This window comes from Leifsonia stereocauli, assembly GCF_038432415.1.
GTDB lineage: Bacteria > Actinomycetota > Actinomycetes > Actinomycetales > Microbacteriaceae > Orlajensenia > Orlajensenia stereocauli.
This window is the reverse complement of sequence record NZ_JBCAUN010000001.1, coordinates 110,935-1,021,284: the sequence shown is the minus strand read 5'-3', so window position 1 is coordinate 1,021,284 and position 910,350 is coordinate 110,935. Positions and strand designations below refer to the sequence as shown.

Sequence of the window (910,350 nt, the reverse complement as noted above, 5' to 3'; positions counted from 1 at the left end):
TGAGCGTGCGCTTGCCCTTGCGGTAGGTGTCGACGGCCTTGTCGATGACGAGGGGGTCGACGACGGGGCTGGGGGAGACGAGCGCGGGGATGCCGTAGCGCCGCGCCTCACGGTCGAGCACTGACAGGTCGTAGGCCGCGTTGTAGGCGACGAGCGGGATGCCGCCGGCGAGCTGGGCGCGGATCGCCGTGACGATCTCGGCGATGGCCTCGGAGGCGACGCGGCCGTAGATGCGGGCGTGCTCGGTCGTGATGCCGTGGATCTCGGCGGCGCCGTCGGGGATGACGATGCCCGGATCGACGAGCCAGTCCGTGCGATCGACCACAACGCCATCGGCGTCGAGCACAGCGAGCGTCGCAGTGACGATGCGCGTCGTCTCGACGTCGATCCCGGTGGTCTCGAGGTCGAAGACGGCCAGCGTGGAGGCCCAGGTCGCGGTGGTTGTGGTGGTCACAGGGTCAGAGTATGCAGGGCCGCCGACATCGCCTGTGAGCCACTCCGCGAAGGTCTCGGTTCCGGCTGCGAGCTCGGGCGCGAGGTTCAGACCGGTGCGGAAGAAGCCCAGGATCGCCCCGGCCGCGGGGAGCGGGATGATCGGCCCCCGACCGTCATGGGCCGAGCGCCGGAGCGAGGCGATGACGCGCGACGAGAGCACCTCCGGACCGGCGATGGAGTGCAGGCGTTCGCGGCCCGACGGTACCAGCGCCTCGTCGACCAGCCGGGCTGCGACGTCGCGCACGGCTATCGGCTGGAAGGTGGTGCCCAGGAGCTCGGTCGTCCAGCCGAACGGAGCGAGGCCGAACAGTCGGTCGACGAGATCGTGGAACTGGGTCGCCCGCACGATGGAGACGTCGAGGCTGGAGTCGCGGTACGCGAGTTCTTGCGCCGTCTTCGCGGCGTAGTAGCCCGAGACGCCCCTGTCGACCGCGATGATCGAGAGCAGGACGAGGCGACGGATGCGGGCGACGCGCGCCGCGGCCGCGACGACGCGTGGTCCACGCCGCAGCGTGTCCTGGGCTCGGCCGGTGACTCCATCGGTCGCGTCGATGATCGCGTCGGCGCCGTTGAGCGCCTCGATGAGACCGACCCCTGAGACGATGTCGGCCCTGGCGTATTCCGCGCCGGGAATGGAGGCATCCGTCGCCACCGGCGCACGACTCACGGCGCGCACGCGCACGCCTCGCGCGAGCGCCTCCGAGACGACGGCGCGCCCGGCGCGTCCTGTTCCGCCGAGCACGACGATGAGTGGAATGTGCGCCTCGGACCTCATGAGCAGAGTCTAGGTCGGCGCGCTCAGCGCACGTCCAGCCCGCCGCGGGGGCGCGGCCTAAACTGGGGGAGATGTCAGTCTCCTCGCCCTACGCCGCGCAACTCGAGCGCATTCCCGTCGTCGAACGCACGCTCCGGGTGCTCGGATCGGAGACGCGCTACTGGGAGTACGGCGACGCCGCCAGTGACGAGACCATCGTGCTGGTGCACGGTTTCCGCGGTGACCACCACGGCCTCGAACCCGTCGTCGCGCAGCTTCCGGGCCGCCACATCATCTCGCCCGACCTGCCCGGCTTCGGGGCGTCGGCTCCGCTGCTGAGCGCACACGACATCGACGGCTACGCGGCCTGGCTCACGGCCTTCATCGCCGAGCTGAAGCTCACCGGCCGCGTCGTGCTTCTCGGCCACTCCTTCGGCTCGATCATCTCCTCGGCCGCCCTCGCCGCCGGACTCGTCGTCGACGACGTGATCCTGGTGAACCCGATCGCCGCCCCAGCCCTGCGCGGCCCGCGCGGCGTGATGACGCGGCTCGCGGTGTTCTACTACCAGGCCTCGGCCGCCCTGCCCGAGAAGGTGGGCTTCGCGCTTCTCCGCAACCGTGCCATCGTGCGCATCATGAGCGTGACCATGGTGAAGACCCACGATGCAAATCTGCGACGCTTCGTTCACGACCAGCACGACCAGTACTTCTCCGCGTTCAGCGATCGCGATGTGGTGCTCGAGGCGTTCCGCGCCTCGGTCAGCCACGACGTCAGCGAGTACGCCGCCGCCATTCCGACGCGCACCCTGCTGATCGCCGCGGACAAGGACGACATCACCTCGGTCTCGGCGCAGCACGACGTGCAGAAGCTGTTCCCGGATGCAGCCCTGCACGTCATCCCCGACGTCGGCCACCTGATCCACTACGAGACGCCCGGCGAAGCCGCCCAGCAGATCGCGGCGTTCCTCGCCGTGCCTGCCGACGCACCCGGCACGTCCGACCCGGCGACTCCGGCGGCATCGTGAAGATCGTCTTCGACGCCCGCTACACGCGGGTCGACCACCACGACGGCATCAGCCGCTACACGGCGAACCTCCTGACGGAGCTCGCGAAGCTGCATCCGGTGACCATGCTCATCAGCGATCACCGCCAGCTCGCCATGCTGCCCGACCTGCCGTGGCAGCTGATCTCGTCACCGACGAGCGCGGCCGAGCCGTTGGTGGCGCGCGCCGTGAACAAGCTGCGTCCAGACGTCGTGTTCACGCCGATGCAGACCATGGGGTCGTGGGGTCGCCGTTATGCACTGCTGCTCACGGTGCACGACCTCATCTACTACCGGAATCGCACGCCCCCGCGCGACCTCGCCGCTCCCGTCAGGCTCTTGTGGCGGCTCTACCACCTGGCCTGGTGGCCGCAGCGGATGCTGCTGAACCGCGCTGACGGCGTGGTGACGGTGTCGAACACGACGGCAGCGCTCATCGCCGAGCACGACCTCACCCGCAAGCCGGTCACCGTGGTGTCGAACGCCGCGGCGCCGCTCGCCGCCCTCGACGCTGACAGCGACGCCGCGCTCGTGCGGCGCGAGACACCTGCCGTGCGCCGACTCGTCTACATGGGTTCGTACATGCCGTACAAGAACGTCGACACCCTGGTGCGCGGCGTGGCGGCGCTGCCCGGGACCGAGCTGCACCTGATGAGCCGGGTGAGCGATGCCGAGCGCGCGCGACTGCAGAAGCTCGCCCCCGCCGCACTGCTCGTCTTCCACGACGGCGCGACGGATGCCGAGTACGCCGAGACGCTCCGCTCGGCGACGGCGCTCGTCACGGCATCGCGCGACGAGGGCTTCGGCATCCCTCTCGTCGAGGCCATGAGCGTCGGAACGCCCGTCGTCGTCAGCGACATCCCGATCTTCCGCGAGATCGGCGGGGACGCGGCCCTCTACTTCGACGTCGACGACGCCAAGGCCCTCGCCGCTGCCGTGAAGCGACTCGACGAGCCGGGGGAGTGGCAGCGACGGTCGGCGCTCGCCCTCGAGCGCGCAGCGACCTTCACCTGGGCGGCATCAGCTCGCACCCTGCTCGGTGTGCTCGAGGAGACCGTGGCGCGTCGGCGACGACGCTGACAGCGGCTCCTCAGCACGCGAGAACAGGCCGGAGCGCTGAGATCAGGCCAGATCAGCCTGTTCCCGCCCCGAAACGCCGATCCGGCCTGAGATCAGCGCGTGCGGCGGGCGGCGGGCCGCGGCCCGCGGTCAGACGGCGAGCTGATCGGCGATCGAGCGCAGCACCTCGGTGGTGCCGGCGTCGATCTTCACGGCGGCACGGCCGTCGCCCTTGGTGATACCGCGGTTCACCACGATGATCGGCGTGCGCTGACGGCGGGCCTGCTCGACGAGACGGATGCCGGAGTTCACGACCAGTGACGATCCGGCGACCATCAGGACATCGGATGCGGTGAGCATCGCCTGCGCCTCGCGGAACCTCTCGCGCGGCACGAACTCGCCGAAGAACACCACGTCGGGCTTCAGCATCCCGCCGCACACAGTGCACTCGGGCACGATGAACGCATCGATCTCGGTCACATCGGCGTCACCGTCTGGGGCGAGCCGCGCCGCCTCGTCCTCAGTGAGCCAGGGATTGGCATCCGTCAACCGTTGGGCGATGTCGGACCGAGCGAAGAACTGCCCGCAGTGCAGGCAGACCACGCTGTCCATCGAGCCGTGCAGGGGCACCACCCGTGTGGATCCGGCGCGGGTGTGCAGGCCGTCGACATTCTGCGTGACGATGCCGCTGACGGCTCCGGATGCCTCGAGCTCGGCGAGCAGTCGATGCCCGGCGTTGGGTCCGGCCTGGGCGAAACGACGCCAGCCGAGGTGGCTGCCCGCCCAGTAGCGGCGGCGGTAGCGGTCGTCGGCGAGGTACTGCTGGAACGTCATCGGATTTCGCACAGGTGCCCCAGCCCCGCGATAGTCGGGGATTCCGGAGTCGGTCGAGACGCCGGCGCCGGTCAGCACCAGGGTCGAGCGACCGCGCATGAGGTCGACGGCTGCGCTCACTCCCATGCGCTGCTCGTCGGTCAGTTCCAGAACCGTGTCGGTCATCCCACTCCTCTGCCGGTGTATCGAGTCTAGGCACTGCAGTTTTCCGGATCGTCTCGCAGGCTGCGACGATGGGGATACCGAACGAGGGGAACCCGTGCACGTCATCCGCATCACCGACCTCGAGGCCGACGGCCTCTCCGATTACGCGCGTCTCACCGACGTCGCACTGCGGCGTGTCACCGAGCCTGAGGGCGGCCTCTACATCGCGGAGTCGACGAAGGTGATCACCCGCGCGCTGGCGGCCGGGCACGTACCGCGTTCAGTCCTGCTTCAGGAGAAGTGGCTGGCGGATGTCGAGCCCCTGCTGGCCGATTTCCCCGACGTTCCCGTGTTCGTGGGCGAGGCGAAGCTGCTCGAGCAGCTCACGGGCTACCACCTGCACCGTGGCGCGCTGGCGGCCATGCACAGGCCGGAGAACCCATCCGTCGCGGAGCTCCTGCAGGATGCCCGACGTGTCGTCATCCTCGAGGACATCGTCGACCACACCAATGTCGGCGCCATCTTCCGCTCGTCGGCCGGCCTGGGCGTCGACGCCGTCCTCGTCACCCCGCGATGCGCCGATCCGCTCTACCGCCGCAGCGTGCGCGTGAGCATGGGTACGGTACTGCAGGTGCCGTGGGCGCGCCTGCCCGAGTGGGACGAGGCGACAGTGCTGCTGCACGACGCCGGCTTCGAGATCGCCGCCCTCGCTCTGGCCGACAACGCGGTGAGCCTGCCCGACTATGCGGCCAACGCTCCCGAGCGCATCGCGCTCGTCTTCGGCAGCGAGGGCGACGGACTGAGTCGCACGGCCCTCGCGGCGGCCGACACCGTCGTCACGATCCCGATGCTGCACGGAGTCGATTCGCTCAACGTCGCCTCGGCCAGCGCTGTCGTCGCGTATGCCCTGCGCGTCGACCGGGAGCACAGGTCAGCCGACCTAGACTGATCCGATGCCCCTCTCCCGACGCCAGGTCTATCGACGTCGCAGAATCCTCGTGTTCAGCGCTCTCGCCCTCGTTCTCGCCGCTGTCATCTACGGTACGACCACGCTCACGGCGGCGGTTCCCGCGACAGCGGCATCCGTCACCCAGCCGACCGTCGCCGCGCAACCGGCCGCCCAGCTGACGTGGCCCGACTTCGGCAGCGGAGCAGTCGGTGCCGTCGGTTTCGACGGGCTTCTCGGCTCGCACGGGGACCCGGATGCCGCCGTGCCGATCGCGAGCATCACCAAGGTGATCACGGCCCTCGTCCTGCTCGACGCCAAGCCCATAGCCGCGGGCGAGGAGGGACCGACGATCACGTACACCGATGCCGACGTCGACATCTACTACGAGCAGGTAGCGGAGAACGCCTCGGTGGCCCCGGTCTCGGCCGGCCTCAAGCTCAGCGAGAGGCAGTCGCTGACGGTCATGCTTCTTCCGTCGGCAGGCAACTACAGCCAGTCGCTCGCCATCTGGGCCTTCGGATCGGTGGACGCGTACCTGGATGCCGCCCAGAAGTGGGTGGCCGACCACGGCCTCACCAACACCACCGTCGCCGACACCAGCGGGCTCTCGGATTCAAGCGCGAGCAGCCCGACAGACCTCGTCGCCCTGGCGAAGATCGCCGTGGCCGACCCGACCCTCACCTCGATCGTGTCGCAGAAGACCGCCGACATCCCGGGCGTCGGAGTCGTGCAGAACACCAACAACATGCTGGGAACCCACGGCGTCGACGGCATCAAGACCGGCACCAACGACAACTCGGGCGCCACGCTGCTGTTCTCGGCGAAGTACACCGTGGGCACGCAGACCGTCACCGTGGTCGGCACCATGCTCGGCGGAGCGTCGATGGGAGACCACGACGTGCTCGACGCTGCCGTCGGCACCGTGCTCGACGGCGTCGCCGCCGGATTCCACGAGGTGCAGTTGACGACCGCGGGAGCGCCGGCGGCCACGTACAAATCCCTGTGGGGTGACACGGCGACGGCCGTGAGTGCGAAGGATGCGTCGGTTCTGACATGGTCGGACACGGCTGTCAGCGGCGTCGCGAAGGCCGAGTCGGTTCAGGCAGCCGAGGACGGCGACACCGTGGGCTCGCTCACCTTCACCGTCGGCGCGCAGACCATCGAGGTGCCGCTCGTGCTGATGGGTTCGATCAGTGGTCCGGATGCCGGCTGGCGCTTGAGCCACCCGGGGGAGTTGTAGCGCGACGCTCGCCACCCTGTCGCTCGCCGAGGCCCGACGCAGTCGCGGCCGAAGCGCGTCTCAGGTGCGCTTCGGGCGGTCGCTCCGCTCGGCCCCCAGCGAGCGGCTGGGGCGTCAGCTGAGGGAGTCGACGTCCAGCACCTCGTAGGGAACGGCATCCGGTCGCTTCGGCAGCACGTGATCACCCGACGACTGGTGACGAATGCGGCGCACCACCCACGGCACCAGGTACTCCCTCGCCCATTGAATGTCCTCGCCGCGAGCCTGGCGCCACGATGCCGTCGGCAGCGGCTCGGGCTTCATGGGCTCGAGCGAGTTCTCGACGTTGAGCGAGGAGAGCACGAGCCGCGCCACCTCGTGGTGTCCGAGCGGGTTCAGGTGCAGGCGATCGGGCGCCCACATGCGCGTGTCCTGGATGGGAGTGAAGCCCCACTGGTCGGCCACGATGCAGTCGTACCGCGTGGCGATCGTGCGGATGTTCTCGTTGTAGATGGCCACCTTGCCCCGGATGCCGCGGAACACGGGCGAGAAGCCGACATCCGTAGCCGTGAAGATCACGACGGTCGCGCGATCGCTGGTGAGGCGCTCGATGATCTGCTCGAACTTGCCGGACACGAGATCGGGGTCGGAGCCCGGGCGGATCACGTCGTTGCCGCCTGCCGAGATGGTGATGAGGTCGGGCCGCAGCGCCAGAGCGGGCTCGACCTGCTCGTCGAGGATCTGCTGGATGAGCTTGCCGCGCACGGCGAGATTGCCGTACGCGAAGTCGTCGGAGCCCTGAGCCAGTACCTCGGCGACGCGGTCCGCCCAGCCCCGATTGCCCCCGGGCCGACTGGGCTCCGGATCGCCGATGCCCTCGGTGAACGAGTCGCCCAACGCCACATAGCGCGACCAGGGATGCAGGGGACCGGAACTTGATTCTCTCGTCATAGCTTCTCCATTCTGCACATCTTCGCTCTCGCGGCGCACGCATGATCTGCGCGACGACCGCGGCAGCGCCGACCCGACCCGTCCGTCAGACTCTCCTCCCGCCGTGACACGCCCGAGATCGGTCTGGAGCCACCCCGGAAGACGCCCCGCGCAGTCGAGTGTCAGCCGACTCGGGTAGATTTGGGCCAGTGAGTACACCGCTGCCGGAAGGCCCCATCCCGGGAACCGCAGCAGCAGAGCATCTCTCTCCGGCCTTCCCCGATCGCGCCGCCTGGGGAACCGCCACCAAGCTGCGTGCTTGGCAGGCCGAGGCCCTCGACGCCTACTTCGAGAGGCAGCCGCGCGACTTCCTCGCCGCCGCGACGCCCGGCGCAGGCAAGACCACGTTCGCGCTCCGTCTGGCGGCCGAACTCCGCGGTCGCGGCATCATCGACCGCATCACCGTCGTAGCGCCCACCGAACACCTCAAGAAGCAGTGGGCGGATGCCGCGGCCAGGGCCGGCATCCGACTGGATCCGTACTTCCGCAATGCCCACGGCAGTTACGGCAGGCATTTCCACGGCGTCGCCGTGACCTACGCGCAGGTCGCTGCCCGCGCCGCCCTGCACCGCGAGCTCACCCAGTCGGGCCGCACCCTCGTGATCCTCGACGAGGTGCACCATGGCGGTGACGCCCTCAGCTGGGGCGATGCCATCCGTGAGGCCTTCGAGCCGGCCACGCGCCGGCTCTCCCTGACCGGAACTCCGTTCCGCTCCGACACCGCGCCCATTCCGTTCGTGCAGTACGCGCCCGACGAGCACGGGATCCGCACCTCGCTGACCGACTACAACTACGGCTACGGCCGCGCACTCGCCGACGGCGTCGTGCGCCCCGTGATGTTCATGGTCTACAACGGTTCGATGAAGTGGCGTACGCGCGCCGGCGACGAGATGGAGGCCAGGCTCGGCGAAGGGAACACCAAGGACATCACCTCGCAGGCCTGGCGCACGGCGCTCGAGCCGAAGGGGGAGTGGATCCCAGCGGTGCTCCGCGCGGCCGATCGCCGTCTCACCGAGGTGCGTCACACGATCCCGGATGCCGGCGGCCTGGTGATCGCGACCGACCAGACCATGGCGCGAGCATATGCGGCGATCCTGCAGGACATCACCGGCCAGCCGCCGACGGTCGTGCTCTCCGACGAGAAGGAGGCCAGCGACAGGATCGAGCAGTTCGCCGGAAACACCAGCCGCTGGCTGGTCGCCGTGCGCATGGTCTCCGAGGGCGTCGACGTTCCACGCCTCGCCGTGGGCGTCTATGCGACGAGCTCGTCGACCCCGCTGTTCTTCGCCCAGGCCATCGGCCGCTTCGTGCGGGCCCGCCGTCGGGGAGAGACGGCATCCGTGTTCCTGCCGAACGTGCCGATTCTCATGGCCCTCGCCTCCGCCCTCGAACTCGAACGCGATCACGCCCTCGATCGGCGTCGTGATGACGAGGCCGAAGGGGACATGTACAACCCCGAAGACGCCATGGTGGCCTCGGCGAACAAGGAGGACCGGGCCTCGGAGGCGCTCACCGACGAGTTCAGCTTCGAGGCGCTGGCGGCGAGCGCGGACTTCGACAGGGTGCTCTTCGACGGCCACGAGTACGGCGATCTGGCGGAGCCGGGCAGCCTCGAAGAACTCGACTTCATCGGTATCCCGGGGCTTCTGGAGCCCGAGCAGGTCTCCGACCTGCTGCGCACCCGTCAGGCGCGCCAAGCCCGACGGGCGACGGACCGGCGCAGGAACGCGCCGGAGGATGCAGAACCGGAAGACGTTCCGCTGTACCGCACCATCAAGGAGCAGCGCACCCTGCTCTCGAGTCTTGTCGGCATGTGGTCGAAGCTGTCCGGGGAGCCGCACGCGATGATCCACACCGAACTGCGGCGGCTCTGCGGCGGGCCAGCCGTACCGCAGGCCAGCGTCACGCAGCTGCAGGCCCGCATCGAGGTGCTGCGCAAGAGGCTCGGTCGTTCGCACTGATCGCGGCGCTCGTCGACCGAATCCACGCGGCTGTCGTTCGCTGTGCTCTCGCGATCGCCGCAGGCGAGCGGGCGCAGGTGATAGCCGCGAGCCGGCTCGGGGCCACCGGGCGACTGCCTCTAGCGGTTGAGCTGGTAGCGGATGTGCGTGGCGAGCGGGGAGTGCAGAACCTCGACGGGCTCGAAGTCGAACGAACCCGTGCCGTCGAAGATCCGCTCGCCTGCCCCGAGCAGGACTGGCGCGATGTCGAGTGTGAGTTCATCGATCACTCCGGCCGCGAGCGCCTGCCGCACGGTGGAGGCGCCGCCTGCGATGTCGACGCCGCCGGCCGTCTCGCGGGCCAGGGCGTATGCGGCGTCGAAGCCGTCGGTGACGAAGTGGAAGGTCGTGCCGCCCTCCATCTCGATCGGCTCGTGCGCGTGATGGGTGAGCACGAACACCGGTGCGTGGTACGGCGGCTCATCGCCCCACCACCCCCGCCAGGCGCCGTCCCATTCGCCGCGGATCGGGCCGTACATGTTGCGACCCATCACGTAGGCGCCGCGGGGGCGCATCAGCCAGCCTGTCGCGGTCTCGTCGGCGTCGTTCGCCCGTGCGTCGCCGATGTGCCACCGGTGGAGCTCGATTCCGCGCGTACCGAGGCCCTGATCGATGCTCTGGTCGGGACCGGCGACGAATCCGTCGAGCGAGATCGACATGTGGCAGGTGGTGAGCGGCATCCGGGACCCTTCGATCGTGCTTGCGATTGCATGCGACGCCGGTCGGTCGACCTCGCGCCATCACTCATCGTTACAGTGGGCGTCATGACACAGCAAGAGCTGCTCTTCGAGGCGCCCATCGGGGTCGATATCAACGGCGAGATCAGTGTGAAGGTGCGTAGACGACTCGGCAAGGAGATGGGCGACGTCGTTCGCGTCTCACTGGCACGCCGGTGAACTTGCCAGCTGACCACGGGCGAGCATCGACCACGCGCAGTCGACTGGTCAGCTGAAGACGCGGTTCAGCCAGCCGGCGACCGGTCGCTGCTGCTCACCCTGCTGTGCGGCGAGCACGATGAGTGCAGCCGTGACTGCCGGCAGCACCCACTGCGCGAAGCGCTGCTTCGTCTGGGCTGCCGCAAGTTCCTTCGAGGTCCGCGCTCCCGGCTCCGTGACGCCTTCAGCATCCTCGTCGGAATGCTTCGCGATCACGCCGCCGAGGACGGCGGAGTAGAGAGTCGCTCCGCATGCCACCCCTGTGAGCACGAACTTGACGGCGGTGTTGACCTGCGTTCCGCTGTCGGCGGCGATGCGCCCCTTGTTGCCGATGATGAGGCCGACGCTGCCGATGCCGTGCACCGCGATGGCTGCGAGCTGTACGGGAGCCCAGCGGCCCCAGCCGATCGAGGAGATCTTCAACTTCTGGCTGGCCGGTTCAGCCTTGGAGGCGGCTCCGTTCAGGCCTACGGCACCCATGAGGGAACCACCGAACCAGGCTGCGAGGCCGATGTCGTGCATGGAACGGACGAGAGTGTTGCGTTGCGACATGGTGTCTCCTGATCGGGAAGCTCCGCGGGTTGACTCGTGCAGAGGTTCCGCAACAGTAGGCAGGCCGGTCCCGCCCGCAAGATGGGCTTGACAGGAGCGAGTTCGCGGCCCCCGGATGCTGCAACGCAGCCGATGTCCTAGGCAGGCATCCGTCAGGAAGTCAACCCCGAAACAGCATCTGGGGGTGCTCTCTAACGTTGCCGAGGCCCAGTCCTGCTGGGCTGAGCGGGAACGGTTCCCGTCCACAGCAGAGGAGTCATCCATGACCAACAACAATTCATCGAACGGCCGGACCGGCGTCTCTCGGGTCTTCACCGAGACGAAGGCCGCCTTCAAGACGACCGAGTTCTGGGTCTTCGTCGTCGTCTCCGTGGCCATTCTGATCGCGGCGGCCGTCACCGACAACGGTGAGGACGGACAGGGCTTCGGCGCTGCTCAGGCATGGTCGTACGTGGCTCTGGTCTCGGTCGGCTACATGATCAGCCGCGGACTCGCGAAAGCCGGCACCAAGGGTCGCGAGCGCGACAACGACTGATTCGACAGACGTGATCGACGGCGCACCCGACTCGGTCGGGTGCGCCGCATCTCGTCGCGGGTGGGGCTGAGGTGAACGCACCCGCTGGTTCGACGCCTGATCATGAGAATCAGCACTCCCGTCCGCACCTGAATGGCGATATCCTGAGATCAGCTGTCGGTTCACCCGCGTCCCAGTGGGAGACCCAGACCTCGTCGAGAACGCGCAGCCCGGTTTGTCTGAGGAGACGACATGGGCACACACATATCGAGCGTCGGAATCCTCCGAGGGAATTCGCGCCACAGGATGTCTCGTCATCTGTCGATCGCACACGCCGGTGACACCGGATGGGCGAGCTGATGGGCTCCCTCATCTACGGCGCCGGGACGACGTACTCACTCGACGACAGGACTCTCGCGCACCTCAGAGTCGCCACGGGCGCACGACTGCGGCGGCACGAATCCTTCTACCTGTCGTGGAGCGTGCCACCTGAGCACGGATCCGGCCGCATCACCATCTGGGTCTCGCCGTCGATTCCGTTGCAGTTCCATTTCGTTTCGTCCCATCCTCTGGCACTCAATCGCACGTGGCTGATGGCCCTCAACGCCTCCGCTGACTCGGACCGAGGGATGACGTTGATGAGTGAAAGCGAGGCGGAGGACTTCATCCGCGACTCGCAGGCGCTCGTGGGAGTCGGCGAACTGCGATGACGTCATCGTCGTGAGCGACAACCGCGCAGGCTCGTCGGACCGCGCCAGTCCGATCGCGGCGTTTCGACGACGCCATCAGGGTGCCCACATCTGCGCACTGTAGTGTCGTCACCACGGCTCCGAGACCCAGCGCCACATCGTTTCGACGACAATGAAGGCGGCTAGTCGATGGAGAGCAATCCTGCGGGCGCCGATTCGCCCGACGCCCCCCATGGCCGCGACTTCGCCGTCGCCGCTGCCAGGCTCACTGCTGCCGTCGGTCCCGACGACGACCTCTGCGCGCCGCTGGTCTGTGCGACCGCGACGTCCGGTGCCGTCATCTCGAGCCTGGGCGAACCACTGGGCACGCAGACGATCTGCGCCAGCAGCGTCATCGCCGAGCGCATCGATGAGATCCAGATCGACCTGGGCGAAGGCCCATGCTGGGAGGCGTTCCGATCGCGGGTACCGGTGATGGAGAACGACGTTCAACACGCGAGCGGGGGCGACTGGCCGACGGCACTCGAGTCGCTGCAGGGACTCGGTATCGGCGCGCTGTACGCGTTCCCCCTGTACGTGGGAGATCTGAGCGTCGGCTCTCTGGACCTGTACTCGATGAAGGCCCGTCGGCTGTCAGCGCCGCAGGTCCACGATGCGACCGCTCTGGCCTCGATCGCCGCGCGTCAGGTGTTGCGCCGCGCCCTCGACGGGCTGGACCTGCCGATGGACGAACCCGTTGCAGGCAGGTACTCCAGGCGAGAGGTGTACCAGGCCTCGGGTATGGTCGCGGCGCAGATGTCCATCTCGGTCGATGACGCCCTCCTCGTCATTCGTGGCCACGCATTCGCCGAGGACCGCACGGTGCGAGAAGTCGCTGCCGAGATCGTCAACCGGAATCTGACATTCGGCTCCGCCGAACGCTGATCGACTTAGGATGAGGCATGAGCACACGAACACGTGAAAGCAAGCTCGTAGACACTTTCGTGACGCTGGCTGACTCCCTTGTCGCTGAATTCGACATCGTCGACCTGCTGCAGGTTCTCGTCGACGAGTGCATCACCCTCTTCGACGTCTCCGCTGCGGGCATCCTCCTCCTCAGTTCCACGCAGGAACTCGAGGTGATCGTCTCCACAAGCGAGCGGAGCGAGTTCATCGGGCTGATGCAACTCCGGGCCGGCGAAGGCCCCTGCGTCGAAGCAGTCACTCGCGGCGAGGTCGTATCCGTCTCGAACCTTCACGACATCATGGATCGCTGGCCGGCTTTCGCTGCGGATGCCGCCCGATCCGGCTTCGCCTCGATGCACGCGATTCCGATGCGTCTCCGCTCGTCGACGATCGGTTCGCTCAACCTGTTCCGTGACGGAGTCGGCGAGCTGAACACCCAGAACGCCGTCGCGGCCCAGGCGCTGGCCGACGTGGCGACGATCAGCATCCTGCAGCATCGCCTCGTCGAAGAGAGCGGAATCGCCCAAGCACAGCTTCAACGCGCCTTGGACAGCCGGGTCATCATCGAACAGGCCAAGGGCTATATCGCCCACACCCAGAACATCGGCATGGATGAGGCGTTCTCCCGTCTGAGGTCCCACGCCCGGTCGAACCAGGCACGACTGGGCGACGTCGCCGCGCGCGTGATCTCCGGCGATCTCCGGATCTGACGCCGGTCAAGGCGATCTGGACGAGCATGCTCCGCGAGTCCCGGCGGACGTTCAGCCATGCCCGAGGTAGGACCCCTACACTCGGGGCAGTTGCCCTGGTCCTCGGCGATGTCGATCCGAACCGTTCCTGCGGTCGGATTCCCGCACTCGCCGAACGGATCACGAATGTCTCTCGCCGCTGCCACGCCCGCTGTCAGGATCACCAGAACGAAACCGGGCGGCGACCGCTCGAACCCCACGACCGAGTACTCGGCGCTCCTGCGGACGGTCCGTGATGCGGGTCTGCTCCGGCGCCGGACCGGTTTCTACGTCGTCACGTTCGCAGCGATCACCGCCGCACTCGTCGCAACGATCGGCGGCTCCATCCTTCTGGGCGACAGCTGGTATCAGTTGGTGGTCGCCGGCATCCTGGGCATCCTCCTCACGCAGTACGCCTTTCTCGCCCACGAAGCCTCCCATCGGCAGGTGTTCGAATCCGGCAGGGCGAACGACATCGCCGGGCGGACCATCGCGAACCTGATCGTCGGAATCAGCTATTCCTGGTGGATGACGAAGCACTCCCGTCACCACGCCAACCCGAACGTGCTGGGCAAGGATCCCGACATCGAGCGTGACGTCATCTCCTTCACGAAGGATGACGCACTGCGCGCCACGGGCTTCTACGGGTGGATGACGCGACGTCAGGGCTACTTCTTCTTCCCTCTCCTCACGCTCGAGGGCATCAACCTCCACGCCCACGGGCTGCGGACGGTCTTCGGCCGGGGCAGGGTCGACAAGCGCTGGGTCGAGGCCTCGATGCTCCTGACGAGGATCGCCGTCTACCTGGCCGTCGTCTTCACCTTCCTCCCGCTCGGAATGGCCTTCGCCTTCATCGGGGTACAACTTGCGGTGTTCGGGGTCTACATGGGCGCATCCTTCGCCCCCAACCACAAGGGAATGCCGATCCTGCCGCAGGACGCGCGGGTGGACTTCCTCCGACGTCAGGTGCTGACATCCCGCAACATCCGGGGAAGCAGGTCCATGGACATCTTCATGGGCGGGCTCAATTACCAGATCGAGCACCATCTCTTCCCGAACATGCCGCGCCCGCACTTGAAGCAGGCTCAACTGCTGGCGAAGGCCTATTGCGAGAGCCACTCGATCCGCTACACCGAGACCGGTCTTCTGGAATCGTACGGAATCGTGGTTCGTCACCTGAACAAGGTCGGCCTCGCGGCCGACGGCGATCCATTCGACTGTCCCGCCGCTGCGGCGTTCGGCCGGTGAAGGCGATGGGCCAGGGCGCAGATCTCTGGCGCAATGTGCCCCGACCGGGTTACAATGTGGATAGCTGTCTATTCACTCGCCGGTCGGCGAGCGACCTAGACCATTGTCGGAATGAGCAGCCCTGATTTCTCTCTGAGGAGATGACATGGGCACCTTCATTTACAACGGCACTCTCACGGTGGACTTCGAGGATCGGCTTCTCGCCCACCTGCAGTTCGTCATCACGAACAAGTTGCGGCGCGACGAGTCATTCTCCTTCAGCTGGACCACGGCCGACGACTCGGGCGGGGGCAGGACCAGCGTGTGGCTGGATCGACGAATCCCGATCGTCTTCGACTTCTCGACGAGCGCACTGCCGGCGTTGAACCGCGAATGGGCCGAGAGCCTCATGAGAACCGCCCATCGTGACGGCCGCTTGCAGATCGTCCCGGAAACGAACGAACGCGTCGCGGTGTCGGAGAAGCGTGGAGCGATTCCGGCCAACCGGACGTGATCGGGCGGGCGAACGGCTGCTGGGCCTGATCGGCCGATTCAGAACGTGTCGAGTGGATCGATCCAGGCTTGCGCCGGCCACGAGTCGTCGCGCTCGCCCGGAATGCTCACGTATTCGTCGATCACCGTGGTCTCCACAGTGAGGGACATGCCGGGCGACACGAGAACGTTCACAGACCGGTCGGGTGTCCGCACGATCTCCACGAAACCGCCGCCGGCTCGCAACTGCCCTGTGATGGATTCCATGATCGCCTGCGCGTCGAGCTCGGACGGGATGGTGTACTCCCGACCGTCGATCTTGATTCTGATGAGCAACATCGTCTCTCCGCTCTCTGTCATCAGTGTGGACGTCGATGACTGGTCGGAGAACGCCCTTGACGAGCTGAAGCTCTCGTGCAGGGCCCCTCGGCGATGGGCTGAAGCTGCGTATCGCCTCGTCAGTTGATGATCTCGCCTCGCTGGTCCGCGCGCAGCACCGCCAGACGGTCTCTCCACGCCTGAAGCTCCTCGGCCGTCAGCCTGGTCCAGTCGGTCACCTCGCCGACGACCCTGAGAGGCGCAGTGCTGCGGTACGACCTGGTGGGGTTGCCGGTGAACTTCTTGTCGGTCACGTTCGGGTCGTCCTCGAACTCTCCGGTCGGCTCGACTGTGTAGACGCGCGGAGCAGCGTCGCCGGGAGCGAGCTCAGCTGCCAGTCCGGCCCCGTTCGGAAGCGCAGTGAAGTAGATGTGGTTCATCACGACCTCCGGTCGATAGTTCGACCTGAAACCGGCCGTGAGGAGATCGCCCTCTCGCAGGTCGGCTTTCGTGCCGTGGAAGAACGGACCCTCGTCCAGCGCGTTGCTCACGCCGCCAGCCTAGAACGGATGCCGCGGTGGCGGAGGCGCTGTCGGCGGGCCAGAATGGCGCTCATGACCGAGAACGCATCTGGCGGAGCGTGGACGTCGGAGGCTCTTCAGTACCTGGTCGGCATCCGCGAGCTGGCCATCGCCGCACCGCGTGCTCACGGGGGCTCCGAGCGGTGGACCCCGATCTGGGTGGTCGTCGTCGATGACGATGTTTTCGTTCGCACCTGGCTTCGTCGGGACACGGGGTGGTACGGACGCGCCGTCGACACGGCGCACGCGTCGATCCGAATCGCTGGGGAGAGCGTCGGAGTGGTCGTCGAGGCGACGGGCGACTCGAATGCCGACGCGATCGATGCGGCGTATCGCGCCAAGTACGGGGATGGCGGCGCTCAATCGATGGTCTCGGCGGAAGCCGCGGCATCCACTCTCCGTCTGACCCGTTCGCCGTGACTCCTCAGCGTGCGGGGATGATGTTCTGGTTCAAGTGGAAGACGTTGCTCGGGTCCCACGCTGCTTTGATGGCACTGAGGCGGGCGAGCTTGGCCGGCGGGTACGCCGCCCGGATGCCGGCACTGCCCTCATCGGTGAGCGCGTTGACGTAGGCGCCACTGGCGAACGGGGCCAACCGGGCCGCCGAAATGCGGGCGCGCTCCATGCGATCGCCGTCCTCGGCAGGGTCCGTCCAGCGCGTGCCAGCAACGTACTCGAAGAGAGTGTCCCGTTGGCTGAAGGCGGTCTCGTCGTCTGGAACGTCGGCGATCGCGCCGCCGTAGGCCTGAAGGCTCGCTCCCACGTCGGGATCGTGTTCGAGGAGCGCGTCGAGGGCGGCGTCGGGCAGCTCGCGGAAGTAGTGCCCCTTCCAGTAACGGCGCTGAGCGTGGCCCCTGATCGTGTCGTCGCGTCGCTGGAGATCGACGTAGGAGAGTTCGTCGCTGCGCCGGGCGAGGGGGCGGCCGAGGGCATCGAGCTCGCGTGCGTACCTGGCGCCCGCATCCATGTCACCGACCCAGACGAATCCGATGGTCGCAATCGCGCCCATCACCGTGGCCGAGAAGGTCGCGGCCCGGGGCGCCCCGGCGTTCAGATCGCGCCAGCGGCGGAGCACCCCAGCAGCGTTCTCGCGGGGGAAGTCGAGCTCGACGCTGAGCGCCTGCGTGCCCACGTCGTGGAGCTCGAACTCGAACGACGTGACTATGCCGAAGTTGCCTCCTCCGCCGCGCAGCGCCCAGTAGAGATCGGCATTCACCTCGCGCGACGCGGCGACAGCGTCGCCGTCGGCCGTGACCACGTCGAAGGAGCGGACGTTGTCGCAGGACAGGCCGTACTGGCGCGCCAGCCACCCCATGCCTCCGCCCAGCGTCAGCCCGCCGACTCCCGTGTGGGAGACGTTCCCCGCCGTGGTGGCGAGTCCGTACTGCTGACCTGCGCGGTCGAGGGCGCCGAGAAGCGTTCCGCCTTGCACCCGAGCCCTTCGACGGACGGGATCCACGCGCACTCCGTCGAGCGGCGTGAGATCGATCATCAGTCCGCCCTCGGGCACGCCCAGCCCGAGCACGCTATGACCCCCGCACCGGATGCCGACCTCGAGGTCGTGCTCGCGCGCAGCACGCACCGCCGCCTGGACGTCGGCAACGCTCGCGCACCTCACGATCACCTGCGGCCGATGATCGACCATCGCGTTCCAGACCGTCCGGACGTCGTCGTAGTCCGAGTCGCCGGGCAGTACGACCCGCCCGTCGAGATTCGCGTCCGCGAGAACCGAGGAGGCCATCAGCACGGCATCCAGTCGCCCGTGTGCACGCAGGCGCGGCCATCGATGAGGTCAGCCGAGGGATTCGTCACGGCTCGTTCCCTTCTCTAGTGTTCACTTCTCCGGGCGAGAGCCTGGAGTTGCCAATCGTGCACGTCGCTCACCCATTCCCAGCCGGGCTGAGCCGCTGGACCGATGCGAGGGTCGCTGGGGGTCCGCCCGTCACGGAGGGCGAGCACGTACGCCCGATCCCGCTCGATGCGCTCGCGCAGGTGATCGCCTCCGCCCACGGAACCGTGTCCGGGGACGACGACATCGACGTCCCCGACCACGCGGTCGAGCATCATCAGGGCGGCCAGATAGTCGTCTATGGGGTTCTCGGCTGCCATGTCGAGCATGGGAACCAGGACGTCGGAGAGCATGTCACCGGCGATCAGCACGCGAGGCTGCTCGACGAGGAGCGCAGCATGTCCCTCGGAGTGCGCTCGGTGCTCGATGATCCGCACATCGGTGCCGTCCCATGGAATCAGCGATGCGCCCGCTGGTACACCAGTGATGAGGCCGAGCATCTCCATCGGAATGTCGTCGGCGAACTCGGGCGGCAAGCCCTCGGCCACGTCGGCCTCCCAGTCCGGAGTCGCCAGAAGGTCGCGAACGGATGCCGCGCAGTCAGCTGTGCCGTACCGCGGCGCGTCGCCGAGCGTGGGGTGCCAGAGAACGTGATCCCAGTGCGGATGCGTCGCGAAGCCGGCAACGACGGGCCTGCCACGATCTCGGAGGTCGGCCGCGAGGGTCGACATCTCGGCACGCGTGATTCCGGGGTCGACGAGCAGTACTCCGGCATCACCCTCCACGGCGACGGCGTTGCTCTGGATGCACTCGCTCTCGTGCACCAGCACGCCTTCGGCGACCTGCTTCAGCATCAGCGAGCCCCGCCGTCATAGCGGATGGCGTACCGGTGCAGCGTGACGCCCGACTCGAACGAGAGCTGCTCGAGCAGGTCGAGTTCGATCGGGACGTCGTAGTCATCGAAGAGCGGCCTGCCGAAACCCAGGATCGTGGGGTGCGTGGCGAGCAGCAGCTCGTCGAGCAGCCTCGCCTTCAGGAGCTGCGTCGCCAGGTCGGCGCCGCCGACTCCGATCGCGCCATCGGTCTCGGCACAGATCGCGGCGAGCTGCGCGATCGCATCGTCGCCGATGACTCGCGTGTTGTGATCCGCCTCGTGCCGGGTGCGGGAGACGAGCACCTTGGGCTTGGTCGTCCAGATCTCGCCGTACTCGCGGAGGAAGTCGGGCAGGGACTCATCGGCGTGAGCCTGCGGCCAGAACTCCTCCATGGTCTCGTAGTGGATCCGTCCGTGCACGAGGAGCGCGAGCTGCTCGGTTCGGGCATTCAGCTCCCGGTGGAGGGCCTCGCCGATGCGCAGCCACTCGCCTGCACCATTGTCACCGGGAACCTGTTCGATCCGCAGGTCGAGGGAGACGTTCATGCCGTAGATGAAGCGGCCCATCGGTTCCTCCAATAGTGATTGCGATTTGCAACCACTATAGTGATGGGCACATGACTGTCAAGGAGGAATCGTGGAACCACGATCCGGGTGTCCGATCAACGCCGCCGTCGAAGTACTCGGCGATCGCTGGTCGCTGATCGTGCTGCGCGACGTCATCTTCGGGGACCGCCGATACTTCCGTGCGCTGCTCACCGGGTCGATCGAGGGCATCGCCTCGAACATCCTCGCCGACCGCCTCAAGCGGCTCATCGACGCCGGGATCCTCACGCGCGGCACGGCCGCCAGGGGTCAGCGCGCTCGCTTCAGCCTGACCGAGGCCGGCATCCAGACCGTGCCGATCATCTACGCCCTGGGGAACTGGGGCCTCGACTGGCGTGCCGGAGATGACCAGCTCCGGGCCCGCCAACACCTCATGCGCGACGGGGGACCTGCGTTCGTCGAGGAACTCATGGACGAACTGCGCGTGCGCCACCTCGATGCAGCGCCGCGCGAGACCGCCGGCCCGGGGCCCCTCGAACGTTTGAGCATCGCCTATGCCGAGGCATCCGACTCCTGACCTCGCGACGGACCGATGATCCGTGCGTGAGGTTCGGCGCCTGAAGATTCTGGTTACAGCTCTGTTTCGGTCTGCGCCGAGGGGTGGGATCGGCATCGCAGATGATTCCACCCCGCTTAGGGTTGTTGCAGCATCTTCACGACGCGAAAGGCTGTTCGACATGGATTCGAAGAAAACCGACCTCGATCGCATCGACCGTGGCCTGCTGCGAGCCCTGTCGGTGAATGCCCGGGCATCCGGATCCATGCTCGCCGCCGAGGTCGGAGTCGCCGAGTCGACGGTGTCGCTACGGCTCCGTCGCCTGCAGGCGCTCGGGCACATCCGCGGCTATCACGCGAACATCGACCTCGCCACTCTCGGAGCATCGCTGCAGGCCCTCATCGCTGTTCGACTCGCCAAGCACGCGCGCGACGAGATCGACTCCTTCAGGGCCGCGGCCCCTCACCTGCCCGGTGTCATCAGCCTGTACCACATGGCCGGCGCCGACGACTATCTGCTCCACGTCGCCGCTCATGACGCGAACGAACTGCGCGACTTCGTGCTGACGCACCTCACCGGCCACCCGGCGGTCGCCCACACCGAGACCAACCTCATCTTCGAGCACGCTGACGGCGACGGCTGGCAGGAGCTGCTCAAGTGACGGCGCCAGAACGCTCGGGTGCCTCAGCGCCCGAGCGCGGCAAGAAGGAGCTCAGACGCTGGCGGCAGTACCTCGCCAACGAACGCGCCGAGGCCGCCGTCTACCGTGAGCTCGCACAGCGACGCACCGGCGAGGAGCGCGCCATCCTGCTCGCCCTGGCCGACGCCGAAGGTCGCCACGAGGCGCACTGGGCGGATCTGCTGGGAACGGATGCGGGCAAGCCCGTCGCCGCCGATGCGCGCACCCGCTTCCTGGCCGTTCTCGCACGTCGCTTCGGCTCCGTGTTCGTGCTCGCACTCGCGCAGCGCGCCGAAGGGCGCTCCCCGTACGACTCAGACCCTCACGCCACCGCAGCGATGGCTGCCGACGAGCGCATCCACGGCGAGGTCGTGCGCGGGCTCGCCGCCCGCGGTCGCAAGCGACTCTCGGGTACCTTCCGCGCGGCGGTGTTCGGCGCCAACGACGGACTCGTGAGCAATCTGGCACTGGTTCTCGGCATCGCCGCCACCGGCGTCTCGACGGGATTCGTGCTGTTCAGCGGCATCGCGGGTCTCCTCGCCGGAGCCCTCTCGATGGGGGCGGGCGAATACGTCTCGGTGAGGTCGCAGCGTGAACTGCTCGAGGCCTCCACTCCCGACCCCGACGCCCAGGGCGTGCTTCCGGACCTCGATGTCAACGCGAACGAGCTCGCCCTGGTCTACCGCGCCCGCGGCATGACCGAGGAGCGGGCCATCGTGCACGCCACGCAGGTGCTGGCCGCGATGCACGCCTCAGAGGCGGCTCCGGCGACGGGCCCGCTCGGCACCGCCGACGACTACGAGTCCATCGGCACCGGGCTCGCCGCCGCAGCGTCGAGCTTCTGCTTCTTCGCCTCAGGCGCACTCATCCCGATCCTTCCGTTCCTCTTCGGAATGGAAGGGCTGCCGGCGATCATCGTCTCCTCCGTGCTGGTGGGCATCGCGTTGCTCATCACCGGCGCCGTCGTCGGCCTGCTGTCGGGCGCGCCGCCCCTGAAGCGCGCGCTGCGCCAGCTCGCGATCGGCTTCGGAGCAGCTGCGGTCACCTACGTGCTGGGCCTCGCATTCGGCGGCGCCGTCGCCTGAGCGGCTCTGTGCGCGCTTCGGGCGGTCGCTGCGCTCGGCCCTCAGCGAGCGTGACGGATCCGTTCGCTGAGGCCCCGACGAAGCCCGCGGCCGAAGCGTCCCGGCGGGTGCGCTACAGCCGCGTCGGCGCCGTCACGAAGTCGATGAGCTGTTCCACCCGGCCGAGCAGCGCCGGTTCGAGGTCGGCATAGCTGCGCACCTGCCCGAGAATCCTCTGCCAGGCCCGCGCGATGTCGGCCTGCTCGTCGTGGGGCCATCCGAGTGCCTGGCAGATGCCGTGCTTCCACTCGATGGACCGAGGTATCTGCGGCCAGGCCTCGAGCCCGACCCTGGCCGGCTTCACGGCGGCCCAGATGTCGATGTACGGATGCCCCACCACGAGCACGTTCCGTCCGTGCGGTCCGCGCTGCACGGCCTCGGCGATGCGGCTCTCCTTGGAGCCGGCGACCAGGTGGTCGACGAGCACGCCGATGCGGCGGTCGGGGGTGGGCGAGAAGTCGCGCACGATGGCGTCGAGGTCGTCGACTCCCTCGAGGTACTCCACCACGACGCCCTCGACGCGCAGGTCGGCGCCCCAGACCTTCTCCACGAGTTCGGCGTCGTGTCGGCCCTCGACGAAGATCCGGCTCGGAAGCGCCACGCGCGCCGGGGTGTTCGCGACGGCGAAGGATCCGGATGCCGTGCGCATGCGCCCTGCCGGCTGCGTGGCCTTCGGCACCACGAGCACGACGGGTTCGCCGTCGAGGAGGAAGCCGGGGCCGAGCGGGAACAGCCTGTGCTTGCCGAAGCGGTCCTCGAGGGTGACGATGCCCTTCTCGAGGCCGACGACAGCGCCGCAGAAGCCCGTGGCCACCTCCTCGATCACGAGGTCGCGCACCGCCTCCTGCTCGGGGATGACCTTGCGTCCTGCTGCCCGCCAGTCGCCGGCGAGCACGTCCTGGCTGTATCGATCTGGAGTCACCATCCGACGCTAACGGAAGTCGCGCGAGCGGCCGTGCACCGCGACGGCGAGTGGCTCGAACTTGTCGGCGACCAGATTGATCACGCCTTCCTCGCTGCGCTCCAGGATGCCGCGGATGACCATGGCCGGCGCCTCGCGGGCGATGCGCCGGTACCGGGTCCAGACGCCGACTCCGGCGATGACGTTGAGGGTGCCCGTCTCGTCCTCGATGTTCATGAAGGTGATGCCGCCGGCCGTCGCCGGGCGCTGGCGGTGCGTGACGACGCCTCCCACCTCGATGCGCCGGCCGGATTCTGCCGTGCGCAGGGTATCTATGGCGCGGGCGCCCCGGGCGGAGAGCGCATCGCGCACGTGCCTGATGGGGTGGTCGTCGGGGGAGATGCCCGTGGACCACAGGTCGTAGACCACCTGCTCCACCTCGCTCAGCATCGGCAGCAGCGGAGGCTGCACCACCACGACGGAGCCCTCGAGGAAGCTCGCGCGATCCTGAGCGGCATCCCCGGCGCTCCACAGCGCCTCACGACGCTCTAGTCCGAGCCCGCTGAACGCACCGGCGGCGGCGAGGGCCTCGAGCTGCTCGGTGTTCAGCCCGATGCGCCGCGACAGGTCGGCCATGCTCCGATACGGCCCGTACGTCTCGCGCTCGGCCACGATGCGCTCGGCCAGCGCGAGGCCGATGCCGCCGACCTCCGCGAGCCCGAGGCGCACGGCGAAGGCGCCGTCGCGACGGTGGGCCTCCGACTCGTCGGGTCCGCTCCGATCGAAGGTGCCGACAGGCGGCTGCGAGGAGGCGATGCAGGAGTCGCGGCCCGTGGGCCCGGGCGGCGCGGAAGGAGCCGCATCCGTCGCCGAAGAAGGAGACAGAGGCTCCAGCACCGCATTGGCCCCCGAGAGCAGGATGTCTGGGCGGCGCACCTCGACGCCGTGCCGCCTGGCATCGGCCGTGAGGGTCTGCGGAGAGTAGAAGCCCATGGGCTGGGCGCGCAGCAGCGAAGCGAGGAAGGCGGCCGGGTAGTGCAGCTTGAACCACGAGCTGGCGTAGACCAGCAGGCCGAAGCTGATGGAGTGGCTCTCGGCGAAGCCGAAGTTGGCGAAGGCCTCGATCTTCTTGTAGATGACGTCGGCCGTCTCCTCGTCGATGCCGTTCTCGGCCATGCCCCTGTAGAGCGTGGCCTTCAGCGTCGAGATCTTCTCGATGCCCCGTTTCGACCCCATGGCACGCCGCAGCCTGTCGGCGTCTTCAGCCGTGCATCCGCCCACCGCCATCGCCATCTGCATGAGCTGCTCCTGGAAGAGCGGAACGCCGAGGGTGCGTTCGAGGACGGGTTCGAGCTTCGGATGCAGGTACGTCACCTTCTCCTCGCCGGTCCGGCGCCGGATGTACGGATGCACGGCCCCGCCCTGCACCGGACCCGGACGGATGAGCGCGATCTCCACGACGAGGTCGTAGAAGCAGCGCGGCAGCAGCCGGGGGAGAGTGCCCATCTGGGCGCGGCTCTCCACCTGGAACACGCCGATGGAGTCGGCGCGGCAGAGCATGTCGTAGACGGCCGGCTCCTCCTTCGGGATCGTCGCCAGCGTCCACTCCTCTCCGATCACGTCGCGGGCGATGTCGAAGGTGTACTGCAGGGCGGCGAGCATGCCGAGGCCGAGCAGGTCGAACTTCACCAGCCCCATCCAGGCGCAGTCGTCCTTGTCCCACTGCAGCACCGTGCGGTTCTCCTTGCGGGCGTGCTCGATGGGGCACACCTCGCCGACGGGCCGATCGGTGAGCACCATGCCGCCCGAGTGGATGCCGAGGTGCCGCGGGAACGTGAGCACCTGGCCGGCCAGCTCGATGACCGACTCGGGGATGTCGTGGTCGCCGCTGGTGATCTCGGCGCCCCAGCGCTCCACCTGCTTCGACCAGGCGTCCTGCTGCCCGCCGCTGAACCCCAGCGCCTTCGCCATGTCGCGAACGGCGGCCTTGGGGCGGTAGCTGATCACGTTGGCGACCTGGGCCGCGTTCAGCCGCCCGTACTTGCGGTAGACGTACTGGATGACCTCCTCACGACGATCTGAATCGAAGTCGACGTCGATGTCGGGCTCCTCCTCGCGCAGGCTCGAGAGGAATCTCTCGAACGGCAGCCCGTAGAAGATCGAGTCGACGGCCGTGATGTCGAGGGTGAAGCACACGGCGGAGTTCGCGGCCGATCCGCGCCCCTGGCACAGGATGCCGAGCCGACGGGCCTCCTGCACGATGTCGTGCACGATGAGGAAGTAGCCGGGGAAGTCCTTCAGCTCGATCACGTCGAGCTCCTTCTGCAGGCGGTCGCGCACGCTCGCCGGAATGCCCGGGTACTTCTCGGCCGCCCCGCGCCAGACCAGCTCGCGCAGCCAGCTCATGGGGGTGTGACCATCGGGCACCTCCTGCTTCGGCAACCGCGGCCGAGCGCTCCGCAGGGTGAAGGCCAGCTCGTCGGCGTACTGCACTGTGCGCTCGACGGCGCCGGGGAACCGGGCGAAGCGCACGGCCATCTCGGCGCCGCTGCGCAGGTGCGCGCCATCCGCCGCCGGCAGCCAGCCGTCCATCTCGTCGAGGCTGCGCCTGGCGCGCACCGCGGCGAGGGCACTCGCCAGCCGATGCTCCGAGGGGGTCGCGTAGTGCACGGCATTCGTCGCCACCACGGGCAGGCCTGCGGATGCCGCGAGCCGAGCGAGCTCGTCGTTGATGGAGCTGTCTTCAGGGTGGCCGTGGTCGAACACCTCCACCGCCACGTTGTCGTGGCCGAACAGGTCGACCAGCCTGGCGAGTTCAGCGGCCGCCGCCTCGGGGCCGCTCGCGGCGAGGGCCTGGCGCACGAGTCCCTTGCGGCATCCGGTGAGCACCAGCCAATGGCCATCGGCCTGCTCGGCCAACTGCTCGAGGTCGTAGCTCGGCCTGCCCTTCTCGGCGCCGGCGAGCTGCGCGGTGGTGATGGCTCCGGCGAGGCGGTGGTAGCCCTCCTCGCGTCGGGCGAGCACCAGCAGATGGCTGCCCTCGGGGTCGGCGATTCCGTTCTGCGGCATGGTGAGGTCGAGCGAGAGCTCGGCTCCGAAGATGGTCTTGACCTCGGGGTGGCTCTCGGCGGTCTCGGCGAGGCGCACCACGCCGTAGAGGCCGTCGTGGTCGGTGATGCCGATGCCCACGAGCCCCAGCCGCTTGGCCTCCTCGAGCAGCTGCTCGGGTGGGCTCGCGCCGTCGAGGAAGCTGAAGGTGGAGTGCACGTGCAGCTCGGCGTATGGCACGACCGGCTCGACGCTGGCCGGCTCGAGCGGCCGCGGCCGGTACGGCTGGCGTTTGTGCGACCAGGCGGGGCTGTCGCCGCCGTCGCCGGCGACGGGCGCTCCGGGCCGCCTGCTGGCGGAGAGGGTGCGCTCGAGTTCCGACCACGGGATCGGGGGATTGTTGAAGCCCATCAGTCGTACCGCGCCTCGGCCTGCCAGCTGCCACCGTCGAGCATCACGAGCCAGGCGTCGCCGACGTCGTCGACGAGCTGCATCCGGTGCACCCGACGGCTGGCCGCTGCATCCCACCAGCGCTCGACGACGGGCCAGGGCCCTGCCCACGCGACGACCCTGTTCAGCTCACCCGGACTGCGCCTGTCGCCGGGGCGTGCCGTGGCCGAGAAGGAGTGCGGGGCGCCGGTGAGCATGCCGCGCTCGTCGACGGCCACGGGTTCGCCTGCCTCGGTCAGCACGCTCACCGGATGCAGCTCGCGGAACACCGTCGACGGTGCGAGTTCCGGCAGGCTGCCCGGCCAGGGTCGCTCGGCCGAGCGCACGCGCTCGTCGGGAGCTCGATCGCCCCACGGCACCAGGATCTGGCGCTCGGCGAGCAGCCTGCCGCCCCCGATGACGGCCGTGACGACGCCCTCGTGGCCGAGCATGCTCTGCACCCTGGTGAGGCCGTGGTGCACGCGCTCATCTGGGCCGGAGCCCCAGAGCCCCTCCTCGTGATTGCCCGTCCCGTCGACCCGCTCCGGGCGCACGCGCACGCTCGCGATGGCCGAGTTGAGCCCGCTGTCGACGGATCCGCCGCCCTGCAACTGCCAGCGCACCCTGTCGACGACGTCGGAGGCGCTGAACCAGCGCGGGTGCAGCCAGCTGCGCTCGGACAGCTCGCCGGACTCGGCGCGCACCTCGATGCGCACGCCGGTGCAGACCAGCTTCGCCTGCGTGAGGGTGTCGATGAAGGTGTCGACGGCTGCCCGCACGCCGAAGGTGACCTGGTCGATGCGGTCGAGGGGCGGTTCGAACTCGATGACGGCGTCGAAGTCGCGCGGCGGGGTGCGGGCGACGACGACCCGACCGTCGTAACCCCCGGCGATGGAGTGGGCGTGGGCGCCGATGGCCCCGAAGCGGCGCTGCACGTCGACGGCCGGCAGCGCGGCGAAGTCGCCGAGCCTGTGCACGCCGAGCCGGCGCAGCAACACGGCGAGCCTGTCGTCGACGAGGATGCCGACGGGGAAGTCGGCGAGGAAGGCCGCTGTGCCGCCGGCGTCGACGAGCCGCAGCCGTTCCTGGCCGCTGTGGCGCGCAGCCTGCTCGGCCGCGAACGGGCCGTCGGCGACGCCCACCCTGGCATCGGCGAGTCCGGCCTCGGCGAGGGCGGTGAGCAGCGCCGCCCCCGTGCGCTCCTCGCCGCCGTAGTAGCGCGCCGGGCCGCGGGCCCTGATGGCGGCGGTGCCCGGGCGGATGAGCTGCACGCCGGGTGTCGCCTGCTCGAGGCGGGCGAGCACGGGCTCGAACGACCTGGCGTCGTGCAGTGGATCGTAGGGCAGCACGGTGAGGCCTGTGCAGCGCGCCTGCGCCTCGCGCACCTTGAGGCCTCGCATCACCCCGTCGCTGCGGGCGGCGGCCGAGCTGGCGTAGACCAGCCCGTGCTCGATGAGGGCGACGGGCGCATCGGGCGCGATCCCGCCGGCACGCATGGCCGCGGTCACAGGCCAGTCGGGCAGCCACACCACGATGGTGCGACCGAGTGCCGCGGTGGTTCCGGATGCCGCTCCACCAGCGCGCACCGACACCGCTGCCGCGCCCATCAGGCCGTCACCGCCTGCAGCAGCGGAGCGGCATCCTGCAGCTCCACCGTGCTGAACTGCTGGCGACCATCGGGCAGCCAGAGACGCACGCTGCGCGGCCTGTCATAGCCGAGTCGCCCGATGGCGGTGACTGTGGCCTCGCGGGCCCCGAGGAGTCCGTGCCCGTCGCCGAGGCCGGTCCACGAGCTGCTGCTGATGCTCAGGCGCGCCTCTGCCTGAGGCCACGGTCCGAGAACGACGAGGGCGGCACCGCGTTGCCGCAGCCGGGCCCCGAGGCGGGCCACGTCGGTGTCGCTCGCCCGCGCCGGCGGGCGCAGCACGACGACCGTGAGCACGTCGACGAGTGCAGCCGTCGCTGTGAGCCAGTGCTCCCCGGGATCGGGAACGAGCACCAGTCGTTCGAGGTCGACCCCGAACCGGGCTGCGGCCTCCGCCCCGAAGTCGGGAACCCCCACGACGCCGCACCAGGCGCCGCTGGCAGACGGGCCGGCGAGCAGGGCCATCGCCAGGGTCAGCGACCCGTCGACCGAGTACGCGGATCCCTGACGCAACGCACCGCTGGGCAGCACGGCGGCCATGGCCGCGGAGGTGGGCAGTGCCGGGCTCTCGAGCTTGGTCGCCTGCATGCCCCGGATGCGCGCCTGGAGCTCCTGCACGCGCGACAGGGCGTCCTCAGCCCGATCGATGTCAGGGGCGGAGGCGACACTGGGGGAGTACGGAGCAGCGGCCACGAGCACCTCTCTAGTTTCGAACACATCTTCGAACTAGTCAATCTCTGCCCACCGACATCCGCTCCACGGAGACAGCCAGCCGGGGATGGCCCCGATGCCTCGAGCGGCGAGCGCGGCGTAGGGTCGCCGCATCACGACACCGCACCATCGTGTCGTCAGGCCTCAGGCCGCACCCCACCCGAAAACACCCTGCCGCGAACCCTCGCGCACCGCGCCGTCAACGACGAGGCACCCCGGGTTCGCCATCTGCGAAGGACCCGTCATGACCAATCTGCTGAGATCGACCGCCAACCCCGCCGGCGGCCATGGAGGAGGGGTGCGCGGCGACAACATGACCCGCCGCTCCTCGCTGTTCGAAGGCCGCTTCGGCCGCATGTTCCGTGACCTCCCACCCGCGGCCTGGCCCGCGACGGCGCTCCGGCGCCTCGGCGAGGCCATGACGGCCGAGCCGGAGCGTGACCCGCTCGACCCGACCAAGCCGTTCGCGGCGCCGGAGACCGACGACATCGTGCAGGATCCCGAGGAGAACCCCGGCCTTCCGTCCGGCTACACCTACTTCGGACAGTTCGTCGACCACGACATCACCTTCGATCCGGCATCCGTGATGCAGAAGATCAACGACCCCGATGCGCTCGTGGACTTCCGCACCCCTCGCCTCGACCTCGACTCGATGTACGGGCGCGGGCCGGACGACCAGCCCTACCTGTTCGACGGCAAGAAGTTCCGCCTCGGCCGCACCCTGACGGAGCTCACCGTGCCGAGCCCCCGCAAGGACCTGCCGCGCTACATCGACGTGCAGGACCCCGAGGCGCCCCATCGGGCGCTCATCGGAGACAAGCGCAACGACGAGAACGTGATCGTCGCGCAGCTGCACGCGTCGATGATGCAGTTCCACAACAAGCTCGTCGACGAGTACCCCGGGGCGAGCTTCGCCGACGTGCAGCAGCAGGTGCGCTGGCACTACCAGTGGCTCGTGATCAACGACTACCTGGTGCGCATCTGCGGCTCCGAGCTCATCGACGCCATCCTGCCGGGTCGGGGACAGGCGTTGCCGACCCAGGACCAGAAGCCGAAGCTCGGGTTCTACCGCTTCCGCAAGGCGCCCTACATGCCGATCGAGTTCTCCGTCGCCGCCTACAGGTTCGGCCACTCCATGATCCGCCCGATCTACAGGCTCAACACCCATCTCGACGGCGGCGACAACGTGCGGGCGGCGACCGATGACGAGCGCCGCCGCGGACTCGACGGCCGGTTCTTCATCTTCGCCGGCGTGCAGCGCCGAGGGCTCAACGGCTTCGACACCTTCCCGTCGCCCTGGGCGATCGACTGGAGCCTGTACTTCGACCGCACCGGGCAGGTCCCCGTCGGCGGAAAGAGGCGCGTGCAGCCCTCGTACAAGTTCGACACCTCGCTGGTGAACCCCTTGGGATTCCTGCCGGAGTTCTCCAAGGCCGGCGTCGACGAGCCGCCGCTCACCATCGATCACCTGCAGGCCGCTCCGACGCGTCCGTCGCGCGACCCGGCCAACCTCGCCGTGCGCAATCTGCTGCGCGGCATGGCACTCGAGCTGCCGAGCGGTCAGGCCGTCGCCGACGCCATGGGCATCGCGCGCATCCCCGACGAGCGACTCTGGGTGGGCAAGGCCGCGGAAGGCGAGGAGCGGAAGCCGATCACCGAGGTGCACGAGAGCTTCGCGAACAACGCGCCGCTCTGGTACTACATCCTCGCCGAGTCGCAGGAGATCTGGACGGCCGCCGGCGATGCCTCGGCGACCATGCACCTCGGCCCCGTCGGCGGACGCATCGTCGCCGAGACCCTGATCGGCATGATCGCGGCTGACGGCGGCTCCTACCTCACGCAGAGTCCCAACTGGCAGCCGGAGGTGCACGGGCGCAGGCTCGCCACAGTCGGCGACCTTCTCGCCTTCGCCGACGAGGAGTAGTCAGCCAGCTCGCGATTCTCGCTCGCTGAGGACCGAGCGAAGCGACCGCCCGAAGCGCACCAGAGGGGCACCGTGCTGTTCGCAGCCGGTGCCCCTATCCTGTGCCCATGGCCAGCCGACCCATCGAGGACTACGCGCTCCTCAGCAACTGCCGCACAGCCGCCCTCGTCAGCTCGGAGGGGAGCATCGACTGGCTCTGCCTCCCGCGCTTCGACTCGCCGTCCACCTTCGGAGCCCTCCTCGGCACCGAGGAGAACGGGGCATGGTCGTTGCGGCCGACGGATGCCGCAGCCACCGTCACCCGCGCCTACGACGGCGACACCTTCATCCTCGTGACCACGTGGACCACCGCCACGGGCGAGGTCGAGGTCATCGACCTGATCGCGCGCGGCGTCGGCCGCGTCGACGTGCTGCGCGAAGTGCGCGGAATCCGGGGATCGGTGGAGATGGGGATGGAGTTGCGCATCCGTTTCGGGTACTCGACGGCACTGCCCTGGGTGCGACGGATCGACGGCGATACCGGACAGGCGCTGCTCGCGATCGCCGGACCCGACGCGGCCATAGTCCGGGGGAAGCCCAGGCTGGAGGCCGTCGACAACGCCCACCGCGCGACCTTCACCGTCGCGGCGGGGGAGCAGGTGCCGATCTCGCTGACCTGGTACCCGTCGCATCGCAACACCCCCGAGCGTCTGGACCATGCGCGAGCCGTCGCCGACACCCGAGCCTGGTGGGTCGACTGGGCCAGCCGGTGGGAGCACCGCGGCCCCTACCGCGACGCCGTCGAGCGCTCGCTGCTCGTGTTGCGGGCGCTCACGCACGAGGGCACTGGCGGAATCGTGGCTGCTGCGACGACTTCGCTGCCCGAGCAGTCCGGCGGCCCGCGCAACTGGGACTACCGCTACGTCTGGCTGCGCGACGCGTCCCTCACCCTGCAGGCCCTCGCTGATCACGGCTACAACGAGGAGGTCGCGCACTGGCGGTCCTGGCTGCTGCGCGCGATCGCCGGTGATCCGGGCGACGTGCAGATCATGTACGGGATCGCCGGCGAGCGCTACCTGCCGGAGCGAGAGCTCGACAGCTTCCCCGGGTACGCCGAGTCGCTCCCCGTCAGGGTGGGCAACGGCGCCGTCGACCAGTACCAGGCCGACGTGATCGGCGAGGTCATGGTGGCGCTGCACGTCGCGAGGGAGAACGGCCACGGCGACCTCGAGAACGCCTGGCCTCTCCAGCGGGCGCTCCTGGGCTTCCTCGAGGAGAACTGGCAGCGGCCGGACCAGGGCATCTGGGAGATCCGCGGCGATGCGCTCTTCTTCACCCACTCCAGGGTCATGCTCTGGGCAGCGTTCGATCGCGGTGTCGCTGCCATCGAGCAGTTCGGAGCCGAGGGGCCGGTCGACGCCTGGCGGACTCTCCGTGACGCTCTGCGCGCCGAGATCGACGAGAAGGGCGTCGACCCCGAACGCGGCTGCTTCGTCCAGCACTACGGCTCAGCCGAGGTCGATGCGTCGCTGCTGCTCCTCCCGCAGGTGGGCTTCTGCGCGGCAGACGACCCTCGGATGCTGGCGACGGTCGCGGCGATCGAGTCAGACCTGCTCCACCACGGCCTCGCGCAGCGGTACAGGACCGAGGCCGGAGTCGACGGGTTGCCGCCGGGGGAGAACCCGTTCCTCGCCTGCTCGTTCTGGCTCGCGCACCAGTACGCCGAGTCCGGGCGCCTGGGGGATGCCCTCGCACTCATGGACCGTCTCGTGGGCCTGGGCAATGACGTCGGGCTGCTCGCCGAGGAGGTGGACCCGCTGACGGGGCGCCACTGGGGCAACACTCCTCAGGCGCTCTCCCACCTCGCCCTCGTGCGGGCGGCGGATGCGATCGGCCGGGCAGAGGCGCGACTCTGAGAACGGTGGCCTCGAGGTCGGCGGCGCGGGTCGCACCGGTGCTGTCCTCGCCCGCGGGTAGCCTGAAGCCATGTGCGGTCGCTTCGTCATCTCCGACACCCAGCCCGATCTCGTGGCCCTATTCGACATCGAGATCGTCGGCGAGAACCTGCCGGGTCCGAACTGGAACATCCGGCCGACCGACCAGGTGCCGATAGTTCTCGAGTCGACCAAGGGCGGCCCGGCCGTGCGCCGTCTCGAGTCCGCCCGGTGGTCGCTGGTCCCGTCGTTCGCGAAGGAGCTGGCCTCGCCGTATCCGACGTTCAACGCGCGCTCGGAGGACGTGGCCGAGAAGACCAGCTTCGCGGCATCCGTCGCCACGAGACGAGCGCTCATCCCCACCGACGGCTACTACGAGTGGCACACCGACGGTACGGCCAAGACGCCGTACTTCGTGCATCCGCCCGAGGGTGAGCGCATGGCCTTCGCCGGCCTGTACTCGTGGTGGCGCGACCCGTCCAAGGCCGAGACCGACCCGGCGCGGTGGGTGCTGTCGGCGACCATCCTCACCATGGACGCCATCGCTCCGCTCGACGCCCTGCATCCGCGCACGCCGGTCGTTTTACCCGACTGGATGTGGGACACCTGGCTCGACCCCGACGAGGAGGCCGACCAGGAGTTCGTCGACGCCGCCGTGGAGGCTGCGCGTCCGACGGCAGCGAGCCTGGAGTTCCATGAGGTGGCTCCGGTGCGCGAGAACGGCCCGAGCCTGATCGAGCCGGCGGTGATCCCCGTCGGCTCGCTGTGAGCGAAAGGAGCTGAGTGTCGGGTGAGCAGTGCATCCCGAGATCCGTCTGGCGCGATGCCCTGAAACTGGAGAAAACATTCGTTCGGGAAACGACGAAGGCCCCGGTCATCGACCGGGGCCTTCACTGTCTCAACACAGTGTGCGCGAAGGGGGACTTGAACCCCCACGCCCTTTCGGGCACTAGCACCTCAAGCTAGCGCGTCTACCAATTCCGCCATCCGCGCGTGTTGTTTGCGAGCCATGGTTTCCCCGGCCCGAGGTAAGACATTAGCACGATTCGAGAGGGTGCTTTTACACGTGGGCACCATGGCGAGGGGGCAAGGTAACGTGACCGGCATGCCTGAAACATCCTCCGCAACGCGCTCGCACGACGACACGCCCGAGGAGCTCGAGAGCACTGCCGCCATCGCGCGCGACCTCATCCGCTTCGACACCACGAACCACGGTGAGGGCCGGTCCAACGGGGAGGCGGATGCCGCAGCATATGTCTCGGCGTACCTCGAGCGCCTCGGCCTCGAGCCCGTGACGTTCGAGTCGGCGCCGGGTCGCGCGAGCGTGATCGCCCGTGTCGAGGGACGCGACCGCTCGAAGCCGGCGCTGGTGCTGCACGGTCACCTCGACGTCGTTCCGGCCGACCCCGAGAACTGGAGCGTCGACCCCTTCGGCGGCGTCATCAAGGACGGCATGCTCTGGGGTCGTGGTGCCGTCGACATGAAGGACATGGACGCCATGATCCTCGGCGCCCTCGACGACATCCTGACGGCTGGCGAGAAGCCGGAGCGCGACAGCATCGTCGCCTTCTTCGCCGACGAGGAGAACGGCGGCGTCTACGGGGCGCACTGGCTCGTCGACAACCACCCCGAGCTGTTCGAGGGCGCAGGGGAGGCCATCAGCGAGGTCGGCGGTTACTCGACCATGGTGGGAGACCAGCGTGCCTACCTGCTGCAGACTGGCGAGAAGGCGTTGATGTGGATCAAGCTCGTCGCCCGCGGCCCCGCGGCGCACGGGTCGCGCCTGGTGGCGCAGAACGCCGTCACGCGGGTGGCAGAGGCCGTTGCGGCCATCGGTCGCCTCGAGTGGCCCATTCGCCTCACCGACACCACCGAGCAGCTCCTCGCCGAGGTGGCCCGCATCCTCGAGGTCGAGCCGACCGACCTCGGCCCCGACGGCCTCGCCCTGGCCACGGGTTCGGCATCGGGATTCATCCAGGCGACCCTGCGCACGACGTCGAACCCGACCATGCTGAGCGCCGGCTACAAGCACAACGTCATCCCCGACAGGGCCGAGGCCGCGATCGACATCCGCACCCTCCCCGGTGATGAGGACGAGGTGCTCGCCACCATCCGCGGAATCATCGGCGATGACATCGAGATCGTGGTGACCCACCGCGACGTCGGGCTGGAGAATCCGTTCAGCGGGGCGCTCGTCGACAAGGTCGCTGCCCTGATCTCCGAACACGACCCGGAGGCCGTGGTGCTGCCGTACCTGCTCTCGGGCGGCACCGACAACAAGGCGCTGTCGAAGCTCGGCATCCGCGGCTACGGATTCGCCCCACTGCGCCTGCCGGCCGAACTCGACTTCCCCGCGATGTTCCACGGGGTCGACGAGCGGGTGCCGCTCGACGCATTAGTCTTCGGTAGAGCGGTTCTCCGCGACCTTCTGTTGAGCTACTGAACCAGAGAGCAGCCCATTGGATCTCATCAACGCGATCATCCTCGGACTCGTCCAGGGACTGACGGAATTCCTCCCGATCTCCTCGAGCGCCCACCTGCTGATCGTCGGCCAGTTCCTCGGAACAGGCGCTGACCCCGGAGCCCGCTTCACCGCCATCACGCAGATCGGCACCGAGCTCGCCGTCATCATCTTCTTCTGGCGCGACATCGTGCGCATCATCGCGCAGTGGGCGAAGTCGTTGGTCGGCAAGGCGCCCCGCAACGATCCCGACGCCCGCATGGGCTGGCTGATCATCATCGGCTCCATCCCCATCGTCGTCCTCGGCCTGCTGTTCCAGGACCAGATCGAGACCGTTCTCCGGAACCTGTGGATCACGGCGGTCATGCTGATCGTCTTCGGCATCCTGCTGGGCATCGCGGATGCCGTGGGAGCCAAGCGCCGGCGTCTCAAGGACCTCACGTACCCGCACGGAATCCTGTACGGCTTCGCTCAGGCGCTGGCACTCATCCCCGGCGTCTCTCGGTCGGGCGGCACCATCACGATGGGCCTGTTCCTCGGCTACGAGCGCAAGGCGGCCGCGCGCTATGCGTTCCTGCTGGCGATCCCGGCCGTCCTGGGCAGCGGCTTCTACCAGGTCTACAAGTCGATCGCCGACCCGTGCCTCGAGGCCGCGACGAACTGCACGCCCGAGGTCTTCGGGCCGTTCGAGACCCTGGCGGCGACTGTCGTCGCCTTCGCCGTGGGGCTCGTCGTGATCGCATTCTTCATGAGCTACATCTCGCGCCGCAGCTTCCTGCCGTTCGTGATCTATCGCTTGGTGCTCGGCGTCGCCCTGATGATCATGCTCGCGACGGGCGTGCTCGTTCCGTAGTCTCAGCCGCTCGCACCCGCCCGCTCGCTGAGGGCCGAGCGCAGCGACCGCCCGAAGCGCGCCTCGGGCGCGGGTTCTGACGCTTCGGCCGCGGACTTCGTCCGGGCCTCAGCGAGCTGGGCCGGCGGACTCCGACCGGGCCTCAGCAAGCGGGGCGGGCGGAATCGCCGCTCAGTGCCGCCGCGGGTCGTCGTTGCGCCCGTCGGGGCGGTCGCCGCGCTTGCGCAGGTACTTCTCGAACTCCTGGGCGATGGCCTCGCCACTCGCCTCGGGGGAGTCGACGGTGTCGCGCGCCTGCTCGAGCTGCACGATGTACGCCGCCATGTCCTCGTCATCGGCCGCGAGGGCATCGATGCCGGCCTCCCATGCCGCGGCCTCGCTCACGAGGTCGCCGCGGGGGATGGTCACATCGATGACCTCCTCGAGCCTGTCGATGAGAGCCAGCATCGCCTTCGGCGACGGCGCGTTGTGCACGTAGTGCGGCACCGAGGCCCAGATCGTGAGGGTCGGGATGTCCACCTTCTCCGCGGCATCCGCAAGCACGCTCAGGATGCCGACAGGACCCTCGTAGGTCGAGCGCTCCAGGTGCAGGGCGGCACGCATGTCGGCGTTGTCGCTGGCCGACATCAGGGAGATGGGACGGGTGTGCGGAACATCGGCGAGCATGGCGCCGAGGAACACGATGCCGCCGATGTCGGCGGCGAGGGCCGCGTCGATGACCTCGGCCGCGAAGCTCTTCCAGCTGCGCGACGGTTCCGTCCCGAGCAGCAGGTAGATGTTGCCCGTGTTCGCTCCGCTCACCTGCAGGTCGGCATCCGCCGCCAATGAGGCCACCTCGGCCTCGGGCCGGGCCGGCCCGTACAGATCGGCGCTCGGCCAGGTGAGCGTGCGCTGGCCATCCTCGTCCGTCGCCACCATCGGGCGGTTGAACTGGTAGTCGAAGTACAGCTCGGGGTCGACTGTGAAGATCTCGACGAGTTCGAGTTCGTCTTTGAGGGAGCGCACGGCTCCGGATGCCGCTTCACCGGCGTCGTTCCAGCCCTCGAAGGCGACGACCAGGATGCGACCGTTCAGGATGCCGTTGCGTTCTGCCACCGGGGGCGACCTCGATTCCGTCCGGGGCCAGTCCGGCCCTGACCTCAAGGATAGGACGCGCAAAGTAGACTTGACCGTTGTGACCACAGACACTCCGGCAGCCGTCCTCTGGGATATGGACGGCACCCTCGTCGACACCGAACCGTACTGGATGCGTGCCGAGACCGAGCTCATAGAGTCGTTCGGCGGCGTCTGGACCCACGAGGACGCCCTCGGCGTCGTGGGTCTCGGACTCTGGGAGTCGGCCCGCATCTTCCAGGCGGCCGGTGCCGATCTCGACGCCGACGCCATCGTCGACTACCTCACGACCAGCGTGCAGCAGCAGCTGGAGACCGACGGAGTGCCGTGGCGACCCGGTGCTCGCGAACTGCTCGCCGAACTGCGCGAGAACGGCGTGAAGACCGCGCTCGTCACCATGTCCGTGAAGCGGATGGCCGAACAGGTCGCCGCCCTGATCGGCTTCCCGGCCTTCGACGTGATCGTCACGGGCGACTCCGTCGAGAACCCCAAGCCGTTCCCGGACGCCTACCTCTCCGCGGCCGACCAGCTCGGAGTGGCGGCATCCGAGTGCCTCGCGATCGAGGACTCGGTGCCCGGACTCGCGTCGGCTCGCGCCGCAGGATGCAGCACCCTCGGTGTTCCGCACATGGTGCCCCTCGCCGAATCCGCTGCCGACGTGCTCTGGCCGACGCTCGAGGGACGCACCATCTCCGATCTCTTCAGCGTGCATGACCACAGTGTTCGAGACCGCAGTGCCCACTCCGGCGTCGACCTCGACGCCGCATCAGCGGAAGGCATCGCCCGATGACCGCAGAAGACCACCGCCCGGCCAACAGCGGGCCGTTCCGCATCGGCGATCGCGTGCAGCTCACGGGCCCCAAGGGCAAGATGAACACCATCACGCTCGAGTCGGGCAAGGACTTCCACTCGCACCGAGGCATCCTCCCGCACGACGACATCATCGGACTGCCCGACGCCTCCGTCGTCACCAACAACGCCGGCGTCGAGCACCTCGCACTCCGCCCGCTGCTGGCCGACTTCGTCATGTCGATGCCCCGCGGCGCCGCGATCATCTACCCGAAGGACGCAGCGCAGATCCTCGCGCTGGCCGACATCTTCCCCGGAGCGACCGTGGTCGAGGCCGGCGTCGGCTCGGGGGCGCTCTCCCTCTGGCTGTTGCGCGCGATCGGACCGGCAGGCCGGCTCGCCTCATTCGAACGCCGAGAGGAGTTCGCCGACGTCGCTCGCGGGAACGCCGAGACCTTCCTCGGCTACGAACCCGAGAACTGGTCGATCACCCTGGGCGATCTCGCCGAGGAGCTCCCGCAGCAGGTGGAGACCGACGGAGCCGACAGGGTCGTGCTCGACATGCTGGCGCCCTGGGAGTGCCTGCCGGCGGTGTCCGACGCGCTCAAGCCCGGCGGCGTGCTGCTCTGCTACGTCGCCACTGTCACCCAGCTCTCGCGGGTGGCGGAGGCCATCCGCGCCACGGGCGAATACACCAACCCGCAGTCCAGCGAGACGATGGTGCGCGGCTGGCACGTCGAGGGTCTCGCGGTGCGTCCGGACCACCGCATGATCGGTCACACGGGCTTCCTTCTCACGGCGCGGCGCCTCGCCCCCGACACCGTGCTTCCGGAGCTCAAGCGTCGCCCGTCGAAGACCGACTTCAGCGACGAGGACGTCGAGCTCTGGACTCCCGGAGCCCTCGGCGAGCGCACTGTCAGCCCCAAGAGCATGCGCAAGCGCGTGCGGGCGGCCGGAGCCGGTGCAGCGGCGTCGAAGGCCCGCGACCTCGAGGCCGACTAAGATCACTGTTCGGGCGCGACGGCAGCCGTCTGCCGGCATCCGTCACCGCAATCCCCATACTCCCCAGAATTCAGCATCGAAACGAGGACCCGTGCGCAAGCTTCCCGCGCTCATCGCGGCCGCCGGCCTGATCGCGGTCGCATTGACCGCCTGCTCATCCAACCCGGCCGCGGCCGACTGCACCGGTGGCGCCCCGTCGGGTGACGCGTCGAAGCTCGTCACGGCAACGGGGGAGTTCGGATCGGCCCCCACTGTCGACTTCCCGACACCGCTGAAAGCCAGTGGCACGCAGTCCAGCGTCATCACAGCAGGCACCGGAGCAGGCATCGTCGCCGGCCAGAAGGTGACCATCGAGATGTCCGTCTACAACGGAACCGACGGCGAGCTCATCGAGAAGACCAAGTACGGCGCCGACGACACCACGCCGCTCTCGCTCGTCGTCGCCAAGGATCAGGTGCAGGAGGGCCTGCGCAAGGGCCTGCTGTGCGCCACCGAGGACTCGCGCATCGCCGTCGTCGTGCCGCCGAAGGACGCCTTCGGCGAAGCGGGCAACACCAGCATCAACATCGGCCCGAAGGACAACCTGGTCTTCGTTATCGACGTCGACAAGACCTACCTGACGCGAGCGAACGGTGCCGAGCAGACGCCGCAGAACGGCTTCCCGTCGGTCGTGCTGGCCGAGAACGGCGCCCCCGGCATCACAATCGGGTCGGATGCTCCGCCGAAGGACCTGAAGGTCGCCGTGCTCAAGAAGGGCACCGGCGACGCCATCGCCCAGGGAGACAGCGTCACAGTGCACTACACCGGCGTGATCTGGGACGGAACCAAGCCCAGCACGGTCTTCGACTCCAGCTGGGAGCGCGGCGCCCCCGCGACCTTCACGGCCGCATCCGGAGTCGATGGCGGCGTGATCGAGGGCTTCGCCGACGCCCTCGTCGGCCAGACCGTCGGCTCGCAGTTCATCGCCGTCATCCCGCCGGACAAGGGCTACGGCGACACAGCTCAGGACACCATCCCCGCGAACTCGACCCTCGTGTTCGTGGTCGACGTCCTCGGCATCGGCTAGCCGCATACGCGATGGGAAGACGGGGTCGGATGCAGCAGCATCCGGCCCCGTCTCGCGTCGGCGGCACACGCGGAACAGTAAGATCGCAGACGTGCCTGCCAGTCCTCCCACCTCCGTCGAAGAGCGGCTCTTCAGCCTCACCCTCGCCCTCATGGCGAGCGAGAACGGCCTGACGAAGGCCGACATCCTCTCGACGGTGCAGGGCTACAGCCGGGACTACAGGGCCGGGGGAGACAACAGCGCCCTCGAGCGCAAGTTCGAGCGCGACAAGGACGCGGTGCGCGAGCTCGGCATTCCCCTGGAGACCATCGACTCGCCCGATCGGCCCGGTGACAACACGGCTCTGCGCTACCTCATCCCGAAGCGCCTCTACGACCTCCCGAGCGACATCGAGTTCTCCCCGCAGGAGATCGGCCTGCTCGCGTTGGCCGCCGCCGTCTGGCGCGAGGGCTCCCTCTCCGATGATTCCCGCCGTGCCCTGCTCAAGCTGAGCTCCCGCGGCATCGAGGCGAGCGAGCCGCTGGTCGGCTATGCCCCGCGCATCAGGGTGCGTGAGGCGGCGTTCGCTCCGCTCCAGGCAGCGCAGACCGCGAAGATGGTCGTGTCATTCCCGTACCTCAAGCCGGGGGAGTCGGCGCCGCGTCGTCGGACCGTGCTCCCGCTCGCCCTGGTGCAGCACGAGGGACGCTGGCACCTCTACGCGCAGGACATCGACGCCGGTGCCACCCGCACCTTCCTGCTGTCGCGCATCGTCGCGACGGTGGTGCAGCGGCCGGACGTCGTGGCCCCCGAGATCGACACCACCGGAGCCGTCGAACGGTCCCAGGCCGAACTCGCCGCCGTCTCGCTGCGCAATCGGGCCGTGATCGAGACCAGGCCCGAGACCGATGCGGCGATGCGCCTCGGCCGCCGTGCCGCATCCGTCGAGAATGACGGCGCCCGCGTCGTGCTGCACTTCACCGACCTCGACATCCTCGCCGACGAACTCGCCGGGTACGGCCCTGAAGTGCTCGTGCACGAGCCGCCGGCGCTCCGGACCGCCGTGCATCGGCGCCTGCTGCAGGTCGCAGCCCAGCACGACGCGTCCGACACGCGCCAGGAAGGGGCCGATCGTGGCTGAACGTCGACGCACCCTCCTCGGAGCCGACCGCACCCTGTTCATGCTGGCGGTCGTTCCCTATCTGCTCGACCGCGGCGCCGTCTCCGTCGACGAGGTCGCCGAGCACTTCGATGTCACGCCCGACCTGGTTCGGCGCACCATCGCCCTGCTGCCGATGACGGGCATCCCGGGCGAGTCGAAGGCCTACCTCGACAACGACCTGTTCGAGATCGACTACGACGCCCTCGAGGAGGGCACCGTCATCCTCACGCGCAACATCGTCATCGACGAGGCTCCCCGCTTCTCGGCGCGTGAGGCCGCCGCCCTCATCGCCGGCCTCACCTACCTCTCCTCCCTGCCCGAGAACGCCGACAGCGACGCGATCAGCGTGCTGCTGACCAAGCTGGCCCGCGGGTCCTCCGCGACGCCGGCCGAGATGGGCGTCGAGGCCGGAGTTCCGGATGCCACTCGTGCCCTGCTGCGCTCTGCTGCGTCGGCGGGCACCAGGGTGGCATTCGACTACCGCTCATCGCGCGGCGACGTCGAGCGGCGGGTCGTGGATCCTCTGCGCCTCGAGTCGATCGATCGTGACTGGTACCTGCGCGCCTGGGACCACGCCCGCGAGGCCCTGCGCACCTTCCGGCTCGACCGGATGGACGCCGTCGAGGTGCGGGACGTACCGGCGACCAGAACGATCGATGACTTCTCGCTGTCCGACGACATCTTCCAGGGCTCGCCCGACGATCTCGAGGTCGTCATCGAGGTGCCCGTCGACGCCCTGCCGTTGTTGGCCGACTTCAGGCCGGAGGGCCAGGAGCCGGGTTCTGCCCCCGGCCTCGCGCGCACGACCCTCCGCGTCGCCCACCACCACGGTCTCAAGCGCATCGTCGCCGGGTACGCGGGCATCATCACCGTCGTCTCCCCGCCCGAGGCGCGGCGGGTCATCGCCGACTGGGCCGCCGCCGGGGCCGAGCAGTACGCCGCCGATGGCGTCGAGGGCTAGGGCGAGGGATGGCGGGCTGGTCGTGGTTCCTCATCTGGGGTGTGCTCCTCGTGGCGCTCGTGCTGGTCGTCGTGATCCTCGGCCGTCGCGCCTGGCGCAGGGGGCGATCAGCCCTCGACGCCTACGGGGAGCTGAGTCGGACGACGTCGGAGCTCGAGCGAGCGCTCGACCAGCTCGACGACGCGACCGCGAAGGCCGCGGCGCGAGAGTACGGCGTGTTCGGCGATCGGGACGACCTCTCCTTCGCGTGGGGCATGCGCAGGGCTGAGCGGGCGCATCGCCGTCAGGCCCGCCGGGATGCCCGCGTCGCGCGAGGTAGACTACTCACACATTCCACGCAGAATTGGACCAGCTGACATGCTTCAGAACCTCACCGGATGGCACTTCCTGATCATCCTCGTGATCATCCTTCTGCTCTTCGGCGCTCCCAAGCTCCCGGCGCTGGCCCGCAGCCTCGGCCAGTCGATGAAGATCCTCAAGACCGAGGTCGCGTCGGACAAGAAGCCCGAAGAGCCGACCACCGTCATCAACGCCGACGGAAGCACCACCGTCACGAACCCCGACGGCACCACCACGACGACGACAATCCGTCCCGCCGACGCCGGCAATGCCGGCTCGACCGGTCCAGCCGCCAAGAACTAGCGTGGCCGCTCGCGCATCGAAGCGCAGCAACAGCGAAGGTCGGATGTCCCTGGGCCAGCACCTGCTGGAGCTGCGCAAGAGACTCTTCCTGGCCGCCGGCGGCATCGCGGTTGGCGCCATCATCGGCTGGTTCCTCTCCGACTACGTCTGGAAGGCCCTGCGGGTTCCGGTGCTGGAGATAGCGAAAGCACAGCACCGCAACGCCGTCATCAACTACCCCGACATCACCTCGGCCTTCGACCTGAAGCTCCAGATCGCCTTCTACATCGGTCTCGTGATCTCGAGCCCCATGTGGCTGTACCAGATCTTCGCCTTCTTCATGCCGGCGCTCAGTCGCACCGAGAAGCAGTACACCTTCGGCTTCTTCTTCACGGCCGTTCCGTTGTTCCTCGCCGGCTGCGCCGCCGGCTGGTTCGTCCTCCCGCACGTCGTCGATCTCATGACCAGCTTCGCCCCGGCTGACGACGCAGCCTTCATCAACGCCAAGGACTACTTCCAGTTCGTGCTGAAGCTGGTGCTGGCGATCGGCATCGCCTTCGTGCTCCCGGTCTTCCTCGTGCTGCTGAACTTCGCCGGGGTGATCAGCGCGAAGTCGATCATCGCCTCCTGGCGCTGGGCGATCCTCGTGATCTGCCTGTTCACCGCCATCGCCACACCTGCCGCCGATGTCGTGTCGATGTTCATGCTCGCGATTCCGATGGTCGTGCTGTACTTCGCGGCCTGGGGCATCGCGTGGCTGCACGATCGTCGCGCCGAACGGCGCGCGCGGGCGTTCGAGGCCGAGCTCGCGCTCTGAGCGCCACGCACGACTTAGGCTGAAGGAGTGAGCACACCCTCCCCGGCCGAGCGGTACGCAGCCTTCAAGACCAGCTCGACGCATCCGCAGCTCGAAGCGTTCCGCGCCGGGCTCAGCTTCGATCTCGACGACTTCCAGCGCGGAAGCTGCGCCAGCCTCGAGGACGGCGGCAGCGTGCTGGTCGCAGCCCCCACCGGCGCCGGCAAGACCGTCGTCGCCGAGTTCGCCGTCTTCCTGGCGATGCAGCAGCGGCGGGCGAAGGTCTTCTACACGACGCCTATGAAGGCGCTCTCGAACCAGAAGTTCAACGAGTTCGTCGACGAGTACGGCGCTTCGGAGGTCGGCCTGCTCACAGGCGACACCAACATCAACTCGAATGCGCGCATCGTGGTCATGACCACAGAGGTGCTGCGCAACATGCTCTACGCGGACTCCGACCTGCTCACGGACCTCGCGTTCGTCGTGATGGACGAGGTGCACTTCCTGGGCGACCGCTTCCGCGGGGCCGTCTGGGAGGAGGTCATCATCCACCTGCCGCAGAGCGTGCGCATGGTGTCGCTGAGTGCGACGGTCTCCAACGCCGAGGAGTTCGGGGACTGGCTGCAGGCGGTGCGCGGCGACACCGCCGTCATCGTCTCCGAGGACCGCCCGGTTCCCCTGGAGCAGCATGTGCTCGTGCGCACCAAGCTCGTCGATCTGTTCGACTCGTCCGGCGTCATCACCACGACGCGCGTGAACCCGGAGCTCGTGCAGCTGGCTGCATCCGGAGGACGGTCCATCCAGAACCGGTCGACGGCGGGCCGACGCGGACGCGACCGTGGGGGGTTCCACCGTCCGCCGCCGCACGAGGGCCGCATGCCGCGCGAAGACCTGGTCGCCCTGCTCGACGGCAAGCACCTGCTTCCGGCCATCTTCTTCATCTTCAGCCGCGTCGGCTGCGATCAGGCCGTGCGCCAGGTCCTGCGCAGCGGGATCAGGCTGACGGATGCTGCAGAGCGCAGCGAGATCCGCCGCATCGCCGAGGAGCGCAGCCGCACTATGGTCGACGAGGACCTGGCGGTGCTCGGCTACTGGGAGTGGCTCGAGGGCCTCGAGCGGGGCGTGGCGGCCCACCACGCCGGCATGCTGCCGGCCTTCAAGGAGGTCGTCGAGGAGCTGTTCCAGAAGAAGCTCGTGAAGGTGGTGTTCGCCACCGAGACGCTGGCCCTGGGCATCAACATGCCCGCCCGCACCGTCGTGATGGAGAAGCTCGAGAAGTTCAACGGCGAGGCCAGGGTTCCGGTGACGCCGGGGGAGTACACCCAGCTCACCGGCCGTGCCGGCCGCCGCGGCATCGACGTCGAGGGGCACTCGGTCATCCAGTGGCAGCAGGGCCTCGATCCGCAGGCCGTCGCGTCCCTGGCCTCGCGGCGCAGCTATCCTCTCAACTCGAGCTTCCGGCCGACGTACAACATGGCCGTCAACCTCATCGAGCAGTTCGGCCGAGAGCGGGCCCGCGACATCCTCGAGTCCTCGTTCGCGCAGTTCCAGGCCGACCGCTCCGTCGTCGATCTCGCAAGAACTGTGCGCCAGCAGCAGGAGTCCCTGACCGGCTACGAGGAGGCCATGACCTGCCACCTCGGCGATTTCCGCGAGTACGCGTCGATTCGCCACCAGCTCAGCGACCTCGAGAAGCAGGGCGCGCGTGCCGAGAGCCAGCCGCAGGCCGCGCGCCAGAAGCGCCAGCGCGAGCTCACGAAGCTGCGCAACCGACTGAAGTCGCATCCGTGCCATGCCTGCAACGAACGTGAGGCCCACTCGCGCTGGGCCGAGCGCTGGTACCGCCTGAAGCGCGAGAACGACACCCTGCAGCAGCAGATCCGTGCGCGCACCGGAGCCGTCGCCCGCATCTTCGACCGCGTGACCGACGTTCTGCTGCGCCTCGACTACCTCGAGCGCGATGAGCACGGGCGCCTGGCGGCGACATCAGCCGGCCGGATGCTGCGCCGCATCTACGGCGACCGCGACCTGCTTGCAGCCGAGGCACTGCGGCGCGGACTCTGGGACTCACTCGATCCGGCCGCCCTCGCCGCCATGGCCTGCGCCCTCGTCTTCGAGCCGCGTCGCGAGGAGAGCGAGACCGTGGAGCGCTACCTGCCACGTGGCGCCTTCCCGGCCGCGCTGGAGGCGACGCAGCTGCTCTGGAGCGATCTCGACGATCTCGAGCGCGACAGCAAGCTGCAGGGGTCGAGCCCGATCGCCACCGGCCTCTGCCTGGCGATGTACAAGTGGGCCAGAGGTGGCAGGCTGCCCGACGTGCTCAAGGAGGCCGACATGGCTGCCGGCGACTTCGTGCGCTGGACCAAGCAGACCATCGACCTGCTCGACCAGCTCTCCGTCGTGGCCGACAACCCCGTGGCCGGCAACGCCCGCGCTGCGATCGATGGCGTGCGCCGCGGGATCGTGGCGTACTCGACGGTCGCCTGAGGGGTTCCCCTGCGCCGAGCCCGCCTGAACGAAACGCCGCGTTCGCTCGCTTAGGCTGAACGGGTGCATCTCGGCGTCCCCACTCAGCGTGCGACGCCGCTCGTTCCGTTCTGGGGAGCCGTCCTCCTCGCCGCAGGATCCGGCTACCTGCTCGACGCGGCGTTCCCCGACCGCGGCTGGTGGCCGCTCGCCCCCATCGCCATGCTGCTGCTGCTCGTGGCGCTCCGTGGCCGGAGCTTCGGAACCGGCCTGCTCGTCGGCCTGGTGAGCGGTTCCGCGTTCTGGCTCGTGCAGATCATCTGGCTGACGCGCTACCTCGGCCCCGTGCCGTGGTTGGCCCTCGGCATCCTGCAGGCCATCTTCTTCGCCATCGGCTGCGCGATGATCGCGGTCGTGCTCGGATGGGGACCGGCAGTGTGGCCGACCCGGCTGGGCCGCCTCGGCATGCTCCCGATCGTCGTGGCCGGCCTCTGGACCGCCCGCGAAGGCTTCACGGCCGTCGCCCCGTACGGCGGCTTCGCCTGGGGGCGCCTCGCGCTCTCGCAGTCGGAGAGCCCGTTCACGGACCTCGCCGCCTGGCTCGGCATGGCCGGCCTCAGTTTCGTGATCGCGTGGATCGCGGCCTTCGCCTTCTTCCTGATCCTCGAGACGGATGCCGCAGCCCTCCGGCGCGTCGGCGCGATCGTCGCCGCCGTCGCCGTGCTCATGGTGCTGCCGGCGTGGCCGACCATCGTGTCGGGCACCACCACCGTCGCTGCCGTGCAGGGCAATGCGGATGCCGGCCTGTTCGCCAATCGTCCGGCGGGCGAGATCCTCATGGACCACGTGGCCGCGACGCTTCCGGTGCAGGGTGAGGACATCGACATGGTGGTCTGGCCCGAGAACGCGTCGGACGTCGACCCCACTCGGTCGGCACAGGCCGGCCGGATGCTCGACGAGGTCGCCACGGCCCTCGACGCCCCCCTGGTTGCGGGCACCGTCACCGAACGCGACGGCCTCTACTACAACACCTCGTTCCTCTGGGAGCCCGGCCAGGGCATCGTCGACTACTACGACAAGGGGCATCCGGTTCCCTTCGCCGAGTACATGCCGGACCGCGCGTTCTGGCGGCCGTTCGCACCGGACCTCATCGACCTGGTCGGCCGTGACTACCAGATGGGGAGGACCGACGGCGTCTTCGACATCGATGGCGTCATCGCTGGCATCTCAATCTGCTTCGACATCGCCGACGACCAGCTGATCTCGAACCTGATGGGCCAGGGCGCGCAGATCATCCTCGCCCAGACCAACAACGCCGACTTCGGCACGGCCGAGCAGCCGACGGACGAGAGCGCCCAGCAGCTCGCCATCGCCCGCCTCCGTGCCGTGGAGACCGGCCGCACTGTCGTGAACATCTCGACGGTGGGCGAGAGCGCCATCGTCGCGCCAGACGGCTCGACCATCGACTCCCTCCCGGCGTTCACCGCCGGCGCGATGGTGCAGGAGGTGCCGCTCAGCGATACCACGACGCCGGCCATGGTCATCGGCCGGGGTCTCGAGTGGCTGGTCTCCGGGGTGGGCCTGGCCGGTCTGCTTCTGGCCTGCATCGCCGCCGGGCAGGCCCGTCGCATCCGTCGCTCGCCCGCTCGCTAACCCCGCCTGCGGTCCCGTGGATGACGGGAAGCGTTAAACCAGAAACGCGACCGTCTCAGTGAGACGATCGCGTTCGGTGGAGCTTCGACGCTCAGGCGCCGATCTTCTGCTGGCCACGACGGGCGCGCAGGATGTTCAGCCGTTCCTCGAGCAGTTCTTCGAGCTCGGGGATGGTGCGACGCTCGAGCAGCATGTCCCAGTGCGTGCGGGCGACCTTCTCGTCGGAGCGGTCGATGACGACCGGCTTCGAGTCGACGATGAGGATGGCCTCGAGGCCGCACTGCTTGCATTCCCAGCTCTGCGGAGCCTCGGCGTCAGCCGAGAACGTCATCACGGACTCGTGACCGCAGTGCTCGCACCGGTACGTGTGATTGACGCGCTGTGCGAAAGCCACGCCCTCTTCACTCTGAAGGCTCTGTGCGCCCAAACGCATTCCACGCAAACTACGATCAGCCATGGTGATCTCCTCTCACTGCCTGATCAGTTATAGCGGGCCAAGCTGGGCGTTCCCTTGCCATGAGCTCCTGTTCGCACAGCGCTTTCCCAGACAACGGGGCCGATCGAACGATTCACAGCTGGCGGTCAGACTGGGGATGCGCCGTCTCGCCGGAGCACGTGAGCCGCGACGTCAGCGCGGTCCGTGACGATGCCGTCGATGCCGAGTGCGAAGAGCCTGCGCATGGCCATCGGGTCGTTGACGGTCCAGACGTGCACCTCGAGGCCTGCAGCGTGCGCAGCATCGATGACCCGAGGAGTGACCAGCTGGATGCCACCACTCCGCTCGGGGATCTGAAGGGCCACCAACCCGGCCAGATTCCTGATCGCGTTGCTGCGGAGCCCGGTGCGGGCACCGAGCACGGCCCGGACGACGATCGATGCGGATGCCGACGACACGACTCCGGGCAGGAGTGCGACGGCGGCGGCCCGGCGCCGCTCGGAGAACGAGGTGATCAGCACCCGGCCGACGGCCTCGGTCGCCTGCACAGTCGATGCGACGCTTCCGATGGAGCCGGCATCCTTCACGTCGATGTTGAAGCGGGCTGTCGGGAACGTCGTGAGGGCGTCCTCGAGGGTGCAGAACGATTGACCGTGACCGAGGTCGATCTCGAGCAGCTCCTCGGACGACAGATCGCCGATGCGCTGACGGCGCCCGACGAGGCGCGCGAGATCGGGATCGTGGCTGATGATCGCGACGCCGTCGCGACTCGTGTGGACATCGGTCTCGAGGTGGGTGGCGCCGACCTCGAAGGCTCGCTGGAAGGCGAGGAGGGTGTTCTCCGGGGCCGACAATGCGAGGCCGCGATGCGCGAGGACGCGCGGCCACGCCGTGTCGAGGTAGGAACCCGGAGGCTGCACGAGACGGCCCGGGTGGATCAGGACGAGACCGGCGGATCGGCCGGGGGAGTGATCCCGCCCTTTCCCGGGGTGAACGCGGAGCTGAAGCCCTTGAGCGCCTCGGTGAACTCGCTCGGGATGATCCAGAGCTTGCTCGCCTCTCCCTGCGCGATCTGCGGCAGGGTCTGCAGGTACTGGTAGGCCAGCAGCTTCGGATCGGGGTCGCCCTCGTGGATGGCCGTGAAGACGGTGCGGATGGCCTCGGCCTCACCCTGGGCGCGGAGCACGGCGGCCTTGGCGTCACCCTCGGCCCGAAGGATCTCGGCCTGGCGAGCGCCCTCCGCCGTGAGGATCGCGGACTGCTTCGTGCCCTCTGCGGTGAGGATGAGTGCGCGGCGGTCACGCTCGGCACGCATCTGCTTCTCCATCGAGTCCTGGATGGAGTGGGGCGGGTCGATCGCCTTGAGCTCGACACGGTTGACGCGGATGCCCCACTTGCCCGTCGCCTCGTCGAGCACGATGCGCAGCTGGCCGTTGATGTTGTCGCGGCTGGTGAGGGCCTCCTCGAGGTTGAGGCCACCGACCACGTTGCGCAGGGTGGTCGTGGTGAGCTGCTCGACGGCGCCCAGGTAGTTCGCGATCTCATACGTCGCGGCACGGGCATCCGTCACCTGGAAGTAGACGACGGTGTCGATCGAGACGACGAGGTTGTCCTCCGTGATGACGGGCTGCGGCGGGAACGAGACGACCTGTTCGCGCAGGTCGACGAGGCGGCGGACCTTGTCGACGAAGGGAACTAGAAGGTTCAACCCCGGCATGAAGGTCTTGTGGTACCGGCCGAGGCGCTCGACCACGCCGGCGTAGGCCTGCGGGATGATGCGGATGGAGCGGAAGATCACCACCAGCACGAAGATGATGATGACGAGGATGATGACGGCCAGCACGATCTGGCCTGTCAGGGTGTCTGTCATTCGTGCGTCCTTTCAACCGGGACGACGACGGCGGTCGCGCCGTCGATCGCGGTGACGATGACCTGCTCGCCTGCCGCGACGATGCGCTGCTCGGTCACAGGGGAGAGACGGATGGTCCAGGTCTCGCCGTTGGCGAGTTTGGCCTGACCGGGTCCGGCGCCGACTCCGATGGAGGCCACGATGGTGGCGCCCATGCCGATGAGGGCGTCGACGTTGCTGCGTGCCGGATCACCGCCCTTCTTCAGGGCGCGCAGGAGCGGAGGCCTGATGAAGGCGAGAAGGGCGACCGAGACTATGGCGGCGACGATGATCTGGCCCCACCACGGCACGCCGATGAGGCTGGCTGCGAGGCCGCCGAGACTGCCGATCGCGATCATGAGGAAGGTGAGTTCGAGCGTCAACGTCTCGATCGTTCCGAAGATCAGGATGAGCGCCAGCCACACGATCCATGCGTATGCGAAGACCCCGTCGTCCATGTGCGCCCCCTTTGCGTCGTCCGTTCGACGCTATCAGCTGGGGCTGGGCGAATGCCGTTGATTGGTAGTCTCATCCGGGGATGTTGTCGCTGTTTCGCGGCATCCGCCGTACCGCCTCGACCGCAAGGAGTCACCAGTGACCAACCCCATCGCCCCCGGATCTCTTGCCGGCAGGACCGCCGTCGTGACGGGCTCGTCGCGCGGCATCGGCGCAGACACCGTCCGTCTGTTCGCCGCCGCCGGCGCGAACGTCGTCATCAACTTCCGCAACAAGGAGGCACGGGCTGTCAAGCTCGCCGACGAGATCCGTGCGGCGGGTGGCCGCGCCATCACCGTGGGAGCCGACCTCACCGACCGGGCCTCCGTCGACGGCCTGATGGATCAGGTCGCGGCCGAGTTCGGTGCCATCGACATCCTCGTGCTCAACGCATCGGGAGGCATGGAGTCCGGCATGGCCGCCGACTACGCCATGATCCTCAACCGCGACGCCCAGATCGGTGTTCTCGACGCTGCCCTCCCGCACCTCGGAGCAGGCAGCCGCGTCGTCTTCGTCACGAGCCACCAGGCGCACTTCATCCGTACGACCGAGACGATGCCGGAGTACGTGCCGGTGGCGCTCAGCAAGCGCGCAGGCGAGGATGCACTCCGCGCGCGCATTCCCGAGCTCGCGGCAGCCGGGATCGACTTCGTCGTGGTGTCCGGTGACATGATCGAGGGCACCATCACGGCGACACTGCTCGAGCGTGCCAACCCCGGCGCGATCTCGTCACGCAAGGAGTCTGCGGGCAAGCTCTACAACGTGGGAGAGTTCGCGGCAGAGGTCGCTGCCGCCGCCGTCGAGCCGATTGCAGCCGACAACACCCGCTACGTCGGGGACACCAGCGACTTCGCACCGGAGGCATGAGTTCTCGGACTTCATGAACCCACGCGTGCGACACGGACATCTCGATACGAAGTCGTGATGAATCCTTCTGCCGTAGGCCCGTTCGTTCTGCCAATATCGCACCACAGGCATGAACGGAAGAAGGGCACAAATGTATTCCAATCGGGGGATATATCGAGCGTTGGCCATCGCGTCATCTCTCGGTATCGGAGCGGCGATCTCGCTGGTCGGTGCCTCACCGGCCAGCGCTGACGAACTGGTCCAGATCGTGCTCGACCCTGTCGAGACGGCAGTCGAGTACGGCGAGTTCTGGAACTTCACGGCGAACATGAGCGTGGTGAACGCCACCTCGACTGGAGTGTTCTTCGAGGTGGGGGCCGTCGAGGCGCAGGTCTCGGTGTCGGGGCAGGAGGATCCGTACGACACGGCCCTGATCTATCCCGTGACGGAGGACACCTCGCACAACTCGGCAACCAGCTATGCCCACCCGAGCGACGAGCGTCCACCGTTGGACGTCGGCGACTACGACGTGACCATGTCTGTCGACATCCCTCGCTACGGCCAGCGGGCAGCCGGCAGCAGCGAGCCGGCCCGCCTCTCGATCACCCCGGCAGTGCTGAACACGGAGGTTCGGGCAGTGCCCGACCCGAGCAACCCAGAGAATGTCGTGATCACCGGGAGCCTGGCCGGCGACTTCGTCTCGAAGTTGAACGGCTGGGACGCTGGAGTGAACATAGCGACCCTTCCCGCGGGAACGTGGCATCTGACCATGACCGCGGCGGACGGAACCGTCGTCCTCGACCGTTCGATCGACCAGGAGCCGGGCATCCAACCGTCGGTGAGCACCTATTGGACGGATGCCGTCGCCGGCGTCGAGTACACGGCTGACGCGGTCTTCACTCCGACAGCGGCGTCGGCCGGCAATTTCGAGATCGCAGCTCCCACGGCATTCCCGTTCACCGCGAGTGAGTCCCAGCGCCCGATCCCGACGTCCACGGCCGCAGCGGCACCGGTGGACTCGGGTGTCCCGTCCAGCGGACTGACCCTCCCGCTCTGGTCACTCATCGGCGCCGGTCTCGTCGGACTCGGACTCCTCATCGCCCTCATAGTGCTCGCCGCCAGGTTGCGCACGCGCCGACGCCCGTCGGTGAGCATCGCCGCGAAGGAGACTCTCGATGTCGTATAGAACCCTCGCCGGTGCTGCCGCCGTGGCGGCCTTCACGCTGGTCCTGTCGTTCGTCGCTGCACCACTCGCCGCATCGGCCGCGACGAACACCTCGATCGCGTTCGTCAGTGCGGAACCCGTGACGGCCGCGTTCGACACCGACTGGGTGCTCGACCTCGTCGTCGCACGAGACGCACCCTCCGGTCCAGTGCAACCAGGTGAAGGCACGGTGGACGTCTACATCGACGGAATCCCGGGCGTCTATGCGCACGGGCTTCCCATCCAGTCCGGGGGAGCGGTCTTCTTCTCCCAGCCGAGCTCTCAGCCATTGCTGGGGGCCGGAGATCACACCGTTCGGGCCATCTTCAATCCGCTGGGCGGATCCGGTCTCGTCTCGAGCCAGACCGCTCAGACCGTCGTCCTCACCGTCACGCCTCTGACGCTGACCGCGACCGTATCGGCCGTCATGGATGCGTCGGTCGCCGAGCAGCCCGTCATCACCGCCGTCCTCTCGGGACCGGCGGTCGAGGCCTTCCATGGTGCACCGGCCGGTACCTGGTCGTTCACGGTCACCGACCCCGACGCCGAGATCGTGTTCAGCAGGGAGGCGGCTCAGGTGCAGGGTTCGACCTCCGCCATCGTCGTTCCCGTGGATGCGGAGCTGGCCCACGGCACCCGATTCGACGTCACGAGCACCTTCGTGCCGCATCCGTCCCTCACGGGCGGACTCACGATCGACGGTCCGTCGACGTCGACGTTCGTCTCTGCGAGCGCCACGCTCACAGAGCGCCTCGTCGCGCCGATCGCCGCAGAGTGGTGGATGGTCATCGCGGCGGGGGCGGTCCTCGCACTGCTCGCCGCGGCCACGATCTGGCTGAGCGTTCTCAGCGTTCGACGCCGTCGCGCGGGCCGCCGTGATTCCGGCACCGACGTCGGGCCGCCGACCTCGAAGCCATCGGAAGATGAGGCGCCGCGGGCGACGATCGCGCACGCGGATGCTCCCCCTGCCGAGCCCGATCACGTTCTGGTCGATGCAGACACTCAGCCGCGCCCGAGCTGACGTCGATCGACATGACAGAACGTCGATTGACATGACAGAGGGGCCGACCACCTCGTGGTCGGCCCCTCTGTCGCTGATGAGCGGCTAGGCGGTTGCGGTGTCCCGCCCGAACGTGAAGGCCTGCACCAGCTGCACGAGTCCGGCGATCACGAGGAAGATTCCGCCGATTATCAGCAGCACGCCGACGGTCGCCGTAGGCAGGAACAGCACCACGACACCGGCGATGATGCTGATGACGCCGAAGACGATGCCTGGCCAGCGCGAGCCGTCCGACGCCGACTCGACCAGGGCCGCCACGCCCTCGATGATCCAGGCGATACCGATGATGATGCCGAGCAGCGCCACGGTCGACTCGAGGTTGCGCAGGGCGAAGATGCCGGCGATCACGAGCAGCAGGCCGAGAAGGATGCTGAGGACGCGCGAGCCTCCCGAGATGCCCCTCGAGAAGATGCCCTTGGCCAGGCGCACGATTCCGATGATGAGGAAGTACAGGCCGAAGAGAATCGCCAGGAGGCCGGCGGTCTTGTCGGGCCAGACCAGGACGAGGATTCCCAACACGAGGGCGACGACGGCGCTGATGCCGAGGGCGACCCTGATGCCGTTGACTTCGGACTTGCTGAGGCTCTTGGGATCGATCTGGAAACCCAATGCGGTGATATCGGACATGACACTCCTTCAGTGAAACCGTTGATCCGATTGTGGCGCACATTCGGCGGATTCACAGGAATGAGACGGCCGGTGTCGCCAACCGGCGCGGTCGGCCACCCGAGTGGGCGGCCGACCACGGACTCCGGTCAGCCGATGGTGCCGCCGCTGAAGTCGTCGAACACGGCACGGGTGGCCGCGAGCGACCAGATGCCGACGTGGCCGCCTTGGGCATTGAAGTAGCCGCGATCGGCTGCGCCCAGCTTCGTGGAGCCGATCGTGTCGCCATCACGCAGCACCTCGACCGAGCCGTCAGCCAGCACCCGCGCGGTGAGCACGGCGCCGTCGGAGAAGTTCGCCGGGATGGCGGGGTAGCTGGTTCCGACCAGGAAGCCGCGCTGGGTCGTGATCCTCACTACCTTCGCCCTGGCGTCGTAGGCGACGATGACCCCCGTCGTGAGCGTCTTGCCGGGCTGCGCCTTGAGCACCAGTCCCTGCGCGCGGTTGGCCGGGTCGACCTTCGTCATGGTGACCGATGCCTCCTGACTGGCGCCGAACGCCTCCTTCCAGATCAACGGTCCGCCGAGCTGCAGGTCGAGGGCGTGGTTCTTCACCCTGTACAGCAGGGTGCTCGTGGCTCCGCTCCAGTTCGCTCCGACCCTGCCGTCGGCGCGATCGAAGTCGTCGAGCACGACCTGAGGCGGAGTCGGCGTGAGGCCGAGCACCGAGGCGAGCAGCTCGACTGCACGCACGGGATCGCCTGTGATCAGCGCGTGCTCGGCGTCGGCCGTGATGGCCGATGAGCCGTCAACTGCCGTCCCATCGACGACAGCAGCCTGCGCGAGGTCGCGCACCACCGAGGCGAGGGTGTCGGCGATGGCGAGGTCGCTCGTCTCGGTTCCCGGAACCAGGGCGACGGCATCCGCCACCAGGTCGATCGCGGCCTGGGGGTCGCTGACGGCACCGTCCACCGTCCAGATCGGAGCGGCGATGATGCCGTCGACCGCCGTCTTGACGGGGCCGGCCTCGAGGGAGCCCGCGAGCTCGGCCAGCCTGTCGCGGGGTGCATCGGTGCGCACGCCCCAGCCGTAGGCGAACAGCGGTTCATACGTCGCGTCGCCCACGTTGATCGGAACCTGCTCGGCTGTCGCAGGCCAGGTCACGGGAAGGCGGCCGGTGAACGGCTCGGTGCCGAACAGCACGTCGGCGACGCCGGCACCCTCGGATCCCGGCAGGAACGATGCGACGAGACCGTCGATCTCGGGCAGTCGGTCCGCAACCAGTTGAGTGCGTCCTGCGACGACCAGCACCACGCAGTCCATGGCCGCGCAGACCCGGTCGATCGCCGTGGTGTCGGCTGCGGAGAGCGAGAGGCTCTTGCCGTTGTTGCCGACGTCGCCCTGTCCCTCCGCGTACGGTGCCTCGCCGACGACCACGATGCCGGTGTCGGCTCCGTCCATCGGAGCCGAGGCGTCCTTGCTGAAGGTGGCGTCGGCGTCGACCTGCCGGATGCCCTCGAGGATGCTGGTTCCGGTGGTGATGTCTCCGGATGCGCCCTGCCACGAGATCGTCCAGCCTCCCATCTGGTGGCCGAGGTCGTCGGCGTTGGATCCGGCGATGTAGAGCGAGTCGGATGCCGCCAGCGGGAGGACTCCGTCATTCTTCAACAGCACCTGGCTCCGGGCGACGGCCGTCCGGGCGATGGCGCGGTGCTCGGCTCCACCGAAGGCATCCTGCTCGCTGCGATCGGTGATGGCGTCCTCGAACAGGCCCAGCGCGAACTTCTGCTGGAGGATGCGTGTGACGGCATCATCGACCCGGCTCTGCGCGATCGTGCCGGCGGCGACGCCGTCGGTCACGCTGGTGATGAAGGCGCCGAAGTTGTACGGCGCCATGGCCATGTCGAGTCCGGAGTTCACCGAACGCGCGACCTTCCCGGCGTAGGTGCCTCCCGGGAGCTTGTCGATGCCCTCCCAGTCGCTGATGAGGAACCCGTCGAAGCCGAGATCGCCCTTCAGCACGTCGGTGTTCAACAGCGTGTTCTCGTGCATGCGCACGTCGCCGTCTCCGAGATCGACGCCGGAGTAGGACGGCATGATGGTGCCGACTCCGGCATCGATGGCCGGGATGTAGGGATCGACGTGCAGAGTCTCGAAGTCCTCGAGGGAGTCGGCGACGGTGAGGCCCTGGTCGATCGGGTATCCCGTGCCGGCCTTCGAGGCGTCGTAGAGCGTCCCGCCGTCTCCCGCCCAGTGCTTGGCCGTGGCCAGAACCTTGTCGGGGCCGCTGAGGTCGCTCGGATCGTCGCCCTGCAGTCCCACGATGTTGGCCTCGGCGAAGGAACGCACGAGCGCCGGATCCTCGCTGAAGGACTCGTAGCTGCGTCCCCACCGTTCGTCGCGCGTGACGCAGAGGCACGGGGCGAAGGCCCAATTGACGCCTGTGGCCTTCGTCTCGCTCGCCGTGGCCTCGGCGATCTGCTGCACCAGTGCCGGATCACGGGTTGCTCCCAGCCCGGTGTTGTGGGGGAAGATCGTGGCGTCGAGCACATTGCTGTGGCCGTGGACGGCGTCGGCTCCGTAGACCAACGGGATCTGCAACGGCGTCGAGAGCGCCTGGCGCTGGTAGCCGTCGATCATGTCGGCCCACGCCTCGGGAGTGTTCGCCTGCGGAGTGGAGCCTCCACCCGACAGTACCGACCCCAGACCGAGATCGGCGATCTGCTGCGGCGAGCTCAGGCCCAGACGTTCGGCCTGCGCCATCTGGCCGACCTTCTCTGCCTGGCTCATACGGCCGAGCAGGTCGGCGACGCGCTCGTCGACCGGCAGGGACCCGTCGAGGTAGGGGAGGCCGTGAGCGTTGATGACGACGCGGGGGGCGGCATCCGGCAGGCTGGCATCGGACGATTCGAGGGTGATCGGGATGCTGCGGGCCTCGTCGGCCTCGTCGGTGGCGACGGTCTGCACGGCGATGCTCTGCACGCTGCCGGACTCGCTTCCGGCCGAGAAGGTGAGTTCCCCACTGAACGGCACGTAATCGGTGTCGGCCTCGGCCGAGCCCTCTCCGCTGGAGTACTGCACTGTGACCGGGGCGGCCAGGGGCTCGCCCGAGGTCGTGGTGACGGTGATGCCGACGTCGGCCGCGTCGCCGGCGTCGACGAGGTAGACGTCCTGGGTGGCAGAGACGCCGACCGTCGCCGCGGCGACCGGGGTGCCGTAGAGCTGCACGTCGTCGATGGCCCACGGGGTGCTCGTGGGCTTGCCCGGCGTGAAGGTGGGGGCGAAGCCCCAAGCACTCGTCAGGTCCAGGGTGCCGTTCTGGGTCTCGGCGCTTCCAGGCTGGTAGCCGCCGATCGAGAAGCTGGAGAACGGCAGTTCGACGAGCTTCCATCGGCTGGTCGAGCTGCCCCAGTTGTCCTTGAAGGTCGTCGCCCACAGCTCCGAGTGCTCGCCGTCCGGGCCGCCGTCCTTGAGCTCGACCTTGATGTCGTCACCGGCTGTGGGGGAGGCGGGGTTGCTGGGCTGGGAGGCGTACCACCAGAACCTGATGCCCTCGAAGGAGCTCCAGTCCTGCGACGCGGCGAGGTTGTCGCTGAACCCGCCGTAGCCGCCCGACGGGATGAGGTAGTCGCCGGCGAGCACCTTGTTGTCCGGCACGTCACCACGTTCGCGTGCTTCGACGCCCAGAGTGGAGAGGCCTTCCTGCGAGCCCCAGGTGAAGAAGCCCACGGGTACGGCCGAGGTGCTGATGGGCACGTCGCCCTGGAAGTCCTCGAGAGTGAAGACGCGCTCGTACACGGCGAAGTCGTCGAACGCCCACTCGCCGGCGCCGAGGCCGGTGAGGGTGACGGCGAAGCCCGTGGAGCCCTCGGGATCGAAGCGTGCAGGGTCGTCCGGGCTGCCCTTCACCCGCAGGCTCGAGAACAGCACGCTGATCTCCCGCCACCCCGCCGTGTCGTCGACGACGTTCTGATCGAAGAGCTTGCCCCCGCTCTTCAGCTCGTAGGAGAGCGTGCCGCCGTCGCCGGCGCCGCGGAACCAGAAGCTGAAGCCATCGGATGCCGACCAGTCGGTGGCTGCCGTGTCGTTGGAGAATCCGAACCAGTCGGATGCCGTCGGCTCAGCGCCCACCGTGGCGGTGAGCACGTCGTTGTCGGCCGCCGAGCCCGGCACGGCGGCATCCGGAGCTGTCGCCAGCACCGGCTTGACCGCATCCGTGCTGGCCCAGGTGAAGATGCCGGCCGGAACGCCGTCCTCGAAGTCGTGGATGACGGAGACGGTGCCGTCATTGGGGAGCTGGCCCGTCGGGGTGAGTGTGACCGTGGCCGTCGAACGGATGCCGAGGGTTATGCCGGCGCTGGGTTCGGAGAGCGCCAGTTCGAAGGCGCCGATGGGGGCGAGGGCGCCGCGCGACACTGTCGGTACCGTCACCGTGGCGCTCGTCTCGCCGGCGGGGAAGGTGACGACCTGGTCGACGGCCGTGTAGTCGGTTCCCGCGACAGCAGTCCCGTCGGTGCTCACGACGCGCACGGTCTGGTCTGCGGCCGACGGGTTGCTGAGTCCCACGGTGGCGACGGCGTCGGTACCCGCTCCGATGCGCACGGCGGGGGAGAGGAAGCCGACGGTCGGCACGGCGAGGGTGCCGTTCACGGCGAAGGTGAAGACGGAGTAGCCGTAGTAATGCGGGCCGGCCGGGTCCCAGGTGAACGCCACCCGCTCGAGCATGGCGAGGCGAACGTAGCGGGCCTGCACCGGAGCGTCGAAGACGATGCCCTCGGTTCCGCCGGCGCTGGCGGGCTGGGTCGCGACGACGCTCCAACTTGCATCGTCATCGGGGGCCGACGTCGCCGTGAGCACTTCGTAGGACGCCGCGTACGCTGCCTCCCAGGCGATCGAGACCCCGGTCACGGTGGCGACGGCGCCCAGGTCGGATGTCAGCGATGCCGTGAACACCGAGGTGTCGTCAGGGCCGTTGCCGCTGGCCCAGCGGGTCGTCGCGTCGCCGTCGATCGCGTTCTCCGCCGGGAAGTTCCCGTCGCCGTCGTTCTGGGCTGCGGATGCCGTGATCGTGCCGAAGCGAGCGAGATCGGGCTCAGCAGCACTGGCCGGTCCCGCGGCGACGAGCCCGGAGAGGATGAGGGCGAGGCCTGCGGCCCCTCCGATCACAGAACGCACAGAACGCACAGAACGAACCGACACGGTTACTCCTTCGTAACGTGAGTGCCGTCGCGCCGACCGAAGGGACGAGACGGATATCGCGGGATCCCGAATCAGCCCCCGCCGAGACCGATCCTAGGGGGACGGATGTCACCCGGTCGAGGGGTGTGCGGGTATTGGCTTCGCTTCCATTCGGGGTACAGCCCGAGAGCTCACCGTAACCCCGCGGCGTGAGAGCGCTCTCATCACCCTGATGTGGCGCGATGGTCCAGGGGGAGGGGCAGTACTGGCGTCTCCTCGTCGGGGTACGCCGCGGGGCTCGGCTGCACATCATGCCGGCCTACCGGTACCGGTGCGCTAGGGGAGCGTCGTGCGTCACCGGTAATCTGATCGGCGACGTCGCCCACGCCGACAGATGGAGACACCATGACCACCGACGCACCGTCGACAGACCGGCATCCGGCCGACGGCCACGACAGGATCCGGGTGCAGGGTGCCCGTGTGAACAACCTCAAGGACATCAGCGTCGACATTCCGAAGCGCCGGCTGACGGTGTTCACGGGGGTCTCGGGTTCCGGCAAGAGCTCTTTGGTGTTCGGCACGATCGCGGCAGAGTCGCAGCGGATGATCAATGAGACCTACAGCACCTTCGTGCAGGGCTTCATGCCGACGATGGCCAGACCCGAGGTCGACGTGCTCGAGGGGCTCACCACGGCGATCCTCGTCGACCAGGAGCGACTCGGCGCCAACCCGCGCTCGACGGTCGGCACGGTCACCGACGCCAACGCGATGCTCCGCATCCTGTTCAGCCGCCTCGGGCAGCCCCACATCGGATCGCCGCAGGCGTTCTCCTTCAACATCGCCTCTGTGCAGGGCTCCCGCTCGGTCACCATCGACAAGGGATCCGGAGCGGCCATGAGCGACGACTTCTCCTTCACCGGTGGCATGTGCCCTCGCTGCGAGGGCATGGGTTCGGTGACCGACATCGATCTCACGGAGCTCTACGACGACTCCAAGTCGCTCGCCGAGGGCGCGCTCACCATTCCCGGCTACACGGTCGATGGATGGATGGTGCGCATCTTCAGCGAGTCCGGATTCCTCGACCCGGCGAAGCCGATCCGCGACTACACCGAGTCCGAGCTGCACGACTTCCTGTACAAGGAGCCGACCAAGGTCAAGTTCCAGAACATCAACATGACCTACGAGGGCCTGGTCTCGAAGATCCAGAAGACCCTGCTGTCGAAGGACAAGGAGGCGATGCAGCCGCACATCAGGGCCTTCGTCGACAGGGCCGTCACCTTCACGGCGTGTCCGGACTGCGACGGTACCCGCCTCAGTGCCGGAGCACGCTCCTCGAAGATCGGCGGCATCAGCATCGCGGATGCCTGCGCAATGCAGATCAGCGACCTGGCCGTGTGGGTCCGCGGTCTCGACGAGCCCTCGGTCACGCCGTTGCTCACGACCCTGAGCCAGACCCTCGACTCCTTCGTCGAGATCGGCCTGGGGTATCTCTCGCTCGATCGATCATCGGGAACCCTCTCCGGAGGGGAGTCGCAGCGCGTCAAGCTGATCCGTCACCTCGGCTCGGCGCTCACCGATGTCACCTACGTCTTCGACGAGCCGACCATCGGGCTGCATCCCCACGACATCCAGCGCATGAACGAGCTGCTGCTCCGCCTGCGCGACAAGGGGAACACCGTGCTCGTCGTCGAGCACAAGCCCGAGATGATCGCCATCGCCGACCACGCCGTCGACCTCGGTCCGCGGGCGGGAACCGCCGGCGGCACCATCACGTTCGAGGGCACCATCGCCGAGCTGCGGGCCAGCGACACCCTCACCGGACGCCACCTCGACGACAGGGTGGCTGTGAAGCCCTCCGTGCGTACTCCCAGCGGCGCGCTCGAGATTCGCGGTGCCACAGCCCACAACCTGCAGGACGTCGATGTCGACATCCCGCTCGGTGTGCTCGTCGTGGTCACGGGAGTGGCCGGCTCGGGGAAGAGCTCGCTGATCCACGGGTCCATCCCGGCGGGCGCCGGAGTCGTGTCGATCGACCAGACGGTCATCCGCGGGTCGCGTCGCAGCAATCCCGCCACCTACACCGGGCTGCTCGAGCCGATCCGCAAGGCGTTCGCGAAGGCCAACGGAGTGAAGCCGGCGCTGTTCAGCGCCAACTCCGAAGGAGCCTGCCCGAACTGCAACGGAGCCGGCGTCATCTATACCGATCTCGGCATCATGGCCGGGGTCTCGACGCCCTGCGAGGTCTGCGGGGGCAAGCGGTTCGACGCCTCCGTGCTCGAGTACCACCTGGGCGGTCGCGACATCAGTGAAGTGCTGGCGATGTCGGTGAGCGAAGCCGAGGAGTTCTTCGGCACGGGGGAGGCGCGTACCCCGGCGGCGCACGCGATCCTCGAGCGTCTCGTCGACGTCGGACTGGGTTACCTGCGCCTCGGGCAGCCGCTCCCGACCCTCTCGGGCGGTGAGCGCCAGCGTCTGAAGCTCGCCACCCACATGGCGGAGAAGGGCGACATCTACGTGCTCGACGAACCCACCAGCGGTCTGCACCTCGCTGATGTCGAACACCTCCTCGGCCTGCTCGACCGGCTCGTCGACTCCGGCAAGTCGGTCATCGTCGTCGAGCATCACCAGGCCGTCATGGCCCACGCCGACTGGATCATCGATCTCGGTCCCGGCGCAGGTCACGACGGCGGCCGCGTGGTCTTCGAGGGATCACCCGCAGCATTGGTCGCGGCCTCATCCACGCTGACGGGGGAGCACCTCGCGTCGTACGTGGGTGCCTGAGAGCCGTCGACCGAGCAGATTCGGAGAAGACTTCGTCTCCTCCGGCGAATAGCATCGCTCACAGGAAACGTTCAGAAAAGGAGTCGTCATGGCTGAAGTGTCCAAGTCGTCCGCACGAAGCACGAAGTCGGGTTTCACCGCCGACGAGCGCGCGGCCATGCGTGAGCGCGCCAAGGAGCTCAAGGCCTCGGCCAACCGCGAGGAGGCCGCCAAGGCCGTCCTGGAGGCGATCGCCGAGATGCCGGACGAGGAACGCGTCGTCGCGGAGCGTCTCCACGCCGTCGTGACGGCCGCGGCGCCGGAGCTCGACCCGAGACTCTGGTACGGGCAACCGGCCTACGCGAAGGACGGAGCGATCGTCTGCTTCTTCCAGAATCCATCGAAATTCAAGACGCGGTACACGACGCTCGGATTCAACGATTCGGCCCGGCTGGACGACGGCACCATGTGGCCGACGTCCTTCGCCATCACGTCACTGACCGCAGCGTCGGAGAAGGCGATCACAGCGCTGGTGAAGAAGGCCGTCAGCTGAGTTCTTGTCGTTTCCGCCAGCCGGGAGTTGATCTGCGCACCACCTCCGGAATGTGTCCGATAATGCACATTATGACAAGTAACTTCTCGACGTCTCTCTGATCCACCGGATGCTCGCCTGCCCCGAGCGGCGACCGCACCCACGGATGCGTCTGCGGAAGGGCCCACACTGGGAACATGCCTCCCCCCGACAAGACGTGCGCCTCGTGCGGTCGCCGCATCGAATGGCGTGCGAAGTGGGAGCGCAACTGGGATGCCGTCCGTTACTGCAGCGATGCGTGCCGACGACGACGGGTCGGTCCGGCCGACCGCGACCTCGAGGAACGCATCACGTCGATGCTGGACGCACGCGCGTCGTCTGCGACGATCTGTCCGTCGGATGTCGCACGCGCCGTGTCCTCCGATGAATCCGAATGGCGCGCCCTCATGGAGCCCGTCCGTCGTGCCGCTCGCCGGCTGGTGGCCGCAGGCGAGGTCGAGATCACGCAGGGCGGGCGGGTGGTAGACCCGTCCACCGCGAAGGGTCCGATTCGGATCCGCCGCCGCCGACAGGGTTGAGGCTGCCGGTCACCATCGTTCGCGCCGACGTTCCTGGTCCACCACGGCGTCGCGATCGACGAGTCGTCTGAGGCCTGCGAGAGGTTGGGCCATCCGTGCATTGCCGCGGATGCGTGGCTCCACCCTGTCGAGGAAGGTCCAGTATCCGGCCGTGAACGGGCAGGCGTTCTCCCCCAGCCGTACCTTCGGATCGAAGACGCATCGGCCGCAGTAGTCCGACATCTTCGAGATGTACGCTCCCCCGGACACGTACGGCTTCGTCGCGACGACTCCGCCGTCGGCGTGCTGCGACATGCCGATCACGTTGGCCGGCATCACCCAGGGCGTGCCGTCGACGAACATGTCCACGAACCAGTCGTTGAGGGCGACGGGATCGTAGCCGTGCTGGATGGACCAGTTGCCGAGGACCATCAACCGCTGGATGTGATGGGCCCAGCCGTGACGGCGCATCCCGTCGATCGTCTCGCGCAGACAGGTGGACTCGATGGCGTCTGCGTCGAGGTTCGAGAACACCTCGGGCAGCGGGTTGTGGGCGTCGAGCGCATTGTTGCCGGTGCGGTACCCCTCGCCCAGGTACCAGTACAGGTGCCACACGTAGTCCCGCCAGCCCATGACCTGTCGAACGAAGCCCTCGACGCTGGCCAGCGGTGCGCGCCCGGCAGCGTGTTCCGCGGCCACCGTGCGAACGACGTCCGACGGGTCGATCAATCCGAGGTTCATCGGGGCGCTCAACAGCGAGTGCGCCATCGTCCAGTCGTCGGTGAGGATCGCATCCTCGAACGGACCGAAGTCGTTCAACCTGGAGCCGATGAAGTCGGTGAGCGCCGCATCCGCTTCCGCAGCGGTCACGGCGAATCGACGCGGTCCATCGGCACCCAGCAGCCGGACCGCACCCTCGGACTGCCAGCGATCGAGATCCTGGCGCACCTGCTCGTCGATCTCGTCCTCGGTCGGCCACCACGGGTCGGGAAGGCCCAGCGACAGGGCGTTCTTCGGCGGCGGCTTGCGATTGTCGTGATCGAAGTTCCACCGTCCGCCCTCGGGGGCGTCCCCGCGCATCAGGATGCCCGTCCGCTCTCGCGCGTGACGGTAGAAGTCCTCCAGCACGAGACGCTTCCCGGCCCGAGAGTCCGCCCAGGCATGGAAGTCGGCCTCCGATGTGACGAAGCCGCGGCTCGGGAGCACGGCGATGTCATGACGCGCGACGAACCGCCGTGCCGCCCATGAGGTCGGCGCTATGACCTCGAGATCTCTGCGACCGGAGACGACGTCGGAGTACCGCTCGACCTGATGGAACTCCACGCGATCGCCCAGTTCGGCGGCGCGGTGCCTCATCGCGGAGAGGAGCAGGTGCGCCTTCGCGCGATGCATGGGACGCCGGCCGAACACCGACCTCGCCTCGACGATCATCATGGGCCCGCCGTCGTCGAAGGCAGGACCGAGCTGGCCCGCGAAGATCCATCGGGTGCGCTCGAGGGTCAGGGCCATCCGTCCAGTATCAGCCCTGCCATCCGCGCTCGCGCGAATGGCCTCGCGTTGTTGTCCGGGTTCGTTCCTGTCGGCCAGGAGGTGACGGCGAGTGCGCCCTGCTGGCACACTGGCCCGACAGGGTGTGTCAACGACGCAACCCGACGCGACGCGACGAAAGGCAGTGCCATGCTCGGCCGCAGGGACTTCACGCAGGACGAACTCGAGCACGCCCGATCCGAGATCGTCGGCCAACTCGCAGCCTATGAGGTGCTTGCGGGCACCGTGACGGATCCGGCCGGAATCGCTGCGCTCGAGGTCTTCTCCTCCGGCTTCTTCACCGCCATGCTGCTGGCGCTCGACCGCCCCTTCGTGCATCGCCTCCGTCTGGTGACGGGCACCGATGGCAACGCCCTCAACGAGGTCGAGATGCTCGTCGATTCGCTGATCAACCACAGCGGCGTGCTGCAGCCGAGCACCGAGCTCGCGCTGGATCCCGAGACGAGCGTGACGGGCATCGCCTTCGGTGAGGAGATCCATCTCACCATCGATCAGTTCGAGCGCCTGGCGGCAGCGTTCTTCGTCGAGATCGAGAAGAAGTTCATCATCGAAGCTGCTGAATTCGACTAGGCGCTCCGGCGCTGCGACGTCCGGCGCTGCTCGGGCGACGGCGAGCGCGGGGCGAGCTGCGCCGCGTCCGATCTGTAGTATCCGACCAACGAGGGGGTCGTCTTGGAGTTGGTGCTGTTCCTGGTCATCGGGGTCGTTGCCGTGGTGTCGCTCGGCGCTGTCGGCGCGATCCGTGAGCGGCGGCGTCGCGTCCTGCCGCCGTCCGCCCACGACACGTCAGCGGGCGACTCGCAGAACAGCGCGGCGCTGGCCGCGGCGCTCACCGCAGCCGCGTCGAAGAACTCCGGCGCGGGTCTCTGAGCTCATCCGACGCGCCCTACCGGCGCACGCTCAACCGATCACGAAGGCGGCGATCGCCGCAGCGGCCGAGACGGCGGCGATCAGTAGCGCGGCAGTGATCAGCACGAGGTGCACCGTGTAGAACCTCGTGCGCCGTCCGTCTGCGTCGCGCGCCCGGGGATCGGCGGCGATCCTGCGCAGGAACGCCGGCCAGACGACCACGTTGAAGACGGCGTTCACGAGCAGCAGCACGGCCAGCAGAGTGTTCATCCCGGCCAGCCTAACCTCGCCGATCCGGGTGCGGCGACGGTCATAGGGTGGAGGAATGAGCACCGAGAGCGAGACCCGCCGCCCCGTCACCATCATCACGGGCGGCGGTCGCGGCATCGGCCGGGCCATCTCCGAGCGCCTGGTCGCCGATGGCCACGACCTTGCGATCACCTACAGGGAACGGGGCGCGGATGCCGAGGCCGTCGCCGAATCCCTGCGTGCTGCCGGCGCCGACGTGCTGGTGCTCGCCTGCGATCTCGGCGAAGCCGTGCAGGCGGCATCCGTCATTCCCGCCGTGCTCGAGCACTTCGGCTCCTTCACCGGCCTCGTGAACAACGCCGGCATCACCGGGCGCATCGGCGGGTTCCTCGAGCTCGACACAGAGGAGTCTCGAGAGGTCTTCGCCGTGAACGACCTGGCCCCGCTCATCATGTCCCAGCAGGCCATCGCCCACATGGCCGTCAATCGTGGCGGCGCCGGTGGTGCGATCGTGAACATCTCCTCCGGGGCCGCCACGACGGGCGCCCCCGACACCTACATCCCCTATGCGATGAGCAAGGCCGCCCTCGACGCGATGACCCTGGGCCTGGCGAAGGAGTTCGGACCATTCGGTGTGCGTATCAACACCGTCTCCCCCGGCACCACGCACACCGAGATCCACGCGAGCGCCGGGCGACCGAACGCGCCAGCCGAGCGCGCACCGCGCATTCCCATGCGGCGAGCCGGCCAGCCCGACGAGGTCGCCGGTGCGGTCGCCTTTCTCCTCGGACCCGACGCGTCGTACATCACGGGAGCGAACATCCGCGTCGCGGGAGGCAACTGACTCGTCCGATCGAGTCGAAGCCGATGCTCAGCGGCTCAGTGCCTGCGAGCGACCTTCTCCCGGCGCTCGGCCGACGCGGGCATCCCGAACTCGTCCAACGGCTCGTTGTCGGGTTTCAGGGGCAGCCTTTCCCCCGTCGGGCACTCGACGACGGTGTTGAGTGTCGACCGCTCGATCTGATGTTGAGCCATGACGTGACCGCACATCGGGCACTCCGACTGGGCCGCCGGTCTCTCCGCATCCCCGTATGCGACCGGTGCGCTCTCTCCGAAGGCCGGTGACAGCTTGCTGTCGACCCACTCGAAGAAATGCGCGTAGCCGTTCTCCTTGCGTTGTGCGTCTTCCTTGACCATGGCGAACATGGTACCCCCGTCCGAGGGGTTGCTGACAGGGCGGATTCGGCGGTTCTCAGGCCTCGCCGAAGCCCGATGCCACGAGATCGGCCACGCCGTCGACGGCCCAGCGACCGTCGGCCGTGTCCGGCGCGGAGATCGAGACGGTGGCGCCCTGGGTGAGCCCGAGTGACATGATGCCGAGGAGGCTGCGCGCGTTGGTGCCGTTGACGGTGATCGCGCTGTCGAAGGTCGCGGCGAGCTTGACGAGCTCGGCGGCCGGCCTGGCGTGGAGGCCGTCCTTGTTCACCAGTTCGAGAGTTCGGGTGTAGTCGCCCCCGGCGAGATCCGCATCCGATGCTGCAGGCGAGTCCGATGCTCCGGATGCCGCTTCCCTGTTCGCACTCGCAGCGGCATCCAGCACAGCCGTCAGGTCTCCCCCGGTCTGTGCGGCCACCGCCGCGGCGACAGCACCCTCGACGATGGGGGCATCCGCGATGCCGACCCGGCTTCGCGCGGCATCGTCGAGGAAGTCGAGTGCTGTCTCAGCGGTGAGGATCGCCGAGCCGAGGTCGCAGAGGATCACGGCACCGGCGCCCGCGTCGGCCTGCTCGATCGCAGCGGAGATGAGTTCGAAGCTGGTGCCGATGCGGCCATCATCGGTTCCGCCCGCAGCCACTATGACGGTGTCCGGTGCCATCTGCCCGGCCAGGTCGACGATCCCCTCCGCGATCTTCGCGCTGTGCGAGGCGATCACGAGCCCGACGAGGGGGCCGGTCTCCCCCACGTCAGGCCGCCTGGGCGGCGTCGGCTGCGGCCTGAAGCAGGTACGCGGTCGACTGGGCGCCCGGGTCCCGGTGTCCGATGGCCCGTTCGCCGAGGTAGCTCGCACGACCCTTGTGCGCCACCAGTGGCTCCGTGGCGACGGCCCCTGCGGCTGCGGCCTCGGCCGCGGCAGCGAGGATCTCGGACTCGGACGCTCCGGCGGCCTCGGCGGCGACGGCGGCATCGACGGCCGGTGTCCACGCGTCGATCATCGTCTTGTCCCCGACCTCCGCCTTCCCGCGGAGCACGATGCCATCGCGTGCCGCGGTCAGCAGGGCGACGACGGCGGCGCCGTCGAGCTCCGGAGCGGAGCCGACGGCGATCGCCGCCTTCAGGTAGGCAGTGCCGAACAACGGGCCGGCCGCTCCCCCGACGGTGGAGATCAGCGTCGTGGCCACGAGCTTGAGGGCATCCCCGGGCGTCGCGTCGTCATCCAGCACGTCGAGCTTCGGCACCACGGCCTGGAAGCCGCGATCCATGTTCTCCCCGTGGTCGCCATCGCCGATGGCGCGATCGAGCGTGATGAGCTCGACGCGCTTGTCGGCTATGACGGCGCCGGAGCGGCGGATCCAGTCGAGTGTCCAGCTGAGGCCCAGCGCCATTGCGTGTCTCCTATCGACCCCAGCGAAGCGCAGCTGTCTGCACGGGGGCATCCCATAGTTCGGTCAGTTCGTCATCGAGCTTCAGCACCGACAGCGAGAAACCCTGCATCTCGAGCGCCGTCGTGTAGTTGCCCACCAGCGATCGTGTCACCTCGATACCCTGCGCCGCCAGAACCTCGGCAGCGTGGCGGTAGACGATGAACAGCTCCACGAGCGGGGTGCCGCCCATGCCGTTGACGAGCAGCAGCACCTTGTCGCCGGACGTGAACGGGATGTCCTCGACGATCGGCCCGAGGATCCGCTCGACGATCGCGTCGGCCGGCTCGAGCTTGATCCGCTCGCGACCCGGCTCGCCGTGGATGCCGATGCCGATCTCGATCTCGTCCTCAGCGAGCGTGAAGCTGGGCTCACCGGCGTGCGGCACGATGCAGGGACTCAGGGCAACGCCCATCGAACGCACCTGGGCGTTGACCTTCTCGGCGATGGCCGTCACGGCGTCGAGGTCGTCTCCCCGCTGTGCAGCAGCTCCCGCGATCTTCTCGACGAGCACGGTGCCGGCGACTCCGCGTCGGCCGGCCGTGTAGAGCGAGTCCTTGACGGCGACATCGTCGTTCGTCACCACGGCTCGTACGTCGATGCCCTCGGCGGCGGCGAGGTCTGCGGCGGTCTCGAAGTTGAGCACGTCGCCTGTGTAGTTCTTGACGATGTGCAGCACCCCGGCACCGCCGTCGACGGCCTTCGTGGCTGCGAGGATCGGGTCGGGAGTCGGCGACGTGAACACGGCACCGGGTACGGCTCCGTCGAGCATCCCGTAGCCGACGAATCCGGCGTGCAACGGTTCGTGACCGCTGCCACCGCCGCTGATGATCGCGACCTTGCCGGCTGTGGGCGCGTCGGCTCGGACGACGAAGTTGGGGTCGTACTCCGCGCGCACGAGGTCGCCGTGTGCTGCAGCGAATCCGGCGAGGGACTCATTGACGACGTTCTTCGGATCATTGATGAGCTTCTTCACGAAATTCCTTCCGAGAGGCGCCTGCCGCACTGCACGTTTGTGCGCATCGACGTTGACGCACGGGTATCCCCTGCTCAACTTAGCCCGGCGACGGCCGCACCGGTATGGGTCTGATGAACAAATGCGCGGGCATCATTCCCCCGGACGAGGTACAGCAATAGGGTGAGGTCGAGCGCGCAAAGATGCGCGCCGAACGAAGGAAGGTCACAAGTGGACAATCTCGGTGTCGTATTTCTCTCGGAGGTCGTCGGAACGGCGATGCTGGTTCTCCTCGGTTGCGGCGTCGTCGCAAACGTCGCCCTCATCAAGAACAAGGGCTTCAACGGCGGCTTCCTCATGGTCACCATCGGATGGGGCTTCGCGGTCTTCTCCGGCGTGATCGTCGCCTACAACTCCGGCGCGCACCTCAATCCCGCCGTCACCCTTGGCCTCGTCGCCAATGGTGCCACCGAGTTCGGATCAGGCGTGCCTGTCAACCCTGTCTCCGTCCTCACCTATATCGCCGCGGAGTTCATCGGCGCCATCATCGGTGCCGTGATCGTCTGGCTGGCCTACAAGCAGCACTTCGACGAGGAGCCCGACCCCGGCAACAAGCTGGGCGTGTTCTCGACGGGTCCTGCGATCCGCAGCTATGCCTGGAACCTCGTCACCGAGATCATCGGCACCTTCGTGCTCGTCTTCGTCGTCATCGCCTTCGGCGGCGGCCGGCAGGGCGAGGGCGGCCTCGCCGCCCTCGGTGCGCTCCCCGTGGCGATCCTCGTGATCGCGATCGGCGCATCGCTCGGTGGCCCGACAGGCTACGCCATCAACCCGGCACGTGACCTGGGCCCGCGCATCGCCCACTTCCTGCTGCCGATCAAGGGCAAGGGCGGCAGCGACTGGTCGTACTCGTGGGTTCCGGTCGTGGGACCGGTCATCGGTGGTCTGCTCGCCGGATGGTCGGCGTTGTTCCTGCTCCCCATCCTCACCTGACGTGTCGTGTGCGGTGGTCGGCCCCCGTGGGCCGTCCACCGTGCGCCTGCGGTTCGCACGTCAATCCAGCACTATCAGAATGAAAGAGGTACACCATGGCTGACTACGTCATCGCCATCGATCAGGGAACCACGAGCTCCCGCGCCATCGTCTTCGACAAGTCGGGATCCATCGTCTCGACCGGACAGCTCGAGCACGAACAGATCTTCCCCAAGGCGGGCTGGGTCGAGCACGACCCCAAGGAGATCTGGAACAACGTTCGCGAGGTCATCGGCCAGGCCCTCAGCAAGGCGAATCTGACCCGTCACGACATCGCCTCCATCGGCATCACGAACCAGCGCGAGACTGCTGTCGTCTGGGACAAGAACACCGGCGAGCCCGTCTACAACGCCATCGTCTGGCAGGACACGCGCACGCAGGCGATCGTCGACAGGCTCGCCAAGGACGGCGGCGTCGAGCGCTTCAAGCAGAAGGTCGGCCTCCCTCTCGCGACCTACTTCTCCGGCACCAAGATCGTCTGGATCCTCGAGAACGTCGACGGAGCCCGCGAGAAGGCCGAGGCCGGGGACCTGCTGTTCGGAACGACGGACTGCTGGGTGCTCTGGAACCTCACGGGTGGTACCGACGGAGGAGTTCACGCGACCGACGTCACGAACGCCAGCCGGACCCTCTTCATGGACCTGGAGACACTCGCATGGGACGAGGACATCCTCGCCGCCTTCGACGTCCCGAAGTCGATGCTGCCGAAGATCCTGCCCTCGTCCGGTGTGTTCGGTGAGGCCGACTCGCACAGCCTGCTGCGCGAGACGCCCATCGCCGGAATCCTCGGCGACCAGCAGGCGGCCACATTCGGTCAGGCCGCCTTCGACACCGGCGAATCGAAGAACACGTACGGAACAGGCAACTTCCTGATCTTCAACACCGGTGAGGAGATCGTGCACTCCAAGAACGGCCTGCTCACGACTCTCGGGTACCAGATCGGCGACAACAAGCCGCACTACGCGCTCGAGGGATCGATCGCCGTGACCGGCTCGCTCGTGCAGTGGCTGCGCGACAACCTCGGCATCATCTCGAGTGCCCCCGAGATCGAGGACCTCGCGAAGACCGTGGACGACAACGGCGGCGCCTACTTCGTTCCGGCGTTCTCCGGCCTGTTCGCCCCGTACTGGCGTTCGGATGCCCGTGGAGCCCTCGTGGGCCTCACCCGCTACGTCAACAAGGGCCACATCGCCCGCGCCGCTCTCGAGGCCACGGCCTTCCAGACGCGCGAGGTGCTCGAGGCTGTCAACGCCGATGCCGGGGTCGACCTGGTGGAGCTCAAGGTCGACGGCGGCATGATCGCGAACAACACCCTGATGCAGTTCCAGGCCGACATCCTGGGAGTGCCCGTGGTGCGTCCCGTGGTCGCCGAGACGACGGCTCTGGGCGCCGCGTACGCCGCCGGCCTCGCCGTCGGATTCTGGAGCGACCTCGACGACCTGCGCAAGAACTGGCAGGAGGACAGCCGCTGGGAGCCGAAGATGGACGCTGCCGAGCGCGACCGTCAGATCCGACTCTGGAAGAAGGCCGTCACGAAGACCTTCGACTGGGTGGACGAGGACGTCGAGCAGGGCTAGCCCTCACGCGAGAGGAGATCGAGGCGTTCCGTCAACCGCGACGGGACGCCTCGATCCATTCGTCGAGCTTCGCGGCCGCGGCTCCGCTGTCGATCGTCTCGGCAGCGATCGCCATCTTCGCGGCGAATCGCTCCAGGATGCTGGTCTGCACGAGGGCCGCGTTGTTGGCGAGGTCGTAGGCGACCAGGCCTGCAGCGGCGTTGAGCAGGACGATGTCCCGCACGGGGCCGGACTCCCCCGCCAGCAGTGAACGCACGACGGCGGCGTTGTGCGCGGCATCCCCGCCCACCAGGTCCGCCATCTTCGCGCTGGGCAGCCCCAGGTCACGCGGGTCGATGTCGTGCTCGGTCACGAGGCCGCGGGACACCTCCCACACGTGGCTGTGCCCTGTCGTGGTCAGTTCATCGAGGCCGTCGTCGCCCCGGAACACCAGGGCCGTCGCACCACGTGTCTGGTACACGCCGACGAACAGGGGCACCCGCTCGAGGCTGGCGACGCCGACGGCGTTCGCCTCAGCACGCGCGGGATTGCACAGCGGGCCGAGGTAGTTGAAGACCGTCGGGATGCCGAGGCCGGCGCGTACGGGTCCGGCGTGGCGGAAGCCCGGGTGGAAGGCCGACGCGAAGGCGAAGGTGATGCCGGTCTCGGCGAGGATGGCGGCCACACGATCCGCCGGGAGGGTGAGGTCGAGCCCGAGCGCGGCCAGGACGTCTGACGAACCCGAGGCGCTGCTCGCCGCCCTGTTGCCGTGCTTGACCACGGGAACGCCGGATGCCGCAGCGATGATCGCCGACATCGTCGAGACGTTCACCGTACCGAATCGGTCTCCCCCGGTTCCGACGATGTCGAGTGCCATCGAGGGCACGGGCAACGACACGGCGTTGTCGAGGATCGCGTCCCGGAATCCGACGATCTCGTCGACGGTCTCGCCCTTGGCCGCGAGTGCGACGAGGAAGCCGGCGATCTGGGCATCCGTCGCCTCACCGGTCATGATCTCCTGCATGCACCAGGAGGCATCGGAGACGCTGAGGTCCTCTCCGCGCAGCAGGGAGGCGAGAACGTTCGGCCACGTCTGGGATTCGAGCATGGAATCCACCCTATGGCTCCCAGCCTTTCACCACGGATTCTCAGGACTTCCCCGGCATTCTTAGGCTGTCCTAACCTTGAAATCCGGGCGACTGACCCCGCCGAATGGGCAAAACCCCCTCCGGATTCGGCCATAATGGAAAGCGTGACGAGCACAGTTCTAACTCCGCGGGCAACCACGCCAGCCATCAATCGGCCGAACTCCGTAGCGGTCGGCACGATCGTCTGGCTCGGAAGCGAAGTCATGTTCTTCGCCGGCCTGTTCGCGATCTACTTCACTCTGCGGTCGACCAGCCCCGATCTGTGGGCTGCCCAGACCGAGAAGTTGAACGTCCCGTTCGCGACGATCAACACGATCATCCTGGTCATCTCCAGTTTCTGGTGCCAGTTCGGCGTGTTCGCTGCCGAGCGGATGCAGCCCAGGCGTACGGGTTGGAAGCCCACGCAGTGGGGCATGGTCGAGTGGTTCTTCCTCACCTACGCCTTCGGCGCCGTCTTCGTCGCCGGCCAGGTCTGGGAGTACGCCACCCTCGTCAGCGAGCAGGTCACGCTGTCCTCCGACGCGTACGGCTCGGCCTTCTACCTGACGACGGGCTTCCACGCCCTGCACGTCACCGGTGGACTCATCGCCTTCCTTCTCGTCATCGGCCGCGTCTTCGCGGTCAAGAACTTCGGACACAAGGAGGCCACCAGCGCCATCGTCGTGTCCTACTACTGGCACTTCGTCGACGTCGTCTGGATCGGGCTCTTCCTGGTCATCTACGTTCTCAAATAGGAATCAGGAGCGAACACCGTCCCCATGCGAGAGAACAAGAAATCCGCAGGCGCCAGCCGCCGCAAGACAGGTCGGCGGCATCCCCTCGCCACTGTCGCCCTGATCGCGATCGGCCTCGGCGTCACCGGTGGCGCCTACGCCGCGGTGAACACCAGCACGGCGTCCGCTGAGACGCAGATCGCCGCTCAGTCGACGATCGAGGAGGGCGAGAAGCTCTTCCAGGCCAACTGCGCCACCTGCCACGGCATGGGTGCAGCCGGAACCAACAGCGGTCCGAGCCTCATCGGCGTCGGAGCCGCGGCCGTCGACTTCCAGGTCGGCACCGGCCGCATGCCGATGCAGATGAACGGACCGCAGGCCGAAGAGAAGCCCGTGCAGTTCACCGACGAGCAGGTCAAGGCGCTGGCCAACTACGTGGCTTCGCTCGGCCCCGGCCCGTCGATCCCCGAGGACCACCTCACCAACGGCGGCGGCGACGCATCCAACGGTGCCGAGCTGTTCCGCATCAACTGCGCGATGTGCCACAACGTGGCCGGCGCCGGTGGAGCTCTCACCGAGGGCAAGTTCGCACCCGCCCTCGACACTGTCACGGGTGTTCACATCTACGAGGCCATGGTCACGGGCCCCCAGAACATGCCTGTCTTCAACGACCTGAACATCTCGCCTGAAGACAAGCGCGACATCATCACCTACCTCCAGTACGTGCAGGACAACCGCTCACCCGGCGGTTTCGAACTCGGTTCACTCGGCCCCGTCGCCGAGGGACTCTTCATCTGGATCTTCGGTCTCGGCGCCATCGTCGCCCTGACCGTGTGGATCACGGCGAAGTCGAACTGACCGCAGCAAGCACGGCAATGACCCAGCGCGAAAAGGAGAACCATGGCACAGGACGATAACGACGGTAAGGATCTCACCGTCGCCGATTCGTCGGTCGCCGACCATCACGACGAGGCTCACCCCGGCACAGCCGTGGTCTCGCGTGACGCCTTCACCGACCCCGGACTGGTCCCGCACCGCAAGCGCGTGACCGATCTGGATCCGAAGAAGGAGAAGCACGCCGAGCGCACGGTCTACACGCTCTTCTACCTCTCCATCGTCGGCAGCGTCTGGGCCATCGCGGCCTACATGCTGTTCCCGATCGAGTCGAACAACGTCGGAGACGTGCGTCTCAACACGCTGTTCATCGGTATCGGCCTCACGCTCGCGCTCCTCGCCATCGGCTTCGGTGCCGTTCACTGGGGCAAGGCGCTCATGGTCGACGACGAGGGTGTCGACATCCGTCACCTCACCCGTGGAAGCGACGAGACCCGGGCCGCAGCCGTCGAGATCTTCGACGTGGCGAACAAGGAATCCGGATTCGGGCGTCGCACGCTCATCCGCAACTCGCTCATCGGTGCTCTCATCGTGTTCCCGCTGCCTGCCGTCGTCCTGTTCCGCGGACTCGCTCCGCAGGACGAGAACCCCGTGGAGCTGCTCTCCCACACCATGTGGAAGAAGGGCACGCGCCTCGCACTCGACCCGAGCGGTGTCGCCATCAAGGCGACCGACGTCACGCTGGGCAGCGCGTTCCACGTGATCCCCGAAGACCTGAACGACCTCGAGCACGGCAAGCTCGAGGAGAAGGCCAAGGCGGCCGTTCTCCTCATGCGCCTCCGTCCCGAGGACCTCAACGAGCTCCCCGAGCGGGCTGACTGGTCGTACGACGGCATCGTCGCGTACTCCAAGATCTGCACGCACGTCGGATGCCCCGTTGCCCTGTACGAGCAGCAGACGCACCACCTCCTCTGCCCGTGCCACCAGTCGCAGTTCGATGTGTCGAACCACTGCGAGGTCATCTTCGGGCCGGCCAAGCGGCCGCTCCCCCAGCTGCCCATCGCCGTGGATTCCGAGGGTTACCTCATCGCGCAGAGCGACTTCCTTGAACCAGTCGGACCGAGCTTCTGGGAGCGTTCGTGAGTACCGCCACTACACCTGAGGCACCCCCGACGACGTCTACCGCCGTCGAGAAGAAGGGCGGCTTCACCGCCGCCGCTGCCAACTACATCGACGAGCGCACGAGCGTCTCGACGATGGTCAAGGAACTCGGCCGGAAGATCTTCCCCGATCACTGGTCGTTCCTCCTCGGCGAGGTCGCACTGTACAGCTTCGTCGTCATCCTCCTCTCCGGATCGTTCCTCACCTTCTTCTTCCAGGCTGCGATGACCCCGGTCATCTACGACGGCTCGTACGTGCCCCTCAAGGGCATCGAGATGTCGGCGGCCATGTCGTCGACGCTCGACATCTCGTTCGACATCCGCGGTGGCCTGCTGATGCGACAGGTGCACCACTGGGCTGCGCTGCTGTTCGTGGCATCGATCGGCCTGCACATGATGCGCATCTTCTTCACGGGTGCCTTCCGCAAGCCGCGCGAGCTGAACTGGGTCATCGGCTTCGTGCTGTTCATCCTGGCCATGGCCGAGGGTTTCACGGGCTACTCGCTCCCCGACGACCTGCTCTCGGGCAACGGCCTGCGCATCATCGACGGCATGGTCAAGGGCATCCCGATCGTCGGCACCTGGATCTCGTTCCTGCTGTTCGGCGGCGAGTTCCCCGGCGAGCTGATCGTGGGGCGCCTGTATACGCTGCACATCCTGTTGCTGCCCGCCATCATCGTCGCGCTCATCGCGTTGCACCTGCTGTTCCTGGTCGTGCACAAGCACACCCAGTACCCCGGCCCCGGTCGCACCAACATGAACGCCGTCGGCCAGCCCGTGCTCCCGGTCTACGCCGCGAAGGCCGGTGGTTTCTTCTTCATCGTCTTCGGCATCATCATGCTGATCGCCTCGTTCTTCACGATCAACCCGATCTGGAACTACGGTCCGTACGACCCCTCCCCCGTGTCGGCTGGAACCCAGCCCGACTGGTACATCGGCTTCGCCGACGGCGCCCTGCGCCTGATCCCGCCGGGACTAGAGTTCGTGTGGCTCGACCGCACCTGGTCGTTCAACATCCTGATCCCTCTGGGTGCGCTCGGTCTGTTCATCGTGCTCGCCATGATCTACCCCTTCATCGAGGCGTGGGTCACCGGCGACAAGCGGGAGCACCACGTGCTCGATCGTCCGCGCAACGTGCCGACACGCACGGCCATCGGCGCTGCGGGTGTCACGTTCTACGCCGGCCTCTGGGCGGCCGCGAGCTCGGACATCATCGCGACCCACTTCAAGCTCACGATGGAGGGTGTCATCCACTCCCTGCAGTTCGTGGTCATCGTCGGTCCCTTCATCGCCTACTTCGTCACGAAGCGCGTGTGCCTGGCGCTGCAGAAGAAGGACCGCGAGCTCGTGCTGCACGGCTTCGAGACCGGTCGAATCGTGAAGCTCCCGGGTGGCGAGTTCATCGAGGTGCACGAGCCGCTCACCGAGTACGAGCGCTGGCGCCTGGTCAGCTACACCGACTACGAGCCGCTGATGATCCGCCCCAACTCGCAGGGGCGCATCACGGTGGGTCAGCGCCTGCGCGCAGGCTTCTCCCGCTGGTTCTTCGAGGATCGCATCTCGCCGGTCACCCAGACCGAGCTGGAAGCGGCCCACGGCCACCACGACACCCACCACGAGCTCGACGAGAAGAGCGCTCACTAGAGCGTTCGACTCGAACCGCTGGGAGGCGCCGATGACATCACCGTCATCGGCGCTTCGCCGTTTTCGGAGCATCCGTGGTGGAAGGACGATGGGCGAGCACTCATGACCATGGCGAGTCTCGCGGAGTGGCTGCGCTGCCCGCACTGCGGTTCTCCGCTGACGGATGCCGCTCCCCTGACCCTGCGGTGCGAGAATGCCCACGCCTTCGACGCGAACAAGCGCGGCTACGTGAATCTCGTCGCGTCGAACGACCGCATGACCGGTGATGACGCGGCCATGCTCGACGCCCGCGACGCCTTTCTCGGAGCCGGGCACTACGAGCCCATCCGCGACGCTCTGGCCGCGGCAGTGCCGACGGCGGCAGAGCGGATCGTCGACGCCGGCTGCGGGACAGGGTACTACCTCGCCGGAGTGCTCGGCTCGGCCGGGAACAGCGACACGAGGGCCGTCGGGTTCGACCTCTCCCCCGAGGCCGTGCGCCGCACGGTGCGCGCCACAGGCAGCGATGGAGTCGTCGCCGACACGTGGCGTCCGCTGCCCCTGCGCGATGGATGCGCAGACGCCGTCATCACGGTCTTCGCTCCGCGCAACCTCCCCGAGTTCCACCGCATGCTGCGAACCGATGGCCGGCTCATCGTCGTGGTGCCCTCAGGCACGCACCTGCGCGAGCTGCGCGCTGATGGGCGGGCCCTCGACGTTCCCGCCGACAAGGCCGAACGGCTGCAGGAGGAGGCATCCTCCCTCTTCGACGTGATCGGCGTCGAGAGGGTCGCGTATGCGATGGAGCTGGATGGCGCTGCCGTCGAGCATCTCCTGGGAATGGGGCCGGCCGCACGCCACCGGCAGGCGGCCTCCGACGGGCGCTCGGAGAGCGTGACGGCATCCGTCGACATCGTGCGTCTCAGACGGCGTTGACATCTCTCCGAGCGGATGCCGCGCCCACCTGCTGGCGGCCGCGCAGTCATCCCTGTGAACGACGAAGCGCCCGGCACGAGAAGGTGCCGGGCGCTTCATTCGGAGTGGATCAGCGGGCGAAGAGTCCGCGGTAGTACTCGTAGACCCAGCCGACGAGGCTGATGAGCACCAGGCCCACGGCGCAGTACGTCAGCCAGAAGCCGACGGCGAGACCGAGGAAGCTGATCGCCACCGAGGCGCCGAGCAGCAGAGGCCACCAGCTCCACGGGCTGAAGAAGCCGAGTTCGGCGTCTCCGTCATCGATGTTGGCATCCAGGCGATCCTCGGGCAGCTCGCCGCCCTGGGCGCTGTGGACGCGCCCGACGTAGAAGGCGATGAACGCGGCGAGAACGGCACAGAGGAGCATGCCGATCGTGCCGACGGCCTCGATCCGCTGGTCGTCGCCGGAGTCGAGCCACGTCCAGAAGCCGTAGACGGCTGCCGAGAGGAGGAAGAAGACCGAGAGGACCCAGAGCAGGACGGCGTTGACTCTCATCTACTTGACCTCGTCCTTCGTGGCGTCGTACGTGGGGGCATCCGGAGCATCCTTCGCAGGGCCGATGCCGATCGGCAGGCCGGCCTCAGGGTGATTGAGGTCGAATGCCGGTCGCTCGGAACGAATGCGAGGGATCGACGTGAAGTTGTGACGCGGCGGCGGGCACGACGTCGCCCACTCGAGAGATCCCCCGTAGCCCCACGGATCGTTCACCGTCACGCGGGGAGCGCGTCGTGCCGTGATGTAGACGTTCAGGAAGAACGGGACCATCGACAGTGCGAGGATGGCGGATCCCACCGAGGAGAGCTGGTTCATCCAGGTGAACCCGTCGTCGGGCAGGTAGGTCGCGTAACGACGCGGCATGCCGACGACTCCGAGCCAGTGCTGGACGAGGAACGTCGTGTGGAAGCCGATGAAGAGGATCCAGAAGTGGATCTTGCCGAGACGCTCGTTGAGCATCTTGCCGGTCCATTTCGGCCACCAGAAGTAGAACCCGGCGAACATGGCGAACACGACGGTTCCGAACACGACGTAGTGGAAGTGCGCCACCACGAAGTACGTGTCCGACACGTGGAAGTCGAGCGGAGGGCTGGAGAGGATGACTCCCGTGAGTCCACCGAAGACGAAGGTGATGAGGAAGCCGAGAGTCCAGAGCATGGGCGTCTCGAACGTCACGGATCCGCGCCACATGGTGCCGATCCAGTTGAAGATCTTCACGCCTGTCGGCACTGCGATGAGCATCGTCATGAGCGCGAACCAGGGCAGCAGCACCGAGCCCGTCACGTACATGTGGTGGGCCCAGACCGTGACCGAGAGGGCCGCGATCGCGATGGTCGCGTAGATCAGCGTCTTGTAACCGAAGATCGGCTTGCGGCTGAACACGGGCAGGATCTCGGACACGATGCCGAAGAACGGCAGAGCGATGATGTAGACCTCGGGGTGACCGAAGAACCAGAAGAGGTGCTGCCACAGCATGACTCCGCCGTTCGCGGGGTCGTAGATGTGGGCGCCGAAGACGCGGTCGGCACCGGCGGCGAGGATCGCGGCGGCCAGCACCGGGAACGCCATGAGCACCAGCAGCGACGTCACGAGGGTGTTCCACGTGAAGATCGGCATGCGGAACATGGTCATTCCGGGAGCGCGCATGGTGATGATCGTCGTGATGAAGTTCACACCACCGAGGATGGTTCCGAAACCGCTCATGCCGAGACCGAACATCCAGAGGTTGCCGCCGAGACCTGGGCTGAACGTCGTGGTGGAGAGCGGTTGATACGCCGTCCATCCGAACGAGGCCGCACCTTGCGGGGTGAGGAAGCCACCGACCGCGATGAGGCTGCCGAACAGGAAGAGCCAGAACGCGAAGGCGTTCAGACGCGGGAAGGCGACGTCAGGAGCACCGATCTGCAGCGGCATGATCACGTTGGCGAAACCGGCGAAGAGCGGCGTGGCGAACATGAGGAGCATGATCGTGCCGTGCATCGTGAAGAGCTGGTTGTACTGCTCCTTCGTCTGCAGGATCTCCAGGCCCGGCTCGAAGAGCTGGGCGCGGATGATGAGTGCCATGACTCCTGCGATGCAGAAGAACACGAACGAGGCGATCAGGTACATGTACCCGATGATCTTGTGGTCGGTGGAGGTGATCCACCGCACGAAGATGTTGCCCTTCTTCTCGACCTTCGGAGTTCCGAAGGTCCGAGCGGGAGCCGGTGCTGTTGCGGTGCTCATGGCTACTCGCCCTCCTCTGTCACGGGCGCCTTCGTGCCCGGCAGGTTCGTGTTGCGGTCGTACTCTGCACCGAGCTGGCCTTCGAAGCCGGCATCGCGCAGATCCTGGATGTGGGCTTCGTACTCCGCCTCGGAGACGACCTTCACGTTGAAGAGCATCGCGGAGTGATACTCACCGCAGAGCTCGGCGCACTTGCCCTTGTACGTTCCCTCACGCTCGGGGGTGACGTACATGTAGTTGGTCTTGCCGGGGAACATGTCCTTCTTGTAGAGGAAGTCGATGACCCAGAAGGAGTGGATGACGTCGCGGGCGTTGAGCGAGATCTCGATCTTCTTGTCCACGGGCAGGTACAGGGTCGGGAGCTCGGACTCGACGAGTTCACCGCTGCCGTCGTTGGAGCTGTCGTCGTACTGGCCCTGGATGCCGGGAGAGTAGACGTCTTCATCCACGTAGTTGAAGTCCCACGCCCACTGCTTGGCGACGACGTTGATCTTCACATCGGGTTCGGCGTACGGCGTCTCGATGGCGGTCTGGTCGCGCGCAGTGAAGGCGAAGAAGCCCAGCACGAGGATGAGCGGCACGATCGTGTAGAAGATCTCGATCGGCATGTTGTAGCGCAGCTGCACCGGGAGTCCCGTCTGGCCCTTGCGGCGACGGTAGACGATGACGGCCCAGATGGTCAGGCCCCAGGTGATGACACCGACGACCAGCAGGACGATCCAGGATGTGACCCAGAGGCCGGACACCATGGAGGTGTTGTTCGTGACGGGGCTCTCGCCCTCCTCGAAACCGGGGAGGAAACCGTTCAGCTGAGCCTGGGTGCACCCGGCAAGAACTACGGCTAGCGTCGCTGCGATCGGAATTGCAGCCCATCGGAGACGGCGATTGTTGCGCACCGGTGACCTTTCGGGGGACTCGTGGACACTTCACAGAGAAGTGTGATTGATCGTGTCCAGCCTACTCCGCGCTCCCGGCTCCAGTGTGCACCGGGCGGGGTCTGTCTGCACTGTTTCGTTCGTTTTCCCGCGACTTTCCGCCTTAAAAGCACTCGGGAGATCGTCCGCATGGACGATCTCCCGAGGCTGAGAGCTGCAGTTCCTAGTGGAACGAGTCTCCGCAGGCGCAGCTGCCCTGCGCGTTGGGGTTGTCGATGGTGAAGCCCTGCTTCTGGATGGTGTCCTCGAAGTCGATCGAGGCGCCGTCGAGGTAGGGAACGCTCATCTTGTCGACGATGACCTCGACGCCGTCGAAGTCGACCGTCGCGTCTCCGTCGAGCATCCGCTCATCGAAGTAGAGCTGGTAGATGAGACCGGAGCATCCGCCGGGCTGAACGGCGACGCGCAGGCGCAGGTCGTCACGACCCTCCTGGTTCAGGAGGCTCTTCACCTTGGTGGCCGCGGCGTCGCTGAGGCCGACCCCGTGGGCCGTCGTGCTCGTCGTGATCGTGTCCGTCATGATGCTCCTTCGCGCGCGCGGCGCCTCAAGTTGTGAAGATCAGTCTCATAGTACCGCCGGATGCCGGGGAAACCCTGATGTGCTCCCCCGCGGCATCAGCGTCGGCGGTCGGTGCGGGCGTTGAGTCGATCGAGCAGGAGCGCCTCGCTCAGCACCGAGCGCTTGTAGACGCCGAGGTGCAGCGATTCGTTCGGGCTGTGGGCCCGGGAGTCCGGGTCCTCGACGCCTGTCACGAGGATCTGCGCATCGGGGAAGACGTGCACCAGGTCGGCGATGAACGGGATCGAGCCGCCGATGCCCATATCGACGGCCTCGCGTCCCCAGGCATCGGCCATGGCCGCCTTGGCCTCGGTGACGGCCCAGCCGCTGGTGTCGACGAGGAAGGGGTCGCCGAGCTCCACCCTGTCGATGACGAACTCGGCGCCGAACGGAGTGTTCCGCTCGACGTGCTCGGTCAGCACCGCGAGGGCGTCTGCCGCAGTCTGCCCGGGCGCGATGCGAGCGCTCACCCGGACGGCGACCGATGGCAGCAGAGTGTTGGAGGCGTTGCCGACACTCGGAGCGTCGATCCCTGTCACGGTGATCGCCGGCTGGGTCCAGATGCGACTGAGGAAGCTGCCGTGTCCGATGGGAGAGACGGCGTCGAGCAGGCCGCTCTCCGCGCGCAGCTGCGACTCGGGGTACTCCGGGGTGTCCGCGTCCTGTCCCGTGAGACCGGAGACCGCCACGGAGCCGTCCTCGCCGTGGAAGGTCGCGAGCAGTCGCACCATCGCGAGCATCGCATCCGGCACCGCTCCCCCGAACATGCCCGAGTGCACGGCGTGCGACAGGGTGCGGACGGTCAGGCGGAATGCGACGTTGCCGCGCAGGCCGACCGTGAGCGCCGGCGTCTCGAGGTCCCAGTTGCCGGAGTCGGCGACGACGATGACGTCGGCCGCCAGAGCGTCGCGATTCTGCTCGAGGAAGTGCGCGAAGGAGAGCGAACCGGCCTCCTCCTCCCCCTCGATGAAGATGGCGAGTCCGAGGTCGAAGTCGGTCCCGTAGGCCTCGACGAGTGCGCGGATCGATGCGACGTGCGCCATGACGCCGGCCTTGTCATCTGCGGCGCCACGGCCGTAGAGACGGTCGCCGCGCACGGTCGGCTCGTACGGCGCGCTCTCCCACTCCTCGGACTCTCCGGGAGGCTGCACGTCGTGGTGGGCGTACAGCAGGATCGTCGGGGCGCCGTTCCGTGCCGGGCGTGCCGCGAGAACCGCGGGGTTGCCGAGGGTATCGCCATCGGCAACGGGAGCCTGGGTTATGCGCACCTCATCGAAGACGCCGAGACCGCGGAACAAATCGGCGACGGCTTCGGCGCTGGTGTGCACGTGAGCCTGGTCGAACGCGGGCCACGACACCGAGGGGATGCGCACGAGGTCGCAGAGGTCGGCGATGGTGTTGGGAAAGCCGGTCTCGATGGCCTCGCGCACGGCATCCTGACCGGTCGTCGTCGAATTGGGGTCAGCGGGGTGTCGATCATCCGTCATGTCGTCGATTTTAGTCGTCGACGGATGTCAGCGCCGTGCGGTCCGTTCCGGACGGAGACCGACCGCGCGGCGGTCACTCACGTCGTGACGGACTTCACGACCGGCTCTCCAGCTTCAGCGGGTACTCTGGAGTCCTACCGATTCCAAGGATTTGATGTGGCCAAGCAAACCGCGCCTCAGGGCGCCGAACCCGTGACCGAGACCATCGACGAGACTGCCGCCCGTCTGACCTCCTCCGCGACGAGGCAGGGCAAGGGCGCCCCGACTCCGACGCGCAAGGAGCAGGAGGCGGCGCGCAAGCGTCCGCTCGTCTCCGACAACCGCAAGGAGGCGTCGCGCCAGGCCAAGGTCAAGGCGGCCGAGGCCCGCGAGAAGCAGCGCGCCGGGATGGCGGCCGGCGACGACCGCTACCTCCCCATGCGCGACCGCGGACCCCAGAAGCGTTATGCCCGCGACTACGTCGACGCTCGCTTCAACATCGGCGAGTTCATGCTCCCGGTGATGGCCCTTGTCATCGTGCTCACCTTCATCCCGAGCTACGAGATCCAGATGTACGGCATCTTCGCCCTCTGGGGCTTCTTCCTCATCGCCGTCGTCGACTCCATCATCCTCGGCTTCAGCCTCACCAAGCGGCTCGCCGCCAAGTTCGGCGCCGACAAGGTGGAGAAGGTGCGTTGGTACTCCGCCATGCGTGCGCTGCAGATGCGTTTCATGCGTCTGCCCAAGGCTCAGGTCGCGCGCGGGGCCTACCCCAGCTGACAACCACGATCAGAAGGCCGCATTCGGGATCCTCGGATGCGGCCTTCGTCGTTTCGGCCGCGACTCCGTCGGGCCTCAACGAGCGTCGACCGCATAGGCGCCGAATCTCAGGCACGGCACCCTGGACTCCTCGTCGGTGAGGGATCCGTGCTGGCCGATCATCGCCCGGGGCGAGAGGTTCGTCTCGCGCGAGTCGTAGTAGGCGATCAGCTTGCGCGCGGCCACGATGACGTCGCCGATACGAGGCAGCACCTCGGGCGCGACCTCGCCGAAGAGGCCGGAGGCCACGGCCTCGGCCCGGGTGTAGACCCAGGCGCGATCGCCCTCCGACTCCCGCCAGGCCGCAGCGAGGGTGTCGGCGGCATCCGGGGCGGCATCCGGTTCCAGGTACAGGTACAGGCACCGCGGGTCGCCGCCGATGTGGCGGACGCCGTCGATCAGCTGGGGAGCCGTGTCGAACAGCACGTGCTTGGCAGCCGGGACGTCGACGACGCCGTGATCGGCCGTGACGATGAGACCGGCGGATGCCGGGAGTGATTCGGCGAACCTGGAGACCTCGGCGTCGAGGGCCTCGAGCTCGCCGACCCACTTGTCGGATAGCCACCCACGGGCGTGAGCCGCCATGTCGAGTTCCGGCACGTAGACGTAGACGAGTGCACGGTCGTTCTCGCGCACGACGCGGAGCGCTGCATCCAAGCGTGCGGCGACGGAGCCCGCTGACACGTACTCGGCTCCACGCAGCAGCGCATTGCTGAGACCCGAGTCGGCGTACCGCGACGGGCCGACCGCGAACGCCGGGATGCCGTCATCCGTCGCCTGCTCGAACTGGGTCGGAAGCGGCTGCCAGGCATCGGGACGCATCTCGTCGTCCCAGCCGCTCAGCTGGTTGACGACGCGGTCGTTGGCGGCGTCGAGGACCCTGTACCCGACCAGGCCGTGGGAGCCGGACGGCGCACCAGTGCAGAGGGAGCCGAGGCCGACGGCTGTCGTGGCCGGGAACACGCCGGGCAGCGAGGCCTTCTTGGTGAGGCGGGAGGCGAGGTAGCGGGCGTGTCCGGCGGAGGCTCGCAGGTTGGAGGTTCCGAGCCCGTCGACGAGGAGCACGATGGCGTGGTCGACGGCGGGGAGCCCGAGCAGATTGGATGCCCCGGTGATGCTGGCGCGGCAACTTGCCAGAACGTCGGCAAGCCGCGGGGCGCCGGTTTCGGCGGAAGGTACCATGGGCATCGCGCTCAGTCTCGCACAGGACGGCCCTGCCGATCAGCGACGACGAGGCCCCAGAACGAGCCCCACCAGACGAGAAACAACGGATGACCCCGCGCCAGAACTCCACACCCGAGACCCAGTCGGTCGAACGCATCGAAGACGTCGACGTCGCCACCGAGATGCAGGGCTCGTTCCTCGAATACGCGTACTCCGTCATCTACTCGCGTGCGCTCCCCGACGCCCGCGACGGGCTCAAGCCCGTTCAGCGCCGCATCCTGTACCAGATGAGCGAGATGGGCCTGCGCCCCGACCGCGGCCATGTGAAGTCGGCGCGCGTCGTCGGCGAGGTCATGGGCAAGCTGCATCCGCACGGCGACACCGCCATCTACGACGCTCTCGTCCGCATGGCGCAGGCGTTCACCCTGCGCGTGCCGCTCATCGACGGGCACGGCAACTTCGGCTCGCTCGACGACGGCCCGGCCGCCGCCCGATACACCGAGGCGCGGCTGGCCGCCACGGCTCTGGCGATGACGGAGGGCCTCGACGAGGATGTCGTCGACTTCGTTCCCAACTACGACAACCAGCTGACCCAGCCCGACGTGCTGCCGGCCGCCTACCCCAACCTGCTCGTGAACGGTGCGAGCGGAATCGCCGTCGGCATGGCCACGAACATGGCTCCGCACAACCTCATCGAGGTCGTCGGGGCGGCCCGCCATCTCCTGGCGCATCCGGATGCGACCCTCGACGACCTGATGGAGTTCGTGCCCGGCCCCGACCTGCCCTCCGGCGGCACCATCGCCGGCCTCTCCGGTGTTCGAGACGCCTACGCCACCGGCCGCGGCAGCTTCAAGACCAGGGCGAAGGTGCGCGTCGAGTCGATCACCGCTCGCAAGACCGGCCTGATCATCACCGAACTGCCCTACCTCGTCGGCCCCGAGAAGGTCATCGAGAAGATCAAGGACGGCGTCAACGCCAAGAAGATCAGCGGCATCTCGGATGTCACCGACCTGACAGACCGGACGAACGGCCTGCGCCTCGTCATCGGGATCAAGACCGGCTTCAGCCCGGATGCCGTCCTCGAGCAGCTGTACCGCCTGACGCCGCTCGAGGACTCGTTCAACATCAACGCCGTCGCCCTCGTCGACGGCGGACCACGCACCCTCGGACTGCGCGAGCTCCTCGTCGTGTACGTCGAGCACCGAGTGCTGGTGGTCACTCGCCGCTCGCGCTTCAGGCTCGACCGCCGCCGAGAGCGACTTCACCTGGTCGAGGGCCTCCTCGTGGCCATCCTCGACATCGACGAGGTCATCCAGGTCATCCGCACCAGCGACGAGACCGAACAGGCACGCACTCGTCTCATGGACGTGTTCGACCTCACCCATGTGCAGGCCGAGTACATCCTCGAGCTGCGCCTGCGCCGCCTCACCAAGTTCTCCCGCATCGAGCTCGAGGCCGAGCGCGACAAGCTGAAGGCCGAGATCGCCGAGCTCGAGACCCTGCTCGCGAGCGATGCCCGCATCCGCTCGCTCGTCTCCGACGAGCTCGCCGAGATCGCCGACAGGTTCGGCACACCGCGCCGCACCCTGCTGACCGAGGCGAAGCCCAGCATCGCCGGCGCCGCCGCCAAGCGTGCCGCGGCGATCCTCGAGGTGGCGGACGCTCCGTGCCGCGTGTACCTGAGCGCAACCGGGCGGATCGCCCGCGTCGACCTGGTCGCGCGCGATGACGACGCCCCGGCGGCGCCCGTTCGCCAGCGACGCCGCAGCAAGCACGACGCGCTGCTCTCGACGCTCGACACGACGAGCCGCACCGAGATCGGCGCCGTCACCAATCGTGGCCGCCTGGTGCGCTTCTCCCCCGTCGACCTGCCTGTCCTGCCCGAGACCTCGGTGCAGCTCGGCGCCGGCGTGAAGGTCGGCGACTACCTGGCGCTCAGCGATCGCGGCGAGAAGGTGCTCGCCATCGTCTCGCTCACCAGCGAGCAGTCCATCGCCCTCGGCACGCGTCAGGGCATAGTCAAGCGCGTCGCCACCGGCGCATACCCCAGTCGCCCCGACTTCGAGATCATCGCCCTCAAGAAGGGCGATGAGGTCGTCGGTGCCGTGCAGGGAGCCGAGACAGACGAGCTCGTGTTCGTCGCGACGGATGCGCAGCTGCTGCGCTTCCCTGCTGCATCGGTGCGTCCTCAGGGCTGCCCAGCCGGCGGAATGGCCGGGATCAACCTGGGCGCCGACGCCACGGTCGTCCACTTCACCTCCATTCCGGCCGACCAGCGCGACGACGTCGTGGTGGCCACCGTCGCGACAGGCAGCGAGACGCTGCTCGGAACCGACCCAGGAACCGCCAAGGTGAGCCCCTTCGACGAGTTCCCGGCCAAGGGCCGCGCCACCGGCGGCGTGCGTGCACAGCGCTTCCTGAAGGGCGAGGGCGCTCTCGCGCTCGCCTGGGTCGGTCGTGATCCGCTCGCCGTCGGTTCGGACGGGTCGGCGCGCACGCTGCCGGAGGCCGGTGCCAAGCGGGATGCATCCGGCACGCCCCTCGACGCCGTCATCGGGGCCATCGGCACCACGATCGCCTGAGCTCAGCCGAGCAAGCGCTCCACGACGGTGCGCACGCCGTCGAGCATGTCGCGCCAGTTCTCGGCTGAGTGCTCGGCAGCCTCTGCTGTCGGGTTGTTGTCCTGGTCGAGCTCGATGCGTGTGCCGCCCCTGACCTCTTCGAGCTGGTAGCGCAGCGTGTGGTAGTTCTCCGGAACATCCGGCTGACCGGTCATCGGGCTGAAGTGGGTGACGACGAGCCGCCGTGGTTCCTCGACCTCGAGCACGCGCCCGTGGTCCTCGAAGGTCTTCCCCTCCCACTCGCCGATCCACCGGATGTCGCCGCCGAGTGCCCAGTCGGTCACGATCCGGGCTCCGGCGAGGATCTCCGGATGCGGCTCGGAACTCGTGATCACGTCCCAGACGGCCTGGGGTGGGGCGGCGATGAACGCGTCGACGTGCGCTGTGTACTCGGCCATGCGGTCGACGGTACGCCGCACCGCCCTTCCTCGCTAGGCGTCGATGCTCTCGCGCGAGAGCCTGTCGGAGCTGTCGACGATGAACTCCTTGCGCGGCGCGACGTCGTTGCCCATGAGCAGCTCGAACACCCGGCCGGCGTTCTCAGCGTCCGAGACGTTCACGCGGCGGAGAGTCCGGTGCTTCCGGTCCATGGTGGTCGTGGCCAGCTGGTCTGCGTCCATCTCACCCAGGCCCTTGTACCGCTGGATCGGGTCCTGGTACTTCTTGCCCTGCTTGCTCAGCGCCGCCAGGATCTTCTGGAGCTCGGCCTCGGAGTACGTGTACAGGGTGTCGTTCGGCTTCGACCCCGGGTTCATCACGACGACGCGATGCAGCGGAGGAACGGCCGCGAACACCCGGCCGTTCTCGATCATCGGCCGCATGTAGCGGAAGAACAGGGTGAGCAGCAGGGTGCGGATGTGCGCGCCGTCGACGTCGGCATCGCTCATGATGATCACCTTGCCGTAGCGGGCGGTCTCCAGGTCGAAGCTGCGGCCGGACCCGGCGCCGATCACCTGGATGATCGAGGCGCACTCGGCGTTGCCGAGCATGTCGGCGACACTCGCCTTCTGCACGTTGAGGATCTTGCCCCGGATGGGCAGGAGAGCCTGGTGCTCGCTGTCGCGCGCCAGCTTGGCCGTGCCGAGGGCGGAGTCGCCCTCGACGATGAAGAGCTCGCTCTGGGCGACGTCGTTCGACCGGCAGTCGACCAGCTTCGCCGGCAGCGACGAGCTCTCGAGCGCGTTCTTGCGGCGCTGGGTCTCCTTGTGGGCACGTGCCGAGATGCGGGACTTCATCTCGGCGACGACCTTGTCGAGCAGCAGGGCGGACTGCGCCTTGTCGTCGCGCTTGCTCGAGGCGTAGCGCTCGGCCATGGCCTTGGCCACGACGTTGGCGACGATGGAGCGCACGGCCGGAGTGCCGAGCACCTCCTTGGTCTGACCCTCGAACTGCGGCTCGGGCAGACGGACGGTGAGCACGGCGGTGAGGCCTGCGAAGATGTCGTCCTTCTCCAGCTTGTCCGTACCCGCCTTGAGTCGGCGCGCGTTCAGCTCGACCTGCTGGCGTAGGAACTTGAGCATGCCGGCATCGAATCCGGCCTGGTGCGAGCCGCCCTTGGGAGTCGAGATGATGTTCACGAAGCTGCGCATGACCGTGTCGTAGCCGGTGCCCCAGCGCAGGGCGATGTCGACGGTGCACTCGCGCTGCAGCTCGGTGGGGATCATCGCGCCGGCGTCGCTCAGCACGGGAACCGTCTCGGTGAAGCTGCCTGTGCCCGTCAGGCGCCAGGTGTCGGTGAGCGGGGCGTCGGGGGCGAGATGCTCGACGAACTCGGAGATGCCACCGTCGAACCTGAACTCGTCGGTGTGCGGCTCGAAGCCACGTTCGTCGGTGACGCGGATGCCGAGCCCGGGAACGAGGAAGGCCGTCTGCCTGGCTCGCCCGAGAAGCTCCTCGGTCTGGAAGTCGGCGCCCTTGGTGAAGATCTGTCGATCGGCCCAGTAACGGATGCGGGTGCCGGTGACGCCCTTCTTCACCTTGCCGACAACGCGCAGTTCACTTCTGTTCTCGAACGGGGTGAATGGGGCATCCGGACTCTTGGTGTCTCCGGTATCGGCGAACATGCCGGGCTCTCCGCGGTGGAACGACATGGCGTACGTCTTGCCATCGCGGTCGACCTCGACGTCGAGGCGCTCGGACAGGGCGTTGACGACCGAGGCGCCGACACCGTGCAGTCCGCCGGATGCGGCGTAGGACCCCGAGCCGAACTTGCCGCCGGCGTGCAGCTTGGTGAAGACCACCTCGACGCCGGAGAGACCGGTCTTCGGCTCGATGTCGACGGGGATGCCCCGGGCGCGGTCGCGCACCTCGACGCTGGAGTCCGGGTGCAGCGTCACGTCGATCTCGGAGCCGTGGCCGCCCAGCGCCTCGTCGACCGAGTTGTCGATGATCTCCCAGAGGCAGTGCATGAGGCCGCGCGAGTCCGTCGATCCGATGTACATGCCTGGGCGCTTGCGCACCGCTTCGAGGCCCTCGAGGACGGAAAGATGCCGGGCGGAATAGTCACTGCTCACGTCAGTCAACCCTAGGCGAGCAGGGGCACATCCCCCGGACCTGACACCCTGCCGTGAGAAATGTCACAATCCGTACGCGCAGAGCGAAATGCAGGTGCATGAAAGCGGATTCGACTGATGTGCGTGTTTACATTGACTCACGGATCTTCAGGTCGATACGAAAAGGAGGGTCAGTCCATGTCACAGATCGTTACCCCGAACGGTGCCGTCGATGAACTCGAGACGGCCCACCAGCTGACCGCCCTCGACCGCTGCGATGCATGCGGCGCTCAGGCCTACATCCGCGTGGTCGTGGCCAGCGGCGAGCTGCTGTTCTGCGCCCACCACGGTCGCAAGCACCAGGAGAAGCTCGCCTCCATCGCGCACAGCTGGCACGACGAGTCGTCGCGTCTCCTCGAGAACTGACCAGCACCGCTTCGTACTTCACGAAGAAGAGCCGCCCGATGCATCGCATCTGGCGGCTCTTCTCATTCTGAGAGTGCGCGACGGTTCAGTCGGTGTCGAGGCCGAGCCCGGTCAGGATCTGGTTGCGTGCCGCGACGGCGTAGTCGTCGACGGATGCCGCTCGCTCGCCGCGCTGGTAGACCAGGCCGCGGCGCTCGAACATCGACGTGAGCAGGTGATCGGCCAGCGCCGGGTTCTTCGCGAGCACAGGACCGTGCAGGTGCGTGCCGATGACGTCTCCCATGACGACGCCCTCCTGCGAGGAGCCGCTGCCGTTGCCGCTGCCGCTCAGCACCCGACCGAGCGGTGAGCCCTCGGCCCCGACGTAGTCGCGGGCGTGGTTCTCGAAGCCGACGATGCGTCCGAAACGGCTCGAGAGCACGAGGTCGCCACTGACGCGGTCCTGTCGGGGAACACCGCGCCCGGCGAGGATGCCGAGGCCCTCGACCACGCCGCCGATGCTGCGTTCGACGCCCCAGCTGATCAGCTCCCAGCCCGTTCCGACGGCGAGGATGGGAACACCGGAGGTCGACCAGATCCGGAGCTGCTCCTGGATCTCGAGCAGCAGGTCCCTGGCCGGCACGAGTGCGGAGTCGGAGCCCGAGCCGATCACGACGGCGTCGACGCCCTCCGGCAGGTCGGAGGCGGCCTCGACGGCGACGATCGTCGCGGTCTCGCCGGCCCACTCTGCTCGCCGGGCGAGCACGCGGGCGTTCTCGGCGTCGCCGTTCGTGTTCAGCAGGCTCGGAGCGATGACGGCGATGGTGAAGGTCGTGGTCATGCCGACTCCCCCTCGGAGGTCAGGCCGAGATGGGCTCTGGTGCGTCGCATGGAGTCGGCCGAGAAGACGATGGTCTTGACGCCGGTCGCGGGCCGGGGAAGAGCGAGGAAGTCGTCGACTGCCCGACCGAGATCCGTCTCCACACGGTCGATCTCGACCTCGTCGTAGCTGAGCTGGAGGGCGAGTTCCCATGCCTTCGAGCCGCTGACGATGTCGACGCGGGAGACGCGCGACGTGTCGACGGGCCAGAAGTACGACGGGTCGCGAACGTCGGAGCCGATGGCGAAGAGCACGGGAGCGCCGGGTTCGAGGGTGTCGATGTTCAGCTGGTAGCTCGCCGGGTTCTGCACGAGCACGAACTCGACCTGCTGACCGCGCACCTCTACGACCTCGCCGCGGCCGAACACCGGCGGGATGGAGCCGACGGCGGCGACAGCGAGATCGACGTCGAACGCCGACCCGAGGACGGCACGAGCCGTGCTCAGGGCGGCAGCGGCATCCGTCGCATAATGGACGCCCCGAGCAGGAAGGCCCACGGTGTGCTCGTCACCGTCGATCAGCATCGATGCCGTTCGGCCGGAGACGGCGCCCACGACGATGCCGGACGGATCACTGAGGCGCTCCGACGCGAGGCGTGCGTGGCCGAGGCCGTGAGGGGCGGCGTCGAGCACGGCGGACGAGACACCGAAGCGCTCCAGCCTGACGCCGGCGGGAACACTGGAGGCGAGTTCCACGAGGTAGTCGTCATCAGCGTTGACGACGACGGCATCCGTCGCCCTGGCCGCGATCGTCGTCAGCATGGCGGCGACCATCTCGGAGTCGTGGAAACGGTCGATCTGGTCGACCATCACGTTCGTGAGGGCGACGACGCGCGGCGACAGCTCGGCGGCGATGAGGGCACCGTGCCCCTCGTCCATCTCGAGGACCGCGATGTCGTCGTCGATGCGCCCCTGCAGGTCGGCCCGCTCGAGCAGAGCCGAGGTGAGTCCCTGGGAGATGTTCGCCGTCGACGGGTTGGTGAACACCGAACGACCGTGAGCGCGCAGCACCGCCACGAGCATCTTCGTCGTGGTCGACTTGCCGCTGGAACCCGAGACGATCACGAGACCGTCGCGGAACGAGTTCAGGGTCGTTGCGAGGTAGCCGGGGGCGACCTTGTTCACCACGAGTCCGGGCACGGCGGAACCACCGCCCGGCTTCCGCAGCCGCGCGAGGGTCCTGACCGTGCGACCGATGACGATCGCCGGTACGTACCGCACCAGTGGAGGCCTACTCGAGGTAGTCGCGCAGCGACTGCGACCGCGACGGGTGGCGCAGCTTCGCCATCGTCTTCGACTCGATCTGACGGATGCGCTCGCGCGTCACGCCGAAGGTGTCACCGATCTGGTCGAGGGTCTTCGGCATGCCGTCACCCAGGCCGAAGCGCATGCGGATGACACCGGCCTCGCGCTCGGAGAGGGAGTCGAGCAGGCTCTCGAGCTGCTTCTGGAGCATCGTGAAGCCCACGGCGTCTGCCGGCACGACCGCCTCGGTGTCCTCGATGAGGTCACCGAACTCGCTGTCGCCGTCTTCACCGAGAGGGGTGTGCAGCGAGATCGGCTCGCGGCCGTACTTCTGCACCTCGATGACCTTCTCAGGGGTCATGTCGAGCTCGCGGCTCAGCTCCTCGGGCGTGGGCTCGCGACCCAGGTCCTGCAGCATCTGGCGCTGCACGCGGGCCAGCTTGTTGATGACCTCGACCATGTGCACGGGAATGCGGATGGTGCGGGCCTGGTCGGCCATGGCGCGGGTGATGGCCTGACGGATCCACCAGGTGGCGTAGGTCGAGAACTTGAAGCCCTTGGTGTAGTCGAACTTCTCGACGGCACGGATGAGGCCCAGGTTTCCCTCCTGGATGAGGTCGAGGAACTGCATGCCGCGGCCGGTGTAGCGCTTGGCGAGGGAGACCACGAGGCGGAGGTTGGCTCCGAGCAGGTGGCTCTTGGCGCGGGCGCCGTCCTTCGCGACCCACTGGAGCTCGCGCCCCAGTGACGACTTCTTCTCGACCTCGCTGAGGTGCGAGAGCTTCTCCTCGGCGAAGAGGCCCGCCTCGATGCGCATGGCGAGCTCGACCTCCTCGGCCGCGTTCAGGAGCGCGACCTTTCCGATCTGCTTCAGGTAGTCCTTGACGGGGTCGGCCGTGGCGCCGGTGATGGCCGAGGAGTAGACGGGAACGTCGTCCTCGTCGTCGACGAGCGACAGCCGGAGGGCGCCGGTGGGAAGCGGCTCGACTGTGGCGACGGGCTTGGTCTCGTCATCCTCGAAGTCGTCGGCCTCGTCCTTCGTGGCGGCGTCGACGGTCTCGATGGAGGCAGCCTCTACGACGACCTCCTCGCCCTCCTCGGGCTCGTCGGCGGTGGCCTTGGCCTTGCCGCGCGTCGAGGCGCGCTTGACGGGGGCAGCGGCGGTGCCGGTGGTCTTCTTGGCCGGTGCCTTCTTCGGCGCGGCCGTGGTGGTCTTCGCTGCCGCAGCGGTGGTCTTCTTCGCTGCAGCCGTGGTCTTCGGGGCGACGGTTTCCGTCTCCTCGGTCGCGGCTGTGGCCGCGGCGGACTTCGTGGTTGGCATTCGTACACCTCTCACAGGGAGGGACGCCGGTGACGACTTCCCCCGAGTGGCCGCATCCGGGTGCCTGAGGCATCCGGTCGTGGCCGAAAATGGACATTACTAGGACCCATGTCAAGTCCGAAGTGCTCCCCCGGAGCTCGCCGCACGCGGATCGAACTGGGGGTGCCCGGAGATGAACGGGTCCTATTGACAATTATTGCACGGTTTATTAGGAGCACTCGCCTATCGGCGTTCCCCGCGGTGCTTCCACGCCTGCACCAGTGAAACCCAGATCGGCCCCACCTCTATTCCCTCGTCGGCGAGCACGCGCCGCCGCGTACGGCGGCGCGCCTCCAGCAGGAAGCCGACCCCGATGCCCACCACCACGTACTGGATGGCGAATGCCCAGCGGAACGATGTCAGCGAGTAGAGGTCGCTGGCCTCTCCGCCGGCCGTGCGGACGGCATTCTGCAGATCGAGCAGGATGCCGATGAGGAAGATCATCACGAAACTGGCGAGGAACCCGCCGACGTTGACCACGCCGTTGGCCGCGCCGAGGCTGCGCATGGGGTTGAAGGTACGGGCGAAGTCGAACCCGATCAGCGATCCGGGGCCACCGACTCCGATGACGACGAGCATGAGCATCACGACGCCGAGGGGCGGCTGGCCGGGCCAGAGCAGCAGAACCGCCCACGCCGCCCCCATCGCAGCCACGATGCCGAGCACGATGTTCGAGCGGCGCAGTGGATAGCGGGCAGTCAGGATGCCGAGGAACGGCCCTGTCACGATCCCGGCCCCCACGAGAAGCAGCAGGAGTTCCGCCGCGGTCTGCTGGTCGTACCCGAGGCCGAACACGAGGAACGGGAATCCCCAGAACAGGCTGAACACCGTGCCCGGCGACTGGGTGACGAAGTGGGACCAGAAGCCCAGCTGCGTGCCCGGCCTCTTGAACGATTCCACCAGTTGACGGATGGCGACCCTGATGTCCGTCACTCGGTGCTCGTCGCCGGTGCCCGCCGGACGGTCCTTCAGCGCGATGAAGCCGAGGACCAGCCCGAGCGCCGAGACCGAGGCGGCCGACACGAACGCCGGCGTCCAGCCGTAGCTGCGCAGGATCCAGGCGAACGGGAGCGCTGAGAGCACCTGCCCGAGTTGGCCGATGTTGCCCACCCACTGCGAGAGCTGCGGGACTATGCGGCCGCTGAACCAGGAGCTCACCAGACGGATGAGGGAGACGAAGACCGTCGCATCGCCCGCGCCGACGAGGATGCGACCGATCACCGCGAGGCCGAGCGATGGAGCGAAGGCGACAACGAGCTGCCCGCCCACCATCACCGCCGTTCCCGCCAGCATCAGCGTGCGGGGACCGAAACGGTCGATGAGAACCCCCACGGGGATCTGCATGGCCGCGTAGACGGCGATCTGCACGACGGCCAGCGTCGAGAGGGCCGCGGCTGCCACATCGAACCTGTCGGCCGCGGCAACGCCGGCCACACCGAGCGACGTGCGCTGCAGCACGGCTGAGAGGTAGAGGAACGCTCCGACACCGAAGACGACCCACGATCGGCGGGAGTTCACTGCATCGACCCTACGCCTCCGGCTGGGCGGGCGAGGGCGGATGGCGGTCAGAGACCTGTCGGCGGGTCCTCGCGGTCGCGTCGAAAGGCCAGGAACTTCTCCAGCTCCTCGGCGATGTCGTCGGCGCTCGGCACCTCGCCGTCCGAGTCGGTCAGCGGAGAGTGCAGCGTCGTTCCCTCCATGTAGCTGTCGTGACGCTCCTCGAGGTTGGTCACCAGTTTCGACAGCTCGCCGTTCTCGCCCATCTGCTCGGCAAGACGACCGACGAAGTCGCGGCCCTGCTCGCGCAGGCTGTCGGTCGGGAAGATATGTCCCGTGGCGGCGCTCACCGATTCGAGCGCCGTGATCGCGGCGAGGGGGTACTCGGTGTCGGCGAGGTAGTGCGGGATCAGCAGGACGAAGCCCACGACGGAGTCGCCGCGCTCCTGCAGGCGGTACTCGACGAGATGCAGCGCGGTCGCGGGGACCTGGGTGCGGGGCCGCCAGATCGACATCGCCTCGATCAGGTCCGTGCGGGTACCGCTCACCGTCACTCGGATCGGCCGCGTGTGCGGAACCGGCATCGGGATGGCGTGCACCCACGTCGTCGTGCTCACGGCGAACCTGTCGACGATGTCGAGCACCGCCGCAGCGAATCGCTCCCACTGGAAATCGGGCTCGAATCCCGTGAGGAGGAGGAACGGCTGCCCGAGTTCGTCGCGGGCGAGCGAGAGCGTCAGTCGCGACGGCTCGTACGCAGTCAGGTGGTCCTCGTCGAAGGTCACGATGGGGCGTCGCGCCCTGTAGTCGAGCAGGATGTCTGCGTCGAACTCGGCGATCGTCACTGTCTCGAGCGACTCGAGGATGTGCGCGGTGAACTGCGACACAGCGCTGCCGGCATCCGCGAACCCCGTCAGACCGGCCACCAGGTGCAGGCCGTCGGGGACGTCCGACGCCTCGGGGGTCAGCTCGTACAGGCCACGGGGATCACGCATCCCTCAATGCTACGGCGAGCCTCGTCGCCGACTCCCGCCACAGGCGCGGAGAGGGCGACGCCGAGAGCGAACACCGACACTGCGTACGATCGGAGCATGACTTCAGCATCCCTGTCCTTCTCCTCAGAATCCGTCACCGAGGCCGCCGTCGACGTCGTCGTCATCGGAGCGCGGTCGGTCGACGGCGCCGTGGAGCTCGTCGCCGATCCCGCCTACGCCGGCATCGCTGAGCACCTCGACGCGCTCGGCGTGACGGGCGGCGCAGACCAGCTCGTGCGCACCGTCGACACCGTCGGCGCCGCGAAGACCATCGCCATCATCGGCCTCGGACGGGGAACGGATGCCGCAGCCCTTCGCGCGGCAGCGGGTTCGGCCGCCCGCCAGCTCACCGGCGTCGACACTGTCGCCTTCGCCATCCCGACCTCCGATGCCGTCGAGGCCGCCGCAATCGCCGAGGGAGGCGCGCTCGGCGCATACGCCTACACGGCGTACCGCCACACCTCGCTCGAGAAGACGAAGACCCCGGCGTCGAGCATCGTCGTGCACACGACGTCGGCTCCCGAAGACACCGAGCAGGCTCGCATCGCCGCCGTCGCCGACGGAGTGAACCTGGTGCGCGACCTCGTCAACGCGCCCCCATCGGACCTCTACCCCGAGAGCTTCGTCGACCTGGCCGGTGACGCCATCGGCGAGCTGCCCATCGAGGTGACGGTGTGGGATGAGACCGAACTGGCCGCCGACGGCTTCGGCGGCATCCTCGGTGTCGGACAGGGATCGGCCCGGCCTCCCCGCCTGCTCAAGCTCGCCTACTCCCCCGCCGCCGCGACGAAGCACCTCGCCATCGTCGGCAAGGGCATCACGTTCGACACCGGTGGACTCTCACTGAAGCCCCCGGTGCCGATGATCGGCATGAAGAGCGACATGGCCGGCGCTGCGAACGTGCTCGCCGTCATCGTGGCCGCCGCGCGCACGGGACTGCCCGTACGCCTGACGGGCTGGCTCTGCCTGGCCGAGAACATGCCGTCCGGCAACGCCGTCCGACCCAACGACGTGTTGAGCATCCGCGGTGGCACCACGGTCGAGGTTGTGAACACCGACGCTGAGGGTCGGCTGGTGATGGCGGACGGACTGGTTGCGGCATCCGAGGAGCACCCCGACGCGATCGTCGACGTCGCCACCCTCACCGGCGCGCAGGTCGTCGCGCTCGGTCACCGCTACTCGGCCGTGATGGGCGATGACGACCTCGTCGAACGCGTGCTGGCAGCGTCGAGGATCGTCGCGGAGCCGTTCTGGCCGATGCCGATCCCGGAAGAGCTGCGTGCACGTCTCGATTCCGGCGTCGCCGACATCAAGAACGCCACGCCCGGCGACCCCGCGGCCGGCATGATGCTCGCCGCCGCGTTCCTCGCGGACTTCATCGGGAAGACCGCCGACGGTGAGTCCACGATTCCGTGGGCGCATCTCGACATCGCCGGCGCGGCGCTCAATGAGGGCAAGCTGTACAGCTTCAACGGACCCGGTGCCACCGGTGTCTCGGTGCGCACGCTTCTCGCGCTGGCGGAGTCCTACACGAGCAAGTAGTACGCTCGTAGAGGCGAGTTTCCGCTCTCGCCCACGATCGTCTCCATGAGCTCCCAACCGGATGCCGGGCAGCCGATCATGCATGTCCTTACACAGGTCTCGAAATCAAGGGAGTAGCTGGGTGTCGGAGCAGTCGTTTGACATTGTCGTTCTGGGTGGAGGAAGCGGTGGCTACGCCACCGCACTGCGAGCTGTCCAGCTCGGCTTCACCGTCGCCATGATCGAGAAGGACAAGGTCGGCGGCACGTGTCTGCACCGCGGCTGCATCCCGACCAAGGCGCTCCTGCACTCGGCCGAGGTGGCCGACTACTCCCGCGAGTCGGCCAAGTACGGCGTGAAGACCACGTTCGACGGCATCGACATGACGGCGGTGACGGCGTACCGCCAGGGCATCGTCGACAGCAAGTACAAGGGACTGCAGGGCCTCGTGAAGGCCCGGGGCATCACCACCATCGCAGGCGAGGGCAAGCTCACCTCCCCCACGACGGTCCAGGTCGGCGACGACACGATCACGGGCAAGCACATCGTGCTCGCCACGGGTTCGTACTCGCGATCGCTGCCCGGCCTCGAGATCGGCGGGCGCGTCATCACGAGTGAGCAGGCTCTCCAGCTTGACTTCGTTCCGAAGAAGGTCGCCATCCTCGGCGGCGGCGTCATCGGCGTCGAGTTCGCCAGCGTCTGGAAGTCCTATGGGGCAGAGGTGAGCATCATCGAGGCTCTCCCGCACCTCGTCCCCAACGAGGACGAGTCGGTCTCGAAGCAGTTCGAGCGCGCCTACCGCAAGCGCGGCATCGAGTTCTCACTCGGCGTGCGCTTCCAGAGCGTCACCCAGAACGACCAGGGAGTCGTCGTCACCCTCGAGGACGGCAAGACGATCGAGGCCGAGCTGCTTCTCGTCGCCGTCGGCCGCGGGCCCGTCACCTCCGGCCTCGGCTACGAGGAGGTCGGCATCACCATGGACCGCGGCTTCGTCATCACCAACGAGCGGCTCGCGACCAACGTTCCCGGCGTCTACGCCATCGGCGACATCGTTCCCGGCCTGCAGCTCGCGCACCGCAGCTTCCAGCAGGGCATCTTCGTCGCCGAGGAGATCGCCGGCCTCGACCCCATCGTGGTCGAGGACCTCAACATCCCGAAGGTCACCTACAGCGACCCCGAGGTCGCCTCGATCGGCTACTCCGAGGCGAAGGCCAAGGAGAAGTTCGGCGCCGACCAGGTGACCAGCTACGACTACAGCCTCGGCGGCAACGGCAAGAGCCACATCATCGGCACCACCGGCTCGGTCAAGGTCGTTCGTGTGAACGACGGCCCCATCATCGGCATGCACATGATCGGCGCTCGCGTCGGCGAGCTCATCGGGGAAGCCCAGCTCGCCGTGAACTGGGAGGCCTACCCCGAGGACATCGCTCCTCTGGTGCACGCCCACCCGACTCAGAACGAGGCGCTCGGCGAGGCGTTCCTCATGCTCGCCGGAAAGCCGCTGCACGCCATCTGATCCTCGGATCACCCGGGCCGCCCACGGCCTCGCTCGACAAGAACGCACGACCACTCGCGGCCTCGGCCGACCAGAACGCAATAAGCTACCAAGCAAAGAAAAGCTTGTGAAGGAGACAATCGCATGAGCGAATCCGTCAGCCTCCCGGCACTCGGAGAGAGTGTCACCGAGGGAACGGTCACCCGCTGGCTCAAGAACGTGGGCGACCGCGTCGAGGTCGACGAGCCGCTGCTCGAGGTCTCGACCGACAAGGTCGACACCGAGATCCCCTCGCCGATCGCCGGTGTGATCGAGGCGATCCTGGTGCAGGAGGACGAGACCGTCGAGGTCGGCACCCCCCTCGTGACCATCGGCGACGGATCGGGCGGAGGCGACGCTCCCGCTGAGGAGCCCGCCGCCGAGGCAGCTCCTGCCGCCGAGGCTGCTCCTGCTGCTGAGGCTGCTCCTGCTGCTGAGGCTGCTCCCGCTGCCGCTGAGGCAGCACCCGAGCCCGCCCCGGCCGCCGAGGTTCCGTCGACGGAGGCTCCGGTCGAGGCCGAGGCACCTGCCGCCGCTCCTGCACCTGCTCCCGAGGCTCCCGCAGCTCCGGCACCTGCCGCCCCCGCGCCGGTGCCCGCAGCTGCGCCCGCCGCTCCGGCGCCCGCAGCCCAGGTTTCCACGCCTGCACCCGCTGCTCCGGCTCCGGCTGCTCCGGCTCCGGCTCCGGCTCCGGCTGCCGCTGCTCCGGCAGCGCCGGCCCCCGCGTCCTCCGGCGCTCACTCGGGTGGCGGCTACGTCACCCCGATCGTGCGCAAGCTCGCGAACGAGCAGGGTGTCGACCTCGCCACCATCACCGGAACCGGCGTCGGTGGCCGCATCCGCAAGCAGGACGTGCTGTCCGCGGCATCCGGAACCGCAGCCGCCCCGTCGGCTCCCGCCCTCGAGGTCTCGCCACTGCGTGGAACGACGGTGCCGATGACGCGCCTGCGCAAGGTCGTCGCCGAGCGCGCCGTCGCGTCGATGCAGCAGACCGCTCAGCTCACGACTGTCGTCAAGGTCGACGTCACCCGCGTCGCCCAGCTCCGCGACAAGGTCAAGGGCGAGTTCCAGCAGAAGACCGGCCAGAAGCTCTCCTTCCTGCCCTTCTTCGCGCTCGCAGCCGTCGAGGCCCTGCAGGCCTTCCCGATCATCAACTCGACCGTCGACGGCGACTCCATCGTCTACCCCGGCCACGAGAACCTGGCGATCGCGGTCGACACCGAGCGTGGCCTGCTGACCCCGGTCATCAAGGATGCAGCCGCTCTCGATCTGGCCGGCTTCGCTGCTCAGATCGCCGACCTCGCGGGTCGCACTCGTGAGAACAAGCTGAAGCCCGACGAACTCGCCGGCGGCACGTTCACGCTGACCAACACCGGTTCGCGCGGCGCGCTGTTCGACACCCCCGTCGTGTTCCTCCCGCAGTCGGCCATCCTCGGCACCGGCATCGTCGTCAAGGAACCCACTGTCGTCAGCCAGGACGGCGTCGACGCCATCGCCATCCGGTCGATCGTCTACCTCGCCCTCTCGTACGATCACCGCATCGTCGATGGTGCGGATGCCGCTCGCTACCTCACCGCGGTCAAGAGCCGCCTCGAGGCCGGCGACTTCGAGGGCGACCTCGGCATCTAGGGTTCAGCCCTCGAACACCTCTCGCAACCGCCATCCGGCCTCGCCCTTCATCAGGAGGAGCGAGGCCGCTGGTGTATCCGCGGTCGGTCCGGGCACCGCGACGATTGCGGCATCACCCGTGCGCCCGATGAGGGTGATCGCGTCGGACGGCAGGAGCGGCAGAGGTGCGCCGCCCGTGGCCAGCGCGTGACGGTCCGCCTGGTCGAGGGGCGATGACGCCTGGTCCACCGCTGCAAGGCACGGCGCCTCACCGAGCTCCAGGCAGTCCTGCCGTGCTGACAGCAGGACTGCGGCAGCCGCCAGCGGGTCGTCACCCATGTCAACGAGGTCGGTTGTCGTCTCTCGCGGAGCCGCGGTCGCCGGCACGGAGGGGCTGGCGCTGACACTCGATTCGGCCGGACCTGTCGGCGCCGAGTCCGACGGGGGTGGCGGGGGCGTTCCCTGCGCTGCGGGAGGTACCAGGCTGAGGACTGCGCCTGCGCCGACGACCAGAACCGTGCCGGCGAGAATCACCGGACGCCGGTGGCGACCCACGAACGTGCGGACAACGGAGCGCATCCGCGTCGGTGTCAGGAGCGCGCGAGCCCAGCGCACTGCGCGCAGGATCGCCGGACCCGTGCTTCCGTCGTCATCGTCGTCGGAATCGGGCGGGGCCGGAGGCGCGCCGGACGCCGCGAACGGGGCCAGTCTCGCGGGAACGGCTGACCCGCCGGCCGGCCCGTCGGGAGCCGCGAGCACGACGGCACGAGCAGGTGCCCAGTCGAAGACGCGCGCCTCCAGTTCGGGCAGGCGATCCGTCAGCGGGTGCGCCCCTTCCTGAGTGCGCAGCCAGGCGAGGAATCCAGGATCGGAATGGCGTGCGAGAACGAGCACGTCGGCGATGAAGTCGCCGAGGTGACGGAGTTCGAGGCGCAGCACGTCGACACCGCTTCCGCCATCATCCAGTTCTCGCGCTGACGAGAACGAGGTGATCACGGGCCGTCCGCTCCGATCGAACCGGACCGACGACGGCACAAGCTCCCCCAGCGACCATCCCGCAGCGCGAACTGCAGCCACTGTGCCGATCACGGCGCCCAGCACTGTCACGAGCTCACCAGGCTGAGGCCGCCGTTCAGCTGCGAGCCACGTAGACAGCGTCGGCCCGTCGAGCCTGTCGAGAACGAGGCAGATCGATCCGTCGCGCAGAGTGGCGACATCGTGGAGTCGCGGCACGCAGGCAGCCGGCACCGACCCGAGGATGGCGATGTCCGCGGCGCTGGAGGCGGCGCTGGCGGCGCTGAAGAGCTTGAGGGCGACAGTGCGCTCGCCCGGCGCGCCCGCGGCCGCATCGCCGGCATGGCCGAGATGAACCTCCGCGCGGCGTCCTGAGCCGAGGCGTCTCAGCACGCGGTAGCCGGCGAGGCGCGTGGAGTCGTCACGTGTCATGCACCAACGATCACCGAGCACGACCCGTGAGGATGGACGACCGGGATGTCTGGTGAGGGCGACTCCCCGCATTCACTCGAGGGAGGAGCCCCGACGCGCGGTCTTCCGACACCGCGCGACCGCGTCGTGGCCGCCGATCCCGCCCGTCCGACACTCCGCGGTCGGCAGATTCGCCCACGGCGTGTCCTGATCCGTCACGAAGGGGCTTGACGACTCGGTATCCTTGAGCCATGGCACGCAAGTCGGACACGTCGTCCACTCCGAAGGAACCCGGTCGCTTCAAGCAGATGTGGCAGGTCTTCCAGATGACCCGCCGGTACGACTCCAATGCGGTGTGGATCATGCTCCTCGGGTTCCTCGCACCCGTCGTCGTCGGTCTCGGCTTCGCTCTCTGGCTCGGCGAGGGCAACGGATTCACCATCGCACTCTGGATCATCGCGGGCGTCCTCGGCGGTCTGCTCATCGCTCTCGTCGTGCTCGGCCGTCGTGCCGAGAAGGCTGCGTACTCGCAGATCGAGGGTCAGCCCGGCGCCGTCGGCGCCGTTCTGCGCAGTTCTCTCCGCCGGGGGTGGGTCGGCAGCGAGATGCCGATCTCGGTCAACGGCAAGACCCACGACGCCGTCTACCGCGCCGTCGGCCGCGGCGGCGTCGTCCTCATCAGCGAAGGTCCGATCAGCCGGACTCAGCGCATGCTCGACGACGAGAAGCGCAAGGTCAGCAAGGTCGTCCCGAACGTGCCGATCTCGACACTCTCGGTCGGGCCCGACGCCAACGCCGTGCCCCTGCACAAGCTCTCGCGGGCGCTCGTGAAGATCAAGCCCAAGCTGACCAAGGCAGAGGTTCACGCGGTCAACAACCGCCTGACATCGATGGCTAAGACCGGGCTGCCGATCCCCAAGGGCATCGACCCCAACAAGGTGCGCGCGCAGCGACGCGCGTAGTCAGACCCGCAGGAGGATCGTTCCGGCGATCTTGTCGTGGAAACCACGCTGGTCCGAGTCCCAGACCAGTGCTGGAAGCACGATGGTCAGCAGTACGGAACGGACGATCGGACGCCAGATCCCGACCCAGCCGCCTGCCAACGCGACAACGCGCATGCCGAGCAGCCGATGGCCGATGCTTCCGCCGATCGTCGGGATGAAGACGACCTGCAGCACCAGGAAGACCACCGGCGTCAGCCAGGTGTAGGTGAAGGAGTCGTAGCTCGCGAAGAGCAGGGTGATCAGCATCGCGCTGCCCCAGTCGATGAGGAGCGCGATGATACGGCGCCCGGCCCGTCCGACCGAACCCGATCCGTCGCGAGGAACGCCGAGGCGCTCTCCGGGATAGGCGCTGGGGGCCAGGTCGCCGAATGTCCGAGGATTTGACGCAGGGGTGCTCACTCCACGAGTCTAATGAGACGGCACGGCCGTAACATGCCTGAAACATTTGCGACACTGCAGGGAAACGGCCTCCCAATACCCTCATGAACAGTTGCGCTGTGCAGCGATCGGTTCCAGTCCTAGGAGAAGTCCTACATGTTCAAAGACTCGTCTGAAGTTCTCGCCTTCATCAAGGAGACAGACGTCAAGTTCCTCGACATCCGTTTCACCGACCTTCCGGGTGTGCAGCAGCACTTCAACATCCCGGCGTCGACTGTCGACGAGGAGTTCTTCACCGTCGGGCAGTTGTTCGACGGTTCGTCCATCCGCGGATTCGCGAACATCCACGAGTCGGACATGCAGCTCATCCCTGACGTGACGACCGCCTACATCGACCAGTTCCGCATCGAGCGCACGCTCATCATGGTCTTCGACATCTACAACCCGCGCAACGGCGAGATCTACTCGAAGGACCCGCGCCAGGTCGCCAAGAAGGCCGAGAAGTACCTCGCCTCGACCGGTATCGCCGACACCGCGTTCTTCGCCCCGGAGGCCGAGTTCTACATCTTCGACGACGTTCGCTACGAGGTGAACCAGTACTCGAGCTTCTACTCGGTCGACTCGGAGGAGGGCGCCTGGAACTCCGGCCGCAAGGAGGAGGGCGGCAACCTCGCGAACAAGACGCCGTACAAGGGCGGCTACTTCCCCGTCTCCCCCGTCGACAAGACGGCCGACCTGCGCGACGACATCTCACTCAAGCTCATCGACGCCGGCCTCATCCTCGAGCGCTCGCACCACGAGGTGGGAACCGGTGGTCAGCAGGAGATCAACTACCGCTTCGACACCATGGTGCACGCGGCCGACGACATCCTGAAGTTCAAGTACATCGTGAAGAACACGGCCGAGCAGTGGGGCAAGACCGCCACGTTCATGCCGAAGCCGCTGTTCGGCGACAACGGCTCGGGCATGCACACGCACCAGTCGCTCTGGAACGACGGCAAGCCGCTGTTCTACGACGAGGCCGGCTACGGCGGACTCTCCGACCTGGCCCGCTGGTACATCGGCGGCCTGCTCAAGCACGCCCCCGCCGTGCTCGCCTTCACGAACCCGACGGTGAACTCCTACCACCGTCTGGTGCCCGGCTTCGAGGCCCCGGTCAACCTGGTCTACTCGGCCGGCAACCGCTCGGCATCGATCCGCATCCCGATCACGGGAACGAACCCGAAGGCCAAGCGCATCGAGTTCCGCGCACCGGATGCCTCCGGCAACCCGTACCTCGCATTCGCGGCCCAGCTCATGGCAGGCCTCGACGGCATCAAGAACCGCATCGAGCCGCACGAGCCCGTCGACAAGGACCTCTACGAGCTGCCGCCCGAGGAGGCCAAGAACATCCCCCAGGTTCCGGCTTCTCTGGGTGCCGCTCTCGACGCCCTCGAGGCGGACCACGAGTTCCTGCTCGCCGGTGGCGTGTTCACCCCCGAGCTCATCGAGACGTGGATCGACTACAAGCGCGAGAAGGAGATCAAGCCCCTCGCGCAGCGTCCGCACCCGTTCGAGTTCGAGCTCTACTACGGCGTGTAGTCAGCGCTGACCGACGACTTCGGGCCGCATCCCTTCGGGGGTGCGGCCCGTTCTCTATTCGAGGGACGGCACGCCATCGCGGTACTTTACTAGCCAGGTTCCGGACCTATAGCGTGGATCGCGAACGCTCCCCGACTGGAAGGCCACCTCAATGCGTGTGACACCCCGTGTCTGGATCGGTATCGTCATCTTCATCGGCTATGTGCTCGTCATCTACGTGGTCACCAAGTTCAGCGGTGTCCCCTTCCCCGAGATCGGGAAGTCGGCCGAGACCACGTGGCGAGGCGCCGTCCTCGACCTGGCCATCGCCGCGGTGCTCCTCGCCATCACGACGTCACTGCTCGGATGGTGGCGACCGGCGCTCTTCGAACGGAAGCGCTCGCGCCACACCTGGCCGATCTTCGTGCCGATCATCATGTTCATCGCAGCGATCGCCAACCTGTTCACCACCGATTGGACGAAGTTCGACACCTCGTTCGTGCTGTCGCTGGTGGCCCTCGGCCTGCTCGTCGGATTCTGCGAGGAACTGATGTCCCGCGGTCTCGTTCTCACGGCGTTCCGGTCGCGCCTGCCCGAGGTGTGGGTGTGGCTGCTGACAACAGCGCTCTTCGGTGGAATGCACCTGGTCAACGCCGCACTCGGAGCGCCCCTCACGAATTCGCTCGCGCAGGCTGGTCTCGCGGCGATGTCGGGAACGGCCTTCTACATCCTGCGCCGCACCACCGGATCCTTGATCTGGGCCATGCTGCTGCACGGGCTCTGGGACACGTCGGTGTTCGCGGTCGGCCACGCGTCACTCGGCACCGCGTTCGGGTCATACCTCGGACCCGTCGTCGGCGTGCTGTCCATCGCCGTCGTCTACTGGGTCATCAAGGGCACCGACGAGCGGCCGCTGGACTCCCCCGCCCAGCCCGTCGCGGCCGGCGCGGTCCCGGCGAAGCCGTAGTACAGCCGCTCAACGGCTGCCAGGGCGGAACTGAGGCGCTCGGGACCCGCAGGTCCCGAGCGCTTTCACCTGCATGTCTCGTCCGGCTCACCTGACGATCGCGTGCCTCGGAGGCCGTATGTACCCAAACGAGATGTCGGCCTTCCGATCATGACCGCGGAACAGGCGTCGAGAGGATCAGCCAGTCGCGGGCGGAGCGGTCTCGGCGAAGCCGTAGAACAGGCGCTCGAACACCGTGCGTGCCCGACGCGTGGCAGCCAGGTAGTCCTGCTCGAGCTGGGCTGACGATCCTGCCGGGTACGCCAGGATCCGGGCGACACCGTCGAGCTGGATGCGATCGCTGGGAAGCACGTCCGCGGTCTTGTTGAGCCAGAGGGTCATGGCCGAGCGGGCCCGGGACGCGAAGATCCAGGCCGCGCGCAGGGTCTCCGCATCCGTCCCGCCGATGAGGCCCGCCTCCGTCGCGCGGGTCAGGGCCTCGAGGGTGGATGGGGTACGCAGCGCGGGGGTGGCGTGCGCGTGCTGCAGTTGAAGCAGCTGCACCAGCCACTCGACATCGCTGAGTGAGCCGCGTCCGAGCTTGAGGTGACGGGTGGGGTCGGCGCCCTGCGGAAGCCGCTCGTTCTCGACGCGTGCCTTGATACGCCGGACCTCGCGGATGTCGAGCTCGCTGAGTTCGATCGGGTATCGCACCGGCGCGGCCATCTCCTCGAAGTCGCTTCGCAACGACTCGTCGCCGGCGATGGCCCGGGCACGCAGGAGGGCCTGCGCCTCCCAGGTGAGCGACCAGCGCGCGTAGTACGCGCGGTACGACTCGAGCGAGCGGGTGATCGGACCATTCTTGCCCTCGGGTCGCAGATCGACGTCGAGGTCGAGCGGGAGGATGGCCTCCTCGGTGAGACGCTTCACCTCTGCCACGAGGTGTTGGGCGCGCCGCTGGGCCATCTCGGGCTCGGCGGAGGTCGCCCTGTGCACGTAGAGGACATCGGCGTCAGAGCCGAACCCGAGCTCCCGACCGCCGAAGCGGCCCATGGCGATGATCGCGAACTCGATGCCGTCGTCAGCCGTGCCACGGGCCGCCGCGAGGATTCCCGCAATGTGATTGGCCGTGATGTCGGCCAGCGCCCAGCCGAGTTCCTCGACCGTGCAGACGTCGAGGATGGAGGCGAATGCCACCCGCAGCACTTCACGGCGCCGCATCGAGCGGAGGACGCCGGCAGCGGTGTCGGCCGAGCCGTGCCTCGCCAGAACGGCGGCGGTCTCCTCCTGCAGGGCGGCGCGCGGTCGAGGCCGGAGCTCCTCGAGGTCCTCGAGCCAGGCGACCGACTCGGGTATGCGGTCGAGCAGCTCTCCCACGAAGCGCGAGCTGGAGAGTACCCGGGTGAGCCGCTGGGCGGCTCCCGAGGAATCGCGGAGCATGCGCAGGTACCAGTAGGTGGAGCCGAGGCTGTCGCTGAGACGTCGGAATGCAAGGAGGCCGTAGTCGGGGTCGGCGCCCTCGGAGAACCACTGCAGCATGACGGGAACGAGGTGTCGCTGGATGGTCGAGCGTCGGGACACGCCTGCGGTGAGGGCGGCGATGTGGGCGAGGGCACCGTGGGGATCGCGAAAGCCGATGGCCGCGAGACGGGCCTCGGCCTGGGCGCTCGTCAACGCACGTCCGTCGGCCGGCATGGCGGCAACCGCTGAGAGCAACGGCCTGTAGAACAGGCGCTCGTGCAAGCCGCGGACGCGATGCTTGAGTTCCGCCCACAGGGTGGTGAGGGCCTCGGCGCTGTTGGCGAGGCCCGTGGCGCGGGCGATCGCGCGCCTGTCGTCAGGGTCGCGCGGCATCAGATGGGTGCGGGTGAGTTGCCGCAGTTGGATGCGGTGCTCCATGAGGCGCAGCATCCTGTAGTCGCGGGCGAACTCCGCACTCTCGACCCGCCCGATGTAACCGTTCTCGGCGAGGGCCTCGAGGGCGGGGAGGGTTCCGGCCGCCCGCACCGAAGGATCGTCCTGACCGTGCACGAGCTGCAGCAGCTGGACGGTGAATTCGATGTCGCGCAGGCCACCGGGACCGAGCTTGAGCTGCAGGTCGACCTCGTCGTCGGGGATGTTGTCGGTGACCCGCTGGCGCATCGCCTGCACCGAGGCCACGAAGCCCTCGCGGGAGGCACTGGTCCAGACCTTGGGCGCTATGCCGGCGAGGTAGCGCTCGCCCAGGCCCATGTCCCCGGCCAGCGGTCGCGCTTTCAGCAGCGCCTGGAACTCCCAGTTCTTCGCCCAGCGCTCGTAGTAGGCGAGGTGCGATTCGAGCGAGCGCACGAGGGCGCCGTCCTTGCCCTCCGGCCGCAGGTTCGGGTCGACCTCCCAGAGGCCCGGCTCGGTGCCGATGCCGTCGATGCCTCGGATGGTGAGCATCGCAAGACGTGTGGCGATGTCGACGGCACGTCCGGTCTCGAGGTCGGATGCCTCGGCTGCAGCGGCGACGAAGATCACGTCGACGTCACTCAGGTAGTTGAGCTCGGACGCACCTGCCTTCCCCATTCCCATGATCGTCAGCAGGGTGGCGTCGACCTCGGCATCAGGGAACGTGCCCGGAGCTGCGGGAGCGTCAGCGGGCCGGGACACGACGATGCGCGCGACGGCGAGCGAGGCCTCCAGAGCTGCCGACGCGAGGTCTGACAGGCAGGACGCGACGGCGTCGATACCGGCAACGGGATCGGGCTGCTCGAGGTCGAAGGAGGCGATGCGGGCGAGCCAGCTACGGTAGCGGATGCGCAACCGCGCCCACGCCGCGTCGTCGCCGGAGGGATCGGCGACGGCGCCGTCTGTGGCGACGCGCACGAGGTCGTCGCGCAGCTCGTGCGCCGTCGGCAGGCTCCGCAGCTCCGCCGCGAAGGCGCCGAGCTCCTCGGGCCGGCGCAGGAAGAACTCGCGGAAGCCAGTGGACGCGCCGAGCAGGCCGACCAGACGTACCGCCGCGTCCTCGCGCTGCATCACCCCGCGCACAGCACCCGGAGCCTGCCGCGTGAGAGCAAGCCCACCGCCGAGCGCCGCGTCAGGTGACGCCGCCCGCGCGAACACCGGCAGGAGCTCGCGGGCGTCGACGCCCGTCGCCCGGCCGAGCTCCGCGAGATCGTCTGCAGCGGAGCTCAGGTCGGAGAAACCGACGCGCGCGAGTTCAGTGAGGGTGAAGCGCTGTTCCGACATCCGTCAACAGGTCAGAGGATCTCGAGATTGGTGCGCAGCTCGTACGGCGTGACCTGGGTGCGATAGGCCGCCCACTCCTCGCGCTTGTTGCGCAGGACGTAGTTGAACACCTGCTCACCCAGTGTCTCGGCCACGAGCTCCGAGTCCTCCATGAGCGATACAGCGTGGTCGAGGCTGGCGGGCAGGGCGTTGTAGCCGAGAGCCCGACGCTCGGTGTCGGAGAGGCCCCACACGTTGTCCTCGGCCTCGGGAGGAAGCTCGTAGCCCTCCTCGATGCCCTTCAGGCCGGCGGCGAGGATGAGCGAGTAGGCCAGGTAGGGGTTCGCAGCCGAGTCGATGGCCCGGTACTCGACGCGAGCGCTCTGACCCTTGTTGGGCTTGTAGAGCGGCACCCTGATGAGCGCGGATCGATTGTTGTGGCCCCAGCAGACGAAGCTCGGGGCCTCTCCCCCGCCCCAGAGTCGCTTGTAGGAGTTCACGAACTGGTTCGTCACGGCGGTGATCTCGGGCGCGTGGCGAAGGAGTCCTGCGATGAAATGACGACCGGTCTTGGAGAGCTGGTACTGCGCGCCGGCCTCGTAGAAGGCGTTGGCATCGCCTTCGAACAGCGACATGTGGGTGTGCATGCCGGAGCCGGGCTTGTCGGAGAACGGCTTCGGCATGAACGTCGCATAGACGCCCTGCTCGATCGCCACCTCCTTGATGACTGTGCGGAAGGTCATGACGTTGTCGGCCGTGGTGAGGGCGTCTGCGTAGCGCAGGTCGATCTCGTTCTGGCCGGGGCCGGCCTCGTGGTGGCTGAACTCCACCGAGATGCCGAGGTCTTCGAGCATGCGCACGGAGCGGCGACGGAAGTCGTGAGCAGTGCCGCCGGGAACGTTGTCGAAGTATCCGGCGCTGTCGACGGGCTCGGGCCCGTTCTCGCCGTACTTCGACGACTTCAGCAGGTAGAACTCGATCTCGGGGTGCGTGTAGAAGGTGAAGCCACGGTCTGCAGCCTTCGCGAGGGTGCGCTTGAGCACGTTGCGCGGGTCGGCGACGGCGGGCAGTCCGTCCGGTGTCGTGATGTCGCAGAACATGCGCGCCGTCGGGTCGACGTCGCCGCGCCACGGCAGGATCTGGAACGTCGTGGGGTCCGGGTGCGCGAGCAGGTCGGACTCGAAGGTGCGCGTGAGGCCCTCGATCGCCGAGCCGTCGAATCCGAGGCCCTCGGCGAATGCGCCCTCCACCTCGGCTGGGGCGATGGCGACCGACTTGAGGGTGCCGACGACGTCGGTGAACCACAAGCGGATGAACTTGACTCCCCGCTCCTCGATGGTGCGAAGAACGAAGTCGCGCTGCTTATCCATCCGTGCCCTTTCCTAGACGTCCTCAGACTATCGACCAACGGTGCGAGTTGACGTCGTTAGACTCGATGACATGCCAGAGCAGCCTTCCGAGGAGACCAATCCCTACGGCGGCGGGACCACCAGGGGACCGCGGAGAGTGCGCACCAGACACTTCCAGAACGCCAAGGCGAACGGCATCCCGATCACGGGATTGACCAGCTACGACCAGCTCACCGCCCGCATCTTCGACCAGGCCGGAATCGACTTCCTCCTCGTCGGCGACAGTGCAGGGAACAACGTCTTCGGTTACGACACCACGCTTCCGGTGACGGTCGACGAGCTGATCCCGCTGACCCGCGCCGTCGCCCACGCCGCCAGTCGCGCCCTCGTCGTGGCGGACATGCCCTTCGGCTCCTACGAGACCGGTCCCGACGAGGCGCTGCACACGGCGGTGCGCTTCATGAAGGAGACCGGCGCCCACGCCGTGAAGCTCGAGGGCGGTGTGCGCAGCTACAAGCAGATCCGGCGCATCGTCGGTGCCGGCATCCCGGTCATGGCGCACATCGGCTTCACGCCGCAGAGCGAGCACGGCCTGGGTGGACACATCATCCAGGGTCGCGGCAGCGGAGCGAAGCAGCTCCTCGAGGACGCCCATGCGGTTCAGGATGCCGGAGCATTCGCCGTCGTGCTCGAGATGGTGCCGTCGGCAATCGCCGCCAAGGTCACCGAGCAGCTGTCGATCCCGACCATCGGCGTCGGCGCCGGGCCCGATGTCGACGGCCAACTGCTCGTCTGGACAGACTTCGCCGGTATGAGCGACGGCAGGGTGCCCAAGTTCGTGCGGCAGTACGCCGACGTGCGGACGGTGCTCTTCGACGCCGTCACGCAGTACCGGGCCGATGTCGAGTCCGGCGTCTACCCGGCTCCAGAGCACAGCTACGACTGAGGGCCGTCCGCCCGCTGAGGCCCGCGCGCATCGCGCGGTCGAAGCGCCCGTCAGTGCGCTTGGACCGCGGACTTCGTCCGGGTCTCAGCAAACGGGTCAGCGGTTGTCGGCCGCGTCCTCTTCAGCCCACTTGGCGCTGTTCTCACGCAACTTCTCGAGTGCGTGCTCGGCCTCGGCGTGGGTGTCGAACGGGCCGACGCGCTCTGCCGAAGCCGACTCGAAACCGTGCTCGACGGCGCCGGTCTTCATGTTGTACCAGTACTTGTGCTCGAGGTCTGAGGCCATAGTGCGATCTTACGACCGGGCGTCCCGATAGTCTGCTGTCATGGCAGCGCAGCACGCGATCGGGATCGACATCGGCGGCACCGGCATCAAGGGAGCAGTGGTCGATCTCTCGACCGGCGAACTGGTGACGGACCGCATCAAGCTCTCCACACCCAAGGGAGGTGAGCCCGACGACATCGTCGCGACCGCCACGGAGCTGCTCGCCAAGCTCGACAAGCACGCCGACGGACTCGCCGTCGGCGTCTGCTTCCCTGCCGTCGTGAAGAACGGGCGCACCATGTCGGCCGCGAACGTATCGAAGAAGTGGATCGGCCTCGAGGCCGAGAAGCTGTTCGAGAAGGAACTCGGTCGAGACATCCACTTCGTCAACGATGCGGATGCCGCAGGCTACGCAGAGGCCCGTTTCGGCGCCGCCAAGGACGTTCCGGGCGTCGTCCTGCTCACCACGCTCGGCACCGGCATCGGCAGTGCCCTCATCAATGACGGTGTGCTTGTTCCCAACACCGAGCTCGGCCACCTCGAGCTCAACGGCCACGATGCCGAGAGCAAGGCCGCGTACTCCGCCATGGAGCGCGAGGAGCTCGACTGGAAGCACTGGGCCAAGCGCCTGCAGAAGTACTACAGCCACCTCGAGATGCTCTTCACCCCCGACCTGTTCGTGGTCGGCGGCGGCGTCTCGAAGAACTACGAGGAGTTCCTCCCCTTCCTCGAGCTGAACACGAAGATCGTGCCGGCAGTGCACCGCAACAACGCGGGCATCCTGGGCGCTGCAGCCCTCGCTGTCGCCCTCGGCGTCGGTGGAGCGCCCGCGCAGTGAGGAACCCGTGAGCGTTCCGGCGCTCACCGTCAGGATGCCGTGAGGACCGGCATCCGCTCGCCCTGAGACGGGTTCGATGAAGCAGGTGGCCACGCAGCCACTGCGCACGGCATCCCGTGCGCACGGTCTTCATCGGAAGAGATCCTCGTGCTCGACATCGTCTTCATCGGAGGGATCGTCGCGCTCGTCGCGCTCGTGACCCTCATCGCTCGAGGGGTGGAACGGCTGTGATCGCCGTCGACATCCTCGCCGGCCTTCTCGGCATCGCCGCCTTGGCCTACCTCGTGGTCGCGCTGCTGCACCCGGAGCGCTTCTAGATGCCGCCGCTCGTGCTGCTCATCCTCCAGCTCGCCACTCTCGGCCTGCTGCTCGGACTCGCCTACCGCCCCCTCGGCGATTACATGGCCTCCGTCTACACCTCCAGCAAGGACCTCGCCGTCGAACGCGGCCTCTACCGTTTCATCGGGGTGAAGAGCGACTCCGACCAGGCCTGGCCGAGCTACTTCCGCGGGGTCATCGCGTTCTCGGCCGTCGGCATCGTTCTCGTCTACGCCGTGCAGCGCCTTCAGGAGTTCCTGCCATACGCGCTCGGTCTTCCCGCAGTGCCGGAGAACCTCGCCTTCAACACGGCGATCTCCTTCGTCACGAACACCAACTGGCAGTCGTACTCCCCCGAACTCACCATCGGCTACACGGTGCAGCTGATCGGCCTCGCCGTGCAGAACTTCGTCTCCGCCGCCGTCGGCATCGCCGTGGCCGTGGCACTCGTGCGCAGTTTCGTGCGCCGGTCGAGCTCCACCATCGGCAACTTCTGGGTCGACCTGTTCCGCGGGACCATCCGCATCCTGCTTCCACTTGCAGCGATCTTCGCCGTGGTGCTGATCATCGGCGGGGTCATCCAGAACGTCTCCGACTACACGGATGCCGCCACGCTGACGGGCGGAGCCCAATCGATCCCGGGCGGGCCCGTGGCATCGCAGGAGGCGATCAAGCTGCTGGGAACGAACGGCGGCGGCTTCTTCAACGCCAATTCCGCGCATCCGTTCGAGAACCCGACGGGGTGGACTAACCTTGTCGAGATCTTCCTGATGCTCGTCATCCCGTTCTCGCTGCCGCGCACCTTCGGCACGATGGTCGGCGACAGGCGTCAGGGCTACGCGATCCTCGCCACGATGGTGGCCTTCTTCCTGGTGTCCGTGTCGGCCATGACAGCCTTCGAACTCGCAGGTTCCGGCTCGGCCACGAGCCTCGCCGGTGGCGCCATGGAGGGCAAGGAGCAGCGCTTCGGAATCGTCGGTTCGACGATCTTCGGCACGACGAGCACCCTGACGTCGACCGGCGCAGTCAACTCGATGCACGACTCGTACACCCCCCTCGGTGGGGGCATGGCGATGATCAACATGATGCTCGGCGAGGTCGCCCCCGGCGGCGTGGGAGCAGGACTCTACGGGCTGCTGGTCGTCGCGATCATCGCTGTCTTCCTCGCCGGACTCATGGTCGGGCGAACGCCGGAGTACCTGGGCAAGAAGATCGGCACCCGGGAGATCAAGCTCGCCAGCCTCTACATCCTCGTCACGCCCACCCTCGTACTCCTCGGCACAGCGCTCAGCTTCGCCATCCCGGCCGTGCGAGCCGACGTGGAAGGCACGTCGATCTGGAATGCCGGCCTGCACGGCTACTCGGAGGTGCTCTACGCCTTCACCTCGGCCGGCAACAACAACGGGTCGGCCTTCGCCGGGCTCACCGCGAACACACCGTGGTTCAACACGGCACTCGCCGTGGCGATGTTCCTCGGGCGCTTCCTGCCGATCCTGTTCGTGCTCGCCCTCGCCGGCTCCTTGGCGGCGCAGGACAGGGTTCCGGTCACCTCGGGCACCCTGCCCACGCACAAGCCGCTGTTCGTCGGCCTGCTCGTCGGCACCGTACTCATCGTGTCGGCACTCACCTACTTCCCCGTACTCGCGCTGGGTCCCCTGGCTGAAGGGCTGAACTGATCATGTCCACCATCACCGAACCGACCCCGGGATCCGGCCCCCGCTCGACCCCCGCTCAGGCACCGGCGCAGCCGCAGTCGTCGAAGACGGAGGGTGGCGCCTTCTCGGCCCGCCAGCTCGTCAGCGCGCTTCCCGGTGCGCTGCGCAAGCTCGACCCGCGATCGATGTGGCGGAACCCCGTCATGTTCATCGTCGAGGTGGGAGCTGCACTCACCACCCTGCACGCTGTCGTCGAGCCGTTCGTCGCCGGGTCGCGCGAGTCGGGTGGCACCGTGATGGCGCCAACCTTCACCATCGCCATAGCGATCTGGCTCTGGCTGACCGTGATCTTCGCGAACCTGGCTGAAGCTGTGGCCGAGGGGCGCGGCAAGGCGCAGGCTCAGAGCCTCCGCGCGACACGCACGACCACAGTTGCGCAGCGAATTCTCGCCTACGACGCAATGACGGATGCCGCTGCTGAGCGCGCGATCATCGAGGAGACGGCATCCGCCGACCTGCATCTCGGCGACACCGTGGTGGTCGTCGCGGGTGAGCTGATCCCCGGCGACGGCGACATCGTCTGGGGCATCGCCTCCGTCGACGAATCGGCGATCACGGGAGAGTCGGCTCCAGTGGTGCGCGAGTCCGGCGGAGACCGTAGCGCTGTCACCGGCGGAACCCGCGTGCTCTCCGACCGCATCGTCGTGCGCATCACCTCGAAGCCGGGCGAGACCTTCGTCGACAGGATGATCCGGCTGGTCGAGGGAGCCTCGCGGCAGAAGACCCCGAACGAGATCGCACTGAACATCCTGCTGGCGACACTCTCGATCGTCTTCCTCGTGGTCGTGCTCACCATCGGGCCCATCGCCGGATACTCGGATGCCGCCCCCAGCGTTCCGGTCCTCATCGCCCTGCTGGTGTGCCTCATCCCGACCACCATCGGCGCGCTGCTCTCCGCCATCGGCATCGCGGGCATGGACCGGCTCGTGCAGCACAACGTACTGGCCATGTCCGGACGCGCGGTCGAGGCGGCCGGAGATGTCACGACGCTCCTGCTCGACAAGACCGGAACCATCACCTACGGCAACCGCCAGGCATCGGAGTTCCTGGCCGTGTCGGGAGTCACCGCCGCCGAGCTGGCGGCCGCCGCACGCGCGTCGTCGCTGAGCGACCCGACGCCGGAGGGCCGGTCCGTCGTCGACCTCGCCGATCGGCTGGCTGGCGACACCGGCGCCGGCGCCGCGTCGCGTGCGGCATCCGCCGCCGACGACAACCCTGCAGGCGAGGTGGTGCCGTTCACGGCACAGACGCGCATGAGCGGCGTCGACTACGCCGACGGCTCCATGGTGCGGAAGGGTGCCGCGTCGATGGCCATCGAGTGGGTGCGCTCGGCCGGGCCTGCGGCATCCGGAACCATCGCAGAACTCGATCAGCTCGTCACTCGAGTGTCGGAGTCGGGCGGAACCCCGCTCGTCGTCGCCACCCGAAGCGCGACAGGTGAGGCGCGCATTCTCGGCGTCATCCATCTGAAGGACGTCGTGAAGACGGGCCTGGTCGAACGTTTCGCGGATCTGCGTCGCATGGGCATCCGCACCGTGATGATCACGGGCGACAACCCGCTCACCGCGAGGGCGATCGCTGCAGAGGCCGGGGTCGACGACTACCTGGCCGAGGCCACACCCGAGGACAAGATGGCGCTCATCCGCCGCGAGCAGGAGGGCGGGAACCTCGTCGCCATGACAGGCGACGGCACGAACGATGCCCCGGCGCTCGCGCAGGCCGACGTCGGGGTGGCGATGAACACGGGCACGTCGGCGGCGAAGGAGGCCGGCAACATGGTCGACCTCGACTCGGACCCGACCAAGCTCATCGACATCGTACGTATCGGCAAGCAGCTGCTCATCACCCGCGGCTCGCTCACCACGTTCTCGATCGCGAACGACGTGGCGAAGTACTTCGCCATCATCCCGGCGATGTTCGCTGGGGCCTTCCCGGGACTCGCAGCCCTCAACGTGATGCACCTGCACTCCTCGGGATCCGCCATCCTCTCGGCCGTCATCTTCAACGCCGTCATCATCGTGATCCTCATCCCGCTCGCCCTCCGCGGGGTTCGGTACCGGGCGGCATCGGCATCCGGAATCCTCGGCCGCAACCTGCTGGTCTACGGACTCGGCGGCGTGATCGCACCCTTCATCGGCATCAAGCTCATCGACCTCGTCGTGAGCCTGCTCCCCGGCTTCTGACACTCAAAGGACTTCATCCCATGTCTCCCCTTCGCGGATCATCGCGCCAGTACTGGGTCGCCATTCGCGCGATGCTCGTGCTCACCCTCCTCCTCGGAGTGCTCTATCCCCTCGCGATCACCGTCATCGGTCAGGTCGCGGCCCCGGCCCAGGCCAACGGCTCGCTCGTACGCGTCGACGGGAGGGTCGTCGGGTCGTCGCTCATCGGTCAGGGCTTCACGGATGCCGACGGCAACGCCCTGCCGGAATGGTTCCAGTCCCGCCCGTCGGCCGCCGGCGACGGCTGGGATGCCGCGGCATCCAGCGGCAGCAACCTCGGCCCGAACAACGACGACCTGCGCGCTGCGGTCGGCGACAGGCAGGCTGCCATCGCGAAGGCCGACGATGTGCGGGTCGACGACATCCCGGCCGATGCGGTGACGGCATCCGGCTCCGGACTCGATCCGCACATCAGCCCCGCCTACGCGCGCCTGCAGGTGCAGCGCGTCGCCGACGCCCGCGGCCTCGGAGTCGCCGAGGTCTCGGGGCTGGTCGAGTCTATGATTCAGGGACGCGACCTCGGCTATCTGGGCGAACCGACGGTGAACGTGCTGCAGTTGAACATCGCCCTGGCAGAGATGGATACGGGTAACCAGTGACTCGCGGGCGATTGAGGGTCCTCCTCGGTGCGGCGCCAGGCGTGGGCAAGACCTACGCGATGCTCGAGGAGGGCCGCCGCCTCGTCGAGGCCGGCAAGGACGTCGTCGTGGCCGTCGTCGAGACGCACGGGCGTGCGGCGACGGCGGCGATGCTCGAGGGCTTCGAGGTGCAGCCGCGCGCGCAGGTCGACCACCGCGGTGTCGTGCTCGCCGAGATGGACCTCGATGCCGTGCTGGCGCGTCGCCCAGAGGTCGCCCTCGTCGACGAGCTCGCCCACACGAATGCGCCGGGCTCCCGCAACGAGAAACGCTGGCAGGACGTGCACGAGCTGCTCGACGCCGGCATCAACGTCTACTCCACCGTCAACATCCAGCACATCGCCTCACTCAACGACGTCGTGCAACAGATCACCGGTGTCGTGCAGCGGGAGACGATTCCGGATGCGGTTCTCAGGGGTGCCGACCAGATCGAGGTCGTCGACCTCGCCCCGCAGGCGCTCCGTGACCGCCTCTCCGAAGGCCAGGTCTACCCGGCCACCCGCATCGACGCCGCGCTCTCGAACTACTTCAGGCTCGGAAACCTCACCGCACTGCGCGAACTGGCACTGCTGTGGCTCGCCGACGAGGTCGACAGTTCTCTGAAGCGCTACCGCGCCGAGCAGGGCATCGACGCCAAATGGGAGGCACGCGAGCGGGTCGTGGTCGCTCTCACTGGAGGCCCTGAGGGCGAGACGCTGCTGCGCCGGGGCGCCCGCATCGCGGCTCGATCTGCTGGAGGCGATCTCCTGGCCGTGCACGTGATGAGCCAGGACGGCCTGCGCGAAGCGCACCCGGGGTCACTGGCCCGCCAGCGTGCCCTCGTCGAACAGCTCGGCGGTTCCTATCACCAGGTGGTCGGCGATGACGTGCCTCGCGCTCTCGTCGACTTCGCTCGCGCATCGGATGCCTCCCAACTGGTGATCGGCGTCAGTCGACGAAGTCGCCTCGCGGCGCTGCTAAGCGGGCAGGGCATCGGCCAGACCGTCATCCGCGAGTCCGGCGACATCGATGTGCACATCGTCTCGCATGCCCAGGCCGGAGGCCGCTTCGCCCTTCCCCGGCTCACCGGCGGACTGACGCGTCGGCGTCGGGTGTGGGGGTTCGCCGTCGCTCTGGTGGTCGGCCCACTGCTCACTCTGCTGCTGTCGGCCAACCACTCCGATGCGTCGATGGCGAGCGATGTACTGAGCTACCAGTTGCTCGTCGTCGTGGTCGCGTTGATCGGAGGCTTCTGGCCCGCGATGTTCGCCGCGGTCCTGTCGGGTCTCAGCCTCGACTTCTTCCTGGTGGCCCCGCTGCACCACATCACCATCAGCGATCCCCTGCACCTGCTGGCGCTCGCATTGTTCATGGTGGTCGCCGCACTCGTCAGCTACGTCGTCGATCAGTCCGCGAAGCTGAGCCGGCTGTCGCGACGTCGAACGAGCGAGGCGGAACTCCTCGCCACCGTCGCCGGCAGTGTGCTCCGCGGCGACGACGCCCTGCAGGCCCTCGTCTCCCGCACCCGCGAGGCGTTCGGACTCTCCGAGGTGCGCCTGCTCGACGGTGAGACCGTGCTGTACTCGGACGGCGAGCCCGAGCTCGCCATCGGCGCGACCGGGGCTGCTGTCGGCCCCGTCGCTGCCGTACAGACGACCTCACTCCCGGTCACGGGCGCCGTGGTCCTCAAGCTCTCCGGTCGTGACCTCGACGCCGCAGACCGCCGCCTCCTGGGTGTGATCATCGCCCAGATCGCCGCTGGGCTCGAGCACTCCCGCTTGGCCGCGACGGCCGAGGAGATCGGTCCGCTGGCCGCTGCGGACAGAGTGCGCACCGCCCTGCTCGCCGCCGTCGGCCACGACCTGCGCCGCCCACTCGCATCGGCGACCGCCGCGGTGACGAGTCTGCGTTCAGCCGGCATCCGTCTCGATGACGATGACAGGGCTGCCCTGCTCGAGACGGCGGAGGTGTCGCTGCATGCCCTCGCCGCCCTCGTCACGAACCTGCTCGACGTGAGTCGCGTGCAGGCCGGAGTGCTGGGCGTGACCCTGGCCGACGTCGACGTGGACGACGTGCTGCCCCTCGTCCTCGATGAGCTGCAGCTGCCGCCGGGAGCGGTCGAGCTCGATCTCGCCGACGATGTGCCTGCTGTGCGAGCGGATGCCGTGCTCCTCCAGCGCGCGATCGTGAACATCGTCGCCAACGCGCTGCGCTTCACGCCCGACGACACCGTGCCCATCATCACCGCCAGCACGTTCGGGGGGCGCGTGCAGCTGCGCGTCATAGATCACGGTCCCGGCATCCCCGAGGATCGCCGCGACGACTCCTTCGTCGCCTTCCAGCGCCTGGGCGACACCGACAACCTCTCGGGAATCGGTCTGGGCCTCGCGATCGCCAAGGGCTTCGTCGAGGGCATGGGCGGCACTCTCGAGGCCGAGACCACTCCAGGCGGAGGGCTGACCATGGTCATCAGCCTGGCGGCATCCGGCGCCGACCCCGTCTCCGACTGGGAGCTCCCCGCCGCTCCCCTCACGAAAGAAGCCTGAGTGAAGATCCTCATCGCCGACGACGACCCCCAGATCCTGCGGGCACTGGGCATCACGCTGACGGCGCACGGCTACGAGGTGGCCGTCGCGCACGATGGACGGCAGGCGATCAGCGAGGCCGCGGCGCAGCATCCGGACCTCATCGTGCTCGACCTCGGCATGCCGCACCTCACGGGCATCGACGTGATCGTCGCCGTGCGGGGCTGGAGCGCCGTGCCGATCCTCGTGGTGTCGGGCCGCGCCGACTCCGCGGACAAGGTCGATGCCCTCGACGCCGGCGCCGACGACTACGTGACCAAGCCCTTCGCGATCGACGAACTGCTGGCACGCATCCGTGCGCTCACCCGTCGCACCCCGGCCCAGAGCGACGAACCGGTCGTGCGCTTCGGCGACATCACGGTCGACCTCGCGGCCCACCAGGTGCTTCGAGCGCCGGATGCCGGTTCGTCGGCCGAGCCCGCCATCGTGCGGCTGACCCCGACGGAGTGGAAGATGCTCGAGGTGCTCGTGCGGAGCCCCCGTCGACTCGTCACGCGCACGACGCTGCTCACCGAGGTGTGGGGGCCGCAGTACACGAACGACACCGGCTACCTGCGGCTCTACGTCTCTCAGCTGCGCAAGAAGCTGGAGCCGGATCCGGCGCATCCGCGCTACCTCCTCACGGAGTCCGGCATGGGCTACAGGTTCGTGCCAGACGAGGAGCCGGCGCCGAACTGAGCCAGCCGGCGAACCGCCGGTCGCCGGGTGTCGACCGCGGACTCCGTCAGGGCCTCAGCGACCGAGGTGGTGAGTGGGCCGCCCGCGTCGCGAAGCGGCGCCAGACAAGCACAGTCCATCAGCCGACCCGCTCGCGAACGAGGGAGCGCAGCGAGCGAGAGAGTGAGTGGGTCGGCTGATACGCCGGGTTCTGTTCACCGGGCGCTTGCGCGACTCCGGCTGGACGGCCATCTCTCTCGGGACTACGTTGCCGCAGCCCTCCAGCGGCCTACCCGGGAACGGGACGAGCAGCCCCATCGTTCCCTGTCTGACCTTGCTCCGGGCGAGGTTTACCGAGCCGACCGTGTCACCACGGCCGCTGGTGGGCTCTTACCCCACCGTTTCACCCTTACCGCGGGCCGAAGCCCGTGGCGGTCTGTTCTCTGTGGCACTGTCTCGCGGGTCACCCCGGGTGGGTGTTACCCACCGCCCTGCTCTGCGGAGCCCGGACGTTCCTCGGCATCCGCAGAACGGATGACGCGGCCGTCTTGCCGACCCACTCGAGGAGCAATCCTACAGCGCAGGGACTAGATGCCCGATTCCTCGGTGCGCACCAGGATGCGTCCACAGTCCGGGCAGAACAGCACCTCGTCGGCGGGCGCAGTGCGCACGGTCTCGAGGTCGGATCCCGTGAGCGACATGTTGCAGCCCAGGCACGTGCGCGCCTGCATGAGGGCGGCACCGACGCCGCCGTTCACAGTGCGGCGCTTCTCGTACAGGTCGCGGAGGGCCTCGGGAACTCCGCTGGACACGGCCTCGCGGTCGCGCGCCAGTTCAGCGCGCGTCCCCTCGTGAGCGGCCTTGCTCCGATCGCGCTCCTGGGTGGTCACGCTGGCCTCATCGGCGAGGGCGGCACGCTCGCTCTCGATCTCGGCGACAATGGCCTCTTTGTCCTCGACCCGCTCCATGACGCTCAGCTCGATCTCCTCGAGATCGCCCTGACGCTTGCGCAGGGCGAGGAGTTCCGACTCGAGTGCCTGGATGTCCTTGACTGATGCCGTGTGCTGCACGCGGTCGTTGTCGCGGGCGATGCGGGCTTCGACAACGGCAACGTCGGACTCGAGACGGGTCAGCTCGAGCTTGGCGTCGTCGAGCTCGCCGACGGCGCCGATGAGGCGCCGGCGCACGTCCTCGGACTTCGACGCGAGGGCGGCCAGAGCCTTGTCCTCTGGCAGGTTCGCCAGCAGGTGGGTCAGCTGCTGCACGCGGGTGTCGATGGCCTGCAGACGCAGAAGTTCCTTCTGCTCCGTGGGGGTGGCCTTCACGTGGTTCTCCTCTGGTGATGCATTACTGGACGATGACGAAGTCCCAGGGATCGGTGCGCAGGTCGCTCACCGTCACCTCGAGCTCCGGAAGTGCTGATCGGAGTTGCTCCGCGGCCGCGTCGAGCCAGAGCCACTCGCTGGCCCAGTGCGAGACGTCGATGAGTGCAGGGCCGCGGCCGCCGAGCACGGCCTGCTCACGCGACTCCGAAGCGGGGTGGTGCCGCAGGTCTGCCGTGATGTAGACGTCAGCGGCGGTGACCTCGGGGTGTCCGAGCAGCGAGTCGCCTGCCCCACCGCAGAGCGCGATGGTCTCCACGGGTGCGTCGTACTCTCCAGACACGCGGATGCCGGACGCCGTCGCCGGCAGGAGCTCCGCGAGTGCCCGCGCCAAGCGGCCCAGGGTCGTGGGCGTCGCGAGCCGGCCGACGCGGCCGAGGCCTGTATCGGGCTCGGCACCGGGAACGATGGGGAGCGCGTCGACGAGACCGATGGCATCCGCCAACACGGCACTGGTGCCACGTTCGACGATGTCGGCATTCGTGTGCGCCGCGAGCAGGGCGCAGTCCGCGCGGATCAGCCGGCTCAGAAGCGAGCCCTTGTAGCGATCCTCCGCGATGCTCGTCACACCGCGCAGCAGCAGCGGGTGGTGCACGAGCAGCAGGTCGCTCTCCGTGGCGATGGCCTCGTCGATGATGACGCCGACGGCATCGACCGCGAGCAGCATCCGTTCGACAGGTGCTGACGGATCACCCGTCACCAGGCCGGGGGCATCCCACGATTCAGCGTTCTCGACGGGCCAGAGTTCCTGCACAACCTGGAGCACGTCGGAGAGGGAAGTCGGCACGGATCAACCTTATCGTCGGCCACTCAGAGTCGCGGCGCGTCCAGGGCGGTCGGCCCGCGCCGGGGCAGAACGAGCAACAGGATCCCGACGGCGACGAGCGCCAGGCCGAGCCAACCGAGCAGATCGAAGCGCTCGCCCACGATAACCACAGCCAGAACCGTCGCGACAGCGGGCTCGATGAGCGTGATCACCGTGGCGGTGCTGCTGCGCACCCAGCGCAGGCCCGCGCCGAAGAGCAGGTAGGCCAGGAACATCGGCCCGAGCGCCAGGTAGCCGGTGATCGCAATGCTCGATCCGCTCTGCAACAGCGGCCCGCCCAAGACCAGAAGCACGGGAGCCAGCAGCACCGCGCCGACGCCGAACAGGGCGCCCATCACCGAGCGCGACGCATGCCCGGCCCCGATCGCCAGCTCGCTCGCGAAGGTGTAGAGCGCATAGCTGAAGGCCGCCACCAGCCCCAGCAGCACTCCCCAGACGGATGCCGCGGCATCCGTTCCCGTCGATCCGCCTGTCGCCAAGAGCACGACGCCCACGACGGCCACCGTCGTCGCGAGAGCCCACCGCAGCGACACCCGGCGTCGATCGACGAGGAACTCGAGGATGGCGGCGAACACAGGAGCAGCCCCGAGGGACACGACGGTACCGATGGCGACGCCCGCCAGGTGCATCGAGGAGTAGAACGCCAGCGGGTAGGCGAAGACCCCGAGCGACCCGACCAGCAGCCAACCGAGGCCGCGTCGATCGCGGAGGGCTGCCACTGCTCCCCGCATCGAGACGCCGAAGAGGAGCACGCCGCCGATGAACATGGTCGCCGCGCCCGTGGCGAGTGGACTCGCATCGTCGGGCAGGAAATGAGCTGCGGTCCCGGTGGTGCCCCACAGCAGCGCTGCGATGACGATCGGGATGACCCCTCGGATACCGGAGCTGTGCGCGACGGTGCCTGATGAATTCGTCACGATCTCCGCAGGCTATCGGACACGATGGCCAGCCAGGACGACCGCCATGACGGGGTGAGGAGGGAGTGGGCCCTACCGGGCTCGAACCGATGACATCCACGGTGTAAACGTGGCGCTCTACCAACTGAGCTAAAGGCCCTCGACGCGCGAGGCTGCGTCCGATGATACCGGAGCGCGCCTAGACTCGCCGCCATGGAGCGCCACCCGAGTCGCACGACCCAGACCGAGAACCGCTGGCCCGTCGCCGTGGCGCTGCTGTTGGCGCTCGCCCTGTACGCCTTCCTCCCCTCGTCGCTGTTCCCCGAGCAGCGGCTGGTGGTGATCGGGCTGGCCCTGCTGCTCATGGTGCCGCTCGTGATCATGAACCCCCGACGACTGAATCAGGAGACGCGCTGGTCGCGCATCATCGGGCTCGTGCTCGCGCTCCTCCTCGTCGCATCGAACCAGGTCACGATCGTCTTCCTCATCGGGGACCTCGTGGCAGGCTCCCGCGACACCTCGGGACTGCTGCTGTCGAGCCTGCAGGTCTGGGTCACGAATGCGATCGCCTTCGCGCTGCTCTACTGGGAGCTCGACCGTGGCGGACCCGTCGCCCGTGCACTCACCGCTCGCGACCAGCTACCGCCCGCTGACTTCCGCTTCCCGCAGGACGAGGACGACGACGCGGTCACCGAGGTCGCCACGCGTTCGTCGAAGGTCGAGGACTGGATGCCGAGCTTCGTCGACTACCTGTACACGTCCGCGTCGACATCGATGGCGTACAGCGCGACCGATGCGATGCCGCTCTCGCACCGCTTCAAGCTGCTCAATCTGCTGCAGGCGTTCGGCAGTTTCGTGATCCTGGCACTCGTCATCGCCCGGGCTGTCAACATCCTCGCTTGAGCCGCCTTCTCCACCGACTGCACAGCGGATGCAGCGGCAAGCGGCACCCGTTCGCTCCGGCCATAGACTCACCAGATGCCGAGGACGCCGACGATCACCCAGCACACGACGCGCACCGCCCGCATCGAGCATCGCTGGCCGGCCGTGTTCGCTCTCGTGGTGGCGCTCGTCCTCTACGGCGCCCTCCCCAACGACCTCATCACCGTGCAGCGCTATGTGACCGTCGCGATCGGGATCGTGCTGCTCATCCCGCTCATCGCCATCAATCCGCACCACATGTCGCGACAGACACGCTGGTCGCGCACCCTCTCGCTCGCGCTCGCCATCGTCATCGTGCTCTCCAACCAGATCACCATCGTGTCGCTCCTGCTGCTCCTGGTGGGCGGGTCCGAGGAGGGCCCGTCGCTCCTCCAGTCTGCGCTCCAGGTCTGGGTCGCGAATGTCATCGGGTTCGCGCTGCTGTACTGGGAGATCGATCGTGGCGGACCCGTCATCCGCACGATGGCCAAGCGCAGCGACCTCCCGAAGGCGGACTTCCGCTTTCCGCAGGACGAGGACGACGACGCGATCGACGAGGTGTCCGCGGGTTCGTCAGGCACGAGCGATTGGACGGCGAGTTACGTCGACTACTTCTACTTCTCCCTCTCCAACTCGATGGCGTTCAGCCCCACCGACGCCATGCCCCTCACCAGCCGTGCAAAGCTGCTGATGTCTCTTGAGTCGTTCGGCGGTTTCGTCATCCTCGCGCTCGTGATCGCCCGCGCGGTCAGCCTCATCGGCTGAGCGCTGCGATGACGGATGCCGGTCAGCGGCCGAGCGAGGCCAAGGCGTCCCGGTAGGCGGCCAACGGCCGCGGCTCCCCCGGCTCTGTCTCGAAGCGGGCGCGCACGATGCCATCGGCGTCGATGAGGAAGGTCGACCGCCCGGCGTAGCCCCGCTCGGACAGGAACGCTCCGTAGGACGACGCCACGGCCCCGTGCGGCCAGAAGTCGGCGAGCAGGTCGAAGCCGAAGCCCTCGGCCTCCGCCCATGCCCGCAGAGTGTGCTTGGAGTCCACCGAGATGCCGAGCAGCTCCACGTCCTCTGCAGCAAAGAGCGCCAGGTTGTCACGGAGCTCGCACAGTTCCCCCGAGCAGGTGCGCGAGAACGCGAGCGGGAAGAACACGATGGCCACTGCGCGGCGCCCACGGAAGGACTCGAGGGAGACATCCGCCCCGTACTGGTTCACCAAGGTGAACTGCGGGGCCTCATCGCCGACCTGCAGATCCATGAGCGGTCTCCCTACCTCGGCCCGTGCGGCGCCGACTGGCGCCGATCGGGAGCCCGGAGGACGGCCCGGGCAGACCATGGCAACGATAGCCGGTGGTTCGGATGCGCCACGGAGGAGAAATAGAATCAATAGGATGGCGAGTTGTGCGGACGCAATCCGACCGCGCGTTCAACGACACGTCCCAGCGGCATGATCTGCCCCCAAATGAGAGGTCGAGTGTGACTGTCAACGACCAGGATCCGTATTCCGTGACGAATGTGGATTCAGACCCGGAGGAAACCGCCGAGTGGACAGAGTCCCTCGACGCCCTCGTCGCCGCTGAGGGCCACGGCCGTGCTCGGGAGATCATCCTCAGCCTGCTGCGCCGCTCGAAGGAACTGCACCTCGGCGTTCCGATGGTGCCGACGACGGACTACCTCAACACCATCGCTCCCGAGAACGAGCCGACCTTCCCCGGTGACGAAGAGGTCGAACGCCGCTACCGCGCCTGGATGCGCTGGAACGCGGCAGTGCTCGTGCACCGCGCGCAGCGCCCCGGCATCGGTGTCGGCGGCCACATCTCGACCTACGCCGGAGCCGCGTCGCTCTACGAGGTCGGCTTCAACCACTTCTTCCGCGGCCAGGACCACCCCGGCGGCGGCGACCAGATCTTCGTCCAGGGCCACGCCTCCCCCGGCATCTACGGTCGCGCGTTCCTCGAGGGTCGCCTGTCGGCGAACCAGCTCGACGGATTCCGCCAGGAGAAGTCGCAGGCACCCCACGGTCTGTCCTCGTACCCGCATCCGCGTCTCATGCCCGAGTTCTGGCAGTTCCCGACGGTGTCGATGGGCCTCGGCCCGATCAACGCCATCTACCAGGCCCAGGCGAACAAGTACCTGACCAATCGCGGCATCAAGGACGCCAGCGACCAGCAGGTCTGGGCGTTCCTCGGCGACGGCGAGATGGACGAGGTCGAGAGTCGTGGAGCCCTGCAGCTCGCGGCGAACGACGGTCTCGACAACCTCAACTTCGTCATCAACTGCAACCTGCAGCGACTCGACGGACCCGTGCGCGGCAACGGCAAGATCATCCAGGAGCTCGAGAGCTTCTTCCGCGGTGCCGGCTGGAACGTCATCAAGGTGGTCTGGGGCCGCGAGTGGGACGACCTGCTCGCCCGTGACGACGACGGTGCGCTCCGCACCCTCATGAACGTCACGCCCGACGGCGACTACCAGACCTACAAGACCGAGGACGGCGCCTACGTGCGCGAGAACTTCTTCGGTCGCGACCCTCGTGCGCTCGAGCTCGTCAAGGACCTCAGCGACGACCAGATCTGGGGCCTCAAGCGCGGCGGCCACGACTACAGGAAGATCTACGCCGCCTTCAAGGCCGCCAGCGAGCACAAGGGACAGCCCACTGTCATCCTCGCGAAGACGATCAAGGGCTACGGCCTCGGACCGTCGTTCGAGGGCCGCAACGCGACCCACCAGATGAAGAAGATGACGCTGGAGAACCTCAAGGACTTCCGCGACGCCATGCACATCCCGATCACGGATGCGCAGCTCGAGGAGAACCCCTACCTCCCGCCGTACTACCACCCCGGCGAGCAGGACGAGGCGATCCAGTACCTGCAGGAGCGCCGTCGCGCCCTCGGCGGCTACGTGCCCGAGCGTCGCACGAAGCACACGGCGATCTCGCTGCCCGACGACTCCGCCTACGCCATCGCCAAGAAGGGCTCCGGCACGCAGGAGATCGCCACGACGATGGCCTTCGTGCGCCTGCTCAAGGACCTCATCCGTTCCAAGGACTTCGGCCACCGCATCGTGCCGATCATCCCCGACGAGGCCCGCACCTTCGGCATGGACGCGTTCTTCCCGAACGCGAAGATCTACAACCCCAACGGCCAGCACTACACCTCGGTCGACCGCGAACTGCTCCTGGCCTACAAGGAGAGCCCGCAGGGTCAGATCCTGCACGTCGGCATCAACGAGGCCGGTGCCCTCGCCGCCTTCACGAACATCGGAACCTCGTACGCGACGCAGGGCGAGCCCCTCATCCCCGTGTACGTCTTCTACTCGATGTTCGGCTTCCAGCGCACGGGCGACGCGATCTGGGCTGCTGGCGACCAGATGGCCCGCGGTTTCATGATCGGTGCGACGGCCGGTCGCACCACGCTCACCGGTGAGGGGCTCCAGCACGCCGACGGCCACTCGCTGGTGCTCAGCGCCACGAACCCGGCCGTCGTCGCCTACGACGCCGCCTACGGCTACGAGCTCGGGCACATCGTGCGCTCGGGCCTCGAGCGCATGTACGGCGGAGAGCACACCGACCCGAACGTCATGTACTACCTGACGGTCTACAACGAGCCGTACATCCAGCCCGCCGAGCCGGAGAACCTCGACGTCGAAGGCGTCGTGCGCGGCATCTACAAGCTGGCCGACGGAACGGTGGCCGGTCCGAAGACGCAGCTGCTCGCCTCCGGCGTCTCCGTGCCGTGGGCACTCGAGGCTCAGAAGCTTCTCGCCGAGGACTGGGGCGTCTCCGCCGACGTCTGGAGCGTCACGAGCTGGTCGGAGCTGCGACGCGACGGCCTCGCCGCCGAGTCGCACAACTTCCTGAACCCGGATGCCGCTCCTCGGTCGCCGTACGTCTGGCAGAAGCTGGCCGGAGCCCAGGGTCCGTTCGTCGCCGTGACGGACTTCTCGCACGCGGTTCCCGACCAGATCCGCCAGTTCGTTCCCGGGCAGTACGCCACCCTCGGTGCCGACGACTTCGGTTTCTCGGACACCCGCGCCGCCGCCCGACGCTTCTTCAAGATCGACGGGCCGTCGGTCGTCGTGCGTGCTCTCGAACTCCTTGCCTCGCGCGGCGAGGTCGACCGCAGCCTTCCTGCCCAGGCGATCGAGAAGTACAAGCTGCACGACGTGAACGCTGGAACCACCGGCAACGCCGGGGGCGAGAGCTAACAGCGACAGTGCCCACGACGCCGCGCACCAAGAAGGAGACGCTCGCCTGGCTCCGCACGATCTCAGGCGAGCTCTCCACTGCGACCATCAAGCGCCTCGAGGACACGCTGCCCTGGTACGGCGACATGCCACCGGGGCGGCGGTCCGCGGTGGGCCTGGTCGCGCAGGCGGGCATCACCTCGTTCATCTCCTGGTACGACGATCCGAAGTCGATCCCGTGGATCGCGGCTGACGTGTTCGGAGCAGCTCCCCGTGAGCTGCTCCGTTCGGTGAGCCTGCAGCAGACGCTGCAGCTCATCAGGGTGGTCGTCGAGGTCGTCGAGCACCGCGTCAAGGACGGCAGCGTCGACCTCCGCGAGGCGATTCTGCTCTACTCGCGCGAGATCGCCTTCGCGGCAGCCGACGTCTACGCCCGCGCTGCAGAGGCCCGCGGCCTCTGGGACGCCAGGCTCGAGGCTCTGGTCGTCGACTCGATCCTCTCGGGCGAGTACGACGATGAGCTGCCGAGCCGCATCGCCGCACTCGGCTGGCACGGGCACGGTGCCGTCGCCGTCCTCGTTGGTACGACGCCTCGGATGCTGGACGTCGACGTGCTGCGTCGTGCAGCCCGCCACATGGCGGCCGATGTGCTCATCGGAGTGCAGGGTGGTCGCCTCGTCCTCGTGATCGGGCGCGCCCGCCCCGAGGCGCGCGACGGAGAGGACACGGAGCCGGCCGCGTCCCTCGGCTTCATGGACATCGCGAAGGCGCTGGAGCCGCACTTCGGGGACGGTCACCTGGTGCTCGGTCATGAGGTGCCCAACCTCGTCGACGCCTCCAAGAGCGCCAAGGCCGCCCTCGCCGGGTTCGCCGTCGCCCGCGCCTGGCGCAATGCCCCGCGCCCGGTCCAGGCCGACGACCTGCTTCCCGAGCGCGCTCTGGCCGGAGATCCCCTCGCGCGCGCCACGCTCATCCACCGCATCTACCGGCCACTCAGCTCGCACTCGACCGAACTGCTCAACACCCTGTGGAGCTACCTCGACAACGGGCGCTCCCTCGAGGCGACGGCCCGCGAGCTGTTCGTGCACCCCAACACCGTTCGCTACCGTCTCAAGCGCGTGTCCGAGGTCATCGGCTGGGATGCCACGGGGTCGCGTGAGGCGCTCATCCTGCAGGCCGCCCTCGTGCTCGGAGCCATCAGCGACCCTGACCGCCGCGGCTGAGTCGGCTCCACCATGTGCGCCACGAACAAACGATCGGCGGAATCCTTGGTGAACCTCGACATCGCGCAAAGCCGAGCGGTTGGCAGACTGTACAGGTGATCGTCGTCGTCTGCCCTGGACAGGGCTCGCAAACCCCCGGTTTCCTCGCACCTTGGCTCGCGGTGCCCGAGAATGCCTCACTCATCGCCGAGTACTCGGAGGCCGCCGGTCTCGACCTGGCCGCTCACGGCACCACCTCGGATGCCGACACGATCCGCGACACTGCCGTCGCCCAGCCCCTCATCGTTGCTGCAGGCCTCGTCGCCTTCTCTTCCCTCGTGAACGCCGTGGGACGCGAGAGCATCGGCGGCGTCGCCGGGCACTCGGTCGGTGAGATCACCGCTGCCGCTGCCGCCGGCATCCTGAGCACCTCCGACGCCATGCAGTTCGTGAGCGAGCGTGCCGTGGCGATGGCGCAGGCCGCTGCCGCGACTCCCACCTCGATGAGCGCCGTGCTGGGCGGCGACGCCGCCGATGTCGTGGCCAGAGCCGAGGCGCTCGGGCTGCAGGCCGCAAACTACAACGGTGGCGGCCAGATCGTCGTCGCCGGAGCCGCCGACGCCCTCGCCCGACTCGCGGACGAGCCGCCGGCAGGCGCGCGCGTCATCCCGCTGCAGGTCGCCGGCGCATTCCACACCCGCTACATGGAGTCCGCCCGCACCTGGCTCGCCGGTGCTGTCGACGGCTACACGACCGCCGACCCCACGCTCCCCATCTGGACGAACAACGACGGTTCACGGGTCGAGTCGGGTGCGAAGTACCTCGAGCTTCTCGTGACCCAGGTGGCCTCCCCCGTACGCTGGGACCTGACCATGGAGTCTCTCGCTACAGCGGGAGTCACCGGAATCATCGAGCTCGCTCCGGCCGGCGCGCTCATCGGGCTCGCGCGTCGCGGCCTGAAGGGCATCCCCAGCGTGGGCATCAAGACTCCGGACGACCTCGACGCCGCCGTCGCGCTCATCGAGCAGAACGCCTGACACGAGAGAGACCATGACAGTCCCCACCCTCACGCAGGCCACAGGCCCGTCCTTCACCCGCATCTACTCGATCGGCGCCGCACGCGGTGACCTCATCGTGCCGAACGACGACCTGGTCGGCCCGATCGACTCCTCCGACGAGTGGATCCAGCAGCGAACGGGCATCGTCACGCGCACCAGAGCCTCGGCCGGGGTGTCGGCAACCGACCTCGCGACGACGGCGGCTCGCGAGGCCATCGCGAAGTCAGGCGTCGAGGCGTCCAAGATCGACCTCGTGCTCATCGCCACGATCAGCAACGTGCAGCAGACGCCGTCCATGGCCGCTGTCGTCGCCGACAACGTCGGCGCCAACCCTGCTGCCGCCTACGACCTGAACGCCGCCTGCGCCGGCTACACCTACGCGATCGCCCAGGCCGACGCTCTCATCCGTGCAGGCGCCGGCCACTACGCGCTGGTCATCGGCGCCGAGAAGCTTTCCGATGTCGTCGACCCCACCGACCGCTCCATCTCGTTCCTGCTGGGCGACGGTGCAGGCGCCGTCGTGATCGGCCCGAGCGACGCTCCCGGCATCTCGGCCACGGTGTGGGGATCCGATGGATCGAAGGCTGATGCCGTCGGCATGAACGGCACCCTGACCGACTTCCGCGATGGCAAGGCCGAGTGGCCGACGCTGCGCCAAGAGGGCCAGACCGTGTTCCGCTGGGCAGTCTGGGAGATGGCCAAGGTGGCGAAGGAGGCCATCGACGCCGCCGGCATCACCGTGGACGACCTGTCGGCCTTCATTCCGCACCAGGCGAACATGCGCATCGTGAACGAGTTCGCGAAGCAGCTGAAGCTCCCGGAATCCGTCGTCATCGCCCGCGACATCGAGTCGACGGGCAACACCTCGGCCGCCTCGATCCCCCTCGCCACCCACCGCCTGCTGCAGGGTCACCCCGAGCTGAGCGGCACCCTGGCGCTGCAGATCGGCTTCGGCGCCGGCCTCGTGTTCGGCGCGCAGGTCGTCGTCCTTCCCTGACCCATTCCCCGTCACCCCTAAACTGAGTGACGGTCAAACGAACGAAACCCCCCAAGGAGATAACAATGGCATTGTCCACCGAAGAAGTTCTCGCCGGCCTGGCCGAACTCATCAACGACGAGACCGGCATCGCAACCGACACGGTTGAGCTGGACAAGTCGTTCACCGACGACCTGGACATCGACTCCATCTCGATGATGACGATCGTCGTCAACGCTGAAGAGAAGTTCGACGTGAAGATCCCCGACGAAGAGGTCAAGAACCTCAAGACCGTCGGCGACGCCGTCTCCTTCATCGTGAAGGCCCAGGACTAGTCACGTTCGTCGCGGACGGGCCGGACCATCCCTGGGTGAGTCCGGCCCGCCACCTCGGCTCGCGTGCGCACTCCCGCGCCGCGCGCCCGGAAAGATCCTCCCGGAGAGTTCAACCGTTATGACCAAGAAGATCGTCGTCACCGGAATCGGTGCAACGTCCCCCCTCGGCGGAAACGCGACCGACAGCTGGTCGAACCTGCTCGCCGGGATGTCGGGCGCCAGCGCCCTCCTGCAGCCGTGGGTCGAGGAACTCGCACTGCCCGTCACCTTCGCCGCACAGTCCGCCGTCAAGACCGCAGACGTCCTCGAGAGACACGAGACCAAACGCCTCGACCCGTCGAGCCAGTTCGCGCTCATCGCCGGGCGCGAGGCCTGGGCAGACGCCGGCTCCCCCGAAGTCGAGCCCGAGCGTCTCATGGTCGACTGGTCGACCGGCATCGGCGGGGTCTGGACCCTCCTCGACGCCTGGGACACCCTGCGCGAGCGCGGTCCCCGTCGTGTGCTGCCCATGACCGTTCCCATGCTCATGCCGAACGGGCCCGGAGCGGCCATCGGCATGGACCTGCATGCTCGCGCCGGCATCCACACGGTCGTCTCCGCCTGCGCGTCGAGCACCGAGGCTCTCGTCAACGCCTACAACCACCTGCAAGCCGGCCTCGCCGACGTCGTCATCGCCGGTGGTTCGGAAGCGGCTATCCACCCGCTGCCCATCGCGGCCTTCGCCTCCATGCAGGCGCTGTCGAAGCGCAACGACGACCCGACGACGGCATCCCGCCCCTACGACGTCACCCGCGACGGCTTCGTCCTCGGTGAGGGCGCTGCAGCCCTCGTCGTCGAGACCGAGGAGCACGCCAAGGCCCGCGGCGCCCGCATCTACGCGGAGCTCGTCGGCGGATCCGTCACCAGCGACGCCTATCACATCACGGCACCCGACCCCGAGGGGTCCGCCGCAGCCCGCGCCATGCTGGCCTCGATCTCGGGGGCGGATGCCTCGATCGGCGACGTCTCCCACATCAACGCCCACGCCACCAGCACGCCCGTCGGCGATATCGCCGAGTACAACGCGCTGCGCCGGGTCTTCGGCGACGCGCTCGACGGCATCCCCGTCTCGGCGACGAAGGCCTCGACCGGACACCTGCTGGGCGGCGCCGGCGCCATCGAGGCGATCTTCACTGTGAAGGCTCTCGCCGAGCGTGTCGCGCCTCCGACGATCAACCTCACGGAGCAGGACCCCGACATTCCGCTCGACGTCGTCACGGCGCCGCGCGACCTCGGAACCGGTGACCTTCTGGCGATCAGCAACTCGTTCGGCTTCGGCGGTCACAACGCCGTCGTCGCGTTCCGCTCGATCTAGCCCGGTGGTGGGACGCGTGAGCCCCCTCACCGTCCCACCCCGACGACGGCGGACAGCCGGAATCGCGCGGCCCTCTGTCGCGTGACAATCTCACCGGTACGGGTCTAGGTTCGAGTACGACAGCGGCGTCGCTCGGAAGGAGGCCCCGGTGAGTGCTCCCGAGACGAGTGAAAGCACAGCGACCTTCAACGGCAAGCTCGCGCTTCTGCTCGCGATGGCGATGTTCGTGCTCGTGGTCGACACGTCGATCATGAACGTGTCGATCTCCGCCGTCGTGAAGGACATCGACACGACCGTCAGCGGCCTGCAGTCGGCCATCGCCCTCGAGGCGCTCGTGTCGGCGGCGTTCATCCTGATCGGGAGCAAGGTCGGCGACCTCATCGGACGCAAGAAGGCCTACGTCATCGGCCTTCTCTGCTATGCCACGGGCGCCGTGGCGATGGTGCTGGCGCAGTCGCTCGTACCCATCATCATCTTCTGGGCTGTGATCGGCGGACTCGGCGCTTCGCTGCTGCTGCCCTCCATGCAGTCACTCATCCACGGCAACTTCGAGGGCGCCGCTCAGGCTCGTGTCTACGCGACGGTCGGGGCTTCCGCGGCGATCGCCGCCGCGGTCGGCCCACTGATCGGCGGGTTCATCACGACCTTCCTGTCGTGGCGCGTCGCGTTCGCCCTCGAGGCCGTCGTCATCGTCATCGTGCTGAGCGGCATCAAGCTCGTGCACGACGTGCCGTACACCGGATCCCGGCAAGTCGATGTCCTCGGATCGCTGCTTTCCGTAGTCGGAATGGGCGGGATCGTCATCGGCATCCTGGTCTGGCAGGAGGGCGGCGAGGCTGTCGGCATCCTGATCGCCGTCGGCGTGTTCGGGCTCGGCGCTCTCGCCTACTGGCTCGTACGGCGCAAGCGCCACGGCAAACCGACCCTGATCGATCCGGACCTGTTCCGCTCCAAGCTCTTCCGGCTCGGCGTCAGTGGGCAGCTGATGCAGCAGATCGCACTCGGGGGAACGATGATCGTGCTGCCGATCTACCTCCAGATGGTGCTCGGCTACAACGCGCTGCAGGCCGGCCTGTCGATCGCTCCGCTGTCGCTGACGATGTTCGGCGTGGCCATGCTCGCCGGGAAGCGCGTGGGGCGACGTCGCCCGGCCACCTTGATCCTCTGGGGATTCGTCCTCCTGACCGCAGGCCTCGTGATCCTCATCCCGGTGGTGCCGCGGGCGGATTCCGGGTGGTGGCTCCTGGTTCCGTTGATCATCTCCGGTTGCGGCCTCGGGTTGCTCGTCTCCCAGCTCAACAACTACACCCTGTCGCCGATCTCCGACGAACGCGTGAGCGAGGCCGCCGGGGTGAACTCGGCCGCCGGTTCATTCGGCCTGTCGTTCGGTCTCGCCTTCGCCGGCGCGATCATGCTCGCTTCACTTTCGCTCATCTTCACCTCCATGGCCATGTCGAGCGATGTGCTCCCCGCCGACGAGAAGCAGCAGGTCTCCCAGGTCCTCGAGGAGGACGCCGAGATCATGTCGAACACGGCGCTCGAGGAACTCCTCGTCGGTCAACCCGAGGCGATCCAGGACGAGATCATCCGGATCAACACCGATGCGCGCCCCATCGCCCTCCAGATCGCCCTGCTCATCCCGATCCTGGCCGGCTGCATCGGGCTGATCAACGGATTCAGGATGCGTCGGCTCCCCGATCCCAAGTCCAGCGGCGCGGGCGAGGGCATGCTCCTCGGGTGACCTGTGCCAGGTCGTCAGCCGACCCGCAGTTCGGTGTCGCAGAACTCCCGTCACTGAGGCCGGCGCGCAGGGCGCGGCTGAACCGTACAGAAGCCCCGCGCTGTATTCAGCGCGGGGCTTCTGAGTCCGTGGCGGGTCGAGCGCTCAGCCGACCTTGTGCAGCCAGATCACGGCGGCGTCGTCGGACGCGTGCCTGAAGACATCGAGCTCGTCGTCCCAGGCCTGTCCGAGAGCCAGCCGCAGCTGGTTGTGCAGATCGATCGCATTCAGCCCGGCGTTCTCCATGGCGGCACGAATGCGATCCTCCGAGATCACCACGTTGCCCGCGCTGTCCGTCTGGGCGAAGAACACGCCGAGGTCGGGCGTGTGCATCCAGCGGCCGCCGTCGGTGCCGGGACCCGGGTCCTCCGTCACCTCGTAGCGCAGGTGCTCCCAGCCGTGCAGGGCCGACGCGATCGCTGCTCCGGTGCCGGAGTCGCCCTCCCAGTAGAACTCGGCGCGCTGCGCGCCCTTGAGCACGGGCTGGTCGACCCAGGAGAAGTTGACGGCGCGCCCCAGGGCACGACCGGTCGCCCACTCGACGTGCGGGCAGAGTGCTCGCGGCGACGAGTGGACATAGACAACGCCCCGCGCAGTCGGTGCCTGACGGGCAGCTGGTGACGCCATGGTGCTCTCCGTTCGTGTGAGGTACGTCTTCCCCAACGACCTCGAACCACGGAAACCACGGCGTGTATGTGTGAACTTATGCGGCCAGAGGCCGATACAGCAGATTATGCCTCACTTTCCTGATGGATGACAACAGTGTGATTCGGCCAGTCGGATGCCGGTGCCCCCGGGGCGATTGAATGTATGCTCGGTATGGATTTCTCAGGAGCGCGGAGGTGCCGGTGTCGGTCAGGAACGGTCTGCTCGCCGTGCTCTCCCTGGGTCCGGCCTACGGCGCCCAACTGCACGCCGAACTCGGCGACAGGCTCGGTCATCGGCGCACCGTGAACATCGGCCAGGTCTACGCGACCCTCGAACGCCTCGGCGTGCAGGGTCTGGTGCGCGCGGCCGGCGTGACGGATGACGGGCTGCCTCTCTACCGCATCACCGATGACGGCATGCGCCAGGTCGAGTCGGCACTGGTCGAAGCGCCCGACGGTGCACCGGACTGGGCCGAGATGCTCGATGCCGTGCTCATGGCCACGTCCCTGCCCGGTGCCGACGCTCGAGTGCTGCTGGTCTCCTACCGTGAGCGCTGGCGGGCGGCATCCGGAACCGCCGACGCTGTCAGCACCATCCGGAACACAGCCCAGAGCAGGCTCTCCGGGCGAGCGGATGCCGCTCTCTCAGCGGCCGCCCTCGCGTGGCTCGACGGTGTGGAGGCCGAGCTCGACGGCCTCAGCGGTGCCCTCGACGCTGATCTCGCTCGCGGTTACAGCACCACGCGCCCGCGGCGCGGGCGGCCGACCGCCTGAGCGCCACGCGCGCACTAGAGCCCACGTCGGATCACTTGGCCTCGGCGTAGTCGTCGACGATCGCAGCGCCGAGGGGGAAGTCGACCGGGAAGGTTCCGAAGAGCAACCGCCCCGCAGCCTCGGCGGCGAGACGCACCTCCTCGGCGACGGCATCCGCCAGGACCTCCGGGGTGTGCACCACGATCTCGTCGTGCAGGAAGAAGACCTGGTGCGGGCGCCCGGCGAAGACCGTGCCGGCGAGCGGAGCGCTGGAGCCAGGCCCCTGCCCTGACGTGGATCCGGGCTGATCCGGCATCGCGAGGAGCGCGGTTCGCAGCTCCGCCATCCAGCACAGCGCCCATTCGGCCGCCGTGGACTGCACCACGAAGTTGCGGGTGAATCGTCCCCACTCGCGGGCGCTGCTGCGCGCTCGACGTTCGTCGGCCTCGGAGGCGTCGGCGGCGCTCGCCTGCGACTGCACGTCGAACCAGGCGGCCGGCGGCAGCGGTGACGATCGCCCCAGCCACGACGTGACGCTCTCGCCGCGCTCACCGGCGCGCGCGGCCTCCTCGACGAGGGCGATGGCTCGAGGGTAGGCCCGCGTCAGCCGGGGCATCAGCCGCCCGCTCTCCCCCGTCGTCGCCCCGTACATGGCGCCGAGCATGGCCACCTTGGCATGGGCCCGCGTCTCGACGACGCCTGTGGCCTGGATGCCGGCGTAGAGGTCGACCCCGCGGCCGGCCGCTGCCATGGCGGTGTCGGCCGACAGCGCCGCGAGGATGCGCGGCTCGAGCTGGGCGGCATCAGCCACCACCAGCTTCCAGCCGGGATCGGCCCGCACGGCCGAGCGCACCTGCCTCGGCAGCTGGAGCGCGCCGCCGCCGTTGGTGGCCCACCGGCCGGTGGCTGCTCCCCCGGGCACGTAATCGGGACGGAAGCGCCCGTCGACGATCCACGCCTCCATCCAGGTCCAGCCGTTGGCAGAGAGCAGGCGAGCCAGCTTCTTGTACTCGAGCAGGGGCTCGATCACCGGGTGCTTGATCTCGCGCAGCTCCCACTGGCTCGTCGACGCGGCATTGATGCCGCAGCGGCGCAGCGCCCTGAGTAGTTCCTGAGGTGAGTCCGGGTTCAACTGCTGGTCGTCGACGGCGGAGCGGATGGCGAGGACGAGCTCGTGCATGCGTGCAGGGCGCGCTCCGGCTGCCGGCCGCGGGCCGAGTGCCTCGGTGAGCACCTCGTCGTGGCGCTCGATGCTCCACGGGAGGCCTGCCTCGCGCATCTCGACCGCGACCAGCGCCCCGGCCGACTCCGCCGCGAGCAGCAGTCGCAGCCTGCCGGATGCCGCGGACCCACGCACGGTCTCGAGCTGGCGGCGCCACTCGGCCAGGGTCTCGTCGACTCCGTCGGTGGGCGCGTCGACGTCATCGCCGGCACCGGCTTCGAGCTCGACATCGAACAATGCGGTGTGGGTGGCGACCGGGCGCTCGATCGCCGGAGCCGCGTCCCAGGCGCTGCGGGCCGCCTTCGAGAGCGCACTGCCTCGAGCGAGGGTCGAGAGCCGGAGGATGGCATGGGCGAGCCTCAGGTCGTGGCATCGGGCGACGCGTACGCCGTGGCGCAGAAGCCGCGGGTACCAGCGGGCGGTGTCATCCCAGACCCAGCGGGCCGCCGGATCCGCCGCCGACGAGCGTCGAGCGAACTCGGCGAGGGCCGCGTCGTCGGCATGCTGCGTCCGTTCGCCGACGGCAGTGCCCTCGGCGTCGAAGGCCTGCGTCGACGAAGCGCCAGAGGGGAGGCGGCCGACGACGAAGTACACCCCACCATTCTCGCGGTTGGCGCAGACACCGCAGACCGCGCCGAGATGGCGCTCAGGACGTGGGAACCGCCGTCTGCACCGTGCCGCGCCAGATCGAATGGGTCTCGTCGGTCGGCGTCAGCTCTCCGACGTCGAGCATGCGACCGCGCAGCTTGGCGCGCACCTGGCGGACCGCCGAGCGCACGCCATCGATCTCCGGCGGAAGCACGATCGTCTCGATCTCTTCGGAGTCGGCATCCTGCAGCACTGCACGCCAGCGCTGGTCGAAATCGTGGAACAGCTCGATCGTCACCGGCTGTCGGGCCTCTTCGCTCATTCCGCGATCCTGCCATGAAGACGCCCACCGGCGCGAGGGCGTACGTGCTGCTGTGCACTATCTGCCCGGAGCACCGCCCGGCGCTGGAGATCCGTCGAGCGTCGCAGGGTTCGTTCAGTGTTGGAGGATGCAGACTGGAAGCATGGCTCCCGACGCGACACTGACGTGGCGCCCTCGGCATGCGACCGACGTGCGGCTCACCGTGGCCCGTCTCGGGCGCGGCGCCTCTGACCCCACCCACGGTTTCGCCCCCGACGGCGCTCTCTGGCGCACGACGCTCACCACCGACGGTCCCGCGAGCATGCGCATCAGTCGCGACGGCGACGGGGCGCTCACGTGCCGGGCCTGGGGCCAGGGGGCGGATGCCGCTGTGACGACGGCTCCAGCACTGCTCGGTGATGACGACGATCCGAGCGGCTTCGAGCCCGGGCACCCTGTGCTCACCGACGCCCACCGACGCCATGCGGGCCTGCGCATCCCGAAGACCGGCCGCGTGTTCGAGGCGCTGGTGCCGGCCATCCTGGAGCAGAAGGTGATCACTCTGCAGGCCACGGCCTCGTGGCGGCACCTCGTGCGACGGTACGGCAGCATCGCCCCAGGCCCGACTCCACGGCCGATGCTGGTGGTGCCGTCGCCGCGGACGTGGGCGCTGATCCCGTCGTGGGAGTGGCACAAGGCAGGCGTCGACCCGCAGCGCTCCCGCACCGTCGTGACGGCGGCTCGCGTCGCGGATCGCCTCGAGGAGTGCTCGCAGCTCGCTCCCGCGGCCGCTGAGGCCCGCCTCCGGGCCGTGCCCGGTATCGGCGTCTGGACGGCGGCCGAGGTCGCCCAGCGCGCACTCGGAGACGCCGACGCGCTCTCCGTCGGCGACTACCACCTGTCGAACTACGTGGGTCACGCCCTGTACGGCCGTGGCAGCTTCAGCGACGAGGAGATGGTGCAGGCCCTCGAGGACTGGCGTCCCCATCGCTACAGGCTCGTGCGGCTGCTGCAGGCGCACGGCGTGCCGGGACCTGCGCGCCGTGGGCCCCGCATGGAGTTCGTCGACCACCGTTCGCACTGAGGGAGGCATCCGATGGCCCGCTTGATCTGGTCGGGTATCCAATCGCTCGATGGCTACATCGCCGATGCCGACGGCGAGTTCGACTGGAGCGCCCCCGACGAGGAAGTGCACGCGTTCGTCAACGAGCGCGAGCGTGGCATCGGCACCTACCTGTACGGCCGTCGCCTGTACGAGGTGATGAAGGTCTGGCAGGACATCGATGAGACCACCCCCGACGTCTCCGTCGCGATGCTGGAGTATGCCCGACTCTGGAGAGAAGCCGACAAGGTGGTGTATTCGGCGACGCTGGAGACCGTGCCGCTCCCGAGCACCAGACTCGAGCGACGTTTCGACGTGAACGCCGTGCGCCGTCTCGTGGCCGGCGCCGACACCGACGTGGGAATCGGCGGCGCTGAACTCGCCGGGCACGCCGTGCGCGCCGGGCTCGTCGACCAGTACCAGCTCTACGTGAACCCCGTCATCATCGGAGGTGGTTCGAGGTATCTTCCGCCGGGGGTGCGCATCGACCTCGAGCTGACCGACGAGCATCGCTTCTCGAACGGCGTGGTCTACCTCGAGTACCGACGGCGCGGCTGAAGCAGCCGGCGCGAGGACGTCAGGACGTCAGCGCTTCTTCTTCGGCAGCGGCTCGATGGCGCCGGTGATCTGCACGCGTTCACCCACCGGAGGAGCGATATCCGTCGCCGCGGCCCCGAGAGCCCTGTAGCCCTCGTCGTGGGACCAGCGCGCGCCGTCCCACCACCAGATCGCGGTGTCGACTTCGTACCAGCCGGCGGCGATAGGGGGCATTCCCAGAGACTATGAGGGCGGCTCGGCGGCGGTAAGTCCGCGTCCGGGTGGCACCGGTTCGGGGAACGGCTCTGGTCAGGCCGGTCGCGCTCGTGACAGGATGCGATGGACGACGAGGAGCTGCCCATGCACGCGAACTCCGCCATCGATCCCTCGGTGCCGCCGGCCTCGGAGGGTTGCTCCGCCTGCGAGTCGGACGGCGGCTGGTGGCTGCACCTGCGACGGTGCACGACCTGCGGAACCATCGGATGCTGCGACAGTTCGCCGGCGCAGCATGCGACGGCCCACTTCACAGAGACCGGGCATCCGATCGTGCGCAGTTTCGAGCCCGGCGAGAGCTGGTTCTGGGACTACGAGAGCGACGCGTACACCGAGGGGCCGGAGCTCGCTCCGCCGGTCGCGCGCCCGGTGGGGCAGGGATCGCCCGCCCCTAAAGGTCGCGTGCCCGCCGACTGGCGGAGCCTGCTGCACTAGCCACGGGGTGCCTGCACGCTGGCGTTGAAGTAGGGCGGACGGGACTTGAACCCGTGACCGAACGATTATGAGTCGCTTGCTCTAACCAGCTGAGCTACCGCCCCGCGCGACTACTCGGTGGTGGTCGCGTTGGTGATGTCGGTCACGGGATCCGTGACCGGCTCACCACGATACAGGCTCTCGAAAGTCGAGAGAGTGCGCTGGATGTCGTGCGGCACGATGAGCTGCACCGACTCCTTCTTCATGGCCTGGTAGACCTCGGGAGACGCCGTCAGCACATCGGTGAGCTTCGCTGCGAGGTCGTCGGGATTGCTCGGTTCGAAGAGGTATCCGTTCACGCCGTCGTGCACGAGGTGCGGCAGCGCCATCGCGTCGGCTGCGACGACGGGGAGGGCCGAGGCCATGGCCTCCATGGTGGCGATGCTCTGCAGCTCCGCGATCGACGGCATCGCGAAGACCGAGGACCGCGAGTAGGCGTCGCGCAACTGCTCGTCGTTGACGTAGCCGCGGAAGGTCACGCGATCGGCGATGCCCAGTTCGCGTGAGAGGTGCTGCAGGTTCTTGAACTGGTCGCCGCCTCCGACGATCTCGAGCTTGGCGTCGAGCTCGGCCGGAAGCAGCGTCATGGCCTTCAGCAGCACGTCGATCTGCTTCTCACCGGTCACGCGACCGACGAACAGGATGCGGTTCTCGGTGCGCGGCTCCCACGAGGGCGAGTAGCGATCCGCGTCGATGCCGCACGAGATGGCGTGAACTCCCCGCAGGCCCGTCGAACGCTCGAGGAACTCGGCAGCACGCTTCGTCGGCGTCGTCACGGCCTCCGCGCGGCCGAAGGACCGACGAGCGGCCTTCCAGGCGAGGCCGGTGGCCCATACCTGCCAGGCCTTCGGGATGAGCGTGAACTCGAGCATGTTCTCGGGCATGAAGTGGTTCGTGCCGATGATGCGGATGCCGCGCTTCTCGGCCTGGATGGACATCCCACGGCCGACGATGATGTGCGACTGGAAGTGCACGACATCCGGCTTCACCTCATCGATGATTCGGGCACTGTTCTGGTTGATGCGCCACGGCATCACGAAGCGCAGCCAGTCGTGCGGGTACCAGCGGAGGCTGAAGAGACGGTGGGCCGTGATCTTCTGCCCCTCGTACTCCTCGGTCCAAGTGCCGTGTCTGCTGCTGGCTGCCGGTGCCATGACGTGCACGTCATGGCCGCGGGCCGCGAGACCTGAGGCGAGGCGTTCTGCGAACTTGGCCGCGCCGTTCACATCGGGCGAGAACGTGTCGGCTCCGATGAGGACGGTGAGGGGCTTCCTCGCGGTCTCCGCGCTGTCCGCGTGCGCGGAAGCAGTCGAACCGGGGGTGTCAGTCAAGTGGGATGTCCCTACGTATCTCGGCCGAGGTGGTGGATCGGCGGGATGTGGACGCCGGGCGCTGTGGCGCCACCGGCGTGATGCTGCCTATTCTAAGCGGTTCCATCGGATGGCGCGGCTGGAGTCGGTGCCTGTTCGACAGGCAGGTTGGTCTGCGGGTGATGCTTCGACAGCAGGAACACGCCCCAGATGGCGATGGCGCCGACGAGGGCGAAGGCCCAGAGCGCCCACGACGGAGCCTGCGAGGCCTCGTCGAGCACCACGATGCCGATGGTGACGGCCACGAGCGGATCGATGACGGTCAGGCCGGCGATCACGAGGTCCGGCGGGCCGGAGGAATAGGCGTTCTGCACGAAGTAGGCGCCGAGGGCCGCGGCGCCGATGAGGCCGAGCAGGCACAGCACTGTGAGCCACGTGAAGTTCTCGGACTGCAGGCGGCTGATGACGACCTTCGCGAGAGTGGCGACGAATCCGTAGAGCACGCCGGCGCCGATGATGTAGAACAGCGCCTTGAACCGCTTGCGCAGGAAGGCGAACGTCGCCCCGAACAGCGCGAGCACGACGGCGAGGATCGTGAGGATGGTGATGAGATCGGCATCCGAGACCGGCTTGTCGACCGCGGTGAAAGCGGCGATCGTGACGAACAGACCGACTCCGGCCACGCACAGGCAGATGGCGAAGACGGAGATGCGGTTGAGGCGCACATGCGAGACCCTCGCGTTGACGATCGCCGTGATCACGAGAGCGACGGCTCCCAGCGGCTGCACCACGATGAGGGGCGCCAGCGACAGGCTGAACAGCTGAAGCACGATCGCCGCGCCGAGCATGCTCGTTCCGAGCACCCAGGACGGGCGGCCCAGGAGCGCCAACAGCTGACGCATGGTGAGTCCGCCGCCGGTGTCGCCGAGCGACTTCTCGACCTTGCCGACCCCGCGGTACTGCAACTGCGCACCGATCGACAGGAAGACTGCCCCGATCAGAGCGAGCACGATCCCGAACACCTGCGCCGGGTTCTGCGTGAACACCTCGGTCACGTCTTCAAATCCTCCGCCGTTGAACACGTGTCGACCCTAACCCGAGCGCCGCCGATATCCTCGGAGAATGGCCGTACACCCCATCAGGATCACCGGAGACGACACGCTCCACTCCCCCGCAGCCCCCGTCACGGTGTTCGACGACGAGCTGCGAACCCTCGTCGCCGACATGTTCGAGACGATGGATGCGGCCCCCGGTGTCGGCCTCGCCGCACCACAGATCGGAGTGCCGCTGCGGATCTTCACGTACACGTGGGTGGAGGACTCCGGCGAGCACATTCGGGGCGTGGCGATCAATCCGACCCTGTGGATCACTCCGGTGCCAGCCGGCATCGCCGACGAGGACTCCGAGGCCGAGGGCTGCCTCTCGTTCCCCGGCGAGCGTTTCGGACTGCGCCGCGGAGAGCGCGCCATCCTGCAGGCAGTCGATGTCGACGGCGAACCCTACGAGATCCGGGCCGGAGGCTGGCTCGCCCGCATCTTCCAGCACGAGTTCGATCATCTCGAGGGGGTGCTCTACACCGATCGCCTCGACGGGCACGACCAGAAGATCGTCGCCAAGCTCACACGCAAGCGCGGCTGGGGAGTTCCCGGCAACGTTTGGATGCCCGGGGTCGACGACCTCGACGCGTAGCCGGCTCAGGTGACGGCGCGGATGCCGGCGGCGACGAGCGCGGCTGCGATCACCACGATGATGAACGGCACCCTGAGCGCGTAGAGCGCCGCCGCGACGATCACGGCGGGAACACGGGCGTCGATCACGATCTCCCGCCCGTCTGCGAAGGTCTGCACTGCGATGAGCGCAGCGAGCAGCGCCACAGTGAGAAGGTCGGCGATGCGCGACGGCGTCGGCGCCTCGAGCAGACGCTGAGGGATCAGGTAGCCCGCGAACTTGAAGGCGAGTGTGGCGATCGACGCCAGGATGACAACCTGCCAGAGCGTCATGAGCGCGTCTCCCGTCCGAACCAGTTGAAGGCACCGACGACGACGGCGACGGATGCGGCGACGAGAACGGGCAGCCCTGGCATGAGCACCGGGGTGAGCACAGTCGCCACCACGGCCGCACCGACGGCCACCGCCGCTGCCTGCACCCGCTTCAGCCGCGGCCACAGCAGGCCAAGGAAGGCCGCCGCGGCTGCGGCGTCCAGTCCCCACGCCCGAGGGTCGCCCAGTGCGTCGCCGATGAGGGCGCCCGCGAGCGTGGTGAGGTTCCAGCCCACGAAGACGACGAGTGCCGTCACCCAGAAGCCGACGCGGCGGAGATGCCCCGTGGGCTGGGCGAGGGACACGGCGGTCGACTCGTCGATGGTGCCCCACGCGGCCGCGAGGCGGTGCCACCAGGGACCGATGCCGACGATGGGTGCCATCCGCATTCCGTAGATGGCATTGCGGGAACCGAGCAGGCCCGCTGTCGCTATGGCGCTGGGCCCGGCGGCCACCCCGCCGCTGGCGATGATCCCGATCAGCGCGTACTGGGATCCGCCGGTGAACATCACGAGGCTCAGGAAGCAGGTCTGCCAGATGTCGAGGCCTGCGGCGACCGACAGGGCGCCGAAGGAGATGCCGTAGGCGGCGGTGGCGATTCCGACGAAGAATCCGGAACGGATGGCGATTCCCTCAGCGGGCGTGCGCCGACCGTCGCCCTCCCACGTGTCGGAGAGCGGGTCATCACCACCGGGCTGGTCACCCGCGGCCGGGATGCCCTCATCGGTCATCGCGCGAGTTCGACCCCGTGAACGCCGTTGTGGTAACGCAGGGCGGGGAATACGGCCGAGACGCTGAAACCGACACCAGGGACGGAGTTGGCGCTGAAGACGCCGCCGAAGAGCTCGGCGCGCTGGCGCATCTGCGAGATGCCCGCGCCCGAGATGGTCTCCGTCAGTGCGCGCAGGTCGTCGTCGATCGAGGTGGCATCGGCGCGGGCCTCATCGCCTTCACGGCGGAGGGCGGCACGGATGCCGTCGTCGTCGATGGTGACCTGCAGCCCCTCCTCGGTCCACACGAATGACACGCGGGCCTCGGTACCGACGCCTCCGTGCTTGAGGGAGTTGGCCAGGGCCGCCTGAAGGATGCGGTAGACAGCGAGCTCGGCGCCGGGCTTGAGCTCGTAGCGTTCCCCTGACTCCTCGAAGCTGATGACGAGCCCGGCGTCGCGCATGACGCGGAACAGGTTCTGGGCCGACTGGAGACCGGGCTGCGGAGAACTCAGCGACTCGCCCTCGCGGGCCACCGTCAGAACGCGGCGCATGTCGCCGAGGGCCGTGCGGCCGGCGTCGACGACACCGGTCACCGCACGAACCGCGGAGGACGGGTCGCTCTCGGCGGTGTACTTCGCACCCTCGGCCTGGGAGACGAGACGGCCGACGGCGTGCACGGCGACGTCCTGCAGGTCGCGCACGATGCCGAGACGACCGGTCTGCTCCGCGAGCGAGAGCTCGAGGCCGATGCGGATGCGCTCGGCACTGGTCCAGTCGCGGTCGATGCGGCGGAGGCGCGTGCGCGCACTCAGCCAGAGCACGAGCAGCACGACGGCCAGCACGGCCAGGACGGCGGATGCGACCATGAGTGCGCTGGTGGCTGCGGGGCTGTTCAGCCAGTCCATCGATCTCCTCTCCCGCTGCGTGCGGGTCGAAGAGACTCTACCGGAGGCTCCCGCTCGCTGAGGCCCGGGCGCAGCCCGCGGTCGAAGCGCGCATCTGGACACGCTTCGACCGCGGACTTCGTCCGACCTCAGCGATCCGCGTGCTCGCGGGCCTCAGTGAGCGCTGGACTCAGGCGGTCGGTCGGGCCGCGCGCAGCACCTCGAGGCGCGCACGGTACTCGACCTCGTCGATGTCACCACGGGCGAAGCGGTCGGCGAGGGTCTGCTCGGCCGCGACGGCGTTCCAGGCACCGGATGCGGGTCCGTGGCCGTAGCCGGGCCCGTAACCGTAGCGCGCCCAGCGGCGGCGTCCGAGAGTGACGAACAGCGCGATGATGCTGATCCAGAACAGCGGGACGAACAAGAACAGCCAGCCCCACCCGCCGGCCCAGGGGCCGACATGAGCGGAGACGGAGGCGAGGGCGATGGACGACGACAACATGGGGATTCCGATCGATCACGGGCATCGGGCGATGCCACTCATCGAGACTCCCAAGTCGCGCCTCGCGGCGAATCCGCTCGAGGGCGTCACTTCGCGTACTCCCCCGGATGCAGCACCCGTCACCCGCAGCCACCGTCGCGCTCCGCTCGGACCGAGGCCGGCGGAACGCTAGGACCAACCCGGCCGCACCAGGCCCGCCTCGTACGCGCTCACCACGAGCTGCACGCGATCGCGCGCCCCGAGCTTCGTCATGATCCGCGAGACGTGGGTCTTCGCCGTCAACGGGCTGAGGAACAGCCTCCCGGCGATCTCGTCGTTGCTGAGGCCGTGGGCGACGAGCTCGAGCACCTCGAGCTCGCGAGCGGTCAGCGCATCGAAGATTCCGCTGACCGGAGCCTCCTTCAGCCCCGACGCCATCCGGGAGAGCAGCCGCCTCGTGACACCCGGGGACAGCAGCGCGTCGCCTGCAGCGACGACGTGCACGGCCCGGATGAGTTCCGCCGGCTCGGTGTCCTTCACGAGGAATCCGCTGGCACCGGCCTTGATCGCCTCGGCCACGTATTCGTCGAGTTCGAAGGTCGTCACGATCACGATGTGGGTCGCATCGAGCTCGGGATGTGCGGTGATCTCCCGGGTGGCCTGCAGCCCGTCTCCGTCCGGCATCCGGATGTCCATGAGGACCACATCGGGACGGCTCGAGATGATTCCGGCGACGGCACTCGAGCCCGTCGCGGCCTCCCCGACCACGTCGATGTCGGGCTCGGCGTTGAGCAGCGCCCGGAAGCCTGCACGCACCAGATGCTGGTCGTCGGCGATGAAGACCGAGATCACGGGAGCGCCTCCTCGCTGCGCGGGATGCGCACCTCGACCCGGAGGCCACCGGCAGCCTGCCAATCGGCATTGACGGTGCCGCCGACCAGCGTCGCGCGCTCGCGCATGCCGAGGAAGCCGCGGCCCTCCTCGATCGGGTCGGTGCCGTGGCCGGTGCCGGAATCACTGATGGACACGATGTCGACGCCGTCGATCGTCGACAGCTCCACAACGGCCGTTCGTGCCTCCGAGTGACGGGTGACGTTCGTGAGTGCCTCCTGCACGATGCGGTAGATCGTACGATCCGTGGCGGGCGGGGGCTCGGCCGACAACTCACCCTTCAGGGTCACCATCACGCCGAGAGCCTCGAGCGATGCTGCCAGCGCCGGCAGTCGCGCCAGTCCGGGCTCCGGCACGAGCGGCGCGTCGTCGTCCCCTGACCGCAGGAAGCCGAGGACGCCGCGCACCTCATCGAGCGCCGTGCGGCTGGTCTCCTTGATGTTCGCGAGTGCCTCGGCCGCCCTCTCGGGCTGGGTCTCCATGAGGTGCAGCCCCATCCCGGCCTGCACATTGATGGACGACAGCGAATGCGCGAGCACGTCGTGGAGCTCGCGGGCGATGCGCAGCCGCTCCAGTTCGGCCTCGCTCTGGCGCGTGCGCAGCTGCTTCTCGCGGAAGGCCTCATAGCGCTCGACCCGACTACGCACGGCTTCACCGGCACCGACGAGGATGCTCAGCACCAGCAGCACGATCAGTGATCGCACGAGCGACGGCCAGGCGGCCGAGACGGCACCGTAGACCAGAGCCGCCACGACGCCGACGCCGATGGTGCTCCAGACCCAGACGCGGGCTCCGCGGGCGGTTGCCTGCACCACGGCGAAGGCGAGGGGAACCGCAGCGACAGGGGGGCCGGCGGGGATCACGACCAGCGCCGGAGCTATCGCCACAGCTATGGCGATGACGGTGGGACCGGGGTGGCGAGGTGCCAGAAGCAGCAGATACGACGCGGCGAAGGCGATGACGGATGCCGCCAGCTGACCCGACTCCGCACCCGAGGCGATGAGCCAGACGAGCACCGGCAGCTGGACGATCTGGGAGAACACGACGGAGAACCAGCGCACTCGACGTCGGGGCCGCGGCTCCTCGAACCATCGCCCCCACGGTCTCCCGGATGGCCCGGCCGCTCCGAGACCGGGTGCGCCAGGGTGCGACCAGCGCTCGGAGTTCGGCATGGATCGATCGTAGTCACGACCGATGCGGCCTTCGTCCGACCACGGAAGGCCCGGTGTGTACTCCCCCGGGAGTACGCACCATTCCTGCGGATGCGAGGGATTACGCCCACCCGCACGACATCAACATCCCCGGGCATGCGAACCAAACCTGCGGCAGCGCGCCACCGACTGGCATAGTCGGTACTGGAAGTTGACGATCCCTCGAACGAGACGGACAGCCCATGGATCAGAAGCCGGCCACCCCCTCCATCGCTGCGGCACACCGGGCGTTGCTCGACGCTCTTCCGTTCTCGGACGAGCAGGACTTCGACGACGCCGATCGTGGCTTCATCGCGGCCCTCGAGCCCGGGGTCGTGAAATCGGCCGACGGTCGCGTCGTCTGGGACAACGACAGCTACGACTTCGTCATCGGCGACTCCCCGTCGACGGTGAATCCGAGTCTGTGGCGCCAGTCGAAGCTCGTCTCCAGGCAGGGGCTGTACGAAGTGGTCGAGGGCATCTACCAGGTGCGCGGCCTCGATCTCTCGAACCTCACGTTCATCGAGGGCGACACGGGCGTCATCGTCATCGATCCGCTCATCTCGACCGAGACCGCAGCGGCGGCACTCGGGCTGTATCGCGCCCACCGCGGCGACAGGGCCGTCGTGGCGGTCATCTACTCCCACAGCCACATCGACCACTTCGGCGGCGTTCTCGGTGTCGCGACGCAGGACGACGTCGATGCAGGAAGGATCCAGGTCATCGCGCCCGAGGGCTTCACAGGGCACGCCGTCGCGGAGAACGTCTATGCGGGAACGGCCATGTCCCGGCGTGCGGGCTACATGTATGGAGCGGCTCTCGAACGCGGCCCGCAGGGCGCGGTCGGCGCCGGTCTCGGCCAGACCACCTCGATCGGCGAGCTCGGACTCATCGTGCCGACCCTCGAGATCACGACCACGGGCGAGACCGTCACCGTCGATGGCATCGAGATCGAGTTCCAGATGGCTCCGGGCACCGAGGCGCCCTCCGAGATGCACTTCTACTTCCCCCGGTACCGGGCGCTCTGCATGGCCGAGAACGCCACCCACACCCTGCACAACCTGCTCACTCTGCGCGGTGCAGTGGTGCGCGACCCGCACGTCTGGTCCGGCTACCTCACCGAGGCGATCGAGAAGTTCGGCGACCGCACCGACGTCGCCTTCGCCTCGCACCACTGGCCGACCTGGGGTGGTGACAGGATCGTCGAGTTCATCGGGAACCAGCGCGATCTCTACGCCTACCTGCACGACCAGACCCTCCGGTTGCTCAACCGGGGATTCACCGGGACGGAGATCGCCGAGCAGCTCGAGTTGCCGCCGGCGCTCACCAACGCCTGGAACACGCACGGCTACTACGGCTCGATCAGCCACAACGTGAAGGCGATCTACCAGCGCTACATGGGCTGGTTCGACGGCAACCCTGCCCGGCTGTGGCCGCACACCCCCGAGAACCTCGGCACCCGTTACGTCGACGCGATCGGCGGGGTCGATCGCGTGGTGGAGGTGGCACAGGCCGCCTTCGACAGCGGCGATTTCCGCTGGGCCGCGACTCTTCTCGACCACGCGGTCTTCGCCGACGAGTCCCACGGCGCCGCGCGCGCCCTCTACGCAGACACCCTCGAGCAACTCGCGTACGGTGCGGAGAACGGGACCTGGCGCAACTTCTTCCTCTCGGGCGCCACCGAATTGCGCGGCGAGAACTTCGGTACGCCGACGGTCACAGCGGCGCCGGCCATCGTGGCGCAGCTGTCGCCTGAGCAGCTGTTCGACTCGATCGCCATCTCGGTGAACGGACCGAGGGCCTGGGACCTCACACTCGCACTCGATGTGACGTTCACCGACCTCGACCGGAACTTCCGTGCGAGCCTGCACAACGGCGTGTTCATCGCCGTCGAGAAGCCGGCAGTGGCGGAGACCGCCGATGCGACCATCACCACCACGAAGTTGCGCATGATCGCGCTGCTCGGAGGGGACACGGCATCCGCAGGTCTGGACATCGCGGGTGACGCCGGGATGCTGCAGACGCTGCTGGGCGTACTGGACGCTGGAGATCCGGCCTTCAACATCGTCACGCCGTAGCCGTCGACGGACCATACCCTGCACTCGCGGGGTGCGGGCAGCGTTGGGAACGGGTGCAGCGTATCCGGACAAAGAAAAAGGACCGGAGGGGTGGAGCCCTTCCGGTCCTTCGCTCCCCGACTTGGACTCGAACCAAGAACCTACCGGTTAACAGCCGATTGCTCTGCCAATTGAGCTATCGAGGATCAGCACTTTCGCGCCTCATCTACTTTATCAAAAGTTCGGCCACAACAAAATCGAGCAGGTCAGTAGCCGACCTCGGGGTCGACCACTCCGACGAAGTCGCCGGCGCCGAGGAGGGCCTCGACATTGTGGCGGATTCGTTCCGCCAGCAGGGGCGCGGTCATCTCGGGGGTGTCGGCCATGTGCGGGGTGATGATGACGTTCTCAGCGCTCCAGAGCGGGTGCGCGTCAGGAAGCGGTTCGGGGTCGGTCACGTCGACGGCTGCCCCGGCGATCGTGCCGTCATTCAGCGCCGTGACCAGCGCGTCGGTGTCGACGAGACCGCCGCGGGCGATGTTGACGAGGTAGCTCGCGTCCTGCATGAGCTCGAACTCGGGGGCACCGAACATGTGCCTGGTTCCGCCTGTGAGAGCCGCCGCGATGACCACGAGATCGGCGCGCGGAAGTACCCGGTGGAGGTCGTCGACGCCGACGGTCTCGGCGGCGCCGGGCACGGCATCCGCTCGCCGTCTGACGATGGTGATGCGCGGCGCGAAGGGCTCGAGGAGGCGGATGAGCTCGATCGCGATGCCGCCGGCGCCGATGATGACGACCTCACGGCCGTAGAGGGAGACACCTCGTGGCTCGGAGTCCCACGAGGTGGCACGGATTCGGCGTGGCAGGAACCGCATGAGGGCGAGCGAGAGCGCCAGGGCATGCTCGGCGACGGGCTGCGCGTACGCCCCCTTCGCACTGGTCCAGAGCAAGTTCTCGCGGGAGTGCTCGCGGATGCCGTCGGAGAACGCGTCGACCCCGGCGAAGGGCAACTGCACCCACTCGACCTGCGGATTGGCGTCGAGCACGGCGCCGAGTTCGGCGGCCCGGGCATACGACAGCCACACGATGCCGCGGGTGTCGGGCCCGAGCGGTGCGGTCGTGCCCCCGGCATCCGTCACCGCCTTCTCGAAGACCGCACTGCTGCGCGGGAGGAGCGCGATGCTGCCGGCGCTGGGACGGTGGTGTCGAGTGCCGTCGTCGCTGTCGGGAGCCAGCACGGCGTGGTGGATCGGCGCGTTCTCGGCCATCGCTCAGTCCTGCTCGCCGACGCCGGACGGGCCGACGAGTTCGGAGGCCAGGCGTTCGACGTACGGGTGCAGCGGATTGGCGAGCACGTCGTCGATGGAGCCGTAGCCCACCAGCACGCCGTCCTTCAGCACGGCGATGCGATCGGCGATGCGCCGGAGCACGGCGAGATCGTGGCTGATGACGAGAGCGGAGAACGCACTGTGCTTCTGCAACTCGCGGATGAGGTCGATGATCGAGTGGCGCACGAGGGCGTCGATGGCCGCCGTCGGCTCGTCGGCGATGAGCAGTGCGGGGTCGAGCACGAGCGCTCGGGCGATGGCGAGGCGTTGACGCTGGCCGGCGCTCAGCTCGTACGGATAGCGCGGAATCACGCTGAGCGGCAGGCGCACCGCGTCGACCATCGTGACGACGCGGGCCTCGAGGGCCTTGCGGTTGTAGTGCCTGTCGCGCAGCAGGATGGGCTCGGCAACGATCTCCGCGACGGTGAAGTTCGGCGGCAGGTTCTCTGAGGCGTCCTGAGCCACGTAGCCGACCTCGAACATCAGGCGGTCGGCATCGCGACGGCGGAGCCTCCGGAGCGACTCCCCGAAGACCTCGGCGTCGCCCCCGGTGATCACGGGATGCACGTCGCCGCGCGCGGCCTCGAGGAACTGTCCCGCCAGGACACGGGCGATCGTGCTCTTACCGGAGCCGCTCTCGCCGAGGAGTCCGAGCACCTCACCCGGCTGCACCCGCAGGTCGAGCCCCCGCACCGCCACGAAGGCGGGCGAGGGCCCGTGTGCCGGGTACTCGATCGTCAGATCACTCGTGAGGATCGGATAGCCGTGCTGTGCGTTGCCCACCATGCTTCTACTCTGCCTCCCGCAGGGCGTGCAGCGCATCCCTTCTGAGCGCTTGCTCAGCCGGGTCGGGCACAGGAAGGGAGGCGAGGAGTCGCTGGGTGTACGGATGCTGCGGAGCTCCGAGCACCTCGGCTCCGGTGCCCTCCTCGACGAGCTTGCCCTTGTACAGCACGGCGATGCGGTCGGCGAGGAGGTCGACGACTGCCAGGTCGTGGCTGATGAACAGCGCCGCGAAGCCGAACTCCCGCTGGAGCTCGGCGAACAGCTCGAGCACGCGCGCCTGCACCGAGACGTCGAGCGCGCTGGTCGGCTCGTCGGCGATGAGCAGCTTCGGTTCGAGGGCGAGGGCACGGGCGAGGCTGGCGCGCTGACGCTGGCCGCCCGAGAGCTCGTGGGGGTAGCGGTCGCCGTAGCTGCGCGGCAGCTGTACTGCCTCGAGCAGGTCGTCGACCCGACCGCGCGCTGCGCCCGGGCTCGACGACCGGCCGTGGATGACCAGCGGCTCGGCGACGCACTCGGCGATGGTCAGCAGCGGGTTGAAGCTCGACGCCGGGTCCTGGAACACGAAGCCGATGTGGCTGCGGGTCTTCTTGAAGTCGCGCTCGCGCACGCCGTTCATCTCGTGGTCCAACACCGAGAGCGAGCCGCCGGTCACCCGGGTCAGGCCGCCGATGGCACGGCCGATCGTGGTCTTGCCCGATCCGCTCTCCCCCACGAGACCGAGAACCTCTCCGGCACGGATGTCGAAGCTCACGCCGTCGACGGCCACGAAGCCGGCGCGTCCGAAGCGTCCGGGGTACTCGATGCGCAGGTCCTGGGCCACGACGACGGGCGCGTTGCTCGACCAGTCCGTGGTGCGGGCGCTCGCGCGGTCGGCAGCCGTCAGCGTTCCCTGTCCCACGTGGGGAACGGAGGCGAGCAGGCGTTGCGTGTACGGATCCTTCGGCGAGGAGAACAGCGTGGCGACATCCGCCTCCTCGACGACCTCGCCCTGGTACATGACGGCGACGCGGTCCGCCAGGTCGGCCACCACGCCCATGTTGTGGGTGATGAGCACGATGGCGGCGCCGAACTCGTCACGGCAGCGGCGCAGGAGGTCGAGGATCTCGGCCTGCACCGTCACGTCGAGGGCCGTCGTCGGCTCGTCGGCGACGATGAGACCCGCGTCGAGCACGAGCGCCATGGCGATGACGACGCGCTGCTTCTGCCCGCCCGAGAACTGGTGCGGGTAGTAGTCGACGCGCTTCTCGGGCTCGGGGATGCCGACCCTGCGCAGGATGTCGATGGCCTGCTCGCGCCCGGCCTTCTTCGACACCTTCCCGTGGGCGCGAAGCCCCTCGATGATCTGCCAGCCGACGGTGAACACCGGGTTCAGCGCGGTCGATGGCTCCTGGAAGACCATCGCCACATCGGTTCCGCGCACACGGCGCAGCTCCTTCTTCGAGAGGGTGACGACATCCGTCGACGACAAACCGTCCTTACTGCTCAGGATGACGGCACCACTCACCGTGGCGGTCTCGGGCAGGAGGCCCAGGATGGTCTTCGCGGTGACGGTCTTGCCCGAGCCGCTCTCGCCGACGATGGCGAGTACCTCGCCGGGGCCGACGGACAGGCTGACGTCGGAGACGGCTTTGACGGCGCCGGCGTCGGTGGCGAAGGAGATGCCCAGCTTCTCGATGGAGACGACGTTCGTCATGGTCGGACCTCGATTCCGTGCTCGTCGAATGTTTCCCCGTCCTCCAGGCCGGCGAGTCCGCCGGGGCCGGCTGTCAGGGTGCCGCCGGGGACGACGGAGGTCTCGGCGACGGTTCCGGATGCCTTAGCCACGGCACGGCGACCGCGCAGGCGCGGGTCGGCCAAGTCGTTCAGGCTCTCGCCCACCAGAGTGATGCCGAGGACGGTGAGAACGATGGCGAGGCCCGGGAAGAGGGCCGTCCACCAGATTCCGCTGGTCACGTCGGAGATGGCCTTGTTGAGGTCGTAGCCCCACTCGGCGGCGGCCGTCGGCTCGATGCCGAAGCCGATGAATCCGAGGCCCGCCAGGGTGAGCACGGCCTCAGAGGAGTTGAGCGTGATGAGCAGCGGCAGCGAGCGTGTGGCATTCCGCAGCACGTGCCGGAACATCACGCGCGCGTTGCTGGCGCCGAGCACGCGCGCTGACTCGACATAGGCCTCAGCCTTGATGCGAACGGTCTCGGCTCGGATCACGCGGAAGTACTGCGGGATGTAGACCACGGTGATCGAGAGGGCAGCCGCCAGGATGCCGCCCCAGAGGCTGGATCTGCCTCCGGAGATCACGATCGAGAGCACGATGGCGAGGAGCAGCGAGGGGAACGCGTAGATCGCGTCGCACACCACGACGAGGAGCCTGTCGGGCCAGCCACCGAAGTAGCCGGACACCAGGCCGAGGAGAACGCCGATGAAGATGGAGGCCACCACCGCGAGCACGATCACGAGGATCGCCGTCTGCGCACCCCAGATCACACGGGAGAACACGTCGTAGCCGCCGACCGTGGTGCCGAGCAGGTGCTCGGCCGACGGCGCCTGCTGGGCACCGAAGGCGACGCCGTCGGCGCGGAGCTGGTTGTACCTGTACGGCGCGAGCAGCGGCGCGAAGATCGCCGTCAGGACGAAGACGGCCATGAGAACGAGGCCGGTCACGAGCATTCCGCGCTGCAGCCCGACGCTCTGGCGCAGCTGGTGCACGACGGGGAGACGCTGCCAGAGGTTGGGCTTGTGCGGCGCCGCTGTGGGGGCCACGGACGGGGTGATGGTCGTCATGGTCAGTACCTCACTCGCGGGTCGACGACGGCGGCTATGACATCGACGATGAAGTTCGTCAGCGCCACGATCACGGCCAGCAGGACGACGATGCCCTGCACCGCCACGTAGTCGCGGGCCTTGATGAACTCGATCAGCATGAATCCGAGGCCCTTCCACTCGAATGTCGTCTCGGTGAGCACCGCTCCGCCGAGCAGCAGGGCGATCTGGAGGCCGATCACGGTGATGATCGGGATGAGCGCCGGACGGTAGGCGTGCTTGCGCACGAGGCGGAACTCACTGACTCCGCGGGAGCGCGCCGCGTCGACGTAGTCGGTCGAGAGGGTGCCGATCACATTGGTGCGCACCAGCCGGAGGAAGACACCGGCGGTGAGCAGGCCGAGCGCGATCGCCGGCAGGACCGCGTGCGCGAGCACGTCGGCGAGGACCTCGGGGTTGCCGGTCTGGATCGCGTCGATCGTGTAGAAGCCGGTCTTGTTCGAGAGGAACTCCATCTCGAGCTCTGCTGAGGTCGAGGCGCGCCCGGCGATCGGCAGCCAGCCGAGCCAGACCGAGAAGACGAGCTTGAGGAGCAGGCCGGAGAAGAACACCGGGGTCGCGTAGAACAGGATCGCCATGATGCGGAAGACGGCATCCGGATACTTGTCCCGGAAGTACGCCGCGACCATGCCGAGCGGGATTCCGATGACGAAGGCGACGAGCAGGCTGTAGAAGGCCAGCTCGAAGGTGGCGGGGCCGTAGGTGAAGAGCACCTCGGTCACGGGCCGGTTCGTCGAGATGGTCGTGCCGAAGTTGCCCGTGAACACCTGTCCGAGGTACTCGAGGTACTGCACGAACAGCGGCCGGTCGTAGCCGGCGGCCTGGATGCGCTCGGCCAGCTGCTCGGGTCCGAGGCGGCCACCGAGTGCTGCGGTGATGGGATCGCCCGTCGTGCGCATGAGCACGAAGACCAGGGTGACCAGGATGAAGATTGTCGGGATGATCAGCAGGAACCGCACCAGCAGATAACTGCCGAGGCTTCCTCCTGCCGAGCGTCTGCGAGCATTCGGCGTCTTCGTCGCCTCGGGCGTCAGTGCCACTGTGGTCATGCGTACCTCACGTTTTGTTGCAGAAGAGTGGGGACGACCCGCTTGCGCGGGCCGCCCCCGGTTTTTCACGCTGGAGAAACTCTAGCCGTGGAGCTCTCAGCCCTTGGCGAGAGCGCCGTAGCGGAACTTGAACGACGCGTCGAGCGTGTCCTCGGTTCCGGTGACGTCGGTTCCGACGACGGCGACCTGAGCACCCTGGAGCAGCGGGATGGTCGACAGCTGGGCCGCGACCTTGTCCTGGATCTCCTCGATGACCTTGGTGCGCTCGGCGGGGTCGGTGGTCGTGGCCTGCTTGAGGATCAGGTCGTTGACCTCCTTGTCGTCGTAGTGGTTGCCGAGGAAGTTCTCCGTGAGGAAGAACGGCGTCAAGTAGTTGTCGGCGTCCGAGTAGTCGGGGAACCAGCCGAGCTGGTACTCCGGGTACACGTCGGTGGTGCGGTCCTTCGAGTACTGCACCCACTCGGTGGTCTGCAGGTTCACCGTGAAGAGTCCGCTCGACTCGAGCTGGTCCTTGACCAGTGCATACTCGTCACCCGACGAAGGACCGTAGTGGTCGTTCGAGTACTGCAGGTTGAGCACGACGGGCTCCGTGATGCCGGCAGCCGTGAGGGTCGCCTTCGCCTTGTCGGCATCCGGTGCACCCTGTCCGTCGCCGTAGAGGCCCTTCAGGGACTCGGTGGCACCGGTCAGACCGGCGGGAACGTAGGAGTACAGCGGGGTGTAGGTGCCCTTGTAGACCTGGTCGGCGATCTCGTCGCGATCGACGAGGTCGGCGACGGCCTGGCGCACGGCGAGAGCCTTGGCCGGGTCGGCCTCGGGGGTCTTGGCACCGAAGGCCTGGGTGTCGAAGTTGAAGACGATGTAGCGGATCTCCCCACCGGGACCGTCGACGACCTTCACCTTGTCGTTGCCGCGGAGGCTGTCGATGTCGGTGGCCGAGAGGCTGCGGAACGCGACGTCGATCTCGCCCTCCTGCACGGCGAGCTTCAGGTTCGAGGCGTCGGCGTAGTACTTGACGTTCACGGTGCCGGTCTTGGCCGGCTCGAGTACGCCGTCGTAGTCGGCGTTCGCCTTGTACTGGATGAGGTTGTTGAAGTCGTAGCTCGAGATCGAGTACTGACCGGCGAACGCCTTGCCCTTGACGATGTCGTCGTCGGAGGTGAGCGCATCGGCCGAGAAGACGTCCTCGTCCACGATCGGGCCGGCGGGGCTCGAGAGGATCTGCGGGAAGACCTGGTCGTTGGCCGACTTGAGGTGGAAGACGACGGTGGTGTCGTCGACGGCGTCGGTGGACTCGAGGTTGTAGAGCAGCGACGACGGGCCGTTCTCGTCGGCGATCTTCAGCTGGCGGTCGAACGTGAACTTCACGTCGGATGCCGTGAGCTCGTTGCCGTTGGCGAAGGTGAGGCCGGGCTTGAGCTTGACCGTGTACTCGGTCGGGGCCGTGAACTCGGCGGACTCGGCGATGTCGGGCTCGACATCGGGGCTGCCGTACGGCGTGTTCATGAGGAAGGGGAACACCTGGTTCATGACGGCGAAGGAGCCGTTGTCGTACGAGCCCGCCGGGTCGAGGACCGTGATCTTGTCGGTCGTGCCGATGGTGAGCGTTCCACTGGAGCCGGAGTCCTTGTCGGACCCGCCGCCTGCGGCACAGCCGGAGAGCGCGAGCGCAGCAGCGGTGAAGCCCGCGGCGACGATGATGGCGCGCTTGCCGGTCTTGGATGCGGATGTCATATCCGTCTACCTCTTCCTGTCGATGTGTGATGCGCGATGCACGCAGAGATGTACCCCGGATGAATCACGCGTACACCTAGAAGTAACACACGCGTGTTTCACGAATGTGTTTCAGGGCACCTTCTGCGCCCAAAGGTTACAGAGCTGCAATCATGTTGCGTCGATGGTCGACCGCGCGACGGATGGTGCGCGTCGAGGTCATTCCTCGCGCAGAGCCCGTCGTTCGGCCTCGAGTTGCACCAGGCCGCGCTGGAGTGCGGTGTAGGTCTCGCGGTCGGTCGCATCGGTGCGCTGGAGGCGCCCGAGAAGCTCGCTCTTGCGGCGCAGCAGGTCGCGGTCGATCAGCGACAGCGCCACTCCCCGCGCATATCCGGCGAGTTCGCGCTCGCTGCGCTCGGGGATGGGGGCGACGGCCAGCTGCTGCACGAAGTCGCGCAATGGTTCCGGTACCTCGGTGACGACGCGGCCGAGCCAGTCGGGCTGCTCGATGGTGTCGACGGTGGAGGCTATGCCGTCGCGCACGACGCCGAGCGACGCGTTCGAGAATCCGGTCTGCGTAGCCCGTCGAATGAGATCGACGCCGACGAGGGTCGGATGCTGCAGCATGGCCATGACGGCGTCGCGCTCGAGGCGCGTGGCGGGGTCGCCGGGCAACTCGGTGATCGAGTACGGACGCTGCTCGACGACGGGAGCCGTCTCGCCCTCGCGGAGCGGTGCTGCGGCGGGTTCGCGGATCTCGCGGCGCCCACGGGCGGCCGGTCCCGAGGACGCGCCGGAGACGGCTCGCTGCACGTCGCCGAGCTCAGCTCCGAGCATGCGGGCGAGCTCGCGGGTGTACCCGGGGCGCAGGGCCGCGTCGCGGATGTCGGCGACGACCGGGGCGGCCGCCCGCAGGCCGGCGGCGCGACCCTCGACGGTCTCGAGGTCGTATTGGGCGAGCTGGTTCTTGATGACGAACTCGAACATCGGACGCTTCTCGTCGACGAGACGGCGCACGGCGTCATCACCGCGGTGGATGCGCAGGTCGCACGGGTCGAGGCCGTCGGGTGCGACGGCCACGTAGGTCTGCGCCGCGAAACGCTGCTCCTCGGAGAACGCGCGCATGGCGGCCTTCTGGCCCGCGGCATCCGGATCGAAGGTGAAGATGACCTCTCCCCCTACGGAGTCGTCGCCGAGCACACGGCGCACGACCTTGATGTGGTCGACTCCGAACGCCGTGCCACAGGTGGCGACCGCCGTCGTGACGCCGGCGAGATGACAGGCCATGACGTCGGTGTAGCCCTCGACCACGACGATCTGGCGGGCTCGGGAGATGTCGCGCTTGGCGAGGTCGAGCCCGTAGAGCACCTGGGCCTTATGGTAGACGGGAGTCTCGGGGGTGTTGAGGTACTTGGGGCCGGGGTCGTCGTCGAGCAGCTTGCGGGCGCCGAAGCCCACTGTCTGGCCGGTGATGTCGCGGATGGGCCAGACCAGCCGGCCGCGGAAGCGATCGTAGATGCCCCGATCGCCGCTGGAGACGAGTCCTGCTGCGGCGAGCTCGTCGTCCTTGTAGCCGCGACTGCGCAGGTGCTTGGTCAGCTCGTCCCAGCTCTTGGGGGCGAAGCCAACGCCGAAGTGGGCGGCGGCGTTGGCGTCGAAGCCGCGCTCGCCCAGGAAGCGCCGACCGGGTTCCGCTCCGCCCGTGCGCAGCTGGTCGACGAAGAACTCGGCCGCCGCGGAGTTCGCGGCGAGGAGGCGGGCGCGGTTCCCCTGATCGGGAGTCGCGCCGCCGTCCTCGTAGTGCAGCTCGAAGCCGATGCGGGCAGCGAGACGCTCGATGGCGTCGGCGAAGGTGACGTGGTCCATGCGCTGCAGGAACGAGATGACGTCGCCGGATTCGCCGCATCCGAAGCAGTGGTAGAAACCGACCTGCGGACGCACGTGGAAACTGGGGCTGCGCTCGTCATGGAACGGGCAGAGGCCCTTCATCGAGCCGACGCCGGCCGACTTCAGCGAGACGTAGTCGCCCACGACGTCGGCGATGTTGGTACGGGACTTGACCTCATCGATGTCTCCTTGACGGATGCGGCCGGCCATCCCTCAATCCTACGGGCGGGCGGCGCGGCATCCGTCCCCCAGCTCGGGGTTGGGGATGCACGCTGCGGGCGGCACCTGGGGTGCTGTGCAGCCCGCGGCCGGCTCAGTTCTGCACGAGCCGCTCGTACCAGGCGAGGGCCGACTGGTCGGTGAGGCTCGCGACCTGATCGACGATGACGCGCTTGCGTGCCGCGTCGTCGGATGCCGCCTGCCAATCGCCCGCAAACCCCACGTCGAGGAGCTCGTCGCCGGCCTGCCACAGCACGTCGGCGAGGGACTTCAGCACCTGACGCTGCTGCTTGTAGATGGGCTGACGGGTGTTCTTCGACATCACGAAGGCGGCGACGATGCCCTTGAGCACGGCGATCTCGGTCTTGACCGAGCGCGGTACGACGACATCAGCGCCGAAGCGGGCCAGCACGGCCTGCGGGGCGGCCTGCCGGGTCGCCTCGGTCGCGGCATGGGCGAAACGGCCGATGAGTTCGCTGGTGAGGTTCTTCAGACGCGCCTGGTCGCGGCGGGTGCCGTCCCAGGTGTCGATCCAGAGCGGGATCTCCTCGAGACGATCGAAGGCGCCCATGAGCTCGTCGTGGCTGTACTCGCCGCCGATCCATTCGTACATGGAGTCGACGAGTGCGTCGTGTTCCGAGCGACTGGCGAGGGCCGGGATGTCGATGAAGCCGTTCACCACGGCGTCCTCGAAGTCGTGCACCGAGTAGGCGATGTCGTCGGAGAGGTCCATGACCTGCGCCTCGATGCAGAGGCGCCTGTCGGGGGCGTCGGCTCGCAACCAGGTGAAGACGTCGATGTCGTCGCTGTAGAAGCCGAACTTGTGGCGGCCGCTGGGGTCGGTGACGCTGGTCTCCTCCGGCCACGGGTACTTGCAACTCGCGTCCAGACTGGCGCGCGTGAGGTTGAGGCCGTAGCTGCGGCCGTCGTCGCCGAACACCTTGGGCTCGAGACGACTGAGCAGGCGCAGGGTCTGCGCGTTGCCCTCGAAGCCGCCGATGTCGCGGGCCCAGGAGTTGAGCGCGCGCTCGCCGTTGTGTCCGAAGGGCGGGTGGCCGAGGTCGTGGGCGAGGCAGGCCGTGTCGACGACGTCGGGGTCGAGCGACAGGCTGGTGGCGAGCTCGCGGCCCACCTGGGCGACCTCGAGCGAGTGCGTGAGCCTGTTGCGGGCGAAGTCGAGGCCGGCAGTGGGGCTCAGGACCTGGGTCTTGGCGGCGAGCCGGCGAAGGGCGCTCGAGTGCAGCAGACGGGCGCGGTCGCGGGCGAAGTCGCTGCGACGCGTCGAGTGGTCTTCGGGCAGCCAGCGCTCGGCGTCTCGCACGCCGTAGTCGCCGGTGCCCGGCTCAGCCGCCACTCGTGTCCAGTTCGGCGTCGTTGAGCGTGGTGCGCTCGGCGCCGGCGAGTTCCCGCGAGTCGAGCCAGCCCTGCGGCAGCGACGGGCTCTTCGGGGTGCCCGCACGACCGCGCGGTCCCTCGGCACCCTCGCCCGGGTACGGCTGGTCCCAGTCGAGTGTTCCGAGCAGATCGTCCAGCATCTGCAGGGACTCCACCGTGGCCATGCGCGCACGCAGCTCGCCTCCGACGGGGTAGCCCTTGAAGTACCAGGCGACATGCTTGCGGATGTCGCGGCAGCCGCGGTCCTCGTCTTCGAAGAAGTCGACGAGCAGCTCGGCGTGCCGGCGGAAGGTCTCGGCGACCTGGCCGAGCGTGGGCTGGAACGACACGGACTCGCCGCGGAAGGCCGCCGCGAGATCACCGAAGAGCCACGGCCGACCGAGGCATCCGCGGCCCACGACGACACCGTCGCAGCCGGTCTCGCGCACCATGCGGAGAGCGTCATCGGCGGACCAGATGTCGCCGTTGCCGAGCACCGGGGTGCCGGTGATGGTGTTCTTCAGCTTCTCGATGGCCGACCAGTCCGCGTGGCCCGAGTAGAACTCGGCGGCGGTGCGTGCGTGCAGAGCGATGGACGCGACACCGGCTCCCTCGGCGGCCCGGGCGGCCTCGAGGTAGGTGAGGTGGTCGGAGTCGATGCCCTTGCGCATCTTGATGGTGAGCGGGACGTCGCCGGCCGCCTTCACGGCGCCCTCGACGATCTGGCGGAACAGCCCGAGCTTCCAGGGCAGCGCCGCTCCCCCGCCCTTGCGCGTGACCTTGGGCACGGGGCAGCCGAAATTCAGGTCGATGTGGTCGGCGCGATCCTCGGCGACGAGCATGGTGACAGCCTCGGAGACTGTCTTGGGGTCGACGCCGTACAGCTGGATGGAGCGGGTGGTCTCGCTCTCGTGGTGCGTGATGAGTCGCATCGACTCTGGGGTGCGCTCGACGAGCGCGCGGCTCGTGATCATCTCGCTGACGTAGAGGCCGGCGCCGAACTCGCGGCAGAGGCGGCGGAACGCCGTGTTGGTGATGCCCGCCATCGGTGCGAGCACGACGGGGACGTCGAGTTCGAGCGGCCCGATCTTCAAGGGCGCCTGCGTGAGAGTGGTTGTGGAAGACATGTGGCTCTATTCTCCCAGATGACGACTGCTTCTCGAACTGCGGGGTACTGATGGGTGAAGAGATCCGATTCGACGGCCTCGAGGGAACGGCACGGGTGTCGGCGGATGCCGCTGCTCGAGGACTCGCCATCGAGATCATCGAGCGTCCTGCTGCGGCGAGCCTCACCGAGGCTGCAGAGCTGATGGGCATCAGGCCGCTCGACATCGTGAAGACCTTGGTGGTCAAGCGCAGCGACGACACCTACGTGTTCGCGTTGGTTCCCGGCGGGCGGAAGATCTCCTGGCCGAAGCTGCGCGCCCTGCTCGGGGTCAACAAGCTGCAGATGCCGGATGCCGACCGCGCATTGGCGGCGACGGGCTACGAGCGCGGCACCATCACGCCGCTGGGCTCGCGTCACGAGTGGCCGGTGGTCGCCGACGTCTCGATCGTCGGCGCGCGCGTGGCGATGGGCGCCGGAGCGCACGGTCACAGTGCCTTCGTCGACGCCGATGCGTTGATCGCGGCGTACGGCGCGCAGGTCGCGGACATCACCGACCCGGAGTAGCTCGTCTCACGAACGCATCGGCCCACCTTCCGCGCACGGGCCGTGATCGAGCATGGGCCCCTGCGCGGAAGGTGGGCCGAAGGTCAGAAGGAGCAGCTGTCGCCTTCGCAGACTGGAGCCGCGGCATCCGTCGCCAGAGTCAGGAGCAGGGGCTTCATCACAGGGGCGGCGAGCGTCGTGCCTGGAGCAGCCGTGTCGTCGCTCATGCGCCGACCTGCTCGCGCTCGCCGGCGACCTGCTGGATCGCGTGCGTGAAGACCTCGGAGGGCTGTGCGCCCGACACGCCGTACCTGCCGTCGATCACGAAGAACGGGACGCCGTTGATGCCGTAGGCGCGGGCCTGGTCGATGTCGGCCTGCACATCGCCGGCGAAGCTGTCGTTCTCGAGGGCGGCGCGGGCGGCATCGGCGTCGAGGCCGACCTCGACCGCGAAGGCGACCAGGTCGTCGGTGCGGTTCACGTAGCCGCCCTCCTCGAAGTACGCCTTGAGCAGGCGTTCGGTCAGTTCGAGCTGCTTGCCATGAGCCTTCGCGAAGTGCAGCAGCTCGTGGGCCTTGAGGGTCTTCGTGTGCTTGACCTCGTCGAAGTGGTAGTCGAGCCCGGCCTTCGCGGCGATGCCGGTGACGTGCTCGAGCATGGCCTCGACCTGCTCGACGGGCATGCCCTTGGCGTTGGCGAGGTACTCGGTGGTCGAGCCCACGAAGTCGGCCGGGGTGTCTGGCGAGAGTTCGAAGGAGTGGTACTCCACCTCGACGTCGGGGCCGTCGGCTCCGAGAGCCGCGATGCCGCCTTCGAGGTTGCGCTTGCCGATGTAGCACCACGGGCACGCGATGTCGGACCAGATGTCGATCTTGATGGGTTCACTCACCCTGACGGCAACTGGGGAGGCGGCATCCGTATTCCCGGAAGCGGGCTCCGGCAGGTGCGAGTCAGCGGAGTTGGTGGTGGGAATCACGCCGGAGAGTGCGATCGCGGCCTGAATCGACGCTGAACTCCGCTGACTCGCACGGCCCGGCGCGGCCCGGGGCGATGATGGCGGGCTTCGCCCGGCCTCAGGAAGCCGGCGTCGTGGCGGACGGGGCGTCGACGGCTCCGCCGAAACGCCGGTTGCGCGAGGCGTAGAGCTCGATGGCCTTCCAGAGCTCGGTGCGACCGAAATCGGGCCAGAGCGTGTCGAGGAAGACCATCTCCGCATAGGCCGACTGCCACAGCAGGAAGTTCGACGTGCGCTGCTCCCCCGAGCTGCGCACGAACAGGTCGACGTCGGGCATCTCCGGGTTGTAGAGCCGCTTCGCGATGAGCTTCTCCGACACCGCGGACGGACGGATGCGACCGGCGGCCACGTCGTCGGCGATCGAGCGCACGGCATCCGTGATCTCATTGCGTCCGCCGTAGTTGACGCACATGGTCAGCGTGAGCTCGTTGTTGCCGGCAGTCATCTGCTCGGCGAACTGCAACTCCTCGATGACGCTCTTCCACAGCCGCGGCTTGCGACCAGCCCAACGGATGCGGACGCCCCACTCGTTGAGCTGGTCGCGGCGCCGGTGGAGCACGTCCCGGTTGTATCCCATGAGGAAGCGCACCTCCTCGGGCGAGCGCTTCCAGTTCTCTGTGGAGAAGGCGTAGACGCTGAGGTGCTTCACCCCGATCTGCAGGGCGCCAGCGACGACGTCGAGCAGCGCCACCTCGCCCGCCTTGTGGCCCTCGATGCGGGTGAGGCCGCGCTGGTTGGCCCAGCGTCCGTTGCCGTCCATGACGATGGCGACGTGCTCTGGCACAGCCTTCCTCGGCAGCTCGGGCGGGTAGAGGCCGGTCCAGTCGATGGGAACGTAGGGAACGGCATCCTTGTGCGTGTACGGCTTGGGACTCACGAACTCTCCCGGGAGACGTGCGGCAGTGAGCGCAGCCCGCGCTCGAGGTGCCACTGGGCGTAGGCGGCCACGATGCCGCTGGCTTTGGATCTGGTCGACTCGGATGCCGCTTCCGCCGTGGGCCAGTCGCCCTCGACGAGGGCGCCGAGGAGGCCGATCGTCGCGGCATCCACCTTCGGGGCTCCGGGAGGAGCGCAGGAGTCGCAGACGACGCCACCGAGTTGCACGACGATGGAGTGGTGCGGACCGACCGTGGCGCAGCGGGCGCAGTCGGTGAAGGTGGGCGCCCAGCCGGCGACCGACAGGGCGCGCAGCAGGTAGGAGTCGAGGGTGAGCGTCGGCGCGTGCTCCCGGCGGGAGAGTGAACGCAGGGCACCGACCAAAAGGAGGTACTGCTGCAGCGAACCCTCGGACTCCGTGACCCGATCGGCCGTCTCCACCATGACCGAGGCGGCCGTATAGCTGCCGTAGTCGTCGGTGATGAGGGTGCCGTAGGAACCGAGCGACTCGGCCTGGGTGATCACGTCGAGGGTGCGACCCTCCCAGAGCTGCACGTCGGCGACCATGAACGGTTCGAGCCTGGCGCCGAACTTCGAGGCCGTGCGTCGCACGCCCTTGGCGACGGCGCGCACTTTGCCGTGCTGACGCGTGAGCATGGTGACGATGCGGTCGGCTTCACCCAGTTTGTGGGTGCGCAGCACGACGGCTTCATCACGGTAGACAGGCACCCATCGATCATCCCACTGCCCCGGCATGACATCGCGCCGGGCGGGCCGAGTCAGTTGATATACATGACGGGTGCACACGGCTCTCTTCATCATCCCCCTCTGGCTCGACCTGACTGCAGTCGCAATCGGAGCCATCCAGGGAGCGATGTTCTCGGGCCGCCTGAAGGAACACCGCATCGACCTGCTCGGCGTCACGATCATCGGCGTTGTCGTCGGCCTCGGCGGTGGTCTGCTGCGCGACCTGCTGCTGAACGTTCCCCTCGCCCTCATCCAGAACAACTGGTACCTCATCGTCGCGACAGTCGCCGCGATCATCGGCATGCTGCTCCAGCGCGCATTCGCACGCCTCAACCCCCTGATCATCGCGCTCGACGCGGTCACGATCGGCCTGTTCGGCGCGATCGGGACAACGAAGGCACTCTCGTTCGGGGTGCCCGTCGTGCCCGCGGTCTTCGTCGGCGTCGTGGCGGCCGTCGGCGGATCGATCCTGCGCGACATGATGCTGAACCTCCCGATCGCGCTCATGCACGTCGGGTCGCTCTACGCCGTGGCGGCCGGGGCTGGCACGATCCTGCTGGTCGCGCTCGCCGCGGCCGAGATCGACATCACCATCGCCGGGATCGCCTGCGTGGCGGTGACGACGCTCATCCGCCTGCTGGCTGTGCGATTCGGCTGGAGCCTGCCGGAGCAGCGCGCCATCGGCAGCTGGATGCGGTGGCGGCGGGGGTAGCTCCAACCGATCGCTGAGGCCCGGACGGAGTCCGCGGTCGAAGCGCTGCGAGGAGCGCTTCGACCGCGCGCTGCGCGCGGGCCTCAGCGAGCGGAGAGCTCAGGTGCGCTTCGCGGCTCAGACCGCCGACGTTCCGACGAGGTCGCCCTGACGCACTCGGATGGCGCGGTTCACGGCCGAGATGACGGCCTTGAGGCTGGCGGTCGAGATGTCACCGTCGATACCGACACCCCAGAGCGTGACGCCCTCGACGACGCATTCGACGTACGCCGCTGCGTGGGCGTTGCCGCCGGAGCCGAGCGCGTGCTCCGAGTAGTCGAGAACGCGCACGTCGGCGCCGTTGCGGCGCAGCACGTCGAGGAAGGCGTCGACGGGACCGTTGCCGTTGCCCTCGATGGTGACGCGCTCGTCGCCGTCGCGCAGCCCGACGGTGAGCGCGACGGAGCCGTCGAGCTCGCTCGCCGAGCGCACCGACAGCAGCTCGAAGCGCCCCCACTTCTCCTCGGGGTGATCGGCGGGCGCCGGCAGGTACTCGTCGCGGAAGGCACGCCAGATGTCGTCGCTAGACACCTCGCCGCCCTCGGCATCCGTCTTCGTCTGGACGACACCGCTGAACTCGATCTGCAGGCGACGCGGCAGGTCGAGCGCGTGGTCGTTCTTCAGCAGGTAGGCGACGCCGCCCTTGCCCGACTGCGAGTTGACACGGATGACGGCCTCGTAGGTGCGGCCCAGGTCCTTCGGGTCGACGGGCAGGTAGGGAACGGCCCACTTCAGCTGGTCGACCGTGACACCGCGCTCGGCGGCATCAGCCTCCATCGCCTCGAAGCCCTTCTTGATGGCGTCCTGGTGCGATCCGCTGAATGCCGTGTAGACGAGGTCGCCTGCCCAGGGGCTGCGCTCGTGCACGGGCAGCTGGTTGCAGTACTCGGCTGTGCGCTTGACCTCGTCGAGGTCGGAGAAGTCGATCTGCGGGTCGATGCCCTGCGTGAACAGGTTGATGCCGAGCGCGACCAGGTCGACGTTGCCCGTGCGCTCTCCGTTGCCGAAGAGGCAGCCCTCGATGCGATCGGCTCCGGCCAGGTAGCCGAGCTCGGCGGCGGCGATGGCCGTGCCGCGGTCATTGTGCGGGTGCAGCGAGAGCAGCACGTTCTCACGGTGGTTGAGGCGGCGGCTCATCCACTCGATGGAGTCTGCGTAGATGTTGGGGCTGGCCATCTCGACCGTCGACGGCAGGTTGATGATGACCTTGCGCTCAGGCGTCGGCTCGAAGACGTCGAGCACCTGGTTGCAGATGTCGAGGGCGAACTCGAGCTCCGTGCCCGTATAGCTCTCGGGCGAGTACTCGTAGTAGACCGTCGTGCCCGGAACCAGCGACTCCATCTGCCTGCAGAGGCGCGCGCCGTTCAGGGCGATGTCGATGATGCCCTGCTTGTCGGTGCGGAACACGACGTCTCGCTGCAGGATGCTGGTCGAGTTGTAGAGGTGCACGATGGCCTGCTTGGCGCCGGCGATCGACTCGTAAGTGCGACGGATGAGGTGCTCACGCGCCTGCGTCAGCACCTGGATGGTGACGTCATCGGGGATCGCGTTCTCCTCGATGAGGCTGCGCACGAAGTCGAAGTCGGTCTGGCTGGCGCTCGGGAAACCCACCTCGATCTCCTTGTAGCCCATGCCGACCAGCAGGTCGAACATGACGCGCTTGCGCTCGGGGCTCATCGGATCGATGAGGGCCTGGTTGCCGTCGCGGAGATCGACCGCGCACCAGCGCGGGGCCTTCTCGACGCGCTTGCTCGGCCAGGTTCGATCGGGCAGTTCGACGCGGAACTGTTCGTGATAGGCGGTGTAGCGGTGGACCGGCATGCTGGATGCGGTCTGGGTGTTCTTCATGGTCTTCTCGATCTCTTCGCGATGGGTGTCAGCCGACGACGAACTCCGCGACGAGGGAGGCCTGAGTTAGGACTCGTCGCGGCAGCTAAGAAGAAGGAAGCCGTGGAACACATCTTCAGGTTAGCATCCGAGTCGTCTGTGTGACGGATGCTTCGTCGCTATCGCAACGCTGCCGTGACCTCGGCTGCGCCTCGAGCCGTGCATGAGCCCGACGTGAGGCAGGGGCGGCTTCAGCGCCGCCCCTGCCCGTCCCGACCGGTGGCCCCCCAACGGTCGAGCTCATTCGCCTCAGTCGACCGCCAGGGCGACGACGGGCGAGACCGTGGTGGCCCGACGGGCCGGGGCGACGGATGCCGCCAGCGTGAGCACGATGCCCGCGAGCACGGTGATGCCGATGATCGCCCATGGGAGCGACGGCGCGGCGATGCCGTGGACGATCGAGCCCAGCATCGACTGAGCCGCGGCCCAGCCGTAGAAGACGCCGAGCACAACACCGAGGCCGATGGCTGCGACGGTCATCTGAGCGCTCTCGGCGACGATCATCGAGCGCACCTGACGACCTGTGAAGCCGAGGGCACGCAGGAGGCCGAGTTCGCGGGTCCGCTGAAGCACGCTGAGCGAGAGGTTGTTGATCATGCCGATGGCTGCGATGACGGCCGAGAAACCGACCAGGCCTGTGAAGATCGCGGTCGTGACGGTGAGGGTCTGGTCGATCGCTGCCAGGGCCATCGGGTCGTCGGCGAACTGGGTGACGATCATGTCGCGATAGCTCTGCATGGCTACGGCGAACATCGTGACCAGTGTCACGCCGATCACGAGACCGATGGTGGCGCGCGAGGAACGGTCGGGGAAGCGCACGGCGTTCTCGGCCGCGAGTCGCGCTGGAGGACGCGACCCCAGCATCCGCCCGACCAGGGTCAGGACCGGCGGCATGATGATGTGCGCGCCGACGATGATGCCCGTGAAGGAGAACACTCCCCCGAAGAACGCGATGATCAGGCCGAAGACCGAGACGAGGCCGACGATCACTCCCAGTGCCACCAGGCCGAGGCCGATGACGAACAGGACGATCGCGGCGACATTGCGGCCGGTTCGCCTCACGGCCTCCTCGCGGGTGGCCTCGACGGAGGCACCGGTGGCGGCCAGCGGGGTCACCGCTGTCACCTTGCGGGAGCCGACCCAGGCGGCCGCCCACGTGGTCATGGCGACGACACCGACGGGCAGCAGAATCACCGGGTCGAGGAAGAAGTACTCCAACTCGGGGAGCCAGCCCTGTGCCATGCCGATCACGACGGTGACCACTGCGATCAGGACCCCGAGGGCGAGGCCGAGCACGGAGCCGAGCAGGCCGACGATGAGGCCCTCTGTCGCGACACTGCGTCGCACCGTCTTCGCCTGCGCGCCGATGAGGCGGAGCAGCGCGATCTCGCGCACGCGGCCGGCGATGATCGTCGAGAAGGTGTTCGCTGTGACGATGGCGCCGACGTAGACCGCGATCAGGGTGAAGACCGACGTGACGACGGTGAGGATGGCGCGCACAGTGGTCGATCCCTCGGTCATGCCCGAGGAGTCGACGACAGTGGTGATGAGCCCGGTCGCCTCGAGGAGGACGACACCGAAGGTGGCGCTCAACGATGCGACGACGATGCTGGAGACGTGGTCGCGCGGGCGACCGGTCAGGCGGGCGGCGTTGGCACTCATGCCGCTGCCTCCATCCCGAGCATGATGCGCGAGATCTCCTCGGCCGAGGCGCCGGGGCGGTCATCGACGACGCGGCCGTCCGCGAGGAACAGGATGCGGTCGGCGTGACTGGCGGCCAGAGGATCGTGGGTGACCATCGCGATGCTCTGGCCGTACTCGCGGGCGGCCGTGGCGAGGAGGGTGAGCACCTCACGGCCGGTGCGGGAGTCGAGGCTGCCCGTCGGCTCGTCGGCGAAGACCAGGTCGGGCCTCGTGGCGAGGGCACGCGCGATGGCAACGCGCTGCTGCTGGCCCCCTGACAGCTCGTGCGGACGGTGGGTGAGACGCGACTGCAGTCCCAGCGACTCGTAGAGCCGCTCGATCCACTCCTTCTCGTCTGCCGTCGGGCGGCGCCCGTCGAGTTCGAATGGCAGCATGACGTTGGCCCGCACGTCGAGAGTCGGCACGAGGTTGAACGACTGGAAGACGAAACCGACCCGGCGACGGCGCAGCAGGGTGAGCTGGCTGTCGCCGAGCTGCGAGATCTCGGTGTCGCCGAGCCACACCTCGCCGGAGGTCGGCGAGTCGAGGCCGGCCATGAGGTGCATGAGGGTCGACTTGCCCGACCCGCTGGGGCCCATGATGGCGGTGAACTCTCCGCGACGGATGCCGATGGACACGTCGTCGAGGGCTGTGACTGTGCCGGCTCCCGAGCCGAAGGACTTGCTGAGGCGTGCGACGCGGGCGACGAGCCCGAGGTCTGAGGTCTGGATCTGCATGTCTCCGACGCTACGGACGCGGAGAGGGCGGCGAATCAGGCGCAGGGAGCATCCGGTGTACATCGGAAGGATGATGTTCGTCGGGTCGGGTGCGCTTCGAACGCGGACTTCGTCCGGTCCTCAGCGAGCGGGTGCAGGAGTGGGGCCTCAGTCGACCAGGGCGTTCTCGTAGGCGTAGACGACCAGCTGCACCCTGTCGCGGAGCGAAAGCTTCGTGAGGATGCGCGAGACGTGGGTCTTCACCGTAGCCTCGCTGAGGAACTCCGCCGCGGCGATCTCGGCGTTGCTCAGTCCCCTCGCCGCGAGGAGGAAGATCTCCCGCTCGCGCGGGGTGAGCTCGGCGAACGCCATCGGCTGGGGAACGGCATCCGGAGCCGCACGGAACTCCTCGAACAACCGTCTGGTGGCGGAGGCCGCGATCACGGCGTTGCCCGCGTGCACCGTGCGGATGGCCGCGAGGAGGAACTCGGGATCGGCGTCCTTGAGGACGAAGCCGCTGGCACCGGCTCTGATGGCGCGAGCAGCGCTCTCGTCGAGGTCGAAGGTCGTGAGCACGATGATGCGCGGGCCGGATCCGGCGGCATCCGCGGCCGCCTGAACGATCTCCGCAGTCGCCTGGATGCCGTCGAGCTCGGGCATGCGGATGTCCATGAGCATGACGTCGGGTCGAGCCGAGACCGCGAGAAGGATCGCCTCGCGTCCGTTCGCCGCCTCGCCCACGAACTCGAGGTCGGGCTGCGATGAGATGAGCATGCGGATGCCGGCGCGGAAGAGGGCCTGGTCATCGACCAGGGCCACGCGGATTCGAGCGGTCACGACGCCACCTCTCGTGCCGGCACCGGGATGCTCGCCTCGACGAGGAAGCGGCTGGGGTCGGTCTCGCTGCGACCGGCCGATAGCGTGCCGCCCGCAAGTGCCGCGCGCTCCTGCATGCCGGGCAGCCCGTGCCCGAAGGAGGCGCCGGCCTGCAGGGCGGCATCCGCTCGCACCACGTTCTGCACTCGGATGCTCAGAGCATCGTCGCGCCAGGCGAGGTCGAGCCTCACCGGGGTGTCGGGCTCGCCGTGGCGCAGGGCGTTCGTGAGGGCCTCCTGCACGATGCGGTAGGCCGCGATCTCGTGTCCGGCGCCGAGCGCGCGGGGCTCGCCCGAGGGAACCACCTCGATCGTCATGCCCGTCGCACGCAGTTGCTCGACGAGCGCGTCGATGTCGTCGAGCCTCGGCTGCGGGGAGTCCGAGCCGTCATGGCGCAGCTCGGCCAGGAGCAGGCGCACATCGCCGAGGGCCGTGCGCGCGGTGCCGGCGATGGTCGCGAGGGCGGCTGATTGCAGGTCTCGGGACTCGGGGCCGACGGATGCCGCATAGCGCGCGCCGTCGGCCTGGGCGATGACGACGGCGAGCGAGTGGGCCACGACGTCGTGCATGTCGCGCGCGATGCGGGTGCGCTCCTGCTCGACGGCGACCTCGTAACGGGAGCGCTCGTCTGCGATGCGCGCCTCGACCCTGGCCGCCCGTGACGCACGCGTCGTGCGCACGAGGGTGCCGAGGGTCCACGACAGGCCCAGCAGCGCGAGCGCTGAGACGCCGAGGAAGAGCACGAGGATGAACGCCCGGGAACCGTCAACCGTCGGCTCGACGATCGTGGGGTCGGCACGCCACTGCGGCTGGAGGAACACGAGGTACACCGTGGCCACCACGGCACCGAGCACGGCCGAGGCGAGACCGAGCCAGCGCACCAACCTGCTTCCGTAGGCCGCCGTCGCATACAGCACGCCGAGAATGGCGATGTCACCGGCACCGGGGTCGCTGACGGTCGCGAGCTGCACGATGGCACCCAGCCATGCGACGGCGAGAGCGAGCCCGGGCGACACGCGTCGGATGGCCAGCGCCAGACAGAGTACGACGAGCGCCACGGTGGAGGCGACACCCTGCGCGTTGTGCACGGTGAAGGCGGGCAGGAACAGGATCACCGCCGCGCTCAGATCGAAGGCGAGGCTGCGGCCGGGCAGCCTGCGGATCAGCCCGTCCCCGGGGGTTCGGCCCGGGAGGACCGGCACCGGGTCGGGGCTCGTCATCAGAAGCCGAGCTTGCCGAGCTGCTTCGGGTCGCGCTGCCACTCCTTGGCCACCTTGACGCGGAGCGACAGGAACACCTTGGAACCGACGAGGGGTTCGATCTGGGCGCGCGCCCGAGTCCCGACATCCGCGAGCCTCGAACCACCCTTGCCGATGATGATGCCCTTCTGGCTGTCGCGTTCGACGAAGAGGTTGGCGTAGATCTCGACGAGGTCCTTGTCCTCCCGCTGCACGATGTCGTCGATGGTGACGGCGATCGAGTGCGGCAGTTCGTCGCTGACGCCTTCGAGGGCCGCCTCGCGGATGAACTCGGCCACGCGGTCCTCGAGGCCTTCGTCGGTGACGGCCTCCTCCGGATAGAGCGGCTGCTCCGAGAGAGGCAGCAGCTTCAGGAGTTCGGCCGTGAGGATGTCGAGCTGCTCGCCGCTCACGGCGGAGAGCGGGATGACGGAATCCCACTCGCGCAGCTCGCTGACCTTGAGAAGCTGGGCCGCCACCTTCTGCTTCGAGGCCACGTCGACCTTGGTGACGATGGCGACCTTCTTGGCGCGGGGAAAGCTGTCGAGCTGCTCGTTGATGAACTTGTCACCGGGACCGATGGGCTCGTCCGCCGGGAAGCACATGCCGATCACGTCGACGTCGCCGAGGGTCGAGGTGACCAGGCTGTTGAGGCGCTCCCCGAGCAGGGTTCGCGGACGGTGGATGCCCGGGGTGTCGACGAGGATCAACTGGCCGTTCGGGCGATGCACGATACCCCGAATGGCACGGCGAGTGGTCTGCGGCTTCGAGCTGGTGATGGCGACCTTCTGGCCGACCAGCGCATTCGTCAGCGTCGACTTGCCCACGTTGGGGCGCCCGACGAACGAGACGAATCCCGCGCGGTAGTCATTCTCGGTCATGGCGTACTCCTTGCTCTGCGGCATCCGGAGCGAACGACGCCTGGACTTCGATGAGCGCCTGATCGCGCTCAACGATCACTGTACTGATGCGCTTGCGCCGACCCTCGCTGCGGTCGGCCGTGAGAACGAGTCCGCTGACGGATGCCACCGACCCGGGAACCGGCAGACGGCCCAACGCCTTGGCCAGCAGGCCCCCGACGGAGTCGACGTCGTCGTCGTCGAGTTCGAGGCCGAATATGTCGCCGAGCTCGTCGACGGGGAGGCGCGCTGCAACACGGTAGCGCTCGTCGCCCAGGTCCTCGATCTCGACGACCTCGCGGTCGTACTCGTCGGAGATGTCGCCCACGAGCTCCTCGATGAGGTCCTCCAGGGTGACGAGACCGGCGATGCCGCCGTACTCGTCGACCACCATGGCGAGGTGATTCGACTCGGTCTGCATCTGGCGCAGCGTGTCGTCGGCCTTCTTCGACTCGGGCACGAAAAGCGCGGGCCGGGCGAGTTCAGCCACGCTGATGCCCTCGGCGTCGATCGGGCGCTCGTGGCTCAACTTGGCCACGTCGCGCAGGTAGAGGATGCCGACGATGTCGTCGACGTCATCGGCCATCACCGGGATGCGGGAGACACCGGTGCTGAGGAAGAGCCCCATGCCCGTGCTGAGGTCGGCCGTGCCGTCTATGGTCACCATGTCTGTGCGCGGGATCATCACCTCGCGGATGACGGTGTCGCCGAAAGCGAAGATCGAGTGGATGAGCTCGCGGTCGTCCTCCTCGAGGACGTCGAGCTCGGTGGCCTCGTCGACCATGCTGAGCAGCTGCTGTTCCGAGGAGAACGTGACGAGTCTCGCCCGCCCGGGAGTGACGCGGTTACCCAGGGCGACGAGAGCGCTGGCGACGGGGCCGAGAACGACGCGGACAAGGTGAACCACGGGCGCCGACAGACGCAGCACCGTCTTCGCGTTGGCGCGTCCCACACTGCGCGGGCTGGAGCCGACGAGCACGAAGGAGATGGCCGTCATGATGAGTGCCGACAGCAGCAGGGCGAGCCAGACGTTCTCGATGGTGAACGCGAACGCCAGGGTCACGAGCACGGCGGCCGTGGTCTCGGACACGATGCGCACGAAGTTGACAGCGTTCACGTGGGCGCCGGTGTCCTCGGCGATGGCGCGCAACGACCGCTCGGATCGCGAGCCCTCGGCGAGCTCGGCGACGTCGGCACGGGACAGCGACGACAGAGCGGAGTCGACAGCGGCCATGAGGCCGCCGAACGCCACGAGGGCGAACGCGGCGATGATGAAGAACCAGATCATGCGATCAGCCGCGGCGCTCCTGCAGGGCGAAGCCGACGAGGATGTCGCGCTGCACGCCGAACATCTCCTTCTCCTCGTCGGGCTCCGCGTGATCGAAGCCCAGGAGGTGCAGGATGCCGTGCGTGGTGAGCAGCTGCAGTTCGTCTGTGAGCCCGTGCCCGGCCGTCTCGGCCTGCGACTGGGCGACCTGCGGGCAGAGCACGATGTCGCCGAGCAGGCCGGCGGGTGCCGGGTTCTCCTCGGTGCCCGGCCGCAGCTCGTCCATCGGGAAGCTGAGCACGTCGGTGGGTCCGGGCTCGTCCATCCACTGCACGTGCAGCTGCTCCATGGCACCCTCGTCGACGAGCACGATGGCGAGGTCGGCATCGGCGTGCACGTGCAGCGCATCGAGGGCGTAGACGGCGAGCCGCTGGAGGGCGACCTCGTCGACCTGGATCGCCGACTCGTTGTTGATCTCGATGCTCACGGTGTTCTCACTCGTCTCGTTCTAGCGGCTCGCGCGCGGCGGCTTGTGGTCTCTGGGGGCTGAGCCGCGGCGTTCGGCCCGGTTCGCGAACTCGGCAGCCTGCTCGCGCTCGAAGCGCTGCGCCTGCTTCTTCTCGTCGAACTCGCTGTATGCGTCGACGATGCGGCCGACCAGGGTGTGACGCACGACGTCGTCGCTGGTGAGGCGGGCGAAGTGGATCTCGTCGATGTCGTCGAGGATGCGGGTGACGATGCGCAGGCCCGACGATCCTGCGGGGAGGTCGACCTGGGTGATGTCGCCGGTGACGACCATCTTCGAGCCGAAGCCGAGGCGGGTGAGGAACATCTTCATCTGCTCGGGCGTGGTGTTCTGCGCCTCGTCGAGGATGACGAAGGAGTCGTTCAGCGTCCGTCCGCGCATGTACGCGAGAGGGGCGACCTCGACGGTGCCCGCGGCCAGCAGCTTGGGAACCAGCTCGGGGTCCATCATCTCGTTGAGGGCGTCGTAGAGCGGGCGCAGGTACGGGTCGATCTTGTCGGTCAGGCTGCCGGGCAGGAAGCCGAGACGCTCTCCAGCCTCGACGGCCGGGCGCGTCAGGATGATCCGGTTGACCTCCTTGCGCTGCAGCGCCTGCACGGCCTTGGCCATCGCGAGGTAGGTCTTCCCTGTTCCGGCCGGGCCGATGCCGAACACGATCGTGTTCTCGTCGATGGCGTCGACGTACTGCTTCTGTCCGAGGGTCTTCGGACGGATGCTGCGTCCGCGGGTCTGCAGGATCGCCTGCCCGAGCAGGTCGGACGGGCTTGACGAGGCGTCGGCGTCGAGGATGCGGGCCGAGGTGGTGACCTCGACCGGGCTGAGGTTCTGACCGTTCCGCACCATCTGCTGCAGCTCCTCGATGAGTCGGCGGACTGCCTCGACGTCATTCGCCGGTCCGCTCAGTGAGATCTCGTTTCCACGCACGTGCACGTTCACGACGGGGTACTGCCGTTCGATGGTGGTGAGCAGGCGGTCCTGCGGGCCGAGCAGGCGCACCATGGCGATGCCGTCGACGTGCAGGTGGGCTTCCCCGAACGGCGTTCCGCCGCCGTCGGTGTCAGTCGGAGCCAACGGTGCCCTCCCCGAGGCCGCCGGCTGAGCCGGAGCCGGCCAGCACGTGCGCGTGGACGTGGAACACCGTCTGACCGGCATCCGCCCCCGTGTTGAACACGAGCCTGAAGTCGCCGTTGGCGTGCTCGTCGGCCAACCGGCGTGCCGTCGCCACGAGTTCTGCGAGCAGCCCGGGGTCGCCGGCGGCGAGTTCGACGACGTCGCGGTACTGCTCGGTCTTCGGCGTGACGATGAAGTGCACAGGAGCCTGCGGGGCGATGTCGTTGAAGGCGATCACCCGGTCGGTCTCCAGCACGATCGTCGCGGGGATCTCGCGCGCGATGATGCGGGTGAAGATGCTCGGTTCGGCCATGGTTCCATCTTAAGGTCTGCGGGCGGAGCACCGCAGGGGCCGGGGCTCCCCGGGCGGACCTACCAGCGGCCGAGGCGGGCGTTCAGCACCGCGAGGGCGGCAGGGCCAGCCGTCGAGGTGCGGAGGACGGATGCCCCGAGCCGGACGGCCTGTGCGCCGGCGGCGCACAGCGTCTCGAGCTCGGCCGGAGCGATCCCGCCCTCCGGACCGACGATGATCACGATGTCGGCATCGGCCGGGTGCTGCGCGCTCGTCTCGAGATCGATCTCGGTGAGGGCCAGCTCGGCGGTGGGCTCCAGCAACAGCATCCGCACGGATGCCGCCAGGGTGGCGAGGTGTTTCGTGGTCGAGAGTTCACGCACCTCGGTCGCCCACGGACGAATGGACTGCTTGGTGGCCTCGCGGGCGATCGTCGCCCACCGGTCGCGACCCTTCGCGGCCTTCGCGGCGTCCCACCGCGAGATCGAGCGGGAGGCAGCCCACGGGATGACGGCGTCGACGCCGAGCTCTGTCGCGGCCTGCACGGCGAGCTCGTCGCGGTCGCCCTTCGCGAGGGCCTGCACGAGCACGAGGCGGGGCGAGGCGGCGTCGACGCGCTGCACCCGATCGGCCGAGATCCTGAGCTCACCCGGGGCCGCGGAGGTGACCTCCCCTGTGACGATGAGACCGCGACCGTTGCCGATCGAGAGCGTCTCGCCGACCCGCGTGCGACCGACCGTGACGGCGTGCCGCGCCTCGGCGCCCGTGATGGTCACGGAGTCGTCGACGGCGTCGGGCTCGAGGTCGTCACGCAGGTAGAGCGAGCTCACTATGCCCCGATCAGCCGAGGAAGCGGTCGCGCAGCTTGGCGAACAGGCCCTGCTGGAAGTGGGTCAGCGCCGGCTTGGGCGCCTTGTGCGAGTTCGCGAACTGGGTGATGAGGTCGCGCTCCTTGCCGCTCAACTTCATCGGCGTCACGACCTGCACGCCGATCTTGAGGTCGCCTCGTCCGTTGCCGCGGAGCTTGGTGACGCCGCGGTCGCGCACTGTGATGATCTCGGCGCTCTGCACGCCGGGCTTCAGTTCGACCTCGACGTCGCCGTCGAGGGCGTGCACCGTCGTCGTCGCCCCGAGGATCGCATCCGTCATCGGAACCTCGAGCGTGCACAGCAGGTCGTCGCCGTCGCGGCTGAAGACGTCGTGGTGGCGCACCTTCATCTCGAGGTAGAGGTCGCCGTTGGGTCCGCCGGCCGGGCCGGCCTCGCCGCTGCCCGGCATCTGCAGGCGCACACCCGTGTCGACGCCCGCTGGGATGTCGACGGGAACCGTACGGCGGGCGCGCACGCGGCCCTGACCTTGGCAGGTGACGCACGGCGAGGCGATGACGGTGCCATAGCCGCGGCAGGTGCCGCAGGGGCTCGAGGTCATCACGTTGCCGAGCAGTGAGCGCACGGCACGCTGGATGCTGCCGGTTCCGTGGCAGATGTCGCAGGTGACGGGGTGCGTACCCGGCTGGCAGCACGAGCCCTGGCAGGTCTCGCAGAGGATCGCCGTGTCGACCTCGATCTCCCGGTGGGTGCCGAAGATGATCTCGTCGAGGTCCACCTCGACGCGGAGCAGCGCGTCCTGCCCGCGCTCGCGACGCGATCGCGGGCCGCGGCGGCCGCTGTTGCCGCCCCCGCCGAAGAAGGTCTCGAAGATGTCGCCGAAGCCTCCGAAGTCGCCGCCGCCGGCTCCGCCGAAGCCACCCTGACCGCCGAGGTCGTACTGCTGGCGCTGTTTGGGGTCGCTCAGCACGTCGTAGGCGTGGGTGACGAGCTTGAACCGCTCGGATGCATCAGCTCCGGGATTCACGTCGGGGTGCAGCTCGCGAGCAAGGCGCCGGTAGGCCTTCTTGATCTCGTCGTTGGTCGCCTCACGGGAGACGCCGAGTACTTCGTAGTGGTCAGCCACAGGCAGCCGATTCCTTTCCGCTCACGAACGCCGCTGTTCGGCCTCGTGAGATGTTCCTGGGATGCCCCTCAGCCCTCGGCGAGGAGCTTCGAGAGGTAGCGGGCGACGGCGCGGACCGCCGCCATGTTGTTCGAGTAGTCCATGCGGGTGGGGCCGAGCAGGCCGACGCTGGCGATGTCGCCCTGCGAGGCCGAGTAACCGCTCAGCATGATCGAGGTCTCGCCGAGCCCGAACGACTCGTTCTCCCGGCCGATGCTCACCGAGACGGCGTTCTGGTCTGCTGCCATCTCTCCGAACAGGCGCAGCAGCACCACCTGCTCCTCGATGGCCTCCATGACCGGGAAGATGCTGCCGGAGAAATCGCTCTCGGTGCGCACCAGGTTGGCGGCACCGGCCATCACCAGGCGGTCCTGACGGTGCGCCAGCACCTGCTCGCCGAGAGCATGCACGACCGCGGTGGCCAGCGCCCGCGCGTCGGGAGCGACGTCATCGACGAGGCCGGTGAGACGCTCGGCGGCATCCGTCATCGCGAGACCGCCGAGAACGCCGTTCAGACGGGTGCGCAGCTCGGCGAGCTGCTGCTCGTCGATCGGCGTCGAGAACTCGATGACTCGTTGCTCGACCCGGCCATTGTCGGTGATGAGCACCGAGAGCAGTCGGGTGTCGCTGAGCCCGACCAGTTCGATGTGCCGCACCCGCGCCCGGCTGAGCGACGGATACTGCACCAGGGCGACCTGGTGGGTGAGCTGCGACAGCAGACGGACCGTGCGGCCGAGCACGTCGTCGAAGTCGGCGGATGCGCCCAGGAAGGTCTCGATGGCGTGGCGCTGAGCGGCGGAGAGCGGCTTGACGTCGGTGAGCCTGTCGACGAAGAGGCGGTAGCCCTTGTCGGTCGGGATGCGGCCGGACGAGGTGTGCGGCGCCGCGATGAGCTCCTCCTCTTCGAGCAGCGCCATGTCGTTGCGGATGGTCGCGGCCGAGACGCCGAAGGAGTGTCGCTCGACGATGGCCTTGGAACCGACGGGCTCACGTGAGGCGACGTAGTCGTGCACGATGGCCCTGAGCACGGCGAGTGAACGTTCCGACACCATCTGCTGTCCACCCCCTGCCGCCGCGTTTAGCACTCGTAAAGTATGAGTGCCAATTCTACCCGACCGCGGAGCAACAGTCGTTTGCCGGGCGGAGTTTCGAACCAGTAGCGTGAAGCAGCACCCCGACGGGCTGCGGGATCTGTCTCGACCGGAGCCTGCCGCGCGCATCCGCCTCACAAGGAGACCTCTCGCCATGAGCGACACCGATCACACGCCGGACGAGCCGTTCTCGGCCACCGAGGACCGCCAGTGGGCTTCGTTCGCGCACTTCGGAGGGGCCATCGCCATCCTCGGGTTCTTCAACAGCTGGGCAGCCGTCCTGGCGATCCTGCCGGCGCTCATCATCTACCTGGTGCTCGGTAAGCGCGGCCACCTGACCCGTGATGAGGCCCGGGAGGCCCTGAACTTCCAGATCACCATGGTCGGCGCGATCATCATCTGGGCGATCGTGGCGACCATCCTCGGAGCGCTGTTCTGGTGGCTGGGGCCGGTCTGGATCGTACTCGGCCCGCTCTTCCAGATCATCGGCTGGGCACTCGTCATCGTCGACGTGATCTTCTCGATCATCGGCGGGATGCGCGTCAACAACGGCGGCAGCTACCGCTACCCGTTCGCCCTGCGCCTGGTGCACTGACCTCGGCGCGCCGGATCTGAGCGGCCGTCTCGCGTCGACACTTCGCGGCAGATCGTATGGCTGCAGGACGCGTGGCGCTATCGTTTCAGTGCACCCACCGGGCCCTCGACAGTCCGCGCTGGAGAATCAGCCTCATCGACGACTGACCACAAGGAGTCATCATGTCCGACGCAACACCTCCTCCTCCCCCGCCGCAGAACCCGTACCAGGCTCCCGGTGGATACCTCAGCCCTGCCGACGAGAAGCTCTGGGCGACGCTGATCCACATCGGCGGCATCCTCTTCGGCTTCCTGCCCGCCCTCATCGGCTACCTGGTGCTGAAGGACAAGGGTCCATTCATCCGCGAGCACACCGCGACGGCCCTCAACTTCCAGATCACGCTGCTCATCGTCTACGTGGTCGGAAGCATCCTGACGCTCATCCTGATCGGGTTCCTCATCCTTCTCGCCGCTTGGGTGCTCGCGATCGTCTTCGGCATCATCGCCGCGATGAAGGCGAATGCGGGTCAGCTGTACACGTACCCGCTGACCATCAAGTTCGTCAGCTGAGTCGACGCCCGTCGCACTGATCAGTCGTCGGCGAGAAGTCGCCGCACGACGCCGTCAGCCAGAAGCCGTCCTGTCAGGGTCAGTTCCACTGATCCCGACAGGGCGGCTTTCGCGTCGATGAGGCCGTCGGCGATGAGGCCGGCGACAGCGTGTCTCCCGGGGGCGTGAAGCGACGATACCGGGATGCCCTCGCGGATGCGGGCCAGGAGTAGCACCCGCTCGACCCCGCGGGTCTCGGCGTCGAGGGTCTCCCGCCCGGCTCCGGGCGAGACGCCGGCCAGGACGCGGTCTGCATAGGCTGCCGGATGCTTCACATTCCACCAGCGCACGCCGCCGACGTGGCTGTGGGCACCGGGGCCGACGCCCCACCAGTCGCCGCCCCGCCAGTACGCGAGATTGTGGCGCGACCTGTGCTCGACACTGCGCGACCAGTTGCTGACCTCGTACCAGTCGTAGCCTGCATCGGCCAGCATCCGGTCGGCCAGTTCGTACATGTCGGCCTGGAGGTCTTCATCGGGCTCGGCGACCTCGCCGCGCTTGATCTGCCTGGCGAGCTTGGTGCCGTCCTCCACGATGAGCGAGTAGGCGCTCAGGTGGTCGGGTCGCTGCGCGATGGCGTGCTCGAGGCTGGCCCTCCAGTCGTCGAGCGACTCCCCCGGGGTGCCGTAGATGAGGTCGAGGCTGACGTCGAGTCCGGCATCCCGGGCCCATCCGACGACCAGCGGGATGCGGGCGGGATCGTGAGTGCGCTCGAGCGTCGCCAGAACGTGGGGAACGGCCGACTGCATGCCGAAGGAGACGCGCGTGAAGCCGGCCGCTGCCAGCACCGCGAGATACTCGGCGTCGACGGAGTCGGGGTTCGCCTCCGTCGTGACCTCGGCATCGGGCTCGATGCCGAAGGAGGCGCGAACGGCGTCGAGCATCCGCACCAGGTCGCCCGCAGGAAGCAGCGTCGGAGTGCCGCCGCCGAAGAAGACCGTGCTCGCCGGGCGCCTCGGAAGGCCCGACTCGGCGAGGATGCCGGCGCCGGCCGCGATCTCGAGAGAGGCCTGGGCCGCGTAGTCCGACTGCTTCACTCCGCGGATCTCGTCGGAGGTGTAGGTGTTGAAATCGCAGTATCCGCAGCGCACCCGGCAGAAGGGCACGTGGAGATAGACGCCGAAGGTGCGCTCGTCTGCCCCGAGGACGGCGGATGCCGGAAGCAGGCCGTCGGCGGGCGCCGGGTCGGCGAGGGGAAGTGCGCTGGGCATGTGGCTCGGCTCGGCCTAGACGGCCGCGGCGACGGGATGCAGCGCCCGCAGGTAGCGCTTGGTGTAGCGCTTCTGCGCCGAACGCAGCACGGGCCCGGCGAGCCTGTACAGCAGCGTGCTGGGGCGCGAGAACATGCGGATCGTGAGCCAGACGGAGTCGTCCTCCCGGTGATCGACGACCCAGGCCTCCTCGCCGCTCTCGGGGTGGCCCGGCATGGTTCCGTAGGCGAAGCCCACGCGGCCCGGTTCGTCGATGACGTAGATGACGCGCACCGGGGCCGTGAAGCTGATGCGCCACAGGTGCAGCTTGAGCTTCGCCGTCATCCCGGCGGTGATGAACGGGGAGCCGTCGGGCCCGTAACGCTCCTCGGCCTGCAGGGCGGGCTGCTCGGCCGCAGGGGTCCCGTCGTCGTTGAAGACCAGGCCCGTGTACTGGGTGCCTGTGCCCGAGCGCACCTCGGTGACCTCGATGCCGCTGCCACGCTGCACTCCCCACGTCATGAGGGACGAGGAGGCGATCGCGAAGCGTTCGGCACCGCTGCCGAGCTTCACCGTGTGCTCTTCGGCGCGATATCCGGCCGGCGGATACGCGAGGAGGTCGGGGGCGAGAGTGCCGCCGATCGCCCCGTAGGTGACCGGCTCTCCGACGAAGGTGGAACGGCGCATCCCTCCAGCCTACGCCGACGGGGCCGATCGGCTCATTCGGGGCCGGCGTCGATCCCAGCAGCGAGGGACGGCGTCATGCCCCGGCGGGTGGGTTCACGAGGAGATCGACCCGGTCGCGGAGGTAGCGCTCCAGGGGTATCGCCGCATCGTCGCCCGCTGTGGCACTCCAGCGCACGAGCGGCTCGTCGCCACGCACGAACAGGACACCCGTCGACGCCCGCAGCTCGGCGGCGTCCAGCACGATCGGTGTCGCGTCGAAGTTGACGGTCTCTCCCTCCGAGAACCTTCCGCGGAAGGCGGCGTCACGATAGGCGCGCCGCACCTCGGCGGACTCCGACTGGTACTGGGTGCGGCCCGGCGGCACGGCACGCGTCGTCAGGCCCTCGCGGTAGACGGCGCCGTCGGGGTCGATCAACAGCACGCCGAGCCGCCAGACCCGCCCACGCGGCACCATGACGGCGCGACGCGTGACGAGGAGCTTGCGGCGCGCCGGAACGTACTCGCCGAGGGCCTCATCGCGGGCTCCGGCCAAGGCAAGCCGACTGGCGGCATCCGTCAACAGGGTGCGGATGCCGCTCATGACGGCGTCGTCGTTCTCCTGGGGCGGCACAGGTTCGAGAGTAGGCGCTGGAAGGCTACTTCTTGTCCTTCGTCTCCACGTCGCCCGAGAGCGCTGCGATGAACGCCTCCTGGGGCACCTCGACGCGACCCACCATCTTCATGCGCTTCTTGCCCTCCTTCTGCTTCTCGAGGAGCTTGCGCTTGCGGGTGATGTCACCGCCGTAGCACTTGGCCAGAACGTCCTTGCGCATGGCACTGATCGACTCACGCGCGATGATGCGGGCGCCGATGGCCGCCTGGATGGGCACCTCGAACTGCTGGCGCGGAATGAGCTTGCGCAGGCGCCCGGTCATGAGCACGCCGTAGGCGTAGGCCTTCTCGCGGTGCACGATGGCGCTGAACGCGTCGACCTGCTCGCCCTGCAGCAGGATGTCGACCTTGACGAGGTCGGCCTCCTGGTCACCCGCGGGCTCGTAGTCGAGCGATGCGTACCCGGCCGTCTTCGACTTGAGGTGGTCGAAGAAGTCGAACACGATCTCGCCGAGGGGCATCGTGTAACGGATCTCGACGCGGTCCTCACCGAGGTACTCCATGCCGAGGAGAGTTCCACGTCGGGCCTGGCAGATCTCCATGATCACGCCGACGTAGTCCTTGGGCGCCAGCACGGCCGCCTTCACCACGGGCTCGCGCACGCTGACGATCTTGCCGCCGGGGAACTCGCTCGGGTTCGTGACGGTGACGGTCTTCTTGTCCTCGGTCGTGACCTCGTAGATCACCGAGGGCGCCGTCGTGATGAGGTCGAGGCCGAACTCGCGCTCGAGGCGCTCGGTCACGATCTCGAGGTGCAGCAGGCCGAGGAAGCCGCAGCGGAAGCCGAAGCCGAGCGCGACCGAGGTCTCGGGCTCGTAGACGAGGGCGGCATCCGACAGCTTCAGCTTGTCGAGCGCCTCGCGCAGGTCGGGATAGTCGCTGCCGTCGATCGGGTACAGGCCTGAGAAGACCATGGGCAGCGGCTCGGTGTAGCCGGGCAGGGCCTGGGTCGCGGGCTTTGCGGCCGTGGTGACGGTGTCGCCGACCTTCGACTGGCGCACGTCCTTCACGCCGGTGATCAGGTAGCCGACCTCGCCGACTCCGAGACCCTTGCTGGGAGTGGGCTCGGGCGAGCTGACTCCGATCTCGAGGATCTCGTGGGTGGCGCGGGTCGACATCATCTGGATGCGTTCGCGGGGGTTCAGGTGTCCGTCGATCATGCGCACGTAGGTGATGACGCCGCGGTAGCTGTCGTAGACCGAGTCGAAGATCATGGCGCGCGCCGGAGCGTCCTTGTCGCCCTTCGGGGCGGGGATGAGCTCGGTGACGCGGTCGAGGAGGTCTTCGACGCCGGCGCCGGTCTTGCCCGAGACGCGCAGCACGTCGGAGGGGGAACCGCCGATGAGGCTGGCGAGCTCGCCTGCGTACTTGTCGGGGTCGGCGGCCGGGAGGTCGATCTTGTTGAGCACCGGGATGATCGTGAGGTCGTTCTCGAGCGCGAGGTAGAGGTTCGCCAGGGTCTGGGCCTCGATGCCCTGGGCTGCGTCGACGAGCAGGATCGCGCCCTCGCAGGCGGCGAGCGACCGCGACACCTCGTAGGTGAAGTCGACGTGCCCGGGGGTGTCGATCATGTTGAGCGCGTAGGTGTCGCCGTTCAGCGACCACGGCATGCGCACGGCCTGGCTCTTGATGGTGATGCCGCGCTCGCGCTCGATGTCCATACGGTCGAGGTACTGCGCCCGCATGTCGCGGTCGCTCACCACGCCGGTCATCTGCAGCATCCTGTCGGCCAGCGTCGACTTGCCGTGGTCGATGTGGGCGATGATGCAGAAGTTGCGAAGGAGTGCCGGGTCGGTCGCGGCGGGCTGCAGAGGCGTGAGGGCACGTGGAGACATCGTGACTCGATTCTCCCATGACTAGCATGGCTGGATGCACAGCGGCCCTCCGGTGCTCTTCCTGCACGGCATCCGCACCTCATCGAGCATGTGGCGCGTGCAGATCGGCGCGCTCGCAGATCGCGGCATCCGCTCGCTCGCGATCGACCTGCCCGGACACGGCGCACGGATGGGCGAGGACTTCACCCTCGAGGCCGCTACGGCCGCCATCGACGACGGCATCGCGACCCTCGGCGAGCCACCGCTCATCGTCGGACTCTCGATGGGCGGCTACATCGGCATGCACTACGCCGCTCGTCACCCCACCCGGCTGCGCGGGCTCGTCGCCGCGTCATGCGGCGCCATCCCCCGGCCGATCTTCATCGGCGGGTACCGGGCGGCGGCAGCGGCGATCCACCTGCTCCCTGACCGCGGCTCCGCCCTCAACGACGGCCTGGCGAAGATGCTCGTGCGCGAACCCGGCCTCACCGATCTGCTCGCCGGCGGCATCGCACTCGAGGTGATGCAGTCGGGGCTGCGTTCGATCGGCAAGCTGAGGCCCCTCGACGACCTCGCGGCCTACGACGGACGCGTCTGGCTGGTGAACGGACGCTACGACCACATCCGCTTCGACGAGCGACGGATGCTGCGGGCCAGCCGTCACGGCTCCCTCACCGTCATCCCCGGTGCGACGCACCTCGCGAGCCTCGTGCAACCGGAGGCCTTCACCGATGCCGTCCTCGAGGCCTGGCGGGAACTCGCGGAGGTGGACGCGGCCCCGCTGGCGTGACTCGCACTCGTGGCACCGTCCCGGCCAGCCCCCCCCCCCCCCCCTGCGCCGGCCTGCAGCGATGTGACGCTGGATGTCGGCCGGCCGGGAAGGATCTGCGGCCGGCGCGGTTGCATCTCGGCATGAGCATTCTTCTGACCGGCGGTGCCGGCTACATCGGATCAGCAGTTCTCGAGCGGCTCCTGGCCGCCGGACACGAGGTGTCGGCGCTGGTGCGCTCGCCCGAGAATGCGGCCATCGTCGAAGCGGCCGGCGCGACCGCCATCATCGGCGCCGCCGATGACGCCGAGATCGTGCGCGCGGCCGCCGGGGCGGCCGAGGGCGTCATCCACCTCGCCTCATCCCCCGCCGTCGACGCCGTCTTCGTGCCGGCGGTCCTCGCCGCGATCGAAGGACGCGACGCGCGCTTCGTCCACACCGGCGGAATCTGGATCTACGGGTCCGGCGACGACATCACCGAGGAGTCGCCGTTCCAGCCCCTTCCGATCAGCGGGTGGCGCGCCGAGGGCCAGGCCCTCGTGAACGCGGCACCCAACACCGCGATCGTCGCGCCCGGCGTCGTCTACGGCGACGGCAGCGGAATCGTGCGGGGCCTCATCGACGCCGGCCGCGGAATCGGAGTCGCCCCGACAGTGCCCCTCGTGGGCGACGGATCGCAGCACTGGACCACGGTGCACCTCGACGACATCACCGCGCTCTTCGTGCTCGCCTACGAGAACCGAAGCGCGCACGGCGCGTACATCGGGGCGAGCGGAGTGAACCCCACCGTGCGCGAGCTCGGCCAGGCCATCGCGGCAGCCTGGAACATCTCGGGCGGCGTAGCGCCCGAGAGCGCCGAGGCCAGCCGCGAGAGGCTGGGCGCGGCCTTCGCCGATGCGCTGCTGCTGGATCAGCAGGCGTCCGGTGAGCGGGCGCGCACAGAGCTCGGCTGGGCGCCGGCGGGGGCATCCGTTCTCGACGAGATCAGCTCGGGTTCCTACGCTCCGTCGCTGGTGGCGGACACCGCCGCAGAGTCGTCGGTCTGAGAATCCGCCGTGCCGAGACCCGGCGGGATTATCGGCGACGGCCCTTCATAGGGTAAAGTTGCCTGTTGGCTTGCGTGTGGGTCCCACCTCACACGATTTCGCCGCAGGCGCCCCTCTACCGTCATGCGGCAACATCCGATCCACACACAAACGAAAGAACGTACTCAACGTGGCAAACATCAAGTCGCAGATCAAGCGCATCGGCACGAACAAGAAGGCCCAGGAGCGCAACAAGGCCGTCAAGAGCGAGGTCAAGACCGCCGTTCGCGTCACCCGCACCGCCATCGCCTCAGGCGACAAGGCTGCTGCAACCAGCGCCCTGAAGACCGCTTCGAAGAAGCTCGACAAGGCCGTCAGCAAGGGCGTCATCCACCAGAACCAGGCCGCGAACCGCAAGTCGGCCATCGCGAAGCAGGTCGCAGCGCTCTAAGCGCTCATCTGTCGAGAGGGCCCCGGATGCTTCGGCATCCGGGGCCCTCTCTCTGTGCGGGCGGCACTCGGCCCTCTGTGGCCGCCGAGACGGTTGCGCCCGCGCCACCGGCGCTTCGGCCGCGACTGCGTCGGGCCTCAGCGAACGGGTCAGGGTGCAGGAGTACTGCTCGCTGAGGCCCGGACGAAGTCCGCGGTCGAAGCGCCGCGGGGTGGCGCCGTGCGTTGCCTCTACGCGCGACCGCGGGCGGCGATGACGCCGACCATGCGCTCGAGCGCGAAGACCGGGTCGCGCTCAGCACCCTTCACCGCGGCGTCCGTCTCGGCGAGCATCGTGATGCACCGGGCGAGGCCCTCTTCGGTCCAGCCCTGCAGGTCGCGCTGGGCGCGTTCCACCTGCCACGGCGCCATGCCGAGCTTCGAGGCGAGCTGACCCGAGCCGCCGCGGGTGCCGAACACCTTGGCCATCGTGCGGATCTTCATGGCGAATGCCGCGACGATCGGCACGGGATCCTCACCCGAGGAGATCGCCTGGCGCAGGTTCGTGAGAGCCTCACCGTGCCGACCCGCGATGGCCGCGTCGGCCACCTTGAAGGCGTTCACCTCCATGCGTCCGCCGTAGTAGCGGTCGACAGTGGCTTCGGTGATCTCGGCGCTGGCATCGCTCATGAGCTGCTGGCACGCGGCCGACAACTCGGCGAGGTCGTCGGAGAAGGCCGAGACGAGCGACCGCAGAGCCGACGGAGCGACCCGGCGCGCCTTCGCCGCGAACTCGCCGGCGGCGAACTCGTACTTCTCGGCGTCCTTCTTGAGTTCGGCGCAGACGATCTCGATGCCACCGCCCAGACCGCCCCTGATGGCATCGAGCAGCTTCTTGCCGCGCACACCGCCGTTGTGCCGCAGAACCAGGAAGGTGCTGTCGGCCGGCTCCTGCAGGTAGGCGAGAGTCTCGGTGATGAAATCGTCGGTGCACTTCTCCACGTTGCTCACGCGCAGCAGGCGAGGCTCCGCGAACAGCGACGGGCTGGCCATCGTGAGCAACTCCCCCGGCGCGTAGGAGTCTGCTGCGATGTCGACGATCTCGAGACTCGGATCTTCAGTCTTCAGGAAGTCCCGCAGGTCGCGGATGCTGCGCTCGGCAAGGAAGGTCTCGGTGCCGGAGACGAGCACGACGGGCGCCGGACGCACCTGGTTCCATCCGAGTTGCGGGATGGAGACGGTGGACCGAGCTTTGGCCGGGGCGGATGTACGAGCAGCCACGCGGGTCCTCTCAGGATGGAATCTCCACTTTATCCTGCGCCGCCGACACCCTGATGTCGCTCCGACCACACCCGCACCGACCCGTCGACGCCGGGGGCGAGGAGCACCAGTCCCTGCTCGTCCGTGCGCTCCGCCACCGTGCCGATGCCCGCCAGGATCTCGAGGTTCCTGGCGGTCGGATGCCCATAGCTGTTGTCGGCTCCCACCGAGATGAGCCCCACCTTCGCGCGCAGCCGCTCGTACAACTCGGTGCTCTGGTCCGATGATCCGTGATGCGCCACCTTGACGACATCGACGGGCGCCAGGGCCGATGAGCGCAGCAGGGCATCCTGCGACTCCTCGCCGAGGTCGCCGAGGAAGACCGAGCTCGACCCGGCGCCACTGAAGCGCATCGTGACGCTGCCCGCGTTGCCCGTCGCCATGGTGGCGGCATCCGGCAGCGGCCAGAGCACCTCCCAGTCGAGGGCACCGAGCGATCCTCTGAGTCCGGCGGCTCCGCGCTCGATGATGCTGCCTCCCTGCTGCAGCCGAGACAGGATGCGACGGTCGGCATCGGTCTCGGGCAGGCCAACGATCGCGTGGTCGACACGGCCCAGGACGGCGTCGACCCCACCGACGTGGTCGAGGTCGTAGTGGGTGAGCACGAGGAGGTCGAGTCGGTGGATGCCGAGCGCGTCGAGGCACCGCGACAGCGGCGCAGGTTCCGGTCCGGTGTCGATGAGGGCGTGGCTGTCGCCGTCACGCACCACCACGGCGTCGCCCTGCCCGATGTCGCAGGCGGCGTACTGCCAGTCGCCAGGCATCGAGAGCGAGCGGAGCACCGACGAGCCGACGAGGGCGCCGCCATAGGCCCCGGCCGTGAGGAGCAGGCCAGTGACGAGCACGCCGACCGCCCGCGTGGAAGCGCCGTCCCTGCGGCGCACCGCGAGCCAGATCGCGGAGGCCGTGACGAGCGCGAGCAGCACGGCACCGCCAGCGCCGCCGACCCAGGGCAGCCTCGTCCAGGCGAGCCCGTCGACTGTGCGGGCGATCTGCGCGATCCAGGCCGACGGCACCCACGCGACCTGGAGGCAGGCCGAGCCGAGTCCGGGAACGACGGGCAGCAGCAGGCACCCGAGCAGGCCGAGCACTGTGCCGATCGGCGCCGCCGGCTCGGCGAGGAGGTTCGCGAGCACACCCGCGACGGGCACCGTCGGGTCGAGCAGGATGAGGATGGGCTGGCAGGCGAGCTGAGCGGACAAGGGCACGGCGATCGCGATCGCGATGGGAACAGGCATCCAACGCGCGAGGGAGTATGCCAGCGGGCGGGCCAACAGGAGAAGCCCGGCCGTCGCCGCGACAGACAACGCGAACCCGTAATCGCGGGCCAGCCAGGGATCGATCACCAGCAGCACGACGACGGCGACAGCCAGGGCCGGGATGCCGCGCCCCGGCCGGCCGATGCCGAGGGCGAACAGCACCACCGTCGCCATGACGGCTGCGCGCAGGACACTGGGCTGCGGAGTGACGAGTACGACGAACCCCGCGAGAGCCACGACGGCGAGCATGGAGCGCGCACGTCGCGGCAGTCCGCAGACGGCACCGAGCAGAACTATCGCGGCGACGACGACGGCGCAGTTCGCACCGGACACGGCGGTGAGGTGGCTGAGCGACGAACTCTTCATCGCCGCGTCGAGCTCCGCGGTGACGGCACCGGTGTCGCCGATGGCGAGACCGGGGAGCAGGTCGCCACCGTCGCCGGGGAGAGCCGTGGCCGCCAGCGACAGGCCGGCGCGCAGCGGATCAGCCCAGCCGAGGTACCACGGTGGCGGAGCGAGCACGGTGATCGGCCCGGAGGCGAACAGCAGGTACGCGACGTCCTCTCCGGCATCCGTCGACTTCACGGTGCCCCTCGCTCGCACGGTGGCCCCGATGCGCGGATGCTCCCCCGCCACCTCGCCGAAGATCAGGACTGGCGCCGCTGCACCGACAGGCGGGCTCGCACCATCGGGCCCTCGACTCGAGACCACGACCGCACGGGCCTCCAACCGGAGCTGCTCGGCGCCGGAGAACGCCCCTGCGCCGGCGACTGGAGCCGAGGACACCACGGCCGCGACCGTCACCGTGCGGTGCTGCTCAGCGGCCTCGATGAGCACGGGAGGAATGCGCGTGGCCGCCGCAGCTGTCACCGCTGTGCAGACCACGGCAGTCGCGGCGGCACCGAGTGCGGCGACCGCGAGGATGCGGCGGCCCCGGATCGAGCCGGACCCGCGGAGCAGCACGGCGACCCCGCCGATCGCCGACAGCGCCGCGGCCACCGCCACCCAGCCCGCGACATCCGGAATCCCGATCGCCACGAACGCCGCAGCCCAGGCGATGGCTGCCGGCCAGGCGAGTCGCAGCTCGGCTCCCATGGCCAGTCAGACCGTCACGAGGTCCTGCAGCGACTCGAAGGTCTTGTCGCCGATGCCACTGACCTCGCGCAGCTCGTCGACGCTCGAGAAGCCGCCGTTGGCGTCGCGCCAGTCGATGATGCGCTGCGCGAGAGCGGGGCCGATACGTGGCAGGGTGTCGAGGTCGGCCACGGTCGCCCTGTTGAGGTCGATCGGCCCGCCTGGTGCCGCTCCCCCGGCGGCTTCCCCGCCCGCGCCGGGCGCGACGGCTGACGGCGGTGGCACCTCGCCGACGGCAGGCACGACGAGCTGCTCGCCGTCGGACAGCTCGCGGGCGAGGTTCACTCCCCCGGGGTCGGCTGTCGCACCGAATCCGCCAGCCGCAGCCACGGCATCCATGACCCGGGAGCCGGCTGCGATCTCGTACAGGCCCGGGCGGGCGACGGCGCCGAGGACGTGCACAAAGAGCACCGGTGCCGACGAGGACGGGACACCATCACCCGCTGTCGTGCCGCCGCGTGTCGACGACGAGGTTGATCGGAGCTCGTCCGGGAGATCGCCGGGTTCGATCGTCTGACCGCTGCCGCCGGCGCCGAGCATCGCGACCACGACCGTGGCGATGAGCGCGGCGATGACGAGCACGATGACGCCGCCGACGGCGAGACGCACGCGCGGAGCCGCCCGAGCCGACGGATCGAGCCGGCTGATCGCCTCGTCGTCTGCGGTGCCCACCGGGTCAGGCTAGGTCGCACCGCGCCGGCTCCACCGTGGAGTCCGCAGGTCGACGCGACGACCGGATGACTGAAGGGCTGGGGAGGAATCCCCAGCCCTTCACGACGCGCGGGACACGCGAGATGCGTGAGTCGAGCTCAGCCCTTGGTGGCGATGCTCACGACCTTGGGTGCGCGCACGATGACATTCACGATCTCGCGGTCTCCGATGGAGCGCACGACGCCTGCAGAGGCGCGAGCGAGAGCCTCGAGTTCGTCTCCCGAGATGTTCGGCGACACCGTGAGCTTGTCGCGCACCTTGCCGTCGACCTGCACCACGGCGGTGACGGACTCGGCGATCAGCAGATTGGGGTCGGCCTTGCGCCACTGCACGAGGGCGATGCCGGGCTGGTAGCCGAGCTTCTCCCACATGTCCTCTGCCGTGTACGGCGCGAACAGGTTGAGAGCCATCGCCGTCACCTCGGCCGCCTCGCGCACGGCGGCATCCGCCGGGCCAGCGCCGGTGTCGATCACCTTGCGGGTGGCGTTGACCAGCTCCATGAGGCGGGCGACGACCACGTTGAACTTGAACGACTCGACGAGGCCGGGAGCGTCGGCGAGGAAGCGGTGGGTGACCCTGCGCAGCCCGGGGTCGCCGTTCTTCCACTGCACGTCCGGGCTCGAGGTCACGTCCTTGGAGACGCGCCATGCCCGCGCCAGGAACTTCGCCGAGCCGACCGGCGAGACCGCCGCCCAGTCGACGTCATCCTCTGGAGGTCCGGCGAACGCCATGGTGAGCCGCACGGCATCGACGCCGTGCTCCTCGAGCTGGTCGGAGAGACGCACGAGGTTGCCCTTCGACTTCGACATCGCCGAGCCGTCCATGAGCACCATGCCCTGGTTGAGCAGAGCCGAGAAGGGCTCCGTGAAGCTCAGGTAGCCGAGGTCGAAGAGAACCTTGGTGATGAAGCGCGCGTAGAGCAGGTGGAGGATGGCGTGCGTGACGCCTCCGACGTACTGGTCGACCGGGGCCCACTTCTCCGCCTCGCGCGGATCGAACGCTCGTGTGTCGTCGTTCGGGTCGAGGAATCGCAGAAAGTACCAGGAGCTGTCGACGAAGGTGTCCATGGTGTCGGCATCACGGCGTGCCGGCGTGCCGTCGATCGGGTTGGGTACATTGACCCAGTCATCTGCGGCGCCGAGAGGCGACGTGCCCTTGGGTTTCAGGTCGAGGCCATCGGCATCCGGAAGAAGAACCGGCAGCTGGTCCTCGGGAACCGGGATCTCAGTGCCGTCGGCCGCGTGGATGATCGGGATCGGGGTGCCCCAGTACCGCTGGCGCGAGATGAGCCAGTCGCGCAGGCGGTAGTTCTTGGCGGCGCGACCCCGGCCCTCTGCGGCGAGGATCTCGATGACCTTCTTGATGGCGTTCGACTTGGACAGCCCCGTGAGCGGGCCCGAGTTCATCAGGCGGCCCTCACCCGCAAGAGCGACTCCGGTGACGGCGGGGTCGGTGCTCTCGACATCGGGCAGCACCGGGTCGCCGTGCTCGTCGACGTCGATCACAGGGATGACGCCGGTGACGGGGGCATTCACGTCGACGACTACACGCACCGGCAGGTCGAAGGCACGGGCGAAGTCGAGGTCGCGCTGATCGTGCGCCGGAACGGCCATGACGGCGCCGTGCCCGTAGTCCGCCAGCACGTAGTCGGCGGCCCAGATGGGCAGCTTCTCACCATTGACCGGGTTGACGGCATAGCGGCCCAGGAAGACACCGGTCTTCTCGCGGTCGGTGGCCTGGCGCTCCATCTCGGTCGACTTCTGCACTGCCGTCAAGTACGTGGCGAAGCGCTCCTGGATCTCGGGCGTCGACCCCTCCACCAGTTCGGCGGCCAGGTCGGAGTCCGGAGCCACGACCATGAAGGTCGCTCCCCAGAGCGTGTCGGGACGGGTCGTGAAGACTGTGACGCGCTCCTCGCGGCCCGCGATCTCGAACTCGACGTCGGCCCCGATGGAACGACCGATCCAGTTGCGCTGCATGTTGATCACCTTCGACGGCCACGTGCCTTCGAGCTGGTTCAGGTCATCGAGCAGGCGGTCGGCATAGTCGGTGATGCGGAAGTACCACTGCGTGAGCTTCTTCTTGACGACGACCGCGCCGCTGCGCTCCGAAGTGCCGTCTGAGAGTACCTGCTCGTTCGCAAGCACGGTGAGGTCGACCGGGTCCCAGTTGACCCAGCTGTCCTTCCGGTAGGCGAGACCCTTCTTGTAGAGCTGCAGGAACAGCCACTGGTTCCACTTGTAGTACTCGGGGTCGCTCGTGTGCAGTTCGCGATCCCAGTCGAAGGACGTCGCGTACAGCCGCATGCTCGCCTTCTGCTGCGCGATGTTGTCGTAGGTCCAGCCGCGCGGGTCGATGCCGCGCTTGATGGCGGCGTTCTCGGCCGGCAGGCCGAAGGAGTCCCAGCCGATGGGGTGCATGACGTTGAATCCCTGGTGTCGCCAGTACCGCGCGATCACGTCGCCGAGGGCATATGCCTCCGCGTGGCCCATGTGCAGGTCGCCAGAGGGGTACGGGAACATGTCGAGCACGTACTTGCGAGGCCGTTTGTCGTCGGGGTCGCCCGAGCTGAAGGGCTTCATCTCATCCCAGACGGGCAGCCACTTCCTCTGGATGGAGGCGAAGTCGTAGACCTCTCCCTCGCTGGGCTCGCTGTGCGCGGACTCGTGCTCGTGTGCCACGTGACTCTCAATCGGTACGGAAGTGATGATGGGAGCGCCATTGCTCGAGGACGGGCCAGTGCGAAACATGGCTGTAACCAAGATTCCACTTTACTGAACAGTGCTGCGGATGCCGCATTCCCTGCCTCTCGGTCACTGAGGGCCCGACGGAGTCGGCGGCCGCAGCGGGCACTGAAGGCGCTCCGTCCGCAGACTCCGTCCGGGCCTCACCGAGAGGAATGGACGCCCAGGACCGCCAGCAGGGCTCGGGCCTTCACACGCGTCTCCTCGACCTCCTCTGCCGGCACGGAGAGCGCCGTGATGCCCCCGCCCGATCCGATGGTGGCGGCATCCGAAGTCAGCACGATCGAGCGGATGACCATGGCGAGGTCGATCGACCCGTCGACGCCGACGTAGCCGAACACACCCGAGTAGATGCCTCGCGGGCCCTGCTCGAGTTCGGCGAGTATGCCCATGGCGCTGATCTTGGGTGCGCCGGTCATCGAACCGGCGGGGAAACACGCCTCGACGGCGTCGATGCCGGTGAGCCCGTCGGCGAGATCGGCCTCGACCGTCGACACCAACTGGTGCACCTGGGCGTAGCTCTCGACGGCGAGCAGGCTCGTGACCCGCACGCTACCGAGCGCGGCGATGCGGCCGAGATCGTTGCGCATGAGGTCGACGATCATCAGGTTCTCGGCCTGCTCCTTGTCGCTGGCCTCGAGCTCGGCCCTCAGGTCTATGTCCTCGACGACCGAGCGACCACGCGGGCGTGTGCCCTTGATGGGCTTCGTGACGACGCGGCCGGTCTCGGAGACGTGCAGGAACTGCTCCGGAGAGGAGCTCAACAGCGCCAGCTCGCCGAATCGCAGCAGGCCGCCATGGTGCGTGGGACTCGCGGCGCGCAGCCGACTGTAGGTCTCGAGGGGATCGAAGTGTCCGTCGACGGTGATCGTGTTGGTGAGGCAGAGCTGGTACGCGTCGCCGCGGCGGATCGCCTGCTGGCATCGCTCGATGAGCCGCTCGTATGCAGCCGGGCCGTGACGCCAGCTGGCGATGCTGCGACCGGGCGCTGGCGCACGAAGCGTCTGCGCCGGGGCGCCCTCGACGGGCGCGATGGCTCGACGCACTCGATCGACCCACGCTGCGAAGTCCTTCCGTTCTGCCGCGGACTCGAGCGCGATGATCCGCACCGAGCGCGTGCCGTGGTCGAACTCGATGGCACGATCGATGAACTGGAACGCTGCATCCGGATGCCGCGACTCCGGAAGCGGCACCCCCGTCGTCTGCGCGCCGACCTCGTAGCCGAGCCAGCCGACCCAGCCGAGGGGGCGTCCGTCGAGCGGCAACGTGTCGTCGATCGCCGGACCTCCGGCATCCGTGGGATGGGCCGTTGCCGAAAGCCCGGAACGCAGGAAGGCGAACACGTCGTCGTGGGGGCCGAACAGCGCCACCCCGTCGGCGGTCGATGGAGCACCCATCCAGCTGCGGCCGTGCTCGGCGTCAGTCCCGGCGTCGAGCCAGAAGGCATGCCCCTCGTCGCCTAACAGTGCGGCGAACACCCGCTCGGGGTCACGCCAGGCGTCGAGCGCGATGATCCGGGGCATCCGTCCAGCCTAGAGCCGGGCGAGCACAGGAGAGGCGGACCCACGGGGGAACGGGATCCGCGTCTCGGCGGTCTCGGGCGTCACTCAGCGGAACGCGTGACTTCCGCGGTTCTGCACTCGCTCCTCGAGCTTGTCGAAGCCGGTGCCGTGGCCATTGCCCCAGCCGTGGTTGTGCGTCCAGGTCCTCACCTTCGCGAAGGCGAGGGTTGCATGCGCAGCAGCGTCGGCCATCTGCTCGAAGACCACGGGATCGACGTTGTCGGTCGTGTCGCAGGCCTTGTGGTAACAGGGGTCGTACGGAGCCCCGGCCGTACCGCCGAAGTTCGCGGCCTCGGCATCCGTCTTGATCCCCTCGGCTCCCGTGAACAGTCCACCCGCGGGGATGCCGTTCTCGATGAAGCCGAAGTAGTCGCTGCGGCCGTCGAACTCGGTGGGGGCCGTGGCCAGCTTCTTCATGCCGAAGTAGTCGGTGAAGACCTCCTCGATCTCCGCCGAGCCCTCGGGGCCGGCTGCACCGAACGCGTCGCCGTCGCCGTCGTAGACGAAGCGCACGGCGTTGGGCGATCCCACCATGTCGAAGTTGAGGTTGACGGCCGTGGCGGCGATCTGCTTCTCCGACAATTGCGACACGTAGTAGTTCGAGCCCTGCAGGCCGTCTTCCTCTCCGCTCCAGAAGGCGAACCGCACGCGGTTCTGCGGCTGGATGTGGAGACGCTTCAGCTGGATCGCGGTCTCAAGGAGAGTCGCGGATCCGGTGCCGTTGTCGTTGATGCCGGGACCTTCGGCGACGGAGTCGAGGTGGGCACCCACGACCACGGTCTCCGATGCCCGGCCCGTGGTGTCGGCGAGCACGTTGAACGTCTCCGTGTCCTTCAGCGTGCCGTCGACGAACACACGGGCTGCGGATCCGGTCGTCGCCGCGATGGACTCCCCGATCGCGAAGCTGGTGCCGATCGCGGGGATCGCGGAGGCCGTTCCGAGCGTCCCGGAGACGACTCCGGTGCGATCGTCGCCGGGAACGTCGTTGCCCTGGTTGAAGATGATCGCGGCTGTTGCGCCCGCCGTCGCTGCATGGGCGACCTTGTCGGAGAACGGGCATGTACCGCGTTGCAGGAGAGCGATGGCTCCCACGACGAAGCCCCCGAAGTCAGCGGTCTCGCATCCGCTCGTCGAGGCACGATCGCCCGTCAGGTTGAGGTCGACGGGCACCACGGGGCCCGAGACGTCTCCGGATGCCGAGTAGCTCATCGCCGAGAAGTCGTCTGCGCCGTAGACGGTGGGTGTCGGAGCAGTCAGCTCGAAGGCGGAGTCGTTCAACACGAACTGCTCGTAGCTGAAGTACTGCCGCGACGTCGTGAAGCCGGCTTTCGCGAGCTGCTTCTCGACGTAGGCGCCCGATGCCTCATGGCCGGGAGTCCCCGAGGCACGATTGCCGCCATTCCTCACGGCGATGGACTGCAGTGCGTCGAGGTGGCGGGTGAGGCCGTCCGCGGTGATGGCCTTCCGCAGGGCGAGCGAGTTGAGCTTCTGCCATCCGTCACCGCCGCCGCCCTGGGATCCCGAGGCCAGTGCCGGCGAGACTCCCGTCATGGCCAGGGCGCCTCCGAGCACGATGCTCGTGGCGATGGCCAGCCTGCGCTTCATCTGCGTTCTGCTCACTGGTGCTCCTTGGGGGAGTTCGAGTGGAATCCGTTCCGCCGACAGCGGTGGCGCCGACGTCTCCATCGAACCTATCCCTGATCGGAAGGCTACGGGTGTGAATGCTCTCATCCGCACATGCGCACATGCGCACATGCGCGCATCCGTCAGGCCGGAATGCGGCCGTCCACCAGCGTGACGGTTCGGTCGACGAGGTCGGCCGGCACGTCACCGTGCGAGATGAGGATGACAGTGCGCCCGTCGCTCGACGCCGCCGCGAGCAGGTCGCGCAGGACCTCATCGGCGCGGTCGGCGTCGACGTTGGCCGTCGGCTCGTCGAGCACGAGCACCGGGAAGTCAGCGAGCAGGGCCCGCGCGAGAGCGATGCGCTGCGCCTGCCCGCCCGAGACGCGCGATCCGTGCTCGCCGAGCGCGGTGTCGAGCCCGGCACGGGAAGTCGCCCAGTCGGCGAGCCCGACGCGAACCAGCACGGCGATGAGTTCGGCATCCGTCGCCGTCTCCCGGGCGAAGACGAGGTTGTCGCGCAGGGTCGAGTCGAAGATCCACGGCTGCTGCTCGCAGAGACCGATCAGGGTACGGATGCCGTCCTGCTGCAGCTCCCGCGCCTCGGCACCGCCCACGCTGAACGATCCGCCGTAGTCGAGCAGGCGCACCAGCGTGTGGGCGAGCGTAGTCTTCCCGGCGCCGCTCTCCCCGCGCACGAGCAGGCGTTCCCCGGGACGCACGACGAGGTCGAGCGGGCCGAGAGCGCCGCTGCCGTCCGGCCAGCGCGCCGTGAGGCCGCGGAGGGCCAGGGTGCTGTCGGCGCCTGGCGCCAGGGGTCGGGCGTCGGCGACATCGAGCGCCAGGGCGGCGGGAACGACGTCGGGCACAGCCGATGCCACTCTCTCGGCGCTGGCGCGCACAGAACGCCAGGCACCCACCGCGGCCGGGAGCATCGCGCAGACCTCGAACACCGCCAGCGGCACCAGGACGATCACGGCCAGTTCGGGGCCGTCGAGGGTGCCGGAGCGGAGCGCGGGAACGGCGATGAGGATGCCGGCCAGCGTGGCGGCCCCGGCGGCGAGGGAGACGACCCCCGAGGAGAGCCCAGCGCCGATGGCAGCCCGGGTCTCGGCCCGGCGGAGGGCGACATCCGCAGCCGAGACACGGTTCAGGCCCGCGTCGACGGCGCCGTAGGCGATGAGAGCCTCGAGACTCGAGAGCAGGTCGACCAGCGCGGCGCTGACGGCTCCGCGACGAGGCGCGATGGCCGCATCGGCGCGAGCGGAGACGGTGGCATGAAGCAGGGTGCCCGCGATGAAGGCGACCGCGAGGCAGCCGGCGAGGGCGATGGCCGCCGTCGGACTGAGGAACCACAGGAACACCACGCTGCCGAGCGCAGTGACCCCGGCCACCAGTGCCGGTTGGAGCACTCGCAGCGGCAGGTTCTGCAGCTCGTCGACGTCGCGGGAGAACCTGGTGAGCAGGTCGCCGCGCCCGATCGCGTGCATGCCGTCCGGCGCCAGTGGAACAAGGCGTTCGAGCAGCTCCACTCGCAGTCGGGTGAGCTGGCGGAGCGCGGCGTCATGGGTGACGAGCCTCTCGAGATAGCGGAAGGCCCCTCGCGCGATGGCGAATGCCCGTACGCCGACGACGGCGAGCGAGATGTAGACGATCGACGGCTGCTCGGCGGCGCGCACGATCAGCCACGCCGAGCACGCGAGTAGGGCGACGGCGGAGCCGGCCCCCAGTGCGCCGACGAGGACGCCGGGAACGAAACGGCGAGCTGGCGGCTGCGCCAAGCGCAGCACAGTCCGAGTGGCAGTCCGTTCAGACACGGGCGACCTCCTCGAGCCTGATGACGGCGTCCGCGGCCGCGATGAGGGCGGGACGGTGACTCACGACGATGACGATGGCACCGGATGCCGCGGCCGAGCACAGCTCTCCGATGATGAGCTGTTCCGAGGCCGCGTCGAGCGCCGATGAGGGTTCATCGAGCAGCAGGATGCGGCATCCGCGGCCCTCGAGACGATAGAGGGCGCGCGCGATGGCGACCCGCTGCGCCTGCCCGCCGGACAGCCCGGATCCGCCGACCCCCAGCACGGAGGACGGGTGGACGTCGTGCAGGCCGACGCGGGCGAGTACCGCCGCCACACGCGCGCCATCAGGGGCGGAGTCGCCGAGCGCGACGTTCGCCGCGACGTTACCGGAGACCAGCCCGGGCTGTTGGCCCGACCAGGCCACGTCGGCACGCTGGACCGGGTGACCGTCGAGGAGGATGGCGCCACCATCACCAGCGCCGTGGCCGGCCCCGTCGAGTGCGGCGATGGCATTCAGCAGTGTCGACTTGCCAGCACCGCTCGGCCCGGTCACGACGGTGAGGGTCCCGGCGATCGCACCGGCGGTGAATCCGTCGAGGACTCGCGCGCCGTCGTGCGCCACGCGCAACCCGACGATCTCGAGGTGCGCGCACCTGCCGGTCGTCCCCGCTGACGACGCCGCTGACGAGGCCGCAGACGACGCGACCGACGTCCCAGGTGATCCTGCGACGGCGGCTGTCGTCGACATCACACCCCCGGTGGTCGCCCGTGCGGCATCCGCCTCATCGAGGATGCCGAGGACATCGCTCGCCGCTGCCAGTCCGTCGGCTGCAGCGTGGAACTGCACGCCGACCCCACGTACGGGCAGGAACGCCTCGGGGGCGAGCAGCAGCACGAACAGTCCGACGGAGAGTGGCATGGCCCCGTCGAGCAGACGCAGTCCGATCTGCACGGCGACGATCGCGACCGAGAGGCTCGCCGCCAGTTCGAGCACGAATCCGCTGAGGAAGGAGATGCGGAGCACCTTCATCGTGTCGCGCCTGTAGTCGTCTGTGACGGCAGCGATGCGGGCCGCCTGCCTGTGCTGGCGACCGAAGATCTTCAGGGTGCCGAGGCCGCCGACGACGTCGAGGAACGCGGCCGAGAGCAGCTGCAGCCGCGACCAGGAGCGCTTCTGCGCGGCCTGTGTCGCCCAACCGATGAGGATCATGAACACGGGGATGAGCGGCAGGGTGATGATGACGATGAACGCGCTCAGCGGATCCTGCAGCAGCATGACCAGCACCAGCAGCGGGGTGGCGATGACCGTCAGGATGAGCTGGGGCACGTACTTGCCGAAGTAGGCGTCGAGGGCGTCGAGCCCGGCACCGAGGACCGTCGCCAGGGTCGCCGTCCCGCGTCCCCGTGTCCAGCTCGGGCCCAGGCGCACCGCCGCGTCCACGGCTTGGGCGCGCAGTTCTCCCTTCACCCGGGACGATGCGGCTGCGGCTGCGGCATCCGTGGCCCAGATGCATGCTGCGCGCACGACGACGGCCGCGGTCAGTCCAGCGAGCAGCGGCGCGAGTTCGTCGAGCGTCGCACCGTCGATGGCCCGGGAGACTGACTGGGCGGTGCACCAGGCGAACACTATGACGGCGAGGGTCTGCACGAAGCCGATCGCGCCCCCGCCGAGCAGGAACAGGCGCGCTCCAGCTGCACGGCGGAGCAGACGTGGATCGAGTGGTTTCACGCGATGGTGCGTGTCGGTTCGGTCACGACACCAACGGTAGCGGGTGGCCCATCAGTGCTGTGCCGCCTCGATGTGCGCCCTCGTCACGCGCTTGCGGAAGATCCAGTAGGTCCAGCCCTGGTAGGCGAGGATGAGCGGCAGGAACACCAGAGCCGTCCAGCTCATCACCGTGAGCGTGTAGGTGGAGCTCGAGGCGTTCGCGATCGTGAGGCTGTTGGCCGGATCGTTGGAAGCCGGCATCACGTCGGGGAACGGCGCCGTGAACAGGGCGAGCACGGCGAAGGCGATCGTCGCGGCGCCGAGAGCGAAGGACCATCCCTCGGAGCCGGCGCGGTTGAGGTACCACGAACCGATCAGCGCCAGCGCTGCGAGGGCGGCGAGCACCAGGTACATGAAGGCGAACTCGGCGATGAAGGCGGTCCAGATCAGGAACAGCGCAGCGACGACGATGGTGATGAGTCCGGAGCGCACCGCGAGATTCCGAGCCCGCGCCCGCATCTCGTCTGTCGTCTTGAGCGAGACGAACACCACGCCGTGCGTGAAGAACAGCAACAGCGTCGTGAGTCCGCCGAGGAGGGCGTACGGGTTCAGCAGGTCGATGAGGGTGCCCGTGTAGTTGTGACCCTCGTCGAGCGGGACGCCCTGCACGATGTTGGCGAAGGCGACACCCCAGAGCAGCGCCGGCACTGCCGAGCCGACGATGATCATGCCGTCGAACCACGACGTCCACTGCGATCCCGGATGCTGGTGCCGATATTCGAAGGAGACTCCCCGCACGATGAGGGCGAGAAGGATGAGCAGGAGCGCCAGGTAGAAGCCGCTGAACAGGGTCGCGTACCACTCGGGGAACGCGGCGAAGAGGCAGGCGCCCGCCACGATGAGCCACGTCTCGTTGAGGTCCCAGACGGGACCGATCGTGTTGATGAGCACTCGGCGGTCCGCGTCGTCCTTACCGAGGAACGGCAGCGACATGCCGACGCCGAAGTCGAAGCCGTCGAGGACGAAGTAGCCGATGAACAGACCGGCGATGATCCAGAACCAGAGGGTGGGCAGATCCATCAGAGCCTCCTAGTAGACCGTCGTGAGCGGTTTGATCTCGCCGCTCTCGGCATCGGGTTCTGGCGCGGGTGCCGGCCCCTTCTGGGCGGCGCGCTTGATGAGCTTGAATTCGACCACGGCGAGGATGCCGTAGATCAGCGTGAACGCGATCAGCGAGATGAGCACCTCGAGGCCGGTGACATTGGGCGACACCGCGTCCTCCGTCTTCAGCAGGCTGAACACGATCCAGGGTTGCCTGCCCATCTCGGTGAAGATCCAGCCCATGATCATGGCCGCGAGCGACAGCGGGAACGACCAGATCGCCGCGCGCCACACCCACTTGTTCTTCGGCATCCGTCCCTTGCGGGTGAGCCAGAGGCCCACGACGGCGACGAAGACGTGCAGCAGGCCGAGGCCGATCATCCAGCGGAAAGCCCAATAGGTGATCCAGATGACCGGCGTGTAGTCGCCCGGGCCGTAGAGCTGGGTGTACTGGGCCTGCAGATCGTTGATGCCCTCGACGGTCCCATCGAGCGTGTGCGTCGAGAGGAACGACAACAGATACGGGATGCGGATGGAGAACAGCTCGCTGGTGCCATCGGGCGTTCCCCACGTGAAGATCGAGAATGAGGCATCCGCCCCCGTCGCCGTGTCGTAGAGCGCCTCGGCCGCCGCCATCTTCATGGGCTGCGTCTGCACCATGGCGAGACCGAGCTGGTCCCCCGACAGCGTGGTGAGGATGCCGGATGCCACCATCATCCAGAGGCCGAACTTGAGAGCCGGGCGCATGGTGACGAGGTTCTGGTTGCGGGCCAGATGCCAGGCCGCCACCGTGATGATGAGGCCGGCCGCCACCATGAACGACGCGAAGATCGTGTGCGGGAAGGCGGCGAGGGCCACCTTGTTGGTCAGCAGCGCCCAGATGTCGGTGAGCTCGGCCCGCCCGCGCGCCTCGTTCAGTTCGTACCCCACGGGGTTCTGCATGAACGCGTTCGCGGCGATGATGAAGTACGCCGACAGGATCGAGCCGATGCTCACCACCCAGATCGTCGCGAGGTGGAGGCCCTTCGGCAGTTTGTCCCAGCCGAAGATCCAGAGGCCGATGAACGTGGCCTCCAGGAAGAAGGCGAGCAGGCCCTCGAGGGCGAGCGGTGCGCCGAAGACGTCGCCGACGAAGCGCGAGTACGTCGACCAGTTCATGCCGAACTGGAACTCCTGCACGATTCCGGTCACGACGCCCATGGCGAAGTTGATGAGGAACAGCGTGCCGAAGAACCGGGTGAGCTGCAGGTAGTGCACCTTGCCTGTGCGGTACCACGCGGTCTGGTACACAGCGGCGGTCAGGCTCATGCCGATCGTGATCGGCACGAACAGGAAGTGGTAGATCGTCGTCAGCCCGAACTGCCAGCGCGACAGCAGCAGCGGATCCAGCCAGTCGTTCACGGGTGCTCCCCTCGATGATTTCTACACAGCGTAGAAACCAACTTCTACAGAGCGTAGAACACACTCACGCGAAACGGTATTCTGAACTTATGGCAACGCTGGGTGATCTCGAAAGAGCGGTGATGGACCTGCTCTGGGATGCCGCGACCCCGCTGACCGCCAACGAACTCCGCGACGCTCTCGAGGCCGGCGGCGCGACGACCGGCCGGCGAGACGTCGCGGCGACCACAGTGCTCACCGTGCTGTCGCGACTCGAGACCAAGGGGTTCGTCGACAGGGCCCGCGAGAGCCGCCCGCATCTCTACAGTGCCGTGAGCGGCCGCGCGGAGCACACGGCCGAGCTCATGCACGAGGTTCTCGGCACGGCATCCGACCGCGATGCCGCCCTCGCCCGGTTCGTCGGGCAGGTCAGCCCCGAGGAGGCCGAGATGCTGCGCACACTGCTCGCCTCGCGCGATCGGGCCTAGACGTGTTCGCTGCCTCCGTTGCCCTCGCCCTGATCGCCGTCGCACTCGCCTGGCCGGTGCCGATAGCCCTCGCCCGCGCCGGGTGGCCGTCGCGCACGCCCGGTCGCGCCCTCGCGCTCTGGCAGATCATCGCCCTCGCCGGCGGCACGAGCATGATCGGCGCGCTCCTGCTGTTCGGCTTCGCGCCCTTCGTCGGTGTCGGTGCCGCGGATGCCGGCCTGCTTCTGAGCGGCCTCATCAGTGGACCGCTGCCCGCGGGCGTGGGGGCCGTGCACATCGTGGCGCTGGGCGCGGCGGTGCTGCTCGGCGCGCACCTGCTCCTCAACCTCGGCACGACCGCCGTGCGCGCGGAGCGCAGCCGACGTCGGCACCACGCCTTGGTCGAACTGCTCAGCTCGCCGGTTCCCGGGCGCCCGGGCACCCGCATGCTCGACCACGCAGCACCCGTGGCGTACTGCCTGCCCGGGATGCACACGGTCACCGTCCTGTCCGAGGGGCTCGTCGACCTGCTCGACCGTGACCAACTCGACGCCGTGCTCGCCCACGAGCGCACCCACCTGCGTCAACACCACCACCTCGTGCTGCTGGCCTTCACCGCCTGGAACAGCGCACTGCCGTGGTTCCCGATCGCCAACCGTGCCGAGCGGGCCGTCGCCCTGCTGGTCGAGATGCTCGCCGACGACACCGCACGACGTGAGGTCGACGCGGCGACCCTCGCCACGGCGATCGCCCTCGTCGGATCCGCGTGGGGCGACGTGGCCCACGCCGACGTTCTGGGCGCAGCGCCCCGGCGGGCGTCGGGCGCTGGCGTCAGCTCTCCAGCCGAGAGGCCCGGCGCGCCCGTCGCCGGGGCGATCGGCGCGCGGATCTCCCGGCTTCTCGCAGCCTGATTCCCGGTCCGGTCGCCTAGGCTCGGGTCGATGAACGACGTCCTGCTGTGGATCCTCGAGACTGTGCAGTCGGTGGATCCGGTCCTGCGCACTCTGATCGCCGGCATCGGCATCATGCTCGAGACGTCGCTGCTCATCGGACTGGTCGTGCCGGGAGACTCGATCGTGCTCGTGGCGAGTACGGCCGTCGACGGCGCAGTGGAGTACTTCGCACTCATCGCCACGGTCGTGGTCGGCGCCCTGATCGGTGAGAGCATCGGGTTCTACCTCGGGCGGTGGTTCGGTCCCCGCATCCGTCGCAGCCGAGTCGGTGCCCGCATCGGTGAGAAGAACTGGCAGAGGGCCGAGCGCTACATCGAGCGGCGGGGCGGCATCGCCGTCTTCATCTCACGCTTCCTGCCCGTGCTGCACTCGCTGGTGCCCGTCACAGTCGGCATGAGCACGATGCGCTACCGACGCTTCCTGGCGTGGACGGCTCCGGCGAGCATCATCTGGGCCTTCGCCTACGTCTCCGTCGGGTCCGCTGCAGCCGGGAGCTTCCGCGAGACCAGCGAGAAGCTGCACTACGCCGGTTACATCTTCGTCGGCATCATCGTGGTCTTCCTCCTGCTCGTGCTCGTTGCGAAGAAGCTGTTGACACGCCTCGAGCGGAGGCACCTTGCCGATGACGACGCAGACAGCGGCACCGCGCCGGAGTCCGAGTCGCTGGACGCCCCTGGGCCGTCGGGAGAATGACGAACGGGCCGGATGCCGTGAGGCATCCGACCCGTCCCTGCAGTGAATCGCAGCGCGTTAGAGCAGACCGGCCTTGTCGAGCCAGTCCTTAGCGGCGGTGTTTGCCGACGCCTTCTCGTCACCCTCGACCCGCTCGCGCAGGTCGATGAGGTCGTCGGTCGTCAGCTTCGCCGAGATGGCGTCGAGCGCCTTCTCGAGCTCGTCCGAGGCGATCGACGAACTGAGCAGCGGGATCACGTTCTGCGCCGAGATGAGGTTCTCGGGGTCCTCCAGAACCAGGAGGTCCTTCGACTTGATGTCGGGGGACGTCGTGTAGATGTCGGCCACCTGCACCGTGTTGTCGGTGAGGGCCTTGACCGTGTCGGGCCCGCCGAAGTCCTCGATCGGCACGAAGGTCACGTCGTTCACCTTGTAGACCGACTTGAGACCCGGGATGCCGTAGCCGAGCTCACCGAACTGCGGGTTGGCGCCGAGGCTGAACGGCTCCACCTTGGTGAGATCGCCGATGGCCGTCAGGCCGTTCGCGTCGGCGAACTCCTTGGTGACGACATAGGCGTCCTTGTCCTCAGCGGCAGCAGACTTGTAGACGACGAGGTCGTCCTTCGCCACTGCATCGCCGAGGGCGCCATCGACGTCTTCAGTCGTGCGCTCGGTGTACTCGGTGTCGTAGTACGCGAGCAGGTTGCCGTTGTACTCCGGGATGAGGTTGATCGAGCCGTCCTGCAGAGCCGGGATGGTCTGCTGGCGCGGGCCGATGTTGAACTTCGTGCTCACGTCGAAGCCCTGGGCTTCGAGCGCCTGCGCGTAGATCTCGCCGAGGATCTCGCTCTCGGGGAATGCGAAGGATCCGACGACGATCGCGTCGCCGCCGCCTCCCCCCGAAGCTGTCTCTGGAGCGGTGGGATCTCCGGATGCGCACCCTGCCAGAGCCACGACAGCTCCGACCGCGACAACGCCGATGGCGATCCGGCCCTTCTTGAAAATACTCATGATTCCCTTTCCTGGATTGGTGTTCCCACCGTCGAGGACGGGCCTGGTGCCCGCCGACGAAGACTCTGTCGTTCAGTCTGGCGCGTGCTGCCGACACCCGGCGTCGCCGTGAGTCGTTGGATGACGGCGAAGACGCCGTCGATCATCAGTGCCAGTGCCGTGATGAGGATGGCGCCGCCGAGGATGCGGTCGTAGTCGTTGAGTCCGATGCCGCTGGCGATGATGCGGCCGAGACCCCCGAGTCCGACATAGGAGGCTATGACCACTGTCGCGATGACCTGGAGCACTCCCGCACGCAGACCGCCGATGATGAGCGGCAGCGAGAGCGGGATCTCGACCTTCGTGAGGATCTGCATCTCGGTCATCCCGCTCGCCCTGGCGGAGTCGATCGTCTGTCGGTCGACGGACTCCAGGCCGGAGTATGCGCCCGCGAGGATCGACGGGATGGCGAGCAGCACCAGCGCGATCATGGTGCCGACGAAGACTGCCGTGGTGCTGACCATCGAGTAGCCGAGCACCATCGTCAGGAAGAACAGCACACCCAGGGTCGGAAGCGCTCGCATGGCGCCGGTGAAGGAGATGACGAACTGCCGCCCCTTCCCCGTGTGCCCGATGTAGAAGCCGAGGGGCAGCGCTATCAGCGCGGCGACGAGCACCGACACGAAGGTGTAGAACAGGTGCTCGGCCAGTCGGTCCTGGATGGGCAGCGGGGACTGGGACCCCGCCACCCAATGGGTGGGATCGAAGATCCAGAGAATGGCGCCGAAGATGAGGTTCACGCGGCATCCGCCGCCTTGATCTGGAGCTGGAGAGCGGTCGACGCGGACCGGCTCCTCTTGTCGCCGCGACTCCACGGCAGCAGGACGCGTCCGATCAGCACGAGGACCACGTCGAACACCAGCGCGATGAGGAGGCTGGCGATGATGCCCGTCCCGACCTCCTCGAGGATGCCGCGCTGCTTGCCGTTCGTGAACAGGTAGCCGAGGTTCTCACTGCCGATCAGCACACCGACGGAGACGAGGGCGATCGTGCTCACCGACACCACGCGCATGCCGGCCAGGAGCACCGGGCCGGCGAGCGGGAATTCGACCTTCCAGAACTGCTGCCACCGTGAATACCCCATCGCGAGTGAGGCCTGCTTGACGTCGGGCGAGACCGAGGCGAAGGAGTCGGATGCCGCGCGCACCATGATGGCGACGGCGTAGATGCTGAGAGCGACGATCAGGTTGATGTCGCTCAGCACCTTCGTGCCGAGGATGGCCGGGAGGATGACGAAGAGCGGCAGCGAGGGGATCGTGTACAGCAGGCTCGTCGAGGTGATGATGATGCCGCGCGCAGCGCGCCCGGTGATGGCGAGCCGGCCGAGCGGCACCGCGATGACGAATCCGATGATGATCGGGATGATGCTCAGCCGGATGTGGTTGAGAGTCAGCTCGAGGACCAGTTCCCAGTTCGAGAGGAACCAGTTCACGACACTCTCACGTCCACGGGTACGCCGTCGGCCGACCGGGCGTCCCCGTCGATGAGGCCGGCAGGGCGGCCGGTGTCATCGACCACGAGGATCTGCCCACTGGCGGGGTCGCGGGGCTCCAGGTGCAGTCGCCGCTGGCCACGGTCGGCACCGATGAACGACGCCACGAAATCGTCGGCGGGATGCGCCAGGATCTCCGCCGGAGTGCCCACCTGGGCGACGATGCCACCGGTCTTGAACACGACGACCTGGTCTCCGAGGGTGAAAGCCTCGTCGATGTCATGGGTGACGAAGACGACGGTCTTGTCGAGATCCCGCTGCAGGCGCTTGAGCTCGTTCTGCAGCTCCACGCGCACGATGGGGTCGACGGCGCCGAACGGCTCGTCCATCAGCAGGATGTTGGGGTCGGCGGCGAGGGCGCGGGCGACGCCCACGCGCTGCTGCTGGCCGCCGGACAGCTGGCGGGGGTACTTGTCGGCGAGCGAACGGTCGAGGCCCACCGTGTCGAGCAGCTCGAGGGCACGCGTGCGCGCCTCGGCCTTCGACGTTCCCCGGAGCAGAGGGACTGTCGCCACGTTGTCGACGATGCGGCGGTGCGGGAGGAGGCCGCCGTTCTGCATGACATAGCCGATGCTGCGCCGCAGCTGGACGGGGTCGCTGCCTGAGACATCCGTGTCGTCGATGACGACCTGGCCGGCCGTCGGGTCGACCATGCGGTTGATCATGCGGAGCAACGTGGTCTTGCCGGACCCGGACGAGCCCACGAACACCGTGATGCGCCGAGACGGGATCAGCAGCGAGAAGTCGTCGACCGCCAGGGTGCCGTCAGGGAATCTCTTCGACACCGAGCGGAACTCGATCATGGGACGAACTCATTTCCTCGATGCAGCCGAATGGAACAGCGTCAGTGATCTACACAAACACCATTCGGCGCCCGAGGCAAAAAGGATTGCCGATTGAGGCGAATCTGTGACTAGCCCCTTGACAAGTCAGCCGGCGACTGGTCCGAAGAGTCCGGTGAGGTAACCGTGGAGCACTCGACGCGCCTCGTCGATGTAGCGCTCGTCGCCGTTCGAGTCGAAGGCGAAGGCGCGCGAGAGGATGGCGTCCATCATCTCGACGGCCACTTCGAGGTGGAACGCGAGGTCATCGCCGCCGTCGAGGCCGAAGACCTCGGTGAGCACATCGGAGTACAGCTTCGAGAACGGCATCTCGATGTCGTCTGCGCCGGCTGCGGCCGGGAGGCGCTCGCGGTCCACGAAGTGGATGATGCGGAAGCCGGGCTCGGAGCGGTAGAGCTCGACGAACGAGGTGATGCCCAGATCCACGGCGTCCCACCAGGTCGACGGAGTCTCGGTCTCGATGAGCGACACGATGCGGCTGCGGAATCGCGCGATGGCGCGCTCCCGGAGTGCCTGCAGGACCGCGATCCTGTCGGGGAAGTACCGATAGACGGTGCCGATCGAAGCGCCGGAGCGCTCGGCGATCATCGCCGTCGTGAGACGGTCGAAACCGATCTCGTCGACGATGGTCGCTGCTGCGTCGAGCAGTGCGTTCAGGCGGTCGGCTCCGCGCTGCTGGATGGGTTCCGTTCGCACGAGTGCGATGGGGAACTCAGCCCCGATGATGCTGCCTACCGGCACTGATCCTCCTTGGAAATTGCAACCTTTATTGTATGCATCCGAATGAGCGCTTCCTGAACGCGCTCTCAGGCGCCGTGCCCATGCGAAACTGGACCATATGGTCACTTCAGCGGATGCCGAGCCTCAGCGCTCCGTCGATAGCCCGACCATCCATCTCCTCGCCCGTTTCGAGGACATGCTCCACACGCGCCGCGAGGCCTGGGCCCGTAGGCACGGGCGAATTCCCCTGATCATTCCTTTTTCCGGGTACGGGTCGACGGAATGGACCCGGGTGCTCTGCAGGGTCATGCTGCAGAAGCCGGAACCCGTTCCGTCCGACCCGCCGACCCGCTCCGACCGCAAGCGTGCCAAGCGTCGGGAGCGCCTGCGGGGGTGGCGCAGCTTCGTCAGCGTCCCCCTGAATGGGGCCATGGTGTCGATCACCATCGACGGAGCGACCACCGAGGTGCGCGCCGACCGCGGTGGAGTGGTGGATGCCGTCATCCCGATCTCGCTCGAGGCCGGCTGGCACGTGGCGACGCTCAAGACCCCCGGGGGCGTCGCCGTCGAGGCACCGACGCAGATCATCGACCCCTCGGTGGAGTTCGGGATCGTCTCGGATGTCGACGACACCGTCATGGTCACCGCACTCCCGCGTCCCTTCGTCGCGGCGTGGAACACCTTCGTGCTCGACGAGCACGCGCGCATCCCGACTCCGGGAATGGCCGTGCTGATGGAACGTCTCGTGGCGGCGAACCCCGGATGCCCCGTCATCTACCTCTCCACGGGCGCCTGGAACGTGGCGCCGACGCTGACCCGCTTCCTGTCGCGCAACATCTATCCGGCCGGCGCCCTGCTGCTCACGGACTGGGGTCCTACCCACGACCGCTGGTTCCGCAGCGGCCAGGAGCACAAGCGCGACAACCTGCGCCGCCTCGCCGAGGAGTTCCCGAACATCAAGTGGCTGTTGATCGGCGACGACGGCCAGCACGACGAGGACATCTACCGTCGGTTCGCGGCCGAGCGACCCGGCCACGTTGCGGCCGTCGCCATCCGGCAGCTCTCGACAGGCGAGGCCGTTCTGGCCGGAGGGCGATCGAAGCCCGAGAAGGACATCGCCCCCGACGTTCCCTGGGTCTACTCGCCCGACGGTTCGGGCATCGTCGATCAGCTCGACGAGCTCGGGATCGTCTGACCCCTCGCTCGCTGAGGCCCGGACGAAGTCCGCGGTCGAAGCGCGGGTCGAGTGCGGTCAGTGTGCGACGCGCTTCGGGCGGTCGCTCCGCTCAGCCCTCAGCGAACGGGAAGCTGCAGGTACGCCAGTACCGCCAACACTCGGCGATGGTCGGAGCCCGAGCCCTCGAGACCGAGCTTCTGGAAGATGGCCGTGACGTTCTTCTCGACCGCCCCGATGCCGATGAACAGGCGCTCGGCGATGCCGGCGTTCGTGCGTCCCTCCGCCATCAGTTCGAGCACCTCGCGCTCACGCGGGGTGAGAGAGCCCAGAGGGTCGACGCGTCGGCCGATGAGCTCGCGGACGACCTGCGGGTCGAGTACCGTGCCGCCGACGCTCACCCGCGAGACTGCGTCCTTCAGTTCCTCGAGCGAGGCGACCCGGTCCTTCAACAGGTAGCCGACGCCGCCCTCGCCCGACGCCAGCAGTTCCTGTGCGTAGGCCCCTTCCACGTACTGACTGAGCAACAGGATGCCGATTCCGGGCATAGTGCGTCGAATGTGCACTGCCGCCCGCACCCCCTCGTCGCGGAAGGTGGGCGGCATCCGCACGTCGAGCACGACGAGGTCGGGCGCCACCTCCTCGATCTCGGCGATCAACGATTCCGCGTCACCGAAGGCGCCGACCGTCTCGAAGCCAGCCTCGTCGAACAGGCGCACCAGCCCCTCCCGGAGCAGCACCGAGTCCTCGGCCAGCATGATGCGGAGGGGAACCGGTGCAGCAGATGCGGTATCAGGCGTCGTCACCCTCTCAGGATAGGGCGGCGGCCTCCCCGGGCAGTGGGATGTGCGCACCGACAGTCGTCGGTCCGCCCATGGGGCTATCGATGACGAGCACACCGCGGAGGCCCGTGAGGCGCTCCTCCAGTCCGCTCAGTCCGTGCCCGGCGACGGCCGTCGCTCCTCCGGTGCCGTCGTCAATGACCCAGAGGTCGAGCCACCGAGGGCCGGGTGCCGAGGCCTCTGCGCCGGAGCCGGAGCCGTCTGCGGCATCCGTCACCGAATCGCCCCGTGTCGAGATCACCAGGCGGATGCTCGTGGCACCGGCGTGCTTGACGGCATTGGTGACCAACTCGGCGGCCACGAAGTAGGCGCTGCGCTCGATCTCGCCGGGCAGCCGCAGCTCGGGGTCGAGCGACGACTCGAGTCGCACGGGAACCGGGCTGCGGGTCGCGAGCGAGTCGAGTGCGCTCACCAGGCCGCGATCCTGCAGGATCGGCGGCGCGAATCCGCGCGAGAGGGCCCGCAGCTCCTCGAGCGTGTCGTGGGCCTGCAGACGGGCCTCGGCGAGCAGGGTCTTCGCCGCCTCGGGGTCGGTGTCGAGGCGCCGCTCGGCCGCGGCCAGATCCATCTGCAGCCGCACGAGCCTCTGCTGCGGGCCGTCGTGGATGTCGCGCTCCAGGCGACGCAGCGACCTGTCCTCGGCAGCCACGGCCGCCCCGCGGGAGGCGCTCAGGTCGGCGACCTCGCGGCGCAGCTCTTCGGAGCGCCACCCGCCGAGCACGCCGATGGCCACGCCCTGGTGCATGAGTGTCATCGAGCGGGTGACGAACGGCAGGGTGACGAGGAACAGGACCCCGACGATGAACTCGAACACGATCTCGCCGGTCATGCTGTCGACCTGCCACGTGTTGGCGGGGAACATCCAGTCGAGCACGACGTCGTGGACCCAGAACTCGCGATCGCCCATCGGGATGTAGCGCGCCCAGATCCAGAAGGTCACGCCACCGAGACCGATGGAGGTCCAGACGACGGTGATGGTCCAGCTGACGATGCTGATGACGGGCGCGATGATCATCGTGTGCAGCAGGTAGAGCCAGTAGTGGCCGTCGGCGACGGGTCCGAAGATGAAGCTCCCCCAGAATCCGGCACCATCGGTACGCGGCCGCCAGAGCGGTTGCCTGATGGCCGGACGGCCCGCCCAGCGCAGGCGCACGAGCTCGAGGACGCCGAAGCCGCGGCTGACGTAGAGGCTCGCGATCACGATGAAGATTCCGAAGACCAACACGAGCGAGCCGATGCCGGTCCAGAACAGTGGCGCGATGATCGAGAGACCGATGATGGCGATCGGCATGGTGAGCAGGAGGAACCCGAGCTCCTGCGGCACGCGTCGCCAGAGGGAGGCGTAGCCCGCCCAGCGCGATGGGGGCGCTGACGGTGTGGTGGTGGCGACAGTCGTCGCTGCGGTCTCAGTGCTCATGGTCTGCGTTCTCTCCTGGTGTCATTGTGACGTGCTGGCCGGGTTTCACGACCACGAACTGGCCCATCATCCCGAGGTCCTCGTGCCACAGCAGGTGGCAGTGGTGCATGAACGGATGCTCCGCCGAGGCGTAGTCCTCGAATCGCATGACGAGCTCGAACCGGCGCTGCGGCGGCAGGTAGATGGTGTCCTTCCAGCCGCCGAGCTCGGGTGGCGGCGGAGATCCGTCGATGGACGCGATCTGGAACTGCACGTCGTGGATGTGGAAGTTGTGCGGCCGGTCCATGTCGTTGACGACGTTCCAGACCTCGGTGTCGCCGAGGGTCACGACCTGGTCGATGCGGCCCATGTCCATCGACTCGCCGTTGATGGCGTAGCCGTCGAGTTCGAGTTCGCGGGTCGTTGCGGCATCCGCCGGATCGAGTCTCTCGATACTCGTGAGCGTCGGAGGTACGGATGCCACGGACTCGAGAGCCGCTGCAGCACGCAGTTCGAGCACGTCGAAGCTGTCGGCTCCTCCGTTCTGCGCGCCGCCGTCTCCATCGATGCCGAGGTCGGGCTTCACCGACCGCAGCACCGTCGTCTCACCCGGAAGCATGCGCACGACAATCTCGGCGCGCTCACCCGGCGAGAGGCGCAGATGCTCGAGCGCGGCCGGCTGCTCGAGCAGGCCGCCGTCGCTGGCCACGAGGTCGAAGCCGCGATCGTCGCTGAACCTGAAGGAGTAGGTGCGAGCCGTCGAGGCGTTGAGCAGCCGAAGCCGCACGAGCTCTGTCGACACGTCGAGATAGGGGCCGGCTGTGCCGTTCACCAGGATCTCGTTTCCCAGGGCGCCGACGAAGCCCTTGTTCGTGCCCTTGAGTTCCCCCGTGCTGTTGAACTGGGCGTCCTGCACGATGAGCGGCACGTCGTCGACACCGTACTCATGGGGCAGGGGCAGGGCGTCCTCCTCGGAATCCTGCACGTAGAACAGGCCGGCGAGGCCGTGCCGCACGTGCTCCTCGGTCTCCCCGTGTGGATGCGGGTGATACCAGAGGGTGGCTGCCGGCTGGTCGATGGTCCAGCTCGGCGACCAGTCGTCGCCGGGCTCGATCATCTGGTGCGGGCCGCCGTCCATCGCGGCCGGCAGGTGCATGCCGTGCCAGTGCACGCTCGTGGGCTCGGCCAGCTCGTTGCCGATGTCGACGCGTACCTTCTCACCCCGCTGGGCCACGAGCGTCGGGCCGAGGTAGGAGCCGTTGAACCCCCAGGTGGCGGTGGTGACGCCGGGGTGGAACTCCGTGCTTCCCGACTGGGCGGTGAGCTCGAAGACGCGCGTGCCGTCGGCGTCGACGGTGGACGGAGCCAGCGGCGGGATGGCGAGGGGGGTGGTGAAGTCGACGGCGCCCACGGTATCGACCCGACCACCGTCGAGCAGGCCCGGAATCATCGAACAGCCAGCGAGCACGCCGACGGCGGCCAGGAGGACGGCGGCGGATGCGGCCACGGCTACGACGGCGCGCGGGCGGCGGAGGCGCGAGCGCGACCGGAGCGCTGCGGTGTTCGGCGGGTTCAGGGTGGAGCGTTCTGGCATGCCTCCAGCCTCGCGAGGGGCGCCTGACGCGCCCATCCGGTCGGCATCCGGACTCGGGGTGGGGTTATCCCCCTACTGCCACCCGCTCGCTGAGGTCCGACGTAGTCGCGGCCGAAGCGCATCGAGTGCCCAGCAGCGCTTCGAGCGCGGACTGCTTCCGGCCCTCAGCGAGCCGATCCCCAGAACCCGCTCGCTGAGGCCCGACGTAGTCGCGGCCGAAGCGCGTTCACAGCCGCGAGAAGGCGACGAAAGTGCACAGATCTGTCGATCCGGCTGACTCGTCATGAGCAGACGGAGACAATCGGCGGCATGGCCTTCATGTACATCCTCGAATGCCGGGACGGCACGTTCTACACCGGCAGCACGACCCATCTCCGCGCACGCGTCGCTCAGCATCGAGAAGGCGATGGTGCGAAGTACACCGCTCGCCGGCGGCCGATCAGAGTGCGTTACTACGAGGAGTACGCCCGCATCGGCGAGGCGTTCGCGCGGGAGAAGATGGTCCAGGGCTGGAATCACGAGCGCAAGGAATGGCTTATCGAGCACGGTCCCGGTGTGAAGGTCGTTGCCGGGATGGAGATCTAGCAGCCGGAGCGCTTCGGGCGCGGACTCCGTCCGGCCCTCAGCGAGCGGAACTCCCCACTCCCGCCCGCGGAGGGCCAAGCGAAGCGACCGCCCGAAGCGCACTGCGACACAGGAGACGCTTCGGGCGCGGACTCCGTCCGGCCCTCAGCGAGCGGAACTCCACTCCCGCCCGCAGAGGGCCAAGCGAAGCGACCGCCCGAAGCGCACTGCGACACCGGAGCGGGTGAGAGCAGTTCGGAAGCGAGCCCGGCGTCCGGCGGTGAGCGGGCCTCAGAGCGCGCGGTGCGTGAAGCGGCCGGCGAGGAGCGTGGCGGATACAGGGAACGTGCGGATGGTGTCGACGGATGACGTGGTCGGGTCGGCGTCGACGATCACGAGGTCGGCTGGCTGGCCGACCTCGACGGTGCTGCGCGTCGAGGCTGCGACAGCCTCAGCCACGGTGATCGACTGCTCCGGATGCCACGGCTCGCGTCCGTCGCGAGCGCGGCCGACGGCGGCGGCGATGGTCACCCACGGGTCGAGCGGGGCGACAGGAGCGTCGGAGCCGAGGGCGAGGGTGGCGCCCGAATCGAGCAGGCTGCGCAGCATGAAGGCGCGCCCGGTGCGTCCGGCCCAATAGCGCTCGGCCACGTCGCGGTCGTCCATAGCGTGCTCGGGTTGCACGCTCGCCGTGACGCCGAGGGGCGCGAAGCGCGCGACATCCGTCGTGCTCAGCAACTGGGCGTGCTCGATGGAGCCGGCGACGCCGACGGCCTCCAGGGCATCGAGGGCGAGCGCATTGGCGTGGTCGCCGATGGCGTGCACGGCGGGCCGCAGGCCTGCGTCGCGAGCGGTTTCGAGCAGCGGCACGAGCTCCTCGGGGCCTACCGTGAGCAGCCCGAGGGCGTCGTCGCCGTCGAGGCCCGGGTACGGATCGAAACAGTACGCCGTGCGGGTGTTGAGGGAGCCGTCAGTGATGACCTTGAACGGCCCGACCCGTAGCAGCCCATCGCTGCCCGGCACGACGTCACCGGTGCGCAGGCCTGCGGCCGCTGCGTCCCCGAGGTGCTGGCGATACACGCCGAACTCCACTCGCAGGCCCGTGAGCCCGCCCGAGATGCGCCGCACCCAGACGTCGCGGTTCCAGGTCATCTCGAGGTCGACGATGCCGACGACGCCACGTCGGGCGGCAGCGGACGCGGCCTCCCGAGCCCAGCCGTCGAGCACATCGTCGGCAACGTCGTCGAGCGCGCGCACGACGACGAAGGCGTCGTCCTCGCGCAGCAGCCCCGTGGGGTGGCCGTCGAATCCGTGCAGCACGAGGGCGGCGGAATCGAGCCAGACGCTGTGCAGGTCACCGCTGACGAGTACCACCGGTACGGATGCCGCCACGGCATCGAGCAGCGCGGCCGTCGGCGGCTCGGGCCACAGTCCGTCGCGGAAGCCGAAGCCCACGACCTCTGTCGCACCGGCGGCGATGCGCTCGCCGACGAGAGCCACCACCTCGTCGGCGGAGGCTGCGGTGGACAGGTCGAGGCGGCGGGAGGTCAGAGCCCACTGGGTAAAGTGCACGTGGTTGTCCCAGAGACCGGGGAGGACGACGCGGCCGTCGAGCTCGATGCGGTCAGCGGCATCCGTCACTGCTGCACCGGCAGGCACGATGGCGACGATCGCACCGTGCTCGACCACGATGTCGACGGCGGTCTCGGTTCCGATGATGCGACCGCCGGCGAGCACCAGGGTCATACGTTCTCCCCGCGGGCGCGGCGCATCTCACGGGCGAGCTCGCGGCTGGTGTACACCGACCCGTTCTCGAGCTCGTCGATGATGCGGTCGACTGTTGCGGCCGGGCGATTCTGGCTCATCTTGTCCTTCGCGACGAACCGGTCGACCCTCATACGGAAGCCGACGGTGCCAACCACGATGCGCTCGGCGTAGGCCGTGTTCTCCAGCGTTCTGTTCATGCGGAACGGCTCGGGCATCCTGTCCTCGAAGTGATCGACGAGACGCTCGAGCACCTGCAGGTTCTCGGCGTCGGAGAGGATCTCGGGGGTGCCGTGCAGGTGCGCGACGACGAAGTTCCAGGTCGGAACCGCCGGGCTGCCGTCATACCAGCCCGGGGAGATGTAGCCGTGCGGACCCTGCACCACGATGAGCACCTCATGGCGGCCGAGCTCGTGAAGCAATTCGTCGGGACGCCCGACGTGGCTCTCGATGACGATGCCGTCGAGGTCCTCGCGGAGCACGATCGGATAGTGCGATGCGACGAGTTCCCCGGCATCCGTTCGAGAGACGATCGTGACCCACGGATTCTCGCGGATGAGTCGCTTCACGCCCTCGTCGCTCGCCAGGAGGAAGCTGGGGTTCTGTCTCATGCTGGTCCTCCATCGACGGTCACGCCCGGCCCGCTCCCCTGCTCGGCCGTGCTCATGCTTGGCATCGCGGGCACCAGTACAGCTTGCGGGCGGCCATCTCCTCGAGCACGATGTTCGTTCCGCAGACCCGACACGGCAGGCCCTCGCGCTTGTAGACCCAGTGCCTGTCGGCGCGGTTGGCCATGGCGTTGCGATACGAGTCGCCGTCGAGTCCGTCCATGGTCATCATCTGGCCGGTCTCCACGCCGATGCGCAGCAGGTGCACCCAGTCGCGCCAGAGGCCGCGCACGGTCTCGTCTGGCACGAGCCTGCCCGGCGTATGCGGGTTCACCCGTGCTCGGAACAGCATCTCGGCGCGGTAGACGTTGCCGATACCGCTCACGACCGACTGGTCCATGAGCAGCAGCGCGATGGGCGTCGGCTTCCGGCGAACCGTCGCCGTGAACCGCTCTTCGGACTCGACCTCGTCGTCATTGAGCGGGTCGGGGCCGAGCTTGGCGATCACCTCGGCCACCCGGGCCGCGTCGACGACCTCGCACGCCGTCGGGCCGCGCAGATCGGCGCAGACAGTGTCGGTGAGCAGGCGGGCCCGCACCTGGCCGACGGGCTCGGGCGGGAAGGCGTCAGTGACTTCGCCCGGCTTCTCAGACTCCGCCATGCGCACACGGGTCCGACGCGGGGCTCCGATCGAGTGCAGCGAGTTCTCGCCGGCCGAGTCGAGGATGGTGCCGCGCTGGTTCGTCTGGCCCATTCGTCCGTTGGCGGATGCGATTGTCGCGTCCATCTTGATCTCGCCGGCGAAGTCCCACGCCCCGTACATTCCGAGATGGACGCGCAACCAGAGACCGTTGTCGAACTCGAGGAACATCTGCTTGCCCACAGCGCGGGCGTCGACCATGGCGTGCCCGCTGATCAGTGCGGCATCCGCGGCGAACCGTCCCTGCGGACTCGAGACCGCGACCCGCTTGCCGAGGTAGTTGCGGGCGAACTGCCGCGTGATGCGATGAACGGAATGGCCCTCGGGCATCGGCGCTACGCCCTGAGGTCAGGGGTCTCGACGTCAGCATGGACGTCGGCCGAGGCGTCGTTCTGCGCGGACACGTACTTGCCGGCGATCACTCCGGTCGCCTCGAACTCGGCCAGCTGCGCGATGCGGCGAGCATGCCGCTCCTCGCCCGAGAACGGCTCGGCGATGAAGGCGTCGATGAAGCTCGTCGCCTCTTCCACAGTGTGCTGGCGCGCGCCGATGGAGATCACGTTGGCGTCGTTGTGCTGGCGTGCGAGCACGGCGGTGCTGAGGTTCCAGACCAGTGCGGCACGGATGCCGTCGACCTTGTTCGCCGCGATCTGCTCGCCGTTGCCCGACCCGCCGAACACCACGCCGAGAGTCTCGATGCCCGCGCGCTGGTCGCGCGCGACGGCGATGGCGGCGTTGATGCAGAACGACGGGTAGTCGTCGAGCGCGTCGTAGCTGGTCGGCCCATGGTCGACGACCTCGTGACCGGCCGCCGCGAGATGGGACTGGAGGTGCTCGCTGAAGTCCAGACCGGCGTGATCGGTGGCGATGTGGATGCGCATGGGATCCAGTGTATTGACGCCGGATGGCGCATGACGCCGCCGGCGCACTTCGGGCGCGCGCAGCATTCTCCCGGCCGCCCCGGGATAGAATCCCCGGATGCCCTCCGACCCCTCGTCCCCTGATTTCGCGCCGCAGATCGACCCGGCGGAACTCGAGACGACCCTCCGCGTCCTCGCCGCCCTGAGCGACCTCGACGAGAACGATCCCGACTTCGACGCCGTGCGCCGTGCAACCGCCAAGATGTTCAAGTCGGTGAAGGTGACCCGCCGCGCGGAGAAGCGCCGCGTCATCGCCGACGCCGACCGCCAGGTCATCGCGGCGACCGCGACGGGCGCACCCACCCGGATCGACGACGAGACCCGGGGGGCCGACCTGGTGAGCGGAACCGACGCCCGCACCGCCGGCGAACTCCAGGTCGCGCGCCCCTGCTACATCTGCAAGGAGCGCTACACCCTCGTCGACTCCTTCTACCACCAGCTCTGCCCGAGCTGCGCGGCGATGAGCCACGCCAAGCGCGACGCCCGCACCGACCTCACGGGGAAGCGCGCGCTGCTCACCGGTGGTCGGGCGAAGATCGGCATGTACATCGCGCTGCGCCTGTTGCGCGACGGCGCCCACACCACCATCACGACGCGCTTCCCCCGCGACGCCGCCCGTCGTTTCGCCGCCATGCCCGACTCGGCCGACTGGCTGCACCGCGTGCGCATCGTCGGCATCGACCTGCGTGACCCCGCCCAGGTCATCGCGCTCGCGGACGACGTGGCGGCACAGGGTCCCCTCGACATCCTCATCAACAACGCCGCCCAGACCGTGCGTCGCTCCCCCGGCGCGTACTCGCCCCTGGTCGACGCCGAGGCCTCGCCGCTTCCCGACGGCCCGTTGCCCGAGATCGTGAGCTTCGGCCACACCAACGACGCGCATCCGCTCGCCCTTGCTGATTCCGTGGCGAGTCATCCGATCCTCTCCTCCGGCCTGTTCGCCGGAACGATGACCGCCGACGACCTCACCGCACTCGCGCTCGCGCCGGGCTCCAGCTCCCTCGCGAAGCTCGCAGATCGCACGGCCATCGACGCCGGTGGACTCGTGCCGGACCTGCACCACACCAACAGCTGGGTGGCGAACGTCGAAGACGTCGACCCGCTCGAGATGCTCGAGGTGCAGCTCTGCAACACCACGGCACCCTTCATCCTGGTCAGCCGCCTGCGTCCGTCACTCGCCGCGAGCGAGGCCAGGCGCACCTACATCGTGAACGTGTCTGCGATGGAGGGCGTCTTCGGTCGCGGGTACAAGGGCCCAGGGCATCCGCACACCAACATGGCCAAGGCTGCGCTCAACATGCTCACCCGCACCAGCGCCAAGGAGATGCTCTCCGATGGCATCCTCATGACCAGCGTCGACACCGGCTGGATCACGGATGAGCGCCCCCACCCGACCAAGGTGCGGCTCGCCGAGGAGGGCTTCCACGCCCCGCTCGACCTGGTCGACGGCGCTGCCCGTGTCTACGACCCGATCGTGCGCGGCGAGGCAGGCGAAGACCTCACCGGTGTGTTCCTGAAGGACTACAAGCGCTCCGACTGGTGAGGTCCAGCGGCCCGTCATGCGCGACCGGATCGGATTGACCTGCTGCGCGGCCCGGTGATCGGGTGGAGAATGTGGGCATCGCCGCCCGATCGGGCGCAGCGACGGAATCCGCGTGCTGATCATCATCGTCCTCTGTTCCGCAGCGGTCGCGGTCGGGCTGGCCATGGCCGTCATCTGGGGTGGGCGTGAGATCAGGCTGCCCCCGCAGCCGATTCCGAATGCCGGACAACCATGGGCTCGTCGGCACCTCGCCGGCCTTCGTCTCTATGCCTGGTGGGCCACGCTCCTCACCGTGACCGGCATCGGCTCGGGCATCGTCGCCTCGGGCGCCGGAGGCCGCCTGATCATGCGCGCGCTCGCCGCGACCTCGCCGGAGGCCATCGGGCGACTCACCGAGGCGTCCGAGGTCGTGGGTGACGTCACCCCGATCGGCACGCTCGCCTATCTCCTCTTCGCCGGAATCCCTTTCGGTCTCGGCTCGACCGTCATCTACTTCATCGTTCATCCCTGGCTTCCTCGCGGCCGGAGGCGCGGTCCGGCGTTCGGGCTGCTGCTGCTCGTGACGATCGCGCCGTTCTCCGATCCGCTCCGTGCCGACAACGTCGACTTCGACATCGTGGGACCCGGGTGGCTAGCCGTCGCCCTGTTCTCGGTACTCGCCGTTCTCCACGGCACCGTCGTGGTCGCGATCGCCGGACGCTGCAGCGAAGCGCTCCCGCTCCTGTCTCGACGGAACTGGGGCGCTGGACTACCGCTGGCGGCAGCCGTCGTGTACGTCCCGCTCGGAGCCGCTCTCGCGATCGTCGCGGTGGGTGCGTTCCTTCTCCCCCGCGCGCTGCCGTGGACGATCGGCATCCTCAGCTCGCGTGCCGGAATCGTGACGGGACGGATCTTCCTCGGCGTGCTGACCGTCCTCGCCATCCCGGCCTTCGTGATGGCCATCGTGTCGATCACGACTCGCTGATCGCAGGAGCCGCGGCGACTACGCTGGATACTCGGACACGATCCGATCCACCCACTCCCCTCACGCCGCAGGAGGCACCGTTGCCCGGAGAGAACCTCACCCGTATCGAAGCCGAGGAGCGCGCCGGCATCGTCGCCGTCGACAGCTACGACGTCACCCTCGATCTGACGACGGGTGATGAGACGTTCCGCAGCGAGACCACTGTGCGCTTCACCGCGACCGAGGGCGCATCCACCTTCATCGACGCCATTACGCGCACCGTGCACGCTGTCACGCTCAACGGCACCGCCCTGGATCCCGTCGCCGTCAGCGACGGCGTGCGCATCCAGCTCGACGGCCTCGGTGCCGAGAACGAGCTCACCATCGTGGCCGATGCCATCTACACGAACACCGGCGAGGGCCTGCACCGCTTCGTCGACCCCGTCGACGGCGAGGTCTACCTCTACAGCCAGTTCGAGGTCCCAGACTCCCGCCGCATGTTCGCGGTGTTCGAGCAGCCCGATCTCAAGGCCACCTTCCGCTTCACGGTCACGGCGCCGGCCCACTGGGAGGTCGTGTCCAACTCCCCGACGCCCGAGCCGACGGCGGCATCCGGCGATGCATCGGCCGACGCCAGGACGTGGGCTTTCGAGCCCACCCACCGCATCTCGAGCTACATCACCGCCCTCGTCGCCGGCCCGTACTCCGTGGTGCGGAGCGACCTCACGAGCCGCGACGGCCGAACCATCCCGCTCGGCATCTTCAGCCGCAAGAGCCTCGCCGAGTTCCTCGACGCCGACTACATCTTCGAGAAGACCCGCCAGGGTTTCGCCTACTTCGAGGAGAAGTTCGACTACGCCTACCCGTTCACGAAGTACGACCAGCTCTTCGTGCCCGAGTTCAACGCCGGTGCCATGGAGAACGCCGGAGCCGTGACCTTCACCGAGGTCTACGTGTTCCGGTCGAAGGTGACGGATGCCATCAAGGAGCGTCGCGTCGTCACGATCCTGCACGAGCTCGCCCACATGTGGTTCGGCGACCTCGTCACCATGAAGTGGTGGAACGACCTCTGGCTGAACGAGTCGTTCGCGGAGTGGGCATCGACCATCGCCACGGCCGAGGCCACCGAGTGGCACGAGGCCTGGACCACCTTCAACTCCATGGAGAAGAGCTGGGCCTACCGTCAGGACCAGCTGCCGTCGACCCACCCGATCGTCGCAACCATCAACGACCTCGAGGACGTGCTGGTCAACTTCGACGGCATCACTTACGCCAAGGGCGGATCGGTGCTCAAGCAGCTGGTCGCCTGGGTGGGCATCGACGCGTTCTTCACCGGCGTCGCCGCCTACTTCAAGAAGCACCAATGGGGTAACACCACCCTCGCCGACCTGCTCGCCGAGCTCGAGACCGCCAGCGGCCGCGACCTGTCCGGCTGGGCGAAGCTGTGGCTCGAGACCGCCGGCGTCAACACGCTTCGCGCAGACATCGAGACGGATGCCGCAGGCACCATCACGGCGTTCGCCGTCGAGCAGACCGCCATCGAGGCCTACCCGACCATCCGCCCGCACCGTCTCGCCATCGGCTTCTACTCGCTCCAGGACGAGAAGCTGGTGCGCACCCACCGCGTCGAGCTCGACGTCGACGGCGCCCGCACCGAGGTCGCCGAGCTGGTCGGGCTCACCCGACCAGACCTCGTGCTGCTCAACGACGACGACCTCGCCTACGCGAAGATCCGCCTCGACGAGGCGTCGCTCGCCGTCGCCCTCGAGCACCTGCACGCCTTCGAGAACCCGCTGGCACGCTCACTGGTGTGGGCATCGGTCTGGGATTCCACCCGTGACGCCGAGGTATCGGCGAGTGACTTCGTGCGTCTGGTCCTCGGCAACATCGCCTCGGAGACCGAGTCGACGACGTTGCGCATCGTGCTCGGCCAGGCCGTACTCGCCGCCTCTGCCTACACCGACCCGAGCCACCGCCCCGAGACCGTCACCGCCCTGGCGGACACCTTCTGGTCGCTGGCGCAGCAGGCGGAGGCCGGCAGCGACGCGCAGTTCCAGTTCGTGAAGTACTTCGCGTCGATCGCCGAGTCGTCGTCGCACGTCGGCGAGCTCGAGTCCCTCTTCACCGGAGAGTCCACGCTCGAGGGTCTCGACATCGACACCGACCTGGGCTGGGAACTGCTGATCGCACTCGTGGCGGCAGGCCGGGCCGACGAGAGCGACATCGACGCCCGCCTCACCGAGGACAACACGGCGACAGGCGCCCAGTCGGCTGCCCACGCTCGGGCCGCGATCCCCACCGCCGAGGCCAAGCAGGCCGCCTGGAACTCCCTCGTCGAGGTGGACACGGCGCCGAACACCATCGTGCGCACCACGGGCCTCGGCTTCCAGCGCGCCGACGACACCAGCCTGCTCGAGCGATTCGTGCCGCAGTACTTCGAGATGATCGGCCGCGTCTGGGAGGACCGCAGCTACGCGATCGCCGAGTTGCTGGTCGAGGGGCTCTACCCCTCCGGGCTCGCGAACCAGGAGCTCGTCGATGCGACGCGCGCCTGGCTCGACGCGAACCCCGGGGTGCCGGCGCTGCGTCGCCTGGTGATCGAGAACCTCGCGGGAGTCGAACGTGCCCTGGCCGCCCAGGCGCGAGACGCTCTCACCGACTGATCCCACTGACCGGCTGATCACCGTCTGCTGAGAAGCCGGCCGATCAGGCGCAGTTCCACCACATCACCTGCACGAGAACCACCACCAGCACCAGCACCACACCGACGGAGGCACGCCCTTGCCCGCTGCGAACCTGACCCGCACCGAAGCCGAGGAGCGAGCCTCCGTCGTGCGTGTGCACGACTACACGGTCGCTCTCGACCTGACCCGCGGACCGGATGTGTTCGGAAGCGAGACGCACGTGCGCTTCGACGCCACGCCGGGTGCATCGACCTTCATCGAGGCCTCCACCCGGGTCATCCATGCGATCGAACTCAACGGCGTCGCGCTGCCGGTCGAGCTGGGCGATGGCACGCGCATCCGTCTCGAGAATCTGCAGGCCGAGAACGTTCTGCGAGTGGTGTCGGATGCCGCTTACACGAACACCGGCGAGGGCCTGCACCGCTTCGTCGACCCCGTCGACGACGCCGTGTACCTCTACACGGAGTTCGCCGTGGCCGAGGCGAACCGGGTGTTCGCGGTCTTCGACCAGCCGGACCTCAAGGCCACGTTCCAGTTCACCATCACGGCTCCCGACGACTGGCAGGTACTGAGCAACGCACCGACGCCGCTACCGGATGCCGGTGTCGCCGACGGCACCGCCGTCTGGGAGTTCCCGGCCGGCCCCGTCATCTCGAGCTACATCGCCGCCATCATCGCGGGGCCCTATGCGGTGTGGCGCGATGTCGCCGAACTGCCCGGCGGCCGCAGCATCCCGCTCGGACTGTTCACTCGTGCCTCCCTCGCGCAGTACGCGGACCCGGCTGTGATGTTCGACACCGTGCGTGTCGGCCTCGACTACTACGAGCGCAGCTACGGGGTCGAGTACCCCTACGACAAGTACGACCAGATCTTCGTTCCCGAATACAACTGGGGCGCCATGGAGAACGTCGGCGCCGTCACCTTCAACGAGTCGTACCTGTTCCGATCGAAGGTCTCCGAGCACCGTCGGCAGCAGCGGACCGTCGTCATCCTGCACGAGCTCTCGCACATGTGGTTCGGCAACTCCGTGACCATGAAGTGGTGGAACGACCTCTGGCTGAATGAGTCGTTCGCCACCTGGACCAGCACCATCGCAGCGGCATCCGTCACCGAATTCACGGATGCCTGGGCCACGTTCACCTCCGTCGACAAGACTCGCGCGGCCATGCAGGACCAGCTTCCGTCGACGCATCCGATCGTCGCCACCATCAATGATCTCGAAGACGTCGAGGTCAACTTCGATGGCATCACCTACGACAAGGGCGCTTCGGTGCTCAAGCAGCTCGTGGCCTGGGTCGGCCTCGATGAGTTCTATGCCGGAATCAGCATGTATCTTCGCAAGCACGGCGGCGCCAACGCCACGCTCCGCGACCTGCTCGACGAGCTCGAGGTCTCGAGCGGCCGCGAGCTCACGGACTGGTCGAGGCTCTGGCTCGAGACTGCAGGGGTCAACGCCCTGCGGGCCGAGTTCGAGACCGACGCCGACGGCCGATTCACCGCGTTCGCCATCGCCCAGACCGCCACCGCCGATCACCCGACGCTGCGGCCGCACCGCCTCGCCATCGGTCTCTACGACCTCGACGACGCTGGAGCGCTCGTGCGCACGCGCAGAGTGGAGGTCGACATCGACGGCGCCACCACCGACGTGCCCGAACTCGTCGGCGTGACCCGCGGAGACCTCGTGCTCATCAACGACGACGACCTCACGTACGCCAAGATCCGTCTCGACGACGACTCGCTGGCCACGGCCGTCGACCACCTCTGCGACCTCCAGGATCCCGTGGCCCGCGCCCTCATCTGGGGTGCGGTCTGGGACACGACCCGTGACGGTGAGACGCCGGCCGGCGACTTCGTGCGGCTCGTCCTCGGCAACATCTCTCACGAGGACCAGTCATCGGCCCGCGGCACGGCGCTCTCGCAGCTGGAGCTCGCCCTGGGGCGCTACGTGGAACCGGCCGCGGCCGAGCAGGTGGCCGCAGACTGCGGCGATGCACTGTGGGCCCTCACCGTGCTGGCTGAAGCCGAGTCCGATGCGCAGCTCCAGTTCGTGACGAGCTTCATCCGCATCGCATCAACGGCGCCGCACCTCGACATCCTCGCCAGTCTGCTCGACGGCTCAGTCGCGCTGGAGGGCCTGGCCATCGACACCGACCTGCGCTGGGAGCTCGTGATCGCGTTGGCCGCCGGTGGTGCGGCGACGGATGCCGACATCGACCACGCTCTCGCCTCCGACGACACGGCCAAGGGCCGTCAGTTCGCCGCCACAGCCCGCGCCGCGCGACCCGACGCCGAGGGCAAGCTCGCGGCATGGACGCGCGTCGCCACCGACGCGAGCCTCTCCAACGACATGGCGCGCGCCATCGCCACGGGGTGGGGGCGTTCCCGCCCGGCATCACTGCTCGAGGCCAGCGTCGAGCCGTACTTCGAGATGCTCCAGCGCGTGTGGTCGGAGCGCAGCTACACAATGGCCGAACTCATCGTCGTGCGGCTGTTCCCGTCGGCCCTCGTCACGCCGGAGGTCGCTGCAGCCGCCAACACCTGGCTCGCCGAGAACGACGGGCCGCCCGCCCTCGTGCGCCGCATTCGCGAACTGGTGTCGGAGCTCGAGCGTGCCCTCGCCGCCCAGCGCACCGATGCCGCCGCACGTTCAGAGGACGCCCAGATCAGCGCGTCCGACGCTCGTTAGACTGGCGCATCTATGAGTTGGTGGACAGAGTTCTGGGACACGTTCGACGCCGCCTTCTGGGCTGCCTTCACAGCGAAGGTCGTCTCCGTCGCCGTGATCGTGATCGTGGCGCTGTTGCTGCGCTGGGTGCTGCACTTCGTCATCGAGCGGGTGGTGCATCGCATCGTGACCGGCGCCAAGAAGGGGCAGCCGAGTGACGACACGCAGGCTATAGCGGCCGCCTCGCCGCTTGCCGCAGTGCGCATCGTTCAGCGCACCCGCACGCTCGGCTCGGTGCTGAGCAACGTCGTCAACGTGACGATCTTCATCGTCGCCGTGCTGATGATCGTGAGCACGATCAGTCCCGACATCCTCGGGTCGTTCGCCCTGCTCTCCGCCGCGATCGGTGCCGGGCTCGGTTTCGGCGCCCAGAACATCGTGAAGGACGCGCTCAACGGGATCTTCATGGTCATGGAGGACCAACTCGGGGTCGGTGACGTCGTCGACACCGGGCCGGCAACGGGAATAGTCGAGGCCGTCGGCATCCGGATCACGCAGATCAGGGATGTCAACGGCACGCTGTGGTTCGTGCGCAACGGCGAGATCCTGCGCGTCGGCAACATGTCGCAGGGCTGGGCCCGCGTGATCATCGACCTCGCCGTGCCCTACGAGGCCGACGTGGAGGCCGTCGAGAAGGCGATGCTCGACACTGCGCTCGACTTCGCCGCGACGCCGAAGTGGCGCAGCCGCGTGCTCGAGAAGCCCGAGCTGTGGGGAATGGAGTCGATCTCGGCCGAGGCCGTCGTCATCAGGATCGTCGTCAAGGTGCGCACCTCGGCGAAGGATGACGTCTCGCGCGAGCTGCGGATGCGCCTGAAGAAGGCTCTCGATGCGATGGGTGTGAAGCTCCCGTCGCTGAACAGCATCGTGCTGAGCGGCTTCGACGGCGCAGCGAGCGTCAAGGGGGCGAAGCCCCCGCGTACGAAGCCTCTCGAGACCATCCCGCCCAGCAAGAACACGGCTCCCCGGCTGCCGCGCCGCGTGCGGGCTGCGAAGAAGCCGCCTCAGACACCGCCGACTCCCCCGAACCACGAGCCGGAGGGCTGACGCCATGACCGATCCCACCCAGCCTGCAGCAGCCGTTCCCCCGGCCGCCGTGCACCTCCGCGACGGCGAGAACGGCACACCCGTCACGGAGACCCTCTACGAGCAGATCGGCGGCCACGCCACCTTCCGGAAGCTCGTGCACGAGTTCTACATCGGCGTCACCGACGACCCGGTCCTGAAGCCGATGTACCCCGAGGAGGACCTCGGGCCGGCCGAGGAGCGCCTCACCCTCTTCCTCGAGCAGTACTGGGGCGGGCCAGGCACGTACAGCGCCCAGCGCGGCCACCCGCGACTGCGGCTTCGGCACCAGCCGTTCAAGGTGAACCCCGACGCCCGTGACCGCTGGCTCGCCCACATGCGACACGCCGTCGACACTCTGGCTCTGTCGCCACTCCACGACGCCACTCTGTGGGATTATCTCGAACGCGCGGCCTTCGCGATGGTCAACACCTTCGACGACTGAGCCCGCACGTCACGCGACGGCACCACCGGGCACCGTCCGCGGCATCCGCAGCCCCAGCGCTGCACCACCCCGTACCACCCCACTGCATCACCCGTGACGAAGGAGCCACATGTCTGAACCCGCCGACGCCATCGTGGTCGGAGCCGGCCTCGCCGGTCTGACCGCAGCAGCCGAACTGGTGCTCGCCGGCAAGACGGTGATCCTGGTGGAGCAGGAACCCGCCGCATCCTTCGGCGGACAGGCCTGGTGGTCGTTCGGCGGCCTCTTCCTCATCGACTCGCCCGAGCAGCGCCGCATGGGAGTGAAGGACTCTCGAGACCTCGCCGCGCAGGACTGGTTCGGATCTGCCGGCTTCGATCGCGAGGAGGACGAGTGGGGGCGTCGCTGGGCCGAGGCCTACCTCGACTTCGCCGCCGGCGAGAAGCGCGCCTGGCTGCACCAGATGGGGGTGCGCTGGTTCCCCGTCGTCGGCTGGGCGGAGCGCGGCGGCTACGGCGCCGTCGGCCCCGGCAACTCGGTCCCCCGCTTCCACATCACCTGGGGCACGGGCCCGGGCGTCGTCGCGCCGTTCGCCGACCGCGTGAAGGCCGGTGAGGCAGCCGGCCTCGTGCGCCTCCGTCACCGCCATCGTGTCGACGGTCTCATCGTCGAGGACGGCGCAGTCGTCGGAGTGCACGGCGCCGTTCTGGCTCCGGATGCCGCAGACCGAGGAGCGCCGAGCAACCGCGACGTCATCGGCGAGTTCAGGTTCGAGGCTCCGGCGGTCATCGTCGCCTCCGGCGGCATCGGCGGCAACCACGACCTGGTGCGCGCGCAGTGGCCGAAGCGTCTCGGCGAGCCCCCCGCGACCATGCTCTCGGGCGTTCCCGCGCATGTGGACGGCCGGATGCTCGGCATCACCGAGCAAGCCGGTGCCCGCCTCGTCAACGGCGATCGCATGTGGCACTACACCGAGGGCATCACGAACTATGCGCCCGTCTGGGACAGGCACGGCATCCGCATCCTGCCCGGTCCCTCGTCGCTCTGGTTCGATGCAGAGGGCAAGCGCCTGCCCGGCCCCCTGTTCCCGGGCTTCGACACGCTCGGAACCCTGGAGCACATCGTGGCGACGGGCCACGACTACAGCTGGTTCGTGCTCACCCAGAAGATCATCGAGAAGGAGTTCGCGCTGTCCGGCAGCGAACAGAACCCCGACCTCACCGGGAAGGACCTCAAGCTGCTCGCGCAGCGCGTCAAGGCCGGTGCCCCGGGCCCGGTGGAGGCGTTCAAGGAGAAGGGCGTCGACTTCGTGGTCGCGGACACCCTGCCCGAGCTGTTCGTGGGCATGAGGAAGCTGTCTCCCGATGTCGAGCTCGACTTCGCCGGCATCGAGCGCGAGATCGTCGCGCGCGACCGGGAGATCGAGAACGAGTTCTCGAAGGACGCGCAGGTCAACGCACTCAGGAGCGCACGCAAGTACCGCGGCGACAAGCTCATCAGGGTGGCGAGCCCGCACCGCATCCTCGATCCTGCTGCCGGTCCGCTCATCGCGGTGAAGCTGCACATCCTGACGCGCAAGAGCCTCGGCGGCATCCAGACGAACCTCGACGGACAGGCTCTCGCGGCCGACGGCACGCCGATCACCGGCCTGTATGCGGCCGGAGAGGCCAGCGGCTTCGGCGGCGGCGGAGTGCACGGCTACCGCGCCCTCGAGGGAACCTTCCTCGGCGGTTGTCTCTTCACGGGCAGGCAGGCCGGACGGGCGGTCGCGCAGCTCTGAGCCACCGCGTTACGCGAGGCTCAGCCCTTGAGCGACCACGCCTTGCGACGGATGAGCACGTGGCCCCGCTTGGAGGTCAAGCGGGTCCACGGTCCCGTCTCGAAGACGTTGACCGGGTCGTCGGCGTGCAGGAAGCCCAGGCTGAGCGCTGCGAAGGCCGCGCCTGCCGGAACGTGCTCGAGACCGTCGATCGGGCGACCCCAGACCTCGGCGCGAGCACGGGTCACGAGCTGCTCCCCGGTGCCCGTCGGCACGGCGTCGGCGATCTCGGCGATGCCCGCGTGGGCGGCGAGTTCCAGGTGGACGGCATCCGTCGCCCCCTGAGGGTGCCAGCCACCGCGTGGCGGCGAGATGCCGGCCCACGTGACGCTGCCGACCTCATGTGGCACGCCGATCTCGGCCGGTCCATCTCCGCCAGCACTCTCCACACGCGCGAGGCGGTCGAGCAGCGACCGGCTGGGGACGACGGCGTCGAAGGAGCTCGTGTCGGCCAGGGCGAAGGTGCGCAGGCCGAGCACCGTCGGCGTCTCGTCGAGGAGGCCGCGCGGGTAGAGGATCGCGGTGTAGACGGCGAGCACGCCGGAGCCTGCGATCAGGCGCACGGAGCCGTCCTCCACGCGAGAGGCTCGGGACAGGTACGTGGTGAGATCGCCGACGCTCGGGCGGTCGGTGAGAAGGATTGACTGGCTCATCTGCCCTCTAAACTACCGGAGGGACGGGCCGCGCCTCGCATCGGTGAGCCCCCACTCCGCGCGATACGAACACGAGGTTGACATGACGAACCCCATCGACGGCCTGCTCGACGTGCTCGATCTGGTCGATACCGGGGCACGCACCAACGAGGACATCTTCACCGGCCCGAGCCAGTGGATGCCGCACGGTCGCGTCTTCGGCGGCCAGGTGCTCGCGCAGTCCGTCGTCGCCGCCAGCCGCACTGTGCCGGACGACCGCGCCGTGCACTCGATGCACGGCTACTTCCTGCGTCCGGGCGACGTCAACCTGCCGATCACGTTCTCGGTCGACCGCATCCACGACGGCCGGTCCTTCGCCACCCGACGCACGCAGGCCTATCAGAACGGCGTGCCGATCCTCTCGATGATCGCGTCGTTCCAGGATCCGGATGACGGGGTCGACCACCAGATCGAGATGCCCGGCGACATCCCGGCAGCCGAGTCGCTGCCGACGACGGCAGACCTGATCGGGCACATCGACCACGACGTGGCCCGCTACTGGTCCACAGAACGCGCCTTCGACGTTCGCCACGTCGAGTCCCCCATCTTCCTCTCCGTCGAGGGCGAGCGGGTAGCCCATCAGGCCGTCTGGATGAAGGCGGCCGGGCCATTGCCCGACGACGACAGGCTGCACAGGGCCGCCCTGGCCTACGCGACCGACTACTCCATCCTCGAGTCGCCGATGCGCCGCCACGGAGTTCCGTGGGCCATGCGGGGACTGAGGGTGGCTAGCCTCGATCACGCCATGTGGTGGCATCGATCGGGCCGCGTCGACGAGTGGATGCTCTACGTGCAGGACTCCCCCAGCGCCTCAGGCGGTCGGGGCCTGGCGCGCGGAAGCATCTTCAGCGCCGATGGCGTGCTGCTGGCCAGCGTCGCCCAGGAGGGCATGATCCGGGTCCCCGACGCCCGCTGAAGCCTCCGGCACGCGAGCCGCATCCGTGGCTCGTCGCCCGAAGACGAAACGGCGCTGCACCTGGAAGCCGACGAGATAGAGCACACCGTCGGTGAGCAGCTTCGCCGGGAGCAACGGCATGCCGGCGCCCGTGAGGACCGCGAGCCAGACGTAGCTCGTGGCCAACAGTGCCACCGCGAGTGCCGCATAGCGCAGGGCTGATCTCCGGATGCCGGTCGGCCGCGTCGACCGGAAGACGAGATGCCGGTTGACGGCGAAGTTCACGCTCGCGCTGGCCAGCCGAGCCCCGACCGCGGCGCTGGGCAGGGACCCCGTGAGGGCGAACAGGACCAGCAACCCGACGGTGTCGACGACAGCGGCCCCGAGCGACGAGGCGGCGAACGCCAGGAACGGCAACAGCACCCGCGCAGTGTCGACGACGGGCCGGAAGTGCGACGAGGCGTTGTTGTCGAGATACACGGTGTCGATCGGAATCTCCCGGATGTGCAGCCCCTCGCTCGCGGCGCGGATCAGCACAGTGAGTTCGTACTCGAACCTGTCACCGCGCACGCCGAGCAGCCAACGCAGGGTGGCCGCGGGGTATCCGCGCAAGCCGGTCTGGGTGTCGTGCACGGTCTGCCCCGTCGCCAGCCTGAAGGCCCCGCGGGCAGCCGCGTTTCCGGCGCGACTGCGCCGCGGCACGGTACCCGTGAAGCGGCGTCCGCCGAGCACGATCGCCGGGCGGGCGTCATCGTCGGCCGTGCCGTCGACTGCGCGTTCCTCGAGTGCATCGGCGACACGCAGAATGTCGACGACTGTGTGCTGGCCGTCGGCATCCGCCGTCACCACGGCGACGCCGGGATGCTCCTCGAGCACATACGCGAATCCGGCCTTGAGGGCCTGGCCCTTTCCACGGTTGCGACGCCAACCGATGACCTCCGCCCCCAGAGCAGCGACGGTGGCGAAGACCGCCGAGTGGGAGTCGCCACTGCCGTCGTCGACCACGACGACCGACGCCGCCTTCCGCTCCGCCCTCATCGCGCGGACGAGCGCGATGAGCTTCGCATCGGGCTGGTAGGCCGGGATGAGCACGATCACGTCATGCCGCCGGGTTCGCGATGTAGAGGATGTCGCTGGTGCCGCGTTCCTCACCCGTGCCGAGCGGGTCGTTCACCAGCTGGCCGTCGAAGTACATGGTGGAGGAACCGCCGCCGTCGATGTTGTAGGCGGTCGTCGCCCCGAGGCCCTCCATGATCTGGGCGAGCCCGGTCATCGTCACCCCGGCGCTGTAGCCGGGGCTGCGGCCGTCGACGACCACGAAGACGAGGTGGTTCTCGTCGATCACGCCGATGGCCGTGCGCGGCTGCTCGCCCTGGATCGAGTGATTGCCGAAGTTCGTGTCGACCTCGACGTCTTCGATCCCGGCCACGGTCTCCCCGCCCTCGACGATCGCAGGACCGAAGGAGAGCGTGTTCCAGACCCCGTCGGCCACGAGCTCGTCTGCTGAGGTGGCCGTCTCGTCGTAGACCTTCACGGTCCCATCGCGGTAGAAGGCCAGTCCCTCACGAGTACCGGCGTCGCGGTAGACCACACCGTTGCGGATGACGATCCCGGTGTCGCGGAAACCGTAGTAGTCGCCGTTGATCGCGAAGATCGCCGCGTTGTCTCCGGCGATGTCGGAGGTGGTCTCGGTGATGTTCTCGCCGTAGCTGTCCTGTGCGAAGGCCGAGCGCAGGGTGGTGGCATCCGTCAGCGACACGTCGGCGACGTAGTACGTCACGGTGGCATCGCCTGAGCCCGTCGTCACTGTCGAGATGCTGATGTCGGCCGAGTCGGAGCTGAGCGAGGTGTCTGTGACGACGGCCGAGGCATCAGTGGTGTCGTCGTCGGTGGCGCCGGTCACGCCGGTCGCGCCGGTCGCGTCGGCTTCGGATGCCGTTCCGGTCCCTGCCGACTGCTCTGCTTCGTACTCCGACACATTCGCAATGGCCACGTGCGGGATCACGAACCTGTCGAGGGCCCATGCCGAACCGCCTCCCATGGCGAGTGCCACCACGGCCGCAGACGCGACGATGACCCGTCGTGGATGGCGGCTCCTCGCTTCGCTTGGGGCGTGCGGGGCCGACGGCTCTGGCGTCTCTTTCTGGCTCATGCCTCAGTTCTAGGCGGCGAGCTTAGGCACCAGCCCTGCCGGGGATATGGGCAGGGTATGGCTCGGGGGCACTCAGCCTGTGACGGCGCTGTGAGGATGCCATGAGGGGACCGCCTCGCCATCGGCGCGCGATACCTGCCCACAGCCCGGGTCAGTGCTCGAGCTCGGCCTGCAGCAGCACGTCGTCGGAGCCCAGGGCGCGGATGTCGACCATGGTGATGCGGTCGATGGGCACGTCGGTCGAGCCGTCGGCGCGCACGTCGGTGCCCGGGGCTGCGCTCCAACTCGAGACCAGGCGCGAGTCTCCCGCGTCGTCCGTCACGTAGAGGCCGTAGCGATCGGATGCCGCGGAACCGCCGCCGCTGCCGCTGTCGCCGTCGCCGTGCCGGTCGTATCCGCCGCCGCTGTCGCCGCCGTTCTTGTATCGGCAATGCGTCGACAAGGCGGTTCCCCACGCCTCCCCCACCACCCTGACGTCGGCACTCAGGGCGGTCTGGCCGGTGCTGTCGAGGTGCACGGTCTCGGCCTGCGCCGCCGGCGGGCTCGCCACCCCGCCGATCGAGAGCACCAGAGCGACGGTCACGGCCGCCACGCCGAGCGCTGCTGCCACGACGATGCGGGTCCGGCGGCGGCGGGGACGCGGCGCAGCTGCGTCGCGGAGCGCGCTCGGTGCCGCGACAGGTACCGGACGCGGTTCGAGCGGCGACAGTGGCGCAGACGCCCGCTGCCCAGGCTCGACGTCTGCGGCATCCGGGATCTCCTCGATCGACACCCGCGACAGCAGCCCGGGCACACCGGAGACCTCGGCCACGGCAGCACTGCAACGCGGACAGGTCGAGAGGTGGTCCTCGTAGTCGAGACGCTCGCGCGAGCTCAGCGCCCCCAGCACGTAGGCGGCGTCCCAGTCCGAGAAGGCATCCGTGGTCGCGCTCATCGTCCGGTCACCCCGCGTTCCTGCAGGGCGAGGCGCAGTGCGCGCAGGGCGTAGTGCAGCCGCGACTTGACGGTCCCGCTGGGAACGCCGAGCTCGTCGGCTGCCTCGGCCACCGATCGTCCGCCGTAGTAGACGGTCACGAGCACGGCACGATGGTCGTGGCTCAGCTCGCCGAGGGCGTCGGCGATGAGCCAGCGATCGAGGGCGGCATCCGTCGCATCGGCCTCCATCACCTCGGGAACGTCGTGCATGGCGAACTCCTGCTGCACCCTGGCGCTCCTCCTGTCGTCGATCACGAGATTGCGGGTCACCGTGAACAGCCAGGCGCGTGCCGAGCTCTCGGACTGGTCGAGGATCTCCGGGCGCCGCCAGGCCCGCAGCATGACCTCCTGGACGATGTCATCGGCCAGTGCCCTGTCGCCGGTCAGTCGCACGACGTAGCGCCAGAGCGCCGGCGCGTGCTCGTCCTGGATGACGCGCAGAGCCTCGGCCCGGTCATCGCTCACGAGAGCACCTCCATCGTTAACACGAATGGCGCACGTCTTCGGTTCAGTCGTACTCCCGGAAAGCTCGGTTGAACCTTTCGCGATGCTGCGCCGTGTTCCCTGTAGAACCGTCTTCCCTCCAGAACTGCAAAGCTACTCCGGCTTCATCCAGCACCCATCGAGAGGATCGACCCGCACCATGACCGAGCAGAAGATCATCACGCGCCGAGCAGCACTCGTCATCAGCGGAGCCGGCGCGAGCGCCATCGCCCTCGCAGCGTGCACTCCGGGCACCGATACGAGTTCCACGCCTGCCGATTCCCCGACGACGGATGCCGCCACTCAGGCACCGTCGAGCTCGTCCTCGGCCGCTCCCGACAGCGGAGCCGCATCCGGAACCGAGGTCGCGAAGCTCGCCGACATCCCCGTCGGCGGGTCGATCGACGCGAAGCTCGGCGCCGACCCGATCGTGCTGGCGCAACCGACAGCCGGTGAGGTGGTGGGCTTCAGCGCCATCTGCACGCACCAGCAGTGCGTGGTGGCCGCCGCGGTGACCGAGTTCGACTGCCCCTGCCACCAGTCGCGGTTCGATGCCGCGACCGGTGAGCCGTTCCCGGGCAGCAAGGCGCTGACAGGTCTCGCGAAGCTCACGATCACCGTCGACGGCGACGCAGTGCTCGCGTCGGCGTGAGCAGTGGCATCCGACATCATGGACTACTCGATCAACGGACTCCCGCTGCACATCCTCATCGTGCACGCCGTCGTCATCGTGGTACCCGTCGCCGCGATCGTGGTGCTTCTGGCGGCGGTCTGGCGACGGGCGAGGCGCTGGTTCGGACTCGTGACGCCCATCCTCGGTGTGATCGCTGCGGTACTCGTCTTCGTGGCGAAGGAGGCGGGCGAATGGCTGAAGGATCGCCTGCCCGACTCGCCGCTGATCCAGGAGCACACCGATCTCGGCGACACCCTGCTGCCGTGGACCATCGCGCTGGCGGTGCTCTCCATCGTCGTGCATGTCTGGTACCGCGTGGTCGAGAAGCGGGCCGCCGATGATGCCCCGTCGCCCCTGGTGCGGCGCATCGTCGCGATCGTGCTCGCCGTCGCGGCCGTCGTCGTGGTGCCGGCCGGCATCATCACGACGGTGATCATCGGCGAGTCCGGATCGCGCGCGGTCTGGGAGGGCTCGTTCAGCGACACACCGCTCGAGGAGTAGCCGCTCGCCGTCGTCGCTGCGCTTGTGCGCCCGCGGAATTCAGCGGGCAGGGTTGCGCTTCGTGAACGCCACTGGCTCGTCGAGATAGGGAGTCCACGACGCCCGCTCGTGATCGCTGATGCGTCGTGGGCGACCGGATGCGGCATCCACCAGCACGATCGTCGTCGCCGCCCGGGCGTAGAGCACCCCCGGCTCGACGCCGACGGGCGACCACACCTCGTAGCAGACCTCGAGGCTCGCGCCGCCCATGCGCCCGATCCAGAGCCGGACGTCGAGCGGCAACCGTTGGTAGGGCACCTGCGCGAGGTACTCGACCTCTTGGCGGGCGATGATCGTGAGGGTCTCAGCACCCGGGCGACCGTCGAGCACGGCGGTCGAGGCGCCGACGGCGGTGTCGCCGTCGACGGCCTCGTCCGTCTCCCAGAACGCCTGGATGCGCGCCTCCTCGAGAAGGCGCAGCATCGAGGCGTTGTTGACGTGGGCGTAGGCGTCGAGGTCGCTCCAGCGCAGCCGGATCGGGACGTTGAGCCTCACAGGTCGAACCGACCGCTCAGTCGCGGGTGAGCTTGCGATAGGTCGAGCTGTGCGGCTTCGCGGCGTCGGCCCCGAGTCGCTCGATCTTGTTCTGCTCGTACGACTCGAAGTTGCCCTCGAACCAGTACCAGTTGCCCGGGTCGTCCTCGGTTCCCTCGTACGCGAGGATGTGCGTCGCGATGCGGTCGAGGAACCACCGGTCGTGGGTGATCACCACGGCGCACCCGGGGAATTCGAGCAGGGCGTTCTCGAGGCTCGACAGGGTCTCGACGTCGAGGTCGTTGGTGGGCTCGTCGAGGAGCAGGAGGTTGCCGCCCTGCTTGAGCGTGAGCGCCAGGTTCAGGCGGTTGCGCTCACCACCGGAGAGCACGCCGGCAGGCTTCTGCTGGTCGGGTCCCTTGAAGCCGAAGGTTCCGACGTAAGCGCGCGACGGCACTTCCATCTTGCCGACCTGGATGTAGTCGAGACCGTCGGAGACGACCTCGAACAGGGTCTTCTTCGGGTCGATACCGCCGCGGGTCTGGTCGACGTAGGAGATCGAGACGGTCTCGCCGACCTTGACCTCACCGGCATCCGCCGGCTCGAGGCCGACGATGGTCTTGAACAGCGTGGTCTTTCCCACACCGTTCGGACCGATGATGCCGACGATGCCGTTGCGCGGAAGAGAGAAGCTGAGCCCGTCGATGAGCGTGCGGTCGCCGAAGCCCTTCTTCAGGTTCTTGACCTCGAGCACGATCGCGCCGAGACGCGGTCCCGGCGGAATCTGGATCTCCTCGAAGTCGAGCTTCTTCGTGCGTTCGGCCTCGGCCGCCATCTCCTCGTAGCGGGCGAGACGGGCCTTCGACTTGGCCTGGCGGCCCTTCGCGTTGGAGCGCACCCAGTCGAGCTCCTCGGAGAGGCGCTTGGAGAGCTTCGCGTCCTTCTTGCCCTGGACGGCGAGACGCTCCTGCTTCTTCTCGAGGTAGGTGGAGTAGTTGCCCTCGTAGGGGTAGAGACGACCGCGGTCGACCTCGGCGATCCACTCGGCCACGTGGTCGAGGAAGTACCTGTCGTGAGTCACGGCGAGCACTGCACCGGGGTACTTGGAGAGGTGCTGTTCGAGCCAGAGCACGCTCTCGGCGTCGAGGTGGTTAGTGGGCTCGTCGAGGAGCAGCAGATCCGGCTTCTGCAGCAGCAGCTTGCAGAGTGCGACACGACGCTTCTCACCACCGGAGAGGTGGCCGATCATCTCGTCGCCCGGCGGGCAACGGAGCGCGTCCATGGCCTGCTCGAGCTGGGAGTCGAGGTCCCAGGCGTCGGCGTGGTCGATCTCCTCCTGCAGGGTGCCCATCTCGGCGAGCAGGGCATCGAAGTCGGCATCGGGCTCGGCCATCGCGAGGGAGATCTCGTTGAAACGGTCGACCTTCGCCTTGATCGGGCCGACACCCTCCTGCACGTTCTCGAGCACCGTCTTGGTCTCGTCGAGAACCGGCTCCTGCATCAGGATGCCGACGGAATAGCCCGGCGTCAGTTTGGCCTCGCCGTTGGACGGCGTGTCGAGTCCGGCCATGATCTTGAGGATCGTGGACTTTCCGGCACCGTTCGGACCCACGACGCCGATCTTGGCGCCGGGGATGAACGCCATCGTGACGTCGTCGAGGATGAGCTTGTCGCCCACGGCCTTGCGGGCGCGGACCATCGAGTAAATGTAATCGGCCATAGCGCCTACCAGTCTATGGGGCGCGTCTCTCCCAGCAGACAGGCTCCCTGACCAGAGGGGGCGGCGACCTCGCTGTGGTAGCCACCGGATGCCGGCCCGTACTGTCCGACCAGGCATTCGCCGTTGAACAGCACGGACCACTGGACGCTGTCGGCCTGGAGGTCGACGGCCGTTCGGTCTGGAGTGACCTGCATGGCGGCCTTGTCGAACCCGCCGGCGACGAGTGCGTCGACGAAGTCGCGCCCTCCGGCGGCGGCGTTCGCGACGATCACGGCGTTGTTGACGAGGTCGAAGTAGTCGAGGTTCTCGCCGGCCGAGAGTCCCGGCTCCAGTTCGGGGACCGCCGGGGCCGTGGGCGTTGGCGTGGACGACGCGGTGGGCATCGCGGTCGTCGGCGAGGGAATCGGAGCCGCAGGGGTGCAGGCGCTGAGCGCCACGACCGCACCGACGGCGAGTGCCGCACCGGTCAGCATCCGATTGCGTCGACGCACGCTCCGCTCCTCCTCCGCCACCCCACGGAGGCACACCCAGAGTCTAGGGTCGCGGTCAGAAGGGAGTGTCACCAGCTCCGACGAGGGCAGGGGCTTCGGAGGGCTCCGAGAGCGGCACCGTCCACCCGCTGCGTTGGGCGGCCTCCTCGCCGCCGCCACCACCCGTTCCGGGCTGCCTGTGCTCGGACTGCTGCGCCTGCAGATCAGTCGTATCCTGCGACGCCGACTCGGTCCGGTGCGTCTTCGAGTAGGTACTGGTCCCCCACGCGAGGTTGTGCCCGACGGCGTCGGCCTCGAGGTCGACAGCCGTGCCGCGACCCTTGTCGTTCTCCCACGTGCGCACCCGCAGCCTTCCTGAGACGATCACGTTGTCGCCGCGATGGACCGACTGCTCCACATGCTCGCCGAGGGTGCGGAACGCCTCGACAGTGAACCAGCTGGGGTCGGCGTCGACCCACTCGTTCTTCTTCCTGTCGTAGTACCGCTCGCTCACGGCGATACGGAAGGTCACTTTGCGCGCGCCTCCGGGAAGGATCGCCGCCGTCGGATCCGTTCCGACGTTTCCGACGATGGTGATGGGGTTCGACATGGCTTCCTCCGTCTGGTCTCCTGCCCCGACGCGTTCGCTCCGGGGACGCGGCCCGCGCCGTTGCCACCCGTGCCTGGAAAGCTCCCGGGCGGGCCGCGTTGAACACATGCTGGCGGGATCCGGAATCGTGCCTCTGGCGAGATCCGCTGTCCGTTCGAAAGCGGATGCGAGCCTCGCGCTGGGGAGGAGCCGCACGCCACACGGGCGTCGCCGCCGAGCCCTAGGCTGACCTCATGCCTTATGTCGCCGACCCCACCCGCTATGACGAGATGACCTACCGCCGCACCGGCCGCAGCGGCCTGAAGCTCCCGGCGCTGTCGTTGGGCCTCTGGCACAACTTCGGCGACGAGCGCTCGACCGACGTCCAGCGCGCGATCCTGCGCCGGGCCTTCGACCTGGGCATCACGCACTTCGACCTCGCCAACAACTACGGCCCTCCCTACGGTTCGGCCGAGACCAACTTCGGTCGCATCTTCGCCGAGGACTTCCGTGCGTACCGCGACGAGGTGATCATCTCGAGCAAGGCCGGCTACGACATGTGGCCCGGCCCGTACGGCGACTTCGGATCGCGCAAGTACCTGCTCTCATCGCTCGACCAGTCGCTCGGGCGTCTGGGCCTCGACTACGTCGACATCTTCTACTCCCACCGCCCCGACCCCGAGACTCCCATCGAGGAGACCATGGGCGCGCTCGCGAGTGCCGTGCAGCAGGGCAAGGCGCTCTACGTCGGCATCTCGAATTACGACCCCGAGCAGACCAGGGCCGCTGCCGCGGCTCTCGCCGAGCACAAGATCCCCCTGACGATCCACCAGCCGCGCTACTCCATGTTCGACCGTCACATCGAGGACGGCCTGTTCCCGGTGCTCGACGAGCTGGGCACGGGCAGCATCGTGTTCTCGCCCCTGGCCCAGGGGCTGCTCACCGACCGTTACCTCGACGGCAAGGTTCCGTCGGACTCGCGCGCGGCCACCAGCCGCTTCCTCTCGGAGGACAGCATCGACTCCGACTACCTCGAGCGTCTGCGAGGGCTGAAGACGGTGGCGGATGCCCGGGGACAGTCGATCGCACAGCTCGCCCTGTCGTGGGTCCTGCGGCACTCGACTGTCACGAGCGCACTCGTGGGCGCGTCGAGCGTGGCACAGCTGGAGCAGAACGTCGCCGCCCTCGAAGCGCCGGCGCTCTCAGCCGAGGAGATCGCTGCGATCGAGCCCTTCGCAGTGCACGGCACCGGCCAGCGCTAGAGAGTGGGCTACCTCTACGCACTGGCGGCCGCACTGCTGTTCGGCATGAACGGGTCGGCCACCAAGGTGATCGTGGAGGCCGGCATCACGCCGGCGCAGCTGACGTTCTGGAGGGTGGCATCCGTCACCGTCATCGCAGGTGCCATCCTGCTGGTGACCAACCGTCGCGCATTCCGCATCACGGGGCGTCAGCTCGCCGTCATGGCGGCGCTCGGCATCTTCGGCGTCGCCCTGCTCCAGTGGACCTACGCCGTCGCCGTGAGCCTGCTCCCCGTCGGCATCGCCCTGCTGCTCGAATACCTCGCGGTCCTCGCTGTCGCCGTGATCGCGAGGGTGGTGTTCAAGGAGCGGGTGAAGCCGCGCATCTGGACCGCTATCGCACTCGTGCTCATCGGCCTCGCCGTCGTCGCGCAGATCGGGCAGTCGACACTGAACCTCGTCGGGGTGCTGTTCGCGCTGGCCGCCGCGGCCACGCTGACGGTCTACTTCGTGGTGGGCGAGCGCCAGGTCGGGGCGACGTCGCCGCTCGCCGTCGGCTTCTGGTCCATGGGCTTCGCCACCGTCTTCTGGGGCGTGCTCAGCGGATGGTGGGAGATCGATCCCGCGCTGCTGGGTTCCACGGTGCCGTTGGGCGGCAACCTGGAGGGAGTGAGCGTTCCCCTCGCGATTCCGCTCCTCTGGAACGCGGTGCTCGGCTCGTTCGCGCCGTTCCTGCTGTCGCTGCTCGCACTCAAGCACCTCACGGCAACGGCTGCCGGCATCACGGCATCCTCCGAGGTGCTGTTCGCCTTCGGAGTCGCGTGGCTCTGGCTGGGCGAGACCCTCACGGCCGTGCAGTTGCTCGGCGTGGCTCTGGTCACCGTGGGCATCGTGCTCGCCCAGACGGCTCGCACCGGCAAGGTCCTCGACGCCGATCTCGCAACCGGAACCCTGGCGGCCGAGAAGCTGTTCTGAATCGTCTTCCTCGTTCGAACGGATGTCGGTGGTCGCTTCTAGCCTGATGGGACAGAAGAAAGCACCCGGGCCGGCGCTCACGAGGAGACAGCATGACTGCAACGATCGAGATCCGTTCCCTGCGACCAGGCACCGCCCTCGACGCGCGTGTTCCCGGCCTGGAGTTCGCGCCGGTGCGCGCCGACCTCTGGCGGGTCGTCACCGATCGGGGCGACGTCCGCGGTCACATCGAGCGCCTCGGCAGTGGAGACCTCGGGCGTTTCACGGCGAGACTCTCGCGCGGCGGCTCCCGCACGCTCACGCTCGGCGAGTTCTGGACCGCACAGGCGGCGGCGGAGAGTTTCGCGTAGCTCGAGCCGTGGTCGAGCGGCCGGTTGCCGGAGCGCCTTCGGCCACGCCGGGCGGTGATCCCCGGCATCCGTCTCCCTCGCGGGTAAAGTGCGCCACATGCAGTGGATCACGGACTTCTTCAACTGGCTCTTCTCGGACGACGCACGCCCCACGCTCTTCGCAGCCGGAGTGCTCGTCGTCGCCATGGTGCTCTCGGCGCTGCTCGCAGCCTGGGTGGCACGCGCCGCCGTCCGCAGTCTCATCGATCAGCGTGACCGTGAGGTGAAGGCGACGGCCATCGCCGCGCTCATCGACGCCGCCACGGAGTCGTCGGTGTGGAACTCCCTCACGCCGCAGGAGCAGGTGCTCGCGGACCGCGCCGTCGGTGAAGCCGACATCCGCGTACGCATGCTCCCGATCCGCGGCGCCGCCGTGGCCGCGAACTGGGCAGCCCACCAGTTGCACGAGATGAAGCGCGCCTCTGCGACCTTCGGCTACGAGCTCGAGCCCGCTGTCATCGAGTTCCGGGACCGCCTCGTCGACTGGCAGAAGCGCCCGGCCCGCGCTCGCAAGCTGTTCCAGACCGATCTCGACCGCTGGAAGGTCATGAACACCGCCGCCGAGAAGGCCCTGCTCGCCGAGCAGGATGCGTGGGTCGCCGAGCAGCACCACCAGCAGTTCGAGCCGGCTGCAGCCACCACCCCGTACACTCCGGCGATGGCTCCCCTCACTCCGGCATCCGGTGCGTCGACGTCGACCGAGACCCAGCAGCTGCTCGACGACGTCTCCGCCCTCCCGACGAGGCGCAAGGGCGACGACCGCACCGACGTGATCACGACGCCCTAGGCGTCTGGGTCTCACCAACGAGAGAGGGAGAGCAGGCCTCGCGGCCTGCTCTCCCTTTTCTCGTTCGTGGAGTCATCCGACGGCGACTTCGTCCAGCGGTGGGGACGGCCGCGGGTACGGCGGTCGAGCGGGCTGATCTCAGCTCGCGGGCTTCCACCAGGTGTCGAAGGGGCTGACCGGATCACGGCGCTTGTGCTGAGTGGCCAGATAGCGGTTCTCGATCGCCTCGGCGACAGCGTCAGCCACATCATGGCCCTCGAGGAAGTCGTCGATGTCGGTGTAGGAGAGCCCGAGGTTGGCCTCATCGGTCTGACCTGGGTTCTCGTCGAGCAGATCGGCAGTCGGTGCCTTCGAGGAGAGCACTTCAGGTGCGTCGAGATACTGCAGCAGAGCGCGGCCCTGGCGCTTCGACAGCCCCGACAGCGGCAGGATGTCTGCACCACCGTCGCCGAACTTGGTGAAGAAGCCCGTCACGGCCTCGGCGGCGTGATCGGTGCCGACGACGAGGAGTCCGTTCTGGCCGGCGATGGCGTACTGCGCGATCATCCGGGCGCGAGCCTTCACGTTGCCCTTGTTGAAGTCGGAGAGCGGCTCATCGAGGGCGTCGGCGTACTCGGCGGCGAAGGCGTCGGCACTGTCCTGGATGTTGAACTCGGCGCGCTTCTGGGGCCGGATGAAGTCGAGGGCGAGCTGGGCGTCGGCCTCGTCGGCCTGCACCTTGTACGGCAGGCGAACCGCGATGAAGGCGGCATCCGTTCCCCCGGCGGCGAGTTTCTCGACAGCGAGCTGGCACAGCCGCCCGGCCAGAGTCGAGTCCTGCCCGCCGCTGATGCCGAGCACGAACCCTCGCGTACCGGCGCGCCTCGTGTACTCCACGAGGAAGTCGACCCGGCGTTCCACCTCCGCCGCGGGATCGATCGTCGCCTGCACGTTCAGTTCCTGGATGATCTGTGCCTGAAGCTCTCGCATGCTTCGAATCTACTGCGCGCTCGTTTCGGACTCGTTACCCCTCGGGATAGTCCATGGCGATGATCTTCGCGCTCCACGGGCAGTAGGTGTCGCTGGTGAGGGTCTCGTCCTCGACGTAGGAGGGCAGGCCGTCGCAGACCTCGGTGGTGAAATCAGCGAACTCGAGGGTCTTCGGATCGATGTGCCAGTGCCAGCCCGTGTTCACCTCGGGATCGGGTCGCACGATCTTCCCCACGGGAATCGCCGCGAGCTCTTCACCGTCGAAGAGACGCTGCGCATGGTCGATGAGCTCGGGCGTGACCAGCTCGATGCGGAAGGTCTCCTCCACCACCTGGAAGGTGGCGACCGGGCGTCCGGATCCGGCGCGTTCCTCCGCCGCGCATCCTGAGAGGGCGAGCACGGCGAAGACGATGGAGGCCATGGCGAACGCGTTTCTGGGCCGCATCGCCCCAGTGTGGCAGTTCATGGACGGATTCGGGACCCGAGAGTCGGCCTGCCGATATCATCCGAGGGCATGCCCCGCCGGCCGGTCTGGAGAATCCCATGGACGACATCTCGTTGAGCGCGATGGTGCTGGTGCCGGCCGTCGCCGTCGCCGCACCTCTTCTGGGTCGGCTCCTCGGACGGCTCATCCCCGTGCCGCTGGTCGTCTTCGAGATCCTCCTGGGACTCCTGCTGGGCCCCGCGGTGCTCGGCTGGGTCCATCCGGGAGGCTTCCTCGAGGTGCTGTCGCAGTTCGGGCTCGCCATGTTGTTCTTCCTGGCGGGCAACGAGATCGACTTCGCCACGATCAAGGGCCGCCCGATGAGGCGCGCCGCCCTCGGGTGGTTGATCTCCCTCGTGGCCGGCGTACTGATAGGGATCGCCTTGGCACCCACCTTCGGCGCCGGCATCTTCATCGGTGTCGCGCTCACATCGACCGCGCTCGGGACTCTGCTTCCGGTGCTGCGGGATGCCGGCGAGCTGAGGACGCCGTTCGGTATCGCCGTGCTCGCCATCGGGGCCATCGGAGAGTTCGGTCCACTCCTGGCGATCTCGCTGTTCCTCGGCGGCCGGTCGCCCGGGGCCGCGGCCGTCGTTCTGGTCGCGTTCGCCGCGATCGCCGGTCTCGCCATCTGGTTCGCGGCTCGCGGATACGGTCGTCGCCTGCATCGCATCATCGCCTCGACGATCCACACGAGCGGCCAGTTCGCTGTGCGCCTCGTCCTGTTCACGCTGTTCGCCCTGAGCGCCCTCAGCATCATGTTCGGGCTCGACATGCTCCTCGGGGCGTTCGCCGCCGGCATCCTGTACCGCCTGCTGCTCACGGGTGCGCCTGAGAAGGATGCCGAGGCGATCGAGTCCAAGCTCGAGGCCGTCGGCTACGGCTTCCTCGTCCCGGTGTTCTTCATCAACACCGGTCTCACCTTCGACCTGGCCGCGCTCCTCGGCGACACGCGCAATCTGCTTCTGCTTCCGATCTTCCTGCTGCTCTTCCTCGTCGTGCGCGGCCTGCCGAGCGTCATCGCAGCTCCTCCTGGAGCCCCTCGCGCCGACCGGGTCGCCCTCGGGCTCATGGGCGCGACCGCATTGCCCATCATCGTGGCGGTGACCAACATCGGGGTCAGTGAGGGCGATCTGACGACTGGCACCGCAGCATCGCTCGTCGGAGCCGGCCTGCTGAGCGTGCTTCTGTTCCCGCTGCTCGGGTTGGCGTTCCGCAAGCGCTCGCCCGAGTACACCCCGGCAGCCCCGGAGAAGGACGCGTTCATCGCCGAGGAGGGGTGAGGCGAGCGGCTCGGCCCGCGTTGCCATACCGTGATACCGCTCGGCGGAGTCTCGATGCTTTGGCGGAGGTTCCTGCATCCGCCAGAGCATCGAGACTCCGCCGAATCGGATCGTGATGGTGCCCCCGGCAGGAATTGAACCTGCGACCAAGAGATTAGAAGGCTCCTGCTCTATCCGCTGAGCTACGGGGGCGCGATCGTCAACGATACCTCAGCGCCCGCGCGGCGAAGCTCAGAGCGCTTTCGCCGCGGCGACGAGCACCTGCGCGAGGGTGGGCACTCCGACGGCCCTGAAGACCTCGGCGCCGTTCGCTGAACGCACGATCATGGTCGGGGTGGAGCGGATGTCCTCGGCCTCGGCGGCGTCCATGTCGGTGGCGACGTCGTACTCGGCGACCTCGGCATCCGGAACGAGACGCGCGGCCTCGGCGACCACCGCCCTGGTCTGCATACAGGGCTCACAGAAGGCGGATGTGTAGAGCTCGAGCAGCATCGTTCCAGTCTACGGAGCGCCGACGACGGATCGCGTGTCGCCGGGCGCACGTAGACTCGCCTCATGAGCAGTGGTGTAGATCGACTCGTCTGGGTCGACTGTGAGATGACCGGACTCGACCTCGCCGTCGACGAACTCGTGGAGATCGCGATCGTGATCACCGATTACGACCTGCGGCCGCTCGACGAGGGCATCAGCATCGTGATCAAACCCGACGACAGCGCCCTCGAGACGATGGGCGACTTCGTGCGCAACATGCACACCGAGTCCGGGCTCATCGAGGAGATCCCCCACGGTGTGAGCGTTGCAGATGCGGAGTACCAGGCCATCGAGTACGTGCTGAAGCATGTGCCTGCCGACGCCAAGGCGCCCCTGGCCGGCAACAGCATCGGCACCGACCGCACGTTCCTGCACGCCTTCATGCCGCGGCTCGACGCTCAACTGCACTACCGCGTCGTCGACGTGTCATCCATCAAGGAACTCGCCCGCCGCTGGTTCCCCCGCATCTACTTCAACGCTCCCCCGAAGGCGGGTGGGCACCGTGCGCTGGCCGACATCCTGGAGTCCATCCGCGAGCTCGAGTACTACCGACGGGCCATGTTCGTGCCCGATCCCGGACCCACGTCCGAGGACGCGCAGGCGGCTGCGGCATCCGTCGTGTCGGATTTCACCTCCCGGGTGTAATACACTTCTCTAGTTGCCTTTCGCGCAGCGCCGGATCTCCGGAGCTTCTCGGCAGGCGCATGGTGGGTATAGCTCAGTTGGTAGAGCGCCTGGTTGTGGTCCAGGAGGTCGCGGGTTCAAGCCCCGTTACTCACCCCAAGTCGAGAAGGCCCCGGAGAGATCCGGGGCCTTTTCCCATAGCCCCTGGGGCTGTTCGATGGAGGCAGGTCATGGCACATCGCACCAGCACAGCGCGCGCAGTCGACATCGGCATCACTGTGCTGCTGATGCTCGTCTCCGTCGCTCTGGCCGTCGCGTTCTTCTTCGCCGGGCTCCTGTGGGCGCTCGACTCCAGCCCGGCCATGATCGGGTTCGCGCTCGGCGTGTACGGGCCGATCGTGGTCGCGATCGTCGGTGTCGTCGTGGGGATCATCCTGCTGACGCGGGATCGCAGCGGCATCGTCGCACCGTTCGCGGCCATCGTGGCGTCGATCCTGCTGTGGTGGCTCGGCAGCACCCTCGTCGCCGCATGACACGATGAGGGCATGGACCTGAATGCGGAGGAGTTCGAGAAGCTCGTCATCGATGAGCTCGACGAACTGCCCGACGACATGGTCGACGGCCTCGACAACGTGATCTTCGTCGTCGAGGACCGCCCGGAGGACGGCTCCCTCGACCTCCTCGGCCTCTACGACGGCGTCGCCCTCACCGAGCGCGGCCAGTACGGCTTCGGAGAGATGCCCGATCGCATCATCCTGTACCGCGAGCCGCTGCTCGCGATCTGCGAGGACGAGGATGAGCTCCGCGACGAGATCCACATCACCCTCGTTCACGAGATCGCGCATTTCTACGGCATCGACGACGACCGTCTGCACGACCTCGGGTGGGCTTAGGCGCCCACCGAGTGTGGCGGCCGGCCGGCATCGATCCGCCGGGTTAACCTGATGGCATGGACTTCCGCCCCGGCCGCTTCTTCGGCATCCTCATCGGCGTGGTCGTCATACTCGGCATCGGCGTCTACGGCCCGGTGACCCTGCTGGCACCCCTGCCCGCCGTTCACGCCGAGGTTCTGAGCCCCGTCAATCCCGCAGCCGGCGCACAACCCCCGGTGCTTCCGGCCGATGGAGCCAGTGCGGTGATCGCGGTCGGTGAGACCACGCCGTTCGCTGTCGCCGGAACCACGGATGCCGTGCCGATCGCCGGCATCGCGAAGGTGATCGCCGCACTCGTGACCATCGACGAGAAGCCCCTGGCCGTCGGCAAGGCGGGCGACGAGATCACCATCACGACGCCCGACTACGCCGCCTACATCGACTACAGCAAAGAGGGCGCCCGCACGCTCCCCGTCTTCCGCGGTGAGAAGTGGACCGAACAGCAGGTGCTGCAGGCCGTCCTGCTCGGCTCGAGCAACAACCACGCAGACACCCTTGTGCGCTGGGCATTCGGATCGGTCGACGCCTACGTGGAGACGGCGAACACGTGGCTCGCGAAGAACGGCATGGAGAACACCACCGTGGCCGACGCCACCGGCCTCAGCGGAGACACCGTGGGAACTGCATCCGATGCCGCCGTGCTCGGGGCGCTCCTGAGCGAGCAACCGACCCTCCACGACATCCTCTCCAAGCCGGCGACAGCCCTCGTGAATGCCCGGGGGGTGGAGAACACCACGGACTTCTTCTCGGATCTGGGCGTCTTCGGGATCTCGCGCAGCTTCACCGACCCCGCCGGGGTCTGCTATCTGTTCACCAAGACCATCGGCGAGGGCGATGCGGCCGTCACTGTCGCGGGAGCCTTCATCCGCCAGCCCGACTACGAGACCCTGGCTTCGGGTATCGAAGCCTTCGCGGCCAGCGCCGAGGAGAGTGCGGCGCCCGTCGACGTGATCGCGAAGTCGACGGCCTACGTGCACTTCCGTGCACCGTGGGGTGCCCAGGCCGATGGTGTCACCGGCACGGCCGTCACCAGGTCTGCGTGGAAGTCGGGTTCGTCATCGACGAAGGTCGACTTCGAGGGCTTCAGCACGAAGTCCGAGGGTGCCATCGTCGGACACGTGCGCGTCGGCAACGGCGACGCATCCGTGGCGCTGAAGCTCTCGAAGCCCATCCGGGACCCTGGTCTCGGATGGCGCCTCATGAATCCGATCCCGATGGTGAAGTCGCTCATCGAGTCGCAGACCACGGGAACCGAGACCGCGGAGGAGTAGCCCTCCACCGCGGCTCGAGGTCCCGGATCAGACGGTCAGAAGGTCAGAAGGTCTCTTCGTCCGACTCGACGGGGTCGGAATCGCCCGCGTCGAAGCTGTAGCGCACGTGCAGCTGGTCGTTGACCTCGCGCTCCTCGCCGGCGTCGTACCAGAACAGCGACTCGAGCCCGTCGACGGCGGCGACCATGCCGATGCGCTTCTCAGCCGTTCCGCCGATGAGGATGCGGGTCTCGACCTCGCCCTCGAGGGGTCCGTCGGTGAACTCGGCGATGTACGAGACGTCTGGTGTAGTCATCTCTCCAACCTACTCGCCTCAGTCGCTGCGCACTCGCACGTCGGCACGGGTTGACGGATGCTCCCGCTCCACGTAGCGACGCCACTGGGCGTCCCACTCGTCCCAGTGGGCGTCGAAAGCGCCGGCATCGCGATCGAGGGCGCGGGGTTTGCGCACGGCATCCGACGCCTCGATCCAGACCCTGATGGCGACGACGGATGCGGATGTCGTGCTCAGAGTGCCGCACCCCTCCACGATCAGCGGCTGGGACGCCGCCACCTCGTGCCACTCGGCTGGTGCACCGCGTGTCCAGTCCCACCGGCGCCAGCCGCCGTCACGGCTTGCTGCGCGCGGTACGAGCAGATCGGCCGCGACGGCGGCGGACGCCGCATCGAGCCCCGACCACCCGGGGTAGATGCCGTCGAGGCGTACGAGCGCGGGGTTGCCAGCGACATCCGCCCACCCGGCGATGAGGAGGTCGGCGAAGGTCGACTTGCCCGATCCGCTCGGGCCGTCGACGAGGACCGTCGCCGGAGGCTGGGTCGCGGCAACCAGATCCAGCACACGCTCGAGCGCTGCCCTCGGATCGATCCACTCAGGCAAGGACGAAACTCCAGGTGCCAGCCCACACGGCCGCGGCCACGGCCGCGCCGGCGATGACGGCGCCCACCATCACGAGAAGCACCTCACGTGCGCCGAAGGTCGACGGCCGCGCCCAGCTGCGCTCGACGTGGTCGGCACCGAAACCTCGGGCCTCCATCGCCGTCGCGAGCTTGCTGCCGCGTCGCACGGAGATCACAAGCATGGCGAACGCCTGGCCAGCGAACCGACGCACGGCACCGATGGGCCCGCGCGCATCCGCGATGCCCCGCGCACGCCGCGCCAGGCCGAGCGAACGCCAGTCCTCGATGCCGAGGCCGACGAGACGCAAGCCGGCGAGGGCGCCCAGCACGAACCGGGCGGGAAGCCGCACCACCTGGGCGAGACCGTCGGCGAGGTCGGTCGGGTCGGTGGTGGCGAGCAGCACGATGCCCGGCAGTCCGATCGACAGCACGCGCAACATGATGGCGAGGCCGAGACCGAGAGAGCCCTCGGTGACGGTGATGAAGCCCCACTGCCAGAGCACTGCACCGGAGTCGACTCCGTAGAGGACCGTCGTGAGGCCGGCCAAGGGGGCGGCGATCCAGAGTGGAGACGTGCGGAGCCAGAACTGCCGCGCGCTCAGGCCAGCGAATCCGAGCAGCACGAGCTCGAGCGCGAGGGCGACGGCCGCAGACACCACGTCTATCGACAGCAGCAGCACGATGCTGATGAGCAGAGCTGCCGCGAGCTTCGCGACGGGGTTGATGCGCGCCACCATGCTCGGTCTGATGGTGGGCGTCAGGATGCTCATCGCACGACCTCCGCTGTCGAGCCCGAGGTGAACGAGAACTCGGCGTCGGCGATGGCCTCGACCACGTGCTGGTCGTGGGTGACGGCGACGACTGCGGTGCCCTCGTCGAGCAGTTCGGCCAGCAGTGCCATCAGCTCGGTCCACGTGTTCGCGTCCTGGCCGAAGGTGGGCTCGTCGAGCACGAGCAGCTGGGGCGCCGTGGCGAGCACGGTGGCGACCGAGAGCCGCCGCTTCTCCCCGCCCGAGAGCGTGAAGGGATTCGCCTCGGCGAGACGGCTCAACCTGAGGCGCTCGAGCAGCGCGTCGGCCCGCGCTGTGGCCGTGGCCGCGTCGACGCGAAGTGCGCGCGGTCCCACGAGCAGCTCGGCCCGAACCGTCGGTGCGAGGAACTGGTGCTCCGGATCCTGGAACACCGTGCCGATGCGCGGCAGCAGCTCGCGGCTGCGCCAGCGGTGCGGCGAAGGGTCGAGGCCCGCCGCGAGCAGAGGCGACGCGCGGACGGCACCCGAGACCGGCGCCAGGAGGCCGGCGATCGTGAGTGCCGTCGTCGACTTGCCCGAGCCGTTCGCCCCGGTGAGTGCGAGCGCACGACCGGCGGCGATGTCGAAACCGATGTGGCTGGCCGCGACCTCAGGACGGCGGGCTGCGTACGGCGTGCGCCCCACGGCCAGGTCGTCGACGGAGAGAACGGATGCCGCGAGCCCGTGCTCGTGCCGACGCACCGGAGCCCTCGGCGGCCAGCCCGGCACCCACACTCCGGCAGCGGCGAGACGCTCGCCGTGCGCCGTGAGCACGCCGTCGGGCGAGCCGTCGGCCAGCAGCCCGCCGGCCGGATCGAGGACGATCACGCGATCGACGACGGGCAGCCAGACGTCGACGCGGTGCTCGACCACGATGAGCGTGGCTCCCGACCGGGCGATCGACCTGTCGACGGCATCCCGAACCTCACGCACTCCGTCGGGGTCGAGGTTGGCCGTCGGCTCGTCGAGCAGCACGAGGCCGGGCCGCATGGCGAGCACGCCGGCGAGGGCGAGCCGTTGCTTCTGCCCGCCGGAGAGCGCCGACGTCGCCGAACCGAGGGGCAGGTCGAGACCGACCCATTCGAGCGCCTCGCCGACCCGCTGCCAGATCTCGTCGCGAGGAACCCCGAGGTTCTCGCAGCCGAAGGCGACGTCGTCGCCGATGCGAGCCAGCACCAGTTGCGAGTCGGGATCCTGCAGCACGAGTCCGGCTCGGCCACGCCGATCCCGCGGATCGGCGCCGTCGATGGCGAGGCGGCCGAGCTCCTCACCCTCGTCGTCGCCTCCGAGTACCCCGGCCAGTGCCGCGAGCAGTGTGCTCTTGCCCGCGCCCGACGGACCGAGCAGGAGCACCCGCTCCCCCGGCTCGATCACCAGGTCGAGCGCCGAGACGGCGTGCGAGCGGCGACCGGCGTGTCGCCACCCCCACCCGACCGCCGTCACGCGTGCACCGGATGCACTGCTCACAGGGTGGGGGCATCCGCTTCGACTGAACGTGTCTCACGGCCCGCAGCGAATCGACTCAGGGCACCCGTGCGAGCGAGGCCGCGCATCGCGAGCCACGAGAGGAGACCGGCGAGAACGACGCCCGAGACGATGGCCGAGACGAGGTAGACGAGCTTGTACTGCAACTCGAGTGCCGCATAGCTGGTGAAGGTCGTGTCGAGGAGACCGACGGCCACTCCGGCACCGGCACCGGCGAGCAGGGCCACGCCGAGGTTGAAGCTGCGGTAGAGGAAGATCGCGAACACGATCTCGGCTCCGATGCCCTCGACGAGGCCCCAGATGAGCGTGGAGAAGCCCCACTGCGTTCCGATGATCATGGAGACGACGGCCGCCACGAGCTCGGTGTAGATCGCCGCACCCGGCTTGCGGATGACGAGCCCGCCGAGCACTCCGGCGAAGAGCCAGCCACCTGCGAGCAGACCCTCCAGGCCCGGTGTGAAGGCGAGGACGCCCGAGAGCGGAGTCCACGCGAGACCCCAGGCCCAGAAGATGACGCCGGATGCCACGCCGATGACGCTGGCGACGACGATGTCGACGACCCTCCACCGGTAGCGCCCGGATCGAGACGTGCGAGTGGAGGGGGTCGAATCGACGTCGGAGATGGTGCTGTTCGTGTTCTGCACTGTCGTGCCCTTTCGCTTAAGCGGAAAAGAGGGCACGGGAATGAGATGATCTGCCTCCCTGCGCTGGCATGATCCAGATCAGGTTCGACGGTCGAAGGTTGAGAACCTTCCTCTCAGCCCGGCATACCGGACTCCCGTGTTCGAGACCGAGTCTAGACCCACCCGCGCTGCGATGACGTCACGCTGGAGACACGTGACGCGCCACGAGGTGGGAACCCGTCAGTGCTTGAGCGCGCGGATGATCCGGCGCAGCGCCCACCCCGTCACCGCGACGAACGGCACGCCGACGGTGAGCAGGGCGATCGTGTTCGGCTCGAAGCGGGTGGTGCTCCCCCGGCTGATGTACGCGCCGATCGGGATGGAGTATCCGCCGCCGCCGCCGCCGGAGCCGACACCCTTGAGGTTGGCGACCTTGGAATCGCCGGTCGCCTCATCGATGCTGCCACCGCCGAAGCCGTACCAGACGATGGCCACGGGGACGATGGTCGAGCTCCCGAGTTCGACGGGAGACCCATAGGCCGCCTGCACCCCGAAGTCCTTGGCCGAATCAGCGAGCTGTGCAACAAGGTTGGTCATGGGTTTCACGCTACCCCGCACTCCCCCGCCGCGATAGGGCGACGATCGGAATCTGCGCGGTGCGGCTCAGGTTTGCTTCTTGGGGCGCAGCAATGCTGCCGGGCGGATGCTGCCCTTTCCGAACCGCGCCGCCACCTCGTCGATGGTGGTCTCGGCGTCGCGCCAGTCCTCGTCGGGATCCCAGAGGCTGAGGCCGGAGCCGCTCTCGCCCAACTGCTCGACGCGCACTCCGATGAGACGGATGCGCTTGCCTGCAGCACCCAACGCGTGCCACGCGGCTGTGGCCTCCTCGTAGATGCGCCGGCCGACGTCCGTCGGCTCGGCGAGGGTGCGGGACTTGGTCACGGTGCTGAAGTCGGTGTAGCGCAGCTTGAGCACGACCGTGCGCGCCACCAGCCCCGCTGCGCGCAGGCGAGCGGCGGCGTCGTCTGCCTGGTGCAGCATCGCACGACGGATCTCGGCCTCGTCGGTGACGTCGTAGCTGAAGGTGACCTCGCGCCCGATGCTCTTCTCCTCACGGTGGGTCGACACCGAGCGCGGGTCGATGCCGTTGGCCAGCGAGTGCAGCTTGGCCGCGAGTGCATCGCCCAGCGTCGAGCGCAGCACGTCGTACGGCGTGTCTGCGACGTCTCCGACGGTCGCCAGGCCGAGGCGGCGCAGCGACTCCTCCGTGGTCGGTCCGACTCCCCACAGGGCACCGACGGAGAGCGGACGCAGGAACGCCTGCGTCTCGGCCACGGGAACGACCAGCATGCCGTCGGGCTTGGCCCGGCTCGAAGCGACCTTGGCGACGTACTTCGTGCCTGCGACACCCACCGAGCAGGTGAGGCCGGTCTCCGCCTCCACCCGCCGCCGGATCATCTGCGCGATCTCACTCGGCGATCCGTGCACGCGTCTCGCACCGGCGACGTCGAGGAAGGCCTCGTCGATCGAGAGCGGCTCCACCAGCGGGGTGGCGTCCTCGAAGATGGCCAGAACCTGCTTGGAGTACTTCGAGTACAGGTCGTAGCTGCCGGGAAGCACCGTGGCGTTCGGGCAGCGCCGGAGGGCCAGCGACATGGGCATCGCCGAGTTCACGCCGTACCGGCGGGCCTCGTAGTTGGCCGCAGACACCACCGAACGAGGGCCGATACCGCCGACGATGACGGGCGTTCCCCGCAGTTCAGGTCGACTGAGCAGCTCGACGGACGCGAAGAAGGCATCCATGTCGACGTGCAGGATCGTCGCACCGGTGTCGTCGACAGGCGTCGTGTTCACCTGCCGGGAACGGCCGTCCTGCTTGCTCATCACTCACGAGAGTAGCCGCAGCGGCTGACACTCCGGTTGTCGTGCTCCGGATGCCTCCGGTGAACGCGGGTCAGAACCCGAAGTCGCCGCCGCCGAAGTCGCCACCGCCGAAGTCGCCGCCGCCGCCGCCGCCGTCCCAGCCACCGCCGCCGTCGGCGCTCGCCGAGTCTCCGGCATCCGTCGCGCCGCCGGAGTCGCCAGAGCCCGCGTCCGCGCCCGACGCATCCGTGCCGCCGAAGTCGGGCAGGAAGGCGTCGGCGATGGCCGAACCGATCACGAAGCCGGCGACGGTTCCGAGCATGGTGCTCGCGAAGTTGCCGCCGAACATCCCACCGCCGGGGCGCTGGGAGAAGCTGCGCTCGATGGAACCCGGGGAGCGCAGCTCCGACCGCGTTGCGGCCCGCGCCAGCGAGTCGGCCGAGTCCGACTGCGGCGCCTCGCCGGGCGCTGCCGACGCACTCAGCTCCTGGAACACCTGCGCCCGCTGCGCCGGGGTGAGCTTCGCGAAGGCCTCGGCGTGGGCCTGCTCGATGGTCTCGGGCGGAGCCGTGCGGAGCAGGTAGCGGTAGCGCTCGATGGCGATCTCATCTGCCGATCGGGCAGGACCGCCGGCTGGCGCCTGATAGCCCGGCGTGTAGGTGGGACGCTGCTGCGGAGTGTTCGATGGGGTGTTGCCGGTCAGCCAGTCGAGGAAGCCCATGATGCCCGTCCAGTTCGTGAGGAGTGGAGCTCCAGCCTACGGACGCCGGGCTGCGAGATGGCTGTCACTTCAGCGATCGCTCCGAGCCGGCCAGACGCTGCGCGAAGTAGATCGGCAGGATCGACACCAGCACGAGCACCACTGCGATGACGCTCACGATGGGCGCCTGATTCGGCCGGAACATGTTGTCGAGGATGAAGATGGGCAGAGTGGTGACACCGGAGCCTGCCGTGAACGTCGTCACGATGATCTCGTCGAAACTCAAGGCGAACGCGAGGAGGCCACCCGCGAAGAGCGCCGAGCGCAACTGCGGGAAGGTCACCAGCCTGAAGGTGGTCCAGAGTCCCGCCCCGAGATCGGCCGAGGCATCCTCGAAGTTCATGCCGAGTCGGCGGAGTCGTGCGATCACGTTGTTGAACACCGTGACGACGCAGAAGGTGGCGTGCGCGATCACGACGGTCCAGATCGACAGCGGGACGCCCATCATGGTGCGGAAGAAGTTGTTCAGCGCGATACCCGTGATGATGCCGGGCAGCGCGATCGGCAGGATCACGAGCAGGCTGACGGCGTCGCGTCCGAAGAACTCGAACCTCTGCAGCGCCAGCGAGATGAGTGTGCCGAGCACGAGCGCGATGATGGTCGCGACGATGGCGACCTGCACGCTCGTGAGCACGGCGTTCAACGCCCCGGTGCTCTGGAAGGCCTTGCGCCACCACTCCAGGGTGAAGCCCGGTGGCGGCCAGCTGAGGCTCGTGCTCGTCGAGAAGGAGTTCACGAACACCACGAGCAGTGGCACGTAGACCACGGTCAGGACTATTGCCGTGACAGAGCCCAACACGATGCGGGCGGGGCGGGAGAGTCGCATCCGTCTCGCCTTCCTAGAGGTTGTCGAGGGCACCCGTGCGACGCACGAGAGCCAGGTAGCCGAAGATGATGACGATCGGGATGAGAGCGATGGCCGCGGCCAGCGGCAGGTTGTTCGCCGCCCCGACGTTCGTGTAGACGAGGTTGCCCAGCATCTGGTTGGCCCCGCCCACGATGTTCACCGTGATGTAGTCGCCCAGGGAGAGCGAGAAGGCGAAGATCGAACCCGCGATGATCGCCGGCCAGATGATCGGCAGCACGATGAGCCGCAGCGTCGACCAGGTCTTACCGCCCAGATCGCCGGATGCCTCGAGCAGCGAATCCGGAACCCGGTCGAGTCCGGCGTAGATGGGCAGGATCACGTAGGGCAGCCAGAGGTAGGACAGCGTGATGATGACGGCGGGCAGCCCATAGCCCGGGGTGCTGCCCCCGAGCGGCGTGACGAGCCAGTTCAGGATGCCGTCCTGCGAGAGCACGGAACGCCAGGCATAGGCCTTCACGAGGTAGCTGGCCCAGAGGGGCGTGAGCACGGCGATCACGAGGATGCGCTGCATCCGAGGTGAGGCGACCTTCGCCATGAAGAACGCCACGGGAAGGGCGATGACGATGTCGATGACCGTCACCGCGAGGGCGACGCCGACCGTTCGCAGCGTCACCGTTTGGTAGAGCGAACCGGTGACGACCTCGATGATGTTGTCGAGGGTCCAGGTCTGGCTGATCTCGCCCGTGAAGCTGTCGACGCTCCAGAACGCCGTGATGAGCAGGGCGACGAGAGCGACGATGTAGACGAGTCCGAGCCAGACGAGCGGCGCGCTGAGCAGGAGGCCCAGCCTGAGCCGTGGATGCCGGCTGAGGATGGCGGAGCCCTTCCGGGCCGGGGTCGCACGAGGAGGCGCGACCGCGGCCCGGACGGGTGGAGTGGTGCTGGTGGTTGTCACAGACGGATCAGCCCTTGATCTCCTGCCAGGCGCTGGTCCATTCCGAGTAGTCCGTGCAGGTCACGTCGGTGCGCCCATCGACGCAGTCGGCGATCGGCGTGGTCCAGTACCAGATCTGCGATGCGTACTCCTCGTCGCCGGCATGGTACGACTCGCAGTCCGTGCGGAACTCGCAGGCCGCCTGGCTCGAGGGAGCCTCACCGAAGTAGCCCGTCGCCGTGGCGTTGGCCTCGGGGCTGGCGATGTAGTCGAGCCACGCGTACGCGCAGTTCGGGTTCTTCGCCTTCGACGAGATCATCCAGGTGTCGCTCCAGCCCGTCGCGCCCTCCTCGGGAAGGATCGCCTCGGCTGGCGTGCCCTCGGCCAGGGAGTTCTTGATGACCTGCCACGAGGTGCCCACGACGCTGTCGCCGGTCTCGAAGGCCTGGATCTCCTTGAGGTAGTCGGACCAGTACTCGCCGATGTTCGCTCGCTGCTCCTTCAGCAGGTCGACTGAAGCCGCCAGCTGATCCGCGTCGAGCGCGTAGGGGTTCTCGATCCCGAGATCCGGCTGGTGCTTCATGAGGTAGAGCGCGGCATCCGCGATGTAGATCGGGGAATCGTAGGCGGTGACCTTACCCGCGTAGTCGCCGGACTTGTCGAAGACGACGTCCCACGACGTGGGCGCCGGGGTGACCTCCTCCGTGTTGTACATCAGCAGGTTCGCGCCGTAGCCGTGAGGGATGCCGTAGGAGACGCCGTCGACGCTGTTCCACTCGCGCATCTTCAGGAAGTCGTAGATGCCGTCGTAGTTCTCGATGAGGTCGGTGTTGACCGGAGCGACCTCTCCAGCGGCCACGAGACGGAGCGAGGCGTCCCCGGACGCCGACACGACGTCGTAGTCGCCGGTCTTCATCAGGCTGAAGGCCTCGTCGCTCGTTCCGAAGGTCTTCGTGGTGACCTTGCATCCGGTCTCCTCGACGAACGGGGTGACCCAGTCGACTGTCGGGTCGTTCGAGCCGTCCTCGACGTAACCGGGCCAGGCGAGGATCGAGATGGCGCCTTCGGTGTCGCCGAGCTTCGTCGGAGCCTCAGCCTTGGTGTCACCTCCGCCGCTGGTTCCACACGCCGTGAGCAGGAGTGTTGCGGACACGAGAGCGACGCCGGAGATGACGGCCCTCGTCCGCGCTGTGGTGCGCTTCATTGCTTTCTCCTCTTGTTGGGTGGTGCTGCTGTGGGTCTGGACGGGATTCAGGCGATGGATGCCGCGGGCGGTGCGCTCAGGGTGACGACGTCCGAGTCGTTCCACGCGACGTGCACCCGGTCGCCGCGGGCATCGTCGGCCAACCGGGAGCGGTCGTTCTGCTCGAGGACCGTGAGCCGTTGGCCGGAGTCGAGATCGATGATCAGGCGCGTGCTGTTGCCCGAGTAGATGACCTCGGCCACGGTGCCGGCGACGCCGGGAACGGCGACATCCGGAGCCGAGACTGCGAGCTTCTCTGGCCGGATCGAGTGCACGCCGGGGCGCCCGAGCAGGGTCTGCGATGCCGCATCGTCGAGCAGGTTCGACGTGCCGACGAAGGAGGCGACGAACCGGGAGACCGGAGCGTCGTAGATCTCGGATGGCGTGCCGAGCTGCTCGATCCGGCCCTCGTTGAAGACGGCGATGCGGTCGCTGAGGGTGAGCGCCTCGTCCTGGTCGTGCGTCACGAAGATGAAGGTGATGCCGAGGTCGCGCTGGATCTCCTTGAGCTCGACCTGCATCTGCTCGCGCAGCTTGAGGTCGAGGGCGCCGAGGGGCTCGTCGAGCAGCAGCGCCTTCGGCTGCACCACTGTGGCGCGGGCCAGAGCCACGCGCTGGCGCTGGCCGCCGGAGAGCTGCGACGGCTTGCGGTCGGCGAACGAACCGAGCCGCACCTTGTCGAGGGCCTCTCGGGCGCGCTCGGTGCGCTCGCGCCGACCAATGCCCCGCACGCGCAGCCCGTAGGCGACGTTCTCGCCGACGGACATGTGCGGGAACAACGCGTAATCCTGGAAGACGGTGTTGACGTCGCGGTCGAAGGGGGCGGCGTGGGTGACGTCACGGCCGAAGAGCTCGACGGAGCCCCTCGTGGGCTGCTCGAAGCCGGCGATGAGCCGCAGCACCGTGGTCTTGCCAGAACCCGACGGCCCGAGCATGGAGAAGAACTCGCCCTCGACGATGTCGAGATCGACGCCGTTCACGGCGGTCACGCCCCCGAACTCCTTGGTCAATCCGCTCAAGCGGATGGCCGGAACTGCGCTCACCGGTGCCTCCTCGTTCGTCCTGCTTCAAATCATATGGATCCAGATGTCTTAGCGGCGTGCGACATGTTACGGTCGTGTCACAGATTCGGGGGAAGAGGATGCCGCAGTCGATCAGTGGGGGCACGGCGACGCACGCCGCCGTCTTCGCACCGCTCGTCGGCGCCGGTCGCGCGGAGGCCGTCGAGAAGCGGTTGACGGATGCGATCACCCTCGGTGTGCTGCACGACGGCGAGAAGCTCCCGAGCGAGACCGCGTTGGCCCGTCAGTTCGGCGTGGCCGTCGTCACGGCACGCGAGGCGCTCGAGGCTCTGCGCAATCGCGGCCTCGTGACCACGCGACGTGGACGCGACGGTGGCAGCTTCGTCACCTCGGGCGGCATCCGCACGGCCGTCGTGCTCGACGAGCGGCTGCAGGCCCACTCCCGAGCCGAGCTGCGCGACCTCGGAGTGCACTACACGGCGATAGCGGGCATGGCCGCCGAGATCGCCGCGGACAGGTCGAGTCCCGACGACGTCGACGGCCTCGCGACCATCGCTGCATCACTCGACGTCACCTCGGAGGCCGCCGCGCGTCGCGGGGTCGCCCGCTTCCACCTCGAGCTGGCGGCGCTGAGCCAATCCGCACGGCTGGTGCGGGAGGAGATCCGGCTGCAGGCCGAGTTCGGCCCGCTGTTGTGGCTCTGCCTGCGCGAGCAGGACTATCGTGATGCCCACCGCGCCGCTCAGCTCGCGATCGTCGACGCCATCGGCGACGTGCAGCCGGCAGTCGCCCGCCAGCTCATCACCGACGGGATCCAGTCGGCGGTCGACTGGCTGATCGGCGCGAAGGCAGAACTCGAATCGAAGGAACAGACCCCGTGATCGCTCCGACCCTCCCCCACGTCGACGACATCGCCGCCGTGTTCGGGGACGTCTTCGCGCCGATCGCCGACTGGAACGTCGCCTTGACTGCCGCCCTCGGGTCGCCGACCGCGCGCACGCGTCGCCACATCGACGCCGTCGTCGAGGGCCTCGTGCGGCCGGAGCTCGCCCGCGAAGGGTCGCTCGTCGTCGGCGCCGGCTTCGTGGCCGCTCCGGACTTCCTCGCCGATGCCCCCTGGCACCTCGCCTGGTGGCTGGGCCAGGGCAACAGCTTCGGGAGCGATCCGGGGAGCAGCGCGGGGAGCAGCGCCGGCGGACGACGCGCGTCCGGGCGCCATGCCGTGCGGCGGCTCGAGGCCGTCGAGGATCCGGCATCCGACAGCTTCAGAGACCACACCACGCTGGAGTGGTGGCGGGTTCCCGAGCGCACGGGGCACCGCCACATCACCGGGCCGTACGTCGACTACCTGTGCACCGACGACTACACGCTGACGATCACGGATCCCGTGTTCGTCGACGGGACACTCGTCGGGGTGGTCGGTGCCGATGTCTACGTGACCGACGCGGAGCGCGTGCTGCTCCCGGCGCTCCGCCGGCTCGGCGGCGACGCGAGCCTCATCAACGCCTCCGGGCGCATCGTCGTCTCCACCGATCCACGTCTGGCCACGGGTGCTCTCCTGCGGGATCCCGCGGTGACGGATGCCGTGCGCGATGTCGCGCACGGAGCATCGGTGGTGCTGCCGGACGGCCGCCGTGTGACGGCCGTCGGCGACACCTCGCTCGCGGTGATCACGAGCTCCACCGCGGACTCCGCTCGCTGAGGCCGGGGCGCAGCCCGCGGTCGAAGCGCCTCTGGCAGATGCGCTTCGGGCGGTCGCTGCGCTCGGCCCTCACCGAGCGTGAAGTGCGCTAGACCTGCTGCGCCCGCTCCAGCACGAGCTCGCGCACGCGAGCGGCATCCGCCTGGCCCTTCATGGCCTTCATGACCGCCCCGATGACGGCTCCGGCGGCCTGCACCTTGCCGTCGCGGATCTTCGCGAGCACGTCGGGCTGGCCGAGGAGCGCCTCGTCGATGGCGGCGATGAGCGCACCGTCGTCGGAGACGACGGCGAGCCCGCGGGCGTCGACGACCTCCTGCGGAGTTCCCTCACCGGCGATGACGCCCTCGAGCACCTGGCGGGCCAGGCGGTCGGTGAGCGTGCCTGCGTCGACCAGCCTGGCCAGCGCTGCGACATCGGCCGGTGACACCAGGCTCGCGGCATCAGCGTCGGAGGTGTTGGCGATGCGGGCGATCTCGCCGGTCCACCACTTGCGAGCGGCGGCCGGAGTGGCGCCGGCTGCCACGGTCTCGGTGATCTCGGTGAGGAGGCCGGCGTTGTTGATGTCCTGGAACTCCAGGTCGGTGAAGCCCCACTCGGCCTTCAGTCGGCGCCGACGGGCGGCAGGAGGCTCGGGCAGCGCAGAGCGCAGCTCCTCGATCAGCTCGGCCGACGGAACGACGGGCAGCAGGTCGGGCTCGGGGAAGTAGCGGTAGTCGTCGGCGTCGCTCTTCGGCCGGCCGGCGCTGGTCTCGCCGGTGTCCTCGTGCCAGTGCCGCGTCTCCTGCGTGATGCTGCCGCCCTTCGCGAGGATGGCCGCCTGGCGCTGGATCTCGTAGCGCACGGCGCGCTCGACGGAGCGCAGCGAGTTGACGTTCTTCGTCTCGGTGCGTGTTCCGAGAGGGGCGACGGGCTCACCGGCCGCAGCGCGAGGGCGCAGCGAGACGTTGGCGTCGCAGCGCAGGTTGCCGCGCTCCATCTTGGCGTCGGAGATGCCCAGCGACACGACGATGTCGCGGATGGTGGAGACGTAGGCCTTGGCCAGCTCGGGCGAGCTGTGCTCGGCTCCGTAGATGGGCTTGGTCACGATCTCGACCAGCGGAACTCCGGCGCGGTTGTAGTCGACGAGCGAGTACTCGGCACCCTGGATGCGCCCCGTGGAGCCACCGACGTGAGTCAGCTTTCCGGCGTCCTCCTCCATGTGCGCGCGCTCGATCGGCACGCTCACGATGGAGCCGTCGGAGAGCTCGACGTCGACGGAGCCCTCGAAGGCGATGGGCTCGTCGAACTGCGAGATCTGGTAGTTCTTCGGGGTGTCCGGGTAGAAGTAGTTCTTCCGCGCGAAGCGGCTCGACGGCGCGATCTCGCACCCGAGGGCGAGACCGAGGCTGATCGAGTACCGCACGGCCTGCGCGTTGACGACGGGCAGCGAGCCAGGCAGGCCGAGGCAGGTCGGCGTGATGTTCGTGTTCGGCTCGGAGCCGAACACGTTCGGCGCATCCGAGAACATCTTGGTCTTGGTGTTGAGCTCGACATGCACCTCGAAGCCCATGACGGGCTCGAACAGTTCGAGTGCCTTGTCGAAGTCCATCAGTTCTGCGCGGGCCATCAGCGGGCACCTTCCTGGGCGGCGATGAGCTGGGTGAGATCGGGAGCCTGATCGAGCAGGCGACCGCCCCATTCGGCCTCGAGGAGCTTCTCGAGGGCTCCGCCGACGGTGTAGAGACGCTCGTCGGCCCTGGCCGGAGCGACGAACTGGATGCCGACGGGCAGGCCGTCCTCGGTGGCCAGACCGGCGGGCAGCGAGATGCCGGGGACACCGGCGAGGTTGGCCGGGATGGTGGCGATGTCGTTGAGGTACATGGCCATCGGGTCGTCGGACTTCTCGCCGAGCTTGAACGCCGTGGTCGGCGCCGTGGGCGACGCGACCACGTCGACCTGAGCGAATGCGGCGTTGAAGTCGCGCTGCACGAGGGTGCGCACCTTCTGGGCGCTGCCGTAGTAGGCGTCGTAGTACCCGGCCGACAGCGCGTAGGTGCCGAGGATGATGCGACGCTTCACCTCTGCGCCGAAGCCGGCCTCGCGGGTGGCGGCCATCACGTCTTCGACAGTCCCGCCGCCCTCGGGCGTGACCCGCATGCCGAAGCGCACGGAGTCGAACTTCGCCAGGTTGCTGGAGGCCTCGGCGGGCATGATCAGGTAGTACGCCGAGATGGCGTACTCGAAGTTCGGCGTGTTGACCTCGACGATCTCGGCACCGGCCTTCTCGAGCAGCGCGAGCGACTCGTGGAAGCGGTCGAGGACGCCCTGCTGGAAGCCGTCGCCGTCGAGTTGGCGGATGACTCCGATGCGCATGCCGGAGACATCCGCGTTGCGCACGGCCTCGGCCATCGACGGCCAGCGGTCGCGCAGCGACGTCGAATCGTGGTGGTCGTGCTTGCCGATGATGTCGTGCAGCAGAGCGGAGTCGAGCACCGTGCGGCTGACCGGACCGATCTGGTCGAGCGACGACGCCATCGCGATGGCACCGTAGCGGCTGACGGCGCCGTAGGTCGGCTTGACGCCGACGGTTCCGGTGACGTGCGCGGGCTGACGGATGCTGCCACCCGTGTCGCTGCCGAGCGCGATGGGCGCCTCGAAGGCGGCGACGGCCGCGGCCGAGCCACCGCCGGAGCCGCCGGGGATGCGGTCGAGCGCCCACGGGTTGTGGGTCGGACCGTATGCGGAGTGCTCGGTGCTGGACCCCATGGCGAACTCGTCCATGTTGGTCTTGCCGATCGGGATGAGCCCGGCCTCGCGCACGAGCCGCACCGAGGTGGCATCGTAGGGCGGAACCCAACCCTCGAGGATGCGGGACCCTGCTGTCGTGGGCATGTCCGTGGTGACCAGCACGTCCTTGACGGCGATGGGGACTCCGGCGAGGGGGCCGAGCTTCTCGCCCGATCCGCGGCGACGGTCGATCTCGCGGGCGGCGGTGAGGGCGGCATCCGTCGCCACGTGCAGGAAGGCGTTCACGCCACCGTCGACGGCGGCGATACGGTCGAGCGAGGCCTGCGTCGCCTCGACGGCGCTGATCTCGTGCGCAGCGAGGCGCTCCCCGAGCTCGGAGGCGCTCAGGCGGATGATGTCGTCGCTCACTGCTCCTCCCCCAGGATCGCCGAGACGCGGAAGCGCGAACCGTCGTGGTCGGGAGCGCCGGCCAGGGCCTGCTCCACCGTGAGGGTCTCGCCGACGACGTCGTCGCGGAAGACGTTCTCGAGCGGGATCGGGTGGCTCGTGGCCGGTACGTCGGGCGTGGCGACCTCGGTCACCTTGGCGACGGAGTCGACGATCTGGTCGAGTTCCGCGGTGAGGGTCGCGATCTCTTCTGGGCTGAGGTCGATGCGTGCGAGATTCGCGATGTGCGCGACCTGCTCGGCACTGATTCCGGACATGGGTCTCCGTCGGATAGTGGCGTGTGGGTACTCGACGATTCTATCGGGGCGTACCGAACAGCCCGTCGCCGTACTTCTGCAGGAGGTCGAATGCCTCGCCGTAGGTCTCGGGGATCGCCTCTCCCGGAGCGCCGTACTTGGCGATCAACAGTCCCACGAGCCCGCGCCCAGGCGGGCTGAGCGGGTGATCCCGGTCCTTCGCAGCCGGATGCGGTGCCGATTCGGGATTGGGTGGCGTGTACTGCGGCATGGTCGTCGGCCAGGTGCGCGGGTCGCGCGGCGCCGTGAGCGTGACGGCGTTGAGTATGTCTGGCGCACCCTCGTCGCGCTTCGTCAGGGGATCCAGGCCGTGCAGCTTCGACAGGGTCGCGATGAGGGATCCGTGGTGCATCGCATCGTTGATGATGCTGCCGGATGCCGTCCACGCCGAGATCGCGATGGCGGGCACGCGGCATCCGAGCCTGTCGAAGGTGAAGCCCATCTCGCCGGGATCGGCCGACGCGGCACCGCCGGGCGGTGTCGCCCCTGGCGGCGGAACGTGGTCGTAGGTGCCGCCGTGCTCGTCGAAGGTGATGAGCAGGAGCGTGTTGAGGGCGTTCGATCCCGTCGTCGCGGCGCTCGTGCGCACGGCGTCGTAGACGCGGTGCACGAGGGCCTCGCCGGCCCTCACATCGGAGACGGCGCTGTCGATGATGGGCTCGCCGTCGAGATCGCTCTCGCGCAGCCGACCGACCGGCGGATGGAAGTCGTTGTGATCGTAGATGAGACGCGGCTCGATGAACGAGTACGGGGCCAGGGTGCCTGCGGCCACATCCGCGTAGAACTCGGACATGGGGGCGAAATGGGAGGTGCGCCAGTACTTCTCCAGCGCTGGAGCGTGCAGCACCCCGGTGAGGGAGACGAGCTGGAGATCGTCGAAGTAGATGCGCCAGTCGACACCCGCGTCCTCGAGCCGGTTGAACACGGTCGGATCCGCCGGCGCATCCAGCCACTTGCGGTAACCGTCGCCCCCCTTGTTCGTGACGAATCCATGCGAGGTCGAGGCGTGGAAGAACGATCGGTTGCAGAACGTCTGCGACGGCACGGCGCAGTGCCAGGAGTCGTACAGGGCGAAGTTGCGGGCCAGGGTCGACAGCACAGGGAGCATCGCGGGTGAGAAGCTGCCCATGATGTGCGCTGCCTCGGCGGGGCTCGGCGGCGTGCCACCGCGGAGATGGCGGTACTCCGACCCGTAGTCCGCGAGGAAGCCGTCCATCGTGGGTTTCGCTCCGGCCGGCGGAGCGTTGTACGGCGACCGCATCTCCTCGACCGCGATGCCGGCGTTCGACGCTGGGCTCACGGTCCCGAAGAGCTGGGTGTTGACGTGCGGGTACTCCTCGCCGGGATCGGGGTCGGGCCGGCTCATGATCTCGTCGGTGGCACCGACGTAGACGTGGGCGGCGACGACGTCACCGTCGAGAGTCGTGTTCGAGTACGAGCCGAAGGCGAGGCCGTCGAAGGTCTGGCCCGTCGGCAGGTCGTCAGGGGTGTACAGGAACCCGAGCAGGTTGTCGAAGGAGCGGTTCTCGCCCATGAGCACGACGATGTGCTCGATGCCCTGCGCGGCGCCGGGGTCGGGCGTGGGCTCCGGCGCTGCGGTGGCGTCGTGCAGGCCCGCCCTGTGGCCGATGGCCCCTCCTGCCACGCCGCTGGCGATCACTCCCGCCGCCGCGATCCCTCCGGCCGTCAGGAAGGCGCGCCGCGATGTCGCGTTCTTCTGCGGCTCCTTCATCTCCCCCGGATCGGCCATGATCAGTCCGTCGCGTCCGCACCGTCGTCTGCATCGATGGACCGAGATTCCTCGGAGGAAACGCGAACGGCGTCGGGCCCTCCCACGAGCAGCAGTCGGAACTGGTCGGCGTCGAGGATCGGGATCCCGAGAGCCTCGGCCTTCCCCAGCTTCGACCCGGCACCGGGACCGGCTGCCACGAAATCGGTGTTCTTCGAGACGCTCGACGCCGACTTGCCGCCGGCGGCGATGATGGCCTCCTGCGCTCCCTCTCGCGTGAAGCCTTCCAAGGACCCTGTGGCCACCACCGTGAGACCGACGAGGGGCCCACCGGCCGCCGCCGCAGCTCCCGGACCAGGATGCCCCGGCGTCGTGAACTGCACGCCCGCCGCCGTCCAGCGATCGACGATGTCGACGTGCCAGTCGACCGTGAACCAGTCGAGCACGGCGTCGGCGATGATGCCGCCGACGCCCTCGACCTCGGCGAGCTCCTCGCGGCTGGCCCCGCGGATGGCGTCGAGCGAGCCGAACCAGCCCGCAAGAGCGCGGGCGGCGACGGGTCCGACGTGGCGGATGTTGAGCGCAACGAGGATGCGCGCGAGCGGCTTCGTCTTGGCCTTCTCGATCTCCTCGATGAGCTTGATCGCGTTCGCCGAGGGAACGGCATCCGCATCGCCGTCGAAGACATCGGACTCGGGAGCGAAGGCGCCGTCCTTCCTGGCCCGGCGCCGCCGGAACGGGGTGTCGATCTTCGCCGCTCCGTCGTCGAGCTCCTTCGGGAGACCCGTCTCGGAGTCTCGCACGACGACCTCGATCGGGAACAGGTCGGCCACGCTCAGCGAGAACAGGGTCGCCTCCGTCACGAGGGGCGGCACTTCGGGGCGTTCGGGCTGGGTGAGGGCGGATGCCGCCACTTCGCCGAGCGCCTCGATGTCGAGGGCGCCGCGTGATCCGATGTGCTCGACACGTCCGCGCACCTGGGCCGGGCAGCTGCGCGCGTTCGGGCAGCGCAGGTCGATGTCGCCCTCCTTGGCCGGCGCCAGCGGAGTGCCGCATTCCGGGCAGTCGGCGGGCATGACGAAGGCACGCTCCGAGCCGTCGCGCAGTTCGACGACCGGGCCGAGCACCTCGGGGATGACGTCTCCGGCCTTGCGGAGCACCACGGTGTCCCCGATGAGCACGCCCTTCGCCTTCACGACGTCTTGATTGTGCAGGGTGGCCTGGCGCACCTCGCTCCCGGCCACGCGCACCTTCTCCATGACGGCGTACGGCGTCGCACGCCCGGTGCGGCCGACGCTCACGACGATGTCGAGCAGCTTGGTGTTCACCTGCTCGGGCGGGTACTTGTAGGCGATGGCCCAGCGCGGGGCGCGGCTGGTCGCGCCGAGTTCGTCGTGCAGTTCGAGCTCGTCGACCTTGATGACGATGCCGTCGATCTCGTGGCTCACGCTGTCACGGTGCTCGCCGTAGTAGCGGATGAAGTCGGCGGCCTCCGCCGCCGTCGGCACCACGCGGTAGTAGGGCGAGGTGGGCAGGCCCCACGTCTTCAGCAGCTCGTAGGTCTCGGACTGGCTGGCCACGGGCGGGTTCTGCCAGGCGCCGATGCCGTGCACCAGCATCCGCAGCCTGGAGAGTCTGTCGTGCATGAGAGCGAGCTGGGCGCCGGTCTTGCTCTCGGCCTTCTGGCGCAGCGAGCCGCTGGCGGCGTTGCGCGGGTTGGCGAAGACCCTGTCTCCGGCTGCGGCCTGGGCTGCGTTGAGTTCGCGGAACAGCTCGACCGGGAAGTAGACCTCACCGCGCACCTCGACGATGTCGGGGTGATCGGTTCCGGCGAGCTTCTCGGGGATGACCGAGATGAAGCGGACGTTCTCCGTCACGTCCTCGCCGACGACGCCGTCGCCGCGGGTCGCCGCCGTGACCAGGACCCCGCGCTCGTAGCGCAGGTTGATGGCGAGGCCGTCGATCTTGAGTTCGCAGAGGTAGGCGACGCTGCGGCCGGCGTCGCGCTCGACCTTGGCCGCCCAGACCTCGAACTCCTCGATGGAGAAGACGTTGTCGAGGCTGAGCATGCGCTCGGCGTGCTGCACCGGCGCGAACAGAGTGGAGTCGGCGCGGCCGCCGACGGTGAGGGTGGGGCTGTCCTGGCTCTGCACCGCCGGGAAGAGTCGCTCCAGAGCCTCGAGCTCGTGGATGAACGCGTCGTACTCCTGGTCGGAGTGGATGGCGGCGTCGCGCTCGTAATAGGCGTCGCGCGCCTCGAGGATGAGGGTGGTCAGCTCGCCTGCCCGTGCTGAGGCCTGCTCGAGGCTGAGCGTCTCGAGTTGGTCGTCGGTCGGCGGCGTCACGGATGCATCGGGGCTCACCCGTTCAGTCTAGGGACGGCCACCGACGCTCGGAACGGATGCCGCCACCAGCCGCCGTGCGCCATTTCGCGGGGTGCCGCGCCACGTCATGTGGCGCAGAGCACCCGGAAATGGCGCGCCGACCGGCGGGTACGGTCTCGCGCCGCTCGCAGAGGGCCGGACGACGTCCGCGCCCGACGCGCTTGGACCGCGCGCTACGCGCGGGCGTCTGCGAGCATCGCCTCCACCGGCACTGCGCTCACCGTGCGGTCGATGGTGCACTGGCCGAGCACTCGGGTGCCGACGTAGACGACGGCGGTCTGGCCGGGAGCCACGCCGTTGAGTGGCACGTGCGGGGTGACGACGAGCTCCTCGGCGCCGGCGGCATCCGTAGACACCACGGCCGTCGCAGGAACGGGATCGGCGTGGGCACGGATCTGCACCTCGCACTCGAACGGCATGTGGGAGTTGAGCGGCGGCAGTCCGGCCCAGGTGAAGCGCGATCCGGCGATCTCGGCGATGTCGAGAGCCTCCTTCGGGCCCACGACCACCGTGTTGTCCTTCGGGCGGACCTCGAGGACGAAGCGCGGCTTGCCGTCGGCTGCAGGGGTGCCGATCTGGAGGCCGCGGCGCTGGCCGACCGTGTACGCGTGCGCACCCTCGTGCTCGCCGAGCTTGGCTCCTGTGCGGTCGAGGATGTCGCCGGTCTCGGCACCGACGCGCTCGGCCAGCCAGCCCCGGGTGTCGCCGTCGGGGATGAAGCAGATGTCGTGGCTGTCGGGCTTGGAGGCCACGCTGAAGCCGCGTGCGGCGGCCTCGGCGCGCACCTCGGCCTTCGACGGGGTCGCGCCGAGCGGGAACATCGCGTAGGCGAGCTGCTCGGTGGTGAGCACGCCGAGCACGTAGGACTGGTCCTTCGCCCACGCCGCAGCGCGGTGCAGCTCGCGGTTGCCCGCGGCATCCGTCGTGATCGAGGCGTAGTGCCCGGTGACGACGGCGTCGAACCCGAGCGAGACGGCCTTCTCGAGCAGGGCGGAGAACTTGATGCGCTCGTTGCAGCGCATGCAGGGGTTGGGCGTGCGACCGGCGGAGTACTCGGCGATGAAGTCGTCGACGACGTCGGCCTTGAACCTCTCCGAGAAGTCCCACACGAAGTACGGGATGCCGATGAGGTTGGCGGCGCGCTGGGCGTCCATCGAGTCCTCGATGGTGCAGCATCCGCGCGATCCCGTGCGCAGGGTTCCCGGCATGCGGCTGAGCGCGAGGTGCACGCCGACCACGTCGTGTCCGGCGTCGACGGCGCGCGCTGCGGCGACCGCTGAATCGACGCCACCACTCATTGCTGCCAGAACTCTCATGGGTCCCAGTCTACGAAACGGATGCTGGACGGATGCCGATCCCCCGGGTGTCCCCGTTCGCCGAGGCCCGGACGCAGTCCGCGGCCGAAGCGCAGGATGTCGACGGGCGCTTCGGGCGGTCGCTTCGCTCGGCCCTCACCGAGCGGGACGCTCAGCGATCGAAGGACGTGGCGCGGCCAGCGAGCCCAGCACGTGCCGCTTGCGCGTACGCCGCGGGCAGCGCAGCCACGAACGCGTCGACGTCGGCCTCCGTCGTCGTGCGCCCGAGCGTCACGCGCAGGGCGCTGCGTGCGGACTCGTCGTCGCGTCCCATCGCGAGAAGCACGTGCGACGGCTCGGGGATGCCGGCCTGGCACGCCGATCCCGTCGAGACCGAGACGCCGGCAGCGTCGAGCAGGAACAGCAGCGAGTCGCCCTGACAGCCCGGGAACGCGAAGTGGGCGGTTCCCGGCAGACGGCGGGCAGGGTCAGGGTCTCCGTTCACGACGACCGACGGCACCGCAGCCACGGCGCCGGCGACCAGGCGGGAGCGCAGCGCCTCCACCCGCGCCGACTCCGCCTCCATCGCTGGAATCACGGCCTCGGATGCCGCAGCGAACGACACCGCCGCAGCGACGTCCTGCGTTCCCGACCGCACCTGGCGCTGCTGACCGCCGCCGTGGATCAACGCTTCGAGCGCGGCCGTCCGGCTCAACACGAGCGCCCCGATGCCGACGGGCCCGCCGATCTTGTGCGCCGAGACACTGAGCGCCACCAGCCCGACCCCGGCCGCGGCGCCCGAGGCTGCGCGTACGTCCGCGAAGGAGATGGGAACGTGCCCGTACGCGGCCACGGCGTCCAGATGCAGCGGAACCCCATAGCGCGCGGCGAGGGTCGCGATCTCGGCGACGGGCTGGACGGTACCGACCTCGTTGTTGGCCCAGAGCATGCTGACGAGGGCGATTGAGGTCGCATCCGTCGCCAGGACGCTCTCGAGGGCGTCGAGACGGACGCGTCCGAGATCGTCGAGCGGCAGCCAGTCGATGACGGCACCCTCGTGTCGCTCGAGCCATTCGACCGTGTCGATCGTGGCGTGGTGCTCTCCGCCGGGAACGAGGATGCGGTTGCCTGGGCGAGCCCAGAACAGGCCCTTGATGGCGAGATTGATCGCCTCGGTGCCGTTGCCCGTGAACACGACCTCGATGGGATCGCAGCCCAGGGTGGCCGCGACCTGTTCGCGGGCCTCTTCGAGCAGGCGTCTGGCGTTCTGGCCCTGACTGTGGATGGACGACGGGTTGCCGACGATGGCCATCGCATCGACGTACGCCGAGATGGCGGCATCCGACATGGGAGTCGTCGCGGCGTGGTCGAGGTAGACGGCCATGGGTCCTCCGATCGGTCGAGCGCGCGCCTTCCATTCTCGCTCGTCTCCGAGGTCGACCGTCACGGGTCCGGCCGACCGCCGCGCCGGGATGCACCAGCGGCGGAGGTGAGCCGTGCCACTGGAGCGCGGTGTCCGGATCGGCCTTCAGCGATCAGTACTGTTGATCGCATGACTCACGCCCGGCCCTCCGCCCCGCTCGGCGTACGGATGACCTCGCACGGAGGCGAGTTGCGCGTGCACAGCGCGACCGCCGATTCGCTGGAACTCTGCCTGTTCGACACCAACGACTCCGACTGGGTCTTCAAGACCGTTCCGATGACCCGCGAGGGCGACGTGTGGTTCGCCCGCACCCGCAGCCTCTCTCCCGGACGCCTGTACGCGCTGCGGGCAACCGGTCCGAAAACGCCCCAGGATGCCTTCGATCCCGATCGCCTGCTGCTCGACCCCTACGGCCGCGGCATCACCCGCTCGGCGACCGGATGGCGCTCCGTCGTCGTCGACGACGAGTTCGACTGGCAGGGCATCGAGTCGCCGCGCACCTCCCTCGACCACACCGTCGTCTACGAGATGCACGTCAAGGGCTTCAGCAAGCTGAACCCCGACGTACCGGCCGAGCTGCGGGGAACCTACGCCGGGCTGGCGCATGACGCCTCCGTCGCCGCCCTGCAGGATCTGGGCGTGACGGCCGTCGAGCTGCTGCCGGTGCACGCCTTCACCTCGGAACAGCGTCTCATCAAGCAGGGCCTCGAGAACTACTGGGGCTACAACACGCTCGGCTTCTTCGCGCCGCACGCCCCGTACGCCTCGGATGCCGCCCAGGCCGCCGGCGCCGGCGCCGTGCTGCGCGAGTTCAAGGGCATGGTGAAGGCTCTCCACAAGGGCGGCATCGAGGTCATCCTCGACGTCGTCTACAACCACACCGCTGAAGAGGGGCCCGGCGGCCCGACGACGAGCCTGCGCGGCATCGACAATCGCGGCTACTACCGCCAGGACGCCCACGGCGGCTACATCGACACCACCGGCTGCGGCAACACCCTGGACTTCGGTCAGCAGGCCCCGCAGGACCTCGTGCTGGATTCGCTGCGGTACTGGGCCGAGCAGGTGCAGATCGACGGCTTCAGGTTCGACCTGGCCGCCACCCTCGGACGCGGGGAGAACCTGTCGTTCGACCCGCAGCATCCGCTGCTCCAGGGCATCCTGAACGATCCTGTGCTGTCGCAGCGCAAGCTCATCGCGGAACCGTGGGACATCGGCCCCGACGGCTGGAAGACCGGCGCGTTCGGAGACGGCTGGACGGAGTGGAACGACCGCTACCGCGACCGCATGCGCGACTTCTGGCTGGGCGACATCGCCCGGGCCCGCGCGACAGGCTCTGCTGGCAGTGGCATCGGCCGTTTCGCCACTCGCCTGGCCGGATCGTCGAACACCTTCTCGCAGCAGCGCGGCCCGCTCGCCTCGCTCAACTTCATCACGGCTCACGACGGCTTCACCCTCGCCGACCTCACCGCCTACAACGAGAAGCACAACGAGGGCAACGGCGAGAGCAACCGCGACGGCTCGAGCAACAACAACTCGTTCAACCACGGAGTCGAGGGCGCGACGACGGATGCCGCCATCCTCGACACCCGTCGCCGCGCGATGCGCAACCTGCTCGGCACCCTGCTGCTCTCGGCCGGAGTGCCCATGCTCACCGCCGGCGACGAGTACGGCCGCACCCAGCGCGGCAACAACAACGCGTACTGCCAGGACAGCGAGCTCACCTGGCTGAGCTGGAAACGCGAGGCGTGGCAGACCGACCTGTTCGGCGTCACGAAGCGGCTGCTGCAGCTGCGACGCGAGAACCCCGCCCTGCGCCCCGTGAACTTCGGGATGTTCGGTGAGACTGTGCCGAGCGCATCGCAGATGGACTGGTTCAACGACGAGGGCCTGTCGATGTCGGAGGAGGACTGGAACTCGGCCGACGAGCGAACACTGCAGTACCTCGCGGCATCCACCCCCGAGTTCGAGGAGCTCAACCGCATCCTGCTCGTGATCCACGCCCTCGAGGAGCCGACCTCGGTCACGCTGCCCGAGCACGCGGGGGTGGAGGGCTTCACGCTCCTCTGGGACTCCTCGGACGACTCGCTCGACGACCGGGAGACCGAGTTCGTCCCGGGCCAGGAGCTGGCGGTGTCCCCCACGTCGATGCAGCTCTACCGCGCCCACGGCTGAGAGGACGGGCCTGATGGCGAGAACGGATGCCCCTGGCACACCGGCGACGGCAGCGCTCAGCGCGGCCGGCATCGCGTTCTCGGCTCACGTCTACGAGCATGACCCTCGGGCGACGAACTTCGGCACCGAGGCCGCCGAGAAGCTGGGGCTGGATCCGGAGCAGGTGTTCAAGACCCTCGTCGCAGATGTCGCGGGCACGCTGGTGGTCGCCGTCGTTCCCGTGACGGGCATGCTCGACCTCAAGGCGCTCGCGGCCGCGGCTGGCGGTGGCAAGGCTGTCATGGCCGACCCGAAGTTGGCAGAGCGCAAGTCGGGCTACATCGTCGGGGGCATCAGCCCGATCGGCCAGAAGACGCCGCTCATGACGGTGATCGACGAGACCGCCATCCTGTTCGACACAGTGTTCGTCTCGGGCGGGCGTCGCGGGTTCGACATCGAGCTGGCGCCGGACGACCTGGCATCGATCACCGGAGCGACCTTCGCGGCGATAGCCCGCTGAGGCTCTCGCAGCATCAGCCGCTCGCTGAGGCCCGCGCGCAGCGCGCGGCCGAAGCGCGTCCACGATGGCGCTTCGGCCGCGGACTTCGTCCGGGCCTCAGCGAGCTCGTGGTGAAGCTAGCGGATCACGCCGTCGCGATCAGCCCCAGATCGGCCGGGGCCGCCATCAGGGCGTTGTGCGGCACCACGCGGACCGTGTAGCCGAACGAGCCGGCACGGCCGAGCTTCACCGTGCCCGTGAACAGCGTCGGCTTGCCGGCATCCGGAGTCGTCCCCTGCGCGGCCACAGGCTCCAGGGCCAGCCGGTGCACGTCGGTGAGTTCGTCGTTCTCGCCGCTGCGTCCGTAGACGGCCTCGACGAGGACGTCGTCGGCCGAGAGGCCGCCGAGGTGGATGTGGGCACGCAGGTGCAGCTCGTCGCCCACCTGCGGCACCGAGGTCATGCCACCGGACTCCACGTGCGCGACGGATACCCCCGGCCACGCGGCATCGACCTTCGCACGCCAGGCCGACAGTGCGCGGCCGCCTGCGAAGTGATCGGCGGAGAGCGCCTTCTCGGCAGCGGCGGCCGGCACGTACAGCGCCTGCACGTACTCGCCCACCATCCGGTCGGCAGACAGCGCCGGCGACAGGGTGCGCAGGGTGTGCCGGATGCTCTGCATCCAGGTGCGCGGAATGCCGTCATGATCGCGGTCGTAGAACCGCGGCGCGATCTCGTGCTCGATGAGGTCGTACATCGCCTCGGCCTCGCGGCGGTCGCGCTCGGCCGGGTCCGTCACCTCGGCGGAGGGGATGGCCCAGCCGTTCTCGCCGTCGTAGAACTCGTCCCACCATCCGTCGAGGATGGAGAGGTTCAGCACGCCGTTGAGTGCCGCCTTCATGCCCGACGTCCCGCAGGCCTCGAGCGGCCGGAGCGGATTGTTGAGCCAGACATCGGTTCCCGGGTAGAGCGTCTGGGCCATGGCGATGTCGTAGTCGGGCAGGAAGACGAGCCGCCCGCGGATCTCGGGCTCGGCGGCGAACCGCACGAGTTCCTGGATGAGCCGCTTGCCCTCGTCGTCCGCCGGATGCGACTTGCCGGCCACCACGATCTGGATCGGCCTCTCAGGATGCGTGAGCAGGGCGCGCAGGCGATCGCGGTCGTGCAGCATGAGCGTGAGTCGCTTGTAGGTGGGCACGCGACGGGCGAAGCCGATCGTGAGAACGTCGGGATCGAGCACCTCGTTCGTCCAGGCTGCGACAGGACCCGTCGGGTTCTGGCTGCGCCACGACTTCGCTGTGCGCCGGCGGGCATCCTCCACGAGGTCGGCACGCATGGCGTTCCGTACCGACCACAGGTCGAGGTCGCTGAGCGCCTCCGACGACCAGTCGACACGGGTGGTGTCAGACGTGCCGAAAGTCTTCTCGGCGAGCTCGAGCAGACGCGGATTGGTCCAGGTGGGCGCGTGCACACCATTCGTGACCGAGCCGATCGGCACGTCATTCGGGTCGAATCCCGGCCACAGCCCCGAGAACATGCCGCGACTCACCTGGCCGTGCAGCTTGGAGACGCCGTTGGCGCGCTGCGCGAGGCGGAGGCCCATCACGGCCATGTTGAAGACGTCCTTCGTTCCGCCGTCGTACGACTCCGCGCCGAGGGCGAGCACGTCGTCGACCTGCACGCCGGGCAGGAGGTCGGTGGAGAAGTAGCGGGTGATGAGCGCAGCATCGAAGCGGTCGATGCCCGCGGGCACCGGCGTGTGAGTCGTGAACACTGTTCCGGCGCGCACGACCTCGAGCGCCTCGGAGAACGAGAGCCCCTCGCCGATCAACCCGGCGATGCGCTCGAGCCCGAGGAATCCGGCGTGGCCCTCGTTGGTGTGGAACACCTCGGGAGCCTCGGACCGGGTGAGCTCCGACCAGGCGAGCACGGCCCGCACGCCGCCGATGCCGAGCAGGATCTCCTGCAGCAGCCTGTGCTCTCCCCCACCGCCGTAGAGGCGATCGGTGATCTGGCGCAGGTCGTCGGCGTTCTCGGGGATGTCGGTGTCGAGCAGCAGCAGGCGCACGCGCCCGACGGCCGCCTGCCAGATGCGGGCGTGCAGGGCCCGGCCGTCCGGAAGCGCGATCGAGATCTGCAGCGGTGAGCGGTCCGGCCGGCGCAGGACGGCGAGCGGGAGTCCGTCAGGATCGAGCGCCGGGTAGCTTTCCAGCTGCCAGCCGTCGGCCGAGATGGCCTGCGTGAAGTAGCCGGCCTTGTAGAACAGGCCCACGGCCACGAGCGGGATGCCGAGATCGGAGGCGCTCTTCAGGTGGTCGCCGGCGAGGATGCCGAGGCCGCCGGAGTACTGCGGCAGGGTGGCGGCGATGCCGAACTCCGGCGAGAAGTACGCGATGCGAGCGGGCTTGTCGCCCTCGAGGTGCTGGTACCAGCGCGGCTCCTCGAGGTACGAGGTGAGCTCGTCGCGGAGCTGGTTCGCCCAACCGACGTAGCCGTCGTCGGCGGCGAGCTCGTCGAGGCGTTCGCGGCTCACCTCGCCGAGCAGGGCGATCGGGTCGTGGTCGACCGCGCGCCACACGGTCGGATCGATGCGCTCGAACAGGCGCCGGGTGGGCTCATGCCACGACCAGCGCAGGTTGCCCGCGAGGGCTTCCAGGGCGCTGAGACGCTCAGGGAGGACGGCACGGACGGTGAACTTGCGGATGGCCTTCACCCGACTCACCCTATGGCCGTGATGTGACCGGCGTGTAAACGTCAACCCTCAGCGCGCCGCACCTGATCGCGCTACGGTCGGAGAGTGAGTTTCACAACAGTGTCAGCAGGCCGTATCCCCGTTCTCGACCTCTCCCCTCAGATCAACGACGATCTCTGGCCGGCGAAGGCCTTCGTCGGGGAGGTGGTGCCGTTCCGTGCGACCGCCTTCCGGGAAGGGCACGACCTCATCGGCGTCGAGCTCGTGATCACCGACCCGACAGGGGCGGCATCCGTTCACCGCATGAAGCCCCTCGCTGCAGGCACGGACCGCTGGGAGGCGCAGGTGCTGCTCGACGTGCAGGGCGAGTGGTCCTGGCGCGTGCGGGCGTTCGCCGACGACTTCGAGACCTGGGTGCACAACGCCGAGCTCAAGGTTCCGGCCGGAGTGGACGTCGAACTCATGTTCACCATCGGTGCCCAACTGCTCGCCGGCGCCGGGGCCGACAAGGCCCGCCCGCTCGCCGATCGCCGCCTGCTGAGCGCCGCCGCGAAGAAGCTGACCGATGTCTCGAAGACGGATGCCGCCCGCCTGGCCGTGTCCGCCGACCCGCGTCTGCACGAGATCATCGGGCGCCACCCCGTCGCCAGCCTCGAGTCGCATTCACCTCGACGCGTGATCCGTGTCGAGCGCACCCGAGCCGGACGCGGCTCCTGGTACGAGTTCTTCCCGCGCTCCGAGGGCGCGAAGAAGCTGCCAGACGGATCGTGGAGGAGCGGCACCTTCCGCACGGCCGCGAAGCGCCTCCCCGCCGTGGCGGCGATGGGATTCGATGTGCTCTACCTGCCGCCCATCCACCCCATCGGCCGTTCCTTCCGCAAGGGGCCGAACAACACCCTCGACGCCGGGCCGAACGATCCTGGCTCGCCGTGGGCCATCGGCTCGGCCGAGGGCGGCCATGACGCCATCCACCCCGACCTCGGAACCCTCGCCGACTTCCGCCACTTCGTCGGCAAGGCACAGGAGGCCGGCCTCGAGATCGCTCTCGACTTCGCGCTGCAGGCATCGCCGGACCACCCCTGGGTGACCGAGCACCCGGAGTGGTTCACGACCCTCCCCGACGGCACGATCGCCTTCGCCGAGAACCCGCCGAAGAAGTACCAGGACATCTATCCGATCAACTTCGACAACGATCCGGAGGGGATCCGCCAGGAGTCGCTGCGGCTCATCAGGCACTGGATCGCCCAGGGCGTGCGCATCTTCCGCGTCGACAATCCGCACACCAAGCCGCTCGACTTCTGGGAATGGCTCATCGGCACCGTCAACGCCGAGAACCCCGACATCGTGTTCCTCGCCGAGGCCTTCACCAGGCCCGCCCTCCTTCAGGCTCTCGCGAAGGTCGGCTTCCAGCAGTCGTACACCTACTTCACCTGGCGCAACACGAAGGAGGAGCTCGAGGAGTTCCTCACCTCCCTCTCGACCGAGACGGCAGACTTCCTGAGGCCGAACCTGTTCGTCAACACGCCGGACATCCTCACCGAGTACCTGCAGTTCGGCGGGCCGGCCGCCTTCACCATCCGCGCCGCCCTCGCCGCGACGATGGCGCCGACGTGGGGCGTCTACTCCGGCTTCGAGCTGTTCGAGGCCGTCGCCCGCCCGGGTGCCGAGGAGGCCATCGACAATGAGAAGTACGAGTACAAGCCGCGCGACTTCGCCGCTGCAGAGAAGTCCGAGCGCTCGCTCGCCCTCTTCATCGGCATCCTGAACCACATCCGTTCGACCCACCCGTCTCTGGGGCAGTTGCGCAACATCCGCTTCCACGGCAGCGACGACGACGCCGTACTGGTGTTCTCGAAGCATCTCGACGGCGCCTTCACGCCGACGGGAGAGTCCGACTCGATCATCGTGGTCGCCAACGTCGACCCGCACTCGGTGCGCGAGACGACAGTGCACCTCGATCCCACGGCGTTCGGCCTGCCGTCCGACGCCCTCTTCGAGGTGCACGACCTCGTCACGGGTTCCGTCTGGACCTGGGGCGAGCACAACTACGTGCGTCTCGACTCGTTCACGACACCAGTGCACATCCTGCACGTCCGCCCCGTCTCAGTGACGGATGCAGCATCGAAGGGAATCCCCGCATGACACGCGACGACGCCGAGGTCGCCCTGGGCCTGCCCGAGCTCTCCCCCGAACTTCTGGCCACCCTTGCCACGGGCAGCCACTTCGACCCCCATTCGGTGTTGGGCCAGCACCTCGTCGATGCCGCCGGCGTCGGCGACCCCGTCACGGTCATCCGCGCACTGCGCCCCCTGGCCGAGAGCGTGCACGCCGTGCTGCCGTCTGGCGCCCACATCGAGCTGGCTCACGTCGGATCCGGCATCTGGCAGGGCGTCAGCGTGCTCGGCGTGCAGGACTACACGCTGGAGACCCGCTACGCCGACGGGGCCCACTGGATCGCCGACGACCCGTACCGCTACCTGCCGTCGATCGGAGAACTCGACCTGCACCTCATCGGCGAGGGCAGGCACGAACGCCTCTGGGACGTGCTCGGTGCGCACTACCGCGAGCATCTCGGCGTCACTGCTGGCACGCGTGGCACGTCGTTCACCGTCTGGGCTCCGCGAGCCCGCGCCGTGCGAGTCATCGGCGACTTCAACGGCTGGGACGGCACCCAGCACTCGATGCGCAGCATGGGCGGATCGGGAGTCTGGGAGATCTTCGTTCCCGAGCTGCACCCGGGCAGCGCCTACAAGTTCGAGCTGCTCACGCAGGGCGGCGAGTGGGTGCGGCGGGCCGACCCGATGGCCAGGTTCACCGAGGTTCCTCCGGCGACGGCATCCGTCATCGGGGAATCGAGCTACACCTGGAACGACGGCGAGTGGATGGCGCACCGCGCCTCGCACGACGTGCACGACGACCCGATGAGCGTCTACGAGCTGCACTTCGGCTCGTGGCGCCCGGGACTGAACTACCGCGACGCCGCCGACCAGCTCATCGAGTACGTCAACGAACTGGGCTTCACCCACGTCGAGTTCATGCCGCTGGCCGAGCACCCGTTCGGCGGATCATGGGGCTACCAGGTGACCGGCTACTACGCCGTCACCAGCCGGTACGGCCACCCCGACGACCTGCGCTACCTGATCGACCGCCTGCACCAGGCGGGAATCGGCGTGCTCATGGACTGGGTGCCCGGCCACTTCCCGAAGGACGAGTGGGCTCTCGCGAACTTCGACGGAGCGCCCCTGTACGAGCACCCTGACCCCCGCCGCGGTGAGCAGAAGGACTGGGGAACCCTGGTCTTCGACTTCGGCAACCGCCAGGTGCGCAACTTCCTCGTGGCGAACGCCCTGTTCTGGCTCGAGGAGTTCCACGTCGACGGTCTGCGCGTCGACGCCGTGGCCTCGATGCTCTACCTCGACTACTCCCGCACGGAGGGCGAGTGGGAGCCGAACATCCACGGCGGCCGCGAGAACCTCGAGGCGATCTCGTTCCTGCAGGAGGCGACGGCCACGGCCTACAAGCGCAACCCGGGCGTCGTGATGATCGCCGAGGAGTCGACCAGCTGGAAGGGCGTCACCGCTCCGACCTCCGCCGGCGGGCTCGGCTTCGGCTTCAAGTGGAACATGGGCTGGATGCACGACTCGCTCCAGTACATCCAGGAGGACCCGATGTATCGGTCCTACCACCACAGCGAGATCACGTTCTCGTTCCTCTACGCGTTCAGCGAGAACTTCATGCTGCCGATCAGCCACGACGAGGTCGTTCACGGCAAGGGCTCGCTGCTGGCCAAGATGCCCGGCGACCACTGGCAGAAGCTCGCCAACGTGCGGGCCTACCTCGCGTTCATGTGGGCGCACCCCGGCAAGCAGCTGCTCTTCATGGGCCAGGAGTTCGGCCAGCCGTCGGAGTGGAGCGAGGAGCGCGGACTCGACTGGTGGGTGCTCGACCAGCCCAGCCACCGCGGCCTGTTCGACCTCGTGGGCGCGCTCAACCGCGTGTACCGGGAGAACCCGAGCCTGTGGGCCCTCGACAACGACTCGAGCGGCTTCGAGTGGATCGACGGCGGCGCTGCAGAGCAGAACGTCGTCTCGTTCCTCCGCAAGGACGGCAGCGGCGACGTGATCGCCTGCATCATGAACTTCGCCGGCAACCCGCACGGCGACTACCGCGTGGGCCTGCCGTTCGCCGGACGCTGGGACGAGATCATGAACACGGATGCCGAGGCGTACGGCGGCTCCGGCGTCGGCAACCTGGGCGGCGTCGAGGCGACGGCGACGCCGTGGGCTGGGCGTCCGGCCTCGGCCGCCGTCACGCTGCCGCCGCTCGGCGGGCTCTGGCTCAAGTACACCGCCGCTCGCTGATTGCCGAGCGAAGCGACCGCCCGAAGCGCGCACTCTGGCGAGCTTCGACCGCGGACTTCGTCCGGGCCTCAGCGAGCAGAGCGTTGCAGCCCGACGCTCGTCAGTAGAGCAGCGCCGTCAACCGACGACGGGCCGGCGCCACTCGCGGGTCCTCGAGGCCGACGACCTCGAAGAGCTCCAGCAGGCGCTCGCGCACCACGTTCTTGCCCGCGGCATCCAGCTTCGGGAAGACCGTGAGCAGCCGGTCGAAAGCATCGTCGATGTGTCCGCCGGACAGGTCCAGGTCGGCGACGTCGAGCTGCGCGTCGAGGTCGTCCGGCGCGGCTGCAGCGCCGTTGCGGATCTGATCGATGGTCTTGCCCTGCAGGCGGAACAGCAGGCTCACCTGGGCGAGTCCGGCGACGGCCTCGCGATCGGCGGGGTTCTGGGCGATCGCCGTCTTGTAGTGGCCGATCGCGGCCGGGTAGTCGCCGTCCTCGATGGCGGCGTAGGCCTCGGCGTGGTGCGGCGGCAGCGGCTTCTCGACGGGCTCCGGAGCCTCGGTTGCGGCATCGGCATCGGCATCGAGAGCGGTCGCGGTACCCGTGACGCCGTTCTGGGCGGCCAACTGCAGTACCTGCTCGAGAACGCCGCGTGCCTGCTCCTCGGGAACGACGCCGGCGAACAGCGGAACCGGCTGGCCCGACACGATGGCGGCCGTGGTCGGAACCGACTCCACCCGGAATGCCTGGGCGAGCTGAGGGTTCGCCTCGGCCTGCACCGTGGCCAGCACGAAGCGTCCGCCGAAGCTGCGCACGAGCCTCTGCAGCACGGCGGTGAATGCCACCGACTCCTCGGCCCAATCGGCGGCGAGGTCGACGATCACGGGAACGTGCTGCGAGAGCTCGAGCACCTCGCCGAAGTTCTCGTCGGTGCCGTTGAGCACGAGGCTCGGCACCTGAACAGCGCCGCCGGATGCCGCCGGAGTTCCGCCACCCGCTGGAGCTCCGGGAGCGCCCGGCTTCGGCCGGTTCGCGAGCGAGGACAGGTCGACAGCACCGCTCAGGCGGGACGGCACGGGGGGAAGGTTGGTCACGGTACCTCCGAGGCAGAGATGAGTCCCTGCGAGAACCCGAGGAGCTTGATCTTCTCGGACGACCCCGCAGGAGGAACGTAGAACAGGATCTGGTCGCCGTAGGTCTGGGTGACGCCCTTGGCCGAGTTCTCGACACCCGAGTAGGCCTTGGCCGCGTTCTGCGGCGACACCGTGCCGCCATCCGTCGGCTTCACCGTCTCGGTCTCGTTGATGTTGGCCGTGACGACGGCACCGGAGTCGTTCGTCGCGAGGGCGATGGTGAGCCCCTCCCCGACGGAGTTCGTGAAGTCGATCGCGGCGGTAGCCGGGAGGGCCGCACGGCGCTCCTCCTTCGTGGCGACGCCGACCTGTGCGATCAACGGATCGTTCTCGGTGTCGAAGAGCGGGTAGTACTGGCTCTTGTCGCCCTGGAGGAGGATGTCGGCGTAGGCAGTGGACACCTGGTCGGGCGGAAGCAGCAGGAACTCGGAGTCCGGTGCGACGATCGGAGAACCGATCACGGCTGGAGCCAGCCCGGGTACGGTGGCGTCGGCCGTGAGCGAGACCGCGTAGCGCACGAGGTAGTTGTCCCGCGGCGATTCCTGGGTCATGACGAGAGCCGTCGGCTTGGTGGTCGGGTCGTCCTGGTTCTGGATGACCGTCATCACGACGCGGGGCCAGGAGTCGGTCTGCTGCGGGGCTGTCACGACGACCGGGGCCGCGGGGATCGCGTCGGGAGCTGCGTAGTCGGGCAGAGTCGCACGCACCTTGTAGTTGGCCTCCCGCAGCAGGAGGGCAGGCCCAGTGAAGCGAGTCTTGATCGCGTCGACGTCGAGCGCCTTGTCGGCGTCGCCGGCCAGAACGGCGATCTTGCGCACGATGCGCTCCAACTGGGGCACTGTCACGGCGGGAGGCTTGATGTCCTCGTCAGCGACGGGTGCCGGGGTCGAGTCCGCGGTGGACGTGGCCGAGGCCGAGGTCGTCGGCTCAGGGCCGAAGGTGGGCCAGTAGTCGGACGAGCATCCGCTCAGGGTCAACCCGCCGATCAGGACGACGGGCAACACGGCGATGCGAGGCGCGCGCCCGATGGCACGGCGACCACCGCCGTTGCCGGTGACCTCCTTGATCGTCTTCGGCTTCGGCGCACGGGGAAGTTTCGGCATCCGGGGCCCCTTCGGCATGTTGCGTCGCGGTCGACGGGAGCGCCGCAGGTGCAGCAGCGCCAACAGGTAGCTCACGAGGCCGACCAGCAGCAGGACGAGCCCGCCGACGATCAGGGGCCCGGCCCACGGAGTGGAGTTGTCGAGCGGCCAGGTGATGGTGATCTTCGAGGGAGCCGGCTCGGCACCGTCACCGGCGACGAGCAGCGAGTACCCCTCGGGAATGCTGAGGGTGGCGCTGACGCTGCCCGTGCCGGAGTACTCCTCGAGCCAGAGGTCACTGCCGGCGGGGTTGGCGGTCGGATCGGCCGCGGCTGCGTCATCCGCCGTCGCATCGGCCGCTGCCTCGTCGGCGGCTGCCGGCGGGGCGGGCGTTGCCGGAGTGGTGGCACCGGGGGTCGGCGTGCCCGTCGGCGTCGAGGTCGGCGTCGGCGTGGGTGTCTCCGTCGAGGCCGGGGGCTTCGTCGTCAGCTCGTTCGACTTCTTGTCGAAGCGCACGGTCTCGAAGGGCTCGTCGCCGATCCACGCCGTCACGTCGGCTTCGCGGCCGAGGGCCATCATCACCGGACCGGAACCGGAGACCTTCACGGTCTGGGCACCGGGGTGTGCGAGCAGGGCGCTCGCGTCGATGACGGAGTACGGGTCGCCGTCCTGGGTGGTGACGGCGAGCTCGATGCTCGACGGTTCGAGCAGCACTGTGCGCTGGGCGATGCCGAACGCGATCATCACTGCCGCGACGAAGAACGCCGCAATGGCTAGAACGAATCGCACGTAAGAACTCTCCTCGTGTGCCGGATGCACAGACCCCTCAGACTAACCGATCGACTCCTGAGAGTCGCCTCAGCGCTCCCCACCTGCCCCGGATGGGGTCGTATGCGATGGGATGCCGTCACCCACTAAAATCATGAGCGGCGCGCATGCTCTCCCCCGGCTGCCGCATCGACAAGGAGTATTAAGTGGCCACCGACGAGACAGAGTTCACCCAGGTCTTCCGCGGATACGACCGCGACGAGGTCGACAAGGTCATCCAGGCTCTTCGCCGCGACGTCATCACGTCGAACAACCACGCCACGGAGTCCGCCAAGGACATCAAGCGCCTCAACGCCCGCATCGACGAGCTGAGCGCAGAACTCGAAGAGGTCGGAAGCCCGACGTTCTCCGGACTCGGCACCAAGCTGGAGAACACGCTCCGCGTTGCCGAGGAGCAGTCCACCCGGCTCATCGCCCAGGCCGACATCGACGCCGAGAAGCTCCGCAGTTCAGCTTCGGGCGAGGTCGAGAAGATCCGCAGCCAGGCCAACGACCAGGCCGAGCGCGTGCTGAACGACGCCCGCGGCAAGGCCGCGCGCATCCTCGACGATGCCCGCATCGAGGCCGACGACGTCGTCACGCGCGCCAAGGAGCAGCAGGAGCTGTTGACCCAGGATGCCGCCCGCGACGCGTCCGCCATCCGCGGGGCCATCGCCACGGAGGCCGCAGAGCTGCGCGCCACCGCAAAGCGCGAGACCGCCGCGATCCGCGCCGAGGCCGAGCACGAGGCCGCCGAGATCCGCGTCGTGGCCAACCGTGAGGCATCCGAGGCTCGCGAGGCCGCGGCAGGTCTCGCCCAGGAGACGGAGCAGACCCGTGCCGAGGTCGCGCTCGAACTCGACCAGGCCCGCGCAACCCTCGCCCGCGAGACGGAGCAGGCGCGCATCGACCTCGCTCGCGAGACCGAGCAGGCTCGACTCGACCTCGAGCGCGAGAGCGCCGAGGCACGCCAGGCCATCGACGCCGAGATCGCCGAGGCCCGCACAGCCCTCGAGCACGAGCTCACCCAGCAGCGCACCGACCTGCAGCGCGAGATCGACGCGACCCGCGCCGAGCTCGGGTTGGAGCGCGAACAGGCGAAGACCGACCTCGGCCGCGAGTCCGAGGCGGCCAAGCAGCGACTCGACCACGAGCTGGCACGCCTCCGTGCTCGCCACGACGCCGACGTCGAGCAGTCCCGCGCCGATCTGGCGCTCGAGCACGACCAGGCCAAGGCCGACTTCGAGGCCGACGCCGAGCAGGCCCGCATCGACCTCGAGAACCAGCTCTCCGCCATGCGCAAGAAGGCAGACCACGAGGTCGGCAAGCTCCGACGTGAGACCGAGCAGGCCCGCATCGATCTCGATGTCGAGCTCAAGGCCCGCCGCGACGAGGCAGAGCAGGAGCATCTCGCCCGCCACCAGGAGGCCGTCTCGCAGACGCAGAAGTTCCTCGACGACGCCAACGCCCAGCTCGCCGAGGCCATCGCGCGCACCAAGGACAACCGCGCGGAGGCTGACCGCCTCGACACCGAGGCGAAGGCCGAGTCGCGTGCCCTCGTCTCGCAGGCGGAGTCCGACGCCGCCGACGCCATCAGCGAGGCCGAGGCCCGTGCCAAGGCAGCGATCGCCGAGGCCGATGAGCGCACCCGCGCCCTGGTGTCCGACGCTGAGGACCGCCTCTCGCAGATTCGGATCGAGCGCGACGCCGTCGCCGGCTACTTCGAGAGCCTGCGCAGCGTGCTCAAGCAGGCCGAGCAGGTCCGGGCCGACGGCGAATAGCCGCGGCAGAGCGGGAACCCGACCTCAGTGAAGATCCACAACGCCTTCAGGCTCGGCCTGATCGGAACGCTCGGCGTGGGCCTCGGCCTGCTCATCATCTTCTCGGTGGTGCAGCTGTCGACGATCCTCACGTATGTCGGCGCCGCACTGTTCCTCGCTCTCGGCCTCGACCCCGTCGTCTCGTGGCTCGAGTCCAAGCGGTGGCCGCGCTGGTCGGCCATCCTCGTGGTGGTCGTCGGCGTGCTCGGCCTGGTGGCAGGACTCGTGGTGCTTGTCGTGCCGATCATCGTGTCGGAGACCTCGAAGTTCATCTCGCAGGTCCCGTCGATCGTCGAGCGGGTGGCGAGCCCCGACTTCATCGACCAGCTGCAGGACCAGTTCCCGGCTTTCGACGTGCCGCTCATCGCTGACAACATCACCAAGTCGATCAACGACTTCGTGGCCGATCCGACCAAGGTCGGCGATCTCGCCGGCGGCGTGCTGGCCATCGGCATCGGCATCGGCGCCGGGCTCTTCGCCGTGATCATCGTGCTCATCCTGACGCTGTACTTCACGGCGTCGCTCGGATCGATCAAGCGGGCGACCTACCAGCTGGTCCCGGCCTCGAAGCGTGAGCGGTTCTCGGACCTGACCGAGCAGATCACGGCATCCGTCGGCCGCTTCGTCGTGGGCCAGGTGAGCCTGGGTCTCATCAACGGGGTCCTGAGCTTCATCTTCCTGTCCATCATCCAGGCGCCGTTCCCGGCAGTGCTCGCATCCATCGCGTTCCTCCTGTCGATCATCCCGCTGGTCGGAACGATCTCGGGCTCGGTCATCATCGTGCTGGTGTGCCTCATCCCCGGCCTCGGGTCGCCGTTGACCGCCCTCGTGGCCGCGATCTACTACATCGTGTACATGCAGGTGGAGGCATACGTGTTGAGCCCGCGCATCATGAGCCGCGCGGTCTCGGTCCCCGGCTCTGTCGTCGTGATCGCCGCCCTCGCCGGAGGCGCACTTCTCGGCATCCTCGGCGCGCTCATCGCCATCCCCGTCGCCGCGTCGATCATCCTGATCATCAAGCAGGTCGTGATCCCCCGCCAGAACGAGCTCTAGGCGTCGGTCGGCGGCGCCTCTGCTGCTGCACGACCTCCACCCCCGGAGGTGCTGCCGCCCGCGCTCCGTCCTGTCAGTCGGCAGGCCAGTGCGTCGGAAGCGGCAGGGCAGCCGGGTTCACGACGCGCACGATCTCGTCGAGGACCCGACGGGTCTGCGTCTCTCCGACCCAGAGGTGCTTGGCGTCGTCGACCGCGATGACCTCGGCATCCGGGACCGCTGCGAACCTCTCCAGCGCCTCCGCTGGCTTGAGGAAGTCGTCGTGCTCCGGAATGAGTGCGACCACCGGATGCCCGCTCCCGGCCCACCGGGCCAGCTCGCCGGGGCTGGTGCGGCGCAGCGGCGGCGACAGCAGGATGACCCCGTCGATCGGGTGCTCCAGCCCGTGCTTCAGGGCGAGTTCGGTTCCGAACGACCAGCCCACGAGCCACGGATGTGGCAACCCGCGCTCGGCCACGAAGTCCATGGCCGCTGCCACGTCCTCGCTCTCGGTCACCCCGTCGCCGAAAGCTCCGTCGCTGGTCCCCCTGGGCGACGACGTCCCCCGGGTGTTGAAGCGCAGCACGGCGAGGTCGGCCAGCGCCGGAAGCCTTCCGGCAGCCTTCCGCAGGATGTGGGAGTCCATGAAGCCGCCGTGGGTGGGCAGCGGATGCAGCGTCACGAGGGTCGCCACCGGTGGCCTGTCGGCAGGCAGCGCGAGCTCGCCCACGAGCGTCAGCCCGTCGCTCGTGCGCAGCTCAATGTCCTCTCGGATGGCCGGGAGGTCGATGCCCCCGCGGATCTCCTGCATGGCCGTGTCGGTCAACGGATCCTCATCTCGTGCGGCATCCGTCACCGGATGCGCCAGCAGTGGTTGTGCCAGTGGCGACGATCGGCGAGTGCGGCGGCATCGCCGAGCATGGCGTCTGCGCGCCAGGCGACGACGTGGGCGATGCCCGGGTCGATCGCCAAGGAGCATCCTGGGCACACGTAGCTCTTGACGGCCTGCAGGCTCGAGACGGGCTGCACGTTCCAACTGCCGTCGCGCTTCGCCTCGGTCCGACGCCAGCCGGCCATGAGGCGGGTCAGGTCGTCGTCAGGCTCGTCGTCGCCCCGCCCGCGCCCGCGCTGCGGCGGACGGTTGGATCGGGGCATGGGTCCAGTCTAAGCGCGACGGCTCAGTACCAGCCGGCGTCTTCGGAGTGCGCCCAGGCACCGCAGGGGCTTCCATAGCGGTCGCCGATGTAGCCGAGCCCCCACGCGATCTGCGTCGCGGGGTTGGTCTCCCAGTCTCCGCCGGCGCTGCCCATCTTGGAGCCCGGAAGGGCCTGCGGGATTCCGTAGGCGCCACTCGAACCATTGCTCGCGTAGACGTTCCAGCCCGATTCGCGGTTCCACAGGGCCACCAGGCAGCTGAACTCGCCGTCGCCCCAGCCTCGGGCGTGCACCATGTCGAGGGCGATCGCCTGCGCCGTACCGGGGTCGGGGGTGCCGGCGGGCGGTGCCCAGCCTGAGCTCTCCTCCTCCTCCTCGACAGCGGCGGGCTCGATGATCACGGGCGCCGGCTCGGGCTTGGCCATCACGTCGTAGCCGTCGCGCTGGATCGTCACCTCGTACGCACCGGCGACGTCGAGCGCCTGCACGTCTGACGGGTCGTACGCCTGTGGAACGCGGAAGTACGGGGAGGCTGTCGCGCCCGAGTACGGGTCGACGACGTTGACCAGGACGAAGGCGGCGCTGGCGGCGAACGCGAAGGCGAACAGTGCCGCGTGAGACCGGGACCGGCGGCGTACCGGCACGGGTCGCTTCATCGGTGTCGCGACCACGACAGCGGTCTTGACGGGGACGAGTTCTCCGGAATGCCTACCCACGATTTCTCGATGCTAGCCCAGATGGGCCTGTGACGACCACCTTCGCGCCGCGTGGCTCACCGAACGGCCAGCATCACGTCGACGACGCTGTCGAGCACGATGTCGACCTGCGCCTCGCGATAGCCACCGCGCTGCGGGCGGAAGACAGCCGTGCGCACGTCGTCGACTGTGAGTGCGTAGCCGTCCTGGAAGTAGCGGGTGAGCTTGGCGGCGAACTTGTCGACGTCGGCAGTGCTGTAGCCCTCGGTGAGGAAGCTGGTGCGCTGGAACCGATGGCCCTTCTCGCGTGCGAGCCGGTTCAGAATGACCTGGGCGGTCTGGCGGGCCTCGCGATACCACTCCTCGTTCCCGGCCTCATGCAGTGCCCGATCACGCTCGCGGGCGGCGAAGGCGTCCTCGAGACGCTCGAGGGCCGCGTCGACGTGCTGCGTCGAGTAACCGCTCTTCTGCATCGAGAAAGCCGTGCGACGGATGTCGTCCGCCACCATCGTCGCCGTCGTGGGGTCGGCATCGTAGGCGACGCGCGCTTCCGCGAGGAACGCCTCGACCTGGTCGACGTTGTAGCCGGGCTTGCCTCTACCGGCGCGGGGGAAGGTGGTACTCACGGGATCATTCTGCCAAACAGATCAGGCGAAGATGAGGAACAACGCGTACGTGATCACTGCCGACGGCAGGATCGAGTCGAGCCTGTCGAGGAATCCGCCGTGTCCGGGGAGCCAGGAGCTCATGTCCTTGATTCCGAGGTCGCGCTTCAGCAGCGACTCGGCGAGGTCGCCGATGGTCGCCGAGAGCACGATGGCCACCCCGAACACCAGACCGAACCACCAGGGCATCTGCAGCATCAGGGTGGCGAGGAGCACTCCCCCGACGAGACTCGCGGCCACGGCGCCGGCGAAGCCCTCCCAGGTCTTCTTCGGACTGATGCGCGGGGCCATCGGATGCCGCCCGAACGAGAGCCCGCTGGCGTACGCGCCGGTGTCCACGGCGATCACGAGGATCAGGAATGCGAGAATCCAGTACTCGCCGCCCTCGCGTGCGAGGAGGAGCACAGTGAAGCTCATGAAGAGCGCCACGTAGATCAGGACGAAGATCGCGGAGCCGACGTCGCGCAGCAGCGAACTGCCGTCCACCCGACGCCCGGGAAGCAACGTCTCGATGAGTCGCCAGAGCGTGACGAGGGCGATGCCGCCGACGAGGCCGAGCCACTGGCCGGCTCCGGACCAGAACCAGGTCAGGGGGATCATCGCGACGGTGGCGAAGATGACGGGGATGATCGGCACCATCCGACCGGACCGACGCAGGCCCTGGCTCAGCTCGTAGACGGTGAAGAACACGATGAACGCTCCGAAGAGGAGGAACAGTTCCTTCACCACGATGAGGCTGAAGAGCATGGCGAATCCGAGAGCGAGACCGATGAGGATCGCAAGGATCAGATTGCGGCCTGTGCGGGCCTGGATCTTCTCACTCGTCGCTTCGATCTTGCCGCGGGTCGCCTCGAACTGGCGCTCGATGTCTGCGCGCGTGGATTCGAGCTGGCGCTCGATATCAGCACGAGTCGCCTTCACCTGGGCCCGGACGTCGTCACGCTTCCCATCGCGCTTGCGGCGAGGATCCCGGGGTTCCGGAACGGGTTCATCAGGAGCGGACATCAGCCCTAGACCTCGAGGAGTTCGGCTTCCTTGCGCTTCAGTGCGTCATCGATGGCATCGACGTGCGTCTTGGTCACCTGCTCGAGTTCCTTCTCGCCGCGGGACACCTCGTCGTCGCCGACCTCGCTCTTCAGGGCGTCGAGCTCGTCCTTCGCCTTGCGACGGATGTTGCGCACTGACACCTTGGCGTCCTCGCCCTTGCTCCGGACGATCTTCACGAACTCCTTGCGGCGGTCTGCCGTGAGCTCGGGAAGGGTCACCCGGATGATGTTGCCGTCGTTCGACGGGTTCGCACCGAGATTCGGGGTGTCGCGGATGGCCTGCTCGATGTCGCGCAGGGCGCTCTTGTCGTAGGGCGTCACGACGAGGGTGCGGGCCTCGGGGTTCGCCAAGGAGGCGAGCTGGGCCAGCGGCGTGGGCGTGCCGTAGTAGCTCACCATGATCTTCTGGAAGAGCTGGGGGTTCGCACGCCCTGTGCGCACGGAGGAGAAGTCGTCTTTGGCGACTTCGACCGCCTTGCTCATGCGGGCAGCGGCATCGGACAGGACATCCGCGATCACGGTGACTCCTTCTGGAAGGTACTTGAGGGAAAGCTTAGTTGCTGACGACGGTGCCGAGGTCGGCACCGAGGATGGCGGCGGTCACGTTGCCTGCCGGCTCCATCCCGAAGACCTGCATGGGCATGTCGTTGTCCATGCAGAGGCTGAAGGCAGTGGAGTCGACGACCTTGAGGCCCTGCTGGAGCGCCTCCTGGTACGTGATCCGGTCGATCTTCTTCGCGTCTGGGTTGGTGCGCGGGTCGTCGTCGTAGACGCCGTCGACGCCGTTCTTGGCGACGAGCACGACATCGGCCTCGATCTCGAGCGCGCGTTGGGCCGCGACCGTGTCGGTCGAGAAGTACGGCAGGCCTGCGCCGGCGCCGAAGATGACGACGCGGCCCTTCTCGAGGTGGCGCTCCGCCTTGCGGGGAATGTACGGCTCGGCGACCTGGGTCATCGAGATCGCCGACTGGACGCGCGTCTCGAGACCGGCCTGCTCGAGGAAGTCCTGGAGGGCGAGGGCGTTCATGACGGTGCCGAGCATGCCCATGTAGTCTGCGCGCCCACGGTCCATGCCGCGCTGCGAGAGCTCCGCCCCGCGGAAGAAGTTGCCGCCGCCGACGACGATGGCGATCTCGACCTGGGTGGCGGCATCCGCGATCTCCCGTGCCAGTGCACTGACGACATCGGGGTTGACGCCGAGGGATCCGCCGCCGAAGGCCTCTCCCGAGAGCTTGAGGAGCACGCGCCGCCTCGTGTGGGTTCCGTTCATGCTGGACGCATCCTTTTCGTCGACTGTGATCAACCTACTGTGCCCCGACTGCGGGGCGTGCCATCGCTCGCGCGATGGCAGAGAAAAAGGAGCCCGGATCGCTGACGATCCGAGCTCCTTTCACCGTGCGTGTTACGCGCCGACCTTGAAACGGGCGAAGCCCGAGATCGTCAGTCCGGCATCCGAGACGACCTTGGCGACGGACAGCTTGTTGTCCTTCGCGTAGTCCTGCTCGAGCAGGGCGACCTGCTTGAAGTACGCGCCGACGCGACCCTCGATGATCTTCGGGAGGGCGGCCTCGGGCTTGCCCTCCTCACGGGAGATCTGCTCGACGATGGCGCGCTCCTTGTCGACGGCGTCAGCCGGGACATCCTCGCGGGTCAGGTACTCGGGGTTCGCGAACGAGATGTGCTGCGCGATCGACCGAGCGGTCTCAGCGTCTGCACCGGCGTAGCCGACGACGACGCCGACCTGCGGGGGCAGGTCCTTCGACGTCTTGTGCAGGTAGATCGCGAAGTGCTCGCCGGAGACGAGAGCGACGCGGCGCAGCTCGATCTTCTCGCCGAGGATGGCGGCCTCGCCGTCGATGAGGTCGGCCACGGTGCCACCGTCCGCGGGAGCCGCGAGGCCCTCGTCGACGGATGCCGCACCGGCCGCGGCGACAGCCGCGAGGACCTTCTCGGACAGCGCGACGAACTTGTCGCCCTTGGCGACGAAGTCGGTCTCGCAGGCGAGCTCGATCAGCGTGGCGGTTCCGTTGCCGTTCTCGACGGCGGCCACGAGGCCCTCGGACGTGGAGCGGTCGGCACGCTTCGCGTTGCCCTTCGCACCCTTGAGTCGGAGGATCTCGGTCGCCTTCTCGACGTCACCCTCGGCCTCGACGAGCGCAGCCTTGGTGTCGGACATGCCGGTACCGAGCTGCTCGCGCAGAGCCTTGAGATCGGCGATGTTGAAGTTAGCCATAGATGATTTCTCTCTCGTGAAAGTGATTACTTGGCGACGGCGTCGGCTGCAGCAGCCTCGACCGGAGCCTCGACGGGAGCCTCGGCCTCGACGACCTCGAGGGGCGTCTCAGCGTCTGCGACCTCGACGGCGACGTCGGCCTCAGCGGCGTCGGCGACCTTCTCGGTCTCTGCCGAAGCCTGATCGGGGGTGCTCTCGCTGCCGGCCTGGAGAAGCTCGGCCTCCCACTCGGCGAGCGGCTCAGCAGGCTCCTGGCCCTCTTCGGGCTTCTGGTGGCGCTGGACGAGTCCCTCTGCCGCAGCATCGGCGACGATGCGGGTCAGCAGTGCGACGGAGCGAATGGCGTCATCGTTGCCCGGGATCGGGTACTGGACGTCGTCCGGGTCGCAGTTGGTGTCGAGGATGGCGATGACCGGGATGCCCAGCTTGTGAGCCTCGTCGATCGCGAGGTGCTCCTTCTTGGTGTCGACGATCCAGATCGCAGACGGCGTCTTCGTGAGGTTGCGAATTCCACCGAGGCTCTTCTGAAGCTTGATGAGCTCGCGCTTCTGGATGAGCAGTTCCTTCTTGGTGTAGCCACGGCTCGTGTCGTCGAAGTCGACCTCCTCGAGCTCCTTCATGCGAGCGAGGCGCTTGGAGACCGTCTGGAAGTTGGTGAGGAGTCCACCGAGCCAGCGCTGGTTGACGTAGGGCTGGCCCACGCGGAGCGCCTGCTCGGCGATGGAGCCCTGAGCCTGCTTCTTCGTTCCGACGAAGAGGATGGTGCCGCCGTGAGCGACGGTCTCCTTCACGTAGTCGTAGGTCTTGTCGATGAAGGCGAGCGACTGCTGCAGGTCGATGATGTGGCTACCCGAGCGCTCGGCGAGGATGAATCGCTTCATCTTCGGGTTCCAACGGCGGGTCTGGTGCCCGAAGTGAACGCCGCTGTCGAGCAGCTGGCGAATGGTGACGACGGCCATGGCCGTACTCCTTCTTCTCAGTTATGCCTCCGATCGGATGATCAGACGCCCTGGTGCCCGGCGCACGCCCGCTGCCCCTCGCGAGAGGTGCAGACTGAGTGGGTGTGTCGGCCGAAACGGCACGCGTAGTCAGCGCTCGAAGGCGCTGCTCGGATCAGTCTAGCAGTTCACGGGTGTGCAACTCCCCCACAGCTGCAGCCTGCGCCGGCGACTCCCACCGGGTACATCGGCGGGCGTGCGGACCGCGTCGGTGAACGGATGCTGGAGGCATGGGATCCCGTCTCCGCCGCAGTCTGCGACTGCTCGCCTGGTCCGCCGCCATGGGCTGTCTCGGGCTCGGCGCCTCTTCCGGCTCTGCGGCTGTCGAAGTGGCACCCGACCCGGGTTGGCGGTGGCCGCTCGCCCCGCCCGTGGAGGTCGCCGCGGCGTTCCTGGCGCCCGCCACGAGCTACAGCGCCGGGCACCGGGGCATCGACCTGGTCGCGGCATCCGGGACACCAGTGCTCGCGCCGACCGACGGCATCGTCTCCTTCGTCGGAACCGTGGTGGATCGTCCGCTGGTGACGGTCGACCACGGCGATGGAGTGCTGGTGAGCCTCGAACCGGTGCTGGCGACGGTCGCCGAGGGCGAACCCGTGGCGCGCGGGCAGCCGCTCGGCTCCGTCGCTGCCGGCGGGCACTGCGGCGAGGGCTGCCTCCACCTCGGAGTGCGGGTGTACGGCGAGTACGTCTCGCCGCTGGCCTTCATCACCGGACTGCCGCGGGCGGTGCTGCTTCCCCTGGGGCGGTGATTCCGAGACGCCGCGCGGCGCGGGTGCTCGCGTCTGCGCACGCCGGCTCAGGCGCGCGGGTGGGCAGTCCTGTAGCTCTCGCGCAGGCGCTCGGTCGACACGTGGGTGTAGATCTGCGTGGTGCCGAGACTGGCGTGGCCGAGCATCTCCTGCACGGCCCGAAGGTCGGCCCCGCCGTCGAGAAGGTGCGTGGCCGCAGTGTGCCGCAGGGCGTGAGGCCCCGATGGTCCGCCGCCCGGCAGGTCGACGAGCAGGCCGGCGACGAGCCTGTACACGCTGCGAGTGCCGACTCTGGCACCGCGCGCGCCGAGGAAGAGGGCCGCTGCATCCGACGATGAACCGGACGCCCGCGCCAGCAGGGTCGACCGCCCGAGGCGTATGTAGTCGACGATCGCGTTCTGCGCGGGCAGGCCGAAGGGAACGACCCGCTGCTTTCCTCCCTTGCCCATGACCCGCACGGTGAGGCGGTCGAGATCGACATCGTCGACGTCGAGTCCGACGACCTCGGAGACACGGAGTGCCGAGGCATAGAGCAACTCCACGATGGCGAGGTCGCGGCGTGCCACGGGGTCTCCCCCGGCAGATGCGTCGACGAGGGCACCGATGAGGGCATCCATCTGGCCGCGATTGATCACTCGTGGGAGACTGCGGAGCGGCTTCGGGGACCGCAGGCGCACACCCGGATCGTCTGGGATCTCGCCGGTGCGCGCGAGCCAGGCTGTGAAGCCGCGAGCGGATGCGGCATGGCGGGCGATCGTGGAGCGGGCGAGGTCGCGTTCGGTGCCGGCCCAGAGCCAGTCGCGCAACAACGGGAGGGTGATGCCGTCGAGGGTGGTGACGCCGTTCACCTCGGCGAAGTCGATGAGCTCGGCGATGTCGGTGCGATAGGCACGCACCGTGTGCGGCGAGAATCCCCGTTCGATGCGGAGCTGGCGGGCGTAGTCGTCGAGTGCGCTGTCGAGCTCGCTCGGGGTCGCTGGCCCGGCGGCGGCGGTCCCGCTGGCGATGTTCCCGGCGGTGGCCTTCCCGGGCTTGGCGCCACCGACCTCAGCCATCGATCGGCCGCTGTCGCGAGAACGCGTCGCGACGCCCCTCCACGTCGAGTTCGCGCATCCGCGCCGTGAAGTCGGCGCCGAAACGGGTGACCGTGCGCGCTGACGTCAGAGGGACGACGGAGTGCACGACGCGATCGTCGTAGACGTGCACGAGGTTGAGCGACTGCCCGGCATCGGAGCCGATGAGCTCGTCGACGGGTGCGGCGAGATCCATCGTGTAACAGGTGGCCGCGGCAACGGACACGGGGATGCCGGCGAACAGGCTGGTGGAGGCGTAGTGCAGGTGGCCGCCGAGGATGGCACGGATGTCGCTGCCGGCGACGACTGCGGCGAGTCGCTCCTGGCGTTCGAGCTCGAGGATCTGCATGGCCCCGATCGGTGTCGGAATCGGCGGGTGGTGCAGGGCGAGCAGCGAGCCGTGCTCGGCGGGCTCAGAGAGCACGTCGGCCAGCCACTCCAGCTGGGCGTCGTCGAGGGCGCCGTGGTGGTAGCCCGGGACGCTGGTGTCGAGGGCGATGACGCGGAGGCCGTGCACCGTCGTCACGGTGTCGACGGGGGCGGCTGCTTCGAAGGTGGTCGCAGAAAGGGCAGCATCGGCGGAAGCGTCAGCTGCACTGACGGTCGCGGCTGCGTTGCCGGCGCGCAGCAGTTCACGGCGGAACGGAATCCGCTCGTCATGGTTGCCCATGACCCAGATGACCTCGGCGCCGATCCGGTCAGCGGCGGGCTCGACCACCGCTCGCACGCGCGCGTAGGCGTCGGGCTCGCCGCGATCGGTGATGTCGCCGGTGAAGACGAAGGCGTCGAGACGGATTCCGGATGCCTCGAGACGCTGCAGCGCCGCAGCCAGCCCGGTGTCGGTGTCGACGGTGCCGTAGAGCGCCCCGTCGGCGAGGAAGTGCGTGTCGCTGAGGTGTGCGATCACGTGCCTGGGCGCCGGGTACTGCCCGAACTGCGGGGGCAGTGTTGCGTCGAGCATGAGCGCGCCTTCCGTGGATCCTGTTCACCACGATAGGGCGCGACACCGACGCCGCCGGGTTCGGCGCACCGTCGCCTCGACGCTCGCTCACCTCCCCCTGATCCAGCCGGAACCCCGGTTCAGCGCCCGCTCGTCGAGGTCGAGTGCGCCCAGAACTCCGGCGACGACCGCCACGGCGAGCCCGGATCGACGCGCGATCTCGTCGACACCGCGGGAGCTGCGGCTGCTGAGGGCGTCGAGTACCCGCAGTTCGTCGCTGGTCGGTTCCACGACGGATCCTCCGGCGGATCCGGTACCCGTGGCGGAGGCGCCTGAGGTGATGGGACCGGATGCCGTCGGGTCGGCGTCCGGCAGCAGTTCGAGCATCTCGTCGACGCTCGTGACGCAGACGGCGTCGTAGTCGCGGATGAGCCGATGGCAGCCTGCGCTCGTGACGCTGGTGATGGGACCGGGAACGGCTCCGAGCGGGCGGCCGAGTGCGGCGGCGTGCCCAGCCGTGTTGAGCGAGCCCGATCGCCAGCCGGCCTCGAGCACGACCGTGGCCTGACTCGACGCCGCGATCAACCTGTTGCGCTGCAGGAAGCGCCACTTGGTGGGCTGGGAGCCGCAGGGAAGCTCCGAGATGACGGCACCGACCGAGGCGATTCGTGACAGGAGATCGTCGTGGCCGGCCGGGTAGAAGCGGTCGACGCCACCGGCCAGGAAGGCGACGGTGATGCCGTCACTCGCGAGCGCGGACCGGTGGGCCATGCCGTCGATGCCGTAGGCCGCACCGGAGACGATGGTCAGCCCGCGGTCGGCCAGTCCGGATGCCGCGTCTGAGGCGATCTGCTCACCGTAGAGCGAGGCAGCGCGCGCCCCGACCAGCGCGATGGAGCGGCTCAGCCCACGCAACGCGTGATCGACTCCGCGCACCCACAATGCGATCGGAGCGTGCACGCCGAGATCGTCGACTCCACGAGGCCAGTGCGCATCGTCGGGCAGCAGGAGTCGCGTGCGGGTGGCGGCCGCGGCGACGATGGCCTGCACGACGTCGCCGGAGCGGAGCCGCGGACGCCAGCGGCTGCATCCGTCGTCGAGCTCCTTCATCAAGCGGGTTCGATCGGCCGCACCGGCCGGGTCCATCCGTCGAGCGAGTGACTCCGGGCTCTCGTCGCGGATGAGCGCCTCGAGCGCGTCATCGGCATCGAGGGCCGTGACGAGCATGCCGGCAGCTCGGTCTCCGGGCTCGGCGAGCAGGGACCACGCCGCACGACCGAACGCCTGATCGGCCGCGTGCTGGTCGGGTGGCGCTTCGGCACGGACAGTGCAGACGAGTCGGGCGATCTCGGCATCCGCGATTCCGAAACGGCTCATCAGCTCGATCCCTTCCTCAGGAAGATGGCCTGCCCGAGGTGCTCGGCCGAGGGAACGGGGGCGCCATCGAGGTCGGCGATAGACCACGCGACGCGGAGAATGCGGTCGTAGCCGCGCATGGTGATGACGCCGCGCTCCAGGGCACGATCGAGCGCGGCGAGGGACGAGGCCGACGGACGTACGCCGTCGCTGCGCAGCCACCGCCCGGGCACCTCGGCGTTCATGCGCCACGGTGTGCCGGCGAGGCGCGCGCGAGCCACGCCGCGGGCCTGCACTATCCGCTCGCGGGCCTGTGCCGTCGTCAGACGAGCCGTGTGCGGTGCGAGGCGGAGTTGGGCCGCACTCACCCTGTCGACCCGGAAGTGGATGTCGATGCGGTCGAGCAGGGGGCCCGAGAGCCTCGCCAGGTAGCGCCGGCGCAGATTGGGCGGGCAGGTGCACGACTCGCGCGCCACGCCGAACAAGCCGCACGGGCAGGGATTCGCCGCCAGCACCAGCTGGAAGCGGGCGGGAAAGGCTGCGACGGCGTTGGCGCGATGGATGGTGATGCGGCCCGACTCGAGAGGCTGGCGGAGCGCATCGAGCACGGCGGCCGGGAACTCGGGAGCCTCGTCGAGGAACAGCACCCCATGGGCCGCGCGCACCGCAGCGCCTGGCTTGATGATGCCGCTGCCTCCCCCGACCATGGCAGCGGCCGTGGCCGTGTGATGCGGGGCCTCGATCGGCGGGCGACGCGACAGCCCCGCGCCGACAGGCAGCCCTCCACCGAGGGAGCGCACTGCGCTCACCTCGAGGGCCGCGTCGTCGTCGAGGTCGGGGAGGATGCCGGCCAGTCGAGCGGCCAACATCGTCTTGCCGGCGCCCGGCGGTCCGAGCATCAGCAGATGATGCCCGCCTGCCGCGGCGACCTGCAGGGCCATCACGGCGGCATCCTGGCCGATGACATCAGCCAGGTCACCGGCATCGTCGTCTTCGTGAGGTGGTTCGACGGGCCCCGCGATGGCGTCGACCGGCTCCGGCTCGAACTTCCCGCCGTGCCAGATCGCCGCATCGCGCAGGCTCGCCACGCCGATCACCTGCATGCCCGGGACGAGCTCCGCCTCCTCGACGCAGGCCGTCGGCACCATCACGCGGGAGCGGCCTGCGGCGCGGGCCGCGGCGACGGCGGGAAGCACTCCCGCGATGGGACGGAGCCTGCCGTCGAGCGCCAGTTCGCCGAGATGCACGACCCGCTCCAGCGACTCCTGCTCGATGCCGCCGGCAGCGGCGAGACAGGCCAGCGCCACGGCAAGGTCGAAGCCGCAGCCGTGCTTCGGGAGCGACGCCGGCGACAGGTTCACGGTGATGTGATGTGCCGACAACGGCATGCCCGAGTTGCTCGCCGCAGCACGCACGCGGTGACTCGCCTGCGACAGTGCCGTGTCGGGCAGTCCGATGATGACGAGCCCGGGGAGCTGGCTGGAGATGTTCGCCTCCACCTCGACGAGAGTCCCGGTCATTCCGAGGAGGGCGACGGAGCTGGTGCGGCCGAGTTTCATGAAAGCCGCTGCAGGTGCTCGATGCTCGGGTCGCCGGTGCGCGGCGCGATGATCGCGATGGCGTCGATGCGGATGCGCCTGCGCGTTCCGGCGCTGCTCGCCTCGCACCATGCCGCCGCGAGTCGCCGCATCCGAGCCATCTTGCCGAGGGTGATGGCCTCGAACGGATGCCCGAAGTCGGTGCTCGATCGGGTCTTCACCTCGACGAAGACGGTCTCGCCGCCATGCTCGGCGATCACGTCGATCTCACCCTCGCGGCAGCGCCAGTTGCGCCCGATGACGCGGTAGCCGCGTTCGGTCAGGTAGTCGGCGGCGAGTTGCTCGCCGCGTCGTCCGAGTTCGATCCTGTCGCCCATGCAGACGACTCTGGCGGCCCGGGAACTGGAGCGGGTCGAGGCCGATGCATCGGTGCGAGGAGGTGCAGAGCCGTCGCCGATGGGGAGGAGGGCGGAGGAGGGCGTGCGGACCCCTCAAGGCCGTGCTTTCGTGCTCCTGCGGAGAGAGACCTTCTTCAAGCGCATCGGGCGGTCGCTTCGCTCGGCCTTCAACGAGCGGAGCCCTCAGCGAGCGGGCCCTCGGCGAGCGAGGCCTCGAGCGCGCGGGGCATCAGGCCAGCGGACGACTCCAGCCACGCGGGTTCGCCGACCCGGCCTGGTACGTGTCGAGCTCGACGGCGTCGCGTCGCCAGGCCGCGAGCACCGGCGCCACGATGCGCCAGCACTGTTCGGCAACGTCGCCGCGCACCGACAGGGTCGGGTCGCCCTCGAGGAGTTCCGCCAGGACCTCGCCGTAGGCGCTCAGCTCGCTCACCTCGAAGTCGGCCGAGAGGGTGTCCCACTCGAGCTTGAACGGGTCGGCTCCGCCGTTCACGGCGAGATCGATGTCGAGCACAGGGGGCTTCAGTCCGATGCGGATGCGCGCGTCGCGTGCGGGGCCGGTGAAGCCGTCCGGCAGGTGCGGGACCGGCTTCAGCGTGATGATGATCTCCTGTCGCGGGTTGCCGATGGCCTTGCCCGACCGCAGGATGAACGGGACTCCAGCCCAGCGCCAGTTGTCGATGGCGACGGCCATCTCGGCCAGCGTCTCCGTGCCGCGGGTCCGGTCGACACCGGGCTCCCGCAGGTAGGAGGGCAGCTCGCGTCCTTCGACGTCGCCGGCGGTGTAGCGGGCGCGCCGGCTGGCCGTTCCGTCGTGCTTCCACGGGCGCACCGCGCGCAGCAGCTGCACCATTCCGCCGCGCAGCACCTCCGAGCTGAGATCTGACGGCACCTCCATGGCCGCGAGGGCCAGCACGAGGAGCAGGTGGCTCTGGATCATGTCCGTCAGCGCACCCGCATGGTCGTAGTAGCCCGCGCGCCCCTCCAGGCCGAGACGTTCGTCGAAGATGACCTCGACGCGCTCGATGTGCTCAGCAGACATCAGCGGCTCGAACAGTCGGTTCGCGAAGCGGAGACCGAGCAGGCCCAGCACGGTCGACTTGCCGAGGAAGTGGTCGACCCTGAACACCTGCTCCTCGGGAACCAGGGTCTCGAGGAGTCGGTTGAGGGCCCGCGCGCTGGCTGCGTCGGTTCCGAACGGCTTTTCGAGCGCCAGCACGACACCTGTCGGGAGGGTGACGGATGCGAGCGCCGCGCACGCCGCTGCCGCGATCGCCGGGGGCAGGGCGAAGTACAGCACGACGCGCCCCTCAGCTGCGTCGAGCGCGCGCTGCAGGTCGTCCGCCGAGGTCGCGTCACCCTGGAGGTAACGGCTCGACTCCAGGACGGAGGTGCCGATCGACGACGGCGCATCGGCGAATGCCGTACGCACCTTCTTCTGCCAGGCGGCATCCGTCATCGGTTCACGATCGACGCCGATGAGCGCCATGTGCGCACCTCGGGACGACGCCAGCAGCGAGGCGAGGCCCGGCAGCAGCAGCCGAGACGTCAGGTCACCGCCCGCACCGAGGATGATCAGGGTCTCACGAGCAGCGGTAGCCATGGGCCGACCCTACTCGTCGAGTGCGAGTTCCTTCGGCAGCTCGAACTCCTTGGCGGCGAGTTCCTCGACGTTGACGTCCTTGAAGGTGAGCACGCGCACGGACTTCACGAAGCGGTCGGACCTGTAGACGTCCCAGACCCAGACGTCCTTCATGTTCAGCTCGAAGTAGAAGTCGTGCTCGGTGTCGCGACGCACCAGATCGACCTCGTTGGCGAGGTAGAAGCGGCGTTCGGTCTCGACGACGAACTTGAACTGCGTGACGATGTCGCGGTATTCGCGGTAGAGCGCCAGTTCGACCTCGCGGTCGTAGTCGTCGAATTCATCCTCGTCCATGGTGCTCCAATCCTACGCCGGGACGGCGGTGCTCTTCAGCCAGCTGAGCCTGTGGAGCGCCGACGGTCCGTGCTCCTCGATCGCAGCGTAGTGCCCGGCGGATCCGTAGCCCTTGTTCCCCACCCAGCCGTAGGCCGGGCTGGTGTCGTGCGCCTCGATCATGAGACGGTCGCGATGCACCTTGGCGATGACTGATGCCGCTGCCACCGAGCCGCAGTCGCGGTCTGCCTTCACGCGCGTGACGACGGGCAGGGGCGTCGTGAGCGCCGGGCTCAGCCAATCGTGACTGCCGTCGAGCAGGATGGCCGACTCGAGGATGGCCGCACCGGAGGCATGCAGCAGGCCGAGGGCGCGCTTGCCTGCGAGGCCCAGCGCCGGGATGATGCCGATGGCATCGACCTCCTCGGCCGAGGCGAGACCGACCGCCGAGTGCAGCACCCAGGCCGTGGCGACGGGGGCGAGCACCTCACGCCGCTTCTCGCTGAGGAGCTTGGAGTCGCGGAGTCCGTCGGGAACCACGACGTGCGTGCGTTCGAGGACTGCCATGCCGACGGCCACCGGCCCGGCGATGGCACCGCGCCCGACCTCATCGCAGCCGATCACGTAACGGTGGCCGGAGTCGAAGAGCTCGAGTTCGAATTCGAGCGTCGGGTCTGCGACGGGCGTCATTCGCCGCCGTCGGACCGTGCTGAGGCGGGGTCGGGAACTCCGCCGAAGACCTCGGGAAAGTCACCGAGCCAGGCCCAGTGCTCGACGGGCCAGCTCACCACGAAAGCGCGACCCACGACGTTGTCGATCGGCACGTAGCCCTTGCCCGGCGTCGTCCCGTTGTAGCGGGAGTCCTTCGAGTTGTAGCGGTTGTCGCCCATGACCCACAGCGATCCGGCTGGCACCGTCGTCTCGAAGTCGTCCTTCGATGCCCGCGTCTCACCCTCGGGGATGACGATGTACGGCTCGTCGAGGGGCACGTCGTTGACGCTCACCTGGCCGAGGGCGTTGCAGCAGGCGACGTGGTCGCCGGGCAGACCAATGACCCGCTTGATGAGGTGGTCATTGCTGTCGGGGGCGGAGAGCCCGACGAGGGAGAGCAGCCAGTCGAAGCCGGCTGCGATCGGGTTCTGCTCGATTGCTGGTGTCGGCATGAGCCATCCGCCCGGATCCTTGAAGACGACGACATCGCCGCGCTCGATCGCCACCAGGTCGGGAACGAGTTCGTTGACGATGATGCGGTCGTGGACCTGGAGCGTCTCGCGCATCGACTCCGACGGGATGAAGAACGACCTGATGAGGAAGGTCTTGACCAGGAAGGAGATGAGGATGGCGGCGAGGAAGATGATGAGCAGATCGCGCACGAAGAGCAGCGCTCCGCGATTCTTCCGACGCGGACGCTGTTCGACTGGCTGGTCTTCCGTGCTCACGAGCACCGTGTCTTCTTCTGTCATTTAACTGTCTGAGCTCCCCACCCGATTGTACGGGGCGGGGAGCTCAGAGAAGTTCAAGCGGCGACTAGTGGTTGTCGCGCTTCTCCTTGATCTTGGCCTTCTTGCCACGCAGGTCGCGCAGGTAGTAGAGCTTCGCGCGACGCACGTCACCGCGGGTGACGACCTCGATGTGATCGATGACCGGGGAGTGCAGCGGGAAGATGCGCTCGACGCCGACCTGGAAGCTGACCTTGCGGACCGTGAAGGTCTCGCGGATGCCCTCGCCGGAGAGGCGGATGACGACACCCTGGAAGACCTGGACACGCGAGCGGCTGCCCTCGATGATGTTGACGTGCACCTTCACGGTGTCGCCGGCGCGGAACGCGGGGATGTCGGTGCGGAGGTTGGCCGCATCGACGGCGTCGAGGATATGCATGCTGATTCGCTCTCTGTGCCCGCCACCGGTCGAACACGGACTAGTTGATTGAAGATGAGGATCGTGCCGCGATGGCTGCGATTGCAGCGCTGACTCCCCGGAGGCAGAGCCTGTACTGCGGCACGATCTCCTATTCTGCCACGGATGCCCCGATCAGGGCAAAACGCGCTCAGCGCGGGCAGGCGCTTCCCAGGGTCGCGCCCGGTGCGTCCTAGTCGCCGTCCCGGTCACGCGACTCGTGGATGATGATCACCTCGTCGTCACCACCGACTGGCGCGGATCGCGTGGCCGTGTAGTAGCCGCCTTCGACCGGTGACGGATGGGCCGCCTGAGCTTCGAAGGTCTCCATGGTCTCGCGCATCACGCGGGCGCCATCGGTGAACAGCTCCCACAGGGCGATCCAGAAGGCGCAGATCGCGGCGAGGGCACCCAGCACGGCGAACAGCGAGGTCGTGTCGCCGAAGAACCCGAAACCGATGATGCAGGCCCAGAGAACCGTGAGCACGCCGACATCCCGCCAGGACAGCGCCTTGTCGCGGCGTACGGCGGGGCGTGCTGAGAGCAGCGCAGCGATCACCACGAGGGCGATGAACACGATCGGACAGGCGATCACGAGACCGAGGAAGCCCCAGCCGCCGTGGCCGTAGATGCCCCACCCGATGAGCATCCAGGCCGGCAGCACGAAGGCAGCCGGGAAGAGGGCGTAGAAGAAGGCGCGACGCAGGATCACGGCATCAGCCTACGGTTCCGGGGCTGGGAAGAGGAGGGCCGTTCGCTTCAGGCTGACCGACAGGGAAGAATGGACCCATGATCGAGCTGAGGACCCCCACCGAGATCGACGAGATGCGCCCGGCCGGAGCCTTCGTCGCGAGTGTGCTGCAGGCGACCGCCGCAGCAGCGAAGGTGGGAGTGAACCTGCTCGCCCTCGACAAGCTGGCCCACGACATGATCCGCAGGGCCGGCGCCGAGTCCTGCTACATCGACTATCACCCATCGTTCGGCGCGAGCCCGTTCGGGAAGGTCCTCTGCACCTCGGTGAACGACGCCGTGCTGCACGGGCTCCCCCGCGACTACGTGCTGCGCGACGGCGACCTGCTGAGCCTCGACTTCGCGGCATCCGTCGACGGCTGGGTCACCGACTCGGCCATCTCCGTGGTCGTCGGCACCCCGCGCGACGAGGACCTGCGCCTCATCGACACGACGACCCGGGCCCTGGATGCCGGCATCGCGGCCGCCCAGCCCGGCGGACGCCTCGGCGACATCTCGGCCGCCATCGCCGCCGTCGCCCTCGCCGAGGGCCTCTCGATCAACACCGACTTCGGCGGCCACGGCGTCGGACGCACCATGCACGGCGACCCGCACATCCCCAACAACGGGCGAGGCGGCCGCGGCCTTCCCCTGAAGCCCGGCCTCGTCATCGCCATCGAGCCGTGGTTCCTGCTCACGACGGACAAGATCTTCACCGACCCCGACGGCTGGACGCTGCGCAGCGCCGACGGCTCGCGCGGTGCGCACATGGAGCACACCGTGGCGATCACCGAGGCCGGACCCGTCGTCCTCACCGCGCGCAGCTGACGCTCGACGGACGTCCGGCAGCAGCTCGGCCGGACGGCGAACCGCCGGGTCACCGTTCGGTCGCGCCCCTGTAGCGGTCGAGCACCAGGTCGACGAGCTCAGCCGGTGCTCCGCGTTCGGGGAGAAGCAACGGCGCGGCCACGAGGTCACCGCCGGCGTTGAGGGCGGCGTCGTAGAAGCTGCCCGGTGCCAGCAGGTAGGTTCCGACCACCACGCGGGTTCCCGGATGCACATCGCGCACCATGTCGATGGCATCGTGCAGGCGCGGCATGGCCGCCGCGATGAAGCCGACGGTGACGGGGCGACCGAGACGCACCGCGAGACGGCGGCCCGTCTCGAAGCACTCGCGCACTGCACGCGCGTCGCTCGAGCCTGCCGCGGCAAGGACGACGGAGTCCGCGGCGGTGAGCCCGGTGTCTTCAATGCGCTCGGCGAGAACCTGCACCAGGCGGTCGTCCGGCCCGAGTTCGTCTGCCAGTTCGGCTCCGATGCGCTCGAGCCTCTCGAGTCCCTTGGCTATGCCCGTGCGCATGTGGAAGCCCGCGGAGAGCACGAGAGGCAGGATGACGGCGTGCTCGCCTGTCACGAAGCCGGCGAGGGCGTCGGCGAGGTCCGTGTGCTGCACGTCGAGGAACGCGATGCTCACGTCGTGTCCCGGCAGTGCATCGGCGACCGCATCGACGAGCTGCATGATCCCGGCGCGATTGGCCAGCGATGGGGCCCCGTGGGTGATGGCCAGGAGCACGAGGGTCTCGGCCGTGCCCACGGCGGAATCATCCTCGACTCGCGCCACGGACTCCCCCACGCACTCACCCCGAGACTGCCGTGTGCGCGAGAGACGCGCACTTCCTGCTCTCGAAACTAGGCAGAACGTGTTTCGTGGACGGCACCTGTGTGTTTCGCGTTGATGAATGATGCCGGATGCCGCACCGACGGGGCGCGAAGCCGACGATGGCGGGCGACGCGTCAGGCCGGCGGGAGCAGATCGGGGCGCACCCGCCGCGTGCGCTCGACGCGCTGCTCGTGGCGCCAGCGCTCGATCGCGCCGTGGTTTCCGCTCAGCAGCACCGGAGGCACGTCGAGGCCGCGCCAGGCCGACGGCTTCGTATAGCTCGGGTACTCGAGCAACGCGCCCTCGTGGGACTCCTCGACGAGGCTCTCCGGATTGCCGACGACGCCGGGGATGAGGCGTCCGACGGCCTCGACCATGGCCATGACGGCCACCTCGCCACCGTTCAGCACGTAGTCGCCGAGACTGACGAGCTCGACCCTGATGCGCTCCGAGTAGTGGTCGACGACGCGCTGGTCGATGCCCTCGTAGCGACCGCAGGCGAAGATGATGTGCTCCTCCTCCGCCAGCTCTCGCGCCGTCGTCTGCACGAAGCGCGTCCCGGCCGGCGACGGGACTATGAGCAGCGGGTCCGCGGCATCCGTCGTCTCCAGGATCGAGTCGATGGCCTCGCCCCACGGTTCGGGCTTCATCACCATGCCGGCTCCACCGCCGTACGGGGTGTCGTCGACTGTGCGGTGCCGATCGTGGGTGAAGTCGCGGAGGTCGTGCACGCGCAGGTCGAGCAGTCCGGTGCCGCGGGCCTTGCCCAGCAGCGAGATGTCGAGCACCCCGAAGAAGTCCGGGAAGATCGTGACGATGTCGACGCGCATGGGATCGAGTCTACGAGTCGGCCCCGGAGCGTCAGGCCGCGACGACCTCCTGCGCGAGCGCTGCGCTGCAGGCGACGTCGTAGCGGTCGACGACGATGTCGACGAGCGCGGCGGGCGGGGCCTCCCCGGCGATCAGCAGCGGGGCCGTCACGACATCGGCGCCGGCATCCCCGACGAGATCGGCGAAGTAACCGGGCGCGAGGAGGTAAGTGCTCACGACGACGCGCGCGAGCGGATGCACGGCGCGCACCATGGCGACGGCATCCGGGAGCCGTGGAGTCGCGGCCGAGAGGAAGCCGACATTGACCGGTCGGCCGAGGGCAGCGGCCAGGCGCCGGCCCATCTCCCGGCAGTCCGCGACCGCGCGGACGTCGCTCGACCCCGCCGCCGCGAGCACGATGCGATCGTTTGGCCGCAGGCCGACCTCGCGCAGTCGCTGCACGAGCACGGCCACGAGCCTGTCGTCCGGACCGAGGGCGGGGGCGAGCACCGTGTCGCGCGAGTCGTCGGAGGCGATCTCCCGCCTGAGGTCGACGTGCACGTGGTAGCCAGCCGAGAGCAGCAACGGCACGACCGCGGCCGGAACGCCGTCGGCGAGGGACGACAGCGATACGGGAACGTCGGGCTGCTGGACGTCGACGAACCCGCCGGCCACGGCCGACCCGGGCAGCGCGTCGCCGACTCCGGCCACCAGGCGCGCCACGGCGTCCTGACCCTCGGGCGATGACGTGCCGTGGGACACGGCGAGAAGGACCGGCGCGATCACAGGGGCAGCTCCACCTCGATCATGCCGCCGACCACCCGCGTGCGGAAGGTCTGCAGGACGAGGGCAGGGTTGGTGAAGCATTCACCTGTTCCGAGGTCGTAGACCTCCTTGTGCAGGGGCGACGCCACCGTGGGACGCTCGCCGCGCGATCCGACGATGCCGCGTGCCATGACGGGCGCGTCAGTGTGCGGATCACGATGGGCCACGGCGTAGATCTCCTCGCCCGAGAACAGGAAGAGGGCGATCTGGCGGGCCCGCAGCAGGGCGGCCTCACCCCACGACGGCTCGAGGTCTTCGACGGCGCACGCCTGCTCCCAGACGCTCGTCTCGGTCTCGGTCTCGGTCAGGACGGGGTCGAGCGTGCTCGACGCCAGGGTCCCGGCATCCGTCACGATCGTCTCGTGCTCAGCCAGAGCTGTCGGTGCATTCATGGTGCGCATCCCCACCGGCGCCACCGCCGTCGAAAAGGTTGGTGCCACTCACGCTAGGCACCGTGTGTTTCTCCAGTCTCGTCGCGGTGTTACCTCTGTGTGAAAGAGACCTCACACCGCGATTCTGTCATGGTGCGGGAAACGTTCGCTCGCGGTTACATCGCGGTCGTTCCGGGGAAACGGCGCCTTCCTAGGCTCTCGTCTGAGGCTGGGGAGGTCCGCATGTCAGAGAACGCAATCGTGCCGCGTGAAGTGGTCATCGTCGGGGGTGGCCCGGCCGCACACCGTCTGGCCGACGCCCTGCACTCCCGTGACGATGAGCGCACGGTTCACGTCACCGTCGTGGCGGAGGAGCCTCACCTGCCCTACGACCGCGTGGCGCTGAGCAGACGGCTCGACGGAACGACGGACCTCACGCTGGAGCCGACGAGCGTCTGGGATGACGATCACGTGTCGCTGCTGCTCGGCGATCGCGCCGACAGCATCGACCTCGATGCCCGCACTGTCACGACGGCGTCCGGCCGCGCCATCGGCTGGGACGACCTGGTCTTCGCCACGGGTTCGAGCGCGCCGGTGCCCGAGATCCCGGGTTCCGAGCTGGCCAGGGTGTACCGCACGATCGACGACGTCGACTGGCTGGTCGCCGAGGTCGACAGGCTGGCGATCTCCCTCGGCCGCCCGGCGAGGGTGCTCGTCGCCGGCGGCGGACTGCTCGGTCTCGAGGCCGCTGGTGGCCTCGCGCGCCGGGGTGCGGATGCCGCCGTCGTGCACTCGGGATCCTGGCTCATGTCGGCTCAGCTCGACGAGGGCGCAGGGCGCGCCCTCGGACGCATCATCTCGAGCCAGGGCATCGCCCTGCACCTGGGCACCCGCCCTCGAGTCATCGAGAGCGACGAGAACGGCGCCGTCACCCGCGTCGTGTTCTCCAGCGGGCAGGCGGCCGACGTCGACATCATGATCTTCGCCATCGGCATCAGCCCCCGCGACGAGCTCGCAGCTGCGGCGGGCCTCGAACTCGGTCCCCGAGGGGGTGTGGCCATCGGAACCGACTGCCGGTCATCGCATCCGCGGGTCTGGGCCATCGGCGAGGTCGCCTCCTTCGACGGCCGCTGCACTGGCCTGGTCGCACCGGCCAATGCGATGGCCGAGGTCGTCGCCGACCGCCTGCTCGGAGGGGCGGCAGAGTTCACCACCGTCGACGACGCCACCAAGCTCAAGCTCTCGGGCGTCGACGTCGCGAGCTTCGGCGACGCTCTCGCCCGCACCGAGCACGCCCTCGAGATCGTCTACGCCGACCCTGCCCGTGGGCTGTACCAGAAGCTCGTGATGACGGATGACGCCACGACGCTGCTCGGCGGCATCTTCGTCGGCGATGCATCGCCGTACGCGTCGCTGCGCCCCCTGCTCGGCAGCGAGCTGTCGAACGAGCCTGCGGCCTACCTGTCCGCGGCGGGGATGGAACCGCCGGCCGGCGACGAACTGCCTGCCGAGGCCCTCGTGTGCGCCTGCAACAACGTGGCAGCCGGGACGGTGCGGGACTGGGTCAACGGCGTACACGGAGACGCCTGCACCGACCTGGGCGAACTCAAGGCCTGTTCACGCGCCGGCACACAGTGCGGGTCCTGCGTCCCGTTGGTCAAGAAGATCCTCGAGGGCGAGTTGTCGAAGTCGGGCATCGCCGTGTCCCGCGCCCTGTGCGAGCACTTCGCACTCTCGCGCCAGGAACTGTTCGAGTCCGTGCGCGTCTACGGCCTCACCTCCTTCGACGAGATCATCAGCCGCTTCGGAACGGGCCGGGGCTGCGACGTCTGCAAGCCCGTCGTCGGCTCGATCCTGGCCAGCCAGAACGACGGCTACATCCTCGACGGCGGTCGCGGAACGCTGCAGGACACCAACGACCGTGCGATGGCGAACATGCAGAAGGACGGCACCTACTCGGTCGTCCCGCGCATCCCGGGCGGCGAGATCACCCCCGAGAAGCTCGGCGTGATCGCTGCAGTGGCCACCGAGTACGGCCTGTACACGAAGATCACCGGCGGCCAGCGCATCGACATGTTCGGCGCGCGTCTCGATCAGCTCCCCGAGATCTGGCGCAGGCTCGTCGACGCCGGCTTCGAGTCCGGTCAGGCCTACGGCAAGGCGCTGCGCAACGTGAAGAGCTGCGTCGGATCGACCTGGTGCCGCTACGGGGTGCAGGATGCCGTCGGCATGGCCGTCGAGCTCGAATTGCGCTACCGCGGCCTGCGCGCCCCGCACAAGTTCAAGTTCGGCGTCTCGGGCTGCGCCCGCGAGTGTGCGGAGGCCCGCGGGAAGGACGTCGGCATCATCGCGACGGAGAAGGGCTGGAACATGTACGTCGGCGGCAACGGCGGCTTCCAGCCGTCCCACGCCCAGCTGCTCGTGAGCGATCTCGACGACGAGACGCTCATCAAGTACATCGACCGCTACATGATGTACTACATCCGCACGGCCGATCGACTGCAGCGCACAGCACGCTGGATGGAGGAGATCGAGGGCGGACTCGAGCACGTCTACGACGTCGTGGTGAACGACTCGCTCGGCCTGGCCGACGAACTCGAGGCGGCCATGGCCAAGCACATCGACGGCTACGAGGACGAGTGGGCCGCTACCCTGGCCGACCCCGAGAGGCTGCGACGATTCCGCAGCTTCGTGAACGCGCCGAACACGCCGGACCCGAGCGTCTCGCGCGTCATGGAACGTGGTCAGGCGCGCCCGGCCCGCGCAGACGAAGTAGCCTCGGAACGGGTCGTGCTCAGCGGCCCGCGCATTCCGATCCGAGGAGAGTGACATGGCGGATGCCGCAGCATCGCCGGGCCGCGTCACCCTCGTGGGCGGCGGCCCCGGCAGCGAGGAGCTGCTCACCGTCGGCGCCGTCGAGGCCCTGCGGACAGCCGACGTCGTCCTCTACGACAGGCTCGCTCCCCACACTCGTCTGGCGTCTCTCGCCCCCGGCGCCGTGCTCATCGACGTCGGCAAGACCCCGGGCCATCATCCGGTCTCGCAGACGGGCATCGAGGAGCTCATCGTCGAGCACGCCCTCGCCGGATCGGACGTCGTGCGCCTCAAGGGCGGCGACGTCTACGTCTTCGGGCGCGGAAGCGAAGAGGTGCTCGCCTGCCACCGTGCCGGGATCCCGGTCACCGTCATCTCGGGGGTGAGCAGTGCGATCGCCGTGCCGGCGGCGGCGGGCATCCCGCTCACGCACCGCGGTGTCAGCCGTATGTTCACGGTCGTCTCCGGCCACGCACCGCTCTCCGACGACGAGCTGCTCCACCTCGCCGGCCTGGGCAGCACCATCGTCGTGCTCATGGGGGTCAACACTCTTCCCCACTTCAGCGCCGGTCTGCTCCGACAGGGAATGTGCCCCGAGATGCCCGTGGCCATCATCGAGCGCGGCTTCAGCCCCGACCAGCGCACCACCATCGCCGACCTCGGTAGCATCGTCAGCGTGGCCATCCGATCCGACGTCTCCTCCCCCGCCGTGCTCGTGGTGGGCGAGGTCGTTCGTCTCGCCCACACCGGCGACCTGACCGCCGCGGAGATGATGGATCGCGCCGGCCGACTCTCGGTGCTCGGCTGATGCCGGACGCCCCCGACGCGGTTCCCGGGTTCCGCCCGGACCAGCTGACGGGCTTCCGCATCGGCGTGACCAGCGACCGCCGTTCTGCCGACCTCATCGAGGCGCTCGAGCGCCGCGGCGCCGTCGTCACCCACGCGCCGACGCTCAAGATCACCAACGCCCACCTCGACGAGCCGGTCATCGCCGACACCCGCGCCATCATCGCCGCGAAGCCCGACGTGCTGCTCGCGACGACTGCGTACGGCATCCGTCGCTGGTTCGAGGTGGCCGACACGGCCGGTCTCGGACACGAGCTCACCGAGGCCCTCGAGTCGACGGCCATCCTGGTGCGCGGCCCCAAGGCTCGAGGCGGCATCCGCGCGGCCGGACTCAACGACGCCGGCATGAGCCCCCAGGAGACGACGGAGTCCCTCGTCGGCATGGTGCTCGACGAGTATCCGACCGGTCTCACCATCGCCGTCCAGATGCACGGCTTCCTCGACGCCGCCCAGCTCGACCGCCTGCGCGACGTGCACGCCGACGTGCTCACCGTCGCCCCCTATCGCTGGACCCCGCCGGAGCAGAACGACGACCGGGTGCGGAGGCTCATCGAAGCCGTCTGCGCGGCCCAGCTCGACTGCGTCACCTTCACCAGCGCGCCCGCGGTGAACGCCCTGTTCCACGGTGCCGAGGAGATGGGCATGCTCGATCAGCTCGTCGACGCCCTGCGCGGTCCCGTCGTGGCCGCTGCCGTCGGCCCCGTGACGGCCGCGCCGCTGATCGCGGCCGGAATCGAGCCCATCCAGCCCGAACGGTTCAGGATGGGCGCCCTGATCAGGCTGGTGTGCGAGCACCTGGAGCAGAACCGCATCCAGCGCGTCACCACGCGCCATGGCGTTCTCGAGCTGCGCGGAACCGTCGTCGACCTGCCCGCCGGCCGCATCCCGCTCGCACCGACGGCTCTCGTACTGCTCAGGGCCCTAGTCGCCGCGAACGGATCAGTCGTGACACGCGACTTCCTCGCCGGGCTGCTGCCGGGCACTCCCGACGAGCACGCCGTCGAGGTATCGATGAGCAGGCTGCGTCAGCTGCTGAAGACGCCGGGCCTCATCGCGACAGTCGTCAAGCGCGGGTACAGGCTCGACGTCTGACGCCCGACACCGGCGCTCGGCCCTGCTCCCGCGCGGCCCGGTTCTCACAGCAGCATCCGTGCGCGGTGAGAACCCGGTATCGCAGGGTTTACACCCGGCACGGACTGCGGAAACACGCGCTCGTTAGCGTCGAGACACGAGGCCGGGGAGCCTCGTCGCCTTGAGACTTCGGGAGATCACCATGACGAGCACAGTGACAGGAACCGCCCCCACCGACGGTCCCACCGGGATCCACTCCGGCACGGACACCGGCCCCGCCACCGGCACCGGCTCGTCGGAGCTGGTCCATCGCCCGGGGCGATGGATCGACAACTGGAACCCCGAGGACGACGCCCAGTGGACGGGACCAGGACGCCCGATCGCTCGCCGCAACCTGCAGTGGTCGATCTTCGCCGAGTTCCTGGGCTTCGTGGTGTGGCAGCTCTGGAGCATCGTCGTGGTCGCGCTTCCGGCAGCCGGGTTCACCCTGAGCACCGGAGAGATCTTCTGGCTCATCTCGATCCCGAGCCTGGTCGGCGCCACCCTGCGCTTCCCGTACTCCTTCGTCGTCGCCAAGGTGGGCGGCCGCACCTGGACCATCATCTCGGCCGGTCTCCTGCTGCTTCCGACCATCGCCCTCGCGACGGTCGTCGGCAACCCGGACACCCCGTTCGGCGTCCTCCTCGTAGTCGCCGCCCTCGCCGGATTCGGCGGAGGCAACTTCGCCAGCTCGATGTCGAACATCACCTACTTCTACCCGCAGCGGGAGAAGGGCTGGGCGCTCGGCCTGAATGCGGCCGGCGGCAACCTGGGAGCATCCGTCGCCCAGTTCGTCGTTCCGATCGTCATCACGATCGGAGCAGGGGCCGCCCTCAACCTGCCGCTCGCCGGCTGGGTGTGGGTGCCCCTCATCCTGCTCGCGATGCTCGGCGCGTACCGCTACATGGACAACCTGTCGTCGGCGAAGGCCGACTTCGCGGGGTCCGCCGCGGCCCTCCGCGAACCACACCTCTGGCTGCTCGCGCTGCTCTACATCGGCACCTTCGGCTCGTTCATCGGCTTCGCCAGCGTCTTCCCCAAGCTCATCGCCGACCAGTTCCCCGAGTTCTCCACCTTCGCCGTCGGTGGGGCGGCCATCTCCCTGGCCTTCCTCGGGGCTCTCGTCGGTTCGCTCGCCCGACCGTACGGTGGACGCCTCGCCGACAGGTTCGGCGGCGCGCGCATCACCATGACGGCATTCGCCGTCATGGCCGCCGGTGCCATGCTCGTGGTCTGGACTCTGCCCCTCGGCAACTTCTGGATCTTCCTCGGCTGCTTCCTGCTGCTCTTCGTCGCCACCGGCGTCGGAAACGGTGCCACCTACAGGATGATCCCGACGGTGTTCGCGGCCAGGGCCGGCGCAGCACACGGAGGCCCCAGCATCACGACCCAGCGGAAGGCCGCAGCGGCCCTGGGCCTGATCTCGGCGATCGGCGCCTACGGCGGCTTCCTCGTGCCGCAGATCCTCAACCTGTCGCAGGCGACCTCCGGCGGCTACGCCAACGCCTTCTACGGCTTCGTCGCCGCCTACGTCGTGCTGCTCGCCGTCACGTATACCGTGTACGTGCGCCGCGGTTCAGCGCTCGCCACCCACCGCATCTGACGCAGAGGACTCCATGCCTGCACTGCCCGACGCGGCCACCCCGACGCACTGCCCGTACTGCGCCCTGCAGTGCGCCATGACGCTGACACCGGCTCCGGATGCCGTTCCCGCTGTTCCCACCGTCGAGGGCCGAGCGTTCCCGACCAACCGCGGCGGCCTGTGCAAGAAGGGCTGGACCTCTCCGGCCCTTCTCGGCTCCCCCGACCGCATCACGGCCCCGCTCATCCGCGGCGCCGACGGCACGTTCCGTGAGGCCGGGTGGGACGAGGCTCTCGACCTGGTCGCGGACAGGCTGCGCGAGACGCGGCGACTGCACGGGGCGGATGCCGTCGGCGTCTTCGGCGGCGGCGGACTCACGAACGAGAAGGCGTACCTCCTCGGCAAGTTCGCCCGGCTCGCCCTCGGCACCAGCCGCATCGACTACAACGGCCGCTTCTGCATGTCGTCGGCGGCCGCCGCCGGAACCCGGGCCTTCGGCATCGACCGCGGACTGCCGTTCCCCGTGGACCACCTCGACGCAGCCGAGACCGTGCTGCTGCTCGGCACCAACGTCGCCGAGACCATGCCGCCCTTCATCGGCCACCTCACCGGTGCGCAGGCCGCCGGCGGACTCATCGTCGTCGACCCGCGGCGCACGGCCACCGTGCGCCTCACGGAGAACGGCCAGGGCATGCACGTGCAGCCCACGCCGGGATCCGACCTGGTGCTGCTGCTCGGCCTCATACACATCGTCATCGCCGAGAGGCTGTGGGACGAGGCCTACGTGGCCGAGCGCACCGCGGGGTTCCCCGAGCTGCGTCGATCGGTGAGCGTGTGGTGGCCGGAGCGCGTCGCCTCGGAGACCGGGGTCCCGGTGCCGCAGTTGCGCGAGATCGCTCGTCGTCTCGCCACGGGGCGGGGAACGTACATCCTCACCGGGCGCGGGGTCGAGCAGCACGTCGACGGAACCGACACCGCCACGGCCGCGATCAACCTGAGCCTGCTTCTGGGGCTCCCGGGTTCGCAGCACTCCGGCTACGGCACGCTCACCGGGCAGGGCAACGGGCAGGGCGGCCGCGAGCACGGTCAGAAGGCCGACCAGCTTCCGGGTTATCGCAAGATCGCCGACCCCGGAGCCCGTCGCCATGTCGCCGCCGTCTGGGGAATCGACCCGGCGATCATCCCCGGGCCCGGCCTGCCCGCTGCGCAGCTGCTGCAATCGCTCGGACAGCCCGACGGCATCCGTGCCTTCCTCGTGCACGGCTCGAACGTGGTCGTCTCGGCGCCGAACGCGGCTCAGGTCGCAGCAGGCCTCGCCGCCCTCGACTTCCTCGTGGTCTGCGACTTCTTCCTCTCGGAGACGGCGGCCATCGCCGACGTCGTGCTTCCGGTCACTCAGTGGGCGGAGGAGGAGGGCACCATCACCTCGCTCGAGGGTCGCGTGCTGCGCCGCCGGCGAGCCGTCTCTGCCCCGCCCGGCGTGCGCGACGAGCTGTGGGTGCTGCACGAACTGGCCGAGCGCCTCGACGCTCCCTCGACCTTCGACGTCGACCCCGAGGCCGTGTTCGAGGAGCTTCGCCTGGCCTCGGAGGGCGGCATCGCCGACTACTCGGGCATCGACTACGCGATGCTCGAGGCCGGAGAAGCCGCCTACTGGCCCTTCCCGCGCGGGTCGGCCGGAACACCGCGCCTGTTCGCGGACAGGTTCGGCCACCCCGACGGCCTGGCGCGGATCGTCGCCGTCGCGCCGACGCCGCCGGCCGAACCGCTGAACGTCGACGGCGGACTGACGCTCATCACGGGCCGACTGCTCGAGCATTATCAATCGGGCGCGCAGACCAGACGGGTGCCCGAGCTCGCCGCGGCCCAGCCACACGCCCGGTTGCAGCTGCATCCGGCGACGGCGGCCCGCCTCGGCATCGACCACGACGCTCTCGTCGAGGTGGTGAACGGGCGCGGAACAGTGCGCTGTCGAGCGAGGCTCAGCGTCGACATCCGCCCCGACACCGTGTTCCTGCCGTTCCACTTTCCGGCCGACGAGTCGGCGAACGTGCTCACCCTCGATGCCGTCGACCCGATCTCGGGCATGCCGGAGTTCAAGAAGAGCGCCGTGCACGTGAGCCCCGTGATCGAGGCCGTCGACGCCCGCCCCGCGCTCGAGGTGGTCGTGTGAGGGTCGTGCTGATCGGCTACGGCCCCGTCGGGTCCCGCTTCGTCGACGAGATGCTCCAGTCAGTGCGCGACGGTTCCGTCGAGCTGAGCGTGATCGGCGCCGAGACGACGGATGCCTACAACCGAGTTCTCGTGGCAGAGCTCGCCGTCGGCCGCACCGACCTGGAGAGCATCATCGTCGCCGACAGGGCCGGCGCCGCGGCATCCGGCGTCAGGTTGCTCACCGGCACGACCGCCTCCGCCATCGACACCGAGGCGGCCGAGGTCGTCCTCGACACCGGTGAACGCGTCGGCTACGACAGGCTCGTGCTGGCCACGGGCGCCCGCGCGAACATCCCGACACTCGACGGTGTCGCGAAGCCGCGCCGCGACCTGGCGCACCTGGAGAAGTACGGGCCGGCCCTCGTCGGCCGTGACGACGAACTGCCTACCGGCATCACCGTGCTGCGCGACGTCGCCGACGCCGAGCGCATCTCGCGAACCGTGCGGGCTGGTGGCCGCATCGTGGTGCTGGGTGCCGGCGTGCTCGGACTCGAGCTGGCGCTGGCCGCGACGCAGGCAGGAGCCGAGGCCTGCGTGGTGCACCACGGCGACATCCCCATGCCGCGCAATCTCGACAGGGGCGGCGGCCGCGTGCTGCAGGCTGCCCTGCGTCGCGCCGGCGTGAGCGTCGTGGAGCACAGCCGGGCGGAGGCCGTGAGCTTCCACGAGCACGAGAACGGAGACCGCAGCTTCGACGCCCTCATCACGGCCGACGGCAAGCAGATCCGCGGCGACCTGCTCGTGCTCTCCTGCGGCGTGGGAGCCCGCACCGAACTGGCCACCCTCGCCGGTCTCCGCACGGCGGCCGGCATCGTGGTCGACGCGGACCTCCGCAGCTGGAGCGACCCTGCCATCTCAGCGATCGGCGACTGCGCCCACGTCGTGCCGCGCACAGCCGTCTCCGCGGAACTCGCCGTGCTGCCCGGCGCCCCGACCGGGCTGATCGGTCCGGGGTGGCGTCAGGCCGCCTGGCTGGCCGCGCAGCTGAGGGCCGAGGCTTCGGCTCTGCCCGTCGACTCGGCCGCTCCGGTCGAACGCGACGCCCTCGTCATGCTCAAGGCCGAGGGCATCGACGTCGTCGCCGTCGGAGACGTCGCGGCCGAGCCGTGGGATCCGCAGTACGCCGACGACCTCGTCGACCCGCGCGGGCCGCAGCGCGTCGCGCAGTGGGCAGACCCCGAGAACGGCAGCTACGTCAAGCTCGTCACGCGCGGCGGCGTGCTCACGGCGTTCGTCTGCGTCGGGATGCCGCGCACGGCGGCCGAGCTCACGCTGCTCCACGAGCGGGGAGCCGAGCTCCCGGCCGACCGCTCGGTGCTGCTGCGCTTCGACGGCCCCGACTACACGCCGTCGCTCGACAGCGACGCCTTCGCACCGGGCGCCACAGTGTGCTGGTGCAACGGCGTCACCGTGGCGCACATCGCCGACTCGGCCGCGTGCGGCAACACGACCGTCGACTGCATCGGCAAGGACACCCGAGCCGGCACCGGATGCGGCGGCTGCAAGGGCCGAATCGCCGACCTGTTGGTTCACCTCGAGGCGACGGGCGGCGCGGCGTCGGCCACGGTCTGAGCTCGGGGCGTCAGCGGCGCGCGGCCAGCGCCCACGGCAGCGGCAGCATCAGGGTCGGAGCCGGTGCGTCCTGAGGCGCGACGACGGCGAGGCCCTCGGCCTCCGACAGGCCACGCAGCATCGCCGAGCCGCGCCACGAGGTGGCGACGGCCCGACCGTTCTCGCGGTGGAACGGGATGATGCGGGTGTCGTGCTCGATCGGTTCCACGTCGAGCTCCAGCAGAGGCTCGAGCTGCGAGAGCGCTCCCCCTGTCATCCCTGCCACGAGGGCCGGCGCGAAGCTCAGCAGGCACACCAGTGCCGCGAGCGGGTTGCCGGGGAGCGCGAGCAGGGGCCGGCCGTCGGCCAGACGCGCCAGGAGCACGGGATGACCCGGCCGCATCCGCACGCCGTCGACGACGATGACTCCCCCGGAGTCCTCGACGGCATGGCGCACCCAGTCACCCGAGCCGCGGGACGTTCCCCCCGTCGTGATGACGAGCTCGGCCTCGTCGGGATGCTGCAGGGCCTCGGACACGGCGGCGTGGGAGTCACTCGCGTGATGACCGGAGTGCAGCGACAGGCCGAGCATCGGAAGCAGGCTCGAGAAGACGGGTGTGAAGGCGTCGCGCACCTCGCCTCGGCGAGGAGCCCCGACGGTGATCACCTCGTCGCCGGTCACGACGAGCCGAGCGCGGGCGAGCGGGCGCACCTCCAGGGTGTCGAGTCCCGCGACGGCCCCGAAGGCCACGTGGGCCGGGGTGAGGATCGTGCCGGCAGCCCACAGCAGCTCGCCCGCGGTGATCTCCTCACCGGCCCTCCGGATGTGACGGCCGGCTGGCTGGTCACTCGCGGCTCGACCGGAACCGTTCAGCGACAGCAACTCGGCGCCTGCCGGGTCGCGCTCCGTGGCTCCGTGCTCGCTGCGCAGTACGGCTCTGGCGCCGGGAGGGACGACCGCCCCTGTCGTCACGGGTCGAGCCAGGCCCGGTCGAAGCTCCTCGCTGGGAGTGTCCGCGCCCATTCGCACCGGCTCGCCGACGCGCCAGGGGCCGTCGCCGGCGATCGCCCAGCCGTCCATGGCGCTGATGTCGGCGATGGGCAGAGAGACGACGGCGTGGGCGTCAGCGGCTGATGTGAGGCCGACGGCCTCGCTGATGGCTGCGGGCCGAGAGGGCAGCATCCGCTCGGCCCCCAGGGAGACGGCGCGAGCGCGGGCGTCGTCCCAGCTCGGCGAGGCGGAGCTCACTCGGTCTCGCCGGGGCCCGCGAGCTCGGCGAGCATGGTGGCCAGTCGGCGCACCTCGGCGGCATCGGCACCCGCCCGGCCCGCCGCATAGCCGAGCAGGAACGTCGTCACCGGAGCGGCCGGGCGGGCGACGCCGTGGGCGGCATCCCGAGCAAGATCGAGCAGCACCGGAATCTTGACCTCGAGGTCGCCCAGTGACGAACCGTCGGCGTCGAGGCGGATGGAGACACGGCGCACCCAGTCGTCGAGACCTTCGGGGGTGTTCGTCATGGCGTGGGCTCCTCGGTCTCGGGCGGCAGGGCGATGTCATGGTACGCGGCATCCTCGGGCGTATCGATGTCGGCGGTGACGCCGTCGGGCAGCGAGATCTCCCGCAGGTCCAGGTCGCGGATCAGGCGACGTAGCGACGACCCGTCGAGCGAATCGGCGTGGGCGCTGACGGCAGTCTCCAACGCCTCGGCCTCATAGGCCGCGAGCAGGGGCTGGCGGAACCCGGCGGCATCGATGCCGATCACACCGTCACCGCTCAGAGCAGAGTGCGTCGTGGCGGCGGCGTCACCGGCTGCCGTGCGGCTGACGGCGGTGAGCAGCGCCACGACGGCCTCCTCGATACGGGGTAGATCGACGGCGATCACGACGACGATCGAGGCGAGCGGATGCGGCAACGCGGCGAGCCCGGCAGCCAGAGCTGCTGCAGGCCCGCCATAGAGGGGCCGCTCGCGCGTGACGATCACCCGGGGATCGAGCCCGGCGTCGCCGTCGCCCACCCACGCGATGGCGCGGGCGGCGCCGACAGCGGCGAGGCTGCGGTCGCGGAGGCTGCGTCCGTTCCAGAGCAGCGCCGGCTTCGAGGCGCCTCGGAGCCGATGAGCGCGCCCACCCGCGATGATCACGGCGTCGAACGCCGGGACGACCGCGGGAGAGCGACTCACGCGGAACGGATCAGTTCTCGGACGGAGCTGCGTCGTGCGACGCGTCGTCGGATGCGGCGTCGACCTGGTCGGCGTCTGCCGCGTCGGACTCGACGGAGTCGGACTCGACGGAGTCGGACTCGACGGCGTCGGCCGCGGCATCCGGGGCGTCATCGTCGTCGTCGGGGATCTCCTCGAAGAGGCCGATCGGAGGAGTCACCGTGACGACACCGGTCGTGAGGTCGACGGACGGCACGATGGCCGAGACGAAGGGCACCATGACCTCGCCCGTCGTGGTCTTGACGATGATGAGGTCCTGCGCGGGCAGGTGATCGATGCGGGCGACGAGGCCCACCTTCACGCCGTCGCGCACGACATCGAGGCCGACGAGCTGATGGTCGTACCAGGCGTCCTCTTCACCGGTGAGCTCGGTGGGGTCCTGGTCGACCCAGAGGATGGCCTTGGCGAGAGCCTCTGCTGCGGTGCGGTCGGGAACGTCCTTGAAGAACCCGACGGGGTGCTGGTTGTACCAGCGGAGTTCGATGAGCTCGATCGACTTGCCGTGCCACGGTGTTCCGGGCGGCACCTGCAGGCTGAACACGGCGCCCGGAACGAAGCGTCGTTCCGGGGCGTCCGTGTAGAGCTCGAGCTTGATCGCGCCCTTGAGTCCGTGCGCCTTCAGCAGGCGCCCGACTCTCAGTTGCGTGCGCTTCTGCGCGTCGGCGTTCACCGCGCCGAGTCGGTGTCGACGACGTCGACGCGAACCCGCCGACCGTCCGCGAGGGCGGTGACGAGGGTACGCACCGCCTTCGCGGTACGACCGGCACGACCGATCACGCGACCGAGGTCCTCGGGGTTCACACGAACCTCGAGGATCTCGCCGCGCGGGGTGTTCTTGGTGAGCACCTGGACGTCATCAGGGTGATCGACGATCCCCTTGACCAGGTGCTCGACGGCGGGAGCGAGCAAGACTAGGCCTGCTCGTCCGTTGCAGCCTCGACGGCCTCGTCGGCGGGAGCCTCGGCCTTGGCAGCCGGCTTCTCGGCCTTGGGCTTGAGGACCGGCTTCTTCTTCTCGTCGGCGACGAAGGCAGCCTTGGGCTCCTTCACCTTGACGGTGCTCTTGGCGTTCTTGTCACCCTTGAAGGTGCCCCAGTCGCCGGTGAGCTTGAGGAGCGCAGCTACCTGCTCGGTCGGCTGGGCGCCGACGCTGAGCCAGTACTGGGCACGCTCGGAGTCGACCTCGATGAACGAGGGCTCCTCGGTGGGGTGGTACTTGCCGATCTCCTCGATCACGCGACCGTCGCGCTTGGTGCGCGAGTCGGCGACGACGATGCGGTAGTAGGGTGCGCGGATCTTTCCGAGGCGCTTGAGACGAATCTTGACAGCCACAATTCTCCTGTGTGTTCTATGAGGTTGGGCGAACTGACAGCCGTGAGCGTGGGGTGCACACTCGGCAAAGGTTCAAGGGGAGTTCCAGAGGCCTGATTAGAGGGTCGGGCGGAAAAGGAACTCGACTGACCATTCTTGCAGATTCCCGCCGTAACGGGTAATCGACACCGGACGCTCAGCCGATCGCCAGGCCGAGCTCTCGCTGCAGCGCTGTTCGACCGGCATCCGTCACCGTGATCGCACGTCCCTCGGCCCGCCGGATCCAGTCGCGCTCGAGGAAGACCGCGGCCAGTGCGGCGCCGACTCCCCCGGCCAGGTGCGAGCGGCGTTCGGTCCAGTCGAGGCACAGTCTCACCACAGGACGATGGGCGAGACGGATGCCGTCGACGTCGACGCCGAGCGACCCGAGCCAGGCGGCTCCCGGCGCTGTGAGGGCGATTCCGTCGGCACGGCTGACGTACTCGCGCTGCTCGAGGGCGTCCAGCACCCCGACGCCGAGGCGGCCGGCCAGGTGGTCGTAGCACGTGCGCGCTGCGGCCAGCCCTGCGCCGGCCCGCACCGCCGCGTAGGAGTTCCAAGACGCTGTGGGGCGCGTGCTGGAGGCCAGCACCTCGACGACGTGGGCGGCATCCGGCCCGGCAAGACGCACGTAGCGGTGGCGCCCCTGCCGCTCCTCCACCAGAAGTCCCCCACGCACGAGTCGATCGAGATGCTCGCTCGCCGTCGCCGGGCTCACCCGGGCGAGGCGCGCCAGCTCCCCTGCAGTCCACGCCCGGCCGTCGAGCAGGGCGAGGCAGAACGCCGCCCGGGTGGGATCGCCGAGCAGCGACGCGAGGGCTGCGACAGCGGCGGCCTCCGCGGCGGTCGTCACGACGTCACCGCTCGCCGCCGGGACGGCATCCGTGAGAGTGCCACCCCGACCAGGCAGATGGCACCGCCGACCACCTGCAGCGGCGCGGGCACCTCGGCGAGGAAGGCCCAGGCGATCACGATCGTGAGCGGCGGCACCAGGTAGGTCGTCACGCCCAGCCGACCCGCCGGCATGCGGCTGAGGGCGTACGCCCACGTCGTGAACGCGAGAGCCGTGGGCACGGCGCCGAGATAGACCACTCCCCAGACGGATGCCGCCGGAGCGGCAATGGTCTCCCCGACGAGCTGCAGCAGGAACGGCAGGCACACGACGGCGCCGACGGTGCAGGCGATCCACGTGACCTGCAGTGCCGGGAGGCGCCGCAGCACGATCTTCTGCAGGATCACGCCGATGGCGTAGCTCACGGCGGCGAGGAGGCAGAGCGCGATGCCCCACCCGCTGCCGACAGTGGTGCCCTGGCTGCCGATCGAGATCAGCACGACCCCGACGAGCGACACCACTGCACCGCCGATGAGCCAGGGCGGGATCCCCTCGCGCAGCACGGTTCCGGCCAGCACGGCGATGAGGATGGGGCCGACGTTGACCAGCATCGCCGTCGTACCGGCGTCGAGTTCGAGCTCCGCGGCATTGAGCGCGATGTTGTAGACGGCGAACCAGGAGATCCCGCAGCCGACGAGGAGCAGCCAGTCCCGTGCGGACGGACGCACCCAGCCGCGGCGGGCGAGCAGGACGACGCCGAGCACGACGGATCCGACCAGCAGTCGACCCAGGGTGAGAGCGCCCGGCGAGAAGTGCGCCCCGACGGCACGGATCACCACGAAGGCCGATGCCCACGCCAGCACAGTCACGGCGATCGCCACGAGGGTGAGCGCCGAGACGCGCGTTCCGAGGACGGCAGTGTCAGTGACCATGGCTCGAGCGTAGGCCTCGCACAGTTCGGCTGCGGCCGAAGTGTCACGACCCCCGTCCGGGCGACGAACTGCGAGGATGGCCGACAGGCGGCTCGCCACACAGGTGGACCGAAGAGAGAACGGCTGACGCGTGCACATCAGTTTCGCCCGATCGGAACGCTCCACCGTCGGCATCGAGTGGGAGCTCGCGCTCGTCGACAAGGGCAGCGGTGAACTCACCGGCGTCGCCCCTCAGGTGCTCGAGTCCGTGCGCCCGGCCGATGAGGAGCACCACCCTCACATCACGACGGAGCTGCTGCTCAACACCGTCGAGATCGTCTCGGGCGTGCGCGCCACCATCGGAGGGGCGGTCGCGCAGATGGGCGAACTCGTCGACGAGGTGCGCGCTGCAGCCGAGCCTTTCGGTGCCGATCTCATGTGCGCTGGGTCGCATCCGTTCAGCCAGTGGTACGACCAGCAGGTCACCGACAAGGAGCGCTACCACCGCCTCATCGACCGCACGCAGTACTGGGGTCGCAACATGATGATCTGGGGCGTGCACGTTCACGTCGGCATCGAGTCGCGCGACAAGGCCATCCCGATCCTGGGCGCCCTGCTCAGCTACATCCCGCACCTGCAGGCGCTCTCGGCGTCGAGTCCGTTCTGGGCGGGCGTCGACACGGGTTACGCCTCGAACCGCGCGCTCATGTTCCAGCAGCTGCCGACGGCAGGGCTCCCCTGGCAGTTCGAGGACTGGGCGGCCTACGAGCAGTTCGTCGACGACATGGTCGTCACCGGCGTCATCGACGACGACAGCGAGGTGCGCACGGACATCCGCCCCTCTCCGAAGTGGGGAACCCTCGAGACGCGCGCCTGCGACGGCGTGCCGACGACGCTGGAGCTCGGCGCCCTCGCCGCGCTCATCCAGTGCCTCGTGGAGTGGATGAGCGAGCGGCTCGACAACGGCGAGACCCTCGCGTGGCTGCAGCCCTGGTACACCCGCGAGAACAAGTGGCGAGCGGCCCGCTACGGCCTCGACGCCGAGATCATCCTCGACGCGTCGGGCCGCGAGCGGCTGGTCACCGACGACCTGCGTGAGCTGGTCGAGGCTCTCATGCCGATCGCCGAGCGCCTCGACTGCATCGAGGAACTCGCTCAGGTGATCGAGGTCCTGGATGCCGGCGGAAGCTATCAGCGTCAGCTCGCCGTTGCCGAGGCGTCGGGTGGCGACCTGACGAAGGTCGTCGCGCACCTCGTGCGCGAGATGCGCGCAGGGCGACCGCTGCCGGTCGACTGACCGGGCGGCGTTCGCTCAGACGACCTCGGGCGGCGCGATCGGCGTCTCGCCCTCGTCGTAGACGACGGACGGGCTGCCGATGACGAGGGGGTCGGGAACTCCGACGATGGCCGCGTCCTTGCCGGGGTAGTCGAAGCGGGAGAGCACCCAGCGCATCGCCTCGATGCGGGCCCGCTTCTTGTCGTTGGACTTGACCACGGTCCACCGTGCGTGCGGGGTGTCCGTCGCGGCGAACATGGCCTCCTTCGCCGCCGAGTAGTCGTCCCACTTGTCGAGGCTCGCGAGGTCCGTCGGCGACAGCTTCCACTGCTTGACGGCGTCATCGCTGCGCGAGGCGAACCTCACGCGCTGCTCCTCGCGCCCGACCGAGAACCAGAACTTGATGATGCTCACCTCGCTCTGAACGAGCATCCGTTCGAACTCGGGCGTGGAACGGATGAACTCGGCGTACTCCTGCGGGGAGCAGTAGCCCATCACGTGCTCGACGCCGGCCCGGTTGTACCAGGACCGGTCGAACAGCACGATCTCGCCGCCCGTGGGCAGGTGCTCGACGTAGCGCTGGAAGTACCACTGCCTCCGCTCGCGCTCTGTCGGCACGGCAAGGGCGACGACGCGGGCGCCACGGGGGTTGAGATGCTCCGTGAAGCGCTTGATCGAGCCGCCCTTGCCTGCGGCGTCTCGACCCTCGAACAGGATCACGATCCTCTGGTCTGTGTCCTTGACCCAGGCCTGAAGCTTCAGCAGTTCGATCTGCAGGCGCCGCTTCTGCTTCTCGTACTCCCTGCGCGACATCTTCTCGCTGTAGGGGTACTGGTGCTGCCAGGCGGCATCTGTCGGAACGGGAAGGCTCGGGGCTGGGTCGCTCGTCGTCATTCGGCTCATCGTAGCGAGGCTCGGTGTCCGGATGCCGCTGCTCAGTATGCCGCCGGGGTCTCGGGCAGGCTGCGGGTCCTGATCAGCTCCGAGTACCACTTCGCCGAGTCCTTCGGCAGGCGCTCGAGGGTGTCGAAGTCGACCCGCACGATGCCGAAGCGCTTGGAGTAGCCGTAGCCCCACTCGAAGTTGTCCAGCAGCGACCAGACCTGGTAGCCGCGCAGGTCGACCCCGCGCTGCATCGCACGGTGGGCGGCGGTGAAGTGGCGGCGCAGGTAGTCGGTGCGGTCGATGTCGTGCACGGCGGGGCCGTCGGCCTCCTGGGTGAGCACGTCGTCGAAGGCCGCGCCGTTCTCCGTGACCATGAGCGGCAGATCGGGGAACTCATCGTGCAAGGACACGAGCAGCTCCTCGAGACCCGAGGGGTCGATGTTCCAGCCCATCTCCGTGTACGGGCCGTCCTGGGCCAGGAACTCGACGTCCCGCGAGCCCGGCCAGGGCGAGCCGCCCATGTCCTTGTGGCCGTCCGCGTTCACCCGCTCGCTCACGCCGTCCCACATCTGCACGGTGACGGTGGAGTAGTAGTTGACGCCCAGCACCGAGATCGGCTGCTTGATGATGGCCGTGTCGCCCTCGTGCACGAAGGCCCAGTCCGTGACGTCCTTCGTGTCCTCGATGACGTCGGCGGGGTACTCGCCGTGCAGCAGAGGCCCGAGGAAGACGCGGTTGGCGAGACCGTCGATGCGGCGGGCGGCCTCGGCGCCGGACTCCCCGACGGGGCGGATGACGTGCAGGTTGAGTGTGATCGAGAAGCCGGGGTCGTTGGTGACGACCTCCTGCAGGGCGGTGATGGCGAGACCGTGCGCGAGGTTCAGGTGGTGAACCGCGGCCAAGGCCGACGCGCCGTCCATGATGCCGGGCGCGTGCGCCCCCGACCCGTAGCCGAGGTAGGCCGAGCACCACGGCTCGTTGAGCGTCGTCCACACCTCGATCCGGTCTCCGAGGCGCTCCCCCACGATGCGGGCGTAGTCGGCGAAGGCGTAGGCCGTGGCGCGGTTCGTCCAGCCGCCCTCGTCCTCGAGCGCCTGCGGCAGGTCCCAGTGGTACAGAGTGGCGATGGGGCGGATGCCGCGGCTGATCAGGCCGTCGACGAGCCGCTCGTAGAACGCCAGGCCGGCCTCGTTCGCCTCACCACGCCCAGTCGGTTGGATGCGCGGCCACGCGATCGAGAACCGGTACGCCTCGAGGCCCAGGCTCTTCATGAGGTCGAGGTCTTCGTCGAAGCGGTGGTAGTGGTCGTCGGCCACGTCGCCGGTGTCGCCGTTCCAGACCTTGCCGGGCGTGTGGCTGAAGGTGTCCCAGATCGATGGCCCGCGACCGTCTTCAGTGGCGGCCCCCTCGATCTGGTACGAGGCCGTGGCGGAGCCGAACAGGAAGTCGGCTGGGAAGTCGAGACCGGAGTCGCGGTAGTCGGCGTTGCCCGTGGTCATGGGAGATCACTTTCTGTTCGCATGGCGCAGGGCGCCATGGTGGTTTCCGCCCTCAGGAACTTGCTGTCCCGTAAGCGAACGTTGCTCGGTTTTCAGTTTAGGGGGCGGCAGCGGATGACGCCGAGACGGATCAGGCGTTCTTGCCGTCGCGCCAGGCGAGCCACCGGCGCACGGGCTCGATGTCGTAGTCGGGTCCGCTGATGCCGAGGGTGAAGAGCCGGGCGCCGAGGCCGTACAGCGCCTCGACGTCGGCATCGCTCTGACGACGCAGCTCGATGGAGATCTCGATCTGGTGGGGGTCGCGACCGACGACGGCGCAGTGCTCGTCGAGCACGCCGAGCTTGTGCTCGAGGGTCGCCGGGTCGGAGAAGCTGTGCCAGACGTCGGCGTGCTGGGCGACGATGCGGAGGGTCTTCTTCTCTCCCCCGCCGCCGATCAGGATGGGGATGTCGCGCACCGGCGGCGGGTTGAGCCTGGTCCAGCGCTCCTCGATGCGGGGCAGTGCCTCCCCGAGGGCCTTGATGCGGGTGCCCGGGGTGCCGAACTCGTAGCCGTACTCGTCGTAGTCGCGCTCGAACCAGCCGGCACCGGTGCCGAAGATGAAGCGGCCGTCGCTGATGTTGTCGATGGTGCGGGCCATGTCGGCCTGCAGGTCGGCGTTGCGGTAGCTGTTGCAGTTGACGAGGGCGCCGATCTCGACGCGGCTGGTCTGCTCGGCCCAGGCGGCGAGCATGGTCCACGACTCGTAGTGCTCTCCGTCGGCCGGACCGTTCAGCGGATAGAAGTGATCCCAGTTGAACAGGATGTCGACGCCGAGATCCTCGAGCTCCGACACCGTGTCACGGATCTTCGCGTAGTGGGCGTGCTGCGGCTGCACCTGGACGCCGATACGGACGGAACGGTCTCTGGCATCTGTGGCTGCTGTCATCAGACCAGCCTATGGGGGCGCGGCGGGTCGGCGAGGGGGCTGGCGCAATGCTCTCGGGCGGATACAGTGTGGGATTCGGCACCCGGCAGCAAGGACCATGATGAGTACACAGGACATGCGCGAGCCCGACGGCGGACAGGCGTGAGCACGCGGGTAGAGAAGCAGCGGAACCGCCTGCGCGAGCTGCACGAGAAGTTCATCGTGGAGATCCGTTACGTCGAGGCCCGCGATCGTCACGCACTGATGCGCACGGCACTCGTGCTGGCGATCGTGGGACTGGCGCTCTTCACGGTCATCCTGCTCAGCGTGAAACTGCGCGGCGGAGTCTCCGTGATCGACGAGCCGTTCGCCGAGTGGGCCAAAGGTGAGCGCTCGCCGGTCCTGACGCAGGTGATGATCGTGCTCGCCGTGGCCTTCGGGCCCGTCGCGATGCCCATCATCATCCTGATCACCACTGTCACCTGGGGCATCCTCGCCAAACACGCCTGGCGCCCCCTGCTGCTCGCCGGGGGCATGCTGACCGGCGTGATCCTGGCCCTGATCATCGCCCCGCTGGTCGAGCGGCCCCGTCCGCCGGTCGAGGAGATGCTGTTCGGCCCCGACCACACGTTCTCGTTCCCGTCGGGCCACGTGCTCGGGGCGGCCGACTTCGTGCTGCTGGTCACCTACCTGGTGTTCTCGCGTCGGAAGAGTCGCCGAACCACCGTGATCGCCTTCATCGTCGCGGCCGCCGTGATCGCCGTGCTGTCCGTCAGCCGCATCTACCTCGGGTATCACTGGCCGACGGATGCCCTGGGTTCCATCTCGCTCGCCCTGGCGATCCTCGGCGGCGTGATCGCCCTCGACACCCACCGCACCGTGCGCGTGCGCGAGAACGACGACGCCCCACCAGGCGTTCAGGCCTGATGGGGCGTCGCGACCTTCGCAGCCGGAACGGCTAGCGCAGGAACTTGGTGAGCGCGGCCATCTCCTCGGCGGTGGGTGCGGCGGCAGGCGTCTTGCCCCCGCCGAGGCCGAAGCCGGACCCGCCGGATGCCGCGGCATCCGTCGCCGTCTTCTCACCGGAGGCGATCGCGGCGTTCTCGGCAGCGCGCTTGGCCGGGTTGCCCGACTTCGAGCCCTTCTTCTTGGGCTGCTGCTTGCCGCGGCCTCCCGTGAAGCCGGCACCGGGGATGGGACCCATGCCGGGAACGTTCGGAACGCCGCCCTTGGCGACGGTCTTCATCATCTTGGCCGCCTGCTCGAAGCGCATGACGAGCTGGTTGACGTCGGTCACTGTCATTCCCGAGCCCCTGGCGATGCGCAGGCGCCGCGAGCCATTGAGGAGCTTCGGGTTCACCCGCTCCTTCTTGGTCATCGACTGGATGATCGCCTCGGTGCGAACGATCTCCTTCTCGTCGAAGTTGTCGAGCTGCTGCTTCATGGCGCCGGCGCCGGGCAGCATGCCCATCATCTTCTTGATCGAGCCCATGTTGCGCAGCTGCTGCATCTGGCTGAGGAAGTCGTCGAGCGTGAAGGTGTCCGTCGCGAACTTCTCGGCGACCTTGCGGGCCTCCTCCTCGTCGAAGGCGCCCTGCGCCTGCTCGATGAGCGTGAGGATGTCACCGAGGTCGAGGATGCGGCTCGCCATGCGGTCGGGGTGGAAGGGCTCGAAGTCGTCGAGCCCCTCGCCCGTGGAAGCGAAGATGATGGGTCGTCCGGTGACGGATGCGACCGAGAGCGCAGCACCACCACGCGCGTCGCCGTCGAGCTTCGAGAGCACGACACCGGTGAAGTCGACGCCGTCCTGGAACGCCTTCGCCGTGGCCACGGCGTCCTGGCCGATCATCGCGTCGATGACGAAGAGCACCTCGTCGGGATCGATGGCCTTGCGGATGTCGCCGGCCTGCTTCATGAGCTCGGCGTCGACGCCGAGACGACCGGCGGTGTCGACGATGACGGTGTCGTACTGCTTCTGCACGGCGAACTTCACGCCGTCCTTGGCGACCTTCACCGGGTTGCCGACGCCGTTGCCGGGCTCGGGAGCGAAGACGGGAACGCCGGCCTGCTCGCCGACGACCTGGAGCTGCGTGACGGCGTTGGGGCGCTGCAGGTCGCTCGCGACCAGGAGCGGCGTGTGGCCGTCCTTCACGAGCCACTTGGCGAGCTTGCCCGCGAGGGTGGTCTTACCGGCACCCTGGAGCCCGGCGAGCATGATGACCGTCGGCGGCTTCTTCGCGAACTCGAGACGGCGCTGCTGGCCACCGAGGATCTGCACGAGCTCCTCGTTGACGATCTGAACGACCTGCTGGGCAGGGTTCAGCGCCTTGTTGACCTCGTCGCCGAGGGCCCGCTCGCGCACCTTGCCCGTGAACTCCTTGACGACGTCGAGCGCGACATCGGCGTCGAGAAGGGCGCGCCGGATCTCGCGCACAGTTCCGTCGACGTCGGCCGCCGAGAGCTTGCCCTTGGTGCGGAGGTTCTTGAAGGTATCGGCGAGCCGATCAGAGAGGGTTCCGAATGTAGCCATGGTGCTGCCAGTTTACCGGTGCGCCGCAGCTCTCCAGGTCAGGCGTCGACGTCGGTCGAGACCACGTCGCCCTGCATGTCGAAGGACGCGCTCAGGATGCTGTCCGACTCGTCGGGAGCCAGGGCGTACTCGAAGACGGCGAACTGCTCCTCGGAGCCTGAGTGGTGCGGCTGGAAGCCCACCCGCAGCAGCTTCAGCGAACGCAGCACGTCGATGTCGCGGTCGCCGGAGTCGTAGTCGAGCGACTCCGCGAGGATCTCGGGATCGAGCTCGGCGAACTGCGAGGTCAGGTAGAGCATCGCGTTGGAGCCCTCCTGGCCGATCTCGGCGACGAAGGCCTCCCTGGCGCGCGAATCGAGCTGTTCGAGCGAGTTCACCATGGCGGCGGCCACGTCGAGGGCCTCATCCGTCACCGACTGCTCGCTCGGGGCGCGCAGGTCGACGTCGACGTACTGGTCGCCGGCGTCGACGCCCTCAGACCAGTGCAGCTCGCCGTCGTCGCCGTCGAGGAGTCCGAAGAAGTCGTGTTCGATCGACATCAGGCGATCCTTTCGTTGTGCGGTGTGGCGTTCGGCTCGGCGGGGAGCGGTGCCGAGCCTCAGCCGACGAGCTGCTGCGCGAAGACGTGCGGCGTGAAGCCGGTGAGGTCGCCGATGCCCTCGCCCTGCCCGACGAGCTTGATGGGGATGCCGGTCTTGTCCTGCACGCTGAGCACGAAGCCGCCCTTGGCTGAACCGTCGAGCTTGGTGAGCACGAGCCCGGTGACGCCGGCGTGCTCGACGAAGGCCTCGGCCTGCGCGAGCCCGTTCTGGCCGGTGGTGGCGTCGAGAACGAGCAGCACCTCGGCGATGGGAGCCTGCTTCTCGATGACGCGACGGATCTTGGTGAGCTCGTCCATGAGCCCGCCCTTGGTCTGCAGGCGCCCGGCGGTGTCGATCAGCACGATCTCGAAACCCTCAAGCTTGGCTCGTTCGATGGTCTGGAAGGCGACGGATGCCGGATCCTGGCCCTGCTGCTGCGGGCGGACGATCGAGGCGCCGGCCCGTTCGGCCCAGGTCGCCAGCTGGTCGACGGCCGCGGCGCGGAAGGTGTCGGCGGCTCCGACGAGCACGCTTCGCCCGTAGTTGCCGAGGAACTTGGCGAACTTGCCGATCGTCGTCGTCTTGCCGACGCCGTTGACGCCGACCACGAGCACGACGGCCGGCCTGTCACTGAGCTTCAACGTGGTGTCGAAGCGCGCCAGCCTCTCCTCGATACCCTCGCGGAGCATCCGCTGCAGGTCCTTCGGGTCGGTGGTGTTGTAGCGGGCGACCTTCGATCGGAGGTCCGCCACGATCGCCTCGGTGAGGTCGGGGCCGAAGTCGGCCGTGATGAGGGCGTCCTCGAGGTCGTCCCAGGTCTCGTCGTCGATCGTCTTCTTCGCGAACATGCCGCGGAGGGCGCCGGAGAGCGACCAGGAACTGCGTTCTGCCATGCCCCCAGCGTACTGGCGTGCAGGGTCTTCCCCGTGTCGGTCGACGGCGCTATCGTTCGAGGCATCCTCAGATTCCACCCCATAGTCGTCTGGAGTACCCCTGTGTCATCGTCGACCCCGTCTGCCATCACCGATCTCGAGAGCACCATCACCGGCGCCGTCGTCCTCCCGGATGATCCCGCCTACGACGTCGCCCGCTCGGCCTGGAACCTCACGGTCGATCAACGCCCGGCAGCGGTCGTGACACCGGCCGACGCCGACGAGGTGCGTGCCGTGCTCGCTGCAGCCGCGGCATCCGGACTCGGAGTCACCGTGCAGCCCAACGGGCACGGGGCCAACGGCTCGCTCGAGGGGGTCGTGCTGATCCGGCCGACGGCCTTCGACGAGATCACCATCGACCAGGACGCGCGCACAGCACGCGTCGGCGCCGGGGTGAACTGGGGGCGCGTGCTCACCGCCCTTGACGGCACAGGACTCGTTGCGCTGGCCGGCAGCAACCCCGAGGTCAACACCGTCGGCTACTCGATCGGCGGCGGACACTCCATGTTCAGCCGCTCGTTCGGGCTCGCTTCGCGGTCGGTGACCGCCGTCGAGCTGGTCGATGCCGGCGGCGAAGCGCGTCGGGTCACTGCTGAGAGTGATCCAGAGCTGTTCTGGGCCGTGCGCGGCGGGGGCGGACTGTTCGGCGTGATCACCGCTGTCGAGTTCGCCCTCCACCCCGCAGACGCCCTCTTCGGAGGAAGCATCGTCTTCCCGATCAGCGTCGGCATCGACGCCCTCGTCGCCGGTTTCGACCTGGCCGAGACCGACCCCCGACTCGGCCTCGACATCTCACTGGCGCGGTTCCCCGACATGCCCCAGCTCCCCCCGCCCCTGCGCGGCCAGACCATAGCGTCGGTGGCGTTCGTGCACATCGGGGATGAGGCTTCCGCCGCTCCGATCGTGGACAGGCTGCGGTCCATCGGGACTCCGCTGCTCGACGGTCTCACGTCGTTCACGATCGGGGGGCTGGCTGCGGTCGCTGCCGAGCCGACGGATCCGATGCCCACCGTCGACTGGGGCGGAACCGTCGACGGGTTCGATCGCGCGACGGCCACGGAGTTCGTCGGAGCGTTCCTCGCGGGCGTTGAGGGCGGGCTCAGCCGCGTCAGCGTGCGACCGCTCGGGGGCGCCATTGCAGCGGGTCCCGAGGTCGACGACGCCGCAGTCGGTGCGATCGGTGCGCAGGCGCTCATCAGTTCGGGAGTGCTCGCCTTCACCCCCGAGATGGCTGCGGGGGCGGATGCCGCCCTCGAGCCGCTCCGCCGGTTCGCAGCCGCCCATCCCGCCACCGGCATGGTGCCGACCTTCCTCGGCAGTGGCACGGGGCTTGCCGATGCCTTCGATGTGGTCGCGCTCGATCGCCTGCGTGCGGTGAAGGATCGCGTGGACCCGAGCGGCCTCATCCGCAGCAATCGGGCGCTGCCGGCGTAGCCGCTCCGCTCGCCGAGGGCCGGGCGAAGCCCCGGTCGAAGCGTCGTCCTCACACTGCCCGCTCCCCAGGGCGCTTCGGGCGGTCGCTTCGCTCGGCCCTCACCGAGCGTCAGACCATCTAGGCGGTAGCCCGCTCCTCGGTCACGCGCTGACCCACGACGGCCGAGACGCCGTCCTGGCGCATCGAGACGCCGTAGAGCGCATCCGCGATCTCCATCGTGCGCTTCTGGTGCGTGATCACGATCAGCTGGCTCGACTCCCGCAGGTCCTGGAAGATCGTGAGCAGGCGGCCGAGGTTGGCGTCATCGAGAGCCGCCTCGACCTCGTCCATGATGTAGAACGGGCTGGGGCGCGCCTTGAAGATGGCGATGAGCAGCGCGACGGCGGCGAGCGAACGCTCACCGCCCGACAGCAGCGAGAGACGCTCGATCTTCTTGCCCGCCGGCTTCACTGCCACCTCGATGCCGGTGGTGAGCATGTTCTCGGGGTCTGTGAGCGTGATGCTGCCGACTCCGCCCGGGAACAGGATCGGGAACACCTCGGCGAACGCGGCCTGGGTGTCATCGAAGGCCGCGGAGAAGATGACCTGCATCTTCTCGTCGATCTCCTCGATGATCGTGATGAGATCCTTACGGGTGTTCGTGAGGTCGGTGAGCTGCTCGGTCAGGAACTTGTGCCGCTGCTCCAGCGCGGCGAACTCCTCGAGGGCGAGCGGGTTCACACGACCGAGCTGCGCGAAGGTGCGCTCGGCCTTCTCGAGGCGCTTCTTCTGCTCGGCACGATCGAAGACCGTCGGTTCCCCACCCTCGACCTCGGCCGGCACCGGCTCCTCGGGCCCGTACTCGGCGATCAGCACGTCTTCGACGAGCCCCAGCTCGGATCCGGCTCGCTCGAGCAGGCTGGACAGGTGCAGCTTCTTCTCGTAGATCTGCAGCTCGAGCCCGTGCACGTTCTCGGTGATGGCGTTGAGCCGCTCCCGGGTGGCCGCCTCATCGCGGCGGAGCGCCACGAGCTCATCGTTCTGACTGGCGCGCTGGGCCTCGGCCGTCGCGAGTTCGAGTCTGGCCTGGGCGACGGATGCGTCGACCGACGTGAGCACTGCTGGCAACGCCTCGGTCACGGCCGTTGCGGACTCCACCTGACGGCGCCGGATGACGGCACGTCGAGCGGCCTCCTCGGCCGCCGCTCGCTCCGACTCGCGCTGGCGCACCAGCGCGGCGGACCTGGCCTGCTCGGCGCGCACCCTCTCGCGGGCCGTCTCGAGCGACAGGCGCCCCTCGACCTCGCGCTCGCGTGCCGACTCCAGCTCGACGAGCAGGCTGTCGCGCGCGGAGACGTCGAGGATCGGACGCGGCTTGGACTTGGCGGCATCCAGAGCCGACCTCGCAGCATGTGCCGTGCTCTCGGCCTCGGCCACTCGCTCTGCGGCTAGCTGGAGCGCAGCGTCGAGGCGGGCCTGCTCGGCGCCGGCGGCCTCGGACTGCACCCTGGCGCGGTTGAGCTTCTCGGCCGCCGCAGCCAACTGCGAGTCGAACTCGCGCAGGGCGGCGAGGGCCGCTGCCGACTGCTCCTTCGACACCTGCAGGATGCCGCGCTGCTCTGCGAGCGTGAACCGGGACCGCTCGATGATCGAGGTCACGTCGTTCAGGCGTTCCGCGGCTGCATCACGTTCGGCCACGAGCTCGAGGCGCGAGCGTTTGGCACCACTGCCGCCGCGCAGCACGAAGGTGGTGAGGACGTCGCCGCCCCGGGTGATGACGGTGACGGGGGTCGCAGCATCCGCGAGCCCGCTGCGCCAGGCCGCACGAGCGGAGGCGAGGTCGTCGACGATCACGGTGTTGGCCAGCAGGCTGAGGACGCCGTCGGGAGCGTTGACGACTCCGGATGCCGCAACGTAGCCATCGCCGGGGGCTGCTGCTGTCACCACGCGATCGGGCCGGGCGACGACGACCTCGACACGGCCGAGCTCCTCGGCGATCGCGTACTCCACGGCGGCGGTGGCTGCGTCGAGATCGTCGGCCAGGACGGCGTCGGCGAGGGTCCCGAGGGCGGCGGCGATGGCCACCTCATAGCCGGGGTGCACCTGAACGTGCTCGGCGACGAGTCCGAGGACGCCGTCGAGCCTGGCCGCGACGAGGGCGGCCGAGCCGTCCTTCTGGTCGAGGGCCGATGACAGTGCGCCGGTCTTGGCGGCGAGGGCGTCGCGTTCGCGTTCGTGGCCGTGCAGTTCGTCGCGGATGCGCTCGATCTCGGCCTCGGCCTCGAACAGCGCTCCCTGGGCGAGTTCATAGGCCTCGTCGAGGTCGGTCTCGCCGACGTCCGCCGTCGCGGCCTCCGCCTCGAGCAGCGCGAATTCGGCGCGGACGGCGCTGTGACGCTCGCGGGCGGCCTCGAGGGCGTTCTCCTGGCGCAGCACCTCGCCGCGCACGGCGGCGAGACGGGAGGCGGCCGCATCCGACTGCCCGGTGAGCTTGGTGATCTCGAGGTCGTGGCGGGAGACGAGAGCGCTCTGGGACGCGATCTCCTCGTCGACGCCGTCGAGCGAGTGACGGGCAGCGGCCGTGGCGAGCTGTGCCTGCTGCAGCCCGGCCTCGGCGAGCACCACGACCTCCTGCAGGCGCACGATCTCGGCTGCGGCGTCGTCGAGCATCTGCGAGCTGACCGACGGACCGGCATCCGGAGCCTCGGACTCCCCTCCGAGCAGCGCGATGCGCTGGTTCGCGAGGGTGTACAGGCCGCGGAGGCGCTCCTGTACCGACTCCAGGCCGAAGGCCGTGCGGCGGGCGCCGTCGACGGCGTCGCCGACCTGCTCCTGCTCGATGCGCTGGATGCGCAGCTGCTTCTGGTCGAGTTGCGCCTGCAGCACGATGCGCTCGCTGTGACGCTCGTGCTCGCTGCGGGTGTACCCGTCGAGCGCGTTGCGCAGGGTGAGCACCTCGTCGGCGAGGAGCCTGGCGCGGGCGTCGCGCACGATGGCCGCGATCGACTGCGCCTCGCGGGCGATCTCGGCCTGGCGGCCGAGGGGCTTCAGCTGGCGCCGGATCTCGCCGGCGAGGTCTGACAGACGCGTGAGGTTGGTCTGCATCGCCTCGAGCTTGCGTACGGTCTTCTCCTTGCGGCGACGGTGCTTGAGGATCCCGGCCGCCTCCTCGATGAAGCCGCGGCGCTCCTCGGGGCTGGCGCGCAGCACGGCGTCGAGCTGGCCCTGGCCGACGATCACGTGCATCTCCCGGCCGAGGCCGGAGTCGCTCAGCAGTTCCTGCACGTCGAGCAGGCGGCATCCCTGTCCGTTGATCGCGTACTCGCTCGACCCGTTGCGGAACAGCGTGCGACTGATGGTGACCTCGGTGTACTCGATCGGCAGAGCGCCGTCCGAGTTGTCGATGGTGAGCGTGACCTCGGCGCGACCGAGCGGCCCGCGGGTCGAGGTGCCCGCGAAGATGACGTCCTCCATCTTCCCGCCGCGGAGGGTCTTGGCACCCTGCTCGCCCATCACCCATGCGAGAGCGTCGACGACGTTCGACTTGCCGGAGCCGTTCGGGCCGACCACGCAGGTGACGCCGGGTTCGAAGGCGAACGTGGTCGGCTGCGCGAAGGACTTGAACCCCTTCAGGGTCAGGCTCTTCAGGTACAACGCGTGCCTCTTTCCACCGGGCGGATGCTTGCCACAACGGTACCGGACACATGGCCTTCAGCCCGGCAGGTGGCTAGGCTGGTCGGCTGCCCGTTTTCGACCCGGAACGCAGCGCGGAAGGAGGGCAGCGCATGCCCAGGCGATTCACCATCGAGCCGCTCGTGATCCCCGAGGCACCCGGCGCTTCCGGGTGGTCGGATTTCGACGCGGCGAACGCCGTGCGGAATGTCTGCGAGGCCGCCTCCTACGGCACGCAGGACCTCGTCCGCCGTGCCGACGAGATGCTCCCGATGTGGCAGAACACCGAGTTCGAGCCCAGACACGGCCTGATAGCCCGACTGGATGGCGATGTCGTCGCCCGCGCCGTCATCGACACCCTCGCCGACCCGGCCTCCAAGCACGCCTGGCTCGAGGTGCTCGTGCGGCCCGAGGCCCGCGGGCTGGGCATCGGTGCCGCTCTCAGCGACGCCATCGAGCAGCTCGCCCTCGACGCCGGACGCTCGACCTTCATCGTCTACGCGGCATCCCCCGATGCCCCTGGCCCTCGACTCGACGCCCCGACAGGGTTCGGTTCGGTACCGCTCGAGAACCCCGAGGTGAGATTCCTGCTCTCCCGCGGCTACAGGCTCGAGCAGTTGAATCGGGGCAGTCGGCTCTCGCTGCCGGCGGATCCGGAGGCCGTGCGGCGCCTCGAAGCCGACGCTGAAGCGCACGCGGTCGGGTACAGCGCCGTCACCTGGATCGGGTCGACGCCCGAGCAGTACCGTTCCGACATGGCGAACCTGCACACCCGGATGAGCACTGACGCACCGACAGCCGGCCTCGAAGAGCCCGAAGACGTCTGGACCGTCGAACGCGTCGATGCGGAGGACGCCTCCAGGTCGTCGGCCGATCTCGTGCCCGTCACCGCCGCCGCCGTGCACGGGGCCACGGGTGCCCTCGTCGCGTTCTCGACGACATTCGTCCCCGCCGAGCAGAACCGCGCGATCACCCAGGACGACACGCTCGTCCTGCGCGAGCACCGCGGGCACCGTCTCGGGACCCTGGTGAAGCTGGCGAACCTGCGGGCTGTCGAGAACGACTTCCCGGGGCATCCGTCGATCATCACCTTCAACGCGGAGGAGAATCGGCCCATGCTCGACGTCAACGAGGCGATGGGATTCGTGCCGATCGGGTATGAGGGCGCGTGGCGTCGGGACGCGTAGGGTCAGCCGACGGCCGGAAGGCGCGGCCTGCGTTGGCAGCGCGGGCAGAAGTGCGAGCCGCGGTTCATGAAGGTCTCGCGCACGATGGGAGTTCGGCAGCGCGGGCATGGCTCTCCCTGCTGGCCGTACGCGTTCAGCGAGTGCGAGAAGTAGCCTGACGCCCCGTTCACATTGACGTACTGCGCATCGAAGCTGGTGCCGCCCTCGGCCAGGGCCTTCTGCAGGACGTGCCGAACCTCGGTCAGCAGCTGGCGCGCCTTCGCCCGCGACAGCGACGCCGACGGGATGTCGTAGTGCACCTTCGCGGCCCACAGGGCCTCGTCGGCGTAGATGTTGCCGATGCCGCTCACCAGGTTCTGGTTGAGCAGCGAACGCTTGATTCCCGTGCGCGTACGTGCGAGAGCCGCCAGGAAGGCCAGGTCGGAGAACGCCGGATCGAGCGGGTCCCGCGCGATGTGCGCGACCTGGCTCGGGATCGATCGTTCCCATTCCCCGGATGCCGCTCCCCCGTAGCCCGCGACGGCACCGTCTTCGGTGGGCACCATGGCGTCGACGGCCATCGAGCCGAAGATGCGCTGGTCGACGAAGTTCACCCAGAGCTCGCCGTGCTCCGGGTGGTCGAGGTGCAGACGGATGCGCAGGAGTCCGGTCTCCTCGAACCCCGGCGTCCGCAACAGCACCTGCCCGCTCATGCCGAGGTGCGTGACGAGGGCGTCGCCGGAGTCGAGCGGCAGCCACAGGAACTTGCCGCGGCGCACGGCTGCCAGCATCCGTCGCCCCTCGACGAGGTCGACGAACGGGCCGCGGGAGACGACGTGCCTCTTGAGCGAACGCGGCTCGAACACCTCGACACCGGCGATGACCGCACCTGTCACAGCGGGTTCGAGGCCGGCTCGGACGACCTCGACCTCGGGCAGTTCGGGCACGCCGGCGCTACTTCGCCGAGCTGGAGGACTTCGCAGCGGCACCGTCGAGCAGTGACCACGCCTCGAGGGCCGCGGCCATCTCGGCGTGCTTCTTGCTGGTGCCCTCGCCCGTCGCCGTGACGTCGCCGACGGTGACAGTCGCGACGAACACCTTGGAGTGATCCGGGCCGCTCTCGCTGATGGAGTACGCGGGTGCCGTCTTTCCGTGGCGGGCGGCGCTCTCCTGCAGGCTGGTCTTCGGATCCATCGACGCACCGAAGCGATCGGGGTCGGTGAGCAGAGGATCGATGATGCGCAGCACGAAAGCCGTCGCGACGTCACCGCCACGATCGAGATACACGGCGCCGATGATGGCCTCGACCGTGTCGGCGAGGATCGACGCCTTGTCGCGCCCGCCGGTCCTGGTCTCCCCGCGACCGAGCCGCACGTAGCTGCCGACGTCGTTCTGACGCGCGACCTCGGCGAGGGCGGCACTGCTCACGAGGCTCGCTCGCCGCTTGGCGAGTTCACCCTCCTCGAGCGTGGGGTACTCGCGGTAGAGCATGACCGTGACGGCCTGCCCGAGAATCGAGTCGCCCAGGAACTCGAGTCGCTCGTTCGTCGGGATGCCACCGTGCTCGTACGCGTACGAGCGATGCGTCAGGGCGAGCTCGAACAGCTCGGCATCGAGTGCGATGCCGAGCTGTGCGAGCAGGCCCTCCGGAGGCTTCTCCGAGGTACTCACGAGTGCGATGTCCGAAGTCCGAAACGAAAGGCGCGGGCCGACGTTGCCGTCAGCCCGCGATCCTGACGATCGATTCAGACGTCGGCGACCTTGCGGCCCTTGTACTCGAGGAACAGGGCGGTGCCTGCGGAGTCCTCGACGACCTTGGCGCGGTGCGGAAGGCTGTAGGTGACCTTGCCGTTCTCGACGGTCTTGACGAGCGTGGGGACCTCGGCCTTCCACTGCGAACGACGCGAGTGGGTGTTGCTGCGAGACTTCTTCCGCTTGGGAACAGCCATGATTCAACTCTCTTTCTGCTGTTCAGCGCGCTCCTGAGAGCTGTCGCTGATGTCTGAGGAAGCTCCCAGGCCTGCAAGCGCGGCCCATCGCGGGTCATGCTGCACTCGTTCACCGAGTTCCGGGTGTTCTTCGATCCGCAGCCCTGTCTCGGGATCGAGACCGGGGCAATCAGGCCGACACACCGGCTGGAACGGAAGTGCTAGCACCACCGCATCCCTGATGAGTGATTCAAGATCCACGTGGTCGTCTTGAACCTCATACTCGAAAGCTTCTCCAGAAGAATACGCGAAAAGCTCCTGAAACTCGACTTCGACAGGCAGGGAGATGTCTGTGAGGCATCGGCCGCACTCTCCATCGGCCGTCGCGGACACGTCGGCGGAGACCAGAACGCCCTCGTGCACCGACTCCAGGCGTACGTCGACATCGACGGATTGGCCGGAGCGCACCGCCACCAGGCCCTCCCCCATGTCCTCGGTCAACGGGATGGTCAGGTCGTGCTCGCGCATCTCACCGGGGCGGTGCAGGAGGTCACGGACGTTGACCATGTACGGGGTCTTCTCGAACTTGCTCACGAGGATCGATTCTACGCGGCGGCGGCACTTCTTCCGCGGCCGGGCCCGAATGCCTCGGGACGCAGCGAGCGTGGCAGGAGCGCGGCGCGCAGGCGAGCGCGCACGTCGACTCCGGAGCGCAGCGATGCCAGCACGGCATCCAGGTCGTCGACGAGTGCCTCGTTGCGATGCCGGGCTTCCGCGCCGGGACGCGCGTAGCGCTCGTGTTCGACGGCGTCGCGCAGGCGCTCGAGCGCAGCGGCCACGGCATCCGTCAGACCACCGGATGCTGACAGCCGGCTGGCAAGATGCCGCGCGGTCTCGGTATCGGGCACACCGAGCCCGAGATCGACAGCGGAATCGACGAGTTCGCGCCAGAGCAGCGACGGTGAGGCCCGACCGGATGCGACTCGTCGGCGGCGCTGCAGGCGGCCGACTGTGCGGATGAGGAACGGGAGCAGCAGGATCAGCGCCGCGCCCAGCACGACGAGCGACACCTGGAGCCAGAGCAGGGAGACCTGCGCCGCTGTAACGGCCCCACCCGCGTTCTGCTCGCGGTCCTGCAGCGCGGCGTCGCGGTTCGCCTGGTCGTTCGTCGACGGCGCGAGCGGGGCAGTCGACGCCTGTCCGACGCCACGCGCGTAGTCGGGAATCGACCCGCGGCCCGTCGTCGGCTCGAAGGGCACCCAACCCACGCCGGGGAAGTAGAGCTCGGGCCAGGTGTGCAGGTCGTGCGTCGTCACGTTCCAGCGCGGCAGGCCCTCCATGGTGTCGCGCGTGCTCTCGCCGGGAAGGTAGCCGAGCGCTATGCGCGACGGGATGCCGAGGCTCCTCGCCATGACGGCCATCGCCGAGGCGAAGTGGATGCAGTAGCCCTTCTTCACGTCGAGGAAGCGGGCGATGACGTCGAGGCTGCCGCCGTCGTAGCCCTCGTCGACCGGAGCCTCGGTCGAGTAGGCGTAGGCGCTGCTCCGGAAGTAGCGCTGGAGTGCGATCGCCGCGTCATAGGGGTTCGTGACGTTCGCGGTCTCCTCGGCGGCGAGCTCGCCGATGATGGCCGGGGCGTTCTCCGGCAGCTCGAGGTATCGCTGAATGGCGGCGGGATAGTCGGTGCCGCTGTCGCGCAGCTGTTCGGCCGTCGGCTTCAGCTCGAGTCCTGCGACCTTGTAGCTCTGGCCCTGCGTCGTGGACTTGTCGCTCGACACAGTCAGGGCGCCGTCGTCCCACTGCCAGTCGCCGTCGAGTCCGTCGATGCTCGTCGCAGGGTACGGCACGGGAAGCCAGGAGCTGATGACGGTGTCGACCTGCACCGTCGTGCTGATATCGTCGCGCTCGACGGCATCCGTCAACCCCTCAGGGTCGCCGAACTCGTCAACGGTGTTGGTGATGTCGGTGGCTCCGCGCCCGGCCACCCACTCGAGGTCCTCCGAGAAGGAATCGAGGGTGAGCAGCTTGAAGTAGGGCTGGTCGTCCGCCGTCGTGGCGTAGTGCATCGCCAGGGACGCCTCGGGCCGGCGCAGGTCCTGGCCGAGGTCGATCAGCGGACTCACACCGGACCCGAACAGTACGCCGGTCTGCTTGTTGGAGATGACGGAGGAATCGGAGAGAGCCGGGGTGGCGGCCGAGAGCACGAGCGCCGAGACAATGGCGATGGCCCCGACTCCCAGCGAGCCCCAGACCGGCCCGGGCCCGCGTCGTTCCGGGCCGCTGCTGCGGGGAGCGGCGCGGCCGCGGTCGCGGGTGGCCGCTTCACTGCGACGACGGATGCGCACATCGACGCGCAGCAGGAGCAGGTAGGCGCAGGCCGTGAGCACGAGCGCCGCGAGATCCGTTCCCGACTTGGTGATGAGGGCCGGAACCGACACGGGGATGAGGATGAGCGCGCCGGCGATCGCGGGGAAGCGCAGCGTGATCGCCACGGTGTCGAGTGCGATCGCCAGCAGGCCGGCGCCGACGGCGAGCAGGAACAGGATGCCCGGGTAGACGACGGCCGGAACCGCCTGCTGCTGGATGGACAGCATGCCGGCCTCGGCCAGGCCGCCCCACTGCTCGACGGTGCCCGGGGTGGGGACGAGCCAGAGCAGACCCGACCCGTCTCCGAAGAACAGTGTGAGCGTCACCAGCAGCACCCCGCCGGCGGCGAGCGGCACGACCGAGCGCGCCCATCCCAGATTCCGGAACGCCCCAGCGGAGACGAGGGTGATCGCGGAGACAGCGGCCATCACCCACCACCAGCTCGATCCCCGCAGCACGGGGCCGAGCGCCATCGACGCGACGAGCAGCAGCACGACCAGGGCGCCAGTGAGAGCCCAGTAGTTGCGGCCGCGCTCGGCGAAGCGCGGCGTCGTCTCAGACCGGCTCATCGACGGGCCTCCGCTCGCGTCCGGTCTGCTCCCAGGCCTGGGCGATACCGCGGGCGTTGCGCAGCTGCACGCACCGCCAGCCCGCGTCCTCGAGCTGCTCGACGACCACCGGGGCGACTGTGTCGACCACGAAGGCGATGGCGGGCTCGCAGTACGGCCGGAGCGCTGCGAGCTCCTGCGCCTCCCTCACATCGACGTCGATCAGGACGGCGAAGGTCGGCAACCTGTTGCCCGGGTTCCGGATGGCACTGCCCGGGGAATCGGCGCGTGTGTCGCGGTCGCCTCCGCTCGCGGGGAGCACGAGGTTCGCGAGGCCCTCGAGCAGGTCGCGATCGCCGGCAGGGAGCCTGTACGGCGTCGGGGTGTCGCCACGCAGGCCGCCTCGGACGCGGTCCGTGGCTGGCGAGAGCTGGCTCGCGCCGGTCTCGATCACGTCGAGCCTGAACCCGGCATCGAGCAGGTGGATGCCGATGGATGCCGCCATCTCGAGCGAGAGCTCGAAGGCGCCGTCGAGGCGAGGTCGTGTGATGTTGGAGCCGCCGCGCACGCCGACCGAGTGGGTGGTGTCGAGAATGAGCCGGGCCTCGGGGTTGCTGCGCTGCTCCTCCTGACGCACCATGAGCTCGCCGTGACGCGCTGTGGCCGGCCAGTTCATGCGCCGCAGCGGGTCGCCGGGGCGATACTCGCGGGCGATCAGCTCGTCGGAATTCGGGTTCGAATGACGCAGCAGCTCGTGCATGCTGCCGTCCCCGTTGGTGAGCGACAGCGCGTTCCCCGGCAGCGGACTCACGCGCGGTGTCACGACGAGGTCGTGCGGAACTCCGGCCGTCTGCTCTCCGGATGCGAGCCCGAAGGGGTCGGCACGGTCGAGGATGAGCGGTCCGATGCCGAACACTCCGCGGCGGCGCGGGGTGAGGGTGTACTCCAGACGGGCAGTGTCGCCCTCGTCGACCCGTCCGTGGCGCCCGAGGCTCGGCATGAGGGCGCTCGCCGGAACGGAGATGCCGGATTCCGCCTGATCGCGCCAGCGCGCGCCGTAGCTCGGGCGCAGCGAGAGGTTCTGGACCACCAGCGAGACCACGGCCTCGCTCCCGGCGGGCACGATCACCGGGGAGAACGAGCGCGTGACGTGCACCCGCATCCGTCGCACGAGCACATAGCCCATGGCGACGAGCGGAATGGCGATCAGGAAGCAGGCGACGAAGAGGGCGTCACGGCGCTCGAGGAACAGTCCGTACAGGAACATAGCGATGCCCGCCGCGAGGAAGGCCCAGCCGCGCACGGTCGGGCGTGGCCACCACAGCTTCTGGGAACGGACGTCGTCGGCCATCGTGCGGATCAGGACCGCTTCTGGTTTCCGAGCGGCACCGCGGTCTCGGAGACGATGCGGAGCACGATCTCCTCGATGAGCGCCGAGCTGTCCTGGTGGTGATGCCCGAGGGCACGGCTGGTGGGGACGAGCCTGTGCCCGAGGACGGCGACGGCGAGCTCGTCGATGTCGTCCGGCAGCACGAAGTCGCGGCCCTGGAGTGCGGCATGCGCCTTGGCGGCGCGGATGAGCTGCAGCGTGGCCCGAGGGCTGCCTCCGAGTCGCAGGTCGCGGTCGTCGCGGGTCGCCCGCACGAGGGCCACGGCGTACTCCTTGACGCCGGGAGCGGCGAACACTCCCCTGGCCGACGACATCATCGCCCGCAGCTGCTCGAGGTCGACGACGGCACCGATCTGCTCGAGAGGGCTCGTGACGTCGCGCGTGTTGAGCATCTCCACCTCGTTCTCGGTGTCCGGATACCCCATCGAGATGCGGGCCATGAACCTGTCGCGCTGCGCCTCGGGAAGGGCGTACGTGCCCTCCATCTCGATCGGGTTCTGCGTGGCGACGACGGTGAACGGCGTCGAGAGCAGGTACGTGGTTCCGTCGACGGTGACCTGGCGCTCCTCCATGCACTCGAGCAGAGCCGACTGCGTCTTGGGAGAGGCCCGGTTGATCTCGTCGCCGATGACGATGTTCGCGAAGACGGCACCGGGCTTGAACTCGAAGCGCCGCTCGGCCTGGTTGTACATCGAGACGCCGGTGACATCGCTGGGCAGCAGGTCGGGCGTGAACTGGATGCGGCTGACCGTGCTGTCGACGGACTTCGCCAGCGCCTTCGCCAGCATCGTCTTGCCGACGCCGGGGACGTCCTCGATGAGCAGGTGTCCTTCGGCGAGCAGAACCGTGAGCGCCGTGCGCACGGCGGCGTGCTTGCCTGCGATGACGCTCTCGACGTTCGCGATGATCGCGTTGGCGTGCCGCAGCACCTCGTCGAGGGGCATGGCGACGGTGTCGTCGGCTGTGGCCACCGACGAGTCGGTGGGGATTCGGGTGGCTGAGCTGTTCATCGGAGTGACCCCTGGAGGAAATCGGCGACAGCCCGCGGAACGTAGGGGGCCACGTCGCCCCCGAGAGCCGCGACCTGTCGGACGAGGGAACTGGACACGTGGGCGTGTGCAGGATCGGGGAGCATGAAGATGGTCTCCACGCCGGCGAGATTGCGGTTGACGATCGCCATCGGGGTCTCGTAGGCCACATCGACCTGCGAGCGGATCCCCTTCACCAGTACGGATGCCCCGACCTCGGTGCAGTAGTCGACGAGCAGGCCGACACTCCACGACGCGACCACGATGTTCCCGCCGGCACCGGAGTCGGCGATGGCCCGTTCCAGCAGGCTGACCCGCTGGGCGATGGGGAGCAGGGCATTCTTGTCCGGATTGTGCACGACGAGCACGTGCAGCTCGTCGAACAGGCCGGCGGCACGCTCGATCACGTCGAGGTGACCCAATGTGGCTGGGTCGAACGAACCGGGAACGACGGCGATCCTGCGCATGGGATTCACCCTAGCCTTTCGGCATGACTCCTCTGCTGGAGAGCGGGTGTGAATCCCGAACAGGGGTCGTCAGGCCTTGTTGAGGTACTCGCGCTCGGACTCGTCGAGTCGGCGGGCGACGGCCTCGCGCAGGTCGGGGTGATCGGCGAACGCCGGGTCGACGTCGAGGATCTCCTGCACGGCTCGACGCGCGTCGGCGATGATCTCGCCGTCCTTGGCGACGCGCAGCAGTCGCAGCGACGAGCGCCCGCCTGACTGCAGCCCACCCAGCACGTCGCCTTCGCGGCGGAGCTCGAGGTCGGCCTGGGCGAGCTCGAAGCCGTCGAGGGTGGCGGCGACGGCATCGACGCGCTGGCGCCCGAGCGACTCCTCGGCGGCGTTCGTCACGAGGAGGCAGAGTCCGGGAACCGAGCCGCGGCCGACGCGGCCGCGCAGCTGGTGCAGCTGCGAGACGCCGAACCGCTCGGCGTCCAGCACCACCATGGTCGAGGCATTCGGAACGTCGACGCCGACCTCGATGACCGTCGTGGCCACGAGCACGTCGATGGCGCCGGCCGCGAACGCCTGCATGACGGCATCCTTCTCGTCACTCGACATGCGACCGTGCAGTGCCTCGATCCGGCGGCCGGCGAGATCGGGGTGGCTCCGGAGGGACTCGAGAGTGGCGGTCACCGACGCCAGCGGCGCCTTGGTCTCGGCCTCGGTCTCGTCGAGCTCGCCGCCGAGATCCTCGCCCTCCTCCGGCTGCTTGGCATCGATGGCCGGGCAGACCACGAATGCCTGCCGACCGAGGGCGAGCTCTTCGGCCGTGCGCGTCCAGACCCGGTTCCACCAACCCGGTTTCTCGGCCAGGGGCACGACGAACGACTCGATGCCTGATCGACCCGCCGGGAGCTCGCGGATGACGCTCACGTCGAGGTCGCCGAACACCGTCATGGCGACGGTGCGCGGGATCGGCGTGGCCGTGAGGACGAGCACGTGCGGAGGCGTGGCACCCTTGAGGCGCAGCGCCTCGCGCTGGTCGACGCCGAAGCGGTGCTGCTCGTCGATGACCACGAGGCCGAGGTCGTAGAACGACACGGACTCGCCGAGCAGGGCGTGGGTGCCGACCACGATGCGCGATTGGCCGGAGACGGCCCGCAGCAGCGCTTTCCGGCGCTCAGCGGCCGAGAGTTGCCCTGTGATGAGGGTGGGCATGAGCTCGGCCGACAGATCGGGGCCCAGGGTGCGCGCGATCGAACGCAGGTGCTGCGCCGCGAGCACCTCGGTGGGTGCGAGCAGTGCCGCCTGCCCACCCGACTCCGCGACGGCGAGCATGGCGCGGAGGGCGACGAGGGTCTTGCCCGAACCGACCTCGCCCTGCACGAGGCGGTTCATGGGAGCCGTCGCGGCGAGGTCGCCGGCGATCTCGTCTCCCACCTCCTCCTGGTCGGCCGTGAGGGTGAACGGCAGGATGCCGTCGAAGCGCTCGAGGTAGCCGCCGGCTCGCGGCACCCTGGCCGTCGTCGCCGAGGCACGGTGGATGGCGCGCTCCTGCAGCAGTGCGGCCTGGAGCACGAACGCCTCGGCGAAACGCAGGCTGTCGCGAGCCCGTCTCCAGTCGGAGTCGGTCTGCGGTCGGTGCACGAGTTCGAGCGCCATGGCGTGGGCGAGCAGCCCCTGCTCCTCGCGCACGGCCGCGGGAACCGCATCCCCCACCCCGCGCAGGCCGTCGAGGGTGGTGGCGATGGCCTTAGCGATGTTCCAGCTCGACAGGCTTCCCGTCGCCGGGTAGATCGGGATCGGCATCTCCGACCAGCGCTTGCCCGCATCGGGATCGTTCACCCCGCTGAGCGCCACGGAGTCGTCGTCGAAGAGCTCGTAGTCGGGGTGCGCCAACTGCAGGGCACTGCGGTAGGCGGTGACCTTCCCCGCGAAGACTCCGCGGACGCCCGGCCGCAGCTCCTTCTCACGCCAGCCCTGGTTGAAGAAGGTGAGGGTCAGGATGCCGGCACCATCGGAGATGGACACCTCGAGGATGTTGCCGCGACGGTTCTTCATCGAGCGCCCACGCACCTCGCGCACCTCGGCGACGATGGTCACGTTCTCATCGAGGGGCAGACGATCGAGGGCCGTCAGTTCGCCGCGACGTGCGTAGCGGCGCGGGTAGTGGCTGAGCAGGTCTCCGACGGTGCGGATGCCGAAGGCCTTCGCCAGCGGCGTGGCCGTTCGCGGCGCCAGCACCGTCGCCAACGGCGCGTCGAGCGGGCTCGTCGGCGCGCCGACGGAACCTGACGAGGCGTCGGTCGAGGTCATTCCTCGATCGTAGAGCGATCCTCCGTCAGAGCCCGGATCTCGGCGGCCACGTACGGGTCGTCCGGTCGCTTCTCGGCGAGGGAGCGCTGCTGCACCAGAGCCTCGTCCGTTCGACCGAGAGTGCGCAGGCACCGCGCGACAGCCCATCGCCCGATGAAGCGCTGATCGGCCGTTCCCACCTCGCGCGCGTACTCGAGGGCGCGTTCGAAGTGCGGCAGGGCCTCGGCTGCCCGGCCGCCGTCGTGCAGGTACCACCCCAGGTTGTTGTGCAGCGCGACGCCCCAGCGCCTGGTGCGCGGCTGGCTCGCACGCTCGAGCACGGCGAACCCGACCTCGGCCCATTCCTCCTCGTGCCCCGCGTCAGCGATGGCGAGCATGTGCAGGGCATCCAGGGTCAGGAACGTCACGCGACCGGATGCCGCACGCCGAGCGGCCTTGGTGAACAGCGGGACCGCCAGGACGGGCTCGCTCTGCGCCAGCCGCAGCCTGCCGCGCTCCAGCGCTATGCGCGCCTCGACGATGGGCGAGGACGGCACGATCGAGTCGAGAACGGCCTCGGCGTCGTCGTACTGCTCCATCAGCCCGAGGGCTCGCGCCAGTTGGGTCGCGATCTCCTCGCGGGCCTCCTCGCTGTAGGCGAGGTCGTCGGCGGCCGCCTGTAAGCGCTCCGCAGACGCCGCCGGATCCGAGAAATCCCACAGCGTGTCCAGGATGGACTGGTCGATGGTCTGGAGCTGATGCGTCGTGTCCCCCACCCTTCCATCATCACACCCATGTCCGTGCGCGGGTAGGCTCACTTCGTTATGACGCGCATCGTCTCCGGCTTCGCCGGTTCTCTCGCCCTCGCCGTGCCGCGGAGCGGTACCCGCCCCACCAGCGACAGGGTGCGGGAGGCCATCTTCTCGGCGCTCGACGCCCGTGACGAGATCCGCGGGGCTCACGTGCTCGACCTGTACGCGGGCTCGGGCTCGCTCGGTCTCGAGGCCGCCAGCAGAGGTGCGGCATCCGTGGTCCTCGTCGAACGGAATGCCGCGGCCGCGGCGATCTGCCGCAAGAACACCGAGTCGGTGCTGCGCACGGCGCCGACGAGCGGCAAGCCCCGCATCACCGTTGCCGCCCAGTCTGTGCAGCACTATCTCGAGGCGGTGGTCGGAGACTTCGACCTCGTCTTCCTCGACCCGCCCTACGACCTTCCCGGCGATGAGCTCGACCGCGCCGTGGCACTTCTCGTGCACCACCTGAACCCGGGGGCGACCGTCATGATCGAGCGCAGCACCCGCTCCGGCCGGCCGACGCTCCCCCACGGCCTCGAGCTCGACCGCGAGAAGAAGTACGGCGACACCACGCTGTGGTGGGGCACGGCCGTGACGTCGACCCACCGCACCGCCGAGTAGCGCCGGCTCAGCCCGCGGCGCCGTCCCAGCCGCTGTAGGGGTCCCACCCGACTGCGGCGTGAGGCGTGCCGTCGACGCTCACCGTGCCCGAGCCCTCCGTCACCCGCCCGATGATGCGGAAGGGTGGCGGCACGACCGCTCCGGGCGGGAACGTCGCGAGCAGCCCATGATCCTCGCCGCCGTCCAGCGCACGCTCGATGTCGTCGCCCAGTGTCTCCGAGTCGAAGTCGATGCCGACGCCGCTCGACCGAGCGATGCGTGCCGCGTCGAGGGAGAGCCCGTCCGAGACGTCGAGCATGGCCGTCGCACCGTCGATCGCGGCGACGGGACCTGCTCCGATGGGCGGGCGTGGGGCGAGCTGGGCATCGACGGCCGACGGATGCCGCAGGCGGAGCTCTGCTGCCCGTGCGGCGTCGGGCCGCCCCTGTTCGTCGACTCCGGCTCGGAACAGCAGGCCGAGCCCCTCCGCGGCGAGGCCGAGCTCCCCGGCGAGGGCCACGACGTCGCCGGGGCGGGCTCCGGAGCGCAGCACCGGAGCCCGGCCCTGCAGGTCGCCGAACGCCGTGACGGCGACGGTGAAGGTGTCGGATGCCGAGAGGTCGCCGCCCACGACGCCGCAGCCGGGCGCCAGAGCCTCGCAGGCCGCACGCAGTCCGTCGGCGAAGCCCTCGATCACGGAGACGGCCAGCGACGGCGGTACGGCGAGTGCGACGACCAGGGCCGTCGGCACCGCCCCCATGGCGGCAACATCGGAGAGGTTGGTGGCTGCGGCCTTCCAGCCGAGATCGAACGGGGTCGACCAGGCCAGCCTGAAGTCGGGTCCGTGCACCATCATGTCGGTCGTGACGACGAAGCGCGCATCCGGGGCCGAGAGCACGGCGGCATCGTCACCCGGCCCCACGATGGCCGCATCAGCGTCCGGAAGCCGCGGGAAGATCCGGGCGAGCACGGCCAGCTCACTCAGCTCGCCGACGGTCGGGCTCGAAGCTTCAGTCATTCCCCACACGGTAGCCTGAAAGCGATGTCACTCCGTTCTGCGCTGCGTTCCGCGGCGCTCCCCTGCACCCTCGTCCTCGCCGCCGTCACCCTCACGGGCTGCGCATCAGCCGTCTCGCTCGAGCCTGCAGCCGATGCGAAGAACACGGCCTGCGCAGACGTCGTCGTGCGCCTACCCACCACCGTCGCCGACCAGGCGGCACGGGAGACCGGCGCCCAGGGCACCGGAGCGTGGGGTGACCCGGCCTCGGTGCTGCTGCGCTGCGGCGTTCCCGCGCCCGGCCCGACGACGGACGAGTGCGTGAGCGTGAACGGCGTCGACTGGATCCAGGACGACTCCGACGCGCCGAACTACCGTTTCACGACCTTCGGTCGCACCCCGGCCGTTGAGGTCATCCTCGACTACGACAGGGTGAGCGGAGCGACCACCCTGGCCGACCTCGCCTCGGCGGTCTCCGTCATCGAGTCGACGGAGCAGTGCACCGACGTGACGGATGTGCCGGAACCGACCAGCACTCCGACGCCGGCCGGCTGACCGCATCCGGCGTGCACGGTCTCGACCGCGTCAGCCGACCCTGACCCCGCGCGCCACGGCGACACGGATGAGCTCGTCGATCAGCTCGGGGTAGCTGAGCCCCGAGTTCAACCAGCAGGTCGGGAACATCGAGATGGGCGTGAAGCCGGGCATCGTGTTGATCTCGTTGATCACGAAGCCGGCATCGGTGAGGAAGAAGTCGACCCGAGACAGCCCTTCGGCACCGATGGCCTCGAACGCCGCGATGGCGATCTCGCTCATCTCGGCGAGCTGCTCCTCGCGGAGGTCCGCCGGGCAGGTGAGCTGCACGCCGGGGGCGTCGAGATACTTCGCCTCGAAGTCGTAGAACTCCCGCCCCGACATGATGACCTCCCCGGCGACGGAGGATCGCGGGCTCTCGCCGTGGGCGCCTCCGAGGATGGCGATCTCGAGCTCGCGGCCGACGACGCCGGTCTCGACGAGCACCTTGTCGTCTTCGGCGAAGGCCGTCGCGAGGGCCGCGTCGAACTCGTCGGGCTCGGACACCTTGCTCACGCCCACGCTGGATCCTGCCCTGGCGGGCTTGACGAAGACGGGCAGCCCGAGGCCGGCGACAGAGGAGCGCACGGCGGCGGGGTCTCGGTCCCATTCCTGGGCCGTGATGGTGCGCCACGGGGCGACCTCGATGCCTGCATGCTGCAGGACCAGCTTGGTGAAGTGCTTGTCCATGCCGAGCGCGCTCGCGAGGACCCCGGAGCCCACGTAGGGCAGGCCGACGAGTTCGAGCATGCCCTGGAGGGTGCCGTCCTCGCCGAAGGGGCCGTGGAGGATGGGGAAGACCAGGTCCACGTCGCCGAGCGAGCGCTCGCCGGCGGCATCCGTCACCCGCAGTTCGCGGGTGGCAGCGCTCTCGGGCCAGGTGATACGGGTGCCGTTGTCGATGACCTCGGGCAGCGCCTGCGGGTCGAGGGCGAAGCGGTGGGCGTCATCGGACTCGAGAACGAAGGCTCCGTCGCGGGTGATGCCGACGGGGATGACGTCGTACTTCTCACGGTCGATCGCCGAGAGAACTCCCCCCGCCGTTGCGCAGCTGATGGAATGCTCGCTTGACCGACCGCCAAACAGCAGCACCACCCTGAGCTTGTGCGTCATCGAGATTCCTTTCGCCCTGGGGCTCGTCCGAGTCTGTTGTGAGGTGGGGCGCGATGTCGGCCGGCTTGAGCGTACCCGCCAGCACCTGACGTACCTGCTCGACGATGGGCATGTCGACGCCCTTCGCCTTGGCCAGTTCCAGAACCGGGCCGACGGATGCGAATCCCTCGGTGGTCTGCTTCATCTGCTTCGTGACGTCGGCCATCGAGAGCCCCTGCCCGAGAAGGCGCCCGGCCGTGTTGTTGCGCGACAGCGGCGACTGGCAGGTGGCGATGAGGTCGCCGAGGCCGGCGAGGCCGGAGAGCGTCTCGACCTGGGCACCGTGCGCCACGGCGAAGTCCGTCATCTCGACCAGGCCGCGGGTGATGATCGACGCCTTCGTGTTCTCGCCGTAGCCGACGCCGTCGACGATGCCGATGGCCACGGCGATGAGGTTCTTGAGCACCCCGCCGAACTCCGTGCCGATGACGTCGGTGTTGACGAACGTGCGGAAGTATCCCGTGCTCGCCAGCTTGGCGACGGCTTGGGCCGTCTCGAGGCTGGTGGAGGAGACGACGGCCGCCGTCGGCTGCTCCTTGGCGATCTCGAGGGCGAGATTGGGTCCTGAGACCACGGCGATCTGCTCCGCCGGGATCGGCAGGGCCTGGCCGATGACCTGGCTCATGCGAAGGTCCGTGCCCTTCTCGACGCCCTTCATGAGCGACACGACGATCGCGTTGGCTCCGAGATGCGGCTGGGCCGCCGCGAGAGTCTCGCGCAGAGACTGGCTGGGCACCGCCAGGAAGACCTGCTCGGCACCCGCGAGGGCGAGGTCGAGGCGTGACGTGGCGCGCAGCGAGACGGGCAGGTTGATGCCGGGGAGGTAGTCGCTGTTGCGCTTGGCCTCCTGGATCTCGCGCGCCAGCTCGGGGCGACGCGCCCAGATCATGACGTCGGCGCCGCCGTCGGCGAGGATCTTGGCGAAGGTGGTGCCCCAGCTGCCGGCGCCGAGGACTGCGACCCGGGTGCCGCGCTTGACGGTGGAGGGCTTCGGCGGCTTAGCCATCGAAGCGGCCGGTCTCGGTCTGCTTGTGCGTGGCCGGGTCCCAGCGCTCGACGGGGACGGGCTCGCCGCGGAGCTCCGCGAGCAGGGCCGTGACGGCATCCATGACCCGATTCGTCGCCTCGGCCAGCACGGCCGGCTCGAGCGGGCGACCCCGGAAGTCGTCGAGATCGACGGGGTCGCCGAACGACACGTGAATGGGCTTGCGGCGGAACAGCACGAGCTTCTTGCCGTAGCGCGGCATCAGCGCCTGGGTGCCCCAGTGGGCCACCGGGATGACGGGGATGTCGTGCTCGAGGGCGATGCGCACGGCGCCGGTCTTGCCGCGCATGGGCCACAGGTCGGGGTCTCGCGTCAGCGAACCCTCGGGATAGACGACGACGAGGCGCCCCTTCTCCACGAGGTCCTCAGCGGCGCGCAGGGCCTGGTGACCGTTGCCGCCGGCCCGCTCCACCGGGATCTGGCCCGACCAGCGCAGCAGAGCGCCGATGCCGGGCACCGAGAACAGCGAGGCCTTCGCGAGGAAACGCGGCTGACGCCCCTGCTTGAACACGGCGACGCCGATCACGAGGGGGTCGATCTCGCTGTAGTGGTTCGGCGAGAGCACGAGGGCTCCCTCGGCGGGGAGCTTCTCGGCGTTGTGGAAGGTGAACTTGATCGAGAGGTTCATCGGAGGCAGCGCGATGGCCGCCAGCAGCCAGAAGATCCCGGGCTTGCGGGACTCCCGGGGCGCGCGTCTCGTCGGCGAGGTGGTGCTGGGCATCCCCCTATTATCCTTCGAGAACGAAGTCGGCTCCGAGCTGCTGCAGCTTTCCGATGAAGTTCTCGTAGCCGCGGGCGATGATGCCCACGTTGGAGACCGTCGAGGGACCCTCGGCGGAGAGGGCCGCGATGAGGTGGCTGAAGCCGCCGCGCAGGTCGGGGACCTCGATGTCGGCGCCGTGCAGCTTGCGCGGGCCGGAGATGATCGCCGAGTGCTGGAAGTTGCGCTGGCCGAAACGGCACGCCTGGCCGCCGAGGCAGTCCTTGTGCACCTGGATCTCGGCGCCCATCTCGACGAGGGCGTCGACAAAGCCGAAGCGCTGCTCGTAGACCGTCTCGTGCACGATCGACACGCCATGCGCCTGGGTGAGGGCGACGACGAGAGGCTGCTGCCAGTCGGTCATGAAGCCGGGGTGCACGTCGGTCTCGATGAAGACGGGGTTGAGCGGGGTTCCGGGGTGCCAGAAACGGATGCCGTCGTCGTGGATCTCGAACTGCCCGCCGACCTTGCGGAAGACGTTGAGGAAGGTGAGCATCTCGGACTGGCGGGCTCCGCCGACGAAGATGTCGCCGTCTGTCGCCAGCGCGGCGGAGGCCCAGCTGGCTGCCTCGTTGCGGTCGAAGAGGGCGCGGTGCGTGTAGCCCTCGAGACGCTCGACACCTTCGATGCGGATGACGCGGTCGGTGTCGACCGTGATGATCGCGCCCATCTTCTGCAGGATGTTGATGAGATCCATGATCTCGGGCTCGATGGCGGCGCCCTTGAGCTCGGTGATGCCCTCGGCACGCACCGCGGTCAGCAGCACCTGCTCGGTGGCTCCGACGCTCGGGTAGGGCAGCTCGACCTTGGCGCCCTTGAGTCCGTTGGGTGCAGACATCCGGATGCCGCTCGGGAGCTTCTCCACGATGGCGCCGAACTTGCGCAGCACCTCGAGGTGGAAGTCGATGGGGCGGTCGCCGATGCGGCAGCCGCCGAGGTCGGGGATGAACGCCTCGCCGAGACGGTGCAGGAGGGGGCCGCAGAAGAGGATCGGAATGCGACTCGAACCGGCATGGGCGTCGATGTCGGCGAAATGCGCGCTCTCGACGTTGGAGGGGTCGAAGATCAGCTCACCCTCCTCGAGGCCCTCGACGACGCGTACGCCGTGCACCTCGAGCAGGCCGCGCACGATACGCACGTCGCTGATGTTCGGAACGTCCTTCAGGACGCTGGGGGTCTCCCCGAGGACTGCTGCGACCATCGCCTTGGTGACGAGGTTCTTAGCCCCCTTCAGTTCGATCCGACCACGCAGCGGCTTTCCACCGTTGATCGTGATCTGATCGACGCTGAGCCCAACGGCAGTGCCGTGGTTGCGTGCGTCTTCGCCGAGTGTGTTCAAGTAATGCTTCTCCAGCTCTATGACTGCTTGACCGGCAGTGTTCGCGGTCGCCAGCTCTCGCGGGTCTGTTCGAATCGATCGATCCGATCCGCATCTCGCAAGGTCAGTCCGATGTCATCCAGACCCTCGATGAGCCGCCACCTAGTGTAATCGTCAATCTCGAACGGGACGCTGAGCGACCCGGCCGTGACCTTTCGCTCAACCAGATCGACAGTCAGCTCTATTCCCGGCTGCGCCTCGATGATCGCCCACAGCGCCTCGATGTCCGGCTCGGCCACCTCTCCGGCGAGCAGGCCCTGCTTGCCCGAGTTCCCGCGGAAGATGTCGCCGAATCGGGGGCTCAGCACGACGTCGAAACCGAAGTCGCGCAGTGCCCAGACCGCATGCTCTCGGGACGAGCCCGTACCGAAATCGGGTCCGGTGATCAGGATGCGGGCACCCTGGTACTCCGGGCGATTCAGCACAAACTCCGGGTCCTGGCGCCAACCGGCGAAGAGGGCGTCCTCGAAGCCGGTCTTGGTGACGCGCTTCAGGTAGACGGCAGGGATGATCTGGTCGGTGTCGACGTTGGAGCGACGGAACGGGACGGCGATGCCCGTGACCTTCTCGAACTTCTGCATCAGCGCACCTCTCCCTCGGTCTGCAGATCCCACGGACTCGACAGGGTGCCGCGGATCGCAGTGGCAGCAGCCACCAGCGGCGAGACCAGGTGGGTTCGGCCACCCTTGCCCTGGCGTCCCTCGAAGTTGCGGTTGGAGGTGGACGCGCAGCGCTCCCCCGGTGCCAGCTGGTCGGGGTTCATGCCGAGGCACATCGAGCAGCCGGCGAAGCGCCACTCCGCTCCGAAGTCCGTGATGATCTTGTCGAGGCCCTCGGCCTCGGCCTCGATGCGCACGCGCGCCGATCCGGGCACGACCATGACGCGTACGCCATCCGCCTTCTTCTTGCCCTGGATGACGGATGCGAAGGCCCTCAAGTCCTCGATGCGGCTGTTCGTGCACGAGCCCATGAACACGGCGTCGACGGCGATGTCCTTGAGCGGGGTGCCTGCGGCGAGGTCCATGTACTCGAGCGCGCGCTCGGCGGCTGCCCGCTCGTGCGGATCCTCGATCTCGACGGGGTTCGGGACCGTGTCGCTCAGAGAGACGCCCTGACCCGGATTCGTGCCCCAGGTGACGAAGGGCTCGAGCGCGTCGGCGTCGATGAAGACCTCGGCGTCGAAGGTGGCCCCGTCGTCGGTGGCGAGGGTACGCCAGTACGCGACGGCGTCATCCCAGTCCTGCCCCTCCGGTGCGTGGGCCCGGCCCTTGACGTAGTCGAAGGTGGTGTCGTCTGGAGCGACCATGCCGGCACGGGCACCGGCCTCGATCGACATGTTGCAGATCGTCATGCGGCCATCCATCGAGAGGGCACGGATGGCGCTGCCGCGGTACTCGAGCACGTAGCCCTGGCCACCGCCGGTGCCGATCTTGGCGATGACCGCCAAGATGATGTCCTTCGCGGTCACGCCGGGGCGGAGGGTGCCCTCCACGGTGATCGCCATCGTCTTGAACGGCTTCAGCGGCAGCGTCTGGGTCGCGAGCACGTGCTCGACCTCGCTGGTGCCGATGCCGAACGCCATCGCACCGAAGGCGCCGTGGGTCGAGGTGTGCGAATCTCCGCACACGACGGTGATCCCGGGCTGCGTGAGGCCGAGCTGCGGACCGACGACGTGCACGATGCCCTGCTCGATGTCGCCGAGGGAGTGCAGGCGAACGCCGAACTCGGCGCAGTTGCGGCGCAGGGTCTCGATCTGCGTGCGGCTGGTGAGGTCGGCGATCGGCTTGTCGATGCCGATGGTCGGGGTGTTGTGGTCCTCGGTGGCGATGGTCAGGTCGGGGCGGCGCACGGGACGGCCGGCCATCCGCAGCCCGTCGAAGGCCTGCGGGCTGGTGACCTCGTGCACGAGGTGCAGGTCGATGTAGATGAGGTCCGGCTCACCGTTCTCGCCCTTCGAGACGAGGTGGGCATCCCACACCTTCTCGGCCAGGGTGCGCGGAGGCAGGATGTCAGAGGTGTTCGCGTTCATTGCTGATGCACTTTCCATGATCGGTATTCAGCCAACGGGAAACGCCGCGACGAGGAAGGCCTGTCAGAACGAGGTCTCGTCACGGCACCCGAGAAGAAGCTGAGGGCACTGCACCCCATCAGAGTACACCGGCGGAACCGAGCGTTACTCCTCGGTGAAGTGCGGCACCTCGTCCATCAACTTGTGTCCGCGCTTCTTCGCATCCACGCGCGCCTTGACCAGGCTCGCGATCGTCGCCACGGCCATCGAGGCGATGATCACGATGAGCGATGTCCAGGTGTCGATCTCCGGAACCCAGTCGATGTGCTCGCCGCCGTTGATGAAGGGCAGCTCATTCGTGTGCAGGGCGTGGAAGACGAGCTTGACGCCGATGAAGAACAGGATGAAGGCGATGCCGTACTTGAGGTACTCGAGGCGCTCGAGCAGCCCGCCCAGCAGGAAGTAGAGCTGGCGGAGACCCATCAGGGCGAAGACGTTCGCGGTGAACACGATGAACGGCGACTGCGTGATGCCGAAGATCGCCGGGATGGAGTCGAGAGCGAAGATGAGGTCGGTCGTGCCGATGGCGATGAAGACGATGAGCACCGGGGTGAACAGCTTCTTGCCGTCGACGACGGTGCGCAGCTTGATGCCGTCGAAGTCGGGCGCGATGTCGACCCGCTTGCGCATCATCTTGATGAGGCCGCTCTCCTCACCGTCGTCCTCGTGGTTGCCGAACGCCTGGTTGAACGCCGTGTAGAGCAGGAACGCACCGAAGATGTAGAAGATCCAGCTGAAGTTCTCGATGAGGGCCGCGCCCAACAGGATGAAGATCAGACGCAGGATGAGCGCGATGATGATGCCCACCATCAGCACCTCCTGCTGGATCTTCCTCGGGACGGCGAAGCGCGCCATGATCACGACGAAGACGAAGAGGTTGTCGATCGAGAGGCTGTATTCCGTGAGCCAACCGGCGAGGAACTCGCTTCCGTGCTGGGCGTCGCCGAGCCAGAACATCAGGCCGGCGAAGATCAGCGCGAGCGCCACGTAGAACACGACCCACAGCGTCGCTTCCTTGAACGACGGCACGTGAGGCCGCTTGATCACCAGCAGCAGGTCGGCGACGAGGATGATCGTGATCACGACGAGCGACGTGATCTCGAACCAGACGGGAAGGGCAGACTCCATGGGGGGCCTTTCGCAGAAGAGGGGAGGACGAACCGCTGAAAGTCTCTCCCGCATCGTATTCGATGCCATCGGATCCGGGGCGGCTTCAGTGCCACCCGTGATGACGGACCCGACGAGGTGGGATACTCCCCTTCGCCCGTTCAGCCTAACCGACCACCGGCCCGTTCCCGTTCACGGCTGTTGCGCAGGACCGGCCTCGATAGCATGGCGGGAACGAGGACCTTCCAGGAGACAAGACGTGAACGCCATGCCCCCGCAGCCCCGCAACACCCGGCCCTATCCGACGTCCACCTGGACGAACGGCATCGGCTATCTCATCTTCTTCAGCCGCTGGCTGCAGGCCCCGCTCTACCTCGGCCTCATCGTGGCGCAGGCCATCTACGTGGTCGTGTTCATGATCGAGCTCTGGCACCTCGCCGAGGACGTCTTCCTGCACACGGCCGAGATCACCGAGGCGAACATCATGCTGGCCGTTCTCGGCCTCATCGACGTCGTCATGATCGCCAACCTGCTCATCATGGTGATCATCGGCGGCTACGAGACCTTCGTCTCGAAGATCAAGGTCGATGACCACCCCGACCAGCCCGAGTGGCTCTCGCACGTGAACGCGAACGTGCTGAAGGTCAAGCTGGCGATGGCCATCATCGGCATCTCCTCGATCCATCTGCTTAAGACCTTCATCGAGGTCGGCGACATGACCGAGACCGGCTCCGGCAACGACCTGGGCGAGGGCGAGAACTACACGCCGACCGGCGTCATGTGGCAGGTCATCATCCACGTGGTCTTCATCCTGTCGGCGCTGGCTCTGGCCTGGATCGACCGCATGTCGTACCACCACGTCTCGCCCGGGGAGACCCACGACGGCGTCGTCGTGCCGCTGCCGCCGGCGCTCCCCTCTCGGGCGCACGACTCGGCTCCCGGCATCCGCGAATCGGACGACCGGTACGACGCGCTGCTCAGCTCACGCGACTGAGCCCCACACGAAGATGGGCCTCGCGGTGGATCGCCACGGGGCCCATATGTGTCTTTTCGAATACGACGAGATAGCGGTGCCTGCGCATCTTGCATTCGGAATATACGCGGGTCGATCGACGCCTTAAAGACGAGAACCCCCGGCGGAGCCGGGGGTTCTGGTCGATTGTGACCCCAACCGGATTTGAACCGGTGCTGCCGCCGTGAGAGGGCGGTGTCCTAGGCCGCTAAACGATGGGGCCGTTTTTGCAACTTGAAAAGTATGCCACACGGTTTGCGTCATTCCAAATCGAGACGGGCGTGCTCAGACGAGCATGCGGAGGGCTCCCGGGACGACAGTGATGTCGACGGGGAGCGGCCCGACACGCTCCCCGTCCGCGTAGGCGACGATCGTTGTGACCGTCTCGATTCGGACGGAGGTCGCACGCAGGATCTCCACGGCGGGGTGCGTGGTGTGCGTGCCCGAGTAGACCTTCGGGAAGACGCGGATGAACTCGAGACGGGAGAGCTTCTTGACGATGAAGACGTCGAGCAGGCCGTCATCGAGGAGAGCATCCGGAGCCACCCTCATTCCGCCGCCGAGGGACACGTTGTTGGCGATGGACACGAGCATGCCCTCGACTTCACGCACGGCGCCATCGATGGTGAGGATGTAGCTCACGGGCTTCAGCGTCAGGAGCTCGCGCAGCAGCGCCAGGATGTAACGGCTCGATCCCCGTGGCCGGGTCATTGTGTTCGCGCGCTCGTTGACCACCGCGTCGAAGCCTGCCGACAGCACGCCGGCGTACCAGGTGGTGAGATCGCCGTGTCGCACGCGTGCCGCGTCGATCACCCGGGGGTCGCGGTGCAGGGAGTCGAGAAGGGTGCGGATGGCTGCGTCGGTGTCGCCCACGGGGAGTCCGAGGCCCCGGGCCATGTCGTTGCCGGTGCCTGCGGCGACGATGCCGAGCGGGATGGCAGTACCGGCGACCAGATTGGTGCCTAGCGAGACCATGCCGTCGCCTCCGACGACGACCAGTGCGTCCGTTCCCGCCTCGACTGCGTGCGCCACTTCGCGACGCAGGAGCTCGAAGTTCGGCTCGCGCAGCATCGCGACGTCGTGGCCGGCTGCGATCAGGGCCTCGACCACGCGCGGACCGACCTCGCGGTTGTGACCGAACGACGCATTGGGGTTGATGGCCACGGTGATCCGCAACGCCGAGGCAGCACTCATACGGCGATTATGGGGTGCCGCGGGGCTCGGAGCCGAATCACCGGCGGTGCGTGTTGCACGGATGCCTCCCGGGGTGTTGGCTCGGAGCATGAGACTGACCAAGCTGGAACACGCCGCCCTCGTCCTCGAGCAGAACGGCGACAGGCTCTACATCGACCCGGGCTCGTTCACGACTGCCATCACCGAATCGGTGGGAACCGTGGCGATCGTCATCACGCACGAGCACCCCGACCACTGGACTCCCGAGCAGCTGAAGCGCATCGTCGACGCGAATCCCGACGTGCGGATCTTCGGTCCGGCCGGCGTCGTCGCTGCAGTGAGCGACTTCGCTGTCGAGCTCGTGGCCGCCGGTGACACTGTGGAGGTCGGAGCCTTCACGCTGCGATTCTTCGGCGAGAAGCACGCTGTCATCCACTCGTCCATCCCCGTGATCGACAACGTCGGTGTGCTCGTCAACGACACCCTCTACTACGCGGGTGACTCGTTCACCATTCCGGAGGGCGTTGCCGTCGACACCCTCGCTGCCCCCGCCGGAGCTCCGTGGATGAAGGTGAGCGATGTCATGGACTACGTCGTGGCCGTCGCGCCGAAGCACGTGTTCCCCACCCATGAGATGGTGCTCTCGCGCGCCGGCAAGGACATGTCGAACGCGCGACTGACGTGGGCGGTTGAGCAGGGCGGCGGCGAGTTCCACGCGCTGGAGCCCGGCGACACCCTGGATCTCTGAGCCGGATTCTGGGGCGCGGGCAGTAGCGACCACCACTGGAGCGCGCTTCGGGCGGTCGCTGCGCTCGGCCCTCAGCGGGCGGAGGTGGGGCTCGGCAGGGAGGGTGACGGGGTGGGTGATCTCGGCCCTCGTTTTCGGTTTCATCAGCCGGGGCGTCTGGGTCGGGTCGATCAGGGGCGGTGGGATCAGCCAGTACCGGTCGTGCTGGTCGCGGGTGATCTCCCAACCCTCATTGTGGACGCGGAGGTGACCCCGGCGGCACAACAGGATGCCGTCGGCGACGTCGGTGTTGCCGTGGTCGCGTTTCCAATGCCGGATGTGATGCACTTCCGTCCAGGAGGGTGGTCGGTCGCAGTCGGGTTCCAGACATCCGCCGTCGCGGATGCTGATCGCGAGGCGTTGCGCTCGATTGAACAGTCGTTCGTCACGGCCGAGGTTCAGCGGTTGCCCGGTCGCACTGAACAGCACGGGCAGGTAGCCGGCGCACAACCCCCGTTCGATGGTCGCCAGGGAGACAGCGCCGGGGTGACCCTCGATGGCAGCGAACCCGGACCCGGTGCGCAGCGCCTGCTCGTTGACGACGACCCGCACCGACGGGGTCTCCGTATCGAGGAGGCGCATCGGGTCGACGGATGCGCCAGCCCTGACCAGCTGGACGAGTCCTTCGGCAGCGTCGCGTTCCCGGATGGACCGGTCGACGAACGGATCCCGGACCGGTGCTGCCCCGAAGGCACGCTTCTTCGGGTCGGGCTGCCGGCGTGGGTGGGTCAACTGGTCGTGGACGCTCTGCAGCAGGGCACCGTTCTCCGGGTCCAGGGCGTACTCACCCCGGTACATGCCGTCGGGGCCGATCCACTGCCGCCAGTACTGCTTGTTCCGCAGTGCAGCCTCCCGGACAGCGACCCCGGCGGTGTCGATGAGGTCTCGGGCTGCACGGGCGGCGTTGCGCGCTTCGGCCACATGCACCCGGTGGGTGCCATCCGCCCCGAGCAGCTCGGTGAGCAGTGCAGCCAAGGCCGCTTCGAGGTCGTCGGCGGTGACCGCGTCGGTGACCTCGCCGAGACCGGCCTGGATCACATCGGCCACAGCCACGGTGAGCCGCCCCGCAGTGACCAGGACGGCCAGAGCGGCGTACCAGGGGGCCTCGACCGGCGGCACCACGGCGGCGAGGTCGGGGTCGGCGTCGCGGGCGGCGGCAAGGTCACCAGCGGCATCCGTCACCGCGATCATCTCACCCACCCGCGCCAGCGAGCGCGCTTCAGCCTTCGTCGACCCCGTCAGTGACACCAACAACGTGTCGGCGTCGGCGAACCCCGACCGGCGAGCCAACGAGCCCAGACCATGCTCCGGAGTGGAGCGGCGAGCGATCACCGCTGCCGCCAAGGCAGAGATGCGGTCGACCTCGTGCCGTGCAGTCGCCGAGGCCGCCTGGGTGGACAGCAGCTCGTCATCGGCCAGCCCCGCGAACGTGGCCGCGCACACCCCGGAAGACGCCAGAGTGGCGGTCAATCCGGTGAGCAACAGAGCCGGTGCGGGCATGACTCAATTGTCTCAAAACTAGGGGTCTCACGGGGCGAAATGGGACAACATTCCGCGATTGTTGGCTGGGGAGGAGTCCCGATCAGAGGCGGAATCGGAGGCTGACTACATCCCCGCGAATGAGGTGTGGGCGGTCGGGTGGGAGAGGTATCGGTACGCGTCCTCGCAGCACTCGGGAGCAACTCGACCAACGGAAAGCGGAGCTGGGTCGGGGCCGCTCGACCATCGGTCGACAGGGGTGCCTACGCCGGCGGGTCGACTGGCAGGCATCCGCGGCCGGAAAAGGACGATTTCGTGCCCCTCGGACGAGGGAATTGATGAATTCCCGACTCGATGGGAGGAAATATGGCGGAAATGCTTGCGCCGCCCCAGTTCGGGCGGCATGATTCTCCTGATTGAACCCCCTACTTCATTCACCTCCCGCGACCCGAAACGCGTAACGAAGGCGAATCAGAATGACCGAGTACCTCTACGACCTCTCCGGCGACTGGATCGCTTTCAGGGCGACCACCGAGAGCACGTATCTCTTCGATCCGACTGGTGAGTGGATCGGCTGGTTCCCCTGGGGCGATGCCGAGGCCGTCACCCCCGATGGCGACTATCTGGGCACCATCGTCAACGACCGCCTGGTGCGGGCCTACGGCCACACCTCGCGTGGATACCCGGCCTATCCCGGCGCCCCCGCCTTCCCCGGCCTGCCCTACAACCCCGGACAGGCTTCCTTCATCGGCAGCCTCGGCGGCTACGAGGACGCCTACGTCCAGCACTCGCTGAGCGCCTGACGCCCGCTCGCCCGAACCCTGAACGAGCCGGTTCAGTCGCGCTCGTACAGAGCCAGCAGGGCGTTCTCTGGCGAGCCCGTCAGCGCTATGGTCTCCCCTGCGAGATAGCGGTCGATGACCGTCGGGTCGATGTAGCTGCCCTTCGCGACCGTCGGGGTATTCCCGAGAACCTCGGATGCCGCGACCACCGCAGCGCGCACGGCCTGCTTCGCCTCCCTCTCGGATGACGCCGGACCGGCAGCCGCGAGCGCCGAGGCTGCGGCGATCGTGCCGCGCAGCGTGCGGAAGTCCTTCGCCGTGAAGTCTCCCCCGGTGGCCGTGCGCACGTACTCGTTGATCTGCGCTCCACCGAGAGCCCGGAAGCGGTTCTCGTCCTGCCACGCCAGGTACCGGGAACGCGGGGTGCGCCCCAGCAGCTCGGCGGAGACCGCGGCGAGGGCGGCATCCGTCACCTCGGCCTGCATCCTCTGGCCGCTCTTGGCCGGGAACGCCAGGCGCATGACCTCGCCGTCGAGCTTCACGTGACGCACCAGCAGCGTCGACAGGCCGAAGCTTCCGTTCGCCTCGAAGTACGCCTCGGCTCCCACCCGCACGGCTACGAGGTCGAGCAGGCGGAATGAGGTGGCGAGGATGCGCTCCCGCGAGAGCCCCTCGATGGCGAGGTCCCGCGTCACGCGCCCGCGCGCAACGGGCAGGGCGGCCGCCAGTTCGCGCATGCGGTCGAACTTCACGGCGTCACGGGCGGCCGTCCAGTCGGGGTGGTAGATGTACTGCCGGCGCCCGGCATCGTCGACGCCGACGGCGAGGATGTGCGCGTTCGGCCGATCGGCGATCCACACGTCAGTCCAGGCGGGCGGGATGACGAGGGCTTCGGCGCGTGCACGCTCTTCGGACCCGAGGGTGCGTCCCGCACCATCCAGATACCTGAAGCCCTTCCCTGAGCGTCGTCGGGTGTAGCCGGGACTGGTGTACGGCTCGACGTGCCTCAGGCGCACCATCGAACGACCCCACTGCGCCGTTCCCGTGTTCGCCGGCTCACTGCGCCTTCCGCTTCGGCGCGGGGGCGGCATCCGTCTCGGCATCGCTCTTCGCGGATGCCTTCCCCGACGACTTCGCCGAGCTGGTGCCGGAGCTCTTCGAGGCCGACTTCTTCGCGGGGGCCTTGGTCGGCGAGCCCGCGCTCTTCTTCGCAGCAGCGCCCGTGGCCTTCTTGGCATCGCCGGACTTCGACCCGCGCGCGCTCTCGACGCTGCGCCGCAGGGCGTCCATCAGGTCGATGACCTCGCCGCCGCCCTCCTCCTTCTCGGGGACCTCGCCGAACGTCGCCTCGGTGTCGATGGCGTCACCCTGCTCGAGCTTGCGCTCGATGAGCAGGCGCAGTTCCTTCTGGTACTCGTCGACGAACTCGTCCGGGGTGAAGTCGCTGGCGTAGGAGTCTACGAGGCTGGAGGAGAGCTCCAGTTCCTTGCTCGAGATGCGCACGGTCTCGTCGAGCGCCGGGAACGCCGCTTCTCGCACCTCGTCGCTCCACAACAGCGTCTGCAGCACGAGCACGTCGCCGCGCACGCGCAGGGCTGCGAGTCGTGTCTTCTGCCTCAGGGCGAAGCGCACGATGGCCGTGCGATCCGTCGACTCGAGGGTGCGGCGCAACAGCACGTAGGCCTTGGGCGAAGCGCCGTCGGGCTCGAGGAAGTAGCTCTTGTCGAACATGATCGGATCGATCTGCTCGTTCGGCACGAACTCGACGACCTCGATCTCGCGCGAGCGTTCTGCGGGCATGGCGGCCAGGTCGTCAGCGGTGAGCACCACGGTGCGCTCGCCGTCGTCGTAGGCCTTGTCGATGTGCGCGTACGGCACGATCTTGCCGCACACGTCGCAGCGCCGTTCGTAGTGGATGCGACCGCCGTCGGCGTCGTGGACCTGATGTAGGCCCACGTCGTGATCCTCCGTGGCGCTGTACAGCTTCACCGGCACGTTGACGAGCCCGAACGAGAGCGCGCCCTTCCAGATGGACCTCATCCGACCAGTACACACCCGCAACACCCGTATCGGCTAGGTTTGCCGCGTGGGTTGACAGGCTCGGCTGGAGGATGTGATGGCGAAGGCTTCGGGTTCGCAGCTCGTCAGCATCGCCGGGCACCGCCTCAAGATCTCCAATCTCGACAAGGTGCTCTACCCGGAGTCGGGCACCACGAAGGCCGACGTCCTCGGGTACTACGCCGCCATCGCCCCGGTGATGCTCCCGCACGTCATCTTCCGTCCGGCCACCCGCAAGCGCTGGGTGCACGGAGTCGGAACGCCGGATGCCCCTGGCCAGACGTTCTTCCAGAAGGACCTGCCCGCCGGCACACCAGACTGGGTTCCGCGAGCCGACGTCCCGCACTCCGATCACGACAACACCTATCCCCTCGTGAACAATGCGGCCGTGCTCGCCTGGCTGGCTCAGGCGGCCGCCCTGGAGATCCACGTGCCGCAATGGCGCTTCACGGCCGATGGCGCCCGCCGTAATCCCGACCGCATCGTGCTCGACCTCGACCCCGGCGACGGCATCGGCCTCGCGGAGTGCGCCGAGGTCGCGCATCTCGCCCGCACCATCCTCACGGGCATGGGCCTCGACCCGCTGCCGGTGACGAGTGGCAGCAAGGGCATCCACCTCTACGCCCAGCTCGACGAGAGGCAGACCTCCGACCAGGTCTCGGCCGTCGCCCGCGAGCTGGCCCGCGCCCTCGAGGCCGACCACCCCGACCTCGTCGTGAGCGACATGAAGAAGACGCTCCGCACGGGCAAGGTGCTCGTCGACTGGAGCCAGAACAACGGCAACAAGACCACGATCGCGCCGTACTCCCTCCGGGGGCGCTTCCGGCCGACCGTCGCCGCTCCGCGCACCTGGAAGGAGCTGACGTCGCCGAGCCTCGCCCAGCTCGAGTACGACGAGGTCCTCTCCAGGGTGGCGAAGGGTGGCGATGCGCTGGCCGCCATCGATGCGGGCGTCGGTCCGGTTCCGGATGCCGCCACGCAGGGCGAGCGCGCCACCGCGACTGCGGCATCCGGCAGCGATCGACTCAGCGAGTACAGGGCGAAGCGCGACGCCGCGAAGACACCCGAGCCCGTTCCGGATGCCGTGGGCATGCAGACCGACGGCCGCAGCTTCGTCATCCAGGAGCACCACGCCCGCCGGCTGCACTACGACCTGCGCCTGGAGCACGACGGAGTGCTGGTGAGCTGGGCCGTGCCCAAGGGAGTTCCCGCCGACCCCGGGCGCAATCACCTCGCCGTGCAGACCGAGGACCACCCCCTCGAGTACGGCGGCTTCGAGGGCACGATCCCCGCTGGCGAGTACGGCGCCGGCACCATGCGCATCTGGGATTCCGGCAGCTACGAGCTCGAGAAGTGGCGCGACGACGAGGTGATCGTGACGCTGACGGGGTCGGCCGCCGGTGGGCTCGGTGAGCCTGTGCGCATAGCGCTCATCCGAACCGGCTCTGGAGGCGACGGGACAAGCGGTGGGGGCGGCGGTGCGAAGTCCAACTGGCTGCTGCACCGCATGAAGTCCACGACCCCGCACTACTCCCCCGCGGCCCGGCGCCGGTACGCCCCGGTGCCGCCGGCCGCGCACCAGGCCATGCTCGCGCGGGCCGGTTCCCTCGCCGACCTGGGCAACGGCCCCGAGTGGGCGATCGAGATGAAGTGGGACGGCATCCGTGCCATCGCCTCCGTCGAAGGTGACGCCGTGCGCCTCATGACGCGCAACGGCAACGACGTGACGGCGGCCTATCCCGAGCTCATCGCACTGGCCGATGTAGCCCACGTGCGCTCCGGGGTCTTCGATGGCGAGATCGTGGCGACGGATGCCTCGGGTCGGCCGGACTTCGGCCTGCTGCAGGAGCGCATGAACCTCGTCAAGCCCGGCGAGATCGAGGCGGCCAGGAAGCGGCGCCCCGTGCGCCTGTTCCTGTTCGACGTGCTCGAGCTCGACGGCGATGACCTCACGGCTCACTCGTACTCGACCCGGCGCACGCAGCTCGCGAAGGTGATCGACGCGCCACGGGGCTCGCCCATCGCCGTTCCCGACGCCTTCGACGGCGACGCCGGGAGCGCCATCGAGTTCAGCAGGAACCTCGGGCTCGAGGGCATCGTCGCCAAGGAGACCGGCTCCCCCTACGAGGAGGGTCGGCGCTCGGGCGTCTGGATCAAGATCAAACATCTCGGCACCCAGGAGGTGGTGATCGGCGGCTGGCGCACGGGCAAGGGCAACCGCGCGGGGACCTTCGGGTCGTTGCTCGTCGGCCTGCCGACCCCCGAGGGCCTGCGCTACGTCGGCCGCGTCGGCAGCGGCCTGCGCGACCAGGATCTCGAGCGCGTCATGAAGCTCCTCGAGCCGCTCGCCCAGACCGAGAACCCGTTCATCAGCGTGCCGCGCGAGGACTCCGGTGACGCGCACTGGGTGACGCCGACCCTCGTGGGCGAGGTGGAGTTCGCCGGGTGGACGCGCACGGGGAGCCTGCGACATCCGACGTGGCGCGGCATCCGTTCCGACAAGAATCCCGGTGATGTCGTTCGGGAGTGAGCGATCGGCTCGACAGAGTGCTCGTGCCCCTCAGAACCGCCAGACCAGCGGAACGATGCCGATGGCCACGGCGTAGAAGACCACCATGACGGGCAGCCCGAGCTTCCAGTAGTCGCCGAAGCGCAGGCCGGCCGGACCCTGGATCATGAGGTTCGCCGGAGTGGCGACGGGAGTGAGGAGAGCTGCGGCCGACACCACGGCGACGGCCATGAGGAACGGCAGCGGCGACACCTGCATCTCCGTCGCGACCGAGATGGCGATCGGCAGGATGATGAGCGCCGTCGCGGTGTTGCTGATGAGCTGCCCGAACACCAGCGCGACCAGGCAGAGCGCGCCGAGCACGACGAGCGGACCGGAGTCGCCGACGATGCCGATGAGCCCTGTGGCGATCATCTCGGCGGTGCCGGTCTGGGTGATGGCCGTCGACATCGGGATCATGCCGGCCACGAGCAGCAGCGTCGTCCAGGAGATGGAGCGGTGCGCCCGCTCGACGGTGACGGTGCGGGTGAGCACCATCGCCCCGGCGGCGAGCAGGCCGGTGACCGCGGGCGGGAAGACGCCCGTGGCGAGCGCGACCACCATGAGCACGAGGATGACCAGCGCGGTCCAGGAGCGACGGCCGAGTGGAGCGGCCTGACGGCGCACCGCGTTCGGCGCGTCGACCACGACGACTGCCGGGTCGGCGAGGTTAACGTCGAGGGCGTCCCAGTCGCCCTGCAGCAGCAGCACGTCGCCCACCTCGAGCACGATGTCGCCGTTCTCCAGGTGCTCGCCGGCGCGCTGTACCGCCAGGATGACCAGGTCGCCGCTCTCGGTCACCATGCCGGGGAACACCGTCGCTCCGACGAACGCCGACCGCGGAGGCACGAGCACCTCGGCGACGCCGGACTCGGCATCGAGCAGCGGCGGCTGTGCGGCATCCGTTCGCAGTCCGGGGTAATCGCGCAGGAGAACCCGAGCCTGATCGCTGAGGTCGCGAGGCATCGTGGCCGGGGTGCGGGCGGGGATGACGAATCGCTGCACCAGAAGCACGAGCAGGACCGATCCGACGACGATGGGCAGGCCAGCCACGGCGAAGTCGAAGAAGCCGAACGGATGCCCCGTCGCATCGTCGGCGTACTCCGAGGCGAGAACATTGACCGGGCTGCCCGTGAGAGTGAGCAGTGACCCTGCGTGTGCGCCGAAGGCCAGTGGCAGCAGCAGCTTCGCCGGCGCCACCAGGATGCGCGATGCGATGACCACGACGACGGGCAGCAGAGCGGCCACGGCGCCGTTCACGCTGATGAGGGCGGAGAGCACGGCAACGACGACCATGACGAGCACCGTGAGCCTACGCACGTCGCCGCCTCCACGTCGCACGAGCTGCTGGCCCGCCCACGCCGTGAGCCCTGTGCCGTCGAGTCCCTCGGCCACGACGAACAGGGCTGCGATGAGGATGACGGCAGGATCGGCGAAGCCCGCGAATGCCTGCGGCAGGTCGAGGACGCCCGTCGCGAGGAGGGCGAGCGAGACGCCGACGGCGACGAGGCCCGTCGGGATGCGTCCGCTGATGAAGGCGATCACGGCCAGCGCCAGGATGATGAGCGTCAGCGCGGAATCCGTCACAGGGCCGACTGTAGCCGAGCGGGTCGACGAATAAACGTCTCCCCCGGACGCGTTGCTGGCACGTCGCTGCACTCTGGGCCAGACTGATGCCACAACGGGTGCACCCACGCCCTGCAGACGGAGGTCCCTATGAGTGTTCCGGCGAGCCCGACAGCATCCACCGCAATTCGAGCGACGAGCTGGTTGCCGCTCATCGTCGTCGTCCTCACGCAGATCCAGGCGTCCTTCGCCGTGAACGCGCTGACGGTCTCGATGCAGGGCATCACGACGGACCTCGACACTCCGGCCACCTCGGTGGGAACGGCCATCACGGCCGGCACCTTCGCCATGGCCGCGTTCATCCTGCTGGGCGCCAAGCTCGGCGCGCGCTTCGGCAGCAGACGCGTGTTCCAGATCGCCGTCGTCATCCACGCTGTCGCGATGCTGGCCGTCGCCCTGAGCGTGAGCCCGGCGATGCTGTTCGTCGCGCAGGCGTCATCCGGTGCCGTCATCGCCCTCATCGCCCCTGCACTCGTGGTGTTCATCGCCAGCAACTACAACGGAAAGCAGCAGGCCCAGGCGATCGGCCTCCTCGCCGCCGCCATCCCCGCTGCCGGTGTGCTCGCACTCCTCATCGCCGGGACCTTCGCCTCGACGATCGGCTGGCGCTACTCCTTCGCTCTCGTGGCGGCGCTCGGGGCGGTGAACCTTCTGCTCAGCTTCAGGCTCAAGAAGGTCGATTCGCAGCCGCTGCTGCAGATCGACTGGACCGGCGCCATCCTCGCCGCCATCGCCATCATCCTGCTGAGCTTCGGCTTCAGCGGCCTCAACTCGTGGGGCCTCGTGCTGGCCACGGATCAGGCTCCGTTCGACATCCTCGGCGTCTCGCCGGCGCCCATCCTCGTGGTGCTCGGCCTCATCGTGGGCCAGGGATTCTTCCTCTGGCTCCGGCGCCGGCAGGCCGCGAAACTCCCCCGCATCTTCGATCTCCGCGTGCTCGCGACAGGGTCCGAACGCGCCGTCACGGCCTGCATGGCGATCATGCTGTTCGTCGGCACCGCGGCGAACTTCCTCATCCCGCTCTACATCCAGGTGGTGCAGGGGCGTTCGAGCATCCAGACGTCGTTCTCGATCATCCCGTACACGCTGTCGATCTTCGTGGCGAGCACCTTCGTGGCCACCCTGTACTCGCGCTTCCCGCCGCGCCAGCTCGCCCGCGCCGGCTTCATCGTGGTGGCCGCGGCCCTCACCCTGCTGGCGTTCACCATCCGCAACGACTGGGGCCAGTTCCTGGTGGTGCTCGGGCTCATCCTGCTCGGCCTCGGACAGGGTGCCATCGTCGCGCTCGTGTTCAACACGCTGCTCTCGGCTGCGCCCAAGGAGCTGGCCGGCGACGTGGGCGCCTGGCGCGGACTGGTGCACAACCTGTCGGGCAGCGTCGGCATCGCCGTCATCAGCGTCTTCGCCGTCGGGGTGTTGAGCGGCATCGTGGCGACCACCGCCGAGGAGCATCCTGAGCTCCCACCGGCCCTCATCTCGCAGGTGGACCTCGACAACGTGAACTTCATCACGAACGCCCAGCTGAAGGACGTTCTCTCGCAGACCTCGGCCTCTCCGCTGCAGGTCGTCGCCGCTCTGGCGGTCAACGCCGATGCGCGCCTGCGCGCCCTGCAGATCTCGCTGCTCGCGCTCGCCTTCCTGGCGCTCCTGGCGATCATCCCGGCCGGACGGATGCCCGGACGTATGCGCGACGAACTCCCCGAGAAGCTCGAGCCCGACGACCCGGACGCGATCGTCGACGACACCGTCTCCGATGCCGACGAGGACGCAGCGGCTGCAGGCTTCAGCACAACCACCATCACTGCAGCCCCCATCCGGAAGGACAGCGCATGACCTCCAGCGCGTACAAGATCATCCCGGCCACGTTCACGGCCATTCCGTCGCTCGAGGCCGGGCGCGCCATCGCGGTGAGGGCTGTCGAGACTCCGGATGCCGCTCTCGAGGCGATCGGCTACGTCATCGGAACCGACGGCGACGTGCCCGCCGCGCTCGGCCTCGACCGCGCTGCCCTGGGCCGAGCCGGCTTCACCGGGAAGATGGGCGAGACGCTGTTGGTGCCCACGGGCGACGGCCCCGAGCTGGTCGCCGTGGGTGCCGGTGACGCTGAGCTCACGACGTCGACGCTGCGCGATGCGGCGGCGGCGTTCGCCCGTGCCGCGAAGGCGTCTGCCCGCATCGGCCTGGTCGTGCCGGAGAACCCGGCGGTCTCGGCTTCCGACGCCGGTGCAGTGATCACCGAGGGCATCCTGCTCGCCCGGTACCGCTTCTCCGCCCTCCAGTCGGCGCCGAAGGACACTCCCCTCGCAGCGGTGGAGATCGCCATGGCCGGGACATCCGCCGACGAACTCGCCACGGGTATCCGCCGCGGCGTCGTGACCTCGCGCAGCGCCGCCCTCGCCCGCGACCTGGCGAACGCCCCACCCAGCCACCTGACCGCCACAGACCTGGCCGACATCGCGGCGCAGCTCGGCGACGAGTTCGGTTTCGACGTCGAGTCGTACGACAAGGCGCAGCTCATCGAGATGGGCTGCGGCGGCCTGCTCGGCGTCAACGCCGGCAGCGCTGAGGAGCCGCGCATGATCAGGCTCAGCTACACCCCGGCGGCGTCCGCCGCGAACGGCCGCCACGTCGCCTTCGTCGGCAAGGGCATCATGTACGACTCCGGCGGCATCAGCCTCAAGCCATCGGATCCCATGCACCTGCTCATGAAGATGGACATGGGTGGCGCCGCCGCCGTGCTCGGTGCTCTGGCGGCACTGCGCGACCTCGACTCCCCCACCGCCGTGACGGCGTTCCTGTCGTGCACCGACAACATGCCCTCGGGTTCCGCCTACAAGCTCGGCGACGTGCTCACCGCTCGCAACGGCACGACCATCGAGGTGAAGAACACCGATGCCGAGGGTCGTCTGGTCATGTCGGATGCGCTCGTGCTCGCCAGCGAAGGCAGGCCCGACGCCATCGTCGACATCGCGACGCTGACCGGAGCCGCGCTCATGGCTCTCGGAGGGGCGACGGCCGCCCTCCTCGGAAATGACGAAGCGGTCATCGAGGGCGTGAAGGCGGCAGGGGCGGCATCCGGAGAATCGGTCTGGCAGCTTCCCCTGGAGAAGAGCTATCGCAAGCAGCTCGACTCCGACATCGCCGACATCGCGAACCTCGGTGGACCCCACGCCGGTGCGACGACGGCCGCACTGTTCCTCGCCGAGTTCGTGGACGGCATCCCGTGGGCCCATCTCGACATCGCCGGCACGATGCAGTCGGCCACGGACGATGCCTGGCGATCGAAGGGCGCCACAGGGTTCGGGGCACGCCTGCTCGTCGACTTCGCCGTGAATTTCGGATCAGAGTGACACGATGACGTCCACCGAGCGAAATCCGGGACGAGCGCAGCTCCATGTCAGCGGTCGGGACACCGAGCTTCAGGCAGACCTGCCGCGGGAGGTCTCGACGGGCTCGCTGCCGAACGCGGAGCGCATCGCAACCCTCATGCAGCAGGCGCACGATCAGTTCGCACCGCTCGACGATGGCGCCGTCGCCGACTACATCCCGTCGTTGGGCACCGCTGACCCGGCACTGTTCGGACTCGCCATCGTGGGAGTGAACGGCGACTCCCGCGCCGTCGGCGATGCAGACCACCTCTTCTCGATCCAGTCGATCTCGAAGGCATTCGTCTTCGCCCTGGTCTGCGAGGCGCTCGGCCACGAGCAGGTGTGGCGGGCGATCGGGGTGAACAACACCGGACTGCCGTTCAACTCCGTGATGGCCCTCGAGCTGAACGGCGGTCGTCCCATGAATCCCATGGTCAACGCCGGCGCCCTCGCCACCACGGCTCTCGCACCCGGCGACACTGCCGTCTCACGCTGGGCGTTCATCCGGGACGGCCTCTCGGCCTTCGCCGGTCGCGAGCTGGAGATCGACACCGCGGTGTACGAGTCCGAAGCCGCAGCGAATCACCGCAATCAGGCCATCGCGCGCCTGCTCCAGAGCTACGGCCATCTGCCTGGGGATCCGATCGAGGTCACCGACGTGTACACGATGCAGTGCTCGCTGCTGGTGTCCGCCCGCGACCTCGCGGTCATGGCCGCGACCCTCGCCGACGGCGGGGTGAACCCGGTGACCGGCCGACGCGTCGTCGGCGAGGAGGTGTGCGCGGACACCCTCGCCGTCATGGCGACGACGGGCCTCTACGAGATGTCCGGAGAGTGGCTCTTCGAGGTCGGCATGCCCGGCAAGAGCGGCGTCTCCGGCGGCATCATCACCATCGCCCCGGGCAAGGGCGGGCTGGCGACCTTCTCCCCGCGCCTGGACGCCGCAGGCAACAGCGTGCGGGGCCAGAGCGCCACCCGTTTCCTGTCGAAGGCGCTCGGTCTCAATCTCTTCGCCTCGCGACCGGTGACGGAGGGCCGCCAGGACTGAACTGCCCCCGAAATGGGGTCGGCGATCGGTTGTCCTCATTTATGAGGACACGTAACGTGAGTGCTACGGGCCGCACCCGAACGGTGAACTCACCGCTCGAGGCTCGTGAGCATCGTCGCTCCAGTCAGAGCGATCATCAGTCCTCAGGCTGGAGCTCGAGCGGCTTGGCACCGTGGGTGGTGGCATGCTGCACGGGCGGGGTCACCCGCTCGGTTTCTCCTGGACTATGGACTCGAGAGCGCGCAGCTGCATCACGGCGGTGTTCGGATCCGTTGGTCGGGGGCGACCCGAACTCTCCCGACCACGGACCGCGCCGCCTCCGAGTCGGATGCCGGCACATCGACCCTCTCCGGAGATGATGGTGAGGTGTTCCGCGACGGCCGACTCCCACGCCGCGCTGCACGCACCATCGCCCCAGGACAAGAGAGTCGCGCATGCCGACCACCCGTTTCACCGTGACAGCCACATCGTGGATCACCCCGGCGCTCCGCCGCATCAGCCTGCACACCGACGACCTCTCGGGCTTCGCCGAGAGCATCTTCACCGACCGCTACGTGAAGCTCGTCTTTCCGAAGCCCGGCGTCGAGTACCCCGACCAGATCGACGTGCGCGCGCTCCGCGGAACGATGGCGCCTGAAGACCTGCCCGTCGTGCGCACCTACACGGCACTGCATCCCGATGTCGCATCCGGAACCCTCGACATCGACTTCGTCGTGCACGGCGACGAGGGAACAGCCGGGCCGTGGGCGGCAGCTGCGGAGGTCGGCGACCTGCTGTTGGCCAACGGTCCGGGCGGCGCCTACAGGCCCGACCCCGCAGCCGACTGGCACCTGCTCGTCGGTGACGAGTCGGCGCTGCCCGCCGTGACAGCGGCGCTCGAGGTGCTGCCTCCCGACGCCGTCGTGCACGTCATCATGCTGGTCGAGTCCGCCGAGCACGAGCCGCAGCTGGCTGCGCCCGTCGGAGGCTCGATCACCTTCGTGCATCGCAACGGTGGAACCGGAGACGGACTGCTGACGGATGCCGTCCGCACTGTCGACTGGCGAGACGGTCGGGTGCATGCCTTCGTGCACGGCGAGGCCGAGGAGGTCATGCGCGGCGTGCGCCCCTACCTGCGCGCCGAACGCGGGCTGCAGCGCGACCAGCTCTCGATCTCGGGCTACTGGCGCCGCGGACGCAGCGAGGACGGCTTCAGGCTGTGGAAGTCGGAGTTCGCCAGCGTCGAGGGCGACTGATCGCCCGGGCCATCACCCGGATTGACTTTCCGAATCATCCGAGCGTAATATTCCAGCTGGAATAATCGACACGGAAGATTCATCATGGCTGAGCTCACTCCCCTGGGCATTGCGGCGCTCGCGCTGCTGGCCGAGCGACCCATGCATCCCTACGAGATGTACCAGACCCTCGTGCACCGCCGAGAGGACCGGAACGTCAAGGTGCGGCCGGGCTCGCTCTACCACTCCGTCGATCGGCTCGCCCGCGAGGGACTCGTCGATGCGGTCGGGGTGGATCGCGAGGGCAATCGGCCCGAGCGCACGAGCTACGCCATCACGGATGCCGGACGTCGAGCTCTCGACGACCGCGTCGCCACGATGCTCGCGACACCGGCCGAGGAGTATCCCGAGTTCCGGCACGCCGTCGCCCAGGCCCACAACCTGCCGGTCGACGAGGTGCTCGCCCTCCTGCGGTCCCGCAGCACCAGCCTCAATGACGACCTGAAGGCCCTGGGCCTCGCCAAGGAAGCCATCGAGTCCAAGCAGATCCCCGAGCGGTACTGGTTGGACGCCCACTACCAATCCACCATGCTTCGCGCCGAGCTGGACTGGCTGGACGCGACCATCGAACGCATCGCGAACGGCGAGGTCTCCTGGACCGACGCCATCCCCGAACATCTCATAGAAAAGAACCACTGATGGAGAACATCACCAAGCCGTGGCCGGCCCTCTGGGCGCTCGTCATCGGCTTCTTCATGATCCTGGTCGACTCGACCATCGTGTCGATAGCCAACCCGACCATCCTGCGCGAGCTGCACACGGACATCACCGCTGTGCTGTGGGTGACCAGCGCCTACCTGCTGGCCTACGCCGTGCCGCTGTTGATCACCGGTCGCCTCGGCGACCGCTTCGGCCCGAAACGCATGTACCTCACGGGCCTCGTCATCTTCACTCTCGCGTCGTTGTGGTGCGGCCTGTCCGACACGATCGAGATGCTCATCCTGGCGCGCGTCGTGCAGGGCCTGGGCGCAGCACTCATGACGCCGCAGACCATGGCGGTCATCACCCGCATCTTCGCGCCCGACAAGCGCGGCGCAGCGATGGGGCTCTGGGGTGCCGTCGCCGGCATCGCGACTCTGGTCGGCCCGATCCTCGGCGGCGTGCTCGTCGACTCCCTCGGCTGGGAGTGGATCTTCTTCGTGAACGTGCCCGTCGGCATCGTCGCGTTCGTGCTGGCCTGGCGCCTGGTTCCGAACCTCACCACCCACGCGCACAAGTTCGACTGGCTCGGCGTCGCTCTGAGCGCCATCGGCATGTTCCTCGTGATCTTCGGGATCCAGGAGGGCGAGACCTACGACTGGGGAACCATCGTCGGGCCGATCACCGTGTGGGGCCTGATCATCGTCGGAATCGCGTTCCTGGCCGCCTTCATCATCTGGCAGCGCTTCAACAAGAACGAGCCGCTGCTGCCGCTCGACCTGTTCAAGGACCGGAACTTCGCCCTCTCGAACGCCGCGATCACCGTGGTCGGACTGGCGATCGTGGCCATGCCGCTGCCGCTGGCCTTCTACTACCAGGTCGCTCGTGGCCTCGAGCCGACTCAGGCTGCGCTGATGCTCATTCCGATGGCCGTCGTCTCCGGGGTCATGGCCCCGTTCGTCGGCCGACTCACCGACAGGGTCGACCCCAAGTGGATCGCGTTCAGCGGCTTCACGATCGTCGCGCTTGCACTCGCGTGGTACGCCATCATCATCACTCCCGACATCGAGCTGTGGATCCTGTTGATTCCGGCCGCCTTCCTCGGCCTGGGAATGTCGGGCATCTGGGCACCTCTTGCCTCGACCGCGACGCGCAACCTCCCGCCCCGCCAGGCCGGGGCCGGGTCCGGTGTCTACAACATGACCCGCCAGGTCGGCTCGGTCTTCGGCTCCGCCGCCATCGCGGCCCTGCTGAACGCACGGCTCGCAGCGAACCTCCCCGGCTTCGACACCGGAGCCGCGGAACAGTCGAGTGGTGGAGGCGAGGCGCTTCCCGCCGCTGTGGCCGGGCCATTCACGGATGCCATGGCCCAGTCGCTCTGGTTGCCCGTCATCGCGTTCGGAATCGGCGCACTCGTTGTGCTGTTCTTCGCCAAGCCGAAGCAGACCATCGACTGGAGCAAGCCACGCACGGGTTCCGTCCCGGCGACCGAGACCGCTCCGGCGTCAATCGCGGAATAGCCGCATCTCGCGAGCCTCGCTCGCCGATCGTCGCTGCTGAAAGGCCCTCGGACCCATGTGGATCCGAGGGTCTTTCGTCTTTCCTCCTGCGCAGGTGCGAGCTACTAGTCTCATCGCGCGTCGTCAAGCCACTGGTCAATCTCGAAGCATCTGACGCAAGGTGGACGCATCGACGTTCACGGTGAGGAGGAGAAGATGTCAGAGACCAGGGATCCCGAGAGTGATGACACGTCTCAGGTGGGTGAGTCAGCGGAGCAAGCGCCAGACTCTGCGATGCCGTCTGACGAGACACTCGACGAGCCGAGCACGGAGAGCGAACCCGGCGAGGAACCGCGCGCCGCAGTATCTGATGACTCCGAGCCCGATCATGAGGCCGTGGGCATCGGGGTCATCGACGCACCGCCCTCTTCCTGAGCCGATGCCTCGGGAATATGCACTGCACAATAGAGCGATCTACGGACGCCTGAAATGAAAAACCCCCGGGATGACCGGGGGTTTCAATCTGGGGTACTTGGACTCGAACCCAGAACAACGGTGAGTCGTCTCGACCCTTTCCACCATGACTGAAGGGGCAGAATCCCGCGGATCTCCGCGGTTCTCATGCAGTAAGCGCACCGGCTACGACGGAGTTATACGGGCTCATCAGAGGCCTCTGACGGCATTCATGGTGCATTTGCGGTCAATGCAAGGTCGCGTCGGTAACCGGCTGTGGTCGGCCCCATCCTCCGCATCGAACCTGCGCTGCAGGATAGTCCTCTCGACCGTGATATCGGATGGGCATCTGGAAGTATCGAAGTATTTCTGCAGGGGTTTGCGCGCCTGCCCTACCCTGCGGTACCGGTATAACCCCTACTGCGTGGTGGGGATTCGCGGACTCCTCCCCGATTCCCCCCACGCCTTGCTGCTCCTAGCGTGAAGCCACATCACCTACGGGACAGTCCCGGGATCGGATAAGGCTCATGGACAACATCGAGATCGACGACTTCGACAAGTCGTTCAACAGCGGCGTGTGGGGATCGGGCAACACCGAGACCACGACCACCACGACCAGCCTCGGCCTGGCGGCCGACAACTCGTTCAACACGGACGACTCCACCAACAACAGCGACAACGTCGTCGTTGATGTCGCGGACTCCTTCAACGAGGACTCGAACGACACGACGACGGACATCTCTGACTCCTGGAACGATCACTCGGACAACTCGATGACGGACAATTCCGACAATTCGGAAACGGACAACTCCGACAACTCGACGACCGACAACTCCGACAACTCGACGACCGACAACTCCGACAACTCGGAGACGGACAACTCCGACAACTCGACGAACGACTCGTACAACGATTGGTCGACGGACACGGTGAGCGACTCGTACAACACCTGGACCGACTCGTCGACCGATGACCACTCGACCACCGTCGGAATGCGCTCCTACAACACGGGCATCGGCGACGTGTCGCTCGCCGGCGGTTCCGGCGGTTCCGGCGGTTCCGGCGGCGACGGAGACACGATGATCAACAACCAGAACACGATCATCGATCAGTCCTACAACGCCGCGGGCGGAGACGGCGGCTGGAGCGGCAGCAGCGCTGTCGTCGCGTCGGGCGACGACTCGATCGCAGCGGGCAACGACGTGAACGTGGCGACCAACGTCGACTACTCGACGAACATCTCGTCGGCCGAGGGCGACGTGAACCTGAACAACGACACGACGATCACCACGGTGGACGGCTCCTACAACACCTACGAAGACTCCTCCAGCTGGGAGGACAGCTCGACGCACACCTCAGTGGCCGACTCCTACAACTCGTGGACCGAGACCTACTCGGCGGACGACTCGTTCAACGAGACCGACGACCTCTTCCAGTCCACCGAGGTCTCGGTCGACGTGAATGCGATCGTCGACAGCGGCGACGCGGCCATCGGCGACGCCTTCGCCGGCTGACACCCACCCGGCCGGCGCGACGCGAGCAGCTCGTGTCGGCCGGGTGCCCCATCCACTCAATCTGAAGAAAGCGAGCAATCATGCCCGACTACACCGAGACCAATCTCGACGACTCGTTCAACTCGCGGGTCCGTGACTCCAACAACATGACCACGACCAACACGACCACCAACCTCGGCGTCAACCTGGACCAGGTCGGTAACACCGACTCGTCGACGAACGACAGCGACAACTTCACGGTCGGCCTGGACAACGTCGGCAACACCGATTCTCACGACACCACGAGCGAGGCCAGCGGTTCATTCAACGACTGGTCCGACAACTCAGTGGAAGACAACAGCGACAACTCCCTGGCCGACAACAGCGACAACTCGGTCGAGGACAACAGCGACAACTCCGTGACCGACAACAGCGACAACTCGGTCGAGGACAACAGCGACAACTCACTCAACGGCTCGTACAACGACGGGTCGACGAGCGCTGTCACCGGCTCGCACAACTCCTACCTCGACGATTCCATCGACGACCACTCGGTGGAGGTCGGCACCCGCGACTACAACACGGGCATCGGCAGCCTCGGCCTCGGCGGAGGAGGAGGCGGCGGCGATACCTGGGTGAACAACCAGAACACGATCGTCGACCAGTCGTACAACGCGAGCATCGACGGTGAGGGCGACTACAGCGCGGGCGGCGGCTTCGCCGTCGTCGCGTCAGGCGACGGATCCGTCGCGGCGGGGAACGACGTCGACCTCAGCCAGAGCGTCGACCACTCGACGACGATCTCGGGCGGGGGCGACGTGAACATCGGCAACGAGACGCAGATCGTGACGATCACCGACTCGTACAACGAGACGACCGACGAGTCCTCCTGGACGGACGCCTCGACGCACCTCGACGTCGAAGACTCGTACAACTCGGACACGGCGAGCTGGTCGGCCACGAACTCGTTCAACGACGAGCTGACGTCGCAGACCGACGAGACGTGGAACGTCGACGCTGACGTCATCTGGGGCAGCGGCGACGCCATGATCGCCGACGCCCCGACCGTCGACGACGCGTTCGACGAGTCCTGACCCCATCCGATCGGCGCGCCGCGCCGAACCCCTGAGGCGGTGTCTCCGGAAACCTCCGGAGGCATCGCCTGCCCCATGCGCACGAGCGTCCGCCGACGACCGCCGGACGATGAAGGAGTGTCGACGATGACGAAGGCCGCGCCCGCAGCATCAATGACGTCCGCCCCCGGGGACGACACCTCCTCGACCGCGATGGCCCGCGCCAACCAGCAGTTGGTCCACCTGGTCGAGAAGACCGCCGACCTGTCCGGCGCGCTCGGACGGGCGGATCTGGTCGGGCGGCTCGAGCAGACGCGTGCCCGACTGAACGACCCGTACGTCCGCGTCATCGTCGTCGGACAGTTCAAGCAGGGCAAGAGCAAACTCGTGAATGCTCTCGTGAACGCGCCAGCGTGCCCCGTCGACGACGACATCGCCACGAGCGTCCCCACCTCCGTGTCGTACGCCGAGGAGCCCGCCGCGTACGCCATCATCCGTGACGGGAACAGCCCGACAGGCGGGGTCGAGCGGTTGCCCATCCCCCTCGACTCGCTTGCCGACTTCGTCTCCGAGCGTGGCACGCGCAGCGACGAGCACGACATCGTCGGAGCCGAGGTCGTCCTGCCGCGCGAACTGCTGCGCGGCGGTCTGAGGCTCGTCGATTCGCCGGGCGTCGGCGGTATCGAATCGACGCGATCGGTCAGCACGCTCGCCGCCCTGTCGACGGCACACGCGGTCCTCCTCGTGTCGGATGCCTCGCAGGAGTACACCGAGCCGGAAGTGCAGTTTCTCAAGCACGCGCTGCGCGTGTCTCCGAATGTCGCTGCAGTGTTGTCCAAGACCGACATCTACCCGTCGTGGCGCCAGATCGAGGAGATCGACCGGTCGCACCTCGGCGATATCGGACGGATCCCCATGTTCGCCGTGTCGAGCGATCTGCGGATGCTGGCAGCCCAGGAGCAGGATCGAGCGCTGAACGAGGAGTCCGGGTTTCCCGCGCTCGTCGCTCACCTGCGCCGGGATGTACTCGACAGGGCCGAGATCGTGCATCGCCGCGCAGCTGTCCACGATCTCGCATCCGTCGTCGACCAGCTCGGCATGGCCGTCAAGACCGAACTCAATGCACTGCTCAACCCGCAGGACACGCCGGCGATGATCGCAGACCTCGAATCCGCCAAAGCACGCGCCGACGAGTTCCGCAGCCGATCGTCGCGCTGGCAGGTCACCCTGAGCGATGGCATCGCCGATCTCATCTCCGACACCGAGCACGACCTGCGGGATCGTCTTCGAAAGGTGCAACGCGACGCAGAGGTCGCCATCGACGAAGGCGATCCCGGCCCCATCTGGGATCAGATCGCCGAGTGGCTCGACCAGCGCGTGGCCAACGCCGTGTCCGAGACGTTCGTGTGGACGAACGACCGCTCAAGGTGGCTGTCCGAGCAGGTCGCCGAGGAGTTCTCGCTCGAGGAGTCGACCATCCCGTTCATCGACGTGAGCGACACGGAGGGGGTGCTGGACCCGGTCGAACACGTCCAGGGCATGGACGCGGGCCAGCTCGGAGCGACCGAGAAGATCTACATCGGGCTTCGCGGCTCGTACAGCGGTGTACTGATGGCGGGCCTCGCGATGAGCCTCATCGGTGTGGCCCTGATCAACCCCGTGTCCCTGGTGGTCGGCGTGCTCGTCGGCCGTCGTGCCTATCGAGAGGACAAGACGGCGCGCCTCAGCCGACGTCAGGCGGAGGCCAAGAACCTCACGCGTCGGCACATCGACGACGTCGTCTTCCAGGTCGGCAAACAGCTGAAGGATCGACTGCGGTTCGTTCAGCGCGTCGCGCGCGATCACTTCGGCGGCATCGCCGACCAACTCCACCGCTCCCTGTCCGACTCGGTCCTGGCAGCGAAGCAGGCCGCAGCGACCTTCGAGTCGGATCGCAACGGACGCGTCATCGAACTCCGGCGGCAGCTGGCACACATCGAGTCCCTGCGCGCAGAGATCCCGGCATCCGTTGACGGGTCGGAGGCAGGTCGATGAGCGCGACGCTCGCCGACGTCACCGAACTCCTCGGCGACGCTCGCGAGGTGTACGCCGGCGACAGCGTCGCCGAGGCGACGCTGGACACGTATGCGGGTCGCCTGCGCGAGCCGTTGCGTCTCGCGGTTGCGGGCATGGTCAAGGCCGGCAAGTCAACGGTCCTGAACGCTCTGATCGGCGAGCAGATCGCACCGACTGACGCCGGCGAGTGCACCAGAACGATCACGTGGTATCGCTACGGTCGGTCCGCCACGATCACGGCGCACCTCCACGGCGGCGCCGAGGTGCGTCTCCCGGTCGCCCGATCCGACGGCGCGCTCGTCCTCGACCTCGGATCGCGCACCGCCGACGACGTCGCCTGGCTCGACGTCGTCTGGCCGTCCGAGAGCCTCCGCTCCACCGTGCTCATCGACACTCCCGGCATCGCCTCGATCTCAGAAGACGTGTCAGAGCGGTCGACGCGCTTCCTCACGCCGACGCGCTCCCCTTCCGAGGCCGACGCGATCCTGTACCTGCTCCGCCACATCCACGCATCAGACGTGCGTTTCCTCGAGGGCTTCCGCGACACCGCGGCGGGCGCCTCGCAGACCGTCAACGCCGTCAGCCTCCTCTCCCGGGCAGACGAGATCGGATCCGGCCGCATCGACTCTCTGCTCTCAGCGGCCCGCATCGCCGAGCGCTATCGTCATGACGGCGAGCTGAGATCTCTAGCGCTCGAATGCATCCCGATCGCAGGTCTCCTCGCCGAGGGTGCTCGGACGCTCCGAGAGAGCGAGTTCGCGGCATTCCGTGAACTCGCCGCACTCGATCGGGCCGTCCGGGACCGGATGCTCATCTCGGTGGATCGCTTTACACTCCCCACCGCCGACACGACGGTGAGCGTGGCCGAGCGTCGCAACCTGCTCGCGCGCTTCGGCATTTTCGGTGTGCGGCTGGGTTCCGCGCTCATCCGCGGAGGGGCACGGACGTCGTCCCAGCTGTCCGAGCGCATGATCGCCCAGAGCGGCTTGGTCGACGTGCAGCGTTTCGTCGCCGACCAGTTCCGGTCGCGCGGCCCGGCACTCAAGGCGAGGAGTGTCCTGGTGGGACTGGAGCTGCTGCTGGAAGACCGTCCGACTCGCGAGTCCGGTCGCATCCGTGCCGGCATCGAGCGCGTCACCGCGAACAGCCATGACCTTCGCGAGCTCGCTCTGCTCTCCCAGTTGCGTACGACCGAACTTGTGCTGTCCGAGTCCGACGCCGCAGCCGCCGAGCGGTTGGTGGGCGGAGCCGGGACGTCGGCCCTCGCCCGCCTCAGTCTGCATGAGGAGGCGAACGACGAGACGATTCGCGCACGGATCGACGACGTGCTCGGGCACTGGCGCCGGCTCGGCGAGTCCCCGCTCGCAGACCGCACGACGAGCGACATGTGCCGAGTCGTCGTCCGCAGTATCGAGGGGATCGCCTCAGATCTGGCCGTCGACAGCGGGAGTGACGGGTTCGCCCCGGCGGATGTCGTGCTCGCGAGCCGTCCAGCGTAGGGCTTGGGGAAGCAGGCTGAACAGGAGGCCGAGTGCGGCCAGTCCCAGCTGGATGAGCAGGATCCGTTCGAGCGGGAGACCCCGTTCACCGAACACCACCAGCTCGCGCGCGATCAGGAGCAGGCCCCCCAGGAACAGGACGGAGCCGAACTGCCACCACCTGACGTTCGGGCGCCGGTTCGCAAACGACACCTGCATCGCGATCTGGGCGAGCACGATCACCACCAGCGGCGTGAACACCGACCAGAACACGATGTCGGCCGCAGTGTCGTAGGTCGCATCGGCCCGGGAACCGTCGACGGACCTCACGAGGTCCGCGATAGCGGGTAGCTGCGCCTGGCGGATGATGAACAGGTATGCGATGGCGACGGCGCCGGCCAGCAGGCTCATCACCCACGCGATCTGGCTCAGCCGCACGAAGAACGGCGGCGGCAGCTTCACGAGAACGGGCGCCGCCTCCTTCCCGGTGACGGACGGCCGATCCGGCGCCTTGACGTCCACACGTCGATCCGCTTCCGTGCGCGCGAGCGCCTTGGTCTCAGAAGGTGTCATCATCGGTGATCTCGTCGGCGTTCAGGGAGTCGACGCCGGTGAACGCGTCGTCGTCCTCGATGTCGACCTCGACGTACTGCGCTTCAGCGTCCGATCCGGCGTCGACGGCCTCGGCGGTGGTCTGCTCATCCGAGATGATCGCTTCGTCGGGAGCCACCGGACTGGTGCCGTCCACCGGAGGGTCCTGCGGAGGGGCGTCCACAGGCGCAGGGCCCGCAGCGACGGCTATATCGTTCGCATCGCCGTCGTCAGTGCTTTCGTCGACACCGGCATCGGACGACTCGGTCTGCTCGTTCGAGGAGTCCTCGATCACGACTGTCGTGGAGTCATCGGTCGTCGTCGATGCGTCGGTCTGCTCGTTCTGGGAGTCTTCGATGACCGCCACATCGGTATCGTTGCCGATGTTGACGTCGTCGTCGGCCTCGATGGTCGTCGAGTCGTCCCAGGTCTTGTCGACTGTGGCATCTCCGCCCGCGGCGACGGCGTCGTCTCCGGAGGCGACGTTCGCCTGGTTGTCGAACGTCTGCGTCACGTCGCCGTCGGCCCAGATGTTCTGGTTGACCGACTGATCGACGACGGTGTCCCGGTCGTCGACCCACTGGAAGTGGGACGTGACCTGCCTGATCTCATTCACGACGTCGGAGTCGTGGCGCTCCGATGACCCGCCGTGCGAGCCCGACACCGGCACCGGTACCTGTACGACGTGGGTACGTTCGATGATGGTCGGAGCCACGGCAGCGACATCCGATGGGCCGACGTGCTGGAGACCGCGACCGGCGAGCGCCTGAATGGGGTCGTCCTCGAATTCCCTGGCGGCATCCGGGTCCCGGAGCAGACTGAGGATGAATTCGATCAGGGCGTCTGCGACTGTCGCGAGCGTGAGGCTCATGCTCGGCTCCTCTTCCGTTGTGGTCCTTCGACCGTACGAGCTGGTTCCTGCAACCGCGTCGGGGTATAGCCCGCACGCGCGATGATTCGAGTAGGGGGATAACCCCGGGGTGGGCGGATCATGCGGTGGCCCTCGGGCCCCCGCGGGCGCCCTCGACGTTCTCGGCGTCATCGAGGACGATGCGCAGCTTCGCGATGAGATCCGACCGGTTAGTCGCGTCGAGGCGACGACGGATGCGGGCGATGTGGTGCTCCGCCGTACGCGGTGAGATGAAGATGGCCGCGCCGATCTCCGAGTACGTCTTGCCCTGCACCACCAGCGCCGCGACCTCGAGCTCACGCGGACTGAGGTCCGAAGGCGTGCGGGGGCGCGGCGCGGCCAGCGCGTCGTTCTCCACCGCAGGAGGTCGGAGGTCCTCATGCGGATGCAGACGACGGGCGGCCGCGAGAAGCCTCGCGGTGACGCGCCGGTCGCCGGTGTGTCCCGCCCCATGCCCCGCGAGGCGCGCGCCGTCCCACGCGAGCCCTACGGTGCCGAGTGCCGTCGCTGCGGCCTCGACGGCGTCGACGTCGACAGTGCCCGAGAGCACGCTGGTCCAGACACGCCCCGCCTGCGCCATGGTCGACGCGAGTCGGCTGTGCAACCCGGCGCCGACGAGAGCATGCGCGTGCGGTTTCATGTCCTCCGGCCGTCCGCGGAGGATTGCCTGCTGGATGCCGACCCAATGCGCGTGTGGACCCCAGAGCGGCGGTGAACCCAGCTGTTCGAGCCGCTCGAGCGCCTGCATGAAATGCCCCTCGACGCGCTCAGGCTCGCCCACCCTGGCGGCGGTCACGACGAACTCTCCGAGTGGCAGGATGCTGAACAGGTCGAACGACGCACGCATGAGGCTCTCGCGCGCGCTCCGCCACGCGACAGCCAGCGCGTTGGCATCATGGAAGCGGCGCGCGATCGACAGTGTGAGCGCGTCGTACAGGAGTCTCTCGCGCGGGCTGAGCGTCTGGGCCCTCGGCGTGATCGCTTCCAGCGCCGCCTCGACCTCGTGCGGGCGTTCGAGTTGCAGGGCGACCCACGCTCGCCACAGCACGAGCCGGTCGCGAGCCCATGGGCCGCCGTGGCCTTCCTCGAGCGCGCGATCCAGAACTGTCAGTGCAGCGTCTGGTTCCCCGAGATGGAGTGCAGCGAGCGCTGCAATGACGGCCGGCAGTTCCGGGATCGGAGCGGACGTTCGAGATGCCGAATACATCTCCGCCGCGCGGATGAGGATGCCGAGCGAGGAGTTCGCCGACGTTGTGAGTGTGGCGCGCAGACCGCTCTCGAGGAGGTCCATCGACACGGCGAGCGTGGATGGCATCGTAGTCCCCGGCGCCCGGACCGAGATCGACGGGAGGACTTCCATGTCGGCGACGGCGAATGCGGCCACCGTCGCGCGCACCCGAGACGTCGGAGACGACGGAACGAACGCGCGATACACCGCATCGCTCATGCTCGTCAGACCGCGGGCAGCCCAGATCGCCGCGGCAGTGTCAGCGGCGGCGTCGTGGTCCGGATGCCCGGCGGGAATGTTGACGCCATCGAGGAGGCGACTGGCCGTCTCCACCCCGCCCAACTCCCATTCGGCCTGTGCCTCGCCGATCGCGGCCGTTGCAGCGTCGGCTCCAGCCTCACGAGCACGGTGAAAGAGGTCGCGTGAGCGACGTGGATCCACCCCGCGTAGGGCATCCCCGTGGCGAAGAAGCAGAGTCCCCAGATGCGCATCCTGCACTCCGTCGACGAGGCTGTCCAGGGCGACATCCGCTGCAGCCGGCAGCTTCCCCCCGGCGACCGAGGCCTCGTACAGACCGATGACGCGGTCGATCGATAACGTCGCCCGGACTGCTGACCTGACGATCGGGACGGGTCGCCCTCCCGGCAGCAGGAGCCCCTCGGAGTAGGCCGACAGCACGAGGTCGTCGCGCTCCGCAGGCATCCCATCGTCACCGCCGAGACAGAGGACCTCGACCAGGCGGCGCTCGTCGGGAGCGACGGTGCGCAGCCGGTGAGCGATGACGTCGTGCATCGCCTCGTGGAGGGCGCCGTGATCGGCTTCACCGGCGCAATCCATCGTGTCGTGGATCGCCAGCGACTCCGAGGCGAGCCAGGCGGTGCCGCCGGTCGCGTCGAGCAGTGCGTCGAGGCAGGCATCCGTCACGACATCACCAGCCCGCTCGATGTAGGCACGGAGGTCGGCCCGGCCGACGCTGCCGAGCACGACGGCCGGCTGCGAGCGTTCCAGCTCCGCCGCGAGAGCGCGGAAGGCGTCACTCTGCGGCCACGGACGCGCCGCCACCACAAGGGCTGCGTCCGGGTTCGAGCTGCGCTCCGTCAACGCGGAGAGCTGACCGACGTCGAGCAGGTGTGCGTCATCGACGACGAGCACGTGCTCAGCAGGAACGCCTGCGATCTCCGATCGGGAGCGAGTCGTGCTGATCGTCGCCCCTGCAGCCGCGAGCTGTCGTCTCAGATGACGCAACAGACTCGACTTTCCCGACCCCGCCGGACCGGTGAGCAGAACGCGACGTGGGTTGCGAGCGGAGATCACCGCTTCGACGTGGGCGCGGGCGTGGCCTGTCGCCAGAAGGGGAACTTCAGCCAGGCGAAGTGGGGCGGGGATCGGCGTCGTTGACATCATCGGGTTCCTGTCATCGGGACTGCGGCCGCGAGGCGGACGGGCCGCCATGCGATGGGAAGAGGTCGGTCACTACGCCCGGTGGCGCGGGCGTCAAGAGCGGCACGGCCGACGGAGTCGGCGTGATCGAGGAGTCGGGCGTCGGTGTGCTCGAGGAGGTTCCGCCCGGGTCGGTGTCCGACCCGCGTGACGCGTTGGAAGGAGACAGGACGGCGATGGCGATTCCGCCGATCAGTACGAGCGCTCCGATGCCGACCGCGACTATGGTGGCTGCCCGACCCTCCCAGGATCGACGCGCTTCTGGCCGGGTGAAGGTCGGCGCTGCATCCTCCCCGCTCGACGCATCGTCGTCTGCCCGAGGCTCGAACGGCGCCTGCCGGTGGTCGTCGAGCAACGCAGACGGACGACCGACGCCGGCGATCGCCCTCACTGCTCCCAGCGAGATGGCGGCCTTGGGGTCGGCATCGACCGCCACCGGGCGATCGAAGCGTTCCGACAGCAGTTGCGCAACCCGTGGGATGCGGGATGACCCGCCGGTCAACAGAACTGCGCCGAGATTCCCGGGCACCTCGTTCGCGGACTCCACGAGGTCCGCGACGATCTCGATCGTCCGCTCGATCCCCTCCTCGATCATGCTCTCGAATTCGGCGCGCGTGAGCCTGACCGTCGAGTCCCTGTCCCCCAGAAGAACGGGGATCACGGTCTCGGAGTCGAACGAGAGCGCTTCCTTGGCATCGACCGCTTCGCGGCGGAGCACCGCGAGGCCGACCCGGGCGTCCCCGTCGGTGGTGAGCTCGTCGAAAGACAGACCTGCCGCGTGGACCACGTGGCGGACCACCGCGTCATCGAAGTCCGCTCCCCCGAACGCCTCGAGGCCGACCGGATTCCCGACGATCTCGATCCTGCGATCGCTCTCGATGCGGACGAGCGCAGTGTCGAACGTACCGCCGCCCAGGTCGTAGACGGCCAGGAGCGATTCGGGGTCGAGCGATCGCTCGAAGGCGTAATGGCGGGCGGCCGCCACCGGCTCACTGATGAACCGCACATCGCGCCAACCGGCGCGTGCGAGCGCGTTCTTTACGAGATCCGAACGGTGATCGCCCCAGGACGCGGGGATCGACACGCTGAGTGCGGTCGGCCGTTCTCCCTCGCGTTCAACGACACAGTCGACGATCCACGAGACGAGGAGAGCGAACAACTGCTCGGGGATATACCGTCGGTCGCCCGCCCGGATGGGCGTCGCGTCGCCGATGCGTCGCTTGAATTCACGAATGAGCCGCTCGGGCTGTGCGATGCCACGGCGCTCGGCCGCGTCGCCGAAGAGCAGTTCGCCGTCGCCGACGAAGACCACGCTGGGGACAGTGTTGGAATGTCGGCCGAGCGGGAAGGGCGTCGCGGAGAGGAGTCCGTCGGAACCGATCCGGGCGATCGCCGCGGCGGTCCGGCTCACACCCACATCGACCGCCAAGTACAAAGATGTATCCGTCATTTCGGCTCGTTCCAGCTGAATCGAGGTCGGAATGCCGACCAGTGTGTTCGCAGCACGGAGTCTCCTTCGGGTCGAGGACACCGCTCAGAGAGCCAGAGCGGCGAACACTATGAGGTTGTCGGTGTAGTGCCCGACGGAGCGGTCGAAGACACCGGCGCAGGTGATGAGGCGCAGCTCGGGACGTGGGACGTTCCTGTAGACATCAGCACTCGGAAAGGTCGCCTTCGCGGACTGCATCCGCGTCGTGACGATGAACCTCAGTGACCGGCCGGATTCAGTGTCGACGTAGACCTCGTCACCGGCCTTCAGCTCCGCCAGACGGGAGAACACTGCGATCCCGGTCACGGAATCGACATGGCCGGCGATGACCGCTGGCCCGATCTCACCCGGGACCGGTCCGTCGACATACCAGCCAGCCCTGTTGTAGTCGATCGGTGCTCCGAGCTCGCCGGACGGACCGATGGTCAGGCTCTCGAGTGGAGTGGAAACGCCGAGGCTCGGAATCCGCACGGCGATGGGCTTGCCGGTATGCACCGCTGTCGCCCCTTCCAGAGGATCCTGCAGACTTCCGGCAGCGAAGGCGTTCGCCGTCGGTGTCGGTGTCGACTCGGCCTCCGAATCCTGGACGGGGTTCGCGGGGCTCATGCCGCAAGCAGCGATGAACGCGCACGCGACGATGGCTGCCGTCAGGATGGCCACGATCTGTTGGGGCGCAGAGCCACTTGATACTCGGGTGCCGGGAGATCGACGGCGATCGGAGCGCTGCACGCGACGGATGGCGCGAATCATTCGAAGGCCCCCGTACCTTCGCCCCTTCCGCCGATCGTGGAGAAGAAGTCACGCGGAGCGGTGCCTCCACCTCCGGTCTGCACGCCGCCCAGAGGCGAATCGCCCACGGCTGCAGAATCGACGATCGGCAGGATCGTGAGACCACCGTCGGCGGTGTCGAGCACGAACAGGGTCGACACGCTGCCCGCAGCCACGTCGACGTCCGAAGTGGCGTCCCCCTTCCCGCCCGTGAGCTCGAGGGTCCACGATCCGGCAGGGATCTCGGCGTAGTCGGTCACCGTTCCGGCAGCGGCATCCTTCGCGATGGGCAGCCCGGTCGATGTCTCGACATCCACCGAGTCGGTGATCGTGGATGCCTGGAACAGCCTGACGCGGCCGAGACCTGCGGTTGGCGCGGCCAGATCATCATCGACCGCCTTCACCTCGAGGTCAGTCGACGGCCCGTATGCGACGACCGTCGTCGCACTCGTGGCGGGGACCTCTATCTCAGCCGAGATCACCGGAGCTGTAGCCGCCGATGACTCGGCCGGCACCATGCTGACCGTGTACGTTCCAACCTGGAGTTCGGAGTAGGGCGAGACCTCGCCGTAGCTGACTCCGTTGAGTTCGAGTACCGTGGCGCCGTCCGGGGTCGTAACCTCGACATCGACAGATTTCGTATCTGGAGAGAGATGGCCGAGACGTAGCCAGCCGGTCCCAGCATCAGCCGCGGACGCCGCGACCGGCGCCAAGGCGAAACTCAGGCCCACTATGACGGCGGAGGCGGTCGCGGTGCGGAGGGCACGGCGCATGCTCGAGCGGTTGTGAATCATGTCTCTTCCTCTCACTGTCGCCTCGCTCGCTGGCGCGGCTCAGCCGACGACGCCTGTCGGGAGGCACGCGCAGACGCCGGCTGTTGTGGAAGTGATTCGGAGCAATCCTCACTTCAGATGGGAGACCGCTCCATCTCTCATGTTCTTCTCATGTAAGTGACGGTCATCTGCGCTCATGGCTGATCAGGTGATGGAGGGATATACCACCTCGGCCCGTGACTACGGATGAATTCATAGTGCACGCGACCTGGCGGTCCTGCCCATCCTGCGCATCGAGAGGAACTCATGGGATCTACCGCAGAACACGCATTCCACGTCACCGGGACAGCGAACTGGTAAAGCGCGGGCACTCTGGTTGGCACGCGCTACTACTACAACGTGGTGTCCCAGGCGTCGTGTCAGGTACTGTAGGTGGCCCAGTGCGCGGGACGACCTCCACCTCTTGCGACCCTGGAGACGGCGGCGGACGGTGGAGTCGTACCAATAACGACGGAACAATCATCGGCGTCGATCAGCAATCGATCCGCACCCGGACCGCAAATACCCATACTGATCTACGGCGACTTTCGTAACAAGAGTCCGGTCTCGAAGACGGCCTGATCAACTTCCCGTTGTGGCCACGACTCGAACCAAGAACATTAACCAACCGGGAGATCTAAGACCGAACGAAATCGACCGCTCACCGGGGATTCAACAAGTGCTGGGGTACCTGGACTCGAACCAAGAACAACGGTACCAGAAACCGCCGTGTTGCCAATTACACCATACCCCACCAGCCGCAGGCGAACCCCCGGCCGACATGCAACTCTAACCTACGGCCGGGCGCCCCTCCAAATTGAGGGAGGCTCGCCCGCGAGGCCGAAGTCGCGCTGCTCGACGCCTACGCGCCGAGCTCACCCTGCAGGCGCACGAGACGCGCGAGGGTGTCGTCCTTGCCGAGGATCTGCATCGACTCGAAGAGCGGTGGAGAAACCCTGCGACCCGATACGGCGACGCGCAGCGGCGTGTAGGCGACGCGCGGCTTGAGGCCGAGGCCGTCGATGAGCGCGGCCGATAGCGCCTCCTGGATGACCTCGTGGGTCCATTCCAGCGGCGGAATACGATCGAGCACGTCGACGGATGCAGTCAGCACGGCAGCGGCGTCGGCCGGGAGACCCGACACCACGCCGTCGTCGTAGCCCAGGCCCGCGGCATCCGTGAACAGGAAGCCGAGCATGCCGGGCGCTTCGCCGAGAAGGCCGATGCGCTCCTGCACGAGTGGTGCGGCCTCGGCGAGGATCGCCTCCTGAGCGGGCGTGATCGGCGCCGTCAGAACACCGGCTGCCTCGAGGTACGGGACAGTGCGCGCAGCGAAGTCCTGCACGCCGAGCAGGCGGATGTGGTCGCCGTTGATCGACTCGGCCTTCTTCAGGTCGAAGCGGGCCGGGTTGGGGTTCACGTCGACGACGTCGAACGCGGCCACCATCTCGGCGACGGTGAACACGTCGCGGTCGTGCGACAGCGACCAGCCGAGAAGCGACAGGTAGTTGACGAGACCCTCGGGGATGAAGCCGCGGTCGCGGTGGTGGAACAGGTTCGACTCGGGGTCGCGCTTCGAGAGCTTCTTGTTGCCGTCGCCCATGACGTAGGGCAGGTGGCCGAACTGCGGCACGAAGGTGGTCACCCCGATGTCGATGAGCGCGTGGTACAGCGCGATCTGGCGCGGGGTCGACGAGAGCAGGTCCTCGCCGCGGAGCACGTGCGTGATCTGCATGATGGCGTCGTCGACGGGATTCACCAGCGTGTAGAGCGGAGCACCGTTCGGGCGCACGACGACGAAGTCGACGAACGATCCGGCCGGGAAGGTGATGTCGCCGCGCACCAGGTCGGTGAACGAGAGGTCGGCATCGGGCACCCGAAGGCGGAGCGCCGGCTCGCGGCCCTCGGCACGGAAGGCCGCACGCTGCTCGTCGCTGAGGTCGCGGTCGAAGTTGTCGTAGCCGAGCTGTTTGGGGCGACCGGCAGCCTCGTTGCGGGCGTCGATCTCCTCGGCGTGGGAGAAGCTCTCGTAGACGTGACCCGAGGCCTTGAGGCGCTCGATCACGTCGAGGTAGATGGCGCTGCGCTGCGACTGACGGTACGGCTCGTGCGGTCCGCCGATGCCGATGCCCTCGTCCCAGTCGAGCTTCAGCCAGGTGAGGGCGTCGAGCAGCTGCTCGTAGCTCTCCTCGCTGTCGCGGGCGGCGTCGGTGTCCTCGATGCGGAAGACGAGCTTGCCGCCGGTATGCCGGGCGTAGGCCCAGTTGAAGAGAGCCGTGCGCACCAGGCCGACGTGCGGCGTTCCGGTGGGCGACGGGCAGAAGCGAACGCGAACGTCGCTTCCTGTGGCAGAGGAGAAGGGGTGCGCGGTGTCAGACATCGCCGTCAAGTCTAGCCAGCGGCATCCGGTGCCAGGGCCGGTCAGCCGTCGTGGGGCTCGCCGGTCCACTCGCTGCGATCGATACCGGCCAGCACGCGCAGGCTCGCCCCTATGGCGGGAACCCTCTCGGCGCCTTCCGCGGTGACGACGTTGAGCGTGCGGTGGTCGGCGTGCGTGGTCGGGAGCGCGACGACTCCGGCCGGCAGCCGGGTCGAGGCGAGCGCCAGTCGTGGCAGGGTGGCGACGCCGAGTCCGGCCGCCACCATGCCGAGCACTGCGACGAAGTTGTCGGTCTCGTAGCCGATGCGGGGCAGGAAGCCGCTCGCAGCGCAGAGCTCGACGAGGTGGCCGCGACAGCGAGGGCAGCCGGCGATCCAGCTCTCGTCGCCGAGGGCTGCGATGTCGACGGATGCCGCAGCCGCCTGTGGATGCGACGCGGGCAGCACGACGTGCACGGGCTCGCGGCCGACCGTGCGCACCGAGAGGCCACGCGCACTCTCGCGGTGCGGGTCGTCCTGGTCTCCGGGGTAGCTGAAGGTGAGCGCGATGTCGGCGCGGTTCTCGCGCACGGCCGCGACGGCCTCGGGCGGCTCGGCCTCGAGGTAGCTGATGGCGACGGCCGGATGCCGTTCCGCCATCGCCGCGAGCAACCGCGGCACGATCGTGGCCGACGCCGAGGGGAACGCCGCGATGCGCACCCTGCCGGCGCGCAGGCCCTGGAGTTCCGCGATCTCGCCGGCAGCAGCATCCAACGCCGTCGCCACGGTCTGGGCGTGGCGCGCGAGCACGGTGCCGGCCTCGGTGAGGCGCACGGAGCGACCTGTGCGTTCGAGCACGGGCATGCCGATGCGTGCCTCGAGCCGCTTCACGTGTTGGCTGATCGCCGGCTGGCTGTAGCCGAGAGCCTCGGATGCTGCCGTGATCGAGCCGTGCTCGGCGATGGCCAGTACCGTACGCAGCGAGTGCGAATCGAGGTCGAGGTGGCTGTCGATGGTGGCCATGGTGTCGTCTCCAGTCCTGCGCTATCGCATTCACGACGCGCGGGCGTTGCTTCAGGCGCGTGGCGAAGATTCGGCAGCGCTCCGACGAACCGCGACGAAGTCCCGGCAAAAGCATAACCGTGCGTTATGGATGGCAGTACTCATCTGCGATTGTCGAATGGGAATGGGCGGCGCACGATGGAGGCATGACAGCCGTCGCGACCCGACTCTCTCCCGCAGACGCCCATTCCCGGTTCGCCGCCGGCCGCGGCTATCTAGCTGCCTGCACGCTCGGTCTGCCGACACTCGCGACCAGCGCCGCCATGCGCACCGACGCCGAGAGCTGGGCCCGAGGCCAGGCCTGCGCCGTCGAGTACACGGCGGTCGTCGAACGCACCCGCGAGTCGTACGCCGGCCTCGTCGGCGTGGGCTCCGGCCGCGTGGCGATCGGGTCGCAGACCTCCGCGATGGCCGCCGTCATAGCCGCGAGCGTACCCGACGGCGCCGAGGTGCTCTGCGTCGACGGCGACTTCAGTTCGATCGTGTTCCCGTTCCTCAGCCAGGCCCACCGCGGCGTCTCAGTGCGCAGCGTTCCGCTCGCAGAGCTGGCGGCATCCGTCACCGATGACACGTGGCTCGTCGCGTTCTCGCTCGTGCAGTCGGCGACGGGCGCGGTGGCGGATGCCGCGGCCGTCGTCGCGGCGGCACGCGCGCATGGCGCCCGCACCCTGTGCGACACCACGCAGGCCGTAGGTTGGATGCCGGTGGACGCCGCGCTCTTCGACGCCACGATCTGCCACGGCTACAAGTGGCTCTGCGCGCCGCGCGGGGCCGCCTTCCTCACCATCTCGGCTGCGTTCGCCGCGGAGGTCATCCCGACTCAGACCGGCTGGTACGCCGGCGTCGATCCGTGGGCGTCGTGCTACGGACCGACCATGACTCTCGCCGGCGACGCCAGGCGCTTCGACGTCTCCCCTGCCTGGCCCGTGTGGGTGGGCGCCGAGGCCGCCGTCGCGCTGTTCGCCGAGCTCGACCTCGAGGCTGTGCGCGCCCGGGTGACCGGGCTGGCGGCTGCATTCACCGACGGCCTCGGACTCGAGCACCGGCCCGGTCAGGGGATCATCACCTGGCCGGACGTCGACGGTCGCGATCTCGCCCGGCTCACGGCATCCGGGATCACCGCGTCGGGCCGGAACGGATGCGCCCGAGTCGCCTTCCACCTCTGGAACGACGAGCAGGATGTGGCCGACGCGCTCGCGGCGCTGGGTCGCTGAGCTCGGGACGATGGGCACGCGTCAGCCGCGCGGGCGCACCACGGGGTTGGTCAGGATGCCGAGCCCGGTGATCTCGACCTCGACGGTGTCACCGTTCTCGATCGGGCCGACGCCCGCCGGGGTGCCGGTCAGGATGATGTCGCCGGGCAGCAGCGTGAACACGCTCGAGGCGTAGGCGATGATCGTCTCGACGTCGTGCACCATGTCGGTGAGCGGCGCCTGCTGCTTCACCACGCCGTTCACGCGCGTGACGATCTCGGCCGACGGGAAGTCGAACTCGGTGTCGACGATGGGGCCGATCGGGCAGAAGGAGTCGAAGCCCTTCGCGCGGGTCCACTGGCCGTCGGACTTCTGCAGGTCGCGTGCGGTCACGTCGTTGGCGATGGTGAAGCCGAAGACGTGCTCCATCGCCTTCTCCTCGGTCACGTTCTTGGTGATGGTGCCGATGACGATGGCGAGCTCGCCCTCGAACTCGACCCGGGCGCTCTGCTTCGGGAGCACGATGTAGTCGCCGGGGCCAGACACCGAGGTGTTGGGCTTCAGGAACAGCAGCGGCTCCTCGGGAACCGCCGTGCCCATCTCCGTGGCGTGGTCGCGGTAGTTCTTGCCGACGCCGACCACCTTCGAGCGCGGGATCGACGGAGCAAGCAGGGTGGCGTCGGCGATCGGCACGCGCTCCCCCGTGGTGTCGTAGCCGGCGAACATCGGGTCTCCCGTCAACACCACCAGGTCGTCGTCGTCGACGATTCCGAAGGCGATGCGATTGTCGTGGCTGAACCGTGCGATCTTCATGCCTCAACGCTACCGGCAGCGCACGGAGCCGCACGAATGCGATTCGAGCGACAGATGCCGCGGCCAGCGCCGTGCGCACACCCGGCCCTTCGGCCTCAGTCGTCGGCGATCAGGCGCTTGCCGAGGCTCACGGCGTTGTCGGGCGCGTAGCCGATGGCCTCGTAGAACCCCAGCGCGGCTGCGTTCGTCCCGCGCACCTGCAGGTTGAGTTTGGGGCATCCGCGGGCCGTCAGCATCCGTTCCGCCTCCAACACGAGCCGGCGACCGTGGCCTCGCCCCTGCTCCGCAGGGTCGACGGCGAGATAGTTCATCCATCCGCGGTGGCCGTCGTAGCCGATCATCACCGACGCCACGACACGGGCGGCGCGTTCCCCCACGAGGAACAGCTCCGGCTGCTCCGCGAGCTTGCGCTCGATGTCGCGGTACGGGTCGTTCCACGGCACGACGAGCCCGCAGGTACGCCAGAGCGCGACGACGGTCTCGGCGTCGTCGCGCTGGAACGCACGCAGCTGCAGTTCGGCGTCAGTCACGCGGCGCTCACTCAGGCTCACGCGTCGAGACGCACCAGCCAGCCGTGGCGGTCCTCGACACGGCCGTACTGGATGCCCGTCAGCTCCTCGCGGAGCGACAGGGCGAGCTCCTCGGCCTGCGGACCGTTGTGCACGATCTCGAAGTCCTCGCCGAGCAGGCGGCCGATGGGCACGATCACCGCGGCGGTGCCGCAGGCGAAGGCTCCGACGATGTCGCCGGATGCCGCACCGTCACGCCACTCGTCGAGAGTGACCTTGCGCTGCTCGATCAGGTGGCCGCGGTCCGCGGCCAGGCGCAGAACGGAATCGCGCGTGATGCCCTCGAGGATCGACTCCGACTCCGGCGTGATGAGAGTGCCGTCCTTGCGCACCAGCACGATGTTCATGCCGCCGAGCTCCTCGAGGTAGGTGCCCTCGTCGAGGAACAGCACCTGCTGGCAACCGTGCTCGTACGCCTCGGCCTGCGGCAGCAGGCTCGACGCGTAGTTGCCGCCGGTCTTCGCCGCGCCGGTTCCGCCCTTGCTGGCGCGGGCGTACTCGCTCGAGAGCCAGATGTTGACGGGCTGCACTCCCCCGCTGAAGTACGCGCCGGCCGGGCTGGCGATCAGGTAGTAGGCCACCTTCTTCGCCGGGCGCACGCCGAGGAAGGCCTCCTTGGCGAACATGAACGGACGCAGGTACAGGCTGGTCTCCGGCGCCGTCGGCACCCAGTCGCCGTCGACGGCGATCAGCTGCTTGAGTGAGGCGATGAAGTGCTCGGACGGCAGCTCGGGCAGGGCGAGGCGGTGCGCCGAGCGCTGCATGCGCGCGGCATTCTCGTAGGGGCGGAATGTCCAGATCGAGCCGTCAGCGTGGCGGTATGCCTTGAGACCCTCGAAGATCTCCTGGGCGTAGTGCAGCACGGCGGCGGCCGGGTCGAGTTGGATGGGGCCATAGGGCGAGACGCGCGGTCGGTGCCAGCCGCCGCGCTCCGACCAGCACACGTCGACCATGTGGTCGGTGAAGTGATTGCCGAAGCCGGGGTCGGCGAGAATCGCCTCGCGCTCCTCGGGAGCGACGGGGGTGTCGTTGCGCACGGTCTGCCAGATGAGGCTCTGGCTTGCGAGGGGAAGCTGGATCGTCATGGGCTGCTCTTTCTTCGAGTACGTCTAGTGTGCGCGAATCCGGTCGGAGATCGCAGTGCCGATCTCCGAGGTCGACCTGGATGCCTCGCCGCGTTCGGCGATGTCGGCCGCGACGGCCGCCTGCACTCGTGCCGCGGCATCCCTGAGCCCGAGGTGATCGAGCAGGAGTGCAACGGAGAGGATGGCGGCAGTCGGGTCGGCGATGCCCTTCCCGGCGATGTCAGGCGCGGAACCGTGCACCGGCTCGAACATGCTGGGGAATCGGCCATCCGGGTTGATGTTGCCGGAGGCTGCGAGGCCGATGCCGCCGCTGATCGCGGCCGCAAGATCGGTGAGGATGTCGCCGAAGAGGTTGTCCGTGACGATGACGTCGAATCTAGCAGGGTTCGTGACGAGGAAGATCGTGGCGGCATCGACGTGGAGGTAGTCGACGGTGACGTCGGGGAACTCGGCGGCGACCTCGTCGACGACACGCTTCCAGATGCCGCCGGCGAAGACGAGGACGTTGGTCTTGTGCACCAGGGTGAGGTGCTTTCGCGGGCGAGCGGATGCCACTCCGAATGCGTGCCGCACCACGCGTTCGACGCCGTAGGCCGTGTTGACCGACACCTCGTTGGCGACCTCGTGCACCGTGCCCTGGCGGATCGAGCCGCCGTTGCCCACGTAGGGCCCCTCTGTGCCCTCACGCACGACGACGAAGTCGATGGGTCCGGGGTCGGCCAGGGGGCTCGAGACGCCGGGATGCAGCACCGACGGGCGCAGGTTCACATAGTGGTCGAGTGAGAACCGCAGCTTCAGCAGCAATCCGCGCTCGATGTTCGCACCGGCCAGACGCGGGTCGCCGGGGGTGCCGCCGACCGCTCCGAGAAGGATGGCATCGTGGCTCGAGATCGCCGCGAGATCATCGTCGGTGAGGGTGTCGCCGGTCTCGAGGTAGCGGGCGGCTCCCAGCGAGAACGAGGTCTTCTCGAAGGCGACGTCGCCGCCATCCGTCACGGCATCGAGAACCTTGAGGCCTTCGGTGACGACTTCGGGCCCGATGCCGTCGCCGGGGATGACGGCCAGGGAGATGACACGCGACATTTCGCTCCTCGCAAGCGGTGAAAAGGTGTCATTCCAGCGTAGTCGCCGGTTCGGGCGGCGCAGAGCACGGGCGATCACAGATCCGCCACGCCCGCAATCCTCTACCCTCGAGGGCCGATGCTGAGTAATGTCGGGTCTTGCCCCGAACAGGGGGCGATGCGTCGAGCATCCTGCGGGCGGAGGTCATCTCCGACCGTGATTCGTCGCAGAATCGGAATCCCGACGAAAGGATCCACCAATGAACCTCCTCTTCATCATCATCATCGTCGTCGCCGTCGTGCTCGCCATCCTCGGCGGCCTGAACAGCGCGCTCAGCTGGCTCCTCTGGGTCGGCATCATCCTCGCCGTGATCGCGATCATCGCCTGGCTCATCCGGGTGGTCTCGGGAAACAAGGGCTGACCTATGAGCATCGGTCTCGGCATCTTCCTCATCGCCGTCGGGGCGATCCTCGTCTGGGCGCTCAACGTCGAAGTCGAATGGATCAACCTCGACATGGTGGGCTATGTGCTCATGATCGCCGGGGTCGTCGTCGTGATCATCGGACTCGTTCTGATGTTCCGTCGCCGCCAGTCGACGTCGGTAACCGCAACGTCGGTCGACCCGGCGAACGGCAGCCAGGTCACGCGCAACGAGAGCTCGACACCCGAGCTGTAGCGCATCACCTCGCACGAACACGAAGGCCCCGGATGATGCATCCGGGGCCTTCGTGTCGTCGGAGTCGAGCGCTACTCGGTGATGTCGATCTCGATCATGACGTCGGCGGCGATGGCGTCGCGCACGGCCGCGAGGATCTCGGCGGGAACCGGCGAGTCGACGGTGAGCACGCTGAGCGCCTGGCCGCCGGCGGTGTGCCGGGCGATCTGCATGCCGGCGATGTTGATGCCGGCGTCGCCGAACTCGCGACCGTAGACCGCGACGATGCCGGGGCGGTCGGTGTACTGCATGACGATCAGGTTCTTCGCGATCGGCACCTCGACGTCGTAGCCGTTGATCTCGACGATCTTCTCGGTCTGCTTGGTTCCGGTGAGGGTTCCCGAGACCGAGACCTGGGTGCCGTCGGCGAGGGCACCGCGGAGGGTGATGACGTTGCGGTACTCCTCGGAGACGGCGTCGGTGATCAGGCGCACGCCGATGCCGCGCTGCTCGGCGAGCAGCGGCGCGTTGACGTAGGAGACGGTCTCGCTGACGACGTTGGTGAACACGCCCTTGAGGGCTGCGAGCTTCAACACGCTCACGTCGTAGTCGGCGAGCTCGCCGCGCACCTCGACGTCGACGCTGGTGAGGGGGCTCGCGTGCGCGAGACCCGAGAACACCTGGCCGAGCTTCTTGAGCAGCGGGATGCCCGGGCGCACGTACGGGTCGATGACGCCGCCGGCGACGTTGACGGCATCCGGGACCAGCTCGCCAGCGAGAGCGAGGCGCACCGACTTGGCCACGGACACACCGGCCTTCTCCTGCGCCTCGTCTGTCGACGCGCCGAGGTGCGGGGTGACGACGACATTGGGCAGGGCGAGCAGCGGCGAGTCCTTCGGGGGCTCGCTCACGAACACGTCGAGGCCGGCGCCGGCGATCTCACCGGCGACGAGGGCCTCGTGCAGGGCTGCCTCATCGATGAGACCGCCACGTGCGACGTTGACCACGTAGGCCGTCTTCTTCATCTTCTTCAGCTGCTCGGTGCTGATCATGCCCGTGGTCTCCGGCGTCTTCGGCATGTGGATGGTGATGAAGTCGGACTGCTCGAGGAGCTCGTCGAGGCTCACGGGCTGCACGCCGAGCTGCTGGGCGCGGGCACTTGTGATGTAGGGGTCGTAGGCGATCACGTTCGTGCCGAAGGCCTGCAGGCGGGCCGTGATGAGCGCGCCGATGCGGCCGAGACCAATGATGCCGACGGTCTTCTCGTAGAGCTCGGTTCCGGTGTAGGCCGACCGCTTCCACTGGCCCTGGGCGAGGGCGTTGTGCGCCGCCGGGATGTGGCGTGCGAGGCTCAGGATGTGACCGACCGTGAGCTCGGCCGCCGAGATGATGTTGGAGGTCGGAGCATTCACGACCATGACGCCGGCCGTGGTGGCCGCCTTGATGTCGACGTTGTCGAGGCCGACGCCGGCGCGGGCGATGACCTGCAGCTTCGGCGCGGCTGCGATGGCCTCTGCATCAACCTGGGTGGCACTGCGCACGAGGATCGCGTTCGCGTCGGCGAGGGCGGCGAAGAGCGCGGGGCGATCCGTTCCGTCGACCTGGCGCACGTCGAAGTCTGGACCGAGGGCATCGATCGTGGCGGGCGAGAGGATTTCAGCGATCAGCACGACCGGCTTTGACACGACGAATCGATTCCTTTGCAGCAGAGGGGAGGATGCGCGTCGCCGTCACTGGGACGCAATCATGTGAAACTCTAGCCGAGGCCGCATAGCCGAGAGGAATTCATGACGACGGACGACATCTTCGAGATCGCCCAGTGGGTGGTGCGCATCCTGCTCGCCATCGTCTTCGTCGGAATGGGCGTCAATCACTTCCGACGCGGCCCCGCGAAGATCATGGCGAAGATGATCCCGCCCCGGATGCGACGCGATGGGCCGCTGAGCCCGATCAACCTGGTGCGCTTCACCGGCGTGTGCGAGATCGCCGGCGGCGTCGGCCTGCTGATCCCCGCCACGCAGTTCGCGGCCGGCATCCTGCTGGCGATCTTCCTCGTCGCCGTCTTCCCGGCGAACGTCTACGCAGCGCGTCATCCGGAGACCTTCCGGTCGCTGTCGATCCCCCTGGTTCCTCGCCTCATCGCCCAGGTCGTGCTGATCGGGCTGTGCATCTTCGCCGCCGTGTGACGACGGGTGGATGCCGCGGCTCGGGTCATGGCCGGGCTCCGACCGCCGGGCTCCGACCGTCGGGGTCAGCCGAGCGGGATCCAGCGGGCGAACGCGGCGATGATGTCGAGGCTCAGCACGGCCGAGAGGCCGAGCCCCACGGCGTAGAACGCGACCTGGGCCAGCGGACCCCGGTTGCGTCCCAGTGTGAAGGCGATCGCGAACAGCACGAGCGGCAGCACGAGACCGAGAACGAGCAGCATCCAGCCGAACCCGTTGATCGAGCTGTCGAGCTGGTTGGCGAAGTCGGAGATGCCGATGAGGTTGCCGAGCGCCTCGAAGACGTCGTAGGCGTAGAACAGGCCGAACAGCACGGCCAGGGTCACCGCGAGCCAGAGCGGGGTGCGCGGCCGGGTGCCGGCATCCGTACCCACCGTCGAGACGGCATTCAGGTCGTCGGATGCGGTCATGATGCCACCCCCGTTCCGAGCAGGAACGGCAACGGAACGAGCAGCACGACTCCCGCGAACAGCCAGAGCAGACGCGTGCGCGGACGACCGCCGGTGAGCCAGAGGGTCACGCCGAACCACAGGGGCACCGCGAGGATGGCGAACCAGGTGCCGAGCATGAACATGAACTGGGCGACGGGGTCGATGGTTCCCGTCGACATGCGCGTCGCGACCACTCCCCATCCGATCATGTAGATGAGGTAGATGCCGCCGAGCACCCCGAGCGTGATGAGGGTGGCCGAACCGCTCTGGGCGGGGCCGTCGTCGGTGTCGGCTGCATCCGTCGCGGCATCCGGCTGCCTCACGCGTCCCGGCTCGCCGACCGGTGTCCATCCTGCGGGAAGGTCGGCTCCGGCTGGCGCTTCCGGATTGGCGGATCCACCCGCCGCCACGGCGTCGGCATCCCTCGCCACGAGCGTCGGATCGTCGTCGCCCGCCCAGTTGAGAGCGTCGTCGTCGCGTGCTGCAGCCATGCTCCCAGACTACCGGGGGGCCGATCGCCGCTCGGCGGCCTCAGCCGGTTGGAGCCGCCGTGATCGACGCCGTCTGCACGAGCTTCGGGAACTGGAAGGTCATCGGCACCTGGAACTCGTCGTCGATGGACGTGTAGCGGTCCTGCAGGCCGTCGGCCACGATGCGCCAGGGGCGGGCGTTCGACCCCGACACGGTGGACCCGTTGTCGGGCACGAACTGCTCGTAGTCGTAGGGATAGCTCGCATGCGCACCCAGCCGCAGGGAGAAGGTGTCGACGGCGATGGCGCCGCCGTCGAGGTCGAGCTGCAGCAGGCGCTGGAAGCCCGTGGCCCGCTCGCCGGTGTGGGTGCGGAACTCCTGATAGTCCGCCACGAGCTCCACGACAGTGTGACCCGCGATGCCCCCGGCGTTCTCGGTGGTGATCTGCCCGAGCCCGTGGAAGTGGCCGGAGAGCACGAGCAGCACGTTGCGGTTCGGGGCCACGATCCGGTCCCAGAGGTCACCACCTCGCGAGACCCAGCGGGAGCCCGTCGATCGACCGGCGCCGATCTCGGCGGTCTTCGGGGTGACGTGCTCGTGGGTGGAGATGATCACGTTGTGGTCGGGGTGAGATGCCACGACCTGCTCCGCCCAGGCGAGCTCCCTCTCGCCGAAGGCGTAGGGAAGGCTCAGCATCAGGAATCTGGCGCCGTCGTGCTCGAAGGTGTTGAAGTTCGCGCTGTTGTCGCCCGGGGCGATGGATCCGCCGTAGGTCGCTGTCGCGGAGTAGCGCTCGGGCGGGAAGTACTCGTTGAACAGCTCGTTGCTCACGCCGCGCTTGTTGTCGTGGTTGCCCGGCAGGACGCTGTTCGGCACGCCGGCTGTGTCGAGGATGCCCTGGATGGCCGAGGCCCGCGCGAACTCGCGCCGGGCCCGCCGCTCGTTCTGGTCGGGGTCGACCCAGTTCTGCACCAGGTCGCCCGTGTGCGTGGCGAAGGCGATCTTGCGGGCCTGGGCGTTCAAGGCGATCCAGCTGACGAGACCGGTGTAGACGTCGGGATAGGCCTCGGTGAGGTACTGCGTGTCGGTGACGTGGCTGATCGCGAGGTCATAGTCGTCGGGATGCTCGAAGTCGCCCGTGACGCCTGTGCTGAGCGTGCGCTCGGTGCGCTGGCCGTTCTGCACGAGCACCTCGACTCCACCGTCGATCACCTCGTCGGCGGTCGGTGTGCCGGTGAGGGTGAGGGTGCCGTCGGCGTCGGCGGTGGCGCTTGCGACTCCGGCGTCGAGCAGGCGCCAGCTAGCCGACGCCTCATTCCACACCGAGAGCTGCAGCTCATTGCGGCCGACGGTGCTGCCGGCCCAGGTGATGGCGTCGCCGGGCGCGAGGGTCGCCGCATCGAGCACCAGCCGCAGGTACGGGAAGTCGTAGGCGTCGTCGGCGGCGGTGAGTTCCGTGGTCTCCCGTGCATCGAGCGGACGCTCCGCATCGCCGACTCGCGTCGTGAGGCCACCGGCGACGCTGAGGCCTGCGTAGGCCGCCAGCACCTCGACGCTGCGGCCGTCGGCGTTCTCGGCCGTCAAGGGCTCAGGCACCGTCTCGGCCTCGGGCTCGGCGGCGATGGCAGCGCTCGACAGGCTCGCGACATCCGCCACCGTCGGATCGACCCACTGATGCTCATCGAGCTCGCCCGGGGTCGCCGGTGCCGTGACGAAGTCGTCGGCATCGACGCCGGTGAACCTCGTGCGCTGGTACGTCTCGGTGAGCAATCGGTCGGGCTCGAAGGTGATGAGGGAGAGGCCTTTCGTGCACGGGCTCGGACGCTCGGTGCTGTGGTCCATCTCGTTGGCGTGGTAGACGCCGACGCTGTCGACGCGCTCGCCTGCGGCATCCGCCACCCAGACGCCGCTGCCCAGGAAGTCGAATGCCGTGGCGTAGCGCGCGTCGGCCGTCGCGGCCAGCGGGGTTCCGTCGGCGGCGGCGAGCCAGGTCTGGCCGGGGTGCAGAATCGTGCCGTCGGCGATGCGGGCCTGGTCCTCGCGCGCCCGCAGTCCGTCGGCCTCGCAGCGCGCGATGCTCCAGCCGCTCAGATCGACGGACTCGTCGCCGTAGTTCGCCAGCTCGACGAAGTTGCGCTGCACGCTGCCTGCCGGCATGCCCTCGGTCGACGGGTCGGTCGCGAACTCGCTGATCGCCACCGACGCCCGCTGCGGATAGTCGAACGGCCCCCGGAACACACTCTCCTCCTCGGTCGCGTTGGCCGTGCCCGGGGTGCGTGGCGCGATCACGAAGTCGGCGAGCAGACCACCGGTGTCGGCGATGCGCTGCCACGACTCCCCCGCCCTGTAGTCGAGCTCGGCGGGCAGCTTGGCGTCGCCGTCCTGGCAGGCGGAGTCCGGATGCGGCGAGACCGTCACGCCGTCGACCCTCGTGCCGTCGGGAGTCGTGAGCAGTGCGCCGAAACTCGAGTCGGAGAAGGAGGTCGAATAGCGCAGGGCGACGGATGCCTCCCCCTCGGCGGGCACGTAGTCCTCGTTCGCGATCGTCAGCAGTCCACCCGGCGCCACTCGGGTGTCCTCCGGGAGGACGATCTGACGACTGCTCGCGGTGAGCCGTCCGCTCACCGTGCAGCGGAACAGCTGCCAGCCGGCGAGGTCGAGGGTCGCCTCGCCCTCGTTGCGCAGCTCGACGAAGTCGTCGGAGCGGGATGCCGGGCCGGCCGCCGCGAGCTCGTTGATGACGATGGACCGAGCTGCGGCATCCGGAACCGTCGTGCCCTCGGAATCGTTGAGCTCATTCGGCGCATCCGGCGCGTTCTGCGCCCCCGGCGTCGCCCGCGCCCGCTGGAAGTCGTCCGTCACGACACCGGTGGCGGCGACCCGCTGCCAGCTCTCGCCGAGCGCTGCAGCGAGGCTGTTCGGCAGGTTCGCGCCGTTCGAGCACTCACTCGTGGTCGGCCAGGGCTGATTCGGGAAGACCCCGACGGAATCGACGCGGTCCCCGGCGGCATCCTCGAGGTAGAGCCCGAAGCCGAGCGCCGCGAACGGCTGGGTGAACTGCGCATCGACAGGCGCGCCGTCGAGATGAGCCCCCACGCGGGCGGCGGTGAAGATCTCCCCCGGCGCGAGGGTGATTCCGTCGAGATCGGTCTCCGCCCGCCCCGCGTTCGCACGCAGGCCCTGAGCGCTGCAGCGGTACACCCCCCAGCCGCTCAGGTCGACGGCGGACGTTCCGACGTTGCGCAGCTCGAAGAAGCTGTCGGAGTCGGATGCCGGCCCACCCGCCGCGAGTTCGTTGATCACGACGGAACCGCCGACGACGAGGTCGTCCGTGCGCGGCTGCAGACTCGGTGATCGGTTCGATGTCGAACCGGCCGCGGCGCTCCCGATCCCCTCGAGTCGCGCCTGCGCACCGTGCGCCTCGACCGAGGTGCTGCCCATCGCGGCAACGAGCACCGTGATGACGGCGCCGGCGAGAACGGTGGCGAAGCCTGTGGCGATGATCCGGAAAGGTCGTGCCTCGTGCGTCACACGCGCAGACTCCCGCGCCGATCTGAACGGAACCGATCAGGAGCCGGTGTGTCGGGTGAACAGCCGACGACGGCAGATGCCGGGCTGGATCAGCTGTGCGCGGAGCGAGCTGCCTCGACGGCTGCGCGCACGAGGGCGCGGTCGGTCACGTCGAAGCCGGCCGCTCCCCCGCCCGGACCGCTGGCTCCGCCGCGCTCGGTGCGGCCGCGGGCCGAGAGGTGCACGGCGTCGACGCCTGCCGCGACGAACACCGCGATGTCGTCGACTCGCACGCCGCCGCCCGCCATGACCTGCACGGCGCCGGCGCTCGCGTCCCGCATCCGTTCCAGCACTGATGCCCCGGCCCGGCAGTCGGCAGCTCCTCCGGAGCTCAGTACGCGTGTCACACCGAGGTCGCCGAGTGGGCGCAGCGCAGCCACGGCGTCGGGCGCTGCGTCGATGACCCGGTGCACTGTCACCGTCATGCCGTCGGATGCCTCGACGAACCGCGCGATCGCCGTCTCGTCGAGGGTGCCGTCGGCGTGCGCGGCGCCGACGACGACGCCATCGGCGCCGGCCGCGAAAACCGCGCGGATGTCACGCTCGATCACGGCGAGCTCGTCCTCGTCGTAGACGAAGCCGCCGCCGCGCGGACGCACCAGAACGTGAACGAAGTCGGTGACCCGCGCCTCAGCGGCGGCGGCCACTGCCGCCTCGACGAGCCCGATCGACGGCGTGAGGCCGCCCAGGTCGAGCGCGATGCACAGCTCGATGCGGTCGGCGCCCTCCTCGAGGGCGATGCGGACGCCAGCGAGGTCCTGCACGGCGATCTCGATCACACATCCGCTCATCTGGCCAGTCCCTCCCGCCCGCAGCGGCCCGTTCCTGGTCGGGACGGGCCGCTGATGGTCGAGATTACCGCACCTCGATCGGCCGGCAGACGCGGAGCCGATCGTGCGGCGCGGGTCTGTCGATCAGTGGCCTGTGATGCGCATTCGACGCTCGACCTGGTCGGGATAGTCGCGAATTGCTGAAGGTCCCGTGATCTCCGGAGCGGGTGTCGGCGTGGCGCACGCGTCCAGACCGGCTCGTCGTTCGGCGAGGTCACGATAGGCGGCGACTGCCGGCGCTTCGAGTTCCGCCCGGCGCTCGGCAAGATCGCGGTAGACGCCGCCACTGCCCGATAGATCCACAGAGGAATCGCCTCGATCCCGCGTCATGTCGGGAGCCGCGCACCCGGCGAGAAGAAGTCCTGCAGCGACGACGAGGGCGCAGCCGGCACGGTGATGGGTGTTCTTTGCGATGTCCATGACTGCACCATGCGACGCAGTGGTATCCGATGCGTCACCCTTCGGTATCCGATCGGTATCCACTGGCATCCGGCGTCGTTGACACCGGGGTCGTGGGCGCTCACACTGCAGGTGTGGAGATCCACGTGCTCGGTGACGTCGTCGCCAGCAATGGAAGGCTCAGCCCACGCGAGCGTTCCGTGCTCGGCGTTCTGACGCTCCGCCACGGGAGCGCTGTTCCTCCATCAGAACTCGCCGACGCACTGTGGGGCGACGATCCGCCGCCGACGTGGTCGAAGCAGGTTCAGATCTCGATAGCCCGAATCCGGCGGGTTCTCGGCACTACCGCCGTCACCACCACTCCGTCCGGCTACAGGCTCGACGTCGATCCCGACGCGATCGACGCGGTGCGCTTCGAAAGCCTCGTCGGCAGCGCACGGAGCCACGTCGACGACGGCGACCCCGCCAGGGCGATCGATGCCATCGACCGCGCATTCAGTCTCTGGCGCGGCACCCCGTACTCGGATCTGAGCGAGTGGCCTCCGGCGATCGACGAGGCCGTGCGCTTGAGTGAGATCCGATCCACGGCCGAGGAGGATGCGATCGAGGCGCGGCTCGCCGATGGCGACATCCACTCCGTCATTCCGGATGCGGAACGACTCGTCCGAACCCGGCCTCTTCGCGAGCACCGTTGGGGTCTCCTCGCGATGACGCTGTACCGGAGCGGTCGACAAGCCGACGCTCTCGCCACCCTGCGTGAGGCCCGCTCCCGCCTCGGGGAGGAGCTCGGAATCGAACCGGGTGACGAACTCTCTTCGCTTGAGGGTGCCATTCTTCATCAGGACGCGTCGCTGCAGCCTCCACCCAGTCGAGCGCGATCAAGCGCCGAGTGCCCATATCGCGGGTTGCACCCTTTCGGAGTGGAGAACGAGGAGGACTTCTTCGGGCGTGACGCCGACGTCGAGGCTGCGCTGGCCCGACTCGGCAGGTCGCGCTTCCTCGCCGTCTCGGGCGCCTCGGGCAGTGGCAAATCCTCGCTCGTGCGCGCCGGCGTGGTTCCCGCCCTCCAGCGGCGCGGCAACCGCGTCCTTATCCTCACGCCGGAGCACGACCTCGACGCGCGGATCCGCGGGGCCACGTGGTCCGGGCGCACCGACGTCGTGGTCGTGGACCAATTCGAGGAGGTGTTCCACGCCGGCGAGGCCGACGTCGATGCGGCCGCTCGCGCCATCGCCGAGGCGGCGGTGACGGGCACGACCGTCGTCCTCGTCGTGCGCTCCGACTTCCTCGACGACTGCGCCGCGCACCCCGACCTGGCGCCCCTCGTCGCCGAGGGAGTCCATCTCGTCGGCCCGATGGCATCCCCCGCCCTGCGCGAGGCCATCGAGGGGCCCGCCCGGCGCGCCGGGCTCCGCCTCGAGTCGGGGCTCGTCGAACTCATCCTCCGGGATGCCGCAGGCGACGCCGGGGCACTCCCGCACCTGTCCCACGCGCTCGTCGAGACGTGGCTCCGCCGGGAGGGGGCGACGCTGACGGTCGCCGGCTACGAGGCCTCCGGCGGGATCTCGGGCGCGATCGCCCAGTCGGCCGACCGCCTGTATCAGTCGATGGACCCCGACCAACGCGTGACGTGCCGCTGGCTCCTCTTGCGACTGGTGGCGCTCGGACCCGACGGAAGCGCCGTCCGGCGCCGGGTGCCGTCCAAGGCGCTCCGAGCGAATGCCGCGCGAGGGCAGGTGCTCTCGATGCTCGCCCGATCGAGGCTCGTGAGCGCCCAGGCCGACTCTGTCGAGGTAGCACACGAGTCGCTCGCGACGGCGTGGCCGCGTCTCCGGGCGTGGCTCGAGGAGGACGCCGAGGGCACGCGCATCCTCACGGCGGTGGCGGCGGCCGCGGAGGCGTGGAGCGCCGCGGGTCATCCGGAGGACGATCTGCTTCGCGGCGTGCGCCTGCAGGCGGCCGTCGAATGGCGCGAGGCGGCGTCTCGGGACCTGACGGACATCGAGTGGGCCTTCCTCGACGCCTCCGCCGCCCGCGCTACGGCGGAGCGCGAGCAGCTCGAGGCGCGCACGCGGCAGGACCGGCGCCAGAACCGGCAGCTGAGAGTGCTCCTCGGAGTCGCGGGCGGACTCATCGTGCTGCTCGCCGGCGCCGGCTCGGTGGCGGTGGTGTCCTCCCAGGAGGCCAGCGCGCAGCGTGACAGCGCCACGCTCGCCGCGCTCGTCGCCACATCGCTTGCGCTGCAGACGTCGGAGCGCGATGTCTCCGCCCTCCTCGCCGCCGAGGCGTACCGCCGGTGGCCCGACGACCCGCGCACACGCTCGGGACTCATGAGCGTGCTTCAGGGGTCAGGGGGATTCCTCGGGACCGCCACCCTGGCGACGAGCGGGAGCATTTATGGAAGCCTCATCCCGGGCACGGACGACGTCTTCGTCGTCACGACCGCCGGGGATGCCGGAATCCGCAATGCCGGAACCGGAGACGTTCGACAGGAACTGGACCTCGGGTTCGATCCCGGTCCGGACACTCCCCCACCGCTCGTCGGGGTGAGCAGCGACGGTCGGATCGGAGCCGTTCTGTGGTCGGCTGACACGCAGTCCGACCACCGATCTTCTGTGGAAGTATCGACGCGCTCCGACCTGGTGATGTTCGATCTCGAAAGCGCAGAGCGCATTGGGGGTCCGACGCGGATCGACGTCGGAACGGGTGCGCTCGCCGTCAATGCCGACGGTTCGATCATCGCGGTCGCCGACTACCGTAATGGTGCTGTGACGCTCGTGTCGACCTCCTCCGGGCAAACGCGCGATATCCCCGAAGAGACGACCACCGCGCTCCTGTTCCCGACCATCTACCCCCATGCCGCCGCGCTCGTGTTCGACAGCCGAGGGCGACTTCTGGTCGGGCGCCTCGACGACCGCGTGGACGTCATCGATCCGGGGTCGGCGACGATCTCGGCGAGCATGGCCGTGCCCGCATCGTCTGCCCACGCCGCCATTGCCGCCGGCGACTCCGGACTCGTGATCGCGTCGGGGGACTTGAGTCTGGTGGCGTTGGAACCCGACACGCACCAGGTGCTGTGGTCGACGGGCTTCGGGGCATCGGCGGAAGCGTGCAATTGGATCGCGCTGTCGGAGTCGAAGCAACGCGTCTACTGCGGGAGCCGCTTCGGGCGGATCAGAGCCTTCGACCTCGCGGACGGCGCGCCGATTCCCGCCGAAGACATCGGCCCCATCTACGGCGACATCGGGAGGATCAACGTGAGCGCCGACGGCGCGGTCCTGACGGCCATCAGCGGCAGCCAGCCGATCATCTCCCGATGGCACCTCGACGGGATCGGACTTGGCCGTCGGCTCGTCGCTCGCGACCACATGCTGGCCGGACCGTATTCGTACGAGGGCTCATCCGTCGCCACGGCCCCCTTCGCCGCCTCCACATTCCCCTTCACGATCGACGCCGGGTTCACAGGGAGTCCGATCCTGGAAGACGTCGTCGTCGTGGACACGGCGACCGGCGCCGTGACGTATCGATACGACGAGCCGGTGAGTGATGTCGGCTGGGCGCGAGACGGACGGCTCTATGCACGGGTGAACGGGACCGGGGGTTTTCGCATCGTCGATGCGGACAGCGGGAAGGAGGTGGGGGAACTCATCCCGGCCGAAAGTCTCTGGCCCTCCGCCGGCGGTGCGAGGCTACACGCGGTGCTCTCCGACGGCTCGGTCCAGGACTTCGATCCGCTGACCGGAGACGCGGACGGTAAGCCGTGGCGAGTCGAAGGATATCCATTCTGGATCTCGGTCGCACCCGAGGGACACCGGATCGCCGTGACCCACGGCGAAAAGCACGGAGGAACGATCGACGACACGTCGACGAGCGATCAACAAACCAGGCGTCTGGCGATCCTGTCCGCGGAGGATCATCGCCTCCTGTACGACGAGCCCACGGAGGTCGAAGACCACGTCATGATCGCCGACGGCGAGCTCGTCGGCATGGAAGTCACCAGCATGGGCCGGTACGACACGGATCCGCTCACTCAGATCGGGACCTTCCCCGGGGCGGCGGGCGGCCTCGAGAACCCGTCGCTGAGTCGCGACGCCAGTACCCTGCTGGTGACGGCGGACGACGGAAACGTGACGCTCTACGACACGGCGACGGGTATCCGAGTCGGCGAACCGTTCAGGACCGACGACCGACCCCTCTCTCAGGCCGCGCTCGGTGGCGATGGCGTACCGATCGAGATCTCGATGCCAGACGGCGTCGTCCGTCCCGATGGCCTCGAGATGGCCCTCTCGATGCCCGAAGGCGTTATGGTCTGGGACATCGATCCCGAGCACCAGTTCGAGTTCGCCTGCCGGATCGCTGGCCGTGATCTCACCGAGGACGAGTGGACGACCTACCTGAGCGCTCTAGGGCCCTATCGATCGACGTGCGGGTTCAGCGACTGACCGCGCACCGCTCCGCCGTTTGAAGGCAAACGCCCGCGATGTGAAGGCAAAGCGACGGGGAGGCCCGGAAATCCGGGCATCCCCGTCGGAGATGCCTTCAAACGGAAGCGGAGACCGTGCGTTAGCGCGCGACCTCGCCATCCACGTAGTCGTCGTCGTTCGACGCGTTCCATGCGAACAGCTTGCGCAGCTCGCGGCCGGTGGCCTCGATGGGGTGAGCCTCGCCCTTGGCGCGGAGCTCGAGGAACTCGGGGGCTCCGGCGTCCTGGTCCGCGATGAAGCGCTCGGCGAAGGCGCCAGACTGGATGTCGGCGAGAACGGCCTGCATGTTCTCCTTGACGCTCGGGTCGATGACGCGGGGGCCCGAGACGTAGTCGCCGTACTCGGCCGTGTCGGAGACGCTCCAGCGCTGCTTGGCGATGCCGCCCTCCCACATGAGGTCGACGATGAGCTTGAGCTCGTGCAGCACCTCGAAGTAGGCGACCTGCGGCTGGTAGCCGGCCTCGGTCAGGGTCTCGAAGCCGTACTGGACGAGCTGCGAGACACCGCCGCAGAGAACGGCCTGCTCACCGAACAGGTCGGTCTCGGTCTCCTCGGTGAAGGTGGTCTTGATGCCGCCGGCGCGGAGGCCTCCGATGGCCTTCGCGTAGCTGAGCGTCGTCGGCCAGGCGTTGCCGGTGGCGTCCTTCTCGACGGCCACGATGACGGGAACGCCACGGCCGGCCTCGTACTCGCGACGCACGGTGTGGCCCGGTCCCTTGGGAGCGACCATGATCACGTCGACGCCCTCGGGAGCCTCGATGTAGCCGAAGCGGATGTTGAAGCCGTGGCCGAAGACGAGGGTCTTGCCGTCGGCCAGGTTGTCCTTGATGGACTCGGCGTAGATGTGACGCTGGAACTGGTCGGGCGCGAGGATGACGATGACGTCGGCCCAGGATGCCGCCTCGGCGACGCTCAGCACGCGGAAGCCGGCCTCTTCGGCCTTCGGCTTCGACTTCGAGCCGTCCTTGAGTCCGATGACGACCTCGACGCCGGAGTCGCGGAGGTTCTGCGCGTGTGCGTGACCCTGCGAGCCGTAGCCGACCACGGCGACCTTCTTGCCCTGGATGATCGCCAGGTCGGCGTCCTTGTCGTAGTAGATCTCAGCCATTGGTGTTTCTCTCCTTGTGTTCGTACAGCTAGTTCGTGAAGCGCTAGTTCTTGAAGACGCGTTCGGTGATGGACTTCGAGCCGCGCCCGATGGCGAGGAGGCCCGACTGGGCCAGTTCCTTGATGCCGTAGGGCTCGAGCACCTTGAGGAAGGCGCTGGTCTTGCCGGAGTCGCCGGTGACCTCGATGACGAGGGCGTCCGTCGCCACGTCGACCACGCGGGCCCGAAAAAGGTTGACGGCCTCGAGCACCTGCGAGCGGGTCGTGTTGTCGACGCGGACCTTGATGAGCAGGTGCTCGCGCTGCACCGACTGCGAGGTGTCGAGCTCGACGATCTTGATCACGTTGATCAGCTTGTTGAGCTGCTTCGTGACCTGCTCGAGCGGGAGGTCCTCGACGTCGACGACGACGGTGATGCGCGACAGGCCGTCGATCTCGCTCTTGCCGACGGCGAGGCTCTCGATGTTGAAGCCACGACGGGCGAAGAGGCCGGCGACGCGGGTCAGAAGACCGGGCTTGTCCTCCACGAGGAGGGACAGGACGTGGGTGCTCATGGTCTTACGCCTCCTCGTCGAATGCGGGGCTGTGGTCGCGGGCGTACTGCACGTAGTTGTTCGAGACGCCCTGCGGCACCATCGGCCAGACCATGGAGTCGCGGCTCACGACGAAGTCGATGACGACGGGGCGATCATTCGTCTCCAGCGCCAGCTTGATGGCCGCATCCACGTCCTCCTCCTTCGTGACACGGATGCCGAGAGCCCCGTAGGCCTCGGCCAGTTTCACGAAGTCGGGAACGCGGATGGTGTCGGCACCGGTGTTCAGGTCGGTGTTCGAGTAGCGGCCCTCGTAGAACAGGGTCTGCCACTGGCGCACCATGCCGAGCGACGAGTTGTTGATGATCGCGACCTTGATCGGGATGTCGTTGATCGTGCAGGTCGCGAGCTCCTGATTGGTCATCTGGAAGCATCCGTCGCCGTCGATAGCCCACACGTGGCGATCGGGCTGGGCCACCTTGGCGCCCATGGCGGCAGGAACCGCGTAGCCCATGGTGCCGGCGCCTCCCGAGTTCAGCCAGGAGTTGGGGCGCTCGTACTTGATGAACTGCGCCGCCCACATCTGGTGCTGGCCGACGCCGGCGGCGTAGACGCCCTCCGGTCCGGTGAGCTCGCCGATGCGGCTGATGACGTACTGCGGTGCGAGAGCGCCGTCGGTGGTCGGGGCGTAACCGAGCGGGAACTCGGTGCGAAGGCCATCGAGGTACTCCCACCACTCCTTGATGTCAGCGGGAGCATCGCGCACGGCCTCGCTGTACGCGGCGGTGAGGTCGACGATCACGTCGCGCGCGTCGCCCACGATGGGAACGTCGGCCACGCGGATCTTCGAGATCTCGGCCGGGTCGACGTCGACGTGCACGACCTTGGCGTTCGGTGCGAACAGCGACGCCTTGCCGGTCACGCGGTCGTCGAAGCGTGCTCCGAGCGAGATGAGCAGGTCGGCCTCCTGCAGTGCGAGCACGGCGGGAACCGTGCCGTGCATGCCGGGCATGCCGAGGTGCTGCGGGTGCGAGTCGGGGAACGCGCCACGGGCCATGAGCGTCGTGACGACGGGGGCGCCGGTGGTCTCGGCGAGGGCGAGGAGCTCCTCGGATGCCTTCGACCTGATGACTCCGCCACCCACGTACAGCACGGGCTTCTTCGCCTCGGCGAAGAGCTGGGCCGCGGCGTGGATCTGCTTGCCGTGCGCCTTCATGACCGGACGGTAGCCGGGCAGGTCGACCTTGGGCGGCCAGATGAACGGCACCGTCGCCTGCTGGGCGTCCTTGGTGATGTCGACGAGCACCGGGCCGGGGCGGCCCGTCGTGGCGATGTGCATCGCCGCGGCGATCGTCGACGGGATGTCCGTGGCATCCGTCACCAGGAAGGAGTGCTTGGTGATCGGCATCGTGATGCCCACGATGTCGGCCTCCTGGAAGGCATCCGTTCCCATGAGGGTCGAGAAGACCTGGCCGGTGATGGCCAGAACCGGCACCGAGTCCATGTGGGCGTCGGCGATGGCCGTGACGAGGTTCGTCGCTCCCGGGCCCGAGGTGGCGATGCAGACGCCGAGCTTGTTGCTCGACGATGCGTAGCCCTCGGCCGCGTGGCCGGCACCCTGCTCGTGCCGCACGAGGATGTGGCGGAGCTTGGTGGAGTCCATCAACGGGTCGTAGACCGGGAGGATGGCGCCGCCGGGCAGACCGAAGACGTCGGTGATGCCGAGCAGCTCGAGCGTGCGGACGACGGCCTGGGCCCCGGTCAGCAGTTCAGGCCCCTTCTGAGAGGGGGCAGCGGGCGATGGCACGGGGAAGGTTTCCGTGGACATGCGTGTGTGGTCCCTTGATTGCGTATGGATGATCTGGCGCGAGACTCAGCCGGTGACTGCGCCGACAGCGGCGGAGTGCACGAGCTTGGAGTATTTCGCGAGGACGCCACGGGTGTAGCGCGGGGGAAGCGGAGCCCAGCCTTCACGGCGAGCAACCAGCTCAGCCTCGTCGACAAGTAGGTCGAGCGAGCGAGCTGCGATATCGACCCTAATGAGATCACCATCGCGCACGAAGGCGATGGGACCTGCGTCCACCGCTTCGGGTGCTATGTGGCCGATGCACAGTCCGGTTGTGCCGCCTGAGAATCGACCGTCCGTCAAGAGTAGTACATCTTTTCCGAGGCCAGCGCCCTTGATGGCGGCGGTGATGGCGAGCATCTCGCGCATGCCGGGGCCGCCCTTCGGACCCTCGTAGCGGATGACGATCACGTCGCCGGCCTGGATCTCGCCGTTGGTGAGGGCATCCATCGCCCCACGCTCGCGTTCGAACACGCGTGCAGGGCCCTCGAAGACCGAGGCGTCGAACCCGGCGGTCTTGACCACGGCGCCCTCGGGGGCGAAGGTGCCCTTGAGGATCGTGATGCCGCCGGTGGCGTGGATGGGGTTGTCGAGAGTCCGGATGACCTCGCCGTCGAGCGGCATGGGGTTCAGCGCCTCGAGGTTCTCGGCCACGGTCTTGCCCGTCACGGTGAGGGCGTCGCCGTGGATGAGCCCGGCGTCGAGCAGGGCCTTCATGAGAACCGGGATGCCGCCGTGGCGGTCGACGTCGTTCATGACGTACTTGCCGAAAGGCTTCATGTCGGCCAGGTGCGGGACCTTGTCGCCGATGCGGTTGAAGTCGTCGAGGGTGAGCTCGACCTCGGCCTCGTGCGCGATGGCCAGGAGGTGCAGCACGACGTTGGTCGAGCCGCCGAGAGCCATGGCGACGGTGATGGCGTTCTCGAAGGCCTTCTTGGTCATGATGTCGCGGGCCGTGAGGCCGAGGCGCAGCATGTTGACGACGGCCTCTCCCGAGCGGTGCGCGAAGTAGTCGCGGCGACGGTCGGCCGAGGGCGGCGACGCCGAGCCGGGCAGGCTCATGCCGAGGGCTTCTGCGACGGATGCCATGGTGTTCGCGGTGTACATGCCACCGCAGGCGCCTTCGCCGGGCGCGATGGCGCACTCGATGCGCTTCAGGTCCTCTTCGCTCATGGTGCCGGCCTTGCAGGCGCCGACGGCCTCGAAGGAGTCGATGATCGTGACCTCCTTCTCGGTGCCGTCGCTGAGCTTGACCCAGCCCGGAGCGATGGAGCCCGCGTAGAGGAAGACCGAAGCGAGGTCGAGGCGTGCAGCGGCCATCAGCATGCCGGGCAGCGACTTGTCGCATCCGGCCAGCAGCACCGAACCGTCGAGTCGCTCGGCGTTCATCACGACCTCGACGCTGTCGGCGATGACCTCGCGCGACACCAGCGAGAAGTGCATGCCCTCGTGGCCCATCGAGATGCCGTCGGAGACGGAGATGGTGCCGAACTGCAGCGGGTATCCCCCGCCGGAGTGCACGCCCTCCTTGGCGCCCTGCGCGAGCCTGTCGAGGCTCAGGTTGCATGGAGTGATCTCGTTCCATGAGCTCGCGATGCCGATCTGGGGCTTGTCCCAGTCCTCATCGCCCATGCCGACGGCGCGCAGCATGCCGCGGCTCGTGGTGGCTTCGATGCCATCGGTGACTACTCGCGAACGTGGTTTCAGATCGATCTCCGCCATGGTCCAAAGTCTAAGACCAGTGAACATGCCCATTTCGCATACGACGGATGCCGCGGCTCCGCCCCGCGCTCAGGACTCGGTGACGATCGGAGTCGATCCGGTGTACGCCCGCTCGCGCTTCTGCGCCTGGAGGAACCCGGCACGGAAGTCGGCCAGCAGCGCGAGGACCTCGGCGACCTCCTCGGGACCACGCACACGGTGACCGGCCGCCGTGCGCCCCCGGCCGATCTTCATGCCGAGGTCGTCTGCTCCGAGGGCGACGAAGGCGTCCTCATCCGTCACGTCGTCGCCGGCGTAGAAGACGCTCGTGGCACCGGTGTGCTCGCGCAGCTTCGCGATGGCGTCGCCCTTGTTGCCGGGGCGCAGCGCGAACTCGATCACGTTCTTCCCCTCGCGCACCGTCAGTCCGGGCTCGGCGGCCCGCACACGGCTGCGGGCGCTGCGCTGCAGGCTCTGCCCTGCCGCAGGCGAGAGCAGGCGTGTGTGGAGCGCCAGACCCGCCGGCTTGCGCTCCACCCATGCGCCTTCGGCCGAGCCGGCGATGCGCTCGAGGATGGCGGTGACGTGGTCGAGCCTGTCGATCTCGCTGGCGAGCAGGTCGAGGGTGACGTCGGGCTGGTCGAGCTTGAGCTCGACGCCGTGCGAGCCCGTGAGCAGCACGTCCTCCGGCGGATCGGCCACGTGCTGCAGGCTGACGAGGGCACGCCCGGAGACGAACGCGACGCGAGTGTCGGCGAGGCGGATGAGGCGCAGAACGGCCTCCCGTGCGCTGTCGAGGGCGCGGGCGTCCTCCGGCTGGTCGACGTGCGGGGCGAGCGTGCCGTCGAAGTCGAGGGCGATGAGGAGCTCATCGGCGGATGCGAGTTCCCGCAGGGCGTTGACGAGGGTCTCCGGAATGCCCCGCGGAACCGCTGCGCGCCCGGTGAGGGTGTCGAGGAACGACTTCGACCAGTCGTTCACCGTGTTGCCGTTGACGGTCTTGCGGAGCGCCCGCATCCGTCGGGCCTGCTCCCTCTTCGGCATCTCGACAGCGGTCACGATGGCATCCTTCAGGCCGGCGATGTCGTGAGGGTTCACGATGATCGCCTGCCGCAGCTCGTCGGAGGCTCCGGCGAACTCGCTGAGCACCATCACTCCGGTGTTGTCGGCGCGGCACGCCACGTACTCCTTCGCCACGAGGTTCATGCCGTCGCGGAGGGCGGTGACGAGCATGACATCGGCGGCCAGGTAGAGCGCCACCATCTCCTCACGGGGGTAGCCGTGGTGCAGGTAGGCGATCGCGCTGTGACTGATGGTGGAGAACTCGCCGTTGAGGCGCCCGACCTGCAGCTCGATCTCGTCGCGGAGGGCCATGTAGGTGGCGACCCGTTCGCGGCTCGGGCTGGCCACCTGCACCAGGGTGACGTCCTCGACCTGGAGCCGGTTCTCGGCGAGCAGCTCACCGAAGGCCTTGAGCCTGTGGCCGATGCCCTTGGTGTAGTCGAGCCTGTCGACGCCGAGCATGACGACCTTCGGGTCGCCCAGGTCGTGGCGGATCTGGCGGGCCCGTTCCTGCACCTCGGGCCGGGCTGCTATCTCCTCGTAGCCGGCGACGTCGATCGAGATGGGGAAGGTACGTGCGACGACGTGGCGCACGTCGCCGTCATCGCCGATGACCTCGACGACGTTGCCGCGGGTCGTGAAGCCGTACAGGCGGCGCACCGCGCGTGTGAAGTTGCCGGCATCCGCCACCCGCTGGAACCCGATGACATCGGCGCCGAGGAGACCCTTGAGGATCTGCTTGCGCCACGGCAGCTGGGAGAAGATGCCGTAGGGCGGGAACGGGATGTGGTCGAAGAACCCGATGACGAGGTCGGGGCGGAGCTCGCGCAGCATCTCGGGAACGAGCTGCAGCTGGTAGTCCTGCACCCAGACGACGGCCTCTGTGGCCGCGTAGCGCGCGGCGGCCTCGGCGAAGCGCCGATTGACCAGCACGTAGGCCTCCCACCACTCGCGGTGGTACTGGGGAGGCGCGATGACGTCGTGGTAGAGCGGCCACAGGGTGTCGTTGGAGAAGCCCTCGTAGTACTGCTCGATCTCCGACTCGCTGAGCGGAACGGGGATGATCTCGATGCCGTCGTTCTCGAAGGGCTCGAACTCGGTGTCTGCGACACCGGCCCATCCGATCCAGGCACCCTCGGCTGCGCGCATCACGGGCTCGAGAGCCGTGACGAGGCCGCCGGGCGACGACTTCCAGCCGGAGGATCCGTCGGAGTTCACGACGTGGTCGACCGGCAGGCGGTTGGACAGCACGACCATGCTGTAGGACTGGTCGCGGTTCGGGGTCTGAGTGGGCTGCGAGATGGCGACGATCCTTTTCCGACACCGGCCTGTCGGCCAGCGCCTCCTTGCGTTCCCTCAGGCTACCAGCGGGCGGCTTTCCTGGTCGTTGAGGTCCGGACGAAGTCCGCGACCGAAACGCAGATCACCCTCTGGCGAGTGCGAAACCCCAGGAGCGAGCGCCGCGCTTCCGGGCCACGGCCACGAGAGATCCGAGCAGCGCGAGCAGGCCGAGGGCTGCGAGGCCTCCGGCTGCAGCGGCGACGGATGCCCCGCCCACGCCGGCGATGATCTGCTGCATCCCCTGCACGGCCCAGGTGAGCGGGAGGTACGGGGTGATGACCTGATAGGGCACCGCCAGGATCTCGACGGGGTAGATGCCGCCCGCCGATGTGAGCTGCACGATCACGAGCAGCAGCGAGATGACGATGCCGACGCGTCCGAACGCCACGGTGAGGAACTGGTGGATGGCCGCGAAGGCGAGCGCCATGAGCATGGCGAACGACAGGGTCGCCGGCAGCGTCTCCCACGTGACGCCGAGCACCGTGTGGAGCAGGGCGACCACGAGCACGGCCTGAGCGAGGGCGAGCCCGGCTGCTCGGGCGAGCGAACGCATCACGAGACGCCTGGTCGAGGCCGTGCTCTGCAGAGCCGTCGCCGTGATCGGGCGGAGCAGCAGGAAGATCGCGAGCGCGCCGATCCAGAGCCCCACGGGAACGAACACCATGCCGATCACCTCGCCGATCGTCTCGATCGGGTTGTCACGGTCGGTGCTCACGGTCACGGGCCGGGAGACGACGCTCGCCGTCTTGTCAGCGTCGATGTCGCCGATCGCGGAGGCCTGGGTGGCTCCATCGGTGAGCCCTGTGGCCAGGGTGCCCGCACCGTCGGCGAGCTGGTGCGCACCTGAGGCGCTGGTGGCGGTTCCGGTCGACAGGGTCGACAGGCCGTCGGAGAGCGAGGAGACCCCGCTGGCGAGGTTGTCGGCGCCGTCGCGCAGGGCGGCTGATCCGCCCGAGAGCTGGTCGGCGCCCGCCGAGGTCTGGGCGATGCCCGAGGCCAGGGCACCGAGCCCTGCCGTGCCGTCGGTCAGGGGCTGGCCTTGATCAGCGATGGCGTCGAGGGTGCCGTTGATCGTCGCCAGCTGCGTGGCGAGGTCCTCCGTCGTGATGGCACCGCCGAGGACCTGCTTGGTCAGGGCGTCGAGCTGGGCGCTTGTGCCCGAGACCGCCTGCGTGTAGCTCGAGACTCCCCCACCGAGTTCGCCGAGTGAGGCGGTCTGACTGGTCAGTGTGCGCAGACCGGCCGCGAGTCCGTCGACGCCGTTCGTGTAGTCGGCGACTCCGCTCGAGTACTGGTCCGCTCCGGATGCGGCATCCGCTGCCCCGGATGCCGCAGACGATGCTCCGGACGCGAGCTGGTCGAGGCCGCCCGCCAGACTGGCCACGCCGTCCGACACCTTCGTGGCACCATCGGCGGCCGACGACAGGGAGCCGCCCATACCGGCCAGGTTGGCGTAGAAGCCCTTGAGGTACTGCTCGGTGATGGCTCGGCCGAAGGCATCGGTCATCGCGCCGCCCACCGACTGGGCTGCCGATCCGGCCAGGTAGGAGTGGGCGTCGTCAGTGCGGATGTTGAGGTCGGCCTGCTGCGGGTCGGCGCCCGAGATGGAGTTGATCGAGGCCGAGAAGTCCTTCGGGATGGTGAGCACGGCGTAGGCCGTTCCAGCCTCGAGTGCCTCCGTCGCCTCATCGGTGTTGGAGAGCTGCCAGTCGAATCCCGCTTCGTCGGGGTCGGTCAGCTGGGTCACCAGCAGGCGCCCGGCGAGGATCTGCGTCTCGGTTCCATCTGCTGCCGTCGCCGTGACCATCTCGTCGTTGTTCACGATGAGGGCGGGGACTGTGTCGAGCCTGTCGTTCGCGCTGGCGAGGCCGCCGGTGACCAGTCCGGCCACAGCGAGGGGCACCACGAGCACGCCCACGATGATGGCTCCGAAGCGCCACCGGCGCTGGGTGCGAGTGCGTCCGAAGAGGCTGTCGAGTCGCGCGCTCATCGCAGCACGGCCTTTCTGTTCGAGAGTGAGGATGATGTCCTGTCGGCCAGCGCCACGGCGTGGACGCGGCGGCTGCCGAGATCGACCGGTGCTTCGACCCCGGCGGCCGTCAGCACGATCGTCGTCGCCACGGGGGCGAGGGCTCCGATCATGAGTATGAGTTCATCGGCAGCCCCGTCGGAGGCGAAGTCGTCGCCGAGCTCCACCACGAGGGCACTGGGGCGCTCGGCCAGCCCGGCCGCCACGAGCACGGCCGAGCGTTCGAGGCGGTCGAGCGAGGAGATCTGCGTCTCGGCCTGTACCCTCTCGTACTGCGGGTCGTCGGCGAGAGCCGTGCGGATCTGGCCGATCCAGCGGCGGACCTGGGAGTCGATGGTGCTGGCGCGATACCAGGGCTGACCGAGGTCGATGCGCTCCGAGAGCACCTCGCCCACTGTGCGGTCACCGAAGGCGGCCTCGCCGGCTGCGATGTCGACGAGCGCCACTCGACGCAACGCCCTGCCGCTCTCGGAAGGCAGTGGGGCTCCGAGCACCTGCAGGCGTCCGGAGACCGGAGCGAGGCGACCGGCCAGCGTGGCGGAGACCACCCGACGGTCGGCAGCGTCGCCTGTGACCAGCAGCACGTCGCCGGCAGGGACCCTCAGATCGAGCGGGCCGATGGGGGCGTCCTCGATCCCGAACGTGGCGTCCTCCGAGGAGATCGCCGCATCCTCGGTGCGTGCCCACGCGGCATCCGTGAGGTGATGACGCAAGTGCTCGCCCTCGATGTCGACATCGGGGAGGATGCGGTCGAGCCACTTCGGCAGCCACCAGGCCGCACGTCCGGCGAGCGCCATGGCCGCAGGAACGAGAGTCATGCGCACGAGGAAGGCGTCGAACGCGACGCCCACGGCGAGCGCCAGGGCGATGCCCTTGATGGGTCCGCTGCCCTCCGGCACGAAGGCGAAGAACACGAAGAACATGATGAGCGCCGCCGAGGTCACCACGCGGGCCGAATGCTGGAATCCGTGCACGATCGAGCCGCGGGGGTCCTTGGTCTTCACGTACTCCTCGCGCATGCCCGACACGAGGAAGACCTCGTAGTCCATGGCGAGGCCGAAGAGCACGGCCATCAGCAGGATCGGGAGGAAGCTCAGGATGGGTCCAGTGGTCTCCACGTGCAGCAGGTCGGCGAGCCAGCCCCACTGGAAGATCGCGACGGAGACGCCGATGGCGGCGAACACCGAGAGCAGGAAGCCGAGCGCGGCCTTGATCGGCACGAAGACCGAGCGGAACACCATCATGAGCAGCAGCACCGACAGCCCGACGACCACGAGAGCGAACGGCACCAGGGCATCCGTCAACCGATTCGAGATGTCGATGGACACGGCCGTGGCGCCGGTGACGGTGATGGGGGTTCCGTACTCGTCGGCGATGCGGGGTGCGAGATCGCGGATCTCCTGAACCAGCACCTTCGTTGCGGGGTCGTCCGGAGCCGTCTCGGGGATCACGCGGATGATGGCGGTGTCGACCGAGGCGTTCGGGATGCCCTGGCCCACTTCCGCCACGCCGTCGAGCTCGCCGAGCTCCGTGCCGATGGCATCGAGGTCGTCGAGGATGTCCGTGGTCTGCGTGATGTCGACGGAGACGATGAGGGGGCCGTTGTACCCGGGGCCGAAGCCGTCCGAGAGCATCTCGTAGGCGTCGCGCGTGGTGGAGCCCTCGGGCTCGCTCGCCCCTGACGGCAGGTTCAGGTCGAGGCTGAGTGCCGGGATGGCGAGTCCGCCCAGGATGCCGACCACGAGAACGACCGCCACGACAGGGGCCTTCAGCACGAGGTTCACCCAGCGCCGCCCCATGGTGGGCTTCGCGTCATCGGCGGCGACGGCTCGACGGGCGGCGCGGCTGGTGGGCTTCGGGATCAGGCGCCCCTTGAAGATGCCCATCACCGCCGGCAGCAGCGTGACCGCGGCGATCATTGCGACGAAGACGGCGAAGGCCGCTGCGATGCCCATGGTGCTGAGGAAGGGGATTCCGACGACGAGGAGGCCGAGCAGCGCGATGATGACGGTCACGCCGGCGAAGATCACGGCCGAGCCTGCCGTGGCCACCGAGGTGGCGGCCGACTCTTCTGGGGTCTCGCCTCGGGCGAGCTGATTTCGATGTCTCGACAGGATGAACAGCGCGTAGTCGATGCCGACTGCGAGACCCAGCATCACCGCGAGCATGGGTGCTGTGCTCGACACCGGCGTGAACGCCGAGACGACGGTGACACCGGCGACGGCCACGCCGACCCCGATGAGCGCCGTGAACAGGGGCATGCCCGCCGCGAGGAGGGACCCGAAGGCGATGAACAGCACGACCCCGGCGAACAGCACTCCGAGACCCTCGGTGATTGTGAGCCCGAACGTCTGGTCCTGGAACACCTGGCCGCCGAAGGCGACGTCGAGTCCGGCGTCCTCACCGGTCTTCGCCGTGTCCTGGACGGCGGTGAGAGTCTCAGGGGCGACATCCGTCGACGGGGAATCGAGTTGCACCTGCGTGTACGCGGTGCGCTCGTCGGCCGAGACGGCGTTGCCCGCGTACTCGTCGAAGGGGTCGAGCACGGACTCGACGCCGTCGATGTCCTCGAGTTCCGTCGCCATCGACTCGATGGCCGCCTTGTGCGCCTCGTCGGTGACGGTCTCCCCCTCCGGTGCCTGCATGACCACCTGGACGGATGCGCCCGCAGTCTGCGGGAAGACCGCGGCGAGCTTGTCGATGGCCTCCTGCGACTCGGTGCCCGGAATGGCGTAGGACTCCTGGGTCTGGCCGCCGAGGGCGAGACCGCCGCCGAGGATGCCGACGAGCAGCACCACCCAGACGGCGACCACGAGCCAGGCTCGGCGGAAGGCGAAGTGTCCGACGCGGTAGAGGAAAGTGGCCACGGGAGTGTCCTATCGGGTCGAAGCAGGCACGGCGTGCGCCGGAACCGGGGAGAGGAGTTCGGAGATGATGTGCACGAGCGCTGGGCGCAGTTCGACGTCGCTCGCCGCGTCATCGGTGGTCATCCCGCTGCCGAAGGTCAGGTCGGCGGTGAGCGTGTAGGCGGCGCCGCCGAGGGCGATGCCGAAGCGCAGGCGGTCCTCGACACTGGACTCGGGCGGGCAGACCGCCTCTGCCATGCGCAGGATCGTGGCGTTGGCCCGGGCGACGACGGGAACGTCCTCGAGGGACTGACCCTGGCTGATGAAGGTGTGCACCTCGAGGCGATACCGCAGCAGCAGGTCGACGAAGGCCTCGAGGAAGGCCTGGCGGGCGGCATCCGTCGACGCATCGGAGATCCAGGCGTCGAGGATTCGTCCGAACTCGTCGATCGCCGGCGTGAGCACGGCGTCGAGCAGGGCTTCCTTGGAGGAGAAGTGGTAGAGCACGCTCGACTTCGAATAGCCCGCGACGTCGGCGATCTGCTGCAACGACGTTCCCGAGAAACCCCGGGTGGCGAATTGTTCGAGGGCGACGGCCTGGAGCTCGTCGCTGGGCTTGGCGCGCGCGGGGACCGAAGGTTCTGCAGGCATGATCCGACGGTAATTGACCGATCGGTCAGCAACTGCACGATCGGTCAGATTCGCGGCGATCTCCCAGAGATCGGCAACCCTCCCGTCACCGGAGCGCGAGAGCGGCCGTCGCGGCGACCACGGCGAGAGGTGCCACGACCAACCCCAGGATGGCGTACCGCGACCACGTGAACTCGACGCCCATCGCCTTCAGGCGGTCGTGCCAGAGCAGAGTGGCCAGCGACGCCCAGGGCGTGATGAGCGGGCCGACATTCACGCCGACGAGCAGTGCGATCATGCGGGCCGGCGAGTCGACCGACGGCTCGAGCGCCAGGTAGGCGGGCAGATTGTTCGCGACGTTCGCGCCTCCAGCCCCGAGGCCCGCGAGCTGGAGCAGGCTGAGCGGGTCGTCTCCGGTGCCCGCCACTGCGGCGAGGGCGTCGCCCAACCCGAGAGCATGCGCGGTCTCGAGCACGAGGAAGAGGCCGGCGACGAGCAGCAGCAGCGGCCAGGGAACGAGCCCGATCCGCAGCTCCGCCGGCCGCGAGACGGCGAAAGCGACGAGGAGGGTCACGGCGGCCGCGCAGGCCGGAATCCACACGGGAAGACCGGAGAGCAGGCCGGGGATGAGGATGAGGACCGCCACGGCGCTCGCGATCAGCAGGGTCGGATCGGCGATGCGCTCTGGTCGTTCGATGACGTACCGCGTGAAGAGGCTGCGACGGTGGAGCAGCGCGATGACGGCAACGGGCACCACGATCGCCGCGATGGCCGGCGCCCACGTGAGGGAGGCGAATTCGACGGGGCTCACCGGATGCCCCACGATCCGCTCGAGCTTCGAGACGGCGAGCAGGTTGGTGAGGTTCGAGACCGGCAGCAGCATCGACGCCGTGTTCGCGAGCCAGACCGTCGTCAGGGCGAAGGGCAGCGGGCTGATCCCGGCGTGGCGCGCCATGACGATGACGACGGGCGTGAGCAGCACCGCCGTGGTGTCGAGCGACAGGAAGATCGTGCAGACGACGGCCAGGGCGACGACCATGAGCCAGAGCAGCCACGAGCGGCCGTGCGCCCAGGTGGAGGCGTGCTGGGCGAGCCAGTCGAAGAGTCCGGCCGCGGCCGCCAACTCCGTGACGATCGTCATGGCGAGGACGAACAGCAGCACGGGCCAGACCCGATCCCAGAGGGCGACGGCCTCGTCGACGGGCAGGATGCCCGTCACCAGCGCGACCACTCCGACCCCGAGGAGACCCGCTCCGATGAGCGCCGTCTTCATTCCGCGAGCCTCCACTCGGCCGCCCCACTAGACGATATGCCTCGCAAAGAATACCCCTGCAGCACATTCGCACCGAGCGATAACGTTGAGACGACGAAAGGGACGCATCATGCGCAAGTACCTGTTCAACGGAGCCGTGATCGGCAGCGTCATCGGTGGCTGGGCTGTCGTCCAGCGCACCCGCAACGGACCCCGCGACTGGAAGCTCCTGCTCACCTGGATCAGCTGGGGACTCACCCTCGCCATCGCCGTCGGAACGGTTAAGGAGGAGTCCGACGAGAAGGCCCTCGGCAAGTGATCCGAGGCTGACGCGAGGCTTCTCGACCTCGAGACGGTCGTCCGCACGCCCTTTTCGAAGCTGATACCCCTCGATCCGCGGAAATCCGCCGATTTCGGCGTGTTCGTGCGGCGTGTCCCCCGCTCGCGCGGCTTGCGCTGAACGAGACTGTGGGTAGCATCCGCGGCACGAAAGGGCACCAGCATGGCGAAGGGCACCGGAATGTTCCGGCGACGGAGGCACGATGCTCCGGTCGTGGCTAGTTCGACCCCGGAGCTCACGCCTGAACAGGTCTTCGATCTTCTCAACAGCCGCCTCGCCGATGTCATCGGAGCGCACGGCAGCTGGACCCTCGTTCGACGCACCGACGCCGACACCGACGAGATCTTCCACGCCATGCTCACGCATCAGATCGCATCGGAGCTCACTCAGGCTCTGCTCGCCGAACGGTCCGCTCTGCGCGGTGAGCCCGTTCCCGAGCCCGCCGCGCTGTCGTGGATCCCGGCGCCCATCACCGAGTGGGCCGAGCGCGACGCCGTCGTCATCGCCGAGGCGCCGATGGCGGAGCTGCTCGACACCACGGACACCGACTCGAACGAGATCGTTCCCGCCAGGCACGTCTCCGCGGAGCCCGCACGTCTCGTCGCCTGATCTCACCCCGAGACGGCCGTACAAAATCCGAGCCGTGATCTTGTAAGCGGATGCCGACGCCGGGCTGCTCGGCTTTCCTAGTCTGGTGTCACCTGGCCGCGCACGGCGGCCCCGACGCCCACCGGAGTTCGCCCATGGCATCCGCCCGCATCTCAGCTCGCGACCTGGCCCAGATCGCCGTCTTCGCAGCACTCATCGCCGCACTCACCCTCCCCGGCGCCATCCCCACGGGAGCACTCGGCCTGCCGATCACCCTCCAGACCCTCGGCGTGCTGCTGGCCGGTGCCATCATCGGCCCCAAGAAGGGCACCCTCGCGGTCGTCGTGTACGTGGCGCTCGGTGCCATCGGGCTTCCGATCTACGCAGGCGGGACCGGAGGCCTCGGCATCCTCTTCGGACCCACCGGCGGATTCCTGTTCGGCTTCATCCTGTGCGCGTTCGTGGTCGGCTGGCTCACCGCACGCCTCCTCCCCCGGTACCCGTTCTGGCCGGCTCTCGCCCTCACCGCCGTGGGCGGCATCCTCTCGGTCTACCTGATCGGCGTCCCGTGGCTCGCCGTGACGACGGGCACCCCGATCGTCGCCGCCGCGATCAGCATGGTGGCCTTCCTGCCCGGTGACCTGATCAAGGTGCTGGTGACGGTCTCGGTGGCGAAGGCCGTGCACCGTGCCTGGCCCGGGCTCATCACTCCGCGGCCGTGGGGTCGCAAGCGCGACGGCTCGTCGACGGATGCGACCACCGAAGCCGTCGACGCCTGACGCATGGGAGACATCCGCTTCGAGAGCGTCAGCCATCGTTTCGGCGACGATGCCGTGCTGCGTGACGTCGACCTGACCCTCACCGAGCAGCGCATCGGCGTTGTCGGCGCCAACGGATCGGGCAAGTCGACCCTCGTTCGACTCGTGAACGGCCTCGTCTCCCCGCAGACGGGCCGAGTGCTCGTCGACGGCCAGGACGTCGCGAAGCACGCTCGCGAGGTGCGCCGCCGCGTCGGGTTCATCTTCACGAACCCCGACACCCAGATCGTCATGCCCACCGTGCGCGAAGATGTCGCGTTCTCCCTGCGCCGCCTGAAGCTCCCGGCGACGGATGCCACCGCCCGTGTCGACGCCGCCCTCGAGCGCTTCGGCCTCGACGCACTGGCGGACCGTGCGGCCCACAAGCTCTCCGGCGGCCAGAAGCAGCTGCTCGCCCTGGCGGCAGTGCTCGTCGCCGAGCCGTCAATCGTGATCGCCGACGAGCCCACCACGCTGCTCGACGGACGCAACGCCCGCATCGTGACCGAGTACCTCGGCTCGCTCCATCAGCAGCTGATCGTGGTGACGCATCAGCTGGAGCTGCTCGAGGACTTCGATCGCGTGATCGTCATGGAGGACGGCCGGGTGGTCGCCGACGACTCTCCGGGCCCGGCACTCGAGCTCTACCGGGCGGCGATCCGGTGAACGGCTTCTATCACCCGGGTCGATCTCTGCTGCACCGGATGCCGGCTGTCGCCAAGCTGCTGACGCTGATCGTGACGGTCACCGTCGTGGCGTTCCTGCGCTCCCCCGAAGCGCTCGGCATAGCCCTCGCCGTGACGGCGCTGCTCTTCGTCGTCGCCGGCATCCCGCCACGGCTCGCCCTGCGCGCCGTGGGCCCGGTCTTCTGGGTACTGCTGATCGCCGTGCCGCTGAGCGGCTGGCTGGTCGGCTGGGAGTCCGCCGTCATGATGGCCCTGCGAGTGGTCACCGTCGTGGCACTCGCGGGGCTGTTCACCCTGACGACGACGGTGTCGGCGGTGCTCGGCGCCGTCGAGACACTGCTGCGTCCGTTGCCCCGAGTCGATGCCGATCGAGTGGGCCTGCTGCTCGCGCTGACGATCCGCGCTATCCCGCTCCTCAGCGAGATCGTGGGCTCGGTCTTCGAGGCGCGGCGCGCACGCGGCGTCGACCGGTCCCTCCGCGCCATCGCCGTGCCCGTCATCGTGCGGTCGTTGCAGTCGGCCGACGAACTCGGCGATGCGCTCATCGCCCGCGGCGTCGACGACTGACTATGCCTATTGGCTGAAATGCCATGCGGAAAACCTGGGCGACACAGGGTCGGCCACGTTTTCCGCACGACAATTCAGCGCGTGCGGGCTGAATTGCCGTCCGGAACCCGTGGGCGACGACGGGTCGGCCACGTCCGCCGCACGACAATTCATTGCTCATGGGCTGAATTGCCGTCCGGCACCCGTGGGCGACGACGGGTCGGCCACGTCCTCCGCACGACAATTCAGTGCTAATGGGCTGAATTGCCGTCCGGCACCCGTGGGCGACGACGGGTCGGCCACGTCCTCCGCACGACATTTCAGCCGGCAAGCTCCGCTCGCTGAGGCCCCGACGGAGTCGGCGGCCGAAGCGTCGCCCATGCCGAGCACGGGCCCGTCCGCTGAGAACAGGGCCGGCCCCGCGACGCGCAGCCTCAGCGCGCGCGGCGCAGCGTCGTCGCGGCGACGACGGCAGCACCCAGCACGAGCGCGAAGCCGATCCAAGCCGTGAGCCCCACTCCGCTGCCGAATGCCTCAGTGGCCGAGGCCAGCAGAGTGGCGGCATCCGTCGCCGGAAGCTCGCCCGCGATGGCCACGGCCCCACCGAGGGTCTCTCCAGCCGCATGGCGCTGGGCGGCGTCGAGGGCTTCCGGCAGCACCACTGTCGCCCTGTACGACGCGGTGAGGATCGTGCCGAGGATGGCCGTGCCGAGCACGGCGCCCACCTCGTAGGCCGTCTCCGACACGGCGGAGGCGGCGCCGGCCTTGGCCGCGGGAGCGTTGGCGAGGATCAGCTCGTTCGACACCGTCTCGGCGGCGCCGATCCCGATGCCGAGCGCCACGAAAGCCACGGCGATTCCGGCGGCGTCGATGCGGCCGCCCGAGAGCGCGACGGCCAGGTAGCCGCCGGCGGAGATCACTAGCGCCACCGGGACGAGGCGCGATGGCCGCACACGCCGGGCGATGGGCACGACGGCGAGGCCGGAGATGATCATGGCGATGAGCCCGGGCACCAGCACGAGACCGGCCGCGAACGGCGAGAGCCCGAGCACGAGCTGCAGGTGCTGCGAGACGAAGTAGAGACCACCGACGAGCGCCAGCACGCTGAGGAGGTTCACGCCGATGGCACCGCTGAACGATCCGCGCCGGAACAACTCCATGTCGATCATCGGGTTTCGGATGCGGTTCTGCCGGCGTACGAACACGAATCCGGCGGCGAGGCCCACGAGCATCGAGCCGATGCCGAGCAGGTCGAAGCCGTGTTCGGCGAGGTTCTTGATGCCGAACACGACGGGCACCATGGTGAGCAGCGACAGCAGGATGCTCGGGAGGTCGATGCGGCCGGGGTTCGGGTCCTTCGACTCCGGCACCAGGAGCGGCAGCAGGATGACGAGCGGCAGAAGCAGCGGGACGGCGAGCAGGAAGACGCTCCCCCAGGCGAAGTGCTCGAGCAGGATGCCGCCGACAACGGGGCCGAGAGCGCTTCCTGCCGCGAATCCCGTCGCCCAGATCGCGATGGCGAGACGGCGCTCGTCACGGGCGGTGAACACCGAGCGCAACAGCGACAGGGTCGAGGGCATGAGCATCGCACCGAAGAAGCCGAGCAGCGCGCGGGCGGCGATGAGCCACTCCCCGCTCGGGGCGAAGGCGGCGGCGACCGACACGACGCCGAATCCGACGGAGCCGACGAGCAGCAGCCGACGACGACCGATGCGGTCGCCGAGGCTCCCCATCGACACCAGCAGGCCGGCCAGCACGAGCGGATAGATGTCGATGATCCAGAGCAGCTGCACCCCGCTCGGCTGCAGCGCCTCGGAGATGGCCGGCAGGGCGAAGTTGAGCACGGTGTTGTCTATCGAGACGAGCAGCACCGGCAGCATGAGGGCGGCGAGGGCGAACCAGCGGCGGCGGGCACCGCTCGACGCGCCCGTTCCCGCATGGGTCACGGCTCCCTCGTACTCGGAGGGGACGACGACGGATGCCGTCGAGGGCGTGCTGTTGTGCGTGGTCATGGCTGTACTCGGTGTTCTCGGATCGTGGGTGTGGACTTTAGTGTACCGTCTACCCGGTACAGTAATCTAGTCATCCCGGCTGGTCTCCCCGACCGGACGGCGACCATCGTTAAGATTGCGCCATGCCCCCGACGACCCGAGACCGCATCCTGGATGCCTTCCAGGACCTGCTGATCGACGGCGGAGAACGCGCAGCCACCCTCGATGCCGTATCGGCGTCGGCCGGAGTCTCCAAGGGCGGCCTGCTCTACCACTTCGCCTCGAAGGACGCCCTCGCTGCCGGCCTCCTCGACCGCCTGCGTCACTTGGCCGCGCTCGACGCCGAGCAGATCCGCACGGCATCGTCGGGAGCCGTCGATCACCTCATTCGCAACTCCGTCGACACGGGTTCCCCACTCGACCGGTCGATGATCGGCGCCTACCGTCTCGCCCAAGGCCGGCACGAGGGCGCGAAGGCTGCCATCGCCGCTGTGAACTCGGGATGGCTGGAGGCCATCGAGGACGCCGTGGGCGACCCGGCCGTTGCGCAGCTCATCATGCTCGTCAGTGACGGGCTGTACTACAACTCGGCCATCGCGGACGTCGGGCTCGATGCATCCGTCACCGTCCCGACGGACCTCGACGCCCTGCTCGCAGTCATCAGCCGACTCGCACCGGGGCCCGGAACGCCAGCGGCCTGAGCTCGGCCGGGCTCAGTCGCCGAGCTCTGCGTCCGCTCCGGCGACAGCTGCCAACTGCTCTGCGATCAGGATTGCCAGATCGATCTGAGTCGCCATCGTCTCCCCCGTTCCGCGGATCCCCCGACCCGTGTGGATCGAGTATGCCCCCGAGCGGGGGGTGAGGGAAGTGGGGAACGGTGAACATTCGGTATCTCTTCAGCCACGGGCCGCGGATCAGCCGCGGACGGGTTCAGCTGCGAGCGGCGCCTCGCGACGAGCGCCGCGGCTCCCGCAGCAGCAGTGCCGCCATGACTCCGATGACGAGTACAGCCGGCAGGAGCCAGAGAACGGCGCGATAGTCCTCGAGCTGAGGCGCGGCCGGAAGCACGGCGCTGGGCACCGAGATGAGCAGACCTCCGAGGAGGAAGCAGACACCGTTGACGATCGCCGACGCACTGCCGATGAGCGCACTGCCCACGGCCTCCGCCGCGATCGTGAAGCCGAGCATCTGCGCCCCGGAGAAGAGTCCGACCGCGAACATCACGGCCACTGTGATGCCGTTCCCCTCCAGGGGCAGGTAGATGACGAGCACGATGGCAACAGCCTCGGCGATGAGGGCTGTGACGGCTGGCCACTTGCGGCTCCCCCAGCGGTCGGAGATGACGGTGATGAGCGGAGCGCCCACCGCCAGGCCGAGCCATGCCGTGGCCGTCAGCGCCGTCGCGAACGCCGTGTCGGCACCTCGCGCCTCCATGATGCGCGGACCCCAGAGTGTTCCGATCGAGAGCATCGTGCCGAAGGCGGCGCCCGCGAGAACGGCGGCCAGGGAGACCATCGGGTTCCGGAAGCAGCGGCCGAGTTCGCCCAGGATGCCGCTGGCGACGCCACCGCGGGACGTGGGCTCTGCCGCATCCGTCGCCCCGGTCCGAGGATCCCGCACGACGAACGCGAACAGCGCGGCGAGCAGCACGCCGAAGATGGCGAACCCGAGCAGCAACTGCTGCCACGACACGGCGTCGAGCGCGGCCAGGACGAGCGGCTGGCCGACGGCCGCGCCGAGGGACGCGAAGGCCTGCACCAGGCCGAACATGAGCCCGTAGCGGGCTGCCGGGAACCACCGGCCACCGATGTAACCGGCGCCGACGAACCCGAAGGAGGCACCGAGCGCGAGCACCGTCTGCGCGATCGCGAGGGTGGCGAATGTCGTCGTTCCCGCGTAGAGGAACGCGCCGACCGCGACCAGGGCCACGGCGATGGTGAGCAGCGGACGGCTGCCGAAACGGTCGAGCAGGGGGCCGGAGAAGAACTGCACGAGGGCGAACACCCACGTGTAGATCGAGGCGGCCAGGCCGATATGACCGAGGGTCAGACCGGCGCTCGCCTGGATCTCGGGCGACACGACCGCGTACCCGGTCTGGATGGCGAACACCCACACGACGAAGGTCGTGGCCAGCACCCAGACCAGCCACGCCTCGGGGCCGCCGAGACGCGCGGCTGCGACGCCCCGGACCGGAAAGGTCACACCGTCGCCTCCCCTGAGGCCGCGCCGTCGTGACCGGATGACGCCGTGGCTTCGTCCTCGACGAGGGTGAACCGCGTCACGAGCGCACCCCCATGTTCCACGACCTCAGCCCACATCGCTGCCGGCCGCACCCACAGGCGCCCGTCGGCCGACCTGTAGACGACGACAGGCCGCTCGGTCTCGGAATCGGTGGCCTCGCCGACGACCGTGTACAGGCCACCCTTGAAGTGCCGATAGCTCCCCGGTTCGATCATGAGTCCATCCTCCACGACTGGGCCCGGCGGGGACAGGCGCGCATCAGCGCGGCGAGGCGGCACTGCCGCAGGGATGGCCTCTCGTCAGGAGCGGACGTCAGTGGCGGACTCTTGACAGTGGCTTCTTCTGGGGCCTAGCGTCCGAATCGGCCGTACGGTGCGAGGAGAGGAGATCGGATGTCCATGCCTTCCAACGCACCGCCAGGAGCTCGAGCGCTTGCCATACTCGCGATTCCCGCTCTCGCGATCGGCGTGGTCTCCGCCCTCATCCTGTGGCTTCTCAATGCGATCTCGGGAGTACTCCAGGAACAGATCTGGACCACGTGGCCCGACGCACTGGGGCTCGAGCCCTACAGCCCGTGGTGGACCTTCGGCGTGCTCACCCTGACGGGCGCGGCAGTGGGTCTCGTCGTGTGGCTCATGCCCGGCCATGCCGGACCGGACTCCGCGACCACCGAACTGTCTGCGTCACCCCTTCCACTCCGCGTCCTGCCCGGACTCGCTCTCGCTGTCACGATCTCGCTGGCCGGCGGCGTGAGCCTCGGGCCGGAGAATCCCATCATCGCCATCAACACGGCCGTGGCCGTCACCGCCATGGCACGATTCGCGACAGCGGTGCCGACCCCACTCGTGGCACTCCTCGCGTCCGCGGCGACGATCGGGGCACTGTTCGGCACGCCGGTCGCGGCAGCCCTCGTCTTCACCGGGATCGTCGCAGCGCTGAAGGCCGGCGGATCGCTCTGGGACCGGCTCTTCCTCCCGGTCGCCGCGGCCGGCGCAGGAGCCCTCACGATGCACGTGCTGGGCACGCCACCTCTGGCCTTCAAGGTCGCACCCTTCGGCACGCCGGAAGCCATCGACCTGGCGACCGGCACACTGGTCGCTGTCGTCTCGGCCGGTCTCGGCATCATCGCCGTCTACGCCTTCCCGCTCATCCACCGGGCCTTCCACGCCCTCCGGAATCCCGTCGTCTTCACCACGCTGGGCGGCGCCGTCCTCGGTGTGCTGGCGGTCATCGGCGGACCCCTGACGATGTTCAAGGGGCTGGATCAGGCAGGCCAGCTCATCGACAATCCCGATGACTACTCCGCGGGGACCCTCGCGTTGCTCACTGTCGTCAAACTCGTCGCCCTGTTGATCGCAGCGGCCGCAGGGTTCCGCGGCGGCCGGGTCTTCCCAGCGGTGTTCATCGGGGTGGCGACCGGCTTGTTCTTCCACTCCGTGATCCCGAGCATGCCGATCGGGCTCGCCATCGCCTGCGGCGTTCTCGGCATCGTTCTCGTCGTCACCCGCGACGGCTGGATCGCCCTGTTCGTCGGAGTCGCGCTGACTGGAGACACCACCCTCCTGCCCATCCTGTGCGTCATCGTCCTGCCCACGTGGCTCCTGGTGACGGGCGTGCCTGAGCTGCGGATCATCTCCCGGCCTCCACCCGATCCCGTCTCACAGCCGCAGCCGGATGCCGCCGACGGGAGGTGAACCACGATGCGCCCGAGAGGCGTTCCGGCCGTCGGGTGCTGACGGCGACATCGCCAGCGCAAGCAAGAAGCCCCGAACCTGGCGAGAGGTTCGAGGCTTTTCGTGCACCCCCTCGGACTTGAACCGAGAACCCACTGATCTGGAGTCAAAGGTTCCCGTTCACTAGAGACATGTGCGGATTCGCCAGAAATGCCCGGAAATACAGGGAAGTTCACAATTTCGCTGCGAGGGCACCGCATCCAAGCGCACCTGAAAACACCGAGTAGAACCGGCATAAAACCTATGTAAAACCCCAGGTCGGTTTTCGTGCCTAGCCGCAACTGCCGGGTGCGACACGGGCTGTCCAGCACTCCCTCCGGCGGGCAAGCCGCCCTCTGCCGCATGACCGCGGCATCTCAGCCACACACCCTTGGCGCCGCGTCTCCCACCCGCTCACGGCCGCTGCGAGTGGCCCTCCCGTGGCCGCATCACAACCTCCGCTGAGCGCGTCTGGAAGTCCCAACCCCTCGAACAGACAGCGCGCCCATCAGCCAGATGAGCCTGCCCAGGCGTGTAGAGGTGAGCCCAGCATTCAGCGGTACGAGCGTCGACCCGGTCCCCAGCCGCCCAGATGGGTCCAAACCTCTGAGCTCTCCGACAAGATCGATGGGTAGACCGGGCACAGGTCTTGCCGCGTCAAAAACTGCACGCGGTACCATTCACCCAGAACTCCGATGCCCTGATTGACTCTGACCCCGTCGGTGGGCGTTAACCCGGAGCGCCCTGCACTCGTCCCTGTGCCTTCTTCCACTCGCGGAAGCTGTTCCTCTCTTCCCGACGGCGCTCCTGCATTCGCCGCGTACGCACTTCGCTCTCTTCGTCATACTCCGGGCGCTCTACACGATCCTCATGGTTGGCCGTTTCGTGGAGGACGACCAACGTATTACCTTCGGTCTCGACGAGCTCGATACCTCTGACTGCCTCACTCGTCGGTTCTATCGCCGAAGCTCTGACAAAGAGTGGTGCGCGTGACTTCACTGCGTCGAAACAATGGCCATCCATACCCGACTCCAGCTCCAACGCAGTCTTGTACAGTTCGACCAGGTCTCGCCGGTTTAGTAGAAGTGACGTCGGGCGCTCGCGGTGATTCTGCGCGCCAAGAAGATAGTCAACGGCCCGGCGAACCATTTTGGTTGGGAGTGCAGCGGAGTGAGTGATCTCATCGAAGGCATTCACCTTTTCCTCGTCGGAAAGGTGTGCCCATTGGAGCAGCCGGCGGGACAAAGCTTCTGCGGCTCGTCTGATCTCGCGGTCTGAATCCTCAACGTCCGCAATGGAGATGACGGGAAATACTGCTGTCGCCCCGTCGAGCAGCGGTGCCACGTTCGGAAACCGTCGGGCTAAGTTGATCGCGGATACCCACGGAACGATTGCCTTCTCGAGCGGATGGCGTCTCCGTCCGCTATTCATGCGATTGAACCTCACAGTGTCCCAGCCCTCTGAGACTTCTCGTCGAGCGTTTAGGGTCAGCAAATTGCATCGTGCCGCAAGCTTCGGCAGCAAGTGCAAGTCCGTGGGGTTGTCATAGAAATCCGTCTGGAGGAACGTGAGAAGAGCCTCGACAGCTGAAATCTCTCGCGCCTCGCGAGCAGCCTCACGATCAGCCGAAAGCTGGGCTTTGAAATGGGCGTCAGCTTGACTTGCCGCAGTTTCGAAATGCCCCTTCTGCAGTGACAGCGCCTTCGCATTTTCCTGTCGCGTCACTCGGTTAGTGAGGAAGAGAACAAGGACTGTCACGCCACCCCCTAGAACCGCGCCGAGGATCGCACCAATGGTGCCGGAGAGTAGGTTGTCCCAATTCAGTGCTTCAAACATTTGTCTCCGGGCCTTCGATGTCGTTCCTGTCCGACGCTACCGGGCGGCATGAATATCGCCAGCACCACGCGCGACACCAGTCAGGGGGTCGGTGCTGCTGGAGGGCCGGCAACGCCAGAGCCTAGAGCCCGCGCTCGCTCGCCCAACCGCGAGCCTCGTCTGCCATGGCTCTCCGCACGGCCTGCAGATGAACATCCTTTCGTGGGTTCTTCGCTATGTTGATCGGCGGTTCCCATGCGCGGATCACCGCGGTCTCGACGTTCACGAGCTCGGTGTCGGTCTCCGGCTTGGCCCAGACGCTGATGCGGAGTTTCTCGTTCATCCAGGTCGACAGGCGGGCGTCATCGGCGTCGGGGAGCCCGAAGTTGCTGAAGTGGCCTGGGTTCTCGGGGTTCCTTGGTTGTCCGCGCAAGTCCAGCTGTTCGCGGAGCAGCGCAGCGAATGACCGGCGGATGGTCGATGTACCAGTCCGCCCGGCGCCAAAATGGGTCCGAATATCCCGAGCTACCAGCGAGTCCTCTGCCTTGCCCACGTAGAGCGGCAGTCCACCACGCCATTCGAGACCCAGCTCGATCCAGACGGTCTCATCGGCGTGAATCGCGTAAAGGCCGGGCACGGGTGACACGTGAGAGGTCGCTTCAGCGATCGGCAAGCCATGATCCCTCAGACGGCGAAGGGCGTTCTCTACCAAGTAGTCAAAATCCGTCACGGCTGCAGATTAGCTAGACATGCAACCGAACCGCCCCACACCAAGCCAGGCCGTCCACACAGTCGCTCACAACGCCGGCCCGCTGATGGAGTCATTGCGACTCACGCCCATGCGGTGCGGACCGACCATCCGATGCCGACGGAGCCTCGCGCGCACGACTACCGTCTAACCCCGACCATGTCGAGATACACGCTTAGCTCGCCGCAGTCGAAGTCGAACTGGGAGAACTGGACCCTCAGCTGAGGGTGTTCGTGCTGTTCCATGGAGGCGTGGAGACGGTTGAGGCTGTCGTCTGTAGGTCGACCCTCGTGAGCGAAGATCCGATGCCGCGTGTTCTGATTTCAGGCGTCGGTGTGCCCGATACTATGACGGGAAACTTGACCCCCTCGCCAACACCATGAAAAGAGCTACATTGAGCCTCGGCAGCGAAGACGCAGTAAAGAAGGCTCTCGGCATCGCGTCGTTCGACGATGTCACGAATGACCAAGTCCTCGCGCTAGAGACGGCGTTGCCTGAAATGTCGGATGAGGTTCGTCTAAGTCTCATAGACAAGGTTCCCGCTCTGCAGAGGTTCGCGCTCGAAGCCATGAACGGCTTGGAAGAAACCCTGGAGAAGACACTCGACGCGAACGAGAAGAGCCGGAGCGATCTCCACGAATCATTGGCGGACGTCCGGAGCGTACTCAAGGGCGAGCTCGGCCGGGATGACATTAGCGAGGACCACAGGCGATTCTTGGTCGAGCATGTGGTTGAAACCGCAAGGGCGGAGTCCGAGCAGCACACCAAGACCTCGGAACTCGCTGCAGAACAGGCGCGGGAAACTCGGAAAGCCAAGCTCACCCTCGCCGCGATGGTGATCGTGACGGGTTTGCTCTGGACTGGTGCCAAGGTCATCGAAACCCGACAAGGTGGCGGCGGTCAGGCTTAGCTCGCGCGATGTTCGCCGACAGAAGCGCTGCCTTCCACGTGAGTTCCAGCAATTCGGTAACGGAGGCGGTATCTCCCGTGCTCGGATCGCGCGCCAATCTCCGCGATCTTGGAATCAAGGCGATATGAGATAGACGCGAAAGCCGGCTGCCCTTCCAGTTCGTTGGGCAACGGACAAGCTGCGAAAGGTGACGGAAAGGCACGGCGATGCAGCAATTCATACGAAGTAAGGGCCTGTACGACAGCTCACTGGCTTTGCTGCGATTTCGCGCCGACCAGGGCCAGGTCAATCAGTTCTACTGGACCGGCGCTGCCGCCGGTGAGCTCCTCGGATACACGCTCAAGTCACACCCCGATGCGACTGACCCGATGATTGCTCTGAAAGCGCCCTCTAAGTTCGAGCGCCATTTCCAGGTCACTCGGCAGAGAACTTCTCCCACCATGCACGTCGACGCCCTTTCGGCTTCTGTGACGTGAGGTGCCAGAAATTGCGACAGGTTTCGCACGGGTACGGGGCGACCGGCAGCTTCCCGGTCGTGGTGCCGTTCCGGCGGATCGCTTTCATCGCGGTGATCGCGTCACCGATCGACGTGTAGCGGCGTTTCGTGCAGGTGCGCTCAGGCATGCGTGTGCAGCCCCTCTCATTTCCGGGGTTGGGCCTGCACTGCGAACCGGCCCTCCTTGATCGGGACCGGCGGCCTGACTACGTGGCGCTTCGTTGCGTAACGGTCGAGTTGAGATTAGCAGCAACCAGGCATCCGGCCGGTGGCGGCAGAAAACCGGGAATCGTGACGATGGGCCGGGTTTTCAGGTGGATCAGATCAGTACTCGGTGGCGTACTTCGAGCATGCGACGTGCATGCCGGCGACGGCCGTCTACCGGGCACGGAGTCACTGCTGAGTTCCGGCGCAGCGAGAGCATACGCGTGGAGTTCGTGGCCGTGGATCGAATGCACCCGCGAGCCCCTGCTACGGAAGCTACGCGTTAATGCCGGCCCAGACGATGAACGCGAACACCCCGACCACCAGCGCGGACCCGGACAGGGCCACACCCCAGATCGCCAACGTCTTCCCGGTGCGGGCCGGGTCGACTCCGTTCGGGGCGGCGTTCGCTTTCGACAGGGCCACCAGGCCGAGGACCAGGCCGACCGCGCCGAGGACCAGCCCGAAGAACGGGATTCCCCACCCGAGCGCTATCCCGATAGCGCCGAGCAGAGTCGCTGACAACGCCAACCCCTGCGGCGGCTTCCAGACGGACGCAGCCGGGTACGGCTGGAACTGCTGGGTCGCTGCGAACTGGGCGGGGTACGCAGAAGCCTGCACCGGGTACTGCTGCTGCGGCGTGTACACAGGGGCGTGCTGGACCGGGGCGGCCGGAGCGACATACGCCGGCGGGGCTGCCTGAGCGGCCGGTTGAACCGACTGGGTCCACTGGATGCCGTCCCACCAACGGAGGTTCAAGCTGTTCTCCGGGTCCTGGTACCAACCTGCAACTGGCATGACTGCCGCCTTTCACGTTCGCGGAAAACAGTACCGGCGAGCGCCCACGGTGCGCACCGCCCAGTCGTGGGGTCAGGCTGAGGTGACGGTGCCGCCGCCCGCTTCGACGATCTCGGCGAGGACCGACACGAAGTCGAAGTCCTGCAGGTCGATGCGGTACCGGTAGCGTCCGCCTCCGTCGACGAGGACCTCAGCGACAGGGTCTGTCGCGTTCGAGCAGTAGCAGCCGGGATCCCGTCCGCCGCAGCAGGCGTAGCCTGCCTCGAAGTTCATGGTGACGGTCACGTCAGCAGGATCGACGGTGTCGCCGTAGCGGTTCAGCTTGTCAGCGCCCCACTGCTTCAGCGCGGCTTCGTAGGACATGGCCATGGTCGTCTCCAACGGTCAGGTGGTGTTTTGTCGCCACCTTCATGCGCGGACCGGGCGAAAATGGGTTCAGGTCAGTTTCGGAGTGCAGCGTCGAGCACAGCCTGCAGCGCGTGCATGACGACGCCGCCGATGACTGCGTCATCCCGGCTTCCATCCAGATCGGGACGTCATCGCCGCGGGCCTGACAGATCGCATACCGGCCGCCGTCAACGGCGACCGCCACTAACGTCTTCGACTCCGCACCGAGCGGATGGTCGGCCACAGAATGGTTCGCGCAGAACGCCTCAGCCTCTTCCCGCTCCTCCTCAGTCGCACCGTCGAGGACCGACGCCCACGACTCCGTGAACAGTGCGATCACGACCACCTCCTGGCCGTCCGGGAACTCCGCCGGCAACGACCGGGCATCCGGGGTCGTCAAGATGTGGGCGACGAACCCGAGCACGTCCGGGACGCGCCCCGTCTCCCACATGGCCGGGAGGAACTGCTTCAGGAACCCGACGACGGGGACGAGGAGGGAGCCGAGGAGGATGGCGATGAGCACCGGGATGACGATCTCCGACAGCTTCGCGAGGCCCCACATTGCTGCGGCGGCCGCGGCGACGATCACGAGGATCCGCCACGCCCAGGACGCCACGGCCTGGACCGGTGTGGGGACGGGGTGCGGGGTGCTCATGCCTCATGGGCATGTGGCGGACGGTCTCAGCTCTGCCGATCATGAATGACGGCTGAGCCCGCGGGTTCTCCTCTGCGTCGGCTCAGCGGCGAACGGTCCCGTGCCGCTCCACCCACATCCGGCACAGTTGCCCATAGTTCTCGATGATGTAGATGCTGGGGGCGGAACGGTCCATGGTGGCTTTCATCGCGGCTGACCATAGTTGTTTCTGGACGGACGGTGGCGGCGGATCACCGACGCCGCGAACGGCATCCTCTGTGATTCGCTGGCGTTCGGCGCGGTTCATCAGCTTGATCACCGCGTACAGGGCGATGCCAGCGATGGTGAGACCCCACCCCCACGCCCACATGACCGGACCTCCGCCGAAAGCGGCGATCAGCAGCAAGACGACGCCGGCGGCTTGCAATAGGAGCACGAGAAGTCCGAAAATCGACCTCCCGACCCCTCCTGTGCGGGCCGGTTCGGGTTGGGGGCTCTGATACGTCATGGCGGGGTGTCCTTCCCTCGCCTGAAAGGTACCGAACCTGGAGGCGCCAGCGCTTGTCCCTTTCCGGGGGCATCGTGTGGTGGAAGCAGACCGTGCCGCCTTCCTGGAAACGCATCAATGCTTCGAGGCAGCAGAGAGGGCCACCAGTCGCGACAAGGCCCGGCGGATGAGTGTCGCCGAGCTGGAAGCCTTCAAGGTCGACTAGGCCAGGACCGATGAATACGGCTCGAGCAATCGGCGCACGCCCACCGGCAGTTGGCATGTGAGCCACGGCAAATGAGCTCGACGATCGTCGGGAACATCCTGGAGCGTTGCTGCATCAGAACGCTGTGGGAAATATCGAACTAGAGTCCAGCCGTTTGATTGGCAGTGAGAGCATCACGAACTGCAGCGCGAGCGCGATGCAGTCTGGATTTCACTGTCTGCACTGGCACGCCTTGGGCTTCGGCGATCTCCTCGTAGGAGAGGCCTCCATACTCCCGGAGCACGAGGGCTACCCGGAAATCCATTTTCACCTCAGCCAGGGCTGCTTGCAGGTCAATTCCCTTGTCGACTGTGTCTTCGAATCCAGGGTCAGGGTGCACGTCATAGACCTCAGCGACGGGGATGTCCCTGCGCTGACGGACGATGCCGAGAGCGGCGTTCGCCGCGATGCGGTAGATCCAGGTGGAGAAGGCGGAGTCACCTCTGAATCTGGTAAGCCCACCCCAGATGTTGATCATCGCGTTCTGGACCGCGTCTTCTGCGTCGGCGCGGTTCCTAGTGACCCGAACGCATATGCCCCACAGCCTGTCGCGGTGCGGTCTGAGGAGTTCGTCGAATGCTCTCTTGTCGCCCGTGCGCGCCCGATCGAGCAATGGCGCTTCGGATGCATCGTCGATCATCGAAGGCACTCCTCGCTTCGGGCAGCTATGGAGCAACGAACCGTTCGGGCCGGTTTCAGGGCAAAGGGTAGCGCACTCTTGAGTGCTGAGGGAATAGCAGCCGTCGAAGGACGTGAACGTGGCTGAGCTCGACGACCTCGATGACTTCGTGCTCGGCCTGCCGCCGCGGATGCCGGATGCGGTGTGGAAGGCGGCGCTTGATGCGGCTTTCAGGCTGTCCGGCTCGGATGACCTCGACGACAGCGCCGAGGCCAGCGACCCCGTCTTCGTGAAAGACGACGACGACGACCAAGAAGCGGCCGACCAATCTGGCTTCGACAGCCCGTCTGACATCGATGACGGTGTCGCAGATAACCACGCTTGGGGAGACACAGATGACTGACCTCGCCGGCGCCCGCCAACGCCCCCTCGCTGCCGCGAAAGAATCGGTGACAGGCCTGCTTCTCACAGAAGCAGGCACGGTCCTGGACCCGCGGGGGTACGGGCTGGAGCTGGATGAGATCCGGTGGAAGCGGAAGCAGCTCACGGAGTCTCCTGCGCGCGTGGTGGTGGTCGGTGAGCTCAGCGCCGGGAAGAGCAGCATCGTGAACGCGCTCCTCGGCGAACCTGGCTTCGCTCCCGTCGGAGCGAAGGAAACCACCCGGGTGTCGTTGCGATTCATGCCACCTTCAGAGGAACTCCCGGCTGGCGTTGTTCGGCTGGACCTGGACGGTGAGTACCGGGATGTCCCACGTGACGAGCTCGCGGACTGGGTAACCATGTCCGGCGCCCACGCCGGAACCGTCGAAGCCGAAGCTGTCCTCGGTGTCGACATTGGGCAGCAGAGCGCCGAACTGCCCGGCACCACCATCATCGACACCCCAGGTTCCGGAGGCCTGAGTCGCTCCCATGCGAAACGGGCGTTGACGAGCGCGGCCGGCGCCGGAGTTCTGCTGATCGTGACGGAATCCGACGGCCGGCTGACGAAGAAGACGTTGGAGTTTCTGCGCCAAGCAGCGGAGTACGCCGGCTGGGTCATCGTGGCGATGAACAAGATCGACCAGAACCCGGAGTGGCAACAGATCCTTGACGAAGACACCGTCATCATGCGCGACCAGCAGTTCCCACCAGCTGCTTTCGTCGGCATCTCCGCACTGTGGGCGGGGAAGGCTTTGACGGCCGAGCAGGACCGTGATGGGCTCCGCCGGATCAGCCGGATCGACAGTCTCGTCGCTGCACTGAACGAACCGCTGGGCCACGCTGTCCGCATCCCTGATGTGAGCGCGCTCAAGCAACTGCACCGGCTCATCGAGGTTGCCGCCGCAGATCTTGCAGTGGGGCTCGTGATGATCGCCGAGCCGGAGGAAGCCAGTCGACAGCTCGCTGCCCGCCAGGCTGAGCTGAATGAGTTCCGTGAGGGGCAGCGTCACTGGCGGAACCGGATCGGGAAAGGTGTTCACGCACTGAAGACCGACGCCACGAACCAAACCAGGAAGATGATCCAGGACTTCGAGAAGGAGTGGCACGAGAAAGCGAGTTCAACTTTCGGGAAGTCGAAAGCTCAGGCTAGCGACCTTCAGCTGGAGATGACGAACGACGTCAAGGACATGGAGTTGTCCATCGCTGACGTCATGACGGTGGGGATCAAACGGGTCATCGACGAGTTGTTCACCAGCGCCCACCTGCCCGTACCCGAGCATCTGAGTGTCGTTGATTTCGAGGCGATCGAGAAGCCGAACTTGCGCACCGTGTTCGAAAGCGGCGGGAAAATGGGTCTGATGGCCGGCGGGTTGTCTATGGGCGTGATGATGGCCCGCCCCGGGATGATCCTGGGGTCATTCCTCGGCCCGTTCGCGCTGCCGGTCATCGCTGTCGGCGTCGCTGGCGGGTTCATGCTGTCCGCGCGGATGAAAAACAGCAGGGAGTTGCAGCAAAGGATCACCGATCACACGAAGGTGATCCGTGAGGAGCTGGCGGACGCGATCGGTCAGGCTACCTCCCATCTGAGTCTTGTGGTGTCCGAAGCATTCGAAGACGCCGTCCGGGACGCGCAAGCTGACATCGACGCGAAGATCAAGGACGCCAGACAGGCTCTCACCGAGTCGGCGAAGGACCGATCGAAGCGTCGCATCGAGCACGAGACCTCGATGAAGGCGTACCTGGAGCTGAACGGTAAGGCGCTGGCGGAACTGAACCGGCTCCGCGGGAACCTCAGGCCTCTGTCGGGCCTCTAAGTAGCAACCCCACGAAAGGCGGAGGTCATGTCCACCGACGACATTCAGGTGCCCGAAGTCCCTGACGACTTCAACAACAGCCAGGACCCGTTCCCGCATGGGCAGCCGGGATTCCCTGAGAACGGTCAGGACCCGTTCCCGACCGGGCAGCCCGGGTTCCCCGGCGAGGGCGAACCGGTAGACCCGAACACGGAGTACGGAACCTACGAGGACTACTGCAACCCGGAGATCTGCGCGGTCGTCGAGACCGCCACAAGCTACGAAGCCCTAGACACGAACTCCGACGGCATCGTCGACGGGTACGCGATCGACACCAACGGCGACGGCATCCAAGACCTCGGCGTGTTCAAGACACCCGACGGGTACTGGATAACGGCCGACACCGACGCTGACGGGTACTCGGACAGCGACTCCTTCCTCACGGAGCCGCAGATGCAGTTCACGATGCCGGAGATGTACCAGGCGCTGCAGCCGGTCGACACGGGAGAGGAAGCTCCAGTCGAGCAGGTAGCTCCAGACCCTGTCGCCCCGACGGAGGTTGAGGTGGCCCCTGACTGGGGAAACGCCCCCGCCCCTGTAGTTGACGAGAACGGACAGCTCGGCGGCGACCCGGAGGACTGGGCTGCAGTGTGGTTCCAGCAGGCGTACCCGAACTCCTGCGTCCCGTCGTCGATCGCGCAGATATTCGACCTGTACACCGGGAACACCGTCAACGAGGAATGGTTCTACCGCCGCGCGGAAGAGCTCGGGATGTGGTCCCCGATCGGGAACACCGGCCTGTTCGGGTTGGACCCGTTCGACGCGCAGACGTTGCTCGCAGAGAACGGGATCCCCGCAACGGTCTCCACTCTCGCGTCGTCGGGAATGGACGGACCGACCTACTGGGCGAACCTCGACGCGGAGATCGAATCCGGCACCGGTGTGATGGTGATGGTCGACTCCCGCGAATCTGTCGGGCAAAACCCTGACGGCGACACAGCCTCCGCCACCGACCATGCAGTGCTCGTCACCGACATCGACGAGGACCGCGGAATCGTCACCCTCAACGACCCGGGGCGTGCCGAAGGCTCCCAGATGGAGATCTCGATCGCCGACTTCCAAGGCGCATGGGAGGATTCCGGATACGCGATGCTGATGTGTGACCAGTCGGCGTCGGAGTTCCAGGCCACCCAAGGCGCCGGAGCGGGATCAATTGCGACGGAGGGCGACCTCGGTCTGGGAATTGAAACTGCTCAGGCTGACGGTACCGCTGAACAGCCGGCCGACGTGAGCTTCGCAGCTCAGCCTGCTGAGCCGGCGCCGGTCAACCTGACCGAACTGCTCGGCCAGCGGGCCGAGTACGCCGGTATCGACCAGATCCAGCCGTCTATCGGCGAGCAGATCGCGAACGACATCAGCCGCCACGGATGGATCCTGCTGCCGGTCGCTTTCGCGGTCGGTGCGGCCGGCACCCGCCTGATGGCCAAGAAGGCACCTGGTGCGTGATGCTGCTCGTCGACGACTGCCCACTCACCGGGGAGGCAACCTGCCCTCCCGGTGAGTCGTTCGGGTCCGACCAGTGCGCGCCAGTCTCGGTCACCGACTGCCCCACAGCACCACCGACGGAGACATCGGGTACGGACGGCATCTGGGGCACGGTGGGTTCTGCCGCACCGTGGGTCTTGGTCGGACTGCTGCTCCTGGCTCTGATTGGTGTGGTGGTGTGGTTGCTGGTCGAGATGTCACGCAGACGGAGAGCGGATGCCAAGGCGGCCGCCGCGTTCCGGGATGCGGAGGGGTGGAAAGCCTCAGCGCAGTCCGCAAGCCAGAACCGCCCTGCAGCTTCACCGGTCCAGGATGACTTGCTCGAGCAGCTGGTGACCCTGGCTGACTTCCCTCAATCCGCCGGCGCGGGCGCGCAGTTGGAGCAGGTGATCGCCGCGGCAGGGCTCGTCCCTCTGACGGCGAACCCGGGCGACCGGTTCGACGACACCGTTCACCGGGCCAGGACGAAACGCCCCACCCCAGACCCGGCCTATGACCGCACCATCGCCGAGGTCATCCGACCCGGATACCGCACTGCCAACCGGATCGTCCGCCCCGCAGACGTCTCCGTGTGGATACACGGATAAGGAGCACCAGTGTGAACGCAGTACGGGCTTGGTCACTGTCGATTGACTTCGGCACCTCAAACACTGCCGCGGCATACTACCGAGGGGGCGACACGGGGCCGCGCGTGGTTCGGCTCGGCACCCACACCGACACGATCCCCTCTGCAGTCATCATCGACACGTCGGGGGTCATTGTCGGAGATTCCGCGAGCAACCAGATGGGCATTTACCCGGGTGAGTTCCGGGAGCATCCCAAGTTGGAGCTCGGCAACGAGTTCATCCCCGTGGGTTCGTCGCAATATTCGACCACGGATGTGATCGCTGCGATCCTCAGACATGTCCGCGACCGCGCTGTCCAGGCGAACGAGAGCACGTTGCCGGCAGAGGTGATCCTCACTCACCCGGCCGACTGGGGAGACACCCGGAAAGATGCACTCAGGGAAGCAGCGGTGAAGGCTGGGTTCCCAGCCGAGACGGTACGTCTGATCGAGGAGCCGGTCGCTGCCGCTCACTACTACGGCGCGATGGCCGGCGCCCCAGAGATCGGTGAACGGATCGCCGTGTTCGACTTCGGCGGCGGCACCCTCGACGTCGCACTCATCGAACGGACAGCTTCTGGTTACGAGACGGTCGATTCAGACGGAGCTCAGGATCTCGGCGGCAAGGACTTCGACGAGCTGCTCTACGAATGGGTGCTCACCCAAATGTCGGAACACACCGGCGCTGACATGGGTGCTCGGCTCGACGCCCCGCAGAACCTCGGCATGAAGCTCACCCTCCGCGACTCCGTCAGGAAGGCGAAGGAGAGCCTGACGACAAACGAGACGGTGAAAATCCCGGTCGCGGTCCCTGGATTCAACGACGCCCTCATCATCACCGGGCCCCAGTACCGGGAGATGATCCAGCCTCTCGTCGACCGTGGAGTGAAGCTCACGCAGGACCTGTTGGCACACCACGGCGGCCACGCAGACCGGATCTACCTCACCGGCGGCGCGTCCCAAACACCGACCATCCGAACCTCCCTCGAGGCCGCCCTGAAGCAGAGCCCGCTGACCCGCGACGACCTGAAGCTCGTCGTCGTAGAGGGAGCCCTGTGGGTGCCGAAGCCGCAACCGCAGCCGCATGTCGAAACCGAAGAGGAACGGGCTGCGCGAGAGGCGACAGAGGCCAGAGCCGCCCAGGAAGCCGCTGCGACCGAGGCAGCCGCCGCAGCCGCCGCAGCCGCTGCGGCCGAGGCCGAACGCTCCCGGACGGAGACATCGCCGGCGGATGGGGAACAGCACCAGACGGAAGAGGAAGAAACCGAAGCTTGGCGTGCCGCAGCGGAACAGAACCAGAAGGACGCCGTAGCAAAGAAGCGGAGGCGGAAGATCATCGGGTGGACTGCCGCCGCAGCTTCCGTCCTGGTGATCGGCACGGTCGGCATCGCGATCGCCATCATCCCACCACCACCACCTCCACCGCCGCCGGGTCCGGATGACTGTTCCAGCAGCGAGGTGTGGGACGCGGACCTGGAAGCGTGCGTTGCGGCTGAGGACCCACCGGGCCCGGAAGACTGCCTCAGCTCCGAAGAATGGGACTCGGATCTCGAAACCTGCGTAGCCAAGGAGGTCGACCCAGTCGACCCCGTCGACTGCTGGGACGGGTCGACAGCGGACACAGGCTCTGACTGCCCAGCCCTGGCGGGGCGAGCCGGTTTGGACAAAATGTTCACCGCCGACGGAGCGAGCTGTGTCGTGGTTGACCTCTCCCAAGCGACAGGAGGCCTCGCATCGGCTGAGGAGGCGATGCAATGCACGTGGACAGACCTCCCGAACACCACAGTCAGCATCTCTCGATATGACCAAGGGGCAGCGACATTCTGGAGCGGCTACCTCGAAGGCACCCCTGAGATGAGCACCGCATCACTCCTGGATGCCGAAGGCGCGTCTGTCGGCACGAAGTTCGATGTCGCCGGGTATGACGAATCCGGAAACAACACCTTCATCACATCAATCTGGGCGTACGAGGACGTCCCTTTCTCGGCAGACATCTTCACCAGCGTCGCTCAGGGCGGAACTTTGGATGAGAACACGCAAGCTCAGGCGCGAGTCTTCTACTGGGATGCCGCCACCGTCGACGCGATTGTCGCCGGGTCACCGTGACGGCACAGCACGACCCTCTCACCGAAGCGATCCTCGCCGTCTGCGACCGCTACGACGACGTGGGAGGGCCAGAGGTGGCGCCAGCCACCTCGTACGCCCGTGCCCGACTCACCGAACCGTTGCGGGTGGCGGTGGTCGGCCGGGTGAAGGCGGGCAAGTCCACGTTGGTGAACGCGATCATCGGGAGGAAAGTCGCTGCGACCGCCGATGTGGAATGCACGAAGGTGGTGACCCAGTATCGGTTCGGAGCTGATGAAGGTGCCACACTCCACCTGTCCGGCGGCCGGCCCCACATCCGTGTTCCGCTGCAGGACGGGATGCTTCCGGACCGGTTGCCTGTCCCTGTTGACCAGATCTCCTACGCGGTGGTGAAGTTGAGCTCAGAGCCGCTACGCAATCTGACGTTGATCGACACCCCGGGGCTGGAGACGACGTCGGCCGAGCTGGAAGTGGTGTCGCGGCAGAGCATCCTAGGCGTCGGCGGTGTTCGACAAGCGGACGCGATCATCTACTTGTTCCGCGGGAAAGAGCTGGCCGACGACGTCGACTTCCTCCGCGAGTTCAGGAACGTGGCCGGGGACGTGTCCTCGAGTGGGGCGATCGGTGTCCTGTCCCATGCCGACAGGTACGGATCCGGGCCATGGGGCGATGATGACTCGTTGGTGGAGGCAACTGACCGTGCGGCTGAGATGCAGCTGGAGCATGCATCGGATCTCGCCGCGGTGATCCCCGTCGCTGGAAGGCTCGCCGAGACGGCGGTCACTGGGGTGTTCACTGAAAGCCACGCCCGCACATTGGCTCGCCTGCGAGGGCTGTCTGAGTTCCAACTTCAGGCGAGAGAGAACCTGGACGGAGTGACGATCGCTGACGTTCGTCAGTTGTCGATGCTCGTCGGGGAATACGGGCTCAGGTACGGACGGGAGATCGCCGGCGGCGGTGCGTCACCGGTGATCGATTGGATGTGGGAGAAGTCCGGGGTGGATCAGCTGCACACCTTGATGCGCCGTCACTACGTCAACCGCATCCCCCAGCTGAAGGCGAAGCAGGCAATGGAACAACTGGAACGGGCCGCACACAATTTCAGCCAGCGGATGCCGCTCCGGCGGATGCTTTCCGACGCCAGATTGGCGCCGGCTCTGCACCCATTGGAGGAAGTCCGTGCATGGGAACTCCTATCCGCCCGCCCGGACGAACACGAACTCCTCGGATTGGTGAATCGGCTGCTCCGCGGAAACACCGACCAGGAGCGAGTCGGGTTGCCGCCCGCCGCCGACGCCGCCGCTGTTCGCACGGCCGCACTGTCGGCGGGCGATGTGGTGAAGCAGCACCTGTTGGCGGGTGACCCGTCCGTGACGAAGTCCGCAGCGATTCTTACTCGGTCGTTCGCCGCGATCAATCACCGCAACAGCAGTTGAACTACAGCCAGCCTTCCCGGATCTGGTCCATCTGGGCTTGGTAGTTCTCGATCATCTTTCGGGAGTCCGCGGTGATGTCGGGGTTCTCCAGCAACGCGATCAGCGGGTCCGGGTTCGTGGGAGCGCTGACAACGGTGGCGTCCATGATCGCCTCACGCGGGTCGGTGGGCCCCGGCTCCATGTACGTCTCGAAGACCCCATCGCCGCGATCTCGGAGGATGGTGTCTTCAACACCGTCCTTGTCGGTGTCCTTCCGGATCTCGTCGATGGATCCGTCGCGGTTGGTGTCGACTTCGGACTGGTCGATTCCGCCGTCGCTGTCAGTGTCGGTGCCGCGGGTGTCGATGACGTGGTCGTTGTCGCTGTCGAGGAGGACGAGGTCGTCGACGCCGTCGCCGGTAGTGTCGAAGGTGGCGTAGTTGCCGACGCCGTCACCGTCTGTGTCCGTCCATCCGCTCATGGGGAGCTCCTCTCGGGTTACAGGTTCGATGGTGGTCCTACGCAAGAAGTTCCCGCAATGGGTGAAGGAACATCCGCGCGACCTGCCGCATCGAACGTGCATGAAGAAGCTGCAACGGTTGGCGGTCACCGCATCAGTGTTCGCCGGTGTGATTCTCGTCGGGACAGGATGTGCTTCGGTCGACCCGGACGGCCCTCCGCGCGCAGGATCCTGCATCGATGAATCGGTGATGGATGCCATCCCGTTCGTCGACTGCGGCGAAAGCTCCGCCACCCGGATCCTGGTGTACGAGATCGGGGAAGGCGAAGCCTGCGACGCTGACCTCGAGGTGTACAGCTATCAGCACATGACGATCGCCGGTGGTGACGGTCCGGTCACGCTGTGGTGTTCCGGTGTGCCGGGTGAGTTGACGGATGAGCAGAAGGCTCTGATCGGCTCCTGACTGGGAACATCTGCGGCGGCCTGACCATCGAACTGTCATGGCCCTGATGTTCGAACGGTTTGGTGACCCAGCGACAGCCTGGGTGGTCGGTTCTGCCCCGTCCGGTTGGCAGATGTCGGAGACGGTCCGGTTCTCCTCACCACAGGATGATTCGGTCATGACGTTGGAGCGGACGGTGACGAACGATGCGATCGACTCGCTGTTCTTTGCTCAGACGCAGCTTGGGTTCATCGAGGGGATGAACCCGGATTGGCGGATGTTCGCGGGGCTGACGACGGTGCATGTGGGTGGCGCGGAAGCTGACGGGTATGTCGGGGCGTTCCGGGCTACGGACCCGTACGTTCACGTGGTGGTGAAGCTGTGGGCTTCGTTCGGTCAGGTGAAACTTGTCGGGAGTGTGTTCACATCTGAGCAGGCTTGGCGGGAGTCCGGGCAGGAGATGGTTTCAGCGTTCCGTGGGTTGGTCGTTCTCCGCTGAGACCGGCCAGTGGGTGAGTGCGGGGCGCCACGCCCTCGAGGATTCCACTGCCCGCCAGTACGCCCAGTCGATCATCCATTTCAGTGTGGCTTTGGAGTCCCTGCCGGCTCGGGTGGCGAGACGGTACGCGACCCACCAGAAGACGCTGGCGACTATGAGCAGGAACAGGCCGACAGCGCCGAGCGCTCCCCCGCCGACGCGTCCGGGTTCGAACGCCATCGTCAGCAGCATGCTTCCCAGTAGCGCGGGGATGAGGGCGGCCACAACGACGACCACCGCAGAGAATGTGAACGTGGACGCTTTGGATGTGCCGCCCGTGCCGTCGGCAAGTTTCCGGCGGGCGTGCTCCACCTGGATGGCGGCGTCTACCGCTGCGCGGAGTCCGTCGTCGTCACCCCACCGGTGAACGTCGCGCCATTCAGCGCCGACCCGGTCGCCGGCGGTGAGTGCCGCGTCCCACATGAGGTAGTCGTCGGCGGAGATCGGGTACGGGATGGCGAACGCAGCTTCTGTGCCGTCCAGGGGAACGGACGCTTGGATGACCGCCTCAGACAGCTGAGCGGTTGCGGCCCTGTTCACTTTCTCACGGAACAGCCTCGCCTTGCATGACTCGTTCCACAGCCGCACGTATGTCCGTTCCCCTTCCTCGAATACATCGGCGAGGATCGATTCGTAGTCGACATCGTCATCTTCGACGTAGCTCCCATCTGGCGTTGCGATCTCCCAGATGGAGTCCCAGAAGTCCTGCACTGTCACCGCGAGGGTGTCGAGGATCATCTGCGAGGTCACCTCGGCCGGAAGGTTCGCTTGGAGGAGTGGTTGCCCGTTGAGGGTGTGGAAGATGTACACGGTACGGTCGGCGACAGCAGCGAGGATGGTCGGGGTGATGTGGAAGCTGAACCCGGCCAGGCTGTCCATGCCGTCGCCGCGTAGGTCTTGGACGTCGTGCCAGAACTCAGCTGCACGGTCTCGGGCGTCTGATAGTTGGTGGGGATCATCGAATGATGTCCCGGAGCCACCGGGGGTCACGTATCCCGCGAATGTCTCCTCTGGGGCCCGTGGAATGGTCGGTTTTGTGAAGGTTCGGCTGAAGAAGCTGAATGAGGTGTCGGTCTCCTCGAGCAAGCGTTTGTGGGTTCGTTCACTCTCCGGGAAGACCTCGCGTAGCGCTTCGGCGAAGATGGATTCCGCCTGTGGGTCGTCTACCCCGTCAGCTTGCTGAAGCGTGGAAACCTGGTGCCAGATCTCGAACCAGAACTCCTCGATGCCCGCGGCGATCGCCTCGACGATGACCTGGGTGCCGGCGCCATCTGGCAGGTCAACGTGGGCGATGGGCTGGTCGTCGGCTTCGATGTACATGCCTCGGTGGACCACGGCGACCCAGATGACCGGGGTCAGATTGAACCGGAACCCGGCGAGACCGTCGATGCCCTCGCCCCAGACGCTCTCCACGTGGGGCCAGAACTCCGCTACTTTGTCGCGGGCTGCGGCGAGATGGTCGACCATTCGATGCCCTCCTGTCACTCCTCGACCGGGTGGCACCCCTCGACACCCATGGTGCGTCCGTCGTTGAACGCGTCGATCCGGTCGAGCGGGTCGCCGTGGTCGTCGCTGTCGGTCCATTCGGTTTCGTCGGCGAGGAACGTGAGCGCGTTGGTGATCTCGGCGGTGTCTCCGGTTTCGAACGCCCAAGTTCCGTCGTCGGCGGCGCCGTACAGCGCTGCTGCGGCGAAGCAGTCTGCTTGGAGCTCTTCGGAGTTCCACAGCCCTTCTTCGGAGATCTGCTCTTGGATGGCGTGGCCCCATTCGTGGGCGATCACCAGATAGACGACGGAGTCGCCACCTTCGGTGTACAGGTAGTCCATCAGGTCCTGGTCCCACAGGATCGTGTTGTCGGGGACGCAGTAGAAGGCGTTCCCGGGCTCCAGTTGTTCGCCGCCGCAGGTGGGCAGGTCGGATTCGATGTACGGGATGAAGTCCGACGGTGGTGTGTAGGGGTCTCCGCCTTCGTAGAAGTCGGCGAAGTGGTCCGACCAGAATGTGTCGACGACGTCGATGGCGTTTTCGATCTCCCCGTCGATCTCGTCGTAGTTCAGTGGGTCGCCGGAGCGGTCACTGTCGGAGATTGGTCCTGAGTTGCCGCCGGAATAGAGACCGCCGAGCAAGCCGGTGCATCCGGTCAAGGTGAGCAGTACCGTCATCGCGGCGGCCGCAGCCATCAGTTTGCGGGGCATCGGGCCCTCCGTTCGGTACACACCTTCGATGCACGGTACCGGGTTGGTGTTCCCAGCCGGCAGCCCGAATCCGAGGGACAGCCGGCGGCGATCTTGGGTCGATTTCGTGTTCGTCCGCACATGTTGGTGGCAGAAGAAGACACCTACCTCAGGAGAAGACCATGACGACTATCGCCCCGACTATCGCCGGATTCAAGGAGCTCCTGCACCACCTTCGGGGTGGCGACCTCCCGAATCGACTCTCTCTGGTCGACTCCGCCGAGCCCGGCGGTTACTTACAGGGTCTGCTTGTGGGTTCGGTCCAATGGCAGGGAGACGGCGACAACTGACACTTCCCAGGTGCCGCCGGGGTTCGTTTCCGAGAATCGGATGGCGCGTCTACGTGACCCGTCCAGGTCATGGTCGAGTTCAGCTACCCGGAGGGTGGCGCCGGGGCCGAGCGGGTGGGTTCCGGGCCCGTCTCAGTCGGCGGAGTCCAGGTTGGACCGGCCTTTCTGCTTCGTCCGCAGCCACGACCCGACCTGGTCTTCGGCGACTGCGACCGCGTCGGCGGTGTCGTCGAGACGGAAGTTGGCACGGTACCCAGTTGTCACGGTGTGGAGCTCATTCGTCGGTGGCGGCTTGAGGGCTGCTCGGATGGTACTGCCGACCCCCGACGCTGCAGGGGAACGGCCCCAGAACCGGGGTCTGCCCGTGTCGTGCGGCCCGGTGGTAGAACAGGAGCATTCCCTTGACCACCCGACCCTGAGGGAGCTGCGATGTCCGACGCCGCACATCCGCCCATCACCCGTGGGGTGAACCCAGCCCCGGACACCGGATGGTCGTGGTACCTCACCGACTACGAGATCGCGTACATCCACCAGTTCAACGTCCGCCCGGTCCGTGAAGGCTGGACCGGAAGCCCGGAAGAGATCGCCCGCCTCGACCAGGAAGCTGACGGCGTCAGGGTCCGCGGGTACCAGCCGGCACCGGAGCCGCGGCTTGCGACAGCACCGCCGCCCGTGATGGAGCAGGAGCCCGACCCGCAGCCGTCGGCACCCTCTGCGCCCCGTCGGTACCGTCGGTGGCTGTGGGTGCTGATCGCTGCCGTGATGGTAGCTGGCGGTGCGGTCGCCGCGACGATCGGGATCATGAACTTGAATGCAGTCGCAACGTTGAATGAGCAGACCGCTGAGATCGAGGCGAACCTGTGAACGAGGCGAAGCCGAAAGGCACGATCGGCGGCGGCGTCATGCTGGCGTTGCTGCTCAGCTCCGTCCTCATCCTCGGAGCCGGGGTTATGGTCTACGGCTGGTCGGCTGTGCAGCTGTCATCAGCCACGGAACTACACCAGTCCGCGGAGCAGAAACAGGACGCACAGGCTGCTGCGAAGAAGAAGCAGAACGAACGCGACCTGAAGATCGCCCGGGAGAAGGAAGCGGAACGGGTGGCGGCCGCGGCGGCGGAAGCTCAAGCACGCGAGGTACAGGCCGAACAGGCACGCAAGGACAAGGCGGCCACCGATCAGGGGTACTACGTGATCCCGGGTGACGTGTCCCTCTACTACAAAGCACATGAGGGCGATTACTCCTGCACCTCCGAGGGTCGCTGTGCTGTGTTCACCGTCATGACGGCTGACCCCTGCCCGGCTGGGATCTCCGTCACAGTGTCCGCTTTGGATGGAGAGGTATCTGTAGGTGCGGTGTACGGCACGACCGCTGGCCTGCCCGCGAACGGGGTGGCGCGGCTGGAGCTGGCAATGCCTGGCGGCGACAAGTTCCAAGTCACCGAAGCCCACTGCATGGACTGAAGCTGCCAGCCGCCCTCTGTGCTCGCGCATAGAGTCTGTATGGACAACCTCACCACTTCCCCTGAGATCAACGCTCATGACGCCCGTTTCCAGAAGATGGCGGACGAGCTTGCTTGGTTCGTGAACGACCGCGGCCGCATGCCAATGTGTTTGCAGAACGACGCCGATGAGCGCCGTCTGGGGATCTGGCCGAGATGCTCATCGCATTGTCCCAACCCTTGTGTGAATGCGTTCGCGGACCGAAACAATCCGCTGAGTGTTGTCACCCAGATTGGGAACTGCCATACCCGTCCAGTCGTCGGTAGTGTCGGGCGACCCGAAAGGACCCGACCTCATGGACAACGACTCCGTCAAGGACGACGCCCAAACACCAGCAGCCTCACCGGTGGCGCCGCCGCCCGCAGCAGCTGCAGCGCCGAAGGTTCCGCGGGCATCCAAACCGCGCGTGCCGGGTACGAAGGCCAAGCCGAAGCCGGCCGCGAAGCCGAGGAAGAAGCTGTCGAAAACCGCCATCGCGTTGATCGCCGTCTCCGGCGTCGCCGTGCTCGGGTGGGCGTCCTTCGCTGTCGCTGTCAACGTCGCCGCGAACACGAACGATGAGCTCGTCCACCTCCAGGCGGACAACACGAAGATGTCCGGGGAGAAGGACGACCTGATCGGCGACCTGACCGAGATGACAGCGTCACGAGACCAGTACATGAACGCGTCCGACGCCGTCGCCAAACGAGAAGACGCAGTGAAGGTCAAGGAGACGGCGCTGCAGACCCGGGAGGACGCCGTGAAAGGCCGCGAGGATGCAGTCACAGGGGCGGAAGCCCGTGCGGCGCAGACCACGTTGAAGGACGGGTACTCCTACATCGTCGGTGTGTCCATGGAGCCCGGCGTCTACGAGGCCACGTCAGCGAGCGGCACCTGCTACTGGGAGATCAACACCTCCGGCACGAACGGGTCCGACATCGTCGACAACGACCTCGGCGCGCAAGGGCTGATCCGAGTCACCGTCAGCGGCGGACAGGACTTCAACTCCTCCCGCTGCGGCGATTGGAAGAAGGTCGGCTAGACCAGCTACCAGAGGTTCGCTTCGGTGCGGCTGATGTCGAACCCGTGCCCGGATGAGGCCCGATCACAGGTCATGCCGTCCTCGCGGGACACGCACACCACTCCCCCGAACGTAATCGACTTCCCGTAGTCCAGAACGGCGACGGTGTCGTCGTACGTGCCGCGGAACGGTTCGTCAGTCCGGCAACCGAACTTCACCGGGTCGTCACCGACACCTTCGACGCTGCCGACCATGTGGCAGTGCTCGCTCGGCCGTGGCCCCGGATCGAACGTGAAATCCTTCGCTTTGCAACCCCAGAACGGCAGCGACCAGTCGCTTTTGAAGATGGTACAGGCGATGCTCCGTGACGGGCTGACGAAGTCGACGCTGATGCCTCCAGTGTCCGACACGGGCATGAACACGCCAGGGTTCACCGGGACGATGACCTCAGCAGCCGGCGGTTCGGTCACCACCTGTTCCGGGGTCTCAGTGGCGACGGGTGGCAGCGTCTCGGTCGGCGCCGGCTCGATGGTCGAGGTCGGTTCGATGGTCGCCGGCAGGTCGATCCCCGCGGAGCGGGTCGGAGCGGAAGAGGCGCCGGCGCATCCGGTCAGGATGACGGCAAGCGCCCCAACCGTGGCCAAGGAGACGAGCGTGCGGCGCAAGATGATTCCTTCCGGTCTGCGGTGACGCAGATGGGACATGTGGCAGAGCCTCCGCGATCCTCTCAGCTGATCCGTTCGACGTGCGCGAAGACGGCGGGCCAATCGTTGTGGTCGAAGTTTCGCTCAGCGGCTCAGCGGCTCGGCGGCTCAGTGGAGATCGGGTCTGTCCAGTCGGACGCGGTGGCCGTCCCTCCGTTGTCAGTCACGGCATCCGCGTCGGGAACGGTCCTAGTGACGACGCCCGGTCAGCGACGCCGTCACCCTTGCGCAGGCCGCGCCGACCTCGTAGGGGGAGGATCTTGTCGAGGGTCGGCCGCGTCGAGAGCCTGGTCGATTCGGAGCACAGCGCGGCTGGTGCCTGCAAAGCGACAGCCCTCGCATGCACCGGGCGAAGGACAGCGGTGCGTCGACGCAACTGTCGTAGTCGAGGTAGCGGCTGGGTCTCCCAATATCTCAAATGGGGTGTGGGGGGGTGACTGGAGGATATATGACCCACAGAGAACGGGGCTCCCCCAGGGAGGGACGACCCGTTCGGATCCGGTCAGGCTGGGCTGTAGGGCGCCCAGCCGGTCAGGTTAGACAGCCTTGAAGAAGTACGGTTCGTCACCGAACAGCGGCGAGATCGCCCACGTACCCTTCTCCGCATCCGCTGAGGGGATCAGGATCAGCACTGTTGCATCCGTTGACGCGCCGGTGAACATCTCCGTGGTGCTGTCCAGGTCACCTTCGATGTACCCGCTGGCGAGCTCGTTGTACGTCTCGTACGTTTTCCCGTCAGCGCCGACGAACTTCACCTGGATGTCGTAACCGGGGGTGGAGGACCCCTCGCCGATGTAGGTGAGGTGCAGCGGCAGCGTCGCCCACTGGTACCCGTCCGGGGCGGGGTCGTTGAACTGGTTCGTCGAAGCGACAGCCTCACCAGCGTTCAGGTTCGAAGCGCCCGGGGTGATCTCCCATGTGCTCGCGCCGTTCTCCGTCATCGTGATCGTTGTCCCCAGCGCAGCCGGGTTGTCGCGGGTGCCGACCTCCGGAACAGCAGGCTCCTCAGGCTCAGCAGGCTCCTCGGCCGCGTCAGACTCAGCCGGAGCTTCCGTGGCGGTGTCCACCTTCGGGAGACTGTCATCGACCGCCTTCACGAACACCGCGGCGTACACAACGATCATGATGACCGCCAGGACCGCAGCGACACCAGACAGGATCGTGCCGACCAACGCCAGCGTCTTCACCTTGTTCTTCTGCGCCAGACCGATGGCACCGAGGACGACACCGACAAGCGCCACGACGATCGCGAAGAAGTTCACCCCGGGGATGAACGCGAACAGGAACGCGACAGCACCCAGGATGACCGACGCCAGACCGAGCCCGTTCTTCTTCGAAGGGGCGACAGGGGCGTTCGGGTCGGCCAGAGTGGGAGCGGCCGTGTACGGGGCTGCACCAAGTGCGCCGGGGTACACAGGCTGGGCATCCGGGGCGGGCGGGACAGCCGCGGCGGTGACTGTGGTGTCAGGGGTCGGCGGCGCCGGAGGTGCAGTCGGGTCGGAGCCGGAGGGCTGTGCCGGCTGCTCGGGTTCGTTGGGCGGGAATGCGTTGGACATGCCGTCTAGGGTGACATGCAACCTCTGACATTGGAGCAACTATGAGCTCCCTGGCCCCGTACTGGGGTAGCGCGCAATGTACTCAAATCGAACTGCTGGGTCCCCAGTTGTCGGCAGTCCGTCTCGAGCCACTCGGGAACTGTTGCAGGCTGTGCCGGTGCCGGTGCCGGTGCCGGTGCCCCAAACCGTATTGCGGTTCAGACTGGTGTGTCTATCATCAGCTTGCGTGGCAGCCGCCGCCGAGCTACTCCCCCTGGGCCGTCCAGACGTCTTCGCCGGAGGTGGCGATGCCGTCGCGGATGAGGCGGTGTCATCCAGCTGAGCTGACGGACGTGGGTCCGGGCACGGCGGTGACGGGGATGTTGAGTTCGTCGGCGATGTCGGCGGTGGTGATCGACCCGGATCAAACACCGGCTTCGACGACGAAAGAGGCTGCGGCGATGAGCCGGTTGCGGCATGGAAAGTGACGCCTGTATGCGTCGCAGAGGTGAACTTGTTTCCATGGCAAGCTGGCGACATGGAGCCGTGGATACCTTGGGATGCCGACGAAGAAGAGATTGCGGATCTTTTCATACTCAGAGAAGCGATCCCGCCGTCTCTTAGGTCTCCACTTCTCTCGTGGATTAGCAATCGGCTGCCGTCGATGGGCTACTCAGGCGAATGGACCACTCCCGGGATGGTCCACACGCTGGAGGGGGTCCTCCGTATCAGCTTCAACGCATCCCAAGAAGGGATGCCCCGTGCCCGCTTGATCGATGAACTCGTTTCAAGGGGCGAGAAGATGATTCTCCGAGCCGTGGACTTTCTCGCATCTCTGTCGGAGCCGGACAACTTCGGCCATCAACCGAAGGAGATCCAGGAGCTTGATTTCTACCTTGGTTTGAACCGATCCGCAGTCGAGATTTACCTGAGCGAGAAGCGGAACTATCGGCTTCGGTCTCGCCTGCCTGAGGGAGTGGAAGAGCTTGCGCAGGCTGCCATCAATATGCGTGAAGACGCAGGTGTGCACTTGGCGAATGCATGGCATGCGGCGTTCGACCTCGAACCGAACGAGAGCTACGCCATGACGGAGGCCATCCGGGCGGTGGAGGCCGCATGCAAGTCGGTTGTCCTACCGAAGGACAAGAAGGCGACCTTGAACAAGTGCGTGATCGCAATGCGTGATCAGAAGGGGTGGACTCTCGTTCTCAACGACAGTGATGGCTATCCGGACCACCTCCAGGTGCTTATCGGCATGATCGAGACACTTGCCAAAGCGCAGCCCGACCGGCATGCGGGGACGAAGCCGACAGTCCTGCAGGCACAGGCGCACGTTCAGCTTGCATCGACCCTTGTGCACTGGTTCGCCTCTGGCGCCGTCGTGCGAGTAGCGACTTCCCACTAACAGAGCCGCACGAGGCCGCACAGGTGCATTCCCATCGCGTATTTCCATCATCGCCGATGGGCCTCGATCGTAAGGAGGCAACTAGGCCAGTTCGGAGCGCTGAGGAGTCGTAGGGAGTCTTCCTTCAGTACGACGGTATGCGTATGTAGCGGGCCCTCGCAGGACTACTCCACAGGCACACCAGGGGTATTCGTGACCGACGTCTCGGTGGCATCCATTTCAGCCACAATCTCGTTGTGACGCACTATTAGCTGATCGCGGACGCGGCGGAGATTCATCCGCAGCATGACCACTCGCATGGAATCGATGAATGACTGCTCACGTTTGATTTTCATCAACTGCAAGAGGCGATAGATCCGAATTGAGTCCTCGGTTCGTAGAGCATCGTTCTCACGCTCGGCTATGTCGAAGGTGCCAGCTAGTACCGCCTTGACCACTAAATCACGCCGCGCATCCAGGGCCTCCATAGCTTTGCTCGTGTAGGCATCTCCGTACAGGTGGACTTCAGCGAGCGCCTGTCGCCACATCTGTGTTGCAGCGTCGATTCTTGAACCCCTCACCTCATCGCGAAGCTCAAAGGATACTGAGGTCGCACCCGGCGGGGCGGCGGCTATTGCAGTGGCCTTCGCGTTCTGGGCCGCCAAAATCACTTGGGCTTGTGCAAGGCCAAGCTCGTTCACGGCGTTGACCACGATGCGCTGGAACGCTCCCGCCTTCTGGGAAGCAGACGCACTGGATGGTGGCGATCGACGCAACGATCGTCTCCTTGAACGGCGCCGCACGGTTCCAGGCGAAACCGAAAACGAAGGCGAGCCGACGGACGATCGTTGTCACCGGCCACGGCATCCGCGGCCTCCTCGATGCGCTGGAGGAGACGGCCGGGAACCCGGCCGACAGCCCGCTCTTCCCGAGCGCACGGCAGCTCGGTTGGCGAACCCCGAACAACATTCGGCGACAGCTCCGCACGCTACTCACCGAGAACCCACACCTGCCGCAGGGCTTCCAGCCTCACTCGCGCGCAGATCACTCGCGACGGCAGCCGCCAACGAGCACGAGGAGATCGCCGACCAGTGGCTCGGCCACAAGCTGAAGGGTGGTGACTCCGTGCTCCCAAGCACTACTGGGCGAAGGGGAGAGTGATGCGCACCGACAGCGGTAAGGCCAAGAAGGCGATCCGCTCCGTGATCCGCGCGACCATGACCGCCCCAGTTCGCGAGGCCGCCGGCCTGTAGTCAGCGGCACCGCGCCACCTGAAGCCCTCTCCATCTCGGAGTGGGCTTCCTGGCGTTACAGAACTGCTATCGGGTGTGGCGTCGCCCGCTTCCGGAGTGCATCAAACCGCGCCCGAAAACACCCGAAAACACCGACAAATCCCAGCCAAAACTCTAGGTCCGTTTTTTTCACCGCCGCAAGGATCTGCGTCTGGGCAAGCAAAAAGCCCCGAACCTGGCGAGAGGTTCGAGGCTTTTCGTGCACCCCCTCGGACTTGAACCGAGAACCCACTGATTAAGAGTCAGTTGCTCTGCCGATTGAGCTAGAGGTGCGAGATCGGCTCGAAAATTGCTTCCCGAACCGAGTGATGACTCTAGCATCCGATCGACGGTGAACGCCAATCGAGGTAGCCTCACCACCCTCCCGCACGACGGATGCCGCAACGCCGGCGTCGCTAGGCTTGCTGACGTGACCGCCGAATCCGCTGCACCCGTTCCCCTCGACCACTCCGCCGATCTGGCGCTCGCCCTCGAGATCGCAGATGCAGCCGACGCGATCGCGCTCGCCCGCTTCCGGGCCGCCGATCTCGTGGTCGAGACCAAGCCCGATCGCACCCCGGTGACGGATGCCGACCAAGCCGTCGAGCGGGCCATCAGGGAGCGCATCGCAGCAGCCCGGCCGGGCGACGGCATCTTCGGCGAGGAGTACGGCGTCGAGGGCGACTCGAACCGGCAGTGGATCATCGACCCCATCGACGGCACGGCCAACTTCCTCCGCGGCGTTCCCGTGTGGGGCACGCTGATCGCCCTCACGATCGACGGCGTGCCCGTGGTGGGCGTCGCCTCCAGTCCGGCGCTCGGACGCCGCTGGTGGGGCTCTCGGGGCGCCGGGGCGTGGACAGCGGATGCCGCTGCCGACGGGGGTGCCCGCCGCATCGCGGTCTCGGGCGTGCGCGAGCTCGCCGACGCCTCCTTGAGCTTTCAGAGCATCGCGCAGTGGCGCGACGCCGGCTATCTCGACCGCCTCCTCGGTCTCGCCGAGACCGTATGGCGCGACCGCGCCTACGGCGACCTGTGGTCGTACACGCTCCTGGCGGAGGGCCTCGTCGACGTCGTCGCCGAGTTCGACGTGAAGCCGTACGACGTGGCGGCGCTCGTGCCCATCGTCGAGGAGGCCGGTGGCCGCCTCACCAGCGTGACGGGCGACGTCCAGCTCGCCCATGGCAGCTCGCTCGCCACGAACGGACTCCTGCACGACGCCGTCGTCAGCGCGCTGCGCTGATCTCGGCCCCCAGGGCGCGTAGCATCGGCGGATGCATCGTCGCACGCTGAACGCCGCCCAGGTCGCCGAGTTCGAGGGCGTGCTGCTGGCGCGCCGGGCTGACGTCGCCGCCCAGCGATCGCGACTCGACGGCTCGCTCGCCGACGTGCGCGAATCGCGCAGCGACGGCATGGCCGACGACGAACACGACCCAGAAGGGCCGACGATGTCGTCGGAGTGGTCTCGACTCGCAGGCACCCAACTGGCCGTCGACGACGACCTGGTCCAGGTGGATGCCGCCCTCGCGCGTCTCGCGGCCGGCAGCTACGGAACCTGCGTGCGCTGCGGGGAGTCGATCCCCGTCGACAGGCTGCGCGCTCGCCCTGAGGCCTCGCTCTGCATCGCGTGCGCGCAGGCCGTCGGCGGCTGATCCCACGGAACGACCGAGCCGTCTGAAGACGCGGCGGCGGCGCCCCCGGAAACGCCGGAAGCCGGCCCTCCCCATCGGGAAGGACCGGCTTCAGAGATGATGCGGGATCAGCGCTTCGAGATTGCGCGGACGATGGCCACGAAGCCGACCACCGCGACGACGCCGATGGCGATCACGACGGCGGGGTTGCGGCGGTACTGCTCGCTCGTCTCGTCGACGATGCGCGCCGTGGAAGCCGACACGGTGTCGGCGACGTCGGCACCGGCCTGCTTGATGCGCGTGACGACGTCTTCTGCCGCATCCGACACGGAGCCGACGATGTCAGCGGTGGCGCCGCTCGCCTCGGTGCCGACGGTGGCGGCCGAGACCTTGACGTCGTCGACGACGGTTTCGGCGCTCTTCTTGGCGCCGGCGGCAGCCTCGGATGCAGCCTTCTGAGTCTTGGCCGTGGCATCCGTCGCCGTCTTCTTCGCGCTCGAGGCGGCCGACTTGGCGGCGTCAGCGGCGCTGTCTGCCGCCGACGCCAGGTTCTCGCGGGCGTCGTCGAATGCGCCGTCGGAGGTGTTCGTGGTGTTCTCTGCCATCGGTTCTATCCCTTTGCCGCTTTCGCGATCTTCTTCTCGGCGGCCTTGGCCGCGTTCTGGGCGTCCTTCAGGGCGTGCTTGCGCGCCTTCTTGACGCGCGGGTCGTTCCACAGCGCGTCGAGCGATGCCATCACGTCGCGGTATGGGCCCTTGCCTGCCCTCGAACCGTAGACGTAGCCGACGGCGAGGATCGCGGCGACGAGCAGCAGGGTGAGAAATCTGCGCATGATGCCCCCATCTGAATCTGCGCACCGGGAAGTCCGGTGTCTGCTCTTCGAGCCTAGGCTCGGCGGTCGCCCAGGGGGAAGGGATCGCTTTCAGGGGCGGCATCGTGTAGAGCCGCGGATGCCGCAGGATGACACTGGTCCAACAGCGTGTGACAGCGACCAGAGGTGGAGATGCCGGGAATTGAACCCGGGTCCACTGCTGAGATTCCATGCCTTCTACGGGCGTATCCTGCGAAGTCGTTCTACTCGGCCCCCACCTTTGCCGCAGGCATCTAGGTGGACGGGCCCAGCCTGAGTGCAAGTCCCACGTATCGCTCGAGGCGTCGATACGCAGCCAGTCCTCTAGATGACGTCAGGGTCCGGGGCGAGGTCTGGCCCGGTCTGACGGACTTATGTGCTCTACTGCCTAGGCAGCGAGAGCGAAGTCAGTGCGCTTTGAATTGGCACTTGTGTTTTCCAGAGATCGTTTACGAGATAACCCTGGATCCTCGGCCCGCTTCTCACAGTCTCACAGGCAATGTCGAAACCGATCATCCCCATGAGCACTCGCTTCCGGCCTCGAGAGGTCGGTCGCACTGAGTGGGCCGCTATCACACGCTGTTGAATTACCAAGTGCTGCATCCGCCCCGTTCGGAAACCGGATGCAGCCCTCCATTCTACAACGATGCTCCGGTGTTCGCCTACTCCACGGCACAGCATCGGCTTAGGGTGAAAGCGAGTTCACGGAAACGACCGTGGCGCGAGAGGATCCTCCATGACGACCATCACTGTGGCAGGCGAGGCCGAGATCGAACATGCGGCCGAACTCGGAACCGTGCATCTCAGCGTCAGCACCGAGGGTGCCGACCGACGGAGCGTCGTCGAGGAGGCCGCGGGCATCCACAGCGCGATCGTCGCCGGAGTCGTCGCGCTTCACGAAGCCGACAGCGCAGCCCTGACGCGATGGGCGAGCGACGGCGTGACCGTGTCGTCGGCGCGGCCGTGGAACCAGGACGGCCGGCAGCTGCCGTTCGTGCACACGGCCACGGCCCCGGTGACGGTCACCTTCGCCGATGCCGGCACGCTCTCGGAGTGGCTCGGCTCCGTCGCGACGAACGACGGAGTGGTCGTCACCGGCGTGGAGTGGTCGCTCACCGACGCCACGAGAGAGGCGGTCACCGCCGATGTGCGCGCGCAGGCCGTGAAGGCGGCCGTACGGGCGGCGGCGACCTATGCGGCGGCGCTCGCACTCACCGGGCTCAAGCCTGTCGCCGTCGCGGATCCGGGGTTGCTCGACCCCGGAGCTCCCCAGCCGGGCTTCGCCGCCGGACCGATGGGGGCCTCGCTCCGCATGAAGGGGTCGAGTCCGGCCATGGACCTGGCGCCGCAGCCGATCACGATCACCGCGACAGTGCACGTGCGCTTCGAGACCGGGTCGGTGTGAGCGCAGGCGGGTCCCGGCGCCGAAGGCGCCCCGGGACCCGGCCTGCTCAGTGCACTACTGACGCTCGGATTCCAGCTCGTCGTCGTTCTCGGCGACGACGTCACCCGATGCAGCACGCCCGGCGTGTTCGATGCGCTCCGACTCGAGCCGCTCGGCCTCGAGGCGCTCCGCCTCTTCGCCTCCGATCGCCTCGCCGCGCGCCACCATGCCGGAGACATCCGACAGTGGGATCTGCTTCATGAAGATGGCGAACACGAGAGCGATCACGATGAACGGAATCAGGTACCAGAACACCGGGGCCAGCGACTCGGCGTAGGCGTTGACGATGCCGTCGCGCACGGACTCTGGCAGCGCGTTCAGGGCCTGCGGGTCGAGCGTCGCCGTCGCGGTGCCGGCTTGGTCGGGGGTGGCGCCGGCCTGGGTGAAGACATCCGTCAGCTTGCTCGAGAGCGAGTTGGTGAAGATGGCTCCGAAGATGGCGACGCCGAGGGCGGCGCCCACCTCGCGGAAGTAGTTGTTCGTGCTCGTGGCCGTTCCCACCACGTCGGGGGTGACCGCGTTCTGCACGACGAGCACCACGACCTGCATGATGAGGCCGAGGCCGGCTCCGAAGAAGAACAGGAACACGCAGATGAGCCAGATGGGCGTCGCGGCCGTGAGGGTCGTGAATGCCAGCATGGCGAGGCCGGTGATGATGGTTCCGAGGATCGGGTACATCTTGTAGCGGCCCGAGCGGCTGATCGCGATACCCGACCAGATCGACGTGCCCATGAGGCCCGCCATCATCGGGAGCATGAGCAGACCCGACTCTGCCGCCGAGGTGCCCGACGACATCTGCAGGAAGGTCGGTACGAAGGCGATCGCCGAGAACATGCCGAGGCCGAGAGTGAAGCCGATGGCCGTGGCGTTGATGAAGATCGGGTTCTTGAACAGCGACAGCGGGATGATCGGGTCGTCGGCCTTGGCCTCCGTCCAGATGAATGCGACGACGGCGGCCAGCATGCCGACACCCCATGCCCAGGTCTCCAGGGCGTCCCAGCCGTGCTGGGCCGATCCGCCGAAGTCGCTGAAGAAGATGAGGCAGGTGGTGGCGATGGAGAGGAACACGACGCCCATGACGTCGATGCGGCGCTCGGCCTTCTTCGACGGCAGAGTGAGTGCGAACCAGGCGATGGCGAACGCGGCGATGCCCACGGGGATGTTGATGTAGAACGCCCACTCCCACGTGAGGTGGTCGACGAAGTAGCCGCCGAGGAGCGGGCCGGCGACGGCCGAGAGGCCGAAGATTGCGCCGAGGGGTCCCATGTACTTGCCGCGCTGGTTGGCCGGCACGATGTCGGCGATGATCGCCTGCGACAGGATCATGAGACCGCCACCGCCGAGGCCCTGCACGGCACGGAGGGCCACGAAGGTCCAGAAGTCCGTCGCGAAGAAGGCGAGGCCGACCGAGGCGAGGGTGAACAGCGCGATCGCGATCAGGTAGAGGTTGCGTCGCCCGAGGACATCGCCGAACTTGCCGTAGATCGGCATGACGATGGTGGTCGCGAGCAGGTAGGCCGTCGTGATCCAGGCCTGGTGCTCGACGCCGCCGAGCTGGCCGACGATCGTGGGCATGGCTGTCGAGACGATGGTCTGGTCGAGGCTGGAGAGCAGCATTCCGGCGATGAGCGCCGAGAAGATGATCCAGATGCGCTTCTGCGTGAGCAGAACGGGGGCTGCGCCGACGGCTGTCGAGGCTGGGGAGGACATACGGTTCCTGTTCGTGGTTCTGGGTGGGTCGAAGGGTGGAGAAGGCGGAAGGACAAGCGGCGCGGCGAGCCGGGGGCTCAGCGCTGTGACGTGGCCGCGCCGCCCAGCAGGGCGCGAGCCGCTGCAACGCGGGGAGCGACGATCTCGTCGAGGGTGAGGGTGTTCTCGGGGGTGAAGTAGATCTCGGCCGATGAGTGCATCAGCGTGGTGACGAGAAGCACGGCGACGGATGCCACGGGATCGCCGGGCTCGAGCCCCTCGCGGCGCGCGACCAGGTCGCTCAGCCGGTCGTTGCGCAGCATCCCCGCCTTCATCATGCGCTGCAGCAGCTGCGGCTCGGTCTCGATGGCGGCGAGGAGGTCGCGGAGCTCCTGGCGCGACTGCGCGAGCTGGGTGACATGAGCCATCTCGAGGGCCACGAGGTCGTCGAACAGCGTGACCGAGACGCCGTCGCCGGGCGGGCGAATGGCGAGGAACATCTCGACCGCGTCGTCATCGAACCACTCGCGTGGGTGACCGACGATGGCCTGTTCCTTCGCCTCGAAGTAGTTGAAGAAGGTGCGGCGCGAGACGCCCACCCGCTCGCAGACCTGCTCGATGGTGAATCCCTGCAGGCCGTGTTCTGCGGTCAGGGTGCGCGTCGCGTGCGAGAGCGCGCGGCGCGTCTCCGCCATCCGGCGCTCGCGAAGTCCCGTCGTTGCACTATCAGACACGTAGTGCATTCTTGCACTACGGAGTCACGAGTGCAATTCAGCGTTCGACGAGCATTCTCTCGAGGTCTGCCAGCTCGTCGAGGGTCAGGCCCGAGGCGAGCAGGTACTGCCGCACGGATCCGTGGTCGCGCTCGACGAGGTCGATGGTCGAGGCGAGGGCCGCGGCGGGGCTGCCGCCCATCAGGGTGCGCAACTCGGGCGTATCGGCCATGCCGTACCTGCCGATCATCGCGATCATGCCCTCGAGCCATTCACCGGCGAGATTCGCCTCGGTCGCCGCGTAGTCCTCGATGACGAGGTCGCGATCGACGCCGACGGCGAGCAGCGCGAGAGCCACGATGACGCCGGTGCGGTCCTTGCCCGCCGTGCAGTGCACGAGCACGGCGCCGTCACGGTGGCGGGCGATCGTGCGGATCGCCTCGATCACGACGGAGGCGTGCTGGGTCACGATGCGCTCGTACAGCGCCTCGAGCGTGATGGTGTTCTCGGTGTGGGAGGCGCCGGAGCCCTCGAAGACCGGAAGCGAGATGGTGTCGACGTCGAGGCCGTCGATCGCATCCGGCATCGACGAGGTCTCGAACCCGTCGCGCAGGTCGATGATGGTGTGCACCGCCAGGGCGCGCAGCGCGTCCCGACCGGCGTCGTCGAGTCGACCGAGACCGTCGGAGCGCAGCAGCACGCCGCTGCGCACCACGCCGTCGCGCGCCGGGTAGCCGCCGACGTCGCGCAGGTTGTAGGTACCGGGAACCCTGATGACCCCGTTGGCCGGCATGCTCTACTCCCCCAGGTGCTTGCGACTCGAGATGGCCCGATCGGACTCGCGCTTGTCCTGGCGCTCGCGGAGCGCCTGGCGCTTGTCGTAGTCCTTCTTGCCCTTGGCCACGGCGATCTCCACCTTGGCCCGCCCGTCGGAGAAGTAGATCTTCAACGGAACGAGCGTGTAGCCGCCCTCTTTGGTCTTGTGGCTGATCTTGATGATCTCCGCCTTGTGCAACAGCATCTTGCGCTTGCGGCGAGGCGGGTGGTTCGTCCACGTGCCCTGGCTGTACTCGGGGATGTGCACGGCGTCGAGCCACATCTCCCCGCCCTCGATGAAGGCGTAGCCGTCGACGAGCGACGCGCGGCCGGCACGCAACGACTTCACCTCGGTGCCCGTGAGCACGAGGCCGGCCTCATACGTCTCACCGATGAGGTAGTCGTGACGCGCCTTCCGGTTCGTCGCGACGACGTTCTCTCCGCGTTCCTTCGGCATGATTCCTCCTCCTCGGTGGTTGGTCTGCGTGAGCCCGTGGCTCGGGCAGCCGTTCAGTCTAACGGATGCCGCGGGCCCCACTCGCGCACGGTCGGTGCCCGGCCCCTCGACGCGAGCGGCGCCGCCCGGGCGACCTCACGCCAGGTGGGTGCGGGCATCAGCCGCGTCGATCAGGTGGGGGTCGTGCGAGGCGACGAGCACGGCGACGTCGGCGTCGCGCTGGGCCACGAGCAGGTCGATGATGCCGTCGGCGCTGGCCCGGTCGAGGGCCGCCGTCGGTTCGTCGACGATGAGCAGCTGCGGCGAGAGCAGCAGGGCTCGTGCGAGGGCTGCGCGCTGCCGCTCGCCGCCCGAGAGCTCGGCCGGGCGCGCTGACGCCCTGTCGGCGATGCCGACCTCGTCGAGCAGCGCCAGCGCACGCTCCCCCAGCTCGCGCACGCGCCGGGCCGGCACGGCGGGAACCAGCACGTTCTCGAGCACGCTCATCCCGTCGAGCAGCGATCCCGCCTGGTCGAGGAATCCGACGCGGTCCCGACGCAGCCTCGTCACGGCATCGTCATCGACGCCGGCGAGGTCGAGGCCGTCCCAGAGCACGCGCCCCTCGCTCGGAGCCACGAGGCCGGCGGCCACTCGCAGAATGCTGGTCTTGCCCGATCCGCTTCGCCCGGCGACGCAGTGCAGGCGTCCGGGGCGCACGGTGATGTCGCACCCCGAGACGAGGATCAGGGGTGCGTCGTGCGGCCGGGGGTAGGCGACGGTGACGTCGTCGAACTCGAGGACTGTGCTCATGGAGCCGTGGCGGCCTTCCGGGTAGTAACGAGCAGGAGCGCCACGACGGCGAGCCCTGCAACCAGGGCGGCCGAGACCGCCGTGTCGATGCCGGCGAGCCCGGCGGTGTCGAGGGCGAACCAGAGCAGGTAGCAGCCGAGCAGCGCAGCCGGGAGCCCGACGACGAGCACCTCGGAACGCTCGGCGCGACGGATGTCGCTCCCGACCCAGCCGAGCTCGCGCAGCACGGCTCGTGAACGACGGCGACGGTGCAGCGCCTGCGCCCTGGCGAGGATCGTGAGCAGCACCCCGGCGATGACTCCCACCACCCCGAGGGCGAGCTGCGGCGCGAGCGCCTGAGCCGTGCCGTACTGCGCGATCAGACTCGTTCCGGCTTCCGCCTGGCCGAGGCCGAGGCTCAGCACGAAGCAGGCCGTCGTCGCCATGACGATGAGTACGGCAGCGGCGTTGCCGATGGCGTTGCCGGCGTCGCCGCGCACGAGCCGCAGACCGAAGGCGACGAGCGATTCGGCGCCGAGCCGCATCCGTCTGCGAGGGTGCGAGCTGTCGCGGACGACCTCTTCCTCGGGCATGGACTCGTCGGGCAGCCCGTAGCCGGCGTGATCCTGGACGTCCGGTGCGTTCGTCCAGCGCACCTCGGGACGGTCTTCCGGGCGCTCGCGCACCAGCTCGTCTGCCGTGGCCAGCCGCATCCGTTCCCCCGATGAACCCACGACTGCGCGTACGACGGCGATGACGATGACGGCGAACACCACGGATGCCGTCGTCGAGAGCACGAGCGCGTCGTCGGCGGCCAACAATGCGGCCAGGCCACCGGCGAGAAGCACCGCGGCGAGGGCCGGCCACTGCTCGGCGAGCAGCCAGCGCACGATGCGTCCGCGCGGCCAGCCGACGCTGCGCAGAGTGGCGGCCTCGGATCGGCGGGTGGCCGGCGATGAGAGCGAGGCCACGGCGAAGAGGGCGAGCGTGGCGGCGATCACCGTGGCCAGGAGGGCGAGGGTGGCGGCCGAGACGCTCGTCCCGAGGCGGGCGGCGGCGCCCAGGGCCGACCACTGCTGTTCCACCGTTCCGAGCGGACCGACGTTCTGCACTCCATCGGCATCCGTCGTGCCGAAGGCGTAGCCGTCGACGGCCAGCGCCATCGTCTGCGGGCTGGAGCCGGCGACGATGGTGGCGGCGAGCCCTAGCCCCTCGATCTCCTCGGCTACGGCGCCGACCTTCGCGATGCCGCCACGGTCATAACGGTCCACCCCGCTCACGCGCACTCGCACGGCGTCGACATCGCGGTCGTTCAGCGATTCGGACAGGGCGCCGATGTCGGCGATCGCCGACGTGCGCGCACCGACGAGGCCGAGACCGCCGGCGACCGGGAGCAGGTCGACCGGCTCGATGGCCTCTCCCGACGCGTCGGCGACCAGCGTCGTCTTCGCAGGGTCGTAGGCGCCGAGGGGCACAGAGGAGAGCGGGTCGTCGGGCAACGGAATGGCGTCGGCGTCGAAGCCCGCGATCGGCAGCATGAACGTGCCTCCGCCGTCGCTTGGCTGCTGCAACTGCTCAGCCTTCACCGTCGCGTACGCGGACTGCGCCCCTGCTACCGTCCCCTCACCCATCTGGATCCAGTAGCTCGGATCTCCGCCCCAGTAGATCTCCATCGAGGTGCCGAGGTACCCCGTCGGTTCCAGCGTCGGAACGCCGTTCCTCGGCACCGGCGGCGTCATCGTCGACCGCGCCGCCTGGCCGAGATACGCGCCCGCGTAGCCCTGCTCGCCCGTCTCCGGCACGGCATCCGACTCCCCCAGCCACGGCAGCACGAGCGCGTGGGTCGAGAACGGGTCGAGGAGCGACTGCACGTCGGCTGTGATGCTGCCGAGCGGCACGCCATCGACTCCGGCATTGTCGATCGTGGGCACGGCCCAGTACGCCGAGGCGACGTCGGGAAGCTCCCCCGGGCCCATCCCCTCGACGTCGACCCGCAGGGACAGCGGCACGTCCTTCACAGGCGCGACCAGGACCGGAACGTAGCGTGCCGGCGGGAAGATCTCCTCGGGCGGGCGCGGTTCCTGCCCCAGCTCCTTCTTCTTCGACACGTACTCCTGGTACTGGCCGCTGGTCTTCCACCCGGCGATGCTCGCCTGCTGCTGCTGGAGGGCCTTGTCGATGACGTCGGAGAACTCGTCTTCCGGCCGCTTCGCACTCCACGCGGCCAGCTCGTCGATCTCATGCTGCGACCCGGCGCCGACACTGACGAGCGGATCGAGGAAGTCGCCCCCGTCGCCGAGGAGTTCCTGCTCGGCCACGGGGTCGATGAGGGTGATCCGGGTCGGCGGGAGGGCGACACCCGGAAGCTGGAACACGACTTTGCCGTCGATGACCGTGCTGGTGACGCTCGAGCCGGCTCCCATCTCCATCATCGCGTCGGTCGGCGCTTCGTCCTGGATCATGGCCGTGTAGCGCATCTCCGTCGGCGGGTACTCATAGCTGCAGTCGACACTGATGCCGTCGATCTCGGTCGTGCAGCCCTGGTCGTCGTACGCGCTGCGATCAACGGGCACGTCGCGCGGTGCGTTCGTGGTGTCGAGAGTGAGCCTGTAGACCTTCGAGAGGGCGAGTCGTTCACCCAGACCGTCGTCGGTCATGTACTGCACGCGCAGCCTGTAGTCCTGCGGGTCGAGGGTCGTCTTGGATTCGTCGACGGGCGCGGCGAAGTCGAGCCTGGTCGAGTCGATCGACGGCACCACGAGCTGTGAGATGGGCGCTGCCACGTCGACACCGTCGATCGCACGGATGCGCTCCAGTTCGGCCACCGGCATCCGCTCGCCGTCCCCGATCAGGGTGTTCGGCGACAGAAGGTCGTCATTCGCGGCTTTCTTCGACGTCACCAGGATGTCGTAGGCGCCGCGCCAGTGGTCGTCGAGCGTCGCCTGCAAGGCGGTCGCCGCAGCACTCTGCAGACCGGCCGTGGCCAGCAGGGTCACGGCCAGCAGGGCGACGGATGCCGCCAGCAGCCGGTCGCGCGCGAACCTGGTGAACGGACCCGGAACGCGCGCGGGTGCATCCGGTCGCCCCCGACCCTGTGACCCGCGACCCCCGGACAGGCGCTAGACCTTGAGATACCGCGTGATCGCGAAGTTGGCCGAGAACGCCGCCAGGACGATGCCGACCAGCAGCAGGATCGGCGCGACCACCAGGGCGCTGCCCTCCGTCACGAACGATGTCAGTTGGAGGCGGTCCTTCAGCCAGCCCTGGATGAAGAAGTGCACGATCGCCCAGATGGCACCGCCCGCCAACAGCGAGCCGATGAGCGCGGCGAAGATGCCCTCGAGCACGAACGGCGTCTGGATGAACCTGTTCGACGCTCCGACGAGGCGCATGATTCCGAGCTCTCGTCGTCGCGAGTACGCCGACAGGCGGATCGTCGTGGCGATGAGCAGTGCGGCGGCCACGAGCATGATCGCCGCGATCGCGATGGCCGTGAAGCTGGCCGCGTTCAGCACCGCGAAGATCTGGTCGAGGTAGCTGCGCTGGTCGGTGACGGCCTCGACGCCCGGCAGGGCCGAGAGGCTCTCGACCAGCACATCGGCCTGGGACACGTCCTTGAGGTTCACCCAGTACGTCTGGTTGAGCTGGTCGGGGGTGACGTAGGCCGAGACCGGGTTGTCCTTGAACTGCTTCTGGAAGTTCTCGTAGGCCTGATCGTGGTCCTCGAAGTAGAACTTCTTGATGAAGGGCGACAGCGTCGGGCCCTCGAGCTCGGCCTGGATGGCAGCGAGCTGCTCCTCGTTCGCCTCGCCACCGACGCAGTTCTCGTTGGAGGAGCCCGAGATGTCGGTGCACATGTAGACCGCCACCTGCGCGCGGTCGTACCAGTAGTCCTTCATCTGGCCGATCTGCATCTGCATGAGTACGGCCGTGCCCACGAACGTGAGCGAGATGAACGTGACGAGCACGACGGAGACCACCATCGAGGCGTTCCGGCGCAGGCCGTTCGCGGCCTCAGTGAGTACGAGACCGAGTCTCATCGGGTCGGCCCAACTTCCTGCTCACCGGTGTCGTTCGCCTTCGCGCCCGGCGCCCTGAGGCCGAGCTTCTCGGCCAGGGTCAATGCGGGCACGTCGTTCTCGGTCGCGACGGGTAGCACCGGCCGCGACATCGTCGTGGGCGGCGGCTCGACCGGCACGATCGGGATGGAACTCGTTGCGGCGGCGGTGATCGCGGCTGCGGCATCCGTCACGTCGTCGGTCACCTCGGGCTCGATGTAGAGCGGCTGGGCGTTCTCCATGACCGAGGTCGGAACCTTGGGGGCGGCCGCGGCGGGAGCCTGCTCGACGGCAGGGGCGTCCACATCGACGGATGCCGCACCGGCCGGTGCACCGGCCAGCACAGCCTCGGCGGTGTGGGCGCCGGGAGCGAATTCGCGTGGCGCCACGATGGGGATGGCCGTCGTGGCACCGTAGCCGCCGCGACGCTCGTCTCGGACGATCATGCCGGCCGAGAGCTCGATCACTCGGCGCTTCATCTGATCGACGATGCCGGCCTCGTGCGTGGCCATGACGATGGTCGTGCCCGAGGCGTTGATGCGCTCGAGCAGGGTCATGATGCCGGCGCTGGTGACGGGGTCGAGGTTTCCCGTCGGCTCGTCGGCGAGGAGCACCTGGGGCTTGTTGACGATGGCGCGCGCGATGGCGACGCGCTGCTGCTCACCGCCGGAGAGCTCGTGCGGCAGGCGCTGGGCCTTCTCCTCGAGTCCGACCATCTTGAGCGTGTCCGGCACGGCCTCTTGAATGAAGCCACGCGACTTGCCGATGACCTGGAGCGTGAACGCCACGTTCGCCGCCACGGTCTTGTTCGGCAGCAGGCGAAAGTCCTGGAAGACGACGCCGAGGTTGCGACGGAAGTAGGGAACCTTGCGGTTCGAGATGGAGCCGAGGTCCTGGCCGAGCACGTGGATGGAGCCCGTGCTGGGCTTCTCCTCCTTGAGCATCAAGCGCAGACAGCTGGACTTACCCGAGCCGGAGGCGCCCACGAGGAACACGAATTCGCCCCGCAGGATCTCGAGGTCGATGCTGTTCAGCGCCGGCCTGCTGGTGCCCGGGTACTTCTTGGAGACGTTGTCGAAGCGAATCATTTCACTCGATGCTAAGCAGAGGACGCCGCAATATCGCTAGCGACTCGCTCAGTCCTGGCTCTAGTCCTCGGTCTTCTGCTTGCGCCACCGGATGCCGGCGCCGATGAAGCCGTCGATCTCGCCGTCGAACACCTTCGAGGGATTCCCCTCCTCGTAGTCCGTGCGCAGGTCCTTGACCATCTGGTAGGGCGCGAGCACGTAGGAGCGCATCTGGTCGCCCCAGCTGGCGGTGATGACACCGGCGAGCTCCTTCTTCTGGGCGGCCTCGGCCTCCTTCTGCAGGAGGAGCAGGCGGGACTGCAGCACGCGCATGGCGGCGGCGCGGTTCTGGATCTGGCTCTTCTCGTTCTGCATCGAGACCACGGTGCCGGTCGGAAGGTGCGTGATGCGCACTGCGGAGTCGGTGGTGTTGACCGACTGGCCGCCGGGGCCGCTCGAGCGGAAGACGTCGACGCGGATGTCGTTCTCGGGGATCTCGACCTCACCGGCCTCCTCCATGAGCGGGATGACCTCGACGGCGGCGAAGCTGGTCTGGCGCTTGCCTGCAGCGCCGAACGGGCTCATGCGCACCAGTCGGTGGGTGCCGGCCTCGACACTCAGGGTGCCGAACGCGTAGGGGGCGGAGACCTCGAAGGTCGCCGACTTGATGCCGGCCTCCTCGGCATAGGACGTGTCCATCACGGTCACCGGATACTTGTGCTTCTCGGCCCAGCGCAGGTACATGCGGAACAGCATCTCGGCGAAGTCGGCGGCATCCACTCCCCCGGCTCCTGATCGAATGGTGATGACGGCTGGGTAGGAATCCCACTCGCCGTCGAGGAGCGTCTGCACCTCGAGCTCGCCGATGACCTTCTGCAGGCTCACCAGCTCGACGCGGGCCTCCTCGGCGCTCTCCTCGTCGCCTGCCTCGTTGGCGAGTTCGATGAGCACTTCGAGGTCATCGAGACGGGCTGCCACGCTGGTCATCTTCGCGAGCTCGGTCTGCCGGTGGCTAAGCGCGCTCGTGACGCGCTGGGCGTTCACGGTGTCGTCCCACAGGTCGGGAACGCCCGCCTCCTCGCTGAGGCGGTCGATCTCGGTGCGGAGAGCTGCGACATCGACGACGGAGCTGATGTCACCGAAGGTGACGCGCAACGCGGCGATCTGTTCAGAGAGATCAAGGTCAATCATGTTGCCTCCAGCCTACCGGCGCGGGTCCCCGCCTCGAACTGCCCACTTCCGCTGGTCCTACGCGTCCCCGACTGGCGGAAATGGGCAGTTCGGCGACCGGGAGCCCGAGCGGTCGCACGGCTCCCGACCAGCGGGCGGCCGCGGCGCACGCGGGCAGCATAGGGTGGAACGGTCATGACGGATACCGAGCGCCCCTTCAGCCTGCGCTCGGTCGCCCTCGCCGCCTACCTGCCGACGTTCCTGTTCTCGGTCGGTGAGGGCGCCATCATCCCGCTCATCCCGACGGTGGCGAACAACCTCGGCGCCACCCTCGCCGTGGCCGGCCTCATCGCCTCCATGGTGATGCTCGGCGAGCTCGTCGGCGACATCCCGAGCGGCTGGATCGTGAGCCGCATCGGCGAGCGCACGGCCATGATCGGCGGTGCCGTCCTGGCCATCGCGGCGACGATCCTCTGCCTCGTGGCGACGAACGCCTGGGTGCTCGGCATCGGGATCTTCCTGATCGGCATCGCGACAGCCGTCTTCGCCCTCGCCCGGCATGCCTTCATGACGAGTTACGTGCCCCAGCGCTACCGGGCCCGTGCACTGTCGACGCTCGGTGGCATCTTCCGCGCCGGCTGGTTCATCGGCCCGCTGCTGTCTGCGGTGCTGCTGCATTTCGTCGACGACACCCAGATCGTGTTCTGGGTCTTCATCACGGCATGTCTCGGCGCCGTCGTGGTGCTACTCGTCCTTCCAGACCCCGAAGCCATGTTCGGCCGCGCCGAGCGCATCACCGCCCCGGACGGCGCCGTTCGCACTCCGGGCGAGGAGCTCGCCGCGGAGGAGTCGCACGGACTCGGTCGTACCCTCTGGGACAACCGCGCCGTACTGCTGCGTCTCGGCACCGGAGCGGGCCTCATCGGGGCGTTGCGCGCGAGTCGCACGGTGATCCTGCCCCTGTGGGCCCTCTCCATCGGGATCTCCGAGCGCGACACGGCCATCATCATCGGCCTCGCCGGCGCCATCGACTTCGCCCTGTTCTACGCCAGCGGCCAGATCATGGATCGCTTCGGCCGTCTCTGGAGCGCCCTGCCCTCGATGATCGGACTCGGGCTCGGGCTCCTCGCGCTGGCCTTCACCCACGACCTGCCGACCAACGTGCAGTGGTTCATCGGCGTCGCGATGTTCCTCTCCCTCGCGAACGGCATCGGCAGCGGCATCCTCATGACCCTGGGAGCGGACCTCGCTCCCCCCGCCAATCCTGCACCGTTCCTCGGAGCCTGGCGCTTCACCGGCGATCTCGGTGGTGCGGCCGCACCTCTGGCGGTCGCAGGCATCACAGCCGTCGTCTCACTCTCGGCAGCGGCCGGCGTCATGGGCGTGTTCGGGCTGATCGGCGCTGGAATTCTCGCGCGCTACATTCCGCGATACGTGCCGAAGCGGCCACGCGCCGCGCGAGCGACTCCGTCGACCGACGCCTAGACGAGGACCGAGGACCGACGACCGACGACCGACGACCGACGACCGACGACGATCGCCTACCCGAACACCGATCGCGCCGTCGATTCCACGTCGAGACGGATGCCGTCCGGCAGCACCAGCACGAGCACGGGCGGTCGCCACCACGCCGACAGCACGACCTCGGCGCTGCGGCCATCCGAAGACGCGGCCGATTCCAACCGGAGGTGCTCGAGCGAGCCGTGCGGTGCAGCTGCCAGGTAGTCCGCGGCCGCTGCGTCGACGTCCGCCGAGTCGAGGGCGGCCCGGAGGCCGTCGTCCGTCGCCGTGACGGCGGTCAGGTCGAAGGCCTCCGCTCCGGCGAGCGCAGCCCCGTCGGCCAGGGTGAGCAGGCGCTTGCGCTCGATGTACAGGCTGGTCGCCCCCATCACCCCGAGGATCACCACCACGGCGAGGAACATGAAGAAGATCGCCAGCGGCAGCGTCGACCCCGTCTCATCGACGGATGCCGCGCGCAGGCGTTCTCGGAGGCGTCTCAATCCGCGCCTCCCTCCGCCGCTCCGGTATCGCTCCAGAAGCGCGACACCTGCTGGGTCGCCTGCGCCTCGAGCGGGATGCTCACGACGTCGCGGAGTGCGAGCACATCGGGCACGAGGGGCAGGGCGATCCGCACCCGCACCGTCACCGTGACGAAGTTGCCCCGCGAGAGGCATCCGTTCGCCGAATCGTCGCAGTCGATGTTCGCCGACGACTCGGCTGACGAGAGTCCGTAGTCGTCGAAGCCCACGGCGAGCGCACGGTCGAGCCTGGCCAAGCCGTCCTCTGGCGTCGTCGCCTGCACGTAGACGCGGACCATCTGGCGCGCGGCCCCCTCAGCCGCGAGCGAACCCGCCTGGATGGACGACACCGCCAGCACGAGGTAGACGAGCGGCACCAGCAGGATCAGGCCGACGGTGATGAACTCGAGCGACGCGGAGCCGGTCTCCTCCGCCAGTGCAGCACCGGCTTCACGGCGCCGACTCGACCGCCGCACGGCCGACCACCTCCATGGCGCGATCCGGGCCGAGGAGCCCCGCGAGCGGCAGTGGCGTGGTCACGTGGACCTCGGCGCTGGAGAACCCTGCCGCGCGACCGTAGCTGCCCGAGATGTCGCGGGCGTAGGCGGCACCCAGGGCTGTCGAGATGAGCATCCGCGTGCGCTCCTCGCCGTCGGCGAGGGTGTTGTCGGCGAGCGCGGCATAGCGAGCCCCCTCGGCGGCAGCGTCGATCACCGTGTTGCGCACGTGCAGTGCGAGAGCCAGTTGCACCACGGCGAGCGCGAGGGTCGTGAGCAGCACGGAGACGAGCGTGAACTCCACGACGGCCGAACCTCGCTCGTCTCGGACGAAAGGCCGCAGCCAGCGCCCGGGAGCGCGCCGCAGCCTCTGATGCGCCTCCGGCCGGCTCGTCACTGAACTGCTCAGAAGTCGGAGACGCGGTCGATCGCGTCCTGGAATACACCCGTGAGTGCCGGCCCGGCCAGCGCCCAGATCAGGACGACGAGTCCAGCCGTCATGAGGGTGATGAGCACCCAGCCGGGCACGTCGCCACGTTCGTCATCCCAGTCGCGCGCCAGGCGTCCCCTCAGCGCTGTCCCAGCGCCCACCATCAGAGTCGTCATCGCCACACCCTTCTTCCGCATCCGTCATCGCTTCGTTCGTCACTCGGTCGTCCGTCGATCAGCGGTCGTCGCCATCGACCATGGTTTGCCGTCTCGTGCCCCATCGGCCTAGAACCCCGCCTGCAGCACGAACAGGCCCGGGAAGATCGCGATCACGACCGTGAGCGGCAGGATGAGGAACACGAGCGGAATGAGCATCGCGATCTCGTTCCGTCCGGCACGCTCGAGCAGCCGGTTCTTCGCCTCGCCGCGGGCGTCCTGAGCCTGGGCACGCAGTACACCGGCGAGTGGCGTTCCCCGTTCGACCGCCGAGGTGATCTGATCGATCGCCCTGCTGAGGGGCGGCATCCGCAGCCCCGTCGAGAGCTCATCGAGCGCACCCATGAGTGGAACTCCAGCGCCGACACGGGAGAGCACGCCGGCGAACTCGGCCGCCAGCTCACCCGAGCTGGTGCGGGCGACCCGGCGCAGGGCGTCATGGATGCCCTCGCCGGCGGAGAGACTCAGCGTGAGGAACTCGAGGACCGTCGGCAGTTCGTCGGTCATGCGGGAGACGCGAGCGGATGCGGCCCGGCGCAGCACCTGATCGCGCAACGCCGCTCCACTGAAGGCCGCGAGCACCGGGATCGCCGGGGTGAGCACCGGCGGCAGGCGCGAGGCCGACAGAAGGACCACCACGATCCCGACGGCGCCGCCCAGCATCGCAGAGATCACCTGCTCGGCTCTCAATCGCTCGACGGATGACGCGGATCCGGCCTGCCGCAAACGCAGGGCCGCCGTCTCCGGCCCGCCGAAGAGTCGGGAGAGCAAGCTCGAAAAAGCGCCGATCACGGGGGCCGCGAGGGACCCGATCACGGGCAGTGGATCGACCGTGCGTCGTCGCACGTGCTCGCGGGCGGCCGGTGAGACGTCGAGGATGTAGGGCGCGACCCTGTCGGCCAGGCGCGGGCGCCTGAAGCTCGGCAGCGTCGCCGCGAGTGACCACAGGCCGAGGCCGAGAGTGCAGCCGAGCACCAGCGACAACGCCTGCGGAGCGCTCATCGGCTGCTCCGCCTGCCCACCACCGCATCGACGCCGGTCATTGGGGCATCATGGCCTGATCCCGGGCTGGGACGCCCGAATTATCCACAGTCATCGAAACCAGCGCTGCTCCTCCGGCAGCTTTCCGACCCGGATCATGAGCAGATATGCCAGGGCCGAGACGAGGAGTCCGACCAGGATGAGCAGGGCACCGGCCGGGGAGTTGTACGCGGCGGCGCCCTCAGGACGGGTCGAGAGCATGAGCAGCACGATCCACGGAGCCACGACTCCGAGCCTCGCGGCGTTGACGATCCAGGACTGCCGGGCACGCAGTTCGGCCCGCACCACGGCGTCATCGCGCAGGTAGGCGGCGAGCGAGCGCAGCACCTCGCCCAGGTCGCTGCCTCCCACCTCGCGTGCCATGCGCAGGGTCTCGAGAAGGCGATCGGCGACGGGGTCGGCGAGGTCGTCCTTCAGCCGATCGATGGAGTGTGAGAAGTTCCCTGTCGCGCGGTACTCGCGCTCGAACGCGGCGAAGCTCGCACGCGTGCCCGTCGGCCCCGATTTCGACAGCGATGCGACTGCGTCTGGCAGCGCGATGCCGGCGCGCACAGCCGACAGGAGGTGGTCGACGACGTCGGGCCAGAGCGCCCGGTTCGCGACTCGGCGGGCTCTGGCACGCAGGGTCACGACGAGGGCCGGAGCGGCGAAGCCGACGACGCCGGCGGCGACTGAGAGCGCGGACACTCCCACGATCGCCTGCATCAGCCCTGCGGCGGCCAGGCCGACGAGCGCTGAGATGAGCAGCAACGCGGCCGGTGGCACGCCGCCCAGCCCGGCGAGCGCGAGCCGGGCGCGCATCCGTTCCCCTGCGGAGTCCGAGCGGCGGGGGCTGGCACCCGATCGCGGCCACAGCCAGGGCGACAGCACGAGCAGCACGCCGGCGCCCGCCACGCAGGCCACGGCGACGGCCTGGGCGGAGATCACGCGGCGCTCCGAGCCAGGACGATCGACGGGTCGAGGCCGGCCGCACGGAACTTCGCGAGCTTGAGCGGATGGCCTCCCGTGGCCTGCAGCAGTCCGTCGCGCACCTGGAACACCGGACTCGCCTCGACGACGGACCCCGAGACGGAACCGCTGAGCGCGAGGATCTCGGTCACGCGGCGAGAGCCGGCCCGGTCGATCTCGCACTGCACGACGACGTCGACGCAGGCCGCGACGGTGGGCACGACGAAGGCGGAGTCGATGTTGCGCCCGGCGAGCAGCGGCAGCGTGCAGAGTTTCGCCAGGGCGTCGCGCGCACTGTTGGCGTGGATGCTGCACATGCCCGGCAAGCCGCTGTTCAACGCGATGAGGAGGTCGAGGCTCTCGGCCTCGCGCACCTCGCCGACGACGAGCCTGTCGGGGCGCATGCGCAGCGCCTCCTTGATGAGACGGCGCAGGCTGATCTCCCCGGTGCCCTCGATGCTCGGCTGGCGGCACTGCATGGCCACGATGTCGTGGGCGTCGATGTCGAGCTCGAAGGTCTCCTCCACCGTCACGATGCGCTCATCGCGCCGTGCGCTCGAGAGCAGGGCGCCGAGCAGGGTGGTCTTACCAGCCTGCGTCGGGCCCGACACGAGGATGTTCTGGTCGGCGAGCACGCACATGCGCAGGAACTCGGCAGCCTGCAGCGACAGCGAACCCAGTTGCACCAGGCGGCCCAGGTCGCGCAGGCGCCTCGTGAACTTGCGGATGTTCACGGCCCAGTGCTTCTGCGTGATGTCGGGGATCACGACGTGCAGCCTCGAGCCGTCGGGCAGGGAGGCGTCGACGAACGGGCTCGACAGGTCGACGCGACGACCGCTGGACTGCAGCATCCGTTCGACCAGATCGCGCACGGCGCTCTCGGTGAGCACCGTGGGCGTCAGCTCGGGCACGCCGTTGCGGGCCACGAAGACGCGGGATGGCGAGTTGAGCCAGATCTCCTCGATGGTCGGGTCATCGAGGTAGGGCTGCAGCGGACCGAATCCGGTGAGTGACGCGATCACCTCGCGGGTGGCCTGCTCCTCATCGGCGATGAGTGGGCCGGCCCCGGCGACGGAGCGCTCGACGTAGTCGCGCAGGGCATCCCGGGCGTAGCGCTCGGCGAGGGCGGCATCCGAGGCCAGATCGACGCCGTCGTTCCTCACCCGGGCACGCACCCGCTCGGTGATGGTGCGAACGGCCTCGGTCATCCGCTCATCGTGCCGCGCCATCACGCCACGGTGCAGGAACTGTCCACAGGGCGCAGCCGTTTACACTGGGACGGCACCAGCGGGAGTGGTGGAATTGGCAGACACGCAGGATTTAGGTTCCTGTGCTTCGGCGTGTGGGTTCGAGTCCCACCTTCCGCACCGTGATCCGTCGTCCAACGTCCCCGAAAGCACGGGATGGAACAGCCACCGACCTGCGCCGTCCGGGCAACCGAGATCTATTCCGGCACCTCGGATGTCAGCGGGATGTCCTCGGCCATGATGATGAGGCCTCCGCCCTTATTGGCAGAATTCGCAAGCTTCTCCGCCCAGTCCATGTTCATCGGTGGCTGGAGGCGTCCGTCGTACTCCATGTAGATCGGTACACCGTTGTCGATCCATATGGCCCGCCGCGCGTCGACGGACGTTGACGACTCGTTCCAGGTCATGAAGAAGCTCTCGCTGCGGCGGAGCTTGATGCCGATGATCATCTGAAGATGCGCGAGCAGTCGATCGTCCATGTCGAACGTCTGAGTGCCGTAGTGCAGAATCCCCATCAGGACCTCCTTTGTGAACGATAACCTGGGCAATCGGGGCAGGTGGGTGGAACGTGGTCGGACCTGCGAACCTCAGAAGACGTCGAATGATTCATGCCACGGAATCGCCGACATCCGGATGTCGTGCGCCGCATCGGTCGCGGCGACGTCATCTTCGACCTGCGTGGTCTCGATCGACAGCGTCGTCCCGGGCGAGACGAGCACACTCACTGAACGATCGGGAGTCCGCAGTATCTCGACGAAGCCGCCGCCGGCGCGCACCTGAACCAGTATGTCCTCCATCAGGTCCGCAGCTTTCTGGCTCGGAGGAATGAAGTACTCGGCACCCTCGATCTTGACCCTCGTTCGGAGCATCGCTCCCCCATCCTGAGTGGCCAGTCTGTCTGCGTGCCTGAGTGTCGACAACGCCCTTGACGAGCGAGCACGCTCGCGATAGCGAGCTCCACGCCGGGCTACGCTCGCGGCGGCACCGTGGAGCCTCAGACGGGCAGCGTCTCCGACTCGGGCTCCGGGTCGAGGTCGACGGCGACGACGTGGTTCGTGCGCGGAGCGGCAGCGCCGCCGTTCGAGTTCGTCGCGAACGTCTGGCCGGCCGCAGCGCCGCCCACGAACGACCCGAGCAGGTCGCGGATGCTGAGGCCCATGGTCGACTTGAGCACTCCGTCGACCTCGGTGAGACCGGATGCCGCGTTCTTGGCGAGCTGCGAGGCCCCGTCGGTGGAGATCACCGTGAGCTGGTCGATGTTCGACATCGGAGCGGCGAGCTCGCGGGCGATGAGCGGCAATGCCTCGATCACCTTGAGCTGGAGCAGCGCCTCTGACTGCTGAGCGACGGCCTCGGCAGCGGCCTTGGTGGCGGATGCCTCGGCCTCACCCTTGGCGGCGATGGCCTTCGCCTCGGCGAGGCCCTCGGCCTCGAGGGCGTCGGCCGCGGCCTTGCGGGAGTCGCGGGCGGACTGGGCCTCGATGAGCCTGGAGTCTGCGGCCGCCTGCGCGATGGTCTTCACTCGGTAGGCCTCGGCATCGGCCACGGCCTTGACCTCCGACTCGAGCTCGGCTGCACGCAGCGATGCGCGCTTCTGGGCGGTGATCTCCTGCTGGGCGACGACGGCCTGCTGTGACTGCGCCTCGGCGAGCGGGCGGGCGGATGCCGCCTCGGCCGCGGCCTTGTCGGTCTCCTTCTGCAGGTCGGCCTTGCGCAGGGCGAGGGCGTTCTCGGCCTCGGCGATGGCCGTCTCGGCGGCGACGGCGGCCTCGCGGGCCTCCTTCTTGGCACGCGACTCGGCGATCTCGGCCTGCTTGCGCACCTCGGCCTGCTCGGCGCGGCCGAGGTCCTCGATGTAGCCGTTGGTGTCCGAGATGCCCTTGATCTCGAAGGAGTCGACGTCGAGTCCCTGGTTGAGCAGCGACTGGCGGGCGATGTCGAGCACCGCGGTCGAGAGCTCGTCACGCTTGTTGATGATGGTGAGCACGTCGGTGGCACCCACCGAGGAGCGCAGCGATCCCGACAGCACCTCGAGGGCGAAGATGTCGATGTTCTTGTCCTGGCCGAGGAAGCGCTGGGCTGCAGCCCGGATCTTCTCGTCGGCGTCGCCGACCTTGACGATCGCCACGGCGTCGACGTTCATCGTGATGCCGTTCTTGGTCTGGGCCTCGGCCTTGATGTCGATGGCCCGCGAGCGCAGCGAGATCTTGTGCGCCTTCTGGAAGAACGGCGTGATCCACACGCCCTGGCCGTGAACCACGCGCTGGCCGGACTCCTCGGCCTCGACACCATCGACCACGCGGCGCTTCGAGCGCTTGCCCGTGACGACGAGAGCCTCATCCGGCGACACGTTGCGGTACAGCGCCTTGGCGTAGATGAAGACGACGATGACCGCGACGATGACGATCGCGATCGTGCCGAGGAGCGGATTGCTGACGAGGAAGTCGAACACGAAGGTCCTTTCGATGAGCCCGGCGGACGCGCACGCTGCTCATCCCCCTTCGGAAGAGTACTGGACCCGATCAACCACGCCGATGCCCGTTTCGGGGGTGAGAAACAAGAGGCTTGCGTCCGTTACTGTTAGGTATGCCTAACCTCACTGTTGACGCCACGGATGTCGCCGCCATCGTCCGCGAGCGCACGATGAGCGCCCATAGATCCGCCGAGAGCAAGCCGTTCATCACGGCTCTCATGAAGGGCGAGCTCGACCTCGCCGCCTACACCCGCTACCTCGCGCAGCTCGCCTGGATCTACGAGGCACTCGAGTCCCGCCCGGCGCAGCCGAACGACCCGGCCATCATCGACGCTCACGGCCTCGACAGGTTCGCTGCGATGGAGAGCGACCTCGCCGCCCTCGGATCCCGCGCCTGGCGCACCGACCACCCGGCGCTGCCCGCCACGGCCACGTACGCGGAGCACCTGCGCGCGATCGCCCCGGACGACCTCCCCCGCTACCTCGCGCACCACTACACGCGCTACCTCGGCGACCTGTCGGGCGGCCAGGCCATCGCGCGCCTCGTCGCGCGCCACTACGACGCCGCACCCGAGCAGCTGAGCTTCTTCCGCTTCACGGAGATCGCCGACATCGTGCACTACAAGCGCGCCTACCGCGAGAACCTCAACGCCCTCGGCTTCGACGCCGCCCAGGTCGACGCCTTCGTCACCGAGGCCGACGCGGCCTTCGACTTCAACAGCGCCGTCTTCGACGCGCTCGACGGCTGAGCTCGTGCTCCGTACGGCGGCGCTCGACGGCCAGCTCACCGACCTGCTCGGCCAGGTCGGTGTCGTGGTCTTCTATCTCGTCGTGTGGGGCCTCGTCTTCGCGGGCACCGCGCTGTTCGTCGGCGTCTTCGTCCCATTCGTCACCGGTGACTCGCTGCTCTTCGCTTCGGGGATCATCGCGGCAGGCGCATCCGGAGTCGACATCTGGGTCCTCGCGATCGGAACCGGCATCGCCGCCTTCCTCGGCGACCAGGTCGGCTTTCTGCTCGGGCGGCGCTACGGCAGGCCCTATCTCGACAAGCGCGGCGGGCCCCGGATGCAGGGGGTCATAGCCCGCACCGAGCACTTCTACCGCACCTTCGGCTGGTGGTCGGTGGTCATCGCCAGGTTCATCCCGTGGGGGCGCGTCTTCGTGCCGATCATCGCGGGTGTCGGGCGCATGGGCTACGCCCGCTTCGTGACCGCGAACATCGTCGGAGCGCTCGCATGGGGCGTCGGCATCACCGTGATCGGCTACTACGCGGCGTCCATTCCCGGGGTGAAGGTGCTGGCCTACGTGATCGCCGGGGTCTTCATCACGGCATCCGTCATCGCGGGCATCAGGGCGTGGCGTCTGGAGCGCGCCGATCGCGCAGCATCTGTACAGACTGACGTCTCCTCGGCCAAGTAGACTGCGGCGCATGCACACCGCCCTGATCCCCTGGCTCGATCCAGAGACCATCATCGCCGGCGCTGGCCCCTGGGCCCTGGTGGTGGTGTGCGCGATAGTCTTCGCGGAGACCGGCCTGCTGGTCGGCTTCCTGCTCCCGGGCGACACCCTTCTCGTCATCTCGGGCCTGCTCACCCACACCTCGTTGGTCTTCGGCGTCGACATCTGGTGGGTCTGCCTCGCCATCGCCGTCGCGGCGTTCCTCGGCGGTGAGGTCGGCTATCTCATAGGCCACAGATTCGGGCCACGGGTCTTCGAGAAGAAGGAATCCGGCCTGTTCAGTGTCAAGAACGTCGAACGCACCAACGCCTTCTTCACCCGCTTCGGCGCTCTCGCGGTCATCCTGGCCCGCTTCGTGCCGATCGTGCGCACCTTCGCTCCCGTCGCCGCGGGCATCGGCCACATGGACTACCGCAAGTACTCGCTGTACAACGCCATCGGCGCGTTCATCTGGGGCGCAGGCCTGACCTACTTCGGATTCCTCATCGGGTACATCCCGCCCGTCGCCGAGTTCGTGCAGAACTACATCGACATCATCCTGCTCGGTGCCGTGGTCCTCACGCTCATCCCCACCCTCTGGCACTACTTCCACTCCGCTCACCAGGCGCGAAAGGCTGCAGAGGCCGGAGAAGACGTGGTGACGGATTCCGAGGAGGCGGCTGAGCTCGCCCTCGACCCCGACGTGTTCCAGAAGCGCCCCGACGGCTTCTAGCCTCAGCGGGCGTCGTGGCTACGCGTGGTGCGGCTGCTCGTGCGCCGCGTGCTCGGCCGGCTCGAGCTGGAACGTGGAGTGCTCAACATCGAAGTGGTGCGCGAGGCAGTCGCTGAGCTCGTCGAGCAGGCAGCTGGACCGCTCGCCGACGAGGGCGTCCGGCTCGACCACCACGTGGGCGCTGAAGACGTACTCGCCCGAGGTGATCGCCCACACGTGCACGTCGTGGACGTCGACGACGCCGGCGGTCTCGAGGATGTGCTCGCGGATCTCGGCGACGCTGGTGTCGACCGGCACCGACTGGCTGAGCACCCGCAGCACATCGCGCAGCAGCGACACCGCGCGCGGCACGATCATCGCAGCGATGAGCAGCGAGGCGATCGCGTCTGCTGCGGCGAATCCCGTCGTGATGATCACGATGCCGGCCACGATGACGGCGACGGAGCCCAACAGGTCGCCGAGCACCTCGAGAGCCGCGCCGCGCATGTTGAGCGACGTGGTGTCGCCGCGTCGCAGCACGAGGAAGGCGATCACGTTGGCCACCAGGCCGATGCTCGCGACGAGCAGCATGAGCGAACCCTGCACCTCTGCCGGTCCGGGCTCGATCAGGCGGCGGATGCCCTCGATACCGACGAACAACGCGACGACGATGAGGATGAGCGCATTGATGAGCGCCCCGAAGACCTCGGCACGCTGGTACCCGTACGTCTGGCGATCCGATGCCGGTCGCGCGGCCACGATGGCGGCGACCAGCGCGACGACGAGTCCGGCGAGGTCGGAGAGCATGTGGCCGGCGTCGGCGAACAGAGCCAGAGATCCGCTGAGAGCTGCGCCCACCACCTCGGCGACGAGCACGACGGAGACGATCCCGATGACTATGAGAAGTCGGGACCGGTTGGAGCTCCTGGGGGCGTGATCGTGGGCCATGTCCCTTCAAGGGTAGGCCGGAAACCCAGTCGAACGATCTCTTCTGCGTAGTTGGGAACGACTCCGGGAATCGTTATCAGGCGATCCGGTTCAGATCGGTCGACGGCGCACCCGATAGCGCAGGTGAAGCACCCCGTTGCCCTGGATCACCTCGTCGGGACCCTCGAGCAGATGCTGCGCGTCGACCGACCCGAAGTAGCGCTTGCCCGACCCGAACACGACGGGGACGACGTCCATGCGCACCTCGTCGACGAGCCCCGCGGCAAGCGCCTGGCCACCGACGTCACCGGCGGCGACCTCGACGACGCGGTCCCCCGCGAGCTCCTGCGCCCGAGCCACGGCCGCCTCGATGCCGTCGACGAAGTGGAACGGAGCCTCGGGGTCCCAGCCATCGGGCGCCGGGCGGTGCGTCACGACCACCACATGGTCGATCCCGCTCGGAGGCTTGCCGTCCCAGCCGTCCGTCATGTCGAAGACGTGGCGGCCAGCGATCGTCACCCCGATGCTGTCCCAGTACGCCCGCGTGTGGTCGTAGGACGCCTGCGACACCTTCAGGACCCCGCTGTCGTCCAAGGGCACGTCGCCGCTGAGCAGCCAGTCGAACAGAGGCCCGGGCTGATCGTTCTCGTCCGCGATGAAGCCGTCGACCGACACCGAGCTGTACATGACCACCGTGCCCACGAGGCGCTCCTTTGCTGGGGATGCCTCATGGTAGCGAGCCGTGAGTGAGCTAGACCAGGCGCTGCAGGATGGGGATGGCGGCGGTGAACGCCCGGGCCCGGTGGCTCTCGGCGTTCTTCACCTCGGGCGCCAACTCGGCGGCACTCACGTCGTGGCCGTCCGGCACGAAGATCGGGTCGTAGCCGAAGCCGTGGGCACCGGATGCCGCAGCGGCCAGTCGCCCCGGCCACTCGCCCGACGCCATCTCCTCGAAGCCCGTCCGCCCTGCGGCATCCGGAGCCACGATCGCGATCGCACACGTGAAGTGCGCGCCCCGATGCGGATCGGCGATGTCGCTCAACTGAGCGAGCAGCAGCTCGAGGTTCTCGGTGCTGTCGCGGCCACCGGCCCAGCGCGCCGAGAAGATGCCGGGCGCTCCTCCCAGGATGTCGACGCAGATGCCCGAGTCGTCGGCGAGGGCGACGAGTCCCGTGTGGGCTGCTGCGGCGCGCGCCTTGATGAGGGCGTTCTCGGCGAAGCTCACGCCGTCCTCGATCGGCTCCGGTCCGTCGTAGGCCACAACGGTGATCGACGGCATGAGGGCACCGAGGATGCGCTGGAACTCCTCGACCTTGTGCTGGTTGTGCGTGGCCAGCACCACCTCGAGGGCCATCAGGCGGTGGCGGATGCCGCGTCGGCGGCGGGCGCGAGGGCTGCGGTCTGCAGATCCCGCAGGGTGGCGCCGCCGGCGACCCCGAGGTCGAGCAGCGCGTCGAGCTCGCGTCGGTCGAACGGCGCCCCCTCCGCTGTTCCCTGCACCTCGACGAAGAGCCCGCGTCCGGTGACGACGATGTTCATGTCGGTCTCAGCGCGCACGTCCTCGGTGTAGGCGAGGTCGAGCATGGGAGTGCCGTCGATGATGCCGACCGAGACGGCCGAGACGCTGTCGATGAGCGGCTTGGCCTTCTGGCCGATGAACTTGTGCTGGCGACCCCACTCGATGGCGTCGACCATGGCCACGTAGGCGCCGGTGATCGCGGCCGTGCGCGTGCCACCGTCGGCCTGCAGCACGTCGCAGTCGATGACGAGAGTGTTCTCACCGAGGGCCTTCATATCGACGACGGCGCGGAGGCTCCGGCCGATGAGGCGGCTGATCTCATGCGTGCGTCCGCCGATCCTCCCCTTCACGGACTCGCGGTCCATGCGGCTGTTCGTCGAGCGCGGCAGCATCGAGTACTCGGCCGTGACCCATCCCTTGCCCTTGCCCGACATCCAGCGCGGGACGCCGTTGGTGAACGAGGCCGTGCAGAGCACCTTGGTGCGTCCGAACGAGATGAGTGCGCTGCCCTCGGCCTGGTCGCTCCAGCCACGCTCGATGGTGATGGGGCGCAGGTCGTCGGCGGCGCGGCCGTCGACGCGGATGAGGTCTGTCACGGTGGATTCCTGTCTGTGGGTGTCGAACGGATGCGGCAGGCGAGGCGCGAGCCTCGTCAGGCGTCTCAGCGGATGATGTGCATGGTGCCGGTCTGCACGAGGTCGACGGCGTCGATGTCGCGGCCGATGAGGCGGTGTGCGAGGTCGAGGAAGGCGCTGACGCTGGGGCCCGTCGCCTCGTAGTGGTAGCTCGGTGGGGTGGTCGCCGTGCGCTCGAGCTGCTGGGACACGAGCACGCGGTAGACGTCGTTGGCGGTCTCGGTGTCGCTCGAGACCAGGGTCACCTTCTCGCCCATGACGTAGGAGATGGCACCGCGCAGGAACGGGTAGTGGGTGCATCCGAGCACCAGGGTGTCGATATCGGCCTCCCGCAGCGGAGCGAGGTACTCCTCGGCCACCGCCAGGACCTCGGCGCCTGTCGTCACGCCCGACTCCACGAACTCGACGAAGCGCGGGGCGGCGGCCGTGAACAGCTGCAGGTGCGGGGCCGCTGCGAATGCGTCCTCGTAGGCGCGGGAGTTGATGGTGCCGATGGTGCCGATCACGCCGACCCGGCGATTCTGCGTTGCGGCGACGGCGCGGCGCACCGCCGGCTGGATGACCTCGACGACGGGCACGCTGTAGCGCTCGCGGGCATCGCGGAGCATGGCGGCGGATGCGGTGTTGCAGGCGATCACGAGCATCTTCACGCCCTGGTCCACCAGGTCGTCGAGAACGTCGAGGGCGTAGCCGCGCACGTCGGCGATCTTCTTGGGGCCGTACGGCGAGTGCTCGAGATCGCCGATGTAGAGGATCGACTCGTTGGGCAGGGCGTCCTTCACCGCGCGGGCCACCGTGAGGCCGCCCACGCCGGAGTCGAAGATTCCAATCGGCGCATCCGTCACGACGTGCAAGCTTAGTCGTGCGGGATAGGGTGATCTTTCGTGACCAGCTCCTCTGCGCTCCTCACGGACCGCTACGAACTCACCATGCTCGACGCCGCTCTCCGCAACGGCACGGCTCATCGCGAGTCGATGTTCGAGGCCTTCGCGCGCCGCCTTCCGGCAGGACGCCGCTATGGCGTCGTCGCCGGCACCGGCAGGCTCCTCGAGGCGATCGGCCGTTTCCGGTTCACGGATGCCGAACTCGACTGGCTGCGTGCCGCCGACGTGGTGCATGCGTCGACGCTCGACTGGCTGGCGGACTACAGGTTCGGCGGAACCATCTGGGGCTACCGCGAGGGCGAGGCGTACTTCCCGGGCTCACCCCTGGTGATCGTGAACGCCACCTTCGCCGAGGGCGTGATCCTCGAGACCCTGATCCTCAGCATCCTGAACTCGGACTCCGCCGTCGCCAGCGCGGCCGCCCGCATGGTGTCGGTGGCGCTCGGCCGTCCACTCGCCGAGATGGGCTCGCGCCGCACGAACGAGTACGCTGCCGTGGCCACGGCACGCGCCGCCTACATCGCCGGTTTCGGTGCGACCAGCAACCTCGAAGCCGGTCGCACCTGGGGCGTGCCGACGATGGGAACTGCTGCGCACTCGTTCACGCTCCTGCACGACACCGAGGAGGACGCCTTCAGGGCGCAGGTGGAGGCCCTCGGCGCCGGCACCACGCTGCTCGTCGACACCTACGACGTCGAGAAGGGCGTCGAGACAGCCGTGCGCGTCGCCGGGACCGGCCTCGGAGCCGTGCGCATCGACTCGGGGGATCTGCCGTCGGTCGTCGCATCCGTTCGCGACCAACTCGACAGCCTCGGCGCCGTCAACACGAAGATCACTGTGACCAGCGACCTCGACGAGTACCTCATCGGCGCACTCTCGGGCTCCCCCGTCGATGCCTACGGGGTCGGCACGTCGGTCGCCACGGGCTCCGGTTCCCCCACGGCCGGCATGGTCTACAAGCTCGTGGCCCGCCGCGGTGATGACCACGAGTGGGTCTCGGTTGCCAAGTCCAGCGTCGAGAAGGTGAGCGTCGGCGGACGCAAGACCGCCGTACGCCGCATCGACTCGACGCGCACGGCCCGCGAGGAGATCGTCTACCTCGGAGATGGACCCGACGGCGAGCCGGAAGGCGCCCAGGACGAGTCTCGAGAGCGCCCTCTGCAGGCGACCCTCATGCGCGACGGGGTCGCAGACCCCGCCTTCCTCGGCGCCGCGGGCACGAAGGCCGCACGCGAGCACCGGGCTGCGGTGATGCAGGAGCTGCCGATCGAGGCGTTCCGGCTGGGTGCCGGCGAAGCGGCCATCCCCACCGTCTACAGGTAGCTGCGGCGACGACCGACTGTCTGTCTCAGGCGGTCTACTCGGCCTTCAGCTTCTCGTAGATCTCCTTGCAGGTGGGGCACACCGGGAACTTCTCGGGGTCGCGCCCCGGCGTCCACTTCTTGCCGCAGAGGGCCTTGACCGGCTTGCCCGAGAGAGCGGACTCGAGGATCTTCTCCTTCTTCACGTAGTGCGAGAAGCGCTCGTGGTCGCCGGGTTCGATCGACTCCTGCTCGAGCAGTTCCTCGAGCTCGCGGTCGAGGGTGGACGTGCCGCCTCCGGGCTGACCCGGGTCGGCGATGCTCGCGCGGAAGGTTTCGCTCATGGGTTCCAGTGTAGAACGCCCGACGCCGCATCGGCGGGGTCGGATGCCGCATGGAGGTCGCTCAGACGGACGCTACGCCCGGATCGCCGAGGCCAGGATCTCGGGGCCGCGCTTCGTGAACGTGTGCGCCCCCCAGATGATGCCGAGCACGAGTGCGATCACGCCGACTCCGACGCCCTCGATCAGCGTGGCGATGTGCCACGACGGGTCGACGAACAGGGCGAGGTAGCCGAAGACGAGGGCCGGGAGGGTGAGGAGCAACGCCACCAGGAAGGTGAGCGATTGCACGGTCGCCGCGGCAGTGCCCGACGACTGCGGCTGGGCGAACGGGCTGGCGCCGGGCTTGGGAACCGGGTACGGGAAGCGCGCCGAGGTGTAGCTGGAGCATCCGAGTCCCACCAGGAACAGGCTCGCGCAGACCCCGATGAACGACGGCAGCACGCCCCAGTCGCGGTACAGCAGCATGCTCACGATCGTGCCGAGGGCGATGAGCGGGATCGACAGGAAGAACGCTGGCACGAGCCGGCCGATGCGATCGGCGAAGCCGCTGACGCCCGATGCCACGTGCAGCCAGACGGCGGTGGAGTCGTAGGCGACGTCGTTGTGCACCGTCCATCCGAGGAAGATGCACATGACCGGGACCGGCAGCAGGGCCAGCACCCCGGTGGGCACCTGCACGGCCGCGAGGGGGACGACGAGCAGAACGGGCAGCACCGGGATCATGATGAGCGACACCCAGTACCTGGCGTCCCTGATCCAGTACGTCAGCGAGCGCGCGGCGACGGCGCCGGTGGCCCCCGGCAGCATCTTGTCGAACCAGCCGAGGCCGTGGTAAGCGTGCGACTGGGTCTGGCGTCCGGGGGTGACGAGGGTCTTCGCCACGAGCGCCTGCCACGCCAGCCAGATCAGCCAGATCGTCGCGAGGGCGATGAGCAGCTTCAGAACGGATGCTCCCCACTCGCCGGCAGTCGCGTCGCCCGGAATGGCCCACATCGCGCCGATGGGAGTCCAGGAGAGGATCCCGCTGATCTCGCGCACGAGACCACGACCGGAGGCCGCCCAGTCGACCTGGGCGAGCAGCACGATGATCGGCGAGATCAGCACGAGCACGAGAACGCCGAGCACTCCGCTGACCTCGCGGGCGCGACGGGTGGCGAGGAAGAGGCTGGCGAGAGAGGTCGAGACGCGAGACAGCATGATGCAGGTGGCGAGGACAAGCACTGCCGCGATCAGTGCGACCACGGCCTCACCGAAGCCGCGGGTCCAGGTGACGACGAAGCCGACGAGCGTGATCGCCAGGACGAGCGCCGGGATGCCGACGAAGGCGGCCAGCGCGAGTCCGAGCGAGAGGTCGCGGTTGCGCATGCCGAACAGGGAGAACCGCCGGGGATCGAGGGAGTCATCCGAGCCCATGAACAGCGGAACCACGATGAAGCCGACGGTGACGATCGATCCCACGAGGACGATGCCGTCGCGCAGGAACTCGACATCGGGGGCGAAGCGCAGCCCGATGAGCAGGGCCATCAGGAAGACGGCGATGCCCAGGCCGTAGATCAGCCCGACGATGATGCCGACGATCTGCCAGGGGCCGCGGCGGAACAGGTTGCCGAAGAGCCGGACTTTCAGTCCGAGAAGCTGTGCAACCATTCCATCCCCTCCGCTACCTTGCGGCCTCCGGCCAGCTCGACGAAGCGGTCTTCGAGCCGCTCGCCGTCGCGCACCTCGTCGAGGGTTCCGGCTGCCAGCACCTTGCCCTGCACGATGATGGCGACGCTGTCGCAGACGCGCTCGATGAGGTCCATGCCGTGGCTCGAGAGCACGACGGTGCCGCCCGCGGCGACGTAGCGCTGAAGGATCTCGATGAGATTGGCTGCTGACACGGGGTCGACCGCCTCGAACGGCTCGTCGAGCACCAGCAGTCGTGGCGAGTGGATCATCGCGCAGGCGAGGGCGATCTTCTTCGTCATTCCGGCGGAGTAGTCGGCGACGAGGCGGTTGATGGCCTCCTCCAGCCCGAAGGCCGACACGAGGTCGGCCGAGCGCGTGCGCACGGTCTGGGCGTCGAGTCCGCGGAGCACGCCTGAGTAGTAGAGCAGCTGGGCTCCGGTGAGCCTGTCGAACAGGCGCAGCCTGTCGGGCAGGACGCCGGTCATCCGCTTGGCCTTCGCTGGCTCGGTCCAGACGTCGACATCGTGCACGACGACTGTTCCGGCATCCGGCCGCAGCAGTCCGGTGACCATCGACAGGGTCGTGGTCTTTCCAGCGCCATTGGGGCCGACGATCCCGTAGAACGACCCGGTGCGAACCTCGAGGTCGATGCCGGTGACTGCCTGCGTCGCACCGTAGCTCTTGGCCAGGCCCGAGATGGCGAGCACGACAGGGGCGGATGCCGCCGGCGCCTTCGTTGCGACAGGCAGCTTGCGGGTCGCACGCTTCTTGCGAGCCGCGGCCTTCGCTGCGGCGGCTGCAGCCTCGGCTTCGGCTTCGGCCTCGTCTTCGTCGATCTGTTCGATCGTCAGGTCTTCGATGAGTTCGAGCTCGGCGATCGCCGCAGCGGTGTCCTCGACTGTCAACCCGGCCGGAGCGGCGTCGACGAGGCCGATGGACACGAGTTCGTCCTCCGTGGGGAACTCGGCCTCCGACGCCTCGATGACAGCGGTCTCGTCTGGGGTCTCCGGCGTGGTCGCGGTCTCCGCGCGGGCGGACGTCGCCTCGCTCTCAGGGATCTTCTCCCCCGCAGCAGTGGGCGGAGCGTCTCCCGCATCCTTCTGCGTGGTCGACGGATGCCGCGGCTCGGCCGTGGCCATGTCGCGGACGACCTCCGCGGCAGCGACCGTCGGCGCTGCCTTCGCAGCGGCCGGCGGGGCTGCCTTCGCAGCGGCCTGCGGGGCCTTGGGGGCGCGCACAGGACGCTTGCGGGGCGGTGTCGCGGCCGTGGCCACGGGCGTCGCGGCGCTGCCCGCCGCGTCGCTCGCAGAAGCGGTGGTCTCCGCTTCCGGCGTCTCAGCTGCTGCGGCCTCGGCCGCGGCAGCCTTCGCGGCTGCGGCCTTCGCGGCAGCAGCGGCACGTGCCGGCGTGCTCGTCGAGCGCGCGGGCGTCGCCCGAGTCGTCTTCGCTGCGGGAGTCTTCGGCGTTGCAGCGCTCTTCGGCGTAGCAGCGCTCTTCGGGATTGCCGGGCCCTCCGGCGCGGTGGCGCTCGCGCCGCCGGCCTTCGCCGGCGTCGACCCCACGGCGGTGGACTTCGCCGCTGGCTTGCGGGGTGTCGTCGTCTTCCGAGCAGTGGCCGGTCGCTTGGTCGCCGGGGCGGCGGGAGTGGTGGGGGCGTCATCGCCCATCGCGTCGGGCGTGGCTGAAGCATCTCCATCCGCTGCAGCAGGCGTCTCCGCCGCCTTCCTGGACGCCGCCGGCTTGCGAGCGGCGGGTCGGCGTGCGGCTGGCTTGCGGGCGGCCGGCCCAGCAGGAGCGGCCGCGGCATCCGGTGCCGCATCGGAACCGGCATCCGGAACCGACGGGGTCGTCCGCGTTGTCCCCCGAGAACGTGCAGCGTCCGCGGAATCCTCCGTCGCGGAAGCGCCCTCGATCGCGGCCTCCTCGGCCGTCGCCCCCTGATCGTGCGGGTCTGGGAATCGCTGCGCAGAACTCACGGAGCAAACCTACCAACTCCCCTGCGACAGCCGAACGGCAGATGGCGTCCGTCCCTGTGAATACCCTCAGCAGCAGGTCACAATCGAGGCACGCCGTCCCCCGTGTCTGGCCCCCGGCCGACCCGGCACGATAAGGTGAACCGGGCATAAAGGCGTGTCTTCACATACACGTGTGGGTGAACCGTGGGTGAACGTCCGATGGAGGATGTTCATGAAACGTACGGTCGACCCGAATTCCATCGAGGAGATCACTATGACCACCCAGGTCGTCATTCTTGCAGCAGGCATGGGCAGCCGTCTCGGCCGTTCCCTGCCGAAGCCGCTGACCGAGCTCAGCGACGGACGCACCATCATGAAGCAGCAGTTCGACAACATCGAGCACGCCTTCGGCCGCAGCGCCAAGGTCACGATCGTCGTCGGCTACAAGCTCGAGCACATCATCGAGGCCTTCCCCGACGCTGCGTTCGTCTACAACGAGCAGTACGACCAGACCAACACCTCGAAGAGCCTGCTGCGAGCCCTCCAGGCGTCGCAGGCCGGTGGCGTGCTCTGGATGAACGGCGACGTCGTCTTCGATCCCGCAGTGCTCGACCGTGCCGCCGCGATGATCGCGCGCGACCAGTCCTTCGTCACCGTGAACCACTCCAAGGTCTCCGATGAGGAGGTCAAGTACACGATGAGCGCCGAGGGCTACATCAAGGAGCTCTCCAAGACCGTCAAGGGCGGACTCGGCGAGGCCGTGGGCATCAACTACATCTCGAGCGCCGACAAGGCCACCTTCATCCGTCACCTCACCAAGGTGAACGACCAGGACTACTTCGAGCGTGGCCTCGAGCTCGCCATCGAGAAGGAGCGCATCCTGGTCGAGCCCGTCGACATCACGGACCTCTACGCCGTCGAGATCGACTTCGCCGAAGATCTGGAGCGCGCGAACCACTTCGTGTGATCGCCACGACAGGCCACATCGGCTGAAACCTCTGAAAGCAGGCCCATCGGGCCTGCTTTCGTCGTTTCGGCCCGCCTTCGTCTCCGGATGCCGCGCTCCGCAGTGCCGATCGGCGTGAACCGCGCACGACGCGCGGGCGCATACGATGGAGCGCGTGAGTTCCTACGCCGAGTCGCGCCCCCAGTGGACCCCGTTCTCGCGCTACCGCCACTCGCTCTGGCTGCTCACCCGCCGCGACCTGCGGGTGCGGTACTCCACGTCGGCCCTCGGCTACGTCTGGTCGATCCTCGATCCTCTCCTGATGTCGGCCATCTACTGGTTCGTGTTCACGGTGATCTTCGAGCGCACCGTCGGCGACGAGCCCTACATCGTCTTCCTGCTCACAGCGCTCCTGCCGTGGATGTGGTTCAACAGCACCGTGTCCGACTCCACACGGGCTTTCCTGCGTGAGTCGAAGCTCATCCGATCCACGACCATCCCCCGCACCATCTGGGTGAACCGCATCGTGTTGTCGAAGGGCATCGAGTTCCTCGCCTCCCTGCCCGTGCTCGCGGTGTTCGCGATCTTCTCGGGCGCTCCGGTCAACATCGACCTGATCTTCTTCCCCCTCGCGATCCTGTTGCAGGCCGTACTCACGGTCGGGGTCTCCCTGATCGTCGCGCCGCTGGTGGTGTTCTTCCGCGACATCGAGCGGGCCGTGAAGCTCACGTTGCGGTTGCTCTTCTACGCATCCCCGATCATCTACGGGACGACGGATCTGCCCGACCAGCTCCAGATCTGGGCCGCGTTCAACCCGCTCTCCGGCATCTTCGGCATCTATCGGGCCGCATTCTTCTCCGAGCAGCTCAACTGGTTCGACGTCGGCATCTCGGCGGTCGTGTCCGTGGCCCTCCTGCTCGTGGGCATCACAGTGTTCCGGCGCCTCGAGCGCGCCGTGCTGAAGGAGATCTGATGACCGACGACGGCGCGATCGACATCCGTGTGAGCGGAGTCGGCGTTCGATTCCGTCGCAACAAGCGCGGCCGGCGCAACTTCAAGGATCTCTTCGCCGGACGCGCCCGTCGCAGCCGGCCTGGCGAGTTCTGGGCGCTGCGCGGGCTGTCGATCGACGTGCGCAAGGGTGAGGCCATCGGTGTCGTCGGACGCAATGGCCAGGGCAAGTCCACCCTGCTGAAGCTCGTGGCCGGGGTGATGCTTCCCGATGAGGGCAGCGTGACCGTGCACGGTGGCGTCGCGCCGCTCATCGAGATCACCGGCGGGTTCGTCGACGACCTGACAGTGCGCGACAACATCCACCTCACGGCCGGACTGCACGGCATGACGCGCAGCATGATCGACGAGCGATTCGACGACATCATCGACTTCGCCGACATCGGCGACTTCCTCGACACTCCGTACAAGCACCTCTCGAGCGGCATGAAGGTGCGCATCGCCTTCTCGGTGATCTCGCGTCTCGAGGAGCCGATCATCCTCGTCGACGAGGTGCTCGCAGTCGGCGACAAGGCGTTCCGCGAGAAGTGCTACGCCCGCATCGAGGAGCTGCTCGCCGGAGGACGCACGCTCTTCTTCGTCTCGCACAACGAGCGCGACCTGCGTCGGTTCTGCACGCGCGGCCTCTACCTCGACAAGGGCGAGCTCGTGCTCGACGGCCCCATCGGCGACGTGCTCGACGCCTACAACGCCGACTACGGAGTGACCAAGCCCCCGAAGGCCTGAGCCCGGCCGGGATCGCCCGTACGGCCCCGCACGGCCGCTTGGGGCCGCGGATGCCGGTCAGACCAGAGGGGCGAGCCCGGCCTCTGCGCGCAGTTCCTGAGCCTCGTCGTCGAGGCCGTCGAGGGGCTTGCCTGCATCGCGTCGCGCCCGGAAGCGCCCGCCGAGGAAGGTCAGGTACTGCTCGGTGGGCGACAGGCTCCCGGCCGACGCCCGCCGTGCACCGATGGTGTTCCAGCGTTCGGCCCTCGCCAAATCGCCGTTCAACTCGAAGGTCTCGGCGATCATCAGGATGATGTGCAGGCCGGCGTCCGACGCCGCCCTGACCTCGTCGGCGAGGGCCACGGCCTGATCGGTGTCGCCGCTCGCGAAGGCGAGGGAGATGAGCGTCGGATACGCCCCGAACGGCTCGGCGGTCGGATGTGCTGCCGCGGTCTCGGCCAGCCGACGCGCCCCATCGAGGTCTCCCGCCATCTCGAGGTGCTCTGCCCCCACGAGGAGGAGGTGCGCCCGCGTGATGCCGTCGTCGACGTAGAAGGATGCGGCATCAGTCGCCCAGGACGTGATGGTCTCGGCGACTGCGCGATGCTGGTCAGGGGTGGCGACCAGACGGGGTGCTCGGCGCTCGAGGCCCTCGATGGATTCCCAGGTGATGAGCTGCGTCATACCTCGAATCTAGTTCGAGGAGGCTGGTGGCGCGGACCGCCTGCTGGGGACGACCCCCGCCCAGGACGGGCACCGCGTGCCACATCGGGCGGCCATCCGCAAGGGAGGGGGATCCCTCAGCCTCTCGCAATAGGCTCGTCCTCTATGGCACGCACACCGAAGCCCATCGTCTCCTCCACCGGCGGTACCCCCGTCGGCGGCGAGCTGCCGCCGCGCCTGCTGCGCACCATCGATTTCGGGCTCGGCGTGCAACGCCCCGCTGTGCTCGCGCACATCCGCAGCATCCGTCGACGAAACCCGGATGCGACCCCCGCACAGCTGGTGCGCATCCTCGAGCGCCGCTACATTGCCGCCACCACGACCGGCGGTGCAGCCGTCGGCGCGACCGCGGTCATCCCCGGCATCGGCACGGGCATGACGATTGCGCTCTCTGGTGTCGAGACCGCGGGGTTCCTCGAGGCCACGGCTCTGTACGCGCAGTCCGTCGCCGAGGTGCACGGCATCGCCGTGGCCGACCCCGATCGGGCACGCGCCCTCATCATGACGATGATGCTCGGCTCCGAGGGCTCGAACCTGGTGCGGCAGCTCGCCGGACAGGTGTCCGGCGCCGGTGCCGTGCGCAGCGCCTACTGGGGCGAGCTGGTGACGGCGAACCTGCCGCGCGCCCTCGTCGGGCCGCTGGCCGACAAGCTCAAGTCGATGTTCCTGCGCAAGTTCGTGGTCGGAGCCGGCGCCAGCGTCTTCTCCAAGGCCATCCCGTTCGGGATCGGTGCCGTCATCGGTGGAGTCGGCAACCGCATCGTGTCGGGACGCGTCGTGCAGTCGTCGCGGTTGGCGTTCGGGATGCCGCCGGAGACGCTCCCCCGTGAACTGGAACCCCACGACATCGTGATCGGCGACTCGCGCGGAAACATCGCCACGCGCGCGTTCGGTGGAGTGCAGGGCGGAGTGTCCCGCGCCAGCAACGTCATCAACGGACGGATGCGCGCCATCCGCCCCCGCCGTAGGAGTCTGACGGCACCGGAGGCCGCTCTCGAGCCCGACCCCCTCGACGACCTGTTCGGCGAACCGGACTCCGAAGCGCGCTGAGACGGCGCGCAGCTCAGCGCCCGTCTCCTACTGACCGAGAATGCCCGGGTCGTCGTCCTCGCCGACATCGTGCTCGTCGACGTCGCCGTCTGATGCGTGCAGTGCGGCGTTGCGCTCCCATTCGTCCATGAGGTGCTGCACGGCCGCGTGGAACCGCGCCGTGGCGGCCCCCGGCGTCGCATCGCCGAAGTAACGCTCCACCCACACGCGCAGCCTCTCGCGCGCGTCGTCACCGTGCGACAGCTCATCGACGAACGCGACGATGCCCGGGGCGTCAGCCGCCGTCAGCCACTCGCAGTCCGACAGGTATCCGCCGGTGTCGATCTCGGCGGCCGGGTTCACCGGTCGCGTGATCATGAGCGGCTTGCCGGTGGCCAGACGGTCGTAGACCATGGCCGAGATGTCGACGACGGCGACGTCGGCAGCGGCGAGCTGCCAGCCGAGGTCAGCTCCTTGGTCGAAGACATGCTGCGCCGTCGGGTCTGCGGCGTTGGCCTGCGCGATCATGCGGATGATCTCGCGGTTCGCGGCGCGGTACGCGTCGTCGACGACTCCGGAACGCGGATGCGGGCGATAGATCACCCGATGCCGACCGCTCGCGAGGAGGGCGCTCACGAGTGCTACGCCGTGGGTCGCGACGGATCCATAGGCTGCAGCGGCCCGGTCACCCTCCCACGTCGGCGCATACAGCACGACCTCGCGGGCATCCGGAGTGTAGGGCAGGGCGCCCGAGTAGTGATCGGCCTGCGGGCGCCCGATGGGCAGCGCACGCTTGGCGAAATCGTAGTCCCACAGCACCTTGTTCAGCCGGGACAGGGCGGCGTCGCCGGCGACCAGTGCGTAGTCGTACGCCTTGAACTGGTTCGTGGTCATGTACATCTTGTCGCTCTCACCGTGGTTGATGAAAACGTGCCAGCGGCGCCCGTAGCGCATCATCTGGAAGTTCCTGGCGTTCTGGTTGACGTAGAAGATGACGTGCAGGTCCTGCTCGTCGATCACCTGCTCGAGGTCGGCGACCTTGCGCACATAAGCCACGGGAACCGGCGCCTCGTCGAGCAGGATCGACGCCGACCCCGAGGCGCGGCTGAGGATGAGCACGGGCCAGGTCTTCGATAATTCAGCCAGCGGCTTGTACCACTGCCGCATCTGGTACAGGTTGACCTTGCCGTCGGCGAAGTAGACCGCGACCTTGAAACGGTGCGGCTCGAGTGGCGGCTTCAGCGCGAGCTTCTGGCGCAGCTCCGACTGGGCGCGGCGGTTGGCGAAGACGCCCTTCACATAGCGCAAGCCCAGCTTCGCGTCCTTCATCACACCCACGGTTCCAGCCTACGGGGTGGTTGTGATCGGGGTCGACGACGGATGCCGCCCGCAGACCGTCCGTGGATCTGCGCCCCGATCAGATGACGGGCGGGCGCCCCGCCAGCGTCATGCGCCACACTGTGCGCCAGCGGAGCGGCCGACGCTCACCGGCATCAGTCCTCCACCCCTCACGCCAACCGCCCCACCAGGCTCCGAGCCCGTCGCGATTGCGCACAGAACGCAGCAGCTGCACGCCGGTCCACGACGCCACGTAGATCGGCACGAAGAGGGCGGGAAGGTTGCGCCGGGCCAGCCACACACGGTTCCTCGCGTTGAGCCTGTAGTAGTAGCTGTGCCGCGTGGGGGTGATCACCGGATGATTGGCCACGAGGTCGCCGGCGTACCAGGTTCGCTTTCCCTGGTCCCAGACCCGCCAGGCGAGTTCGATGCCCTCGTGCGCGTAGAAGAAGGGCTCGGCCCAGCCACCCGTGGCGTCGAAGACCGCACGCGGCAGGATGACGGCGCCCTCCCAGACCGAGAAGACGTTGCTGGAGTGCTCCGCCTCTCCCTTGCGGATGCGCGGGATCCAGCGCTTCGGTGGGGTCGTGCCGCTCGGGTCGACGACGCGGGGCTGGATGAGCCCGATCGAGGTATCGGCGCGCAGCTTCGCGACCGCCGTCGCGAGGAACCCGCGATCGGGCAGGCTCGCATCGTCGTCGAGGAAGAACAGGAACTCACCGCTCACTTTCTCGACGCCGCGATTGCGGCCTGCCGGGATGCCGAGGTTCTCGGGCAGGGCGAGGCCGGCGACTCCGGCGGGCAGCCCGGTCGGCTCCCATCCGTTGCCGACGCACACGATGTCGAGGCTCACACCGGTCTGATCCAGGAGCGAACGGATGCCGCGGGCCAAGTCGTCGGGACGCGTGCCCTGGGTGAGCACGACAACCCCGACCGTGGGATCAGGAACGGACACGCTTGGAGGCCATGATCGCGACGAAGTGGCCGATCAGGGCGAGGAAGGCGAGCGGAACGAGCACAACGACGAGGATGCGATCGACCTCGGGCTGGCCGACGAACAGGCCGATCACGGCCGCGACGAAAGCGATCATCGTGAGCTCGACGGAGTGGTACAGCCTGTGGAACGGCACGAAACGCGCGGCCCGACGCAGGGTGGCCACGAGGCTGTGGGTCGGTGCTGATTCACCGTGGGTGTCGGCGAGCTTGGTGAGTCCGGCGTTCGCACGGGCGACGTGCACCATGTCGTTCAACGCCTTGTTCAGCACGATGAGCAGCGCGAGCAGAGTGCCGAGGGTGGTCCAGAGGTAGTCCTCTGGAGTGTCGAACGGCCAGGCGGCGGCACGGATGCCGAGTGCGATGGGAATGAGCGCCTCGGTGGAGTAGTGCCCCACCTTGTCGAGGAAGACCCCGGCCGGGGACGAGGTGCGGCGCCAGCGGGCCACCTCTCCGTCGCAGCAGTCGACGAGCATCTGCAGCTGGCCGAGAATGAGCGCGAGAAGCGCACCCCAGATGCCGGGGATGAGCAGAGCGGCGGCCGTGGACCAGCCGACGAGGATCATCAGGCCGGTCACGCCGTTGGCCGAGATGCGCGTCTTCAGCAGCATCCAGGTGAGGTAGGGAGAAAGCTCGCGCAGGTAGAGCGACGCCGTCCAGTGCTCGGCGTTGCGGCGCCCGCGCACCTCCGGCGGTTGCGCGACGGCGCGCAGCTCGGCGATCGACGACGGACGCGCCGGACGCTCGGGAGCCGCCGCCGAGTCGTGTGTTGCCGCCAAGCTCATCTCCCCGTGTGCGCCGCGATATTGCTGGTCAGTGAGAGATAGCCCGGCAGGAAGCCGAGCCCCCAGCAGAAGTGGATGCAGGGCAAGACTAGGAGAAACCACAGGGACACGCGAATTCCGGCGCCCGTGGTTGACAGGATGGTCGCCACGACCACGAAGAGCGCGTACACGGCCGGTACTGCGAAGCCGATCAGCATCCACGGCACGGTTCCGACGAGGGCCTGGACCACGCCCGCGAGACCCAGGAGGACGCCGAGAGTGACTCCCACCACCATGGCCGGAGGGATGAAGTAGCGCAGGCCGTTATTGGCGGGGAACCTGCGCGCGAGCTCGCCGCGCCACAGTCCGGTGGAGAACATCTGGCGGGCGAGGCGTGGCACGCTCGGCCGAGGGCGGTAGACCACCTTGAGCCGCGGGGTGAACCAGACGGTCTCCCCCGCCAGCCGCAGGCGACGGTTGAGTTCCCAGTCCTGGCCGCGTTTGATTCCCTCGTCGAACAGACCGACGGCCTCGATGGCTCCCCGACGGAAGCATCCGAGGTACACGGTCTCGGCCGGGCCCTCGACGCCCCCGACATGGAACGACGAGCCGCCGAGTCCGACCTTGGTCGTGTAGGCGAGGGCGACGGCCTTCTGGAACGGACTGTGACCACGGGCGTCCATGATGCCGCCGACGTTGGCAGCGCCAGTGGCGAGGATCGTCTCCACGGCGATACGCGCGTAATCCCTCGGCAGGCTGGAGTGCGCATCCACTCGGATGACGATCGGATGTCGCGACGCTCGGATCGCCGCATTGAGACCGGCCGGAGTCGACCCGACGGGGTTGTCGATGACCTTGATGCGCGGATCTTCGGCCGCCATGTCGGCGAGCAGCTCAGTGGTGCCGTCGATGCTCGGGCCGAGCGCGATCGCCACTTCGAACTCACCGGCGTAGTCCTGTTCGAGCAGGCTCTTCACAGCGGCGCGCACGTGCGTCACCTCGTTGAGCACCGGCATGACGTAGGAGACGCCAGGCAGCAGCTCTGCTGGGCCGCTGGGGGCGTTCTCGGTCATTGCATCCACTCGTCAGACGGTCGATTGAGCCTATCGCAGGGATTCTGGGAACACTGCAGCAGGAGACGGCTGAAGCCGCCGCACCCGGGGAGGGTGCGACGGCTCCGAGCCTGATCGGATCCGATCAGCCTGCCGTGTACTCGCCGAGGGTGACCGTGGCGGTCTCGCTCTTCCCGTCGCGCACGTAGCTGAGGTCGGCCTTCGAGTCGCCGGCCAGGTAGCGCACCTGTGCCGTCAGGTCGGTGGCGTTGGAGATCGGCACGCCGTTGAACTCGGTGACGATGTCACCGGACTCGAGGCCTGCCTTCTCTGCCGCTCCGCCGGAGGAGACCTCCTTGATGAGGGCACCGACGACACCGGCCTCGGCGCTCGTCGCATCCTGCACGCTCGCGCCGAGGAGACCGTGGGAGGCTGCGCCGTCCTTGATGATCTCGTTGGCGACGCGCTCGGCGAGGTTCGACGGGACCGCGAAGCCGACGCCGATGCTGCCCGACTGGCTGCCCTCTGTGGTGGCTCCAGCGCTGGCGATGGCCACGTTCACGCCGATCAGCTCGCCCTTCGAGTTGAGCAGCGCACCACCCGAGTTGCCCGGGTTGATGGCGGCATCCGTCTGGATGACAGGCAGGGAGATGGTCGACGTGGCCTGAGTCTGCGTCTGCTGCTGGCCGCTGCCGTCGTCGGGCAGGTTCCAGAAATTGAACGGGCTGTCGCCGCCCTGGCCGTTCTCGTCGTTGGGGTCCTGCTGGTCCTCCGTCGAGTCGTCGGGGGCTGCAGAGGACGCCACCTGGATCGAGCGGTTGAGCGCGCTCACGATGCCGTTGGTGACAGTGCCGGCGAGGCCGAGCGGTGCGCCGATGGCGACGGCGGAGTCGCCGACGTTGAGCTTGCTGGAGTCCGCGAACTCCAGGGGGGTCAGGCCCGAGGCATCCGTCAGCTTGATGACGGCGAGGTCGGAGACGGGATCGGTGCCGACGAGCTTCGCGGCGTAGAGGGTGCCGTCGGACATCTGCACCTGGATCTGGGTGTCGCTCGCGCTGCCGTCGAGGGTGACGACGTGCGTGTTGGTGAGCACGTAGCCGTCCTTCGAGAGCACGATGCCCGAGCCGGTTCCAGCTCCGGCATCCGACTGCACCGAGATGGTCACGACGCTGGGCGACGCCTTGGCCGCGACTGCGGTGATCTCGTTGACCGAGTCGGTGTTGTTGACAACGACGTTCTGCGGCTCGGCCGAGGTCGAGGACTGCGTCGTGTCGTCGTTGCTCGTCAGCACGGCGGCGACGCCGACTCCCGACGCTCCTCCGATGAGGGCGCCGGCGATGAGCGCGGCGACGATGGGGAGGGTCGCACGACGCTTGGTCGCGGTGGTTCCACCGGCAGCGCCGCCGTTGCCACCGGGTGCTCCGGATGCCGCGGGCACGCCGACGTAGGGCTGCGTCGGCTGGGTCTGCTGCGCGTACGGCTGAGGGGCGGTGCCCGGGGCGTAGACCGTGGCGGCAGGAGCGACGGGCTGGCCGAACGCGTCGGTGGCCTGCGGATGTGCACCCGAGTGCTGAGCCGCGGCGGGGGCGGCGGCCACCGGCGTCGGGGCGACAGGTGCCGGTGCAGCAGGGGCCGCTGCTGCCGGCGGGGTCACGATGGGGGCGGCAGGCGCGGCGGGGGCGGCTGGCGCGATCGGGGTGGTCGCGGCATCCGGAGTCGTGGGCTCGGAAACGGCGGGAGCGGAGTGCTCGACAGTCGGCTCGATGACCTCGGTGGGTCCGGTGGGCGTCTTCGCCTCAGGGGAAGTCTGCTCGGGGGCGTCGTTCGAAGCGACCTGCTCCGCTGCGCCGTCCGGGGTGGTGTTGCTCTCGGTCATGGTTGCTCCTTCCAAGCGATGTCAGCTTGTCGCGCGTAGCTGTGCGTTGGATTCATGAAGGCTGTGAGCAGTCTTGCGCGAACATAAGAGTTCCCTATGATGCGCGAACGACCAGTCGTCAGCAGCCCGGACCCGATGAGTTCCGCACGCAATCCCGAGCGACGAGCACCGTCTCAGCCTGCGCTGCGGTGACGATGATGTCGTTCGCCGACACTGTCAGCGTACCGGCGATCGCCCGCCACGGCTGGCCGGCGAAGCTGAACTCGGCCGCGTAGTCGACGGATGCACTCACGGTGATGCGCCCGGTCGTCGTGAAGGTCAGGCTGGTGGGGGTCGCCGTGAACTCCGGCACCCCGAGGGCCGCCCAGCTGGAACCGCCGGTGCTGCTCGTGGCCGAGGCGCCATCGCTGGAGGCCCAGCTGTAGCCGACCGGCATGAAGCGCACGCGTGCGTCGAAGCCGAGCAGCGTGCCCGCCTCGGTCTCGGCGGTGGCCGTGGTGAAGAAGTTGGCCGGCAGGCCGACGACGGCCCAGCCATCGGGTTCCATCGCCTGGGACGGCGGCGTGGGTCGGAATGAGGCGATGTCGTCGAGGGTGACGACGGTGGGCGGGGTCGGCTCCTGTGGGTTGCAATCGACGATGGCCCCACAGGTGACGGCCCCGCCATCACCATCACCGCCGGTGAGGGTGCGCAGGCTCACGTCGACGCCGTCGTCGCCCACTGCCGGGTTGATGATGAGGTCGGGCGGAGGCGCGGCGTTGCCACCGTCGGAGTCGCTTCCGTCTCCACCGCCGTCGGATGCGCCGCCGCCTCCGCCGTCAGTGCCGCCGTCGCTGTGCGCGTTGAGATCGACCGAGTCGTCGCCTATCGAACCGTTTCCACAGGCGCCGGACGCGCGGTCAAAGAACGTGCACCCATCATCGGCGTGGACAAGGCCGGCGGGCCCCGCAATGCAAATGAACGCAGCTATCAGAAATCCAATGAGTGTTGGCTTTACGCGCAATAGTCGTCTCCGTCCCAGAGAGCGATATTCGACACCAGGAGGTTTGACGTGGTTGATGACACTACGGTGACGAGGAATGGAGCACTGTCGTTTATCTCGCTCTCCGACATCGTCTTTCCGTCCTCGCCGACGAGCTCAACCTCAGATAGGTCGTCACAGATGTAGAAAGAAATGGACAAATTGCGGGGGTCCTCATACTCCGCCGATTGCAAGTCCCTAACTGTGAAAGCAGCTTGCCCAATCGTGTGAGCCTTCGCGTCACGGAATTGTTTTGCATTTGCCAAGGCGTTTGTAAGCGCCTCACCTGCGGCAACGGTGGAGTACAGCGACTCACCTTTGCCGCCTGACTGGCCCACCGCATTGTCGACCCTCAAGTACGCCGCGTACGCCTCCTCGGCCGCGGCGAGCGCCTCCTCGTCCGACGCGAACACCGGGGTGGCGGACGGCGTGCTGCTGGTCGAGGGAAGCGGCTTCGGTGACGCGGAGCACCCGGCGACCGCGACAGCCGAGAGACTCATCGCGAGCAGCATCGCACCCACGAGCGTGGAGCGGTGCGATGCGGCGCGCATGCAGTCACGGTAGGCCATTCGCGCGGCCCGTCGCGAGAGAAATCCACAGGTGTGCGGCACCCGTCGCCTAGCGTGGGTGAGAAGGAGCATCCGTCATCGCGATGCCCCGATCGCACTACGAGAGGAGACCCATGACCGGCGACGCCCCGTGGCAACGCGCAGCGCGTGGAGCGGGTCTCCTGGGCCCCGACGGCACCATCGCGGCCACCATCTTCGCGGAGATGAGTGCTCTGGCCACCCGCACCGGCGCCATCAACCTGGGCCAGGGCTTCCCTGACGAGGACGGCCCGGCCGAAGTGCTCGACGCCGCCCGCGAAGCCATCTCAACCGGCATCAACCAGTACCCGCCCGGCCGTGGCATGCCCGTGCTCCGCGAGGCGATCGCGGCTCACCAGTTGCGCTTCCGCGGCATCACCGTCGACCCCGAGAGGGAGGTGCTCGTGACGGCGGGCGCCACCGAGGCACTCGCCGCGACCATCCTGGCCCTCGTCCAGGCGGGCGACGAGGTGGTGACCTTCGAGCCGTTCTACGACTCCTACGGCGCGATCATCGGGCTCGCCAATGGCATCCATCGCACGGTCCCCCTCCGTGCTCCCGACTTCCAGCCAGACCTCGACGACCTGCGTGCGGCGATCACCGACCGCACCCGGCTCGTCATCGTCAACACGCCGCACAATCCGACGGGCTCGGTGTTCGGCATCGAGGTGCTGCAGCTGATCATCGAGCTCGCGCACAGGCACGACGCCATCATCGTGACCGACGAGGTCTACGAGCACCTGGTGTTCGAGGCGAAACATGTCCCGATCGCCACCCTGCCCGGCGGCCGGGAGCGCACCATCACCATCTCCTCGGGGGGCAAGACCTTCAGCACGACGGGCTGGAAGATCGGCTGGCTCACGGCGCCGCCCGAACTCGTCACGGCCGTGCTCGCCGTCAAGCAGTTCCTCACCTACGTCAACGGCGCACCCTTCCAACCCGCCATCGCCGTGGGACTCGGCCTGCCCGACAGCTTCTTCACCTCGGCCGCCGACACCCTGCGGGCGAAGCGCGACCTGTTGTCGTCTGGGCTGATGGATGCCGGATTCACGGTCTCACTCCCCCAGGCCGGCTACTTCGTGGTGGCGGATGCCGCTCCGCTGGGGCATCCGGATGCCGTGGCGTTCTGTCGTTCGCTGCCCGCCCTGGCCGGAGTCGTCGGCGTTCCGATCACGGCCTTCGTGCACGAGGATCGGCGCCACGAATACGCCTCCCTCGTTCGCTTCGCCTACTGCAAGCGCACGAGCGTGCTCGAGGACGCCGTCGCGAGACTCGCACAACTGAGCAATTGAGCAACTGAGCAACTGAGCAACTGAGCGTCGGACTCGCCTCAGTACCAGAAGCGCGTCAGCGCGGTACGACGGCGTAGCGCCGCAGCGCCAACGCCGGGTTCGTGCGGCGCACGGCCGCGATGCGCTCGGCGCTGACCCAGGCGACAGCGGCATCCGTCGTCTCACCGATCGTGGCGAGCTCGACTCCCATCGGATCGATCACGAAGCTGGTGCCGACTCCGACCGGCGGCGCATGGTCGGCCGCGGCGAGGTAGACGGTGTTCTCGATGGCCCGCGCCGTCGCGAGGGTGCGCCAGTGGTGCTCCTTGAGCGGCCCGCGCACCCATTCGGCGGGAACCAGCACGAGGTCGGCGCCGGCGTCGACGAGGCGACGGGTCACCTCGGGGAAACGGATGTCGTAGCAGGTCTGCATCCCCACGCGGATGCCGCCCACCACGAACGTCTCGGGCTCTCCGATGGCGCCGGGCACGACCCGGGCGGACTCGGTCTGGCCGAACGCGTCGTAGAGGTGCTGCTTGCGGTACGTGGCCACCAGTTCACCGCGCGGGTTCAGGGCGACGAGGGTGTTCGAGAAGCGTGCCGCATCCGTCGTCTGCTCGAGAACTCCCGCCACGACGTGGATGCCGAGTGAGGCGGCCAGGTCGGCGAGAGCGCGAACGAACTCCCCGTCGAGGGGCTCGGCCGCGTCGACCATGTCCTGGTCGAGCTCTGCCCTGAAGAAGGCCGAGTACTCGGGGAAGACGACGAGTTGCGCGCCTCGGGATGCCGCGAGTCCGGCGAGCCGGGTCATCTCGGCGAGGTTGGACCCGGCGTCGTCGGTGGGCGCGAACTGCGCCACGGCAACGCCGAGATCTACAGCACCGACAGCCGTCGTCTCGTCGAGTGGCGGCATCCGTCAGCCTCGATCGATGATGTCGTCGAACTCGTGGTGGGTCTCGAGGTACTCCACGAGGAAGGGGCACTTCGGTACGACCCGCTCGCCGCGCTCGCGGGCGTCGGCGAGCAGCCACTCGGTGAGCCGCGTCGCGACGCCCTGGCCCTTGTAGGCGCGCAGGGTCTGCGTGTGGGTCACGATGATCTCGCCCGGGCGCTGCCGGAATTCGGCGTAGCCGGCGATCTCGCCGTCGATGGAGAGCTCGTAGCGCCCGCCATCGTCGTTCCGCCTGATGCTGGTCTCGCTCATTCAGTCGACTCCTCGTTCATCTGATTCCCTCCGACCTCGACCGCGCGACGAACCCCGAGAGGTCGGGGCAGCGCGATGGTGAAGGTCGTTCCCTCGTTCTCGACGCTCGAGACGCCCATCACGCCGTGATGCGCTGTGACGATGGCCTTGGTGATGCTGAGCCCGAGCCCGACGCCCTGCACAGCCTGCCGCACAGCCGTGGACGAGCGGAAGAACCGGGTGAACAGCCCGTCGATCTCGGCGGCCGGGATGCCCATACCGGTGTCCTGGACGGCGATGACGGCCTCGTTCTCGGACTCCGTGAGCGAGACCGTGACGGATCCGCCGCGACCTGTGAACTTGAGCGCGTTCGAGATCAGGTTGTCGCAGGCCTGGGCGAGTCGCGTCGGGTCGCCGTCGACAACCACGTGCTTCTGTGGGAGCTCGGCCGCGAGGTTCACGCCGTTGCGCTCTGCGGCCGGACGCCCCGACTCGACGGCCGCAGCGACGATCTCGCCCAGCTCGACCGTCTGACGCTCGAGCGGGAACTTGCCAGCCTCCACCTGCGCTGTGAACAACAGGTCGCCCACGAGCGAGAGCAGACGGTTCGCATTGCGCTCGGCGACGGCCAGGTATGCGAGCTGCTCGGGCGTCAGCGGCTCCTCTGCCTCGTCGCGGATGAGCTCGAGATAGCCCAGGATCGAGCTGAGCGGCGTGCGCAGCTCGTGCGAGATCATGCCGACGAACTCGTCCTTGAGCTTGTTCACCTCGCGCGCCTGCGTGAGATCGGTGCCGATGAAGATGAACCCGACGACCTGTCCCGTCAGGTCGATGCGCGGCGAGGCCGACAGCTGCACGGGGATATTCGTGCCGTCGGCGTGAACGTAGGTCCACTCCGCATTGTCGCCGTATCCCTCGCGCGCCGCGGAGATCAGTTCGACGAAATGGTCGTGGTCGTTGATGGGATCGATGCTGGAGTCGAACTCGGCGGTGCGCTCGACCAGCTGGCGGGCGTCGATGAAGTCGACGATGTAGCGCTTGCCCTCTGTCTCGTCACGCGTGTAGCCCAGCATCCGTTCAGCGCCGGGGTTCCAGGCGACGACCTGGCCCCGCAGGTCGACTGCTATGACGGACTCGGCCACCACCGCTTCCCAGATGCTGCGGTTGAATTGCTCGGACTCACGCAATCGGGCCTCGCTCGCCGCGAGATCGCGCGCCTGTTGCTCGGCCTCGGCCAGGAGGGAGGCGCGTTGCTCCGCAAGGGAGCTCAGCGAGGCGATCTGCAGCCTGGAACGATGGGCGAGATCGTTGAGGATGGCCGAGAAGATGAGATAGACGAACGGCGAGTAGAAGCCTCGAAGTACCTGCCCGTCGGTCCATGACGCCTCGCCGAGGAGATACGGCAGCTGCAGCGCGGCGATGGCGGTGATCGCGGCGATCGCGATGTAGCGACGACCTTCCTCAGTCGCGATCCAGACGATCGGCAGGATGATGAGCGCGCCGAACAGAGATGCCGCTCCTCCTGTGCCGACGCGGAAGAGCCCGAAGCCCATCAGGGTGGTGAGAGGCAGGGCTATGGTCCACGCGTGCGGGATGCGCCGCCACGGCAGCAGGAACGCGGCGATCGTGGCCAGCACCACGATGAGTATGCCGCTCCAGCCCCACGCGGGATCGGACATCTCGACGCCGGGAACGAGGAGGATGGCCAGCAGCGCGAGCACGAGCCCGGCCACCGACGGGATCTGCTTCAGGCCGGGCGTCGGAGAGTCGAGCACGAGACGGCTGATCCACCCGGGGCCGGTCATCGCTCCCACTCCCCGATCAGTTCGCGCAAGCGCTCCGCCAACCTGCGCGGGCTGAAGGGCTTGGTCACGTAGTCGTCGGCACCCGACTCCAGTCCGGCCGCGAGTGATGCGGCGTCCACGCTGGCTGACACTATGACGACGCGGGGATCCGTTCTCGGTCGCGACGCGCGAATGCTCGCGAGCACCTCCAGTCCACTCATCTCCGGCATCGAGACGTCGAGGATGGCGAGTTCGATCCCCCCTCGTTCGATCACGTCGAGGGCTGACCGGCCGTCGCCGACTACGGCAACGACGTCGAGGCCGGCCATGATGGCGGTGATCTCCATGAGGGAGCGGATGTCGGAATCATCGTCGGCGACGAGGGTGCGGAGCGAGCGGGTCTCAGCCGGCAATGTGATGCTCCTCACGGAGGCGTTCGACGATGGCGCGCACCTGGGCGCCGGTGAACGGCTTGGGCAGCACGGCATCCGCCACGGGGTAGTCGTGGGCATCGAGCACGGAGGATATGACGATGGCCGCCTCGGGCGCGAGTTCACGCATCCGCGTGGTGATCGACCAGCCATCGGCACCGGGAAGCAGCAGGTCGAGGACGATGATGTCGGGGGCGAAGTCGCCCACCACCGCGAGGGCAGCCTCGCCTGACGACGCCAGCTCGCTGACGCAACCGGCCTTGGCGAAGTGCTTGCCGAGAAGCTCGCGCTGATCGTCGCTGTCGTCGATGATCAGCACCCGGCACGGCGACATCGACCCACCGGGTTTCACAGGAAGTACACCTGTCGCACGAAGACGATGCCCGCCACGATCAACAATGCCAGCAGAGCCTGCGGGATGAGGCGGCGCTCGGAGCGCCGGTTGTCATCGATCTCGCGCTGCAGGGCGCGCTCACCGAGCTCGGTCATCCCATCACCCGTCCTGTCTTCTCGGTCTTGTCCCACACCATGGCGGCTCCCCGAGCCTCCTTGACGTACGAGTCGAAGGTTACCGCGCAGAGAATGGGTCCGTATCCGACGACATAGGTGAGGAGCGGGCTGAGCCAGCGCCCAGCACGGGTGCCGTCGACGACTTTCGTCAGCCACGCCCCGAGCATCGACACCGAGATCCAGATGTACGTGAACAGGGTCCAGATGAAGGTGCCGGTGTCGGTGATGTGGAGACCGAACCAGGCGGGAACCACCACCTCGAAGAATCCGGGCAGGAGCGCGGAGATCATGATCACGATCGAGATGAGTCCGGGGAAGAGGATCGCCTCACGCCAGCTGGAGCGTCCGGTGGCCGGATCGAGTTGGGACGCGAGCAGCATCGTGTAGATGTAGGTGCACGCCGCCGTGACCCAGAGTATGCGGAACACCTCGGAGGCCAGGTTCGACTCGAGCAGGAGGAGACCGATGAGACCGATCGAGGAGAGGATCATCAGCACGGGCAACAGGAACACGCTGAACCAGAACAGCCCGAACGAGATACTGCCGAGGTTGTGCATCCTCGACGGTCGGAACCAGACGTCCTTGTAGCGCTTGGTGAGCTGCACGTTGCCGCGTGCCCAGCGCAGACGCTGTTTCCACAGGGCGGCGATGGCGAGCGGCTCCTCGGCGAGGACGACGGCGTAGGGCTCGAAGACGACCCGTCGACCGGCCAGCTGGGTCTTGAACGTCGTCACGGTGTCCTCGGCCAGCGAACTGGTGTCGATGGCGCCGCCGATGTCGACCAGGTTGAAGCGCGAGTGCAGCTGGGCACCCCCGGCCAGGCAGGCCAGGGCGCCGAGCACGTTCTGCGCGCGGCGACTGCCGATCTGCGAGAGCACGTACTCGAAGGCGATGAAGCGGTTGAGGAAGTTCTTCTCGGTGCTGCCCTCGCGGATGTAGGCCGTGACGGCGCCCACCTCGGGGTCGGCGAGATGCCGCGTCATGCGGCGCAGCGAATCGGGCAGGTAGATGACGTCGGCGTCCATGATGAGCAGCGCCTCCATCCAGTCCTCGGAGAGCACGACGCGGATGCCGTGGTTCAGCGTGTGCGCCTTGCCCTCACCGCCCACGTCCCGTCGCAGGTGGAACACTGCGCCGGGGTACTGCACCGCCTTCGCCTTCACGACGTCGGGGGTGTCATCCGTCGACGCATCGTCGACGACATAGATGCGGAGGCGGCCCTCTGGATACTCCAGCGACATGAGCCTGTCGATCGACGCCCCGATCACAGCACCCTCGTTCCAGGCCGGCACGATCACGGCGACGTTGGGCAGGTAGGGCGCCGCCTTCCGGTAGTGGTTGCGGAAGGCGTGGAAGGGGATGAGCAGGAACTGGTACGCCATCATGAGCACCGGCACGATGCCGAGCGCCACGAAGATGACGAGCACGACCACGAGGATCGTCTCGAGGATGTTCCCCCAGTCGGCCGCCGTCATACGGTCTTCTCCGCGGCAGCGGCATCCAGCAGTGCGATGACGCGGTCGTAGCGCCCCACGTCCTCCGCCACGTGACTGTCGGTTGCTGCGACGACCGTCGCGCCGGCCGCTCGGGCCGCCCTGATCACGCGCGGGCCCGGGCAACCCCACTTCTCGTTGACCTCGATGCCCGTGCCTGTCGCGGCTGCGGCATCCGCCCACTCCGCGAGCAGGTCGTCACGGAGTTCATCCTCGCTGAGCCCGATCTTCGGCAGGATCGAGAACGGATGCGCGAGCTGGCCGCCTGGAGCGAGCCTCATGGCGCCGATCGTGGCGTGCACGAGGGTGGCCAGCGCATCCGTCGTCGAGAGTCCTGCCGCGAGCTCGGCACGCGTGCGCTCCGGCGTCCACGGGCCGTCATGACCAGGGAACTGGTGGTCGGCGATGACGATGCCGTCGACTCCGCCCGCCCCGATCACGAGGTCAGAGGGGATGTCGAGAGCGCCCGACGCATCGAGGATCTTCGCCTCGACGCCGGTGTGCAGCGTGAGGGACTCGGGCAGCGAGCGCCGTTCGACGGCGATGGCAGTGAGGAACTCGGGCACCCAGGTCGTGCTCACGCGCACATGGTCGATGAGTCGCAGGTGACGGATGCCGCGCTCCGCCGCCACTCGGATGTTCTCCGACATCGTGCTCGTCGCATCATCGGAGAACTGCGAGTGCACGTGCCAGTCGCCGTTCAGCTCCGGGTGCGATGCCATGCTCACGACGACGCGATGATCTCGTCTACGGGCAGGAAGATGTCCTCGAGGAAGCGCGTCACGGCGATCTCCTGGAACGGCACAGTGTGCGGCAGCTCGCGCCCGAGGGCGAGGTCGACGGCGAGGGACGGCATGTCGACACCGGCCGCCACAGTGAGCGGCATGGAACCCGAGAAGCGCGGGTTGATCTCGAGGAGCGCAGGGGTGCCGTCGGTGGCGTACCGCAGCTGCACGTTCGCGACGCCGACGAGTCCGGCGGCGCTGGCGCACGCGGCGGCGGTGTCCTCGAGTTCGGCGCGGTGCACCGTGCGACCGGCGACAGCCACTCCCGAGTCGACGCGCGCGCGCAGACGCGGCACGGCCGAGATGACGTGGCCATCCGCACCGACGATGACGTCGACCGAGAACTCGTCGCCCGGCAGGTTCTCCTGGATGATCTGGCTGGTGTCGCCCGCAGCGGCCTCGAGCTCGGCGCGCGTGTGCACGAGGTGCACTCCACGGGAGCCGGCGCCGCTGCGCGGCTTCACGATGACGGGGAAGACCCAGTCGTACTCCGCGCCCTCCTGAGTGAGCAGCTCGGTGTGCGGGATGCGGGCCTTGCCCTCGACGGCCTGCATGAGCAGCCACTTGTCGAGCGTCGTGTGCAGGGCCTCGGCCGACGGTGCCGCCAGCTCGGCGCCGAGTTCAGCGCGCCTGCCGGCGAGGCCGGGAAGCTCGGCATCCACCGTCGACACGATCACGTCGATGCCGTCCTCGGCGACGAGCGCGATGATGGCGTCGACGAACTCCGGTGCGAGCCCGGCCGGGATGATGCGGCGGCGTTCGGCCGGAACGAGATAGAGCGCGCTGGCCCAGCCGTCCATGTCGGCGGCGAAGACCTCGAGGTCCTCGCGCCTCAGCAGCGAGCGGATGACCGCCACCCCTGCTGGTCCCCCGGCTCCAGTCACGAGCACTCGTGAGACGGTCACATTTCCTCCCCTGCCCTCGGGCTCGACGCCACTGCGCCGGCCGAGGTGTCGATGAATGACGGAGCGCCGATCGCGGCACTGTCACGGATGATCTCGAGCGGCTCGCTGTAGCGGCCGGTGCCGAAGCGCGACCAGTAGCGGGCGGTGGCGAGAACGAAGTCTGGTTCGAGATAGTCGCGGATGCCGGCCTGCGACGCGAACGCTCGCAACAGGGCGAGCTTCGTGTCGGTGTGACCGTCGATGGTGACGAAGCGGCTGGGCCGGAACTCGATCGTCGATGACGGCGACTGGAAGCACGCGACGGTCGGGACCTTGCGCGTGGCGACGAGCGCCGCTTCGTGGACGGAGCGGTGGTCCTGGTGTCGCTCGTTCTTCGTGTGCGTGTAGACGATGCCCGGCGACACCTCGGCGACGACCCGCTCGATGATGCCCACCGTCGGGTCGGAGTTCGGGATGCGGGTGTCCTCGAGGTCTTCCATGAAGAGTCTCGCGCCGAGGATCTCGGCTGACGCCAGCGACTCATGCTGGCGGTCGTCCGCCGCACCTCCACGGGCACCGCGCGACAGAGTGAGGATGACGATCGGGTCACCAGCTGCAGCGTGGGCCGCCAGCACGCCTCCGACGCCGATCTCGACGTCATCGGGGTGGGCGCCGATCGCCAGCACCGTGCGCTTCTGACGCGCCGCAGCCGCCTGACGCGACCTCGCGCCGAGACGGTGGACGGTGTCGACCAGAACCGTGCTCGGCACGGGCTTGGTGAGGAACTCGTCGGCGCGATCGCGCAGGGCCCGGACCGCGTAGTCGACCGACGCGTGCGCAGTCATGACGATGACGGGAAGGGAGGGATCGATGACGCGGGCCTGTTCGAGGATGTCGAGTCCGCTGGCGCCCGGGAGTTCGACATCCGTCACCAGCACGTCCGGCCGGAACTCGCGCACCACGTCGATGGCGCCGATGCCCGAGTAGAGCACGCGCACGTCGCATCCCGCGCGTTTCTCGAGCACGGTGCGCGTGAACAGCGCAACGTCCTCGTCATCTTCGATAACGAGAACGCGGTAGGGCGCGTCGGTCATCTGGAACTCCGTTCGACATGTCCACTCTATTGAGGCTGAGGACCCCTCACTGACGACCGGCCGGATCCGCCACGAAATGGGGTCAGCGCACCGGGCGAGTGGGCGCCGGCGCTGCGAGGGCTTCGCCCACACGAGTCTGCAGGTCGGGGATCAGCTCGGACTCGAACCACGGATTGCGCACGAGCCACCCGGTGTTGAGCGGTGACGGGTGCACGATCGGGACGACCGCCGCCCCGAAGCCGCGCCAGTCGTGCACTGTCTCGGTGAGTGTGGCACGGCGCTCAGTGCCGAGCACGTGGCGCTGAGCGTACGAGCCGACCAGCACCGTGAGCCGGGCGTCCGCGATCAATTCGAGGATGCGCGGATGCCACTTCTCCGCGATCCCGCGACGTGGAGGCAGGTCCCCCGATGGAGCCTTGCCCGGATAGTAGAAGTCCATCGGCACGATCGCGAAGAGCCGGGGATCGATGAGCTGCGCGTGATCGACGCCGAGCCAACGGGTGAGGCGTCGCCCGCTCGCGTCATCGAATGGGATGCCGGACTCCTGCGCGATCCGACCGGGGGCCTGGCTCATGATCACGACGCGGGAGGTGCGGGAGCCGGTGAAGAGCGGTGTCCAGCCGCGAGCGGTCAGGTCGGCGTTCACCGGATCGGCCATGATCGCGGCCGCCACTTCGTCGAAAGCGGGATCCCTGAGAACCGGCATCACGCCAGCGTAGGCGCTTCGACAGGAGATGCCGGGAACGCCCGTCGAGCCGCAACGATGACGATCACGCCGGCCAGGATCAGGGCCGCCCCGCAGTACGGCAGCCAGTCGAGTCCGATGCCGGCCAGTACAGCCCCGCCGATGGCCGCTCCCCCGCCGATTCCGATGTTCGCCGTCGCGTTGACGAGCGCGCCGACGAGGTCGGGCGTCGCGCCGCGCGTACGGATTGCCGCAGTCTGGAAGCTGGAGGCCACGGCGCCGAAGCCGGCTCCCCAGAGAGCGGATGCCGCAAGCACACCGGCCAGGCCGGGGAACGCGATCCCGAGCCCGAGGAGGCCGACCACCATCGCGCTGAGGGCGATCAGCAGGCTCGACCGAGGACGGCGGTCGAGGGTGGCGGCGGCGAACCAGGTGCCGACGAGACCGAGGCCGCCGAGAACGAGCAGCACCGGGCCCACACCGGCCGCGGACAGCCCCGACGCGAGCAGGATCACGGCGATGTACGTGTAGACCGAGTACTGACCCAGGTAGACGAGCGCGTTCGTTACCGAGACCGCTGCAAGGCGCCCTCGTCGTGGTCCACGCTCGGGATCCTCGGGGTCGCTCCCGGTAGCCACTGCGACGGCCGGCAGAAGCACCACCACCGACACGAGCGCGATCGCGCACCCCGCCGCGAGGACGCCGAAGGCGACCCGCCATCCGACGGCGGAGCCGAGGGAGGTCGACAGGGGAACGCCGAGCACGAAGCCTGCCGAGGCCCCGGCCGTGACCAGGGCGAGTGCCCGCCCGGTGAACTCGGGCCGAACGAGGCGCGAGCAGTACGCGATGCTCAACGAGAAGAAGAGCGCGTGGGCTATGCCGCCGAGCGCGCGGCCCGCCGCGACCACAGCGAATGTGGGCGCCATCGCCACGACCAGGTTGCCGGCCGTGTACGCGGCGAGAGTCACCAGCAGAAGACCCTTGCGCGGCATCCGTCGGGTCCAGAGCGTCAACGGCACGGCGAGGGCGGCGACCATGAACGCGTAGACGGTGACGAGGAGCCCGGCGATCGATTCCGAGACGCCGAGGTCGTCGCCCATCGCAGGCAGCACCCCGACCGGCAGCATCTCGGTCGTGATGGCGAAGAAGGTCGCGATGGTGAGGGCGAGGATGCCGCCAGCAGCCTCCCGAACGGTTCTCGGCTGCCAGAGCCGCGCACTCTGCGGCTGTCGAACGGCTCCCATAGCGCGAGGCTATCGGGTCGGAACGACGCAGCGCGGCAAAGAAGAAGTCCCCCGGATCCTTGCGGATCCGAGGGACTTACCGTTGCGGGGACAGGATTTGAACCTGCGACCTCTGGGTTATGAGCCCAGCGAGCTACCGAACTGCTCCACCCCGCGGCACAGGAATCAGTTTACGTCACCATTCGAGCCCGCTCGACCACGCTCGTGTCGTACGCAACGGCCAGGAGTCCCCGGCAGGCAAGGACCGCCCGTCAGGCCGCAACCCACTGTCTACGGACCAGGCTGCGTACGGCGGCTGCGTACTCGGCGACCATCCGCTCCCGCCCGAATCGCTCGCGGGCGGCCATGCTGCGGCTGCGCAGTTCTGGTCGCCGCGCGAGTACGTCGTCCCACGCGACCGCGATATCCACCGGTTCGTGCGTCGTGACGCGTCCGATGCCGTCCGCAGTCAGCGCCGCGTCGCCGACGTCCGTGGTGACAGGCGTCGCGCCTGCAGCGACGCCTTCGAGGAGGCAGAGCGGTGACGCCTCGCCGTAGGCGCTCGTGAGCGCGACGATGTCGGCGATCTGGTAGATGGCGGGCATGTCTTCCCGGATGCCGAGAGCATGCAGATTCGCCGAGGTGACGGCCGACTCGTCGAGCAGTGCACGAAAGGCATCGTTGTCGCGCGTCATTCCGGCCCCGCACACGATGTAGTGCGCATCAGGGCGCATCCGGGAGTGAAGCGCCACGGAGCGGAGGAACAGCCCCGGATCCTTCATGGCGTCGAACCGAGCAGCCAGGACCACGACGGGGACGTCCGCCGGAACCCCGAGGGCCCGCCGTGTCGCTGCCTGCTCGTTCTCCGTCCCGGGTCGGAAGCGGTCGGTGTCCACCCCGTTGCTGATGACGAACCGTGCCGTGGTGGGTGCGATGAATGGCTCGTAGGCGTCACTGGTCGACTGGGCGCAGGAGATCGCCGCGGTCAGGAGACCGATCGAGGCTGCTTCACTGAGCCAGGACAGCGCCGGTCCCGAGTGCTGCGGGTCGGATCGATGCAGGCACGCGGCAACAGGAACATCCGGCATCAACCCATGCTCGCGCAGGGCGAGCAGCAGTCCGAGCGGCTGCTCCTTCAAGGACAGGATCACATCGGCCTGCCTGACCGCGTGCGCGGCGGTGTGCAGCTGACGATCGGTGAACGCGGTAGGCGCCGGAGCAACCGCTCCGCCGGTTCGACCGAGAGTCGTCACGTCGACGCCCGTCTCGGTCAACCGCACGTACCGCGGGTCACGCCGCAGGTGCTGGACAGAAGAGTCCCGACGAACGGCCGAGGCGAGCGACAGAACGCTGTGACTCTGATCGCCGCCGCTGTGCAGGCCGGCGATGACATCGGTGTGCAGCACGCGGGCTCCTCCAGCGAAGAATCCCTCATACAGGGAGAGCACTCGAATCGGACGGTTCATCGAGACGCCTTTCGAACGTGGTGGTCGTGGAACCGTGGCGTCGCTCGAACGCACCAACCCGCGTCCGCCACACGGCGTCGATACCGTTCGGACAATGCTGGAAGCTAGGCGGACGGATGTCGATTTACCGAGGATGTGCATCGGATGAACGACGGGTGACTCGGAGAAGGGGCCGGAGACGCATCCGGGCAAAGAAAAAGACCCCCGGATCCTTGCGGATCCGGGGGTCTTACTGTTGCGGGGACAGGATTTGAACCTGCGACCTCTGGGTTATGAGCCCAGCGAGCTACCGAACTGCTCCACCCCGCGGCACAAGGAATAACTTATCACGGCTTGGCGTAGAGGACGAATCGAGGGGACGTGCGGACCTCAGCGAGCGGCATCCGGAGCAGGGTGCGCGGCCACGAGCGAGTACGCCAGCGGCAGCCACTGCTGGTCGGCCCAGCCGAACATGCCCGACCCCTTCTCGACGAGCACGGGGTACATGCGCCACGGCACCTGCAGGTGCTCGCGGAACATGTCGATGCGCAGGCCGGCTTCGCGAAGCGCCGCCATCACCTCACCGAGCGGATGCATCCACTCCCAGGTTCGCGAGTTCTCGAGCACGGCCTCGTCGTCGGCGTAATCCCCCGGGTCGTCGATGATGTCGGGCTCATCGCTCACATACGGGTAGGCGAACGCGGGCATTCCGTCAGCCGCGGAGTCGCCGTCGAAGACGAAGGCCGTCGGATGCCCGTCGGCGAAGTAGAACCGCCCTCCCGGCTTCACGAACCACGACACGATACGAGCCCACTCCGCGACGTCCGGAAGCCAGCCGATGGTTCCCCAGGTCGTGAACACCAGATCGAACGACTCGGGTTCGGGCAGGATGTGCCTGGCGTCGTAGATGTTCGCTTCGATGAAACGCGCGCGATCGGCGACGCCGAGCTCTGCGGCCATGCGCCGCGCCTCCTGCACTGCCGGGCGCGAGAAGTCGAGGCCGACAACGGTGGCGCCGAGGTTCACCAGCGAGAGCGAGTCCGACCCGAAATGGCACTGCAGGTGCAGCACACGCTTGCCGTCGAGACCGTCGGGGAACAGTTCGGCGATCTCGGCGGCCACGATCGGGTCGAGCACGCTGCCAGCGGCACGCAGCGGGCTCGAGTCGTAGAACCCGCTGGCGAGGTGCACGGGCACCCGCTCGTTCCAGTTCGCCCGGTTGTCGTCGAGCCAGTCGCCGTCTCGCAGGTCGACCATCAGTCCTCCGCCGATCAGTCGTTCAGCAGCGCGATCATCTTGCCGACTGTCTGGGCGAGTGCGGCGTCGGCGACACCGTACGCAGCCCAGTCGCCTGAGCTGAGGGCGTCCTGCTTGTCCTTCAGCTGCTGCTTGGCCTGGTTGGACAGATCCTTCAGCTGGGCGTCGACGGCGGGGTCACCGGTCGTCGGTGTGGTGCCGGGATCGGTCTCGGTCCCGGTGCCGGGATCAGGCTCGGGATCGGTCGGAGTCTCGCCCGGAGCCTCGGAGCCCTGGTCGCCGGCAGCAGCTCCGGAGTCTCCACCGAAGAGCACGTCGAGCGACTCGTCGAGGGTGTCCTGGAAGGCGATCTTGTCTCCGAACGCCACGAGCACCTTCTGCAGCAGCGGGTAGCCGTCGCCGCCCTTCGACTTGACGTAGACGGGCTGCACGTAGAGCAGACCGCCTCCGACGGGAAGCGTGAGCAGGTTTCCGTTCAGCACCGTCGTCTGGCCCTGGCGCAGCAGGTTCAACTGCTGCGAGACACTGGTGTCGGCGTCGAAGTTGGCCTGAACCTGGCCGGGGCCGGGCACAGTGTCGTCCTTCGGCAGCGTCAGCAGCCTGAGCTTGCCGTAGCCGGAGGCCTTGGTGCCCTTGTCGGCACCGGCATCCGAGTCGACGGCCAGATAGCCCGTGAGCACGTTGCGGCTGACCGAGCCCTTCGACTCCGGGATGAACGTCGAGTAGAGGGAGTACGCCGGTGCGTCCTGGCCGGGCATCTGCATTGTCAGGTAGTACGGCGGCTGCAGCGTGTTCGAGGCCTCGGCGGCTGTCGGGTCGTCCGGCACCACCCAGGCGTCGTTGCGCGAGTAGAACGACGACGCGTCGGTCACGTGGTAGCGGCCGAGGGTGGCCCGCTGCAGCTTGAACAGGTCGGACGGGTAGCGGACGTGGCTCATGAGGGCACCCGACATCGCCGTGAGCGGCTTGATGGTCGACGGGTAGATCTTCTGCCAGCTCTTCAGCAGCGGGTCGGTGTCGTCCCACGCGTAGAGCGTGACCTTGCCGTCGTACGCGTCGACGGTGGCCTTGACCGAGTTGCGGATGTAGTTGACGTTGTCGATCGCGAAGGTCGGCGTCGGAGTCTCGGTGTCGGCGATCGCATCGCTCATGCTGAGCTTCGTCGAGTACGGGTAGTTCTCGCTCGTGGTGTAGCCGTCGACCACCCATACGATGCGTCCGTCGACCACGGTCGGGTAGGTCTCGGAGTCGAGCGTGAGGTACGGGGCCACCTTCTGCACTCGCGACTTGGGGTCGCGCTCGTAGAGGATCTGCGAGCTCGTCGTGACCGAGTCGGAGAGGAAGATCTGCTCCGACTGGAACTTGAGCGCGTAGACCAGCTTCTTGAAGACGTTGTCGAGCTTCGGCCCGCCGTCGCCGTCGAAGGTGTTGTACTTCTGGTCTGCGCCCTGGTCGCCCGACGGGTAGTCGAGTTCGACCGGCTTGCCGCCCTTCGGCGCACCCACGATGGAGTACGTCGGCGAGTTGGTGCCGAAGTAGATGCGCGGCTCGAAGTCGCCGAGGTCGCCGGAGGTCGGGATGCCGGACTCGAGGAAGACGGGCTGGCCGTCTGCCGAGCGCTGGTTTCCGTATGCGGCGACGAGACCATAACCGTGGGTGTACACCAGCGACGAGTTCACCCAGGTCTGGGCGTCGTCGAGGCCGGCGAGGTTCAGGTCGCGCACTGCCACCACGGTGTCCTGGCTCTTGCCGTCGATCGTGTAGCGGTCGACGTTCAGCTCCTTCGGGAACTGGTAGTACTGCCGGAACTGCTCGAGCTGAGAGAAGGTGTCGCTGACGATCGCGGGGTCGAGGATGCGGATGCTGGCCGTGGTCTCGGCGTCGGAGCGCAGGGCGCCGGGCTCGGCATCCGTCGTCGCGTTGTACGGGATCTCCTCGACGGAGTCGACACCGAACGCCTGCCGGGTGAGGTCGATGTTGCGCTGGATGTACGGCTCCTCCAGCGTCTTCTCGCTCGGGTCGACCGTGAAGCGCTGGGTGATCCAGGGGTAGAGCGATCCGGCGATGAGCGCCGTGACGATGAGGAGCGCCGTGCCGACGAGCGGCAGACGCCAGCGGCCGATGAAGGCGGTGATGAAGAAGAGGACGGCGACGAACAGTGCGGCGCCGGCCAGGATGGCGCGGCCCGGGATCGTGGCATGCACGTCGGTGTAGGCCGCACCCGTGATGTTCGCGTTGGCATCGGTGAGCGTCGTGTAGCGGTCGAGCCAGACGCTGACGGCCTGAAGCAGAAGGTAGAGACCGGCTGTGACGGCGATCTGGATGCGGGCCGCCTTGGCGATGAGCACCTCACGGCCGCTCACCCTGATGGCGCCGTACAGGTAGCTGGTGGCGACGCCGAGAAGGAGGGCGAGCAGCACGACGGCCGAGGCGAAGCCCAGGACGGCGTGGAAGAACGGCAGGTCGAACAGGTAGAACGAGATGTCGAGGTTGAACTGCGGATCGGTCGAGCCTGTGGGCGTGCGGTTCAGCCAGAGAGCCGTGAGCTCCCACCGTGACGATGCGGAGACGCCTGCGAAGAGGCCGAGCAGTACCGGGATGCCCCACATGGCGAGGCGGCGCAGCGGCTCGATGACCTGCTGGTAGCGGTCGAGCTGCGAGTTGAGTTTCGCGTAGACGGGGCGCGAGCGATAGGCGACCTGGATGGCGACCCACACCGGAACGGCCATGGCGAAGAACCCGATGAGGAACATCGATGCCCCGGCGACCCACTGCGTGGTGAGCACCGAGAGGAATCCGAGGTCGTCGAACCACAGCACGTCGGCGTAGACGCCGGCGAACACGAAGAACGCCACCACGAGGGCGGCGACGATCACGATCGTGATGACGAGTGGTGCCCGTCTGCGGCGATCGGAGGGGTCGGAGGTGGCTGATGTCACGAAAGATGCCTCATTGCTCGTCTGTTGAACTGCTTCAAGGATTCATCCTAGGCATTGGCAGATAACGTTTCCCTGAGGTTACAGCCCTACGGCGTTTGCCCAGCCGATACTCAGGATGCCGCGGAGCAGGACGGCAATGCGCCGGTGTCCCCGCCATTCGCGATGGTGTCGAGTACTGTCATCGAGTCGTCGAGGGTCTTCACGCTGAACACGGTGAGCCCGTCGGGGATGTGCCCGACGACCTCGGTGCAATTCAATGCCGGGGCCAGGAACCAGTCGGCTCCGGCGTCCTTGGCCCCGAACAGCTTCTGACGGATGCCGCCGATGGCCCCGATGGTGCCCGCGGCGTCGATGGTGCCGGTTCCCGCCACGTTCTCTCCCCCGTTGAGCAGGCCGGGAGTGAGCTTGTCGATGATGCCAAGCGCGAACATCTGGCCCGCGCTCGGTCCGCCGACGTTGTCGAGCTGGATGTCGACGTCGAACGGGAACTCGTAGTTCATGCGCACACCGACTCCGATGAGGGCGGTTCCGTCGGCGTCGATCGGCGTGATCTCGGCGGATGCCTCCACGCCGTCGCGCTCGTAGTCGACCGTCGCCGGCTTGTCGGTGCCGTTGTCGGCGACGGCGTCACGCAGCGCCTGGGTGTCGTGCACCCCTGTGCCGTTCAGGGCTGTGATGATGTCGCCCTCCTCGAGGACGCCCTCGGCCGGGGACTTCTCCGTGATGCCGGCGACCGTGACTTCGCGCGGGAAGTCGTAGCCGAGCTCGACGAGCGCCGCCGCGATGGCATCCTGCTGGGAGTCGACCATCGCGGCCTGGCTCTGCTGCTGGATCTGGTCGTCGCTGACGTCCTCGGGGAACACGGCATCGATGGGGAGCACGGCCCGGGTCGGGTCGAACCACGACGTGGCCACCTCGAACCAGCCGGGCTGCTGCTCGCGGTTGCCCTTCTGCGAGACCGTGAGCAGGTCGAGCGAACCCTCGGTCTCGTAGGTCTTCTCGTCGGGGATGCTGATGAGCGGAACCTGCTCGCCGTCATGCTCCGCCGTGCCGAGGGTGTTGTAGACGGGCCCGGGCAGGTCGATCACGTAGGGAGCCGGCATGGAGCCGAGAACGATGATGGCGACGAGGGCGATGCCGAGGATGATCCAGCCTGGCCTCGTTCGGCGCGGCGGGCGCGCACCGTCGTCGGTCGCGGCATCCGTGAACAGTGACAACGGGTTCCCTTCATCAGTACGACCCAGCGCTCTCGCTGTTCGCGACGGGCGGACTCCCAGGCCCGCCCGCGGACGCATTTCCCGACAAGTTACCAAGGTTCCGGGGCTAGCGTAGAGATACGCGACTGAGAGGTGCCTGAAGTGGCCGAGAACCCCGAGCGGGACGACGAACCCGGATCCGAGGACGAACTGCGCGACATGCTGCAGCAGTTCCTGGCTGGCGGGTCCGGCTTCGATCCTAGCCAGCTCGCCGGCGCAGCTGGTCTGCCCAACGACCCGGCATCCATCGCCGCCCTGATGAGCCAGCTGCAGGGAGCCCTGCGCAATTCCAGCGATGGCATCGACTGGAGCATCGCGCTCAAGGCCGGCGAAGACCGCGCCGCGGCGACCCAGCTCTTCCCCACCGACGAGCAGCGCGCGCAGCTCGACGCCGCCTTCAACATCGCGTCACTGTGGCTCGACGAAGTCGTGTCCGTCAGTGAGCTCTCCGACGCACCCCAGCTCATCACCCGCAAGCAGTGGGTCACGAGGACCATGCCGGTCTGGACCCAGCTCGCCGAACCCGTCGCCTCCAGCATCGCGGACGCCCTGACCCGGGCACTCTCGGAGCAGGCCCCCGAGGAGATGCGCAGCATGGTGGCCAACGCCGGCTCCCTCATGCGATCGATCGGCGGCACCATGTTCGCCATGCAGCTGGGCCAGGTCGTCGGCCAGCTCGCCAGCGAGGTCGTCTCCGGCGGCGACGTCGGTATCCCCTTGCTCGGTGACGGCGAGGCAGCGCTGCTGCCGCAGAACGTCGCCGGATTCGGCGAGGGCCTCGATGTCGAGGACGACCAGGTGCAGATCTACCTGGCCGTGCGCGAGCTCGCCCACGCCCGCCTGTTCCGCCACGCGCGCTGGCTGCGACTGCACATGATCAGCTCCATCACCGAGTTCTCCCGCGGGCTGCGCATCGACAACGAGCAGCTGCAGGATCTCGCCGAGCAGTTCGACCCGTCGAGCCCCGAGCAGCTGCGCGACGCTCTCACCAACGGCTCGCTGATCCCGCCGAAGACCGATGCTCAGTTGGCCGCGCTCGCCCGCCTCGAGACCATGCTCGCCCTGGTCGAGGGCTGGGTCGACGTCGTGACGGCTGCCGCCACCTCGCGTCTGCCCAAGTCCGTCGCGATCGCCGAGATGGTGCGTCGTCGCCGGGCGTCGGGAGGACCGGCCGAGTCGGCGTTCTCCACCCTCGTGGGCCTCGAGCTGCGTCCGCGTCGGCTCCGAGAGGCCGCTGCCATGTGGCAGGCGGTGACGGATGCCGTCGGCGGCGAAGCGCGCGACGCGCTGTGGGCGCACCCCGACATCCTGCCGACGTCGGAGGACCTCGACGACCCGATGGGCCTCGTCACCCGCCTGACGCAGACTGCGGAGGGCGGCGAGCCCGCTCTCGACGACATCGATCAGGCCCTCGAGGACCTGCTGCGCAACGACGGTCCCGAGAGGCCGAGCGAACCGCAGGTGTAGACCCTGCTCGCTGAGGGCCGAGCGAAGCGACCGCCCGAAGCGCCGATCACATGCGCTTCGACCGCGGACTCCCTCCGGGCCTCCGCGAACGGGGTTGGCCCTGTGGAGGATTCGGGGCGCTCTGGAGCCGACCGGAGCACACTGCTGGGATGTCGCTCCGACTCGACCCCCGCATCCCCCTCGTCTGGCGCACTCCCGACACCCTGCAGGTCGGCGTCGATGAGCCCGTCGCCACGATCAGCGGCGTCACGAGCACCGACGAGCGCATCATCGCAGCGCTTCAGGCCGGGCTGCCGCGCAGAACCCTCGATGTGGTCGCAGTCCTGGTGGGGAGCGATCCGACGCAGGTCGAGTCGCTGCTGACGCAACTCGCCCCGGCGATCCTCGACAGCGACATCGTGGCGGTGCGTCGCACCGGTGACGTCATCGTCGACGGTGCCGGGGAGACGGCCGACGCCATCGCCGACATGCTCGCGGCGTTGGGTCACGGCATCCGTCGTACCGACGGTCTCCCGGATGCCGCACCAGGGCGGAGCGCGCCCGACCTCGTCGTGCTGGTCGCCCATCACGTCGTGCGGCCGGTTCGTTACGGCCACTGGCTGCGCCGCGACGTTCCGCACCTCGCCGTGGTCTTCGGCGACACTACCCTCACCGTCGGCCCGTTCGTGCAGCCGGGGTCGGACGGGCCCTGCCTGTGCTGCCTCGACCTCGCCCGCCAGGATGCCGACCCCGCGTGGCGGGCCATCGCCACCCAGCTGGCCTATCGGGCGCCGTCGGCCGAGGAACCCGTGGCCCGCCTGCTCGGGTCGGCCGTGGCCGGAACGGCGATCGACCGCTGGCTGAGGACCGGCGAATCGGGGTTGGCCGGTGCTGCCATCGTCATCGACGCGCGGACCGGCGCGAACTCGCTCCGGATGCTCCAGCCGCACGCGGAGTGCGGCTGCCGAGCTCTGTCAGGAATCTCGACTGTTCCCGGGGTGCGCGCTGATGCTGACCGACCTGCGCCCAGCTCAGCGTGAGGGAGCGCCTGGCGCGCGTGATGCCGACGTAGAGCAGACGCCGCTCCTCGTCGATCTGCTCGAACGATTTGGCGTAGCTGATGGGTACGAGACCCTCGCTGAGACCCACGACGAAGACGTGATCCCACTCGAGGCCCTTGGCCGAGTGGAGCGTTGCGAAGGTGACGGCCGAGACCGTGGGCTCATGCTGCGAACGCTGGCGCTCGAGCAGCTCGTCGGTGAAGGCGCGGAACGTCGTGTCGGGAGCGGCGACGTCGACGAGGCCCATGATCGCATCCAGAGACTCCCAGCGGTCGCGCACGGCGCCTCGGGCCTCGGGCGGGCTCTGGCTCCACCCGATCGATCGCAACACGTCGCTGACCGACTTGAACAGCGGCTCTCCGACGATGGAGACCGACGCCGCACGCAGCGCGAGCACGGCCTGCTTGACCTCGGGCAGGTCGAAGAAACGCTTCGAGCCGCGGATGAGGTAGCTCAGCCCGGCTTCGACGAAGGCCTGCTCCAGGGCTGCGGACTGCACGTTCACCCTGAAGAGCACCGCGATGTCCTCGGCCTTGGCGCCGGAGTCGAGCAATTCGAGGATGCGCTGGGCGACCCCGCGCGCCTCCCCCATGTCGGTCTGGAAGCTCCTCTCGGCGACCTCGGGGCCGGTCACTGCTCCATCGCCGACGGTGGGCAGCAGGGTGAGCGCACCCGGGCGCCCGCGCATGAGCCGGTTCGCGGTGTCGATCACGGGCGGAGCCGACCGGTAGTTCTGCTCGAGGCGCACGACGGTCGCATCGGGGAACCTGCTCGGGAAGTCGAGGAGGTATTCCGAGCGCGCGCCCGCGAAGGAGTAGATGGTCTGGCTGGCGTCGCCGACGACGCACAGGTCTCGCCTGTCGCCGAGCCAGAGCTGCAGCAGCTGGTACTGAAGCGGCGAGACGTCCTGGAACTCATCGACCACGAAGAACCTGTACTGCTCGCGCACCTGCATGGCGACGGCGGGCTCCTGCTCGATCATGCCGGCGACGGCCAGAAGCACGTCCTCGAAGTCGAGCTGCCTGCGGGAGTCCTTGAGGTCTTCGTAGGCCTGCTGCAGGGCGACCGTGCGCTCGAGGTCGAGCTGCCCCGGCAGCGACCGGGTGTGCGACACGGCCGCGTACTGCTCGATCGACAGCCCGCTGACCTTGCGCCACTCGATCTCGCCGGCGGCGTCGCGCAGGGTGGCGGTGTCGACCTTGAGGTGCACGGTCTCGGCGGCGTGGGCGAGCACGCGTGCCTTGGCGTCGATGATGGCCGGGGCGCTGCCGCCGACGACCTGCGGCCAGAAGAAGCCGAGCTGCGAGAGCGCTGCAGCGTGGAAGGTGCGTGCCGAGACCCCGCCCGCACCGAGCATCCGGAGTCGTCCCCGCAGCTCGGCGGCGGAGCGGGCCGTGAAGGTGAGCGCCATGACCCTGTTCGGCGCGTACGCACCGGTCGCCACCCCGTAGGCGATGCGATGGGTGATGGCGCGGGTCTTGCCGGTGCCGGCTCCCGCGAGGATGCTGACCGGTCCGACGAGTGCCTCGGCCGCGACCCGCTGCTGCGCGTCGAGGCCGGCGAGCAGGTCGTCGGGGCTCACCAGCGACCCTCGTGGTCGGGGATCGGCCCGCCGTACCAGTCCTCGAGCAGCGCGCGGGCGATGGACGCGGCGCCGGGCAGGAGGACACCGCTGCCGGGCGAGGCGAGCTGCTCCCGGGTGAGCCAGCGCAGGTCGACGATCTCGACGCCGTCGGGAACCAGGCTCTCGGGATCCTGGGCGTCAGACAGGCGAGCGTGGAAGCCGAGCATGATCGATGCCGGGAACGGCCAGGGCTGCGACCCGCGGTAGATCGGATCGACCACGTCGACGCCGGACTCCTCCTTCATCTCACGGATGACGGCGTGCTCGAGCGACTCGCCCGGCTCGACGAATCCGGCCAGGAGCGAATAGCGACCCGTGGTCCAGTTGGCGTTCGATCCGAGCAGAACGCGGTCGTCGGCATCCGTGATCAGCACGATGACGGCGGGATCGGTGCGCGGGAAGATGTCGATGTCGTCCTTCGGGCAGTGCCGCACCCAGCCGGCCTGCTGCGGGATGGTCGCGGTTCCGCAGCGCGGGCAGAAGCCGTGGGACGCGTGCCAGTTGGCGACGGAGGCGATCTCGGCGAAGAGCCCGGCATCGCCGTCGGAGAGGAGCGGTGCCGCCGTGCGCAGGGTCGCCCACCGTGCGGCGTCCGGCTCGATCCGAGCTGCGGCCTCGTCGCCGACGATGGCGGCGACGAGAGGGGTCCCGACGCGCGATCCCTGGGTGCTGCGGCCCAGATAGAGGTACTGCTCGGCACCTGTCGCTGCATCCGGATCGAGGAGCGCGAGAGAGGGAGCTGCGACTGCGGCCGCGCTGTCATCGACGCCATCGACCCCGCCGGACAGCAGAGCCCGCCCGTTGTGCACGGCGATCACCCGGGTGAGGGGATCGGCCAGCAGCGACTCGAGGAGTCCTTCGCGCGAACGGGCATCGGCGTCGCGGTCGAGCAGGTGGCGGGCGAGCGGAATGCTCAGGGGGCCATGACTCACCGGGCATCTCCTCAACTCACGAGCGCGGTGCCGATTCTCCGCGCAGCAGTTCGGTCCGTCGTCGTCCTCCCTGCCGGGAAAGCCAGCGAACGAGGCTTTCGGCGAAGGCGTGGCGGTCGGCCGCAGCCAAGCACGAGGACGTACCCTGAAGGCATGGCCCGAACCCATCTCACTCTAGCCGCGCTGGCCACCGCAGCCGTTCCCGGCCTCGACGTGCAGTCGGCACGCAGCCACAGCGGCTCCGGTCACGGCGAGTTCGATTCAGCAGTGGTGACCGATCGCGACGGCCGCGAGGTCATCGTGCGGATGCCGCGTACGCAGGCCGCCGAGACCGAGCAGGCCGCCGACCTCGTGGCGCTGCGTGCGCTGACGACGGGTGTGCGCAGCCGCCTGCCGTTCGACGTGCCCGAGTTCCTGGGCCAGGCGCCCATCAACGGCACCCGCGCTCTGGCCTACGACTTCCTGCCCGGGCATCCCGTCGGTCTCGACCACCTGACCTCGGACGCGGGCCTGGCCGCCAGCGTCGGCCGCGCCATCGCTGCCGTGCACTCCCTGCCCACCTCGTTCATCTCGGACGCCGGCCTGCCTCTGCAGACAGCTCCGGATGCCCGGGCCGCCGCCATCACCCTCGTCGGGCGCACCGCAGACACCGGGCATCTGCCGGCCGCACTCCTGCGACGCTGGGAGGAGGCGACGGATGACGACAGCCTCTGGCAGTTCGCCCCCGTCGTGATCAACGGCTCACTGAGCGCCGGGTCCCTGCTGGTCTCCGACGACGCCATCTCGGCGATCATCGGCTGGTCGGGCCTCCGGGTGGGCGACAGCGCGCGCGACCTGCACTGGCTGCTCGCCTCGCGTGGCGAGGCCGCCGAGACCGCCATCGCCGCCTACACGGCGGGTCGAGGGTCGGCATCCGATCGCCTGATCACTCAGCGCGCCATGCTCTACGCCGAGCTCGAGCTCGCCCGCTGGCTGCTGCACGGCGTCGAGACCCACGACGAGGCGGTGATCACCGACGCAGTGGCGATGCTCGACGGCCTGGTCGACAGCGTGCACGCCGACGTCATGAATCCGATCTCCCCGCTCACGGGCCCGGTGATGGCCGTCTCCGACGTCGAGGCCATGCTGCAGGACACCCCGCGCACCGAACTCCGACGCGGTGGCGGTGCCGAGATGCACACCGACAGCTATGACCAGTCCTCGTTCGAGCTCGAGAGCTACGGCGAGCCCGAGAAGCCGGCCTGGCACACGCTGTCGAAGACCGGCGAGCCGTTCGCCTCTCACGACGGGTTGGAGACCGGCCCGATCGAGTTGTTCGCGATGCCTCAGGATGACGCCGGGCCATCGGATGCCGCATCCGACGACGATCCAGACGCGACGGGGGCATTCGACAGCGAGCTCGAGGCGCGCTCGGGCTCCCGCAGGGCCTCGGACGAGACCGACGACCACAGCGCGAGCAGGTCCTCCTCCTCGTAGAGGCGCTCGGGGCGTACGACCACATCGTCGGCCACGAAGTAGAACACGGCGTCGACGGTCGACGGATCGACGTCCTTCCACCGTGCGTACGCGAGGCGGTAGAGCGCCAGCTGGGTCTGCTTGAGCTCGAGATCGCGAGCATCGGTCGGAGCGCGCCCGGTCTTCCAGTCGACGACCTGGTAGCCCGTCTCGGTGCGGTAGACGGCATCGAGCTTGCAGATGAACACCTGGCCGGCGAGGGCGAGATGGATCTCGATCTCGACGTCCTCCGGCGCGCGATCCGCCCACTCCGAACGTTCGAATGTCGCTTGGAGCTGCGCCAGCCGGCCGCTCTCGGGCATGGCATCGACGACGTCGAACTCGACGGTGGTGTCGGCATCCGACTCGTCAGCCGACACGTCGAGGAGGTCGAACGAGCCGACGCCAGCCGAGCGGTGCTCGACCCAGCTGTGGAACAGCGTGCCGAGACGCGTGGCGCGGTAGGGGCGCTGCGGCAGCGGCCGACGCAGGCCCTCTGCGACCTCTCCGGGACGATCGACGTAGTCCTTGAACCGCGACGCCGGGATGCGCGCCGGGACGGCGACGGGTTCGGGCTGAGCGCGCCGCCTGCGCTCGGCAAGCAGCAGATCGATGTCGCGACTCCACGGCGTCGCCGGCCGCACGAGAGTTCTCGAGCGCTCGCGGGCGGCTGAGCGCACGGCATCCGCCGCCTGCTCCACGCCGACCCGTCGCGTGCCCAGGGGGTCGAACGGCCACTCCCCCGTGCGACCAGCGCGATCGGACGGGTTCTCCTCGTTCTCGGGAGCCTCGGGGAGGTCCGCGATGATGCCGACCTCGGCGAGCTCGCGCAGGTAGCGGCTGGGCTGCTTGGGCCGGGTGCCGTCGGCCCAGAACGACCCCGTGAGCAACAGCTGCTCTCGGGCCCGGGTGACGGCGACGTAGGCGAGCCGACGCTCCTCGAGCGAGCTGCGCTCGGCGAGCGCGGCCTTGAACGCCACGAACTCGTCGCGGAACTGCTGCTGCGTCGACACCGTGCGCCAGGGCAGCACGGGCAGTTCGAGGCGATCGCCGCGGAACTCGTACGGCAACTGGCCGAACGACACCCAGCCGCCGCCCTCTCGCGGAGCACTCGGCAGACCGGCCTCGGTCATGCCGGGGACGACGACGTGGTCCCACTCGAGGCCCTTCGACCCGTGGATGGTGAGCAGCTGCACGACGCCTCGCTCGCCCGGATCGCTGCGGGGTCCGAGATCGTCGGCCTTCTCGGCGCGAGCCAGCCACGCCAGGAAGCTGCCGAGGGTTCCGCGCTCGTCTGCGGCCACGAAGGCGGCGACCTCGTCGTGGAACGCATAGAGATTCGCCATACCGCGTTCGTTGCGCTCATTGGCGCTCACCTCGATGTCGAGGCGGAGCTCCTGCTCGACGAGTCGCACGAAGTCGGGCAGCGCGAGGCCGACGCGGGAACGCAGGAAGGCGAGGCGTGCACCGGCACCACGCAGGCGGTAGAGACCGAGATCGCTGAAGCCGGCGAGCTGGCGGTGCTCGGCTGGAGCCGACGACACGAAGTCGAGCGCGTCGACGATGGACGCGGCGTCGTCGATGGCGACGGATTCGCGCAGCGCCCGCCGCACCTCGTCGCCGACGTCCTTCTGCTGCCAGTCCCGGCTCTGCAGCCAGCCGGCCACTCGAGCGAGTTCGGCGAGGTCTCGCGGCCCGATGCGGAACAGGGCGCCGGCGAGGAGGCGCAGCAGCGACGAGCCCGCAGCCGGGTCGTGCACGACGCGCAGGGCGGCGACGAGGTCGACCACCTCCGGCGTCGACAGCAGGCCCCCGATGCCCAGGACGTGGCACGGGATGCCGCGGCGTCGAAGCGCATCGGCGAAGAACTCCATGTGCCGGCGGGCTCGGAACAGCATCGCCGCGGTCGGCTTCTCGGCCTCGGGTCCTGCAGGGTCGAGGCGACCGGAGAACCACTCGGCGACGGCATCGGCCTCGTCGGCCATCTGCTCGTGGAACGACGCGGTGAGCACGCCAACCGGGGCCGCCGGACGCGGGGCGAGAGTCGCGACGCCCACCGTAGTGACGGCGGTCAACGGCTCGACGAGGCGGTTGGCCGCATCCAGAACGATCGTGGGGTTGCGCCAGCTCGTCGAGAGGCTGAGGGTGTCGGCGCTGGTGCCGTCGGCGGCGAAGTCCGACGAGAAGCGGCTGAGGTTGTCGGCACTCGCGCCGCGCCAGCCGTAGATCGACTGGTGCGGATCTCCGACGGCCATGACTCCCTGCCCGGCGAAGAGGGTCGACAGCAGTCGGGTCTGGCCGACGGAGGTGTCCTGGTACTCGTCGAGAAGGATGACCTTGTAGCGCTCGCGATAGCCGTCGACGACCCGCGAGCTGCGCTCGCACGCTGCCCGCGCTAGAGCGACCTGGTCTGAGAACTCGACGAGGCCGAGCCTGCGCTTCTCGGCGTCGAAGCGCACGGCGAGGTCGAGGAGCACATCGAGCGACTCGACGTGGGCGAGGGCGGTGGTCACGTCGGCGTACTGCTTGGCTGCGCCGGTCTTCTCGTTGTACGGCAGCTCGCCGAGGCGGCGGAAGTCCTGGCCGAAGCGGCGCACCTCGGCGCCGTCGGCCTCGTTCTCGGCGAGGGCGCGGCTGATGCGGAGGACGGCATCCGTCACGTCGTCGACGCGCTTGCCGATGCGCACCAGACGATCGTCACCGTGCTCGACCGTCACGCGGCGGGCGAGCAACCATGCCGACGACTCGCTGAGCAGCTGCGACTCGGGCTCCCGGCCGAGGATGACGGCGTTGTCGTGGAAGATGCTGTTCGCGAAGGCGTTGTAGGTCGATACCGTGGGACGGTCGAAGAGCGAGTTCGCTCCGGAGTCGCCGCCGGCCTCTCCGCCTGCCGTGCGTCGGGGAAGCAGGCCACTCTCGTCGAGGCGGCCGATGCGACGCTGGATGCGCTCGGCCAGCTCGCCGGCGGCCTTGCGCGTGAAGGTGAGGCCGAGCACCTGCTCCGGTCGCACACGTCCTGTCGCGAGCAGCCAGATGACGCGGTTCGCCATCGTCTCGGTCTTGCCGCTGCCGGCTCCGGCGATGACCAGCGTCGGCGCCAGGTCGGCGCGGATGACGGCGGCCTGCTCGGCCGTGGGCGAGAACGGGTCGCCGATGCGACGGGCGAGCTCATCGGGAGCGAGGTCGACCCGAGGCGGGTCGACGGGAGCGAACTCGTTGCCGAGACCATCGAGGGTGACGTCTGTCATGAGCTCACCGATCCCACGACATGGATGCGGCAGGAACCGTGGGAGTACGGGTCGACGCAATGTGATCCGATCTGGGCGATGAACGTGGTTCCACCCATGCGGCGGGCGTCCTCCTCCACTCGCATGCGGAAGGCCGCGAGCTGATCGTCGTCGAGCGGGGCCTGGGTGGGCTGCCGCCAGGGTTGGGCTCGAGTGCCGCTGGAGACGACCACGAGCCTGGCGCCGCCGAGAGGCGCGTCGGGCAACTCGCCGAGGGCTCCGGCCGCGTAGGCCAGCTGATAGGCGCCGAGCTGCGCATGCTCGGCGACGGCGTCGTCGCTCGTCGGCTCGCTGCGCCCGGTCTTGAGGTCGACGATGTAGAGCTCGCCTCCGCGGAGCTCCACCCTGTCGATCTTGCCGTTCAGTACGGCGTCGCCGACGGGCAGCGAGAAGCCGCCCTCGGCCTGCACCAGTTCGCCACCCGCCGCGCGGAAATCGCGCAGGTAGGCCGAGAGCCGTTCGGTGAGGTCAGCTGCGCGCGCGGACTCCAGTCCCGACTGCCACTCCGACTCGAACGGGATCTCCTCCCAGCGCTCGCGCACGCTCGCGAGCAGGCCGTCGGGAGAGATGTCGGACTCGGGCGTGGCGTGCTCGGCGACCGAGTGGATGATGCTGCCGAGGCTCGAGGCCGTATTCGGAGCCGAGCCGCCGAGCTGGTCGACGAGCCAGTGCAGCTCGCAGGTCTCGAATGCCTCCATGCGCGAGGGAGAGACCCGCACGGGTCCGTCGCCGCCCTCCGCATAGTGCAGAGGGAGTTCGGTGGAGGGGTCGGCGATTCCGTACCAGTCGACGGGGTCGGCTCCGGCCACGCCCTCAGCGGCGAGGCGGGCGAGGTCGAAGGCCGCCTGCCTGCTGCGCAGCGGGTCGGTCTCGGTGGTCAGGGTACGGCGCAGCCGAGCCGTGAGTCCGCGGAGGGAGAGCGGATGCCGCTCGGGAGGCGTGTCGTCGGGCTCGGGAAGCAGCGAGAAGAACGCGGAGGGCGCCTGGTCCTCGTCGCTCACCGCAGTGACGATGAGCTCGCTGCGGGAGCGCGATACGGCCTGCGCGAACAGGCGCAGCTCATCGTGCAGCACGGCGGTGCGGGCATCGGTGGTGTCGGCGGATGCTCCCGTGGCCGCGGCGGCGAGATCGCCGGAGCCGAGCAGCGAGCCGCGCACCCGCATGTCGGGCCAGACGTTCTCCTGCACTCCGGCGACGACCACGATCTCGAAGTCACGGCCGACCACACCTGTCGGCGTGGAGACCGTGACCGATTGGGCGACGGCGCGCGGAGCGAGGGTGTCCTCGGCGACGTCTCGTGCCGTGAGCTCGTCGAGGAACAGCGCTGGAGGCGCCAACGGTGCCCGCTCGACGAAGCGCTGGGCGGAGGTGAACAGGGCGACGACGACGTCGAGGTGGCGGTCGGCCTCATCGGCGGCGATGCCCGGCTCCTTCGCCTGGGCGGTCCAGGTGCGTTCGAGCCCGCTGCGCTGCCAGAGCCCCCACAGCAGCTCCTCGATGGTGGCTCCGGCTGCCGCTTCCGCTGACGCCGTGCGCACGCTCTCGGCCAGGCGGGTCGCGCGCCGCGCGGTCGCCGTGTCGATGGTGGCGAGCCCGCCGGGCCTGTCGAGCGCCTCGACGAGGAGGTCGTCTGCACCCCGCGTTCCTCCGGCGGCGAGCTCCTCACGACGGAGCGCCGAGCGCAGCCGTCGGAGCGAGATGGGGTCGAGTCCGCCGAGCGCCCCGGAGAGCAGGTCGACGGCGGCGAGAGCGTCGAGCCGTCGACGCCCCATGGCGACGTCGAGGGCGAGCACGAAGGCCCGCACGACCTGCTCGTCGCGGAGTGCGGACCCGGCCGTGGTGACGGTCGTGGGCACCTCGAGGGCTGCCAGGCCCCGGGAGAGTGGTTCGACGAGCGACCCGCTGCGCACGACCACCGCCATGTCCCCCCAGGCGACGCCGTCGAAGACGTGACGCTCGCGCAGGGAGCGGGCGATGAGCTCGAGCTGCTGCGCCGGGCTGCTGGCGATGCGAGCACGGACGGACGGCGGCGAGGCGGCGGGAACCCCGGCGTCGGGACCGACACCGGCATCGGCATCCGCAGCACTGGCCCGGCGGTGGCGCCCGGTGGTGCCCGCCGTCCCGATGCGACCCGATACTGCGGCCACGATGCCGCGGATGTCGGGTCCGTGCCGGTGAACCGTGTCGAGCACGATCGTGTCGACGGAGTCGAGCCCGAGATGCTGGGCGAGTCGGCCGAGGGCATCGGGGTGCGAACCGCGGAACGATCCCGTGCTCACGTCCGGATCGCCGACGGCCACGATGGCGACGCCGCGCTCGGCGAACCGGCGCAGCAGGGCGAGAGTCGACCGGGTGAGCTCCTGCGCGTCGTCGACGATCAGCAGCTTCAGAGTGGCGAGGGAGCCGAGGGTGACGGATGCCGCTGCTCCGGCAGGTGCCTCCCTCACCGTCGCGGCAGCCTCCTGGGCGAGCGACGCGGAATCGAAGGCCCGCGAGCGATAGGCATCGGTGACGGCCTCGTACTCGTGCAGGAACTCGGCAGCAGCCTCCCACTCGGGGCGGCCGAGCTCCCGTCCGAGCGCAGCGAGACGCTTCGGCGATACGCCGTACTCGGTGCAGCGGGCCATCAGGTCGCGCAGTTCCGTGCGGAAGCCGCGGAGGCCGCGCACCTCGGGAGTCAGCGGATCGGGCCAGCTCGGCCCTGTGCCCTCCTCGAGATGACCGGCCAGCAGTTCGGCGATGATCTGGTCCTGTTCGCCACCGGTGAGCAGCACGGGATCGTCGGCATCCGTCGACGCCCCACGCACGATCTGGAAGGCGAGGGAGTTGCCTGTGCGAGCCAGGGGGCCGTTCGTGGGCACGCCGACGCGCAGCCCGATGCGATCGCGCAGCCGGGTCGCCGATGCGCGCGTCGCTGCCAGTACGAGCACGTCGCCTGGGGCGTAGCCGCGGCTGCGGATGCGGTCGCGCACCAGCTCGACGACGAGGGTCGTCTTGCCGGAGCCCGGGGCTCCGACGACGGCGGCCGATCGGCCGTCGGGCAGCGCGAGAACGGCCAGCTGGGCGGGATCGAGGGGCACCTCGTCGGTCGCGGGGACCACGGCGGCTGCGAACGCGGTACTCGCTGCGGTGCTCTGGAATCCCGTGATCGTCACGCTCACAACGCTAAGCGGTTCCGCCGACAGTGAACCCGCGCAGCGCCGTGGTCGATCTGTCGTAACCTGAGCGAAGAACGCAACGAAAGGCGCTTACACGTGGAAATCCGCATCGGCATCCAGAACTCCCCTCGTGAGATCAGCTTCGAGACCAGCCAGCCCGCTGCAGAGCTCGAGACGGCGGTCGCATCCGCCCTCGCAGAGAAGACCGGCTACCTGAAGCTGCTCGATTCCAAGGGCACCACGTACATCGTTCCGACGGCGACCATCGCCTATGTCGAACTCGGAAGCGACGAGGCCCGTCGCATCGGATTCGTCGGCTGACATGGAGCTGCTCTTCGTCTTCCTCGGCGGAGCCATCTTCGGCACCATCGCCCGCTACACCCTGCCGCACCGCGATGAGCACGGTTCCGTCCTCGTCCCGGCCATCGGCGCCGTCGTGGCGTCGGTCGTCTGGGTCGCGCTGACCTGGCTGGGCTGGGCGTGGGACGGCGGCTGGATCTGGTGGGTGAGCCTCGGCGCCTCCGTCATCGCCGTCGTCGTGGCCGACCTGGCCATCGGTCGCCACCGCGTGCAGACGGATGCCGCCCTGCTGACGAAGCTCACGGGCTCGACGGCAACAGCGACAGCGCACTGACGCTCACCGAAGGTCCAACGGCTGTCCCACCGACCGGTGGGGCAGCCGTTCGCGTTGACTGGAGGGAGCGCCTCAGGCCGTGAGGCCGAGGCTGTCCATCCGTCGCGTGTGCGCGGCGATGAGATCGGTGAAAGCCGGCTCGATGCTCTCGTCGACGGGGCCGCGGGCATTCGCATCGCGCAGCGCCGAGCGCGCCACGAGCAGGGTGTCGCCGACGAGTCGGCGACCCCACATGGCCAGCGGCGATGCCAGCTGGGGATCGGCGACGATGGCCACGGCTAGGGCGTCGGCGACGACATCCGTTCGCGGCCGCCGCGACAGGATCGCCGCGACCCGGGATCCGACGCCGTCGGGAAGCGATCCCGACAGGCTGATGAAGAAGTCGTCGAGCATGCCGGCCGTGATGAGGTTCGTGATCATGAGCTCGTGCCATGTCGCGCCGGTCGTGGCCGCGCGGAACGCGTCGATGGCGGGGGCGAACGGCGCCATGACGACGGCCGGCTCCTCGTCGAGGGCGCGGATCTCCTCCGCCAGGCGGTGGTGCTTGCGCAGTGTGAAGCGGGCGGCGGTGCTGAGGCTCGCCTTGTCGGCCAGCGTCGGCGCCGTGGCCATGGCGCGGGCCAGGTTCTCGAACAGCTCGAGCTGGATGTAGGCGGCCTGCCCGAGGAACGGAAGGGTCTCGGGAGTGAGCTCGCCGAACTCCACCTTCGTCGACACGACAGCGGCCACGCGGGGCTGCCGTCGGGGCGCCTCCGTGCGCCGTCGACCCTGCGGGAACCACTTCATCACGCTGACAGCCTAGTCAGGTGCGCCCGGATAGACTGATCGGGCTGCGGGCGATGGATCCCAGCCGTGCGCCTCTCATGAAAGGGCGCATTCCTCTTCAAGTACTGACAGGCACACGTGACTTTCGCAGATCTCCAGATCGACCAGGACATGGTCGACGCCCTCGCCACCCAGGGCATCATCGAACCGTTCCCCATCCAGGAGCAGACCATCCCCCTCGGCCTCAGCGGCCAGGACATCATCGGCCAGGCGAAGACCGGAACGGGCAAGACCCTCGGCTTCGGACTGCCCATCATCCAGCGCATCGGCCTGAACCCCGAGCCCGGCGTGCAGGTCCTCGTCGTCGTTCCGACGCGTGAGTTGTGCGTGCAGGTCGCCGAAGACCTCGAGCTGGCCACCAGCAACCGCGCCACCTCAGTCGTCGCCATCTACGGCGGCAAGGCCTATGAGGGTCAGGTCGAGCAGCTCAAGGCCGGCGCCCAGATCGTCGTCGGCACCCCGGGTCGTCTCCTCGACCTCGCGCAGCAGCGCCTGCTCAACCTCGGCAACGTGACCGAGATGGTGCTCGACGAGGCAGACAAGATGCTCGATCTCGGCTTCCTCGCCGACATCGAGAAGCTCTTCGCCAAGACTCCCCCCACGCGCCACACCATGCTGTTCTCGGCCACGATGCCCGGCCCGATCGTGGCTCTGGCACGCCGGTTCATGTCGAAGCCCATCCACATCCGTGCGACGGACCCCGACGAGGGCCTCACGCAGGCGAACATCAAGCACGTCGTCTACCGCGCGCACTCGATGGACAAGGACGAGGTCGTCTCGCGCATCCTGCAGGCCGACGGCCGAGGCAAGACCGTCATCTTCACGCGCACCAAGCGCGCAGCGGCCAAGCTCGTCGAGGAGCTCAACGATCGCGGCTTCAACGCCGCTGCCGTGCACGGTGACCTCAACCAGGACCAGCGCGAGCGCGCCATGGCAGCATTCAAGGCCGGCAAGAAAGACGTTCTCATCGCAACGGATGTCGCAGCCCGAGGCATCGACGTCAACGACGTCACCCACGTGATCAACCACACCGTGCCCGACGACCACGACACCTACCTCCACCGCGCCGGCCGCACCGGCCGCGCTGGCAAGACCGGCATCGCCGTGACGTTCGTCGACTGGGACGACATGCACAAGTGGGCGCTCATCAACCGCGCTCTCGAGATGAACCAGCCCGAGCCGGTCGAGACCTACTCCTCGTCGCCTCACCTCTACAGCGACCTCGACATCCCCGCAGGCTCGAAGGGCCGTCTCAAGGCGACCCCGGTCAAGGAGACGGCGCCCCGCGCAGCGGCCGAGAACCGCGGATCGGGCCGTCAGGGCTCCGGATCCTCCGGATCCTCCAGCTCCGGCTCCTCAGAGGGCACGAGCAATCGCAACCGTCGTCGCACCCGCGGCGGCCAGGGCACCTCGGGCCCGGGCGCATCGACCACGGCCCCTGCTTCGGGGTCGTCGGACGCGACGACGGATGCCGCATCCGTCGAGACGAACGTCGCAGCGGGCACCCACGACGGCCAGGGTCACGAGCACCACGACGGCAACAGCGCACCGCGCCGTCGTCGTCGCCGCGGCCCACGCCCGACGTCCGCTCCGCAGTAGAATCTGGTCGCTCGCTCGCTGAGGCCCGGACGAAGTCCGCGGCCGAAGCGCGCCGGGCGGTGACGTTTCGGGCGGTCGCTCCGCTCGGCCCTCAGTGAGCGGGTGCGTCGGGATACACCGGCGCCCACCCCGTCGCCTCGGCGATGAGCTTCTCGAGCACCTCGGGAGCCGTCGTGTTCTCCCCGAGCATGTTCGGCTTGCCCGAACCGTGCCAGTCGCTCGAGCCCGTGATCTCGAGTCCGAAGCGCTGGGCCAGCTCGCGCAATCGCACCTTCGCATCGGGCATGTTCTCGCGGTGGTCGATCTCGAGGCCGAACAGCCCGTCGTCGACGAGCACCCGCAGCCGCTCCGCCGGGATCACGGCCTCCGCCCCTCGGGTTCCGGGGTGGGCGAGCACAGGCACTCCCCCGGCCTCGCGCACCAGGCGCACGCCTTCGCGGGGGTCCGGCGCGTAGTGCGGCTGGTAGTAGCCGCGGCGCCAGTGCAGGATGCCGGCGAAGGCATCCGACCGGTTCGGCGCATGCCCGCGCGCCACGAGCGCGTCGGCGATGTGCGGGCGGCCGACCGTGGCGTTCGGGGTGGTCTGGGCCAGCACGTCGTCCCAGGTGAGGTCGTAGTCGCGCGAGATGCGCCGCACGATCTCCTCGGCCCTGGTGAGTCTGGCGGCGCGGATGCGGGCGGTCTCGATCTGCAGCGCCTCGTTCGCCGGATCGAAGAGGTAGGCCAGCATGTGCACGCTGGAGAACTGCACCTGCGTCGACAGCTCCATCCCGGGGATGAGGGTGATGCCCACCCGGCGCGCCTCGTCGGAGGCTGCAGCCCATCCCGACGTCGCGTCGTGGTCGGTGATCGCCACGGTGCCGAGTCCAGCTTCAGCCGCCTGCCGCACGAGCTGGGTGGGCGACTCGGTTCCGTCCGACACGCTCGAGTGGGCGTGCAGGTCGATCGGACCCCGGAAACGCTGCATCCCCCCATGCTAGGACCGGGCACTCGCGTCGTCCGCCGCGGACCGTCGTCGCGCGGGTTCAGCGCCTCTTGCCGCCCATGCCGGGAACAGACGTGACCTGTCTCATCCATGCGGCGATCCGACCTCGGTCGATGTCGTCCACGGAGGTGAATTCCACGCCCCGCGTCGCTTTCCCCATTCCCACCGGGGTCACCGGCGGCACGGGATCGAGCACCGTCGCTCCGTTGATGAACATCAGCTTCACGTCGCCGGCGAAACCGCCGCAGCTGAAGCACCACCCCTCGCCGACCCCGTAGTAGGCCATACCCCACTTGACGGCCCTGTGGAGGTCGGGCAGAGTCTCGGCGGCCAGCGCATCAACGGTCTCGGCGATACTCCGCTGTGGTTGCGGAAGGCTCGCGATGTAGGCGAACACCGGCTCGTCGCCGACGGCCGCTTTCGCGGGGCTCGCCCTCCCGGTCATCGCCACCGGCAACGGCGAGATCACCCCGCCGTCCGCCGAATCGTCTGAGACGCCCGAGTCCTTCTCTCTGCTGGCCATCCTGAACTCCGCCTCGCTCCAGATCGATCCCGATCACGTGGCCACGGTACCGAGGCAGCAGCATCCGCGCTACCGGATGCCGTCCGCAGTCGTGACCGAGGATCGGCGTCGGGGCCCATACCTGGACGACTACCATTCGGGGATGACCAACCCAGCTCCCACCGACGACGTCCCGATCGGCGGCGAGTCCATCCGCCTCGGGCAGTTCCTGAAGTTCGCTGGGCTCCTCGACTCCGGTGGAGACGTCAAAGAGGCCATCGTCAACGGCTATGTGACAGTGAACGGCGAGGTGGATCTGCGACGCGGACGGCAGCTGAAGCTCGGAGACGTGGTCAGCTTCGGTGGACGCACGGTGCGCGTCTGCCCGTGATGTCGGCCATGGAGACGGAGGTCAGGGTGCCCACCCGCACAGCCTGCCTGGTGCCTCCCCGTCGGTGGTGCGGTATAGGTTCACACCATGGCCACCCTTGACGACCTGCGCCGGATCGCTGTCGGGTTGCCCGGTAGCGAGGAGCGCGCGACGACGGGCGGCGCCGCATGGTTCGTTCGCGGCAAGCTGTACGCGTGGGAGTGCCATCCCTGGCCCAGCATTCCGGCAGACATACGCGAGACAATCGCGGCCGAGCTCGTCGTCGGGGTGAAGGTCGCCGATCGCCTGGACGCGCTCGCCCTCGTCGACATGGCGCCCGACGTCTTCCTGCGCACCACGACTGCCTGGGGCGAGCCGAAGATCGCATTCCGCATGGCCGGTATCGACGAGGACCATCTCGTCGAGCTCGTGACGGATGCGTGGCGCGTGCAGGCCCCGAGGTACCTGCGGCGCGAGCTCGACGACCTCGGCTCCTAGCGTGTCGCTCGCGCGTGGCTGAGGCATCCGCCCAGCCTTCTCGCCTAGGGTGAGCTGGCCATGGTCGCCCGTCTCGTCGCCCCCGTCGTCGCCCTCGCTGCCGCTGTCGTCGCGCTCGTGCTGGTGTGGCCGGCACTCTTCGGGCTGCAGGATCAGCTCATCGTCGCCCAGCTCATCGCCTTCCGCGCCCTGATGGCCATCGGCGCGATCGTCGTCGTGATCGTGCTGTCGCTCCTCGCCCTGGTGCGTGCGCTCCGCCGCACGGCCGTGGTGCTCGGCGTCGTGCTTCTGGCCTTCGCCATTGCGAATGCCGGCATCCTCGGTGTGCGCGGCTTCACCCAGCAGCCGGCATCCGCCGCCCAGACGTCATCGGCCGAGACCATCACCGTGCTCAGCTGGAACACCCTCGGCGGCTCCCCCGGCGCCGACCAGGTGGCCAAGCTCGCCCTCGATCGCGGGGCCGACATCGTGTCGCTTCCGGAGACGACCGACGCCTTCGCCACCGAGGTCGCCGAACTCATGCGAGCGGGCGGCAGCCCGATGTGGGCGCTCGGCCTCTCGTTCAGCGAGATCTACGAGGCCCGCTCGACCGCTGTGCTGATCAGCCCCGACCTCGGCGAGTACACGGTCGAGTCGGCCGGCGGCACGGGGCCGCCCGGCAACACGAACGTGTCGCCGACAGTGGTCGCCACGCCGGACTCAGGCGATGGCCCCACGATCGTGGCGGTGCACGCCGTCTCGCCCCTGCGCGGCGAGATGACGAACTGGCGCAGCGACCTCGACTGGCTCGCGGCCCAGTGCACCTCCGGCAGCGACGTGATCATGGCCGGCGACTTCAATGCCACCCTCGATCACATGATCGGACGCGGAACGGATGGCGGCGAGCTCGGCGCCTGCCATGACGCCGCCGCCGCGAACGACGCCGCCGCCCTCGGCACCTGGCCGAGCGACATCCCCATGCCCCTCGGCGCCCCCATCGACCACATCATGGCGACCTCGGGATGGACGGCGACCTCCTTCGAGGTGATCACGAGCCTCGACGAGCTGGGCAGCGACCACAGGCCCGTCCTGGCCACGCTCAGGCGCTCCTGAACGCGGCGGTGCCGGCGGGTTCTCCTCCCCACGCGCCCAGCCAGCGGTGCGAGAATGGACGCATGGCCACGAGCACTGACACCTCTGTATCCGCCCGCCCCGAGACCGGCCTCGCCGAGACGCCCGACGCGACCACCGAGGCGCCCCGCGCCACGTCGAACAGGTCGACGACGCCGGGTTCCGAGGGATTCAAGGCGTATATCGGCGGCCAGTGGGCCGAACGCGTCGAGTCGGTGCCGCCCGCCCGTGAGCAGGCGTCCTTCGCCGCGGAGCGTCGCGCGCGCGTCTCGGCCGCGTTCCCCGGGCAGCGCCTGATCATTCCGGCCGGCAGCCCCAAGCAGCGCTCGAACGACACCGACTACGCCTTCCGGGCGCACTCGGCCTTCTCCTACCTGACCGGCTGGGGGTCCGACTCCGAGCCCGGTGCGGTGCTGGTGTTCGAGCCCACGGCCGGCGGACACGACGTCACCCTGTACTTCCGTGAGCGCGCCGGGCGCGACTCCGACGAGTTCTACGCGAACCCCGAGATCGGCGAGTTCTGGATCGGCCCTCGACCCTCCCTCGCCCAGGTCTCCGGCGACCTCGCCGTGACCACGAGCGGCATCGCCGCCTTCGATGCCGTCATCCGTTCCGTCGACACGGCCACCCTCGTGGTGCGCGAGGCGGATGCCGCCATCGCAGAGCACGTGGATGACGCTCGTCTGCGCTTCGCAGCCGAGCAGGCGCTCTCCACGAACGCGTCGGACAGCGCGTTCAGCATCGAGGTCGGCTCCGAGCACGCTCCTGACGCCAAGCTCGCCGAGGTGCTCAGCGAGATGCGGCTCGTGAAGGACTCCTACGAGATCGAGCAGATGCGCCTCGCGGTCGACGCTACGCAGCGCGGCTTCGAGGACGTGCTGGGCGAGCTCGAGCGCGCCACCTCGGTGCAGCGAGGCGAGCGCATCGTCGAGGGCGTCTTCAACACCCGGGCCAGGCTCGACGGCAACACCGTCGGCTACGACACGATCGCGGCATCCGGAGCCCACGCGACGATCCTGCACTGGACCCGCAACGACGGCGCCGTGAAGCCGGGCGAGCTGATCCTCCTCGACGCCGGCGTCGAGGTCGACAGCCTCTACACCGCCGACATCACCCGCACCCTGCCGATCAGCGGCGAGTTCAGCGCGGAGCAGCGGCTCGTCTACGAGGCCGTGCGCGAGGCAGCGGATGCCGCCTTCGCCATCGTGCGCCCGGGCATCGTCTTCCGCGACGTGCACGCCGCCGCCATGGAGGTCATCGCGAAGCGCACGGCCGAGTGGGGCTTCCTGCCCGTGAGCGCCGAGGAGGCGCTGAAGCCTGACAACGAGCACCACCGCCGTTACATGGTGCACGGCACCAGCCACCACCTCGGCATCGACGTGCACGACTGCGCACAGGCCCGGCGCGAGATGTACAAGGACGGCGTGGTCGAGGAGGGCATGGTCTTCACCATCGAGCCCGGCCTCTACTTCCAGACCGACGACCTCACGGTTCCTGCCGAGTTCCGAGGAATCGGCGTGCGCATCGAAGACGACATCCTGGTGACGGCCGACGGCGCCGAGAACCTCTCGGCTGGCATCCCCCGCACGGCCGACGAGGTCGAGGCGTGGATGGCCGCGAAGCGCGGCTGAATCAGGTCGGGCGCGGCTCGTCCACGCCCGGGTCCACCGGCAGCGGATCGCCGAACCCCGGTTCCGGCTGCGTCTCGACGACGGCGTCGGTGGCCGCAGCATCCGCGGCCCCCGAGAGCACATTGCGCGCGCGGTTGACCAACTCGCCGTCGACGATCACCTGGTAGTTCGAGGCGATCACCTGCATTGTCGAGGTGAAGTCGCGGCGCCGGCGATTGACGCTGTAGGTCACGATGCCGAACAGCATGCCGAATCCGGCACCGATCAGCACTGCGGCCACCACCAGCGCGAGGTTGACGCCCGTCGCCACGAAGATGAACATCAGGAGACCGAAGAAGACGCCGAGCCAGGCTCCGGATGCCGCTCCTGCGAGCGCCGCGCGCGCATAGGTCATGCGTCCGGTGACGTTCTCGACCGTCTTCAGGTCGTTGCCGACGATGGAGAGGAGCTTCACCGGGAAGTCGGCGCGCGCCAGCACGGCCACGGCGTCCTGGGCCTCGGCGTAGGTCTCGTAGGTCGCCACGATCTCGCCACGCGGCAGCACGGGCGACGCGGCCGGTCGGCGACCAGCGAAGGGATTCTGGTTGCTCATGCTCTCGATTCTCCCATGCGCCACGACGACGAGCTGGGAGCACGAACGCGAGCGGCGGCGGCCTAGTGGAGCGCGAGGGCATAGATTTGTCTCGTGAGTGCCACGAGAGTGTTCGTCGCCCGGCTGGCCGGGTGCGCCGTCTTCGACCCCGCAGGCGACCGGGTCGGCAAGGTGCGCGATGTGCTCGTGGTCTATCGACGGGCTGACGCCCCCACTGTCGTCGGCCTGATCGTCGAGATTCCGGGCAAGCGCCGCGTCTTCGTCTCCATCGGACGCGTCACCAGCATCAGCGCCGGCCAGATCATCACCACCGGACTCATCAACGTGCGCCGCTTCGAGCAACGCGGCGGCGAGGTGCGCGTGATCGCCGAGATGCTCGGCCGTCGCGTGCTGTTCGCCGACGGCTCGGGCGAGGCCATCGTCGAGGACGTGGCCATCGAGGAAGCCGCTCCGAACGAGTGGCAGGTCAGCCAGCTCTTCGTGCGACGCCCCAAGAGCGGCGGCTCCCCCTTCGCCAAGGGCACCACGGCCTTCGTGAGCTGGCGCGAGGTGCGCGAGAGCGCCGTCGTCGGCGAGGCGCAGTCCGCTGAGCAGCTGATCGCCACCTATTCCGAGATGAAGCCGGCCGACCTGGCGAACACCCTGCTCGACCTGCCGCAGGAACGCCGGCACGAGGTCGCCGAGGAGCTGTCGGACGGCAGGCTCGCCGACGTCCTCGAGGAGATGCCCGAGAGCGACCAGGTCGAGATCATCGGCCGCCTCGACGACGACCGCGCCGCCGACGTCCTCGACCAGATGCAGCCCGACGACGCAGCCGACCTCATCGCGCAGCTGCCTGAGGCGCGCGGCGAGCACCTGCTCGAGCTCATGGAGCCCGAAGAGGCCGACGACGTGCGCATGCTTCTCAGCTACGCGCCCGACACCGCTGGCGGCCTCATGACCACCGAGCCGATCATCGTCTCGGCCGATGCGACCGTGGCGGAGGGGCTCGCGCTCATCCGTCGCCATGAACTCGCCCCCGCCATCGGCGCCGCGGTCTGCGTGACGCTTCCGCCGTTCGAGCCGCCGACGGGCCGATTCCTCGGCATGGTGCACTTCCAGCGGATGCTGCGCTATCCCCCGCACGAACGCCTCGGCACGCTGCTCGACCAGGGTCTCGAACCCGTAACCGTCGACGCATCCGCGGCCGAGGTCTCGCGCATCCTGGCGAGCTACAACCTCGTGTCGGTTCCGGTTGTCGACGACAACCATCGCCTCGTCGGGGTGGTGACCATTGACGACATCCTCGACTACCTGCTCCCCGACGACTGGCGATCTCACGCCGACGACGACCACGTCTCGAGACGCGCAGCCGCTCGAGCGCAGCTGAAGACGGGCAGCATCCCGATCCAGGGCCAGCCTCAGAAGAACGGAAGGAGGAACGCCGATGGCACGCGCTAGCCGATCCGACCAGCGTCTCGACGCCCCGAAGGGACTGCGCAACTCCGCGAAGCGCAACCGCGCCTCCAAAGACCGCTTCGGGCGGTTCACCGAGGGCGTCGCCCGCGGCATGGGCACTCCCTGGTTCCTGCTCGGCCTCTCCCTCTTCGTCATCGCCTGGATGGCATGGAACACGCTCGCTCCCGAGCCCTGGCGCTTCGACTCCATCGCACTCGGCTTCATCGCCCTGACGCTCGTGCTCTCACTGCAGGCCTCGTACGCCGCACCCCTCATCCTGTTGGCGCAGAACCGCCAGGACGACCGCGACCGCGTGCAGATCGAGCAGGACCGCCAGCGCTCCGAGCGCAACCTCGCCGACACCGAGTACCTCGCCCGCGAAGTCGTCGCCCTGAGGCTCGCCATGCGCGACATGGCATCGAAGGACTTCATCCGCTCCGAGCTCCGCGCCCTCCTCGAGCAGCTCGACGAGCGCACGGACGACCGCGACGACGCGACGACGAACGCCGACCCGGATGCCCGCTGACGCGTCCACCGGTGCAGCTCTCGAGGGCCGCGTGCTGGCCGCGCTCGCGAGCGTCATCGACCCCGAGATCCGCAAGCCCATCACCGAGCTCGACATGGTGGGCGGGGTCGTCGCGCGCGCCGACGGCGGCGTCGATGTCGGCATCAAGCTGACCATCGTCGGCTGCCCGGCCGCTGACCGCATCGAGCGCGACGTGCTCGCGGCCGCCGAGGCCGTGGTCGGACCCGGGTTCGCATCCGTCGACGTCACGATCATGACGCGTGAGGAGCGGACCGCGCTCACCGAGAAGCTGCGCGGCGGCAAGGCGAAGCGCGGCATCCCGTTCACGGCGGAGTCGCTCACCAGGGTCTACCTCGTGACGAGTGGCAAGGGCGGCGTCGGCAAGTCGACTCTCACGGCCAATCTCGCCGTCGCCCTCGCCGAGTCGGGACTGCGGGTCGGCATCGTGGACGCCGACGTGCACGGCTTCTCGATTCCGGGCATCCTCGGACTCGTCGAGACGGATGCCGCCACGGGCGCCCAGCGCGCGACGCGCCCGACGCAGGTGGGCGAGATGATCCTGCCGCCCGTCGCGCACGGGGTGAAGGTCATCTCCATCGGCATGTTCGTCGAGCCTGGAGCCGACGGCGCCGGTGTCGCCGTCGCCTGGCGCGGGCCGATGCTGCACCGCACCATCCAGCAGTTCCTCACCGACGTCTATTTCGGCGACCTCGACGTCCTGCTGCTCGACCTGCCGCCCGGCACCGGCGATGTCGCCATCTCCATCGGACAGCTGCTGCCGCACGCCGAGGTGATCGTCGTGACGACCCCGCAGCCGGCCGCTGCCGACGTCGCCGAGCGCAGCGCCCTCGTCGCCCGCCAGACCGGTCAGCACGTCTACGGCGTGATCGAGAACATGTCGGGACTCCCCCAGCCGGACGGCAGCGTGCTCGAGCTGTTCGGTTCCGGTGGCGGAGCCGAGGTGGCCCGACGACTGTCGTCGACCGGAGCCGAGGTGCCGCTGCTCGCGCAGATCCCGCTCAGCATCGCGCTGCGGAGCGGTGGCGACACCGGCGAGCCCGTCGTGCTCGCCCATCCGGAAGAGCCGGCCAGCCTCGCCATCCGGGCTGTCGCCGATTCCCTGGCCACCCGCTCACGCAGCCTGGCCGGGCGCCAGCTCCCCTTCTCGCCGCGGTAGCAGACAGTATGAACCGAGCGCGCCGCAGCCCCCTCCTTCGCGCCATGGCTGCGCTCCTCGTCGTGCTGGCGGGGTCGGTTCTCGCCGGGTGCGCCGACGGATCGACGCCCGCTTCCACAACCGCCCAGACGCCGCCATCCGCGCCGTTCAGCGTCGAGGCCGCCGTCGTGCAGGGTCGCACCGACTACACCCGCGGGGTGTTCTCGATGGCGATCACCAACACCGGGCCCGAGCCTCTCACCATTCTCGACGCCGTGTACTCCTCTCCGCGGTTCGCAGAAACCGCCGCGCGCACCGGCGACCCTGTGACGCTGGTCTCCGGGCAGCGCATAGACCTGCGGGCGCCCATCCCGCCCCTCGCCTGCGACGCCGCAGCGGCCGACGGCACCGGCGAGATCGGAACCATCGAGCTGACGGTGACGGATGGCTCCCCCGACGCCGCGCCGACAGAGCTGTCGCTCGTGCCGACCGACCCGAACCAGACCGTCGACCGCCTGCTGCGCGAAGGCTGCCTCGTGCACGACGTCGATGCCGTCGTGACAGTGGCCCCGCCCACGGCACTCCGCGTCGAGGGGACGGGCTCCGACGCCCAGGCCTTCATCGATCTGACGTTCACGTCCACGGGCGCAGACGGGAGCGCGACCTTCACGGGCGTGCGGTCGACCACCCTGATGTCACCGGCGGATGGCGCCGACGGCTGGCCGCTCGGCTTCACCGCTGATGCCGCATCCGATGTGCGCAATGTGACCCTGGCGATGCGGCCGACCCGCTGCGATCCGCACGCCTTGGCCGACGACAAGGTCGGCACCGTGCTCGTGATCGATGCGACCACCTCGACGGGCCGAGAGGGTCGTTACCTGCTGCCCTTGCCGCCGTCAGTGAAGGCGCAGGTCTACACGTACATCACGACGGTCTGCGGCGACTGAGGGTCAACCGGCCACCACCGGTTCCACCAGCCGCGCCAGCAACTCGGTCAGCAGGCGCTCGGCCAGCGCCGGCGGGAGCGCCTCGATGAGGGCGAGAAGCGGCGCCAGCTCCGACGGGAGGCCGGCTCCATCGGCGCCGATGCCCACCGCGGCGAGCAGCCCGGCAGCCTGCTCCGAGTCCGGCAGCGTGCCGCCGAAGCCCTCGAGCACCGGGCCGAGCGCCTCGAGGATGCCGTCGGCCGACGCCTGCGGCATCCCGCGCACCTCATCTGCGGCGGCCACGAGGGCCTCAGTGAGCGCGGGCAGCTGCGCCTCGGTCACCGGCGTGATCGTGAGGTGCGTCGAGTGGGGCACCCGAGTGCCGTCGGCCTGGCTGAGCCCTGGCTGCAGCTGGATGATGAAACCGTGCTGGCGAACGGCATCCGCCCACCGGTGCGGGTCGACCCGACGGTCGGCCGGAACGCTCTCGTCGACCGCCGCCGCGAACAGCGGACCGACGGGGTCACCGACCACGCGCAGGCCCTCGATGCCGTTCACCACGGCAACGAGAGCGACGGTGGCGCGCTCGGCTGTCGCAGTGAGCTGGGCGAAGCCGGCCGGGCCCAACGCGTTCACGATCGCCCACGCCGCAGCGAGAGGAGCGGCGGATTTGGAGCCGAGCATGGTCGGGTTGACGACCGGGTAGCCCATCCAGCGCGTCGTGGCGAAGTACTGCATACGCTGCCTGTCGCGTCCACGCTGCAGCAGCACGGATGCGCCCTTCGGCGCGTAGCCGTACTTGTGCAGGTCGGCCGAGATGCTGGTGACTCCCGGCAGTCTGAAGTCCCACGCCGGCAGGCCTCCCCCACGCCACCACGGCAGCGCGAAGCCGCCGATGCAGGCGTCGACGTGGCAGGCGACACCGCGCTCGGCGGCGAGGGCTGCGACCTCGGCGATGGGGTCGAAGGTTGCGGTCGGGTACGAGGGCGCACTCACGACCACGAGGGCGACGGATGGGTCCAGTCGAGCGGCGATCGCGTCAACGGCCGGAGCTCCCGTCGCCGGGTCGACGGGCACCAGGTCGAGCTCGAGGCCGAAGTAGTGTGCCGCCTTGTGGAACGCCGCGTGAACCGTCGTCGCGGCGAGCAGCCGGGGAACGCCGGTGCCGCCGGCCGCACGCCAGACGTCGCGCGCTGTCTTCACGGCGAGCAGGCAGCTCTCGGTGCCGCCCGTGGTGATCGTCCCGACGACGTCGGTGTCACCGTGGAGCACCTCGCGGGCGAAGCCGATGAGCTCGCGCTCCATGACAGCGATCGAGCTGAAGGTTGTGGGGTCGAGGCCGTTCAGCGGTTGCACGGCTCGGATCGCGGCTGCTGCGAGCTCGTCGAGCTCGGCCAGCCCCGAGTCGTAGACGTAGGAGAGCACGCGCCCACCGTGGGTCGGGGCATCCGCTCGACGGAGTTCCGCCAGTCGGTCGAGGATGTCTGTCGGGTTCTGGGCGAAGGCGGTCACGCGTTCACTGTCCTGTCTGTGGTGCGAGTTCGTCGGAGCTCGACGAACCGAGGAGGTCGATGTCTGCCCTGCGCAGGCTGTAGCCGCGGAGGGTCATGAGGCTCGTGAGGATGATGACGGCCGGAACGACGCTGAAGCTCACGACGATTCCGGCGACGGCGGATGCGGGTTGGGTGACCACCTCGGCACCCGATGACTGCACGTAGCCCGTGATTGCGAGCACGATCGACAGTGCCGTCGCGCCGAGGGCCATGCCCGTGGTCTCTCCGGCCGTCCACATGCCGCCGAAGGTGCCTGCTCGTCCTGGCCCGGCCGTGGCGGCGTCGTGCGAGATGACGTCGGGGAGCATCGCCATCGGAAGCGACTGCATCCCGGCGTAGCCGGCTCCGGCCAGTGCGACGGGCAGGTAGACCCAGCTGCCCGGCGCCCACAGCATGCCGATCAGCGAGAAGGCCGCGATGCCGTAGAGGATGCTCGCGTAGAGGTAGCTGCGCTCCTTGCCGATCCGACGTGCGATCACGCCCCAGAGCGGCGCGAACAGCAGTGCCGGAGCGATGAGGGCGACGAAGAGGAAGGTGAGCGCGTCCTCCGAGTCGAGCACCCAGACCGCGACGTAGTTCGCCGCGGCGAGCATGAGTCCGGTCGCGAGGCCCTGCAGCAGGAAGGTGGCGAGCAGTGCGCGGAACGGCTGGCTCCGACGCAGCGCACTGAAGCCCTCGGCGTAGTAGCGACGGAGCGAGACCCTGTCGGGCGAGGTCGCGGATGCCGCATCCGTCGCCGTCTCTGCAGCGCTGGAACCCCGTGCACGTCGCGGAACCGACACGAACACGGCGACGAGCATTCCGAGGCCGATCACGACCCCCGCAACGACGGCCATCACGACGTAGCCGACGTACTCGTCGTCGGTGACCGTGCGGAGCGCCGGTCCCCCGGCCCCGAAGAGGAGGATCGCCAGGGTGAGCACGACGACGCGCCAGGTGAGCAGACGCGTGCGCTGGTCGTAGCTGTCGGCGATCTCGGCCGGGAGCGCGATGTACGGCACCTGGAACAGGCTGAAGGAGGTGGCTGTGAGCAGGAAGGCGACGAACACCCAGATGCCGGCGGCGAGCGGCGGCAGCGATGCCGGCACCGAGAAGGTGAGCACGAAGAACAACGGCAGCGTGCATGCCCCGAGCAGCATGAACCCACGGCGGCTTCCCGTACGCAGAAGCCAGCGATCACTCCACGCTCCGATGAGCGGGTCGATCAGAACGTCCCACACCTTGGCGAGAGTGACGAGCAGGCCGGCCAGAAGGGCGGCGACTCCGAGAGTGTCCGTGAGGTAGAACACCAGCACGAGTCCCGGCAGCGTGGCGAAGCCTCCGGTTCCGAGGGATCCGGCGGCATACCCGGCGACGGTGGTGCGCGTGAGCACCCGCGGCGTTGCGATCATTGCGGCAGTGTATCCGCCAGTTCGGGCGCTTCCCGACACCTCGGTGAACGTGAGTGAACCTCGTGGCGGATCCGCCGCATCCGGGCGCTCAGCCGCCGGAGGATTCGACCCGCGAAGAGGGGCCGATGAAGTGGGACAGTTGTCCTAGAATGGCGCAATGCCCGCAACGATGCCGGATCTCGCGATCCTGAACGACCTCGACGCCGACGTCTGCTCGACGTCTGGCGCCTCGACGACAGTGATCGCCCCCCTCACCGGTGGAGTGCTCCACGAGCTTCCGGTGAGCACGCCCGACGATGTGGCCGATGCCTTCGCCCGCGCTCGTCTCGCACAGCTGGAGTGGGCGCGTGCCGGCTTCGCGGCCCGCCGCGCCGTGTTGCTGCGTGCACACGACCTGATCCTCGAGCGTCGCGAGGAACTCCTCGACATCCTGCAGTCCGAGACGGGCAAGACCCGCGGGCAGGCATTCGAGGAGGTCTTCCAGTCGGCAACGGTCACCCGCTACAACGCGCTCTCCGCCGCCAAGGCTCTCCGCGGCGGACGACGCCGCTCGGCCCTCCCCCTCATCGTCGACACCACGGTGCGCTACAGGGCCAAGGGCGTCGTCGGCATCATCACTCCGTGGAACTTCCCGCTCAGCCTCGCGGCCATGGATGTCGTGCCGGCCCTGGCCGCCGGCTGCGGCGTCGTGCAGAAGGCCGATGACCAGGGTGCGCTCAGCGTGCTCGCTCTCCGCCGCGCATTCGTCGATGCCGGACTCCCTCCAGAGCTCTGGTCGATCGTCACGGGAGACGGGCCCGTCATCGGCGGCGCCGTCACAGGCAACGCCGACTACATCTGCTTCACCGGCTCGACGGCGACCGGCCGCCGCGTCGCCGTCGCGGCGGCCGAGCGGCTCGTCGGCGCCTCCCTCGAACTTGGCGGCAAGAACGCCATGATCGTGCTCGACGACGTCGACCCCCTGAAGGCTGCCGCTGATGCGGCCTACGGATGCTTCGCCTCCGCGGGACAGCTCTGCGTCTCGGTCGAGCGCATCTACGTGCAGCGTGGTGTCGCCCGCGCCTTCACCGAGGCCTTCGCGGCGCGGGTGGAGTCGCTGCGGCTGGGCTCGGCCTTCGACTACTCCACCGACGTCGGATCGCTCACCAGCGCGACCCAGCTCGCTCGCGTGCAGGCTCACGTCGATGATGCCGTCGCCAAGGGCGCCACAGTCCTCGCCGGCGGCAAGGCCCGACCCGACCTCGGCCCGTTCTTCTACGAGCCCACAGTGCTGACCGACGTGACCAGCGACATGGAGTGTGCCGCAGGCGAGACCTTCGGTCCCGTCGTCTCGGTCTACACGGTCGACACCGACGACGAGGCCGTGATCGCCGTGAACGACTCCGACTACGGCCTGAACGCGTCCGTCATGAGTGGGTCCGCCTCCCGGGCACGAGCCGTCGCCGCGGTGATCGACGCCGGCAGTGTGAACATCAACGAGGGCTACAGAGGGTCGTTCTCGACGGTCGACGCCCCCATGGGCGGCATCAAGCAGTCGGGACTCGGCCGCCGCAACGGTCGGGAGGGCCTCCTGCGGTTCGTCGACGCCGTCACCGTGTCACGGTCGACCGGACTGATGCAGCTCCCACGCACCGGCACCGAGTTCTCCGCGATGGCCGGCCCGATGGTCCTTCTGGCTCGCGTCATGAAGGGCGCCCGCCAGCGCTGACCCGCATTCGCCACTCGGCGGACTTTCACGGCTTCGGCGGTGGCAGGAACATCCGCCGATGCACCGAAACCCCGCCAGATGCGAACGGAGGCTAGGTCGCCTCGGAGTCGAACGGCGTGGGCACGGCCGCCATCTCGGCCGACCGCTTCTTCTGCAGGTACGCGGAGTTCGGATTCACGCCGATGGTCCCGGATGCGCCAGCCCCAGCAACGCCGCCAACGGCGGCACCTCCCGCAACGCCGCCAACTGCGGCACCCCCAGCAGCCCCGGCCGTGGCGACGACAGGTGCGCCCGAGCGCGACACCGTCGGGGTCGCCACGGGCTCCTCGTCGAGCAGGGCCTCGCGGATGATGCGGCGCGGATCGTACTGCCGCGGGTCGAGCTTCTTCCAGTCGACGTCGTCGAAGTCGGGGCCCATCTCATCGCGCATGCGATCCTTGGCGCCGTTGGCCATGTCGCGGAGCTGGCGGACCAGCCGTCCGAGCTGTGCCGCGTAGTGCGGCAGGCGCTCGGGTCCGAGCAGGAACACGGCGATGACCCCGATGATGAGGAGTTTCTCGAAGGTCAGCCCGAACATGCCATCAGGATAACCCGCGGCGAGGCATCCTCCCGTCGCTCGGGGCCGGCTCTAGGCTGGGATCGATCATCTTGGGAGCTAACGTGTCCGACAAAGACCTCAACTGGAAGTACGTCGACGACATCGTCGGCGAGCCCGAATCCATCGCGAAGGCGCGTCAGCAGTCGTTGGAGTTGGGCATCGAACCGATCTCCCCCGCCATCGGAGCACAGGCAGCCGTCATCGCCGCGGCGCACTCGGCATCGGCGATCGTCGAGATCGGCACCGGTGTCGGCGTCTCAGGCCTATGGCTTCTGCGCGGGGCCCCGGATGCGACCCTCACGTCGATCGACTCAGAGGTCGACCACCAGCAGCACGCCCGCACGAACCTGCTCGAAGCCGGGATCGCCGCCAACCGCATCCGCCTGATCGCGGGCCGCGCCGGCGAGGTGCTCCCCCGCATGAACGAGAACTCCTACGACGTCGTCTTCGTCGACGCCGACCCCCAGTCGGTCATCGAGTACGTCGAGCACGGTCTGCGCCTGGCGAAGCCCGGCGGCACTGTGCTGGTTCCGCACGCACTCTGGCGCGGACGCGTCGCCGACCCGGCGCAGCGCGACGAGGTGGCCAGCGGGTTCCGCTCGCTGATCACCGAGATCTCGGGCTCGACCGCCGTGCTGAGCGCACTGTCGCCGGCCGGCGACGGGCTCCTGCAGATCTCGAAGCTGCTCTCCTAGCCCCGAGCGGGCGCAACAGGGCTGCATCCGTCGACCCGGCATGCCGACATGTCCCGGCTGCGGGCACTCGCCCAAACCCGTTACAGCGTGCGCCTCGAAGGCATCCGCAGCGCGGATGAGACGCAAAGAGCTGGCCCGGTGCCTCTCGGCTCCGGACCAGCTTCACATGTGCGCAGGCTAGACCGGCGCGACGACCTTCTCGAGAGCGTCGTGCAGTTCCTTCGCCTCAGCGTCGTTGACGGAGACGACCAGTCGTCCCCCGCCTTCCAGTGGAACGCGAACGATGATGAGACGACCCTCCTTCACGGCCTCCATCGGTCCGTCACCAGTACGTGGCTTCATCGCCGCCATTGAGTTCCCCTTTCGTGGCAAGACTGCTTCCATTATCCCCTGCTGGGAGTACTATCCGAAATCACGGCCGTGCCCCCAGTACGCCCGGGCCGTCGCGGTGCCATCACGGCGGGCTCCAGTCGTAGCCGATATAGGCCCAGCAGATGTAGAGCCAGCCCCACTGCAGGGCGACGAAGACGAGCACCAGGGCCGTCCTGTAGAGCCGAGAGCGCGGCTGAGCGAGGGCTCCCAGCAGAGGGAACAGCGGTGTCAACAGCCGGAAGGTGCTCGACTGCGGAAAGAACACGGCCAGCAGGTAGAGCGCGTAGCTCGCCACCCAGAACCGCAGGTCGACGCCCAACCGCCGCACCGCGGGGAGGAACAACGCGGCTCCGAAACCCACGATGAGAGCCGAGACCACGATGTAGCCGGTCGGCGACCCGAGCCACCAGGCTCCGCTCTGGAACCACGCCGTGAACGGGATGAGCTCCTGGTAGCCGATGTAGGGCGCACGCCAGGCCAGCTCGGTGTCGGTGTACGCGGTGATGCTGCCCGTCACGATCCAGGCGGCAGCCGGCCAGGCCAGGCCCATCAGCCCGGTGAAGACCGTGACGGAGACGGATGCGACCATCTCGCGTGCCGGGAACGGGTCGCGGGAGCGGGTGAACCAGCGGTGCATCACGTGCAGGCCGAGAGCGAGGGCGAAAGCCAGGCCGCTCGGACGGGTGAGCGCCATGACGGCCACCACGGGGAACAGCAGCCCATAGCGCCGCCGCACGAGGAGCAGCAGTGCGAGGGTGAGGAGGAAGAGGTACATCGACTCCGCGTATCCCACCTGCAGTATCGGCGACAGCGGGGCGAAGCAGAACAGGGTGACGGCGAACAGCGTCGTCGAGGCGTCGAGGCGAGTGCGCAGCAGACGGTGGAACAGCAGGGCGGCTCCCAGCCCGAACATCACGGAGACGAACACCGCGAGGCCGCTCCACTGCAGCCCGGTGACCTCCATGAGAACGCGCACGAGCGCGGGGTATCCGGGCATGAAGGCCCAGGCGTTCTCACCGATGTGACCGTCATCCGTCAGCGGGAGCTCGCTGGGATAGCCGTAGCCGGCGATGATCTCGTACCAGCGGCCGTCCCAGATGTTGGCGAAGGCGGCGTATGCGGGGTGCGCGCCCGTCCACGGATTCGCCTCCTGCATGCCGGCGAGCACGAGCATGAGCACTGTCGTCACCACACGCGAAGCTGCGTAGACGATGACGACCCGCAGCCACCAGGGCATGATCCGCCAGCGCACGACCACTGCGATGGGCAGGATCCGTTTCTGCGGCCGTTCCGAGGCGCGCGGCTCGGAACCCCGGGTCAGCGCCCGTTCAGCCATGTACGCAGCGCCCGGGCGCACTCGGCGATCTGCTCGACGGGCACGCGCTCCTGGTCGTGGTGGGCCAGCAAGGGGTCGCCGGGGCCGAAGTTGACGGCGGGGATGCCGAGGGCGCTGAAGCGGGCGACATCGGTCCAGCCGTACTTGGGCTTCGCCTCTGCCCCCACAGCGGCGAGGAACTCCTGGGCGAGCTCGGCGTCGAGACCGGGCCTGGCGCCCTCGGCCTGGTCGACGACCGTGAGCTCGTACTCGGGGAACAGCTCGCGCAGGTGCTCGATGGCCTCGGCCACCGTGCGGCTCGGAGCGAATCGGTAGTTCACGTGCACCATCACCTCGTCGGGGATGACGTTGCCGGCGACCCCTCCGGTGATGCCGACGGCGTTGAGGCCCTCCCTGTAGACGAGGCCTTCGACCTCGACCGAGCGCGGCTCGTAGGCCGCCAGACGGTCGAGGAGCGGGCCGGCCTTGTGGATGGCGTTGTCGCCCACCCACGAACGCGCGGAGTGCGCGCGCTGGCCGAAGGCCCGCAGCTCCACCCGCACGGTGCCGTTGCATCCGCCCTCGACCGAGGCGTTGCTCGGCTCTCCGAGGATCGCGAAGTCGCCCTCAAGCAGCTCGGGACTGTTGCGGGCGAGGCGCCCCAGGCCGTTCTTGTCCGATGAGACCTCCTCGCCGTCGTAGAACAGCCAGGTGATGTCGACGATCGGGTCTGCGAGCTCGGGCGCCAAGGCGAGTTGCACGGCCACTCCGCCCTTCATGTCGACCGTTCCTCGGCCCCAGAGGTAGTCGACTCCGCCCTCGGTCTCGAACCGGGTCGGCAGATTGTCCTTCAGCGGCACGGTGTCGATGTGGCCGGCGATCACCACGCGCTTGTCTCGACCGAGGTTCGTTCTGGCCACGATGGTGTCGCCGTCGCGGATGACCTCGAGGTGCGCGTAGCCCGCGAGCGCCGTGGCGATGGCATCCGCCAACGGGGTCTCGTCACCTGAGACCGACTCGATGTCGCAGATGGCCCTCGTGATGGCGACGACGTCAGCCGACAGGTCGAGCACTGGCGTGGAGACGTCGTTCACCGGCATGCCTCCAGTCTATTGATCGCGATGCTCGGCCTTCCGCCGCCGTTACGCTGGGGGACATGCCTGAGACCGACGCCTCCGCACCCTCGTCCGCCCGCGCCGCCTGGGGTCACGGCCTCGCCACCATCGCCGGCGACGGTACGGTGCTCGACACCTGGTTCCCGGCGCCCCGGCTCGGGGTGCGGCCGGCTGCGGCATCCGTTCCCCCTGATCTCGAGAACGCCGGCGGCGCCGACGAACGCAGGAACGTGCGCACCGAGGTCGTCACGGTCGAGATCGACCTGGATGCGGCGCCAGCATCGACTCCAGACGCGTACCTGCGGCTGCACCTGCTCTCGCACCTGCTCGTCGCCCCCAACACCCTCAACCTCGACGGCATCTTCGGACACCTGCCGAACGTGGCGTGGACGACGGCCGGCCCCGTGCACCCCGACGACTTCGCGCGCCTCCGCCCGACGCTGCAGCGCGCCGGAATCAGCGCCGTCGGCCTCGACAAGTTCCCGCGGCTCATCGACTACGTCGTGCCCGAGCGTGTGCGGATCGCGGATGCCTCCCGCGTGCGCCTCGGCGCGCACCTCTCTCCCGGCACCACGGTCATGCACGAGGGGTTCGTGAACTTCAACGCGGGAACCCTCGGCACCTCCATGGTGGAGGGCCGCATCTCGCAGGGCGTCGTCGTGGGCGACGGCAGCGACATCGGGGGCGGCGCCTCCATCATGGGCACCCTCTCGGGCGGCGGAACCCAGCGGGTCAGCATCGGCGAGCGCGCCCTGCTCGGCGCCAATTCGGGCATCGGCATCTCGATCGGCGACGACACGGTGGTGGAGGCCGGACTCTACGTCACCGCGGGCACCAAGGTCGTCGTGGTGGACCCGTCGAACCCGATCCAGCGCAGCGTGAAGGCGGCGACACTCTCGGGAGTGCCCAACCTGCTGTTCCGCCGCAATTCGGTGTCCGGCGCCGTCGAGGTGCTCACGCGCAGTGGTCACGGCATCCTGCTGAACGAGGCCCTGCACGCCTAGCTCCCCCGCTTGCGACGCAAGCCGGGGAGGCGATCCGATGAGTCTGGGGTTCGGCGGGCATCCTTGGGCGAGACTCATCGAATCGCCTCCCCGGCGACTCCACGGTTGCGGATAGGCTGCCCAGACTGCATAGGCGATGATCACGAAGGAGTGACGTGGGCACCGACTCCCCCCGCACGAGCAGGCACCGCGGCATCAGGGTGCTGATCGGCCTCCTCGTCAGCGTGCTCGTGCTCGCCGTCATCGCCGCGGGCGTCGGCGTCTGGACCGTCCAGCGGTCCTTCCCGACGATGTCGGGTCGTGTCGACCTCTCCGAGCTGCACCGCGACGTCACGGTCTACCGAGACTCTGCCGGCATCCCGCAGATCGTCGCCGAGACCGCGACCGACCTGTTCATGGCGCAGGGCTATGTGACGGCCCAGGACCGCTTCTGGGAGATGGACTTCCGCCGCCACGTGACCAGCGGACGGCTCGCCGAGCTCTTCGGCGAGAGCCAGGTGCCCACCGACGCCTTCATCCGCACCCTCGGGTGGCGGGCCGTCGCCGAGAAGGAGGTGGAGCTGCTCGACGAGACCACGCTGAGCTACTACCAGGCCTACGCCGACGGCGTGAACGCCTATCTGAGGTCGCACTCCGGCGCAGACATCTCGCTCGAGTACGCCGTTCTCGGCCTGCAGAATCCCGACTACACGCCCTACAAGTGGACCGTGGCCGATTCGCTCGCTTGGCTCAAGGCCATGGCCTGGGACCTGCGCTCGAATCTCGAGGACGAGATCGACCGCGCCCTGCTCTCCACGGCCCTCAGCCCGGCCGAGGTGGAGCAACTGCACCCCGACTACCCCTTCGCCACGCACCCGACGATCGTGGGCGGCGCCGTCGCGGCTCCGGCATCCGTCTCGTCGACTCCCCTGTCGAATGATGAGACGACGGATGCCGCCACGGCGGCAGCACCGGTCCTCCGCCAGCTGCAGAGCACTCTCGCGGCCCTCCCCGAGCTCATCGGGCCGGCCGGCAACGAGATCGGCTCCAACTCGTGGGTCGCATCCGGCGCCCTCACCGACACCGAGGCGCCCATCCTCGCCAACGACCCCCACCTCGGTGCGGTGATGCCCTCGGTCTGGTACCAGGTGGGCCTGCGCTGCGTCGAGGTGACGACGCAATGTCCGTTCGCCGTCGCCGGGTACAGCTTCTCCGGAGTGCCCGGCGTGATCATCGGCCACAACGACAAGGTCGCGTGGGGCTTCACCAACCTCGGGCCCGACGTCGCCGACCTCTACCTGGAGAAGGTCTCGGGCGACGAGTACGAGCTCGACGGAGCTCAGGTCGCCCTGCGCTCGCACACCGAGACCATCACCGTGGCCGGCGGCGATCCCGTCGACATCGAGATCCGCGCGACCGGACGCGGCCCGCTCGTCACCGGGATCACAGACGCCTTCGGCACGATCGCGGCCGACTATCCGGCATCCGCAGATCTGCCGGAAGGCGACTACCAGCTCTCGCTGCAGTGGACCGCCCTGACGCCCGGTCGAACGGCCTCGTCCATCTTCGCCCTCGACAGGGCCAGAAGCTGGGACGATTTCCGGGCTGCGGCCGCGGTGTTCGACGTGCCGTCGCAGAACCTGCTCTACGCCGATGTCGACGGCAACATCGGCTATCAGGCGCCCGGGCTCATCCCGGTGCGCAAGGCCGGCGACGGGACCGTTCCGCTGCCCGGCTGGACGAGTGGCAACGGCTGGAGCGGATTCATCCCCTTCGGTTCGCTGCCCAGCCTGCTGAATCCGGCCAGCGGCCTGATCGTCACGGCGAACAACGCCGCCGTCGGTCAGGACTACCCCTCGCTCATCACGAAGGACTGGGACCTGGGCTACAGGGCCCAGCAGATCACGACCCGCCTGCAGGACGTGGTCGCGGCGAAGAAGAAGATCACGGTGAAGACCATGGACTCGATCCAGGCCGACAACACCGACCTGAACGCCGTGGCCCTGGCCCCGATCATCGCGAAGCTGAAGCTGTCCGGCGACGCGAGGAAGGGCGCGGCACTGCTCGCGAAGTGGGACCACCGCGACGACGTCGACAGCGCGGCAGCCGCCTACTTCAACATGACCTGGCGGCACCTCCTCGGCGCGATGTTCGACGACAAGCTCCCTGAGGGCACCAAGCCCGCCGGCGGCGACAGGTGGTTCGGCGTCGTCGGGTCGCTGCTCGACGAGCCGGAGTCCCCGTGGTGGACGAACGAGAAACTCGGCGTCGAGGGGCGCGACGCGATGCTCGCCTACGCAGCCGAGAAGGCCTACGACGAGGGCATCGAGTCGATGGGCACAGATCCGGAACGCTGGTCGTGGGGCAGCCTGCACACCCTCCAACTCACCCACGCCAGCTTCGGCGAATCGGGCATAGCCCCCATCGAGTGGCTGTTCAACCGCGGACCCTACTCCGTCGGCGGCAGCTCCTCCGTGGTGAACGCCGTCGGCTGGGACGCCCAGGAGAGCAGCTACGACGTGCACTGGGTTCCGTCGATGCGCCAGGTGATCAGCCTGGCCGACTTCAACGATTCGACCTGGGTCAACCTGACCGGGGCATCAGGCCACGCGTTCCACCCGAACTATGACGATCAGACTCCGCTCTGGCAGACTCACCGCACCCGCCCGTGGAAGTTCACGCCGTCGGCGGTCGAGAAGTCCGCGAAGGACACCCTGGTGCTGAAGGCGAAGCAGTAGGCTCCCCGGTCGTCGCGACGCGCGGAATCCCGGCTCTCGCCGCCCGGTGCCCTGCGCTGCCATACTGACCGGGAGCACCAGCTCGGGAAGCCAGGTACGGTTCGTGAAGAAGTGGTCCGTCGTGATCATCCTCGGTGCTGCGCAGTTCGTCATGGTGCTCGACGGCACCGTCATGAACGTATCGATCTCCACTGTCGTGGAAGACCTCGACACCACAGTCTCGGCCATGCAGGCCGCCATCACGTTCTACACGCTCACCATGGCATCGGTCATGCTGCTGGGTGCCAAGCTCGGAGACGTCTGGGGTCGACGACGGGCCTTCGTGGTGGGCTCGATCGTCTACGCCATCGGCTCCCTCATCACTGCGCTCGCGCCGAACATCGGCTTCCTGTTCCTCGGATGGTCGGTGATCGAGGGCCTCGGCGCCGTGCTCGTCATTCCCGCCATCGCCGCGCTCATCGCCGACAACTACACCGGCGCTGCACGCGCGACCGCCTACGCCATCATCGGTGCCGTCTCCGGTGCCGCAGTCGCGGCCGGCCCGCTCATCGGCGGCTTCGTCACGACCTACCTCAACTGGCGCTACGTCTTCGTGGCCGAGGTCGTCATCATGGCCGTCGTGGTGCTCTTCTCCCGATTGATCACGGATGCCACCCCGCCGCGGGCCGTGCGCATCGACGTCCCGAGCGTGCTGCTCTCTGCCGCCGGCCTCGTGCTGCTCGTCTTCGGCATGCTCCAGAGCAAGGTGTGGGGCTGGATCATCCCGCTCGCTCCCCCGGAGATCAACGGCGTCCCGATCGCGCCTTTCGGCATCTCTCCCTCCGCCTGGCTGATCCTCATCGGCGCCCTCCTGCTCTGGGCGTTCTTCGTCCGCCAGCGGCGGCTCGTCGACGCCGGCCGACCGCCGCTGCTGCAGGTCTCGATGTTCTCGATCACCCAGCTGCGGAGCGGCCTGTCGGTGCTCGGCGCCCAGTACGCCATCACGGCCGGCCTGTTCTTCATGGTGCCGGTCTACCTGCAGATGACGCTCGGCCTCGACGCCCTCGAGACGGGGATCAAGATCTTCCCGCTGTCGGTCTCCCTCATCCTCTTCTCGTTCGTCGGAACCGTGCTCTCGAAGCGCTGGTCACCACGGCGCATCGTGCGTACTGGCCAGGTGATCCTCGTCTTCAGCGCCGTCATCCTGCTCGCCTCGGTCTCCGACGACCTGCGCAGCGTCATCTTCGGCATCGGGATGTTCACGGCGGGCTCGGCTCTCGGCCTGCTCGCGTCGCAGCTCGGAAACGTCAACATGTCGAGCGTTCCGGCCGAGCAGACCAGCGAGGTGGGCGGACTGCAGGGCGTGTTCCAGAACCTCGGCTCGTCGCTCGGAACAGCGCTCATCGGCTCGGTGCTCATCGGCGCACTGTCGACGTCGTTCGCGGCGGGTGTGGCCGGCAGTGAACTGCCACCCGACGTGAAGAGCACCATCTCCGAGCGAACGGAGAGCGGCGTGCAGATCATCCCGGCCTCCACTGTCGACACCGTGGCCCAGGAGGCGGGACTGTCGACGACGGATGCCGCGAGCCTCACGACGATCTACAGCGGGGCCCAGGTGTCGTCGCTCCGCGTCGCCTTCTTCGGTCTCATCGTCATCGCGTTCCTGTCGCTGCTGTTCTCGCGTGGAATCCCGTCGACGGTGCCGGAGCGCACGCCGAAGGCAGCGCGCGCAGGCTGAACCGGTCTAGCCGGTCGAACCGATCGAACCGCCTCGCCGGTTGAACCGTCAGCGAACCGCGCTGCGCAGCGCGGGAGCTCAGTCCTCGGTGAACCGCTCGAGCTGCTGATCGAAGTCGTCGAGGGGCAGGCCGAGATCGCGACGCAGCATGGAGCGGCTGATGAGCAGCCCGAGGTACTCGGGGTCGTCGGTGTTCTCGGTGCTCGCCATCATCTCGAGACCGAGGGTGTACCAGCGCTCGGCGGTGGCCTCGTCGCCGTTGTCCTCGTAGGACTCGCCGATCATCGTGTAGAAGGCCAGATCGACAGGACGGGCATCGAGCACCTCGGCCGCGAGGGCGGCAGCCGTCTCGCCGTCTCCGGCGACGAGGGCGAACTCGATGAAGGTCGGGTGGGCCTCGAACGGCTCGGCATCGGCGTGATCGCGTGCCTGGCCGGCCAGCCTGTGCGCGTGCTCGGTGTCGCCGGCGGCGTGCCTGTGCTCGGCCGCGATGAGCAGCAGCAGCGGAGCCGTGAGCTCGCCGCCGAGGGTGTAGGCGGCAGTGTCGGTGGCCCACGCCTCGATGACGTCGGCCATCTCGCGGTGCTCATCGGGAGAGAGCGGGATCTCGTCGCCGGCCTCGGCGAGGTCATCGGGAAGGTCCACGATCTCCTCGTAGCTCTCGTCGAGCTTCTGGAGGTCGTCCTCGGTGATCAGCTGGGGCATGGTGTTCTCGTCTCCTGGCCTTGCGAGTGGATCAGCGGATCGGCCAGTCGCGCTCGACCGAACCCGTGTAGAGCTGCTGCGGGCGGCCGATCTTGGTCTGCGGATCCTCGTTCATCTCGCGCCAGTGGCCGATCCAGCCCGGAAGGCGACCGATGGCGAACAGCACTGTGAACATCCGCGTCGGGAAGCCCATCGCCTTGTAGATGACACCGGTGTAGAAGTCGACGTTCGGGTAGAGCCTTCGCTCCTTGAAGTAATCGTCCTCGAGCGCTATCTGCTCGAGCTCCTTGGCGATGTCGAGCAGCGGGTCCTGCACTCCGAGAGCCTCGAGCACGGCATCCGCGCTCTCCTTGACGAGCTTGGCGCGCGGGTCGTAGTTCTTGTAGACGCGGTGACCGAAGCCCATGAGGCGCACTCCGGCCTCCTTGTTCTTCACCCGCTCCACGTAGCGCGCGACGCCCTCGCCGGAGTCGCGGATCTCGGCGAGCATCGTGAGGACGGCCTCGTTGGCACCGCCGTGCAGGGGGCCGAAGAGGGCGTTGATGCCTGCGGACACCGAGGCGAACAGGTTGGCCTCGGTCGAGCCGACCAGGCGCACCGTCGAGGTCGAGGCGTTCTGCTCGTGGTCCTCGTGCAGGATGAGCAGCCGCTCGAGGGCCTGCGAGACCACGGGGTTCACCTCGTAGATCTCGGCGAGGTTGCCGAAGTTGAGCTTGAGGAAGTTGTCGACGAAGCTCAGCGAGTTGTCCGGGTACAGGAAGGCCTGGCCGATCGACTTCTTGTGGGCGTACGCCGCCATCACCGGGAGCTTCGCGAGCAGGCGCACTGTGGCGAGCTCGACGTGCTCCGGGTTCTTCGGGTTCAGCGAGTCCTGGTAGTAGGTCGACAGCGCAGAGACGCCGCTCGACAGCACCGACATCGGGTGAGCGTCGTGCGGGAGCGCGCCGAAGAACTTCTTGAGGTCCTCGTGGAGGAGCGTGTGGCGACGGATGCGGTTGTCGAAGTCGCTCAGCTCGCTCGCCGTCGGCAGCTCGCCGTAGATGAGAAGCCAAGCCGTCTCGAGGAACGTGGCGTTCTTCGCGACCTGCTCGATCGGGTAACCGCGGTAGCGGAGGATGCCGGCGTCACCGTCGATGTACGTGATCGCCGACTTCGTGGCCGCCGTGTTCACGAACCCGTAGTCGAGGCTCGTCAGGCCGGTCTGCTTCGTCAGCGTCGAGAAGTCGATGCTCGATGCCCCGTCTGCGCTCGGCAGGATCGGGAATTCGGCCTGACCGCCCGGGTAGCTGAGTACAGCCTTCTGTGACTGGCCGTCCTGTGCCTCGGTGCCCACATCGCCTCCTGAGCGCTTGAAGATCATGGCGGGGAACACGACAGTGCTCTGTGAAGCACCCGTGAGAACCCCGCATACAGCCTAATCGGCACGGCGGCATACTGTCGCATCGGCCAAAGGGGGGCGGCATCCGTTGACGGATGCGACAGATTGGTCCCTCAGTGAACGGAGAGGCGCTCGGCAGCAGCCGCGATTCGCTCATCCGTCGCCGTGAGCGAGAAGCGCACATGCTCGGGATAGATGTCGCCGTAGAAGTGGCCGGGGCCGGCCAGGATGCCGAGGCGTGCGAGCCTATCGATGCTCTCCCAGGCGTCGCGGCCCTCGGTCGCCCACAGGTAGAGGCCGGCCTCGCTGGCATCGACGCGGAAGCCCGCGGCCCGCACTGCCGGCAGCAGCACGGCCCGACGGGCCCGATAGAGCTCGCGCTGGTGGTCCACGTGGTCGTCGTCTGCGAGGGCCGCCACCATCGCCTCCTGAAGGGGCGCCGGCACCATGAGACCCGCATGCTTGCGCACGGTGGTGAGCTGGGCGACGATGTCGCCGCATCCTGCCACGAAGGCGGCTCGGTATCCGGCCATGTTGGACTGCTTGCTGAGCGAGTAGATGGCGAGGGTTCCGCGCCGGTTCTGGCCGATCACCCGCGGGTCGAGGATGCTCGGGATGCGCTCGTCGCTCCACGGGGCGTCCCAGCCGAGCTCGGCGTAGCACTCGTCGCTCACGATGACGGCGCCGAGCTCGCGAGCCCGGGCGACGGCTGCCTGCAGGGCTTCGACGGTGAGAACACGACCGTCGGGGTTGCCCGGGGAGTTGAGCCAGACGAGCTTCGTGCCCTCCGGCCACTCGGCCGGGTCGTCGGAGGCGAGAGCCTCGGCCCCCGCCAGCGCTGCGCCGATGGCGTACGTCGGGTACGCGGCCCGTGGGTGCACCACCACATCGCCCTCGGAGACGCCGAGCATGAACGGCAGCAGGGCGACGAGCTCTTTGGAGCCGATGGTCGGCAGCACGTTGCGCTCAGTCAGTCCGGTGACTCCGCGGCGACGTTCGAACCAGTCCACGATGGCCTGACGCAGCGCCGGCGTGCCTACCGTGAGCGGGTAGGCGTGGGCATCCGTCGCCGCGGCGAGGGCATCGCGGATGACAGCGGGAGTCGGATCGACCGGTGACCCGATCGACAGGTCGACGATCCCGTCGGCATGACGACGAGCGAGCTCGGCGAACGGCGCCATGGACTCCCAGGGGTAGTCGGGCAGCGGCTTCAGCACACGCGCGCCGGCTCTAGTGGGCCTGGGGCGGCAGCGCCAGGATGACGGGGTGATCCTTCGGGATCACGCCGATCTTGGCCGCTCCACCGGGGGATCCGATGTCGTCGAAGAACTCGACGTTGGCCTTGTAGTAGTCGGCCCACTGCTCGGGCAGGTCGTCCTCGTAGTAGATCGCCTCGACGGGGCAGACCGGCTCGCAGGCTCCGCAGTCCACGCACTCATCGGGGTGGATGTACAGCGAGCGTTCGCCCTCGTAGATGCAGTCGACGGGGCATTCGTCGATGCAGGCGCGGTCCTTGACGTCCACGCAGGGAAGAGCGATCACATAGGTCACAGTGCAGGAGTCCCTTCAACGGCGTACCCGCAAGTCTACGCAACCCGAACGGGAGTCGCGGCAGGGCCGCCGTCCCGCGCGAGGCGGCCCCTCACGCCGTCGCGCGATGCTGGCGCTCGGCGCGCGGTGGCAGCGACGGCCAGGCCAGCACCAGCGCCGCGGTGAACGCCGGCGTCACGGTCCAGATGACACTCGCGATCCCCTGCGGGATGAGGACGGAACCGCCGGCGCTCGGAAGGGTGAACAGGGCCACGATGCCGATGACCCCGACGGCGCAGGCACCGACCACGAGCTTGTCGTGGATGACGAGCCGCAGGCCAACGAGCAGCGAGACCACCGCGATGACGGAGAGTATCAACCCGATGGGAATGTCGATGCCGGCGATGGAGACCGAGATCGTGTGGGCGACGGTTCCGATGGCCCCGTACACGGCGCCGATGACGAAGGCGAGCGCGGCCGTGCCGAGACGGTTGCCGAGCGTGCCGGTCTCGGTGACGGATGCCGCTCGCCTGGTCGCAGCGCTCGGCCCCGACGTGCGCTCCTCGACCCTGTCGAAGCTCTCGGTCGTGGCGCCGGCGGCCGCGGTGGTGGCTGCCGTCGCGCCACCCAGCACGGCCAGGGCATCGAGCTTGGCGTCGCGTTGCAGTCCGATGTCGATGCGGCGGGCGGGCGGGCCGGCATCAGGGTCCGAGCCGTCGGGGTCGGCGGCATCCGTCACCCGGTAGAGCGGAACCCCGAGGAGCAGCGCGGCGTCTCCGGCGGCGCGCGCCACGGCTGAGGCAGCCGGCGTCGCGATCCCTGGCGCGATCAGGACAGTGGCGGCCCGGCTCTCCGCCACGTCGACGACGTCGCTCGGACCGGCCGCGACGACGTGGTCGCCGCCGGTGAGACGGGCGAGTGCGTCGAGTTCCCCTGCCGAGAGCGGCAGGGCCGTGATGAGAGTGGACGTGCCGCCCTCCTCGACCACTCGGGCCATGGTTCCGCCCGCGACGGCGACGGCGGAGCGGGCGTCGGGGAAGACGAAGACGGCTCGATCCGCTCGATTCGCCATGGCTGCCCCGTTCCCCCGTGAGTTGATCGTGGGCGGACGCCCAGGAAGGATTCTAGGCTGCGTCGACCGCGCCCGGGCTGGACACCACCGGGGTCGCGGGTTAGAGTCGAAGCCGGTTAGGTTAGCCTTACCATTACTCCCCTCCCTCCTCTGCTCCCCTCGGAATCAGCGTGCTCGCAAACTTTCTCATCGGCCTGCGTGAAGGCCTCGAAGCCGGCCTCATCGTCGGCATCCTCGTGGCGTACCTCTCGAAGCTCGGCCGACGTGATGTGCTCCCACGGCTCTGGTTCGGGATCGGCTTCGCCGTCGTGCTGTCGCTCGGCGTCGGTGCGATCCTCACGTGGGGCCCGTACGGCCTGAGCTTCCAGGCCCAGGAGATCCTCGGCGGCACGCTGTCGATCCTCGCGGTCGCCCTCGTCACCTGGATGATCTTCTGGATGGGCAATCACGCCCGCGGCCTGAAGCACGACCTGCAGTCCAAGCTCGACGTCGCCCTCACCGGCGCCGCATCCGGAATCGTCGTCCTCGGCTTCCTCAGCGTGGGCCGCGAGGGCATCGAGACCGCCCTGTTCGTGTGGGCGACGGTGAACTCCAGCGGCGACGCCGGAATCGCCACCATCGGCGCCGTGCTCGGCATCATCACCGCCGTGGCGATCTCGTACCTGATCTACCGCGGACTCATCCGCATCAACCTCTCGCGCTTCTTCACCTGGACGGGCCTGTTCCTCATCCTCGTCGCCGCCGGCGTCTTCGCCTACGGCATCGGGGATCTGCAGGAGGCCGGTGTCATCCCCGGCTGGGGCCAGCCCGCATACAGCCTGGCCGGCGCCATCCCGCCGTCGAGCTGGTACGGCACCCTTCTCGGCGGCGTGTTCAACTTCACGCCGGAGCCCACCTGGGCCCAGGTGATCGGGTGGGTCGGCTACGCCTCGATCGTCACAGCCCTCTTCCTGCGCCAGGTCTTCACCCGCTCGGCACCGGCAGCTCAGGCGCCGGTGGCCCTCCGCGCTCCGGAGGCCGCCCTTGCCGACAGCGGCGCCGCACCTCGCTCGGCCTGATCCCCTTTCCCAGCAGCACGTCCACCACAGGAGACCATCCATGAAGAGAACTCTGTCCGTCGGCCTGGCCGGCGTTGGGCTGATCGCCCTCACCCTCACGGGCTGCGTGCCCAACAACGCCGGGGGCTCAGCCGTCGCCGTCGCCATCACCGACGACGCCTGCGATGTCGCGACGGACACCACGGCATCCGGTGCCGTCACGTTCGAGCTCAGCAACTCCGGAACCGACGTGAACGAGTTCGAGATCCTCGCAGAGGACAAGCTGCGCATCGTCGGCGAGAAGGAGAATGTGACGCCGGGCCAGACGGTCTCCTATGTCGCCCAGCTCGAGCCAGGCACCTACTACACGGCCTGCAAGTTCCAGCTCATCGGTTCCCCCATCGGCTTGGCCGAATTCACCGTCACCGGTGACGCCACCGCCATCGACGCGGATGCCGCAGAGCTCAACGATGCCGCCGTGACCAACTACATCGCCTACATCCGCTCGCAGGTCGGCGAGCTCATCCCCGCCGTCTCCGCCTTCACCGCGGCGTACGCCTCGGGCGACGACGAGACGGCACGTGGCCTGTTCGCCCAGACCCGCGCCTTCTACGAGCGCATCGAGCCCACGGCAGAGGCGTTCGGCGATCTCGACCCGAAGATCGACTACCGCGAGGTCGACGCCGTGGCCGAGGGCCTCGACTGGACCGGCTTCCACCGCATTGAGAAGGACCTCTGGCCGCCGGCCCAGGGCGACCTCAACTCCGACGGCACCAGCGCCTTCCTCGACTGGGCGCCATCGACGACTACCGAGCGCACAGCGTTCGCGGCCGGGCTCATCGCCGACACGCAGGAGCTGCACGACCTCGTGAACGCCGACGACTTCACGGTGAGTGTCGCCGACATCAGCAACGGCTCGATCGGCCTGCTCGACGAGGTCGCCAGCGGCAAGATCAGCGGCGAGGAGGACTGGTGGTCGGGAACCGACCTGACGGACTTCCAGGCCAACGTGCAGGGCGCCGAGGTGGCCTTCGGCAACGTCGAGGCCATCGCCCGCAGCAAGGGCGACGACGGCGAGAAGCTCGTCGATGACATCCAGAGCGAGTTCGATGCCCTCGATGCGCTGCTCGCGCAGTACGGCAGCATCGACGACGGCTTCGTCGACTACACGACGGTGACGGATGCGCAGCGCAAGGAGCTCTCCGACCAGGTGAACGCCCTGTCCGAGCCGCTCTCGCAGCTCACGGCGCTGGTGCTCGGCGCGTGACCTGACCTCCTGACACGAGCCGGTCTGCGGAGAGCGTGCAGTCCGGCTCGTCAGGGTTTCCACGGCAACAGGAAGTACCATGAGCGGGATGAATCCTGACGCCGGCCCCGATTCGGCGCCCGAGAACACGAGCGCCGCCGAGCCGGCCGAGAGCGCTGCCGACGCCACCGGCAGCCGGCCGTCCGGTCTTTCCCGCCGCGGCCTGTTCGGACTCGTCGGCGCCGGAGCCGCCGGGCTCGTCGTCGGCGGAGCAGCAGGGGCCGCGGCCGGAGCGGCTGCGGCATCCGCCTCATCGCAGCGCGATGCGATCTACCCCTTCTACGGCGCCAGGCAGGCCGGCATCACGACACCGGCCCAGGACCGCCTGCATTTCGCCTCCTACGACATGGCAGCGGGCGCCGGCCGCGACGACCTCATCGAGCTGCTGCAGGACTGGACGTACGCCGCCGCCCGCATGACCCAGGGGCTCGAGGTGACGGATGGCGGAGCCGTCGGCGGCTCGCCGCTGGCGCCGCCTGCAGACACCGGCGAGGCCCTCGGACTTCCGGCGGCAGGCCTCACGATCACCTTCGGCTTCGGCCCGACGCTGTTCTCGACCGACGACGGCGAGGATCGCTTCGGCATCGCTGCTCAGCGCCCCCAGCTGCTCACCAGGCTTCCGCGGTTCTCCGGTGATTCACTCCGGCCGGAACTCGGCGGCGGCGACCTCTGCATCCAGGCCTGCGCCGACGACCCGCAAGTCGCCGTTCACGCCATCCGCAACCTCAGCCGCATCGCCTTCGGCCGCGCCTCCATCCGCTGGTCGCAGCTCGGCTTCGGGCGCACCTCCTCGACGTCGACCTCTCAGCTGACCCCCCGCAACCTGTTCGGATTCAAGGACGGCACCGCGAACGTCAAGTCGGAGGACGCGAAGCTGGTCGACGACCAGGTGTTCGTGGGGTCGACGGACTCCCCCGCGTGGCTTGCCGGCGGCAGTTATCTCGTCACCCGCAAGATCCGCATGATCATCGAGACCTGGGACCGCACCAGGCTCGAGGAACAGGAACGCGTGATCGGACGCGACAAGGGCGAGGGTGCGCCGCTCTCGGGCGGCACCGAGTTCACCGAGCCCGACTTCGAAGCGGAGACCGGCGCGGGCACACCGGCGATCGACACCGACGCTCACGTGCGACTGGCCCATCCGACCGTCAACAAGGGCGCCAGCCTGTTGCGGCGGGGCTACAACTTCGTCGACGGCAACGACGAGCTCGGCCGCCTCGACGCCGGCCTCTTCTTCATGTCGTACCAGCGCTCACCGGAACAGTTCATCGGCATCCAGCGCAGTCTCGCGGCCGATGCGCTCAACGAGTACATCAAGCACGTCGGATCGGCGATCTTCGCGATCCCGCCCGGAGCCCGCGAGGGTTCGTACGTGGGCGCGCCGCTGTTGGCCTGACTCCGGTCGCTGAGGACCGAACGTAGCGACCGTCCGAAGCGCATCCGCGGCGCATCGGCCCGTGCACGCTTCGACCGCGGACTTCGTCCGGGCCTCAGCGAGCAGGTTGGTCACGGACCGACAGGCGTCACCGTGTAGAGCAGGCCGTCCTTCGTGCCCGCCACCAGCACGCTGTAGTTCTCGTTCTTCATGGCGACGAAGCCGCCGTCGTCCGTCGAGGCCTCGGCGGCGCTGTCGACACTGAAGCCGGCTTCCTCGAGCTGCGTCGTGGCCTCCGCGATGGGATCGGCCGCTGTAGCGTCGACGGTCACGATCCATCCGCTGCCGCCGTCACCCTGGCCGCCGGCTCCCACCAGGATCTTCCCGTCGACCACGGGCACCTCCTCCGGCCAGCCCTTCGGCAGTTCGCCGCCCACGCTCACCTGTCCTCCTGTGGCCTGGTCGACGGCCGACTCGACGACGCCGCAGCCGGCGAGTGTCGGCGTCATCAGGAGGGCGACGGCGATGGCGGGTACGGCCAGGCGGGTGCGGAACAACATGGTCTCTCCAAGGTTCGAGTCGTTCCAGCGTACGCGCGGCACCCGGAGAAAACACAGGTGCCGGCATCCGCTCTGCAGGAGAGACGGATGCCGGCACCCGAGGTGTCGCGAGCGACTAGTTCTGGTTCTGCTTCTTCAGGCGCGAGGTCGAGCGGGCACGCGACTGGGCGTCGAGCTCCACCTTGCGGATGCGCACGTTGGCCGGGGTGACCTCGACGCACTCGTCCTCGCGGGCGAACTCGAGGCACTCCTCGAGCGAGAGCTGACGCGACGGCGTCATCGACTCGAAGGTGTCGGAGGTGGACTGACGCATGTTGGTCAGCTTCTTCTCCTTGGTGATGTTCACGTCCATGTCGTCGGCGCGCGAGTTCTCGCCGATGACCATGCCCTCGTAGACCTCTTCGGTGGGGTTCACGAAGAAGCTCATGCGCTCCTGGAGCGCGATGATGGCGAACGGGGTGACGACGCCGGAGCGATCGGCGACGATCGAGCCGTTGTTGCGGGTGATGATCTCACCGGCCCACTCCTCGTAGCCGTGCGAAATGGCGTTGGCGATGCCGGTGCCGCGCGTGGTGGTGAGGAACTCGGTGCGGAAGCCGATGAGGCCGCGCGAGGGAACGATGAACTCCATACGCACCCAGCCGGTGCCGTGGTTGGCCATATTGTCCATGCGGCCCTTGCGCGAGGCCATGAGCTGCGTGATCGCACCGAGGTACTCCTCGGGAGCGTCGATGGTCAGGTGCTCGAAAGGCTCGTGCAGCTTGCCGTCGACGCGCTTGGTGACCACCTGCGGCTTGCCGACGGTGAGCTCGAAGCCCTCGCGTCGCATCTGCTCGACGAGGATGGCGAGGGCCAGCTCTCCGCGGCCCTGCACCTCCCAGGCGTCGGGGCGTCCGATGTCGACGATCTTGAGCGAGACGTTTCCGACCAGCTCACGGTCGAGGCGGTCCTTGACCATGCGCGCGGTGAGCTTGTGGCCCTTGACCTTGCCGACGAGCGGCGAGGTGTTGGTTCCGATGGTCATCGAGATGGCGGGCTCGTCGACGTGGATCTGCGGAAGCGGACGGACGTCGTCGGGGTCGGCGAGGGTCTCACCGATGGTGATGTCCTCGAATCCGGCGACGGCGACGATGTCACCGGGGCCTGCGCTCTCGGCCGGGTAGCGGTCGAGCGCGCGGGTCTTCAGCAGCTCGGTGATGCGGACGTTCTTCACCTGGCCGTCGTGGCGCACCCAGGCGACGGTCTCGCCCTTCTTGAGCGTGCCGTTGAAGACGCGGAGCAGCGCGAGGCGGCCGAGGAACGGCGACGCGTCGAGGTTGGTGACCCAGGCCTGCAGGGGTGCCTCATCGTCGTACTTCGGAGCGGGGATGTGCTCGAGGATGGCACCGAATAGGGGCTCGAGGTCATCGTTGTCGGGCAGGGTGCCGTTCTCCGGCTTGTTCAGGCTGGCGGCGCCGTTGCGACCCGAGGCGTACACGACGGGGACGTCGAGGATGGCGTCGAGGTCGAGGTCGGGCACGTCGTCCGCCATGTCGGAGGCGAGGCCGAGCAGGAGGTCCTGGCTCTCGGCGACGACCTCGTCGATGCGCGCGTCGGGACGGTCGGTCTTGTTGACCAGCAGGATGACGGGAAGCTTGGCCTCGAGGGCCTTGCGCAGCACGAAGCGGGTCTGGGGCAACGGGCCCTCGGATGCATCCACGAGGAGCACGACGCCGTCGACCATGGACAGGCCGCGCTCGACCTCGCCACCGAAGTCGGCGTGGCCCGGGGTGTCGATCACGTTGATCGTGATGGGACCATCGGTGGCGTGCACGCCGTTGTAGGAGATCGCCGTGTTCTTGGCGAGGATCGTGATGCCCTTCTCGCGCTCGAGCTCGTTGGAGTCCATCGCGCGCTCTTCGACGTGGGCGTGGTCGGAGAAGGAGTGGGTCTGACCGAGCATGGCATCGACGAGAGTCGTCTTGCCGTGGTCGACGTGGGCCACGATGGCCACATTCCGGATGTCTGAGCGCAGGGCGATTGCCATATGTCTTGTCCTTGGGTTTCTTCGGTTCGCGCTCTTTCACAACATCGGGCTGGAGCTCGGTGTCGGGCGCGCAAGGCGTCGCGGATGCGGCGCTCAGGTGGGGTCTGCGGGTCGGCGCGCTGAAGTGCGCACAGCCCAATCACACAAGTTTAGCCTGTAATGCTGAACGGCGGGTCCATGCGGACCCGCCGTTCACCATCCAGACGCCTGAACCTAGGAGGCGAGCTCGATGCTCGCTCCGGGAATGGCCGCCAGGAGATCCTGCGTGTACTGCTGCTGCGGGTTGTCGAAGACCTCGTCGGTGCTCGAGTACTCGACGATCTTGCCCTTCTGCATGACCGCCACGTGGTCGGCGATCACGCGCACGACGGCGAGGTCATGCGTGATGAAGAGGTAGGTCAGGTCGAGCTCGGCCTGCAGGTCGGCGAGCAGGCGGAGGATCTGAGCCTGCACGAGCACGTCGAGTGCTGACACGGCCTCGTCGAGGATGACGATCTCGGGCTTCAGTGCCAGGGCGCGCGCGATGGCGATGCGCTGGCGCTGTCCGCCCGACAGCTCGTTCGGGTAGCGGCTCACGAGCGTCTTCGGCAGCGACACCTGATCGAGCAGTTCGAACACTCGCGCCTGCCGCGATTTGCGCGTTCCGACACCGTGCACCGACATCGGCTCGCTGATCGTGTTGCCGATGTTGCGCAGCGGGTTCAGGGAACCGTACGGGTCCTGGAACACCGGTTGCATGCGGCTGCGCAGGTTGAAGAGCTCCTTGCCGCCGAGTGCGTTGAGGTCCTTGCCACCGACGATGATCTTGCCGCTGGTCGCGTCCTCGAGCTTCAGCAGCATCTTCGCGACGGTCGACTTGCCCGAGCCGGACTCGCCGACGAGCGCCATGGTGGTTCCCTTGGCGATCTGGAACGAGACGTTGTCGACGGCCTTGAACTCACCCGATCCGCGAATCTTGTAGACCTTCGTCAGGTCCTCCACCACGATCGCCGGCGGAAGGGTGCCGGCGGCCTCGCGCGCCTCGGCACGGCTCTCGGCCGTCGCGATGAGGTCGACGACCTCGGCTGCGGCCGGGGCGTGGATGTCGAGCTGGGCGAGAGGCGCATCGCTCGCCTGGATACGGCGCGAGGCGAGGCTCGGTGCCGCGGCGACCAGTCGCTGCGTGTACGGGTGCTGCGGATCCTTGAGGATCTTCGCCGACGGCCCCGACTCGACGACCTTGCCCTTGTACATGACCACGAGCTGCTCGGCGCGCTCGGCGGCGAGGCCGAGGTCGTGCGTGATGAACAGCAGGGTCGTGCCGAGGTCGCGCGTCAGGGTCTCGAGGTGGTCGAGGATGACACGCTGCACGGTGACGTCGAGAGCCGAGGTGGGCTCGTCGGCGATCAGCAGCTGCGGGTTGGCGGCCAGGCCCATGCCGATGAGCACGCGTTGGCGCATACCGCCCGAGAACTGGTGCGGGTACTGCTTGAGACGCCGGTCGGCGTCGCCGAGACCGGCCTGCTTCAGCACCTCGATGGCGCGCTCGCGCACTGCCTTCTTGCCGCTGGCGATTCCGTTGGCCGAGATGGCCTCCTCCACCTGGAAGCCGATGCTCCACACGGGGTTGAGGTTGGACATCGGGTCCTGCGGCACGAATCCGATCCGGCGACCGCGGATGTCCTCCATCTCCTTGGGCGAGGCCGTGGAGATCTCCTGACCGTCGAGCTTGATCGACCCGCCGGTGATCTTGCCCGTGCCGGGAAGCAGGTTGATGATGGCGTGCGCCGTCGTCGACTTGCCCGAGCCGGACTCCCCCACGATCGCGAGCGACTGCCCGCGGTACAGGGTGATGTTCACACCGTCGACGGCCTTCACGAGGCCGTTCTGGGTGTTGAAGCCCACCTCGAGATCCGTGATCTCGAGGATGGGGCGTTCGTCGTTCTGTGAGTTCACGGTGTTCCCGTCGTTCTCTCTCGTCGCTGAGCTCATCGTGCGGCCCTCGCCTTCGGGTCGAGCGCGTCACGCACGACCTCGCCGAGCATGATGAAGCTCAGAACGGTGAGCGAGAGGGCGATCGATGGGTAGATCAGCGTCTGCGGAGCGACCCGGAGGTCGTTCTGCGCCTGGCTGATGTCGTTGCCCCACGACATGGTCGTGCTCGGAAGTCCGACGCCCAGGAACGACAGCGTCGCCTCGGCGACGATGGCGGCCGCGAGCGAGATCGTCGTGACGACGATGACCGGTGCGATCGAGTTGGGGAGCACGTGACGCACCAGGATGCGGAAGCGCGAGACTCCGATGGCCGTCGCGGCCATGACGTAATCGGCGTTCTTCACCCTGAAGATCTCTGCTCGAAGAACTCGGGCCGTCGACGGCCACGCGAAGATTCCGATCGCCAGCGAGATGATCCACACGCTGCGGTACGCGGAGAAGACGCTCATGATGACGACGGCGGCGAGGATGTAGGGGATCGAGAAGAAGATGTCGCCGACGCGGGACAGCACGCCGTCGACCCAGCCGCCGTAGAACCCGGCCAGCGCGCCGAAGACGATGCCCAGCACGAAGACCAGCACCGTGACGATGATTCCCACCGACAACGAGGTGCCAGTGCCGTAGATGATGCGGGAGTAGATGTCGCAGCCCTGCTTGGTGTAGCCGAGCACGCTGTCGCCGCCGGGTCCGTCGAGGCTCTTGGAGAGCTCGCAGAACGTCGGGTCGACGGAGGTGAACAGCGACGGGAAGAGCGCGACGGTGACGATCACGAGGATCATCACAGAGGAGATCCAGAACATCGGACGCTTGCGCACATCGTGCCAGGCGTCGATCCAGAGATTCGAGGGCTTGCCCTCGGTCTTGACCTGGTCGATCGCGACGAGCGGCGTCTCCTCGAGAGGCGCGACGAAGTGATTCTGCTGGGAGTTTCTACTTTGCATAACGGATCCTCGGGTCGAGAACGGCGTACAGCAGATCCACCAGCAGGTTCACCACGAGGTAGATCAGCACCATGACCGTGACGAACGCGACGACTGTGGGGCGTTCACCCCGGATGATGGCCTGGTACAGGGTGCGCCCGACTCCGGGCACGTTGAAGATTCCCTCGGTCACCGTCGCGCCGACCATCAGCGTGCCGAAGTCGACGGCGAGGTAGGTGACGACGGGGATGAGGGAGTTGCGCAGGATGTGCACGGGGACGATGCGACGGCGGCTGAGGCCCTTGCTCGCAGCAGTGCGAACGAAGTCCTGACCGCTGGTCTCGATGACTGACGACCGTGTCAGTCGTTGGATCTGCGCGAAGCTGATCGTCGCGAGCACCAGCGCCGGCAGGATCAGGTCCTGCAGTGGCGCACCCGGGCCGACCGTCGCTCGGAACCAGCCGAGCTGGATGGCGAAGACGAGCTGGGCGACGAACGCGATGACGAAGACCGGAACCGAGATCAGGACGAGGCTGACGGCGAGGGCGCTCGAGTCGAAGAACTTGCCCTTGCGCAGACCCGCGATGAGGCCGACGCCGATGCCGGCGACCATCTCGAAGAAGATCGCGAGGGCTGCGAGACGCAGCGTCACCGGGAAGGTCTTCGCGAGGATCTCGGTGACGGGCTGCCCGGAGAACGAGATGCCGAAGTCGCCGACGAAGATCCCCTTGAGGAACAGCAGGTACTGCACGATGAACGGCTGGTCGAAGTGGTAGCGCTCACGCAGCTGCTCGATGACCGCCGGGTTCGGGGTCTTGTCTCCGAACAGGGCGACGATCGGGTCACCCGGCATGGCGAAGACCATGAAGTAGATGAGGAACGTCGTGCCGAGGAGGACAGGCACAGCCTGGAGCACTCGACGGAGGATGTAGCCGGCCATGGATCAGGCCCCGCAATCCGGGGTTTTTGGCATGAGAGAACCAATCTGTCTTTCAAGCTCGATCATCTCAGAGTAGCGCTGTGACGCTATTCGGAGGTCGAGCGTGGGAGTGGGGCGGCAGCTGATAGCTACCGCCCCACAGAGTGCTTCAGGAATACTAACCCCTCAGCGGTGTGCCACGAGAATTACTCGGCGGCGGTCTTCGTCACCTCGTTGTACAGAGGCACCGAGTTCCAGCCGAACTCGACGTTCTCGACGGTCTCGCTCCATGCGCCGTTGACGGTCGCGTACCAGAGCGGGATTGCCGGGAGGTCCTTGAAGAGGATGACCTGTGCGTCCTGGAAGTTCTTGTTCGCAGCGTCGAGGTCGGTCTCAGCGAGGCCGTCCGAGAGGAGCTGGTCGAACTCAGGGTTGCTGTAGTCGCCGTCGTTCGAGCCTGCACCCGTGCCGTAGAGCGGTCCGAGGAAGTTGTACAGAGCCGGGTAGTCGGCCTGCCATCCGGTACGGAACGCCGTCTGGATCGAGCGGTCGGTGATCTTCGTGCGAGCCTCGGCGAACGTCGGGTACGGGTCGCCGGAGGCGTCGATACCGAGAACGTTCTTGATGCTGTTCGACACTGCGTCGACCCAGCCCTGGTGGCCGCCGTCGGCGTTGTAGGCGATCTTGAAGGTGCCGTCCCACGGGGCGATGGCGTCAGCCTCTGCCCAGAGCTTCTTGGCCTCGTCGGGGTTGTAGTCCAACACCTCGGAGCCTTCAAGGTCCTCGGAGTAGCCGTCGATGACCGGCGACGTGAAGTCGTGGGCCGGCGTACGGGTGCCCGAGAAGATCACGTCGGTGATCTCGTCGCGGTTGATGGCCATCGAGATGGCCTGACGACGGAGGTTGCCCTCTTCGCCCGAGAAGTGCGGCAGTCGCGCCGGGATGGTGAACGACTGGAAGACAGCAGCAGCCTGGTTGACGCTGCGGTCGCCGAACTCGTCCTCGTAGGTGCCGAGCGCGCCCGAGGGGATCGCGGTCAGGACGTCGAGGTTGCCACCCTGGAGGTCGGCGTATGCCGCTTCCTGCGTGGCGTAGAAGATGATGTCGAGTCCGCCGTTGGCAGGCTTGCGGCCACCGGTGTAGTCATCGTTCTTGACGAGCGAGATCTTCTCGTTGTGCTCCCACGCTCCCTCTTCGGCGAGCTTGTATGGGCCGTTTCCGATCGGGTTCTCACCGAATGCGGCGATGTCCTCCCATGCTGCCTCGGGCAGCGGGTAGAACGCCGAGTAGCCGAGGCGCAGCGGGAAGTCGGACTCCGGCTGGTTCAGCTCGACCGTGAAGGTGAGGTCGTCGACGACCTTGAGGCCTTCGAGCTCAGGAACGTTGACGTCGTAGCTGAAGCCCTTGATCGACTCGAAGAAGTAGCTCGAGAGCTGCGCGTTGTCGAGAGCGGCACCGTAGTTCCATGCCTTCACGAAGGACTCGGCCGTGACGGGCTCACCGTTGGTGAACTTCTGGTCTGCCTTGACCTTGATCGTGTAGGTGGTCGCGTCGTCGGACTCGATGGACTCGGCCATGTCGTTCACCGGAGCGCCCTTGGCGTCGTAGTAGACGAGGCCCGCGAAGATTTCGTCGAGGATCTTTCCACCGCCGACCTCGTTGGTGTTGGTCGGGATCAACGGGTTCTGGGGTTCAGTGCCGTCCGTGGTGATGATCGCGGTCGTGTCGCCCTTGGGCGCCTCGTCTCCGCCGCCGCCGGTGCTGCAGCCGGACAGGATGAGTGCTCCCGCCGCGGCAAGAGCGATGGCTGCAACGCCAAATCTCTTGGTTCTCAATGTTCCTCCTGGTGAAAAGGGCTTCGCCGCCTCGTTATTCGAGCGCGCACGATGGCCTGAGTACCTACAAAATATGGAGCGGGGAGGCAGAAACCAAACTGTGCCGGGAAACGTTACAGATCAGAAACCTGGCCGACCGTGAATCTGCAGCTGGTGACGGTTCCTCGCAAGATCATTGCGCCCCACGCGCGTTTGCCGAACGGTGTCGGTGGTTTCGCGCTCGAGAATGACAGGATGGCCACATGAGTGACATGCAGGGCGCCTATTCAGGCCGATCAGAGGCCGGAAACGGCGATCGGGGTACAGCGTCGCGCGGCATCCGTCGTCGTCTCTGGATCGAGATCGCGATAGTTCTGGGACTCTCGCTGGGAGCCAGCGCGGTGTACTCCATCGTGGCGATCATCGCTCGGGTGACAGCCGAGACCGCGCTCGGCGATCAGTCGACCTCGCTCAATCCGTCGCAGTCGCCCCGTGAGTGGCTCGACTTCACCTACCAGTTCCTCGGCGTCCTCTTCGATCTGGCTCCCGTGGCGCTCGTGTTCTACCTGCTCTGGCAGCCCGGCATCAACCCTTTCCGCCGCATCGGCTTCGACCTGACACGTCCGGGACGGGATGCTCTCGGCGGCCTCGGCCTGGCGGCGGCCATCGGCATCCCGGGGCTCGCGCTCTACGCCGGCGGTCGCCTGATCGGCATCACCGTCGACGTGCAGGCGTCACCACTCGACACCGCGTGGTGGACGATTCCGATCCTCGTCTTCGCGGCGCTGCGCTCAGCCCTGTCCGAGGAGATCATCATCGTGGGCTACCTGTTCACCCGCCTGCGCGAGATCGGCTGGGGCAAGTGGCAGATCATCTTGTCGAGCGCGGTGCTGCGCGGCAGTTACCACCTGTACCAGGGCTTCGGGCCGTTCCTCGGCAATGCCGCGATGGGGGTGGTCTTCGGATGGTGCTACTGGCGCTGGGGGCGCACGATGCCACTCGTCATCGCTCACACGATTCTGGATGTGGTGTCCTTCGTCGGGTATCCGCTGGCCGTCGTGTGGTGGCCTGGACTGTTCTGACCCTGCCTGTCGCCACATGCTCCTCCGCCGCGACGTGCAGCGGCAGCACGGGCAGCGGCGGCGCCACTGGCCGCTCCGCCTCGTCGTCGTGGGCGAGGGCGGCGCGTCGCGACGGCGTGCACACGACCATGACCTCCGGCATCCACGCGCCCAGGCCGTAGGCATGGTCGCTCACGGCCTGCGCCTGCAGCAGAGCGGATGCCCGTCCCGGATCTGTTCGCTGCAGCGCCGCGGCCCGCGACTCGAGACTCATCCGGTTGCCGATCACGGACAGGGCGGCGATGAGGCCGACGAAACCGAACGAGGCCGTCGTCCAGAGCAGATCGAAGACGTTCATGGCATCCTCCCGACGTAGACGTCGCTTAGATTCGCAACGGTACGCCGGGAGGGGCCGGATGGCTAGAGTTCCTGCTCGCTGAGGGCCGGGCGAAGCCCGCGCTCGAAGCGCTTCGGTCGCGACCTTCGGGCCGGACCTCAGCGAACAGGAGAGGCGCCTACTCCGCGAACGCCTCGATCGGCGGGCAGGCGCACACGAGGTTGCGGTCGCCGTAGGCCTGGTCGATGCGGCGCACCGGAGCCCAGTACTTCGTGCGGATGAGCGAGTGCACGGGGTAGACGGCCTGCTCGCGGGTGTACGGGTGCGTCCACTCCCCCTCGATCACCGATCGGGCCGTGTGCGGGGCGTTGCGCAGCGGGTTGTCGTCGGCCGGCCAGTCGGCTCGAGCGACGGCATCCGCCTCGCCCTTGATCGCGATCATGGCCTCGATGAAGCGCTCGATCTCGGCGAGGTCCTCGCTCTCGGTCGGCTCGACCATGAGGGTGCCCGCGACGGGGAACGACATGGTCGGCGCGTGGAAGCCGTAGTCGACGAGGCGCTTGGCCACGTCGTCGACGCTCACGCCCGTGGCCGCCGTGAGAGGACGCAGGTCCAGGATGCACTCGTGGGCGACGAGGCCGTTGTCGCCCGTGTAGAGCACCGGGTAGTGCTCGCGCAGTCGGGCGGCAATGTAGTTGGCGCTCAGCACGGCGGCTCCGGTCGCCTGCTTGAGGCCCTCAGCGCCCATCATGCGCACGTAGGCCCAGGAGATGGGCAGGATGCTCGGGCTGCCGTACGGAGCCGCTGAGATGGGTCCGCCGTCGTGGTTGTAGATCCCGTGGTCGCGGCGCTGGGCCATCGGGTGGCCGGGCAGGAACGGCGCGAGGTGCGCCTTCGCCGCCACGGGACCGACTCCGGGTCCGCCGCCGCCGTGCGGGATGCAGAAGGTCTTGTGCAGATTCAGGTGCGAGACGTCGCCGCCGAAGTCGCCGAAACGTGCGAATCCGAGCAGCGCGTTGAGGTTCGCGCCGTCGACGTAGACCTGTCCGCCGGCATCGTGCACGGCCAGCGTGATGGCCGTGACCTCGTGCTCGTAGACGCCGTGCGTGGACGGGTAGGTGATCATGAGCGCCGCGAGGGTGTCGGCGTTGGCCGCGATCTTCGCGCGCAGGTCGTCGAGATCGACGTTGCCGAGCTCGTCGCAGGCGACGACGACGACCTTCATGCCGGCCAGCACCGCCGACGCCGCGTTGGTGCCATGTGCGCTCGAGGGGATGAGGCAGACCGTGCGCTGCACGTCACCGTTCGCGCGGTGATAGCCGCGGATGGCGAGAAGGCCGGCGAGTTCGCCCTGGCTGCCTGCGTTCGGCTGCAACGACACCGAGTCGTAGCCCGTGACCTCGGCGAGCCAGTTCTCGAGCTGCTCGATGAGGGCGAGCGACCCGACCACGTCGGCTTCGGGGGCGAACGGATGCAGCGAGCCGAACTCCGGCCAGGTGACGGCCTCCATCTCGGTGGCCGCATTGAGCTTCATGGTGCAGGAGCCGAGCGGGATCATGCCGCGGTCGAGGGCGTAGTCGCGATCGGCCAGCTGCTTGAGGTAGCGCATCATCGCCGTCTCGGAGTGGTGGGTGTTGAACACAGGGTGCTCGAGGTAGCCGCCGTCGCGGGCGAGGTCGACCGGAACGGCCGCCTTCACTGCGTCGACGGAGTAGTCGAGGGAGATCTCGAGGCGCTCGGGCAGGCCGAAGGCGTGAGCGATGGCCGCGAGGTCATCCGTCGTGGTGGTCTCGTCGACCGACACTCCGACCGTGGCGTCCCCTGCGAGGTGCACGTTGTAGCCGAGCTCGCGGGCGCGCTCGACCACGGTCGAAGCCAGGCCGGGCACGTTCACGCGGATGGTGTCGAAGAAGTCGTCGCTCGCCAACGTGAGGCCGTACTCGGTGAGGGTGGCCGCGAGGGCGCGAGCCGAGAGGGCCGTCTTCGTCGCGATGTAGCGGATGCCGCGAGGGCCGTGGTAGACGGCGTACATCGACGCCATGACCGCCAGGAGCACCTGCGCCGTGCAGATGTTCGACGTGGCCTTCTCGCGGCGGATGTGCTGCTCGCGTGCCTGCAGGCTGAGCCTGTAGGCAGGGTGGCCATCTGCATCCTGCGACACTCCGACCAGTCGACCGGGAAGCTGGCGCTCGAGGCCTGCCCGCACGGCCATGTAGCCGGCGTGCGGTCCGCCGAAGCCCATGGGAACACCGAAGCGCTGGCTGGTGCCGACGGCGACGTCGGCGCCGAGCTCGCCGGGACTGGTCACCAGCGCGAGGGCCAACAGGTCGGCGGCGACGACCGTGAGGCCGCCCTGCGCCTTCGACGCTGCGAGGATCGCGGCGGGGTTCCAGAGGTTGCCCGAGGCTCCCGGGTACTGCACGAAGACGCCGAAGTGGTCGCCGAGTCCGGCGAAACCAGCCTCGTCGAGGCGCGCCAGCGGAGCACGGACGAGCTCGATGCCCACGGCCTCGGCGCGTGAGGCGAGAAGAGCATCCGTCTGCGGGAAGGCGTCGTCATCGACGATGAATCTCGGGCTCTTCGACTTCGAGCCACGGCGGGCCAGCAGCATGCCCTCCACGACGGCCGTGCCCTCGTCGAGCATCGACGCATTGGCCGTGTCGAGTCCGGTGAGGTCGGTGACCATGGTCTGGAAGTTGATGAGGGCCTCGAGGCGACCCTGCGAGATCTCGGGCTGGTACGGCGTGTACGCCGTGTACCAGCTGGGGTTCTCGAGCACGTTGCGCTTGATAACCGCCGGCGTGATGGTGCCGTAGTAGCCGAGGCCGATGAGCGAGGTGCGCACGGTGTTCTGGTCGGCCAGGGACCGCAGCTCGGCCAGGGCCTCACGCTCGGTCGCCGCCTCGGGGATGACCGAGGTCAGGTGCTCGCCGATCGCGATCGACGCCGGAACCGCGGCCGACATCAGCGATTCCAGAGAGTCGTAGCCGAGCTCGGTGAGCATCGCGGCCTGGGCGTCGAGGCCGACGCCGATGTGGCGACGCCCGAAGGCGTCCATGTCGAAGGCCGAGGAGGCTGAAGTCATTGCGCGCGTGATCCGATCAGGTTCGAAGATACGGGATGGAGGAGACTCGGCTACTCGCCGACGATGGCCGAGTACTCGTCGTAGGAGAGCAGGGCGGGCAGCTCGGTGAAGGTCACCTTGATGAGCCATCCGTCGCCGAAGGGGTCGGAGTTCACCAGCTCGGGGGTGTCGACGACGGCGTCGTTGATCTCGGCGACGGTTCCGTCGATGGGGGCGAACAGCTCGCCGACCGACTTCGTCGACTCGATCTCGCCGACGACGACGCCGCCCTCGACCTCGGTGCCGACGGCGGGCAGGTCGACGAACACGACGTCGCCGAGCTTGTCAGCGGCGTAGGCGGTGATGCCGACGGTGGCGGTGTCGCCGTCGACGAGCACCCACTCGTGCTCGGCGGTGTACTGGAGCGTGGTCTTGTCAGCCATGATGGCGTCCTCTCAGGGGGTGTGGAGAATTGGGGTGAAAGTTACTTCTGGCGCTTGTAGAACGGAAGGGCGACGACGGATGCCGGGATCCGCGTGCCGCGCACGTCGATGAAAAGCTCGGTGCCGACCTCGGACACCGCAGCGTCGACGTAGGCCATCGCGATCGGGTGGCCGAGCGTCGGAGACAGGGCGCCGCTCGTGATGACGCCGACGGCAGCGGCATCCGACTCGGTCGATGCGTAGACCTCGTAGTCAGCGCGCCCGGCGCGCTTGCCCTCGGCGACGATTCCCACGAGTACGCGGGCGTCGGCGGCCGGACCGGCCTCGATGGCTGCGCGTCCGACGAAGTCGCCCTCCTTGGCGAGCGCGACGACGCGGCCGAGACCGGCCTGCACCGGGAAGGTGTCGAGTCCGAGTTCGTGGCCGTAGAGCGGCATGCCCGCTTCGAGCCGCAGGGTGTCGCGGCTGGCGAGTCCGGCAGGAACGAGGCCGTGGTCGGCGCCGGCCTGGGTGAGGGCGACCCAGAGTCGCGCGGCGGCATCCGTCTTGATATAGAGCTCGAAGCCGTCTTCGCCCGTGTAGCCGGTGCGGCCGACGAAGAGCGGGACGCCCTCGAAGTAGCCCTCGCTCGACCAGTAGTACTTGAGGTCGGCGAGCGGGGTGCCGAGCTCGGTGATGGCCGTCGTGGCCTCGAGGATGGCGCGGGCGTTCGGCCCCTGCACGGCGATGAGGGCGATGTCGTCGCTCTGGTCCTCGACGCGCACGTCGAAGTCGGCGGCGCGCTCGGTGAGGGCCGCGACGGCTGCGGCGCGGTTGCCGGCGTTGGCCACAACGAGGAACTTCTGCTCGCCCAGGCGGTAGACCACGAGGTCGTCGATGATTCCGCCCGACTCGGTCAGCAGCAGGCTGTACTTCGCCTGGCCGAGCGCGATGACGCTGAGCTTGCCGGCGAGGGCGTAGTCGAGATAGGCGGCGGCATCCGTGCCCTCGACCAGGATCTCGGCCATGTGCGAGATGTCGAAGATGCCGGCGGTCGTGCGCACGGCGTGGTGCTCGGCGAGATCGCTGGAGTAGCGGACCGGCATCTGCCAGCCACCGAAGTCGGTGAAGCCGGCTCCGGCCGTGACGTGCAGGTCGTGCAGGGGGCTGAGACGATCGGACACGAGTTCTCCAGAGTGTGCGCAGAAGGCGCGACCGAAGTCGCTGGGAACTCCCCCTCTGTCATTGGCCTGAGAGTTTCACCCGGCGCACGAGGCGCACGGACTTTCACCGTCGGCGGGATGCGCTGCGCTGGGGTCTCGATACGGGTCCGGCTGACGCCGGGCCCTACTCGACCTGGGTTCGCGCAGCGAACCCACTTTTCAGAGCGGCCTCGTTCTTGCGGTGTAGTGACCTGAGAGATTGGCGGGGAGGCTTGCTCCGTCGGTGCCGGCTGATCCGGCTCTCCCGCAAGGCGTCGATGGCCCGATATGCGATTGTGCGGCCAGTCTACCGGGTTGGCGGGACTCCCCCGCGATCAGCCGCCGACGATCTCCGGGTGCGCGATGACCCAGGCGACCGCTACGAAGAACATGATGTTGATGGCCACTGTGAACCAGAACGCCGACCGGAACGACCGCTTGGTGGTCTTGTGCCTGAGGAGCTGCTGTGCGGCGATCGCGCCGGGCCATCCGCAGAAGAGTCCCAGCGTGAGCAGCGTCGACTCGGAGACCCGCCAGCGTGCCGCACGCGCAGCCCGCTTGTCCCGCCAGTAGGCGATGAACGTCACGACACCGACGATGCCGTACACGACGCCCGCCCACTCCGGCACGCCCCAGGTCACGGCGATGGCGATCCAGACACCGGCGAAGGCGACCACCGTGATCAGGCTCGCCAAGGCACCGTCCTTGGCACCTGGGCGGGCACGCCTGCGATCGCGGCCCCGGTCGACGGCAGTCAGGCGCACGGACGACTGCCGTCGCCGAGGTCGACGAAGCCGAAGCCCTTCTCGTCGTTCCACGAGGCCAGAGTGCCGGTGTATTCATAGGTCGTCCGTGCCATAGGCGAGATCGTACCGGCAGGAGCCCATGGTGCCGGCACGCATCGATTTGGAGTTCAGGTTGAGATGACTGTAAGGTGATCTCACCTAGTTATGGTCACTGTGACCTTTACTCGATCCGACTGAACGGATGTCTGAGATGACCGGAACGGATGCGAGCCCCGAGCGGGCCCCGGGCGTGGCGAGCGACGCCGCCCTGGCCGTGTCGACGGTCATCTTCGCCCTGCGTCCGCACGAGACGACGGGGCGCATGACGCTCTGGATCCCTCTGGTCCGTCGCACGCGCGATCCGCAGAAGGAGCTCTGGGCGCTGCCCGGCGGCTGGCTCCCGGTCGACGAGGAACTCGTGAGCGCCGCGGCCCGCACTCTCGGTGAGACCACGGGACTCGCCCCGACCTACCTCGAGCAGCTGTACACCTTCGGCGAGCTGGAGCGCTCTCCCGGCCGCCGAGTCGTCTCGGTGGTCTACTGGGCGTTGGTGCAGTCGGCCGAGGCCGAGCGCGCAGCCGAGAGCGAGAACGTGCGCTGGTTCGTTGCCGACGAACTGCCGTTGCTCGCCTTCGACCACAACCGCATCATCGAGTACGCGCTCTGGCGCCTGCGCACCAAGGTGGAGTACGCCGCCATCGCGCATGCCTTCCTCGGCGCGACCTTCACCCTCGCGGAGCTCCGTGAGGTGCACGAGGCCGTGCTGCAGCGGCACATCGATCCCGCGAACTTCAGGCGCACGGTCGAGGCCTCCGGAACCGTCGTCGCCACCGGCGAGGTCGTCGCCGGCACCCGGCATCGCCCACCCCGGCTCTACCGCTACAACGCGTCCATCGACCTCGCCGACCGCGGGCCGCTCGGGCCGGAGTCGGTGCCCGGCACGGCTGCATCCGGCGCGGTCGGCGCCGCTGCGTCCGCCCCTTCTTCCACTCCGTCCGATTCACACACAGGAGAACAGCGATGACGATCTCGCGCATCGAGCTCGGCGGGGCATCCGTCGATGCATCCGTCGACCGCACCATCCAGTCGGTCCAGGCGGGTCAGGCCGAGGGCAGCACCTGCTCCCCCGCCCTCGCTGCCGGCCCCTGGGAGTTCGACGCCGGCCCCCTGAGCTACGGCCCGGGATCGTCGATGGGTGACGTGATCCCGGTCGGCTCGCCGCGGCAGGGCGAGCTGCCCGCCGCGTATCGAACGGCATCCGCCGACGAACTCGACGCACGCATCCGTGCCGCGAAGGCGACCCTCGGCGAGCGCGTCGTGATCCTGGGGCACTTCTACCAGCGCGACGAGGTCATCGCCTACGCCGACTTCGTGGGCGACTCGTTCCAGCTGGCGAACGCTGCGAAGGCCAAGCCCGACGCCGAGGCGATCATCTTCTGCGGCGTGCACTTCATGGCCGAGACCGCCGATCTGCTGTCGCGTCCGGAGCAGGCCGTCATCCTGCCGAACCTCGCCGCCGGATGCTCGATGGCCGACATGGCGGACATCGACTCGGTGCAGGAGTGCTGGGAGCAGCTCGAGGCCCTCTACGGCACGGAGCCGGATGCCGACGGCCGCGTTCCCGTCATTCCCGTGACGTACATGAACTCCTCGGCAGCCCTCAAGGGCTTCTGCGGTGAGCACGGCGGCATCGTCTGCACCTCCTCGAACGCCGAGACCGTTCTGGCGTGGGCGTTCGAGCGCGGCCAGCGTGTGCTGTTCTTCCCCGACCAGCATCTCGGCCGCAACACCGCGAAGGCCATGGGGGTTCCGCTCGAGCAGATGCCGATGTGGAACCCGCGCAAAGCCCTCGGCGGGTCGAGCGCGGCTGACCTGCTCGATGCCCGGGTCATCCTGTGGCACGGCTTCTGCAGCGTGCACCGTCGCTTCACCGTCGACCAGATCGCCCAGGCCCGCGTCGACCACCCCGGCGTGCGCGTGATCGTGCACCCCGAGTGCCCGATGGCGGTGGTCGACGCAGCCGACGAGTACGGCTCGACCGACTACATCACCAAGGCCATCGCGGCGGCCCCGGCCGGCTCGACCTTCGCCATCGGCACCGAGATCAACCTGGTGCAGCGCCTCGCAGCCGAGTACCCGCAGCACACCATCTTCTGCCTCGACCCGGTGATCTGCCCCTGCTCGACGATGTACCGCATCCACCCCGGCTACCTCGCCTGGGTGCTCGAAGCGCTCGTCGGCTCGGCCGAGCGACCGGCCGAGGTGCTCAACCGAATCACGGTGGGCGACGATGTCGCGGCACCTGCACGCGTCGCCCTCGAACGGATGCTTGCGGCCAGGCCCCCGGCATCCGGCGGCGGATCCGCATCCGTCATCGCCCCTGCTCCCGCCCCTGTCGTCTCGTTCGTCGGAGCCTGATCATGCACGTCCTGGTGATCGGCAGCGGCCTCGCCGGGCTGTTCGCGGCTGTTCGCGCCACGGATGCGGGCCACAGCGTCACGCTCGTGACGAAGGGCGCCCTCGCCGAGAGCAACACCGCCTACGCCCAGGGTGGCATCGCGGCCGCGCTGTTCCCCGACGACTCGGCCGACGCCCACCTCCTCGACACCCTGAGCGCCGGCGACGGTCTCTGCGACATCGATGCCGCCCGCGTGCTCGTCGACGAGGGGCCGGCTCGGGTGCGAGACCTCATCCGCTTCGGCGTCGCCTTCGACGGCGATGAGTCCGGCTCCGGCCTGGCTCGCGGCCTCGAGGCGGCCCACAGGCGGGCCAGGGTGCTGCACGCGGGCGGCGACGCCACGGGCTTCGCGATCGAGCACGCGCTGATCGCGACGGTGCGCCACCGAGCGGCCGTCGTGCACGAGCACACCATGCTCGTGGACCTGCTGACGGATGCCGACGGCGTCGTGGGCGCCCTGGTGCAGGGTTCCGCCGGGCCAACTGCATCGGCACCACCCGCAGCAGCTGCGGTCTCCCGGTGGGAGATCCGGGCGGATGCGGTCATCCTCGCGACCGGCGGAGCCGGCCAGCTCTTCAGGCACACCACGAACCCTGCCGTCGCGACCGGCGACGGAGCAGCGGCCGCCTGGCGAGCCGGTGCGCGCATGGCCGACCTCGAATTCCTGCAGTTCCATCCGACGGCGCTGGCCGTGCCGGGCACGCCCCTCGTCTCGGAGGCCGTGCGCGGCGAGGGCGCCGTGCTGCTCGACGCCCACGGCGAGCGCTTCATGCTCGACGCGCATCCGCTCGCCGAACTCGCTCCCCGCGACGTCGTCGCCCGGGCCATCGCCGTCGAGATGGCCGCCCAGGGAGGTGAGCCCGTCCTGCTCGACGCCACGGCGCTCGGACGAGATGTGCTCGAGACGAGGTTCCCGACCATCACCGCCGCCTGCCGGGCCGCCGGCTACGACTGGGCCGTTCAACCCGTTCCCGTCTCCCCTGCTGCGCACTACTGGATGGGCGGCGTCGCGACGGACACCTGGGGACGCACGTCGCTCGCCGGCCTCTACGCGATCGGCGAGGTGGCCTGCACGGGTGTCCACGGGGCCAACAGGTTGGCGTCGAACTCGCTGCTCGAGGCCGCGGTCTTCGCCGATCGGGCGGTGCGCGATCTGGCGGCGGCGGCGGTCGTCGCCGGCGACGGTGCCGGAAGGCGAGGAACTTCTGAGTCCGACGCCTCCCTGCCCACCGACCTCGTCGGCGCGTCGGACAGAGACTCATCGCTTTCCAGCACGGACAGCGGACTCCGCCTCTCGATCCAGGCCGTCCTGTGGGAGCACGCCGGCGTGCTGCGCTCCGGCGACGGCCTGCGGCACGCCCGTGCGGCCCTCGCCGCGCTGCCCAGGCCCGACACCGAGGCCGTGTGTGATGCCTCGGTTCTCGAGGACGCCAACCTGCTCGACCTCGCCCGCCTCATCGTCGCCGCAGCGCTCGCCCGCGAGGAATCGCGCGGCGCCCACTTCCGCTCCGACTACCCCGTCGCGAACCCGCACCTCGCCGTTCGCACTCCCCTCCGAGAGGAATCCCTCGCATGCTGACCCCCGCCGCCATCGACCGCATCGTGGCCGCAGCGCTCGAGGAGGACGCCCCCTGGGGCGACGTCACCTCGGCGACGCTCATCCCCGAGACCGCAACCGCCACTGCCCAGCTCGTGGCGCGCGAGCCCGGCGTCTTCAGCGGAGCCCGCGTCTTCGAGGCTGCGTTCCGCCTCACCGATCCGCACGTCGTCGTGACGCCGAAGGCGTCCGACGGCGACGTGTTCGAGACCGGCACAGTGCTGGCAGAGGTGACCGGGCCCGCCCGCGGCATCCTGCAGGCGGAGCGCATCGGTCTCAACTTCGTGCAGCGCATGGCCGGCATCGCCACCCTCACGGCCCGGTACGTCGCCGCGACGACGGGCACCGGCGCGCGCATCGTCGACACCCGCAAGACCACTCCTGGACTGCGCGTGCTCGAGCGCCAGGCCGTGCGCGACGGCGGCGGGCACAACCACCGGCACTCGCTCTCCGACGCCGTCATGGCCAAGGACAACCATCTCGCCGTTCTCACCGCCGGTGGCCTGTCGGTGACGGATGCGCTGCTCGCGGTTCGCGCCCGGCTGTCGCACACGACGCACCTCGAGGTGGAGGTCGATCGCATCGACCAGATCGAGCCCGTGCTCGCAGCCGGAATCGACACGATCATGCTCGACAACTTCAGCCCCGACCAGCTGCGCGAGGGTGTCGCACTCGTGGCCGGTCGCGCCATCGTCGAGGCCAGCGGAGGCGTGAACCTCGACACCGTCGCCGCCATCGCCGCCACCGGCGTCGACGTCATCTCGGTCGGTGCGCTGACGCACTCCGTGCGCTCGCTCGACCTGGGGCTCGACGTCGTCATCGAGGCATCCGGCGCGGAATCGGCCCCGGTCACGACCCCGGCCACACGGTGATCTACCTCGACAACGCCGCGACGACTCCCGTGCGCCGGGAGGCGATCGAGGCCATGTGGCCGTACCTCACCGGGAGCTTCGGCAACCCGTCGAGTGTGCACGGCGTTGGCGAGATCGCCGCACGCGGGCTGCGCGAGGCCCGCGCCGAGGTGGCCCGCATCGTCGGCGCGCGTGCTGGTGACGTCGTCTTCACCTCGGGCGGCACCGAGGCGGACAACCTGGCGATCAAGGGCATCGCGCTGGCCACGCCCCGCGGTCGACACATCATCACCACGCCGATCGAACACGAGGCCGTGCTCGAGTCCGCGGCGTTCCTCGAGCGCGTGCACGGCTTCGAGGTGACCCTGCTGCCCGTCGACTCTGCCGGCATCGTCTCGGTCGACGACCTCGCCGGGGCCATCCGCGACGACACGACGCTGATCAGCATCCAGTATGCGAACAACGAGATCGGCACCGTGCAGCCTCTTCCCGAGCTGGCCGCCATCGCGGCTGCCCGCGGAGTCCCATTCCACACCGACGCCGTTCAAGCCGCCGGATGGCTCCCCCTGGGCATCGACGACCTCGGCGTCGACGCTCTCACCCTGGCTGGCCACAAGGTCGGCGCCCCCAAGGGCATCGGGGCTCTCGTGGTGCGCGGGCGCATCCCGCTCGAGCCCGTGCTGCACGGCGGCGGGCAGGAGCGCGAGCGCCGCAGCGGCACCGAGAACGTCGCTGGAGCCGTCGCCTTCGCGACGGCCCTGCGTCTCGCGGAATCCGAGCGAGCGGATGCCGCGGCCAGGGTGAGCGCGCACCGAGACGACTTCATCGCGGCCGTGCTCGCATCGGTCCCCTCGGCTCGACTGACCGGCGACGCGACGCACCGCCTCCCGGGCACGGCGTCATTCGTGTTCCCGGGCACGAGCGGTGAGGCCGTCCTCCTGGAACTCGAGCAGCGCGATGTCGTGTGCTCGAGCGGATCGGCGTGCGCCGCCGGCAGCGACGATGCCTCGCACGTGCTGCTTGCGCTCGGACTCGATGCCGGGGTCGCCCAGACCGCCGTGCGCTTCACGCTGGCGAGCACGACGACGCCCGACGACCTCGCGACGGCGGCCACCGCGGCAGCACAGGCTGTCGACGCCGTCAGCGGCATCCGGAACTGAGCGCTAGAGCCAACCGCGCTTCTTGAACACCTTGTAGAGGCCGAACCCCATCGCCACCATGAGCGCCAGAGCGAACGGGTAGCCCCACCGCCAGTGCAGTTCGGGCATGTAGTCGAAGTTCATGCCGTACACGGTTCCGACCAGGGTCGGGGCGAACAGGATCGCCGCCCAGCTCGAGATCTTCTTGACCTCCTCGCTCTGCGCGATATTGGTCTCAGAGAGGTTGCGCATCTCGTCGTTCTGGCGCTGTCCCACGAGGGTCAACTGCACGGTGAGGGCGCTCTGCAGCAGCTGCCGGTAGCTGTCGCCCCGGTCGATGATGCGCAGCACGTGGTCGTTGACGTCGCGCAGGTGGCGCTGCAGCTCCAGATCGACACCGTACTTCTCCGACCCTGCCTGCAGGCCGGCGAGCATGCCGACGAGGGGCTGCGTCGCACGCTGGAACTTGATGACCTCGCCCGAGAGGTCGTAGATGCGGCGTGACACGGCGGAGTCGCCGTCGAAGATCTGGTCCTCGATCTCGTCGATGTCGTTCTCGAGCCCGGCCATGACCGGCGTGTACTCGTCGACCACCTCGTCGAGGATGGCGTACAGCACTGCCTCCGGGCCCTGTGCCAGCAGCTCGGGCGCGGCCTCGAGGCGGTGGCGGACGGCGGCCAGGTTCGGGGCTTCGGCGTGCCGGATGCTGACCACGAAGTCCGGCCCGATGAAGATGTGCACCTCGCCGAACTCCACCTCCTCCACATCGTCGAGGTAGCGAGCTGGCCTCAGCACCACGAACAGAGTGTCGCCGTAGCGCTCGAGCTTCGCCCGCTGATGGCCGTTCCTGGCGTCCTCGACGGCCAGGTGGTGCAGCCCGAACTCGGCTGCCACGGCGTTCAGCTCGATCTCGCTCGGTCGGTACAGCCCGATCCAGGCGAACCCGCCGAGCTCGGCCTTCGCCTCCAGTGTGAGGTCGAGGGTCTCGGGCGTCGCCACCCGCTTCCCGTCGACGTAGACGGCGTTGTCGATGACGGCCATGGATTCCTTCGGTGCAGCGGACGGACGGCCTCAGAGTACGCCGCAGTGTCGGCGGCTCGCGGTACCCTCGCGGTACCCTCGCGGAACACTCACGGTCGACGTCCGGAATTCTTCGCCGATTCCGGGAATGTCGTCGGCGTCGCTCCGGTTCGCACTCAGTACACGCGACAGCTCTTCGGAGGCAACGCCGCCCTCGCTCGCCCAGCCACCCTCCCACCCTTAAGGGGATCCCAGTGACCGACAAGACCACCTCCGACGCCTTGGCGCCGAGTGATCTGGCCTCCGGCCGCACCGACCAGACGCCGTCGGATCAGACTCAGACGGATGCCGCCCGCGCGGAACGCGCCGGCCGTGAGCGCAGCGTGCTCTGGGTACTGCTCGTCGCCACCTTCGTCGTCATCCTGAACGAGACGATCATGAGCGTCGCGATCAAGACGCTGCAGGTCGACCTCGGCATCGACGCCCGTGCGGCCCAGTGGCTGTCGACGTCGTTCATGCTGACGATGGCGATCATCATCCCCGTCACGGGTTTCCTGCTGCAGCGCTTCACGACGCGCTCCATGTTCATCACAGCGATGACGCTGTTCTCGCTCGGCACGCTCCTCGCCGCCCTCGCACCGGGGTTCGAGGTGCTGCTCGCAGCCCGCATCATCCAGGCCTCGGGAACCGCCATCATGATGCCGCTGCTGATGACGACGATCATGACCGTCGTGCCCACCGCGGAACGCGGGAAGACCATGGGCAACGTCTCCATCGTCATCTCGGTGGCTCCGGCAATCGGCCCGATCATCTCGGGCGTCGTGCTCTCCCTGCTGAGCTGGCGCTGGATGTTCTGGATCGTGCTGCCCATCGCGCTCGCGATGCTGGTGCTCGGCTACCGTCGCCTGCAGAACGTCGGCGAGACGCGCAAGGCGCCCATCGACTCCCTCTCCGTCGTCCTCTCGGCATTCGGCTTCGGAGGCCTCGTCTACGGGCTGAGCCGCATCGGCGAGACGCCGGCCGCAGGTGAGGACGCCGCCATGGCCGCGATGCCCATGTGGATCTCGCTCGGTGTCGGAGCCGTCTCGCTGGCCGCCTTCATCATCCGCCAACTGCTTCTGCAGCGACGCGACCGCGCCCTGCTCGACCTGCGCGTGTTCCGCTCATCGACCTTCACCTTCTCGGTGATCATGATGGCGGTCAGCATGATGGCGCTGTTCGGCACCATCATCGTGCTGCCCATCTACATGCAGCAGGTCCTGGGCCTTCCCACCTGGCAGATCGGCCTCATCCTGCTGCCGGGCGGTCTCGTCATGGGCCTGCTCGCGCCGCTCGTCGGGCGCCTCTACGACAGGGTCGGCCCGCGCGTACTCCTCGTTCCCGGAGCCATAGTCGTGAGCGGAGTGCTCTGGACCCTCACGACCGTCTCCGAGGACACCTCGCCGCTCTTCATCCTCGCCGCGCACGTCACTCTGAGCGTCGGGCTCGCCTTCCTGTTCACCCCGCTGTTCACCGCCGGCCTCGGTTCGGTGCAGCCGCACCTGTACTCGCACGGCAGTGCTGTGATCGGCACTGTGCAGCAGGTCGCCGGCGCCACGGGAACAGCCCTGTTCATCACCCTGATGGCCACACAGACGGCAGCGCTCACGGCGGCAGGCGATGCGCCGAACACTGCAGCGGCCGGCGGAGTGCAGGCGGCGTTCCTGGCCGGAGCGATCATCTCGATGCTCGGCATCGTGGCGGCGCTCTTCATCCGCAAGCCCGTCGATGCCCCAGAGGGCGTCATCGCCCACTGACCGCACTCGTCGAGCGGGACCGCCCGGCACACGCTGATCGCCGCTGATGTCTGGCTAGGCTCAGGACATGAGCGACAACACAGCTGCAGACCGCGAGGAACTCGACCGCGAAGAGGACGAGGTCTCCCCCGAGCCCGAGATCCTCAAGGAATGGCTGCCGGACGCGGAGCCGTCCGAGGGCCCGGCGCCGGCTCCCTGAGCACCCGCTCGGCGAAGGCATCCACCAGCGCGCGTCCGTCGGGCCAGGCACCGAGCCCGCTGTCGGTGTTGATGTGCCCGAGCGCGCCCGCGACGACGAGCTTGGCGTTCCAGCGCGTTGCCAGCTCCACTGAGGCATCCGCAGAGCAGTAGGGGTCGTCGCTGCTCGCGATCAGCAGCAGGGGAACGGATGCGGCCCGTCTGGCGATGCCGATGAAGCTGGGGCAGCGCTCCGGGAACACATCGATCGCCTCATCGGGCGGCGCGATCAGCACGGCTCCGGCGACCCCGGTGGCACGCCCTCTGCCGAGCAACTCCACCGCGGCGATGCAGCCGAGGCTGTGGGCGACGATGAGCACCTCGCCCGCGCCGGACTCACTCGCTCGGTCGACGGCCTGCTCGAGGGCGGCGATCCAGTCCTCGATCTCGGGATGCGTCCAGGACGATGGCGCAATACTCCGGATGCCGGGGTCGTCGTTTCCCCAGAGGGTCTGCCAATGCTGCGCGCCCGACCCGTCGATCCCCGGGACCATCACGATGCTCATGGCCATCCACTCTGCCAGCGCCGGCGCGGTGAGGCCGCTGGACGACCGTCATCCTTCGTCGAGATGCCGCCACGATCTCGTGGCGGCATCTCGACCTCAGGCCATGCGGTCCATCAGGACCAGTGGATCTCCTCGGGAGAGTCGGGGATGTGCACGAGGGGGCGGCGCGATGTGACGACAGGAGCGCCCCACCCGTCATAGTCGCCGGAGTGGGCGTCGACGACCGCGGTGACCGCGCGCACGAAATACCGCGCGCTCTCCTCGTCGACCGCGTCGAGACGCACGGCGCACATCACGTGCGAAATGTTCGTCGACATCGTCGAGCAGCGGAACGAGAGCCGCTCCAGCTCGGCGACAGCGGCTCGGGCGTCGGCATCCGTCGGGAAAGAGGCGAAATGTTCGACCTCGCGAAGCCGGGACAGGTCGTCGCCGAGTATCCGGCGATTGTCGATCTGCGTGCGATCGACTGCGAACTGAGAGGCGAGACGTCGGGTGTACTCGTCGGTCATTCGTTGATCCCTTCTGTGACCATTTATGGTCACAGTACCGACTCCCCCGTTCGGGGCGCATCCCCTCTCAACAGCTCCCAGCGCACTCCGAGGAATCTCCCTGATCCGCAGGGAGAAACTTTCACCTCGGAAATGATGGCGTCAGCAGTCGGGGCGGCAGGACCGCTGCGACAGCGCGTCGACCAGCACGTCGCCCAGATCCTCGGGCTTCGCGGCCGAGTAGGCGGCCCCACCGGTGACCTTCGCGATCCTGGCCATGGCATCGAGGTCGGTGTCGGGGCCGAAGCCGATCATGATCACGGGGACGGGCCTGTCGGGATCGGCCTGCTTCTCCAGCTCCGCGAGCAGGTCGTCGAGGGAGATGCCGTTCTCGTCCTCGTTCTTGCCGTCGGTGATCACCAGCAGGGAGTTCACCTTGGAGGCGTCGTAGCCGTCGCGCACGTTCTTCACGCCGGCGAGCGTGGTGTCGTACAGGCCGGTCGCACCTCCCAGGCGGTCGGGCAGGGAGGAGACGATGCCGGCGATCAGCTGGCTGTGTGCGGCGTCCCCGAGCGGGGCGATGGGGGCGAGATCCTCCCAGTCCTTCTCGCCGTCGCGCTGGGTCGAGAACACCCAGACGCCGAGCTCCACCTCGCCCGAGAACTTCTGCAGTGCCCCTGATGCCGCCTGCTGGAAGATGTCGATGCGGCGGAGCCCGCTCTCGGACGGCTCTTCCATCGAGCCCGAGACATCGATCGCCGCGAGCATCCGCGACCGCAGGTTGAGCACACCCCAGGTGCGCAGGACGCTGAGCTGCGATGCGCCGTCGGCTCCGGCCATCAGCACGACGGGCTGCGCGACGACGCCCGGCGCATCGACGATCCCGGTACCGTCGCCCTCCCGGAATCCGCCATCCGCGATCGCTTCGGCCGAGGCATGGACCGCATCCTCGAAACCCGCGATGAGGGCATCGAGCTTCTCGTCGCCTGTGGACGCGCCACCGACGCGCACGAAGGGGAAGTCGACCCCGACCGTGCCGTCGGCCGGATAGAGGGCGAGGAACTGGTCGCTGTCGGGTGCGGAGTTCGTCGACGCCACGGCCTGTTCGGTGGTCACGACGACAGTCGGGACAGCCGCAGACTCCGCCGAGACGAGCGCGGCGTCGAGCGAGCGCGGGATCGTCTTGCCGAGGGCGATCATCGCGCCGGCGAACGGGCGGGCGTCGTCCCCAGGCGCGTGGGCACCCAGGGCTCCGAGTGCGGCGAGGCTCGCCCCGCTGCCCTCCGGGTCTGGCAGTAACGCCGACAGTGAGCCGTCGAGGATCGACGCCCATCCCACGGGGTTCTCGGCGAACGCCGCCGACTGCGCCGCGGGTGCGGCGAAGACGACGGGCGTGGTCGCGACGGCGTCACCGAAATCGGCCGTGGGTGCTGGCCGGCCCAAGGAGGCGGCCGTCGCGTCCGTGCGCGTTCGCCAGGCGGCGGAATCCGGAACCCAGACGTCGGCGTGCACGTCGTTTCCCGCGGCGAGGACCGATGCCGTGTCGGCGGAGTCCTGGGCCTTCACCGTGGTCTGAGTGCAGGGATGGTCCGCGTCGAAGTCAGCCGCGATGCTCGCCATGACCGGGGCGATGGCCGGATCGGCGACGACGGCCAGCGGGCTGACGGAGTCGCAGGATGCAGTCGGGGTCCCTGTGGGCAGCATGCCGTCGAGGGAGCCGCTCGCCCACGCGATGCCGCCACCGGCGACGACGCAGATGGCCACGATTGCGGCGACGGAGCCCCAGATCAGGCCTGGACGGCGTCGCTTGACTGTGTGACGTCCCACGATGACTCCATTGTCGATACGAGGCCGTCAGCAGCCAGGATTCGTCTAGTTGTGGTGTGACCCCCGTGAGGGGGCCGACGTCAGTGTATCCGACGGGAGCCGGAGCGCAAGAGGTAGTTCAGTCGAGCTTGGGAGCCCGTTCACGCAGACCCACGATGAGGGTCGCCACGAGCTCCCGGATGCCGACACGCAGGTCGATGCGCATGGCTGCGAGTGCCGGATCGCCTGCGTATGCCTCCGCCATCGCCGGGGAGGGCTGCGAGGCCGCCCAGAGGCCGCCGATGACGATGATCGTGCCGCCCGAGAATGCCAGGGCGGCCGCATCGCCGTTCTCCCCCAGCGCTGGCCGCGCGAACCCCGCCAGCTCGTGCGCTGTCTCGAGCGACGAGCGCTTGTAGGCGGCTGCCGCCACGACCGAGACGTTCCGTTCGAGTACGACGGCGGCACTGGCGCACAGGTCGCAGAAGACGGGTCGGTCGACGGCCGCAGCGGCGATCATGGCGGCGAGGCCGTCGACGGTTGCGGCCGCCCGAGGGTCGGCATCCGTCAGCGCGCGGAGATCGGTCAGCCAGCCGCGGAACTCGCGGTCGTAGAGCTCGAGAAGCACGGCCTCGCGCGAGTCGAAGTAGCGCAGCACATTCGATTTCGCGAGTCCCACTCGGTGGGCGAGAGCGGTGAGGCTCAGCTCGGAGACGCGCGTTTCGGAGAGGATATCGGCGGCTGCATCGAGGATGGCCTGGCGGCGCTCGGCGCGCTGCCCGTCGTTGCGGGCCCGATGGAACGGTGCTGCGGACGTCATCCTGAGTCTTTCCTTCACAACAGAAATAACAGAACTGCGGTCTGTTATCGTGGATCTCGTAAGAGACCATCGGTCTATTATCTCTCGAAGGAGTCCCCATGTACACCGTGCCCGACCAGTCCGGACGCCTCGTCGTCGTCACCGGCGCGAACAGCGGAACCGGCAAGGAGGCCGCGATGCGCCTCGCCGCGGCCGGAGCCCACGTCGTCATGGCCGTTCGCACCATCGAGAAGGGCGAGGCGGCCCGTGCGGACATCCTCGACCGGTTCCCGGCGTCAAGTCTCGAGGTCCGGCACATCGACCTGTCCGAGCTGGCGACGGTGCACGCCTTCGCCGATTCGCTCATTGTCGACGGCCGCCCCGTCGACACCCTCGTCAACAATGCCGGCGTGATGGCTCCGCCGAAGCGCATGGAGACGCGCGACGGCTTCGAGCTGCAGTTCGGATCGAACTTCCTCGGCCCGTTCGCCCTGACGAACCTGCTGCTGCCGCTCGTGCTCGAGTCGGAGCAACCGCGGGTGACCACGATGACCAGTGGCGTGGCCAACGCCGGGAGGATCCACTTCGACGACCTGCAGTACGTCGAGCGCCGCTACGTGCCGATGCTCGCCTACGCGCAGTCGAAGCTGGCGAACATGCTCGCCGCCCAGCACCTCGCGCGCGTCTCGGACGAGCGCGGATGGAAGCTGCTGAGCACCTTCGCGCACCCGGGCTTCACGCGCACCAACCTGCAGAGCGCCGGCGCCAATCTCGGGCGCGAGACGCCGCACCGTTCGCCACTCTCCGGTGACCGCACCATCGTGCCGTCACAGGACGTCGAGCAGGGCACCGAGCCGCTGCTGTTCGCTGCGACCTATCCCTACGCACCGCAGGGCAGCTACTACGGCCCCAACCGTCTCGGCCTCGTCGGCCCGACCAAGCGCGTCGACCCGCCGCGCTCGGCCAGGGGTGTGGACCTGGCGGCCTCGCTCTGGACCGTCGCCGAGTCGCTCACGGGCACGCGGTTGCCGGATGCCGCCTCCTTGGCGGCCTGACACCGGGTGCTAGAGCACGGCATCGATCCCGTCGGCCTCCAGGTACGCGGTGCCGTACAGATCGCAGCCGATGATCGCGAGGCCGCGGATGAGCTCTGCGTCGAAGACGAACGGTGCCTGCGTGCTCGATGAAATCGCCGACCACCAGAGTCGCAGCTCGTAGTCGGCACGCAGCTTCTCCAGCTGCTCCTGCTTCTCGCGGAAGACGTCGACGAGCAGGCGAATGCTGGTGGAGCCGGCGGCATCCGCCACTCCGGCGTGGGCCGGATCACCCCGCACGGTGTGTTCCCAGAGCGAGTGGGTGTACTGCGTCGGCGAGTGACTGCCCGCCCGGCGCGAGCGGGAGCGTCGGCGCGCATCGCCGATCTCGTGGATCGACGTGGGCTCGACCCCGAGCGCCGCGGTCACCGCCGCCGCGCTCAGATGGTCGGAGTAGATCGCGAGCGTCGCGATGTCGTCTGTCGGCATGTCATCCCCCCAGTCCGTAGCGGCCCTCGCCACCCCGGTCGTCGTCATCATCGTCGTCATCATCGGGCTCGCCGAGCGGGTCGTCGTCTCCGTCGTCGATGTCGCCGGCGGCTCCGGCATCCGTCACCGGATCGAGCCAGGCCGGTGCGACGATCTCCCCGGCCGCCGCAGTGAGCTCGGCGACGGACGCCAACAGGGAGCCGAAGCTCGTCGATCGCAGCAGGGCGACCTGGTCGAGTTCGCCGAGCGGGGCTATGCCCGCGAGCTGCCACGATGCCTCGGCCGGATCTTCGGAGAGGGTCACATCGGCGGACCACGACCCCTCGACGAACTCGCTCGCCCGAGCGAGGGATCGGCGCACCACCCGTTCGGCATTCTCGAGCGCTCCGCGATCGTCCTCCGACCAGACCAGCTCCGGCAGCACTCGCACCTCGGCCACGGGGTGCGGATCCTCCGGCAGCCAGTCGACCACCTCGATGCGGCGTCCGCCCTGCGCGACCAGCGCGAGGGTGCCGTCGGCCGTTCCCATCTCGGTGACCGTCGCGACGGTGCCGACCGAGAACCTGTGCTCTCCGCCGCCGACCTCCTGGCCGCGTTCGATGAGCACGACCCCGAACTCGGCCGGGATCTCCTCCAGCAGTCTCGAGAGCATCACGAGGTAGCGCGGCTCGAAGACGCGCAGGAGCAACGGCATGTGCGGGAAGAGCACGGAACCCAGGGGGAACATCGCCAGCTCGGCCATGATGCCAGCGAACCACGTCGCGGCACCGAAGGCCATGGATCACCGGCAGGTACACAGGATCGGGTCGGGCTGCGGATGCCGCAGCGACGGTGCTGCCCGACGCCGGCACTTCCCGACCACGCTCGACCCGAGTATGGTCTGGGGCGACGCCGACGCCCATCCCGACCGGAGGTACCCGTGAAGCTCCGATTCCTGCACGCACCCGTTACCGACCTCGCCGCGGCGGACGCCTTCTATCGCGACGTCCTCGGTTGGGAGGAGGCCTGGCGCGAGGGCGACGACACCGTCGCCTTCCAGATCCCCGACAGTGACATCCAGGTCATGCTCTCGGTCGACCCCGACCCGGCAGGCCCGATGTACGAGGTCGACGACCTCGACGAGTACCTCGCCGAGACGCCGGGGCTGACGGTGACCGCGCCCCCGCGGCCGATCCCCGACGGCGCGGTCGCGGGCCTCGTCGATCCGGCCGGGAATGCATGGTTCGTGTTCGACCAGCACCCGGAGGGGTAGGGCTGCGGCCGCGACTGCTGGCGGCTCGCTAGCGTTGACTCATGACGATCGACGAGTGGGAACAGCGGGTCGCGGAGTTCTGGGAGGCGTTCGACGCAGCCCCTCCCGAGAGCGACGTGCAGGCGCATCCGTTCGTCGCACGCCTCGACGCCCTCGCTGCCGACTGCCCGGCCGATGACGGTCGCTCTGAATTCGAGCGCGGCTGCATCCGTGATTCGACAGGACGCACCGGCGAGGCCGTCGGTCACTACGCGGCCGGGCTGGCCGCCGGACTCGATGACGTCCGACGGGCCCGAACCCTGGTCCAGATGGCGAGTTCCCGACGGGTCCTCGGTGAACCAGATGCAGCACTCGCGATCATCGCGAAGGCCGACCCGCATGCCCTCGGTGGTGCGCCCAGCGCCGTGCGAGCGCTGATCCTGCACGACCTAGGCTCACCCGATGAGGCGCTGCGCGTCGCGATCGAGGCGCTCGTGCCGCACCTTCCCCGCTACAGGCGCTCGATGGCGAACTACGCGCGGCTGCTCACCGAACCTGAGTAGGTCTGGCGATCCCTTCCGCCGAGGGACGCTCGGTGCCACGATGGACGGCATCCGTTCGAGGAGGCATGAGCATGTCGATCATCCGCACAGTTCCCGATGACGAGGCCACGGGGCGCCTAGCCGAGCTCTACGCCGACGACATCGCCGACCAGGGCTTCGTCGCCGCCCACACGCGGGTGATGGGGCTGCACCCGGAGGCCTACGACGCGTGGGAGGCGCTGATCACCGCCATCGGCCGGCCGATGGGCAAGCGCCGGTACGAACTGGTGACGCTCGCGGCGGCGCGCGGGTCGCACTCCCGGCACTGCCGGCTGGCCCACGGGCGCCGCACATTCACCCTCGCGCTGTTCGACGAGGACCAGCTGGTCCGGCTCGCGCGCGATTACACCGACGCCGACCTCACCGAGGCCGAGGTGGCCATGATGGCATTCGCCGAGCAGGTGAGCATCGACGCCTCGGTGATGACGGATGCCGACAGCCAGCGCCTGCGCGAAGTCGGGTTCAGCGACCGCGAGATCCTCGACATCACCCTGGCGGCCGCGGCGCGCAATTACTACAGCCGCGCTGTGCAGGCTCTCGCGGTCGACGTGGACGAGACGCCGGGGATCAGCGAGGAGCTGAAGGAGGCCCTGGTCGCCGGCATCTGACCAGGCGCTGTCCGCCCGCTCCCTTGCGCACCTATTTGAGCAACCGCGACAGGATGCGGTCTGCGAGCACCTTGCCGCCGGTCTGGCAGGTCGGGCAGTACTGCAGGCTCGAGTCGTGGAAGTTGACGTCGCGCACGGTGTCGCCGCACACCGGGCACGGCAGGCCCGAGCGCGCGTGCACCCGCATGTTGGCCCGCTTGGCGTCTTTGAGCTCGGCGGGCGGCTTGCCGGAGGCTGTGGCCGCGGCATCCGTCAGCGTCGTGCGCATAGCGTCGTAGAGGTGCTCGACGGTCTCGGGCGACATCGTCGCCGCGATGGCGAACGGTGAGAGCTTCGCGACGTGCAGGATCTCGTCTGAGTAGGCGTTCCCGATGCCGGCGATGATCGACTGGTCGCGCAGCAGCCCCTTGATCTGGGTGCGTCGCCCTCGGAGCACCTCGGCGAACTCGGCCTCCGTGAAGTCGTCGGCGAGGGCGTCGGGGCCGAGTCGGGCGATGCCCGGTACGTCGTGCGGGTCGCGAACCACATAGACGGCGAGAGACTTCTTGCTGCCGGCCTCGGTGAGGTCGAAGCCGGAGCCGTCGTCGAGTCGCACTCGCAGGGCTATGGGCGAGCGCCCGGGCTTGATCGCGGTCGCGGGCACCGCGTCGAACCAGCGCAGCCAGCCGGCTCGGGCCAGGTGGAAGACGAGATGGGCGGCATCGGTGCCAATGTCGATGAACTTGCCGTGGCGCGTGACACTGGCGATCGTCGCCCCGTCGAGAGCGTCGATGGGCGGGTCGAAGGTCTTCAGCGCCGAGAACGAGGTGATGGTCGCGAGGCTGATGGCGTGGCCGACGGTGCGCTCCGCCAGGAAGGCGACGAGCGCGTGGACCTCGGGCATCTCGGGCACGCGTCCAGTCTGGCCCGACGGTGCGACATTCGGGAGGGGGTTGCGCCCATCCACTCAGCGGCGTTCAGGCCCGATCAGCCGATCGCCGCAGGAGCTCCTTCACCTCGGAGGCGAACGGCTCGACCGGTCCGTCGACCGGGACTGCGGGCGCGACGGTCGTGATGGGCAGCACCGCGACGGCGCTCGGCGCGAGACCCCACTCGGAGCGCCAGCCGCTGATCTGGGTGGCGGATGCCGCATAGACGATGCGGCCGAGCCCCACCCAGGCGTGCGCCGCCGAGCACATCGGGCAGTGCTCGCCCGAGGTGTAGACGATGGCCAGTGCCCGCTCGTCGGGGGCGAGGCTGTTCGCGGCCCATCGGGCGATCTCGAACTCCGGATGCAGGGTCTCATCGCCACCCGAGGTGCGGTTGCGATCCTCGAACAGGGTCGCGCCTGCGGCATCCGTCAGCACCGAGCCGAACGGCTCGTCGCCGGCTTCGAGCGCCTCGCGAGCCAGCTCGACCGCGCGGGCGAGCGCCCGGCGGTCGGCTTCCGTCACCGGCACGACCTGTCAGTCCTCGAGTCTGAAGCCGACCTTGAGGGTGACCTGGAAGTGCGCGACGGCACCGTCGGCGACCTCGCCCCGCGTCGAGACGACCTCGAACCAGTCGATGTTGCGCAGGGTCTGTGCAGCGCGGGCGATGCCGTTGCGGATGGCGGTGTCGGTGCTCTCGGGCGAGGTTCCGACGATCTCGGTGACGCGATAGGTGTGGTTGCTCATGATGCTCCCGTCGGCCCGCGACCGCGGCGGTGCGGGGTGGTTCCGAGGCTACTCCGGCACGGCGGCGTCGTGCCGGAACATGTCACCGTGAGGTCATGGAGCCCGTCAGCCGAGGTCGCGACGGATGCCGAGGGCAGCGTCGACGGCCTCGCTGATGTCGTCGTAGCGGCATCCGCCCGGGCAGTCGTAGTCGACCACGGCGAGACCGGAGTCCCCCATGGTCGGCACGACGGCGACGCCGACGTTCGCCGTCGACGCGCAGCGCGGGCAGGCGAGCGTGAGGCGGCGTTCTGTCATGCCTCAGTGTCGCTCATCACGTCCCGATCGCGCAGCGAAGATCACCAGTTCCTCAGGATGCCCTGAGTGGCAGGATCGCGTCGCCGGTCTGGCAGCTCGGGCAGTACTGCGCCGTCGTGCTGGCGAAGCTGAAGTCGTGAATGGTGCCGCCGCACACAGGGCAGGTCTCCCCTGCGCGACCGTGCACACGCATGGCCGCGACCTTGGTCTCTTTGAGCTTCGCGATCGCCACGCCCCTGCGGTCGGAGATCGCGCCTGTGATGGTCGCGACGGTGGCGTCGAAGAGGCGGTCGAGCGCGTCGGCGTCGAGGCTGGCCGCGTGCACCACCGGCGACACTTTTGCAGCATGCAGGATCTCGTCGGAGTAGGCGTTCCCGATGCCGGCCAGCGACTCCTGTTCCTGAAGCACGGCCTTCACCTGTTTGCGACGACCGACCACGGCACCGTCGAAGTCCTCGCGCGAGAACGCCGGATCGGCTGGATCGGGTCCGAGCTTCGCTACAGCCGGCACCTCGGCCGGGTCGTCGACGACCCAGAGACCGAGCGAGACCCAGTCGCCGGCGTCTGTGAACTCGAGGATCGACGCGTCGTCGAAGGCGAGGGTCACCAGGGCCGGTGGCGGCGCGGGTGCGTCCTTCGCCGCTGGTGCGTCCGCCGGTGCGGGTTCGCCTGCAGGTGCGGGCGATTCGCCCCTGGCGGCGTCCGCCCCACCCCATCGGGCCCAGCCGTGCCTGCCGAGCGACACGACGAGATGCTGCGCTCCGAAGGCCAGATCGAGGAGCTTGCCGTGGCGGGCCACCCCGGTGACGCGTTCACCCATGAGCGACTCCGGCGCACGAGCGCGGGTCTTCGTGGTGCGGAACTCGAGCACGTCGACGCCGGTCAGCGCGTGGCCAGTCAGGCGCACACCGAGTTCTTCGGCGAGCGCCTGCACCTCCGGTGATTCAGGCATGACGCCAGCCTCGCACATGCCGCCGACATGCGGTCAGCGGGATGCCGGTCGGCGTGCGGCAGCCGTCTGCGGATGCCGCACGCCGGCGCCCTACTCCGTCGCGAAGTCGAGCATCTCGTCGGCCACGGCGATGACCGACCAGGTGCCGCCCTCGGCGTCGGTGAGTTCGTAGGCCGGCACGACGACCACACTTCCGTCGGGCTGCCACTGGCTCGCGAGCCCGAGCCTGGCACTCACGATGTCGACCTGGTTCACCGGCCACGCCAGTGCGGCTCCGGACGACGGCATCGCCGGCGGCTCGGTGGGCGGCACCCACTCGACCGGGGCGTCGCCTTCGGCCGAGATGCCGGCATCCGTCGCCCGCATCGCGATCGGGAGGTTCGTCATCTGGGCGCCGAATCGCGGGTCGGAGAGCCGCTCGAACGCCTCCTGCTCACTGACGACCTCGTAGTCGCCCAGGGGAACGATCGTCGCCAGTCCGCCGTAGGAGTTGACGATGCCGGCTGTCGCGAGCTCGAGAGTCCACGGCTGGTCGACGCGCTGGCCGTCCACGACGGGCCAGGCCTGAGCGGTGCGGGTGAGCGAGCCCTCCCACGTCTCGGAGCTGTACTGGAAGGCCTCCGGGTCGCGCCCGGTTGCCGCGATCACGGAGCGCAGGGATTCGATGGCGGCTTCCTCCCCCGGGACGGTGCCGTCGCCCGTGGGTACGCATGCCCCTGTCTCGTCGGTCTCCTTGCAGTTCCAGGGGTTCGCCACCGGATCCGAGTACGAGAACGAGAGGGTGCCGTCGAGGTACACCGAGAGCCCTGGAGCGGTTCCGTCCTGGCTCCCGACATACCAGGCGCCGTCCTTCAGCTCGGGCACGCCCTCGAGTCCGAACGCCGCAGCGAGTGCCGACACGGTCTCGACGTTCGAGGCCGCGCGAGCATCGAACGCATAGCCCGGCGCCGATCCGCCAGCGGTCGACAGGCCCGACGACGTGAAGTCGTTGCGCCCGAATCCCGACGGGTACATCATGTCGGCGGTCGAGCCGGCGGCCATCTTGCGGCTCTCGGGTGCCGCCCCCGCGGCAGGCACATTCGGGGCGACGCCGGAGTCGGCGGCGCCCTCAGCCGCCCCCTGCGGGGCCCCCTGCAGTGAAATGGGCGGCGCCGCACCGTCGGCGAGCGTGGAAGTTCCGCCCGTCGACGCCCCCACGGCGTACCCGGCGGCACCGAAGATCGCGATGGATGCGGCGACGGCCGCGATCGGTATCCACCGCGGGCGCCGACGCACCCGCTCGGTGCCGAGGTCGGTCACGGGCGCCGGCTCCCCCGCCGGATCGTCCGTGGCCGCCTCGGAGTCGGGTACGCCCCCAGTCGCCGCAGCGATGACCTCGTCCACGAATCCAGCGCGAGGTTCGACCTCGGCTGCGGGGTCGGCGGCGCGCAGGCGCGCCTCGGGGTCGAGTCCGTCGTCCCGGTCGAGTCCGTTGTCATCGCTCATGTCGCTTCAGCCTTTCGTGCGTGCGCCTACTGATACCTATGTGCAGAGAGCGCCGAACCTTGCACGAGCGTCTAGAACGACATCCGTTCGCCCCACGCCTCGCGGAGGCGCTTGCGGGCACGGGAGAGAGCGGCATCCGCCCCCGACCGCGAGATGCCGAGAACCGCGGCGAGCTCCTCGCCGTCCAGGCCCTCCCAGGCGTGCAGCAGCAGGATGTGCCGATCGCGCTCCCCCACGGTTGCGAGGGCCCCTCGGAGCTCGGCGTCGAACAGGGCGCTCAGCTCGGGATCCTCGCTGACGCGAACCGTGCCGGCCTCCGGCACCTCGTCGACGGGGAGGTCGATCGTCTTGCGGCGGTGATTGGCGAGGGTGAATCCGGCTGTTCGGTACAGCCACGGCAGAACGGCGTCGGTCGGCACGACGCTGCGGCGACGCCAGGCCGTGGCGAAGACCTCGGCGGCCAGGTCCTCGGCGTCCTGCCGAGGCCCGCGGCGGGCGAAGTAGCGCACGAGGGCGGTGGAGTGCTCTCGAACGACCGCGGTGAACCAGGCGACGTCGTGGCTCGCCGCAGCGCCCTCACGGGGCGGGTCGGCGCTCTCGGGCATCCCCACTCCCTCGGTCACGTCGGCGTCTGCTGCAGTGCTGGCGATCCTCACACCCTGAATGTGTCGGGTCTGCCGCGAGTCTTGCACGGGCGCACGACGAAGTTCGGGAGCTGAGACGCCGGTCGGCGTCGATCGCCGGTCGCTCGTCCTGATCTCCGGATGCCGCAGGCCTGCGCAATACAGGCTCGATCGCGTTCATCAGGGCGTGTCGTGTGCAGACACGCCTGTCGATCGCAATCCAGCCTGAGTTGCGCGGGTCGAGCTCAGTACTCGCCCTTGATCACGAAGAAGGAGCCGCGGATGGTGCCGGCCAGCTTCGACTTCTGGCGAGCGAACTTGAATCGTGCGGCCAACTCTTCAGGGACCTCCATCCCATCGGAGAGCTTGAACCCGACGGCTCGCTTGCCACCCTCGTCGAGGCCGTACATCACGTTGATCGAGAGTCCGGACTCGTAGAAGACGTACGTCATCCGGGTGCCGTCGACTTCGAAGTCGGTGACCTCCAACGGGCGGGAGGCGATCACGATGTCCCGCTCCTCCTTGAGGATGCGGCTCACGCGATCGAGGGCGGCTGGGTCCTCGTCGACGGTACTGACCGTGAAGACGTGGTCGAACTTGTTCTTGAAGTACCGCGCCTCATTGGCACGGAGCCCGGCGAGAGCATCCGTGACCGGCGAGGACTCGAGGCCCTCCGTGGAGACGTTCACGAAGTCGACGGCGTACGGCATGGGTCCTCCCGGTGTGCGAATTGACCCCACCGTACTGCGGCGGTCGGGATGAGGGCTTCTCGGATCCTGCTCGGTGACTCCCGGATGCCACCCCACAGGTGCGCCGGGCAGGACTACCATGCGAGCAGAGCCCATGACCGGGTGCGTCAGCATTCAGGCGCTTCCGTCCGAGAGTGGGAGTGCACCATGACGACGACGAGACCCCTCCGCTGCAGGTTGCGCATGCACAAGTGGGTGCTGCGGCACCAGGAGGAGACGGGTCTGGCGTACCACGAATGCGCTCTCTGCGGTGTGGAACGCAGCGACGACGGTCCTCCGGGAACCTTCGACTTCTCTTGACGCGCCGTCTCGGGCGGCGGCTCGCCCGACTAGACGTTGAAGCGGAACTCCACCACGTCGCCGTCCTGCATGACGTAGTCCTTGCCCTCGATGCGGGCCTTGCCATGCGAGCGGGCCTCGGCGATGGAGCCAGTGGCGACGAGGTCGTCGAAGGAGATGACCTCGGCCTTGATGAAGCCGCGCTCGAAGTCCGTGTGGATGACGCCGGCCGCCTGGGGCGCCTTGGCACCGGTCGGGATCGTCCAGGCGCGGGTCTCCTTCGGACCTGCCGTGAGGTAGGTCTGCAGGCCGAGCGTGGCGAAGCCGATGCGGGCGAGCTGGTCGAGGCCGGACTCGTCCTGGCCGGTCGACGCGAGGAGCTCGGCGGCGTCGGCCGGGTCGAGGTCGATCAGCTCGGACTCGATCTTGGCGTCGAGGAGGACAGCCTGGGCAGGAGCGACGAGGGCCTCGAGCTCGGCGCGCTTGGCGGCATCCGTCAGCACGGCCTCGTCGACGTTGAAGACGTAGATGAAGGGCTTGGCCGTGAGCAGGCCGAGCTCCTTGATGGGCGTGATGTCGACCTTGGAGGCCGAGAGTGGCGTGCCCTTCTGCAGCTCGGCGAGAGCCTCCTGCGCTCCGACGAGAACGTCGGAGCCGATCTTCTTGGTCTTCAGCTCCTTCTCGAACCGCGGGATCGCCTTCTCGAGGGTCTCCATGTCGGCGAGGATGAGCTCGGTGTTGATGGTCTCCATGTCGGACTTGGGGTCGACCTTGCCCTCGACGTGCACGACGTCGTCATCGGTGAAGCCGCGCACGACCTGGGCGATGGCGTCGGCCTCGCGGATGTTCGCGAGGAACTTGTTGCCGAGGCCCTCACCCTCCGACGCGCCGCGCACGATGCCGGCGATGTCGACGAAGGAGACCGGGGCCGGCAGGATGCGCTCGCTGCTGAAGATGCCGGCGAGGGTCTCGAGGCGCGGATCGGGCAGGTTCACGACCCCGACATTCGGCTCGATCGTGGCGAACGGATAGTTCGCCGCGAGCACCTGATTCTTGGTCAGTGCGTTGAAGAGGGTTGACTTGCCGACGTTGGGCAGGCCGACGATGCCGATTGTAAGAGCCACGGGGGTCAATGGTACCGGTCGCGGGTGCGCGCGGGTGCGGGTGCGGGCGGTCGGCGCGCAGCGACTACGCCGTGATGACCATCCGCTCGATGGCGGAGCCGTCGTCGGTGAGGTCGAACGTGAACGTGGACGGTCCGTTGAATCCGTTGCCCCCGACGTCGGCGAGTACGACCACAGTGCGTCCCTCGATGCGGAAGCTCGTGATCTCGAAGGTCTGCTCGACGCCGATGGACTCGCCCTCGGTCCATTGACGAACGCCATCGTGGCCGGTGAAGGTGCGACCCCAGTCGTCGATCACGCCGTCGGCCGCGAAGGCCGCGACGAAGCGATCGACGTCACCGGCGTTGGTCGCCTCGAAGAAGGCGTCGACCGGATCGGGCAACGCGTTCACGAGCGGACCCCGGTGCGGGCCGGCAGCTGCAGGGCGGGCAGCAGTTCGCGCAACGAGGTGATCTCGAGGTCGGGGACTGCATCCGTCGCCGTCGCCGTCTCATCGAGACGGTTGAGCCAGATGCCCCGGATGCCGGCGGCCTGGGCCCCTGCCACGTCTTTGTCGAGCAGGTCGCCCACGTGCCAGGCGGTGGCAGGGTCGGCGTCGAGCTCGGCCAGCGCGTGGTCGAAGATGGCGCGGTCGGGCTTGGCCGCTCCGACCTCACCAGAGACGAAGACGGCGTCGAAGCTGTTCTCGATGCCCAGGGCCTCGAGCTTGGCGCGCTGCGCCCCGGTGGGTCCGTTGGTGACGACGGCCAGCCTGATGCCGGCCGCGCGCGCCTCGGCGAGGGTGTCGACGACGTCGTCGAAGAGGGTGTGCCCGCCGCGCTCGGCCCGGTGATAGGCATCCGCCGTCGCCTGCAGCAGCTCGGCGTCGTGCAGCCCGAACTGCTCGAAGGTGCGGCGCCAGGCCTCGAGTCCGAGCTCGTCGTTGTCAAGATGGCCGCGATACCAGTCGAGCTCGATCTCGGGCCAGTACGTGTCCCAGACGGAGTCGTTGACCTTCTCGATCTCGAGAGGGTCGAGGCCGGGGTGCGCCGCGGAGAGCCCCTCGCAGGTGGACCTGATGGCCTCGCGCAGCCGACTCCAGTCGAGCATCGTTCCGTCGAGGTCGAGGAACAGGGTCTCGATGACGCGATCACCGTGTTCTGGATGCACTGCAGCTCCTGTCTCTCCCCTACTTCCGGCGGGGCCGGGAGACCGGGTGCGCTCACCCTACGGCCGCCCCCTGACATCCGTCTGAACGACGGGTGACGGATGCCGCCGGCCCACCATTCCGCCCACGGCATCCGTCTCCCGCAGGCTGATGCCGACAGGCCGCCGCCGATGCTGGCCGTGTCGGCGGAGCGTGTAACGATGGCAGTGTGCCAGTGAACTTCACCGCGATCGACTTCGAGACTGCCAACGGATCGAACGTCTCGGCGTGCTCCGTCGGCATGACCAAGGTGCGCGACGGCAAGGTCGTCGAACGCGTGGGCTGGTTCATCCGCCCGCCGTTCCCCCACGACGAGTTCAACGAGTGGAACATCCGCATCCACGGCATCCAGCCCGAGCAGTGCGCCGACGCGTTCGAATGGGGCGACCAGCTGCCCGATCTGCTCGCGTTCGCCGAGGGCGACGTGCTCGTGGCGCACAACGCCGGCTTCGACATGGGCGTCATCAAGGCGGCGTCGACGTTCGTCGGATCCGCGGTGCCCGACTTCCGCTACCTCTGCAGCCTGCAGGTGGCGCGCAAGACCTACTCGCTCGACTCGTACCGCCTGCCAGTGGCCGCCATGGCCGCCGGCTTCGAGGGCTTCACGCACCACGACGCCCTGGCCGACGCCGAGGCATGCGCGCACATCATGATCGACGCGGCCGCGCGCCACGGAGTCGGCGACATGGACGCCCTCGCCCAGGTCGTCGGTGTGAGGTTCGGAGCCATCGGCCCGGTCGCCACGGCCGCGAAGGCGGCTACGCACGGCCCGATGGCACTGGCGTAATACCGCTCCTGACTCCGTCGCACGCGACGCGCGCCGGAAAACAGGCCGGACCGCACGAATCGCTCCGGAACAGGCCGGATCGCCCTGTTCTCGCCATTCCGGCCTCTTCTCTCAGGCTTCGAGCCGGCGGATGCCGCGGCTCGCGGGCCGGCGGACGCCGAGTGTCGGCGGGGCAGGCGACACTGGAGCCATGGACATCCTCGGACTGATCATCGGCCTCGTCGTCGGCATCGCGCTCGGCGCCCTCGCGACGGCGTTCCTGCTGCAGCGTCGCGCCGCAGCGGCCCGCGAGGCTGCCGCGCAGTCCGGCGTGATCGTCGAGGACCCCGCCGTCGTCGAGATGCGCCACCAGGCGCAGCTGGCCGAGGTGCGCTCGGCCGAGCTGGCCGTCCAGGCCGAGATCCGTTCCACCGAGCACGCCGTTCAGTCCGAGTTGCGTTCCCAGCTCGCCGCCATGGACGCGACAGTGGCAGGTCTGCGCGAGCAGATCGGCGCCGCGCAGTCGCAGTACCGCGAGGTCGTCGAGCAGCACCGCACCGAGCAGCGGGCCCGTGAAGACCGCGAGAAGGCCGAGAGCAAGGTCCTCCAGGCGCTGGCCCCGGTCAAGCAGACGCTGTCCGAGATGCAGCTGAAGGTCACCGAGCTCGAGACCCAGCGCAGCCTGCAGCACGGCGAGCTGTCGCAGCAGTTGCGTCAGGCGAGCGAGTCCGAGGAGCGCCTCCGTTCGACCGCCGAGACTCTGGCCTCTGCACTGCGGTCGAACAGCACGCGCGGCGTATGGGGCGAGACCCAGCTGCGCAGCGTCGTGGAGGCCGCCGGCCTCATCGAACGCGTCGACTTCGACACCCAGGCGAGCATCTCGACGGATGCCGGTGCCGGCCGCCCCGACATGGTCATCCACCTGCCCGGCGGCAAGAACATCGCCGTCGACGCCAAGGTGCCGTTCAACGCCTACCTCGAGGCCAGCCAGATTCCGGCCACGGCGACCGGCGCCGAGGGAGCGCAGCGCGAGGCCAAGCTCAAAGACCACGTCAAGGCCGTGCGCGACCACATCACGACCCTCGGCAGCAAGACCTACTGGAACGGCCTCGAGTCCTCGCCCGAACTGGTCATCGCGTTCATTCCCAGCGAGTCGCTCGTCTCGAGCGCCCTCGAAGCCGACCCGTCGATCATGGAGTTCGCCTTCAGCAAGCGGGTGGCGCTCGCCTCTCCGGTCACACTCTGGTCCGTACTCAAGACCGTCGCGTTCAGCTGGCAGCAGGACGTGCTGACGAACGAGGCGAAGACCCTCTTCGACCTCAGCCGCGAGCTCTACTCCAGGCTCTCGACCACGGCCACCCAGATCGAGAAGCTGGGTCGCACCATCGAGCGCACGGTCAAGGACTACAACACCTTCGTCGGTTCGCTCGAGAGCCGCGTGCTTCCGACCGCCCGCAAGCTCGGCGCCCTCGACGAGACGAAGGTCTTCGCGCCTCTCACCCCCATCGAGGAGAGCCCCCGCGAACTGACGGCATTCGAACTCGTCGGCGAGCTCGAGGCAGCCCGCGTCACGGAGCAGCTCGCCGAGATCGACGAGGAGATCCGCTCGATCTGATGGGCAGCGCCTGACGCCGGCGTGAGCCGGTCCTGCGTGTGGCTCACCTGTGTGGCTCCGGCGATCAGTGCCCGGCCGCCCAGTCGCGGAAGTCGAACAGCCGCTGCCGATCGACGCCCAGATCGTCGAGCACCGCTCGTGCGGTGCCATCCTCCAACTCCGCAACGGCCACGAGCACATCGGCTGCCTGCAGGCCTCGGGGTCGGTGCATCCGCGACAGCACGCGGGCCCGCTGCAGAACCGAGGTGCCATCCGGGGAAAGCGGCGGGGTTCCCTCGGGCACGCCGTCGGGGTCACCGGCATAAACCACAGTCTGGGCCGCCCCGGTCAGCACGGCTCGATCCAGAACGCGAGCCAACGCTGCACGCACAGCCCGGTCGTCGATCCCGTCGGCGGCGACAGCGGTCCTGGCAGACGGGTCCATCGTGGTGAGGCATCCGATCAGCAGGTGTTCCGCTCCGATGCGAGGGGAGCCCGAGTTGAGCGCGGCGCCCTCGGCTGCGCTGAGGATCTCAGCGACGAGGCGTGCGTCAGCCGCCAGCCCGCCGCTCACGTCCGGCCTCCTCATCGGAGGGCGCGTCGAAGCCGGCCGCAGCACCGGCGCCCGTCACGGCATCATCTCCGCCGTCGGCATCCGGTGGCAGGTCGTCCAACGGATGCGCCAACTCGTCGGGCCCGAGCCGTGCGATGAGCAACGTGGCCAACGCCAGACCCACCGGCACGAGGCCTGCGAACAGGAAGGCCGGGGCGATGCCGATGGTCTCGCCGATGGGCCCGGCGATCGCCATCGAGATGGGCATGAAGGCGAGCGAGACGAAGAAGTCGAGGCTGGAGACGCGGCCGAGCATCGACGGCGGGACGCGCCGTTGCAGCAGGGTGCCCCACACCACGCTGGCACCGGAGAACAGGAAGCCCGTGATGAGCAGGGCGATCACCATGACCCAGAGCTGGCTGGTGTAGCCGATGACGGCGAGTGGGGCGCACCCGACGCCCCACCCGAGGATCATCAGGGTCAGGTAGCGGCGCGGCAGTTTCAGGGAGGCGACAGTGAGCGAGCCGATGGCACCGCCGACACCGAACGCCGCGAGAGCCAGGGCGAATGCACCGGCTCCCCCGCCGGTCTGGTCTTTCACGGCGAACGGCAGCAGCACCTCGATCGGTCCCATGATCACCAGGATCAGCAGGATGGAGAACATGAGAGTGGCGAACAGCCAGCGCGTCTTCACCATGTAGCGGAAACCCGACCGCAGGTCGAGGAAGGTCTCGACGACGAGGTGCCTGCGTTCGCCGTCTCCTTCACCGTCGAGGTCGCGACGTACGGGAGTCGTGCGCATGAGGTACAGCGAGATGGCCGCGCCGACCTGCAGCACGGCGATCACGAGGAAGGCCAGACCGGGGGCGACGAGGGCGATGAGCGCGCTGGCCACGGCGGGGCCGGCTGCGTTCATGACGGCCGGCCGCAGAACGCCTTCGATGCCATTGGCAGCGAGCAGCTCGTCAGCGGGGATGATCGCCGGCAGCCAGGCGGAGTAGGCCGGGTAGAAGAACCCGTCGGCCACTCCCAGCACGAAGGCGATGACGGCGAGATGCCAGACCTCGATGGTGCCAGTGAGAGCAAGGACAGCGGCTGCAGCGAAGGCCAGTCCTCGCAGGCTCTCGCAGGCGAGCAGGATGCGGCGCTGCGGGATGCGGTCGGCTGCAACGCCGCCGAACAAGACGGCGAGCACCAGGCCGAAGCTCGCGCCGACGGCGACGAGCGACAGGTCGACCGGGCTGCCCCCGAGCTGCACGACCTGCCAGACCGACGCCACGAGCCAGCAGCCGCCGCTGAACAACGAGAAGGTGAGCGCGACGACGAGCAGTCTGTACTGGCCGTCGGCGAACGGCTTCAACGCACGCGGAAGGCGCGTCGCGGCATCCGTCGTCGCCATGTCGGTTCCCCCGTCGAGCGTTGTACGCGCTGCGGTCGAGCGCTACGGTCCCACGCTACACAGAGCCACCGACCAGCGGCAGTGACGAACAGCCATCGATGAGCGCTCTAGTGCCACTTCGAGGCGAGGTGGTCGGCCACGATGCGCCGGATCGTTCCCGAGTGCGAGCGCAGCACGATGGACTCCGTGCGCAGGGTCGGTCCGCGTCGGCTGACTCCTGCCACGAGTCCGCCGTCGGTCACGCCGGTGGCCACGAAGATGGTGTTGTTGCCGGCGACCAGGTCGTCGGCCTCGTAGGTGCGGTCCATGTCGAGACCGGCCGCGATGCCCTTCTCGCGCTCCTCGTCGTTGCGCGGGGCGAGCCTCGTCTGCATGAATCCGCCGAGCGCCTTGATGGCCGCGGCAGTCGTGATGCCCTCCGGGCTGCCGCCGATTCCCACGCACATGTCGATGCGCGACTCGTAGCGGGCGGCGTTGATGCCGCCGGCCACGTCGCCGTCGAGCATGAGGCGGGTGCCGGCTCCAGCGGCGCGGATGTCGGCGATGAGCCCCTCGTGGCGCGGGCGGTCGAGCACCGCGACGCGCAGTTCGCCGACGTCCTTGCCGATCGCCTTCGCGAACGCGCGGATGTTGTCGCCGATGGGCCGCTCGATGTCGATGACTCCGGCGCCGGCAGCATTCGTGACGATCTTGTCCATGTAGAAGACGGATGACGCGTCGAGCATGGTCCCCCGGTCCGAGACCGCGATGACCGAGAGGGCGTTCTGCCGACCCGCGGCGGTGAGGCTGGTGCCGTCGATCGGGTCGACGGCGATGTCGCAGGCCGGGCCGCGGCCGTTGCCGACGTGCTCGCCGTTGAAGAGCATGGGCGCCTCGTCCTTCTCGCCCTCGCCGATCACGATGAGGCCGTCGAAGTTGACGGTGGCGAGGAAGGCGCGCATGGCGTCGACGGCAGCCTTGTCGGCGCTGTTCTTCTCACCGCGGCCGATCCACGGCACGGCACGGATCGATGCGGCCTCCGTGGCCCGAACGAGTTCGAGGGCGAGGTTGCGATCGGGATGCTGATCGAGGCTGGCGGTTTCCGTGGTGCTCATGGGTCCTCCCGGACGCATCGAAGCTGAAGGCCCGTCATCGGACCGCGGTCGACCGGCAGGTCACCGCCCCTTCGAGCCTAGCCACCGGCCCCAGCGGGCATCGCGCCAAAACTCGAGCCGTCGCCGAAAGATCGCCCGATGTTAACGTTTGATCCGAATCTGAGCTCGCGAGCCGCGCATTTCCGCAGGAATATCGACGCGTCGACGGATGCCGTCAGCCCAGCGACACCGTCGTCCCGCCGGAACCGAGCGTCCAGGAGTGCACGGCGCCCGCAGCCGAGACCGGCACGAGTCGGGCGCCATCCCCCAAGTCGATGCCGGTGACCGAGCTCACGACCACGAGGGCGTCGGCGGAGCACAGCTCGTCGCGGCCATAGGTGCGTTCGGGGTCCAGACCGGCCGCAGCCAGACGCTCCGCCTCCGTCGCGCCCTGCGGGGCGAAGCGGGCCAGCATGGTGCCGCCGAGCATGCGGGCGGCCGCGGCGGTGATGACGCCCTCGGGGGCGCCGCCGATGCCGAGCAGCAGGTCGATGTCACCGCCGGGCAGCAGTGCCCGGAACGCACGCTCGACGTCGCCGTCGGCGAACAGCTCCACGCGGGCGCCGGCGGCCGCGGCTTCCGCCGCGAACCCGGCGTTCCGCGGTCGTTCCTGCACGGCCACCGTCAGGCCGGAGATCGGGCGGCCCGTGCGGGCCGAGAGGCGTTCGAGGGTGATGGCGACCGGCTCGTCGAGCGTGCGAGCGGCATCCGGAATCCACGACACCAGCTTCTGCAGGTAGTAGGCGGGGCCGAGGTCGAGCAGTGCTCCGCGCGGGGCGACGGCGAGCACGACGATCGCTCCGGACACACCTGCCGCCGCCGAGCGGGTTCCGTCGACGGGATCGACCGCGATGTCGACGGCGGGAACGGATGCCGCAGGCCCGTCCGCCGCAGACGCCGCGCCGAACAGCTCGCCCACGAACAGCATCGGAGCCGCATCCTTCTCGCCCTCGCCCACCACGACGCGACCCTCGACGTCGATGCCGTCGAGTGCGCCGCGCAGTGCGACGACAGCGGCGGAGTCGACGGCGTCCTTGTCGCCGGATCCGACCAGCGGATGCACGGCACGCGCCGCCATCCGGGTCGCATCGACGAAGGCCTGCTCGAGTGCCGGGGTGATGACGGTCATGGGTCCATCCTCTCGGACTCCGGCCGGGAAGCCGGCCGGGTCTCGGAGCGCTTGCGGGCGGCATCCGCTAGTCCACCAACCCCCGGCATCCGCTCGCCCACAACCCCCGGCATCCGCCCTCCCGGCGACTGGATAGACTTCGAGGACACCCCGCAGACATTCCCGAAGGAGTCGCCATGCCCGTCGCAACACCCGAGCAGTACGCCGAGATGCTGAACAAGGCCAAGGCCGGCGGATTCGCCTACCCCGCCTTCAACGTCTCCTCGTCGCAGACCATCCATGCCGTGCTCCAGGGCCTCACCGAGGCTGGATCCGATGGAATCATCCAGGTCACCACGGGTGGGGCGGACTACTTCGCGGGCCACACCGTCAAGAATCGAGCTGCCGGTGCTCTCGCCTTCGCGAAGTTCGCAACCGAAGTCGCCAAGAACTACCCGATCACCGTCGCGCTGCACACGGACCACTGCCCCAAGAACGCTCTCGACGACTTCGTGCTGCCGCTCATCGCCGCTTCCGAGGAAGAGGTGAAGGCCGGCCGCAACCCCATCTTCCAGTCGCACATGTGGGACGGCTCGGCCGTTCCCCTCGACGAGAACATCGAGATCGCGCAGGACATGCTCAAGCGCACCCAGGCCATCAACGCCATCCTCGAGGTCGAGATCGGCGTCGTCGGCGGCGAAGAGGACGGCGTGGAGCACGAGGGCAGCAACGAGGCTCTCTACACGACGGTCGGCGATGTCACGAAGGCCGTCGAGGCCCTCGGTCTGGGTGAGAACGGCCGCTACATCGCCGCCCTCACCTTCGGAAACGTCCATGGCGTCTACAAGCCCGGAGGAGTGAAGCTCCGCCCCGAACTGCTCGGCGAGATCCAGGCAGGCATCGCCGAGAAGTTCGGCACCGGACCCAAGCCGCTCGACCTCGTCTTCCACGGCGGATCAGGTTCGACGGATGCCGAGATCGCCGCGGCCGTCGCCAACGGCGTCGTGAAGATGAACATCGACACCGACACCCAGTACGCATTCACCCGCTCCATCGCCGACTACATGCTGAAGAACTACGACGGCGTGCTCAAGGTCGACGGCGAGGTCGGGAACAAGAAGCTCTACGACCCCCGCGCCTGGGGCAAGGTCGCCGAGTCGGCCATGGCCGCTCGCGTCGTGGAGTCCACCAAGCAGCTCGGCTCCGCCGGGCACTCGGCGTAGGTCGCTGATGGCTGAGAACCCGACTCCGGACCCTGTGGAAGGGTCGGGTTCCCAGCCCGCCGCCGCGCCCGAGAGCGCGGCATCCGCACCCCAGAACTCCCCCGCCCAGCCCGTCGACCCGCGACCGAAGCCGCAGTTCGGCGAGCTCGCCCCTCCTGGCTGGGTGTGGACTCCTCCTGCAGACTCGAAGACCGGGCACCAGCAGGAGCCGATGGTGGTTCACAAGCCCGCGCACGGGCAGAACGCCCCGCAGACGCCGCCGAAGGATGCCAAGCCGCCGAAGACGGCCAGGCCCTCCAGGCGCAAGACTCCCTCCGGCACCCTGTTCGGTGGCGAGCCGACGCCCGCTGCCGGAGCGGCATCCGCTCTGCCGAACGATGCCCAGGCCGCACCCGCGTGGGACCGCCCGGTGACGCTCGCCCTTCTCGTTCTCGGGATCTTCGGCGTCATCCTCTCGATCCAGCTGCAGTCGGGCATCACGCAGTCGATCGCGATCATCCACGAGCAGGAGGGCATCGGCGACTACACGCCGGTCTCCGCCGTGTCGACGATCGTGTTGATCGGCGGCATCGTGCAGATAGTCCTCTGGCTGCTCGCCGCCGGGCTCTCGCTGCTGCAGATCCGCCGCAGGCGCCGGGCCTTCTGGATCCCGATCGTGGTCGGCGTTCTCTCGGCGCTCGCCGTCATCTTCGTGATGACGACGGTGCTGTTGACGGATGCCACCCTGCTCAACCACTTCGCCGAGCTGTCGAACACCCAGTAGTCGGCACCGGCGGGGCGCGCCGGGGCGTCCTCTCGACGAGAGGCCACGCTCTCCTCGACTAGGAGGAGACGCGACCGCCGAGCGCCCGCTCGTCCTGCTTGCCCTGGAGATCCTTGCGGAGCTCCTTGGGCAGCGAGAACATGAGGTCCTCCTCGGCCGTCTTCACGACCTCGATGTCCCCGTAGCCGGCGTCGGCGAGATCGCGCAGCACCTCTTCGACGAGTTCCTCGGGAACTGATGCACCACTGGTGACACCGACTGTCGCCACGCCATCGAGCCACTCCTGCTTGATCTCGCTGGAGTAGTCGACGCGGTAGGCGGCGCTGGCACCGTACTCGAGGGCGACCTCGACGAGACGCACGCTGTTGGAGCTGTTCGCCGAGCCGACGACGATGACGAGTTCGGCATCCGCAGCGACCTTCTTGATGGCCACCTGGCGGTTCTGGGTCGCGTAGCAGATGTCGTCCGAAGGCGGATCCTGCAGGTTCGGGAACTTCTCCCGCAGCCGGCGCACAGTCTCCATCGTCTCGTCGACCGAGAGCGTGGTCTGAGACAGCCACACCACCTTGTCGGGGTCCTGCACGACGAGGTCGTCGACGTCGGCCGGGCTGTTGACGATGGTGACGTGGTCTGGTGCCTCGCCGGCAGTGCCCTCGACCTCTTCATGCCCTTCGTGGCCGATCAGCAGGATCTCGAAGTCGTCGCGAGCGAAGCGCACAGCCTCACGGTGCACCTTGGTGACGAGCGGGCAGGTGGCGTCGATCGCCAGGAGCCCGCGATCGGCTGCCGCGTTGACGACGGCCGGAGAGACGCCGTGGGCACTGAAGACGACGTGGGCGCCCGATGGCACCTCGTCGACCTCCTCCACGAAGATCGCACCCTTCTTCTCGAGTTCGGTCACCACGTGGATGTTGTGAACGATCTGCTTGCGCACGTACACGGGGGCGCCGTAATGCTCGAGGGCCTTCTCCACAGCAATGACGGCGCGGTCGACTCCTGCGCAGTAACCCCGGGGCGCTGCAAGCAGCACCTTCTTCTGTCCGAGCACCGGGGTATTCTTGAGCCGCCCCCGCACGCCGGGAATTCGCGGCATTCCGAGGCCGATGGGCGGGGCTTCCGTACTGCTGGTCACGCTTCCGATTCTACCGGGGTGTTCCGGCGCGACTTGATGAGGGGCTTTCATGACGGATGCGAAGACGGATGCGACCGCTGCTCCGCCCGCTTCCACCGGTCCCAGCATGGAGACTCCCTGGTCCGTCTCGGTGCTCAGCACCAAGATCAGGGACTACATCGACCGCCTCGGCACCGTCTGGGTCGAGGGTGAGCTGACCCAGTGGAGCGTCTCGGGCGGCAACGTCTACGGCAAGCTCAAAGACCTGCACAACGACGTCACCGTGAGCATCCAGCTCTGGTCGTCGGTGCGCGCCCGTCTCAGCGAGGACTTCACGCAGGGCGACAGGGTGGTCGCGCTCGTGAAGCCCAACTGGTGGACCAAGGGCGGCAGCCTCACCATGACGGTCGTGCAGCTCAAGCACGTCGGTCTCGGCGACCTCCTCGAGCGTCTCGAGCGGCTGCGCAAGCAGCTGGCCGGCGAGGGCCTCTTCGACGCGTCCCGCAAGAAGCCGTTGCCCTTCCTCCCCCACTGCATCGGACTCATCACGGGCAAGGACTCCGACGCGGAGAAGGACGTGCTGCGCAACGCCCAGCTGCGGTGGCCGGCCGTCGACTTCCGCGTCGTGCACGCCGCGGTGCAGGGTGATCGCTGCGCCCCCGAGGTGACGGCGGCCATCGCGAGGCTCGATGCCGATCCGAAGGTCGACGTCATCATCGTGGCCCGTGGCGGCGGCGACTTCCAGAACCTGCTCGGCTTCAGCGACGAGCGCGTGCTCCGGGCTGCCGCATCCGCCCGCACCCCCATCGTCAGCGCGATCGGGCACGAGGCCGACCGCCCCCTGCTCGACGAGGTCGCCGACCTGCGCGCCTCGACGCCCACGGATGCCGCCAAGCGCGTCGTGCCCGACGTCGCCGACGAGCTCGCCAGGGTGCAGCAGGCACGCGCCCGTCTGGGCACCCGCCTCACCCACCTGCTCTCGCACGAGGCCGACCGCATCGGCCAGCTGCGCAGCCGCCCGGTGCTGGCGAGCACGAGCTGGATCGTCGACCAGCGCGCTCAGGACCTCACCTACTACCTCGCCCGCGGCTCCGACCTGCTCGAACGCACCATCGAACGGGCGCAGGCCTCGACCACCGAGCTGGCCACCCGCCTGCGCGCCCTGTCGCCCCAGGCCACGCTCGACCGCGGCTACGCCATCGCCCAGCTGCCCGACGGCCACGTGCTCCGACGGGCCGACCAGGCTCCTGCCGGCATTCCGCTCGTGCTCACCCTCGCCGAGGGTGTGATCGGCGCCGAGTCCACCGGGCCCGCGACGAGAGCGTCCACGACGGCGAGTGAGCCGTCGGCGACGAAATAGAATGGATGCCATGCCCACGAACGACGACACTGCGAACCTCAGCTACGAGGAGGCCCGCGACGAGCTCATCCGCGTCGTGAGCGCGCTCGAGCAGGGCTCGTCGACGCTGGAGCAGTCGCTCGCGCTGTGGGAGCGCGGCGAGCAGCTCGCCCGGCGCTGCGAGGAATGGCTGATCGGTGCGAAGGCGCGCCTCGAGGCTGCACGCGCAGGGGCATCCGCCTCGTCCGCGGCATCCGGAGCGCCCGTGGCATCGGACGCCGTCTGATGTCAGCCAAGCCTCCCCGCGTCGTCGCCGAACTCGGCCGCCCCGAGACTCCGGAGGAGACGGCAGCACGCAAAGCCGAGAACTCGCGGCTCTACAGGGCGCGCAAGACTCCGAACAACCTCGTGCTCTCGCTCATCGTCTGCGTGGCCGTCGCCTTCGTGATCTTCCTCGCCGTGCCGCGTGGCGACATGAACTTCGACAACACCGTCGACTGGAAGGCCCTGTCGGAGACGGCGCAGACCGGCGTTCCCGAGACCCTCGCCAGCCCCGACCTGCCCGATGGCTGGCGCTCAAACACCGCCGTCTACCGCTCCGCTGCCGCCGACGGCGTCGACGTCTGGTTCATCGGCTTCCTCACTCCGAGTGACGAGTTCATCGGCATGAGCCAGGCCTTCGACGCCAACGACACCTGGGTGGCCACCGAGCTGAAGAACACCATCGCGACGGGCTCGGTCACCATCGACGGCGTCGACTGGACGGTCTACGACAACAGGGCGTCGACCGACGACCTGGGCAACGCCCGCTACGCTCTCGTCACGACATCAGGCGAGAGCACCTGGGTTCTCGCCGGCACCGGCACGCCGTCGGAGTTCGAGACGCTGGCCGAATCTCTCACCCCCACGATCACCGCTGAGGAGTAACCACGGATGACCACTGTTCCCGAACACACGACGCACACCCCGTCGAGCGCGTGGCGGGAGCTCCGCCGTGGCAACGAGAGGTTCGTCGCGGGTGAGCCGCAGCATCCGAACCAGGATGTCGGCCGACGTGGAGCGATCGCGGCCGGACAGGCTCCCATCGCAGCCCTCTTCGGCTGCAGCGACTCCCGCCTGTCGGCCGAGATCATCTTCGACCTGGGCCTCGGCGACCTGTTCGTGGTGCGCAACGCCGGCCAGACCATCTCCGAGTCCGTGCTCGGGTCGCTGGAGTACGCAGTCGGCGTGCTGGGCGTTCCCCTCATCCTGGTCCTCGGTCACGACGAGTGCGGTGCCGTCGGTGCCGCCATCAACTCCGTGGCTCCGGATGCCGCTCCTCTGCCCGTGCACATCCAGGCCCTCGTCGACAAGATCATGCCGGCCGTCAACCGCGTCGCCGGCCCTGTCGGCGACGCGCCGATCAACCCCTCCGACATCGATGCCTCCTTCGTCGGACGCGAGCACCTGCGCGACACCGTCGCCGAGCTGCTGGAGTCCAGCGAGATGATCAGCGAGGCCATCGCAGAAGGTAGATTGGCTATCGTCGGCGCGAATTACAGGCTCGTCGAGGGCCGCGCCGAGACCGACATCGTCGTCGGCACGGTCTAGTGCCGAACCCCCTCCTCTCGAAAGGCATGACACACAACGTGAGCACCGCGGCCGAGTCCGAATACCGCATCGAGCACGACACGATGGGAGAGGTGCGCGTTCCCGCCAACGCCCTGTACAGCGCCCAGACCCAGCGTGCCGTCGAGAACTTTCCGATCTCCGGATCGACGCTGGAGCCGGCTCAGATCGCCGCCCTCGCTCGCATCAAAAAGTCGGCGGCCATCGCCAACGAGCGCCTGGGCGTGCTGAGCAGCGATGTCGCCACTGCCATCGCGTGGGCCGCAGACGAGGTCATCACGGGTCGGTACGACGGGGAGTTCCCCGTCGACGTGTACCAGACCGGTTCGGGCACCTCATCGAACATGAACATGAACGAGGTGCTCGCGAACCTCGCCACCTCGCGCCTCGGCAGCCCCGTGCACCCGAACGACCACGTGAACGCCTCGCAGTCCTCGAACGACGTGTTCCCCACCTCGGTGCACGTCGCCGTGACCAGCGCTCTCATCGACGACCTCATCCCCGCCCTCGACCACCTCGCCGTCGCCTTCGAGGCGAAGGCCGAGCAGTGGTCCGGCGTCGTGAAGGCCGGCCGCACCCACCTGATGGATGCCACGCCCGTCACCCTCGGCCAGGAGTTCGGCGGCTACGCCCGCCAGATGCGCCTCGGCATCGAGCGCGTGCAGTCGGCGCTCCCCCGCGTCGCCGAGGTCCCGCTCGGCGGCACGGCCGTCGGCACGGGCATCAACACGCCTGCCGGCTTCCCGCAGCTCGTCATCGAGCTGCTGCAGCAGGAGACCGAGCTTCCCATCACCGAGGCGGCCGACCACTTCGAGGCCCAGGCCAACCGCGACGGCCTCGTCGACGCATCCGGAGCCCTCCGCACGATCGCGGTGAGCCTCACGAAGATCTCGAACGACATCCGCTGGATGGGATCCGGCCCCAACACCGGCCTCGGCGAGCTCAGCATCCCCGACCTGCAGCCCGGATCATCGATCATGCCGGGCAAGGTCAACCCCGTGATTCCCGAGGCCGTGCTCATGGTGGCCGCCCGTGTGATCGGCAACGACGCCACCATCGCCTGGAGCGGAGCATCGGGCGCGTTCGAGCTCAACGTGCAGATCCCGGTGATGGGAACGGCTCTGCTCGAGTCGATCCGTCTGCTCACCAACGCCGCTCGCGTGCTCGCCGACAAGACCGTCGACGGACTCGAGGCCAACGTGGAGCGCGCCGCCGCCCTCGCGGGAATGTCGCCGTCGATCGTCACCCCGCTCAACAAGGTGATCGGCTACGAGGCCGCCGCCAAGGTGGCCAAGCACTCCGTCGCGCAGGGCATCACCGTGCGTGAGGCGGTCATCGACCTCGGCTTCGTCGAGCGCGGCGAGGTCTCGGTCGAGCAGCTCGACACCGCCCTCGATGTGCTGTCGATGACCCGCCCGCCGGTCCGGAAGTAGGAGCACCCCCACGACCTCCCGCTCGCTGAAGGCCGAGCGAAGCGACCGCTCGAAGCGCCGCCCCGCGCTTCGACCGCGGACTTCGTCCGGGCGTCAGCGAGCGGTTCTCTGCTCAGTGAGCGGCGCTGGCCTCGAGTCGGCGCCGTTCGCTCCGTGGCCACGGTCCCGCTGAGACGAGCAGCGCGCCGATGAGGCCGAGCGGAGTGATGAGCCCGTAGAGCACGCCCTCGGCCGATGAGCGCCCGACCATCGGCGGCACGGTGTCGGAGATGGCGTTGCCCAGGCCGAAGGCGAAGAAGAACAGCAGGAACACCGCGATGCTCGCGATGAGCAGCGCCGTGACGACCTGCCGCCGACGGGGAATGGATGCAGCCCCTCGACGTGCTGCGCGCAGGACCCAGATCAGTTGCCCGGCAGCCACGACGACGACGATCCCCGCCCAGGTGAGCACGCTCGCGATGCCGGCAGCCCCCTCGCCCGTGGGCAGCATCCCGTAGATCTCGGAGAGCGTGTGTTCCGGCCCCATTGCGAGCGGATTCCACACCAGTTCGACGACGACGCCGACGGCGACGACGAGCAGTAGGGATCCGAAGATCACGGAGGCGGTGATCAGTCGGGACCGACGGCTCGACTGGGCGGCATCCGTCGATCGGGGAATCGCGACGAGCATGTCGTGTGCGCCGGCACGCGCCCAGGCGACGAGCACCAGAAGAGCAGCGATGACGAGGAGTGCGAATCCACCGGCCATCGTGAGGCTCGCGGCGGCGGCGGCCACAGACGAGACCGCGGGAATGCCCGAGGCCGTGAGCATCGGAGAAGCCAGCAGGCAGACGAGGGCCACCAGAAGGACGATCACCGCGAACTGCGCCATCAGGCCGATGACACGGGCGGCCAGCCAGAGCTGCGTCAGTCCGACGCCGAAGACGAGCAGGGTGGCGACCGCGATGCCGCCGCCGACCAGCTCCGAGAAGCTCGGACCGAGCACGGCGATCGCACCGGCCACGATCAGTCCTGACGCGAGGAGGGCGAGCCCCCAGCGTGTGCGCTTGTTCGTGAGATCGGTCTCCGCTGTTCCCCTGCTCCGCATGGCGTCATCCTGACACAACGACGTCGCGGCGGCCTCACCTGCCCAGCGCAGATCCTGCAAGGCGAGGAACTTCGCATCGAAACGCCCCCGTCCGAGAGTCGACGGGGGCGTTCGGCGAAGATCCTCGCCCTCCAGGCGCGATGGGTCGGTCGGTCCTGCGGCCGGTCAGGCCAGCTCGTTGCCCTCCAGCATCTGCGTGACGAGCGCCGCGATCGCGCTGCGCTCCGACCGGGTGAGGGTGACGTGGCCGAACAGCGGGTGGCCCTTCAGGGTCTCGATGACCGAGGCGACTCCGTCGTGACGGCCGACACGCAGGTTGTCGCGCTGGGCGACGTCGTGGGTGAGCACGACCCGCGAGTTCTGGCCGATGCGGGAGAGCACCGTGAGGAGCACGTTGCGCTCCAGCGACTGCGCCTCGTCGACGATCACGAAGGCGTCGTGCAGGCTGCGCCCGCGGATGTGCGTGAGCGGCAGCACCTCGAGGATGCCCCGCTCGACGACCTCGTTGAGCACGTTGTCCGAGACGACGGAGCCGAGGGTGTCGAAGACCGCCTGGCCCCACGGGTTCATCTTCTCGCCGGCATCGCCGGGCAGGTAGCCGAGCTCCTGGCCTCCGACGGCGTAGAGCGGTCGGAACACCATGATCTTCTTGTGCTGCTGACGCTCGAGCACGGCCTCGAGGCCGGCGCAGAGGGCGAGGGCCGACTTTCCGGTTCCCGCGCTTCCGCCGAGCGACAGGATGCCGATCTCGGGATCGAGCAGCATGTCGATGGCGAGGCGCTGCTCCGCCGAGCGACCGTGCAGCCCGAACAGCTCGCGATCGCCGCGCACGACCCGCAGCTCGCCCTTGCGGATGACCCTGGCCAGGGCACTGCCCCGGTCGGAGTGCACAACGACGCCGGTGTTGATCGGCAGGTCGGCGACCATCCGCGTCTCGAGGTAGTCCTGCTCGTAGAGGTCGTCGATCTCGCGAGCACCCAGGGTGACGTCGGCCATGCCGGTCCATCCCGAATCGACGGCGAGCTCGGCACGGTACTCCTCGGCGGCGAGGCCGATCGAGGCGGCCTTGACGCGCAGAGGGAGGTCCTTCGAGACGACGGTCACGTCGAGACCCTCGTTGGCGAGGTTGAGCGCCACGGCGAGGATGCGGGTGTCGTTGTCGTTCAGCTGGAGGCCGTTCGGCAGCACGGACATGTTGGAGTGGTTCAGTTCGACTCGGAGGGAGCCGCCGTCGTCACCGACGGGGATCGGGAAGTCGAGTCGCTCGTGCTCGACGCGCAGGTCGTCGAGGGTACGGAGCGCCTTGCGGGCGAAGAAGCCGATCTCAGGGTCGTGTCGCTTGGCTTCAAGCTCTGCGATCACGATGACCGGCAGCACGACGGCGTGTTCGGCGAAGCGGAACAGAGCACCCGGATCGCTGAGGAGCACCGACGTGTCGAGCACATACGTGCGCTCGAGCGTTCGGGTCCCGGCATCCGTGCCGTGCTGAACCGACTTCTGGATATCCAGTGAGGTCACAACCGCTCCCACCCCGAGCTTCGCACTCGGAATTACGAGCGGCCACATGGCGGGTTTCGAGCCGTCTTATGTGGCCGACTCGATCAGATGCCTTATCTGATGAGGGCAACGTACGTCCGGTGGAGACGGATGCCTGTCACGACACGCGGGAAGACTTCGGCCTGTCACATGACACGCCGAAGGAGCTCAGTAGATGGCGGCCGAGGAGTACGAGGTGAAGGCTCCGCGCAGCATCTCGACGGTGTCCTCGTGCAGTGCGGCGTGCACGCTGAGTCGCACCGAGTTGGACCTGGTGGTGGCGGTGACACCGTGGTTGAACAACGATGCGGTGAGCAACGTGAGCTGGTCGATCGGCGGCTCGAGCACGACCAGCCCGGACCGCTCGTCCTCGTTGCGCGATGAGGCCACGGGGATGGCGAACTCGTCGGCGAGGTCGATGACGCGGGTGACGTTCTCGGCGATCGCCGCCTGGATCTCGCCGGCGCCGACCTCGTTCATCTCCTCGAGGGCTGCGGCGAAGCGACCCTGCGCGATCCTGTCGGGGTTCGTGACCCTGAAGGCACGGGCGCCCGGAGCCGGCGGCGGAACCTCGTCCCAGGTCTCGGCCGTCCCGGTTCCGCTGTAGCCGCTGATCACAGGGGTCAACCGCTCGATCGCTCGGTCGCTGAGGGCCATGAACCCGGTGCCCCATCCCGCTCGGCACCACTTCTGGCCGCCGGACACCACGACATCCGCAACCTCGTAGGCAGCATCCACGACCCCGAAGCCCTGGATCGCGTCGACGATGAGCAGGCGATCGCCGATCACCTGGCGGATGCCGTCGAGATCGGCGAGGTAGCCGGTGCGGGAGTCGACGAGGGTCACGGCGACGGCCTCGATCGACGAGGTGAGCTGATCGCGCACCTGGCCCGGCGTGACGCGGCCGTGGTCGGTCTCGAGCCAGACCGGCCTCACCACGTGGAGGGCCTCGGCCGCCCGCACCGCGGAGATCGGAAGCGTGGGGAACTCCCCCGCCGAGAGCAGCACGTCGCCGGTGAGGCCGAACATGGCGTGCGTGACGCCCATCGAGGTGTTGGGCTGCGTGACGACCTGCTCCGCCGGGAAGCCCGTCGCTGCGGCCACGGCGTCGTGCGCCCTGTCCTCCTGCGCTGCGAAGTCCGCGAGGGAGCCGAAACGCGCCTTGGCGAGGATGTCGTGCATCCCCTGCGATTCGGCGATCACGCGGACCGAGAGAGGGCCGACACGACCGAAGTCGAGGTACCCGGGTTCCTCGAGGAAGCCGTCGCGGTAGTCGTCGAGCGCTGTCATCGCGCCTGCCTTTCGTGGGGGTCGGTGGAGTCGGGCGCCGCGTCGGGCTCCGGCTCAGGCGCCGAAGCGCCGGTGCCGTGTGGCGTAGTCGCGGAGCGCGCGCAGGAAGTCGACCTCGCGCAGGTCGGGGCCGAGCGCCTCGACAAAGTAGAACTCGCTGTGCGCCGCCTGCCACAGCATGAAGTCGCTGAGACGCTGCTCGCCCGAGGTGCGGATGACCAGGTCGGGGTCGGGCTGGCCCACCGTGTAGAGGTGCTCTCCGATGAGCTCGGGCGTGAGGCGCTCGGCGAGGTCTTCGAGGCTGCGCCCCTCGGCGTGGTGGCTCGCGACGATCGATCGCATGGCGTCGGTGATCTCGGTGCGTCCGCCGTAGCCGACGGCGAGGTTGATGTGCAGCCCGGCGTGATCGACCGTGCGCGCCTCGGCGGCGGCGAGAGCGTCGACCAGGTTCTGCGGGAGGCCGCTGGTCGACCCGACGTGCTTCACGCGCCAGTCGCCGTGGCGGGAGAGGTCGTCGGCGAGTTCGGCGATGATCTCGACGAGGGCGTCGAGTTCCTCGCCGGCGCGGTTCGAGAGGTTGTCGCTCGAGAGCAGGTAGAGGGTGACGACGTTGATGCCGAGCTCATCGCACCACTGCAGGAACTCGCTCATCTTCGCAGCCCCTGCGCGGTGGCCGTGCGCCGCCGTGGCGAGTCCGAGCTGTCGGGCCCAGCGACGGTTGCCGTCGATGATCATGGCCACGTGGCGCGGCATGGTGTCGGGGGTCAGGCCTCGACGCAGACGCCGCTGGTACAGGTCGTAGAGGAGACCTCGCCCCAACGGTTCTTCCCTCTTCTGCACGGAGTCAACGGTAGTGCACGAGGCGCGCAGGCCTCACAGCGGAGGCGCGCATGTGCTGTCGTAGGCTGGGCGCATGAGCCCCGTCGACCCCCGAGAGCCGCAGGATGTGCGGGAACACCTCGATGAGCCCACCGCCATGCTCGACGCCTCGGATGCCGCCGTCGCGTTCGACGAGAACCGCGGCCCCGAGCTGCCGAACATCCCCCTGCTCGACGCATCTCCGGCTGATCCCGACGACGTCAGGCCGACCTGGCGCGGCTGGATCCACGCCGGAACCTTCCCGCTGGCGCTCGTCTCGGGCATAGTGCTCATCGCCGTCGCCAACGGCGCGGCAGCCAAGTGGTCGTCGGCCGTCTTCGTGCTGACCTCGCTGTTGCTGTTCGGCAACTCCGCGCTCTACCACCGCTTCGACTGGAACCCGCGCACCAAGGTCATCCTCAAACGCATCGACCACGCGAACATCTTCCTGCTCATCGCGGGGACGTACACGCCCCTGGCGATCCTCGCCCTGCCCTCGAGCAAGGGCGTTCTCCTCATCACCCTGGTCTGGGCGGGAGCCCTACTCGGCATCGGGTTCAGGGTGTTCTGGATCGGAGCGCCGCGCTGGCTCTACGTTCTCATCTACATCGCGCTCGGCTGGGCGGCGATGATGTACATCGTCGACCTGCTGAATGCGAACGTGGCGATGATGGTGCTCGTGGTCATCGGCGGGCTGCTCTACACCGGCGGCGCCATCGTCTACGCACTCAAGAAGCCGAACCCGTGGCCCGGCAGGTTCGGGTTCCACGAGATCTTCCACACCTGCACGCTGTTCGCGTTCGTCTGTCATTGGACGGCCGTGCTCTTGATCGTCCTCGACCCACTGCCCGGCTCCGTAGGGGGCTAGGCGCTACTTCTGGTCGTCGATGCTCGTCGCCGGATCGGCGGCCGGGGCCGCCGGAGTCGTATCGGCACCGGCATCCGGCGTCGTGGCATCCGTCGCCGGAGTCTCGGCCGCCATCTGGGCCTCGGCCTGCTCGAGCAGCAGCTTCTCGCGGATCTGGTCGCGGTAGTTCACACGACGCACGCGGCGCACCATGTCGACGACGAGCAGGACCGTGGCGACCGCCACGAGGAATGTGACGAGGAAGCCGACGACGCCCGGAGTGATGAGATCGTCATCGGGGGGAGTCGGTGCTGTCGTCGATGAGACGACGGATGCCCGTACCAGCAGGTCGGTGATGCTCACGAGCACGCGGGACAACTCCTTGATTCACTCTTGTTAGCCTTGAGTCACCAGCTTAACCTTTGCGGGGCGCCTGCCCCGACAGCCAGGAGCTCCATGACCACGCAACTCGATGCGCGCTACGGCCGTACGCACTCGCGCAAGCGCCGCGACGGCTGGATCATCGGCGTCGTCGCCGCCGCCTTCGTCGTGGTTTTCGCCGCGTGGGTGATCTGGGCCGGCCTCGACGGCGCCAAGCCCACCATCGAGGCGCAGGACACCAAGCACTCCATCATCGACTCGCGCACCGTGAGCGTGACCTTCGAGATCTCGATGCCGGCCGGCACCAGGGCGAGCTGCGCGGTGCAGGCGCTCAACGAGGACTTCTCCATCGTCGGCTGGAAGGTCGTCGACATCCCGGCCGCCTCCGTCTACACCCGTTCGTTCACCGAAGAGGTGCGCACGTCGCGCCAGAGCAACACCGGTTTGATTTCGAGCTGCTGGGCGACCTAACATGGCTCATTCGCCCCGACGGCATCGTTGGGGCGTCGTCTTATCCGCAGCAGCACCAGGAAGCACGCACCTTCTCGAGGAGAAACATGTCCCAGGACGCAACCGTCACGTGGCTCACGCAGGAGGTCTACGACCGCCTGAACCTCGAGCTGCAGACCCTCAGCACCACGGGTCGCCAGGAGATCACCGACCGCATCCAGTCTGCGCGTGAAGAGGGCGACCTCAAGGAGAACAGCGGCTACCACGCGGCCAAGGAGGAGCAGGGCAAGCAGGAGGCCCGCATCCGCCAGCTCGCCGAGCTGCTCCGCACGGCCGAGGTCGGCGAGGCCCCCGAGAGCCACGGCATCGTGGAGATCGGCACCATCATCACGGCCACCATCGCGGGCGACGAGACGACCTTCCTCATCGGCAGCCGCGAGATCGCCGAGGGCAGCGAGCTCGACGCCTACAGCGAGCAGAGCCCGCTCGGCGCAGCCATCATCGGCCTCGCCGTCGGCGACTCCACCAGCTACACCGCCCCGAACGGCCGCGAGATCGCCGTGAAGATCACCGCTGTCGAGACCTGGACCGGCCAGTAGCACTCGGCCCGGACGCGGCGTGAGTGCCTGCGTTCACGCCCATCCTCATCGAACTGCCCACTTCCGCTAGTGCGAGGCTCTTGCCACTAGCGGAAGTGGGCAGTTCGGCGTTTCAGGGGGTGAGACCGAGCGGCGGATGGACGTCAGACTATGCGCGGGTCGTAGCCGGCAGCACGCAGCGTCTCCACGACGAAGTCCTTGTGCGCAGGTCCTCTGGTCTCGATCGAGAGCTGCAGTTCGACGTCGCTGATCTCGCGCCCGGCACCGTGCCTCGTGTGCAGCACCTCGACGACGTTGGCGTTCGCGGCCGCCACGAGCTCGGCCGTGCGGGCGAGCTGGCCCGGGCGGTCGGGCAGCATGATCGAGATCGTGAGATAGCGGTCGGATGCCGCGAGGCCATGGCTGATCACTCGCTGCATGAGCAGCGGGTCGATGTTGCCGCCCGAGAGGATCGCCACGGTGGGTCCGTCGGCCTTCACGGCGCCCGAGAGGATCGCGGCCACCGACACGGCTCCCGCCGGCTCGACGACGAGCTTCGCGCGCTCCATGAGCACGATGATGGCGCGGGCCACGTCGTCCTCGGTGACGGTGACGATCTCGTCGACGGTGTCGCGGATGATCTCGAAGTTGAGGTCACCCGGCCTGTACACGGCGATGCCGTCGGCGATCGTGGGAACGACCGGGATGCTCACGGGCTCCCCCGCGGCGAGCGAGACGGGATAGGGCGCGGCGTTGGCCGCCTGGACGCCGACGATGCGCACTGTGCGCCCTGTCGCCTGCGACTGCTGCCTGATGGCGCTCGCGACGCCGGAGGCGAGCCCGCCTCCGCCGATCGGCACGATCACGGTGTCGACATCCGGAACCTGCTCGAGGATCTCGAGTCCGAGGGTGCCCTGACCGGCCACGACGTCGGGGTGGTCGAAGGGCGGGATGAGCACGGCACCGGACTCCACGGCGAAGGCTGCGGCCGCCTCGAGGGTCTCGCCGATCACGTTGCCGCGCAGCACGACGTCGGCGCCGTAGTCACGGGTGGCCTCGAGCTTGGGCAGGGCGACGCCGATGGGCATGAAGATGGTGGCCTGGATCCCGAGCTCACGTGCCGCGAGCGCGACACCCTGGGCGTGGTTGCCTGCGGATGCCGCCACGACGCCGCGCCCCCGTTCGTCCTCGCTGAGTGACGAAAGCCTGTTGAACGCTCCGCGCAGCTTGTAGGAACCGGTGCGCTGGAGGTTCTCGCACTTGAGGTACACCGGTGCGCCGAGCACCTCGGCGATGTGACGTGAGCTCTCGACTGGGGTGATGCGCACGACGCGCTCGACGGTGATGCGGGCCGCCTCGAAGTCGGCGAGCTGCGGTCCCGCGATGATGCCGGCTGCCCCGGTCGGTGCAGGCAGGGTGTTCGCGGTGTCAGGCATCCGTCGTATCGTCCTTTCGATAGCCCGGGCGGGGCTGGGGAACCGTCTGCCACAGAATCGATTGCGGCAGCGGTGGTTCCACCGGGGGTCTCGTCTTCCAGACCCCGCTCGAAATGTACCGCACCATGACGTTCATGACGGCCGCCACCGGCACCGCGAACAGTGCTCCGGGAATGCCGGCGAGCAGTGATCCCGTCGCCACGACGAGAACGACGGCGAGCGGATGCACCTTCACGACGCTGCCCACGATGAGGGGCTGCAGCACGTGGCCCTCGAGTTGCTGCACGGCGAGCACGACCACGATCATCCAGAGCGCGATCCACGGGCCGTTGTAGACGAGCGCGATGACGGCGGCCAGTGTTCCGGTCACGACGGCGCCGACGATCGGCACGAAGGAGCCCAGGAAGACGAGCACGGCGATGGGGATGGCCAGTGGCACCCCGAGCAGGAACGCGCCGAGGCCGATGCCGACGGCGTCGATGGCGGCCACGAGCACCTGCACGCGGGCGAAGTTCGTGAGGGTGGTCCAGCCGGCGATGGCGGCTCCGTCGACAGCAGCGCGGGCGCGCTTCGGGAACAGGCTGACGATCCAGCGCCAGATGCCACCGCCGTCGATGAGGATGAAGAGCAGGCTGAACAGGGTCAGGAAGACCCCGGCGACGAGGTGGCCGAGGGAGGAGCCGAGCGAGAGGGCGCCGGTGACGTAGACCCGGCTGTCCTGCTGGATGCTCGCCCAGGCCTGGGTGAGGAAGCCGTTGAGGTCGGTCTCGGAGATCTCGAACGGCGACGCCAGCAGCCAGGCCTTGAGCTCGTCGAAGGAGTCGAGGGCGTGGGAGGCGATGTCGCTGGCTCCGCGCTGGATCTGGGTGACCACGAGCACGAGGAGGCCGGCCACGAGCACGAGGGTCCCGAGCATCGCCAGGGTGATCGCCAACCAGGCGGGCCAGCGGTGGCGCCGGAGGAAGCCCACGAACGGCACCAGAAGGGCCGCGAGCAGCACCGCGACGAAGAGCGGGATGACGATGAGGCGCAGCTGGATGACGAGGAAGATGACGACCGCGATGACGGCACCGATGAGCAGCAGACGCCATGACCAGCCACCGGCCAGCCTCACGCCGTTCGGGATGGACGCCTCGACGCTGAACGGGGGCTCGCCCTCGGGCTTGCGACGTCCGAACGGACGCCATCCGCGCTGGTCACCCGAAGATTCGCTCATCGTTTCAGTCTACGGTCGCTGATGCCGCCGGTCCCGGGGTTGACGACGCCGACGGATGCTCCCCGCCGGTGTCGGCACCGGCTGTTATCGTCTCAGCATCATGCCTGAGTCCGTCTCCCCCGCCCTCGCCCGTCGGATCGCGCTGGCCGCCCAGGGATTCGGCCGGCCGCGGCCCGCGTCCGTCGGCACCCGCCAGTTGAACGGCCTGATCGACAGGCTCGGGCTGCTCCAGCTCGACTCGGTGAACGTCTACGAGCGCTCGCACTACCAGCCCGTGTTCGCCAGGCTCGGCGGCTACGACAAGGCGCTGCTCGACAGGCTCACCTTCCCCCGTCGTGGCGGCTACGTCGAGTACTGGGCGCACGAGGCGTCCGTCATCCCCGTCGACACCTGGTCGTCGTGGCGCTGGCGCATGGAGGAGTACAGGGACTACTTCTCCGGGCGCGACTCGTGGGCTGCGGCGAACCCGCAGATGCTCGAGTGGCTCACCAGCGAGCTGGCCGCCAACGGGCCGATGGCCGCGAGCGCCATCGAGCACGACTCCAACGTACGTCGCGGACCGTGGTGGGGCTGGTCCGACGTGAAGCGTGGACTCGAGGTGCTGTTCAGGCAGGGCGATGTGGTCTCAGCCGGACGAACGCGCTTCGAGCGCACGTACGCCCTCCCCGCACAGGTGCTCCCTGCAGCCGTCATCGAGCGCGCCGTGCCCAGGCACGACGCCCACGTACAGCTGGTGGAGCGTGCGGCGGCCGCCCACGGCATCGGAACCGAGAAGGACCTCGCCGACTACTACCGCCTCAAGCGGGTCGACACCCGCGCGGCCATCGCCGAGCTCGAGGAAGCCGGAACACTGCTCCCCGTCGCTGTCGACGGATGGCGCTCGCCCGCCTGGCTGCACCGCGATGCCCGGCTCCCCCGTCGCATCGAGGCCGCAGCGCTGCTCTCGCCGTTCGATCCCGTGGTATGGGAGCGGGCGCGCACCGAGCGCATGTTCGACTTCCACTACCGCATCGAGATCTACACCCCGGCCGAGAAGCGCGTCTTCGGCTACTACAGCCTGCCGATCCTCGTCGACGACGCCCTCGTCGGCCGCATCGACCTGAAGAACGACAGGCAGGCGAAGGTGCTGCGGGTGCAGTCGGCCTGGCTCGAGGAGGGGGTGCCGGCGACATCCGTTCCCGAGATCGCCGCCCGGGTCGCGGCGGTGCTGCACGAGATCACGGCATGGCAGGGCCTCGACGAGATCACCGTCGTGGGACGCGGAACTCTGAGTGCTGCTCTGCAGGCGGAACTCCGCACGCCGTGAGCGCTTCGAACGGGGCTGCGCCCGGTTCTCAGCGGGCGGTGCTTAGAACTTGCCGCCGATGCTGTGCAGCCGCTGGATGCGCTCCTCGAGCGGTGGGTGGGTGCTGAACAGCTTGGCGATGCCGCCGCCGGTGAGCGGGTTCGAGATCCAGAGGTGTGCCATCGAGCTGTTCTGCTTCCGCATCGGCCGGCCATAGGCCCCGAGCTTGGCCAGAGCGCTGGCGAGGGCCTCGGGGTGGCGCGTGATGAGCGCGCCGGTGGCGTCGGCGAGGTACTCGCGCTGACGCGACACCGCCGCCTGCACGAGCCCGGCGACGAGCGGGGCGACCAGCATCGCGATGAGTCCGAAGACCAGCACGAGGGGGTTGTTGTTGTCTCGTCCCCGACCGAAGAAGGCCATGCGCAGGAACATGTCGGCGATGAAGCCGACGGCCACGACCAGCCCGAAGACGATCATGCTGACGCGGATGTCGTAGTTCTTCACGTGGCCCATCTCGTGGGCCATGACGCCCTCGAGCTCCGGATCGTCCATCAGGTCGAGCAGGCCCGTCGTGGCCGCCACGACGGCGTGCTGAGGGTCTCGCCCGGTGGCGAAGGCGTTCGGGGCCGGGTCGTTGACGATGTAGACCTTCGGCATCGGCAGGCCCTGGGAGATGGCGATGTTCTCGACGATGCGCCAGAGACGCGGATTGTCGGACTTCTCGATCTGCACGCCGCCGGAGATGGCGACGGCCTGCGAAGCCGCGAAGAAGTACTGGAAGATCGCATAGGCGACCGATCCGAGGATCGTGACGACCACGATCGTCGGGCTGTTGTAGACGTATCCCGCCAGCAATCCGAGTCCGGCGATGATCGCGATGAACAGGATGACGATGAAGACGGTGTTGCGCTTGTTCTTGGCTATAGCGCTGTACAAGGGGCCTCAGGGCTCCTGACGACTAGAACTGCACGCGCGGAGGCTCTGCGATGGCCGCGGCATCCGCGACCTCGAAGAAGTCCCGCTCGGAGAAGCCGAGTCGCTTCGCGAAGATGTTGTTCGGGAACACCTTGATCTTGGTGTTCAGCTCGCGGACTCCGCCGTTGTAGAACCGCCGCGCGGCCTGGATCTTGTCCTCGGTGTCGACGAGCTCGGCCTGCAGCTGCAGGAAGTTCTGGCTCGCCTGGAGCTGCGGGTACGCCTCGGCGACCGCGAAGATCGACTTGAGCGCCTGCTGCATGTGGTTCTCGGCGACGGATGCCTCGACGGGCCCCTGCGCCGACAGCGTCTCGGCACGCGCACGGGTGACCGACTCGAACACGCCGCGCTCGTGAGCCGCGTAGCCCTTCACCGACTCGATGAGGTTCGGGATGAGGTCGGCACGCCGCTTCAGCTGCACCGTGATGTCGCTCCAGGCCTCATCCACCCGCACGTTCAACGTGACGAGGGAGTTGTACGTCGCCCACAGGTAGATGCCGACGATGGCGATCAGGACGACGACGATGATGAGGGGAATGAGCCATTCCATGGCGAGGACTCCTTGGGCGTGATTGGCGCGAGGACGCGACTCCTTCATCCTAAACTGGGCATACTCGGCTCGCAGCGCGTTCCCATCACACTCCAAGGAACGCTGCGGGCGTAGGCTCTGCACTCGTGAGCGAGAGTGCTGCAGAGCCCCCAGCCGAGGCTGGTGCCCGCCGTCGCGGGCGACCTCGACTGAGTGCTGCAGGCGACTCGCGGGGTCGCATCGTCGCGGCGGCCGAGAAGGAGTTCGCCGCGCGCGGCTACGACGCCACCTCGATGCGAGCCGTGGCACGCCGGGCGGGCGTCGATGCCGCCCTCGTCCACCACTATTTCGACGACAAGGCCGACCTCTTCGCCGAGGTGATCGCCGCTCCGCTGCGTCCGGATCGCGCCATCAAGGCCGTGCTGGCCGGGCCTCGTGATGCCATCGGCGTGAACATCGTGAGGTTCCTGCTCGAGGAATTCGAGAAGCCGGCGGTGCGGGCCCGCGGGACCGCCCTCATCCGGTCGGTCGTCGGATCCGACGGCACCAGCCTGCTGCGCGACTTCCTCGTCCGCGAGGTGTTCCGACGCATCGCGGCCGCCCTCGACGCCCCCGACGCCGACCTGCGGGCGAACCTCGCGGCATCGCAGATCGTGGGCATCATGCTCACGCGCTACGTGCTGCGTCTCGAGCCTCTGGCCAGCGCTCCCATCGACGATCTGGTCGCCAGGGTCGGGCCGGCAGTGCAATGGCATCTCACCGGCTATCCCCTTGACGGCGCGGTGTCGGCGGGCGAATAATTCATCACATGATGAATAGCGCGGCCCCGGCCGTCGACATCCGGGATCTGCAGGTTCGACGCGGAACCACCGACGTTCTGCACGGCCTCGACCTGAGCATCGCCCGCGGTGGCGTCGTCGGTCTGCTCGGCCCGAGCGGCAGCGGGAAGACCACCCTCATGCGCGCAATCGTGGGCGTGCAGGTGGTGTCATCCGGTACCGTCACCGTGCTCGGCGAGCCAGCAGGCAGCGTGCCGCTCCGCCATCGTGTCGGCTACGTCACGCAGTCGGCCAGCGTCTACGACGATCTCACCGTCTCGCAGAACATCGCCTACTTCAGCTCCGTGCTGGGGGCTCCACGCTCCGACATCGCCCGCGTGATCGACGAGACCGACCTCGCCCCCTTCGCAGACAGAGTGGTCGCAACGCTCTCGGGAGGCCAGCGCTCCCGCGTCTCCCTCGCCGCCGCGCTGCTCGGGGCCCCTGAACTGCTCGTCCTCGACGAGCCGACAGTGGGGCTCGACCCCGTTCTGCGGGTGCAGCTGTGGGAGCTGTTCCACAGACTGGCGGATGCCGGCACCACCCTGCTCGTCTCGAGCCACGTCATGGACGAGGCCACCCGCTGCGACCGCCTGCTCCTCATGCGCGACGGCGAGATGCTCGCCGACGACACCCCGCAGGCGCTTCTGGGGGCGACAGGCGCCTCCGATGTCGAGGGTGCCTTCCTCGCCATCATCGCCTCCCGCGGAGACGTCGGGGCGGATGCCGCTCCACCTCCTGCGCACCATGGCCCGGGCCGGCGCCGGCACCGTCGGCATGCCCGGTCGGAGGGCGAGCGATGAACGCGCGGCGTACCCTCGCCACGGCAGGACGCGTGCTGCAGCAGATCCGCCACGACCCTCGCACGATCGCTCTGCTGCTGGTGGTGCCGACGCTCCTGATCGGCCTGTTGGCGTGGATCTTCGTCGACACCGACGTCTTCCAGACCATCGGGCCGGCGATGATCGCCCTGTTCCCGTTCATCGTGATGTTCCTGGTGACGAGCATCGCCACCCTGCGGGAGCGTCGCTCGGGAACGCTGGAGCGCCTTCTCGCCATGCCTCTCGGCAGGGGCGACTTCATCCTCGGGTACACACTGGCGTTCAGCCTCCTCGCGGTTGCGCAGGCCTCGATCGCCGTCACCTTCGCCGTCTGGGTGTGCGGGCTCACGATCGACGGCAGCATCTGGCTGCTCCTGGCCGTCGCGCTGGCCGATGCGATCCTGGGAACGGCCCTCGGCCTGCTGGCGAGCGCGTTCGCCCGCACCGAGTTCCAAGTGGTGCAGTTCATGCCCGTGCTGGTGTTCCCGCAGATCCTCCTGGGCGGCATCTTCCTGCCCCGAGATCAACTGCCCCCAGTACTCGAGGCCATCAGCGACTGGCTGCCCCTGTCGCATGCGATCGACGCCCTCAACGCCGTTGCGACCGACAGCGAGAGCGCAGCGTGGATCTGGGGACAGATCGCCATCCTCGGCGCCTTCATCGTGGGAGCGATCGTGCTCGGCTCGATCACGCTCCGGCGCCGCACGCCGTAGGGCAGGCGCCTACGGGCAGCCTACGGGCAGCCCCAGTAGGTGACGCCGTCGTAGACGACGGGCACCAGGGTGGCACCGGGGCACGGGCCGCAGTCGTCGTTCGCCGGTGCACCCGCGGCGGGCGCCGGAGTGCTGGCGGCAGGCGCGGCGGGCTCGGCGGCAGCGGCAGGCTCTGCCCAGCTGTCGAAGGAGGACTCGTCGGTCCACGACACCGATGCAGCTGCCTCTGCGGCAGCGGCGGCATCAGCAGCAGCCTGAGCCACGGCAGCGGCAGCGGCAGCGGCAGCGGCCTCCGCAGCGATGCGGGCGTCCTCTGCCTTCTGCCAGGCAGCGACCTCCCCGGTGGTCTTCTTCTCGAGTTCGCGCAGGCCGTAGACCGCTGCGAGCACAGCGTCGACGTCGGACGTCGCGGTCAGCTCGCTGGCGGCATCCGTTGACGCCTGAAGGGCGGCGCGCGTCGCATCCGTCGCCTTGCCTGCACTGAGCGAGAGGGCCGTGTCGGCGAGTCCGAGCTCGTACGTCGCCAGGTCGAGCGCCGACGACAGGCGGGAGGCCGAGACATCGACGCTGCCGGCACCGACGCCCACTCGGTGGGAGACCTCGCCGATCGCGGCGGTCCTGGCCTCGGCCACGCGCTCGGTGCGCTCGGCGGCCTGCGCAGCGGCGGCGGCGGTCGTGCCGGCCGTGAGCACGGCCGTGGCGAGGAGGATCGCCACGACCGTGAACAACGGGCTTCTGGTGCGCTCGGTCGATGAGTCGTCGGAGCGGTTCGGGAACATCAGGTCTCCATTCGGGCGACACGCGGTCGCCACGCAACTGTAGGGAGTCGGGAGGCAGTGCCACCGGCACTGTAGGGGGTGCCGGTGGCCTCAGGGTGCCAGCGCGGAGAAAACACTGTCAACGCCCCCGTGCGAGCATCCCGGGCGACCATCACCCGAAGTGGGGGTTAATCGAGATCTGCTCAGTTTGCACGAAACTGCCGATCAAGACGTTTTTCAGCCCGAGTGGTGGGCGAACTCCGGACCCCCCGGACTGGGGCGTCCCGGCGCGACACCCAGAACACGGTCGAGGTACGGATTGGCGAACATGCCCGCGGGGTCGAGCCTGTCGCGGAGTGCCACGAAGTCATCGAAGCGGGGGTACATCGTCGCGAGTTCCGCGGCATCCAGGTCGTGCATCTTGCCCCAGTGCGGGCGGCCGTCGTGCGCGCGCATGATCGCCTCGACCGCGTTGAAGTAAGGGCGCTGGTCCTCTCGGTAGTAGCGGTGCACGGCGATGTAGCCCGTGTCGCGACCGGATGCCGTCGACAGCCAGAGGTCGTCGGCTGCGGCGGAGCGCACCTCGAGGGGGAACGACACCCGCCAGTCCTCACGGTCGATGAGCTGTCGGACCTCACGCATGGCCGATGGCACGGCTTCCCTCGGCAGGGCGTACTCCATCTCCCGGAAGCGCACGGTGCGGTTGGTGACGAACACCGAGGGGGCGGCATCCGTGAAGTCCCGATTGCCCGAGAACCTCTCGGCCAGGCGGGCCGTTGCGGGCACTGTTCCCGGGAAGGCGGTGCCGAGGGCGCAGAGCATCCTGTAGGCGCCGTTCGCGACGAGCTCGTCGTCCACGAAGCGCGAGAACCTGCCGAGAGGCTGCAACGGCGCGTCGGCCGGCAGTCGGGTGTTCGTCTTGGTGAGGGCCGTCGCCGTGTGCGGGAACCAGTAGAACTCGAAGTGATCGGCGGCATGGCTGCGCTCGAGGTAGTCCTCGAGCACGCCCTCGAGCGGCTCGGGACGCTCGACGGCCTGGAGTGCGAAGGCCGGGACGAGCTGCAGGGTCACATCGACGACGACGCCCAGGGCTCCGAGTCCGAGAGCAGCGGCACCGAGCAGTTCCGGGTTCTCGGTCTCGCTGATGCGGAGAAGCTCCCCGGATGCCGTCACGAGGGTGAGCGCGCGGATCTGCGTGGCGATGCCGCCGAAGCGTCCGCCCGTGCCGTGCGTGCCCGTCGACGTCGCACCCAGGATCGACTGCCTGTCGATGTCGCCCATGTTCGTCAGACCCAGGCCGTAGGGAGCGAGCAGGCGTGGCAGCTGGTGCAGCCGCGTGCCTGCCGCGAATGTCACGCGCTGGCGCTCGGCATCGACGTCGATGATTCCGCTGAGGTCCGTGAGGTCGAGCTGCACACCGGGCGCCACGGCGATGCCGGTGAAGGAGTGGCCGGCTCCGACGGGCTTCAGGCGCATGCCCGTGCGCGCCGCAGCCTCGACGGCGCGCTGCACGGCTCCCGTCGTCGCGGGTCGCTCGACCCGTGCCGGACGCACGGACTCCGTCCGTGCCCAGTTGCGCCAGACGGCGCCTGTCGCGCTCACAGGAAGGCCTTCCCTTCTCCACGATAGGTGGGGGTGGTGCCCACGACGGTGTCACCGTCGACGAGGACGTAGTCGTTCAGGTGCTCGGCGAGCTCTCCCGACTTGGTGTGGCGCATCCAGACCCTGTCGCCGGGACGGAGCGTGCGGGCGGCGCGTCCGGTGACCGGGGTCTGCACCTCGCCGGCCGACTCGCGCGGCGCCATCGAGAGTCCGGCCGGCCAGACGATCTTCGGCAGGCGATCGGGTGCCGGCGGGCCGGAGGCTATCCAACCTCCGCCGAGGATCGTCGCCGTGTCCGGAGCGGGGCGCCGCACGATCGACATGGCGAACGATGCCGCCGGGGCGGGCGTGAAACGGCTGTAGTTGTCGAACAGGTGACCGCCGAAGATGCCGCTGCCTGCTCCGATCTCGGTGACCGAGCCGTCGTCGTGCGTCGACTCGAGCGAGCCCGTGCCGCCGCCGTTGACGAACTCGAGGTCGGCGACGCGCCGCACCGCCGCCACAGCCGACGCGCGCCGGGCGTGCAGCTCCTCGATGGACTGCGACTGCATCCAGCGCTTCACGGCTCCGTCGAGCGGTTTGCCGACCGGCTTGTCCCCGACCCCGGCGATCTGCGCCTCGTAGGCCATCATGCCGACGAGGGTGAAGCCGGCGCGACCTTCGATGTACTGCGCGAGCGAGGCAGCGGCATCCGCGTCGTGCACGGGCGAGCGCAGCACGCCGATGTGCCCGAGCACTGCGGAGTTCCACGATGCGTCGAGTTCGAGGCAGACGCGGATGTCCTCCCGCAGGGCCGGGGGCAGCACGGCGTCGACGACGTCGAGCTGCGCAGGCGAATCGACCATGATCGTCACGCGGGCAGCCAGTTCGGGGGAGGTGGCGAGGCGACGGATGGCCGCACGATCGACTGTGGGGTAGCCGACGACGACGTCGTCGACGGTCTCGGCCAGCCAGAGCGCCTCGGCGAGCGTGTAACCGAGCACTCCCCTGTATCCGGGGAGCTGCAGCAGTTCCTCGATGACGCTGCGCACCCTGATGGACTTGCTCGCCACGCGAATGGGCGTGCCCCCGGCCCGGCGCAGCATGTCGTGGGCGTTGTGCCGCAAGGCGTCCAGGCTCAGCACACCGAACGGCGGGTCGAGTTCTGCGGTGGCGCGGTCGAGGCTCGACCAGAACGGCCCGGTCTCCAGCCACGGCTGAGCCTCGGGGATGCGGTCGAGGCCGAGCAGGGTCGCGCTCGGTGCGGCAGCGGCAGCTGCAGCTGCGGCTGCGGCGTTGGCGGCGGCCATCAGCGCACGCTCTTCACGCGCGTGACCGCGACGGCGCCGAGGGCCGCGCAGACGGCGGCCACGAGGAACAGTCCCGTGAAGCCGCCCATCATGGCGACGAGGCCGGCTCCGATGAGCGGCGCGATGGCCTGGGGGACGGCCGAGGCGATGTTCATGATTCCGAGGTCCTTTCCGCGGTGCTCGGGGTCGGGGAGCACCTGGGTGGCGAGAGCCTGATCGACAGAGAGGAAGCATCCGTAGCCCAGACCGAGGAGACCGGCCGCGACCATGGCGACGGTGAAGTCGGGGAAGAAGGCCAGAAGCACCGCGGCGACGGCCTGCAGCACCGAGGCGACGATGACGAAGAGCTTGCGGCGGGCGAGCTTGTCGGACAGCCGACCGAGCACGAGGGCCGCCAGGATGACGAACACCATGTACACCGCGGTGAGCATGAGCAGGTCGTCCTCGGCGTCCTCCCGCTTCAGGCCGAACATGAGGAAGTAGAGCAGCAGCGTGGTTCCGAAGGCGTTGCCGAAGTTCACCAGGATGCGTCCGAGCAGGGTCCAGCCGAAGTCGGGGTGCTCCCGCGGACTGATCCAGAGGCTGCCGACGACCCCCCGGGCGCTCACACGTTCCCGCTGCTCGACGGCGAGGACGGCATCCGGTCGCATCAGGAAGGGGACGGTGAAGACGAGAAGCAGCACGGCGACCAGGGTGTAGCCGGCGAACACGCCGAGGGCGAGCAGTGTGACCAGCAGGATGCCGAGGATGGTGCCGACGGCCTGCGGGGCCGAGAGCCAGCCCGATACGTAGCCGCGCTGATCGACGGGAACGCGGTCGGAGATGGTGGCGGTGAGCGCTGCCGTCATGACGCAGAAGCCCGAAAGCGCCAGCACCCAGAAGATGCCGATGCCCACCATGCTGTGCTGCAGGCCGAGCAGCACCAGCGAGACGGCGAAGCCCAGCGCTCCCCCGGCGATCCACGGCCGCCGCCGTCCGAAGCGCGACGTCGTGCGGTCGGAAAGGGCGCCGGTGAGCGGGTAGACGATCACGGCGAAGAGGCCGGCGATGCCTGAGATGATGCCGAACGCGACGACGCTGTCGATCCAGTTCTGCGGATGCAGTTCCTCATCGATCTGCTGCGGGAGGAGCAGCTGGATGGGCGTGAGTTGCGCCATCCAGATGCCGAGCCAGGCCGCACCGAACGCCGCGATCCAGGCGCCGGTCACCCGCTGGGTGGGTTCGCTGAAGACGGCCGGTTGCGCTGTCGAGGTCGTGGTCATCGTGTGTGCGCCATTCCTGCGACCAGTGCGGCCGCATTGTCGATGAGCTGGCGGGCGGCCGTATCGTCACGGTCCACGAGCCACGCCAGTGTGAGACCGTCGGTGAGGGCGACCAGAAGGCGCGCGACCTCGTCGACGGGGCGTGTCCATTCGCTGCCGGTGTGCTCGGCGGCGAAAGTCAGTGCTGCAGCGGCGAGGGCGTGGTAGCCCTCGTACTGCTGACGGGCGAGGTGCTGCATGTCGGGGGTGCGGAGCGCGTACAGGGCGAGCTCATTGACGGCCTGCTCGCGCTCTGGATCGGCACGCAGCAGGTCGAAGTACCGCTGCAGGCCGGCGCGGGCGACGACCTCGAGGGAGCCGATCTCGATGCCGTCGGGAAGGATGGCTCCGCGTTCCTCGGCGATGACCCAGCGCACGACCTCGGCCATGAGCTCGTCATGGGAGGTGAAGGCGTAGTGGAAGCTGGCGAGCGACATCCCGGCCTCGGCGACGATCGCCCGGGTGGTCGCGGCTGATACTCCCCCACGCCCGATGACCTGCACCGCAGCCAGCACGAGCGCGACGCGGCGCTCTGATGCGGGGATGCGGGGCATGGCGACTCCTCACACGACAACGGGCAACAAGTGGGACGATCGACCCACTGGAGGCGATGACTCAGTATGCACCATGACGACGGATGCGCACGCACGTGTCGGGTGCGTCGTGATCGGGTCGTGATTACGAGCTCAGAACAGCTCGTCGACCCGCGCGACCCGCACGACGCCGGCCACGGCCTCCGCCAGCGCTGCATCCAGCGTCACGAACGCGTCGGCCTGCAGTTGCGTGACGGCGATGTACTCGGCCGTGTAGGTGTCGGCCCAGCCCAGTTCCTCCGCGATGCGCCACGCGTTCGCCTGGAGCACGCGGTCGCCGAGCAGCCGCATCCGCAGCCCGCGCAGGTGATCGAGTCTGGCTGACGCGTCCTTCCGGCTGAGTTCCCCTCGTGCGACGGCTTCGTACAGGAGGGTGAGCACCTGCGACCGCAGGAGGGCCGGCGCGACCAGCTGATGCTCGGGCGAGGGGACGGCACGCTCGGCGGCGAGGTGGAGGGCGACATCCGGTCCGGTCACGAAACGTGTCATGGGTGGCATCCTGACACGCACGCACTCTGGGCGCATCCGGTGCGCAGCAGGGGCGAACGGTGCTCCCGCAGGGACTCGAACCCTGACTGAAGCGATTTTAAGTCGCCTGCCTCTGCCGATTGGGCTACGGGAGCTGGTGGTGTTCCGAAGTTCAACCTACAAGAAGCGCCCCGCCCGTCCTTCGATACGACGAAGGACGGGACGGGGCGACTCGTGTGGTGACTGCTACTTCGCGGCTGCCGGCTCGACGGTTGCCGCGGGCTCGACGGATGCCGTCGAATCGACAGCAGGCTCGGCGACCTCGCCGGCCGGAGCCGCCGGGACGACCTTGGCGGCAGCGGGCTTGCGCTTGACCGGGGCCTTCTTGGCGGGAGCAGCGACGGGGGCCGCAGCCTCGACGGGTGCTGCAACTGCCGGGGGCTTCGGACGAGCGGCGAACTCCTCGAACACGGCGCGGGGGTGCTGCACTGCCTCGATGGCGGCGATGTCGCGGCCGAGGAAGAAGTTGGCGACCCAGCCACCGACGACGCGGAGCTTGCGCTCCCAACTCGGCATGGCGAGACCGTGGTAGCCACGGTGAGCGATCCAGGCCGGGAAGCCCTTGATCGCGAGCTTGCCCGACTGGAACACGCCGATGCCGATGCCGAGACCGGCGACGGCACCGAGGTTCTTGTGCTTGTACTCCGCGGGGCCCTCGCCGCGAAGCACGGCGACGAGGTTCTTCGCGAGCAGCTTGCCCTGGCGAACTGCGTGCTGGGCGTTCGGCACGCAGTATCCGCCTACGCCGCCGCCGGAGAGGTCGGGCACCGCCGAGACGTCGCCGGCGCCCCAGGCGCCCTCGATCCACTCGTCCTCGGTTCCGACGCGGAGGTCGGCGCGCACCTTGAGGCGGCCGCGCTCCTCGATCGGGAGGTCGGTGTTGCGCACGATGGTGGGGTTGGCCATGACGCCGGCGGTCCAGACGATGAGGTCGGACTCGAACGACTCACCGGTGGAGAGCTCGATCTTGCCGTCGACGGCGCTGGCGAGCTGCGTGTCGAGGTGGATCTGCGCACCGCGCTGGTCGAGGTTCTTGATCACCCAGTAGCTGGTCTCGAGCGACACCTCGGGCATGATGCGTCCCATGGCCTCGATGAGGTGGAAGTGGGTGTCCTCGAAGGAGATCGTGGGGTACTTCGGGATGAGGGCGCTCGCGAGCGAACGCAGCTCGGCGAAGATCTCGATGCCGGCGAAGCCTCCGCCGACCACGGTGAAGGTGAGCAGGCGGTCGCGCTCGGGGCCGGCCGGGAGCATCGACGCCTTGTCGAAGTTGGTCAGCACGCGCTGGTGGATCGCGGCGGCCTCCTCGATCGTCTTCAGGCCGATCGCATTGTCTGCGATGCCCGGGATCGGGAAGGTGCGCGAGACGGCACCGGCGGTGACCACGACGATGTCGTAGTCGAGCTGGTACGGCTCGCCCGCGATGGGCTCGATCGTGACCTGCTTGTCGGCGTGGTTGATGTTGGTGACCTTGGCCGCGAGGATCGTCGTCTTCTTGAGGTGACGACGGTGGGAGACCACAGCGTGCCGGGGCTCGATGGAGCCTGCAGCCACCTCGGGGAGGAACGGCTGGTACGTCATGTAGGGCAGCGGGTCGACGATCGTGACCTCGGCCTCGCCCTTGCGCAGCTGCTTCTCGAGTTTCCAGGCGGTGTAGAACCCGGCGTAGCCTCCGCCGACGATCAGAATTCTGGGCACAGTGGAACGGTCTCCTACATGATCACGTTGGTGCGGACCGTCACTGTTTTCGCAACGACCGCTTGATATGCCGTGTGGCGCCGATGCCCAGCAGCACAGCAAGACTACCAAACCCTGCGAGCACGGCGAACGGCACGGTCAGATAGCGCAGTGTCCACGACGTGGTCATGAACGACTGCTCGTCGGCCTCGACCTCGGGAGCCGGGTCGGGCACCGGGGTCGTCGGCGTGAGGGTGGGCGCGGTCGTCTCCTCGGCGGGGGGCTGGGCCCGACGGTGGATGCGGATCCAGTCGGTGAGCTGCTCCTCCGGACTCGTGGTCGCCGGTTCGACGATCGCCGTGAGAGCCGCGGATGCGTTGATGAGGCCGTTGCCGTAGATGGGGCTCGGCACGTCATGGCCGTTCGGGTCGGCGGTGGCGATCACGCGGTTGATCGCATCCGCCGCACTCAGATCGGGGTAGGCGCTGCGCACGAGGGCGAGCAGGCCGGACACGAGCGGTGTGGCCCCGCTGGTGCCGTTCCAGGCCACGTACCCGCCGCCGGGAACCACGCCGACGAGCTCCTCACTGGGGGCTGCGACCGAGATGACGATGCCCTGCGACGAGGCGTCGAAGCTGGCCTCTTTGTTGCGGTCGACGCCGGCGACCACCACGACGCCGGGAATGGTGGCTGGGGCTCCGACCTGCGACGTGCCTCCGGCGCGATTGCCCGCGGCCGCCACCACGATGACGTCGTGCTGGAACGCGTAGAGGAAGGCATCGTCCCAGCTCTGCGGCCAGTCGAGCGTGTTGCGCGTGAGCGACATGTTGATGACCGAGGCGCCGTTGTCGACCGCCCAGCGCACGGCCTCGGCGATCTGGTCGTCCGTCGACACCTTCGACTTGCTGTCGCTGCCGAAGGCGACGGAGACGCTCAGCAGTTGCGCCTCTGGAGCGACTCCGAGCACGCCGTTGCCCTCTCCCGTGCCGCGGCCCGCGAGCAGCGAGGCCACTTGGGTACCGTGCGAGTCGTCGTCGCCGACGGGCTTCTGCCCGTTCGCGGACCCGATGCCTGAGACATCAGTTCCCCCGACGACGACGCCTTTCAGCTCAGCGACAGAGCCGTCGATGCCGGTGTCGATGACGGCAACCTTCACCCCGGCGCCCTTGCTCGTGGTCCACGCCTGGGTGAAGCCGTAGTCGTTCAACCAGTACTCGAGGTCGCGCACGGGGTCGGCGTGAGCCGCTGTCGCGTCGAGTGCGATGGGGCTCGCTCCGAGGAGGGCCACTGCGACGATCAGCGCCCCCGCCGTCGTGCGCCTCAATCGTCGTCTCACTCGTCGCCGATCTCGTCGATTCCGGGGTAGTCGACGCACGCGCACACAGAGGGGCTCCACACCGACTGGGCGAGGGCGAGGTCGCCGATGGGGTTCACCCCGGGGCCCGCCGCGAGAGCGTGTCCGGCCAGGGCGTGCAGGCACTTGACCCGCTCGGGCATGCCGCCGGCCGAGAAGTTCGCGATCTCGGGAACGACGAGGATCGATTCCCGGTCGGACAGGTAGGAGGCGTGCGCCTTCTCGTAGGCGGCCTTCACTTCGGCATCCTCGGCCAGGAGGTCCTGGAACTCGACCATGACGTGCGCTGCCTCGAGGTAGGACATGGCAGCGGTGGCTGCAGGATGCGACAGGTAGTACAGCGTGGGGAACGGCGTGCCGTCATCCAGCCGCGGCGCTGTCGCGACCACTGTCGGTGCACCGCACACGCACCGTGCGGCGACGCCGATGACGCTGCGGACGGGACGGCCGAGCTGGGCCGAGAGGATGGCGATGTCGCGCTTCGACGGCGGGTCGAACGGCGGCGTGGTCATTTCGTGGATCCTTCCGGGGCGACGGGCGCGAGACCCGCGGCCATCGTCGACGCGAACAGGGACTGCATCCAGTCGGACTTCGTGGCCTGAACCTCGGTGGATACAGGGGCCGGCTCGGCTGCTGCGGATGCGGGCAGGTCGTTGATGACGAGGAAGCTGACCTCCCCCGGCATGACGTAGGCGAGGCGCTCCCGTGCCTGGGTGGTGATGAAGGTCTTGTCGTTCCAGCGCTCCCGCTCGGCCGTGAGCGAGTCGACCTCGCTCTTCTCGGCGGCGACGGCCTGCTGCAGCGCTGCGATCTGCTGGCGCTGCGTCACCCACGACTGCGCTGTTGGAGCGAGCACGACGACGGCGAGCACCGCCAGCCCCATCATGATGAGCGAGAAGCCCGAGAAACGCAGGCCGCGCATCCAGCCGCCCGCCGCCGATTCACGGCGGAGGGCGACTGGAATGCGCGTCGACTGCTGGTTCAGAGTTCCGTCAGGAGAGGTCGGCACGTGCCCCTCCTCCGTTCGTCGGCTCAGACCGTGAAGCGGGGGAACGCGCTGCGTCCGGCGTAGACGGCGGCGTCGCCCAGCTCCTCTTCGATCCTCAGAAGCTGATTGTACTTAGCGACGCGCTCGCTTCGGGCAGGCGCTCCGGTCTTGATCTGGCCGCAGTCCGTCGCGACGGCGAGGTCGGCGATCGTGGTGTCCTCGGTCTCCCCGGAACGGTGCGACAGGATGGCCGTGTAGCCGGCGCGCTGGGCCAGGGAGACGGCGTCGAGGGTCTCGGTCAGGGTGCCGATCTGGTTCACCTTCACGAGGATCGAGTTGCCGGTCTTGAGCTGGAGGCCCTTGGCGAGACGCTCGGGGTTGGTGACGAAGAGGTCGTCTCCGACGATCTGGACCTTGTGGCCGAGCTGCTCGGTGAGGTGGGCCCATCCGGCCCAGTCCTCCTCCTCCAGCGGGTCCTCGATGGAGACGAGCGGGTAGGCCTCGACGAGTTCGGCGTAGTAGGCGACGATCTCCTCGGCCGAGAGCTGCTTGCCCTCGAAGTGGTAGGCGCCGTCCTTGAAGAACTCGGTGGCTGCGCAGTCGAGTGCGAGGGCGATGTCCTTGCCGGGAACGTAGCCGGCGATCTTGATGGCTTCGACGATGAGGTCGAGGGCCGCACGGTTGCTGGGCAGGTTGGGGGCGAAGCCGCCCTCGTCGCCGAGGCCCGTCGCCAGGCCCTTCGACTTCAGCAGGCCCTTGAGGGCGTGGTAGGTCTCGACGCCCCAGCGCAGACCCTCGCTGAAGGACTCGGCACCGAGTGGAACGATCATGAACTCCTGGATGTCCACGTCGTTGTCGGCGTGCGATCCGCCGTTGATGATGTTCATGAGCGGAACGGGCAGGGTGTGCGCGTTCGGGCCGCCGAGGTAGCGGAACAGCGGCAGGTCGAGCGAGTCGGCGGAGGCCTTCGCGACGGCGAGGCTCGCGCCGAGGAGCGCGTTGGCACCCAGACGGCTCTTGTTCTCGGTGCCGTCGAGGGCGATGAGGGCGGCGTCGATGAGGCGCTGCTCTGTGGACTCCATGTCCTCGATCTCGTCGGAGATCTCGCCGATCACGGCGTCGACGGCCTTGAGCACGCCCTTGCCGCCGTAGCGGGCCTTGTCGCCGTCGCGCAGTTCGTACGCCTCGAAGGCGCCCGTGGAGGCACCGGAAGGAACGCCGGCGCGAGCCACCGTGCCGTCGTCCAGCAGAACCTCGACCTCAACGGTCGGGTTGCCACGGGAATCAAGAATTTCGCGAGCGCCTACAGCCTCGATGAGAGCCACAACTATCTCCTTTGGAACCGGGTGTGTTTTGAACGAGAACGCCGTTGTTCCTCGCTGGTCAGTCTAGGGCGCGGCCCGGGAGGCCCGCGAGTTGCCCACTTCCGCTGGTGACGCCCCGCCCGCTCTGGCGGAAGTGGGCGACTCGGTCAGCCGAGCGGCTTGAACTCGAGAGCGGCGGCATCCGTCTCGCCTGAAGCGACGAAGGCGTATCGGGTGAACCCGTCGGCCTCGGCGCGCTCGAGCAGCGCGCGCACGTTCTTACTGCGCTTGGCCAGTCGCACGCGGGCACCGGATGCGACGAGTGAGCCCTTGAGCGCCACCAGGGCGGCCGGCTCGGCCTCCTTGTCGTGCACGAGCAGCACGGCGTCGGCACGGCCGGCCACGTCGGTGTCGAGCAGGTCGACGATGCGCTCGAAGCCGATCGAGAAGCCGCAGGCGGGAACATCCGTGCCGAGGAAGCGGCCGATCATCCCGTCGTAGCGCCCTCCCCCACCGAGCGAGTAGGTGAGCTCGGGGTGCGAGATCTCGAAGATGGTGCCCGTGTAGTAGCCCATGCCTCGCACCAGGGTGGGATCGAAGTCGAGTTCGATGCCCGTGACGGCGTCGCGGATGGCCTGGAGCTCGGCGTAGACCTCGAGGTCGAGCCAGGCGGGAGGTGGCACAGTTCCGTCGTGCAGGTGCCAGCCTGCGTTCTCGATCGACGCGAGGCTGTCTGCGACCCCGTCGGTCGCGATTCCCAGCGATCCGAGCTCGTCGACCACGCCCGTGACCCCGATCTTGTCGAGCTTGTCGATCGTGATGAGGGCGCGCTCGTGCTGCTCGGCCGGAACGCTCCAGGTCTCGAGCAGGCGGGTCAGGATGCGGCGGTCGTTGATGCGGATGCGGCATCCGTCGAGCCCGAGGGCTCCGATCGCCGCGGCCGTGGCCGAGATCAGCTCGATCTCCGCGAGTGCACCGGCCTCGCCGATGATGTCGATGTCGCACTGCAGGAACTGGCGGAAGCGGCCCTTCTGAGGGCGCTCGGCGCGCCAGACCGGAGCGATTTGGATGGCACGGAAGACGGCGGGGAGGTCTGCCCGGTGGCTGGCGTAGAAGCGGGCCAGCGGCACGGTGAGGTCGAAGCGCAGCCCGAGGTCGGCGAGGCCGAGGGCGTCGTCGGCCTCTGCGGCCGCGGCGAGCATCTCGGTGGTGATCCCCCGGCGCATCACGGCGAATGCGAGCTTCTCGTTGTCGCCGCCGAGGCCGGAGTGCAGGTAGGCGGCGTCCTCCATGACCGGCGTCTCGATCTCGTCGAAGCCGTGCTGGGCGTAGGCGCCGCGGATGACTCCGAGGGCGTGCTCGCGGCGGGCCTTGTCGGCCGGGAGGAAGTCGCGCATGCCGCGGGGCGGGGTCACAGTCTGAGCCATGCCTCCATTCTTCCAGTTCGCGGCGATGGCCCGGTGCTGCCGGATGCCGTTCCTAGAGCGCCCCTCCGGCAGCCGCCGGCGCATCGGCGTCGAGGCCGCCGTCTCCGATGGCCTCGCGGGCGACGAAGTTCTCGAGGTCGAACAGGTTGCCCCCGGCACGCTGTGCGACTGTCAGCAGGGTCGACATGGAGGCGACCTCCTCGACCTGCTCCTTGAGGAACCAGAGCATCGCCTGCTCGCTGAGGGCATCGCCGTCGGCACGCGCCGCGCGGAACAGCGCCTCGATCTGCGCGGTGACCTGCTGCTCCTGGGCGAGTGCCAGGGCGATCGGCTCCACGACGGAGGCGAACGTCGTCTGCGGTGCGTCGACGCCGGGGATCACGACGCCCAGGTCTCGGTCGAGGCGATACTGCACCAGCATCATGGCGTGGTTGCGCTCCTCGAGCGACTGGCGGTAGAAGTGGCGCGCGAGCTGCGGGAGGTCGTGGTTGTCGAACCAGACGGCGATCGCGATGTACTGCTGCGACGCCGAGAACTCGTTGCCGATCTGGGCCGTCAGGAGGTCGTTGAAGCTCTGCTCAGTCATGGCTCCGACGTTAGCGGCGGCGTCCGGCCCGCCGCTAGGCAGGACAGGCTGCCCTGAGCCGGTGGTGCGCCTGAGTGGCTAGAGCGCCTCGGCTGCCACGGCCGCTGCCTCGGCAGCACGCACGTCGTCTCCGAGCGAACGGATGGCGGCCCGCAGCGCACGCTCGGGGTCGAGGTCCTTCGCGCGGGCGTTGGCGACGAGGGCGAGCAGGTGGGCGCCGAGGGCTGCTTCGTCGTCGAGTTCGACCGTCGCCTCGAGAGCGGCATCTGTGCGTTCCACACCGACCTTCTCGGCCTTGCCGAGGGTCTTGTCGGCGAGCGCGAGCGCGGGCATCCCCAGCGGAACCCCGTCGAGCACGCTGGTGCGGTGCGGCTTCTCCTCGGCCTTGAGCTCGTCCCAGAAGGCGACGACGTCGTCGGCCGTCGACGCCTCGCGATCGCCGAAGACATGCGGATGCCGCCCGATCATCTTGGCGTTCATGTGGGCGGCGACATCCTGGATGTCGAAGTCCTCCCCGGCAGTGTGCGCGGCGATGTCGGCGTGGAACAGCACCTGGTAGAGCACGTCGCCGAGCTCCTCGATCATCTCGGAGCGGTCGCCGGCCTCGATCGCATCGATGAGCTCATGGCTCTCCTCGACGAGGTAGCGCACGAGGGACTCATGGGTCTGGTCGGCATCCCACGGGCATCCGCCGGGCGCGCGCAGCAGGGCGACTGTGGCGATGAGGCCGTCGAGTTCGCTGGTCATGCCTTCATGGTAGGCGGCGGCTCGACCCCCGACGAGCGCCGTCGTTAGACTGACCGCGGTGCGCCGGGAAGTCTGGTCGGCGGGCGGCGGCGCCGCTCTGAGCGCAGAACGCGACCCTCGAGGAGACCGGGCGATGACCATCCAGCACACCGATGCAGTCCGTACGTCGCCGTTGCGGTCCGAGAGGGTTGCGGCCGGCCTTCTGCTGATCGCCGCGATCGCGGGACTCGTCATCGCGAACACGGCGGTAGGCCCCGCCCTGTTGGCCTTCATGGGCGACCACCTCACGATCATCGCGCTCGACTTCGACATCTCGGTGTCTCACATCGTCAGCGACGGGCTGTTGGCGGTGTTCTTCTTCATCGTCGCGGTCGAGCTTCGTCGAGAACTCGTGATCGGTGAGCTGAACTCGCTCTCCAAGGCGGCTCTGCCGGCCATCGCAGCCATCGGCGGTGTGCTGGTTCCGGCTCTGGTGTTCATCTCGTTCACCGCCGGCACAGATGTCGTCGACGGGTGGCCGATCCCGACGGCGACTGACATCGCCTTCGCCCTCGGCGTGCTCGCGATCTTCGGCTCGGCACTGCCGACCCGCGTGCGCGTGTTCCTCATGGCTCTCGCCGTGCTCGACGACCTGGTGGCGATCCTCATCATCGCCTTCTTCTTCACCTCCGATGTCAGGTTCGCCTCGATCGGATTCGCTGCCATCGCCATCACCGTCTTCGGCGCCCTGAGCCGTCTGCTCCGCGCGCGATCGCCATGGGTACTCGCTCGCCGGGCCCAGTGGCCGATCATCACGGTGATGATCGTGCTGGCGGCGCTGGCCTGGTACTTCACCTACCAGTCGGGCGTGCACGCCACCATCGCCGGTGTCGCCCTCGGCTTCGTGATCAGCCGCCGACCGGGTGGCCGCGCCGTGCACGCGCTCGAACCGTGGTCGAACGGCGTGATCCTGCCGATCTTCGCCTTCTCGGCCGCGCTCGTGATGATCCCCGACGTCTCGCTGAGCGAGCTCAGTCCGGCATTCTGGGGCATCCTCGTCGCCCTCCCCGTCGGGAAGCTCATCGGAATCACGGTCGGCGGCCTCGTGGGCGGCTTGATCTTCCGCAGGCAATCCGGCGCACTGAAGCTTCCCGACCTGGTGGCCGTCGCCGCTCTCGGCGGCATCGGCTTCACAGTCTCGCTCCTCATGAACGAACTGGCATTCCGCGGCAACCGGGAGGTCGCCGACGAAGGCGTGCTCGCCGTGCTGCTCGGTTCAGCGGTGGCCATAGCCTTCTCCGCCGTCGCTGTCAGCCTGCGCGCTCGGCACTATCGGCGCCTGCGGCGGGCGCACTCTCGGCAACCGGAGCCGGGAAGATCGCCGTCAGCAACTGCGTGACCCACGAGATGAGCTCGGCGTCCTCCAATGGCTGTCCGTGCTTGTCCGGAAGCGGCACCGACAGTACGCCGGTCTGGGTGAAGTAGCGCGAGCCCGGGTACATTCGCTGCAGACGCACCTGGATCGAGTCCGGCAACGTGCCGGGACCCACGCGAAGGTTCGAGCCCATGGCGACGACCTCGCCGAGGCTCGCCCGCTGGGCCTGCCGACGGAGTCGTGACACGGCGATGAGCGTGAGCACGGCTTGTGGCGGCTCGCCGTAGCGGTCGGTGAGCTCCTCGAGCACGCTGTCGATCTGGCCGTCCTTGGCGGCAGGAGAACTCGCCGTGGAGAGCTTCTGGTACGCCTCGAGCCGCAGCCGCTCACTGTCGACGTAGTCCTCGGGGATGTGCGCGTCGACGGGCAGCTCCAACCGAAGCTCGGTCTGGCCCTCGGCGACGTCTCCGCGGAAGGTCGAGACGGCCTCGCCGATCATGCGCAGGTAGAGATCGAAGCCGACCCCGGCGATGTGCCCGGCCTGCTCGCCACCGAGCAGGTTGCCGGCTCCGCGGATCTCGAGGTCCTTCAGGGCCACCTGCATGCCCGAGCCGAGTTCGTTGTTGGCCGCGATGGTCGAGAGCCTGTCGTGGGCGGTCTCGCTGAGAGGCGTGTTCTCGTCGTAGAGGAAGTAGGCGTAGGCGCGCTCGCGACCACGACCCACACGACCCCGTAGCTGGTGCAGCTGGCTGAGGCCGTACTTGTCGGCCCGGTCGATGATGATCGTGTTCGCATTGGCGATGTCGAGGCCGGTCTCGATGATCGTGGTCGAGACGAGCACGTCGAACTTGCGCTCCCAGAAGTCCACGACGATCTGCTCGAGCACGGTCTCGGGGAGCTTGCCGTGAGCCACCGCGATGCGGGCCTCGGGCACGAGCTCGGCCAGCTGGGCCGCCACGCGGTTGATGCTCGACACCCTGTTGTGCACGAAGAACACCTGGCCCTCGCGCAGCATCTCGCGACGGATGGCCGCAGTCACCTGCTTCTCGGAGTATGGACCGACGAAGGTGAGGATCGGATGCCGGTCCTCGGGCGCAGTGGCCAGCGTCGACATCTCCCTGATGCCGGTGACCGCCATCTCCAGCGTGCGTGGAATCGGTGTCGCACTCATGGCGAGGAAGTCGACGTTGGTGCGCAGCTTCTTGAGCTTGTCCTTGTGCTCGACGCCGAAGCGCTGCTCCTCGTCGATGATCACGAGCCCGAGGTCCTTGAAGATGACGCCGTCGGCGAGCAGGCGATGGGTTCCGATCACGACGTCGACCGTGCCGTCGGTCAGTCCGGCGAGGGTCTCGCGCGCCTCCTTGTCGCTCTGGAAGCGGCTGAGGGCCTTGAGGTGCACGGGGAAGCCGGCGAAGCGCTCCTGGAAGGTCTCGACGTGCTGCTTCACGAGCAGCGTCGTGGGCACCAGCATCGCGACCTGCTTGCCGTCCTGCACTGCCTTGAAGGCCGCGCGCACGGCCACCTCGGTCTTGCCGAAGCCCACGTCGCCCGAGAGCAGGCGGTCCATCGGGATGGGCCGCTCCATGTCGGCCTTCACCTCGTCGATGGTCTGCAGCTGGTCGGGCGTCTCGGCGTAGGGGAAGGCCTCCTCGAGCTCGCGCTGCCACGGGGTGTCGGGCCCGAAGGCATGCCCGCGCGACGCCATGCGCGCAGAGTAGAGCTTCACCAGTTCGACGGCGATGTCGCGAACCGCCCTGCGTGCCTTGCTCTTGGCGTTCGACCAGTCGCTGCCGCCCATCTTCGACAGCGATGGCGCCTCTCCTCCCACGTAGCGGGTGAGCAGGTCGAGCTGGTCGGTGGGCACGAAGAGCTTGTCGGCCGGCTGTCCACGCTTCGACGACGCGTACTCCAGCACCAGGTACTCGCGCACGATCGTCGGCTGCTGGGCGATGCCCGCAGTGCGGCTGGGCCCCGTCGGGCGAGCGCCGGATGCCACGGTGCGCTGGGTCATGTCGACGAAGCGGCCGATGCCGTGGGTCTGGTGCACGACGTAGTCGCCCGGCTTCAGCTGCAGCGGGTCGACGACGTTCTTGCGCCGACTCGCGAGCTTCTTGATCTGGCGCGAGTCGTAGCCGGCGGTGCGGCCGTAGAACTCGCCCTCGCTGAGCACGCCGATCTTCGCCGACGGAACCTCGAAGCCGCGGGAGACCCCGGCCTGCAGCAGGTAGGCGACGCCGGGTTCGGGGTTCTCGGGGAACTCCTCGGCGACCCGGCCGGCGAAACCGCGGTCTGCCAGCACGTCGCGGGCACGCTCGACGAGGCCGTGTCCGGCGGCGACGATGGCCATCGACCAGCCGTCGGAGAGTCGCGCACCGACATGCTCGAGGGCACCCTCGACGTTCCCGGCGAAGCTGGGCACGGCGTCTGCAGCCACCCGGATGTAGTCGAACAGCTCGGCGTCGCCGGCATCGAACGCGGAGAAGGTCCACCAGGGGTGATCGGACGCCTTCTGCCCGGGTGCGGAGAAGCGCACGGAGTCGCGCAGGTCGGCCAGGGACAGGAAGTCGCCGGAGTCCAGGTCGATCGGGGCCTCGGCGCCGGCGGTCGCGGCGCTCCAGGCCGCCGCCAGGAACTCGCGGTTCGTCTCGGCGAGACTCTGCGCTCGACCGCTCACGCGTTCCGGCCCGACCACGGCGACGACGGCGTCGGCAGGCAGGTAATGGGTCACGGGCACCAGGCGGTCGACGAGCGCCGGGGCCAGGGACTCCATGCCCTCGACGGGGATTCCCTCGGCGATCTTCTCCAGCATCTGCGAGAGGCTCGGGAACTCGTGCCGCATCTCGCGGGCACGCTGGCGCACCGAGTCGCTGAGAAGCATCTCGCGACTGGGCATGAGGCTGACGGATGCCACGGGCTCGGGAAGCGACCGCTGGTCGGCCACAGAGAAGGCACGGAGCTGGTCGATCTCGTCTCCGAAGAAGTCGACGCGATAGGCGTGGTCGGCCACGGGAGGGAAGACGTCGAGGATGCCGCCGCGCACGGCGAACTCCCCGCGACGCGTCACCATGTCGACGCGTGTGTAGGCGAGGTCGACGAGTTCGCCGGCGAGGGCGGAGAGGTCGTAGCCTCTGCCTCCTTGGGCGAGCACGACGGCGGGCCGGTCGGCCAGGTTGTCGGCGATGGGCTGCAGCGCTGCACGCACTGAGGCGACGACGATGAGCGGGGCGCGCTTTGCGGCATCCGCCTCGCTCCACTCCCTCAGCGTGCGCAGGGCCTCGATGCGGCGGCCGACGATCTCGGCGCTGGGGCTGAGGCGCTCGTGCGGGAGCGTCTCCCACGCGGGGAAGTCGAGCACGGTGGCACCGGGGGCATAGGCTGCGATGCTCGCCTCGAGCGCCTCGGCCTCACGGCTCGTCGCCGTGATCACGAAGGCGGCCTGAGCGCCGCGCTCGGTGGCGCGACGATCGAGGAGGCCGGCGAGGAGCGGAGCGTTCAGCCCCTCGGGGAGCGAGAAGTCGGCGTCGCGGTTCGCGTGCGCGAGGGCCGATTCGATGGTGGAGGCGCGCTCGAGCGCGGTCAACAAGCCCTGGAGCATCACCGTACGAGTCTACGGCCGCCCACCGACACACCCGTCGCACCCACCCCCCAGACGGGCATCACCCGGATGGGCATCACCCGATCTGGGAGGCGCAGAGCTGCGATGCCCTTCCCTAGGGTCGAAATACGCCGGAGTCCCCTACGACGAAGGCGGAACGTCAGTCGTCGTAGTACACGCAGTACCCTCGCAGAGTCCCGGCTCCCTCGGAGCCGGGACTCACTGCGTCGGGCCGTGTCTTCGGCGTCGGGCCTCAGGCCGGCGAGTGGAAGCGCAGCTGGGCCGAGGCGAGGCCGTCGGTGACGATGTGCTCTGCTGCGTCGGCGGCATCCGCCAGCAGATTCGGAAGCACCTTCTTCTCGGTCGACGAGAAGTCGTGCAGCACGAAGTCGGCGGCGTCCTGCCGACCGGGCGGGCGCCCGACGCCGACTCGCACGCGGGTGAAGTCGGGGGTGCCGATGGCGGAGATGATGTCACGCAGGCCGTTGTGGCCGCCGTGGCCGCCTCCCTGCTTGAGCTTGACGGTGTCGAACGGCACGTCGAGCTCATCGTGGATCACGATGAGCCGTGAGGCGTCGAGCGAGTAGAACTTCAGCAGGGCGGCGATGGGCTTGCCCGAGAGGTTCATGAAGGTTCCGGGCTTCGCGAGGATGAGCTTCGGACCGCCGGGTCGGAGGCGCCCCTCGGCGACGAGGGCGTTCGCCTTGTGCGTCTTGAACGACGCCGAGATGCGGCTCGCGAGCTCGTCGAGCACCATCTGCCCGACATTGTGCCTGTTGCCGGAGTAGCCGGGCCCGGGATTCCCGAGCCCGGCTACGAGCCAGGTGTTCTCGTCCACGTCGTGAACGTTCTGTCGTGAACGGAAGAGACCGAGAATGACTACTCGGCAGCCTCGGCTGCGGCAGCGGCCTCGGCGTCAGCCTCTTCCTCTTCCACACCCTCGCCACGACCGGCAGCGGGCACGTGCACGTTGATGACGAGCGTCTCGGGATCGCTGATGAGCGAGGAGCCCTGGGGCAGCTCGACGTCCTTCGCGAAGATCTGGGCGCCCTCTTCGAGGCCCTCGATGTCGACGACGACGTTCTCGGGGATGTGGGTCGCCTCGGCCTCGACCAGGAGGGTCTTGGCGTCGAGGTCGGCGATGGTGCCGGAGAAGCTCTCACCGGTCACGTGCACGGGAACCTCGATCTGGACCTTCTCACCCTTGCGGATGACGATGAGGTCGAGGTGCTCGATGATCTGGCGAACCGGGTCCTTCTGCACGTCCTTGACGAGCACGAGCTCGGTCTTGCCGTCGATGTCGAGCTCGAGCAGGGCGTTGGCCTTGCGGAGGATGAGTCCGATCTGGTGGGCGGGCAGTGTCACGTGGCGGGGGTCGGAACCGTGGCCGTAGATGACGGCCGGGATCTTGCCGACGGCGCGGATCTTGCGGGCTGCGCCCTTGCCGAAGGACTCGCGAACCTCGGCGACAACCTTGTTGTCATCACTCATGATGTATCTCCTTGCGGGCTCGTGGCCCAGATCAGTGGTCTGTGTGTTCAACTCGAACGCATGTCAGCGTGAGGAAAAGCCAGGGGAAGCCGCATCCGCCGCGTCGATAACGGATGCCGGAGCATCCCTCGCCGAAGTCTTCAGTCCCCTGCACCGCGAACGGCACGGGAAACCAGTCTGTGAGTCTATCAGGCCCGAGCCGTGCCGCAGCACGGCGTCACAGAGGGACGCCGACACTACGCTGGAAGTCGACTATCGAAGGAGAGCGAAATCGTGCCTGAGGCAACTGCAAACATCGGCGTCGTCGGCTTGGCCGTCATGGGTTCCAACCTGGCGCGCAACCTCGCCAGCCGCGAAGGCAACACAGTGTCGATCTTCAACAGGTCGTACGAGAAGACCCAGACCCTCCTCGACGAGCACCCCGAGGCCGAGTTCGTCCCGGCCTCGACCTACGCCGAGTTCGCCGCCTCCCTCACGACCCCGCGCACCGCGATCATCATGGTGCAGGCCGGACAGGGCACCGACGCCGTCATCAATGCACTGACCGAGGTCTTCGAGCCCGGCGACATCATCGTCGACGGCGGCAACGCGCTCTTCACCGACACCATCCGCCGCGAGAAGGCCGTGCGCGAGACCGGCATCAACTTCGTCGGCGCCGGAATCTCCGGAGGCGAGGAGGGCGCGCTCAACGGCCCGTCGATCATGCCCGGCGGCTCCGACGAGTCGTGGGTGACCCTGGGCCCCATCCTCAAGTCGATCGCGGCCATCGCCGAGGGCGAGCCCTGCGTCACCCACGTCGGCCACGACGGTGCCGGCCACTTCGTGAAGATGGTGCACAACGGCATCGAGTACGCCGACATGCAGCTGATCGGCGAGGCCTACGACCTCATCCGTCGCGGCACGGGCAAGTCACCGGCCGAGATCGCCGACATCTTCTCCGAGTGGAACCGCGGCGAGCTAGAGAGCTACCTCATCGAGATCACGGCCGAGGTGCTGCGCCAGGTCGACGCCGAGACCGGCGCGCCCCTCGTCGACGTCATCCTCGACCAGGCCGGGGCCAAGGGCACCGGCGCCTGGACGGTGCAGACCGCCCTCGACCTGGGCATCCCGGTGTCGGGGATCGCCGAGGCGGTGTTTGCGCGCTCGCTGTCGTCGAAGCCGGCCCAGCGGGCCGCGGCATCCGACCTCCCGGGCCCGTCGGAGGCCTGGACGGTGGCCGACGCCGACAAGGACGCCTTCGTCGAAGACGTGCGCCGCGCCCTCTACGCCTCGAAGATCGTCGCCTACTCGCAGGGCTTCGACGAGATCGTCGCCGGCGCCGAGCAGTACGACTGGGACATCAAGAAGGGCGACATCGCCGCCATCTGGCGCGGTGGCTGCATCATCCGTGCGCGCTTCCTCAACCGCATCACCGAGGCGTACGCGGCGGACCCCGGTCTCGTCGCGCTGCTCACGGCGCCGTACTTCGCCGAGGCCCTCACCGGGACCCAGGAGGCGTGGCGTCGCGTCGTCGTCGTGGCGGCCCAAGCCGGCATTCCGTCGCCGGCGTTCTCGTCGAGCCTGGCGTACTACGACGGCCTGCGCGCCGACCGTCTGCCCGCCGCCCTCATCCAGGGCCAGCGGGACTTCTTCGGAGCCCACACCTACAAGCGCGTCGACAAGGACGGCACCTTCCACACCCTGTGGTCCGGCGACCGCACCGAGATCGAGTCGGCAGGCTCCAGCCACTGAGGACTACTCGCTCGCTGAGGGCCGAGCGAAGCGACCGCCCGAAGCGCGCTTCGACCGCGGACCTCGTCCGGGCCTCAGCGAGCGAAGGACCACCCCGATCGCCAGCACCACCACGGTGCCGACGATCGCCTGCCAGGGCAGCGTGAGCGCGAGCAGCACGCATCCGGCGAGCCCGATCCACTGCACGGCACGCGGCAGCCAGCGCTCCGAGCGCGGCTGCCGAAGTGCCGAGGCGTGCGCGATCGCGTAGTAGCCGAGCACCGCGCAGGCCGAGAATCCGACCAGCTGGCGCGGATCGAGAAGCACCACGGCCACGATCGCGATCATGGCGACGGATGCCTCGGCCACGACTGGGGCGTGGGTGCGGGTCGAGATGCGGCTGAGCGTGCCGGGCAGGTCGCCCTCGCGCGCCATCGCGAGGGAGGTGCGGCTGAGGCCGGCGAGGATGCCGATCAGCGACCCGAGACTGGCGATGGCCGCCACGACGCTCGCGACGACGGGCCAGGCCGCACCGCCGAGGGCTGTCGAGGCGAGGTCGGCGAGAGGCGATGTCGACGAGGCCAGTCCATCGACCCCGAGCACGCTCAGGCAGAGCGCGCCGACCACGGCGTAGAGCACGAGCGCCACCGCCAGGGCTGTGATGATCGCGCGCGGCAGGGTACGCCGCGGATCGCGCACCTCCTCCCCCAGCGTCGCCATGCGGGCGTAGCCGGCGAAGCAGAAGAACAGCAGGCCGGCCGACTGCAGCACGCCGTACCATCCGGCATCCGTCGCCACGAGGATGGGGCCCACGGCGGCTCCCGACAGGGCCGTCGCAGCGAGCACGGCGACCAGCCCGGCACCGACGACCGTCACGATCGCGAGGCTCACCCGCGCCGTGCTGCGGATGCCGGTCGCATTGACGGCGGCGAGCACGACCAGCACACCGACGGCCACGGCCTTCGCCTGCCCAGGCCAGAGGTAGCTCCCGGCGATCAGTGCGATGGCCGCGGCCGACGCCGTCTTGCCCCAGATGAAGAGCCAGCCCGCCGCGAAGCCGGTCCACGGACCGATGGCGGCACGGCCGAAGGCGTAGGCGCCGCCCGACACCGGGTGCGCCATGGCCAGCTGCGCGGTGCTCAGCGCGTTGAGCGATGCGACGATTCCGGCGATCACCAGGCCGATGAGCAGTGCTCCCCCTGCCACGGCCGCAGCAGGCGCCCAGACGAAGAACACCCCGGCACCGATCATCGACGCCAGCCCGATTCCGACGGCCTGGCCTGTGCCGATCCGGCGTTCGAGAGTGCTCACCCGAGCGACCTTAGCGATAGGGCGTGAACGTTTGTTAGGGTCGCCATCATGACGACGCATCCGGAGCTGCTGGGCTCCGACGAGGACGACGACGACTCCGGTCGTCCGCTGCTCGGCGCCCGTCGCGGCCGCATGCTGCGCGCCGTCGTCTGGGTCGGCATCGTCGCCCTCGTGCTGCCGGGCATCCTGGTGACGTGGGGCGTCGCCCAGGGCACGGCCTCACGCGCCTGCGCGACCTACGCCGCCTATCTCAGGCCCGATGCGGGAAGCTCGTCCGTCGGCTTCGAGCTGTTCGCTGCCGGTGGTCCGGGGTGGCAGTGCTATGCCGTGAGCACCAGCGGCCCGAAGGAGTACCTCGGCTCGCTCGGGCTCATCCCCTCGGCGCCGCACATGCCGCGGCAGACGGCCTGACTCAGCCGTTCAGCAGCTGGTCGCGCACCTGACGGCGCATGACCTTGCCGATGAGCGACTTCGGCAGCTCGTCGACGGCCACGACGCGCTTCGGCACCTTGTAGGCGGTGAGCTGGTCGCGAGCGAGGTCGCGGATGGACTGCTCGTCGAGTTCCACGCCCTCCCGCAGCACGACGGCGGCCACGACCTTCTCACCGCTGTGCTCGTCGGGCAGGCCCACGACGGCGGCGTCGACGACGTCGGGGTGCGTGCGCAAGGCCTCCTCGACCTCGCTCGGCGCCACGTTGAAACCGCCGGTGATGATGAGCTCCTTGATGCGGTCGACGATGCGCACGAAGCCGTCGGAGTCGAGCGCCACGATATCGCCGGTGCGGAACCAGTCGCCACCGCCATCCGTCGCCGGAACGAACACGGCGGCGCTCTCGTCGGGCTTCTTCCAGTAGCCGGAGAAGACCTGCGGGCCGCGGACGATCAGCTCGCCCTCCTCATCGGTCCCCCTGTCCTGCGTCGGGTCCTCAGGGTCGACGACGCGAACCTCGGTCGACGACAGCGGGAGTCCGACGGTTCCGGCCTTACGGGTGGGAGCGACAGGGTTGGCCATCAGCACCGGCGACGTCTCCGAGAGGCCGTAGCCCTCGACGAGGTAGCCGCCCGTGAGCGCCTCCCACGGCTCGACGACCTCGGCCGAGAGCGGCATCGCACCCGAGATGGCGATCTGGATGCCGGCGAGCGACACCCCCTCCTTCTCGGCGGCATGCCGCAGCCGCTCGTAGATGGGAGGCACGGCGGGAAGGAAGGTCGCCGGATGCTTCTTCATGACGGCCAGCACGAGGTCGGGGTCGAACTTGGGGAACAGCACCAACCGCGATCCCATGCTCATCGCGAAGGTGAGGCACAGCGTGAGGCCGTAGGCGTGGAACATCGGCAGCACCGCGTAGACCACGCTGGTGCCGCGCTCGATCGTGGGCACCCAGGCACGCGACTGGGCCGCGTTGGCCGCCAGGTTGAGGTGCGTGAGCGTTGCGCCCTTAGGGTTCCCGGTGGTGCCGCTGGTGTACTGGATGAGGGCGACGTCGTCGACGGATGGCGCCACGATGTGCTCGTCGATGGGCGACGCCTTCAGCAGCTCCTCCCACGACGTCGTGCCGCGCACCTTCGTGGTGAGGGCGTCACGCGACTCGCGCGCCTTGGCGACGGGCAGCGTGAGGGCCGCGCGGGTGAGGAACGGCATGGCCCGGGTCACGTCGATGGAGATGATCGTCTCGACGGCGACATCCGACGGGAAGGCCTGGATGGTGGCGACGACCTTGTTCCACGCGATGACGACGGTGGCGCCGTGATCCTCGAACTGGTGCCGCAGCTCACGCGGGGTGTAGAGCGGGTTGTGCTCGATCACGATGGCGCCGAGCCGCAGCACGGCGTAGAACGCCGCGACGTGCTGGGGGCAGTTCGGAAGCACCAGGGCGACGGTGTCGCCCTTCTGCACGCCGAGCAGGCGCAGCCCTTCTGCGGCGCGGTCGACCTGGGCACCGAGCTCCGCGTACGTGGTCGTGCGGCCGAAGAACTCGAGGGCGACGTTGTCGGGATACTGCCGGACCGAGGCCGCGAGCATGTCGTACAGCGAGCCGTCGGGCAACTCGATGTCGTGGGGCACGCCCTCGGCGTACGAGTCGAGCCAGGGGCGTGGGGTCGTGATCACCCCTTTACAGTAGCGCCGGGGCCGTGCTCAGGCCGCCCTGCTACCCTCGCCCGAAGGCCCATGACCCCCGAACGCATCCGTCCTCGTCCCTCGTCGCGGCACACCGCGACGCGACGTGCTGCGCCTGCGCCAGCGAGGAAGCCGCATCCGCGCAACCGGATGGCGATTCCGGCTGCCCTGGCCGTCATCGCGTGGGGCGCCGCCATGATGATGGCTCCCCCGCCGCTCCCGACCGCCGCCGAGGCGGCCAGGACGACGGCGCAGTCGAGCGCCGCCCAGCTGCCGGAGCAGTCGCTCATCGTCGATGGAACGGTTCCCGACATCTCGGTCGTGCGCGACGGCTACTCCGCCACCGACGGTGCCCAGACCCTCGCCGCCAACGGCACCAACTACGACTGGGCGAAGCTCGTGCTGGTCTTCGCCGGCTGGCCGACCACCGAGAGCAACATCACGGTCATCACCCGCTGGATGCGCCAGGAGAACGGCGTCGACAACTGGTGGAACCGCAACAACCCGCTGAACAACGGCTGGGGCTCCGGTGGCGGCAGCGGCCTGGGCAGCTACGACTCGCTGGTGACGGCGGCGGAGAACTGCGCCGACGCCCTGCACCGCAACTCGGGCTACACGGCCATCGCCGCAGGCTTCGCGGCCTCGGCTCCGACGGGCGAGATCGAAGCGGCCATCTGGGCGTCGCCGTGGGCGTCGAGCCACTACGCGAACGGCTCGCACTGGAGCTCTCGACCCGCCGACGTCGTCAGGGCGCCCGACGACGCCTGGGGCTGAGCGGACCCAGCCGGTTTCTCCCTACGCGGCGCCGTCGAACATCGACGTGACCGACTCGTCGTTGAAGACGGCGTCGATGGCCTGGGCGAGCAGCGGCGCGATCGGCAGAATGGTGAGCTTGTCGAAGCGCTTCTCCTCCGGCACCGGGAGGGTGTCGGTGACGACGACCTCGTCGACAGCGTCGCTCTGCAGGATCTGCGTCGCCGGGTCGCTGAAGACGGCGTGCGTCGCGGCGACGACCACGCCGATGGCGCCTGCGGCCTTGAGAGCCTCGGCCGCCTTCACGATGGTGCGTCCGGTGTCGATCAGGTCGTCGACCAGCAGGCAGACGCGGCCGTTGACCTCACCGACGATCTCGTGCACCGAGACCTGGTTCGGCACCAGCGGGTCGCGGCGCTTGTGGATGATGGCGAGGGGAACGCCGAGCTTGTCGCTCCAGATGTCGGCGACGCGAACGCGGCCCATGTCGGGCGACACGACCGTGAGAGTGGCAGGGTCGAGCTTGGACTGGAAGTGCTCGAGAAGCACGGGCATGGCGAAGAGGTGGTCGACGGGGCCGTCGAAGAAGCCCTGGATCTGCGCGGCGTGCAGGTCGACGCTCATGATGCGGTCGGCGCCGGCTGCCTTGTACAGGTCGGCGACGAGTCGGGCGCTGATCGGCTCTCGGCCGCGGCCCTTCTTGTCCTGGCGGGCATACGGGTAGAACGGTGAGACGACGGTGATGCGCTTCGCCGAGGCGCGCTTCAGGGCGTCGACCATGATGAGCTGCTCCATGAGCCACTCGTTGATGGGCGAGGTGTGCGACTGGATCACGAAGGCGTCGCAGCCGCGCACGCTCTCGTCGAAGCGCGCGTAGATCTCGCCGTTGGCGAACGTCCGGGCATCCGTCGGCAGCAACTCGATGCCGAGCTCGGCCGCGATGTCCTTCGCGAGCTGCGGATGCGCTCGCCCCGACACGAGGACGAGGTGCTTCTGGCCGGTGATATTGATTCCGGACACTCGGACTCCGCTCTGCTCGACGGTACTGTGACCGCTAGTCATCTGACGCCGGGGTGGCGGCCTGGGCCGCCGCATCGGCGGCCGTTCCGGGACGCTTCCGACTGACCCAGCCCTCGAGGTTGCGCTGCTGCGCGACCGAGATGGCGAGGGCTCCGGGCGGGACATCCTTTCGGACGACCGTTCCGGCGCCGGTGTACGCTCCGTCACCAATCCTAACGGGGGCGACGAAGACCCCGTGCGACCCGGTGCGAACGTGAGAACCCACCTCCGAGCGGTTCTTCTCGACGCCGTCGTAGTTGGCGAAGATCGACCCGGCACCGATGTTCGAGCCCTCGCCGATCGTGGCGTCACCGACGTAGGAGAGGTGCGGCACCTTGCTGCCGACGCCGATGTTCGCGTTCTTGGTCTCGACGAAGGCGCCGATCTTGCCGTCGGCGCCGAGGATGGTGCCGGGGCGCAGGAAGGAGAACGGGCCGACCGTCGCACCGGCCTCGATCACGCTGAGGGTCGCATCCGTTCGCTTGACCGTCGCTCCCTCGCCCACCTCGGTGTCGACCAGCGTGGTGTCAGGGCCGATCACGGCTCCGGTCGCGATGACGGATGCCCCGAGGATCTGCGTTCCGGGCTTCACGGTGACGTCGGGGGCGAGGGTCGCCTTCACGTCGATCCACGTCGTCGCCGGGTCCTGGATGGTGACCCCGGCCAGTTGCCAGCCGCGCACGATGAGCGCGTTCAGCTGCAGAGCGGCCTCGGACAGCTGGGCGCGGTCGTTGATGCCGGCCACGAGCCAGGCCTCGTCGACGGGAACGGCCGCCACCTCGCTGCCCGCGGCTCGCAGCAGTCCGATGACGTCGGTGAGGTACTTCTCGCCCTGCGCGTTGTCCGTCGTCACGTTGGCGAGCTGGTCGCGCAGTTCGTTCACTCCGAAGACGTAGATGCCGGCGTTGGCCTCGCCGATGGCGCGCTCGGCCTCGTTCGCGTCCTTCTGCTCGACGATGCGGTCGAAGGCGCCGGCGTCTGTGCGCACGATGCGGCCGTAGCCCGTGACATCGGGCGGGAACAGCGACATGACGCTCGCGGCGGCGGCATCGGCCCTGTGCGCCTCGATGAAGCGGCCGAGGGTGCCTGCGTCGAGCAACGGAACGTCGCCGTTCACCACGAGCACCTCGCCCGTGAATCCGGCGGGAAGCGCCTCGATCGCAAGCTCCACGGCGCGGCCGGTGCCCGCCACATCGTCCTGGTCGACGATCACGCTCTCGGGCATGTCGACGCCGATCACTGCGGCGACGCGGTCGCGCTCGTAGCGCACGACGCTGATCACGTGAGCCGCATCGAGCTTGCGGGCCGTCGCGAGCACGTGCGAGACGATCGGCATGCCGCCGAGCGGATGCAGCAGCTTCGGCAGCGACGACTTCATCCGTGTGCCCTGGCCGGCGGCGAGCACCACGATCGCGAGGTTCTGGTCGGTCATGGTGTCTCCCCTGGTGTGTTTCGAAGGGCTCCGCCGCCAGGACTCGAACCTGGACCTAACAGCTCCAAAGGCTGTCGTGCTGCCATTACACCACGGCGGACCACGCCTGACCGCTGGTCCAACGCGCCTTCCAGTCTGCCAGAACGGATGCCGTGGCCGTGACGCGCCCGACGGCATCCGAACGGGATAATGGAGCCATGCCGAGCAATGACGAGGTCGACCGCATCGTGGATGCGTGGGGACGCGAGCGCCCCGATCTCGATTTCTCCCCCCTCCAGGTGCTCTCGCGCGTCGGCAGGCTGGCGAAGCACCTCGATCGCGAGCGTCGCAGCGCCTTCTCCCGCGCCGGGCTCGAGTCATGGGAGTTCGACGTGCTCTCGGCGCTCCGTCGAGCCGGGGCTCCCTACCAGCTCTCCCCCAAGCAGCTGCTGCAGCAGACCCTGGTCTCCAGCGGCACGATGACCAACCGCATCGACAGGCTCGTCGATCTGGGGCTCGTGACCCGCCAGACCGACCCGCGTGACGGCCGGGGCGTACTCGTCGTGATGACGACGGCAGGCCTCGACCAGGTCGACGCCGCCATCACCCAGTTGATCGACGCCGAAGCCGACCTACTCGACACCCTCAGCGCATCGGACCAGGATCGGCTGGCCGGTCTGCTCCGCAAGCTCAGTCTCGACTTCGACTGAGCGCCGCCGCGGCCTCCACGGCCGCGATCGCGAGCCCGTAGGGTGGCGCACGTGAGTGAATCCTTCAGGCTGATGCTGCGCGCCCTCCCCGACTTCCCCGAGGAGCTCCCCGAGTTCGACCCGGAGACAGCACCGACGGACCCCGTCGAGCTGTTCACCGACTGGCTCGAGGCCGCGGTGGTTCGCGGCATCCGTCAGCCCCATGCGTTCTCCCTGGCGACGACGGATGCCGCCGGCCTGGTGTCGTCGCGCATGCTCATCCTCAAGGACATCGGCGACGACGGCTGGTGGTTCGCCACCTCCAGGCTGTCCCGGAAGGGCCGCGAGCTCGAGCAGAACACCGCGGTCGCGCTCAACTTCTTCTGGGCAGAACTCGGCCGACAGGTGCGGGTGACCGGCGACGCGGTGAAGCTGTCGGACGAGGTGTCCGCCGCGGACTGGGAGGCACGCCCCAGCGCCGACGGCCGCTCCAACCCCTCATGGCAGGTCTACGCTGTGCGGCCACGCGAGATCGAGTTCTGGCAGGCCCGCCACGACCGCAACCACATCCGGCACCGCTACGACTTCTAGGTCGCGTCGGCGGAGCGCGGCGACACCCGGGGTCGGCGTCAGCGTCAGCGCCGCAGTGCCACCCGCGCCAGCCTGTTGCCGACGAACTGAGCGATCTGCACGAACACGACGATGAGCAGCACCGCGGCCCAGGTGACGACCGGCTCGAACTGTCTGTAGCCGTAGAGCTGCGCGAAGTAGCCCAGACCGCCGCCGCCGATGAGGCCGGCCACGGCCGACATGTCGACGATCGCCACGAAGATGAAGGTGTAGCCGAGGATGAGCGGGCCGAGCGCCTCGGGGATCACGATGGTTCGGAGGATGCGGTACGGCCCGGCTCCCATCGACCGCGCCGCTTCGATGACGCCGGGTGAGACCGTCACGAGGTTCTGCTCGACGATGCGGGCGATGGCGAACGACGCCGCCAGCGAGAGCGCGAAGATGACGGCGTTGATGCCGATGCCGGTGCCGATGATCATGCGCGAGAGCGGCTGCACGGCGGCGATGAAGATGATGAACGGAATGGGCCGGAAGAAGTTGATGACGACGTTCAGCACCACGAAGATGACCTTGTTGGGCAGCAGGCTGCCCGCGCGGGTGGCGTAGAGCACGAGCCCCATCAGCAGGCCTGCGGCGCCGCCGATGAGGAGGGTGATCGAGACCATGTAGAGGGTCTCGCCGGCCGCCTTCCAGAACTCGTCCTGGAGTTCGATCAGGGCATCCATCAGCGCACCTCCGTCACGTGCGTGCTCTCGGCGATGCGGGCGATGGCGGAGTCGATCGCGGCATCGTCGCCGCGGAGGGCGAGGGTGAGGTGACCGAAGGCGCGGCCCTGGATGTCGTTGATGCCGCCGTAGACGAGCTCGAAGGCGACCCCGGCGTTCACGATCTCGAGGAAGACGGCGGCCTGGTCGGCGTTGCCGTCGCGGAACGAGATGGTGACGATGCGCCCGATGTGGCGCTCCTGCAGCACCGCCAGCTCGGCGGGCGACGGGATGCCCTTGATCACCGTCGACACGAAACGTCGCGATGACGCGTTCTGCGGATTCGAGAAGACGTCGAACACGTCGCCCTTCTCGATGACTCGGCCGCCGTCCATGACGGCGACCTTGGTCGCGATCGACTGGATCACGTCCATCTCGTGCGTGATCACGACGATCGTCACGCCGAACTCGGTGTTCACGCGCTTCAGCAGCGCGAGCACCTCCTGCGTGGTCTCGGGGTCGAGGGCGCTGGTGGCCTCGTCGGCCAGCAGGATGCGCGGCTCGGTCGCGAGAGCGCGAGCGACGCCGACACGCTGCTTCTGGCCACCGGAGAGCTGGTCAGGGTAACTGCGGGCCTTCTCGCTGAGCCCGACGAAGGCGAGCAGCTCGTCGACCCTGGCGGTGATCCGGTCCTTGGGCCATCCGGCGACCCTCAACGGGTAGGCGACGTTGTTCCACACGTTTTTCGCGTTGAACAGGTTGAACTGCTGGAAGATCATGCCGATCCCGAGGCGGACGGAGCGGAGCTCCCGCTCCGTCCGCCCGGAGATCTCCTCGCCGTCGATGGTCACGCTGCCGTCGCTCACGGGCTCCAGGGCGTTGATGAGCCGCACGAGCGTGCTCTTGCCCGCCCCGGAGTACCCGATGATGCCGTAGACGTCGCCGGCCTCGATGTCGAGGGAGACGTCCTCGATGGCGACGATCCGCTCACCGCCCTTGTCGGGTGATGGGTAGGTCTTGGTGACGTTGCGCAGACTGACGAGGCTCACGCGGTGCGCTCAGCCGTTCTTCCGGGTGTCGGCCTCGACGGTCTTGAGGGAGGCCTCGAGGTCGGCGACGGGGGTCTTCAGGGCGACGGCCGTGCCGCCGGATGCCTCGAGGAGGCCGTCCTGTACGGCCTGGGTGTCCTGGAAGATCTCGACCAGCTTCTTGTACGTCTCGTTGTCCTTGTCCTCGGCCTTGGCGGCGAAGATGTTGACATACGGAAGTGCGGAGGCGTCGGCGGGGTCGTCCTGGGCGATGGCGTCCGAGGCCTTCAGCCCGGCGTCCTCGACGTAGTCGTTGTTGATGATCGCCGCTGCGACGTCGGGGAGCGACGACGGCGTGAGCGATGCCTCGAGCGTGGTGACCGTGACCTTGGACTTGTCGGCGTCGATGTCGTTCAGGCCGGAGTAGATGCTGCCGCCGTCCTTGAGGCTGACGAGGCCGGCCGACTGCAGTACGAGGAGACCACGCGCGAGGTTGGCGTCGTCATCCGGGATCGCGACGGTGTCGCCCTTCTTGATGTCGTCGACGGACTCGTACTTCGTGGAGTACAGGCCCAGCGGATAGATGGCGGTGGAGCCGATCGGAACGAGGTCCTCGTCGGCCGACACGTTGTAGCCCGCGAGGTAGACGATGTGCTGGAACTGGTTGAGGTCGAGCTCGCCCTCGGTGAGGGCGGGGTTCGGCTGCGCGTAGTCGGCGAAGTCGACGAGGTCGACCGTGATGCCCTCGTCCTTGGCGGCCTCGACGAAGGGCGCCCACTGCGGGTCGCTCTTGCCGACGACACCGATGGTGACGGTCTTGTCAGCGTCGTCGCCGGAGGCGCTGGCGGATCCGTTGGCGCAACCGGAGAGGGCGAAGACGAGGGGGATGGCCGCGAGCGCCGCGACGATGGACAGGTGCTTCTTGCTGCTGCGTGACATGTCTTCGACGGTATCCAGCGTGGCCGTCACAGGCGGAATCGGCGGGTCACACTTCGTCACGCCAGCGGCCGAGCGGGGTGCAGACCCTCGCGGCCGTGTTCTCGGCGCGCCCTCAGCCCTCCAGAAGCTCCGAGACCTCGAGCCAGCGCACCTCGAGATCGGCCACGGTCGACTCGAGCTTCTGCAGCTCGCTGGTGATGGCGCCGAGCCCGGCGTAGTCGCTCTGGTCGTGCACGGCGAGCTTCTCGTGGGCCGCGGCGATCTCGCCCTGGTACTTCTTGAGGCGCCGGTCGAGCGAGGAGAGCTCCTTCTCGGCGTTGCGCTTGTCAGCTCCGCCGAGGGCCGGCTTGCCCGGCTTCGACGAAGCTCCGGATGCAGCGCCGGATGCAGCGGGCTTGCGCGCGGCATCCGCCGAGGCATCCGTCACCCCACGACGCAGCTCGAGGTACTGCTCGACGCCGCGGGGCAGGTGCCTGAAGTGGCCGTCCATGACGGCGTACTGCTGATCGGTGACGCGCTCGATGAGGTAGCGGTCGTGGCTCACGACGAGGAGGGTTCCGGGCCAGGAGTCGAGGAGGTCCTCGATGGCGGCGAGCATGTCGGTGTCGAGGTCGTTCGTGGGCTCATCGAGGATGAGCACGTTGGGCTCGTCGAGCAGGATGAGGAGCAACTGCAGGCGCCGCTTCTGGCCGCCCGAGAGGTCCTTGATGGGCGTGGCCAGCTGGGCGCTGGTGAAGCCGAGGCGCTCGAGCAGCTGCCCGGGTGTGAGCTCCTTGCCGCCGGCGACGTAGCTCGAGCGCTGCCTGCCGATGATGGTCGACACCCGCTCGTGCTGCACGTCCTTGAGCTCGGCGAGCTCCTGGGTGAGGCTCGCGATGCGCACCGTGGTGCCGCGCTTGACCTTGCCGCTGGTGGGCTTGACGGTGCCCGTCACGAGGCCGAGCAGCGTCGACTTGCCGGCACCGTTGACGCCGAGCACTCCGGTGCGCTCCCCCGGTGCGATGCGCCACTCGATGCCCTTGAGGATGGTGCGGCCGTCGTAGACGACACCGGCGTCGATGATGTCGACGACGTCCTTGCCGAGGCGGGAGGTCGCCATCTGCTTGAGCTCGACGGTGTCGCGGGGCGGCGGCTCGTTCTCGATCAGCTCGTTGGCCGCATCGATGCGGAACTTGGGCTTGGCGGTGCGGGCGGGGGCGCCACGGCGCAGCCAGGCGAGCTCCTTGCGCATGAGGTTCTGGCGCTTGGCCTCGCTCGCCGCAGACATGCGGTCGCGCTCGACGCGCTGCAGGATGTAGGCGGCGTAGCCCCCCTCGAACGGCTCGATGATCTGGTCGTGGACCTCCCAGGTGTAGTTGCACACCTCGTCGAGGAACCAGCGATCGTGGGTCACGACGATGAGACCGCCGGAGTTCTGCGCCCAGCGCTTGCGGAGGTGCCCCGCGAGCCAGGCGATGCCCTCGACGTCGAGGTGGTTGGTGGGCTCGTCGAGGAAGATGACGTCGTGGTCGGCGACCAGCAGGGCCGCGAGCCCGACGCGGCGGCGCTGGCCGCCCGAGAGTGTTCCGACGACGGCGTCCCAGGGCACGTCGCCGAGGAGTCCGCCGATCACGTCGCGGGCCTGGGCGTCTCCGGCCCACACGTGCTCGTCGATGCCGCCGACGACGGCCTGGGCCACTGTCAGGGTCTGGTCGACGGTGTCCGACTGGTCGAGCATGCCGATGTCGACGCCGCGTCGGCGCGTGACGCGACCTCCGTCGGGCTCGATGCGGCCGGCGAGCAGGCGCAGCAACGTCGACTTGCCATCGCCGTTCTTGCCGACGACGCCGACGCGATCACCCTCATTGAGGCCGACGGTGACGCCGTCGAAGATGACGCGGGTGGGGAATTCGAGTCGCAGCTTCTCGCCGCCGAGCAGGTGTGCCATATCCGGTCAACCCTACCCGCGCGTTCGTGGCTCGGGAGCCGCAGCTCTGGTCTGGCGGGGTTCCGATGGTGTGGCGCGCGCAGGACCACCCGCCGCACCATCGGAACCCCGCCAGGTCGGGGGCGCACCAGGATGGCGGCGGATGCCTCGGCTCAGTCGTGCAGCAGGCGCGCGCCGTGTACCGGTGCCGTGGCACGCACGGCGGTGAGGCGGGCCGCCGAGAGGGCGACCTGCAGCTCGAGCGCCGAGTCGGCGTCCTGGGCGAGGAACGCGACGGTGGGGCCGGAGCCTGAGACGATGCCGGCGAGGGCGCCGTTCTCCTCGCCGAGTTCGAGGATGTGGCCGAGGCCGGGAGCCAGGTGCAACGCGGCGGCCTGCAGGTCGTTCGACAGGGCGTTGGCGAGCATGCGGGCGTCTCCGGCCCGCAGCGCCTGCAGCACCTCGGTGTCGACAGTCGGCGCGGTCTCGGCGGGCTGGATGTCGCGGGCGTTGCGAGTGCGGTGCCTGTCGAGTTCCTCGTACACGGCGGGGGTCGACATGCCGAACTCGGCTATGGCGAGCACCCAGTGGAAGGTGCCCTTGGCCAGCGCCGGGCTGAGCTGGTCGCCTCGGCCGGTGCCGATGGCCGTCCCCCCGAGCAGGGCGAACGGAACGTCGGCGCCGAGCTTCGCGCCTAGGGTGATGAGCTCGTCGCGGGTGAGCTCGGTGCCCCACAGCGCGTCGCAGGCGAGCAGGGTGGCTGCGGCATCCGCAGACCCGCCGCCCATGCCTCCGGCGATGGGCACGTGCTTCTCGACCTCGAGTCGCACTCCCCCGCGGAATCCCGTCTTGCGGGCGAGCAGGCGGGCCGCCTTGATGGCCAGGTTGCTGCCGTCCGTAGCGAGCCCGGAGGTGTCGACACTGCCCGTGAACGAGACCGAGAAGTCGTCGGCGGGGTGTGCGCGCACATCCTCGAACAGCGACACAGCCTGGTAGGCCGAGGCGACGTCGTGGTAGCCGTCGTCCTGGCGGGCGCCGACCTTGAAGAAGACGTTGATCTTGCCCGGGGCCCGCGCGTGCGCGACAGGCGATGCGGCAGGCAGGGTCATGCTTCTAACCTAGCCCGGATAGCCGCGCCGAGTCAGTCGGTGAGGTGCGACGCCCGCGCGACGGCGAGGAAGTCGTGAACGGTCAGCTCCTCGCCACGAGCCGTCGGCTTGACCCCGGCGGCCTCCATGGCGGCGGATGCGGTGGCTGCGTCGCCGAGCACCCCCGAGAGCGACTGCCGCAGCATCTTGCGGCGCTGCTGGAAGGCGCCGTCCACGAGGGCGAAGGTGGCGAGGCGCTCGGCCTCGGTTCCGATGGCGTCGCTGCGTCGGTCGAAGCCGACGAGCACGGAGTCGACGTTGGGCACCGGCCAGAACACCTGCCTGCTCACATTGCCGGCTGTGCGCCAGTCGCCGTACCAGGCGGCCTTGACGCTCGGGCTGCCGTAGACCTTCGATCCCGGCAGCGCCGCGATGCGGTGACCGACCTCGGCCTGCACCATGACGATGCCGGCGTGGATCGACGGGAAGTGCTCGAGGAAGTGCAGCAGCACGGGCACCGAGATGTTGTACGGCAGGTTCGCGACCAGGCGCACGGGAGACCCGGGCAGCTCGAGGATGCGCAGGGCGTCCTGGTGCACGACCTCGAGGGCCGCATCCGGTTGCATCAGCGACACTGTCTTCGGCAGTTGCTCGGCCAGGCGTCCGTCGATCTCGACGGCGATGACGGATGCCCCGGCCTCGGTGAGCCCGAGGGTGAGCGAGCCGAGCCCCGGCCCGATCTCGACGACCTGCTCACCCGCCTGCACGCCGGCGGTCTTGACGATGCGGCGCACGGTGTTGGCGTCGATGACGAAGTTCTGGCCGAGCTTCTTGGTGGGCGTGACGCCCAGCAGCTCTGCGAGATCGCGGATCTCAGCAGGTCCGAGCAGTCGGGCCCCGCCCGCGCTGTGTTCTCCGCTCATGCGAATCCTCCTGACGGAACGACGACGCTGGAGACGGGCTCAGCATCCCAGCTCCCGTAGACCCGCTCGGTGTTCGAGCTGATCCGGGCGGCGAGCACCGAGACGTCGGTGTCGAGGTAGCCGGCCATGGCCCGCAGGGTGTGCGGGATCAGGTACGGCGCGTTCGGACGCCCGCGCAGTGGCGTGGGCGTGAGGAAGGGGGCGTCGGTCTCGACGAGCACAAGCTCGCGCGGGGCGACGGCGAGCGACCTGCGCAGGTTCTCGGCGCTCTTGAACGTCACGTTGCCGGCGAAGGAGAGGTACCAGCCGTTCTCGGCGCACACCCCGGCCATCTCGGCATCGCCGGAGTAGCAGTGGAACACAGTGCGCTCGGGCGCACCGACCCGCAGCAGCGTGGCGATGACGGCGGCGTGGGCGTCGCGATCATGGATCTGCAGCGCGAGGCCGTGCCGCTTGGCGATGTCGATGTGGGCCTCGAAGGAGCGTTGCTGGGCTGCCTGCCCCTCGGCGCTCTCGGTGCGGAAGTAGTCGAGCCCGGTCTCGCCTACGGCGACCACTCGAGGCTGCCCGGCGAGCCGGTCGATCTCGGCGATCGCGTCATCGAGCTCGCCGCGCAGGGCGTATTCGGCCGCCTCGTTGGGGTGGATGGCGACAGCGGCGAGCATGCGCGGCTCGATCGCCGCCGTCGCGGCAGACCAGCGCGAGGTCTCGACGTCGCCGCCGACCTGGATCACCCCGCGCACGCCGACGGATGCCGCGCGGTCGAGGTGCTCGCGGTAGTCGAGCCCCTCTCCGTCGGCGATCTCGAGGTGCGTGTGGTTGTCGTACACGCCGACGGGAAGCGGCTCGGGCAACGGCGGGTAGTTCAGGTCCCGTCCGGCGGTCTGCTCGCGGACGCGCACGAAGTCGCCTGTCGGCTCCTCGTTACTCACCACTCGCCTCGATGCGCGGGAACAGGGCTTCGAGCGGGGCGACGGATGCTCCCCCGGTCCACTCCCATGCCCGGTCGATTCGCTGCTCGGCCACGGAGCCGTCGCCGCCGAGGGCGGTCCAGAGCTTGGCCGTCGCCTTCGGCGTCACCGGTGAGAGCAGCACGGCGAGGGTGCCGAGGCCGCGCACGACCGTGGCCAGCACGGTCTCGAGGCGGGCACGGTTGGCCGGGTCCTTCGCGAGTGCCCACGGCTCCTGCTCGGTGATGTAGAGGTTGAGGGCGTCGACGAGCTCCCAGATCGAGGCGATCGCCTCGTGGATGGCGAGGCGAGAGATGGCGTCGCTCGCGGCATCCGTCACCGACCGCTCGAGAGCGACGATGGCCTCCTCTGCCGGCGTCAGCTCGCCCGCCGTCGGGATGACGCCGTCGCAGTAGCGCGACACCATGGCGATCACGCGCGACGCGAGGTTGCCGAAGCCGTTCGCGAGCTCTGCCTGGTAGCGGGCAGCGAGGTCCTCCCACGAGAACGAGCCGTCCTGGCCGAAGGAGATGGCGCGCAGGAAGTAGTAGCGGAACGCATCCGACCCGAAGGTGTCGATGATCTGCGACGGCGCGATGCCCGTGAGCTTGGACTTGCTCATCTTCTCGCCCCCGACGAGCAGCCAGCCGTGGCCGAAGACCTGCTTGGGAACCTCGAGCCCTGCAGCGAGCAGCATGGCGGGCCAGATCACCGCGTGGAAGCGCAGGATGTCCTTCCCGACGATGTGGGTGGCCGGCCAGCGGCGGGCGAACTCCTCATCGTCGGCGCCGTAGCCGACGGCGGTGATGTAGTTGAGCAGGGCGTCGAACCAGACGTAGACGACGTGCGACTCGTCCCACGGCACCTTCACGCCCCAGTCGAACGAGGTGCGCGAGATGGAGAGGTCGGCGAGTCCCGACTTCACGAACGAGACGACCTCGTTGCGGGCGCTCTCGGGCTGCACGAAGTCCGGCCGCTCCTCGTAGAGGGCGAGCAGCTGGTCGGCGAAGGCGCTCATGCGGAAGAAGTAGTTCTTCTCGTTGAGCAGTTCGACGGGCTTGGAGTGGATGGCGCAGACCTTCTGCCCCTCGTACTCGCCCTCGCCGTCGAGGAGCTCGCCCGGCTGCTTGTACTCCTCGCAGCCGACGCAGTAGTAGCCCTGGAACTCGCCCGTGTAGATGTGGCCGGCGTCGTAGAGGTGCTGGAGGAACTTCTGCACGTTGGTCTCGTGGCGCTCATCCGTCGTGCGGATGAAGTCGTCGTTCGACAGGTCGACGATCTCGAGGAGCGGCTTCCACGCCTCGGCCACGAGCTTGTCGACCCACTCCTTCGGGGTGACGCCGTTGGCCGTCGCCGTGCGCAGGATCTTCTGGCCGTGCTCGTCGGTTCCCGTGAGCGACCAGGTGTCGTCGCCGCTCTGGCGGTGCCAGCGCGCGAGCACGTCCGCGGCGACCTCCGTGTAGGCGTGCCCGATGTGGGGAACGTCGTTCACATAGAAGATCGGCGTGGTGATGTAGAAGGAGGAGCCGTCGGACATGCTGACCATCCTATTCGGCGCGCCGAGGCCTCTCCGCCGTGTTACCGGGCGACGATGAGGGCATGACGGATGCTCCTCCTCCCCCGCCGACACCCGTCGGCCCCGTGGGTCTCGGCCTCGCGACACGGGTGCTCATCACCCTCGCGGCTGCCGCGATCACCATCGCCGGCATGGCGAACGCGAAGGAGATCATCGGCCCGATCGTGCTCTCGATCGTGCTCGTCATCATCGCCCACCCCGTGCGCGCCATCCTCGAGCGCAGGGGCTGGCAGCGCTGGGCCGCGACCACCGCCGTCATCGTGGTGGTCTACCTCATCCTGCTCGCGCTCGGAGTGCTGCTCGTCACTGCTCTTGCGCAGTTCGCCAGGCTCATCGCCGACAGCGCCGACGCCTTCAAGCAGCAGGCGACGATGCTGACGGACTGGGTCTCGTCGCTCGGTCTCAGCCAGTCTCAGACCGAGGCCGTCACCGGCGCCGTCGATCCCTCGACCATCTTCAACGTCGGCCTGTCCGTCGCCGAGTCCGCCCTCAGCTCGCTGACGGCCGTCGTGCTCGTCTTCGCCTACACGCTCTTCATGGCCGCGGATGCCGCCTACATCGCCCCGATCTTCGCCAGGTTCCGCACGACCCATGCCTCCGTGATCGCAGCGCTCACCGGCTACGCCCACGGAGTGAGGCAGTACATGGTGGTGAACGCGATCTTCGGCCTGATCGTCGCCGTGCTCGACGGCCTCATCCTGTGGGCGCTCGGGGTGCCCGGCGCCTTCATCTGGGCCGTGCTCGCGTTCATCACGAACTTCATCCCGAACATCGGATTCGTGATCGGCGTCATCCCGCCCGCCGTCATGGCGCTGGTGACCGGCGGCTGGGGCCTCGCGCTCATCGTGATCGCCGTCTACTGCGTGGTGAACGTGACTCTCCAGGTGCTCGTGCAGCCGCGCTTCGTCGCCGTGGCGGTGAACCTCGGATTCACGATCACGTTCGCGTCCGTCATCTTCTGGGGCTTCGTGCTGGGCGCGCTCGGTGCGCTCCTCGCGGTGCCGCTGACGCTCCTGCTCAGACTCCTGCTGCTGGATGCGGATCCGCGGGCCGGCTGGGCACGAACCCTCTCCGGTGACCGAACACCGGAGGAAGAACCTCGTGGGACTCCGTCGGAGGATGCGGAGTCGGAACTCCCAGAGTCGCATCCTGCTGCTTGATCGCGGTTCCCTTCAGGCGCTGGTTCTTGTACTCGACGATGTTCATGCCGATGACGATCTTGCCGACGGCCTCGCGGCGGTCGAGCCTGCGGTAGGCCTCAGCGACGTCGTCGAGAGAGAAGACGTCGGCAATCGGCATCCGCACGGCGTGCTGCTCCATGAGCTCGGCCACCACGAGGAGCTCGCGCACGCTTCCCGCGGTCGCGCGCTGTACGCCGTACTCGTCGACGGCGCCCCAGTCGAGCACGGTGCTGATGCGTCCCGTCGGAACGCCGAGTTCCACCGCGGTCTCAACGCCGTCACCGCCGAGGAAGTCGACGAAGGCGTCGACACCGTCCGGGGCGACGGCACGGATGCGCTCTGCCAGGTCGGGGCCGTAGTCGACCGGCGTCGCCCCGATCTGGCGCAGGTAGTCGGCGTTCCGCGGTGCGGCCGTCCCGATCACGTGGGCACCGCGACGCACGGCGAGCTGAACGACGAGGCATCCCACACCGCCCGCCGCGGAGGTGACGACGAGGGTGTCGCCCCGGCGGACCGCCGTGTCCTGCAGTGCGTCGAGGGCAGTGGTCCCGGCGACGTACAGGCTGCCGGCGATCTCCCAGGGCACACTGTGCGGTTTGATCGCGAGCTGACCGGCCGGCACGGCGACGTGCGTGGCGTGCGATCCGCGGGCAACGTAGCCCATGACCTCGTCGTTCACGCGGAAGTCGGTGACCCCGGGGCCGACGCCGATGACGATGCCGGCGAGATCACGACCCTGCCCCTCGGGGAAGACCACGGGCCAGCGGTCTGGAGACACACCGGAACGGATGGCACTCTCGACGGGATTGGTGCCGGCCGCGACGACCTGAACGAGCACCTCTCCGGCATCCGGAACCGGCATCTCGATGTCGACGACCTCGAGCACCTCCGGCCCGCCGAACTCTGAGAATCGAACTGCTCGCACCATCGCGCACCTCCGCTTGTCCAGGTGGTGGTTCTCCTCCAGAGTGCGCTTCCCCGCTGGGAATGGCCGGTGAGTCTCTAACCTGGTTAGCGAGCTGCGAGGGCTCCCTCGTAGAGCTCGCGCTTGCCGAGTCCTGTCGAGAGGGCGACGGATGCGGTCGCATCCTTCATTCGTTCGCCGCCAGCGACCAGCGCCTGCACCTGGCGGATGCCGTCCTCGAGGCTGTGCACGCGCTTCGGCGCTCCGGCCACGACGATGCAGATCTCGCCCTTCACTCCCTCGGCTGCCCACGCGGCGAGTTCGGAGGCCGATCCGCGGCGAACCTCCTCGTAGAACTTGGTGAGCTCACGGCAGACGACGACTGTGCGGTCGTCGCCGAAGACGGCGGCCAGGTCGGTGAGGGCGGCGGCGAGGCGGTTCGGCGACTCGAAGAACACCATGGTGCGCCGCTCGTCGACGAGCTCGCGGAAGGTCGAGGTGCGGTCTCCGTGCTTGCGCGGCAGGAAACCCTCGAAGGTGAAGCGGTCCGTCGGGAGCCCCGAGACGGCGAGCGCAGCGAGCACGGCGCTCGGGCCGGGGATGACGGTGACCTGCACTCCCGCCGCTGCCGCGGTCTCGACGAGGTGGAACCCGGGATCCGAGACCGTCGGCATGCCGGCGTCGCTCAGCACGAGCAGGTCGGCGTCGCGACCGAGCTCGACGAGTTCGGCCGCCTTCACCCGCTCGTTGTGGTCGTGCAGCGGGATGAGGCGCGGTCGGTTGTCGATGTGCAGGGCCGCCAGCAGCCGCTGGGTGACACGCGTGTCCTCCGCGGCGATGACCTGGGCGGCGCCGAGCGCCTCGATGAGCCTGGCCGACGCGTCACCGAGGTTGCCGATGGGTGTGCCGGCCAGGATGATCATTCTCCCAGTCTCTCGCACCGTGGCTCGAACGGTGGCGTGCCTGCCCCGCCCCCGCGCTCGTTTAGCATTGCGCCATGAGTGTCGACGCCCCGAGACCCGCCATCGACGACCTCATCGACGGTTCGACGGGCGAGGAGAACGCCGACGGCCGCGACCGGCGCGACGCGCGCGACCAGAACGACACCGCCGTGCCCGAACCCCGCGGCACCCGTCTCGACGCCTGGTGGGCACGCATGCTCTCCACCCCGGTGCGCCTGCGCCTCTGGTACTGGGGTGGTCCGCTCGCAGTGACGCTGCTGGCCGCAGTGCTGCGGCTCTGGAACCTCGGCCAACCGCACAGCCTCGTCTTCGACGAGACCTTCTACGTGAAGGACGCGTACACCCTGCTGCGCAACGGCGTCGAGAGCACCTGGCCCGACGACGCCGATGCGCAGTTCAACGCCGGCAACACCGATATCTACAACTCCGACGGCTCCTTCGTGGTGCATCCGCCGCTCGGCAAGTGGATCATCGCCCTGGGGCTCGCCGTCTTCGGCGCCGGCGACAGCTTCGGCTGGCGCATCGGCACCGCCGTCGTCGGCATCCTCGCGGTGTTCCTTCTCACAGTCATCGCGCGCAAGCTGTTCCGCGGCTCCACCCTTCTCGGCGTGATCGCCGGCTTCCTCTTCGCGATCGACGGCCATGCCATCGTCATGTCGCGGGTGGCCATCCTCGACAACTCGATCATGTTCTTCGCCCTGCTGGGCTTCGGCGCCATCCTGCTCGACCGGGAGTGGAACGAGAGACGCCTCGCCAGCTGGATGCAGCAGAAGCGCGAGAAGACCGGTGACCCGGATGCCGGCAGCTGGGGCCCCGCTCTCTGGTGGCGTCCGTGGCTGCTCGCCGCCGGCCTCGCGTTCGGTCTCACGAGCAGCGTCAAGTGGTCGGGCCTGTACTTCCTCGCCGGATTCGGCATCTACGTGATCGTTGTCGACATGCTCGCCCGCAGGCGGGCCGGCGTGGCCTTCTGGGCGAGCAGCGCCGTGCTCAAGCAGGGTCCGGTGTCGTTCCTCCTCATGGTGCCGGTCGCCGTGGTCACCTACGTCGTCGCGTGGACCGGATGGTTCGTCACGGCCACCGGCTACTACAGGAACTGGGCCGAGGAGCCGGGCAACGCCTGGACCGGCGCTCTCGCCTGGGTTCCCCGCTCTCTGCAGAGCTTCTGGCACTACGAGGCCGCGGCGTACCAGTGGAACATCTCATTGGCGACGCCGCATCCGTACCAGGCGAACCCGTTCACCTGGTTGTTCATGATCCGCCCGACGAGCATGTACTACCTCGGAACCACGGCCGAGAACGGATGCCCCACCGACTCGTGCTCCGACGCCATCACCTCGATCGGCAACCCGATCATCTGGTGGGCCGCGGCGGCCGCACTGTTCTACCTCGTCTACAGGCTGGCGCGCTATCGGGAGTGGCGCGTGGGGCTGATCCTGATGGGCGTCGCCGCCGGCTACCTGCCGTGGCTGCTCTATTCGGGCCGCACGGTGTTCCAGTTCTACACGATCGCCTTCGAGCCCTACCTGATCCTCGCGCTGACGGCGGTGATAGCGCTCATCCTCGGACAGCGTGACGACGTGACGTGGCGGCGGCAGCGCGGCATCGGCGTCGTCGCGGTCTTCATCGTCGTCGCCGTGCTGGTGTCGATCTTCTTCTGGCCGCTGTGGACCGGCGAGCGCATCCCCTTCTGGTACTGGCAGCTGCACATCTGGCTGCCGAGCTGGCGCTGACGTGTTCGCTCGCCTGCTGCCCGGCCTGTCGGTCGCGGGTGCGGCCGCCCTCCTGGCGTGGGGCGTCCACGCCCTGGCGCCGGCCATCCCGCTCCTGACGGCGGCCGTGGTCATCGGCATCGTGGTCGGCCAGCTTCCCGCGACCCGTGCCCTGCTCGACGGGCTCCTCGCGCCCGGGCTGCGCATCGCAGCCCGCCGGCTGCTGCGCGTCGGCATCGTGCTCCTCGGTCTGAAGCTCAGCCTCGGTGACATCGCCGGACTCGGCGCCCTGACGATCGCGACAACGGTGCTCATCGTCGTCCTGACCTTCGCCGGCACCCTCTGGCTCGGCCGAGCCCTCGGCCTGCCCGGGCACCAGCCGCTGCTGGTGGCGAGCGGCTTCTCCATCTGCGGCGCCTCGGCCATCGGGGCCATGGGCGGCGTCGTCAGGGCCCGCGACGACGAGCAGGCCACCCCCGTCGCGCTGGTCACGCTCTGCGGAACCCTCGCCATCGCGGTGCTGCCCGCGCTGTGGCATCCGCTCGGTCTCAGCGACCTGCAGTTCGGGCACTGGGTCGGTGCCGGCGTGCACGACGTCGGCCAGGTCGTCGCGACGGCCCAGATCGCGGGACCCGCAGCCCTCGCCGTGGCCGTGGTCGTGAAGCTCACGCGCGTGCTCCTGCTCGCTCCCATGGTCGCCGTCGCGGCCGTGGTCGAACGCCGACGCTCGGCGGAGGCATCGGGTCCGCGCCCGGCCGTCGTGCCGCTCTTCATCGTGGGCTTCCTCACGGCTGTTCTGCTCAATTCGATCCTGCCGATTCCGGATGCCGTGCTCGGCGTCGCCGACATCGTGCAGACGGCGTTGCTGGCCATGGCGCTGTTCGCACTCGGAGCGTCCATCCGCATAGCCCAGCTCGCCCGCACGGGGTGGCGCGCACTCGTCGTCGGACTCACGTCCTGGGCCCTCATCGCGGTGCTCGCGTACGGGGCCGCACTCCTTCCTTCATGACGCATTCCCCGAGCGCCCTTTATCAAGTGACATATGCTCGACACGGCATGTCATCCATGGAAAAAACCGGCCAATACCCAGCATTCTCCCCTACGCTGAAGAGCATCCGATCGCTGGGGATCCACCCCGCGATGAGCGGCACATGCCTCATCTTTTCGACTGGGAAGTCACATCGATCGAAGGCAGTGATGTGTCAGAAGTAGACGCCGCGCCCTCCTCCGGGGTCCGGATCATCCGCACGAAGCCGGGCGGAGACCGTTCCAACCCGACCACCGAGTACTCGGCCCTGCTGCACACAGTGCGCAACCTCGGACTCCTGCGTAGGCGCACGGGCTTCTACTGGATGGTCTTCAGCATCCTGCTGGTCGCTCTCGGCGGTGCCGTCACCGGCTTCATCCTGCTCGGTGACACCTGGTACCAGCTGCTCATGGCCGGTGCCCTCGGCATCATCCTCACGCAGTTCGCCTTCCTGGCGCACGAGGCCTCGCACCGGCAGGTGTTCGAGTCCGGCAAGGCCAACGACACGGCCGGCCGCATCCTCGCGAACGCGTTCGTCGGCATCAGCTACTCATGGTGGATGACCAAGCACTCGCGTCACCACGCCAACCCGAACGTCGTCGGCAAGGACCCGGACATCGACAACGACTTCATCGTCTTCCAGCCGGCCGAGGCCGCCAAGGTGGGCCGACTGCAGGCTGTCGTCACGCGCAAGCAGGGCTGGTTCTTCTTCCCGATGCTCATGCTCGAGGGCATCAACCTGCACATCCACGGCCTGCGCACCGTCATGGGCCGCGGCAAGGTCGACAAGCGCTGGGTCGAGGTCTCCATGCTCGTCACCCGTCTCGCCGCCTACGTCGCCGTCATCTTCTACTTCCTGCCGCTCGGCATGGCCTTCGCGTTCATCGGAGTGCAGCTCGCCGTGTTCGGTGTGTACATGGGCGCGTCGTTCGCTCCGAACCACAAGGGCATGCCGCAGCTTCCGCACGACAGCAAGGTCGACTTCCTGCGTCGCCAGGTTCTCACCTCGCGCAACATCCGCGGCGACTGGCGCATGCTCACCTTCATGGGTGGCCTCAACTACCAGATCGAGCACCACCTCTTCCCGAACATGCCGCGCCCGCACCTGGCGAAGGCCGGCGAAATCGTGCGCGAGTACTGCCGCGACCACGACATCCTCTACACCGAGACCGGGCTGGTGCAGAGCTACGCCATCGTCGTGGACTACCTCAACAAGGTCGGCCTCGCTGCCCGCGACCCGTTCGACTGCCCGATGACGGCGCGGTTCCGCACGCACTAGCGGCATCCGCTCGCTCGACGCGACCTGGACACAGGCCGGATCGGCTGATTCCCTCGGGAACAGGCCCATCCGGCCTGTTCTCGTTGACCCGGCCTGTTCCCACCCGCTAGTGGCGCACGACCCACCCGCTAGTGGTCGACCAGCTTCAGCCCAACGACGCAACCGACGAGCCCGACGATCAGCGCGAGCTTCACCCACGACACCGAGGCGTCGCCCGAGATCATCGACCAGCCGACGGTGAGGGCGGCCCCGATGCCGACCCAGACGGCGTATGCCGTTCCGATCGGGATGCTGCGCATGGCGAGGGCGAGGCCGCCCATGCTGGCGAGAAGCGAGATGCCGAAGATCACCGAGGGCCAGAGCTTCGTGAAGCCCTCCGATTTGCCGAGCGCTGTGGCCCAGACGGCCTCGAGAACGCCCGAGACGATGAGAACGATCCATGCCATGACTGATCCACTCCTGTGGTCAGTCTTGTCGCGTTCCGGGTACTGATCCCTCGTCCGGGGCCGCGTGCTCTGCGGCCTGATTGCAGGATAGCAATGCTGGCTGATCAGGCTCTGTGCACCTCGGCGAAGTGCTCGACGACGGGGAACGGGTCGTAGAACGGATGCAGCAGCTCCGCCCAGCGTCGGTACCCGGCCGAACCGCGGAAGCCGACCTCGTGCGCTTCCACCGAGTCCCAGTGCACGAGCAGCAGGTAGGAGGCGGGGGACTCGACCCCGCGCGACAGCGAGAGGCGCTGGAATCCGGGCATCCGTTCGATGATCGGTCGTGCCTCGGCGAAGGCCTCTTCGAACTCGGCCTCGCGCCCCGGGATCACCGGGAGCACGACGTGCTCGAGGATCACTGCGCAGCCTCGGGCGTGCTCCCGCGCTCCACCGCGAGTCCGGCCCGCTCCCACCCGATGATGCCGCCGTCGACGTTCACGACGTCGTAGCCGCGCTGGTCGAGGTAGGTGGTCACCTGGGCGCTGCGGCCTCCGACGGCGCAGAGGACGTAGACGGTCTCATCGAGGGGCACCTCCTCGATGCGGTCGATGAAGGCGCTCATCGGGATGTTGACCGAGCCGGCGATGCGCACGCCCGCCACCTCGTCGACCTCGCGCACGTCGATGATCGAGCCTGCGACGTCGAGGGCGGAGAGTACTGCCGGCGTGATCGATTCCATGACTCGAATCTACAGCCGGTCGTGTCCAGCCAGCTGCGAGGCGAGTCTCAGCCGCCGAGGTCCGGCGGAGGCGGGACGAACGCCGAGATGGAGATGACCACGGCGAGCGCACTGAGGAGAATTCCGACGACGGGGACCAGCCACGCCCACCGTCGCGTCCGCCAGGAGATCGCGGCGATGAGAGTACAGATCGCGCTGAGGATGCCGACGCCCGCGAGTGCATAGGCGCCCACCGTGGGGCTCGGCCCGAGCTTGTACAGCTGATCGGCGCTGCTCACCTCCCCTCCACCGGGGATGGAATCAGCGAAGTCGTATGCCGCGTCCGCGAGCACGAAGAGGATCATCACGCTCGCAATGAAGTGCACGATGACGGCGCCGGCAGCAGCGAGCACCCAGGACAGATTTCGGTCCACTCCCACCGACTCCCCCGCTCGTATCCCCCGCAGATCGCATCAACGCTCACCATATCCGAGCCGCGTGCACGCTCCGCAGCGCGAGCCGCTACAGCGTCGGAGTGCGGGCGTCGTAGGCACGGAAACTCGGAGTCAGCCGCAACAGCACCCCGATGAGCGCCATGATGAGCAGTCCGCCGAGCACGGGCGGGAACCACAGGGCGACGAGAGAGGCCAGGATGCCGGCGTAGAGGTCGCCGATGCGCGGGCCTCCCGTCACGACGACGGTGAAGACACCCTGGAGGCGCCCGCGCATCTCGTCGGGCGCGGCCGTGAGGAGGATGGTCGAGCGGAAGATGGCACTCACCTCGTCGGAGGCTCCCGTGCCGGCGAGCGCGACGCCGGCTATGGCGAGGGCGACCCAGTTCACCTGCGAGATGTCGGGGCCGACGGGGCCGAACCAGCCGGTCTGCATGCCGGCGATCACGAGGCCGAACAGCAGGATGAACGCGCCGTAGACGGTGATGGCGCGCCCGATCGCCACTCCGTACCTGTGCACGTGCGCGACAGGGCCGCTGAACAGGCCTGTGGCGAAGGTACCGACGGCTGCTGCGGCCGTGAGAATGCCGACGGTCACCGGCCCGCCACCGATCACGACGGCGCCGACAGCAGGCAGCAGCACGAACGGCCGCCCGAACGACATCGCGACGATATCGACGAGGAAGCTCATGCGGATGTTGGGCGCGCGTCGGAGGAACGCGTAGCCGTCGCGCAACGACTGCAGGCCGGGTCGCAGGGTGTGGGAGAGCGGAGGCAGCTTCGGCAGCGACAGGATGCCGAGGAAACCGGCCGTGAACAGCACGGCATCGACGGCGAATGTGACCGGGAACCCGGCGAAGGCGACGAGGACGCCCGCCAGTGCCGGGCCCACCGTGAGCTGGAGTCCAGAGGAGATTCCGTTCAATGCGCTCGCTCGCGACACCAGGTGTTCGGGCAGGATTCGCGGGTACACCGAGAAGCGCGTGGCGCTCGTGATGGTCGCCGCCACGGCGTTCAGCGTGGTGAAGACGTAGAACGGCCAGACCTCGACGCGGGCTCCGGATGCCGCCAGCACGGCATCCGTCACCGACAGGACGACGAGCCCGATCGTGGCGATCCAGCCGACGAGCGCCGAGATGATGAGCACGAGTCGGCGGTCGAAGGCGTCGGCGAGCATGCCTCCCCAGAGCCCGGCGACGATCATGGGCAGCAGCGCGATGCCGCCGACGAGAGCCACGGCCAACGTCGACGCCGTGATGTCGTAGATCTGCAGACCGACGGCCACGATGGTGAGCTGCGCCCCGATGCCCGAGACGGCGGCACCGATCCACAGCCTGGCGAAGGCCGGGGACTCCCTCAGCGGCGCGAGGTCGACGAAGCGACGCCGCTGTGCGGCTGGAGCTTGGTCGGGCAGGGTCACTGCATTCGATCGTATGCGTTTCGGCGCGTTACGCAGCACCGCGGTCTCCCCGGGCGGCACCGGTAGCGTGGCCGCATGGCAGATCGCGAGTACGGCTTCAAGACGCGTGCAATCCACGCAGGCAACATCCCCGACGCAGTGACCGGAGCGCGGGCGCTGCCCATCTACCAGTCCACGGCCTTCGTCTTCGATGACACCTCGGATGCCGCGGCCCGATTCGCCCTGCAGAAGTACGGCAACATCTACTCACGCCTGGCGAACCCCACCGTGGCGAGCTTCGAGGAGCGCGTCGCCAGCCTGGAGGGTGGCCTCGGCGCCGTGGCCACAGCCTCCGGGCTCTCCGCGCAGTACATCACCTTCGCCAGCCTCGTGGGCGCCGGCGATCACATCGTCGCCTCGGCCAACCTCTACGGCGGCTCGATCACCCAGCTCGACGTGACCCTGCGCCGCTTCGGCGTCGAGACCACCTTCGTCCAGTCGTCCGACCCGGCCGACTACGCCGCGGCCATCACCGACAAGACCAAGGTGCTGTTCGCCGAGACCATCGCGAACCCGTCAGGCGAGATCGCCGACCTCGAGGGCCTCGCCGACGTCGCCCACGCGCACGGCATCCCGTTCATCGTCGACTCCACCATCGCGACCCCCTACCTCAACCGCCCGATCGAGTGGGGAGCGGATGTCGTGACCCACTCAGCCACGAAGTTCCTCGGAGGGCACGGCACCACCCTCGGTGGCGTCGTCGTCGAGAGCGGCCGATTCCAGTGGCACAGCGACAAGTTCCCCCTGTTCGGCCAGCCCGTGCCGAGCTACGGCGGGCTCGAGTGGTCGGGCAACTTCGGCGAGTACGCCTTCCTCACGCGGCTCCGCGCAGAGCAGTTGCGCGACATCGGACCCTCGCTCTCCGCTCAGGCCGCGTTCCAGCTGGCGCAGGGAGTCGAGACGCTGCCCTACCGCGTGCAGGCTCACGTCGACAACGCCCGAGTCGTGGCGGAGTGGCTCGACGCCGATCCGCGCATCGAGGCGGTCAACTGGGCCGGCCTCGAGGCCCACCCGCACCACGACCGCGCCCGCAAGTACCTGCCCCAGGGTCCGGGCTCGGTGTTCAGCTTCGAGGTCAAGGGCGGTCGATCCGTCGGCCAGAAGCTCATCGAGGGTGTCGACCTCGCCAGCCACGTGGCCAACATCGGCGACGCCAAGACGCTGATCATCCACCCTGCATCGACCACTCACGCGCAGCTGAGCGAACAGCAGCTGATCGACGCCGGAGTGCTCCCCGGGATCGTGCGCATCAGCGTGGGCATCGAGGATGTCGAGGACATCATCTACGATCTGGACCAGGCACTGACCGCCGCTACGGAAGGCAAGTGATGAGCACTGTCGTCGAAGCATCCGACGCCCACGACACCGAGACGGTTCGCCTCGTCAACGGACTGAGCTGCGACCTGCCATCGGACTCCCCCCTCGCGAAGCTGCTGAAGTCGCAGCGCACGTGGGTGGGACCCGACGCCAAGGAGCGCCTGCGCATCCTGCGCGCGGCGAAGAGCGTCGCCATCGTGGGCGCCTCCCCCAACCCGGCCCGCTCGAGCTTCTTCGTCGGCACCTATCTGCAGCAGTCCAGCGACTACAGGCTGTACTTCGTCAACCCGAACGCCACGGAGATCCTCGGCGAGAAGGCCTATCCAGACCTGGCCTCCCTCCCCGAGGTGCCCGACATCGTCGTGGTGTTCCGCCGTGGCAGTGACATCCCGAGCGTGATCGACGACGTCGTCGCGGTAGGGGCCAAGACGATCTGGGTGCAGCTGGGCATCTGGAACCAGGATGCCGCCTACGACGGCGAGGCTCGTGGGCTCACCGTGGTGATGGACCGCTGCATCAAGGTGGAGCACGCCCGCTTCGGAGGCGGACTGCATCTGCTCGGCTTCGACACCGGGCAGATCTCGAGCCGCCGCGGCGCCGTCGGGCGTTAGCGGGCCCGACTGGGGTCGGGTCGAGGGGTCGGCAACTAAGCTCGGCAGAGTGCTGAAAGCCCTCGTCGACACCCCGCGGGTCGCGGTTCTCGGACCCGTGCTCATCGAGGGTCGCGACGGCAGTATGACCGAGCCTCCCGGAGCCCTGGCGAAGGCCCTCGTGGCCGTCCTCGTGGGTGATCCCGGGCGCCCAGCCGGCAGCGCGGTGAGCGTCGAGACGATCACCGACGAACTCTGGGGCGACGAGCCGCCGCGCAATGCGAGGGCGGCGCTGCAGACCCTCGTCTCGCGACTGCGCGCCGTGGCGGCTGAGGGCCTCGTCGTATCGACGGCCCGCGGCTACGCCCTGGCAGTTCACGACCAACAGACCGATGCCGGCCAGGCGAGACTCCTCGGACGCGAGGCGACCACCCGCGCGGCCGACGACCCGCTCACGGCCATCGCAGAGCTCGACCGCGCTCTCGCCCTCTGGCGCGGCGAACCCGGAGCCGACCTCCCATACTCCCCCGTGCGCACCCAGCTCATGGACGGCGCAGCAGCCGCGCGCAACGGCCTGCTCGAGATCCGCGCACGCTGCCTGGTCGACGGCGGCCGGCCGGAGCAGGCGATCTCAGACCTAGAGCACCTCATCGAGGGGCATCCGTTCGCGGAGAACCTGCGGCTCACCTACCTCCGCGCGTTGTCCACGGCAGGCAGACGCCAGGAGGCCATAGCCGCGTTCGCAGCGTTCCGCAGGCTGCTGCGCGACGAGTTCGGTTCCTCACCATCGCCCGAGCTCGTAGCCCTCAACACGAGCCTCCTGCAGGACGATGCCGCCTCCGCATCCCCGCGCGACACCGACGTGCGCATCGGACTGCGCGCGGCCCCCAACGAGCTGCTCGGCCGGCATCACGACATCGAGGCCGTGCAGGGGCTGCTGGAGCAGTACCGACTGGTCACGGTGCTCGGTCCCGGTGGTCTCGGCAAGACCCGCCTCGCCCAGGAGCTGGCGGCACGATCGACGAGCCCTGGTGTCGCCTTCGTGGAACTCGCCAGCGTGCGCACCGACGCAGACGTCACCCTCGCGCTCGCGTCGACCCTCGGCATCCGCGAGGTGACGCCGGGCACACGCCTGGTCGACGCACCCCGCCCCGACCTGCGCGAGCGCATCATCGCCCAGCTCGCGGAACGCCCGACCCTGCTCATCGTCGACAACTGCGAGCAGGTCATCGAGGGTGCGGCGGTCTGGGTGGCCGATCTGCTCGCCTCCCTGCCGCGCCTGCGCGTCCTCGCAACGAGCCGGAGTCCGCTGCTGATCGGCGCCGAGCACGTCTTCTCCCTCGAGTCGCTCCCCTCCGTGGATTCGGACGGCGAGCCCGGACCGGCCGTGAGCCTGTTCGTCGAACGCGCCCGAGCAGCCCGACCCTCTGTCGCCCTGCCAGCGGATGCCGTCGCTCGTCTCTGCACCCGCCTCGACGGGCTGCCGCTGGCCATCGAGCTGGCCGCCGCCCGAGTGCGTTCGATGTCGGTCGAGCAGATCGAGTCTCGACTGGAGAACCGCTTCGCCCTGCTCACGGGCGGCGACAGGTCGGCTCCGGAACGGCATCGCACGCTGCAGGCCGTCATCGAATGGAGTTGGACCCTGCTGAGGCCCGCGGAGCAGCGGGCGCTCCGACGCCTCTCGCTCTTCGTCGACGGCTTCAGTCTGGAGGCGGCTCAACGCGTGGCCGGCGACGATGCCTCCGAGCTCCTGGACGCACTGGTCACGCAGTCGTTGCTGGCCGTCACCGACAACACGCTCACCGGCCAGCCGCGGTTCCGCATGCTCGAGACCGTGCGCGAGTTCGGTCAGGTCGCCCTCGTCGATGCCGACGATGAGGCATCCGCCCGCAGCGCCGTCCACGGGTGGGCCGATGCCTTCTGCGTCGAGGCGATGCACCACGCCATGGGAGCGCAGCAGATCGCCATGTTCCGCTCCGTGAAGGTGGAACAGGACAACCTGGTCGCCGTGCTGCGTGAGGCCATCGAACTCCGTGATGCCAGCCTGGTGCTCAGCGTCTTCGCCCTGCTCGGCTACCACTGGACCGTGCGCGGAGCCCACTCCGAGGTGTTCGCCTTCAGCGCCGCGATCCTCGATGCCACCCGCGATCACGCTTTGGACGCCGCTCACGCCGATGCCGCGGCCTTCTCGTACGTCATGCTGACCGGCACGAACTTCGTGCTGGGCAACCGAGAGGGCATCCGGGCGATGTCGCGCCTCCGCAGGCTCGTGCGCAGCGGGGTCGACCTCGAACCGTGGCTCGCTGCAACCGCCCGATTCCTGTTGGCGTTCCCCGGCCTCCCCCGGGCGACCGATCTGCTGCACGAGATGAGCGCATCCACCGACGTGCCCACTGCGCTCATCGGCTGCATCATCGCGGCACAGATCGCCGAGAACGACGGCGATCCGGTGACGGCGCGAGTCGCCGCCCGACGCGCGTACGACCTCTCGGAGACCTCGGGCGACACCTGGATCCGCGCGATGTCGGCCATGTCGCTCGCCCAACTGGCGAGCCAATCCGCGCACTCCGAGGAGGTGCTGGTCTGGGTCGATCGGGCGCGAGCCGGAATGCTGCAACTCGATGTGGTGCAGGATCTGCAGCAGATCAACTGGATCCTCGGTGGCAGCCTGCTCTCGCTGGGTCGCCTCGACGAGGCGCGCGCCCTGTTCGACGACATGATCTCGAACGAGCTCAGCATCGACGACGGCCTCGAGATGGTCTCGGTCGGGGAGTTCGGCCTCGCAGAGCTCGCCCGCATCGAGGGACGACCGACGGATGCCGCCGAGCACTACGCCCGCGCCGTCGCCTCCTTCACGACGGCGGCATCGAAGGCGTCGCCCTGGTACTACATGACCCTGTCGGCTCGACTCGCCTCCGCCGTCGTCGACGGCGATCAGGATGCCGGAGACGTCGCTCGGTGGGCGCACAGGCTGCGATCGCGCATCATCGCCCTGCGCCGCGCCAGGCCCGACTACATCGACAAGCCCGTGCTGGCGGCTTCGATCCTCGGATGGTCGGTCTGGGCGATGTCGCATCAGGACGTCGTCGATCGAGGCCTGGAACTGTTCGCCCTCGCCGAGGCCATGCACGCCCGCCAGGACCTGCCGGCACTGCAGCTCGCGCCGTACCTCGCCGAGGCCCAGCGGATGCTGGGTGTCGACAGGGTGCACGAGGCTCAGGATGCCGCAGCCGTCCTCTCGCTCGAAGAGCGTGCGGCGCGCGCCTACGAATTGATCTCGGAGCCGGTCGCCTGAGGCGGACCGATCGTCTAGAAGCTGACGAGGCCGGTGCTCAATCCGACGACGCCGCCCACGGCTCCGAGCACGACGATGGAGAACACGATCCACCCGGGAGTCGTGAACAGCCGCTCTCGATTCTCGCGACGGGCGACGGCGTAGAGCAGAGTGCCCGGCGCCAGCAGGATGCACGACACCAGCAACAGCTCGAGCCCGGCCGCCAACACCAGGAACAGCGTGTAGACGACGGCGATGGCGCCCACGACGAGTTCACGCGTGCGGAGGACGGCGGGCAGCCCGGCGTATCCGTCGCCGGTCATCGCGATCTTCAGGGCGTAGCCCGCAGTCAGCGCGAACGGCACCAGGGCGAGCGCTGCCGTGAGGTCGAGCATGAAGTCGAGGGCCCCGCTGGAGAACAGCACGACCGCCAACAGCACCTGGATGAACAGCGAGGACAGCAGCAGGGCGTTCCCCGGCACCTCCTTATCCGTGGTCTTCGCCAGGAAGCCGGGCAGGTCGCCGTCCTTCGCCGCGGCGAAGAGCACCTCGGCGGCCATCAGGCTCCAGGCGAGGTAGGCGCCGAGCACGGCGATGATGAGCCCGGCGCTGATGAACCATGCTCCCCACGGCCCCACGACCGCCTCGAGGACGCTCCCGACTGAGGGCTGGCGGAGGGCCGCGAGCTCCTCCTGCGGCAGGATGCCGTACGAGATGATCGACACCGTGGCGAAGAGTGCGAGCACCGACAGGAAGCCGAGCAGCGTCGCGCGGCCGACATCCTCACGCTTCCGCGCATAGCGCGAGTAGACGCTCGCCCCCTCGATGCCGAGGAAGACGAAGACCGTGACGAGCATGGTGCCCTGAACCTGCACGAACAGGCTGTCGCCGCCCGTGTCGAAGCCGCCGCCGAGATTCTCCACGAAGACGTCGGGGTTGAAGGCGAACACCACCACCACGACGAAGACGAGGAGCGGCACGATCTTCGCGGCGGTGACGATCGCGTTGATGCCAGCCGCCTCCCGCACCCCGCGCATGATCAGGAGGTAGAAAGCCCACACGCCGACCGAGCCGACCGCGACGGCCCAGATGGTGTTTCCGGCGCCGAAGCCGGGGACGAGTGGCTCCAGCGTCGAGGTGATCAGCACCCAGTAGAAGGCGTTGCCGGCACAGGAGCTCGCCCAGTAGCCGAAGGCGGACAGGAAGCCCGGGTAGGCGCCGAAACCGGCCCGGGCATAGACGTAGACACCGCTGTCGAGGGCAGGCTTCCGCACGGCGAGGCTCTGGAACACGAAGGCCAGCATGAGCATGCCGGCTCCGGCTATGACCCAGGCCATGGCGGCACCGAGCACTCCTGCCTCGGTCGCGAACCGCTGCGGCAGGGTGAAGACGCCGGCACCCACCATCGAGCCGACGACCACGGCCGTGAGCGCCGGGACCGTGAGCCTTCCGGCGGCATCCGTCTCGCGCGTGGTCACGCTCACAGTGTGCCGGATGCGACGAGCAACCCGATAGCGGGCACACGGCAGAAGGACCCCGGGATCACTCCCGGGGTCCCGCAGTCTTGCGCGCCGTTCCCGCACTACGCCTTCCGCATGTAGGCCTTCACCGTGAGCGGTGCGAAGATCGCGACGATGACGGCGGCACCCAGGAGGGTGAGCCAGGCGTCGGCGCCGAAGACGCCGGTGTTCATGAGCTCGCGCGCCGCGTTCACCAGGTGGGTGACGGGGTTGTAGGCCACCACGGTCTGCAGCCAGTCCGGCATGGTGTCAGTCGGGGCGAAGGCACCGGACAGGAACGTGAGCGGGAACAGCACGAGCATCGAGATGCCCTGCACGCTCGACGCTGTGCGGGCGATCACGCCGAAGAAGGCGAAGATCCAGCTGAGGCCCCAGGAGCAGGCGATCACGAGGAGGGCGGCGACGAGAACTCCGCCGAATCCGCCCTCAGGACGGAAGCCCATGAGGAAGCCCATGCCGAGGGTGATCGTGGTGGCGATCGCGTAGCGGAGGGTGTCGGCCAGAAGTGCGCCGGAGAGGGGGGCTATGCGCGCGATCGGCAGCGAACGGAACCTGTCGAACACGCCCTTGTCCATGTCCTCGCGCAACTGCACGCCGGTGACGATGGACCCCGTGATCACCGTCTGCACGAGGATGCCGGGGATGATGATGGGCAGATAACTCGGGATGTCGCCCGAGATGGCTCCCCCGAAGATGTAGACGAACATCACGGTGAAGATGATCGGCTGCAGCGTCACGTCGAACAGCTGCTCCGGCGTGCGCTTGATCTTCAGCAGGCCGCGGTAGGCCATCGTGAAGGTGTGCGAGATGGTCTCGGGGATCGAGACGCGGTTCTTGAGGGTGCGCTGCACCCCCGGAGTGATCGGCGACGCTGTGGTCGCCTTCGGGGAAAGCGTGGTGGTCATGCGCGGCTCCCTTCGAGCTCGGCGGATGCGTCGGTCGCGGCGTCGTCCGATTCGACGCCGTGCCCGGTGAGGGTGAGGAAGACCTCGTCGAGCGTCGGCTTCTGCACGCTCATCTCGGCGAGGTGGATGCCCTCGTCGCGGAGCGTCACGAGCAGCTCGGTGACGAGATCGGGGTTGTTCATGGGCGCGGTGATGCGGCCTGCCTCAGGCGAGACGGATGCCGCGACTCCGAGCACGCGCTCGATCGCGACGCGCACGTCGTCGAGGTCTGCCGGGTTGGTGAGCCGCAGCTCGAGGCTGGATTCCCCCACGGAACCTTTCAGCTCGTTGGCTGTGCCCTCGGCCACGACGCGGCCGCGGTCGATGACCGCGATGCGGTCGGCGAGCTGGTCGGCCTCGTCGAGGTACTGCGTGGTGAGCAGCACCGTCGAGCCCGACGACACCAGCCGACGGATGGTCTCCCACATCTGGATGCGGGTGCGCGGGTCGAGGCCGGTCGTCGGCTCGTCGAGGAAGATGAGAGGCGGCTGCGAGATGAGGCTGGCGGCCAGGTCGAGGCGGCGGCGCATGCCCCCGGAGAAGTTCTTGAGCGGACGCTTGGCGGCATCCGTCAATCCGAACTCCTCGAGCAGCTCGACGGACTTGCGTCGCGAGTCCGCACCGCTGAGGCCGTGCAGGCGGGAGAAGAGGTACAGGTTCTCCGTGGCCGAGAGGGTCTCGTCGACGGAGGCGTACTGCCCGGTGACGCCGATGAGCTGGCGCACGACCTGGGACTCGCGAACGACGTCGTGGCCGAAGATGCGCGCGTTGCCGCCGTCGGGACGGAGCAGCGTGGCGAGCATGCTGATCGTGGTGGTCTTGCCGGCGCCATTGGGCCCGAGCACGCCGTAGACGGTGCCCGTCTTGACGCGGAGGTCCACTCCGTCGACGGCGCGGTTCGAGCCGAAGGTCTTGACCAGCCCATCGGCCTCGACGGCCCATTCGCTGGTGAGTGATGTGTATGTCATGACTCGATGGTGCGGCCGGCCGCTTACACGGCGCTCACGCTCGGCTTACACCCGCTGACAGCTGCTCACTCGCGCACCGGGCCGGCAGCATCCGCTGTACGGCGTAGGTTGGAGAGGTGACAGCGTACGTCTCGGCCCTCGACCTCTTCTCGATCGGGATCGGCCCTTCAAGTTCCCACACCGTGGGCCCGATGCGGGCCGCACTGCACTTCGCCGACTCCCTCGCCGGTTCCGGCGCACTCGACCGGGTCACCCGCATCACCTGCACGCTGTACGGATCGCTCGGCGCAACCGGAATCGGCCACGGCACGCCGGACGCCATCGTCGCCGGCCTCGCCGGCCTCCGCCCCGAGACCTGTGACCCAGACTCCGTGCACGGCAGCTGGCGAGACTCCCACATCGTGGTCAACGGCATCCACGAGATCGCGTTCGCCCGCGACGACATCTCCTTCGCTCCGTTCACTCGACTGCCCGCGCATCCGAACGCGATGACCCTGCAGGCATGGGGAACGGATGCTGCCCTCCCCGTCGCCGAGGAGACCTACTACTCCGTCGGCGGCGGGTTCATCCGCCGCGAGGGCGAGCAGGCTGCGCCCGTGCTCGCCGGATCCATCCCCCAGCCGTATCCGTTCTCCTCCTCGGCGATGCTGCTGGCTCTCTGCGACCAGACGGGCCTGAGCATCGCGCAGATCGCCCGCGCCAACGAGGAGGCCATGCACGGCGCCAAGGCTCTCGACGCCGGCCTCGACCTCATCTGGGCGTCGATGCTGCAGTGCGTGCTCGCCGGCCTGCAGACCGACGGCGTGCTGCCCGGCGGTCTCGGCGTCAAGCGCCGAGCCTCGGCCGTGCGCGCGCGGCTCGAGGCATACGAGCAGAGCGGCGAGTCGGCTCGCCGGGACACCACGACGGAGTGGCTGCACGCCTTCGCCCTCGCAGTCAACGAGGAGAACGCCTCGGGCGGACGGGTCGTGACAGCTCCGACCAACGGCGCTGCGGGCATCATCCCCGCAGTCGCCCACTACTACCTGCGGTTCACTCCGGATGCCTCGCAGGAGGGCATCCGCGACTTCCTGCTGACGGCGGCGGTGATCGGCTCGCTCGTCAAGGCGAACGCCTCGATCTCCGGCGCGGAGGGCGGCTGCCAGGCCGAGGTCGGCTCGGCCTGCGCCATGGCATCCGGAGCTCTCTGCGCCGTGCTCGGCGGAACCCCTCAGCAGATCGAGAACGCGGCCGAGATCGCCATCGAGCACCACCTCGGCCTCACCTGCGACCCCGTCGGCGGTCTCGTGCAGGTGCCGTGCATCGAGCGCAACGCCATCGCATCGTCGACGGCCGTCTCGGCAGCCCGCCTCGCCTTGCACGGCGACGGCAGTCACATCGTGTCTCTCGACACCGTGATCGAGACCATGCGCCAGACCGGTCTCGACATGAAGACCAAGTACAAGGAGACGAGCCGCGGCGGTCTCGCAGTCAACGTCATCGAGTGCTGACGCATCGATACTGAGCCCGGTGTGGCGAGTCGACGGATGCACTCCGACGAACTCCCGGTCGACGCCGGCCTCGTGCGCCGCCTCCTCTCCGAGCAGTTCCCGGCGTGGGCGACGCTGCCGGTGTCGCCGCTCGCCACCGGAACCGTCAACGCCATGTTCAGGCTCGGCGACGAGATGGTGGTGCGCCTGCCGTTCGTGGAACGCGCGGCGGGCGACATCCTGTTCGAGCAGCGCTGGCTGCCGGTCCTCGGGCCGGCGCTGCCCGTGCGGATCCCTCGCGTGCTGGCAACGGGGTCGCCATCAGCGGAGTACCCGTGCCCATGGCTGGTGCTCGACTGGCTGCCCGGAACTCCCCCAGTCCCCGGGGCCGCCGGGACGGACGCCGACGAGGCTCTCGCCGACGACATCGTCGCATTCCTCGCGGGCCTGCGCCGCATCGACACCGCCGACGCGCCTCCCGGCTATCGAAGCGGCACGTTCCACGGCCTCGCCCCCTCCGTGCGCGCCAGCATCGACGCCATCGCCGACCTCGTCGATGCTCCCAGCCTGCGCCGACTCTGGGACGACTCCCTCGCCGCGGCGCCGTGGACCGGTGAGCCGGTCTGGACCCACGGCGACCTCCTCAGCGGCAACCTCCTCGTCGAGGATGACAGGCTCAGCGGCGTGCTCGACATCGCCTGCGCCGGGGTGGGCGACCCGGCCTGCGATCTGCTGGCGGCGTGGAGCATCCTGCAGCCTCGGGCCCGAGCCCGGCTGCGCGCGCTCCTCGGCGTCGATGACGAGACCTGGCGTCGAGGCCGCGGCTGGGCCGTGGCGCAGGCGTCCATCGCGCTCGCGTACTACCGCGACACGTTCCCGCAGATGGCCAACACGTCGCTGCACATGCTGCGCGAGGTGGCCGCATCACTCTGAGCCGGCGCTCCCGGTGCGTCGCCCGACGAGGAAGCCGGCGCTGAAGGCGACGACGAGGAGCCCGATGGTGAGGGCGATGGCGCCCCAGATGGTCGTCGGCGAGATCAGCGACAGCGACGGCACGAACACTGTCTCGGCCAGGGATTGGTAGGCAGCCCAGCCGAATGTCGCCTGCTGCGTCGGCATCAGCAGGGCGATCATGCCGATGACGGCGACGATGCCTCCGGCGATGCCGACCGCGGACCAGAGCCGGAACCAACCCGGTGGCGTGGTCGACTGCTCCTGCGGCTCGGTCATGCGCCCAGCGTAGCGGCACGTGTGACGCAGCATTGCGCCTCCGATCGTGGGGCGCGCGGTACCGGGGTTAGCGTTGCGATATGTCAGCACACTCACACCTCACCTCTGCCCAGTGGCTCGCCGACCACCTCGGCGCCGAGGGACTCGTCGTGCTCGACGCGACGGTGCTCGACGTGGCCTCGCCCGTCGGAGGTCGTGCATGGCTGAGCGGCTATGACCAGTACCTCGTCGAGGGTCACATCCCGGGAGCCCTGTTCGCCGAGGTGCTCGAGGCGTTCTCCGACCCCGCCGGTGGCTTCGCCTTCACCCGCCCGAGCGCCGAGCAGTTCGACGCGGCCACGGCCGCGCTCGGCATCGGCACGGATTCCACCGTCGTCGTGTACGACAGCTCGATCGGCCAGTGGGCCTCCCGCCTGTGGTGGCTGTTCCGCTCCTTCGGCTTCGAGAGCATCTCGGTGCTCGACGGCGGCCTGACCGCCTGGCGCGGCGGCGAGCGACCGCTGGAGTTCGGGCACGTCCCCGCGGTTGCCGTGACTCCGGATGCCGCCCTCGAGGCGACGGCGCTCCCGGGGTTCTGGGCCGACAAGACCGACGTCGAGGCCGTCATCGCCGGCGACCGCGACGCCACCCTCGTCTGCTCCCTTCCGCCCAGCGACTTCGCGGGCGAGACCGGCTCCCGATCGCGGCTCGGGCACATTCCGGGCAGCGTCAACGTGCCCTCTGGCCGCCTCGTGCAGCGCGATGACCGCACGCTATTGCGCGGAGACGCGCTCGCCGAGCGCCTGGCACCGGCAACGGGCTCGAAGGAGCCCATCATCCTGTACTGCGGCGCCGGCATCGCGGCCACCCTCGGCGCGCTGGCGCTCACCCTCGAGGGACGCACCGATGTCGCCGTCTATGACGGGTCGCTCGGCGAGTGGGCGGCTGATGCCGATGCCCCGCTGGCCACGACCAGCGCGACCGCGCCCGCCACACCAGCTCACTGAGGGCCGAGCGCAGCGACCGCCCGAAGCGCGCTTCGGGCGCGGACTCCGTCCGGCCGTCAGCGAGCGGGCGGGCGTCACAACCAGCGCATCGTGAACGCCCGCGCCACCAGCGCGCGCGTCGGCGGCACCGCGAGCGATCGCACCAGAGCATTCCGAGCGCCCAGTCGCACGCCTGCCACGGGCTTGCCCATTCCCATGTTGAACGCCGCCTGACGCGATGCGATCGCGGCCGACCGACGCCGTGCCCGGTCGTAGAGGCCGAGCCCAGAGTGGTCTCCACCCAGGGCAGCTGCAAGAGCCGGTGCCAGCATCCGTGCGTCGAGCCAGCCCAGGTTCATCCCCTGCCCGCCGATCGGGCTGATCTCGTGCGCCGCATCCCCGACCAGCGCCACTCGACCCGAGACCAGGCGCGACGCCAGGTGCTGGCGCACGGAGAACGCGCTGACGGCACCGGTGCCGGGCTCCGATCGCCTGCCCGTGCGGTCGGAGATCAGCTCGGCGAGTTCGACACTCGTGGCTCCTGTCCACTCGCGGTCCGTCATCGCCACCCATCGCCGCTCCCCCTGCGGCAGCGGGAACGACTCCACGACACCCCCACGCTCGAAGAAGAGCAGCGCGCGGTCAGGGTGCCCCGTGTCGTCGGGGAAGTCGGCCATGACATAGTCCACGCGGTCTCCGCGAGCGCTCCAGCCGATCCCGGATGCAGCCCGCACGGCGCTGCGCGTACCGTCGGCTCCGATCACGAACGAGGCGCTGACGCTGCTCCCGTCCTCGAGCGAGACCTCGGCGCCGGCGCCGTACTGCCGCACTCCCGTCACCAGCGCCCCCCGCGTGAGAGCATCCGGCGCCAGCTCCTCCAGCCTGTCGCGCAGCAGCGCCTCGGTCTCGCGTTGCGGCAGCGAGAGCACGAACGGGTAGTCGGCACCGGCCTCGGCGAAGTCGAGGCTTCCGAGCACCCGGCCGTCGCAGAGCACCTCGCCGTGCGTGATCGGAACGCCGCGCCTGATCGCCTCCGTGGCGATGCCGGCGGCCTCGAGCACGCGCACCGCCGGAGGGTGGATGCCGATGGCCCTCGAGTGCGCCGAGCCCTCGGGGCGCGCCTCGAGCACGACGACGTCGATGTGGCGCTGCGCCAGCAGGATGGCCAGCAGCAGTCCGACCGGCCCGCCGCCGACCACGACGACGTCAGGCATCCGGTGCGCCCGTCACACCTGTCGCGGACGCATCCGTTCCGTGCTCGAGCACGTAGCCGAACGGGCTGCGCGGCACCGCCCGCCATCCGGGTGGAACCACGGCGTCGAGCTCGCGCGGGGTGAAGGATCGCCGCACGGATGTCAGACCGTCCGGACGGATGTAGGAGTCGCGAAAGAAGGGGGCGGTGAGCATGCCGAATCCGGCATATGCCACGAACGACCGGGTGATGTCGGCGTGCAGCGACCGCGGAGCGAGCCGTTCACTGTCGAGCAGCAGTCCGCCGAGCTGCTCACCGGTGAGGTGGTGCAGCATGTGATTCGACACCACCAGGTCGAAGCTCTCGCCCGCCGCCACCAGGTCCGAGCTGAATGCCCGTCGGAAGGCCACACCGCGGATCGGCGGCAGGGCGTTGGCGAACGCGTCGGCTCTGGCATCGGGATCGATGCCAGTCACCCGCACCCGCAGACCGTCGCGAGCAGCCCAGTGAGCGATCGCCCGGGTGAGGTCGCCTCCACCCGAGCCGATGTCGAGCACGCTCGTGACGAGCGTCGTCGACAGCAGCGGACGGATGCTGCGCCGGTAGATGCCACGCCAGCCCGAGAAGACGGCGTTGACCGCCGCGAACTGCTCGTACGTGCTCTGGAGCAGGCGCGGATCGCAGTCCGGTGCGTCCATGAGCTCGGTGAGCTCGGTCTCCCGCATCCGCAGGTCGAGCGACACCGGCTAGCCCTCGAGCACGGTGAACAGGCCGGTCTCCACTGTGAGGCCGGGGCCGAAGGCCATCCCGAGCACGCGATCGCCGTGAACGGCACCGTTGTCGAGGATGTTGCGCAGCACGAAGGCGATCGTCGCGCTCGACATGTTGCCGAAGTCGCGCAGGGTCTCGCGCGCCGGAACCAGCTGCGCCTCGCTCAGGGCCAGCTTGGCCTCCACCTTGTCGAGGATGCTGCGTCCGCCCGGGTGGATGGCCCAGTGCGCAACTGCGGTGGCGGGATCGGCGACGAGGTCGGGCTCCGGCGCCAGCAGGGGCGCGATGGCGCTCTCGATGTGTTCGTCGATGATGTGCGGCACATACGTCGAGAGGATCATCTCGAAGCCGTTGTCGCCGATCTTCCACGCCATGTCTGCTTCGCCGACGGGGGTGATGACGGTCTCGAAGCGGTCGAGTCCTAGGGCGATCTCGCCGGCCGCCGGCATCCGGCTGCTGACGATGCCGGCCCCGGCTCCATCTGCGAACAGCGACGACGCCACGATCGTGTCGGGATCGTTCGAGGAGCGCAGGTGCAGCGTGCAGAGCTCCGCCGTGACGACCAGGACCACGGCGTCGGCGTCCGCATCCACGAGCTGCTTGGCCAGACGCAGCGCGGGCATGGTGGCGTAGCAGCCCATGAAGCCGAGGTGGAAGCGCTGCACCGCGAGGCCGAGACCGAGCTCGCGCACGAGCATGTAGTCGGGTCCTGGCGCATAGAAGCCCGTGCAGCTCACGGTGATGACGTGCGTGACATCGGATGCCGTCACGTCGTCGAGCGCATCGAGCGCGAGCCGCCCCGCCTCGACGTAGAGCTTCGTCGCCTCGCGGATGTAGACCTCGTTGCGTGCCTTGGTGCCCGGCAACAGCAGCTCACCGCTGGCGGGATCGAAGAACTCGCGCTCGCCGTCGAACTCGTCGAAGGTGAGTTCCTCGATGACAGTGTGCCTGGTCTCGATCCCCGAGACGTTGAACGAGGTCGGCACGATGCGCTGGGCCAGCCTGGAGAGTCCGGGCTGGGCCGCGAAGACGTCTCGCACCTGCTCCTGGATGAGCACTGTCTGGGGAACGGCGGTGCTGAGTCCGCGCAGGGTGACTGTCATGGGTCAGTCTAGGCACGGCACGAGGCGGCGCGTCGAGGCCTTGCGGTCGACTCGCAGGAAGCCTATGAGCGGCTCAGCAGTCGCAGGAGATCCCGGCGACGGAGGTCGTGAGCCCGGTCGATCGCGGGCCGACGAGCTCGTCGACGTCGCGGCGGACGGTGCCGCTGGACGTCTCGACGGGGTAGCCCTCGCGCGCCCAGTACTCGAAGCCGCCGATCATGAGCTTCGCGTCGTAGCCGAGGAGGGCCAGGGCGAGCGCCGCCTTGTCGCCGCCGTTGCAGCCCGGGCTCCAGCAGTAGACGACGAAGCGTGTGCCGGCCGGGTAGCGCCCCGGAACCTCGTCGGTGATGCGTGCAGTCGGCATGTGCACGGCGCCGGCCGCGTGTCCCTGGTCCCAGGCGAGCTGGCTGCGGGTGTCGATCAACACGAAGTCAACGCCATCCTGCAGGTCGGCGTGGACGTCGCTCGCGTCGGTCTCCAGGGCCAGCTTGGCGCGGAAGTGCGCGACGGCGATGGCGGTGGACGAGGTCTGCAGGCCAGGCTCGGCCAGGGTGTCTGTCATGAGTCAAGGGTGACGGATGCCGCTCTCGCAGCGCCTCCGCTCGACTGCCGACGATCCACGATTTCGCGCCAGTCTTCCACCGCTCCCATCCTTGACAGCTCCTCCGCCGTCGCGGTACCCATGCAGGATGACTGCTCGCAGGATCGTGCTCGGAATGCAGGTGTCGCTCGACGGATTCGTCGCCGGAATCGACGACGACCTGTCGTGGCTGGTGAGCCGCATGGATGATGAACTGCTCGACGCCCAGGCCGAGTTCCTGGAGGGCTTCGACACGATGATCATGGGCCGGGTCAACTACCTCGACCAGGCGGCTCACTGGCCGACAGCCGATGAGCCGCTCGCGCCGGTGCTCAACGGGTTCAGCAAGCTCGTGTTCTCGACGACGCTGGAGAGCGTGGAGTGGGAGGGCACGCGGCTGGCGACCCGACCGCCCGCAGAGGAGATCGCCGGCCTCAGGGCAGAACCCGGCCGCGACATCTTCGTCGCCGGTGGCGCCCGTATGGCGCAGTCGCTGCTCGCGGCCGGCCTCATCGACGAGGTGCGCCTCATCGTGCAGCCCGTCGCCATCGGCGCCGGCATCCCCCTGTTCGCCCGCGAGCAGGCGCTCGATCTCCTCGACGTGCAGAGGCTCGCCAGCGGAGCCCTCGTCACCACCTACAGCGTCGTCCACTCGTGACGGCGAAGCACGTCGTGGTGCACGGCGGCGTGCAAGGCGTCGGCTTCCGCTGGTTCGCCCGCGAGGAAGCCGCCAGGCTCGGCGTCAGCGGCTGGATCCGCAACCGCGACGACGGCACGGTCGAGGCCGTCGTCGAAGGTGCGGATGCCGCCGTGGATGCGATGCTCGCCTGGTTGCGCGTCGGCCCGCCCGAGGCATCCGTCACCGCCGTCGACGTCACGCACGCCGACGCGACACCATCCGAGGGCTTTCGCATCGAGCACTGAGATCCGGAGGCGTCAGTGTTCCAGCCGGGTGAACTTGCCCCGCCACCCGCTGACAGGAGCGGCGGGCGATCGTAGGATGCGAAGGAGAACGTGGAATGCCGCCTGAAAGCGTCAACACCCGTCGGCGCTCGGTGACCACAGTCTGGGGTGAGCGCTGATGATGGACATGACCATGCAGATGATGGAGATGCACGTCGCCGAGTCTTCGATGCCCGGGATGGACATGAAGCTGATGGCCGAGTGTATCGAGGCCTGTTCCGCCTGCGAACAGGCCTGCACCATGTGCGCCAGTTGCATGATGGGCGAGGGCACGGCGATGCACATGGAGATGTGCATGAACACCGCCGACATGTGCAACACGATGATGAGGATGATGCTGCGTCCGAGCGGCATGATGATGGATTCGATGATGCGGATGCTCGACGCCACCATGGTGCAGTGCCGCATGTGCGCCGACGAGTGCATGAAACACGCCGACATGCACGAGGACTGCCGCGTGTGCGCGGAGGCCTGCCGTCAGGCCGCGATGGCGTGCGAGAAGATGATGGACTCGATGCAGATGATGATGGCCGACAGCTAGGCGGGGGCCGACGCTCTCAGGCGGCGGTCACCAGGACGCTGAGTCGGGCGTCGCCGACGGACAGCACGTCGTAGACGGCGTGCAGTGCGACGGGTTGCCCGATGCTCACCGAGGCGGTGAGGTCGCCGTGGTGCCACGTCCACACGCGCTCGTCGGTGTCGAACAGGTCGACGGCGATCCAGCCGTCGGCGTCGACGTGCGCCACGAAGGCGTCACGCCACTTGCTCGGAGTCGCAGTCGCTGCACGCTCCCGGATGGGGCTGATCGCGTGGCCCTGGGCGTGGGCTCCGCAGGTCTCGGAGACGCACGTCATGATCTGCTGCACTCCAGGCTTGAGATTCGACATCACGTTCCTCCGTTCCCCTGCTGTCGCCCCCGCCGTCTCGGTGGGCTGGTCCTTCGAGGGTAAGCACGGGTCGCGGCGGAGTCACGTGCACCTGTCACACGCCGCAACACGCGTGCAGCAGTTCGCCGACGCCGTGCGCTCCCCTTCACCTCGCGCCATTTCTGGGGCGTCCGCGCCACATCATGTGGCGCACATCCCCGGGAAATGGCGCGGCGCAGGGAAGCGGATCGCTACTTCCCCGCGAAGAACGCCGTCACGGCGGCCGCGAGCGCCGCCGCATCATCGACGTGCACGAGTTCGCGCGCTGAGTGCATCGAGAGCAGCGGAGCCCCGACGTCGACGACCCGGATGCCGAGCCGCGTCGCAGTGATCGGTCCGATCGTCGACCCGCACGGAATCGCGTTGTTCGACACGAACTCCTGGAACGGCACACCGGCGGCAGCGCACAGCCGCGCCCAGAGGGCTGCGCCCGCGGCATCCGTCGCATAGCGCTGGTTCGCGTTGATCTTCAGCAGCGGTCCGCCGCCCGGCACGGGCTTGTTCACGGGATCGTGCCGCTCGGCATAGTTCGGGTGCACGGCATGACCGGCGTCAGCCGAGACGCACCAGGACGACGCCAGGGCGCGCAGCCGGTCGGACGACGATGCTCCGAGACCGGCCCCGATGCGCTCGAGCACGTCGGCGAGGAACGGTCCGGCTGCTCCCGAGCGCGACTCCGAACCGAGCTCCTCGTGATCGAAGGCTGCGAGAACGCTGATGTGCTCGACAGCGGGATCGTCCGCGGAGCCAGCGGCCAGCAGCGCCGTCAGCCCCGCGAACACGCTGGTCAGGTTGTCCATGCGGCCTGCGGCGAAGAGGGCGTCGTCTAGTCCGAATCGAGCCGGGGCCGTCGTGTCGGCGGTCATGATGTCGTAGCCGGCGATGTCGGATGCGGCCACTCCGGCCAGCCCGGCGAGGTGCTCGAGCAGCGCATCCTGCGTCCCCTGCGACGCGGTGTTAAGGCCGACACCCCACACGGGCTGCGTATGCCGCTGCTTGTCGAGCTTGACGCCGTCGTTGTTGACTCCGCGGTCGAGGTGGATCGCCAGCTGCGGGATGCGCAGGAACGGCCCAGTGCGCACGAGGTGCTCTTCCCCGTCCGTCGTCACGAGACGACCGGCCAGTTCGAGTTCGCGGTCGAGCCAGGAGTTCAGCAGCGGGCCGCCGTAGACCTCGACTCCGGCCTGCAGCCATCCGTTGACGACGGTGGTTGGATGCGGCTTCAGCTTGAAGCCGGGCGAGTCGGTGTGGGCGCCCAGGATGCGGAACGGCGTGAGCGGGCCGGCACCCTCGGGCGCGATCCAGGCGATGACGGCGCCGTCGCGCACCACGACGTATCGTCCTGCCGTTGTCGGCCAATCGGCGCTCTCGTCGAGCTCGACCGCCCCGGCTGCGACGAGCCGATCGGCCGTCTCCCTGGCGGCATGGTACGACGAAGGCCCCGCCTGGATGAACCGGGCGAGGCCGTCGATGTATTCGGAGGTGCGAGTGTCGGACATGGTTCCATCCAAGCACCCGCTTCGATGGTTCGCCGTCAGCGCGGGGCGTTCGGCTTCGGGAGGCGCGACTCGTTCGTGGCGAGGCGCTCGTGCACGTCGGCCGAGTGGTGCTCGGCTGCCGGTGGCACGGTTTTCGTCCCGGTGGCGAGGCGCTCGTGCACGTCGGCCGAGTGGTGCACTGCCGCGGTCCTGTTCAGGTAGGCAGCGGATGGTGCTCCGGTGAGGTTGTCACCGCGCACCAGCTGGTCGCCGATGCGGGTCAGCCGAAGGGACTGTACCGAGGTGGGAACCTGCCGGACCTGTGCACTGTCGTCGATCCTGACGAGCACGATGACCGGGGCCTTCGGGTCGCGCACGGCCGCGGTGGCCGAGAGCGGGGTGGCCGCGACGACGGCGGCGACGACGGCGGCGACGACGGCGGTCATGACGCCGGCGGTGAGGAGACTTCCGTGGGTTGTGCGTTTCATGGTGGGGCCTTTCGGAGGTGTTGTGGATCCCCCACCTCCACACTCGTCACCGTGCCCTCCGGCCGCATCGGGAGCCTCCCCTTGGACCCGGGGTGCTCTCCCCTAAGGATTCCGAGAACACCGCCAGCCACCCCGGCCCGTTCTGATGCGGAGGCCGGCGCGTCCGGATGACTTCAGCGAGGCAGCGTCGGCGTGCGACCGTAGCCGTCGCGCTTCAGTTCGACGACCGCCGCGACCATGCCCCACACTGCGATGGCGCCGAGCGCCAGCATGGTGATGACCATCACGCACCTCCTCCCGCTGTTCGCGCGCTGCGGCCTGCCACGGACTCGGGGAGGACGGTCGCAGGATCGAGGTTCGCCGCCATCAGCGGTTCTCCCCACGTCCTCGTGATGGGAAGGACGCCGATCCAGGCTGACGGGTCCGCTTCGTCACTGGCCGACGGATCCCCAGTGCGCGCCTTCATCGCGAAGTCGGAGATCGGGACGCGCAGCACCTGGGTCGCTGCGAGCTCGCGCCGGGTCGACGTCGGAACCTCGCCGGAACGTCCGGGCATGAGCTTGGCCGCGATCGCGTCGAGGGCGGCCTCCTTCTCGTCCTCATCGACCACGACGGGGACGCCGTACACCACGGCGCTGCGGTAGTTCATGCTGCTGTCGTAGAGCGTGCCCGCGTAGACCAGTCCGTCGAGGATCGCGACGCTCACCGCGAGCCGGCTCTCCGGGCCGCCGGAGCGCAGGGCGAGACCGGCGCCGGTCGAGCAGTGCAGGAGCAGACCGTCGCCGTCGCGCGCGAATGCCATCGGAATGACGATCGGGCCGGCCGGGGTCACGGCGGCGACGTGGGCGATGAGGGCCTCGTCGAGCACGGCGTCGAGAGCGCTGCGCTCGGTCACCTGCCGCTCCGAGAGTCGGCGGATGCGGGTGTTCGGCTGGATGTCTGTCGTCGTCATGGTGCTAGTGTCGTCGCCTGACTGGTACATCCTGTAGTCCAGTCCACGTACATATTGAAAGACCAGTCTGGAGGATCCGTGACCGACCTCGCCATCACCGTCGACAGAACGGATGCCGCTCCTCTCGCCGCGCAGATCGTCGACGCCGTGCGCACGGCCGTGCTAGCCGGCACCCTTGCCCCCGGCGACACCGTGCCGTCGTCGCGATCCCTCGCCGCTTCCCTCGGCGTCTCGCGTGGCGTCGTGGTCACCGCCTACGACCAGCTCACCGGCGAGGGCTACCTCGACGTGTCGCAGGGCGCCGCCGCGCGAGTGGCGGCCGTCGACACGGTGCCGACCGACAGGAGGCCGGCGACGCCGCACACGCCGCCCGCCGGCGACGAAGCCCCACCCGCCGTCGACATGCGACCCGGATTCCCCTCGACGGCTCGCCTCGACGAGCGTGCCTGGCGCTCGGCCTGGCGTCAGGCCGCAGCGCGACCCGTGCCGACACGGCAGGCCGACGACTTCGGAACGGCGAGCCTGCGCGAGCAGATCGCCGATCACGTACGCCAGGCACGAGGCGTTGCGTGCGACGCCGCGGACATCCTCGTGACGGCCGGCACGAGCGAGGCCGTCATGATGCTGGCGCTCGCGCTGGGCGAGCTGCATCCACAGGACTCGGCCACGACGAATGGCCCGACTGTCGCCATGGAGGATCCGGGCTACCCGTCGTCGCGGCGGGCGCTGGAGCGCTTCGGGTGCACTGTCGTTCCCATACCCGTCGATGACGATGGACTGCGGATGGACCTGCTCGCAGCCCTCGACCCTGCGCCGCACGCCGTGCTGCTCACCCCCAGCCACCAGTACCCGCTCGGGGGACGCCTGCCTGTCTCCGCCCGCCTCGAGGCTCTCGCGTGGGCCGAGAAGCACGACGCCGTCATCATCGAGGACGACTACGACAGCGAGTTCAGGCACGGTGCCGCCACGCTGCCTGCCCTCGCCACTCTCGACCGCTCCGAGACCGTTGCCCTCATCGGCAGCTTCTCGAAGGTGCTGACCCCGTGGTTGCGGCTCGGGTACATCGTGCTGCCACGGAGGCCCGCGCTGCACGCCGCCCTCCACCGCGTCCGGGCGGATGTCACGGCTCCCATCGCCGGAGTCGCCCAGGAGGCCATGGCCGCGCTGCTCGCCAGCGGGGCGGTGCGCCGCCACATCGCCGCCGTACGACGCGACTACGCGCACCGCCGTGGTCTGGTCATCCGCGCGCTCGGCGACGTGTGCAACGCAGGCTCAGGCGCTCGTCTCCGCGGCCTCGAGGGCGGCCTGCACGCCGTGGTCGAGTTGGGGTCGGCGGATGCCGCCGCTCGCGTCAGTGCCATCGCAGCCAGCGAAGGCGTCGCCGTCGCCGACCTCGGCGACTACGCGGCCAGCCCTGCGGCATCCGTTCACCAGGGAATCGTCTTCGGCTACGCGGCACCCACCGACCTCGAGCTCGCGAAGGGTCTCACAGTCCTCCGAGCTGCGATCGCCGCCGAGATCCGATCCCCACGGAGACCGGGCCCCCTGCCAGAATGATGCCATGGCGCTCCCACCCGAGGGTCTGGTCGCACGCGCATCCGAGTTGAGCTCGATGCTCGCGGCGCTCGATCGTGCGCGCAGCGGCACGGCCACCTCGATCCTGATCATGGGCGAACCGGGCGTCGGCAAGTCGACCCTCATGAACGCCGCCTGCGACGCCGTCGGCGAGGACGCGATCGTCCTCCGCGGCCGGTGCCTCCCGCTCTCGAGCCTGAACGTTCCCTTCCTCGGTCTGCGCGACCTCCTGCGCAGCGCGCCGGATGGTCCCGAAGCTCCCCGCCCTCGACTCGGCTCCGGCGACCATCCTCCCGAGTATGTTCCGGTCCTGTTCGACGACTGGATCGACGTCCTGTGCCGCATGTCCTTCGTCGTGGTCGCGATCGACGACCTCCAGTGGGCGGACCGGAGCACCCTGGACGCCCTCATGTACCTCATGTCAGGGCCCGCCCGCGCCCTCGGGATCATGGCTACCGTGCGCGACGGCAAGGACTCGGACAATGAGCCGATCGCCAGATGGTTGGCGGACGTGAGAGCCCTGCCCGGAGTGAGCACCCTCGAAATGACCCCGTTCGATCGTGCTGCGACGACAGCACAGCTCACTCGACTGCTCGGCGATCTGCCGCATGAGTCGCTCGTTCAGGACGTCTTCGAGCGAACCGCCGGCAATCCGTACCTCACGACCCTCGTCGCCAGGGGCCTGCCGGCAGATGCGAGAGCCATACCCAGCGAACTTCCGCCGGATCTGCAGTCGACGCTCCGACATGACTGGCACCGATTGAGCGAAGCTGGCCGAGAGCTCACGACGATGCTCGCCATCGGCGGTCGACCCATGACGGAGCGAGCTCTCGCTGCGGTCATGGAATCGCAGGCGGATGCCGTGGCCAAGGCGCTCATTGAGGCTGTCGGCCTCGGAATCCTCGCCCGCGATTCCGACGGGCGCTTCTGGTTCCACCACCCACTCATCGCGGAGGTGGTCATCAGGGCAATCACGCCAGGTCAGGCGCGCCGACGTAACGCTCGTGCCGCCGAGCTATACGAGGCCGCGATCGCGGCTGAGGAGACCGCCCCCGTCGACTGGCTGGTGTCGCGCGCCGTGCATCTGGACCGCGCGGGTGAAGCGGAAGCTGCTCTGTCGGCCGGGCTCATCGCGGCTGATGCGGCGCATCGGGTCGGGGGCGACCTGGAGATGCTGCATCTTCTTCGCCGGTGCATCGAGTTGAGACGCGGTCTCCCGGGCTCGGCGGTTCCGCTCCAGGATCTCCTTCTGCGGTTGCGTGGAGCCGCATCCGAGACCGGAGCCGTCACCGTCGAACTGGAGGCCGTCGACGGAATCCTCGACGGCCTCGATCGCGAGGCCGAGCCTCTACTCGCTGCGGAGATGCTCGTTCGAAGGATGCACCTCCGCTTCCGCAACGGGCGCGGGTTCATGCTTTCGGCAGACGCCAGGGAGGCGCTGCAGCTCGCCGAGGCCGATCCGGCCAGTTGGCAGTACGCTCTTGCGCTGGCCGAGCTCGGACACACCCAGGTTTTCGAACGCGATCCGGCGGCGTCGGCGACGGTGGACCACGCCGTGAACGTGGCGGAGTCGAGCGGCAACGACGAGGCCATCGCATACTCCCTCTCGGCCCGTGGCCTCATCGCCGGTGCACGTTACGACGCGGACGAATCGAGAAGACTGGGAGACCTGGTGTTCGAAGCCTCCACCCGCGCCCGCGACTTCTGGCCCGTCATTCGTTGTGCGATCTGGGAGGGCACAGCTCTCCGTTCGCGGAGGAGGGGAGCGGACAGCCTCGCGGCACGACGATCACAACTGAGCCGGGCAGGTGCCCCGCATTCCTGCGTCGCCACCATCGCGGCCTACGAGGCTGCCGAATGGCTGATCGTGGGTGACATCCCGGCCGTACGTCGCGGGGTACGCGCAGCTCTGGGCTCCGACCCCGGCCTCCTCGCAGACGTCAGCGTGCGGCTGACGGCTGCGCGGATGGCCGCGATGCAGTCACATGCTTCAGAGGCGGCAGCCCATCTCGGGCGTGCAGACGAACTCGTCGACGGCCGTTCAGGTTACCTCGCAACGGCCTTCGCGCTCGTGCGCGCCCACGTTCACCTGGCTGCGGGAGAACCGGACGCGGCATTCTCGGCTGCAAAGCAGGGGGTTGATCACGCTCCGGCCGGCGGAATGAGCGAGTGGCTCGTGCCCGTCGCGGCACGTGCTCTTGCGGATCTGGCGCAGAGGGCGCGAGACGCAGGGACCGGGCTCGATCACGCACTGGCGCGGGTGGCGGCATTCGAGCTGGGCCATCCCGACATCCTTCGTCGTGGGATCGGCGAGACGCCTCCGGTCGAGGCCGTCGCCCTCCTCGCCATCTATCGCGCGGAGATCGTCCGTGCCCGGGCGGCTCCGGAGGCCGGCGAGAGGTGGGAGCGGACGTCGGAACTGTGCCGCGAGGCCGGCCTCCCTTGGGACGAGGCTTACGCCTGCATGCGCGGCGTCGAGGCCGAGCTCACGCACCGCGCGGGCTCACGAGAACGAGCAGCCACTCTGGCGCGGCGTGGCGTCGAGCTGGCCCGCCAGCTCGACGCCGTTGGCATGTCGGACACGATCGAGTCGCTCGCCGGCGGTGCTCATATCCCCGTCGACGGGGTGCCGTCGCAGGCCATGAGCGAGCCCGGGGTCGGCCAGCTTCCGCAACTCACCGCCCGCGAGCGCGAGATCCTCGAGCACATCGTGGCCGGCCGCACGTACTCGGAGATCGCCCGCACCTTGGTGATCAGCGAGAAGACCGTGAGTTCGCATGTCTCGAACCTGTTGCGCAAGACCGGTTCGAGCAATCGCGTCGACCTCGCCCGGCGTGCCACCCGGGCGCCTCAGCGCTGAGCGAACGGCTTCGGCATCCGCTTGGTCGCCGGATGAGCCCCACGTCGGTCGACCGCGTCGGTGTCACGCACGGCCACCCCGCCGCTTCGGATGATGTAGCGCTCCAGGGTGTCGGCCGAACCTGTCGCAGGCACGACGACGACAACGGGCACGATCTCGCCGGCGGCGTCGGCACCGGGCGTCGCACCCGGTGCCGGCACTCCGAAGATCAGCCCGCACGCGGCGACGCCGACGACGAAGGTGATGGCGATGGTTGCGGGGAGTCGGGTCTCGCGCTCCATGACCAGTCCTTTCGTTGCGCGTATCTCGCGCACTACAACGCTGGCGCCGATGCCGGCGCGACACATCCGGATCTCCTCCTCAGATCGCGCGTCGATCCCCTCAGATCGAGGAGGGGAATAGACTGCGGCCACCGCACCGCAGCGCTCGCGAAAGGACCCCGTCATGGTTCCCGAGATCAACTACTGGGCCGTCATCCTCGCCACGCTCTCGAGCATGATCGTGGGATCCATCTGGTACACCCCGAAGGTGTTCGGCAACTACTGGATGAAGCAGTCGGGCGTGACGCCGTCGGGCAATTCCGCCGACGCCATCGGTCCCATCGTCGTGACGCTGTTCGTGAGCTTCATCACGGCCTGGGTGCTGGCCGGTGCCGCGTACATCGCCTACGACTTCTACGGCGGCAGCTTCTTCTGGAACACGGTCTTCACCGCCGGCATCCTGTGGGCGGGATTCACCGCCGCCCGCTTCATCACCCACGACGCCTTCGACAAGCGCCCGAGCGGGCTCACCATCCTCAACATCGCTCACGAGCTCGTGACCGTCGTCGTGATGGCGATCATCATCGGTGCCTGGGTGCCAGCCGGAGTCTGATCAGCGGGCGACCGTGGGCGACGCCCATTCTCGGCCGGGGCTAGACGTGGCGCACGCTCTCCTGCAGCCGGGTGCGCACCTCGAACAGCTCGGTGCCGTTGATGCGCGCGGCCCCGGGCAGGCCGTCGCGCAGCACGCCGGGCAGGCGGGACTGCTCCACGAGCGCCGTCACCGCACCGCGGGCGTGACCCAGCACCTCGAGTGACTGGGCGGGAGCGCCGTCGGGCACCACGATGACCAGACCGGTGAACTTCACCTTCGCCCCGCGCGCGATCGACTTGGCCCGGGTCGCGAGGTCGTGCATCGGCCGCTCGCCGCCGAGCGCCTGCCCGATGAGCTCGCCGCGCTTCACCTTGACGGGGTCGCCCCAGTCCTCGCTCTGGATCGCGAACAGTCCGCTCGGACCGAGCACGATGTGGTCGATCTTCGGGGGAACCTGGGGGCCCGCGGCATCCGTCGCCACGTCATGCCAGATGGTGAAGCCGATGCCGAGGGTCGACAGCTGGCGAGCCGTCGCCTCCTCGGCGAGGGCGTTGGCCAACAGGTGCCGGATCTCGCGGGGCGCGCGGCGCACGAGCTGCGGGTCGTAGAAGTCGGGCACGGTCTCGCCGCGGCCGATCCACTCGCGCATGTGATCGAGGAAATACTCGCGAGACCAGCCTCCGGGGTGGCCGAAGGAACGGGCCGTCGGACGCGAGTCGGTGCGGGGACGTTCCTGGGGAGTCGACCAGACCGGAGGTGCGTCTGCGGACGCGAAGGGGCGCGCACGGTCATAGGCGGCTCGGGCCTCGGGGGTTCCGATCTTCTCCCAGGCGATCTGCACGGCATGGAAGCGCTCGGCGGTTCCTCCGGCGTCGGGATGCGTCTGTCGGAGCAGCGTGCGGAACGCTCGCTTCAGTTCACGGTCGGTCGCAGAGGGACTGACGCCGAGCACCTCGTAGGGTGTCGCCGAGATCGGACTGTCGGGCATTGATCGAGGCTAACCCACTTACAGGTAGTCATCGGGTGCGAACCAGCGCGTGCCGTCCCGGTGGCTGATGAGCTGCGCACGGATGCGCACGTCGACGTCGGAGCACGCCGTCGCGAGCTCTCGTGCCCAGGCCCGATCGGCCTCAGTGGACGTCGCCCGCAGCCGTCGTTCCCACACCACGATGATCTGAGCGGCACCGGCCTCGTCGACGATGTCGGCGATGCGGGAGGCCAGCAACTCGGCGTGGCCGCCGTAGGGCGCAGCCGGATGATCGGCGATCGGGATGACGAGGGGGATCTGGCGATCGTCGGCGTCGACGAACAGAAGCCAGAGCTGACGGCGCACAGCCTTTCCGATGAGGGCGTCGACCCTGTCGAGCACCTGTTCGTCTGTCGTGATGGGCTGTCGGGTGGCTTCGTCCGCGCTGAGGGTCATGCGGCCAGACTGCTCTGCGGCATCCGTGAACCGCAGGTCACGCCGGTAATCGGTGGACCCCCCTTGGGGCATCGACATCTGGGGAGGAGCCGGTAGAGTCGTGCAGGATGCACCGGGGTGGGGCATCAGCTCCACTGGGGGGACCGCATGATCGCAAGCCGCACCGTCGTCGCGACGGCACTCGCACTGACCGCCATCGCGACCCTCGTGGCCTGCAGCACCCCCGAGCCGCCCGATCCTCCCGTCACCGTGGTCGTGACGGTGACACCGACTCCCACCCCCACGCCGACACCGACCCCCATCGCGGACCCCCCGGCGCCGCAGCCGAGCTTCGAGGTCGTCGTGCCCGAGCCGAACGCCCCGGCCCCGGCGGTCGTCGAGGGTCCGGCGAACGACCTCGGCGCCCGCGACGGAGCGACCGCGGCCCCCGAGACCGACGGAAACGGAGCGCTGCTGAGCTACACGGTGGTGGCCGGCGACAGCTTCTTCGACATCGCTCAACGATTCGACCTGCCGCAGCAGCAGTTGCTGCGCATGAATCCGAAGATCCCCGACTTCGGTGAGGACATCTACATCGGCACGGTCATCAACCTCGACTGGACGACGACGGGCTGAGGATTCCGTCGAGCACCAGCTCGCGCACGGCCGGCAGCAGGTCGGCCGTCAACGCGGTCTCATCGACGTCGAGGAGCTGGGCCAGCGCCGCGCAGATGGCGCCGACGGAGAGTTCGCCGTCGCATGCACCGATGAGGGCGGCGAGCGCCGTGTCGAGGGTGACGGCGCGCCCGAAGCCGCCGCCCTGCCGGAGCAGCATGGCCGTCGGGTTCTCATCACCCGGCCAGTAGTGACGCTCCTCCGTGACGTCACCGGCCACGGTCAGCCGTGCGGTCGACAACGCGTCGTCGTCGGTGCCGGCCAGCCAGTCGCTCGCGGCCAGGCCGGCTTCTAGGTGCGCGCCGACGCCCTGAGGTTCGATGTCGCCGAGCGGGCCGTGCTGCTGCTCGGTGCGCGTGAGGGTGACGGATGCCCCGGCCCGCGGCATCCGCAGCACCACGTAGCCGAATCCGACGCCCGAGACCCCACGCTCCGCGAAGTCGTCGAGCCACGCCGCGTACAGCCTGTCGAAGTCAGGCGTCGCCGGCGTCGTGCCGCCGTCACGGATCCAGGTCTCCGCGTAGAGCGCCGCACTCAGCACCTCGCGCTCCACGATCCAATAGTCGACGCCGACCGAGTCGAGCCAGGAACGTACGCGCGGCAGCCCGTCCTCGCCGTCGTGGTACTCCCAGTTGCCGAGCAGTTGAGCGGTGCCGCCGGGCTTCAGATGTTCGGCGACTCCCGTGAGTACCGCCTCGACGAGGGCGTCGCCGACCATGCCTCCGTCACGGTACTCGTAGGAGGGGACCCCATCGACGCGCGGGGTGATGACGAACGGCGGGTTCGAGACGATGCGATCGAAGTGCTCCCCCGCCACGGGGTCGAACAGGCTCCCCTGCCTGAACTCGATGTTCTCGAAGCCGTTGAGCGTGGCGTTCATCGCGGCGATCACGAGAGCCCGCTCCGAGATGTCGGTGGCGACGACGCGCCGAGCGTGGCGGGCGGCATGCAGGGCCTGGATGCCGCATCCGGTGCCGAGATCGAGCACGGAGTCGACCTGGGCCTGGAACATGAGTCCGCTCAGCGTGAGTGAGGCCCCGCCGACGCCGAGCACGTGGTCCTCCGGGAGTGCGCCATCAGTCGCGAGCTCACCGAGGTCGGATGCGATCCACCAGGAGCCTGCGCCGGCCGTGTCCTCGAAGGAGTACGGGCGCAGGTCGAGGGAGGCGCGCGCCTGCCCGCCGTCGATGCTCACGAAGCCGAGGTCCGCTGCACCCTGCACGCCGAGGGCGGGGAACCCGACAGCCAGCTCGGGGAGGGTGACAGCACGGCCGAGCACGAAGAGATCGGCGAGAACGGCGATTGCCGGGAGGCCGGAGCCGCCCGCCCGGAGCGCATCGAGGGCTCGACGAGCGGGAACGCGGTGATCGCGGTGCAGGGCCTCTGCGGCATCAGGGCCCCAGAGACCGGCGAGGGCCGGCACCGTGTAGCCGGCGGCGGAGAGGTCAGAGCGGAGCAGTTCGACGGGGTTCACCCCCCTATTGAACCTCAGCCGTGAGCGAGGTGAGTGCCGTGCCCTTGATCGCGATGACGCTCGACGCGCGCCGGCACCAGGACCCACACCCGGAGTCGGGCGCGGAAGAGATGTCGCGACTCGCGGCGGGCGGCGATGGCACGCCGACGGCGGATCTCGAGTTCTCGGATGACTGCGACGTCGTCGTCGGTGCGGAAGACGGCCTGGGCTGTGTACTGGCTGAGTGCTGGCATTCCTCCAGCGTGCTCCCGGCGCTCTCCCACCGGCTCGGGGCGCGCCCCACCCCGTCTGGGGGCGCCTCCCGATATCCCGTGAGGAATTCTCGATCCGGCATCCGACATGCGGAGAGATATTCACCGCCCGTTCAGTCTTGTCTGCTTTGGTTTCCCTGTGATCCCCAGAACGGCCGAGCACCCACGGCCCGACCATTTCATCCTCCACATCAGCGACACCCACCTGCTCGCCGGCAACGGCAGGTTGTACGGGAGCATCGACAGCGAACGTCACCTCCGTGACCTGTTCGCCTCCCTCGAAGCATCGGGCGGACGCCCGGAGGCCATCGTCTTCACCGGCGACCTCGCCGACAAGGGCGAGCCGGACGCCTACAGCCGCATCCGCGCCATCGTCGATCCCGTGGCGGAGCGACTCGGCTCCCGCGTGGTCTGGGTCATGGGCAACCACGACGACAGGGCCGCCTTCCGTGCCGGCCTGCTCGACGAGGCGCCATCGACGGCCCCCATCGACGCCGTGACGTGGCTCGGAGACCTGCGGATCATCACGCTCGACACGAGTGTTCCCGGCCATCACCACGGCGAGGTCTCCAGCACCCAGCTCGACTGGCTCGCCGCGGAGCTCTCGACCATCGCGCCCGACGGGACGATCCTCGCGATGCACCACCCGCCTGTTCCGTCCGTGCTCGACCTGGCCGTCTCCGTGGAGCTCCGTGACCAGATGGACCTGGCCGAGGTGCTCGCCGGAAGCGACGTGCGCAGCATCATCGCCGGTCATCTGCACTACTCGTCGATGGCCACCTTCGCCGGCATCCCCGTGTCGGTCGCTTCAGCCAGCTGCTACACGCAGGACCTCACGGTTCCCGTCGGCGGCACACGCCCCCGAGATGGCGCTCGGGCCTTCAACCTCATCCACGTGTACCCGACGACGGTGCTGCACTCCGTTGTGCCGCTCGGCGAGTTTCCCGCACTCGACTTCGTCGACGCTCAGGAGACCGAGCGCAGGCTCGAGTCCGTCGGCATCCGCATCTCAGAGCCTGTCAGGCCCCTGGTGCAGCAGAACGCACACCGTTCAGCTCCGCCGACGACTCCGATCCAGATTCTGGTCTGACCTTCTCCCACGGAGCCGGGAACGGGAAGTAGCGCTCGAGGAAGTCCGTGACGGCTGCCGTGCGCTCCTCGACCGAGATCTCGGGCTTCGAGCCGTCGTTGAGGCAGAACATGTCCTGGTCGCGACGCTTGAGCAGGCGCGACATCTGGTCGGGAGCCATGGCGAGGGTGGTCTCGATGTACTTGACCTTCGCCTGCGTCTGTACGACGGCACGACCTGTCATGAGCGAGTAGTAGTGGTACAGCGAGTTCGTGACCGAGATGTCCGTGGCCGAGCGGAAACGGCTGGCCGCGGTGCGCGTGAAGTCCTCCGGGAACTCCTCGGTCTCCATGGTGCGCATGACGCTCTTGCGGAGCGGAGCCGCGCAGTGCTCGAGGTGACGCGTGGTGACCTTGCCGAAGCGGTCCTGGAGGAGACGGCGGTTCACCCGGGCGGCGTTCTCGAATCCGCTGCGGGTCGGGTCGTTGTCGCCGAGTCCGATGCGAGTCGGCGCCTCGACGAACTTCGTGATGCCGCCGGGCGAGAAGAACAGCTCGGGTGAGATCGGGCGACCGAAGAACATGTCGTCGTTCGAGTAGAGGAAGTGCTCGGCGATGCCCGGAATGTTGTGCAGCTGGCTCTCGACGGCGTGCGAGTTGTGGGTGGGGAGCACGCTCGGATCGGCGAAGAAGTCCTCACTGCGCACGATGGTGACCTGGGGGTGCTCGGCGAGCCATTCGGGAGCGGGCGAATCCGTCGCGATGAAGATGCGGCGCACCCACGGCGCGAACATGTAGACGCTGCGCAGTGCGTACTTGAGCTCGTCGATCTGGCGGTAGCGCGCCTCATTGTCGTCGCCGTCGCCGACGACGTAGGCCTGCATGCGCTTGGCGCGCTCGCGCACGAAGTCGGCGCTCGATCCATCGACCCAGGAGAACACCATGTCGACGTCGAAGTCGATGTCGCTCGCGTGGGTGGCGAACATGTTCTCGAGCGTGCGCCAGCGACGCCCGTAGAGCTCCACCGTGTCCTCGACGGCCTCGGAGCGCGGCATCCGCTCGCGCATCAGGCTGTTGGGACGCGGGGCGACGATCTCCTCGTCGCCGAAGCGCCAGAACTCGAGCTGGAACGCTGTCTCGGCTCCGTAACGGAGGCGCCCGATCGGCTCGACACGCGGACGGTAGAGCCTGAAGACCGACGCCTTGCGCTTCGCCGACAGGGCTCCGTCAGCGACGAGAACGTCGCGGAGGCCGTCGTGGTCGACGGTCTGGGAGTAGAACGGTTCGTTGGCGAACGCCGTGGCGAGAGCTGAGCACACCTCACGGCGGCTGCGACGATCGACGGCGATGACGGCGCGATCGCCGTCGCCGCGCACGAGGAGGAACTCGATGCCGGCGGCGATGAGGGCGTCACGCACGGCGATGAGGTCTTCGATCATCGACTCGCGGGGCGTGAAGTGGCCCGTGGCGAGAGCGTACTGGCCCTTGCGCCGCACGAGGTCGTCGCGGCCGAAACGGGTGCGCCCATCAGGGGCGCCGATGAGCAGGGGCTCGGGCAGTGCCGACAGCGATCCGCGGCGTCGCTTCGGGGCGGGCGGGCGCCCGAATGCGACGGGTCGCTCGACCCTGTCTCCCGTGTGTGCATGCTCGGTCAAATGACCCGCCTCCCCTCGTCGATCTCCCTCGATCCTAAGCGAGAGATGGGGGGCGCTCCGTCAGCGGGTGGTGGCCCCGGCGAGGAACACGGCCTCGGTGCGCGTCGACGCGCCGAGCTTGCGCAGGATCGCCGAGACGTGCACGCTCGCCGTCTTGCCGCTGATGAAGAGCTCGCTGCCGATCTCGCGGTTGCTGAGGCCCCGGGCGACGAGTTCCAGCACCTGCTGTTCGCGCGGAGTGAGCGGCTCGGCGGAGGCTGTCTCCGGGTCGTCCGCCCCGAGCGGCTCCGGAGCTGCGACGCCCAGACGGGCGCGCTTCGCGACGGCTCTCGCGGCATCGCCGATGAGGGTGATGCCCGCGGCGTCGGCGTCGTGCGCCGCAGCAGCGAGGGCCTCATGCGCAGCGTCGCGGTGCCCCACGACGATCGCGGCCTCGCCCATCCGCAACTGCGCGTACGGCAGCAGGTGGACGGGGGCGCTCGAGTCGCGAACCGCGAGGATGGCGCGTCGCCAGAGGTCGGCATCCGTACCGTCCGCTGATGCTCCTCCGAGTTCGGCCTCGACCAGGGCGATCCAGAACGGGGCCGTCGGCCAGGACGTGGCGCCGTCGAGCGCCGTACGGATGTCGCGGTCGGCCTCGTCGAGGTCGACGCTGGACCGAGTCGCCGACGTCGCGTGGGAGTTGGCCTTGGTGCAGGTCTGGGCGGCAGCCAGCGCCCGCTCCCGCCGGATGGATGCGGTGACACGGGCGGCGACCCAGAGCAGCGGCAGATCGTAGCCGGGGATCGCACGATGCACCGGGCGGAACAGCACGCTCGCCTCGTCCCAGGCTCGGGCCAGATCACCCTGGGCGATCGCGATCTCCGCGGCCACCAGTGCGATTCCGAGTCTGGTCTGCATCTCCACCTCGACCAGCGCGGCGACGGTCGGTTGCAGAGCTCGCAGCTGCTCGGCTGCCGTCGCGACGTCTCCGCCCCAGAGGAGCCGCCACATGCGCGCACGCTGCAGGTAGACCTTGAAGGCGAACGGCGGGTCGAGGGAGAGCCCCCGGGCGATGAGTTCGTCGGCACGGGCCCACTCCCCGAGGGCGAGGTACGGGTCGACGGCATTGGCTGCGAGGATGACGCCCGAGATGCGCTCGACGCCCAGTTCCCTCGCGCGCGCCAGGCCGTCTTCGGCGAGCGCCACGGCGGAATCGTAGCGGCCGAGCAGGTAATGCAGGTCGGAGGCGTTCACCCAGTAGCGAAGGCTGGAGATGCCGTCACCGTCGGCGAAGACCCGGGCCTCCTCGAGGCGCGCGAGGCCGCCGTCGACGTCGCCGGCGTGCGCGAGGCAGACCCCGGCGATGTTCGAGGAGATGGAGAGATACCGTCGTGATCCGATCGCGCTCGCCTCCGCATGGGCGTTCGCGGCCATGGCGATGGCCTCGTCGAGGCGTGCCTCCAGCATCAGGCGACCGGAGAGGGCGGTGAGGATGGTGGCCCGCAGATCTCCGGGACTGCCCGGCGGCACGAGCTCCCCCGCCTGCTCCAGCAGCTCGATCGATCCGGGGCGTCCGACGTTGGCGAGGTAGAACGCCTTGTCCCGCAGCGCCCTGGCGTACTGCAGGGGTTGGTCGGGGCTGCTCTCGGCAAGCGCGAGGTCGATGAGGGCGATGGCCCGCTCGTTCTCGCCGGCGTTGCGCAGGTGGGAGGAGGTGCGACCGAGGAGTTCGATCTTGGGCATCTCCGCCACCTGCTCGGGTTCCGCCACGCGGTCCCAGAGCTCGAGGGCGCGCTCCCCCATCTGGCCCGCTGTCGCATAGGCGAACGCCCCCCTGGCCTCGAACATCGCGTCGATCGTGGCCGGGAGCGCCTTCTCGGGATCGTGCGCGGCCATCCAGTGGTAGGAGACCTCGGCTGCCACCCGGCGCCGCCCGGCGGTCTGCTCCAGGGCTTCGGCGTAGCCCGCGTGGAAGCGGGTGCGCTCGCCGGGGAGGAGTTCGGCGTGGATCGCCTCGCGCACCAGGGCGTGGCGAAAGGCGTAGTCATCGTCGTCGATGACGAGCACGCTGGCGAACACCGCTTCGCGGATCGCTGTGTCGAGGTCGTCGGCACCGCCGGCGTGGACGCGCTCGAAGATGACGTGCGGCACCCTGACGCCGCCGGCTGCCAACAGCCGCAGGACCGCCTGCGTGGACGGTTCGAGCCTCTCGTAGCGTGCGAGTAGCAGGTCGCGGAGGGTGTCGGGGAGGCCGTCGTCGGTGTCGCATCCGTCGAGGCCGAGCAATTCCTCCACGAAGAACGGCACGCCCTCGCTGCGCTCCGCCATGCGGGCCAGGACGTCTGCGGTCGGAAACTCCCCGAGGATGGCCTTCACCTGGCGGCGCACCTGCGCCTTCGTGAGCCTGGTGAGCTCCCAGCGCTCGACGATGCGACCGCGATCGAGCTCGGTGAGGAATCCGCGCACGGGATGCCCGCGGGTGACGTCGTCGCTGCGATAGCTCATCAGCAGGAGCAGTCGGCCGCTGCGGAGTGCGCGCACCAGGAAGCGCAGCAGGTTCAGGCTCGCCGCATCGATCCAGTGCAGGTCCTCGACGATGACGACGACCGGACGCTCCTGTGCGACGTGCTCGAGCACGACGGCGACGGCCTCGTGGAGCTGCGCCGCCGATCCGGAATCGGTCTCGCCCTGGGAGAGCTCGGGGAGCAGGGCGACGAGGGCCGAGCGGCCGGGGCCGGCCGCATCCGTCACCGCGGAGTCTCCCACCGCGGCGACGAGGTTGCGCAGGACGTCTTTGATGGGGGCGTACGGAGCCGCGACCGTGCCGAGGTCGACCGACTGGCCGCGCAGCACGAGCGCCTCGGAAGGGACGGATGCGGCGAACTCCGACAGCAGTCGGGTCTTGCCGATCCCGGCCTCGCCTCCGAGGACGGCCGCGCGGGGCACGCCGTCGTTCACGGCATCGAGGAGGCCGCAGAGGCGCTCCAGGTCGCCCTCACGCCCGACCATCTGCGGACTCGACATCGACGAAGGCACGGTTCGATCGTGCCACGACCTGCCGACATCTGTCATCGGTGCGCGAGACGCGTCGACGCGGCCTTCCGAAATGCGAACAGGTGCGCCCATCCACGACGGGTGGAGACGGGACGGGCATCCTCATCGAACTCGCTCTCGTCCTCCATCAGCCGGCGGCGCTGTTCGAGCCTGTGAGCGGCCGCTGTCGACTCGTGACGGTGGAGCGTCTCTGCCATGTACTGAGCTGCGAACTGCATTCTGAACCTCCTGGATCGGATGCGTCCAGACTGACCGCTGAGTACCCCCGGCAGGATGGGGAGGATGCCCTAGATCGGTGCTGCGTGCACCTCAGATCGTGGGGCCCGCATGCGCTCAGGCCGCGGACTGCATCCGGGCCTCAGCGAGCGGTGGCAGGAGGCCTCAGCGAGCGGAGTGGCGGCGGGCTGAGGCTAGGCCGGGCCGACCCTCGTGACCCTGATGACGGCCTCGCCGGCGTCGTCGGAGGCATCGAGGTCGACCGTCGCCTCGATGGCCCAGTCGTGGTCGCCGTCGGGGTCGTCGAAGATCTGGCGGGCCGTCCAGACGCGGGTGCTCTCGTCGAGGACGAGCAGCGCCGAGCTGCGGGCGTCCGGACCGATGCCGATGCTGTCGTACTCGGTGAAGTAGCCGTCGAGGGCCTGCGTCCAGGCCGCGGCATCGAAGCCGTGCGCGGCGTCGAGTTCCTCGAGCGCCGGGTAGTCCTCGCGGGCCGCCAACTGCACCCGGCGGAACAGCTCGTTGCGCACCAGCACACGGAAGGCGCGGATGTTCGTGGTGAGGCGGCTGGGCGCCGGCGGCACGACGGCGGTCTCCAGCGCGTGGTGGGCAGCGGCATCCGGGTGCGCCAGTTCGTTCCATTCGTCGAGCAGACTCGAGTCGACCTGGCGTACCAGCTCTCCGAGCCACTCGATGAGGTCGGTCAGGTCTTCAGTGCGCAGGTCGAGCGGGATGGTCTGCCGCGCCGTGCGGTAGGCGTCGGAGAGGTAGCGCAGCACGACGCCCTCGGAGCGCGCCAGCTTGTAGAACGCGATGAACTCGCCGAACGACATCGCCCGCTCGTACATGTCGCGCACGACCGACTTGGGGCTGAGGGTGAAGTCGCGCACCCACGGCTGCACGGCCGCGTAGGTCTCGTAGGCGGCGTCGAGGAGCTCGGCGAGTGGCCGCGGATGCGTGATGCCCTCGAGCAGCTCCATGCGCTCCTCGTACTCGATGCCCTCGGACTTCATGGCGGCGACGGCCTCGCCGCGCGCGACGAACTGCTGCTGCGACAGGATGGCGCGCGGATCGTCGAGCGTCGACTCCAACACGGAGATGATGTCGAGCGCATAGCCGGGCGACTCGGGCTCGATGAGCTCGAACGCCTCCAGCGCGAACGGCGACAGGGGCTGGTTGAGCGCGAAGTTCGGCTCGAGATCGACCGCGAGGCGGATGACGCCGTCCTCCTGCGTGACGATCCCGGATGCCCGCAGCGTTCGGTAGATGCCGAGCGCGCGGCGGGCCAGTTCGAGCTGGCGCTTCCACGGCTCGTGGTTGTCGAACACCAGCGTGTGCACGTTCGCGAACACGTCTCCCCCGCGGGCGATGACGTTGATGAGCATCGCGCTCGTGATCTGCATGTGGGAACGCAGGGCTTCGGGTTCGGCGTCGATCAGCTTGCGGAACGACGGCTCGCCCCACGACACGAAGCCGTCGGGCGCCTTCTTGCGGATGATCTTGCGCTTCTTCTTCGGGTCGTCGCCGGCCTTCTCGATGGCCTTGAGATTCTCGGACTCGTGCTCCGGCGCCTGCGCCACCACGGTGCCGGTGGTGTCGTAGCCGGCGCGGCCCGCCCGCCCCGCGATCTGATGGAACTCGCGGGCGCTGAGCTGCCGCATCCGTTGGCCGTCGTACTTCGTGAGTGCTGTGAGCAGCACCGTGCGGATGGGAACGTTGATGCCGACCCCGAGGGTGTCGGTGCCGCAGATGACGCGCAGCATGCCGCGCTGGGCGAGGGTCTCGACGAGACGGCGGTACTTGGGCAGCATGCCGGCGTGATGCACGCCGATGCCCATGCGGATGAGCCGCGACAAGGTCTTGCCGAACGCCGTGGTGAAGCGGAACTCGGCGATGAGCTCGGCGATCTCGTTGCGCTGCTCTCGGCTGGCGATCTTCGCGCTCGCAAGCGCCTGCGCGCGCTCGAGGGCCGAGGCCTGCGAGAAGTGCACGATGTACACCGGAGCGCGATTCGTCTGCAGCAGGTCGTCGATGGTCTCATGCACCGGCGTGGTCTCGTAGTAGTAGCTGAGCGGCACGGGACGTTCCACTCCGGTGACGGATGCCGTGTCGCGGCCGGTGCGCCGGGTGAGGTCGTCGGCGATCTCGGTCGTGTCGCCGAGCGTTGCCGACATGAGCACGAACTGGGCACGGGAGAGCAGCAGCAGCGGAACCTGCCAGGCCCAGCCGCGGTCCTGGTCGGCGTAGAAGTGGAACTCGTCCATGATGACGACGTCGGCCTCGGTGTCGCTGCCGTGCCTCAGCGCCTCGTTCGCGAGGATCTCGGCCGTGCAGCAGATGATGGGCGCGTCGGGGTTCACGGCCGAGTCGCCGGTCATCATGCCCACGTTCTCCGCGCCGAAGGTGTCGACGAGGGCGAAGAACTTCTCGCTCACCAGAGCCTTGATCGGGGCCGTGTAGTAGGAGCGCTTGCCTGCGGCCATCGCCGCGAAGTGGGCACCGACCGCCACGAGCGACTTCCCGGTCCCCGTCGGAGTCGAGAGGATGAGGTTCGCTCCCGAGACGATCTCGATGAGCGCCTCCTCCTGGGCGGGGTAGAGGCTGAGGCCGGTGTCGGCCACCCAGCCGTCGAAGGCCTCGAAGATCACGTCGGCATCCGTCGACTCCGGAAGGCGATCGAGGAGGGGACGCGCATCGGAGCTCATGATGATCGATCCTACGGTCGCACCGAGCGGGGTCGCCGGCACCGGAGTAGCATGCTGCGCATGACGAGCGGGCGACGCTCCAGGAACACGATCATCACGATCGTCGCCGCGGTCCTCACCGGGGCACTGGTGCTCGCGGGGTGGATCGTGGTCATGAACACGCGCCCCGACACCCCCACCACCCTCGCCGGGGTGAAGGCCGAGGTCATGGCCGTGGTCGACGAGATCCATGGCATGGTGCCTGCGGCATCCGTCATCGACACCCTCGACGAGAGCGAGACCGTCGACTGCGTTCGGAGTGGTGCCCGGAAGGTGCGTCTACGACACGAAATCACGGTGCCGGCCGACTTCGACAGGCGGCAGTGGATGCTCGACCTCGAGGAGACCTTCCGGGGGCGCGACGGCTGGGCGTCGGACTTCGAACAGTTGAACCAGCAGGCCGACGCCCAAGTGCGGCTGGTCACTCCCCAGACCATCATCGTCAGCGTCGTCTCGACGTCCGACACGGGGGTGCCGCATGTCACGATCCTGAGCACGACCCGCTGCACCGATCCCGAATGACGCCGATCGCCCAATCCGACCGCCGACACACGACGAAATCCCGTTAACGTGCGTGTCACACGGCGTGCGTACTGTGTGAGCAAGGGGAGGGATGTTCAGATGTGGGAAGCACCGCTGGAACCGTTGCTGCTGGAGCAGTTGCGCAACGAGGCACGCGACGAACTGTCGGCCGTCATCGAGATCAAGTGTCGACAGGGCGAGGACCCGTGGGAGTTCCTTCCCGACCTGCCCTCGGTCGACGAGCAGGTCGTGGCGACCATCCGCGCCGAGCGGCTGGCCGACGCCCGCCTCACCAGTGAGCGTGCCCGTGCCCACCACCCGGCCTCGCCGCGCGGTGCGGCCGAGGCGTTCGAGTACAAGCTGCTGCGTTCTATCGCCCTCGAGCATCCGGAGCTCTCCACCGCGGTCTGGGGCGTGCTCGCTCGTCTGCCGCACGCCGCGTAGACCTCCTGCCTGCGACGCAGTTCAGGCGCGACGCAGTTCAGGCGCGACGCAGCTCAGGCGCGACGCAGCTCGGCCTGTGCGGCGCGTGCCTCGCGCGCTGCCGCGTGCAGGTTGGCTGGCCTCTCGAGGCCGAGGTGCTCCCGCAGGGTGCGGCCCTCGTACGCCTCCCGGAACAGCCCGCGTCGCTGGAGTTCCGGGATCACGAGCGTCGTGAACGCCTCGAACTGATCGCCGTGGAAGGCCGTGAGCACGTTGAAGCCGTCTACGGCGCCGGCCTCGAACCACTCCTGCAGGTGATCGGCGACGGTGCCGGCATCGCCGACGATCGCTGCGCTCGGCACCAGGTGCGTCGCCAGCAGGTGGCGCAGCGTGATCGGCCTCTCGCCGTCGCCGATGCGCCGGCCCGTGCGCACCGCCACCAGCTCGATGAGGTGCTGGCCGAGGTCGCTGAACCTCTCGGCGAGACGGCGGGTCACGACGGCGTCGAGTGCCTGCGGACCCAGGGCGACGCCGACGGCCTGCGACAGGGCCCGGATGCCGCGACCGGCCGGGAAGTCCGGTGAGAGCGAGAGTTCCGATCCGTCGTCGAGCGGAACGAGGGCGAGCAGCTGATCGAAGATCGCCCACGCCTCCTCCTGCGTGCCTGCGACGACGGGCAGCACCGGCGAGATGATGCGCAGCTCGTCGGCGGCGCGGCCCGCCGCCACGGTCTGGCGGCGCAGCTCGCCGCTCAGCTGCACGCCCTCGGCGAGGGTCGGCACGGCGACGAGGGCGACATCCGCCGTCGCCGCAGCCAACTGCCGCGAACGCAGTGCCGTGCCGGCGTGCACGATCGGCAGGTGGCCCTGCACCGGTCGCACCACGTTGAGGGCACCGGCGACCCGCACGTGCTCGCCGTTGTAGTCGGCGCTGTGCAGCCGCGTCGGGTCGATGAGCCGCCCTGTCGCGCGATCGTGCACGAAGGCGTCGTCCTCCCAGCTGTCCCAGAGCAGGCGGAGCGCCTCGATGAACTCCGTCGCCTGGTCGTAGCGATGTTCGTTGCCCCAGTGCGCGTCGCGGCCATGGTTGCCTGCCGCCCGAGGCTCGGCTCCGGTCACGAGGTTGAGTCCGGCACGACCGGAACTCAGGGCGTCGACGGATGCCGTGGCCCGCGCCAGCGTGTACGGATCGCTGTACGTGGTGTTGGCCGTGGCGATCAGGCCGATGCGCCGCGTGATTCCGGCGAGGTAGGTGATGGCCGAGAGCGGGTCGATGCGCGCCAGCAGGTACGGATCTCGCACCTCGAGGTCGCTGCCCGTCGCCAGCCAGTCGCCGAAGAAGAGGTAGTCGAGGTGAGCGGCCTCCGCGAGCTTCGCCGTGCGGCGGAGCACCGCCGTGTCGGTGCGCGGGTCGGCGTGGGCTCCGGGAATGCGCCAGCCCGACGGGTAGGCGCCGAGGGCTCGCACCATCGCACCGATGATGATGTGCTCCCTGGCCCCCATCAGACGGCGCAGCCGAATCTGACGGCGGATCCACCGAGCACAGGCGCCCAGTCGGGCCGGGGGCGGGGGTCGTCCACCGGCGCCCACTGGCCGCCGGCGAACTCGTAGCGCCAGGCCGGACCGCTGGCGAGGAACAGCGTGAGGGCTCCGAGCAGGGCGTCGACGTCGGCATCCGTCGATCCGACCCCGAAGCTCGCGCGCAGTGCCGGTCCGTCGATGCCGAGCTTGGCGAGCAGTGGATGCGCGCAGAAGCGCCCGTCACGCACGCCGATGCCGTGCTCTGCCGACAGGTAGGCGGCGACGAGGCCGGAGTCCTGTCCGTCGATCGAGAACGACACCACTCCGACGGCGTCCGCGCTGTCGCTGAAGATGCGGTGAGGGTGCACGCCGGGCAGCGCCTCGAGTCCCGTGATGAGACGGTTGCGGAGTGCGCGGTCGTGGGCGGCCCAGGCGTCGGCATCGAGCCGTCCGATCTCGCTGACGGCGCGGGCCAGCGCGGCGACGCCCACGACGTTCGGCGAGCCGGCCTCGTGTCGGGCTGGGGCCGGATGCCACGTGGCACCGTGGAGGGTGACCTCCGCGACCGCTCCCCCGCCCTGCAGCAGCGGCGGAGCGACGTCGAGCCAGTCCTTGCGGCCGACGAGCACACCGGCACCGAATGGGGCGTAAATCTTGTGGCCCGAGAAGGCCAGATAGTCGATGCCGTCGCGCAGCAGGTCGACGCGGCGATGCGGAACCAGCTGGGCGCCGTCGACGGCGAGCCTGGCACCGCGGCGATGCGCGATCGTGGCGATGGCCCGCAACGGCAGGGTCTCGCCGGTGACGTTGCTCGCGCCGGTGACGGTGACGAGGGCGGCCGGGCGCGCGGCGAGTTCGGCGTCGAGGCGATCCAGGGTCTCGGCGAGGGTGTCGGCCGAGAGCACGATACGGGCGGCGCGGCGCTGCCACGGCAGCAGGTTCGCGTGGTGCTCGATGTCGAGCAGCACTGTCTCGCCCGGAACGGCGCTGGCGAGCAGTCCGAGCGCCTCGGTGGTGTTGCGGGTGAAGACGACCACATCGCTCTCGCGGGCGTTGACGAAACCGCCGACGATGCCGCGGGCGCTCTCGTAGACGCTGGTCGACACCTGCGACGCGTATCCGGCACCGCGGTGCACGCTGGCGTAGAGCGGCAGCAGCTCGGTGACATGCTCGGCGACGGTCGTGAGGGCCGGGGCACTCGCCGCGTAGTCGAGGTTGACGTATCGGCTCTCGCCGCCCGTCACCAGCGGAACGCGCAGGGAAGACCCCACGACGCCCAGCAGTGACCTGTCGGCGACTGTCACCGTCATCACCAGGTTCCGACGTACGCCGAGACGTCTTCCGGCGCGACGATGGTGCGGATGATCGGAAGACCGCGGTTGATGGCCTGCTCGATGCGCTCGTCGAGCGCCGGGTTGGTCACGACGTAGTCGGTGAAGTCGGCGTCCTTCGCGTAGACGCCGATCGGCAGGGTGAGCGCCTGGAAGAAGGAGAACAGCGGCCGGAACTGGTGCTCGATGATGAGAGCGTGGCGGTCGCTTCCGCCGGTCGCGGCGAGCAGCACCGGCTTGTCGATGAGCGAGTACTGCCCGACGAAGTCGAAGAGATGCTTGAACAACCCGGTGAACGACGCCCGGTAGACGGGGCTGGCCACGATGAGGAGGTCGGCGGCCTCGATGGCTCGCAGTTCCTCCTCGGCCTCGAGAGAGAGCTGATCGCGACGCAGCGCCCCGGCGAAGGCGGGGCCGCTCACGCTCAACTCGACGAAGCGCGTGCGCACCTCTACGGCGCCGTCGAGCGTGCGCTCGAGCACACGCACGATCTCGTGCACGAGGGCTGTGGTCTTCGACGGAGCGTGCAGGCTTCCGGAGACGGCGACGACATTCAGGATGGGCATGGCAGCGACGCTAGGCGCGTGCCCGGCGTGCCGCCAGCAATCCAGCAACACGACGTAAGAGTGCGTTTTGTTACGGCTGTCGTTGCAATTCCGACGGCTCCGTCACCGGAAGGCGGCAGACGAAATCGTTGCAGAGGTAGGCGGCGGCAGCACCGTCGATGCTGGTGCGGAACTCGAGGAGCTCGAAGCCGGCTCGGGCGAAGGCCTGCGCCTGGGCATCGGTGACGATGGTGCTGACGGAGGCCGGATGCCGACGCGCTGCGGCCGCGAGGGCGCCGGCGCTCTCGTCTGCACCAGGGCCCGCGCCTGCGCCTGCGGCATCCGGGACCACCGTCACGAGCTGCACGATCGGCTGCGTGAGCCGGCGCAGCAGCGCGAGGGCTCCGCCGGCGGCGAGCGGGTTCGAGAGAGCGCCAGGGGCCGCGAAACCGATCGCGGCGCGCGCCGCGTCGAGGAAGCGTCGGTCTGCCGTGAGCAGGAACAACCTGTGCGCAGCATCGGCCGTGGCGGTGAGGCCGGACGGGTAGGCGCCCTCCGACGGGTCGACTCCCAGGGCGATGCCCTGGGAGGCGAGCACCGGGTCGGGCCCGCCCGGGACTGCGAACAGTCCGCCGTCGCTCGGGGTGACAGCGCCGATGAGGTCCCGCGCCGCGACGGCGTACCGGGCGATGCCGCTGGCCAGGGCGAGGTCGAGCAGGCCGCCGGCGAGCATGCCGTAGTCCTCGAGCGTCGCCGTGGCATCGGAGGGCCGGCCGTCGAGCGACGAGCGCACGAGCCTGTCCCGGCGCACGTGCTGCTCGAGCAGCAGGTCGGCGGCGCGGACGGCGGCGGCGATCAGGTCGGCGCGGTCGAGGGCGAAACCGGCGCGGCTCAACGCGCCGATGGCGAGTCCGTTCCAGCCCGTGAGCAGCTTGCGGTCGAGGGCCGGCGGCGTCTGGTGCGTGCGCGCCTCACGGTCGAGGGCGTAGTAGCCGCCCTCGGAGCGTCTGCCGTCGATGGTGCTCTCGGAGTCCTGGGCGCTGGCGAAGCCTCCGTCGGGCAGCTGCATCCGCTCGAGCAGGAAGCGGGCGACCTCCGAGGCGACTGTCGCCGCCCATGGGTTCTGCTGCGGGCTCTGCGACCACGCCGTCGTGTAGTCGCCCAGCAGCAGCGCGTTGTCGTAGAGCATGCGCTCGTAGTGGGGTTCGGTCCAGTCGGGACGGGTGGCGTAGCGGAAGAATCCGCCCTCGACGGAGTCGCGGAGCGCGGACGCGCCCATCGCCTTGAGGGTGCGGACGGCGGAGGCGCCGCCCTCCCCTCCGCTCTCCAGCAGGAAACCGAGCACCGGAGCCACGGGGAACTTCGGCGCCGTGCCGAAGCCACCGTGCACGTGGTCCTCGTGGGCGATGAGTCGGCTGGCGGCGTCGTCGAGGGCCGCAGCATCGGGGAGGTCGACGACGCCGTCCTGGGACCCGGCCGAAGCCGCGCCGGCCGCCGCCAGCGCCTCGCCGATGGCCGAGGCCGTTCCGAGCACGTCGGCGCGACGGTGGGCCCAGGCATCCGTCACCGCACCGAGAACCTGCAGGAACTCGGGCACGCCCTGCACCGGACGCGGTGGGAAGTAGGTGCCGGCGAAGAACGCCAGTCCGTCGGGGGTCGTGAACACGCTCAACGGCCAGCCGAGCTCTCTCGTGAAGGCGCCGGCGGCCGCCAAATAGCTGACGTCGACGTCTGGATGCTCCTCGCGATCGACCTTGATGGCCACGAAGTTCTCGTCGAGGTACGCGGCCACGACGGGGTCGCTGAAGCTCTCGCGCGCCATGACGTGGCACCAGTGACAGGTGGCATAGCCGATGGAGACGAACACGGGAACGTCGCGGCGCTTCGCCTCGGCGAACGCCTCGGCTCCCCACGGCCACCACGGCACCGGATTGGAGGCGTGCGCGAGCAGGTAGGGAGAGGTGGAGTCGGCCAATCGGTTGGGCGCCATGTTCCCAGCCTACGGCTGGCCGTGCGGCGTACTCTGGCCGCATGCCGGCTGCCGACGATGGCCTCGAGGAGCGCTCAGCGCTGCTCGCCCGCGTCTATTCCGCCGCCGGGCAGGCCGAGGTCGAGCAATCCTATGTCGACGAGACCAACGGAGAAGCGCTGCGGATGCGGCCCAGCGAGTGGGCGCTGCGCGAGTTCGACCGGGCGAGGGCCGAGGAGGCTCTGGCAGCGGAGGCGGACGCTCCCGCCGCCATGGAGGAGCAGGTGGACGGCGTCGCGGCGCCGGCGGATACGGCATCCGACTCCGAACCCGCGCCGCGGGCGAGACGACGCTGGCGCGGTGCGGCACTCGTGGCCTCAGGCGTCGCCGTCGGAGTGATTGCCGCCTACGGAGCGCAGACCGTCGTCGACGAGTCGACCCCGCCGACCATGATCGGCAGCACCGGAGCGGTGTCGTACTTCGGAGCAGCCGAACCGCCGGCCGACCACGCCGTGCTGGCCGTCTTCGATCGCACGCCGCCCGACGTGCGCACGCTGCCGACCGAGATCCTCGCGGAGTTCGACGCGATCGATGTGCAGCGCATCTACGATCCGTCGACGAACGGCGGCGACTACGACATCTTCGCTGCACGGAAGAGTCGCGACCTGTTCTGCCTCGTGCTGCTGAAGACCGGGGAGAGGTATCAGGCGAACTGCGGCACCGAGCAGCAGATCATCGAAGAAGGCCTGCGAATCACGGCCGTCGTGCCTGCCCAGAGAGCCGTCAGCCTGCTCGCCGACAACGCGTCGGCGACGCCGCCGCCGACCCAGACGCCATGGCAGGTGGAAGCCCACTGGAACCGTGACGGCACGTTCTCGTTGTCAGGGTCGCCAGTGGGCTTCACGGGCTGAGCCGGTCGGACCGGGCTGAGCCGGTTGGACCCGGTCGAATTGGTCGGATCCTCAGCGCCTACTCGACCTCGTCGGGGTGCGCGCTCACGCGGCCCTCGCGCTCGAGCGCCGTGATGGCGGCGACCTCGGCATCCGTCAGCGCGAAATCGAGGACGTCGAAGTTCTCGGCCATGCGCTCGCGACGGTTCGACTTCGGGAAGACGATGTTGCCCGTCTGCAGGTGCCAGCGGATGACGACTTGGGCGGGGGTCTTGCCATGGGCGGATGCCGCGCCGGTGACGGCCTCTGCCTCGAAGAGCGGGTACTTGCCCTGTCCGAGGGGTCCCCACGCCTCGATGTGGATGCCGTGCTCGCGGGCGAACGCCGTGACGGCCGGCTGCTGGTGAGCGGGGTGCAGCTCGATCTGGTTGACCGCGGGAACGACGTCGGTCTTGGCGAGGAGCTTCTCGAGGTGCGGCACCAGGAAGTTCGAGACGCCGATGGAGCGTGCACGACCCGAGGCCTGGATCTGCTCCAGCGCCTTCCAGCTCTCGACGTAGCGGTCCTTCTTCGGGCTCGGCCAGTGGATGAGGTAGAGGTCGACGTGATCGAGGCCGAGCTGCTCGAGGCTGCGATCGAAGGCGTCGAACGCGGACTGCGTGCCCTGGTCGTCGTTCCACAGCTTCGTGGTGACGAAGAGCTCGTCGCGGGCGATGCCGGAGTCGGCGATGGCCTTGCCGACGCCGGACTCGTTGCCGTAGACCTTGGCGGTGTCGAGGTGGCGGTAGCCCACCTCGAGCGCGTCGGTCACGATGCGCTCGGTCTCGGCCGGGTCGACCTTGAACACGCCGAAGCCGAGCTGCGGGATCGTGTGGCCGTCGTTGAGAGTGATGCTGGGAACGGTGTTCGTCATGTCATCCATCCCACCACGGATACCGCCGGACACACCCGGGGGTTGACAGGGGTTCGCCGCGCGCGGAACGGGGAATAGCTGCTCGCCGAGCTCCGGCCGCGGGGTGCGCCCCGGACCTCAGCGACCGGTGCGCCCCTAGCCCTGGCCGCTGACCTTCTCCGGGTCGATCGTGAGGATGATGCGCTGCTGGTCGCGTCCGCCGTACCAGGGGTAGGCACGGCCTGTGTACTTCTGCGAGAGCGCCTCGATGCTCTCCACAGCGCCGTCCGTCGTCATCGCGGAAACACGGCCGCGCACCTGGATGTAGCGGAACGGGTTCTCAGGGTCCTGCACGGCCACGGCAACGCGCGAGTCGCGCTCGATGTTGCGCACCTTGAGGTGGGTGACGACGGAATTGATGATGACGTTCTCGCCATCGGTGTCGACCCAGGTCTCCGTCACCTGTGGCGAGCCGTCCTTCATGAGGGTGGACAGGAAGCAGGGGCTGGGCTGGCGCAGCAGGGCGAGGAGCTCGGGGGTCATCGGCATAGTGCACTCAACGCTAACCGCGTTCCGGTTCGCATCCGTTCACCGAGGGCAGGGCGACGGGGCTCGACGACCGGCGGCGCGACCTCCGTCAGCGGTAGCGGCGTCCTTCGTCACGCCGGAACAGCAGCAGCGCCAGCGCGAAGGTGATGACGGTCCAGGCGAGGACACCCAGCCACACCCACGGCTCGAGGTCGCCTCCCTGCACCGCCCAGATGACCAGCTCGCGGGCCTGCCGCGACGGGGTGAACATCGAGATCGTGTTCAGCCAGTCGGCGAAGAGGAACGGCGGCAGGAAGAGGCCGCCGATGAAGGCGAGGGCGAACATGACCACCTGGACGACGGCGATGGCGGCCTTCGACGGCATCGAGTAGCCGATGCAGATGCCGATGAACATGAACGGCAGGCCGGACACGGCGAGCGCGACGAAGCCGGCGAGGACGTTGCCGAGCGGCGCTTCGGCTGCCGTTGCAAGACCGCCGATCACGATCACCGGGATGATCGCGGCCAGTCCCATGGCGCCGGTCGAGAACACGTGCGCCAGAACTCGCGCGACTCCGGGTGCCGGGAGGGTGCGCAGGTAGGGATCCCACGGCTTCTCACGCGCCTCCGAGATGTTCAGTCCGAAGCTGAACAGCGCATTCGACATCACGGCGAACACGCACAGGGAGATCACGGCCTGCGTCGCGAATGCCGGGTCGTCGGCCACGGTGCGCTGCGGCACCACGAAGAAGAGGAGAGCCAGTGAGGGAAACGCCAGCGATCCGATGAGCGCGATCGGGATGCGCGCCGTCTCGATGAGGTTGTACTTCGCGTGCAACAGGGTGAGCTGGACCGTGCTCATGATCGTGCTCCTTCAGCTTCGGACGCGTCTTCCGGCGAGCCTGCGGGCGCGTCTTCGGTGAGGGTGAGGAAGGCCTCCTCGAGCGTGGCTCCACGCACGGCGAGGTCGGAGAACGGAATGCCCGACCGCACCAGCTCGACGATGAGCCTGTCGGAATCCTGGGCGTAGAAGGTCGTCGTCCCGTCTCCGGATGCCTCGTGCCTGACGACTCCATCGAGGGAGGCGATGCGCTCCACTTCGGACGAGACCAGCCGCACCCGGCGCAACGCCACGCGAGCGAGCACTGCCGGCAACGCGTCATCGGCGATCACGCGGCCGTGAGCCATCACCACCACCCGTTGCGCCAGCGCCTCGATCTCCTCGAGGTAGTGGCTCGTGACGACGACAGTGGCTCCTGCCTCATGCTGGCGCCGGAGGGCGTCCCACAGCGTGCGGCGGGCATCGACGTCGAGGCCGGTGGTCGGTTCGTCCAACAACACGAGTCGCGGCTTTCCGACGAAGGCCAGCGCCACGCTGAGCCGACGCTTCTGGCCGCCCGACAGCGAGCCGGTCTGGCGACGCAGGAGCTCGGTCAAGCCGAACTCCCCGGCGAGCTCGGCTGTCGCCATCCGTTCGGGGAAATGCCTGCCGACGAAGTCGATGACCTCGCCGACGCGCAGCGTCTCCGGCAGCGCCGTCTCCTGCGGGGTGCTGCCCAGCCCGACGCGGTTGCGGTGGTCGCCGGGCGAGCCGCCGAACAGGCGCACGGTTCCGCTCGACGGTGAGCGCAGCCCCTCGAGCAGTGAGATGAGGGTGGTCTTGCCCGCACCGTTCGGGCCGAGCAGCCCGAGGATGCTGCCGGACTCGATGTCGAGCGTGACGTCGTCGAGGGCGAGCTGGTCGCCGAAGCGACGGCTGACATTCGTGAGCGAGGCGAGTGCGGTCATGACGTGGTGCCCAACACTGATCTGAGCGTCTCCATGTAGTCCTCGAAGGCGCGGCGTCCGGTCTTGCTGAGGGAGAGGTAGGTGACGGGGGTTCGACCCTTGTGCGACTTCTCGACGTCGATGTAGCCGGCATCGTCGAGCTTGCGGAGGTGTGTGGACAGGTTGCCGGCCGTCATGTCGAGCAGCTCCTGCAGGCGCGGGAAGGCGATGGACTCCCCCGGCTCGCGCGTGGCGAGGGCTGCGGTGATGCGGAGGCGGGCCTGGGCGTGGATGACGGGGTCGAGGTCAGCCACGGGACTGCGCTCCGGATGCGGGCCCCAACGCGGATCCCGACGTCTTCGCCCGGAGTGAGCGCAGGTGGATGACCGACGCGATGCCGAGCCCGAGGAAGCCGATGCCGCCCCCGATCGCCAGCACCAGGTAGTGCGTCGGGTAGCCGAAGTAGGGGGCGATGACGGCGATCAGCACCGTCCAGCCACCCAGCACCACCGACGGCACCGCCCTCCAGATCGCGCCGGCGACGATGAACATCACACCGGAGAACAGCACGTAGGCCGTCGGATAGAAGATGTTCGCGAGTTCGCGGTCCATGCCGTTCACGGCGAGGGCGCCCCCGAACCCGGCGATGGCGAGGCAGCCGACCCACCAGGTCATGCCGTACACAGCCCCGGTGAACGACGATCCCGACGAGGCACGGATGCCGCGACTCGAGCGCACTCCGAGGAACGTCGAGGCGCCGATGGCCACGGCGATCAGCACGCAGAACACAGTGATCGCGACTCCGAGCGGGATGCCCAACTCGGGCTGGAGTCCGTCGATGAGCCAGAGGCATCCGAATCCCACCAGCCAGGCCACGCCCCAGGTGAGCATGATGATCGGAACGAAGCCGCCCATCTGCCCCTCCACGCTGCGCTGCTGATCGTTCGACAGAGCCAGCATCTGTTCTGGCGCCAGCGGCTCGTCATCGTGATCGATGTCGTGCTCTGCGGGGGCGGTGCCCCCTGTGTCGTGGTTCGTCATGATCGACTCGCTTTCGTGTCGCGCCGTCATCGGGTTCGCATCGGCGCTACTTACTTTGTAACGCAAAGTACTCTGCAATGTCAATGACTTTGTCGCCACCACCCGGCCGCCCCATCCCACCGGCGCTGCAGAAAGGGCTGGAATGCACCGCCCGATCCCACCGGAACTGCTGCGCTGGCACCGGTCGGGCGTACAGCAGCCGAATGAGCTCCCAGCACCGGCTTAAGATGGAGGGCTATGGCTGAGACCGCGACCACCCCCACGATCCCGGTCATCACCTACCCTCCGGAGCTGCCGGTCAGCCGCATGCGCGGGGAGATCGCAGACGCCATCCGTGACAACCAGGTCGTGATCGTGGCCGGCGCGACGGGATCGGGCAAGACGACGCAGCTGCCGAAGATCTGCCTCGAGCTGGGTCGGAAGAACATCGGCCACACCCAACCCCGCCGCCTCGCCGCTCGCACGATCGCCGAGCGCATCGCCGAGGAGCTCGGCGACGAGCTGGGCGGTCTCGTCGGCTACCAGGTGCGCTTCACCGATCGCTCGTCGGCCGACACCCGGGTGAAGCTCATGACCGACGGCATCCTTCTCAACGAGATGCACCACGACAGGCTGCTGTCGAAGTACGACACGATCATCATCGACGAGGCGCACGAGCGCAGCCTCAACATCGACTTCCTCATCGGTTACCTGAAGCAGCTGCTCCCCCGCCGACCCGACCTCAAGGTCATCGTCACCTCGGCGACCATCGACCCGGCGAGCTTCGCGAAGCACTTCGCGGATGCCGACGGCAGGCCAGCCCCCATCATCGAGGTGTCGGGCCGCACCTTCCCCGTCGAGATCCGCTACAGGCCCCTGGTCGCCGAGGCGGAGGGCGACGAAGAGGACGACGACGGAGCCGCCCGCGACGACAAGGACTACCTGCAGGGCATTCTCGACGCCCTCGACGAGCTCGCACGCGAGTCGACCGGCGACGTGCTGGTGTTCCTGTCGGGCGAGAACGAGATCCGCGACGCCGAGGAGGCCGTGCGCGGGCACTATCAGGGCGGGGCATCCGTCACCGAGGTCCTCCCCCTCTACGGCCGACTCTCCTCAGCCGACCAGCACCGCGTCTTCGAGCCGTCGAAGACCGCCGCCGTTCGACGTCGCATCGTGCTGGCCACCAACGTGGCCGAGACCTCGCTCACGGTTCCGGGCATCCGGTACGTGGTGGATGCGGGTACTGCCCGCATCAGCCGGTACAGCGTGCGCTCGAAGGTGCAGCGCCTGCCCATCGAGGCCATCTCGCAGGCATCGGCGAACCAGCGCTCGGGTCGCTCCGGCCGCACGAGCGACGGCATCGCCATCAGGCTGTACTCGGAGGAGGACTTCGGCCGCCGCCCCGAGTTCACCGAGCCCGAAGTGCTGCGCACCAACCTCGCAGCGGTCATCCTGCAGATGATCTCGCTCGGACTCGGGTCCATCGAGGACTTCCCGTTCCTCACTCCGCCGGATTCGCGCGGCATCAAAGACGGCCTCGACCTGCTGCACGAACTGGGCGCGGTGGACAAGGGCGCCTCGCTACGTCTCACCCGTATCGGCCGCGACCTCGCGCGCCTGCCCATCGACCCGCGCTTCGGCCGCATGGTGATCGAGTCGAAGGCGCAGGCTGTGAGCCGGGAGGTGCTGGCGATCGTGGCCGGCATCACCATCCAGGATCCGCGCGAGCGTCCGCTGGAGAAGCGAGCTCAGGCAGACCAACTGCACGCCCGCTTCGCCGACCCGACGAGCGACTTCCTCACCCTGCTGAACCTGTGGAACCACATCGAGAAGCAGCAGAAGGAGCTCTCGTCGAGCGCGTTCCGGCGACTCTGCAAGAGCGAGTTCCTCAACTACCTGCGCGTGCGTGAATGGCAGGACGTCTACCGTCAGCTGCGCCAGCTCGCGAAGCCGCTCGGCCTCACGGTGAACGACCGCGAGCTGGCCGGCGACGCCCCGAACGCCGACGGCATCCACAAGGCGTTGCTCTCTGGCCTGCTCTCCCACATCGGGCTCAAGGACGAGAAGCCGGCCAAGGGCGCCGGCGGCCGCCCGCGCATCGAGTACATCGGTGCACGTCAGGCGCGGTTCGCCATCTTCCCGGGTTCCTCGCTGGCCAAGAAGCAGCCGGATGCCGTCATGAGCGCCGAGCTCGTCGAGACCAGCCGCCTGTTCGGCCGCATGAACGCCGCCATCGATCCCGCCTGGGCTGAGGCTCTCGCCGGGGACCTGCTGAGGCGCAGCCACAGCGAACCGCACTGGGAGAAGACGCAGGGCGCTGTCGTCGCCTACGAGAAGGTGACGCTGTACGGCGTTCCGATCATCCCCCGGCGCCGGGTGCAGTTCGCCAGAATCGACCAGCCCTACGCCCGCGAGCTCTTCCTCCGGCACGCGCTCGTGCAGGGCGAGTGGGACTCGAAGCAGGCATTCGATCGCGCCAACCGCAAGCTCCGCACCGAGCTCGAACAGCTCGAGGAGCGCACCCGCCGCCGCGACATCCTGTTCGACGACGAGGCGGTCTTCGAGTTCTACGACAAGCGCATTCCGGCCGACGTATATTCGACGCGCACCTTCGAGGGCTGGTGGCGACGCGCACGCAACGACACCCCCGACCTGCTCACGATGACGCCGGAGGCTCTCGCCCCTGATGATGCGCCCGAGGTCGACGAGACGGCCTACCCGCCGAGCTGGCGGCAGGGCGACCAGCGCTTCACGCTGCGCTACCGCTTCGAGCCCGGGGCCGTCGACGACGGCGTCACCGCCGTGATCCCGCTGGCCCTGCTCGCCCGGGTGAGCCCCAACGGCTTCGACTGGCAGGTGGCCGGCCTCCGCACCGAGCTCATCGCCGCCATCATCAAGGCGCTGCCGAAGGCCATCCGTCGCCAGGTCGTTCCAGCCAACGACTGGGCCGTGAAGATCGCGGCGGAGCTGCCGGATGAGCCGGCCGACGAGCCATTCACGGCCGCCGTCGCCGCGATCATCCAGCGACTGACCTACACGGCAGTCACGGCCGCCGACGTCGAACTCGACCGCATCCCCGGTCACCTGCGCGTGACCTTCAGCGTCGTCGACGACCGCGGTCGGCCCGTCGCGTCGGGCAAGGACCTGCGCGCACTGCAGCTCCAGCTGGCCGACAAGGCTCGCGACGCCGTGGCCCGCACGTTCGCCGAGAAGCAGCCGCGCCAGCGATCCGGCGGTCCGACCCAGGTCGCCGCAGTGCGCGACGCCCTCACAGGCACCCGCCTGCGGCCCACGGGAGGCTTCAGCGAGCGCTCGGGCATCACCACCTGGGACATCGATGAGATCCCACGCCATGTCGACACTCGCGTCGCCGGCAATTCGATCCGCGCCTACCCGGCCCTCGTCGACGACGGGGCGTCGGTGAGCCTGCGTCTGCTGCCGACCGCCGAAGACCAGGCAGCCGCGATGCCCGGCGGCATCCGTCGCCTGCTCGCCCTCGCCGTTCCCTCGCCATCGAGTTACGTGCAGCAGCACCTCACGAACACGGAGAAGCTGGCCCTGGCGGCGAGCCCGTACCGCAGCACCAACGCGTTGTTCGACGACTGCCTGCTCGCCTGCATCGACGACGTGCTGTACCGCATCGCCCCCGACGGCATGCTGTTCCAGCGTTCGGAGTTCGAGGCCGTGCGCGACCGCGTCTCCGGCGTGATCATGGAGTCGATGTTCGAGACCGTCGGACTGGTCTCGCGCACGCTCTCCGCCGCCCGTTCCGTCGACAAGGCACTCAAGGAGGCGACGAGCATGCAGGTCATCTCGGCGCTCACGGATGCCCGTGAGCAGGTGGGCGGACTGGTCTACCCCGGCTTCGTCTCGGCCACGGGGCTCGAGCGGCTGCGGCACGTGCCGCGCTACCTGAACGGAATCCTCGCCCGCGTCGTGAAACTCCGTGAGAACCCTGCGCGCGACCGCGTGTGGATGACAGAGGTGCAGAACGCCACGGCCCGCTACGAGGAGGCCGGCGGCACGATCCCGATCGACGCGCGCGCGATGCCGTCGCTGGTGAAGGCGCGCTGGATGATCGAGGAGCTGCGCATCAGCCTGTTCGCGCAGGAGCTGCGGGCGGCGGAGACGGTGTCGCTGCAGCGCATCGTGAAGGTGCTGAGCGGGCGCTGAGCTCTTCCCGCTCGCTGAGGCCCGGACGGAGTCCGCGGCCGAAGCGCGCCATGGCGGGCGCCGCGGCACGCTTCGGGCGGTCGCTTCGCTCGGCCCTCACCGAGCGTGCGCCAGCGCAACGGTTCGTCATCCTGAGCAGCCACCCAGCTGAGCGCGAGTAGCGTTTCCCGCATGCCTGATGTCGACGCCGCTCCCGTCACTGTCGTCCACGTGCGCTCAGACGACGTGCTCGCCCGGCCCCTCGTGGAGGAGCTGTCGCGGGAGTACGACGAGCGCTACGGCCTGAACGACGGCATCCCATCGTCGGTCGAACTCTCGCGCTACCCGGCCGAACTGTTCACCCCCGAGTTCGGTGGCGACTTCCTTCTTCTGCTCGATGCAGCAGGCGAACCCGTCGCCGGCGGCGCGTTCAAGCGCGCCGGCGATGACGCCGTGGAGATCAAGCGCGTCTGGACGCACTCCGCCCACCGCCGCCGCGGCCTGGCCCGGCGCGTGATGGCCGAGCTCGAGGCCGAGGCGTCGCGTCGCGGCATCCGTCGCATCGAACTCACCACCGGTGCTCGCCAGCCCGAGGCCGTGGCGCTCTACCGCAGTCTCGGCTACAGCCCGCTGTTCGATCTCGACGGGGACTGGGAGTCGTTCGGCTACCTGCCCTTCGAGAAGGACATCGAGCTGTAGCGGCCGTCAGTCCCCAGCCGTCGAGTCCTCCTTGCTCAGACGGATGCCGGCCCGCGCGACGAGCTCGTCGGAGGCCACTCCGCTCTCGAGCAGGGCGATCAGCGCTTCCGCCAACGGCGCCGAAGCGGCACCCAGACGGCTGGACGCATCGTCCAGCCGCACCAGCTCGGCCGCGTGCAGCGCTTCGATCGCCAGCACGTCCCGGGTGAGCTCAGCGCTCCGGCGAAGCAGCTGAAGGGCGGTCGGGGCGAACGACGCCGTGTCCTCGACGCCCGAGAGCACGGTGGCTCCGAGCGACACCGGAGCCGCGAGCTGACGGATCTCGGCCAGAGCGCCGGCTGCGCCGTACCAGGTGAGGCCGGGCAGCACCGACGTCCCGGCAGCTCTGAACGGTCGCTGCAACTCCGACAGCACGGCGATCCGCCGCTCGCTCGCCGCCGCGACGTGCGCCAATGCCAGCCGCAGCGTCTCGAGAGCGAGAGTTAGGGGCAGGGCGGCGAAGTTGCCGCCCGAGACGAGCGAGGCGCTCGTGATGTCGACGACGGGGTTCTCCGAGCGCGCCGCCAGCTCGAGCGAGAGCTCGGTCCGCAGGGCGTCGACGCGCTCGAGGAAGGCCCCGGTCACCTGCGGGGCCGTGCGGACGGACAGCGGATCCTGCACCGTCACTTCCCGCGCGGAGTCGAAGAGATTGCCGTCCGCGATGAGGCCTCGGATGCGGGCGGCGGATGCGGCCTGCCCGACTCCTCCCCGCGCCTGCTGCACCGCGACCGAGAACGGCGAGATCGCGCCGCCGGTCCCGTGCAGGCCGGCGGCCTGGAGCGTGAGGGCGACGGCCCGATCCGCGGCGAGGCCGAGGCCGTCGAGCTCGCCGGCCACAAGGCATCCGACCCCGATGGAATAGGCGTTCGCGCTGAGGAAGGCCGCGGCCTCCTGCGGTGCGAGGTCGAGGCCGCGCTCGAGCAGTTCGGCGAGCACCGGCGCAAGCAGGGCGAGATCCGCGGCACCGACCGAGCCGCGCGACGGCACGTCGACAGCGGCGGAGTCGGCGTCGAGCAGGCGCGCCAGAGCCTCGATCACCTCGACGCGCACCCCCGATCCGCCGTTCAGGAGCAACGCCAGACGGGCAGCGATGACGGCCCGCACCTCGGTCGGGGGCAGCAGCGGACCGCTCCCGCCCCGATGGTTGGCGACGACCTGCCGTTGATACGCGATCAGCTCGTCATCGGCCAGACGCTCATCGCGGCCACTGCCCAGGCGTGTGGTGAGTCCGTAGACGGATGCTCCCGACGCCAGCGTCCGCTCCACGACATCGCGGGCGGCCCGCACCCGGACGAGAGCGGCCGGGGCGAGCGAGACGGCAGCGCCTGCGGCGATCGACGCGATGTCGAAGGGGGTCGCGGGGTCGGCGCCGAGTTCGACCGGCCCAGCCATCAGAAGTCCAGCAGGTTCTGCCGCAGCCCGCCGTCGCCCAGCTCGGTGCGCAGAATGCCGCGACGTCGCAGGGCCGGAACGAGCGGGTCGAGGGTACGGTGCACGTTCGCCGGATGCACGTGACCGGTGAACAGGAAGCCGTCGCCGCCCACCTGCTCGCCGAGCGTGGCCAGGTGGTCGGCGATCTCGTCGGGGGTTCCGATGACGGCGAGGCCGTCGCCCTGCGCCCGGGTCTGCAGGATCTCGCGCAGCGTCGAGCCGGCCGGCGCGCTCTTCACGAAGTTGTCGAGCGTGCCCTGGTTGCTGTTGGTGCTGAGCTCGGGCAGCGGGGCGTCGAGATCGAATCTCTTGAAGTCGACGCCGGACAGGTAGGAGATCGACTGCAGCGCCTCGTCGATGGAGGCCTGGGTCAGTTCGGCCCGTGCGGCCCGCACTGAAGCGGACTCCTCGGCGTTCGCCGTGACGATGGGCTGCACGACGAAGAGCACGCGGATGGCATCGGGCGAGCGACCCGCGTCGGCCGCGGCCTGCCGCACCGCGTCGCGGTGGGCTCGCATCCGTTCCGGTGTCGATGCCAGGGCCAGCACGACGTCGGAGTTCTTGCCGGCGAAGGCCTGTCCGCGGCCGGAGGCACCGGCCTGCACCATGACGGGCTCCTCGGGGAGCGGCGCGTTCGTCAGGGGTCCGCGAACGGTGAAGAAGCGGCCGTCGTGGTCGATGGTGTGCACCTTGCGGTAGTCGGCGAACACGCGGCCCGCGGCATCCTCGACGATCGCATCGGGCTCCCACGAGCGCCAGAGCTTGCGCACGACATCGATCCACTCGTCGGCGCGGTCGTAGCGCAGGTCGTGCTCGATCTGCTTGTCGAGGCCGTAGTTCTGGGCGGCGAGGTCGCTGCCGCTGGTCACGACGTTGAATCCGAGGCGGCCGTCGGCGAAATGCTGCAGGGTCGACAGCAGGCGCGCCGCAGTGAATGGCTCATAGAAGCTCGCCGAGAGGGTCGGAACGATGCCGAGCTTCGAGGTGGCGCCGAGAAGGTACGGCACGAGCGGCAGCGGGTCGTGCTTCGGCACGAATCGTGCGCTGGCCAGGTTGACCTCGGCCGTTCCGCCGTAGGTGTCCGGCACTGTCACGCCGTCCTCGATGACGAGGAGGTCGAGACCCGAGGCCTCGAAGACGCGCGCGGCGTCCTGGTAGACCTGCGGCTTCTTCCAGTCGTAGCCGACGCCGTAGCTGTCGTCGCCCCATCCCTGCACCCCGAAGCCGGCCCCCAGGAACCATCCGAAGTGCAGCAGGCTCATGTGTACAGTCCCTTGCTCAGGTAGTTGAGGCCGGAATCGGCCGAGATGACGGCGATGACGGATCCGGCTGGCGCTTCACCAGCCACCTCGAGCGCCGTGGCCACGGCGAGGGCGGACGACGGCCCGAGCAGCAGGCCCTCCTCGAGTGCCAGGGCGCGGGCGATGTCGTGCACACGCTCGTCCTGGATCGTGCGCACCTCGTCGATGACGGTGCTGTCGACATTCCGCGGCCACCACTCGCGGGGCCAACGGGTGCCGACGCCGTCGATACGGATGGGGCCATCGGGCGCTCCCCCGTAAGTCGAGCCGACGGGGTTGGCGCCGATGACGCGCACCCGGCCATCGGAGACGTCGCGCAGGTAGCGGCCGACACCGCTGATGGTGCCGCCCGTGCCGATCGAGGCGACGAAGTGGGTGACGAGCCCCGCGGTCTGACGCCAGAGTTCGGGGCCGGTGGTGAGCACATGAGCCTCGGGGTTGTCGGTGTTGTCGAACTGGCGCGATTGCCAGGCCCCGGGAGTCTCGGCGGTGATGCGCGCGGCGATGGCACGCGGATTCGCCGGGTCGTCGGGCGATGCATCCCAGTCGGCCTCGACGAGGCGGGCTCCGAACGCCGCGAGCAACGACTTCTTCTCGGCCGAGGTGTTCGCATCGTGAACGATGACGACGGGGTGCCCGGTGAGCCGGCCGACGAGCGCGAGGCCGATGCCGGTGTTGCCCGAGCTCGACTCGACGATGGTGCCGCCGGGAGCGAGCGAGCCCGACGCCTCGGCCGAACGCACCATGTTGAGCGCCGCGCGGTCCTTGGCCGATCCGCCCGGGTTGCGCCCCTCGAGCTTCACGACGATGCGCGCCGGCAGGCCGCGCGTCAGGGTCGTCAGCTCCACCATCGGCGTCTCGCCGATGAGGTGCGCCACCGAGGGCAGCACCTCCCACGCCGGGACGTCGAGGGCGGCCGCGAGCGTCGGCTCGATGACCGTCGTCGAGGTGGGGCTGATGAGCATGAGAGACAGGCTACGACGGGAAGGCATGCCGCCCAGGCGCGGTTGCGTCGAGTTACGCTTCGGCCGCGCGCTGGGCCTCAGCCAGCGCCCACAACCCGCTCGGTGAGGACCGAGCGAAGCGACCGTCCGAAGCGCGCTTCGGCCGCGGACTCCGCCCGGCCCTCAGCGAACGGCGATCACAGCACCTTCGAGAGGAACGCCTTCGTGCGCTCGTGCTGCGGGTTCGAGAGCACCTCGCGAGGATCGCCCGACTCGACGACGACGCCGCCGTCCATGAAGACGAGCGAGTCGGCCACCTCGCGGGCGAAGCCCATCTCGTGCGTCACCACGATCATGGTCATTCCCGAGGTCGCGAGCTCCTTCATGACGTCGAGCACCTCCCCCACGAGCTCGGGGTCGAGCGCGCTGGTGGGCTCGTCGAAGAGCATGAGCTTCGGGTCCATGGCGAGAGCTCGCGCTATGGCGACGCGCTGCTGCTGGCCGCCCGAGAGGTGCGCAGGGTAGTAGTCGGCACGCTCGGCGAGGCCGACGCGGGCGAGCAGTTCGAGAGCGCGCTTGCGCACCTCTGCCTTCGGCTGCCCCTTCACGCGGATGGGCGCCTCCATGACGTTCTCGAGCGCCGTCATGTGCGGGAACAGGTTGAAGCGCTGGAACACCATGCCGATGTCGCGGCGCTGCATGGCGGCCTCCTTCGGCTTCAGCTCGTAGAGCTTGCCGCCGTGCTCGCGATAGCCGACCAGGTCGCCGTCGACGCTGAGGCGCCCGGCCGAGAGGATCTCGAGGTGGTTGATGAGCCTCAGGAACGTCGACTTGCCCGAGCCCGACGGCCCGACGAGGCACATGACCTCGCCGCGCCTCACCTCCAGTGAGATCGACTTCAGCACCTCGTTGGAGCCGAAGCTCTTCGAGACGCCGTCGGCGAAGACCATGGGAACCGACGTGGGAACGGATGCTGCCACGGATGCTGTGGTGTCGGTCATCGGTGGCCTCCGGCCTCTGTGGACGCGGATGAGACAGGGGCGATGACGGTCGGCTGACCGGCACCGACGACAGGCAGGGTTCCGGTAGGGCCAGCGCCCTTATCGGGTCGGCGATCGCCGACGCCCCGGGCGAAGCGCTTCTCCAGGAAGTATTGTCCGACCATCAGGATCGAGGTGAACAGCAGGTACCAGAGCGATGCCACGATGAGCAGCGGGATGGGGTTGAACGTCTCGGCCGAGATGTCGCGTGCCCGGTTGTAGAGGTCGAGCCCGAACGGCACGGCCGTGACCAGCGAGGTGGTCTTCAGCATCGAGATGACCTCGTTGCCCGTCGGCGGGATGATGATGCGCATCGACTGCGGGATCACGACGCGCAACATGGTCTGCGACCAGCTCATGCCGAGCGCCGTGGCAGCCTCCTCCTGCCCGCGGTCGACCGACAGCAGGCCGGCACGCACGATCTCGGCCATGTAGGCGGCCTCGTTGAGCGCCAGGCCGATCACGGCGATCCAGAACACGCTGATGACGTTCTTGGTCTCGAACGACGCCCACGGTTCGGTGAATGGGACGCCGATGTCGATCGACTGGTAGATCACGGCGATCAGGCCCCAGAACGTGAGCTGGACGTAGATCGGTGTGCCGCGGAAGATCCAGAGGTAGACCCACGCGACGCTCTTCACGACGGGGTTGGGCGAGAGCCGCATCACGGCGAGCAGGATGCCGAGCACGATGGCGATCACCATCGAGAGCACCGTCAGCTCGAGGGTCACGAGGGCGGCCTGCGAGATGCGCCTGTCGAAGACGTACTTCCCGACCGCCGGCCAGTCGAACGCCGGCCTCTGGGCGGCGTCGATGACGACGAGCGCGACGAGGAGGATCAGCACCACGGCTAGCACGTTCCGCCACGGATGCTTCAGCTTGATGGCCTTGATCGGCTCGGGCCGACGCTCGTCGTCCGACATGATCAGCCGTTCGCTGCAGCGTTGATGGTGGCCTCGGTGATGCCTCCGTCGGCCACGCCCCACTTGTCGAGGATCTCGCCGTAGCTGCCGTCATCCATGAGCGACTGCACTGCAGCCTGGATGGCCTCGGTGAGTCCCGAGTCCTTGCCCACGACGATGCCGTACGGGGCCTCGTCGAACGACTCGCCCGCGGCCTGCAGCTTGCCATCGGTCTGCGAGATGGCGTAGAGGGTGACGGGAGAGTCGGCGCTCATGGCGTCGGCCTGACCGAGCGCGACCGCGTTGGTCGCGGCATCCTGGGTGTCGTACTGCACCTTGTTGATGGCGGGCTTGCCCGCGGCGACGCACGCGTCGCTCTTCGCGGGAATCTCGGCGGTGTCCTCGGTGGTGGTGGCCTGAACGGCAACGGTGAGGCCGCAGGCGTTCTCGGGGTCGACGTCCTTGCCCTTGGCCGAGGCCCAGAGGATTCCGGCCGTGTAGTAGTTCACGAAGTCGACCTGCTTCTCACGCTCGACGGTGTCGGTGAAGCTCGATTCTCCGATGTCGGCCTTGCCGCCGGTGACGCTCGGGATGATGTTGTCGAACTTGGCGACCTGGTACTCGGGGGTGAGACCGAGCTTGGCCGCGACGGCGGCGGCGAGCTCGATGCCCCAGCCGATGGGCTCGCCCGCCTCGTTCTTGAACTCATTGGGAGCGTAGGTGGGGTCGGTGCCGATGATGAGCTTGCCCGATGAGGCGACCTTCTCGGGGAGGAGCTTCGCGGCGGCGTCGTCCTTCGTGACCGTCGCGGTCGTGGAGCCCGTGGATTCGGCCGGGGTCGAGTTGTCGACGCAGCCCGTGAGCAGCAGGGCCGTCGCCGCCGTGGCGGCGAGGATGACCGGCAGGGATCTGGTGAGTCGCATGGGGTTCTGCTTTCTAGTTGGTGCTGGTGGAGACGGGACGATCAGGATGGTTGGCCCACTGAGACCAGGAGCCGGGGTAGAGGGCGGGCTCGAAGCCCGCGATGGTCAGCGCGAGGGCGTCGTGGGCCGCTGTGACGCCCGATCCGCAGTACACGCCGATGGGATGCTCGGAGTCGACGCCGAGGTCTGTGTACCGCGCGATCAGCTCCTCGCGCGACAGGAACCGCCCGTCGGCATCGAGGTTGCCGGAGGTCGGCGCACTGACGGCGCCGGGGATGTGACCGGCCCGCGGATCGATCGGCTCGACCTCGCCCCGGTAGCGCTCTGCGGCACGGGCGTCGAGGAGCACACCGTTCCCGGGCAGGGCGGCCGCATCGTCGATGTCGAGCACCGGGAGGTGACCGTAGTCCAGGGTGACGTCGCCGGGCGGCGGGGAGACGGCATCCGTCGTCGTCGGAAGCCCGGCAGCCGTCCACGCCGACCATCCACCGTCGAGCAGTCGCACGTCGGAGACGCCGGCATGGCGCAGCAGCCACCAGGCGCGGGCGGCCGACTGCCCTGCGCGGTCGTCGTAGACCACGACCGCGTCGCCGTCGTCCAGTCCCCACGCCCGGGCAGATCTCTCGAGGTCCGATGCCGCGGGCAGCGGATGCCGTCCGTCGGTCGCCGGCCCGTGGCTCGCGAGCTCCTCGTCGAGGTCGACGTACACGGCGCCGGGGATGTGGCCGAGCGCGAACTCGTCGGCGCCATCGGGCCCGCCCAGGCTCCAGCGCACGTCGAGGAGCCTCGGCGCGGCGTCGCCGGACAGCGCTGCGGCGAGCTCGTCAACGCTGATGAGCTGGTCTGGCATGGCACCCCTCGGTTCGTGATCAGTACACGCTAACCCGCTGACGGGGTACACGACCAACCGGATAGTCTGGATCATCGTGAGCGCCTACTCCGATCTTCTGAAGACGCCGGGCGTGGCCCGGATCATCAGTGCGCAGCTCACGGCACGTTTCCCGTTCGGGATGCTCTCGCTCGCCTTCCTGCTGCACATCGAGCAGCAGACGGGATCGTACGGCTCCGCCGGACTCGTGCTGGCGGCAACGAGCATCGGCCAGGCCATCGCCGGCCCGCTGACCAGCCGCCTCATGGGCGTCTGGGGCATGCGACGGGTGATCGCCGTCACCATCGCGGTCTGCGCCGCCGCCGTCACCGCCATCGCACTGCTGCCGCTCACCGTCCCCTGGTACATGGCCGTCGGAGCGCTCGCAGGCCTCAGCATGCCGCCCATCCAGCCGGCCGTGCGCACGATCTACCCCAAGATGGTCAACTCCCGCCAGCTCACCCCACTGTTCTCGCTCGACGCCACGGCGCAGGAGATCATCTGGGTCGTCGGTCCCGTCGTCACCACCTTCATCGCCACCCAGATCAGCACCGTGTGGGGCATCCTCACCGCGGTGATCTTCCTCGTCGGCGGTGGCCTCTGGTTCCTGTCGTCCCCCGAGCTCGGGCGGGTGCGCATCCCCCGCAGCAAGCGTCGCTTCGGCACCGTGCTGCGCCGCCCTCCGGTGATGCTCGCCACCGTCGTGGGCTTCCTCCTCATCGGGGCGTGCGCCGCCATCGAGGCCGGAGTCGTCGCCGTCTTCGGCCACGGCGGCGCCGGAGCCGGCATCGTGCTCGCGATCTTCTCCATCGGCTCGATCGCGGGTGGCCTGAGCTTCGGCCACATCGCCATCGGGCCGTGGGCGAGCGCCCGCCGCATGTTCATCGTCTTCGTCGGAACCGCAGCGGCGACGATCGGCCTCGTCGCGATGGAGGGATCCGAGTTCCTCTGGCTCTCTGTCACCCTGTTCGTCGCCGGAGTCGGCATCGCACCGGCCCTCGCCGTGCTGTTCGCCATGGTGTCGGCCAGCGTCAAGTTCAGCGACACCGCCGAGGCCTACGGCTGGGTCGGGACGGGCCAGCTCATCGGCGCCGCACTCGGGTCGGCCGCTGCCGGTCTCCTCATCGACACCAACGGACCCGTCGGCGCGTTCTGGGCCGCCTCGGCATTCGCCCTCGTGGGATTCATCGTGCCCGTGGTCGGCAAGCGCTGGCACCCCGACCTGCGCGGCCGCGATGCCAGCCCCATCCCCGACACCGAGCCCGTCCCTGTGCAGCCCAGCTGATGGACCTCTCGCACCGCGTGACGATGAGCGACGGGCTGAGCATCCCGCAGCTCGGTCTCGGCGTGTACAAGGTTCCGGATGCCGACACCCCCCACGTGGTCGTCGCTGCGCTCGACGCAGGCTATCGGCATGTCGACACGGCATCCCTGTACGGCAACGAGGTCGGTGTCGGACTCGGAATCGACGACTCGGAGATCGAGCGCGACGACGTGTTCGTCACCACGAAGGTGGGCAACGCCGACCACGGCTTCGACGCGACGCTCCGCGCCTTCGACGCCAGCATGAAGCGCCTCGCCCTCGACAGGCTCGACCTCTACCTCATCCACTGGCCCGTACCGAGCACCGACCTCTACGTGCAGACCTGGCGCGCGCTCATCAGGCTCAGCGAGGAGGGTCGGGTGAGCTCGATCGGAGTCTCCAACTTCCACCGCCACCACCTGCAACGCCTCCTCGACGAGACCGGCGTCCACCCCGTCGTCAACCAGGTGGAGCTGCACCCGTGGCTCCAACAGCGTGAGCTGCGTGCCTTCCACGCCGAGCACCTCATCGTCACCGAGGCCTGGTCACCGCTGGCGCGGGGGCGGGCCGTCGCAGACCCGACTCTGACCGTCATCGGCGAGCGCCACGGCAGGACCGCGACCCAGGTGGCCATCCGCTGGCACCTGCAGCAGGGCAATGTGGTCATCCCGAAGTCGGCGTCGCCCGAGCGCATCCGGGCGAACGCCGACGTCTACGACTTCGAGCTGACGGATGCCGACCTCGACGTGATCGCGGCGCTGGACGCCGGCGAGCGCACCGGGCGGGACCCCGACGACGACTAGCGGCTCGGTTCGCCTCGCTCGTCACATCTCCGCTCGCTGAGGCCCGGACGGAGTCCGCGGTCGAAGCGCCTCGGTCGGCGCACCCACCCGGCACGCTTCGGACGGTCGCTTCGCTCGGTCCTCAACGAGCAGACGCTCACCACCGTGGGTGGATGAGCTCCCGCAGCTTCCGGTCGTAGAGGTCGGCGACCGCGGCGTCGAACTCGGCGCCCATCGGCGCCGTCGACCCTGCAGCGGCATTGGCTACAGCCTGCTTCACCGACCGCGCGCCCGGGATGACTGCGCTCACGGCCGGGTGCTGGGCGATCCAGGCGAGGGCCGCCTCGGCGACGGGAACGCCATCCGGTACCAGATCGGCGAACTCGTGCGCAGCCTCGAGCCCGGTCTCCCAGGGCACACCCGAGAACGTCTCGCCCACGTCGAACGCGGAGCCGTCGCGGTTGTAGTTCCTGTGGTCGTTCGCGGCGAAGGTGGTCTCGCGGGTGTACTTGCCGCTCAGCAGGCCAGAGGCCAGAGGCACGCGGGCGATGATGCCGACTCCGGCGGCCTGCGCCGCGGGCAGCACCTCGTCGAGGGGCTTCTGCCTGAAGGCGTTGAGGATGATCTGCACCGTCGCGGTGCCGGGTCGCGCGATGGCGTCCAGGGCCTGCGCAGTGGTCTCGACGCTCACGCCGTAGTTCGCGATGGCGCCATCGGACATGAGGGTGTCGAGCGCGTCGTAGACCTCGTCGCTGGTGAACACGGCCGACGGCGGGCAGTGCAGCTGCACCAGGTCGAGCGTCTCGACGCGCAGGTTGCGACGCGAGCGGTCCGTCCACTCCCGGAAGTTCGCGAGCACGTAGTTCTCGGGCAGTTGCTCCACGCGTCGCCCCATCTTGGTGGCGACGGTGATGTCGTGACCGGGGTTGTCGGCGAGGAAGGCGCCGATCACGCTCTCCGATCGACCGTCGCCGTAGACGTCGGCTGTGTCGAAGAGGGTGACACCCGCGTCCACCGATGCTGCGAGCACGTCACGCGCGTCCGACTCGCTCACCTCACCCCAGTCGGCTCCGAGCTGCCAGGTGCCGAGTCCGATGACCGAGACTGTGCGGCCGGTACGTCCGAGGGTGCGATGCTGCATACCCCCAGCCTAGGCCGGGGGCGCACCGACATCGGAAGGTCAGGCCGAGACCGCCGCGAGGCTGCCCGTGGTGCGCGGTGTCTCGAGGGCCCCCTCCACGTGCACGACCTCCTGGCTCCGGAAGTGACCGATGAAGCTCAGGATGATCCCGGCCGCAGCCCACGCGCCGAGCACCAGCCACGCCTCCATCGCGCTCGCATCCGGGAAGTACGAGAGGTCGCGCAACAGGGTCGTGGAGGCCCCGGGCACGAAGAACTGACCGATCGGGCCCCACGCGCCGGGCAGGAACTGCATCGGCTGCGTCGCGGCCGACAGCGGGTTGCCGATGAGCATGGTGAGCAGGGCGCCCACGGCTATGCCGACGCGGCCGATGAGTGCGGTGGCACCGACGATGACGCTGGCGGTGGCGAGGAGCGACAGGCCCACGGCGACGGCGTTCAGCAGGAAGTCGCCCTGCAGGATGCCGAACCAGGTCTGCATGATGGCCGTGAGGCCGACACCCGCGACAACGGCATACGTCGCCAGGGCGGCGAGACGACGCCAGACGCCCGTGACGAGCAGCGAGATGAGCACGCCGCCGATCATGCCACCGATGACCATCGGGAACGCGGCTGACGCGAAGCCGACCCCGCGGGGGTCGGTGTCGGCCAGGGGAACGATGTCGGTGGTGGTGACGACCGGCGCGGTGACGGCGCTCGCCTTCTCGATGATGGCGAGAGCCTGCTCGGCCGGAAGCTGCCCGGCAGCCTGCGCCGCGGCCGCCTGGGCGATGCCGTCCTGCACACCCGCCGACACGGTCGCGGTCACCTGCTGCTGCAGCTGGGCTGCGACCTGCGTCATGACCGCGGCGTTCACGGTGCCCCCGGCGCTCGCCGTGAGCACCTCGGGCGAATCGCTCAATACGACGGCGCCGTAGGCGTCGCGCTGCTCGATCGCCGTGACGGCGTCGGCGCGGTCGTCGACCGTGGTGACGTCGAAGCGACCGGCGGCCTTCTCGTCGAGGGCGTCCGTGAACGCGGTCACCTGCTTCGCGTCGCCCGTGACGGCGATGGGGAAGTCCTTGATGGTGCTGGTCATTCCCGGCCAGATGAATGCGAGCACGAAGACTCCCACGACGACGGCTGCCGCGATGGCGATCCCGATGGACCGCCCCCACTTCGTGTGCGGGCTGGTGACGACGATCTTGGACATGACGGCTCCTACAAGGGCAACAGGGGGAAGTGACCACCACGAAAACGAATGATCGTTCTTTATTGTGAACTCACCGCATCCGCTTGTCAAGAACGAACGTTCTTTTTACTATGAGACCATGCCGAAAGTCACCGAGGAGCATCGGATCGCCCGCCGCACCGAGATCGCCCAGGCCGCGATGCGCTGCTTCGCGCGCAAGGGCTTCGAGGGCACATCCGTCGCCGACATCATCGCCGAGTCCGGCCTGTCGGCCGGGGCCATCTACGGCCACTACAAGAGCAAGAACGAACTGATCCAGCTGGCGGTGACCGAGTTGCTCGGACAGCGCATGGCCGACGTCGAGCTCGCGCTGATGGACGAGGACCTCATGGAGCCCGGCGAGCTCATCGGAGTCTTCCTCCGTGGCGTGGAGGCCGAGTTCGGTGACCTGGGCGTTCTGCTGCAGCTGTGGGCGGCGGCGGCGAACGACGCCGAACTGCGCCGACTGGCCCAGGGCATCGCCGGGTCGATCCGCGAGGTCTTCCAGACCTATCTCGCCGCGTGGCACGTACGCAGGAACGGGCTGAGCGAGGCCGAGGCCGAGGCACGGGGCGCCCGCGAGTCATGGATCTACATCGGAATCTGCCAGGGCTACATGGTGCAGTCGGCCATCTTCGACGGTTTCGACGGCGACGCCTACATCGCCACGAGTGCGGCGCTGCTCGCTCGCTGACCCTCCGCTCGTTGAGGCCCAGACGAAGTCTGCGGCCGAAACGCATCCCCCGCGTGATACCCGATCGTGACATCACGATCGGGTTGCGTCGCACCCCACCGCTGATCAGCGGTTCTACAGTGCAGTCATGAAGCGCGCGCACCTCGCCACCGTCGTCGCCGTGGCCGCCACCCTGCTGCTCGCCGGATGCTCGACATCCGGTTCCGCCGACTCCGATGTGAGCGGCGGATCCGTCGCCGAACCGGCTCCCGACCAGGGCGACGGCGCGCTCGATGCCGGCCGTGACTCTGCGGATGATGAGGCCGGGGGCCTCGGCTCGACGGTGGAGACCCGCGACGTCGTCACCACGGGCTCGATGTCGGTGACAGCCGACGATCCCGTGCTGGCCGCGGCCAAGACGACTGCGCTGGTCACGGCGGCCGACGGACGCATCGACTCGCAGAACCAGCAGCCGGGCACGGACTCGCAGCCCGCTCGCGCGTCCCTCGTGATCCGCGTGCCCTCCGCGCGCTACCAGGCCGTCGTCGCAGACATCCAGAAGCTCGGCGGCGTCACGCACTACTCGACCGAGGCGACGGACGTCACCCAGCAGAAGCAGGACATCGACGCGCGCATCAGCGCGCTCGAGACGTCCACGAAGCGCCTCGAGAGCCTCATGGCCGATGCAGACTCCACTGCCGACCTGATCGAGATCGAGAACGCCCTGTCCGGCAGGCAGGCCGAGCTCGACAGCCTCACCACCCAGCGGGACTACCTCGAGGACCAGGTCGCCTTCTCCACCCTCTCGGTCGACTTCACGGCGCCCGGCGTGGTCTCCCCCGGATCCCCGCGTACCTTCTGGGACGGCTTCCTCGCCGGGTGGAACGCCCTCGTCGGCTTCCTCGCCGGAACCCTTGTCGTCATCGGCGCTCTCCTGCCGTGGCTGCTGCTGTTCGGCGCCATCGCCGCGATCGTGCTGCTCATCGTGCGGGCGTCGCGGCGCACCCCGCGGAACCCGCCGCCCGATAACGGCCCGGGAGCCGACGCCGGCCCCGCGCCGGACACAGCGCCGGAACCCGCACCTGCGGCCACTGTTCCCGCCAGCCCTGACCGTGCCGCAGAAGGCGATCCCGTCGACACCCGCGCGTAATGTGAGTGGCGTGAGCAACGCATCCGACACCCCGCTCCTCGACGACGCCCTGCTGGAGCGCATCCGTTCGCGCGCCGCAGGATATGACCGCGACAACGCCTTCTTCACCGAGGACTTCGACGAACTCGTGGCCGTCGGCTACCTGCGCGCGCTCGTCCCCGTCGACTTCGGTGGCCTCGGTCTCTCGCTGGAGCAGGTGGTGCTCGAGCAGGTGCGCCTCGGATCGGCGGCTCCGGCCACGGCCCTCGCCGTGAACATGCACCTCGTCTGGACCGGCGTCGCCAAGGTGCTGCACGAACGCGGCGACTCCTCGCTCGACTTCCTTCTCGACGAGGCCGGCGCCGGCGAGGTGTTCGGTTTCGGTATCAGCGAGTCCGGCAACGACCTCGTGCTGTTCGGTTCGACGACGGATGCCGCCCCTCAGCCCGACGGCGGCTACAGGTTCACCGGCACCAAGGTCTTCACCTCCCTCTCCCCGGCGTGGACGAAGCTCGGCACGATGGGCCTCGACACCACCTCTCCCGATGCGCCGAAGATCGTCTACGGATTCGTGGAGCGCTCCGACTCCGGCGTCACCCGCAAGGACGACTGGGACACCCTGGGCATGCGCGCCTCGCAGAGCCAGTCGACGGTGCTCGATGGCGCGTACTCCCCCGCGAATCGCATCATCAGGCGTCTCGACCCCGGGCCGAACCCCGACTCGCTCGTGTTCGCTATCTTCTCCAACTTCGAGATCCTGCTGGCCGCCGTGTACACCGGCGTCGGACAGCGCGCGCTCGAACTCGCCGTCGCCGCGGCGCACCGCCGCACATCGCTCAAGGCCGGCGGCCGGTCCTACGCGCAGGACCCGGACATCCGCTGGCGTATCGCGGATGCCGCCATCGCCCAGGACGGCATCCGGCCCCAACTCGTCTCCCTCGCCCGCGATGTCGATGATCAGGTGGATCACGGGGCGCAGTGGTTCCCGCAGCTGGTGGGCCTGAAGATCCGCGCCACCGAGAACGCTCGCCACGTCGTCGATCAGGCGTTGCGCGTCTCGGGTGGCGGATCGTACTTCGCCGGCAGCGAGTTGGGTCGGCTCTACCGCGACGTGCTCGCCGGGATCTTCCACCCCTCAGACGCGGAATCGGCGCACAGCACCGTAGCCAACGCGTGGCTCGGGCCGGTCGAGTAGTGAATGCCGCTCAGCGCTGAGGGCGGTATTTGAACCCCACGTGCGAGGCCTCGAAGCCGAGCCGCTCGTAGAACCTGTGGGCGTCGACACGGGCGGCATCCGACGTCAGCTGCACGAGGGCGGCACCGAGGGCCGGCGCCTCATCCATCGCCCACCGGATCATCGCCCCACCGATTCCGCGGCCGCGCTGGTCGGAACGCACCCGCACGGCCTCGATCTGCAGGCGAGACGCCCCGACCCGCGCCAGGCCCGGTATGACCGTCAGCTGCATCGTGCCCAGCACATCCCCCGCATCCGTCACGGCCACCAGCAACCGCTGAGCGGGGTCGGCGTCGATGGCGGCGAAGGCACGCTCGTAGGCCGGTCGGTCCTCGGGCCGGGCCAGGTCGCCCCGAGCCGCACTGACCGGGTCGTCGGCCAAGAGCGCGAGGATCGCGTCGAGGTCGCCGACGACGGCACGACGCAGCAGCAGAGATCCTGACGGGAGGGTGAGGGTGACCGTCGGCATGACTCCAGTATCGCCGCGCCGCTCGCTGAGGCCCGCGCGAGGCGCGGGGCCAGGTGCGCGGCCACCCGAGCATGACCCGCACGACGCATGCGAACGGATGCTCCCCACAACGGGAGTAGTTTGGTCTCCGTGGGAATTCGAATTGAGAAGATCGACCTGCCGGGCATCGGCATGCGTCACGATCTCGTCACCGAGAGCGGCCGTCGCCTGAGCGTCGTGTCGTACCGCGATGGCGAGCGCAACCTCGGCATCTTCGACGTCGACGACCCCGACGCGTGTCGGGATTCGATCCCCATCACCGAAGACGAGGCCGAGGCACTCGCCGACGTCCTCGGAACATCCGTCACCCTCAGCCGACTGACCAAGCTGAGCGAGGACACCGAGGGGCTCTACACGGAGCAGCTCGAACTCGCGACCGATTCGCCCTTCATCAATCGGCCGCTCGGCGACACCAAGACGCGCACCCGCACGCACGTCTCCATCGTCGCCATCGTGCGCGAGAAGAAGGTGATCCCCTCTCCGACCCCCGCAGAGATCCTCCGCCCCGGTGACGTCATCGTCGCCGTCGGCACGCGGGAGGGTCTCGACGCCGCCGGTCGGCTCATGGCCAACGGCCCCGACTGATCCGGGGGCGCGCCAGTGCATGACAACACGCTGATCCTCATCGAAGTCGGCGCGCTGCTACTCGGCATGAGTCTGCTCGGGCGCCTGTCGATCCGCATCGGCATCTCCCCCATCCCCTTCTACCTCATCGCGGGTCTGGCCTTCGGCGAGGGCGGACTCATCCCACTCGACGCCAGCAGCGAGTTCTTCGCAGTCGGCAGCGAGATCGGCGTCATCCTGCTGCTCACCCTGCTGGGGCTCGAGTACACGGCGAGCGAGCTGCTCACCAACCTGAAGCAGTCGAAGACCGCCGGCATCATGGACGCCCTCTTCAACGCCCTGCCGGGTGCGGCGTTCGCCCTCATCCTCGGGTGGGGACCCGTCGCCGCCGTCGCGTTGGCCGGCATCACGTGGGTGTCGTCGTCGGGCGTCATCGCGAAGACCATCCGCGACCTCGGCCGCATCTCGAACCGCGAGACGCCCATCGTGCTCGCCATCCTCGTGATCGAGGACCTGGCCATGGCGTTCTACCTGCCTGTGCTCTCGGCCGTCGTCATCGGCGTGAGCCTGCTGCAGGGCGCCATCACAGTGGCCATCGCCGTGGGCGTCGTGGTGCTCATCCTGTTCCTCGCCCTGCGCTTCGGCCATGTGATCTCGCGCATCTTCACGCCCGAGCACAACGAGCCCCTGCTCCTCGGCGTGCTCGGACTCACCATGCTGGTCGCCGGCATCGCCGCGCAGGTGAACGTGTCGGCCGCCGTCGGCGCCTTCCTCGTGGGAATCGCACTCTCGGGCAAGGTGGCCCAGAACGCCGGCGAGGTGCTCACCCCTCTCCGCGATCTCTTCGCCGCCTTCTTCTTCGTGTTCTTCGGTCTGGCGACGGATGCCGGCGATCTGATCGGCATGCTCGTGCCCGCCATCATCCTGGCGGCCATCACCATGGCGACGAAGGTCGCCACGGGCTATCTCTCGGCCAAGCGCGCCGGCATCGGTGTTCCCGGTCGCTGGCGTGCGGGCTTCGCCCTCACGGCGCGCGGCGAGTTCTCCATCGTCATCGCCGGCCTCGCCGTCGGAGCCGGGGTCGCGCCCCTGCTGGCGCCCCTCGCCACCGCCTACGTTCTCATCACCGTCATCCTGGGCCCGATCCTCGCCCGCGTGCCCGACGCGCGCTGGTTCAAGGCGACGCTCAAGCGCCGCGCCCTGGCCCGCGCCTCCTGAGCAACCGCCGTTTCCGGAAAGCGAGGAACTTCTCGCGGGAACGGACCTCCAACGGCTTCAGGACAGCGTTCCACGCGGAAACTCATCGCTTTCCAGATCTTCACGGGCATAATCCGGCCGGCGATGGCATTGTCATCTATATGACCACGATCAACGACATTCCACTCACGACCATCACCGGCGAGACGAAGACGCTCGCCGAGTACGGCGACCAGGTCAAGCTCATCGTCAATGTCGCATCGCGCTGCGGCCTGGCTCCGCAGTACGAGAAGCTCGAGGCACTGCAGAAGCAGTACGAGGACCGCGGGTTCACCGTGCTCGGGTTCCCGAGCAACCAGTTCCTGCAGGAACTCGGCAGCGAGGAGGCCATCTCCGAGTACTGCTCGACCACGTGGGGCGTGACGTTCCCGATGTTCGAGCGCGTCAAGGTCAACGGCCGCAACCAGCACCCGCTCTACGCCGAACTGGTGAAGACGGAGGACGCCAACGGCAAGGCCGGCAAGGTGAAGTGGAACTTCGAGAAGTTCGTGATCACCCCCGACGGAGCGGTGCACCGCTTCCGTCCGACGACGGAGCCCGACGCCCCTGAGATCGTGGACCTCATCGAGGGCTCACTCCCCCGGTAATCTGCTCGTATGGCGGTTTCCAACGGCACGGCGGGCATGAGCTCGACGGACGCCGCGGCCTACACCCGCGCCGTTCTCGACATCGCCATCAGGGTGACCGAGGTGCTGTTCACCAACGGCGCCGGCGCTGAAGACGCCGTGGCGGCCATGCAGGCCGTCACGCACGCCTACGGGCTGCGCAACATCGAGGCCGACATCACCCACACGCTCATCTCGCTGAGCTGGGAGAACCCGGCGACCTACGAGACGATCTCGCGCAGCCGCAACGTCAAGTACCGCACCCTCGACTACCACAAGCTCACCAGAGCGACGGAGCTCATCGGGCGCATCATCGAGGATCCGCCGACGGTTCCGGATGCCAGACGCCAGGTCGCCGCGATCGTGGGCGGGGCGCCGGCCTACCCGCGCGCGCTGCGCCGTCTCGGCTGGGCGCTCGTGGGGACAGGTGCCGCCCTCCTCCTCGGCGGCGGGCTCATCGTCGCTGCGGCATCCTTCGTCGCCACGCTCTTCATCGACGTCATCACCTCGGCCCTGCAGAAGCGCCGGGTTCCGGTTTTCTACCAGTCGGTGGTGGGCGGGGCGATCGGCCCGCTCGTCGCGGCCGTCGTCTACACGCTCGATCCCCGCGTGAATCCCTCGCTCGTCGTAGTGGCGACGATCATCATGCTCCTGGCCGGGGTGACCACCTTCGGCGCGGTGCACGACACCCTGTCCGGGTTCTACGTCACCGGAACCGCCCGCCTCGTCGAGGCCGTGCTCATCACCAGCGGCCTGGTGGCCGGCGTGCTGGGCGCCACGCTGCTGCTCGCCCGCTTCGGCATCGTGTTGCAGATCGACGGAGCGATGGCGCCCACGATCTCGGGCCTGCCCATGCAGCTGATCGCGGCCGTCATCATCGTGTTCGGCTTCGGGTTCGCCGTGCAGGTACCCCTGCGGGCATTCTGGGCGGTGTGCGCCCTCGGCGCGGCCGCCGAGCTGTTCTACTCCCTGCTCGTCGGCACCGAGGTGGGGATCGTCTTCTCCTCGGCCGGAGCCGCCCTCGCCGTCGGCCTGCTCGCGGCCATCGTCGTGCTCGTCGTGCGCGTTCCGCCGCTGGTCGTCGTGGTCTCGGCGCTCATCCCCCTCGTGCCCGGCCTCGCGCTCTTCCAGGGACTGCTTCAGGTGGCCGATGCCGACATCAACGGCCTGATGTCGCTGCTCAGCGCCGCCGCCGTCGCCGCCGCGCTGGCCGCGGGCGCCATCCTCGGGCAGTACCTCGTGCAGGCCGTCCTCGGACCGGCGCGCAAGCTGCAGCGCCGCTTCGTCGGGCCGCTCATGGCGCTGCCCATCCAGCTCGGCCGCAAGAAGGTGCACGAGCACACCGACAGAGTCTGACCCGCCCTCTTGTCGCTGCGACCCTGCGGTGCTTGGCTGGGGCCATGATCGAAACAACGCGGATCTTCAGCGGCTTCGCCGTGCCCGATGTCCCGGCCGCCCAGGCTTTCTACGCCGACACCCTCGGTCTCGGCGTCACCGAGGAGATGGGCGGCCTGGTCCTCGACCTCGGCGACGACCACCACATCTTCGTGTACCCGAAGCCCGACCACGTTCCGGCCACCTACACGATCCTCAACCTCCAGGTCGCCGACATCGACGCCGCGGTCACCTCGCTCGAGGCATCCGGAGTCCAGCTGCTCCGCTACGACGGCTTCGGCCAGGACGAGCGCGGCATCCAGCGCCCCGACGGACGGCACCCCGGACCCGAGATCGCCTGGTTCACCGACCCAGCGGGCAACATCCTCTCTGTGCTCCAGCCTCCAGCAGAATAGAGGCATGACTCTCCCCGCAACCGATACCGTCGTGCTCTATCCGGCAGGCATCACCCGCAACGGCGCCGTGGTGCTGCACCTGGAGCCCGCACCCGACGGTCGCACGGCCGTGCTCCTCGACGAGACCGCCTGCCACCCCGTCGACGCAGGCTGGCCCGACCAGGGAACCGACCGCGCCGTGTTCCTGACCTCGACCGGCGACGAGGTCGCCGTGACCGAGGCGGTCGTCGCCGCGACCGATGGTGAGACCCTGTTCATCGGAGCCGACGTGCCCGTGCGCAAGGGCGAGGAGGGCTGGGCCTTCGTCGTGGCCCATCTCGTGGCCTCGGATGCCGCCATCAGCGAGGGCGACGCGGTCACCGTGGTCGTCGACGAGGAGTACCGCAACGCTCTGTCCATCGGTCACACAGCCTGTCACCTCGCCTCACTGGCCCTGAACCGCGCCGTCGCCGACCGGTGGACCAAGGAGGTGCGCGTCGACGGCCTCGGAGAGCCCGATTTCGACGGAGCTGCGATCGCCAGCTCCCTCATCCGCGAGAACGGCTCCACCGACGTGTTCAGGTTGAACAAGTCGTTGCGTCGCAAGGGTTTCGCCGCAGACGGCCTCGCCGAGCAGCTCGCCGCCATCGAGGCCGCGACCAGCGCGACGCTGGCGGCCTGGATCTCCGAGGACGCACCGGTGCACATCGACGTCGCCGGGTCCGGCCTGACCGACCGCCGATCGTGGGTCGCGGACCTCGCGGAGGCATCCGTCAGCATCCCCTGCGGGGGAACCCACGTCTCAGCGCTGTCCGAGCTCGGCTCGCTCACGGTGACGCTCGAGCTGGCTGACGTCGACGGCACGCCCACCCTCACCATGCTGACGGATGCCGTGACCTCCCGCTGAGACCCGAACGGGGAATTCAGGTACTCAGCCGCGGTCAACTACTATCGCTGGGAATGTCTTCGGAAGGATCGACTCATCTCCAGCGCACCACCCACCACCAGACCCGTGCGCAAGGAGATCCAGGCCCTTCGGGCCATCGCAGTCGGGGCCGTCGTGCTCTTCCACCTCTGGCCCACGCGCATCACGGGTGGCTTCGTCGGAGTCGACATCTTCTTCGCGATCAGCGGCTACCTGATCATCGGGCACCTGCTGCGCGAGACGGATGCCAGCGGTGGGCTCGCCCTCGGTCGATTCTGGGCCCGTCGTGCGCGCCGACTGCTCCCGGCGAGCATGCTGGTGCTCATCGCGACGGGCGTCGCCACGGTGATCTGGGTGCCCATGACCCTCTGGCAGCAGTGGTTCAAGGAGATCGGCGCGTCAGCCGTCTACATCCAGAACTGGGTACTCGCCGTCGACTCCGTCGACTACCTCCACTCCGAGAACAGCCCGTCGGCCGTGCAGCACTTCTGGTCGTTGTCCGTCGAGGAGCAGCTCTACATCATCTGGCCGCTCCTCATCGTCGCCATGCTGGCCATCGCCGCCAGGCTCGGCGCGAGGCCGAGGCGACTCATCGGAATCACCCTCTTCCTGCTCGTCCTGGCATCGTTCGTCTACGCAGCCGTCGCGGTCGCGACCGATCCCGCCCCGGCGTACTTCGTGACGCTCAGCCGTGCGTGGGAGTTCGGTGCGGGAGGCCTGCTGGCCTTCGCCGCGGCCCGCGTGCACATGCACTCCCCCCGTCTCCGCGCCGCGGTGAGTTGGGTCGGATTCGGCATGCTGGTGGCGACGATCGTCCTGTACAGCCCGGCGACGCCGTTCCCGGGGATCGCCGCCGTCACGCCCGTGCTGGGGACCCTGCTCGTCATCTGGGCGGGCGACCCCCGCCTGCCGTGGGGACCTGGCGTCCTGTTCCGGCTTCGCCCGGTGCAGTGGATCGGCGACATCTCCTACTCGTTCTACCTGTGGCACTGGCCGCTCATCGTGATCCTTCCCTTCGCCCTCGGGCATGAACTCGGATTCACCAGCCGGGTCGGCATCCTCGTCGTGAGCCTCGCGCTCGCCTGGCTCTCGAAGACCCTGATCGAGGATCCAGGACGCCAGATGAGGCTGTTCACGGCACGACCGGCATGGCTGACGCTCGTCGCCACCGTCGCCGTGACGGCGCTCATGCTCGGCGTGAGCACCTTCGGCTACGCGAGAACCGGCCAGGCCATCGCCGTGGCCGCCGAGGAGAACAAGCGGGCCGTCGCCGCCGCCGAGGTCTGCGGCGGCGCCGTGGCCGTGATGCCCGGCAACCCGTGCCGTGACCCCTACGCCCCGAACATCCTGACGAACCCCATCGTCGCCGCGAACGACATCGGCAAGGGGGTTCAGATCGCCGACAAGTGCAAGGTGCCACTCGATTCGTCGCGCGTGATCACTTGCGACCGAGGAGACGTGAAGGCTTTCACGTCGACGATCGCCCTCATCGGCGATTCCCACGCCGGGCAGTACCTCGAGGCACTCGACCGCTACGGCAAGCAGCACCACGTGCGCATCCTCACCTACATCAAGACCTGGTGCGCGGGCACCGGCGCCCCGAGGGTGCAGCCGGCCAGCGATTCGAGTCCGACGTCGATCCGGAGTTGCGCGACCTGGGGCAAGCACGCCATCACCGACATCGCCGGCCGACCCGACATCGACTCCGTGGTGTTCACCAACTACACGAGCCAGTACACGATGCCCTCACCCGACAAGCTGGGCCGTCCTGTCGCTCCTGAGGACTTCGAGAATGCGTGGCGCCCCCTCTTCGACGCCGGCAAGCAGGTCGTCGCCATCAGGGACCTCCCCAACGCCGGGCTCACGAACATCCCGCAGTGCATCGCCGAGCACCCCGGCGACGTCGACCCGTGTCCTCTCTCCCGCGCTTCGGCGACGATCCCCACCGACGTCGACCCGCTCATGATCGCAGCGACCCGGCACCCCGAGGTGCGGACAGTCGACCTGGATGACGTCTTCTGCGACGAGACCACCTGCCACACCCTGATCGGCGGGCTCATCGTGTACTTCGACAGCCACCACATGACGGCCAGCTTCTCCCGCTCGATCGCCCCGATCATCGGTCCGCGCGTCTTGGGCATCGAAGCGCAGGCATCTCGATCCTGAGCACCTGGCACGGCCGCGATCGTGCCATCCTGATGTGGTGGGAGAGTCGACGGCGGCGGGATTCATCGCGGAACTCGAGACGCTCCGTGATCCCGTCGAGCTGACGAAGATCCTGCGCTACTTCACCGCCGGCCCCGACGAGGAGTTCGTCGGCGTGCGCATGGGCTCGATCTTCGAGCTGGCCAAGCGGCACCTCGACATGCCGATCGCCGAGCTGGAGTCCATGCTGGAAAGCTCCGTGCACGAGGTGCGCGTCGGCGCCTGCAGCATCATGGGCAAGGCTGCGGCAGCCAAGACGGCGACGCTCGAGCGTCGCGGTGAGCTGTACGAGCTGTACCTGCGCCGCTCGGACCGGGTGAACAACTGGGACCTCGTCGACCTCGCGGCCAGGGACGTGCTCGGCGGCTGGCTCGCCGACAAGCCGCGCGATCCGTTGTACCAACTGGCACGATCGTCGTTCTGGCCGAATCGGAGATCGGCACTGCTCGCGACGGCCTGGTTCATCAGGGCCGGCGATGTCACGGATGCGCTGGCCATCTCCGAGCTGGTGGTCGCCGACTCGGAACCCCTCGTCACGAAGGCCGCGGGGTGGATGCTGCGCTATGCCGGAGACACCGACCGCCCGGCTCTCCTGGCTTTCCTCGACGCCCACGCCGCCGCCATGCCCCGCGTCATGCTGAGCAACGCGCTCGAGCACATGGACGCGGCCGAGAAGGCGCACTACCGCGGACTCGGGAGATGACGTCCGACAGCTGGGAAGTCAACCCCTAGCAGCGCACTTCCGATCCTGAGAGCGTGGAATCAATCGATCGAAGGAGGACACTCATGGGTTTGGACGACAAGATCAAGCACGGTGCCGAAGAGGCTGCAGGCAAGGTCAAGGAGGGCGTCGGCAAGGCGACCGACAACGAGCGTCTCGAAGCTGAGGGGCACGCAGACCAGGCCAAGGCCAACGTCAAGCAGGCTGGCGACGACGTCAAGGACGCCTTCAAGAGCTGACACTGACCTTCGACAGAACGCCTCCGCCCGATTCGGGCGGAGGCGTTCCGCGTTCCCGGGTGTTTACCCAGCCTGCGGCGTAGCATCCGGCCATGAGCTCTCCTGTGACACCCATCCGACCCACCGACGGCCAGGAATCGGTGTGGGACTACCCTCGGCCCCCGCGGATCGAGCAGGTCGACGCCCACGTGCGTATCCGCCTGGGTGGTGCTGTCATCGTCGACACCCGCGATGTCGTACGCGTGCTCGAGACCAGCCACCCGCCGGTCTATTACCTGCCGATCGCCGATTTCTCGCCGGGGAGCGTGATTCCGGCCGCGGGCTCGTCGTTCTGCGAGTTCAAGGGCTCTGCCCGCTACTTCTCGCTCGCGGCGGGCGAGGCCACCGCCGAGCGCGCGGCCTGGACCTATCCGACCCCCGAGGCTGGCTACGAGCTGCTGCGCGACCGCGTCGCCGTCTACGCCGGACAGGTCGACGACGCCAGCGTCGACGGCGAGATCGTCACGCCGCAGCCCGGAGGGTTCTACGGCGGCTGGATCACCTCGACCGTGGTCGGGCCCTTCAAGGGCGAGCCCGGCACGCTGGGCTGGTGAGAACGAAGAACCCCCGGGAGCTGGGCTCCCGGGGGTTCTTCGTTGTCTGTGGACCTAAGGAGATTCGAACTCCTGACCTCCTCGATGCGAACGAGGCGCGCTACCAACTGCGCCATAGGCCCTGACATTCACCACGATACCATCCGATCTGGACCGTCCAGAACCAGCCGGGGTCAGCCCACTCGACGTCGTCTCAGCACGGCGTCGAGGTCGCTCATTCCGGGCGTCGCGTCGTCGACGATGCCCATGCGGGCGAAGCGGCTGTCGATGCCGGGAGCGGATGCCGTGGCCGGCGCAGCGGTCGGCGCTGTGCTCGGCGCGGCGGCCGCTGGAGCCCGGCGGAGCGGTACGGGAGCGCCGGCGTTCATGGCGGCGGCCTTCTCGCTCATGGCGGCGAACACGGCGGCACGGCGGAGCGCAGCCGCCTCCTCGACGGAGTCCATCGCGGCGGCCGCGACAGTGCCACGCGCCAGGGTGAGCGGCTTGGGCAGCGGCTGCGGCGTCCAGGCAGGGCGGGTCGCGACAGGGGCGGCATCCGCGAACTCGACGGGTTCGAACTGCTCGCTGACGGCGACGGGCGCGATGACGCCGGATGCCGGAGCGCGGCGTCCGGCCTTCGCCAGCGACGAGAGTACGAACAGGGCGACGGCGCTGCCTCCGAGGCCGGCGACGGCAAGGGTCCAGGTGGCACCGAGAGCGCCGGTCACGACGCCGGCGACGAGGGCCCCGAGCGACAGGAGCAACCCGAGCGAGGTGAGGGCACGGCTGCGGCGGAGCGCACGCACCCGGGAACGGGCGCGGCCGGCTTCTGCTGCGGCGCGGGCGGCGGCCGCACGGGCACGTCGCACCGACTCGGCGGCCTCGCGCTCGGCTGCTCGACGAGCTTCGGTGGCGATGGTCGCCTCGGCCTTCAGCCTGGCGCGCTCGGCGGCCGCGCGCTCGCGGAGCACGTGCTCCTGGGCTGCGACGGCGCGGGCGGTGGTCTCGAGGCGTACGGCCTCAGGGGTCTCAGCAGTCTCCGCGAGGATGCGCAAAGTCTGCTGCAGGCGCACGGCGTTGCGCTCGGTGGCGAGGTACTGCCGACGGTGCAGCCAGCTGGGCACGAGGTAGGCGATCCAGAGCACGGCAGCGATCGCCACCATCACCCCGCCGCTGAGTACGTCGCCCATGCGTCCACGGTAGGGCAGCACGCCGCCGCGCGACCCACGGCCGGGGGTGTGTTGCGAAGACTTTCTAGAATCGCGTCGTGACCGGGAGCGGAACGGCCGCGGCAGCACGGTCGTGTTCACTCACCGTCGCGGCATCCTCGGGTACCCGTCCGTCGAGCCAACGGCGCAGCACGCCGTCGCTCAGTTCCTCCACCACGAGGGCGAAGCAGAAGTGATCGCGCCAGTCCCCGTTGATGTGGATGAACCGTCGCCGCAGCCCCTCGTACCTGAAGCCGAGCTTCTCGACGACGCGCAGCGACGGGGCGTTCTCGGGGCGGATGCAGATCTCCATGCGGTGCAGCCCGAGCCTGTAGAAGCAGTAGTCCGTCGCCAGCGCGACCGCAGTGGGCGTGAGCGCCTTCCCCGCGAACCGCTCAGACACCCAGTAGCCGATGGTCGCCGAGGCGAGCGACCCGCCGGTGATGCTCGAGACGTTCAGCTGACCGGCGATCTCACCGTTGTACTCGATGATGAACGGCAGCCCCGTGCCCGTCCGGGCATGGGCGAGCAGGCTCCGGATGCTGGCCTTCATGTCGAAGTTCATCGGGGCGTGCGGACTCGTGGCCTCCCACTGGCGCAGCCAGCGTCGGTTCTCGAGCAGCTCGCGCTCCACGATGCGGGAGTCCCGCAGCCTGATGGGGCGGATCGTGATCGCGCCTTCGCGCAGAGTGGGGATCGGGGCGGGCACGGCACCAGACTATTCGAGGTCTGAGGAGAACTCCCGCAGCCACGGGCGCAGGTCGGGGCCGAGGTCGTCGCGCTCGACTGCCAGCTGCACGATGGCCTTGATGTAGTCGAGGCGGTCGCCGGTGTCGAAACGTCGGCCGCGGAAGATGACCCCATAGACACCACCGGTGCCCTCGACGTCTGCCGCGAGCTCCTGCAGCGCATCCGTCAGCTGGATCTCGCCGCCCTTTCCGGGCTGAGTGTGCTCGAGAACGCCGAAGACCTCGGGCTTCAGCACGTAGCGGCCGATGATGGCGAGATTCGACGGTGCGTCCTCCGTGGCAGGCTTCTCGACGAGTCCGGTGACGCGCACCACGTCGGGGTCGTCTGTCGGCTCGACGGCGGCGGCACCGTACAGGTGGATCTGCGCCGGATCGACCTCGAGCAGCGCGATGATGGTGGCGTCGCGTTTCTCGAGCTCGTCGATCATCTTGGGGAGGATGGGGCTCGCCGCGTCGATGAGGTCGTCGCCGAGCAGCACCGCGAAGGGCTCGTTGCCGACGTGGCGGCGAGCGCGCAGCACGGCGTGGCCGAGACCCTTCGGGTCGCCCTGGCGGAGGAAGTGGATGTCGGCGAGGTCGCTGGGCGCCTTCGTGCGCTCGAGGCGATCGAGGTCGCCCTTGGCCTCGAGGTTGCTCTCGAGCTCGGTGACCCGGTCGAAGTGGTTGGCGAGGGCGTTCTTGTTGCGCCCGATGATCATGAGCACGTCCTCGAGCCCGGCGGCGACGGCCTCCTCTACGACGTACTGGATGGCCGGCTTGTCGACGACGGGCAGCATCTCCTTGGGCATGGCCTTGGTGGCGGGCAGGAAGCGTGTACCCAGGCCGGCAGCGGGAATGACGGCTTTCGTGATCCGATGAGTCATGTTCGCAAGGCTACACACAGCGAGGGTCGGGTACCGTCTCGCATACGCGATGCTCATCTGCTCGTAACATGGCCGCGCCTAGACTGGGGCCATGGCATCCGACGCAGCTCATCAGAAGCGCGCCCTGCGCGCCGAGCACCGCGAACGCCGGCAGAACATGTCGACCCGGGAACGGGACGCGGCGACGGCCGGATTCACCGAGAACCTCGAGGCCATCACGATCGATCTCTCAGCCCGTTCCATCGCCTGTTACCTCTCCCTCCCGACGGAGCCGAACACCCGCCCGTACATCAACTGGGCCGAGTCCCAGGGCATCAGGGTGCTGTTCCCCATCAGCCGACAGGACGGCCTGCTCGACTGGACCGTCGGCGAGGAGCAGGCGGAGACCGAGGGCATCTACGGGATGCCGGAGGCCGTCGGCGAACTTCTCGGCCCCATCGCGATCAACGACGTCGACCTCATCATCGTGCCGGCATCCGCCGTCGACTCGACGGGCATGCGCATGGGCTGGGGCCGGGGCTATTTCGACAAGACGCTGGGATCGATGCAGAATTGTCCTCCGGTGTACGCCGTCGTCTTCGACTCCGAGGTCGTCGACGTGGTGCCCCGAGAGCGTCACGACTCCCCCGTCGACGGGGCCGTCACGCCGACGCGCATCCTCGCGTTCTGAATTCCCCCGATCCACGAGCACCACACAGCACGGAGACCCAGTGCCCACCTACTCTTACCGCTGCACGGAGTGCGACAACGCCTTCGACATCCAGCAGTCCTTCACCGATGACAGCCTGTCGATCTGCGAGGTCTGCGGTGGGCGACTCCGCAAGGTGTTCAACACCATCGGCGTGACCTTCAACGGCTCCGGCTTCTACCGGAACGATTCCCGGGCGGGGGCTGCCGGAGGGGCCGGCGGCTCGAAGCCGTCGGGCGCCGGGAGCGTCACGGGATCGAGCACGTCGTCGTCCGGGTCGTCGTCAGGGTCGTCAGGGTCGTCGTCGTCGGGTTCGTCGGGTTCCTCCGGCTCCGGTTCGACGTCGGGCGCCTCCTCGTCATAGCCTCGATGGAGAAACGCTCAACACTCGACGAGGGGAAGCACGTGCTCAAGGGATTCCGGGAATTCATCCTCCGGGGCAATGTCATCGATCTGGCCGTCGCTGTCGTCATCGGTGCCGCCTTCACCGCGGTGGTCAACTCCATCGTCACGAACCTGTTCAACCCGCTGATCGGCGCACTGTTCAAGGCGGAGAGCCTCGACGAGTCGCTGGTCTGGACGATCGCCCTTCCGACAGGTTCCGCGGAGGTGAAGTTCGGTGCCGTCATCGGATCCGTGATCACGTTCCTCATCGTGGCGGCCGTCGTCTACTTCGTCTTCGTTCTTCCCATCAACAAGCTCAAGGAAGCCCAGGAGCGCCGCCGCAAGGCCGGGGTCTCCGAGCCGGACTCCCCCGACACCGAGCTCGACATCCTCAGCGAGATCCGCGACCTTCTCGCCGCCCAAGCTCGAACACGCGACTGAGCGGCAACCGCCGGGCCTGACGAGACGAGCCGGGCCACGCCGCCTACCAGTGCGGCGGTCGGTCGCGCTTGAGTCGCTCGTCGTTGGGTCCGACGGGGCCGGATGCCGCTGGCAGCTCTTCGCGCTCGACCGGAGACTCCGGGCTCGTGTCCGTGCCCTCGACGGCCGTCAGACGGGCACGACGATTGCGTGTGCCGTGCTTCTGGACGTGCTGTCGGGGGCTCTCGTCTGTCACGCCGTCCAGCCTACGCCGGGCGTTCCATGGCAGGACTCAGCGCAATCCCGAGGGCGCCACGATGGTGATCGGCGCGGTCTCGGTATCGATTCCGGCCACCACTGCCGTCGGCGCTCCGAGGAGGCCGGCGATGCGTGTGGCGACGGCATCCGGATCGGCGAACAACTCGAAGGCATGCACGCGCAGGTAGTGCCAGCCGAGGCGTCGCAGCACGTCGGGGCGCAGCCGCAGCGACTCGCGGAGGCTCATCGTGCCGACCACGGCATCGGTCTCGACGACCAGTGCCTTGCCCCGGAACGATGCGGCCAGGGCGAGCTTCTCGCGGTGGCCGAGTTCCACCGTGATGCCGCGCAGGCGCAGACGCTCCGCGAGGTCGATGAGCATCGCCTCACTCGCGATGGCCGTCGGCGGGGTGGACTCGGCGAGGTCGATCTGCTCGAGCACCTGCGCCAGGGCGAGGATGCCGTGGCGACGGCGGTCCTCGTCGATGTCGCTGGGCTTGAAGCAGGAGACGATGTCCATGGCGCGACGGGCGCGGGTCATGCCCACGGCCAGCAGGCGGTCGCCGCCGGCCTCTCCCAGGGCGCCGAAGTTCGACAGCAGGCGGCCGTGCGGGGTGCGCCCGTAGCCGATCGAGAATATGACCCTGTCGCGGCTCTGGGCCGTGGCCTGCTCGAGGGTGAGCACGGTGAAGGGCTCGGCCGTGTCATTGAGGATGAAGCTCGACAGGTCGGTGCGCTTCGCGAACGCGGCGAGCACCGCCTGGTGAACGCGCACGGCGTGACGGCCGGATGCCGTGATCACCATGAGCGACTCGCGAGGACGCTTGACGGCGTGGTCTATGACGAGCTCGACCACCTTCGCCACCTCGGCGTCGACGCTCTCGACGGCTCCGCTCTCGTTGTCGGGCATGCCGTGGCCGCCGACGACGTAGTGCAGGTTCAGGCTGCCGTGTCCGAGGAAGCTCCCGGCCCACGGGAGGGCGTCGATGCGCCCGGCGTAGAAGCGCCGGTTGACGAGCTCGGCGAGGTCCTCGCCGCCGGCACGGTAGCTGCGCGTGAGCGTGAGGGTCGGCAGCAGTTCGCCGAGACGAGCCAGCGCCGAGTCGGCATGCAGGGCGTCGACGCCGGGACCCTCCGGGGTGTCGGCTGCGGCATCCGCTGCTCCACGGATGCCGGTGTCGAACAGCGACGGCGTCTGGGTCACAGGGTCGCCGAACGCGACGATCTGCTTTCCGCGACGGATGGCGCCCAGGTTCTCGGCGAAGCTGGTGGCGCCGGCGTCGACCAGGAGCACGGTGTCGAAGACTATGTCGTCGGTGATCTCGGCCACGTCGTAGGGCGAGGCCAGCCACACGGGGGCGACGACCTTGCCGAGATGGGGAGCGGCCAGGTGCAGGTTCCGGGGGCTGGTGCGGTCGGAGCGCAGCAGGCGACGCAGCTGGTCGGCCTCCTCCGGCCAGTCGACGACGCCGATCTTCCAGGTCTCGGCGAGCAGGGCCGCGAGCAGGCCGCCGGATGCCGAGGCGTGGGCCTCGTCGACGAGCTTGAAGTCGGCCTCGAGCCTGTCGAGGACGCCGGTGTTGGCGTTCAGGAGGGCTTTGTCGCCGGCGAGCATCGACTCGAGCACGGACTGCCACCAGGCGAGTTCGAGCTCGGAGACGACGTCCTCCTCGGCGACGTGGCGGCGTGACAGGTCGGTGAGCAGCGGGTCGAGGTTCAGGTCGCGGAGGTGCGCCAGCAGCGCCGTGCGCTCCTGCAGGTTGGCGAGCACCTCGGACTCCGCCGCGAGGCCGGACATCGTGTAGATCAGCTCGCGGATGGGACGCGAGGCGAGCTGGCGGGGGGTTCCGGCGGTGCCGAGCGGGGCGTCGAGGCGGCCGAGGTCCTCCGTGACGCGCTGGTAGGCCACGTGCACGTCGGCGATGCCGACGGGCACCGCCGGTGTCGAGCCTGCCACCACATAGCGCTGCCAGAGGGTGCGCTGCTGCTGCACGCGGCGGAGCGCATCGTTCATGTCGGTGACGTGGACGCCGGGCCGCAGGTACTCCTGGGCCAGCTTCTTGAGGCGGCGGCGGTTGGCGCCGGTCATCTCGGGGGCATCGCGGCGGGTCGACGTGGCTGCGATGAGCTCGACCAGCGAACGGTCGTAGACCGAGGGCTGGAACTTGTCGAGGGTCTCGCGGATGTCGAGGAGCAGGCGCAGGTAGATGCCGAGTTCCGCGATCGACTCGAATGGGCGCAGCCGGGTCTGGCCGACGAGGGCGTTCGCGCGCTCGATGAGGCGCGGCAACTCCTGCGTGTTCAGGCGCTTCGCCAGCGCGTGCGCGTTGTCGGCTTCCTCGGTCGAGGTGAACGAGGCTCCGTACCAGGGCGAGTCGCCCGGGCCGTAGCGGAACTCGCCCAGTGCAGCGGCCTTGATGAGAGCGGCGGCGGCTCCGGCACGACTGCCGGCGAGCGCGACGATCGAGGAGTGGTCGAGGCGGGCCGTCGTGGCGGGCGGCGTGGGCAGGAGCGACAGACGTGTGAGCTCGCCCAGGGCATCGAGCACCGAGACGCCGAGAGCGGGGTCACGGCGTGTCAGCGCTCCGCGGTAATCGAGGAGAACCTTACGCAGGCGCACGAGGGCGTCGTCGACGTCGCTCACCTGCGGGCGTTCGGCCTTCTCGTTGCGGCCGATCGACAGCATCAGGTCGCGGCGCAGGGTGCGCGCCGACACGGCGGCGCCGGGAAGACCGACCTGTCCGAGCCTGTGGGCGATGCCCTCGAGGCTCGCGCGGCGCGCACTGACGACCAGAACGCGCTTGTGCTGGCCGATGAGGGTGCCGAGGGCGTTGACGATCGTCTGCGTGCCACCGGTGCCGGGGAGGGTCTTCACGACGAGCGAGTTGCCGGCGGAGATCTGCGCGACGACGTTCTCCTGCTCGGGGTCGGCGTCGAGCAGCAGCACGTCCGTCGCCGGCGGGCGCGAGTCCTGGCCCATGGCCTGCACGGGGTTGTAGGCGCTCTCGATGCGCTCGCGGGCTGCAGGATTGCCGGCGACGGCGTCGATGACGGGGTGGTCGAGCCTGGCGGCATCCGTCGTCATGCGACGACCGACGTCGGAGAACGACGACACCACGAGGCGAGGGGCGACGCTGAACCACGCCAGGTGCGACGTGAGGCCGCGGAGGCGATCGATGACGGGCTGCGGCTTGAAATCGCCGTTCGAGACGGCGAGCGCCACGAAGGCGTCGGCGTCGAGGGTGATCTGGAACTGCTCCTTGAGGGCGTGGGCCAGTTCCGGATTGAGGAACGGCGCGCCCTTCAGCTTCAGCTCGAAGTCACGACCGTAGCGGCGGATGGCGAGAGGCCGCAGCAGCACGGGGGCGAGGTACTCGACGTCGTCGTGAGTCCATTGGGCGAGTCCGATGCCGAGGTGCACGCTCTCGATGCCGCGCATGGAGCGCAGCTCGATGCCCTTCTGCGTGATGGCGCCGGCGGCGAGCCGGGCGTTCCGCAGGGCGAGTTCGTCGCGGATGAGGCTCGACAGCAGCACTGTCTTGCCTGTGATGAACTGAGGGAGTCCTCCGGGGTGCGTGACGCTCAGCTCGATGCGCGTGCGTGGCTGATCGTCGAAGTGGAGCAGCGGAGATCGCCCGCCGATGGCGGCGAGCTCGTCGCGCCAGCGCTGCCACTCGGGCTCGGCGATGTTCGCCGGGCGCTCGGCCGGATCGCCCGTGGTGACGGCGTGCGGTGCGGTCACTTGGGCAGGGGGAAGGTTCGACGACGTCGGGAACGGATCGTCGTCAGTCTTTCGGTCGAGGCGCCACACACCGACACCCTAAATCGATACAGGCCCATTCCGTCGGAGGCCGGTCGGTTTTTCGCCAGACCGGCCTCGTGTCGGAATCGCTCAGGCCGCCCGCACGTAGCGGGTCTTGGAGCCGTCTGTGCCGCCGACCACGGCGTTGTCGGGGATCATGGCGTCGCGCTCGAGGTGGTGCCCGGCGACGATGCGCGCGTTGGCGCCGATGCGCGAGTGGCTTCCGATGCGGGCGCTGTCGCTGACGACGGCACCGGCACCGATGTGCACGTTGGCGCCGATGAAGGCGTGCGCGCCGAGCATGGCGTCGCGGTCGATCCAACTGCCTGCGCCCACCCAGGCGTCGCGCCCGATGCTCGCGCCGTTCTCGACATAAGCGGTCGACGCCACGAACGCCGTTGCGTCCACATGCGCCTTGGGCGAGACGAATCCGCCGCCGTTGGAGTGTCGCCGATATTTGGTGACGACGCCCTTCTCGAGCTCGACTTCTTCGTTCACACGTCTCACGGGGTTTCCCTGCCTTTCGAGGGCTGCTGGGGAGTCTTGACTTCGTTCGCCCTACGATGACAAGAACGCCTGATGATCAGCCGCTATTCCGCTGACAATACGGCTACCAGAGTTCTCTCAGGGCAGCGACACCGTCTCGTTCTCTCCGCCGTCGTAGCGTTCGCCCGTCAGCTTCGCCTTGACGAAGCTGATGACCGTCGCGATTCGCCCGCCCGGAGAGTCCCAGTACTCACCGCTCTCCGCCGAGACCTTGAACAGCACGGCCTGCGGGCTGTCCGGACCGTCGGGGAGCCAGGCCTCCACGGCCGGGTTCCAGAGCTCGCGCAACTTGGCGGCATCCGTCACCACCTCCGCCGTTCCGGAGAACGACACGAACGACGATCCGCTGGTGAGGGAGACGCCCACGCTCGGGTTCAGGCTGATCTCGTCGGCATCGCGGGAGTCGGCCTCGGCGATGAACCAGATCACGCCCTCGTCGGTGATCTCCTGGGGTGCCATCGGGCGACTCACGACGTGTCCTTCGCCATCGATCGTCGTGAGCATGGCGATCGGGATCTTCCGAGCGAGTTCGACGATGCGGATGCGGGGATCTTCTGTCGTATCGGTCATGTCGGTGCTCCTTGCTCGGACGGGGCCTCCGTCATCGGGGCGCACTGTCGACGCTAGGTTCACGACTCGCCGGCTGACAGGGGTTGACAGCGCTACGATCGCCCTCATGCCGCACGACGATCGCCCAGCCCTGCTCTCCGTAGCCGACGTCGCCGCCAGGTTCGGCGTGTCGACCTCGACCGTGCGTGTCTGGCTCAGCCACCGCGACGCCGGTGCGACGGGTGGGGTGCCGTCGATCCTGCCGGAGCCCCTCGCCCGCGGCGTGGTCTGGCTGGCCGACGACATCGAGGCCGTCGCCACTCAGATCGAGGGGAGGAGCCGCACCGGCGGACGACCGAAGTCCGTCGTGCCCGAGACCACCGCTCCCGAGACTGATGCGGCGGATCCCGAGGCTCCCGTCACTTGACGGTCTTCGCGGCCGTTGCGGTCGACGGGGCGCTCTTGGACACGTACCCGTACCGGTGCGCCGTCACATTCACACGGATCACGGCACCGACGTCACCCGCCACCTGCCGGTAGCTTCTGCCGACGGCGCCGGGGATCACGGTCGTGCCGCGGTACCAGCGATACGTGTACGTCGTGCCTGCCGTCAATGGCGCCCAGTTCGCGCCGGGAGCAGCGGCGAGGACCACCCCCACCTTGCGAGCACCCGTGATCGTCGGCTGCGAGGTGCCCGTGAACCCCTTCAGCGCGCCGATCGCCGGCGTTGCCGGGCTCACCCATGCGCGCGAAGCCACTCCCGTCTTCGACGCAGTGACCCGCACGGTCAACCGCTTGCCGAGGTCGGCCGCCACCACCGTGTACGACTTGCCCGACGCTCCGCTGATCGCGATCCCGCTCCGGAACCAGTGATATGCGTACGACGTCGGCGTCGGCGCCCAACTGGTCCGCGGCTCCGCCGTCAGGGTGCGCGACACGAAGGGCTCCCCCGACACCTTCGGCAACTCGGTGCCGGTGAACTGCGGAGCGATCGTGACCTGCACCGATGCGGTGGCTCCAGCGGCCGAGAGAACGGCGATCTTCAGGCCTCTGGTCCGAGAGGTGAAGGTGCGGCCGGGAACCCACGCGAGTCGACTGCTCGTCGCCGTGGCATCCGGCAGAACCACCGAGCTCCTGCCGTCGGGACCGGTCTTCAGGATGCGGATGCCCGCACCCATCTTCGGCATCGCCCAGTGCGCGTACGGTTCGGCCCAGTCCATGTAGACGGACCCGGCGTCTCGTCCGAGACCGTTGCGGTACTCGACGACGTACCGCTCCCTCGACATCGGGTCGATCAGAACGAGTGCCCGGCGCCCGGCCGTCGCGGATGCCGCCCCCAGCGTGAGCGTCGTCGACTGGGTGAGTTGGATCACCGGCGCATCCGTCGCAGAGAGCACACCGAGCCTGACCTTGGAGATGGCGTTGAGCGCGGGGGTGTTGTCGTTTCCGTGACAGCTCGATGCCGCCGAACTCGCGCAGACCACGAAGCTCTGGCCCATCACGTCGTAGACGTCGGCATAGGGCTGCACGGTGCAGGGCGGCGCATAGGTGCCGGACTTCACCTGCGGATCGGACGCCGGATACGCGCACTCCTGGGCGTTCGCGTGGTTGAGCGAGAAGTTGTGGCCGATCTCGTGGGCGAGGGTCAACTCGTCTCCCGAACCGTCGCCGCCGTCGAACGCCGCCCAGACCACGCCACCGTTCCCGACGCCGCTCCCGATCGACCCGAGGCCGTTGAAGGTGACCGCACACGACGGCGGACTGATGACGAACAGGTGCTTCGTGCCGCCGCCCACGTAGTCGTTCGCTCCGCCCGCGTGATCGAACTTCTTCGCGGCCTCGTCCCAGAGGGCGATCGTCGACTCCTCGGTGCCGCAACCCTTCGTCGACGTGTAGCGCTTGATCGTGGTGAGGGTGATCGCAGGCACCATGCCCGCCGACTGCTCCGACCAGAACGCCCCGACCTTCGCCACCACCTTCTTCACGTAGTCGTCGGTATTCGCGGCGGTCGCGGTCGATCCGTTGGAGACGACGGCGACGTCGATGGTGTGCGATGCGGCCGCTGCCTGCACCTCGACGGCGCCGATCTCGCCCGCGACGACGGTCAGCGGGTCGTCGGCGACGACGGCGGCCTCGAGGATCCGCTGGCCCTCGGCGGAGTCTGCGGCGACGGTTCCGGATGCCGCGAGCCCGGCGTCGGCGAGCACCTCGGTGCTGGGCGCGGCCACGACGTCGACGGGCGCGCCGGAGACGGCGTCCGCCGGGATGAGGTCCCCGTCGATGGGCACGGATGCACCGTCGGGCAGGAGCACGTGAGCCTCCGGCGTGGCTGCGGCATCCGTCGCGGCCTGCGGCGGCGTCACCGGGGTGGGCGACTCCTCGGGCTGGATGACGACGAGGGTGCCGACGACGTGCACAGCGGCATCCGTCGCCAGGTCATCGGCGACCGCGGTCGGGACGGGGGCGAGCAGCCCGCCGAGCAGTGCCACCGCGGCCGTGAGCACCGGAATCTTGAGCGAGCGCATGCTGGTGGTTCCCCCGGTAGGCATGGTCACGAAGTTATCGGTTCGGCGGGCGGCTCAGCACCTCCAGAAGGGGGCGCATTCACGAGCACCGATCGTGCCGTCACCGAAGGCGGCACCGATCCTCTACGCAGCCTGGTCAGACGCTGCGACCTCGAGGCGCAGCGTCGCCGCGAAGTTCGGGCCTCCGACGGGGAAGGTCCACCCCGCGGCCGCAGCGTTCTCGGGAGTCGCGTCCTCAGTCGCCCGGCTGATGCGCGGGTCGATCACGGTCTCGGCATCCGCTTCGGTCAGACCGCTCGTCAGCTTGAGGGTCTGTTCGGTCGTGTGGATGAAGATGACCGGATGCGCACCCTTGATCACCTGGAGCCAGTACTGGCCGGCGAAGATCACGTTGTCGGAGAACCCGATGCCGAGGGTGTCGCGCTCTGCCACGTAGACGTCGAGGCGGAACACCATGTCCGGCGCCTTCGGGTTGGCGTTGGAGTCGATCCAGCCCTCCCAGATGAGCCGGCCGTCACCCGCCCAGCCCATGGCCCTGTCGGATGCGGCCAGAGGCTGGCTCAACGCGGTCGGCAGGGCGCCCGGTCCGTCGTCGCTCAGGTCGACCGTGCGGAAGGGCCCGTAGCAGTTCTCGGCGGCCGCCGACTGCTCGAACAGGGAGAAGTCGACGAACCGCGGCTTGACCGTCACTCCGAAGAAGAACTCGCTTCGGCCGAAGAAGTCCTTCTCGTCCCCGTTGATCCTCGCTTCGTCGAGGGAGAGACGGATGCTGTGGGTGCCGTGGAAGAACCGCATGGCGATCTCGTAGGCCTCGCGACTGGTCACCAGCGAATCGGTTCCGCCATGGCACTTGTTCACGAAGGTGCGCGGCGCCCCGGGAAGCTGGGCCGCGGCCTGCTTCACCAGTCCGTCGCTGCGGTTGTACGACATGCCGTCGCCCGAGAGCAGGCTGGCGAGCCGGTTTCCCGCCGAGGAGATCTTGATGTTGTAGTCGCGGTAGTTCGTTCCGACGACCGTGAGCAGCCTCGACAGCGGGAACCAGGTCGGTACGTCGAGGAACGCCGTGCTCGTCGGGTCGAAGGCTCCGAGTTCGCTCGCCGCCTTCACGTGCACGAAGGAGAGGAAGGCCTCCGGCATCCGTTGGAAGGCGATTCCGCGATGCGGGGTGCCCAAGGTGATGGCGCGATGGATGGACTTCGCAGCCCCCTGCTTCACGGTCGGGTCCTTCGCCACGGCCGCCTCGTGCAGCAGCCGCATGGCCTGCACCATGACGAGCCCGCCCATGCTGTGGGCGATGACGTCGACCCCGTCGAATTCCTCCTCGCCGTTGCGCTCGGCGAGGTAGGCGATGCGCTCGATGAGCTGCACGAGGCCCTCGGCGAAGGTGTCGATGTTGCGCGGGTTCAGGTCGTAGTAGCGGAACACCCAGATGGTTCCGCGGGTGTTCCAGCCCTCGTGGTCGTCGACCATGCGCGGGTCGATGACGATGGAGCCCTTCACGAACTCGGGGTTCCAGCCCGCGATCTCCGCCGGGCCCTCGACGGCGGACGGGTAGTAGCCGATGACGTCGGTGGCGTCGTTGTAGCGGTGCTCCGACGACTTCAACGCCTTGATGACGAAGCCCTCGTAGATGTAGTTCTGCCCGCGCTTGCCCGGGTAGACGGTGCCGTCGTTGAAGCCCTGGTATGCGTTGCGCCTGTCGTCCTCGATGTCGAGGCCGCCGAAGCCTCGGATGAGGACGAGTGGTCGCGGTCGTGTCTCCATCGTGCCTGCCCCTCTCGGGTCGGTGCTCCGATGAGCGCCGTCGCCCACCGCGTGCAGGCGCAGGCAGCCGTGCCCGCGTCGATGGCACCATCGTCCCGCTCCCGGCATCCGCCCGTCAACAGGGTTGTTCGGCGTCAGTCCGCGGTCGGAGGGGCTGCGTCCCGAAGCTCCCAGGGCAGTTCGTCCTCGTCGAGCACGATCTGCTCGGTGGGCGGCTCGTCGAACGGCCCCGCCTCGTGCGGCCATCCCGGCGGCTGCACCTGGGTGGGGTGCTCGGCCTCGGGTGTTGCGCTGGCGGGCGTTGCGTTGGCTGGGGCGGCGCCGTCGGATTCGGCATCCGTCGCCCCGCCACGATCGAGGATCACGCGCCTGAAGCGTGCGAAGCCGGGGAGTGAGTCATCCGTCTCAGCCATGGCTCCATCCAAGCACCGGATGCCGCGTGCACGGTGCGGGCGCACCGGGCGGAGGAGGCCTCACCACCGCTGCACAGCGGGGCGCGGTACCGTTGGAACCATGACGTCCCCTGACTCCACCCCGCAGAGCGAGGCGGACACCACCCCCGCCGAGCCTACCTTCACCGATCTCGGCCTCTCAGACGCCGTGCTCAAGGCCCTCAAAGACGTCGGCTACGAGACCCCGTCCGCGATCCAGGCGGCCACCATCCCGCCGCTTCTCGCCGGTCGCGACGTGCTGGGCACCGCTCAGACCGGAACCGGCAAGACCGCCGCGTTCGCGCTCCCCATCCTCTCGAACCTCGACGTGTCGCAGAAGTCCGTGCAGGCCCTCGTGCTCGCCCCGACCCGCGAGCTCGCCCTGCAGGTCTGCGAGGCGTTCGAGAAGTACGCCTCCCACGTGCGCGGCGTGCACGTGCTCCCCGTCTACGGCGGCCAGGGCTACGGCGTGCAGCTCTCGGCCCTCCGTCGCGGCGTGCACATCGTCGTCGGCACCCCGGGCCGCATCATGGACCACCTCGAGAAGGGCACCCTCGACCTCACCGAGCTCAAGTACCTCGTGCTCGACGAGGCCGATGAGATGCTCAAGATGGGCTTCGCCGAGGACGTCGAGACGATCCTCGCCGACACGCCCGACGAGAAGCAGGTGGCCCTGTTCTCGGCCACGATGCCCGCCGCCATCCGTCGCATCTCCGCCCAGTACCTGAAGAACCCTGAAGAGATCACGGTCAAGACCAAGACGACGACCTCCTCCACCATCACGCAGCGCTACCTGGTGGTGTCGTACCCGCAGAAGGTCGACGCCCTCACGCGCATCCTCGAGGTCGAGAACTTCGAGGGCATGATCATCTTCACCCGCACCAAGAACGAGACCGAGACCCTCGCCGAGAAGCTGCGAGCGCGCGGCTACTCCGCCGCTGCCATCAACGGCGATGTCGTGCAGGCCCAGCGCGAGCGCACCGTCAACCAGCTGAAGTCGGGCAAGCTCGACATCCTGGTGGCGACGGATGTCGCTGCTCGAGGCCTCGACGTCGAGCGCATCTCGCACGTGGTGAACTTCGACCTCCCCATCGACACCGAGTCGTACGTTCACCGCATCGGTCGCACCGGCCGCGCCGGACGCAGCGGTGAGGCGATCAGCTTCGTCACGCCCCGCGAACGACGGATGCTGACCTCCATCGAGAAGGCCACCCGCCAGACCCTCACCCAGATGCAGCTGCCGAGCGTCGATGACGTGAACGCCACGCGCCTGGCCCGCTTCGACGACGCCATCACCGAGGCACTCGGCCAGCAGGAGCGGCTCGACCGCTTCCGCGACATCATCGCCCACTACGTGGAGCACCACGACGTGCCCGAGGCCGACGTGGCCGCTGCGCTCGCCATCGTGTCGCAGGGCGAGACGCCCCTGCTGCTCTCCGCCGAGGACGAGCGCGCCCAGCAGCGTGCCGAGCGCTTCGAGCGCGAGAAGGAGCGCAACGAGCGCGGCGCCGGCGGCGATCGCGGCGCCTCACGTGGTGGCGACCGCTGGGACCGTGGCGACCGCACCGACCGTGGTGGACGTGGCGATCGCCCCGACCGCTACGCCGACCGCGGAGCGGGCGATCGCCCCGAGCGTCGCTCACGGCCGAGCAGTGGACCGATGGCCATGTACCGCATCGCCATCGGCAAGCGCCAGAAGGTCGAGCCGCGCCAGATCGTCGGCGCGCTCGCGAACGAGGGCGGCCTCAGCCGTCAGGACTTCGGGGTCATCGACATCCGTCCCGACTTCTCGCTCGTCGAGCTTCCCGCCGGCCTCTCCGACGACACGTTGTCGAAGCTGAGTGGAACACGCATCTCGGGCAAGCTCATCGAGCTGCGTCCGGACAGCGGCGGCCCATCGCGCTCGACCCGCGACTCCGAGGGCGGCGACCGTCCGTACCGCAAGCCGCGGCACGACTAGCTCGACGCCGAAGCCGCCCGCGCAGCAGTTGTGGTCGCCCAGAGCGACGCATCCCCGCCACAACTGCTGCGCGGCAGCTGGCCAGCACCCGAATACCATGGAGCTTTGCGCTCGACCCCTCGGAAGGCTCCCCCGTGACGATCACCGCTGCCGCTGACGGCTCCGCCCTCGGCAACCCCGGTCCGGCGGGCTGGTCCTGGTACGTCGACGACGACCGGTGGGCCGCCGGCGGCTGGAAGCACGCCACCAACAACATCGGCGAGCTCACCGCCGTGCTCGAACTGTTCCGCTCCACCGCCCACCTCGACGAGGACCTGCTGATCCTCTGCGACAGCCAGTACGTCATCAACTCGGTCACCAAGTGGATGCCCGGCTGGAAGCGCAAGGGCTGGCGCAAGGGCGACGGCAAGCCGGTCATGAACCTCGAGCTGATCCAGGAGCTCGACGCCGCCATCGCGGGTCGCCGCTACAGGTTCGAGTGGGTCAAGGGCCACGCCGGCCACCCACTCAACGAGGCAGCCGACGAGCGCGCTCGGGCAGCGGCCGAGGCCTACCAGCGGGGTCGTCCGGTTCCGAGTGGGCCCGGCTTCCCCGGCGCCGGCACGTCGGAGACGGATGCCGCCGCACCCGTTGCGCCGGCCTCGAGCATCCCCGGTGCGCCGGCTGCTGCATCCGCACGGCCCAAGACCCAGCTCTCGCTCTTCGACGACGAGCCCGCCGCGGAGCCGCTGCGCGCCGTCACGGTGCATGTCAGCGCCGACGAGCACGCACGCCTCAGCCGCTCGGCCCGCGATCAGGGCATCACCCTCGACGAAGCGCTGCGCCGCCTGATCTAGCGTGGTAAATTCACCCTCATGGGTGAACCAACGACGGCAACGCTGGACCGGGTCTTCGGCGCCATCTCCGATCCGACCAGGCGCGAGATCCTGTTGCGGCTCTCGCGAGCCGATGAGCGGGTGACCGATGTGGCGAGCAACTTCTCGATGTCGCTCAATTCGGTCTCGAAGCACGTGCGCGTGCTCGAGAATGCCGGGCTCGTGACCCGCTCTGTGCAGGGTCGCAATCACGTGCTCTCACTTAATGCCGTGCCGATGGCCGAGGCCGCGGCGTGGATGGAGTTCTACCGCGGGTTCTGGAGCGACAGGCTGGCGGCGCTCGACAGGTTCGTGACCGGTGCCGGAGAGGCGGCATCCGAGTGACGATCGACGCCCGAGCCGACTCGACCACGCCTGCACTCGTGGTCTCGCGCGTCATCGCAGCCTCGCCCGAGGTGCTGTTCGACGCCTGGACCGACCCGCGCAGCCTGGCCACGTGGATGCAGCCCGGCGACACGACACTCACCGAGGTGTCGGCCGATGCGCGCGTCGGTGGCGAGTTCAGCATCCTCATGCACATGCCCGGATCCCCCGTGCTGCACCGCGGCACCTACCTCGAGGTCGATCGCCCGCGGCGTCTGGTGTTCACGTGGCGGTCGCGGTTCACGGACGACGGCGACACCGTCGTGACTGTCGACTTCCGGGCGACGGATGCCGGGACCGAGGTCGCCGTCACGCACGAGCGCCTCCCGCACGAAGCTGCACGCGCAGCGCACGACGACGGCTGGACGGACTGCCTGACGGAACTGGCCGACTGGGTGGGCAGGGGCTGAGGTCGCCGCTCCGGCCGCGGACCGCGAACGGCGGCTGTGTCGGCGAGCAGGGCGGCTGCCGGCTCAGGCGGGGTCGGCCGGGCGACCCGGGCGAACGGCGGCTGTGTCGGCGATGTCGATGCGCGTCGTGCCGTCCGGCAGCTCGTCGACCTCGATGCGCGGGGCCGCATCGGCCTCCGTCGCCTTCGGTGCGGTCGTCAGCTGGTCGTGGCGCTTCTCGTCGTTCGACATCTCGGTCATCCCTGAACCCTACGCCGCAGCTCGCTCTGCTGCGTCACACGGGATGACCGGCGTCGTCGGTCCGTGACGACTGCGACGTGAACTTCGAGATGAAGGCGTCGTACTCCCCGTCCGGTCGCTCGACCATGACGGCGCCGTCCTGCCAGATCCCGTTGGAGTCTGCCCACTGCGAGCCGATCGGGTCGCCCTGGTTCTGGTGCACGTTGTGCATGCCGAGGCCGGTCTCGAACGGTTCTCCCCAGACGAGCGTGCGGCGGCCGATCTCGAGGATCGACTCGAGGGCGACGGACGCCTCGAGGTTCGATCCCGCGATCCACGGACGGCGAGGGAAGAGCCCGGACAACCACCCCGGCGGGCGCACGATGAACAGGCACCCCGGATTGTCGACGAGCGAGAGATGACGGATATGGTCGAGCGCCCCGGTGTCCCTGACGCGCGCGAGCTCGTGGTAGCCGGGTGATGCGCCGCCAGCGGGCAGGATCGAGGATCGTCGCACCGTCAGCAGTTTCCACTGCACGCCGACCGCGGACTGCTTGCTGTCCACGTCGACGGCACTCCGGTAGGAGCCCGCCGGCGCCGAGAGCTGCAGGTTGACGTGATACCAGCGCCCCTGGTCATCGGGAGTGTCCCGCACGTGTCTCGTGAGGGTGCCGGCCAGGACGCCGTAGTGATCGAGCGGCACAGTTCCGAAAGTACACCTGCAGCCCTTCCGGCGCGATGCCGTTTCTGCTACATTCACCCAGACGGTTGAATGATTGGGAAGGATCGACAATGAGCCGACAGGACTACACCGCGACGATCTCGGTGTCGCAGACACCGGATGCCGCCTTCGCAGCGATCACCGACCCGCGGGCGTGGTGGTCCGAGATGATCACCGGCGACACCGCGAAGGTCGGGGACGTCTTCGTCTTCGACTTCCCCGGCGTTCACCGCAGCACCATGACGCTGACCGAGGTGATCCCCGGCCAGCGCGTGGTCTGGCACGTGACGGACACTGTGATCACCCTCGTCGAGAACCAGGACGAGTGGAACGACACCGACGTGATCTTCGACATCCAGAAGACCGACGCAGGCACCGACGTGCGGTTCACGCACGTCGGATTGACGCCGGCGTTCGAGTGCTACGAGTTGTGCTCGAATGCGTGGGGCTCCTACATCACGTCGAGCCTGCGAGACCTGATCGAGAGCGGCGGGGGCACGCCCATCGAGACGGGTGACTCCCTGGAGGCCGAGCTGTTGCGCACCGACGCGAGGAAGGCGGCATCCGTCGACTCGTGACGATCAGCACACCCTGAGTACTCCTGAGGTTCTTCCTGCCCTGTTACGATCCGCGCGGGCAGCCGCCCACGGCAGGGGAAGTGATGAGCGTCGACAGTCGTCTGGCATCGCGGGCCGAACCCGCTCTGCCCAGCGCGCCGACGAAGTCGAGCAGGCCGTTCCGCGCCGACATCCAGGGTCTGCGCGCCGTCGCTGTCGTCCTGGTGCTCCTGGAGCATGCCGGCCTGCCATTCACTCCGGGCGGCTTCGTCGGCGTCGACGTGTTCTTCGTCATCTCCGGCTTCCTCATCAGCGGGCATCTGGTCGAGTCGCTGCGTCATACGGGGCGGATCGACTTCGTCGGCTTCTACGCCGCCCGTGCCAGGCGCATCCTGCCGGCGGCGCTCGTCACGATCGTCGCCACTGCTGCCGCAGCCTTCGTCCTGGTGTCGCCGCTGCGCATCGTCGAGATCCTGCAGGATGCCGTCGCCTCGGCCCTCTCCGTGCCGAACCTGCTGTTCGCGGTACGCGAGACCGACTACCTCGCGGGAACGGCTCCGTCGCCATTCCAGCACTTCTGGTCGCTGGGAGTCGAAGAGCAGTTCTACATCGTGTGGCCGGTGCTGCTCCTCGCGGTCTTCCTCATCGCGCGCCGATCTCGCAGGGTGCTGATGGCCGTGATCGGTGCCGTCACCGTTGCCTCGTTCATCGCGTGCGTCATGACCACGTCCGACGCCCAGTCGCTGGCGTTCTTCTCACCGCACACCCGCGCGTGGGAGTTCGGCGTCGGTGCGCTGATCGCGGGCGGCGGCGCCCTGCTCACCCGAGTTCCGGCCGCCGTCGCCGGGGCCCTCACCTGGGCCGGCCTCGCGGCCATCCTGCTCGCTGTGCTCACCTACTCGGCGGAGCTCGCCTACCCCGGGGTCGCCGTGCTGCTGCCCGTCCTGGGAGCAGCCCTCGTGATCGGCTTCGGCGGCAACCGTGGCACACATGGCGCCGGAGCCACCGGAGGCGGAGGCGCCGGCGGGGCCGCCTCCCTGCTCGCGCGTCGCCCGGTGCAGTTCGTCGGCGCCATCTCCTACTCGCTCTACCTCGTGCACTGGCCGATCCTCGTGCTCACCCACGAGCACCTCGGGCTGGGCGAACCGCTCCCACTGCCCGTCGGCCTCGCCCTCGTCGTGGCGTCGGTGCCGGTGGCGTGGCTGCTGTTCAGGTTCGTCGAGTCGCCGTTCCGCACCGGTCGCAGCAGCCCGCGCGCCGTTCTGGTCCTGGCGCTCACCGTCACCGTCGTGATGGTCACCTGTCTGTCCGTCGGGGGCGCGGCCGCCATCCGGCTGCCCCTCAGCTCGGACCGCGTCGAGCAGCAGTCCCCCGCCAGCGAACTCCCGACGGGTACGGCCTTCGTCCCGGCCAACGTCGTTCCGACGCTCGCAGCGGCCGTCGAGGACACCGGGGTCATCTACACCGACGGATGCCAGCAGAACAAGAGCCGTTCGGCCGTCGTCACCTGTTCCTTCGGCGCGGTCGACTCCCCGCGCACGATCGCGCTGTTCGGCGACTCCCACGCCGGCCGCTGGTTCCCCGCACTGGACCGCGCGGCCGCATCGCTGGACTACAGGCTCGACACCTACACGAAGTCGGGATGCAGGTCGGAGGAGACGGTCGCTGCCTGGAACTCGACGGACAACCCCTCGTGCTCGCTCTGGCGCGACGACACCGTCGCGCGGTTGATGGCGGACCCCCCAGACGTCATCGTGCTGGCCAACCATCTCGGACCGCAGCCCGGCAGGAATGCAGCCGTCATGGAGGACCACTGGACGACCGGACTGTCAGCAGTGCTCGACCGCCTGCCGACGTCGAGCCTCGTGGTGATCCTGGCCGATTCGCCCGAGTTCACGAGTTCGCCCGTGCTGTGCCTCTCCTCCCATCTGGACGACGCCGACGGATGCTCCACCCCACGCTCGACGGCACTGAACCCCGCCATCCGCGATGCCCAACGCACCGCGGCGGCGCAGCACGGCGCCGTGGTCATCGACCTGACGGACTTCCTCTGCAACGAGTCCACCTGCCCCGCCGTCATCGGCCGGACCCTCGTCTACTCCGACGAGCATCACCTCACTGCCACCTTCTCGCAGACCCTGGCTCCAGCCATCACGCAGAGACTCGCGCCTTACCTCGACCGCATCCGATGACGTCGGCACGGCTCGCCCTGTTCGTGGTCGTCGCGATGATGCTCGCCGGCTGCAGCCAGCCTGCGTCGGCCGAATCCGACGCCGGCACCGGCACTGACGCCGGTGCCGCCGCAGTCACCGTCGTCGAGGACCTCGACTTCGGCGCTCCCGACGGCATCCGTCTCGACGTCTGCCTGCCGTCCGGGAGTTCCGCTGCACCACGGCCGGCGATCATCTCCGTCCATGGTGGCGGCTGGAGCCGAGGAGACAAGGCGCAACCGCAGTGGCGGAACGCCTGCACCTGGCTCGCCTCGGAGGGGTTCGTGGTCTTCCAGCCGAACTACCGACTGGCGCCGTCGCATCCGTTCCCTGCGGCCATCGACGACGTCACTGCGGCCCTCCGCTGGGCGCGTGCCGACCCGCAGGTGGCTCGCTTCGGCCACGACCCTGCGCGGATCGGGGCCTTCGGCGACTCGGCGGGAGGCAACCTGGTGTCGCTTCTCGGGACGCGGGGTGACGGCGACACCGCCGTCGGAACCCGCGTCGCAGCCGTCGTGGAGCTCAGCGCGCCCCTCGATCTCACCCTCTCGGGTCTCGCCATCGGCGACATGGGAACCGCGTTCCAGCGCATGCAACTCGACTACCTCGACTGCGCCGCATTCGACGGCTGCGTCGATGCCCGGGCCGCATCGCCCATGTACCAGGTCGACGCCAGCGACCCGCCGTTCTACATCGCCCACGCCGTCGACGAGTTCGTGCCGATCGAGCAGGCCGAGGAATTCGTCGGCCTGCTCGAATCCGCTGGAGTCGACACGACCTTCGTGCCGATCTCGGGCAGCGAGCATGCTCTGGGCTTCCTCGACGACGACCTGCGCGCCTCGATCGGCACGTGGCTGCGCGAGACGCTGGGCTAGATGGCAGGAGGAACGGATGCCGCAGGCAGCCGCAGCCAGCCGCCTCGTCTGCGTTCACCCGATGTTCGCTTGAACGCCGACAGGGCGAGGCGTTGACTGCCGTCATGGGCAGAACCGACGACGACGGCTATGAGGAGATGCTCCGCATCGAGGACCCGTATCGCGGGGAGGACTTCGAGACGGAGGAGGGCGTGGCGCCTGCGGCGTTCAACGGCGACGACGCCGCGCGACTCGCGGAGACCGAGTACGGCGCGCTCGGCGGAGGTTCCGTGGAGGAATTCGCGGCGAAGCACCGCGACGAGCATCGGCACAAGCGGCGCTGAGGAACGTCACCGTGGAGATCTTCATCCCCGTCCTGCTCGTCGTCATCACCGCCGTCATCTTCGACTTCACCAACGGATTCCACGACACGGCCAACGCGATGGCCACATCCGTCGCGACTGGAGCCCTGAAGCCGAAAGTGGCGGTACTCATCTCAGCCACGCTCAATCTGGTCGGCGCGTTCCTGTCCACCGCCGTGGCCAAGACCGTCTCAGACGGCATTCTCACCGAGAACGACGCCGGCCTGCCCAGCGTCACCCCCATCATGATCTTCGGGGGACTGGTCGGCGCCGTGCTGTGGAACCTCGCGACCTGGTGGCGCGGCCTGCCGTCGAGCTCCACCCACGCGCTCTTCGGCGGACTCATCGGCGCCGCCATCATCGGAGCCGGCTTCGACTCGGTGAACTACGCCGGGGTGGTGTCGAAGATCATCCTCCCGGCCCTCCTCTCGCCGTTCATCGCCGGCTTCGTCGCCCTCGCTGCCACCTACCTGGCCTACCGCATCACCTCGATGGCGAAGGCACGCGGGGCCGACCGGGGATTCCGGCACGGGCAGACCGTCTCGGCGTCGCTCGTCTCCCTCGCTCACGGCACGAATGACGCGCAGAAGACCATGGGCATCATCACCCTCACACTCATCGTGGCCGGTTACCAGGAAGCAGGTACGGCACCGCAATTCTGGGTGATCCTGATCTCGGGCCTGGCGATCGGCGCCGGAACCTACGCAGGAGGCTGGCGCATCATGCGCACAGTCGGCAAGCGCATCACCGATGTGCAGGCGCCTCAGGGATTTGCAGCCGAGACCAGTTCGGCATCGACGATCCTCGTGTCGTCCACGCTCGGCTTCCCACTCTCGACCACCCAGGTCACCTCGGGTGCCGTCGTGGGGGCCGGTCTCGGCCGTCGGCTCGCGGGCGTGCACTGGGGCGTCGTCGGTCGCATCGCGATCGCCTGGCTCATCACACTGCCGGCTGCCGCCCTGGTCGGCGCTCTCGCCGCACTGCTGGCGACGGCGGGCCCGATCGGCCTCGCGATCGTCGTCGTATTGGCCCTGGTGGCCGGGCTGGGCTTCGTCGCCCTGGCCAGGCGCAATCCCGTCACCCGCTCGAATGTCAACGACGAGGATCCGGCGGATGCCGATCGCACGACGGATGCCGCTCAGCCGGCCGGGAAGGCGTGATCCCATGGATCTCGAGATCGACTGGGGCTCGCTCGTCCTCGTGCTCGGAGTGGCCTTCATCACGACGGTGGCCGTCGTCGTGCTGTACTCGGTCGGGTTGCGACTGCTGTCACTCGGCGACCCGCAGAACGGAACGGCGCGACCCGTTGCGGCATCCGTCTCGGCCTGGATCCTCATCGGCATCTGCGGTGCGGTCGTGCTCTACGGCGTCTATCTGGTGATTCCGCAGTTCCACTGAGTTCACCGTCATGTAGCCCAGGGCATCTTGCGTCGCCGAGAATGTTGCTGGACACTCGAAATATGAAATCCCCCAATGAAGACGAGGCCGTTGCGGAGATCAAGTCCCGCCTGACGACTCGATTCCCGGATGCTCCTCGCGCCGACATCGAGGCGGTGGTCGACAGTGAGCATCACGCTTACGACGGTCGCCCTGTGCGGGCCTACGTGCCGGTTCTCGTCGAACGGGGCGCCAAGCAGAAGCTGCGCGCCCAGTCCACGCAAGAGGTCGCGTAGGTCGCACCCATGAGCAGCGCCATCGTGCGCTGGGAGACGTCGACGCCGAGCCAGGAGCGACGACACCGCATCCTCGAGCTCCTCAGTGCGCCGGAGCGCGCGCGCTGGGAGGCCGCGACGACGGAGCAGGGTGGCGATCGATTCCTCGTCGGGCGGATGCTGCTCCGCGAGCTGAGTGCGGAACTCCTCGGCCTTCCGCTCGAGGCCATCACGGTTCAGGCGGAGTGCCCGAGCTGCGGCGGACCGCACGGGATCCCGCGGATCAGCGTGCACGGAGCGGCCGCCCCGCACGCCGGCCTCTCGCACACCACCGACCTCGTCGTCGCCGTGATCCTCCCGGCCACGGCGGGATCCGCCGTCGGGATCGACGTGGAGACCGTTGCCGGCTCCCGCGAGCGCCTGACCGCGATCGATGAGCTCGTACCGGTCCAGCCGGGATCCCGACGTGTCAGCACGGCACGCGCCACCCTCCGCCGCTGGACTCGCGTCGAGGCCGTGCTGAAGGCCGACGGGCGGGGACTGCTGGTCGACCCCCGAGCTGTCACGGTGCAGCGCGCGGCCGGCCGGCTCACGGCATCCGTCGCCGGAAGCGAGACCGGCTACACCGTGCTCGACCGGAGCATCGGCATGGGCCTCCGCAGGCGAGCCGTCGTGAGCGTCGCCATCGCCGACCCCCTCAGCGGGCGGAGGCCGCAGGCAGAGCCGGAAGCTCGGGCTCGTACAGCCACGCCGTGAACAGAGCGCCCAGCGCCAGACCTGTCTGGGCCTCGGCGAGCGCCACGAACTCCGCCGTCGACGCCGTGTCGTGGCGCATGAGGGTGGTCCAGGCGCGCAGCACCCCGAAGAACGCCGCGTCGCCCACGACCAGGCGCAGAGCATGCAGGGTGAGCGCCCCGCGCTTGTAGACGCGGTCGTCGAACATGTGCGCCGCACCGGGATCGCCGACGATGAGGTCGGTCGGCAGGTGCGAGAGCTCCACCCGGTACTGGTGGGCGAGGGCGTCGGCGCTCACCGAGCCGGAGGCCTCGGACCAGATCCACTCGGCGTAGCAGGCGAAGCCCTCGTTGAGCCAGATGTCCTTCCACGCCGCGAGCCCGACACTGTTGCCGAACCACTGGTGGGCGAGCTCGTGGGCGACCAGGCGCTCCGATCCCCCGCGCCCGTCGGCGTGATTCGACCCGAACACGGCGAGGCCCTGAGCCTCCAGCGGGATCTCGAGCACGTCGGCCGTCACCACGACGCCGTAGGACTCCATCGGGTACTCTCCGAACGCCTGCTCGAAGACCGAGACCATGCGGGGAACGTCGGCGAAGTCGGCGAGCACCGCCCGCTCGATCGCCGGCGGGAAGTACAGCGTGCCCGCGGTGCCCTCGAGGCCCAGATCGGTTGCCGCGTACCGCCCGATCTGCACTGTCGCGAGGTAGGTGGCCGTCGGCTCCGGCTGCTCGTACGTCCACTGGCCGCGTCCGGCCACCACCCGGAAGTTGGCGAGCCTCCCGTTGCAGACCACCCGGTAGGCGGCCTCGGTCTCGAAACGGATGCGGTAGCTCGCCTTGTCGGACGGGTGGTCGTTGCACGGGAACCACGTCGGGGCGCCCGAGGGCTGCGATGCCACGAGGAGTCCGTCGTCGAGCTCCTCCCAGCCGAGGGTCCCCCACCGGGTGCGGCGGGGGCGCGGGGCGCCGGCGTACTCCACGGTGACCACGAACGACTCTCCCTCGACGAGAGGCAGCACCGGGGTCACCCGAAGCTTGGTGGCGGTCTGCCGGAAGTCCACCCGGCGTCCGCCGATGCTCACGCGCGACGCCCGCAGCCCCACGAGGTCGAGGCTGAAGCGACTGAGCTGCTGGGTGGCGACGGCCGAGATGGTGGCCACTGCGGCCAGGCGATTCGTGCTGATGCGGTACTTCAGGTCGAGGTCGTAGCCGAGCGTGCTGTACCCGCCGTTGCCACTTGCGGGCAGGTAGGAATCACCGGCGCTCTCGGCGCCGACTCCGACGACAGCCATCACCGCACCCGCACGTGGTAGTCCGCCGTCGAGACGACGCGCCACGGTCCGATCGGGTTGCCGCTCCACCGGCTGCCGACGGGAACCTCCTCGCCGCGCATCACGAGCGAGGCGGGTCCGACGGTGGCGTGCGCGCCGATGCGGGCGGCGGGGAGGATGACGCTGTGCGGCCCGAGGGTCGCTCCAGCGTCGAGCGAGACGACATCCATGCTCATGATTCGATCATGGAACAGGTGGGTCTGCACGACGCAGCCGCGATTCACGGTCGATCCGTCGCCGAGGCGCACGAGGTCGGCCTCGGGCAGCCAGTAGCTGTCGCACCAGACACCACGGCCGATCGATGCCCCGAGGGTGCGCAGCCACACGGCGAGGGCCGGGGTTCCGGCGGCCGACTGCGCGAACCAGGGCGCTGCGACCATCTCGACGAAGGTGTCCGAGACCTCCGTGCGCCACACGAAGCTCGACCAGAGCGGATGCTCTCCCACCCTGATGCGCCCGACGAACACCCACTTCGCGATGGAGGTGACGGATGCCGCGACCCCGCCGGCCACCAGCATCACGACGCCGCTCAGCAGCACTGTGACGATGGGGCCCGTCGACTCCACGAGCACGGCGAGCGCGAAGAACACCCCGAGGCCGATGCCGCAGGTGACGAAGACGGGCAGGATGCGGCAGAGCTCCCAGAGGGTGCGGGCCAGCCGCAGGCCCGGCGTCGGGTTGTAGGTGCGCGTCTCGTCGCCGGCCACGTTCGCGCGGCGGAGGCGCACGGGGGGAGAGCCCAGCCACGACGACCCGGCCTTCGACTTCGCGGGCGCCACCGAGAGCACGGCCACGAGCGAGTCCTTCGCCACCCTGTGCCCCGGGGCCGCCATGCCCGAGTTTCCGAGGAACGCGCGCTTGCCGATGCGCGCGGGTCCGACGACCATCCAGCCGTCCTGCAGCTCATAGGACGCCACCATGGTGTCGTCGGCGAGGAAGGCATGGTCGTCGATCGTGGTCATCGACGGGATCAGCAGCACGGTCGACGCCTCGACTCCACGGCCCACCTTCGCTCCCAGCATCCGGAGCCAGACGGGGGTGAACAGGCTGGAGTACAGCGGGAAGAGCAGCGTGCGGGAGGCGTCGAGCAGGCGCTCGGTGCTCCACGCCTGCCACCCGATGCGACTGCGCACGGGGTGTCGCCCCTCGTTCAGCCCGATGGCGAGCAGTCGCACCAGGACGACGACGAGCCCGGCGAAGACGACGCCGGTGACGAGGGTCGCCGGGACGAGCCAGGCTGCAGCGGCGAGCGCAGCCTCACCCAGGTCGTCCGCTCCGCGCATCCCGGCGGCGATGACGACTCCGCCGGCACCGAATGCGACGATCGGCAGGAGCGAGAGCACGAGCGAGGCCGCGGCATAGGCCCACAGCCAGCGGGTGCGGCGAGCCGGCTCCGGGCGGTCGCGCCGTGCCGGAGCGGGGCCGACGCGCTCGGCGGGAGAGCCGGCCCAGCGCTGGCCGGACGGGACGCGCCCGAACACCGCCGACCCCGGCGCGATCTCGGCGTACTTGCCGATGCGGGCACCCGGCAGCAGCGTGCTGCGCGCGCCGATGGTGCTGTGGGCGCCGATGCGCATGCGTCCGATGCGCACCACGTCGCCGTCGATCCAGTAGCCGGCGAGGTCGACCTCGGGTTCGACGGCGGCGCCCTCCCCGATCGTGAGCATGCCCGTGACGGGCGGCATGGTGTGCAGGTCGACGTTGGGGCCGATCTTCGCGCCCAGGGCGCGGGCGTAGTAACTGACCCAGGGCGCTCCGGCGAGGCCGACGGCGCCGATCTGGTGGGCGACCTGGTCGGCGAGCCACATGCGCATGTGCACCGAGCCGCCACGGGCGTAGTCCCCGGGCTCGACGCCGGAGAGCAGCATCCGGGCTCCGACAACCGCGATGGCCATGCGACCGAACGGGGTGACGAAGACGAGGATGCCGAGGACGAGCATCCACAGCGGCACGACGGGCAGGAAAGCGAAGTCGTCACTGACCCAGGCCAGGATCTGCGCAGCCGAGAGCAGGAAGATCAGCCAGCGCACCCCGCGCAGGATGAACAGCGGAATGCCGACCAGGGTCTGCAGCCACTGCGTCGAGCGCGGAGTGGGAGCCGACTCACGGAAGCTCGCGACTCCATCGTCGGTCTGGGCGCGCACCCGGGTGTCGAGCTCTGCCGCCATGGCGCCGAGGCGCGGGTAGTCGTAGATGTCGGCGACGGTGAACTCCGGATCTCGCTCACGGATGCGGGTCACGAGCTGAGCCGCAGACAGCGACCCACCGCCCAGGTCGAAGAAGCTGGCATCGGCTCCGGATGCCGGCACTCCCAGCACGGCCAGCCAGTGCTCCGAGAGCCACCGGGTCGTGGAGTCGCCGTCGGCGTCGGCCGAGCCCTCCGTGGTCAGCGGCCACGGCAGCGCCGCCTTGTCGACCTTGCCCGAGGTGCGCGTCGGGAGCTCGTCGACGATCGCGAGGAGCGGAACGATGGCAGCGGGGAGTTCTTCGCCGAGGCGCGCACGTGCGGCACCCTGGTCGAAGGAATCCCTGTCTGCGACGGCGATGTAGCCCACGAGCACCTGGTTGCCTGCATCGGTGCGGCGCACGGCGACGGCGGCACCGGTGACGCCGGGGAGCGCCTGCACGGCAGCCTCCACCTCGCCGAGTTCGATGCGGCGGCCGCCAACCTTCACCTGGTCGTCGGCTCTTCCCTGGAAGACGAGGCCGGCGCGGTCGAACTGAACGAGATCGCCGCTGCGGTAGGCGCGGTCCCAGCCGAGGCTCGGCAACGGGGCGTACTTCTCGGCATCCTTCGCCGGATCGAGGTAGCGGGCGAGCCCGACTCCCCCGATGATGAGCTCGCCCACCTCGCCGTCGGCAACGGGGTTGCCAGTGGCGTCGACCACGGCGAGCGACCAACCCTGGAGGGGCAGCCCGATGCGCACGGGCACCGATCCGTCGAGCAGGGCGGCGCAGGCCACCACCGTCGCCTCGGTCGGGCCATAGGTGTTCCAGACCTCGCGCTCGGCAGAGGCGAGGCGCTGGGCGAGGTCGGGCGGGCACGCCTCGCCGCCGAAGATGAGGAGACGCACGTTCTCGAGGGACTCGACGGGCCAGAGCGCTGCGAGGGTCGGCACCGTCGACACGACGGTGATGCCGTGTGTGACGAGCCACGGACCGAGGTCCATGCCCGAGCGCACGAGTGAGCGCGGTGCCGGAACGAGGCAGGCCCCGTAGCGCCAGGCGAGCCACATCTCCTCGCACGAGGCGTCGAAGGCCACGGAGAGTCCGGCGAGCACCCTGTCGCCGGGCCCGAGCGGGGCGCCCTGGAGGAAGAGCCCGGCCTCCGCGTCGACGAACGCCGCCGCGGAGCGGTGCGAGACCGCGACACCCTTCGGCGTGCCCGTCGAACCCGAGGTGAAGATGATCCACGCGTCGTCGTCGACGGTCGGAGACGTGAGGATGGGCGTGGCGTGAGTGCTCTGGTGGGCCGCGGCGCCGTCGAACAGGGGAACGGTCGGGACGGCATCCGTCGCCCCGATCGGCGCGTCCGTCGCGGCATCCGGAGCCCCATGCCGGACCGCATGGGGAACCGCACCGAGCCGCTCGGTGGCCACGAAGCCTCCGCGTCCGGAGATCACGCCCACCACCTCCGCCTCGCCGAAGACGAGGTCTGCGCGCTCCTGGGGGTCGTCGGCGTCGACGGGGACGTAGGCGGCGCCGGCCGCGATGACGCTGAGGATGGCGATGTAGAGCTCACGCGCGCCGGACTCCATGCGGATGCCGACCCTGTCGCCGCGCCGCACGCCCGCCTCGTGCAGGCGGGCGGCCGACTGCACCACGGCGGCCATGAGCTGCCTGTAGCTCAGGGCGCCGACAGCGTCCTCGATGGCCGAGGAGTCAGGATGCTGCGCCGTCGTCTGGCGGAGGACATCGAGGAGAGTGCGCGGCGCGGGCGCATCGGCGGCGCGATCGAGGACTCCGGCGAGGGGTGCGGTCACTGTCTCACTCCAACTCGCATCGAATCACGGGCGCGCGCCCGCGAGTTCAGCGCGGCGACCCACGGGCGATCGTATGTCCGGCGTCAGTCCGAGAGGGAAGCGATGAGTTGCGCCTTGGTGAACTTCCCGTAACCGGTGAGGCCCTTCTCGCGGGCTCGGCCGCGCAGCTGCACGACGGTGAGTGCGCTGAGATCGCCCCGCTCGGCGGCCTCGCCTGCGAGGGCGCTGGCGCGGGTCTTCGTGGGAGTGCTCACCTCGGCCGGTGCCGGCTCGGCCTCGGCAGGCACGATCACGACGTCGCCTTCGCTCGGCACCGAGACCTTCGCGGGCCTCTTCGCCGTCGCGGGGGTCGCCTTCTTCGCCGTCGTGGGCGCAGTCTTCGCGGGCGCAGCCTTCGCCTTCGCTGGCGCGGCCTTCTTCGCCGTCGTAGGCGCCGCCTTCTTCGCGAAGGCATCCTTCTTCGCGCGCCTCGCGGCGTCCTTCTCGATCTTCGCGGCGTGGATCTTCAGCTCCGACTCGATCTTGGCCGCACGCTTCTTGGCCTTCGCGCCGGCCTTCTTCGCGGTGCGCTTGGCCTCGGCGACGGCATCCTTCGCCTTCTCCAAAGCTTTCTCGGCGGCCTTCTCGATCTTGTTCTTCGCCATTCGATCAATCCCATCGTCAGTGGTGCAATTGGCGACCCAGTCTGTCACTCCGAGGTGAACGACGCCGATGCGAAACGACATGTATGACAGAGACGGGAGATCCGGCCGTTGTCGGATGCCGCCGACAGGCGTACCGTCTGCGGTATGGACTGGCTGACGCTGGCGGTTCTCGCGGGGGTGGTGATCCTGGTCATCGCCGGCCGATTGCTGTGGAAGCGTTTCTATCGGCCGAAGCCCGGCATCCGTCGAGACGACGACAATGCCGACGCCGAGCGAGAGGCCCACGTCGCCGCGGAGGAGATCAAGCGCCACCGCGACATCGACCGGGGCATGTTCGGTCCGGGCGTCTGAGCCTCGGATCTGCGAGCCTGCTGGCACGCACCAGTGTGAACTCGCGTTGCGCGCCTCCCCGCCTGAGGCGCGCTCATCTGCCACGCTCGGGTCTGCCACACGCACCGCGTGGGGGTGCTACACCTGCCTTGACCCTTCACATCTGGAGACCAGCCGATGACCACAGTTCCTCCCGCACCCGCGGCTCCCCTCGACGCTCCCCTCTACGGAGCCTCCTTCGGCCAGGCCGTCTCGCGCTTCTTCAAGAAGTACGCGACCTTCTCGGGCCGCGCCAGCCGCAGCGAGTTCTGGTGGTCGTACCTCTTCCTCGTCATCGTCAGCACCATCCTCTATGTCCTCCTGCTCGTCGGCCTGACGAGCGGAGGCGTGACGACGGATGCCACGACCGGTGCCGCCATGGTGAACCCCTCGCCCTTCGGCATCATCATGACGATCATCTACGTCATCTGGGGCCTGGCCGTCCTCGTTCCGACGCTCGCGATCAGCTGGCGCCGCCTGCACGACACGAACCGCTCGGGAGCCTTCTGGTTCCTCGGTCTCATCCCGTTCGTCGGCGGCATCATCGTGCTCGTGTTCTTCATCCTCGAGTCCGACCCGGCCGGCGCGCGCTTCGACCGCCGCTAGTCCCGGCGGCCGTCCTGCGGCATCCGCTCTCCGAAGCCCCCGATCTCTCGATCGGGGGCTTCGTCGTTTCGCGCACTCGGCATGATGCTCCCGCAGGCCCGACTAGCCTGAAGAGGTGGAGTACGTCATCGAATTCGACACCAAGCCGCAGCTGGTCGGCACCTTCCACTCGCAGGCAGAGGCCGAGGACGCCGCCGAACGGATCGCGGCGCACCGCGGGGTCTCGTCGTGGCGGGTGCGCCAGGTCTTCAACGGCGCGATGGCCCTGGCCGAACTGCGCTGAGTCGCATGGAGATCGACGACGGCGACGATCCGCGGTTCGTGAGCCCCGAGCCCTGCCCGCAGTGCGGCGATGCCATGAACGGCGGCGTGATCGGCGGCGATGACATCGGCATGCTCATCTCGCTGCGCTGCCTCGGCTGCGGTTACAGCGCGCTGGTCGATCCGTTCGTGTGAGCGCCGGTCGCTGAGGCCAAAACAAAGTCCGCGGTGGGAACTTGGTGCTACTCACTCGAACGGAACGAGATCCAGCTCCTGGAAGTCGGCCACTTCTGGCACCCAGCGCGTCTCGACGAACTGCACGTGAGCAGGGTGCCCGTTGTACGCGGCGTAGGCAGCTGCATCCGGGAACTCCATCGAGAACTGGAAGTCGTGGGTGCTCTTCTCGCTGACCTGACGGGAGATGCGGAAGCTCTCGACACCCGGAATGGCGGGGAGGATGGCGGCTGCATCCGCCAGGAAGGCCCGCTCCTCAGTCGAATCGCTCGGATGCCGCAGGACGAAGCTCACTGTGTGCTGGATCACCGCTCCACCGTAGCGCTGACGGCGCAGCAGTCGTAGAGTTCCGCGACATGGACGACCACGAGATCAGGCCGCTGACCGCTGAGACCTGGGACGCCTTCGCCGACCTGGCCGAGCGGCACAACGGGGTGTGGGGCGGATGCTGGTGCACCTGGTTCCATCCGGCGTGCGAGGAGAAGGGTCAGACCGCCGAGGGCAATCGCGCCTACAAGGAACGACTGGTGCGCGAGGGGCGGGCGCACGCCGCGCTGGTGTTCGACGGCGACACCGCGATCGCCTGGGCCGAGTACGGGACGCCGCACGAGCTGCCCATCATCCATCATCTGAAGCAGTACACGGCGACCCTCGACCGTCTGCCCGACTACAGGATCACCTGTCTCTTCGTCGACAAGAACCACCGTCGCGATGGCGTCGCGGAACTCGCCGTGCGCGGAGCCGTCGAGCTGATCGGACAGGCAGGTGGAGGGATCGTGGAGGGCTACCCGCACGACGTTCCTCCGGGGAAGAAGGTGTCGGCATCGTTCCTCTACAACGCCACCCGCACTCTCTACGAACGGGTGGGCTTCACTTTCGTGCGACCCAAGGGCCAGGGCAACACTGTGATGCGCATGGAGGTCCCGGACTCGCGCCGCGAGAGCGCGCGTCGGTAGGGCGCGCTAGCGTCGTAGCATGGTGAGCTTTGCCGACAAGCCGATCTTCGACGTCACGATCGAGGAGTGGGAGGCGTACCTCTCGGGCACGCCAGACGACGGTGGCGTACGGCTGAAGCTCCGCAAGAAGAACTCGTCCGCCCCGGGGATCACGTGGTCGGAGGCCCTCGACGTGGCACTCTGCTACGGCTGGATCGACGGGCAGGCCGGTCGCTTCGACGAGGACTACACGCTGCAGGCGTTCACTCCCCGCCGCAAGAACAGCCCGTGGTCTCAGATCAACCGCGAGCACGTGGCCCGCTTGATCGAGGAGGGACGGATGCGGCCCGGCGGCATCGCCGAGATCGAACGCGCCAAGGCCGACGGCCGCTGGGACGCCGCCTACCGCCAGAAGGACGCCGTGGCCCCGCCCGACCTCCAGATCGCGCTGGACAACAGTCCCGCCGCCGCGGCGTTCTTCGAGACCCTCACCAAGATCGACCGATTCCGGGTCTACTTCCGCATCGGCAACATCAAGACGCCGGCGGTGCGTGCTGCGCGCATCAGCGATGTCATCGAGAAGGCCGAACGGGGCGAACAGCACTACCGCTGACGGGCGAGTCGGAGCAGACTCGGAGCGAACCCCGGAGGCGCACCATGACCACCATCGGAACCTGGAACCTCGAGAACCTGTTCTCCCCCGGCAGCCCGTTCGGGCCGACGGATGCGACCACGTTCGCGCGCAAGGCCTCCTTGCTCGCGTCGACGATCACCACCGCCGACCTCGACGTGCTCGCGGTCGAGGAGGTCGGCGATCCGGCGGCGTTCGACGCCCTCATCGACGCCCTCGGCGCCGGCTGGACCGGCGTGCTGTCGACGCACTTCGACGTCGACCACGCCATCAGGGTGGGGTTCCTGTCGCGGCTGCCGATCGAGGAGACGACCGAGCACACCGCCATCCCGGTCGCCCTGCAGTCGACGCCGACATCGGACGACGGCACGCCGCTCTCGACCATGGGCAGGGGCGCACTGAGAATCCGCGTGACCGTGGGCGGGCATCCGCTCGACCTCGTCGTCGGGCACCTGAAGAGCAAGCTGCTCTCGTTCCCGGGCCGGGTGCCGGGCACGACGTCGTTCTCGCCGCGCAACGAGGCACAGCGCGCTCGATTCGCCGCCTACGCGCTCAACCGCCGCGCAGCCGAGGCCGTGGCGATGCGCGGGGTCGCCGACGACCTGCTCGACGGCGAGGGTGTCACACGGTTGCTGGCGGTGCTCGGCGACTTCAACGACGAGGTGCGGGCTGCGACGACCCAGATCCTGCAGGGTCCTCCCGGATCGGAGATCGGCACACGCGGCGAGAAGTCGCCCGACAAGGGCGACGCCTGGCGCCTGCTCAATCTCGCCCCCCTCATTCCCGAGGAGCGGCGCTTCTCCCGCGTCTTCGAGGGCCGCGCCGAGCTCATCGACCACATCTTCGTCTCGACGGCGCTGCGAGCCCATGTCACGACGGTCGACACCGTGACCGGAGCGACGGCACTCCCGTCGATCACCCCGGATGCCACCGCCCGTAAGGACTCGCCGGTCTCCGATCACGCGATGGTGGTGGCGACGCTCGACGTGTGATCTTCACTGCCGGTTGCGCATCCGATGTCGGAGCGCAGCGGCCTGTCTCACTGGGGATCGTCGTGCTGGTCGCCACTCGGGTGGGCCGAGGTCGGGTGGAGGCATGATCTCGGGGCTGCCATCGACCATGCGCACTCGCCAGCCGCCGCGGGTCTCGATGGTGCGGTGGTGGAACCAGCACAGCAGCACGCCGTTCTCGACGTGCGTTCGTCGCTCGACCGCCCACGGAACCACATGGTGCGCCTCGGTCTCGACCGCCGGGCGTCCGCAGATGACGCACCCGCCGTCTCTGGCATCCATCGCCCGCCGCTGGACCCGGTTGAAGCATCGTTCCGTGGTACCCAGGGCGAGGATCTTCCCGTTCGCGGCGAGGTCGACGGCCTGGATACCGTTCGCACAGCACACCTGCCGCACGGCCGCCATCGAGAGCGGCACCTCGAGACCGTCGACATGACCGACCCCGTGGCCGGACTCATGATCGGCAGCGTGGACGGTGACGACCATCGTCGGGGACGCCCCGCCCAGGGTGGGCAGTTCCCCGGACCGGGCGGCGATGTCGAACACCGTCGCGAACGCGTCGTGCTGACGTTGACTGCGGGTGCGCGGATCCTTGAGCTGCACCGCATCCAACCCGTCCTGCTCGGCCTGCAGTTCGACAGCAGCGCGATCCTCCTCGGCCATGAACTTCTCCGACTGGCGCGGGTTCGTCATCGACGTGAACACTGCCTGCATGGCACCGGCGACTTCGGGAACGAGGAGGCCTCCGCACGGGATCAGGCCGTTCCGGGCAGGCTTGAACCAGAACCCGCGCGACGCGAAGTCCTTCTCGGTCGGCTCGGCACCGTCGGGGTTCAGGTACGCCGCCCACGTGCCCGCCTGGATCTCGGTGATCGACGGCGGCACCGGCGGTTCCGCCACCATCCCGGGCTCGGCCGGCTCCCCGATCGCCGCGCAGACGAGTTCATGCTCGGCGGGTGGGAACCTCGAGTACGTATCGGTCGGGGCTCCGCGCTTCGCCTGACTGAGGATGCGGGTGATGGTGCGCGCCGAGTCGATGCCCAACCGTCCACACGCCAGCCCCGCCCGGACGGCGTCGAACTCCGCCGGCAGCACTTCACCGGCCAGGGTCGTGTCCTGCCGGGTCTGGGCACCCAGCCGCAGCCGGGCCCGAGCTGTGGGCAGGCCCACTCGGGTGACGTGCTCCAGCAACTCTGCCGGGGTGGGGAACCCCATGCGCTTCGCCAGAGACTCCGACCCCAGAATCGGACGGGACCGGTCAGCGACCTCTCCTGCCGTGAGGACCCGCACCGCGTCGGCGGCGCGGCCGGAGTCTTCAGACACGGCGGCGACGAGCAGCAGATCCTGATCCGACAGGCTGGACATGACCCCGGCCCCGGCGGCTTCAGCGAGCAACGCACGCGTCGCGAGCAGCGCCTCCCGCATCCGCTGACCGAGTGATTCCATACCTTCAACTTACGGGCACCCACTGACACTCGAGCCGCGAAATCTGTATCTTGATCAGGTGTTGTTGATCCACAGCCTGTGGAAACCGGGGCATTCCGGCAGGGCTGTGGAGGAGTCCCCCGCGGTGATCTCGATACGCCTACTCGCTCCGCTCGCGGGCTACTCGCTCAGCGGAGGGAGGTGTGCGAGAGGCGCTTCGGGCGCGGGCTCCGCCCGGGCCTCAGCGAGCGGATCGGGCTCGGGCCTCAGCGAGCGGATCGGGCCCGGCCTCGGCGAACGCTCCAGAGGGGATCAGCGACCGACGAGGCTCGCGACGTGCGCCTCGAGCTGGTCCCCGACATCGACTCCGTCGGGGTCGTAGAGCCACTGCAGCTGCAGGCCGTCCCACAGGGCGACCAGCCACGCCGCCTCGAACCACGGATCGACGTCGGGCCCGAGGTCGAGCCGACTGATGATCCCGGCGAAGCGGTCGATCGCCATCGCGAAGCGCTGCTCGAAGTAGTAGTGGGCGGGATGCGACGGCGCTGCCGCCTCTGCTGAGAGAACGGCGTAGAGCTCGATGAGGCCTGGCTGGGAGGTGGCATCGCGTCGGGCGCCGTCGGGCAGGGAGAGCATGGTGCCGCGTGGATCGGTCTGCGGGTCGAAGACCGTGCGCTCGCCGATCGTGGAGTCGCGGCGCTCGATCACCGCCGCGAGCAACTCCTCCTTGCTGGAGAAGTGGTGCAGCAGCGTCGACTTGCCGATGCCGACCTGCTCGGCGATCTCGCGCAGGCTCGCCGCATAGAAGCCACGACTCGCGAAGACGGCGGAGGCCTCCACGATGATCTGCTCCCGGCGCTTGCGACCCGGAGCGTAGCCGAGGTCGTTCGTCCACGGCGCGAAGTCCGGCGTCGGTTCCGCATTCGATCCGTCGACGCGCGAGGTCCCCGTGGGGGCCGTTGCCACCCCTTGCAGCTGACGCAGGTGAGTCTCGAGCATCGACGGCACGTCGACACGGTCGGGCAGGTACAGCGATATGAGCTGCAGGCCGTCCCAGGCCGCAGCGAGGCGGATCGCCTCGCCGACGGCGTCAGTCTCTGCGGAAAGCTCTCCATCGGCGATGACCCGCGCGAAGAACTGCCCTGAGAGCCCGCGCAGGCGCCGGTGCCGCTCTCGAAAGCGAGCGTGCGCGGGGTGAGCGGAACTGGTCGCCTCTCCGGCGAGCGTCGCGAACAGCGGGATGTAGCCGGGGCGCAGGGCGTTCTGGCGGGCGATCTCGACGAAGACGTCGACCCCGATCACCCGCTCGCCTATGCGGTCCTCGTTGGCCTGCTCCAGACCGTCGACGATCACGTCGAGGATCTCGTCCTTCGAGGAGAAGTGCTTGAGCACCCCCGGATGCGACAGCCCGGCCTCCGCGGCGATGTCACGGAGGGACACCGCACCGAAACCGCGCTCGACGAACAGGGTGGCGGCCGATTCGAGGATGGTCGCGCGCGTGCGAGCGGCGCTGGCGGCCCGCGCATTCGCGGCGCCGGCGGCGGCGATGTACACCACGCCCATGAGTCCCCCATCAGTCCGCTCGGGAGCCATCCTCCCACAGCCGGTTACCAGTCGGGCGGCATCCGACTACCACGTGATCACTATTGAGTTACCACACGGTCTAATTTCATGTATGCTCATCCGCGAGCCGATGGCGGCTCAGGTTCATTCGAAAGGAACCCCATGACAGAGTCGTCAATGGCTGGCGCAGCGACATCGCTGGGCGCGCAGTCCGATCTCCTCCTGGCCGAGTCGGCCACGGCGGGCAAGCAGAGCGGAAAGGCGCCTCGGGGCTTCCTCCCCGGTCTCGCCTTCTCGAACTTCGGCGTCTACCTCGCCCTGCTCACCCCGGTGATGGTCTCGCTCGCCTTCAAGGTGCAGCACATCACCTCGTCGCCCGAGGAGGCGACCGCCCAGCTCGGCATGATCATGGGGGTCGGCGCCCTGTTCGCCCTCATCTGCAACCCTCTCGTCGGCCGCCTCTCCGACCGCACGGCCTCCCGCTTCGGCATGCGTCGCCCGTGGATGCTCGGCGGCGTGCTCGTGGCCCTCGGCGCCTTCACTCTCATCGGCGTCGCGACCAGCACCTGGATCGTGCTCATCGGCTGGTGCATCGTGCAGGCGGCCCTGAACGGCGTGCTCGCCGCATCGACCGCGACGGTTCCCGACCAGGTTCCGGTCTCGGGTCGCGGCAAGGTGTCCGGCATCGTCGGCCTGACCACGCCCCTCGGCATCCTCGGGGGCAGCTTCCTGGTGAACTTCCTCGCCGATGACGTCAGCCGCTTCGTCGTTCCCGGCGTGATCGCCGTGATCGCGGTGGTCGTCTTCGTCCTCGTGCTGAAGGACCGCGTGCTCACCGAGAAGCCGGCCGAGCGCTACGGCGTCAAGGACTTCTTCGGATCCTTCGTCTTCAACCCGCGCAAGCACCCCGACTTCGGCTGGACCTGGCTCACGAAGTTCCTCGTCATGTTCGGCTACGCAGGCATCGCCACATTCCTGCCGTTCTACCTCGTCGAGCAGTTCAAGCTCAGCGAGCAGGATGCGATCGGCACCATCCTCATGGCCAACCTCGCGTCGATGGCGGCGATGGCAATCTCGGGCCCCATCGGCGGCATCCTCTCCGACAGGATCGGCAAGCGCCGCCCGTTCGTGGCCGTCGCCGGCGGAGTCATGGTGATCGGACTCGTCGTGCTGGCGTTCGCCCCGAGCATCGGGGTCGTCCTCGTCGCCCAGGCGATCATCGGCTTCGGCGCCGGCTCGTTCATGTCGGTCGACATGGCGCTCGCGACCGAGGTCCTGCCGAACGCGGCCGACGCAGCCAAGGACCTCGGTGTGCTCAACATCGCCAACGCGCTCCCCCAGTCGATCGCCCCGGCCATCGCCCCCATGATCATCGCCTTCGGCGCCACGACGGCGCTCGGCGGCTACACCGTCTACTACCTCTTCGGCGCGCTCGTCGCCCTCGCCGGCGCCGTGCTCGTCTACCGCATCAAGGGAGTGAAGTAACACCCATGACCGACGCCATCGATTCCATCGAGACGGATGCCGCGGCATCAGTCGACCCCACCTACCGTGACGCACGGCTGCCCGTCGACGAGCGCGTGGCGAACCTGCTCGGCCAGATGACCCTGGAGGAGAAGGCCGGGCTGTTCTTCCAGACCATGATCGCCATGAGTCAGGACGGCGAGCTCGCGCAGGCCGACCCCACCTTCGGACTCGAGTCGAATGAGGCGATGGTCATCGGCAAGGGCATGACGCACTTCAACGTGCTCGGCTCAGCGCCGTCGGGCGAGCTCATGGCGGCCTGGCACAACAAGGTGCAGGAACTGGCGGCGACGACCCGTCTCGGCATCCCCGTCACCATCTCCACCGACCCCAGGCACTCGTTCAGCGACAACCCCCTCGCCGGCATGCTGTCCGGCCCGTTCTCGAGCTGGCCCGAGACCGTCGGTCTCGCCGCCATCCGCGACGAGGCTCTCGTCGAGCGGTTCGCCGACATCGCACGCCAGGAGTACACGGCCGTCGGCATCCGGGTGGCGCTGCATCCGCAGGTCGACCTCGCCACCGAACCGCGTTGGGGCCGCCAGGTCGCCACCTTCGGTGAGGACCCCGAGCTGACGAGCGCTCTCGGAGCGGCCTACATCCGCGGCTTCCAGGGCTCCGAGCTGGGTTCGGCATCCGTCGCCACCATGACGAAGCACTTCCCCGGCGGCGGCCCGCAGATGGACGGGGAGGACGCCCACTTCCCCCATGGGCGCGAGCAGGTCTACCCGGGCGGCCAGTTCGAGCTTCACCTCAAGCCGTTCGAGGCCGCATTCGAGGCCGGAACCAGCCAGATCATGCCCTACTACGGCATGCCGGTCGGCACCGAGTACGAGGAGGTCGGCTTCGGCTTCAACAAGAGCGTCATCACCGGCCTGCTGCGCGAACGCTACGGCTTCGACGGCATCGTCTGCACCGACTGGGGGCTCATCTCCGACTCCGAGATCTTCGGCCAGCCGTTCCCGGCGCGCGCCTGGGGCGTCGAGCACCTCACCCCTCGCGAGCGCATGGTGAAGGTCATCGAGGCCGGCGTCGACCAGTTCGGCGGCGAGGCGATCCCCGAGCAGCTCGTCGAGCTGGTCGAGTCCGGCGAGATCAGCGAGGCACGCCTCGACGAGTCTGCCCGTCGGCTCCTCCGCGAGAAGTTCGTGCTCGGACTCTTCGACGCCCCGCTCGTCGACGTGGCTGCTGCCGGCATCGTCGTCGGATCCGAGGAGTTCCGTGCCGCCGGCGAGGCCGCGCAGCGCGCCTCGATCACGGTGCTCACGAACTCCGTGCTGACGAACCCGGTGACGGATGCCGGTTCTCCTGCGCTGCCGTTCGCCACGGGCCTCAAGCTCTACGTCGAGGGCATCGACGCCGCCATCGCGGCCGAGTACGGCACCGTCGTCGCCACCCCGACCGAGGCCGACGTCGCGATCATCCGCACGCACGCTCCGTTCGAGGTGCGCAGCACGATGTTCGAGAACTTCTTCCATCAGGGGTCGCTCGACTTCACCGACGAGGCCGTCGCGCACCTGCGCGAGGTGGCGGCATCCGTGCCCACCATCGTGGACGTGCACCTCGATCGCCCGGCCATCCTCACGCCGATCGTCGCCTCGCCCGGAGCGCCGGCCGCGATCGTCGCGAACTACGGCGCGAACGCCCGCGCTCTGCTCGACGTACTCACCGGTGCTGCCGAGGCGAAGGGCAGGCTGCCATTCGACCTGCCGTCGAGCATGGCCGCCGTCGAGGCCAGCCGGGAGGACGTGCCGTTCGACACGAAGGACCCGCTGTTCCCGTTCGGACACGGGCTGAGCATCTGACGCGCTGACGCGATGGAAGGGCCGGGGGCACACGCTCCCGGCTCTTCATCGTCGTGCGCGCGACAGAGCAGGATCTGAGAAGCGCCGACCGCGGCCCCCGCCTAGCGTGGTCGACATGACCACCACCACAGCACTCATCACCATCGACTCCATCGTCCTCGACGTTCCCGACACCGCCTCCGCCGAGCAGTTCTACGCCAGCGCTTTCGGCCCGCTCCCCCAGCTGCGCCTTCGCCAGACGACGGATGCCGCAAGCCCGTCCAGCGGGTTCCGCGGCTACACACTGTCGCTCATCGTCACCCAGCCCTCCACCGTCGGCAGCCTCGTCGACTCGGCCGTCGCCGCCGGTGCGACCCTGGTCAAGCCCGTGCAGAAGTCCCTGTGGGGACACGGCGGAGTGGTGCAGGCCCCGGACGGCGCCATCTGGCAGGTCGCGACGTCGGCGAAGAAGGACACCGGCCCGGCCACGCGGCAGATCGACGAGGTCGTGCTCCTGCTCGCCGCCGATGACGTGAAAGCCAGCAAGCGCTTCTACGTCGACCGCGGCCTCGCGGTCGGGAAGAGCTTCGGCGCCTACACGGAGTTCGACCTTCCATCGAGCCCGGTCAAGCTGGGGCTCTACAGCCGGAAGGCCCTCGCCAAGGCTGCCGGCGTCCCTCCGGAGGGCAGCGGATCGCACCGCATCGCGATCGGCGGCGGCGGAATCGACGGAGATGCCGGCTTCACCGGTCCCAACGGCTTCGAGTGGGTGTCGAACGCAGCCTGACTGGCGGAGTCCGCTCAGTCGTACGATCACTCGCCCTGGTTCGCCAGCCTGCGTGACACCCTGTGGGCCTCGACCAGCAGGGCCCGCCCGAGTTCCTTCTGGCGGTCGGGCTTGAACCGGCTCTCGATCCCCGTGAGCGTGAGCGCCCACATCGGCCGGTTGGCGCGGTCGAAGATAGCCGCCGCCATGCCCCAACTGCCCTCGACGATGCGCCCCGGGTTGACGACGTAGCCGACCTCCTGCGCCGCAGCGATCGTCTTGCGGATGCCGGCGAGGGTCTGATTGACGCCGTGCCGGTTGCCGCTCAGGTCGAGCCTGGCGAGGTGCTCCTCCTGCTCCGCCTCGTCGAGGTGGGCGAGGATAGCCAGCCCGGCCGAGCCGATCCCCAGCGGAAACCGGGTCCCCTCGGCCAGGACGAACGAGCGGATGGGGAAGCTCCCCTCCTCCCGAAGCAGGCAGATGGTCTCGTCGCGCCGACGCATCGAGAGGAAGGCCGACTCCCCCGTGGATGCGGCCAGGCGAACGAGCGACGGATGCGCGATCTCCTCGATCGGGAACCGGCTCGCCGCCGCAGACCCCATCACGTACATCTCGGCGCCGAGGAACCAGCGCCCACTGCCCTCGTCCTGATCCAGCAGTCCCTCGGCCGCGAGGGAGTTGAGCAGCCTGTGCACCGTCGGCTTGGTGAGGCCGGTGCTGGCGACGAGGTCGCTGAGCCTCACACCATCGCCGCGGGCGCTCGTCACCTCGCGAAGCAGCAGCCCGACGCGCTGCACCACCTGAGTTCCAGCGGGTGGCTGCGGCATCCGTCGTTCCATATCGTGAAACTTCCTCTCCGAGATTCCACATGGTAGTCCACATGTTGATCGCCGCCGGATGCCGCCCTAGGGTCGGCATGACGGCGCCTGCGGGGTGCCACTCGATGGAGAGGGAGCAACGTGACGAAACAGGCCACGGACACCGCGGCACTGATCAGCGGACTGGTCACCGACGGCATGACCATCGCCGTCGGAGGATTCGGCCTCAGTGGCGTGCCCTTCGACCTCATCGACGCCGTGCGGGACTCGGGGGCGACCGACCTCGTGGTCGTGTCGAACAACATGGGCGTCGACGGCAAGGGCCTCGGCGTGCTGCTCGAGAACAACCAGGTCGCCAAGGTCATCGGCTCGTACGTCGGCGAGAACAAGCTGTTCGCCAGCCAGTACCTCGACGGCCGGCTCGAGGTCGAGTTCGTTCCGCAGGGAACTCTCGCAGAGCGTCTGCGCGCCGGTGGCGCGGGCATCCCCGCCTTCTACACGAGGACCGGCGTGGGCACCCAGGTGGCCGAGGGCAAGCCGCTCGCCGACTTCGACGGCGAGACCTATCTGCAGGAGCGCGCCATCACGGCCGACATCGCCCTCGTGCGAGCTCACCTCTCCGACACCGAGGGCAACCTCGTCTACCGCTACACGGCGCGCAACTTCAACCCTGCCGTTGCGACGGCCGGCCGTGTGACCATCGCCGAGGCCGAGCGCATCGTCGAGGTCGGCGAGATCGATCCGAACGTCATCGTGACGCCCGGCATCTTCGTGCAGCACCTCGTGCAGGCGAGCGAGCGAGAGAAGCCGATCGAGCAGCGCACCGTGCGCCCGGCACGATCCGAGAACTCCGCGAGCACCGAGGAGGGCAACTGACATGCCATGGACCCGCGACCAGATGGCGGCCGTCGCCGCCGGCGAACTGCACGACGGCGACTACGTGAACCTCGGGATCGGCATCCCGACCCTCGTGGCCAACAACGTTCCCGACGGACTCTCGATCACGTTGCAGAGCGAGAACGGCCTGCTCGGCATGGGGCCGTTCCCGTTCGAGGGCGAGGAGGACGCCGACCTCATCAACGCCGGCAAGCAGACGGTGACGGTGCTTCCGGGTAGCAGCATCTTCGACTCGGCGGAGTCGTTCGCGATGATCCGCGGAGGCCATGTCGACGTGGCCTTCCTCGGCGCCATGCAGGTGTCGGGCTCCGGCGACCTCGCCAATTGGTCGATTCCGGGCAAGCTCGTGAAGGGCATGGGCGGCGCGATGGACCTCGTGGCCGGCACCAGGCGCGTGGTCGTGCTCACCGAGCACGTGGCGAAGGACGGAGCCCCGAAGATCGTCGAGACGTGCACGCTGCCGCTCACCGGCCTGAGGGTGGTACAGCGCATCATCACCGATCTCGCCGACTTCGACGTGACGGACGACGGCCTGGTCCTGACGCAGTTGGCTCCGGATGTCTCCCTCGAGCAGGTGCGCGCCGCGACGGGGGCCGCGTTCACCGTCGCCGTACGCTGACGGACGCGCTTCGGGCGCGGACTCCGTCCGGCCCTCAGCGACCGGCGGTCCGGAACGGGCGGAAGAAGTCGCGCAGCTCCTGCGCGTAGAGCTCGGGCTCCTCGAACGCCGCGAAGTGTCCACCACGGGCGGGCGCTGTGGCACTCACGAGGTTCGTGGAGCGCTCGAGCCAGTCCCTGGGCGCCCGCACGATGTCCGCCGGGAAGATCGAGAAGCCCGACGGCACCTCCACGCGCCGCGCCAACTGCTCGGGCGGCAGCCTCGAGTTCGCGTTGTACATCCGCATCGACGAACCGATCGTGCCCGTCAGCCAGTAGATCGTGACGTTCGTGAGGATCTCGTCCTTCGTGAAGCTCCGCTCGATGTCGCCGCCGCAGTCGCTCCAGGCCCGCATCTTCTCGACGATCCACGCCGCCAGCCCGACGGGCGAGTCGGTGAGGCCGAACGCCGCGGTCTGCGGCTTGGTTCTGTGGATCGCTCCGTAGGCGCCCTCGGTCGCATTCCACTGTGCCGCGGCGGCGACGAGGGCCCGCTCGTCGGGTGAGAGCTCCGACGGGTCGACCCCGGGTGCCGGGATGCCGGCATCCGTCCGATGCACGGCGACGACCCTCTCAGGATGATCGAGGGCGAGGTACCGGCTCACGTGGCTGCCGATGTCGCCGCCGGCCGCGCCGAAGCGGTCATGCCCGAGCGAGCTCATCAGCTCGGCCCAGAGGCCGGCGACGGCCCGGGAGTCGAGTGGGGTCGACGGATGGTCCGAGTAGCCGTAGCCGGGCATGTCGGGAACGATCACCTCGAAGGCATCGGCAGGGTCGGCGCCGTGCGCACCGGGATCGGTGAGCAGCGGGATGACCTTGGAGAACCGCCAGAACGAGTCGGGCCAGCCGTGCGTGAGCACGAGGGGGAAGGCACCGGATACCGCCGACGCCGACCGCGCGGCCGGAGCGTGCACGAGGTGGATGCCCAGCCCGCCCACCCGCGCTCGGTAGCGCGGCAGGCGCGCGAGCGCGGTCTCCTGCGCCGTCCAGTCGAAGCCGTCGGCCCAGTAGGCGACGAGCTCGCGCAGGTAGTCGAGATCGGCGCCGAGGCTCCAGCCGGCGTCCTCCGGGGCGTCGGGCCAGCGCGTCGCCAGCAGCCGCGTCCGCAGGTCGTCGAGGGCGGCGGGGTCGGTGTGGGGGCTGAACGGCTCGAGTGCGGCATCCGACATGCCCACCAGCCTAGGCACGGTATGCCCGGAACCGGCGCGCGCACGGCAGGATGGGGTCGATGGACGAAGCGAACCAGGAGCAGCACCCGGCGCAGCACCCGGCGCCCCCGACTGCGACGCCACCCGTCCGCGCTCGGGCGCACCGCCTCGCCGCGGGCATGGAGGACCGCCACCCGACGTGGTTGGTGGAGCACGCCCTCGCCGCGGGCTGGATCTGGGCGGCGTTCTGGGTGGCGCTGCTGTTCGTCGCAGACCACTTCGACCTGCACGCAGTCATCTGGGTGCTGCTTGTCGTCATCGCCGTGCTTCCGAGCTTCGCAGCGACCATCGTGGTGTTGAGCCAGACCCCGCGCTCGCATCTCGAGCGCCCCGAGTCCGTGCTCGCGCACTTCTTCGGTCGCTTCGCCGGCTACACCTTCGCCTTCATCGCCTGGACGATCTCGGTCGTGCTGAGCGCCACCATCGCCGCACAGCTGCAGAACGCCGCCAAGGACGACGAGACCGCGGCCCTCGGTATCGGCGCCGGGTGGGTGCTGGCCGCTGTTCCCGTCGTCGTGCTCTTCCTCTGGCTGGTGCTGACCTTCCGCTACGCCTGGTACCTCTCGCGGCTGCGCGGCTGGCGCGCCCACCCGAGGCGCACCCGGCTGCCGAAGGGATTCCTCGAGGGCATGCCCCGCACGCACGTCCTCGTGGTCGGCCTCGCGCATCCGGGCCTCCTGGCCGTCACCGGAAGCCTGGCCGTGCTGCTCGCCGCCGGCCTGTGGGTCGACGACGTGACGATCCACATCATCTAGTGGCGGCTGCCGACAGCGACGGTCTGCAGCCGGTCTGCAGCCGATCGGCGGCAGCCGGCTAGAGGATCTCGCCGGTCACTCCGGAGACGACCAGCTCGGCCCGCTCCCGCGAACGCTCGATGAGCACGGCGTTGGCACCGTCGACGTCGCGCGCCCACGCCGTCGCAGCCTCGGGCGTACGCCCGTGACGGGTGTGCCGGTCGACGAGACGGCGCTCGCGCTCCTCCAGGGGAGTCGAGCAGAACCAGGCTGCATCGAGTCGGTCCCGGATGCCGACCCACGGCGCGGCATCCGACAGCAGGTAGTTGCCCTCGATGACGACGATCGTCGCCGAGTCGTCGACCGCGATCTCGCCGGCCACGCCCTCGTCGACCCGGCGCTTGAAGCTCGGGGCGTAGATCGTGTGGCCACTCTCTGCGCGCAGCCGGTCGACGAGCGCCACGAAGCCCCAGCCGTCGAAGGTCTCGATGGCGCCTTTGCGGTCGTGGATGCCGAGCCTGTCGAGCGTGGAGTTGGCGAGATGGAAGCCGTCCATCGGGAGGTGCACGGCGGAGCCACCGGCGGGAACGCCAGCGGCACCCCCGCCGTTGATCCGATTCACGACTGCCTTCGCCAGCGTGGTCTTGCCGCTTCCGGGGCTGCCCGTGATGCCGATGAGCACGCGCCGGCCAGCGGCATCCGCCAGCGAACGGATGCGGGCGACCAGGGTGTCGACGGCCTCGGCCGACAGCTCCGGTCGTTCCGCGCGTTTCGCTTCAGGAGACACGGTTGCTCTCGAGTCGATTGCTCATGAAGGTGTGGGCGTGACGCGCGAGCGCGGGGCCGTCGTCCCAGAGGTTGCGCCAGATCGCGAGGTCGTTCGAGAGCGTCGGCGAGACGACCGCCGAGGAGAACGACTCGAAGGTGATCGGCCCTGCATACCCGATGTCCTCGAGCGCGTGGAAGAACGAAGTGAAGTCGAGGTGTCCGCTGCCGAGGTAGCCGCGGTGGTTCTCGCCGATGTGCACGTAGCCCAGGCGGTCGCCCACGAGCTTGACGGGCCGCGAGAAGTCGTCCTCCTCGATGTTCATGTGGTAGCTGTCGAGGTGGATCACCACATTGTCGGCACCGATGTCGTCGGCGAGGCGCAGGGCGTCGGCCGCAGTGTTGATCACGTTGGTCTCGTAGCGGTTGCAGACCTCGAGGCCCAGGGTCATGTTCTTCTGCGCGGCCTCGACGGCGAGGTCCTTCAGGGTCGAGACGACATTGGCCCGTCCAGCCGTGGAGAGCGGATGCCCGTACTTGCCGAGCGCGCTGTAGAGCGCCCCGGTGAAGTGCGTGCCGCCGAGGTCGTGCGTGATCTCCAGCGAGTCGTGCAGCAGCGCGGCGCCCTTGGCGACGACGGCCGAGTCGTCGCTCGAGACGTCGGCCTCGAAGGCGAGGCCGCGCGAGCAGACGATGCCGAGGCCGGCAGCCTCGAGTTCGGCACGGGCGGCCGCCACGTCGAGGGCGGGCGAGTCGTGCAGCGACAGCTCGAGGATGTCGTAGCCGGCCTTCTTGGTCTCGGCGATGATCGAGGTCATCTCGGCGGGAGTGGTTCCACCCGCGAAGACGAGGGCGTGGACTCCGAGTTTGTTGGTCGGCATGGGGTTCCTGTTCTGGTGGTGTTTCAGGTCTGATGGTGGTTCGACTGGCGGGTGGTTCAGGCTGCGAGCGAGACGGCGACGGATGCCGCGGCCAGCTCGGCACGGAGGAAGACGTTCGACTCGTAGGCGAGCGCGGTCGGGTCGATCCACATCGGGCGCCAGAGTCCGATGTCGACGGACTGCTCTGCGGTGAGCACGGCGCTGGAGAAGGTCTCCACGGTGATTGCTCCGGGGTATCCCGAGGCGACGAGCGCTCTGGCCAGTCGCGCCCAGTCGATCGCCCCGGTGCCGAGGCGGCCGCGGTGGCTCTCGCTGGCGTGGATGTAGCCGAGGCGATCCCCGGCGACGGCGATCGCAGTCGATACGTCGATCTCCTCCACGTGGGCGTGGAAGGTGTCGAGGTGCACGACGGCGTTCTCGACGCCGAGATCCTCGAGGAATCGCACGGTCTGCGCCGCCGTGTTGAGCAGGTTCGACTCGTAGCGGTTGACGTACTCGATGCCGAGGGTGATCCCGTCGCGGGCGGCCAGGGCCGCGATACGGCGCAGCACGCCCAGGGCGTTGTCCCTGTCGGCAGGGGTCCCCGGATGCCCGTAGCGGCCCATCGCCGAGTAGATCACTCCCCCGACGAACGGGGCGCCGATCTCCGCTGCGAACGCCACGGCCTCGGACAGCCGATGCTCCCCGCGGGCCGAGGCTGCGGCATCCGTCGAATTGATGTCGTCGTCGAAGCCGAGGGCGAGCGAGACGACGGAGTCGATGCCGTGCCTGTCGAGCAGACGACGGGTGTCGAGGGAGTCGAGCACGGCACGATCGATGGCCGGGATCTCGATGAGGTCGTAGCCGGCTTCGGATGCTCCCCGGACGGCGCGCTCGGCGGCCTCCGGCGACCAGTCGAAGCCCCACACCCCTGCGTGGATGCCGATGCGATGGGCGGTCACGGTGATCAGGCCGCCTTGGCGCCGGTGATGAGGGCCACGAGCTCGTCGCCGCTGGTCTCGGACGATCGACGCTCGGCAACGGCGAGGCCTCCGCGCATGACCCACACGTGGTCGGAGAGGCGCAGCACCTGGTCGAAGTTGTGGCTGATGAGCAGCACGGCGACGCCCTGGTCCTGCAGCTTGTGGATGATCGACTCGACGCGGGCTGTCTCCTGCACTCCGAGCGCGGCCGTCGGCTCGTCCATGATGACGATCGAGCTGCCCCAGCCTGCTGCACGGGCGATGGCCACGGCCTGGCGCTGACCACCCGAGAGACGGCGTACGCGGCTGGTCACCGGAGGCACGTTCACCGCGAGGTCAGAGAGCAGAGTCTCGGCGGTGGAGCGCATGGCCTTGCGGTCGAGCATCTGGAACGGACCGAAGCCCTTGGTCTTCTCGCGGCCGATGAAGAAGTTCTGCCACACGGTGAGCTCCTCGACGAGAGCGAGGTTCTGCTGCACGGTCTCGATGCCGTGCTCGCGGGCGGCGAGCGGAGTGCCGAATTCGACCACCTTCCCGTCGAGGGTGATGGTGCCGGAGTCGGGCCGGTGGATGCCGGAGAGGCAGCGCACGAGGGTCGACTTGCCTGCACCGTTGTCGCCGATGAGTGCTGTGACCTCACCGCGTCGCATGGTGATCGATGCGCCGCGGAGGGCGTGCACACCGCCGAACGACTTGGTGATGTTCTGGGCCGAGAGGATGACGTCGGTGTCGACGGATGCTGTGGTGTTCATTTCTTCTGGAACCTCGTGAGAAGGGCCGCGAGGACTACGACGAGTCCGACGGCGAGCGGCTGGTAGAACTGCGAGACACCGAGCAGGGTGAGCCCGTTGGTGAGTGCGGTGAGTAGCAGCGCACCGAGGATCGGACCGACGATCTTCGCCCGGCCTCCGGTGAGGCTGACTCCGCCGAGCACGACGGCGGCGATGGAGTTCAGCAGGTAGCTGGTGTTGATGGCCGGCTCGGCGGCACCGATGCGGGCGACCAGCAGCAGCGAGGCGAGTCCGGCGAGCAGTGCCGCGATCAGGTAGACGGCCATGCGCACGCGAGCGGCGTTGACGCCGTTGGCGACTGCCGCCTCCTCGCTGCCGCCGACGGCCTGAACGTGCAGGCCGAAGCGGGTGCGGAACATGACGAACCAGCCGATGACGCCGACGATGAGTGCGATGACGAACGGATACCCGACGATCCAGACGGACCCCGTGGTGAGGCGGAGCAGGTCGGGGCTGGTGATCGAGACCGGCTTGCCGCTCGTCACGATGAGGGCGAGGCCCGTTGCGACCGAGAGGGTTCCGAGCGTCGCTATGAAGTCCGTCACCTTGCCCTTCGCGATCAACAACCCGTTGATCACGCCGATGACGCCGGCGGAGAGGATGGCGATGATGGCCGAGATCCAGAACCCGAAGCCGGCCTGCCAGGCGATGCCGAAGCCGACGGCGCCGAGGGTCATGGTGGCCGAGATGGAGAGGTCGATGCCTCCGGTGGTGATGACGAAGGACTGGGCGACCGCGAGGATCACGAGGATGGCGGCGGCCACGAGCATGGCCCGGATGTTGCCGATGCTGAGGAAGGTGGGGCTCAGGATGGCGAACACGATCACGAGGGCGATGAGCCCGATCGGTGCGGCGTTCTCGGCCCAGAAGCTCAGGCTCTTGGCTTCTCGGAGTAGCGGGCGGATGCCCTTCTCAGGGACCGCGATGTTCGTGGTCTGAAGTGGGAGGTTCACGAGTGTCTCTGTCTCTCTCAGCGGTGGCGGGATGTGGGGAGGATGGAACCGGGCCCCGGCGAAGCGTCAACCGGGGCCCGGGGTCCTACTTCGAACCCAGGAGGTCCGCGAGCGGGTTGTCGAACTCCTCGAACGGCTGCGGGAAGGCGTCGATGGCCTTCTGTGCGACATCCGCCGTGACGAGGGCAGTGGGCGACTCGACCGTGGCGGGGAGCTCCTCGCCTGCCGCGACGACCTCGCAGGCCTGCACTCCGAGGGAGCCGATCGCGTAGGGGTACTGGGCGACGGTGGCGCTGAGGCCTCCGTCGGCGACCGACTGCAGGGCGTCCTTGTTTCCGTCGACGCTCACGACCACGATCTCGCCCGTGAGTCCGGCGTTCTCCACGGCCTTCACGATGCCGAGTCCCATGTCGTCGTTCGCGGCGAAGAACGCCTTGACGTCGGGGTGGGCCGCGATGATGTCGGTGGCCTTGGTGAGGGCGACATCGCGCTTCCAGTCGGCGGCCTCCTCCTGCACGACCTCGACCTTGTCGCCGGCGGCGGCCGTGAAGCCATCGATGCGGGCTGCGCTGGTCACGTCGCCGGCGACGCCACCGATGACGGCGACCTCGGCTCCGGCATCCACGCTGCTGGTGATGAAGTCGCCGGCCTTGCCGCCCGCGGCCTTGTTGTCAGTGCCGATGTACGTGGCGATGTCGATGCCGGCTGCCTCGGCCGCATCTGCGTCGATGGGGTTGTCGATGTTGACGATCGTCGTGCCGGCCGCAGCGACCGGTGCGAGAGCCTGCACGAGGTTCGTGCCGCTGATCGGGTTCACGACGAAGCATCCGAAGTCCTGACCGGCGAGGGTGGTGAGCTTGTCGGCCTGACCCGTGGTGTCGCCGATGTCGGCGGCCGCCTGGACCGTGACATCGACGCCGTCCTCCTTGGCGGTCGTCTTGATGCCGTCCTCCATGGCCTGGAAGAACGGGTTGTCGAGGCCCTTGATGACGGCCGCGACCTTCGTGGATCCGGAACCCGAGCTGGAACCGCCCGATGAGTCCGAGCCGGATGAACACCCGGCGAGGGCGAGCGCGATGGCGACGACGGGCACCGCGACGAACACCGCACGAGTCTTTGAAGCTTCTTTGCTGAACATGTCGATCCTTGGTGGGGGTTGGGGCACCACTGCGTGCCGTCCATTTGAAACTACACACCCTTTTGATTTTCGTCAATGCAAAAGTATCCACGCTTTAGTGCTTTCATGTCGCTAAGATGAGGTCACCGTCACAGGGCGGCAAGCCACGAAGGCTATGAGGGGGACGAATGGGATCGATCGAGGGAGGCTCGCACGCCAGCGATGTGCTCGCGCTGTTCCGCGAACACGGGGAACTGAGTCGCACCGACGTCATCGAGCGCTCCGGGCTGTCGCGATCGACGGTCAACCATCGCCTGGCCTCGCTCAGCGCTGCCGGACTCCTCGCCGACGTCGGAGGCGGCGAGTCGACGGGCGGGCGACCGTCGAGCCGCTTCGCCTTCCAGGCCTCCCGCGCCGTCATCCTCACCGCGGACATCGGCGCCTCGGGCTTCGCCGTCGCCGCCTGCGACCTCAACGGGATCCCCCTCCTCCACGCCGAGAGGGTCATCAACGTCTGGGAGGGTCCGGATGCCGTTCTCTCGGCGGTCGACGAGGCCTTCGGCAGCCTCGGGCACGACTCCGACGTCTGGGGCATCGCCATCGGCGTTCCCGGTCCCGTCGAGTTCGCCGCCCGTCGCGTGGTCAACCCGCCGATCATGACGGGGTGGGACCGCTTCGACATCGCGGCCTGGTTCGCCGGCAGGTACGACGCCCCGGTGAGCGTCGAGAACGATGCCAACGCCCGCGCCGTCGCCGAGGCGAGGCTCCACCACGTCGACAACATCATCAGCCTGAAGCTCGGCACGGGCATCGGCGCCGGCCTCGTCTTCAACGGGCAGATCATCAGGGGCGACAAGGGCGCAGCCGGCGACATCGGCCACACCCAGGCCACGATGTCGGATCCTGAACCACGCGAATGCCGGTGCGGCAACCTCGACTGCGTCGAGGCCTACGCCGGCGGCTGGGCGATCCAACGCGACCTGAGGAAGGCCGGCATCCACACGGACACCACCAGTGACATCGTCGCCCTCGTCGCATCGGGCGACATGGAGGCGATGCGCCGCGTCCGTGCCGCCGGACGCATCATCGGAGACGCCATCGCCGATCTCGTCAGCATCCTGAACCCCCGCACGATCACCCTCTCGGGCCAGCTCGCCGACTGCGACGAGGTGCTGATGTCCGGCATCCGGGAGCGGGTCTACCAGCACACTGTGCCCCTGGCCACCGGGAGCCTGCAGATCACGAAGTCGACCCTCGGTGAGCTGGCCGGCGTGACCGGGCTCGCGCTCATCGCGATCGACGCCCTGTTCGAGCCGGCCTCGGTCGACGCGATCCTCGAGGGTCGGCCAGACACGATCGGCGCCTGACACCCCCTTCACCGCAGCTGAGGAATTGTCAAGCCCGAAGCGGACACCGTCGTCCGGGACGTACGTTTGCCCGACCCCGTGAAGATGCGGGATCACCGAAGGGGACGTCCATGTACTTCCACGCCCAGCGCTACATCAACGAGATCGCAGCCGACGAACCGGATCCCGCAGCAGCGAACGCGCTCCAGGAGGGCCTCGGCGGGCAGTTCGGCGAGATGCGCACGATGATGCAGTACCTCTTCCAGAGCATGAACTTCCGCGGTGCGGCCGCCAAGCCCTACCGCGACCTGATCCAGGGCATCGGCACCGAGGAGATCAGTCACGTCGAGCTCATCGGCACGACGATCTCGCGCCTTCTCGACGGCTCGCCGCAGTACCAGGGCAAGGTGGGCGATCCTCTCGACACCCCGGGCGCCGGCGGAGCCACCCCTCTGAAGATCGCGTTGGACGAGGGGAACATCCATCACTACCTCGTGGGTGCGCAGGGTGCACTGCCTGTCGACTCCGTCGGCAATCCGTGGCTCGGCAGCTACGTCTACAACTCCGGCAACCTGCCGCTCGACCTGCTGTACAACCTCATGCTCGAGTCGACCGGCCGGCTTCAGAAGTGCCGCATCTACGAGATGACCGAGAACGCGACTGCGCGCTCCACCGTCGCCTACCTGATCGTGCGCGACCAAGCGCACGAGAACGCGTATGCGAAGGCACTGGAGACCCTCGGCGTCGACTGGAACAAGCTGCTGCCGATCCCGAAGACCAACGCGGAGCAGTTCCCCGAGGTGAAGAAGCTGCTCGACCTCGGCCTGCACTCGAAGCAGTACAGCTTCGACCTCGAGGGCAAGTCCGAGGCCGGGCGCATCTTCCAGGGAATGTCGCCGTCGAAGGACGGCACGGAGCTGGACGCCACCGAGCAGGCGCCCGAGGGTGTGCCGTCGGTGATCTCGCCCGAGCGCCTCGAGGAGTTCTCCCCGGGTCTCGACACCGACCTCATGGCGCTCATCCAGGCGACGGCCGAGATGGAACTCGCCGATGTCGAGGCGATGTTCGGCCCCGTCGCGACGAAGTAGCGCGCATCGCGTCGCGCGCTTCGGCGCATCCTCGGTGACGGATGCCGCTCGGGCTCAGGCCTCGGGCGGCATCCGCACGATCAGGCTCGACGGGTCGACCCAGGTCTTGAACGAGCGTGCTTCGCCGAAGGGATCGCCGTCGAGCTGGATCTGCTCGGCCCGACTCAGCGACACCACGAGCGCCTTGCCCTTGAGGTAGTTGAGCGCACGCACCTCCTTGGTGAGTCCCATCAGGCGGCGGCCGGCCGTCGTGCGCCGCAGCACGCCGTTCTCCCAGAAGATCTTCGTCATGATCTGGATCCAGCCGAAGAAGCCCTCGGGGCGGAGCACGACGATGTCGAACTCCCCGTCGTCGACGGCAGCATCCGGCAGCAGGAGGATGTTGGCCGGAAGAGAACCGCAGTTGCCGATCATGATCGTGTGGGCGCGCAGTGTCTTGTTGCCCTGGCCGTCGAGGTTGTAGCGGAGGCGCAACTGGTTCTTGTCGCGGAGCGCGAGGCCGATGGCCTTGACGTAGGCCAGCCAGCCCGCCTTGGCCTTGAGGTCGTCGTCGGTGTTGGCGAGCATCTTGGCGTCGAGCCCGAGCCCGGCCATCACGAGATACGAGTGGCGACGAGTCCTGCCGTCGTCACCGCGGATGTCGATCACCGCCATGTCGATCAGGCGGTCGGTGCCGGTGAGCGCGGTGCGGAGGGAGTTCTCGGCGTCGTCGAGGGTGAGATCGAGGTTGCGGGCCAACAGGTTGCCCGTACCCGACGGCAGCAGCGCGAGCGGCACGCCCGAACCTCGCAGGGCCTCGGCCACGACGCGCACCGTTCCGTCGCCGCCGGCGGCGATCACCACGTCGGCGCCGGCCTTCAGCGCCTCCGCGGCCTGTCCGGCGCCGGGGTCCTCCTCCGTCGTCTCGAGCCAGAGCGTCTCAGCCCAGCCCGTCTCGGCCTCGAGCGCCTCCAGCGCCGGGCGCAGGGCGTCGGCGTCGAGCTTGACCGGGTTGTAGATCAGAACAGCCCGCCGGGTCGAGGTGGAATCCGAGGTGGTCTCGGGCGGAACGGCGACGTCGGTCATCAGCTCACCGTACGGGATCGGCGCGTCACTCGTCGGGGGCTTGCCGACGGCGGGTGGGACTCCCTACGCGCTGCGACCGGCGATCAGCGACTCCCGCACCTTCTTGCGCAGCACCTTGCCGATGAGCGATGTCGGCAGGGCGTCGAGCTGCACCACCTTCTTGGGCACCTTGTAGGCGGTCAGGCGGGTACGGCAGTAGTCGCGAAGCGCACCGCCGTCGAAGCTGGTGCCGTCGCGCATCACCACCGCAGCCGTCACGTCCTCTCCGCCGGAGGCCCGCGGAAGGCCGACCACGGCCGCCGAGGCGACGTCGGGGTGGCTCAGCAGCACCTCCTCCACCTCCGACGGGCTCACGTTGAATCCGCCGGTGATGATGATCTCCTTCACCCTGTCGATGACCGTCACGAAGCCGTCCTCCGACACCGTGACGATGTCACCGGTGCGCAGCCATCCGCCCTCGAGCAGCGACGCCCTGGTGTCCTCCGGCCGCCGCCAGTAGCCCTGGAAGACCTGCGGCCCGCGCAGCAGCAGCTCGCCGGGCTCCCCCGCGGCGCGGTCCTCGGTCGGGGCATCCGGATCCACCACGCGGATGTGCGTGCTCGGGAAGGGCACACCGACTGTGCCCGGCCGACGTGACGGGCCGATCGGATTGCCGACGGCCACCGGCGACGTCTCCGTCATGCCGTAGCCCTCGACGAGCAGGCCGCCGGTCGCCTCCTCCCATCGTGTGACGGTGGAGACGGGCAGGCTCATGGCCCCGGAGATGGCGAAACGGATGCTCGACAGGTCGACGCCCTTGCGACTGGTCGCCCGGGCCAGCGCGTCGTAGATCGGCGGCACTGCGGGCAGGAAGGTCGGCGGGGACTTCTTCATTGCGCCGAGAACCAGGTCGAGGTCGAACTTGGGGAACAGCACCAGCTTCGCGCCGATGCTCATGGCGAACGTCAGGCAGAGCGTCATGCCGTAGGCATGGAAGAGGGGCAGCACACCGTAGAACGTCTCCTCGCCTTCGGTCAGGCCGGGAACCCAGGCGCGTCCCTGGGCAGCATTCGCCCGCAGGTTGCGGTGCGACAGGATCGCGCCCTTCGGGTTGCCTGTGGTGCCGCTGGTGTACTGCAGCAGGGCGGTGTCGTCGATGGACGGTCGGATGACGCGCCTGGACACCCTGTGACCGCCGACGAGGCGATCCCACGTGAACACCCTGCGTGCCTTCGGCGTGCTGGTCATCGCAGCGCGCGACTCCCGAGCCTTCCTGATCGGCAGGGTGAGGGCGAGGCGCTTTCCGAAGGGAAGGGCATCCGTCATGTCGACGGACACGATGTGCGCGAGCTTCACGTCGCTCGGCATGTCGGCCACGAGGTCGTAGACCTTGTCCCACACGATCGCCACGCTCGCCCCGTGATCCTCGAACTGGTGCCTGAGTTCGCGGGCCGTGTAGAGGGGATTGTGCTCGATGACGATGGCACCGAGGCGCAGCGCCGCGTAGAAGGCGACGACGTGCTGCGGGCAGTTCGGCAGCACGAGGGCGACCCGATGGCCGGGGCCGACACCGAGCCTGCGCAGCCCTTCGGCCGCGCGCGAGACCTGCTCCCCCAGCTCGCGGTACGTCGTCTGGGCGCCGAAGAACTCGAGCGCGACCTTCGATCCGAACCTCGCGACGGAGGCATCGAGCATGTCGACCAGCGTCTCGGTCGGCTCGTCGATGTCGGCCGGGACTCCCTCGGCGTAGGAGGCCAGCCACGGCCTGTCGCGGAACAGCTGGGACGGATCGTTCGAATCCTGGGGCACCCTTCAACCCTAGGTCGCGCGGTATGCCGTGGGGGTGATGCGCCCTCAGTCCGAGCCTTTCCCGGATCTGAGTATCTGGCGAGAGTGCTTGGGCTTCGGACTCTCCGAGCGTAGATTGCGTTATATCGCGTTTGCGCTCGGACACCCGAGCCACGCGGCGGTGACCGAGGGGGCATCCATGGACTCGAAGCGCACGACTGACTCGAATTGCACGACGGCAGGGCAGACGCGCTGATGGACGTGCTGATGTCGGTGCTCCTCTCGCTCGCGCTCATCGTGACGGCATCCGTCACCACGATCGTTCTGGTGGTGCGGGCGGTCTACCGTCGCATCCGCCGCAGCCGGGCCCTGAACGGAGCCGTGCTCAAGGGCCGGGCCAGCCTCAGCTGGGGACCGCAGCGCAAGGTGCTCGCTCTGCAGCTGCAGCTCAACGACGCACTCGACAGCGGGCGCGCGGCCATCGACCTCGCCGTGCGCACCAACGGTCGCCGCGGCGAGCTGCCGCGCATCTTCCGCCGCATCGAGGCCGAGGGCGTCGCACTGCAGTCGCAGCTGCGACTGATGGAGACCGAGACCGATGCCGCAGCCTTGGCTGAAGAGCTTCCGGCGGCGGGCCTTCGCGTCGAGCAGGTCTCCGAGATGATCCGCCGTCTGCGGGCATCCGTTGCCGCCGGACTCGGAGACCCGACGGGCGACTCGCTCGTGGCTCTCCGCGCCGAGGTCGACCGCGAGGTCGCAGCGCTGCATGCCGGGGTCGAGGAACTCCGCAACCTGAACGCCGTCGACGGCCGCTTCGCAGGGCCCTCCTACACCGCACCCCTCCGCACGTCACCCACCGATCGCCTCCAGAACAAGGGAGTCCAGTCATGACCACTGACAGCAACAGCAATACCGCCCGGATGCGCACCATCTTCCGCACCAAGACCTCCAAGGCGCTCGATCGCATGGAGGACCCGCGCGACGCCCTAGACGACAGCTACGAGCAGCAGGTGAAGCTGCTGCACCAGGTTCGTCAGGCAGTGGCGGAGGTCGCCACGGCGAAGAAGCGCATCGAGCTGCAGGGCGAGGAGATGGGCTCGCGTTACCAGCGACTCGGCGACCAGGCCCGCGAGGCGATGGAGCACGGCCGTGAGGATCTGGCCCGCGCCGCCCTCGAACGGCGCGCCGCCCTCGAGAGTCAGGTGTCGAAGCTGCAGGAGCAGCACAGCTCGCTGCAGAAGCAGACCTCTCAGCTGCAGGAACGCGAGCGTCGCCTCGCCGAGCAGATCGCCGCCTTCCGTATCGAGAAGGAGACGATGAAGGCCACGTACAGCGCCTCCGCCGCACAGGTGCGGGCGAACGAGGCCGTGGCCGGCATCGGCGCGAACATGAACGACGTCGGCGTCAGCCTCGACCGGGCTCGCGACCGCGTCGCCCAGATGCAGGCGCGCGCGCAGGCCACGGACGAGCTCCTCTCGAGCGGCGCACTGAAAGACCTGACGGCGGCACCGGATGCCGACATCGAGCGCCAGCTGGCCGAGCTCGCGTCGCGCTCCGACATCGAGCGCCAGCTCAAGGCCATGAAGGGCGGAGATGCCGACGGCATCCGCGGGTCGAAGAAGGATGATTCGGCAGACGGCTGGCTCAGCATCGGGCAGGCGCCGCAGTAGGGCAGGCGCGGGCTGAGGCGCTCAGCGCGCTCGGCCGCGCAGCCTCACTTCAGCTTGGCCAGCGCATCCTCGGCTGCGACCCAGCCGAGCATGGCGCACTTCACGCGCGCGACGAACTTGGAGGCGCCGCTCAGAACGGCGGCGTCGCCGAGCAGATCCTCGTCGGGCTCGATGGTTCCGCGTGAGCGCATCATGGTGCGGAACGAGTCGATGCGCGGCTGCAGCTCGGACACGGGCAGTCCGTCGAAGAGCTGGGCGAGCAGCGATGCCGACGACTGCGAGATGGCGCATCCGTGACCCTCCCAGGTCACCGAGGTGAGCGTGCCATCGTCTGCCACGTTCAGCTGCAGCGTGATCTCGTCGCCGCAGGTGGGGTTGAGCTGGTGCGATTCGGCAGACGGATGCTCCACCAGGCCGTAGCCGTGGGGCCGCTTGGCATGGTCGAGGATGAGTTCCTGGTAGAGCCCGGCGAGGTCGCTCATCGTGAGCCTCCGAAGAACGCGATGCCGTCGGCGACTCCCGCGATGAATACGTCGACGTCGGCGGGGGTGGAGTAGAGGTAGGTGCTCGCCCGCGTCGACGAGGTGACGCCGAGGCGTCTGTGCAGCGGCTGGGCGCAGTGGTGGCCGACACGCACGGCGATGCCGCGGCTGTCGAGGAACTGGCCGAGGTCGTGGGAGTGGATGCCGGGAACGTCGATGCTGGCCAGGCCGACGCGCTCGACACCGGCAACAGGCCCGAGGATGCGCACGCCGTCGATGGCGGCCAGGCCGTCGGTGAGCCGCCGCCCGAGCAGCGTCTCGTGCGCGGCGATGCGGTCCATGCCGATCGCGTCGAGGTAGCGCACGGCCGCGGCGAGTGCGATGGTCTGCGAGACGCGCTGGGTGCCGGCCTCGAAACGCAGCGGGGCCGCCAGGTACTCGGCCTTCTCCATCGTGACCGTCGTGATCATCGAGCCACCCGTGAGGAACGGCGGCAGGGCGTCGAGCAGGTCGCGTCGGCCGTAGAGTACGCCGATCCCCGTCGGTGCGAGCATCTTGTGCCCCGAGAACACGGCGAAGTCGACGTCGAGTGCGCGCACGTCGAGCGTCAGGTGCGGTGCCGACTGGCAGGCGTCGAGCACCACGAGAGCGCCGACGGCGTGGGCGCGCGCGACGAGCAGTTCGACCGGGCTCACGGTGCCCAGCACGTTCGACACATGGGTGAACGCCACGACCCTGGTGCGCTCGCCGATGAGGTCGTCGAGCTCGTCGAGGCGCAGCGATCCGTCATCGTCGGCCGGGATGTAGCGCAGTGTCGCACCGGTGCGGGCCGCCAGTTCCTGCCACGGGATGAGGTTGGCGTGGTGCTCGAGTTCCGTCATCAGGATCTCGTCGCCGGCGCCGATCCTGAATCGCTCGGCCGCTTCTCCCCCGCGCCCGAGGCTCGCGTTCGAGATGGCGTAGGCGATGAGGTTGATGCCCTCTGTCGCGTTCGAGGTCCAGACGATCTCCTCGGCGGATGCCCCCACGAATGCCGCCACGATCTCGCGCGCCTCCTCGAAGTCCTCGGTGGCGAGGGCCGCGAGGGTGTGGGCGCCTCGGTGCACTGCCGAGTTGCGGTTCTCGTAGTAGTCCCGCTCGGCCTCGAGCACGGCCCGGGGTTTCTGCGACGTCGCGCCGGAGTCTAGGTAGACCAGCGGATGCCCGTTCACCTGTTGCGCGAGCGCGGGGAAGTCGCTCCGCAGGGCGGCGACCTCGGCTGGGCTGAGCGGATCTGCGGTGGTCGTGCTGGTGATGCTGGTCGACATGGGGTGGGTGGGCGCTTCCTGTTGGGTGCACCTCAAGCTTAAGACCGGGATCGGATCCGACTCCCATACCGGCCCCGATCCGCAACCCCTGCGTCGTCCCGGATCGGGGCGCGTACTGTGCGTGGATCGGCAACCGAGTGAGGGACATCATGACGACACCACCTGTAGCGGTCCTCTTCGACATCGACGGCACTCTCGTCGACTCGAACTACCTGCACGTCGAGGCCTGGCAGCACGCCTTCCGCGACATGGGCGTCGAGGTCGACGCCTGGCGCATCCACCGATCGATCGGCCAGGACGGCGACCAGCTGATCGAGTCTCTCGTCGGCGAGAGGGACGGCGGCTGGACAGCGAAAGCGACCGAACTCAACTCGACCTACTACACGGAACTCGCGCCCAGGCTGCGCACCTTCGACGGGGTAGGAGGGCTGCTGCACACGCTCTCCGAACGCGGGGTGATCATCGTGCTCGCGACCTCGGCCCCTCAGGAGGAGCTCGACCTCCTGTTGCCGGTGATCGATGCCGACGATGCCATCCACGCCACCACGAACGCCGACGACGTCGACACCGCCAAGCCCGAACCCGACATCGTGCGCGTCGCCCTGTCGCGGGCGGGCGTCGACGCCGACCACGCCATCTTCGTCGGTGACTCCGCGTGGGACATGAAGGCGGCCGTGCGTGCCGGCGTCACTCCCTACGGCGTGCTCTCCGGCGGCATCTCGGGCGATCTGTTGACGGATGCCGGAGCCCGGGCCGTCTTCGACGACCCGGCCGACCTGCTCGACCGGCTCCACGAGATCACGCTGCTCGGCTGACGGCCAGCCGCCCTGCATTGTGGACCTCGTCGTCGCGATCGGCAAGCACCTTGCCGATCACTGTGGGCTGCGTAGCGTCGAAGCATGAAGATCGGATACAAGCTCGTCGCCGAAGCCTTCGGCCCTCAGGAACTCGTGCGACAGGCAGTGCGTGCCGAACAGGCAGGCTTCGATTTCGTCGAGATGAGCGACCACTTCCATCCGTGGGTGGAGGCTCAGGGGCACTCCCCCTTCGTCTGGAACGTTCTCAGCGCCATCGCCGCGAAGACCACGACGCTCGAGTTGGCCACGGGTGTCACCTGCCCGAGCGTGCGCTACCACCCGGCCATCATCGCCCAGGCCGCGGCTACGCTCGCCCTCCTCTCCGACGGCAGATTCACCCTGGGCGTCGGGTCGGGCGAACGACTCAACGAGCACATCGTGGGCCGCGGCTTCCCCGGAGTGCACGAGCGCCACGCCATGTTCGACGAGGCTCTCGACATCATCCGCCTGCTCTGGAAGGGCGGCTACCAGAACTACGACGGCACCTACCTCAAGCTCGAGGACGCCCGCATCTTCGACCTGCCCGACGTGTTGCCGACGATGGCCGTCGCAGTCAGCGGCCCCGACTCCATCGCCCTCGCCGCTGAACACGGTGACGGCCTGTTCGCCGTCGAGCCGAAGAGCGACCTCGTATCCGGATACCGCGACGCGGGCGGCACAGGACCTCTCTATTGCGAGGCACCTCTCGCCTGGGCGACGACCGAGGAAGCTGCGGTGAAGGCGGCCCACGCTACTAACGCGTGGTCGGTCGCCGGATGGAAGGTGCTGGCCGAGCTGCCGAATCCGGTCAACTTCGAAGCGGCCGCCGCCACGGTGCGTGAGGACGACATCCGCGAGCAGTTCGCGTGCGGCCCCGACGTGGAGCGGCACCTCGAGGTCATCGGGCAGTTCACCGACGCCGGTTTCGACCACGTCGCGCTGATGAACACCGGTCCGGACGCCGACGGCTTCTTCGACTTCTTCGAGAGGGAACTGCGCCCCCGACTCGTCACGGGCTGAGACGAGGCATCCGTGGCCATCCACATCGGAACGTCGGGGTGGAGCTACGACCACTGGGAGAACGTGCTCTACGCGCCGGGCCTTCCACCACGAGACCGCCTGGCGAGCTACGTCGCGCGGTTCTCAACGGTCGAACTCAACGCCAGCTTCTACCGCTGGCCGCAGCCTGCGGCATTCCGGAGCTGGAAGCAACGCCTGCCCGACGGCTTCCTGCTGTCGGTGAAGGCCCCTCGCGGGCTCACGCACGCCAAGAAGCTGTTCGCGCCGGAGGATTGGATCAGCCGCATCTCCGCAGGCTGGCACGAGCTCGGCGACAAACGCGCCGTGTTGTTGGTGCAACTGCCGCCGGGGATGGAACGCGACGACGGCCGCCTCTCCTATTTCCTCGAGCGGATCCCGCCGTGGGTCCGGGTCGCGGTCGAGTTCCGGCATCCGTCGTGGAACTGCGATGAGGTCTTCCGGATGCTCGAGACCCGCGATGCCGCCTACGTGGTCATGAGCGGCGCAGGTCTGCCGTGCATCCTCCGGGCCACGGCGTCGGTCGTCTACGTTCGGATGCACGGACCCGACCACGAGCATCTCTATGGTGGCTCGTACTCCGACGCCGATCTCGGGTGGTGGGCGGGACGGTTACGGGAATGGGGCGATCAGGGCCGTGATGTCTTCGTCTACTTCAACAACGACGGAGATGGCAACGCTGTGCGCAATGCGACGACGCTGAGGCGCTTCGTCGGCGCATGATGTCAGGGCCGGAACGCGTTCGGCGATCTCGGCTACGCTCGGGCGACGAGACCTCGACCAGGACGGAGGGCAGCGTGACCGACCCCATCACCGCCGACGCTGATCCCAGTGACGGCCGCGACGAGACCACGACCGAGCGATCGGACCGCAACTGGGACGAGTTACTGCAGGAGTTCCGTGTGCTGCAGACCGGGACGCAGATCCTCGCGGGCTTCCTGCTCACGTTGCCGTTCCAGGCACGTTTCGACCAGCTCAGTGCGTTCGGCCTCGGCGTCTACCTCACCCTGGTGATCGGTGCCGTGCTCCTCACGCTGCTCGCGCTCACGCCCGTGAGCCTGCACCGCCTTCTCTTCCGTCGGCATGCCAAACCCCTGCTGGTGAGCGCCGGCAGTCGCATCCTGATCGCCTGTCTGGCCGCGAGCTCCCTGCTGTTCGCCGGGATCGTGCTGTTCCTGTTCGATTTCCTCCTGTCGGCGCCGGCCGGGTGGATCGCCGGAGGAGCCGTGATCGTCGTGGCTCTCGGGCTCTGGGTGGTGCTGCCGTTGGCGCTGCGGCGTCACGGCGCGGTCGACAGCCCGGCTGACGCCGACGTCGCGTAAGGGCCGCGCTCGCTGAGGACCGCGCAGCCCGTCAGAGGGGCGCAGTAGCATCCGATACGAAGCAGCAGGTCACTCTCGAACGAAAGCGAGCACCCATGGCCGACGTCGTCCTCTTCCATCACGCCCAGGGCCTCACCGCGGGCGTCGCAGCCTTCGCTGAGCAGTTGACTGCCGCAGGGCACACCGTCACCGTGCCCGACCTCTACTCCGGGCACACCTTCGACACCCTCGACGAAGGCTTGGCGTATGCCCGCGAGATCGGCTTCGAGAAACTCCTGGATGACGGAGTCTCCGCGGTCGAGACGCTCGGCGACGACGCCGGCGAGTTCGTCTACGTGGGCTTCTCGCTCGGTGTTCTCCCTGCCCAGAAGCTGGCGCAGACCGACCCCAGAGCGCGCGGCGCACTGCTCCTTCACTCCTTCGTGCCGCTCTCCGAGTTCGGCGAGGCCTGGCCCGATCAGCTGCCCGTGCAGGTGCACGCCATGGACGCCGACACCCTCTTCGTCGATGACGGCGATCTGGACGCCGCACGCGACCTCCTGGCCACGACCCCGAGCGCACAGTTGTTCCTGTATCCGGGCAACACGCATCTCTTCGTGGATTCGTCGTTGCCCGACCACGACGAGGAGGCGGCAGCGCTTCTCATCGGCCGTGTCCTCGACTTCCTCGCCGAGATCGACCGCCGCTAGACCCGGCGACGGAATCCTCCTCATCCGCGCCTGTCAACCCCTGACACACGCGCGCCAGACAGGAGTTCACTGGCACCATGACGGATTCGACAACGGCAGATGGAGCGCAGGTCGACACCGGAGCGCACACCGAGCATCCACTCCTCGCGGAGCACGAACCGAACGACGCCCTAGCCATGGGACGACGGATGTCGGAGCCGGCGGCAGCCGAGGACGACCGCGTCGTCGACAGCTCCCCGGCCGAGCACGACGGCGAGCTCTGACCGGGCGCCTGAACCCCGCCCGGCGTTCGGGCGCCTTCGGCCGAACTCAGTCGCGTTCCGCGTCGCTGCTCTCGCGGATGCGGCGACCCTCCTCGACGTCCTCCTTCTCCTTCGCGGCGGCCTTGTCGCTCTTGACCGTGTCGCGCGGAGGCAGCTTGATGTCCTCCTCAGCCTCGATCCCGGCCTGCAGCTGGCGCCCGCGTTCGAGTTCGGCATCCAGCTCCGCACCGAACAACAGCGCCAAGTTCGCGATCCAGAGCCAGAGCAGGAAGACGATGATTCCGGCGAAGGAGCCATAGGTGCGGTCGTAGTTCGAGAAGTTGGCGACGTAGAGTCCGAAGCCGACGGATGCGAGGACGAGGATGACGAGCGCGACCGCCGCCCCGATGCTCATCCATCGGAACTTCGGCTGCTTCGCGTTCGGAGTGGCGTAGTACAGCACCGCGATGATGAGGATCACGGCCAGAGCGAGGATCGGCCACTTGACGATGGACCAGGCCAGCTTCAGAGCAGCGCCCAGTCCGATCGCGTCGCCGACGGCGTCGAGTACCGGTCCCGAGAGCACGAGCACCACCGCCATGATGAGGATGAGCACGATGGCGACGATCGTGACGAGCAGCTGCATCGGACGCAGCTTCCAGAACGGCCGCCCCTCCTCGATCTCATAGATGCGGTTCATCGCGCGGCTGAAGGCGCCGACGTAGCCCGACGCCGACCAGATCGCGAGCACGATACCCGTGACGAGGGCGAACCCCGCGGCCGGCGATGAGGCGAACTGCTCGAGCGGCTCACGGATGACATCCACCGTCGACCCCGGCGCGACCTCGGAGACGATGCCGAGGAGCTCGTCGATCGCCTTCTGTCCCTGACCGAAGACACCGAGCAACGAGGTGAGCGCGAGGAGTGCGGGGAAGATGGACAGCACCGCGTAGTAGGTGAGCGAGGCCGCGATGTCGAAGCACTGGTCGGACGTGAACTCGCGCAGTGTCTTCTTCAACACGTAGCCCCATGAGCGCTTCGTCACCTCGGTGGGCGAGTCGGGCTTGCGATCGTCGTCGGGCGACGGTGCCGTCGCAGCCTTCTCACTGGCACGTTCTGGGGACATGGTGGTTCTCACTTCTCTTGGAACGACGTCGAGCGTCGGGCCCCGAAGGGCGCCGACGCTCGACGAGGGGTATTGCTAGTTCGAGCTCGCGCTCTGAACGTTGTCACGGGACTCCGCGGCCTGGTCCTTCACATCGTCGACTGCCGACGTGGCCTCGGCCTTGACGTTGTCGACGGCATCCGTCGCCGACTCCTTGACGGCTGCCGCGGCGTTCTGCGCAGGCTCCTTGAGGTCGCCGGCGACGGTCGAGGCGACATCCTTGACCTCGTCGACGAGGGGCTGGGCGGCGTCGGTCAGCGTCGTGGTGAGCTGCTTCTCCTTCTCGCTCGGCGGGATCAACGACGAGAGCAGCCATCCGGCGCCGAAGGCGATGAGACCGACGGCGAGGGGGTTGCCCTTCGCCTTCTCGACGGCGCCCTGTGCGGCACCCGCGACGTTGCCGCCCATGTTGCTCGCGTCGTCGTGAACGTCGGAGGCGACGCCCATCACGCGGTCGCGCACGGATCGCACGGCGTCCTTGGCCTTGTCGGCCTGACGCTGGGCGATCTTCGACGGGTCGACCTTGTCGGCGAGCGCATCGACGTCGCTGCCGAGGTTGGCCCGTGTTGCTTCAATCTCTGACCGGATCTGGTCGGGGTCGTTCGTCATCGGTTCTCCTCGTTTCGCTTCAATGTCTCTGGAATCTCTTTGACCGTCTCGATGGTCTGGGGTGCGCCCTCGGCTGCCGCGAGAGCCTTGCGGCCCTTCGAGTACAGGACCGCGGCGATGATGCCGTAGATGACGGCCACGACGAGCCCTGACCAGGCATTCCCGATCAGGTAGCCAAGCGCCCACCAGCCTGCGATGGTCAAGAAGAGGAGCGCGAAATGGCCTGTGACGGCGGCGCCGCCCAACAGCCCAGCTCCCTTGCCAGCGGCCTTGGCCGTCTGCGACAGTTCAGCCTTCGCCAATGCGACCTCTTGGCGCATCAGCGTGGACACGTCACGGGTCACCTCGCTCAGGAGGTCACCGAGCGAGGTCGACGCCGCCTTCTCCTCGGAAGGTGTCGGAATGTCGGTCATCAGTTGCCGTCTCCCCAGGTGCGCTGGGCGTTCCCGGCACCGAACTCATTCGACGTCCCGTCACGTTCTGCGGTGGCGTCGTCACCGAAAGCCGGCGCGGTGTCATCGTCGGGGCCCGTGCGGGTTCCGTCTCCAGTGAGTGCGGAGTAGACCGGCGTGGTCGTCGGCGCACCGGCGGCAGGGCCACCGGGAGTCGAGTACACGTCGGAGTCGAGGTCCGTCTGAGAGCCCGTGGCCGTGCCGGTGGTGCCGACGGCGACGAAAGGCTCGGTGTACGTCTCGGCGTGCACGCTCGGTGCGACGGCCGGCTTGTAGGTGGGCGCCTTGGCTGCGGCTTCCTTCGCGTCGGCGGCGTTGCCCACTGCGGAGCGCGTGATGCGCCCCGCCAGGAGGCCAACGACGGCGGCGACGGCGATGAACGTGCCCGGCCGACGTCGCGCGAAGTTCTTCACCTCGTGGAGTACCGACTCGGGGTCGTGGCCGTCGAGCCAGGTGGAGATGGAACCGGCTCGGCTGGAGGCCTGCGAGACGAGCTCGGCTGCGAGCCCGCCCGACGATGCCTGCGACATCTGGTCGAGGTCGTCTCCGAGGGACTTGAGTCCGGCGGCGGCACGTGTCTGCTGGGTGGCTGCCTGCTCGCGCAGTTCGCTCGTGACCTGTCCGAAGAGGTCTGAGGCCTGCGACTTGGCCTCCTGGAGAACTCCGGCGGCCTCATCCTTGGCGGTCGCAGCGACGTTCTTGCCGGAGTCGACGACCTGGTCCTTCACGTTCACGGCCTCGCCCTTCACGGCGTCGGCAGTTCCTGTGGAGGTACCTCCGGAAGACGGTGTGTCCGTCCGATATGCGTCTGTCATGGTTGTGCTCCTTGAGGGATGGATCTGTGACGCCGATGGTCGGTGGCCGATCACGCGGCGTCAGGGGTGGAGTAAGAGTGCGGGGCCTGGGCCTCCCCCGAATAGGGATTGCGGAATTCGGGAACGCGATGTATCGCGCACGCGGATCGGAATCCGCGGATCGGAAAGGGAATGGGCGAAGTCGGCCCGCCCTCGGGGAATACTCACCGGCTCAGCTCACGAGATCTCACGTAGACTCAAGACAGTTGTCCCAGACCCCGGCATCGCGTCGACCACATCGCTGGTCCGCAGGCCGGAGGGTCGGATGACAATCACCATTCGCGCGAATGCCGGCGACCCGGACCCCGGCTCCGGGAGCACGCCGCGCACGCCGCGCGTCATCGCCAACGATTACACCGAACTGTCGCGGATGGTGCTCCAGTCCGGGCTCATGCGCCGTCGCTACGGGTACTACTGGACGAAGCTCTGCGCCGTCCCGCTGGTCTTCCTGGTGGCGGGCATCGCGTTCGTACTGATCGGCGACACCTGGTGGCAGCTCTTCATGGCGGCAGGTTTCGCGGTGATGTTCACCCAGACGGCCTTCCTCGGCCACGACGCTGCACACAGGCAGATCTTCGTCTCGGGGAAGTGGAACGACTGGACGAGCCTGATCCTCGGAAACCTCTTCGTCGGCATGAGCTACGGATGGTGGCAGCACAAGCACACCAGGCATCACTCCAACCCGAACAAGGAGGGCAGCGATCCCGACATCGACCTCCCGGTGATCTCCTTCACGCACGAACAGGTCGAGCGCAGGCGCAACGCCGTCACGACCTGGCTGATCGCACACCAGGGCGTGTTCTTCTTCCCGATCCTCCTGCTCGAGGGACTCTCGCTGCACGCGTCGAGCGTGCGACGCGTGTTCGCCCGGGAGCACGTCGATCGCCGCTGGGTCGAGATCACCTTCCTCGTCCTGCGGCTCGGCGGATATCTCACCCTCGTCTTCCTCGTGCTCTCCCCCGGCGTAGCCGCCGCCTTCCTCGGCGTGCAACTCGGCTTGTTCGGGTTCTACATGGGGGCATCGTTCGCGCCGAACCACAAGGGCATGCCGATAGTTCCGAAAAACACGAAGCTCGACTTCCTCCGCCGCCAGGTGCTCATGAGCCGCAACATCCGCGGCGGTCGATTCGTCGACGTGCTCATGGGCGGGCTCAACTATCAGATCGAGCACCACCTCTTCCCGTCGATGCCCCGGCCCCACCTGCACCGCGCAGCGCCGATGATCGCCGAGTACTGCCGCCAGAAGGACGTCTCCTACATGCTCACGGGACTCTGGGAGAGCTACGGCATCGTCATCCGTCACATCAATCGTGTCGGCCTGGGCGAACGCGATCCCTTCGACTGCCCGCTGGCGGCGCAGCGGAGGTCGATCTAGCCTTCGGACAACGCCGAACGGGCTGCGAACCGTCCTGTCAACCCCTGCGCGGTCATCCGCGAAAGGGCGTCTACTCGGAGCATGAGAGCTCTGACATGGCAGTCGACCGGCAAGGTGAGCGTTGAGGAGGTCCCCGACCCTCGTATCGAGGAGCCGACGGATGCGATCATCCGCATCACGTCATCGGCCATCTGCGGATCGGACCTGCACCTGTACAACGTGCTCGGTGCGTTCCTCGACAAGGGCGACGTGCTCGGCCACGAGCCGATGGGCATCGTCGTCGAGGTCGGCTCCGCCGTCGCGACCCTCGCCGTCGGCGACAGGGTGGTCATCCCCTTCGTCATCGCCTGCGGTGAGTGCTACATGTGTCGCAAGGGGCTGACGAGCCAGTGCGAGACCACCCAGAACCACCAGAGCGGCAGCGGAGCCGACCTGTACGGGTTCTCCGAGCTCTACGGTTCGGTTCCCGGAGGACAGGCCGAGTTCCTGCGGGTGCGCCGAGCCGACTTCAACGCCTACAAGGTCGGCGAGGAACTGGCCGACGAGCGCTACCTCTTCCTGAGTGACATCCTTCCGACGGCCTGGCAGGGCGTGCAGTACGCGCACGTTCCCGAGGGTGGCACCCTGGCCGTGCTCGGGCTCGGGCCCGTCGGTCAGTTCGCCGCGCGCATCGGGCGCCACCTGGGTCACCGCGTGATCGCCGTCGACCCCGTCCCCGAGCGCCGGGCCATGGCCGAGCGGCACGGAATCGAGACCTTCGACCTCACCGACGACATCCTCTCGGAACTGCGAGACGCAACCGACGGTCGCGGACCGCACTCTGTGGTCGACGCGGTGGGCATGGAGGCCCACGGCAACCCGGGAACGTCGTTCGTCCAGTCCGCTGTCGGTGTGCTCCCCGACGCCATCGCCAAGCCGCTGATGAAGAAGGCAGGCGTCGACCGTCTGGCAGCCCTCCACCTCGCCATCGACGCTGTCCAGCGCGGCGGAACCGTCTCGCTCAGCGGCGTATACGCCGGCGCTGCCGATCCCATGCCGCTGGTGACGATGTTCGACAAGCAGATCGCCCTGCGCATGGGCCAGTGCAACGTGCACTCCTGGCGCGATGAGCTCCTTCCGCTCGTCGAGGACCCGAGTGATCCGCTCGGAGTGGAGGACCTCGTCACGCATCGTGTGCGTCTCGACGAAGCGCCCGCCATGTACGACACCTTCAACGAGAAGGAAGACGGATGCATCAAGGTCGTGATCCAGCCCTGATCGATGGTGCTCAGTCCTGGGGAGGCCTCGGGACCGAGCCGATCAGGAGGCCTCCGTCCGATGAGGCGGCGGCGACCATCGCCTCGACCCAGGTGCGATCGATCGAGTCGTCCACCCCGCTGTCCACGTGGTACCGCACCGGGATCGACGGGTCCAGCCACACGGAGCTCGTCCCGTCCCCCACGATGTCCGGCTCATGCCACGACAGCAGGAAGCGCTCACCGCGCTGCATCTTCTCGGTGGTGGTCGCGCGCAGATGCACCACGAGATCATCTGCCACGACGATCTCGGTGCCTGTCTCGCCGTAGAACATCGAACTCATCTGAGCACCCCATCTGTTGGCTCCGAGGCTACGTGGCCCGACGAGTCGGTGCTGAGGCTTGACAACCATCCACCGCTGGGCGACACGGCCGTGACGAGAGGCTCTCCGATGAAATGGGACGAGATTCCCCGTGCCGAGCGCAGTCGTATCGTGCGGATGCGACGTCTCTGGGCGACCCGGAGCCCTCGCACCTTCACGGAGAAGGTGCGCTACAAGATGCTCCGCGATCACCGGCCGCTCATTGTGACCTTCGCCGACAAGGCGGCAGTGCGCGCCCATGTCGCCGCGCTCGTCGGGGAGAGGGTGCTCCCCCGCGCCTATGCGATCCTCGACGACCCGAAGCGACTCATGGACCTCGCATTGCCCGACGCAGCCGTCCTCAAGCCGACGCACGGGAGCGGTGCTGCGATCGTGATCTCCCCGGACGCGGCGCCGGACACCCGACTTCCCGCAGCGTCGGAGAGCTGGGTCTATCGGCACGTGCAGCCTGCCGCGGCCCCGCCGGAGCAGCTGGTCGCCATCGGCCACCACTGGCTCGGCCAGGTCTACGGTCAGGGACCCAACCGGGAGTGGGCCTACAGTCGCGTTCCGCCGAGGATCATCGTCGAGGAGTTCCTGACCACGACGACCGGCGGCATCCCGGATGACTACAAGTTCTTCGTCTTCCACGGCCGATGCGAGTACGTGCAGGTCGACGCCGGTCGATTCGGTGACAGGACACAGGACTTCCACGACCGCTCATGGCGCCACCTCCCGATGAGCGGTGGGCCGGCTTGGGCCGTGCCACCACCTCCGCGTCCAGCGAGGCTCGCCGAGATGATCGCCTTGGCCGAGCGCCTGGGGTCCGGGACCGACTTCGTGAGGGTCGACCTGTACGACCTGGGCGACAGAATCGTGTTCGGGGAGCTCACCAGCTACCCCGCCGGCGGTGACAGCCCGTTCGAGCCCGAGAGCTTCGATGCGACCTTCGGCGAGCACTGGGCCGTTCCGAGGCGATACCGGTGATGGCCCCACGAGAACGATGGCTGGTCCCGGTGACCGAGTACGCCGGCGTCACGGCCTACACGGGCGGCATCGGTCGCCACTACGCCGCACTCGTGCCGGCCCTCGCGCGCCGCGGGATCGACGTGGATGTCCTGGTCTTCTCCGACAGCGCTCTCCTTCGGGAGACGGATGACGCCGGCGTGACGCTCCGAAGCCTTCGCATCGGTCGGCGGTTGCCCCGCATCATCGCGCTGCTTCTGATGGCACTCCGGGTGCGTCGGGCGTATGCAGCGGGGACCTACGACCGGGTGTTCGCACCGGAGTGGAGCGGCCTCGGTGCGGCCCTCCCCTCCCGAGCCCCGCTGCTGACGAACCTGGCCACGAGCATGCGGCTCTCGAACGAAGTCGCCCACCTCCGGCCCCGCGACCTTCCGCCATCGACGCGCCTCGCGGTCGCCGTGCAGAACAGGCTGGAGGACCGGCAGATCCGCCGGTCCGCCGGGCTCATCGCGATCTCGCAGGCCATGGCGAGGTGGACGACGGGCTCGTTCGCGAAGCTGCCTCCGTTGCGCGTCGTGTGGAACTGCATCGAGGTCACCCGCGTCGAGAGGGCAGCGCACTCAGCCGAGCTTCCCGACCGCTGGTCGCGATCCGACGGCCCGGTCGTGCTCTTCCTCGGTCGCCTCGAACGACGGAAGGGAGTCGTCGATGCCCTGAAGGCCTTCGCGATGGTCGCGGCGCAGGTGCCATCGGCCCGACTCGTGTTGGCCGGGTCGAGTGGCGACAGACGCTTCGAACCGGATCGCGACGAGCTGCTCGGCTACCTTCCGACGGCGTCGCGCAGTCAGGTCACCTGGCTCGGGCACGTCGGCGGCGACGAGCTCTACCGGGCGATCGGGGAGGCCGCGGTGACGATCTGCCCGTCGCTCTGGGAGGGATTCGGGAACGTCGCCCTCGAGGTGAAGTCGGTCGGAGCTCCCCTGATCTGCACGACGGGCAGCGGCTTCGACGACTTCTGCACCAGCGGCGTCGACTGCCTGATGGTTCCGCCGGCCGACCCTGCCGCATTGGCGAGCGCCATCAGTCGAATCATCGGCGACCCGGCATACGGCACCGCCCTGGGGCTGGCGGGTCAGGCCGAGGTGAGCCGATTCGCCCCCGACCGGATCGCCGCCGACCTCACGCTTGCTGCCGACGATCTCCTCGGGCCTGTCAGGCCCTGACCCAGCCGGAACCGCGTCGGCGCACGACCCCGGCCGATTCGAAGTCGGCCAGCCAGCCCGTCATCGGCCATTCCCCCCACCTGTCGGCGAAGAGGCGGCCGTTGCGCAGGATGTCGTCGACATGCTGCCACGGCGGGGAGCTCGTCGGGTGGTGCTGGTGGTATGCGTGGGCTCCGCCCACCCACGCCAGAGGGATCCCGGCGTCGCGCAGCCCGAAGGCGAAGTCCGTGTCCTCGCCGCCGTAGCCCTCGAACCGCTCGTCGAAGCGGCGTGATGTCGCCCAGAGCTCGGCCGTCATAGCGAACGACAACGACCAGAACAGCGGATACTCCCCTCCGGTGGCGAGCTCGATGGAGCCGGCTGCAGGAGAGGGCCGGGCGGCATGCGGGTGGGTCGCCTCCATGAGGGCGTCCGGTCGCGACACGTCGACTCCCGGCGGCAGGTACGTCACGGGGCCGCACAGCACTGCCTCCGGATGCCACTGCGCAGCGTCGCGATATCGAGCCACCAGCTCAGGCCCGGGCACGCAATCGGCGTCGAGGAAGATCAGGAGGTCGGCTCCGGCGGTGACCGCGGCATCCGCCCCGGCGTTGCGTGCAGCCGCCAGGCGGAGCCCGAGCGGCGCCGGGGGCATGTGCAGCACGACGCCGGCATCGAGCGAGGGAGGGCCGTCAGCTCCCACCCAGACGACGATGGTGTCGAGATCCGACTCACGGCCGAGTGCCGCGAGTTGTGCGCGCACGTGGCCCACTCGCTCGGTCGAGCACAGTGTCACGACGGTGATCACGCCGCGTCCCCTCGCGCCACGGCTGCGATCTCGATCGCCGCGCGCTCCGCGGCGCCTCGCGTGCGCCAGCGCGCCCAGTCCGGCTGCAGGGCGCGAGCCTCGTCGAGGATGCGCCCCCACTCGGCGGGTTCCGGCCACTCGGATTCCACGATCGCGAGCCCGGCCCTCTTGACGGCATCCGCCGTGTCAGCCTGCTCCGCGAACGGTCGCGGCTGAGGGATCACGACAGCACGGGCTCCGACCGCTGCCAGATCGGCGATGGAGTTCTGGCCGGCCCACGCGATGACGACGTCGGCCGCAGCCATGTCGGGCCACGGATCGGCGACCCAGTCACGACCCCCAGACATCCCGAGGGCCGACCAGCGCTGCCCCGATGTCGCAGCTTCGGCTGAGGCGACGGATGCCGCGGTCACGCTCGATCCGCCCGCTCCCCCGAGCACCAGGACTCCGGAGCGCTCGACGGGCTCAGGACCTCGTCCGTCGTGGCGGCTGATGCCGCCCACGTAGACCACATGGGGGAACGCGGACAGGTGATCCGGCCGCAGCAGTTCCTCGGGCCACGGCGCGATCACCTTCGTCGCCAGTCCGAATGCGAGCTGGTGGGCGGCATCGTCGCGCCGCCCCGGCTGGGTGATGAGCACGGGCGGTATCCCGAGCAGGCGAGCGAGGACCGTGACCTCCACCGATACGTCGACCACGAAGGCGCTGACCGGATGCCTCTCCAGTTCGGCCGCGATGACCGTCAGCCGTCGGCGGTGCCCGTCGTGCAGCAGCGGTGCCCAGTGGAGGAGTCCACGGGCCGTCGGGTCTCGGTCACCACCGGGAAGCGCGCGGTCGGGCTCGACGCCGTCGTCGCGCTCGAGCTGAGTCCACTGGCAGTTGTCGGGAAGGTCGTCGGGCCTCGGCAGCGAGCTGAAGCAGGAGACGTCGGCGCGCAGGTACGGTGCGATCGCCAGGAGGCGCCCGACGTGTCCGCGGCCGTGATGGTGCACGTACCACGCTATGCGCGGGCGAATCATGCCGCCCGCTCCGAGGAGCTCTCACTGTCGCCGACCATCGATCGGAACCTGCGCTCGAGCGCCGCGATGCGGGCCGGCAGGGAGAACCGGGCCTCCGCGCTGTTGCGGATGGCCGGACGGAATCCCGGCTCCCGGAACGCACGGCCGATCATGTGCTCCACGCGCTTCGCCATCGCGGACACATCGCCCGATGGCACTGTCACCATCCCGACGGACCCGGCGGCGATCTCGGACACACCGCCCATCGCGAAGCTGACGACGGGCGTGCCCGACATGAGCGCCTCCGGTGCCACCAGGCCGAACGGTTCTTCCCACACCGGCGTCGCGATCAGCGCAGCGCTACGACCGACGAGCGTGGCGAGCTCGCTCGGGGCCAGTTGACCGACGTACCTGATGCCGCCGCCGACCCGCGACAGCACGGCGCGATCCGCATACAGCTCGTCACCGATCCGTCCGGCTATGACCAGACCCCGTCCGAGCCGCTCGGCGACCTCGATGGCGAGGTGCGGGGCCTTCTCGGGAACGATCCGACCGAACCAGACGAGGTCGGGACCCCCGGGACCCAGCGGCCATGCCTGCGGGTCCACGGCGTTCGCCAGAACCGTCGATTCGATTCCGGCATCCGCCCACTGGCGACGGGTGTGCTCACTGACGGACAGGAACTCGCTGCGCCGCCCGGAGGCCGCAGCATGCGACGCCACCAGTTCGTCGTCGACCGGCGTGTGCAGGGTGGAGACCATGGGCACGCCCAGACCCCCGGCTCTCTCGAGGGGCAGGCCGTGCAGGCAGTGATTCGAGATCACGTCGTAGTCGGCCGCGGTCGCGGCGATCCGGTCGAGGGCGCGACCGAGTGCTGGGACGGAGCGGGCCGCGTAGCTCGGCGGATAGGTGTCGTCTGTCGGTCTGGATGCGCCGGGCCAGGTCATTGCGGGGATCGTGAAATCGCTCGGTTCGCCCAGCCAGTCGGAACCCTCGGCCGCGATGAGCGTCACGTCGTGGCCGCGGGCCCGCAGCTGGTCCACCTCGTTCCACACGGCCGACTCGAGGCCACCGGCATGCGGTCGACGGATGGGGAACCGGAGAGGGGCGACGACCACGACGCGCAGCGGTACGAGGCCGCTCATGTCCGGCGCTCCGCGATCAGGCGACGGTAGAGAGCCTCGTGATCGCTGGCTGTCGTGGCGTCATCGACCGCCCGGATCGCACCTCGGGCGCTGATCTGCCGTGCCCGCTCCACCGAACCCGCTCGCGTGGCGTCCTGTCCCCGGGCCACGGCATGGATCGCGGCAGCCAAGGACTCTCCGCCGGCCTCGACATCGAACGATCGGGCGCTCCCGTCCGGGTGCTGCGCGGAGTAGAAGCCCACGCGCGGGGCGATGACCGGGACAGCGAGGTCCCAGCACAGCTCCAACCATCCGGAATGGGTTCCGTGGCTGTACGGGAGCACGCAGGCGTCCATGCGCGAGAGCACATCCACGAGCTCCTGGTCGTCGAGGCGCTCGTGCTCGATCAGCAGGACGCGATCGGTGCGTCCCGTGATCTCACGCACGGCGTCGCGGGACGCTGGATCCCGTACGGTGCGGTGCATCCTCACCTCGGCGAGAACATCCACTCCCGCGGTCGCGACCGACTCCACCGCCGAGACGAGGGCTTCGACCATCCCCACTCCATCGACGTTGGGGCGCAGGTCCTTCAGGTGCATCCCCACTCGGAAGTGTTCTGAAGACAGGACTCGAGGCGTCGACGCGTCTGCCGACAGCACCGACGGATGCGGCGACACGACCGACGGACGTCGCCAGCGTCGTCGGATCTCGGCAGCGGCCCCGTCGGTCAACGTGATGACGGCGTCTGCGCCCGGGACCAGCACGTCGAGCTGCGCGCGATACGACGCCTGGTCGAGCAGTTGCGGATGCTCGAGGTCGTGCACGGTGAACACCACCGGCCAGCCGACCTCGTGGGCGGCATCGATGCACGCCGCGATCCGTGCCGGCTCGAACGACTCGGTGCCGAAGTGGATGTGGAGCAGGTCGGCATCGCGAGCGTGCTGCCGTATCCACTCGGGATCGAGGGCTGCGGACGGCAGCCAGGCCGACTCCCGGGCGTCGGCGCCGTCGAGTCGGAGGATCCGCACATCTGGAGATGCAGTGACGCTGTCGACATAGGGGTGCGATGAGGGAACGGAGACGACTGTGATCGTCCTTGCGCTGCCTGGCAGATCCAGGGCCCGGGCGTCATCGGCGACCGGCATCGGGGAGACCGTCGGAAGCATGTTGTACCTCTCTGGTCGTGCGTACAGGGTCGTGACGCACGGCCAACCGTATGTCTGCCGCCGCTGAGCCGAATGGGCCTTGACGTGGAGGGGGAGATGAACAAGCATGTGCCAGATGCCCGCCACCGATGCGCCCGACCTCCTGGTCGTCGGACCGTCGCGCCACGGCGTCACGAGGTACGCGCGCGACCTCGCCGCCGCCGCCGAGGCTGGCGGATTCGCGCGGCGGCCCATGGTCGTCGCGGATGGAGCTGCGGCGGCACGGGCCGTCGTCGGCGCAGACCGTGTGCACGCCCACGTCACCGACAGGCTCTTCGGGTCGACTCCCGAGGAGGCGGCTGAGACGGTGGAGCAGCTCGCCGCCCTCACCAGGCTCACCATCACCCTGCACGACCTGCCGCAGGGGTCGGACGGCTCCGCCTATGCGCGGAGGGCGGCCGCGTACGGTCGATTCATCGACGCATCCGACGGTGTCGTGGTCAACAGCCGGCATGAAGCCGAGCTCGTCGTCGAGCACCTCGGCCTGCCGGCGGCATCCGTGACGGTGATCCCGCTCGGAACCACCGCAGAGGTTCCCCTCAGCAGCGACCCGCGTTCGCCGATTCCCGGCCGTCTCACCGTGCTGATCGCCGGCTACATCTACCCGGGCAAGGGACATCTCGACGCCATCGAAGCTGCCGCGACCGTCGTCTCGCGTCTGCGCGCGGATGGCACCCCGATCGAAGGAGCACGGGTCGTCGCCATCGGCGGGCCGTCACGCGGGCACGAGGCCGACGTGGAGCGGCTGCGAGTGCAGGCTCGGGAACTCGGCGTCGACCTCGAGGTCACCGGCGTGCTCGACGACGACGAGTTCGAGCGCCGGCTCGCCGCGGACGGCATCCCCGTGGCTGCCCATCAGCACCTGTCGGCGTCCCGGTCGATGAGCGACTGGGCCGAGCGGGGACGCCGCCCACTCGTTCGCGCCTCGAGGTATGCGAGGGAGATGGACGCTCTCCGGCCCGGCACGCTCACGATGTACGCGCCGTCGGATCTCTCGGACGCCCTCCTGCACGCGTGGCGTTCGCCCGACTCGACACGCGTGCCTCCGCGGACCTCGCTGCGTCCCACTCTCTCCGATGCGGCTCTGGCCTATCGAGACTGGTGGTCCGGGCTGGCCCTCCGGTGAGCGCCCAGTACAACCCCGATCGAGGCCTCCCCGGCAATCGCTGGGACCTCCTCGACGGGATGACGCCGGCCACGCTGCCGTCGATCTCGGTCATCGTCGCCCACTACGAGCAACCCGAGCAACTCGCTCGCACGCTCCACGCGCTGGATCGGCAGGACTACCCGCGCGCCTCGGTCGAGATCATCGTCGTCGATGACGGATCCGCCGAGTCGCCGCGAGTGCCGCCCCACGTGCGGCTCATCACGCAGGACGATCGAGGATTCCGACTGGCGGCAGCCCGCAACCTGGGATTCACCGCCGCCACACACGACGTGCTCGTGTTCCTCGATGCCGACACCGCTCCGGAGCCGGACTACCTCCGGGCCATCTCGCGGCTGCCCGCCCTGAACTGGGACTGCGTCACCGTGGGCCACCGCCTGCACGCCGACCTCGAGGACACACCTGCCAGCGCTGCGATCGAGGTCATCGGACCCGAGCGGGCGTTGCCCGAGCCCACGTGGCTGCTCGATGCCTACAGTGAATCGGAAGCCCTGCTGAGGGCCGACCACCGCAGCTATCGCTTCGTCGTCGGAGCGGTCATCGCGTGCACGCGCCGCTTCTTCGCCGAGACCGGAGGCTTCGACGAGTCGTTCACCGCGTACGGCGGCGAGGACTGGGAATGGGCGTATCGGGCCTGGCTGCACGGCGCCGTCCTCGCTCATGTGCCGGATGCCGTCGCCTGGCACGACGGACCCGATCAGGCTGGGCGCGAGTCGGCGGACCTCGCGGCCAAGAACGAGGAGACATTGCGCCTCTCCGACCTCATCCCCGTTCCCGGGTCTCGCGGGCGGGGCATGCGACCGGGACGGGTGGACATCGCCGTCTCCGGGCCGCCCGACGACGCATCGGCCGGTCAGCGCTTCGTGAGCCTGGATTCCGTGCTCGCCGAGCTTCCCGGTGCCGCTGTCGTCACGTCGACGGGCGTCGAGTCGGAGCGATTCGATCGGGTACGAACGGACGTCACCATCGAGGCGCCCGTGCGGGTACATCCCGGCGGGCTGGTCGATGCCGTCGAGGCCATCGACGGCGGTCGCGTCGCCGCCGTCGTGCTGTGCGACCTCGACGGCACCGCGCTCCTGCGCCTGATCTCGCGACGCGAGCGGACCCGCCAGGCGCGCTGGCCGGAAGCCGAATCGCTGCCGACCCTCGAGATGCGATCGAGCGGTGTCGAGCGGATCGTCGACGAGGTGGACGTGGAGGCTTATCTGGGCGGGTGGTGATCCGGAGCTGCTCGGCGGGAGATTTGTCAATCCCCCAGTCCGGGCTTCTGCGCGGCTTCCGCTCGCCCATAAGGTGATGCCATGGATCGGGAGGCGCGGGTGAGCACCCAGAAGCGAACCCTGACGGCCCCCCTGCTGCTCGACCGCTACAGGCCGCTCTCGTTGATCGCCCGTGGCGGCATGGCGTCGGTCTTCCGTGGGCGCGACGAGTACCTCGGCCGCGACGTGGCGATCAAGGTGTTCAGCGGCGGCAACGAGGAGCACGTCGAGACCTACCGCGCGGAACTCCGCATGCTCGCGGGGCTCAGCCACCACGGAGTCGTCTCGATCATCGACGCCGGCGTCGACACGTCTGCCCCCGACGATCCCCGTCCGTTCCTCGTGATGCAGTTGGTGCGCGGCACCACCCTGCGCGACAGACTGGCCGAACGGGCCATCTCGGTGCGGGAGATCGGTGAGTTCGGCTACGAAGTGGCCGAGACCCTCGAGTACATCCATGCGAACGGCGTGATCCACCGCGACATCACCCCGTCGAACGTGATGATCGTGAACTACGGCACTCAGTACTCCCGCGAGAGGGCCGTGCTCACTGATTTCGGCATCGCCGTGTCGACGGAGTCATCGGTATTCCAGTCGGAGAACATCACCGGAACCCCCGCCTACCTGAGTCCGGAGCAGGTGCGGAACCAGCCCCTCACCACGGCATCCGACATCTACTCGCTCGGGCTCGTGATGCTGGAGTGCTTCACCCGCACCCGGGCCTTCCCCGGCATCCCGGTCGCCTCGGCGATGGCTCGCCTGAATCGCGGGCCGGACATGCCTGCCGAGACCGTGCCGGAGCCGTGGCGATCGCTGATCGACCGCATGACGGCACGCGATCCCGGTCGGCGACCATCCGCCGCCGGAGTCGAGGGCGAACTTCGCGAGGCACTGCGCGAGCTTCGGCCACGGCGCAGGTCCTGAGGTCCCCCGCGAGACCGAGTCACGCGACAGGGCACTCGCAGGCCGCGCGTCAGGCGACGATGACGGCCGTCGTGCGGTTCTTCCCTGAGTTCTTCGACGTGTACATCGCCGTGTCGGCGAGGTCGAACAGCCGGTCGGGAGTGACCGACTGCGATATCCCCGGTGAGTGCACGGCGACGCCGATACTCGCCGAGACCGAGTACTCGTCGGGGATGCCGGGCACGGGAACACCCACGACGTCACGGAGTCTCTCGGCGACGGCGGATGCGGCATCGACGTCTGCGTCCTCGCAGATGATGACGAACTCATCGCCCCCGAAACGGCCGGCCACATCGCTCGGACGGATCGTCGAGCGCAGGCGCGTCGCCACCTCCCGCAGCACAGCGTCGCCCGCCACGTGCCCCAGCTCGTCGTTGACGGTCTTGAATCCGTCGAGGTCGAGGAAGATGAGCGCCGTCGAATGGTGGGTGCGCTGCCCGGTCGCGAGCGCCTCCTCGAGGCGCACCTTGAGCAGCTGCCGGTTGGCGAGCCCGGTGAGCTGGTCGAAGAGCGCCATCCGTTCCAGGCGTCGCTGCAGACGTACGCGGGCCAGCGCTTCCGAGGCCTGCCTGGCCACGGCCTCCTGCAGCTCGATGGCATCGTCGTCGAAGGAGCGCGCACGGCCGAAGTAGCAGAGCACGACACCGGATGTCGCCCCCTCGAACGACAGCGGCGTCGCCGTCACGGCTTCGAGGCGTGCGGACCTCAGCTCATCGGCGAGCGCCGGGTAGCGATCGCCCACAGCGCGACGATCGGCGAGCACCACCACCTTCCCGCTGTGGAGAGCCTCGAGCTCGGGGCCCCTCTCGCTTCCGGGGAGTTCCCCGGCGACCAGCGCCAGCTGCCCCGCTTCGTCGGGGAGGAGCACGGCGACGGATGCCGCCGCGAAGCCCTGCCGCATGCTCTCGACGATGGCCTGGGCCAGCTCCTCCTCCGAACTGCTGCTGACGAAGGCTGACGACGCTCGCTGGAGCACGCGCACGTGCTCTTCGGATGCCTCGGCCTGGCGGCGGGAGGTGAGCAGGTCGCGCTCGTAGTTCTGGCGATCGGTCGCGTCGAAGACGGCGGTGCGGATGAGCCCGGGCTCGTCCCTCGTCTGCTCCACCACGACCGAGTTGACCAGGGTGGGCAGGCCGGAGCCGTCTGCGCACACCATGGTGAGGGCGACCTCTTTCACGGAGCCCTCGAGGAGGAGCACCGGGAGGTAGCGCGTCTCGGCGAAGATCTGGCTGCCCCGCGTGAGCAGGTCGGCGAACGGCCGGCCGACGAGCTCGGCAGCGGTATAGCCCGTCCAGTCGAGGAAGGTGCGGTTGACCCGCACGATCGTGCCGTCGGTCGTCAGCGACATGTGGCCGCACGGCGCGTGCTCGTAGAGGTCCTCGAACGAGGTCTCGAGCTCGGTCATCGCAGGAAGCCCTGGATCTCCTTCACGACCTCGTCAGGGCTCGACAGGTTCGGGCAGTGACCCGTGGCCTCCAGCATCACGAAGCGGCTGCCCGGGATCTGGCTGTGCACGAACTCGCCGACGACGCGCGGCGCGATGATGTCGTCGTTGCACTGCAGGATCAGCGTGGGCGTCACGACGTCCTTGAGGTCGTCGCGGTTGTCCGAGCTGAAGGTGACCCTCGCGAAGTGACGCGCGATCGCGGGGTCGATGGTGCAGAAGCTCGCCGTGAGTTCCTCGCCGAGCTCGGGCTGCTCGCTGTTGCCCATGATCAGCGGCGCGAGATCCGAGGACCACCCGAGGTAGTTCGCATCGAGTGCGTCGAGCAGACCGTCGATGTCGGCCTGGCTGAATCCGCCGGTGTAGTCGACGTCATCCACGTAGCGCGGTGAGGGACCGACGAGCACCAGGGACCCGAACCGCGACGAGTCGTGCGCGGAAGCCAGAACACCGACCATTGCGCTCACGGAGTGACCGACGTACACTGCGTCGCTCAGGTCGAGCGCCTCGAGGATCTCGAGCACGTCGTCGGCGTAGCCGTGGAGCGAGTCGTACTTCGACCGGTCGTAGGCGGTGAGGTCCGAACCCCCAGCTCCCACGTGGTCGAAGAGCACGACCTTGTAGTCGCTCTCGAAGGCCGGGGCGACGAGCCGCCACATCTCCTGGCTGCATCCGAAACCGTGGGCGAAGACGATCGGTCTACCCGCGGGATTCCCCGAGATCTTCACGTTGTTGCGGCTCAGGACGCTCGCGTCGAGCGGTTGGGTGATCGTCATGTCTGATTCCTTCGGGGGCGGCTCTGCTAGCCCCCAACGAACGCGGGCCTGACTGGTTCAACCAGTTTAGCGGTACTACAAGAGGGACGGCTTCTGGCGTTCGGGGTGCGGCATCCGCGGTCCCGACGCCGGAGATCCCGGTCTCGGCAGCTCCAGGCGGGCGGATGCCGCACGGCACCGCAACCACCCTCACGGGACGTCGACCGCGAACCATACAGCATGAGCAGCCGCCATCGGGCCGGTTGCGCCGGGGACCACCGCCACGCACCATTGAGCAACGCCGCCCACGAATCGTAAGGCTCATGAACCCACGCACCGCCTACAGCGAGGAACGCCTCGCCCGCGACCTCGAGTTCGCGGTCGATCGCGGGGAGATCCTGGCCCACTACCAGCCGCAGATCGACACGGTCACGGGACTGGTCGTGGCGGTGGAGGCGCTGTGCCGGTGGCGCCATCCGGAACTCGGATCGATCGCCCCCGACGTCTTCGTGCCCATTGCCGAGGAGACCGGGAGCATCCATTCGATCGGCCGGTTCATGATCGAGGACGGATGCCGTCTGGCAGCCGACTGGCAGCGCGCCGGACTCCCCATCGAGGTCGCCGTGAACGTGTCGGCGACTCAGCTGGCACCGGGCTTCTTCGGCCACCTCGACGAGTTCCACGCCCGTGAGGGCATCGGGCCGGGCCGGCTGACGATCGAGATCACGGAGTCGCAGATGATCACCGACGTCGAAGCCGCCGTGCGCGACCTCGCGAAGGTGCGGGCGCTCGGAGTCGGCATCTCGGTCGACGACTTCGGCACCGGGCACTCCACGGTGGAGCAGGTGATCAACCTCCCGGTGACGGAGCTCAAGATCGACCAGGCGATCGTGCAGGAGGAGGGCGAGGCCGGTCAGCGCGCGATGAACGCGATCGTCGATCTGGTGCATCGCCGAGGCCTGCGCGTCGTCGCCGAGGGTGTCGAGACCGAGCAGCAGATGGAGCGCGTGCGGCGCCTGCACTGCGATCGCGTGCAGGGATACCTCATCGCCCCTCCCCTGCCTCGGCTCGAGGTCGAGGACTTCATCGCCGGGCGGAACGCGGCCGTCTAGGCCTCAGACGTCGAGGTCGAAGTCGGTGTTCGCCGCCGCGATGTCGTCGGCCTCGGGGGCGCCGCCCACGTCGAGTCTCGTCCAGGTGACGGGCATGCCCGGCGAGAACAGGATGTCGAGGCCGGAGCCACCCGACTTCAGCGGCGGGATGTTCACATAACCGCCACCGGCCTTGATCGCCGTGAGGATCTCGTTCTTGAGTTCGGTGACGGGATCCGGCAGGAAGTAGTCCTTGCCGTCGACAGTCAGTCTGTTGATGATCACCCAGCCACTCCACTTCGTCGGCGGCCCCGAGCAGGGGCGCTCGCCAAGGCTACAGTGCCTGTAAAGTTCACTCGTGCCGCATTCGCGGCGTTGGATGATGACGGAGTTACACGTGGGCGCTCTCTACTACGACGGCGAGGAGTTCGATTTCGACGATCGCACTCTCGCCCACCTCCAGCTCGTCGTCTCGACGAAGCTGCGCCGGCGCGAGGACTTCTTCCTGACCTGGTCCGTTCCGATGGAGCGCGGCAGCGGCCGCCACTCGATCTGGATCGACAACGGCGTGCCCATCCGCTTCTACTTCAGCGGTTCGCGCACGCCGAGCATCAATCGCGATTGGATCGAGAGCCTCATGCTCTCCGCCTCTCGTGCCTCCGGCCTCATCCTGGGTGACGAGCCCACGGAGACCCGCGCGGCCCCTCCTGCCGGGTAACAGCAGGCCCTCCCTGCAGAGGATGGCTCGGGGTCAGCGTCGGGGTGGGACCTCAACGATCCCCTGAACTACGGCGTCGTCACGCCTGCCCTCGGCTTCGGCGTCGTCCAGACCCCGCCCGACGAGACTGGCCGCAACCCGTTCTGTCCAGCCCGACACGCCACCTTTGTGTCGGGCGTAGCCTCGTTGCATGACCGATCAGTTCCTCAACGAGCCGGACGCGAACCGCTACGTGCTGCTGCGCGACGGCGTCATCGCATCGAGCCTCGACTACTCCGTGCTGGGCGACTCCATCTCGATGACGCGGGCGTACACCAATCCCAGGCTGCGCGGGCACGGCCTGGCCGGCGAACTCGTGGAGTTCGCGGTCGATGATGTGGAGCGCACCACACGCCTCCGCATCATCCCGATGTGCTGGTACGTCGCCGAGTGGTTCGAATCGCACCCGGAGAGGGCCGGGCTGCTGAAGCCCCGCTCGGCCGCCTGAGTACACGTTCGCCCCGACCTAGGCCTGGCTCGTCAGTTGGAAATCGAGGGCGATCCGCGCACGAAAGCAAGCCCTCACCGAACTTCCCGGTGTCGCGTAGCGTCGAGTGGATGAAGCGCACCGTCACGCCCGACGCGATCGGCTCCCCCGCCGTCGGCGCTGTCGCCTCTCCCGAGGTGCACCTGATGACGCTCAACGTGCGTCGCCGCGTGGCGGCATCAGTCTCGCCCGCCGACCTCTGGAGCAGGCGGGCGCCCCTCCTCGCGCGCCTTCTGGCAGCCGAACGGCCGACAGTGCTCGGCATCCAGGAGGCCCTTCCCGATCAGGCGGTCGTGGTGGCGGATGCCCTCGGCGACCGGTACACGTGCGTCGGCACAGGCCGGGACGCGGATCGGAGGGGCGAACGCTGCGAGATCCACATCGACGGCGACCGGATGCGATTCCTCGACATGCGTGTGCACTGGCTCTCCGACACCCCCGACACCCCGGGTTCGCGCTCCTTCGGCAACCTCCTGCCGAGAGTCGCAGTGCAGGCCGAGGTGGAGGAGCTCGAGTTCGGCGGTCGTTTCCACGTGATCGTGACTCATCTCGACCACCTCTCCGAGAAGTCGCGCCGTCGATCGGCTCGCTTCCTGCGCGGGATCGCTCGCAGCCTCGACGGCCCCGTCGTCGTCATGGGCGACTTCAACGGCGGCCGCCGGTCGGGGGTCTTCGCCGAACTGACGGGCGACGATGTGCTGGTCGACACGTGGGGCGCCGCCGCTCGGCGCCTGAGCCCGGAGTGGGGAACCTACTCCCGCTACAAGGCACCGGTGGTCGGCGGAGACCGTCTCGACAGGATCCTGGTGAGCCCGTCAGTACAGGTCGATGCCGCTGCGATCAACCCCGTCCGTTTCGATGGGGCCGCGGCATCCGACCACGAACCCGTGCACGCCGTCGTGCGCTGGCCGCACCCGGAGCCCGAGCCGAGCCCGCGGCCGCAGCCCGAACCGGATTCCCGAGAGGATGGCGACTCGCTCCGATGACCGACCTCATCCAGACCTTCGTGCGACGCCCTGCCGGCCCGGGAGAGATCGCCGCCGACTGCGTGCGCGTGTTCGCCGTCGCCAGCGTTGTCGCTGCAGGCATCGGCTGGGGAGCCGTGCAGATCGGCATCTTCATGCTCGCGTTGCTCGGGGTGCTCGTTCCGCGCGCTCTGGGCCTGCGTCCTTCAGTCGACATCGCCACGAGCACCATCGTTCTTGTGGCTGCATGGAGCAACGTGTTCGACCTGTACACCGAGGTTTTCGGCTGGGACAAGCTCGTGCACGTCGCCCTCACCGGCGTCATCGCCACCCTCGCCGTGGTCGCGGCACAGCGCAGCGGGATCCTGCCGACGACCGGCCACCGCGTCGGACTCGTGATCGCCACCGCGGCACTCGGCCTCGCAGTCGGCAGCATCTGGGAGATGCTCGAGTGGGCAGGCAACGCCCTCACCGACGCCGTCATATACGTCGGCTACGACGACACCATCGGTGACCTGGCCGCGGATGCCGTCGGCGGCCTCATCGCCGGCATCGCCCTCCCCTTCCTCACCGGGCGGAGTGCGGCGATCAGAGACGGCGTCGGGGGCACCCGGATGGACCCCGATGCCCGCGCCGATGCCCGGATCTCCGCCAGCAGGCCACGATGACGCAGCTGATTCCGACGACGACAGACCGCCCGGTGCTCACCGTGAGCATCGTCATCCCGGTGAAGGACGACGCTCGGCCGCTGGCCGTCTGTCTCCGTGCGCTTCAGGCGCAGACCGTCGCCCCCTTCGAGATCATCGTCGTCGACAACGGGTCGACGGATGACTCCGGAGACGTGGCGCGCTCTCTCGGCGCTGTGGTCGTCGTCGAATCACGGCCGGGCATCGGGATGGCCAGCGCGACCGGCTACAGCGCGGCATCCGGCGACATCATCGCCCGGCTCGACGCTGACTCGATCCCGCAGTCGGACTGGGTGGCGACCATCGCCGACACCTTCGGCAGGCTCGAGGACGTCGACGCCATCACCGGCCCGGCGTATTTCATCGACGGGCCCGCGTGGCTGCGCTCACCAGCCGCAGCCCTCTACCTCGGCTCCTACTTCCTCTTCACGGGAATGGCGCTCGGCCACGTGCCCCTGTTCGGCTCCAATCTCGCACTGCGCAGGTCGACCTGGGCATCGGTTCGCCACGAGGTGCATGTGCACGACCAGCTCACCCACGACGATCTCGACCTGTCGTTCCACGTGGGCGTGAGCAACTCCATCCGCTTCATCCCGTCGCTCCGATCCGGTATCTCGATGCGGCCCCTGAACGATGGAAAGGGGTCGCTCAGGTGGAAGCGAGGTATTCACACCGTGACGATGCATTGGCCGCACGACCTGCCATGGCTCCGACTCGGTCGTCGCCTGATGTACCGAGCGCGCAACCCGGCGCCGGTCAGCCCGTACCGCCGGTGAAATCGCTGCAGCTCTGGACTACGAAGTCCCGGGCGGTCACGGCTGTGGACGCCTCCACGGGGCGACGGCGAGCGCGATGAGGGCGAGGATGGCGCTTCCGAGGAATACCCATCGCATGCCGTCCACGACGACGCCCACCACGCTGGAGGCCCCGGTGAGGCCGAGCACGCCGACGAGCACGGCGACACCGAGAGCACCGCCGAGTTCCTGTGCCGACGAGTTTGCGCCGGATGCCGCTGTGATGGTCGCCGGCCGGGCTGCCCCCAGCACGAGGGCCTGGACCACGGGAATGGCAGCGGACGCGCCGACACCGGCGATGATGAGGGGGACGAGGGCAGCCCGGTAGTCCGTGCTGCCTGCGTTCACAGCCAGCAGCCCCATGCCGAACGACTGCAGGACCAGCCCGACGAGCAGCACAGGACGCTCCCCCACGCGTTCCGCGATGAGTCCCGCCAGGGGAGCTACGACGAAGAGGGTCGCCGTCCAGGGCAGCAACCGCAGTCCGGCGCCAGCGGCATCCGTCGCATAGAGAACCTGGAAGTACTGCGCGAGGAAGTACACCGATCCATAGAGTGATGCGAACAGAGCGAGCGTGGTCAGGAGCGCTCGCGTGAACTGTCGGTCTCGCAGCAGCACACGGGGAATCAGTCCGTCCGGTGTTCGTCGAAGATGCCGCAGGAAGAGGGCGCCCAGCACGATGCCGGCGACACCCGAGACGAGTACGAGCGGATCCAGTGGTCCGCGAATCGGCCCTGTGGCGACGGACAGAACGATCAGGGCGGCGGACATCGCAGCCAGCAGTGCACCGCGGAGGTCGATGGGCTCGCGGCGCCCGGGTCCGTCGGCTCTCACCGCCAGAAGGCAGATGGCGACGGTGACGACGGCGATGGGCAGGTTGAGCCAGAACACCCACCGCCATCCGAGTCCCGTGGTGACGATGCCTCCCAACACGGGACCGGCGACGGTCGCGATGCCGGTCAACGCCTCGAGGAACCCCAGTGTGCGCGTGGTGCGCATCGGGCCGACGGCCTCGACGAGCAGGGAGATGGCGAGCGGAACGACGAGCGCCCCGAACGCTCCCTGCACTGCGCGCGCCGCGACGAGGAAGGCCAGGTTCGGCGCGAGCCCGCAGAGGACCGACGCGCCGGCGAACCCGACGAGACCCGTGATCAGCATCCGTCTCGGCCCGAACCTGTCGCCGAGTCTCGCACCGACGAGCAGGAGCGAGGCGAAGGGAATCGCGTACGCCGTGACCACCCAGAACAGCTGGTCCTGGGCGGCACCCAGCTCCACCCTGATCGTGAGGAGCGAGGTCGCGACGATCAGTAGGTCGAGCGAGATCATGATGGAGGCGAGCGCGGCCACAGCAAGCATCCATCCGGGCCTCGTCGCCCGTGCTCCATCGCCTCCGTCGAGCATCATGATCGCCCGGCGTACTCCGAACGGATCGCAGATTCGCGTGTTTCCATGCCCCGACGGTACGGACGCCCTCCGACATCGCCTGGTGGGAGCTCGGGCCGCCATCGGAGAAATCGACGACGACCCAAGCAGAGCCGCGGGCTGGAGCGACCGCGGCTGCGAACCCGCTACTTCTTGATGAAGTCCAGGATGTCCTGGTCGAGTTCGGCCTGGTAGTCGCCGTAGATGCCGTGCGGGGCGCCCGGGTACACCTTGAGCGTGCCGTCCTTGACGAGCTCGATGGACTTGAGGGCCGCGTCGTTGATGGGAACGATCTGATCGTCGTCGCCCTGGGCGATGAAGATCGGAACGTCGAGAGCCTTCAGGTCCTCGGTGAAGTCGGTCTCGGAGAACGCCTTGACGCAGTCGTAGGCTGCCGCGAGGTTCACCAGCATGCCCTGGCGCCAGAAGTCGCGCTTGGCACCCTCGGAGACGGCGCTGCCCTCGCGGTTCGCGCCGAAGAAAGCCTCCGTGAGATCGATGTAGAACTGCGATGCGTCCTTGAGCACTCCGGCACGGATGCCGTCGAAGACCTCGATCGGCAGACCGTCGGGGTTCGAGTCCGACTTGACCATGATCGGGGGAACGGCACCGGCCGTGATGACCTTGGCGACTCGGCCGACGCCGTGCTGGGCTGCATAGCGCACGACCTCGCCACCGCCTGTGGAGTGGCCGATCACGACGAGGTTCTGGAGGTCGAGGTGCTCGATGAGCTCCGCGAGGTCGCGGGCATAGGTGTCCATGTCATTGCCCGTGTAGGTCTTGGACGAGCGCCCGTGACCGCGGCGGTCGTGGGCGATGGCCCGGTAGCCGTTGTCGGCGAGCAGCTTCACCTCGACCTGCCACGCGTCGGACGACAGCGGCCAGCCGTGGCTGAGCAGCACAGGCTGTCCCTCGCCCTGGTCGGTGTAGTAGATCTCGGTTCCGTCAGAGGTGGTGAAGTACGGCATGTCTCTCCTTGTTCTCAGGTGGTGCTCGAACCATGATCCGATCGCCGGCCGCCCTCGCGCTCAGCGTTCGTGAATCGTGAATCGTGAAGAAACGCTTCGCCTCCTGTCAACTTCCGGCCCGGAACGGCAGAACATCCCTCACTTCTTTGAGTCTGGCCCTCCGAGGCGGCATCCTGAAGAGCGTGCGTTGAACTGACAGTGCACAGCGAGGTTCGGGGGCACGATGTACCTTCCACAGGCCACCCGTGAGCAGACCGGCTTCTCAGCGGCGGTCGCGACGGTCGTGAAGAGCAAGGCGCTCGGGCCCGTGCATCTCGTGCACACCAAGGCCCCGCAGTCCGGCGACGATCCTTTCGCGGGATACACCGATCCCGGTGACGCCCTGGTCTGGGCTTTCATCACCGACGGCGCCATCGTGTGCAAGCGGGCGTACAACGACCTCGAGAACAACGCCGGTCACATGAACATGAACCACATGCCACGGCTGAGCGGGTTCCAGATGACCCCTGACTTTCGCGCGCTGTCGATCCGGATGGACCGGCAGGCCCTCGGCCTCTCGTCATCGGACATCGACTCGATCGCTCGCACGGTCTTTCCACTCACCGAGGGCCTGCCCCTCATGATCGGCTCGCTGGCGTCGCAGACGATGAAGATGAGCGCTGACCTCGGGCCGGCATCCGGTGCTGCCCTCGCCCACTCGATCCTGGAGCTCACGACCGCATTCGTCGACGATTTCCTCGGCCGTCGTTCGGCTCCGGAGACGGTGCGAAGCAACCTGGTGACTGAGGCGAGGCAGTACGTCGAGCTGTACTCGAGCAGTCCTTCCCTCACCGCGGCGTCCGTCGCCGCCGCGCTGCAGGTGTCGCCGCGCACCCTGCAGAAGGCCTTCGAACCCGAGGAGCACACGCTCGGTCGCGTCATCCTCGAGAGTCGCCTGGCCCGAGCACGGTCGCTCATGGAACGCGACCGCGCCAGCCTGTTCCCGATCGGCGGAATTGGCATCCGCTCGGGCTTCGCATCCCCGTCCGCGTTCAGCCGAGCGTTCCGCGCGCGCTATGGGCTGGCTCCTCGCGAGTGGCGCGATCGTTACCTGCAGTCCATCGCGGAGTAGACGTGCTTGCGCGCCGAGGGAACACTGATGCGGCCCATGTCAAGTCCCTCTCGGCACTCCATCGCGCGGCCTACGGTCGAGACACCGGCCCATCGGCCGGCAGAACTGGAGATACTCATGACGAACGCCAGCGGGAGCAACCCGGGCCACACTGATCCTGACCTCGCCAGCGGCGAGATCACGGATGCCGACTTCGTCCACCAGGATGCCGGCGACTCGGCACTCAGTGACACGGAGCTGACCACGAAGGACAGGAGCGAGAGCCCCGGCAGCGAGACGGAGACTGCGGCGAAGCAGGCCGATCCTATGCCGGACGGCATCGACGACGACATCGATCAGTCTCAGATCCTCGCCGTGCCAGGCACCGGGGGCCCCGACGACGCCGGCGACATCGAAGTGGACCCAGCCGACCTGAACATGCCCGGCCGCAGCTGACTCGGCCGCAGCGATCGAGGCGTCACATGACTTCACCCGGATCCGATCGGACCGCATCGTCGACAACTCCGTGGTCGTGGGAGGCTCGTGCCGCGCGATCGACCGAGAACGTGTGGTCAGGCGTCCTCTTCGGTGTGGGTCTTGCCGCCTTCGTCGATGAGGCCGTCTTTCACCAGGTGCTGCACTGGCATCATTTCTACGACCTCGGAACGCCGGACATCGGTCTCGTGTCGGATGGGTTCTTCCACGCCTTGAGCTTCTTCGCCACAGTAGCCGGGCTGTTCCTGCTGGCCGACCTGAGGCGGCGCGGTGCGCTCTGGTGGGCCCGCTGGCTCGGAGGACTCCTGGTCGGTGCCGGCGCGTTCCAGCTCTACGACGGTGTGATCCAGCACAAGGTGTTCGGCATCCACCAGATCCGCTACGACGTCGATCTGCTCCTCTATGACCTCACTTGGAACATCATCGCGGTGGTGATGATCATCGTCGGCGTGGTCGTGCTGGGGAGGACCCGCGCGTCGAGAGCCGACGCGCGACAGACGCCGTGAGCACCGGAACCGCGACCTGACGACGATCCTCCAATGCACACGCCGCATCATTCGAGCGCTGGCTGGCTGCCCGTCGACGCCATTCCGATCGCCATCGCGATCCTCGCCATCGGCGCCTACGCCACGGGCGTCGTGATCTCGGTGAGGCGCGGGCGGGGGTGGCCGCCGCATCGGATGGCATTGTTCTCACTTGGGGTCGCGTTCGGTGCAGCCTCAGTGGTGGGTCCGCTTGCCGACGCCGCTCACGTCGACTTCGTCATGCACATGTGGACCCACGTGCTCGGCGGCATGATCGCGCCCCTGCTGCTGGTGCTGGCCGCTCCAGTCACCCTCGCACTCAGAAGCCTCTCCGTCACTCCGGCCCGCCGGCTGACTCGGGCCCTCCGCAGCGGCCCGGCGCGCTTCATCTCGCATCCGATCACGGCGCTGGTCCTCAGTGCGGGCGGTCTGTGGATGATCTACCTCTCCCCGGTCCAGCACTCCATGCAGACGAACCCCCTGGTGCACGTGATCGTGCAGGCGCACCTCCTCCTCGCGGGCTTTCTCTTCACCGCAGCCATCATCGGCATCGACCCGCATCCGCATCCTCCGAGGCGGGTGATGTCGGCTGTCGCGCTCGTCATCGCCCTGGCCTCGCACGCCATCCTCGCGAAGTACCTGTACGCGAACCCTCCGGCGACGGTGTCCCTGGCTCAGGCGCGCGACGGCGCGCAGCTGATGTACTACCTCGGAGCCTGGATCGAAGCGGCCGTCGTCGTGGTCTTCTGCGCGCAGTGGTATCGCTCCGCCGGGCGGCGCATCCGCCCGTCGCCGCATAGCACTTCCGCCGGAGTCGCGTAAGCCCAGAGCCGGATCGCGCTGCCCGGTCTTGACTGGCAGTGCCTCCGCCACCAGCCAGGACGAGTCAGTCGGATGAGTGCGCGAGCCACAGAATCAGGAGCGACGATGCGAGCAATGGTCTACCGCGGCCCGTACAAGGTCCGCGTCGAAGAGAAGGACATGCCGCCGATCGAGCATCCGAACGATGCCATAATCCGGGTGACCCTGGCCGCCATCTGCGGCTCAGACCTGCATCTCTACCACGGGATGATGCCGGACACACGCGTGGGGATGACCTTCGGCCACGAGTTCATCGGCGTCGTCGAGGAGGTCGGCTCGTCGGTGCAGAACCTGAAGGTCGGCGACCGCGTCATGGTGCCGTTCAACGTGTACTGCGGATCCTGCTACTTCTGCGCGCGCGGTCTGTACTCGAACTGCCACAACGTGAACCCCAACGCGACTGCTGTCGGGGGAATCTACGGTTACTCCCACACCTGCGGTGGGTACGACGGCGGTCAGGCGGAGTTCGTGCGTGTTCCGTTCGCCGATGTGGGGCCCTCGATCATCCCGGACTGGCTCGACGACGAAGACGCCCTGATGATGACGGACGCCCTCGCCACGGGCTACTTCGGCGCCCAGCTCGGCAGCATCACGGAGGGCGACACCGTCGTCGTCTTCGGCGCGGGCCCGGTGGGCCTCTTCGCTGCACGGTCGGCGTGGTTGATGGGAGCCGGCCGCGTCATCTCCATCGACCATCTCGAGTACCGCCTGGCCAAAGCCCGCGAGTTCGCCTATGCGGAGACCTACAACTTCGCGGAGTACGACGACATCGTGGTGGAGATGAAACGCGCGACCGACCACCTCGGCGCCGACGTCGTGATCGACGCTGTCGGTGCCGAGGCCGACGGCAATCTCACGCAGCACATCACGGCGGCGAAACTGAAGCTCCAAGGCGGTTCACCCATCGCGCTCAACTGGGCGATCGATTCCGTGCGCAAGGGCGGAACCGTCTCAGTGATCGGCGCCTACGGCCCGATGTTCAGCGCCGTCAAGTTCGGAGACGCCATGAACAAGGGCCTCACGCTCCGCATGAACCAGACCCCGGCCAAACGTCAGTGGCCCCGCCTCCTCGAGCACATCCGCAACGGCTACCTGAAGCCGAGCGACATCATCACTCACCGCATCCCGCTGGAACACATCGCCGAGGGCTATCACATGTTCTCCTCGAAACTCGACGGCAACATCAAGACCCTGGTGGTACCCCATGCCTGACGACAACGACCTCCCCATCGCCTACCTCGCCGACAAGCCCTCACCGGCGCCGACAGCCGATGAACTCCGAGCCCGTATCCCCGGTTGGGGAGCGGATGCCGACAAGGCCGACAGGCCGTCGGTTCCACGGGAGATCTTCGACCCGGCCGCCAGCGGCGCGCACTGGGACTTTCCCGAGAGACAGAGGACCAGCGGGGACCGCGAACGATCCATCGAGCACGCCATGCTCACGCCGGTGTTCGGCACCTCGACTCCGTTGCGGGGCGTGTCGGGTGTCATCCGGCGATATGCGTACAGCCGATTCAGTGAGGCTCGCGCGGCGCACTGGCTGCTCCTGCTGGGTGCAGACCGCGTCGATGCCGTCGGAAGTCACGTGCGCAGTCTCGCTTCGCTCCGACCAGACAACCCGGTCACCGAGACCGGCATCCTCAGCGAACCGCACCTCCGTCCGATCTCGTCACGGTTCGGTCGGAAGCGCGCCGATCTCAGTCACACGTGGCTCGACCCGATCATCGTCGCCGGCCCCTGGCTGATCGCGTGCGGAGCCCTCGTCGCCGTCATCCGCCGGCTCAGTCGACGGAGCTGACGGCGGCTCCCACAGCTCGATCGGCAGACCCTCCGGATCGTGGATGCGGGCGAAGCATCCGTAGTCCTCGGTGTTCCACTCAGCCCGACGCTCCACGGGAATGCCAGCTGCTTCCAGCTTGGCGGCTAGCGCATCGAGTTCCGTGACGCGGAAATTGAGCATGAAGGACTGATCTGCGTCGAAGTAGTCGCTGTCGGCCGGGAACGGGGCGAACACCGTCATCCCGGCATCCGTCTGCCAGATGCCGTCATGACCGGCGGCGATGTCGAGATGTTCGCGATACCAGGCGGCCCTGCCTTCCGGATCGCGACTGCGGAAGAAGAGCCCGCCGATTCCCGTGACTCCCATGTCCGGCCTCCTCGAATTCGCCATCATCGTGATGACGCCATCCTCCTCCACCATGCAGTTCAATGGCAGGGGTGCGTGAAGAAGGCTGCGGCGAATCAGGAGGCATCCGAGTGAAGAGCGACTTCAAGAAGCAGGTCCCGACTTACACAGCACCCCGCGGCTCCTTCGAGATCGTGACGGTCCCCCCGCTGCAGTTCCTCATGATCGACGGGCACGGCGACCCCAACTCCGCGCAGTCCTACGCAGATGCGCTCGCGACCCTCTTCCCCGTCGCCTACGCCCTGAAGTTCTTCAGCAAGCGCGAGCTCGACCGCGACTACACGGTGATGCCGCTCGAGGCGCTCTGGTGGGCGGACGACATGACCTCATTCACCTCCGCCCGAGACAAGTCGCAGTGGAGCTGGACGCTGCTGAACATGGTCCCCGACTGGATCACGGCGGAGCACCTCGATGCCGCGCGCCGGAACGCCGCGAGTAGGGGCGGCGCACCCTCGCTCGACGCCCTGCGCCCGGAGGCCCTCGAGGAAGGGCAGGTCGTCCAAACGCTCCACATCGGGTCGTACGACGACGAGGCCCCCGTGCTCGACGCGCTGCACCACGAGTTCATTCCCGCGCACGCGCTGCAGATGACCGGCAGGCACCACGAGATCTATCTCAGCGATCCCCGTCGCACGGCATCCGACAAGCTCAGGACGATTCTGCGACAGCCGGTCAGCCCTGCCGGCGAACCATCTCAGTGATCCAGATCGGCGCATACGGCGACGTGCACCCCGGAGGCGTCGGGTAGTCCTTCAGAACCTCGAGTTCCTCGCCGATCGCGAGGGCCCTGGCTCGATACTCCGGGTGACGGATGCCGATGCCGGCGAGGCACTCGTTCATCGACCACTGCAGCCGATCCGGGGCGTCCTTCATGTGCTCCTCGATGATGCGGAGCAACTCGTCGAGGTCGAGACCCTCCGGCGACTTCGCCACCCGCTCGCTGGTCAGTGCCCATCCGGCGCTCGCCACCACGGGATCGTCGCCGCCGAACCAGAGAACGCGCAGCTCCTCGGCATGGGGGCTCTTCTTGACGATGTAGTTCACGAGCCAGTCGTGAACCTTGGGCACGCGGGCCTCGCGCAGCATGGCGTCGAGCTCGGCCGCCGAGTACAGCTTGGGACGACTGATCAGGATCGCCACCAAGCGCGCTGGCGTGTCTCCGGTCGCCCAGAGTTCCCGGGCGAGGTCGGGCTGGATCTTGAGTTCCTTCGCCACCCCACGGAGCTTGCTCAGGTTGACGCCGTGGTCGTCGCCGTGACGCTCGTTGACCGCGCGAACCTTCGGATCCTCCAGCGCTGCCAGCTCGGCCAGCACACCGTCGACGGTCGCCTGGTGAACAGCGGCTGCAGCCATGGCCTTCCTCCTCCATCATCGGTCGCCGCACAGGCGACATCGTCGTGAACGCCTAGCTCGAGACGCGGTTCCGTCCGGCGCGCTTCGCCCGGTACATCGCCGCATCCGCCGCATCGAGGAGCCTGTCGTGCGCCTCTCCCGGGCCGGCGACGACGATGCCGCAGGAGCCGGTGATCGTCAGAGTCATCCGGTCCGTCACGATCGGTTCGGCGATGGCCGCGACCAGACGGTCGGCGATCGCGTGGACGTCGTCGTCATCCACGACGTCGAGGAGCACGACGAACTCGTCACCGCCGAGTCGCACGACGGCATCGTGCTCCCGCGAATGCGTGACGAGGCGTCGAGCCACCTCGAGGATGACGGCGTCGCCGACATCGTGGCCGTGAACGTCGTTCACGCTCTTGAAGTCATCGAGATCGACGAAGAGCAGCGCCCGACCGCCGAGACCGAGCGGGCTTCCGTCGGCTAGGCGGTGGGCGAGATAGCGACGGTTGTGCAGTCCGGTCAGCGCGTCGCGCATCGCGAGTTCGGCGAGCTGAGCCTCCGCCCGGCGCTCCATGACGACCTCGAGTTCGTGGCCGAGTTCCAACGCATCCTGGATCACCGTTCCCCACGGCTCCGACCGACCGCGCACGATGCCCTTCCACGTCGAGAACGACGTGCGGGGCGACAGGTCGCTGGGGCGATTCTCGGTGCCGAGGTCGCCGAGCCAGGAGATCTCGCGCGCCACCTCGCCGCGGAAGAAGACGAGGGTGTCGTCGGGGCCCGCGAGTGGCACCACGAGCAGCCCGGCGGTGCTCGGCAGCATGGCCGAGAGGTCGGGACGGTCGGCTTCGAGCCCCTCCGAGGCGAAGGCCTGTCCTGAGAGCAGCTCGAGCACCCGGGTCACGTCGTCGAGTGGGGGTACGTCGCCTGCCACTCGAGAGGTGCCGCCGATGCGAACCAGCACACCGTCGGCCGGCACCAGGTCGAGCACTGTCTGCGGCCCCCGCAGCAGCGCAGACGGGATGTCGTCCGAGGCGTAGAGAGGGGCCAGCAACTCGGTGCGCCGCTCGCGCACCTCGACGAGATGGCGCAGTCGGGCGATCTCGCGCATCGATGCGAACTGCATGGTGATCTGGGCGGCGAGAACTTCCAGTGCGCGTCGCAGCAGCACCGGAAGGCGCCGCTCCGTGCGGTGCGCGCAGGTGACCATCCCGACGAGCCGGCCGTCCTCGACGAGGGAGAGCGAGAACGTCGACGCCTGTCCCATGTTGCGCATGTACTGCAGGTGGTAGGGCGACACGCCCCGCAACTCGGCGTTCGAGAGGTCGACGGTTCGCAGCTCCTCGGAGATCGCGAGCAGGGGGATGGTGGGACTGCTCGTGCTCGCGATGGCCCGCCCCACCTTCGTCACGTACAGGTCACGAGCCTGCGGAGGGATGTCGGACGAGGGGAAGTGGTGGCCCAGGAGGGATTCGAGCTCGGGGACACTGTCGTCGGCGACGACCTCCCCGTGGCCGTCCTCGTGGAAGTGGTAGATCATGACCCTGTCGAATCCGGTGACCCTCCGGATCTCTGCGGCGGCCTGCTGACGCAGATCGGCGACGGATGCGACGGTCGTCAGGCGGTTGATCGCCGTGACGACGGCCGTCCGCGCGTACTCGTCCTGCGGCAGGGCCTCGAGTTCCACGATCGTGAGGTCGTCGACCTGGTGCACGATCGCATCCGTCGGCGAACCCTCCCAGACCACCCGCACAGGATCGATCGCCCGCCCGGAGCGCACGGCCTCCTGCAGCTCGGGGTTCTCGAGATCGGCGAAAGGGCGACCGAGCCAGCCGCGTGCGTTCTCGCTCGCGACGACGACGACCTGCGTGGCGGCGTCGACACCCAGCAGCGTCCCGTGCGACTGGATCACGCCGGGAGTGCGGATGGGCTCCTTCGCGCATTCGGCGAGTCGACGGAGCTCGTCGGGATCGATGGCGAGTTCAGCCGGGTCCACTGCGACTCCGTCTGCCGGGGATAGGGCCGGCAGATCCAGTCTATTCAGCCGACGGACCACGGCTCCGTGCCGGCCGGTGCCGCCTGCAGAACGCGCCTACCGACATGCGCCACTCCGGCGTACCGTGGGGGTGACGGTGTCCTGTGGCTCCGACTCGACTGTGGACGTGTTTCGACGTGATCGAGATCGAGTGGACCGAGCATGGCACCCGGATGTCGGAGAGTGCGGTGGGCGCGGTGAGGGTCTGTCGGGAGCACGGAGTACGGGTCCTCGAAGTGAGGAAGCCGTCGCGGGCGGTGAAAGTCGGCAATCGGCTTCCCGCTCCGGTTGTCGTCGGCTACGCGTGCCCGGCTTCGCCTGGCCGGGTGTTGCGGGAGGACGAGGTCGTCGATCCCGACAGCTGAGACGGCGCGCCCCGCCGTCAGGCGATGACGGATGCCGTCAGGCGATGACGGATGCCGGCAGGCGAACCTCGATCCGGAGCCCGCCCTCGCTCCGCGGCGTCAGGAGCAGAACTCCGTCGTGCGCCCGCACGATGCTCTTGACTATCGCCAGACCGAGCCCGACGCCGGCATGGTCCCCGTGGAGACGCTCGGTGCCGCGCTGGAACGGTTCCGTGAGGGTCGCGACCAGACCGGGCGCAAGCACGTCTCCCGTGTTCTCGATCGCCAGGATGACCCCGTCCGTCGCGGGTGTCGTACTCACCCACACGGCCCCGCCCTCGGGGAGGTTGTGCACGATCGCGTTGTGCAGGAGGTTCGTGGTCAGCTGCAACAGGAGGGCCGGTGAACCGGATGCCTGCGTGATCTCCCCGGTCGTCGTGATTGTGACACCGCGCTTCTCCGCCAGAGGGAGGAGCGTCTCCGTGGCCTCCTCGGCGAGGAGCGACAGGTCGACACTCTCGGGGGTGAAGGCCCGTTGGTCGGCGCGGCTGAGAAGGAGCAGGGCCTCGGTGAGGTCGATCGCCCGGGTGTTGACGGCACGCAGACGTTCGAGGAGCACGGTGGTGTCCTGGTTCGGATCCGTGATGGCGACATCGAGCATCGCCTGCGTGGTCGCCAGCGGGGTGCGCAACTCGTGGGATGCGTTCGCCGCGAATCGTCGCTGCTCGGCGACCTGGGCTTCGACTCGTTCGAGCATGGCGTCGAAGGCATCGGCGAGCTCACGGAACTCGTCGCTGCGTCCCGGCATCCGGATGCGGTGGGAGAGGGAGCCGGTCGCGGCCTTGCGCGTGGCCGTCGTGATGCGCGTCAATGGCGCGAGCATCCGGCCGGCGAGGATCCACCCGCCCAGAAGCCCGAACAGCACCAGGAAGAGCACGACCCACGCCGCAGCCGGGGCGAAGGCGCGCACGAGATCGTCTCGGCCGGGGACGAATCCGCCGATGGTGTTGATCGCCTCTGCCGGAACGTAGCGGAGGATGAACGCCCATACGACGGCGAGCAGCAGTGCCACGGCGAGAGCGAGGAAGCCGGCATAGCTGAGGGTGAGCTTGAGCCTGACGCTCAATCCGCGCTCCCTAGCCACCTCGGCCTCCGGCATCCGGTGCCGTGTCGATGCGGTATCCGACGCCGGGGACTGTGGCGATGAGCCAGGGTTCTCCGAGCCGTTTGCGGAGCGCCGAGACCGTGATGCGCACGGCGTTGGTGAACGGGTCGGCGTTCTCGTCCCACGCCCGTTCGAGGATTTCCTCGGCGCTGATGACGCCGCCCTCTGCCGCGACCAGCACCTCGAGCACGGCGAACTGCTTGCGGGTGAGCGCCACGTAGCGGCCGTCGCGGTAGACCTCGCGCCGGAACGGGTCGAGTCGGAGGCCGGCGAGCTCACGCACCGGTGGCCTGTTGTGTGCGCGTCTGCGGTCGAGCGCTCGGAGTCTGAGCACGAGCTCCCGCATCTCGAACGGCTTGGTGAGATAGTCGTCTGCTCCGATCTCGAAGCCCGTGGCCTTGTCGTCGAGCCTGTCGGCGGCGGTGAGCATGATGATCGGCATCCCGCTGCCCGATGCGACGATGCGCTCGGCGATCTCGTCGCCCGATGGCCCCGGGATGTCGCGGTCGAGCACGGCGATGTCGTAGTCGTTGATGCTCAGCAGCTCCAGTGCGGTGCCGCCGTCGCCGGCGATGTCGGCCGCGATGGCCTCCAGGCGCAGGCCATCGCGGATGGCGTCAGCCAGGTAGGGCTCGTCCTCGACGATCAGCACTCGCACACCCGCCATGCTACGAGCCGGCCCATATCGTCGGGATATCGAAAAACGCGAACGCGCCTGCAACACGCGGTCGAGTGTGCTGGAGGCATGTCCTCCAGCACCACACCATCACCAGAGCAGTCAGGCGCAGCGCGCCGGGTTCGATCGGCCATCGTCGCGCTCGTGGCGGTCGCAGCGGCCGTCGTCACGATCGTCACGGCCGCCGTCGTCATCGTCACGATCACCGGTGGCCTGCCGCCGACGGCGGCGCTCGCCCTGGGCACGGTGAATGCCGACGCGGGCGGCGCGGGCGGCGAGGTCGGCGACGGCGTGACGGTCTTCGACGACGAGGTTCCTGCCGTGGCCGGGCTCGATCCCGCCCTGCTGGACGCGCTCCGTCGGGCCGCGACGGATGCCGCCGCAGACGACGACCTCACCTTCACGGTCAACAGCGGCTGGCGCTCCCCCGAATACCAGGAGCAGCTGCTGCACGAGGCCGTCGCCGAATACGGGTCCGAGGAGGAAGCTGCTCGCTGGGTCGCCACCGCCGAGACGTCTCCCCACGTGAGCGGAGACGCGATCGACCTCGGGCCATGGGATGCGACGTACTGGCTGTCGGAGCACGGGGCCGAATACGGCCTGTGTCAGATCTACGCCAACGAGTCCTGGCACTTCGAGCTGCGGCCGGATGCCGTCGCAGACGGTTGCCCGGCCATGTACGAGGACCCCACCTTCGACCCGCGGATGCGCACATGACCCCGCAGGGTGCTGCCGCCCAGGTTCCACAGCGGACCTCGACCTCCCTGGTCGTGCTGTTCGGAACCTATCTCGCGTTGCTCGCGTGGATCGTGTTGTGGAAGCTCGACGTGCCCTGGATCGGCGGGGTGCAGCGCGTGATCAAGATCGTCCCGTTCGCAGCCACCTCCGGAAACGGCGCCAGTGCTCCACTCGAGGTCGCTATGAACCTCGTGATCTTCATTCCCTTCGGTGTCTACCTCGGCCTTCTCGCACCACGGTGGTCATGGTGGAAAGTCGGGGCCTCCGCCGCCGGCGCGAGCCTCGCCCTGGAGATCACGCAGTACGTCCTCGCCATCGGAAGCACCGACGTCACCGACGTCGTGGTCAACACGGCCGGCGGCCTGGCCGGACTCGGTCTGCTCGCCCTCGCGCGACGCCACTCAGCGGTGACCACGAGCACCATGACGCGGATCTGCTCGATCGGAACGGTGGGCGCCGTGCTCGCGAGCGCGATCTTCGTCGCCGCTCCCCTCCACATGACACCGCCCGACGGCGGACACCTCCAGCGCTCGGCGACGGTATCGCTCTGACGGGAGGCCTGACCCGCCGTCAGCTGGGGTCGACGCGCAGGGTGGTCGAGAGGGCCTGCGCGCTCACGATCGCCTGTACCGATGCTCCGTTGCCGTATTTGTCGCGGTAGGCGGCATCGATCTCGGCGTCCCGTGTGTCGTCTCGGGTGAAGGCGACGTCCATGGAGACTCCGCCCGACTCGATCCGGCCCCTGCCCTGCACCTGAGTGCCGCGGAACCAGGCCGCCTCGGGGCCGTTCACCGAACGGACGTAGATGGCGTCATCGACGCGCACGTGCCAGATGATGACGAGTTTGCGCAGGGTGCCGTCGGTGCGCCTCCCGGCGATGCGCAGCTCGCGGGCTCGGTCGATGCTGTCGAGTTCGGCTTCGGTCCACTCGGCCATGTCAGTTCCCTCCATCGTGACGGCGGAGGGCGCTCGGCACGAGCGTCGCGCTCCCGTAGCTGTTGTCGTCGGGATTGACCGTCACGCCAGGGGGCACGAGCTGGTCGATCCTGTCGAGGATCTCGTCGGTCAGCCGGACGTCTGCCGCCGGCAGCTGGGATTCGAGCTGCTCCATGGTGCGCGGACCGATGATCGCCGACGTCACGCCCGGGTGGTTGACGACGAAGGCGATGGCCAGGTGGATGAGGCTGATCCCGGCCTCGTCGGCGACCTGGGCGAGCGCGTCGACGATCTCCAGCTTCCGCTGGTTCGCCGCTGACGTCATGTCGAACCGGGCACTGGGGCGCGCAGCCGACGTCGGGGTCGGCGCCGTGTCCTTGCGCCACTTGCCGGAGAGCCATCCGCCGGCCAGAGGACTGTAGGTGAGGGTTCCCATGCCGTGGCGCAGCGTCGTGGGCAGCACATCCTCCTCGATGCCCCGAACGAGGATCGAGTACGGCGGCTGCTCGGTGACGAACCGGGAGAGGTGGTGATCGCGGGCCGCGACCTGCGCCTCGACGATCTGGCTTCCGGAGTAAGAGGACGAACCGATGTACCGCACCTTGCCCTGCCGCACCAGATCGGTGAGCGCACCGAGTGTCTCCTCGACATCGGTCGTCACACTCGGACGGTGCACCTGGTAGAGGTCGATGTAGTCGGTTCCCAACCTCCGCAGAGAGTTCTCGACCTCGCTCATGATCCACTTCCTGGAGCCCCCGCTTCGGTTCGGCCCCTCCCCCATGGGCATGAAGAACTTGGTCGCGAGCACGACGTCATCGCGCCGCCCCTGAAGTGCCTGACCCACGATCTCCTCGGAGGCACCGGCCGAGTACACGTCAGCGGTGTCGACGAAGTTGATGCCAGCGTCGAGCGCCCGGTGGATGACGCGGATGGAATCATCGACGTCCTGGTTGCCCCACGGGCCGAACATCATCGTGCCCAGGCACAACGGGCTCACCTCGACGCCGGTGCGGCCCAATATGCGGTAGTCCATCTGCTGACCTCCTGGTCTCGTGCCGCGCTGGCGGCCTGCCTCTCCCCAACCTAGGTCGGCGGTTCGCACCGCGGGAGGCTCTGCCCTTACCTGCTTCAGCGGCCGCCCAACCTGACGGGCTCGGCTGCGTTCAGAGGAGCTCGGCGATCATCGCGGCGGCGCGCGCTGCGCCATCCGTCTCGACCGGTCTGAACAAGGTGGTCTCCCGACCGAGCCCCGCGATGATGGCCTCGGCGAGCGCGTCAGGATCGGCGGCCTCCTCATAGGGCAGCAGATCACCGGCTCGGTAGCGCTCGAGGCGATGGCGCACGTGGAAGTTCTGCTCGAAGTGGTGACGGAGCGGCACGTAGAGGAACGGTGTGCGGCTCGCGGTGAGCTCCATGCACGTGGTCAGGCCGCCCTGCACGACGGCGAGATCGGCGACGGCGAGATGGCGGTGGAGATCGGGGACGTGTCCTCGCACCGTTGAGCCCCGACGGCGCGGGAGCGAGCGCGGATCGATGCGCGGCCCCGCGACGACGACGAATCGGAGATCGGATGCCGCCCTCAGCGCGAGCGGCACCGCGTCGAGCACACGTCGCAGCAATGGTTCTCCCACGCCGGATCCCCCGACGGCCACGACGCACAGCCGCTCTCCCCGCGCGTAGCCGAGCTCGTCTCGGAGTCGATCACGGTCGGCGACCTCGGCGGGGTCGAAGCCCGTCACGTAGCCGGCGAAGTCGAAGTTCTCCTCGACCCAGGCGCGGATGAGCGGGAGGCCGGGGCCGAACGAGTACGGCACCACGTCATCGGGCGATCCCACGAAGATCGACCTGTCGCGCACGTGCCGGAAGCGGGCACGTTGTTCGATCATCTCCGCGTTGTAGTCGGCTGTCAGGGCCGCCTCCCTGCTCCCGCCGTCCGGCATCGGAAGCCAGCCGACGAAGTCCGTCATCCAGGCGAAGGCGAATCGCTTGAGTTCCGGGTTCTCGTGCAGGTGATGGTCGACGTCCCACGCCTCGTCGCCGATGACGAGGTCGAAGTCCTCCTCGCGCACGACATCGTCGAAGACCATGAAGTTGTGCACGAGGAGCTCGTCCATGCGACGGATGGCCTGGAAGGCATGGAGATCGTGCTCGCCGGCCTCGTGCTCGATGTGCGTGCTCTCGTTGGCGAGGAACGCCGACGCGGGATGCACGATCTCCCCGGCCTGCTCGAGCACGGCGGTGACCGGATGCTGGGCGAGCCAGCTGATCTCGACATCCGGATGCCGCATCCGCAGCTCTCGGGCTATCGCGAGGTCGCGTCGGGCATGGCCGAGGCCGATCGGTGATGAGAGGTAGAGGACCTTTCGACGGCGGCGAGCAGCCCGCGTCCAGGTCGTGGTGCGGCGCACGGGGGCCGGCGCGGTGATCCGGTCCACGAACTCGCGGATCAGGTGGTTCACCCGCACAGGGTCGCGGGCGAGCGGCCCGTGCCCGCTGCCCTGCAGGAGCACGACGTCGCCACCGGTGAGCGCAGCGATGCGCTCGCTCACCGCCGGCGGGGAGATCTCGTCCTCCGTGCCGTGGATGAGCAGCACCGCGCACTGGACCGCCCCGCAGACCTGCTCCAGCGGAACCACCGGAACTCCGAGGTACCCGTGCATCCCCGCCGTGGCGTCGGCGACGATCTCCGGGGTGGTCTCGTGAGCCCACTCCACCGCGTCCTCGATCTGCTTCGTCGAGTGCGGCTCGGCGAACATCCGGGCGAAGAAGAAGTCGACGAAGGCGTCGAAGCCGCCCGTGAGCCAGAACTCGCGGTTGTACATCGACCAGCCCGCGCCCGCGTCGCTCGGAGCCTCCCACCCGATGCCGGCGCGTGCAGGTCGCTCGACGCGGATGTTGCCCGAGGCGCCGATCCCCACGATCCCGGCGACGCGATCCGGGTGGGACGCCGCGAGGTGCAGCGCCCACGTGACGCCCCACGAGAGTCCGACCACGATGGCCCGCGGCGTCGACGTCGCCTCCAACACGGCCGCGGCGTCGGCGGCGTACTCGTCATCGCGGTATGCCGCTGCACCGTGCGGTCGAGCCGATGCGCCGTTTCCCCGGCCGTCGAAGACCACCACGCGGAAGTGCCGGGCGAGGTAGCCGAGCTGCCCCTTCCAGATGCGCGAGTGCACGATCGTCCACGTCGGCATCAGCAGCAGGGTGGTCGGCCCGTCGCCGTAGACGGCGTAGGAGATCTCCACGCCGTCCCGGTCGATCGAGCCGCTGTCTCGCGGGCTCGCCACGGACACAGGGTCAGCCACTACGCCAGTATCCTCCGCCGGTCCCCATCACGGACGGACCTCCAACACGCGGTTGAACGGGGTCTCGGCCGCAGTGCGGAACCGGGTGAATCCTGCAGCGGTGACCACGTCGCGGATGCGCGCCGGCCCGGCCTGGGTTCCGAGCGCCAGGCCGACGTCCTGGGCGAGCGATGCCGGGGTGCAGAGCAGCGTCGAGAAGCCGTAGTAGGCGCGGCCCACCGGGTTCAGGTTGTCGCTCACGCTGTCGCCCGCCATCGGCTCGACAACCATCCAGGTGCCGTCGGGCGCGATGCTCTCACGAACATGACGCGCTGCCCCGACAGGGTCGCCCATGTCGTGCAGGGCGTCGAAGGTCGTCACCAGGTCGTAGGCCGCTCCGGCGAATGCGGTGGATCCGGCGACCTCGAAGGTCACGCGGTCGTCGACCCCGGCGGCGCGAGCGCGCTCTCGGGCGACGTCGATGGATGCCTCGTGGTAGTCGGAGCCCACGAAGGTGGAGTTCGGGAACGCCTGCGCCATGATGACGGTCGACGCACCGTGCCCGCATCCGATGTCGGCGACACGCGCGCCCTGTTGCAGCTTCTCCACGACGCCGTCGAGAGCGGGGAGCCACTCGTCGACGAGGTGGGCGTTGTACATGGTGCGGAAGAAGCGCTCGCAGCCATTGTGCACGTCGCTGTTGTGCTCGTGCCAGCCCACGCCTGCGTTGTTGCGGGCGGCATCCATCACGCTGTCGACGTCGTGGATCGTCCCGAGGGCGATCTGGAAGAAGCCCGGCAGGTAGGCGGGGCTGGACGGGTCGGTCAGGGCGGCGATCTGCTCGGGAGGGAGCGTGTACCGGTTGGTGGCGGCGTCGTACTCGACGTAACCGCCGGCGGCCTGGGCGTTCAGCCATTCCCGCGCATAGTGCTCGTCTGTCCTCGTGTCCTGCGCGAGCCGGGCTGCATTCGTCGGTCCGGATGCCGCCATCGCGCGGTAGTAGCCGAGCTTGTCGCCGAGCACGACGAGGGCTGTGTTGAGCGTTGCTCCGACCTCGTCGACGGCCTTGCCGACGAATGCCATGAGCTTGTCGATGTCGATGGTCGCGGCAGCAGCCGGCGAGTCCTGGAGATCGGTCATGATGCTTCCTCTGTTCGGGGTGCCGGCTCGGTTGCCGACGCCAGCGAGGCTAGGCCGACCGCCCCGTCGCTCGTATCGGGTGGGCCCCCTGGAACCTGCCCCGACGCCTAGACTGGCGGCGTGCTGCTCGGGCGTGATGCGGAGCGGCAGGCGATCGAGCGCCTGCTCGCCGGGGCACGCGTGGGCGACGGCGGGGCACTCGTCATCACCGGCGATCCGGGAATCGGCAAGTCCGCCCTGCTCGATGCCGTGCGATCGACGACAGCCGGGATGCTGGTCATCAGCGTGCGCGGAGCGGAGGCCGAGCACGAGGTGCCGTTCGCGGGACTCCATCAGCTCTGCGCTCCGCTCTCGGGACTCATTTCCGACCTCGCCGTCCCGCAGGCCGGCGCCCTCGGCGTGGCCCTCGCCCTCCGCGATGGTCCGGCCCCCGGACGGTTCGCCGTCGGAGCCGCCCTCCTCGGGCTGCTCACCCGCGCGGCAGAGGACACGCCCCTCGCCGTCGTCATCGACGATGCCCAGCACCTCGACGAGTCATCGGCCTCGGCCATCGCCTTCGCGGCGAGGCGACTGTCGAGCGACCCCGTCGTGATCCTCGCCGCCCAGCGCAGCGGTGAAGCATCCGCCCTGGCCGGATTGCCGCGGCTCGAGCTCGGTCCGCTCGAGGCATCCGCCGCCCGTGCGCTGTTGACCGCTGATGCCGGTCGTCCGCTCGACGATGAGGAGTTCTCCCGACTCCATGAGGCCACGTCGGGCAACCCGCTGGCGCTGCTCGAGCTGGGGAATCGTCGGATCGAGTTCGCCGTCGCTCCCCCGGGCTCGCCGGTTCCCCTCACCGGCGAGCTGCTCACGGCCTTCTCGGTGCGGCAGCGGTCGCTCTCCGGTGACGCGCGGGCGGCACTCCTCCTGGCGTCGATCAGCGGCGATGACGTCGACGTGCTGATGCGCGCGTGCGAGACGCAGGGCGTGCCATTCGCCGCACTCGAGGAGGCCGAGGCCGCCGGCCTCGTGCGCCTGCAACCCGGAGAGGTCGGCTTCCGGCATCCGTTGGTCAGAGCAGCCGTGTACGCGGATGCCGATCCCTCGGCGCGACGGGCTGCACACCGAACGCTCGCCGACGTCATGGGCACCGCTCAGCCCAACCGACGAGCCTGGCACCGGGCGGAGGCTGCGATCGGACCCGACGAGACAACCGCCGCTCTGCTCGACGACGTTGCCGCGGTGTCGGCGGCGCGCGGCGCCTATGCCGTCGCCTCCGCGCAGTACGAACGCGCAGCAGGCCTCACACCGGCGGGCGGCCTGAGAGCGGAACGGGTGCTGCACGCCGGAGAGCAGTCATGGCTGGCCGGCGACCGAGATCAGTCGCGCGCCCTGCTCGCCCGCGCCCTCGAGTCCGCGACGACTCCGGTCGAGAGGGCACACGCGCTCATCCGGCTGGGAACCGTCGAAGCCCGCTCCGGATCGCTGGCGACGGCACGCGATCTGCAGTTCGATGCCCACGCGGAGGCTCAGGAGCATGACACCGGCCTCGCCGTGTCGGCTCTGGCGGATGCGGTGGAGTCGTGTCTCTTCCTCGCCGATGCGGAGTCCGCCCTGAGGGCTGGCGGGATGCTCATCGAGCACGCCGCATCGGGATCCCTCGACGGCATCCCGTACTACGCCGCCGGAGTCGCGGAGATCCTCGGAGGCCGCGCCGACCGGGGCGCGAGCCTGATCCGCACCGGCCTCGTCCAGGCCGTGCCCTCGGCGACGGAGGAGCAGTGGGGGCTCAGCTGGAGCCTCACGGCGCCGCTCTTCTTGCGCGAGTCGGGCGCGGCACGCGACAGGATCACGGAGGCAGCCAGGGCCGCCCGGACTCGTGCGGCTGTGGGGATGCTTCCCTTCCTGCTCACCCTGCTGGCCAAGGACGACGCTGCCGCGGCGAACTGGCACCGCGCCGACGAGGGCTACGCCGAGGCCGTGCGCCTCGCACGGGAGAGCGGTCACGACACCGACCTGGCGCTCGCGCTCGGCGGGTGGGCATGGCTCGGAGCTCGCCAGGGCGACGCCGACGGTGCGCGTGAGCGTGCCAGGGAGGCGGGCGAGCTCGCGTCGACCCACGACGCCAACCTCGCCGGCATCTGGGCGTCGTGGGCGCTCGCCGACCTCGCCTCCGCTCATGGGCGGGCGTCCGATGCGACCACGTTGTACCAGGCTCTGCAGCATCGACTGCACGAGCTCGCCCTGGGCGATGTCGACCTGGCGCCGGTGCCCGAGCTGATCGAGCACCTCCGACCAGCGCGTGGACCCGACGAGCGCCTGGAGTCCCTCGCACGGTCCTACCTCGACGCCGCGCGGAGCAAGGCCCTGCCGTGGGCTCTCGCCCGGGCTCACCGGGCGATGGCCATCGTCGCCGATGACGAGCAGGAGGCCGAGCGTTGGTTCGGCACGGCCCTCGAACTGCACGAGGGCACCCCCGACGTCTACGAGGCCGCGCGCACGTTCCTCGCCCTGGGATCCCGCCGGCGGCGTGCCCGCCGCCGTGCCGCCGCTCGCGAGCCGTTGAGGGCGGCTCTCGAGGCCTTCGAACGGCTCGGCGCGACGCCGTGGGCCGACCGAGCCGCCGCAGAGCTCGCGGCAACGGGAGAGACTGCGGTGCGCCGTGAAGCCGGCTCGCTCGCAACGCTGACGCCGCAGGAGCGCCAGATCGGCGCTCTCCTGGCCGATGGGCTGACGACGCGTGAGGCGGCCGCGTCGCTGTTCCTCAGTCCGAAGACCGTGGAGTACCACCTGCGGCACGTGTACCTGAAGCTCGGCATCCGTTCACGCGACGAACTCCGGCAGGCGCTCGAGCACTGGGCACCGGGCGGCGGCGCTCGAGGCTAGGCGCTCGTCGCTCGGCTCCTCAGCCGCGGTCGTGGAGGGTGATCTGGTAGCCGTCGGGGTCGGCGAAGGTGAACGTGCGACCGAATGGGCCGTCGATCGGTGTGGAGACGATGGTGTGCCCGTCGGCGGCGAGAGCGTCGTGGATGGCCTGGACGCCTGTGGCGTGCAGCCAGATGGCCGCACCAATGCCGGGCTGAGCGGCTGACGCGAGATCCGTGCCGGGAACGATGTCACGGAGCGCGAAGGCGATCGGCTGCGTCTCGAACACGACGGCGTGGGGCGGTCCAGCCTGTGAACGAACGAGGCCGAGGTACTGCTCGTAGAACGCCTGCGACGCGTCGAGGTCGCGGGTCTGCAGGGAGATGAAGTCGGGGCCGGTGACGGGCATGAAGTTCCTTCGGGTTTGCGTGTCAGTTTTCTGACACGATTGACTGTATGTCAGAATACTGACATGAGTCAAGACGGTGTCGGCGTCGACCTGAAGACGTCACTGGGCTACCTGCTGAAAGAGGCGTCGAGCGCCCTCCGCGCTGCGATGGAGGCAGAGCTGCGGCCACTCGGGATGACGGTGACGCACTACTCCTGCCTCGAACTGCTCGCCCAGCGGCCAGGACTGTCGAACTCCGAGCTCGCGCGGGGGGCGTTCGTGACCCGGCAATCGATGAACGTGCTGCTTCAGGCGCTGGAGCGCGACGGCTACGTGACCAGGCCGGCGGAGGCATCCGTGGGGAAGGTGCTGCCGACACGACTCACCCCACGTGGCCGACGAAGCCTCGAGAAGGCGACAGTCGCGGTTCGCTCCGTCGAGGTCAGGATGCTGGGCGGCATGACCCAGGACGAGCAGGCGGATGCGTTCACGGCCCTGCAAGGCATGATCCGCTCCCTGCGGAGACACGACGACAAGGTGTAGCCGACTCCGCCCCAAAGACGTGATCTGACAGGTCGATGGCGGTTCGGGTGAAGAAGCGCTGAGCGAGCCGGTCGACGGCGATCCCGGCCGGCTGCGTGGGGCCGGGCGGCGTCCCGGCGAGGCGTCGCGCATAGGCGAGCACCGCGGCGAGCCCTCCTGCGGCGGCAGCCTCAGGAAGCTGTTCGAGCTGACACAGGTCACCGAGGATGACCGTGGGCCGGTCGGCCGCAGGGTCCGCGTAGGGATCGTCATGCCAGAGGAGACGCCACTCGCTCACGGGTTCCCCGACGGATGTGACAGTGACGACGATGGGCCGTTGACAGCCCGACAGGACATACCCGTGGCGCACCCCGACCACGGATCACTCCCCTCGGCCAACCTGGCCTGTCGAACGGAGCACGTCGATGGAAAGGTCCCCCAGGACGGCCTGGAGGATGTCGAGCGTGAGGGCGTTCCCCTCGTCGACGGAGAGGCGATGGATCGGCATCCCGCCGATCATCGTCAATGCCATCGGGTTGGTCAGCAGTCCGATCGTCTGGCCCGAGGGCTCAGCGTCGCGGAGGCGTCGCGTCAGATCCGGGCCGGCATCCGGATGTGCCATCCACTCCGCCAGAGTGGAGTCGATGCCGAGGGGCGCCTCGGTCGCACCGGATTCGATCTCGACCTGGATCGTGCAGCGAATGTCCCGCGAGGATGAGCCGACCGCAACGGTCCACGCCCCGGCGTCAACCGCCCAGTCGCCGGTCGCCTCGTCGTACCGGGCGAGTGCCCGTCGCGGAATCCTGATCTCGACGGTTGCGGTTTCTCCGGGCTGGAGGGGCACCTTCGTGTATCCCGCCAGAGTCTGCGCCGGTCGTCGTGCTCCGCCCGAGGGCGGACGGAGGTAGGCCTGGACGACCTCCGCCCCCGCGACCTCGCCGGTGTTCGAGACGACGGCCGAGAGCACCAGGTCGCCGCCCTCTCGGCGGATCCCCGCATCGCCGATCGAGAACGTCGTGTAACCGAGTCCATGCCCGAAGGCGAAGCCGACAGGTGCCCCGACTGTGTCGAAGTACCGGTAACCGACGAAGACGCCTTCCCCGTAGTAGCTCTTGCCACCCTCTCCGGGGAAGGAGACGGCGGACGGATGCGACGCCAGCGACACGGGGATGGTCTCGGCGAGCCTGCCCGATGGGTTGGCCCTCCCGTGGATCACGTCCGACAGGGCCTGCGGGCCCGCTTGACCCGGCAGGCCGATCGTGAGGATGGTGTTCGCCAGTCCTGACCATTCCGTCGAGAGGACTCCGCCGCTGTTGAGCACCACGACGAGGGTGCGGGCGGCCTCCGAGACCGCGCGCAGGAGGGTGACCTGCGCGCTCGGCAACGCGATCCCTGCGCGATCGTATCCCTCGGATTCCGCGTCCGCCGGCAGGCCGAGGACGACGATCGTCGTATCCGCTGCACGGGCGACCTCGACCGCCTCGGCCACCAGTGCGTCATCCGTTCCCTCGGCATCGAGGTCGTACGCCCGGGCATAGCGCACTGAGCCCTCCCCGACGCGGAGCGCATCCAGCAGGGATCCGGTCCGCCTCGCATTCACAGAGGAACTGCCTCCACCCTGGATGCGTGGCCGCTCTGCGAGTTCGCCGAGCACCGCAATCGAAGCGCCGGGCGTCACCGGGAGTCCGCCGCCGTCGTTCTTGAGGAGGACGATCGACTCCCGGGCTGCCTCCAGCGCGAGCGCATCGTGCTGGACCTGATCCACCGGGCCGCCGGCGGTCGCGGCGTGAGCGCGCCGAGCCAGAGCCACCAGGCGGTCCGCCGATGACCACACTGCGTCCTCGGAGACGTCGCCGCGTCGAACGGCCTCCTCCACCCGGCGGTCGGATGCGCCCGAGGTCGACGGCATCTCGAGGTCGAGGCCGGCGGAGAGGGATCTGACCCGGTCATCCACTGCGCCCCAATCGGAGACGACGACGCCATCGAAGCCCCAGTCATCCCGGAGCGTCTGGGTCAGAAGCCAGGGATTCTCGGCGGCGTAGACACCGTTGATGCGGTTGTAGGACGCCATCACCATCCACGGCTTCGCGTCCCGGACGACCTGCTCGAACCCCGCGAGGTAGATCTCCTTCAGTGCCCGGTCGGAGACTTCGGCGCTGACGCGCATCCGATCGGTCTCCTGGTTGTTCACGGCGAAGTGCTTGATGCAGGCTCCCACGCCTGCGGACTGCACTCCGCGCACGAATGCTCCGGCCGATGCACCGGTCACGAGCGGGTCTTCCGAGTAGTACTCGAAGTTCCGACCCCCGAGTGGCGAGCGCTTGATGTTCATCCCTGGTCCGAGGAGAACGTTCGCTCCGGCCGTGCGTGCCTCGGCGCCGATGGCGCGACCGACCTGCTCGATCAGCTCGAGGTTCCAGGTGGACGCGAGATTCGTCGCTGTCGGGAAGCAGGTGGCCGCCACCTTGCCCGACCAGTCCGGCAGGTTCATGGCGACGCCATGCGGGCCGTCAGTCATGACGACAGCGCCGATCCCACGCTCCGGAAGCGCCTTCGTCGATGCGAAGTCCGCGCCGGACAGAAGAGATGTCATCTCCTCGAGGGAGAGCTCGGCCCTCGTGGCCTCAGTGTTCATGAGGCGAGCCCCGACTCGATCATCTGCCTGCGTTCCTCTGGATTGTGGATGTTCCATCGCCTCGGTGCCGACGGGTCATCCTCGGAACGGCGGATGGGAGCGGTGAAGGTATGACTGCCGGCGTGCACGATCTGCGCATCGGCGCCGGGGAGCACGACATCGGCCGTCACACCGGTGGGGATGGTCACGTGAACCGTGAGGAGGCCGTCCTGGCGGTTCCATCGGGTGGAGATCAGTCCGTAGGGACTCAGGTGCTCGGCGGCGGCATGGGTCAGCTTCCCACCGGGCTGTGGCGCGATTCGCACCCGGCGGTATCCGGGCTCGATGGGTTCCAGGCCGCCGATGCGGCGGTGCATGAAGTCGGCGACCGCTCCGAGGGCGTAATGGTTGAACGACGTCATCTCGCCGGGATTCAGAGATCCATCGGGGCGCATGCTGTCCCACCTCTCCCACACCGTCGTCGCCCCCATCGTCACGGCATACAGCCAGGAGGGCGCCTCCGTCTGGAGGAGGAGGTGGTACGCGTCGTCCATGTGTCCCGTCTGGGCGAGGGCGTCGCAGACGATCGGAGTACCGACGAAGCCGGTCTGGATCAGGTACCCACCGTTCTGCACCAGCTCGGAGAGACGTCGACCTGCGGCATCGCGTTGCTCGTCGTTCGCGAGCAGGTCGAATGCGATGGCGATGGCGAGACTGGTCACGGTGTCACTCACCACTCGACCCCCGGGTGCGACGTAGACATGCTGGAAGGCCGACCTCGCGCGCTCGGCGACCACGGTGTAGCGCTGCCGACTCAGCGTGTCCCCCAGAACCCCCGCGGTCTCGGCGACGATGGCCGCCGATCGGGCGTAGTGGGCGGTCGCAACCAGGTAGGCATCCGTTGCCGAGTCACCGGGACGCTCCGGCGGGGCGGCAGGGTCCAGCCAGTCCCCCAGCTGGAACCCGGTGTCCCAGAGACCCGACGAGTCGGCGAGCTCGGTCACCTGGTCGACCCACGCGCGCATGCTCGCGAACTGCTCGGCGAGCAGCCCTCTGTCGCCCGTGCGCTGGTAGAGCACCCACGGCACGATGACTGCGGCGTCACCCCAGGCCGCGGCGGGATCCTTCGGGAAACCGCAGTCGATCCACGGGTGGAAGTTGAGGACGGAGCCGTGTTCGACCTGCTCGGCGGCCAGGTCCCTCAGCCAGTTGGTCAGCACTCCGATGCTGTCGTATAGGTAGGCAGCGGTGGGCGCGAAGACCTGGATGTCGCCACTCCAGCCGAGTCTCTCATCCCTCTGGGGGCAGTCGGTCGGAAGGTCGACGAAGTTGTCGCGCATGCTCCAGACGACGTTCTCGTGGAAGCGATCGAGCATCTCGTTCGAGCTGGAGAACCACCCCGTGCGCGTCATGTCGGAATGGACGACGGATGCGAAGAGCGCTGCGGGATCCTGGTCCTCCGGCCACCCGACGACCTCGGCGAAGCGGAATCCGTGCAGGGTGAACCGCGGCATCCACCGCTCCCCGCGACCGCCGGCGGAGATGTAGACGTCCACCGACGTCGCCGTCCGGAGCGGACGGACCGCGAGCTCGTCGTCCTCCAGCACTTCGGCATGGTGGAGCTCGATGCGGTGCCCAGCGGGAGCCGTGACCTCGAAGCCGATCCTGCCCGAGATGTTCTGGCCGAAGTCCAGCCGGAGCCTGCCGTTCGTTCGACGTTCGATCGAGATCGGGATCAGCGTCTCCGTCACGCGCACGGGTGGTCCTGTGGGCGCCTCGAGGCGGTGGGAGAACTCGTCGAGATTCACCGTGGTTGCTGCAGTCCAGTCGCCCCGAGCTGGCCCGGCCGTCGACCAGCCGTCGATGGCGAGCCGATGGTCGTGCTGCTCTCCCTCGTAGAGGCCCGTCGCCGTGATCGGACTCTCTGCCCAGGTCCAGGAGAGTGGGACCGATCGAGTTCCCTCGTCGTCCGTGATCTCGAGCTGCAGAAGCAGCGACACGTCACTGCCGTAGTTGTCCCAGAGTCCTCCGTTGAACCCCAGTCGGCCTCGGAACCAGCCGTCGGCGAGCCACACCCCCAGCGCGTTGGCACCGGGCTGGATCATCTCGGTGACGTCGACGGTGCGGTATCGAAGCCGATGCCGGTAGCTGGACCACCCCGGAGAGAGAATCTCGCTTCCGGTGCGGCCGTTGACCTCCAGGTCGAAGACTCCATGCGCCGTCGCATAGATGCGAGCGGCCCTGACAGCTTCGTCCACAGTGAACTCGGAACGTAGGAGGTAGGCGGGTCTGGCCGACGGATGCGGCGCCTCGAGTGAGGGCGAGACGAAGTCGACGGCCCAGTCGGCCGGCTGCAGCAGGCCCGCCTCGATACGGAGCGATCGACTCCAGTTCGTCACCCTGCCGTCATCGAGCCGCGCGCGAACGCGCACATCGGCGGTCTCCCGGGAGATCAGGGGCTCACCCACCCAGGGCACGAGCACGCTCAGGTCGCTGAGCACGCGGGTTGCGACCGCCGCACCGTGGGACCGCACGATCTCGATGTCGTAGGCGGCCTGGGCGACGCCGTGCGGAGCATCGACGATGGTCCAGCTCAGTCGCGGCTCCGGGACGCCGATGCCGAATCCGTCCTCGCGATGCTCGACCCGCAGGTCAGTCGTGTACGACACGGTCAGCCCTTCACGGATCCGGCGGTCAGGCCCTTCATGACGCGCTGGTTGAGGAACAGGTAGATGACGAGAGTCCCGAACACATTGACGCAGATGGCCGCGAAGGTCGGTCCGTACTGGATCTGCCCGAACTGACCGGTGAAGTTCAGCAAGCCGACCTGGATGGTGCGGAGATCATCCCGGTTCGTGAAGGTGAGCGCGATCAGAAGGTCGTTCCAGATGAAGAAGAACTGGACGAGGGCGACGGTGAAGATGGCGTTCTTGACGAGGGGGAACCCGATCGACCAGAAGCTGCGGAGGATACCTGCTCCGTCGAGGGTGGCGGCCTCGAAGATCTCGCGCGGTACGCCCCGGAAGTACGTCGCCATCATGAAGACGGTGAGAGGCAGACCGATCGCCGTGTAGGTGATGATCAGCGGCCAGAGCGATCCCGTGAGACCGGTCTGGAAGTAGATCGTGAAGAGCGGGAGGAGGATCATCTGGCCCGGCACCATGATCCCGGCGAGGAACAACAGGAGAATCGTTCCCCGGCCCTTCCACACCATCACCTCGAGGGCGAAGCCGGCAGCCACGCCGAACACGATGGTGAAGAACAGCGCCGGAATCGTCGCGAGGATGCTGTTGCGGATGTAGGTCCCGAGGTTTCCGGTCGTGAATGCCTCGATGTAGTTGTCGAAGTTCGTCCAGCTCTCCGGAAAGGCCCACGTCGGACTCGTGAGGAACTCGGCCTGGGTCTTGAACGATCCCATGAGGAGCCAGAACAGGGGGTAGACCACGACGATGAGGAGGACGGCGACCAGGAGCCAGCCGGGGATGCGCCGCAGGGTGCGTCCCGCTGCCTCACGGCGTCGGATCGAGGTCGCAGTCGAAGATGTGGTGCTGGACATCGACGTCAGCCTTTCGTGAGGTCGTTGCGCGACGAGCGGAATATGAAGAGCGTGACGACCAGGCAGAGCATCGTGAGAAGGAGTGCGATGGAGCTGCCGAAGCCGTACTCGCCGTACGTGAACGACGTCTGGTACATGTACAGGGTCAAGGGCGTCGTGGTGTTTCCCGGCCCGCCATTCGTCAGCGCGAGGACCGAGTCGAACACCTTCAACGTGCCGTTGACGCTGAAGATGATCGACGAGAGCAGAACGGGGAGGGAGAGCGGAATCACGATGTGGCGGACGAGGCGCCATCCCGAGGCGCCGTCGAGTCGTGCGGACTCGAAGAGTTCCTCGGGAATGTCGACGAGACCGGCGTAGAGGAGCACGGCATAGAAGCCGGCGGACCGCCAGATGTCCATGATGATGATCACCCAGAAGGCGCTGCTGGCGGTCGAGAACCAGTCGACAGACGGAATGCCGACGAGATTGAGGGCCGAGTTCACGAGTCCGTTCTGGGGGGCGTACTCGAACAGCTTCTGGAAGAGGAGTGCGACGGCAACAGTCGGGAGCACGACCGGGAAGAACACCAGGGTGCGGATGAGGCCGGATGCCTTCCTCAACCAGAAGACGTAGGCGAGCGAGAGGCCGTAGCCGAACGCGACCTGCCCGATGGTCAGGACGATGGCGTACTTCAGCGTGAAGAGAAGGGCATCGCCCACCTTGGGGTCGGTGAAGAGCGCGGCGAGGTTGTCGAGTCCGACGAAGGTGAAACCCGTGATCGGGTTGCCCTCGAACACCGTGTAGCCCAGCGACCAGAGGATCGGCACGAGCATGACGAGGGTGTAGACGAGGAGTGCGGGGCCCAAGAGGATGGTGACGGCCCGCCAGTCACCGAGAACGCGATTCACGACATTGGTCTTTCGTTGTTGCAGGGAGACGCGTGCGCGCTGCGGGGTGAGGGTTCCACCCCGCAGCGCGCACGCGTCGTTTCTGGTGTCAGTTGCCGAGGTCGGCCTGGACCATCTCCATGAACTTGTCCGGAGTGATCGCCCCGGTCACGAGCTGAGATGCGTTCGTCTGGCTGGTGGTCGCCGCCTTCGCGTTGAAGAGCGCCTCGAACCAGAGCACGCTCTGCGTGGTGGCGTCGATCTGCTCCTGCACGGTCTGGGTGAGCGGCGGCAGGTCCTCGACCGGCGTGTTCACCTTGAATCCGGTGATGACTCCCTGATTCGCGAGCGAGCTCGAACCGAAGTTGTCGGCGATGCATCCGACCCACTTCGCCACGTCATCGGTGTAGCTCTCCTGGGAGAGCGCGAGCGGCACGCCGACGTTCGCAGCGAGCTGGTCGATCGAGCCCGCGCCACCCTCGATCTCGGGGAAGGGCATGAAGCCGATGTTGTCCGAACCGATCACGTTCTGGGCAGGGTCGGCGAAGTTGCCGAGGATCCAGCTGCCCATGTAGAACATGGCCGCGTCACCCGAGAGGAACTGGGTGACTGCCGTCGTGTAGTCGATCGAGCCCACGGACGGACCGAAGTAGCCCTTCTCGCCCAGCTTCGCGACCTCGCTGGCCGCCTTGACGTACTCGGGGTCCGTGAGCTTGGCGTCGCCATCGGCCACCTTCTGGAGGGCATCGGGCCCGAGGTCGCGGAAGATGTAGTTTCCGACGAGGCGCGTCAGCGGCCAGCCGTCCTTGCCATCTGCGGAGAACGGGGTGACGCCCGCCGAGCCGAGCTTGTCAGCGGCCGCGGTCAGCTCGTCCCAGGTCGTCGGAACGTCGATGCCGTTGTCGGCGAAGACCTTCTTGTTGTACCAGATGCCCTCGACGTTGAACTCCGTGGGCAGCACGTACTGTCCGCCGTCGTAGAGGGCGTCGATGGTCGACTTGGCTGCGGGGATGATCGCGTCGCTCTTGCCGAGGTCATCGAGCGCAGCTTCGACGTCGACGAGCTTGCCACCCTTCTTGAGGTCCTTCGCGACCTGGGGCGTGTTTCCGCTCGCCATCAGCACGGGGAGGGCGTTCTGTCCGGCCAGCAGTTGCAGCTGCTGGTCGTAGCTCGCCTGCGGCTGCGTGGTCACCTTGAGGGGAAGCGCCTTGTTCTCGGCCGAGCACTCATCCGTACTGAGTGCGGTCAGGGTGTCCTTGATGGACGTGTTCTCTGCGAACGAGAGGTAGGTGAAATCCTTCGGCGCTGTGGTGGACCCGCCTCCGGCGCCACCCCCAGCGCTGCAGCCGGTGATGAGAAGTGCGCTGGCTCCGACCATGGCCGCGAGCGGCACCAGTCGACGCACACCACGCTGTGTGAAGTGTGAAGGCAATGTTTTCTCCTTTGAAATGCAGGGCCTCGTTTGAAGCGCTTCAAGGTGATGGTACGGGCGCACGAGGGCGCCCGGAACAGCCGTGGGCTCGCCATCCATAGCGATCTGTAATACCGATCATGCGTTGCACGCATAGGTGGTTCTTGAAGCGCTTCACGTCGGTGCCGGGGTAGGTTTGGTGCATGACCTCTGCCGTGCAGTCCTCCGCAGGTGGAGCAACATCTCTTCCGTCCAGCGCATCGATCTCCGATGTCGCTTCGCTCGCCGGCGTCTCGCAGGGCACGGTGTCGAATGTGCTGAATCACCCGGAACGGGTGACGGACGTCACGCTCGACCGGGTGCAGCGCGCGATTCAGATGCTCAATTACGTACCCAACGGGCCTGCGCGCTCCCTGGCCGTGGGGCGGACTGCTTCATTCGGCCTGGTTCTCTCCGATCTATCCAACTCGCTGTTCGTGGAGATCGCCTCCGGCGCCGAGCGCGCAGCCGAGGAAGCTGGGCTCACCCTCCTTCTGGCGAACAGTGACGGGCGCCTCGACCGCGAGAACACCTATGTCCGCCTGTTCGCAGAAGGACGGGTGGCGGGAGTCATGCTCACGCTCAACGACGAGTCGCACTATCGGGCGATCGCGCGACGAGGCTCCCCCGGTGGCCCGTTGGTGCTGCTGAACTACGCAGCAGATCCCGCCTCGTTCTGCAGCGCGCACATCCGCAACGACGTCGGCGGGTCCATGGCCGCGGAGCATCTCATCGAGACCGGCCGGCGCCGTCTGGCCTTCATCGGCGGTCCCAGCGGATTGCAACCCGTCACCGAACGACGACTCGGCTTCCATCGGGCCCTGACCGATCACGGCCTGGCTCCGGTCGTGGAGATCGACCCGGTCGGCGTCAACCGGTCCGACGGGTGGGCGGTCGGCCTCAGACTCATCGACGAGGTCAAGGCCGGTCGCGTCGACGGCATCTTCGCGGCATCCGATCTGCTCGCAGCCGGAATCGCCCAGGCATTCGCGGCGAACGACGTCAGCGTCCCGTCCTCTGTCGGCATCGTCGGATACGACAACAACCAGGCAGCATGGGACAGCCCGATCCCGATCACCACCATCGGTCAGCCGGGAGACGAACTCGGTTATCGGGGAGCACAGCTGCTCCTCCGCGAAGTGGCCGAGCCGCACGCCCACCGGCACGAACAGATCGAGCTCGAACCCACCCTCATCGTGCGAGAGAGCACCGGTGCAGCCGGAACCCGCCCGGGCGTACGGTAGGCAGCATGGAGCTGGCCAACGTCGACCTGAACCTTCTCGTGCCACTGCAGGTGCTGCTCGAGGAGAAGAGCGTCAGCCGCGCTGCCGAGCGTATGCACATGAGTCAGCCAGCCCTGTCGCAGTCGCTCAGTCGCCTTCGCCGCCATTTCAACGATGACCTCCTGGTGCGCTCGGGCAACTCCTACGTCTTGAGCCCGCTGGCGGTGCACCTGAGCTCTGAGATCCAGGCTGCCTCGGCATCGGTGACTCGGGTCTTCGGTTCGCAGTCGGATTTCGATCCGGCCTCGAGTCAGCGGGAGTTCCGCATCATCTGCTCCGACTACGCGGCCAGCGTCTTCGGAGCCGCCCTCTCCCGCCGCATCGCGAAGTACGCACCGTCGGTCCAGCTCGTCTTCGAGCAGATGGAGGATTCGGTCGTCGACAACGCCCCCGAGTCGCTTCGGGACGTGGACGGCCTGATCGTACCGCACGGCTACATCAAGGGCACTGCCCACCAGGAGCTCTTCCTGGATCGGTGGGTCTGCATCGCCGACGCCTCGCGCCACGAGGGCGCCACACTCTCGGAGGAGGCACTGGGCAGGCTGCCGTGGGTGGTCACCTTCAACGGGAGAACGGCGATCACCCTAGCCATCCGGGAATTGCACACGATCGGGATCTACCCGCACATCCAAGTGGTGAGCCGGAACTTCCTGACCCTCGCCGACCTCGTCGTCGACACGAACCGGATCGCCTTCGCACCGGAGGCCCTGGCTCGGCGCCTCGCCGAGACCCGGCCCGTCGTCGTCCTCGACCCGCCCATCGAGGTGCCCGACCTTCGCAACGCCTTCTGGTGGAACGCGGCCTTCGACGACGATCCGGGCCATGTATGGCTGAGAGCGCAGATGAACCAGGTCAGCGTGCCAGGGATGCGCCGCTGACACCCGCGAGGTCAGTCGAGGGTGATGCGCACCGGCATGCTCTCCCATGCCCGGAGGGTGTTGTTGAGGTGGCGTACGGGCCGATCGGAGAGCTCGATCGTCCGCACACGCCGTGCGAGCGCCGTGACGAGCGTGGCTGCCTCGAGGCGAGCCACATGCTGTCCGACGCACTGGTGGATGCCCATTCCGAAGCCGACGTGGCCTGACGGGTCCCGTGACAGGTCGAAGGCGTTCGGGCGCTCCCATCGCCGTGGATCGCGGTTGGCCGATCCGAGGAACATGAGGATCTTGTGCCCTGCGGGAATGGTGGTGCCGTCGAGGGTCACATCCTGGGTCGTGGTGCGGAAGAAGGTCTGCACGGGCGACTCGAGGCGGATGGCCTCATCGAATGCTCGGCGCGCCAACCGCGGATCCTCGCGGAGCGCCTTCCACTGGTCGGGGTGCGTCGCGAAGGCGTGCAGCAATGCACCGATCGCATGGACTGTGGTGTCCACTCCTGCGGAGAGCAGCGAACGGACGATGAGCGGCGCCTGCGCGGGCGTGATGTCGCCCCGGTCCGTCGCCGCCCAGATGTCCGCGCCGAACCCCGTTCCGGCGAGCGACTCCCGAGAGCACTGCGCGTTCACCCAGGCCGAGAGTTCTGGCGCGCGCGGCGCACCCTGGCGGACCAGGAAGTTCTCAGGCCCGAAGGTGTTGAACAGGTGGTCGCCGTACGGGAGCAGATGGTCGCGATCCGACCCGGGCAGGCCCACCGCGTCAGGGAAGACGCGCAGCGGGAAGGCCTCCGCCAAGTGCGTGACCGCATCGAACTCGAGCGGACCCTCGATCAGCCGGTCGACCAGGCGTTCCGCGTCATCCGCCCACACCGGTTCCAGCTCGCGGATCGACCGTGGGCTCAGGATCTTCGCAAGCACCTCACGTGGTGCGTCGTGATGGGGCGGGTCAGCCTCGAGGAGCAGGCTCGGTGGTCGCCAGGGCTTCTCCCGCGTGAAGTCGGTCATCCCGACCCCTGCGGCGGACTGGAAGTCCTGCCAGTCAAGCAGTGCGGAGCGAACGGTGTCGTACCGGCCCATGGCATAGACCCCGTACTTCTGAAGCCGGACGACGCTGCCTGCCTCGCGGAGCCGCTCCTGGAAGGGAAGGGGATTCTCGAGGATCTCGGCGCTGAAGGGGTCATCGGTGCTCTCGGTCACGGCGTGCGCGTCAGTGATGGTCATGGTGGTCCTTCTGGGAGGTGAACGGGTCAGACGGCGATGACGATGCGGTCGCTGCGCGACCGGCTGACGCAGGGAAAGAAGCAGTCGCCGGCCACCTGCTCCGCGTCGCTGAGGATGGAGTCACGGTGATCCGGCTCCCCGCTCACCACGGTGGTCTCACAGGTGCCGCACACCCCACGTGCGCAGGACGTGAGGATGTCGATCCCAGCGCCGCGCAGTGCAGTCGTGACGGAGGTGCCGGGACCGACGCCGACCGTGATGTCTGTGCCGAAGATCTGGACCTCGAACGGGGTGAGACGGGGCGGCTCGTCGACAGTGCGCGCTGTGAAGCGCTCGCTGCGCACCCACCCGGGTCTCCACGTTCGGGTGGCGTCGACGACGGATTCCAAGAGGCGGGCCGGCCCGCAGGCGTAGACCTTCGTCGCTTCGTCGTACGACCCGATCCACTCAGCGAGAGAAATTCGTCCGCGCTCGGATGCCGGGTGGAGGGTGACGTCTCCGCTGCCCACGGCGAGCTCGTCGACCAGGGCCATGGTGCTCCGATCCCGCCCGAGGTAGAGGAGCCTCCACCGAGAGCCCACGGCCTCGGCTGCGCGCAGCATGGGGAGGATCGGGGTGATTCCGATGCCACCGGCGATGAAGGTGTACGACGCCGACGGGACGAGGACGAAGTTGTTCCGCGGCCCTCCGAGACCGACCCGATCACCGACCGTGAGCACATCGTGGATGAACCGGGATCCGCCGTGTCCCGCTGCCTCTCGCAACACGGCGATCCGGTAGTCGCCGCTGTCGGCGGGGTCACCGCAGAGGGAGTACTGCCGCGTGACGCCGTCCGGCAGGATGAGATCGATGTGCGCGCCTGGCGTCCAGTCCGGCAGGCGTCCGCCGTCGACGCGGCGGAGCGTGATCGACATGACCGACGACGCGATGAGATCCTTCTCGACCACGACGAGGCGGCGGTCCGACCGCTCGAAAGCATCGGGTGCGGAGTGGGTCGGTGATTCCATGCAGTCTCCTGTTGTCAGCGTCGACGACGAGTGTGGTCACGCTAGGGCCTGCTGCGCACGCGTGGTTGCAACTTTCCGTTGAAAGGAAAGTGCTAGCATCCGGTTGGAGGATCGATGGCGAAGGCATCCGCAGGACGGTCGGCCCTCAGCAGGCAGATCCTGCTGCTCGACTCGTTCTCGACCCTCCAGCCTTTCCTCACGATCTCCCAGCTCTCACGTCGGAGTGGGCTTGCCTTGTCCACGACGCACCGCCTGATGGCGGAGCTCACGGAGTCCGGCCTCACGGAGAGACTGGACGACAAGACCTATCGGCTCGGCGTCCGCCTCTGGGAAATCGCCAGCCGCACGCCCGGCGCCATCGGCCTGCGCGAGACGGCATCGCCTTACCTTCATGAGGCGCATGCGGTCATCCGGCAGCATGTGCAACTCGGCATCGCAGACGCACGTGACGTCCTCTTCCTGGAGCGCCTGTCGATGCAGGACGCCGTCGTCTCTTCGACGATCATCGGCGGACGTCTGCCTCTGCACGCATCAGCGACAGGATTGGTGCTGTTGGCGGATGCCGCTCCCGATGCGCTCGCAGACTTCCTCGCTGTCGCGCTGCCGTCATACACGGATGCGACGATCCACGACCCAGGCGCGTTGCGAGCCGCGCTCGCCGATGTGCGAAGACAGGGCTACGCCGTCACCGACGGACACATCCATCCCAGCGCCCGAGGGGTCGCGGTTCCCGTCGTCGGAGCCGCCGGTGAGACCGTCGCCGCGATCGGGGCAGTAGTGCCGAACGATGGTCAGCCGTGGCTGCATGTCGTCCAGACCCTGCGCACGGCGGCTCGGCGGACGACCACGGCTCTCCGCGCGGCCGCGCTCCCCTCCAGCGACCCTGAGGCGAGCCCCGGGGGCCGGTACCGGGCATTGGTGCATTCGTCGGACCAGTCGATGGAATTCCTCTCACGAGATCGCCGGGCACGCGAGTAGCTCGCCGGTCGCAGCATCGATCGACCCAATACAGTAACCACTAGACATTGACGTCGCTGATGCCGCGTCGATCCCGATCCGCGAAGGACACGACGACGTGCCGACCTCGAACAGCCTCGCCAGACTCGACCTGAACCTGCTCGTCTCTCTCGACGCACTCCTCACGGAGCGCAGCGTCACGCGAGCGGCGGAACGCCTCAACCTGAGCCAGCCGGCCCTCAGCGCCTCACTGGCTCGACTCCGCGTGCATTTCAATGACCAGATTCTCGCGCGACAGGGCAACTCGTATCAGCTCACTCCCTTGGCGTCGCGACTGGCTGAGCAGACTGGCATCGCTCTCGACGCGGCGCAGCGGGTGTTCGCCAGCCAGGCAGCGTGGGACCCGAGCGAATCGACACGTGAGTTCACCGTCTACGGCTCGGACTACGGCTTCGCGACCGTCGGCCGTGTCGTCGCCGACCTCGCCGCAGAGCGTGCTCCGCACGTGCGGTTCCGCTTCATGCAGCACACCCCCAAGATCGTCGAGGACGCCGTGGGGACGCTCCGCTCGTCAGACGGGCTGCTGCTCCCCCACGGCTTCCTCACCGACCTGCCGTACGTGGATGTGTCGTCCGATGGCTGGGTGGTCATCGCGTCGGCCGACAACGACCTGATCGGCGAGACGCTCTCGATGTCGGATGTCGCGACGTCGCCGTGGGTATTCACATACCAATCGCGGTCGGCTTTCACCTCGGCATCACGTCAACTTCAGCAGTTGGGTATCGAGCCGACCGTCGAGTGCGTCGTCGAGGGGTTCCTGACGCTGCCGTCCTTCATCGCAGGCACCCGCCGGCTCGGGCTCATCCAGGCGCACCTCACCGAGTTCGCTCTGCAGAATCCGCGAATCCGCGTGCTCGCCACACCGTTCGAGGCCACCCGGATCACGAACGCCCTGTGGTGGCATCCGATCCATCGAAGTGACCCGGAGCACGAGTGGATGCGCGCCCTGTTCGCCGAGGCCGGTGGGATGGTCGACTTCGCCTCGACACCGGGCTGACCGGGACCGGGTCGCCCGGTCCCGGTCCTGGTCCCGTCGTGCCTACGGTCGGGCTGAGGCGAGCTGCGGTTCGGCAGGCGCACCGGTTGCGCGCCGCAGACCGAGCCCGAGAGCCACAGCCACAACGGCGCACGCGATTCCCACAACGCCGACGGCCATCGGCAGTCCGCCGACCGCCGCGACGATCACACCGATCAGGATCGGCGTGAGGAACTGACCGAGGAAGAACGCGGACTGCCACCAGCCCGTCGAGCGTCCTCGTTCCTCGAACCGGATCGTGGACAGTGCCCACGTCAGCATTGACGGCAGCAGCAGGCCCGAGCCGAATCCGGCGATCACAGCGCCGATCACGACCCCGGGCACACCGCCGACGATCCAGATGACCAGCATTCCCAGAGCCTGCAGACCGAACGCAAGTGGAAGCAGGAGCTTCGGCCCGCGCGCGGCGAGCTTCGGGAAGGTCAACGCACCGGCCGCGGTCACCAGGGACGCTCCGGCAGCCACCGCTCCGATGATCGCGGTGTTCGCCGCATCGACGCCGTTCGCCACCAGGAGGTAGCTCGTCTCGATCAGCATCACGTAGAAGGAGAACCCGCCGAACAGCGCGACCACGAGCGGCAGACGAAGCCGACGCCACGGCACGGGCACCTTCGCCGCTGCGGCATGGCTGTCCGTCATGTCCTCTCGGCTCGGCTCCCAGAGGCCGAAGATCATCGGGATCGCGATCACGAGGCTCAGGGCGTAGATCCAGAACGGCGCGTGCCACCCGCCGACGCCGAGCGCGCCACCCAGGATGATGAACACTGTCGCGGCGAGCGTCGTGACGACGGTCTGCAGTCCGAGGTACTTGTTGCGTCGCTTCTCCTCGTGGAAGTAGTCGACGATCAAGGTGGTGCAGGCCGTCATGATCGCGGCTTCAGTGATGCCGACGCCGACTCGCGTGGCGAGGATGAGCTGGAGCGACTCGAGGTAGGCCGGGGCCGTGCCGACGAATGCGTACGCGATCATCGCGACGATGAGTAGTTTCTTCCGCCCGAGGCGATCGACGATCTGGCCGGCGAACGGCGCGAAGATGGCGATCATGAGGGCCGGTATGGCAACGATCATCGGAACGAGGATCGCTGCCCCGGGCTCGGCTCCGAAGACCTCGGAGAGCTGAGGGAGGATGGGCGTGAGCAGCACCGCGCCGAGCACGGGCATGCAGCTGCCGGCGAGGAGGAGCACCGCCTGCCAGACGCCCGCGTGCCTGGCGGCGGGGCGCCCGATGGATGAGTTCGTCATTGAATCTCCTGGAATCGTGATGGATGGTGCAGGGGCCGACCGGACGGGGTGCCGATCGGGGTCTGATGTCACGGTCGCTCGCGCAGGCGGGGCCGGATTCTGGCTGGTGGGATCGCGGGAACGGCTACGGCCGGCCCCACGACGTTCCGGATCTCGCCGATGCCCTCGACACGCATGACGACCTCGTCGCCCGTCGCGAGAGGAGGAGGCGAGAGCTCGCCGCGTCTGCCCCACAGCTCGGCGAGGCATCCGCCGTTTCCGGCGGTCCCGGAGCCGAGGACGTCTCCGGGCACGACGCGGCTGTTGCGGGAGGCGTATGCGACGAGTTCGGCGAACGGCCAGCCCATGTTCGAGAGCAGGTCGATCCCGACTCGGCCGCCGTTGACGGAGACGTCCATGGTGAGTGGCAGGAAGCCCTCGTCATCGTGCAGGGAGGCGAATTCATCGGCCGTCACGATCCAGGGACCGAGGGTGGTCCCGAAGTCCTTGCCCTTGCACGGGCCGAGACGCACCTTCATCTCCCGGCCCTGCACGTCGCGGGCCGACCAGTCGTTGAAGACGAGGTAGCCGAAGATGTGTTCCGCGGCATCCGCAGCTGTGAGGTTGGCGCCGTCACGGCCCGGAACACCGCCGATCACCGCACCGACCTCGAGCTCGAAGTCGAGGCGCTCGGTGACGGGCGGGCTGACCACGTCCTCCGTGGCGAGCACAGTGTGCGGGTTGGTGAAGTAGAAGGTCGGGTACTCGTGCCATTCCGGTACGACCTCGCTGACGCCGTCGATCGCTGCGGTGACACCTTCCACGTGCTCCTCGAAGGCCACGAAGTCCCGGATGCTCGCCGGCACCAGCGGAGCCAGGAGCGAGACATCGGCGAGGGGGATGCCCTCGACGGCGCAAGCGGATGCCCCGAGCTCGAGCGCAGCGGCCAACCCACCCGCGAGCACATCGGCCACGGTCACACGGTCGGGGAACGCGACGACGCGGTCATCGATCACGAATCCGTCAGAGACGACACCCTGCTGTACCCATCGTGCGATCCTCATCGCGAGATCCCAGCCGCTCTCCGGCGTCCGGCCGTCCGCGCCATTCCGGCGAGCGCCGGGAGGAGCTGGGCCGCGTTGCCCGACAGGACCGCCTGCTCGGCATCGTCGCTCAGATCAGCTGCCTGCACACGCTCCACCGGGTCGTCGACCCCCATGTCGAACGGGTGGTCGCTGCCGAGGAGCACGCGATCGTGGCCCACAGCGTCGACGAGGGCCCGAAGGACGGCCGGGTCGTGAACGAGCGAGTCGAACCAGAGCCGGCGCAGATAGCTCGACGGCTTCTCACGGCATCCGTGCGCCTCGGGGCGCACTGTCCAGGCGTGGTCGGAGCGACCGATGTACCCGGGCAGGTAGCCGCCGCCGTGGGAGGCGACGATGCGCAGCCCCGGGTGGCGGTCGAGCACGCCCGAGAAGATCAGGTGCGAGAGGGCGACGGCGTTCTCGGCCGGCTGCCCGACGGTGTTCGCCAGGTAGAACCTGTCGAGGCGTTCGTCGAGGGTGCAGCCGAACGGATGCAGGAACACCACAGCGTCGAGTTCTGCGGCGCGCTGCCAGAACGGCTCGAGTCGTTCGTCGGAGAGCTCGACGTCGCCGGCGCTCGATGAGATCTCGACGCCCGCGAGGCCGTGCCCGATCGCCCCCTCGAGTGCGGCGACGACGAGTTCCGGATGCTGCAGCGGGACGAGTCCGAGCCCGAGGAGGCGATCGGGGGCGCTCGCCACGAGTTCGGCGGTGAGCCTGTTCGCTTCGCGTGCGACCCAGGCGGCATCCGTCGGCGAAGCCCAGGGGTAGTAGTGCGACGGGGACGGCGAGACGAGCTGCACGTCGACGCCCTGCGTGTCCATGTCCTCCAGTCGAAGCGGCAGCTGGGTGAGGCGCGCGAACCGCTCGCGGATCATCGCTCCCGACGCTGCCAGGCTCTCGGCACCGTTGCGCCGAGCCTCGAGCTCGCCCGCTGCCGCGAATCCGGCCGGATCGCGCACCTGCATGGCGCCCTGCAGCTGCGGGAGGAGCACGTGGGCGTGCACATCGACGACTGGTGCATCCACAGCGCTCGTCCGGCTCGACTCGGTCATGCCGGCTCGCTCACGAGTGCACCGATGCGACCCATCAGGCCCGGGATATCGGCATCCCGTCTCTCCTCGATCAGCCAGGTGCCGAGTTGCACGGACGCCTCGACCACCTCGCGCGCTCGCGGGAGACGTCGCGCGTGGAAGGCGTCCCAGAGGTCCTGGTCGACGACGTCTGCCGCGAGCAGCAGCTCGGAGAGGACTGCCGCATCCTCCACGGCCTGAGCTGCGCCCTGCGCCAGGGTCGGCGGTCCGCTGTGGGCTGCCTCACCGATGATGACGACACGACCGCGGTTCCACGCGTCGGGAACGACGTGCTGGGTGAACCAGGTGTAGTTGACCCGCGACGCTGTGGAGAGGTCGGCGCGGAAGTCGTCCCACGGGCCGTGGTAGGCCATCGACAGGTCCCGCATGATCTCCACGGCCTGCTCGTCGGTGACGCCCGAGCGATCCTCCGCCTTCTCCACGAGGTAGGCGTACATCGTGTCCTCACCGGTCGGGCAGTACCCTGCGATGAAGCAGGGGCCGCCGTAGTAGAGCTCTGTGTGGGTGACGGATGCGGGCCGATTCACGAAAGCGCGCCAGATTCCCATGCCGGTTCGCTGCGGCCCGACGTCGATTCCGATGAGCTCACGCACGCGGGAGTGCAGTCCGTCGGCGCCGATCACGAGGTCGTATCGGCCGGTGGAGCCATCCGAGAGGGTCACGTCGACTCCGTCGTCGTCGCCGGCTATCGCCGCGACGGTCGTGCCGAAATGAACGGATGCCCCGACATCGGTCGCCCGGTCGACGAGGATGCGTGCCAGGTCGGGGCGATACATGCCGACCGTCGCCGGGAACTCCGGCCCTCCGGTGCGCTGATCGGGGATCTCAGCCAGGATCCGGGCTTCGGGTCCGGGGGTGCGGAGGCCGAGCACGTCGAACCCGAAGCCGGCCTCCTTCACCTGATCCCAGATGCCGAGCTGGTCGAAGACCCGCAGGGCGTTTCCCTGCAGGGTGATGCCCGAGCCGAGGGCCGAGATGTCGGGCTTCGCCTCGAAGACGTCGACGGCGACGCCTCCCTGTGCGAGGAGGATGGCCGCCGCCGTGCCGGCCGCGCCGCCCCCGACGATGGCCACGCGTGAAACTGCGCTCATGATGTTCTGTGCTTTCTGGTCTGGGCTGGGCTGAGCTGGATCTAGCGGAGGGCGATCGGGTTCACTGGAGAACCGACCGCTCCGGTGATGGGGATCGGGGGCGCGGCGAGCAGGAACTCGTAGGTCCCGGATGCGGCGCTGTCGTGCGCGAGAGCGTCGAGGTCCCACATCTCGCCGATGGTGAGCCCCATGTTCGGGATGACGACCTGGTGCAGTGGTTGGAAGGCGTCGTCGAACTCGTTCGGACGCACCTCGAACCCCCAGGTGTCGGTGGCGATGGCGGCGATCTCCGTGCGGTGCAGCCAGCCGGCCGTCGTGAAGGACAGCCCTGCAGATGGCCCACCGGCGTAGCCGTTCCATCCCTCTCGACGTGCCCGCGTGTATCGGCCTGTGCGCACGAGCACGATGTCACCGCGGCCGAGCCTGCTCGTCTCGCCCTGCGCGGCGATGCACGCCTCGATCTCCTGCGTCGTGATCGCGTAGCCGTCGGGCAGTTCGCCGTCGCCGACGGCGTTGCCCGGGCGGAGGAACCGCCCGAGGTCGAGAAGGACCCCTCGCCCCACGAGCGAGGCGGCCATGTGTTCGATTCCGGTCACGAGGTCGCCGTCGCTCGTCACGACGTCTCCGGCGCGGCGGCCGTTCCAGGCGAAGCCCCGGTCGAAGATGTGGCCGAGCCCGTCCCACTGCGTCGAGCACTGGAGCGGCATCGCGACCACGTCGTCCGCGCCGCCGATGCCGTGCGGGAAGCCCTGTTTGCCGGCTTCTGCGTCGGTTCCCGTGTCGAGCATCGTGTGCACGGGGTTCGTGCGCCGACGCCAGCCGAGTTGGGGACCGTTCATGTCGAACGGCTGGGACAGCGAGAAACTCACGCCCCGCCTCACCAGTGCGGCGGCTTCTGCCCGTTTGGCATCGTCGATGAAGTTGACGGTGCCGAGCACGTCGTCCTGCCCCCAGCGACCCCAGTTGCGGAACGCCTCCGCTGACGCGATGACTGCGGCAGTCGCGTCGGCGCGATCCAGCTGCCTCGGGTCTTCCGTCGGCGCGCTCATCGGTTCTCCTCCGAGACGCAGCGCACGGTCTGGGTGCCGAGGCCCTCGATGGTGGCGACCATCACGTCGCCATCGCGGAGGAGCCTGCCCCACTTGGCTCCGTTTCCCGCTGGACTGCCCGTGAGCAGCAGATCACCCGGCAGGAGCGGCATGGTCTGGGAGGCACCGGCGATCAACGCGGGGATGTCGAAGAGCAGGTCGCTCGTCGTCGCATCCTGCATGGTGTCCCCGTTCAGGTCGAGGCGGAGCCGCAGCGCTCCGGGATCGGCGACCGCCGACGCCGGGACCAGGAACGGCCCGACAGGGAGGAATCCGGGGGCGTTCTTGGCGCGATACCAGTCGGTGCCGATCTCCTTCATGTCCTGACGGAAGACCAGGTCGCGCGTCGTGATGTCGTTCGCGATGGTGAATCCGGCGACATGCGCCATCGCGTGCTCGCGGTCGACTTTGAAGGCGGGCTTCCCGATCACGACGGTCAGTTCCAGTTCCCAGTCGTGCTGGTCGCTGTAGGCGGGAAGCACGAGCTCGACGTCGTCACCGACCACGCACGCCGGGAGTCCGATGAAGAAGTACGGGACGCCCTCGCGAGCTCGGGTGTCCATCATCTCCGCCGCCCACTCACGCAGTTCCTCGACCGGACGGGGGTCGGTCTTCTGTCGGCCCGCCACCACGAGATCGATGACGTGGGTGCGGTAGTTGGCTCCGGTCTGCAGCACCTGCCGCGGTTGGACCGGAGCTGCCAGGGTGACGTCGGCGAGATCGAGCCAGCCGGCCCCGTCGACCTGCTCCTCGTCAGCCAGCAACGCGAGGCGGGACCAGGCCTCCGGGCCTTCCGCCAGGAAGGAGTTGAGGTCCGGCGCACCGAGTTCACTCTCGGTCAGCGGACGGATGCGCGATCCGACGACCAGCCCGAGCGTGGGCAGGCCGCCCGGTTCGACGGGGAGGCCGGGGCCGTTGAGGCCGTCGGCACTGAAGCGGGCGAGGGCGAAGGGGGCGGTCAGGCCTGTCGACGACGATGTCACGTGGATCTCCGATCACGGCGGCGCAACGTTGCGCCGTGAGGCCATCCAATCGGCGATGGATCCATCAGTGAAGCGCATATTACTGATGCGCTACATCACTCCCGTTGATGGTCGAGTGCTCTTACCCGTTGCAGCAACCATCAGTCAGGCTGATGACTTGCATCAGTGGATTCAGCTTCCCTGATGGCTTGCCGGTCGCGAAAGTTGAGGGGCAGACAGTCGACCGTCTGGCGACGTCCCTGAATCGAAGGATCAACGATGATCAAACTCCTCTCCCACCTCTCCCATGTGGAGATCACGACACCCGACGTCGCGGCATCCGTCGCCTTCTATGAAGAGCAGGTCGGGCTGCGTACGATCCACACGGAGGATGGAAAGCACTACCTTCGCGCCTGGGGCGACTACTACACCCACAGCCTCGTGATCTCGGAAGGCCCGGAGACGACCCTGGCCGTCATGGCCTGGCGCACCTCGAGCGATGACGCGCTCGACGAGGCAGTGCGGCGTATCGAGGCGGCGGGACATGCCGGATCCTGGACCGAGAAGAGCTTCGGCCACGGCCGCTCGTACACGTTCACGGGCCCGTACGGACACACCATGGAGCTCTACTGGGACGTCGAGAAGTACAAGGGCGAAGGCGAGTTCGCGTCGGCCTATCCCGACCGCCCCGAGCGCCGCAGCCGCCACGCGGTGGCACCCCGCCAGCTCGACCACGTGACCGTCGCGTCGAGCGACGTCAAGGGATTCGCGCAGTGGTACGGAGACGTGCTCGGCTTCAGGGCCATGGCGTTCACCGAACTCGACGAGGCGCCGCTCACGGTCTTCGGCGTCATCACGACCAACGAGAAGTCGCACGATCTCGGCATCGTCTATGACGGATCCAGCCGCGCGGGTCGCGTGAACCACTACGCGTACTGGGTCGACACTCGCGAGGAACTTCTGCAGGCAGCCGACGTTCTCATGGAGAACGGCACCGACATGGAGTACGGACCGTCGATCCACGGCATCGGGGAGCAGAGCTTCCTGTACTTCCGCGACCCGAGCGGCATGCGCGTCGAGGTGAACACCGGCGGCTACCGCAACTACGTGCCCGACTGGGAGCCCTACGACTGGAAGCCCTCGCAGGGGTCGAACAACTTCTACCGCAACGGATCGATGCCGATGTCGATGACTGAGTCGTTCCCGCCCGCAGACGGCCCGAGCGCGACCGAGGAGGGCGTGCACCCCGACACCCTCGCCGACATCATCAACCCGTATGCGAAGCAGGGCCGCGGGTAGCGCTCCGGCATGT

Annotated in this window: 855 protein-coding genes, 15 tRNA genes, 2 other RNA genes, 5 pseudogenes and 3 riboswitches (1 of these 880 only partly in view); of the genes and pseudogenes, 350 read left to right on the top strand and 527 right to left on the bottom strand. The window is 68.4% G+C overall.

Annotated features, from left to right (window positions below):
- On the bottom strand, positions 1-1,270 hold the 5' portion of the coding sequence (locus AADV74_RS04995; RefSeq protein WP_342112392.1) for an NAD(P)H-binding protein. Its footprint begins 248 nt before the window's first position; 1,270 of the gene's 1,518 nt are visible here — the first part of the coding sequence; its start codon is at positions 1,268-1,270; the stop codon falls past the left edge of the window.
- Positions 1,271-1,341: 71 nt separating this feature from the next.
- Here AADV74_RS04995 and AADV74_RS04990 point away from each other — a divergent pair, with 71 nt between their 5' ends.
- Together AADV74_RS04990 and AADV74_RS04985 are read left to right on the top strand one after the other, a co-directional pair.
- Positions 1,342-2,274 carry an alpha/beta fold hydrolase gene (locus AADV74_RS04990; protein ID WP_342112391.1) on the top strand — a complete coding sequence of 311 codons (933 nt, stop codon included), beginning with the start codon at positions 1,342-1,344 and terminating at the stop codon, positions 2,272-2,274.
- Positions 2,271-3,371 (top strand): glycosyltransferase family 4 protein, encoded by a 1,101-nt coding sequence (locus AADV74_RS04985; protein ID WP_342112390.1) that lies wholly within the window; start codon positions 2,271-2,273, stop codon positions 3,369-3,371. Before AADV74_RS04990 ends, AADV74_RS04985 begins: the two co-directional genes overlap by 4 nt.
- A 129-nt stretch (positions 3,372-3,500) precedes the next feature.
- On the opposite strand, the gene AADV74_RS04980 is transcribed toward AADV74_RS04985, so the two are convergent.
- Complete coding sequence (locus tag AADV74_RS04980; protein WP_342112389.1) at positions 3,501-4,349, bottom strand: NAD-dependent protein deacetylase; 849 nt, start codon at positions 4,347-4,349, stop codon at positions 3,501-3,503.
- A 94-nt stretch (positions 4,350-4,443) separates the two neighbouring features.
- On the opposite strand from AADV74_RS04980, the gene AADV74_RS04975 reads away from it, so the two are divergent.
- Both AADV74_RS04975 and AADV74_RS04970 read left to right on the top strand, forming a co-directional pair.
- Positions 4,444-5,277: a TrmH family RNA methyltransferase gene (locus AADV74_RS04975; protein ID WP_342112388.1), complete on the top strand. Its 834-nt coding sequence runs from the start codon at positions 4,444-4,446 to the stop codon at positions 5,275-5,277.
- 4 nt (positions 5,278-5,281) lie between these two features.
- The gene (locus AADV74_RS04970) at positions 5,282-6,517 is read left to right on the top strand and encodes a D-alanyl-D-alanine carboxypeptidase family protein (RefSeq protein ID WP_342112387.1); all 1,236 of its coding nucleotides are present in this window, start codon (positions 5,282-5,284) and stop codon (positions 6,515-6,517) included.
- Positions 6,518-6,631: 114 nt separating this feature from the next.
- Here AADV74_RS04970 and AADV74_RS04965 read toward each other — a convergent pair whose 3' ends face one another.
- A complete protein-coding gene (locus tag AADV74_RS04965) occupies positions 6,632-7,447 on the bottom strand; it encodes an SGNH/GDSL hydrolase family protein (RefSeq protein WP_342112386.1) in 816 nt (271 codons plus the stop codon).
- A gap of 188 nt (positions 7,448-7,635) precedes the next feature.
- Between AADV74_RS04965 and AADV74_RS04960 the strand changes: the two genes are divergently transcribed.
- Positions 7,636-9,447: a DEAD/DEAH box helicase gene (locus AADV74_RS04960; RefSeq protein WP_342112385.1), complete on the top strand. Its 1,812-nt coding sequence runs from the start codon at positions 7,636-7,638 to the stop codon at positions 9,445-9,447.
- 119 nt (positions 9,448-9,566) lie between these two features.
- On the opposite strand, the gene AADV74_RS04955 is transcribed toward AADV74_RS04960, so the two are convergent.
- Positions 9,567-10,166 (bottom strand): dihydrofolate reductase family protein, encoded by a 600-nt coding sequence (locus AADV74_RS04955; RefSeq protein ID WP_342112384.1) that lies wholly within the window; start codon positions 10,164-10,166, stop codon positions 9,567-9,569.
- Positions 10,167-10,250: 84 nt separating this feature from the next.
- On the opposite strand from AADV74_RS04955, the gene AADV74_RS04950 reads away from it, so the two are divergent.
- Positions 10,251-10,382, top strand: coding sequence for a hypothetical protein (locus AADV74_RS04950; RefSeq protein ID WP_342112383.1), 132 nt, complete (start codon positions 10,251-10,253; stop codon positions 10,380-10,382).
- A gap of 48 nt (positions 10,383-10,430) precedes the next feature.
- Here the strand turns inward: AADV74_RS04950 and AADV74_RS04945 are convergent, their stop codons facing one another.
- Positions 10,431-10,973 (bottom strand): hypothetical protein, encoded by a 543-nt coding sequence (locus AADV74_RS04945; protein ID WP_342112382.1) that lies wholly within the window; start codon positions 10,971-10,973, stop codon positions 10,431-10,433.
- Between the two features lie 262 nt (positions 10,974-11,235).
- Here AADV74_RS04945 and AADV74_RS04940 point away from each other — a divergent pair, with 262 nt between their 5' ends.
- The 6 genes from AADV74_RS04940 to AADV74_RS04915 all read left to right on the top strand — a co-directional run bounded on the left by AADV74_RS04940 (position 11,236) and on the right by AADV74_RS04915 (position 15,590).
- A complete protein-coding gene (locus tag AADV74_RS04940; RefSeq protein WP_342112381.1) occupies positions 11,236-11,508 on the top strand; it encodes a hypothetical protein in 273 nt (90 codons plus the stop codon).
- Between the two features lie 338 nt (positions 11,509-11,846).
- Positions 11,847-12,197 carry a DUF7882 family protein gene (locus tag AADV74_RS04935; protein ID WP_342112380.1) on the top strand — a complete coding sequence of 117 codons (351 nt, stop codon included), beginning with the start codon at positions 11,847-11,849 and terminating at the stop codon, positions 12,195-12,197.
- Between the two features lie 168 nt (positions 12,198-12,365).
- Positions 12,366-13,100, top strand: coding sequence for a GAF and ANTAR domain-containing protein (locus tag AADV74_RS04930; protein ID WP_342112379.1), 735 nt, complete (start codon positions 12,366-12,368; stop codon positions 13,098-13,100).
- Between the two features lie 17 nt (positions 13,101-13,117).
- Complete coding sequence (locus tag AADV74_RS04925; RefSeq protein ID WP_342112378.1) at positions 13,118-13,831, top strand: ANTAR domain-containing protein; 714 nt, start codon at positions 13,118-13,120, stop codon at positions 13,829-13,831.
- 165 nt (positions 13,832-13,996) lie between these two features.
- Positions 13,997-15,097, top strand: coding sequence for a fatty acid desaturase family protein (locus tag AADV74_RS04920; protein ID WP_342112377.1), 1,101 nt, complete (start codon positions 13,997-13,999; stop codon positions 15,095-15,097).
- Between the two features lie 145 nt (positions 15,098-15,242).
- The gene (locus tag AADV74_RS04915; RefSeq protein WP_342112376.1) at positions 15,243-15,590 is read left to right on the top strand and encodes a DUF7882 family protein; all 348 of its coding nucleotides are present in this window, start codon (positions 15,243-15,245) and stop codon (positions 15,588-15,590) included.
- 38 nt (positions 15,591-15,628) lie between these two features.
- Here AADV74_RS04915 and AADV74_RS04910 read toward each other — a convergent pair whose 3' ends face one another.
- Positions 15,629-15,907 carry a hypothetical protein gene (locus tag AADV74_RS04910; protein WP_342112375.1) on the bottom strand — a complete coding sequence of 93 codons (279 nt, stop codon included), beginning with the start codon at positions 15,905-15,907 and terminating at the stop codon, positions 15,629-15,631.
- A gap of 119 nt (positions 15,908-16,026) precedes the next feature.
- Positions 16,027-16,437: an NAD(+)--rifampin ADP-ribosyltransferase gene (arr, locus tag AADV74_RS04905; protein WP_342112374.1), complete on the bottom strand. Its 411-nt coding sequence runs from the start codon at positions 16,435-16,437 to the stop codon at positions 16,027-16,029.
- A gap of 63 nt (positions 16,438-16,500) precedes the next feature.
- On the opposite strand from arr, the gene AADV74_RS04900 reads away from it, so the two are divergent.
- Positions 16,501-16,887 (top strand): DUF2255 family protein, encoded by a 387-nt coding sequence (locus AADV74_RS04900; RefSeq protein WP_342112373.1) that lies wholly within the window; start codon positions 16,501-16,503, stop codon positions 16,885-16,887.
- Positions 16,888-16,891: 4 nt separating this feature from the next.
- On the opposite strand, the gene AADV74_RS04895 is transcribed toward AADV74_RS04900, so the two are convergent.
- From AADV74_RS04895 to AADV74_RS04885, 3 genes are all read right to left on the bottom strand, one after another.
- Positions 16,892-18,208 (bottom strand): FAD-binding oxidoreductase, encoded by a 1,317-nt coding sequence (locus AADV74_RS04895; RefSeq protein ID WP_342113098.1) that lies wholly within the window; start codon positions 18,206-18,208, stop codon positions 16,892-16,894.
- Positions 18,209-18,294: 86 nt separating this feature from the next.
- On the bottom strand, positions 18,295-19,110 hold the full coding sequence (locus AADV74_RS04890; protein ID WP_342112372.1) for an MBL fold metallo-hydrolase: 816 nt from the start codon (positions 19,108-19,110) through the stop codon (positions 18,295-18,297).
- A complete protein-coding gene (locus AADV74_RS04885) occupies positions 19,110-19,697 on the bottom strand; it encodes a dihydrofolate reductase family protein (RefSeq protein ID WP_342112371.1) in 588 nt (195 codons plus the stop codon). Before AADV74_RS04885 ends, AADV74_RS04890 begins: the two co-directional genes overlap by 1 nt.
- A gap of 70 nt (positions 19,698-19,767) precedes the next feature.
- Here AADV74_RS04885 and AADV74_RS04880 point away from each other — a divergent pair, with 70 nt between their 5' ends.
- From AADV74_RS04880 to AADV74_RS04870, 3 genes are all read left to right on the top strand, one after another.
- Positions 19,768-20,253 (top strand): winged helix-turn-helix transcriptional regulator, encoded by a 486-nt coding sequence (locus tag AADV74_RS04880; protein ID WP_342112370.1) that lies wholly within the window; start codon positions 19,768-19,770, stop codon positions 20,251-20,253.
- Between the two features lie 160 nt (positions 20,254-20,413).
- Entirely contained in the window at positions 20,414-20,893 is a 480-nt protein-coding gene (locus AADV74_RS04875) for an Lrp/AsnC family transcriptional regulator (RefSeq protein ID WP_056162858.1), read from the top strand.
- A complete protein-coding gene (locus tag AADV74_RS04870; protein WP_342112369.1) occupies positions 20,890-21,996 on the top strand; it encodes a VIT1/CCC1 transporter family protein in 1,107 nt (368 codons plus the stop codon). The genes AADV74_RS04875 and AADV74_RS04870 overlap by 4 nt, the downstream gene beginning before the upstream one ends.
- A gap of 112 nt (positions 21,997-22,108) precedes the next feature.
- Here AADV74_RS04870 and AADV74_RS04865 read toward each other — a convergent pair whose 3' ends face one another.
- The 4 genes from AADV74_RS04865 to AADV74_RS04850 are packed head-to-tail and all read right to left on the bottom strand — an operon-like array spanning position 22,109 to position 28,751.
- Positions 22,109-22,960: a DUF3097 domain-containing protein gene (locus tag AADV74_RS04865; protein WP_425287248.1), complete on the bottom strand. Its 852-nt coding sequence runs from the start codon at positions 22,958-22,960 to the stop codon at positions 22,109-22,111.
- 6 nt (positions 22,961-22,966) lie between these two features.
- Positions 22,967-26,395 carry an error-prone DNA polymerase gene (locus AADV74_RS04860; RefSeq protein ID WP_342112367.1) on the bottom strand — a complete coding sequence of 1,143 codons (3,429 nt, stop codon included), beginning with the start codon at positions 26,393-26,395 and terminating at the stop codon, positions 22,967-22,969.
- A complete protein-coding gene (locus AADV74_RS04855; RefSeq protein WP_342112366.1) occupies positions 26,395-28,020 on the bottom strand; it encodes a DNA polymerase Y family protein in 1,626 nt (541 codons plus the stop codon). Before AADV74_RS04855 ends, AADV74_RS04860 begins: the two co-directional genes overlap by 1 nt.
- Positions 28,020-28,751, bottom strand: coding sequence for a hypothetical protein (locus AADV74_RS04850; RefSeq protein WP_342112365.1), 732 nt, complete (start codon positions 28,749-28,751; stop codon positions 28,020-28,022). The genes AADV74_RS04855 and AADV74_RS04850 overlap by 1 nt, the downstream gene beginning before the upstream one ends.
- Positions 28,752-29,013: 262 nt before the next feature.
- On the opposite strand from AADV74_RS04850, the gene AADV74_RS04845 reads away from it, so the two are divergent.
- The 3 genes from AADV74_RS04845 to AADV74_RS04835 all read left to right on the top strand — a co-directional run bounded on the left by AADV74_RS04845 (position 29,014) and on the right by AADV74_RS04835 (position 33,375).
- The gene (locus tag AADV74_RS04845) at positions 29,014-30,693 is read left to right on the top strand and encodes a peroxidase family protein (RefSeq protein ID WP_342112364.1); all 1,680 of its coding nucleotides are present in this window, start codon (positions 29,014-29,016) and stop codon (positions 30,691-30,693) included.
- 107 nt (positions 30,694-30,800) lie between these two features.
- A complete protein-coding gene (locus AADV74_RS04840; protein WP_342112363.1) occupies positions 30,801-32,588 on the top strand; it encodes a glycoside hydrolase family 15 protein in 1,788 nt (595 codons plus the stop codon).
- A 70-nt stretch (positions 32,589-32,658) separates the two neighbouring features.
- Positions 32,659-33,375 carry an SOS response-associated peptidase gene (locus AADV74_RS04835; RefSeq protein WP_342112362.1) on the top strand — a complete coding sequence of 239 codons (717 nt, stop codon included), beginning with the start codon at positions 32,659-32,661 and terminating at the stop codon, positions 33,373-33,375.
- A 140-nt stretch (positions 33,376-33,515) separates the two neighbouring features.
- Here AADV74_RS04835 and AADV74_RS04830 read toward each other — a convergent pair.
- A tRNA-Leu gene (locus tag AADV74_RS04830) sits at positions 33,516-33,599 on the bottom strand.
- Between the two features lie 112 nt (positions 33,600-33,711).
- On the opposite strand from AADV74_RS04830, the gene AADV74_RS04825 reads away from it, so the two are divergent.
- Complete coding sequence (locus tag AADV74_RS04825; RefSeq protein ID WP_342112360.1) at positions 33,712-35,049, top strand: M20/M25/M40 family metallo-hydrolase; 1,338 nt, start codon at positions 33,712-33,714, stop codon at positions 35,047-35,049.
- A 16-nt stretch (positions 35,050-35,065) separates the two neighbouring features.
- The gene (locus AADV74_RS04820; RefSeq protein ID WP_342112358.1) at positions 35,066-35,920 is read left to right on the top strand and encodes an undecaprenyl-diphosphate phosphatase; all 855 of its coding nucleotides are present in this window, start codon (positions 35,066-35,068) and stop codon (positions 35,918-35,920) included.
- A gap of 171 nt (positions 35,921-36,091) precedes the next feature.
- Here AADV74_RS04820 and AADV74_RS04815 read toward each other — a convergent pair whose 3' ends face one another.
- Complete coding sequence (locus AADV74_RS04815) at positions 36,092-37,015, bottom strand: proteasome assembly chaperone family protein (protein WP_342112356.1); 924 nt, start codon at positions 37,013-37,015, stop codon at positions 36,092-36,094.
- Positions 37,016-37,094: 79 nt separating this feature from the next.
- Here AADV74_RS04815 and AADV74_RS04810 point away from each other — a divergent pair, with 79 nt between their 5' ends.
- From AADV74_RS04810 to lnt, 10 genes are all read left to right on the top strand, one after another.
- On the top strand, positions 37,095-37,823 hold the full coding sequence (locus AADV74_RS04810; protein ID WP_342112354.1) for an HAD family hydrolase: 729 nt from the start codon (positions 37,095-37,097) through the stop codon (positions 37,821-37,823).
- Positions 37,820-38,824, top strand: coding sequence for a tRNA (adenine-N1)-methyltransferase (locus AADV74_RS04805; RefSeq protein WP_342112352.1), 1,005 nt, complete (start codon positions 37,820-37,822; stop codon positions 38,822-38,824). Before AADV74_RS04810 ends, AADV74_RS04805 begins: the two co-directional genes overlap by 4 nt.
- A gap of 91 nt (positions 38,825-38,915) precedes the next feature.
- Positions 38,916-39,890, top strand: a complete 975-nt coding sequence (locus AADV74_RS04800) for an FKBP-type peptidyl-prolyl cis-trans isomerase (protein ID WP_342112351.1) — start codon at positions 38,916-38,918, stop codon at positions 39,888-39,890.
- Between the two features lie 91 nt (positions 39,891-39,981).
- Positions 39,982-41,010: a helix-turn-helix transcriptional regulator gene (locus tag AADV74_RS04795; protein ID WP_342112349.1), complete on the top strand. Its 1,029-nt coding sequence runs from the start codon at positions 39,982-39,984 to the stop codon at positions 41,008-41,010.
- On the top strand, positions 41,003-41,992 hold the full coding sequence (locus tag AADV74_RS04790) for a helix-turn-helix transcriptional regulator (RefSeq protein WP_342112347.1): 990 nt from the start codon (positions 41,003-41,005) through the stop codon (positions 41,990-41,992). Before AADV74_RS04795 ends, AADV74_RS04790 begins: the two co-directional genes overlap by 8 nt.
- 8 nt (positions 41,993-42,000) lie before the next feature.
- Positions 42,001-42,348 carry a hypothetical protein gene (locus AADV74_RS04785; RefSeq protein ID WP_342112345.1) on the top strand — a complete coding sequence of 116 codons (348 nt, stop codon included), beginning with the start codon at positions 42,001-42,003 and terminating at the stop codon, positions 42,346-42,348.
- A 1-nt stretch (position 42,349) separates the two neighbouring features.
- Positions 42,350-42,634, top strand: coding sequence for a twin-arginine translocase TatA/TatE family subunit (tatA, locus tag AADV74_RS04780; protein WP_342112343.1), 285 nt, complete (start codon positions 42,350-42,352; stop codon positions 42,632-42,634).
- A gap of 43 nt (positions 42,635-42,677) precedes the next feature.
- Positions 42,678-43,430 (top strand): twin-arginine translocase subunit TatC, encoded by a 753-nt coding sequence (tatC, locus tag AADV74_RS04775; protein WP_342112341.1) that lies wholly within the window; start codon positions 42,678-42,680, stop codon positions 43,428-43,430.
- Positions 43,431-43,457: 27 nt separating this feature from the next.
- Positions 43,458-45,896, top strand: coding sequence for a DEAD/DEAH box helicase (locus AADV74_RS04770; protein ID WP_342112340.1), 2,439 nt, complete (start codon positions 43,458-43,460; stop codon positions 45,894-45,896).
- 63 nt (positions 45,897-45,959) lie between these two features.
- Positions 45,960-47,528: an apolipoprotein N-acyltransferase gene (lnt, locus tag AADV74_RS04765; RefSeq protein ID WP_342112339.1), complete on the top strand. Its 1,569-nt coding sequence runs from the start codon at positions 45,960-45,962 to the stop codon at positions 47,526-47,528.
- A gap of 91 nt (positions 47,529-47,619) precedes the next feature.
- On the opposite strand, the gene AADV74_RS04760 is transcribed toward lnt, so the two are convergent.
- The 4 genes from AADV74_RS04760 to AADV74_RS04745 all read right to left on the bottom strand — a co-directional run bounded on the left by AADV74_RS04760 (position 47,620) and on the right by AADV74_RS04745 (position 50,310).
- Entirely contained in the window at positions 47,620-47,985 is a 366-nt protein-coding gene (locus AADV74_RS04760; protein WP_055818572.1) for an RNA polymerase-binding protein RbpA, read from the bottom strand.
- Positions 47,986-48,110: 125 nt separating this feature from the next.
- The gene (locus tag AADV74_RS04755) at positions 48,111-48,884 is read right to left on the bottom strand and encodes a glycerophosphodiester phosphodiesterase family protein (protein WP_342112335.1); all 774 of its coding nucleotides are present in this window, start codon (positions 48,882-48,884) and stop codon (positions 48,111-48,113) included.
- Between the two features lie 17 nt (positions 48,885-48,901).
- A complete protein-coding gene (locus tag AADV74_RS04750) occupies positions 48,902-49,834 on the bottom strand; it encodes an SPFH domain-containing protein (RefSeq protein WP_342112333.1) in 933 nt (310 codons plus the stop codon).
- A complete protein-coding gene (locus tag AADV74_RS04745) occupies positions 49,831-50,310 on the bottom strand; it encodes an NfeD family protein (protein WP_342112331.1) in 480 nt (159 codons plus the stop codon). The genes AADV74_RS04750 and AADV74_RS04745 overlap by 4 nt, the downstream gene beginning before the upstream one ends.
- Positions 50,311-50,446: 136 nt before the next feature.
- Between AADV74_RS04745 and AADV74_RS04740 the strand changes: the two genes are divergently transcribed.
- The 3 genes from AADV74_RS04740 to AADV74_RS04730 all read left to right on the top strand — a co-directional run bounded on the left by AADV74_RS04740 (position 50,447) and on the right by AADV74_RS04730 (position 53,418).
- Complete coding sequence (locus AADV74_RS04740) at positions 50,447-51,214, top strand: SDR family oxidoreductase (RefSeq protein ID WP_342112329.1); 768 nt, start codon at positions 50,447-50,449, stop codon at positions 51,212-51,214.
- A gap of 130 nt (positions 51,215-51,344) precedes the next feature.
- Entirely contained in the window at positions 51,345-52,379 is a 1,035-nt protein-coding gene (locus AADV74_RS04735) for a hypothetical protein (protein ID WP_342112327.1), read from the top strand.
- The gene (locus tag AADV74_RS04730) at positions 52,369-53,418 is read left to right on the top strand and encodes a hypothetical protein (RefSeq protein ID WP_342112325.1); all 1,050 of its coding nucleotides are present in this window, start codon (positions 52,369-52,371) and stop codon (positions 53,416-53,418) included. Before AADV74_RS04735 ends, AADV74_RS04730 begins: the two co-directional genes overlap by 11 nt.
- An 84-nt stretch (positions 53,419-53,502) precedes the next feature.
- Here AADV74_RS04730 and AADV74_RS04725 read toward each other — a convergent pair whose 3' ends face one another.
- Positions 53,503-54,084 carry an HdeD family acid-resistance protein gene (locus AADV74_RS04725; protein WP_342112323.1) on the bottom strand — a complete coding sequence of 194 codons (582 nt, stop codon included), beginning with the start codon at positions 54,082-54,084 and terminating at the stop codon, positions 53,503-53,505.
- A gap of 128 nt (positions 54,085-54,212) precedes the next feature.
- On the bottom strand, positions 54,213-59,261 hold the full coding sequence (locus AADV74_RS04720; protein ID WP_342112321.1) for a glycoside hydrolase family 3 N-terminal domain-containing protein: 5,049 nt from the start codon (positions 59,259-59,261) through the stop codon (positions 54,213-54,215).
- Positions 59,262-59,645: 384 nt separating this feature from the next.
- On the opposite strand from AADV74_RS04720, the gene AADV74_RS04715 reads away from it, so the two are divergent.
- The 3 genes from AADV74_RS04715 (at position 59,646) to AADV74_RS04705 (ending at position 63,110) form a co-directional block, all read left to right on the top strand.
- Entirely contained in the window at positions 59,646-62,021 is a 2,376-nt protein-coding gene (locus AADV74_RS04715) for an ATP-binding cassette domain-containing protein (protein ID WP_342112319.1), read from the top strand.
- 88 nt (positions 62,022-62,109) lie between these two features.
- On the top strand, positions 62,110-62,553 hold the full coding sequence (locus tag AADV74_RS04710; protein ID WP_342112317.1) for an iron chaperone: 444 nt from the start codon (positions 62,110-62,112) through the stop codon (positions 62,551-62,553).
- Positions 62,554-62,729: 176 nt separating this feature from the next.
- The gene (locus AADV74_RS04705; RefSeq protein WP_342112316.1) at positions 62,730-63,110 is read left to right on the top strand and encodes a DUF3253 domain-containing protein; all 381 of its coding nucleotides are present in this window, start codon (positions 62,730-62,732) and stop codon (positions 63,108-63,110) included.
- A gap of 9 nt (positions 63,111-63,119) precedes the next feature.
- Here the strand turns inward: AADV74_RS04705 and AADV74_RS04700 are convergent, their stop codons facing one another.
- Positions 63,120-64,598, bottom strand: coding sequence for a cryptochrome/photolyase family protein (locus AADV74_RS04700; protein WP_342112314.1), 1,479 nt, complete (start codon positions 64,596-64,598; stop codon positions 63,120-63,122).
- Positions 64,599-64,766: 168 nt separating this feature from the next.
- On the opposite strand from AADV74_RS04700, the gene AADV74_RS04695 reads away from it, so the two are divergent.
- Complete coding sequence (locus AADV74_RS04695; RefSeq protein WP_342112312.1) at positions 64,767-65,207, top strand: hypothetical protein; 441 nt, start codon at positions 64,767-64,769, stop codon at positions 65,205-65,207.
- A 102-nt stretch (positions 65,208-65,309) separates the two neighbouring features.
- Positions 65,310-65,507: a hypothetical protein gene (locus AADV74_RS04690; protein WP_342112311.1), complete on the top strand. Its 198-nt coding sequence runs from the start codon at positions 65,310-65,312 to the stop codon at positions 65,505-65,507.
- A 30-nt stretch (positions 65,508-65,537) separates the two neighbouring features.
- Here AADV74_RS04690 and AADV74_RS04685 read toward each other — a convergent pair whose 3' ends face one another.
- Positions 65,538-65,756 (bottom strand): SCO4848 family membrane protein, encoded by a 219-nt coding sequence (locus AADV74_RS04685; RefSeq protein ID WP_342112308.1) that lies wholly within the window; start codon positions 65,754-65,756, stop codon positions 65,538-65,540.
- A gap of 55 nt (positions 65,757-65,811) precedes the next feature.
- Between AADV74_RS04685 and AADV74_RS04680 the strand changes: the two genes are divergently transcribed.
- Positions 65,812-66,579, top strand: coding sequence for an SDR family NAD(P)-dependent oxidoreductase (locus AADV74_RS04680; RefSeq protein ID WP_342112306.1), 768 nt, complete (start codon positions 65,812-65,814; stop codon positions 66,577-66,579).
- 35 nt (positions 66,580-66,614) lie between these two features.
- Here AADV74_RS04680 and AADV74_RS04675 read toward each other — a convergent pair whose 3' ends face one another.
- From AADV74_RS04675 to dhaK, 4 genes are read right to left on the bottom strand one after another with little or no spacing between them, the layout of a single operon-like run.
- Complete coding sequence (locus AADV74_RS04675) at positions 66,615-66,932, bottom strand: hypothetical protein (protein WP_342112304.1); 318 nt, start codon at positions 66,930-66,932, stop codon at positions 66,615-66,617.
- Between the two features lie 55 nt (positions 66,933-66,987).
- Positions 66,988-67,698, bottom strand: coding sequence for a dihydroxyacetone kinase phosphoryl donor subunit DhaM (gene dhaM, locus AADV74_RS04670; RefSeq protein WP_342112301.1), 711 nt, complete (start codon positions 67,696-67,698; stop codon positions 66,988-66,990).
- Between the two features lies 1 nt (position 67,699).
- The gene (dhaL, locus tag AADV74_RS04665; RefSeq protein WP_342112299.1) at positions 67,700-68,338 is read right to left on the bottom strand and encodes a dihydroxyacetone kinase subunit DhaL; all 639 of its coding nucleotides are present in this window, start codon (positions 68,336-68,338) and stop codon (positions 67,700-67,702) included.
- Positions 68,339-68,348: 10 nt separating this feature from the next.
- Complete coding sequence (dhaK, locus tag AADV74_RS04660; RefSeq protein WP_342112297.1) at positions 68,349-69,350, bottom strand: dihydroxyacetone kinase subunit DhaK; 1,002 nt, start codon at positions 69,348-69,350, stop codon at positions 68,349-68,351.
- Positions 69,351-69,560: 210 nt separating this feature from the next.
- Between dhaK and AADV74_RS04655 the strand changes: the two genes are divergently transcribed.
- Together AADV74_RS04655 and glpK are read left to right on the top strand one after the other, a co-directional pair.
- Entirely contained in the window at positions 69,561-70,322 is a 762-nt protein-coding gene (locus tag AADV74_RS04655; RefSeq protein WP_342112295.1) for an MIP/aquaporin family protein, read from the top strand.
- 95 nt (positions 70,323-70,417) lie between these two features.
- Positions 70,418-71,938 (top strand): glycerol kinase GlpK, encoded by a 1,521-nt coding sequence (glpK, locus tag AADV74_RS04650; RefSeq protein ID WP_342112293.1) that lies wholly within the window; start codon positions 70,418-70,420, stop codon positions 71,936-71,938.
- 31 nt (positions 71,939-71,969) lie between these two features.
- Here glpK and trpD read toward each other — a convergent pair whose 3' ends face one another.
- Entirely contained in the window at positions 71,970-73,025 is a 1,056-nt protein-coding gene (gene trpD, locus AADV74_RS04645) for an anthranilate phosphoribosyltransferase (RefSeq protein WP_342112291.1), read from the bottom strand.
- Positions 73,026-73,160: 135 nt separating this feature from the next.
- On the opposite strand from trpD, the gene ctaE reads away from it, so the two are divergent.
- The 5 genes from ctaE (at position 73,161) to AADV74_RS04620 (ending at position 78,331) form a co-directional block, all read left to right on the top strand.
- Positions 73,161-73,799, top strand: a complete 639-nt coding sequence (ctaE, locus tag AADV74_RS04640; RefSeq protein WP_342112289.1) for an aa3-type cytochrome oxidase subunit III — start codon at positions 73,161-73,163, stop codon at positions 73,797-73,799.
- Positions 73,800-73,823: 24 nt separating this feature from the next.
- The gene (gene qcrC / locus AADV74_RS04635; protein WP_342112286.1) at positions 73,824-74,636 is read left to right on the top strand and encodes a cytochrome bc1 complex diheme cytochrome c subunit; all 813 of its coding nucleotides are present in this window, start codon (positions 73,824-73,826) and stop codon (positions 74,634-74,636) included.
- Positions 74,637-74,678: 42 nt separating this feature from the next.
- Complete coding sequence (gene qcrA / locus AADV74_RS04630) at positions 74,679-75,755, top strand: cytochrome bc1 complex Rieske iron-sulfur subunit (RefSeq protein ID WP_342112284.1); 1,077 nt, start codon at positions 74,679-74,681, stop codon at positions 75,753-75,755.
- On the top strand, positions 75,752-77,416 hold the full coding sequence (qcrB, locus tag AADV74_RS04625) for a cytochrome bc1 complex cytochrome b subunit (RefSeq protein WP_342112282.1): 1,665 nt from the start codon (positions 75,752-75,754) through the stop codon (positions 77,414-77,416). The genes qcrA and qcrB overlap by 4 nt, the downstream gene beginning before the upstream one ends.
- Before the next feature lie 102 nt (positions 77,417-77,518).
- Positions 77,519-78,331, top strand: a complete 813-nt coding sequence (locus AADV74_RS04620) for a putative RNA methyltransferase (protein WP_342112280.1) — start codon at positions 77,519-77,521, stop codon at positions 78,329-78,331.
- A gap of 109 nt (positions 78,332-78,440) precedes the next feature.
- On the opposite strand, the gene AADV74_RS04615 is transcribed toward AADV74_RS04620, so the two are convergent.
- The 5 genes from AADV74_RS04615 to AADV74_RS04595 all read right to left on the bottom strand — a co-directional run bounded on the left by AADV74_RS04615 (position 78,441) and on the right by AADV74_RS04595 (position 83,572).
- Positions 78,441-78,866 carry a cytochrome c oxidase subunit 4 gene (locus tag AADV74_RS04615; protein WP_342112277.1) on the bottom strand — a complete coding sequence of 142 codons (426 nt, stop codon included), beginning with the start codon at positions 78,864-78,866 and terminating at the stop codon, positions 78,441-78,443.
- Positions 78,867-80,591, bottom strand: a complete 1,725-nt coding sequence (ctaD, locus tag AADV74_RS04610) for an aa3-type cytochrome oxidase subunit I (protein ID WP_342112275.1) — start codon at positions 80,589-80,591, stop codon at positions 78,867-78,869.
- Between the two features lie 2 nt (positions 80,592-80,593).
- The gene (gene ctaC, locus AADV74_RS04605; RefSeq protein ID WP_342112273.1) at positions 80,594-81,487 is read right to left on the bottom strand and encodes an aa3-type cytochrome oxidase subunit II; all 894 of its coding nucleotides are present in this window, start codon (positions 81,485-81,487) and stop codon (positions 80,594-80,596) included.
- 202 nt (positions 81,488-81,689) lie between these two features.
- Entirely contained in the window at positions 81,690-82,046 is a 357-nt protein-coding gene (gene erpA, locus AADV74_RS04600) for an iron-sulfur cluster insertion protein ErpA (protein WP_342112270.1), read from the bottom strand.
- Between the two features lie 95 nt (positions 82,047-82,141).
- The gene (locus AADV74_RS04595; RefSeq protein WP_342112267.1) at positions 82,142-83,572 is read right to left on the bottom strand and encodes a dipeptidase; all 1,431 of its coding nucleotides are present in this window, start codon (positions 83,570-83,572) and stop codon (positions 82,142-82,144) included.
- A 156-nt stretch (positions 83,573-83,728) separates the two neighbouring features.
- On the opposite strand from AADV74_RS04595, the gene AADV74_RS04590 reads away from it, so the two are divergent.
- Complete coding sequence (locus tag AADV74_RS04590; protein ID WP_342112266.1) at positions 83,729-84,331, top strand: DUF3043 domain-containing protein; 603 nt, start codon at positions 83,729-83,731, stop codon at positions 84,329-84,331.
- 75 nt (positions 84,332-84,406) lie between these two features.
- Here AADV74_RS04590 and AADV74_RS04585 read toward each other — a convergent pair whose 3' ends face one another.
- Positions 84,407-85,558, bottom strand: coding sequence for an alkaline phosphatase family protein (locus tag AADV74_RS04585; protein WP_342112264.1), 1,152 nt, complete (start codon positions 85,556-85,558; stop codon positions 84,407-84,409).
- 83 nt (positions 85,559-85,641) lie between these two features.
- On the opposite strand from AADV74_RS04585, the gene AADV74_RS04580 reads away from it, so the two are divergent.
- Positions 85,642-88,116 (top strand): DNA gyrase/topoisomerase IV subunit A, encoded by a 2,475-nt coding sequence (locus tag AADV74_RS04580; RefSeq protein ID WP_342112262.1) that lies wholly within the window; start codon positions 85,642-85,644, stop codon positions 88,114-88,116.
- A gap of 2 nt (positions 88,117-88,118) precedes the next feature.
- Here AADV74_RS04580 and AADV74_RS04575 read toward each other — a convergent pair whose 3' ends face one another.
- Both AADV74_RS04575 and AADV74_RS04570 read right to left on the bottom strand, forming a co-directional pair.
- Positions 88,119-88,553: an SRPBCC family protein gene (locus AADV74_RS04575; protein WP_342112260.1), complete on the bottom strand. Its 435-nt coding sequence runs from the start codon at positions 88,551-88,553 to the stop codon at positions 88,119-88,121.
- A gap of 33 nt (positions 88,554-88,586) precedes the next feature.
- Entirely contained in the window at positions 88,587-90,668 is a 2,082-nt protein-coding gene (locus AADV74_RS04570) for a DNA gyrase/topoisomerase IV subunit B (protein WP_342112258.1), read from the bottom strand.
- Between the two features lie 177 nt (positions 90,669-90,845).
- Between AADV74_RS04570 and AADV74_RS04565 the strand changes: the two genes are divergently transcribed.
- A complete protein-coding gene (locus AADV74_RS04565; RefSeq protein ID WP_342112256.1) occupies positions 90,846-91,073 on the top strand; it encodes a DUF7455 domain-containing protein in 228 nt (75 codons plus the stop codon).
- Between the two features lie 85 nt (positions 91,074-91,158).
- Here AADV74_RS04565 and AADV74_RS04560 read toward each other — a convergent pair whose 3' ends face one another.
- The 5 genes from AADV74_RS04560 to AADV74_RS04540 form a co-directional block, all read right to left on the bottom strand.
- Positions 91,159-91,893: a type 1 glutamine amidotransferase gene (locus AADV74_RS04560; protein WP_342112255.1), complete on the bottom strand. Its 735-nt coding sequence runs from the start codon at positions 91,891-91,893 to the stop codon at positions 91,159-91,161.
- Positions 91,890-93,152: a MurT ligase domain-containing protein gene (locus AADV74_RS04555; RefSeq protein WP_342112253.1), complete on the bottom strand. Its 1,263-nt coding sequence runs from the start codon at positions 93,150-93,152 to the stop codon at positions 91,890-91,892. The genes AADV74_RS04560 and AADV74_RS04555 overlap by 4 nt, the downstream gene beginning before the upstream one ends.
- 10 nt (positions 93,153-93,162) lie before the next feature.
- Positions 93,163-94,497, bottom strand: coding sequence for an RNA polymerase sigma factor (locus tag AADV74_RS04550; RefSeq protein ID WP_342112251.1), 1,335 nt, complete (start codon positions 94,495-94,497; stop codon positions 93,163-93,165).
- A 222-nt stretch (positions 94,498-94,719) separates the two neighbouring features.
- A complete protein-coding gene (locus AADV74_RS04545; RefSeq protein ID WP_342112249.1) occupies positions 94,720-96,054 on the bottom strand; it encodes an MFS transporter in 1,335 nt (444 codons plus the stop codon).
- Between the two features lie 47 nt (positions 96,055-96,101).
- Positions 96,102-97,028 (bottom strand): proteasome assembly chaperone family protein, encoded by a 927-nt coding sequence (locus tag AADV74_RS04540; RefSeq protein ID WP_342112247.1) that lies wholly within the window; start codon positions 97,026-97,028, stop codon positions 96,102-96,104.
- A 96-nt stretch (positions 97,029-97,124) separates the two neighbouring features.
- Between AADV74_RS04540 and AADV74_RS04535 the strand changes: the two genes are divergently transcribed.
- The 3 genes from AADV74_RS04535 to AADV74_RS04525 all read left to right on the top strand — a co-directional run bounded on the left by AADV74_RS04535 (position 97,125) and on the right by AADV74_RS04525 (position 101,751).
- Entirely contained in the window at positions 97,125-98,609 is a 1,485-nt protein-coding gene (locus AADV74_RS04535) for a leucyl aminopeptidase (protein ID WP_342112246.1), read from the top strand.
- Between the two features lie 121 nt (positions 98,610-98,730).
- Positions 98,731-100,104 (top strand): dihydrolipoyl dehydrogenase, encoded by a 1,374-nt coding sequence (gene lpdA / locus AADV74_RS04530; protein ID WP_342112244.1) that lies wholly within the window; start codon positions 98,731-98,733, stop codon positions 100,102-100,104.
- A gap of 123 nt (positions 100,105-100,227) precedes the next feature.
- Positions 100,228-101,751 (top strand): 2-oxo acid dehydrogenase subunit E2, encoded by a 1,524-nt coding sequence (locus AADV74_RS04525; RefSeq protein WP_342112243.1) that lies wholly within the window; start codon positions 100,228-100,230, stop codon positions 101,749-101,751.
- A gap of 3 nt (positions 101,752-101,754) precedes the next feature.
- Here the strand turns inward: AADV74_RS04525 and AADV74_RS04520 are convergent, their stop codons facing one another.
- Positions 101,755-103,176 carry a hypothetical protein gene (locus AADV74_RS04520; RefSeq protein ID WP_342112241.1) on the bottom strand — a complete coding sequence of 474 codons (1,422 nt, stop codon included), beginning with the start codon at positions 103,174-103,176 and terminating at the stop codon, positions 101,755-101,757.
- A gap of 230 nt (positions 103,177-103,406) precedes the next feature.
- Here AADV74_RS04520 and AADV74_RS04515 point away from each other — a divergent pair, with 230 nt between their 5' ends.
- Entirely contained in the window at positions 103,407-104,117 is a 711-nt protein-coding gene (locus AADV74_RS04515; protein ID WP_342112239.1) for a DUF4191 domain-containing protein, read from the top strand.
- On the opposite strand, the gene AADV74_RS04510 is transcribed toward AADV74_RS04515, so the two are convergent.
- Positions 104,118-104,558 carry an RDD family protein gene (locus AADV74_RS04510; RefSeq protein ID WP_342112237.1) on the bottom strand — a complete coding sequence of 147 codons (441 nt, stop codon included), beginning with the start codon at positions 104,556-104,558 and terminating at the stop codon, positions 104,118-104,120.
- A gap of 135 nt (positions 104,559-104,693) precedes the next feature.
- Here AADV74_RS04510 and glnA point away from each other — a divergent pair, with 135 nt between their 5' ends.
- Both glnA and AADV74_RS04500 read left to right on the top strand, forming a co-directional pair.
- Positions 104,694-106,118 (top strand): type I glutamate--ammonia ligase, encoded by a 1,425-nt coding sequence (gene glnA, locus AADV74_RS04505; protein WP_056162661.1) that lies wholly within the window; start codon positions 104,694-104,696, stop codon positions 106,116-106,118.
- A 151-nt stretch (positions 106,119-106,269) separates the two neighbouring features.
- Positions 106,270-107,064: a CPBP family intramembrane glutamic endopeptidase gene (locus tag AADV74_RS04500; protein WP_342112234.1), complete on the top strand. Its 795-nt coding sequence runs from the start codon at positions 106,270-106,272 to the stop codon at positions 107,062-107,064.
- 177 nt (positions 107,065-107,241) lie between these two features.
- Here the strand turns inward: AADV74_RS04500 and AADV74_RS04495 are convergent, their stop codons facing one another.
- Positions 107,242-110,259, bottom strand: coding sequence for a bifunctional [glutamine synthetase] adenylyltransferase/[glutamine synthetase]-adenylyl-L-tyrosine phosphorylase (locus AADV74_RS04495; protein WP_342112233.1), 3,018 nt, complete (start codon positions 110,257-110,259; stop codon positions 107,242-107,244).
- A gap of 11 nt (positions 110,260-110,270) precedes the next feature.
- Positions 110,271-111,608: a glutamine synthetase family protein gene (locus AADV74_RS04490; RefSeq protein WP_135119658.1), complete on the bottom strand. Its 1,338-nt coding sequence runs from the start codon at positions 111,606-111,608 to the stop codon at positions 110,271-110,273.
- Between the two features lie 70 nt (positions 111,609-111,678).
- Between AADV74_RS04490 and panB the strand changes: the two genes are divergently transcribed.
- Positions 111,679-112,533, top strand: coding sequence for a 3-methyl-2-oxobutanoate hydroxymethyltransferase (gene panB / locus AADV74_RS04485; protein ID WP_342112228.1), 855 nt, complete (start codon positions 111,679-111,681; stop codon positions 112,531-112,533).
- A 96-nt stretch (positions 112,534-112,629) separates the two neighbouring features.
- Here panB and AADV74_RS04480 read toward each other — a convergent pair whose 3' ends face one another.
- Positions 112,630-112,818: an SPOR domain-containing protein gene (locus tag AADV74_RS04480; RefSeq protein ID WP_342112226.1), complete on the bottom strand. Its 189-nt coding sequence runs from the start codon at positions 112,816-112,818 to the stop codon at positions 112,630-112,632.
- A gap of 40 nt (positions 112,819-112,858) precedes the next feature.
- Here AADV74_RS04480 and ppgK point away from each other — a divergent pair, with 40 nt between their 5' ends.
- From ppgK to AADV74_RS04445, 7 genes are all read left to right on the top strand, one after another.
- Complete coding sequence (gene ppgK, locus AADV74_RS04475) at positions 112,859-113,635, top strand: polyphosphate--glucose phosphotransferase (protein WP_342112224.1); 777 nt, start codon at positions 112,859-112,861, stop codon at positions 113,633-113,635.
- A gap of 227 nt (positions 113,636-113,862) precedes the next feature.
- On the top strand, positions 113,863-113,952 hold the full coding sequence (gene kdpF / locus AADV74_RS04470) for a K(+)-transporting ATPase subunit F (protein ID WP_342112223.1): 90 nt from the start codon (positions 113,863-113,865) through the stop codon (positions 113,950-113,952).
- Positions 113,953-115,629: a potassium-transporting ATPase subunit KdpA gene (kdpA, locus tag AADV74_RS04465; RefSeq protein ID WP_342112221.1), complete on the top strand. Its 1,677-nt coding sequence runs from the start codon at positions 113,953-113,955 to the stop codon at positions 115,627-115,629.
- Positions 115,630-115,631: 2 nt separating this feature from the next.
- Entirely contained in the window at positions 115,632-117,851 is a 2,220-nt protein-coding gene (gene kdpB, locus AADV74_RS04460) for a potassium-transporting ATPase subunit KdpB (protein WP_342112219.1), read from the top strand.
- A 20-nt stretch (positions 117,852-117,871) separates the two neighbouring features.
- Complete coding sequence (gene kdpC, locus AADV74_RS04455) at positions 117,872-118,489, top strand: potassium-transporting ATPase subunit KdpC (protein WP_342112217.1); 618 nt, start codon at positions 117,872-117,874, stop codon at positions 118,487-118,489.
- Positions 118,486-121,053, top strand: coding sequence for a DUF4118 domain-containing protein (locus tag AADV74_RS04450; RefSeq protein WP_342112215.1), 2,568 nt, complete (start codon positions 118,486-118,488; stop codon positions 121,051-121,053). The genes kdpC and AADV74_RS04450 overlap by 4 nt, the downstream gene beginning before the upstream one ends.
- Positions 121,054-121,770: a response regulator gene (locus tag AADV74_RS04445; protein WP_342112213.1), complete on the top strand. Its 717-nt coding sequence runs from the start codon at positions 121,054-121,056 to the stop codon at positions 121,768-121,770.
- Between the two features lie 163 nt (positions 121,771-121,933).
- Here the strand turns inward: AADV74_RS04445 and rnpB are convergent.
- From rnpB to AADV74_RS04420, 5 genes are all read right to left on the bottom strand, one after another.
- Positions 121,934-122,308, bottom strand: an RNA gene (gene rnpB / locus AADV74_RS04440) — RNase P RNA component class A.
- A gap of 28 nt (positions 122,309-122,336) precedes the next feature.
- Positions 122,337-123,074 carry a zinc ribbon domain-containing protein gene (locus AADV74_RS04435; RefSeq protein ID WP_342112211.1) on the bottom strand — a complete coding sequence of 246 codons (738 nt, stop codon included), beginning with the start codon at positions 123,072-123,074 and terminating at the stop codon, positions 122,337-122,339.
- A gap of 22 nt (positions 123,075-123,096) precedes the next feature.
- Positions 123,097-123,918 (bottom strand): Nif3-like dinuclear metal center hexameric protein, encoded by an 822-nt coding sequence (locus AADV74_RS04430; protein WP_342112210.1) that lies wholly within the window; start codon positions 123,916-123,918, stop codon positions 123,097-123,099.
- A 23-nt stretch (positions 123,919-123,941) separates the two neighbouring features.
- Positions 123,942-124,874 carry a DMT family transporter gene (locus tag AADV74_RS04425; protein ID WP_342112207.1) on the bottom strand — a complete coding sequence of 311 codons (933 nt, stop codon included), beginning with the start codon at positions 124,872-124,874 and terminating at the stop codon, positions 123,942-123,944.
- A gap of 66 nt (positions 124,875-124,940) precedes the next feature.
- Positions 124,941-125,013 (bottom strand) — tRNA-Val (locus tag AADV74_RS04420).
- A 53-nt stretch (positions 125,014-125,066) separates the two neighbouring features.
- On the opposite strand from AADV74_RS04420, the gene AADV74_RS04415 reads away from it, so the two are divergent.
- Together AADV74_RS04415 and AADV74_RS04410 are read left to right on the top strand one after the other, a co-directional pair.
- Positions 125,067-125,756, top strand: a complete 690-nt coding sequence (locus AADV74_RS04415; RefSeq protein WP_342112205.1) for a hypothetical protein — start codon at positions 125,067-125,069, stop codon at positions 125,754-125,756.
- Between the two features lie 75 nt (positions 125,757-125,831).
- Positions 125,832-126,539: a hypothetical protein gene (locus AADV74_RS04410; RefSeq protein WP_342112203.1), complete on the top strand. Its 708-nt coding sequence runs from the start codon at positions 125,832-125,834 to the stop codon at positions 126,537-126,539.
- A 22-nt stretch (positions 126,540-126,561) separates the two neighbouring features.
- On the opposite strand, the gene AADV74_RS04405 is transcribed toward AADV74_RS04410, so the two are convergent.
- The gene (locus tag AADV74_RS04405) at positions 126,562-127,026 is read right to left on the bottom strand and encodes a peroxiredoxin (protein WP_342112201.1); all 465 of its coding nucleotides are present in this window, start codon (positions 127,024-127,026) and stop codon (positions 126,562-126,564) included.
- Positions 127,027-127,244: 218 nt separating this feature from the next.
- Here AADV74_RS04405 and aceE point away from each other — a divergent pair, with 218 nt between their 5' ends.
- The 7 genes from aceE (at position 127,245) to AADV74_RS04370 (ending at position 136,616) form a co-directional block, all read left to right on the top strand.
- Complete coding sequence (aceE, locus tag AADV74_RS04400; protein WP_342112200.1) at positions 127,245-129,971, top strand: pyruvate dehydrogenase (acetyl-transferring), homodimeric type; 2,727 nt, start codon at positions 127,245-127,247, stop codon at positions 129,969-129,971.
- 8 nt (positions 129,972-129,979) lie between these two features.
- Positions 129,980-131,173 (top strand): PucR family transcriptional regulator, encoded by a 1,194-nt coding sequence (locus AADV74_RS04395; protein ID WP_342112198.1) that lies wholly within the window; start codon positions 129,980-129,982, stop codon positions 131,171-131,173.
- Positions 131,174-131,268: 95 nt separating this feature from the next.
- Positions 131,269-132,189 carry an ACP S-malonyltransferase gene (locus tag AADV74_RS04390; RefSeq protein ID WP_342112196.1) on the top strand — a complete coding sequence of 307 codons (921 nt, stop codon included), beginning with the start codon at positions 131,269-131,271 and terminating at the stop codon, positions 132,187-132,189.
- Positions 132,190-132,202: 13 nt separating this feature from the next.
- Positions 132,203-133,207 (top strand): beta-ketoacyl-ACP synthase III, encoded by a 1,005-nt coding sequence (locus tag AADV74_RS04385; RefSeq protein WP_342112194.1) that lies wholly within the window; start codon positions 132,203-132,205, stop codon positions 133,205-133,207.
- Between the two features lie 65 nt (positions 133,208-133,272).
- Positions 133,273-133,521, top strand: coding sequence for an acyl carrier protein (locus AADV74_RS04380; RefSeq protein WP_055818711.1), 249 nt, complete (start codon positions 133,273-133,275; stop codon positions 133,519-133,521).
- Between the two features lie 118 nt (positions 133,522-133,639).
- Positions 133,640-134,875, top strand: coding sequence for a beta-ketoacyl-[acyl-carrier-protein] synthase family protein (locus AADV74_RS04375; protein ID WP_342112186.1), 1,236 nt, complete (start codon positions 133,640-133,642; stop codon positions 134,873-134,875).
- Between the two features lie 214 nt (positions 134,876-135,089).
- Entirely contained in the window at positions 135,090-136,616 is a 1,527-nt protein-coding gene (locus tag AADV74_RS04370) for an MFS transporter (protein ID WP_342113097.1), read from the top strand.
- A gap of 144 nt (positions 136,617-136,760) precedes the next feature.
- Here AADV74_RS04370 and AADV74_RS04365 read toward each other — a convergent pair whose 3' ends face one another.
- Positions 136,761-137,282: a DUF3145 domain-containing protein gene (locus tag AADV74_RS04365; protein ID WP_342112183.1), complete on the bottom strand. Its 522-nt coding sequence runs from the start codon at positions 137,280-137,282 to the stop codon at positions 136,761-136,763.
- Positions 137,283-137,503: 221 nt separating this feature from the next.
- Here AADV74_RS04365 and AADV74_RS04360 point away from each other — a divergent pair, with 221 nt between their 5' ends.
- Positions 137,504-138,076, top strand: coding sequence for a PadR family transcriptional regulator (locus AADV74_RS04360; protein ID WP_342112180.1), 573 nt, complete (start codon positions 137,504-137,506; stop codon positions 138,074-138,076).
- 31 nt (positions 138,077-138,107) lie between these two features.
- Here AADV74_RS04360 and AADV74_RS04355 read toward each other — a convergent pair whose 3' ends face one another.
- Both AADV74_RS04355 and AADV74_RS04350 read right to left on the bottom strand, forming a co-directional pair.
- Complete coding sequence (locus AADV74_RS04355) at positions 138,108-139,871, bottom strand: bifunctional 3'-5' exonuclease/DNA polymerase (protein WP_342112178.1); 1,764 nt, start codon at positions 139,869-139,871, stop codon at positions 138,108-138,110.
- 52 nt (positions 139,872-139,923) lie between these two features.
- Complete coding sequence (locus tag AADV74_RS04350; protein ID WP_342112176.1) at positions 139,924-140,187, bottom strand: hypothetical protein; 264 nt, start codon at positions 140,185-140,187, stop codon at positions 139,924-139,926.
- Between the two features lie 142 nt (positions 140,188-140,329).
- Between AADV74_RS04350 and AADV74_RS04345 the strand changes: the two genes are divergently transcribed.
- Positions 140,330-141,250 (top strand): DNA-3-methyladenine glycosylase family protein, encoded by a 921-nt coding sequence (locus AADV74_RS04345; RefSeq protein WP_342112174.1) that lies wholly within the window; start codon positions 140,330-140,332, stop codon positions 141,248-141,250.
- 12 nt (positions 141,251-141,262) lie between these two features.
- Positions 141,263-141,826 (top strand): dihydrofolate reductase family protein, encoded by a 564-nt coding sequence (locus tag AADV74_RS04340; protein ID WP_342112172.1) that lies wholly within the window; start codon positions 141,263-141,265, stop codon positions 141,824-141,826.
- A 27-nt stretch (positions 141,827-141,853) separates the two neighbouring features.
- On the opposite strand, the gene AADV74_RS04335 is transcribed toward AADV74_RS04340, so the two are convergent.
- The gene (locus tag AADV74_RS04335; RefSeq protein WP_342112170.1) at positions 141,854-142,039 is read right to left on the bottom strand and encodes a hypothetical protein; all 186 of its coding nucleotides are present in this window, start codon (positions 142,037-142,039) and stop codon (positions 141,854-141,856) included.
- A 126-nt stretch (positions 142,040-142,165) separates the two neighbouring features.
- Here AADV74_RS04335 and AADV74_RS04330 point away from each other — a divergent pair, with 126 nt between their 5' ends.
- Complete coding sequence (locus AADV74_RS04330; RefSeq protein WP_342112168.1) at positions 142,166-142,513, top strand: UBP-type zinc finger domain-containing protein; 348 nt, start codon at positions 142,166-142,168, stop codon at positions 142,511-142,513.
- Positions 142,514-142,543: 30 nt separating this feature from the next.
- On the opposite strand, the gene AADV74_RS04325 is transcribed toward AADV74_RS04330, so the two are convergent.
- The 3 genes from AADV74_RS04325 to AADV74_RS04315 all read right to left on the bottom strand — a co-directional run bounded on the left by AADV74_RS04325 (position 142,544) and on the right by AADV74_RS04315 (position 144,917).
- Positions 142,544-142,617, bottom strand: a tRNA-Ile gene (locus AADV74_RS04325).
- A gap of 6 nt (positions 142,618-142,623) precedes the next feature.
- Complete coding sequence (locus tag AADV74_RS04320) at positions 142,624-143,883, bottom strand: glycosyltransferase (protein WP_342112166.1); 1,260 nt, start codon at positions 143,881-143,883, stop codon at positions 142,624-142,626.
- Between the two features lie 92 nt (positions 143,884-143,975).
- Positions 143,976-144,917 carry a DMT family transporter gene (locus AADV74_RS04315; protein WP_342112164.1) on the bottom strand — a complete coding sequence of 314 codons (942 nt, stop codon included), beginning with the start codon at positions 144,915-144,917 and terminating at the stop codon, positions 143,976-143,978.
- Positions 144,918-144,984: 67 nt separating this feature from the next.
- Here AADV74_RS04315 and def point away from each other — a divergent pair, with 67 nt between their 5' ends.
- Complete coding sequence (gene def, locus AADV74_RS04310; RefSeq protein WP_342112163.1) at positions 144,985-145,551, top strand: peptide deformylase; 567 nt, start codon at positions 144,985-144,987, stop codon at positions 145,549-145,551.
- Between the two features lie 5 nt (positions 145,552-145,556).
- Here def and AADV74_RS04305 read toward each other — a convergent pair whose 3' ends face one another.
- The 6 genes from AADV74_RS04305 to AADV74_RS04280 all read right to left on the bottom strand — a co-directional run bounded on the left by AADV74_RS04305 (position 145,557) and on the right by AADV74_RS04280 (position 150,042).
- On the bottom strand, positions 145,557-145,862 hold the full coding sequence (locus tag AADV74_RS04305) for an AzlD domain-containing protein (protein WP_342112161.1): 306 nt from the start codon (positions 145,860-145,862) through the stop codon (positions 145,557-145,559).
- Entirely contained in the window at positions 145,859-146,632 is a 774-nt protein-coding gene (locus AADV74_RS04300; RefSeq protein WP_342112160.1) for an AzlC family ABC transporter permease, read from the bottom strand. The genes AADV74_RS04305 and AADV74_RS04300 overlap by 4 nt, the downstream gene beginning before the upstream one ends.
- Positions 146,629-147,519 carry a sensor histidine kinase gene (locus AADV74_RS04295; protein WP_342112158.1) on the bottom strand — a complete coding sequence of 297 codons (891 nt, stop codon included), beginning with the start codon at positions 147,517-147,519 and terminating at the stop codon, positions 146,629-146,631. The genes AADV74_RS04300 and AADV74_RS04295 overlap by 4 nt, the downstream gene beginning before the upstream one ends.
- Before the next feature lie 169 nt (positions 147,520-147,688).
- Complete coding sequence (locus AADV74_RS04290) at positions 147,689-148,000, bottom strand: SHOCT domain-containing protein (RefSeq protein ID WP_342112157.1); 312 nt, start codon at positions 147,998-148,000, stop codon at positions 147,689-147,691.
- A gap of 168 nt (positions 148,001-148,168) precedes the next feature.
- Positions 148,169-148,831 carry a response regulator gene (locus AADV74_RS04285; RefSeq protein WP_342112155.1) on the bottom strand — a complete coding sequence of 221 codons (663 nt, stop codon included), beginning with the start codon at positions 148,829-148,831 and terminating at the stop codon, positions 148,169-148,171.
- Positions 148,828-150,042, bottom strand: coding sequence for a sensor histidine kinase (locus tag AADV74_RS04280; RefSeq protein WP_342112153.1), 1,215 nt, complete (start codon positions 150,040-150,042; stop codon positions 148,828-148,830). Before AADV74_RS04280 ends, AADV74_RS04285 begins: the two co-directional genes overlap by 4 nt.
- Positions 150,043-150,263: 221 nt before the next feature.
- Between AADV74_RS04280 and AADV74_RS04275 the strand changes: the two genes are divergently transcribed.
- Positions 150,264-152,138 (top strand): alkyl/aryl-sulfatase, encoded by a 1,875-nt coding sequence (locus AADV74_RS04275; RefSeq protein ID WP_342112151.1) that lies wholly within the window; start codon positions 150,264-150,266, stop codon positions 152,136-152,138.
- Positions 152,139-152,250: 112 nt separating this feature from the next.
- On the opposite strand, the gene AADV74_RS04270 is transcribed toward AADV74_RS04275, so the two are convergent.
- The 10 genes from AADV74_RS04270 to dusB all read right to left on the bottom strand — a co-directional run bounded on the left by AADV74_RS04270 (position 152,251) and on the right by dusB (position 164,417).
- Positions 152,251-152,323 (bottom strand) — tRNA-Asn (locus AADV74_RS04270).
- 60 nt (positions 152,324-152,383) lie between these two features.
- A complete protein-coding gene (locus AADV74_RS04265; RefSeq protein WP_342112150.1) occupies positions 152,384-153,385 on the bottom strand; it encodes a D-isomer specific 2-hydroxyacid dehydrogenase family protein in 1,002 nt (333 codons plus the stop codon).
- Positions 153,386-153,388: 3 nt separating this feature from the next.
- Positions 153,389-154,231 carry an ABC transporter ATP-binding protein gene (locus AADV74_RS04260; RefSeq protein ID WP_342112148.1) on the bottom strand — a complete coding sequence of 281 codons (843 nt, stop codon included), beginning with the start codon at positions 154,229-154,231 and terminating at the stop codon, positions 153,389-153,391.
- Positions 154,232-154,235: 4 nt separating this feature from the next.
- The gene (locus AADV74_RS04255; RefSeq protein WP_342112146.1) at positions 154,236-155,924 is read right to left on the bottom strand and encodes an ABC transporter ATP-binding protein; all 1,689 of its coding nucleotides are present in this window, start codon (positions 155,922-155,924) and stop codon (positions 154,236-154,238) included.
- Positions 155,921-157,009: an ABC transporter permease gene (locus tag AADV74_RS04250; RefSeq protein ID WP_342112145.1), complete on the bottom strand. Its 1,089-nt coding sequence runs from the start codon at positions 157,007-157,009 to the stop codon at positions 155,921-155,923. The genes AADV74_RS04255 and AADV74_RS04250 overlap by 4 nt, the downstream gene beginning before the upstream one ends.
- A 2-nt stretch (positions 157,010-157,011) precedes the next feature.
- Positions 157,012-158,097 carry an ABC transporter permease gene (locus AADV74_RS04245; RefSeq protein WP_342112143.1) on the bottom strand — a complete coding sequence of 362 codons (1,086 nt, stop codon included), beginning with the start codon at positions 158,095-158,097 and terminating at the stop codon, positions 157,012-157,014.
- Between the two features lie 96 nt (positions 158,098-158,193).
- Entirely contained in the window at positions 158,194-159,831 is a 1,638-nt protein-coding gene (locus tag AADV74_RS04240; RefSeq protein ID WP_342112141.1) for an ABC transporter substrate-binding protein, read from the bottom strand.
- 198 nt (positions 159,832-160,029) lie between these two features.
- Positions 160,030-161,907 carry a DNA primase gene (gene dnaG, locus AADV74_RS04235; RefSeq protein WP_342112140.1) on the bottom strand — a complete coding sequence of 626 codons (1,878 nt, stop codon included), beginning with the start codon at positions 161,905-161,907 and terminating at the stop codon, positions 160,030-160,032.
- A gap of 103 nt (positions 161,908-162,010) precedes the next feature.
- Entirely contained in the window at positions 162,011-163,270 is a 1,260-nt protein-coding gene (locus AADV74_RS04230) for a deoxyguanosinetriphosphate triphosphohydrolase (protein ID WP_342112138.1), read from the bottom strand.
- Entirely contained in the window at positions 163,260-164,417 is a 1,158-nt protein-coding gene (gene dusB / locus AADV74_RS04225) for a tRNA dihydrouridine synthase DusB (protein ID WP_342112137.1), read from the bottom strand. The genes AADV74_RS04230 and dusB overlap by 11 nt, the downstream gene beginning before the upstream one ends.
- 50 nt (positions 164,418-164,467) lie before the next feature.
- On the opposite strand from dusB, the gene AADV74_RS04220 reads away from it, so the two are divergent.
- Positions 164,468-164,962, top strand: a complete 495-nt coding sequence (locus tag AADV74_RS04220; RefSeq protein WP_342112135.1) for an aminoacyl-tRNA deacylase — start codon at positions 164,468-164,470, stop codon at positions 164,960-164,962.
- An 83-nt stretch (positions 164,963-165,045) separates the two neighbouring features.
- Here the strand turns inward: AADV74_RS04220 and AADV74_RS04215 are convergent, their stop codons facing one another.
- The 4 genes from AADV74_RS04215 to recO form a co-directional block, all read right to left on the bottom strand.
- Positions 165,046-165,168 carry a hypothetical protein gene (locus AADV74_RS04215; RefSeq protein WP_342112133.1) on the bottom strand — a complete coding sequence of 41 codons (123 nt, stop codon included), beginning with the start codon at positions 165,166-165,168 and terminating at the stop codon, positions 165,046-165,048.
- Positions 165,165-165,830, bottom strand: a complete 666-nt coding sequence (locus AADV74_RS04210) for a DsbA family oxidoreductase (RefSeq protein WP_342113096.1) — start codon at positions 165,828-165,830, stop codon at positions 165,165-165,167. The genes AADV74_RS04215 and AADV74_RS04210 overlap by 4 nt, the downstream gene beginning before the upstream one ends.
- 184 nt (positions 165,831-166,014) lie before the next feature.
- Positions 166,015-166,833, bottom strand: a complete 819-nt coding sequence (locus AADV74_RS04205; RefSeq protein WP_342112131.1) for an isoprenyl transferase — start codon at positions 166,831-166,833, stop codon at positions 166,015-166,017.
- Entirely contained in the window at positions 166,830-167,561 is a 732-nt protein-coding gene (recO, locus tag AADV74_RS04200) for a DNA repair protein RecO (protein ID WP_342112129.1), read from the bottom strand. Before recO ends, AADV74_RS04205 begins: the two co-directional genes overlap by 4 nt.
- 70 nt (positions 167,562-167,631) lie before the next feature.
- On the opposite strand from recO, the gene AADV74_RS04195 reads away from it, so the two are divergent.
- On the top strand, positions 167,632-168,291 hold the full coding sequence (locus AADV74_RS04195) for a trimeric intracellular cation channel family protein (protein ID WP_342112127.1): 660 nt from the start codon (positions 167,632-167,634) through the stop codon (positions 168,289-168,291).
- Positions 168,292-168,408: 117 nt separating this feature from the next.
- Here AADV74_RS04195 and leuA read toward each other — a convergent pair whose 3' ends face one another.
- From leuA to hrcA, 13 genes are all read right to left on the bottom strand, one after another.
- On the bottom strand, positions 168,409-170,178 hold the full coding sequence (gene leuA, locus AADV74_RS04190; RefSeq protein ID WP_342112126.1) for a 2-isopropylmalate synthase: 1,770 nt from the start codon (positions 170,176-170,178) through the stop codon (positions 168,409-168,411).
- A 288-nt stretch (positions 170,179-170,466) separates the two neighbouring features.
- Complete coding sequence (locus tag AADV74_RS04185) at positions 170,467-171,879, bottom strand: FtsX-like permease family protein (RefSeq protein WP_342112124.1); 1,413 nt, start codon at positions 171,877-171,879, stop codon at positions 170,467-170,469.
- Entirely contained in the window at positions 171,876-172,637 is a 762-nt protein-coding gene (locus AADV74_RS04180) for an ABC transporter ATP-binding protein (RefSeq protein ID WP_342112122.1), read from the bottom strand. Before AADV74_RS04180 ends, AADV74_RS04185 begins: the two co-directional genes overlap by 4 nt.
- A gap of 147 nt (positions 172,638-172,784) precedes the next feature.
- A complete protein-coding gene (locus AADV74_RS04175) occupies positions 172,785-173,453 on the bottom strand; it encodes a response regulator (protein ID WP_342112120.1) in 669 nt (222 codons plus the stop codon).
- A complete protein-coding gene (locus AADV74_RS04170) occupies positions 173,450-174,712 on the bottom strand; it encodes a sensor histidine kinase (RefSeq protein WP_342112118.1) in 1,263 nt (420 codons plus the stop codon). The genes AADV74_RS04175 and AADV74_RS04170 overlap by 4 nt, the downstream gene beginning before the upstream one ends.
- Complete coding sequence (era, locus tag AADV74_RS04165; RefSeq protein ID WP_342112116.1) at positions 174,712-175,611, bottom strand: GTPase Era; 900 nt, start codon at positions 175,609-175,611, stop codon at positions 174,712-174,714. The genes AADV74_RS04170 and era overlap by 1 nt, the downstream gene beginning before the upstream one ends.
- Entirely contained in the window at positions 175,598-176,917 is a 1,320-nt protein-coding gene (locus tag AADV74_RS04160; protein WP_342112115.1) for a hemolysin family protein, read from the bottom strand. Before AADV74_RS04160 ends, era begins: the two co-directional genes overlap by 14 nt.
- A gap of 4 nt (positions 176,918-176,921) precedes the next feature.
- A complete protein-coding gene (ybeY, locus tag AADV74_RS04155; RefSeq protein WP_056162498.1) occupies positions 176,922-177,383 on the bottom strand; it encodes an rRNA maturation RNase YbeY in 462 nt (153 codons plus the stop codon).
- A gap of 21 nt (positions 177,384-177,404) precedes the next feature.
- Positions 177,405-178,421 (bottom strand): PhoH family protein, encoded by a 1,017-nt coding sequence (locus AADV74_RS04150; RefSeq protein ID WP_342113095.1) that lies wholly within the window; start codon positions 178,419-178,421, stop codon positions 177,405-177,407.
- A gap of 58 nt (positions 178,422-178,479) precedes the next feature.
- Positions 178,480-178,845 (bottom strand): HIT domain-containing protein, encoded by a 366-nt coding sequence (locus AADV74_RS04145; RefSeq protein ID WP_342112112.1) that lies wholly within the window; start codon positions 178,843-178,845, stop codon positions 178,480-178,482.
- A gap of 59 nt (positions 178,846-178,904) precedes the next feature.
- On the bottom strand, positions 178,905-179,654 hold the full coding sequence (locus AADV74_RS04140; RefSeq protein WP_342112110.1) for a 16S rRNA (uracil(1498)-N(3))-methyltransferase: 750 nt from the start codon (positions 179,652-179,654) through the stop codon (positions 178,905-178,907).
- A gap of 10 nt (positions 179,655-179,664) precedes the next feature.
- Positions 179,665-180,777 (bottom strand): molecular chaperone DnaJ, encoded by a 1,113-nt coding sequence (gene dnaJ, locus AADV74_RS04135; protein WP_342112109.1) that lies wholly within the window; start codon positions 180,775-180,777, stop codon positions 179,665-179,667.
- 68 nt (positions 180,778-180,845) lie between these two features.
- The gene (gene hrcA, locus AADV74_RS04130; RefSeq protein ID WP_342112107.1) at positions 180,846-181,868 is read right to left on the bottom strand and encodes a heat-inducible transcriptional repressor HrcA; all 1,023 of its coding nucleotides are present in this window, start codon (positions 181,866-181,868) and stop codon (positions 180,846-180,848) included.
- Positions 181,869-182,061: 193 nt separating this feature from the next.
- Here hrcA and AADV74_RS04125 point away from each other — a divergent pair, with 193 nt between their 5' ends.
- The gene (locus tag AADV74_RS04125; RefSeq protein WP_342112105.1) at positions 182,062-182,502 is read left to right on the top strand and encodes a DUF4870 domain-containing protein; all 441 of its coding nucleotides are present in this window, start codon (positions 182,062-182,064) and stop codon (positions 182,500-182,502) included.
- Positions 182,503-182,663: 161 nt separating this feature from the next.
- Positions 182,664-183,050 (top strand): DUF4870 domain-containing protein, encoded by a 387-nt coding sequence (locus AADV74_RS04120; protein ID WP_342112103.1) that lies wholly within the window; start codon positions 182,664-182,666, stop codon positions 183,048-183,050.
- Positions 183,051-183,070: 20 nt separating this feature from the next.
- Here the strand turns inward: AADV74_RS04120 and hemW are convergent, their stop codons facing one another.
- The 4 genes from hemW to lepA form a co-directional block, all read right to left on the bottom strand.
- Complete coding sequence (hemW, locus tag AADV74_RS04115; RefSeq protein ID WP_342112101.1) at positions 183,071-184,300, bottom strand: radical SAM family heme chaperone HemW; 1,230 nt, start codon at positions 184,298-184,300, stop codon at positions 183,071-183,073.
- Positions 184,301-184,315: 15 nt separating this feature from the next.
- A complete protein-coding gene (locus AADV74_RS04110) occupies positions 184,316-184,966 on the bottom strand; it encodes a DUF1990 domain-containing protein (RefSeq protein WP_342112099.1) in 651 nt (216 codons plus the stop codon).
- A 73-nt stretch (positions 184,967-185,039) separates the two neighbouring features.
- Positions 185,040-185,576 (bottom strand): hypothetical protein, encoded by a 537-nt coding sequence (locus tag AADV74_RS04105; RefSeq protein WP_342112098.1) that lies wholly within the window; start codon positions 185,574-185,576, stop codon positions 185,040-185,042.
- 25 nt (positions 185,577-185,601) lie between these two features.
- Positions 185,602-187,452, bottom strand: coding sequence for a translation elongation factor 4 (gene lepA / locus AADV74_RS04100; protein WP_342112096.1), 1,851 nt, complete (start codon positions 187,450-187,452; stop codon positions 185,602-185,604).
- Positions 187,453-187,486: 34 nt separating this feature from the next.
- Here lepA and AADV74_RS04095 point away from each other — a divergent pair, with 34 nt between their 5' ends.
- The 3 genes from AADV74_RS04095 (at position 187,487) to rpsT (ending at position 189,676) form a co-directional block, all read left to right on the top strand.
- On the top strand, positions 187,487-188,221 hold the full coding sequence (locus tag AADV74_RS04095; RefSeq protein ID WP_342112094.1) for an alpha/beta fold hydrolase: 735 nt from the start codon (positions 187,487-187,489) through the stop codon (positions 188,219-188,221).
- Positions 188,222-188,343: 122 nt separating this feature from the next.
- Complete coding sequence (locus tag AADV74_RS04090) at positions 188,344-189,246, top strand: NAD-dependent epimerase/dehydratase family protein (protein WP_342112092.1); 903 nt, start codon at positions 188,344-188,346, stop codon at positions 189,244-189,246.
- Between the two features lie 169 nt (positions 189,247-189,415).
- The gene (gene rpsT / locus AADV74_RS04085) at positions 189,416-189,676 is read left to right on the top strand and encodes a 30S ribosomal protein S20 (protein ID WP_135119738.1); all 261 of its coding nucleotides are present in this window, start codon (positions 189,416-189,418) and stop codon (positions 189,674-189,676) included.
- A gap of 230 nt (positions 189,677-189,906) precedes the next feature.
- Here rpsT and holA read toward each other — a convergent pair whose 3' ends face one another.
- From holA to AADV74_RS04035, 10 genes are all read right to left on the bottom strand, one after another.
- Positions 189,907-190,935, bottom strand: coding sequence for a DNA polymerase III subunit delta (gene holA, locus AADV74_RS04080; RefSeq protein WP_342112089.1), 1,029 nt, complete (start codon positions 190,933-190,935; stop codon positions 189,907-189,909).
- 29 nt (positions 190,936-190,964) lie between these two features.
- The gene (locus AADV74_RS04075; RefSeq protein WP_342112087.1) at positions 190,965-193,328 is read right to left on the bottom strand and encodes a ComEC/Rec2 family competence protein; all 2,364 of its coding nucleotides are present in this window, start codon (positions 193,326-193,328) and stop codon (positions 190,965-190,967) included.
- 6 nt (positions 193,329-193,334) lie between these two features.
- Positions 193,335-194,039, bottom strand: a complete 705-nt coding sequence (locus AADV74_RS04070) for a ComEA family DNA-binding protein (RefSeq protein WP_342112085.1) — start codon at positions 194,037-194,039, stop codon at positions 193,335-193,337.
- A 137-nt stretch (positions 194,040-194,176) separates the two neighbouring features.
- On the bottom strand, positions 194,177-196,759 hold the full coding sequence (gene leuS / locus AADV74_RS04065) for a leucine--tRNA ligase (RefSeq protein ID WP_342112082.1): 2,583 nt from the start codon (positions 196,757-196,759) through the stop codon (positions 194,177-194,179).
- A gap of 206 nt (positions 196,760-196,965) precedes the next feature.
- A complete protein-coding gene (locus AADV74_RS04060) occupies positions 196,966-198,345 on the bottom strand; it encodes an anthranilate synthase component I family protein (protein ID WP_342112080.1) in 1,380 nt (459 codons plus the stop codon).
- Positions 198,346-198,429: 84 nt separating this feature from the next.
- On the bottom strand, positions 198,430-200,004 hold the full coding sequence (locus AADV74_RS04055; RefSeq protein ID WP_342112078.1) for a M20/M25/M40 family metallo-hydrolase: 1,575 nt from the start codon (positions 200,002-200,004) through the stop codon (positions 198,430-198,432).
- 146 nt (positions 200,005-200,150) lie between these two features.
- Positions 200,151-201,824, bottom strand: coding sequence for a thiol reductant ABC exporter subunit CydC (cydC, locus tag AADV74_RS04050; protein ID WP_342112076.1), 1,674 nt, complete (start codon positions 201,822-201,824; stop codon positions 200,151-200,153).
- Positions 201,817-203,535, bottom strand: coding sequence for a thiol reductant ABC exporter subunit CydD (cydD, locus tag AADV74_RS04045; protein WP_342112075.1), 1,719 nt, complete (start codon positions 203,533-203,535; stop codon positions 201,817-201,819). Before cydD ends, cydC begins: the two co-directional genes overlap by 8 nt.
- 51 nt (positions 203,536-203,586) lie before the next feature.
- Positions 203,587-204,594 carry a cytochrome d ubiquinol oxidase subunit II gene (gene cydB / locus AADV74_RS04040; RefSeq protein ID WP_342112072.1) on the bottom strand — a complete coding sequence of 336 codons (1,008 nt, stop codon included), beginning with the start codon at positions 204,592-204,594 and terminating at the stop codon, positions 203,587-203,589.
- Positions 204,595-204,603: 9 nt separating this feature from the next.
- On the bottom strand, positions 204,604-206,016 hold the full coding sequence (locus AADV74_RS04035; RefSeq protein WP_342112071.1) for a cytochrome ubiquinol oxidase subunit I: 1,413 nt from the start codon (positions 206,014-206,016) through the stop codon (positions 204,604-204,606).
- Between the two features lie 89 nt (positions 206,017-206,105).
- Here AADV74_RS04035 and AADV74_RS04030 point away from each other — a divergent pair, with 89 nt between their 5' ends.
- From AADV74_RS04030 to AADV74_RS04020, 3 genes are read left to right on the top strand one after another with little or no spacing between them, the layout of a single operon-like run.
- Complete coding sequence (locus tag AADV74_RS04030; protein ID WP_342112069.1) at positions 206,106-206,483, top strand: BlaI/MecI/CopY family transcriptional regulator; 378 nt, start codon at positions 206,106-206,108, stop codon at positions 206,481-206,483.
- Between the two features lie 2 nt (positions 206,484-206,485).
- The gene (locus AADV74_RS04025) at positions 206,486-207,373 is read left to right on the top strand and encodes a M56 family metallopeptidase (RefSeq protein ID WP_342112067.1); all 888 of its coding nucleotides are present in this window, start codon (positions 206,486-206,488) and stop codon (positions 207,371-207,373) included.
- A gap of 30 nt (positions 207,374-207,403) precedes the next feature.
- On the top strand, positions 207,404-208,108 hold the full coding sequence (locus tag AADV74_RS04020; RefSeq protein WP_342112065.1) for a DedA family protein: 705 nt from the start codon (positions 207,404-207,406) through the stop codon (positions 208,106-208,108).
- Between the two features lie 57 nt (positions 208,109-208,165).
- On the opposite strand, the gene AADV74_RS04015 is transcribed toward AADV74_RS04020, so the two are convergent.
- The 5 genes from AADV74_RS04015 to AADV74_RS03995 form a co-directional block, all read right to left on the bottom strand.
- Entirely contained in the window at positions 208,166-209,098 is a 933-nt protein-coding gene (locus tag AADV74_RS04015) for an ABC transporter substrate-binding protein (RefSeq protein ID WP_342112064.1), read from the bottom strand.
- On the bottom strand, positions 209,095-209,877 hold the full coding sequence (locus AADV74_RS04010) for an ABC transporter permease (protein WP_342112062.1): 783 nt from the start codon (positions 209,875-209,877) through the stop codon (positions 209,095-209,097). Before AADV74_RS04010 ends, AADV74_RS04015 begins: the two co-directional genes overlap by 4 nt.
- Complete coding sequence (locus AADV74_RS04005) at positions 209,874-210,569, bottom strand: ABC transporter permease (RefSeq protein WP_342112060.1); 696 nt, start codon at positions 210,567-210,569, stop codon at positions 209,874-209,876. Before AADV74_RS04005 ends, AADV74_RS04010 begins: the two co-directional genes overlap by 4 nt.
- A complete protein-coding gene (locus AADV74_RS04000; RefSeq protein WP_342112059.1) occupies positions 210,566-211,432 on the bottom strand; it encodes an ABC transporter ATP-binding protein in 867 nt (288 codons plus the stop codon). The genes AADV74_RS04005 and AADV74_RS04000 overlap by 4 nt, the downstream gene beginning before the upstream one ends.
- 126 nt (positions 211,433-211,558) lie before the next feature.
- On the bottom strand, positions 211,559-212,212 hold the full coding sequence (locus AADV74_RS03995) for a TetR/AcrR family transcriptional regulator (protein WP_342112057.1): 654 nt from the start codon (positions 212,210-212,212) through the stop codon (positions 211,559-211,561).
- A gap of 286 nt (positions 212,213-212,498) precedes the next feature.
- Between AADV74_RS03995 and AADV74_RS03990 the strand changes: the two genes are divergently transcribed.
- Positions 212,499-213,386, top strand: coding sequence for an App1 family protein phosphatidate phosphatase (locus AADV74_RS03990; RefSeq protein WP_425287246.1), 888 nt, complete (start codon positions 212,499-212,501; stop codon positions 213,384-213,386).
- A 98-nt stretch (positions 213,387-213,484) separates the two neighbouring features.
- Here AADV74_RS03990 and AADV74_RS03985 read toward each other — a convergent pair whose 3' ends face one another.
- From AADV74_RS03985 to AADV74_RS03975, 3 genes are read right to left on the bottom strand one after another with little or no spacing between them, the layout of a single operon-like run.
- Positions 213,485-214,123, bottom strand: a complete 639-nt coding sequence (locus AADV74_RS03985; RefSeq protein ID WP_342113093.1) for a response regulator transcription factor — start codon at positions 214,121-214,123, stop codon at positions 213,485-213,487.
- 52 nt (positions 214,124-214,175) lie between these two features.
- Positions 214,176-215,624, bottom strand: coding sequence for a sensor histidine kinase (locus AADV74_RS03980; RefSeq protein WP_342112055.1), 1,449 nt, complete (start codon positions 215,622-215,624; stop codon positions 214,176-214,178).
- On the bottom strand, positions 215,614-217,197 hold the full coding sequence (locus AADV74_RS03975) for a multicopper oxidase family protein (RefSeq protein ID WP_342112053.1): 1,584 nt from the start codon (positions 217,195-217,197) through the stop codon (positions 215,614-215,616). The genes AADV74_RS03980 and AADV74_RS03975 overlap by 11 nt, the downstream gene beginning before the upstream one ends.
- 309 nt (positions 217,198-217,506) lie before the next feature.
- Here AADV74_RS03975 and AADV74_RS03970 point away from each other — a divergent pair, with 309 nt between their 5' ends.
- Entirely contained in the window at positions 217,507-217,782 is a 276-nt protein-coding gene (locus tag AADV74_RS03970; protein ID WP_342112051.1) for a GIY-YIG nuclease family protein, read from the top strand.
- Between the two features lie 270 nt (positions 217,783-218,052).
- On the opposite strand, the gene AADV74_RS03965 is transcribed toward AADV74_RS03970, so the two are convergent.
- From AADV74_RS03965 to AADV74_RS03950, 4 genes are read right to left on the bottom strand one after another with little or no spacing between them, the layout of a single operon-like run.
- Positions 218,053-219,507 (bottom strand): amidohydrolase, encoded by a 1,455-nt coding sequence (locus tag AADV74_RS03965; protein ID WP_342112048.1) that lies wholly within the window; start codon positions 219,505-219,507, stop codon positions 218,053-218,055.
- On the bottom strand, positions 219,504-220,136 hold the full coding sequence (locus AADV74_RS03960; protein WP_342112047.1) for an FMN-binding negative transcriptional regulator: 633 nt from the start codon (positions 220,134-220,136) through the stop codon (positions 219,504-219,506). The genes AADV74_RS03965 and AADV74_RS03960 overlap by 4 nt, the downstream gene beginning before the upstream one ends.
- A gap of 52 nt (positions 220,137-220,188) precedes the next feature.
- Positions 220,189-221,163: an Fpg/Nei family DNA glycosylase gene (locus AADV74_RS03955; RefSeq protein WP_342112045.1), complete on the bottom strand. Its 975-nt coding sequence runs from the start codon at positions 221,161-221,163 to the stop codon at positions 220,189-220,191.
- Positions 221,164-221,168: 5 nt separating this feature from the next.
- Positions 221,169-221,714, bottom strand: coding sequence for a ribose-5-phosphate isomerase (locus tag AADV74_RS03950; RefSeq protein ID WP_342112044.1), 546 nt, complete (start codon positions 221,712-221,714; stop codon positions 221,169-221,171).
- A 97-nt stretch (positions 221,715-221,811) separates the two neighbouring features.
- Here AADV74_RS03950 and AADV74_RS03945 point away from each other — a divergent pair, with 97 nt between their 5' ends.
- The 7 genes from AADV74_RS03945 to AADV74_RS03915 all read left to right on the top strand — a co-directional run bounded on the left by AADV74_RS03945 (position 221,812) and on the right by AADV74_RS03915 (position 232,917).
- Positions 221,812-223,296, top strand: coding sequence for an SDR family NAD(P)-dependent oxidoreductase (locus AADV74_RS03945; RefSeq protein ID WP_342112042.1), 1,485 nt, complete (start codon positions 221,812-221,814; stop codon positions 223,294-223,296).
- Positions 223,297-223,408: 112 nt separating this feature from the next.
- A complete protein-coding gene (locus AADV74_RS03940) occupies positions 223,409-224,260 on the top strand; it encodes a hypothetical protein (protein WP_342112040.1) in 852 nt (283 codons plus the stop codon).
- An 80-nt stretch (positions 224,261-224,340) separates the two neighbouring features.
- On the top strand, positions 224,341-226,902 hold the full coding sequence (gene pepN / locus AADV74_RS03935) for an aminopeptidase N (protein ID WP_342112038.1): 2,562 nt from the start codon (positions 224,341-224,343) through the stop codon (positions 226,900-226,902).
- Between the two features lie 118 nt (positions 226,903-227,020).
- On the top strand, positions 227,021-229,609 hold the full coding sequence (gene pepN, locus AADV74_RS03930) for an aminopeptidase N (protein WP_342112036.1): 2,589 nt from the start codon (positions 227,021-227,023) through the stop codon (positions 229,607-229,609).
- A gap of 12 nt (positions 229,610-229,621) precedes the next feature.
- The gene (locus AADV74_RS03925) at positions 229,622-230,695 is read left to right on the top strand and encodes a mechanosensitive ion channel family protein (RefSeq protein WP_342112034.1); all 1,074 of its coding nucleotides are present in this window, start codon (positions 229,622-229,624) and stop codon (positions 230,693-230,695) included.
- A gap of 4 nt (positions 230,696-230,699) precedes the next feature.
- Positions 230,700-231,158 carry a globin gene (locus tag AADV74_RS03920; protein ID WP_342112032.1) on the top strand — a complete coding sequence of 153 codons (459 nt, stop codon included), beginning with the start codon at positions 230,700-230,702 and terminating at the stop codon, positions 231,156-231,158.
- A gap of 109 nt (positions 231,159-231,267) precedes the next feature.
- Positions 231,268-232,917: an FAD-binding dehydrogenase gene (locus tag AADV74_RS03915; protein ID WP_342112030.1), complete on the top strand. Its 1,650-nt coding sequence runs from the start codon at positions 231,268-231,270 to the stop codon at positions 232,915-232,917.
- A 20-nt stretch (positions 232,918-232,937) separates the two neighbouring features.
- On the opposite strand, the gene AADV74_RS03910 is transcribed toward AADV74_RS03915, so the two are convergent.
- A complete protein-coding gene (locus tag AADV74_RS03910) occupies positions 232,938-233,609 on the bottom strand; it encodes a DUF8185 domain-containing protein (protein ID WP_342112028.1) in 672 nt (223 codons plus the stop codon).
- Between the two features lie 82 nt (positions 233,610-233,691).
- Here AADV74_RS03910 and AADV74_RS03905 point away from each other — a divergent pair, with 82 nt between their 5' ends.
- Positions 233,692-234,564: an acyl-CoA thioesterase gene (locus AADV74_RS03905; protein ID WP_342112026.1), complete on the top strand. Its 873-nt coding sequence runs from the start codon at positions 233,692-233,694 to the stop codon at positions 234,562-234,564.
- Here the strand turns inward: AADV74_RS03905 and AADV74_RS03900 are convergent.
- From AADV74_RS03900 to AADV74_RS03885, 4 genes are all read right to left on the bottom strand, one after another.
- A complete protein-coding gene (locus AADV74_RS03900) occupies positions 234,460-235,641 on the bottom strand; it encodes a GtrA family protein (protein WP_342112024.1) in 1,182 nt (393 codons plus the stop codon). The genes AADV74_RS03905 and AADV74_RS03900 overlap by 105 nt on opposite strands.
- Before the next feature lies 1 nt (position 235,642).
- The gene (locus AADV74_RS03895) at positions 235,643-236,695 is read right to left on the bottom strand and encodes a phosphodiester glycosidase family protein (protein WP_425287244.1); all 1,053 of its coding nucleotides are present in this window, start codon (positions 236,693-236,695) and stop codon (positions 235,643-235,645) included.
- Between the two features lie 151 nt (positions 236,696-236,846).
- Positions 236,847-237,629 carry an anti-sigma factor family protein gene (locus AADV74_RS03890; protein WP_342112022.1) on the bottom strand — a complete coding sequence of 261 codons (783 nt, stop codon included), beginning with the start codon at positions 237,627-237,629 and terminating at the stop codon, positions 236,847-236,849.
- Complete coding sequence (locus AADV74_RS03885) at positions 237,626-238,135, bottom strand: sigma-70 family RNA polymerase sigma factor (protein WP_342112020.1); 510 nt, start codon at positions 238,133-238,135, stop codon at positions 237,626-237,628. Before AADV74_RS03885 ends, AADV74_RS03890 begins: the two co-directional genes overlap by 4 nt.
- 178 nt (positions 238,136-238,313) lie before the next feature.
- Between AADV74_RS03885 and AADV74_RS03880 the strand changes: the two genes are divergently transcribed.
- A complete protein-coding gene (locus AADV74_RS03880; RefSeq protein WP_342112019.1) occupies positions 238,314-238,805 on the top strand; it encodes a Rieske (2Fe-2S) protein in 492 nt (163 codons plus the stop codon).
- 3 nt (positions 238,806-238,808) lie between these two features.
- Positions 238,809-239,327, top strand: a complete 519-nt coding sequence (locus AADV74_RS03875) for a hypothetical protein (protein WP_342112017.1) — start codon at positions 238,809-238,811, stop codon at positions 239,325-239,327.
- Positions 239,328-239,366: 39 nt separating this feature from the next.
- On the opposite strand, the gene AADV74_RS03870 is transcribed toward AADV74_RS03875, so the two are convergent.
- From AADV74_RS03870 to AADV74_RS03855, 4 genes are read right to left on the bottom strand one after another with little or no spacing between them, the layout of a single operon-like run.
- Entirely contained in the window at positions 239,367-239,861 is a 495-nt protein-coding gene (locus AADV74_RS03870; protein WP_342112015.1) for an acyl-CoA thioesterase, read from the bottom strand.
- A 16-nt stretch (positions 239,862-239,877) separates the two neighbouring features.
- Complete coding sequence (gene ettA, locus AADV74_RS03865; protein ID WP_056162357.1) at positions 239,878-241,560, bottom strand: energy-dependent translational throttle protein EttA; 1,683 nt, start codon at positions 241,558-241,560, stop codon at positions 239,878-239,880.
- Between the two features lie 5 nt (positions 241,561-241,565).
- Positions 241,566-242,051, bottom strand: a complete 486-nt coding sequence (locus AADV74_RS03860; RefSeq protein WP_342112010.1) for a DUF6993 domain-containing protein — start codon at positions 242,049-242,051, stop codon at positions 241,566-241,568.
- Positions 242,052-242,106: 55 nt separating this feature from the next.
- Positions 242,107-242,640: a single-stranded DNA-binding protein gene (locus AADV74_RS03855; protein WP_342112009.1), complete on the bottom strand. Its 534-nt coding sequence runs from the start codon at positions 242,638-242,640 to the stop codon at positions 242,107-242,109.
- A gap of 233 nt (positions 242,641-242,873) precedes the next feature.
- On the opposite strand from AADV74_RS03855, the gene mgrA reads away from it, so the two are divergent.
- From mgrA to AADV74_RS03835, 4 genes are all read left to right on the top strand, one after another.
- Positions 242,874-243,881 (top strand): L-glyceraldehyde 3-phosphate reductase, encoded by a 1,008-nt coding sequence (mgrA, locus tag AADV74_RS03850; RefSeq protein ID WP_342112007.1) that lies wholly within the window; start codon positions 242,874-242,876, stop codon positions 243,879-243,881.
- Between the two features lie 3 nt (positions 243,882-243,884).
- Positions 243,885-244,835 carry a DMT family transporter gene (locus AADV74_RS03845; RefSeq protein ID WP_342112005.1) on the top strand — a complete coding sequence of 317 codons (951 nt, stop codon included), beginning with the start codon at positions 243,885-243,887 and terminating at the stop codon, positions 244,833-244,835.
- Between the two features lie 92 nt (positions 244,836-244,927).
- On the top strand, positions 244,928-245,185 hold the full coding sequence (locus tag AADV74_RS03840; protein WP_342112003.1) for a hypothetical protein: 258 nt from the start codon (positions 244,928-244,930) through the stop codon (positions 245,183-245,185).
- A 97-nt stretch (positions 245,186-245,282) separates the two neighbouring features.
- Positions 245,283-246,011 carry a hypothetical protein gene (locus AADV74_RS03835; RefSeq protein ID WP_342112001.1) on the top strand — a complete coding sequence of 243 codons (729 nt, stop codon included), beginning with the start codon at positions 245,283-245,285 and terminating at the stop codon, positions 246,009-246,011.
- Positions 246,012-246,149: 138 nt separating this feature from the next.
- Here the strand turns inward: AADV74_RS03835 and nadE are convergent, their stop codons facing one another.
- Complete coding sequence (nadE, locus tag AADV74_RS03830) at positions 246,150-246,980, bottom strand: ammonia-dependent NAD(+) synthetase (protein WP_342111998.1); 831 nt, start codon at positions 246,978-246,980, stop codon at positions 246,150-246,152.
- A 34-nt stretch (positions 246,981-247,014) separates the two neighbouring features.
- Positions 247,015-247,425 carry a BP74-related protein gene (locus tag AADV74_RS03825; RefSeq protein ID WP_342111995.1) on the bottom strand — a complete coding sequence of 137 codons (411 nt, stop codon included), beginning with the start codon at positions 247,423-247,425 and terminating at the stop codon, positions 247,015-247,017.
- Positions 247,426-247,523: 98 nt separating this feature from the next.
- Here AADV74_RS03825 and AADV74_RS03820 point away from each other — a divergent pair, with 98 nt between their 5' ends.
- Complete coding sequence (locus AADV74_RS03820) at positions 247,524-248,747, top strand: cation:proton antiporter (RefSeq protein WP_342111993.1); 1,224 nt, start codon at positions 247,524-247,526, stop codon at positions 248,745-248,747.
- Positions 248,748-248,863: 116 nt separating this feature from the next.
- On the opposite strand, the gene AADV74_RS03815 is transcribed toward AADV74_RS03820, so the two are convergent.
- Positions 248,864-248,939 (bottom strand) — tRNA-Arg (locus AADV74_RS03815).
- 39 nt (positions 248,940-248,978) lie between these two features.
- Positions 248,979-249,239, bottom strand: coding sequence for a thioredoxin family protein (locus AADV74_RS03810; RefSeq protein WP_342111990.1), 261 nt, complete (start codon positions 249,237-249,239; stop codon positions 248,979-248,981).
- Positions 249,240-249,302: 63 nt separating this feature from the next.
- On the opposite strand from AADV74_RS03810, the gene orn reads away from it, so the two are divergent.
- From orn to AADV74_RS03785, 5 genes are all read left to right on the top strand, one after another.
- Positions 249,303-249,923, top strand: coding sequence for an oligoribonuclease (gene orn / locus AADV74_RS03805; protein WP_342111988.1), 621 nt, complete (start codon positions 249,303-249,305; stop codon positions 249,921-249,923).
- Positions 249,924-249,985: 62 nt separating this feature from the next.
- Positions 249,986-250,061: transfer RNA gene (locus tag AADV74_RS03800), tRNA-His, on the top strand.
- Positions 250,062-250,132: 71 nt separating this feature from the next.
- Positions 250,133-250,435 (top strand): hypothetical protein, encoded by a 303-nt coding sequence (locus AADV74_RS03795; protein ID WP_342111986.1) that lies wholly within the window; start codon positions 250,133-250,135, stop codon positions 250,433-250,435.
- Positions 250,436-250,447: 12 nt separating this feature from the next.
- Positions 250,448-250,795 (top strand): metallopeptidase family protein, encoded by a 348-nt coding sequence (locus AADV74_RS03790; RefSeq protein WP_135119817.1) that lies wholly within the window; start codon positions 250,448-250,450, stop codon positions 250,793-250,795.
- Between the two features lie 56 nt (positions 250,796-250,851).
- Positions 250,852-252,105, top strand: a complete 1,254-nt coding sequence (locus tag AADV74_RS03785) for a D-alanyl-D-alanine carboxypeptidase family protein (RefSeq protein WP_342111981.1) — start codon at positions 250,852-250,854, stop codon at positions 252,103-252,105.
- Between the two features lie 43 nt (positions 252,106-252,148).
- Here AADV74_RS03785 and AADV74_RS03780 read toward each other — a convergent pair whose 3' ends face one another.
- The 12 genes from AADV74_RS03780 to AADV74_RS03725 form a co-directional block, all read right to left on the bottom strand.
- Positions 252,149-252,400 carry a hypothetical protein gene (locus AADV74_RS03780; protein WP_342111979.1) on the bottom strand — a complete coding sequence of 84 codons (252 nt, stop codon included), beginning with the start codon at positions 252,398-252,400 and terminating at the stop codon, positions 252,149-252,151.
- Between the two features lie 18 nt (positions 252,401-252,418).
- Complete coding sequence (locus tag AADV74_RS03775) at positions 252,419-252,982, bottom strand: nucleoside/nucleotide kinase family protein (protein WP_342111977.1); 564 nt, start codon at positions 252,980-252,982, stop codon at positions 252,419-252,421.
- Positions 252,975-253,772, bottom strand: a complete 798-nt coding sequence (locus AADV74_RS03770) for an energy-coupling factor transporter transmembrane component T family protein (protein ID WP_342111976.1) — start codon at positions 253,770-253,772, stop codon at positions 252,975-252,977. The genes AADV74_RS03775 and AADV74_RS03770 overlap by 8 nt, the downstream gene beginning before the upstream one ends.
- A complete protein-coding gene (locus tag AADV74_RS03765) occupies positions 253,769-255,259 on the bottom strand; it encodes an ABC transporter ATP-binding protein (protein WP_342111974.1) in 1,491 nt (496 codons plus the stop codon). Before AADV74_RS03765 ends, AADV74_RS03770 begins: the two co-directional genes overlap by 4 nt.
- On the bottom strand, positions 255,256-255,921 hold the full coding sequence (locus AADV74_RS03760) for an ECF transporter S component (protein ID WP_342111972.1): 666 nt from the start codon (positions 255,919-255,921) through the stop codon (positions 255,256-255,258). Before AADV74_RS03760 ends, AADV74_RS03765 begins: the two co-directional genes overlap by 4 nt.
- A 38-nt stretch (positions 255,922-255,959) precedes the next feature.
- A riboswitch (TPP riboswitch) is annotated at positions 255,960-256,069 on the bottom strand.
- Between the two features lie 71 nt (positions 256,070-256,140).
- Positions 256,141-256,497, bottom strand: coding sequence for a hypothetical protein (locus AADV74_RS03755; protein ID WP_342111970.1), 357 nt, complete (start codon positions 256,495-256,497; stop codon positions 256,141-256,143).
- Between the two features lie 66 nt (positions 256,498-256,563).
- Positions 256,564-257,784 carry a DNA polymerase IV gene (locus tag AADV74_RS03750; protein WP_342111968.1) on the bottom strand — a complete coding sequence of 407 codons (1,221 nt, stop codon included), beginning with the start codon at positions 257,782-257,784 and terminating at the stop codon, positions 256,564-256,566.
- 70 nt (positions 257,785-257,854) lie between these two features.
- Entirely contained in the window at positions 257,855-258,484 is a 630-nt protein-coding gene (locus AADV74_RS03745) for a hypothetical protein (protein ID WP_342111966.1), read from the bottom strand.
- Positions 258,485-258,548: 64 nt separating this feature from the next.
- Positions 258,549-259,349, bottom strand: a complete 801-nt coding sequence (locus tag AADV74_RS03740; RefSeq protein WP_342111964.1) for an ABC transporter permease — start codon at positions 259,347-259,349, stop codon at positions 258,549-258,551.
- Between the two features lie 13 nt (positions 259,350-259,362).
- On the bottom strand, positions 259,363-260,286 hold the full coding sequence (locus tag AADV74_RS03735; RefSeq protein WP_342111962.1) for an ABC transporter permease: 924 nt from the start codon (positions 260,284-260,286) through the stop codon (positions 259,363-259,365).
- 7 nt (positions 260,287-260,293) lie between these two features.
- Entirely contained in the window at positions 260,294-261,469 is a 1,176-nt protein-coding gene (locus tag AADV74_RS03730; RefSeq protein WP_342111961.1) for an ABC transporter substrate-binding protein, read from the bottom strand.
- A gap of 47 nt (positions 261,470-261,516) precedes the next feature.
- Positions 261,517-262,551: an ABC transporter ATP-binding protein gene (locus AADV74_RS03725; protein WP_342111959.1), complete on the bottom strand. Its 1,035-nt coding sequence runs from the start codon at positions 262,549-262,551 to the stop codon at positions 261,517-261,519.
- 98 nt (positions 262,552-262,649) lie between these two features.
- Between AADV74_RS03725 and AADV74_RS03720 the strand changes: the two genes are divergently transcribed.
- Both AADV74_RS03720 and AADV74_RS03715 read left to right on the top strand, forming a co-directional pair.
- Positions 262,650-263,411 carry a FadR/GntR family transcriptional regulator gene (locus AADV74_RS03720; RefSeq protein ID WP_342111957.1) on the top strand — a complete coding sequence of 254 codons (762 nt, stop codon included), beginning with the start codon at positions 262,650-262,652 and terminating at the stop codon, positions 263,409-263,411.
- Positions 263,408-264,232, top strand: coding sequence for a PDC sensor domain-containing protein (locus AADV74_RS03715; protein WP_342111953.1), 825 nt, complete (start codon positions 263,408-263,410; stop codon positions 264,230-264,232). Before AADV74_RS03720 ends, AADV74_RS03715 begins: the two co-directional genes overlap by 4 nt.
- A gap of 88 nt (positions 264,233-264,320) precedes the next feature.
- On the opposite strand, the gene gatB is transcribed toward AADV74_RS03715, so the two are convergent.
- The 7 genes from gatB to AADV74_RS03680 form a co-directional block, all read right to left on the bottom strand.
- Positions 264,321-265,838, bottom strand: coding sequence for an Asp-tRNA(Asn)/Glu-tRNA(Gln) amidotransferase subunit GatB (gene gatB, locus AADV74_RS03710; RefSeq protein WP_342111951.1), 1,518 nt, complete (start codon positions 265,836-265,838; stop codon positions 264,321-264,323).
- Positions 265,838-267,367, bottom strand: coding sequence for an Asp-tRNA(Asn)/Glu-tRNA(Gln) amidotransferase subunit GatA (gatA, locus tag AADV74_RS03705; RefSeq protein ID WP_342111948.1), 1,530 nt, complete (start codon positions 267,365-267,367; stop codon positions 265,838-265,840). Before gatA ends, gatB begins: the two co-directional genes overlap by 1 nt.
- Positions 267,364-267,663, bottom strand: coding sequence for an Asp-tRNA(Asn)/Glu-tRNA(Gln) amidotransferase subunit GatC (gene gatC / locus AADV74_RS03700; RefSeq protein ID WP_055819045.1), 300 nt, complete (start codon positions 267,661-267,663; stop codon positions 267,364-267,366). Before gatC ends, gatA begins: the two co-directional genes overlap by 4 nt.
- Before the next feature lie 40 nt (positions 267,664-267,703).
- Positions 267,704-269,452, bottom strand: a complete 1,749-nt coding sequence (locus AADV74_RS03695) for an alkaline phosphatase family protein (RefSeq protein ID WP_342111945.1) — start codon at positions 269,450-269,452, stop codon at positions 267,704-267,706.
- A gap of 2 nt (positions 269,453-269,454) precedes the next feature.
- Entirely contained in the window at positions 269,455-271,794 is a 2,340-nt protein-coding gene (ligA, locus tag AADV74_RS03690) for an NAD-dependent DNA ligase LigA (RefSeq protein WP_342111943.1), read from the bottom strand.
- A 194-nt stretch (positions 271,795-271,988) separates the two neighbouring features.
- The gene (gene mnmA / locus AADV74_RS03685) at positions 271,989-273,131 is read right to left on the bottom strand and encodes a tRNA 2-thiouridine(34) synthase MnmA (protein ID WP_342111940.1); all 1,143 of its coding nucleotides are present in this window, start codon (positions 273,129-273,131) and stop codon (positions 271,989-271,991) included.
- 151 nt (positions 273,132-273,282) lie between these two features.
- Positions 273,283-274,494, bottom strand: coding sequence for a cysteine desulfurase family protein (locus tag AADV74_RS03680; RefSeq protein WP_342111938.1), 1,212 nt, complete (start codon positions 274,492-274,494; stop codon positions 273,283-273,285).
- A gap of 168 nt (positions 274,495-274,662) precedes the next feature.
- On the opposite strand from AADV74_RS03680, the gene glgX reads away from it, so the two are divergent.
- Together glgX and ybaK are read left to right on the top strand one after the other, a co-directional pair.
- Complete coding sequence (gene glgX / locus AADV74_RS03675; RefSeq protein WP_342111937.1) at positions 274,663-276,705, top strand: glycogen debranching protein GlgX; 2,043 nt, start codon at positions 274,663-274,665, stop codon at positions 276,703-276,705.
- A 13-nt stretch (positions 276,706-276,718) separates the two neighbouring features.
- Positions 276,719-277,204, top strand: a complete 486-nt coding sequence (gene ybaK, locus AADV74_RS03670) for a Cys-tRNA(Pro) deacylase (RefSeq protein ID WP_342111935.1) — start codon at positions 276,719-276,721, stop codon at positions 277,202-277,204.
- Between the two features lie 124 nt (positions 277,205-277,328).
- On the opposite strand, the gene glgP is transcribed toward ybaK, so the two are convergent.
- Positions 277,329-279,896 (bottom strand): alpha-glucan family phosphorylase, encoded by a 2,568-nt coding sequence (gene glgP / locus AADV74_RS03665; RefSeq protein ID WP_342111933.1) that lies wholly within the window; start codon positions 279,894-279,896, stop codon positions 277,329-277,331.
- Between the two features lie 84 nt (positions 279,897-279,980).
- Here glgP and AADV74_RS03660 point away from each other — a divergent pair, with 84 nt between their 5' ends.
- Positions 279,981-282,017 carry an alpha-1,4-glucan--maltose-1-phosphate maltosyltransferase gene (locus AADV74_RS03660; protein WP_342111931.1) on the top strand — a complete coding sequence of 679 codons (2,037 nt, stop codon included), beginning with the start codon at positions 279,981-279,983 and terminating at the stop codon, positions 282,015-282,017.
- Positions 282,014-284,236, top strand: coding sequence for a 1,4-alpha-glucan branching protein GlgB (gene glgB, locus AADV74_RS03655; RefSeq protein WP_342111929.1), 2,223 nt, complete (start codon positions 282,014-282,016; stop codon positions 284,234-284,236). The genes AADV74_RS03660 and glgB overlap by 4 nt, the downstream gene beginning before the upstream one ends.
- 100 nt (positions 284,237-284,336) lie before the next feature.
- On the opposite strand, the gene AADV74_RS03650 is transcribed toward glgB, so the two are convergent.
- Complete coding sequence (locus AADV74_RS03650) at positions 284,337-285,311, bottom strand: tetratricopeptide repeat protein (protein ID WP_342111927.1); 975 nt, start codon at positions 285,309-285,311, stop codon at positions 284,337-284,339.
- Entirely contained in the window at positions 285,308-287,221 is a 1,914-nt protein-coding gene (locus AADV74_RS03645) for a DUF8094 domain-containing protein (protein ID WP_342111925.1), read from the bottom strand. Before AADV74_RS03645 ends, AADV74_RS03650 begins: the two co-directional genes overlap by 4 nt.
- 185 nt (positions 287,222-287,406) lie before the next feature.
- On the opposite strand from AADV74_RS03645, the gene AADV74_RS03640 reads away from it, so the two are divergent.
- Positions 287,407-289,020, top strand: a complete 1,614-nt coding sequence (locus AADV74_RS03640) for a coiled-coil domain-containing protein (protein WP_342111923.1) — start codon at positions 287,407-287,409, stop codon at positions 289,018-289,020.
- A 27-nt stretch (positions 289,021-289,047) separates the two neighbouring features.
- The gene (locus AADV74_RS03635) at positions 289,048-290,112 is read left to right on the top strand and encodes an AI-2E family transporter (RefSeq protein ID WP_342111920.1); all 1,065 of its coding nucleotides are present in this window, start codon (positions 289,048-289,050) and stop codon (positions 290,110-290,112) included.
- 73 nt (positions 290,113-290,185) lie between these two features.
- On the opposite strand, the gene AADV74_RS03630 is transcribed toward AADV74_RS03635, so the two are convergent.
- From AADV74_RS03630 to rpsB, 9 genes are all read right to left on the bottom strand, one after another.
- Positions 290,186-290,902, bottom strand: coding sequence for an alpha/beta hydrolase (locus AADV74_RS03630; RefSeq protein ID WP_342113091.1), 717 nt, complete (start codon positions 290,900-290,902; stop codon positions 290,186-290,188).
- Between the two features lie 41 nt (positions 290,903-290,943).
- On the bottom strand, positions 290,944-291,246 hold the full coding sequence (locus AADV74_RS03625; protein WP_342111918.1) for a hypothetical protein: 303 nt from the start codon (positions 291,244-291,246) through the stop codon (positions 290,944-290,946).
- A gap of 23 nt (positions 291,247-291,269) precedes the next feature.
- Positions 291,270-291,962 (bottom strand): aggregation-promoting factor C-terminal-like domain-containing protein, encoded by a 693-nt coding sequence (locus AADV74_RS03620; RefSeq protein WP_342111916.1) that lies wholly within the window; start codon positions 291,960-291,962, stop codon positions 291,270-291,272.
- A gap of 56 nt (positions 291,963-292,018) precedes the next feature.
- On the bottom strand, positions 292,019-292,567 hold the full coding sequence (locus AADV74_RS03615; protein ID WP_342111915.1) for a DivIVA domain-containing protein: 549 nt from the start codon (positions 292,565-292,567) through the stop codon (positions 292,019-292,021).
- A 21-nt stretch (positions 292,568-292,588) separates the two neighbouring features.
- The gene (locus tag AADV74_RS03610; RefSeq protein ID WP_342111913.1) at positions 292,589-293,611 is read right to left on the bottom strand and encodes a phosphatidate cytidylyltransferase; all 1,023 of its coding nucleotides are present in this window, start codon (positions 293,609-293,611) and stop codon (positions 292,589-292,591) included.
- Positions 293,612-293,616: 5 nt separating this feature from the next.
- Positions 293,617-294,171, bottom strand: a complete 555-nt coding sequence (frr, locus tag AADV74_RS03605) for a ribosome recycling factor (protein WP_056162232.1) — start codon at positions 294,169-294,171, stop codon at positions 293,617-293,619.
- Positions 294,172-294,205: 34 nt separating this feature from the next.
- Complete coding sequence (gene pyrH / locus AADV74_RS03600; RefSeq protein WP_056162230.1) at positions 294,206-294,922, bottom strand: UMP kinase; 717 nt, start codon at positions 294,920-294,922, stop codon at positions 294,206-294,208.
- Positions 294,923-295,054: 132 nt separating this feature from the next.
- Positions 295,055-295,885 (bottom strand): translation elongation factor Ts, encoded by an 831-nt coding sequence (gene tsf / locus AADV74_RS03595; protein WP_342111904.1) that lies wholly within the window; start codon positions 295,883-295,885, stop codon positions 295,055-295,057.
- Between the two features lie 26 nt (positions 295,886-295,911).
- Complete coding sequence (gene rpsB, locus AADV74_RS03590; RefSeq protein WP_342111901.1) at positions 295,912-296,844, bottom strand: 30S ribosomal protein S2; 933 nt, start codon at positions 296,842-296,844, stop codon at positions 295,912-295,914.
- Positions 296,845-297,113: 269 nt separating this feature from the next.
- On the opposite strand from rpsB, the gene AADV74_RS03585 reads away from it, so the two are divergent.
- On the top strand, positions 297,114-297,635 hold the full coding sequence (locus AADV74_RS03585; RefSeq protein ID WP_342111899.1) for a M23 family metallopeptidase: 522 nt from the start codon (positions 297,114-297,116) through the stop codon (positions 297,633-297,635).
- A 47-nt stretch (positions 297,636-297,682) separates the two neighbouring features.
- Here AADV74_RS03585 and AADV74_RS03580 read toward each other — a convergent pair whose 3' ends face one another.
- The 11 genes from AADV74_RS03580 to AADV74_RS03530 form a co-directional block, all read right to left on the bottom strand.
- Positions 297,683-298,690 carry a tyrosine recombinase XerC gene (locus AADV74_RS03580; RefSeq protein ID WP_342111896.1) on the bottom strand — a complete coding sequence of 336 codons (1,008 nt, stop codon included), beginning with the start codon at positions 298,688-298,690 and terminating at the stop codon, positions 297,683-297,685.
- Positions 298,683-299,669 (bottom strand): metallophosphoesterase, encoded by a 987-nt coding sequence (locus AADV74_RS03575; protein WP_342111894.1) that lies wholly within the window; start codon positions 299,667-299,669, stop codon positions 298,683-298,685. The genes AADV74_RS03580 and AADV74_RS03575 overlap by 8 nt, the downstream gene beginning before the upstream one ends.
- 87 nt (positions 299,670-299,756) lie before the next feature.
- A complete protein-coding gene (gene dprA, locus AADV74_RS03570) occupies positions 299,757-301,025 on the bottom strand; it encodes a DNA-processing protein DprA (RefSeq protein WP_342111892.1) in 1,269 nt (422 codons plus the stop codon).
- A complete protein-coding gene (locus AADV74_RS03565; RefSeq protein WP_342111889.1) occupies positions 301,025-302,563 on the bottom strand; it encodes a YifB family Mg chelatase-like AAA ATPase in 1,539 nt (512 codons plus the stop codon). The genes dprA and AADV74_RS03565 overlap by 1 nt, the downstream gene beginning before the upstream one ends.
- A complete protein-coding gene (locus tag AADV74_RS03560; RefSeq protein WP_342111888.1) occupies positions 302,560-302,919 on the bottom strand; it encodes a YraN family protein in 360 nt (119 codons plus the stop codon). The genes AADV74_RS03565 and AADV74_RS03560 overlap by 4 nt, the downstream gene beginning before the upstream one ends.
- A 250-nt stretch (positions 302,920-303,169) precedes the next feature.
- On the bottom strand, positions 303,170-304,543 hold the full coding sequence (locus tag AADV74_RS03555) for a glucose-6-phosphate dehydrogenase (RefSeq protein ID WP_342111886.1): 1,374 nt from the start codon (positions 304,541-304,543) through the stop codon (positions 303,170-303,172).
- Between the two features lie 9 nt (positions 304,544-304,552).
- Positions 304,553-304,876 carry a DUF2469 family protein gene (locus AADV74_RS03550; protein ID WP_055819192.1) on the bottom strand — a complete coding sequence of 108 codons (324 nt, stop codon included), beginning with the start codon at positions 304,874-304,876 and terminating at the stop codon, positions 304,553-304,555.
- A 12-nt stretch (positions 304,877-304,888) separates the two neighbouring features.
- Positions 304,889-305,545: a ribonuclease HII gene (locus AADV74_RS03545; RefSeq protein WP_342111883.1), complete on the bottom strand. Its 657-nt coding sequence runs from the start codon at positions 305,543-305,545 to the stop codon at positions 304,889-304,891.
- Complete coding sequence (gene lepB / locus AADV74_RS03540) at positions 305,542-306,318, bottom strand: signal peptidase I (RefSeq protein ID WP_342111881.1); 777 nt, start codon at positions 306,316-306,318, stop codon at positions 305,542-305,544. Before lepB ends, AADV74_RS03545 begins: the two co-directional genes overlap by 4 nt.
- A gap of 64 nt (positions 306,319-306,382) precedes the next feature.
- Positions 306,383-306,733 (bottom strand): 50S ribosomal protein L19, encoded by a 351-nt coding sequence (gene rplS / locus AADV74_RS03535; protein WP_055819197.1) that lies wholly within the window; start codon positions 306,731-306,733, stop codon positions 306,383-306,385.
- A gap of 211 nt (positions 306,734-306,944) precedes the next feature.
- Positions 306,945-307,463, bottom strand: a complete 519-nt coding sequence (locus tag AADV74_RS03530; protein WP_342111879.1) for a hypothetical protein — start codon at positions 307,461-307,463, stop codon at positions 306,945-306,947.
- A 77-nt stretch (positions 307,464-307,540) separates the two neighbouring features.
- Here AADV74_RS03530 and map point away from each other — a divergent pair, with 77 nt between their 5' ends.
- Positions 307,541-308,308 carry a type I methionyl aminopeptidase gene (map, locus tag AADV74_RS03525; RefSeq protein ID WP_342111877.1) on the top strand — a complete coding sequence of 256 codons (768 nt, stop codon included), beginning with the start codon at positions 307,541-307,543 and terminating at the stop codon, positions 308,306-308,308.
- 49 nt (positions 308,309-308,357) lie between these two features.
- Here map and AADV74_RS03520 read toward each other — a convergent pair whose 3' ends face one another.
- The 4 genes from AADV74_RS03520 to nirD all read right to left on the bottom strand — a co-directional run bounded on the left by AADV74_RS03520 (position 308,358) and on the right by nirD (position 311,167).
- Positions 308,358-309,074 (bottom strand): sirohydrochlorin chelatase, encoded by a 717-nt coding sequence (locus AADV74_RS03520; RefSeq protein WP_342111875.1) that lies wholly within the window; start codon positions 309,072-309,074, stop codon positions 308,358-308,360.
- Positions 309,075-309,274: 200 nt separating this feature from the next.
- On the bottom strand, positions 309,275-309,970 hold the full coding sequence (trmD, locus tag AADV74_RS03515) for a tRNA (guanosine(37)-N1)-methyltransferase TrmD (RefSeq protein ID WP_342111873.1): 696 nt from the start codon (positions 309,968-309,970) through the stop codon (positions 309,275-309,277).
- Positions 309,971-310,001: 31 nt separating this feature from the next.
- Positions 310,002-310,736: a sirohydrochlorin chelatase gene (locus AADV74_RS03510; RefSeq protein ID WP_342111870.1), complete on the bottom strand. Its 735-nt coding sequence runs from the start codon at positions 310,734-310,736 to the stop codon at positions 310,002-310,004.
- Positions 310,733-311,167: a nitrite reductase small subunit NirD gene (nirD, locus tag AADV74_RS03505; protein WP_342111869.1), complete on the bottom strand. Its 435-nt coding sequence runs from the start codon at positions 311,165-311,167 to the stop codon at positions 310,733-310,735. The genes AADV74_RS03510 and nirD overlap by 4 nt, the downstream gene beginning before the upstream one ends.
- A 222-nt stretch (positions 311,168-311,389) precedes the next feature.
- On the opposite strand from nirD, the gene nirB reads away from it, so the two are divergent.
- From nirB to AADV74_RS03475, 6 genes are all read left to right on the top strand, one after another.
- Positions 311,390-313,975, top strand: coding sequence for a nitrite reductase large subunit NirB (nirB, locus tag AADV74_RS03500; RefSeq protein WP_342111867.1), 2,586 nt, complete (start codon positions 311,390-311,392; stop codon positions 313,973-313,975).
- Position 313,976: 1 nt separating this feature from the next.
- On the top strand, positions 313,977-314,768 hold the full coding sequence (cobA, locus tag AADV74_RS03495) for a uroporphyrinogen-III C-methyltransferase (protein WP_342111865.1): 792 nt from the start codon (positions 313,977-313,979) through the stop codon (positions 314,766-314,768).
- The gene (locus AADV74_RS03490) at positions 314,768-315,898 is read left to right on the top strand and encodes a uroporphyrinogen-III synthase (RefSeq protein ID WP_342111863.1); all 1,131 of its coding nucleotides are present in this window, start codon (positions 314,768-314,770) and stop codon (positions 315,896-315,898) included. The genes cobA and AADV74_RS03490 overlap by 1 nt, the downstream gene beginning before the upstream one ends.
- 181 nt (positions 315,899-316,079) lie before the next feature.
- Positions 316,080-317,519 carry an MFS transporter gene (locus tag AADV74_RS03485; protein ID WP_342111861.1) on the top strand — a complete coding sequence of 480 codons (1,440 nt, stop codon included), beginning with the start codon at positions 316,080-316,082 and terminating at the stop codon, positions 317,517-317,519.
- A 13-nt stretch (positions 317,520-317,532) separates the two neighbouring features.
- On the top strand, positions 317,533-319,671 hold the full coding sequence (locus AADV74_RS03480) for a molybdopterin oxidoreductase family protein (RefSeq protein ID WP_342111859.1): 2,139 nt from the start codon (positions 317,533-317,535) through the stop codon (positions 319,669-319,671).
- Positions 319,668-321,284: an FAD-dependent oxidoreductase gene (locus AADV74_RS03475; protein WP_342111856.1), complete on the top strand. Its 1,617-nt coding sequence runs from the start codon at positions 319,668-319,670 to the stop codon at positions 321,282-321,284. The genes AADV74_RS03480 and AADV74_RS03475 overlap by 4 nt, the downstream gene beginning before the upstream one ends.
- Positions 321,285-321,294: 10 nt before the next feature.
- Here AADV74_RS03475 and AADV74_RS03470 read toward each other — a convergent pair whose 3' ends face one another.
- The 8 genes from AADV74_RS03470 to AADV74_RS03435 form a co-directional block, all read right to left on the bottom strand.
- Entirely contained in the window at positions 321,295-322,512 is a 1,218-nt protein-coding gene (locus tag AADV74_RS03470; protein WP_342111854.1) for a molybdopterin molybdotransferase MoeA, read from the bottom strand.
- On the bottom strand, positions 322,509-322,781 hold the full coding sequence (locus AADV74_RS03465; protein WP_342111852.1) for a DUF6457 domain-containing protein: 273 nt from the start codon (positions 322,779-322,781) through the stop codon (positions 322,509-322,511). The genes AADV74_RS03470 and AADV74_RS03465 overlap by 4 nt, the downstream gene beginning before the upstream one ends.
- Positions 322,778-323,443: a molybdenum cofactor guanylyltransferase gene (mobA, locus tag AADV74_RS03460; RefSeq protein WP_342111850.1), complete on the bottom strand. Its 666-nt coding sequence runs from the start codon at positions 323,441-323,443 to the stop codon at positions 322,778-322,780. Before mobA ends, AADV74_RS03465 begins: the two co-directional genes overlap by 4 nt.
- A 10-nt stretch (positions 323,444-323,453) precedes the next feature.
- Positions 323,454-324,152: a ribosome maturation factor RimM gene (gene rimM / locus AADV74_RS03455; protein WP_342111848.1), complete on the bottom strand. Its 699-nt coding sequence runs from the start codon at positions 324,150-324,152 to the stop codon at positions 323,454-323,456.
- On the bottom strand, positions 324,149-324,391 hold the full coding sequence (locus AADV74_RS03450; protein WP_055819239.1) for an RNA-binding protein: 243 nt from the start codon (positions 324,389-324,391) through the stop codon (positions 324,149-324,151). The genes rimM and AADV74_RS03450 overlap by 4 nt, the downstream gene beginning before the upstream one ends.
- Positions 324,392-324,393: 2 nt before the next feature.
- Positions 324,394-324,813: a 30S ribosomal protein S16 gene (rpsP, locus tag AADV74_RS03445; protein WP_342111843.1), complete on the bottom strand. Its 420-nt coding sequence runs from the start codon at positions 324,811-324,813 to the stop codon at positions 324,394-324,396.
- A gap of 175 nt (positions 324,814-324,988) precedes the next feature.
- Complete coding sequence (locus AADV74_RS03440; protein ID WP_342111840.1) at positions 324,989-325,684, bottom strand: ArsR/SmtB family transcription factor; 696 nt, start codon at positions 325,682-325,684, stop codon at positions 324,989-324,991.
- The gene (locus AADV74_RS03435; protein ID WP_342111838.1) at positions 325,681-326,595 is read right to left on the bottom strand and encodes a DMT family transporter; all 915 of its coding nucleotides are present in this window, start codon (positions 326,593-326,595) and stop codon (positions 325,681-325,683) included. The genes AADV74_RS03440 and AADV74_RS03435 overlap by 4 nt, the downstream gene beginning before the upstream one ends.
- A gap of 130 nt (positions 326,596-326,725) precedes the next feature.
- Here AADV74_RS03435 and AADV74_RS03430 point away from each other — a divergent pair, with 130 nt between their 5' ends.
- On the top strand, positions 326,726-327,871 hold the full coding sequence (locus AADV74_RS03430) for a glutamate--cysteine ligase (protein WP_342111837.1): 1,146 nt from the start codon (positions 326,726-326,728) through the stop codon (positions 327,869-327,871).
- Between the two features lie 15 nt (positions 327,872-327,886).
- Here AADV74_RS03430 and ppk2 read toward each other — a convergent pair whose 3' ends face one another.
- From ppk2 to AADV74_RS03415, 3 genes are all read right to left on the bottom strand, one after another.
- A complete protein-coding gene (gene ppk2, locus AADV74_RS03425) occupies positions 327,887-328,744 on the bottom strand; it encodes a polyphosphate kinase 2 (protein WP_342111834.1) in 858 nt (285 codons plus the stop codon).
- A 41-nt stretch (positions 328,745-328,785) separates the two neighbouring features.
- Positions 328,786-330,234 carry a GH1 family beta-glucosidase gene (locus tag AADV74_RS03420; protein ID WP_342111832.1) on the bottom strand — a complete coding sequence of 483 codons (1,449 nt, stop codon included), beginning with the start codon at positions 330,232-330,234 and terminating at the stop codon, positions 328,786-328,788.
- A gap of 130 nt (positions 330,235-330,364) precedes the next feature.
- Positions 330,365-331,162 carry an LLM class F420-dependent oxidoreductase gene (locus AADV74_RS03415; RefSeq protein WP_342111830.1) on the bottom strand — a complete coding sequence of 266 codons (798 nt, stop codon included), beginning with the start codon at positions 331,160-331,162 and terminating at the stop codon, positions 330,365-330,367.
- Between the two features lie 141 nt (positions 331,163-331,303).
- Here AADV74_RS03415 and AADV74_RS03410 point away from each other — a divergent pair, with 141 nt between their 5' ends.
- Positions 331,304-332,068 (top strand): phosphatase PAP2 family protein, encoded by a 765-nt coding sequence (locus AADV74_RS03410; RefSeq protein ID WP_342111828.1) that lies wholly within the window; start codon positions 331,304-331,306, stop codon positions 332,066-332,068.
- A 31-nt stretch (positions 332,069-332,099) separates the two neighbouring features.
- Here AADV74_RS03410 and ffh read toward each other — a convergent pair whose 3' ends face one another.
- The 3 genes from ffh to ftsY are packed head-to-tail and all read right to left on the bottom strand — an operon-like array spanning position 332,100 to position 335,145.
- Positions 332,100-333,671 carry a signal recognition particle protein gene (gene ffh, locus AADV74_RS03405; protein ID WP_342111826.1) on the bottom strand — a complete coding sequence of 524 codons (1,572 nt, stop codon included), beginning with the start codon at positions 333,669-333,671 and terminating at the stop codon, positions 332,100-332,102.
- Between the two features lie 38 nt (positions 333,672-333,709).
- Entirely contained in the window at positions 333,710-334,210 is a 501-nt protein-coding gene (locus tag AADV74_RS03400) for a DUF2004 domain-containing protein (RefSeq protein WP_342111824.1), read from the bottom strand.
- Positions 334,211-334,269: 59 nt separating this feature from the next.
- A complete protein-coding gene (ftsY, locus tag AADV74_RS03395; protein WP_055819263.1) occupies positions 334,270-335,145 on the bottom strand; it encodes a signal recognition particle-docking protein FtsY in 876 nt (291 codons plus the stop codon).
- Positions 335,146-335,247: 102 nt separating this feature from the next.
- Here ftsY and AADV74_RS03390 point away from each other — a divergent pair, with 102 nt between their 5' ends.
- Positions 335,248-336,618 carry an FAD-binding oxidoreductase gene (locus AADV74_RS03390; RefSeq protein WP_342111822.1) on the top strand — a complete coding sequence of 457 codons (1,371 nt, stop codon included), beginning with the start codon at positions 335,248-335,250 and terminating at the stop codon, positions 336,616-336,618.
- A 118-nt stretch (positions 336,619-336,736) separates the two neighbouring features.
- Here the strand turns inward: AADV74_RS03390 and smc are convergent, their stop codons facing one another.
- The gene (smc, locus tag AADV74_RS03385; protein WP_342111820.1) at positions 336,737-340,252 is read right to left on the bottom strand and encodes a chromosome segregation protein SMC; all 3,516 of its coding nucleotides are present in this window, start codon (positions 340,250-340,252) and stop codon (positions 336,737-336,739) included.
- Positions 340,253-340,383: 131 nt separating this feature from the next.
- Here smc and AADV74_RS03380 point away from each other — a divergent pair, with 131 nt between their 5' ends.
- The gene (locus tag AADV74_RS03380; protein ID WP_342111817.1) at positions 340,384-341,457 is read left to right on the top strand and encodes a GNAT family N-acetyltransferase; all 1,074 of its coding nucleotides are present in this window, start codon (positions 340,384-340,386) and stop codon (positions 341,455-341,457) included.
- A 2-nt stretch (positions 341,458-341,459) separates the two neighbouring features.
- On the opposite strand, the gene mutM is transcribed toward AADV74_RS03380, so the two are convergent.
- From mutM to AADV74_RS03330, 10 genes are all read right to left on the bottom strand, one after another.
- On the bottom strand, positions 341,460-342,383 hold the full coding sequence (mutM, locus tag AADV74_RS03375; RefSeq protein ID WP_342111815.1) for a bifunctional DNA-formamidopyrimidine glycosylase/DNA-(apurinic or apyrimidinic site) lyase: 924 nt from the start codon (positions 342,381-342,383) through the stop codon (positions 341,460-341,462).
- Between the two features lie 7 nt (positions 342,384-342,390).
- Positions 342,391-343,077, bottom strand: a complete 687-nt coding sequence (gene rnc / locus AADV74_RS03370; RefSeq protein WP_342113090.1) for a ribonuclease III — start codon at positions 343,075-343,077, stop codon at positions 342,391-342,393.
- Between the two features lie 104 nt (positions 343,078-343,181).
- Positions 343,182-343,385, bottom strand: a complete 204-nt coding sequence (rpmF, locus tag AADV74_RS03365) for a 50S ribosomal protein L32 (RefSeq protein ID WP_055819283.1) — start codon at positions 343,383-343,385, stop codon at positions 343,182-343,184.
- Between the two features lie 3 nt (positions 343,386-343,388).
- Positions 343,389-343,931: a YceD family protein gene (locus AADV74_RS03360; protein WP_342113089.1), complete on the bottom strand. Its 543-nt coding sequence runs from the start codon at positions 343,929-343,931 to the stop codon at positions 343,389-343,391.
- A gap of 38 nt (positions 343,932-343,969) precedes the next feature.
- Complete coding sequence (locus tag AADV74_RS03355) at positions 343,970-346,300, bottom strand: transglutaminase TgpA family protein (protein WP_342111811.1); 2,331 nt, start codon at positions 346,298-346,300, stop codon at positions 343,970-343,972.
- The gene (locus tag AADV74_RS03350; RefSeq protein WP_342111809.1) at positions 346,287-347,630 is read right to left on the bottom strand and encodes a DUF58 domain-containing protein; all 1,344 of its coding nucleotides are present in this window, start codon (positions 347,628-347,630) and stop codon (positions 346,287-346,289) included. The genes AADV74_RS03355 and AADV74_RS03350 overlap by 14 nt, the downstream gene beginning before the upstream one ends.
- Positions 347,631-347,638: 8 nt before the next feature.
- Positions 347,639-348,679 (bottom strand): AAA family ATPase, encoded by a 1,041-nt coding sequence (locus AADV74_RS03345; protein ID WP_055819291.1) that lies wholly within the window; start codon positions 348,677-348,679, stop codon positions 347,639-347,641.
- Positions 348,676-349,164 carry a pantetheine-phosphate adenylyltransferase gene (gene coaD / locus AADV74_RS03340; protein WP_342111798.1) on the bottom strand — a complete coding sequence of 163 codons (489 nt, stop codon included), beginning with the start codon at positions 349,162-349,164 and terminating at the stop codon, positions 348,676-348,678. Before coaD ends, AADV74_RS03345 begins: the two co-directional genes overlap by 4 nt.
- A 69-nt stretch (positions 349,165-349,233) precedes the next feature.
- Positions 349,234-351,459, bottom strand: coding sequence for an ATP-dependent DNA helicase RecG (locus tag AADV74_RS03335; RefSeq protein WP_342111796.1), 2,226 nt, complete (start codon positions 351,457-351,459; stop codon positions 349,234-349,236).
- Positions 351,456-352,214 carry a tetratricopeptide repeat protein gene (locus tag AADV74_RS03330; protein ID WP_342111795.1) on the bottom strand — a complete coding sequence of 253 codons (759 nt, stop codon included), beginning with the start codon at positions 352,212-352,214 and terminating at the stop codon, positions 351,456-351,458. The genes AADV74_RS03335 and AADV74_RS03330 overlap by 4 nt, the downstream gene beginning before the upstream one ends.
- Positions 352,215-352,262: 48 nt before the next feature.
- On the opposite strand from AADV74_RS03330, the gene rsmD reads away from it, so the two are divergent.
- Entirely contained in the window at positions 352,263-352,853 is a 591-nt protein-coding gene (rsmD, locus tag AADV74_RS03325; protein WP_342111793.1) for a 16S rRNA (guanine(966)-N(2))-methyltransferase RsmD, read from the top strand.
- 7 nt (positions 352,854-352,860) lie between these two features.
- Here the strand turns inward: rsmD and thiL are convergent, their stop codons facing one another.
- Positions 352,861-353,850, bottom strand: a complete 990-nt coding sequence (gene thiL / locus AADV74_RS03320; RefSeq protein ID WP_342111791.1) for a thiamine-phosphate kinase — start codon at positions 353,848-353,850, stop codon at positions 352,861-352,863.
- Between the two features lie 24 nt (positions 353,851-353,874).
- Here thiL and AADV74_RS03315 point away from each other — a divergent pair, with 24 nt between their 5' ends.
- Positions 353,875-354,384, top strand: coding sequence for a DUF3515 family protein (locus AADV74_RS03315; RefSeq protein WP_342111790.1), 510 nt, complete (start codon positions 353,875-353,877; stop codon positions 354,382-354,384).
- Between the two features lie 30 nt (positions 354,385-354,414).
- Here AADV74_RS03315 and AADV74_RS03310 read toward each other — a convergent pair whose 3' ends face one another.
- The 7 genes from AADV74_RS03310 to AADV74_RS03280 all read right to left on the bottom strand — a co-directional run bounded on the left by AADV74_RS03310 (position 354,415) and on the right by AADV74_RS03280 (position 361,933).
- Positions 354,415-355,515: a D-alanine--D-alanine ligase family protein gene (locus tag AADV74_RS03310; protein ID WP_342111787.1), complete on the bottom strand. Its 1,101-nt coding sequence runs from the start codon at positions 355,513-355,515 to the stop codon at positions 354,415-354,417.
- Complete coding sequence (locus AADV74_RS03305) at positions 355,412-356,560, bottom strand: NAD(P)H-dependent glycerol-3-phosphate dehydrogenase (protein ID WP_342111785.1); 1,149 nt, start codon at positions 356,558-356,560, stop codon at positions 355,412-355,414. Before AADV74_RS03305 ends, AADV74_RS03310 begins: the two co-directional genes overlap by 104 nt.
- The gene (locus tag AADV74_RS03300) at positions 356,553-357,320 is read right to left on the bottom strand and encodes a lysophospholipid acyltransferase family protein (protein ID WP_342111782.1); all 768 of its coding nucleotides are present in this window, start codon (positions 357,318-357,320) and stop codon (positions 356,553-356,555) included. The genes AADV74_RS03305 and AADV74_RS03300 overlap by 8 nt, the downstream gene beginning before the upstream one ends.
- A gap of 7 nt (positions 357,321-357,327) precedes the next feature.
- Positions 357,328-358,698 carry a UDP-N-acetylglucosamine 1-carboxyvinyltransferase gene (murA, locus tag AADV74_RS03295; protein WP_342111780.1) on the bottom strand — a complete coding sequence of 457 codons (1,371 nt, stop codon included), beginning with the start codon at positions 358,696-358,698 and terminating at the stop codon, positions 357,328-357,330.
- Positions 358,699-358,715: 17 nt separating this feature from the next.
- Entirely contained in the window at positions 358,716-359,318 is a 603-nt protein-coding gene (gene leuD / locus AADV74_RS03290) for a 3-isopropylmalate dehydratase small subunit (protein WP_342111778.1), read from the bottom strand.
- Positions 359,318-360,784 (bottom strand): 3-isopropylmalate dehydratase large subunit, encoded by a 1,467-nt coding sequence (leuC, locus tag AADV74_RS03285; RefSeq protein ID WP_342111777.1) that lies wholly within the window; start codon positions 360,782-360,784, stop codon positions 359,318-359,320. The genes leuD and leuC overlap by 1 nt, the downstream gene beginning before the upstream one ends.
- Positions 360,785-360,910: 126 nt before the next feature.
- Complete coding sequence (locus tag AADV74_RS03280; protein ID WP_342111774.1) at positions 360,911-361,933, bottom strand: TerC/Alx family metal homeostasis membrane protein; 1,023 nt, start codon at positions 361,931-361,933, stop codon at positions 360,911-360,913.
- A 247-nt stretch (positions 361,934-362,180) separates the two neighbouring features.
- Between AADV74_RS03280 and AADV74_RS03275 the strand changes: the two genes are divergently transcribed.
- Positions 362,181-362,906, top strand: coding sequence for a TIGR00645 family protein (locus AADV74_RS03275; protein ID WP_342113088.1), 726 nt, complete (start codon positions 362,181-362,183; stop codon positions 362,904-362,906).
- A gap of 168 nt (positions 362,907-363,074) precedes the next feature.
- On the opposite strand, the gene AADV74_RS03270 is transcribed toward AADV74_RS03275, so the two are convergent.
- Together AADV74_RS03270 and AADV74_RS03265 are read right to left on the bottom strand one after the other, a co-directional pair.
- Positions 363,075-363,147: transfer RNA gene (locus AADV74_RS03270), tRNA-Glu, on the bottom strand.
- A gap of 62 nt (positions 363,148-363,209) precedes the next feature.
- Positions 363,210-364,118 carry a diacylglycerol/lipid kinase family protein gene (locus tag AADV74_RS03265; RefSeq protein ID WP_342111771.1) on the bottom strand — a complete coding sequence of 303 codons (909 nt, stop codon included), beginning with the start codon at positions 364,116-364,118 and terminating at the stop codon, positions 363,210-363,212.
- A gap of 88 nt (positions 364,119-364,206) precedes the next feature.
- Here AADV74_RS03265 and AADV74_RS03260 point away from each other — a divergent pair, with 88 nt between their 5' ends.
- Positions 364,207-364,845, top strand: coding sequence for an MBL fold metallo-hydrolase (locus AADV74_RS03260; RefSeq protein WP_342111769.1), 639 nt, complete (start codon positions 364,207-364,209; stop codon positions 364,843-364,845).
- Positions 364,846-365,133: 288 nt separating this feature from the next.
- Here the strand turns inward: AADV74_RS03260 and AADV74_RS16905 are convergent.
- A pseudogene (locus AADV74_RS16905) lies at positions 365,134-366,075 on the bottom strand (HNH endonuclease signature motif containing protein); the annotation flags it as partial.
- Positions 366,076-366,839: 764 nt separating this feature from the next.
- Between AADV74_RS16905 and AADV74_RS03250 the strand changes: the two are divergent.
- Positions 366,840-367,166, top strand: coding sequence for a hypothetical protein (locus AADV74_RS03250; protein ID WP_342111766.1), 327 nt, complete (start codon positions 366,840-366,842; stop codon positions 367,164-367,166).
- Between the two features lie 32 nt (positions 367,167-367,198).
- Here the strand turns inward: AADV74_RS03250 and AADV74_RS03245 are convergent, their stop codons facing one another.
- Positions 367,199-368,164 carry a DNA topoisomerase IB gene (locus AADV74_RS03245; RefSeq protein WP_342111764.1) on the bottom strand — a complete coding sequence of 322 codons (966 nt, stop codon included), beginning with the start codon at positions 368,162-368,164 and terminating at the stop codon, positions 367,199-367,201.
- Between the two features lie 37 nt (positions 368,165-368,201).
- The gene (ku, locus tag AADV74_RS03240) at positions 368,202-369,185 is read right to left on the bottom strand and encodes a non-homologous end joining protein Ku (RefSeq protein ID WP_342111762.1); all 984 of its coding nucleotides are present in this window, start codon (positions 369,183-369,185) and stop codon (positions 368,202-368,204) included.
- Positions 369,186-369,261: 76 nt separating this feature from the next.
- Here ku and AADV74_RS03235 point away from each other — a divergent pair, with 76 nt between their 5' ends.
- Positions 369,262-371,733 (top strand): ATP-dependent DNA ligase, encoded by a 2,472-nt coding sequence (locus AADV74_RS03235; protein WP_342111760.1) that lies wholly within the window; start codon positions 369,262-369,264, stop codon positions 371,731-371,733.
- Positions 371,734-371,763: 30 nt separating this feature from the next.
- Here the strand turns inward: AADV74_RS03235 and AADV74_RS03230 are convergent, their stop codons facing one another.
- Positions 371,764-373,338, bottom strand: coding sequence for an SLC13 family permease (locus tag AADV74_RS03230; protein ID WP_342111758.1), 1,575 nt, complete (start codon positions 373,336-373,338; stop codon positions 371,764-371,766).
- A gap of 129 nt (positions 373,339-373,467) precedes the next feature.
- On the opposite strand from AADV74_RS03230, the gene AADV74_RS03225 reads away from it, so the two are divergent.
- The 10 genes from AADV74_RS03225 (at position 373,468) to AADV74_RS03180 (ending at position 387,778) form a co-directional block, all read left to right on the top strand.
- Positions 373,468-375,210, top strand: a complete 1,743-nt coding sequence (locus AADV74_RS03225) for an MFS transporter (RefSeq protein WP_342111756.1) — start codon at positions 373,468-373,470, stop codon at positions 375,208-375,210.
- Positions 375,207-376,727, top strand: coding sequence for a leucyl aminopeptidase (locus AADV74_RS03220; protein ID WP_342111753.1), 1,521 nt, complete (start codon positions 375,207-375,209; stop codon positions 376,725-376,727). The genes AADV74_RS03225 and AADV74_RS03220 overlap by 4 nt, the downstream gene beginning before the upstream one ends.
- A 4-nt stretch (positions 376,728-376,731) precedes the next feature.
- A complete protein-coding gene (glsA, locus tag AADV74_RS03215; protein WP_342111751.1) occupies positions 376,732-377,793 on the top strand; it encodes a glutaminase A in 1,062 nt (353 codons plus the stop codon).
- A gap of 434 nt (positions 377,794-378,227) precedes the next feature.
- Positions 378,228-379,028 (top strand): siderophore-interacting protein, encoded by an 801-nt coding sequence (locus tag AADV74_RS03210; RefSeq protein ID WP_342111749.1) that lies wholly within the window; start codon positions 378,228-378,230, stop codon positions 379,026-379,028.
- 84 nt (positions 379,029-379,112) lie between these two features.
- Positions 379,113-379,706 (top strand): PadR family transcriptional regulator, encoded by a 594-nt coding sequence (locus AADV74_RS03205; protein WP_342111747.1) that lies wholly within the window; start codon positions 379,113-379,115, stop codon positions 379,704-379,706.
- The gene (locus AADV74_RS03200; RefSeq protein WP_342111745.1) at positions 379,706-381,226 is read left to right on the top strand and encodes a DHA2 family efflux MFS transporter permease subunit; all 1,521 of its coding nucleotides are present in this window, start codon (positions 379,706-379,708) and stop codon (positions 381,224-381,226) included. Before AADV74_RS03205 ends, AADV74_RS03200 begins: the two co-directional genes overlap by 1 nt.
- Before the next feature lie 959 nt (positions 381,227-382,185).
- A complete protein-coding gene (locus tag AADV74_RS03195; RefSeq protein ID WP_342111743.1) occupies positions 382,186-383,172 on the top strand; it encodes an autotransporter outer membrane beta-barrel domain-containing protein in 987 nt (328 codons plus the stop codon).
- Between the two features lie 80 nt (positions 383,173-383,252).
- Positions 383,253-384,245, top strand: a complete 993-nt coding sequence (locus AADV74_RS03190) for a hypothetical protein (protein ID WP_342111741.1) — start codon at positions 383,253-383,255, stop codon at positions 384,243-384,245.
- 126 nt (positions 384,246-384,371) lie between these two features.
- Positions 384,372-386,258 carry a dynamin family protein gene (locus tag AADV74_RS03185; RefSeq protein ID WP_342111740.1) on the top strand — a complete coding sequence of 629 codons (1,887 nt, stop codon included), beginning with the start codon at positions 384,372-384,374 and terminating at the stop codon, positions 386,256-386,258.
- Positions 386,255-387,778: a dynamin family protein gene (locus AADV74_RS03180; RefSeq protein ID WP_342111738.1), complete on the top strand. Its 1,524-nt coding sequence runs from the start codon at positions 386,255-386,257 to the stop codon at positions 387,776-387,778. Before AADV74_RS03185 ends, AADV74_RS03180 begins: the two co-directional genes overlap by 4 nt.
- Here the strand turns inward: AADV74_RS03180 and AADV74_RS03175 are convergent.
- The 9 genes from AADV74_RS03175 to AADV74_RS03135 all read right to left on the bottom strand — a co-directional run bounded on the left by AADV74_RS03175 (position 387,704) and on the right by AADV74_RS03135 (position 398,376).
- Complete coding sequence (locus tag AADV74_RS03175; RefSeq protein ID WP_342111736.1) at positions 387,704-388,333, bottom strand: hypothetical protein; 630 nt, start codon at positions 388,331-388,333, stop codon at positions 387,704-387,706. The two genes, AADV74_RS03180 and AADV74_RS03175, sit on opposite strands and share 75 nt — an antisense overlap.
- Positions 388,317-389,219, bottom strand: coding sequence for an IniB N-terminal domain-containing protein (locus AADV74_RS03170; RefSeq protein WP_342111734.1), 903 nt, complete (start codon positions 389,217-389,219; stop codon positions 388,317-388,319). Before AADV74_RS03170 ends, AADV74_RS03175 begins: the two co-directional genes overlap by 17 nt.
- 118 nt (positions 389,220-389,337) lie before the next feature.
- Positions 389,338-391,887 carry a helix-turn-helix transcriptional regulator gene (locus tag AADV74_RS03165; RefSeq protein ID WP_342111732.1) on the bottom strand — a complete coding sequence of 850 codons (2,550 nt, stop codon included), beginning with the start codon at positions 391,885-391,887 and terminating at the stop codon, positions 389,338-389,340.
- Positions 391,888-391,900: 13 nt separating this feature from the next.
- Positions 391,901-393,376, bottom strand: a complete 1,476-nt coding sequence (locus AADV74_RS03160; protein WP_342111730.1) for an Hsp70 family protein — start codon at positions 393,374-393,376, stop codon at positions 391,901-391,903.
- A gap of 84 nt (positions 393,377-393,460) precedes the next feature.
- Complete coding sequence (locus AADV74_RS03155; protein ID WP_342111728.1) at positions 393,461-394,075, bottom strand: class F sortase; 615 nt, start codon at positions 394,073-394,075, stop codon at positions 393,461-393,463.
- Positions 394,076-394,161: 86 nt separating this feature from the next.
- Positions 394,162-394,977, bottom strand: coding sequence for a DUF4397 domain-containing protein (locus tag AADV74_RS03150; protein WP_342111726.1), 816 nt, complete (start codon positions 394,975-394,977; stop codon positions 394,162-394,164).
- Between the two features lie 700 nt (positions 394,978-395,677).
- A tRNA-Gln gene (locus AADV74_RS03145) sits at positions 395,678-395,749 on the bottom strand.
- A 108-nt stretch (positions 395,750-395,857) separates the two neighbouring features.
- Positions 395,858-397,375 (bottom strand): glutamate--tRNA ligase, encoded by a 1,518-nt coding sequence (gene gltX / locus AADV74_RS03140; protein WP_342111725.1) that lies wholly within the window; start codon positions 397,373-397,375, stop codon positions 395,858-395,860.
- Between the two features lie 41 nt (positions 397,376-397,416).
- Positions 397,417-398,376 (bottom strand): LysR family transcriptional regulator, encoded by a 960-nt coding sequence (locus AADV74_RS03135; RefSeq protein ID WP_342111722.1) that lies wholly within the window; start codon positions 398,374-398,376, stop codon positions 397,417-397,419.
- Between the two features lie 185 nt (positions 398,377-398,561).
- On the opposite strand from AADV74_RS03135, the gene AADV74_RS03130 reads away from it, so the two are divergent.
- Complete coding sequence (locus AADV74_RS03130) at positions 398,562-399,629, top strand: aminotransferase class V-fold PLP-dependent enzyme (protein WP_342111720.1); 1,068 nt, start codon at positions 398,562-398,564, stop codon at positions 399,627-399,629.
- A gap of 21 nt (positions 399,630-399,650) precedes the next feature.
- Here AADV74_RS03130 and AADV74_RS03125 read toward each other — a convergent pair whose 3' ends face one another.
- The 4 genes from AADV74_RS03125 to AADV74_RS03110 all read right to left on the bottom strand — a co-directional run bounded on the left by AADV74_RS03125 (position 399,651) and on the right by AADV74_RS03110 (position 403,158).
- Positions 399,651-400,421, bottom strand: coding sequence for a fumarylacetoacetate hydrolase family protein (locus tag AADV74_RS03125; RefSeq protein ID WP_342111719.1), 771 nt, complete (start codon positions 400,419-400,421; stop codon positions 399,651-399,653).
- A gap of 95 nt (positions 400,422-400,516) precedes the next feature.
- The gene (locus tag AADV74_RS03120) at positions 400,517-400,951 is read right to left on the bottom strand and encodes a GNAT family acetyltransferase (RefSeq protein ID WP_342111717.1); all 435 of its coding nucleotides are present in this window, start codon (positions 400,949-400,951) and stop codon (positions 400,517-400,519) included.
- A 17-nt stretch (positions 400,952-400,968) separates the two neighbouring features.
- Positions 400,969-402,075, bottom strand: coding sequence for a branched-chain amino acid aminotransferase (locus AADV74_RS03115; RefSeq protein ID WP_342111715.1), 1,107 nt, complete (start codon positions 402,073-402,075; stop codon positions 400,969-400,971).
- Between the two features lie 24 nt (positions 402,076-402,099).
- The gene (locus tag AADV74_RS03110; RefSeq protein ID WP_342111714.1) at positions 402,100-403,158 is read right to left on the bottom strand and encodes a 3-isopropylmalate dehydrogenase; all 1,059 of its coding nucleotides are present in this window, start codon (positions 403,156-403,158) and stop codon (positions 402,100-402,102) included.
- Positions 403,159-403,396: 238 nt separating this feature from the next.
- On the opposite strand from AADV74_RS03110, the gene AADV74_RS03105 reads away from it, so the two are divergent.
- The gene (locus AADV74_RS03105; RefSeq protein WP_167756923.1) at positions 403,397-403,558 is read left to right on the top strand and encodes a hypothetical protein; all 162 of its coding nucleotides are present in this window, start codon (positions 403,397-403,399) and stop codon (positions 403,556-403,558) included.
- Between the two features lie 3 nt (positions 403,559-403,561).
- On the top strand, positions 403,562-403,813 hold the full coding sequence (locus AADV74_RS03100; protein ID WP_342111712.1) for a DUF6458 family protein: 252 nt from the start codon (positions 403,562-403,564) through the stop codon (positions 403,811-403,813).
- A 71-nt stretch (positions 403,814-403,884) separates the two neighbouring features.
- Here the strand turns inward: AADV74_RS03100 and serA are convergent, their stop codons facing one another.
- Positions 403,885-405,477 carry a phosphoglycerate dehydrogenase gene (gene serA, locus AADV74_RS03095; RefSeq protein WP_342111711.1) on the bottom strand — a complete coding sequence of 531 codons (1,593 nt, stop codon included), beginning with the start codon at positions 405,475-405,477 and terminating at the stop codon, positions 403,885-403,887.
- 102 nt (positions 405,478-405,579) lie between these two features.
- Here serA and AADV74_RS03090 point away from each other — a divergent pair, with 102 nt between their 5' ends.
- Positions 405,580-405,978 carry a DoxX family protein gene (locus AADV74_RS03090; protein WP_342111710.1) on the top strand — a complete coding sequence of 133 codons (399 nt, stop codon included), beginning with the start codon at positions 405,580-405,582 and terminating at the stop codon, positions 405,976-405,978.
- A 65-nt stretch (positions 405,979-406,043) separates the two neighbouring features.
- Here the strand turns inward: AADV74_RS03090 and AADV74_RS03085 are convergent, their stop codons facing one another.
- The 5 genes from AADV74_RS03085 to AADV74_RS03065 form a co-directional block, all read right to left on the bottom strand.
- On the bottom strand, positions 406,044-406,427 hold the full coding sequence (locus tag AADV74_RS03085) for a bacitracin resistance protein (RefSeq protein ID WP_342111709.1): 384 nt from the start codon (positions 406,425-406,427) through the stop codon (positions 406,044-406,046).
- A complete protein-coding gene (locus AADV74_RS03080) occupies positions 406,424-406,939 on the bottom strand; it encodes a DNA polymerase III subunit gamma/tau (RefSeq protein WP_342111707.1) in 516 nt (171 codons plus the stop codon). Before AADV74_RS03080 ends, AADV74_RS03085 begins: the two co-directional genes overlap by 4 nt.
- A gap of 40 nt (positions 406,940-406,979) precedes the next feature.
- Entirely contained in the window at positions 406,980-410,450 is a 3,471-nt protein-coding gene (locus AADV74_RS03075; protein ID WP_342111704.1) for a lamin tail domain-containing metallophosphoesterase family protein, read from the bottom strand.
- Positions 410,451-410,539: 89 nt separating this feature from the next.
- Positions 410,540-411,268 (bottom strand): copper homeostasis protein CutC, encoded by a 729-nt coding sequence (locus AADV74_RS03070; RefSeq protein WP_342111702.1) that lies wholly within the window; start codon positions 411,266-411,268, stop codon positions 410,540-410,542.
- A 135-nt stretch (positions 411,269-411,403) separates the two neighbouring features.
- On the bottom strand, positions 411,404-411,808 hold the full coding sequence (locus AADV74_RS03065) for a hypothetical protein (RefSeq protein ID WP_342111700.1): 405 nt from the start codon (positions 411,806-411,808) through the stop codon (positions 411,404-411,406).
- 44 nt (positions 411,809-411,852) lie between these two features.
- On the opposite strand from AADV74_RS03065, the gene AADV74_RS03060 reads away from it, so the two are divergent.
- Positions 411,853-416,160 carry an nSTAND1 domain-containing NTPase gene (locus AADV74_RS03060; protein WP_342111698.1) on the top strand — a complete coding sequence of 1,436 codons (4,308 nt, stop codon included), beginning with the start codon at positions 411,853-411,855 and terminating at the stop codon, positions 416,158-416,160.
- A gap of 121 nt (positions 416,161-416,281) precedes the next feature.
- Here AADV74_RS03060 and ilvC read toward each other — a convergent pair whose 3' ends face one another.
- The 9 genes from ilvC to AADV74_RS03015 all read right to left on the bottom strand — a co-directional run bounded on the left by ilvC (position 416,282) and on the right by AADV74_RS03015 (position 430,570).
- Positions 416,282-417,310: a ketol-acid reductoisomerase gene (ilvC, locus tag AADV74_RS03055; RefSeq protein ID WP_342111696.1), complete on the bottom strand. Its 1,029-nt coding sequence runs from the start codon at positions 417,308-417,310 to the stop codon at positions 416,282-416,284.
- A 43-nt stretch (positions 417,311-417,353) separates the two neighbouring features.
- Positions 417,354-417,863, bottom strand: coding sequence for an acetolactate synthase small subunit (gene ilvN, locus AADV74_RS03050; RefSeq protein WP_342111694.1), 510 nt, complete (start codon positions 417,861-417,863; stop codon positions 417,354-417,356).
- A gap of 4 nt (positions 417,864-417,867) precedes the next feature.
- Entirely contained in the window at positions 417,868-419,670 is a 1,803-nt protein-coding gene (locus tag AADV74_RS03045) for an acetolactate synthase large subunit (protein WP_342111692.1), read from the bottom strand.
- Between the two features lie 45 nt (positions 419,671-419,715).
- Positions 419,716-421,410 carry a dihydroxy-acid dehydratase gene (gene ilvD, locus AADV74_RS03040; protein WP_056167516.1) on the bottom strand — a complete coding sequence of 565 codons (1,695 nt, stop codon included), beginning with the start codon at positions 421,408-421,410 and terminating at the stop codon, positions 419,716-419,718.
- 69 nt (positions 421,411-421,479) lie between these two features.
- Positions 421,480-423,708 carry a bifunctional alpha,alpha-trehalose-phosphate synthase (UDP-forming)/trehalose-phosphatase gene (locus AADV74_RS03035; RefSeq protein WP_342111687.1) on the bottom strand — a complete coding sequence of 743 codons (2,229 nt, stop codon included), beginning with the start codon at positions 423,706-423,708 and terminating at the stop codon, positions 421,480-421,482.
- A 166-nt stretch (positions 423,709-423,874) separates the two neighbouring features.
- Positions 423,875-425,782 (bottom strand): YhgE/Pip family protein, encoded by a 1,908-nt coding sequence (locus AADV74_RS03030; protein WP_342111685.1) that lies wholly within the window; start codon positions 425,780-425,782, stop codon positions 423,875-423,877.
- Positions 425,779-428,688, bottom strand: a complete 2,910-nt coding sequence (locus tag AADV74_RS03025; protein ID WP_342111683.1) for an MMPL family transporter — start codon at positions 428,686-428,688, stop codon at positions 425,779-425,781. Before AADV74_RS03025 ends, AADV74_RS03030 begins: the two co-directional genes overlap by 4 nt.
- A gap of 9 nt (positions 428,689-428,697) precedes the next feature.
- Positions 428,698-429,318, bottom strand: coding sequence for a TetR/AcrR family transcriptional regulator (locus AADV74_RS03020; protein WP_342111682.1), 621 nt, complete (start codon positions 429,316-429,318; stop codon positions 428,698-428,700).
- An 85-nt stretch (positions 429,319-429,403) separates the two neighbouring features.
- A complete protein-coding gene (locus AADV74_RS03015) occupies positions 429,404-430,570 on the bottom strand; it encodes an SLC13 family permease (RefSeq protein ID WP_342111679.1) in 1,167 nt (388 codons plus the stop codon).
- A 109-nt stretch (positions 430,571-430,679) separates the two neighbouring features.
- Here AADV74_RS03015 and AADV74_RS03010 point away from each other — a divergent pair, with 109 nt between their 5' ends.
- The 5 genes from AADV74_RS03010 to AADV74_RS02990 all read left to right on the top strand — a co-directional run bounded on the left by AADV74_RS03010 (position 430,680) and on the right by AADV74_RS02990 (position 433,527).
- Positions 430,680-430,868, top strand: a complete 189-nt coding sequence (locus AADV74_RS03010; protein ID WP_342111677.1) for a hypothetical protein — start codon at positions 430,680-430,682, stop codon at positions 430,866-430,868.
- A 234-nt stretch (positions 430,869-431,102) separates the two neighbouring features.
- Positions 431,103-431,498: a hypothetical protein gene (locus AADV74_RS03005; RefSeq protein ID WP_342111675.1), complete on the top strand. Its 396-nt coding sequence runs from the start codon at positions 431,103-431,105 to the stop codon at positions 431,496-431,498.
- 134 nt (positions 431,499-431,632) lie between these two features.
- Entirely contained in the window at positions 431,633-432,256 is a 624-nt protein-coding gene (locus tag AADV74_RS03000; RefSeq protein ID WP_342111673.1) for a biotin transporter BioY, read from the top strand.
- Between the two features lie 3 nt (positions 432,257-432,259).
- Positions 432,260-432,940: an energy-coupling factor ABC transporter ATP-binding protein gene (locus tag AADV74_RS02995; RefSeq protein ID WP_342111671.1), complete on the top strand. Its 681-nt coding sequence runs from the start codon at positions 432,260-432,262 to the stop codon at positions 432,938-432,940.
- Positions 432,937-433,527: an energy-coupling factor transporter transmembrane component T family protein gene (locus AADV74_RS02990; RefSeq protein ID WP_342111670.1), complete on the top strand. Its 591-nt coding sequence runs from the start codon at positions 432,937-432,939 to the stop codon at positions 433,525-433,527. The genes AADV74_RS02995 and AADV74_RS02990 overlap by 4 nt, the downstream gene beginning before the upstream one ends.
- A 413-nt stretch (positions 433,528-433,940) precedes the next feature.
- Here the strand turns inward: AADV74_RS02990 and AADV74_RS02985 are convergent, their stop codons facing one another.
- The gene (locus tag AADV74_RS02985) at positions 433,941-435,518 is read right to left on the bottom strand and encodes an MFS transporter (RefSeq protein ID WP_342111668.1); all 1,578 of its coding nucleotides are present in this window, start codon (positions 435,516-435,518) and stop codon (positions 433,941-433,943) included.
- Positions 435,519-435,640: 122 nt separating this feature from the next.
- Between AADV74_RS02985 and AADV74_RS02980 the strand changes: the two genes are divergently transcribed.
- Positions 435,641-436,198: a TetR/AcrR family transcriptional regulator gene (locus AADV74_RS02980; RefSeq protein ID WP_342111666.1), complete on the top strand. Its 558-nt coding sequence runs from the start codon at positions 435,641-435,643 to the stop codon at positions 436,196-436,198.
- A 229-nt stretch (positions 436,199-436,427) separates the two neighbouring features.
- On the opposite strand, the gene AADV74_RS02975 is transcribed toward AADV74_RS02980, so the two are convergent.
- Together AADV74_RS02975 and AADV74_RS02970 are read right to left on the bottom strand one after the other, a co-directional pair.
- A complete protein-coding gene (locus AADV74_RS02975; RefSeq protein ID WP_342111664.1) occupies positions 436,428-437,699 on the bottom strand; it encodes an MFS transporter in 1,272 nt (423 codons plus the stop codon).
- Positions 437,696-437,953: a DUF1653 domain-containing protein gene (locus AADV74_RS02970; RefSeq protein WP_342111662.1), complete on the bottom strand. Its 258-nt coding sequence runs from the start codon at positions 437,951-437,953 to the stop codon at positions 437,696-437,698. Before AADV74_RS02970 ends, AADV74_RS02975 begins: the two co-directional genes overlap by 4 nt.
- 183 nt (positions 437,954-438,136) lie before the next feature.
- On the opposite strand from AADV74_RS02970, the gene AADV74_RS02965 reads away from it, so the two are divergent.
- Complete coding sequence (locus tag AADV74_RS02965) at positions 438,137-439,432, top strand: ion channel protein (RefSeq protein ID WP_342111661.1); 1,296 nt, start codon at positions 438,137-438,139, stop codon at positions 439,430-439,432.
- A gap of 747 nt (positions 439,433-440,179) precedes the next feature.
- Here AADV74_RS02965 and AADV74_RS02960 read toward each other — a convergent pair.
- Both AADV74_RS02960 and AADV74_RS02955 read right to left on the bottom strand, forming a co-directional pair.
- Positions 440,180-441,286 carry a hypothetical protein gene (locus AADV74_RS02960; RefSeq protein WP_342111660.1) on the bottom strand — a complete coding sequence of 369 codons (1,107 nt, stop codon included), beginning with the start codon at positions 441,284-441,286 and terminating at the stop codon, positions 440,180-440,182.
- 121 nt (positions 441,287-441,407) lie between these two features.
- A complete protein-coding gene (locus AADV74_RS02955) occupies positions 441,408-441,995 on the bottom strand; it encodes a GIY-YIG nuclease family protein (RefSeq protein WP_342111658.1) in 588 nt (195 codons plus the stop codon).
- Between the two features lie 412 nt (positions 441,996-442,407).
- Between AADV74_RS02955 and AADV74_RS02950 the strand changes: the two genes are divergently transcribed.
- Complete coding sequence (locus AADV74_RS02950; RefSeq protein WP_342111656.1) at positions 442,408-442,923, top strand: hypothetical protein; 516 nt, start codon at positions 442,408-442,410, stop codon at positions 442,921-442,923.
- A 414-nt stretch (positions 442,924-443,337) separates the two neighbouring features.
- On the opposite strand, the gene AADV74_RS02945 is transcribed toward AADV74_RS02950, so the two are convergent.
- From AADV74_RS02945 to AADV74_RS02920, 6 genes are all read right to left on the bottom strand, one after another.
- Entirely contained in the window at positions 443,338-443,547 is a 210-nt protein-coding gene (locus AADV74_RS02945) for a hypothetical protein (RefSeq protein WP_342111654.1), read from the bottom strand.
- Positions 443,548-443,899: 352 nt separating this feature from the next.
- The gene (locus AADV74_RS02940) at positions 443,900-444,421 is read right to left on the bottom strand and encodes a DUF2510 domain-containing protein (RefSeq protein ID WP_342111652.1); all 522 of its coding nucleotides are present in this window, start codon (positions 444,419-444,421) and stop codon (positions 443,900-443,902) included.
- Between the two features lie 72 nt (positions 444,422-444,493).
- Positions 444,494-444,790, bottom strand: a complete 297-nt coding sequence (locus tag AADV74_RS02935) for a hypothetical protein (RefSeq protein WP_342111650.1) — start codon at positions 444,788-444,790, stop codon at positions 444,494-444,496.
- Positions 444,747-445,397, bottom strand: a complete 651-nt coding sequence (locus AADV74_RS02930) for a hypothetical protein (RefSeq protein WP_342111648.1) — start codon at positions 445,395-445,397, stop codon at positions 444,747-444,749. The genes AADV74_RS02935 and AADV74_RS02930 overlap by 44 nt, the downstream gene beginning before the upstream one ends.
- A 148-nt stretch (positions 445,398-445,545) precedes the next feature.
- Positions 445,546-445,950, bottom strand: a complete 405-nt coding sequence (locus AADV74_RS02925; protein ID WP_342111647.1) for a hypothetical protein — start codon at positions 445,948-445,950, stop codon at positions 445,546-445,548.
- A gap of 344 nt (positions 445,951-446,294) precedes the next feature.
- The gene (locus tag AADV74_RS02920) at positions 446,295-446,834 is read right to left on the bottom strand and encodes an RNA polymerase sigma factor (protein ID WP_342111644.1); all 540 of its coding nucleotides are present in this window, start codon (positions 446,832-446,834) and stop codon (positions 446,295-446,297) included.
- Between the two features lie 118 nt (positions 446,835-446,952).
- On the opposite strand from AADV74_RS02920, the gene AADV74_RS02915 reads away from it, so the two are divergent.
- The 6 genes from AADV74_RS02915 to AADV74_RS02890 are packed head-to-tail and all read left to right on the top strand — an operon-like array spanning position 446,953 to position 454,696.
- Positions 446,953-447,216: a hypothetical protein gene (locus tag AADV74_RS02915; RefSeq protein ID WP_342111642.1), complete on the top strand. Its 264-nt coding sequence runs from the start codon at positions 446,953-446,955 to the stop codon at positions 447,214-447,216.
- Positions 447,209-449,047: a dynamin family protein gene (locus AADV74_RS02910; protein WP_342111639.1), complete on the top strand. Its 1,839-nt coding sequence runs from the start codon at positions 447,209-447,211 to the stop codon at positions 449,045-449,047. The genes AADV74_RS02915 and AADV74_RS02910 overlap by 8 nt, the downstream gene beginning before the upstream one ends.
- A 27-nt stretch (positions 449,048-449,074) precedes the next feature.
- Positions 449,075-450,532: a hypothetical protein gene (locus AADV74_RS02905; protein WP_342111637.1), complete on the top strand. Its 1,458-nt coding sequence runs from the start codon at positions 449,075-449,077 to the stop codon at positions 450,530-450,532.
- Complete coding sequence (locus AADV74_RS02900) at positions 450,532-451,158, top strand: nucleotide exchange factor GrpE (RefSeq protein WP_342113087.1); 627 nt, start codon at positions 450,532-450,534, stop codon at positions 451,156-451,158. Before AADV74_RS02905 ends, AADV74_RS02900 begins: the two co-directional genes overlap by 1 nt.
- A gap of 11 nt (positions 451,159-451,169) precedes the next feature.
- Positions 451,170-453,281, top strand: coding sequence for an Hsp70 family protein (locus AADV74_RS02895; RefSeq protein WP_342111635.1), 2,112 nt, complete (start codon positions 451,170-451,172; stop codon positions 453,279-453,281).
- The gene (locus AADV74_RS02890) at positions 453,278-454,696 is read left to right on the top strand and encodes a dynamin family protein (protein WP_342111633.1); all 1,419 of its coding nucleotides are present in this window, start codon (positions 453,278-453,280) and stop codon (positions 454,694-454,696) included. Before AADV74_RS02895 ends, AADV74_RS02890 begins: the two co-directional genes overlap by 4 nt.
- 1 nt (position 454,697) lies before the next feature.
- Here the strand turns inward: AADV74_RS02890 and AADV74_RS02885 are convergent, their stop codons facing one another.
- The gene (locus tag AADV74_RS02885; RefSeq protein ID WP_342111631.1) at positions 454,698-455,156 is read right to left on the bottom strand and encodes a hypothetical protein; all 459 of its coding nucleotides are present in this window, start codon (positions 455,154-455,156) and stop codon (positions 454,698-454,700) included.
- 100 nt (positions 455,157-455,256) lie between these two features.
- Here AADV74_RS02885 and AADV74_RS02880 point away from each other — a divergent pair, with 100 nt between their 5' ends.
- Together AADV74_RS02880 and AADV74_RS02875 are read left to right on the top strand one after the other, a co-directional pair.
- Positions 455,257-455,598: a hypothetical protein gene (locus tag AADV74_RS02880; RefSeq protein ID WP_342111629.1), complete on the top strand. Its 342-nt coding sequence runs from the start codon at positions 455,257-455,259 to the stop codon at positions 455,596-455,598.
- A 37-nt stretch (positions 455,599-455,635) separates the two neighbouring features.
- Positions 455,636-456,076: a hypothetical protein gene (locus tag AADV74_RS02875; RefSeq protein WP_342111627.1), complete on the top strand. Its 441-nt coding sequence runs from the start codon at positions 455,636-455,638 to the stop codon at positions 456,074-456,076.
- Here AADV74_RS02875 and AADV74_RS02870 read toward each other — a convergent pair.
- The 3 genes from AADV74_RS02870 to AADV74_RS02860 all read right to left on the bottom strand — a co-directional run bounded on the left by AADV74_RS02870 (position 456,044) and on the right by AADV74_RS02860 (position 458,903).
- Positions 456,044-457,582, bottom strand: a complete 1,539-nt coding sequence (locus tag AADV74_RS02870; protein WP_342111625.1) for a hypothetical protein — start codon at positions 457,580-457,582, stop codon at positions 456,044-456,046. The two genes, AADV74_RS02875 and AADV74_RS02870, sit on opposite strands and share 33 nt — an antisense overlap.
- A 14-nt stretch (positions 457,583-457,596) precedes the next feature.
- Complete coding sequence (locus AADV74_RS02865; protein WP_342111623.1) at positions 457,597-458,295, bottom strand: neutral zinc metallopeptidase; 699 nt, start codon at positions 458,293-458,295, stop codon at positions 457,597-457,599.
- Between the two features lie 476 nt (positions 458,296-458,771).
- Positions 458,772-458,903 carry a hypothetical protein gene (locus AADV74_RS02860; RefSeq protein ID WP_342111621.1) on the bottom strand — a complete coding sequence of 44 codons (132 nt, stop codon included), beginning with the start codon at positions 458,901-458,903 and terminating at the stop codon, positions 458,772-458,774.
- A 165-nt stretch (positions 458,904-459,068) separates the two neighbouring features.
- Here AADV74_RS02860 and AADV74_RS02855 point away from each other — a divergent pair, with 165 nt between their 5' ends.
- The 3 genes from AADV74_RS02855 (at position 459,069) to AADV74_RS02845 (ending at position 461,159) form a co-directional block, all read left to right on the top strand.
- Entirely contained in the window at positions 459,069-459,503 is a 435-nt protein-coding gene (locus AADV74_RS02855) for a hypothetical protein (protein ID WP_342111619.1), read from the top strand.
- Entirely contained in the window at positions 459,500-460,099 is a 600-nt protein-coding gene (locus AADV74_RS02850; RefSeq protein WP_342111616.1) for a hypothetical protein, read from the top strand. The genes AADV74_RS02855 and AADV74_RS02850 overlap by 4 nt, the downstream gene beginning before the upstream one ends.
- A 334-nt stretch (positions 460,100-460,433) precedes the next feature.
- On the top strand, positions 460,434-461,159 hold the full coding sequence (locus tag AADV74_RS02845) for an Rv1352/Rv1906c domain-containing protein (protein WP_342111612.1): 726 nt from the start codon (positions 460,434-460,436) through the stop codon (positions 461,157-461,159).
- A 5-nt stretch (positions 461,160-461,164) separates the two neighbouring features.
- Here AADV74_RS02845 and AADV74_RS02840 read toward each other — a convergent pair whose 3' ends face one another.
- Positions 461,165-461,803 carry a DUF6636 domain-containing protein gene (locus AADV74_RS02840; protein WP_342111610.1) on the bottom strand — a complete coding sequence of 213 codons (639 nt, stop codon included), beginning with the start codon at positions 461,801-461,803 and terminating at the stop codon, positions 461,165-461,167.
- A 575-nt stretch (positions 461,804-462,378) separates the two neighbouring features.
- Positions 462,379-463,398: a DUF4190 domain-containing protein gene (locus tag AADV74_RS02835; protein ID WP_342111609.1), complete on the bottom strand. Its 1,020-nt coding sequence runs from the start codon at positions 463,396-463,398 to the stop codon at positions 462,379-462,381.
- A 517-nt stretch (positions 463,399-463,915) separates the two neighbouring features.
- Between AADV74_RS02835 and AADV74_RS02830 the strand changes: the two genes are divergently transcribed.
- The gene (locus AADV74_RS02830) at positions 463,916-464,782 is read left to right on the top strand and encodes a hypothetical protein (protein ID WP_342111606.1); all 867 of its coding nucleotides are present in this window, start codon (positions 463,916-463,918) and stop codon (positions 464,780-464,782) included.
- Positions 464,783-464,946: 164 nt separating this feature from the next.
- On the opposite strand, the gene AADV74_RS02825 is transcribed toward AADV74_RS02830, so the two are convergent.
- Positions 464,947-465,474, bottom strand: coding sequence for a hypothetical protein (locus AADV74_RS02825; RefSeq protein ID WP_342111604.1), 528 nt, complete (start codon positions 465,472-465,474; stop codon positions 464,947-464,949).
- Between the two features lie 44 nt (positions 465,475-465,518).
- Between AADV74_RS02825 and AADV74_RS02820 the strand changes: the two genes are divergently transcribed.
- On the top strand, positions 465,519-465,872 hold the full coding sequence (locus AADV74_RS02820; protein ID WP_342111601.1) for a hypothetical protein: 354 nt from the start codon (positions 465,519-465,521) through the stop codon (positions 465,870-465,872).
- Positions 465,873-466,253: 381 nt separating this feature from the next.
- On the opposite strand, the gene AADV74_RS02815 is transcribed toward AADV74_RS02820, so the two are convergent.
- A tRNA-Lys gene (locus tag AADV74_RS02815) sits at positions 466,254-466,326 on the bottom strand.
- A 136-nt stretch (positions 466,327-466,462) separates the two neighbouring features.
- Between AADV74_RS02815 and hisN the strand changes: the two genes are divergently transcribed.
- Positions 466,463-467,275, top strand: a complete 813-nt coding sequence (gene hisN / locus AADV74_RS02810) for a histidinol-phosphatase (RefSeq protein WP_342111599.1) — start codon at positions 466,463-466,465, stop codon at positions 467,273-467,275.
- Between the two features lie 31 nt (positions 467,276-467,306).
- Positions 467,307-467,684 carry a TraR/DksA family transcriptional regulator gene (locus AADV74_RS02805; RefSeq protein ID WP_342111597.1) on the top strand — a complete coding sequence of 126 codons (378 nt, stop codon included), beginning with the start codon at positions 467,307-467,309 and terminating at the stop codon, positions 467,682-467,684.
- A 107-nt stretch (positions 467,685-467,791) separates the two neighbouring features.
- Here AADV74_RS02805 and AADV74_RS02800 read toward each other — a convergent pair whose 3' ends face one another.
- The 3 genes from AADV74_RS02800 to ssrA form a co-directional block, all read right to left on the bottom strand.
- On the bottom strand, positions 467,792-468,268 hold the full coding sequence (locus AADV74_RS02800; protein WP_342111595.1) for a hypothetical protein: 477 nt from the start codon (positions 468,266-468,268) through the stop codon (positions 467,792-467,794).
- A gap of 5 nt (positions 468,269-468,273) precedes the next feature.
- Positions 468,274-468,495: a hypothetical protein gene (locus AADV74_RS02795; protein WP_055901008.1), complete on the bottom strand. Its 222-nt coding sequence runs from the start codon at positions 468,493-468,495 to the stop codon at positions 468,274-468,276.
- Between the two features lie 163 nt (positions 468,496-468,658).
- Positions 468,659-469,033, bottom strand: a transfer-messenger RNA (tmRNA) gene (gene ssrA / locus AADV74_RS02790).
- 216 nt (positions 469,034-469,249) lie between these two features.
- Here ssrA and AADV74_RS02785 point away from each other — a divergent pair.
- Positions 469,250-469,918 carry an SIMPL domain-containing protein gene (locus tag AADV74_RS02785; RefSeq protein WP_342111591.1) on the top strand — a complete coding sequence of 223 codons (669 nt, stop codon included), beginning with the start codon at positions 469,250-469,252 and terminating at the stop codon, positions 469,916-469,918.
- 54 nt (positions 469,919-469,972) lie between these two features.
- Here AADV74_RS02785 and AADV74_RS02780 read toward each other — a convergent pair whose 3' ends face one another.
- The 9 genes from AADV74_RS02780 to prfB all read right to left on the bottom strand — a co-directional run bounded on the left by AADV74_RS02780 (position 469,973) and on the right by prfB (position 480,716).
- A complete protein-coding gene (locus AADV74_RS02780) occupies positions 469,973-471,667 on the bottom strand; it encodes an MDR family MFS transporter (protein WP_342111588.1) in 1,695 nt (564 codons plus the stop codon).
- Between the two features lie 77 nt (positions 471,668-471,744).
- Positions 471,745-472,380, bottom strand: a complete 636-nt coding sequence (locus AADV74_RS02775) for a TetR/AcrR family transcriptional regulator (protein WP_342111586.1) — start codon at positions 472,378-472,380, stop codon at positions 471,745-471,747.
- A 37-nt stretch (positions 472,381-472,417) separates the two neighbouring features.
- The gene (locus AADV74_RS02770; RefSeq protein WP_342111584.1) at positions 472,418-473,152 is read right to left on the bottom strand and encodes a tyrosine-protein phosphatase; all 735 of its coding nucleotides are present in this window, start codon (positions 473,150-473,152) and stop codon (positions 472,418-472,420) included.
- Positions 473,153-473,155: 3 nt separating this feature from the next.
- On the bottom strand, positions 473,156-473,632 hold the full coding sequence (gene smpB, locus AADV74_RS02765; protein ID WP_055819495.1) for an SsrA-binding protein SmpB: 477 nt from the start codon (positions 473,630-473,632) through the stop codon (positions 473,156-473,158).
- 135 nt (positions 473,633-473,767) lie between these two features.
- Positions 473,768-474,421, bottom strand: coding sequence for an ABC transporter ATP-binding protein (locus tag AADV74_RS02760; protein ID WP_342111580.1), 654 nt, complete (start codon positions 474,419-474,421; stop codon positions 473,768-473,770).
- A complete protein-coding gene (locus AADV74_RS02755) occupies positions 474,418-477,396 on the bottom strand; it encodes a hypothetical protein (RefSeq protein ID WP_342111578.1) in 2,979 nt (992 codons plus the stop codon). The genes AADV74_RS02760 and AADV74_RS02755 overlap by 4 nt, the downstream gene beginning before the upstream one ends.
- Before the next feature lie 123 nt (positions 477,397-477,519).
- Positions 477,520-478,440 (bottom strand): permease-like cell division protein FtsX, encoded by a 921-nt coding sequence (gene ftsX / locus AADV74_RS02750; protein WP_342111576.1) that lies wholly within the window; start codon positions 478,438-478,440, stop codon positions 477,520-477,522.
- The gene (ftsE, locus tag AADV74_RS02745; RefSeq protein WP_342111574.1) at positions 478,437-479,546 is read right to left on the bottom strand and encodes a cell division ATP-binding protein FtsE; all 1,110 of its coding nucleotides are present in this window, start codon (positions 479,544-479,546) and stop codon (positions 478,437-478,439) included. The genes ftsX and ftsE overlap by 4 nt, the downstream gene beginning before the upstream one ends.
- Positions 479,547-479,606: 60 nt before the next feature.
- A complete protein-coding gene (prfB, locus tag AADV74_RS02740; RefSeq protein WP_342111572.1) occupies positions 479,607-480,716 on the bottom strand; it encodes a peptide chain release factor 2 in 1,110 nt (369 codons plus the stop codon).
- A gap of 174 nt (positions 480,717-480,890) precedes the next feature.
- Between prfB and AADV74_RS02735 the strand changes: the two genes are divergently transcribed.
- Positions 480,891-482,180: an MFS transporter gene (locus AADV74_RS02735; RefSeq protein WP_342111571.1), complete on the top strand. Its 1,290-nt coding sequence runs from the start codon at positions 480,891-480,893 to the stop codon at positions 482,178-482,180.
- A gap of 56 nt (positions 482,181-482,236) precedes the next feature.
- Here the strand turns inward: AADV74_RS02735 and AADV74_RS02730 are convergent, their stop codons facing one another.
- The 7 genes from AADV74_RS02730 to AADV74_RS02700 all read right to left on the bottom strand — a co-directional run bounded on the left by AADV74_RS02730 (position 482,237) and on the right by AADV74_RS02700 (position 487,052).
- Positions 482,237-482,695, bottom strand: coding sequence for a pilus assembly protein TadG-related protein (locus AADV74_RS02730; protein WP_342111569.1), 459 nt, complete (start codon positions 482,693-482,695; stop codon positions 482,237-482,239).
- Positions 482,692-483,189: a hypothetical protein gene (locus tag AADV74_RS02725; RefSeq protein WP_342111567.1), complete on the bottom strand. Its 498-nt coding sequence runs from the start codon at positions 483,187-483,189 to the stop codon at positions 482,692-482,694. Before AADV74_RS02725 ends, AADV74_RS02730 begins: the two co-directional genes overlap by 4 nt.
- Positions 483,164-483,514 carry a TadE/TadG family type IV pilus assembly protein gene (locus AADV74_RS02720; RefSeq protein ID WP_342111565.1) on the bottom strand — a complete coding sequence of 117 codons (351 nt, stop codon included), beginning with the start codon at positions 483,512-483,514 and terminating at the stop codon, positions 483,164-483,166. The genes AADV74_RS02725 and AADV74_RS02720 overlap by 26 nt, the downstream gene beginning before the upstream one ends.
- A 101-nt stretch (positions 483,515-483,615) precedes the next feature.
- Positions 483,616-483,804, bottom strand: coding sequence for a hypothetical protein (locus AADV74_RS02715; protein ID WP_342113086.1), 189 nt, complete (start codon positions 483,802-483,804; stop codon positions 483,616-483,618).
- Positions 483,805-483,924: 120 nt separating this feature from the next.
- Positions 483,925-484,857, bottom strand: a complete 933-nt coding sequence (locus AADV74_RS02710; protein ID WP_342111563.1) for a type II secretion system F family protein — start codon at positions 484,855-484,857, stop codon at positions 483,925-483,927.
- A 90-nt stretch (positions 484,858-484,947) separates the two neighbouring features.
- Complete coding sequence (locus AADV74_RS02705) at positions 484,948-485,823, bottom strand: type II secretion system F family protein (protein ID WP_342111561.1); 876 nt, start codon at positions 485,821-485,823, stop codon at positions 484,948-484,950.
- Complete coding sequence (locus AADV74_RS02700) at positions 485,820-487,052, bottom strand: TadA family conjugal transfer-associated ATPase (RefSeq protein WP_342111559.1); 1,233 nt, start codon at positions 487,050-487,052, stop codon at positions 485,820-485,822. The genes AADV74_RS02705 and AADV74_RS02700 overlap by 4 nt, the downstream gene beginning before the upstream one ends.
- A gap of 79 nt (positions 487,053-487,131) precedes the next feature.
- Between AADV74_RS02700 and AADV74_RS02695 the strand changes: the two genes are divergently transcribed.
- A tRNA-Leu gene (locus AADV74_RS02695) sits at positions 487,132-487,211 on the top strand.
- Positions 487,212-487,288: 77 nt separating this feature from the next.
- Here the strand turns inward: AADV74_RS02695 and AADV74_RS02690 are convergent.
- From AADV74_RS02690 to AADV74_RS02680, 3 genes are all read right to left on the bottom strand, one after another.
- A complete protein-coding gene (locus tag AADV74_RS02690; RefSeq protein WP_342111557.1) occupies positions 487,289-487,606 on the bottom strand; it encodes a DUF7882 family protein in 318 nt (105 codons plus the stop codon).
- 72 nt (positions 487,607-487,678) lie between these two features.
- Positions 487,679-487,867: a hypothetical protein gene (locus tag AADV74_RS02685; RefSeq protein WP_342111555.1), complete on the bottom strand. Its 189-nt coding sequence runs from the start codon at positions 487,865-487,867 to the stop codon at positions 487,679-487,681.
- Positions 487,868-488,085: 218 nt separating this feature from the next.
- On the bottom strand, positions 488,086-489,543 hold the full coding sequence (locus tag AADV74_RS02680; protein WP_342111553.1) for an SPFH domain-containing protein: 1,458 nt from the start codon (positions 489,541-489,543) through the stop codon (positions 488,086-488,088).
- Between the two features lie 134 nt (positions 489,544-489,677).
- Between AADV74_RS02680 and AADV74_RS02675 the strand changes: the two genes are divergently transcribed.
- From AADV74_RS02675 to AADV74_RS02665, 3 genes are read left to right on the top strand one after another with little or no spacing between them, the layout of a single operon-like run.
- On the top strand, positions 489,678-490,313 hold the full coding sequence (locus AADV74_RS02675) for a biliverdin-producing heme oxygenase (protein WP_342111550.1): 636 nt from the start codon (positions 489,678-489,680) through the stop codon (positions 490,311-490,313).
- 4 nt (positions 490,314-490,317) lie between these two features.
- Positions 490,318-490,983 carry a DedA family protein gene (locus tag AADV74_RS02670; protein ID WP_342111548.1) on the top strand — a complete coding sequence of 222 codons (666 nt, stop codon included), beginning with the start codon at positions 490,318-490,320 and terminating at the stop codon, positions 490,981-490,983.
- 10 nt (positions 490,984-490,993) lie between these two features.
- Positions 490,994-491,734, top strand: coding sequence for a DedA family protein (locus AADV74_RS02665; protein ID WP_342111546.1), 741 nt, complete (start codon positions 490,994-490,996; stop codon positions 491,732-491,734).
- An 18-nt stretch (positions 491,735-491,752) separates the two neighbouring features.
- Here AADV74_RS02665 and AADV74_RS02660 read toward each other — a convergent pair whose 3' ends face one another.
- The 5 genes from AADV74_RS02660 to murI form a co-directional block, all read right to left on the bottom strand.
- The gene (locus AADV74_RS02660; RefSeq protein ID WP_342111544.1) at positions 491,753-492,661 is read right to left on the bottom strand and encodes a cation diffusion facilitator family transporter; all 909 of its coding nucleotides are present in this window, start codon (positions 492,659-492,661) and stop codon (positions 491,753-491,755) included.
- Positions 492,662-492,751: 90 nt separating this feature from the next.
- On the bottom strand, positions 492,752-493,342 hold the full coding sequence (locus AADV74_RS02655; RefSeq protein WP_342111543.1) for a dihydrofolate reductase family protein: 591 nt from the start codon (positions 493,340-493,342) through the stop codon (positions 492,752-492,754).
- 49 nt (positions 493,343-493,391) lie between these two features.
- Positions 493,392-493,994 (bottom strand): RdgB/HAM1 family non-canonical purine NTP pyrophosphatase, encoded by a 603-nt coding sequence (gene rdgB, locus AADV74_RS02650; RefSeq protein ID WP_342111541.1) that lies wholly within the window; start codon positions 493,992-493,994, stop codon positions 493,392-493,394.
- Positions 493,994-494,755, bottom strand: coding sequence for a ribonuclease PH (rph, locus tag AADV74_RS02645; protein ID WP_342111539.1), 762 nt, complete (start codon positions 494,753-494,755; stop codon positions 493,994-493,996). The genes rdgB and rph overlap by 1 nt, the downstream gene beginning before the upstream one ends.
- Before the next feature lie 65 nt (positions 494,756-494,820).
- Positions 494,821-495,639 carry a glutamate racemase gene (gene murI, locus AADV74_RS02640; protein WP_342111537.1) on the bottom strand — a complete coding sequence of 273 codons (819 nt, stop codon included), beginning with the start codon at positions 495,637-495,639 and terminating at the stop codon, positions 494,821-494,823.
- A 39-nt stretch (positions 495,640-495,678) separates the two neighbouring features.
- Here murI and AADV74_RS02635 point away from each other — a divergent pair, with 39 nt between their 5' ends.
- Positions 495,679-497,001, top strand: coding sequence for a nicotinate phosphoribosyltransferase (locus AADV74_RS02635; protein ID WP_342111535.1), 1,323 nt, complete (start codon positions 495,679-495,681; stop codon positions 496,999-497,001).
- 34 nt (positions 497,002-497,035) lie between these two features.
- Here AADV74_RS02635 and AADV74_RS02630 read toward each other — a convergent pair whose 3' ends face one another.
- The 3 genes from AADV74_RS02630 to AADV74_RS02620 all read right to left on the bottom strand — a co-directional run bounded on the left by AADV74_RS02630 (position 497,036) and on the right by AADV74_RS02620 (position 500,967).
- Positions 497,036-497,323: a DUF3039 domain-containing protein gene (locus tag AADV74_RS02630; RefSeq protein WP_055819602.1), complete on the bottom strand. Its 288-nt coding sequence runs from the start codon at positions 497,321-497,323 to the stop codon at positions 497,036-497,038.
- A gap of 72 nt (positions 497,324-497,395) precedes the next feature.
- The gene (locus AADV74_RS02625; protein WP_342111528.1) at positions 497,396-498,970 is read right to left on the bottom strand and encodes a hypothetical protein; all 1,575 of its coding nucleotides are present in this window, start codon (positions 498,968-498,970) and stop codon (positions 497,396-497,398) included.
- Entirely contained in the window at positions 498,946-500,967 is a 2,022-nt protein-coding gene (locus tag AADV74_RS02620; RefSeq protein WP_342111526.1) for an ABC transporter ATP-binding protein, read from the bottom strand. Before AADV74_RS02620 ends, AADV74_RS02625 begins: the two co-directional genes overlap by 25 nt.
- 253 nt (positions 500,968-501,220) lie before the next feature.
- Here AADV74_RS02620 and AADV74_RS02615 point away from each other — a divergent pair, with 253 nt between their 5' ends.
- From AADV74_RS02615 to AADV74_RS02605, 3 genes are all read left to right on the top strand, one after another.
- Complete coding sequence (locus tag AADV74_RS02615) at positions 501,221-501,913, top strand: phosphocholine cytidylyltransferase family protein (protein WP_342113085.1); 693 nt, start codon at positions 501,221-501,223, stop codon at positions 501,911-501,913.
- Between the two features lie 145 nt (positions 501,914-502,058).
- Entirely contained in the window at positions 502,059-502,865 is an 807-nt protein-coding gene (locus tag AADV74_RS02610; RefSeq protein ID WP_342111524.1) for an ABC transporter permease, read from the top strand.
- Complete coding sequence (locus AADV74_RS02605; protein ID WP_342111523.1) at positions 502,865-503,629, top strand: ABC transporter ATP-binding protein; 765 nt, start codon at positions 502,865-502,867, stop codon at positions 503,627-503,629. Before AADV74_RS02610 ends, AADV74_RS02605 begins: the two co-directional genes overlap by 1 nt.
- 57 nt (positions 503,630-503,686) lie before the next feature.
- Here the strand turns inward: AADV74_RS02605 and AADV74_RS02600 are convergent, their stop codons facing one another.
- The gene (locus tag AADV74_RS02600) at positions 503,687-504,292 is read right to left on the bottom strand and encodes a tetratricopeptide repeat protein (protein WP_342111521.1); all 606 of its coding nucleotides are present in this window, start codon (positions 504,290-504,292) and stop codon (positions 503,687-503,689) included.
- A 144-nt stretch (positions 504,293-504,436) separates the two neighbouring features.
- Between AADV74_RS02600 and AADV74_RS02595 the strand changes: the two genes are divergently transcribed.
- Complete coding sequence (locus AADV74_RS02595) at positions 504,437-505,381, top strand: hypothetical protein (protein ID WP_342111519.1); 945 nt, start codon at positions 504,437-504,439, stop codon at positions 505,379-505,381.
- A gap of 27 nt (positions 505,382-505,408) precedes the next feature.
- Here the strand turns inward: AADV74_RS02595 and AADV74_RS02590 are convergent, their stop codons facing one another.
- The 7 genes from AADV74_RS02590 to AADV74_RS02560 form a co-directional block, all read right to left on the bottom strand.
- Positions 505,409-506,698 carry a CDP-glycerol glycerophosphotransferase family protein gene (locus AADV74_RS02590; protein WP_342111517.1) on the bottom strand — a complete coding sequence of 430 codons (1,290 nt, stop codon included), beginning with the start codon at positions 506,696-506,698 and terminating at the stop codon, positions 505,409-505,411.
- Positions 506,699-506,777: 79 nt separating this feature from the next.
- The gene (locus AADV74_RS02585) at positions 506,778-507,653 is read right to left on the bottom strand and encodes a glycosyltransferase family 2 protein (RefSeq protein WP_342111515.1); all 876 of its coding nucleotides are present in this window, start codon (positions 507,651-507,653) and stop codon (positions 506,778-506,780) included.
- On the bottom strand, positions 507,640-508,470 hold the full coding sequence (locus AADV74_RS02580; protein WP_342111513.1) for a CDP-alcohol phosphatidyltransferase family protein: 831 nt from the start codon (positions 508,468-508,470) through the stop codon (positions 507,640-507,642). Before AADV74_RS02580 ends, AADV74_RS02585 begins: the two co-directional genes overlap by 14 nt.
- A gap of 2 nt (positions 508,471-508,472) precedes the next feature.
- Positions 508,473-509,528: a glycosyltransferase family 2 protein gene (locus AADV74_RS02575; RefSeq protein ID WP_342111511.1), complete on the bottom strand. Its 1,056-nt coding sequence runs from the start codon at positions 509,526-509,528 to the stop codon at positions 508,473-508,475.
- Between the two features lie 124 nt (positions 509,529-509,652).
- The gene (locus AADV74_RS02570) at positions 509,653-511,383 is read right to left on the bottom strand and encodes a S1C family serine protease (RefSeq protein WP_342111509.1); all 1,731 of its coding nucleotides are present in this window, start codon (positions 511,381-511,383) and stop codon (positions 509,653-509,655) included.
- 118 nt (positions 511,384-511,501) lie between these two features.
- Complete coding sequence (locus AADV74_RS02565) at positions 511,502-512,104, bottom strand: hypothetical protein (RefSeq protein ID WP_342111507.1); 603 nt, start codon at positions 512,102-512,104, stop codon at positions 511,502-511,504.
- 272 nt (positions 512,105-512,376) lie between these two features.
- Positions 512,377-512,955 (bottom strand): hypothetical protein, encoded by a 579-nt coding sequence (locus AADV74_RS02560; protein WP_342111505.1) that lies wholly within the window; start codon positions 512,953-512,955, stop codon positions 512,377-512,379.
- 131 nt (positions 512,956-513,086) lie between these two features.
- Here AADV74_RS02560 and AADV74_RS02555 point away from each other — a divergent pair, with 131 nt between their 5' ends.
- On the top strand, positions 513,087-514,283 hold the full coding sequence (locus AADV74_RS02555; protein WP_342111503.1) for an aminotransferase class I/II-fold pyridoxal phosphate-dependent enzyme: 1,197 nt from the start codon (positions 513,087-513,089) through the stop codon (positions 514,281-514,283).
- A gap of 55 nt (positions 514,284-514,338) precedes the next feature.
- On the opposite strand, the gene AADV74_RS02550 is transcribed toward AADV74_RS02555, so the two are convergent.
- The 18 genes from AADV74_RS02550 to AADV74_RS02465 all read right to left on the bottom strand — a co-directional run bounded on the left by AADV74_RS02550 (position 514,339) and on the right by AADV74_RS02465 (position 531,192).
- Positions 514,339-515,175: a carbon-nitrogen hydrolase family protein gene (locus AADV74_RS02550; RefSeq protein WP_342111501.1), complete on the bottom strand. Its 837-nt coding sequence runs from the start codon at positions 515,173-515,175 to the stop codon at positions 514,339-514,341.
- A 3-nt stretch (positions 515,176-515,178) separates the two neighbouring features.
- Positions 515,179-515,466, bottom strand: coding sequence for a GNAT family N-acetyltransferase (locus tag AADV74_RS02545; RefSeq protein ID WP_342111498.1), 288 nt, complete (start codon positions 515,464-515,466; stop codon positions 515,179-515,181).
- Positions 515,463-517,250 carry a sensor histidine kinase gene (locus AADV74_RS02540; RefSeq protein ID WP_342111496.1) on the bottom strand — a complete coding sequence of 596 codons (1,788 nt, stop codon included), beginning with the start codon at positions 517,248-517,250 and terminating at the stop codon, positions 515,463-515,465. Before AADV74_RS02540 ends, AADV74_RS02545 begins: the two co-directional genes overlap by 4 nt.
- The gene (locus AADV74_RS02535; protein ID WP_342111494.1) at positions 517,247-517,642 is read right to left on the bottom strand and encodes a response regulator; all 396 of its coding nucleotides are present in this window, start codon (positions 517,640-517,642) and stop codon (positions 517,247-517,249) included. The genes AADV74_RS02540 and AADV74_RS02535 overlap by 4 nt, the downstream gene beginning before the upstream one ends.
- Entirely contained in the window at positions 517,632-517,979 is a 348-nt protein-coding gene (locus AADV74_RS02530; protein ID WP_342111492.1) for a response regulator, read from the bottom strand. The genes AADV74_RS02535 and AADV74_RS02530 overlap by 11 nt, the downstream gene beginning before the upstream one ends.
- A 29-nt stretch (positions 517,980-518,008) precedes the next feature.
- Complete coding sequence (locus tag AADV74_RS02525; protein ID WP_342111490.1) at positions 518,009-518,149, bottom strand: hypothetical protein; 141 nt, start codon at positions 518,147-518,149, stop codon at positions 518,009-518,011.
- A complete protein-coding gene (locus AADV74_RS02520; protein WP_342111488.1) occupies positions 518,146-519,645 on the bottom strand; it encodes a glycosyltransferase family 2 protein in 1,500 nt (499 codons plus the stop codon). The genes AADV74_RS02525 and AADV74_RS02520 overlap by 4 nt, the downstream gene beginning before the upstream one ends.
- Entirely contained in the window at positions 519,642-520,385 is a 744-nt protein-coding gene (locus tag AADV74_RS02515) for a PHP domain-containing protein (RefSeq protein WP_342113084.1), read from the bottom strand. The genes AADV74_RS02520 and AADV74_RS02515 overlap by 4 nt, the downstream gene beginning before the upstream one ends.
- 2 nt (positions 520,386-520,387) lie before the next feature.
- Positions 520,388-521,353 carry an ATP-grasp domain-containing protein gene (locus AADV74_RS02510; protein ID WP_342111485.1) on the bottom strand — a complete coding sequence of 322 codons (966 nt, stop codon included), beginning with the start codon at positions 521,351-521,353 and terminating at the stop codon, positions 520,388-520,390.
- Positions 521,350-522,426, bottom strand: a complete 1,077-nt coding sequence (locus tag AADV74_RS02505) for a response regulator (RefSeq protein WP_342111483.1) — start codon at positions 522,424-522,426, stop codon at positions 521,350-521,352. The genes AADV74_RS02510 and AADV74_RS02505 overlap by 4 nt, the downstream gene beginning before the upstream one ends.
- 82 nt (positions 522,427-522,508) lie before the next feature.
- Positions 522,509-523,132 (bottom strand): uracil-DNA glycosylase family protein, encoded by a 624-nt coding sequence (locus AADV74_RS02500; protein ID WP_342111481.1) that lies wholly within the window; start codon positions 523,130-523,132, stop codon positions 522,509-522,511.
- The gene (locus AADV74_RS02495; RefSeq protein ID WP_342111479.1) at positions 523,132-524,355 is read right to left on the bottom strand and encodes an MFS transporter; all 1,224 of its coding nucleotides are present in this window, start codon (positions 524,353-524,355) and stop codon (positions 523,132-523,134) included. The genes AADV74_RS02500 and AADV74_RS02495 overlap by 1 nt, the downstream gene beginning before the upstream one ends.
- 82 nt (positions 524,356-524,437) lie before the next feature.
- Positions 524,438-524,511: transfer RNA gene (locus AADV74_RS02490), tRNA-Met, on the bottom strand.
- A gap of 95 nt (positions 524,512-524,606) precedes the next feature.
- The gene (locus tag AADV74_RS02485) at positions 524,607-525,800 is read right to left on the bottom strand and encodes a glycosyltransferase (protein WP_342111477.1); all 1,194 of its coding nucleotides are present in this window, start codon (positions 525,798-525,800) and stop codon (positions 524,607-524,609) included.
- Between the two features lie 235 nt (positions 525,801-526,035).
- Positions 526,036-526,109, bottom strand: a tRNA-Met gene (locus AADV74_RS02480).
- Positions 526,110-526,169: 60 nt separating this feature from the next.
- Positions 526,170-527,036 (bottom strand): class I SAM-dependent methyltransferase, encoded by an 867-nt coding sequence (locus tag AADV74_RS02475; protein WP_342111475.1) that lies wholly within the window; start codon positions 527,034-527,036, stop codon positions 526,170-526,172.
- Positions 527,037-527,050: 14 nt separating this feature from the next.
- Positions 527,051-529,975: a UPF0182 family membrane protein gene (locus tag AADV74_RS02470; RefSeq protein ID WP_342111473.1), complete on the bottom strand. Its 2,925-nt coding sequence runs from the start codon at positions 529,973-529,975 to the stop codon at positions 527,051-527,053.
- Positions 529,976-530,085: 110 nt separating this feature from the next.
- Complete coding sequence (locus AADV74_RS02465; protein WP_342111471.1) at positions 530,086-531,192, bottom strand: YlbL family protein; 1,107 nt, start codon at positions 531,190-531,192, stop codon at positions 530,086-530,088.
- Positions 531,193-531,333: 141 nt separating this feature from the next.
- On the opposite strand from AADV74_RS02465, the gene AADV74_RS02460 reads away from it, so the two are divergent.
- Complete coding sequence (locus AADV74_RS02460) at positions 531,334-532,698, top strand: zinc-dependent metalloprotease (protein ID WP_342111469.1); 1,365 nt, start codon at positions 531,334-531,336, stop codon at positions 532,696-532,698.
- 50 nt (positions 532,699-532,748) lie between these two features.
- Positions 532,749-533,603 (top strand): annotated as a pseudogene (locus AADV74_RS02455) (TOMM precursor leader peptide-binding protein); the annotation flags it as partial.
- Here AADV74_RS02455 and AADV74_RS02450 read toward each other — a convergent pair.
- Together AADV74_RS02450 and nudC are read right to left on the bottom strand one after the other, a co-directional pair.
- Positions 533,578-535,320 (bottom strand): ATP-dependent helicase, encoded by a 1,743-nt coding sequence (locus AADV74_RS02450; protein WP_342111466.1) that lies wholly within the window; start codon positions 535,318-535,320, stop codon positions 533,578-533,580. The pseudogene AADV74_RS02455 and the gene AADV74_RS02450 sit on opposite strands and share 26 nt — an antisense overlap.
- Positions 535,317-536,294 carry an NAD(+) diphosphatase gene (gene nudC / locus AADV74_RS02445; protein ID WP_342111464.1) on the bottom strand — a complete coding sequence of 326 codons (978 nt, stop codon included), beginning with the start codon at positions 536,292-536,294 and terminating at the stop codon, positions 535,317-535,319. Before nudC ends, AADV74_RS02450 begins: the two co-directional genes overlap by 4 nt.
- Between nudC and AADV74_RS02440 the strand changes: the two are divergent.
- Positions 536,286-537,188: pseudogene (locus AADV74_RS02440) on the top strand (phosphotransferase); the annotation flags it as partial. The gene nudC and the pseudogene AADV74_RS02440 overlap by 9 nt on opposite strands.
- A 431-nt stretch (positions 537,189-537,619) precedes the next feature.
- Here the strand turns inward: AADV74_RS02440 and AADV74_RS02435 are convergent.
- Together AADV74_RS02435 and AADV74_RS02430 are read right to left on the bottom strand one after the other, a co-directional pair.
- A complete protein-coding gene (locus tag AADV74_RS02435) occupies positions 537,620-541,036 on the bottom strand; it encodes an ATP-dependent DNA helicase (protein ID WP_342111462.1) in 3,417 nt (1,138 codons plus the stop codon).
- Entirely contained in the window at positions 541,033-544,230 is a 3,198-nt protein-coding gene (locus tag AADV74_RS02430) for an ATP-dependent helicase (protein WP_342111460.1), read from the bottom strand. Before AADV74_RS02430 ends, AADV74_RS02435 begins: the two co-directional genes overlap by 4 nt.
- A 99-nt stretch (positions 544,231-544,329) precedes the next feature.
- Here AADV74_RS02430 and AADV74_RS02425 point away from each other — a divergent pair, with 99 nt between their 5' ends.
- Together AADV74_RS02425 and AADV74_RS02420 are read left to right on the top strand one after the other, a co-directional pair.
- The gene (locus AADV74_RS02425) at positions 544,330-544,554 is read left to right on the top strand and encodes a DUF3107 domain-containing protein (protein WP_342111458.1); all 225 of its coding nucleotides are present in this window, start codon (positions 544,330-544,332) and stop codon (positions 544,552-544,554) included.
- Between the two features lies 1 nt (position 544,555).
- The gene (locus tag AADV74_RS02420) at positions 544,556-544,867 is read left to right on the top strand and encodes a hypothetical protein (protein ID WP_342111456.1); all 312 of its coding nucleotides are present in this window, start codon (positions 544,556-544,558) and stop codon (positions 544,865-544,867) included.
- Positions 544,868-544,939: 72 nt separating this feature from the next.
- Here the strand turns inward: AADV74_RS02420 and AADV74_RS02415 are convergent, their stop codons facing one another.
- Positions 544,940-545,653 carry a ferritin-like fold-containing protein gene (locus AADV74_RS02415; protein ID WP_342113083.1) on the bottom strand — a complete coding sequence of 238 codons (714 nt, stop codon included), beginning with the start codon at positions 545,651-545,653 and terminating at the stop codon, positions 544,940-544,942.
- Between the two features lie 117 nt (positions 545,654-545,770).
- Here AADV74_RS02415 and AADV74_RS02410 point away from each other — a divergent pair, with 117 nt between their 5' ends.
- Positions 545,771-547,291, top strand: coding sequence for a DEAD/DEAH box helicase (locus tag AADV74_RS02410; protein ID WP_342111454.1), 1,521 nt, complete (start codon positions 545,771-545,773; stop codon positions 547,289-547,291).
- A gap of 91 nt (positions 547,292-547,382) precedes the next feature.
- On the opposite strand, the gene AADV74_RS02405 is transcribed toward AADV74_RS02410, so the two are convergent.
- On the bottom strand, positions 547,383-548,258 hold the full coding sequence (locus AADV74_RS02405; RefSeq protein ID WP_342111452.1) for a PHP domain-containing protein: 876 nt from the start codon (positions 548,256-548,258) through the stop codon (positions 547,383-547,385).
- 58 nt (positions 548,259-548,316) lie between these two features.
- Positions 548,317-548,799 (bottom strand): DUF1801 domain-containing protein, encoded by a 483-nt coding sequence (locus AADV74_RS02400; RefSeq protein WP_342111450.1) that lies wholly within the window; start codon positions 548,797-548,799, stop codon positions 548,317-548,319.
- A gap of 142 nt (positions 548,800-548,941) precedes the next feature.
- Here AADV74_RS02400 and AADV74_RS02395 point away from each other — a divergent pair, with 142 nt between their 5' ends.
- The 4 genes from AADV74_RS02395 to AADV74_RS02380 all read left to right on the top strand — a co-directional run bounded on the left by AADV74_RS02395 (position 548,942) and on the right by AADV74_RS02380 (position 552,387).
- Positions 548,942-549,169 carry an RNA-binding S4 domain-containing protein gene (locus AADV74_RS02395; protein ID WP_342111449.1) on the top strand — a complete coding sequence of 76 codons (228 nt, stop codon included), beginning with the start codon at positions 548,942-548,944 and terminating at the stop codon, positions 549,167-549,169.
- 87 nt (positions 549,170-549,256) lie between these two features.
- On the top strand, positions 549,257-549,646 hold the full coding sequence (locus tag AADV74_RS02390; protein ID WP_342111447.1) for an MmcQ/YjbR family DNA-binding protein: 390 nt from the start codon (positions 549,257-549,259) through the stop codon (positions 549,644-549,646).
- A 60-nt stretch (positions 549,647-549,706) separates the two neighbouring features.
- Positions 549,707-550,738, top strand: a complete 1,032-nt coding sequence (locus AADV74_RS02385; RefSeq protein ID WP_342111446.1) for an endonuclease/exonuclease/phosphatase family protein — start codon at positions 549,707-549,709, stop codon at positions 550,736-550,738.
- Positions 550,739-550,800: 62 nt separating this feature from the next.
- Entirely contained in the window at positions 550,801-552,387 is a 1,587-nt protein-coding gene (locus AADV74_RS02380) for an aminopeptidase P family protein (RefSeq protein WP_342111444.1), read from the top strand.
- 1 nt (position 552,388) lies between these two features.
- Here AADV74_RS02380 and AADV74_RS02375 read toward each other — a convergent pair whose 3' ends face one another.
- A complete protein-coding gene (locus tag AADV74_RS02375; protein ID WP_342111443.1) occupies positions 552,389-552,979 on the bottom strand; it encodes a YflT domain-containing protein in 591 nt (196 codons plus the stop codon).
- A 93-nt stretch (positions 552,980-553,072) separates the two neighbouring features.
- Between AADV74_RS02375 and AADV74_RS02370 the strand changes: the two genes are divergently transcribed.
- Genes AADV74_RS02370 through AADV74_RS02355 form a run of 4 tightly spaced genes read left to right on the top strand, consistent with a single transcriptional unit; the run spans position 553,073 to position 557,045 of the window.
- Complete coding sequence (locus AADV74_RS02370) at positions 553,073-554,419, top strand: magnesium transporter MgtE N-terminal domain-containing protein (protein WP_342111441.1); 1,347 nt, start codon at positions 553,073-553,075, stop codon at positions 554,417-554,419.
- Positions 554,406-554,942, top strand: a complete 537-nt coding sequence (locus tag AADV74_RS02365; protein ID WP_342111439.1) for a DUF1003 domain-containing protein — start codon at positions 554,406-554,408, stop codon at positions 554,940-554,942. The genes AADV74_RS02370 and AADV74_RS02365 overlap by 14 nt, the downstream gene beginning before the upstream one ends.
- A complete protein-coding gene (locus AADV74_RS02360) occupies positions 554,932-556,119 on the top strand; it encodes an Mrp/NBP35 family ATP-binding protein (RefSeq protein WP_342111437.1) in 1,188 nt (395 codons plus the stop codon). The genes AADV74_RS02365 and AADV74_RS02360 overlap by 11 nt, the downstream gene beginning before the upstream one ends.
- Positions 556,120-556,163: 44 nt before the next feature.
- Entirely contained in the window at positions 556,164-557,045 is an 882-nt protein-coding gene (locus tag AADV74_RS02355) for a hypothetical protein (protein WP_342111435.1), read from the top strand.
- 3 nt (positions 557,046-557,048) lie between these two features.
- Here the strand turns inward: AADV74_RS02355 and AADV74_RS02350 are convergent, their stop codons facing one another.
- Both AADV74_RS02350 and AADV74_RS02345 read right to left on the bottom strand, forming a co-directional pair.
- Positions 557,049-558,536: a pyridoxal phosphate-dependent decarboxylase family protein gene (locus AADV74_RS02350; protein WP_342111434.1), complete on the bottom strand. Its 1,488-nt coding sequence runs from the start codon at positions 558,534-558,536 to the stop codon at positions 557,049-557,051.
- A gap of 4 nt (positions 558,537-558,540) precedes the next feature.
- The gene (locus AADV74_RS02345; RefSeq protein ID WP_342111432.1) at positions 558,541-559,968 is read right to left on the bottom strand and encodes an MFS transporter; all 1,428 of its coding nucleotides are present in this window, start codon (positions 559,966-559,968) and stop codon (positions 558,541-558,543) included.
- Between the two features lie 157 nt (positions 559,969-560,125).
- Here AADV74_RS02345 and AADV74_RS02340 point away from each other — a divergent pair, with 157 nt between their 5' ends.
- On the top strand, positions 560,126-561,676 hold the full coding sequence (locus tag AADV74_RS02340; RefSeq protein ID WP_342111430.1) for a succinic semialdehyde dehydrogenase: 1,551 nt from the start codon (positions 560,126-560,128) through the stop codon (positions 561,674-561,676).
- Positions 561,677-561,767: 91 nt separating this feature from the next.
- Here AADV74_RS02340 and AADV74_RS16900 read toward each other — a convergent pair whose 3' ends face one another.
- Positions 561,768-562,253, bottom strand: a complete 486-nt coding sequence (locus tag AADV74_RS16900; RefSeq protein ID WP_425287238.1) for a twin-arginine translocase TatA/TatE family subunit — start codon at positions 562,251-562,253, stop codon at positions 561,768-561,770.
- An 83-nt stretch (positions 562,254-562,336) separates the two neighbouring features.
- Between AADV74_RS16900 and AADV74_RS02330 the strand changes: the two genes are divergently transcribed.
- Complete coding sequence (locus AADV74_RS02330) at positions 562,337-562,969, top strand: O-methyltransferase (RefSeq protein ID WP_342111428.1); 633 nt, start codon at positions 562,337-562,339, stop codon at positions 562,967-562,969.
- Between the two features lie 177 nt (positions 562,970-563,146).
- On the opposite strand, the gene AADV74_RS02325 is transcribed toward AADV74_RS02330, so the two are convergent.
- The 3 genes from AADV74_RS02325 to dapE form a co-directional block, all read right to left on the bottom strand.
- Positions 563,147-563,320: a DUF3117 domain-containing protein gene (locus tag AADV74_RS02325; RefSeq protein WP_082467399.1), complete on the bottom strand. Its 174-nt coding sequence runs from the start codon at positions 563,318-563,320 to the stop codon at positions 563,147-563,149.
- A 103-nt stretch (positions 563,321-563,423) separates the two neighbouring features.
- Positions 563,424-564,677 (bottom strand): hypothetical protein, encoded by a 1,254-nt coding sequence (locus AADV74_RS02320; protein ID WP_342111424.1) that lies wholly within the window; start codon positions 564,675-564,677, stop codon positions 563,424-563,426.
- On the bottom strand, positions 564,659-565,756 hold the full coding sequence (gene dapE / locus AADV74_RS02315) for a succinyl-diaminopimelate desuccinylase (RefSeq protein WP_342111422.1): 1,098 nt from the start codon (positions 565,754-565,756) through the stop codon (positions 564,659-564,661). Before dapE ends, AADV74_RS02320 begins: the two co-directional genes overlap by 19 nt.
- A gap of 56 nt (positions 565,757-565,812) precedes the next feature.
- Between dapE and dapD the strand changes: the two genes are divergently transcribed.
- The 3 genes from dapD (at position 565,813) to AADV74_RS02300 (ending at position 571,209) form a co-directional block, all read left to right on the top strand.
- Complete coding sequence (gene dapD / locus AADV74_RS02310; RefSeq protein ID WP_342111421.1) at positions 565,813-566,775, top strand: 2,3,4,5-tetrahydropyridine-2,6-dicarboxylate N-succinyltransferase; 963 nt, start codon at positions 565,813-565,815, stop codon at positions 566,773-566,775.
- Between the two features lie 155 nt (positions 566,776-566,930).
- Entirely contained in the window at positions 566,931-569,492 is a 2,562-nt protein-coding gene (locus AADV74_RS02305) for a penicillin acylase family protein (protein ID WP_342111419.1), read from the top strand.
- 103 nt (positions 569,493-569,595) lie between these two features.
- Positions 569,596-571,209, top strand: a complete 1,614-nt coding sequence (locus AADV74_RS02300; protein ID WP_342111417.1) for an MFS transporter — start codon at positions 569,596-569,598, stop codon at positions 571,207-571,209.
- Between the two features lie 78 nt (positions 571,210-571,287).
- On the opposite strand, the gene AADV74_RS02295 is transcribed toward AADV74_RS02300, so the two are convergent.
- The 5 genes from AADV74_RS02295 to AADV74_RS02275 all read right to left on the bottom strand — a co-directional run bounded on the left by AADV74_RS02295 (position 571,288) and on the right by AADV74_RS02275 (position 575,894).
- Positions 571,288-571,914, bottom strand: coding sequence for a hypothetical protein (locus tag AADV74_RS02295; RefSeq protein WP_342111416.1), 627 nt, complete (start codon positions 571,912-571,914; stop codon positions 571,288-571,290).
- Positions 571,915-571,945: 31 nt separating this feature from the next.
- A complete protein-coding gene (locus tag AADV74_RS02290; protein WP_342111414.1) occupies positions 571,946-573,247 on the bottom strand; it encodes a citrate synthase in 1,302 nt (433 codons plus the stop codon).
- Between the two features lie 158 nt (positions 573,248-573,405).
- Positions 573,406-574,509 (bottom strand): succinyldiaminopimelate transaminase, encoded by a 1,104-nt coding sequence (gene dapC / locus AADV74_RS02285; RefSeq protein WP_342111412.1) that lies wholly within the window; start codon positions 574,507-574,509, stop codon positions 573,406-573,408.
- A 13-nt stretch (positions 574,510-574,522) separates the two neighbouring features.
- Positions 574,523-574,843: a ferredoxin gene (gene fdxA / locus AADV74_RS02280; protein WP_055901208.1), complete on the bottom strand. Its 321-nt coding sequence runs from the start codon at positions 574,841-574,843 to the stop codon at positions 574,523-574,525.
- Between the two features lie 91 nt (positions 574,844-574,934).
- Entirely contained in the window at positions 574,935-575,894 is a 960-nt protein-coding gene (locus tag AADV74_RS02275) for a hypothetical protein (protein WP_342111408.1), read from the bottom strand.
- Positions 575,895-576,064: 170 nt separating this feature from the next.
- On the opposite strand from AADV74_RS02275, the gene efeU reads away from it, so the two are divergent.
- The 3 genes from efeU (at position 576,065) to efeB (ending at position 579,633) form a co-directional block, all read left to right on the top strand.
- Entirely contained in the window at positions 576,065-576,952 is an 888-nt protein-coding gene (gene efeU, locus AADV74_RS02270; protein WP_342111406.1) for an iron uptake transporter permease EfeU, read from the top strand.
- 40 nt (positions 576,953-576,992) lie between these two features.
- Positions 576,993-578,198: an iron uptake system protein EfeO gene (efeO, locus tag AADV74_RS02265; RefSeq protein WP_342111404.1), complete on the top strand. Its 1,206-nt coding sequence runs from the start codon at positions 576,993-576,995 to the stop codon at positions 578,196-578,198.
- A gap of 79 nt (positions 578,199-578,277) precedes the next feature.
- Complete coding sequence (gene efeB / locus AADV74_RS02260; RefSeq protein ID WP_425287237.1) at positions 578,278-579,633, top strand: iron uptake transporter deferrochelatase/peroxidase subunit; 1,356 nt, start codon at positions 578,278-578,280, stop codon at positions 579,631-579,633.
- 110 nt (positions 579,634-579,743) lie between these two features.
- Here the strand turns inward: efeB and AADV74_RS02255 are convergent, their stop codons facing one another.
- From AADV74_RS02255 to AADV74_RS02230, 6 genes are all read right to left on the bottom strand, one after another.
- Positions 579,744-580,172 (bottom strand): hypothetical protein, encoded by a 429-nt coding sequence (locus AADV74_RS02255; RefSeq protein WP_342111400.1) that lies wholly within the window; start codon positions 580,170-580,172, stop codon positions 579,744-579,746.
- 115 nt (positions 580,173-580,287) lie between these two features.
- Positions 580,288-582,198 carry a translational GTPase TypA gene (gene typA / locus AADV74_RS02250; RefSeq protein ID WP_342111398.1) on the bottom strand — a complete coding sequence of 637 codons (1,911 nt, stop codon included), beginning with the start codon at positions 582,196-582,198 and terminating at the stop codon, positions 580,288-580,290.
- A gap of 213 nt (positions 582,199-582,411) precedes the next feature.
- Complete coding sequence (locus AADV74_RS02245) at positions 582,412-584,169, bottom strand: dipeptide ABC transporter ATP-binding protein (protein ID WP_342111396.1); 1,758 nt, start codon at positions 584,167-584,169, stop codon at positions 582,412-582,414.
- Positions 584,166-585,113 (bottom strand): ABC transporter permease, encoded by a 948-nt coding sequence (locus AADV74_RS02240; RefSeq protein WP_342111394.1) that lies wholly within the window; start codon positions 585,111-585,113, stop codon positions 584,166-584,168. Before AADV74_RS02240 ends, AADV74_RS02245 begins: the two co-directional genes overlap by 4 nt.
- On the bottom strand, positions 585,103-586,032 hold the full coding sequence (locus AADV74_RS02235) for an ABC transporter permease (protein ID WP_342111393.1): 930 nt from the start codon (positions 586,030-586,032) through the stop codon (positions 585,103-585,105). The genes AADV74_RS02240 and AADV74_RS02235 overlap by 11 nt, the downstream gene beginning before the upstream one ends.
- A gap of 185 nt (positions 586,033-586,217) precedes the next feature.
- Positions 586,218-587,846: a peptide ABC transporter substrate-binding protein gene (locus AADV74_RS02230; protein ID WP_342111390.1), complete on the bottom strand. Its 1,629-nt coding sequence runs from the start codon at positions 587,844-587,846 to the stop codon at positions 586,218-586,220.
- Between the two features lie 251 nt (positions 587,847-588,097).
- Between AADV74_RS02230 and AADV74_RS02225 the strand changes: the two genes are divergently transcribed.
- Positions 588,098-588,907, top strand: a complete 810-nt coding sequence (locus AADV74_RS02225) for a CPBP family intramembrane glutamic endopeptidase (RefSeq protein WP_342113082.1) — start codon at positions 588,098-588,100, stop codon at positions 588,905-588,907.
- A gap of 494 nt (positions 588,908-589,401) precedes the next feature.
- On the opposite strand, the gene gcvP is transcribed toward AADV74_RS02225, so the two are convergent.
- The 4 genes from gcvP to AADV74_RS02205 all read right to left on the bottom strand — a co-directional run bounded on the left by gcvP (position 589,402) and on the right by AADV74_RS02205 (position 594,606).
- On the bottom strand, positions 589,402-592,308 hold the full coding sequence (gcvP, locus tag AADV74_RS02220; RefSeq protein ID WP_342111389.1) for an aminomethyl-transferring glycine dehydrogenase: 2,907 nt from the start codon (positions 592,306-592,308) through the stop codon (positions 589,402-589,404).
- A gap of 50 nt (positions 592,309-592,358) precedes the next feature.
- Positions 592,359-592,730 carry a glycine cleavage system protein GcvH gene (gene gcvH, locus AADV74_RS02215; RefSeq protein ID WP_056167056.1) on the bottom strand — a complete coding sequence of 124 codons (372 nt, stop codon included), beginning with the start codon at positions 592,728-592,730 and terminating at the stop codon, positions 592,359-592,361.
- A 41-nt stretch (positions 592,731-592,771) separates the two neighbouring features.
- Positions 592,772-593,893, bottom strand: coding sequence for a glycine cleavage system aminomethyltransferase GcvT (gene gcvT / locus AADV74_RS02210; RefSeq protein WP_342111386.1), 1,122 nt, complete (start codon positions 593,891-593,893; stop codon positions 592,772-592,774).
- 208 nt (positions 593,894-594,101) lie between these two features.
- Positions 594,102-594,189: riboswitch (glycine riboswitch) on the bottom strand.
- Between the two features lie 57 nt (positions 594,190-594,246).
- A complete protein-coding gene (locus AADV74_RS02205) occupies positions 594,247-594,606 on the bottom strand; it encodes a DUF1294 domain-containing protein (RefSeq protein ID WP_342111385.1) in 360 nt (119 codons plus the stop codon).
- A gap of 301 nt (positions 594,607-594,907) precedes the next feature.
- Between AADV74_RS02205 and AADV74_RS02200 the strand changes: the two genes are divergently transcribed.
- The 5 genes from AADV74_RS02200 to AADV74_RS02180 are packed head-to-tail and all read left to right on the top strand — an operon-like array spanning position 594,908 to position 600,762.
- Positions 594,908-595,720, top strand: coding sequence for an NUDIX hydrolase (locus AADV74_RS02200; protein WP_342113081.1), 813 nt, complete (start codon positions 594,908-594,910; stop codon positions 595,718-595,720).
- A complete protein-coding gene (gene nadA / locus AADV74_RS02195; RefSeq protein WP_342111383.1) occupies positions 595,717-597,114 on the top strand; it encodes a quinolinate synthase NadA in 1,398 nt (465 codons plus the stop codon). Before AADV74_RS02200 ends, nadA begins: the two co-directional genes overlap by 4 nt.
- Before the next feature lie 2 nt (positions 597,115-597,116).
- A complete protein-coding gene (gene nadB, locus AADV74_RS02190) occupies positions 597,117-598,733 on the top strand; it encodes an L-aspartate oxidase (RefSeq protein WP_342111381.1) in 1,617 nt (538 codons plus the stop codon).
- Positions 598,727-599,623, top strand: a complete 897-nt coding sequence (gene nadC, locus AADV74_RS02185) for a carboxylating nicotinate-nucleotide diphosphorylase (protein ID WP_342111379.1) — start codon at positions 598,727-598,729, stop codon at positions 599,621-599,623. The genes nadB and nadC overlap by 7 nt, the downstream gene beginning before the upstream one ends.
- Complete coding sequence (locus tag AADV74_RS02180) at positions 599,620-600,762, top strand: cysteine desulfurase family protein (RefSeq protein ID WP_342111377.1); 1,143 nt, start codon at positions 599,620-599,622, stop codon at positions 600,760-600,762. Before nadC ends, AADV74_RS02180 begins: the two co-directional genes overlap by 4 nt.
- Positions 600,763-600,765: 3 nt before the next feature.
- Here AADV74_RS02180 and corA read toward each other — a convergent pair whose 3' ends face one another.
- Entirely contained in the window at positions 600,766-601,782 is a 1,017-nt protein-coding gene (gene corA / locus AADV74_RS02175) for a magnesium/cobalt transporter CorA (RefSeq protein WP_342111375.1), read from the bottom strand.
- Positions 601,783-602,015: 233 nt separating this feature from the next.
- Here corA and AADV74_RS02170 point away from each other — a divergent pair, with 233 nt between their 5' ends.
- Both AADV74_RS02170 and AADV74_RS02165 read left to right on the top strand, forming a co-directional pair.
- Entirely contained in the window at positions 602,016-603,557 is a 1,542-nt protein-coding gene (locus AADV74_RS02170) for a DHA2 family efflux MFS transporter permease subunit (protein WP_342111374.1), read from the top strand.
- A 67-nt stretch (positions 603,558-603,624) separates the two neighbouring features.
- Positions 603,625-603,756 (top strand): hypothetical protein, encoded by a 132-nt coding sequence (locus AADV74_RS02165; protein ID WP_342111372.1) that lies wholly within the window; start codon positions 603,625-603,627, stop codon positions 603,754-603,756.
- On the opposite strand, the gene AADV74_RS02160 is transcribed toward AADV74_RS02165, so the two are convergent.
- The 4 genes from AADV74_RS02160 to AADV74_RS02145 form a co-directional block, all read right to left on the bottom strand.
- On the bottom strand, positions 603,701-604,300 hold the full coding sequence (locus AADV74_RS02160) for an RBBP9/YdeN family alpha/beta hydrolase (protein WP_342111370.1): 600 nt from the start codon (positions 604,298-604,300) through the stop codon (positions 603,701-603,703). The genes AADV74_RS02165 and AADV74_RS02160 overlap by 56 nt on opposite strands.
- Before the next feature lie 113 nt (positions 604,301-604,413).
- The gene (locus AADV74_RS02155; RefSeq protein WP_342111368.1) at positions 604,414-604,809 is read right to left on the bottom strand and encodes a ribonuclease E inhibitor RraB; all 396 of its coding nucleotides are present in this window, start codon (positions 604,807-604,809) and stop codon (positions 604,414-604,416) included.
- Between the two features lie 141 nt (positions 604,810-604,950).
- Positions 604,951-606,615 (bottom strand): VWA domain-containing protein, encoded by a 1,665-nt coding sequence (locus tag AADV74_RS02150; RefSeq protein ID WP_342111366.1) that lies wholly within the window; start codon positions 606,613-606,615, stop codon positions 604,951-604,953.
- Between the two features lie 118 nt (positions 606,616-606,733).
- The gene (locus AADV74_RS02145) at positions 606,734-607,414 is read right to left on the bottom strand and encodes a TetR/AcrR family transcriptional regulator (protein WP_342111364.1); all 681 of its coding nucleotides are present in this window, start codon (positions 607,412-607,414) and stop codon (positions 606,734-606,736) included.
- 98 nt (positions 607,415-607,512) lie between these two features.
- Here AADV74_RS02145 and AADV74_RS02140 point away from each other — a divergent pair, with 98 nt between their 5' ends.
- The gene (locus AADV74_RS02140; RefSeq protein ID WP_342111362.1) at positions 607,513-608,448 is read left to right on the top strand and encodes an SDR family oxidoreductase; all 936 of its coding nucleotides are present in this window, start codon (positions 607,513-607,515) and stop codon (positions 608,446-608,448) included.
- A gap of 9 nt (positions 608,449-608,457) precedes the next feature.
- Here the strand turns inward: AADV74_RS02140 and AADV74_RS02135 are convergent, their stop codons facing one another.
- Positions 608,458-608,916, bottom strand: a complete 459-nt coding sequence (locus tag AADV74_RS02135) for a DUF4279 domain-containing protein (RefSeq protein WP_342111360.1) — start codon at positions 608,914-608,916, stop codon at positions 608,458-608,460.
- A 1-nt stretch (position 608,917) separates the two neighbouring features.
- A complete protein-coding gene (locus tag AADV74_RS02130) occupies positions 608,918-609,658 on the bottom strand; it encodes an LON peptidase substrate-binding domain-containing protein (protein ID WP_342111359.1) in 741 nt (246 codons plus the stop codon).
- 177 nt (positions 609,659-609,835) lie between these two features.
- Here AADV74_RS02130 and AADV74_RS02125 point away from each other — a divergent pair, with 177 nt between their 5' ends.
- The 3 genes from AADV74_RS02125 (at position 609,836) to AADV74_RS02115 (ending at position 611,357) form a co-directional block, all read left to right on the top strand.
- A complete protein-coding gene (locus AADV74_RS02125) occupies positions 609,836-610,168 on the top strand; it encodes a VOC family protein (RefSeq protein ID WP_342111357.1) in 333 nt (110 codons plus the stop codon).
- A 41-nt stretch (positions 610,169-610,209) separates the two neighbouring features.
- A complete protein-coding gene (locus AADV74_RS02120; protein ID WP_342111354.1) occupies positions 610,210-610,710 on the top strand; it encodes a tetratricopeptide repeat protein in 501 nt (166 codons plus the stop codon).
- A 71-nt stretch (positions 610,711-610,781) separates the two neighbouring features.
- Positions 610,782-611,357 carry a carboxymuconolactone decarboxylase family protein gene (locus AADV74_RS02115; protein ID WP_342111353.1) on the top strand — a complete coding sequence of 192 codons (576 nt, stop codon included), beginning with the start codon at positions 610,782-610,784 and terminating at the stop codon, positions 611,355-611,357.
- A gap of 31 nt (positions 611,358-611,388) precedes the next feature.
- On the opposite strand, the gene AADV74_RS02110 is transcribed toward AADV74_RS02115, so the two are convergent.
- The 11 genes from AADV74_RS02110 to AADV74_RS02060 form a co-directional block, all read right to left on the bottom strand.
- Positions 611,389-612,249, bottom strand: coding sequence for an Fpg/Nei family DNA glycosylase (locus AADV74_RS02110; RefSeq protein WP_342111351.1), 861 nt, complete (start codon positions 612,247-612,249; stop codon positions 611,389-611,391).
- 64 nt (positions 612,250-612,313) lie between these two features.
- Complete coding sequence (locus AADV74_RS02105; RefSeq protein WP_342111349.1) at positions 612,314-612,796, bottom strand: nucleoside deaminase; 483 nt, start codon at positions 612,794-612,796, stop codon at positions 612,314-612,316.
- 6 nt (positions 612,797-612,802) lie between these two features.
- A complete protein-coding gene (locus AADV74_RS02100) occupies positions 612,803-613,012 on the bottom strand; it encodes a dodecin (RefSeq protein ID WP_056167001.1) in 210 nt (69 codons plus the stop codon).
- 105 nt (positions 613,013-613,117) lie between these two features.
- Positions 613,118-613,309 carry a hypothetical protein gene (locus AADV74_RS02095; protein WP_342111344.1) on the bottom strand — a complete coding sequence of 64 codons (192 nt, stop codon included), beginning with the start codon at positions 613,307-613,309 and terminating at the stop codon, positions 613,118-613,120.
- A gap of 52 nt (positions 613,310-613,361) precedes the next feature.
- The gene (locus tag AADV74_RS02090) at positions 613,362-614,261 is read right to left on the bottom strand and encodes a DNA-formamidopyrimidine glycosylase family protein (protein WP_342111342.1); all 900 of its coding nucleotides are present in this window, start codon (positions 614,259-614,261) and stop codon (positions 613,362-613,364) included.
- A 90-nt stretch (positions 614,262-614,351) separates the two neighbouring features.
- A complete protein-coding gene (locus AADV74_RS02085) occupies positions 614,352-615,746 on the bottom strand; it encodes a hypothetical protein (protein ID WP_342111340.1) in 1,395 nt (464 codons plus the stop codon).
- Positions 615,747-615,817: 71 nt separating this feature from the next.
- On the bottom strand, positions 615,818-616,402 hold the full coding sequence (locus AADV74_RS02080; RefSeq protein WP_342111338.1) for an RNA polymerase sigma factor: 585 nt from the start codon (positions 616,400-616,402) through the stop codon (positions 615,818-615,820).
- Positions 616,403-616,614: 212 nt separating this feature from the next.
- Positions 616,615-617,079 (bottom strand): phage tail protein, encoded by a 465-nt coding sequence (locus AADV74_RS02075; protein WP_342111336.1) that lies wholly within the window; start codon positions 617,077-617,079, stop codon positions 616,615-616,617.
- Positions 617,080-617,447: 368 nt separating this feature from the next.
- Positions 617,448-618,521, bottom strand: a complete 1,074-nt coding sequence (gene ychF, locus AADV74_RS02070; protein ID WP_342111334.1) for a redox-regulated ATPase YchF — start codon at positions 618,519-618,521, stop codon at positions 617,448-617,450.
- A 64-nt stretch (positions 618,522-618,585) separates the two neighbouring features.
- Positions 618,586-618,912, bottom strand: coding sequence for a nuclear transport factor 2 family protein (locus AADV74_RS02065; RefSeq protein WP_342111332.1), 327 nt, complete (start codon positions 618,910-618,912; stop codon positions 618,586-618,588).
- A complete protein-coding gene (locus AADV74_RS02060) occupies positions 618,909-619,670 on the bottom strand; it encodes an HAD family hydrolase (RefSeq protein ID WP_342111330.1) in 762 nt (253 codons plus the stop codon). The genes AADV74_RS02065 and AADV74_RS02060 overlap by 4 nt, the downstream gene beginning before the upstream one ends.
- Before the next feature lie 206 nt (positions 619,671-619,876).
- Here AADV74_RS02060 and AADV74_RS02055 point away from each other — a divergent pair, with 206 nt between their 5' ends.
- On the top strand, positions 619,877-620,494 hold the full coding sequence (locus AADV74_RS02055; protein WP_342111328.1) for a 3'-5' exonuclease: 618 nt from the start codon (positions 619,877-619,879) through the stop codon (positions 620,492-620,494).
- Between the two features lie 190 nt (positions 620,495-620,684).
- Positions 620,685-622,088 (top strand): DNA recombination protein RmuC, encoded by a 1,404-nt coding sequence (locus tag AADV74_RS02050; protein WP_342111326.1) that lies wholly within the window; start codon positions 620,685-620,687, stop codon positions 622,086-622,088.
- 64 nt (positions 622,089-622,152) lie between these two features.
- Here AADV74_RS02050 and AADV74_RS02045 read toward each other — a convergent pair whose 3' ends face one another.
- From AADV74_RS02045 to AADV74_RS02030, 4 genes are all read right to left on the bottom strand, one after another.
- Positions 622,153-622,641 (bottom strand): Clp protease N-terminal domain-containing protein, encoded by a 489-nt coding sequence (locus AADV74_RS02045; protein ID WP_342111324.1) that lies wholly within the window; start codon positions 622,639-622,641, stop codon positions 622,153-622,155.
- Positions 622,619-624,019 carry an MFS transporter gene (locus tag AADV74_RS02040; protein ID WP_342111321.1) on the bottom strand — a complete coding sequence of 467 codons (1,401 nt, stop codon included), beginning with the start codon at positions 624,017-624,019 and terminating at the stop codon, positions 622,619-622,621. Before AADV74_RS02040 ends, AADV74_RS02045 begins: the two co-directional genes overlap by 23 nt.
- Before the next feature lie 107 nt (positions 624,020-624,126).
- Entirely contained in the window at positions 624,127-625,113 is a 987-nt protein-coding gene (gene glpX / locus AADV74_RS02035; protein ID WP_055901320.1) for a class II fructose-bisphosphatase, read from the bottom strand.
- Positions 625,114-625,327: 214 nt separating this feature from the next.
- Complete coding sequence (locus tag AADV74_RS02030; RefSeq protein ID WP_342111317.1) at positions 625,328-626,281, bottom strand: fructose-bisphosphatase class II; 954 nt, start codon at positions 626,279-626,281, stop codon at positions 625,328-625,330.
- A gap of 176 nt (positions 626,282-626,457) precedes the next feature.
- Here AADV74_RS02030 and fbaA point away from each other — a divergent pair, with 176 nt between their 5' ends.
- Together fbaA and AADV74_RS02020 are read left to right on the top strand one after the other, a co-directional pair.
- The gene (gene fbaA, locus AADV74_RS02025) at positions 626,458-627,483 is read left to right on the top strand and encodes a class II fructose-bisphosphate aldolase (RefSeq protein WP_342111315.1); all 1,026 of its coding nucleotides are present in this window, start codon (positions 626,458-626,460) and stop codon (positions 627,481-627,483) included.
- Between the two features lie 7 nt (positions 627,484-627,490).
- A complete protein-coding gene (locus AADV74_RS02020) occupies positions 627,491-628,246 on the top strand; it encodes a DUF6264 family protein (protein WP_342111313.1) in 756 nt (251 codons plus the stop codon).
- Between the two features lie 58 nt (positions 628,247-628,304).
- Here AADV74_RS02020 and AADV74_RS02015 read toward each other — a convergent pair whose 3' ends face one another.
- Positions 628,305-629,339, bottom strand: coding sequence for a 4-hydroxy-3-methylbut-2-enyl diphosphate reductase (locus AADV74_RS02015; protein ID WP_135121784.1), 1,035 nt, complete (start codon positions 629,337-629,339; stop codon positions 628,305-628,307).
- Between the two features lie 88 nt (positions 629,340-629,427).
- Here AADV74_RS02015 and xseA point away from each other — a divergent pair, with 88 nt between their 5' ends.
- The 5 genes from xseA to AADV74_RS01990 are packed head-to-tail and all read left to right on the top strand — an operon-like array spanning position 629,428 to position 633,737.
- Positions 629,428-630,717, top strand: a complete 1,290-nt coding sequence (xseA, locus tag AADV74_RS02010; protein ID WP_342111311.1) for an exodeoxyribonuclease VII large subunit — start codon at positions 629,428-629,430, stop codon at positions 630,715-630,717.
- Between the two features lies 1 nt (position 630,718).
- Complete coding sequence (locus AADV74_RS02005) at positions 630,719-630,982, top strand: exodeoxyribonuclease VII small subunit (protein ID WP_342111309.1); 264 nt, start codon at positions 630,719-630,721, stop codon at positions 630,980-630,982.
- Positions 630,982-631,623 carry a DUF4245 domain-containing protein gene (locus AADV74_RS02000; RefSeq protein WP_342111308.1) on the top strand — a complete coding sequence of 214 codons (642 nt, stop codon included), beginning with the start codon at positions 630,982-630,984 and terminating at the stop codon, positions 631,621-631,623. The genes AADV74_RS02005 and AADV74_RS02000 overlap by 1 nt, the downstream gene beginning before the upstream one ends.
- Positions 631,624-631,629: 6 nt before the next feature.
- Positions 631,630-632,286 (top strand): carbonic anhydrase, encoded by a 657-nt coding sequence (locus tag AADV74_RS01995; RefSeq protein ID WP_342111306.1) that lies wholly within the window; start codon positions 631,630-631,632, stop codon positions 632,284-632,286.
- Positions 632,287-632,312: 26 nt separating this feature from the next.
- Entirely contained in the window at positions 632,313-633,737 is a 1,425-nt protein-coding gene (locus AADV74_RS01990) for a class II fumarate hydratase (RefSeq protein WP_342111304.1), read from the top strand.
- A 112-nt stretch (positions 633,738-633,849) separates the two neighbouring features.
- Here AADV74_RS01990 and AADV74_RS01985 read toward each other — a convergent pair whose 3' ends face one another.
- From AADV74_RS01985 to AADV74_RS01970, 4 genes are all read right to left on the bottom strand, one after another.
- The gene (locus tag AADV74_RS01985; protein WP_342111303.1) at positions 633,850-634,824 is read right to left on the bottom strand and encodes a hypothetical protein; all 975 of its coding nucleotides are present in this window, start codon (positions 634,822-634,824) and stop codon (positions 633,850-633,852) included.
- 165 nt (positions 634,825-634,989) lie between these two features.
- On the bottom strand, positions 634,990-636,390 hold the full coding sequence (gene phoH2 / locus AADV74_RS01980) for an RNA 5'-3' helicase PhoH2 (RefSeq protein ID WP_425287236.1): 1,401 nt from the start codon (positions 636,388-636,390) through the stop codon (positions 634,990-634,992).
- 138 nt (positions 636,391-636,528) lie between these two features.
- Positions 636,529-637,650 carry an aminotransferase class V-fold PLP-dependent enzyme gene (locus AADV74_RS01975; RefSeq protein ID WP_342111299.1) on the bottom strand — a complete coding sequence of 374 codons (1,122 nt, stop codon included), beginning with the start codon at positions 637,648-637,650 and terminating at the stop codon, positions 636,529-636,531.
- A gap of 54 nt (positions 637,651-637,704) precedes the next feature.
- Positions 637,705-638,490 carry an isoprenyl transferase gene (locus AADV74_RS01970; protein ID WP_342111298.1) on the bottom strand — a complete coding sequence of 262 codons (786 nt, stop codon included), beginning with the start codon at positions 638,488-638,490 and terminating at the stop codon, positions 637,705-637,707.
- Between the two features lie 136 nt (positions 638,491-638,626).
- Here AADV74_RS01970 and trhA point away from each other — a divergent pair, with 136 nt between their 5' ends.
- The gene (trhA, locus tag AADV74_RS01965; protein WP_425287273.1) at positions 638,627-639,376 is read left to right on the top strand and encodes a PAQR family membrane homeostasis protein TrhA; all 750 of its coding nucleotides are present in this window, start codon (positions 638,627-638,629) and stop codon (positions 639,374-639,376) included.
- 3 nt (positions 639,377-639,379) lie between these two features.
- On the opposite strand, the gene AADV74_RS01960 is transcribed toward trhA, so the two are convergent.
- Positions 639,380-639,724: a hypothetical protein gene (locus AADV74_RS01960; protein WP_342111294.1), complete on the bottom strand. Its 345-nt coding sequence runs from the start codon at positions 639,722-639,724 to the stop codon at positions 639,380-639,382.
- 87 nt (positions 639,725-639,811) lie between these two features.
- Between AADV74_RS01960 and AADV74_RS01955 the strand changes: the two genes are divergently transcribed.
- Positions 639,812-640,207 (top strand): DUF4307 domain-containing protein, encoded by a 396-nt coding sequence (locus tag AADV74_RS01955; RefSeq protein WP_342111293.1) that lies wholly within the window; start codon positions 639,812-639,814, stop codon positions 640,205-640,207.
- Between the two features lie 86 nt (positions 640,208-640,293).
- A complete protein-coding gene (gene greA, locus AADV74_RS01950; protein WP_342111291.1) occupies positions 640,294-640,785 on the top strand; it encodes a transcription elongation factor GreA in 492 nt (163 codons plus the stop codon).
- A gap of 143 nt (positions 640,786-640,928) precedes the next feature.
- On the opposite strand, the gene ilvA is transcribed toward greA, so the two are convergent.
- Positions 640,929-642,200: a threonine ammonia-lyase gene (gene ilvA, locus AADV74_RS01945; protein ID WP_342111289.1), complete on the bottom strand. Its 1,272-nt coding sequence runs from the start codon at positions 642,198-642,200 to the stop codon at positions 640,929-640,931.
- The gene (locus AADV74_RS01940) at positions 642,193-643,416 is read right to left on the bottom strand and encodes an AI-2E family transporter (protein ID WP_342111287.1); all 1,224 of its coding nucleotides are present in this window, start codon (positions 643,414-643,416) and stop codon (positions 642,193-642,195) included. The genes ilvA and AADV74_RS01940 overlap by 8 nt, the downstream gene beginning before the upstream one ends.
- A 100-nt stretch (positions 643,417-643,516) precedes the next feature.
- On the opposite strand from AADV74_RS01940, the gene AADV74_RS01935 reads away from it, so the two are divergent.
- Entirely contained in the window at positions 643,517-644,722 is a 1,206-nt protein-coding gene (locus AADV74_RS01935; RefSeq protein WP_342111285.1) for a winged helix-turn-helix domain-containing protein, read from the top strand.
- Positions 644,723-644,764: 42 nt separating this feature from the next.
- Here the strand turns inward: AADV74_RS01935 and AADV74_RS01930 are convergent, their stop codons facing one another.
- Both AADV74_RS01930 and AADV74_RS01925 read right to left on the bottom strand, forming a co-directional pair.
- Positions 644,765-645,637, bottom strand: coding sequence for a M48 family metalloprotease (locus AADV74_RS01930; protein WP_342111283.1), 873 nt, complete (start codon positions 645,635-645,637; stop codon positions 644,765-644,767).
- 22 nt (positions 645,638-645,659) lie between these two features.
- Positions 645,660-646,226, bottom strand: coding sequence for a LemA family protein (locus AADV74_RS01925; RefSeq protein WP_342111281.1), 567 nt, complete (start codon positions 646,224-646,226; stop codon positions 645,660-645,662).
- A gap of 125 nt (positions 646,227-646,351) precedes the next feature.
- Here AADV74_RS01925 and AADV74_RS01920 point away from each other — a divergent pair, with 125 nt between their 5' ends.
- The 3 genes from AADV74_RS01920 to AADV74_RS01910 are packed head-to-tail and all read left to right on the top strand — an operon-like array spanning position 646,352 to position 648,557.
- Complete coding sequence (locus AADV74_RS01920; protein WP_342111279.1) at positions 646,352-647,005, top strand: TetR/AcrR family transcriptional regulator; 654 nt, start codon at positions 646,352-646,354, stop codon at positions 647,003-647,005.
- Between the two features lie 11 nt (positions 647,006-647,016).
- The gene (locus AADV74_RS01915) at positions 647,017-647,826 is read left to right on the top strand and encodes an ABC transporter ATP-binding protein (RefSeq protein WP_425287272.1); all 810 of its coding nucleotides are present in this window, start codon (positions 647,017-647,019) and stop codon (positions 647,824-647,826) included.
- Positions 647,823-648,557, top strand: a complete 735-nt coding sequence (locus tag AADV74_RS01910; RefSeq protein ID WP_342111274.1) for an ABC transporter permease — start codon at positions 647,823-647,825, stop codon at positions 648,555-648,557. The genes AADV74_RS01915 and AADV74_RS01910 overlap by 4 nt, the downstream gene beginning before the upstream one ends.
- Before the next feature lie 20 nt (positions 648,558-648,577).
- On the opposite strand, the gene AADV74_RS01905 is transcribed toward AADV74_RS01910, so the two are convergent.
- The 15 genes from AADV74_RS01905 to AADV74_RS01835 all read right to left on the bottom strand — a co-directional run bounded on the left by AADV74_RS01905 (position 648,578) and on the right by AADV74_RS01835 (position 662,711).
- Positions 648,578-649,336, bottom strand: a complete 759-nt coding sequence (locus AADV74_RS01905) for a hypothetical protein (RefSeq protein WP_342111272.1) — start codon at positions 649,334-649,336, stop codon at positions 648,578-648,580.
- A gap of 216 nt (positions 649,337-649,552) precedes the next feature.
- The gene (locus AADV74_RS01900; RefSeq protein ID WP_342111270.1) at positions 649,553-650,917 is read right to left on the bottom strand and encodes a D-arabinono-1,4-lactone oxidase; all 1,365 of its coding nucleotides are present in this window, start codon (positions 650,915-650,917) and stop codon (positions 649,553-649,555) included.
- Positions 650,914-652,206 carry an amino acid deaminase/aldolase gene (locus AADV74_RS01895; RefSeq protein WP_342111268.1) on the bottom strand — a complete coding sequence of 431 codons (1,293 nt, stop codon included), beginning with the start codon at positions 652,204-652,206 and terminating at the stop codon, positions 650,914-650,916. The genes AADV74_RS01900 and AADV74_RS01895 overlap by 4 nt, the downstream gene beginning before the upstream one ends.
- A complete protein-coding gene (locus AADV74_RS01890; protein ID WP_342111267.1) occupies positions 652,206-653,468 on the bottom strand; it encodes an MFS transporter in 1,263 nt (420 codons plus the stop codon). Before AADV74_RS01890 ends, AADV74_RS01895 begins: the two co-directional genes overlap by 1 nt.
- Complete coding sequence (locus tag AADV74_RS01885; protein ID WP_342111265.1) at positions 653,465-654,061, bottom strand: TetR/AcrR family transcriptional regulator; 597 nt, start codon at positions 654,059-654,061, stop codon at positions 653,465-653,467. Before AADV74_RS01885 ends, AADV74_RS01890 begins: the two co-directional genes overlap by 4 nt.
- A 132-nt stretch (positions 654,062-654,193) precedes the next feature.
- Complete coding sequence (locus AADV74_RS01880; protein ID WP_342111263.1) at positions 654,194-654,589, bottom strand: type II toxin-antitoxin system VapC family toxin; 396 nt, start codon at positions 654,587-654,589, stop codon at positions 654,194-654,196.
- A gap of 60 nt (positions 654,590-654,649) precedes the next feature.
- Positions 654,650-654,723, bottom strand: a tRNA-Leu gene (locus AADV74_RS01875).
- 91 nt (positions 654,724-654,814) lie between these two features.
- Positions 654,815-656,326 (bottom strand): NAD(P)/FAD-dependent oxidoreductase, encoded by a 1,512-nt coding sequence (locus tag AADV74_RS01870; RefSeq protein WP_342111260.1) that lies wholly within the window; start codon positions 656,324-656,326, stop codon positions 654,815-654,817.
- A 40-nt stretch (positions 656,327-656,366) separates the two neighbouring features.
- Complete coding sequence (locus tag AADV74_RS01865) at positions 656,367-657,641, bottom strand: S8 family peptidase (RefSeq protein WP_342111258.1); 1,275 nt, start codon at positions 657,639-657,641, stop codon at positions 656,367-656,369.
- Complete coding sequence (locus tag AADV74_RS01860) at positions 657,638-658,171, bottom strand: DUF501 domain-containing protein (protein WP_342111255.1); 534 nt, start codon at positions 658,169-658,171, stop codon at positions 657,638-657,640. The genes AADV74_RS01865 and AADV74_RS01860 overlap by 4 nt, the downstream gene beginning before the upstream one ends.
- Positions 658,168-658,668: an FtsB family cell division protein gene (locus AADV74_RS01855; protein WP_342111253.1), complete on the bottom strand. Its 501-nt coding sequence runs from the start codon at positions 658,666-658,668 to the stop codon at positions 658,168-658,170. The genes AADV74_RS01860 and AADV74_RS01855 overlap by 4 nt, the downstream gene beginning before the upstream one ends.
- A 23-nt stretch (positions 658,669-658,691) precedes the next feature.
- The gene (gene eno, locus AADV74_RS01850) at positions 658,692-659,972 is read right to left on the bottom strand and encodes a phosphopyruvate hydratase (protein ID WP_342111251.1); all 1,281 of its coding nucleotides are present in this window, start codon (positions 659,970-659,972) and stop codon (positions 658,692-658,694) included.
- Between the two features lie 146 nt (positions 659,973-660,118).
- Entirely contained in the window at positions 660,119-661,378 is a 1,260-nt protein-coding gene (gene hisS, locus AADV74_RS01845; RefSeq protein ID WP_342111249.1) for a histidine--tRNA ligase, read from the bottom strand.
- 52 nt (positions 661,379-661,430) lie between these two features.
- On the bottom strand, positions 661,431-661,964 hold the full coding sequence (locus AADV74_RS01840) for a ferritin (RefSeq protein WP_342111248.1): 534 nt from the start codon (positions 661,962-661,964) through the stop codon (positions 661,431-661,433).
- 78 nt (positions 661,965-662,042) lie between these two features.
- Positions 662,043-662,711, bottom strand: coding sequence for a MazG family protein (locus AADV74_RS01835; protein ID WP_342111246.1), 669 nt, complete (start codon positions 662,709-662,711; stop codon positions 662,043-662,045).
- 133 nt (positions 662,712-662,844) lie between these two features.
- Here AADV74_RS01835 and AADV74_RS01830 point away from each other — a divergent pair, with 133 nt between their 5' ends.
- Positions 662,845-664,089: a Na+/H+ antiporter NhaA gene (locus AADV74_RS01830; protein ID WP_342111244.1), complete on the top strand. Its 1,245-nt coding sequence runs from the start codon at positions 662,845-662,847 to the stop codon at positions 664,087-664,089.
- Here AADV74_RS01830 and mfd read toward each other — a convergent pair.
- The 3 genes from mfd to AADV74_RS01815 form a co-directional block, all read right to left on the bottom strand.
- Positions 664,001-667,663 carry a transcription-repair coupling factor gene (gene mfd / locus AADV74_RS01825; protein ID WP_342111242.1) on the bottom strand — a complete coding sequence of 1,221 codons (3,663 nt, stop codon included), beginning with the start codon at positions 667,661-667,663 and terminating at the stop codon, positions 664,001-664,003. The two genes, AADV74_RS01830 and mfd, sit on opposite strands and share 89 nt — an antisense overlap.
- A gap of 250 nt (positions 667,664-667,913) precedes the next feature.
- Positions 667,914-668,498, bottom strand: coding sequence for an aminoacyl-tRNA hydrolase (pth, locus tag AADV74_RS01820; protein ID WP_342111241.1), 585 nt, complete (start codon positions 668,496-668,498; stop codon positions 667,914-667,916).
- A gap of 41 nt (positions 668,499-668,539) precedes the next feature.
- Positions 668,540-669,151 carry a 50S ribosomal protein L25/general stress protein Ctc gene (locus AADV74_RS01815; RefSeq protein ID WP_342111239.1) on the bottom strand — a complete coding sequence of 204 codons (612 nt, stop codon included), beginning with the start codon at positions 669,149-669,151 and terminating at the stop codon, positions 668,540-668,542.
- A 273-nt stretch (positions 669,152-669,424) separates the two neighbouring features.
- Here AADV74_RS01815 and gndA point away from each other — a divergent pair, with 273 nt between their 5' ends.
- Positions 669,425-670,882 carry an NADP-dependent phosphogluconate dehydrogenase gene (gndA, locus tag AADV74_RS01810; RefSeq protein WP_342111237.1) on the top strand — a complete coding sequence of 486 codons (1,458 nt, stop codon included), beginning with the start codon at positions 669,425-669,427 and terminating at the stop codon, positions 670,880-670,882.
- Between the two features lie 3 nt (positions 670,883-670,885).
- Here gndA and AADV74_RS01805 read toward each other — a convergent pair whose 3' ends face one another.
- Complete coding sequence (locus AADV74_RS01805) at positions 670,886-672,172, bottom strand: APC family permease (protein ID WP_342111235.1); 1,287 nt, start codon at positions 672,170-672,172, stop codon at positions 670,886-670,888.
- Between the two features lie 48 nt (positions 672,173-672,220).
- Here AADV74_RS01805 and AADV74_RS01800 point away from each other — a divergent pair, with 48 nt between their 5' ends.
- A complete protein-coding gene (locus AADV74_RS01800; protein ID WP_342111232.1) occupies positions 672,221-672,583 on the top strand; it encodes a hypothetical protein in 363 nt (120 codons plus the stop codon).
- A gap of 1 nt (position 672,584) precedes the next feature.
- On the opposite strand, the gene AADV74_RS01795 is transcribed toward AADV74_RS01800, so the two are convergent.
- Positions 672,585-674,279: a long-chain-fatty-acid--CoA ligase gene (locus AADV74_RS01795; protein WP_342113080.1), complete on the bottom strand. Its 1,695-nt coding sequence runs from the start codon at positions 674,277-674,279 to the stop codon at positions 672,585-672,587.
- A 162-nt stretch (positions 674,280-674,441) separates the two neighbouring features.
- Between AADV74_RS01795 and AADV74_RS01790 the strand changes: the two genes are divergently transcribed.
- Positions 674,442-675,065: a hypothetical protein gene (locus AADV74_RS01790; protein ID WP_342111230.1), complete on the top strand. Its 624-nt coding sequence runs from the start codon at positions 674,442-674,444 to the stop codon at positions 675,063-675,065.
- A gap of 21 nt (positions 675,066-675,086) precedes the next feature.
- On the opposite strand, the gene AADV74_RS01785 is transcribed toward AADV74_RS01790, so the two are convergent.
- The 3 genes from AADV74_RS01785 to AADV74_RS01775 form a co-directional block, all read right to left on the bottom strand.
- On the bottom strand, positions 675,087-676,064 hold the full coding sequence (locus AADV74_RS01785; RefSeq protein WP_342111228.1) for a ribose-phosphate diphosphokinase: 978 nt from the start codon (positions 676,062-676,064) through the stop codon (positions 675,087-675,089).
- Positions 676,065-676,098: 34 nt separating this feature from the next.
- On the bottom strand, positions 676,099-677,535 hold the full coding sequence (gene glmU / locus AADV74_RS01780) for a bifunctional UDP-N-acetylglucosamine diphosphorylase/glucosamine-1-phosphate N-acetyltransferase GlmU (RefSeq protein ID WP_342111226.1): 1,437 nt from the start codon (positions 677,533-677,535) through the stop codon (positions 676,099-676,101).
- Between the two features lie 28 nt (positions 677,536-677,563).
- Positions 677,564-677,635 (bottom strand) — tRNA-Gln (locus AADV74_RS01775).
- Between the two features lie 97 nt (positions 677,636-677,732).
- On the opposite strand from AADV74_RS01775, the gene AADV74_RS01770 reads away from it, so the two are divergent.
- Entirely contained in the window at positions 677,733-678,224 is a 492-nt protein-coding gene (locus AADV74_RS01770; protein ID WP_342111224.1) for a MarR family winged helix-turn-helix transcriptional regulator, read from the top strand.
- A 51-nt stretch (positions 678,225-678,275) separates the two neighbouring features.
- Complete coding sequence (locus AADV74_RS01765) at positions 678,276-678,794, top strand: pyridoxine/pyridoxamine 5'-phosphate oxidase (RefSeq protein WP_342111222.1); 519 nt, start codon at positions 678,276-678,278, stop codon at positions 678,792-678,794.
- Between the two features lie 44 nt (positions 678,795-678,838).
- On the opposite strand, the gene AADV74_RS01760 is transcribed toward AADV74_RS01765, so the two are convergent.
- From AADV74_RS01760 to metG, 8 genes are all read right to left on the bottom strand, one after another.
- On the bottom strand, positions 678,839-679,498 hold the full coding sequence (locus tag AADV74_RS01760) for a methionine ABC transporter permease (protein WP_342111221.1): 660 nt from the start codon (positions 679,496-679,498) through the stop codon (positions 678,839-678,841).
- Positions 679,498-680,526, bottom strand: coding sequence for a methionine ABC transporter ATP-binding protein (locus tag AADV74_RS01755; protein WP_342111218.1), 1,029 nt, complete (start codon positions 680,524-680,526; stop codon positions 679,498-679,500). The genes AADV74_RS01760 and AADV74_RS01755 overlap by 1 nt, the downstream gene beginning before the upstream one ends.
- Positions 680,527-680,535: 9 nt before the next feature.
- Complete coding sequence (locus AADV74_RS01750; protein WP_342111216.1) at positions 680,536-681,444, bottom strand: MetQ/NlpA family ABC transporter substrate-binding protein; 909 nt, start codon at positions 681,442-681,444, stop codon at positions 680,536-680,538.
- A 112-nt stretch (positions 681,445-681,556) separates the two neighbouring features.
- Entirely contained in the window at positions 681,557-683,371 is a 1,815-nt protein-coding gene (locus tag AADV74_RS01745; RefSeq protein ID WP_342111214.1) for an ABC-F family ATP-binding cassette domain-containing protein, read from the bottom strand.
- 152 nt (positions 683,372-683,523) lie between these two features.
- Complete coding sequence (locus tag AADV74_RS01740; RefSeq protein WP_342111212.1) at positions 683,524-684,459, bottom strand: 4-(cytidine 5'-diphospho)-2-C-methyl-D-erythritol kinase; 936 nt, start codon at positions 684,457-684,459, stop codon at positions 683,524-683,526.
- Positions 684,460-684,491: 32 nt separating this feature from the next.
- Entirely contained in the window at positions 684,492-685,361 is an 870-nt protein-coding gene (rsmA, locus tag AADV74_RS01735; RefSeq protein WP_342111211.1) for a 16S rRNA (adenine(1518)-N(6)/adenine(1519)-N(6))-dimethyltransferase RsmA, read from the bottom strand.
- Complete coding sequence (locus tag AADV74_RS01730; RefSeq protein WP_425287234.1) at positions 685,358-686,296, bottom strand: TatD family hydrolase; 939 nt, start codon at positions 686,294-686,296, stop codon at positions 685,358-685,360. Before AADV74_RS01730 ends, rsmA begins: the two co-directional genes overlap by 4 nt.
- Complete coding sequence (metG, locus tag AADV74_RS01725; protein WP_342111207.1) at positions 686,286-687,848, bottom strand: methionine--tRNA ligase; 1,563 nt, start codon at positions 687,846-687,848, stop codon at positions 686,286-686,288. Before metG ends, AADV74_RS01730 begins: the two co-directional genes overlap by 11 nt.
- Positions 687,849-687,910: 62 nt before the next feature.
- Between metG and AADV74_RS01720 the strand changes: the two are divergent.
- Positions 687,911-688,849: pseudogene (locus AADV74_RS01720) on the top strand (AI-2E family transporter); the annotation flags it as partial.
- A 55-nt stretch (positions 688,850-688,904) separates the two neighbouring features.
- Here the strand turns inward: AADV74_RS01720 and AADV74_RS16895 are convergent.
- A complete protein-coding gene (locus AADV74_RS16895) occupies positions 688,905-689,996 on the bottom strand; it encodes an NADP-dependent oxidoreductase (RefSeq protein ID WP_425287233.1) in 1,092 nt (363 codons plus the stop codon).
- A gap of 83 nt (positions 689,997-690,079) precedes the next feature.
- Positions 690,080-690,895 (bottom strand): 16S rRNA (cytidine(1402)-2'-O)-methyltransferase, encoded by an 816-nt coding sequence (gene rsmI, locus AADV74_RS01710; RefSeq protein WP_342111204.1) that lies wholly within the window; start codon positions 690,893-690,895, stop codon positions 690,080-690,082.
- Positions 690,896-690,969: 74 nt separating this feature from the next.
- On the opposite strand from rsmI, the gene AADV74_RS01705 reads away from it, so the two are divergent.
- From AADV74_RS01705 to AADV74_RS01695, 3 genes are all read left to right on the top strand, one after another.
- Complete coding sequence (locus tag AADV74_RS01705; protein WP_342111202.1) at positions 690,970-692,664, top strand: dolichyl-phosphate-mannose--protein mannosyltransferase; 1,695 nt, start codon at positions 690,970-690,972, stop codon at positions 692,662-692,664.
- A 1-nt stretch (position 692,665) separates the two neighbouring features.
- On the top strand, positions 692,666-693,652 hold the full coding sequence (locus AADV74_RS01700) for a YeiH family protein (protein WP_342111200.1): 987 nt from the start codon (positions 692,666-692,668) through the stop codon (positions 693,650-693,652).
- Between the two features lie 190 nt (positions 693,653-693,842).
- Positions 693,843-694,949 (top strand): fatty acid desaturase family protein, encoded by a 1,107-nt coding sequence (locus tag AADV74_RS01695; RefSeq protein WP_342111198.1) that lies wholly within the window; start codon positions 693,843-693,845, stop codon positions 694,947-694,949.
- A gap of 128 nt (positions 694,950-695,077) precedes the next feature.
- On the opposite strand, the gene AADV74_RS01690 is transcribed toward AADV74_RS01695, so the two are convergent.
- From AADV74_RS01690 to AADV74_RS01670, 5 genes are all read right to left on the bottom strand, one after another.
- Entirely contained in the window at positions 695,078-695,395 is a 318-nt protein-coding gene (locus AADV74_RS01690; protein WP_342111196.1) for a DMT family transporter, read from the bottom strand.
- Positions 695,396-695,409: 14 nt separating this feature from the next.
- Positions 695,410-695,475, bottom strand: a riboswitch (guanidine-III (ykkC-III) riboswitch).
- Positions 695,476-695,499: 24 nt separating this feature from the next.
- Positions 695,500-695,796, bottom strand: coding sequence for an antibiotic biosynthesis monooxygenase family protein (locus AADV74_RS01685; RefSeq protein ID WP_342111194.1), 297 nt, complete (start codon positions 695,794-695,796; stop codon positions 695,500-695,502).
- Positions 695,793-696,116, bottom strand: a complete 324-nt coding sequence (locus tag AADV74_RS01680) for a rhodanese-like domain-containing protein (protein WP_342111192.1) — start codon at positions 696,114-696,116, stop codon at positions 695,793-695,795. The genes AADV74_RS01685 and AADV74_RS01680 overlap by 4 nt, the downstream gene beginning before the upstream one ends.
- A gap of 47 nt (positions 696,117-696,163) precedes the next feature.
- Positions 696,164-696,529: a hypothetical protein gene (locus tag AADV74_RS01675; protein WP_342111190.1), complete on the bottom strand. Its 366-nt coding sequence runs from the start codon at positions 696,527-696,529 to the stop codon at positions 696,164-696,166.
- Positions 696,530-696,617: 88 nt separating this feature from the next.
- Positions 696,618-697,967: an MFS transporter gene (locus AADV74_RS01670; protein ID WP_342111188.1), complete on the bottom strand. Its 1,350-nt coding sequence runs from the start codon at positions 697,965-697,967 to the stop codon at positions 696,618-696,620.
- A 75-nt stretch (positions 697,968-698,042) separates the two neighbouring features.
- On the opposite strand from AADV74_RS01670, the gene AADV74_RS01665 reads away from it, so the two are divergent.
- Genes AADV74_RS01665 through AADV74_RS01655 form a run of 3 tightly spaced genes read left to right on the top strand, consistent with a single transcriptional unit; the run spans position 698,043 to position 703,208 of the window.
- Complete coding sequence (locus AADV74_RS01665) at positions 698,043-699,335, top strand: O-acetylhomoserine aminocarboxypropyltransferase/cysteine synthase family protein (protein WP_342111187.1); 1,293 nt, start codon at positions 698,043-698,045, stop codon at positions 699,333-699,335.
- A complete protein-coding gene (locus AADV74_RS01660; protein ID WP_342111185.1) occupies positions 699,335-699,934 on the top strand; it encodes a CoA-binding protein in 600 nt (199 codons plus the stop codon). Before AADV74_RS01665 ends, AADV74_RS01660 begins: the two co-directional genes overlap by 1 nt.
- A gap of 49 nt (positions 699,935-699,983) precedes the next feature.
- The gene (locus AADV74_RS01655; RefSeq protein ID WP_342111183.1) at positions 699,984-703,208 is read left to right on the top strand and encodes an AfsR/SARP family transcriptional regulator; all 3,225 of its coding nucleotides are present in this window, start codon (positions 699,984-699,986) and stop codon (positions 703,206-703,208) included.
- Between the two features lie 14 nt (positions 703,209-703,222).
- On the opposite strand, the gene AADV74_RS01650 is transcribed toward AADV74_RS01655, so the two are convergent.
- The 3 genes from AADV74_RS01650 to AADV74_RS01640 form a co-directional block, all read right to left on the bottom strand.
- On the bottom strand, positions 703,223-704,665 hold the full coding sequence (locus AADV74_RS01650) for a basic amino acid/polyamine antiporter (protein ID WP_342111180.1): 1,443 nt from the start codon (positions 704,663-704,665) through the stop codon (positions 703,223-703,225).
- A gap of 104 nt (positions 704,666-704,769) precedes the next feature.
- Positions 704,770-705,612, bottom strand: coding sequence for an ABC transporter permease (locus tag AADV74_RS01645; RefSeq protein ID WP_342111179.1), 843 nt, complete (start codon positions 705,610-705,612; stop codon positions 704,770-704,772).
- Positions 705,609-706,619 (bottom strand): ATP-binding cassette domain-containing protein, encoded by a 1,011-nt coding sequence (locus AADV74_RS01640; protein WP_342111177.1) that lies wholly within the window; start codon positions 706,617-706,619, stop codon positions 705,609-705,611. The genes AADV74_RS01645 and AADV74_RS01640 overlap by 4 nt, the downstream gene beginning before the upstream one ends.
- A gap of 116 nt (positions 706,620-706,735) precedes the next feature.
- Here AADV74_RS01640 and AADV74_RS01635 point away from each other — a divergent pair, with 116 nt between their 5' ends.
- Both AADV74_RS01635 and AADV74_RS01630 read left to right on the top strand, forming a co-directional pair.
- Positions 706,736-708,109: an L-serine ammonia-lyase gene (locus tag AADV74_RS01635; RefSeq protein ID WP_342111175.1), complete on the top strand. Its 1,374-nt coding sequence runs from the start codon at positions 706,736-706,738 to the stop codon at positions 708,107-708,109.
- 36 nt (positions 708,110-708,145) lie between these two features.
- Positions 708,146-709,021 (top strand): aminoglycoside phosphotransferase family protein, encoded by an 876-nt coding sequence (locus AADV74_RS01630; protein ID WP_342111174.1) that lies wholly within the window; start codon positions 708,146-708,148, stop codon positions 709,019-709,021.
- Here the strand turns inward: AADV74_RS01630 and AADV74_RS01625 are convergent.
- Complete coding sequence (locus tag AADV74_RS01625; RefSeq protein ID WP_342111172.1) at positions 709,013-709,318, bottom strand: hypothetical protein; 306 nt, start codon at positions 709,316-709,318, stop codon at positions 709,013-709,015. The two genes, AADV74_RS01630 and AADV74_RS01625, sit on opposite strands and share 9 nt — an antisense overlap.
- A gap of 80 nt (positions 709,319-709,398) precedes the next feature.
- On the opposite strand from AADV74_RS01625, the gene AADV74_RS01620 reads away from it, so the two are divergent.
- Positions 709,399-710,304 (top strand): sulfurtransferase, encoded by a 906-nt coding sequence (locus tag AADV74_RS01620; RefSeq protein ID WP_342111170.1) that lies wholly within the window; start codon positions 709,399-709,401, stop codon positions 710,302-710,304.
- A 74-nt stretch (positions 710,305-710,378) separates the two neighbouring features.
- Here AADV74_RS01620 and AADV74_RS01615 read toward each other — a convergent pair whose 3' ends face one another.
- From AADV74_RS01615 to AADV74_RS01600, 4 genes are all read right to left on the bottom strand, one after another.
- A complete protein-coding gene (locus tag AADV74_RS01615; protein WP_342111168.1) occupies positions 710,379-711,497 on the bottom strand; it encodes an FAD-dependent oxidoreductase in 1,119 nt (372 codons plus the stop codon).
- A complete protein-coding gene (locus tag AADV74_RS01610) occupies positions 711,490-712,218 on the bottom strand; it encodes a class I SAM-dependent methyltransferase (protein WP_342111167.1) in 729 nt (242 codons plus the stop codon). The genes AADV74_RS01615 and AADV74_RS01610 overlap by 8 nt, the downstream gene beginning before the upstream one ends.
- Before the next feature lie 3 nt (positions 712,219-712,221).
- Positions 712,222-713,349 (bottom strand): type III polyketide synthase, encoded by a 1,128-nt coding sequence (locus AADV74_RS01605; protein ID WP_342111165.1) that lies wholly within the window; start codon positions 713,347-713,349, stop codon positions 712,222-712,224.
- Positions 713,350-713,422: 73 nt separating this feature from the next.
- On the bottom strand, positions 713,423-713,911 hold the full coding sequence (locus AADV74_RS01600) for a rhodanese-like domain-containing protein (RefSeq protein ID WP_342111164.1): 489 nt from the start codon (positions 713,909-713,911) through the stop codon (positions 713,423-713,425).
- Positions 713,912-714,038: 127 nt separating this feature from the next.
- Here AADV74_RS01600 and AADV74_RS01595 point away from each other — a divergent pair, with 127 nt between their 5' ends.
- The 3 genes from AADV74_RS01595 to AADV74_RS01585 all read left to right on the top strand — a co-directional run bounded on the left by AADV74_RS01595 (position 714,039) and on the right by AADV74_RS01585 (position 715,433).
- Entirely contained in the window at positions 714,039-714,587 is a 549-nt protein-coding gene (locus AADV74_RS01595) for a dihydrofolate reductase family protein (RefSeq protein WP_342111162.1), read from the top strand.
- Complete coding sequence (locus tag AADV74_RS01590) at positions 714,584-714,853, top strand: acylphosphatase (RefSeq protein ID WP_342111161.1); 270 nt, start codon at positions 714,584-714,586, stop codon at positions 714,851-714,853. Before AADV74_RS01595 ends, AADV74_RS01590 begins: the two co-directional genes overlap by 4 nt.
- Before the next feature lie 166 nt (positions 714,854-715,019).
- Positions 715,020-715,433 (top strand): four-helix bundle copper-binding protein, encoded by a 414-nt coding sequence (locus AADV74_RS01585; RefSeq protein ID WP_342111160.1) that lies wholly within the window; start codon positions 715,020-715,022, stop codon positions 715,431-715,433.
- A 16-nt stretch (positions 715,434-715,449) separates the two neighbouring features.
- On the opposite strand, the gene AADV74_RS01580 is transcribed toward AADV74_RS01585, so the two are convergent.
- The 4 genes from AADV74_RS01580 to AADV74_RS01565 form a co-directional block, all read right to left on the bottom strand.
- Complete coding sequence (locus AADV74_RS01580) at positions 715,450-715,779, bottom strand: hypothetical protein (protein ID WP_342111158.1); 330 nt, start codon at positions 715,777-715,779, stop codon at positions 715,450-715,452.
- A 230-nt stretch (positions 715,780-716,009) separates the two neighbouring features.
- Entirely contained in the window at positions 716,010-717,317 is a 1,308-nt protein-coding gene (locus AADV74_RS01575) for a M18 family aminopeptidase (RefSeq protein WP_342111157.1), read from the bottom strand.
- A 35-nt stretch (positions 717,318-717,352) separates the two neighbouring features.
- Entirely contained in the window at positions 717,353-717,784 is a 432-nt protein-coding gene (locus AADV74_RS01570) for a hypothetical protein (RefSeq protein ID WP_342111155.1), read from the bottom strand.
- A 283-nt stretch (positions 717,785-718,067) separates the two neighbouring features.
- A complete protein-coding gene (locus tag AADV74_RS01565) occupies positions 718,068-718,736 on the bottom strand; it encodes a pyridoxamine 5'-phosphate oxidase family protein (RefSeq protein ID WP_342111154.1) in 669 nt (222 codons plus the stop codon).
- 78 nt (positions 718,737-718,814) lie between these two features.
- Between AADV74_RS01565 and pdxR the strand changes: the two genes are divergently transcribed.
- Together pdxR and AADV74_RS01555 are read left to right on the top strand one after the other, a co-directional pair.
- Positions 718,815-720,293 (top strand): MocR-like pyridoxine biosynthesis transcription factor PdxR, encoded by a 1,479-nt coding sequence (gene pdxR, locus AADV74_RS01560; RefSeq protein WP_342111153.1) that lies wholly within the window; start codon positions 718,815-718,817, stop codon positions 720,291-720,293.
- A gap of 4 nt (positions 720,294-720,297) precedes the next feature.
- Positions 720,298-723,171, top strand: coding sequence for a helix-turn-helix transcriptional regulator (locus AADV74_RS01555; protein ID WP_342111151.1), 2,874 nt, complete (start codon positions 720,298-720,300; stop codon positions 723,169-723,171).
- Here AADV74_RS01555 and AADV74_RS01550 read toward each other — a convergent pair.
- Entirely contained in the window at positions 723,162-723,452 is a 291-nt protein-coding gene (locus AADV74_RS01550) for a hypothetical protein (RefSeq protein ID WP_342111149.1), read from the bottom strand. The two genes, AADV74_RS01555 and AADV74_RS01550, sit on opposite strands and share 10 nt — an antisense overlap.
- A gap of 163 nt (positions 723,453-723,615) precedes the next feature.
- Between AADV74_RS01550 and AADV74_RS01545 the strand changes: the two genes are divergently transcribed.
- Positions 723,616-724,044, top strand: a complete 429-nt coding sequence (locus AADV74_RS01545; RefSeq protein ID WP_342111147.1) for a DUF1761 domain-containing protein — start codon at positions 723,616-723,618, stop codon at positions 724,042-724,044.
- Positions 724,045-724,084: 40 nt separating this feature from the next.
- Here the strand turns inward: AADV74_RS01545 and AADV74_RS01540 are convergent, their stop codons facing one another.
- Both AADV74_RS01540 and AADV74_RS01535 read right to left on the bottom strand, forming a co-directional pair.
- Positions 724,085-725,014, bottom strand: a complete 930-nt coding sequence (locus AADV74_RS01540; RefSeq protein ID WP_342111146.1) for a J domain-containing protein — start codon at positions 725,012-725,014, stop codon at positions 724,085-724,087.
- Positions 725,015-725,032: 18 nt separating this feature from the next.
- A complete protein-coding gene (locus AADV74_RS01535) occupies positions 725,033-725,449 on the bottom strand; it encodes a hypothetical protein (RefSeq protein WP_342111144.1) in 417 nt (138 codons plus the stop codon).
- A gap of 147 nt (positions 725,450-725,596) precedes the next feature.
- Here AADV74_RS01535 and AADV74_RS01530 point away from each other — a divergent pair, with 147 nt between their 5' ends.
- Entirely contained in the window at positions 725,597-726,064 is a 468-nt protein-coding gene (locus tag AADV74_RS01530; RefSeq protein WP_342111143.1) for a LysM peptidoglycan-binding domain-containing protein, read from the top strand.
- Here the strand turns inward: AADV74_RS01530 and AADV74_RS01525 are convergent.
- Both AADV74_RS01525 and AADV74_RS01520 read right to left on the bottom strand, forming a co-directional pair.
- Positions 726,036-727,577: a DUF7059 domain-containing protein gene (locus AADV74_RS01525; RefSeq protein WP_342111141.1), complete on the bottom strand. Its 1,542-nt coding sequence runs from the start codon at positions 727,575-727,577 to the stop codon at positions 726,036-726,038. The two genes, AADV74_RS01530 and AADV74_RS01525, sit on opposite strands and share 29 nt — an antisense overlap.
- Positions 727,578-727,591: 14 nt before the next feature.
- On the bottom strand, positions 727,592-727,810 hold the full coding sequence (locus AADV74_RS01520; RefSeq protein ID WP_342111140.1) for a hypothetical protein: 219 nt from the start codon (positions 727,808-727,810) through the stop codon (positions 727,592-727,594).
- A 157-nt stretch (positions 727,811-727,967) separates the two neighbouring features.
- Between AADV74_RS01520 and AADV74_RS01515 the strand changes: the two genes are divergently transcribed.
- The gene (locus AADV74_RS01515; RefSeq protein ID WP_342111138.1) at positions 727,968-728,918 is read left to right on the top strand and encodes a phosphodiesterase; all 951 of its coding nucleotides are present in this window, start codon (positions 727,968-727,970) and stop codon (positions 728,916-728,918) included.
- Here AADV74_RS01515 and AADV74_RS01510 read toward each other — a convergent pair.
- From AADV74_RS01510 to AADV74_RS01495, 4 genes are all read right to left on the bottom strand, one after another.
- Positions 728,848-730,455 carry a stealth family protein gene (locus AADV74_RS01510; RefSeq protein WP_425287271.1) on the bottom strand — a complete coding sequence of 536 codons (1,608 nt, stop codon included), beginning with the start codon at positions 730,453-730,455 and terminating at the stop codon, positions 728,848-728,850. The genes AADV74_RS01515 and AADV74_RS01510 overlap by 71 nt on opposite strands.
- A gap of 156 nt (positions 730,456-730,611) precedes the next feature.
- A complete protein-coding gene (locus AADV74_RS01505; RefSeq protein WP_342111136.1) occupies positions 730,612-733,557 on the bottom strand; it encodes a helix-turn-helix transcriptional regulator in 2,946 nt (981 codons plus the stop codon).
- Between the two features lie 44 nt (positions 733,558-733,601).
- A complete protein-coding gene (locus AADV74_RS01500; RefSeq protein WP_342111135.1) occupies positions 733,602-733,805 on the bottom strand; it encodes a hypothetical protein in 204 nt (67 codons plus the stop codon).
- 192 nt (positions 733,806-733,997) lie between these two features.
- Positions 733,998-736,508, bottom strand: coding sequence for a DEAD/DEAH box helicase (locus AADV74_RS01495; protein ID WP_342111133.1), 2,511 nt, complete (start codon positions 736,506-736,508; stop codon positions 733,998-734,000).
- A gap of 60 nt (positions 736,509-736,568) precedes the next feature.
- Between AADV74_RS01495 and AADV74_RS01490 the strand changes: the two genes are divergently transcribed.
- Together AADV74_RS01490 and AADV74_RS01485 are read left to right on the top strand one after the other, a co-directional pair.
- Positions 736,569-737,069, top strand: a complete 501-nt coding sequence (locus AADV74_RS01490; protein WP_342111132.1) for a hypothetical protein — start codon at positions 736,569-736,571, stop codon at positions 737,067-737,069.
- Positions 737,070-737,168: 99 nt separating this feature from the next.
- Positions 737,169-737,513, top strand: a complete 345-nt coding sequence (locus AADV74_RS01485; protein WP_342111131.1) for a hypothetical protein — start codon at positions 737,169-737,171, stop codon at positions 737,511-737,513.
- Positions 737,514-737,566: 53 nt separating this feature from the next.
- On the opposite strand, the gene AADV74_RS01480 is transcribed toward AADV74_RS01485, so the two are convergent.
- The 4 genes from AADV74_RS01480 to AADV74_RS01465 all read right to left on the bottom strand — a co-directional run bounded on the left by AADV74_RS01480 (position 737,567) and on the right by AADV74_RS01465 (position 742,878).
- Positions 737,567-738,994, bottom strand: coding sequence for an NtaA/DmoA family FMN-dependent monooxygenase (locus AADV74_RS01480; RefSeq protein WP_342111128.1), 1,428 nt, complete (start codon positions 738,992-738,994; stop codon positions 737,567-737,569).
- The gene (locus AADV74_RS01475) at positions 738,994-740,322 is read right to left on the bottom strand and encodes an aminotransferase class V-fold PLP-dependent enzyme (RefSeq protein ID WP_342111126.1); all 1,329 of its coding nucleotides are present in this window, start codon (positions 740,320-740,322) and stop codon (positions 738,994-738,996) included. Before AADV74_RS01475 ends, AADV74_RS01480 begins: the two co-directional genes overlap by 1 nt.
- On the bottom strand, positions 740,322-740,909 hold the full coding sequence (gene msuE / locus AADV74_RS01470; protein ID WP_056166711.1) for an FMN reductase: 588 nt from the start codon (positions 740,907-740,909) through the stop codon (positions 740,322-740,324). Before msuE ends, AADV74_RS01475 begins: the two co-directional genes overlap by 1 nt.
- Positions 740,910-740,979: 70 nt before the next feature.
- Complete coding sequence (locus AADV74_RS01465) at positions 740,980-742,878, bottom strand: thioredoxin domain-containing protein (RefSeq protein WP_342111124.1); 1,899 nt, start codon at positions 742,876-742,878, stop codon at positions 740,980-740,982.
- A gap of 41 nt (positions 742,879-742,919) precedes the next feature.
- On the opposite strand from AADV74_RS01465, the gene AADV74_RS01460 reads away from it, so the two are divergent.
- Positions 742,920-743,768: a hypothetical protein gene (locus AADV74_RS01460; RefSeq protein ID WP_342111122.1), complete on the top strand. Its 849-nt coding sequence runs from the start codon at positions 742,920-742,922 to the stop codon at positions 743,766-743,768.
- Positions 743,769-743,826: 58 nt separating this feature from the next.
- Here the strand turns inward: AADV74_RS01460 and AADV74_RS01455 are convergent, their stop codons facing one another.
- The 6 genes from AADV74_RS01455 to AADV74_RS01430 form a co-directional block, all read right to left on the bottom strand.
- Positions 743,827-744,660, bottom strand: a complete 834-nt coding sequence (locus AADV74_RS01455; RefSeq protein ID WP_342111120.1) for an aldo/keto reductase — start codon at positions 744,658-744,660, stop codon at positions 743,827-743,829.
- Positions 744,661-744,795: 135 nt separating this feature from the next.
- The gene (locus AADV74_RS01450) at positions 744,796-745,182 is read right to left on the bottom strand and encodes a PPOX class F420-dependent oxidoreductase (RefSeq protein ID WP_342111118.1); all 387 of its coding nucleotides are present in this window, start codon (positions 745,180-745,182) and stop codon (positions 744,796-744,798) included.
- A 94-nt stretch (positions 745,183-745,276) separates the two neighbouring features.
- A complete protein-coding gene (locus tag AADV74_RS01445; protein ID WP_342111116.1) occupies positions 745,277-746,029 on the bottom strand; it encodes an ABC transporter permease in 753 nt (250 codons plus the stop codon).
- On the bottom strand, positions 746,026-746,955 hold the full coding sequence (locus tag AADV74_RS01440) for an ABC transporter ATP-binding protein (RefSeq protein ID WP_342111114.1): 930 nt from the start codon (positions 746,953-746,955) through the stop codon (positions 746,026-746,028). The genes AADV74_RS01445 and AADV74_RS01440 overlap by 4 nt, the downstream gene beginning before the upstream one ends.
- Complete coding sequence (locus tag AADV74_RS01435) at positions 746,952-747,248, bottom strand: transcriptional regulator (protein WP_342111112.1); 297 nt, start codon at positions 747,246-747,248, stop codon at positions 746,952-746,954. Before AADV74_RS01435 ends, AADV74_RS01440 begins: the two co-directional genes overlap by 4 nt.
- The gene (locus tag AADV74_RS01430) at positions 747,241-747,975 is read right to left on the bottom strand and encodes a hypothetical protein (RefSeq protein WP_342111110.1); all 735 of its coding nucleotides are present in this window, start codon (positions 747,973-747,975) and stop codon (positions 747,241-747,243) included. The genes AADV74_RS01435 and AADV74_RS01430 overlap by 8 nt, the downstream gene beginning before the upstream one ends.
- Before the next feature lie 237 nt (positions 747,976-748,212).
- On the opposite strand from AADV74_RS01430, the gene hrpA reads away from it, so the two are divergent.
- Complete coding sequence (gene hrpA, locus AADV74_RS01425; RefSeq protein WP_342111108.1) at positions 748,213-752,127, top strand: ATP-dependent RNA helicase HrpA; 3,915 nt, start codon at positions 748,213-748,215, stop codon at positions 752,125-752,127.
- Positions 752,128-752,298: 171 nt separating this feature from the next.
- A complete protein-coding gene (locus tag AADV74_RS01420) occupies positions 752,299-752,805 on the top strand; it encodes a GNAT family N-acetyltransferase (protein ID WP_342111105.1) in 507 nt (168 codons plus the stop codon).
- Positions 752,806-752,811: 6 nt separating this feature from the next.
- Here AADV74_RS01420 and AADV74_RS01415 read toward each other — a convergent pair whose 3' ends face one another.
- From AADV74_RS01415 to AADV74_RS01385, 7 genes are all read right to left on the bottom strand, one after another.
- On the bottom strand, positions 752,812-754,236 hold the full coding sequence (locus AADV74_RS01415) for an aromatic amino acid ammonia-lyase (RefSeq protein WP_342111103.1): 1,425 nt from the start codon (positions 754,234-754,236) through the stop codon (positions 752,812-752,814).
- On the bottom strand, positions 754,236-755,537 hold the full coding sequence (locus AADV74_RS01410; RefSeq protein ID WP_342111101.1) for an NtaA/DmoA family FMN-dependent monooxygenase: 1,302 nt from the start codon (positions 755,535-755,537) through the stop codon (positions 754,236-754,238). The genes AADV74_RS01415 and AADV74_RS01410 overlap by 1 nt, the downstream gene beginning before the upstream one ends.
- A complete protein-coding gene (locus AADV74_RS01405; RefSeq protein ID WP_342111099.1) occupies positions 755,534-756,541 on the bottom strand; it encodes a PLP-dependent cysteine synthase family protein in 1,008 nt (335 codons plus the stop codon). Before AADV74_RS01405 ends, AADV74_RS01410 begins: the two co-directional genes overlap by 4 nt.
- A gap of 176 nt (positions 756,542-756,717) precedes the next feature.
- Positions 756,718-757,470, bottom strand: a complete 753-nt coding sequence (locus tag AADV74_RS01400; RefSeq protein ID WP_342113078.1) for an amino acid ABC transporter ATP-binding protein — start codon at positions 757,468-757,470, stop codon at positions 756,718-756,720.
- 47 nt (positions 757,471-757,517) lie between these two features.
- Positions 757,518-758,483, bottom strand: a complete 966-nt coding sequence (locus AADV74_RS01395) for an amino acid ABC transporter permease (protein WP_342111098.1) — start codon at positions 758,481-758,483, stop codon at positions 757,518-757,520.
- A gap of 2 nt (positions 758,484-758,485) precedes the next feature.
- Positions 758,486-759,385 carry an ABC transporter substrate-binding protein gene (locus tag AADV74_RS01390; RefSeq protein WP_342111096.1) on the bottom strand — a complete coding sequence of 300 codons (900 nt, stop codon included), beginning with the start codon at positions 759,383-759,385 and terminating at the stop codon, positions 758,486-758,488.
- Between the two features lie 13 nt (positions 759,386-759,398).
- The gene (locus AADV74_RS01385; RefSeq protein WP_342111094.1) at positions 759,399-760,235 is read right to left on the bottom strand and encodes a sulfurtransferase; all 837 of its coding nucleotides are present in this window, start codon (positions 760,233-760,235) and stop codon (positions 759,399-759,401) included.
- Between the two features lie 76 nt (positions 760,236-760,311).
- On the opposite strand from AADV74_RS01385, the gene AADV74_RS01380 reads away from it, so the two are divergent.
- Both AADV74_RS01380 and AADV74_RS01375 read left to right on the top strand, forming a co-directional pair.
- Entirely contained in the window at positions 760,312-761,538 is a 1,227-nt protein-coding gene (locus AADV74_RS01380; protein ID WP_342111092.1) for an MFS transporter, read from the top strand.
- Entirely contained in the window at positions 761,538-762,359 is an 822-nt protein-coding gene (locus AADV74_RS01375; RefSeq protein ID WP_342111090.1) for an aldo/keto reductase, read from the top strand. Before AADV74_RS01380 ends, AADV74_RS01375 begins: the two co-directional genes overlap by 1 nt.
- A 136-nt stretch (positions 762,360-762,495) precedes the next feature.
- Here the strand turns inward: AADV74_RS01375 and AADV74_RS01370 are convergent, their stop codons facing one another.
- Together AADV74_RS01370 and AADV74_RS01365 are read right to left on the bottom strand one after the other, a co-directional pair.
- Positions 762,496-763,479 carry an aldo/keto reductase gene (locus tag AADV74_RS01370; RefSeq protein ID WP_342111087.1) on the bottom strand — a complete coding sequence of 328 codons (984 nt, stop codon included), beginning with the start codon at positions 763,477-763,479 and terminating at the stop codon, positions 762,496-762,498.
- Between the two features lie 39 nt (positions 763,480-763,518).
- Positions 763,519-764,670, bottom strand: a complete 1,152-nt coding sequence (locus AADV74_RS01365; protein WP_342111085.1) for an ABC transporter permease — start codon at positions 764,668-764,670, stop codon at positions 763,519-763,521.
- 118 nt (positions 764,671-764,788) lie between these two features.
- Here AADV74_RS01365 and AADV74_RS01360 point away from each other — a divergent pair, with 118 nt between their 5' ends.
- The 3 genes from AADV74_RS01360 to AADV74_RS01350 all read left to right on the top strand — a co-directional run bounded on the left by AADV74_RS01360 (position 764,789) and on the right by AADV74_RS01350 (position 767,685).
- On the top strand, positions 764,789-765,382 hold the full coding sequence (locus AADV74_RS01360; RefSeq protein WP_342111083.1) for a TetR/AcrR family transcriptional regulator: 594 nt from the start codon (positions 764,789-764,791) through the stop codon (positions 765,380-765,382).
- A gap of 127 nt (positions 765,383-765,509) precedes the next feature.
- The gene (locus AADV74_RS01355; protein ID WP_342111081.1) at positions 765,510-766,511 is read left to right on the top strand and encodes a DUF4349 domain-containing protein; all 1,002 of its coding nucleotides are present in this window, start codon (positions 765,510-765,512) and stop codon (positions 766,509-766,511) included.
- 10 nt (positions 766,512-766,521) lie between these two features.
- A complete protein-coding gene (locus AADV74_RS01350) occupies positions 766,522-767,685 on the top strand; it encodes an acyl-CoA dehydrogenase family protein (protein WP_342111079.1) in 1,164 nt (387 codons plus the stop codon).
- Positions 767,686-767,695: 10 nt separating this feature from the next.
- Here AADV74_RS01350 and AADV74_RS01345 read toward each other — a convergent pair whose 3' ends face one another.
- Positions 767,696-768,193, bottom strand: a complete 498-nt coding sequence (locus tag AADV74_RS01345) for a GNAT family N-acetyltransferase (protein WP_342111077.1) — start codon at positions 768,191-768,193, stop codon at positions 767,696-767,698.
- 129 nt (positions 768,194-768,322) lie between these two features.
- On the opposite strand from AADV74_RS01345, the gene AADV74_RS01340 reads away from it, so the two are divergent.
- The 10 genes from AADV74_RS01340 to AADV74_RS01295 all read left to right on the top strand — a co-directional run bounded on the left by AADV74_RS01340 (position 768,323) and on the right by AADV74_RS01295 (position 777,110).
- Positions 768,323-768,817 (top strand): cation:proton antiporter regulatory subunit, encoded by a 495-nt coding sequence (locus tag AADV74_RS01340; RefSeq protein WP_342111075.1) that lies wholly within the window; start codon positions 768,323-768,325, stop codon positions 768,815-768,817.
- Between the two features lie 15 nt (positions 768,818-768,832).
- Complete coding sequence (locus AADV74_RS01335) at positions 768,833-770,014, top strand: cation:proton antiporter (protein WP_342111073.1); 1,182 nt, start codon at positions 768,833-768,835, stop codon at positions 770,012-770,014.
- A gap of 140 nt (positions 770,015-770,154) precedes the next feature.
- Positions 770,155-770,640 (top strand): glutathione peroxidase, encoded by a 486-nt coding sequence (locus AADV74_RS01330; protein WP_342111072.1) that lies wholly within the window; start codon positions 770,155-770,157, stop codon positions 770,638-770,640.
- 9 nt (positions 770,641-770,649) lie between these two features.
- Entirely contained in the window at positions 770,650-772,014 is a 1,365-nt protein-coding gene (locus AADV74_RS01325) for a threonine/serine exporter family protein (protein WP_342111070.1), read from the top strand.
- Between the two features lie 44 nt (positions 772,015-772,058).
- Positions 772,059-772,448 carry a VOC family protein gene (locus AADV74_RS01320; protein WP_342111068.1) on the top strand — a complete coding sequence of 130 codons (390 nt, stop codon included), beginning with the start codon at positions 772,059-772,061 and terminating at the stop codon, positions 772,446-772,448.
- Between the two features lie 4 nt (positions 772,449-772,452).
- Positions 772,453-773,334, top strand: coding sequence for a metal-dependent hydrolase (locus AADV74_RS01315; RefSeq protein ID WP_342111066.1), 882 nt, complete (start codon positions 772,453-772,455; stop codon positions 773,332-773,334).
- Between the two features lie 105 nt (positions 773,335-773,439).
- Positions 773,440-775,518 carry an acyltransferase family protein gene (locus AADV74_RS01310; protein ID WP_342111064.1) on the top strand — a complete coding sequence of 693 codons (2,079 nt, stop codon included), beginning with the start codon at positions 773,440-773,442 and terminating at the stop codon, positions 775,516-775,518.
- A 37-nt stretch (positions 775,519-775,555) separates the two neighbouring features.
- The gene (locus tag AADV74_RS01305) at positions 775,556-776,260 is read left to right on the top strand and encodes a DNA alkylation repair protein (protein WP_342111062.1); all 705 of its coding nucleotides are present in this window, start codon (positions 775,556-775,558) and stop codon (positions 776,258-776,260) included.
- Positions 776,261-776,343: 83 nt separating this feature from the next.
- On the top strand, positions 776,344-776,517 hold the full coding sequence (locus AADV74_RS01300) for a CsbD family protein (protein WP_055820229.1): 174 nt from the start codon (positions 776,344-776,346) through the stop codon (positions 776,515-776,517).
- Positions 776,518-776,609: 92 nt separating this feature from the next.
- Positions 776,610-777,110: a DUF427 domain-containing protein gene (locus tag AADV74_RS01295; protein WP_342111057.1), complete on the top strand. Its 501-nt coding sequence runs from the start codon at positions 776,610-776,612 to the stop codon at positions 777,108-777,110.
- A gap of 49 nt (positions 777,111-777,159) precedes the next feature.
- Here AADV74_RS01295 and AADV74_RS01290 read toward each other — a convergent pair.
- From AADV74_RS01290 to galU, 4 genes are all read right to left on the bottom strand, one after another.
- Positions 777,160-777,232, bottom strand: a tRNA-Ala gene (locus AADV74_RS01290).
- A 51-nt stretch (positions 777,233-777,283) separates the two neighbouring features.
- Positions 777,284-778,279: a hypothetical protein gene (locus tag AADV74_RS01285; protein WP_342111055.1), complete on the bottom strand. Its 996-nt coding sequence runs from the start codon at positions 778,277-778,279 to the stop codon at positions 777,284-777,286.
- Between the two features lie 64 nt (positions 778,280-778,343).
- Positions 778,344-779,006 (bottom strand): GNAT family N-acetyltransferase, encoded by a 663-nt coding sequence (locus AADV74_RS01280; RefSeq protein WP_342111053.1) that lies wholly within the window; start codon positions 779,004-779,006, stop codon positions 778,344-778,346.
- 9 nt (positions 779,007-779,015) lie between these two features.
- Complete coding sequence (gene galU / locus AADV74_RS01275; RefSeq protein WP_342111051.1) at positions 779,016-779,909, bottom strand: UTP--glucose-1-phosphate uridylyltransferase GalU; 894 nt, start codon at positions 779,907-779,909, stop codon at positions 779,016-779,018.
- A 91-nt stretch (positions 779,910-780,000) separates the two neighbouring features.
- Here galU and AADV74_RS01270 point away from each other — a divergent pair, with 91 nt between their 5' ends.
- Genes AADV74_RS01270 through mscL form a run of 3 tightly spaced genes read left to right on the top strand, consistent with a single transcriptional unit; the run spans position 780,001 to position 781,422 of the window.
- A complete protein-coding gene (locus AADV74_RS01270; RefSeq protein ID WP_056166614.1) occupies positions 780,001-780,579 on the top strand; it encodes a 5-formyltetrahydrofolate cyclo-ligase in 579 nt (192 codons plus the stop codon).
- Positions 780,580-780,619: 40 nt separating this feature from the next.
- On the top strand, positions 780,620-780,961 hold the full coding sequence (locus AADV74_RS01265; RefSeq protein ID WP_342111047.1) for an FmdB family zinc ribbon protein: 342 nt from the start codon (positions 780,620-780,622) through the stop codon (positions 780,959-780,961).
- Positions 780,962-780,966: 5 nt separating this feature from the next.
- Positions 780,967-781,422 carry a large conductance mechanosensitive channel protein MscL gene (mscL, locus tag AADV74_RS01260; protein ID WP_342111045.1) on the top strand — a complete coding sequence of 152 codons (456 nt, stop codon included), beginning with the start codon at positions 780,967-780,969 and terminating at the stop codon, positions 781,420-781,422.
- Between the two features lie 43 nt (positions 781,423-781,465).
- Here mscL and AADV74_RS01255 read toward each other — a convergent pair whose 3' ends face one another.
- The 4 genes from AADV74_RS01255 to AADV74_RS01240 form a co-directional block, all read right to left on the bottom strand.
- Complete coding sequence (locus AADV74_RS01255; RefSeq protein WP_342111043.1) at positions 781,466-781,657, bottom strand: hypothetical protein; 192 nt, start codon at positions 781,655-781,657, stop codon at positions 781,466-781,468.
- Between the two features lie 36 nt (positions 781,658-781,693).
- On the bottom strand, positions 781,694-785,470 hold the full coding sequence (locus AADV74_RS01250; RefSeq protein ID WP_425287232.1) for an AAA family ATPase: 3,777 nt from the start codon (positions 785,468-785,470) through the stop codon (positions 781,694-781,696).
- An 81-nt stretch (positions 785,471-785,551) separates the two neighbouring features.
- Positions 785,552-785,959 (bottom strand): DapH/DapD/GlmU-related protein, encoded by a 408-nt coding sequence (locus tag AADV74_RS01245; protein WP_342111039.1) that lies wholly within the window; start codon positions 785,957-785,959, stop codon positions 785,552-785,554.
- Positions 785,960-786,085: 126 nt separating this feature from the next.
- Positions 786,086-786,577, bottom strand: coding sequence for a pyridoxamine 5'-phosphate oxidase family protein (locus AADV74_RS01240; protein ID WP_342111037.1), 492 nt, complete (start codon positions 786,575-786,577; stop codon positions 786,086-786,088).
- A gap of 106 nt (positions 786,578-786,683) precedes the next feature.
- Between AADV74_RS01240 and AADV74_RS01235 the strand changes: the two genes are divergently transcribed.
- Positions 786,684-786,983 (top strand): helix-turn-helix transcriptional regulator, encoded by a 300-nt coding sequence (locus tag AADV74_RS01235; protein WP_342111034.1) that lies wholly within the window; start codon positions 786,684-786,686, stop codon positions 786,981-786,983.
- Here the strand turns inward: AADV74_RS01235 and AADV74_RS01230 are convergent.
- The 3 genes from AADV74_RS01230 to AADV74_RS01220 all read right to left on the bottom strand — a co-directional run bounded on the left by AADV74_RS01230 (position 786,976) and on the right by AADV74_RS01220 (position 791,258).
- Positions 786,976-789,105 carry a reprolysin-like metallopeptidase gene (locus AADV74_RS01230; RefSeq protein WP_483099684.1) on the bottom strand — a complete coding sequence of 710 codons (2,130 nt, stop codon included), beginning with the start codon at positions 789,103-789,105 and terminating at the stop codon, positions 786,976-786,978. The genes AADV74_RS01235 and AADV74_RS01230 overlap by 8 nt on opposite strands.
- A gap of 99 nt (positions 789,106-789,204) precedes the next feature.
- Entirely contained in the window at positions 789,205-790,845 is a 1,641-nt protein-coding gene (locus AADV74_RS01225) for an esterase/lipase family protein (protein ID WP_342111030.1), read from the bottom strand.
- A gap of 134 nt (positions 790,846-790,979) precedes the next feature.
- Positions 790,980-791,258 (bottom strand): hypothetical protein, encoded by a 279-nt coding sequence (locus tag AADV74_RS01220; protein ID WP_342111028.1) that lies wholly within the window; start codon positions 791,256-791,258, stop codon positions 790,980-790,982.
- 100 nt (positions 791,259-791,358) lie between these two features.
- On the opposite strand from AADV74_RS01220, the gene AADV74_RS01215 reads away from it, so the two are divergent.
- The 4 genes from AADV74_RS01215 (at position 791,359) to AADV74_RS01200 (ending at position 794,884) form a co-directional block, all read left to right on the top strand.
- Complete coding sequence (locus AADV74_RS01215; protein ID WP_342111026.1) at positions 791,359-793,236, top strand: DEAD/DEAH box helicase; 1,878 nt, start codon at positions 791,359-791,361, stop codon at positions 793,234-793,236.
- Positions 793,237-793,370: 134 nt separating this feature from the next.
- Positions 793,371-794,072 (top strand): ribonuclease H family protein, encoded by a 702-nt coding sequence (locus AADV74_RS01210; RefSeq protein ID WP_342111024.1) that lies wholly within the window; start codon positions 793,371-793,373, stop codon positions 794,070-794,072.
- Positions 794,073-794,090: 18 nt separating this feature from the next.
- Positions 794,091-794,435, top strand: coding sequence for an ArsR/SmtB family transcription factor (locus tag AADV74_RS01205; protein ID WP_342111022.1), 345 nt, complete (start codon positions 794,091-794,093; stop codon positions 794,433-794,435).
- Positions 794,432-794,884, top strand: coding sequence for an SRPBCC family protein (locus AADV74_RS01200; RefSeq protein ID WP_342111020.1), 453 nt, complete (start codon positions 794,432-794,434; stop codon positions 794,882-794,884). Before AADV74_RS01205 ends, AADV74_RS01200 begins: the two co-directional genes overlap by 4 nt.
- A 63-nt stretch (positions 794,885-794,947) precedes the next feature.
- On the opposite strand, the gene AADV74_RS01195 is transcribed toward AADV74_RS01200, so the two are convergent.
- Positions 794,948-795,124, bottom strand: a complete 177-nt coding sequence (locus tag AADV74_RS01195) for a hypothetical protein (RefSeq protein ID WP_167756772.1) — start codon at positions 795,122-795,124, stop codon at positions 794,948-794,950.
- A 34-nt stretch (positions 795,125-795,158) separates the two neighbouring features.
- Positions 795,159-795,806, bottom strand: a complete 648-nt coding sequence (locus tag AADV74_RS01190; protein ID WP_342111016.1) for a DUF2278 family protein — start codon at positions 795,804-795,806, stop codon at positions 795,159-795,161.
- An 89-nt stretch (positions 795,807-795,895) separates the two neighbouring features.
- On the opposite strand from AADV74_RS01190, the gene AADV74_RS01185 reads away from it, so the two are divergent.
- The 8 genes from AADV74_RS01185 to AADV74_RS01150 all read left to right on the top strand — a co-directional run bounded on the left by AADV74_RS01185 (position 795,896) and on the right by AADV74_RS01150 (position 802,215).
- The gene (locus tag AADV74_RS01185) at positions 795,896-796,402 is read left to right on the top strand and encodes an SRPBCC family protein (RefSeq protein ID WP_342111014.1); all 507 of its coding nucleotides are present in this window, start codon (positions 795,896-795,898) and stop codon (positions 796,400-796,402) included.
- Between the two features lie 83 nt (positions 796,403-796,485).
- The gene (locus AADV74_RS01180) at positions 796,486-798,573 is read left to right on the top strand and encodes an acyltransferase family protein (RefSeq protein ID WP_342111012.1); all 2,088 of its coding nucleotides are present in this window, start codon (positions 796,486-796,488) and stop codon (positions 798,571-798,573) included.
- Positions 798,570-799,466, top strand: a complete 897-nt coding sequence (locus tag AADV74_RS01175; RefSeq protein WP_342111011.1) for an alpha/beta hydrolase — start codon at positions 798,570-798,572, stop codon at positions 799,464-799,466. The genes AADV74_RS01180 and AADV74_RS01175 overlap by 4 nt, the downstream gene beginning before the upstream one ends.
- A 104-nt stretch (positions 799,467-799,570) precedes the next feature.
- Positions 799,571-799,789 (top strand): hypothetical protein, encoded by a 219-nt coding sequence (locus AADV74_RS01170; RefSeq protein ID WP_342111009.1) that lies wholly within the window; start codon positions 799,571-799,573, stop codon positions 799,787-799,789.
- 11 nt (positions 799,790-799,800) lie between these two features.
- A complete protein-coding gene (locus AADV74_RS01165; RefSeq protein WP_342111007.1) occupies positions 799,801-800,967 on the top strand; it encodes an inorganic phosphate transporter in 1,167 nt (388 codons plus the stop codon).
- Positions 800,968-800,971: 4 nt separating this feature from the next.
- Positions 800,972-801,205, top strand: a complete 234-nt coding sequence (locus tag AADV74_RS01160; RefSeq protein ID WP_342111005.1) for a hypothetical protein — start codon at positions 800,972-800,974, stop codon at positions 801,203-801,205.
- A gap of 62 nt (positions 801,206-801,267) precedes the next feature.
- Complete coding sequence (locus AADV74_RS01155; RefSeq protein ID WP_342111004.1) at positions 801,268-801,480, top strand: three-helix bundle dimerization domain-containing protein; 213 nt, start codon at positions 801,268-801,270, stop codon at positions 801,478-801,480.
- 9 nt (positions 801,481-801,489) lie between these two features.
- The gene (locus AADV74_RS01150) at positions 801,490-802,215 is read left to right on the top strand and encodes a 4'-phosphopantetheinyl transferase family protein (protein WP_342111002.1); all 726 of its coding nucleotides are present in this window, start codon (positions 801,490-801,492) and stop codon (positions 802,213-802,215) included.
- On the opposite strand, the gene AADV74_RS01145 is transcribed toward AADV74_RS01150, so the two are convergent.
- The 3 genes from AADV74_RS01145 to AADV74_RS01135 all read right to left on the bottom strand — a co-directional run bounded on the left by AADV74_RS01145 (position 802,157) and on the right by AADV74_RS01135 (position 808,154).
- Positions 802,157-803,488, bottom strand: coding sequence for a M1 family metallopeptidase (locus AADV74_RS01145; RefSeq protein WP_342111000.1), 1,332 nt, complete (start codon positions 803,486-803,488; stop codon positions 802,157-802,159). The genes AADV74_RS01150 and AADV74_RS01145 overlap by 59 nt on opposite strands.
- Positions 803,488-807,510 carry a Pls/PosA family non-ribosomal peptide synthetase gene (locus tag AADV74_RS01140; protein ID WP_342110998.1) on the bottom strand — a complete coding sequence of 1,341 codons (4,023 nt, stop codon included), beginning with the start codon at positions 807,508-807,510 and terminating at the stop codon, positions 803,488-803,490. Before AADV74_RS01140 ends, AADV74_RS01145 begins: the two co-directional genes overlap by 1 nt.
- 83 nt (positions 807,511-807,593) lie before the next feature.
- Positions 807,594-808,154, bottom strand: a complete 561-nt coding sequence (locus tag AADV74_RS01135) for a hypothetical protein (protein ID WP_342110996.1) — start codon at positions 808,152-808,154, stop codon at positions 807,594-807,596.
- 144 nt (positions 808,155-808,298) lie between these two features.
- On the opposite strand from AADV74_RS01135, the gene AADV74_RS01130 reads away from it, so the two are divergent.
- From AADV74_RS01130 to AADV74_RS01115, 4 genes are all read left to right on the top strand, one after another.
- Positions 808,299-808,505, top strand: a complete 207-nt coding sequence (locus tag AADV74_RS01130) for a hypothetical protein (RefSeq protein WP_342110994.1) — start codon at positions 808,299-808,301, stop codon at positions 808,503-808,505.
- A 156-nt stretch (positions 808,506-808,661) separates the two neighbouring features.
- Entirely contained in the window at positions 808,662-809,129 is a 468-nt protein-coding gene (locus tag AADV74_RS01125) for a DUF805 domain-containing protein (protein ID WP_342110993.1), read from the top strand.
- A gap of 115 nt (positions 809,130-809,244) precedes the next feature.
- Entirely contained in the window at positions 809,245-809,412 is a 168-nt protein-coding gene (locus AADV74_RS01120; RefSeq protein WP_157497834.1) for an SPOR domain-containing protein, read from the top strand.
- A gap of 5 nt (positions 809,413-809,417) precedes the next feature.
- Positions 809,418-809,585 carry a hypothetical protein gene (locus AADV74_RS01115; protein WP_342110987.1) on the top strand — a complete coding sequence of 56 codons (168 nt, stop codon included), beginning with the start codon at positions 809,418-809,420 and terminating at the stop codon, positions 809,583-809,585.
- Positions 809,586-809,636: 51 nt separating this feature from the next.
- On the opposite strand, the gene AADV74_RS01110 is transcribed toward AADV74_RS01115, so the two are convergent.
- A complete protein-coding gene (locus AADV74_RS01110) occupies positions 809,637-809,933 on the bottom strand; it encodes a Dabb family protein (RefSeq protein WP_342110985.1) in 297 nt (98 codons plus the stop codon).
- Positions 809,934-809,980: 47 nt separating this feature from the next.
- Between AADV74_RS01110 and AADV74_RS01105 the strand changes: the two genes are divergently transcribed.
- Genes AADV74_RS01105 through AADV74_RS01095 form a run of 3 tightly spaced genes read left to right on the top strand, consistent with a single transcriptional unit; the run spans position 809,981 to position 812,182 of the window.
- Positions 809,981-810,580 carry a GNAT family N-acetyltransferase gene (locus AADV74_RS01105; RefSeq protein ID WP_342110983.1) on the top strand — a complete coding sequence of 200 codons (600 nt, stop codon included), beginning with the start codon at positions 809,981-809,983 and terminating at the stop codon, positions 810,578-810,580.
- Between the two features lie 19 nt (positions 810,581-810,599).
- Positions 810,600-811,172, top strand: coding sequence for a YdeI/OmpD-associated family protein (locus AADV74_RS01100; RefSeq protein WP_342110982.1), 573 nt, complete (start codon positions 810,600-810,602; stop codon positions 811,170-811,172).
- 44 nt (positions 811,173-811,216) lie between these two features.
- Positions 811,217-812,182 (top strand): endonuclease/exonuclease/phosphatase family protein, encoded by a 966-nt coding sequence (locus AADV74_RS01095; RefSeq protein ID WP_342110980.1) that lies wholly within the window; start codon positions 811,217-811,219, stop codon positions 812,180-812,182.
- Between the two features lie 3 nt (positions 812,183-812,185).
- Here the strand turns inward: AADV74_RS01095 and AADV74_RS01090 are convergent, their stop codons facing one another.
- Both AADV74_RS01090 and AADV74_RS01085 read right to left on the bottom strand, forming a co-directional pair.
- Positions 812,186-813,646: an HNH endonuclease signature motif containing protein gene (locus AADV74_RS01090; protein ID WP_342110978.1), complete on the bottom strand. Its 1,461-nt coding sequence runs from the start codon at positions 813,644-813,646 to the stop codon at positions 812,186-812,188.
- Between the two features lie 291 nt (positions 813,647-813,937).
- On the bottom strand, positions 813,938-815,188 hold the full coding sequence (locus AADV74_RS01085) for a TetR/AcrR family transcriptional regulator (RefSeq protein ID WP_342110976.1): 1,251 nt from the start codon (positions 815,186-815,188) through the stop codon (positions 813,938-813,940).
- Positions 815,189-815,350: 162 nt separating this feature from the next.
- On the opposite strand from AADV74_RS01085, the gene AADV74_RS01080 reads away from it, so the two are divergent.
- From AADV74_RS01080 to AADV74_RS01070, 3 genes are all read left to right on the top strand, one after another.
- On the top strand, positions 815,351-816,673 hold the full coding sequence (locus AADV74_RS01080) for an MFS transporter (RefSeq protein ID WP_342110974.1): 1,323 nt from the start codon (positions 815,351-815,353) through the stop codon (positions 816,671-816,673).
- A gap of 5 nt (positions 816,674-816,678) precedes the next feature.
- Positions 816,679-818,514, top strand: a complete 1,836-nt coding sequence (locus tag AADV74_RS01075) for a glycoside hydrolase family 3 protein (RefSeq protein WP_342110972.1) — start codon at positions 816,679-816,681, stop codon at positions 818,512-818,514.
- A 115-nt stretch (positions 818,515-818,629) separates the two neighbouring features.
- Positions 818,630-819,280, top strand: coding sequence for a VOC family protein (locus tag AADV74_RS01070; RefSeq protein WP_342110970.1), 651 nt, complete (start codon positions 818,630-818,632; stop codon positions 819,278-819,280).
- 26 nt (positions 819,281-819,306) lie between these two features.
- Here AADV74_RS01070 and AADV74_RS01065 read toward each other — a convergent pair whose 3' ends face one another.
- The gene (locus tag AADV74_RS01065) at positions 819,307-820,086 is read right to left on the bottom strand and encodes an IclR family transcriptional regulator (RefSeq protein WP_342110968.1); all 780 of its coding nucleotides are present in this window, start codon (positions 820,084-820,086) and stop codon (positions 819,307-819,309) included.
- Between the two features lie 132 nt (positions 820,087-820,218).
- Between AADV74_RS01065 and AADV74_RS01060 the strand changes: the two genes are divergently transcribed.
- Both AADV74_RS01060 and AADV74_RS01055 read left to right on the top strand, forming a co-directional pair.
- Positions 820,219-820,953: a CoA transferase subunit A gene (locus AADV74_RS01060; protein WP_342110966.1), complete on the top strand. Its 735-nt coding sequence runs from the start codon at positions 820,219-820,221 to the stop codon at positions 820,951-820,953.
- Between the two features lies 1 nt (position 820,954).
- A complete protein-coding gene (locus AADV74_RS01055) occupies positions 820,955-821,593 on the top strand; it encodes a CoA transferase subunit B (RefSeq protein ID WP_342110964.1) in 639 nt (212 codons plus the stop codon).
- Between the two features lie 34 nt (positions 821,594-821,627).
- Here AADV74_RS01055 and AADV74_RS01050 read toward each other — a convergent pair whose 3' ends face one another.
- Positions 821,628-822,800: an epoxide hydrolase family protein gene (locus AADV74_RS01050; RefSeq protein ID WP_342110962.1), complete on the bottom strand. Its 1,173-nt coding sequence runs from the start codon at positions 822,798-822,800 to the stop codon at positions 821,628-821,630.
- A gap of 59 nt (positions 822,801-822,859) precedes the next feature.
- On the opposite strand from AADV74_RS01050, the gene AADV74_RS01045 reads away from it, so the two are divergent.
- Positions 822,860-823,594, top strand: a complete 735-nt coding sequence (locus AADV74_RS01045; RefSeq protein ID WP_342110960.1) for a hypothetical protein — start codon at positions 822,860-822,862, stop codon at positions 823,592-823,594.
- A 58-nt stretch (positions 823,595-823,652) separates the two neighbouring features.
- Here the strand turns inward: AADV74_RS01045 and AADV74_RS01040 are convergent, their stop codons facing one another.
- From AADV74_RS01040 to AADV74_RS01015, 6 genes are all read right to left on the bottom strand, one after another.
- On the bottom strand, positions 823,653-824,360 hold the full coding sequence (locus AADV74_RS01040) for a nucleoside/nucleotide kinase family protein (RefSeq protein WP_342110958.1): 708 nt from the start codon (positions 824,358-824,360) through the stop codon (positions 823,653-823,655).
- Positions 824,350-825,219 carry a sugar phosphate isomerase/epimerase family protein gene (locus AADV74_RS01035; protein WP_342110956.1) on the bottom strand — a complete coding sequence of 290 codons (870 nt, stop codon included), beginning with the start codon at positions 825,217-825,219 and terminating at the stop codon, positions 824,350-824,352. Before AADV74_RS01035 ends, AADV74_RS01040 begins: the two co-directional genes overlap by 11 nt.
- A gap of 56 nt (positions 825,220-825,275) precedes the next feature.
- Positions 825,276-826,160, bottom strand: a complete 885-nt coding sequence (locus AADV74_RS01030; RefSeq protein WP_342110954.1) for a sugar phosphate isomerase/epimerase family protein — start codon at positions 826,158-826,160, stop codon at positions 825,276-825,278.
- Positions 826,161-826,165: 5 nt separating this feature from the next.
- Positions 826,166-826,933: an ATP-binding cassette domain-containing protein gene (locus AADV74_RS01025; RefSeq protein WP_342110952.1), complete on the bottom strand. Its 768-nt coding sequence runs from the start codon at positions 826,931-826,933 to the stop codon at positions 826,166-826,168.
- A complete protein-coding gene (locus AADV74_RS01020; RefSeq protein ID WP_342110948.1) occupies positions 826,930-827,925 on the bottom strand; it encodes an ABC transporter permease in 996 nt (331 codons plus the stop codon). Before AADV74_RS01020 ends, AADV74_RS01025 begins: the two co-directional genes overlap by 4 nt.
- Before the next feature lie 85 nt (positions 827,926-828,010).
- Positions 828,011-829,063 carry a substrate-binding domain-containing protein gene (locus tag AADV74_RS01015; RefSeq protein ID WP_342110946.1) on the bottom strand — a complete coding sequence of 351 codons (1,053 nt, stop codon included), beginning with the start codon at positions 829,061-829,063 and terminating at the stop codon, positions 828,011-828,013.
- Between the two features lie 167 nt (positions 829,064-829,230).
- On the opposite strand from AADV74_RS01015, the gene AADV74_RS01010 reads away from it, so the two are divergent.
- Entirely contained in the window at positions 829,231-830,409 is a 1,179-nt protein-coding gene (locus AADV74_RS01010) for an ROK family transcriptional regulator (RefSeq protein WP_342110944.1), read from the top strand.
- Between the two features lie 110 nt (positions 830,410-830,519).
- Complete coding sequence (locus AADV74_RS01005) at positions 830,520-831,476, top strand: manganese catalase family protein (RefSeq protein ID WP_342110943.1); 957 nt, start codon at positions 830,520-830,522, stop codon at positions 831,474-831,476.
- Positions 831,477-831,530: 54 nt separating this feature from the next.
- Here the strand turns inward: AADV74_RS01005 and AADV74_RS01000 are convergent, their stop codons facing one another.
- Together AADV74_RS01000 and AADV74_RS00995 are read right to left on the bottom strand one after the other, a co-directional pair.
- Complete coding sequence (locus AADV74_RS01000; RefSeq protein WP_342110941.1) at positions 831,531-832,541, bottom strand: diacylglycerol/lipid kinase family protein; 1,011 nt, start codon at positions 832,539-832,541, stop codon at positions 831,531-831,533.
- Between the two features lie 63 nt (positions 832,542-832,604).
- Positions 832,605-834,329, bottom strand: coding sequence for a long-chain-fatty-acid--CoA ligase (locus AADV74_RS00995; RefSeq protein ID WP_342110939.1), 1,725 nt, complete (start codon positions 834,327-834,329; stop codon positions 832,605-832,607).
- A 234-nt stretch (positions 834,330-834,563) separates the two neighbouring features.
- On the opposite strand from AADV74_RS00995, the gene AADV74_RS00990 reads away from it, so the two are divergent.
- Positions 834,564-835,199, top strand: a complete 636-nt coding sequence (locus AADV74_RS00990) for a hypothetical protein (protein WP_342110937.1) — start codon at positions 834,564-834,566, stop codon at positions 835,197-835,199.
- A complete protein-coding gene (locus tag AADV74_RS00985; RefSeq protein ID WP_342110935.1) occupies positions 835,196-835,978 on the top strand; it encodes a PspA/IM30 family protein in 783 nt (260 codons plus the stop codon). The genes AADV74_RS00990 and AADV74_RS00985 overlap by 4 nt, the downstream gene beginning before the upstream one ends.
- 44 nt (positions 835,979-836,022) lie before the next feature.
- On the opposite strand, the gene sufU is transcribed toward AADV74_RS00985, so the two are convergent.
- Both sufU and AADV74_RS00975 read right to left on the bottom strand, forming a co-directional pair.
- On the bottom strand, positions 836,023-836,460 hold the full coding sequence (gene sufU / locus AADV74_RS00980) for a Fe-S cluster assembly sulfur transfer protein SufU (protein ID WP_135118688.1): 438 nt from the start codon (positions 836,458-836,460) through the stop codon (positions 836,023-836,025).
- The gene (locus AADV74_RS00975) at positions 836,457-837,767 is read right to left on the bottom strand and encodes a cysteine desulfurase (RefSeq protein ID WP_342110929.1); all 1,311 of its coding nucleotides are present in this window, start codon (positions 837,765-837,767) and stop codon (positions 836,457-836,459) included. The genes sufU and AADV74_RS00975 overlap by 4 nt, the downstream gene beginning before the upstream one ends.
- Before the next feature lie 149 nt (positions 837,768-837,916).
- Here AADV74_RS00975 and AADV74_RS00970 point away from each other — a divergent pair, with 149 nt between their 5' ends.
- The 6 genes and pseudogenes from AADV74_RS00970 to AADV74_RS00945 all read left to right on the top strand — a co-directional run bounded on the left by AADV74_RS00970 (position 837,917) and on the right by AADV74_RS00945 (position 841,915).
- On the top strand, positions 837,917-838,582 hold the full coding sequence (locus AADV74_RS00970) for an HAD family hydrolase (protein ID WP_342110927.1): 666 nt from the start codon (positions 837,917-837,919) through the stop codon (positions 838,580-838,582).
- Positions 838,583-838,666: 84 nt separating this feature from the next.
- Positions 838,667-839,623 carry a TIGR03557 family F420-dependent LLM class oxidoreductase gene (locus AADV74_RS00965; RefSeq protein ID WP_342110924.1) on the top strand — a complete coding sequence of 319 codons (957 nt, stop codon included), beginning with the start codon at positions 838,667-838,669 and terminating at the stop codon, positions 839,621-839,623.
- 12 nt (positions 839,624-839,635) lie between these two features.
- Positions 839,636-840,364 carry a DUF72 domain-containing protein gene (locus tag AADV74_RS00960; RefSeq protein ID WP_342110922.1) on the top strand — a complete coding sequence of 243 codons (729 nt, stop codon included), beginning with the start codon at positions 839,636-839,638 and terminating at the stop codon, positions 840,362-840,364.
- 74 nt (positions 840,365-840,438) lie between these two features.
- Entirely contained in the window at positions 840,439-840,963 is a 525-nt protein-coding gene (locus tag AADV74_RS00955; RefSeq protein WP_342110920.1) for a DUF6328 family protein, read from the top strand.
- A 92-nt stretch (positions 840,964-841,055) separates the two neighbouring features.
- A pseudogene (locus AADV74_RS00950) lies at positions 841,056-841,652 on the top strand (dienelactone hydrolase family protein); the annotation flags it as partial.
- Between the two features lie 77 nt (positions 841,653-841,729).
- Positions 841,730-841,915, top strand: coding sequence for a hypothetical protein (locus AADV74_RS00945; RefSeq protein WP_342110919.1), 186 nt, complete (start codon positions 841,730-841,732; stop codon positions 841,913-841,915).
- Between the two features lie 46 nt (positions 841,916-841,961).
- Here the strand turns inward: AADV74_RS00945 and AADV74_RS00940 are convergent, their stop codons facing one another.
- The 4 genes from AADV74_RS00940 to AADV74_RS00925 form a co-directional block, all read right to left on the bottom strand.
- On the bottom strand, positions 841,962-843,020 hold the full coding sequence (locus tag AADV74_RS00940; RefSeq protein ID WP_342110917.1) for a YihY/virulence factor BrkB family protein: 1,059 nt from the start codon (positions 843,018-843,020) through the stop codon (positions 841,962-841,964).
- A 75-nt stretch (positions 843,021-843,095) separates the two neighbouring features.
- On the bottom strand, positions 843,096-843,668 hold the full coding sequence (locus AADV74_RS00935) for a DUF3618 domain-containing protein (protein WP_342110916.1): 573 nt from the start codon (positions 843,666-843,668) through the stop codon (positions 843,096-843,098).
- On the bottom strand, positions 843,665-844,081 hold the full coding sequence (locus AADV74_RS00930; protein ID WP_342110913.1) for a phage holin family protein: 417 nt from the start codon (positions 844,079-844,081) through the stop codon (positions 843,665-843,667). The genes AADV74_RS00935 and AADV74_RS00930 overlap by 4 nt, the downstream gene beginning before the upstream one ends.
- Positions 844,081-844,935 (bottom strand): hypothetical protein, encoded by an 855-nt coding sequence (locus AADV74_RS00925; protein ID WP_342110911.1) that lies wholly within the window; start codon positions 844,933-844,935, stop codon positions 844,081-844,083. The genes AADV74_RS00930 and AADV74_RS00925 overlap by 1 nt, the downstream gene beginning before the upstream one ends.
- 304 nt (positions 844,936-845,239) lie before the next feature.
- Here AADV74_RS00925 and AADV74_RS00920 point away from each other — a divergent pair, with 304 nt between their 5' ends.
- Together AADV74_RS00920 and AADV74_RS00915 are read left to right on the top strand one after the other, a co-directional pair.
- A complete protein-coding gene (locus AADV74_RS00920; protein WP_342110909.1) occupies positions 845,240-846,349 on the top strand; it encodes a fatty acid desaturase family protein in 1,110 nt (369 codons plus the stop codon).
- An 81-nt stretch (positions 846,350-846,430) separates the two neighbouring features.
- A complete protein-coding gene (locus AADV74_RS00915) occupies positions 846,431-847,606 on the top strand; it encodes an alcohol dehydrogenase catalytic domain-containing protein (protein WP_342110907.1) in 1,176 nt (391 codons plus the stop codon).
- Positions 847,607-847,616: 10 nt separating this feature from the next.
- Here AADV74_RS00915 and AADV74_RS00910 read toward each other — a convergent pair whose 3' ends face one another.
- Positions 847,617-847,928 (bottom strand): DUF7882 family protein, encoded by a 312-nt coding sequence (locus AADV74_RS00910; RefSeq protein ID WP_342110906.1) that lies wholly within the window; start codon positions 847,926-847,928, stop codon positions 847,617-847,619.
- Between the two features lie 108 nt (positions 847,929-848,036).
- Here AADV74_RS00910 and AADV74_RS00905 point away from each other — a divergent pair, with 108 nt between their 5' ends.
- Both AADV74_RS00905 and AADV74_RS00900 read left to right on the top strand, forming a co-directional pair.
- Positions 848,037-848,933 (top strand): ATP-grasp fold amidoligase family protein, encoded by an 897-nt coding sequence (locus tag AADV74_RS00905; RefSeq protein WP_342110903.1) that lies wholly within the window; start codon positions 848,037-848,039, stop codon positions 848,931-848,933.
- A 29-nt stretch (positions 848,934-848,962) separates the two neighbouring features.
- Positions 848,963-850,135 carry a glycosyltransferase family 4 protein gene (locus AADV74_RS00900; RefSeq protein WP_342110901.1) on the top strand — a complete coding sequence of 391 codons (1,173 nt, stop codon included), beginning with the start codon at positions 848,963-848,965 and terminating at the stop codon, positions 850,133-850,135.
- Here the strand turns inward: AADV74_RS00900 and AADV74_RS00895 are convergent.
- Genes AADV74_RS00895 through AADV74_RS00880 form a run of 4 tightly spaced genes read right to left on the bottom strand, consistent with a single transcriptional unit; the run spans position 850,125 to position 854,072 of the window.
- Entirely contained in the window at positions 850,125-850,922 is a 798-nt protein-coding gene (locus AADV74_RS00895; RefSeq protein WP_342110899.1) for a glycosyltransferase family 2 protein, read from the bottom strand. The two genes, AADV74_RS00900 and AADV74_RS00895, sit on opposite strands and share 11 nt — an antisense overlap.
- Positions 850,919-851,941: a glycosyltransferase gene (locus tag AADV74_RS00890; protein WP_342110897.1), complete on the bottom strand. Its 1,023-nt coding sequence runs from the start codon at positions 851,939-851,941 to the stop codon at positions 850,919-850,921. Before AADV74_RS00890 ends, AADV74_RS00895 begins: the two co-directional genes overlap by 4 nt.
- On the bottom strand, positions 851,938-853,065 hold the full coding sequence (locus AADV74_RS00885; protein WP_342110895.1) for a glycosyltransferase: 1,128 nt from the start codon (positions 853,063-853,065) through the stop codon (positions 851,938-851,940). The genes AADV74_RS00890 and AADV74_RS00885 overlap by 4 nt, the downstream gene beginning before the upstream one ends.
- Positions 853,062-854,072, bottom strand: a complete 1,011-nt coding sequence (locus tag AADV74_RS00880; RefSeq protein WP_342110893.1) for a glycosyltransferase — start codon at positions 854,070-854,072, stop codon at positions 853,062-853,064. Before AADV74_RS00880 ends, AADV74_RS00885 begins: the two co-directional genes overlap by 4 nt.
- A 253-nt stretch (positions 854,073-854,325) precedes the next feature.
- Here AADV74_RS00880 and AADV74_RS00875 point away from each other — a divergent pair, with 253 nt between their 5' ends.
- From AADV74_RS00875 to AADV74_RS00865, 3 genes are all read left to right on the top strand, one after another.
- On the top strand, positions 854,326-855,375 hold the full coding sequence (locus tag AADV74_RS00875) for a glycosyltransferase (protein WP_342110891.1): 1,050 nt from the start codon (positions 854,326-854,328) through the stop codon (positions 855,373-855,375).
- Positions 855,372-856,634, top strand: coding sequence for a glycosyltransferase family 2 protein (locus tag AADV74_RS00870; protein ID WP_342110888.1), 1,263 nt, complete (start codon positions 855,372-855,374; stop codon positions 856,632-856,634). The genes AADV74_RS00875 and AADV74_RS00870 overlap by 4 nt, the downstream gene beginning before the upstream one ends.
- Positions 856,635-856,733: 99 nt before the next feature.
- Complete coding sequence (locus AADV74_RS00865) at positions 856,734-857,597, top strand: serine/threonine-protein kinase (RefSeq protein WP_342110886.1); 864 nt, start codon at positions 856,734-856,736, stop codon at positions 857,595-857,597.
- Positions 857,598-857,646: 49 nt separating this feature from the next.
- On the opposite strand, the gene AADV74_RS00860 is transcribed toward AADV74_RS00865, so the two are convergent.
- Together AADV74_RS00860 and AADV74_RS00855 are read right to left on the bottom strand one after the other, a co-directional pair.
- Positions 857,647-859,041: a sensor domain-containing protein gene (locus AADV74_RS00860; protein ID WP_342110884.1), complete on the bottom strand. Its 1,395-nt coding sequence runs from the start codon at positions 859,039-859,041 to the stop codon at positions 857,647-857,649.
- Positions 859,038-859,856: an alpha/beta fold hydrolase gene (locus AADV74_RS00855; RefSeq protein WP_342110882.1), complete on the bottom strand. Its 819-nt coding sequence runs from the start codon at positions 859,854-859,856 to the stop codon at positions 859,038-859,040. Before AADV74_RS00855 ends, AADV74_RS00860 begins: the two co-directional genes overlap by 4 nt.
- A 302-nt stretch (positions 859,857-860,158) precedes the next feature.
- Between AADV74_RS00855 and AADV74_RS00850 the strand changes: the two genes are divergently transcribed.
- Entirely contained in the window at positions 860,159-860,947 is a 789-nt protein-coding gene (locus AADV74_RS00850; RefSeq protein WP_342110880.1) for an EAL domain-containing protein, read from the top strand.
- A gap of 3 nt (positions 860,948-860,950) precedes the next feature.
- Here the strand turns inward: AADV74_RS00850 and AADV74_RS00845 are convergent, their stop codons facing one another.
- Entirely contained in the window at positions 860,951-861,211 is a 261-nt protein-coding gene (locus AADV74_RS00845; RefSeq protein WP_342110878.1) for a hypothetical protein, read from the bottom strand.
- 112 nt (positions 861,212-861,323) lie between these two features.
- Here AADV74_RS00845 and AADV74_RS00840 point away from each other — a divergent pair, with 112 nt between their 5' ends.
- From AADV74_RS00840 to AADV74_RS00820, 5 genes are all read left to right on the top strand, one after another.
- On the top strand, positions 861,324-861,644 hold the full coding sequence (locus AADV74_RS00840; RefSeq protein ID WP_342110876.1) for a DUF7882 family protein: 321 nt from the start codon (positions 861,324-861,326) through the stop codon (positions 861,642-861,644).
- Between the two features lie 190 nt (positions 861,645-861,834).
- Positions 861,835-862,131, top strand: a complete 297-nt coding sequence (locus AADV74_RS00835; protein WP_342110873.1) for a GNAT family N-acetyltransferase — start codon at positions 861,835-861,837, stop codon at positions 862,129-862,131.
- 110 nt (positions 862,132-862,241) lie between these two features.
- Positions 862,242-863,156, top strand: a complete 915-nt coding sequence (locus tag AADV74_RS00830) for an endonuclease/exonuclease/phosphatase family protein (protein WP_342110871.1) — start codon at positions 862,242-862,244, stop codon at positions 863,154-863,156.
- Complete coding sequence (locus AADV74_RS00825) at positions 863,153-863,803, top strand: DUF2238 domain-containing protein (protein ID WP_342110869.1); 651 nt, start codon at positions 863,153-863,155, stop codon at positions 863,801-863,803. The genes AADV74_RS00830 and AADV74_RS00825 overlap by 4 nt, the downstream gene beginning before the upstream one ends.
- Complete coding sequence (locus AADV74_RS00820; protein WP_342110867.1) at positions 863,800-864,597, top strand: glycosyltransferase family 2 protein; 798 nt, start codon at positions 863,800-863,802, stop codon at positions 864,595-864,597. The genes AADV74_RS00825 and AADV74_RS00820 overlap by 4 nt, the downstream gene beginning before the upstream one ends.
- A 36-nt stretch (positions 864,598-864,633) precedes the next feature.
- Here the strand turns inward: AADV74_RS00820 and AADV74_RS00815 are convergent, their stop codons facing one another.
- Both AADV74_RS00815 and AADV74_RS00810 read right to left on the bottom strand, forming a co-directional pair.
- Positions 864,634-865,962: an MFS transporter gene (locus AADV74_RS00815; protein ID WP_342110865.1), complete on the bottom strand. Its 1,329-nt coding sequence runs from the start codon at positions 865,960-865,962 to the stop codon at positions 864,634-864,636.
- Positions 865,963-866,183: 221 nt separating this feature from the next.
- Entirely contained in the window at positions 866,184-867,005 is an 822-nt protein-coding gene (locus AADV74_RS00810) for an alpha/beta fold hydrolase (RefSeq protein ID WP_342110862.1), read from the bottom strand.
- A gap of 223 nt (positions 867,006-867,228) precedes the next feature.
- On the opposite strand from AADV74_RS00810, the gene AADV74_RS00805 reads away from it, so the two are divergent.
- The 7 genes from AADV74_RS00805 to AADV74_RS00775 all read left to right on the top strand — a co-directional run bounded on the left by AADV74_RS00805 (position 867,229) and on the right by AADV74_RS00775 (position 872,861).
- Positions 867,229-868,116 carry a helix-turn-helix transcriptional regulator gene (locus tag AADV74_RS00805; RefSeq protein ID WP_342110861.1) on the top strand — a complete coding sequence of 296 codons (888 nt, stop codon included), beginning with the start codon at positions 867,229-867,231 and terminating at the stop codon, positions 868,114-868,116.
- A gap of 117 nt (positions 868,117-868,233) precedes the next feature.
- The gene (locus AADV74_RS00800) at positions 868,234-868,551 is read left to right on the top strand and encodes a hypothetical protein (RefSeq protein WP_342110859.1); all 318 of its coding nucleotides are present in this window, start codon (positions 868,234-868,236) and stop codon (positions 868,549-868,551) included.
- Positions 868,552-868,577: 26 nt separating this feature from the next.
- Positions 868,578-869,096, top strand: a complete 519-nt coding sequence (locus AADV74_RS00795) for a DUF2243 domain-containing protein (RefSeq protein ID WP_342110856.1) — start codon at positions 868,578-868,580, stop codon at positions 869,094-869,096.
- A gap of 33 nt (positions 869,097-869,129) precedes the next feature.
- Positions 869,130-869,936, top strand: coding sequence for a cytochrome c oxidase assembly protein (locus tag AADV74_RS00790; RefSeq protein WP_342110854.1), 807 nt, complete (start codon positions 869,130-869,132; stop codon positions 869,934-869,936).
- A 105-nt stretch (positions 869,937-870,041) separates the two neighbouring features.
- Complete coding sequence (locus tag AADV74_RS00785) at positions 870,042-871,187, top strand: zinc-dependent alcohol dehydrogenase (RefSeq protein WP_342110853.1); 1,146 nt, start codon at positions 870,042-870,044, stop codon at positions 871,185-871,187.
- Complete coding sequence (locus AADV74_RS00780; protein ID WP_342110851.1) at positions 871,180-871,773, top strand: hypothetical protein; 594 nt, start codon at positions 871,180-871,182, stop codon at positions 871,771-871,773. Before AADV74_RS00785 ends, AADV74_RS00780 begins: the two co-directional genes overlap by 8 nt.
- A gap of 458 nt (positions 871,774-872,231) precedes the next feature.
- On the top strand, positions 872,232-872,861 hold the full coding sequence (locus AADV74_RS00775) for a GyrI-like domain-containing protein (protein ID WP_342110849.1): 630 nt from the start codon (positions 872,232-872,234) through the stop codon (positions 872,859-872,861).
- On the opposite strand, the gene AADV74_RS00770 is transcribed toward AADV74_RS00775, so the two are convergent.
- Complete coding sequence (locus AADV74_RS00770) at positions 872,833-873,513, bottom strand: DNA alkylation repair protein (RefSeq protein WP_342110847.1); 681 nt, start codon at positions 873,511-873,513, stop codon at positions 872,833-872,835. The genes AADV74_RS00775 and AADV74_RS00770 overlap by 29 nt on opposite strands.
- 52 nt (positions 873,514-873,565) lie before the next feature.
- Positions 873,566-875,494, bottom strand: a complete 1,929-nt coding sequence (locus AADV74_RS00765; RefSeq protein ID WP_342110845.1) for a diguanylate cyclase domain-containing protein — start codon at positions 875,492-875,494, stop codon at positions 873,566-873,568.
- 176 nt (positions 875,495-875,670) lie between these two features.
- On the opposite strand from AADV74_RS00765, the gene AADV74_RS00760 reads away from it, so the two are divergent.
- Entirely contained in the window at positions 875,671-875,898 is a 228-nt protein-coding gene (locus AADV74_RS00760) for a hypothetical protein (protein WP_342110843.1), read from the top strand.
- 37 nt (positions 875,899-875,935) lie between these two features.
- On the opposite strand, the gene AADV74_RS00755 is transcribed toward AADV74_RS00760, so the two are convergent.
- Both AADV74_RS00755 and AADV74_RS00750 read right to left on the bottom strand, forming a co-directional pair.
- The gene (locus tag AADV74_RS00755; RefSeq protein ID WP_342110840.1) at positions 875,936-877,003 is read right to left on the bottom strand and encodes a sensor histidine kinase; all 1,068 of its coding nucleotides are present in this window, start codon (positions 877,001-877,003) and stop codon (positions 875,936-875,938) included.
- Positions 877,004-877,013: 10 nt separating this feature from the next.
- On the bottom strand, positions 877,014-877,700 hold the full coding sequence (locus AADV74_RS00750) for a response regulator transcription factor (protein ID WP_342110838.1): 687 nt from the start codon (positions 877,698-877,700) through the stop codon (positions 877,014-877,016).
- 87 nt (positions 877,701-877,787) lie between these two features.
- Here AADV74_RS00750 and AADV74_RS00745 point away from each other — a divergent pair, with 87 nt between their 5' ends.
- On the top strand, positions 877,788-878,435 hold the full coding sequence (locus AADV74_RS00745) for a M15 family metallopeptidase (protein ID WP_342110836.1): 648 nt from the start codon (positions 877,788-877,790) through the stop codon (positions 878,433-878,435).
- Positions 878,432-879,007, top strand: coding sequence for a VanZ family protein (locus tag AADV74_RS00740; RefSeq protein WP_342110834.1), 576 nt, complete (start codon positions 878,432-878,434; stop codon positions 879,005-879,007). The genes AADV74_RS00745 and AADV74_RS00740 overlap by 4 nt, the downstream gene beginning before the upstream one ends.
- 19 nt (positions 879,008-879,026) lie before the next feature.
- On the opposite strand, the gene AADV74_RS00735 is transcribed toward AADV74_RS00740, so the two are convergent.
- The 4 genes from AADV74_RS00735 to AADV74_RS00720 all read right to left on the bottom strand — a co-directional run bounded on the left by AADV74_RS00735 (position 879,027) and on the right by AADV74_RS00720 (position 883,816).
- Positions 879,027-879,392: a DUF2255 family protein gene (locus AADV74_RS00735; protein ID WP_342110832.1), complete on the bottom strand. Its 366-nt coding sequence runs from the start codon at positions 879,390-879,392 to the stop codon at positions 879,027-879,029.
- Between the two features lies 1 nt (position 879,393).
- The gene (locus tag AADV74_RS00730; protein ID WP_342110831.1) at positions 879,394-880,425 is read right to left on the bottom strand and encodes an aldo/keto reductase; all 1,032 of its coding nucleotides are present in this window, start codon (positions 880,423-880,425) and stop codon (positions 879,394-879,396) included.
- A 130-nt stretch (positions 880,426-880,555) separates the two neighbouring features.
- Positions 880,556-882,697 (bottom strand): alpha/beta hydrolase, encoded by a 2,142-nt coding sequence (locus AADV74_RS00725; protein WP_342110829.1) that lies wholly within the window; start codon positions 882,695-882,697, stop codon positions 880,556-880,558.
- 27 nt (positions 882,698-882,724) lie between these two features.
- Entirely contained in the window at positions 882,725-883,816 is a 1,092-nt protein-coding gene (locus tag AADV74_RS00720; RefSeq protein WP_342110827.1) for a class I SAM-dependent methyltransferase, read from the bottom strand.
- Between the two features lie 120 nt (positions 883,817-883,936).
- Between AADV74_RS00720 and AADV74_RS00715 the strand changes: the two genes are divergently transcribed.
- Positions 883,937-886,681, top strand: a complete 2,745-nt coding sequence (locus AADV74_RS00715; protein ID WP_342110825.1) for a helix-turn-helix transcriptional regulator — start codon at positions 883,937-883,939, stop codon at positions 886,679-886,681.
- A 19-nt stretch (positions 886,682-886,700) separates the two neighbouring features.
- On the opposite strand, the gene AADV74_RS00710 is transcribed toward AADV74_RS00715, so the two are convergent.
- Entirely contained in the window at positions 886,701-887,069 is a 369-nt protein-coding gene (locus AADV74_RS00710) for a VOC family protein (protein WP_342110823.1), read from the bottom strand.
- A 63-nt stretch (positions 887,070-887,132) separates the two neighbouring features.
- Here AADV74_RS00710 and AADV74_RS00705 point away from each other — a divergent pair, with 63 nt between their 5' ends.
- Positions 887,133-887,591, top strand: a complete 459-nt coding sequence (locus tag AADV74_RS00705) for a MarR family winged helix-turn-helix transcriptional regulator (RefSeq protein WP_342110821.1) — start codon at positions 887,133-887,135, stop codon at positions 887,589-887,591.
- Positions 887,592-887,952: 361 nt separating this feature from the next.
- On the opposite strand, the gene AADV74_RS00700 is transcribed toward AADV74_RS00705, so the two are convergent.
- The 5 genes from AADV74_RS00700 to AADV74_RS00680 form a co-directional block, all read right to left on the bottom strand.
- Positions 887,953-890,205 (bottom strand): glycoside hydrolase family 3 N-terminal domain-containing protein, encoded by a 2,253-nt coding sequence (locus AADV74_RS00700; protein WP_342110819.1) that lies wholly within the window; start codon positions 890,203-890,205, stop codon positions 887,953-887,955.
- Positions 890,202-892,853 (bottom strand): family 78 glycoside hydrolase catalytic domain, encoded by a 2,652-nt coding sequence (locus tag AADV74_RS00695; protein WP_342110818.1) that lies wholly within the window; start codon positions 892,851-892,853, stop codon positions 890,202-890,204. Before AADV74_RS00695 ends, AADV74_RS00700 begins: the two co-directional genes overlap by 4 nt.
- Positions 892,854-892,855: 2 nt before the next feature.
- Positions 892,856-893,740 (bottom strand): carbohydrate ABC transporter permease, encoded by an 885-nt coding sequence (locus AADV74_RS00690; protein WP_342110816.1) that lies wholly within the window; start codon positions 893,738-893,740, stop codon positions 892,856-892,858.
- A 5-nt stretch (positions 893,741-893,745) separates the two neighbouring features.
- A complete protein-coding gene (locus tag AADV74_RS00685; RefSeq protein ID WP_342110814.1) occupies positions 893,746-894,630 on the bottom strand; it encodes a carbohydrate ABC transporter permease in 885 nt (294 codons plus the stop codon).
- An 88-nt stretch (positions 894,631-894,718) separates the two neighbouring features.
- Positions 894,719-896,041 (bottom strand): ABC transporter substrate-binding protein, encoded by a 1,323-nt coding sequence (locus AADV74_RS00680; RefSeq protein ID WP_342110812.1) that lies wholly within the window; start codon positions 896,039-896,041, stop codon positions 894,719-894,721.
- Positions 896,042-896,223: 182 nt separating this feature from the next.
- Between AADV74_RS00680 and AADV74_RS00675 the strand changes: the two genes are divergently transcribed.
- A complete protein-coding gene (locus AADV74_RS00675; RefSeq protein ID WP_342110811.1) occupies positions 896,224-897,303 on the top strand; it encodes a LacI family DNA-binding transcriptional regulator in 1,080 nt (359 codons plus the stop codon).
- Positions 897,304-897,308: 5 nt separating this feature from the next.
- Entirely contained in the window at positions 897,309-898,220 is a 912-nt protein-coding gene (locus tag AADV74_RS00670) for a LysR family transcriptional regulator (protein WP_342110807.1), read from the top strand.
- Between the two features lie 11 nt (positions 898,221-898,231).
- Here the strand turns inward: AADV74_RS00670 and AADV74_RS00665 are convergent, their stop codons facing one another.
- Positions 898,232-899,437 carry a cytochrome P450 gene (locus AADV74_RS00665; RefSeq protein ID WP_342110805.1) on the bottom strand — a complete coding sequence of 402 codons (1,206 nt, stop codon included), beginning with the start codon at positions 899,435-899,437 and terminating at the stop codon, positions 898,232-898,234.
- 26 nt (positions 899,438-899,463) lie between these two features.
- Positions 899,464-900,444 (bottom strand): PDR/VanB family oxidoreductase, encoded by a 981-nt coding sequence (locus AADV74_RS00660; protein WP_342110803.1) that lies wholly within the window; start codon positions 900,442-900,444, stop codon positions 899,464-899,466.
- Positions 900,445-900,558: 114 nt separating this feature from the next.
- Here AADV74_RS00660 and AADV74_RS00655 point away from each other — a divergent pair, with 114 nt between their 5' ends.
- Both AADV74_RS00655 and AADV74_RS00650 read left to right on the top strand, forming a co-directional pair.
- Positions 900,559-901,422, top strand: coding sequence for an IclR family transcriptional regulator (locus AADV74_RS00655; RefSeq protein WP_342110801.1), 864 nt, complete (start codon positions 900,559-900,561; stop codon positions 901,420-901,422).
- A gap of 97 nt (positions 901,423-901,519) precedes the next feature.
- Positions 901,520-902,458, top strand: coding sequence for a LysR family transcriptional regulator (locus tag AADV74_RS00650; protein ID WP_342110799.1), 939 nt, complete (start codon positions 901,520-901,522; stop codon positions 902,456-902,458).
- 42 nt (positions 902,459-902,500) lie between these two features.
- On the opposite strand, the gene AADV74_RS00645 is transcribed toward AADV74_RS00650, so the two are convergent.
- From AADV74_RS00645 to AADV74_RS00620, 6 genes are all read right to left on the bottom strand, one after another.
- Positions 902,501-903,739 carry an MFS transporter gene (locus tag AADV74_RS00645; RefSeq protein ID WP_342110797.1) on the bottom strand — a complete coding sequence of 413 codons (1,239 nt, stop codon included), beginning with the start codon at positions 903,737-903,739 and terminating at the stop codon, positions 902,501-902,503.
- Positions 903,740-903,807: 68 nt separating this feature from the next.
- Positions 903,808-904,782, bottom strand: coding sequence for a fumarylacetoacetate hydrolase family protein (locus AADV74_RS00640; RefSeq protein ID WP_342110795.1), 975 nt, complete (start codon positions 904,780-904,782; stop codon positions 903,808-903,810).
- Positions 904,779-905,858: an amidohydrolase family protein gene (locus AADV74_RS00635; RefSeq protein WP_342110793.1), complete on the bottom strand. Its 1,080-nt coding sequence runs from the start codon at positions 905,856-905,858 to the stop codon at positions 904,779-904,781. Before AADV74_RS00635 ends, AADV74_RS00640 begins: the two co-directional genes overlap by 4 nt.
- Positions 905,855-906,988: an FAD-dependent monooxygenase gene (locus AADV74_RS00630; RefSeq protein ID WP_342110791.1), complete on the bottom strand. Its 1,134-nt coding sequence runs from the start codon at positions 906,986-906,988 to the stop codon at positions 905,855-905,857. Before AADV74_RS00630 ends, AADV74_RS00635 begins: the two co-directional genes overlap by 4 nt.
- Positions 906,989-907,029: 41 nt before the next feature.
- Positions 907,030-908,037 carry a cyclase family protein gene (locus AADV74_RS00625; RefSeq protein WP_342110789.1) on the bottom strand — a complete coding sequence of 336 codons (1,008 nt, stop codon included), beginning with the start codon at positions 908,035-908,037 and terminating at the stop codon, positions 907,030-907,032.
- A complete protein-coding gene (locus AADV74_RS00620) occupies positions 908,034-909,059 on the bottom strand; it encodes a fumarylacetoacetate hydrolase family protein (RefSeq protein ID WP_342110787.1) in 1,026 nt (341 codons plus the stop codon). The genes AADV74_RS00625 and AADV74_RS00620 overlap by 4 nt, the downstream gene beginning before the upstream one ends.
- 258 nt (positions 909,060-909,317) lie before the next feature.
- Between AADV74_RS00620 and AADV74_RS00615 the strand changes: the two genes are divergently transcribed.
- Entirely contained in the window at positions 909,318-910,337 is a 1,020-nt protein-coding gene (locus tag AADV74_RS00615; RefSeq protein WP_342110785.1) for a VOC family protein, read from the top strand.
- Positions 910,338-910,350 lie beyond the last annotated feature (13 nt).

What these genes read in the sequence shown, in the direction of transcription:
- AADV74_RS02040 (WP_342111321.1), bottom strand. Translation starts at nt 624,019, where the DNA reads ATGGCGACGACGGATGCCGCGACGCGCCTTCCGCGTGCGTTGAAGCCG.
- AADV74_RS04990 (WP_342112391.1), top strand. Translation starts at nt 1,342, where the DNA reads ATGTCAGTCTCCTCGCCCTACGCCGCGCAACTCGAGCGCATTCCCGTC.
- AADV74_RS01025 (WP_342110952.1), bottom strand. Translation starts at nt 826,933, where the DNA reads ATGAACACCACAGCATCCGTCGACACCGACGTCATCCTCTCGGCCCAG.
- cobA (WP_342111865.1), top strand. Translation starts at nt 313,977, where the DNA reads ATGGCGGATGCCGCAGCATCGCCGGGCCGCGTCACCCTCGTGGGCGGC.
- trmD (WP_342111873.1), bottom strand. Translation starts at nt 309,970, where the DNA reads ATGCGCGTCGACATCGTCACGATCTTCCCGGACTTCTTCGGGGTGCTC.
- nadE (WP_342111998.1), bottom strand. Translation starts at nt 246,980, where the DNA reads ATGCGAGAGCTTCAGGCACAGATCATCCAGGAACTGAACGTGCAGGCG.
- efeB (WP_425287237.1), top strand. Translation starts at nt 578,278, where the DNA reads ATGAGCGGGATGAATCCTGACGCCGGCCCCGATTCGGCGCCCGAGAAC.
- AADV74_RS02935 (WP_342111650.1), bottom strand. Translation starts at nt 444,790, where the DNA reads ATGGCCATGTCCTACGAAGCCGCGCTGAAGCAGTGGGGCGCTGACAAG.
- AADV74_RS04710 (WP_342112317.1), top strand. Translation starts at nt 62,110, where the DNA reads ATGGCTGAAGTGTCCAAGTCGTCCGCACGAAGCACGAAGTCGGGTTTC.
- AADV74_RS01090 (WP_342110978.1), bottom strand. Translation starts at nt 813,646, where the DNA reads ATGGAATCACTCGGTCAGCGGATGCGGGAGGCGCTGCTCGCGACGCGT.
- AADV74_RS01505 (WP_342111136.1), bottom strand. Translation starts at nt 733,557, where the DNA reads ATGTCGAGTCCGCAGATGGTCGGGCGTGAGGGCGACCTGGAGCGCCTC.
- AADV74_RS04500 (WP_342112234.1), top strand. Translation starts at nt 106,270, where the DNA reads ATGCGTGTGACACCCCGTGTCTGGATCGGTATCGTCATCTTCATCGGC.
- rsmA (WP_342111211.1), bottom strand. Translation starts at nt 685,361, where the DNA reads ATGAGCGGAGAACACAGCGCGGGCGGGGCCCGACTGCTCGGACCTGCT.
- AADV74_RS02805 (WP_342111597.1), top strand. Translation starts at nt 467,307, where the DNA reads ATGCATCGTCGCACGCTGAACGCCGCCCAGGTCGCCGAGTTCGAGGGC.
- rpsB (WP_342111901.1), bottom strand. Translation starts at nt 296,844, where the DNA reads ATGGCCGTCGTCACCATTCGCCAGCTGCTCGACAGCGGCGTTCACTTC.
- AADV74_RS04495 (WP_342112233.1), bottom strand. Translation starts at nt 110,259, where the DNA reads ATGTCGGAACAGCGCTTCACCCTCACTGAACTCGCGCGCGTCGGTTTC.
- AADV74_RS02570 (WP_342111509.1), bottom strand. Translation starts at nt 511,383, where the DNA reads ATGACCGAGAGCAACACCACCCCGGACGGCGCAGCGGAGCAGGTCGCT.
- AADV74_RS03205 (WP_342111747.1), top strand. Translation starts at nt 379,113, where the DNA reads ATGGCTGAGCTCACTCCCCTGGGCATTGCGGCGCTCGCGCTGCTGGCC.
- xseA (WP_342111311.1), top strand. Translation starts at nt 629,428, where the DNA reads ATGACGGATGCGAAGACGGATGCGACCGCTGCTCCGCCCGCTTCCACC.
- dapE (WP_342111422.1), bottom strand. Translation starts at nt 565,756, where the DNA reads ATGCCGGTGAACGACGTCTCCACGCCAGTGCTCGACCTGTCGGCTGAC.
- AADV74_RS02200 (WP_342113081.1), top strand. Translation starts at nt 594,908, where the DNA reads ATGACCGGAACGGATGCGAGCCCCGAGCGGGCCCCGGGCGTGGCGAGC.
- rpmF (WP_055819283.1), bottom strand. Translation starts at nt 343,385, where the DNA reads ATGGCTGTTCCCAAGCGGAAGAAGTCTCGCAGCAACACCCACTCGCGT.
- AADV74_RS04825 (WP_342112360.1), top strand. Translation starts at nt 33,712, where the DNA reads ATGCCTGAAACATCCTCCGCAACGCGCTCGCACGACGACACGCCCGAG.
- AADV74_RS03335 (WP_342111796.1), bottom strand. Translation starts at nt 351,459, where the DNA reads ATGACCTCGACCGACGCCTCGTCAGGTTCCGTCGGCGCGCCGACGAGC.
- AADV74_RS00975 (WP_342110929.1), bottom strand. Translation starts at nt 837,767, where the DNA reads ATGTCGACCAGCATCACCAGCACGACCACCGCAGATCCGCTCAGCCCA.
- AADV74_RS04580 (WP_342112262.1), top strand. Translation starts at nt 85,642, where the DNA reads ATGACCCCGCGCCAGAACTCCACACCCGAGACCCAGTCGGTCGAACGC.
- AADV74_RS02380 (WP_342111444.1), top strand. Translation starts at nt 550,801, where the DNA reads ATGGCCACGAGCACTGACACCTCTGTATCCGCCCGCCCCGAGACCGGC.
- AADV74_RS02905 (WP_342111637.1), top strand. Translation starts at nt 449,075, where the DNA reads ATGTCCACCGACGACATTCAGGTGCCCGAAGTCCCTGACGACTTCAAC.
- AADV74_RS01445 (WP_342111116.1), bottom strand. Translation starts at nt 746,029, where the DNA reads ATGAGCACGGTCCAGCTCACCCTGTTGCACGCGAAGTACAACCTCATC.
- AADV74_RS02910 (WP_342111639.1), top strand. Translation starts at nt 447,209, where the DNA reads ATGACTGACCTCGCCGGCGCCCGCCAACGCCCCCTCGCTGCCGCGAAA.
- AADV74_RS01555 (WP_342111151.1), top strand. Translation starts at nt 720,298, where the DNA reads ATGGCGCTCCCACCCGAGGGTCTGGTCGCACGCGCATCCGAGTTGAGC.
- AADV74_RS04185 (WP_342112124.1), bottom strand. Translation starts at nt 171,879, where the DNA reads ATGAGTGCCAACGCCGCCCGCCTGACCGGTCGCCCGCGCGACCACGTC.
- AADV74_RS02795 (WP_055901008.1), bottom strand. Translation starts at nt 468,495, where the DNA reads ATGCGCAGATTTCTCACCCTGCTGCTCGTCGCCGCGATCCTCGCCGTC.
- AADV74_RS01215 (WP_342111026.1), top strand. Translation starts at nt 791,359, where the DNA reads ATGACGTCCCCTGACTCCACCCCGCAGAGCGAGGCGGACACCACCCCC.
- AADV74_RS01615 (WP_342111168.1), bottom strand. Translation starts at nt 711,497, where the DNA reads ATGCCTGACGTCGTCGTGGTCGGCGGCGGGCCGGTCGGACTGCTGCTG.
- AADV74_RS01390 (WP_342111096.1), bottom strand. Translation starts at nt 759,385, where the DNA reads ATGCGACTCACCAGATCCCTGCCGGTCATCCTCGCCGCCACGGCGGCG.
- AADV74_RS03200 (WP_342111745.1), top strand. Translation starts at nt 379,706, where the DNA reads ATGGAGAACATCACCAAGCCGTGGCCGGCCCTCTGGGCGCTCGTCATC.
- AADV74_RS03780 (WP_342111979.1), bottom strand. Translation starts at nt 252,400, where the DNA reads ATGACTACACCAGACGTCTCGTACATCGCCGAGTTCACCGACGGACCC.
- AADV74_RS01840 (WP_342111248.1), bottom strand. Translation starts at nt 661,964, where the DNA reads ATGACTGAGCAGAGCTTCAACGACCTCCTGACGGCCCAGATCGGCAAC.
- ftsX (WP_342111576.1), bottom strand. Translation starts at nt 478,440, where the DNA reads ATGAGACTCGGTCTCGTACTCACTGAGGCCGCGAACGGCCTGCGCCGG.
- hrpA (WP_342111108.1), top strand. Translation starts at nt 748,213, where the DNA reads ATGGCTGAGACCGCGACCACCCCCACGATCCCGGTCATCACCTACCCT.
- AADV74_RS02020 (WP_342111313.1), top strand. Translation starts at nt 627,491, where the DNA reads ATGGCTGAGAACCCGACTCCGGACCCTGTGGAAGGGTCGGGTTCCCAG.
- AADV74_RS02925 (WP_342111647.1), bottom strand. Translation starts at nt 445,950, where the DNA reads ATGACGTATCAGAGCCCCCAACCCGAACCGGCCCGCACAGGAGGGGTC.
- AADV74_RS01495 (WP_342111133.1), bottom strand. Translation starts at nt 736,508, where the DNA reads ATGAGCTCCGATGCGCGTCCCCTCCTCGATCGCCTTCCGGAGTCGACG.
- AADV74_RS03400 (WP_342111824.1), bottom strand. Translation starts at nt 334,210, where the DNA reads ATGTCGATCGAACACGACTTCTTCGGACTCCTCGACGGCGACGACGGC.
- glpX (WP_055901320.1), bottom strand. Translation starts at nt 625,113, where the DNA reads ATGAGCACCACGGAAACCGCCAGCCTCGATCAGCATCCCGATCGCAAC.
- AADV74_RS01680 (WP_342111192.1), bottom strand. Translation starts at nt 696,116, where the DNA reads ATGGAATCGATCACGCCGGCAGTACTCTCCGCCCTCGACGTCGCAGGC.
- AADV74_RS04980 (WP_342112389.1), bottom strand. Translation starts at nt 4,349, where the DNA reads ATGACCGACACGGTTCTGGAACTGACCGACGAGCAGCGCATGGGAGTG.
- AADV74_RS02715 (WP_342113086.1), bottom strand. Translation starts at nt 483,804, where the DNA reads ATGGTGGGCGCTGGGACAGCGCTGAGGGGACGCCTGGCGCGCGACTGG.
- AADV74_RS00890 (WP_342110897.1), bottom strand. Translation starts at nt 851,941, where the DNA reads ATGATTCGCCCGCGCATAGCGTGGTACGTGCACCATCACGGCCGCGGA.
- AADV74_RS03990 (WP_425287246.1), top strand. Translation starts at nt 212,499, where the DNA reads ATGCTGCAGAAGCCGGAACCCGTTCCGTCCGACCCGCCGACCCGCTCC.
- AADV74_RS04700 (WP_342112314.1), bottom strand. Translation starts at nt 64,598, where the DNA reads ATGGCCCTGACCCTCGAGCGCACCCGATGGATCTTCGCGGGCCAGCTC.
- AADV74_RS04245 (WP_342112143.1), bottom strand. Translation starts at nt 158,097, where the DNA reads ATGACCACAGTGGCACTGACGCCCGAGGCGACGAAGACGCCGAATGCT.
- AADV74_RS02995 (WP_342111671.1), top strand. Translation starts at nt 432,260, where the DNA reads ATGGGAGACATCCGCTTCGAGAGCGTCAGCCATCGTTTCGGCGACGAT.
- AADV74_RS02005 (WP_342111309.1), top strand. Translation starts at nt 630,719, where the DNA reads ATGGATGCCATGCCCACGAACGACGACACTGCGAACCTCAGCTACGAG.
- AADV74_RS00850 (WP_342110880.1), top strand. Translation starts at nt 860,159, where the DNA reads ATGAACCCACGCACCGCCTACAGCGAGGAACGCCTCGCCCGCGACCTC.
- AADV74_RS00630 (WP_342110791.1), bottom strand. Translation starts at nt 906,988, where the DNA reads ATGAGCGCAGTTTCACGCGTGGCCATCGTCGGGGGCGGCGCGGCCGGC.
- AADV74_RS02770 (WP_342111584.1), bottom strand. Translation starts at nt 473,152, where the DNA reads ATGCCGGCCAACGGGGTCATCAGGGTTCCCGGTACCTACAACCTGCGC.
- AADV74_RS03130 (WP_342111720.1), top strand. Translation starts at nt 398,562, where the DNA reads ATGACAGCCGTCGCGACCCGACTCTCTCCCGCAGACGCCCATTCCCGG.
- AADV74_RS01195 (WP_167756772.1), bottom strand. Translation starts at nt 795,124, where the DNA reads ATGACCGAGATGTCGAACGACGAGAAGCGCCACGACCAGCTGACGACC.
- AADV74_RS03975 (WP_342112053.1), bottom strand. Translation starts at nt 217,197, where the DNA reads ATGCCAGAACGCTCCACCCTGAACCCGCCGAACACCGCAGCGCTCCGG.
- AADV74_RS00735 (WP_342110832.1), bottom strand. Translation starts at nt 879,392, where the DNA reads ATGGCCGAGTGGACCGAAGCCGAACTCGACAGCATCGACCGAGCCCGC.
- AADV74_RS04560 (WP_342112255.1), bottom strand. Translation starts at nt 91,893, where the DNA reads ATGACCACGACCTTCACCATCGCCGTCATCGCTCCGAGCCTGCTGAAC.
- AADV74_RS02225 (WP_342113082.1), top strand. Translation starts at nt 588,098, where the DNA reads ATGCAGGGCGCCTATTCAGGCCGATCAGAGGCCGGAAACGGCGATCGG.
- sufU (WP_135118688.1), bottom strand. Translation starts at nt 836,460, where the DNA reads ATGAGCGACCTCGCCGGGCTCTACCAGGAACTCATCCTCGACCATGCC.
- glsA (WP_342111751.1), top strand. Translation starts at nt 376,732, where the DNA reads ATGACGTCCACCGAGCGAAATCCGGGACGAGCGCAGCTCCATGTCAGC.
- AADV74_RS01595 (WP_342111162.1), top strand. Translation starts at nt 714,039, where the DNA reads ATGACTGCTCGCAGGATCGTGCTCGGAATGCAGGTGTCGCTCGACGGA.
- AADV74_RS03575 (WP_342111894.1), bottom strand. Translation starts at nt 299,669, where the DNA reads ATGCTCGACGCAACACTGCCCCCGCAGTTCGGGCAGTACCCGGCGCCC.
- AADV74_RS02710 (WP_342111563.1), bottom strand. Translation starts at nt 484,857, where the DNA reads ATGAGCGCTCCGCAGGCGTTGTCGCTGGTGCTCGGCTGCACTCTCGGC.
- AADV74_RS04575 (WP_342112260.1), bottom strand. Translation starts at nt 88,553, where the DNA reads ATGGCCGAGTACACAGCGCACGTCGACGCGTTCATCGCCGCCCCACCC.
- AADV74_RS02095 (WP_342111344.1), bottom strand. Translation starts at nt 613,309, where the DNA reads ATGACAGAACGCCGCCTCACGCTCGCCTGCCCGCGCTGCGCGTCGACG.
- fbaA (WP_342111315.1), top strand. Translation starts at nt 626,458, where the DNA reads ATGCCCGTCGCAACACCCGAGCAGTACGCCGAGATGCTGAACAAGGCC.
- AADV74_RS04595 (WP_342112267.1), bottom strand. Translation starts at nt 83,572, where the DNA reads ATGACGGATGATCGACACCCCGCTGACCCCAATTCGACGACGACCGGT.
- AADV74_RS01180 (WP_342111012.1), top strand. Translation starts at nt 796,486, where the DNA reads ATGAGCGTCGACAGTCGTCTGGCATCGCGGGCCGAACCCGCTCTGCCC.
- AADV74_RS16895 (WP_425287233.1), bottom strand. Translation starts at nt 689,996, where the DNA reads ATGGTGCGAGCAGTTCGATTCTCAGAGTTCGGCGGGCCGGAGGTGCTC.
- ilvC (WP_342111696.1), bottom strand. Translation starts at nt 417,310, where the DNA reads ATGGCTGAGATCTACTACGACAAGGACGCCGACCTGGCGATCATCCAG.
- AADV74_RS01750 (WP_342111216.1), bottom strand. Translation starts at nt 681,444, where the DNA reads ATGTCACGCAGCAGCAAGAAGCACCTGTCCATCGTCGCGGCGCTCGCG.
- AADV74_RS03415 (WP_342111830.1), bottom strand. Translation starts at nt 331,162, where the DNA reads ATGACAGCAGCCACAGATGCCAGAGACCGTTCCGTCCGTATCGGCGTC.
- AADV74_RS03950 (WP_342112044.1), bottom strand. Translation starts at nt 221,714, where the DNA reads ATGCGCATCCACATCGCCACCGATCACGCCGGTCTGGACTTCAGCGAG.
- orn (WP_342111988.1), top strand. Translation starts at nt 249,303, where the DNA reads ATGAGCAGTGGTGTAGATCGACTCGTCTGGGTCGACTGTGAGATGACC.
- AADV74_RS04255 (WP_342112146.1), bottom strand. Translation starts at nt 155,924, where the DNA reads ATGACGAACGTCGTCTCCATCGAGAAGCTGGGCATCTCCTTCGCCACC.
- AADV74_RS04855 (WP_342112366.1), bottom strand. Translation starts at nt 28,020, where the DNA reads ATGGGCGCGGCAGCGGTGTCGGTGCGCGCTGGTGGAGCGGCATCCGGA.
- AADV74_RS00745 (WP_342110836.1), top strand. Translation starts at nt 877,788, where the DNA reads ATGTCCTCCAGCACCACACCATCACCAGAGCAGTCAGGCGCAGCGCGC.
- AADV74_RS04160 (WP_342112115.1), bottom strand. Translation starts at nt 176,917, where the DNA reads ATGATCTGGTTCTTCATCATCGCCGCGTTCGCCCTCGTGGCGTTCGGC.
- AADV74_RS03965 (WP_342112048.1), bottom strand. Translation starts at nt 219,507, where the DNA reads ATGACCCTGGTGCTCGCCGGCGGTCGCATCATCGGAACCGAGACCGCC.
- AADV74_RS01345 (WP_342111077.1), bottom strand. Translation starts at nt 768,193, where the DNA reads ATGCCGACGGTCACCCTCACCCTCCCGTCAGGATCTCTGCTGCTGCGT.
- AADV74_RS04220 (WP_342112135.1), top strand. Translation starts at nt 164,468, where the DNA reads ATGGGTGAAGAGATCCGATTCGACGGCCTCGAGGGAACGGCACGGGTG.
- AADV74_RS02155 (WP_342111368.1), bottom strand. Translation starts at nt 604,809, where the DNA reads ATGACCGACGAGTACACCCGACGTCTCGCCTCTCAGTTCGCAGTCGAT.
- AADV74_RS00790 (WP_342110854.1), top strand. Translation starts at nt 869,130, where the DNA reads ATGCACACGCCGCATCATTCGAGCGCTGGCTGGCTGCCCGTCGACGCC.
- AADV74_RS02875 (WP_342111627.1), top strand. Translation starts at nt 455,636, where the DNA reads ATGGCCCTGATGTTCGAACGGTTTGGTGACCCAGCGACAGCCTGGGTG.
- dprA (WP_342111892.1), bottom strand. Translation starts at nt 301,025, where the DNA reads ATGAGCCGTTTCGGAATCGCGGATGCCGAGATCGCCCGACTCGTCTGC.
- AADV74_RS01665 (WP_342111187.1), top strand. Translation starts at nt 698,043, where the DNA reads ATGGCAGATCGCGAGTACGGCTTCAAGACGCGTGCAATCCACGCAGGC.
- AADV74_RS04295 (WP_342112158.1), bottom strand. Translation starts at nt 147,519, where the DNA reads ATGGACTGGCTGAACAGCCCCGCAGCCACCAGCGCACTCATGGTCGCA.
- AADV74_RS03355 (WP_342111811.1), bottom strand. Translation starts at nt 346,300, where the DNA reads ATGAGCCGGTCTGAGACGACGCCGCGCTTCGCCGAGCGCGGCCGCAAC.
- AADV74_RS04750 (WP_342112333.1), bottom strand. Translation starts at nt 49,834, where the DNA reads ATGACAGACACCCTGACAGGCCAGATCGTGCTGGCCGTCATCATCCTC.
- qcrA (WP_342112284.1), top strand. Translation starts at nt 74,679, where the DNA reads ATGGCACAGGACGATAACGACGGTAAGGATCTCACCGTCGCCGATTCG.
- AADV74_RS01015 (WP_342110946.1), bottom strand. Translation starts at nt 829,063, where the DNA reads ATGTTCAGCAAAGAAGCTTCAAAGACTCGTGCGGTGTTCGTCGCGGTG.
- AADV74_RS01365 (WP_342111085.1), bottom strand. Translation starts at nt 764,670, where the DNA reads ATGTCCAAGATCGTCGTCACCAGCCCGCACACGAAGTGGGGGCGGTCC.
- AADV74_RS01220 (WP_342111028.1), bottom strand. Translation starts at nt 791,258, where the DNA reads ATGGCTGAGACGGATGACTCACTCCCCGGCTTCGCACGCTTCAGGCGC.
- AADV74_RS01035 (WP_342110956.1), bottom strand. Translation starts at nt 825,219, where the DNA reads ATGCCGACCAACAAACTCGGAGTCCACGCCCTCGTCTTCGCGGGTGGA.
- AADV74_RS01240 (WP_342111037.1), bottom strand. Translation starts at nt 786,577, where the DNA reads ATGACCGATACGACAGAAGATCCCCGCATCCGCATCGTCGAACTCGCT.
- AADV74_RS04945 (WP_342112382.1), bottom strand. Translation starts at nt 10,973, where the DNA reads ATGTCGCAACGCAACACTCTCGTCCGTTCCATGCACGACATCGGCCTC.
- AADV74_RS01325 (WP_342111070.1), top strand. Translation starts at nt 770,650, where the DNA reads ATGGCGGTTTCCAACGGCACGGCGGGCATGAGCTCGACGGACGCCGCG.
- coaD (WP_342111798.1), bottom strand. Translation starts at nt 349,164, where the DNA reads ATGCGCAGGATCGCCGTCGTTCCCGGTTCGTTCGACCCAGCCACATTG.
- AADV74_RS02845 (WP_342111612.1), top strand. Translation starts at nt 460,434, where the DNA reads ATGGACAACGACTCCGTCAAGGACGACGCCCAAACACCAGCAGCCTCA.
- AADV74_RS03740 (WP_342111964.1), bottom strand. Translation starts at nt 259,349, where the DNA reads ATGCGACTCTCCCGCCCCGCCCGCATCGTGTTGGGCTCTGTCACGGCA.
- AADV74_RS04380 (WP_055818711.1), top strand. Translation starts at nt 133,273, where the DNA reads ATGGCATTGTCCACCGAAGAAGTTCTCGCCGGCCTGGCCGAACTCATC.
- AADV74_RS04350 (WP_342112176.1), bottom strand. Translation starts at nt 140,187, where the DNA reads ATGAGCGAAGAGGCCCGACAGCCGGTGACGATCGAGCTGTTCCACGAT.
- AADV74_RS03150 (WP_342111726.1), bottom strand. Translation starts at nt 394,977, where the DNA reads ATGATTCACAACCGCTCGAGCATGCGCCGTGCCCTCCGCACCGCGACC.
- AADV74_RS03745 (WP_342111966.1), bottom strand. Translation starts at nt 258,484, where the DNA reads ATGGGCTTCCTCGACTGGCTGACCGGCAACACCCCATCGAACACTCCG.
- AADV74_RS04805 (WP_342112352.1), top strand. Translation starts at nt 37,820, where the DNA reads ATGACCGCAGAAGACCACCGCCCGGCCAACAGCGGGCCGTTCCGCATC.
- AADV74_RS03465 (WP_342111852.1), bottom strand. Translation starts at nt 322,781, where the DNA reads ATGACGAACACCCCCGAAGGTCTCGACGACTGGGTGCGCCGTGTCTCC.
- AADV74_RS02920 (WP_342111644.1), bottom strand. Translation starts at nt 446,834, where the DNA reads ATGATCGACGATGCATCCGAAGCGCCATTGCTCGATCGGGCGCGCACG.
- galU (WP_342111051.1), bottom strand. Translation starts at nt 779,909, where the DNA reads ATGACTCATCGGATCACGAAAGCCGTCATTCCCGCTGCCGGCCTGGGT.
- AADV74_RS04405 (WP_342112201.1), bottom strand. Translation starts at nt 127,026, where the DNA reads ATGGATCTGCAGGTCGGCGATGAGGCCCCGCAGTTCACCTTGGTGAAC.
- AADV74_RS01935 (WP_342111285.1), top strand. Translation starts at nt 643,517, where the DNA reads ATGCCTGAGTCCGTCTCCCCCGCCCTCGCCCGTCGGATCGCGCTGGCC.
- AADV74_RS04075 (WP_342112087.1), bottom strand. Translation starts at nt 193,328, where the DNA reads ATGGGAGCCGAGCTGCGACTCGCCTGGCCGGCAGCCATCGCCTGGGCT.
- AADV74_RS00905 (WP_342110903.1), top strand. Translation starts at nt 848,037, where the DNA reads ATGAAATGGGACGAGATTCCCCGTGCCGAGCGCAGTCGTATCGTGCGG.
- AADV74_RS04180 (WP_342112122.1), bottom strand. Translation starts at nt 172,637, where the DNA reads ATGCAGATCCAGACCTCAGACCTCGGGCTCGTCGCCCGCGTCGCACGC.
- AADV74_RS04305 (WP_342112161.1), bottom strand. Translation starts at nt 145,862, where the DNA reads ATGACGCTCTGGCAGGTTGTCATCCTGGCGTCGATCGCCACACTCGCC.
- AADV74_RS04335 (WP_342112170.1), bottom strand. Translation starts at nt 142,039, where the DNA reads ATGCCCCCTATCGCCGCCGGCTGGTACGAAGTCGACACCGCGATCTGG.
- AADV74_RS02345 (WP_342111432.1), bottom strand. Translation starts at nt 559,968, where the DNA reads ATGATCGCAACGCCGCGGGTGCTCACGCGCACCACCGTCGCCGGGTAT.
- AADV74_RS02075 (WP_342111336.1), bottom strand. Translation starts at nt 617,079, where the DNA reads ATGCCGTACGCCGTCGACTTCGTGAACGTCTCCACGGAGGGCCTCGAG.
- AADV74_RS02385 (WP_342111446.1), top strand. Translation starts at nt 549,707, where the DNA reads ATGGTCGCCCGTCTCGTCGCCCCCGTCGTCGCCCTCGCTGCCGCTGTC.
- AADV74_RS03585 (WP_342111899.1), top strand. Translation starts at nt 297,114, where the DNA reads ATGGGATCCCGTCTCCGCCGCAGTCTGCGACTGCTCGCCTGGTCCGCC.
- AADV74_RS03555 (WP_342111886.1), bottom strand. Translation starts at nt 304,543, where the DNA reads ATGGCTACCGCTGCTCGTGAGACCCTGATCATCCTCGGTGCGGGCGGT.
- AADV74_RS02970 (WP_342111662.1), bottom strand. Translation starts at nt 437,953, where the DNA reads ATGATCGAACCGGGGAGCTATCGGCACTTCAAGGGTGGCCTGTACACG.
- AADV74_RS01925 (WP_342111281.1), bottom strand. Translation starts at nt 646,226, where the DNA reads ATGGAATGGCTCATTCCCCTCATCATCGTCGTCGTCCTGATCGCCATC.
- AADV74_RS02475 (WP_342111475.1), bottom strand. Translation starts at nt 527,036, where the DNA reads ATGGTCGACCTGCGAGACGGCGACTGGCTCGACGACAACCGGGCGAAC.
- AADV74_RS04370 (WP_342113097.1), top strand. Translation starts at nt 135,090, where the DNA reads ATGGCGATGTTCGTGCTCGTGGTCGACACGTCGATCATGAACGTGTCG.
- AADV74_RS02360 (WP_342111437.1), top strand. Translation starts at nt 554,932, where the DNA reads ATGCCCGCTGACGCGTCCACCGGTGCAGCTCTCGAGGGCCGCGTGCTG.
- AADV74_RS02885 (WP_342111631.1), bottom strand. Translation starts at nt 455,156, where the DNA reads ATGAGCGGATGGACGGACACAGACGGTGACGGCGTCGGCAACTACGCC.
- AADV74_RS00655 (WP_342110801.1), top strand. Translation starts at nt 900,559, where the DNA reads ATGGCGAAGGCATCCGCAGGACGGTCGGCCCTCAGCAGGCAGATCCTG.
- AADV74_RS04265 (WP_342112150.1), bottom strand. Translation starts at nt 153,385, where the DNA reads ATGGCCGAGAACGCGCCGATCCACCACGCCGTGCTGGCTCCCGACAGC.
- AADV74_RS01320 (WP_342111068.1), top strand. Translation starts at nt 772,059, where the DNA reads ATGATCGAAACAACGCGGATCTTCAGCGGCTTCGCCGTGCCCGATGTC.
- AADV74_RS04330 (WP_342112168.1), top strand. Translation starts at nt 142,166, where the DNA reads ATGCACGCGAACTCCGCCATCGATCCCTCGGTGCCGCCGGCCTCGGAG.
- AADV74_RS02505 (WP_342111483.1), bottom strand. Translation starts at nt 522,426, where the DNA reads ATGACCGACGCGCCCTACCGCGTTCTCGTTATCGAAGATGACGAGGAC.
- AADV74_RS01145 (WP_342111000.1), bottom strand. Translation starts at nt 803,488, where the DNA reads ATGGCTGTCGTCGGAGTCGGCGCCGAGAGCGCCGGTGATTCCTACCTG.
- AADV74_RS04250 (WP_342112145.1), bottom strand. Translation starts at nt 157,009, where the DNA reads ATGACGACCATCACCCCGTCCGTGGCCCCCACAGCGGCGCCGCACAAG.
- AADV74_RS00860 (WP_342110884.1), bottom strand. Translation starts at nt 859,041, where the DNA reads ATGACCGAGCTCGAGACCTCGTTCGAGGACCTCTACGAGCACGCGCCG.
- AADV74_RS01905 (WP_342111272.1), bottom strand. Translation starts at nt 649,336, where the DNA reads ATGTTCCCGAACCGCTCCGACGACTCATCGACCGAGCGCACCAGAAGC.
- AADV74_RS00660 (WP_342110803.1), bottom strand. Translation starts at nt 900,444, where the DNA reads ATGGAATCACCGACCCACTCCGCACCCGATGCTTTCGAGCGGTCGGAC.
- nirD (WP_342111869.1), bottom strand. Translation starts at nt 311,167, where the DNA reads ATGAATGCACCGACAGCTCTGGCTGAGCACGAGACGATCGTGACGGAT.
- smpB (WP_055819495.1), bottom strand. Translation starts at nt 473,632, where the DNA reads ATGCCGAAGGAACGCGGAGAGAACGTCGTCGCGACGAACCGGAAGGCG.
- AADV74_RS04365 (WP_342112183.1), bottom strand. Translation starts at nt 137,282, where the DNA reads ATGGCGTCACCAGCTGCCCGTCAGGCACCGACTGCGCGGGGCGTTGTC.
- AADV74_RS03000 (WP_342111673.1), top strand. Translation starts at nt 431,633, where the DNA reads ATGGCATCCGCCCGCATCTCAGCTCGCGACCTGGCCCAGATCGCCGTC.
- AADV74_RS03030 (WP_342111685.1), bottom strand. Translation starts at nt 425,782, where the DNA reads ATGAGCGCGCGACTCGACAGCCTCTTCGGACGCACTCGCACCCAGCGC.
- AADV74_RS01910 (WP_342111274.1), top strand. Translation starts at nt 647,823, where the DNA reads ATGAACGCGCGGCGTACCCTCGCCACGGCAGGACGCGTGCTGCAGCAG.
- AADV74_RS02835 (WP_342111609.1), bottom strand. Translation starts at nt 463,398, where the DNA reads ATGTCCAACGCATTCCCGCCCAACGAACCCGAGCAGCCGGCACAGCCC.
- nadA (WP_342111383.1), top strand. Translation starts at nt 595,717, where the DNA reads ATGACGATCTCGCGCATCGAGCTCGGCGGGGCATCCGTCGATGCATCC.
- glnA (WP_056162661.1), top strand. Translation starts at nt 104,694, where the DNA reads ATGTTCAAAGACTCGTCTGAAGTTCTCGCCTTCATCAAGGAGACAGAC.
- AADV74_RS04110 (WP_342112099.1), bottom strand. Translation starts at nt 184,966, where the DNA reads ATGCGCCGTTCCACCTTCGTCGGAGAGCCGGTCACCTACGGGGCGATC.
- AADV74_RS00835 (WP_342110873.1), top strand. Translation starts at nt 861,835, where the DNA reads ATGACCGATCAGTTCCTCAACGAGCCGGACGCGAACCGCTACGTGCTG.
- AADV74_RS01600 (WP_342111164.1), bottom strand. Translation starts at nt 713,911, where the DNA reads ATGACAGACACCCTGGCCGAGCCTGGCCTGCAGACCTCGTCCACCGCC.
- AADV74_RS02160 (WP_342111370.1), bottom strand. Translation starts at nt 604,300, where the DNA reads ATGAGCATCGTGATGGTCCCGGGGATCGACGGGTCGGGCGCGCAGCAT.
- AADV74_RS02145 (WP_342111364.1), bottom strand. Translation starts at nt 607,414, where the DNA reads ATGACGTCCGCAGCACCGTTCCATCGGGCCCGCAACGACGGGCAGCGC.
- AADV74_RS04095 (WP_342112094.1), top strand. Translation starts at nt 187,487, where the DNA reads ATGCACAGCGGCCCTCCGGTGCTCTTCCTGCACGGCATCCGCACCTCA.
- AADV74_RS01585 (WP_342111160.1), top strand. Translation starts at nt 715,020, where the DNA reads ATGACCATGCAGATGATGGAGATGCACGTCGCCGAGTCTTCGATGCCC.
- AADV74_RS01160 (WP_342111005.1), top strand. Translation starts at nt 800,972, where the DNA reads ATGGATCTCGAGATCGACTGGGGCTCGCTCGTCCTCGTGCTCGGAGTG.
- AADV74_RS00800 (WP_342110859.1), top strand. Translation starts at nt 868,234, where the DNA reads ATGACGAACGCCAGCGGGAGCAACCCGGGCCACACTGATCCTGACCTC.
- AADV74_RS01405 (WP_342111099.1), bottom strand. Translation starts at nt 756,541, where the DNA reads ATGCTCATCAGCCCCACCTCGACGACGGTCATCGAGCCGACGCTCGCG.
- AADV74_RS01100 (WP_342110982.1), top strand. Translation starts at nt 810,600, where the DNA reads ATGGTGAGCTTTGCCGACAAGCCGATCTTCGACGTCACGATCGAGGAG.
- ctaD (WP_342112275.1), bottom strand. Translation starts at nt 80,591, where the DNA reads ATGAGCACCGCAACAGCACCGGCTCCCGCTCGGACCTTCGGAACTCCG.
- AADV74_RS01205 (WP_342111022.1), top strand. Translation starts at nt 794,091, where the DNA reads ATGGGTGAACCAACGACGGCAACGCTGGACCGGGTCTTCGGCGCCATC.
- AADV74_RS04145 (WP_342112112.1), bottom strand. Translation starts at nt 178,845, where the DNA reads ATGGCCGAACCGAGCATCTTCACCCGCATCATCGCGCGCGAGATCCCC.
- phoH2 (WP_425287236.1), bottom strand. Translation starts at nt 636,390, where the DNA reads ATGTGGCCGCTCGTAATTCCGAGTGCGAAGCTCGGGGTGGGAGCGGTT.
- AADV74_RS03160 (WP_342111730.1), bottom strand. Translation starts at nt 393,376, where the DNA reads ATGACGGATACATCTTTGTACTTGGCGGTCGATGTGGGTGTGAGCCGG.
- AADV74_RS03840 (WP_342112003.1), top strand. Translation starts at nt 244,928, where the DNA reads ATGACTGCAACGATCGAGATCCGTTCCCTGCGACCAGGCACCGCCCTC.
- gatC (WP_055819045.1), bottom strand. Translation starts at nt 267,663, where the DNA reads ATGTCCGGAATCAGTGCCGAGCAGGTCGCGCACATCGCGAATCTCGCA.
- AADV74_RS01660 (WP_342111185.1), top strand. Translation starts at nt 699,335, where the DNA reads ATGAGCACTGTCGTCGAAGCATCCGACGCCCACGACACCGAGACGGTT.
- AADV74_RS04835 (WP_342112362.1), top strand. Translation starts at nt 32,659, where the DNA reads ATGTGCGGTCGCTTCGTCATCTCCGACACCCAGCCCGATCTCGTGGCC.
- AADV74_RS02275 (WP_342111408.1), bottom strand. Translation starts at nt 575,894, where the DNA reads ATGGCGAATCGAGCGGATCGAGCCGTCTTCGTCTTCCCCGACGCCCGC.
- AADV74_RS04410 (WP_342112203.1), top strand. Translation starts at nt 125,832, where the DNA reads ATGCCGAGGACGCCGACGATCACCCAGCACACGACGCGCACCGCCCGC.
- AADV74_RS00635 (WP_342110793.1), bottom strand. Translation starts at nt 905,858, where the DNA reads ATGACCGAGTCGAGCCGGACGAGCGCTGTGGATGCACCAGTCGTCGAT.
- hemW (WP_342112101.1), bottom strand. Translation starts at nt 184,300, where the DNA reads ATGCCCAGCGCACTTCCCCTCGCCGACCCGGCGCCCGCCGACGGCCTG.
- AADV74_RS02135 (WP_342111360.1), bottom strand. Translation starts at nt 608,916, where the DNA reads ATGCCGACAGACGACATCGCGACGCTCGCGATCTACTCCGACCATCTG.
- AADV74_RS02500 (WP_342111481.1), bottom strand. Translation starts at nt 523,132, where the DNA reads ATGCCGGTTCTCAGGGATCCCGCTTTCGACGAAGTGGCGGCCGCGATC.
- AADV74_RS02675 (WP_342111550.1), top strand. Translation starts at nt 489,678, where the DNA reads ATGCCTAACCTCACTGTTGACGCCACGGATGTCGCCGCCATCGTCCGC.
- AADV74_RS03720 (WP_342111957.1), top strand. Translation starts at nt 262,650, where the DNA reads ATGCCGCAGTCGATCAGTGGGGGCACGGCGACGCACGCCGCCGTCTTC.
- AADV74_RS01370 (WP_342111087.1), bottom strand. Translation starts at nt 763,479, where the DNA reads ATGCAGCATCGCACCCTCGGACGTACCGGCCGCACAGTCTCGGTCATC.
- AADV74_RS04275 (WP_342112151.1), top strand. Translation starts at nt 150,264, where the DNA reads ATGGATCAGAAGCCGGCCACCCCCTCCATCGCTGCGGCACACCGGGCG.
- thiL (WP_342111791.1), bottom strand. Translation starts at nt 353,850, where the DNA reads ATGACTGAAGCTTCGAGCCCGACCGTCGGCGAGCTGAGTGAGCTGGCC.
- AADV74_RS01940 (WP_342111287.1), bottom strand. Translation starts at nt 643,416, where the DNA reads ATGAGCGAATCTTCGGGTGACCAGCGCGGATGGCGTCCGTTCGGACGT.
- AADV74_RS01230 (WP_483099684.1), bottom strand. Translation starts at nt 789,105, where the DNA reads ATGCCTACCGGGGGAACCACCAGCATGCGCTCGCTCAAGATTCCGGTG.
- AADV74_RS01415 (WP_342111103.1), bottom strand. Translation starts at nt 754,236, where the DNA reads ATGGCTGGGCCGGTCGAACTCGGCGCCGACCCCGCGACCCCCTTCGAC.
- AADV74_RS00985 (WP_342110935.1), top strand. Translation starts at nt 835,196, where the DNA reads ATGACCACTGACAGCAACAGCAATACCGCCCGGATGCGCACCATCTTC.
- AADV74_RS00700 (WP_342110819.1), bottom strand. Translation starts at nt 890,205, where the DNA reads ATGAACACTGAGGCCACGAGGGCCGAGCTCTCCCTCGAGGAGATGACA.
- qcrC (WP_342112286.1), top strand. Translation starts at nt 73,824, where the DNA reads ATGCGAGAGAACAAGAAATCCGCAGGCGCCAGCCGCCGCAAGACAGGT.
- ftsY (WP_055819263.1), bottom strand. Translation starts at nt 335,145, where the DNA reads ATGGCAGAACGCAGTTCCTGGTCGCTCTCCGGCGCCCTCCGCGGCATG.
- AADV74_RS00940 (WP_342110917.1), bottom strand. Translation starts at nt 843,020, where the DNA reads ATGTCCCCAGAACGTGCCAGTGAGAAGGCTGCGACGGCACCGTCGCCC.
- AADV74_RS04875 (WP_056162858.1), top strand. Translation starts at nt 20,414, where the DNA reads ATGGATTCGAAGAAAACCGACCTCGATCGCATCGACCGTGGCCTGCTG.
- AADV74_RS03790 (WP_135119817.1), top strand. Translation starts at nt 250,448, where the DNA reads ATGGACCTGAATGCGGAGGAGTTCGAGAAGCTCGTCATCGATGAGCTC.
- AADV74_RS03035 (WP_342111687.1), bottom strand. Translation starts at nt 423,708, where the DNA reads ATGGTCGTGCTGTCCAACCGCCTGCCGGTCGACCACGTCGTGAACTCC.
- AADV74_RS02485 (WP_342111477.1), bottom strand. Translation starts at nt 525,800, where the DNA reads ATGAACCGTCCGATTCGAGTGCTCTCCCTGTATGAGGGATTCTTCGCT.
- rsmD (WP_342111793.1), top strand. Translation starts at nt 352,263, where the DNA reads ATGACGCGCATCGTCTCCGGCTTCGCCGGTTCTCTCGCCCTCGCCGTG.
- AADV74_RS04515 (WP_342112239.1), top strand. Translation starts at nt 103,407, where the DNA reads ATGGCACGCAAGTCGGACACGTCGTCCACTCCGAAGGAACCCGGTCGC.
- AADV74_RS01830 (WP_342111244.1), top strand. Translation starts at nt 662,845, where the DNA reads ATGACCATCCAGCACACCGATGCAGTCCGTACGTCGCCGTTGCGGTCC.
- AADV74_RS04215 (WP_342112133.1), bottom strand. Translation starts at nt 165,168, where the DNA reads ATGAGCGACGACACGGCTGCTCCAGGCACGACGCTCGCCGCCCCTGTG.
- AADV74_RS04090 (WP_342112092.1), top strand. Translation starts at nt 188,344, where the DNA reads ATGAGCATTCTTCTGACCGGCGGTGCCGGCTACATCGGATCAGCAGTT.
- AADV74_RS01955 (WP_342111293.1), top strand. Translation starts at nt 639,812, where the DNA reads ATGACCACGCAACTCGATGCGCGCTACGGCCGTACGCACTCGCGCAAG.
- AADV74_RS03085 (WP_342111709.1), bottom strand. Translation starts at nt 406,427, where the DNA reads ATGACCGCATCCGACGACCTGAATGCCGTCTCGACGGTGGGTACGGAT.
- AADV74_RS04565 (WP_342112256.1), top strand. Translation starts at nt 90,846, where the DNA reads ATGTCACAGATCGTTACCCCGAACGGTGCCGTCGATGAACTCGAGACG.
- AADV74_RS03175 (WP_342111736.1), bottom strand. Translation starts at nt 388,333, where the DNA reads ATGATGACACCTTCTGAGACCAAGGCGCTCGCGCGCACGGAAGCGGAT.
- AADV74_RS04170 (WP_342112118.1), bottom strand. Translation starts at nt 174,712, where the DNA reads ATGACGAGCCCCGACCCGGTGCCGGTCCTCCCGGGCCGAACCCCCGGG.
- AADV74_RS02665 (WP_342111546.1), top strand. Translation starts at nt 490,994, where the DNA reads ATGCACACCGCCCTGATCCCCTGGCTCGATCCAGAGACCATCATCGCC.
- cydB (WP_342112072.1), bottom strand. Translation starts at nt 204,594, where the DNA reads ATGGATCTGCCCACCCTCTGGTTCTGGATCATCGCCGGTCTGTTCATC.
- AADV74_RS01155 (WP_342111004.1), top strand. Translation starts at nt 801,268, where the DNA reads ATGAAATCCCCCAATGAAGACGAGGCCGTTGCGGAGATCAAGTCCCGC.
- AADV74_RS03090 (WP_342111710.1), top strand. Translation starts at nt 405,580, where the DNA reads ATGACGACGGACGACATCTTCGAGATCGCCCAGTGGGTGGTGCGCATC.
- AADV74_RS04920 (WP_342112377.1), top strand. Translation starts at nt 13,997, where the DNA reads ATGTCTCTCGCCGCTGCCACGCCCGCTGTCAGGATCACCAGAACGAAA.
- AADV74_RS00855 (WP_342110882.1), bottom strand. Translation starts at nt 859,856, where the DNA reads ATGACGATCACCCAACCGCTCGACGCGAGCGTCCTGAGCCGCAACAAC.
- AADV74_RS01520 (WP_342111140.1), bottom strand. Translation starts at nt 727,810, where the DNA reads ATGCCAGCACTCAGCCAGTACACAGCCCAGGCCGTCTTCCGCACCGAC.
- hisS (WP_342111249.1), bottom strand. Translation starts at nt 661,378, where the DNA reads ATGGCTCAGACTGTGACCCCGCCCCGCGGCATGCGCGACTTCCTCCCG.
- AADV74_RS01480 (WP_342111128.1), bottom strand. Translation starts at nt 738,994, where the DNA reads ATGGGGGCCAGGGAGCACATCATCATCGGTGCGATGGTGCGAGCCCTC.
- rplS (WP_055819197.1), bottom strand. Translation starts at nt 306,733, where the DNA reads ATGCATATCCTCGACGCCGTCGATGCGGCCAACCTCCGCACCGACATC.
- greA (WP_342111291.1), top strand. Translation starts at nt 640,294, where the DNA reads ATGTCCCAGGACGCAACCGTCACGTGGCTCACGCAGGAGGTCTACGAC.
- AADV74_RS01355 (WP_342111081.1), top strand. Translation starts at nt 765,510, where the DNA reads ATGAAGCGCGCGCACCTCGCCACCGTCGTCGCCGTGGCCGCCACCCTG.
- AADV74_RS01880 (WP_342111263.1), bottom strand. Translation starts at nt 654,589, where the DNA reads ATGACACGTTTCGTGACCGGACCGGATGTCGCCCTCCACCTCGCCGCC.
- trpD (WP_342112291.1), bottom strand. Translation starts at nt 73,025, where the DNA reads ATGCTCGAATCCCAGACGTGGCCGAACGTTCTCGCCTCCCTGCTGCGC.
- AADV74_RS04840 (WP_342112363.1), top strand. Translation starts at nt 30,801, where the DNA reads ATGGCCAGCCGACCCATCGAGGACTACGCGCTCCTCAGCAACTGCCGC.
- AADV74_RS01000 (WP_342110941.1), bottom strand. Translation starts at nt 832,541, where the DNA reads ATGACCGACGTCGCCGTTCCGCCCGAGACCACCTCGGATTCCACCTCG.
- AADV74_RS03680 (WP_342111938.1), bottom strand. Translation starts at nt 274,494, where the DNA reads ATGGCCGTCTACCTCGACCACGCCGCGACGACTCCCATGTCGGATGCC.
- AADV74_RS01270 (WP_056166614.1), top strand. Translation starts at nt 780,001, where the DNA reads ATGGCATCCGACGCAGCTCATCAGAAGCGCGCCCTGCGCGCCGAGCAC.
- AADV74_RS04300 (WP_342112160.1), bottom strand. Translation starts at nt 146,632, where the DNA reads ATGACCGATGAGGGCATCCCGGCCGCGGGTGACCAGCCCGGTGGTGAT.
- AADV74_RS01085 (WP_342110976.1), bottom strand. Translation starts at nt 815,188, where the DNA reads ATGGGCGTGGTGTACATCGCCGCCGCCGGCGCCGCGAATGCGCGGGCC.
- AADV74_RS01465 (WP_342111124.1), bottom strand. Translation starts at nt 742,878, where the DNA reads ATGGCGCCCAACCGATTGGCCGACTCCACCTCTCCCTACCTGCTCGCG.
- AADV74_RS01985 (WP_342111303.1), bottom strand. Translation starts at nt 634,824, where the DNA reads ATGCGGAGCAGGGGAACAGCGGAGACCGATCTCACGAACAAGCGCACA.
- gltX (WP_342111725.1), bottom strand. Translation starts at nt 397,375, where the DNA reads ATGTCTGACACCGCGCACCCCTTCTCCTCTGCCACAGGAAGCGACGTT.
- AADV74_RS04585 (WP_342112264.1), bottom strand. Translation starts at nt 85,558, where the DNA reads ATGCCCATGGTACCTTCCGCCGAAACCGGCGCCCCGCGGCTTGCCGAC.
- AADV74_RS02165 (WP_342111372.1), top strand. Translation starts at nt 603,625, where the DNA reads ATGAGCGACAACACAGCTGCAGACCGCGAGGAACTCGACCGCGAAGAG.
- AADV74_RS01460 (WP_342111122.1), top strand. Translation starts at nt 742,920, where the DNA reads ATGCCGGCTGCCGACGATGGCCTCGAGGAGCGCTCAGCGCTGCTCGCC.
- AADV74_RS03755 (WP_342111970.1), bottom strand. Translation starts at nt 256,497, where the DNA reads ATGACCAACCTTGTTGCACAGCTCGCTGATTCGGCCAAGGACTTCGGG.
- AADV74_RS01895 (WP_342111268.1), bottom strand. Translation starts at nt 652,206, where the DNA reads ATGGCCGCCGCCAACGCCGCAGCCGCAGCTGCAGCTGCCGCTGCCGCA.
- AADV74_RS04675 (WP_342112304.1), bottom strand. Translation starts at nt 66,932, where the DNA reads ATGGTCAAGGAAGACGCACAACGCAAGGAGAACGGCTACGCGCATTTC.
- AADV74_RS01315 (WP_342111066.1), top strand. Translation starts at nt 772,453, where the DNA reads ATGACTCTCCCCGCAACCGATACCGTCGTGCTCTATCCGGCAGGCATC.
- AADV74_RS03820 (WP_342111993.1), top strand. Translation starts at nt 247,524, where the DNA reads ATGGACGACATCTCGTTGAGCGCGATGGTGCTGGTGCCGGCCGTCGCC.
- AADV74_RS03165 (WP_342111732.1), bottom strand. Translation starts at nt 391,887, where the DNA reads ATGTCAACGACGCCGATCCCCGCCCCACTTCGCCTGGCTGAAGTTCCC.
- AADV74_RS02515 (WP_342113084.1), bottom strand. Translation starts at nt 520,385, where the DNA reads ATGGCATCGCACCCGGAGCTGAACGGCGACTGGCACGTGCACTCGCAG.
- AADV74_RS03345 (WP_055819291.1), bottom strand. Translation starts at nt 348,679, where the DNA reads ATGAACAGCTCAGCCACCCGAATCCCCACCGACTCGTCGGTGGCCACA.
- AADV74_RS01500 (WP_342111135.1), bottom strand. Translation starts at nt 733,805, where the DNA reads ATGCAGTTCGCAGCTCAGTACATGGCAGAGACGCTCCACCGTCACGAG.
- AADV74_RS02600 (WP_342111521.1), bottom strand. Translation starts at nt 504,292, where the DNA reads ATGACGCAGCTCATCACCTGGGAATCCATCGAGGGCCTCGAGCGCCGA.
- AADV74_RS03225 (WP_342111756.1), top strand. Translation starts at nt 373,468, where the DNA reads ATGAGTGTTCCGGCGAGCCCGACAGCATCCACCGCAATTCGAGCGACG.
- AADV74_RS04940 (WP_342112381.1), top strand. Translation starts at nt 11,236, where the DNA reads ATGACCAACAACAATTCATCGAACGGCCGGACCGGCGTCTCTCGGGTC.
- AADV74_RS02100 (WP_056167001.1), bottom strand. Translation starts at nt 613,012, where the DNA reads ATGAGCAACCACACCTATCGCGTCACCGAGATCGTCGGAACCTCGCCC.
- rdgB (WP_342111541.1), bottom strand. Translation starts at nt 493,994, where the DNA reads ATGGCCCTCGAGGTGGTGCTGGCCACGCACAACCAGCACAAGGTCGAG.
- AADV74_RS02870 (WP_342111625.1), bottom strand. Translation starts at nt 457,582, where the DNA reads ATGGTCGACCATCTCGCCGCAGCCCGCGACAAAGTAGCGGAGTTCTGG.
- era (WP_342112116.1), bottom strand. Translation starts at nt 175,611, where the DNA reads ATGACCGAGAATGACTACCGCGCGGGATTCGTCTCGTTCGTCGGGCGC.
- msuE (WP_056166711.1), bottom strand. Translation starts at nt 740,909, where the DNA reads ATGCCCATCCTGAATGTCGTCGCCGTCTCCGGAAGCCTGCACGCTCCG.
- AADV74_RS03795 (WP_342111986.1), top strand. Translation starts at nt 250,133, where the DNA reads ATGGCACATCGCACCAGCACAGCGCGCGCAGTCGACATCGGCATCACT.
- AADV74_RS04730 (WP_342112325.1), top strand. Translation starts at nt 52,369, where the DNA reads ATGTCGTATAGAACCCTCGCCGGTGCTGCCGCCGTGGCGGCCTTCACG.
- AADV74_RS03100 (WP_342111712.1), top strand. Translation starts at nt 403,562, where the DNA reads ATGAGCATCGGTCTCGGCATCTTCCTCATCGCCGTCGGGGCGATCCTC.
- AADV74_RS04845 (WP_342112364.1), top strand. Translation starts at nt 29,014, where the DNA reads ATGACCAATCTGCTGAGATCGACCGCCAACCCCGCCGGCGGCCATGGA.
- AADV74_RS02855 (WP_342111619.1), top strand. Translation starts at nt 459,069, where the DNA reads ATGTCCGACGCCGCACATCCGCCCATCACCCGTGGGGTGAACCCAGCC.
- AADV74_RS04150 (WP_342113095.1), bottom strand. Translation starts at nt 178,421, where the DNA reads ATGGTGCGCCTGCTCGGCCCGCAGGACCGCCTGCTCACCACCATCGAA.
- AADV74_RS03610 (WP_342111913.1), bottom strand. Translation starts at nt 293,611, where the DNA reads ATGTCCGCTCCTGATGAACCCGTTCCGGAACCCCGGGATCCTCGCCGC.
- AADV74_RS02365 (WP_342111439.1), top strand. Translation starts at nt 554,406, where the DNA reads ATGGCACGCGCTAGCCGATCCGACCAGCGTCTCGACGCCCCGAAGGGA.
- dusB (WP_342112137.1), bottom strand. Translation starts at nt 164,417, where the DNA reads ATGTCTTCCACAACCACTCTCACGCAGGCGCCCTTGAAGATCGGGCCG.
- AADV74_RS04725 (WP_342112323.1), bottom strand. Translation starts at nt 54,084, where the DNA reads ATGTCCGATATCACCGCATTGGGTTTCCAGATCGATCCCAAGAGCCTC.
- AADV74_RS04885 (WP_342112371.1), bottom strand. Translation starts at nt 19,697, where the DNA reads ATGGGCCGCTTCATCTACGGCATGAACGTCTCCCTCGACCTGCGGATC.
- AADV74_RS03170 (WP_342111734.1), bottom strand. Translation starts at nt 389,219, where the DNA reads ATGAGCCTCACGCTCGCGACAGTCGCAGACGCCCTGATCGAATTCATC.
- AADV74_RS02550 (WP_342111501.1), bottom strand. Translation starts at nt 515,175, where the DNA reads ATGCCGCCACTCGACGAGACGACGGCTGTCGGTGCTGTAGATCTCGGC.
- AADV74_RS03065 (WP_342111700.1), bottom strand. Translation starts at nt 411,808, where the DNA reads ATGCCAGTGGATACCGATCGGATACCGAAGGGTGACGCATCGGATACC.
- AADV74_RS02415 (WP_342113083.1), bottom strand. Translation starts at nt 545,653, where the DNA reads ATGAAGTGGTTCCCGCAGGGTCGACGGCGCACGGAGGCGCCCCGACGG.
- AADV74_RS01545 (WP_342111147.1), top strand. Translation starts at nt 723,616, where the DNA reads ATGGTTCCCGAGATCAACTACTGGGCCGTCATCCTCGCCACGCTCTCG.
- AADV74_RS02945 (WP_342111654.1), bottom strand. Translation starts at nt 443,547, where the DNA reads ATGCCTGAGCGCACCTGCACGAAACGCCGCTACACGTCGATCGGTGAC.
- AADV74_RS01760 (WP_342111221.1), bottom strand. Translation starts at nt 679,498, where the DNA reads ATGGATGCCCTGATCGAACTCCAGGACGAGTTCTGGAAGGCGGCCGGC.
- AADV74_RS03960 (WP_342112047.1), bottom strand. Translation starts at nt 220,136, where the DNA reads ATGAGACAGAACCCCAGCTTCCTCCTGGCGAGCGACGAGGGCGTGAAG.
- AADV74_RS03305 (WP_342111785.1), bottom strand. Translation starts at nt 356,560, where the DNA reads ATGGCTAAGCCGCCGAAGCCCTCCACCGTCAAGCGCGGCACCCGGGTC.
- AADV74_RS02660 (WP_342111544.1), bottom strand. Translation starts at nt 492,661, where the DNA reads ATGGCCCACGATCACGCCCCCAGGAGCTCCAACCGGTCCCGACTTCTC.
- pyrH (WP_056162230.1), bottom strand. Translation starts at nt 294,922, where the DNA reads ATGAACGGAACCCACACGAGGCGGCGCGTGCTCCTCAAGCTCTCGGGA.
- AADV74_RS02255 (WP_342111400.1), bottom strand. Translation starts at nt 580,172, where the DNA reads ATGTTGTTCCGCACCCGCCTGGCCGTACCCGCCATCGCCGTCGCCCTC.
- AADV74_RS03630 (WP_342113091.1), bottom strand. Translation starts at nt 290,902, where the DNA reads ATGCAGGAGATCCGCGGGGGCATCGACCTCCCGGCCATCCGAGAGGAC.
- AADV74_RS01400 (WP_342113078.1), bottom strand. Translation starts at nt 757,470, where the DNA reads ATGGTCTTCGCCGACGGCGTCTCGAAGAGCTTCGGCTCCAACGAGGTG.
- AADV74_RS01605 (WP_342111165.1), bottom strand. Translation starts at nt 713,349, where the DNA reads ATGACAGTCACCCTGCGCGGACTCAGCACCGCCGTTCCCCAGACAGTG.
- AADV74_RS01045 (WP_342110960.1), top strand. Translation starts at nt 822,860, where the DNA reads ATGGACGAAGCGAACCAGGAGCAGCACCCGGCGCAGCACCCGGCGCCC.
- AADV74_RS02520 (WP_342111488.1), bottom strand. Translation starts at nt 519,645, where the DNA reads ATGACGGCGGCCGACTGGGGGAACATCCTCGAGACGATCCTCGTGGTC.
- AADV74_RS01010 (WP_342110944.1), top strand. Translation starts at nt 829,231, where the DNA reads ATGGGATCGATCGAGGGAGGCTCGCACGCCAGCGATGTGCTCGCGCTG.
- AADV74_RS01565 (WP_342111154.1), bottom strand. Translation starts at nt 718,736, where the DNA reads ATGACGACGACAGACATCCAGCCGAACACCCGCATCCGCCGACTCTCG.
- AADV74_RS04520 (WP_342112241.1), bottom strand. Translation starts at nt 103,176, where the DNA reads ATGACACGTGACGACTCCACGCGCCTCGCCGGCTACCGCGTGCTGAGA.
- AADV74_RS02830 (WP_342111606.1), top strand. Translation starts at nt 463,916, where the DNA reads ATGGAGCCGTGGATACCTTGGGATGCCGACGAAGAAGAGATTGCGGAT.
- AADV74_RS02865 (WP_342111623.1), bottom strand. Translation starts at nt 458,295, where the DNA reads ATGGCTGCGGCCGCCGCGATGACGGTACTGCTCACCTTGACCGGATGC.
- AADV74_RS01490 (WP_342111132.1), top strand. Translation starts at nt 736,569, where the DNA reads ATGACGAGCGGGCGACGCTCCAGGAACACGATCATCACGATCGTCGCC.
- AADV74_RS04280 (WP_342112153.1), bottom strand. Translation starts at nt 150,042, where the DNA reads ATGCCGAACTCCGAGCGCTGGTCGCACCCTGGCGCACCCGGTCTCGGA.
- AADV74_RS01385 (WP_342111094.1), bottom strand. Translation starts at nt 760,235, where the DNA reads ATGCCAGACCAGCTCATCAGCGTTGACGAGCTCGCCGCAGCGCTGTCC.
- AADV74_RS03915 (WP_342112030.1), top strand. Translation starts at nt 231,268, where the DNA reads ATGTCTGAACCCGCCGACGCCATCGTGGTCGGAGCCGGCCTCGCCGGT.
- ku (WP_342111762.1), bottom strand. Translation starts at nt 369,185, where the DNA reads ATGAGGTCCATCTGGAAGGGCGCGCTCTCGTTCGGGCTCGTCAACGTG.
- AADV74_RS01440 (WP_342111114.1), bottom strand. Translation starts at nt 746,955, where the DNA reads ATGACCGCACTCGCCTCGCTCACGAATGTCAGCCGTCGCTTCGGCGAC.
- AADV74_RS02780 (WP_342111588.1), bottom strand. Translation starts at nt 471,667, where the DNA reads ATGTCCTCCCCAGCCTCGACAGCCGTCGGCGCAGCCCCCGTTCTGCTC.
- gcvP (WP_342111389.1), bottom strand. Translation starts at nt 592,308, where the DNA reads ATGACTTCAGCCTCCTCGGCCTTCGACATGGACGCCTTCGGGCGTCGC.
- AADV74_RS04695 (WP_342112312.1), top strand. Translation starts at nt 64,767, where the DNA reads ATGCTCGGCCGCAGGGACTTCACGCAGGACGAACTCGAGCACGCCCGA.
- AADV74_RS01625 (WP_342111172.1), bottom strand. Translation starts at nt 709,318, where the DNA reads ATGACCGAGCCGCAGGAGCAGTCGACCACGCCACCGGGTTGGTTCCGG.
- AADV74_RS01530 (WP_342111143.1), top strand. Translation starts at nt 725,597, where the DNA reads ATGATCGCAAGCCGCACCGTCGTCGCGACGGCACTCGCACTGACCGCC.
- AADV74_RS04760 (WP_055818572.1), bottom strand. Translation starts at nt 47,985, where the DNA reads ATGGCTGATCGTAGTTTGCGTGGAATGCGTTTGGGCGCACAGAGCCTT.
- leuA (WP_342112126.1), bottom strand. Translation starts at nt 170,178, where the DNA reads ATGAAGAACACCCAGACCGCATCCAGCATGCCGGTCCACCGCTACACC.
- AADV74_RS00930 (WP_342110913.1), bottom strand. Translation starts at nt 844,081, where the DNA reads ATGACCGACATTCCGACACCTTCCGAGGAGAAGGCGGCGTCGACCTCG.
- AADV74_RS04620 (WP_342112280.1), top strand. Translation starts at nt 77,519, where the DNA reads ATGACCATGGCGAGTCTCGCGGAGTGGCTGCGCTGCCCGCACTGCGGT.
- lepB (WP_342111881.1), bottom strand. Translation starts at nt 306,318, where the DNA reads ATGACAGAAGAAGACACGGTGCTCGTGAGCACGGAAGACCAGCCAGTC.
- AADV74_RS01175 (WP_342111011.1), top strand. Translation starts at nt 798,570, where the DNA reads ATGACGTCGGCACGGCTCGCCCTGTTCGTGGTCGTCGCGATGATGCTC.
- lepA (WP_342112096.1), bottom strand. Translation starts at nt 187,452, where the DNA reads ATGTCTCCACGTGCCCTCACGCCTCTGCAGCCCGCCGCGACCGACCCG.
- glgB (WP_342111929.1), top strand. Translation starts at nt 282,014, where the DNA reads ATGACACGCGACGACGCCGAGGTCGCCCTGGGCCTGCCCGAGCTCTCC.
- leuC (WP_342111777.1), bottom strand. Translation starts at nt 360,784, where the DNA reads ATGGAAAGTGCATCAGCAATGAACGCGAACACCTCTGACATCCTGCCT.
- AADV74_RS04290 (WP_342112157.1), bottom strand. Translation starts at nt 148,000, where the DNA reads ATGTTGTCGTCGTCCATCGCCCTCGCCTCCGTCTCCGCTCATGTCGGC.
- AADV74_RS04375 (WP_342112186.1), top strand. Translation starts at nt 133,640, where the DNA reads ATGACCAAGAAGATCGTCGTCACCGGAATCGGTGCAACGTCCCCCCTC.
- AADV74_RS00770 (WP_342110847.1), bottom strand. Translation starts at nt 873,513, where the DNA reads ATGGCTGCAGCCGCTGTTCACCAGGCGACCGTCGACGGTGTGCTGGCC.
- AADV74_RS03360 (WP_342113089.1), bottom strand. Translation starts at nt 343,931, where the DNA reads ATGGTCAACGTCCGTGACCTCCTGCACCGCCCCGGTGAGATGCGCGAG.
- AADV74_RS00825 (WP_342110869.1), top strand. Translation starts at nt 863,153, where the DNA reads ATGACCGACCTCATCCAGACCTTCGTGCGACGCCCTGCCGGCCCGGGA.
- AADV74_RS01885 (WP_342111265.1), bottom strand. Translation starts at nt 654,061, where the DNA reads ATGCCCCGCATCCCCGCATCAGAGCGCCGCGTCGCGCTCGTGCTGGCT.
- AADV74_RS03110 (WP_342111714.1), bottom strand. Translation starts at nt 403,158, where the DNA reads ATGTCGCGTGTCATCTCCCTGGCCGTCATCCCCGGCGACGGCATCGGG.
- AADV74_RS04540 (WP_342112247.1), bottom strand. Translation starts at nt 97,028, where the DNA reads ATGCGTGATCCCCGTGGCCTGTACGAGCTGACCCCCGAGGCGTCGGAC.
- AADV74_RS02610 (WP_342111524.1), top strand. Translation starts at nt 502,059, where the DNA reads ATGGAGCGCGTGAGTTCCTACGCCGAGTCGCGCCCCCAGTGGACCCCG.
- AADV74_RS03015 (WP_342111679.1), bottom strand. Translation starts at nt 430,570, where the DNA reads ATGAAGACGGCGCTCATCGGAGCGGGTCTCCTCGGGGTCGGAGTGGTC.
- AADV74_RS03625 (WP_342111918.1), bottom strand. Translation starts at nt 291,246, where the DNA reads ATGCCCCGATCCAACCGTCCGCCGCAGCGCGGGCGCGGGCGGGGCGAC.
- AADV74_RS03970 (WP_342112051.1), top strand. Translation starts at nt 217,507, where the DNA reads ATGGCCTTCATGTACATCCTCGAATGCCGGGACGGCACGTTCTACACC.
- AADV74_RS03435 (WP_342111838.1), bottom strand. Translation starts at nt 326,595, where the DNA reads ATGGTCACTGACACTGCCGTCCTCGGAACGCGCGTCTCGGCGCTCACC.
- AADV74_RS03380 (WP_342111817.1), top strand. Translation starts at nt 340,384, where the DNA reads ATGCCCAGGCGATTCACCATCGAGCCGCTCGTGATCCCCGAGGCACCC.
- trhA (WP_425287273.1), top strand. Translation starts at nt 638,627, where the DNA reads ATGCTCGACGCCTCGGATGCCGCCGTCGCGTTCGACGAGAACCGCGGC.
- AADV74_RS00810 (WP_342110862.1), bottom strand. Translation starts at nt 867,005, where the DNA reads ATGCCGTACTTCACCACCTCTGACGGAACCGAGATCTACTACACCGAC.
- AADV74_RS04415 (WP_342112205.1), top strand. Translation starts at nt 125,067, where the DNA reads ATGGAGCGCCACCCGAGTCGCACGACCCAGACCGAGAACCGCTGGCCC.
- AADV74_RS03115 (WP_342111715.1), bottom strand. Translation starts at nt 402,075, where the DNA reads ATGACGATCCAGCTTCCCCTCGCAAGCCAGAGCCTCATCTGGCAGACC.
- AADV74_RS00915 (WP_342110907.1), top strand. Translation starts at nt 846,431, where the DNA reads ATGAGAGCTCTGACATGGCAGTCGACCGGCAAGGTGAGCGTTGAGGAG.
- AADV74_RS01125 (WP_342110993.1), top strand. Translation starts at nt 808,662, where the DNA reads ATGACCACAGTTCCTCCCGCACCCGCGGCTCCCCTCGACGCTCCCCTC.
- AADV74_RS00785 (WP_342110853.1), top strand. Translation starts at nt 870,042, where the DNA reads ATGCGAGCAATGGTCTACCGCGGCCCGTACAAGGTCCGCGTCGAAGAG.
- AADV74_RS04915 (WP_342112376.1), top strand. Translation starts at nt 15,243, where the DNA reads ATGGGCACCTTCATTTACAACGGCACTCTCACGGTGGACTTCGAGGAT.
- AADV74_RS02735 (WP_342111571.1), top strand. Translation starts at nt 480,891, where the DNA reads ATGACGGATACCGAGCGCCCCTTCAGCCTGCGCTCGGTCGCCCTCGCC.
- ppgK (WP_342112224.1), top strand. Translation starts at nt 112,859, where the DNA reads ATGGCAGCGCAGCACGCGATCGGGATCGACATCGGCGGCACCGGCATC.
- AADV74_RS03310 (WP_342111787.1), bottom strand. Translation starts at nt 355,515, where the DNA reads ATGACGCACAAGCTCAGGGTGGTGCTGCTGTTTGGCGGTCGGTCAAGC.
- AADV74_RS04240 (WP_342112141.1), bottom strand. Translation starts at nt 159,831, where the DNA reads ATGACATCCGCATCCAAGACCGGCAAGCGCGCCATCATCGTCGCCGCG.
- AADV74_RS04685 (WP_342112308.1), bottom strand. Translation starts at nt 65,756, where the DNA reads ATGAACACTCTGCTGGCCGTGCTGCTGCTCGTGAACGCCGTCTTCAAC.
- AADV74_RS03785 (WP_342111981.1), top strand. Translation starts at nt 250,852, where the DNA reads ATGGACTTCCGCCCCGGCCGCTTCTTCGGCATCCTCATCGGCGTGGTC.
- AADV74_RS03135 (WP_342111722.1), bottom strand. Translation starts at nt 398,376, where the DNA reads ATGGCCACCATCGACAGCCACCTCGACCTCGATTCGCACTCGCTGCGT.
- AADV74_RS00670 (WP_342110807.1), top strand. Translation starts at nt 897,309, where the DNA reads ATGGAGCTGGCCAACGTCGACCTGAACCTTCTCGTGCCACTGCAGGTG.
- AADV74_RS01640 (WP_342111177.1), bottom strand. Translation starts at nt 706,619, where the DNA reads ATGACATACACATCACTCACCAGCGAATGGGCCGTCGAGGCCGATGGG.
- AADV74_RS04900 (WP_342112373.1), top strand. Translation starts at nt 16,501, where the DNA reads ATGACCGAGAACGCATCTGGCGGAGCGTGGACGTCGGAGGCTCTTCAG.
- AADV74_RS03835 (WP_342112001.1), top strand. Translation starts at nt 245,283, where the DNA reads ATGCAGTGGATCACGGACTTCTTCAACTGGCTCTTCTCGGACGACGCA.
- AADV74_RS03485 (WP_342111861.1), top strand. Translation starts at nt 316,080, where the DNA reads ATGACGAGCACAGTGACAGGAACCGCCCCCACCGACGGTCCCACCGGG.
- AADV74_RS00805 (WP_342110861.1), top strand. Translation starts at nt 867,229, where the DNA reads ATGTACCTTCCACAGGCCACCCGTGAGCAGACCGGCTTCTCAGCGGCG.
- AADV74_RS00910 (WP_342110906.1), bottom strand. Translation starts at nt 847,928, where the DNA reads ATGAGTTCGATGTTCTACGGCGAGACAGGCACCGAGATCGTCGTGGCA.
- AADV74_RS02700 (WP_342111559.1), bottom strand. Translation starts at nt 487,052, where the DNA reads ATGACCGAGGCCGTTCGCACCATCACCGAGCGGGTGCGTGCCCGGGTG.
- AADV74_RS00665 (WP_342110805.1), bottom strand. Translation starts at nt 899,437, where the DNA reads ATGACCATCACTGACGCGCACGCCGTGACCGAGAGCACCGATGACCCC.
- AADV74_RS03825 (WP_342111995.1), bottom strand. Translation starts at nt 247,425, where the DNA reads ATGCGGCCCAGAAACGCGTTCGCCATGGCCTCCATCGTCTTCGCCGTG.
- AADV74_RS01915 (WP_425287272.1), top strand. Translation starts at nt 647,017, where the DNA reads ATGAATAGCGCGGCCCCGGCCGTCGACATCCGGGATCTGCAGGTTCGA.
- AADV74_RS04925 (WP_342112378.1), top strand. Translation starts at nt 13,118, where the DNA reads ATGAGCACACGAACACGTGAAAGCAAGCTCGTAGACACTTTCGTGACG.
- kdpB (WP_342112219.1), top strand. Translation starts at nt 115,632, where the DNA reads ATGTCCACCATCACCGAACCGACCCCGGGATCCGGCCCCCGCTCGACC.
- AADV74_RS04860 (WP_342112367.1), bottom strand. Translation starts at nt 26,395, where the DNA reads ATGGGCTTCAACAATCCCCCGATCCCGTGGTCGGAACTCGAGCGCACC.
- AADV74_RS03315 (WP_342111790.1), top strand. Translation starts at nt 353,875, where the DNA reads ATGTCACTCCGTTCTGCGCTGCGTTCCGCGGCGCTCCCCTGCACCCTC.
- AADV74_RS03880 (WP_342112019.1), top strand. Translation starts at nt 238,314, where the DNA reads ATGACCGAGCAGAAGATCATCACGCGCCGAGCAGCACTCGTCATCAGC.
- AADV74_RS02120 (WP_342111354.1), top strand. Translation starts at nt 610,210, where the DNA reads ATGACGATCGACGAGTGGGAACAGCGGGTCGCGGAGTTCTGGGAGGCG.
- AADV74_RS03945 (WP_342112042.1), top strand. Translation starts at nt 221,812, where the DNA reads ATGCCCTCCGACCCCTCGTCCCCTGATTTCGCGCCGCAGATCGACCCG.
- AADV74_RS01360 (WP_342111083.1), top strand. Translation starts at nt 764,789, where the DNA reads ATGCCGAAAGTCACCGAGGAGCATCGGATCGCCCGCCGCACCGAGATC.
- gatB (WP_342111951.1), bottom strand. Translation starts at nt 265,838, where the DNA reads ATGGCCCGCGCAGAACTGATGGACTTCGACAAGGCACTCGAACTGTTC.
- hrcA (WP_342112107.1), bottom strand. Translation starts at nt 181,868, where the DNA reads ATGGTGTCGGAACGTTCACTCGCCGTGCTCAGGGCCATCGTGCACGAC.
- mgrA (WP_342112007.1), top strand. Translation starts at nt 242,874, where the DNA reads ATGCCTTATGTCGCCGACCCCACCCGCTATGACGAGATGACCTACCGC.
- AADV74_RS02595 (WP_342111519.1), top strand. Translation starts at nt 504,437, where the DNA reads ATGGCACGCACACCGAAGCCCATCGTCTCCTCCACCGGCGGTACCCCC.
- AADV74_RS03565 (WP_342111889.1), bottom strand. Translation starts at nt 302,563, where the DNA reads ATGAAACTCGGCCGCACCAGCTCCGTCGCCCTCCTCGGAATGACCGGG.
- ybaK (WP_342111935.1), top strand. Translation starts at nt 276,719, where the DNA reads ATGGCGAGAACGGATGCCCCTGGCACACCGGCGACGGCAGCGCTCAGC.
- AADV74_RS00690 (WP_342110816.1), bottom strand. Translation starts at nt 893,740, where the DNA reads ATGTCCAGCACCACATCTTCGACTGCGACCTCGATCCGACGCCGTGAG.
- ctaE (WP_342112289.1), top strand. Translation starts at nt 73,161, where the DNA reads ATGGAAAGCGTGACGAGCACAGTTCTAACTCCGCGGGCAACCACGCCA.
- AADV74_RS00720 (WP_342110827.1), bottom strand. Translation starts at nt 883,816, where the DNA reads ATGACCGATCTCCAGGACTCGCCGGCTGCTGCCGCGACCATCGACATC.
- AADV74_RS01485 (WP_342111131.1), top strand. Translation starts at nt 737,169, where the DNA reads ATGTGGGAAGCACCGCTGGAACCGTTGCTGCTGGAGCAGTTGCGCAAC.
- map (WP_342111877.1), top strand. Translation starts at nt 307,541, where the DNA reads ATGATCGAGCTGAGGACCCCCACCGAGATCGACGAGATGCGCCCGGCC.
- AADV74_RS01395 (WP_342111098.1), bottom strand. Translation starts at nt 758,483, where the DNA reads ATGTCGGACGACGAGCGTCGGCCCGAGCCGATCAAGGCCATCAAGCTG.
- AADV74_RS01800 (WP_342111232.1), top strand. Translation starts at nt 672,221, where the DNA reads ATGACGACGCATCCGGAGCTGCTGGGCTCCGACGAGGACGACGACGAC.
- AADV74_RS01890 (WP_342111267.1), bottom strand. Translation starts at nt 653,468, where the DNA reads ATGACCACGACCTCGACAGCGCAACCGGCCGTCTTCAGCGAACCCACC.
- AADV74_RS03080 (WP_342111707.1), bottom strand. Translation starts at nt 406,939, where the DNA reads ATGGCTGCAGCACGCGACGACGACGCTCTCAACTGGGCGGGCGACGAC.
- AADV74_RS02555 (WP_342111503.1), top strand. Translation starts at nt 513,087, where the DNA reads ATGACCGGCGACGCCCCGTGGCAACGCGCAGCGCGTGGAGCGGGTCTC.
- dnaG (WP_342112140.1), bottom strand. Translation starts at nt 161,907, where the DNA reads ATGGCCGGCCGCATCCGTCAAGGAGACATCGATGAGGTCAAGTCCCGT.
- AADV74_RS03490 (WP_342111863.1), top strand. Translation starts at nt 314,768, where the DNA reads ATGCCGGACGCCCCCGACGCGGTTCCCGGGTTCCGCCCGGACCAGCTG.
- AADV74_RS03125 (WP_342111719.1), bottom strand. Translation starts at nt 400,421, where the DNA reads ATGAAGATCGCACGGTTCAGCCACGACAATCGCATCGCCTTCGGAATC.
- typA (WP_342111398.1), bottom strand. Translation starts at nt 582,198, where the DNA reads ATGGCAATCGCCCTGCGCTCAGACATCCGGAATGTGGCCATCGTGGCC.
- AADV74_RS03980 (WP_342112055.1), bottom strand. Translation starts at nt 215,624, where the DNA reads ATGAGCACTGAGACCGCAGCGACGACTGTCGCCACCACCACACCGTCA.
- glpK (WP_342112293.1), top strand. Translation starts at nt 70,418, where the DNA reads ATGGCTGACTACGTCATCGCCATCGATCAGGGAACCACGAGCTCCCGC.
- AADV74_RS03300 (WP_342111782.1), bottom strand. Translation starts at nt 357,320, where the DNA reads ATGCCCAGCACCACCTCGCCGACGAGACGCGCGCCCCGGGAGTCCCGC.
- AADV74_RS00640 (WP_342110795.1), bottom strand. Translation starts at nt 904,782, where the DNA reads ATGAGGATCGCACGATGGGTACAGCAGGGTGTCGTCTCTGACGGATTC.
- AADV74_RS01375 (WP_342111090.1), top strand. Translation starts at nt 761,538, where the DNA reads ATGGACCTCTCGCACCGCGTGACGATGAGCGACGGGCTGAGCATCCCG.
- AADV74_RS00970 (WP_342110927.1), top strand. Translation starts at nt 837,917, where the DNA reads ATGACGACACCACCTGTAGCGGTCCTCTTCGACATCGACGGCACTCTC.
- AADV74_RS01620 (WP_342111170.1), top strand. Translation starts at nt 709,399, where the DNA reads ATGTCAGCACACTCACACCTCACCTCTGCCCAGTGGCTCGCCGACCAC.
- AADV74_RS02015 (WP_135121784.1), bottom strand. Translation starts at nt 629,339, where the DNA reads ATGCCGCGAATTCCCGGCGTGCGGGGGCGGCTCAAGAATACCCCGGTG.
- AADV74_RS04965 (WP_342112386.1), bottom strand. Translation starts at nt 7,447, where the DNA reads ATGACGAGAGAATCAAGTTCCGGTCCCCTGCATCCCTGGTCGCGCTAT.
- AADV74_RS02420 (WP_342111456.1), top strand. Translation starts at nt 544,556, where the DNA reads ATGGAGCTGCTCTTCGTCTTCCTCGGCGGAGCCATCTTCGGCACCATC.
- AADV74_RS02965 (WP_342111661.1), top strand. Translation starts at nt 438,137, where the DNA reads ATGCCTTCCAACGCACCGCCAGGAGCTCGAGCGCTTGCCATACTCGCG.
- AADV74_RS03350 (WP_342111809.1), bottom strand. Translation starts at nt 347,630, where the DNA reads ATGGCCGACGACGTCCGTTCCCAGAAGCTGTGGTGGCCACGCCCGACC.
- AADV74_RS04000 (WP_342112059.1), bottom strand. Translation starts at nt 211,432, where the DNA reads ATGATCGAGTTCCGCTCGGTGTCGAAGAGATTCCCTGACGGCACCCTG.
- AADV74_RS01115 (WP_342110987.1), top strand. Translation starts at nt 809,418, where the DNA reads ATGGAGATCGACGACGGCGACGATCCGCGGTTCGTGAGCCCCGAGCCC.
- AADV74_RS02240 (WP_342111394.1), bottom strand. Translation starts at nt 585,113, where the DNA reads ATGCAAAGTAGAAACTCCCAGCAGAATCACTTCGTCGCGCCTCTCGAG.
- AADV74_RS04950 (WP_342112383.1), top strand. Translation starts at nt 10,251, where the DNA reads ATGACACAGCAAGAGCTGCTCTTCGAGGCGCCCATCGGGGTCGATATC.
- AADV74_RS02090 (WP_342111342.1), bottom strand. Translation starts at nt 614,261, where the DNA reads ATGCCTGAATCACCGGAGGTGCAGGCGCTCGCCGAAGAACTCGGTGTG.
- AADV74_RS01475 (WP_342111126.1), bottom strand. Translation starts at nt 740,322, where the DNA reads ATGACGGTGACAGTCGCCGACAGGTCACTGCTGGGCGTCGTGGGGTCT.
- prfB (WP_342111572.1), bottom strand. Translation starts at nt 480,716, where the DNA reads ATGATTGACCTTGATCTCTCTGAACAGATCGCCGCGTTGCGCGTCACC.
- AADV74_RS00990 (WP_342110937.1), top strand. Translation starts at nt 834,564, where the DNA reads ATGGACGTGCTGATGTCGGTGCTCCTCTCGCTCGCGCTCATCGTGACG.
- erpA (WP_342112270.1), bottom strand. Translation starts at nt 82,046, where the DNA reads ATGACGGACACGATCACGACGAGCACGACGGCCCACGGGGTCGGCCTC.
- AADV74_RS01225 (WP_342111030.1), bottom strand. Translation starts at nt 790,845, where the DNA reads ATGGAGACACGACCGCGACCACTCGTCCTCATCCGAGGCTTCGGCGGC.
- corA (WP_342111375.1), bottom strand. Translation starts at nt 601,782, where the DNA reads ATGGCCGTCATCGACAACGCCGTCTACGTCGACGGGAAGCGGGTGGCG.
- AADV74_RS01130 (WP_342110994.1), top strand. Translation starts at nt 808,299, where the DNA reads ATGGACTGGCTGACGCTGGCGGTTCTCGCGGGGGTGGTGATCCTGGTC.
- AADV74_RS00885 (WP_342110895.1), bottom strand. Translation starts at nt 853,065, where the DNA reads ATGAGCGGCCTCGTACCGCTGCGCGTCGTGGTCGTCGCCCCTCTCCGG.
- AADV74_RS02115 (WP_342111353.1), top strand. Translation starts at nt 610,782, where the DNA reads ATGTCGATCATCCGCACAGTTCCCGATGACGAGGCCACGGGGCGCCTA.
- AADV74_RS04615 (WP_342112277.1), bottom strand. Translation starts at nt 78,866, where the DNA reads ATGAGAGTCAACGCCGTCCTGCTCTGGGTCCTCTCGGTCTTCTTCCTC.
- ffh (WP_342111826.1), bottom strand. Translation starts at nt 333,671, where the DNA reads ATGGCTACATTCGGAACCCTCTCTGATCGGCTCGCCGATACCTTCAAG.
- AADV74_RS02235 (WP_342111393.1), bottom strand. Translation starts at nt 586,032, where the DNA reads ATGGCCGGCTACATCCTCCGTCGAGTGCTCCAGGCTGTGCCTGTCCTC.
- AADV74_RS02140 (WP_342111362.1), top strand. Translation starts at nt 607,513, where the DNA reads ATGTACACCGTGCCCGACCAGTCCGGACGCCTCGTCGTCGTCACCGGC.
- AADV74_RS02325 (WP_082467399.1), bottom strand. Translation starts at nt 563,320, where the DNA reads ATGGCGGCGATGAAGCCACGTACTGGTGACGGACCGATGGAGGCCGTG.
- AADV74_RS04550 (WP_342112251.1), bottom strand. Translation starts at nt 94,497, where the DNA reads ATGCCAACCACGAAGTCCGCCGCGGCCACAGCCGCGACCGAGGAGACG.
- AADV74_RS04120 (WP_342112103.1), top strand. Translation starts at nt 182,664, where the DNA reads ATGTCCGACGCAACACCTCCTCCTCCCCCGCCGCAGAACCCGTACCAG.
- AADV74_RS04930 (WP_342112379.1), top strand. Translation starts at nt 12,366, where the DNA reads ATGGAGAGCAATCCTGCGGGCGCCGATTCGCCCGACGCCCCCCATGGC.
- AADV74_RS01070 (WP_342110970.1), top strand. Translation starts at nt 818,630, where the DNA reads ATGACCACCACCACAGCACTCATCACCATCGACTCCATCGTCCTCGAC.
- AADV74_RS03695 (WP_342111945.1), bottom strand. Translation starts at nt 269,452, where the DNA reads ATGGCCGATCCGGGGGAGATGAAGGAGCCGCAGAAGAACGCGACATCG.
- AADV74_RS02940 (WP_342111652.1), bottom strand. Translation starts at nt 444,421, where the DNA reads ATGCCAGTTGCAGGTTGGTACCAGGACCCGGAGAACAGCTTGAACCTC.
- AADV74_RS03245 (WP_342111764.1), bottom strand. Translation starts at nt 368,164, where the DNA reads ATGGTGCGCCTGAGGCACGTCGAGCCGTACACCAGTCCCGGCTACACC.
- AADV74_RS02320 (WP_342111424.1), bottom strand. Translation starts at nt 564,677, where the DNA reads ATGGCTGAACGGGCGCTGACCCGGGGTTCCGAGCCGCGCGCCTCGGAA.
- AADV74_RS04020 (WP_342112065.1), top strand. Translation starts at nt 207,404, where the DNA reads ATGAACGACGTCCTGCTGTGGATCCTCGAGACTGTGCAGTCGGTGGAT.
- AADV74_RS04030 (WP_342112069.1), top strand. Translation starts at nt 206,106, where the DNA reads ATGGCAACGCTGGGTGATCTCGAAAGAGCGGTGATGGACCTGCTCTGG.
- AADV74_RS01050 (WP_342110962.1), bottom strand. Translation starts at nt 822,800, where the DNA reads ATGTCGGATGCCGCACTCGAGCCGTTCAGCCCCCACACCGACCCCGCC.
- AADV74_RS01645 (WP_342111179.1), bottom strand. Translation starts at nt 705,612, where the DNA reads ATGACCACCACGCTTTCCCCGAAGGCGACCACAGCGTCGCCGATCACT.
- AADV74_RS02690 (WP_342111557.1), bottom strand. Translation starts at nt 487,606, where the DNA reads ATGGGGATTCTGCACTACGGCACTCAGACGTTCGACATGGACGATCGA.
- AADV74_RS03855 (WP_342112009.1), bottom strand. Translation starts at nt 242,640, where the DNA reads ATGTCGAACCCCATCACCATCGTCGGAAACGTCGGAACGGATCCGACG.
- AADV74_RS00945 (WP_342110919.1), top strand. Translation starts at nt 841,730, where the DNA reads ATGACGGATTCGACAACGGCAGATGGAGCGCAGGTCGACACCGGAGCG.
- glgX (WP_342111937.1), top strand. Translation starts at nt 274,663, where the DNA reads ATGACTCACGCCCGGCCCTCCGCCCCGCTCGGCGTACGGATGACCTCG.
- AADV74_RS02355 (WP_342111435.1), top strand. Translation starts at nt 556,164, where the DNA reads ATGGCTGCGCTCCTCGTCGTGCTGGCGGGGTCGGTTCTCGCCGGGTGC.
- AADV74_RS02000 (WP_342111308.1), top strand. Translation starts at nt 630,982, where the DNA reads ATGTCAGCCAAGCCTCCCCGCGTCGTCGCCGAACTCGGCCGCCCCGAG.
- rsmI (WP_342111204.1), bottom strand. Translation starts at nt 690,895, where the DNA reads ATGATCATCCTGGCCGGCACACCCATCGGCAACCTCGGTGACGCGTCG.
- dapD (WP_342111421.1), top strand. Translation starts at nt 565,813, where the DNA reads ATGCCTGAGACCGACGCCTCCGCACCCTCGTCCGCCCGCGCCGCCTGG.
- AADV74_RS02800 (WP_342111595.1), bottom strand. Translation starts at nt 468,268, where the DNA reads ATGGCAGAGAACACCACGAACACCTCCGACGGCGCATTCGACGACGCC.
- tatA (WP_342112343.1), top strand. Translation starts at nt 42,350, where the DNA reads ATGCTTCAGAACCTCACCGGATGGCACTTCCTGATCATCCTCGTGATC.
- AADV74_RS01430 (WP_342111110.1), bottom strand. Translation starts at nt 747,975, where the DNA reads ATGACGAACCACGACACAGGGGGCACCGCCCCCGCAGAGCACGACATC.
- AADV74_RS00875 (WP_342110891.1), top strand. Translation starts at nt 854,326, where the DNA reads ATGCCCGCCACCGATGCGCCCGACCTCCTGGTCGTCGGACCGTCGCGC.
- AADV74_RS04345 (WP_342112174.1), top strand. Translation starts at nt 140,330, where the DNA reads ATGGCTCCCGACGCGACACTGACGTGGCGCCCTCGGCATGCGACCGAC.
- AADV74_RS03260 (WP_342111769.1), top strand. Translation starts at nt 364,207, where the DNA reads ATGAGACTGACCAAGCTGGAACACGCCGCCCTCGTCCTCGAGCAGAAC.
- AADV74_RS02985 (WP_342111668.1), bottom strand. Translation starts at nt 435,518, where the DNA reads ATGACCACGCACAACAGCACGCCCTCGACGGCATCCGTCGTCGTCCCC.
- gcvH (WP_056167056.1), bottom strand. Translation starts at nt 592,730, where the DNA reads ATGGCTGACAAGACCACGCTCCAGTACACCGCCGAGCACGAGTGGGTG.
- AADV74_RS01745 (WP_342111214.1), bottom strand. Translation starts at nt 683,371, where the DNA reads ATGGCACACCTGCTCGGCGGCGAGAAGCTGCGACTCGAATTCCCCACC.
- AADV74_RS01105 (WP_342110983.1), top strand. Translation starts at nt 809,981, where the DNA reads ATGGACGACCACGAGATCAGGCCGCTGACCGCTGAGACCTGGGACGCC.
- AADV74_RS01095 (WP_342110980.1), top strand. Translation starts at nt 811,217, where the DNA reads ATGACCACCATCGGAACCTGGAACCTCGAGAACCTGTTCTCCCCCGGC.
- AADV74_RS04785 (WP_342112345.1), top strand. Translation starts at nt 42,001, where the DNA reads ATGGCGGGCTGGTCGTGGTTCCTCATCTGGGGTGTGCTCCTCGTGGCG.
- AADV74_RS01055 (WP_342110964.1), top strand. Translation starts at nt 820,955, where the DNA reads ATGCCATGGACCCGCGACCAGATGGCGGCCGTCGCCGCCGGCGAACTG.
- AADV74_RS03895 (WP_425287244.1), bottom strand. Translation starts at nt 236,695, where the DNA reads ATGAGCCAGAAAGAGACGCCAGAGCCGTCGGCCCCGCACGCCCCAAGC.
- AADV74_RS01630 (WP_342111174.1), top strand. Translation starts at nt 708,146, where the DNA reads ATGCACTCCGACGAACTCCCGGTCGACGCCGGCCTCGTGCGCCGCCTC.
- AADV74_RS03905 (WP_342112026.1), top strand. Translation starts at nt 233,692, where the DNA reads ATGACGAACCCCATCGACGGCCTGCTCGACGTGCTCGATCTGGTCGAT.
- panB (WP_342112228.1), top strand. Translation starts at nt 111,679, where the DNA reads ATGCCAGAGCAGCCTTCCGAGGAGACCAATCCCTACGGCGGCGGGACC.
- AADV74_RS03185 (WP_342111740.1), top strand. Translation starts at nt 384,372, where the DNA reads ATGACGAAGGCCGCGCCCGCAGCATCAATGACGTCCGCCCCCGGGGAC.
- AADV74_RS02760 (WP_342111580.1), bottom strand. Translation starts at nt 474,421, where the DNA reads ATGAGCACAGTCCTCGAGTTCGACGACGTCACCGTCGCCTACCCCCGG.
- AADV74_RS02545 (WP_342111498.1), bottom strand. Translation starts at nt 515,466, where the DNA reads ATGAGCGAGACCAGCATCAGGCGGAACGACGATGGCGGGCGCTACGAG.
- AADV74_RS03105 (WP_167756923.1), top strand. Translation starts at nt 403,397, where the DNA reads ATGAACCTCCTCTTCATCATCATCATCGTCGTCGCCGTCGTGCTCGCC.
- AADV74_RS03045 (WP_342111692.1), bottom strand. Translation starts at nt 419,670, where the DNA reads ATGTCCACGGAAACCTTCCCCGTGCCATCGCCCGCTGCCCCCTCTCAG.
- tsf (WP_342111904.1), bottom strand. Translation starts at nt 295,885, where the DNA reads ATGGCTAACTTCAACATCGCCGATCTCAAGGCTCTGCGCGAGCAGCTC.
- AADV74_RS02295 (WP_342111416.1), bottom strand. Translation starts at nt 571,914, where the DNA reads ATGCCCCAGCTGATCACCGAGGACGACCTCCAGAAGCTCGACGAGAGC.
- AADV74_RS02540 (WP_342111496.1), bottom strand. Translation starts at nt 517,250, where the DNA reads ATGACCGGCCCCGGGTGGATCAGCCGTCTCGTGCTCGACTCTCCGACG.
- AADV74_RS03560 (WP_342111888.1), bottom strand. Translation starts at nt 302,919, where the DNA reads ATGGGCGACAGGATCGAACTCGGACGACGCGGCGAGCAACTCGCCGCC.
- ppk2 (WP_342111834.1), bottom strand. Translation starts at nt 328,744, where the DNA reads ATGACGACGAGCGACCCAGCCCCGAGCCTTCCCGTTCCGACAGATGCC.
- AADV74_RS02395 (WP_342111449.1), top strand. Translation starts at nt 548,942, where the DNA reads ATGACCAACCCAGCTCCCACCGACGACGTCCCGATCGGCGGCGAGTCC.
- AADV74_RS00780 (WP_342110851.1), top strand. Translation starts at nt 871,180, where the DNA reads ATGCCTGACGACAACGACCTCCCCATCGCCTACCTCGCCGACAAGCCC.
- AADV74_RS03920 (WP_342112032.1), top strand. Translation starts at nt 230,700, where the DNA reads ATGACCGATCCCACCCAGCCTGCAGCAGCCGTTCCCCCGGCCGCCGTG.
- AADV74_RS00920 (WP_342110909.1), top strand. Translation starts at nt 845,240, where the DNA reads ATGACAATCACCATTCGCGCGAATGCCGGCGACCCGGACCCCGGCTCC.
- AADV74_RS03250 (WP_342111766.1), top strand. Translation starts at nt 366,840, where the DNA reads ATGACCGAGTACCTCTACGACCTCTCCGGCGACTGGATCGCTTTCAGG.
- AADV74_RS02495 (WP_342111479.1), bottom strand. Translation starts at nt 524,355, where the DNA reads ATGGGAGCCGTTCGACAGCCGCAGAGTGCGCGGCTCTGGCAGCCGAGA.
- AADV74_RS00615 (WP_342110785.1), top strand. Translation starts at nt 909,318, where the DNA reads ATGATCAAACTCCTCTCCCACCTCTCCCATGTGGAGATCACGACACCC.
- AADV74_RS04015 (WP_342112064.1), bottom strand. Translation starts at nt 209,098, where the DNA reads ATGAGTATTTTCAAGAAGGGCCGGATCGCCATCGGCGTTGTCGCGGTC.
- AADV74_RS03010 (WP_342111677.1), top strand. Translation starts at nt 430,680, where the DNA reads ATGCGCAAGTACCTGTTCAACGGAGCCGTGATCGGCAGCGTCATCGGT.
- AADV74_RS00820 (WP_342110867.1), top strand. Translation starts at nt 863,800, where the DNA reads ATGACGCAGCTGATTCCGACGACGACAGACCGCCCGGTGCTCACCGTG.
- AADV74_RS03190 (WP_342111741.1), top strand. Translation starts at nt 383,253, where the DNA reads ATGCCCGACTACACCGAGACCAATCTCGACGACTCGTTCAACTCGCGG.
- ilvA (WP_342111289.1), bottom strand. Translation starts at nt 642,200, where the DNA reads ATGCCTGACACCGCGAACACCCTGCCTGCACCGACCGGGGCAGCCGGC.
- AADV74_RS00645 (WP_342110797.1), bottom strand. Translation starts at nt 903,739, where the DNA reads ATGACGAACTCATCCATCGGGCGCCCCGCCGCCAGGCACGCGGGCGTC.
- AADV74_RS02390 (WP_342111447.1), top strand. Translation starts at nt 549,257, where the DNA reads ATGGCCACCCTTGACGACCTGCGCCGGATCGCTGTCGGGTTGCCCGGT.
- mscL (WP_342111045.1), top strand. Translation starts at nt 780,967, where the DNA reads ATGGAGAAACGCTCAACACTCGACGAGGGGAAGCACGTGCTCAAGGGA.
- AADV74_RS01170 (WP_342111009.1), top strand. Translation starts at nt 799,571, where the DNA reads ATGGGCAGAACCGACGACGACGGCTATGAGGAGATGCTCCGCATCGAG.
- glmU (WP_342111226.1), bottom strand. Translation starts at nt 677,535, where the DNA reads ATGACCGACCAGAACCTCGCGATCGTGGTGCTCGCCGCCGGCCAGGGC.
- AADV74_RS02900 (WP_342113087.1), top strand. Translation starts at nt 450,532, where the DNA reads ATGCTGCTCGTCGACGACTGCCCACTCACCGGGGAGGCAACCTGCCCT.
- AADV74_RS04490 (WP_135119658.1), bottom strand. Translation starts at nt 111,608, where the DNA reads ATGGATAAGCAGCGCGACTTCGTTCTTCGCACCATCGAGGAGCGGGGA.
- AADV74_RS01410 (WP_342111101.1), bottom strand. Translation starts at nt 755,537, where the DNA reads ATGAGCCTGCTGCACTTCGGATGGTTCCTGGGGGCCGGCTTCGGGGTG.
- AADV74_RS02435 (WP_342111462.1), bottom strand. Translation starts at nt 541,036, where the DNA reads ATGACAGACGTCACCCTCGATGGTCTCGGCAACGAGTTCGCTCCCGTC.
- AADV74_RS02575 (WP_342111511.1), bottom strand. Translation starts at nt 509,528, where the DNA reads ATGACCGAGAACGCCCCCAGCGGCCCAGCAGAGCTGCTGCCTGGCGTC.
- AADV74_RS00675 (WP_342110811.1), top strand. Translation starts at nt 896,224, where the DNA reads ATGACCTCTGCCGTGCAGTCCTCCGCAGGTGGAGCAACATCTCTTCCG.
- AADV74_RS01135 (WP_342110996.1), bottom strand. Translation starts at nt 808,154, where the DNA reads ATGGCGAAGAACAAGATCGAGAAGGCCGCCGAGAAAGCTTTGGAGAAG.
- AADV74_RS00710 (WP_342110823.1), bottom strand. Translation starts at nt 887,069, where the DNA reads ATGCCCGTCACCGGCCCCGACTTCATCTCCCTGCAGACCCGCGACCTC.
- AADV74_RS03730 (WP_342111961.1), bottom strand. Translation starts at nt 261,469, where the DNA reads ATGAAGCGCACCACAGCGCGGACGAGGGCCGTCATCTCCGGCGTCGCT.
- AADV74_RS03020 (WP_342111682.1), bottom strand. Translation starts at nt 429,318, where the DNA reads ATGCCTGCAGAACCTTCGGTCCCCGCGCGCGCCAAGCCCAGCGACGAG.
- AADV74_RS01455 (WP_342111120.1), bottom strand. Translation starts at nt 744,660, where the DNA reads ATGACGAACACCGTTCCCAGCATCACTCTCAACGACGGCCACACGATC.
- mnmA (WP_342111940.1), bottom strand. Translation starts at nt 273,131, where the DNA reads ATGAGAGTTCTGGCAGCAATGAGTGGTGGCGTCGATTCAGCGGTCGCC.
- AADV74_RS04890 (WP_342112372.1), bottom strand. Translation starts at nt 19,110, where the DNA reads ATGCTGAAGCAGGTCGCCGAAGGCGTGCTGGTGCACGAGAGCGAGTGC.
- AADV74_RS02085 (WP_342111340.1), bottom strand. Translation starts at nt 615,746, where the DNA reads ATGAGCGATGACAACGGACTCGACCGGGACGACGGACTCGACCCCGAG.
- AADV74_RS04895 (WP_342113098.1), bottom strand. Translation starts at nt 18,208, where the DNA reads ATGGCCTCCTCGGTTCTCGCGGACGCGAATCTCGACGGGCGGGTCGTA.
- AADV74_RS01075 (WP_342110972.1), top strand. Translation starts at nt 816,679, where the DNA reads ATGACCGACGCCATCGATTCCATCGAGACGGATGCCGCGGCATCAGTC.
- AADV74_RS04735 (WP_342112327.1), top strand. Translation starts at nt 51,345, where the DNA reads ATGTATTCCAATCGGGGGATATATCGAGCGTTGGCCATCGCGTCATCT.
- AADV74_RS03550 (WP_055819192.1), bottom strand. Translation starts at nt 304,876, where the DNA reads ATGGACGAGGATGAATTCGACGACTACGACCGCGAGGTCGAACTGGCG.
- AADV74_RS01790 (WP_342111230.1), top strand. Translation starts at nt 674,442, where the DNA reads ATGGCGATTCCGGCTGCCCTGGCCGTCATCGCGTGGGGCGCCGCCATG.
- ilvN (WP_342111694.1), bottom strand. Translation starts at nt 417,863, where the DNA reads ATGAGCACCCACGTCCTGTCCCTCCTCGTGGAGGACAAGCCCGGTCTT.
- AADV74_RS02405 (WP_342111452.1), bottom strand. Translation starts at nt 548,258, where the DNA reads ATGCAGCGTTTCCGGGGTCCGATCGACCTGCACGCCCACTCGAGCGTG.
- AADV74_RS03910 (WP_342112028.1), bottom strand. Translation starts at nt 233,609, where the DNA reads ATGAGCCAGTCAATCCTTCTCACCGACCGCCCGAGCGTCGGCGATCTC.
- AADV74_RS03280 (WP_342111774.1), bottom strand. Translation starts at nt 361,933, where the DNA reads ATGGAGTCTGCCCTTCCCGTCTGGTTCGAGATCACGTCGCTCGTCGTG.
- AADV74_RS00625 (WP_342110789.1), bottom strand. Translation starts at nt 908,037, where the DNA reads ATGAGCGCGCCGACGGAAGACCCGAGGCAGCTGGATCGCGCCGACGCG.
- AADV74_RS04955 (WP_342112384.1), bottom strand. Translation starts at nt 10,166, where the DNA reads ATGCCGCTCACCACCTGCCACATGTCGATCTCGCTCGACGGATTCGTC.
- leuD (WP_342111778.1), bottom strand. Translation starts at nt 359,318, where the DNA reads ATGCAGAAGTTCGAGAAGGTCACGGGCATCGCCGTCCCGTTCCGTCGC.
- AADV74_RS03750 (WP_342111968.1), bottom strand. Translation starts at nt 257,784, where the DNA reads ATGAGCAAGCAGGACGGCCGTTCCCGGCAGGTGAACACGACGCCTGTC.
- AADV74_RS02375 (WP_342111443.1), bottom strand. Translation starts at nt 552,979, where the DNA reads ATGAGCAACCAGAATCCCTTCGCTGGTCGCCGACCGGCCGCGTCGCCC.
- tatC (WP_342112341.1), top strand. Translation starts at nt 42,678, where the DNA reads ATGTCCCTGGGCCAGCACCTGCTGGAGCTGCGCAAGAGACTCTTCCTG.
- AADV74_RS00740 (WP_342110834.1), top strand. Translation starts at nt 878,432, where the DNA reads ATGACCCCGCAGGGTGCTGCCGCCCAGGTTCCACAGCGGACCTCGACC.
- AADV74_RS04060 (WP_342112080.1), bottom strand. Translation starts at nt 198,345, where the DNA reads ATGCCCCGGATCATCGCGCTCGACGCCTGGCGTGACCCCGAGCGGGTG.
- AADV74_RS01860 (WP_342111255.1), bottom strand. Translation starts at nt 658,171, where the DNA reads ATGACCACGCCGCCGTTCGACCCGCCGTCGAAGCGCGACATCGCCATC.
- AADV74_RS01300 (WP_055820229.1), top strand. Translation starts at nt 776,344, where the DNA reads ATGGGTTTGGACGACAAGATCAAGCACGGTGCCGAAGAGGCTGCAGGC.
- AADV74_RS02605 (WP_342111523.1), top strand. Translation starts at nt 502,865, where the DNA reads ATGACCGACGACGGCGCGATCGACATCCGTGTGAGCGGAGTCGGCGTT.
- AADV74_RS04680 (WP_342112306.1), top strand. Translation starts at nt 65,812, where the DNA reads ATGAGCACCGAGAGCGAGACCCGCCGCCCCGTCACCATCATCACGGGC.
- AADV74_RS01580 (WP_342111158.1), bottom strand. Translation starts at nt 715,779, where the DNA reads ATGTCGAATCTCAAGCCTGGAGTGCAGCAGATCATGACGTGCGTCTCC.
- AADV74_RS01990 (WP_342111304.1), top strand. Translation starts at nt 632,313, where the DNA reads ATGACACACAACGTGAGCACCGCGGCCGAGTCCGAATACCGCATCGAG.
- AADV74_RS03275 (WP_342113088.1), top strand. Translation starts at nt 362,181, where the DNA reads ATGCCCCCGCAGCCCCGCAACACCCGGCCCTATCCGACGTCCACCTGG.
- AADV74_RS03210 (WP_342111749.1), top strand. Translation starts at nt 378,228, where the DNA reads ATGCCGACCACCCGTTTCACCGTGACAGCCACATCGTGGATCACCCCG.
- AADV74_RS02625 (WP_342111528.1), bottom strand. Translation starts at nt 498,970, where the DNA reads ATGGTTGCACAGCTTCTCGGACTGAAAGTCCGGCTCTTCGGCAACCTG.
- AADV74_RS03265 (WP_342111771.1), bottom strand. Translation starts at nt 364,118, where the DNA reads ATGAGTGCTGCCTCGGCGTTGCGGATCACCGTGGCCATCAACCCCAAT.
- def (WP_342112163.1), top strand. Translation starts at nt 144,985, where the DNA reads ATGGCCGTACACCCCATCAGGATCACCGGAGACGACACGCTCCACTCC.
- AADV74_RS03195 (WP_342111743.1), top strand. Translation starts at nt 382,186, where the DNA reads ATGGACAACATCGAGATCGACGACTTCGACAAGTCGTTCAACAGCGGC.
- kdpA (WP_342112221.1), top strand. Translation starts at nt 113,953, where the DNA reads ATGCCGCCGCTCGTGCTGCTCATCCTCCAGCTCGCCACTCTCGGCCTG.
- AADV74_RS16900 (WP_425287238.1), bottom strand. Translation starts at nt 562,253, where the DNA reads ATGTTCGGGCTGACCTTCGAGAAACTCCTCATCATCGGGGTCATCGCC.
- AADV74_RS01150 (WP_342111002.1), top strand. Translation starts at nt 801,490, where the DNA reads ATGAGCAGCGCCATCGTGCGCTGGGAGACGTCGACGCCGAGCCAGGAG.
- AADV74_RS01065 (WP_342110968.1), bottom strand. Translation starts at nt 820,086, where the DNA reads ATGCCGCAGCCACCCGCTGGAACTCAGGTGGTGCAGCGCGTCGGGCTG.
- AADV74_RS00705 (WP_342110821.1), top strand. Translation starts at nt 887,133, where the DNA reads ATGAGTCAAGACGGTGTCGGCGTCGACCTGAAGACGTCACTGGGCTAC.
- AADV74_RS01080 (WP_342110974.1), top strand. Translation starts at nt 815,351, where the DNA reads ATGACAGAGTCGTCAATGGCTGGCGCAGCGACATCGCTGGGCGCGCAG.
- AADV74_RS02785 (WP_342111591.1), top strand. Translation starts at nt 469,250, where the DNA reads ATGACGACCATCACTGTGGCAGGCGAGGCCGAGATCGAACATGCGGCC.
- AADV74_RS04125 (WP_342112105.1), top strand. Translation starts at nt 182,062, where the DNA reads ATGAGCGACACCGATCACACGCCGGACGAGCCGTTCTCGGCCACCGAG.
- nadC (WP_342111379.1), top strand. Translation starts at nt 598,727, where the DNA reads ATGCTGACCCCCGCCGCCATCGACCGCATCGTGGCCGCAGCGCTCGAG.
- AADV74_RS01550 (WP_342111149.1), bottom strand. Translation starts at nt 723,452, where the DNA reads ATGGAGCGCGAGACCCGACTCCCCGCAACCATCGCCATCACCTTCGTC.
- nirB (WP_342111867.1), top strand. Translation starts at nt 311,390, where the DNA reads ATGTCAGAGAACGCAATCGTGCCGCGTGAAGTGGTCATCGTCGGGGGT.
- AADV74_RS03925 (WP_342112034.1), top strand. Translation starts at nt 229,622, where the DNA reads ATGAGTTGGTGGACAGAGTTCTGGGACACGTTCGACGCCGCCTTCTGG.
- AADV74_RS02245 (WP_342111396.1), bottom strand. Translation starts at nt 584,169, where the DNA reads ATGAGCTCAGCGACGAGAGAGAACGACGGGAACACCGTGAACTCACAG.
- AADV74_RS04340 (WP_342112172.1), top strand. Translation starts at nt 141,263, where the DNA reads ATGGCCCGCTTGATCTGGTCGGGTATCCAATCGCTCGATGGCTACATC.
- AADV74_RS01975 (WP_342111299.1), bottom strand. Translation starts at nt 637,650, where the DNA reads ATGACAGCGCTCGACGACTACCGCGACGGCTTCCTCGAGGAACCCGGG.
- AADV74_RS04705 (WP_342112316.1), top strand. Translation starts at nt 62,730, where the DNA reads ATGCCTCCCCCCGACAAGACGTGCGCCTCGTGCGGTCGCCGCATCGAA.
- AADV74_RS01835 (WP_342111246.1), bottom strand. Translation starts at nt 662,711, where the DNA reads ATGACCAGCGAACTCGACGGCCTCATCGCCACAGTCGCCCTGCTGCGC.
- AADV74_RS02960 (WP_342111660.1), bottom strand. Translation starts at nt 441,286, where the DNA reads ATGTTTGAAGCACTGAATTGGGACAACCTACTCTCCGGCACCATTGGT.
- AADV74_RS04910 (WP_342112375.1), bottom strand. Translation starts at nt 15,907, where the DNA reads ATGTTGCTCATCAGAATCAAGATCGACGGTCGGGAGTACACCATCCCG.
- ettA (WP_056162357.1), bottom strand. Translation starts at nt 241,560, where the DNA reads ATGGCCGATTACATTTACTCGATGGTCCGCGCCCGCAAGGCCGTGGGC.
- AADV74_RS03890 (WP_342112022.1), bottom strand. Translation starts at nt 237,629, where the DNA reads ATGAGCGCGACCACGGATGCCTTCTCGGACTGGGACGCCGCCTACGTG.
- AADV74_RS01285 (WP_342111055.1), bottom strand. Translation starts at nt 778,279, where the DNA reads ATGGGCGACGTACTCAGCGGCGGGGTGATGGTGGCGATCGCTGCCGTG.
- efeO (WP_342111404.1), top strand. Translation starts at nt 576,993, where the DNA reads ATGAAGAGAACTCTGTCCGTCGGCCTGGCCGGCGTTGGGCTGATCGCC.
- AADV74_RS03545 (WP_342111883.1), bottom strand. Translation starts at nt 305,545, where the DNA reads ATGACGCCCGTCGCAGACCCGACGCTCGAATTCGAACTCGAGCTCTTC.
- AADV74_RS04715 (WP_342112319.1), top strand. Translation starts at nt 59,646, where the DNA reads ATGACCACCGACGCACCGTCGACAGACCGGCATCCGGCCGACGGCCAC.
- AADV74_RS04525 (WP_342112243.1), top strand. Translation starts at nt 100,228, where the DNA reads ATGAGCGAATCCGTCAGCCTCCCGGCACTCGGAGAGAGTGTCACCGAG.
- kdpC (WP_342112217.1), top strand. Translation starts at nt 117,872, where the DNA reads ATGTCTCCCCTTCGCGGATCATCGCGCCAGTACTGGGTCGCCATTCGC.
- AADV74_RS01450 (WP_342111118.1), bottom strand. Translation starts at nt 745,182, where the DNA reads ATGACCCCCGAGCTCCTCGCCCTGCTGCGCCAGCCCAGCCCCTGCTTC.
- AADV74_RS00830 (WP_342110871.1), top strand. Translation starts at nt 862,242, where the DNA reads ATGAAGCGCACCGTCACGCCCGACGCGATCGGCTCCCCCGCCGTCGGC.
- AADV74_RS04745 (WP_342112331.1), bottom strand. Translation starts at nt 50,310, where the DNA reads ATGGACGACGGGGTCTTCGCATACGCATGGATCGTGTGGCTGGCGCTC.
- AADV74_RS04260 (WP_342112148.1), bottom strand. Translation starts at nt 154,231, where the DNA reads ATGGTGGGCAACGCACAGCACGGCTATCCGATCCTCACGAGTGATCTG.
- AADV74_RS01770 (WP_342111224.1), top strand. Translation starts at nt 677,733, where the DNA reads ATGCCGAGCAATGACGAGGTCGACCGCATCGTGGATGCGTGGGGACGC.
- AADV74_RS01995 (WP_342111306.1), top strand. Translation starts at nt 631,630, where the DNA reads ATGACCACTGTTCCCGAACACACGACGCACACCCCGTCGAGCGCGTGG.
- AADV74_RS02630 (WP_055819602.1), bottom strand. Translation starts at nt 497,323, where the DNA reads ATGAGCGAAACCTTCCGCGCGAGCATCGCCGACCCGGGTCAGCCCGGA.
- AADV74_RS03985 (WP_342113093.1), bottom strand. Translation starts at nt 214,123, where the DNA reads ATGCTGGCCGAGGACTCGGTGCTGCTCCGGGAGGGGCTGGTGCGCCTG.
- AADV74_RS03955 (WP_342112045.1), bottom strand. Translation starts at nt 221,163, where the DNA reads ATGCCCGAGGGCCATTCCGTTCATCGCATCACGCGGCAGTTCGCCCGC.
- AADV74_RS01690 (WP_342111196.1), bottom strand. Translation starts at nt 695,395, where the DNA reads ATGGCATGGATCGTTCTCATCGTCTCGGGCGTTCTCGAGGCCGTCTGG.
- AADV74_RS03420 (WP_342111832.1), bottom strand. Translation starts at nt 330,234, where the DNA reads ATGACCACGGGCAACGCCGACTACCGCGACTCCGGTCTCGACTTCCCA.
- AADV74_RS03220 (WP_342111753.1), top strand. Translation starts at nt 375,207, where the DNA reads ATGACCTCCAGCGCGTACAAGATCATCCCGGCCACGTTCACGGCCATT.
- AADV74_RS02820 (WP_342111601.1), top strand. Translation starts at nt 465,519, where the DNA reads ATGGTGGCGATCGACGCAACGATCGTCTCCTTGAACGGCGCCGCACGG.
- AADV74_RS01740 (WP_342111212.1), bottom strand. Translation starts at nt 684,459, where the DNA reads ATGACCCTGCCTGCCGCATCGCCTGTCGCGCACGCGCGGGCCCCGGGC.
- AADV74_RS01295 (WP_342111057.1), top strand. Translation starts at nt 776,610, where the DNA reads ATGAGCTCTCCTGTGACACCCATCCGACCCACCGACGGCCAGGAATCG.
- AADV74_RS02525 (WP_342111490.1), bottom strand. Translation starts at nt 518,149, where the DNA reads ATGACCGAGCTCGGTGAGCGCGCCCTGCAGCGCGAGATCGATGACAAC.
- AADV74_RS02050 (WP_342111326.1), top strand. Translation starts at nt 620,685, where the DNA reads ATGGACATCCTCGGACTGATCATCGGCCTCGTCGTCGGCATCGCGCTC.
- ftsE (WP_342111574.1), bottom strand. Translation starts at nt 479,546, where the DNA reads ATGATTCGCTTCGACAACGTCTCCAAGAAGTACCCGGGCACCAGCAGG.
- AADV74_RS04480 (WP_342112226.1), bottom strand. Translation starts at nt 112,818, where the DNA reads ATGGCCTCAGACCTCGAGCACAAGTACTGGTACAACATGAAGACCGGC.
- AADV74_RS02400 (WP_342111450.1), bottom strand. Translation starts at nt 548,799, where the DNA reads ATGGCCAGCAGAGAGAAGGACTCGGGCGTCTCAGACGATTCGGCGGAC.
- AADV74_RS03180 (WP_342111738.1), top strand. Translation starts at nt 386,255, where the DNA reads ATGAGCGCGACGCTCGCCGACGTCACCGAACTCCTCGGCGACGCTCGC.
- AADV74_RS03235 (WP_342111760.1), top strand. Translation starts at nt 369,262, where the DNA reads ATGGCGAAGGCTTCGGGTTCGCAGCTCGTCAGCATCGCCGGGCACCGC.
- dhaL (WP_342112299.1), bottom strand. Translation starts at nt 68,338, where the DNA reads ATGGCGCTGGGCCTCAGCTGGACACTCGACTGGATCCGCCGCTCCGGC.
- AADV74_RS00730 (WP_342110831.1), bottom strand. Translation starts at nt 880,425, where the DNA reads ATGGACTACCGCATATTGGGCCGCACCGGCGTCGAGGTGAGCCCGTTG.
- AADV74_RS01330 (WP_342111072.1), top strand. Translation starts at nt 770,155, where the DNA reads ATGACCACGATCAACGACATTCCACTCACGACCATCACCGGCGAGACG.
- AADV74_RS01535 (WP_342111144.1), bottom strand. Translation starts at nt 725,449, where the DNA reads ATGACCCTCAGCGCGGACGAAGCCACCCGACAGCCCATCACGACAGAC.
- AADV74_RS01005 (WP_342110943.1), top strand. Translation starts at nt 830,520, where the DNA reads ATGTACTTCCACGCCCAGCGCTACATCAACGAGATCGCAGCCGACGAA.
- AADV74_RS02130 (WP_342111359.1), bottom strand. Translation starts at nt 609,658, where the DNA reads ATGGCCGAGCTGGCGATGTTCCCCCTGGGTTCCGTGCTCTTCCCGCAC.
- AADV74_RS02030 (WP_342111317.1), bottom strand. Translation starts at nt 626,281, where the DNA reads ATGACCGTCATCACCCCGGCACTCGAGCAGGCCTTCGTCGATGCGACC.
- AADV74_RS01570 (WP_342111155.1), bottom strand. Translation starts at nt 717,784, where the DNA reads ATGAAACGCACAACCCACGGAAGTCTCCTCACCGCCGGCGTCATGACC.
- AADV74_RS00795 (WP_342110856.1), top strand. Translation starts at nt 868,578, where the DNA reads ATGACTTCACCCGGATCCGATCGGACCGCATCGTCGACAACTCCGTGG.
- AADV74_RS01575 (WP_342111157.1), bottom strand. Translation starts at nt 717,317, where the DNA reads ATGTCCGACACTCGCACCTCCGAATACATCGACGGCCTCGCCCGGTTC.
- AADV74_RS03580 (WP_342111896.1), bottom strand. Translation starts at nt 298,690, where the DNA reads ATGGCTGAGGTCGGTGGCGCCAAGCCCGGGAAGGCCACCGCCGGGAAC.
- AADV74_RS02880 (WP_342111629.1), top strand. Translation starts at nt 455,257, where the DNA reads ATGAAGAAGCTGCAACGGTTGGCGGTCACCGCATCAGTGTTCGCCGGT.
- AADV74_RS01705 (WP_342111202.1), top strand. Translation starts at nt 690,970, where the DNA reads ATGAGTGTCGACGCCCCGAGACCCGCCATCGACGACCTCATCGACGGT.
- AADV74_RS02980 (WP_342111666.1), top strand. Translation starts at nt 435,641, where the DNA reads ATGCCCCCGACGACCCGAGACCGCATCCTGGATGCCTTCCAGGACCTG.
- nadB (WP_342111381.1), top strand. Translation starts at nt 597,117, where the DNA reads ATGCACGTCCTGGTGATCGGCAGCGGCCTCGCCGGGCTGTTCGCGGCT.
- AADV74_RS02615 (WP_342113085.1), top strand. Translation starts at nt 501,221, where the DNA reads ATGACCACCCAGGTCGTCATTCTTGCAGCAGGCATGGGCAGCCGTCTC.
- AADV74_RS01235 (WP_342111034.1), top strand. Translation starts at nt 786,684, where the DNA reads ATGCCGCACGACGATCGCCCAGCCCTGCTCTCCGTAGCCGACGTCGCC.
- AADV74_RS03480 (WP_342111859.1), top strand. Translation starts at nt 317,533, where the DNA reads ATGCCTGCACTGCCCGACGCGGCCACCCCGACGCACTGCCCGTACTGC.
- ilvD (WP_056167516.1), bottom strand. Translation starts at nt 421,410, where the DNA reads ATGGCGGAGATCGATCTGAAACCACGTTCGCGAGTAGTCACCGATGGC.
- AADV74_RS04385 (WP_342112194.1), top strand. Translation starts at nt 132,203, where the DNA reads ATGACAGTCCCCACCCTCACGCAGGCCACAGGCCCGTCCTTCACCCGC.
- AADV74_RS04535 (WP_342112246.1), top strand. Translation starts at nt 97,125, where the DNA reads ATGACTTCAGCATCCCTGTCCTTCTCCTCAGAATCCGTCACCGAGGCC.
- AADV74_RS04865 (WP_425287248.1), bottom strand. Translation starts at nt 22,960, where the DNA reads ATGGTGACTCCAGATCGATACAGCCAGGACGTGCTCGCCGGCGACTGG.
- AADV74_RS01815 (WP_342111239.1), bottom strand. Translation starts at nt 669,151, where the DNA reads ATGAGTGATGACAACAAGGTTGTCGCCGAGGTTCGCGAGTCCTTCGGC.
- AADV74_RS01420 (WP_342111105.1), top strand. Translation starts at nt 752,299, where the DNA reads ATGCCTGATGTCGACGCCGCTCCCGTCACTGTCGTCCACGTGCGCTCA.
- AADV74_RS01540 (WP_342111146.1), bottom strand. Translation starts at nt 725,014, where the DNA reads ATGCCCGACAGTCCGATCTCGGCGACACCCTACGAGGTGCTCGGCGTC.
- AADV74_RS04935 (WP_342112380.1), top strand. Translation starts at nt 11,847, where the DNA reads ATGGGCTCCCTCATCTACGGCGCCGGGACGACGTACTCACTCGACGAC.
- AADV74_RS02340 (WP_342111430.1), top strand. Translation starts at nt 560,126, where the DNA reads ATGCCCGCAACGATGCCGGATCTCGCGATCCTGAACGACCTCGACGCC.
- AADV74_RS01185 (WP_342111014.1), top strand. Translation starts at nt 795,896, where the DNA reads ATGAGCCGACAGGACTACACCGCGACGATCTCGGTGTCGCAGACACCG.
- AADV74_RS02560 (WP_342111505.1), bottom strand. Translation starts at nt 512,955, where the DNA reads ATGCGCGCCGCATCGCACCGCTCCACGCTCGTGGGTGCGATGCTGCTC.
- AADV74_RS00965 (WP_342110924.1), top strand. Translation starts at nt 838,667, where the DNA reads ATGAAGATCGGATACAAGCTCGTCGCCGAAGCCTTCGGCCCTCAGGAA.
- AADV74_RS03810 (WP_342111990.1), bottom strand. Translation starts at nt 249,239, where the DNA reads ATGCTGCTCGAGCTCTACACATCCGCCTTCTGTGAGCCCTGTATGCAG.
- AADV74_RS03770 (WP_342111976.1), bottom strand. Translation starts at nt 253,772, where the DNA reads ATGAGCATCCTGACGCCCACCATCAGACCGAGCATGGTGGCGCGCATC.
- AADV74_RS00925 (WP_342110911.1), bottom strand. Translation starts at nt 844,935, where the DNA reads ATGACAGACGCATATCGGACGGACACACCGTCTTCCGGAGGTACCTCC.
- metG (WP_342111207.1), bottom strand. Translation starts at nt 687,848, where the DNA reads ATGTCCGACGGCTCCTCCTTCTACATCACCACGCCGATCTTCTATGTG.
- AADV74_RS00935 (WP_342110916.1), bottom strand. Translation starts at nt 843,668, where the DNA reads ATGACGAACGACCCCGACCAGATCCGGTCAGAGATTGAAGCAACACGG.
- AADV74_RS04970 (WP_342112387.1), top strand. Translation starts at nt 5,282, where the DNA reads ATGCCCCTCTCCCGACGCCAGGTCTATCGACGTCGCAGAATCCTCGTG.